This is a genomic window from Chitinophaga sp. MM2321 (assembly GCF_964033635.1).
Lineage (GTDB): Bacteria > Bacteroidota > Bacteroidia > Chitinophagales > Chitinophagaceae > Chitinophaga.
The window spans coordinates 2,998,908-3,921,653 of record NZ_OZ035533.1 but is presented as its reverse complement, the minus strand read 5'-3'; the positions used below and the strand labels follow the sequence as shown (position 1 = coordinate 3,921,653).

General features: G+C 44.6%; 681 protein-coding genes, 3 tRNA genes and 1 pseudogene (2 of these 685 running past the window's edge). 479 read left to right on the top strand and 206 right to left on the bottom strand.

The window, feature by feature from the left end:
- Both ABQ275_RS15165 and ABQ275_RS15160 read left to right on the top strand, forming a co-directional pair.
- On the top strand, positions 1-157 hold the end of the coding sequence (locus tag ABQ275_RS15165; RefSeq protein ID WP_349313991.1) for a hypothetical protein. 2,795 nt of this gene lie to the left of the window's left edge; 157 of the gene's 2,952 nt are visible here — the last part of the coding sequence; the start codon falls outside the window, past its left edge; the stop codon is at positions 155-157.
- A gap of 30 nt (positions 158-187) precedes the next feature.
- Positions 188-1,282: an SGNH/GDSL hydrolase family protein gene (locus tag ABQ275_RS15160; RefSeq protein WP_349313990.1), complete on the top strand. Its 1,095-nt coding sequence runs from the start codon at positions 188-190 to the stop codon at positions 1,280-1,282.
- Between the two features lie 165 nt (positions 1,283-1,447).
- On the opposite strand, the gene ABQ275_RS15155 is transcribed toward ABQ275_RS15160, so the two are convergent.
- Positions 1,448-2,281: an alpha/beta hydrolase gene (locus tag ABQ275_RS15155; RefSeq protein WP_349313989.1), complete on the bottom strand. Its 834-nt coding sequence runs from the start codon at positions 2,279-2,281 to the stop codon at positions 1,448-1,450.
- Between the two features lie 227 nt (positions 2,282-2,508).
- Between ABQ275_RS15155 and ABQ275_RS15150 the strand changes: the two genes are divergently transcribed.
- From ABQ275_RS15150 to ABQ275_RS15030, 25 genes are all read left to right on the top strand, one after another.
- Positions 2,509-3,630: a sialidase family protein gene (locus ABQ275_RS15150; protein ID WP_349313988.1), complete on the top strand. Its 1,122-nt coding sequence runs from the start codon at positions 2,509-2,511 to the stop codon at positions 3,628-3,630.
- A 42-nt stretch (positions 3,631-3,672) separates the two neighbouring features.
- Positions 3,673-4,605 carry a M14 family metallopeptidase gene (locus ABQ275_RS15145; protein WP_349313987.1) on the top strand — a complete coding sequence of 311 codons (933 nt, stop codon included), beginning with the start codon at positions 3,673-3,675 and terminating at the stop codon, positions 4,603-4,605.
- On the top strand, positions 4,602-5,414 hold the full coding sequence (locus ABQ275_RS15140) for an SDR family oxidoreductase (protein ID WP_349313986.1): 813 nt from the start codon (positions 4,602-4,604) through the stop codon (positions 5,412-5,414). Before ABQ275_RS15145 ends, ABQ275_RS15140 begins: the two co-directional genes overlap by 4 nt.
- On the top strand, positions 5,411-6,511 hold the full coding sequence (locus ABQ275_RS15135; RefSeq protein WP_349313985.1) for a pyridoxal-phosphate dependent enzyme: 1,101 nt from the start codon (positions 5,411-5,413) through the stop codon (positions 6,509-6,511). Before ABQ275_RS15140 ends, ABQ275_RS15135 begins: the two co-directional genes overlap by 4 nt.
- Before the next feature lie 24 nt (positions 6,512-6,535).
- Entirely contained in the window at positions 6,536-7,441 is a 906-nt protein-coding gene (locus tag ABQ275_RS15130) for a dihydrodipicolinate synthase family protein (RefSeq protein ID WP_349313984.1), read from the top strand.
- 42 nt (positions 7,442-7,483) lie between these two features.
- Positions 7,484-7,864, top strand: a complete 381-nt coding sequence (locus ABQ275_RS15125) for a RidA family protein (protein WP_349313983.1) — start codon at positions 7,484-7,486, stop codon at positions 7,862-7,864.
- 9 nt (positions 7,865-7,873) lie between these two features.
- Entirely contained in the window at positions 7,874-9,334 is a 1,461-nt protein-coding gene (locus ABQ275_RS15120) for a M81 family metallopeptidase (RefSeq protein WP_349313982.1), read from the top strand.
- A 21-nt stretch (positions 9,335-9,355) separates the two neighbouring features.
- A complete protein-coding gene (locus tag ABQ275_RS15115) occupies positions 9,356-10,174 on the top strand; it encodes an SMP-30/gluconolactonase/LRE family protein (protein ID WP_349313981.1) in 819 nt (272 codons plus the stop codon).
- 9 nt (positions 10,175-10,183) lie between these two features.
- Complete coding sequence (locus ABQ275_RS15110) at positions 10,184-11,125, top strand: aldo/keto reductase (RefSeq protein ID WP_349313980.1); 942 nt, start codon at positions 10,184-10,186, stop codon at positions 11,123-11,125.
- Positions 11,126-11,173: 48 nt separating this feature from the next.
- On the top strand, positions 11,174-11,968 hold the full coding sequence (locus ABQ275_RS15105; protein WP_349313979.1) for an SDR family oxidoreductase: 795 nt from the start codon (positions 11,174-11,176) through the stop codon (positions 11,966-11,968).
- A 37-nt stretch (positions 11,969-12,005) separates the two neighbouring features.
- Positions 12,006-14,576 (top strand): sodium:solute symporter family transporter, encoded by a 2,571-nt coding sequence (locus ABQ275_RS15100; RefSeq protein WP_349313978.1) that lies wholly within the window; start codon positions 12,006-12,008, stop codon positions 14,574-14,576.
- Between the two features lie 36 nt (positions 14,577-14,612).
- Positions 14,613-15,914, top strand: a complete 1,302-nt coding sequence (locus ABQ275_RS15095; protein ID WP_349313977.1) for an aspartate aminotransferase family protein — start codon at positions 14,613-14,615, stop codon at positions 15,912-15,914.
- Positions 15,915-15,945: 31 nt separating this feature from the next.
- Positions 15,946-16,911, top strand: a complete 966-nt coding sequence (locus ABQ275_RS15090; protein ID WP_349313976.1) for a polysaccharide deacetylase family protein — start codon at positions 15,946-15,948, stop codon at positions 16,909-16,911.
- Positions 16,908-17,228, top strand: coding sequence for an L-rhamnose mutarotase (rhaM, locus tag ABQ275_RS15085; RefSeq protein ID WP_349313975.1), 321 nt, complete (start codon positions 16,908-16,910; stop codon positions 17,226-17,228). Before ABQ275_RS15090 ends, rhaM begins: the two co-directional genes overlap by 4 nt.
- A 58-nt stretch (positions 17,229-17,286) precedes the next feature.
- Positions 17,287-18,333, top strand: coding sequence for an L-rhamnose/proton symporter RhaT (locus ABQ275_RS15080; protein ID WP_349313974.1), 1,047 nt, complete (start codon positions 17,287-17,289; stop codon positions 18,331-18,333).
- Between the two features lie 29 nt (positions 18,334-18,362).
- Positions 18,363-18,662, top strand: coding sequence for a UxaA family hydrolase (locus ABQ275_RS15075; protein ID WP_349313973.1), 300 nt, complete (start codon positions 18,363-18,365; stop codon positions 18,660-18,662).
- Positions 18,640-19,848, top strand: coding sequence for a UxaA family hydrolase (locus ABQ275_RS15070; protein ID WP_349313972.1), 1,209 nt, complete (start codon positions 18,640-18,642; stop codon positions 19,846-19,848). Before ABQ275_RS15075 ends, ABQ275_RS15070 begins: the two co-directional genes overlap by 23 nt.
- Before the next feature lie 31 nt (positions 19,849-19,879).
- Positions 19,880-20,713, top strand: a complete 834-nt coding sequence (locus tag ABQ275_RS15065; RefSeq protein ID WP_349313971.1) for an amidohydrolase family protein — start codon at positions 19,880-19,882, stop codon at positions 20,711-20,713.
- A gap of 158 nt (positions 20,714-20,871) precedes the next feature.
- The gene (locus ABQ275_RS15060; protein ID WP_349313970.1) at positions 20,872-21,669 is read left to right on the top strand and encodes a methyltransferase domain-containing protein; all 798 of its coding nucleotides are present in this window, start codon (positions 20,872-20,874) and stop codon (positions 21,667-21,669) included.
- 96 nt (positions 21,670-21,765) lie between these two features.
- Positions 21,766-22,368: a sigma-70 family RNA polymerase sigma factor gene (locus ABQ275_RS15055; RefSeq protein ID WP_349313969.1), complete on the top strand. Its 603-nt coding sequence runs from the start codon at positions 21,766-21,768 to the stop codon at positions 22,366-22,368.
- A 110-nt stretch (positions 22,369-22,478) separates the two neighbouring features.
- The gene (locus tag ABQ275_RS15050; RefSeq protein ID WP_349313968.1) at positions 22,479-23,615 is read left to right on the top strand and encodes a FecR domain-containing protein; all 1,137 of its coding nucleotides are present in this window, start codon (positions 22,479-22,481) and stop codon (positions 23,613-23,615) included.
- Between the two features lie 204 nt (positions 23,616-23,819).
- On the top strand, positions 23,820-27,173 hold the full coding sequence (locus ABQ275_RS15045; RefSeq protein WP_349313967.1) for a TonB-dependent receptor: 3,354 nt from the start codon (positions 23,820-23,822) through the stop codon (positions 27,171-27,173).
- Between the two features lie 22 nt (positions 27,174-27,195).
- Positions 27,196-28,725 carry a RagB/SusD family nutrient uptake outer membrane protein gene (locus tag ABQ275_RS15040; protein WP_349313966.1) on the top strand — a complete coding sequence of 510 codons (1,530 nt, stop codon included), beginning with the start codon at positions 27,196-27,198 and terminating at the stop codon, positions 28,723-28,725.
- A 63-nt stretch (positions 28,726-28,788) separates the two neighbouring features.
- Complete coding sequence (locus tag ABQ275_RS15035) at positions 28,789-31,011, top strand: alpha/beta fold hydrolase (RefSeq protein ID WP_349313965.1); 2,223 nt, start codon at positions 28,789-28,791, stop codon at positions 31,009-31,011.
- A 244-nt stretch (positions 31,012-31,255) separates the two neighbouring features.
- Complete coding sequence (locus ABQ275_RS15030) at positions 31,256-31,741, top strand: hypothetical protein (protein WP_349313964.1); 486 nt, start codon at positions 31,256-31,258, stop codon at positions 31,739-31,741.
- Positions 31,742-32,022: 281 nt separating this feature from the next.
- Here ABQ275_RS15030 and ABQ275_RS15025 read toward each other — a convergent pair whose 3' ends face one another.
- Complete coding sequence (locus ABQ275_RS15025; RefSeq protein ID WP_349313963.1) at positions 32,023-32,349, bottom strand: hypothetical protein; 327 nt, start codon at positions 32,347-32,349, stop codon at positions 32,023-32,025.
- Between the two features lie 167 nt (positions 32,350-32,516).
- Between ABQ275_RS15025 and ABQ275_RS15020 the strand changes: the two genes are divergently transcribed.
- From ABQ275_RS15020 to ABQ275_RS15010, 3 genes are all read left to right on the top strand, one after another.
- A complete protein-coding gene (locus ABQ275_RS15020) occupies positions 32,517-32,729 on the top strand; it encodes a helix-turn-helix transcriptional regulator (RefSeq protein WP_349313962.1) in 213 nt (70 codons plus the stop codon).
- Positions 32,730-32,803: 74 nt separating this feature from the next.
- A complete protein-coding gene (locus tag ABQ275_RS15015) occupies positions 32,804-32,968 on the top strand; it encodes a hypothetical protein (protein WP_349313961.1) in 165 nt (54 codons plus the stop codon).
- Positions 32,969-33,148: 180 nt separating this feature from the next.
- Positions 33,149-34,048 carry an S-adenosyl-l-methionine hydroxide adenosyltransferase family protein gene (locus ABQ275_RS15010; protein ID WP_349313960.1) on the top strand — a complete coding sequence of 300 codons (900 nt, stop codon included), beginning with the start codon at positions 33,149-33,151 and terminating at the stop codon, positions 34,046-34,048.
- Positions 34,049-34,108: 60 nt separating this feature from the next.
- Here the strand turns inward: ABQ275_RS15010 and ABQ275_RS15005 are convergent, their stop codons facing one another.
- The gene (locus ABQ275_RS15005) at positions 34,109-38,266 is read right to left on the bottom strand and encodes a two-component regulator propeller domain-containing protein (RefSeq protein WP_349313959.1); all 4,158 of its coding nucleotides are present in this window, start codon (positions 38,264-38,266) and stop codon (positions 34,109-34,111) included.
- A 340-nt stretch (positions 38,267-38,606) separates the two neighbouring features.
- Here ABQ275_RS15005 and ABQ275_RS15000 point away from each other — a divergent pair, with 340 nt between their 5' ends.
- From ABQ275_RS15000 to ABQ275_RS14935, 14 genes are all read left to right on the top strand, one after another.
- The gene (locus ABQ275_RS15000) at positions 38,607-41,588 is read left to right on the top strand and encodes a TonB-dependent receptor (protein WP_349313958.1); all 2,982 of its coding nucleotides are present in this window, start codon (positions 38,607-38,609) and stop codon (positions 41,586-41,588) included.
- Positions 41,589-41,633: 45 nt separating this feature from the next.
- Entirely contained in the window at positions 41,634-43,094 is a 1,461-nt protein-coding gene (locus ABQ275_RS14995) for a RagB/SusD family nutrient uptake outer membrane protein (protein ID WP_349313957.1), read from the top strand.
- A gap of 3 nt (positions 43,095-43,097) precedes the next feature.
- The gene (locus tag ABQ275_RS14990; RefSeq protein ID WP_349313956.1) at positions 43,098-45,158 is read left to right on the top strand and encodes a glycoside hydrolase family 2 TIM barrel-domain containing protein; all 2,061 of its coding nucleotides are present in this window, start codon (positions 43,098-43,100) and stop codon (positions 45,156-45,158) included.
- Positions 45,159-45,365: 207 nt separating this feature from the next.
- Positions 45,366-46,604, top strand: coding sequence for an alkaline phosphatase family protein (locus tag ABQ275_RS14985; RefSeq protein WP_349313955.1), 1,239 nt, complete (start codon positions 45,366-45,368; stop codon positions 46,602-46,604).
- A gap of 418 nt (positions 46,605-47,022) precedes the next feature.
- Entirely contained in the window at positions 47,023-47,628 is a 606-nt protein-coding gene (locus tag ABQ275_RS14980; protein WP_349313954.1) for an RNA polymerase sigma-70 factor, read from the top strand.
- A gap of 149 nt (positions 47,629-47,777) precedes the next feature.
- The gene (locus tag ABQ275_RS14975; RefSeq protein ID WP_349313953.1) at positions 47,778-48,971 is read left to right on the top strand and encodes a FecR domain-containing protein; all 1,194 of its coding nucleotides are present in this window, start codon (positions 47,778-47,780) and stop codon (positions 48,969-48,971) included.
- A 309-nt stretch (positions 48,972-49,280) separates the two neighbouring features.
- Positions 49,281-52,592 carry a TonB-dependent receptor gene (locus ABQ275_RS14970; protein ID WP_349313952.1) on the top strand — a complete coding sequence of 1,104 codons (3,312 nt, stop codon included), beginning with the start codon at positions 49,281-49,283 and terminating at the stop codon, positions 52,590-52,592.
- Positions 52,593-52,606: 14 nt separating this feature from the next.
- Positions 52,607-54,241 (top strand): RagB/SusD family nutrient uptake outer membrane protein, encoded by a 1,635-nt coding sequence (locus tag ABQ275_RS14965; RefSeq protein WP_349313951.1) that lies wholly within the window; start codon positions 52,607-52,609, stop codon positions 54,239-54,241.
- A 34-nt stretch (positions 54,242-54,275) separates the two neighbouring features.
- Positions 54,276-56,627, top strand: a complete 2,352-nt coding sequence (locus tag ABQ275_RS14960) for a hypothetical protein (RefSeq protein ID WP_349313950.1) — start codon at positions 54,276-54,278, stop codon at positions 56,625-56,627.
- Positions 56,617-57,357, top strand: a complete 741-nt coding sequence (locus ABQ275_RS14955) for a creatininase family protein (protein ID WP_349313949.1) — start codon at positions 56,617-56,619, stop codon at positions 57,355-57,357. Before ABQ275_RS14960 ends, ABQ275_RS14955 begins: the two co-directional genes overlap by 11 nt.
- Before the next feature lie 29 nt (positions 57,358-57,386).
- Positions 57,387-58,628, top strand: coding sequence for a glucose/galactose MFS transporter (gene gluP, locus ABQ275_RS14950; protein ID WP_349313948.1), 1,242 nt, complete (start codon positions 57,387-57,389; stop codon positions 58,626-58,628).
- Between the two features lie 11 nt (positions 58,629-58,639).
- Complete coding sequence (locus ABQ275_RS14945) at positions 58,640-58,939, top strand: UxaA family hydrolase (RefSeq protein WP_349313947.1); 300 nt, start codon at positions 58,640-58,642, stop codon at positions 58,937-58,939.
- Positions 58,917-60,125 carry a UxaA family hydrolase gene (locus tag ABQ275_RS14940; protein ID WP_349313946.1) on the top strand — a complete coding sequence of 403 codons (1,209 nt, stop codon included), beginning with the start codon at positions 58,917-58,919 and terminating at the stop codon, positions 60,123-60,125. The genes ABQ275_RS14945 and ABQ275_RS14940 overlap by 23 nt, the downstream gene beginning before the upstream one ends.
- 23 nt (positions 60,126-60,148) lie before the next feature.
- Complete coding sequence (locus ABQ275_RS14935) at positions 60,149-60,982, top strand: amidohydrolase family protein (RefSeq protein WP_349313945.1); 834 nt, start codon at positions 60,149-60,151, stop codon at positions 60,980-60,982.
- 52 nt (positions 60,983-61,034) lie between these two features.
- On the opposite strand, the gene ABQ275_RS14930 is transcribed toward ABQ275_RS14935, so the two are convergent.
- Positions 61,035-61,268, bottom strand: coding sequence for a hypothetical protein (locus tag ABQ275_RS14930; RefSeq protein ID WP_349313944.1), 234 nt, complete (start codon positions 61,266-61,268; stop codon positions 61,035-61,037).
- Between the two features lie 105 nt (positions 61,269-61,373).
- Between ABQ275_RS14930 and ABQ275_RS14925 the strand changes: the two genes are divergently transcribed.
- From ABQ275_RS14925 to ABQ275_RS14885, 9 genes are all read left to right on the top strand, one after another.
- Complete coding sequence (locus ABQ275_RS14925) at positions 61,374-63,248, top strand: M1 family metallopeptidase (RefSeq protein ID WP_349313943.1); 1,875 nt, start codon at positions 61,374-61,376, stop codon at positions 63,246-63,248.
- 433 nt (positions 63,249-63,681) lie between these two features.
- A complete protein-coding gene (locus tag ABQ275_RS14920) occupies positions 63,682-65,745 on the top strand; it encodes a S8 family serine peptidase (protein WP_349313942.1) in 2,064 nt (687 codons plus the stop codon).
- A gap of 14 nt (positions 65,746-65,759) precedes the next feature.
- Positions 65,760-69,182: a DUF6603 domain-containing protein gene (locus ABQ275_RS14915; protein ID WP_349313941.1), complete on the top strand. Its 3,423-nt coding sequence runs from the start codon at positions 65,760-65,762 to the stop codon at positions 69,180-69,182.
- The gene (locus tag ABQ275_RS14910; protein WP_349313940.1) at positions 69,179-72,532 is read left to right on the top strand and encodes a hypothetical protein; all 3,354 of its coding nucleotides are present in this window, start codon (positions 69,179-69,181) and stop codon (positions 72,530-72,532) included. Before ABQ275_RS14915 ends, ABQ275_RS14910 begins: the two co-directional genes overlap by 4 nt.
- Positions 72,533-72,552: 20 nt before the next feature.
- On the top strand, positions 72,553-78,117 hold the full coding sequence (locus tag ABQ275_RS14905; protein WP_349313939.1) for a hypothetical protein: 5,565 nt from the start codon (positions 72,553-72,555) through the stop codon (positions 78,115-78,117).
- A gap of 3 nt (positions 78,118-78,120) precedes the next feature.
- Positions 78,121-79,998, top strand: coding sequence for a hypothetical protein (locus tag ABQ275_RS14900; protein ID WP_349313938.1), 1,878 nt, complete (start codon positions 78,121-78,123; stop codon positions 79,996-79,998).
- A gap of 340 nt (positions 79,999-80,338) precedes the next feature.
- Complete coding sequence (locus ABQ275_RS14895) at positions 80,339-81,592, top strand: hypothetical protein (protein ID WP_349313937.1); 1,254 nt, start codon at positions 80,339-80,341, stop codon at positions 81,590-81,592.
- A 45-nt stretch (positions 81,593-81,637) separates the two neighbouring features.
- Positions 81,638-83,851 carry a DUF4838 domain-containing protein gene (locus tag ABQ275_RS14890; protein ID WP_349313936.1) on the top strand — a complete coding sequence of 738 codons (2,214 nt, stop codon included), beginning with the start codon at positions 81,638-81,640 and terminating at the stop codon, positions 83,849-83,851.
- A gap of 430 nt (positions 83,852-84,281) precedes the next feature.
- Positions 84,282-84,737, top strand: a complete 456-nt coding sequence (locus tag ABQ275_RS14885) for a cold shock domain-containing protein (protein ID WP_349313935.1) — start codon at positions 84,282-84,284, stop codon at positions 84,735-84,737.
- A gap of 106 nt (positions 84,738-84,843) precedes the next feature.
- Here ABQ275_RS14885 and ABQ275_RS14880 read toward each other — a convergent pair whose 3' ends face one another.
- Together ABQ275_RS14880 and ABQ275_RS14875 are read right to left on the bottom strand one after the other, a co-directional pair.
- Complete coding sequence (locus tag ABQ275_RS14880) at positions 84,844-85,395, bottom strand: pyridoxamine 5'-phosphate oxidase family protein (RefSeq protein ID WP_349313934.1); 552 nt, start codon at positions 85,393-85,395, stop codon at positions 84,844-84,846.
- A gap of 2 nt (positions 85,396-85,397) precedes the next feature.
- Complete coding sequence (locus ABQ275_RS14875; protein WP_349313933.1) at positions 85,398-85,634, bottom strand: VF530 family protein; 237 nt, start codon at positions 85,632-85,634, stop codon at positions 85,398-85,400.
- A 124-nt stretch (positions 85,635-85,758) separates the two neighbouring features.
- Between ABQ275_RS14875 and ABQ275_RS14870 the strand changes: the two genes are divergently transcribed.
- A complete protein-coding gene (locus ABQ275_RS14870; protein ID WP_349313932.1) occupies positions 85,759-86,640 on the top strand; it encodes a DUF4349 domain-containing protein in 882 nt (293 codons plus the stop codon).
- 7 nt (positions 86,641-86,647) lie between these two features.
- Here ABQ275_RS14870 and ABQ275_RS14865 read toward each other — a convergent pair whose 3' ends face one another.
- The 3 genes from ABQ275_RS14865 to ABQ275_RS14855 all read right to left on the bottom strand — a co-directional run bounded on the left by ABQ275_RS14865 (position 86,648) and on the right by ABQ275_RS14855 (position 90,487).
- Positions 86,648-88,966, bottom strand: a complete 2,319-nt coding sequence (locus ABQ275_RS14865; RefSeq protein WP_349313931.1) for a patatin-like phospholipase family protein — start codon at positions 88,964-88,966, stop codon at positions 86,648-86,650.
- Positions 88,967-89,181: 215 nt separating this feature from the next.
- Positions 89,182-89,634, bottom strand: coding sequence for a PA2169 family four-helix-bundle protein (locus ABQ275_RS14860; protein WP_349313930.1), 453 nt, complete (start codon positions 89,632-89,634; stop codon positions 89,182-89,184).
- A gap of 58 nt (positions 89,635-89,692) precedes the next feature.
- A complete protein-coding gene (locus ABQ275_RS14855) occupies positions 89,693-90,487 on the bottom strand; it encodes an MBL fold metallo-hydrolase (RefSeq protein WP_349313929.1) in 795 nt (264 codons plus the stop codon).
- A gap of 126 nt (positions 90,488-90,613) precedes the next feature.
- Between ABQ275_RS14855 and xseA the strand changes: the two genes are divergently transcribed.
- Both xseA and xseB read left to right on the top strand, forming a co-directional pair.
- Positions 90,614-92,053 carry an exodeoxyribonuclease VII large subunit gene (gene xseA / locus ABQ275_RS14850; RefSeq protein ID WP_349313928.1) on the top strand — a complete coding sequence of 480 codons (1,440 nt, stop codon included), beginning with the start codon at positions 90,614-90,616 and terminating at the stop codon, positions 92,051-92,053.
- Entirely contained in the window at positions 92,031-92,243 is a 213-nt protein-coding gene (gene xseB, locus ABQ275_RS14845; protein ID WP_349313927.1) for an exodeoxyribonuclease VII small subunit, read from the top strand. The genes xseA and xseB overlap by 23 nt, the downstream gene beginning before the upstream one ends.
- Before the next feature lie 8 nt (positions 92,244-92,251).
- On the opposite strand, the gene ABQ275_RS14840 is transcribed toward xseB, so the two are convergent.
- The 7 genes from ABQ275_RS14840 to ABQ275_RS14810 all read right to left on the bottom strand — a co-directional run bounded on the left by ABQ275_RS14840 (position 92,252) and on the right by ABQ275_RS14810 (position 102,702).
- Positions 92,252-93,406 carry a BamA/TamA family outer membrane protein gene (locus tag ABQ275_RS14840; protein WP_349313926.1) on the bottom strand — a complete coding sequence of 385 codons (1,155 nt, stop codon included), beginning with the start codon at positions 93,404-93,406 and terminating at the stop codon, positions 92,252-92,254.
- 81 nt (positions 93,407-93,487) lie between these two features.
- Positions 93,488-94,933, bottom strand: coding sequence for a c-type cytochrome domain-containing protein (locus ABQ275_RS14835; RefSeq protein ID WP_349313925.1), 1,446 nt, complete (start codon positions 94,931-94,933; stop codon positions 93,488-93,490).
- Positions 94,930-95,862, bottom strand: coding sequence for a TIM barrel protein (locus tag ABQ275_RS14830; protein WP_349313924.1), 933 nt, complete (start codon positions 95,860-95,862; stop codon positions 94,930-94,932). Before ABQ275_RS14830 ends, ABQ275_RS14835 begins: the two co-directional genes overlap by 4 nt.
- Positions 95,863-95,978: 116 nt before the next feature.
- Positions 95,979-97,469 carry a DUF1501 domain-containing protein gene (locus tag ABQ275_RS14825; RefSeq protein ID WP_349313923.1) on the bottom strand — a complete coding sequence of 497 codons (1,491 nt, stop codon included), beginning with the start codon at positions 97,467-97,469 and terminating at the stop codon, positions 95,979-95,981.
- A 54-nt stretch (positions 97,470-97,523) separates the two neighbouring features.
- Complete coding sequence (locus ABQ275_RS14820; protein WP_349313922.1) at positions 97,524-100,232, bottom strand: DUF1553 domain-containing protein; 2,709 nt, start codon at positions 100,230-100,232, stop codon at positions 97,524-97,526.
- Positions 100,233-100,332: 100 nt separating this feature from the next.
- A complete protein-coding gene (locus tag ABQ275_RS14815) occupies positions 100,333-101,220 on the bottom strand; it encodes an AraC family transcriptional regulator (RefSeq protein ID WP_349313921.1) in 888 nt (295 codons plus the stop codon).
- A 51-nt stretch (positions 101,221-101,271) separates the two neighbouring features.
- Entirely contained in the window at positions 101,272-102,702 is a 1,431-nt protein-coding gene (locus ABQ275_RS14810) for a serine hydrolase (protein ID WP_349313920.1), read from the bottom strand.
- 81 nt (positions 102,703-102,783) lie between these two features.
- On the opposite strand from ABQ275_RS14810, the gene dinB (ABQ275_RS14805) reads away from it, so the two are divergent.
- Positions 102,784-103,902, top strand: a complete 1,119-nt coding sequence (dinB, locus tag ABQ275_RS14805; protein WP_349313919.1) for a DNA polymerase IV — start codon at positions 102,784-102,786, stop codon at positions 103,900-103,902.
- A 25-nt stretch (positions 103,903-103,927) separates the two neighbouring features.
- On the opposite strand, the gene ABQ275_RS14800 is transcribed toward dinB (ABQ275_RS14805), so the two are convergent.
- The 4 genes from ABQ275_RS14800 to ABQ275_RS14785 all read right to left on the bottom strand — a co-directional run bounded on the left by ABQ275_RS14800 (position 103,928) and on the right by ABQ275_RS14785 (position 107,739).
- Positions 103,928-104,341, bottom strand: a complete 414-nt coding sequence (locus ABQ275_RS14800) for a contact-dependent growth inhibition system immunity protein (RefSeq protein WP_349313918.1) — start codon at positions 104,339-104,341, stop codon at positions 103,928-103,930.
- Between the two features lie 224 nt (positions 104,342-104,565).
- Positions 104,566-104,898: a hypothetical protein gene (locus ABQ275_RS14795; RefSeq protein WP_349313917.1), complete on the bottom strand. Its 333-nt coding sequence runs from the start codon at positions 104,896-104,898 to the stop codon at positions 104,566-104,568.
- Between the two features lie 73 nt (positions 104,899-104,971).
- Positions 104,972-105,880 carry an NAD(P)/FAD-dependent oxidoreductase gene (locus ABQ275_RS14790; RefSeq protein ID WP_349313916.1) on the bottom strand — a complete coding sequence of 303 codons (909 nt, stop codon included), beginning with the start codon at positions 105,878-105,880 and terminating at the stop codon, positions 104,972-104,974.
- Positions 105,881-105,978: 98 nt separating this feature from the next.
- A complete protein-coding gene (locus tag ABQ275_RS14785; protein ID WP_349313915.1) occupies positions 105,979-107,739 on the bottom strand; it encodes an ABC transporter ATP-binding protein in 1,761 nt (586 codons plus the stop codon).
- Between the two features lie 156 nt (positions 107,740-107,895).
- On the opposite strand from ABQ275_RS14785, the gene ABQ275_RS14780 reads away from it, so the two are divergent.
- Positions 107,896-108,405 carry a DUF4251 domain-containing protein gene (locus tag ABQ275_RS14780; RefSeq protein ID WP_349313914.1) on the top strand — a complete coding sequence of 170 codons (510 nt, stop codon included), beginning with the start codon at positions 107,896-107,898 and terminating at the stop codon, positions 108,403-108,405.
- Between the two features lie 8 nt (positions 108,406-108,413).
- On the opposite strand, the gene ABQ275_RS14775 is transcribed toward ABQ275_RS14780, so the two are convergent.
- The gene (locus tag ABQ275_RS14775) at positions 108,414-108,893 is read right to left on the bottom strand and encodes a GNAT family N-acetyltransferase (RefSeq protein WP_349313913.1); all 480 of its coding nucleotides are present in this window, start codon (positions 108,891-108,893) and stop codon (positions 108,414-108,416) included.
- Positions 108,894-108,951: 58 nt separating this feature from the next.
- Here ABQ275_RS14775 and ABQ275_RS14770 point away from each other — a divergent pair, with 58 nt between their 5' ends.
- The 3 genes from ABQ275_RS14770 (at position 108,952) to ABQ275_RS14760 (ending at position 113,714) form a co-directional block, all read left to right on the top strand.
- Positions 108,952-109,572, top strand: coding sequence for an HAD family phosphatase (locus ABQ275_RS14770; protein WP_349313912.1), 621 nt, complete (start codon positions 108,952-108,954; stop codon positions 109,570-109,572).
- A gap of 323 nt (positions 109,573-109,895) precedes the next feature.
- Positions 109,896-111,755, top strand: coding sequence for a family 16 glycoside hydrolase (locus ABQ275_RS14765; protein WP_349313911.1), 1,860 nt, complete (start codon positions 109,896-109,898; stop codon positions 111,753-111,755).
- A 21-nt stretch (positions 111,756-111,776) separates the two neighbouring features.
- Positions 111,777-113,714 (top strand): hypothetical protein, encoded by a 1,938-nt coding sequence (locus ABQ275_RS14760; RefSeq protein ID WP_349313910.1) that lies wholly within the window; start codon positions 111,777-111,779, stop codon positions 113,712-113,714.
- A 113-nt stretch (positions 113,715-113,827) separates the two neighbouring features.
- On the opposite strand, the gene ABQ275_RS14755 is transcribed toward ABQ275_RS14760, so the two are convergent.
- On the bottom strand, positions 113,828-114,295 hold the full coding sequence (locus ABQ275_RS14755; RefSeq protein WP_349313909.1) for a hypothetical protein: 468 nt from the start codon (positions 114,293-114,295) through the stop codon (positions 113,828-113,830).
- A gap of 253 nt (positions 114,296-114,548) precedes the next feature.
- Between ABQ275_RS14755 and ABQ275_RS14750 the strand changes: the two genes are divergently transcribed.
- The 5 genes from ABQ275_RS14750 (at position 114,549) to ABQ275_RS14730 (ending at position 120,165) form a co-directional block, all read left to right on the top strand.
- Entirely contained in the window at positions 114,549-115,178 is a 630-nt protein-coding gene (locus ABQ275_RS14750) for a TetR family transcriptional regulator (protein ID WP_349313908.1), read from the top strand.
- Positions 115,168-116,544 (top strand): TolC family protein, encoded by a 1,377-nt coding sequence (locus ABQ275_RS14745; protein ID WP_349313907.1) that lies wholly within the window; start codon positions 115,168-115,170, stop codon positions 116,542-116,544. The genes ABQ275_RS14750 and ABQ275_RS14745 overlap by 11 nt, the downstream gene beginning before the upstream one ends.
- A gap of 27 nt (positions 116,545-116,571) precedes the next feature.
- Entirely contained in the window at positions 116,572-117,708 is a 1,137-nt protein-coding gene (locus ABQ275_RS14740; RefSeq protein ID WP_349313906.1) for an HlyD family secretion protein, read from the top strand.
- Positions 117,709-117,870: 162 nt separating this feature from the next.
- Positions 117,871-119,451: a DHA2 family efflux MFS transporter permease subunit gene (locus ABQ275_RS14735; RefSeq protein WP_349313905.1), complete on the top strand. Its 1,581-nt coding sequence runs from the start codon at positions 117,871-117,873 to the stop codon at positions 119,449-119,451.
- Between the two features lie 141 nt (positions 119,452-119,592).
- On the top strand, positions 119,593-120,165 hold the full coding sequence (locus tag ABQ275_RS14730) for a hypothetical protein (RefSeq protein WP_349313904.1): 573 nt from the start codon (positions 119,593-119,595) through the stop codon (positions 120,163-120,165).
- Here the strand turns inward: ABQ275_RS14730 and ABQ275_RS14725 are convergent, their stop codons facing one another.
- Positions 120,166-120,627: an Mpo1-like protein gene (locus ABQ275_RS14725; RefSeq protein WP_349313903.1), complete on the bottom strand. Its 462-nt coding sequence runs from the start codon at positions 120,625-120,627 to the stop codon at positions 120,166-120,168.
- Between the two features lie 251 nt (positions 120,628-120,878).
- Between ABQ275_RS14725 and ABQ275_RS14720 the strand changes: the two genes are divergently transcribed.
- Positions 120,879-121,763, top strand: a complete 885-nt coding sequence (locus ABQ275_RS14720; protein WP_349313902.1) for an NAD(P)-dependent oxidoreductase — start codon at positions 120,879-120,881, stop codon at positions 121,761-121,763.
- A 7-nt stretch (positions 121,764-121,770) separates the two neighbouring features.
- Here ABQ275_RS14720 and ABQ275_RS14715 read toward each other — a convergent pair whose 3' ends face one another.
- Positions 121,771-122,160 (bottom strand): helix-turn-helix domain-containing protein, encoded by a 390-nt coding sequence (locus ABQ275_RS14715; RefSeq protein ID WP_349313901.1) that lies wholly within the window; start codon positions 122,158-122,160, stop codon positions 121,771-121,773.
- A 137-nt stretch (positions 122,161-122,297) separates the two neighbouring features.
- Here ABQ275_RS14715 and ABQ275_RS14710 point away from each other — a divergent pair, with 137 nt between their 5' ends.
- The 4 genes from ABQ275_RS14710 to ABQ275_RS14695 all read left to right on the top strand — a co-directional run bounded on the left by ABQ275_RS14710 (position 122,298) and on the right by ABQ275_RS14695 (position 128,733).
- Complete coding sequence (locus ABQ275_RS14710; RefSeq protein WP_349313900.1) at positions 122,298-122,687, top strand: DoxX family protein; 390 nt, start codon at positions 122,298-122,300, stop codon at positions 122,685-122,687.
- 218 nt (positions 122,688-122,905) lie between these two features.
- Positions 122,906-123,772 (top strand): ROK family protein, encoded by an 867-nt coding sequence (locus tag ABQ275_RS14705; RefSeq protein ID WP_349313899.1) that lies wholly within the window; start codon positions 122,906-122,908, stop codon positions 123,770-123,772.
- Positions 123,773-124,054: 282 nt separating this feature from the next.
- On the top strand, positions 124,055-125,326 hold the full coding sequence (locus ABQ275_RS14700; RefSeq protein WP_349313898.1) for a Gfo/Idh/MocA family oxidoreductase: 1,272 nt from the start codon (positions 124,055-124,057) through the stop codon (positions 125,324-125,326).
- Between the two features lie 35 nt (positions 125,327-125,361).
- On the top strand, positions 125,362-128,733 hold the full coding sequence (locus ABQ275_RS14695; protein ID WP_349313897.1) for a family 16 glycoside hydrolase: 3,372 nt from the start codon (positions 125,362-125,364) through the stop codon (positions 128,731-128,733).
- A 109-nt stretch (positions 128,734-128,842) separates the two neighbouring features.
- Here ABQ275_RS14695 and ABQ275_RS14690 read toward each other — a convergent pair whose 3' ends face one another.
- Both ABQ275_RS14690 and ABQ275_RS14685 read right to left on the bottom strand, forming a co-directional pair.
- Complete coding sequence (locus ABQ275_RS14690) at positions 128,843-129,619, bottom strand: M90 family metallopeptidase (RefSeq protein ID WP_349313896.1); 777 nt, start codon at positions 129,617-129,619, stop codon at positions 128,843-128,845.
- Between the two features lie 20 nt (positions 129,620-129,639).
- Entirely contained in the window at positions 129,640-131,259 is a 1,620-nt protein-coding gene (locus ABQ275_RS14685) for a M28 family metallopeptidase (RefSeq protein WP_349313895.1), read from the bottom strand.
- Between the two features lie 94 nt (positions 131,260-131,353).
- On the opposite strand from ABQ275_RS14685, the gene rpiA reads away from it, so the two are divergent.
- The gene (rpiA, locus tag ABQ275_RS14680) at positions 131,354-132,031 is read left to right on the top strand and encodes a ribose-5-phosphate isomerase RpiA (protein ID WP_349313894.1); all 678 of its coding nucleotides are present in this window, start codon (positions 131,354-131,356) and stop codon (positions 132,029-132,031) included.
- Here rpiA and ABQ275_RS14675 read toward each other — a convergent pair.
- Positions 131,995-133,293: an MFS transporter gene (locus ABQ275_RS14675; protein ID WP_349313893.1), complete on the bottom strand. Its 1,299-nt coding sequence runs from the start codon at positions 133,291-133,293 to the stop codon at positions 131,995-131,997. The two genes, rpiA and ABQ275_RS14675, sit on opposite strands and share 37 nt — an antisense overlap.
- A 285-nt stretch (positions 133,294-133,578) precedes the next feature.
- Here ABQ275_RS14675 and ABQ275_RS14670 point away from each other — a divergent pair, with 285 nt between their 5' ends.
- From ABQ275_RS14670 to ABQ275_RS14560, 23 genes are all read left to right on the top strand, one after another.
- On the top strand, positions 133,579-133,770 hold the full coding sequence (locus ABQ275_RS14670; protein ID WP_079472790.1) for a cold-shock protein: 192 nt from the start codon (positions 133,579-133,581) through the stop codon (positions 133,768-133,770).
- A 99-nt stretch (positions 133,771-133,869) separates the two neighbouring features.
- Entirely contained in the window at positions 133,870-136,098 is a 2,229-nt protein-coding gene (locus ABQ275_RS14665; protein ID WP_349313892.1) for a helix-turn-helix domain-containing protein, read from the top strand.
- Positions 136,099-136,115: 17 nt separating this feature from the next.
- Positions 136,116-137,117: an LLM class flavin-dependent oxidoreductase gene (locus ABQ275_RS14660; RefSeq protein WP_349313891.1), complete on the top strand. Its 1,002-nt coding sequence runs from the start codon at positions 136,116-136,118 to the stop codon at positions 137,115-137,117.
- Positions 137,118-137,326: 209 nt separating this feature from the next.
- A complete protein-coding gene (locus ABQ275_RS14655; protein WP_349313890.1) occupies positions 137,327-138,082 on the top strand; it encodes a (Fe-S)-binding protein in 756 nt (251 codons plus the stop codon).
- Positions 138,063-139,442 carry a lactate utilization protein B gene (locus tag ABQ275_RS14650; RefSeq protein WP_349313889.1) on the top strand — a complete coding sequence of 460 codons (1,380 nt, stop codon included), beginning with the start codon at positions 138,063-138,065 and terminating at the stop codon, positions 139,440-139,442. Before ABQ275_RS14655 ends, ABQ275_RS14650 begins: the two co-directional genes overlap by 20 nt.
- A 38-nt stretch (positions 139,443-139,480) precedes the next feature.
- Positions 139,481-140,050 carry an LUD domain-containing protein gene (locus ABQ275_RS14645; protein ID WP_349313888.1) on the top strand — a complete coding sequence of 190 codons (570 nt, stop codon included), beginning with the start codon at positions 139,481-139,483 and terminating at the stop codon, positions 140,048-140,050.
- Between the two features lie 813 nt (positions 140,051-140,863).
- On the top strand, positions 140,864-142,441 hold the full coding sequence (locus ABQ275_RS14640; protein WP_349313887.1) for an SDR family NAD(P)-dependent oxidoreductase: 1,578 nt from the start codon (positions 140,864-140,866) through the stop codon (positions 142,439-142,441).
- Between the two features lies 1 nt (position 142,442).
- Positions 142,443-142,799 (top strand): polysaccharide biosynthesis protein, encoded by a 357-nt coding sequence (locus ABQ275_RS14635; protein WP_349313886.1) that lies wholly within the window; start codon positions 142,443-142,445, stop codon positions 142,797-142,799.
- 80 nt (positions 142,800-142,879) lie between these two features.
- Entirely contained in the window at positions 142,880-143,731 is an 852-nt protein-coding gene (locus ABQ275_RS14630; protein WP_349313885.1) for a polysaccharide biosynthesis/export family protein, read from the top strand.
- Between the two features lie 17 nt (positions 143,732-143,748).
- The gene (locus tag ABQ275_RS14625) at positions 143,749-146,145 is read left to right on the top strand and encodes a polysaccharide biosynthesis tyrosine autokinase (protein ID WP_349313884.1); all 2,397 of its coding nucleotides are present in this window, start codon (positions 143,749-143,751) and stop codon (positions 146,143-146,145) included.
- 32 nt (positions 146,146-146,177) lie between these two features.
- Complete coding sequence (locus tag ABQ275_RS14620) at positions 146,178-147,467, top strand: nucleotide sugar dehydrogenase (RefSeq protein ID WP_349313883.1); 1,290 nt, start codon at positions 146,178-146,180, stop codon at positions 147,465-147,467.
- Between the two features lie 32 nt (positions 147,468-147,499).
- A complete protein-coding gene (locus ABQ275_RS14615; protein WP_349313882.1) occupies positions 147,500-148,486 on the top strand; it encodes an SDR family oxidoreductase in 987 nt (328 codons plus the stop codon).
- A gap of 25 nt (positions 148,487-148,511) precedes the next feature.
- The gene (locus ABQ275_RS14610; protein ID WP_349313881.1) at positions 148,512-149,657 is read left to right on the top strand and encodes a glycosyltransferase; all 1,146 of its coding nucleotides are present in this window, start codon (positions 148,512-148,514) and stop codon (positions 149,655-149,657) included.
- Positions 149,658-149,693: 36 nt separating this feature from the next.
- Entirely contained in the window at positions 149,694-151,001 is a 1,308-nt protein-coding gene (locus tag ABQ275_RS14605; RefSeq protein WP_349313880.1) for a flippase, read from the top strand.
- A gap of 35 nt (positions 151,002-151,036) precedes the next feature.
- Positions 151,037-152,284, top strand: coding sequence for a hypothetical protein (locus ABQ275_RS14600; RefSeq protein ID WP_349313879.1), 1,248 nt, complete (start codon positions 151,037-151,039; stop codon positions 152,282-152,284).
- Positions 152,285-152,352: 68 nt separating this feature from the next.
- Positions 152,353-153,594 carry a right-handed parallel beta-helix repeat-containing protein gene (locus tag ABQ275_RS14595; protein WP_349313878.1) on the top strand — a complete coding sequence of 414 codons (1,242 nt, stop codon included), beginning with the start codon at positions 152,353-152,355 and terminating at the stop codon, positions 153,592-153,594.
- Between the two features lie 18 nt (positions 153,595-153,612).
- Positions 153,613-154,761: a glycosyltransferase family 4 protein gene (locus ABQ275_RS14590; RefSeq protein WP_349313877.1), complete on the top strand. Its 1,149-nt coding sequence runs from the start codon at positions 153,613-153,615 to the stop codon at positions 154,759-154,761.
- Positions 154,751-155,260, top strand: coding sequence for an acyltransferase (locus tag ABQ275_RS14585; RefSeq protein ID WP_349313876.1), 510 nt, complete (start codon positions 154,751-154,753; stop codon positions 155,258-155,260). The genes ABQ275_RS14590 and ABQ275_RS14585 overlap by 11 nt, the downstream gene beginning before the upstream one ends.
- Positions 155,257-156,480, top strand: coding sequence for a glycosyltransferase family 4 protein (locus ABQ275_RS14580; RefSeq protein WP_349313875.1), 1,224 nt, complete (start codon positions 155,257-155,259; stop codon positions 156,478-156,480). Before ABQ275_RS14585 ends, ABQ275_RS14580 begins: the two co-directional genes overlap by 4 nt.
- Positions 156,467-157,081 carry a sugar transferase gene (locus tag ABQ275_RS14575; protein ID WP_349313874.1) on the top strand — a complete coding sequence of 205 codons (615 nt, stop codon included), beginning with the start codon at positions 156,467-156,469 and terminating at the stop codon, positions 157,079-157,081. The genes ABQ275_RS14580 and ABQ275_RS14575 overlap by 14 nt, the downstream gene beginning before the upstream one ends.
- A 21-nt stretch (positions 157,082-157,102) precedes the next feature.
- Positions 157,103-157,723: an acetyltransferase gene (locus ABQ275_RS14570; RefSeq protein ID WP_349313873.1), complete on the top strand. Its 621-nt coding sequence runs from the start codon at positions 157,103-157,105 to the stop codon at positions 157,721-157,723.
- A 14-nt stretch (positions 157,724-157,737) separates the two neighbouring features.
- Positions 157,738-158,868 carry an aminotransferase class I/II-fold pyridoxal phosphate-dependent enzyme gene (locus ABQ275_RS14565; RefSeq protein ID WP_349313872.1) on the top strand — a complete coding sequence of 377 codons (1,131 nt, stop codon included), beginning with the start codon at positions 157,738-157,740 and terminating at the stop codon, positions 158,866-158,868.
- 346 nt (positions 158,869-159,214) lie between these two features.
- Positions 159,215-160,729, top strand: a complete 1,515-nt coding sequence (locus ABQ275_RS14560; RefSeq protein WP_349313871.1) for a gliding motility-associated C-terminal domain-containing protein — start codon at positions 159,215-159,217, stop codon at positions 160,727-160,729.
- An 18-nt stretch (positions 160,730-160,747) separates the two neighbouring features.
- Here ABQ275_RS14560 and ABQ275_RS14555 read toward each other — a convergent pair whose 3' ends face one another.
- The gene (locus ABQ275_RS14555) at positions 160,748-161,488 is read right to left on the bottom strand and encodes a CpsB/CapC family capsule biosynthesis tyrosine phosphatase (protein ID WP_349313870.1); all 741 of its coding nucleotides are present in this window, start codon (positions 161,486-161,488) and stop codon (positions 160,748-160,750) included.
- A 78-nt stretch (positions 161,489-161,566) separates the two neighbouring features.
- Positions 161,567-162,037, bottom strand: coding sequence for a GAF domain-containing protein (locus ABQ275_RS14550; protein WP_349313869.1), 471 nt, complete (start codon positions 162,035-162,037; stop codon positions 161,567-161,569).
- Between the two features lie 257 nt (positions 162,038-162,294).
- Between ABQ275_RS14550 and idi the strand changes: the two genes are divergently transcribed.
- Both idi and ABQ275_RS14540 read left to right on the top strand, forming a co-directional pair.
- Positions 162,295-162,834, top strand: coding sequence for an isopentenyl-diphosphate Delta-isomerase (idi, locus tag ABQ275_RS14545; RefSeq protein WP_349313868.1), 540 nt, complete (start codon positions 162,295-162,297; stop codon positions 162,832-162,834).
- 181 nt (positions 162,835-163,015) lie between these two features.
- Positions 163,016-163,987 (top strand): terpene synthase family protein, encoded by a 972-nt coding sequence (locus tag ABQ275_RS14540; RefSeq protein WP_349313867.1) that lies wholly within the window; start codon positions 163,016-163,018, stop codon positions 163,985-163,987.
- Positions 163,988-164,055: 68 nt separating this feature from the next.
- Here ABQ275_RS14540 and ABQ275_RS14535 read toward each other — a convergent pair whose 3' ends face one another.
- Positions 164,056-165,099 (bottom strand): hypothetical protein, encoded by a 1,044-nt coding sequence (locus ABQ275_RS14535; RefSeq protein WP_349313866.1) that lies wholly within the window; start codon positions 165,097-165,099, stop codon positions 164,056-164,058.
- An 11-nt stretch (positions 165,100-165,110) separates the two neighbouring features.
- On the bottom strand, positions 165,111-165,818 hold the full coding sequence (locus ABQ275_RS14530; protein WP_349313865.1) for a TMEM175 family protein: 708 nt from the start codon (positions 165,816-165,818) through the stop codon (positions 165,111-165,113).
- 193 nt (positions 165,819-166,011) lie between these two features.
- Between ABQ275_RS14530 and ABQ275_RS14525 the strand changes: the two genes are divergently transcribed.
- From ABQ275_RS14525 to ABQ275_RS14510, 4 genes are read left to right on the top strand one after another with little or no spacing between them, the layout of a single operon-like run.
- Positions 166,012-167,358 (top strand): TolC family protein, encoded by a 1,347-nt coding sequence (locus tag ABQ275_RS14525; protein WP_349313864.1) that lies wholly within the window; start codon positions 166,012-166,014, stop codon positions 167,356-167,358.
- Between the two features lie 53 nt (positions 167,359-167,411).
- Positions 167,412-168,542: an efflux RND transporter periplasmic adaptor subunit gene (locus ABQ275_RS14520; RefSeq protein ID WP_349313863.1), complete on the top strand. Its 1,131-nt coding sequence runs from the start codon at positions 167,412-167,414 to the stop codon at positions 168,540-168,542.
- Positions 168,543-168,564: 22 nt separating this feature from the next.
- Positions 168,565-171,738, top strand: coding sequence for a multidrug efflux RND transporter permease subunit (locus ABQ275_RS14515; protein WP_349313862.1), 3,174 nt, complete (start codon positions 168,565-168,567; stop codon positions 171,736-171,738).
- 16 nt (positions 171,739-171,754) lie between these two features.
- Positions 171,755-172,507 carry a class I SAM-dependent methyltransferase gene (locus ABQ275_RS14510; RefSeq protein ID WP_349313861.1) on the top strand — a complete coding sequence of 251 codons (753 nt, stop codon included), beginning with the start codon at positions 171,755-171,757 and terminating at the stop codon, positions 172,505-172,507.
- 146 nt (positions 172,508-172,653) lie between these two features.
- Here the strand turns inward: ABQ275_RS14510 and ABQ275_RS14505 are convergent, their stop codons facing one another.
- On the bottom strand, positions 172,654-175,578 hold the full coding sequence (locus ABQ275_RS14505; RefSeq protein WP_349313860.1) for an FAD-linked oxidase C-terminal domain-containing protein: 2,925 nt from the start codon (positions 175,576-175,578) through the stop codon (positions 172,654-172,656).
- An 80-nt stretch (positions 175,579-175,658) separates the two neighbouring features.
- Positions 175,659-176,555, bottom strand: a complete 897-nt coding sequence (locus tag ABQ275_RS14500; protein ID WP_349313859.1) for a DUF72 domain-containing protein — start codon at positions 176,553-176,555, stop codon at positions 175,659-175,661.
- Positions 176,556-176,737: 182 nt separating this feature from the next.
- Here ABQ275_RS14500 and ABQ275_RS14495 point away from each other — a divergent pair, with 182 nt between their 5' ends.
- From ABQ275_RS14495 to ABQ275_RS14485, 3 genes are read left to right on the top strand one after another with little or no spacing between them, the layout of a single operon-like run.
- Positions 176,738-178,153 carry a glycogen synthase gene (locus ABQ275_RS14495; RefSeq protein WP_349313858.1) on the top strand — a complete coding sequence of 472 codons (1,416 nt, stop codon included), beginning with the start codon at positions 176,738-176,740 and terminating at the stop codon, positions 178,151-178,153.
- A gap of 36 nt (positions 178,154-178,189) precedes the next feature.
- Positions 178,190-179,461: a glucose-1-phosphate adenylyltransferase gene (locus ABQ275_RS14490; RefSeq protein WP_349313857.1), complete on the top strand. Its 1,272-nt coding sequence runs from the start codon at positions 178,190-178,192 to the stop codon at positions 179,459-179,461.
- A 13-nt stretch (positions 179,462-179,474) separates the two neighbouring features.
- Positions 179,475-180,944, top strand: coding sequence for a glycoside hydrolase family 130 protein (locus tag ABQ275_RS14485; RefSeq protein WP_349313856.1), 1,470 nt, complete (start codon positions 179,475-179,477; stop codon positions 180,942-180,944).
- 132 nt (positions 180,945-181,076) lie between these two features.
- Here the strand turns inward: ABQ275_RS14485 and ABQ275_RS14480 are convergent, their stop codons facing one another.
- Positions 181,077-182,078, bottom strand: coding sequence for a glycosyltransferase family 4 protein (locus ABQ275_RS14480; RefSeq protein WP_349313855.1), 1,002 nt, complete (start codon positions 182,076-182,078; stop codon positions 181,077-181,079).
- A gap of 212 nt (positions 182,079-182,290) precedes the next feature.
- Here ABQ275_RS14480 and bshC point away from each other — a divergent pair, with 212 nt between their 5' ends.
- Positions 182,291-183,883 (top strand): bacillithiol biosynthesis cysteine-adding enzyme BshC, encoded by a 1,593-nt coding sequence (bshC, locus tag ABQ275_RS14475; RefSeq protein ID WP_349313854.1) that lies wholly within the window; start codon positions 182,291-182,293, stop codon positions 183,881-183,883.
- 34 nt (positions 183,884-183,917) lie between these two features.
- On the opposite strand, the gene ABQ275_RS14470 is transcribed toward bshC, so the two are convergent.
- Both ABQ275_RS14470 and ABQ275_RS14465 read right to left on the bottom strand, forming a co-directional pair.
- Positions 183,918-186,143 carry an FUSC family membrane protein gene (locus tag ABQ275_RS14470; RefSeq protein WP_349313853.1) on the bottom strand — a complete coding sequence of 742 codons (2,226 nt, stop codon included), beginning with the start codon at positions 186,141-186,143 and terminating at the stop codon, positions 183,918-183,920.
- Between the two features lie 120 nt (positions 186,144-186,263).
- Entirely contained in the window at positions 186,264-188,663 is a 2,400-nt protein-coding gene (locus tag ABQ275_RS14465; RefSeq protein ID WP_349313852.1) for a TonB-dependent receptor domain-containing protein, read from the bottom strand.
- 462 nt (positions 188,664-189,125) lie between these two features.
- Between ABQ275_RS14465 and smc the strand changes: the two genes are divergently transcribed.
- Entirely contained in the window at positions 189,126-192,599 is a 3,474-nt protein-coding gene (gene smc, locus ABQ275_RS14460; RefSeq protein WP_349313851.1) for a chromosome segregation protein SMC, read from the top strand.
- Between the two features lie 77 nt (positions 192,600-192,676).
- Entirely contained in the window at positions 192,677-193,072 is a 396-nt protein-coding gene (locus ABQ275_RS14455; protein ID WP_349313850.1) for a DUF4259 domain-containing protein, read from the top strand.
- 195 nt (positions 193,073-193,267) lie between these two features.
- Here ABQ275_RS14455 and ABQ275_RS14450 read toward each other — a convergent pair whose 3' ends face one another.
- Positions 193,268-194,533 carry a nucleoside transporter C-terminal domain-containing protein gene (locus ABQ275_RS14450; protein ID WP_349313849.1) on the bottom strand — a complete coding sequence of 422 codons (1,266 nt, stop codon included), beginning with the start codon at positions 194,531-194,533 and terminating at the stop codon, positions 193,268-193,270.
- Positions 194,534-194,691: 158 nt separating this feature from the next.
- Here ABQ275_RS14450 and ABQ275_RS14445 point away from each other — a divergent pair, with 158 nt between their 5' ends.
- The 3 genes from ABQ275_RS14445 to ABQ275_RS14435 all read left to right on the top strand — a co-directional run bounded on the left by ABQ275_RS14445 (position 194,692) and on the right by ABQ275_RS14435 (position 199,202).
- Entirely contained in the window at positions 194,692-196,986 is a 2,295-nt protein-coding gene (locus ABQ275_RS14445; RefSeq protein ID WP_349313848.1) for a c-type cytochrome, read from the top strand.
- A gap of 265 nt (positions 196,987-197,251) precedes the next feature.
- Positions 197,252-198,817, top strand: coding sequence for an FMN-binding glutamate synthase family protein (locus ABQ275_RS14440; RefSeq protein ID WP_349313847.1), 1,566 nt, complete (start codon positions 197,252-197,254; stop codon positions 198,815-198,817).
- A gap of 16 nt (positions 198,818-198,833) precedes the next feature.
- The gene (locus ABQ275_RS14435; protein ID WP_349313846.1) at positions 198,834-199,202 is read left to right on the top strand and encodes a GreA/GreB family elongation factor; all 369 of its coding nucleotides are present in this window, start codon (positions 198,834-198,836) and stop codon (positions 199,200-199,202) included.
- A gap of 82 nt (positions 199,203-199,284) precedes the next feature.
- Here ABQ275_RS14435 and ABQ275_RS14430 read toward each other — a convergent pair whose 3' ends face one another.
- From ABQ275_RS14430 to dnaE (ABQ275_RS14410), 5 genes are all read right to left on the bottom strand, one after another.
- On the bottom strand, positions 199,285-199,812 hold the full coding sequence (locus tag ABQ275_RS14430; protein ID WP_349313845.1) for a DUF192 domain-containing protein: 528 nt from the start codon (positions 199,810-199,812) through the stop codon (positions 199,285-199,287).
- Positions 199,813-199,824: 12 nt separating this feature from the next.
- Positions 199,825-201,000 carry an aminofutalosine synthase MqnE gene (gene mqnE / locus ABQ275_RS14425; protein WP_349313844.1) on the bottom strand — a complete coding sequence of 392 codons (1,176 nt, stop codon included), beginning with the start codon at positions 200,998-201,000 and terminating at the stop codon, positions 199,825-199,827.
- A gap of 5 nt (positions 201,001-201,005) precedes the next feature.
- On the bottom strand, positions 201,006-203,150 hold the full coding sequence (locus tag ABQ275_RS14420) for a M43 family zinc metalloprotease (protein WP_349313843.1): 2,145 nt from the start codon (positions 203,148-203,150) through the stop codon (positions 201,006-201,008).
- Positions 203,151-203,298: 148 nt separating this feature from the next.
- Positions 203,299-203,616, bottom strand: coding sequence for a thioredoxin (gene trxA, locus ABQ275_RS14415; RefSeq protein WP_349313842.1), 318 nt, complete (start codon positions 203,614-203,616; stop codon positions 203,299-203,301).
- A gap of 106 nt (positions 203,617-203,722) precedes the next feature.
- On the bottom strand, positions 203,723-207,385 hold the full coding sequence (gene dnaE / locus ABQ275_RS14410) for a DNA polymerase III subunit alpha (protein WP_349313841.1): 3,663 nt from the start codon (positions 207,383-207,385) through the stop codon (positions 203,723-203,725).
- Positions 207,386-207,683: 298 nt separating this feature from the next.
- On the opposite strand from dnaE (ABQ275_RS14410), the gene ABQ275_RS14405 reads away from it, so the two are divergent.
- Entirely contained in the window at positions 207,684-208,256 is a 573-nt protein-coding gene (locus ABQ275_RS14405; RefSeq protein ID WP_349313840.1) for a C40 family peptidase, read from the top strand.
- 8 nt (positions 208,257-208,264) lie between these two features.
- Here ABQ275_RS14405 and ABQ275_RS14400 read toward each other — a convergent pair whose 3' ends face one another.
- A complete protein-coding gene (locus ABQ275_RS14400) occupies positions 208,265-209,746 on the bottom strand; it encodes a polysaccharide biosynthesis C-terminal domain-containing protein (RefSeq protein ID WP_349313839.1) in 1,482 nt (493 codons plus the stop codon).
- Between the two features lie 163 nt (positions 209,747-209,909).
- On the opposite strand from ABQ275_RS14400, the gene ABQ275_RS14395 reads away from it, so the two are divergent.
- The 8 genes from ABQ275_RS14395 to ABQ275_RS14360 all read left to right on the top strand — a co-directional run bounded on the left by ABQ275_RS14395 (position 209,910) and on the right by ABQ275_RS14360 (position 216,347).
- Positions 209,910-210,680, top strand: a complete 771-nt coding sequence (locus tag ABQ275_RS14395; protein ID WP_349313838.1) for a class I SAM-dependent methyltransferase — start codon at positions 209,910-209,912, stop codon at positions 210,678-210,680.
- A gap of 5 nt (positions 210,681-210,685) precedes the next feature.
- Positions 210,686-211,594: a glycosyltransferase gene (locus ABQ275_RS14390; RefSeq protein ID WP_349313837.1), complete on the top strand. Its 909-nt coding sequence runs from the start codon at positions 210,686-210,688 to the stop codon at positions 211,592-211,594.
- A 16-nt stretch (positions 211,595-211,610) separates the two neighbouring features.
- Positions 211,611-212,255, top strand: coding sequence for a methionine biosynthesis protein MetW (locus tag ABQ275_RS14385; RefSeq protein WP_349313836.1), 645 nt, complete (start codon positions 211,611-211,613; stop codon positions 212,253-212,255).
- A gap of 1 nt (position 212,256) precedes the next feature.
- Complete coding sequence (locus ABQ275_RS14380; protein ID WP_349313835.1) at positions 212,257-212,979, top strand: class I SAM-dependent methyltransferase; 723 nt, start codon at positions 212,257-212,259, stop codon at positions 212,977-212,979.
- Positions 212,980-212,999: 20 nt separating this feature from the next.
- Positions 213,000-213,989 (top strand): hypothetical protein, encoded by a 990-nt coding sequence (locus ABQ275_RS14375; protein WP_349313834.1) that lies wholly within the window; start codon positions 213,000-213,002, stop codon positions 213,987-213,989.
- 121 nt (positions 213,990-214,110) lie between these two features.
- Positions 214,111-214,482, top strand: a complete 372-nt coding sequence (locus ABQ275_RS14370; RefSeq protein WP_349313833.1) for an FdtA/QdtA family cupin domain-containing protein — start codon at positions 214,111-214,113, stop codon at positions 214,480-214,482.
- 10 nt (positions 214,483-214,492) lie between these two features.
- Positions 214,493-215,578, top strand: a complete 1,086-nt coding sequence (locus tag ABQ275_RS14365) for a DegT/DnrJ/EryC1/StrS family aminotransferase (protein WP_349313832.1) — start codon at positions 214,493-214,495, stop codon at positions 215,576-215,578.
- A 10-nt stretch (positions 215,579-215,588) separates the two neighbouring features.
- A complete protein-coding gene (locus ABQ275_RS14360; protein ID WP_349313831.1) occupies positions 215,589-216,347 on the top strand; it encodes a glycosyltransferase family 2 protein in 759 nt (252 codons plus the stop codon).
- 224 nt (positions 216,348-216,571) lie between these two features.
- Here ABQ275_RS14360 and ABQ275_RS14355 read toward each other — a convergent pair whose 3' ends face one another.
- Positions 216,572-219,073, bottom strand: a complete 2,502-nt coding sequence (locus tag ABQ275_RS14355) for a YfhO family protein (RefSeq protein ID WP_349313830.1) — start codon at positions 219,071-219,073, stop codon at positions 216,572-216,574.
- 343 nt (positions 219,074-219,416) lie between these two features.
- On the opposite strand from ABQ275_RS14355, the gene ABQ275_RS14350 reads away from it, so the two are divergent.
- Positions 219,417-220,223: a queuosine precursor transporter gene (locus ABQ275_RS14350; protein WP_349313829.1), complete on the top strand. Its 807-nt coding sequence runs from the start codon at positions 219,417-219,419 to the stop codon at positions 220,221-220,223.
- 2 nt (positions 220,224-220,225) lie between these two features.
- On the opposite strand, the gene ABQ275_RS14345 is transcribed toward ABQ275_RS14350, so the two are convergent.
- From ABQ275_RS14345 to ABQ275_RS14325, 5 genes are all read right to left on the bottom strand, one after another.
- Positions 220,226-220,681: an NUDIX domain-containing protein gene (locus ABQ275_RS14345; protein WP_349313828.1), complete on the bottom strand. Its 456-nt coding sequence runs from the start codon at positions 220,679-220,681 to the stop codon at positions 220,226-220,228.
- A 54-nt stretch (positions 220,682-220,735) separates the two neighbouring features.
- Positions 220,736-223,213 carry a gliding motility-associated C-terminal domain-containing protein gene (locus ABQ275_RS14340; protein WP_349313827.1) on the bottom strand — a complete coding sequence of 826 codons (2,478 nt, stop codon included), beginning with the start codon at positions 223,211-223,213 and terminating at the stop codon, positions 220,736-220,738.
- A 67-nt stretch (positions 223,214-223,280) separates the two neighbouring features.
- Positions 223,281-224,219: a magnesium transporter CorA family protein gene (locus tag ABQ275_RS14335; RefSeq protein WP_349313826.1), complete on the bottom strand. Its 939-nt coding sequence runs from the start codon at positions 224,217-224,219 to the stop codon at positions 223,281-223,283.
- Between the two features lie 24 nt (positions 224,220-224,243).
- On the bottom strand, positions 224,244-225,029 hold the full coding sequence (gene dapF / locus ABQ275_RS14330; protein ID WP_349313825.1) for a diaminopimelate epimerase: 786 nt from the start codon (positions 225,027-225,029) through the stop codon (positions 224,244-224,246).
- A gap of 48 nt (positions 225,030-225,077) precedes the next feature.
- Complete coding sequence (locus ABQ275_RS14325) at positions 225,078-225,956, bottom strand: nucleoside phosphorylase (protein WP_349313824.1); 879 nt, start codon at positions 225,954-225,956, stop codon at positions 225,078-225,080.
- A 201-nt stretch (positions 225,957-226,157) separates the two neighbouring features.
- Between ABQ275_RS14325 and ABQ275_RS14320 the strand changes: the two genes are divergently transcribed.
- Together ABQ275_RS14320 and ABQ275_RS14315 are read left to right on the top strand one after the other, a co-directional pair.
- Positions 226,158-226,231: transfer RNA gene (locus ABQ275_RS14320), tRNA-Cys, on the top strand.
- A gap of 300 nt (positions 226,232-226,531) precedes the next feature.
- Positions 226,532-227,023, top strand: a complete 492-nt coding sequence (locus ABQ275_RS14315) for a GNAT family N-acetyltransferase (protein WP_349313823.1) — start codon at positions 226,532-226,534, stop codon at positions 227,021-227,023.
- Between the two features lie 117 nt (positions 227,024-227,140).
- Here ABQ275_RS14315 and ABQ275_RS14310 read toward each other — a convergent pair whose 3' ends face one another.
- From ABQ275_RS14310 to ABQ275_RS14295, 4 genes are all read right to left on the bottom strand, one after another.
- Positions 227,141-227,887 carry a DUF1080 domain-containing protein gene (locus tag ABQ275_RS14310; RefSeq protein ID WP_349313822.1) on the bottom strand — a complete coding sequence of 249 codons (747 nt, stop codon included), beginning with the start codon at positions 227,885-227,887 and terminating at the stop codon, positions 227,141-227,143.
- 25 nt (positions 227,888-227,912) lie between these two features.
- On the bottom strand, positions 227,913-229,235 hold the full coding sequence (locus ABQ275_RS14305) for a Gfo/Idh/MocA family oxidoreductase (RefSeq protein WP_349313821.1): 1,323 nt from the start codon (positions 229,233-229,235) through the stop codon (positions 227,913-227,915).
- Positions 229,236-229,431: 196 nt separating this feature from the next.
- Complete coding sequence (locus ABQ275_RS14300) at positions 229,432-230,937, bottom strand: magnesium chelatase (protein ID WP_349313820.1); 1,506 nt, start codon at positions 230,935-230,937, stop codon at positions 229,432-229,434.
- A 36-nt stretch (positions 230,938-230,973) separates the two neighbouring features.
- Positions 230,974-232,068 carry a VWA domain-containing protein gene (locus tag ABQ275_RS14295; RefSeq protein WP_349313819.1) on the bottom strand — a complete coding sequence of 365 codons (1,095 nt, stop codon included), beginning with the start codon at positions 232,066-232,068 and terminating at the stop codon, positions 230,974-230,976.
- Between the two features lie 440 nt (positions 232,069-232,508).
- Between ABQ275_RS14295 and ABQ275_RS14290 the strand changes: the two genes are divergently transcribed.
- Positions 232,509-233,354: a sugar phosphate isomerase/epimerase gene (locus ABQ275_RS14290; protein WP_349313818.1), complete on the top strand. Its 846-nt coding sequence runs from the start codon at positions 232,509-232,511 to the stop codon at positions 233,352-233,354.
- 112 nt (positions 233,355-233,466) lie between these two features.
- Here the strand turns inward: ABQ275_RS14290 and ABQ275_RS14285 are convergent, their stop codons facing one another.
- The 4 genes from ABQ275_RS14285 to ABQ275_RS14270 all read right to left on the bottom strand — a co-directional run bounded on the left by ABQ275_RS14285 (position 233,467) and on the right by ABQ275_RS14270 (position 239,070).
- Positions 233,467-236,691: a DUF2723 domain-containing protein gene (locus ABQ275_RS14285; RefSeq protein WP_349313817.1), complete on the bottom strand. Its 3,225-nt coding sequence runs from the start codon at positions 236,689-236,691 to the stop codon at positions 233,467-233,469.
- A gap of 194 nt (positions 236,692-236,885) precedes the next feature.
- Positions 236,886-237,179: an antibiotic biosynthesis monooxygenase family protein gene (locus tag ABQ275_RS14280; RefSeq protein ID WP_349313816.1), complete on the bottom strand. Its 294-nt coding sequence runs from the start codon at positions 237,177-237,179 to the stop codon at positions 236,886-236,888.
- The gene (locus tag ABQ275_RS14275) at positions 237,176-238,003 is read right to left on the bottom strand and encodes an SAM-dependent chlorinase/fluorinase (protein WP_349313815.1); all 828 of its coding nucleotides are present in this window, start codon (positions 238,001-238,003) and stop codon (positions 237,176-237,178) included. Before ABQ275_RS14275 ends, ABQ275_RS14280 begins: the two co-directional genes overlap by 4 nt.
- A gap of 254 nt (positions 238,004-238,257) precedes the next feature.
- Positions 238,258-239,070, bottom strand: coding sequence for an SDR family oxidoreductase (locus tag ABQ275_RS14270; RefSeq protein ID WP_349313814.1), 813 nt, complete (start codon positions 239,068-239,070; stop codon positions 238,258-238,260).
- 177 nt (positions 239,071-239,247) lie between these two features.
- Here ABQ275_RS14270 and ABQ275_RS14265 point away from each other — a divergent pair.
- A tRNA-Lys gene (locus ABQ275_RS14265) sits at positions 239,248-239,323 on the top strand.
- Between the two features lie 2,388 nt (positions 239,324-241,711).
- Here ABQ275_RS14265 and ABQ275_RS14260 read toward each other — a convergent pair.
- The 6 genes from ABQ275_RS14260 to dinB (ABQ275_RS14235) all read right to left on the bottom strand — a co-directional run bounded on the left by ABQ275_RS14260 (position 241,712) and on the right by dinB (ABQ275_RS14235) (position 251,414).
- A complete protein-coding gene (locus tag ABQ275_RS14260) occupies positions 241,712-242,707 on the bottom strand; it encodes an IS110 family transposase (RefSeq protein ID WP_349313813.1) in 996 nt (331 codons plus the stop codon).
- 185 nt (positions 242,708-242,892) lie between these two features.
- Positions 242,893-244,743: an ATP-dependent helicase gene (locus ABQ275_RS14255; RefSeq protein ID WP_349313812.1), complete on the bottom strand. Its 1,851-nt coding sequence runs from the start codon at positions 244,741-244,743 to the stop codon at positions 242,893-242,895.
- A complete protein-coding gene (locus tag ABQ275_RS14250) occupies positions 244,733-246,748 on the bottom strand; it encodes an AAA family ATPase (protein WP_349313811.1) in 2,016 nt (671 codons plus the stop codon). The genes ABQ275_RS14255 and ABQ275_RS14250 overlap by 11 nt, the downstream gene beginning before the upstream one ends.
- 41 nt (positions 246,749-246,789) lie before the next feature.
- Positions 246,790-246,969 carry a hypothetical protein gene (locus ABQ275_RS14245; RefSeq protein WP_349313810.1) on the bottom strand — a complete coding sequence of 60 codons (180 nt, stop codon included), beginning with the start codon at positions 246,967-246,969 and terminating at the stop codon, positions 246,790-246,792.
- 308 nt (positions 246,970-247,277) lie between these two features.
- Entirely contained in the window at positions 247,278-250,238 is a 2,961-nt protein-coding gene (gene dnaE / locus ABQ275_RS14240; RefSeq protein ID WP_349313809.1) for a DNA polymerase III subunit alpha, read from the bottom strand.
- A gap of 33 nt (positions 250,239-250,271) precedes the next feature.
- Positions 250,272-251,414 (bottom strand): DNA polymerase IV, encoded by a 1,143-nt coding sequence (gene dinB, locus ABQ275_RS14235; protein WP_349313808.1) that lies wholly within the window; start codon positions 251,412-251,414, stop codon positions 250,272-250,274.
- 397 nt (positions 251,415-251,811) lie between these two features.
- Between dinB (ABQ275_RS14235) and ABQ275_RS14230 the strand changes: the two genes are divergently transcribed.
- The 3 genes from ABQ275_RS14230 to ABQ275_RS14220 all read left to right on the top strand — a co-directional run bounded on the left by ABQ275_RS14230 (position 251,812) and on the right by ABQ275_RS14220 (position 255,056).
- Positions 251,812-252,426, top strand: a complete 615-nt coding sequence (locus ABQ275_RS14230) for a hypothetical protein (RefSeq protein WP_349313807.1) — start codon at positions 251,812-251,814, stop codon at positions 252,424-252,426.
- 199 nt (positions 252,427-252,625) lie between these two features.
- Positions 252,626-253,624 (top strand): HNH endonuclease signature motif containing protein, encoded by a 999-nt coding sequence (locus ABQ275_RS14225; protein ID WP_349313806.1) that lies wholly within the window; start codon positions 252,626-252,628, stop codon positions 253,622-253,624.
- 475 nt (positions 253,625-254,099) lie between these two features.
- Positions 254,100-255,056, top strand: coding sequence for a PEP/pyruvate-binding domain-containing protein (locus ABQ275_RS14220; RefSeq protein WP_349313805.1), 957 nt, complete (start codon positions 254,100-254,102; stop codon positions 255,054-255,056).
- A 340-nt stretch (positions 255,057-255,396) separates the two neighbouring features.
- Here ABQ275_RS14220 and mobC read toward each other — a convergent pair whose 3' ends face one another.
- The 4 genes from mobC to ABQ275_RS14200 all read right to left on the bottom strand — a co-directional run bounded on the left by mobC (position 255,397) and on the right by ABQ275_RS14200 (position 260,194).
- A complete protein-coding gene (gene mobC, locus ABQ275_RS14215) occupies positions 255,397-257,382 on the bottom strand; it encodes a conjugal transfer protein MobC (protein WP_349313804.1) in 1,986 nt (661 codons plus the stop codon).
- A gap of 32 nt (positions 257,383-257,414) precedes the next feature.
- A complete protein-coding gene (locus ABQ275_RS14210; protein ID WP_349313803.1) occupies positions 257,415-258,662 on the bottom strand; it encodes a relaxase/mobilization nuclease domain-containing protein in 1,248 nt (415 codons plus the stop codon).
- Positions 258,647-259,036 carry a plasmid mobilization protein gene (locus tag ABQ275_RS14205; protein ID WP_349313802.1) on the bottom strand — a complete coding sequence of 130 codons (390 nt, stop codon included), beginning with the start codon at positions 259,034-259,036 and terminating at the stop codon, positions 258,647-258,649. Before ABQ275_RS14205 ends, ABQ275_RS14210 begins: the two co-directional genes overlap by 16 nt.
- 216 nt (positions 259,037-259,252) lie before the next feature.
- Positions 259,253-260,194, bottom strand: a complete 942-nt coding sequence (locus ABQ275_RS14200) for a toprim domain-containing protein (RefSeq protein ID WP_349313801.1) — start codon at positions 260,192-260,194, stop codon at positions 259,253-259,255.
- A gap of 154 nt (positions 260,195-260,348) precedes the next feature.
- Between ABQ275_RS14200 and ABQ275_RS14195 the strand changes: the two genes are divergently transcribed.
- On the top strand, positions 260,349-260,615 hold the full coding sequence (locus ABQ275_RS14195) for a hypothetical protein (RefSeq protein ID WP_349313800.1): 267 nt from the start codon (positions 260,349-260,351) through the stop codon (positions 260,613-260,615).
- 267 nt (positions 260,616-260,882) lie between these two features.
- Here the strand turns inward: ABQ275_RS14195 and ABQ275_RS14190 are convergent, their stop codons facing one another.
- The 5 genes from ABQ275_RS14190 to ABQ275_RS14170 all read right to left on the bottom strand — a co-directional run bounded on the left by ABQ275_RS14190 (position 260,883) and on the right by ABQ275_RS14170 (position 265,018).
- A complete protein-coding gene (locus tag ABQ275_RS14190) occupies positions 260,883-261,134 on the bottom strand; it encodes a hypothetical protein (protein ID WP_349313799.1) in 252 nt (83 codons plus the stop codon).
- A gap of 2 nt (positions 261,135-261,136) precedes the next feature.
- Positions 261,137-261,328: a hypothetical protein gene (locus tag ABQ275_RS14185; RefSeq protein ID WP_349313798.1), complete on the bottom strand. Its 192-nt coding sequence runs from the start codon at positions 261,326-261,328 to the stop codon at positions 261,137-261,139.
- Between the two features lie 97 nt (positions 261,329-261,425).
- The gene (locus ABQ275_RS14180) at positions 261,426-263,285 is read right to left on the bottom strand and encodes a ParB/RepB/Spo0J family partition protein (RefSeq protein WP_349313797.1); all 1,860 of its coding nucleotides are present in this window, start codon (positions 263,283-263,285) and stop codon (positions 261,426-261,428) included.
- Positions 263,286-263,354: 69 nt separating this feature from the next.
- Positions 263,355-264,428 carry a DUF932 domain-containing protein gene (locus ABQ275_RS14175; protein ID WP_349313796.1) on the bottom strand — a complete coding sequence of 358 codons (1,074 nt, stop codon included), beginning with the start codon at positions 264,426-264,428 and terminating at the stop codon, positions 263,355-263,357.
- Positions 264,429-264,499: 71 nt separating this feature from the next.
- Complete coding sequence (locus tag ABQ275_RS14170) at positions 264,500-265,018, bottom strand: hypothetical protein (RefSeq protein ID WP_349313795.1); 519 nt, start codon at positions 265,016-265,018, stop codon at positions 264,500-264,502.
- A 455-nt stretch (positions 265,019-265,473) separates the two neighbouring features.
- On the opposite strand from ABQ275_RS14170, the gene ABQ275_RS14165 reads away from it, so the two are divergent.
- The gene (locus ABQ275_RS14165; RefSeq protein ID WP_349313794.1) at positions 265,474-266,304 is read left to right on the top strand and encodes an FRG domain-containing protein; all 831 of its coding nucleotides are present in this window, start codon (positions 265,474-265,476) and stop codon (positions 266,302-266,304) included.
- Between the two features lie 21 nt (positions 266,305-266,325).
- On the opposite strand, the gene ABQ275_RS14160 is transcribed toward ABQ275_RS14165, so the two are convergent.
- From ABQ275_RS14160 to ABQ275_RS14140, 5 genes are all read right to left on the bottom strand, one after another.
- A complete protein-coding gene (locus ABQ275_RS14160; protein ID WP_349313793.1) occupies positions 266,326-266,595 on the bottom strand; it encodes a hypothetical protein in 270 nt (89 codons plus the stop codon).
- A gap of 135 nt (positions 266,596-266,730) precedes the next feature.
- Entirely contained in the window at positions 266,731-267,021 is a 291-nt protein-coding gene (locus ABQ275_RS14155) for a hypothetical protein (RefSeq protein ID WP_349313792.1), read from the bottom strand.
- A gap of 299 nt (positions 267,022-267,320) precedes the next feature.
- On the bottom strand, positions 267,321-267,695 hold the full coding sequence (locus ABQ275_RS14150) for a hypothetical protein (RefSeq protein WP_349313791.1): 375 nt from the start codon (positions 267,693-267,695) through the stop codon (positions 267,321-267,323).
- A 123-nt stretch (positions 267,696-267,818) separates the two neighbouring features.
- Positions 267,819-268,691 carry a TraB/GumN family protein gene (locus ABQ275_RS14145; RefSeq protein WP_349313790.1) on the bottom strand — a complete coding sequence of 291 codons (873 nt, stop codon included), beginning with the start codon at positions 268,689-268,691 and terminating at the stop codon, positions 267,819-267,821.
- Between the two features lie 269 nt (positions 268,692-268,960).
- Positions 268,961-269,305, bottom strand: a complete 345-nt coding sequence (locus ABQ275_RS14140) for a hypothetical protein (RefSeq protein WP_349313789.1) — start codon at positions 269,303-269,305, stop codon at positions 268,961-268,963.
- Positions 269,306-270,109: 804 nt separating this feature from the next.
- Here ABQ275_RS14140 and ABQ275_RS14135 point away from each other — a divergent pair.
- The 8 genes from ABQ275_RS14135 (at position 270,110) to ABQ275_RS14100 (ending at position 280,260) form a co-directional block, all read left to right on the top strand.
- Complete coding sequence (locus tag ABQ275_RS14135; RefSeq protein ID WP_349313788.1) at positions 270,110-270,637, top strand: response regulator; 528 nt, start codon at positions 270,110-270,112, stop codon at positions 270,635-270,637.
- A gap of 99 nt (positions 270,638-270,736) precedes the next feature.
- The gene (locus ABQ275_RS14130) at positions 270,737-271,114 is read left to right on the top strand and encodes a hypothetical protein (RefSeq protein ID WP_349313787.1); all 378 of its coding nucleotides are present in this window, start codon (positions 270,737-270,739) and stop codon (positions 271,112-271,114) included.
- 162 nt (positions 271,115-271,276) lie between these two features.
- A complete protein-coding gene (locus ABQ275_RS14125) occupies positions 271,277-271,846 on the top strand; it encodes a sigma-70 family RNA polymerase sigma factor (protein ID WP_349313786.1) in 570 nt (189 codons plus the stop codon).
- Positions 271,847-272,036: 190 nt separating this feature from the next.
- On the top strand, positions 272,037-272,615 hold the full coding sequence (locus ABQ275_RS14120) for a sigma-70 family RNA polymerase sigma factor (RefSeq protein WP_349313785.1): 579 nt from the start codon (positions 272,037-272,039) through the stop codon (positions 272,613-272,615).
- Positions 272,616-272,774: 159 nt separating this feature from the next.
- Positions 272,775-273,932 carry a FecR domain-containing protein gene (locus ABQ275_RS14115; protein ID WP_349313784.1) on the top strand — a complete coding sequence of 386 codons (1,158 nt, stop codon included), beginning with the start codon at positions 272,775-272,777 and terminating at the stop codon, positions 273,930-273,932.
- Positions 273,933-274,067: 135 nt separating this feature from the next.
- Entirely contained in the window at positions 274,068-277,424 is a 3,357-nt protein-coding gene (locus ABQ275_RS14110) for a SusC/RagA family TonB-linked outer membrane protein (RefSeq protein ID WP_349313783.1), read from the top strand.
- Between the two features lie 19 nt (positions 277,425-277,443).
- Positions 277,444-278,874 (top strand): RagB/SusD family nutrient uptake outer membrane protein, encoded by a 1,431-nt coding sequence (locus ABQ275_RS14105; RefSeq protein ID WP_349313782.1) that lies wholly within the window; start codon positions 277,444-277,446, stop codon positions 278,872-278,874.
- A 63-nt stretch (positions 278,875-278,937) separates the two neighbouring features.
- Positions 278,938-280,260, top strand: a complete 1,323-nt coding sequence (locus ABQ275_RS14100; RefSeq protein ID WP_349313781.1) for a TlpA disulfide reductase family protein — start codon at positions 278,938-278,940, stop codon at positions 280,258-280,260.
- A gap of 2 nt (positions 280,261-280,262) precedes the next feature.
- Here the strand turns inward: ABQ275_RS14100 and ABQ275_RS14095 are convergent, their stop codons facing one another.
- The 5 genes from ABQ275_RS14095 to ABQ275_RS14075 all read right to left on the bottom strand — a co-directional run bounded on the left by ABQ275_RS14095 (position 280,263) and on the right by ABQ275_RS14075 (position 282,558).
- Positions 280,263-280,523: a hypothetical protein gene (locus tag ABQ275_RS14095; protein ID WP_349313780.1), complete on the bottom strand. Its 261-nt coding sequence runs from the start codon at positions 280,521-280,523 to the stop codon at positions 280,263-280,265.
- Between the two features lie 99 nt (positions 280,524-280,622).
- A complete protein-coding gene (locus ABQ275_RS14090; protein ID WP_349313779.1) occupies positions 280,623-280,883 on the bottom strand; it encodes a hypothetical protein in 261 nt (86 codons plus the stop codon).
- Positions 280,884-280,972: 89 nt separating this feature from the next.
- On the bottom strand, positions 280,973-281,233 hold the full coding sequence (locus ABQ275_RS14085; protein ID WP_349313778.1) for a hypothetical protein: 261 nt from the start codon (positions 281,231-281,233) through the stop codon (positions 280,973-280,975).
- Positions 281,234-281,338: 105 nt separating this feature from the next.
- A complete protein-coding gene (locus ABQ275_RS14080) occupies positions 281,339-281,791 on the bottom strand; it encodes a MauE/DoxX family redox-associated membrane protein (RefSeq protein ID WP_349313777.1) in 453 nt (150 codons plus the stop codon).
- A 419-nt stretch (positions 281,792-282,210) separates the two neighbouring features.
- A complete protein-coding gene (locus ABQ275_RS14075; RefSeq protein WP_349313776.1) occupies positions 282,211-282,558 on the bottom strand; it encodes an AraC family transcriptional regulator in 348 nt (115 codons plus the stop codon).
- 1,388 nt (positions 282,559-283,946) lie between these two features.
- On the opposite strand from ABQ275_RS14075, the gene ABQ275_RS14070 reads away from it, so the two are divergent.
- From ABQ275_RS14070 to ABQ275_RS14050, 5 genes are all read left to right on the top strand, one after another.
- Positions 283,947-284,480 carry an RNA polymerase sigma-70 factor gene (locus ABQ275_RS14070; protein ID WP_349313775.1) on the top strand — a complete coding sequence of 178 codons (534 nt, stop codon included), beginning with the start codon at positions 283,947-283,949 and terminating at the stop codon, positions 284,478-284,480.
- A 117-nt stretch (positions 284,481-284,597) separates the two neighbouring features.
- Entirely contained in the window at positions 284,598-285,815 is a 1,218-nt protein-coding gene (locus ABQ275_RS14065) for a FecR domain-containing protein (RefSeq protein WP_349313774.1), read from the top strand.
- Positions 285,816-285,863: 48 nt separating this feature from the next.
- Complete coding sequence (locus ABQ275_RS14060) at positions 285,864-289,427, top strand: SusC/RagA family TonB-linked outer membrane protein (protein ID WP_349313773.1); 3,564 nt, start codon at positions 285,864-285,866, stop codon at positions 289,425-289,427.
- 24 nt (positions 289,428-289,451) lie between these two features.
- Complete coding sequence (locus tag ABQ275_RS14055) at positions 289,452-290,831, top strand: RagB/SusD family nutrient uptake outer membrane protein (RefSeq protein WP_349313772.1); 1,380 nt, start codon at positions 289,452-289,454, stop codon at positions 290,829-290,831.
- An 11-nt stretch (positions 290,832-290,842) separates the two neighbouring features.
- A complete protein-coding gene (locus ABQ275_RS14050) occupies positions 290,843-292,123 on the top strand; it encodes a TlpA disulfide reductase family protein (RefSeq protein ID WP_349313771.1) in 1,281 nt (426 codons plus the stop codon).
- Positions 292,124-292,204: 81 nt separating this feature from the next.
- On the opposite strand, the gene ABQ275_RS14045 is transcribed toward ABQ275_RS14050, so the two are convergent.
- The 3 genes from ABQ275_RS14045 to ABQ275_RS14035 all read right to left on the bottom strand — a co-directional run bounded on the left by ABQ275_RS14045 (position 292,205) and on the right by ABQ275_RS14035 (position 294,595).
- The gene (locus ABQ275_RS14045) at positions 292,205-292,534 is read right to left on the bottom strand and encodes a hypothetical protein (RefSeq protein ID WP_349313770.1); all 330 of its coding nucleotides are present in this window, start codon (positions 292,532-292,534) and stop codon (positions 292,205-292,207) included.
- 34 nt (positions 292,535-292,568) lie between these two features.
- Complete coding sequence (locus ABQ275_RS14040) at positions 292,569-293,057, bottom strand: MauE/DoxX family redox-associated membrane protein (protein WP_349313769.1); 489 nt, start codon at positions 293,055-293,057, stop codon at positions 292,569-292,571.
- Positions 293,058-293,413: 356 nt separating this feature from the next.
- The gene (locus ABQ275_RS14035) at positions 293,414-294,595 is read right to left on the bottom strand and encodes a hypothetical protein (protein WP_349313768.1); all 1,182 of its coding nucleotides are present in this window, start codon (positions 294,593-294,595) and stop codon (positions 293,414-293,416) included.
- Between the two features lie 337 nt (positions 294,596-294,932).
- Here ABQ275_RS14035 and ABQ275_RS14030 point away from each other — a divergent pair, with 337 nt between their 5' ends.
- The 24 genes and pseudogenes from ABQ275_RS14030 to ABQ275_RS13915 all read left to right on the top strand — a co-directional run bounded on the left by ABQ275_RS14030 (position 294,933) and on the right by ABQ275_RS13915 (position 316,747).
- Positions 294,933-295,511, top strand: a complete 579-nt coding sequence (locus tag ABQ275_RS14030; RefSeq protein ID WP_349313767.1) for a Crp/Fnr family transcriptional regulator — start codon at positions 294,933-294,935, stop codon at positions 295,509-295,511.
- A 292-nt stretch (positions 295,512-295,803) separates the two neighbouring features.
- Entirely contained in the window at positions 295,804-296,997 is a 1,194-nt protein-coding gene (locus tag ABQ275_RS14025) for a hypothetical protein (RefSeq protein ID WP_349313766.1), read from the top strand.
- Between the two features lie 231 nt (positions 296,998-297,228).
- Positions 297,229-297,699 carry a hypothetical protein gene (locus tag ABQ275_RS14020; protein WP_349313765.1) on the top strand — a complete coding sequence of 157 codons (471 nt, stop codon included), beginning with the start codon at positions 297,229-297,231 and terminating at the stop codon, positions 297,697-297,699.
- A 451-nt stretch (positions 297,700-298,150) separates the two neighbouring features.
- Positions 298,151-298,444: a DUF4134 domain-containing protein gene (locus tag ABQ275_RS14015; RefSeq protein ID WP_349318796.1), complete on the top strand. Its 294-nt coding sequence runs from the start codon at positions 298,151-298,153 to the stop codon at positions 298,442-298,444.
- The gene (locus ABQ275_RS14010) at positions 298,441-298,878 is read left to right on the top strand and encodes a hypothetical protein (RefSeq protein WP_349313764.1); all 438 of its coding nucleotides are present in this window, start codon (positions 298,441-298,443) and stop codon (positions 298,876-298,878) included. Before ABQ275_RS14015 ends, ABQ275_RS14010 begins: the two co-directional genes overlap by 4 nt.
- A gap of 11 nt (positions 298,879-298,889) precedes the next feature.
- Positions 298,890-299,699, top strand: a complete 810-nt coding sequence (locus ABQ275_RS14005; protein ID WP_349313763.1) for a hypothetical protein — start codon at positions 298,890-298,892, stop codon at positions 299,697-299,699.
- Between the two features lie 19 nt (positions 299,700-299,718).
- Entirely contained in the window at positions 299,719-300,069 is a 351-nt protein-coding gene (locus ABQ275_RS14000; RefSeq protein ID WP_349313762.1) for a DUF4133 domain-containing protein, read from the top strand.
- A gap of 236 nt (positions 300,070-300,305) precedes the next feature.
- Entirely contained in the window at positions 300,306-301,127 is an 822-nt protein-coding gene (locus ABQ275_RS13995; RefSeq protein WP_349313761.1) for a hypothetical protein, read from the top strand.
- Positions 301,128-301,246: 119 nt separating this feature from the next.
- Positions 301,247-302,050, top strand: a complete 804-nt coding sequence (locus tag ABQ275_RS13990; protein WP_349313760.1) for a DUF3560 domain-containing protein — start codon at positions 301,247-301,249, stop codon at positions 302,048-302,050.
- Positions 302,051-302,054: 4 nt separating this feature from the next.
- The gene (locus ABQ275_RS13985) at positions 302,055-302,864 is read left to right on the top strand and encodes a hypothetical protein (protein ID WP_349313759.1); all 810 of its coding nucleotides are present in this window, start codon (positions 302,055-302,057) and stop codon (positions 302,862-302,864) included.
- 157 nt (positions 302,865-303,021) lie between these two features.
- A pseudogene (locus ABQ275_RS13980) lies at positions 303,022-305,546 on the top strand (TraG family conjugative transposon ATPase).
- 8 nt (positions 305,547-305,554) lie between these two features.
- On the top strand, positions 305,555-306,559 hold the full coding sequence (locus ABQ275_RS13975) for a site-specific DNA-methyltransferase (RefSeq protein ID WP_349313758.1): 1,005 nt from the start codon (positions 305,555-305,557) through the stop codon (positions 306,557-306,559).
- 30 nt (positions 306,560-306,589) lie between these two features.
- Positions 306,590-307,252: a conjugal transfer protein TraI gene (locus ABQ275_RS13970; protein WP_349313757.1), complete on the top strand. Its 663-nt coding sequence runs from the start codon at positions 306,590-306,592 to the stop codon at positions 307,250-307,252.
- Positions 307,253-307,561: 309 nt separating this feature from the next.
- Positions 307,562-307,990 carry a hypothetical protein gene (locus tag ABQ275_RS13965; protein WP_349313756.1) on the top strand — a complete coding sequence of 143 codons (429 nt, stop codon included), beginning with the start codon at positions 307,562-307,564 and terminating at the stop codon, positions 307,988-307,990.
- 62 nt (positions 307,991-308,052) lie between these two features.
- Positions 308,053-308,481 carry a hypothetical protein gene (locus tag ABQ275_RS13960; protein WP_349313755.1) on the top strand — a complete coding sequence of 143 codons (429 nt, stop codon included), beginning with the start codon at positions 308,053-308,055 and terminating at the stop codon, positions 308,479-308,481.
- Between the two features lie 79 nt (positions 308,482-308,560).
- The gene (locus ABQ275_RS13955; protein WP_349313754.1) at positions 308,561-309,208 is read left to right on the top strand and encodes a hypothetical protein; all 648 of its coding nucleotides are present in this window, start codon (positions 308,561-308,563) and stop codon (positions 309,206-309,208) included.
- Positions 309,209-309,260: 52 nt separating this feature from the next.
- Positions 309,261-309,899, top strand: coding sequence for a TerB family tellurite resistance protein (locus ABQ275_RS13950; protein WP_349313753.1), 639 nt, complete (start codon positions 309,261-309,263; stop codon positions 309,897-309,899).
- A 5-nt stretch (positions 309,900-309,904) separates the two neighbouring features.
- Complete coding sequence (gene traJ / locus ABQ275_RS13945) at positions 309,905-311,131, top strand: conjugative transposon protein TraJ (RefSeq protein WP_349313752.1); 1,227 nt, start codon at positions 309,905-309,907, stop codon at positions 311,129-311,131.
- Positions 311,132-311,201: 70 nt separating this feature from the next.
- Entirely contained in the window at positions 311,202-311,819 is a 618-nt protein-coding gene (traK, locus tag ABQ275_RS13940) for a conjugative transposon protein TraK (RefSeq protein ID WP_349313751.1), read from the top strand.
- A gap of 34 nt (positions 311,820-311,853) precedes the next feature.
- Positions 311,854-312,387 (top strand): hypothetical protein, encoded by a 534-nt coding sequence (locus tag ABQ275_RS13935; RefSeq protein ID WP_349313750.1) that lies wholly within the window; start codon positions 311,854-311,856, stop codon positions 312,385-312,387.
- Positions 312,388-312,390: 3 nt separating this feature from the next.
- Positions 312,391-313,653, top strand: coding sequence for a conjugative transposon protein TraM (traM, locus tag ABQ275_RS13930; RefSeq protein WP_349313749.1), 1,263 nt, complete (start codon positions 312,391-312,393; stop codon positions 313,651-313,653).
- Between the two features lie 30 nt (positions 313,654-313,683).
- A complete protein-coding gene (gene traN / locus ABQ275_RS13925) occupies positions 313,684-314,523 on the top strand; it encodes a conjugative transposon protein TraN (protein ID WP_349313748.1) in 840 nt (279 codons plus the stop codon).
- Positions 314,524-314,609: 86 nt separating this feature from the next.
- Positions 314,610-315,581: a hypothetical protein gene (locus ABQ275_RS13920; protein WP_349313747.1), complete on the top strand. Its 972-nt coding sequence runs from the start codon at positions 314,610-314,612 to the stop codon at positions 315,579-315,581.
- Between the two features lie 20 nt (positions 315,582-315,601).
- Complete coding sequence (locus tag ABQ275_RS13915; RefSeq protein ID WP_349313746.1) at positions 315,602-316,747, top strand: hypothetical protein; 1,146 nt, start codon at positions 315,602-315,604, stop codon at positions 316,745-316,747.
- Positions 316,748-317,115: 368 nt separating this feature from the next.
- Here the strand turns inward: ABQ275_RS13915 and ABQ275_RS13910 are convergent, their stop codons facing one another.
- A complete protein-coding gene (locus ABQ275_RS13910; protein WP_349313745.1) occupies positions 317,116-317,754 on the bottom strand; it encodes a hypothetical protein in 639 nt (212 codons plus the stop codon).
- Positions 317,755-318,243: 489 nt separating this feature from the next.
- Here ABQ275_RS13910 and ABQ275_RS13905 point away from each other — a divergent pair, with 489 nt between their 5' ends.
- Positions 318,244-319,479, top strand: coding sequence for an MFS transporter (locus ABQ275_RS13905; RefSeq protein ID WP_349313744.1), 1,236 nt, complete (start codon positions 318,244-318,246; stop codon positions 319,477-319,479).
- Positions 319,480-320,480: 1,001 nt separating this feature from the next.
- Here ABQ275_RS13905 and ABQ275_RS13900 read toward each other — a convergent pair.
- Complete coding sequence (locus tag ABQ275_RS13900; protein ID WP_349313743.1) at positions 320,481-320,987, bottom strand: cupin domain-containing protein; 507 nt, start codon at positions 320,985-320,987, stop codon at positions 320,481-320,483.
- A gap of 79 nt (positions 320,988-321,066) precedes the next feature.
- On the bottom strand, positions 321,067-321,636 hold the full coding sequence (locus ABQ275_RS13895) for a Crp/Fnr family transcriptional regulator (protein ID WP_349313742.1): 570 nt from the start codon (positions 321,634-321,636) through the stop codon (positions 321,067-321,069).
- A 275-nt stretch (positions 321,637-321,911) separates the two neighbouring features.
- Here ABQ275_RS13895 and ABQ275_RS13890 point away from each other — a divergent pair, with 275 nt between their 5' ends.
- Positions 321,912-322,478, top strand: coding sequence for a dihydrofolate reductase family protein (locus tag ABQ275_RS13890; RefSeq protein ID WP_349313741.1), 567 nt, complete (start codon positions 321,912-321,914; stop codon positions 322,476-322,478).
- Positions 322,479-322,579: 101 nt separating this feature from the next.
- Here ABQ275_RS13890 and ABQ275_RS13885 read toward each other — a convergent pair whose 3' ends face one another.
- The 3 genes from ABQ275_RS13885 to ABQ275_RS13875 all read right to left on the bottom strand — a co-directional run bounded on the left by ABQ275_RS13885 (position 322,580) and on the right by ABQ275_RS13875 (position 326,714).
- Entirely contained in the window at positions 322,580-323,638 is a 1,059-nt protein-coding gene (locus ABQ275_RS13885) for a hypothetical protein (RefSeq protein WP_349313740.1), read from the bottom strand.
- A gap of 96 nt (positions 323,639-323,734) precedes the next feature.
- The gene (locus tag ABQ275_RS13880) at positions 323,735-326,380 is read right to left on the bottom strand and encodes an ABC transporter permease (protein WP_349313739.1); all 2,646 of its coding nucleotides are present in this window, start codon (positions 326,378-326,380) and stop codon (positions 323,735-323,737) included.
- 1 nt (position 326,381) lies between these two features.
- Positions 326,382-326,714, bottom strand: coding sequence for a helix-turn-helix transcriptional regulator (locus tag ABQ275_RS13875; protein WP_349313738.1), 333 nt, complete (start codon positions 326,712-326,714; stop codon positions 326,382-326,384).
- A gap of 180 nt (positions 326,715-326,894) precedes the next feature.
- On the opposite strand from ABQ275_RS13875, the gene ABQ275_RS13870 reads away from it, so the two are divergent.
- The 7 genes from ABQ275_RS13870 (at position 326,895) to ABQ275_RS13840 (ending at position 337,775) form a co-directional block, all read left to right on the top strand.
- Positions 326,895-327,725, top strand: coding sequence for an SDR family NAD(P)-dependent oxidoreductase (locus tag ABQ275_RS13870; RefSeq protein ID WP_349313737.1), 831 nt, complete (start codon positions 326,895-326,897; stop codon positions 327,723-327,725).
- Between the two features lie 58 nt (positions 327,726-327,783).
- Complete coding sequence (locus tag ABQ275_RS13865; RefSeq protein WP_349313736.1) at positions 327,784-328,695, top strand: AraC family transcriptional regulator; 912 nt, start codon at positions 327,784-327,786, stop codon at positions 328,693-328,695.
- A gap of 378 nt (positions 328,696-329,073) precedes the next feature.
- Positions 329,074-329,673 carry an RNA polymerase sigma-70 factor gene (locus tag ABQ275_RS13860; RefSeq protein WP_349313735.1) on the top strand — a complete coding sequence of 200 codons (600 nt, stop codon included), beginning with the start codon at positions 329,074-329,076 and terminating at the stop codon, positions 329,671-329,673.
- A 100-nt stretch (positions 329,674-329,773) separates the two neighbouring features.
- Entirely contained in the window at positions 329,774-330,919 is a 1,146-nt protein-coding gene (locus ABQ275_RS13855) for a FecR domain-containing protein (RefSeq protein WP_349313734.1), read from the top strand.
- Between the two features lie 166 nt (positions 330,920-331,085).
- The gene (locus ABQ275_RS13850; protein WP_349313733.1) at positions 331,086-334,484 is read left to right on the top strand and encodes a TonB-dependent receptor; all 3,399 of its coding nucleotides are present in this window, start codon (positions 331,086-331,088) and stop codon (positions 334,482-334,484) included.
- Between the two features lie 19 nt (positions 334,485-334,503).
- On the top strand, positions 334,504-336,159 hold the full coding sequence (locus ABQ275_RS13845) for a RagB/SusD family nutrient uptake outer membrane protein (RefSeq protein ID WP_349313732.1): 1,656 nt from the start codon (positions 334,504-334,506) through the stop codon (positions 336,157-336,159).
- 26 nt (positions 336,160-336,185) lie between these two features.
- Entirely contained in the window at positions 336,186-337,775 is a 1,590-nt protein-coding gene (locus tag ABQ275_RS13840; protein ID WP_349313731.1) for a CehA/McbA family metallohydrolase, read from the top strand.
- 189 nt (positions 337,776-337,964) lie between these two features.
- Here the strand turns inward: ABQ275_RS13840 and ABQ275_RS13835 are convergent, their stop codons facing one another.
- Together ABQ275_RS13835 and ABQ275_RS13830 are read right to left on the bottom strand one after the other, a co-directional pair.
- Positions 337,965-339,698 carry a tetratricopeptide repeat protein gene (locus ABQ275_RS13835; protein WP_349313730.1) on the bottom strand — a complete coding sequence of 578 codons (1,734 nt, stop codon included), beginning with the start codon at positions 339,696-339,698 and terminating at the stop codon, positions 337,965-337,967.
- A gap of 391 nt (positions 339,699-340,089) precedes the next feature.
- A complete protein-coding gene (locus ABQ275_RS13830; protein WP_349313729.1) occupies positions 340,090-340,821 on the bottom strand; it encodes a hypothetical protein in 732 nt (243 codons plus the stop codon).
- Positions 340,822-341,287: 466 nt separating this feature from the next.
- On the opposite strand from ABQ275_RS13830, the gene ABQ275_RS13825 reads away from it, so the two are divergent.
- A complete protein-coding gene (locus tag ABQ275_RS13825) occupies positions 341,288-341,791 on the top strand; it encodes a hypothetical protein (protein ID WP_349313728.1) in 504 nt (167 codons plus the stop codon).
- A 448-nt stretch (positions 341,792-342,239) separates the two neighbouring features.
- Positions 342,240-344,453: a hypothetical protein gene (locus ABQ275_RS13820; RefSeq protein WP_349313727.1), complete on the top strand. Its 2,214-nt coding sequence runs from the start codon at positions 342,240-342,242 to the stop codon at positions 344,451-344,453.
- An 83-nt stretch (positions 344,454-344,536) separates the two neighbouring features.
- On the opposite strand, the gene ABQ275_RS13815 is transcribed toward ABQ275_RS13820, so the two are convergent.
- From ABQ275_RS13815 to ABQ275_RS13800, 4 genes are all read right to left on the bottom strand, one after another.
- The gene (locus ABQ275_RS13815) at positions 344,537-345,643 is read right to left on the bottom strand and encodes an acyltransferase (RefSeq protein WP_349313726.1); all 1,107 of its coding nucleotides are present in this window, start codon (positions 345,641-345,643) and stop codon (positions 344,537-344,539) included.
- 718 nt (positions 345,644-346,361) lie between these two features.
- Entirely contained in the window at positions 346,362-346,994 is a 633-nt protein-coding gene (locus tag ABQ275_RS13810; protein WP_349313725.1) for a trimeric intracellular cation channel family protein, read from the bottom strand.
- A gap of 12 nt (positions 346,995-347,006) precedes the next feature.
- On the bottom strand, positions 347,007-348,272 hold the full coding sequence (locus ABQ275_RS13805) for a M20 family metallopeptidase (protein WP_349313724.1): 1,266 nt from the start codon (positions 348,270-348,272) through the stop codon (positions 347,007-347,009).
- A 180-nt stretch (positions 348,273-348,452) separates the two neighbouring features.
- Entirely contained in the window at positions 348,453-348,575 is a 123-nt protein-coding gene (locus ABQ275_RS13800; RefSeq protein ID WP_349313723.1) for a hypothetical protein, read from the bottom strand.
- Between the two features lie 867 nt (positions 348,576-349,442).
- Here ABQ275_RS13800 and ABQ275_RS13795 point away from each other — a divergent pair.
- From ABQ275_RS13795 to ABQ275_RS13785, 3 genes are all read left to right on the top strand, one after another.
- A complete protein-coding gene (locus ABQ275_RS13795) occupies positions 349,443-349,937 on the top strand; it encodes an ester cyclase (RefSeq protein ID WP_349313722.1) in 495 nt (164 codons plus the stop codon).
- Positions 349,938-350,290: 353 nt separating this feature from the next.
- Positions 350,291-351,766 carry an MFS transporter gene (locus tag ABQ275_RS13790; RefSeq protein ID WP_349313721.1) on the top strand — a complete coding sequence of 492 codons (1,476 nt, stop codon included), beginning with the start codon at positions 350,291-350,293 and terminating at the stop codon, positions 351,764-351,766.
- 257 nt (positions 351,767-352,023) lie between these two features.
- Positions 352,024-352,941 carry a cation diffusion facilitator family transporter gene (locus ABQ275_RS13785; RefSeq protein WP_349313720.1) on the top strand — a complete coding sequence of 306 codons (918 nt, stop codon included), beginning with the start codon at positions 352,024-352,026 and terminating at the stop codon, positions 352,939-352,941.
- 306 nt (positions 352,942-353,247) lie between these two features.
- Here ABQ275_RS13785 and ABQ275_RS13780 read toward each other — a convergent pair whose 3' ends face one another.
- Positions 353,248-354,015 (bottom strand): hypothetical protein, encoded by a 768-nt coding sequence (locus ABQ275_RS13780; RefSeq protein ID WP_349313719.1) that lies wholly within the window; start codon positions 354,013-354,015, stop codon positions 353,248-353,250.
- A 491-nt stretch (positions 354,016-354,506) separates the two neighbouring features.
- On the opposite strand from ABQ275_RS13780, the gene ABQ275_RS13775 reads away from it, so the two are divergent.
- Positions 354,507-356,084, top strand: coding sequence for a Fic family protein (locus ABQ275_RS13775; protein ID WP_349313718.1), 1,578 nt, complete (start codon positions 354,507-354,509; stop codon positions 356,082-356,084).
- A 325-nt stretch (positions 356,085-356,409) separates the two neighbouring features.
- Here the strand turns inward: ABQ275_RS13775 and ABQ275_RS13770 are convergent, their stop codons facing one another.
- Both ABQ275_RS13770 and ABQ275_RS13765 read right to left on the bottom strand, forming a co-directional pair.
- Entirely contained in the window at positions 356,410-357,402 is a 993-nt protein-coding gene (locus ABQ275_RS13770) for a hypothetical protein (protein WP_349313717.1), read from the bottom strand.
- Positions 357,403-357,515: 113 nt separating this feature from the next.
- The gene (locus ABQ275_RS13765) at positions 357,516-358,640 is read right to left on the bottom strand and encodes a LytTR family transcriptional regulator DNA-binding domain-containing protein (protein WP_349313716.1); all 1,125 of its coding nucleotides are present in this window, start codon (positions 358,638-358,640) and stop codon (positions 357,516-357,518) included.
- A gap of 217 nt (positions 358,641-358,857) precedes the next feature.
- On the opposite strand from ABQ275_RS13765, the gene ABQ275_RS13760 reads away from it, so the two are divergent.
- The 3 genes from ABQ275_RS13760 (at position 358,858) to ABQ275_RS13750 (ending at position 363,462) form a co-directional block, all read left to right on the top strand.
- Positions 358,858-359,829 carry a cytochrome P460 family protein gene (locus ABQ275_RS13760; RefSeq protein WP_349313715.1) on the top strand — a complete coding sequence of 324 codons (972 nt, stop codon included), beginning with the start codon at positions 358,858-358,860 and terminating at the stop codon, positions 359,827-359,829.
- A 10-nt stretch (positions 359,830-359,839) separates the two neighbouring features.
- Positions 359,840-360,307 (top strand): hypothetical protein, encoded by a 468-nt coding sequence (locus ABQ275_RS13755; RefSeq protein WP_349313714.1) that lies wholly within the window; start codon positions 359,840-359,842, stop codon positions 360,305-360,307.
- A 134-nt stretch (positions 360,308-360,441) separates the two neighbouring features.
- Complete coding sequence (locus tag ABQ275_RS13750; RefSeq protein WP_349313713.1) at positions 360,442-363,462, top strand: ATP-binding protein; 3,021 nt, start codon at positions 360,442-360,444, stop codon at positions 363,460-363,462.
- On the opposite strand, the gene ABQ275_RS13745 is transcribed toward ABQ275_RS13750, so the two are convergent.
- Positions 363,431-364,081: a response regulator transcription factor gene (locus tag ABQ275_RS13745; RefSeq protein ID WP_349313712.1), complete on the bottom strand. Its 651-nt coding sequence runs from the start codon at positions 364,079-364,081 to the stop codon at positions 363,431-363,433. The genes ABQ275_RS13750 and ABQ275_RS13745 overlap by 32 nt on opposite strands.
- Positions 364,082-364,379: 298 nt before the next feature.
- Here ABQ275_RS13745 and ABQ275_RS13740 point away from each other — a divergent pair, with 298 nt between their 5' ends.
- Genes ABQ275_RS13740 through ABQ275_RS13730 form a run of 3 tightly spaced genes read left to right on the top strand, consistent with a single transcriptional unit; the run spans position 364,380 to position 376,668 of the window.
- A complete protein-coding gene (locus tag ABQ275_RS13740) occupies positions 364,380-373,655 on the top strand; it encodes an Ig-like domain-containing protein (RefSeq protein WP_349313711.1) in 9,276 nt (3,091 codons plus the stop codon).
- Positions 373,656-373,665: 10 nt separating this feature from the next.
- Positions 373,666-374,676: a type IX secretion system membrane protein PorP/SprF gene (locus ABQ275_RS13735; protein ID WP_349313710.1), complete on the top strand. Its 1,011-nt coding sequence runs from the start codon at positions 373,666-373,668 to the stop codon at positions 374,674-374,676.
- 24 nt (positions 374,677-374,700) lie between these two features.
- On the top strand, positions 374,701-376,668 hold the full coding sequence (locus ABQ275_RS13730; protein ID WP_349313709.1) for an OmpA family protein: 1,968 nt from the start codon (positions 374,701-374,703) through the stop codon (positions 376,666-376,668).
- A 60-nt stretch (positions 376,669-376,728) separates the two neighbouring features.
- On the opposite strand, the gene ABQ275_RS13725 is transcribed toward ABQ275_RS13730, so the two are convergent.
- Entirely contained in the window at positions 376,729-377,367 is a 639-nt protein-coding gene (locus ABQ275_RS13725) for a response regulator transcription factor (protein WP_349313708.1), read from the bottom strand.
- Positions 377,368-377,828: 461 nt separating this feature from the next.
- On the opposite strand from ABQ275_RS13725, the gene ABQ275_RS13720 reads away from it, so the two are divergent.
- From ABQ275_RS13720 to ABQ275_RS13705, 4 genes are all read left to right on the top strand, one after another.
- A complete protein-coding gene (locus ABQ275_RS13720) occupies positions 377,829-378,611 on the top strand; it encodes a hypothetical protein (RefSeq protein WP_349313707.1) in 783 nt (260 codons plus the stop codon).
- A 640-nt stretch (positions 378,612-379,251) separates the two neighbouring features.
- Positions 379,252-380,766 carry an arylsulfatase gene (locus ABQ275_RS13715; RefSeq protein WP_349313706.1) on the top strand — a complete coding sequence of 505 codons (1,515 nt, stop codon included), beginning with the start codon at positions 379,252-379,254 and terminating at the stop codon, positions 380,764-380,766.
- A gap of 105 nt (positions 380,767-380,871) precedes the next feature.
- Positions 380,872-381,915, top strand: a complete 1,044-nt coding sequence (locus ABQ275_RS13710; RefSeq protein WP_349313705.1) for an HAD family hydrolase — start codon at positions 380,872-380,874, stop codon at positions 381,913-381,915.
- Between the two features lie 31 nt (positions 381,916-381,946).
- The gene (locus tag ABQ275_RS13705) at positions 381,947-383,158 is read left to right on the top strand and encodes a porin (protein WP_349313704.1); all 1,212 of its coding nucleotides are present in this window, start codon (positions 381,947-381,949) and stop codon (positions 383,156-383,158) included.
- A gap of 103 nt (positions 383,159-383,261) precedes the next feature.
- Here the strand turns inward: ABQ275_RS13705 and ABQ275_RS13700 are convergent, their stop codons facing one another.
- Complete coding sequence (locus ABQ275_RS13700) at positions 383,262-385,682, bottom strand: TonB-dependent receptor (RefSeq protein WP_349313703.1); 2,421 nt, start codon at positions 385,680-385,682, stop codon at positions 383,262-383,264.
- A 347-nt stretch (positions 385,683-386,029) separates the two neighbouring features.
- On the opposite strand from ABQ275_RS13700, the gene ABQ275_RS13695 reads away from it, so the two are divergent.
- The 4 genes from ABQ275_RS13695 to ABQ275_RS13680 all read left to right on the top strand — a co-directional run bounded on the left by ABQ275_RS13695 (position 386,030) and on the right by ABQ275_RS13680 (position 389,200).
- Complete coding sequence (locus tag ABQ275_RS13695; protein ID WP_349313702.1) at positions 386,030-386,188, top strand: hypothetical protein; 159 nt, start codon at positions 386,030-386,032, stop codon at positions 386,186-386,188.
- Positions 386,189-386,496: 308 nt separating this feature from the next.
- Positions 386,497-387,207, top strand: a complete 711-nt coding sequence (locus ABQ275_RS13690) for an NEW3 domain-containing protein (RefSeq protein WP_349313701.1) — start codon at positions 386,497-386,499, stop codon at positions 387,205-387,207.
- Positions 387,208-387,213: 6 nt separating this feature from the next.
- Positions 387,214-388,203 (top strand): ABC transporter ATP-binding protein, encoded by a 990-nt coding sequence (locus ABQ275_RS13685; RefSeq protein WP_349313700.1) that lies wholly within the window; start codon positions 387,214-387,216, stop codon positions 388,201-388,203.
- Positions 388,175-389,200 carry an ABC transporter permease subunit gene (locus ABQ275_RS13680; protein WP_349313699.1) on the top strand — a complete coding sequence of 342 codons (1,026 nt, stop codon included), beginning with the start codon at positions 388,175-388,177 and terminating at the stop codon, positions 389,198-389,200. Before ABQ275_RS13685 ends, ABQ275_RS13680 begins: the two co-directional genes overlap by 29 nt.
- A 67-nt stretch (positions 389,201-389,267) precedes the next feature.
- Here ABQ275_RS13680 and ABQ275_RS13675 read toward each other — a convergent pair whose 3' ends face one another.
- Together ABQ275_RS13675 and ABQ275_RS13670 are read right to left on the bottom strand one after the other, a co-directional pair.
- The gene (locus tag ABQ275_RS13675; protein ID WP_349313698.1) at positions 389,268-390,257 is read right to left on the bottom strand and encodes a diaminopimelate dehydrogenase; all 990 of its coding nucleotides are present in this window, start codon (positions 390,255-390,257) and stop codon (positions 389,268-389,270) included.
- 309 nt (positions 390,258-390,566) lie between these two features.
- Positions 390,567-391,460 (bottom strand): DMT family transporter, encoded by an 894-nt coding sequence (locus ABQ275_RS13670; RefSeq protein ID WP_349313697.1) that lies wholly within the window; start codon positions 391,458-391,460, stop codon positions 390,567-390,569.
- Between the two features lie 102 nt (positions 391,461-391,562).
- On the opposite strand from ABQ275_RS13670, the gene ABQ275_RS13665 reads away from it, so the two are divergent.
- From ABQ275_RS13665 to ABQ275_RS13605, 13 genes are all read left to right on the top strand, one after another.
- Positions 391,563-392,975 carry a PLP-dependent aminotransferase family protein gene (locus ABQ275_RS13665; RefSeq protein ID WP_349313696.1) on the top strand — a complete coding sequence of 471 codons (1,413 nt, stop codon included), beginning with the start codon at positions 391,563-391,565 and terminating at the stop codon, positions 392,973-392,975.
- Between the two features lie 175 nt (positions 392,976-393,150).
- Positions 393,151-394,194, top strand: a complete 1,044-nt coding sequence (locus ABQ275_RS13660; protein ID WP_349313695.1) for a Gfo/Idh/MocA family oxidoreductase — start codon at positions 393,151-393,153, stop codon at positions 394,192-394,194.
- Between the two features lie 95 nt (positions 394,195-394,289).
- Positions 394,290-395,180 (top strand): AraC family transcriptional regulator, encoded by an 891-nt coding sequence (locus tag ABQ275_RS13655; protein ID WP_349313694.1) that lies wholly within the window; start codon positions 394,290-394,292, stop codon positions 395,178-395,180.
- 269 nt (positions 395,181-395,449) lie between these two features.
- Complete coding sequence (locus ABQ275_RS13650) at positions 395,450-398,665, top strand: TonB-dependent receptor (protein WP_349313693.1); 3,216 nt, start codon at positions 395,450-395,452, stop codon at positions 398,663-398,665.
- 27 nt (positions 398,666-398,692) lie between these two features.
- Complete coding sequence (locus tag ABQ275_RS13645; RefSeq protein WP_349313692.1) at positions 398,693-400,483, top strand: RagB/SusD family nutrient uptake outer membrane protein; 1,791 nt, start codon at positions 398,693-398,695, stop codon at positions 400,481-400,483.
- Positions 400,484-400,562: 79 nt separating this feature from the next.
- A complete protein-coding gene (locus ABQ275_RS13640; RefSeq protein WP_349313691.1) occupies positions 400,563-401,786 on the top strand; it encodes a Gfo/Idh/MocA family oxidoreductase in 1,224 nt (407 codons plus the stop codon).
- Between the two features lie 52 nt (positions 401,787-401,838).
- Positions 401,839-403,173, top strand: a complete 1,335-nt coding sequence (locus ABQ275_RS13635; protein ID WP_349313690.1) for an aspartate aminotransferase family protein — start codon at positions 401,839-401,841, stop codon at positions 403,171-403,173.
- A gap of 15 nt (positions 403,174-403,188) precedes the next feature.
- Positions 403,189-404,367, top strand: a complete 1,179-nt coding sequence (gene dgoD, locus ABQ275_RS13630) for a galactonate dehydratase (RefSeq protein WP_349313689.1) — start codon at positions 403,189-403,191, stop codon at positions 404,365-404,367.
- Positions 404,368-404,384: 17 nt separating this feature from the next.
- Positions 404,385-405,152, top strand: a complete 768-nt coding sequence (locus ABQ275_RS13625) for an SDR family oxidoreductase (RefSeq protein WP_349313688.1) — start codon at positions 404,385-404,387, stop codon at positions 405,150-405,152.
- A gap of 25 nt (positions 405,153-405,177) precedes the next feature.
- Entirely contained in the window at positions 405,178-406,569 is a 1,392-nt protein-coding gene (locus ABQ275_RS13620; protein WP_349313687.1) for a neutral/alkaline non-lysosomal ceramidase N-terminal domain-containing protein, read from the top strand.
- A 12-nt stretch (positions 406,570-406,581) separates the two neighbouring features.
- A complete protein-coding gene (locus tag ABQ275_RS13615; protein WP_349313686.1) occupies positions 406,582-408,153 on the top strand; it encodes a sodium:solute symporter family transporter in 1,572 nt (523 codons plus the stop codon).
- A 223-nt stretch (positions 408,154-408,376) separates the two neighbouring features.
- Positions 408,377-408,817 (top strand): SRPBCC domain-containing protein, encoded by a 441-nt coding sequence (locus ABQ275_RS13610; RefSeq protein WP_349313685.1) that lies wholly within the window; start codon positions 408,377-408,379, stop codon positions 408,815-408,817.
- A gap of 26 nt (positions 408,818-408,843) precedes the next feature.
- Positions 408,844-409,230 (top strand): VOC family protein, encoded by a 387-nt coding sequence (locus ABQ275_RS13605; RefSeq protein WP_349313684.1) that lies wholly within the window; start codon positions 408,844-408,846, stop codon positions 409,228-409,230.
- A gap of 65 nt (positions 409,231-409,295) precedes the next feature.
- On the opposite strand, the gene ABQ275_RS13600 is transcribed toward ABQ275_RS13605, so the two are convergent.
- Positions 409,296-410,543, bottom strand: a complete 1,248-nt coding sequence (locus ABQ275_RS13600) for a PQQ-dependent sugar dehydrogenase (protein ID WP_349313683.1) — start codon at positions 410,541-410,543, stop codon at positions 409,296-409,298.
- Between the two features lie 360 nt (positions 410,544-410,903).
- Here ABQ275_RS13600 and ABQ275_RS13595 point away from each other — a divergent pair, with 360 nt between their 5' ends.
- From ABQ275_RS13595 to ABQ275_RS13450, 30 genes are all read left to right on the top strand, one after another.
- Complete coding sequence (locus tag ABQ275_RS13595) at positions 410,904-411,530, top strand: sigma-70 family RNA polymerase sigma factor (protein ID WP_349313682.1); 627 nt, start codon at positions 410,904-410,906, stop codon at positions 411,528-411,530.
- A gap of 125 nt (positions 411,531-411,655) precedes the next feature.
- Complete coding sequence (locus ABQ275_RS13590) at positions 411,656-412,822, top strand: FecR domain-containing protein (protein ID WP_349313681.1); 1,167 nt, start codon at positions 411,656-411,658, stop codon at positions 412,820-412,822.
- Positions 412,823-413,173: 351 nt separating this feature from the next.
- Positions 413,174-416,500: a TonB-dependent receptor gene (locus ABQ275_RS13585; protein WP_349313680.1), complete on the top strand. Its 3,327-nt coding sequence runs from the start codon at positions 413,174-413,176 to the stop codon at positions 416,498-416,500.
- A gap of 13 nt (positions 416,501-416,513) precedes the next feature.
- Positions 416,514-418,325 carry a RagB/SusD family nutrient uptake outer membrane protein gene (locus tag ABQ275_RS13580; RefSeq protein ID WP_349313679.1) on the top strand — a complete coding sequence of 604 codons (1,812 nt, stop codon included), beginning with the start codon at positions 416,514-416,516 and terminating at the stop codon, positions 418,323-418,325.
- Between the two features lie 42 nt (positions 418,326-418,367).
- On the top strand, positions 418,368-419,651 hold the full coding sequence (locus tag ABQ275_RS13575) for a hypothetical protein (protein WP_349313678.1): 1,284 nt from the start codon (positions 418,368-418,370) through the stop codon (positions 419,649-419,651).
- On the top strand, positions 419,651-422,170 hold the full coding sequence (locus tag ABQ275_RS13570; protein ID WP_349313677.1) for a family 78 glycoside hydrolase catalytic domain: 2,520 nt from the start codon (positions 419,651-419,653) through the stop codon (positions 422,168-422,170). The genes ABQ275_RS13575 and ABQ275_RS13570 overlap by 1 nt, the downstream gene beginning before the upstream one ends.
- The gene (locus ABQ275_RS13565; RefSeq protein WP_349313676.1) at positions 422,167-423,573 is read left to right on the top strand and encodes a sialate O-acetylesterase; all 1,407 of its coding nucleotides are present in this window, start codon (positions 422,167-422,169) and stop codon (positions 423,571-423,573) included. Before ABQ275_RS13570 ends, ABQ275_RS13565 begins: the two co-directional genes overlap by 4 nt.
- A 277-nt stretch (positions 423,574-423,850) precedes the next feature.
- The gene (locus tag ABQ275_RS13560) at positions 423,851-425,269 is read left to right on the top strand and encodes a sugar MFS transporter (RefSeq protein ID WP_349313675.1); all 1,419 of its coding nucleotides are present in this window, start codon (positions 423,851-423,853) and stop codon (positions 425,267-425,269) included.
- A 390-nt stretch (positions 425,270-425,659) separates the two neighbouring features.
- Entirely contained in the window at positions 425,660-426,787 is a 1,128-nt protein-coding gene (locus tag ABQ275_RS13555; RefSeq protein WP_349313674.1) for a Gfo/Idh/MocA family oxidoreductase, read from the top strand.
- Between the two features lie 37 nt (positions 426,788-426,824).
- Positions 426,825-427,364 carry a D-lyxose/D-mannose family sugar isomerase gene (locus ABQ275_RS13550; RefSeq protein WP_349313673.1) on the top strand — a complete coding sequence of 180 codons (540 nt, stop codon included), beginning with the start codon at positions 426,825-426,827 and terminating at the stop codon, positions 427,362-427,364.
- A gap of 40 nt (positions 427,365-427,404) precedes the next feature.
- On the top strand, positions 427,405-430,545 hold the full coding sequence (locus ABQ275_RS13545; protein ID WP_349313672.1) for a SusC/RagA family TonB-linked outer membrane protein: 3,141 nt from the start codon (positions 427,405-427,407) through the stop codon (positions 430,543-430,545).
- A gap of 21 nt (positions 430,546-430,566) precedes the next feature.
- The gene (locus ABQ275_RS13540) at positions 430,567-432,096 is read left to right on the top strand and encodes a RagB/SusD family nutrient uptake outer membrane protein (protein WP_349313671.1); all 1,530 of its coding nucleotides are present in this window, start codon (positions 430,567-430,569) and stop codon (positions 432,094-432,096) included.
- 19 nt (positions 432,097-432,115) lie between these two features.
- Positions 432,116-433,549: a hypothetical protein gene (locus tag ABQ275_RS13535; protein WP_349313670.1), complete on the top strand. Its 1,434-nt coding sequence runs from the start codon at positions 432,116-432,118 to the stop codon at positions 433,547-433,549.
- A 33-nt stretch (positions 433,550-433,582) separates the two neighbouring features.
- Complete coding sequence (locus ABQ275_RS13530) at positions 433,583-434,848, top strand: hypothetical protein (RefSeq protein ID WP_349313669.1); 1,266 nt, start codon at positions 433,583-433,585, stop codon at positions 434,846-434,848.
- Positions 434,849-434,854: 6 nt separating this feature from the next.
- The gene (locus ABQ275_RS13525) at positions 434,855-436,108 is read left to right on the top strand and encodes a hypothetical protein (RefSeq protein ID WP_349313668.1); all 1,254 of its coding nucleotides are present in this window, start codon (positions 434,855-434,857) and stop codon (positions 436,106-436,108) included.
- A gap of 12 nt (positions 436,109-436,120) precedes the next feature.
- Entirely contained in the window at positions 436,121-438,400 is a 2,280-nt protein-coding gene (locus ABQ275_RS13520) for a glycosyl hydrolase 2 galactose-binding domain-containing protein (RefSeq protein WP_349313667.1), read from the top strand.
- A gap of 73 nt (positions 438,401-438,473) precedes the next feature.
- Positions 438,474-439,322, top strand: coding sequence for an aldolase (locus tag ABQ275_RS13515; RefSeq protein ID WP_349313666.1), 849 nt, complete (start codon positions 438,474-438,476; stop codon positions 439,320-439,322).
- Positions 439,323-439,334: 12 nt separating this feature from the next.
- On the top strand, positions 439,335-440,360 hold the full coding sequence (locus ABQ275_RS13510; RefSeq protein ID WP_349313665.1) for a carbohydrate kinase family protein: 1,026 nt from the start codon (positions 439,335-439,337) through the stop codon (positions 440,358-440,360).
- 104 nt (positions 440,361-440,464) lie between these two features.
- Entirely contained in the window at positions 440,465-441,181 is a 717-nt protein-coding gene (locus tag ABQ275_RS13505; protein ID WP_349313664.1) for a GntR family transcriptional regulator, read from the top strand.
- A 745-nt stretch (positions 441,182-441,926) separates the two neighbouring features.
- A complete protein-coding gene (locus ABQ275_RS13500; RefSeq protein ID WP_349313663.1) occupies positions 441,927-442,235 on the top strand; it encodes a DUF1493 family protein in 309 nt (102 codons plus the stop codon).
- Positions 442,236-442,349: 114 nt separating this feature from the next.
- Positions 442,350-443,168 carry a phytanoyl-CoA dioxygenase family protein gene (locus ABQ275_RS13495; RefSeq protein ID WP_349313662.1) on the top strand — a complete coding sequence of 273 codons (819 nt, stop codon included), beginning with the start codon at positions 442,350-442,352 and terminating at the stop codon, positions 443,166-443,168.
- Between the two features lie 444 nt (positions 443,169-443,612).
- Positions 443,613-444,656 carry a hypothetical protein gene (locus tag ABQ275_RS13490; RefSeq protein ID WP_349313661.1) on the top strand — a complete coding sequence of 348 codons (1,044 nt, stop codon included), beginning with the start codon at positions 443,613-443,615 and terminating at the stop codon, positions 444,654-444,656.
- Between the two features lie 178 nt (positions 444,657-444,834).
- On the top strand, positions 444,835-445,611 hold the full coding sequence (locus ABQ275_RS13485) for a hypothetical protein (RefSeq protein WP_349313660.1): 777 nt from the start codon (positions 444,835-444,837) through the stop codon (positions 445,609-445,611).
- 84 nt (positions 445,612-445,695) lie between these two features.
- On the top strand, positions 445,696-445,959 hold the full coding sequence (locus tag ABQ275_RS13480; protein WP_349313659.1) for a hypothetical protein: 264 nt from the start codon (positions 445,696-445,698) through the stop codon (positions 445,957-445,959).
- Between the two features lie 116 nt (positions 445,960-446,075).
- Positions 446,076-449,942, top strand: a complete 3,867-nt coding sequence (locus tag ABQ275_RS13475; RefSeq protein WP_349313658.1) for a DUF5977 domain-containing protein — start codon at positions 446,076-446,078, stop codon at positions 449,940-449,942.
- Positions 449,943-449,961: 19 nt separating this feature from the next.
- The gene (locus ABQ275_RS13470; protein ID WP_349313657.1) at positions 449,962-454,281 is read left to right on the top strand and encodes a DUF6443 domain-containing protein; all 4,320 of its coding nucleotides are present in this window, start codon (positions 449,962-449,964) and stop codon (positions 454,279-454,281) included.
- Positions 454,241-454,669 carry a hypothetical protein gene (locus ABQ275_RS13465; RefSeq protein ID WP_349313656.1) on the top strand — a complete coding sequence of 143 codons (429 nt, stop codon included), beginning with the start codon at positions 454,241-454,243 and terminating at the stop codon, positions 454,667-454,669. Before ABQ275_RS13470 ends, ABQ275_RS13465 begins: the two co-directional genes overlap by 41 nt.
- Before the next feature lie 488 nt (positions 454,670-455,157).
- Positions 455,158-455,535, top strand: coding sequence for a hypothetical protein (locus tag ABQ275_RS13460; protein ID WP_349313655.1), 378 nt, complete (start codon positions 455,158-455,160; stop codon positions 455,533-455,535).
- A 115-nt stretch (positions 455,536-455,650) separates the two neighbouring features.
- Positions 455,651-456,544, top strand: coding sequence for an alkaline phosphatase family protein (locus ABQ275_RS13455; RefSeq protein WP_349313654.1), 894 nt, complete (start codon positions 455,651-455,653; stop codon positions 456,542-456,544).
- A gap of 132 nt (positions 456,545-456,676) precedes the next feature.
- The gene (locus tag ABQ275_RS13450; RefSeq protein WP_349313653.1) at positions 456,677-457,117 is read left to right on the top strand and encodes an SRPBCC family protein; all 441 of its coding nucleotides are present in this window, start codon (positions 456,677-456,679) and stop codon (positions 457,115-457,117) included.
- A 7-nt stretch (positions 457,118-457,124) separates the two neighbouring features.
- Here ABQ275_RS13450 and ABQ275_RS13445 read toward each other — a convergent pair whose 3' ends face one another.
- Both ABQ275_RS13445 and ABQ275_RS13440 read right to left on the bottom strand, forming a co-directional pair.
- Positions 457,125-457,646, bottom strand: coding sequence for a hypothetical protein (locus ABQ275_RS13445; protein WP_349313652.1), 522 nt, complete (start codon positions 457,644-457,646; stop codon positions 457,125-457,127).
- Between the two features lie 131 nt (positions 457,647-457,777).
- A complete protein-coding gene (locus tag ABQ275_RS13440) occupies positions 457,778-458,599 on the bottom strand; it encodes a helix-turn-helix domain-containing protein (protein ID WP_349313651.1) in 822 nt (273 codons plus the stop codon).
- Positions 458,600-458,862: 263 nt separating this feature from the next.
- Between ABQ275_RS13440 and ABQ275_RS13435 the strand changes: the two genes are divergently transcribed.
- The 3 genes from ABQ275_RS13435 to ABQ275_RS13425 all read left to right on the top strand — a co-directional run bounded on the left by ABQ275_RS13435 (position 458,863) and on the right by ABQ275_RS13425 (position 460,330).
- Positions 458,863-459,321 (top strand): DUF6934 family protein, encoded by a 459-nt coding sequence (locus ABQ275_RS13435; protein ID WP_349313650.1) that lies wholly within the window; start codon positions 458,863-458,865, stop codon positions 459,319-459,321.
- Positions 459,322-459,331: 10 nt separating this feature from the next.
- Entirely contained in the window at positions 459,332-459,487 is a 156-nt protein-coding gene (locus tag ABQ275_RS13430; RefSeq protein WP_349313649.1) for a hypothetical protein, read from the top strand.
- 207 nt (positions 459,488-459,694) lie between these two features.
- The gene (locus tag ABQ275_RS13425) at positions 459,695-460,330 is read left to right on the top strand and encodes a YceI family protein (RefSeq protein ID WP_349313648.1); all 636 of its coding nucleotides are present in this window, start codon (positions 459,695-459,697) and stop codon (positions 460,328-460,330) included.
- 84 nt (positions 460,331-460,414) lie between these two features.
- Here the strand turns inward: ABQ275_RS13425 and ABQ275_RS13420 are convergent, their stop codons facing one another.
- On the bottom strand, positions 460,415-460,966 hold the full coding sequence (locus ABQ275_RS13420) for a ferritin (protein ID WP_349313647.1): 552 nt from the start codon (positions 460,964-460,966) through the stop codon (positions 460,415-460,417).
- Positions 460,967-461,253: 287 nt separating this feature from the next.
- On the opposite strand from ABQ275_RS13420, the gene ABQ275_RS13415 reads away from it, so the two are divergent.
- From ABQ275_RS13415 to ABQ275_RS13405, 3 genes are all read left to right on the top strand, one after another.
- Positions 461,254-462,072 (top strand): HAD-IIA family hydrolase, encoded by an 819-nt coding sequence (locus tag ABQ275_RS13415; RefSeq protein ID WP_349313646.1) that lies wholly within the window; start codon positions 461,254-461,256, stop codon positions 462,070-462,072.
- A gap of 105 nt (positions 462,073-462,177) precedes the next feature.
- On the top strand, positions 462,178-464,451 hold the full coding sequence (locus ABQ275_RS13410; RefSeq protein ID WP_349313645.1) for a heavy metal translocating P-type ATPase: 2,274 nt from the start codon (positions 462,178-462,180) through the stop codon (positions 464,449-464,451).
- Between the two features lie 33 nt (positions 464,452-464,484).
- Positions 464,485-464,697 carry a heavy-metal-associated domain-containing protein gene (locus tag ABQ275_RS13405; protein WP_349313644.1) on the top strand — a complete coding sequence of 71 codons (213 nt, stop codon included), beginning with the start codon at positions 464,485-464,487 and terminating at the stop codon, positions 464,695-464,697.
- A 108-nt stretch (positions 464,698-464,805) separates the two neighbouring features.
- Here the strand turns inward: ABQ275_RS13405 and ABQ275_RS13400 are convergent, their stop codons facing one another.
- Complete coding sequence (locus ABQ275_RS13400) at positions 464,806-465,663, bottom strand: AraC family transcriptional regulator (protein WP_349313643.1); 858 nt, start codon at positions 465,661-465,663, stop codon at positions 464,806-464,808.
- A gap of 202 nt (positions 465,664-465,865) precedes the next feature.
- On the opposite strand from ABQ275_RS13400, the gene ABQ275_RS13395 reads away from it, so the two are divergent.
- From ABQ275_RS13395 to ABQ275_RS13345, 11 genes are all read left to right on the top strand, one after another.
- Positions 465,866-467,347, top strand: coding sequence for a sodium:solute symporter (locus ABQ275_RS13395; protein WP_349313642.1), 1,482 nt, complete (start codon positions 465,866-465,868; stop codon positions 467,345-467,347).
- An 11-nt stretch (positions 467,348-467,358) separates the two neighbouring features.
- Positions 467,359-468,300 (top strand): dihydrodipicolinate synthase family protein, encoded by a 942-nt coding sequence (locus tag ABQ275_RS13390; protein ID WP_349313641.1) that lies wholly within the window; start codon positions 467,359-467,361, stop codon positions 468,298-468,300.
- A gap of 89 nt (positions 468,301-468,389) precedes the next feature.
- Positions 468,390-468,986, top strand: a complete 597-nt coding sequence (locus ABQ275_RS13385; protein WP_349313640.1) for a sigma-70 family RNA polymerase sigma factor — start codon at positions 468,390-468,392, stop codon at positions 468,984-468,986.
- Between the two features lie 80 nt (positions 468,987-469,066).
- Complete coding sequence (locus ABQ275_RS13380) at positions 469,067-470,053, top strand: FecR domain-containing protein (protein ID WP_349313639.1); 987 nt, start codon at positions 469,067-469,069, stop codon at positions 470,051-470,053.
- A 19-nt stretch (positions 470,054-470,072) separates the two neighbouring features.
- Positions 470,073-473,537: a SusC/RagA family TonB-linked outer membrane protein gene (locus ABQ275_RS13375; protein WP_349313638.1), complete on the top strand. Its 3,465-nt coding sequence runs from the start codon at positions 470,073-470,075 to the stop codon at positions 473,535-473,537.
- A gap of 18 nt (positions 473,538-473,555) precedes the next feature.
- A complete protein-coding gene (locus ABQ275_RS13370; protein ID WP_349313637.1) occupies positions 473,556-475,028 on the top strand; it encodes a SusD/RagB family nutrient-binding outer membrane lipoprotein in 1,473 nt (490 codons plus the stop codon).
- A 5-nt stretch (positions 475,029-475,033) separates the two neighbouring features.
- Positions 475,034-476,257, top strand: a complete 1,224-nt coding sequence (locus ABQ275_RS13365) for a metallophosphoesterase family protein (protein WP_349313636.1) — start codon at positions 475,034-475,036, stop codon at positions 476,255-476,257.
- Between the two features lie 74 nt (positions 476,258-476,331).
- Positions 476,332-478,578: a glycoside hydrolase family 20 zincin-like fold domain-containing protein gene (locus ABQ275_RS13360; protein ID WP_349313635.1), complete on the top strand. Its 2,247-nt coding sequence runs from the start codon at positions 476,332-476,334 to the stop codon at positions 478,576-478,578.
- Positions 478,579-478,588: 10 nt separating this feature from the next.
- Positions 478,589-480,730 carry a hypothetical protein gene (locus ABQ275_RS13355; RefSeq protein ID WP_349313634.1) on the top strand — a complete coding sequence of 714 codons (2,142 nt, stop codon included), beginning with the start codon at positions 478,589-478,591 and terminating at the stop codon, positions 480,728-480,730.
- Between the two features lie 26 nt (positions 480,731-480,756).
- Complete coding sequence (gene pafA, locus ABQ275_RS13350) at positions 480,757-482,382, top strand: alkaline phosphatase PafA (RefSeq protein WP_349313633.1); 1,626 nt, start codon at positions 480,757-480,759, stop codon at positions 482,380-482,382.
- Between the two features lie 308 nt (positions 482,383-482,690).
- Positions 482,691-483,113, top strand: a complete 423-nt coding sequence (locus ABQ275_RS13345; protein ID WP_349313632.1) for a hypothetical protein — start codon at positions 482,691-482,693, stop codon at positions 483,111-483,113.
- On the opposite strand, the gene ABQ275_RS13340 is transcribed toward ABQ275_RS13345, so the two are convergent.
- Positions 483,106-483,729: a Pr6Pr family membrane protein gene (locus ABQ275_RS13340; RefSeq protein WP_349313631.1), complete on the bottom strand. Its 624-nt coding sequence runs from the start codon at positions 483,727-483,729 to the stop codon at positions 483,106-483,108. The genes ABQ275_RS13345 and ABQ275_RS13340 overlap by 8 nt on opposite strands.
- A gap of 152 nt (positions 483,730-483,881) precedes the next feature.
- Here ABQ275_RS13340 and ABQ275_RS13335 point away from each other — a divergent pair, with 152 nt between their 5' ends.
- The 11 genes from ABQ275_RS13335 to ABQ275_RS13285 all read left to right on the top strand — a co-directional run bounded on the left by ABQ275_RS13335 (position 483,882) and on the right by ABQ275_RS13285 (position 501,450).
- The gene (locus tag ABQ275_RS13335) at positions 483,882-485,987 is read left to right on the top strand and encodes a right-handed parallel beta-helix repeat-containing protein (RefSeq protein ID WP_349313630.1); all 2,106 of its coding nucleotides are present in this window, start codon (positions 483,882-483,884) and stop codon (positions 485,985-485,987) included.
- Between the two features lie 49 nt (positions 485,988-486,036).
- Positions 486,037-487,173 (top strand): cyclopropane fatty acyl phospholipid synthase, encoded by a 1,137-nt coding sequence (gene cfa, locus ABQ275_RS13330; protein WP_349313629.1) that lies wholly within the window; start codon positions 486,037-486,039, stop codon positions 487,171-487,173.
- Positions 487,174-487,355: 182 nt separating this feature from the next.
- Entirely contained in the window at positions 487,356-487,988 is a 633-nt protein-coding gene (locus ABQ275_RS13325) for an RNA polymerase sigma-70 factor (protein ID WP_349313628.1), read from the top strand.
- A 48-nt stretch (positions 487,989-488,036) separates the two neighbouring features.
- Positions 488,037-489,224, top strand: coding sequence for a FecR domain-containing protein (locus ABQ275_RS13320; protein ID WP_349313627.1), 1,188 nt, complete (start codon positions 488,037-488,039; stop codon positions 489,222-489,224).
- A 235-nt stretch (positions 489,225-489,459) separates the two neighbouring features.
- Positions 489,460-492,819: a SusC/RagA family TonB-linked outer membrane protein gene (locus ABQ275_RS13315; protein ID WP_349313626.1), complete on the top strand. Its 3,360-nt coding sequence runs from the start codon at positions 489,460-489,462 to the stop codon at positions 492,817-492,819.
- A 10-nt stretch (positions 492,820-492,829) separates the two neighbouring features.
- Positions 492,830-494,317: a SusD/RagB family nutrient-binding outer membrane lipoprotein gene (locus tag ABQ275_RS13310; RefSeq protein ID WP_349313625.1), complete on the top strand. Its 1,488-nt coding sequence runs from the start codon at positions 492,830-492,832 to the stop codon at positions 494,315-494,317.
- A gap of 37 nt (positions 494,318-494,354) precedes the next feature.
- Positions 494,355-495,602 (top strand): hypothetical protein, encoded by a 1,248-nt coding sequence (locus ABQ275_RS13305; protein WP_349313624.1) that lies wholly within the window; start codon positions 494,355-494,357, stop codon positions 495,600-495,602.
- 121 nt (positions 495,603-495,723) lie between these two features.
- Positions 495,724-496,737: a DUF3500 domain-containing protein gene (locus ABQ275_RS13300; protein WP_349313623.1), complete on the top strand. Its 1,014-nt coding sequence runs from the start codon at positions 495,724-495,726 to the stop codon at positions 496,735-496,737.
- Between the two features lie 177 nt (positions 496,738-496,914).
- Positions 496,915-499,293 carry an ABC transporter permease gene (locus ABQ275_RS13295; protein WP_349313622.1) on the top strand — a complete coding sequence of 793 codons (2,379 nt, stop codon included), beginning with the start codon at positions 496,915-496,917 and terminating at the stop codon, positions 499,291-499,293.
- A 96-nt stretch (positions 499,294-499,389) separates the two neighbouring features.
- Positions 499,390-500,655: a nodulation protein NfeD gene (locus ABQ275_RS13290; RefSeq protein WP_349313621.1), complete on the top strand. Its 1,266-nt coding sequence runs from the start codon at positions 499,390-499,392 to the stop codon at positions 500,653-500,655.
- Between the two features lie 21 nt (positions 500,656-500,676).
- Positions 500,677-501,450, top strand: a complete 774-nt coding sequence (locus ABQ275_RS13285; RefSeq protein ID WP_349313620.1) for a slipin family protein — start codon at positions 500,677-500,679, stop codon at positions 501,448-501,450.
- A gap of 99 nt (positions 501,451-501,549) precedes the next feature.
- Here the strand turns inward: ABQ275_RS13285 and ABQ275_RS13280 are convergent, their stop codons facing one another.
- Positions 501,550-502,395: a sugar phosphate isomerase/epimerase gene (locus ABQ275_RS13280; protein ID WP_349313619.1), complete on the bottom strand. Its 846-nt coding sequence runs from the start codon at positions 502,393-502,395 to the stop codon at positions 501,550-501,552.
- Between the two features lie 256 nt (positions 502,396-502,651).
- Here ABQ275_RS13280 and ABQ275_RS13275 point away from each other — a divergent pair, with 256 nt between their 5' ends.
- From ABQ275_RS13275 to ABQ275_RS13200, 16 genes are all read left to right on the top strand, one after another.
- Complete coding sequence (locus tag ABQ275_RS13275) at positions 502,652-503,899, top strand: HlyD family efflux transporter periplasmic adaptor subunit (protein WP_349313618.1); 1,248 nt, start codon at positions 502,652-502,654, stop codon at positions 503,897-503,899.
- A gap of 4 nt (positions 503,900-503,903) precedes the next feature.
- The gene (locus ABQ275_RS13270; RefSeq protein ID WP_349313617.1) at positions 503,904-505,370 is read left to right on the top strand and encodes a TolC family protein; all 1,467 of its coding nucleotides are present in this window, start codon (positions 503,904-503,906) and stop codon (positions 505,368-505,370) included.
- A 26-nt stretch (positions 505,371-505,396) separates the two neighbouring features.
- Positions 505,397-506,062 (top strand): ABC transporter ATP-binding protein, encoded by a 666-nt coding sequence (locus ABQ275_RS13265; RefSeq protein ID WP_349313616.1) that lies wholly within the window; start codon positions 505,397-505,399, stop codon positions 506,060-506,062.
- Between the two features lie 23 nt (positions 506,063-506,085).
- A complete protein-coding gene (locus ABQ275_RS13260; protein ID WP_349313615.1) occupies positions 506,086-507,312 on the top strand; it encodes an ABC transporter permease in 1,227 nt (408 codons plus the stop codon).
- 85 nt (positions 507,313-507,397) lie between these two features.
- Positions 507,398-508,513 (top strand): ABC transporter permease, encoded by a 1,116-nt coding sequence (locus ABQ275_RS13255; RefSeq protein ID WP_349313614.1) that lies wholly within the window; start codon positions 507,398-507,400, stop codon positions 508,511-508,513.
- 5 nt (positions 508,514-508,518) lie between these two features.
- Positions 508,519-509,892, top strand: a complete 1,374-nt coding sequence (locus ABQ275_RS13250) for a sigma-54 dependent transcriptional regulator (protein ID WP_349313613.1) — start codon at positions 508,519-508,521, stop codon at positions 509,890-509,892.
- The gene (locus ABQ275_RS13245; RefSeq protein ID WP_349313612.1) at positions 509,876-511,174 is read left to right on the top strand and encodes an ATP-binding protein; all 1,299 of its coding nucleotides are present in this window, start codon (positions 509,876-509,878) and stop codon (positions 511,172-511,174) included. The genes ABQ275_RS13250 and ABQ275_RS13245 overlap by 17 nt, the downstream gene beginning before the upstream one ends.
- A gap of 392 nt (positions 511,175-511,566) precedes the next feature.
- Positions 511,567-512,340 carry a porin family protein gene (locus ABQ275_RS13240; protein ID WP_349313611.1) on the top strand — a complete coding sequence of 258 codons (774 nt, stop codon included), beginning with the start codon at positions 511,567-511,569 and terminating at the stop codon, positions 512,338-512,340.
- 89 nt (positions 512,341-512,429) lie between these two features.
- A complete protein-coding gene (locus tag ABQ275_RS13235; protein WP_349313610.1) occupies positions 512,430-512,984 on the top strand; it encodes an RNA polymerase sigma-70 factor in 555 nt (184 codons plus the stop codon).
- 67 nt (positions 512,985-513,051) lie between these two features.
- Positions 513,052-514,152 (top strand): FecR domain-containing protein, encoded by a 1,101-nt coding sequence (locus ABQ275_RS13230; protein WP_349313609.1) that lies wholly within the window; start codon positions 513,052-513,054, stop codon positions 514,150-514,152.
- Positions 514,153-514,345: 193 nt separating this feature from the next.
- On the top strand, positions 514,346-517,699 hold the full coding sequence (locus ABQ275_RS13225; protein WP_349313608.1) for a SusC/RagA family TonB-linked outer membrane protein: 3,354 nt from the start codon (positions 514,346-514,348) through the stop codon (positions 517,697-517,699).
- Positions 517,700-517,716: 17 nt separating this feature from the next.
- Entirely contained in the window at positions 517,717-519,585 is a 1,869-nt protein-coding gene (locus ABQ275_RS13220; RefSeq protein ID WP_349313607.1) for a RagB/SusD family nutrient uptake outer membrane protein, read from the top strand.
- A gap of 30 nt (positions 519,586-519,615) precedes the next feature.
- Complete coding sequence (locus ABQ275_RS13215) at positions 519,616-520,086, top strand: DUF5018-related domain-containing protein (RefSeq protein ID WP_349313606.1); 471 nt, start codon at positions 519,616-519,618, stop codon at positions 520,084-520,086.
- A gap of 107 nt (positions 520,087-520,193) precedes the next feature.
- On the top strand, positions 520,194-523,142 hold the full coding sequence (locus tag ABQ275_RS13210; protein WP_349313605.1) for a glycoside hydrolase domain-containing protein: 2,949 nt from the start codon (positions 520,194-520,196) through the stop codon (positions 523,140-523,142).
- Positions 523,143-523,144: 2 nt separating this feature from the next.
- Positions 523,145-524,968 carry a right-handed parallel beta-helix repeat-containing protein gene (locus ABQ275_RS13205; protein ID WP_349313604.1) on the top strand — a complete coding sequence of 608 codons (1,824 nt, stop codon included), beginning with the start codon at positions 523,145-523,147 and terminating at the stop codon, positions 524,966-524,968.
- Between the two features lie 33 nt (positions 524,969-525,001).
- Positions 525,002-527,392 (top strand): glycoside hydrolase family 95 protein, encoded by a 2,391-nt coding sequence (locus ABQ275_RS13200; RefSeq protein ID WP_349313603.1) that lies wholly within the window; start codon positions 525,002-525,004, stop codon positions 527,390-527,392.
- A 3-nt stretch (positions 527,393-527,395) separates the two neighbouring features.
- Here ABQ275_RS13200 and ABQ275_RS13195 read toward each other — a convergent pair whose 3' ends face one another.
- The gene (locus tag ABQ275_RS13195; RefSeq protein ID WP_349313602.1) at positions 527,396-528,865 is read right to left on the bottom strand and encodes a PLP-dependent aminotransferase family protein; all 1,470 of its coding nucleotides are present in this window, start codon (positions 528,863-528,865) and stop codon (positions 527,396-527,398) included.
- A gap of 178 nt (positions 528,866-529,043) precedes the next feature.
- On the opposite strand from ABQ275_RS13195, the gene ABQ275_RS13190 reads away from it, so the two are divergent.
- Positions 529,044-530,816: an SGNH/GDSL hydrolase family protein gene (locus ABQ275_RS13190; protein WP_349313601.1), complete on the top strand. Its 1,773-nt coding sequence runs from the start codon at positions 529,044-529,046 to the stop codon at positions 530,814-530,816.
- Positions 530,817-530,840: 24 nt separating this feature from the next.
- On the opposite strand, the gene grrM is transcribed toward ABQ275_RS13190, so the two are convergent.
- Together grrM and ABQ275_RS13180 are read right to left on the bottom strand one after the other, a co-directional pair.
- Positions 530,841-531,983 carry a cyclophane-forming radical SAM/SPASM peptide maturase GrrM/OscB gene (grrM, locus tag ABQ275_RS13185; RefSeq protein WP_349313600.1) on the bottom strand — a complete coding sequence of 381 codons (1,143 nt, stop codon included), beginning with the start codon at positions 531,981-531,983 and terminating at the stop codon, positions 530,841-530,843.
- A 25-nt stretch (positions 531,984-532,008) separates the two neighbouring features.
- A complete protein-coding gene (locus tag ABQ275_RS13180) occupies positions 532,009-532,323 on the bottom strand; it encodes a hypothetical protein (protein WP_349313599.1) in 315 nt (104 codons plus the stop codon).
- Positions 532,324-532,554: 231 nt separating this feature from the next.
- On the opposite strand from ABQ275_RS13180, the gene ABQ275_RS13175 reads away from it, so the two are divergent.
- The 5 genes from ABQ275_RS13175 (at position 532,555) to ABQ275_RS13155 (ending at position 539,395) form a co-directional block, all read left to right on the top strand.
- On the top strand, positions 532,555-532,950 hold the full coding sequence (locus tag ABQ275_RS13175; RefSeq protein ID WP_349318782.1) for a hypothetical protein: 396 nt from the start codon (positions 532,555-532,557) through the stop codon (positions 532,948-532,950).
- A gap of 45 nt (positions 532,951-532,995) precedes the next feature.
- Positions 532,996-534,843 (top strand): caspase family protein, encoded by a 1,848-nt coding sequence (locus tag ABQ275_RS13170; protein WP_349318781.1) that lies wholly within the window; start codon positions 532,996-532,998, stop codon positions 534,841-534,843.
- Positions 534,844-534,847: 4 nt separating this feature from the next.
- On the top strand, positions 534,848-535,846 hold the full coding sequence (locus ABQ275_RS13165; protein ID WP_349318780.1) for a hypothetical protein: 999 nt from the start codon (positions 534,848-534,850) through the stop codon (positions 535,844-535,846).
- The gene (locus tag ABQ275_RS13160; RefSeq protein WP_349318779.1) at positions 535,843-537,759 is read left to right on the top strand and encodes a hypothetical protein; all 1,917 of its coding nucleotides are present in this window, start codon (positions 535,843-535,845) and stop codon (positions 537,757-537,759) included. Before ABQ275_RS13165 ends, ABQ275_RS13160 begins: the two co-directional genes overlap by 4 nt.
- Before the next feature lie 109 nt (positions 537,760-537,868).
- Positions 537,869-539,395 (top strand): FAD-binding oxidoreductase, encoded by a 1,527-nt coding sequence (locus ABQ275_RS13155; RefSeq protein WP_349318778.1) that lies wholly within the window; start codon positions 537,869-537,871, stop codon positions 539,393-539,395.
- A 5-nt stretch (positions 539,396-539,400) separates the two neighbouring features.
- On the opposite strand, the gene ABQ275_RS13150 is transcribed toward ABQ275_RS13155, so the two are convergent.
- On the bottom strand, positions 539,401-540,003 hold the full coding sequence (locus ABQ275_RS13150; protein WP_349318777.1) for a hypothetical protein: 603 nt from the start codon (positions 540,001-540,003) through the stop codon (positions 539,401-539,403).
- A gap of 229 nt (positions 540,004-540,232) precedes the next feature.
- Between ABQ275_RS13150 and ABQ275_RS13145 the strand changes: the two genes are divergently transcribed.
- From ABQ275_RS13145 to ABQ275_RS13065, 17 genes are all read left to right on the top strand, one after another.
- Positions 540,233-540,832 (top strand): RNA polymerase sigma-70 factor, encoded by a 600-nt coding sequence (locus tag ABQ275_RS13145; protein WP_349318776.1) that lies wholly within the window; start codon positions 540,233-540,235, stop codon positions 540,830-540,832.
- Positions 540,833-540,959: 127 nt separating this feature from the next.
- Positions 540,960-542,156, top strand: a complete 1,197-nt coding sequence (locus tag ABQ275_RS13140; protein ID WP_349318775.1) for a FecR domain-containing protein — start codon at positions 540,960-540,962, stop codon at positions 542,154-542,156.
- Between the two features lie 299 nt (positions 542,157-542,455).
- Positions 542,456-545,812: a TonB-dependent receptor gene (locus ABQ275_RS13135; RefSeq protein ID WP_349318774.1), complete on the top strand. Its 3,357-nt coding sequence runs from the start codon at positions 542,456-542,458 to the stop codon at positions 545,810-545,812.
- Positions 545,813-545,824: 12 nt separating this feature from the next.
- Positions 545,825-547,513 carry a RagB/SusD family nutrient uptake outer membrane protein gene (locus ABQ275_RS13130; protein ID WP_349318773.1) on the top strand — a complete coding sequence of 563 codons (1,689 nt, stop codon included), beginning with the start codon at positions 545,825-545,827 and terminating at the stop codon, positions 547,511-547,513.
- A 20-nt stretch (positions 547,514-547,533) separates the two neighbouring features.
- Positions 547,534-550,020 carry a hypothetical protein gene (locus tag ABQ275_RS13125; RefSeq protein ID WP_349318772.1) on the top strand — a complete coding sequence of 829 codons (2,487 nt, stop codon included), beginning with the start codon at positions 547,534-547,536 and terminating at the stop codon, positions 550,018-550,020.
- A gap of 18 nt (positions 550,021-550,038) precedes the next feature.
- A complete protein-coding gene (locus ABQ275_RS13120) occupies positions 550,039-551,160 on the top strand; it encodes a hypothetical protein (RefSeq protein WP_349318771.1) in 1,122 nt (373 codons plus the stop codon).
- 1 nt (position 551,161) lies between these two features.
- Positions 551,162-552,943, top strand: a complete 1,782-nt coding sequence (locus tag ABQ275_RS13115; protein ID WP_349318770.1) for an FAD-dependent oxidoreductase — start codon at positions 551,162-551,164, stop codon at positions 552,941-552,943.
- A gap of 15 nt (positions 552,944-552,958) precedes the next feature.
- A complete protein-coding gene (locus ABQ275_RS13110; RefSeq protein WP_349318769.1) occupies positions 552,959-553,966 on the top strand; it encodes an FAD:protein FMN transferase in 1,008 nt (335 codons plus the stop codon).
- A gap of 77 nt (positions 553,967-554,043) precedes the next feature.
- On the top strand, positions 554,044-555,441 hold the full coding sequence (locus ABQ275_RS13105; RefSeq protein WP_349318768.1) for a thioredoxin family protein: 1,398 nt from the start codon (positions 554,044-554,046) through the stop codon (positions 555,439-555,441).
- 348 nt (positions 555,442-555,789) lie between these two features.
- Positions 555,790-558,948, top strand: a complete 3,159-nt coding sequence (locus ABQ275_RS13100; RefSeq protein WP_349318767.1) for a TonB-dependent receptor — start codon at positions 555,790-555,792, stop codon at positions 558,946-558,948.
- A gap of 11 nt (positions 558,949-558,959) precedes the next feature.
- Positions 558,960-560,810, top strand: coding sequence for a RagB/SusD family nutrient uptake outer membrane protein (locus tag ABQ275_RS13095; protein ID WP_349318766.1), 1,851 nt, complete (start codon positions 558,960-558,962; stop codon positions 560,808-560,810).
- A gap of 28 nt (positions 560,811-560,838) precedes the next feature.
- Positions 560,839-561,246 carry a hypothetical protein gene (locus tag ABQ275_RS13090; protein WP_349318765.1) on the top strand — a complete coding sequence of 136 codons (408 nt, stop codon included), beginning with the start codon at positions 560,839-560,841 and terminating at the stop codon, positions 561,244-561,246.
- A gap of 22 nt (positions 561,247-561,268) precedes the next feature.
- The gene (locus ABQ275_RS13085) at positions 561,269-562,261 is read left to right on the top strand and encodes a DUF4466 family protein (RefSeq protein ID WP_349318764.1); all 993 of its coding nucleotides are present in this window, start codon (positions 561,269-561,271) and stop codon (positions 562,259-562,261) included.
- A gap of 95 nt (positions 562,262-562,356) precedes the next feature.
- Positions 562,357-564,315 carry an alginate lyase family protein gene (locus tag ABQ275_RS13080; protein ID WP_349318763.1) on the top strand — a complete coding sequence of 653 codons (1,959 nt, stop codon included), beginning with the start codon at positions 562,357-562,359 and terminating at the stop codon, positions 564,313-564,315.
- A 31-nt stretch (positions 564,316-564,346) separates the two neighbouring features.
- On the top strand, positions 564,347-565,549 hold the full coding sequence (locus ABQ275_RS13075; RefSeq protein WP_349318762.1) for an alginate lyase family protein: 1,203 nt from the start codon (positions 564,347-564,349) through the stop codon (positions 565,547-565,549).
- An 18-nt stretch (positions 565,550-565,567) separates the two neighbouring features.
- A complete protein-coding gene (locus ABQ275_RS13070; RefSeq protein ID WP_349318761.1) occupies positions 565,568-567,451 on the top strand; it encodes a heparinase II/III family protein in 1,884 nt (627 codons plus the stop codon).
- A 30-nt stretch (positions 567,452-567,481) separates the two neighbouring features.
- On the top strand, positions 567,482-569,434 hold the full coding sequence (locus ABQ275_RS13065; RefSeq protein ID WP_349318760.1) for a heparinase II/III family protein: 1,953 nt from the start codon (positions 567,482-567,484) through the stop codon (positions 569,432-569,434).
- A 16-nt stretch (positions 569,435-569,450) separates the two neighbouring features.
- Here the strand turns inward: ABQ275_RS13065 and ABQ275_RS13060 are convergent, their stop codons facing one another.
- The 3 genes from ABQ275_RS13060 to ABQ275_RS13050 form a co-directional block, all read right to left on the bottom strand.
- Positions 569,451-569,864, bottom strand: a complete 414-nt coding sequence (locus tag ABQ275_RS13060; RefSeq protein ID WP_349318759.1) for a hypothetical protein — start codon at positions 569,862-569,864, stop codon at positions 569,451-569,453.
- Positions 569,865-569,876: 12 nt separating this feature from the next.
- Complete coding sequence (locus ABQ275_RS13055; RefSeq protein WP_349318758.1) at positions 569,877-570,248, bottom strand: VOC family protein; 372 nt, start codon at positions 570,246-570,248, stop codon at positions 569,877-569,879.
- Positions 570,249-570,363: 115 nt separating this feature from the next.
- The gene (locus ABQ275_RS13050; protein WP_349318757.1) at positions 570,364-571,482 is read right to left on the bottom strand and encodes an acyl-CoA desaturase; all 1,119 of its coding nucleotides are present in this window, start codon (positions 571,480-571,482) and stop codon (positions 570,364-570,366) included.
- A gap of 302 nt (positions 571,483-571,784) precedes the next feature.
- Here ABQ275_RS13050 and ABQ275_RS13045 point away from each other — a divergent pair, with 302 nt between their 5' ends.
- Positions 571,785-572,012 carry a CDGSH iron-sulfur domain-containing protein gene (locus tag ABQ275_RS13045; RefSeq protein WP_349318756.1) on the top strand — a complete coding sequence of 76 codons (228 nt, stop codon included), beginning with the start codon at positions 571,785-571,787 and terminating at the stop codon, positions 572,010-572,012.
- Between the two features lie 276 nt (positions 572,013-572,288).
- A complete protein-coding gene (locus ABQ275_RS13040) occupies positions 572,289-572,987 on the top strand; it encodes a DUF1080 domain-containing protein (protein WP_349318755.1) in 699 nt (232 codons plus the stop codon).
- Between the two features lie 17 nt (positions 572,988-573,004).
- Here the strand turns inward: ABQ275_RS13040 and ABQ275_RS13035 are convergent, their stop codons facing one another.
- On the bottom strand, positions 573,005-575,368 hold the full coding sequence (locus tag ABQ275_RS13035) for an ABC transporter permease (RefSeq protein WP_349318754.1): 2,364 nt from the start codon (positions 575,366-575,368) through the stop codon (positions 573,005-573,007).
- A 248-nt stretch (positions 575,369-575,616) separates the two neighbouring features.
- Here ABQ275_RS13035 and ABQ275_RS13030 point away from each other — a divergent pair, with 248 nt between their 5' ends.
- Together ABQ275_RS13030 and ABQ275_RS13025 are read left to right on the top strand one after the other, a co-directional pair.
- Complete coding sequence (locus ABQ275_RS13030; RefSeq protein WP_349318753.1) at positions 575,617-576,096, top strand: hypothetical protein; 480 nt, start codon at positions 575,617-575,619, stop codon at positions 576,094-576,096.
- Between the two features lie 112 nt (positions 576,097-576,208).
- Positions 576,209-577,375, top strand: coding sequence for a DUF5009 domain-containing protein (locus ABQ275_RS13025; RefSeq protein ID WP_349318752.1), 1,167 nt, complete (start codon positions 576,209-576,211; stop codon positions 577,373-577,375).
- Between the two features lie 53 nt (positions 577,376-577,428).
- On the opposite strand, the gene ABQ275_RS13020 is transcribed toward ABQ275_RS13025, so the two are convergent.
- A complete protein-coding gene (locus ABQ275_RS13020; protein WP_349318751.1) occupies positions 577,429-577,635 on the bottom strand; it encodes a hypothetical protein in 207 nt (68 codons plus the stop codon).
- Between the two features lie 123 nt (positions 577,636-577,758).
- Here ABQ275_RS13020 and ABQ275_RS13015 point away from each other — a divergent pair, with 123 nt between their 5' ends.
- The 5 genes from ABQ275_RS13015 (at position 577,759) to ABQ275_RS12995 (ending at position 586,779) form a co-directional block, all read left to right on the top strand.
- Positions 577,759-578,340 carry an RNA polymerase sigma-70 factor gene (locus ABQ275_RS13015; RefSeq protein WP_349318750.1) on the top strand — a complete coding sequence of 194 codons (582 nt, stop codon included), beginning with the start codon at positions 577,759-577,761 and terminating at the stop codon, positions 578,338-578,340.
- Between the two features lie 90 nt (positions 578,341-578,430).
- Complete coding sequence (locus ABQ275_RS13010; RefSeq protein ID WP_349318749.1) at positions 578,431-579,591, top strand: FecR family protein; 1,161 nt, start codon at positions 578,431-578,433, stop codon at positions 579,589-579,591.
- A gap of 187 nt (positions 579,592-579,778) precedes the next feature.
- Positions 579,779-583,093: a TonB-dependent receptor gene (locus tag ABQ275_RS13005; RefSeq protein WP_349318748.1), complete on the top strand. Its 3,315-nt coding sequence runs from the start codon at positions 579,779-579,781 to the stop codon at positions 583,091-583,093.
- A 12-nt stretch (positions 583,094-583,105) separates the two neighbouring features.
- Complete coding sequence (locus ABQ275_RS13000; RefSeq protein WP_349318747.1) at positions 583,106-584,614, top strand: RagB/SusD family nutrient uptake outer membrane protein; 1,509 nt, start codon at positions 583,106-583,108, stop codon at positions 584,612-584,614.
- 68 nt (positions 584,615-584,682) lie between these two features.
- On the top strand, positions 584,683-586,779 hold the full coding sequence (locus ABQ275_RS12995) for a beta-N-acetylhexosaminidase (RefSeq protein ID WP_349318746.1): 2,097 nt from the start codon (positions 584,683-584,685) through the stop codon (positions 586,777-586,779).
- Between the two features lie 74 nt (positions 586,780-586,853).
- On the opposite strand, the gene ABQ275_RS12990 is transcribed toward ABQ275_RS12995, so the two are convergent.
- The 6 genes from ABQ275_RS12990 to ABQ275_RS12965 all read right to left on the bottom strand — a co-directional run bounded on the left by ABQ275_RS12990 (position 586,854) and on the right by ABQ275_RS12965 (position 592,614).
- Complete coding sequence (locus tag ABQ275_RS12990; RefSeq protein WP_349318745.1) at positions 586,854-588,794, bottom strand: lectin-like domain-containing protein; 1,941 nt, start codon at positions 588,792-588,794, stop codon at positions 586,854-586,856.
- A gap of 111 nt (positions 588,795-588,905) precedes the next feature.
- Positions 588,906-589,820, bottom strand: coding sequence for a patatin-like phospholipase family protein (locus ABQ275_RS12985; protein ID WP_349318744.1), 915 nt, complete (start codon positions 589,818-589,820; stop codon positions 588,906-588,908).
- Positions 589,817-590,647 carry a hypothetical protein gene (locus tag ABQ275_RS12980; protein WP_349318743.1) on the bottom strand — a complete coding sequence of 277 codons (831 nt, stop codon included), beginning with the start codon at positions 590,645-590,647 and terminating at the stop codon, positions 589,817-589,819. Before ABQ275_RS12980 ends, ABQ275_RS12985 begins: the two co-directional genes overlap by 4 nt.
- Complete coding sequence (locus ABQ275_RS12975) at positions 590,644-590,982, bottom strand: hypothetical protein (protein ID WP_349318742.1); 339 nt, start codon at positions 590,980-590,982, stop codon at positions 590,644-590,646. Before ABQ275_RS12975 ends, ABQ275_RS12980 begins: the two co-directional genes overlap by 4 nt.
- A gap of 17 nt (positions 590,983-590,999) precedes the next feature.
- Positions 591,000-591,677, bottom strand: coding sequence for a hypothetical protein (locus ABQ275_RS12970; protein WP_349318741.1), 678 nt, complete (start codon positions 591,675-591,677; stop codon positions 591,000-591,002).
- Positions 591,664-592,614 carry a hypothetical protein gene (locus tag ABQ275_RS12965; protein WP_349318740.1) on the bottom strand — a complete coding sequence of 317 codons (951 nt, stop codon included), beginning with the start codon at positions 592,612-592,614 and terminating at the stop codon, positions 591,664-591,666. The genes ABQ275_RS12970 and ABQ275_RS12965 overlap by 14 nt, the downstream gene beginning before the upstream one ends.
- 217 nt (positions 592,615-592,831) lie before the next feature.
- On the opposite strand from ABQ275_RS12965, the gene ABQ275_RS12960 reads away from it, so the two are divergent.
- On the top strand, positions 592,832-593,521 hold the full coding sequence (locus tag ABQ275_RS12960) for an MgtC/SapB family protein (RefSeq protein ID WP_349318739.1): 690 nt from the start codon (positions 592,832-592,834) through the stop codon (positions 593,519-593,521).
- A gap of 4 nt (positions 593,522-593,525) precedes the next feature.
- Here ABQ275_RS12960 and ABQ275_RS12955 read toward each other — a convergent pair whose 3' ends face one another.
- From ABQ275_RS12955 to ABQ275_RS12930, 6 genes are read right to left on the bottom strand one after another with little or no spacing between them, the layout of a single operon-like run.
- Positions 593,526-593,780, bottom strand: coding sequence for a DUF6755 family protein (locus tag ABQ275_RS12955; RefSeq protein WP_349318738.1), 255 nt, complete (start codon positions 593,778-593,780; stop codon positions 593,526-593,528).
- Between the two features lie 12 nt (positions 593,781-593,792).
- Complete coding sequence (locus tag ABQ275_RS12950) at positions 593,793-594,302, bottom strand: Rieske (2Fe-2S) protein (RefSeq protein ID WP_349318737.1); 510 nt, start codon at positions 594,300-594,302, stop codon at positions 593,793-593,795.
- Positions 594,303-594,316: 14 nt separating this feature from the next.
- The gene (locus tag ABQ275_RS12945; protein ID WP_349318736.1) at positions 594,317-594,886 is read right to left on the bottom strand and encodes a 4Fe-4S dicluster domain-containing protein; all 570 of its coding nucleotides are present in this window, start codon (positions 594,884-594,886) and stop codon (positions 594,317-594,319) included.
- Between the two features lie 26 nt (positions 594,887-594,912).
- The gene (locus ABQ275_RS12940; RefSeq protein ID WP_349318735.1) at positions 594,913-597,126 is read right to left on the bottom strand and encodes a molybdopterin oxidoreductase family protein; all 2,214 of its coding nucleotides are present in this window, start codon (positions 597,124-597,126) and stop codon (positions 594,913-594,915) included.
- A 30-nt stretch (positions 597,127-597,156) separates the two neighbouring features.
- Entirely contained in the window at positions 597,157-598,221 is a 1,065-nt protein-coding gene (locus ABQ275_RS12935) for a hypothetical protein (protein WP_349318734.1), read from the bottom strand.
- Positions 598,222-598,243: 22 nt separating this feature from the next.
- On the bottom strand, positions 598,244-599,296 hold the full coding sequence (locus ABQ275_RS12930; RefSeq protein ID WP_349318733.1) for a tellurite resistance/C4-dicarboxylate transporter family protein: 1,053 nt from the start codon (positions 599,294-599,296) through the stop codon (positions 598,244-598,246).
- Positions 599,297-599,515: 219 nt separating this feature from the next.
- Between ABQ275_RS12930 and ABQ275_RS12925 the strand changes: the two genes are divergently transcribed.
- The 3 genes from ABQ275_RS12925 (at position 599,516) to ABQ275_RS12915 (ending at position 603,356) form a co-directional block, all read left to right on the top strand.
- Positions 599,516-600,664 (top strand): putative sensor domain DACNV-containing protein, encoded by a 1,149-nt coding sequence (locus ABQ275_RS12925; protein WP_349318732.1) that lies wholly within the window; start codon positions 599,516-599,518, stop codon positions 600,662-600,664.
- Positions 600,665-600,701: 37 nt separating this feature from the next.
- On the top strand, positions 600,702-602,744 hold the full coding sequence (locus tag ABQ275_RS12920; protein WP_349318731.1) for a TonB-dependent receptor domain-containing protein: 2,043 nt from the start codon (positions 600,702-600,704) through the stop codon (positions 602,742-602,744).
- Positions 602,745-602,861: 117 nt separating this feature from the next.
- Positions 602,862-603,356: a DinB family protein gene (locus ABQ275_RS12915; protein WP_349318730.1), complete on the top strand. Its 495-nt coding sequence runs from the start codon at positions 602,862-602,864 to the stop codon at positions 603,354-603,356.
- 156 nt (positions 603,357-603,512) lie between these two features.
- Here ABQ275_RS12915 and ABQ275_RS12910 read toward each other — a convergent pair whose 3' ends face one another.
- From ABQ275_RS12910 to ABQ275_RS12895, 4 genes are all read right to left on the bottom strand, one after another.
- The gene (locus tag ABQ275_RS12910) at positions 603,513-603,983 is read right to left on the bottom strand and encodes a hypothetical protein (protein WP_349318729.1); all 471 of its coding nucleotides are present in this window, start codon (positions 603,981-603,983) and stop codon (positions 603,513-603,515) included.
- A 70-nt stretch (positions 603,984-604,053) separates the two neighbouring features.
- Positions 604,054-605,463: an arylsulfatase gene (locus tag ABQ275_RS12905; RefSeq protein WP_349318728.1), complete on the bottom strand. Its 1,410-nt coding sequence runs from the start codon at positions 605,461-605,463 to the stop codon at positions 604,054-604,056.
- A gap of 9 nt (positions 605,464-605,472) precedes the next feature.
- Positions 605,473-606,984, bottom strand: a complete 1,512-nt coding sequence (locus tag ABQ275_RS12900) for a RagB/SusD family nutrient uptake outer membrane protein (RefSeq protein ID WP_349318727.1) — start codon at positions 606,982-606,984, stop codon at positions 605,473-605,475.
- A 38-nt stretch (positions 606,985-607,022) separates the two neighbouring features.
- Positions 607,023-610,106: a TonB-dependent receptor gene (locus ABQ275_RS12895; RefSeq protein WP_349318726.1), complete on the bottom strand. Its 3,084-nt coding sequence runs from the start codon at positions 610,104-610,106 to the stop codon at positions 607,023-607,025.
- Positions 610,107-610,406: 300 nt separating this feature from the next.
- Here ABQ275_RS12895 and ABQ275_RS12890 point away from each other — a divergent pair, with 300 nt between their 5' ends.
- Positions 610,407-610,703: an antibiotic biosynthesis monooxygenase gene (locus ABQ275_RS12890; RefSeq protein WP_349318725.1), complete on the top strand. Its 297-nt coding sequence runs from the start codon at positions 610,407-610,409 to the stop codon at positions 610,701-610,703.
- 145 nt (positions 610,704-610,848) lie between these two features.
- Here ABQ275_RS12890 and ABQ275_RS12885 read toward each other — a convergent pair whose 3' ends face one another.
- Positions 610,849-611,523, bottom strand: coding sequence for a hypothetical protein (locus tag ABQ275_RS12885; RefSeq protein ID WP_349318724.1), 675 nt, complete (start codon positions 611,521-611,523; stop codon positions 610,849-610,851).
- A 578-nt stretch (positions 611,524-612,101) separates the two neighbouring features.
- Here ABQ275_RS12885 and ABQ275_RS12880 point away from each other — a divergent pair.
- The 10 genes from ABQ275_RS12880 to ABQ275_RS12835 all read left to right on the top strand — a co-directional run bounded on the left by ABQ275_RS12880 (position 612,102) and on the right by ABQ275_RS12835 (position 631,194).
- The gene (locus tag ABQ275_RS12880; protein WP_349318723.1) at positions 612,102-613,211 is read left to right on the top strand and encodes a FecR family protein; all 1,110 of its coding nucleotides are present in this window, start codon (positions 612,102-612,104) and stop codon (positions 613,209-613,211) included.
- Between the two features lie 161 nt (positions 613,212-613,372).
- Entirely contained in the window at positions 613,373-617,065 is a 3,693-nt protein-coding gene (locus tag ABQ275_RS12875) for a SusC/RagA family TonB-linked outer membrane protein (RefSeq protein WP_349318722.1), read from the top strand.
- Between the two features lie 23 nt (positions 617,066-617,088).
- Positions 617,089-618,723, top strand: coding sequence for a SusD/RagB family nutrient-binding outer membrane lipoprotein (locus tag ABQ275_RS12870; RefSeq protein ID WP_349318721.1), 1,635 nt, complete (start codon positions 617,089-617,091; stop codon positions 618,721-618,723).
- Positions 618,724-618,747: 24 nt separating this feature from the next.
- Positions 618,748-620,109 (top strand): PhoPQ-activated protein PqaA family protein, encoded by a 1,362-nt coding sequence (locus tag ABQ275_RS12865; protein WP_349318720.1) that lies wholly within the window; start codon positions 618,748-618,750, stop codon positions 620,107-620,109.
- A gap of 190 nt (positions 620,110-620,299) precedes the next feature.
- Positions 620,300-620,854, top strand: a complete 555-nt coding sequence (locus tag ABQ275_RS12860) for an RNA polymerase sigma-70 factor (RefSeq protein WP_349318719.1) — start codon at positions 620,300-620,302, stop codon at positions 620,852-620,854.
- A 387-nt stretch (positions 620,855-621,241) separates the two neighbouring features.
- Positions 621,242-623,173: a hypothetical protein gene (locus ABQ275_RS12855; RefSeq protein WP_349318718.1), complete on the top strand. Its 1,932-nt coding sequence runs from the start codon at positions 621,242-621,244 to the stop codon at positions 623,171-623,173.
- A gap of 526 nt (positions 623,174-623,699) precedes the next feature.
- A complete protein-coding gene (locus ABQ275_RS12850) occupies positions 623,700-627,029 on the top strand; it encodes a TonB-dependent receptor (protein WP_349318717.1) in 3,330 nt (1,109 codons plus the stop codon).
- A gap of 29 nt (positions 627,030-627,058) precedes the next feature.
- Positions 627,059-628,801, top strand: coding sequence for a RagB/SusD family nutrient uptake outer membrane protein (locus ABQ275_RS12845; protein ID WP_349318716.1), 1,743 nt, complete (start codon positions 627,059-627,061; stop codon positions 628,799-628,801).
- Between the two features lie 289 nt (positions 628,802-629,090).
- Positions 629,091-630,266, top strand: a complete 1,176-nt coding sequence (locus ABQ275_RS12840) for an enolase C-terminal domain-like protein (protein ID WP_349318715.1) — start codon at positions 629,091-629,093, stop codon at positions 630,264-630,266.
- 577 nt (positions 630,267-630,843) lie between these two features.
- Entirely contained in the window at positions 630,844-631,194 is a 351-nt protein-coding gene (locus tag ABQ275_RS12835; protein ID WP_349318714.1) for a DUF2200 domain-containing protein, read from the top strand.
- A 65-nt stretch (positions 631,195-631,259) separates the two neighbouring features.
- Here ABQ275_RS12835 and ABQ275_RS12830 read toward each other — a convergent pair whose 3' ends face one another.
- The gene (locus ABQ275_RS12830; protein WP_349318713.1) at positions 631,260-631,745 is read right to left on the bottom strand and encodes a hypothetical protein; all 486 of its coding nucleotides are present in this window, start codon (positions 631,743-631,745) and stop codon (positions 631,260-631,262) included.
- A gap of 210 nt (positions 631,746-631,955) precedes the next feature.
- On the opposite strand from ABQ275_RS12830, the gene ABQ275_RS12825 reads away from it, so the two are divergent.
- The gene (locus tag ABQ275_RS12825; protein WP_349318712.1) at positions 631,956-632,804 is read left to right on the top strand and encodes a universal stress protein; all 849 of its coding nucleotides are present in this window, start codon (positions 631,956-631,958) and stop codon (positions 632,802-632,804) included.
- 97 nt (positions 632,805-632,901) lie between these two features.
- A complete protein-coding gene (locus ABQ275_RS12820) occupies positions 632,902-633,285 on the top strand; it encodes a hypothetical protein (protein WP_349318711.1) in 384 nt (127 codons plus the stop codon).
- On the opposite strand, the gene ABQ275_RS12815 is transcribed toward ABQ275_RS12820, so the two are convergent.
- Genes ABQ275_RS12815 through ABQ275_RS12805 form a run of 3 tightly spaced genes read right to left on the bottom strand, consistent with a single transcriptional unit; the run spans position 633,282 to position 636,726 of the window.
- Positions 633,282-634,340 (bottom strand): response regulator, encoded by a 1,059-nt coding sequence (locus tag ABQ275_RS12815; protein ID WP_349318710.1) that lies wholly within the window; start codon positions 634,338-634,340, stop codon positions 633,282-633,284. The two genes, ABQ275_RS12820 and ABQ275_RS12815, sit on opposite strands and share 4 nt — an antisense overlap.
- Position 634,341: 1 nt before the next feature.
- A complete protein-coding gene (locus tag ABQ275_RS12810) occupies positions 634,342-635,928 on the bottom strand; it encodes a PAS domain-containing sensor histidine kinase (protein ID WP_349318709.1) in 1,587 nt (528 codons plus the stop codon).
- Positions 635,929-635,964: 36 nt separating this feature from the next.
- On the bottom strand, positions 635,965-636,726 hold the full coding sequence (locus tag ABQ275_RS12805) for a TIGR00730 family Rossman fold protein (protein WP_349318708.1): 762 nt from the start codon (positions 636,724-636,726) through the stop codon (positions 635,965-635,967).
- A 135-nt stretch (positions 636,727-636,861) separates the two neighbouring features.
- On the opposite strand from ABQ275_RS12805, the gene ABQ275_RS12800 reads away from it, so the two are divergent.
- On the top strand, positions 636,862-637,260 hold the full coding sequence (locus tag ABQ275_RS12800; RefSeq protein WP_349318707.1) for a hypothetical protein: 399 nt from the start codon (positions 636,862-636,864) through the stop codon (positions 637,258-637,260).
- Between the two features lie 4 nt (positions 637,261-637,264).
- On the opposite strand, the gene ABQ275_RS12795 is transcribed toward ABQ275_RS12800, so the two are convergent.
- Both ABQ275_RS12795 and ABQ275_RS12790 read right to left on the bottom strand, forming a co-directional pair.
- The gene (locus tag ABQ275_RS12795; protein WP_349318706.1) at positions 637,265-637,723 is read right to left on the bottom strand and encodes a pyridoxamine 5'-phosphate oxidase family protein; all 459 of its coding nucleotides are present in this window, start codon (positions 637,721-637,723) and stop codon (positions 637,265-637,267) included.
- A 49-nt stretch (positions 637,724-637,772) separates the two neighbouring features.
- Entirely contained in the window at positions 637,773-637,961 is a 189-nt protein-coding gene (locus ABQ275_RS12790) for a hypothetical protein (protein WP_349318705.1), read from the bottom strand.
- A gap of 312 nt (positions 637,962-638,273) precedes the next feature.
- Here ABQ275_RS12790 and ABQ275_RS12785 point away from each other — a divergent pair, with 312 nt between their 5' ends.
- The 5 genes from ABQ275_RS12785 (at position 638,274) to mgtA (ending at position 643,123) form a co-directional block, all read left to right on the top strand.
- Positions 638,274-639,107, top strand: a complete 834-nt coding sequence (locus ABQ275_RS12785) for a hypothetical protein (protein WP_349318704.1) — start codon at positions 638,274-638,276, stop codon at positions 639,105-639,107.
- A gap of 21 nt (positions 639,108-639,128) precedes the next feature.
- Positions 639,129-639,965: a universal stress protein gene (locus tag ABQ275_RS12780; RefSeq protein ID WP_349318703.1), complete on the top strand. Its 837-nt coding sequence runs from the start codon at positions 639,129-639,131 to the stop codon at positions 639,963-639,965.
- Between the two features lie 12 nt (positions 639,966-639,977).
- Positions 639,978-640,496: a flavodoxin domain-containing protein gene (locus ABQ275_RS12775; protein WP_349318702.1), complete on the top strand. Its 519-nt coding sequence runs from the start codon at positions 639,978-639,980 to the stop codon at positions 640,494-640,496.
- 79 nt (positions 640,497-640,575) lie between these two features.
- The gene (locus ABQ275_RS12770) at positions 640,576-640,977 is read left to right on the top strand and encodes a cation-transporting P-type ATPase (RefSeq protein WP_349318701.1); all 402 of its coding nucleotides are present in this window, start codon (positions 640,576-640,578) and stop codon (positions 640,975-640,977) included.
- Entirely contained in the window at positions 640,901-643,123 is a 2,223-nt protein-coding gene (mgtA, locus tag ABQ275_RS12765; protein WP_349318700.1) for a magnesium-translocating P-type ATPase, read from the top strand. The genes ABQ275_RS12770 and mgtA overlap by 77 nt, the downstream gene beginning before the upstream one ends.
- Before the next feature lie 31 nt (positions 643,124-643,154).
- On the opposite strand, the gene ABQ275_RS12760 is transcribed toward mgtA, so the two are convergent.
- Together ABQ275_RS12760 and ABQ275_RS12755 are read right to left on the bottom strand one after the other, a co-directional pair.
- Positions 643,155-644,672 carry a DNA polymerase III gene (locus tag ABQ275_RS12760; RefSeq protein ID WP_349318699.1) on the bottom strand — a complete coding sequence of 506 codons (1,518 nt, stop codon included), beginning with the start codon at positions 644,670-644,672 and terminating at the stop codon, positions 643,155-643,157.
- A 30-nt stretch (positions 644,673-644,702) separates the two neighbouring features.
- Complete coding sequence (locus ABQ275_RS12755; RefSeq protein ID WP_349318698.1) at positions 644,703-645,572, bottom strand: restriction endonuclease; 870 nt, start codon at positions 645,570-645,572, stop codon at positions 644,703-644,705.
- Between the two features lie 182 nt (positions 645,573-645,754).
- Here ABQ275_RS12755 and ABQ275_RS12750 point away from each other — a divergent pair, with 182 nt between their 5' ends.
- Complete coding sequence (locus ABQ275_RS12750) at positions 645,755-646,837, top strand: hypothetical protein (RefSeq protein WP_349318697.1); 1,083 nt, start codon at positions 645,755-645,757, stop codon at positions 646,835-646,837.
- A gap of 145 nt (positions 646,838-646,982) precedes the next feature.
- Here the strand turns inward: ABQ275_RS12750 and ABQ275_RS12745 are convergent, their stop codons facing one another.
- Together ABQ275_RS12745 and ABQ275_RS12740 are read right to left on the bottom strand one after the other, a co-directional pair.
- On the bottom strand, positions 646,983-649,376 hold the full coding sequence (locus ABQ275_RS12745; protein WP_349318696.1) for a phosphoketolase family protein: 2,394 nt from the start codon (positions 649,374-649,376) through the stop codon (positions 646,983-646,985).
- Positions 649,369-650,580 (bottom strand): acetate/propionate family kinase, encoded by a 1,212-nt coding sequence (locus ABQ275_RS12740; protein ID WP_349318695.1) that lies wholly within the window; start codon positions 650,578-650,580, stop codon positions 649,369-649,371. Before ABQ275_RS12740 ends, ABQ275_RS12745 begins: the two co-directional genes overlap by 8 nt.
- 134 nt (positions 650,581-650,714) lie before the next feature.
- Between ABQ275_RS12740 and ABQ275_RS12735 the strand changes: the two genes are divergently transcribed.
- The gene (locus tag ABQ275_RS12735) at positions 650,715-650,798 is read left to right on the top strand and encodes a DUF2200 family protein (protein ID WP_349318795.1); all 84 of its coding nucleotides are present in this window, start codon (positions 650,715-650,717) and stop codon (positions 650,796-650,798) included.
- On the opposite strand, the gene ABQ275_RS12730 is transcribed toward ABQ275_RS12735, so the two are convergent.
- Positions 650,795-651,691: a helix-turn-helix transcriptional regulator gene (locus tag ABQ275_RS12730; protein ID WP_349318694.1), complete on the bottom strand. Its 897-nt coding sequence runs from the start codon at positions 651,689-651,691 to the stop codon at positions 650,795-650,797. The two genes, ABQ275_RS12735 and ABQ275_RS12730, sit on opposite strands and share 4 nt — an antisense overlap.
- A gap of 178 nt (positions 651,692-651,869) precedes the next feature.
- Here ABQ275_RS12730 and ABQ275_RS12725 point away from each other — a divergent pair, with 178 nt between their 5' ends.
- From ABQ275_RS12725 to ABQ275_RS12715, 3 genes are read left to right on the top strand one after another with little or no spacing between them, the layout of a single operon-like run.
- On the top strand, positions 651,870-652,436 hold the full coding sequence (locus ABQ275_RS12725) for a DapH/DapD/GlmU-related protein (RefSeq protein ID WP_349318693.1): 567 nt from the start codon (positions 651,870-651,872) through the stop codon (positions 652,434-652,436).
- Between the two features lie 2 nt (positions 652,437-652,438).
- The gene (locus tag ABQ275_RS12720; protein ID WP_349318692.1) at positions 652,439-653,623 is read left to right on the top strand and encodes an NAD(P)-dependent alcohol dehydrogenase; all 1,185 of its coding nucleotides are present in this window, start codon (positions 652,439-652,441) and stop codon (positions 653,621-653,623) included.
- Positions 653,624-653,650: 27 nt separating this feature from the next.
- On the top strand, positions 653,651-654,136 hold the full coding sequence (locus tag ABQ275_RS12715) for a cyclophilin-like fold protein (protein ID WP_349318691.1): 486 nt from the start codon (positions 653,651-653,653) through the stop codon (positions 654,134-654,136).
- A 66-nt stretch (positions 654,137-654,202) separates the two neighbouring features.
- On the opposite strand, the gene ABQ275_RS12710 is transcribed toward ABQ275_RS12715, so the two are convergent.
- A complete protein-coding gene (locus tag ABQ275_RS12710) occupies positions 654,203-655,099 on the bottom strand; it encodes a helix-turn-helix transcriptional regulator (RefSeq protein ID WP_349318690.1) in 897 nt (298 codons plus the stop codon).
- A gap of 180 nt (positions 655,100-655,279) precedes the next feature.
- On the opposite strand from ABQ275_RS12710, the gene ABQ275_RS12705 reads away from it, so the two are divergent.
- The 6 genes from ABQ275_RS12705 (at position 655,280) to ABQ275_RS12680 (ending at position 660,129) form a co-directional block, all read left to right on the top strand.
- Positions 655,280-656,131, top strand: a complete 852-nt coding sequence (locus tag ABQ275_RS12705; protein WP_349318689.1) for an aldo/keto reductase — start codon at positions 655,280-655,282, stop codon at positions 656,129-656,131.
- Positions 656,132-656,195: 64 nt separating this feature from the next.
- Positions 656,196-657,278 carry an alpha/beta fold hydrolase gene (locus ABQ275_RS12700; RefSeq protein ID WP_349318688.1) on the top strand — a complete coding sequence of 361 codons (1,083 nt, stop codon included), beginning with the start codon at positions 656,196-656,198 and terminating at the stop codon, positions 657,276-657,278.
- A 54-nt stretch (positions 657,279-657,332) separates the two neighbouring features.
- Positions 657,333-657,788, top strand: coding sequence for a nuclear transport factor 2 family protein (locus ABQ275_RS12695; RefSeq protein ID WP_349318687.1), 456 nt, complete (start codon positions 657,333-657,335; stop codon positions 657,786-657,788).
- A 13-nt stretch (positions 657,789-657,801) separates the two neighbouring features.
- Positions 657,802-658,527, top strand: coding sequence for a carboxymuconolactone decarboxylase family protein (locus ABQ275_RS12690; RefSeq protein WP_349318686.1), 726 nt, complete (start codon positions 657,802-657,804; stop codon positions 658,525-658,527).
- Positions 658,528-658,542: 15 nt separating this feature from the next.
- Positions 658,543-659,601 carry an alpha/beta hydrolase gene (locus ABQ275_RS12685; protein ID WP_349318685.1) on the top strand — a complete coding sequence of 353 codons (1,059 nt, stop codon included), beginning with the start codon at positions 658,543-658,545 and terminating at the stop codon, positions 659,599-659,601.
- A 39-nt stretch (positions 659,602-659,640) separates the two neighbouring features.
- A complete protein-coding gene (locus ABQ275_RS12680) occupies positions 659,641-660,129 on the top strand; it encodes a cupin domain-containing protein (protein WP_349318684.1) in 489 nt (162 codons plus the stop codon).
- Positions 660,130-660,160: 31 nt separating this feature from the next.
- Here the strand turns inward: ABQ275_RS12680 and ABQ275_RS12675 are convergent, their stop codons facing one another.
- Together ABQ275_RS12675 and ABQ275_RS12670 are read right to left on the bottom strand one after the other, a co-directional pair.
- Positions 660,161-661,735, bottom strand: coding sequence for a Na+/H+ antiporter (locus ABQ275_RS12675; protein ID WP_349318683.1), 1,575 nt, complete (start codon positions 661,733-661,735; stop codon positions 660,161-660,163).
- A 147-nt stretch (positions 661,736-661,882) separates the two neighbouring features.
- Positions 661,883-662,506, bottom strand: coding sequence for a class I SAM-dependent methyltransferase (locus ABQ275_RS12670; protein WP_349318682.1), 624 nt, complete (start codon positions 662,504-662,506; stop codon positions 661,883-661,885).
- Positions 662,507-662,684: 178 nt separating this feature from the next.
- On the opposite strand from ABQ275_RS12670, the gene ABQ275_RS12665 reads away from it, so the two are divergent.
- The 25 genes from ABQ275_RS12665 (at position 662,685) to ABQ275_RS12545 (ending at position 705,551) form a co-directional block, all read left to right on the top strand.
- Complete coding sequence (locus ABQ275_RS12665; protein WP_349318681.1) at positions 662,685-663,140, top strand: MarR family transcriptional regulator; 456 nt, start codon at positions 662,685-662,687, stop codon at positions 663,138-663,140.
- Positions 663,141-663,148: 8 nt separating this feature from the next.
- Positions 663,149-665,773, top strand: coding sequence for a phosphoenolpyruvate synthase (gene ppsA / locus ABQ275_RS12660; protein WP_349318680.1), 2,625 nt, complete (start codon positions 663,149-663,151; stop codon positions 665,771-665,773).
- A 90-nt stretch (positions 665,774-665,863) separates the two neighbouring features.
- The gene (locus tag ABQ275_RS12655) at positions 665,864-666,433 is read left to right on the top strand and encodes a Crp/Fnr family transcriptional regulator (protein WP_349318679.1); all 570 of its coding nucleotides are present in this window, start codon (positions 665,864-665,866) and stop codon (positions 666,431-666,433) included.
- 29 nt (positions 666,434-666,462) lie between these two features.
- Positions 666,463-668,166, top strand: a complete 1,704-nt coding sequence (ilvD, locus tag ABQ275_RS12650) for a dihydroxy-acid dehydratase (protein WP_349318678.1) — start codon at positions 666,463-666,465, stop codon at positions 668,164-668,166.
- A gap of 148 nt (positions 668,167-668,314) precedes the next feature.
- Positions 668,315-669,010, top strand: a complete 696-nt coding sequence (locus tag ABQ275_RS12645) for an EcsC family protein (protein ID WP_349318677.1) — start codon at positions 668,315-668,317, stop codon at positions 669,008-669,010.
- 276 nt (positions 669,011-669,286) lie between these two features.
- Positions 669,287-669,841 (top strand): RNA polymerase sigma-70 factor, encoded by a 555-nt coding sequence (locus ABQ275_RS12640; RefSeq protein WP_349318676.1) that lies wholly within the window; start codon positions 669,287-669,289, stop codon positions 669,839-669,841.
- A 111-nt stretch (positions 669,842-669,952) separates the two neighbouring features.
- Positions 669,953-671,407: a glycosyl hydrolase family 28 protein gene (locus tag ABQ275_RS12635; RefSeq protein WP_349318675.1), complete on the top strand. Its 1,455-nt coding sequence runs from the start codon at positions 669,953-669,955 to the stop codon at positions 671,405-671,407.
- Between the two features lie 82 nt (positions 671,408-671,489).
- Complete coding sequence (locus tag ABQ275_RS12630; RefSeq protein WP_349318674.1) at positions 671,490-672,695, top strand: FecR domain-containing protein; 1,206 nt, start codon at positions 671,490-671,492, stop codon at positions 672,693-672,695.
- Positions 672,696-672,847: 152 nt separating this feature from the next.
- Complete coding sequence (locus ABQ275_RS12625) at positions 672,848-676,354, top strand: TonB-dependent receptor (protein WP_349318673.1); 3,507 nt, start codon at positions 672,848-672,850, stop codon at positions 676,352-676,354.
- Between the two features lie 28 nt (positions 676,355-676,382).
- Positions 676,383-678,119, top strand: a complete 1,737-nt coding sequence (locus tag ABQ275_RS12620; protein ID WP_349318672.1) for a RagB/SusD family nutrient uptake outer membrane protein — start codon at positions 676,383-676,385, stop codon at positions 678,117-678,119.
- Positions 678,120-678,411: 292 nt separating this feature from the next.
- Complete coding sequence (locus ABQ275_RS12615) at positions 678,412-680,274, top strand: arylsulfatase (protein ID WP_349318671.1); 1,863 nt, start codon at positions 678,412-678,414, stop codon at positions 680,272-680,274.
- 20 nt (positions 680,275-680,294) lie between these two features.
- Positions 680,295-681,884 (top strand): arylsulfatase, encoded by a 1,590-nt coding sequence (locus ABQ275_RS12610; RefSeq protein WP_349318670.1) that lies wholly within the window; start codon positions 680,295-680,297, stop codon positions 681,882-681,884.
- A complete protein-coding gene (locus ABQ275_RS12605) occupies positions 681,881-683,818 on the top strand; it encodes a family 20 glycosylhydrolase (protein ID WP_349318669.1) in 1,938 nt (645 codons plus the stop codon). Before ABQ275_RS12610 ends, ABQ275_RS12605 begins: the two co-directional genes overlap by 4 nt.
- 129 nt (positions 683,819-683,947) lie before the next feature.
- Positions 683,948-685,834, top strand: coding sequence for a family 20 glycosylhydrolase (locus ABQ275_RS12600; RefSeq protein ID WP_349318668.1), 1,887 nt, complete (start codon positions 683,948-683,950; stop codon positions 685,832-685,834).
- Between the two features lie 89 nt (positions 685,835-685,923).
- A complete protein-coding gene (locus ABQ275_RS12595) occupies positions 685,924-687,330 on the top strand; it encodes a DUF1080 domain-containing protein (protein ID WP_349318667.1) in 1,407 nt (468 codons plus the stop codon).
- Between the two features lie 19 nt (positions 687,331-687,349).
- Complete coding sequence (locus ABQ275_RS12590) at positions 687,350-689,263, top strand: hypothetical protein (RefSeq protein WP_349318666.1); 1,914 nt, start codon at positions 687,350-687,352, stop codon at positions 689,261-689,263.
- A gap of 47 nt (positions 689,264-689,310) precedes the next feature.
- Positions 689,311-690,498 carry an alpha-L-fucosidase gene (locus ABQ275_RS12585; protein ID WP_349318665.1) on the top strand — a complete coding sequence of 396 codons (1,188 nt, stop codon included), beginning with the start codon at positions 689,311-689,313 and terminating at the stop codon, positions 690,496-690,498.
- Between the two features lie 15 nt (positions 690,499-690,513).
- Positions 690,514-693,951 (top strand): ThuA domain-containing protein, encoded by a 3,438-nt coding sequence (locus ABQ275_RS12580; protein WP_349318664.1) that lies wholly within the window; start codon positions 690,514-690,516, stop codon positions 693,949-693,951.
- Between the two features lie 10 nt (positions 693,952-693,961).
- Positions 693,962-695,995 (top strand): glycoside hydrolase family 97 N-terminal domain-containing protein, encoded by a 2,034-nt coding sequence (locus ABQ275_RS12575; protein ID WP_349318663.1) that lies wholly within the window; start codon positions 693,962-693,964, stop codon positions 695,993-695,995.
- Positions 695,996-696,036: 41 nt separating this feature from the next.
- The gene (locus ABQ275_RS12570) at positions 696,037-697,491 is read left to right on the top strand and encodes a sulfatase (protein ID WP_349318662.1); all 1,455 of its coding nucleotides are present in this window, start codon (positions 696,037-696,039) and stop codon (positions 697,489-697,491) included.
- Positions 697,492-697,517: 26 nt separating this feature from the next.
- A complete protein-coding gene (locus ABQ275_RS12565) occupies positions 697,518-698,984 on the top strand; it encodes a sulfatase-like hydrolase/transferase (RefSeq protein ID WP_349318661.1) in 1,467 nt (488 codons plus the stop codon).
- A gap of 40 nt (positions 698,985-699,024) precedes the next feature.
- Positions 699,025-700,491, top strand: coding sequence for a sulfatase-like hydrolase/transferase (locus ABQ275_RS12560; RefSeq protein WP_349318660.1), 1,467 nt, complete (start codon positions 699,025-699,027; stop codon positions 700,489-700,491).
- 34 nt (positions 700,492-700,525) lie between these two features.
- On the top strand, positions 700,526-702,286 hold the full coding sequence (locus tag ABQ275_RS12555; protein WP_349318659.1) for an SGNH/GDSL hydrolase family protein: 1,761 nt from the start codon (positions 700,526-700,528) through the stop codon (positions 702,284-702,286).
- Between the two features lie 37 nt (positions 702,287-702,323).
- Positions 702,324-703,037, top strand: a complete 714-nt coding sequence (locus ABQ275_RS12550) for an SGNH/GDSL hydrolase family protein (protein ID WP_349318658.1) — start codon at positions 702,324-702,326, stop codon at positions 703,035-703,037.
- Positions 703,038-703,094: 57 nt separating this feature from the next.
- On the top strand, positions 703,095-705,551 hold the full coding sequence (locus tag ABQ275_RS12545) for a glycoside hydrolase family 95 protein (RefSeq protein WP_349318657.1): 2,457 nt from the start codon (positions 703,095-703,097) through the stop codon (positions 705,549-705,551).
- Positions 705,552-705,617: 66 nt separating this feature from the next.
- On the opposite strand, the gene ABQ275_RS12540 is transcribed toward ABQ275_RS12545, so the two are convergent.
- The gene (locus ABQ275_RS12540) at positions 705,618-708,074 is read right to left on the bottom strand and encodes a mechanosensitive ion channel domain-containing protein (RefSeq protein ID WP_349318656.1); all 2,457 of its coding nucleotides are present in this window, start codon (positions 708,072-708,074) and stop codon (positions 705,618-705,620) included.
- A gap of 85 nt (positions 708,075-708,159) precedes the next feature.
- Positions 708,160-709,017, bottom strand: coding sequence for a hypothetical protein (locus tag ABQ275_RS12535; protein ID WP_349318655.1), 858 nt, complete (start codon positions 709,015-709,017; stop codon positions 708,160-708,162).
- A gap of 298 nt (positions 709,018-709,315) precedes the next feature.
- Between ABQ275_RS12535 and ABQ275_RS12530 the strand changes: the two genes are divergently transcribed.
- From ABQ275_RS12530 to ABQ275_RS12470, 13 genes are all read left to right on the top strand, one after another.
- The gene (locus ABQ275_RS12530) at positions 709,316-709,918 is read left to right on the top strand and encodes an RNA polymerase sigma-70 factor (protein ID WP_349318654.1); all 603 of its coding nucleotides are present in this window, start codon (positions 709,316-709,318) and stop codon (positions 709,916-709,918) included.
- Between the two features lie 55 nt (positions 709,919-709,973).
- Positions 709,974-711,074, top strand: coding sequence for a FecR domain-containing protein (locus ABQ275_RS12525; RefSeq protein WP_349318653.1), 1,101 nt, complete (start codon positions 709,974-709,976; stop codon positions 711,072-711,074).
- Positions 711,075-711,384: 310 nt separating this feature from the next.
- A complete protein-coding gene (locus ABQ275_RS12520) occupies positions 711,385-714,717 on the top strand; it encodes a TonB-dependent receptor (RefSeq protein ID WP_349318652.1) in 3,333 nt (1,110 codons plus the stop codon).
- A gap of 26 nt (positions 714,718-714,743) precedes the next feature.
- Positions 714,744-716,528: a RagB/SusD family nutrient uptake outer membrane protein gene (locus tag ABQ275_RS12515; RefSeq protein WP_349318651.1), complete on the top strand. Its 1,785-nt coding sequence runs from the start codon at positions 714,744-714,746 to the stop codon at positions 716,526-716,528.
- A 97-nt stretch (positions 716,529-716,625) separates the two neighbouring features.
- Positions 716,626-717,693, top strand: a complete 1,068-nt coding sequence (locus ABQ275_RS12510; RefSeq protein ID WP_349318650.1) for a glycoside hydrolase family 99-like domain-containing protein — start codon at positions 716,626-716,628, stop codon at positions 717,691-717,693.
- Positions 717,694-717,717: 24 nt separating this feature from the next.
- A complete protein-coding gene (locus ABQ275_RS12505) occupies positions 717,718-719,658 on the top strand; it encodes a beta-L-arabinofuranosidase domain-containing protein (RefSeq protein ID WP_349318649.1) in 1,941 nt (646 codons plus the stop codon).
- A gap of 44 nt (positions 719,659-719,702) precedes the next feature.
- Positions 719,703-720,461 (top strand): PIG-L deacetylase family protein, encoded by a 759-nt coding sequence (locus ABQ275_RS12500; RefSeq protein WP_349318648.1) that lies wholly within the window; start codon positions 719,703-719,705, stop codon positions 720,459-720,461.
- A gap of 25 nt (positions 720,462-720,486) precedes the next feature.
- Positions 720,487-723,051 carry a phosphocholine-specific phospholipase C gene (locus ABQ275_RS12495; protein ID WP_349318647.1) on the top strand — a complete coding sequence of 855 codons (2,565 nt, stop codon included), beginning with the start codon at positions 720,487-720,489 and terminating at the stop codon, positions 723,049-723,051.
- A 296-nt stretch (positions 723,052-723,347) separates the two neighbouring features.
- Positions 723,348-726,419 (top strand): TonB-dependent receptor, encoded by a 3,072-nt coding sequence (locus ABQ275_RS12490; RefSeq protein ID WP_349318646.1) that lies wholly within the window; start codon positions 723,348-723,350, stop codon positions 726,417-726,419.
- A gap of 18 nt (positions 726,420-726,437) precedes the next feature.
- Positions 726,438-727,952: a RagB/SusD family nutrient uptake outer membrane protein gene (locus ABQ275_RS12485; protein WP_349318645.1), complete on the top strand. Its 1,515-nt coding sequence runs from the start codon at positions 726,438-726,440 to the stop codon at positions 727,950-727,952.
- A 12-nt stretch (positions 727,953-727,964) separates the two neighbouring features.
- Positions 727,965-728,888: a hypothetical protein gene (locus ABQ275_RS12480; RefSeq protein WP_349318644.1), complete on the top strand. Its 924-nt coding sequence runs from the start codon at positions 727,965-727,967 to the stop codon at positions 728,886-728,888.
- 12 nt (positions 728,889-728,900) lie between these two features.
- A complete protein-coding gene (locus ABQ275_RS12475; RefSeq protein ID WP_349318643.1) occupies positions 728,901-729,935 on the top strand; it encodes a glycosyl hydrolase in 1,035 nt (344 codons plus the stop codon).
- Positions 729,936-729,946: 11 nt separating this feature from the next.
- Positions 729,947-730,822 carry a hypothetical protein gene (locus ABQ275_RS12470; protein WP_349318642.1) on the top strand — a complete coding sequence of 292 codons (876 nt, stop codon included), beginning with the start codon at positions 729,947-729,949 and terminating at the stop codon, positions 730,820-730,822.
- Here the strand turns inward: ABQ275_RS12470 and ABQ275_RS12465 are convergent.
- The 4 genes from ABQ275_RS12465 to ABQ275_RS12450 all read right to left on the bottom strand — a co-directional run bounded on the left by ABQ275_RS12465 (position 730,819) and on the right by ABQ275_RS12450 (position 738,723).
- On the bottom strand, positions 730,819-731,487 hold the full coding sequence (locus tag ABQ275_RS12465) for a hypothetical protein (RefSeq protein WP_349318641.1): 669 nt from the start codon (positions 731,485-731,487) through the stop codon (positions 730,819-730,821). The genes ABQ275_RS12470 and ABQ275_RS12465 overlap by 4 nt on opposite strands.
- A 58-nt stretch (positions 731,488-731,545) precedes the next feature.
- Entirely contained in the window at positions 731,546-732,733 is a 1,188-nt protein-coding gene (locus ABQ275_RS12460) for a glycosidase (protein WP_349318640.1), read from the bottom strand.
- Positions 732,734-732,739: 6 nt separating this feature from the next.
- The gene (locus ABQ275_RS12455) at positions 732,740-734,404 is read right to left on the bottom strand and encodes a DUF5060 domain-containing protein (protein WP_349318639.1); all 1,665 of its coding nucleotides are present in this window, start codon (positions 734,402-734,404) and stop codon (positions 732,740-732,742) included.
- A 92-nt stretch (positions 734,405-734,496) separates the two neighbouring features.
- Positions 734,497-738,723 (bottom strand): two-component regulator propeller domain-containing protein, encoded by a 4,227-nt coding sequence (locus tag ABQ275_RS12450; protein WP_349318638.1) that lies wholly within the window; start codon positions 738,721-738,723, stop codon positions 734,497-734,499.
- Between the two features lie 297 nt (positions 738,724-739,020).
- Between ABQ275_RS12450 and ABQ275_RS12445 the strand changes: the two genes are divergently transcribed.
- From ABQ275_RS12445 to ABQ275_RS12430, 4 genes are all read left to right on the top strand, one after another.
- Positions 739,021-739,914, top strand: a complete 894-nt coding sequence (locus ABQ275_RS12445) for an AraC family transcriptional regulator (protein ID WP_349318637.1) — start codon at positions 739,021-739,023, stop codon at positions 739,912-739,914.
- A gap of 75 nt (positions 739,915-739,989) precedes the next feature.
- Complete coding sequence (locus ABQ275_RS12440) at positions 739,990-740,463, top strand: hypothetical protein (protein ID WP_349318636.1); 474 nt, start codon at positions 739,990-739,992, stop codon at positions 740,461-740,463.
- Entirely contained in the window at positions 740,460-740,966 is a 507-nt protein-coding gene (locus tag ABQ275_RS12435; RefSeq protein WP_349318635.1) for a hypothetical protein, read from the top strand. The genes ABQ275_RS12440 and ABQ275_RS12435 overlap by 4 nt, the downstream gene beginning before the upstream one ends.
- Positions 740,967-741,481: 515 nt before the next feature.
- Positions 741,482-742,681 (top strand): glycoside hydrolase family 172 protein, encoded by a 1,200-nt coding sequence (locus ABQ275_RS12430; RefSeq protein ID WP_349318634.1) that lies wholly within the window; start codon positions 741,482-741,484, stop codon positions 742,679-742,681.
- Positions 742,682-742,791: 110 nt separating this feature from the next.
- Here ABQ275_RS12430 and ABQ275_RS12425 read toward each other — a convergent pair whose 3' ends face one another.
- Positions 742,792-743,214 (bottom strand): VOC family protein, encoded by a 423-nt coding sequence (locus ABQ275_RS12425; RefSeq protein ID WP_349318633.1) that lies wholly within the window; start codon positions 743,212-743,214, stop codon positions 742,792-742,794.
- A 252-nt stretch (positions 743,215-743,466) separates the two neighbouring features.
- Between ABQ275_RS12425 and ABQ275_RS12420 the strand changes: the two genes are divergently transcribed.
- A complete protein-coding gene (locus tag ABQ275_RS12420) occupies positions 743,467-744,096 on the top strand; it encodes a VTT domain-containing protein (RefSeq protein WP_349318632.1) in 630 nt (209 codons plus the stop codon).
- A gap of 105 nt (positions 744,097-744,201) precedes the next feature.
- Here ABQ275_RS12420 and ABQ275_RS12415 read toward each other — a convergent pair whose 3' ends face one another.
- The 3 genes from ABQ275_RS12415 to ABQ275_RS12405 form a co-directional block, all read right to left on the bottom strand.
- Positions 744,202-744,414: a hypothetical protein gene (locus ABQ275_RS12415; protein WP_349318631.1), complete on the bottom strand. Its 213-nt coding sequence runs from the start codon at positions 744,412-744,414 to the stop codon at positions 744,202-744,204.
- Positions 744,415-744,520: 106 nt separating this feature from the next.
- Complete coding sequence (locus tag ABQ275_RS12410; RefSeq protein ID WP_349318630.1) at positions 744,521-745,633, bottom strand: amidohydrolase family protein; 1,113 nt, start codon at positions 745,631-745,633, stop codon at positions 744,521-744,523.
- A 13-nt stretch (positions 745,634-745,646) separates the two neighbouring features.
- A complete protein-coding gene (locus ABQ275_RS12405) occupies positions 745,647-746,360 on the bottom strand; it encodes an MBL fold metallo-hydrolase (protein ID WP_349318629.1) in 714 nt (237 codons plus the stop codon).
- 244 nt (positions 746,361-746,604) lie between these two features.
- Between ABQ275_RS12405 and ABQ275_RS12400 the strand changes: the two genes are divergently transcribed.
- From ABQ275_RS12400 to ABQ275_RS12390, 3 genes are all read left to right on the top strand, one after another.
- On the top strand, positions 746,605-747,486 hold the full coding sequence (locus tag ABQ275_RS12400) for an AraC family transcriptional regulator (protein ID WP_349318628.1): 882 nt from the start codon (positions 746,605-746,607) through the stop codon (positions 747,484-747,486).
- A gap of 86 nt (positions 747,487-747,572) precedes the next feature.
- Positions 747,573-748,502: an SDR family oxidoreductase gene (locus ABQ275_RS12395; protein ID WP_349318627.1), complete on the top strand. Its 930-nt coding sequence runs from the start codon at positions 747,573-747,575 to the stop codon at positions 748,500-748,502.
- A 24-nt stretch (positions 748,503-748,526) separates the two neighbouring features.
- On the top strand, positions 748,527-749,075 hold the full coding sequence (locus ABQ275_RS12390; RefSeq protein ID WP_349318626.1) for a MepB family protein: 549 nt from the start codon (positions 748,527-748,529) through the stop codon (positions 749,073-749,075).
- Between the two features lie 13 nt (positions 749,076-749,088).
- Here ABQ275_RS12390 and ABQ275_RS12385 read toward each other — a convergent pair whose 3' ends face one another.
- Entirely contained in the window at positions 749,089-750,486 is a 1,398-nt protein-coding gene (locus tag ABQ275_RS12385) for a hypothetical protein (protein WP_349318625.1), read from the bottom strand.
- 250 nt (positions 750,487-750,736) lie between these two features.
- Here ABQ275_RS12385 and ABQ275_RS12380 point away from each other — a divergent pair, with 250 nt between their 5' ends.
- The 7 genes from ABQ275_RS12380 (at position 750,737) to ABQ275_RS12350 (ending at position 757,806) form a co-directional block, all read left to right on the top strand.
- Positions 750,737-751,672 carry a hypothetical protein gene (locus ABQ275_RS12380; protein ID WP_349318624.1) on the top strand — a complete coding sequence of 312 codons (936 nt, stop codon included), beginning with the start codon at positions 750,737-750,739 and terminating at the stop codon, positions 751,670-751,672.
- A 124-nt stretch (positions 751,673-751,796) separates the two neighbouring features.
- A complete protein-coding gene (locus ABQ275_RS12375; protein WP_349318623.1) occupies positions 751,797-752,126 on the top strand; it encodes a metalloregulator ArsR/SmtB family transcription factor in 330 nt (109 codons plus the stop codon).
- A 67-nt stretch (positions 752,127-752,193) separates the two neighbouring features.
- Positions 752,194-753,033, top strand: coding sequence for an arsenite methyltransferase (locus ABQ275_RS12370; RefSeq protein WP_349318622.1), 840 nt, complete (start codon positions 752,194-752,196; stop codon positions 753,031-753,033).
- Positions 753,034-753,066: 33 nt separating this feature from the next.
- On the top strand, positions 753,067-753,555 hold the full coding sequence (locus ABQ275_RS12365; protein WP_349318621.1) for an N-acetyltransferase family protein: 489 nt from the start codon (positions 753,067-753,069) through the stop codon (positions 753,553-753,555).
- Positions 753,556-753,576: 21 nt separating this feature from the next.
- Positions 753,577-754,656, top strand: coding sequence for an ACR3 family arsenite efflux transporter (gene arsB / locus ABQ275_RS12360; protein ID WP_349318620.1), 1,080 nt, complete (start codon positions 753,577-753,579; stop codon positions 754,654-754,656).
- 24 nt (positions 754,657-754,680) lie between these two features.
- Positions 754,681-755,106: an arsenate reductase ArsC gene (locus tag ABQ275_RS12355; RefSeq protein WP_349318619.1), complete on the top strand. Its 426-nt coding sequence runs from the start codon at positions 754,681-754,683 to the stop codon at positions 755,104-755,106.
- A 183-nt stretch (positions 755,107-755,289) separates the two neighbouring features.
- Positions 755,290-757,806 (top strand): family 78 glycoside hydrolase catalytic domain, encoded by a 2,517-nt coding sequence (locus tag ABQ275_RS12350; RefSeq protein WP_349318618.1) that lies wholly within the window; start codon positions 755,290-755,292, stop codon positions 757,804-757,806.
- Positions 757,807-757,839: 33 nt separating this feature from the next.
- Here the strand turns inward: ABQ275_RS12350 and ABQ275_RS12345 are convergent, their stop codons facing one another.
- The 5 genes from ABQ275_RS12345 to ABQ275_RS12325 all read right to left on the bottom strand — a co-directional run bounded on the left by ABQ275_RS12345 (position 757,840) and on the right by ABQ275_RS12325 (position 762,183).
- Positions 757,840-758,550 carry a 2OG-Fe(II) oxygenase gene (locus tag ABQ275_RS12345; RefSeq protein WP_349318617.1) on the bottom strand — a complete coding sequence of 237 codons (711 nt, stop codon included), beginning with the start codon at positions 758,548-758,550 and terminating at the stop codon, positions 757,840-757,842.
- A 31-nt stretch (positions 758,551-758,581) separates the two neighbouring features.
- A complete protein-coding gene (locus tag ABQ275_RS12340) occupies positions 758,582-759,427 on the bottom strand; it encodes a methylated-DNA--[protein]-cysteine S-methyltransferase (protein ID WP_349318616.1) in 846 nt (281 codons plus the stop codon).
- A gap of 67 nt (positions 759,428-759,494) precedes the next feature.
- On the bottom strand, positions 759,495-760,082 hold the full coding sequence (locus tag ABQ275_RS12335) for an alpha-ketoglutarate-dependent dioxygenase AlkB (RefSeq protein WP_349318615.1): 588 nt from the start codon (positions 760,080-760,082) through the stop codon (positions 759,495-759,497).
- Positions 760,083-760,261: 179 nt separating this feature from the next.
- The gene (locus ABQ275_RS12330) at positions 760,262-760,891 is read right to left on the bottom strand and encodes a hypothetical protein (RefSeq protein WP_349318614.1); all 630 of its coding nucleotides are present in this window, start codon (positions 760,889-760,891) and stop codon (positions 760,262-760,264) included.
- 5 nt (positions 760,892-760,896) lie between these two features.
- Positions 760,897-762,183: a hypothetical protein gene (locus tag ABQ275_RS12325; RefSeq protein WP_349318613.1), complete on the bottom strand. Its 1,287-nt coding sequence runs from the start codon at positions 762,181-762,183 to the stop codon at positions 760,897-760,899.
- Positions 762,184-762,334: 151 nt separating this feature from the next.
- Between ABQ275_RS12325 and ABQ275_RS12320 the strand changes: the two genes are divergently transcribed.
- From ABQ275_RS12320 to ABQ275_RS12310, 3 genes are all read left to right on the top strand, one after another.
- Complete coding sequence (locus ABQ275_RS12320; RefSeq protein WP_349318612.1) at positions 762,335-762,841, top strand: hypothetical protein; 507 nt, start codon at positions 762,335-762,337, stop codon at positions 762,839-762,841.
- A 139-nt stretch (positions 762,842-762,980) separates the two neighbouring features.
- Entirely contained in the window at positions 762,981-763,631 is a 651-nt protein-coding gene (locus ABQ275_RS12315) for an NAD(P)H-dependent oxidoreductase (RefSeq protein ID WP_349318611.1), read from the top strand.
- Positions 763,632-763,855: 224 nt separating this feature from the next.
- Complete coding sequence (locus ABQ275_RS12310; protein WP_349318610.1) at positions 763,856-764,770, top strand: alpha/beta hydrolase; 915 nt, start codon at positions 763,856-763,858, stop codon at positions 764,768-764,770.
- Between the two features lie 98 nt (positions 764,771-764,868).
- Here the strand turns inward: ABQ275_RS12310 and ABQ275_RS12305 are convergent, their stop codons facing one another.
- Positions 764,869-765,201, bottom strand: coding sequence for a YegP family protein (locus ABQ275_RS12305; RefSeq protein ID WP_349318609.1), 333 nt, complete (start codon positions 765,199-765,201; stop codon positions 764,869-764,871).
- 311 nt (positions 765,202-765,512) lie between these two features.
- On the opposite strand from ABQ275_RS12305, the gene ABQ275_RS12300 reads away from it, so the two are divergent.
- From ABQ275_RS12300 to ABQ275_RS12265, 8 genes are all read left to right on the top strand, one after another.
- Complete coding sequence (locus tag ABQ275_RS12300) at positions 765,513-766,595, top strand: sialidase family protein (RefSeq protein ID WP_349318608.1); 1,083 nt, start codon at positions 765,513-765,515, stop codon at positions 766,593-766,595.
- Between the two features lie 88 nt (positions 766,596-766,683).
- The gene (locus tag ABQ275_RS12295; protein ID WP_349318607.1) at positions 766,684-767,256 is read left to right on the top strand and encodes a sigma-70 family RNA polymerase sigma factor; all 573 of its coding nucleotides are present in this window, start codon (positions 766,684-766,686) and stop codon (positions 767,254-767,256) included.
- 151 nt (positions 767,257-767,407) lie between these two features.
- On the top strand, positions 767,408-768,586 hold the full coding sequence (locus ABQ275_RS12290) for a FecR domain-containing protein (protein ID WP_349318606.1): 1,179 nt from the start codon (positions 767,408-767,410) through the stop codon (positions 768,584-768,586).
- A gap of 244 nt (positions 768,587-768,830) precedes the next feature.
- Positions 768,831-772,187 carry a TonB-dependent receptor gene (locus tag ABQ275_RS12285; protein ID WP_349318605.1) on the top strand — a complete coding sequence of 1,119 codons (3,357 nt, stop codon included), beginning with the start codon at positions 768,831-768,833 and terminating at the stop codon, positions 772,185-772,187.
- A gap of 29 nt (positions 772,188-772,216) precedes the next feature.
- Positions 772,217-773,878, top strand: coding sequence for a RagB/SusD family nutrient uptake outer membrane protein (locus ABQ275_RS12280; RefSeq protein WP_349318604.1), 1,662 nt, complete (start codon positions 772,217-772,219; stop codon positions 773,876-773,878).
- Between the two features lie 89 nt (positions 773,879-773,967).
- Positions 773,968-777,393: a hypothetical protein gene (locus ABQ275_RS12275; protein ID WP_349318603.1), complete on the top strand. Its 3,426-nt coding sequence runs from the start codon at positions 773,968-773,970 to the stop codon at positions 777,391-777,393.
- A 75-nt stretch (positions 777,394-777,468) separates the two neighbouring features.
- Positions 777,469-778,221: an SDR family NAD(P)-dependent oxidoreductase gene (locus ABQ275_RS12270; RefSeq protein ID WP_349318602.1), complete on the top strand. Its 753-nt coding sequence runs from the start codon at positions 777,469-777,471 to the stop codon at positions 778,219-778,221.
- A gap of 44 nt (positions 778,222-778,265) precedes the next feature.
- Positions 778,266-779,792 (top strand): glycoside hydrolase family 32 protein, encoded by a 1,527-nt coding sequence (locus tag ABQ275_RS12265; RefSeq protein WP_349318601.1) that lies wholly within the window; start codon positions 778,266-778,268, stop codon positions 779,790-779,792.
- A 124-nt stretch (positions 779,793-779,916) separates the two neighbouring features.
- Here the strand turns inward: ABQ275_RS12265 and ABQ275_RS12260 are convergent, their stop codons facing one another.
- From ABQ275_RS12260 to ABQ275_RS12250, 3 genes are all read right to left on the bottom strand, one after another.
- A complete protein-coding gene (locus tag ABQ275_RS12260) occupies positions 779,917-781,446 on the bottom strand; it encodes a RagB/SusD family nutrient uptake outer membrane protein (protein WP_349318600.1) in 1,530 nt (509 codons plus the stop codon).
- Between the two features lie 12 nt (positions 781,447-781,458).
- Complete coding sequence (locus ABQ275_RS12255; protein ID WP_349318599.1) at positions 781,459-784,833, bottom strand: TonB-dependent receptor; 3,375 nt, start codon at positions 784,831-784,833, stop codon at positions 781,459-781,461.
- A gap of 67 nt (positions 784,834-784,900) precedes the next feature.
- Positions 784,901-786,121: a FecR domain-containing protein gene (locus ABQ275_RS12250; RefSeq protein ID WP_349318598.1), complete on the bottom strand. Its 1,221-nt coding sequence runs from the start codon at positions 786,119-786,121 to the stop codon at positions 784,901-784,903.
- A 58-nt stretch (positions 786,122-786,179) separates the two neighbouring features.
- Here ABQ275_RS12250 and ABQ275_RS12245 point away from each other — a divergent pair, with 58 nt between their 5' ends.
- On the top strand, positions 786,180-786,737 hold the full coding sequence (locus ABQ275_RS12245) for an RNA polymerase sigma-70 factor (RefSeq protein ID WP_349318597.1): 558 nt from the start codon (positions 786,180-786,182) through the stop codon (positions 786,735-786,737).
- 39 nt (positions 786,738-786,776) lie between these two features.
- Here ABQ275_RS12245 and ABQ275_RS12240 read toward each other — a convergent pair whose 3' ends face one another.
- A complete protein-coding gene (locus ABQ275_RS12240; protein ID WP_349318596.1) occupies positions 786,777-787,373 on the bottom strand; it encodes a porin family protein in 597 nt (198 codons plus the stop codon).
- 196 nt (positions 787,374-787,569) lie between these two features.
- On the opposite strand from ABQ275_RS12240, the gene ABQ275_RS12235 reads away from it, so the two are divergent.
- On the top strand, positions 787,570-788,262 hold the full coding sequence (locus ABQ275_RS12235) for a GNAT family N-acetyltransferase (RefSeq protein WP_349318595.1): 693 nt from the start codon (positions 787,570-787,572) through the stop codon (positions 788,260-788,262).
- A 3-nt stretch (positions 788,263-788,265) separates the two neighbouring features.
- Here the strand turns inward: ABQ275_RS12235 and ABQ275_RS12230 are convergent, their stop codons facing one another.
- A complete protein-coding gene (locus ABQ275_RS12230; RefSeq protein ID WP_349318594.1) occupies positions 788,266-788,850 on the bottom strand; it encodes a GrpB family protein in 585 nt (194 codons plus the stop codon).
- A gap of 151 nt (positions 788,851-789,001) precedes the next feature.
- Here ABQ275_RS12230 and ABQ275_RS12225 point away from each other — a divergent pair, with 151 nt between their 5' ends.
- The 8 genes from ABQ275_RS12225 to ABQ275_RS12190 all read left to right on the top strand — a co-directional run bounded on the left by ABQ275_RS12225 (position 789,002) and on the right by ABQ275_RS12190 (position 801,832).
- Positions 789,002-789,562: a cupin domain-containing protein gene (locus tag ABQ275_RS12225; protein ID WP_349318593.1), complete on the top strand. Its 561-nt coding sequence runs from the start codon at positions 789,002-789,004 to the stop codon at positions 789,560-789,562.
- Between the two features lie 390 nt (positions 789,563-789,952).
- Complete coding sequence (locus ABQ275_RS12220; RefSeq protein WP_349318592.1) at positions 789,953-790,534, top strand: RNA polymerase sigma-70 factor; 582 nt, start codon at positions 789,953-789,955, stop codon at positions 790,532-790,534.
- Positions 790,535-790,587: 53 nt separating this feature from the next.
- Complete coding sequence (locus ABQ275_RS12215; RefSeq protein ID WP_349318591.1) at positions 790,588-791,805, top strand: FecR domain-containing protein; 1,218 nt, start codon at positions 790,588-790,590, stop codon at positions 791,803-791,805.
- Between the two features lie 189 nt (positions 791,806-791,994).
- A complete protein-coding gene (locus tag ABQ275_RS12210) occupies positions 791,995-795,372 on the top strand; it encodes a TonB-dependent receptor (RefSeq protein WP_349318590.1) in 3,378 nt (1,125 codons plus the stop codon).
- A gap of 25 nt (positions 795,373-795,397) precedes the next feature.
- Positions 795,398-797,077 carry a RagB/SusD family nutrient uptake outer membrane protein gene (locus tag ABQ275_RS12205; protein ID WP_349318589.1) on the top strand — a complete coding sequence of 560 codons (1,680 nt, stop codon included), beginning with the start codon at positions 795,398-795,400 and terminating at the stop codon, positions 797,075-797,077.
- Positions 797,078-797,280: 203 nt separating this feature from the next.
- Positions 797,281-798,561, top strand: a complete 1,281-nt coding sequence (locus ABQ275_RS12200; RefSeq protein WP_349318588.1) for a polysaccharide pyruvyl transferase family protein — start codon at positions 797,281-797,283, stop codon at positions 798,559-798,561.
- A 23-nt stretch (positions 798,562-798,584) separates the two neighbouring features.
- Entirely contained in the window at positions 798,585-800,531 is a 1,947-nt protein-coding gene (locus ABQ275_RS12195) for a heparinase II/III family protein (RefSeq protein WP_349318587.1), read from the top strand.
- Positions 800,532-800,608: 77 nt separating this feature from the next.
- Entirely contained in the window at positions 800,609-801,832 is a 1,224-nt protein-coding gene (locus tag ABQ275_RS12190; RefSeq protein WP_349318586.1) for an alginate lyase family protein, read from the top strand.
- 45 nt (positions 801,833-801,877) lie between these two features.
- Here ABQ275_RS12190 and ABQ275_RS12185 read toward each other — a convergent pair whose 3' ends face one another.
- Complete coding sequence (locus tag ABQ275_RS12185; protein WP_349318585.1) at positions 801,878-803,326, bottom strand: hypothetical protein; 1,449 nt, start codon at positions 803,324-803,326, stop codon at positions 801,878-801,880.
- A gap of 371 nt (positions 803,327-803,697) precedes the next feature.
- Here ABQ275_RS12185 and ABQ275_RS12180 point away from each other — a divergent pair, with 371 nt between their 5' ends.
- Positions 803,698-805,539, top strand: coding sequence for a carbon starvation protein A (locus tag ABQ275_RS12180; protein ID WP_349318584.1), 1,842 nt, complete (start codon positions 803,698-803,700; stop codon positions 805,537-805,539).
- A 125-nt stretch (positions 805,540-805,664) separates the two neighbouring features.
- Here the strand turns inward: ABQ275_RS12180 and ABQ275_RS12175 are convergent, their stop codons facing one another.
- Positions 805,665-806,360, bottom strand: coding sequence for a DUF1080 domain-containing protein (locus ABQ275_RS12175; protein ID WP_349318583.1), 696 nt, complete (start codon positions 806,358-806,360; stop codon positions 805,665-805,667).
- Between the two features lie 214 nt (positions 806,361-806,574).
- Here ABQ275_RS12175 and ABQ275_RS12170 point away from each other — a divergent pair, with 214 nt between their 5' ends.
- From ABQ275_RS12170 to ABQ275_RS12110, 13 genes are all read left to right on the top strand, one after another.
- Positions 806,575-807,372 carry an SDR family NAD(P)-dependent oxidoreductase gene (locus tag ABQ275_RS12170; RefSeq protein WP_349318582.1) on the top strand — a complete coding sequence of 266 codons (798 nt, stop codon included), beginning with the start codon at positions 806,575-806,577 and terminating at the stop codon, positions 807,370-807,372.
- Between the two features lie 4 nt (positions 807,373-807,376).
- Positions 807,377-808,363: an NAD-dependent epimerase/dehydratase family protein gene (locus ABQ275_RS12165; RefSeq protein ID WP_349318581.1), complete on the top strand. Its 987-nt coding sequence runs from the start codon at positions 807,377-807,379 to the stop codon at positions 808,361-808,363.
- Positions 808,364-808,379: 16 nt separating this feature from the next.
- Positions 808,380-809,456, top strand: a complete 1,077-nt coding sequence (locus ABQ275_RS12160; protein ID WP_349318580.1) for a sensor histidine kinase — start codon at positions 808,380-808,382, stop codon at positions 809,454-809,456.
- A complete protein-coding gene (locus ABQ275_RS12155) occupies positions 809,453-810,208 on the top strand; it encodes a LytTR family DNA-binding domain-containing protein (protein WP_349318579.1) in 756 nt (251 codons plus the stop codon). Before ABQ275_RS12160 ends, ABQ275_RS12155 begins: the two co-directional genes overlap by 4 nt.
- 137 nt (positions 810,209-810,345) lie before the next feature.
- Positions 810,346-811,674: a chromate efflux transporter gene (gene chrA / locus ABQ275_RS12150; RefSeq protein ID WP_349318578.1), complete on the top strand. Its 1,329-nt coding sequence runs from the start codon at positions 810,346-810,348 to the stop codon at positions 811,672-811,674.
- A 240-nt stretch (positions 811,675-811,914) separates the two neighbouring features.
- Entirely contained in the window at positions 811,915-813,018 is a 1,104-nt protein-coding gene (locus ABQ275_RS12145) for a Fic family protein (protein ID WP_349318577.1), read from the top strand.
- Between the two features lie 131 nt (positions 813,019-813,149).
- Positions 813,150-814,100, top strand: coding sequence for a sugar phosphate isomerase/epimerase family protein (locus tag ABQ275_RS12140; RefSeq protein ID WP_349318576.1), 951 nt, complete (start codon positions 813,150-813,152; stop codon positions 814,098-814,100).
- A gap of 76 nt (positions 814,101-814,176) precedes the next feature.
- Positions 814,177-815,925: a glycoside hydrolase family 9 protein gene (locus ABQ275_RS12135; protein ID WP_349318575.1), complete on the top strand. Its 1,749-nt coding sequence runs from the start codon at positions 814,177-814,179 to the stop codon at positions 815,923-815,925.
- A gap of 133 nt (positions 815,926-816,058) precedes the next feature.
- Complete coding sequence (locus tag ABQ275_RS12130) at positions 816,059-817,435, top strand: Gfo/Idh/MocA family oxidoreductase (RefSeq protein ID WP_349318574.1); 1,377 nt, start codon at positions 816,059-816,061, stop codon at positions 817,433-817,435.
- Positions 817,436-817,538: 103 nt separating this feature from the next.
- Entirely contained in the window at positions 817,539-818,105 is a 567-nt protein-coding gene (locus ABQ275_RS12125) for a pseudouridine synthase (protein ID WP_349318573.1), read from the top strand.
- 405 nt (positions 818,106-818,510) lie between these two features.
- The gene (locus ABQ275_RS12120) at positions 818,511-820,970 is read left to right on the top strand and encodes a glutaminase domain-containing protein (protein ID WP_349318572.1); all 2,460 of its coding nucleotides are present in this window, start codon (positions 818,511-818,513) and stop codon (positions 820,968-820,970) included.
- A gap of 167 nt (positions 820,971-821,137) precedes the next feature.
- Positions 821,138-821,210: transfer RNA gene (locus tag ABQ275_RS12115), tRNA-Lys, on the top strand.
- 368 nt (positions 821,211-821,578) lie between these two features.
- Positions 821,579-823,114 carry an arylsulfatase gene (locus ABQ275_RS12110; RefSeq protein ID WP_349318571.1) on the top strand — a complete coding sequence of 512 codons (1,536 nt, stop codon included), beginning with the start codon at positions 821,579-821,581 and terminating at the stop codon, positions 823,112-823,114.
- A 176-nt stretch (positions 823,115-823,290) separates the two neighbouring features.
- Here ABQ275_RS12110 and ABQ275_RS12105 read toward each other — a convergent pair whose 3' ends face one another.
- A complete protein-coding gene (locus ABQ275_RS12105; RefSeq protein WP_349318570.1) occupies positions 823,291-823,602 on the bottom strand; it encodes a helix-turn-helix domain-containing protein in 312 nt (103 codons plus the stop codon).
- 151 nt (positions 823,603-823,753) lie between these two features.
- Here ABQ275_RS12105 and ABQ275_RS12100 point away from each other — a divergent pair, with 151 nt between their 5' ends.
- From ABQ275_RS12100 to ABQ275_RS12030, 15 genes are all read left to right on the top strand, one after another.
- Positions 823,754-824,524 (top strand): SDR family oxidoreductase, encoded by a 771-nt coding sequence (locus tag ABQ275_RS12100; RefSeq protein WP_349318569.1) that lies wholly within the window; start codon positions 823,754-823,756, stop codon positions 824,522-824,524.
- A 139-nt stretch (positions 824,525-824,663) separates the two neighbouring features.
- A complete protein-coding gene (locus ABQ275_RS12095) occupies positions 824,664-825,422 on the top strand; it encodes a glucose 1-dehydrogenase (RefSeq protein ID WP_349318568.1) in 759 nt (252 codons plus the stop codon).
- A gap of 585 nt (positions 825,423-826,007) precedes the next feature.
- Entirely contained in the window at positions 826,008-827,525 is a 1,518-nt protein-coding gene (locus ABQ275_RS12090) for a DUF1254 domain-containing protein (protein WP_349318567.1), read from the top strand.
- A gap of 313 nt (positions 827,526-827,838) precedes the next feature.
- The gene (locus ABQ275_RS12085) at positions 827,839-828,681 is read left to right on the top strand and encodes a helix-turn-helix domain-containing protein (RefSeq protein ID WP_349318566.1); all 843 of its coding nucleotides are present in this window, start codon (positions 827,839-827,841) and stop codon (positions 828,679-828,681) included.
- Positions 828,682-828,784: 103 nt separating this feature from the next.
- Positions 828,785-829,627 carry a helix-turn-helix domain-containing protein gene (locus ABQ275_RS12080; RefSeq protein WP_349318565.1) on the top strand — a complete coding sequence of 281 codons (843 nt, stop codon included), beginning with the start codon at positions 828,785-828,787 and terminating at the stop codon, positions 829,625-829,627.
- 208 nt (positions 829,628-829,835) lie between these two features.
- On the top strand, positions 829,836-830,096 hold the full coding sequence (locus ABQ275_RS12075) for a hypothetical protein (RefSeq protein ID WP_349318564.1): 261 nt from the start codon (positions 829,836-829,838) through the stop codon (positions 830,094-830,096).
- Positions 830,097-830,165: 69 nt separating this feature from the next.
- Positions 830,166-831,173, top strand: coding sequence for a hypothetical protein (locus tag ABQ275_RS12070; RefSeq protein WP_349318563.1), 1,008 nt, complete (start codon positions 830,166-830,168; stop codon positions 831,171-831,173).
- 42 nt (positions 831,174-831,215) lie between these two features.
- Positions 831,216-831,680: a hypothetical protein gene (locus tag ABQ275_RS12065; protein ID WP_349318562.1), complete on the top strand. Its 465-nt coding sequence runs from the start codon at positions 831,216-831,218 to the stop codon at positions 831,678-831,680.
- 69 nt (positions 831,681-831,749) lie between these two features.
- Positions 831,750-832,313 (top strand): LemA family protein, encoded by a 564-nt coding sequence (locus ABQ275_RS12060; protein ID WP_349318561.1) that lies wholly within the window; start codon positions 831,750-831,752, stop codon positions 832,311-832,313.
- A gap of 4 nt (positions 832,314-832,317) precedes the next feature.
- The gene (locus ABQ275_RS12055) at positions 832,318-833,997 is read left to right on the top strand and encodes a DUF2207 domain-containing protein (RefSeq protein WP_349318560.1); all 1,680 of its coding nucleotides are present in this window, start codon (positions 832,318-832,320) and stop codon (positions 833,995-833,997) included.
- A 113-nt stretch (positions 833,998-834,110) separates the two neighbouring features.
- A complete protein-coding gene (locus tag ABQ275_RS12050) occupies positions 834,111-834,524 on the top strand; it encodes a hypothetical protein (RefSeq protein ID WP_349318559.1) in 414 nt (137 codons plus the stop codon).
- A 50-nt stretch (positions 834,525-834,574) separates the two neighbouring features.
- The gene (locus ABQ275_RS12045) at positions 834,575-835,423 is read left to right on the top strand and encodes a hypothetical protein (protein WP_349318558.1); all 849 of its coding nucleotides are present in this window, start codon (positions 834,575-834,577) and stop codon (positions 835,421-835,423) included.
- 12 nt (positions 835,424-835,435) lie between these two features.
- On the top strand, positions 835,436-836,485 hold the full coding sequence (locus ABQ275_RS12040) for a hypothetical protein (RefSeq protein WP_349318557.1): 1,050 nt from the start codon (positions 835,436-835,438) through the stop codon (positions 836,483-836,485).
- A gap of 51 nt (positions 836,486-836,536) precedes the next feature.
- Positions 836,537-837,295 (top strand): hypothetical protein, encoded by a 759-nt coding sequence (locus ABQ275_RS12035; RefSeq protein WP_349318556.1) that lies wholly within the window; start codon positions 836,537-836,539, stop codon positions 837,293-837,295.
- Between the two features lie 147 nt (positions 837,296-837,442).
- Positions 837,443-838,522 carry a hypothetical protein gene (locus ABQ275_RS12030; RefSeq protein ID WP_349318555.1) on the top strand — a complete coding sequence of 360 codons (1,080 nt, stop codon included), beginning with the start codon at positions 837,443-837,445 and terminating at the stop codon, positions 838,520-838,522.
- Positions 838,523-838,763: 241 nt separating this feature from the next.
- Here ABQ275_RS12030 and ABQ275_RS12025 read toward each other — a convergent pair whose 3' ends face one another.
- The 5 genes from ABQ275_RS12025 to ABQ275_RS12005 all read right to left on the bottom strand — a co-directional run bounded on the left by ABQ275_RS12025 (position 838,764) and on the right by ABQ275_RS12005 (position 851,631).
- Entirely contained in the window at positions 838,764-841,337 is a 2,574-nt protein-coding gene (locus ABQ275_RS12025; protein ID WP_349318554.1) for a hypothetical protein, read from the bottom strand.
- A 115-nt stretch (positions 841,338-841,452) separates the two neighbouring features.
- The gene (locus ABQ275_RS12020; protein WP_349318553.1) at positions 841,453-841,989 is read right to left on the bottom strand and encodes a DUF4402 domain-containing protein; all 537 of its coding nucleotides are present in this window, start codon (positions 841,987-841,989) and stop codon (positions 841,453-841,455) included.
- A gap of 11 nt (positions 841,990-842,000) precedes the next feature.
- Positions 842,001-850,055: a hypothetical protein gene (locus tag ABQ275_RS12015; RefSeq protein ID WP_349318552.1), complete on the bottom strand. Its 8,055-nt coding sequence runs from the start codon at positions 850,053-850,055 to the stop codon at positions 842,001-842,003.
- Between the two features lie 98 nt (positions 850,056-850,153).
- Positions 850,154-851,023 (bottom strand): hypothetical protein, encoded by an 870-nt coding sequence (locus ABQ275_RS12010; RefSeq protein WP_349318551.1) that lies wholly within the window; start codon positions 851,021-851,023, stop codon positions 850,154-850,156.
- 101 nt (positions 851,024-851,124) lie between these two features.
- Positions 851,125-851,631, bottom strand: coding sequence for a DUF4402 domain-containing protein (locus tag ABQ275_RS12005; protein WP_349318550.1), 507 nt, complete (start codon positions 851,629-851,631; stop codon positions 851,125-851,127).
- Positions 851,632-852,284: 653 nt separating this feature from the next.
- Here ABQ275_RS12005 and ABQ275_RS12000 point away from each other — a divergent pair.
- The 4 genes from ABQ275_RS12000 (at position 852,285) to ABQ275_RS11985 (ending at position 854,214) form a co-directional block, all read left to right on the top strand.
- The gene (locus tag ABQ275_RS12000; protein WP_349318549.1) at positions 852,285-852,623 is read left to right on the top strand and encodes a metalloregulator ArsR/SmtB family transcription factor; all 339 of its coding nucleotides are present in this window, start codon (positions 852,285-852,287) and stop codon (positions 852,621-852,623) included.
- Between the two features lie 27 nt (positions 852,624-852,650).
- Positions 852,651-853,082, top strand: a complete 432-nt coding sequence (locus ABQ275_RS11995) for a VOC family protein (RefSeq protein ID WP_349318548.1) — start codon at positions 852,651-852,653, stop codon at positions 853,080-853,082.
- Positions 853,083-853,138: 56 nt separating this feature from the next.
- The gene (locus ABQ275_RS11990) at positions 853,139-853,615 is read left to right on the top strand and encodes an SRPBCC domain-containing protein (protein WP_349318547.1); all 477 of its coding nucleotides are present in this window, start codon (positions 853,139-853,141) and stop codon (positions 853,613-853,615) included.
- A 131-nt stretch (positions 853,616-853,746) separates the two neighbouring features.
- A complete protein-coding gene (locus tag ABQ275_RS11985) occupies positions 853,747-854,214 on the top strand; it encodes an RNase H family protein (RefSeq protein WP_349318546.1) in 468 nt (155 codons plus the stop codon).
- A gap of 46 nt (positions 854,215-854,260) precedes the next feature.
- Here ABQ275_RS11985 and ABQ275_RS11980 read toward each other — a convergent pair whose 3' ends face one another.
- Both ABQ275_RS11980 and ABQ275_RS11975 read right to left on the bottom strand, forming a co-directional pair.
- Positions 854,261-855,154: an alkaline phosphatase gene (locus ABQ275_RS11980; protein WP_349318545.1), complete on the bottom strand. Its 894-nt coding sequence runs from the start codon at positions 855,152-855,154 to the stop codon at positions 854,261-854,263.
- Between the two features lie 72 nt (positions 855,155-855,226).
- Positions 855,227-855,832: an XRE family transcriptional regulator gene (locus tag ABQ275_RS11975; protein ID WP_349318544.1), complete on the bottom strand. Its 606-nt coding sequence runs from the start codon at positions 855,830-855,832 to the stop codon at positions 855,227-855,229.
- A 430-nt stretch (positions 855,833-856,262) separates the two neighbouring features.
- On the opposite strand from ABQ275_RS11975, the gene ABQ275_RS11970 reads away from it, so the two are divergent.
- The 4 genes from ABQ275_RS11970 to ABQ275_RS11955 all read left to right on the top strand — a co-directional run bounded on the left by ABQ275_RS11970 (position 856,263) and on the right by ABQ275_RS11955 (position 860,936).
- Positions 856,263-857,483, top strand: a complete 1,221-nt coding sequence (locus ABQ275_RS11970) for a sorbosone dehydrogenase family protein (RefSeq protein ID WP_349318543.1) — start codon at positions 856,263-856,265, stop codon at positions 857,481-857,483.
- A gap of 456 nt (positions 857,484-857,939) precedes the next feature.
- On the top strand, positions 857,940-859,340 hold the full coding sequence (locus ABQ275_RS11965; protein WP_349318542.1) for a M48 family metallopeptidase: 1,401 nt from the start codon (positions 857,940-857,942) through the stop codon (positions 859,338-859,340).
- A gap of 28 nt (positions 859,341-859,368) precedes the next feature.
- Positions 859,369-859,695 carry a DUF6770 family protein gene (locus tag ABQ275_RS11960; protein ID WP_349318541.1) on the top strand — a complete coding sequence of 109 codons (327 nt, stop codon included), beginning with the start codon at positions 859,369-859,371 and terminating at the stop codon, positions 859,693-859,695.
- A gap of 17 nt (positions 859,696-859,712) precedes the next feature.
- Positions 859,713-860,936, top strand: coding sequence for a DUF6770 family protein (locus ABQ275_RS11955; protein ID WP_349318540.1), 1,224 nt, complete (start codon positions 859,713-859,715; stop codon positions 860,934-860,936).
- A 172-nt stretch (positions 860,937-861,108) separates the two neighbouring features.
- On the opposite strand, the gene ABQ275_RS11950 is transcribed toward ABQ275_RS11955, so the two are convergent.
- From ABQ275_RS11950 to ABQ275_RS11880, 15 genes are all read right to left on the bottom strand, one after another.
- Positions 861,109-863,379, bottom strand: coding sequence for a GH92 family glycosyl hydrolase (locus ABQ275_RS11950; protein ID WP_349318539.1), 2,271 nt, complete (start codon positions 863,377-863,379; stop codon positions 861,109-861,111).
- A 14-nt stretch (positions 863,380-863,393) separates the two neighbouring features.
- On the bottom strand, positions 863,394-865,436 hold the full coding sequence (locus ABQ275_RS11945) for a glycosyl hydrolase 115 family protein (RefSeq protein ID WP_349318538.1): 2,043 nt from the start codon (positions 865,434-865,436) through the stop codon (positions 863,394-863,396).
- A 26-nt stretch (positions 865,437-865,462) separates the two neighbouring features.
- A complete protein-coding gene (locus ABQ275_RS11940) occupies positions 865,463-867,061 on the bottom strand; it encodes an arylsulfatase (RefSeq protein ID WP_349318537.1) in 1,599 nt (532 codons plus the stop codon).
- A gap of 26 nt (positions 867,062-867,087) precedes the next feature.
- Positions 867,088-868,614 (bottom strand): alkaline phosphatase D family protein, encoded by a 1,527-nt coding sequence (locus ABQ275_RS11935; RefSeq protein ID WP_349318536.1) that lies wholly within the window; start codon positions 868,612-868,614, stop codon positions 867,088-867,090.
- Between the two features lie 27 nt (positions 868,615-868,641).
- Positions 868,642-870,213, bottom strand: coding sequence for an arylsulfatase (locus ABQ275_RS11930; protein WP_349318535.1), 1,572 nt, complete (start codon positions 870,211-870,213; stop codon positions 868,642-868,644).
- 36 nt (positions 870,214-870,249) lie between these two features.
- Complete coding sequence (locus ABQ275_RS11925; protein ID WP_349318534.1) at positions 870,250-871,779, bottom strand: sulfatase-like hydrolase/transferase; 1,530 nt, start codon at positions 871,777-871,779, stop codon at positions 870,250-870,252.
- Between the two features lies 1 nt (position 871,780).
- Positions 871,781-873,409 (bottom strand): sulfatase, encoded by a 1,629-nt coding sequence (locus ABQ275_RS11920; protein ID WP_349318533.1) that lies wholly within the window; start codon positions 873,407-873,409, stop codon positions 871,781-871,783.
- Positions 873,406-876,012: a DUF4962 domain-containing protein gene (locus tag ABQ275_RS11915; protein WP_349318532.1), complete on the bottom strand. Its 2,607-nt coding sequence runs from the start codon at positions 876,010-876,012 to the stop codon at positions 873,406-873,408. The genes ABQ275_RS11920 and ABQ275_RS11915 overlap by 4 nt, the downstream gene beginning before the upstream one ends.
- Positions 875,996-877,432, bottom strand: a complete 1,437-nt coding sequence (locus ABQ275_RS11910) for a sulfatase (RefSeq protein WP_349318531.1) — start codon at positions 877,430-877,432, stop codon at positions 875,996-875,998. The genes ABQ275_RS11915 and ABQ275_RS11910 overlap by 17 nt, the downstream gene beginning before the upstream one ends.
- Positions 877,433-877,462: 30 nt before the next feature.
- Positions 877,463-878,200 carry a DUF1961 family protein gene (locus ABQ275_RS11905; protein ID WP_349318530.1) on the bottom strand — a complete coding sequence of 246 codons (738 nt, stop codon included), beginning with the start codon at positions 878,198-878,200 and terminating at the stop codon, positions 877,463-877,465.
- 48 nt (positions 878,201-878,248) lie between these two features.
- On the bottom strand, positions 878,249-879,646 hold the full coding sequence (locus ABQ275_RS11900; RefSeq protein ID WP_349318529.1) for a hypothetical protein: 1,398 nt from the start codon (positions 879,644-879,646) through the stop codon (positions 878,249-878,251).
- A 224-nt stretch (positions 879,647-879,870) separates the two neighbouring features.
- Positions 879,871-881,706 carry a RagB/SusD family nutrient uptake outer membrane protein gene (locus tag ABQ275_RS11895; RefSeq protein ID WP_349318528.1) on the bottom strand — a complete coding sequence of 612 codons (1,836 nt, stop codon included), beginning with the start codon at positions 881,704-881,706 and terminating at the stop codon, positions 879,871-879,873.
- A gap of 31 nt (positions 881,707-881,737) precedes the next feature.
- Positions 881,738-885,091, bottom strand: a complete 3,354-nt coding sequence (locus ABQ275_RS11890) for a TonB-dependent receptor (RefSeq protein ID WP_349318527.1) — start codon at positions 885,089-885,091, stop codon at positions 881,738-881,740.
- Between the two features lie 187 nt (positions 885,092-885,278).
- The gene (locus ABQ275_RS11885; RefSeq protein ID WP_349318526.1) at positions 885,279-886,259 is read right to left on the bottom strand and encodes a FecR domain-containing protein; all 981 of its coding nucleotides are present in this window, start codon (positions 886,257-886,259) and stop codon (positions 885,279-885,281) included.
- A 196-nt stretch (positions 886,260-886,455) separates the two neighbouring features.
- Positions 886,456-887,013 (bottom strand): RNA polymerase sigma-70 factor, encoded by a 558-nt coding sequence (locus tag ABQ275_RS11880; RefSeq protein WP_349318525.1) that lies wholly within the window; start codon positions 887,011-887,013, stop codon positions 886,456-886,458.
- Between the two features lie 713 nt (positions 887,014-887,726).
- Here ABQ275_RS11880 and ABQ275_RS11875 point away from each other — a divergent pair.
- The 8 genes from ABQ275_RS11875 (at position 887,727) to ABQ275_RS11840 (ending at position 897,441) form a co-directional block, all read left to right on the top strand.
- Complete coding sequence (locus tag ABQ275_RS11875) at positions 887,727-889,277, top strand: arylsulfatase (RefSeq protein WP_349318524.1); 1,551 nt, start codon at positions 887,727-887,729, stop codon at positions 889,275-889,277.
- A gap of 65 nt (positions 889,278-889,342) precedes the next feature.
- On the top strand, positions 889,343-890,302 hold the full coding sequence (locus ABQ275_RS11870) for a MoxR family ATPase (RefSeq protein ID WP_349318523.1): 960 nt from the start codon (positions 889,343-889,345) through the stop codon (positions 890,300-890,302).
- Between the two features lie 8 nt (positions 890,303-890,310).
- Positions 890,311-891,243, top strand: coding sequence for a DUF58 domain-containing protein (locus tag ABQ275_RS11865; protein WP_349318522.1), 933 nt, complete (start codon positions 890,311-890,313; stop codon positions 891,241-891,243).
- Positions 891,244-891,248: 5 nt separating this feature from the next.
- Positions 891,249-891,734, top strand: a complete 486-nt coding sequence (locus tag ABQ275_RS11860) for a DUF4381 domain-containing protein (RefSeq protein WP_349318521.1) — start codon at positions 891,249-891,251, stop codon at positions 891,732-891,734.
- Entirely contained in the window at positions 891,724-892,716 is a 993-nt protein-coding gene (locus ABQ275_RS11855) for a VWA domain-containing protein (protein ID WP_349318520.1), read from the top strand. The genes ABQ275_RS11860 and ABQ275_RS11855 overlap by 11 nt, the downstream gene beginning before the upstream one ends.
- Positions 892,709-894,430 (top strand): VWA domain-containing protein, encoded by a 1,722-nt coding sequence (locus tag ABQ275_RS11850; RefSeq protein WP_349318519.1) that lies wholly within the window; start codon positions 892,709-892,711, stop codon positions 894,428-894,430. The genes ABQ275_RS11855 and ABQ275_RS11850 overlap by 8 nt, the downstream gene beginning before the upstream one ends.
- 29 nt (positions 894,431-894,459) lie before the next feature.
- Positions 894,460-895,770: a hypothetical protein gene (locus ABQ275_RS11845; protein ID WP_349318518.1), complete on the top strand. Its 1,311-nt coding sequence runs from the start codon at positions 894,460-894,462 to the stop codon at positions 895,768-895,770.
- A gap of 66 nt (positions 895,771-895,836) precedes the next feature.
- The gene (locus ABQ275_RS11840) at positions 895,837-897,441 is read left to right on the top strand and encodes a DUF1254 domain-containing protein (RefSeq protein ID WP_349318517.1); all 1,605 of its coding nucleotides are present in this window, start codon (positions 895,837-895,839) and stop codon (positions 897,439-897,441) included.
- A 78-nt stretch (positions 897,442-897,519) separates the two neighbouring features.
- Here the strand turns inward: ABQ275_RS11840 and ABQ275_RS11835 are convergent, their stop codons facing one another.
- Positions 897,520-898,488, bottom strand: a complete 969-nt coding sequence (locus ABQ275_RS11835; protein ID WP_349318516.1) for a transporter — start codon at positions 898,486-898,488, stop codon at positions 897,520-897,522.
- 838 nt (positions 898,489-899,326) lie between these two features.
- Here ABQ275_RS11835 and ABQ275_RS11830 point away from each other — a divergent pair.
- From ABQ275_RS11830 to ABQ275_RS11810, 5 genes are read left to right on the top strand one after another with little or no spacing between them, the layout of a single operon-like run.
- On the top strand, positions 899,327-899,479 hold the full coding sequence (locus ABQ275_RS11830) for a hypothetical protein (RefSeq protein ID WP_349318515.1): 153 nt from the start codon (positions 899,327-899,329) through the stop codon (positions 899,477-899,479).
- Between the two features lie 54 nt (positions 899,480-899,533).
- Positions 899,534-900,553 (top strand): hypothetical protein, encoded by a 1,020-nt coding sequence (locus tag ABQ275_RS11825; RefSeq protein ID WP_349318514.1) that lies wholly within the window; start codon positions 899,534-899,536, stop codon positions 900,551-900,553.
- Positions 900,554-900,573: 20 nt separating this feature from the next.
- Positions 900,574-901,608: a DUF481 domain-containing protein gene (locus tag ABQ275_RS11820; RefSeq protein WP_349318513.1), complete on the top strand. Its 1,035-nt coding sequence runs from the start codon at positions 900,574-900,576 to the stop codon at positions 901,606-901,608.
- 40 nt (positions 901,609-901,648) lie between these two features.
- Positions 901,649-902,482 (top strand): hypothetical protein, encoded by an 834-nt coding sequence (locus ABQ275_RS11815; protein WP_349318512.1) that lies wholly within the window; start codon positions 901,649-901,651, stop codon positions 902,480-902,482.
- A 48-nt stretch (positions 902,483-902,530) separates the two neighbouring features.
- On the top strand, positions 902,531-903,088 hold the full coding sequence (locus ABQ275_RS11810) for a DUF4136 domain-containing protein (RefSeq protein ID WP_349318511.1): 558 nt from the start codon (positions 902,531-902,533) through the stop codon (positions 903,086-903,088).
- Positions 903,089-903,334: 246 nt separating this feature from the next.
- On the opposite strand, the gene ABQ275_RS11805 is transcribed toward ABQ275_RS11810, so the two are convergent.
- Complete coding sequence (locus tag ABQ275_RS11805; protein WP_349318510.1) at positions 903,335-903,949, bottom strand: outer membrane beta-barrel protein; 615 nt, start codon at positions 903,947-903,949, stop codon at positions 903,335-903,337.
- 21 nt (positions 903,950-903,970) lie between these two features.
- On the bottom strand, positions 903,971-904,597 hold the full coding sequence (locus tag ABQ275_RS11800; RefSeq protein ID WP_349318509.1) for a DUF4136 domain-containing protein: 627 nt from the start codon (positions 904,595-904,597) through the stop codon (positions 903,971-903,973).
- A gap of 554 nt (positions 904,598-905,151) precedes the next feature.
- Between ABQ275_RS11800 and ABQ275_RS11795 the strand changes: the two genes are divergently transcribed.
- The 7 genes from ABQ275_RS11795 (at position 905,152) to ABQ275_RS11765 (ending at position 912,500) form a co-directional block, all read left to right on the top strand.
- On the top strand, positions 905,152-907,281 hold the full coding sequence (locus tag ABQ275_RS11795) for a hypothetical protein (protein WP_349318508.1): 2,130 nt from the start codon (positions 905,152-905,154) through the stop codon (positions 907,279-907,281).
- A gap of 18 nt (positions 907,282-907,299) precedes the next feature.
- Entirely contained in the window at positions 907,300-907,824 is a 525-nt protein-coding gene (locus ABQ275_RS11790; RefSeq protein WP_349318507.1) for a hypothetical protein, read from the top strand.
- Positions 907,825-907,843: 19 nt separating this feature from the next.
- Positions 907,844-909,016 (top strand): BamA/TamA family outer membrane protein, encoded by a 1,173-nt coding sequence (locus ABQ275_RS11785; protein ID WP_349318506.1) that lies wholly within the window; start codon positions 907,844-907,846, stop codon positions 909,014-909,016.
- Positions 909,017-909,072: 56 nt separating this feature from the next.
- A complete protein-coding gene (locus ABQ275_RS11780) occupies positions 909,073-909,729 on the top strand; it encodes an outer membrane beta-barrel protein (protein ID WP_349318505.1) in 657 nt (218 codons plus the stop codon).
- A gap of 39 nt (positions 909,730-909,768) precedes the next feature.
- Entirely contained in the window at positions 909,769-910,311 is a 543-nt protein-coding gene (locus ABQ275_RS11775; RefSeq protein ID WP_349318504.1) for a PepSY-like domain-containing protein, read from the top strand.
- Positions 910,312-910,372: 61 nt separating this feature from the next.
- A complete protein-coding gene (locus tag ABQ275_RS11770) occupies positions 910,373-911,272 on the top strand; it encodes an outer membrane beta-barrel protein (RefSeq protein WP_349318503.1) in 900 nt (299 codons plus the stop codon).
- A 79-nt stretch (positions 911,273-911,351) separates the two neighbouring features.
- Positions 911,352-912,500, top strand: coding sequence for a formylglycine-generating enzyme family protein (locus ABQ275_RS11765; protein WP_349318502.1), 1,149 nt, complete (start codon positions 911,352-911,354; stop codon positions 912,498-912,500).
- A 70-nt stretch (positions 912,501-912,570) separates the two neighbouring features.
- On the opposite strand, the gene ABQ275_RS11760 is transcribed toward ABQ275_RS11765, so the two are convergent.
- The 4 genes from ABQ275_RS11760 to ABQ275_RS11745 all read right to left on the bottom strand — a co-directional run.
- Positions 912,571-914,268, bottom strand: a complete 1,698-nt coding sequence (locus ABQ275_RS11760; protein WP_349318501.1) for a SusD/RagB family nutrient-binding outer membrane lipoprotein — start codon at positions 914,266-914,268, stop codon at positions 912,571-912,573.
- Between the two features lie 39 nt (positions 914,269-914,307).
- Complete coding sequence (locus tag ABQ275_RS11755) at positions 914,308-917,742, bottom strand: SusC/RagA family TonB-linked outer membrane protein (RefSeq protein ID WP_349318500.1); 3,435 nt, start codon at positions 917,740-917,742, stop codon at positions 914,308-914,310.
- A gap of 318 nt (positions 917,743-918,060) precedes the next feature.
- A complete protein-coding gene (locus tag ABQ275_RS11750; protein WP_349318499.1) occupies positions 918,061-919,821 on the bottom strand; it encodes a SusD/RagB family nutrient-binding outer membrane lipoprotein in 1,761 nt (586 codons plus the stop codon).
- Positions 919,822-919,831: 10 nt separating this feature from the next.
- Positions 919,832-922,746: the 3' portion of a SusC/RagA family TonB-linked outer membrane protein gene (locus tag ABQ275_RS11745; protein ID WP_349318498.1), read on the bottom strand. 331 nt of this gene lie beyond the right edge of the window; only the last 2,915 of its 3,246 coding nucleotides appear in the window; its start codon lies off the right edge, out of view; the stop codon is at positions 919,832-919,834.

The following is a 922,746-nucleotide window of genomic DNA, read 5'->3' as shown; positions in this document are numbered from 1 at the left end:
TAAAGGCGAATTGATACAGGATGTTACTATTCAGGGACGTGTACCTGTGCTGCAAAGCGGGGATAACACCACATCTTTTACCTGTGATAAGACAGCGGATGTAAACCCAAGATTGCTGGTGACAACAATTACCCAGGGAGCACCATTGAACAAATAAGTAAAGAGAAGATAAACTTAAATAGTACGCATGAAATATACGTTGCTGTTAGCTGCATTTTTATTAGCATATAGCCTGGGCTATTCGCAGCAGGAAGAAGGTTTTAAATGGTGGAATCCTGCACAGCATGAGTTTCCGGTGCTGGAAGGACAAGCCTGGCCGGGTGAATTGAAAGGTACTTATAACAGGCTACCCGCCAGGGCGCAGCAGGATGTGCGGGAAGCAGTATGGACAAAATCACAACAATCTGCTGGTGTGCTGGTAAGGTTTTTATCAGATGCTTCGTCTATTCATGTCCGTTATAAAGTGAAAGGAGCGTTTGCATTTGAACACATGCCTGCAACAGGGGTGAGTGGGGTAGACCTGTATGCGATCAATAAAAAAGGGCAGTGGGAGTGGACCGGCGCCAATTATACTTATGGTGATACGGTGAGATATTATTATGATGCTATCAGGAAGGATGGCCTGCGGGAATATCATTTGTACCTGCCGCTGTATAATAAAGTGGAATGGCTGGAAATAGGCGTGCCCGAAAATGCTGTGATGAAGCCATTACCGCTGAGCAAGGAAAAACCCATAGTAGTATATGGTTCTTCTATTGCGCAGGGTGGTTGTGCTTCCCGCCCCGGTATGGCCTGGACAGCGATCTTAGACAGACAACTCAGGAAGCCGGTTATAAATCTGGGTTTTTCCAGTAACGGCTTGTTGGAGAAACCCCTTATCGACCTGATGAGTGAAATGGATGCAGCATTATACGTGCTTGATTGTATGCCCAATCTGAGCTCCTATCCTGGTGAGGAAGTAAGTGCGAGGTTGGTTGCATCGGTGAAGGCATTGCGTAAAGTAAGACCTTCCATTCCTGTGTTGGTGGTGGAGAATGCGGATGGCAATATCGGTATGCTGGATACGTTGCTGGACAACAGTTTCAAACAGGTGAACAAAGTAGCCAGTGCTACATTTCAGCAACTGAAAGAGGAAGGAATAAAGAATATTTATTTTTTATCAGCAGCGGAGATAGGTCTTGATATTGATTGCACCGTTGATGGACAGCATCCAAATGACCTGGGGATGAAACGATATGCAGATGCCTACGAAAAATGTATCCGTAAGATATTTAAACGTTAACTATAATGGAATAGTTGAAGACGTTTGGTTTTACAATAGCCCGGCAGCAATACGCTGCCGGTTTTTTTTATAAATAGCGGAAGATTTTTTCAGGTAGATATTTAGCCATCTCCGCTGCATTTCAAATCCCTAAATCTCAAAATCAAAAAATCCGTAAATTCCTAATTATTTAATCCGGTATTTCAAAATGAAATCAACGATCGGGCGGGGATCTTTTAGACTGTGAGGATGATGCCCTACACCTTCTTTGGCTATGATCTGCATCATGCCACCCAATTTTTCGTATCGTTCTTTTACGAGGTTGGAGTTTTCATCCATGGGAACCACTTCATCTGCTGCTCCGCAGACACTGAGAATAGGAATCTTGTAGCGGGCCAGCGGGGCAAGATTATCGACTGGATTATATTTGTATTCCAAGGCAGCTTCATCTGTGGAGAAATGATATACCTTTTTTAATTTCTCCCAGTCGTCAGCAGACCCCGGACCTTTTCCTTTGTTTCCGGGCCAGCTTTTAAAATCACATACCGGTGCATCCAGGTAAATGCAGCTTGTTCTGTCCGGATGACGCGCAGCCCAATTTAGTGCAAACAGGCCGCCGCGACTGAATCCTTCCAGTACGGCCTTTTTATGCAGCCCCTTCTTTTTGGTCAGGAAGGCATAAAATTTATCCATGTGATCTAAAGCTGCCGGTGCGCCATACATATCCTGCACGTCCATATATACAACATGAAATCCTTTGGCAGCCAGCGTGCTGTCTCCCTGGGGTTCATGCCCGAAAAATTCTGTGCGCCAGATCCAGGGTTTTCCAGGGGCGCTTTTTTCAGGTTCGATGATAATGCAGTTTCTACCGTCAATGGTTATATCCGTTCTTTTGAACCCCAGCCAGGTTGAATTAACGGCTGCGGTATCGCGAGAGAAATTGGTGGATAGTTGACTGACCGTGCTTTCATGAGGACCTGCGGCACAAAATATAGCTGCAGCAATAAGAAAATTATACATGTTGTCTGTTTGATGTGTACGGGTGAAAAAGTGGAATGATGTGTTTGAAAATTGCGTTGCAAACATATAAAATATGCTGATTTAAATATGTAGTATTTAAAATTTGGTTGTTAAATAAAAAGCTCTATTTTTGTCACTGTAATATGTCTTACATATTTAAATGTAAATCATTTTTTCGACTATAGAACAGCCACACTACAATATTTTTTGAACGGAATAATACTAAAATGTCAATAGATCAGACAAATGTAACCGGCACAGGAATTATTTATCGCAATCCTAAACCGCATGTTTTCAGCCGCCATGCGTATTTTCCCTGGATAGTTGGATTAGAGAACGGTGACCTCATCGCATCCTTTGTAACCGGGGAAGCATTTGAATCCATTGATTCAGATACCTGTATCAGCAGATCGTCCGACGAGGGCCTTACCTGGAGCGTGCCGCAATCCTTGCTGCCCGCACAGTATAAAAATCTCAGCTCCAATTGCGCCCGGCTTACCAATATGGGAAATAATGAACTGGCAGCCATGGTAGTGCGCAGCCGGAGGGAAAGCTATCCGGAAGAAGGATTGGCGAATCCTGAAAACATGGGCTTCGTTCCTACCGAATTACTACTGATCCGCTCCTTTGATGCCGGAAAATCATGGACCACTCCTGCATTAATAGAACCGCCGCTGACAGGCCCCTCTTTTGAAGCCTGCAGTCCCATCGTGTTGTTGAAAGATGGCCGCTGGATCTGGCCCACATCCACCTGGAGAGGCTGGAATGGATACAGCCCGAACGGAATGAAAATGGTGGCGCTGGTGTCGCACGACCAGGGTAAAACCTGGCCGGAACATATGGAGGTGATGGATAGTAACACGGAACAGATTATCTACTGGGAAGGAAAGATCGTTGAATTATCGAATGGTCTTTTCGTGGCAGTGTCCTGGGTATTTGATGAGAAAAAAGGCGTGGATCTGAAAAATCATTTCACCATCAGCAGGGATAAAGGAAAAACATGGACGGCTCCTGCTTCTACCAATATACAAGGGCAAACCATGGCTTTAACGGAATTGCCTGACGGAAGATTACTCGCCGTATACAGGAGAACGGATAAGCCAGGCCTGTGGATCACTACAGCCCGTTTAACGGATGATACCTGGATCAATGAGGATGAATTTTGTCTTTGGGGCGGCATACAGGAAAACAAGGATGCGCAGAAACAGGAGAACATGGTACACGAATTCAACGAATTGAAATTTGGCGCACCCTGTATCACCATACTACCGGATCATACTATTTTCATTGCGTTCTGGTGTTATGAAAAAATGGTATCCAACATCCGTTGGTTCAAACTGGTTGTGTAAAAGTTCTCCCGGTTCATTATGACCAAAAAATATAAGTAAAGGATGGTAGCATCACCCGGATATAATACATCTTATCACATTGATTCAAAACTGGATGGCCCGCGCGTTTTAATCACCGCCGGGGTACATGGTGATGAATACGAACCAATGCTGGCTGCACTTGCCTTAACCAGTCATTTACAGGACCGGCTAAAGACCGGAAGTGTAACCATTGTGCCGGTTGTAAATCCTGGCGCCTATGCTGCCGGTAGCCGTACCGGTGATGACGGACTGGATCTTGCACGTATCTGTCCCGGTGATAGCGCCGGCAGCAGTTCTGCACGTGCAGCCGCAGCAGTGAGTATGCTTATCCGGAAAGCTGACTATTATATCGATATGCATACCGGCGGACGGTTGTTCGACATCTACCCGCTGGCAGGTTATATGTTACACACTTCTCCCGAAATTCTTACCCTTCAACAGGAAATGGCAAAGGCATTTAACCTACCGGTTATCTGGGGAACTGATGATTCGCTGGATGGCAGAACTTTATCTGTTGCAAGAGATGCGAATGTTCCCGCCATCTATATAGAATATGGTGGCGGAAGTGCAGTAAGAAATGAAATTGTGGAAGCATACAAACAAGGATGCTTACAGGTACTTACCGGTTTGAAGATGATGGATCCGGAATCCGGAACAGCGCCGTTATTACAATATTGGGTAGAAGATTATACGCCTGAAAATGGTCACCTGCAATCAAAAATGCCCGCTCCTTCCGAAGGAATATTTGTACCTGCTGTTGTAACGGGAGATAAGATAAGCGAAGGACAACTGTGGGGATACATCATGGATCCGCATAGTGGCCGCCGGGAAACGGTAACAGCCACCAACGACGGCATCGTTCTTTTTCTGCGCGTGGTTCCTCTGGTAAAAAAAGGCGACTCATTAGGTGGCATACTGCCCATTTCAAAACCCGGTAAAGTAGTGATATCATGACAGCGCGCCCTGTGGTCATCATAACCGGTGCAGCTGGTGGTATAGGTGCTGCTATGGCGTTAAAGTACGCCAGCAAGGGCTATGCACTCACACTCGTGGATATAGATGCAGCCGGATTAAAACAGGTGGAAGCGGAATTGCAGGCACTGCAAAGTGATTACCTGTTGCTGACAGGCGATCTGCAGGAGCAGGATTTTTTGCACACCATCGTAAACAGCACAGTAGAGAAATGGAAACGTATAGACGTACTCGTTAATAATGCTGCCTGGAGAACACGGGAAACGATGCGTACTATTTCGCCGGAAACCTGGGAAAAAACATGGCGCGTTTGTATAACAGCGCCCGCATTTCTGACGAAGTATACCGCGGAGGTAATGGAACAGTACCACATACCGGGGGTGATCATTAATGTGTCCAGTATCCAGTCTAGCCGTGCAGGAGCGGGCAGCCCCGCTTATACTTCCTGCAAAGGCGCACTGGAAAGTTTAACCTATGAACTGGCCGCTTTATATGGTCCGAAAGGTATCCGGGTAGTGGCTATCAATCCCGGTAATATCAATACCAGTCTGAGTGCTGACTTTACGGATACAACAACAAATGATATCAGTAATATATTCAATGATGATATGAAGGATAATACGCCCCTGCAAAGGGCCGGTGATGTGACAGAAATAGCAGATGTAGCTTACTGGTTGTCATCCGGGGAAGCCTCCTTTATAACGGGGACGACTATACTTGCTGACGGCGGTTTTTTGCACAATTTCCTTTCCTATCCATTAAAAAAACTTCAATTCCCAAAAGAATTTTGAACGGCATCTGGCAATATGGACACTTACTTTCCCCGATAGCGGAACCCAATAAAATTACTTTGGGAGAAGGGAATACGCCGCTGGTAAAATCCCGGCGGCTAGGCGCGGCATTAGGACTTGATCATTTATATTTCAAGCTTGAGATAACAAATCCTTCCGGCTCTTACAAAGACCGGTTTGCGGCGTATGCGGTAGCTGATCTGCTTAACCGTGGGTCGCGGTTTTGCCTGGCTACCTCCAGTGGTAATACCGGCGCTGCGCTGGCAGCCTATTGCGCGGCTGCTGATATAAAATGTTTCCTGGCGATCGTAGATGGTGCGCCTACGGGAAAACTGCAACAAATGCGGGTGTACGGAGCAGAGATCATGATGATTAAAAATTTCGGAAAAGATTTTATGCTCACGAAGGAAGTAATGGACCGTTTAACAGCTATTGCTGCGGAACATAATTCCCTGGTGCAGATAAGCGCCTATAAATATTGTCCGGCTGGTATGTCGGGGGTACAAACTATTTCCTATGAGCTGGCCACTGCATTGCCGCAGGAAAATAAACATGTGTTTTCCCCTGCAGGTGGCGGTGGACTAACACTGGCCATAACCGAAGGTTTCCGCATATGGAAGGAACATCATCCTGCTTTTAATCCGCCCCGGGTGTATTGTGTACAACCGGAAGGAAATGATACCATCAGCGGCGCTCTCCGGGAAGGAATGCAGGAGGCGAAGGGCATTTCAAGGAGTGAAACACTGATTAGCGGCTTACAGGTGCCGAATGTGCTGGATGGAAATAAAGTTATAGCAGGATGCCGCTCAAGTGGTGGAACTGGTTATGTGGTAGCGGATGAAGCGGTGTATGAATGCCAGCAACAACTGGCCACGATGGAAGGAATTTATTGTGAACCCGCCGGCGCGGTTGCTTTGGCCGGGTTAAAGCATGCTTTGCATAAAAAGGAAATTGATAAAAAGGACCACATCATTTGTATTGTTTCAGGTCATGGGTTTAAAGACCCGGCCAGTACAACAAGGATGGCAGACAAAACGGATGCACAGTATTTCAATACAGTAAACGAAACAATCCGGTTTATTAACGCACATATATAGGCAATACTACTAAATACATAGAAAATGAAAAATGGATTTAAAGGCTTGTGGCCGGCAATGTTTACTCCCGTTGACGATAAAGGTGCGCCTGCATTTGATCAACTGGAAAAATTGGTCGAATTGCTCATTTCACAAGGCATGGATGGTTTGTATATCCTTGGATCTACGGGGCAGGGCGTTTTATTTACAGAAGGACAAAGAAAAAAAGTGACGGAAGCCGTTACCAGCATCGCTGCCGGAAGGGTACCGGTCATGGTACAGGTAGGTGCGCTTACTACAGAGGAATCTGTAAACCTGGCCAGACATGCGGAACAGTGTGGTGTTAGCGGTATTTCTTCTGTTGGCCCCATTTATTACGCCGCTTCTCCGCAAATGGCGCTGGAACATTACCTGCATATTGCAAAGGCAACCAGCCTTCCTTTTTTTCCTTACCAGTTGGGAGATAATTCCATCCCGGGAGACACCCTGAGCTTTGTTAAAAAGTTACTGGAAATTCCCAATGTGACCGGAATGAAATTAACTACCAATCAATTACTGGACATCAGCCTGATTCATAATTATGCAGGGGATAAATTAAAACTGTTCAGTGGTTCGGATGAATTGTTTTGTCATGCTTCCCTTTGCGGTACGGTGGGCGCCATAGGTTCAACCTATAATGTATGGGGCTTGCAATGCAAGTATGTCATGTCTGAATTTGTAAACGGGAATTATCCGCTTGCAAAAGAATTCATGCTTTCCTTCCAGGATGTGATTCACCAGATCATGCCAAATATCTGGACATTTTTAAGAGCTGCAATGCGATTGAAATATGATATCGAGATCGGGCCAACCAAAGCGCCACTGGCCAATACACAGAAAGATTGGAAAGAAGCAGAAGTGATCACCATTATGGGAAAGATAGATGCTTTCACCAGCCCGGTAATACAATAATAACTATTCTCTTTCGGCTAATTCCACGTAAACACAACATGTATGACTGATAAAATTATAATAAAGGGACCTGGTGTACCAGCAAGCCCGCTTCCATTTTCTGCGGCAATTAAATCGGGTGATTTTCTTTTTATTTCCGGGCAGGCTTCCACAGATCTGAAGGGAAGTATTATTGCCGGAACTTTTGAAGAAGAATGCAGACGCTCATTTGAAAACCTGCGCGCAGTGCTCACAGCTGCCGGTCTTGATTTTACAGATGTGGTGCAGGTGCGTAATTATGTAGCTCAACAAGCAGATCTTCCGGCGTTTAATAATATTTACAGAGAATATTTCAAAGAACCCTATCCTGCAAGAACTACGCTTATAGGATGTTTGGGCGATGTGCTGAAATTTGAAGTGGATGCTGTTGCACGAATAAACTGACCCTGACTTATGGCGTTTAAAGTTGCATTACTGGGAATTTATCACGAATCAAATACTTTCATCACTACTACCACTACGCTGGATGATTTTAAAAATGGTCATTGGCTGAAAGGCGTGGAGATCAAAGAAGAATATCGGTATGCACATCATGAAATTGGCGGCATGCTGGAAGTAATGGATAGAGAAGGTATTGAAGTGGTGCCGGTGATGTTTGCGAAAGCCACACCGGGAGGTATTATTACTGCTGATACCTATCACACGCTCCTCCATGAAATGATGAACCTGCTTGAAAAAGAATTGCCGGTAGATGGTTGTCTTGTTATTCCGCATGGTGCGGCTGTAAGTGAACGCTATCCCGACATGGACGGCCATTGGTTACAAACGCTGCGAAATAGATTAGGTGAAGATATACCGGTTGTAGGTACGCTGGACCCGCATGCGAATGTGAGCCCTTTAATGGCCTCCGTTACCAATGCGCTAGTAGCCTATAAAACAAATCCCCATATCGATCAACGCGAAACCGGTCAGGAAGCCGCGGAGATCATGGTTAAAATATTAAGGCAGCAATGTAAACCTGTACAACGCTTGTTTCAGCTGCCTTTGGCGATCAGTATAGAACAACAACATACGGGCGCAGAGCCTTGTAAAAGCCTGTTTGCCGCCGCTAAGGAATGGCGTGCGCGGAATGGACTGCTATCTGTCAGTATTCTTCTAGGATTTCCTTATGCGGATGTACGGGAAATGGGTACTTCCATATTGGTGATCTCCGATAATAATGCGGAGATAGCCCAGGAGGCAGGTAATCAGCTCGTGTCTATGATCCTTGACAACAAGCAGGCATTCAACAGTAGTAAAAAGGATATAAACGTTTTATGCCCGGTTATCAGCAACAGCAAAAAGCCGGTATTACTCTTGGATATGGGAGATAATGTAGGCGGCGGTGCACCGGGAAACAGTACGCATCTGCTGAAAGCATTAAGCCAGGAGAAAAATTGCCCGTTTTTTATCTGCCTGTACGATCCATTGGCTGTTGCCATTGCTGCAAAACAGGTAGCAGGAGCATATTTTAATATCAGCATACGGGAAGACGTTTCCCCCGATGATATTTATTCCTGCGAGGTGAAGTTAATCAGGCTGGCAGATGGAAAGTTCCGGGAAGCAAATCCCCGGCATGGCGGCCAGGTGAATTTTGATATGGGGAAGATCGCCATCGTGACCATGAATGAACAGAGCGTCATCATGTTTACATCTTTGAGAACACTTCCTTTCAGTCTCCGTCAGTTAACAGCATTTGATATTGATCCCGCAGGATTTGACGTAATAGTGGCGAAAGGCGTGAATGCGCCGGTGGCTGCCTATGGTTCTGTTTGTCCGACTATCCTGCAGGTAGACACCCCTGGTGTTACCCAGGCGGATATGACGGCTTTTCAATACCACAACAGGCGCATCCCGATGTTTCCTTTTGAATAGTTCAATATTAAAAATGGCACGATGCAGATTCTACATAAAAGGATAATTGAAATAGCAGCACTTCGTTATTACACCGAAGGACCAGCACTGGATAAGGATGGCAACCTGTTCTTTACCACACTTTCGGGAGGATGGATCATGAAGGTGGATGAACATGGTAAGATGAGTAAATGGGCAAAGTCAGTATGCCCGAACGGACAATTTATTTTACCGGGTAATGACCACCTCATTTGTGATAGTGAACTGAGTGCCGTGAGAAGGTTTGGGCCGGATGGCACTTTTATTAAAGATGAGATCAGGGACTATTGCGCCGGCGTAAAAGTATTTACCCCCAATGATGTCATTGCAGATACTGCCGGTAATATTTACTTTACTGATTCGGTGAGATATATCGGCAAAGTATTCAGGATAGGAAAGAATGGTCACCAGGAAGTGGTGGCGGATAACATGGACTATCCAAACGGATTGGTACTATCAAAAGATGAAAGATGGCTGTTTGTAGCCGAGAGTTATCAAAACAGCATATTGAAAATAGATGTAAAAAGCCCCGCTGAAAACCGTGTGCCGGTACTCACCATCGCATTGCCACGTCATGCTTCCGGCCGGGAACAGGATAACCTGCCGGATGGACTTGCCATGGATCATCAGGGAACTCTCTGGGTAGCGCATTATGGCATGCAGGCGGTACACAACTATACGGTTGAAGGTGCATTTATTTGTAGCATCGATACAAGTATGCCATTAACCAGTAACCTGATCTTCACAGATAAACAAACGCTGATGGTAACCGGAGGCTATGGTGAGCCCGGTCCTGGTGCTGTTATGAAAATATCATTATAAACACCTGCTATGCAATATGCTAACATACACGGATATACTATTTCAAAGCTAACACTGGGCACTGTGGCGCTTGGAATGAATTATGGTATCGCCAATAAAAGCGGGAAACCCCCACTGGAAGAGAGCCTGGAACTACTTTCATTTGCGCTGGAATCAGGGATCAATACTTTTGATACAGCCGCCACTTATGGATCTGCGGAGCAATTGACAGGTGCTTTTTTAGCAGACCAGGGAAAGCCGGCAACCATAAATACTGTTACAAAATTCAAGATCAGTCCGGAAAACATCTACGATATCGATAAAGCAAGAGCAGAAGTATTTGCAAGTGTAAGATCGTCACTGCGGTTGTTGGGATTAAAGAAAATACCGGTATGCCTGCTTCATATGAGCCGGGAACTCCCTATGGAGGCGATAGCGAAGGTACTCCCTTCCATTTTTGAAGACCTGCAGCATGAGCAGTTGATTGATCTTGCAGGGGTTTCAATAGATCATCCCGCGGAGGCGGAATGGTTTGCAGCGCAGCCTTTCATCCAGGCATTACAAATCCCTATCAACGTATTTGATCAGCGGTTGATCGATAACGGTGCATTGGCACACATGAAAGCATCGGGGAAAATAATATTTGCGAGGAGTGTTTTCCTGCAAGGGCTTTTCTTTCTTACACCGGATGAACTGAAAGGTAACCTGGTAAATGCGGCTGCCTATCTTCATCAATTAAAACTGCTGGCTGCGGGAGAGCGGATGAGTATAGCGCAGTTTGTTTTTTCCTACATCCGGGATATGGATGGTATTACAAGTATTGTTTTTGGCGCGGAAAATAAACAGCAGGTAGCACAGAATATAGATTTACTGGAAGGCGGCTCCATTAGTGTAGCTGCCAGGGCGGCGGCCAGTCGGGCTTTTGCAGCTGTTCCGGAAGATATTATTACACCGGCAAATTGGTCAAGTTGATACGACTGCTATTGGATATACAGGATTTGTAAAAGAAAAAGAAAAATTATGTTGAAAGAAATGTTCAGTCTTGATGGCCGGGTGGCTATTGTAACAGGGGGAGCCGGTTACTATGGCAAACCAATTTGCAGCGCCCTAGCGGAAGCTGGTGCCAGCGTGATCATCGCCTCCAGGAATGAGGCCGGCTGTAAAGAATACGCGGCTACACTCAAGCAGATGGGGTTCCTTGCGGAAGGTGTTGCACTGGATCTTGGTGATGAAAAATCGATCCGTGATTTTACAAAATATATCCGTAAGAAATATGGCAAGATAGATATCCTGGTAAACAATGCTGTTTCCAGGGAAGGATTTAAAGACCTGGAAGATATAGAGAAATCGGAGTGGGAACTGGCGCAATCCATTAATTCAACCGGCATGGTGTTATTAACGCAGGCGGTTATCAAAATAATGCGCAGCCAGCAATACGGAAACATTATCAACATCGGCTCTATCCAGGGAACAGTAGGACCTAATTTCCCGGTGTATGGTAAAACCGGTATGAGCAGCCCCTTAAATTATACCTATGATAAATGGGCCATGGTAGGGTTTACAAAATGGATAGCCAATTATTACGGAAAGTATAATATCCGTTGCAATTGTATCAGCCCCGGAGGATATGGTCCGGGAATAGCAGAAGATATAGGGGATAATGAGTTTGTCAGTAATTATAAACGATTAACGCCACTGGGAAGATTTGCCGACGATGATGATATAAAAGGACCGATAGTGTTTTTAGCATCCGCCGCATCGGCTTATATCACGGGCCATAACCTGTTGGTAGATGGCGGTTGGACGAGCTGGTAAGCTGGTGTGAATTATTAAAACGATTAAGAGGATACTTATGAACTTCAGATATTTTTTATTCGCACTGGTGATATGTTGTAGTCCGCTGTTATTAGCTGCGCAATTACAAAAACAATTAAAATGGGAAGCCTTGCCTTCTGCGCCTGTTAAAGAAGGGTTTGCAGGGATGTATGCAGGTGTAAGTAATAATGTTATGCTCTCCATGGGTGGCGCTGATCTGGTAGATGGCGCACCTGCGGGAGCAGTGGGAGGAAAAAGTTATGATCATATTTATATCCTTTCTGAAAAATCAGGGAGTTGGAAAATGGCCGCTGAAAAGTTGCCGAAACCAATGGCGTACGGCGCCTCATTTTCATATAAAGAGGAGATTATCCTGGTAGGTGGACGTGATCAACAGCAATATTATCCGGATGTCTATACGGTTTCCTATAACAAGGGTAAAATTACCAGCAGGAAGCTGGCTGCACTTCCCTTTCCTTTAGCGGACCTTTCGGGTGCTGTAGTGGGTGATTACCTGTTTATAGCCGGGGGGGAAATGAGTGCGGAAGGATTGCCAGCTGCTACTTTTCTGGCACTTGATTTACGCAGTCCTGCTGCACAACAACAGTGGACTACGCTGGAAGCCTGGCCTGGTCCTGCACGGATGCTCGCTGTTGGCGCCACCATGCACAACGATTTTTTCCTTTTCAGCGGTATTGAAATACCTGCAGAGAATGGCGCTCCCCGGGTACTAACAGATGCTTACCGCTTTACGCCGGCATTTACCGGAAACAAACTTTCCGGTGGGAAATGGCAGGTTGTTGCCAATATGCCGCAAGGCGTGGCGGGTGCTCCTTCCCCGGCTCCTACAGTAGGTCTTAATCATATACTTTTTCCTGTAAAGGGTCAATCTCAGGGTGATTCGACTGCTGCTGGTACCAACCTGATGGCCTATAATGCAGAAGCAAATAAATGGCTTGATTTCGGTAAATTATCTTCTTTGGATATTTCCCTGGGTAATACAGCTGTAAAGTGGAACAGTGAATGGGTCGTCATGGAAAATAACAAGGCAGCAGGTCAGGATTCCATCGGCATTTTTACCTTGTCTAAAAACCTGGGCTTCGGCTGGATAAACTGGATCACCTTAGTGGTATACCTGGGATTGATGCTGTGGATCGGTTTTATCTATGATAAAAGAGGACAAACCACGGATAACTTTTTCACCGCAGGTGGAAAAATTCCCTGGTGGGCCGCGGGCTTAAGTATTTATGGTACGCAGATAAGTGCTATAACGTTTATGGCTATACCGGCCATCGTTTTTGCAACAGACTGGACGCTGGCCATCGGTTCTGTACTGATCCTGGCTACGGTACCGATAGTCGCTAAATATTATATTCCTTTCTTCCGGCGCGTGAATGTTACTTCCGCGTATGAATACCTGGAGCATCGTTTCAGTCCCAATGTGCGTCTTTTCGGAAGCCTTTCTTTTATCTTTTTTCAGATGGGACGTATGGGTATTGTGCTTTACCTGCCTGCTGTAGCTATTGCTGCTGTAACCGGTATTGATATTTATTTACTGGTTGTTATCATGGGTGTTATCTGCATCATTTATACGGTGATGGGTGGTATTGAAGCGGTTGTATGGACAGACGTGGCACAGGTAGTAATATTGATGGGGGGAGCGGCCGTATGTTTCCTTGTAGCCGTCTTCAATGTAAAGGGTGGTTTTCAGAGTGTGTTTGACCAGGGAATGGCCGCGGATAAATTTGCGTTGTTCCAATTGGGCTGGAAACCGGATAGCCTGGTTTTATGGGTGTGTATTGTTGGATTCTTTTTCCTGAATATTATTCCTTACACTTCTGATCAGGCGATTGTTCAAAGATACCTGACCGTTAAAGATGAAAAGCAGGCAGCCAAAAGTCTTTGGGTAAATGCCTGGATTACCCTTCCTGGTACCGTGATATTTTTTGGGTTGGGTACCGTACTGTATGTTTTTTATCATGATAATCCCGGAATCATTGCCTCTGATAAGGTGGATGAGATCCTGCCATATTTCGTGGTGCAGCAGCTCCCCGTCGGTATTTCCGGGTTGGTGATTGCCGGCATCTTTGCGGCCAGTCAATCTACCCTGAGCAGTAGTATGAATAGTATTTCGGCGACCTTCTTCTCTGATATTTATCAACGCTTCCGTCCTGTTGGTACAGATAAAAATACCCTCATGGTAGCCAGACAGGCCACTGTGATAGCGGGTATTTTCGGTACTGCCAGTGCATTGGCTATTGCCGCTCTGGATGTGCAGTTCATATTCGATCTGTTCCAGGAAGTGCTGGGTATCCTGGGAGGTAGCCTTGCGGGTGTCTTTATTTTAGGAATTTTTACCAACAGGGCCAATACCACCGGTGTGATCAGCGGGCTTATTGCAGGCGTGGTGATAGTATGGGTTGTCAGGAGTGAAACAACGATCAGCGTATACCTCTATGGCGCCATCAGTGTCATGTCTTGCGTGATCATCGGATACCTGGCCAGTTTTTTATCTCCACAACAAAAAGATATAACAGGACTGAGTTATTCATCGCTGAAAGCATTGAAAGCGAAAGTACAATCCGGTAAACAAGTAGTGGTACTGTAAGCCCGGAACTGTTATCAAAAAATAAAAAGTTTGTGTATGGATCTTCAATATTCTCAATCGGCCAGGCTACTGGAAAGGGCAAAGAAAGTAATGGCAGGGGGCGTGTCCTCGGAATTCAGGAAATACAGTTATCCCCATGCATTATTTTATACGCATGGCAAAGGCAGTCGCCTTTATGATGTGGATGGCAATGAATACCTCGATTTTACTTTAAGTCAGGGCCCTTTACTGTTAGGACATGCACACCCTTATGTGCAGGAGGCGGTGCAGCAATATGCAGCAAATGGGCAATTGTTTGCAGGGCAGCATATCCGCGAACTTGAACTGGCGGAGAAAATGAATCAGCTCATTCATTCAGCAGAGCTGATGCGTTTTTGCCTGGATGGTTCCGAAGCGGTGCAAACTGCTTTCCGGGTGGCAAGGGCGAAAACCGGCAGAAAAAAGTTTCTGCGTTTTGAAGGGCATTATCACGGCTGGCTGGACAACGTTGCCTGGGGTATTTCCACTCCTGATGTGCAGGCGCTGGGCAGCCGGGAGCATCCGAATGTATTTCCGTGGTCGCAGGGTATTCCCGAACGGGCCAAAGATGAATTTATCATCCTGCCGTGGAACGACCTCGCATTACTGGAAAGCACGGTGGCAGAACGGTATGAAGAAATTGCCGGTATCATCACGGAGCCGGTGATGTGCAACAATGGCTGTATTCCGCCTGTAGCGGGCTTCCTGGAAGGTCTGCGGAAAATATGTGATCAGTATGGTATCGCCTGCATTTTTGATGAAGTGATTACCGGTTTCAGAATGAGCCTGGGAGGCGCTCAGCAATATTTTAAGGTCGTTCCGGATATATCCATTTTTGCCAAAGCCATGGCAAGCGGATATCCGATCAGTGCTGTGGTAGGAAAGCGCGCGTGGATGGAGGTGATTGAGTCGGCGAAAGTAATTCATGCCGGTACTATGAATGCCGGCAATTCCCCCGTTGCAGCGGCATTGGCAACCATTGAAGTGTTGGAAAAGGAACAGCCTTACGAGCGGCTATTTACTTATGGTAAACAATTAATGGAAGGACTGTGGGAGGCTGCCGCAGCAGCAGGACATAAGGTATTGGTACAAGGCCCCGGCCCCATGTTTAATATTGCTTTTACGGAACTAACGGCCGCAAAAGATTACCGGGATACTTTATCATTTGACCGCGCCAAACTCGGCAGGTTCATTGCCGGTATGCACAATAGAAAAGTAAGGATTATCGGAAGAGGATTATGGTATATCAGTATTGCACATACGGCAGCGGATATAGAACAGGCTATTGATGCTGCCCGTGAAGTATTCCATGAAATATAAATAATTCTTTCACCCGTTTAAATGCTAAAAAATGCGTCTCACAAAAAATAAATTAAAAGTATCGTCCAAAGAACAACTACCATTTGATGTAGTATTTGGTTTTGATATGGAAACGGATATCGGTTCTTTTACGCCTTTCTATGAAGGGGTGCGTAAGGGAACGCCTCCCTTGCTGAAGATCCTGAAAAAACACAAAGTGCCCGCCACCTTTTACTGGACAGGCCATGCGGCGGAGAACAATCCTGTTATGGTAAAGCGTGTCCGCGATGCCGGACATGAAACCGGTTGTCATGGATTGCTGCATGAAACATTGGGGGATCCTATTTTCCCCTTACCCAACAATTGGCCCATCCTTCCTTCGGAAGTGGAAGGCCGTCTGACGATTGCTACAAAAATTGTCCGCGATGTGAGCGGCGAACAACCGGTTAGCTTCCGTTGCCCGCGGCTGTGGGGTAGTACCCGTGTCATGAATGTGCTGGAGAAACTGGGATACATTTCCGATGCATCTTTTCCATTGTATTTCTATAACAAACCTTTTGTACCGTACCATCCTTCCGCCAAAGACTGGACTAAACCCGGCAAAATGAAGCTTGTGGAAATCCCTAATTTCTGTGATCTCACCATGGAAAGTAATGATCCTTATCAACGCGACCGTGACCAGTGGCCACTATTCCGCACCAAATCTGCTAAAGTGCTGATGGAAAAAGTAGAGAATTTTCTGGGGTATGTGCAGGACCATCAAAAACGTCCTGTACTGTGTTTTTATCTGCATCCCTGGGAGTTTTACAAGATGCCGCAAGGCGCTTTGGATTTTGGTGAATGCAGTGTAAAACCGCTACCGTTCATCGTAAAAAACTGCGGCGAAAAAGCACTTACTGAGTTTGATAACTTATGTACACTGTTGCGGCAACGTGGAGCCAGGTTCCTCACGGCAAAAGACCTGGCCATGGAATACAGGACTTCCACAACTTCTTCACCGGTAAAATTGGCTGTATGATCCGTAAAGCATTTTTAATACAGGCGAAAGACGGGATGGCAGCGGAATATGAAAGACGCCACAATCCTATATGGCCGGAATTGGAGGAGATATACAATCGTCATGGGGTACATAATTTCTCCATCTTCCTGCAAAAAGAAACCGGATTTCTTTTCGGCTACCTGGAAGTGGAAGATGAAGCAGCCTACAACCGGATCGGGGAATATGACATCTGTAAAGAATGGTGGCAGCACATGACAGAAGTACTTGTTTGTGAACACGCTTCCAGTACCAAAGGAAAAGAAGAGATGCTGCGCGAGGTTTTTCATCTGCCTTAATATATTTTCTATATAACGTTATTTATTACGAACAGCTTATTTCACCTGATCATTAACTATGGAACAACTGCTGGGTATACTTTTTCATTCGATAGGCGGCTTCTCTTCCGCCAGTTTTTATGTTCCTACTTATAAGGTGAAGAGATGGGCCTGGCAAACTTACTGGATCACACTGGGCTTTGTTGCATGGATCATCATGCCTACCATTGGCGGCTTATTAACTACGCCGGATTTATCGGGTATTCTGAAAAGTGCATCTACCAACAGTATGCTCCTGACTTACCTGTTCGGGGTATTATGGGGCTTCGGTGGTCTGATGGCCGGTCTGGGCCTTCGTTACCTGGGGCTCTCACTGGGACAGTCAATTTGCCTGGGTGTATGCGCCATTGTAGGCACTATTGTACCCGCTATTATGGATCATAAGATCGGGATGCTTTTCAATACGGTTCCCGGCGCCATTATTTCCCTGGGATTCCTGATATGCGTGATCGGTATCATCTTGTGCGGATATGCTGGTGTACTGAAAGACAGATCGCTTAATGAAGAAGAGAAAACAGCAGCGGTAAAAGAATTTTCCGCGGTGAAAGGATTAACATTAGCCGTATTAGGTGGCATCATGAGCGCATTTATGGCGCTGGCTATCAATGCCGGCAAACCCATTGCGGAAGCGGCTTTGCTTGCAGGCACCCAAAAGGTGTTTGTCAACATTCCGATTTTTGTACTGGCACTGGCCGGAGGATTTACCACCAATTTTGTATATGCCATGATACTGAGCCGCAGGCATAAATCATTTGGTGACTTTGTTACGTTGCCCAAAGGTTTGTTGCTAAGAAATTATTTACTGTCTATCCTCAGTGGATTAATGTGGTACGGACAATATTTCTTTTATGGTATGGGCGCCACAAAGATGGGCAAGTATGACTTTGCCAGCTGGACGCTTCACATGGCTACTATTATCCTCTTCAGTAACCTGTGGGGATTGGGATTGAAGGAATGGAAACTGGTAAACCGCCGTACACAGATTTACTTGTGGGCCGGCATCATTATGCTCATTATATCTGTGGTATTTATTGGGATCGGCAATCATATGGCAGGTACGGAATAGCGCATCTTTTCACATCAAAATACAGCGATATGGAAAAACTGATAAAAATTAATCCGGAAGATAATGTGTATGTGGTACGGAACAGTATACAGGCAGGGGAGCAGATCGCATTGGATGGGCTGACCATCACATTTAACGAGCCATTAGGGATTGGTCATAAGGTGGCGGCAGTACACCTGGCCAAAGGTGATAAGATCATCAAGTTTGGTGTGCCTATTGGATCTGCTACAACAGATATTGCCTGTGGCATGCATGTTCACCTGCATAATATGAAAAGCGATTATATACCAACTTATACTTTAGATCATGAATTCATCAAAGACAAATGATTTTAAAGGTTACCTGCGTAAAGATGGCAGAAAAGGCATCCGCAATGTGGTGCTTGTTGCTTATATGGTAGAATGTGCGCATCATGTAGCCAGGGAAATTACGATGCACTTCCGTGATCAGCCGGTACAACTCATAGGATTTGGAGGTTGTTATCCCAATGCCTATGCCGATAAGATCATGAATGCATTGTGTGTACATCCTAATGTGGGCGCTGTATTGCTGGTGTCCCTGGGCTGTGAGAGCTTTAATAGTAAAAGGCTGCTGGAAAATATTGAAGCCAGTGGCAGACCTGCAAAGCTGATTGGTATCCAGGTGGCCGGAGGTACAGGGGTATCTATTGGCAGCGGCGTACAGTTTGTGACTACGGCCTTACAGGAAATCAGCAAAGTACCCAAAGTAAATTTTGATATCGCTGAATTAACCGTAGGCGTTGTCTGTGGCGGCAGTGATGCTACCAGTGGTATTACGGCCAATCCTTCGGTAGGTAAAGCATTTGATATGATCGTGGAAAAGGGTGGCACTGCACTTTTTGAGAATACCGGAGAGATGATAGGATTGGAAGAAATTATGAGCAGCAGGGCAGTGAATCCTGCACTGGCAGAAGAATTAAAGAAAGCAGTTTATAAAGCGGCGAAGTATTATTCTATCATGGGACATGGTAGTTTTGCGCCCGGCAATGCTGCAGGAGGACTAAGCACACTGGAAGAAAAATCAATGGGCGCTTATTGTAAAACAGGTAGCGCAAGCATAGCAGGTATGATCAAGCCCGGAGATTTGCCGGGAAAGGGAGGACTATACCTGATGGATATTGTGCCGGATGGAGATCCTCGTTTCGGGTTTCCGAATCCTAATGATAGCTCCGAAATAGTGGAACTGATTGCTTCGGGTGCGCATTGTGTTTTATTTACCACTGGCAGAGGGTCTGTAGTGGGCGCTGCTATTTCCCCGGTAATAAAGGTGTGCGCCAATCCTGAAACATTTGCGCATCTGCGGGATGATATGGACATTAACGCCGGTAAGATCCTTAACAACGAAGCTACTTTAGCTGAGGTTGGAAACGAGATCTTTGAAAAGATATGCAGTCTTATCCGCGGGCAAAAATCCTGTTCGGAAAGACTGGGACACCAGGAATTTGTGTTGGGTTATAAAACATTTGAACCTATAGGCCCGTCATGCCTGCCGTAATAAATAACAGACAGTATTAAATTTTACAGCGATGAAAATTGATAGCCATCAACATTTCTGGGTCTACGATCCGGTGAAGGATGCCTGGATTGATGATACCATGGATGTTATAAAAAAAGATTTTTCTCCGGAAGAAGTATGGCCGCTGATGCAGGAAAATGGTATCGATGGATGCGTGGCCGTACAGGCAGATCAGAGCGAGCAGGAAACGCGGTACCTACTGGGACTTGCAGACAAACATCCTTTCATAAAAGGTGTAGTGGGATGGATTGATTTCCGGGCGGTAGATATAGCAGAAAGGTTGGCATACTTTTCATCTTTCAAAAACCTGAAAGGGTTCAGGCATATTGTGCAGGCAGAACCCAACGACGATTTTTTATTACAGGAAGATTTTTGCCGGGGAATTTCGCTGCTCCGCAAATATGGATATACCTATGATATATTGATTTACCCGAAACATATAAAAACGGCGCTGGAATTTGTAAAAAAATTCCCTGATCAGCCATTCATTATTGATCATCTTGCCAAACCTTTTATTAAAGATCAATTGGTAGATGACTGGAAAAGAGACTTGAAAGCCTTTGCAGACCTGGATCATGTGAGTTGCAAAATGGCCGGCCTGGTAACGGAAGCCGATTGGCACCAATGGAAGCTACCTGATTTTGAACCGTACGTGACCACTGTGCTGGATATTTTCGGAACAGACAGGGTAATGTTCGGAAGCGATTGGCCGGTATGTCTTACCGGTGCTTCCTACTCGCAGGTATGCGCTATTGTAGAAGAAAGTACTGCTTTTTTAAGCCCAACGGAAAAGGCTAAACTTTGGGGAACAAATTGCAGTAAAATTTACCGGTTGTCTGTTTGAGTTGTAAGTAGAAGTTATAAATGGGGCCACGCAATAACATTAACACCAGGTGAGAAATTTATAAATGCATAGCAAAAACCCATCCCCCCTTACTTTAATTACCGGGCATCTCTTTTTATTTGTATAAATTGGTACTTGTAGAACCAAGCCCATTCAGTATGAACGAAGCATCCAAAAGAGCTGCCATGCCCACGGGAACCAACGCTGTTCTCGATAGAAGAAATATTTATAATTCAAATAGTAACCTGCTTGATATTGTTAAGCCGGGCGATGCCGTGCTGGATGTAGGTTGTGGCTCCGGTTCCATTACTATTGGTATCAGTGCGTTGGTGGGAGCTGGTGGACAGGTTACTGGAATAGATACCAGTCAACATTTGATTGAGCTGGCGAAGCAGCATTCCGCCGGTCAAAGTAATATTAATTTTGAAGTGGCGGATATCAATACTTATCTCCCGGAGAAAAAATTTAATGTAATCACCTCCGCCCGCGTACTGCAATGGGTGGATAACCCGGCACCCGTAATTGCAAAAATGATACAGCTGTTGGATAAAGACGGCTGTTTGACCATACTGGATTACAATCATGAAAAAATCCAATGGGAACCAGGGATTCCTGAAAGTATGCAGGTATTTTATACCGCCTTTCTCCGGTGGAGGGCTGATGCCGGTATGGATAATCAGATCGCTGATCACCTCGCAGCAATCTTTGAACAGCAAGGACTGAAAGCGATCACCATAAATGATTTATCAGAAAAAGCGGTAAAGGGCGATCCGGCATTTGCAGGCGACCTCGATATATGGGCTAAGGTAGCCGAAACACGGGGCCTACAACTGGTGAAAGACAACTATATCACGGAAGAATTGCGGTTGGCTGCCATTGCAGATTACCGCCGGTGGATTGATACAACAGCCAGTTCCATGACATTGTATTTGTTGGCCGTAACAGCCAGGGTGTAAAAATATTTAAGTGCATTTATTGGGGTATTTAACTATTTTTAGCTGTATTATCAGCCAAAATATTTCCATAAACAGGAAGACAGCCGGGGAAGGAGCATGCAGCATGATATCGTACATAATGAGAAAGAATTACTGAAACTGCTGGCAAAAGATAGTGAATATGCTTTTGCCGTGATCTTTGACCACTACCGGAAAAAGGTATTGGGAACAGCAATTAAGATGTTGAAAGATCATGCTATGGCAGAAGAAATAGTGCAGGATATTTTCATGAAAGTATGGCTGAAAAGAAAAGAGATGGAAACTGTAACCAGCCTCAATAGTTTCATTGCTACGATGACCAGGAACCTGATATTTGACCGCTTCCGGAAATTGGTAAATGAAGTGGAATACAGGAAAAAAATAAACGGTGCCGAGCTGGTGATCGATGATACAGACCACCGTGTACGGACTTCCCAGACATATAAAATACTACAAAACGCCATTGATACACTGCCGCCCAGGCAAAAGCAGGTATATGAAATGGTGCGCATACAGGGCCTGTCCATCGCTGAAATCTCTCAATCCCTGTCTATCTCCAAAAGTACCACCAAGGGGCATCTGACCGCCGCCCTGCAAGCTATCAGGCAGTATTTAAATGCCCATTCAGACACCTTCGCAGGACTTATTACCATTCAGGTACTGGCCGCCGTTTTTCAATAACATTGCTGCGCTCAAAAAATATTTTCTGACTGACCCGTACCATTGACGCACTCAATCGTCTCTATTTATCAGAGGGGTATATTATGGATCATACACGGTTTAAAATATTAATGGATCGTTATTTAGCCGATGAGGCGGATAACGAGGAATGGATGGAACTGGCTGCCATGATCCGGACCGGCCACTATGATACGCTTCTGCAACATATGATTGATGATATCTATGAAGCGGAAGATGGTACCGTAGATATGACTCCTATGCGCCGCCAGGAACTGTTTTCCAGGATCTGCGCGATGGATGACAGTGACGACAGGGTGGTAGCAATGCCCCGCCGCAGGGATTTTACCCGCTGGTGGGCAGCTGCTTCCATACTCGTACTGGCCGTAGCCGGTGCGGCTTATTTTTTCTTCCAGAAAGGAACGGCGCCGGTTCCCGGCGAGCCTGTCGCCACACAAATCGATATTGCCCCCGGTAGCAACAAGGCCCTGCTTACCCTGTCTGATGGAACGGTGGTGGCGCTGGATAGTACCGGTAATCAACTGATACGCCAGGGTAATATCGCTATCCGCCAACAGAACGGAGAGCTGCAATATGCAACGGGGAAGCCGGATAAAAACATGGGCTACAATACACTCACCACCCCCAAAGGCGGTCAATACCGCCTGGTATTACCGGATGGTACCGGTGTATGGCTGAATGCCGCTTCATCTATCCGGTACCCGGTGGCCTTCACCGGTAATGAAAGAAGAGTAGAACTCTCCGGCGAAGCCTATTTTGAAGTAGTACACAATGAAAAAAAGCCTTTCAGGATACTGGCAAACAACCAACTGATTGAAGATCTCGGCACACAGTTTAATGTAAATGCCTATACGGAAGAACCCGAGATGAAAACCACCCTGCTGGAAGGATCAGTAAAAGTTGGAGGTATTACACTGAAACCGGGAGAGCAGGCCCGTGTGAATAAAAAAGGGGAAACCACGTTGCTGAAAAATGTAAACGTAGCAGATGCAGTAGCCTGGAAAAACGGCTTCTTTGTTTTCAGGGACGATAACCTGAAAACCGTTATGCGACAACTTTCCAGGTGGTACGACGTAGAAATTATTTATCCACCAGATGTAAATAATAAACAACAGTTTTCGGGGAGAATAGACCGAAGCTTAACCTTAGCACAGGTACTTAACGGATTGGCACAAACGAAAGCACATTTTAGTATTGAAGCAAACCGGAAGGTTATTATACTTCCTTAATCAGCATTTTCGATAGCAACATAAAGGCTGGCTCAAAAAGACCAGGAATGCGGGAACATTCCTGGTTGCGCTTGGGTCAAGCTAATAAAAATGCCCGGAATGGCAATTATTGTTTAACCAAAACACTACAAAAGTATGCATTTTTTTTACAGCTGTAAGAGGCAATTTTTGCTGCCTTTCACCCTACGACAACTCCTGCTCACTATGAAGCTAACAGTCGTTTTTATCCTACTCGCTTTTTTAGGAGCAAGCGCCACGGGCTTCTCCCAGAAAGTGACCATTTATGGTAAAAGTATTCCACTTGAAAAAGTTTTTGCTGCCATTGAGCTGCAAACGGGTTATGCATTTTTTTACAATAATGTAGATATCGGCAAAGCCCCTGTTATCACGGTATCCCTGAAGGATGTTGACCTGGAAAAAGCCCTGGACAAAACCCTGAAGGATCAGCAACTGGAATATACTATTCTCGGTAAAACAATTTTTATCCGGGCGAGTAACAAGTCCAGGCTTTCACTGGCGGCTATTCCGGCGGTGGACCGGGCCATTAATGTACAGGGCGTTGTTGTAGACGCTGCCACCGGTAAACCACTGGTAGGTGTAACGGTACAGGTAAAAGGAAGTACTGCCGGTACCACCACTGATGTAGATGGTAAGTTCACTTTGTCTGTACCAGATAAAGCGGTATTGGTGGTTTCCTGTCTTGGCTATAGTAAAAGAGAAATAAACGTAAATGACGGCGCCGCCCTCACCATCGGACTGGAGGCTACCAACACCGGCTTAAACCAGGTAGTGGTAGTGGGATACGGCACGGAAAAGAAAAAAGATCTGACGGGCGCCATTGCCTCTATCAAAGCGGAAGACCTTACCAAAACAGCTTCCAATAGTTTTACGGCTTCGCTGGCAGGTAAAGTTCCGGGTGTATTCATCACGCAAACGGGTGGCGCTCCCGGCGCTGCTTCCTCTGTACGTATCCGGGGAATCGGTACCACCGGCGGCAATCAGCCTTTGTATGTGGTGGACGGATTTCCTATCAATGGCGGCGGTATGTCTGTTCCCGGCAGTTCCAGCCAGGTAGACGGCATGTCTATTATCAATCCAAATGACATCGCCTCTGTAGAAGTATTAAAAGATGCCGCTGCTGCCGCTATTTATGGTTCCCGCGCTGCCAACGGTGTTATTCTCGTTACCACCAAAAGGGGAAAAGATGGACTGGTAGATGTTAACTTTAATGCCTACACGGGTTTCACACAATTGTGGCGGAAACCGGGATTTATGAATGCACAGGAATTTGCCACGATGGCAAATGAGCTGTACACCAATTCCGGCCTGACACCAAATCCGGAATGGGCCAATCCTGCTTCTTTTGGGAAAGGTACCGATATGATCGACGAGATTTTCAGGAATGCACCCTTACAGAACTATGACCTGAGCTTTTCAGGCGGCACACAGAAGTTAAAGGCCAGGCTTTCGCTCGGCTACACAGATCAGGATGGAACGATGATCGAAACTTCCTATAAACGTTATACCGGAAGGGCTACCGTTGACCTGAAAGCCAGTAATAAACTCACTTTTGGAGGTTCACTCGCTTTTGCAGCTACGCAATCCAAAGGTCAGAATACGGATGCGATGCAAGGGGGGATCTTTAATCTCGCGCAACAATTCTTCCCCACATTAAACCGTGATTCTGCTTTCTTCGGACCAGGAGGCTTCTATACAAAAGACGGGGATAATCCCATATTAAAAGCTGCATCTATCGATAACCAGTTGAAAAATTTCAGGATCTATGGGAATGCATTCGGTGAATATGAAATCATCAAAGGATTGAAATTCAGGACCAGCATTGGCATTGATGCCAATAATAACCGCACTACTTCCTGGGAAGGAAAAGCGGAAAGAGGATTCTATATTCATCCGCGGGCAACGCTTTCTGAAAGATATGATCAGGGGTTAACACAGCTGATTGAAAATATTTTATCTTATTCAAAAACATTCGGACATCATAGCATCGCTGCAGTAGTCGGACAAACAGCCCAGAGTACCAAGAACGGCTGGATTTCTGCCGGAGGCAATGGTTTTCAGAATGAATCATTGAAAGTGATCAGTGGCAGTGATGTGAGTCTGCGTACCGCTAATGGTACCGATAGTTATTCTACATTAGCTTCTTACCTGGGTAGAATCAATTATTCCTTTGAAGGGAAATATTTAGTTTCTGCAAGTCTTCGACGCGACGGTTCTTCTAATTTCGGACCCAACAACAAGTGGGGTAATTTCCCCGCTGTATCGGCAGGCTGGCGGTTGTCGGAAGAATCATTCATGAAATCGTTTTCCCACATTATCAGCGACCTGAAAGTACGCGGTAGCTGGGGCCAGCTCGGCAACGACGCTATTCCTGCCTTTGGTTATTTAAGTACGATCAGAAGCGGCGCCAATGCTGATAACTATGTACTGGGTACAGGCGGACAAAATATTATCATCGGTTCCACCATGATCAGACCAGGAAACCCCGATCTCAAATGGGAAACAACCGAACAGACAGATATCGGTATTGATGCATCGTTTTTTAATGAAAAGCTTTACCTGACAGCAGATTACTTTATAAAGAACACCAAAGATATGTTGATCAGCCTCCCCGTTTCTATTGAAGCAGGTTTTCAGAATGCGCCAACCGTTAATGGCGGCAGTGTAAAGAACAGTGGATTGGAATTATTACTGGGATACCGGGATGATATAGGCGATTTTCATTTTGATGTGAGTGCCAATGTGGCTACACTAAAAAATGTAGTAACCAGCTTAGGTGTAGGCCAGCCGATTGTAGGGCCTTCCCTGGCAGGTACCAGCATGAATATGACTTATACAAAAGCCGGACAGCCGATAGGGTATTACCGTGGTTATGTTGTGGAAGGTGTTTACCAGGAAGACGGAGATGTAAACAAGGTTTTTCAACCCAATGCTATTGCGGGTGATTTCCGGTACAGGGATGTAAACGGAGATAACGTACTGACAGATGAAGACAAAGTAATCATCGGCAAACCGTGGCCTGACTTTACTTACGGTGTAAACCTTAATTTCTCCTACAAAGGATTTGATTGTAATCTCATGTTGCAGGGCGTTTCAGGAAATCAGATCTATCGCGCTAATAAAGTATCCAACTTCCCGATGAAATATTTTAATGGAAATGGCATCGTGAATGGTGTGAAAGAAGTTTTAAACCATTGGACGCCGGGTAGTGGAATCAACAATCAGCCTGGATTAAAATACATTGATGCCAACGGAAATTATGCCAACCCATCCTCCTTTTTTGTGGAAGACGGAAATTATATGAGGGTGCGCAACTTTGTACTCGGCTATAATCTTCCTGCGGGGATAATCCATAAAACATCTACCAGCATACTCAAAAGTGTACGCTTGTATGTGAGCGCCCAGAACCTGTTCACCTTTACCCGTTATTCAGGATTTGACCCGGAAGTGGGTAGCACAGATCCTTTGAATTCAGGTATTGATACAGGGGTTTTCCCACAGCCAAGAACTTTTATGGCAGGTATAAATGTAGGTTTCTAGTTTAACCATTAATCTAAAAAGCATGAACTCATTATTTAAAAATATAGCCGTTTTCCTGGTGATCATGACAACGGCATCCTGTACAGCAGACTTTCTCACCCTCACACCCACCGATGTGCTGACAGATGCCAACTTTTTTGTAACAGAATCGGATGCGCAGTCTGCCTTGATCGGCGTATATGCCCAGTTGCAGGATGAATCCACTTTCGGAAACGTGGTGGATGCCGCCAACCTGGACTGGACCATGAGCGGCGACCTGTATGAACAGGATCAGAACACGCCCCGCGTGCAATTGGAAATGCTAAGTTTGCCCGCAAACAACCTGTATATCGGTCAGCTCTATGCGGGCCTGTACCAGGGCATAGCCCGGGCCAATTTTGTGATCGGAAGAGTGGAGCAAATGGATAAACTCGAAGCCGGGGCAAAGGCAAGCATTATAGGTCAGGCGAAATTTATAAGAGGTATCTTTTATTTAAAGCTGGTCAATTATTTTGGTGGCGTACCATTGGTGATTACAGAGCTGAATGCTTCTTCTAAACTGGACATTCCCCGTTCACCCGTAGCAGATGTGTGGAAACAGATAGAACTTGATTTAAAAGATGCGGCGGCTGTTTTGCCTATTGTATGGGCCAATAGTAATGATGTGGGAAGGGCTACAAAAGGTGCGGCGCTTGGTTTTCTGGTGAAAGCTTATCTGTGGCAGGAGAAATGGGGTGATGCCATTACAGCCAGCGAGGATGTTATCAATTCCAAAGCCTACGATTTACTCCCTGATTTCAGAAGTGTATTTCTTGAAACAAATGAAAATAATAAGGAGATTTTATTTTCAACACAATACAGTTCGCTGAACAATGGTATTGAAGGAAATGGATTGGATGTGAGATCTGCTCCCAGGGGAGCATCGGCTGAATTTATTGGCCGTGGGGCGAATAGTAATTTTGTTCCACAAACAAAATGGATCAATGATTTCGAGAGAGATCAGACCGGGAAGATAAAAGACCAGCGTTATTGGGGTGTGATCATCGGCCCTGGTGAACATCACCAGGAAATGACGGATTTTGTGATGCCGCTGGCTTTCCCGAATGGGTATACGAAAACAGGCTACATCGTTACAAAGTACTGGCAAAAGGCATCTGTGGTGAATTCAGGACTTAATACCCCGATACTGCGTTATTCCGAGGTGTTGCTGAATTATGCGGAAGCACTGAATGAAGAAAGCCGTTCTGAAGATGCGATGAAGCTGGTGAACAAGGTCAGGAACCGTGCAGGATTGGACGATAAGCCACTGAATCTTGCAAAAGACAAAACCCTGGATGCTATCTTTAATGAAAGACGTTTTGAATTTGTGTGGGAACCATCCGGTGCATTTTCTGATCTTAACAGGAGGGATCGTTTTATTGATTTTATCAGGAAGAACCGCGCAGATTTTGCAAAGATTGATGTGGATAGTAAACCCTGGCTGGCGGTAAAACCCATTTTATTACCTATTCCGCTGGCAGCATGGAACGTGAATAAGTCGTTGGTGCAGAATCCGGGGTATCCGGCTTTTTAGCAGGTATGAACCCGGTGGCTTGTTGTTAAGCATAAACAAAGACTTATACTCAAAATATCATTCATGAAAAAGTATATCGCGTTACTACTTTTATCTGTTGCTTATCTCAGTAAATATTGCCCGGCTGTATTGGCACAGGCGCCGCAAATGGATTCGGCCGGTATCGATTTGCTGCCTTCCATTCCTTTTCTACCGGACCCGTTGGTGCTGGATGAAGGACGTAAGAACATTCCTGTGAAATCCAGTGCCCAGTGGCAGGAGAAACGGGCGGAGATCAGGGAGCAATACCAGCAGTGGGTATCGGGAACGGTTCCGCCGGCGCCGGAAAACATACAGGTAAAAGTGTTGTCAGAAAAAACTGAAAACCAGGTAAAGATCCGTACGGTGGAATTGTATTTCGGTCCGGGTAACAAAGCCAAAATGACGGTGGAGTTGATGATACCGGTTTCGAATAAACCGCTGCCGGTTTTTATGACCCAATGGAATCATCGGGGATGGGCGCAGATTGCCGTACGCCGCGGATATATCGGATGTATCTACGCAGGTGGAGATGTGAAGGATGACACAAAGAATTATGCCGAGGTTTATCCCGGTTATGATTTTGCAACGCTCATGAAACGTGCATGGGGCGCGTCGCGTGTGGTGGACTACCTGTATAAGCTACCGGAAGTGGATACAGCCCGTATTGCACTGACCGGCCATTCGCGTAATGGAAAGCAATCGCTTATGGCGGCGGCATTTGACGAACGTATAAAAGCGGTGGTGAGTAGCAGCGGGGGAACAGGCGGGGAATGTACTTTCCGGTTTTCGGATGAGCGTTTCGATTCTGAATCAGTGGAAGAGATCACCCGTAATTTTCCCTATTGGTTTTCTCCCCGTCTGCGTTTATTCAGTGGCAGGGAACAAAAATTACCGGTGGATCAGAATGGGTTGATGTCATTGATAGCGCCCAGGGGATTGATGATCGTATCTGCCATCACAGAAGGGCAGGGCAATCCCTGGGGTATTGAGCAATCTTATAAATCAGTTGGAAAGGCATACCAGTTCCTGCATGCAGAAAATAATATCGCCGTTCATTTCCGGCAGGGGCGGCACCAGCATTCCGCCAGGGATGTGGAGAATTTTATTGATTTTTTCGATTACATTTTTCATCGTGGAGCAACACCGCCGGAGAATAAATTGTATAACAACTATTCTTTTGAACAATGGAAACAACGGAGTAAAGAGCAGATTGACCCATTGAAATTTCCGGTAGCAGGTAGTAAATCAGCCGTACCGTTTTCTGCCAAATCTTTTCCTGCACAACAGGATACTATCAGGAAGCGGCTCCGGTGGCTGCTGGGCAACGAACCTCCCGGTGTGTTGACGGATAACCCATTGTCACGTTCTCTTTTTAAGAATGCGGTATACCCGGATGATTACCTCGCAGAGGTGATTGGGGAGCCTTCTTTTGCCAGTGGAGTACGGAAAATGGAAATAGGCCCCTATAGCGCCTTGGGAGAGGATTTATGGGGAACTATTTATTTCCCCGCCAGTGCTGTTACGCATGATTCGGTGTTAGGGAAGTTACCATTAGTTATCTTTTTACATGAGTATGCTTATGCTACCGGTGCGCATAGGAGAAGTGAAGCGGTGATCCGGCAGTTTACCGCGCAGGGATATGCGGTGTTGTCTTTTGATATGCCCGGATTTGGCACCCGTGTGGAGGAAGCGGCCAACTTTTATCAGCGTTATCCGGATTGGTCTGTTATGGGCAAAATGGTGGCAGACACGCGGGGTATTATCAACGATGCCAGTGTAAGGATGCCATTCATTGATGCCAGCAATATCTACCTCGCGGGGTATTCATTGGGCGGTACGGTAGCATTGCTTACAGCGGCGCTGGATGAACGTGTAAAAGGAGTAGCAGTGGTGGCTGCATTCAGTTCTTTGCGGCATGATAATATTGGCACGGAAGGCATCAGGCATTTCTCCCACCTGCATGGATTGATCCCGCGTCTTGGTTTTTTTGTGGGCCATGAGAATAATATACCGGTAGATTTTGAAGATATATTGGGCTGCGTAGCTCCGCGGCCGTTATTAATCATTGCGCCTGAAAAGGACCGGCATCATACGAAGGCGAGCGTGGAGAAAACCGTAGCTGCTGTTTCGGTGATATATAAGGGGATGAAAGCGGCAGACAAGCTCACTTTCCGGCATCCGGATACCTATAATCATTTCCCTGACAGTCTAAAGCAGGAAGTTGCTGCCTGGCTGTTGCAGGAAAGATCGCATCAGCAGCCCTGATAAAGGGATTGTTGGTGAGTTGTAAAGAAGCCTTCAGGTCGTATGATCTGAAGGCTTTTTTGTGGGGAAGTACTGAAAATTTGTCGCTATGCAGTTTTTTTGGGAAAGATGAACACCATTTTCCCGGTTTTTCAAAATGAACGAAAAAGATTCGGGAATTATCAAAATGAACAAAAAGGTCAGAAAGTTCTCCATGTCTTTCTTATATATTCATTTCTATTTTTCACCTCCAAAACAATCTATTATGGGCAACCAGAATCAGATTTCCATTGTCATCCCGGCGGATGTACTGCAGCAATCCATTGACCACTTACAGGCTGCCGGCAAATTACTGCAACCGTACGTGCATGCACTCACCCCTGCCGACCGCCAGGGGCTGGCTAAAATGGGCGACAAAACCATCTCCTTTGTAGCCAAAAACCTGGGCTACAGCAAAAGCAACCCGCAGTTTACCCCTGCTTACATGGATGTAGCAGAACTGGAAAAGGACCTGAACGTAGTGACGGCCCTTACCCCGCTATTGCGTATTTGCGAACAGCTCACCAGCAACCTGGACGACACCATTATGCTCAGCGGCAGCGAAGCCTATGTGATGGCACTGGCTTACTACAACACCGTGAAGCAAGCCGCCAGGATGAGCGTACCGGATGCAAAGGCCATTTTCGAAGATTTACAGCAGCGTTTTCCGCGAACGCTGCGGGCAAAGGCCACCAGTGAATCCGCGGGCTAACGGTGCGTAGTTGCGCCGTCAAATGAAAGGCTCCAGGAGATTTTCTCCCGGAGCTTTCTTTATTAGGGGGATGTTGGCCTTCGAACGCAAAGTCTGTACCTCTGACGTTCAAATGTTGTGTTCAGAGACCAACGGTTGATATACTTAGGTCAAAACTTTCAGTGCTGAAGTCGATGCTGGATGTTCCGTAGTCCAAACTTTGCGTTCAGATGTCAACGCTGGATGTTTGGAACTCCAGGTTTTGAGTTCAGCACTCAAAATTCGGAGTTAAATGGTCAAAATCAGAAGGTCATAGCCTGTACTTCATTGATTTGTGCTGCATTTCCTTTTTCTGCCAATTTATTGCAATACAGGATGTAATTAGTATCCAGCAACCGGATCAACTCACTGTAGAAAAACAGGAGATCCGCCCGGCTGTTAACATCATCATATTCAGTGCCTTCTGCGGTTAATGTTTCCGATAACCACTGCCAAAGTAAGTTGTGTGCCTTCACCTGGGGGAAGAACTGGCAGAAACGGTCTATTGCCAGTACGGGATCGCGGTGTTCATCCTCGGAGAAGTGGGAGTGAATCAATATTGAGTGGTGGGGTTGAAAAGAACTGTTCATATCAATGAAGTTTTTTTGGTTCAAACGAATTTATGATAAAATATTCATTTAAGGGATATTTTATAATTAAATATAGGTATAAATATCTAAATAAGGGATTTTTTGACAAAATATATTGAATTTAAATATCCCTAAATTGATGAAAAATATGCTTTAAAAGCGTTTTTATGGGTGATGTAGTATTCAATCAGATCAAAGTTGTACTAGCCGAAAAAAGAAAGGCAAATAAATGGTTAGCTGAAGCAATCGGGGTTAGTGTAAATACCGTATCGAAATGGTGTACCAACACCACACAACCTTCTATTGAAACCTTATTCGAAATAGCGGAAGCATTGGATGTGGAGGCTAGGGAGTTGCTGGTGCTGAGAAGGAGAAAATAGTTTCTCTTTTTTTATTAATTTCATTGTTTGCCTGTTCATTTAACCATAACTGATTTTTTTTAAATCATTATGTCATGAAAAAAAGGAAAGACACATTTGATAAGGCTGAATTAGAGCTATTAAAGGAAGGGTTAAAGCGGAGTTATAAAGAACGTTTTGAAATGGCTACCGACCTGTATAAGATACAACAAACCATGAATAAAGCTTCAGTATTACATAAGCCATTTATTAGTAAATAGTTGATTGGCTCCGTCGCATGTAAGGTGTAATACCCTGCTATATCAACTAAAAACATCCATCATGCCATCATGTGGTTAAATACGATCAGAACAGTTACGTCACTGGTAAGCCTGATCCTCGTTTTAATCACTTGCATATATGATAAAGGCGAATAGCCTGCATATAACTAATCCGTTATAATGAAAAGAATATGCCTGGGGTTATGGTTGCTCATCACCATCCCTGTTTTTGCACAAAATAAAATGGTTGTCTTTCAATCCGACTTTGGTCTGAAGGACGGCGCAGTGGCCGCTATGAAAGGTGTGGCGATGCGTGTTTCGCCAGATCTGAAACTATATGATCTTACCCATGAAATTCCTGCGTACAATATATGGGAAGCTGCTTACCGGCTGGAACAAACCGTTCCTTACTGGTCGGAAGGCACCGTATTCGTATCCGTCATAGATCCGGGTGTAGGTACAGAACGGAAGTCGGTCGTGCTCAAAACCAATACCGGCCAGTTTATTGTAACACCGGATAACGGTACACTCACGCTGGTAGCTGCTTCACTGGGCATTGCAGCCATCCGTGAAATAGATGAAACCGTCAACCGCCGTAAAGACTCCGGCAAGTCCTATACCTTTCACGGAAGAGATGTATACGCCTATACGGCTGCACGACTGGCTGCCGGCACTATTACCTTTGAACAGGTAGGCCCGCCTTTACCAAATCGGGTAGTAACCATTCCTTTTCAACAACCTGTACTGGAAAACGGCCTGCTAAAAGGCAACATCGCTATCCTGGATATACAATATGGCAATATCTGGACGAACATCCCGGCGGAATTGTTTAACCAGCTAAAACCCGCGTATGGCGATAACCTGCATGTCTCTTTCTTTCATAACGATAAAAAGGTAACAGTCGTAGATGCACCCTATAGCGAAACTTTCGGCGCCGTTGCCAAAGGCAAACCGCTGGCGTATCTGAATAGCTTAATGCAGTTGTCTTTTGCATTGAATCAGGACAGCTTTGCGGAGGTACATCATATAGGAAGCGGAAGTGAATGGCGTGTGGAGATTTCCCTGTCTCACAAAAAGTAATTAATAACTACCAGCTCCGATAATATTACTTGTATATGTAACCCTGATTTTTGGAATGTCTCATCTATGGCGGGAACGGTCCGTGATAGACCAGGACTTATCTGTCTCCCGCCATTCTCTTGGAGATTTCCCGAATTTTTTCTTGAATTCCCGGCTGAAATATTTGGGATCGCTAAAGCCTACCATATAAGCAATCTCACTGATCGTATACACATCCTTAGCCAGGTATTCCATCGCCTTTTTCATTCTGATGGCTTTGATGAAATCATTCACCGATAGCCCGGCAAGCGCATTCATTTTTTTATATAGGATCGGGCGGCTCATCGCCAGTTTCCTGGATAAGATATCTACGTTAAATGATGAATCATCAATATTTTCTTCAATTATGGAGATCACCTTCTCTAAAAAAGCATCCACAATAATTTCTTCGCCAACAACTCCGGAGTCGTTCAGGCCCGGTTTGACATCGTGCGCAAGATTGGGGCTAAGGAGTTGCTGGCCCAGCCACCCACGGATCTTTTCACGGAGGTGCAGCAAATTGCAGATATGCAATTGAAGGACCTGTATGCTGAATGGCTTTGTTAAATAGACATCCGCTCCTTTCTCAAGCCCGCTTACCTGTTGCGCCGGAGACGACATGGCTGTTAAGAGTATAACCGGGATATGGCTGGTTCTTTCATCGGTTTTTAACCTGCGACATAGCGTGTAGCCATCCAGTCCCGGCATCATTACATCGCTTATAATGATATCCGGTATGTTCTCAATGGCGGCTTCCCATCCGGAAAGGCCGTCCGCCCTTGTTATAATGGTATAATCCTTTTCAAGGAAGTCGCGGTTCAGTGAAAGGATCACCGCATTATCCTCTATAAGCAGAATGGTACTCTTTTCTTTTGACGAAGTATCCAACTCAATTCCATGGACTATTTCCGGTTGTTGGGGTAAATGTATTCTTGTATTCCCTTCCCCGCCGTTATAAGAAATAAGAGATGGCAACGTTTCGCGAACCAACTCCCCGGCAAAATGCCCATTACCTTTTAGCAAGGTAACTGTAAACGTCGTAAGGTTGCCGTTTGCAGCGTTTTGAACGCTTTCCACCCCGATGGTTCCCCTGTGTAGTTCTGTAATGCTTTTAGCAAGCGCCAGACCAATGCCATATCCCTTATTGTCACTTTCCTGGTCGTCTTCCTGGAAATAATTGGTGAACAGCCTGGAAATATTTTCCGGGGCAACGCCCTTACCATTATCCACTACGGTAACAACAACGGTTTCCTCTTTTTCTTCAACGGTAACGGCAATTTTGCAGCCGGGCGGGGTAAATTTATAAGCGTTAAAGATCAGGTTAAAGAAAACCTTCTCCAATTGCAGGCGGTCGTAATAAACCCTGATATCCTGGTTTGAAGCGGTAAAATCGGATTTAATGTTCATGGAAACCGCCAGGTGATTAAAAAAACCAAAAACTTCCTGTATAAACGGCACAATGTTTTCTTCGGAGATCTTCAACGTAAGATTGCCGGTTTCAGCCTTTCTGAAATCCATCAGCTCAGTTAACAAGTGCAGCAAACCTTCGGAATTTTTCCTGATGATCTGTATTTGCTTCGTATGCTCATCGTCTTCCTTGTTGATCAGCAGCAGCTTTTCCGCCGGCCCGAGTATCAGCGAAAGACGCGTACGCATTTCATGCGTTATATTGGTGAAAAAGTCCAGCTTCAACCGGGTCAATTCCCGGTCACGTTTTATCAAAGATCTCAATACAAAAAAACGGATCACAAAAAATATAATGGCAGCCAGGCAGATGACATATAAAATATAAGCCCAGATGGTCTTCCAGAAAGGGGGAAGCACGGTGATCGCCAAGCGGCATGGGGCGCCCCATACGCCGTCATTGTTAGCGCCTTTCGCCAGGAACAGGTAATCGCCCGGTGGCAGGTTCATATAAGTTGCCGATGGCGTTGCGGTATAGCTCCAGCTATCATCAAAACCATCCAGTTTATAGGCATATGTATTTTTGTCCGGCCGCACATAATTCAGCGCGGCGAATTCAAGGGTAAATACATTTTGCCTGTGTGTAAACCGGATATCCCGGGTAAGGCTGATTTCCCTCGACAGTAACCTGGCGTCTTCATTTATTTGAACAGTATTGTTAAATAGCTTTAAGGAAGTCAGGAAAGTGGCGGGAGCCACGGAATTCTCTCCGATCCTGTCCGGGGAAAAAAATGTAAGTCCATTATATCCACCAAAAAACAGATCGCCGCCAGCGGACTTGTAACAGGAATTTATAGTAAATGTATTGCCCGCCAGTCCATCCCCTTTGTTATAATTTTTAAAAACACCATTTTTTACATGGAGCTTGGAAAGACCGTTCCCCGTACTTATCCAGAGGTTGTCGTTATCGTCTCCAAGTATGGAAGCAATGTTCTCATCGGGCATCCCGTCCTTTTTTTGATAGACGGTAAATTTTTTACTTTCGCTTCCAGGGGCATACAATGCCAGGCCGGCAAAAGAGCAACCAACCCAGATATTATTATTTTTGTCCTCGTACAGGCAGTTGATGTCATTTTTAGGAAGACCGTCCGCGGTTGTAAACTGGTCAACTATACCCGTACTTTTTTTTAGCATATACAACCCGTTTGATGAGCCAATCCAAAGATCCCCGTTCCGGGTCTGGAGGATTGATTTTACGGATGCTTTGCCAATTGCCGTGGTAAGACTGCTCTCCGGCAGATATTGTAAAGACGTTTTGTATCTTCTGAAGGCCAGCAGTCCTGTTTGAGTGCCTATCCAAAAAATCCCGTCCTTGTCTTCCAGGAGATAAAGTACTTCGGTGTTTCGTACAGCCGGATCTGTTTCCTGGTATAAAAACCTCGTAAATGTTTTTCCTGACGGGGCAAGCAAATTCAACCCACCGCCGTGCGTTCCCACCCATATATTACCATCCGTATCGCTGTAAATAACTTTTACCAGGTTCGAACCCAGTGATGTTTTATCCGCCGGGTTATACTGAAAGGTCGTGATCTTATGCTTTTTGCGGTCAATATAATTAAGCCCACCGCCTTCCGTTCCCACCCATAGATTATGCGCTTTATCTTCCAGGACGGCGCTTACGACATTATTATTGATGCTGGGCCTGGAAAGACTGGTTTTATAAACATGAAAAGGGGTGTTATCGGTAGAAACACTATTCACCCCGCCCCAATAAGTACCGATCCACACGGTTGCCTGCTTGTCCAGATAAATGCTGTGTATCGAATTGTGACTCAGACTTTGCATATTTTCAGGCACACTGCGGTAAGTCTCAAATAGCCCGGTTGCCGGATCATAGATACTGATGCCGCCCTGGGTGCCGATCCATAATTTGCCTGCCGGGTCAGTTTTTATCTCCCTGATATTATTGCTCGCCAAACCCTTTTCAGTTTTTGCGCTAAAATGCCTGAATGTTTGAGTAGCACTGTCATAGAGATTTAATCCACCCTGCTGGGTACCGATCCACAGCCGGTTTAAGTTGTCCTCAACAATCGCGGTAATATAATTATCACTTAAGCTGAACGGATCTTCACCTTTATGCGAGAAGGACTTATACGTGAATTTCCCGTTTGTATACTCCATTTGAGTGAGCCCTGCCGAGGAGCCTATCCAGTAAACGCCCCGGTGATCCTGGTAAATGGTCCGGGTGTTATTGGCGGCCAATCCGGCTACGGTGCCGGGAACGGCGATTTGTTTGAACAGGCCTGCTTTTCTGTCGACCAGCCGGAATAATCCGGCTGATGACCAAACCCAGACGGTTTTTTGCCTGTCTTCATAAATACAGCTTATGTTAAGATTGTTTTCATAAGGAGCGGTTTTAAGCGGTATCCGTTCGAGCCGGTCCGTTTCGGGATTATACTTGCTCAGGCCATTGCGGGTGCCCACCCAAAGCGTTTTATCTGAATCGGACAGGAGGCGGGTGATATAATCCGTAAAAATGTCATCCGGGTCCAGCTGAGGGTGTTTATACAGTTTAAACCGCCTGGTATCGAACCTGTTCAACCCGTTTTGCGTTCCAAACCACATAAAACCATTCTGGTCCTGCGCGATCGCCAATACAGCGCCTGGCGATAACCCGTCCTCCGAGGTAAGCCTGCTGAACAATAATTCCTGTCCGTATATGCAAAACGGAGGAAAAATACATACCAGGAAAGTAAGGACATACTTGTATATAGTGTATATAGAAATTGGCGGCAATTTTTGAACGGATTTTTCTAACGTGAATAAACTTATTGGGATTGAATATCTGCCTGTTTTAACGCAATCTAAAACTTTTATTTTTTTTATCGGGAGATTTTCATACCTGGGAAACCACCTGTCATCTAATGTAACTTAATCTAATCTTCCATATGTTGTTATATTGGTAATAAATGTGTTTAAAGGATCCCGGGTAGAAAAACAGCGAAAATTTTCAACCCGCCGGCGGGTTTTGTTTACAATTTTACCCCTAGTTATTTCCGATTTTACCCCATAAGGATCTGCCAGCGGCCATACCTTACAGCTTATTATTTATTATACCTATACAAAAACAGACGTTATGACTCCACGATTTACCTTGGTATGCATTTTATTTCTCTTACCTATGTGGGTATCTGCACAAAATGGAAAAATTACAGGGACAGTAAAAGATGAAGGCGGAACGGCGCTTCAGGGAATAAGCGTCCAGGTGAAGGGGAAAGCCGGTGGCACGGTTACCGGCACGTCGGGCCAGTTTGAAGTAGTGGCCGCAGCGGGCAATGTACTTGTTTTTTCAGCTGTTAATTTTGAATTGAAAGAAGAACGGGTGGGCGTCCGGCAGCCAATGACTGTTGTATTGCAACGCAAAATAAGTCTTATTAACGATGTAGTGGTGATCGGCTATGGCACGCAAAAAAAACGGGATCTCACGGGGGCCGTATCGTCGGTATCCGCGAAAGATTTCAGGGAACAGCCGGTAGTAAATGTGCCGCAGGTATTACAAGGCCGCGTGCCAGGTGTCCAGGTAGTGACGAATGCAGGCGCTCCGGGGGGCTACATATCAGTGCGGATAAGGGGTAATAACTCCATCCGTGGTGATAACAATCCCTTGTATGTTATTGACGGTTTTGTAGGTGCGGATGTCAGCGCCGTAAGCCCCAATGATATTGAAACCATAGACGTTCTTAAAGATGCTTCGGCTACTGCCATATACGGCAGCAGGGGTGCTAACGGGGTAATAATAATTACCACGAAAAGAGGCAAATCCGGGAAAACCAGCATCGAGGCAATAAGCCAGGTTTCTTCCTCGGAAGTGATCAAAAAACTGGATGTGCTGAATGCGGCGGATTTTGCCCTTACCGCAAATGAAAATGCCAAGGCCACCGGTACATTGCCTATTTACACGCAGGAACAAATAGACGGCTTCAAGGCAAAAGGTGGTACAGACTGGCAAGATGAGATTTTCAGAACAGCCCCCACGCAGGAGTACCAGGTAAATATTTCCGGTGGGAACGATAAAACCACCTTTTTCGCAAGCGGTGGTTACCTGGATCAGCAGGGCGTGATCATCAATTCGTCCCTGAAAAGATATTCCTTGCGGACAAGCCTGAACACGAAATTATACAAGAATTTGACTTTTCATCTGAATGCCTATGCTACCAGGAGTGAAGCGAACAACACCAATCTTTTTGGCCGCGACGCTCCTGTTACGCAAGCTACCGCATGGTCCCCTACTATGCCGGTAAGGGACAGCAAAGGAAAATTCACGTTAAATGACCCGGTGAGCTCCATTACATTTAATCCCGTTGCCCTCGCCTCGGACCAGAATAATATCACCAATAATTCAACATTTGCGACTATCGCCGGGTTGAATTATGAATTTATTCCTGGCCTTACACTGGATGTTTCAGGCGCCATCAATTATGGCAATGCACAGATCAAGCAATACAAAGGCACCTCCATTAATTCCTTAAGACAGGCTGGTGCAGGCAGGAATTCGTTGGAGAACATTGGCATACAAACCACCGGCAACCTTACTTATACGCGTTTATTCAATAATGCGCATCAGCTTACGGTTACAGGGGTAATGGAATATCAATCGTTTGTATCAGATGGGTTTAATACAAACGCCAATAATCTGACCTATCCCAGCCTGGGTTATTATAACCTGTCTCTTGCCGCTACCAATAACGTTGGGACGGCGTATTCCGATTACAAACTGCTTTCCTACCTGGCAAGGGTCAACTACGATTACAAAGGCCGGTACTATTTAACCGCCAGCATACGGCGCGATGGCTCTTCCAAATTCCAGGGCAATAATCAATACAGTACTTTTCCCTCTTTGGGAGGGGCCTGGAAGATCTCCGAAATGGATTTTATGAAAGGCGGGGGATTGTTTGATGATCTGAAGATCCGGGTGGGGTACGGCGTAACCGGAAGCCAGGCTATTAATCCCTATCAAACCCTTACCTCGTATCAGAACGTTACCACTACCATCACCGAAGGTAGCGTGAGCCCCGGCATCATCCTGGGCAGTCCCGGCAACCCGGGCTTAAAGTGGGAATCAACAAAGCAGTGGGATATTGGGTTAGACGCCACTATACTGAACAACCGGCTTTCCTTTACCGCAGATTATTTTAATAAAAACACCAGCAACCTGCTGCTGGCCGTTCCTGTTCCCAACTATGGTGGAGGAGGAAGCATTCTGTCCAATGTCGGGAAAGTAAACAACACCGGCTTTGAATTTTCACTGTCAGGAACCATCATTCAGCGCCCTGGTATAAACTGGAACAGCTCTTTTAATATTTCTTTCCTTAACAACGAAGTAAAAACGTTGTATTCTGACAAGAAGATACCTTCTACAAATCCTCAATTTATGATCGTACCCGGCCAGCCACTGGGCACTTACTGGGGGCTTAATTACATGGGCACCTGGAAACCTGATGAAGTCGCCGAAGCGGCCGCATACGGCAATGTTCCCGGGGATTCGAGGTATGCAGACCTTGACGGCAATAAAGTGATTGACGGCAGCGATTACCATATCATAGGGCATGGACTTCCCCGGTATTCATGGGGATGGAATAATACTTTTACCTGGAAAGGATTTACGCTGAATGTATTTATCCAGTCCCTGGGAGGATACGATAAGCTGGACTATACTTACGCAGCGGCGGTCACCGCCAATTCAGACACGCGCCAGGCCATCCTCAGCGATATAAAGAATAGGTATATTCCGGGGGTGAACGAATCTTCGAACATACCCGCTTTCAGCAAAACAAACAAAAGCTACCTGGTATCTACCAGGTTCCTGGAAGATGGCACTTTCACCAGGTTTAAGAACATCAGTCTGAGCTACCAGCTGCCGAAATCCATCCTTCGTAAACCGGATGTTACGCTCTCCGTTCGCGCAACCAATCTTTTTACTATCACGAAGTATAAAGGATTCGATCCGGAAACAAACAGCGTTCCCTCCGGTGTGGGTAGCGATGTGAATCAAAGCGTTGATTACGGCTCTTACCCTAACGCCAAAGTCATTACAGGTGGCGTTAAGATCAATTTTTAAAAACTGTCGGCCTGCTCATTGTAGGCTGGGAAAAATATAAAAAAAATGAAAAAGGTATTATATATCCTGGTATTGATAGCGGCTTCGGCTTGCAATAAAGAACTGAAGGAAAATCCCGAAGGGCAGCTGATCGGTGATGACGCGCTGGGCACAATTGAGGGGCTGCAGACGGCTTTGACCGGCGTTTATCAGCCTTTAAAGAACGGTTACTCATCAGGCTTCGGCACAGCGAACCTGAATGCGACCATAATGGGCTCCGACGACATTACCACCCATCCCGCCAGCAATAAGCAGGAACTGAGGGAAATGGACCAGTTTGCCGCCAACTCCACCAATACCAGGATCAGCGCAATATGGCTGGGATGTTATAAAGCCATTCAGAACGCCAATAACGTTATTGATAATTATGAGAAAGTATCCGGCGAAGTGGCCACGCTGAACCAGATAGGAGGAGAGGCATATTTTTTACGGGCTTTTTCTTATTTCTGGCTGGTAAGGCTCTGGGGTAATATCCCTTTAATTACCACATCAAAATATAACACAGACCTGTTAGCCGTCACAAAAAGCACGCCGGCGGCGGTGTATGCGCTTATTGAATCGGACTTAAAGAAGGCTGAAACGCTCATGAAAGATATCAAACCGGCGCCGGGCAGGGCCAGCGCGGGTACGGCAAAATCGCTGTTGGCGGAAGTATACCTGACCGAGGGCGGATACCCCATGAAGGATGCGTCGAAATATGCGCTGGCGGCGGCCAAGGCGAAAGAAGTGATCGACAATAAAACCAAGTATGGTTTCAACCTTGTGCCTGACCTGGCCACCCTGTGGACCGGCACATCGGCCAGCAATAATACACCCGAGGACGTTTTCACCCTGCAATTCTGCAACAGCTGCGGAAATCCAAGCACCTTGTACGGTAAATCCTGCATGCCGGGAGATGAATCGGGCTGGGATGACTACTTTGCGGAAATAACGTTCTTCAACAATTTTCCGGAAGGGAAAAGAAAAGACATCACTTTTTATACCGTATTCAAAACCGCCAACGGGGATGTTAACTGGCAAAATGGTCAGACCCAACATCCTTATTATAACAAATTCAGGGTTAATACGCCAACTCCCGGTTTTCTGACTTCCGGCACGGATCTTTCCGTTAAGCTTTTAAGGTATGCGCAGGTATTGCTTACTTACGCTGAAGCAGAGGCGCGTTCATCTGGCACACCTTCGGCAGATGCTTACAATGCGGTAAACCTGATCCGCCGCCGCGCGGGCCTGAACGATCTCCAGCCTGACCTGTCAGGACAAGCATTCGCTGATTCGATTGTCAACGAAAGAGCCTGGGAACTCGCAGGTGAATATACCCGTTGGTTCGATCTCCAACGCCTCGAACTGGTCGAATCCGCCAATTCCCACAAGGCAGCCGATGATTTAAAACCCATTGGCACGATCACCAAAGAAAAATATTGGCTCCCTATCCCGTACAACGAAACCCAGCTAAATCCAAATCTGTAGTCAATGCGAAGAAATCTTTTATTGTTGGGAGTATGTTTAATGACGGTATGTTGTTATGCACAGGATAAAGCGGGAAGAGAATATATAGACGTGAATGCCGGCTGGAATTTTCGTTTTGCCTACGATGTAAGGAGAAATGCACCGGAGGAGAAAGTCAGCTTACCGCATACTTGGAACGCCAGTGACCCCTTTAAGGGAAGTATTGATTACCGCCGCACAATGGGCGTGTACTCCCGCGGTATTACCACTGATCCTTCCTGGAAAAACAAAAGGGTGTTCCTGTATTTTGAAGGTGCGAACTCAGTGGCAGATGTATTGGTGAACAATACATTCGTAACACAGCATAAAGGCGGGTATACAGCGTTCTGCGCGGAAATTACCCCCTATCTTAAACCAGGCGGGGAGAACAAGCTGCTTGTGCAGGTAAGCAATGCCGCCCGCATGGATGTGCTGCCGCTGGCGGGGGACTTTAATATTTACGGTGGCCTACACCGTCAGGTATGGCTGATTGTCGCGAATGAAAATTGCATTACCCCGCTGGATTATGCTTCCCCCGGTGTTTATATCAGCCAGGATGAAGTTTCGTCCTCAAAGGCAAGGATCAGCGTTGCTACGAAACTCTCCCTGACCGGGAAGGGTACCGGTATATCCCTGCGAACGATCGTCAGGGACGCCAGGCAGAAAGAAGTAATGACAGCGCAATCGACCGTTGATCCCCGGGATACTTTGGTCACACAGCATCTTACAATCACGCGGCCGCATTTATGGGAAGGAAAGAAAGACCCTTATTTATACGAAGTTGCCGTGCAGCTGTTGCAGGATGATAACGTGATAGATGAAGTAAAGCAGCCGCTGGGCCTGCGGTATTTCAAAGTGGATGCGGATTCCGGGTTTGTGTTGAATGGCCGGTACATGGACTTATATGGCTTTGGGTATCATGAAGATGTTGAAGGCAGTGGCTCAGCACTCTCCCGGGAAGACCTTGAAAGCGACATGGCGCTGGTGCTTGAATCAGGAGCCACGGCAATGCGGCTGACACATTATCCCCATGCCAGTTACTTTTATGATCTGGCGGACAAAAACGGCATCGTTTTATGGACGGAAATACCGCTGGTGGGTCCGGGCGGTTATACCGGAACAGGCTATGCGAATGATCCATCGCTTCAGCAGCAAGCCAGGCAGCAGCTGGTGGAAATGATCCGCCAGTACTATAATCATCCTTCGATTTTCTTCTGGGGTCTGTTTAATGAATTAAAGCTGGATTACGATAACCCGCTGCCGTTCCTGAGCAGGCTGAACGAGCTCGCAAAGAAGGAGGACCCTTCAAGGATCACTACCTGCGCCACATTTCTCGACACCGATACATTTAATCATGTAAGCGATGTAATCGCGTGGAATAAATATTATGGCTGGTATGGCGGGCAGTTTTCGGATATAGGGGCCTGGGCGGACGATATGCATGATAAATTCCCCCGGAAACCCATCGGTGTAAGCGAGTATGGTGCTGGAGCCAATATAGATCACCACATTGAGCAACTGAAAGCGCCTATACCGGATGGTGACTTTCATGCAGAGGAATGGCAAACCGCATTTCATGAAGCGCATTGGGAAGAATTTGGGAGGCGCCGCTTTATATGGAGCAAGTTTATTTGGGCACTCAGGGATTTTGGTTCTTCCATCCGCGAAGAAGGCGGTTTCCAGGGTATCAACGACAAGGGGCTTGTAACCTACGACCGCCGCGTAAAAAAGGATGCTTTCTATTTTTATAAAGCAAACTGGAACACAACCCCCATGCTTTACCTCACTGAAAAAAGAAACAACGACCGCAGCAAAAGCAAAACCGATATTAAAGCGTATACCAACCTGCCAGCCGCTGCACTTTTTGTAAACGGCAAGCCCGCGGGAGAGGCAAAAAAAGATGCGTTAGGGCGGCTGCTCTGGAAAGATATTACACTAAAACCGGGCAATAACCTGCTTGTCGTGAAAGCGACCTATGCCGGAATGACATTGTCCGACAGTTGCCGCTGGAATCTGAAGAGCGGGGAAATAAGTTTTATGAAATAACGGGTTTAAAATCCTTTTAGCATAGACAAACAAGTTCCCGGAATGTATTTATAAGGGGAGATGTTATTTACGGAGGGAAATGGTACAATGGAAGCAATTGATAAATTCCTTTTCCCTCCGTATCTTGATGAGCCTATCGCGCCGCAAGGCGATGATTTAAATGGTATGATGTGGCTCCTGATAAAAGAATAACAGAAAAACGTACGCATGTTAAAAACATTGATCCTCTCAATAGGTATTTTTTCCTGCCTCACACTAGCGGCGCAACAAAAAGAAAAAAAGACCCTGTTTATTATTGTAGACGGCATCCCCGCGGATGTGATTGAAAAGCAACCCACGCCTAACATGCGCCGTATTGCCGGGAAAGATGGCTATACCCGTGCCTATGTAGGGGGAGAAAAAGGTGGTTATTCACAAACACCTACCATTTCGGCAGTAGGCTATAACAGCCTGCTCACCGGTACCTGGGTGAATAAACATAATGTATGGGATAATGATATTGCTGCGCAGAACTATAACTATTGGAGCATTTTCCGTTTTTTTAAACTGGCCTACCCGCAAAAGAAAACAGCCATATTTTCTACCTGGCTGGACAACCGCACCAAATTGGTAGGAGATGACCTGCCACAAACCGGTCACCTGCATATCGATCATCATGTAGATGGACTGGAACTGGATACCACCCGCTTTCCGCACGACAAAGACAGCTGGTATATCCACCTGATAGATGAAGAGGTGGCGACAAAAGCAGCCGGCTATCTCCGCACAGATGCACCTGATCTCACATGGGTATACCTCGAATACACGGATGACATGGGCCACCGCTACGGTGACAGTGAAAGAATGTATGCTGCCATCAAAATGATGGATGACCAGGTAGGCCGCATTTGGGATGCATTGGAATACCGCCGCAAAAATTTCGGGGAAGACTGGCTGATCTTTATCACCACTGATCATGGGCGCGATGCAGCCAGCGGTCATAACCACGGTGGGCAATCTGACCGGGAACGCACTACCTGGATGGTAACAAATGCCCAGCAGTTGAATCCATATTTTAAAAATGCTCAGCCAGGCATCGTAGATATTTTACCCACCATAGCCCGCTTCATGAAAATTCCTATTCCGCTGGAAAACGCCCGCGAACTGGAGGGCGCCGCACTCACCGGTAAAATATCGCTGACACAACCCACCGCACAACTGGAAAATGAAACCGTGAAATTAACGTGGAAAGCACAGGAGAAAAAAGGTACCGTAAAAATATGGGCCACCACCACCAATAATTTTAAAACCGGCGGACAGGATACCTATAAACTGATAGGAGAGGCGCCGCTGCAACAGCAGCAGGCCGTAGTAAATGTAAAAGACATCCCTTCCGGGTTCTATAAAATAGTATTGGAAGGACCGGATAATATGATGAACAGATGGGTAGGTAAATTACCGGAATAAGATAGCAATTATCTGAATAAACAGGCCGTTTGTTTTTGACAGGGATCATCCTGATCAAAGACAAGCGGCCTGTTTATTTTTTGCCCCCTCCCAGCCTCCCCCGAAGGGGGAGGGGAAAGGAAACGAGGGCTTATTTTAGTAGTTGAGGTGGCTATCTAATGTAGGTAGGTAATATTATGTTATCTGGTCACATAAGGTACTCCCCCGTATTATCCGTAAAAGGATTGTAGTCAAAGGTCAAAATAAGGCCTCGTTTCCTTTCTCCTCCCCCTTCGGGGGAGGCTGAGAGGGGGCAACACTGATTTAATAGCACAACACGTTAAAAATTACTATTTTTATAACATTCCGGTTCCACGAAATCGTTGCGGTAAATTTTTAAAAAGATTATCTATCAGCCAAATTCTTCCAAAAGCAGCGTATGAGGAGTGATTTATATAATGAAAAGGAGCTTATGCAGCAGGCAGCGCAGGATAGTGAAGCGGCGTTCACTACTCTTTTCCATTTATATAAGAGCCGGTTGTATGGCTATATTTTACGCCTGACTGATTCTCCGGAAATGGCCGAGGACGTGGTACAGGACGTTTTTATGAAACTATGGAAGAACCGCGCCGGCCTTGTAGAAATTGATCATTTCAGGGGGTACCTGTTCAGAATGGCGCAGCACCACGCTATCAATGCCTTTAAACGGATGGCGGCGGAAACACTGCTGCTGGCAGATAAATCCCTGCAACCCGATACCATCATGTCCAATGCGGAAGAAGTACTGGAACTGAAAGATGTACAGCAGTTACTCCATAAAGCAGTGGCCAAATTACCACCCCAACAAAAGCTCGTATACACCCTCAGCCGCGAACAGGGACTAAAACATGAAGAAATAGCTGCCAGTCTCCGGATATCCCACTCCACCGTAAATAAGCACATGGTACAGGCGCTCCGTACTATCCGGGAGCAGCTCAGGAATTATGCCGGATCACCGGGTAGTTATTACATCTTATTTATTATTGCAGCTGCATTTAATAAATAAACATAAATATTTTTTACTTCCAACTAGACATATATCCTTCCTCACTTGTCTACCTGCATAGCACGCACGTAATTGCGGTTCTTTTTTTATCAATCTTATGCAGGAAAGCGGCAGCTAACCGCTGCTTATCCCGTTTTTAAACTCATAATATGTATGACCGGCGAAGAATAAACGATCTGGTGGAGAAGTTTTTTCAACAGTCTTGTACGGCGGAGGAAAAAGTGGAGCTGGCAGCGTGGATTCAGCAATCAGCCAACGATGAAGCACTGCGGGAGGTACTGGAAACCGCCATGATGCAGTATGAACCGGAGGTTGCCATGCCGGGTGATGCCTCAGAGCGGGTACTGGCAAACTTATTCGGGCCGTCGCGTACGGAAGAAGCAGACGATGCCACCCCGGTACGTAACATGCGGTTCGGGCCATTCTGGAAAGTAGCGGCATCGGTGGCGCTGTTGCTGGGATGTACATACGGCTGGTATGCCTATATGCAGGCGAAACGTGCGCCTTTGGCAGGTAACCATGCGCCTGTGAAGGAGGAAGTGTTGCCGGGTGGCAACAAGGCGGTATTGACGCTGGCAGATGGTTCTTCGATAACATTGGATAGTGCACAAAATGGCGCACTGGCATTACAGGGCGGCGCTAAAATAATCAAACTGGCAAACGGACAGCTGGCTTACTCCATTGCAAACAGCGCCAAGAAGGAAACACTATATAATACAATCACAACACCACGCGGTGGACAATACAGGATTTCCCTGCCCGATGGAAGCGTGGTATGGCTGAATGCCGCTTCCTCGCTGCGTTTCCCGGCTTCTTTTACCGGTAGTAAAAGGGAAGTGGAACTAAAGGGGGAAGCCTATTTTGAAGTGGCCAGAAATGAAAACATGCCTTTCCATGTAACCGTAAAAGGAATACAGGTAGCGGTACTGGGCACCTCCTTTAATGTAAATGCCTACGACGATGAAAACACCATCGCTACCACACTGATAACAGGGAGTGTAAAAGTGATGAAAGATGGTGATAGCAGGATGCTGCGACCCGGACAACAGGCGCAGCTCACCACGCAGGGGACACTGCAAGTGGCGGATGAGGCCAATGTAGAAGAAGTACTGGCCTGGAAAGATGGCCGCTTCCAATTTGAAAGCGCAGGTATTGAACAGGTAATGCGGCAGATAGCCCGCTGGTACAATATAGAAGTGATTTACAGAGGTCCGGCTACAAAAGAACATTTTAGCGGAGGGATCTCCCGCAACGTAGAATTATCAAAAGTATTTAAAATGCTGGAAGCCACCGGCGCCATTCATCTTTCTGTGGAAAACGGGAAAGTGGTGGTAGAATCATGAATTTATACAAACAACCTGCAACTATTCAACCATGAAAAAAGGACCGTAACAACAGCAGCATATTAACCAAAAAAAACCAGGAGCGGGTCCAAGCGCCCCTGGCAAAATATTCGGGTTAATTCGCGCACCAACAAGTTCCTGTTAAAAAACGATTGATCACGCAAACCCAAACACTGCAAATCTATGCAATTTGATTATCATGTAAAAATCTCTCCTGTCCCAGGGATTTTATCAACCAGAAAACGCCTCCCGGCTATATTCAGAGAGGCGTGCGAAAGATGTTTTCCACGAAGTAAAATTATGCTTGTCATGAAGTTGACTTCTATTTTATTAACCGTAGCCTTTTTGCAGGTAAGCGCCAAAGGATTCTCCCAGAGAATTACCTTGTCGCAGAAAAATACCCCGCTTAAAAAAGTGTTCAGTGAATTAAAAAAACAAAGCGGGTACGATTTTCTGTACACGAATGAAACACTGCAACGAACTTCCAGGGTGGATGTTGATGTAAAGGGCAGTAGCCTGGAAGAGGCGCTGGAAGCGTGTTTGAAAGACCAACCCGTTACCTGGACTATTATTGATAAAACGGTTGTTATAAAACCACGGATAGCTGCTTCCGATAATATAGTGGTCGCTCCCAAGCCACCTATCACGATTTCAGGTCGCGTCACGGATGACAAAGGTGAGCCGGTTGAAGGGGTAACGATCCGGGGAAAGGGCCAAAGCTACGGCGCTCATACCGACGCAAAAGGAAACTTTACAGTGAATGCTACTTCTACCAAAGATATACTGGTGTTTAGTTTTATCGGGTTTGTAACCCGGGAGATTCCTATCGGCAACGAAACATTCCTGACGGTTGTACTGACACCTGAAATTAAAAGCGCGGATGAAGTAGTGGTGGTGGGTTATGGTACACAGAAGAAAATAAACCTTACCGGTTCGGTGGCTACTATTTCCGGATCGGAACTAAAGAAAACACCCACCAGTAATCTCACCAATGCACTGGGCGGCAGAATGCCCGGCGTAATCGCGGTGAATAGTAATGGTCGTCCCGGCAGTGGTTCTACCATACAGATCAGGGGCCTGAGTACACTGAATGATAACAGTCCGCTGGTAGTGGTAGATGGTATTATCCGCACAGATGGTTTTGGCAATATCGATCCCAATGAAGTAGCCAGTATTTCTGTGCTGAAAGATGCATCAGCAGCAGCCGTGTATGGCGCCAGGGCGTCCAACGGCGTATTCCTCATCACCACAAAAAGAGGAAAAACAGGCAAGCCAACCATTACCTATACAGGCATGGCCGGATCGCAAAGTGCTACACAATATCCGAAACTGATGTCTTCCTATGAATTTGCATCGGTTAGAAATGATGCGCTCAAAAACCAGGGATACGATCCTGCTAATCCAAGCCAGGCAGGGCTTTTCTACTCTGCTGCCGACCTGGAGAAATTCCGCCCCGGTATCACCGACTGGTACAAAGAAACATTTAAAAAGAATAGTATGCAGATGCAGCATAATCTTTCCATCAATGGTGGAACAGAAGCCATCCGCTACTTTATGTCCCTCGGTTACCTGGACCAGGACGGTATGTACGATAACATCAACTTCAAAAGATATAATCTCCGTGCAAACGTAGATGCTAAAATTACAAAGAGCCTCAACATCGGGTTAAATATTGATGGAAGACAGGAAAACTCCAACACACCGGGATGGGATGCGAATGACATCTTCAACCGCGTGATCAATGTAAACCCTGTACGCCCTGCTTACTATCCTGATGGACGCGCTTTTAACTCAACCGGTTCCCATCCCATAGAAATGATCAGGTCTTCCGGCTATGGCAACAAAGTATACAATATCTTCCAGGGAACCCTGTTCTTTGAACAGAAACTGTTGTTTGTAGACGGTCTTTCCATCCGCGGAACAGGTTCTTATTATAAGCAAACCCTGTTAAACAAATCCTTTAATACACCCTATACCATGTATGATGAGGATGACGCCGGAAATATAATAAATACCAAAGTAGTAGGCGGTAAAACATCCCTGTCGCAAGTGTACGAAGGCATCGACAATCACACGCTGAACCTTTCATTAAACTATGCTAAACAGTTTAAGAAACATGACGTAGGTGGGTTACTGTTATACGAGCAGTTTGGATCGAAAGGAAGTACTTTCACTGCCCGCAAAGAGGATTTCGCCACCAATGTTAAGGATGAATTTTTTGCGAGCGGACCAGCCAATCAAACCATTGATGGAAGTGGTATTATAAATGATGCAAGAAGAAGTATCGTAGGCCGGTTGAATTATGCATTCGACAGCCGGTACTTGTTTGAAGCCACTTTCAGGTATGATGGATCTTATCGCTTCCCTAAAGACAGCCGGTTTGGTTTGTTCCCCGCATTTTCAGCAGGATGGAGAGTTTCAGAGGAATCCTTCTTCAAAAACTCAACGGCCATGCGTTTTATGAACAACCTGAAAATAAGGGCGTCTAAAGGATTGATCGGTAATGACCGGGTGGATGCATTCCAGTTTAGTGATGCCTATTCTATCGTTGCAGGGTCGGGACCTATCTTTAACGGGCTGGCGGCGCCTTATGTGCAATATGGGGTGTATCCTAACCCCGGTATTACCTGGGAAAAACAGGATAATACCAACATTGGTCTGGATGCAAACTTTTTCAATTCCATGTTAGGACTTGAGTTTGATTATTTCTTCCGGGAAACCAGGGATGTGCTTTGGTCGCGCGACCGCTCTGTTCCCGGTACCTTTGGAAGAGCCCTTCCCAATGAAAACTATGCAAAGGTTAAAAGCAAAGGATTTGAATTAACGCTGACCCATCAGCAACAAATCAACAGCTTCCATTATAATGTAAGATTTACCGCCAGCTATGCAGTGAATAAAGTAACACAGATAGATGATCCTTCCAGCGCACTTGACTTTCAGAAACAGCTGAGCCGTCCTATTGGCTATCAGGCAGGATATGCCGCCCTGGGCCTGTTCAGAAGTCAGCAGGAAGCAGACGAGTGGTATGGTGGTACACAGTTTGGACAAAAATCACTGGCCGGAGATATCAAATATGCGGATGTAGATGGAGATAAGGAAATTACATTGAATGATCAGCGCGTATTATCAGACTTCACCAATACGCCGAGAATGATGTATGGATTGTCCGGCGGTATCGCGTGGAAAAACTTTGATCTGAATTTCCTGATCCAGGGAGCTGCACAGCGTAATATTATGCTCAGTGGTTCCGGCCGGATCATGTACCAGAACGGAGGTTCCAGCAACAATTTCGCGTACCTGGCAGACTCCTGGTCGCCCGCAAACCCGGATGCAAAATATCCTTTGGCCTGGGTGGATAAAAGATTGATGAATGATCGTAATTCAGATTTCTGGTTAAAGAAAGCGGGTTATGCCCGGTTGAAATCAGTAGACATCGGCTATAATTTTAATGGCAACTGGCTGAAACGTAAAAACATGCAGACACTGAGAGTGTATGCAGCGGGCTATAACCTGTTTACCTGGAGTCAGTTGAAAGAGTTCGACCCTGAAGTGGAAACCGGGAATGGTAGCTACTATCCCCAGCAGAGGAATATTAATATAGGCGTTAACGTGTCATTCTAAATCAGCAAAAAATCATGAAATATATTATTATAAGCTTTGCGGCCTTGTGCTTGCTCTCCTGTAGTTCAAAGTTCCTCGACCCCACCAATCCCAAGGCCATTTCGGGGGAAGAAGTATGGAAGGACCCGAAACTCGTGGAAATGTTTTTAAACAGGTTGTATAACGACAGACCCGGTTACGAATACTCCAATACACAGGATAATATTACAGATGAAGGAAGATGTAATTATCCGGGTGACGCTCCTAATCAGATCCTCATCGGTCAGTGGGATGAAGTGACGAACCCGATCAGCTTCTGGGCGTATGATGCCGTAAGAAGGGCGAATGAATTCCTGGCTGGTGTTGATCAGGCCGCAGTAAGTGATGACGAAAAACAAAGGATGAAAGGAGAAGCGCAGTTCCTGAGAGCTTTTCTATACTTCGATATGGTAAAAAGATATGGCGAGGTTCCCATTATCGACAAACCGCAAAGTTTGAACGATGATTTGTTGGTAAGCCGTAATACGTTGCAGGAATGTTTTGATTTTATTGTAAAGGAACTGGATCAGGCCATTAGTGAACTGCCGGTTGAAGCTGTAAGGGGAAAGGCCAGTAAAGGTGCTGCCATGGCTTTAAAGGGAAGGGTGTTGCTATACGCTGCCAGCCCGCTCTACAATGAAAGCAACGATGCAAAAAAATGGGAAAGCGCAGCAAAAGCAAACAAGGAAATCATCGATGCAAAAAAGTATAGTCTTTTTGCAAACCTGAACACCTTGTGGCTGGAAAAGGGCGCAAATGCCGAAGCCATTTTTGAAATCCAGTACCGGTTGCCCGAAAAACAACATAGCTGGGATGCCGGACTAAGGCCGCTGGTCCTGGCCAATAATAATGCGGGACAGCTCTCCCCATTACAGGAACTGGTAGATGCTTTCCCTATGAAAAACGGGAAGGCGATCACAGACGCCACTTCGGGATATGATCCGCTGAATCCTTATGTAGGAAGAGATGACCGCTTTTATGCTTTCATCGCTTTCAACGGATCAAAAGTGAAAGGTACCAGCAGTGGCCCTCCCGTAAAGGAGATCACACTGGAAACCTATAAAGGTGGCCGTGATTATGATGCTTCTCCGGAAAACGTCATCTACAATACGATAACGGGCTACTATACACGTAAAGCGACTGATCCTGAAAATACAATCTATACCGGAAGTACCGGAAGTGCACAACCCTGGATTGAACTTCGCTATGCGGAGGTGCTGCTAAACTTTGCGGAGGCGCAGAATGAATTCCTGGGAAGCCCCGATGCTGCTGTTTATGACGCGGTGAACGAGGTGCGCAAACGGGCTGGTATTACCACGGATCTTGTTGCCGGAACCCTGAACAAACAAACCATGCGTGACCTGATCCGGAATGAACGCTATATTGAGCTGTGTTTTGAAAAGAAAAGATACTGGGATTTAAGAAGATGGAAAATGGCTACTACTGTACTAAATGGGAAATACGGCACCGGTGTTTATATCACCAAAACTGGCAGTAACACATTTACATACGAGTATCATCATGTAGATCCACAACCGAATGTATTCACAGAACGGATGTACTTTATGCCGATCCCGCAGAGTGAGCGGTCAAAGAATAAAAATCTCACACAGAACCCGGGATGGAAATAAACAGCCGTTTTAACCTGTAGGAACTTTTTAGATTATGAAGGACGATATATCAAAAGCATTATCCCGCCGGAGATTCCTGGTTTCCGGTACATTATTTACTGCTGGCTGGCTCTTCATGAGTCAAACAGGACTTGCAGGTATAGTAAGAAAAACAGTGGGGAGGCCAGCAGTGGCTTTCCCGCATTTTCCTGATAAACTGCACGCTTTTTTATGGCGTAACTGGAACCTGGTACCACTGGAACGGATAGCAAAGGTGGCAGGTGCAAACACCGATGAGATCTTTGCATTGGGGAAGGCAATCGGTTTACCTTCACCCCAACCCATACCGGCAGACCAGCAACAGCGCAGCTACCTCTCTATCATCCGGCGTAACTGGCACCTGTTGCCCAGGGAACAGTTACTGGAATTACTGGAATGGACAGATGAAAAACTCACCTTCACCTTGCAGGAAGATGATTTCTTTTATATCAAGTTAGGAAGTATAAAACCCGATTGCGAAAAGATCCGTTACAGGGCCATTGACGCAAAAACAAAGGAGCGGGAACAGTGGGTGGCCCGCGTGCTGAAAGAAGAGTTTCCCGCAGGGTTTCCGGCGCAGGAAAAGCCTTTGTTTAGTTTTGTAAAGGAGTTGTCTGCTCCACCGGCTAAAACAGCGCCGCTTACTTCCGGTTTCTCACCGCGTTTTGGCTATGCCTATTTTGCACTCTTCGGTGATCCTTTACTGGAGCCTGAAATTGATCCGTATCCAAATGGTTATCTCGACCGTATGGCAGCATCGGGCATGGACGGCACCTGGATGCATATTGTACTCAGCAAGCTAACACCGTTTCCCTGGGACCCTACCGTAAGTGAACATTGGGAGCAACGGCTCGAAAACTTAAAGAAACTGGTGGCCCGTGCAAAGCAACACGGTATAGGTATTTATCTCTACCTGAATGAGCCGCGGGTACTTCCCTTACGTTTTTTTGAAAAGTATCCCGACTTAAAAGGCGTTACTGTTGGCGATCACGCAGCGTTGTGTACCAGCCACCCGCAGGTGCAGCAATACCTCGTGGATTCATTGGCCACCATTACAGCACGTATCCCAGACCTCGCCGGATTCTTCTCTATCACCGCTTCTGAAAATCCTACTAACTGCTGGTCGCACGGCAAAGGAGCGGATTGTCCCCGTTGTAGTAAACGTGGTCCTGCTGCGGTGATTGCAGAGCTCAACAGTCTTTATCTGAAAGGGATCCGTAAAGGCATCAGTAATGCCCCTGATAAGACAACGGCCGTTCCGCAGCTTATCGCCTGGGACTGGGGCTGGGCAAACGGTTGGGCGGAAGAGATTATTCCGGCGCTGCCCACAGAAACGGCATTGATGAGTGTGAGTGAATGGGACCTGGACATTAACCGCGGCGGCGTTAAGAACCGTGTAGGCGAATATTCTATTTCAGCAGTAGGCCCAGGCCCGCGTGCATCGCGTCATTGGGGGATCGCCCGTAAGCATGGGCTGAAAACCATTGCCAAAATACAGGCAGGTACTACCTGGGAGCTTGGCGCAGTGCCTTATATTCCCGCACTGGAAAATGTAGCGCAGCATGCTGTCAATCTGCGTACTGCTAAAGTTGATGGGTTAATGCTCGGCTGGACCTTGGGCGGACATCCTTCCCCTAACCTGGAAGTGGTGGCTGCTATTGGCAGCAACCAGGAACTCTCTGCCTTGCAGGCCATGGAGCTGGTAGCAAACCGCCGCTTCGGTAAGGCCGGTCCTGCCGTTGTAGCAGCATGGCGCACCTTTAGTAAAGCATTCAGCGAATTTCCATACAACGTCAACGTCGTGTATTCGGCGCCGTTACAAACTGGTCCTTCCAATCTGCTTTGGGAAAAACCAACCGGCTACCATGCCACCATGGTGGGTATCCCTTATGATGATGTGAAAAGCTGGATCAGCAATTATCCGGCAGATGTATTTACCGGGCAACTGGATAAAGTAGTACAGGGCTTCAACACGGCATTGGCCGCACTGCGTAAACAAACCCGCTCGTTAAAGCTGACAGGAGATGAACGCAAAGCACTCACCGATGAATGCAACATCGCGGAAACAGTGGCCATTCATTACAGCAGCATCGTGAACCAGGTGAAGTTTATCAATACCCGCGACGGGCTGGCCGCCATGGATAAGCCAACGAAGTTGCAAGCAGTAGCGACCCTGGGACAACTCCTGCGTAGGGAAATAACCCTCGCCAAACGGATGAACGTTTTGCAGGGACAGGACCCGCGATTGGGATTTGAAGCCACCAATCACTACTTCTATACACCCATTGACCTGGTAGAAAAAGTAATTAACTGCAGGGACTTGCTGGATCGCTGGCTGCCTGAAATAAAAAAAGATTATGCGTTATGAAATGATGTTCCCTCATCAGATCAGGGAAGCAATAGATAATAATACACCTGTGGTGCTTGCGCTCGGCGTACTGGAATACCACAGCGAACACCTGAACACCGGTGTGGATACGCTACTGGTAGTACGTGCACTTGAAATGCTCGAAAAGGAATTTCCGCTGGTCATTATGCCGCCGTTCTATTATGGTGCCAGCAGTTTTGCCGTCGAGGCGCCGGAGCGCAACGGCACGGTGCATGTGGATGCAACGGTACTCCAGTCATTTGCGCGGCAGTTGTTTTACAACTTGCTGCGGATAGGCTTCCGCAATGTGCATGTATTTGTACATCACCAATCGGAAAACTTTGCTGCCGGCATGCCTACAGACCTGGCTTTTAAACTCGCCGCCCGGCAGGAAACATTTGCCTTCCTGGGAAATCAGCGTGGTGAAGGCTGGTGGGGTAGTAAAGATGCCGCCAGTTATTACGACAATCACGGGGCCGGTGATAATCCTTTCAACTGGATTCAGATCCACCCGCTGGTAAGTGCAACAGCGCAGGCTGAATTCCCCGTGGATCATGCCGGTGAACAGGAGACATCCCTGATGATGGCCTTCTGCCCGGAGGGCGTTGATATGACCCGGTTTTCTGAAGATAACTGGTACGCACAAACGGCCAAAAAAGCATCGATGGATTATGGCAACCGCGCAAGAGAAATCATCCTGCGCGATATGCGGACAATCCTTGGTAAATAACATCATCCGGCAAATAAGATGGGTCCAATATGAACAATAACAGAAAAAAGTTAGTTGTACCGATGCTCATCATCGGTACCATGTATGCCGTACTGGGCTTTTCAATCGGGATAAATGCATTCTTTATTCCTTTTGTACAGGAAGCATTTAATATCTCTACCGCCATGTCATACCTGATCATGACGGCCACCTTTTCAGCTTATGTTGTTTTTGGTGTTCCTTCGGGCGCCATCATCAAAAAAGTAGGTTACAAAGGTGGGATTACAGTTGCTTTCCTGCTCATTGCAGCAGGATTTTTTGTCATCGGGTATGCTGCACAAATCGTAAGTTTTTTACTGTTCCTCGTCGCTTTGTTTGTGGTGGGAATGGGACAAACTTTACTCACCGGCGCCATCAATTCTTATGTAACGATCCTGGGTAGTCCTGAAAGCGCAGCAAGCCGTATCTGTATGATGGGCATTGCCGATAAACTGGCCTTTGCCGGCGCTTCGCTGATCCTGGCCAGGTTTATGGACCTCGCCAATATCCGGTTGACCGATGTAATTATCCCGTTTTATATCATCACCGGCTTACTGATTGTGATGGGAATCTTTGCTTTTTTCTCTCCGCTGCCGGAAATAAAAGCCATTGGTGAAGATGAAACCAGCGAAGATACCATCGTGTCTGTATACGCCAACTCCAAAACAAGTATCTTTCAATTCCCGCATTTACTGCTCGGTATTGTAGCGATATTTTTTGATGTAGGTGTGGAGATCATTGCACTGGGTTCCATCAATGATTATGCGGCCATATTGAAGTTGCCATCGCCGCAACATTATGTCTGGTACGTTTCTGCCGGGATGGTGATAGGTTACCTGGTGGGCGTATCATTTATTCCCAGGTATTTAAGTCAGCACAAGGCACTGATATTAAGTACAATATTGGGTGTTGTGATCACGCTGTCGATTGTACTGTTTCCGCCAGCCATCTCCATTTACCTGGTAGGGGTGCTGGGCGTTACCAATGCATTATTGTGGCCGGCTATCTTCCCACTTGCCCTGGCCGATCTGGGGAGGTTTACAAAAACAGGATCATCTTTTCTCGTAACAGGTATTGTAGGCGGCGCATTGCTGCCGCTGTTATTCGGTTATGTGGCAGATGTGGCATCGCACCAGCTGGCCTACCTGGTATGCCTGCCTTCTTACCTGTTTATCGGCTATTTTGCTGCATGGGGCAGTAAAATCAGAACAGCAAGGGTAGCTGCTACACCTGAAATTGTTACACCGTTATAAATTTTACGGCCATGAATAAATTGATACAGATTAATCCGGCAGATAATGTACTGGTCATCAGCAGCAGTATCCTGCCGGGTGATGACCAGTATATCGGAGGGCTTAAAATAATATTTGATAAGCCGCTCGGCCTGGGGCATAAAATTGCAGCGAAGGATTTGTTGAAGGGAGATAAAATAATCAAATTCGGCGTCCCTATTGGTTCTGCAACGGAAGATATTGCATTGGGTGCACACATTCATTTGCACAACATGAAAAGCGATTATATATCCACTTATACATTAGATCATGAATTCATTACATCAGCATAACTTAAAAGCCTATCTCCGCAACGATGGACGCAAAGGTATCCGAAACATTGTAGTGGTGGCATACCTGGTGGAATGTGCGCATCATGTGTCGCGGGAAATTACCATGCAGTTCCGCGATCAGCCGGTACACCTCATCGGTTTTGGTGGATGCTACCCCAATGCATATGCGGATAAGATGATGAATGCACTGTGTACGCATCCCAATGTGGGTGCGGTGTTGCTGGTTTCGCTGGGTTGTGAGAGCTTTAACCGTACACGCCTGTACGAAAACATTGCCGCCAGCGGAAGGCCGGTAAAATTAATTGGTATCCAGCTTACCGGCGGTACCAAAAAATCAATTGACGATGGCATCGCATTCGTTGCTTCCTCCCTGGAGGAAATAAACAAAACGCCAACGGTACCCATAGATGCTTCCGAATTGGTGGTAGGCGTAGTATGCGGTGGCAGCGATGCTACCAGCGGTATTACTTCAAATCCTGCCGTAGGTAAAGCATTCGATACCATCGTAGCCAAAGGGGGAACCGCCATTTTTGAAAATACAGGGGAGATGATCGGATTGGAAGAAATCATGAGCAGCAGGGCCATCACACCCGAACTGGCAATAGCATTAAAAAGATCAGTGAACAAGGCCGCTAAGTATTATACCATCATGGGCCATGGTAGCTTCGCGCCGGGGAATGCCGAGGGTGGCCTCACAACCCTCGAAGAAAAATCAATGGGTGCCTATTGTAAAACAGGTGCTTCTCCTATTTCAGGCATGATTAAGCCTGGCGATATTCCCCGGCGACGCGGATTGTATTTAATGGATATTGTACCGGACGGAGATCCCCGTTTTGGATTTCCCAATCCTAATGACAGTTCTGAAATTGCAGAACTGATCGCTTCGGGCGCTCATTGTGTATTGTTTACAACGGGTCGTGGTTCGGTAGTCGGTTCGGCTATTTCACCCGTTATAAAAGTGTGCGCTAATCCCGAAACATTCCACCGGATGCAGGATGATATGGATGTCAACGCCGGTAAAATCCTTAACAACGAAGCATCCTTAGCGGAAGTGGGCGAAGAGATCTATCATAAGATCCTGGGGCTTGCTACCGGTGATCGCTCCTGTTCGGAAAGGTTAGGTCACCAGGAATTTGTATTGGGATACAAAACATTTGAGCCTATCGGCCCTTCCTGTCAGCCATAAGTACGTTATTTAATTTTATTGTCATGATGAAAATAGATAGTCACCAGCATTTCTGGAAATATCATCCGGTGAAAGATGCCTGGATTACAGATAATATGTCGGTGATCAAAAATGATTTTTCACCGGAAGATGTGCAGCCGCTATTAATACAAAACGGGATAGGTGCCTGCGTTGCGGTGCAGGCAGATCAAAGTGAGCAGGAAACCCATTATTTACTGGAACTGGCCGCACAATATGATTTTATTCACGGGGTAGTGGGATGGGTTGATTTCTGCGCGGAAAATATAGCGGAGCGTTTGCAATATTTTTCACAGTTCAAAAAGTTGAAAGGATTCCGTCATATAGTACAGGCCGAACCAGCGGATAATTTTTTGTTGAGAGATGATTTTTGTCACGGGATCTCCCTGTTGGCAAAATATAATTTCACCTACGATATCCTGATCTATCCAAAACACCTGCAATATGCAGAAGCCTTTGTAAAAAGATTTCCGGGGCAGCGGTTTGTGATCGATCATTTAGCAAAACCGCTCATCAAAGATCAGCTGATAGGAGCGTGGGAAACTGATCTGCGGGCATTTGCAAAATATGATAATGTGAGTTGCAAAATGGCCGGATTGGTAACAGAAGCAGATTGGCAGCATTGGCAATTATCTGACTTTACAGCATATGTGAATATTGTGCTGGATATCTTTGGGGCCGACCGTGTTATGTTTGGAAGTGACTGGCCGGTATGCCTGGTAGGGGCATCCTATGCGCAGGTGGTGGAAATATTGGAGCAGTGTACATCGCACCTACCTGTTGCAGACAAAGAAAAATTGTGGGGATCAAACTGCGCACGTTTTTACAACCTGTCTTAAAAGTGAACAGGGCCGGCCATTAAGCCAGCCCTGTTTGATATCTCCCTTTCTGCTAATTATCCAACGGCGACTCTTTATCAAGCACCATTTCTATGGCCACACCCAAGGCCGCTGTTTCGGCGGTTTCGTTATCGCTCCCCTTTTCAAACCAGTGATCGGCTCCTTCATTATCTTCTCTCAGTTCCAGCTCTATATTCCTGTCAGGCAGCCGTACCAGGAAGGAATCAGGCCCTTGCGGGGTAACCGTAATCTGACGGTTGTTGTAGTTGATATGGAAGTCATGCATGATACAGTTTTATAGGAAATGCTACAATCATTATGCCTGTAATAGCTAAGTGAGCAGTACAAAAAGGATATTTTCCCTACTTTTATCGCGGTTAATAAAAATATCATGAGGAACTTTTTTTACTGTCTGATCCTGTTTTGTCTGGTTACCGGAACAACCGCGGCCCAGCAATTGTACATGCCCCGCAATATTGTGCAGGCATACGACAAAGCAACGCGCGACAAAAACGGGATGCCTGGGAAAAATTATTGGCAGAACAAAGGACGTTATGATATACAAATCACTGCTAACCCGCCTTCCAGGAGGATCGATGGCGTGGAATCAATTACTTATACCAACAATAGCCCCGATGTGCTGCGGAATATCATTCTCAGGCTGATCTGCAACGTGCATAAACCACAGTCGCCCCGTTCCGGTTATATGAGCAAAGATTTTCTGACAGATGGGGTAACGATCGATACCCTGCTCATCAATGGGAAAACAGTAGCCTTTGATAACAACACCGGCACCGTAGCCAATATAAAACTGCCGGAACCATTGTTGTCTAAAGACAGTATGCAGCTACAGATCAGCTGGCATTATGATATGTCTGTACTCAGCGGAAGGGAAGGGATGATCGACAGCACTACCTTTTTCCTGGCGTATTGTTATCCGCGTATATCTGTGTATGATGATTACAATGGCTGGGATGAAATTGAACATACCGGCAGGGTGGAATTTTACAGTGACTTTAATGACTATACCGTCGCGGTGAAAGTACCAAAGAATTATGTGGTGTGGGGAACCGGCACTTTATTAAACGCTGCAGCAGTATTGCAGCCTTCCATTGCTGCCCGCCTGAAAAATTCTTATACAGCAGATACACTTGTGCATATTGCTACAAAAGAAGAGATGCAGCAACAGAAAGTTACAAAGCAACAGGAATGGAATACCTGGAAGTTTGCAGCTACACATATTGCAGATGTGACCTACGGGCTGAGTGATCATTATGTATGGGACGCTTCCAGCGTGATGGTAGACAGCACCACCAGTCGCAGGGCCAGTGTACAGGCTGCCTATAATGATACGGCGGTCGACTTTCATCATTCCGTGGATTTTTCAAGAAATGCGTTGAACTGGTTTTCCCTCCAATGGCCGGGGGTAGCATATCCTTTTCCGGTAATGACCGCCTTTCAGGGTTATGCGGATATGGAATTTCCAATGATGGTGAACGATGGAACGGTAGGAGATGACCTGAGTTTTGCGCAGCTGTTGCAGGATCATGAAATAGCACATACTTATTTTCCTTTTTATATGGGTACCAACGAAAGCCGTTATGCTTTTATGGATGAAGGCTGGGCTACCACTTTTGAATACCTGGTGGGTATTGCCGAAAAAGGGAAAGCAGCCGCAGATACCTTTTATCAGCAATTCCGGGTGAACAAGTATATCAATGACCCTTCCGCAGAAGAGGACCAGCCTATCATCAGCATGTCCAACCAGGTGAGTGGCATGGGCTACAGTTCCAACGCCTATGGCAAACCTTCATTGGCTTATCTTGGGTTGAAAGACTTGCTGGGTGATGCGCTTTTCAGAAAATGCCTGCATGTATATATGAACAACTGGCATGGCAAACATCCTATCCCCTGGGACTTTTTCTATTCCTTTAATACCGCTGCGAAACAAAACCTGGATTGGTACTGGAATAACTGGTTCTTCAGCAATTATTATATAGATCTGGCGCTGGTAAATGTGCAACTCAAAGGCAGCAAAGCACAGATAGTAGTGAAAAACACAGGCGGTTTCGCCATTCCTTTTGATGTGGTGCTCACTTATACGGATAGTACAAGGGAAAGTGTACATCATACGCCTGCTGTGTGGAAAAATAATGCGCGGCAGGTGACGCTTACCGTGCCCGTATCCCGGCAGGTAGCCACTATTAAGCTGGATGGCAACCTGTATATGGATGCTACGCCGCTCAATAATATATGGAAGAAATAAGTACCATGAAAACGGACGTACTTTGTTATCAAACAAAATATTTTAAAGCTGTTGATAATCTCAGATAATTAAATTAATTTACTTCCAGTTAGTGTGAAGTAACCTCAATTAAAAGCAAGAAGCACAAACTGAATTTTCCGAAATATCGATCCTGTATTTTTATTTTATTGACACCCCAGAAGTTGTGATGTGCCGGTATTCCGGTAGGTCGCAGGTAATACGAATCAGCATTTTTACCCCAAAACCATTTATAAAAATAATATCACACAAATGATCCGGCTATGTAACATAGTGTAAGGTTTTTGCTGTTACCGGCAAGACCACTATTTTTTTTGGAAAGCTGATACATGCATGCAACCATGCATAGGCGCGGTATTGCCGGATGGTATGTTACCGGTGGAATCTTTTATTCTCTTTACGAAGTAAAAAATAAATGATGGAGCCTATCTGGTCAAAGTTCGATAATGAACTAACCGCTATTTACAGTAACTATCTGCATCTTAAAGAAACCGGCCGTGTGCCCGGTCAATGGATACATCCTGTTTTACGACAGGGTGCAACCGATATTTTCCTTACCCTCCAATACACCGGAGACCTGGATGCTATAGCAGCAGCGGGTTTTAGCATACGGTCAAGAGAAGGAGCCGGCGTAGCAAACGGCATGGTGCGTTTTGACCAGTTGCCGGATCTGTCCAATCATCCGGATGTAGTGAAACTGGTATATGGTACCCGGAAAAAATCAAGTATTGATACCAGTGTACTGGAGATTATGGCAAGAGGCACTACCGCCGGCACCGATTGTGTGTGGTCTGTTGTGCAGGCTACCGGCGTGTATGCAGGGATGACAGGAGATGGCGTGATAGTAGGGATTATTGATACCGGTATCGATATCCGGCATGAAGCCTTCCTGAAAGAGAACTCCAGTCAAACACGGATACTGCGCATCTGGGATCAGGGGATGACACCTATTGCAGGAGAGCATTCCCCGGCTGCGGCGTTGCTGACGCCTCCCGGCGCTACTACTTACGGCGTGGAATACGATGATGCTGCCATCAATCATGCACTTTCTTCGCCCTCATTTTCACATACCGTGCGTACCCGTGACTGTGCAGGCCATGGCACACATGTGGCCGGCATCGCTGCCGGTAATGGCAAACAAAAACAAAATCATTCCAGTCCGCGCTTTGAGTTTTCCGGCGTGGCGCCAAAGGCTTCCCTGGTGGTTGTAAAACTTTTGTCGCCGGAGGTGGAACCAGCCGGAACCAACTGGTTGCAACGCTTTAAAGATGCGATCTCTTATGTACTGAATGTAGCGGGTGACAAACCGGTTGTTATTAACTGTAGTTTCGGCAGTGATACAGGTCCGCATGACGGCCTCGTGGATGATGGAACTGCTATCGGTGAAGAGTCTTTCCTGGAAAATACTTTTGCCGCTGCCACCGGAAAAATTGCTGTGTTCTCTGCGGGCAACAGTTCCTTTGGCCGGCAGCATGCCATCATTACAATGCCAGCCGGTGGTACCATAGATGTGCCTTTTGAATTCTATGACAACCGCACGGTACGACAGGTGTATGATACCTGTACAATGGTCAGCAATACAGAAGATGAAGACCTTAATTTCTGGTACCGCGATACGGTGGCAGGATTAAAAGTTGCCCTCAAAGTACCGGGTGCAGCGGCTTTCAAGCCATCGCCGGGAGCAGCGTTGAATGCAGCGGCTTTTACACAGACATACGATACCAATAAAACTTTCACCATCAAACATTCGCCTACGAATGTATTGCGTAATGGCAGCCCGCTGGAACGCAGACATATCAATATAAACATTACCCCGCATGCTGATATGCACCGCACCGGCGTCTACACTGTACGCCTTACAGGTCCCGCCGGCGCAGAGATCCATGTATGGTGCGGGCAGGGCGATGGTTTTGGATTTCAGCTGGACCCTTCTATTACCACGGCAGCGCCTATAAATGTGACGGACCTGAATACGGTAGGCTCTCCGGGTGGTACCCCCAGCGTGATCACGGTGGCAGCCTATGATGATAACAACGATCACATGGCCTGCTTTTCTTCTCATGGTCCCCTGGTAGATTATTCCGGCGCCGGCGTATTGGCTGCCAAACCCGATCTGGCTGCACCTGGTTTCCAGATCTTTTCTGCGGCCAGTTACAACATAGCACCGGAGCCAATGGCTACCGCTTCTTTTGTTACCCGTAAAAACGGAGGTGGTTATGTTGCTATGAGTGGTACCAGCATGGCATCCCCGCATATTGCCGGCGTAGTAGCACTCATGTTGCAGAAAAAACCACATCAGACAGTAGCCGATATAAAACTGGCACTACGTAATACGATACGTACCCGGCCGATGGAATTTCCTTTAACAGAAACCTGTCCGCCGTCGAATCCTTTAACACCTACCTCCGTAGCGCCTGTGGAAGAAGGCGGCGCCGGTAAGGTAAATGCCAAGGAAGCCTGGAAGATTATTGTACCCTAAGAAAGTATTCAACTATGGCCGGAAAAGATACCATTGTACGCATCGCTACTTCGTTAGCCAAAACACTGGGCAACAGCGCAGGTTTCTTTGCTGATTTCAGTACGGAATCATTGGGCCTCCAATTGCCCGAAGCAGTGTTGCAAACACCCGCTGTAACCAATGCCTTGAAACAGGGCACCTTCGCCGGTAATGCCCTCACAGCAGCGGCTACCGCACTCGAAGACGCCGTCACCGCCAATGATACAGCTGCCATCATTCAGAAAGTTTTTGAATCCGGCCAGCAACTGGTCGCTTTCTTTTCGGCGGTGAGCAGCCTGGTAACGGCCGTTGCAAGCAGTATCAGCGCGGCTACCATTCCCGATAACAACGACCGCGCGGCGGCTACTGCGCTGGTGGGTGTGCTGGCAAAAAAGATTACTGATGGTGTGATCATCTCCGCCATCGAACATAAAATTCCCCAGGTGATGTTCCTGCTCAAAACACTGGGACTGGCCGACTGGCAGTTTGTTCCGGAAGATAGCAGCAACACACTGAGCAGGGGATTTGTAAAAAAAGCATTGTACCTCGAAAGGATCAAAGGCTTTATCAACGATCCCGCCAAACACTTCAGGGATCAGGTGAAGTGGGGGGATCCGGCTTTTGATCCTACTACCAGTTTTAAAATATTGTCGGAGTTTTTTCACAAGGAATCCGGTGTACAACTCGGCGTGGTTGACGGCGATCCTTATTTTCAATATGCTAATTTCCGGGTAAGGCGTATCTCCACCGTAAATCCCCCGGGACTTCAGTTTGAATTCAAAGCATCTTTTGAAGAGGCTACTGTTAACCGGGTAGAGTTCAACGATAAATGGGGCGCCGGTTTCGAAGCCCGCTTCGCCCTTGAAGGCAAAGTAGGGTTGCAGGTATTGCCACCATTGAGCTTTAAGCTGCAACCACCGGGCGGACAGATTTCCGGTGATGTACGTGCATTTGTGGATCGTAATCCTGCCGCACAACCTTTCGATATCATCGGGAATAACGGGTTGATAAACCTCTCTGCCAACAATGTGTCTGCTGGTGTAGGACTCTCTGCCAGCTGGGATGTAGCCAACAATGTAGCCCTGATCGATCCGCTTTTTTTTGCAGACATCTCCGGCGCTACGTTGCGCATTGGCTCCTCAGACGGAGATGGTTTTATAGCGAAGTTATTATCCAATGCAGATATAGAAGGCAACTTCGATCTTGGCCTGGAATGGCTGGCCAGCAAGGGATTGCGCATCAAGGCCAGCGGTGGCATCGAAATAGCTTTACCTATCCACCGGCAGCTGGGCCCACTGGAAATAAATGCCATCTACCTGGCTTTAAAGATCCTCAGCACCGGCACATTGTCGCTCGAAGCTTCAGCAGGATTGAAGGTCATGCTGGGGCCTTTGGCTGCTTCGGTAGACCGTATAGGCGCCAAGATAGATTTCTCTTTCTCTGATAGCAACAGTTCAAAATACGGCATGTTCGATGTGGCGGTAGGTTTCAAACCGCCTAATGGTGTGGGCTTGTCTGTAGACGCCGGCGTCGTGAAAGGCGGCGGCTACCTGTTCCTCGATTACGACAAAGGCGAATATGCCGGCGCACTGGAACTTACTTTCAGCGAAGTGATCTCCTTAAAAGCGATCGGTATCATCACCACAAAAATGCCGGATGGCTCCAGCGGATTCTCGTTGCTCATCATCATCACCGCCGAATTCGGCACCGGTATACAACTGGGCTTCGGCTTTGTATTACTGGGTGTAGGCGGGCTGCTGGGAGTGAATCGCAGAATGAACCTGCAACCCCTGGCGGAAGGCGTGCGCAGCGGCGCCGTTAATGGTATCATGTTCCCTACAGACATCGTGCAGAATGCACCGCGCATCATCAGTGATCTGCGTACTTTCTTCCCGGTAGAAGAAGGTAAATTCCTGATAGGCCCCATGGCCAAACTGGGTTGGGGAACACCGGCGCTGATCACGGTATCGCTGGGCATCATCATAGAAATACCCGGTAACATCGCTATCCTGGGCGTTTTAAAAGTAGCCCTGCCTACAGAAGAAGCAGCCATACTGGTGTTACAAATCAATTTCATCGGCGCCATAGAATTCGATAAGAGCAGGTTGTGGTTCTTCGCCAGTCTGTACGATTCCCGCATCCTCTTTATCACCATCGATGGTGAAATGGGCCTGCTGGTAGCCTGGGGCAGCGATGGCAATTTCGTAGTAAGCGTGGGTGGATTCCACCCGGCCTTCAACCCGCCACCACTGCCATTCCCCGCACCGGTAAGGGTATCGCTCAACATCCTCAACGAATCGTGGGGACGTATCCGTGTGATGGGATATTTCGCGGTTACTTCCAACACCGTGCAGTTTGGCGCGCGTGCAGAACTGTACTTCGGATTCAGCGCACTGAATGTAGACGGACATATCGCTTTCGATGCATTATTCCAGTTCTCTCCATTTTATTTTATACTGGAACTCTCTGCCTCCCTTTCCGTGAAAGTCTTTGGCATAGGACTGTTCAGCGTACGTGTACAAATGTCGCTGGAAGGACCTACACCTTACAGGGCTAAAGGCACCGGCTCTATATCACTGCTGTTCTTTGATATTGATGTAGACTTTGACTTTACCTGGGGCGATGCACAGGATACCACCTTGCCGCCGGTAGAAGTCATGCCGTTGCTGAAAGCAGAATTTGAGAAGTTGGAAAACTGGAAGGCCCAGCTGCCCGCTGGTAATAACATCCTCGTATCACTGCGTAAAATAGATGCAGCAGCCGAACTGGTACTGCATCCCGTAGGTACGCTCCGCGTTAGTCAGCGGTACGTACCACTCGGGCTTACACTTAACAAAGTAGGCTCGCAAAAACCCAGTGATGTTAAGCTGTTCACGATTACCACGGGCGGTGGCGGCCTTGATAAAAAAGGCGATGTAACAGAATCCTTTGCCATGGCACAGTTCCAGGATATGGACAATGCCACCAAGCTGTCAAGACCTTCCTTTGAAAAAGAAACCGGCGGGCTGGAACTCTCTGCTGCCGGCGGTTTGGTGACTACAGGTAAAGCCGTGAAGCGCATCGTAAGGTATGAACTGATTGTGATCGATACAAATTATAAACGCTTTGTACGTCACTTCTTCAACTTCTTCAGCGGTATCCTGTTCAATCATTTCCTGAAAGGAAATGCCGTAGCAAAATCCGCTTTGTCGAAGAAGAATATTAAACAGTACCAACCTTTCGATGATAAAGTACAGGTAGTGCAGGGCGCTTACGCCGTAGCCAATGTAATGAACAACAAGGCATACAATGCAGGGGCCGCCGCCTTTGCCAGTGAAGCGCAGGCCAGGGAATTTATGCAGCAACAACTATTAACAGATCCTAACCTGGGAGATGCATTGCACGTTATTCCACAAAACGAATTAAATACCGCAGCATGAGCGACACCATAGCCACATATACTTTTCTGCCCTGGTTACGACAGGGGATCGCCAACAAGATCACTTCCGGCGATATGGACCCCGCTGTAAAGGTGCGTGCCAGCATTAATGTGGCACTCACCATCAATGGTGATGGTATAGACGGCAGTACCGTTACCAAACCCGTATCCAAAGATGTACAGCTGTATGGCCCGGCTGATATTATCGGCGTTGATCCGCGCGCTATCGTGAAAAATGAACCACATAACTGGATCACTAATTTTGAGCCTAACTACCTCCCTTATATAGAATTTTATGATGAAGATTTCCCGTGGAGATATACACCGGCTGCGCCGGATACCGCACGTGACCGGCTGCGCCCATGGCTGGCATTGGTGATATTGAAAGAAGGTGATTTTGAAGAAGGAAAAAATATACAGGATAAACCGCTTTCTTTTATTACGGTAGATAATGCAGCCACAAAATTTCCACCGGCAGAACAATCGTGGGCCTGGGCGCATGTGCACGTGAGCGACAGCCTGATGAACAAGATTGCCGCCACGCCGGCAGACAAAGATGCGGTGATCTCCGCCTTCACCCAAAAAGTAGGTAGTAATCCGGACATTGCCAGCAGCCGTTTGCTTTGTCCTATGAAACTGGAAGAGAATACCGCCTATCATGCATTTCTGGTGCCTGCCTTTGAAACTGGCCGCCTGGCGGGTTTGGGCCGGAGCATGAAACCGGAGGACCTGCCTGCGGCTATCCATGCTACGCTTTCTGCATGGGCAGATTACAGCGGCCGTGAAGACACTGCGAGCTTCCCGTATTACCACCGCTGGTATTTCAGAACAGGCACCGTAGGCGATTTTGAATACCTCGTAAGGTTGCTACAGCCCAGACCTGTAGACAAAAAAGTAGGCCGGAAAGACATGGATGTACAATACCCCGGCAGCAACCTGCACGGCATCGATCTGCCGGAGCTGGGTGGCATCCTGAAGCTGGGCGGCGCTTTACAGGTACCTTTTGACACCATGACCCAACCCGATAAAGATGAAGTGACGAAATATGAGGAATGGGATCAGCATCCATATCCAGCCCAATTCCAGAAAGACCTCGCAGCTTTCATCAACCTGGCAGATGATTATGGTGAGAAAACAGCCCCCGATGCCAACAATGCTACTTCACTGGACCCCGACATTAAATCGGATTGCGATCCCCTGATCACTGCGCCGCTATATGGCCGCTGGCATGCTTTGGTGAGCCGCCTGCTCAAGAACAGGGATGGCACAGATATTACCCCCAATGCCAACTGGGTGCATGAACTCAACCTCGATCCGCGTTTCCGCGTAGCCGCAGGTTTTGGCACCCGGGTAATCCAGGATAACCAGGAAGACTATATGAGTGCTGCCTGGAAACAAATTGGCGATGTGCTGGAAGCCAACCGGAAAATGCGGCTGGCGCAACTGGCAAAAGCAGCCTCCTGGAGCTGGTATAAAAATCAGATAGACCCGTTGGTGAAAACCAGTTCAGATAAAGCTTTGCAGTTGCTGGCGCCCATGCAGAAAAGAGTGCTGAGCAGCAACATGACCGTATATTACCAGGTCAGTAAAAGTCGTATAACCACTTCCGTTACCTCTTCACCGATGCGTAAAATAATGCGCCCCGGCGGAAGGGTGATGAAAACACTGACCTTCACCAGCGACATAAAGGCAACCAACCTGCTTGCAAGGATCAATGATGCGCAGGTACTGATAGCGCCGCCAAAAGTGATCCCGGCAACATTGCCTACCATGGAGCAGTTGGGACAGTCGCTCTTACCAAAAAATGTACCGCCGTTTCTGCTGGATCTCCTGAAAAAATCACCATGGATAAAACTAGGGGCCTTATTACTGGCGCTGCTCCTGGTGCTGCTGATCTTCCTGTTGCCATCATTGCTGTCCGGCTTCCTGGGATTGATCGCCGCACTACTGATCGCTTTTTATGTGATGGCAACCAAATGGGAAAAGCAGCTGAAAGCAGCGGATGCATTGACCGAAGAAAACCAGACACCCGCGTCTGTGGATGCGTTGCCAACAAGTCCTGACTTTGTACTGAGCAACCCCGGCGATAACTTTACACCCGGCAAAGGATCCACCGACAGCAAAGAAGGTATACAGTATAAAGCTGCACTGAAAGACTCTTTGAATATGCTGGCCGTGACCCGTAACAGCGGCAAAGTGGTGGAAAGAACAAGGCTGGACCTGCCCGCCATCGTGGATGTAACCTTTACTGCCATTGATCCGGTATTGACAATTCCCCGTTTAATATACAGCAGCCTGCTGATACCTGAACGTATCCGCATCAAGCTGGCAGAAGAATTTACCGAAGTATGGGCCTATCCCGAACTGGATATCCCCATGTATAAACCCCTGGTGAAAATATCTTCAGAAATGTTTCTGCCAAACATCAATTTCATCAGTGAAAATACAATCTCCCTGCTGGAGACAAATCAGAAATTCATTGAGTCATATATGGTAGGACTGAACCATGAATTTGCAAGGGAACTGTTCTGGCGCGAATACCTCACAGACCAGCGTGGTAGCTACTTCCGCCAGTTCTGGGATGTGAGCAGTTTCTTTGATGGCACCGTAACCGATGAAGCGGCGCTGAAAGAACGGCTGCGGGATATTCCACCACTGCATAAATGGTCCAAATTTTCTGAACTGGGCGACCATGATAACAGGGAAGCATATGGCGACAAGGAAGAAGAGCTGGTACTCGTAATCCGTGGAGAGCTGCTAAAAAAATATCCCAATGCAGTGATCTATGCACACCAGGCCCAGTGGCAACTGAAAGAGGATGGTACCATCAATAACCAGGTAGAACGGGAACTGGTAACACTCACCGCTGCGGAAGAAGATAAGCCGCCGCGCACAAAAATTAAAACACCGCTGTACGAAGCAAAAGTAGACCCCGATATTTATTTCTTCGGATTTGATCTTACCGCATTGAAAGCAAAAGGTGGTACCGGCGAAACACAGGCTGACCTGAATAATGCAGGATGGTTTTTCTGCATCAAGGAACGTCCGGGTGAGCCCCGTTTTGGATTGGATATCGATAAGGATACAACCCCTAATGTGTGGAATGACCTGTCTTGGCAGGATATCCTGCCGGGCGCACCCGCAGGCGCTTTCATGCAGATCACTGATGCTACGCCGACCATTACTTTAAGTCCGCTGGATGTATCGGATAATGAAAAAACAGAACAGCGTGCAGACGATAATTTTGTTTCCTGGAATAAGGATATGAACGCAGCAGAAGTGGCCTACATTCTCTATCAGGCGCCTGTGCTGGTAGCAGTGCATGCTTCGGAAATGCTCCCAAAACCTTAATGCAATAATTCTTTAAGATCATGGCTGAATTTAATGATATAAGACAACAACTCGCTGACGCCCGTAACGGGAAGGCACAAACGCAGCAGTTACTTGTTACCGCCAAAGAACGGTTAAGCAAAATAAACAGGGAGAAGGAATTGCTGCTGAGAAGTTATGATCCGCATAACCAGCAGCAGGTAGCCAGACTGGAAGTGCTGACAGGAATGGAAAAAACCACCTCGGCAACGGTGAGTAGTCTTAAAGAACAGCTCTCTTCCGCTACAGCATTGGAGCTGGGCGCCCGCCAGCAATTTACTGTTTTTACGGGCCCGCAGGAAAACATTGGCCGGTTGGATGATGCTTATCCTTTTTTATTGCTGCCAGTACGCATAGAAACCAGGTTTAAAAAAATCGCAAAAGATAATACAGTAGCTGATCAACTCTGGATCAGGATCTTCCCGGACGATTGCGCCGTAGACACTTTTGAAAAATTGTTATCTGAAACAGAAGTGAAAAACGCTGCCTTCTACTGGGCTAAATTATGGGAAGCCGGTGGCGTGGACGCAGATGAACGCGGCGCCTGGAGAACACTGGTATCCAGCCATGGGTCTGGTCGCGCGGCTTACATCATCAGCCAATATATACCGGTAAATGCAGGCGATAAACCTGTTAAAGCCGATCCAAAAGATATACTACTGGTCATCAGTACCACCACTTTGCCCGATGCTGCCGGACAAACAGCATGGAGTATTTACTGGACCGCCTTGCTGAAATCTGCCGGTAACAAGGCGGAGGAAACAGCAGCTTATACAGCACTGGTAGGTGTAGTGGGTGAGGCCAATGCGCAAACCGGCCAGAAAGCTTTGCTGCCGATGGATTTTGCTGCTTTGTCCCAGCAATACCGCAAAGATGAAACCGTGCAAACAAAGGTTGTTTTCCTGCAACTGCCGGCAGCAGATACAACAGATACAAAGTTGCAATCGTGGTCGCAGGCGCCGCATGTGAATGTGATGCCCGATTGTTTTGTGGTGATAGGTTATAACAATGGCAATAAAATATTTGAACAGACAGGCGTTCCGGTTCCTTCTCCGCTCATCGTAGGACCTGATCCCAATACTGCACCGGGTGACCAGTTTGCACAGGATGCCAACGGTGACCTGGTTATAGGAGAAGATATACGTTGGATGGTAGATTTTGAAGATGCCTGTAACAAAGGATTGGGCTTTAAAATAGACCTCACACCTATACAGGCCAGTGAAGGATTTGACCGGATACTTACCCTGGGTGTGCGCCTCAGTACCGACCAGGAAAAAGGAACCGCACTGCTCGAAGAACTGATAGATCATCATCGCCTGAGCCGCAAAGGATTTGCCCTGCTGAAACAAGGCACGCCTACCAACAACACCGATACCACTGGCGCTGGGTATGCCAGCCTGGATGATGCGGATGAAAGTTTTGATGAGATGAAGAAAGATAAACTGTTTGACATCGAATCAGACCCATTCCTTAAAAAGGATGGACAATGGCTGGCAGAAAGCCTGGGGATCAGTTATGATGCTTTGTATAAAGTAAAGAACAGCGGTTTTACTGACCAACTGGAAGGTAAAGCCATGAACGTGGCGCTTTGGCCGGCAACAATGGGCTACATGATGGAAACGCTCATGCAGCCGGTGTTCAGTGAAAGTGATATTGTGAGTACCCGCAATTTTTTCAACAATTTTGTATCCGGTCGCGGTACTATACCCGCTATCAAAATTGGTAAGCAACCTTACGGCATTCTGCCGGCTACCGTTTTCTCCGACCTGCCCTGGCTGGATCGCAGGAGTGTGCCGGGACTTACGGCTACGAATGGTCTTGCGGTCAACAGTAATTACATCTTCCGTTTATATACGCTTTTAAAGAAGATAGATACCGACTGGGCGCCACTGCTCGACAAGGTTTCTTACATCGGAAAAGGTGGCGATGCACATCAGTTGCTGTTGGATGCAGTTGGGCTGAATCCCGCTTCTGTAGAGTATTACCAGCGCAACGCTGAAAGTGTGGAAGAGTTATTCAACCGCCTTAACCTGATGGGATTCGGCGCCATCATCACCGGCATCCTGCTCGCAGCAGGGTATATGCAATCCGGTGTAGACCTGCTGAAACAATTGGGCTATAACGGACAGCAACAACCGGACATCCTCAACAAATTGTTCCTGCAAAGTCAGAACCTTCTGAAAGGCCCGGTGATCGACGACCGCCCGCTTTCTGAAAAAGAAATGATCCGTAAATATACGCCGGACCCCAATGGCATAAATTATATGCAATGGCTGATCAATGCCGCACAAACTTCTCACGATACACTGCGTAAGCAACAAGGATTTATCGATAATAAAATTCCCGCAGCATTACTGTACCATGTGCTGCATCATGCACTGGACCTGAGTTATGTGGAAGTAAGCCTGCTGTTGTTTCAACAGGCGGCGCTGCTCACACCCACAGAGGTAACACTGGCGAAGATGGAACCGGCTTTTCTGCATATCAGTCAGAAAGCTGCGAAAACAGAAAGCCGTTGGCAATATCTCTATAGCGCGGAAGCAAAAGTTACCGGTAACAGTGATCTGCTGGTAGGAGATTATATTCCGAAGATCATTAAAACAGAAGTAGCTACCCAATATCTCAACGAACAGCTGAAAAGCCTGGAACTGTTGAAAGATATACCTACTGCCCGGCTGGAAAGGGCTTTCGCAGAACATATCGATTGCTGTGGTTATCGCCTGGATGCATGGAAAGCCGGTATTCTCAACTACCAGTTATCTACCATGCGCAACAGCCGGACTGATAACGGGGAACAGGGCTACCGGAAGGGGATCTACATCGGCGCCTACGGCTGGCTGGAAGATGTACGCTCCGAAAATAAAGAGCTCACCGCCGTACAATTTGATGATCCGGAGTTACAGGATATCTTCATAAAAGATCAAACCACCCCTTTGGTAAAAGACAATACCAACGGTGGCTATATCATGGCGCCTTCCCTGAATCATGCTGTTACCGCAGCCGTTTTGCGTAATGGATACATGACCAACGATAACCCCGATGCATTGCGGATCAATCTTTCTTCTGAAAGGGTACGCAAGGCGTTATCTGTAATAGAAGGCATGCGTGGCGGACAGCCGCTCAGTGCATTGCTGGGATATTACCTGGAACGTGGCCTGCATGAAAGTCATCCGGGCGTGGAACTGGATTATTTTATTTACCAGTTGCGGAAAGTATTTCCGCTGGCTGCCAACAAAAATAAGGATACGGTGGTAGACAGCACTACGGAAACACCTATTGACAGCGTGGAATCTATTGAAGCGAATAATGTGATAGATGGATTGGCGCTGATAGAACAGATCCGTAAAACAGGCAACAGCAGCTATCCTTTTGATAAGCCCTTGCCACCGGTAGATGACCCCGCACAGGCAACGGCTATCAATGAAGAAGTGCAAAAAATTCTGGACATCAATGATGCTATTGCCGATACCGCGCTGGCAGAAAGTGTACACCAGGTAGTGCAGGGAAACTATGACCGTGGCGCTGCTACCCTCGACACATACAGCAAAGGCAATTTCCCACCGTTACCGGATGTGATACAGACACCGCGCAGCGGCGTTCATCTCACCCATCGCGTGGGGCTGCATCTCGACACCGGCCTGAATCCCGCACTGGGCAACACACCGCGGGCAAAAGCAGAACCCGCAATTAATAAATGGCTCACCAGCCTGTTGCCACAGGTAAATAATATAGTCTGCACCGTTAGTTATGGTGTCATAACCGACGAAGAAGTGACTGCACAAACATTAGGACTGGAACCTATAGACCTGTTGTACCTGGTGAATACGGATAACGAACCCGCCATGACGGATCTCGACGACCGTATCAACAGGCTTGTGCTGGACAGGCCCACCGTAAGGCCCGATACGGCAGTAACTATCAATTACATGAAGCGTTTAGGCGGTAAGGTTAGTTTCTTCGAACTGGCGCCGCTGATGAACAGCCTGCGGAATATCCTGCTGCACTCAAGACCGCTCACCGCCAATGATATTGTGTTGTCCGGCAATGCACAACAGCAGGCAGACCAGGTTCAGTTCCTGGATATGGCCCGCATACAGTTGTCATACGACCGGCTGGAAAACCTCCGCGCAAATGAACTGACCACTTATAGCAGTGTTATTGACCCGCTGGTAGCCGATACAATGGCCAACCGCGCACAGATCCTGAACAACATTGACATCTATATGTCGGACCTGGTTAATATTTTATCGGCCGCAGGCCAATCTGGTTTACCACAAACGGGTTTCGGGTTTATATACGACCGTAAAAACCAACTGTTCACCACCTTGCTGAAAAAGCTGCAAGACCTGATCAAACGATGGGACGATAAGTTGATAGATTTTGATGATCTCATCACGGCATATGGCGCATTGCCGGGAACAGCTACCACCGATGAAAAATTTGATCTGCTGCTGAAAGCAAGAAGAGATATTACCGCCAACCCCGAAGTGTTGTTGCCGGCCAACCCCGATGATTTCAGGGATAGCCTGATGGGCGAACGCACACCTTTTAAAAATAAACGGGATGAATTCAATACGCTTTTTAATACCACAGAAAGATCGCTCTCCGCATTTTTAAACGCCATCAAAGCCAAGCTACCCGTTACTGCTTTTGACCTGGAGCCATTTGATGTAGAAGATGTAGCGCAGCAGATCATTACACTGGCTACGGAGCTGGCAGCAAAGGCCACCGGGCTGGCGGCCGATCTGAAAACACGGCTCACCGCCGCCGCTGCACTCATGACAGATGCCGCCGCCGCCACAGAAGGGAAGCCGCGTGTGGATCTGTTGTTACAGGCTGCAAAGCAATTGTTTCATGATGATTTTAAAATAGTCCCCGAATTTGCGGTACCCACAGATAAAGCCGATGAATGGGCCAATGCTTACAGCGCAAAAGATCAACTGCTGGATTACCTGGTGAATACAGAAAAAAAGGATTTTCCGGTGGACGAATGGTTATATGGTGTAGCCCGTGTACGGGAAAAAATGTATCACTGGGAAAATACCACCATCCTCGCAGAAGCCTTTGGCAGCGCAGAACCGGCCTTACAACCGCTGCAACTGCCATTCAATAATGTCGATAGCTGGTTGGCGCTGACTTATCCCCCTGATTACGTGATTGACAGTGACCGGTTGTTGTACACCGCACATTACACCGTGCCTTTTGATAAAACAAAACATCAGTGTGGTTTACTGTTGGACGAATGGACAGAAGTAATCCCTTCCCGCCAGGAAACGATTGGGGTTAGTTTTCATTACGACAGGCCAAATTCTGAACCACCGCAGGTGATGCTGCTGGCCATGCCGGCAGACTTCAAAGGCGCCTGGGAATGGCAGGAGTTGGTCAACACTTTGCATGAAACACTGGACATGGCGAAGAAGCGCGCGATAGAACCCACGCATATTGATAATACCAGTTATGCGCGGTTCCTGCCCGCCGTTGTTTCTTCTATGACAGTGTATCCGCTGACGCCATCGCTGAACTTTGCATTTAACAATAACATCCAGGAAATACTGAGCAAATCATAAGTTATGAACGAATATGTTGCTTTAGAAAATATAAAACAGGAGCTGACGCTGAGAACGCGTCCTGCCATTACTTTATGGAACAGGCTGGAAGCCAGGCCCCGTACAGATAATTTTGACCGCGCCCTGAAAGCGGAAGTGCGGGATGCACTCTGGATGCTCACCAAACAGTGGCAGATGGGAGAGTTTCGCGGCGATGATGCCGGCTCGCCGATCACGTCGAAGATCCACATGGGCGCTACCCGTCTTACTAAATATATGGCGGCAGATCATGCCGTACAGGTGTTTGATGATACCGTGCCGCTGGAAGCAAAAGCAGAACAACGCCCTATTCCCTTTATATCCGGCATACAGAAAATATCGCTTGATATACGATTGCTGATGGGTAGACAATGGCTGAAAATGGCTGCAGCAGTGGGTGATTTCAAAAATGATTATCTGACAATATATAAAATTAAGATCCCGGATACCGCTGATAAAAATGATGTGCTGATCACCGCACACCGGGAGGTATGGCAACAGGTGGCCGCCGCAGCGCAGCGATGTATGGACGGTTACGATTTGTATGCTTATCTTAAAGAACCTGGGGGGCATCATGCATACGATGGTATTGTCATGACATCTGCGCAGCAGGATGCTATCGATATTGTAGCAGCGAAGTTTATCGCCTGGTATGAAAAGTTATATTATCAGCCTGTTAACCCGGAGAACAATGCCTGGAAGCCCGACTTCCTGGAATATCAGTTTGGTTGTGCTGCGCCACTGGGCAGTGGTGAAAAGGTAATGACAGCAGATGAATATTGCCAGGGGCATCTGGATTGGTACAACCTGGATATAGATCCAACACGTACTACCCTGGGAGATACGGGCGTACCTGATCCTCCTGATACACAAAAGCCTTATACGCGTTCCTTTATACCGGTACCCGTTACTTTCGACGGGATGCCCAATACCCGCTGGTGGACTTTTGAAGATGGACGCACCAATTTCGGTAACATCAATCCTTCAACTACAGATCTCGGTAAGCTGTTACTGATGGAGTTCGGACTGGTATTTGCCAACGACTGGTTCCTGCTGCCATTCACCCTCGATGCCGGTAGTATTGCCACTGTAAAAGGGATGTCTGTGACCAACGTATTCGGTGAACGTTACTGGATTGAAGCCGCCGGGCAAGGTCTGGACGACGACTGGCGCAAGTGGAGCATGTTTACCCTGAACACAAAAGGCAACCAGGGCGAGCTCACAGACCCGACACTGCTGGTATTACCGGTTACGCCTAAAACGCTGGAAGGTAGGCCACTGGAGGAAATACACTTTATCCGCGATGAAATGGCGAATATGGTATGGGCTATCGAGTATACGGTACCGTTAGCAACAGGAACAGGCAAACGTGGCAGTGAAGCCGCGGATGAACTGAAGAAACGTTACCAGCAGTTGCTGGACAAAGATATTTTAGATGGCACCGTAGTCAGTCCGGCACCGGTTTATAAAGCGGATATCCGCTATGAAGTAATGAACAGTGTGCCTGAAAACTGGATTCCGTTTATCCCTGCACGTAAGGAGGGTAGTAACCGGTCCATCCGCCTGCAACGTGCGGCTATGCCCCGCATCCTGAATGGGGACCCTGATAAACCTGCAAAGATCCGCCCGCGTACGGTCTTGTTGCGCGAAGGGCTGGATATAGATGATTGTACGCCTTACTTCATCAATGAAGAAGAAGTACCCCGTGCCGGTACAAACGTATATCAATCTTATCAGCGTTCCCGCTGGTATAACGGTAGCGTATATACGTGGTTTGGTATCCGGAAACAAACTGGCAGGGGAGAAGGTCATAGTGGCCTTGCCTTTGACCAGACGGTTCCGGTAAAGAAAGCCACAGAATGATTATTCAATAACTGGTTTTAACTGCTATGGTTTGGCCCCTGCAGGACTTTAAATAGTACTGCAGGGGCCGCTGCTATGCCAGCTGCCAGCGTAATATACCTCACAAAAAACAGGTGCCTTTCGTTGCATGATACTTCGCACATCCGCTGAATGTTTCTCTTGAAACATCCCGATAAGTCACAATAAGCGTTCAAAATACCCGTTGAGCGCACTCCGGCAAAGTCCCGGAAAACCAACACAAGGAAGGGGATTCAGGGAAATATGCTATATAAGGTTGATAACATCGTACAGAAAGGGCGCCCCTATTTCATTTAAATTTGGTCAATCATATATGAAAATTATGCAAAGAATTATTTTTATCCCATACTTGATCTGTTTGTTCCTCGCTTTTGCGAGCCCTGCTACAGGACAGAAAAACAATGATCAGTTTGTTATTACTGTTTATTCTCCACCGCCTGCTCCATTTATGAATGATGAGCAATACCGGTATATGAAAGAAGCGCACATCGACTATATTTTCAACATCGGAGGTGGGGTTACAAATGATAAAGAAGGTAATCTTAAAACACTGGATATGGCATCGAAATATGGCATGAAAGTGTATGTTTATGATGCCAGAGTAAATGGTAGTGTTGATGATATAAAAGCCATGGTAAACGACTATAAAGGGAATCCCAATTTAGTTGGTTATTATATTACTGACGAACCCGATTCTGCGCGGTTGCAATCAGTGATAGATACGTATAATACAGTAAAGGCAGCGGATAAGAAAGGGGATGCTTATGTAAACCATTTACCAGATTTTGCAGTACCTAATTATGTAGCATTCCTCGAAAGATGGATTAACGGCGTAGGTAAGGAAAATCTTAACTATCTGGCGTATGATAATTACCCTTATAAAAGATTACAACGCCTGGAAAAAACTTATTTCAATAATCTTGAAATTATTCGCACCCTCGGCTTGAAGTACAACATAAAAACATCCTCTTGTTTGCAATCTTTTGGGATGACTGTCAAAGGCCTTGAAGAGTTAAGAAGTCCGGATGCTGATGAAATGAGAATGAATGTTTATTCCAATTTGGCATATGGTGTAAAAAACCCTGTTTGGTATCCATACTGGACCTGGAATACACCTGGGAGTACTACCACCATGCATTCCTCTGTTATCGGCCCTGATGGAACCAAAACATATATGTACGAACCATTCAAAGCATATAATGGCCAAATGAAACAATTGGGCAAAACCCTTATTCACCTGGATGCACGCGAAGTATATCATACAGGAGATAGTTTATGGATAGGTACCAAGCAACCACCAGCCGACTTTTTATGTAAAGTATTGGATAAAGGAGCGGATGTGATCCTTAGCCATATGGTAAATCCTAAAACAGGGAAGGAATATGTGATGATTGTAAACAAAAACTTTAAGGCATCCCAACAATTTACTTTCCAGTTAAAGGATAGCGTGAAAAAAGTAAAGGAAATATCCAATATCAATGGAAAGGCAATAAAATCTGCATTTAACAAGGGTACACATCAAATGAAGGTAGCGTTTCTTCCAGGTGAAGGAAAATTATATGAGTTATCAGAATAACCAATAAGGTTATCCTTCTTAATTAAAATAATTAATTAAAGTAAAATGATGCGTTTATTATTACTAACAATTTTCGCTGCCACTATCCTTTCCGCTTGCTCACAAAGTGGGCATCTGGTAAAAGATGGCAAAAGTGATTACAAGATATTTATTTCTGATAAGGCTACTGCTCCGGAGAAACATGCAGCGGAAGAATTGCAAACCTATCTGCAAAAAGTAAGTGGCTGTAAGATAGCCATCACGCATGAACAGGGTAGTGATGAAAAGCTGATATATGTTGGGTTTAAAGATGCCCCTGCTACCATTACAGGCAATTTAAATCCGGCAGAATTTGGCAATGAAGAATACATCATTCGCTCGGATGGAAAAAGCCTGTTGATTGCAGGTGGAGAAACACGGGGCACCCTGTATGGTGTTATGGGATACCTTGCTGATTATGTAGGTTGCCGGTGGTATACACGTGATGTAGCTAAAATCCCTACCAATCCTACCCTTTCTTTGGCTAAAATAGAAGATCGTCAAAAGCCTGCCTTACAATATCGTGATATGGACTGGCGTGAATCCCTGGATGCCACCTGGGTTATTCATAACAGGCTTAATGGATTCAAGGTGGGTGATTCTTTAGGAGGCAATTATGTTACTTTTCCTTTTGTACATACTTTTAACCAACTGGTGCCACCTGCGAAATATTTCAAAACACATCCGGAGTACTTTTCACTAGTGAATGGAAAGCGTACTACAGCTCAGCTATGCCTCACTAATCCTGAGATGGTAAAAGTTGCTATTGCTACTGTATTTGACTGGATCAAAACACGTCCGGAAGTCAATGTATTTTCTATTGATCAAAACGATTTTGGTGGCCGTTGTGAATGTAAGCTCTGTTCGGCGCTGGATGAAAAGGAAGGAAGTCCTTCAGGTTCATTACTGACATTTGTAAATCAAATAGCCGACACCGTAGCCAAGACAAATCCAAAAATAAGGCTACAAACGCTGGCGTATGACTATACCGTTGATCCTCCTAAAAATATCCGTCCGGCAGATAATGTCATCATCAGACTTTGTCATTATGATTATTGCGCAGCTCATCCGCTCGAAGGTTGTACTAAAAACAAACCTTTCTTAGATCAGCTGAATCAATGGAAGAAAATTACAAAAGCAGGTATTACGATTTGGGATTATTACACGGATTTCCAAAATTACCTGATGCCATATCCCAACTTTGCATCATTTAGCCATGATGTAAAATTTTATGCGGATAATGGCGTAATGGGATTGTTTGCAGAAGGCAATGCCAATGGTGGTGCAGGTGAATTTGCAGAACTAAGATCATGGGTAATAGCCCAGCTGATGTGGAATCCTCACCAGGATGCCGCCAAGTTGGTAGATGAATATGTTGATAATGTATATGGGAAAGCAGCCAAACACATTGCCTCGTATATCAGGTTATTGCACGATCAGGTAAAACCGGATACACATTTCGGCATATGGCCTGAACCATTTAACGTAACTTATTTGAATCAGTCTACCATTCAAAAAGCAGACAGTATTTTTGCATTGGCTCAAAAGTCAGCAGCAGGCGACACCGCTTTGACTGCCCGGATCGACCTGGATTATCTGCCCATTTTATATACCAAACTTTATTATTTCGCCCAGGGTGGTACTGCCTATATCTCTAAAGAAGAATTGCCGGCTGCATTATCCCGGTATAATAATTTTGTAAGCAAATATCATATAACCGCCTTAGGAGCTGATGTAAACACCTTTGGAAGTTTAGATAAGTTTATTGAAAAAATTCAGATAGCGGCTAATACCACGTTTTATACAGATTGGTTAATAAGTGGACCATTTGATAATGCTGATCATAAAGGGCATGACAACATATATCCACCGGAACAGGGATTTGATTCCACGCAGACTTTCACAGGGGCGAAATACCAAAAGATAAGCTGGAAAAAATACCATGATAATACCACCGGGTATATTGATTTAAATAAAGTATATGGCCCTTCCGAAAATGTGGTGGCTTATGCCCGGCGAATTATCACACTTCCTGAGGCAAAGACCCTGAAGTTTGGCGTAGGCAATAACGATGGCATCAAGGTATGGGTGAATGGAAAGCAGGTATTTAACCTTGCTGCCGCAAGCAGCGGACCTAATCAGCATTTTTTTACTACAACGCTGAACAAAGGGGAGAATACACTATTGATAAAAGTTGATCAGTTAAAGCGTGGGTGGGGCTTTTATTTTGCCCAGCATTGAATAACAGTGGTGTAATTGACTTCTACCAAAATATGGTTTCCAATCATCAGCTTATAAATAAAAAGGTATAATCACATGATTATACCTTTTTATTTATAATGTTTTTGTAATATATGTTTTACTCATAGAAAGAGGAGGGACGGGGATTGATACATATAGCGGGCTGTACTGCATTTCACAATTCAAGAAAAATAACTATTTATGTATTGTGCATATAACACATGTGTTTAACTGTTTTTATTTGCGCCGAAGTAGCGTCACCTGCACAGTTTTAAACCGGGGAACCAGTAAAAGCGGGACTGTATTGCATCTCTACGTTTCAAAAAGTCGCCTTTTTTTTGTATCTTCGTGCTAATCTGGCTTGTCTGTTTCAATTAAAATGCCATTTAAACTGGTGAAACGGATGCAACGACCAGGCAAATAAAAAATTATGGGTAAATCACAAGAAACATTTAGTAAAAAAGAAAACGAAAAGAAAAGATTAAAAAAGAAGAAGGACAAACAAGAGAAGAAAGAAGAAAGGCAGGCCAACAACAAAAAAGGAAAAAGCCTCGAAGAAATGATGGCTTACATTGATGAAAATGGTAATATTTCAGCCACTCCTCCCGACCCAAGGAAAAAGAAAATCATTAATGTAGAAGACATCCAGATTGGTGTGTCCAAACAACCGGATATCGAAGACGGAGATCCTATTCGTACCGGTATTGTTACCTTTTTTAATGAATCCAAAGGTTATGGTTTTATCAAAGACCAACAAACCCAGGAAAGCATCTTTGTGCACATTAACGGATTGATTGATCCCGTTAAAGAAAACTCCAAAGTAACTTTTGAAGTTGAAATGGGACACAAAGGACCAAATGCTGTGTCTGTGAAAATAGCTAAATAGCATTTGCCTAAACCGCAACTACTGTAATCATTACATACCAAAGAGTTTTTTCCTGGTTCGCATAATGAACGACTATTGTGAACCTGGAAAAAACTGTTTATGCGGTTTAATTTTTCTTCAAAGACGTGGGTAGTCCATCCATGCTGATCATATTTTTCTCCGCTTTATATGCTTCCAACCCCGCTACACCTTTTTTCTCGGCCCATTTCGCAGCATGATCCCGCTCACCCGTATAATGATATAAAGGAACACCAAACCCACAAGAGGTTTGTACTTTGTGTATAGTTGCAACCACAATCTGACGGGTAGCCAACTGTAACTCAAAATGAGCCGACAAACTTTCCCATTCCGGATCACCGGGAAGCACCGTATAGCCGTCACCGTATAACCGGAGGATATTTGGCGCCCCTTCAAAAGCACAGAACATAAAAGTAATCCTGCCATTTTCCCTGACATGGGCAGAGGTTTCATTGCCACTACCAACAATATCCATATATGCTATCCGGTTGGGAGAGAGTACCCTGAAACTATCCAACCCTTTGGGTGATAAATTAACATGCCCATCGGCACTTAAAGGCGCCGTACCCACAAAGAACATTTTCTGTTCATCAATAAAATCACTATGAGGCGGCAGAATGCTATCACTAAACTTACCCATAGCTATTTCAATTTGTGATGCCTGAGCGAATATTTGTAGAAATCTTCTACTTTGGTTCTTGCCCAGGGCGTTTTACGCAGAAATTTCAGACTGGACTGTACCGACGGATTACTGGTGAAACAATTGATCCTGATATGCTCTCCTAACGCTTCCCAGCCATAGCTTTCCGCCAGATGTGTTACCATTTTTTCAAGGGTAATACCATGCAACGGATCATTCGATTTTTGTGGTGTGTCCATACGCGCTGTTTAGATACAAAGATAAAGCATCAGAAACGGTTGTTTATTTTTCGGGCATTTAATTTTAACATTTTTAAAAGGTTACCTTTTTCAGCGGGAAGTATAAAACGTAAATTATCCTTCTATGCGCAGTTCATTCCTTTATTTGGTTATTCCCGTTCTTACTTTGGCCGCCTGTGGCCAGTCCCGCTATGCTTCAAATGAAGAAGCCGCCAACAAATCAGCTGTAATGGATGATTATATCGCCTCTGCAGATTCCAGTGATTTCCCTGGTAATATGTCCTCTCTTTTATCGCCCTCGCGTAAACGCGTACGATCTGCGGATGTACGCTGCAGGGTGACCAATGTATTCACGGCAACGTCGCGCCTGGAACAGATAGTAACGGCTGTGGGAGGGGTGGTAGCCAGCAGCACTTTGCAGAATGAATATGTACACCGGCATGAATTACCCTATACAACAGACTCGTTAAAGAAAGTACAACTGTATACACCCGTTGCCAATCTCACGCTGAGAGTACCGGTACAACACCTCGATTCGGTTGTGCATACACTTACGTCCATGGCCGGTTTTATCGATCATCGCCTGCTTACGGACGAGGACATGACTTTAAGTTATCTCTCTAATTCCCTGAAAAATAATAAAGACAATCAGCGAGCCGGCAAGATTGCACCGGATAAAAAAACAACTGCACTGGATATCGCTAAATATGAAGATCAGAAAAATGAAAACGTGATAGACAGGCAGATGGTGAACCTGGGCATCCAGGATAAGGTGGCCTATTCCACCTTTACAGTGCAGCTTTTTCAGCCGGAAGTAGCAGATATACAAATCGTGGTAAACCCTGTACACCTTACCAGGTCGGGGTTTGGAACAGAAATACTAACCGCTGCCCATGATGGTGGTACCCTGCTGAGAAATATACTGATCACCCTTGTACAGATTTGGCCTTTCTGGATAGCTGCAGCATTTGGCTGGTTTGCCTATAAGAAATTGCTGGCTAAATAAATGGTGATCATCTCCCCATCCTGGCTATCACCGTATCAATCATACTGATTGTGGTAAGTCTTTTATCAATCCTTCTGATCGTTGTATCAGACATGAACCAGTTCATGGTGTAAGAAGGCTCACGGTCCGGAAACCTTGCCCGTAGAGGGTCCTGTTGCCATTCCAGGCTGTCTTTGTACAAAGGAATTTGCAGATAGGAAGCTTTCCGGTTATAATAGGTACTGATATCGCTGATGAAATGAGATAAACGTATATCGTTAACCGTAGTCTGCATGCCATAGGCGCCCACGATGGTCAGCACAGGAGCGAAGAGATCATTTTTGACCGGTGCCACACTTTGAAACGCTTCGCCGTCGGGGATTACAGGACTGTTGGTAATATGCAGCACTTTGAAATTTAACCGGCTGATCTGTTGATACAGCGCACTGGTATCACCATGTATGCGACGATCATCTTCTGCAATATTTATAATGCCGCGGATGATCTCCTGGATTACACCGGCGCCGGAATTATCAAAGTATCCGCCATCAACAAAATACTGGTTCTGTATTCTGCCGGCCGGACTTAAATAAGGGAACCGGGCGCCCAGTATGGCGCCGGAAGTGATGGTGATGTCCGAATCATGCCGTAGCAGGTTCAATACATCTACGCGGTTATTGAAGATGCCTGAATCCAGTCGCAGGTTAGTGACTACACCAGGGTTGCCATCCTGCATACGGGTGGTATTGATACAAAGTATAGGCATTACCGTTATACCTGATTTTATGGCCGGAAAGGAAGACATGGCAGCGTCAAAAGGTACCCGGTAAAGGGAGTCGCCGGCAACGTCCATACTTTTCTCAAAAGACTCTTCCAGCGCAGCGCCTCTGTCGGCATTCCGCGAAATCCGGATAATATACCGGAAGAAATCCGGTCCCAGCATCCGGGCAAATGTATAACTGAAATAGTCCTGCTTCAGGTATGCCATGGCCGACCTGGCATATAAGGGCGCCTGCTGGCTTTTATCTCTCAGTAAAGCGAAAAAGGTGGCTACGCCCACGCCCCCGCCGGAAGTGCCGGACAAACAAAAAATATGATTTGAAAACCGGTCGTTGTTATGCAGATTGATGGTGGAATCTTCTATCTTCCCCAATACCGCAGCGGTCCAGTAGGCAGAACGGGAAGCACCTCCGTTGGACATGACAAAGTATACATCATAACTGCTGTCTGCCGGTATCGGCCTGCTATGCAGCCATGCCCGCAGATAAGTATCCAGTGATGGGCGCTGGAGATAATTGTTTTCATTACCTGCTGCCTTGATCAGCTTTACATAATGCGTTTCTTTCAGCCCGAAAATGAGGGCGATTACGATAAACAGGAAGTGAAAACTGATCCGGTAACGCACGGAAAAAGCCGTGACGATATTACCAAACAGGAGCAACATGCCAAAGGCCAGCAGCAGAAATGGAAAGGGACCTGTTTTGCGGGCAAAGGTCAGGTTAAAGATCGACATGATATAGGCCAGGAGCGCGCCAACGCTGATAATAATAAACCAGCGGAAATAGCCTTTCTCACTTAGTGGAATGGAAAAGAAATCCATCACTTTGTCCAGCCAGGTATGAGAGCGTAGCAGGGTTTTCTTTGTATTTACTTCCAGGTCAAACCGCCGCAGGTGTATATACACCAGGAATACCGCATGCAACAGCAGCAGTAACCCAAGCAGCACGAGGATGCTCGTATGTGGAATGAAACTGGCCGCCACCGCAAGAATAAGCCATATAAAAAGCAGGATGTAGAACAGTGTCCGGAAGTAAGGTTTGATGGCCATCTTCGCCAATGGTCTGTTTAAAAAGTATAATCCTATCAGGCCCGCGCCAAAGAATATCCAGGCTTTGCCGATGCCTATCGGATGCAGCAATGCCGGTGATTGCAGCAATGCGAGTTCCAGGAACAGGAAACAGCTGTTGCCGATAATGCGGGGAAATTCGTCCAGGAAGGGTTGGCTGAGTTTGAAATAATCGTTGCGGGTATCGTAAGCGGAAGCGGCCTGCCCGGCAGATATAAGTGCGTCTTCCTGTAAGTCTGTAATCTGTTTTGATCGTTTGATGTATGCAACGATCCGTGCGGAATACCAGCTCACATATCCCCAGAAGCCAATGGCTAAAAAGAAAATGATGCGGATGCGGTATTCATTTTCTGTGAAAGCAACAATAACGTCTTTCCCCTGATCCAGTGTCCAGCTGATAAAAAAGATAAACAGCAGGAAAATGATGCCTGGAAAGAACAGCCAGAGCGCCTTCAGCAAATGAGAAATAAATCTCACTGATATACGAATCCATGAAAGCATAACAATGCAGTTTATTAGTTGGGGTTATAATGATCCGGGATACTGATCAGTATACTAATTTAATAAAAAATAAAGTGTGGGAAGGATTTTTTCCGCAATGGAAAAGGAGGAGGTTATTAAGATAAAGATTTCAATAAAACGCAGGCTGAGCCTATTGCTTTTTATTGAAATCCTTATCCCGGTTGTTGTTTTAAGTCCACATTATGGGCAAGAAATCAGGCTACCAGGTCACGGAGTGCTTTGATCTTGTCATGGGAAGCCTTTAGTGTTTGTTGCTGTTGGGTAAGCAGTGTCCGTATGTAACCTGGAATGTCGTCACTCAGAGCCGATTTATAGGCTCTCTGGGCCGCATCTTCGCCGGATTCACAGTTGGAGAGTATTGCGTGACGGTTATGGCCGGTAAAGGCTGCTTTCAGGTCCGTCCATGCTCTGTAAATTGTACCGCTTGCGGTAGCGCCCTTTTCCATATCACCACCGGCAGCCTGTACTTCCACGCCCAGTGCATTCCTGAGATCGTGGCTTTCACTGATCATTTGTGTGAAAAGTGCCTTCAGGTCTGCATCTTCAGCGGTCGTTTCTTTCAACGCCTGTTCATAGCCGGCTATGCGGTCGTTATTGATAGCAATCAGATCATTTAAAGTTTCGATGATTTGTTTTGATGTTTCCATGGCTAAAAAGTTTTATAGTTACTGATGATAACCATAAAACATGCCAGCGGATACCCGCTTACACCATTTCACAGGAGGGGATGCCGGTGGCATGGATCTGGAAAACCGCTGTTTCTGCGTAGCGCGAGGCAACGACGATCTTCACACCATTGGCGTGTTCATCAAATAATTCCTGTACGAGGAGGGGGTTGTTATTGTCCTGCGAAAGATGGGACAACAGCAGGTGACTCATAAATGCCGGCCGGTGGTTGACAAATATTTCCAGGGCCTGTTTGTTGGAAAGATGTCCTTTCCCTCCACGGATGCGGTTCTTCAGGTAGTACGGGTATCTTCCCTGCTCCAGCATCTGCTCGTCATAATTTGCTTCCAGGAAGGCGGCGTGGCATTGCTGGAAGTGACGGATCACATGTTCACAAGGCGCACCTATATCTGTGAAGACCCCAATATTTACTTCCTGGTTACTCACAATAAAGCTGTGTGGTTCTGATGCATCGTGCAGTTTGGGAAAGGCGGTCACAGATAATCCGCCTATTTGTACAGGCTCATAGGCGGTGAATGAACTCACCAGTTGCTCGTTCAATACCAATCTGCCGCCGGTGAGTGTTCCCGGCGTAATGTATACCGGTAACCGGTATTTTTTTGTTATCACCGTAATACCCCGGATATGATCTATATGTTCATGTGAGATGAATACAGCTTTTACTTTATCCATCGACAATCCCAACCGGAGCATCCGCTTTTCCGTTTCCCGGCAGGAGAGTCCCGCGTCCACCAGTACCGCTTCGCTGTTATTACCAATGTAATAACAGTTGCCGTTACTGCCCGAATTCAATGATGTGATTAACAATGACATGCTGCCAAAGTTAAAACTATCATCCTGATTTTCCCGGAGGTATTTATAAGGGCATTTTAGCGGAAATGACATGAACGCTGCTCCGGTGATGAACAAACATGCTTTTCATTATCTTTACCGAACGCCATGATCGCATCCGAATCCATAAAACTTTCTGCACTTACCGGCAAAATTCAGCAGGCACTCTCCGAAGTGTTTGCAGAACAAACCTATTGGGTATTAGCCGATGTAACCAATCACTCTTTTTATCAGCAAAAAGGGTATCATTATTTTGACCTGGTGGAGAAAGAAGAAGGTTCCAGTACCATCGTAGCCAAAGTATCTGCTGTGGCCTGGGGAAATGGCGCCATCCGCATCCGGGAATTTGAAACCGTTACAGGGCAGCAGTTTAAAAATGATATTCATGTACTGATCCGGGTTGCCGTCAGCTATCACCAGGTGCATGGGCTACAGATCACGCTGCTGGATATTGATACCAGCTTTACAGTCGGACTGCTGGAACAACAGAAACAACAAACCCTCATCCGCCTTACTACGGAGTGCGCAAGCTTCATCCGTAAAGTGGGCGACCAGTATATTACGCGCAACAACCAGCTGGCTTTCGGGGCAGTGATCCAGCAGATTGCTGTGATCACTTCCGGTAATTCCGCGGGCTACCAGGATTTCAGGCATACGCTGGATCATAACCGTTTCGGCTATACGTTTAAGATAGATACGTATTTTACGGTTGTCCAGGGAGAAAACAAAGCGGAACTGGTACAACAGCGGCTTATCGATATCTACAACAGCCGTGTTCCGTACGACGCGGTTGTTATCATCCGTGGCGGCGGCGCGCAAACCGACTTCCTCCTGTTTGATACCTTTATCCTGGGCAGGGCGGTAGCCAAATTTCCTATCCCGGTGATCACAGGTATAGGTCATCAGAAAAACGAAACCATCACGGATATGATGGCGCACAGTCCCACAAAAACGCCTACGAAAGCAGCGGAATTGATCATCGCACATAATAAATCTTTTGAAGATGCGGTGGTGGGTATACAACAAACGATTCTCATAAAATCGCAGCAGCTTTTCTCCGGGCATTTCCAGGCACTGGCTTCTTTGAATGCCGCTGTGATCAATCAATCCAGGACCATTTTAAACACGCATAAAGAAGTGTTGCATGGTTACAACAGCGCCGTACTGAATGCTTCCAGGTCTATTTTGCTGAACCGCCACCGGGAGCTGATCAGCGTATCCAATGCGGTGTTGTCGAAGCCCCGTATTATCGTAGCCGGTAAGCAAAACGATCTGGCCAACCTGTTGGGTAACCTGCGTTCTTTTAACCGCCTGTATACACAACGTAAACGGGGAGAACTGGCACACTACGAAACCCTGTTTAAACTGATGAGTCCTGTCAACATCCTGAAGCGGGGTTTCGCCATCATATACCAGGATAAAAAAATTATAAACAATGCGCTTTCCCTTTCACCCGGCAGTCAAATCAGCGTATTGCTGCAGGATGCTGAACTGGAGGCCACCATCACCGCAAAAAATATAAAAGATGAGCCAGGAACTGACTTATGAAGCCGCTTATAGTGAGCTGCAAATGATAGCAGAAGAAATAGAAAACGAAACCGTTTCCGTGGATATACTGGCAGAAAGAGTAAAGCGCGCGTCTTTACTGATTGAGTTCTGTCAGCAGAAATTACGTGCTACCGAAGCAGAAGTAAATAATATTATTAAACAGATGGAAGGAAACAGGGGAGAGAAGTAACCTGTTTATTAAAACACTTCATTGATCCCAAAGTAAAAACCGGATTGGTCTTTTCCCATACCGTAGTCCAGCCGGATATTGACACGGTTTTTAAATTCCCAGCGGTAGCCGATGCCATAGCTGATGAGCGACTGGCTGAGTGTAAAGACTTTAAATTCCGGGTATACATTGCCGGCGCCTATCCACGCAACAGCGCCGCTCCGGCGATAAATCTTTTGCCGCAGCTCTGTTTGTGCGGCTATCATGTTTTTGTCGCGGAAACGCCCTTCGTAATAGCCGCGCAGCCGGTTGGAGCCGCCGGCTTCCGACATCATATTCCAGGGCACATCGCCGCTGTGTTCATCTCCATACAAATCAGTAGCCAGTATGGCCCCTTTCCATAGTTGACGGTACCAGTTGAATTGCACCTCAAATTTTGAGAAAACGGCTTTGTTGCCTAGAAAAGAAGGATAGGTGCGATAACCAAGCCGGACAAACACCCCTTTAGCGGGATTGGGAATAAAGTCGCGGGTATCGTAGACAAAAAAAGGTCCCAAACCCATACCAAATACACGTTCCGGTTGCATCAGGGGTTTACCTCCAGCGGTATCTATGCGGGTGGCATGGCCGTTTTGTGCCTGCAAACCAATACCTGCAAATAATTTCCCGTTGAGATTTATACTGAAATCGGCCTGTATTTTTTCTGTCAGCAGTAAATAGTCCGTATAGCCGTTCTTGTTATTGCCGGCATCGTAACCGATACCCCAGTATTTATCCGGGCGGGAGCTGAAAGACGCTTTCACGGCCAAACGGAACCGGTCATGCGGAAAGATGGTTGTACTGTTAATACCGATACCATAAAAACCGGTAAGGGATATGGATGAATAAATGGCAATATTGGAAACGGGCAACAGGCTGTCTCTGCTGTCAGTACTGTATTGTGCGGCAATCATGGCGGCAATACCCAGGCTGGTTTCAGGTGTGTAGATGGGACCACCTATAATACTGTAGTCGAGCTTCTTTTTTTGCTTTACCTCGTTGGTGTGTTTGAGATAATGCAAAATCCGGTTGTGGATGCCCCTGGGAGGGCGGATAGTCAGGATCGTGTCGACAGGTGGTTCCTGCCGGGCATATGCCTGTAAGCTAAAGCAAACGATTATAAGAATCAGTGTATTTCTTGTCATGACAACGGCAGTACACCGAATATAACAAGATTTGGAGAAACAACATTACGCAGGTTGTCCGACCTGCGTAATGTTGTTTATTCAGGATTGAATCCTTCTATAGACGGTTGTATCCGATGCCAGTTGTTCCATCTGAGACGCCCCGGTATCTATCAGCAATTTAGGCATGGTTTGTTGTAATTGCTGCATAGTAGCTGGCTGTATGCCTGTCTGATACAGGTATATCTGTTGTAGTTTTTTGTTTTTTCCGAGAGATAATATTCCGGCGTCAGCTATTTTTGTACCGGTGAAGTTCAGATAACGGAGTTCAGTGCAGGCTGCCAGTGGATCAGGAAGATTCCCTTTCATGGCAGTATGTTTTAGTTCCAGTCTTGTCAACTTGGAGAGCTTGGCTATGGTGGGGAAGGCGGCGTCTGTGATACCGGTACCCGACAGGTCCAGCCAGATCAGTTGTGCCTGTAAAGGCAGCAGCAATGCCATGTCCTTGTCGTTGAAATCAATTGCGTTGATACAACTGACCGCTACATAGTTACTTTCTGCGCCTATCGGCATTACTTTTACGCCTTTGGCTTCCAGGGCCGCTATGCTTTTTTCGCTGGCTTTACTTACGGCTACTTCAGGTACGAATTCATTTTTATCCAGCGGGCGTGAAGGGACCATGCCGGCCAGTACTGCCTGTATGCGGGCTGTTTTCGGCAGATCCTTTACAGCTTTGCCTGTGGGTGCTCCCTGTGCTATCCACCAGTAGAGCAGCTCCAGTTCCTGTGGCGCCAGTTGCGGTTTGCCTTTGGGCGGCATGCGGTGTTCATCATTTTCTGATAAAATCAGCCGCTTATACAATTCACTTTCTTCCGGCAGGCTGTCTTTTAATACAGGGCCATGTTCACCGCCCCGCCGGATCTGTTCCAGCGATTCCAGCCGGAGTCCACCTTTCAGCTTCTGTTCATTATGACAACCATAGCAACGCTCCGTTAATACCGGTACTACCAGGTCTTCATATAATTTTGCATCGCCGATATTCGTATAGGTGGCTACGTGAGTGGAACGTGTATCGTTGCCCGTTAGTTTGCGCAGTCCCGGCGGCATGGCCTTGGTAAGATAGTCCTCACCATGTGTGAGGGAGCCGCCATAGTGACCGGCAGCACTGAGCAGTAATACCATCACCAGGAAGAGAGGGAGCTGTAGTTTGACAGGCCCCTTCCTGATGGCGATTTTTTCCAGTATGTATAAAAGGATGCTGATAACGGCAACGCCTATACCAAGCCATTGATGTGTTTGTAATAACTGGTCGTCATATCCTCCATCGAGTGACAACATATACCCGGCTATGCAGCTGTACACCGCTGAAATAGCTGCGGCGAGCAATACAGGTGGCAGCGCAGCTTTCAGGGAAGCACGCCCGCTGCTGCGCGCCAATACGGCCAATACAAAAGCAATGATCAGGATTCCGATAGGAAGATGTACCACCAAAGGATGTGATCTACCCATAAACATACTCCAGCTGCCGGCATCTGCTAATAGTCTCATTTCTTACTGTAACGTTGTTTAAGTTGGTTCATCATGTATACATTAATCTCCCATTGATTCGCTACTGGTTGCCGCGTATAGGGCAATGCAGGCAGGTAATCTACCGGGCCAAATTCTGTCAGGATTGTCAGCGGCTTACCGGCTGCCTGATGGCGTTTCACAACCTGATCCCACCAGTCAAAATGTGCATTCACGGCGCTTTCCCATTCCGGCGCCCTGGGATCATTTACCTGTGGCCCTTCCTGGTGGCCTATGCGTGCATGGATATGAGAGGTGCGTTCCAGTGCGCTGGCAACGGCTTCCGGCTGATCGTGCAATAATGTTTCGTGTACATTGCACCAGTGGGAAATATCCAGCGTAAGCCGCAGGTCAGGCTTTGCAGCAATAAACTGACGGGCTATATGAGCGGCAAACAACATGCGCGAACGATGTGTTTCATGATAAATGGGGATACCGGATTTTTTGGAGAGACCGGTAGTGAAGTCTATCAGCGCCGCATTCTGATCAAAGGTGAAATAATCTCTTCCGGAATGACAGTTGATATACAACGGCTTTTGTTTGCTTTGGACAGCGGCTTCCAGTGCGCCTTTAAACTGAGCCGCATGTTTACTGTAATCACTGTCGCTGCCGCCGCATAAATAGCCTACCTGCAACTGATGCTTGGCCAGTGCGGCAAACAGTTCATCCTGTGCTGCTTTTTCGGCCGGCCACCATACCTCAATACCATCATAGCCGGCTTTTTTTGCTTCACCGCAAAACTGATCCACTGAGCCATGAAAGCCCCAGCTGGTAGCCATAATGAGCAGCTGAAAGCCCGCAGCAACCTGCGTTGTGGCTGCAGCGGCACTGAAAGAGGGGAGGGAAGGAAGACATAGCGCCGATCCTATCAGTGCCGTTTGTTTTAGAAAATTTCTTCTGTCAGGAACCATAGTATTTTTTGATTTAGGAATTTAGATATTTATTTAACTGTGCAATCATCCATTTAATTTTAGGGATTAAATTTCTGAATTTCCAAATAAGTAAATATCCAAATGATTTGATCGCGTCAACTCAGGATAGGCGTAATTACTTTGCCGCCTACATCTGTAAGCCGGAATGGGCGGCCCTGGAACTGGAAGAGCAGTTTTTCATGATCAAAGCCCAGTTGTTGCAGGATGGTGGCATGGATATCGTTGATCGCTACTTTTCCTTTGATGGCAGCATATCCTATCTCATCTGTTTCTCCCCACGAAAATCCTTTTTTAATACCGGCGCCGGCCATCCACATGGTAAATGCTTCAATGTGGTGATCACGGCCCAGGAAAGGCATTTCTTTACCATCCCGGTTTTCCTGCATAGGTGTGCGGCCAAATTCGCCGCCCCAGATAACGAGTGTTTCATCCAGTAAACCACGTTGTTTCAGATCCTTCAGCAAGGCAGTGATGGGACGGTCAATTTCCCGGCATTTATTGCGGAAACCATAATCAATAGCCCCGCTTTCACTGGTACCATGACTATCCCATCCCCAATCATACAGTTGTACAAAACGAACGCCTTTCTCTACCAGTTTCCTTGCCAGCAAACAGTTGTTGGCAAAGGATTCGCGTCCAGGCTGTGTGCCGTACATCTCCTGGATGTTGGCCGGTTCAGTGCTGATATCCATTACATCCGGTACGGAGATCTGCATCTTATAGGCCAGTTCATATTGTGCAATACGTGCCAGCGTTTCAGGGTCGCCGAAAGACTGGTATTCCTGTTTATTGATTTCGTTGATCGCCTCAATAGACTGTTTTCGGAGATCCCTGCTCATGCCCTCGGGATCATTCAGGTATAATACCGGTTCTCCTTTGGTACGGCATTGTACGCCCTGGTATACAGATGGGAGAAACCCGCTGCCCCACACACTTTTACCGGCATCCGGTGTATTACCACCGGAGGTAAGTACCACGAAACCAGGGAGGTTACTGTTTTCGCTGCCAAGACCGTAGGTTACCCAGGAGCCTATGCTGGGTCTTCCCAACCTGGCGCCACCGGTTTGCATCAGTAGTTGGGCTGGGCCGTGGTTAAACTGGTCAGTCTGCACCGCTTTCAGGAAACTTACCTCATCTGCCATGGTAGCGAAATGTGGCATGTTATCCGATATCCAGGCGCCTGATTCCCCGCGTTGTTTGAAGTTGGCCTGCGGGCCCAGCATTTTAGGTACACCACGTATAAAAGCAAAATGTTTCCCTTCCAGCAGGGAAGGCGGACATAGCTGGTTATGGAGCTTTTGCAGCTCAGGTTTATAATCAAATAATTCCAGTTGAGAAGGTGCGCCTGCCATGTGCAGATAGATCACACTTTTAGCCCTTGCAGGGAAATGTGGCGCACGGGGGGCCATCGGGTTTCCGCTGATATCTACCAGCGGACTACTACCCGCGTTGCTGCTACAGCCACTCAGCAACAAGGAGCCGAAGGCTGCTCCTCCAAGTCCGGTAACACAGTCCAGCAGAAAATGCCTGCGGGTAATAAACCGCAGTGTTTCTTCATTGGCTTCGCGTATCAGTTTTTCGTGCATGGGTATCAGTTATAATGTGAATAAGGTGCTGCTTTTTGATCAGCAGTTGACTCCTTACGATTTCGTTAAAAATTCATCGAGGTTCATGATGGCATTGGCCACTACTGTCAGTGCAGCCAGTTCCGCCATCTGTGGCGGCTTGTCTTTGCATTGCAACAGGGCAGCCGCTGCTGCCGGTTCTTTGCGGTATTGTTCCAATGCCTGGTTGTATAATTTTTGCAGTACCGCCAGCTTATTATCCGGGAGTTGCCGGAACAAAGCGGTTTGGTAACCCCAACGGATACACGCAGTGGCATCTTTCCCACCGTTGCGTTGCATATGTTGCGCAAGACTACGGGCCGTTTCCACATATACCGGATCGTTGAGCGTCACCAGTGCCTGTAGCGGCGTATTGGTACGGATGCGGCGTTGCAGACATACCTCCCGGCTGGATCCATCGAAGGAAAGCATAGATGGATAGGGGCTGGTGCGCTTTTGGTACACATATACTGCACGACGATACTGGTTGCCATCTTCGGCTGTATGCCAGGTTTCGCCACTATATACAGTTTGCCAGATGTTGTCGGGTTGATAAGGCATGATACTGGGACCATTGAGATGACGGTTTAATAAACCACTCACGGCCAGGGCCTGATCACGTACTGCTTCGGCAGTCAGCCTGAAATGTGGTCCCCGTGCCAGTAACCGGTTAGCAGGGTCTTTCTCCAACAGATCGGGGCTGGTAGCAGCGTCCTGTTTATAGGCTGCGGACATCACTATTTCGCGTAATATTGATTTGGTACTCCACCGGTAATCGTGCATGTAGCGATAAGAAAGCCAGTCCAGCAGCGCCGGATGTGAAGGCAGGAAGCCCTGTGTACCGAAATCTTCTACTGTTTCCACGATGCCGGTGCCAAAGAGTTGTTCCCATAGCCGGTTTACCATAACGCGTGCGGTAAGCGGGTTTTTGGTGTCTACCAACCAGCGCGCCAGGCCCAGGCGATTGCGGGGGGCATCGGCAGGGAACGGGTTTAAGGAATGTGGTACATCAGGTTCTACGGCTGCTCCTTTTACCATCATGTTGCCACGTTCAAATATGTTGGTGGTGCGGCGCATGGAGGCCGGGTTTTCTACCATTACCGGTACATCTTCCGGTTTTTTATTTACCAGTGCCAGCATTTCTGCTGTTATTTTTTCATATCCTGGCTGTCCTTTTCCAGGCAGATCGTCCCGGAAAGCAAACCATTCGACCATGCATACCACGTCGGCGGGATTGATGGCTGGGTTGCGGAATACCAGGTACAGGTCGTGTTTGCCGGTGAGTGCCGGCAGCGGCATGGCGATCACCTGTCTGCCGCTTGTAGGCGCCAGTTGATGCGTGAGGATGGTTTTTCCACGGAGGCTGTCGAGCCGGAATTCTACCACACCGCCTTTGTTGCCGGTCCAATAATTCATGAACAGCTGCGTTTTACCATCGAGCGATTGCCCCGGCATGCGGCAGCTTCCATTATTCCGTACCCCCATATATTTGGTGTCTACCAGTGCGCCATTGATATATTCATCGCAAACATGCGCGTGTACTTTCGGTTCCAGTACCTGCAGGAACTCCTGTACGTCGTGCTGCTGGGTAGCGTTACCATATTGTTGCACCCAGCCTGCGATCTGGTTCACTTCTGCCAGACTAACGCTATCGTATAAACGTAGTTTGGGGTGATCCATTTCGGTATCTTCATCACGGGTATTATTCAGAAAAGCCAGGAGCTTGTAGTAATCTTCAAAATGGAAAGGGTCATAAGGATGGCTATGACATTGCACACAGGCAATGGTAGTACCCTGCCATGCTTCCATGGTGGTACTGAGACGATCCATCACAGCGGCGGTACGGAATTCTTCATCCTGTGTACCTCCTTCATCGTTCGTCATGGTATTGCGGTGGAAAGCCGTTGCTATGATCTGATCGTTGGTAGGGTGTGGCAACAGGTCGCCGGCCAGTTGCTCTATGGTAAAGGTATCGTAAGGCATGTCCTGGTTAAAGGCATTGATCACCCAGTCGCGGTAGCGCCATATTTTTCTGCCGGGATCGCGTTCATAACCTTTGGTATCAGAATAACGGGCCAGGTCCAGCCACATGGCAGCCCAACGTTCACCGTAGTGGGGAGAAGCCAGCAGGCTGTCTACTATTTGCTCATAGGCATGCGGATTATTATCAGCCGCAAAGGAGCGGGCCATTTCAGGTGTGGGTGGTAAACCGGTAAGATCCAGGCTCACACGACGCAATAGTGTCATCTTATCTGCTTCGGGGGCGGGTTTGAGCCCTTCCTGTTGCAGCCGTTCCTGTATAAAGCGATCAATGTCATTGCCTTTATCCACATTTATATCCGGCACCTTTACGGGATGCAGCGGCATATAAGCCCAGTGCTTGCCCCATTCGGCGCCTTGTTTTACCCATCTCGTCAGGATGTCTACTTCTTCAGCGGTCAGCGGCTCCCCTTTTCTCGGCATCCGTTCTTTCGGGTCTTTGCAGGTAAGGCGGCGTATGAACTCGCTTTTTTCAGGATGCCCGGGTATGATAGCCGGTTTGCCGGATTTGGTGATACCCATGGCCTCTTCCCGGAATAGCACACTGAAGCCGCCATTCTGCTTTACGCCACCGTGGCAACTGATGCAATGTTTATTTAGGATGGGTTTTACTTCCGTACTGAAATCTACCCGCTTGCGGGAATTGCAGGCGACCAGTATAATACCTATACTGAAAGAAATAACAAGGACTGGTATAATTCTCAACGTGGGAAAATAACGCATTACATTTTGATTGACCTTTAGTAAAAGTAATACTGTGGAGGCACTAACCGAATAGAGGATATACTGATTTTGATGGATTATCTTACGATGCTGTTTTCTTTTCCCGGTACTGGTTTGGCGACATGCCCATTACTTTGGTAAACATACGCGAAAAGTAGTAAGGATCTTCGATGCCAAGCAGTGCTGCTATTTCTTTGATGCGTAGATGGGTGAAAATCAGGTACTGACAGGCCTGTTGCACTTTCAGGTGATTGAAATACTCAATAGGTGTGAAGCCGGTATTTGTTTTAAAGAGATAGGAAAAATGAGAGGGAGAGAGGTTCACCGACTGTGCCATTTGTTGCAGCGTAAGCATATATCTTACGTGCTGATTCATATAATCAATGGCCATATCTATGGCATCATGTTCGGGTTTCAGTTTCCCGGGTGTATAAGTACCGGGATAAATACAGGATGCCATAAATGACCAGAAATTCATGTTGGCATAAACGAGGTTTTCCGTTCGGTAGCCTCTATTTAGTTGCTGATAAATATTATTGAAGAGCACTTGTCTTTCTGTTGAATGCGGGAGGAAAATTTTATGTCCGTTGCATTGCTGTTGGGCCATCTCCACAATGGCATCGGCGGTATGTCCGGTGAAATGTATCCAGTAAATTGTCCAGGGGTCCTGTTCATCGGCACTGTATGCATGTGCCCACCTGCGCGGGATGATGAAGCAATCACCTGCCCCGATCGGGTAAGTTTCTTTCTTCAGCATAATGTTGCCGCTGCCTTCCACGCAATAAATAAGAATATGCTGATCAACGCCTCTTACCCGTTTACGATAATGAAATTTTGCTTTGGGATAATAACCGATATCTGTGATATAGAGCGGAGCGGATACCGGCTCGCCCGCGCACTTGTTTTGCAGGATATTACGTGGTATCACAATCGCCTGTTGCCCGTGGAAGCCTTCTCCTTTTTTGATCATGCCGGGTATACTTTTTATAAAAGTAAGAAAATCCATCAAGGGCAGCTATCCTTATTCCTGCTGCCGCGTCATCTTCAGTTCCAGGCCGTTCTGAAAGAGGGTGAGCCGGACGGGTTTCCCGTCATCGGCGATATCAAATTTAATTTTTGCTGCGACTACGGTATAAAAAAAGCTGTTAACGGAATCAGGGTAGATTTCATAGGCTGCCTGGTTGGTCAACCGGGCATACACGTGGTTTCCTTTACTGGTGATATACATTTCCACACCCGGTTGGCTATCCCAGGTATATTTGCCTTCCAGGTTCAGTGCCTGTGCGTTGGTAATGCTGATACTGCGCTTGTAAATGATGGCAGTAGGCATCTTATAAGGTTCTCCCCAAAGGATATGGTCAATGGCAGACATGATTTCCACAACAGATGCCATGTTCCAGTAATTGCAAAGCACAATAATGGTTTTGTGGGTATCAGGATACCTGGCAATAACACTGGTATAACCAGGAAGACCGCCGGTATGCCAGTACATGTTTCCCTTCAGTGGCGACTTTGAAAAGATCCAGCCAAAGCCGTATTTACTGTCGGAAGTAAATCCTGCAAATCCATTTTCCAGGGGAAAGGGGGCGTAGGCTTCTTCCTGTGTTTTCCGGGAAACGAGTTTCTCTGTATTCAAGGCCTGGTCCCACTTCAGCAGGTCTTCCACATTACTGCTGATCCCATACGGACCGGCAATAGGGTCCAGGTATTTTCTATAGCCCATCTCTATCTGCTGATTGACAGGAATAAAATCATTCGCAACTGCACTCCAGGAATAACTCAGCGCATAATTGGGTAGTTTGTTTTTTGCTGTTAACCTGGAATAAACGTGCGTGTTTTTCATACCCGCAGGTATAAAAACATGCTGTTGCATATAGTCCGCAAAAGATTCTCCCGAAACAATTGCTACGATCTGCGCCAGCAAAAGATAGTTGGTATTGGAATAACTGAACTTTGATCCCGGCCGGAAAGCAGCACTGTCAGCTACGGTTGGGAGTAGCTTCACAATGTCTTCGTTAAAGTAAAAGCGGGAAGTATCCAGTTGTTGCTGATTCCAACCCAGGAATTCGGTGATACCGGAGGTGTGGGTCAGGAGATTTCGTATAGTCACGCCCCTGTAGGGAAGCGCCGGGAAATATTTTTGCAGGCTGTCTTCATAAGACAACTTTCCTTTCTCCTGCAACTGCATAATAGCCATTGCTGTAAACTGTTTGGAGACAGATGCCAGTTCAAACAGCGAAGCTGTGTTTAACGGGATTCCTTTTTCCTGGTCGGCATAACCAAATGCTTTTTTGTAGATAGGTTTGTCTTCTTCTGCTACGAGTACACAGCCATTAAAATTATTACGTGCTACCAGCGTATCAAACAGGCGTTGCAGGCTATCGGTTTTATTTTGCGCCGTAGCTTGTAGTGTGAGCAGGGATAAAGCAATAAACAGGTATCTCATTTTCATGTGCTACGGGATCTCAGGACAAAATACGAATTCCGTAATTCTTTTTAGTCGGTATCTTTACACTGGCTGCCGGATTTAAACATGGAAGAAAACGACCACAAAATTCAACGGAAAATTATTCATATCGACATGGATGCATTTTATGCATCTGTGGAGCAGCGCGATAATCCACTCTACAAGGGTAAAGCCATTGCTGTGGGTGGTTCTCCTGATGGCCGCGGGGGTGTAGTGGCTACGGCCAGTTATGAAGCGCGCAAATTCGGGGTCCGTTCTGCGATGCCTTCCAAACGTGCTTTGCAGTTGTGTCCCGAATTGATTTTTATAAGACCAAGATTTGATGCGTATAAAGAAGCATCGCGTAAGATCCGCGAGATCTTCTCCCGGTATACCGATCTGATAGAACCATTGTCGCTCGATGAAGCCTACCTGGACGTCACTACCGACAAACAGCATATCGGTTCTGCTATTGAAATTGCAAAGCTCATTAAAGAAGCTATCAAAACGGAATTGCAGCTGACTGCTTCTGCGGGTGTTTCCATTAATAAGTTTGTGGCAAAAATTGCTTCTGATCTCGATAAACCGGATGGACTAACTTTCATCGGACCTTCTGCTATCGGTAGTTTTATGGAGCAACTGGCGGTGGAAAAATTCCATGGTGTAGGAAAGGTTACAGCGGATAAAATGAAAAAGATGGGCCTCTTTACAGGGGGCGATCTTAAAAAATTGTCGGAACAGGAACTGAAAAATCATTTCGGTAAAGTAGGTGCTTTCTATTACCGGATTGTGCGTGGTATTGATGACCGGGAAGTACAACCGCACCGGGAAACCAAATCACTGGGCGCAGAAGACACCTTTCCATTCGATCTGACGATCGTGGAAGACATGCACACAGAGCTGGAGAAAATCGCCAGAACAGTTTGTACAAGGTTGGAACGCTATGAGCTGAAGGGCCGTACTATTACACTCAAAATTAAGTACAGTGATTTTAAGCAGATCACCCGTAATCAATCTTTTCCTTATCCGGTTGGTGACCTGGATACTATTCTCCTTACCGCAAAACAGTTGTTGGCAGGCACCTGGCCTGAAGACAAGAAAATACGGCTGCTGGGAATAACACTGTCTAATTTCGGTGAAGCTAATCCAAGTCAGGATAAGCAAAGCAATCCGGGGCAGTTATCACTTTTCGATTTTGAGGGATGATCTTTTACCTGTTGATGCCGGTCGTTTACGACTGCCAGTAACCAGGTAAGTCTATCTCTGTCTCAATTTCTACGGCTCTTTCTTTGATCATCTTTTTCAGATCTTCGTGAAGATCCTCATGCTCTTCCCAGAATGGTGCGGGTACGTCCAGTACATTTTTCAGTAAATCGCCACGGTACAGATCTGCTTCTACAAACAAATCATCTTTTAATTTCTCAATAGCTAAGGGAACCAGATAAGTCGGGTTAAATGATTGTCCGATTAATACCCTTAAATCGCTGGCGGTTAACTTGATTACCGGTACTTTGCTTAAAGCGATGCATCTTTTAACTAATCCTGTAACTAATACTGCGTCCTTTTCCGTTTCTGTAGTGGGTTCCCAACTTTTGTGTTCTAATTGCTCCAAAGATTTATATCTCCATATATCTTTTTTGTTCATATAACCTCTCGTAACTTTTGTCAATAATATACTAAATTAATCAGATGAGCCCCAATCACATGATTTTTTTTCTGTTTGCTGGCGTCCGCCTCGCTGGAACGGGACATGGGATAGGGCGGTTTTCTGTATCCAGACTTTGATCTGTGGCGGGTTTCACTTCGGGGGTGCTGAAAAATCGTTCATAGGGAAGAAGGAGCCTGCCGCTCTCACGGCAGGCCCATCTGTTAGTTTTCTGATACCGCTGTTTGTGCAGGGGTATTGTACTTTGGCAATACCAGCAGCTTTACAATCGTGTGCGCAATGGCAGAAAGTACCAGCGCCAGCACGATCAGCAGGGCAGATTTTACAGGCGTGTCAAAAACATCTATAACGCCGGATACGGATTTGCCCGCAAACAGGATGGTGAGTCCGCAAGCCAGCACGCCGGTGATCCACAACGTGATATGTGACCACAGGTATTTCTTTTTCTGAAAACCTTTTTCACCAAAGGAGGTGAAAAGCAGGTACACATGTGCGATAAAAAATAATACAGCTAAAGTGGATAGGGTTGTTAGCATGTTGGTTTTTTTGGATTAGGAAAATGGTATAGACGGCTAAAATACAAATTCCATTTAATAATTTTCCAAACTGTTACCAAACTTCTTCCACTAACGCTTTATTGATCATGGCGCCCGCCAGGGTACCTGCCGCAGTGGCCTGGGAGAGGCTGCGGAAAGGAGTGGTGCAGTCGCCCGCAGCGAACACACCGGGTACGCTGGTACGCTGAAAACTATCTGCTTCGATGTGGCCTGTTGCGGTGAGCACGCATCCCAATGCAACGGGGATATCGCCGGATAAACGCATGGCTGGCCGGGCGTATAAAACACGGACCGGCGCGCTGCTGCCATCTGTAAAAAGAAGTTGTTTTACCTGCCCTTTTTCCTGTTCAATTTCACGGATCACTTTATCGTTGACGGCTATACGATGTGTAGCCAGTTTATCGAGTTGTTCATTACTAAAAACAGCGGCGCCATTAGTGAAAATGGTGAGGTTACTCGTCCAGTGATGAATCATTTTACTAAACTCATAAGCTTCTTCCCCGTTGCTCAGTATCCCGGTTACCTCATTGCGCACCTCGTAACCATGGCAATAGGGACAATGAAGTACAGAGATGCCCCAGGCTGCTGCAAAGCCTTTTATATCGGGCATTATATCCGTTATGCCGGTAGCCAGCAATAATTTTTTTGCCTGAAAATGTTCACCGTTTTTGGTTTCAATCAGAAAGCCCATTCCATTTATCGTTGCGCTGACAGCTGTTTCGTTTTTGAACTGTATGGTAGGGTAGTGGCTTACCTGTTCTTTCGCAGCTGCTGCAATGGCCGCGGGTGTCTGGCCGTCATGCGTAATAAAGTTGTGCGCATGCGGCGTTTGCCTGTTGGCGGGCATGCCGTTATCCAGTACCAATACCTGCCTGAAAGAGCGCCCCAGGGCCATGGCGGCGGATAAGCCGGCATAGCTGCCCCCGATAATAATAACATCATATAATTGTCCGTTGATCATAGCTGACGGTTTTATGCTGACAAAGATATGTGTTTATGCAACATTGTTGCAAATTTATTCTGAGGAATTTCGGCCTACGCTGTGAAATATTCGAACAGCTATTTGTTTTCCTGGTGTTTCCATAACTCCTGAAACACGCCGCTGCTGGCCCGCAGGGATGTGAATGTTCCTTCGGCAGCAACGCGGCCCTGCTGCAATACATAAATATAATCGAACTGCGGCAACAGGTGCAGCCGGTGCATAGAAGAGATAATGGCTTTATCAGCAAAGGCATGGAACATCTTTTCATAGATCATGGCTTCTGTTTTAGGATCTACACTGCTGGTAGGCTCGTCCAGCAAAATCACTTCGCTGCCCCTTGCTGCCAGGATGCCACGGGCCAGTGCCAGCCTTTGTTTCTGACCACCGGAAAGGTTCACGCCTTTCTCCCGGATATCCGATTCAAGTCCTTCCGGCAGCAACGATACCACTTCCGTGAAATGTGCGCTTTCACAAACAGACAGGATGTCTTCCTGTATAAAGGGCAATCCAAGCGTAACATTATACGCAATCGTGTTTTCAAAAATTTCCGGCTCCTGCGGAAACAACGTAACGGTTTCATTAAGCGTTGCCAACGGGTAAGCTTGTCCGTCTACCTGGAACCGCGTATCCTGTTCCGGTTCATACAGCCCTCTCAAAATAGCCAGCAGCGTGCTTTTTCCGCTACCGCTTTCCCCGATAAGGGCAATCTTTTTTCCACGGCCTATCCGTAAATGCAGGTGATGCAAACTTTGTGGTGCATGCTCATTATCATAGGTGGTGAGATGCGAAAAGCTGAGGTTACTGATCTCAATAGTCTGCCACGAGGCAGGCAGCACCACCGCGGCTTCGGGCCGGTGATGCTCCGTATAGGCATTACTGATATTACGCGCTGTTTCTACGGAGGTATTATATTGCACCACATCGGTATACTGCCAGGCTACATCCTGGAACGCGCTGGTAAACTGGTTGACATAGCCCACCAGGGTTACCAGCCCTGCGATATAAAATACTTCTCCCGGCACCCAGTGCTGGAAAATATACCCGATTGCCACCACGCAATAAATGATGGTGATCATGATATCTGCTACGAACCACTTCCATTCGTTGATGAGGGTATTGCGGCGGAAGGGTGGCCATATTTGCGCGATCTTTCCCAGCAAACCTTTTTCCATGCTCTTTTCCAGCCGGAGGGTGATGACTGTCATAATATTGGAAAGACTGTCAAACAGGGTAGCAGATACCACGTGTTCCCGTTCATTAATCTCTTCCAGCGTTTTGATGATGGGCCTGTCAAACCGTAGCACCACCCAGATACAAACTACACCGAGCAATACACCAATAGTGCCGAACAAAGGCGAGAAGTACATCATGGCAATAACGGAAAACAGTAATTTGGAGAGGGCATGCAGGTACATGAATCCCCGTTCAAAAAATTCTTTCAGGGCTTCATACGCCTTGCGGATCCGGTTGATCACAGACCCGCTGTGGTTGTCCTGGTGCCACTTTACCGGCAGGTGCAGCGCCTGGTGATATCTCTCCTGTAAAAAATTCCGGCTCAGGTTAAAGGCCAGCCGTCGTTCCATTACCCGCGCAGGTCCATGAAAGGCCCATTCCATCAGCTTCAGCCCGAAATAGCCGCCTGCAAACAACATGGTATTATAGGGCAGGTTCGCAGAATCCCGCTGGATCTTCCCGATAAACCAGCCAAACAATACCGGATTCAGTGAAAAGAAGATATTGGCACAGATGAACATGGCGTATACCAGCAGGTACTTTTTGCGCTCCCGTTTTGCGTATGTCCAGGCCGTTTTTAATAAAGAAATATATGGGTTAGGCATGATTCCGGATTTTAAAAGGCTTCAACCGCTTTGCCTTCCCCCGGAGGGAAGGCCGGAAAGAGGCCATCAGCTTGTGAAAATACGTTATCTTCCCTAAATGGTAATTTCCTTTTATGGTATGATATTCGCTTTCCTTTCACGGTAAAATTAATTATTATGAAAAGTTCGTTTGCATTAAAGACCGTATTCATCTTTTCAATGATTGCACTGACTACCGGAAGCCTGTACGCACAGGAAACAAAAACACAGAAAAAGGAAGAAAAAGCAGCGGAAGTAAAGGCGCTGATCGATTCCCGCAACTACGTTTTTGTAGCCCAGTCAGCCCTGCCTATGAATGGGCGTACACGTCAGCTTACTTCGGAATATAATGTCACCGTAACAGCTGATTCAGTGGTCAGCTACCTGCCTTATTTCGGGCGTGCCTATTCCGCACCTTATGGCTCCAATAAATCGCCACTGGATTTTAAAACAAAACAATTTAAATACACCAGTACACCCCGCAAAAAAGATGGTTGGAGTATCAGCGTGAAACCTACCGATCAGCAGGATATTCAAAATATTAATATTACCGTTTCCAGCAGTGGCTATGGCACATTACAGGTAACCAGCAATAACCGCCAGCCCATGTCTTTTAACGGGTATATCAAAGAAGGGAAGAAGCAATAAAGGCGACGCTATTTTTCAACGACTTCCATTACCCGTTGCATGGCGTAATTTGTTAGCCCTGTTTCTCCGATCATAACCGTTTGTTGTTCGATAGGGATAAAGCCCATCGTTTCAAAAAATGGTTTCGCGGTAATGCTTACATAGGCTGTAAGCACCGGTATCTGCTGCGCTACAGCGATTTTAAACAGCTTATGCACCAGCATGGAGGCAATGCCTTGCCGTTGAAAGTCTTTGTGTACAAACATCATATCCAGTTCGCCCGTATCTTCCAATGAGGCGAAGCCTGTCACCATTTCTGCGGGTGTTACTACCACATAGAAATGTTGTGTTGTTATTTTTTTTTCGAGAGATGAAATACGGTCTGCTGTAGCAGCCCATGCTGCTATCTGCGTGGCGTCATAATCACGGCTGTTGATTTCCTGTATTGTTTGCCGGTACAATGTCCGTAACTGGCCTATATCGTTGATGGTCGCTTTTCGTATGTGCATGCTGCTGGTTTAATGAAGGGATAACATTATATTAGTAGTGCAATTTAATTTTTTTCAGATGGAGAAGAAAAAAACGATTACAACTTTATTCCTGGATATAGGCGGGGTGCTGCTCACCAACGGGTGGGACAGGGCTGCCCGTAAAAAGGCGGTAGAAATCTTCCAATTGGATGCCCTGGAAACGGAAGAAAGACACCACCTTACTTTCGATACCTACGAAGTAGGTAAACTTACCCTGGATGAATACCTGGGCAGGGTCGTATTTTATGAAGACAGGTCCTTTACCCGTCATCAGTTCAGGGAGTTTATGTTTGCACAGTCGGCTCCTTACCCCGAAATGATTGAACTGATACGTACCCTGAAAGCAACTTACCATCTGAAAATTGCCATCGTAAATAATGAAGGGCGAGAACTGAATACGCACCGTATCCGGCATTTTGGGATCGGTACCTTTGTCGATTTTTTCATTTCTTCCTGCTTTGTACATTACCGTAAGCCGGATGCGGATATTTACCGCATAGCCCTGGATATAGCACAGGTGGCGCCTGAAGAGGTGGTATACCTGGAAGACCGCCCGATGTTTGTAGACATTGCCAACGGCCTGGGTATTAATGGGATCTGCCATAACAGTTATGCGGAAACCCTGCAGGCGCTGGAACAGTTTGGGCTAAAGATCTGACCTCCGGCCACCGCTTTTTTTACCGCTGATGTAATTTTTACCCCGATATCGTTTTTTGTTACAAATAATTTCTATTTTGGCCGCCGCTGATGAAGTTGGTTGCGATGCTATATTATTGTGTTACTGATGCTATACAACACAAGATCGTTTATGGATAGTGGTATCCCACGTTATGATCCGCCCCAATTTTACAGCTTGTATTTTGGAAGTAGTATTCCTATGATTTTCATTAACAATTTATTCGACCGTATTATTAAATGTCATTAACGCTAAAAGCATCTTTAGCTAAATGCTTTTAGCAAAATTTAAAACTCTACAGATCTATGCTCAGATGGAATCAGTTCCGTCCAAAGGGGAAACGGTTGCGCGTATTCGACCCTAAAACTTTGGTGATGATTTTTAGTGTCGGTTGCAGTCAGCAATTGATCGCGCAACAAAATGTTCCGCTAACGGATTTATCCGCATTTCAGCAGCCTGCTGCCAATTGGCGTTTAGCCGGCGACGTTAGGGCAGACCTCCGGAAGCACAACGTGCTGGAAACAACGGCAGGCACAGGTATCCTCGTTAATCTGCCGGATAAAGGCAAACACGGGCAGGACCTTTACAGCACCTGGCAACACGGTGACCTGGACCTGGAACTGGATTACCTGTTATCCGAAAATTCCAACTCGGGTATTTATCTCCAGGGGAGATATGAAATACAACTGTTTGACAGCTGGGGCACCACTGCACCACGCGCTTCAGACAACGGCGGTATCTATGAACGCTGGGATGATAGTAAACCCGATGGCCAGCAGGGCTATGATGGTCATGCACCCCGTCAGAACGCCAGCCGCGCGCCCGGATTATGGCAGCACATGAAGATTGCTTTCCAGGCGCCCCGCTTTGACGCCGCCGGTCATAAAATCGCTAATGCCGTTATCCTGAAAGTAGAACTGAATGGGGTTACCATCCAGGAAAATGTAGCTTTATCCGGTCCCACACGTGGCGCCATGCAGGATAATGAAGTAACTACAGGTCCGCTCCGTATCCAGGGAGATCACGGCACCATTGCCTTCAGAAACATCCGGGTCAGCAACTATAACCAGCCGAAACCAACGTTGAAAGACGTGAAGTACAGCGTATATAAAGGAAAGTTTACAAAAGTACCTGATTTTAATACGATGAAACCCGCTGTTACCGGTACTTCGGAGCTGATCAGCTCCAACATCAGTGGCCTGCCGGACAATGAATTCCTGGTACGCTATACCGGTACACTGATGATAAATGCTGCCGGAAATTATGAATTCAATATCCATGCTTCCGGTGGCGGTGGCGCTATGAAGATCAACAACAAAGAAGTGATCAAACCCAGCAACTGGGATGGGAAAGGCAGCGTGGAATTGCAACCCGGCAGTTATCCCGTTGAAGTGCTGTATAGTAAAACCGTTGACTGGGCGCAACCTGCACTAACCTTATCTGTAAAAGAAAGCGGTATCCGTGAATTTGTGATCAGCGATACCAATGTGCCGGCAGATGATCCTACCGATCCAATCCTGGTAACAGCTACAGAAAACACGGTGCTCCGTAGTTTTATGGACCTCCGTGGTGGTCCGCGGGTAACACACGCCATTTCTGCGGGGAGTCCTGCTAAAGTACATTACACCTATGATATGGACAACGGTCTGCCTGTACAGGTATGGCGTGGCGATTTTCTCAATACCACCCCGATGTGGCATGACCGTGGCGATGGTTCTTCCCGTCCTTTAGGAATGATCTGCATCCTGAACAACCACCCAACAATGGCCATTGCACAACTGTCTACGCCGGAAACCGCCTGGAGCAAAGATACCACCGGTACCGGTTATCGCCCTAAAGGCTACTCATTGGATGAAGCAGGGAAGCCTGTTTTCAGTTACCAGGTATATGGCGCCACGGTGAGCGATAGCATCAGCGTATTACCGGAAAGTCAGGGTATTCATCGTACGGTAAATATCACGCAACCTGCTGAAAACCTGTACCTACGTATAGCCGTAGCCGATAGCATAACGCTGTTGCCCGGCGGATGGTACCAGGTAGGTGATAAATCCTATTATGTGAAGATGGATGACGCAGCAGCTACTCCTGTAATCCGTAACCAGGATGGTCGCACGGAACTGATTGTACCGGTAAAAACGAAAGTGGGCTACGCGGTTATCTTCTAAGCAGAAATACTAACGATTATTATGAAACTGAATTATAAAGGAATAACAGCCGGATTAGCAGCCGGGATGTTATTATTAACAACAACTATCACCTCCGTAATGGCGCAGGAATCGGCCAAGGAAGAGGACTTTTTCCGCATCGCACGTATGAGCTCTCCTGAAGGCACCCTGCTGGAAGTTGGGGGGCTGTGTACCCTGCCAAACGGCGACCTGGGCGTGGCTACCCGCCGTGGTGATATCTATATCGTAGAGAACCCTACCAGCAAACAACCCTACTTCCGCAAAGTAGCTTCCGGGCTGCATGAGGTATTGGGACTTGCCTATAAAAACGGTTCCCTGTACTGCGCCCAGCGCGGTGAACTGACTAAACTTACCGACACCAATATGGATGGTAAGATCGATAAGTTTGAAACCGTATATGCGTGGCCGGTATCCGGTCATTATCATGAATATAGTTTCGGACCGGTTATCGCTCCGGATGGCTCTTTCTTTGTATCCGGCAACGTAGCCTTTGGCGACGAAGAATGGTGGCGTGGTGAAAGCCGTGTGCCCTGGCGCGGATGGATGATGAACATCACAGAAGACGGTAAAATGCAGCCATGGGCTACAGGCTTCCGTTCTCCCTGCGGTTTAGGTATGGTGGATGGAGAATTGTTCTACACAGAAAATCAGGGCGACTGGATGGGTTCCGGCGCACTGGTACATGTGAAGAAAGGCAGCTTTATGGGCCATCCCGCAGGTTTGCGCTGGAGTGGCATGCCCAACTCTCCTGTAAAATTGACCACAGAACAATTATACAGCAAAGTAGATCCCCGCTTCCGCAGAGATGCGCAGGGCCGTGCTATCAAACCGGAGAATGTAGAGAATGAAAAATTTGTGACGTTGTTTGATATGAAGCAATATTTCCCCGAAATACAGCTGCCGGCAGTATGGCTACCACACGGTGTTTTAGGAATCTCCAACGCACAGCTGACCACCATCCCCGACGGCGTGTTTGGTCCGTTTGCCAAACAGCTCCTCATCGGCGACCAGGGACAAAGCAAAATTATGCGTGTATACCTGGAGAAAGTAAATGGTGAATACCAGGGCGCTGCCTGGGATTTCAGAAGCGGTTTCCAGTCGGGTGTATTGCGCCTCGCCTGGGGAAAAGATGGTTCCCTGTTTGTAGGGGAAACCAACCGTGGATGGGGTTCTGCGGGCGATGCCAACCAGGGCTTGCAACGCCTGGTATGGAATAACCGCGTGCCTTTTGAAATGAGAACCGTGAGCGCCATGCCGGATGGTTTTGAAATTACATTCACGCAACCGGTAGATAAAAAGTATGCGGAAGATCTGGCTTCTTACAATGTAGAAAGCTTTATTTATAAATACCATCCTGTATATGGCAGTCCTCCCGTAAACCCGGAAAAGCTCACCGTGAAAGGCGTGAAGGTATCTGCTGATGGTATGAAAGTGCGTATCATTACAACAGGGTTACGCCGTTACTACATCCATAAGCTCTCCTTGAATGGTATCCGCGAACAGGAACGTTCTTACTCGCTGGTACATCCGGATGTGTATTATACGCTCAATAACATCCCCGAAGGGGCCAAGCTGTCTATGTCGGAAGTAAGTACAAGAAATTCTGCGAAAGCATCTGTGGTGGCTGTTTCTGTTGCTGCCACATCAAAAGCTGCCGGTCCAAAATCTGTTACTACTAAAACCCCGACACTTGCAGAGGTACAGCCGTTACTGAATAAATACACTTGTTCTTCCTGTCATAATGCGGAGAAAAAACAGGTCGGTCCCGGCTTCAATGAAATAGCTAAAAGAAAATATTCCGTAGCTAAAATACTGGCATTGATCCGTAATCCGAAACCGGAAAACTGGCCTGGCTATCCAACGCCTATGCCGCCTTTCCCCCAGGTGCCACAGGCCGATGCCACGAAGATTGCGATGTGGATTAATTCACTGAAATAATAAATATTCAGGGATTTTTTGATTTACGAATTTAGGGATTTGAAATGCAGCGAAGATCTACGCGAAAATCTTCGCTGCATTTCAAATCCCTAAATTCGTAAATCAAAAAATCCCTAAATACTTTTATAGCGTTCCCGCGCTATAAATGATAACGGTAGCCCGATCATTACTATCAGGATGATGACACCTATAACGGCACCGTCTAAACGAAATGGCGCAGCAGGAATCCTGGTCAATGGCAACACCAGTATATTCATTACAACCCAGATAAAGATGCCGTATCCGATTCCGGTAAGGGCCGGGTGTTTCCGCATGGCGGGCAGCTTTGGATAGAGCAGAAAGAACAGGATCGTAAAAGCCATAGCGATACAATAATGGAAGAATACCCCCCACCAGGGCATAGCAGGGTCCCCACTAAAGGCTGCTGGCCCAAAAGCCGCACTGGCAATAAAAATCAACACTTTCGTAAAACTCTTACCGGTGGTCAGTACAAACTGAATGCAGGCCGTAAGTATGTCCAGCGAGCCTACCAGCAGGCCGGTTGTAATAATTGTAATGATAGTGGATGAACGTTTGGACATGATGAAAGCAGGAAGGGTGAGCAATCGGATTTCACACTTAAATTAGAAATTCCTTTTATAAAAATCATCAGTATAATGAAATTTTCGCTTTTTCTGAGATGATTTTATGAACAATTCTTAAAAACAGCTTAAAGAGATATTGATTTTTAATTATTTATATCTTAATAAAATAAAAATTTAAACAGATACTTAAATAAACGATTGTTTTAATTAAACGTTTGTTTAATTTTGCTTCGTCAAATCAAAAAGGAACATGGAAGAGTATAATGAGAAACAACTTTCTATCATTATGGTTGCAGAACGGCTGTTTGCGGAGAAAGGCTTTCATGGCACTTCAGTAAGGGACATAGCGCAGGAAGCGGATGTAAACATTGCCATGATCTCCTATTATTTCGGATCAAAGGATAAGCTGCTTGAAACGGTGTTCCGCCTGCGCATGGATGCCTCACGGGTATTTATCAATGAATTGTTACTAAACGATACATTGGCTCCCCTGGATAAAATTTACAGCCTGATCGACAGGTTTATCAATAAAATGTTGAATGAACAGTACTTCCAGTGCATTATGAGCCGTGAACAGCTCAACAGGGATCAAAGCCCTGTACGTGAGTTGATCTGGCAACTGAAAGGGGAAATGCTGGGATTAATGCAACCCATCGTTACCAATGCACAGGAAGCGGGTATTTTTCATAAAGATGTAGATGTGATGATGATGATGACCACCTTGTTTGGCACTATCCACCAGGTGATCCCGGCACAGCACATCCTGAGAAAAACGGAATACGCCGGCTTAAATGATAATGAATTCAGAGAAGTTTTAAGAAACAGGTTGAGTCTCCATTTAAAAAAATTGTTTAAAGTAATCCTAACACATGAGTTCTAAAAGCATATACGCACGATTATATGCGCTTGCATCGGGAATCATGCTGACACTGGTGTTCCAGGCAGCCTCCGCACAACAAAGTTCTAAATCGCTTTCGTTAGATGAAGCCATTTCGCTGAGTATACAAAACAGCAAACAATTAAAGGTAAGTCACGCCAGAATGGACGACGCCAATGCATCGGTGAAAACGGCCTACGAGCGCCAGCTTCCTGACGTAAGCGTTTCCGGTTCTTATCTGCGTGTGTTGCAACCCAACATTGACCTGAAACTCAAAACAGGTGATAACAATGGCGGCAGCAACCCAGATCCGGGCACCAAATCAGAAATGCCAAAAGTTAATTCTGCTGCTTATGGTATTGCCAGTGTATCCGTACCCGTTTTTGCCGGTATGATGATACAGAGTGGTAAAGAAGCAGCCCGTTATCTCGCTGTAGCTGCAAAGCTGGATGCAGATAAGGATAAGGAAGATGTGATTCAGAATACCATTGCAGCCTACAGTAACCTGTACAAAGCAACGGAAGCAGTGGAACTGGTGAAAGAAAACGTAAAGCAATCTGCACAACGTGTAGGTGATTTCAGCAACCTGGAAAAGAATGGCCTGCTGGCACGTAATGATCTGTTGAAGGCAGAACTGCAACAGTCTAACTACGAACTGGCACTGATGGATGCTGAAAACAGCCTGAAGGTAGCTAACCTCAACATGGACATCATGCTGGGCTTACCGGATAACACTGCATTGCAGCTGGATACCACCGTTTTTAAAGTAGGCAATAATATGGATAGCAGGGGCGTAGCGGAATTTGAGCAACTGGCATATCAGCACCGTAAGGATGCAGCTGCAATCAGTGCCCGTGAACATGCTGCCAACGCAGGTGTGAAAGGCGCAAAAGGAGAATACTATCCTTCACTGGCCGTTACCGGCGGATACATCGCTGCATACATTCCGAATGTACTCACCATCACTAATGCCGTGAATGCCGGGGTAGGACTGAAGTACAATTTATCTTCTCTCTGGAAAACAGGTTCTAAAGTAGCCAGTGCAAAAGCACAGCTAGCAGAAGTACAGGCAAACGAATCAAAACTCACAGACGCGATCCATCTCGATGTTTATCAGTCTTACGAGAACTATCTCCTGAGTCACAAGAAAATGGACACCTATATAAAGGCGATAGAACAATCAGAAGAAAATTACCGCATCACAAAAAACAAACACGATAATAACCTGGCAACAACAACAGATCTGCTGGATGCCGATGTGGCAAACCTACAATCTCACCTTAACTACGCTTTTGCAAAAGCAGATGCGCTGGTAGCCTATAACAAACTGTTACAGGCAGCAGGTTTACTCGATAATAGCAACAAATAATACCACAAACCAATAAACTACAAAACTGTGGAAACAACGCAAACAAAAGCTACTACTAATAATAATACACACATGCAGCAGGAAACACCGGCGCCCAAGAAGCGCAGCAAAGGATTCGTCATCGTACTGGTATTACTGGTAGTTGGTGGTGGCGCATTCGGTATCACTAAATATATTCATAGTCTGCACCACGAAGAAACAGATAATGCTCAGATAGACGCTAATGTGAGCCCGGTAATACCGCGCGTATCAGGTTTTGTGAAAGAAGTAAGAGTGAAGGATAACCAGTTCGTGAAAAAAGGGGACACCCTCGTGGTCCTGGACGACCGTGACCTGGTTATAAAAGTACAACAGGCTGAAAACGCCCTGATGACAGCACAGGCTAATCTGGGCGCTGCAGAAGCTTCTACCATGGCTGCTGAAGCAGGTATCAGCACTGCACAAGCCAACATCGGAACAATTGACGCACAGATAGAAGCTGCGAAAGTAAACATCTGGAGAGCCAGCCAGGATTATGATCGTTATAATAACCTGATCAAAGATCACTCTGTCACCCAGCAACAATACGAACAGGCACTCGCTGCAAAACAAACAGCAGAGCGTCAGCTGGATGTATTGGTAAAACAGAAAGCTGCGGCCAGCCGCCAGAGTTCTGTTGTTTCTTCACAGAGCAGTGCTACCTCCAAACAGATCAACCTCGCTAACGCCGGTATCAAACAGCGTGAAACAGATGTGGAAGATGCTAAACTGATTCAGTCTTATGCAGTCATTACCGCGCCTGAAGATGGTGTGCTGTCAAAGATTTTTGTACAGCCTGGTCAGTACGTAGCTGCCGGTCAGTCGCTGTTCAGCGTAGTAATGGATAACACGCCATGGGTAGTCGCTAATTTCAAGGAAACACAACTTGAAAAAATGAAACTGGGACAAAAAGTAACGGTACATATCGACGCATACCCCGGTACACCGCTGGAAGCAAAAGTAACTTCCTTTGCACCGGCTACCGGCGCCAAATTCGCACTGCTGCCGCCTGATAATGCTTCCGGTAACTTCGTAAAAGTGGTACAACGTTTACCCGTAAAAATCGAGTTCAACGAACCGAACAACGGATTAATCAAACAGTTGCGCCCGGGTATGAACGTGCTGGTAGACGTGCATCTCAACTAATCATACATGAATGCATCATAACCAGGGATTAGTAGTTAATGGAAACCATGCTTATGCCAGGATTTTATTATCAGATTAACTATTCATCAACAGGAAGGAAATGCTCCGGCATTAATTATTAATTCCTGGTTATCCTGCTTTCATTCAAAATATACGTGTTGCATGCAACAAGAATCATTGATAGAATACGGCTCACGCAGGGTGATTATTACGATCACTGCTATATTCTGCGCTTTGCTGGAAATTGTGGATACCACTATCGTGAATGTGGCGTTGAATGATATGCGCGGTAACATGGGTGCTACCCTCAGTGAAATAGGATGGGTGATCACCGCATATGCTATCGGTAACGTAATCGTAGTACCGATGACCAGCTGGTTATCACAACAATTTGGCCGTCGTAATTATTTCGCCGCCTCCATTATCATCTTTACCGTATCATCGTTCCTTTGCGGAAATGCGACCACCATGTGGGAACTGATCCTGTTCCGCTTTGTACAGGGACTTGGTGGTGGTGCGCTACTGGTTACCTCTCAAACTATTATCACAGAAAGTTATCCACCGGAAAAACGTGGAATTGCCCAGGCCATCTATGGTCTTGGTGTGATCATCGGCCCAACACTGGGCCCTCCTTTAGGTGGTTATATCACCGATAATTTCTCCTGGCCTTACATTTTCTACATCAACATACCTATCGGCGTTATCGCTACCCTGCTTACTTTGCAGTTTGTGCGCAGCCCGAAATATGCAGAGAAAAAGGCTGTCAGTGAAATTGACTTCCTCGGTATCCTGTTGCTGGCCCTCACGGTAGGCTCCCTGCAATTTGTACTGGAACGCGGACAGGAAGACGACTGGTTTAACAGTCCGGTTATTACGGCATTAACGGTAACGACTGTATTAAGTTTGTTCTTCTTCATATGGCGGGAGCTCACCTATAAAAACCCTATTGTGGAATTGCGGGTACTCAAAAACGGTAATCTGCGGGTAGGTACGATCCTGTCTTTCATACTCGGTTTTGGGCTCTATGGTTCTACTTTCATCATCCCCTTATATACACAGGGTTTGCTGGGATGGACCGCCACGCAATCCGGTATGCTGATGATCCCTGCGGCACTTACTACGGCATTTATGATGCCGATCATCGGTAAGATGCTGGAAAGAGGTGTACCACAGCAATACCTGGTAGCTTCCGGTATGTTCCTGTTCTTTATATACAGTTTCTGGGGATATAAAATTATTACGCCTGCCGATACCGGCTCCGACGCTTTCTTCTGGATGTTGATTGTACGCGGTGTGGGTATGGGGCTGCTCTTTATTCCGATCACCACCCTGGCATTGTCTTCACTGAAAGGTCAGCAGATTGGGCAGGGTGCGGCATTTACAGGTATGATGCGCCAGTTGGGAGGTTCATTCGGGGTGGCATTGATCACTACGTTTATGACGCGGCAGAACATGTTTTACCGCAATGACCTGGTAGGCAAACTGGATATCAATAACCCCGATGTGATCAACAGGGTAAACGGCTTACAGCATAGCTTCATAGCTAAAGGTATGGACCCGCAAACGGCATTGAGCAGTGGTTATAAGGTCCTGGATTTCTCTGTCACCAAACAGGCAGCGGCCATGTCATACATGGATGTGTTTCTGTACCTGGGGCTGATGTTCCTGATCTGTATCCCATTTGTGTTACTGGTAAAAGGAAATAAACAAAAAACTAAACTGGATCCATCTGCAATGCATTAACGGAACAGTTTCAGCGTATAAATTTATTGTTGCAATAACAGTGTAACAGTTGTAGGTTTAGGTAAATAAGCCCCGATATTCATCGGGGCTTTAGTTTTTTTATGGAGATAATTATTTAATTTCCATATAAATACTATCGCTATGGAAACATTCGGTCATGTAAGAATGGTCATTGGCTTTATCCTCAGCCTGAGCATTGCCCACCTGCTGAAAGGCACCGCCAAATTCATACAACATCCTGGCCGCGATAAGCCTTACTGGATACATCTTTCCTGGGTGTTATATCTCTTTATCTTACTCGTACATTTCTGGTGGTGGGAAATTCCTTTACATAATCTCCAACGCTGGACATTCCCCGAATACATCTTCGTTGTTTTCTTCATCACTACTTTTTTCCTTTTATGTGCACTGCTATATCCGGATGATGTAAAGGATTACCAGGGCAACTACAAGGATTACTTTTATTCGCGGCATCAATGGTTCTTCGGTGTACTGGCCGCTTTGTTTGTTGCGGATGTAATAGACACACTCCTGAAAGGAAAGCAATATTTTCTTCATTTCGGTTGGGAATATCCGGTACGTAATTTCGTGCACCTGGCATTATGTCTCATCGCCATGAAAACCACCAATAAAACATATCATGGCGCTATCGTGGTGCTATTCATTATATACGAGCTGTCATATATCATGCGGTTATTCCTGGTAGCCGCCTAGTTATAATTTAATACCGGCCTTTTTATAGATAAAGCTCAGCAGCCACGCCGGGCCAATCAGCAGGAATTGCAGGTCCTTGAAAAAAGAGGGCTTCGCACCTTCTATTTTATGTCCGATGAATTGTCCGATCCAGGCCAGCACAAAGATGACCAAAGCGGCCTGCCATACAACAATCTCCGCGATTGCAATCATGCGCCAGCCCCAGAGGCAAAGAATGCCAATAATAAGCATTCCCGCTGCCAGCGAAGGAGAAAGGCGGGCATAATAAAGGATAAGCAGCAACAGTACGATATGGGCTACACTCAATACCATGCGGAAGCCTGCTACCGGCAGCTTGATGGCATACAAAAAGCCGACAATGCTGAAGAAAATAGCAGGCACACAAACCCAATGAATTAGTTTGTTGGTATGATTCCGGTGGCTGCTGCCGTATTCATCCAGCCATTGGTGAATAGTTCTCATCGTGGACGTGGTTTAACGTGAAAAGGAAGGTAACCCTTCTTATAAATATAATTTATTTGCCGTTAATGATGACTTGTTTCATACCCCGGGCTACTGAACAGAGGATGCACAGCAGAAAGAGTATACTGCTTTTCAAAGTATAGGAATTATTATAGGAAGATAATATTATTTGTGGGTTTTTTACAGCTGTTTCAGGGAGAAACCATTCTAAAATAATAGATTTGATCATCCAATAATTTAAAAACAGTAAGATGGAAACTATCGGATTTATCGGCACCGGCAACCTGGGTTATCCCATTGTCGAAAATCTGCTGAAAGCAGGATATGGAGTAAGCGTGTATAACCGTACACGCGAAAAGGCGTTGCCATTACAGCAGTTAGGAGCCGTGCTGGTAAACAGTCCGGCGGAAGCTGTCGTTCAGGGTGGTATTGTTATGTCGCTGGTATCTGATGATAAAGCCATTATAGCTATTGCGGGCGATGCCCTGGTAAAAGCACTGGGGGCAGGAGGTATTCATGTTTCCATGAGTACAATTTCTCCTGATACCTCGCGTATACTGGCTGCACATCACCTGGAAGAAGGGGTACAGTATGTAGCGGCGCCTGTGTTTGCAAGGCCCGAAGCGGCTGCCGCCAAAGTTGGTACTGCTGTAATTTCCGGTAACGATGCTGCTAAGGCAAGAATAAGACCTTTACTGGAAGCTGGTTTTGCGAAAAATATTTTTGACCTGGGAGATGATGCCGGTAGCGCCAACGTATTAAAACTGATTGGTAACTTTATGATTGCAGGCGCTATTGAAATGATGGCAGAGTCCTTTGCATTGGCAGAGAAGAATAAGGTAGATCCGCGTGTGGTATATGAAATGCTGACCACCACGTTGTTTGCATCACCGATCTTCAGGAACTATGGTGCTATGATCGTAGACCGTAAATTTACTGGTGACCCCTCTTTCAGTGCTGCATTGGGTTTGAAAGATCTGAACCTGGTACTGGAAACGGCAGCGAGGTCTTATACGCCGATGCCATTGGCGCAGCTGGTGCAGTCGAGATTGACAACCGTACTGGCAAAAGACACGAAAGATGCGGATTGGATTGCGCTTGCGATGGGCGCACTGGAAGATGCCGGTTTAAAATAACAGGATGTCAGGCTTTATCTTCGGTAACTAATTCTTTTACCTGTTTGCTGCTATGTTTGCGGTGCATGGCACCCCAGTCGGTCATATGTTGAAGCATCACTTCCATAGATCGTCCCAATGGTGTAAGTTCATATTCTACACGGGGAGGAACTTCCGGAAAAATAACCCGTTTTACCAGCTGATCATTTTCCAGTTCCCGCAGCTGTAATACCAGTACGCGTTCTGAGATGCCGGGAATAGCTTTTCTGAGTTCGTTATAACGCAATTTGTTATCAAGCAGGAGCCAAAGGATACTGGGCTTCCATCGGCCACCTATGACCGACAATGTGTGCGCAGTACTGCATATGTTGTTGATGATCTTTTTATTAATAGTATTGGTGGAGTTTTCTTTTCTCATAGCCTCTTTTTAACCTTCCCTGTAAAGATAACGAATTGCCCCGCGCTATCTTGCAGGATACTGCTATACTCCCGGTAACTCTATATTAAACCTTCTTTATTAGCTATACGTTTGTAAGCTATAAAACACTATTAACCATGAAAATCGTTGCACTACTGGGCCGGATACTTTACGCCCTTATCTTCATTATGTCGGGACTAAACCACCTGGGTGGTACCGGCGCTGATTATGCCGCCGCTTCCGGTGTACCAGCCGCTGGCTTTATGGTACCTTTTGCAGGCCTGTTGGCTATGGTAGGCGGCCTGAGTGTACTCCTGGGCTTTAAAGCACATTATGGCGCCTGGTTGCTGGTGATCTTCCTGATTCCGGTAACATTTTTTATGCACAATTTCTGGGCAATAAAGGATCCGATGGCTGCACAAATGCAGATGGCTTTTTTTATGAAAAATATCTCCATGCTGGGAGGGGCTCTACTGATCGCTTATTTCGGGGCTGGGCCGTATAGTATTGATAACAGAAAGAAGTAAAAAGAGAGAGCCCTTTCCTGGCTTCCCGGTCTGAGGGGGCTCTTCCATAATGATAATTCTTTCTTTTCCTTCCCTATTTTTCAAAAAAGAAACTATATTGTCCCCACATTATTTCTTTTTTATCTCGCTAAAACGATTTATTTATCTTTGTCAACCAAACAATCTTTAGATTTGTCGAAGCTAAAACGATTTAGCCTTAAAATGTCTATTTATCATTTATGAAAAGTTCCACGGCTTTAGGAATTGATATAGGAGGATCCCATATCACAGCGGCACTGGTGAACCTGGAAACTAGAACAATCGAAACCGGTTCCTGGAATCGCACCCGTATTAATTCACAGGGAACAGCATCGGAAATTATAGCTGCCTGGGCGGCAGTAATCAATGAAGCTTTCAGAGAGGTGCCGGTAGCTGCCAGGTACATCGGTATCGGCATGCCTGGTCCTTTTGATTATGAACAGGGGATCAGCCTGATGAATGGCCAGCATAAATATGATGCGCTGTACCAGCTAAATGTAAAGACACTGCTGGCAGAAAAGCTGGGCATACCCCCATCACAGATCCGCTTTATCAACGACGCCGGTTGCTTTTTGCAGGGTGAGATTTTTAGTGGTGCAGGCCGGAACTACCAGCATGTGATTGGTCTTACACTGGGCACGGGCCTGGGTTCTGCCGCTTACCACGGCGGCATAGCCAAAGATGCTGACCGCTGGTGTACCCCCTTTCTGGACAGTATGGCGGAAGACTATCTGTCTACCCGCTGGTTTATAAAAAGATATCATGAACTCAGCGGAGAATCAGTGGCAGATGTAAAAGCCCTGACTGCCCGCCTGCGAACAGACAGCAGGGTACAGGACATATTCAACGAGTTTGCACATAACCTTGCCACTTTCCTGCTCTCTTTCATCCAGGCTGAATCGCCGGAGGTAATCGTCATCGGTGGCAACATCGCCAATGCATCCCCACTTTTTTTGCCCGCTGTAACCCTGGAACTTGAAAAGAATAATATCCACCTCCCGCTCTGCGTCGCCTCCCTGGGTGAAGAAGCAGCTATACTCGGCGCAGCAAGCATCTGGAATATTTAGGTATTTTGAGATTTAGTTATTCAGATATTTAAAATGCTGCGAAGATGACCGTATAGGTCTTCGCTGCATTTTAAATATCTAAATCTCAAAATACCCAAATCTCAAAATATTTTGCCGTTTATCACTATTTTTTTACCCTCTACTTGCATATCAACCATCCGCTTTTTATCTTGCCGTATCATCTACCCGAATCTAATTTGCATATCTCATTACATTTATCTTATTACATTATTACGCAGTGAACTAACGTGGATCTATATACGAATTCAATCAAATATTAATATGGCAAAACAAAACAGCGATTCGAGGCGGGCGTTTCTCAGAAATTCCCTGGGTGCGCTAGCTGCTTTCACTATTGTACCCCGGCATGTACTGGGACGCGGTTACCTGGCCCCAAGCGATCAGCTCACCAAAGCGGTGATTGGAACAGGGGGCATGGGACGTGGTCACTTCGGCTATGCAGGCACCCGTGTGGTAGCTATCTGCGATGTAGACCGCAGTCATCTGACACTGGCCATGGACCAGTTGAAAGATAATGGTGTGAAAACATTCTCCGACTACCGCGAGGTGATCACCTTACCGGAAGTTGATATTGTACACATAGCTACTCCACCGCACTGGCACGGTATTATTGCTGCCGATGCAGCGCGTGCCGGTAAAGATGTATGGTGCGAGAAACCAATGACCGCCACCATCGGAGAAGGCAAACGCCTCGTGGAAGCGGTGCAGCAGCATGGACGTATTTTCCGCCTCAATACCTGGTTCCGTTTTGAAGATAACTTCTATGGAATGGGCACTACCGTGAAACCCATCAAAAAACTGGTAGAAAGCGGACTCCTAGGATGGCCGCTGAAAGTAACCATCAGCAAACATACCGGGTTCGACTGGAAATTTTACTGGGTAGGCAAAACCAACATGGAAACCATGCCCGTACCTAAAGAACTGGACTATGATATGTGGCTGGGACCCGCACCATACCGCCCTTACAACCCGCATCGCGTACACCAGACCTTCCGTGGCTACTGGGATTATGATGGTGGTGGATTAGGCGATATGGGTCAGCATTACATGGACCCTGTTCAGTACTTCCTGGGTAAAGATAATACCAGCCCCGTAAGCGTTGAAGTGGATGCACCACAGCAACATCCTGATGCCGTAGGCACCTGGAGAAGGATCACCTACACCTACGCCGATGGCTGCCAGATCATCCTGGATGGTGAAGGTACTGATGAGAAAGCTGCTTATATAGAAGGACCTAACGGTAAACTATACCCCGGTTTCCGTTCCGACATTCCGGATCTGGAAAAGAAACTGGCTTCCTTCCCTGACCCCGCACCACAACAAACCGATTTTGTGGATGCCGTTAAGAACCGCAGAAAATTTGCACTCAACGAAGAAAATGGTCACCGTTCCTGCACCCTCGTCAACCTGGGTAAGGTCGCTTTGCGCCTGAACCGCTCTCTGAAATTTGACCCGGTAAAACAGGAATTCATCGATGATGCAGGTGCCAACAGCCTGATCTTTCAGCCGATGAGAGGTCCGTGGACAATTTAATCCAGCTGTAATCAGAACACTCAAGTAACTGAATTATGAAAAAGATATTACACTTACTCATTGCATTGCTGGTTGGCTGGAGTAGCCTGGCGTCCGCACAGGGGCCATCAGATCAGCGTGCTTTTAATACAAAAGTTGCCGATGTGCTGGCATTGTTGCCATCACCGGACAAAGCACAGTTTAATACCCATATGAATGCCATTGCTTCCCTGGGAGAAGACGGTGTAGCGGCTATTGCCGGTATGCTGGCAGCACCTGGAAAAGGCGATAACACACAGCTCCAGTACGCACTGGCAGGCTATGCATTTTATGTTACCCAACCAGGTAAGGAAGCTCTCCGCAAACAGGCAGTAAATGCGCTTTGCAAGGTAATCCCCAAAACTGCTGACCCGGAAAATAAAGTGTTTCTGATCACCCAGCTGCAAACAGTAGGTACCAATGATGCCGTAAGTACGCTGCAGCCTTTGCTGGCAGCCGACCGCTTCTGCGACCCCGCTGCACGCGCCCTGGTAAAGATCAACACACCTGCTGCACAAGAGGCTTTGTTACAGGCGTTGGCAGCTGCTTCCGGTAATAACCGCATTACACTGGTGGAAGCACTGGGGGATGCTGCCAGCCGCAACGCGGTATCAGCTATCACACCACTAGCTACCAATGAAGATAAAAAGCTCGCTAAGGTATCCCTGTATGCCCTCGCACATATTGCCGATCCGGCTAGTATTACTGTCATGAAAAATGCTGCTGCCAAAGCAGGTTATATTTATGATGTAACAGATGCCACTTCCGCTTATCTCTACTATGCCGGTCAGCTGGCTGCCAATGGCAACAAAGCTGCTGCATGGAAAATAGCAGAAGCACTGGTAAAAGAATGCAAAACAGACGCACAGGTACACACCCGCACTGCCGGTCTTAAACTATTGTCAGACATCGATCCCGCAAAAAGTATGTCTGCGGTAAGCCAGGCTGTAGCCAGCAAGAACGATGAGTATCGCGATGCTGCGCTGAAGTTTGCCGGTCCTGGTGCCGCAAACAGTGCGTCCACCTGGTTGAGCCTCCTGAAAAAATCCAACGATGGTACGAAAGCGGCCATCATCGGTATGTTGGGAGACAACAAGGTAGCGGCTGCGCTGCCTGCGATACAGGCATTGCTGAAAAGCAAAAGCGAACCGGTAAGAGCGGCTGCTATTGCAGCTACTGCTAAAAGCGGCGGTGTTGCTACTTTACCGACATTATTGGCGATCATGAAAAGTGGTAGTGCTACTGATATCTCCGCGGTAAAACAAGCCCTGCTTATTATGCCGGGTAAGGAAGTTGCGCAACAATCCGGCGCTGCCCTGACAGGTATGCCTGCTGCTGCACAAGCTGCACTGCTGGGTGTTTTGTCTGCCCGAAAGGCTGATAGCAGCGTAAGCGATGTACTGGCTTTAGCCGGCAGTACAGATGCAGCAGTACGTACAGCTGCTATAGATGCATTAAAAGATGTATCCGGCAAAGACAACCTGTCTGCTTTGTTTGCCCTGCTGAACAACGCTACCACTGCCGATGATATTCAGAATATCCAGGCTGCGCTGATCAACGCAGGCGCTACCAGCAATGATGTTTCCACTCATATGAAACAGGTATCCGGCGATAAACAATCCCGTTACCTCGTAGTATTGGCTGGTATCGGCGATCCATCTGCACTGAAACCGGTGGAAGCGGCTTTTGCTAACGGCGATGCACAAACGAAGAAAGCAGCATTAACTGCTCTCTCCGGATGGAAAGATGCCGGTGCTGCACCTGCCTTATTAAAGATTGCCCGGGATGCTGCCAACGGTGCATACCGTGAGGAAGCACTCACAGGTTATATAGCCCTTGCAAAAAGATCAGGCTATCCTGCAGATCAGCAATTGCTGATGTTCCGTAATGCGATGGAACTGGCTACCACCAATCCATTGCAGAAAAGCATCCTGAAAGGGGTGGGAAACTGCAAAACATTACCGGCCCTCTTCTTTGCCGGTAACTATATTGACAATGCTGCCGTACAGCAGGAAGCTGCCCACGCGGTGTTGAATATTGCCCTCGCCGATACTACCTACAACGGCGCTAAAGTTCGTCAGCTGCTGGATAAAACCAGCCAGGTATTGAGAGGTGGTGATGCTGATTATCAGCGTCAGTCTATCCGTAAGTACCTCGCTGAAATGCCTGCCGGTGATGGTTATGTACCGATGTTCAATGGTCAGAACCTGAACGGCTGGAAAGGTCTCGTGGAAAATCCGGTAGCCCGCAACAAAATGGACGCGAAAACACTGGCGAAAGCACAGCAGAAAGCGGATGATGAAATGCACAAAGGTTGGTCCGTAAAAGACGGTTTGCTGGTATTCAACGGCAAAGGAAATAACCTCTGCACAGAAAAAAAATATGGTGATTTTGAAATGCTGGTAGATTGGAAGATCACAGCTCAGGGAGATGCCGGTATTTACCTCCGTGGTACCCCACAGGTACAGATCTGGGATACTTCCCGCACTGATGTTGGTGCACAGGTAGGCTCCGGTGGGTTATACAACAACCAGCAGAACGAAAGCAAACCCCTCAAACTGGCGGACAATGCTATCGGCGAATGGAACCACTTCCGCATTATCATGAAAGGTGATCGCGTTACCGTATACCTCAACGGTGTATTGGTAACAGACAATACTATCCTCGAGAACTTCTGGGATCGTGGCCTTCCTATCTTCCCTGAAGAGCAGATCGAACTGCAGGCGCATGGTACTTACATCGCCTATCGTGATTTGTACATCAAGGAAATACCCCGTCCTGTCCCTTTCACTTTAAGCGATGCTGAAAAGAAAGAAGGGTTCAAAATCCTGTTTGATGGTACCAACATGCACGAGTGGACAGGCAATACCCAGAATTATGTGATTGAAAACGGTGACATGGTGATCTATCCTAATAATGGCGGAAAGGGTAACCTCTTTACGAAAAAGGAATACGGTAACTTCTCTTTCCGTTTTGAATTCCTGCTTACTCCAGGCGCTAACAACGGTTTGGGTATACGTGCTCCGCTCGAAGGAGATGCGGCTTACGAAGGCATGGAACTACAGATACTGGACAACGAAGCGGATATCTACAAGGATCTCCACGTATACCAGTACCATGGTTCTGTTTATGGCGTAATTCCTGCCAAACGCGGTTACCTGAAACCAGTAGGAGAGTGGAACTATGAAGAAGCTATCGTGAATGGTACACATATCAAAGTAATCCTGAACGGCACCGTGATCCTCGATGGAGACATTGCGGAAGCCCGTAAAAACGGTACGCTTGATCATAAAAAACACCCAGGTCTGAAAAGAGACACCGGCCATATCGGCTTCCTCGGACATGGTGCTATTGTGCGCTTCAAGAATATCAGGATAAAAGAATTATAAAATTTAGGGATTTTTTGATTTACGAATTTAGGGATTTGAAATGCAGCGAAGACAGATATTGTAATCTTCGCTGCATTTCAAATCCCTAAATTCGTAAATCAAAAAATCCCTAAATTTTTAATGGGTCTTGCTGAAATATCCTCGTCAGCATTGCATACAGGTCCGGATGTTGTTCTGCCAGTAAATCCGGGCGCTCAAAGAAGTACTCCGAAATTACCGCAAAGAATTCTCCTTCATTAATGGCGCCGTAAGGATTAATGTCTGTACGTCCTTCAGACATATCATGAATGGTCTGGTGTACGAGTTTCATCCAGGGAATGCTGTAGCTATGTTCCAGCAGCTTGGTCGGCAGGCCATCTATCGCACCATCGGTTTTATCCAGCAGATGCACAAATTCATGGATCGCTGTATTACTTTTGTCGGTGATGTTAGAGAAGCCATCCCGCAGCGCGGAGCGCGACAGGATCATCTGTCCGTTTAATGGTCCGCTGCCTACCATCCCCAGTATATTACGCCGGTTACCTTCAAACTGGTAAGACTCATCAAAGGTGTCGGGGTACAGGATTACGTTGGTAAGATTGAAGTATTCCCAGTCTTTAAATCCAAAGATGGGAATAATGGCACTGGCGGCTACCAACACGCGGTCAAGCGGTTCTACAGCCGTGCCGATGCCTTCAATATGTGTTCTTTTCAGGAAGCGTTGCACCTTATCTTCAAAGCGGAGTTTATCCGTCTCCGTTAATTGCTGATAGTATCTTACATGTGTTTGCAACAGGTTCCTGTAGTCTTCAGGAACGGACACTTTTTTTAACTTCCTCCGGTTAAAGATGTTCTTGAAATACAGGAAGAGAATCAACCCCATTAATATTAATCCGAATAAAACCATCTGCTTATCTTATTTATAAATTATTTCCTGTAAGCCTTAAACTCCGATCCGTTCTTCCATTGGGGGAAGGTGCTTTCATTGCTGAGGGTATAGCCTGCATCAAACAACAGGCGGATATCTTCTACCATGCCATCCATTATCCAGGTGGCCGGATCAAATTCATCCGCCGGGGAGTGATAACGTAAACGGTTGTACGCTGCAATCTGTTCTTTACCCCATCCCGGTTCATGACCAATAGCATCTGTACCGGGGCCAATATACAGGCCGGGAATCCCCTTCTTGGCAAAGTTGAAATGGTCTGAACGGAAAAACCAGCCACCTTCGGGGTTAGCCTCCGGTACGGTGATCCGCCCCTGCCTGGCAGCAGCGCGCTGCGCATATTCATCCAGTGCTGATTGTCCGTAGCCGATAACCGTAACATCCCTGGTACGGCCAAAAGTATTCAGTACATCCAGGTTTATATCCGCCACTGTTTTCGCTGCTGAAAATACGGGGTGATTCACATAATATTCAGAGCCCAGCAGGCCTTGTTCTTCACCGGTAACGGATAAGAACAGAATAGACCGCAGCGGCTTTTGCGGCAGACTGGTAAAAGCCGCCGCCAGTTCCAGCAGACCTGCCGTGCCGGTAGCATTATCTACCGCACCATTATATATGGAATCACCCTTAACGGGCTCGCCTATACCAAAATGATCCCAATGCGCCGAATATACCACACATTCCTGCGGACGACCGGCACCAGGTAATATCGCCAGCACATTATGAGAGGTAGATTTTTTGATGGTATTATTGATAACGACAGATGTTTGCAGATGCAGGTCTATTGGCCTGAAATCCTTATTCCTGGCCTGTTGCATCACATCAGGTGATACGCCTGCCAGCGCAAATATTTTCCTGGCGGCTTCCTGCGTTATCCAGCCTTCGAAGGCAGTGCGCGATTTATTATTATCGGCTGTCTGTAATTGCAGTTTTGAATTGGACCATCCGCTGCGCACCACTTTCCAGGGATAGCTGGCCGCCGCTGTTTCATGGATGATGATCACACCGGTCGCACCCTGACGGGATGCCTCTTCAAATTTATACGTCCAGCGGCCGTAGTAGGTCATGACGCGGCCTTTGAAGAGGGTGCTGTCGGCAAAACCGGGATCATTGATCAGGACGATCACTGTTTTTCCTTTTACATCAAGGCCGGCGTAATCGTTGCGTCCATATTCAGGCGCCACAATGCCGTAGCCGGCAAATACCAATCCGGTAGAGGGAACGCTTACCTGTGGCTGTGCCCGGCGGGTACCCGCCACGTAATCGTCGAGATACTGCAAGGCTACTTCGCCGTTGGCGCCCCGGATCACCAGTTTACCGGTGGGCCTGGAACTTATTGCTACCATGGGCACCTCCTGGAAATAGCTGTCACCATTACCGGGTTTCAGCCCCATTTTTTTAAACTGTGTGGCGATATATTTAATAGCACTGTCTTCTCCACTGGTAAATGGTTTGCGTCCTTCAAAGGCATCCGATGCCAGTATACTGATATGCGCTGCAAGGCTGTTGGCATTAATTGCTTTGATAGCTGTTGAATCCTGTGCCTGCAAGCCTTGCAGCAGCCATGTGCCGGCGAGGGTGAAAAGCATACGTACTTTCAAAATTGTGGTGTTTATTATTTGTAGAAATTAGGGGAGTTGGTGAACATTTCCAAATCGGGTTACAGGAAAGAAGAACCATGCTTATATTTGTTTTATGAAACAGGATCCTGCTAAAAAAGCTGCCGGTGAAAAGGCAGCGGAGTATATAAAATCCGGTATGACCATTGGTCTGGGTACCGGTAGTACGGCGTATTATACCATTTTGCGTATAGGCGAACTGGTTAGAGGTGGTATGCAGTTGCGCGCTGTTGCTACTTCTGCACAATCAACGCAGCTGGCAATGGAGCAACAGATTCCCATCATTTCTTTTGACCAGGTGGAGAAGATAGACCTGGATATTGACGGCGCTGATGAAGCGGATGAACAGTTGCAACTAATCAAGGGGGGCGGTGGCGCCTTGCTGCGGGAGAAAATAATTGCAGCAGCAGCTACGGAAATGTTGGTGGTGATGGATGCTTCCAAGCTGGTGAAGCGGCTGGGGAAATTTCCTTTGCCGGTGGAGATCGTACCTTTTGGGTGGGAACTAACCTTCAGAAAGCTGATGGCACTGGGAGCAGCGCCGGTATTGAGAAAAAAAGAGAACGATGTTTTTATAACAGACAACGGTAATTATATCCTGGATTGTCATTATGGGGAGATCGCGGCCCCTGTTGCGTTGCATGCGCAGTTGAACAGTATCCCCGGCGTAGTGGATAACGGCTTGTTTCTCCACTACGCCACGCGGCTTATTATCGGTTATGAAGATGGTACGGTCAGGTCTTTATCCAGGTAGGACGTGTATTTGGTATCTTTTGCTGTGATGTATACGATGAGGGAAATGAAGATACATCCCGTAACATACCAGTAATACCAGGGCTCGTGGCCTATCTTCTTAAAATAAAGTGCAATTGGTTCAGCGGTGCCGCCGAAGATGGCTACCGTCAGGGCATAGGGGAACCCAACGCCCAGTGCCCGCACTTCTGCCGGAAACATTTCCGCTTTTACCACTGCGTTGATGGAAGTGTATCCGCTCACAATCACCAGGGCTATTAAGATGAGCCAGAAGGCCGTCCACTCGGAGGAAGTGCCGCTGATACCGGTGAGTATAGGCACGGTAAATAAGGTGCCCAGTACGCCAAACCCAATCAATAGAGGTTTACGGCCATATTTATCAGAGATCCAGCCAAACAATGGTTGTAATAGTGCATAGATCAGCATCAGGAAAAAAGTGATGATGGTGGCTCTTTCTATGCTCAGGTGTACCGTGTTTACCAGGAATTTCTGCATATAGGTGGTGTAGGTGTAAAAGGCGATGGTGCCGCCCAGGGTAAGCCCTACAACCGTGATCACCGCCCGGGGATGTTGCCGGAACAGGATTTTTAAAGAACCTTTCTCCCTTGTCTTTTTTGATTTTTCAAAAGAAGTGGATTCCTGCATATGCGTACGCAGGTACAAGGCTACAAATGCCAGCAAAGCCCCGATAATAAAGGGAATACGCCAACCCCATTCATGTAGTTGTGCCGGTGTGAGGAATACCTGTTGCAGCAGCATTTGTACGCCCAATGCCGTTAGTTGGCCGCCTATAAGGGTAACATATTGAAAACTGGAATAAAAGCCACGCCGGTCGGCGGTGGCCACTTCACTCAGGTAGGTGGCGGAGGTGCCGTATTCGCCGCCTACGCTTAGTCCCTGTAAGAGCCTGGCGAGCAACAGTAGTATGGGTGCGGCCACACCAATTGTATGGTAGGAAGGGGTGAAGGCTATCAGCATGGAACCCATGGACATCAACAATACAGATAATGTCATGGATGTTTTACGCCCGCTACGGTCGGCAATCCGGCCAAACATCCACCCGCCGATAGGCCGCATCAAAAAGCCTACGGCAAAAATGGCGGCTGTATTCAGCAGTTGCGCCGTGTAGCTTCCCTGGGGAAAAAATACCGGCGCAAAGTAGAGCGAAAACGTAGCATAGATGTACCAGTCGTACCATTCCACGAGATTACCGGCGGAACCGGTTAATATGGCTTTAATACGCCATGCGTCAGGATGTTTCATATCTAATGCGAAAATATATAATTTTCTGTGTTTCAATTGCCAGCGACCATAATTAGCGACTCCGATTCGCTGAAGTAAATAACATGATTATAAAAGCTAAAAAAGTTTGGTTTGTATCCAATAAAACTCATATCTTCGTTGCGCTTCTTAAGAATATTGTATTGCAATTCTGTTGGTAATCACCATTTACATTCAGCTTTTTACTTACATGCTTTCTTTTAGTTGCTCAGGTAGCCGCCTGCGGAGAAAATGGCGAGAACACGTTCACAATTAAATATTAAATAAATGCAAACAGGTGTAGTAAAATTTTTTAATGAAGCTAAAGGTTTTGGATTCATTAAAATCGAAGGTTCTGGACAAGAAATATTTGTTCACGTATCTGGTATCAAAGAAAGCATCGGCGAAAATGACCGCGTAGTTTTTGACGTGGAAGAAGGCAGAAAAGGCCCGAATGCTGTTAACGTAAGACTGGCATAACTTATTGAATAATAGTTTTGTTATTGAACTGCCCTGGCTTAGCCGGGGCAGTTTTTTTATTTAAATCTCCCTATCTTCGCCCTTTCAATTTTAGATAAAATGCCCCAACCAGATAGTACAAATATCATCTTTCACCTGGCGGCAGATTTCATTAATCAGACACACCGTCATATCTTTCTTACCGGCAAAGCTGGTACAGGAAAAACTACGTTCCTTAAATACATCAAAGAACATACGAAGAAGAATACGGTAGTGGTAGCACCTACCGGCGTAGCCGCCATCAATGCGGGTGGTGTAACTATGCACTCCTTTTTTCAGTTGCCATTCGGACCTTTTATTCCCGGCACGAAAAGAGGCTTCAATATGGATGAAATCAGCTCTACAGATAAGCACTCTTTATTCCGTAACATCCGTTTTACGAACGATAAAAAAGTGTTGCTGCAGGAAATGGAACTGCTCATCATTGATGAGGTGAGTATGGTACGCTGTGATATGCTTGATGCGATTGATACAATTCTTCGCCATTTCCGTAATAAGCCACTACAGCCATTTGGCGGCGTACAGTTGTTATTCATCGGCGATTTATACCAGCTTCCACCCGTAGTGCCGGATGCTGAATGGCAGCTATTGCACGAGTATTACAACAGCTCTTTCTTTTTTTCTGCCAAAGTAATTGAGCAGGCACCTCCCTTGTATATTGAACTGAAAAAAATATACCGGCAGAACGAACAGACATTCATCGATGTGCTCAACAGGGTACGTAACAGTGAAGTGTTGGAGGAAGACCTGCAATTACTGAATAACCTTTACCAGCCTGATTTTAAGGGGGAAGATGGAGAATACATCGTACTCTCCACCCACAACCGGAAAGCTGATGACATCAATGCCAGGCGGCTATCGGCCATGCCCGGGAAATTATGTCGTTTTGAAGGGAAAATTGAAGGCGATTTCAGTGATAAGGCATTACCAACAGAACTGGTACTGCAACTGAAGGTGGGTGCACAGGTGATGTTCCTGAAGAATGATCTGGCGCAACCCCGTCGCTATTACAATGGGAAAATAGCTACTGTAAAAGATATTAACGATACAGAGATTACACTGGTACTTTCCGGTTCACATGAAGAGTTGAAGCTGGAAAAGGAAACCTGGCGTAATATCAAATATTCCTATAACCAGGAAGAGAATAGTATAGAGGAAGAAGAAATAGGCAGCTTTACGCAGTTCCCTATCCGGCTGGCATGGGCCATTACCATCCACAAAAGCCAGGGGCTCACTTTTGAGAGAGCGATCATTGATGCGGGGTACGCCTTTGCACCTGGACAGGTATACGTGGCGCTGAGCCGCTGTACCTCACTCGAAGGACTGGTACTGCATTCACGTATCGGCTATGGCAGCATCAAAACAGATAGCCAGGTGATTGCATTTGCAGAGAAAGAAAATGAAGCGAATGAGCTGGTGGTATTGCTGGAAATGGAACGTAAAAAATTTCAGGCCCACTCTTTACTCCAGTTGTTCGACTGGTACCGCATGCAAGCCACTGTGCGGAGTCATGCCGTATGGATCCAGGATAAAAAAGTGCCCGACATCGACGAAGCACTGCAATTGAGCCGGGTGATGTCTGCCAAAACGGAACAACAGCAGGAAGTGGCCAACCGCTTTGTGATGCAGTTGCATCAGCTGCTGGACACGGTTGTACAAACCGGCGAAACGGAGCAACTGGAACTGCGTGTAACCAAGGCCGTAGGTTATTTTACACAAAGTATTTATGAAGACCTGGTGAAGCCATTGCAGGCACATATTGCCGCAGTGAAAAAGGCGAAGTCTAAAAAATATCTCCTGCAACTGATGGCGCTGGAAGCAGATTTCTGGCATAAGCTACGGCAGGTGTGGGAAGTGTCCTATGGAGAGCTTGTTTTTACAAAGGGACTGAAAGACTATACATTGCTCAGAGATAGTGATGGTCCCGCAGAAAAGTCAACGGCAGCAGCCAAGCCCAAAGGCAAAGTAGAAAAGGGCAGCAGCCGTCGTGGTACGCTGGAGTTATACCTGGGCGGGAAGTCCATTTCAGATATAGCGGTAGAAAGACAGCTGGCAGTGAGTACTATTGAAAGTCACCTGGCGCAGTGTGTGGAAGCAGGTGAAATGGATATTCATCGTTTTGTATCCGAATCAACGGTAAAACTGATCATGTCATATATCCGTGAGTTGGGCGGTACAGCGGCAGGTGCCATCAAAGAGAGGGCAGGAGCGGGTGTGAGCTTTGCAGAGATCCGGGTAGTACAGTGGTATCTGAAGAAGCAGCAGGAAGAGAAAATAATGAATGATTAATACTAAAACAGCGGAAAGTGAAACTAAGTGTACTGGATCAGTCGCCCATCAGAAATGGCAGCAATGCGATAGCCGCATTGAAGGAGAGCGTGGAATTGGCGCAACTGGCAGATAAGCTGGGATATACACGCTATTGGTTATCAGAACATCATAATACAAAAAGTCTGGCCGGTGCTTCACCGGAAATCCTCATTGCCCGGCTGGCGGGCGAAACAAAGCGTATCCGCGTTGGTTCCGGTGGCGTTATGCTGCCTAATCACAGCACACTGAAAGTGGCGGAGAACTTTCGTTTACTGGAGGCTTTGTTTCCCGGTCGTATTGACCTGGGGATAGGCCGTGCGCCGGGTGGCGACCGGCTTACAGCGAGTATCCTGAATCCGTCGAACAACTTTAATCCGCAGGATTTTGTGCAGCAGCTGGTAGATTTGCAGGCATGGCTAACGGATAGGCATACACCAGGAACGCTGCAGGAAAGAGTGACGGCCATTCCATCTATTCCCTCTCAACCGGATTTGTGGATGCTGACGTCCAGCGGTGAAAGTGGCCTGCTGGCGGCGCATTTCGGTATGGCGCTTTCGTTTGCACATTTTATTTATCCCGTTGGAGGCCCGAAAGCGGTTAATAATTACAGGGCGCAATTCAGGCCATCAGTACACTTGTCGGAACCGGAAGCGAGTGTGGGCATCTTTGTTTTTTGTGCCGACACAGAAGAGAAGGCAGCAGAATTACAGGCGATCATGGATTACCGGTTGCTGAGCCTCGAGAAAGGGAAGTTTGATGAATATCCTTCTTATGAAGAAATAAAAGATATAGAATACCTGCCGGATGAACAGCTACGTGTAAACGCTAACCGCGCCCGTATGGTGGCCGGTACGCCTCCGCAGGTAAAGATCCAGCTGGAGAAGCTGGCGGCAGATTATGGCGTAGATGAACTGGTAATTGCCACTATTACCAATGATCATGCGGACCGTTTACGTTCGTATGAACTGTTGGCAACACTTTTTGATCTCCCGAAATAAAAATATATTTTAGTCGCTTATCATGCCATAGGACTGTCTTAGTACGTGGTATATTATTGAAGCAGCACAGGCCGGGGTAGTATTCCAACCCGGCTTTATTATTTTGTGCAGCGAAGAATAAGCCAGTAACCGGTAAAAAAGAGGGAGGATTACTACCGGGCCACCCGCTAAATTTGTACGTTAGAAAGATCATTTAAATCACTACACCCGTGAAAGTAGGATTATTTATACCATGTTATATTGACCAGTTCTATCCACAGGTAGGCGTTGCTACACTGGAATTGTTACAGAAACTGGGTTGTGAGGTAGAATACCCGCAGGGACAAACCTGTTGCGGTCAGCCGATGGCCAATTCAGGTTATGAGCACCTCACACATGATTGCAACAGTTTATTTATCCGCAATTTTGCCACGTATGATTATATCGTGGCGCCTTCCGGAAGTTGTGTACTGCATATTAAGGAGCATCTCCACGACCCGGCAGCGGAAGCTGCTGCGGCTGATATACGTGCACGTATATACGAATTAACTGAATTTATGACGGATGTGCTGAAAGTGGAATCACTGGCAGCCAGTTTTCCCTGTAAAGTGGGATTGCACCAGAGCTGCCATGGGCAGCGCGGACTGGGGCTGGCGCAGATGAGTGAACTGGTGGCCGCTCCTTTTTCCAAACCGGAGCACCTGCTCAAAATGGTGGAAGGTGTGGAACTGGTGGAGCTGGACCGGAAAGACGAATGCTGCGGTTTTGGCGGTACCTTCTGTGTGGCGGAAGAAGCAGTGTCTGTGAAGATGGGGAAGGATCGTATAGCCGATCACGTTAAGCATGGCGTAACGGTGATCACGGGTACCGATGTAAGTTGTCTCATGCACCTGGAAGGGATTCTGCGGCGGCAGCAGCAGCCCGTAAAAGTGATGCATATTGCAGAAATTCTCAATCAAACCATCCATGAACAGGCAAACAAGTGATCACGCAACACTGGCAGACAGGTTTAATGAAGATGAGCCACGGGTAAACTGGCATGATGAAACCCTTTGGTGGGTACGGGCCAAACGAGACCGCCAGGCCTGGGGCATACCGGAATGGGAGCAGTTGCGCAACGCTGCCTCTCAAATCAAGCTCAACGTTTTGGGGAATCTCCACGATTACCTGCTACAGTTTGAGCAACAGGCCTTGCAAAACGGCGCTATAGTACATTGGGCTGCAGATGCGGAAGAACATAACCGCATCGTAACAGACATCCTGAAAAAACATGGGGTGCAGCGGTTGGTGAAGAGTAAGTCCATGCTTACAGAAGAATGTCATCTCAATCCTCACCTTATTGCCAACGGCATAGAAGTAATAGATACAGATCTGGGCGAACGTATTGTGCAGCTGGCCAAAGAGCCACCTAGCCATATTGTGTTGCCCTGTATTCATAAAAAGAAAGAAGAGATAGGGGAGTTGTTTCATGAACACCTGGGTACACCCAAGGGGAATGCAGACCCACAACTCCTGGCTGCCGCGGCGCGGCTACATCTTCGACAGGAATTTATGCAGGCCAGCGCAGCCATTACCGGGGTGAACTTTGCCATTGCCGAAACCGGTGAGATGGTTGTGTGTACCAATGAGGGTAATGCTGACATGGGCGCACATCTGGCCAACGTGCATATCGCCTGCATGGGTATTGAGAAGATCATTCCGCAAAGAAAGCACCTGGGCGTGTTTCTGCGCCTGCTGGCACGTAGTGCAACAGGACAGCCCATCACCGCTTATTCCAGCCATTTCAGGCAGCCTGCAGCAGGCAAGGAGCTACATATCGTGCTGGTGGATAATGGCCGTACCCGGCAACTGGGCCGCGAAGATTTCCGCAATTCATTAAAATGTATCCGCTGTGGAGCATGTATGAATACCTGCCCGGTATACCGCCGTAGCGGTGGACATAGTTATCATACCGCCGTAGCGGGCCCTATCGGTGCTATCCTGGCGCCTAACCTGGACATGAAGGATTATGCCGATCTGCCCTTTGCGTCTACCTTATGCGGCTCCTGTTCCAATGTATGCCCGGTGAAAATAGATATTCATCAGCAGTTGTATAAATGGCGGCAGGTACTTGTGAAGGAAGGACATACAACCACTGCAAAAACAGCCAGCATGAAAGTGATGAGTGCCGTTTTATCTGCTCCGGGTAATTACAAAAAAGCGGGAAAAATGGGTCGTTGGGTGATGCGTGCTTTTCCGGGGATGGTCAACAACCGTTTCAATCCCTGGTACAAACAGCGGGATATGCCGGCGCCACCGGCTGCATCATTTTCAGAATGGTATGCAAAAAATAAAAAGAAAAAGTAATAAGACGATCAGCTATTCAATAAAATTTTTTTAGCAAGATGAGCAGCAGGGATAAAATATTAGCCGCAGTAAAAGAACACCAGCCGGAAGCAGCTGCGCTGCCATCGTTGGATGGTTTGTCCGGAAATATGCCGGCCACATTGGAAGCATATCGTAAGGTGTTGGAGAGTTTGGGTGGTAGTTTGTTTGAGATTAATGATAGCAGTGAAATTCAGCCATTGCTGGCACAGCATTATCCGGATCTGAAAAGGATAGTGACCATTGATGATGCACAACAGCCATGGGTAAACGAAGATCCACATCTGCTGGAAGATGTGGATATGGCTATCGTTCCCGGGCAATGGGGGGTGGCGGAGAATGGTGCGATATGGCTTACCGAGCAGAACATTAAAGTGCGAGTACTGCCGTTTATTTGCCAGCACCTGGCCATTGTATTGCCACAGCAAAGCATTCTGGCAACCATGCATGACGCCTATGAAAAAATAGGCGCACCTGAAACGGGCTTTGGCGTTTTCATTGCGGGCCCATCCAAAACAGCAGATATCGAACAATCACTTGTACTGGGAGCACATGGTGCAAAAAGCCTGGTCGTGTTTGTTATCAGGTAAATATCATTTCAATTTTTTTTCATCCGGGAATTTTTCTTTTAAAGGCAGTTCCCCGCTGCACTGAAATTCCCGGATGAAGGATAAGAATCACTGTGATAGCCCATATTCAAATCATATACTTATTCGATCTTTCTCTTAGTAAAAATTTAAAAATACTTTTATTTTGTAAATACTTCGCTAACTTTGCAGCTGAGTATGAACGTTTTAGTGAAGTTGGTATAATGTTTGTTTTCTTCTGAAATCAGATTGAATATTGAAATTTTAGTAGCATGTTTAACCATATATGCGAACAAAAAGTTACCCGAAAAATCGAAAAAACCGAAAGACCATGTATCAACGTAGGAGCGCATTATTAATGCCATTCAGGAAAATGCATTTGCAACAGGGGGTGCTGTCACTAACACGCCAATTTGATTATACAGCAAATCTTTCTTTCATTAAATCTTGTACGTCTGGCTGTTGTTGAGACCGCCTTTTCGTGTATTCATCTTTGTTAGGAGCCCGTATAAGGACATAGTTGTCTGTTGAGCTGTTATACTGATGATATTCTTTTTTCATATTTGTGAATAGTTGTCATTTGGGAAGAATATTATATTTAGTAGGTACTGATCGTAAATTTTTTTCACAGTTTACTTTTTCATAACAGGACTTATCAAATTTTAGTATTTACTTTGCATAACTTTGAAAACCGTAAGTAATGCAAACCATTTCCGGACAATCTTAAGTGAGCGCAACTATGAAAACTGAATAAGACGCAACTTTAACTGATTGGAAGAGCGAATATATTTTTAACCGTATCTTATTATTGAACCTATGGTGCATAGATCATCATGGATTACCCCGTCATGGCTTATACTGCTATTGGACCTTGGGTGCTCCGTTATCGCCATCAATCTGGCCTTCCTGCTCCGGCTGAATTTTGATTTGGATGCAGTTGAACATTATCCATTAGGAATAATATCGTTGATCGTACTGGGAGTAACCCTGGTCTTATCATTGTTATTACGTACTTACAGAGGTATCGTGCGGCATACCAGCTTGTCTGATATTGCCAACATTGCTTTGCTGAATGTTGTGAGCTGCTGTATTTTTTTATCCATTGGCTACACTCATTTAATGGATACAATGTTGATCCTCTTTCCGGCCTCTGTTGTCCTCACAAACTTTTTTATAAGTTCCTTCCTCCTATTATCTTACCGGCTACTGGTAAAGTGGATCTTTAAACATTTTAATAATTTCCGCGCTGTCAATAAAACACGCGCTGCTATCTATCATACGGGTCATAGCAGCCTGATGTTGAGTAAGGCGATCGCCGATAACCCCGGCTCAGATATTCATATTGTGGCGTTTCTGACGGATACCACTGCGCATGTGGGCAAGTCTATAGATGGACTGAAGGTATATGCTTCCAGAAAAGGACAGTTGTTTAAAATGGTAAAGCAAAGTGATGTCTCCCTGTTGCTCATTCCTGACGATCATATAGAAGGGTCGCATCTCAATGAGCTGGTGGAGGCATGTATTGCCCTCAACGTTAAAGTACAGAAGATCATCTCTGTAAATCAGTGGATCGATGGCGCTGCCAATAATGGTATTCAGTTGAAAGATATTAATATTGAAGACCTGCTGGAAAGATCAGTGATCAGCATCAAGAACAAACAGCTGAGCCTGGAGTTGCATGGTAAAAGCATTCTGGTAACGGGGGCTGCGGGGTCTATCGGTAGCGAAATTGTGCGGCAGTTGATAAAATATGAGCCCTCTGTTATTGTATTATGTGATAAGGCAGAATCACCGTTGCATGAGCTGGAGCTGGAAATGACAGAGAAGGGCACCAGTATACCTATCATACCATATATAGGGGATGTTTGCGATAAAACACGCATGCAGCAACTCTTTGAAGTATATGCACCTGCTATTGTATACCACGCGGCGGCATACAAGCATGTGCCTATGATGGAGAAAAACCCTTCCATTGCTGTTATGAACAACGTACTGGGCACCAAAATAATGTCTGAACTGTCGGCTGAATTTAGTGTGGAGAAATTTGTAATGGTATCTACAGATAAAGCAGTGAACCCAACAAATGTAATGGGCGCTTCCAAGCGTATCGCCGAAATATTTACACAATCATTCAGCAATCACATTAATGAACAGTATAAGAAAACAGGGCCTGTATTTGGAGAACCTCCAACGAGATTTATTACAACGCGCTTTGGCAATGTACTAGGCTCCAACGGATCTGTGTTGCCACGGTTTAAAAAGCAGCTCGAAAAGGGTGGACCATTAACGGTTACGCATCCTGAAATTACACGGTATTTTATGACTATCCCTGAAGCCTGCCAGCTGGTGCTGGAAGCGGGTGCCATGGGACAGGGGGGAAATATTTGTGTTTGATATGGGCAAGCCGATGAAGGTAGTAGACCTGGCCAGGAAAATGATCAGAATGTCTGGTAAAGAACCCGGAAAAGATATACAGATTGTTTACTCAGGATTACGTCCGGGAGAAAAGTTGTATGAAGAGCTGCTAAACAATGCAGAAAATACACTGCCTACGTATCACGAAAAAATTCTGATCGCAAAAGTTCGCGCATATAGTTTCGCTGATGTAAATGAAAAAATAAGCAATCTGATTGAATCAGCACAGCAGCATTATTTAACACCCACAGTTGCCTTAATGAAGAAGCTGGTGCCCGAATTTATAAGCAAAAACTCAGCTTATGAAGAATTGGATAGGGATAAAATAAAAATGTAATTAATTGTTTAATGAAGCTTTCGTCGCTATAGCATATGATTTGCTTAGCTGGGTTTTCATTGTAAAAAAGAGATGTCAAGATGAAGTTTATAACCGGGGAATACCGTGTCTTTCTTAGTTGTTTGGAAAAATGCAGTTGGTCTAACTGGATGATTGCAGGTGTTATTTGCGTATGCCTTTTTTCATGTGCATCACCAAAGAATATTACTTATTTTAAAGATATTCCGGATACGCTTGAAAGTAAAGAAGTAGAACAGGCATTATACAAAACACCCGTTGTTCAGGTAGATGATATTTTGCAGGTAAGTATTCAAACACTTGATCCTGCTGCAACATTGTTATTAAATCAACAGAATACAGCGAGCTGGCCTGTTACCGGTACCCCAGGAAACAGTACAAGTGCAAATAACAGCGGTGTCAGTGGTTATCTGGTTGATAAGGATGGATATGTGGTATTGCCACTTATTGGTAAAATGCTGGTAAAAGATAAATCGACCAGTGAGGTGAGAGAAGCTATAAGACTGAAAGCTGCTGAATATTATAAAGACCCGGTTGTGAATGTCAGGATGGCGAATTTTAAGATAACAGTACTGGGTGAAGTGGCGCGTCCATCAACCTACGTCATGCCAAATGAAAAAGTAACTGTATTGGATGCTTTAGGTATGGCAGGGGATTTAACTATTTACGGTAAAAGAGAAAATGTATTACTTATCCGCGAGAAAGCCGGCAAAAAGGAGTTTGTCAGATTCAATCTCAATAACAGTAATTTGTTTACATCACCCTATTACTATTTGCAGCAGGGTGATGTAGTTTATGTAGAACCAAACAAATCAAAAATTGCATCAACAGACGGAGCACGGCTAAGAAATATTACGATTGTTTCTTCTGCCTTATCAGTGCTGATAGTTTTACTGACGAGAATTAAATTCTAATTATTTAACAACTTTGCATGCGGCAAGAGAATATTTATACAAACGGGCAATCTTCTCTGAATGGTCATTCCGGCCATGAAGAGCAGAAGGAAAGTGTATTGGATTTACGTAATATCTTTGACAAAGTATTCTCCAACTGGTATTGGTTTGTGCTTTGTATTTTCCTGACCATCGCCTTGGCCTGGGCTTACCTTCGTTATGCGACCCCAAATTATCTGATCAATGCAAAAATACTTGTACAGGATCAGCAAAAAGGAGGCAATATTCCAGGAGAGGAAGTCTTTCAGCAACTGGAGCTGTTTACAAATAAGAGTAATGTTGACAATGAAATGGAGATCGTTAAGTCCCGCTCTTTAATGGAAAAGGTTGTCACCGCACAGGAATTGAATGTGCGCTACTTCACAGAAGGAAGGGTAAAGAAAACAGAACTGTTCAACAGGCTTCCTTTTACTATTCATTGGGTATCCCTGAAAGATTCACTGAATAAGGTCAGCTACGCGATAATGCCCATCGGCACAGATAGTTTTTCATTGAGCCGGGATGAATTGAGTATTAACGCTCCCTGGGGAGATACTTTACGTTTGCCGGAAGGTATAATGGTGGTAAAAAGAAACCCGTTGTTGAAGATAGAACCACAGGAATATCAGGTGAATGTATTGTCTATTGATAACGCGGTGGCCGATTTTCAGCAACAGTTAAACGTTTCCATTCCGAATAAGCAGGTAAGTACCATTGACCTCGCACTTTCTTCTACCAGTCCTCAGAAAGGGGAAAAAGTCTTGAATGAACTCATAGATGCTTATATGCATGCCAGTGTGGAAGATAAAAACAGGATTGCCGACAGTACGATCGCTTTTATCGACAAACGCCTGGAAATCGTGAGTACAGAATTGCTGGGCGTAGAGAAAAATATTCAGCAATTCAAACAGGATAATCAATTAGCCGACCTGACTGAGCAATCAAAATTATTGGTATCCGGTACAGGAGATAATTTTAAGCAGTTAACAGAGCAACAGGTAAAGTTGAATGTGATTACTGCTATGGAAGAATATATCCGCGATGACAAGAACAACAGACGGGTGGTACCTTCTTCTATGATTGTACAGGACCCTACTTTTGTGGGCCTCGTGGAGAAATATAATACCCTGCAACTGGAAAGGGAACGCCAGCTACTGGCAAGTACAACAACCAACCCGGTGGTGGTGAATATGGATCATCAGTTGGCAGGTCTCAGGTCAGATCTGCTTAACAATGTGCTGTCATTCAAAAAGGGGGTAGAGGTAAGTATTGAAGAGTTGCAACGGAATACCAGTGCACTTTCTCAAAAGATCAGGAAAGTGCCTGCAACGGAGCGCGTTTTTCTGGATTTTTCCCGGCAGCAAGCCATTAAACAGGATTTGTATGTATTTCTGTTAAAAAAGAGGGAAGAATCAGCGATATCAAAAACCTCCAACCTAGCTATTGCCCGGATCATTGATCCGGCAAAGAGTGATGCCTTACCCTTTAAACCCAAAAGGGTGCTGGTATACTTGTTAGCCCTGATGGCTGGGATAGGTATACCCGCCCTGGGGTTGTATCTGCGTGAGTTACTTAATACCCGTATCCAGCGGAGAGAGGATATTTCTGGTGTTACACCGGTACCGGTACTGGCAGAAATCGGACACAATACGGATAAACATGCAGTAGCGGTACAAAGGGAAGGAGGTACACAGGTGGCAGAGCAGTTCCGTGCTATGCGGACTAACCTGCAATTCATTTTGTCGGGAAAGAACGAGAAAGTTGTATTACTGACTTCCAGCATGAGTGGTGAAGGCAAGTCATTTGTAGCCGTTAATCTGGCAGCTGTATTGGCCTATTCAGGAAAAAAAGTGGTATTGATGGAAATGGACTTGCGCAAGCCTAAGATCTCGGAAGCATTGGGCTTGAGGAACCATACAGGCTTTAGCAGTTATGCTATTGGAAAAGCTACTATCGGTGATATTATTCAGTCGTCAAATATTCATGAGAATTGTAAAATAATTTCATCCGGACCTATTCCCCCAAATCCCGCTGAACTGTTGCTACTGGAATCAACGGAGTTGTTGTTCTCGGAATTGCGTCAACACTTCGATTACATCATTATTGATACTGCTCCTGTGGGATTGGTGACAGATGCCCAGTTATTAGGTCGTTTTGCAGATGCTACGCTCTATCTGGTAAGGCAGGGCTACACATTTAAACAACAATTAGGGATATCAAAAGACTTATATTTAACACGGAAGATGCCCAAAATAAACCTGGTAATAAATGATGTGAAAGCCACCAGATCTTCAGGATATGGTAGCTATGGTTATGGTTATGGCTATGGATATAGTCAGAACGGTTCTGGTAAAAAGACAGTATTCAAAAAATTTAAATCACTTATCAAAAAATAAAAAAAAACTTTAGGGTTATAAACGTAATAACTATGGCTGTAGATACAAAAATTGCTATTATTGGATTAGGATATGTTGGCTTGCCTTTGGCAGTTGAATTTGCCAAAAAGTACAACACAGTAGGCTTTGATATTAATCAACAACGTATTGATGCACTTAATAACGGACATGATCATACACTCGAAGTAGCAGATAATGACCTGAAAGCAGTATTGGTAAATGATGGTGGCGCATCAACAGGACTGTTTTGCTCCAGTAACCTGGAAGATGCAAAAAGCTGTAATTATTATATCGTTACGGTACCGACACCGGTAGATAAACATAACCGCCCGGATCTTACCCCGCTTTATAGAGCTAGTGAAACCGTAGGTAAGGTATTAAAAAAAGGAGACATCGTTATTTATGAGTCCACTGTATACCCCGGTGTTACGGAAGATGAGTGTGTGCCGGTATTGGAAAAGGTTTCGGGGTTGAAATTTAATGTGGATTTTTTCGCAGGCTATTCACCTGAAAGAATTAACCCAGGCGATAAGGAACATACTGTTGCTAAAATATTGAAAATTACTTCCGGCTCTAATCCGGAAACGGCTGAAAAAGTAGATCAGCTCTATAAGGCTGTTATTACAGCCGGTACGCATAAAGCTACATCTATTAAAGTAGCAGAGGCGGCAAAGGTGATTGAAAACGCACAACGTGATATAAACATTGCCTTTGTAAACGAATTGGCGAAAATCTTTAACCGCCTTGAAATCGATACTGATGAAGTGTTGCAGGCGGCAGGTACAAAATGGAACTTTCTGAAATTCAGACCGGGATTAGTAGGTGGACATTGCATTGGCGTTGATCCTTACTATTTATCTCAAAAAGCACAGGAAGCAGGATATCATCCGGAAATTATTTTAGCGGGTCGTCGCTTGAATGATGGTATGGGAGAATATGTTGCGCATGAGGTAGTGAAATTGATGTTGAAAAAGGATATTGCTGTAAAAGGAGCTAATATCCTTGTGTTAGGCATCACCTTTAAAGAAAACTGTCCGGATGTACGCAATACAAGGGTGGTAGATATCCTCAAGACTTTAAATGAATATCAGACAAATATCACCGTGTATGATCCATGGGCCAACCCGGTGGAAGTAAAACATGAATATGGATGGAGTTCTGTAAAATCTATCGATCACGAAGCTACTTACGATGCGGTAATTCTGGCTGTGGCACATGATGAATTTAAAGACCTGGCATTTGACAAATTGTGTAAAAAGAATAAAGTGATCTACGATGTAAAGGGCATATTGCCAAAGGATCTGATCGATGCAAGATTATAATTTATAGCTGATATTCATACCATCATAAAAATATGTACGAAGTACCTTATCATTCTAAAAACTTATCTCAATCCTGTTTTTTAATAACCGGCGGGGCCGGATTTATCGGCTCCAACCTAGTGGAATATTTATTGAAATATAAAGCGAAGAAGGTGCGGGTATTGGATAATTTCTCTACGGGCGTAATGGATAATATTGCTCCCTTTTTATCTGATCCGGCTTTTGAGCTTTTTGAAGGAGATATTAGAAATATTGATGATTGCAGGAAGGCCGTGAGTGGCATTGATTATGTAGCACACCAAGCTGCATTGGGCTCTGTTCCGCGTTCTATTAATGATCCATTAACGACTAATGACGTTAATATAACGGGGTTCCTTAACATGCTGCTTGCTGCTAAGGATGCACAGGTAAAGCGTTTTATTTATGCAGCCAGTTCAAGTACTTATGGTGATCATCCAGGTTTACCCAAAGTGGAAGATACCATCGGCAACCCGATGTCGCCTTATGCAGTGACAAAATATGTGAATGAATTGTATGCAAATGTATTTTCCAGGATATACGATTTTCATACCATTGGATTAAGGTATTTCAATGTATTTGGACCGCGTCAAAACCCGAACGGTCCTTATGCTGCAGTTATTCCATTATTCATTGAAGCTGCAAAGAAAAAAGAGGCCCCCATTATTAATGGAGACGGAGAGACAAGCAGGGATTTTACTTTTGTAGAGAATGCAGTGCAAGCGAATATAAAAGCCTTGCTTTCTGATGATATTCATACCAGTGAAGTGATAAATATCGCGGCAGGTGAACGAACTACATTAAATGAATTGTGGCAACACATTTCCGGTATCTGGCATATTGATGTGGCGCCTATTTATCAGACAGAACGTAAAGGCGATGTAAAACACAGCCTTGCCAATGTTGATAAAGCCAACAGGCTGATTGGATATAGGCCGGCGTTTTCTGTTATGCAGGGACTGGCAATTGCGATGGAGTGGTATAAAAACAGAGCTGTTTAGGTAACCCGGATAAGCATACACAGATATGAGAGTATTAACAATTGTAAGCAAGCTGGACATAGGTGGAATAGAGAAAACATTACTTTCATGTTTACCTTTTCTTAATAAGGAATCTATACAATTAACAGTATGCTGCTATGCAAAGGGGGGACACCTGGAGCAGCAATATAAGGATGCTGGAACAGAGATTCTTTATTTTAAAAGGAGTAGGGTTCCGTTCTATGATGCCGTGCAACTCTATAAGATACTCAAAAGTGGTAAATACGATGTAGTACACAGCAGGTTTGGCTTCACTTCCGGCGCTTTTGCAATTGCCTGTAAATGGTTGTCAATTCCATTTATAGTATCTGTGCATAGCGAGCGGTATTTTGCTAAGCCTAAAAGGGAAGGGTCGATTGTCTTATCCGCCATCACCAGGGCCTATCTAGGTACTCATAAGTTTTTTACTCTCCGGTATGCCACCAGGATTATCGGACATTCAAAGACGAACCTGCAGTATTATACGAATAGCCAGACGGTGTCAGATAAGTTTCAGCTCATTTATAACGGCATTGATTTTTCGACGCTGGCAAGAAATTCACCTGTATTAACAGATGAAGTGAGTCGTTTTATTGCCGATAGTAAATGCACCTTTTTACACATCGGAAGTTTCCGGGAACCTAAGAACCATCTTTTTTTAATTGATTGTTTCAAGGCGCTGAATCCTATACAGGAAAAATATAAATTAATACTGGTAGGTAGCGGTTCGCTTTTTGAACAGGTAAGGCGGAAGGTAGCGGTGGAAGGACTGGAGAACTGTGTTTATTTTGCAGGAGTGGACCAGAATATTACCAGATATTTATTAAATGCTGATCTGTTTTTCTTCCCTTCCATCTATGAAGGGCTGGGGAATGTACTGATAGAAGCGCAATATATGAAGGTACCTGTATGTGCGTCCGGATTGCAACCTCACCATGAGGCTACGCATGCGTATTATCATCAGTTCTTTTTTGACCCGTATGATGTAAATGATGGGGCCGATAAGCTTAGACGGATGATAAAGACCATACGGTCGGAGGAAATAAATGATGCTGTCATTGGAGATGCACAGCAGTTTGTGTTGGATAATTTTACCATTGAACGGATGGCCGGCAATCTGGCAACTGTTTATAAAGCAATAGGTAGTAAATAACCTTTGCACTAATTATTAATTCTTTAGAGAGAAGTAGTGAAAAATTCTTTTATAAAAGATCTTGCCAGTGTTTTTAGCAGCAGGGTTGCCTCCCTAGCCCTCGGACTGGGTACCTCTATTGTAACAGCGAGGTATCTGGGACCGGAAGGAAATGGGATCAGTGCGGCGCTGCTGGTATATCCCAGCTTGTTTATGGCCATCGGGGCATTGGGGGTCCAACAGTCTACTACTTACTTTGTAGGACAGGAAAAGTATGATATAAAGGAGATCTATGGAGCGGTTTTAGCCACCTGGATCTTTACCAGTCTTTTTGGATTGATCAGCAGTTATTTCTTAATCCGGTATTTCACTAAAGGGCATTATTCGAATACATTGATCTTTTGGGCGCTGGCGGCTATTCCATTTTCGCTCTATACTACCTATAGTTCAGGTATATTTTTAGGGCAGCAGAATGTGAAAGCCTTCAACCGGATAAACTGGGTCCCTGCCATCATCAATCTGGCCTTCACTTTTTTATTCCTGGCAGTATTTAAGCTGGGTGTAGCTGGGTCGATGGCCGCTACTTTTTTAGGGGTGTTTTTTCTTTCATTCCTGGTGGTTATCAATATAAGAAAAATTATTCCGGTAAGACCCCGGTTTAACTGGACTATTATTAAGGGCTTGTTAAGCCTTGGCGTTATATATGCAGGTACTACGTTGGTAGCAAGCCTTAATTATAAAGTAGATGTGGTATTGCTTGAAAAATGGTCCAATGCATATGAGCTGGGGATTTATTCCAAGGGTGCCGTGTTGGTAGAAATGCTGTGGCAGATACCTGCGATATTAAGTACGATCATCTTTTCCAGGAGCGCAGGGGCTAAAGATCCCAAGGAGTTTTCTTTGAAGGTTTGCCGCTTGTTACGCTTTGCACTGATCCTGATATTGGTGATTGCCATATTATTCTATTGCCTGTCTGATTTTGTGATCAATCTGATGTACGGGTCGGCATTTGCAGAAAGTTCGCATGTATTGAAGATATTGATGCCAGGTGTGTTATTAATGATTATTTACAAAGTACTGTATATGGATATAGCAGGGAGAGGTAAGCCGTGGATGTCTATGGAAGCTATGATACCGGCGGTTATTGCCAATGTGGTACTCAACTATTTCTGGATACCAAAGTATGGGGCAAGTGGTTCAGCAATGGCTTCAACGGTGAGTTATTCCATCGCTGCACTGGTCTTTCTGGTTCTTTATTCGATGCACACCCGTATCCCTGTTAAAAAAATATTTGCGTATACCAGGGAAGACAAAGATTTTGCGCTGGCGATCGTTACGAAGTTTAAAAAGAAAATTTACAGATAACCGGTGCGGAGCGGTATTGGTATAATCAGTAGCTTATGGTGAAAGCGTTTGATATAAATAGAAGGAAGTACAAACCCATTGCAATGGCATTGGCAGTAGTACTGTTGATTTCCTGTTCTCCTTTCTTTAGCATGGGTGGGAATGCTGGCTACCTGATCCTGGGATCTACCGGTCTTTACTTTTTATTGTTTGCAAACAGTTTGGCTCAGAAACAGGCGCGCTTAACCAATCTGAACCTGAATTATTTCATTATTTCTCTCCTGCTGTTATTGTACCTGTTCTTCCCGATTCGTCAATACGACAGGTTGGTGGTAGCGGTTGTATGGTTAGTGGTTTTTTTAACGGTGCTCATGTTGGATACGGCCATCCTACTTTTGGCTGCCAGGTATTTTGCAAATATCATTTTTGTCATTTCGTTATTGGCACTTGCGATATTTGTAATAAAACTGATTGGCATTGATCTTCCTTATTACCCGTACGAAACCGGAGCCACTGGGTCAAAGGCTTTATTCTTTGTATACCCCGGCACCGCTGTGCTTCAAGGACAGGAATACACCATATTTGGACGCTCATTATTCAGGGTGAGCGGAATTTTCTCTGAGCCGGGGCACTTCGGTGTTATTGCGGCTATTGTATTATTCATGAATCCTGATATTTTAAGTAAACGAAAAAGGAATGTTATTTTTTGTGCAGCATTGCTGACGCTTTCCATGGGTTTTTTTGTGCTGATAGCAGGCTTGCTTGTATATAGATTCAGGTTTTCCCACAAGCAGGTAGTAGGGCTGATTGTCCTGGCTGTGATGGCTTTTGTGGTAATATCAATATTGCCTGCAGACTTTCTGGATCGCTTTTTTCTGAACAAAGTAAGTAGTTCTTCCGATGTATTGGACGCAAGAACTTCCGCTGAGTTTTCCCGCTTTTACGATAACTATACACGGTATGGCCTCAATTTTTTTGGTGGTGGACGAACGATTACGGAAAACTTCAATGTCACTTCTTCTGATTACCGCTCTTTTTTATTGAAGTATGGCATAGTAGGTATGGCCTTGTATCTCGTGTGGTTCCTGGTAATCACTTATGGACGTAAACAAAAATATGTGTTGTTGTCTTTCTTCTTTTTCCTGGTAGTTTTTGTACACAGGTCCTGGTTGGTGGATTACCTGATCTTTTTGTTCGCCGTTTATTTCATTCCGTTGTCATATGAATTGACCATTAAAAAGCACACTAAAACTAAATATAATCCAGTTTATAGTAATGGCAGCCTGCAAATGTATCCTGTATAAAGGATGCATTGTAAAACAAGAATACTGATTGTGAAAGACCTATTGTTAACAGCATAAATGTTAGAATAATGACCATATTGAAATCTGGAATTCTTTTCAGTTGTCTTTTCATGCTTGCCATGTCATGCAACAGCCAGGGCGGGGATATTAACTATAATGGTAAGCCGTTTGTTTTTACCGGTTTACCCGCGCAATACATGCCACAGATGCCAGCAGCGATATTGGCTGAAGCTAATGCAGCCGCAAAGAAAGCATTTGATCTCACTACCTTATTACCCGCTGGTTATAAAAAGGATGGTTCTGTTGACTATACTTCTTATTTGCAAAATGGCCTGGATAAAAACAGAGATGTTGTTTTTCCTGATTTTCCGGTACTGATCAGTGAAAAGGGTTTAACCGTGAGTAGTAATTCCAATCTTTATTTCCGGTCGGGTTCTAAAATAATAATGAAACCCAATAATCTGGAGACGTTCGAGATAATCCGGCTCCACGGTGTAAATAATGTAAACATCTACAATGCCTGCCTGATCGGTGACCGGAAAGGCCATACCGGTAAAACGGGCGAGCATGGAATGGGCATTGCCATCAGATCATCCAGGGATATTAATCTCTATAGTCCCAGGATTTCAGAATGCTGGGGCGATGGTATTTATATCGGATGGCGTACCAGGCAGGTGGTAGATGACCACTACATCCCCAGTGACAATGTGAATATTTACAATGGACTTATAGATTTTAACCGGAGAAATGGTATCTCCATTGTTTGTGGCAGAAATATTAAGATCAGTAAAACTGTAATTGCTAATACCTACGGCACACTTCCCATGAGCGGAATAGATATTGAGCCGAATGAACCAAAGGATATCATTAACAATATTCAGATTGATAGTCTTACCACTTTTAACAATGCCCGTGATGGGATCTTGATTGTACTGACACGCTTACCCAGCGCCGCTAATAATGTGAATACCAATATAGTTATTAAGGATCATCTTGATGACAGGTCCTATGGTGCCATGAGAATTGGTTCAGGATTCAGAAGGGGAGACCGTGAATTAACGGGGCAGATCAAGGTGATCAATCCGGTATGGAAAAACAACGAAATGCCATTCAGATACAGGAGTAATTACCAGATGTTGCCCGCGACAGAGTTGAAAAATGTGAAAATTGAAAACAATGCTAGCAGTAATATGGCTAAAGGAGCCGTGAATACTTTCAGCACACCTGTGAAAAATGTAAATAATCAGGATGCGTTGAAAAAGATAAAGACAGCATTGAGCAAAGAAAGTAAAATTAAGATAGAAGAGTAATAAATCAAGAGGAAAACTATGACGAAGCTGCTTGTACATGCCTGGGTAGTGCATAAAGAGATGGCAACCTATTATTTGCCTTATACGCACTGGGTGTATTTGAAGGAGATTGTAAAATACTACGATGAGGTTTGTTTAATGTCCCCTACAAAAGTATGCGATGAAAATAGCAGCAATGGTCTGATGTCTCTAGCATGTTTTGATAATGTGAAAGTATACGAGCTGCCTTATTCTTCCAGTTATGTTGGTGCAATACCGCATGTAGGCGCTTATATAAAAGCATATAAAGCACTACAGGGATATGATGAAGTATATGCCCGTTACCCGGTTCCTTTTGGCTGGTTAGGGAAATTTTATTTTAAAAGAAAGAAGCGGATCGTTCACTTCGTGGGGGATCCGGTAGATGCTGCCAGAACAAATCCCAACTTCAGCCGCATGAAGAAGTTTATTATGATTTCTCTTTTTATGCCCGAACATTCAGCGTATATGTGGGCTTGCAAAGGCGCAAGTGTATTTACAAATGGGCATCACCTGAAAGAGAAGCTGGTCAGAAGTGGCATTAAAGCTGAAGCTGTTATTTCCTCCACTTTAAATGAAGGGGATTTTTACCTGAAAGATCAGTCGCAGATGAAGCAGGATGCTCCCCGGTTACTGTATGTGGGGTATCTGCGTAAAGCAAAAGGAGTGGAGACGGTGATCAGGTCTTTTCACAAAGTACAGGGGCAATATCCGGGTGCCACACTAACAATTGTTGGTTCTGGTGAATTTGAGCAGGAACTGAAAGCACTCGCTACTCAGTTGGGGTTGAATCCATATATCGATTTCGCAGGCCATATTGATAACCGGGAAAAGTTAAACAATATGTTGAGAAGCCATGATGTTTTTTGCTTTGCCAGTCTGTCGGAAGGCTCTCCCAGAGTGATCCTGGAAGCCATGGCCAATAGCTTGGTAGTAGTGAGCACCCCCGTTGGTTCTTTACCCAATGTATTTGAAAATGAACATGATATCCTGTTCGCCGGATTCAATGATGATGAAGGGTTTTATAAACAGATCGATGCGTTAGTAAAAGATAATCGCCTTACACAGCAGCTTAGCAGTAATGCTTATAATAAGGTGAAAGATTTTACGATAGAAGGATTTATTAAAAAGATATTCCATGAAGGTTAAGTTATCCATACTGTATTCCTGGCTGGTGAAGGTCAGTACTTTACTACTGCCTAATATACCTTTATTCATGCGGTTTAGAGGGTTTTTATACTCGCTGATGATGAAAGGTTGCGGGCGCAATTTTCAGGTTACTTCTACTGCTGTTTTGAATTCACTGACCGGGTTGAAAGTGGGGGATCATGTTTACATAGCGCATAATACAGTTGTCATTGGCCTTGATATTGAAATAGGAGATGAGGTGTTGATAGGTCCCAACTGCATTATTTCTTCTGGGAATCATACTTTTTTAAACAATTCCTATCGTTTTGGGAAATCATTGAGGCGGCCGGTTAAAATTGGATCTGGTGCGTGGATAGCCGGAAACTGTGCTGTGCTGGGTGGAAGTATTTTGCCTCCTAGATCTGTTCTGGGTGCTGGTTCTGTGCTAAATAAGAAGTATGAGGCGGCAGATAGTTTGTATGGGGGTACACCGGCGTTATTCATAAAAGAAATGCGATGAGAATACTTTATATACATCAATATTTTACGTTACCCAGTTCGTCTGGCGGAACCAGGTCATATGACCTGGCGAAGCAGTTTACAATAGCGGGGCATAAAGTTATTGTTGTGACTACAAGTTCCTTCCTGAAGGGCTTCGATTTTAAGGACGCCTGGACAGTGATAGAGCAGGAGGGAATAGAATTACACGTTTTAAATCTAGAGTATAGTAATAAAATGAGTTTTGCCAAACGGGCGCTTACGTTTGTAAAGTTTGTGGCAAAATCTTCTTTAAGGGTATTGAAAATTAAAAGTGATGTAGTGCTGGCTACTTCCACACCCATTACCATAGCAGTGCCGGCAATGGTCAAGAAATCCTTACAGGGAGTGCCTTATATTTTTGAGGTGCGCGACGTATGGCCGGAAGTACCTGTGGCCATGGGTATTATCAGCAACAAACTGCTCGTGAAATTGTTGAATGCATTTGAAAAGCGCATCTACAAAAATGCCGCACATATTGTTCCACTGTCCGACGATATGAAAAGATCGATTGAAGAAAGAACGACCGTATCTGTAAAGAAATTATCTGTCATTCCAAATATCTCAGAAGTATTGCGCTTCGATTCATTCGATACTAACAAAAGTATCCTGGCCGGGCTGTTGGGATTTACACCTGTCAAAACCGTACTGTATGCAGGAACACTTGGTATGGTCAATGGGTTGAGATACCTCGTAGATCTGGCGACCCATCTCAAAACAATAGACAGTAGTATAAAGTTTATTGTATTTGGAGACGGTATGGAGAAGGCATCACTAATGAAATATGCACTGGAGAATAAGGTGTTAAACAGTACTCTTTTCTTTTTTGATCCTGTTCCTAAATCGCAACTCGCCCAGCTATATTATGAAAGTACGGTGGCAAGTTCTTTTGTTATTCCAATTCCGGAGTTATGGGCCAACTCCGCTAATAAGTTCTTTGACTGCCTGGCGGCGGGACGCCCGATACTGATTAACCATCGAGGTTGGCAGGCAGCAGTAATTGAAAAAGAAGATGTTGGTTTTGTGATGGATTATCAGGTAGATAATTTACAGCAGGAAGCCAGGCGTTTTGCTGATTATATAAATAACAAATCATTGTTGAAGGCGCAGCAGATAAGAGCGCGGGCGCTCGCACAGCGAAGCTATTCCCTGGATATTGCTGTGGGCAGCTATTTAAAAATACTGGACAATGTTGTATCGTAAATATTTTAAAGGAGCATTGGATGTATTGATAGCATTCGTTGCATGCACCATTTTATTACCGGTCTTCATCGCAATAGGCATTTTATTGTTTATCGCAAACAGTGGTAACCCGTTTTTTTTGCAGGCGAGGCCAGGTAAGAATAACCGGATATTTAAAGTAATCAAGTACAAAACAATGAATGATAAGCGGGATACCAAGGGTGAATTGCTACCTGATGAGCAGCGCCTGACAGTCATAGGAAGTTTTGTACGTAAAACATCCCTGGATGAAATTCCTCAGTTGATCAATGTGCTGAAAGGGGATATGAGTCTTATCGGTCCGCGCCCCTTGCTGGTGGACTATTTGAATCTGTATTCCGAAACCCAGGGAAGACGGCACGAAGTGAAACCAGGCATTACAGGATGGGCCCAGGTAAATGGTAGAAATGCGATCAGCTGGAATCAAAAGTTTGAACTGGATGTGTGGTATGTAGATCATGTAAGTTTTTTACTGGATGTTAAAATTGTGATGATGACTTTTATAAAAGTTTTTAAGTCAGAAGGAATTACACAGAAGGGACATGTATCAACGGAAAGGTTCAGGGGAGAGGCCAATGCATAATAGTACTAAAACAGGCTACTGATGAAATACACAGCAACGTTTATATACGGTGCCAGCGGGCATGGAAAAGTTATTATAGAAATACTGGAAGCAAATGGTATGGAAATCGGCGGCGTATTTGATGATAGTATGAGCGTAACCACTTTACTGGACTATCCCGTAGCTGGTTTTGACCCACTTAAAGTCAATGGCACCGCGCAGCTGATTATATCTATCGGAAATAACCGAGTGCGGAAAAAAATTGCAAGTGAATTACAGGTGACTTTTGGGAAAGCTATACATCCTGCTGCCAACATTTCCCCCAGATGTACAATTGACGAAGGAACAGTAGTGATGGCCGGTGTAACGGTCAACAGCCATGTGCAGATAGGGAGGCATGTTATCATCAATACAAATGCAGTGGTTGATCATGATTGTTTGCTGGAGGATTATGTGCATATCTCCCCTGGTGTGGCACTGGCCGGAAATGTGCAGGTAAGGGAGGGGACGCATGTGGGTATTGGTGCCACTGTTATTCAGGGAATAAAAATTGGCCGGTGGTGTACCATCGGTGCCGGTGCAGTGATCAGAAAGGATGTACCTGATTATGGTGTAGTAGTTGGTAATCCGGGTAGAATAATAAAATATAATACACAGGAATAAAATATTTGTCAATTATGAATGAAAAGATATGGCTCTCCTCTCCACATATGGGAGAAAGTGAAAGGAAATACGTAACAGCTGCATTCGATACTAACTGGATTGCACCTTTGGGTCCTAATGTAGATGGTTTTGAAAAGGACCTGGAACTGTATACCGGTGCTTCGCATGTTGCGGCATTGTCGTCAGGTACAGGCGCTTTACATCTCGCATTAATTCTTGCAGGTGTGGAAGCAGGGGATGAAATTATTTGCCAGAGCATGACTTTTTCTGCGTCTGCTAATCCTATCGCTTATCTGGGTGCTATACCTGTTTTTATTGATAGCGAAATGGATACCTGGAATATGGATCCTGTTTTACTGGAACAAGCTATTCAGGAACGGATAGCGAAAGGCAAAAAACCGAAGGCTATTATTCCTGTTCATTTGTATGGGATGCCTGCAAAAATGGAGGAGATTCTTACGATTGCCAACAAATATGACATCGCTGTTATTGAAGATGCGGCGGAAGCCTTGGGATCAACCTATAATGACCAGTCCTGCGGCACCTTTGGCACTTTTGGTATTCTTAGCTTTAATGGGAACAAAATAATAACAACCAGTGGTGGTGGTGCATTGGTTGGCAGTGATAAGGCTGCAATGGAAAAGGCCCGTTTTCTGGCAACCCAGGCCCGTGATCCTGCGCCTCATTATGAGCATAGCCAGATAGGGTATAATTACAGGATGAGTAATGTTTGTGCCGGTATAGGAAGGGGTCAGATGGAAGTCCTGGATGAGAGAGTCAGGCAGCGACGAGCCAATTACCGGCACTACGAGGAGCAACTGGCTTTATTACCAGGGGTGCAGTTTGTGGATGAAAAGGCAGGTGCTTTCAGTAACAGGTGGTTAAGCACCGTGCTGATTGATCCTGTGAAAAGCGGTGGTATCAGCCGTGAAACAGTGCGGCTGGCATTGGAAAAACAGAATATTGAATCAAGACCATTATGGAAACCCATGCATATGCAACCGGTTTTTTCCGGCGCACCAGCTTATGTGAACGGGGTGTCTGCAAAACTTTTTGAAGACGGTTTGTGCCTACCCAGTGGCTCTAATCTCACCCCTCAGCAATTGCATGCTACGACTGCTATTGTTAAAGCTTTATGGGCTTAGCGGGCTAATATTTTTACTTAATTTACTTAACAGCAACGATCTCCGGTCAGGAGGCCGTTGCTGTTCTTTTATGAAACGCAACCAGTCACCCTGTATTCCTGTCGGCATGTAATATCTTACCTCACTCCATGTTTACTATAAGATAATCTGTAAAATCTATTTAAATGTGTAAATTATAAAATGTATTTTTATCTAATTAGTAGATGTAAATAAATATTATTATTTATAATAAATATATTGTATCTTTTTCAGAAGCTTAGTAGCATATTAAGCGTTAGCAGATTTATCCTTATACTATTCTATGATGATGGCGAGAAACCTATTTAGGGGGATTGTGCATTGTACTATGCCGTTTTTTTTGGTAACCGTATTTAATATCCATCTTTTTGCGCAGGATATTGAAATCAAAAACCCTTCACTGGAAGGACCTCCAAGGGCCGCTGCTGCTCCTCCTTCCTGGTATATTATCAATAATTCTCCGGATATCCAACCTGGCTGTTGTAGTGTATCACAGCCTGCATCTGATGGGGATACATACATTGGTATGATCAGCAGTAGTGAATGGGCAGAAGGGGTCTCTCAAAAACTCAGTAAAGAAATTATCGCAGGCAAAACATATTCATTTTCGATGGACCTGGCGTATCCTCCCGTATACTTCGGAAACAAAATATGTGATGGCGCTTTCATAATATATGGAGGTGATGCCATAGGAGGGAAAAATGAGATATTATGGAAATCCGATCTGTTTTTTCATACCGGCTGGAGAAGATATACCGCCATATTTACAGCCACAAGGAATTATAAATTTATCTCCCTGTGTTCTTATTTCACTTCCAGCTGTACTGATGGAAAATTTTCTGCAGTGTTGGTAGACAATCTTTCACTGGTTATCCGGGAGATTCCACGAATTGTACTCACCGTGCAGAATACCTGTAAAGGAACCAATACTGGAAGCGCCAGTGTAGCCGTTTTAGGAGGTCCGGAACCATATACTTTCAATTGGGCGCCGGGCGGACAAACAACCAATCAAATCAATAACCTGCCAGCCGGCAATCATGAAGTAATGGTAACCGGGGCCAATGGCGCCATGGCTACAGCAGCGGTAACCATAAGAGAAACAATACTGCAGCATGAGGTGACGGTATCATCATCGCCCTGCAATGGTGACGAACAAAATAAAATTATACTCAATACTACCGGTGGGGCGCCACCATACCGCTATTATTTAAATGATGCGCCCCAGCCCAGCTATACCGCTACTTTTAAGGCATTGCGTCCCGGAAATTATGCGGTGGTTGTGAAAGATGATCATGGATGCGAAGATAAAATACAAAACATTCAACTGACAGAGCCTCCACCTTTACAGATCGCTGCCGTCAGCAAAAAGGATATCAGTTGCAACGAAACAACAGACGGCCGCATTGCACTGGACATAACCGGTGGAACGACCCCTTACTCGTATAGCCTGGAACCGGGTAACTGGCAGCCGGATAGTGTATGGAAGCAGCTGGATGTAGGGAGATATTATTTCCAGGTGAAAGATAAAAATGACTGCCTTGTCCGGGGATCTGCTGAAATATTGAAACACCAGCGGGATTGCGCCGTATTTGTACCTACGGCATTCAGTCCGAATGGCGATGGGAAGAATGACCTATTCCGGGCAAAAGTGCATGATGACATCAGCCAATACAGGCTGGTGGTGTATAATCGCTGGGGAACGCCTGTCTTTCAAAGTAACGACCCCCGGGCTGCCTGGGACGGGAATCAGCAGCCGGCCGGAAGTTATGTGTGGGTACTTACTTATACTGATAGTAAGAAACAGGGACGTAAAGAACTGGGTAACCTGGTATTAGTCAGATAGTATTCAGGAGATATCCTGTTATAATTGCCTATTCTGAAAAGGATATTTCTCCAACAGGTTCCGCAACTTTTTATTTTTACCAATAGCAATTATGGCCTGCATATGTTTTTCATGATGCAGATCCGTGCCGATGAGGTCCACGAGTTGTGCGTCCAGTAGTTTCTCCGCCATATGCTGTACATGCTTGCCGTAGTAACCGGTAAATGAAAGGAGATTTACTTGCAACAAACACCCCTGGCTTTTCAGTTGCTTGTAGGTGTCCATATCAGCATGTAGATAGGCATAGCGTTCCGGGTGGGCAAGCACCGGCTGATAGCCCCCCGCCTGCAGCTCAAACAGCCACTGATGTAACTGTGGTGGTGCCGCCATAAAAGAGATCTCTACCAATACCAGGTTGCCGGTGAGGGTAAGGAGCGGATGTTGCATCAGTGCTTCAAACTGTTCATCCATATAATATTCTGCAGCAAACTGAAACGGAATGCTGATGTTTTTTGCCGTCAATGCTTCACTTACCTGTTCATATGGCCCTGTTAATGTTTGCACCGAATTGGGATAGCGGTCCATCATAACGTGCGGGGTAGTGATAATTTTTTTGATCCCCATGGCATGCAGTTGCTCAATAAAATGTACAGCGGTAGCAGTTTCCTGTACGCCGTCATCAATAGCGGGCAGCAGATGTGAGTGGATGTCTGTTTCCATGAATGCCAGTACAGGAGCAAGCTGGTTATCGTCCTTATGTCGGTTGCGAAAAAAAAGCATAGCAGGTTTCTCTAATGGTTAGCAATTTATAGTAAGCGATGGATAGATAGTTTTCATGTCGTTCGCTGTCGCCTATTGCTACATAATCAGTGCCACAATTTCTTCCAGGAATTTTTTATCTGTTTCATCAAAATGGGCGAGGTATTCACTGTCTGCATCCAGTATTGCTTTTACCACTCCTTCCCGGATAATGGGCACAACAATTTCAGATTTTGATAAACTGCTGCAGGCAATATGTCCCGGAAATTTTTCCACATCCGGTACGATGAGCGTAGTGGCCTGTGCCCAGCTGCTTCCACAAACACCCCTGTTCCTACGGATACGGGTACACGCAACGGGCCCCTGAAAAGGGCCGAGTACAAGTTCATCGGCTTTAACCAGGTAGAATCCCACCCAGAACCAGCCAAACTGCTCTTTCAGCGCAGCAGATACGTTGGCCATATTAGCAATCAGGTCGGATTCTCCTTCCAGCAACCCTTTAATTTGTGGGATCAGTGATGTATATTGTGTGGCCTTATCGCCTTGTATAATGTGTAAGTCTTCTGCCATAAAATCCGGTATTCCCTGCAAAAATACCAATGATTTATGTGATTCATATAAATCAACTGAATCCGGTCTTTTTTGCTACAGGAACATGACAATTTTAATGCAGATTTTATCCGTTATTATTGTATATTTATTTCAATAGCCATTAAAGTGAAAAGGTTAACCGCTCAGCCCATTGAAATCTTATGCGAAAGGATATTAATATCATTCATCCTTTTTTCTACATGCCAAAAAGTTAATTAAAATATCTTTGTTATACTATGAATCTACCCGAAGTAATATTGGTAAATGAATCCGACGTAGCTATTGGCACAATGGAAAAAATGGAAGCACACCGTAAAGGCTTATTGCACCGGGCCTTTTCTGTATTCATTATGAATGATGCCGGTGATATTTTATTACAACAAAGGGCATTGGATAAATACCATTCCCCTGGTTTGTGGACCAATGCCTGTTGCAGTCACCAGGTACCCGGCGAAACCACAGAAGCCGCTGCACACCGCCGTTTGCAGGAAGAGCTGGGATTCGATTGTCCACTGCACGAAATATTCTCATTCACTTACAGGACAGCATTTGATAATGGTCTTACCGAACACGAATACGACCACGTGTTAATGGGGACCTACAATGGAACAATAAACCCCGACAGATCGGAAGTAAATGATTACCGGTATTTGTCTGCCAACCGGATACTGGAATTAATGGAACAGGAACCGGCAAGGTTTACCAGCTGGTTTCGCCTTGCATTACCCAAAGTTTTACAACATCTGATTAAGCCCGTAATTGTCGCTGGCGCGTAATCTGCCCCTTTTTTTGCTGGCCGGCAATTACTGTTAACCGGATTGTATTGATTTAACGATTTACTATGCCACCTAGTCTGGCCAGGACCTCTTATACCTGCCAGCATTTTTCCGGGTAACGCCCGGTTTTACCTATGTCATTTTATAACCCGAATAGTTAACTATTAAATCCACAAACAACATGACAACGATCCTGTTCCCCCGGATCCAGTATCCGTTTCCTTCCCGTATCAATCATCATGTACAGGAAGCCCAGCAACATATTACCGATTGGGTAAATCATTACAGGCTCCTTACCACAGAAAAAGCGGTGACGCGTTTTAGCAAAGCCCGCTTTGCATGGCTTGCTGCCAGAGCGTTTCCGGATGCTGCCCTCGATGAACTTTGCCTGATAGCCGATTTTAATACCTGGCTGTTCATCCTGGATGATCAATGCGACGAAGCTGCTGCCGGTAGAAAATCTGCCTACCTGAAAAGTATTATGGCAGGATTGATGGACATCCTGCATTACAACAAACACGTTACACCCAAAGACGGAGGACCACTGCCTTCAGCACTGAGCAGCATATGGGAGCGTATGCGCGCTATCAGCAGCCCCGCCTGGCGCCTGCGTTTTATTCGCAGCATGGAAGATTATTTCAATTCCTGCCTGTGGGAAGCAGAAAACAGGGAAGCCGGTATCGTGCCCACCGTAGCGGATTACGTACGCATGCGCCCTTTTACCGGTGCGCTCTTCGCAGATGTGGAAGCGATCGATATCATAGAAAAAATCTACCTCCCGGAGGAAATGCTGCAACATGCACTCCTCAAGCGGATGGTGCTGGCCTGTAACAATATTGTTTGCTGGGCCAACGACCTGTTCTCCTGTAATAAAGAAGCACGACAGGGTGATGTACACAACCTCGTGCTGGTATTACAGCACGCCAATAAATCTACCCTGCAACAGGCTGTAGATGAGGCGGCACGCATGCACAATGAGGAAGTAGCGATATTCGTAGCATTGGAAAAACTGCTGCCACTCAGCAGTACAGAAAAAGATTATGAATTGCTGCGCTATGTGGCCGTACTACATTCCTGGATCACCGGCAATTTTGATTGGAGTCTCCATGATACCGGAAGATATAATGTAGCCGTGAAAGAGTACCAAGATTAAAGGATTAAAAGATTAACCGGATGGGCGTTTTATTGTTTAAATTTTTAAACAACAAAACGCCCATCCGGTTAATCTTTTTTATTCCTGGTAATCCTGGTCATGCGTTCGATCCTGCTCCCGATCCACCAGAACGAGAGCGCCAGAATAGTAAAGAAAATGCCTTTGTTGGTACGATCCCACAGGTATTCGAAATACCGGGTGTATAGATCGAGTAGTAGAAAGATGACACCAAGATCCCGTAATAAATTATCTTTTGTCCGGATACCAAGCAACAGCACCGCGATACATTGTGCACTGTAAACAAACACCCACAGCAGCAGGTGAACCTGCCGTAGGTCCTGCCATTCCTGCCAGGTACCGCAGTTGCCGAAAATAGAAATGAGCCAGCCGGAAATCATCAGCAACAGCCAGCCACCACTCCAGGTAATATCTTTCACCGGTTGATAGATGTGGGTACGGCGTGCTGCCCATCCCAGCAAAATCATTACAGCACTCAGCAAAACCATCCGGCAGGGGAGGTTCATGCCAAGGAAATAGGCGCTGTTATCCGTGAGGTAGTATGTCAGCTTTACATAGGCAGGAATCAGGCAGAGCAGTGTAGCCACCCATAATAAACGTGATTGTAACGTGAGTGATAGTACGCCGTAAATGAGAGTTGCCAGCAACCAGAATGCACCGTAGTTGCCATCAAAATAGTTGACACTTTTACCCAGGTATACTACGGTAACGCCTGTACTCAGTACCGGCAGCAGCCAGAACAATTCGCGGTTCAATGAAAAAACGGGTTGTCCTTTTTTTCTGCGCCAGCCCTGGTAGCAGAGGAAGATGGTGACTGCTCCGAAAAGCAGGGAAATCACGCTATCTGTAAGCGATAGCTTTTTGCGGATGATCTCAATCCATTTTTCATCCAGTACGAGCGAGCCAAAGGCCATCAGGCCGCAGGAAATTGCTGCAATGAAAATATACAGGGTGATGGTTTGCCAGTCGGCGCTTCTGATTGTGTAAGTCTTGTGCAGCCCGGTTGCCTGTTCTTCGCTGATAAGACCGGCCCCCTGCCATTCAGTAATGGCATTGCGCAACAACTGCGCATCTCTTTTATCTACTTCCATCATAGCACTACGTTTCAACTGGTTTTATCAATATGGACGAGGCGAAGGGTGTTACGCCTTTTTATGCGGAGGCGGAAATGGTTGAATAATACCAGTGCCGGCAATAAGAAATAACTCAACCGCTGCATCATGGCATTTTCCGGAAAGATGAAATATACCATGGCAATACAGGTGAAGCCGGTGGCCATCGTCAGAAAATTATATTTATACCGCTGATAAAGCAGCTCTTTTTCAGTTTGATAACCCGGAATGGTGAGGGAGGGTCTGCGCTGGAAGAGGTAATAGCTGATCCAGAATAAGCCTGCCAAACAACCAGCCAGGTTGCAGCAATACAGGAATAACGGTAACATAAAATGAGCCGTCAGATGCATCATGGCCGAAGTAGTGAAAGGAAAAGACACTATAAAGAACAGGAAGAAAAGATTGCGCCTGATAAACCCTTCGTCATAATGCTGCAAAAAACGGCACAACTGCACATGACGAAGCCAGAAGTTACCAATAAATATAAAGCTCGCCGCAAAAGTAAGAAATGCAAAGAGCATGGGTTTCATCAACGTATAATATCCATCGGGAGGTAGGTGATCAGGGATGTTGGGTAATCTGATCTCAATAATAAGCAGCGTTATCGCAATGGCAAATACAGCATCGCTGAATAACACCACCCGCTCCAGTTCAAATTCGCGGTGTATCAGTTTGGGTTCCTTGATGACAGACATTGACATAATAAAAACGTATAGCTTTTCAGCAATATACAAAAAGCTGTGTTATGCAACCAGCTTTTGGCTCCTGCGGCGGAGCTTCCGCCTGGATTCCTCACCTTGCCATTTTCTTTGAAAGCTGATAGCTTTCTGCAACATTTTCACTGTTCTATTGTTAAGTACATATCAATCATCATATACTTTCAAAGTAATAAGTATGCGTTGTCGCCTTATTTTGTTTACAATCGTTTTAATATCAGGAATACCAGCCGCTTACGGGCAATCGGATACTACCCAGTCAGGAAACTATGCATTTAACCTGGCAGACTGCATACAATTTGGTTTGGCCCACCACCATGATATCGTAAACGCTAACCTGGATATTCAGTTCTCACAGGAACAGGTTAAAGAAGCTACCGGCAAGCTGCTGCCACATGCGGACATCAACGCCAGCTTCAATGATAACCTGAAACTGGCCACCTCCCTCATTCCCGATATTGCCAACGGGAACTATGACCAGAAAATTCCTGTTCAGTTCGGAACCAAATTTTCCTCCAGCGTATCCGGTCAGGTGAATCAGACCGTTTTCAACAGCGATTATTTCCTGGGACTGAAAGCCGCCAGGGTATATAGCGGCCTGGCTACAAAATCGTATACCCGTACTGAAATCGATACCCGTGTTGCCATTTCCAAAGCTTATTATGCCGTATTAACCAACCAGGAAAGTATCCGGCTCTCCAAAGCGAATGTAGAACAGCTGAAGAAAACATTAGCAGATACAAAGGCCCGGTACGACGCCGGGGTAGCAGAAAGGGTAGATGTAGACAGGATCAGCGTTTCTTATAATAATGTAGTGACACAGATAGAAAATCAGATCAGGTTGCTCGTATATACCATGCAGTTATTGAAGTTTCAGATGGGCATGCCCCAGGAAAGTAACCTGGAACTAAAGGAAACCGTGAACGACCTGAGTGTGGAATCCTTTATTACAGATACGCTCAACTACCAGGTACAGGACCGTATTGAATACAGCATTCAAAATACACAGATTGCCCTGAACGAGCTGAGTTTGAAAAGCAAGAAGCTGGGTTATCTGCCATCACTATCTGCTTTCCTGAATTATGGGTATAATTATTTTTCGACAGATTTCGGGGACCTCTATAAAACCGGCTACGGCGCCTCCGTACTGGGGCTCACCTTTACCTGGCCCATCTTTACCGGTACCGAAAGGTTACACCAGATCCAGCAGAACAGGATCACACTGGAAAAATCCAGGAATGACCTGGATTATCTGTCTCAACAAATAAAACTGGAAGTACAGGCTGCCAATACCTCCTACGAAAACAACAAGGCGTTGTTTGTAACACAAAAAACGAACATGACCCTCACCCAGGGCATCTATGATCGTATTGTACTCAAATTTGAACAGGGCGTAGCCACCAGCCTGGACGTTATTTCAGCAGAAAGCGAGCTTACACAGGCCCGGACAGACTACGTAAATGCCATGTTGAACACATTGATCAGCAAAACAGACCTGGATAAAGCAATGGGAAAGATCAAATAGTATTTATATATCATCATAAACTGGTAATCCGTAATTCGTAATTATTTCTCTATATGGACTTGAAAATAAAAAGCACCCTACTGGTTTCTGCCATTTTCTGTGGCGCTTGTGGCGGCGGGAAGCAGCAACAGGCGGGGATGATGGGCGGGCGAATGAAAGCTACCGTGGTAGCTGCAGAAGTGGTGGCCACCTCCTATACGGTAGCAGATAATTTTCCCGGTACATTGGTAGCACATGATGTTGTGGAGATAAGGGCAGATGTTACCGGCTTCCTCGAAGCAATCAAAGCAAAAGATGGCAGCCTTGTAAAAAAAGGTCAGCCGCTCTATGAGATAGATAGAAGCCGCTATACGGCTGCATACGGACAGGTAGCAGCTTCTCAGCAACAGGCAGAAGCAGACCTTGCCCAGCGGGAGAAGGATTATGAAAGATATAAAAGCCTGCTGGAGCATGATGCTATCTCCAAACAAACGGTAGACCAGGCATATACGGCCATGCTAACATCCAAAGCCAACCTGGCGGCGGCGAAAGCCTCCGTGGCAAGGGCCGGTACCGATGTAAACCACGCTATCCTGCGTGCACCCGTAACCGGTAGGATCGGTATCGCACAGATTAAAGTAGGCGATATCGTAAATGCTGGTCAGACTGTCATCAATAATATTGTGAACGAGCATCCCATGTTTGCCGATTTTGATGTGCCACAGGCAAGTCTGCCTCATTTTATCCAGGTAGAAAAGGGAAAGGGAAGTGAAAAATTCTTTCTCCGGTTTACCAGCGGTGAAAGTTATCCGGAAGAAGGAAAAATCATGACCATTAATAATATGGTAGATCAGCAAACCGGTACTATCAAGGTGCGCCTGGTTTTTCAGAACAAGGACGGCTTGCTGAAATCCGGTATGAGCTGCGTGGTAGTGATGCAATACACCACACCCGAAACGCAGTTGGCCATTCCTACCAAAGCTATTATTCAGAACCTGTCCGAAACCAGTGTGTATATAGTGACAAAAGACAATGTAGTCAAACCCGTGGACATTACACCCGGTGCTGTAACGGATACCCTGACGCTGGTGACTGGTGGTCTTCAGGCGGGCGACCGGTTAGTGGTGGAAGGATTACAGAAGATCAAGCCCGGAGATACGGTTAATATAGCCGGTGCCGGCGGACCAGTAACAGGTAAACAATAAAATCCTAAATCGCCATCACAGTATGATCTCGAAAACATTTATAGAGCGCAAGAATACTACGATCGTAATTGCTATCATTATTGTGATTGTAGGGCTGATATGTATGTTTAACCTGCCCATTGCGCAGTTACCCGATATAGCCCCACCCGTTACAGATGTCAGAGCCAGTTACGTAGGGGCCAACTCCACCACGGTAGAAGAAACGGTAACAACGCCGATAGAAAACCAGGTAAATGGTACGCCCGGCGCCATGTACATACAGTCTGTAAGTGCCAATGATGGCTCTATGAGCATCACCGTTACCTTTAACCTGGGAACCGATCCGGATATTGCTACCCTGGATGTACAAAACCGTGTAAGCCTGGCGCTGCCCAGCACACCCGATGAAGTACGGCGTGTAGGGGTAACCGTTAAGAAGCGGTCTAATGATATGTTGATGGTGATTGCACTCAACTCTCCCCACGAAAAGCATAGCCGTGAATTCCTGGACAACTACATTAATATCTATCTCAAACCAGAATTGGCCCGTTTGAGCGGAGTAGGAGATGTGAACGCTTTTTCGCAGGATTACAGCATGCGTATCTGGCTGAATCCCGATAAGATGGCTGCACTCGGATTGACAGCCGGCGATATAGCCCAGGCCATTTCAGAGCAGAACCAGCAGGTGCCTGCGGGTAGTATTGGCGCGGCGCCAATGTCCCATCACCAGGCTTTTGAATATACGGTGAGTGTGAAAGGCCGCCTGGCCACCTCGGAGGAATTTGGCAATATAGTGGTAGCCGTTAGTAAGAATGGCGGACTGGTGCGCCTCAGGGATGTGGCGCGTATTACCCTGGGCTCCTTTACATATGCTATTGATGCCAAGGCTGATGGTAAAACCGGTAGCGGGATGGCTATTTACCTGGCTCCCGGCGCCAATGCCCTCGATGTGAATGATAATGTGATGAAAAAGATGGAAGAACTATCCAAATCTTTTCCTGATGATGTAAAATGGCTGGTACCTTTTGAAACTACCTCTTTCGTAAAAATTTCCATCAACGAAGTTATTCATACTTTCCTGGAAGCAATGGCGCTGGTAGTGTTCGTTGTATTTATTTTCCTGCAAAACTGGCGCGCAACGCTGATCCCGATCCTTGTTATCCCTATATCATTGATTGGTACGCTGATCTTCTTTGAGCTGCTTGGATTCTCTATTAATACCCTGACCCTCTTTGGTTTTGTACTTGCTATCGGTATTGTGGTGGATGATGCCATTGTGGTGGTGGAGGCCGTCCAGCATCATATTGATGCGGACCTCATGTCTCCGCGAGAGGCCACTTACAAGGCTATGTCGGAAGTACAGGCACCTGTTATTGCCATTGCCTTGATCCTGGCGGCAGTGTTTGTACCGGTGGCATTTATACCGGGTGTGAGCGGAAGACTGTATCAGCAATTTGCACTGACTATCGCCTTCTCAGTATTAATATCGGCTTTCCTGGCGCTTACATTTACACCTGCGCTGACAGCCGTTTTGCTGAGGCCGGCGCACCTGACCAAAAAATCCCATGGCATCAATAAGTTCTTTTTTAAATTCAATGAATGGTTTGAGAGGGTGACCAACCGCTACGGAAAGGCCGTAATGTTATGTATTCGCCGAACCCCGGTGATCATTATAGGGCTGCTGATCTTGTTGGCTATCACCTTTTTCCTCTTTATAAAAACACCTACCACTTTTGTTCCGCAGGAAGATATGGGCGCCATGTTCATTGCACTGGAGCTGCCGGAGGCCTCTTCTTCTCAAAGAACGAAGGAAGTAGTAAAGGAGGTGAGTAATATCCTGCTGAAGGATAGTGCTGTCAGTCACTTTTTTGGGATTACAGGTATCAACTTCGTGGCCAACGCCACGAAACCCAACTCGGGTACTTTTTTCGTGAGCCTGAAACCCTGGGATACACGGTATGCTGTTGGAGACGATATTAATACGGTGCTGGGCCGTATCCAGGGGGCTGCGAGCCATATTATCGGCGCAACTATTATTTGTATTCCGGCGCCTACCCTCCGTGGGTTGGGCACTTCCGGTGGTTTTTCTTTCATTATGGAACAGAAAAGCAATCCTGATGTAAAAGAATTTGTGAAGGTAATGGGACAATTCCTCGCTGCTGCCAATCAGCGGCCGGAGATAGCGCGGGCATATGCTTTTTTTAGTGCCAATACCCCGCAGTTCAATGTGGAAGTAGACCGTGATAAATGTAAGCAGCTGGGTGTAGCCGTCAGCGATGTGTTTGGTGCGCTGCAAACTTTCCTGGGTGGCCTGTATGTAAATGATTTCACCAAATTCAGCCGCAGTTTCCGCGTGGTATTACAGGCAGATTCGCTGTACCGTACCAGTATCAATAACCTGAATACTTACTATGTGCGGAATAATACCGGAAGTATGGTGCCGCTCAGCGCACTTATTACCACTTCGAAAGGGGCCGGTGCACCGGTGATCAATCACTTTAACCTCTATCGTTCCGTGGAAATTGATGGCGATAGCAGGGCAGGCTACAGTAGTGGAGATGCTATCAATGCATTGAAAGAAGTAGCTGCGCAGACACTGCCCGACAATTTCGGTTATGAGTGGGCCAACGTTTCCTTGCAGGAAATTCAGGCAGGTAACAGCAGTCTGTTGATTTTCAGTTTGTCGATCCTGTTTGTATTCCTGTTGCTGACCGCATTATACGAAAGCTGGTCTATACCATTTTCAGTACTGCTGGCGGTGCCTGTTGCCTTGTTTGGTTCTATCCTCGCGCTCACGCTGACCAAGCAGACGAATAGTGTGTATTCTCAAATAGGTCTTATTACACTGATTGGTCTGGCCGCTAAAAATGCCATCCTGATTGTGGAATTTTGTAAGGAACGTGTAGATAGAGGGATGCCATTACTGGAAGCAACACTGGAAGCGGTGAAGCTGCGTTTACGGCCTATTCTCATGACTTCTTTTGCCTTTATCCTCGGGGTAGTTCCCTTGTGCCTGGCAAAAGGCGCCGGGGCAGCATCGCGTCTTAATATAGGCTTTACCGTAGTGGGCGGTATGCTGGCTGCTACGCTGCTGGGCATTTTCACCGTACCGGTGTTATATGTCCTGATTACAAAAATAGCCTATGGTAAAAAGAAACTGGCTGACCTGGAAGCACATGGTAATGAAGAGAAGAAGCCACACGGTTTAGGAGAATAGTCTATCTTCATTAGCTATGAAAAATACAGAACGCTTCAGCACACGCGTAGATAACTATGTAAAATATCGGCCGCATTATCCGGCGGCCGTTATCCCTTACCTGGCGAAGGAAGCAGGCTTGTCGCGCCAGTCAGTTGTGGCAGATATCGGTGCCGGTACCGGCATCTCTGCACAGCCGTTTCTCGACAACGGTAATAAAGTATTCGCAGTAGAACCCAACCTGGAAATGCGGGAGATGTCCGAAAAATTACTACAGCGATACCACAACTTCACCGCTATAACAGGCACGGCTGAACGTACCACTTTGCCGGATGCTTCTATAGACCTGATAGTAGCCGGCACCGCCTTCCACTGGTTCGACCAGGAAGCTGCCCGCACCGAATTTCACCGCATTGCCCGTAAAGATGCATATGTAGTACTGATGTGGAATGTAAGGCGGTCGGAACTGGCATTTGAAAAGGAATATGAAAAACTCCTGCATCAATATGGCAACGATTATAAAGATATGCAGCATAGAAACGTAGGCGCGTCAACGTTATCCTCATTTTTTACACCCGGCACCTTTCGCGAAGCATCTTTTCAGAATGCACAAAACTTTGATTTTCCTGCGCTGAAAGGAAGAATGCTTTCTTCTTCCTACATACCCGAAAAAGACCACCCCTCCTACATCCCCATGATAAAAGCTTTGGAAGATCTGTTTGGAAAATACCAGGAACAAGGAATGATAAAATTCCATTATGAAACAAGGGTCTATCTAGGGCAGGTTTGAATTTACGGATTTACGAATTTTTTGATTTTGAGATTTGGCGGATGGAATAAATTTCAAAATCAAAAAATTCCGAAATTTAAAATTCCGTAAATATTTATTCCATCCGCCAAATCTCAAAATCAAAAAATTCGTAAATCCGTAAATATTTAGATCAGGCTATTATATAGTATTTCCACCGGATGCAGTGCCTTTACGCCGGTGCCATCTTTTACCTGGTGGCGGCAGCTGGTTCCGGGCGCGGCTATGATAGTACCAGTGGCAGCATTGCGCACGGCAGGGAAGAGTACCAGTTCACCGATTTGCATGCTCAGGTCATAGTGTTCTTTCTCGTATCCAAATGAACCAGCCATTCCACAGCAGCCGGAAGGAATTACTTCTACCGTATAATTTTGTGGTAAAGACAGCATTTGTTTGCTGAATAAGGCAGATGATAATGCTTTCTGCTGGCAATGCCCGTGCAGTTTGATATGTTGTTTGTCTGTTGTAAAATGTGCGGCAGTGATGTTGCCTTTCTCTGCTTCCTGCGCAATAAATTCATCTATCAGGAACACATTTTTGGCGAGCGCCTTTGCATCTGCGCGTAACCCTTCGCTTACAAGATCGGGGTATTCATCGCGGAAACTGAGTATGCTGGAAGGTTCCACGCCCAGTAACGGAACATTTTCATTAATAACGCTACTGAATATACGAACATTCTTTTCTGCAATGCCGCGTGCTTTGCGCAATAGTCCTTTGGACATATAAGCGCGGGCGCTTTCAGGGTGTTCTACCATCTTCACCTCATAACCCAGTCTGTGCAGGAGTTGTACCGCTTTGATACCGATAGTGGTATCGTTGTAGTTGGTAAACTCATCACAAAAAAGATACACAGGTTTGTTACCGGTTGCTGCTTTCTTTTCCTGCGGCCATTTGTTGTTGAACCACCTGCGTAAGGTAGTGCTGTACATGCCGGGCAGGGAGCGTTTCGGCGCAAAGCCGGATATTTTGCGGATGATACCGCCTGTGAGTTTATTGTTGATCAGTACATTATAAATGTCGGGTGCAATAGCTGCCAGGGCTGAAAGTTTGGAGTAGTTGCCAATCAGTGTAGACCGGAAGGGAACACCATTGGCATCATAATAATGCTGGAGGAATTCCATCTTCAGTTTGGCCATATCCACGTTGGAAGGGCATTCCGACTTACATCCCTTGCAGGCGAGACAGAGGTCCAGCACCTCGTAAATTTCTTTATGGTCGAAACGGTTCTCTTTATTGGAATGCGTCAGGAACTCGCGCAGGATGTTGGCGCGTGCGCGGGTGGTATCTTTTTCATTGCGGGTAGCCATGTAGCTGGGGCACATGGTACCGCCGCTGAGCTGCGTTTTACGGCAGTCGCCGGAGCCGTTGCACTGTTCTGCATGTTGCAGAATGGTTTGTTCCGGGAAATGAAAAATGGTTTTGAATTCCGGTGTTTTTTGTCCGGGTTCATACCGCAGCATGCTGTTCATGGAAGGCGTATCCACGATCTTGTTGGGGTTGAAAATATTCTCAGGGTCCCAGGTATATTTGATGTGCCGCAGCAGTTCATAGTTTTTTTCGCCGATCATCTGTTTGATGAATTCGCCGCGTAAGCGGCCATCACCATGTTCTCCACTCAGGGAGCCGTGGTATTTTTTCACCAGTGTGGCAATCTCTTCTGCAATGGTTCTGAACAGCTGGTTACCTTCTTCCGTTTTCAGGTTGATGATAGGGCGCAGGTGTATTTCACCACTGCCTGCGTGCGCATAGTGAACGGCGTGGAGGTTGTATTTATGCAGGATGTCGTTGAAGTCGCGGATAAAAGCAGGGAGGTCTTCCACGGCTACGGCGGTATCTTCAATAACGGGAACGGCCTTTTCATCGCCGGGCAGGTTGCTGAGCAGGCCCAGACCGGCTTTGCGCAATGCCCAGATCTTTTTGCTGTCGTTGCCAAAGAGGAGGGGGAAATGGTATCCCAGCCCTGCCGCGCGCAGCGTGGCTTCCAGGCGTCCGGCTATTTCCACGATCTCTTCCCGGGTATTGCGGCAAAACTCTATCACGAGAATGGCGCCGGGATCTCCCTGTACAAAAAAACGGTTTTTGCTTTGCTCAATATTATCCTTGGTACATTCCAGGATAAAGTGGTCCATCAGCTCACTTGCGCTGGGCTTGAATCCCATGGCCAGTATATTGGCCCGCAGTGATTCATCGATACTATTGAAATGGATACACAGCAATCCTACTTCCTTTGGTGGCAGCGGGCTGATATGTAATTTGATCTCTGTTAAAAATGCCAGGGTTCCTTCCGAACCTGCTATCAGCTTACAGAAGTTAAAGTCTTCCATACCGGCAGTGAAGGGGGCGGTATCCAGCAGCATATCTACGGCGTAGCCGGTATTGCGGCGGGGAATGCTCTTTTTTGGAAATTCCCGGCGGATCTCATCCTGGTTGCTATGATTGCTCAGGGTGGTGCGGATTTGTTTGTAGATGCGTGTTTCCAGGGTATCCGGTCCTTCGCATTTACGGTGAAAGGCTTCTGCATCCAGTGTGTTGAACGTTACTTCTTCGCCATTGCTGAGGATGGCTTTCACTTCCATCAGGTGTTCGCGGGTGCTGCCATATACCACGCTGTTGGAGCCGCAGGAGTTGTTACCCACCATACCGCCTATCATGGCGCGGTTGGCGGTAGATGTTTCCGGGCCGAAATAAAAGCCATATGGTTTCAGGAACAGGTTCAGCTCATCGCGGATCACGCCCGGCTGTACACGTACCCAGTTTTCTTCCGTATTTAATTCCAGTATTTTGGTAAAGGTGCGGGATACATCTGTGATGATACCGTTGCCAACTACCTGTCCGGCCAGCGAAGTGCCTGCTGTACGGGGGATCAGGGAGGTTTTGTTGGCGCGTGCAAAACGGATCAGTGTTTTAAGGTCAGCAATATGTTCAGGAATAGCTACTGCCAGGGGCATCTCCCGGTATGCCGACGCATCGGTGGCATAAAGTGTCCGCATGGTATCGTCTGTATAAAGCGTGCCTTCCAGTTCCTTGGCCAATTGCTCTAGCTTGTCGCGCATGATAATATTCCTGTTTGAGAACGCAAAATTAATACATCAGTCCGGCTTTTTCATCCCTTGTAATGTATTCGTCAAAAAAATCACGAATCCTTTACAAATTGAGGCTTTTTTACCTGTAGCCCACAAACCGCGTCCAGCTTGTCTATGAGGTAGGCTGCCAGGTCGGGCGACAAGGCTTCGTCGTGCATATGCATAAAAAAATACACCTCTTTTAACCCGTTATCCAGCCAATACCGGATGCGGTTGGCCCAGTCATCGATACGGGTATAGTCAGACGGGTGTAAACTGTTTCCTACAAAACGGATGAATATTTTAGAGATGGTGAGGTGCATATGCGCGCAATCCCTTCTGCCGGCGGTATCGGTAATAATGGCGCCTATACCCAGGCTGCGCAGTTTTTCAAAAAGTTCCAGCCGTATAGCCTCGTCTTCATACCATTGCGGATGGCGTACTTCGAGGAAAAACTGCAAATCAACCGGCAGCGACGCCAGGTATGCATACAGGTTTTCCCTTTTTGCCGGCCCATATCTATCACTCAGTTGTAAGAAGATAGGACCGAGGTGGTCCCCGAATGCCAGCACACCATCCAGGAAAGCAGTCGTTTGCGGACCCGCACTGATCAGGTTACTGAAATGACTGATAGACTGTGGTACTTTGGGACAAAATTTAAAATCCATCCCGCTGGCGTGGCTATCCCATTTTGAAATAGTATCCGGTCCGTAGATCCGGTAATGGGTAGCATTCAGCTCTATACTATTAAAATGATGCACATATTCCGCCAGGAAATCCGCTTCCTTAATGCCTTTGGGATAGATCTTGCCAATCCATTCCTTGCGGCCCCATTTGGCGCAGCCCAGGTAGGCTACCGGTTTTTTTACCGGTTTCCCTTTCAATACTTTCTTGTTAAACAAAGGTTCAGGAGGTAGCTTAAAATCTATCTCCTCCAGTTCTGCGGGAGTTACGCGGCCAAAATCCATAAGAGAAGGTTTTAGTAGCTGCTGTTGTGTAGCAGCTGTAAAATCAGATGACAACCTGTAAACAAATATAAGAAATGCAAAAGGTTAAATGCTTTATGTCATCAGCTAAAATAAAATCTTGTTAAACCCTTTGTTTTGTTATTTTTCCAAGGTAACTTAAGATGGCATATCAATTATTTAGCATGGAGATATTACACATCAGCGCGGAATGTTATCCGGTAGCAAAAGTAGGTGGACTAGGAGATGTTGTCGGAGCATTGCCCAAATACCAGCATCAGCTGGGTAGTATCGCCAAAGTGGTGGTTCCTGCTTACAGAACAAAATATTATGATACCCATGAATTTGATGTAGTACATCAGGCTGGCATGTGGCTGGGACATGATTGGTATCATTTCAATGTGTTGAAGGAGCGCAGTAATGAACTGGGCTTCGACCTGTACCTGGTAGATATTCCCGGTTTGCTGGATACGCCCGGCGTATATGGCTACCCCAATGATACAGAACGTTTCCTTGCTTTTCAGATTGCTGTACTGGACTGGGTCAACGAATGGCAGCACCAGCCTGATGTGATCCATTGTCATGACCATCATACGGGCCTGATTCCGTTCCTGATGAGTTACGGCTATAAATATCCCCGGCTGAAAGAAGTACCTTCGGTACTCACTATTCATAATGCACAATACCAGGGCCAGTTTGGCTGGGATAAACTATACCTGATCCCGTCTTTCGACCTGTGGAAATCCGGTTTGCTGGACTGGCGCGGGGCTATTAACCCGCTGGCTGCGGCTATCAAATGCGCCTGGCGTGTCACAACTGTTTCTCCGGGTTATCTCGAAGAATTGTACAGCGCGGCAAATGGCCTGGAAAGTCTGATCAGCCAGGAGCGCCAGAAGACGGTAGGCATTCTCAACGGGATAGACACGCTCGTATGGGATCCGGCCACCGACCCTATGCTCACCCTTAATTATAATGAAGACACGCTGGAAAAAGGTAAAGAGGAAAACAAACAGGCGCTCTGCGAGCGTTTCGGCCTGGATACCGCTTTACCCCTGATCTCCTTTATAGGCAGGCTGGTAGGTGAGAAGGGCGCAGACCTTTTGCCGGAAATCATTGACCGTTCCCTGCATGAACTTCCCGGCGAAGTTAATTTCCTGGTACTGGGAAGCGGCGATCCGCATGTGGAGTGGTCTTTACAGCAAACAAGGGAAGAAGTAAGTTATGGATTCAACGTGCACATCGGATATAACGAAGCATTATCCCATCAGATCTATGCCGGCAGCGACTTTCTGCTCATGCCCTCCCGTGTGGAGCCATGTGGGCTGAACCAGTTGTATGCCCTGCGTTATGGTACCATCCCCATGGTACGCAGTACCGGCGGATTAAAAGATACCGTCATCGATTTTGGTGATAAAGACGGTGTTGGCATCCGCTTTAACCAGGCGGGTGTATGGGATGCCTGTTATTCTGTAAAAAGAGCCATTGAATTATACAACGATGCGAAGCATCTCCGGGAAATACGTTTGAGAGGGATGCATATTGATCACTCCTGGAGTAGCTCGGCACAGCATTATCTGGACGTATATAGCAGTTTGAAATAGGCAGTCAATTCATTTATAATCTCTAATTTCCGCTTTATGACTAACGATGTAATATCCATTATTCTCGGAGGTGGGGCTGGCACCCGTTTGTATCCCCTTACCCGCAGGCGCTCAAAACCTGCAGTGCCATTGGCCGGTAAATACAGGCTGGTGGATATTCCCATCTCCAATTGTCTGAATGCTGATTTGAACCGCATTTTTGTATTGACTCAATTCAATTCCGCTTCGCTAAACAAGCATATCAAGAACACTTATCATTTCAGCAACTTTGATAAAGGGTTTGTAGATATCCTGGCGGCGGAGCAAACACCCGATAACCCCACCTGGTACCAGGGTACGGCAGATGCCGTGCGACAATGCCTGCACCACATGGATAATTTCGAATTTAAATATGTGCTGATTCTGTCTGGTGACCAATTGTACCAGATGGATTTTCAGAAGATGATCCAGCATCATATTAATACCGGCGCGGAAATTTCTATCGCCACCATCCCTGTATCTGCAAAAGATGCGTCTGATTTCGGTATTCTGAAAACCGATGAAAATGAAGCCATTGTTTCTTTTACAGAAAAGCCTTCCCAGGAGCTGTTGCCGCCATGGGCATCGGAAGTAAGTGAGGAGATGAAAGCAGAAGGCCGTATTTACCTGGCCAGCATGGGCATCTACATCTTTACCAGGGAAGTATTATTTGAAATGCTGAAGGAACAGGCTGATGCCGCCGATTTCGGTAAACAGCTGATCCCGTATGCCATTGAAGCTAAAAGTAAGATCTTCAGCTACCAGTACGAAGGCTATTGGACAGATATCGGAAATATCGAATCCTTTTTTGAAGCGAATATCGGGCTGACAGATGACCTGCCTTTATTTAACCTTTTTGAGAAATCCCAGACGATCTTTACCAGGGCCAGAATGCTGCCACCGGCAAAAATTTCCGGTACCATGGAGAAAACAATGATCGCCGATGGTTGTATTATAATGGCCAACCGCCTGGAAAGATGCGTGGTGGGTATCCGCACGCGTATCGGCCAGGGCACGGTGATTTCTAACGCTTATATCATGGGGAGTGATTACTATCAAACCCTCGATGAGCTGAATAAAGCCAAGGAAGAAGGTCGCCCGCCTATGGGCATCGGAGAAGACTGCGTCATTAATAATGCTATTATCGATAAGAACTGCAGCATTGGAAATGGCGTACAAATAAATGGCGGAAAACACCTTCCGGACGGAGACTACGAAAAATATACCGTAAAAGACGGCATCGTTGTTGTTAAAAAAGGAGTGATCTTACAGGACGGATTTAGTATCTAACAAAACGATAAACATGCGATTGTCAATTGAGCGGAAAACCACCAAGATCTATCCCGATCTTAAAAGGGTGGTGGCGCGATTTTTTTTTAACGGAGAAGCCAGGGCGAAATCTATTATCCAGCACGTTGCTGCTATGAGTGATGCGGAGGTGGATATAACGATAACGCCTATACTAAGAGAGTTCTCCAGGCGTCACAGGAATATTACCCGCATCTTTGAAAAGCATGCCGACAGAATTAAACACCTGTTTGCCGCCGTGCAGGTTAATTATGATGAGTTACCACTGAAAAGAAGATTGCTCACCGGCTCTTATTTCACCAACGAGTATTCTATTGAATCAGCCGCTTTCTTTAATCCGTCATTGATTGAAGATGTGGACCAGAGCGGTTTGGAAGAAGGAGAGAAGCGTGTGATCATGAGCTTCCGGGCAGTAGGGGAAGGACATATTTCTTCCATTGCTTTCCGGAGTGGACTGATCAACAAGAACAACCAGATAAGCCTGGACTCTCCCGGTAACTATGTGGATGAAGCGGAAGTGATCCGTAATTCCATGTACAAGAAGAGCTCCTTTTTTCAGAATGCCGTTTCCATAAAACTGCCTGATTCAGTGATGCAGGAGGTGCAAAGCAGTCTTTCCGACGAGTTTGAATACCTGGCACTGAAAAAGGTGATCAGGGAAATGCAGCAGCGGTACCAGGTAGATAACCTCCTGAAAAAGGCCCTGGAAAGGTTGTTGTGGCTGGCAGATTCTTACTATGAACTGAACTTTTCACTGGATACGGATATCTCTGACCGGGTGATCTTTCCCTACTCCGATGCAGAAAGCCGGGGAATTGAAGACGCCCGTTTCGTAAAGTATACCCATGAAAACGGAAGTATCAGCTATTACGCTACCTACACCGCCTTCGACGGGGTTACGATCCAGCCTAAACTGCTGCAAACAAAAGATTTCTACAACTTCAAGATCATGCCGCTCTACGGAGAAGGCGCCCAGAACAAGAACCTGGCGCTGTTTCCCCGCAAAATCAATGGCAAATACGTGATGATTTCCCGGATAGATGGTATTAACGGGTATATCATGTATTCCGATAAGATCAACATTTGGGAGAACCCGCAGATCCTGCAAACCCCTAAATATCCATGGGAATTTGTACAGGTAGGCAATTGCGGCTCACCTATTGAAACATCAGAAGGATGGCTGGTTATCACCCACGGCGTAGGCCCTATGCGTACTTACTGCATCGGCGCCAGCCTGCTGGACCTGGAAAACCCCGGTATGGAAATCGGTCGTTTGAAAGAACCACTACTGATGCCCAATAAAGATGAAAGGGAAGGATATGTACCCAATGTATTGTATTCCTGCGGCTCCATGATCCATAACGATGAACTGATCATCCCTTATGGCCTGTCTGACTACGCATCGGGCTTTGCAACCGTAAACCTCGAGAAACTGCTGACACAGATAAAGGCGGACGGAATATAAAGATTTAGGGATTTTTTGATTTACGAATTTAGGGATTTGAAATACATAGGAGATAACCATATACGCTTATATCTTCGATGTTTCAAATCCCTAAATTCGTAAATCAAAAAATCCCTAAATCTTTTAATCGGGTTATAGTTTGTTGTAAACCTCCATGTACCCTTCCACCATCCTGGCTTCACTAAAATTTTCTTTTGCGTGTTGATGGCAGGCAGATCTGTTTATTAAAGGAAGGTCTTCTACACTGGCGGCGGCTTCATTTATATTATTGACAAGGAACCCTGTTTTGCGATCATGGATCAGTTCCTGCATGGAGCCCCTGTTAAAGGCGATGACGGGCGTTCCGCAGAGCATGGCCTCTGCCACACTGAGTCCGAAAGGTTCGTTAAAATTGATAGGATGAAGCAGGGCGCTGGCTTTCCCTAACAGTTCACTACGCGCAGGCCCGCCTACAGCGCCTATGTACATAATCTGCTCATCATCAATATAAGGTTTCACTTTTTCATTGAAATAGGCTTCATCCTGGATGATACCGGCAATGATCAGGGGGCGTTTGGTATGTAAGGCTATCTGCACCGCTTCGTGGGTACCTTTGTCCGGATGAATACGGCCATAGTACAAAAGGTAGTTTTCCGCTTCCGGCTCAAAAAGGAAATCGGATGTTTTGATACCATTATATACGGTGGCCTCATATTGTAGTGTTGGGTGGCGGTCTGAATTACTGATAGATACATAATGCCCGATGTCATTAAAACGTTGATATACCGGGATGATTTTTTCAGATGAGAAGCCGTGGATGGTAGTCACCACCGGTGTTTTGATGAGTCGTGAATAGGTGAGCGGCAGAAAATCAAAATGATTGTGGATAATGTCAAAATCCTGTGCCCGCTCCATCAGGTAACTGATATGCATACACTCATTTACCTTTGCATCCGCCTGCCGGTCTTCTTCATAGCCCTGTTGGCAAATAGACTGCAGTTTGCCTGATGTCAGCGAATCTGCGGTGGCAAAGAGGGTCACGTCTGCGCCTTTTGCTACCAGTCCTTCTGCCAGATTAGCCGCCATCTGTTCCCATGGACCGTAATGTTTAGGTGGTGTACGCCATGCTATTGGTGCCAGGATAGCTATTTTCATATTTTCGTATTTTTTGATTTCGGGATGTAATTCGTACTAAGATCCTTATAGGATCATATAGGACCTGCAAAATTGAATCCCAAATCTCAAAATCCGTAAATTCCAAAATCTCAAAATCCCAAAATACTTCTCTACCTTCGTACATTCAAAAGTTTCGATGTATTGGCACTGCACCGGTTAACTTATTAGTAATTTGTAATTCGCAACACTATATGCTGGAGTATATTCCTTATGGGAAGACTGGTTATTTCAATCAGCTGGTAACAGATTTTTTAGCAGAACATCCGCAGATACGACCATTTTATACCTATTCACCCGTACATCCTGATTTTGCTGCTGCCATCAAGGCGCGGCAGGATTTCAACACCCCCAGGGCTGCCCTGGTTCAGGCGCTGGAAGAGCAATACAAAGCACTGGACCCTATAAAGGCAGTACAGGACAACATCTCCAGCCTCCTGCATCCGCAAACCTTTACGGTATGCACTGCACATCAGCCCAACATCTTCACCGGTTATCTATATTTCGCTTATAAGATCCTGCAAACTATCAAACTCTGCACAGAACTGAAACAACAGTATCCGCAACACAACTTTGTACCGGTATACTATATGGGCAGTGAAGATAATGACCTGGAAGAGCTGGGAAGCATTTACCTGGATGGCAAAACCCTTACCTGGGAAACCAGCCAGCAGGGCGCTGTTGGACGTATGGAGCCCGCCGGACTGGAGCTGCTGATCAACCAGGTGAAAGATTCCCTGGGTTATGCACCCCATGCTGCTGAACTGCTGGAACTGCTGCGTAAGGCGTACCTGGAGCATCGTAACATCCAGGAAGCCACCTTATACCTCGTGCACGCCTTGTTTGGCCGTTTCGGTCTGGTAGTATTGCTGCCGGATAGTGCGGTACTGAAACGTTTATACATCCCTGTTATGAAGGATGAACTGTTTCACCAGTCATCGCACGCCATCGTACAGGATACCCTGGAGAAGATCAGCGCCCACTATAAAGTACAGGCCAATCCCCGCGAAATAAATCTTTTTTATTTACAGGACGGCCTGCGCGAGCGCATTGTGCAGGAAGGTGCGGAGTGGAAAGTTTTACACACCCCGTTGACATTCACCGCCACTTCGCTGCTGGAAGAACTGGAAGCACATCCTGAAAGGTTCAGCCCTAATGTGATCCTCCGTGGCATGTTCCAGGAAACGGTTTTGCCCAATATCGCCTTCATTGGCGGCGGTGGTGAAATCGCTTACTGGCTGGAGCTGCGGAACCTGTTTGCACATTTCAAAGTGCCTTATCCGGTGGTATTACTCCGCAATTCATTGCTACTGGTAGATGAGCGGTCGAAGGAAAGGATGGATAAGCTGGGAATAACGACCACAGAGCTTTTCCAAAGTACAGATGCTATCGTAAACGACTATGTGAAAAAACATACCAATGCCACATTGGTATTGAAAGATGAATACCTGGCTATTGAAAAGTTATTTGATATCCTGGAAGAAAAGGCCCGCAGCATAGATGTAACACTGGTAGCCAGTGCAGGTACAGAAAGAAGTAAGGCGCTGAAATCTATCGGTAAACTGGAACATAAATTTCTGCGCGCAGAAAAGAAAAAATTTGCCTGGCAAACAGATCAGATCAAGCAGGTGAAAAATAAATTATTCCCCGTTGGCTCCCTGCAGGAGCGTAAAGAAAACTTTATGCCCTGGTACGCAGAAGAAGGTCCCCAATTCTTTGACCGCGTACTGGATGCGCTGATACCTGTAACAGACCAGTTTGTGATCGTGTATCCATCTGAAGGATGATCTTATAATTCGCTGAGTGCATAGATAAATCCGTCTATGCACTCAGTGCTTTCCCCATGTCTTTCACCAGCGACAAAATAGCCTGCAACTGATCATGCACCTGTTTTGTTTCCAGCATTTCGTCACGTGTAGGCGTAGCACCTTTACCTTCATTGATTTCCTGTTGTCTTAGATGTACAAGGTTGTTGAGATATTCGTCCAGGTTTTCGAAAGCGCGTACTGGTGCTTCCGGTTTTGCCTGGTCTTTGGTAGCAGGATCAACCATCAGTGACAGCTGATCAATGTAGTGCAGCAGGTAACTGCTGATCTCCTGGTATTCCGGTTTGGGGAACTGTACACCGTGATGCATGCTATAAGCCGCCAGGGCAGCAATATGCGAGGTGAGGGTATGATTCAGTACCACGAAGTGATACACCCCTGAGGCGTTTTTCTGTTTGCTTTTAGGTTCCGACAGCATGCGCTGGAAAGCCGCCATCATATTGGCAGTAGCTACATAAGTGTCTTTACGTGCCAGTTTAAAATCGGTAACTGTCACAGTTTCCTTTGCATAGATACGCATGATCAGCTCAAAGTATTTCCGGTTGGCATCTATCATCTTTTTCATGTAATCCGGGAGGAAGTTATGTTCCCAGGTAGGCCATAGCAGGATGTTGGCAAAGAATGCCAGGCCCCCGCCGATGAAAGTATCCAGTACCCTTTGCGTAGCATTATACAGATCGGCAGGATGCAGGAAATGTAGCAGGAAGATGATAAACGGCGTAACAAAAAATACGCTCAGCGTATACCGGAAGCTCATAAAACTATAGGCACCCAGGATACATATCAGCATCGTGATGAAAATGATAGTATCGTTGTGTGTAAGGTATAAAAGCCCCGCAGCGAAGAGGGCGCCGGTAACGGTGCCTATCAAACGCTGTATGCTGCGCGACCTGGTGAGGCCGAAGCCTGGTTTCAGGATCACGATAATGGTGAGGAGAATCCAGTATACGCGGTCCAGGTTCAGGGCCAGTCCCAATACGTAACCCGTTACGGTAGCCAGGCTCACACGGATAGCATGCCGGAAAATATGTGATTTGAAAGTAAGGTTATCCCGGAAAGTTTCCAGGTCATATTTCTGACGGGTTGTAAATTTTGATAGTTCCAGCTTGGGATCTATGGTTTCATCTTTCAGCCGTTCCAGCCGGGTAAGCCGGTGCAGGTTGTAGATCCGCTGCGCCATATCCTGGAGGTTCTGTAAGATATTAGTGAGCGGCATGGTGCGTGTTCTTTCCCGGAGGGTAGGGAATTGTAACGTAATATCTGCAATCGCCTGCTTTATCTTTTCCATGCCCAGTTTCAGGTTGGCCTTGGGCAATGACCGCTGACCTGCCGCTACTGCCAGCCCGATCGTTTTCAGCTCTTCGGTGAATTCAATGATCAGCGCATGGAATTTTTCGAGAATACCATCATCTTTAAAATGCTGTTGCAGGGAATAATAATCTGTTTGAGTTGCCATGATCTGTTCCTGCAGATCTACGATATCCAGGAAGATAAGCACCATGCTTTTGTTGATGCTGGTAGTACCTTGTTGCGCAGAACGTCTTTTCAGCAACAGCTCCCGTACGTTTTCCTGTTTTTCATTTACAATCACCTGTTGTTCCAGCACTGCTTTGTACTGTTCATTTATATCTACACCGGGTGTGTAAAAATTCGCCCGTAGCTCCAGATAGCGGGCTGTTTGAATGATACAGTCGCCCAGCGCCTGTTGCACATTGAGGTAAGGCCGGATCTGCCATAGTAAAAGGGCCAGCATAGCGTACCAGATGCTGCCAAGCAATACCATGGAGGAATGCAGCAGTGTTTGTTGCGGTGTGAGATGGCCCTCTCCCAGGATAGACACCAGGATCAGGAGACAGGCCGTTCCAATGTTGCCGCCCCGGTTTCCATATACCAGTAACATCGCAAATACGAAACAACAACCCAGTATCCACAGGGCCATAGGGAGATGGTATTGCATCAGAAAACCTGTGCCCAGCGCGGTAAACAAGATCAGGATGGAGCTGATAATAAGCCCGTTCCTTTTATGGATGATCGTACCCGGTACATCGCTGAGTGCCGTACACAGCGCACCCATGGACATGGCTATACCCAGGCCCAGTTGCCCAAACCAGGCAAAGATCAGCGAAGGCACTACCACGCTGATGGTAGTACGTAAACCGTTGCTGAAATGATAACTGTAAAGGAAACTTTTAATGTCGTTGATCCGCTGTTCTATACGCAAAACGTTATTGGGTTTTGGAAGCACAAAGTTAGCATTTCGCTGCAAGCTTTCAGACCAGGATTATAAGATTATAGGATTAAATAGGATGGGTGCGCCTTCCATACCGGAAAATATTTTCTGCTAATGATCTGAATTGTCTATGGCTTTTTTGCGCGTTGCGTTACTGGTAAGTTTTCCGAAGCGCCAGCTGAAAGAGATGCTGTAGGCATTTGCAGGTGAATAACTGGTTACGGTGCGGTAAAAGGAAGCATCCCTGGTTTCACTGGTAACGGCGCGCTGCTGCCGGAAAGGCTGGTCTGCACTGATGCTCAGCGATGCCTTTTTATGCAGGAGCTCCTTGCGCACGGTAAAACCGTATCCGATATTGCTGGAACTGCTGCCTTGCAGGGAAGGTGTGCTGGTATTAAAGTAACAGAAGGCGTCTGCCCGGAAACCCTTGCCCACAGTATAGTCTGTGCTGAAATAACCGTTAAGGCCCGCGCCGCTGTTATGCAAACCCTTACTGCCATCGCTGGAAATACTGTAATAATTTGCCCGCAGGTTGGTATTGATATTCCATTTATCTGTCAGCGGACTACGCATACTCACGTTAATACCACCGTTTACAAGATGGCCGATATTGTCGTAAGTGGTGCTGGTGATAGCTTTCAGGCTGTCGATACTGATTACGGACTGGATCGTGTTGTTGCTGTAAGAGAAGTCTGTTCCGATATTCAGACTTGTTTTGTGCAGCATACAATTGTAGTATAGTCCGAAACTGTTGGTGAAGGAAGGTTTCAGCGCAGGGTTGCCAAAGTAAATATTATTCGGGTCATTATCATTTACATAGGGGTTGAGATTGTATACCCATGGCCGTTGCAGCCGACGGCTATACGAAAATACGATAGAGTTGAGTGCCTTGAACTGCCGTGTGATGTTCAGGGTAGGGATCAGGTTCAGATAAGTAGTGCCGATACTGGTATGATCAGAGATGAATGCCCCGGATGAATAGGTTTGCTCCAGCCTGGCGCCGAGCCGCATGCTTGTTTTTTTGCCCAGTTGAAAACGGTAAGTGGTATAAAATGCCAGGACGTTTTGTGTGTAATTAAATACGTTGGACCTGGAAGGGTTCACGATCATTGTGCCATCGCTATTACGGATCAACTGCGCATAGCTGCTTTCTATTTGTCTGAAAACGGCTTTGGCGCCGGCTTCCAGCTTTTGTCCCCCGGGTAGGGGAAGGTTATAATCCAGTTGTATCGTGGATTCGCGGTTTTTGTTGTAGTTGCTGTTGCGGTAAAAGCTGTCGGTGCCCGGTATGTTTTGTTGTGCATTATCTGTCAGCCCATTATTACTGCTGTTGCTGGAATTGATGATGAATGACAGGTCATGATCCGGTTTCCTGAATTTTTTCTGATAGTCCAGTCCTATGCTGAAGCCGTTGCCTTCATTGTTGGTGTTGCTGGAAAAGTGACCTGTTTGTGAAAGGGTACCGGTGCTGTCATATAGCTGGTTATATTGCGGAGAGGCGCCACTGCCATGGCTTTTATTGATACTGCCATACAGGGTAAGACTATTGGTACTGTCTATGTCGTAGCTGAATTCCAGGTTTCCGTAGCCACTACGGCCGTTGCTCCTGCTTTCCGTTGTTTGTTCCAGTACATTTTTGTTGCCGGGCAGAAAGCTCTCCCGGCGGGAGGCGTTGCTGCTACGGTTATGGTAGTTGCTACCGCCTATGTAGCCGGATACGCCTACTTTGTTGAGCCGGGCGCTGAGGGAGGCGCCGGCGGAGGCGGGCCCCAGCGTGTTATAATTCGTATAGATGCTGCCGTTATACCCCACGATATGTTTTTGCGTGACGATGTTGATGATACCGCCTATGCCTTCTGCATCGTATTTTGCAGATGGTTCTGTGATGATCTCAATATGCCGGATGATGCTGGCGGGAAATGCTTTCAGCGCCTCTTTGGGGTTGCTGGCAATCATGGAGGTAGATCTGCCGTTGAGCAGCACTTTATAATTGGTTTGTCCTTTTAATTTGATGGTGCCGTCGGCGTCTACGGTTATCATGGGTACTTTGCGCAATATTTCCGACGCAGTGGTATTGTCTTTATCTATATCATTTTCTACGTTATAGATGAGTTTATCATCCTTCATCTCAATCATGGGTCTTTGACCGGTAACCGTGATGCCACTTAGCTGCTGACTGGCTTTAGACAGGTACCGCACGCCCAGCCGGTGCGTGGTATGAAAGGAGTCGATATGAAAGGTGTCAATTACCCGGGGCGCATAGCCCAGCATGGTGATACCTACCTGGTAGGCGCCATAGGCAACGCCGGAGAAGCTGAATCCGCCGCGGTCGTCTGCCAGTACATGTGCCACTGTTTTTTTATCCGGTTGCATCAGCACAACCGTTGCATATTCTACCGGTTTACGGGTGATGCTATCTGCCACCTGCCCGGAAATCACCGTTTGTTGCTGCGCCCGGGCCGTAACCGTACAGAGATATAAAAGCAGAAAGAACGTGCCTTTTAGCATCATGAAGTTGATCTGATTATTTTGAGGCGGAATGCCGGCAGCACCCATGTTGTTTTGTTGGCATAAAACGCTCGCGTTGAGCTACATAGGAGATCCCGGGTTACCCCCGCAATCTAAGCCTTGGTACTGCTACAGGAGGGCGGTGTGGATAAGCGGAAATTATCTCACAAAATTAAAATTATACTACCCGGCTTTTTTATAATTTCTCACAGGGAATTAAATTATAATTACGCTTTTTACTATATTTATAACCAGGCCTTTATAATTTTCGGGAATGATGGGTAGATATTTATTTATACAGAAGTGTGTATAAATAATTAGCGGATATTATGGGTTCTCACTTAAATTACTTTTTCATTCAGGTAAAATTATATCTTTGACGCCTTAAAAAAACCTCGGAGTAAAGTCGTGCGCTTAAAAACACTAGAAATTAAAGGCTTTAAAAGTTTTGCTGATAAAACCGTTTTGAACTTTGACGAAGGGATCACGGGTGTGATTGGGCCAAACGGTTGCGGCAAAAGCAATATCATCGACTCCATCCGCTGGGTAATCGGGGAGCATAAGATCAGTAACCTGCGTTCTGATAATCAGTCTGGTCTGGTGTTTAACGGCTCCAAAACCCGCTCTGCAAGCGGTATGGCCGAAGTTAGCCTCACTTTTGAGAACACCAGGAATGTACTACCTACCGAATTTACCACGGTTACCATTACACGTAAATTTTATAAAAACGGCGATAGCGAATACCGGCTCAATGATGTGGCCTGTCGCTTGAAAGATATTCATAACCTGTTCATGGACACCGGGGTGAGTACAGACTCCTATGCCATCATAGAACTGGGCATGGTGGATGATATCATCAAAGATAAGGAAAACAGCCGCCGGCGCATGCTGGAACAGGCCGCCGGTATTTCCATCTATAAAACCCGTAAAAAAGAAGCTAAATCCAAACTGGACGCCACTGAAGGCGACCTGAACCGTATAGAGGACCTGTTGTTTGAAATTAATAACAACCTCAAAACGCTGGAAAGCCAGGCCCGTAAAGCAGAACGCTTCTACGAGGTGAAAAAGGAATACCGCGAAATCAGTATAGAACTGGCCAAAGCCGCCCTGGAAGGGTTTAATGTCACCTTCAAAGAGCTGTCAGACAAACAACAGGAAGAAAGCGACCGCAAACTCCAGCTGGAAACAGAAATATTAACGGCAGAAGCAGCGGTTGAAGAAGATAAACTGCATTTCGTAGCCAAAGAACGGGAACTGCAAACCTTGCAGAAATCGTTCAATGAGCTGGTATCGACCATCCGTACCAAAGAAAATGACAAAAATCTCGCTACCCAACAGCTCACTTATCTGCGGGAGCGTGAAAAAAATATCAACGATTTCCTCGCCGGTGCAGAAGGACAACTGCAAGGCCTCACCGCTTCCATCGCCTTTTCCGAAAAACAGGTAGTGGAAGAAGGAGAGATCTTCGAATCCATGGAAGATGAAGTGGAAACGCTTCGCGACATGGTGGAAGAGAAGAAGGAACGCTTCCAGCAAAGGAAACTGGCGCTCGAAACTTTGCGTAACGACCAGCAACGCTGGCAGCGCCAACAGTTTGAAGCAGAAAAGAAAGTAGCCGTTGCCGATACTTCCGTACAGAACCTGCAACGCAGTATGCAGCAACTCCAGGAAGAAAAAACAAACCGGCAACAGCAGATCGCACAACTGCAAATAGAAAAGGATGCGTTACAGATAACCCTGGAAACCAGCAAAAAAGAGCTGGACGAAATGGTGCGCTTCCAGGAAGAAACGAAAAGTAAGATCCTTGCTACACAATCCGATATCGAAGGTTTGCGTGACAAGTTGGTGGATGAAAACCGTAAACTGGATTCCAAAAAGAATGAGTTCGACCTGCTGAAATCGCTGGTAGACAGTCTTGAAGGCTATCCGGAAAGCATCAAATTTCTGAAAAAGAATCCCGACTGGAATAATAACGCCCCCATTCTGAGTGATATATTTTTCTGTAAAGAAGAATATCGCACCTGCGTGGAAAACCTGCTGGAACCTTATCTCAACTACTACGTGGTCAACAATGTAGCAGAGGCGGTACAGGCCATCCAGTTGCTGGACAGCAACAAAAAAGGGAAAGCCAATTTCTTTATCCTGGATCAGTTCCGTCCGCATACCAACAGGCTGCTGGCGCCCGCAGGCACTATTCCCGCACTGGATGTAGTGGAAATAGAAGAGAAATACAAAGGGCTGGGCGATCACCTGCTGGGGAAAGTGTTTATCGGAGACGATATCACCCGCCTGGAATTCAGCCAGGTAGCGGATGAAGAGATCTATCTCGTGGAAAAAGCCGGCCGCATGCATCGCGGGAAATACAATATCACCGGTGGTTCCGTCGGACTTTTTGAAGGGAAAAAGCTGGGCCGGGCCAAGAACCTGGAAAAGCTGGAAGCCGAAATCAAAGACCTGGACGCTATTGTAGGTAAACTGCGCATACAGATCCAGGACAAACACAACGAAGTACTGGGCTACAACAGTCAGCTCAATGAAAATAATATCAACACCGCCCGCGAAAAGATCAACCAACTGAATAACCAGTTGTTTGGCCTGCAAAACAGGATCGAGAACTTCCACCACCTCATTGAAACCGGCGACAAACGCCTGGAAGAAATGCAGCAATCGCTGGAAACCAACCAGGAAAGCATTTCAGGGGTAAGAGATGAGCTCGAAAACCTGAATGACCGCGTAGGGGAGTTGCAGGACAGCATCACGGAAGCCGACAGAACTGCACAGGAAGCAGAGCAGCATTTTAACATGGCCAACGTACAGTTTAATAACCAGAACCTGCAACATACCCGCCAGCAGAGCAAGGTACAGGCATTGAAGCAGGAGCTGGAATTTAAACGTAAACAGTTGTCCGATCTCCATGTACAGATCACCAGTAACAAAACACAGCTGGAAGATGCTGTCGCCAATATTTCTGCCGCAGCCGACAAGTTGGCGTTGGCAGAAGAAGGACTGGTAGAGCTTTTCCGCCAGCGGGAGGAAGAAGAAAAAGCACTGAACGAAAAAGACCAGGAGTACTATAATTTCCGTAACCATCTGCAGGAGCTGGAAACCACGCTGAGAGCCAAGCAACGGGCAAGAGAGCAGCTGGATCAGCAACTGAACACCGTGAAGGATAAAGTCAATGAACTGAGACTGCAACTGGCTTCCATGAAAGAAAGGCTGAGCGTAGAGTTCAAAGTAAACCTGGACGAAATCATCGACGAGCAACGCAGCTCCGAACTGCCGGTAGACGAATTGCAGGGCAGCGCGGAAAGGCTCAAGAAACGCCTGGAAAACATGGGAGAAATCAATCCCACCGCCATCGAGGCTTACCAGGAAATGAAAAAGAGATATGAGTTTATCCTGGAACAAAAAACAGATCTTGTTACCGCAAAAGACTCTCTCCTGGCTACCATACAGGAAGTAGAAACAACGGCCAACCAGAAGTTCCTGGATACTTTTAATATGGTGAAAGAGAATTTCATCCGGGTATTCAAAGCCCTGTTTACAGAAGAAGATCAGTGTGATATGATCCTGAGCGACCCTGAAAACCTGGCCGATACCGGTATCGAAATTATCGCCAAGCCGAAAGGTAAACGGCCGGCCGCCATTACACAGCTGTCCGGCGGCGAAAAAACACTTACAGCAACGGCGCTGCTGTTTGCCATTTACCTGATTAAACCCGCTCCGTTCTGTATCCTGGATGAGGTAGATGCCCCACTGGATGATGCGAATGTTGGCAAGTTTACCAATATGATCAGAAAATTTTCTGATAATTCACAGTTTATTATTGTTACCCACAACAAACAAACAATGGCCGCTGTGGACGTGATTTACGGCGTTACCATGCAGGAGCCGGGGGTGAGTAAACTGGTGCCGGTAGATTTCAGAAGTTTAAACTGATGACAGTTTTTTGTTGTTGTAAGAAGAGTCACTTAATTTTATTCTTTATTCTAAAAAAATAAAAAACTGTAAACACTATGGGCGCATGGGGCACCAGGAATTTTGAAAATGATGGATCGCAGGACTGGATTTTTGATCTGATTGAAAATAAGGATGGTGGTTTGGTAACGGATACGCTGGCTCGTATCGTTAATAATACTGAAACGCTGGAAACACCGGATTGTGAAGAGGCGCTGGCCGCTGCTGAACTGGTAGCAGCACTCGTAGGCCGCGCAAGCGAAGACTTTCCGGAAGATCCGCTGGACCAACTGGATGTACTGAACCTGATAGGTACACGTGCATTGAGAAACCAGGCTATTGCTGCCGTAAACAAGATTATTGCCGGTTCGGAGATGAAGAACTACTGGGTGGATGCCGGTCAGGCAGAAGCATGGGAAGCGGTGCAGACAGGGTTAGTAAAAAGACTCGAATAAGGACCAGGATTTACCCGGATTTAAAAGATTAGCAAGATGGGTGTTTTGTTGAATTATTTTTTAAGCAACAAAAGACCCATCAGTTAAGCCGTGTAATTAAATAAGGAATAGTCCTGATTAAATATAACATAAGAACAAAACAACAAAACAACAAAACACCCATCCGTTAAATCCTATAATCCTTTAATCCTGGTCTCACATGAGGATGCCTGCAATCGTCGCAGATAAATAAGATGCAAGTGTACCACAAAGGAGGGCTTTCATGCCCAGTCTTGCCAGGTCGCTTCTTCTGCCTGGCGCCAACTCCCCGATACCACCTATCTGCATACCCACACTGCTGAAATTGGCAAAGCCCGCAATGGCAATGGTTACAATGGTGATACCCTTGGCCGTAAGTACCGGAACGGTATGACTCGTAAAACTTTTAAACGCTACAAATTCATTGATGGTGAGCTTCTGTCCCAGGAGGGTGGCTACATTGTTTACATCGCTGGAAGGTACGCCCATAGCCCATGCCATTGGCATAAACAAGCGACCAAAGATCCAGTCGAGACTCAGATCAAAGTGTGGATTGAAAATATGACCAATATGGATCAGGCACCAGTCGAGCAGCGTAATCAGTGCAATAAAACCGATCAGCATCGCAATAACGTTCATGGCTATCTTAAATCCATCACCGGCGCCATGGGAAATGGCATCGATCACGTTGGTATAATTACTTTTAACTTCCATTTTCACCCGGCCCATCGTTTGGCTTTCCGCTGTTTCAGGAAATACGATCTTGGAAATCACCAGGGCGCCGGGAGCTGCCATCAGGCTGGCGGTAATTAAGAAAGGCGCAATGTCCATACCCGCCTGAAATCCCATGTTGGCATATACTACCAGGATACCCCCGGCTATACAGGCCAGGCTACCGCTCATAGAAGCCAGCAGCTCGCTCTGGGTCATGGAAGGAAGATAGGGACGGATCATCACCTGCGCTTCTACCTGGCCTACAAAGGCGCTGGCTACATTGCTCAGTGCTTCCGCACCACTTACGCGCATCACAAAATTCATGGCCCGGGCAATAACCGCTACTACCCGCTGCATAATACCATAATGATATAGAATAGCTACCAGCACACAAACAAGAATAATAGTAGCCGTAACATTAAAGGCAAAAACAAATCCACCGCCGGCATAATCAGCGATAGTACCTGCCGGTGGCTGCGATACGCCAATACCACCATACACAAACGCAGCACCCTGACGGGCAAATGCTTCCAGTTTCCCCATTCCATGACCTACCTGCTTAAAAAACCAGGTGATAGGCGGAACTTTAAACACCAGCAAAGCAATAACAACCTGTAAGAAGATTCCGCTGAAAACCAGCCGGTAGTTGATTTTTCTTTTGTTGTTGGAGAATAAAAAGGCAATACCCAGAATAAGGAAAATGCCTATAATGCCCTGAAAGCGTTCCATAAATGCAGATAAATCGTAAAATGTATGCAATGAAGCGACGAAGATAAGTTTTTTTGCTCTTACTGCCGTTGAATGGCCTATTCTGTTATCTCATGTAATTTTTCTGAAAAATTATTCATAGAAATGTATTTTTATTGCTTTTGCAATCGATATAAATAATGGGTCGTATACACTATTTAATTTCCACGATTTCCCTGGCGCTCTTTGCCTGTGGACAGACACAACAACAGCATAGCACTGAAAACAAGCACGAAAAGGATTCCCTGGCTATGCGGGAAAAATTTGCCACCTCTCCGGTACTGGATGGTAAAACCGCTATCACCAAAATGCAGATAGAAAAGGGGCTGGAAGTACAGCTGGTGGCGGAAGAGCCGATGGTAGTCGCGCCCGTAACGATGACGTTTGATGAGCGGGGAAGAATGTGGGTAGTGGAGATGACCGGATTTATGCCGGATACCAGTGGTACAGGTGAAGATAAACCGGATGGTAAAATAGTAATACTGGAAGATACCAACGGCGATGGGGTGATGGACAGCCGCAAAGTATTCCTGGATTCTCTCGTACTGCCACGGGCGGTATGCCTGATAGAGAACGGCGTACTGGTAGCCACTCCACCACAGTTATGGTTCATAGAAAATAATAATGACAAACCAGGCAAACGGGTACTGGTAGACGACCAATACGCTGCCGGTGGCAACGTGGAGCATCAACCCAACGGATTGCTGCGTGCCATGGACAACTGGATCTATAATGCAAAATCGGATAGGCGTTACCGTAAGGTGGGGGATAAGTGGCTGAAAGAATCCACCGCTTTCCGCGGACAGTGGGGTATTACCCAGGACGATAACGGCCGTCTTTTTTATAATAACAACTCTGAAAACCTGCTGGGTGATTATTTCCTGCCCGGACTGGGAGGCAAAAACAGCCACCAGCAGAATGAAGCAGGCTACAATGAAAGAATTGTTCCCGATAACCATGTGTATCCTGCGCGGGCCACACCAGGCGTAAACCGGGGCTATATGAAAGGTATCCTGGATGACAGCCTGCGGCTGGTATCGTTTACGGCTGCCTGTGGCCCAATGATCTACCGTGGAGGGCTGCTGCCATATGAATATGCCGGCAACGCCTTTGTTGCAGAACCTTCTGCCAACCTGATCAAACGCAATATTTTAAAAGATAGCGGCTATTTCGTAAAAGGCGTACAGGCTTACGAGGGCAAAGAGTTCCTGGCCAGTACTGACGAGCGTTTCAGACCTACCGGTCTTTTTACCGGTCCGGATGGCGCCATCTATTTCCCGGATATGTATCGCGGTATTCTTCAACATAAAACATATATCACGCCTTACCTGAAAAATGAGGTGAAAATGCGGGAACTTACGCAACCACTGAATCGTGGCCGTATTTACCGCATCGTTCCTGCCGGTCAGCACCCGAAAAATACCCTCTTTACCATGCGGCCGGAGCAACTGATCGCTATGTTACATCATGCAAATGGCACACTACGCGACAAAGCACAGCAACTGATTATAGATCACCGGTTAACTGAACTGGCACCGCAACTGCGGGAGATGCTGAAAGATACCTATCAGCCCATAGGACAAAAACATGCCCTGTGGACCCTGGAAGGGTTGCATCAATTAACCTATGCAGATATTGCCGGTATTTTACAACAGGATGATGCCGGCCTGAAAGTACAGGCACTGGCAGCATTGCCTTCCATATTGAGCGCATCCTCCGTAAAGCCGGTGGTAGCGGTACTGGATACCCTGTCGGGTCAACCGGAGATGGCGCCTTATGTCGCCTATTTGCTGCCGGCCCTGACCAAACTGGACAAAGGGAGCGCCAGCAGGCTGGAGACAAAGCTCTTTAAAGCCTATGCACATGACCGTTATGTATCAGCTGCATTGGTCAATAATGCCGAAAACAGGGAGCAGGCCCTGCTGAAACAGGTAGTAGCCTGGAATGCAGATACCACGCTGGTATTGCGCCGGCAGCTGGAGAAGGTACTGGCAGGTATGGAGAGCGAAGCCACCGCCAAAAGAATGGATGCACTGAGGAAAGTATATCCCCAGGGTTACAGGATCTTTAACACGGTTTGTCAGACCTGTCACGGAAAGAGTGGCAACGGCATCACCTCCATGGCGCCGCCGCTCAATGAGAGCAACTGGGTGAATGGCAACAAAACATCCCTGATCTCTATCGTATTATTCGGCCTTACCGGTCCTGTAGAAGTAAACGGAAAAGTATATAAAGCGCCTGAAATAAATGGTGATATGCCCGGTATAGGTGGCAGTGATGAGTTTAGCGACAGCGATATTGCGCAATTGCTCACTTTTCTCCGCAGTTCCTGGAACAATAAAGCCGGAAAAATAACGGAAGCAGACGTGAAGCAGACCAGGAAACTGCACAATGGCCGGCAGAAATCCTTTACAGCAGCGGAATTGACTAAATGATAGGCGTTTATAAATAAAACGCCTATCTTTGCCAGATATATTATTTCAATTGTATAAGGCAACAAACATATTATTCCTCCATAACAGCCCATGTGCGGTCAAGCGTGCATGCGGATTCCTGTTGCCTTTTTTATCCTGTCCAAAAGACTTCAACAATTAAGCCCGGGCAACTTTTAGCATATTAGCAGTTGTACCCGGGGGATTACTACGTATAGTAGTATAATCCAATTCGTATTTTCCAAAACAATCTTATAAAAACAGTTTTATGAATCATCGGATAGCACGATGGGCAGTTTATCTTTTATGCCTGTTGCTGGATGTGAGCGTGATTGTAAGTCTTTATCGCGGTTATTTAACAGGATGGATCTTTTTACCGGTAGTAGTGGGGATCACGGTATTGGCCGTGTACGACCGCTTGCAGGTTAAGCACACTTTGTTACGTAACTACCCCTTACTGGGGCGGCTGCGTTACCTGCTGGAACAGATCAGGCCGGAGATGCGTCAATACTTTTTTGAATCAGATACAGATGGGAGGCCTTTTAACCGACGCCAGCGTGCGGTGGTGTATCAGCGCGCAAAAGATGTAAAGCAAACCGTGGCCTTCGGTGCATTGGACGATATGTATGAGCCGGGCTATGAATGGGCGGCACATACAGCTTTTCCGATGAAAGTAAAGCCGGAGGCATTGCGGGTTATTATTGGCAATGAACAGTGTGATAAGCCGTACAATGCCAGTTTGCTCAACATCAGCGCCATGAGTTACGGGGCATTGAGTAAAACAGCGATTCTTTCCCTCAATGGGGGCGCACAGCTGGGAGGCTTTGCCCACAATACCGGGGAAGGAGGTGTGAGTCCGTATCACCTGGAACATGGCGGCCACCTGATCTGGCAGATAGGTACCGGTTATTTTGGTTGCCGCGACGAGAAAGGGGATTTTTCTCCGGACGAATTTGCCGCCACTGCGGCGGTACCGGCCGTAAAAATGATTGAGCTGAAACTGAGCCAGGGCGCCAAACCAGGCAAAGGCGGGGTACTTCCCGCCGCGAAGAATACGCCTGAAATCGCCGCTATCCGTAAGGTAAAAGCAGGGGTGAGTGTTTTATCACCGGCCGGACATACCGCTTTCAGCAATGAATATGGGATGCTGGCTTTTCTCCAGCAGCTCCGCAAGCTTTCCGGTGGTAAACCGGTTGGTTTTAAATTGTGCGTAGGCCGTAAAGACGAGTTTGAGCGGATTTGCCAGGCAATGACCAACACCGGTATCTATCCCGATTTTATTACGGTAGATGGTGCAGAAGGTGGTACAGGTGCGGCGCCATTGGAATTTTCGGATTCTATCGGAATGCCTTTATACGATGCGTTGGCAGTAGTAGTGAATATGCTGAGAAAGTACAAGCTGAAAAAACATGTACGTATTATGGCCAGTGGTAAGATCATCACCGGTTTTGATATTATGAAGGTGCTGGCACTGGGAGCGGATGCATGTTACAGTGCAAGAGGTATGATGCTGGCGCTGGGCTGTATCCAGGCATTGCAATGCGATAGCGGCAATTGCCCGGTAGGTGTAGCCACGCAGGACCCCACCTTGTATAAGGGGGTGAATGTAGCAGATAAACGTGTGCGGGTAGCTAATTTCCACCGTAATACTATTGCAGCGGTAGCCGAACTGATGGGCGCCTGCGGCTTTGGATCGCCGGAAAAAGTGGATCCGGCAGTAATGTACAGACGTGTAACCAGAACGGATATACGTTCATTTGAAGAAATTTATGCACCGGATGAGGGTAGATCCGCAGGAGCGGCGCTCTATCCGGGGCAATCTATTAATAACTAATAAAACCCCTGTTTTCATGAAAAAGAAGCAGATTATTGTGTCCCAACATGATTACGATATTTTAAAGACCCTTTGTTATCATGCTCCGGGCACCGACAAGCTAAGAGAAGAGCTGGAAAGGGCGCTCATAAGAAAAACAAAAATACCGGAAGATGTAGTACGGGTTAATTCATTACTGCAGTTCAAAGATGAACGCAGTGGAGCTGTACGCGAAGTACAGCTGGTATTGCCAGCTGCCAGTAATTTACAGCTGGGCAAACTCTCCATCCTGTCCCCGATAGGCACCGCCTTGCTGGGATATAGTGCGGGTGATGTGGTAGACTGGGAAGTGCCGGCAGGCAAAACCCAGCTGCATATCCTGAGCGTAGTGAACGCGGAAGGATAACAAAACAGGCTATAGTGTTAGCGATCAAATATGTATCAAGCGAAAAAAGCCCCGGCGTCTGCCGGGGCTTATCTGTTTTATTTTATTCGTACTGGATTTTGTCGCCGTAGCTGATGTGGTATTTGTCGCTGAAACCGGCATTTACTTCCAGCACATACTGTGCTTTCTTAAAGGAGGGCAGCCCCTGTTCTGATAGCGGGGTGGCATATTTCTGAATAGATACGATCTCCATTTTATCATTTATGTAGATAATATCGAGAGAGATATAAGTGTTTTTCATCCAGAAGGAGCGTTCTTCCAGGTCAGGAAAAATAAAAAGCATGCCCTGATCATCGGTCATTGATTTACGGAACATGAGGCCATCTTCCCGTTGCTGGTCTGTTTTGGCCAGCTGGATATCGATTTTCCGCAACGTGTCTGCCCCGTTTTTAGCGATGAAAGCAAGGGTACCTTCTTTTTTAAATGCGCTGCCGTTGGATGTTGTTTCTGTTTGTACATTATCAACCGCACTACTGGTTTCTGCAGTGTTGTTATTGCTGTTACCGGTATTTTCGTGGCAGCCCGCCGTATAAAGGGTGGCTATCAGGATACATTTAAGGTGTAGTTGCATAAGATACAGCTGCTATTTGGTCAGGAGTTCTTCATCTGAAAAAACAACTTCAGAATAATCTTTTATTTCGTTGTAAACGGTATCCCTTTCCACCGGTTTTCTGCCTGCCTGTTTAATCAGCATGGCCAGTTGTGCCGTGTTCATGGAAGGGTTCTGTTCTTCCGCACCAGCCATGGAGTAAATTTTGGTGGTATCATCGATGGTACCATCCAGGTCATTTACGCCAAAGGAGAGGGTGAGTTGGGCCGTATTCCTTCCAAGCATGGGCCAGTAGGCTTTCAGGTGGGAGAAGTTGTCCATATAGAGACGCGCAATGGCATATAGTTTCAGGTCTTCCACGATGGTGCTTTCCGGAATGTGGGACATATCATTGCCTTTGTTGCGGAATTTCAGCGGTATGAAAGTGTTGAAGCCATGTGTTTCATCCTGGAGTTGCCGGAGGCGTTCCATATGATCAATGCGGTGGGCGTATGTTTCGATATGACCATACAGCATAGTGGCGTTGGTGGTCATGCCGCGGTTATGCGCTGCTTTGTGAATGGCCAGCCATCCGTCTGCATCTACTTTATCGTGGCATATTTTGGCGCGTACCTCTGCGTCGAATATTTCAGCGCCGCCGCCGGGCATGGATTGCAGACCGGCTTCGTTGAGGATGCGCATGCCTTCTTCCACGCTTACTTTCGCTTTGCGGAACATATAATCCAGTTCCACTGCTGTGAATCCTTTCACATGGAGTTCCGGGCGATGTGCTTTTATTTGTTTGATCAGGTCTACGAAGAAATCGAGCTGCATTTTAGGATGCACGCCGCCTACAATGTGTACTTCTGTAACGGGTTGTGCATCGTAGCTTTTCACGATGTCCATCATTTGCTCGATGCTCAGTTCCCAGCCATCTTCCCGGTTTTTATACAAACGGGAATAGGAGCAGAAGTTACAGGTGAAAATGCAAACGTTGGTAGGCTCGATATGAAAGTTGCGGTTAAAGTAAGTCTTGTCGCCATGCATCCGCTCCCGCACATGATTGGCTAAAGCACCTAAAAAGCCGATATCGCCTTTTTCGAATAAAGTCAGCCCATCTTCGGGCGTAATTCTTTCCTGGCGGAGGATCTTTTCTGCAATACTCTTCAGTGAAGTGTCCAGTGCGGCCTGCTGAAGGAGCGTTTGAACAGCCGGATAATCTTGTCTCATCGTCGTCATCTTACTTTCATTAATTTAATGGTGTTGGCCCTGTTCCTGTAAATTAATTTTACAAAATAAACACCATTTGGTTCATTTACCAAATTAAAGGTCATCCGATTGCTGCGGTTGATGGCACTGGCGGGTTGCGATACAATGAACTGTCCGGCTGCGTTGTAAATGGCAACCTGCTGAAGGTCTTCCGGAATCTCGTAAAATGTCACCCATACTACGCCATTTGTCGGGTTGGGGTTGACAAGCACCCCTGCTTTGCGTAGATCAGGGTTGATATCTTTCGTTACTATTTTTATATTATCAATATAAATATTATTTTCTGAATTTGATATGTTTCTGAATGCTACTTGAAATTTTACTTTATGTATAAGCGCGGTTAAATCCACCGAATCACGTCGCCATTCTGTAGCCGTTGGAACGAACTCTGTAGTGAGCGCACCCGGGTGTGTAATAAGGTTTGGTCCCCATTTGGTGTAGGCTGTTTCTCCCGTTTGGTGACAATCAGTGGTTACCAAAACCTTCAGCGTATCCCAGGCGTTGCCGCTGGAAGCCGGATTGGAATAAACGGCTGCCGCCACATCGAAGAACAGGAATACGGAGTCATGACCCTGCGGATCAAGGACAGGCGTAATCAGGTCGTCGGTCTGGTCATTGACATTATAGCCGAGGTTACGTATCAGCGTGGAAGCATTGCTGCCTTTACCCACATCCCGGCTACGCTCCCAGGTGAAGCTGCGGTCGGGGTTGTAGAGGTCCCAACCCGGTGGGGGGAAGGAATCGTTTTCAAAGCCCTCTTCAAAAGGCAGGCTCATCTCCGCATCAAAGTGAAAGCGGCTGCTCACGGAATCATTATCTGTATGAGGATCTGTTTTCCCATTGGGCAATTGTGTCCAGGCTTTCAGGGTATACAACCCGATAGGAACGTTGGTTGCGGGAAGGCTCACGGTTGTTTCCCGGAGGCTGCCCAGGTTGCCATTCCATTGATAGGTTATGATGTCGCCATTATTCAGCTGGTAATTGATGCCGGTAGTGGTGAGCGCATTAGCGCCTCTGTTTCGCAGGGTAACGACCGGCAGGATACGGTTGTCGCAGAGCTTGCCGGCAGCGCCGGAGATGGTTGTCAGTGCCGCATCTTCTCCAGGGAGCGTTACAGGCGTACAGCCATCTGAATTTAACAGGGAGGCAATGGTATTTTCCAGCACGTAGCGCATGCGGCTTACCTGTCCCGCTGTAAAAAAGTGCATACAGGCATCATCGGTGTAATCCATGTAGTTCATGAACATAATACCGGGTACTGTAGTGGTACAGTTATCGACTTCCGGAAAAGTGGGGCATCCGTAGGTATTATCTCCCTGCAAGGGCGTATCATCGATGCCATCGTCCTGGGAACATCCGCCGCTGTCATCTCCCCATATATGTCTTAATCCAAAATAATGACCTACCTCATGGGTACTGGTACGGCCAAGGTTGTACACCTTGCCCACGCTACCGGTTGTTCCAAAAGCGGTATAATGGATCACTACACCTTCCTGTTCCACCGGATAGCCCGTACCTGGAGGAGCGGCTACGCCAAGATAATTACCGGAAAGACGTGTTACCCAGATGTTCAGGTATTCTTTAGTATCCCAGGCATCGGAGCCGCCGGTAGCATTATATTTTACGTCGGGGCTGCCGTTATAAATAGCAAAGCTTTGACCCTGCGGGGTTTTTACACGTATAATACCGTTGGTGGGCTCATTGGCGGGCGTTCTCTGTGCCAGGCAGAAATTGATCCTTGTATTGCCGATAAGCGACTGCCATACGCCCGGTACGCCGGAGAGGTCAGTATTTGTAGCGGAATAGTCGTTGTTAAGTACAGCCAGCTGGGATAGTATCTGTGCATCGGTTACAGCAGCGGTGTCGTCCAGCACCACGTGTACTACTACCGGAATACTGACTGTTTGCGGAAGGGCATCCGCCATGATCCGTAATTGCTGCTGCCGACGTTGCCCCTGTATCATCCTGTTTTCATTGTTCTGAATCAGCTGTTGTAGTGGCGGATGTTCAATAACCCGTTGTTGCAGGGCAGTGGCGGTGCCACACTTGCGCTGGGCTATCGCCGGCAAGCAATATAAAAAGGCAAGGAGGACAATAGCTCTATAACGCAAAGACGGTATGATTTGATTTTGATCAGATGGTTTTCCGGATAACAGATATGTAAGATACGGTGGGGAAATTAAATTACGAATTTCGAATTGTGGGGCATAAAAAAAGCCCTCCCGGAAGGGAAGGCTTTTTCCTAAACTTTTATATTGATTACAGGTTGGCCTGTATTTTCTTATCAAGTACGGATTTAGGCACGGCACCTACTTGTTTGTCAACCACCTGACCACCTTTCACGAAGAGGATAGCCGGGATGCTGGTGATACCGTAATTAACGGATAACTGCGGATTCTGATCCACGTTTACTTTTCCGATGTTTACTTTACCTGCGTAATCTTTAGACAGTTCTTCGATTACCGGACCGATAGCACGACAAGGGCCACACCATTCCGCCCAAAAATCGATTACTGTTAATTTATCGGAGTTCAAGACTTCCGTTTCAAAGTTCGAGTCAGTGAATTCTAAAGCCATAATATATTATGATTTAAATGTTTTATTAATGATTGTTTTTGATCGTTGATTATGCCTTATAGTAGCAAATCCTGATCCGAGTGCAAATTACTGCATTTTTGGCATCTTACTTATTGATTGTCTCTATATAAACATCAATATCCGGCTGTTTATGCAGGAATTGCGCCAACTCGTCATTCATCTCCAGTTTCTTATTAAATGTATGCAATTTAACCTGGAGCTGATCATCATGATCCACCAGCTGTACATGTAGTACACTGTTGCCCGGGAAGCGGGCCATATTATCTACCAGGAAGTCCACTGTATCACGGTTGAGGAGCTTTGGCGCTGTTGCCAGAAACACCTGTTTGGTGTGTGTTTTCTTTACTTCCTGGAGGAGCTGGATGCTGCTCACCTTGAACTCATATTCGTTATCGTTGAAACGCTTGGATTTGAAGCCGCCGTTGATGAAGAGACATAATCCCGGTTTGAGGTAAGGGGCAAAGCGGATGAAGTCTTCACTCCACAGCGCAAATTCGAACTTACCGGTGTAATCTTCTATCGTCATTACGCCAAACTGACGGTTATTACGAGAGATCCTTTCCTGTGCATTAGTGATATATACCGCCAGCCTGAAGTTGCGTTCCCGCGAGCGTCCGCCGTTTCCACCGGGCATGGCAATTTCTGCCTGGTATTCCACCAGTTCCTGCACCGTGTTCATGTTGTAATACTTCATTTCGAAGCGGTAGTCATCCAGCGGATGACCGGAGATGTAGATACCGGTTACATCTTTTTCATTATTCAGCTTCATGATCAGCGGCCATTGATCGCAGGTGGGGATCTTTGGCGGCTCTACATCCGGCATATCGTCGTCGCCAAAGAGGCTGCCGATATTGGAAGAGCCCGCAGTGACCTGCTGTCCGAACTTCACGATTCTGTCAAGACCAGTCATGTTTTCACCTTCCGGTTTATGGAAGTATTGTGCCCGGTGGAATTCCGGGAAGCAGTCGAAAGCGCCTGACATGACGAGGGCTTCAATCGATTTTTTATTGACCGCGCGTTGGTTAACGCGTTTGATAAAGTCGAAGATATTTTTGAAGGGACCATCTTTTTTTCTTTCTTCCAGCAGGTTTTCGATGGCGGCTTCGCCAACACCTTTGAGGCCACCAAAGCCAAAACGTACCTGGCCTTGTTTATTGACCGCAAAGCCTTTGAAAGATTCATTCACATCGGGCGGTAATACATCGAGGCCCATGCGTTTGGATTCTTCCATGAAGAAGGTGATCTTTTCTATATTGCTGGCGCAGTTAAGTACTGCCGCCATATATTCAGAAGGGTAGTGGGCTTTGAGGTAAGCGGTTTGATAGGCTACGAAAGCATAACAGGTGGAGTGCGACTTATTGAACGCATAGGAGGCGAATGCTTCCCAGTCTGTCCACACCTTTTCGCATACTTTGGGGTCGTGGCCATTGGCGGCGCAACCTTCCATAAATTGCGACTTCATCTTATTCAGTACCGCAATCTGCTTTTTACCCATTGCTTTACGGAGGATATCCGCATCACCACGGGAGAAGTTGGCCAGTTTCTGGCTGAGCAACATCACCTGTTCCTGGTATACCGTGATACCGTAGGTATCTTTCAGGTATTCCTCCATGGCGGCGATATCGTAGGTAACCGGCTCCAGTCCGTGTTTACGGCGGATAAATAACGGGATGTACTCCAGCGGACCTGGACGATACAGGGCGTTCATCGCAATAAGGTCATCAAATCTATCCGGTTTCAGTTCACGGAGATACTTCTGCATACCGGGCGACTCGAACTGGAACGTGGCGTTTGTTTCGCCTTTCTGGTACAGCTCATAGGTCAGTGCATCGTCCAGCGGGATATTATCGATTTCGATTTCCACCCCGTGATTCATACGGATTAGTTCCAGCGCCCCTTTGATGATGGTGAGGGTTTTCAGCCCCAGGAAGTCCATCTTGATAACGCCGGCTGATTCAATGATACTGCCTTCAAACTGGGTGACCAGCAGGTCGGAGTCTTTGGCGGTAGATACGGGGATCAGGTTATAGAGGTCCTGCGGAGCGATGATGATACCTGCTGCGTGGATACCGGTATTTCTTACGGAACCTTCCAGTACGCAGGCTTCTCTCAGTACTTCTCCCTGTAGATCATCTCCCTTGATCAATTCGCGGAGCTTCTTTACGTTTTCAAGATCTTCTCCGGCCAATCCTTCTTTTTCTGACAGGCTTTTATCGCCATCCAGGGGGGCGTTGAAGATACGGGCCAGCTGGATGCCGGGTTTGTCCGGTACCAGTTTAGCGAGTATGTTGGATTCTATCAGGGGCAGATCCATTACACGGGCCACGTCCTTGATACTCATTTTAGCCGCCATGGTACCATAGGTGATGATCTGTGCTACCTGGTTACGGCCATATTTCTGTACTACGTAGTCAATAACTTTCTGACGGCCTTCATCATCGAAGTCCGTATCAATATCGGGCATGCTCTTACGATCCGGGTTGAGGAAACGCTCAAACAGCAGATTATATTTAATCGGGTCAATATTGGTGATACCTACGCAGTAGGCTACCGCAGAACCGGCAGCAGACCCACGTCCGGGGCCTATGAATACACCGAGGTCCCGGCCGGCTTTGATAAAGTCGGCTACGATGAGGAAGTAACCGGCAAACCCCATGTTTTCGATTACCTGCAACTCAAAGTTGATCCGTTCTTCAACATCGGCGGTCATTTCCGTATACCTGGTGCGGGCGCCTTCATAAGTGAGGTGCCGCAGGTACTGGTCCTGTGTAATAAATTCTTTCGGAATAGGGAAGTTGGGCAACAGGATATCGCGTTTCAGGTCCAGCAGCTGCACCTTGTCCACGATTTCGTTGGTATTGTCGATGGCTTGCGGAAGGTCATGAAACAATTTGGTCATTTCCTCCGTGGTCTTGAAATAGAACTGGTCGTTGTAAAAAGCGAAACGCCGGTTCTTCATTGACACATCATCATCCGAAAATTCTTTATTGGTAGGCGTGCTTTTCTTTTCGCCGGTGTTGATACAGAGCAGGATGTCATGTGCGTTGGCATCCGCCTGATCCACATAGTGGGAGTCGTTGGAGGCAATGACCTTGACATTATATTTGGCCGCAAAGCGCAGCAGTACAACGTTTACCTGGTCCTGTTCCGGAATACCGTGGCGTTGTAATTCCACATAGAAATCATCTCCGAAAATATCCAGCCACCATTTAAATTCCTTTTCGCCTTCATCTTCTCCCTTACGCAAAATGGTTTTGGGAACAGATGCACCGAGGCAACAGGTGGTAGCGATCAATCCTTTATGGTATTGTAAAACGAGTTCTTTATCTATACGCGGATATTTTCCGTAAAGTCCTTCCATATAACCCAGGGAACAAAGTTTGATCAGGTTGCGGTAACCTTCATCATCTTTTGCCAGTAATACCTGGTGATAACGGATATCTTTTTCTTCCCTGGTAAAAGCCCGTTTATGGCGGTTTTCTACTACATAAAATTCACAACCAACAATTGGTTTTACTTTCAGCCTTTTATCTTTCGGATCGCCGGGATTCAGTTTATTATTATACGCCTCTGCCACAAACTGGAATGCACCAAACATATTACCATGGTCTGTTATAGCTAATGCCGGCTGATTAGATGACATGGCTTTTTTGTACAACGATTTGATATCAGCTGCACCATCCAGTAATGAATATTGTGTATGTACGTGTAAGTGAGAAAAGATCATAGCGACAAAAGTAGGGATCATTTGGGGATTTACGAATTTACGAATTTACGAATTTTGAGATTTTGGGAATTTAGATAGAAGCGAAGATCTACTGAGTTAATTAAATAACCTTCGCTTTGCTCTTCGCTTCTATCTAAATTCCCAAAATCTCAAAATTCGTAAATTCGTAAATTCGTAAATCCCTATATATTTGTATTTTAGCGAAAATTTAGAAAATTTAACCAGGCTTATGATCAGGATAAAGGGACATCTATTAGTGAAATTATCGGTATGTGCATTGTCACTTAGTTCCTGCTCTACGCTTAAAAAAAATTCCACCGTGAAAACTACGCCGGCAGCTGAAAATACTGGCCAGGTGGAGTTTATAGATGGTATCCGTACAAATAATCGCGTCCGCAACCATACTTCTTTTAATAGTAAAGATGTCAGCATCAGCAAAAATATAACGCAGAGCAGCGCCAACCTGGAGAATGCGCAGGGCTGGCAGTTTAAATATGCACAACTGCTGGATGTGCCCGTAGAAGATGTGCTGAACCACCGTTTATATAGTTTTATTGAAGAATGGTGGGGGACTCCTTACCGTTTGGGTGGCAAAACCAGGGATGGTATCGACTGCTCCGGCTTTGTGAACACACTTGTAAACAGCGTATTTCAACTGAGCCTTGCCGGCAACTCGGTACAGTTGTACAACCAGGTGAAAAGACTCAGTACCCGCGACCTGCGCGAAGGAGACCTGGTATTTTTCAAAATTCATCACAAACGTATATCACATGTAGGCATCTATCTTGAAAATGATAAATTCGTACACGCCTCTGTTAGCTCAGGTGTAATGATCAGTGATTTAAAAGAAACCTACTGGAAGAAGTATTATGCAGGTGGTGGCAGGTTATAAGCCATTGTTTACCTGATGATCTTCGCTTTCATCGTCTCCCACATATTATTTACATCTTCAGATAAACGGGTCTGTATAACGGCAGTACCGAAGATGGCTACGTATGCCACCGTGCGTACGATCGTATCTACATACATATTTAACACAAACGGGATCTGCATTACCAGCAGGATACCACCTATGCCCAGTAGCAACGCCCACAGGGTTTTGAAGCTGAGGGGCTGCATCCTGAATTTTATCAGGATGAAGAGATAGCGCACCAGGTTGTAGAGGAGTACGGTGATCAGGTCGGCGTAAGCCGCGCCGATAGTACCAATGCGCTTTTGCATGATGTAGTTGAGCACCACCGATAAGATGACCAGCAGGATATTACATACAAAGTCGAAACGCCAGAAGTTGGATGTTTGAATGATCTGGTTGTTGATACCTGTTACGAGGTCAATCATTTTAGCGATACCCAGGATGAGGACGATTTGTGATATTGCCTGCCAATCCGGCCCCAGGTAAAGCACCAGGTTATTATGTGACAACCATATCGCACCAAAAATGCCCATGCCCACAATAGACAGCGTGATGGAACTTTTGGTGTACATCTCCTTTATTTTAGCCAGGTCTTTGTTTTTCCAGGCACTTGCCAGGATAGGAGTAGTGATGGCGTACATGCTGCGTTGCGGCACCTCGATAAAACCTACCACAAAAGTGGCGTAAGAGAAAAGTCCGGCCTGTTCCAGTCCGTGCAGGCTGGAGATAATGAGTACATCGTTGGTTTTACGTATCAGGGTAAACACGTTGGACGAGAATACATAGCTGCTGAAAACGAGCATACGTTTGCCCAGGCGGCTGGTTACCTTGCTGACACCGGCTGCAAAATTGAGATGGCCGGTTCTTCTGAGCACTATAAACAACGCTACGGCGCTGATAGCATATGGTAAACTGAAGAAGTTGATATATTGTGTGAAGCTGATATCAGTAAAGGCAAATACCAGCAATATGACGGTGGAGGCTATACGGATAACGCCTTCTTTCATGAAGTTGGACGCAATGGTTTTTTGCATCCCCCAGGCGAAAGCTTCCAGCAAGCCAAATACCAATATGAAAAAGGTAAGTGGATAGATGGCATAGAAATACTGAATGAATAAGGGAGAGTTGGTATTGTACTTCCGTATGATCAGGTCTTTAAAAATAAAGGTGAACAGTACAAACAGGAGATATCCCAGAATAGCGATGATCAGCGTCAGCTTGGGGAGGTCATTTTTTTTCGGGGTGAGGTAGTCATCGTAAAAAGGAAAGAATTTATTGATCACCGGGATGGCCCCTAAAGAAGCGACGGTACCCATGAGGGTGGCCACATCTATCAACACCCGTGTAAGACCGATTTGTTCCTGGGTAAAGATTTTGGGCATCAACAACACCAGGTTGAGCGCGCCGAAGGCAAACCCGATGTATATTAATATGGATGAATAAAAGCTTTGTTTACGGACGATCCCCATTGAACTTTTTTGTAATGTGCAAATATAGAAAGATTATGTTTGGCACGTATTTATATTAGCACCTACCAATTAATGTACAACAGTTGCGAACTATTTATTATAGTTTTTGCAGTTCTGCCAATTATGAATTTATTTTGTAATGGGCTAATGCACCTTATTTAATATGCTTATAGACTTTATCATCAGGAATTATGTAGCACTGGCGAACAGTAAACTGCAGAAATCAGGCATTAAGCCTTATTCACTGGCATACTGGAGAGAGAAGCGCGACGGTTTGAAGCGTTTTTCCAGCAAGCACCATATCTTAACACCTTCCTATCGTGTCCTTAAAACAGCCGGAGCGGATATTCCCGTGCCCGAACTAAAGGGCTTGTACGATGGCGTTACGCTGGGCTCCTGGACACTGGATGCTGAATCCATGACCTTACTCTGGCAACGTTTGGTGGCAGAGCGCCCGCGCGTGATTGCGGAATGTGGCTGTGGCGTGAGTACAGTGATGTTTGCCAAATATTTTTCGCTGCATCGCCCGGATGGGATCCTGTTATCATTTGAGCAGGATGAAAAGGAACAAGACAGATTAAATGCCCGGTTGAAAGAACTGGGACTGGAGAAAGGCGTGCAGATCTACTATGTTCCGGTCAGCGACCCTGCAAAGGGGTATGATTTTCATTTACAGGGTGGCGTGGAAGCGTTGCCAGGTATGACGAAATTTGACTGGCTGGTAGTAGACGGACCCAATGGCGCTGATAATAGCCGGTATAATACGGTTCCGGTACTACAACAACTGGCAAATCCAGGCGCCGTGTGGTTCCTGGATGACTCTTTCCGTGACGGGGAGTTTGCTATCCTGGAGAAATGGGCTGCATTACCTGGTGTTGAAGTGGAAGGAATATATCCTATTGGAAAAGGTTTGGGAACGGGAAAATTTAAATAAAAGCAATGGCGAAACTGGCACCCATCATACTTATGGCCTATAAGCGGCCGGATCAGACCCGTCGGGTGCTGGAAAGTCTGGCAGCCAATCCGGAGGCAACTGACAGCGAATTATTTGTTTTTGCTGATGGTCCTAAAGACAGTGCAGCGGAAGAGGACCTGACGCAGATTGAAGCTACCCGCGCAATTATCCGTAGCCATAACTGGTGCGGAAAGGTGCATATTATGGAGCGGGTTGGAAATTATGGATTGGCGAAATCAGTCATTACTGCTGTTACAGAAGTATTGGAAAAACATGAACAGGTGATTGTACTGGAAGATGACCTGGTAGTATCCCCCTTTTTTTTGCAATACATGAATGCGGCATTGGAGATGTATAAAGATGAGCCGCAAGTGGCTTCCATACATGGTTATGTGTATCCACTAAAAGAAACATTACCTGCCACTTTTTTCATCCGGGGAGCCGACTGCTGGGGCTGGGCCACCTGGAGCCGCGCCTGGAAACAGTTTGAGCCTGATGGGCAAAAACTGTATGATACGTTGCGACTGAAAGGCGAAGGCAGCGCCTTCAACTTTAATAATACCTACGATTTTATGAAGATGCTGCGTAAGCAGATCAGTGGAAAGAATGACTCCTGGGCTATCCGGTGGAATGCTTCCACCTTTTTGAAAAATATGGTTACTTTATATCCGGCGCAATCGCTGGTACAGAATATCGGGGCAGATGCTTCCGGTACCCACATGGATAAGGCGGATGCTCCTCATTTTGAAGTGACGCTGGCTACGGAGCCGGTGCGGCTGCAAAAGCTGCCGGTAGTAGCCAGTGAACAGGCCACTGCCGCCTTTGCGGATTACTTCCGGTCTATCAAAACCGGCGTATTTCAAAAAATAGTGAAAACTCTAAAGCGGAAATAGCCGGTATAACAATACTATGCGTAACGATAACAGGAACTACAACTACGAAGATTTTCCTTCAGAAAAAAGAGTGGAATATGTGGCGATAACAAGCCTGCTGGCCCCCGGCAGCAAAGTGATAGACCTGGCCTGTGGCAACGGGGCGCTGATGGAAATGATGATCGCAGAAAAAGGCTGTACCTGTGAAGGGGTGGAGTTGTCGCCCTCCGGTGTACAGGTAGCCGTAAAGAGAGGGCTCTCTGTAAGAGAAGGGCGGATCGATGAAAAGCTGCCTTATGCAGATGGTGAATTTGATGTGGCGGTATGTAATGTAACCATACAGATGGTGATGTACCCCGAACAGCTGCTGGCAGAGATGAAGCGTATTTCCCGGAAACAGATCATATCGTTTCCTAATTTTGCTTACTTTCGAAACCGTCTTGACCTGTTGTTATACGGTCGTATGCCCAAGCCCATGCTGTTTGGCTATCAATGGTATAATACCGGGCATATTCACCAGTTATCCATCCGTGATTTTGGGGAATTGCTGGCGCACACCGGTGGCATGCGTATTACGCGTACCCTCTATGTACCGGTAGGCTATAAGATAATAGATGGCCTGGGAAGCATCATGCCAGGCTGGTTCCGTAAAGAAGTTATATTAGAAACCGAGAATATTTAAAATGGGATTTTTCCAGCAGTTACTCTTAAAAGAAACGTTTAATCCCGGTCCGCTCGGACTGGTGATCAACCCGTTTTATATCGCACGCCGCGGTCTTTACAAAGAAGTGGCCAAATTAGCGCCGCAGCTATCGGGCCGCCTGCTGGATGTAGGCTGTGGTACCAAGCCTTACCGGAAACTGTTTACAGTAGACGCTTATACAGGGCTTGAAATTGATACCACCTACAACCGGGAGAAGAAGGATGTAGACGTATTTTATGATGGAACCCGTTTCCCGTTTGAAAATCATACTTTTGACGCGGTGTTGTGCAACCAGGTGCTGGAACATGTTTTTAATCCGGATGAATTTCTGCAACAGATCAACCGGGTGCTGAAATCGGGCGGCAAGGCCATTATTACGGTACCTTTTGCCTGGGATGAACATGAACAGCCCTATGATTATGCGCGTTATTCTTCTTTCGGTCTTAAAAGCCTGCTGGAAAAAGCCGGTTTTGAGATGATAGAACAGCGTAAATCGGTGGCCGACCTGCGGGTGTTAACCGTATTGTTGAATGGTTATTTATATAAGAAAACAGTGAAATACCGCTTCCTGCGTATTTTCACTACTATCTGTATCATGTTCCCGAATAATGTGCTTGGCTCATTGATCGGTATGATTACCCCTTCCAATGAGGATCTGTACCTGGATAACATTGTATTGATCCGAAAAGCGAAGGACCAGTAACTAACCATCTTTATTAAACTATGAAGGAAATAGATACTACATTATATTATTGCACACTGTTTGACAGCAATTACCTTTCACGCGGACTGGCTATGTATGAATCGCTGGCAGCGGTTTGCAATACTTTCCATCTGTACGTTTTTGCTTTTGATGACAAGTGTTTACAGGTGCTGAAAAAGATGGAGTTGCCTAATATGACGGTTATCTCCCTGGCTGAATTTGAAGATCCTGCCTTACTAAAGGTGAAGCCTACACGAAGCCGGGCGGAATATTGCTGGACCTGCTCCTCTTCCACCATTCTTTATTGTATCCAGCAATTCAAACTTCCTCATTGTACCTATATCGACGCGGACCTTTATTTTTATAATGATCCGAATGTGTTGATGGATGAAATGGGTAATCATGCGGTGATGATCACAGAACACCGTTATACGCCGATGTATGACAAGAGTAAGCTGAGTGGAAAGTATTGTGTGCAGTATATCACCTTCCGTAACAACCGTTGGGGTATGGAAGCATTGCAATGGTGGCGGGATGCCTGCCTGGACTGGTGTTACGACCGTCATGAAGATGGCAAATTCGGCGATCAGAAATACCTGGATGACTGGACCACCCGCTTTACGAATGTGTGGGTGATGGAAAACCTGGGTGGCGGATTAGCCCTGTGGAATATCCAGCAGTATACTGTTTTTGAACTGAACGGGAAGCTTCGTTGCCGCGAAATAAGTAGTGGCAAAGAATTTGACCCCGTGTTCTATCATTTTCATTACCTGAAATATTTTACAGATAATACCATCGAACTGGGCAGACGCATTATAACACCGGCTGTAAAAGAACTATTCTACAAACCGTATATAAGCGCATTGGCAACCAGTAAGCGGCAAATCGGCGCAATAGATGATTCGTTTGATCCGCATGGGGCAAGGCCCAGGCCCGCTGGGCTGAAAGCCATGCTGGTGACGATATGGCGAAAGCTGAGAGGAGTGTACCACGTGTACCCCTTACAATAAATATTTACGGATTTTGGAATTTTGGAATTTAGTTATTTAAAATGCAGCGGAGAAAATCGCAAAAATCTCCGTTGCATTTTAAATAACTAAATTCCAAAATTCCAAAATCAAAAAATACATTATGGCTTATATCATTAATTTAACAACGCATAGTGATAAAAGAGGAAATCTGACTGTGATAGAAAAGCAGATTCCGTTTGAAATAAAAAGGATCTTTTATATCTACGGGGTGGATGATTCTGTGCGTGGTGGCCATCGTCATCATAAAACGGTGCAGGCGGCTATCTGTGTACATGGCAGTTGTATTGTATCCAATAATAACGGAAAAGGAGAGCAGACAGATTTTGTAATGGATCATCCTAATAAATGTCTTATCCTGGAACCCCAGGACTGGCATACAATGCATCACTTTACACCGGATGCTGTGTTGCTGGTAATGGCGTCTACACCTTTTGATGCGGCAGACTATATTTTTGAACCCTACGATAACTGATAATAGCAGTATGATAGATTACGAAAACCTTGGGTTGCTGAACAAACCATTTTTTGAGGAATTTAAAACAGCCTTTGCGGAAACGCTGGAAGGCGGCTGGTATATTCTGGGTAATAAAGTAAAGGAATTTGAAACGGCCTATGCACAGTATCATGGCAGCAAACATTGCGTAGGACTGGCCAACGGCCTGGATGCCTTAACACTCAGTCTGCGTGCTTTTAACTTCGCACCGGGAGATGAAGTGATTGTGCCTTCAAATACCTATATCGCCACTATTCTATCTATTGCGCAGTGCGGCCTGAAACCCGTGCTGGTAGAACCGGACATTCACACCTATAATATTGATCCTGAAAAGATCGAAGCAGCTATTACGCCACGTACCAAAGCCATCATGGTGGTACACCTGTATGGCAAGAGTTGTGAGATGGATAAGATAACAGCTATTAAAGAAAAACATCAGCTGGTACTGATAGAAGACTGCGCGCAATCGCATGCGGCCTCCTTTAAAGGGCAGCTTACCGGTACTTTCGGAGAGTTTGGTGCCTTCAGCTTTTATCCTACCAAGAACCTGGGGGCTTTGGGTGATGCCGGTGCCGTATTGTGTAATGACGATACATTGGCCACCGCCATGCGCCGTTTACGCAACTATGGCTCTGATGTAAAATACTATAATGAAGTAGTAGGAGTGAACTCCCGGCTGGATGAAGTGCAGGCGGCTTTTCTCCTGGTAAAGTTTAAATACCTGGCGCAGATCACCCAACATAAGCGGCAACTGGCGGCTATCTATCAGGAAGGTCTTAAAAGTGATTTCATCAAACCGGTTGTCCATCCGGATTATTTTGATGTATATCATATCTATAATATCCGCCACGAGCGCAGGGATGCACTCAAAAAATACCTGCTGGACAACGGGGTGAAAACAGATATTCATTATCCATTACCACCGCATCAGCAAAAAGCGATGGAAGGAATTATCGATGGAAATTCGTATCCTATCTCGGAAGAAATTCACCGTACAACGCTTAGCCTGCCCTGCTCATACTGTCATACCAAAGAAGATATAGCGCAGGTGGTAAAAGTGATCAACAACTTTTAAAGAACTAACAGTGACGGATAAACGCTCATCTCCGGTAGTCAGCATCATAACGGTTTGTTATAATGCCGGCAGGTTTATAGAAAGCACCATACAGAGTGTGTTGGCGCAAACCTATCCGCATATTGAATATATTATTATAGACGGCGCCTCCAAAGACAATACCTTGGAAGTGGTGGCGCAATACCGTTCCCACATCGCCACCGTTGTATCTGAAAAAGACAAAGGACTGTACGATGCCATGAACAAAGGCATGCAGCTGGCCACCGGTGAATATTTGTTATTTCTGAATGCAGATGATACGCTGACAAATAACAACGTTATTGAAAAGATGTTGTCTGCCTGTACCGATGCGGATGTGTATTACGGAGAAGCAATGTTTATCGATGAAAATGGGGCTGAGCTGGGCTTGCGTTCTGTACAAACACCTCATCAAGTGCCGGAACAACTCACCTGGAAAAGCCTGAAACACGGAATGGTAGTATCCCATCAGGCGTACATTATCCGGCGTACTTTAAGCCCGTTGTATGACCTGCAATACAAGGTGTGCGCGGATATAGACTGGATGATCCGCTCGCTGAAAGCATCCCGTAAAATATGTAATACCCATCTTGTAGTAGCTAAATTCAGGGTAGGAGGTACTTCCAAACAACGACAGCAACTGGCCTGGAAAGAAAGATATAAAATATTAAGCCGCTACTATGGCCACATCCCCAACTTTGCACACCACCTTTTCATAGGCATGAGATATATCTTCTCGAAAAAGTATTAAACCGGCCCCCTCCCGGCCTCCCCCGAAGGGGGAGGAGAAAGAAGACAAGGGCTTATTTTCGTCTTTTAGGTGGCTATCTAATTGCAAGTAGATAATATTATATCATCTGGTCACATAAGGTACTCCCGTATTATCCGTAAAATGCTTGTAAATTTAAGATCAAAATAAGCCCTCGTCTTCTTTCTCCTCCCCCTTCGGGGGAGGCCGGGAGGGGGCCGGTTTAACTAAATCCCTCCCTCTTTTCTTTTCCTGCACAGCACTATTTCCCATATAAATGAAGCGATCACCAGGATTAGTAGGATGGTAGAAGATATACCAGAGATCTGCTGTCCTTTATAGAAGGTGGTGGGCTCAAATTTCAAGTCAATTTTATGCTGACCGGCAGGTATTTTAACACCACGCAGGGCATAGTCTACCCGTATGATGTTGGTTGGCTTACCATCGATGTAGGCATTCCATCCGGCAGGATAATAGATTTCCGAGAAAACGCCTAAACCTTCCTGACTGTTGCTGGAAGTATATTCCAGGCTGTTCAAACCGTATTTGGTGAGTTTGATAACGGCATTGCTATCCTTACCTGGTTTGAAGTTGCTACCCAGTTCTTTTTCAAAACGTTTGTCAATAACAGCGGAATCTTTTGTATTGAGATAATCCAGTGTTTTCATTTCTGTATTGGCATCGGGGGCCCATACGATATCACTGACGAACCATGCATTGCCGTTGGCGTCGGGGTTGCGCTGGGCTACCGGCTGACCGGTTTTCTGATCAGGTACAATAAAATATTTGGTGTTCAGCATATTCAATACCTGCATATTGTTTTTGCTGATCTGATGAGAGATGAGATCCTGGTAGATCCATAATTTAGCGGGACTGTAACCACCGATGTTCTTATGGAAGTAAGAAGGAGACGCATCATCAAACGGAGAGGTAGCAAGGTTGAATACGCGGTAGTAAGGGTCCGGGTCCTGTTTGATTTGCAGGTCGGCTGGTGAAGGCGACAGTTGTGTCATGAAAATAGATTCATCTACAAAGCTGTCTTTGCCCAGGTAATTCCTGTCTACCTGTACCAGGTCGATGGTCACTGCAGCGGCCAGGATAATGGCCAGTGGCTGCCATTTCAGTTTGTCCTGGATAAAGGCCCAGAGAGCGCCGGCGGCAATTGCGACGAACACGAGCGAGCGGATGCTGTCTTTCAGCAACAGGCTGCTGCGATCTTTTTCCAGTGCACGAATCAGGAGGCTGCCGTTTTCGTCTCCACCCATCATCCGGCCAAAGTATTGCTGCATAGCTGCATCGCTGTGACCGCTGAAATTGAAGAACATGCTGCCGCCAATACCTACTATGAGTATGAGTCCACCGGTAATGTATACGGCGTTTTTAAGTTTATGGAGCAATTCATCTTTCTTGTGCTTGCCATTTACTACTTCCTGTAAGCCCCAGCAGGCGAGGATGACGAAGGTCAGCGAAGGTAGGACCAACGCCTGTGCCGGCGCCCTGAACTTATTGTATAATGGCAGGTGATAAAAGAGGAAGTCGTTGATAAAGGCGAGGTTCTTACCCCAGGCCAGAATAAAGCCGATAATGGTAATAGCTACCAACCACCATTTATGCCAGCTGGTAACTAACAGTAATGCCAGTACGAAAAGGAAACAGATAATAGCACCTACATATACGGGGCCGGAAGTGCCTTTGGCTTGTGCACCGTAGTACAGCGGGAACTTCATTTGTTCCAGGAACTGTTCCGCCTGCATAGGTTGTGCGCCCATGCTGATCATTTGTTCATATACATGAGAGCCGGTACCCAGCTTTTCGCCGGAGGAGTTACCTGCAAAGCCAGGAATCAGCATGGTAAATGATTCCATGGTGCCATAGCTCCAGTCGTAGGCGTAGCCTATTTCCAGGCCGGTAGATTTTTTTTGTGTGATATCACCCTGATCGAGGGTCAGTTCCGATTTACTACCGCGCATGGTGTAATCCGTGTATTCGCGGGTAATGAGCAGACTGTCCATGGCGGGGAGTACGGCAAGGATGCCGGCAACAACCAGTACAACCGATGCTTTGAAAAACTGTGGCAGTGTTCCGGATTTGAAAGCGTGTACAAACGCGCCTACAGCAAGACAGAGCACCATGATGAGTGTATAATAGATGATCTGCAGGTGGTTGTTGTATACCAGCAAACCGGTGGCCAGTGCTGTTAATGCGGCGCCACTGATTAGTTTTCCCCGGTAGGTGAGGATGATACCGGCCAGTACGGCAGGCATCAGCGCGATGTCGTACATTTTGGTAACATGTCCTACATCTATCAGTATAACGTTATAGGAACAGAAAGCAAAAGCGACGGCGCTGATGATCCGGATCCAGTATTTAAAATCGAGGATACAGGCCAGCAGATACATAGATAGCATGGCCAGGAATAACATATTGATAGGGTCTGGCAGGAAAAGGGTGACCACCTTGTTTACAAATGCCAGCTTATTGGCGCCGGGGCCGGTATACACCACATAGGTGGGCATTCCGGAAAACATGCTGTTGGACCATAAAGGGTGTTCACCAGTTGCTTCATAAAAGTCCTTCGCCTCTTTAGCCATTCCTTTCACGTTCATCATGTCGCTCTGGTTCACCATTTTGCCTTCCAGTACAGGAGAGCAGTAAACCGTTGCCAGCAATATGAAGATGCCAATTGCTGCCAGATGTGGAAGAATGGCTTTTAGCCAGTTTTGCTTCATCGGATATTTTGGATTTAGTTTTAAAGAAACAAAAATAACTGTAATTTATCCGAAATTTCAATATGCGCTGGATTCGATTTGTGTTAAAATTTGCATTTATATGCAACCTGTGCTTTCTTATTGGTGAATTGTTGCGCATTACAGCTTATGATCACTCCTGGGATGTAGTGATCAATCACGTGCTTGTATTAGGAATGGGGGTGGCCTTTCCGGTGAATCTGACCGTATGTATATTGACGGGTATTTTGTTGTTGCTGAAAAAAATAAGCTGGAAACCTTTACCTCCATGGTTATATTTGTTTAACGTTACTATCTTAATATTTCAACTTATAGTTAACTATTAATGGGAAAGAATCTCTTAAACGACAAGCCCACAAAGCTTTTCGTTATCTTCACCAGCTTTTTCGTGGCCAATGCGCTGATTGCAGAATGTATTGGCGGGAAACTCTTTTCACTGGAACAATTACTGGGCCTTCCTGTACATACCTTTACCCTCTTTGGCGAAAAAGGACTCGCCTATACGCTTACCGCAGGTGTATTACTATGGCCGCTGGAATTTGTGATGACGGATATCGTCAATGAATTTTTCGGACCGAAGGCGGTTCGCCGTATTTCTTATATAGCGGTGGCTTTGATCTCCTATGCCTTTATTATGTTCATGGTAGCCATGAATGTACCAGCCGATAGCTGGTGGCTGGGAAGCAGCGCCACTGAAGGGATACCGGATATGCAAAAGGCGTTTGTGGGTATTTTCGGACAAGGCATGTGGATCATCCTGGGTAGCCTGACCGCTTTTCTCGTTAGCCAGATTGTGGATGTGACGGTATTTCACAAGATTAAAAGACGTACCGGTGAGAAACACGTATGGCTGAGAGCTACCGGGTCTACGATTGTATCGCAGCTGGTGGATAGTTTTATCGTATTGTTCATCGCCTTCAAAATAGGTAAAGACTGGAGTTGGCAGCGGGTATTGGCCATCTGTATGGTAAATTACAGCTATAAATTCGTAGTGGCGGTAGCGTTAACCCCGCTGATCTACTTTATTGAACACCGGATTGTGCGTTACCTGGGACATGAAACAGCTGCTAAAATGAAAGCTGAAGCGATGGGCAAAGAGCATCCGTTTGAAGAAGTGGTGGCCAACGAGTAATATTATTTATATCTCTCTTTAACCATATCCGCTACTACTTTATCAATCGGTAAAGTAACAGTAGCCGCAGAAAAGTCTTCCCAGTTAATCCAGCGGGGATGCTCTACTTCCGATACTCCTTCAGGGACTGTAAAATCAAACGGTTTGCTGATGGTCTTTGCAGTGAATGGCGATAATGGCGTTACGAAGTAATAAATGGAAATGATCTGTGTTTCATTATCAAAGGCAGAGATCTGAAAGAAGTCAGTGGTATAGATATGTTCCACTACTTTGATTTCCTGGCCCAGTTCTTCCTGCCACTCCCGGATCATGCATTCCAGTGTACCTTCTCCGAATTCGAGGCCACCGCCGGGGAATTTGGTATAATATCCGCCACGGATATACTCATCCGTTACGAGCACCTGTTTCTGATCATTGATCATGATGCCGTATACTCTTACATTGAATCCTGTTTGCATACAAATTATTATTTACGGAAACCGGGTGTAAATATAAAAGATAAAATGAAAAGCCTAGCGTGTGAGAGTAATCGTACCTTTTAAAAGTCGCTGTATGCCATCCATGTTAAGATAACGGATCATGTACACATAACTGCCTATAGGCTGTGGCACATTTCTGTAAGTGCCATTCCATCCTGCAGCGGGGTTAGTAGTATGGTAAATCAATTCTCCCCAGCGATTGAATATGCTGAAGTCCTGCAGTTGCTGCCCATGATAATTTACAATACGGAAAATATCATTCAAACCATCTCCATTGGGCGTAAAGGCATTCGGGACAAAGATATCGGGAGAACAGACTGATGTCTGGATCACATCCCTACTGGTACCGCAGTCATTTGAAACCTCGACCCAATATATCCCCGGCTGATAAATTGTAAAGATGGAGGTTGTAGCACCGTTTTGCCAGCGATAGCTGTTGAACCCCGGACCAGGAGAGACGATTATAGGCTTGTTGTTGAACAGACAGGTATCGGCACCCAAGTCTATAATGGGAGAGTGGTTGACTTGCACGTGCGTATTGAAAATACTGTCACAACCCAGGTAGGTGATATATTTTACAGTATAATTACCGGTTTGCGTGATTTGAGTACCATCTTGTAATGTGTATGTTTCACCGCTACATATTTCCTGTTGATCATTCGAAATATAGGAAGGTGCTTCTTTCAGGATGGTAGTAATGATACTGTCACAGCCACCAACGCTGAGAAGCGAAGAGGTGTAGGTGCCTGTTACGTTCACAACCTTACCATTAGGTAATGTGAAATCTTGTCCGGCACAGATGGTTGCTTTTTCCGTAATATGGTAGTCCTGCACTACTCTTAGCGTAGTAGTAATAATGCTGTCGCACTTTTGCCAGGTGAGGAAAGTGGAAGTATATGTGCCAGCGACACTTATGGTACGGCCGTCTGGTAGTGTGTAGGAGCTGCCGGTGCATATTTCAACTTCCTCACTGCCGTTATATGGCTCTACTGTTACCAGTTTTGTAGTGATGATGCTGTCGCATCCATGGATATTTTTTAGTGTGCTAATATAGTCGCCTGGAGTATTAACTATTCGACCATCAGGTAACGTATAGTCGCTGCCGGTACAGATGTATTTTTCTTCGCTTACCTGATCTGGTTCCATGATATAAACATCCCGGCTGAATGTAGCCGTATAGCATGGACCACTTACCGCTAAGGTTACATTGTAAGGGCCGGATGCAGCATAGGTGTGCGATGGGTTAAAGCTGGATGAACTACTTCCATCCCCGAAACTCCAACTTACGGAGGTTATACCAGTGGTGTTTGAAACACTGAATGAGGTAGCAGATCCGAAACAGGTATCTTTAACAAGAAAAATTTCCGGATTATAAAAATAGCTGGCCATTAGGGTAGGGAGGCCCATTAATGCGCCGCCAGGAGAGAGATTTATCGCATCTTGCACATAATTACACTCACCTCCGTAGATATTGGGGTTATTTATTATTCCGATATAAGAATAAGGTATATCATAACCATTTTCTGCACTAGCGTATATTTTTCCATCAATTGCCAACTGGAGAGCCCCGAAACGTAAGTTACTACTTTCTATAACCGGATATCGGGAGGCATTAATATCAGGTTCATTCATATTATATTGAAATATGCTTTTCCCGCTATTGGTACTAATATACAACATGTTGCCATCAGGAGAGAATTCTGCTCCATACGGCATATTGATGTCTCCCAAAACCGTTATAGGGCCGTTAATGGCTCCCGTGCTATTATCAAAACTAAGTACTTCAGTATTGGCAGTGCCATCAAGAAGTACGTTACCAAATGTATGTGCCAGTTTTTTACTGTCTGGCGAAAGTTTTATTACGCCACTCATTTCCCAACCATCGTTACTGACTACACTTCCAATAGCATATTCCTGGGCTTGGCCAACACCTGCGCTTGTAATAGGATAAACATGAAATTTGTTGTCATATTTCGTATGCGTGATTACCCATAAATCCATATTGTTACAATGCTTTGTTGCAACAAGGCTTTCGGTGCTGTAATTCTCAGTAAGTAGAAGAATGTTTTTAGAAGCCGTTACTATATCTCCTTTCCCTTCATCAAGACTCATGTCGATCAATGAATAGTACATGCCATGCTCCACGGAGGTAGTAAAGAGAAAATATTTACCTGGATTACCCGGATATGGGACCGCAATAGCTGACTGATTACTAGATGGATTACCCAACAAATTGTCACCATTGGGCATTACAGTATGCGAAGCATTATAGACAATTTTACCGGAGGTATAGAATAACAGATTTCCATTTGCATCAGATACTGTTGCCACACCTTCCCGTGTCTCGATTTTCCCGTCAGTCAATACTCTAGGTGGGAGGGTATTAAAATCTAGGCCTCCTCTCACTCCGAAATACCAAACATTTCCTTCTTTCTGGGCAAAAGACAGTATCGGGGAAAGCAACAGCAATATCAGTATCAATATTGCAACATGAGATGCACGATTCAGCATAGAGATAATAATATAGGTAGCATCTTCCCGGGTCAGGAGGAATTGGTCAGTAATATATGGAATTATTTTAAAACCATTTCTTCTTCATAAAATACCAGCTGATGATCACTGATATAACGATGGAGAGGATAACGGGGATATAAAATGCGTGCATGGTGTGCTGATAGGGGATATCTACGTTCATACCGTAAATACTGGCTACCAGCATGGGAAAGGAAAGTATGATGGTGATGGAGGTAAGGCGTTTCATCACCACGTTCAGGTTGTTGGAAATGATGCTGGCGAAAGCATCCATGGTGCTGCTCAGGATGTTGGTGTAGATATTGGCCATTTCCAGGGCCTGTGAGGTATCTACGATGAGGTCATGCAGGAATTCTTTTTCATCTTCGTTGAGGCCCAGGAAATTGGTACGTTCCAGTTTCATGAGCAACAGTTCATTACTGCGGAGGGCTGTTACAAAATATACGAGGCTTTTTTGTATCCGCATGATGGCGAGGAGTTCCTCGTTTCTGTTGGAGTCGTATAGTTTGGCTTCCAGCAGGTTCCTGCGCTGGTTAATTTCTTTCAGATGATCCAGGAAGTTGACCACCACTTTTTCGAATATTTTCAGCACCATCATATTCCTTTTTTCAGGCGAGCGGTTATGAAAAGTATCGAGGAATCTTTTGATGGCGGCGTTATCGAAGGAGTTGACGGTTATAATCTGGTTGTGGGTGAGAATAATTACGATCGGAATGGTGATGTAGAAGGCGTCACTTTCGTTGATGGAATTGTTCTCAGTAGGGGTTTTGAGGACGATGAGCTTCACATTATCTTCCAACTCGTACCTGGATTTCTCATCCATATCCAGTGAGTCGGTGAGGAAGTCGAGCGGGATGTCAAGGTCTTCAGACAACTGTTCAAATTCACTCTGTTTCAGTGGTGGGGTAATGTTTATCCAGGCACCGTTTTCAGGAGCCTGGATAGCCACTGTTTTTGAGTCTATATTCTTGAAGTATTGGATCATCAGGTAACGATGGGGGTATAATTTTTAGCCGATATTTATCTGTCCTTCAAACACCAGTGTAGCCGGGCCACAGAGCCAGATATTGTCGAATTCACGTTCTCCTGTTTTGGTGAAACGTACTTCCAGCTGACCGCCTAATGTTTGAACAGGCACAATGTATTCTTTTTCTTCTTTGCCTGCGAATGTAAGTGCAGCGGCGGTTACACCGGTGCCACACGAGTAGGTTTCATCTTCCACACCTCTTTCATAAGTGCGTACAAAGATGCCGTTTTCAAATGGCTGCACAAAATTCACGTTGGTACCTTCAGCAGCAAAACGTTCATTGTAGCGGATCTGCCGGCCTTCGTTAAATACATCTACTGCCTGTACATCTTCCACAAATTTAACAAAGTGGGGAGAGCCTGTGTTCAGGTAATAGTAGAGGGGGCCGTGTTCTACAAAGTTTACATCCTGCATTTTCAGGTTTACCCATTTGTCGCCATCCAGGCTGGCTTCATGCTCGCCATCTACCGCAATAAAGTAGAGGTTGCCATCGCCTACACCCATTTTATGTGCAAATGCCACGAGGCATCTGCCGCCATTGCCGCACATGGTGCCTTCCTTGCCGTCGGCATTATAATATTTCATGGCAAAGTCGTAATCCTCGCTTTTGTTGAGGAGCATAAGACCATCGGCGCCGATGCCGAAGCGACGGTCGCACAGCTCATTAACCTGCTCGCTTGTAAGCCAGTCGTACTGCCCCTCCCGGTTATCCATGATCACAAAATCATTGCCGGTGCCCTGATATTTATAAAAGTGAATTTGCTGCATAGATTGCAAAGATAGAAAGATATATTGCGAATTACGAATTGCGGATTTCTATATACCGGCAATAATTTCCAGCCCTTTTCTGATCAGTGCTTCTACGGCGGCGGCGCCATCCTTACTGAATTCCTGGCGGATGCGGTTGGCCACAATGGCGCTTACCGACAGGCATTGGTGGCCTAATACGCGGCCCAGGCCATAGATACCGGAGGTTTCCATCTCGAAGTTGGTGATGCGGTGTCCTTCGTAGGAGAAGCCGGTAAGATTATCTATCAGGTTTGGGTTAGACAAGGCGCCACGTAATGCACGGCCCTGTGGGGCATAGAAGCCTGGACAGGTAACGGTGATGCCTGTATGAAAACCATCTTTGAAATGCTGTTGCAGGCTTTCAGCGGCTGCAAACAGGCAGGGGGCGGCCCCACCGGGCTGCATGAATACCTGTCCGCGGAAGGCTTCCAGCATTTGTTTTTCTTCGGGCGTGTTCTCAAAAACGTAATAGGGCATGAGGTTATCGAGGCCCAGGCCATGAGAAGACACCACGAAGCCATCTACCGGGATACTTTCCTGTAAAGCGCCGGAAGTGCCCAGGCGGATGATCTGCAGGGAAGTGAGTTCGGGTTTGATAAACCTGGTTTCGAAATCGATATTTACCAGGGCATCCAGTTCGTTGAGTACAATATCTATATTATCTGTGCCGATACCGGTAGACACAACAGAGAGGCGTTTATTGCCGATATAGCCGGTATGGGTTACAAATTCGCGGTGTTGAAAGGTGTGTTCTATTTTGTCAAAATGCTTGCTGACATTTTGTACACGATCGGGGTCGCCCACCGTGATAATGGTATGTGCGAGTTCTTCGGGTCTTACATCCAGGTGATACACGGCGCCGCGGCTGTTGAGGATGAATTCAGATTCAGCAATACGTTTCTCCATGGTATTAAATTTTATATTTGCACAATTCGGTATTTGCGGTTCGAGCCTCAATATTCCCACGTTCTGCATAATTATCAAAATATTTTAAGATATTTTTTAAATAATATTTGGTGGATGTTAGATTTTTACTACTTTTGCAATCCCACAAAACAACGTGATGCGCGCTGTGGGTAAGCAATTAAGCATCAAAGAAAAGGAAATGGTTTCGTGGCCGAGTGGCTAGGCAGAGGTCTGCAAAACCTCGTACAGCGGTTCGAATCCGCTCGAAACCTCCAGATGGGAAAGTAAGGAGCCGCTCTTGTAGCGGCTTTTTCGTTTATAATCGTTTTCTGCTGTATGTAATTCCACCTATAATTTCCTTTTCTGTGGCTGGTTGTAGCCTCAACAACCGTTTTAAAGCCATTCCCCTGTCTTAAAAATTAATCTTTGAACGGTAATTTTTGTATGGAGTAATTGTCGTAAATTGCTCCTCCCGCAAAAGTCTGGAGGCTTTTCCGGCAGGTCACAGGATTTGTCTGAAAGCAGCCATGCCGGAAGGCTTTTGCGTTTTACAGACAATCAAATACGAAGGGGTTATGATAGAGATCATGAAAATAACCGCCGATGATACCCAAAGCCTGGAGCAGGTGAAGCTACTTTTCAGAGAATATGCCAATTGGTTAAATGTTGACCTTAGTTTTCAACAGTTTGAAGAAGAGATGTCCAACTTACCGGGTCCGTACGCGGCTCCCACCGGCGCCCTATTCCTTGCGAAGGTAGATGGCCAGGTAGCTGGCTGTGTAGCGGTGAGATCATTTGACAACAGTACTGCGGAAATGAAGCGTCTTTTTGTAAAAGATACTTTCAAAGGGCGCGGTGTTGGAAAAGCACTGGCATCAGAAGCCATAAGAGAAAGTAAAAAAATGGGATATAAGCGGATCCTGCTGGATACGCTCGCTCATATGCGGCCTGCAATAGAATTATATACTTCTCTGGGCTTTCAGCCGATAGCAGCTTATTATGATAATCCTATCAGCAGTGCGGTGTATTTGTCGCTGAATATAGAAGACCAGGATGTAAAGATTTAAAGATTAACCAGATGGGTGCAACAGACCAAAGCGGATAAAATATAGTTTAGTCTAAAATCTTCTTCGCTTTCATCTGTTGCACCCATCCTATTAATCCTGCTAATCTTTTAATCCTGGTTAATCCTGGTTCAGGGGCCTTATCCATATATTTTTAAAGCTCACGGGATTACCATGATCCTGGAGTACAATAGATTTTGCGCCATGTTTTTCATAAAATGGCTTACCGATGTATTGTGTTTGCCCTGTCAGTTCCACATTGTTCTGTACCAGCACACCATTCTGTAATACGGTAGCACGTGCCGGTGTTTTGAGGGAACCGTCATCGTTAAAACGGGGAGCCGTCCAGATCACATCATAGGATTGCCATTCGCCGGGTTTCTTGCAGGCATTCACCAACGGAATCTTTTGTTTATAGAAGCTGCCAGCCTGACCATTGGAATAAGTGCGGTTGTTATAGTTATCCAATACCTGCAGCTCATAGTACTCCTGTAAAAAAACACCACTGTTGCCACGACCCTGGCTTTCTCCTTTTACTTCAGCAGGTGTGCGCCATTCGATATGCAGCTGGAAATCTTCAAACTGTTGTTTTGTTTTGATAACACCTGCATTTTTTACTACGGTCATGGCGCCATTTTTCACGTCCCATTTTGCGGGGCCACCTTTTTCTCCTTCCCACTGATCGAGGTTTTTGCCATCAAATAAGATCACGGCATCCGAAGGTGCAGTAACGGTGGCCATTCCCGGTGTTATAACTTTGGGAACAGGTTCCCATACTTCTGTTTCTTCCGGTTTCATTTGCTGGTTGTTCTGTGCCAGCGCGCTGAGAGACAGCATCGTGCATGCTGTTATGAGAATTGTACGCATTTTACCTGCTTGTTTTATTTTTCGTTTAGGCGATAATGTTAGGGAGTTTATAGCCGTTATGATAAGGAGCGGCTAATAGTTTGTTGGCATCACTGTCAGTAAATTTACCTTCGTATTCATTCCAGAATATTTTTTTGCCGGTACGATAAGCGATGTTACCCATTTGAGCGGTGGTGGCTACCAGTGCGCCAACTTGGGCAGGCGCGTGCAAATCGCTCAGGCTGCGGGACTTCACCACTTCTATAAAGTTTTTAGTGTGGAGTTCCAGGCCGTTGTCTACGGATTTGCGGCGTGGCACTGCTTCCATTTTATCTTTTTCCGGGATCACTTCCCATCCGCCACGGTCCAGCACCAGGGTGCCGTTGTTGCCGATAAAGGCAATGCCATGATCACGGTTATAAGGACCGCCATCAATGCCCTGGGCTTGTTCCCACTGGATATTGTAGCCGTCAAATTCGTATACGGTGGTGAGGGTATCCGGTGTTTCGGCAGCATCATCGGGGTAGGCAAATTTGCCACCTGCTGCCATGATGGATTTGGGCGACTGTGATTTCATGCCCAGCAGTGCGTAATCCAGGAGATGTACGCCCCAGTCGGTCATCAGACCACCGGCATAATCCCAGTACCACCTGAAGTTAAAGTGGAAGCGGTTTTCGTTGAAAGGACGTGTGGTAGCAGGTCCCAGCCAGGTTTTGTAATCTACGCCAGCAGGAACTGCGGAGTCGGGTTTTACCGGGATAGATTTCATCCAGCCCATGTAGGCCCATACTTTTACCAGCCTGATCTGACCCAGCTTGCCGGAGTGTACAAAGTCGATAGCATCTTTAAAATGCTGCTGACTACGTTGCCATTGGCCTACCTGTACTGCGCGGTTGTATTTTTGCTGTGCACCCACCATGGCGCGGCATTCCATGATAGAGTTGCCGATGGGCTTCTCTACATATACATCTTTCCCGGCTGCGCAGGCATCTGTCATCTGCAGACAATGCCAGTGATCCGGTGTGCCGATGATAACGGCATCGATGTTTTTGTCTTCCAGCAGTTTACGGTAATCGCTGTACGCTTTTACCTTGATACCTTTTTGCGCCAACTCTGCCACGCGCTTGTCCAGCACGTTTTTGTCAACATCGCATAAGGCTACACATTGTGCTGCTGGATTTTTGAGCATGGCGGTAAGGTCTGCCCAACCCATGCCATTAATGCCGATAGCGGCTACATTGACCCGGTCGCTGGCCGCTACTGATCTCAACGGCAATGCCTGTAAAGAGGCAGGTAAGGCGGATACCAGCCCGGCACCCGCTACCAGCGTGGAGGCCGACCGGAGGAAGTTTCGTCGTGAGTTATTCATGTAATATAAAACGTTTGTGGAATCGTGGAAATAAATGATTAAAGCGACAAAATAGGGAAAAAAGACTGTGATTCTCGCGGTTAATATAAATTTTGTGATTTAATTAATCAGGGCATAACTGTTAAAATGAGTGTAGTATTGACAATCATTCTTATACCCATTAATTAAATCACAAAAATCATATTTATTGCTCCGCTTATAGCTCGTCGTCAGGCTCTTCTTCGCTACCCATACTGAAATTCATCATGGTTCCCAACAAGTCGCTGAAACGGGTTTCATTTTCCGCTACTTTTTTGCTGATGAGGGAATAGGAGGCCAGTCCGTGGAGGACGAACTCCATCAGCAGCAATTGTTCCCGGTTGCCTGCCTGCGGGAAGCGGGCTTTTACCAGTTCTTTGAGCCCTTCTACTTTGCCGAGGGCGGTATCGTATTGTTTATCGCTGATATCTTGCAGCAGTTGCAGTGAATTACCTTTATCAAACCACTGGATCACACTGCGGTAGGGATTTTCTACGGGTGCTGCCTGTTTCTTCTTTTTGAAAGAATCCGGGTTGGGGAAATAGGAGGCAAAGAGGGTCCGCACGGATTTATCGAGCAGGTTATGCGCTACCTGCAAGGGGCCTTCCTGTTCGCCTTCGTACACCAACTCTATTTTACCGGTGATGGCAGGTATAATAGCCTGCAAATCGGCAATGCGTACATGTGTTTCCTTTTCCTTATTGATGATGGCACGGCGTTCACCGGCACTTACAGCATTTTCATAGGCCGCAATGGTAAGACGGGCAGACACCCCACTTTTCTTGTCCACATACTCACTGCTGCGGGCTTCAAAAGCCACCTGTTCAATGAGCCGTTTTACCATGTCTGCAATCTGTACTTTGCCCAGCTGCTCCTCGTGGATGTCGGCTTCCTGTTCGGTGATGAGCAGGGAGTTTTCCACGCTTTTCGGATAGTGGGTAATGATCTGGCTTTCTATCCTGTCTTTCAGCGGTGTTACAATAGCGCCGCGGTTCGTATAGTCTTCCGGGTTAGCGGTAAAGACAAACAGGATATCAAGTGGCATCCTTACTTTGAAACCCCTGATCTGTATATCGCCTTCCTGCAGGATATTGAAGAGCGCCACCTGGATACGCGCCTGCAGATCGGGTAGTTCGTTGATCACAAAAATGCCGCGGTTAGAGCGGGGAATGATACCGAAGTGGATCACTCTTTCATCGGCGTAACTGAGTTTAAGATTTGCCGCCTTGATAGGATCGATATCGCCTACCAGGTCAGCCACCGATACGTCGGGGGTGGCCAGTTTTTCGCCGTAGCGCGCACTGGCCGGCAACCAGCTGATGGGCGTTTTGTCGCCTTTTTCTGCGATGAGATCGCGGGCATAGCGGGAGAGGGGATGAAACGGATCATCGTTTACTTCCGAGCCTTCCACTATGGGAATGTATTCATCCAGCAGATCGATCATCTGACGGGCCATGCGCGTTTTGGCCTGGCCGCGTAAACCGAGGAAAAGGATATTATGTCTTGACAACAAGGCTCTTTCTGTATCGGGGATCACGGTATCTTCATAGCCAATGATACCCGGGAAAGAGGTTTCTTTTTTTTGCAGTTTTTTGATAAGGTTACGCCTGATCTCTTCTTTTACCGATGTAGGTTTATAACCACTTTTTTTCAGCTCGCCGAATGTTTTTATGCTAATATCCATGAGAAGAAGTTACAATTACGATGATCGTGTTTAATGTTAGAATAGTTTTCTTTTCCCGTTTTCAAAATCATAGAACAGGAACTGACCGAGTTTATCTGTGCCGGAGAAAAAGGCTTTACCATTATTTGTTTCAGTAAATTCCTGCACAAACTTCTGCAGCCAAGGATCGGAGGCCACCATGAAGGTGGTGATAGGTATTTTTAATTTTTTACATTGTGCAGCCAGGTTAAGCGTGCGGTTCAGGATCTTGCGATCCAGGCCGAAGCTGTTTTTATAATATTCCTTCCCGATTTTCAGGCAGGTAGGCTTACCATCGGTGATCATAAAGATCTGTTTGTTTGGATTACGCCTCCGGCGGAGGATATCCATGGCGAGTTCCAGCCCGGCAACGGTATTGGTATGATACGGTCCCACCTGTAAATAAGGAAGGTCTTTAATCTCTATCTGCCAGGCGTCGTTACCGAATACAATGATATCCAGGGTATCTTTAGGATACCTGGTGATGATCAGCTCACTGAGGGCCATTGCCACCTTTTTGGCGGGCGTAATCCTGTCTTCCCCATATAAAATCATAGAATGGGAAATATCTATCATCAGGGCAGTGGAAGTTTGTGTTTTGTAATCCGTTTCCTTTACTTCCAGGTCGTCCTGACTGATAGAAAAGCTATCGATCCCGTGATTGATCTGCGCATTGCGGATAGAAGCGGTGATATCCAACTGATCCACGCCATCGCCAAATTCGAAGGGACGCGTTTCTGCGTTGAGTTCGTCACCAATACCTGATTTGCGGATATTATGATTCCCAGTAGTGGATTTCTTCAGTTTGCCGAAAATCTCTTCCAGCGCGCTTTTACGGATTGTTTGCTCCGTTTTGGACGTGATTTCTATCGCACCGTTTTCTTCGTTTTCGCGCAGGTAGCCTTTATCTTTCAGCTCCTGGATGAAATCGCCGATACCATAATCGCCATTGGTGAGTCCAAATTCCTTGTCCAGCTCTGTGAGCCATTGCAGGGCCTCTGAAACATCTCCGCTGGTGTAGGTAAGGAGTTGGGTGAAAAGATCCAATAGTTTCCGGAAGGGCGGTTTATTGTTTTCGTCCGGATTGAACCGGGAAAAAGTTATACCTCTCATAGCACAAGTTCTGCACTAAAATTACGGATTCTTTGGGTTATTGACGCGATAATGAAAATTTGGGGCCCCCTCCCAACCTCCCCCGAAGGGGGAGGAGAAAGGAGACGAGGGCTTATTTTGACCTGGAGAGCTTGACGGTACCAGACGAATTAAGCACCGAGGAGAAAGGAAAGGTGGGCTTATTTTGACCTTTGATTTACCACCATTTTTTGGATAATACGGAAGTACCTTATGAGGCCAGATGACATAATAATGATGACATAATAATGATGACATAATAATATTATCTACCTGCATTAGATAGCCACCTCAAAAACAAAAAAAAGCCCTTGTCTCCTTTCTCCTCCCCCTTCGGGGGAGGTTGGGAGGGGGCCAACATATTTTTCTTGTTGCATTTTCCCCCGGAAGGAATTACTTTCAACCATCAAAAAAATATCTATATGAAAAAACTGAGAAATGCATTGATGCTGGCTGGTGGGTTAGCGATTGCATTATTTGCCTCGTCTGCCAATGGGCAGGCCAGGGCAGATGCATTGGGCTGGAAGCTGGGCGCACAGGCATGGACCTTCAACCGCTTTACACTGGCGGAGGCACTGGATAAGATGGACAGTTGCGGCATCCAGTATGTGGAGGCCTTCCCTGGCCAGGTAATTGGCGGTGGCATTGAGGGCAAATTTGACTATCATATGTCGGCCGATAAACAGGAACAAGTGAAAAGCCTGTTTAAAAAGAAGCACAAAGTGCTGGTTGCTTTTGGGGTAGTAGTACCTGATTCCGAAGCAGATTGGCGGGTTTTGTTTGATTTTGCCAACAGAATGGGCATTCAGAGCATTACCAGCGAACCACAGGCAGAATACCTGGACCTGATCTCTTCGCTGTGCGACAAGTACAACATTAAACTGGCGATCCATGATCACCCCAAACCTAGTCATTACTGGCATCCTGACAGCGTACTGGCTGCCATCAAAGGCAGAAGTAAACTGATGGGCGCCTGTGCTGATATTGGTCACTGGGTACGTTCAGGACTGGACCCGGTTGAATGTCTGCGTAAATTGGATGGTCATATCGTGAGCCTGCATTTCAAAGACCTGAATGAGAAATCACATGATGCCCATGATGTAATATGGGGTACCGGTGTAAGTCAGATGGGTAAAGTGATGGAAGTGCTGAAAGCGCAGAAGTTTAAAGGGTTGTTTTCTGCAGAATATGAATACCACTGGGATAACAATGTACCTGAAGTGAAAGCGAGTGCAGCGTACTGGAAACAGATGGTGAGTAACTTATAATAATAAGGCTTAAAAGAGATTTGGGGATTTTCGGTTTATTGATTTTCAGATTTGTTGTAGTGATAACAACATCTGAAAATCAATAAACCGGAAATCCCCAAATTTTTTATTTTTATTTAGTAGAATCTACTGTAATACTATTAGAGTCTTCCAGTGCATTTATGTCCTGGGCTCCATCCTTGCGGGCTTTTGCTCCCTCGCCGAAGTCCGTTTTCATGTGCTGCAACCAGCCGATGAATTGTTCAGCTGTTTGTCCGTCGCGCTGTAAATCACTGGTGATCCTGCTTGCAGGCAATGAGTTATAGTAGCGGATCTGTTGTTCGCAGTCCTTGATGATCTGAGCGCCCAGCTCATCTGCCCTTTTAGCATCGCCGGCCATGTAGTAGGCGTATACGGTTTGCAGGGAAGTATAGTTGTGCATGTTGTTGGGCGTTGTCATGGCATAAGGGAAGTTAGTTTCCTTTATGTTTTTATCCATGTACTTCAGTACAGTCAGCGCACTATCTTTCTGTCCTTCCTGGGACATAGCTACACCCAGTTTGGTGAATGCCTGGCGCAGGTAAAGCAACATTTTCCTGTTGGGCTCATCGAAGTAAGTGCCTGCTGTTTGTGCACCGCCAAAGGCGAACTTATGCATCAGGTTATCGTACATCACACCTACGTTGGCGTTGATATCCATTCCTAACGGATCAGTAGCTGTTGGCTTAGGCATTGGCACCAGGTGATAGGCCAGACCGTCTGTTTGCAGGTATTCATTCAAACCAAGATCAGTAGGACTGGTAAAGTAGATAGGTCTTTTCCAGTTGTTGGTCGCAATGATATCATACACCGCCAGGTCATTCTTCATCAGGATGTTTTTCGTGATTTTGATCGGCAGCTGTGGTAATATTTTAGCACTGTCTTTCGCGCTCACCACACCATATTTCAGGATCTCCTCTTTATTAACTGGAATGAATAACTGACGGGTAGGCAGGAAGTTTTCAGCGCCACCGTCCTGTGTATTCACTTTGCTGTTAGGATCATCGCTTCCCATGAAGTTCATGATCTCTTTCAGGTTAAAGTATTTATCAGCCGGAATATTTCCCGGATCGAAGAAGCGGATGTAGTTGTGGTTTTCTCCCCTGTATTTCTCCGCGCTCCAGCTCATTTCTATTGCCGGGCTTTTGTTGACCATCTTACGTTGCTGATCGATGTACCAGTCAACCCCCAGGAGACTCAGGTTAATCACCCTGATATCTGTACGGATGCCTTCCACTTCCTGGGCATACCAGAGCGGATAAGTATCGTTATCGCCTACGGTAAACAGGATTGCGTTGGGCTGGCAGGACTCCAGGTAATCTTTGGCCACATCTCTTGCGATGGTTTTGGTAGAGCGGTCGTGGTCATCCCATTCCTGTGAGGCCATGAGTACGGGAACAGCCAATAAACACAGGCCGGTAGCCAGTATGGGAGACAGCGTGCTTTTTGTTTTCTTTTTAAGATAACTATAGATAGATAATACCCCTAACCCTATCCAGACAGCAAAGGCGTAGAAAGATCCTACATAAGCGTAGTCACGTTCACGTGGCTGATTACCGGCCTGGTTGAGATACATCACGATGGCAATACCTGTAAAGAAGAAGAGCAGGGATACGATGAGCGTATCTTTGCGGTGATTATTATATTGAAAGAAGAAACCGATGATCCCCAGGATGAATGGCAGGAAGAACATGGTGTTATGCGCCTTGTTTTCCTTGAGACTATCCGGCATCATGCCTTGATCTCCATAAATAAAATTATCGATGAAAGGGATCCCGGAAATCCAGTTACCATCCCTTACGTTGCCGTAGCCTTGTGTATCATTTTGTTTGCCGGTAAAGTTCCACATGAAGTAGCGGAAGTACATGAAGTTCATCTGATATTGCATGAAGAACCGGATGTTATCGCCAAAAGAAGGAGCTTCGTTGGCTTGTAATCCAAGCCAGGAGCGGTAGAAATCGGCATGTCCCTGGTCGTTGCTGGCATCCCATACACGTGGGAAGAGCATCATATCCTGTGAGGCATATACCGGTTCCATTTTTTTGCCGGCTACTTCATATTTCTTTGGTCCGCGTGCGTAGATGTTGCCGCCTTCTTTATATTCTGTTGGGCGGGCGGTAAATACCTGTCCGTAGATCAGGGGGAAATCACCATATTGTTCGCGTCCCAGGTAACCTACGAGGGAAATCGGGTTATCTACATTATACATATCTACCGCAGGATTGGCTGTAGAGCGCACCATGGTGGTAATATAAGTAGAGTAGCCCAGGAGTGTGAACAGCACAAAGGAGATGGTCAACCGGCTGAAATGCGCCGTTTTAGCCACATCCATTCTCACGCCTACTGTTTTCAGGATGGTTGGAATCAACAGGAAAAATGCTGCCAGCAAGATCTTTACAAACACAATTCCGCCGCTGGCATCATTGTAAGCAGGTACCAGGATCACTGAAGCGATAACGATGAGTGGTGCATATAACCCGAAAGAAGGTTTTTTATAACCGATGATCAGTATCACGATCAGGAAGAGGAAGTAGAAGATGAATCCTGAGAAATAACCCATTCCGAGGTTATTTACAAAGAGAACATCCATGTATCCCGAAGCTTTTACAGTATCCTGGATCAGGTATTTCTGGATCATGCCGGTGAGGGCGCAGCCTATCATGAAAGCCCAGAAGGTGCCCCATCCGGTTGGTTTAAAGCGTCTGAAGTAGTAGACCATTACGATAGCCGGGATGGTCAGGAGGTTGAGCAGATGTACACCAATGGAGAGGCCCAGGAGGTATGCAATCAGTACGATCCAGCGATCAGCATAGGGTTCATCGGCTTCGTGTTCCCATTTCAGGATGGCCCAGAATACGATGGCGGTGAAGAAGGAGGACATACCATACACTTCACCTTCCACGGCGGAGAACCAGAATGAATCAGAAAAGGTATAGGCCAGTGCACCCACGGCGCCTGCACCCATAATAGCGATCATTTTTTCACGGGAAATCTCTTCACCGGCTTTTACCATCAGACGACGGGCAAAGTGCGTGATTGTCCAGAAGAGGAACAGTATGGTGAAACCGCTGGCCAGGGCTGTCATGGTATTTACACCTAAGGCAGCTTTGGATGGTTCCAGGAACATGCTGAAGAGTCTTCCGAGCAAAACGAACAGTGGAGCTCCGGGGGGGTGGGGTACCTGTACTTTATAGGCACTTGAAATAAATTCACCACAGTCCCAGAGGCTGCCTGTAGCCTCCATCGTCATAATGTAAACAGAGCAGGCAATGATGCAAATCACCCAGCCAACTATGTTGTTGGTCCTTTTAAAATTCATAAGGTTGTTTTAAGGTCCGACAAAAATATAAAAAACAGCAAATTATGCTAATCTGCTGAACAGTTTTAACTTTTTGTAAATATCTTTTTAGCTGTAAGCCTTTAATTAATACCCGTTCACCCGTAGTTGTGTACTGTTGTGAGGGGGCCGGAGATTAAAAAGAGATTAAAATCCATTGGCACGTCGGCAGGTCATCAAAGACTGGCAGCTTCCGTAACCGTCCATGCTGCTGGTTTTGCGCTGAAAAGCACTTTGGTGGCGGCCCAGGTTTCCTTGAAGAGGTCTGAGTTCCGGTAGGCTTCCAGGGCTGCTTCGGACTCCCATTTACTAAAGGTAAAGAAAGTATGGCCGGTAGCGTCATGCAACCAGAGTTCCAGGTGGAGGCATCCGGGAAAATGGCGGATAAGCTGTTGTTGCCGGGAAAAAAGCTCCCGGAAGGAATTTACCTTGTCGGGGGCAAACTCCATTTTTACGAGTCGATTGATCATTGAAAGATTATTCTTACAGTTTGGTAGTAGGATAGTTGCTGGTAGCCGGCGGGCTGGGTGAGCTGATCGCGGCGGAAGCCCTGGAGGCCAAAAAGGCCGGCAGCATTTCCTTTATTGATAGCTATTTCAAGATAGCCGGCAGCGTTAAAAAGCGCCAACTTCTGTCCTTCGGAAACGTCCGCATAGGTTTCGCTGATCTGGCTGATCACCTCATTACGGCGGAAAAAGATCTTGAAGGCCCGGTTCCTGCACTGGGCATTGAACTGGTCGCGGGTGATATTGACCACCACATTTTCGAAGTTGTCTATATGAATGATCTGTCCTTCGATGAAATCATCTCCCACCAAAGGTTGCAGGTTGTTTTTTACATTAATGCTTTGAGAGAGTGGCGCCAGTTCACCAAGCGCCTTGCCGCGGCTTAGTTCCCGCGCAGCGGAAGCCAGCAGCTGAATGATGGTAAAAGTATTCTTGGGTGCATTTTTATCTAACGGAATCTTCACTACTTTTTCCGGCATACCGCCTGCGATCATCGTGAGGAGTCCATTATCGGCGCAGCCGATGTAATGACCATTATGTTCCGCTACGAGCACGTGTTCGGGGCGTTGGTCGAACAGGTTGATCAATACAAAGTGGAAGGTACCCAGCGGAAAGTAGGCGAAGGCGCTTTTACAGATATAAGTAGCCTGTGGTAAGTTAAAAGGGCTGATATGGTGGGTGATGTCCGTAACATGACATTCCGGGCAGTATTGCCAGAGCTGCCCTTTGATGGCACCTACCAGGTAATCCTGCATTCCTATGTCTGATGTTAATGTTATAATGGACATGCCAACAAATCTAAATCCAAACCCTTATGCGATAAATTCACATTTCAAATCCCTTCCGCTCTATTAATTCCCGGTATCACGTTCGAATGGCAAATTCATTGTCTCGCTTTCCTTTCAAAAAAGATGCCATGGGGGTTATTAATGCAATCTGAATGCAAATAAAGGTAAAAATACCGATGGCACCGTATTTTAAAAGTATTTTTTTATAGTCTTATAGTACTAACGTTAACGGCTAAGGTGAAACAATTGTATGATCAGGACAGCGGGGAGCCTGGTTCTTTTTTAAAGTGATTGTAAACGATACCATCCAGGAGACCGGGGAAAAGTTTGCTCAACAATACAGTGAGTTTCCCCTGCGTGGTGAGTACAAGTGTACGTTTGCGTTTCACGATTGCTTTGGCGATAGCAATGGATACCGCTTCGGCGCTCATCAGTTTGTCCTCGTTCAGGGGCGTTTCGCTTTGCGTTTGTCCCTGGGGATTGAGGGCGGTATTACGGATATTGGAAGACGTAAACCCGGGACATACCCACATCACGTTGACGCCTGTATGCAAACATTCCGTACGCAATGCTTCGAGGAAACCCTGCATCGCAAATTTGGAAGCGGAATATCCCGTACGTGCAGGCAGTCCCCTGTAACCGGCAATGGAAGACACACCTACGATAGTGCCCTTACTGGCAAGAATAGCCGGAAGCGCATACTTGGTGCAGTATACCGTTCCCCAGAAATTGATATCCATCAGCGATTTCAATACACTCAGATCCAGGTCGCGAAACATAGCACGCATAGAGATCCCCGCATTATTGATCAGGATATCTATCTTACCAAATCTTTCTATACTGTTTTCAATAAATGATTTGCAGTCGGCCTCCACACTTACATCCGCTACAAAAGTAAAGAGGTTGGCATGATTGATTTCGTTTTGTAAAGCCGAGAGCGCAGGCTGCTTTCTACCACATACGGCAACAGAAGCGCCCATCTGCAATAACGTAGCAACGAGTGCCTTCCCAATACCCGACGATCCGCCGGTGATGATAACAGTCTTGTTCTGGAAGTAAGTTTTCATGGGTATATTTTTGCGCTACAAAAATAGGAGAGAAGTTGATAGTATCAGCATTTTATTACAGCGATGTTATGGTTGTATCGGCTGTAATGCTTTATACCAGCCTGTTTTGAAGTTTTTTTAATAAAAACTTGTTTAAAAATAAATTATTCCTATTTTTGCAGCCGCTTAACAGCAAACGATTCTGTAGCTCAGTTGGTAGAGCAATACACTTTTAATGTATGGGTCCTGGGTTCGAGTCCCAGCGGGATCACCAATTGGGACAAATCAGAGATGTCTGAATTTGTCCCTTTTTTTTTGGGTCTTAATTGCTTGCTAATCAAATGTATAAGTTCGATCGCTTCGTTGACTCTGGTAGTTCGATATTGTATCCCGTCAAAAATCAATTTTTCGGGGAAAATCGAACTAATAATTTTTCGCTTTCTAATAACGGTTCCCTCTTTATATAAAATATCAAGCATTGATAAATTGCTAATTGCCTGTTCCCATAGGGGTTCTATGCTTTTAGTTTTGGATGCTGTAGCAGTTAATTGGACTTCCAATCTATTGATTCTATCTTCTGTTTCTTTTTTTATCCTGCGGTAATCGTCAGCCTGAATGGCGTCCTCGAGTAATAAATCCCTAGCCTTAGATAAACGCTGATTGGCTCCCTCTAACTGAAACTTGCATTGTTTGACTTCATTGAGCTGAAGTCTGTTTTTGGAATTGAAAACAGACACGATGATCTTTTTATAAAGTTGCAGTTCGGGCAATGGGGTAACATATTTCTTGATTTCCTTAACTACATCTTTATTCAACTTATCAGCGTTATATCTTACTTTACAGGGTGAACTGCAATGGTAGTAATGGTAATACTTTTTACAACCTTTAGAGGCACTCCCCGTTAGCTTCCTGCCGCATTCAGGACAAATTAAGAAACCTCTCAATGGTAAATTTTCATCAACAGTTAATTTAGGACGCATCTGTTTTTTTCTTCCATTTAGCACATCCTGTACTACATAAAAAAGTGCTTCAGAAATCAGCGGTTCATGTAGTCCCTGTACAAGACGGCTTTCTTCATCCTTATGCTTGGAAATAAATATCTTGCCACAGTACAAGGGATTACGCATTGCTACCCAAAAATTATTTTTACTGCCCCTTTTGAGCCCCTTTTCCCTAGTTAGCTTCCAGACCTGTTCTGTATTGAGCCTACCTGAAGCAAGTTCCTCAAATGCCCATCGCAGAATGACCGCTTCATCTTCACGGGGTTCAATATATTTTTTCTTCAATTGTTCATCAGTCCTATTGACATAACCTAATGGTGCCGTTCCCATATACCGTCCTTCCTTTTTTGCCCTACGCATACCATGAAATACATTTAATGCCCTGCGGTCATTTTCTACTTCCGGAGCTGCTAGGTAAAAAGCAAGCATGATCTTGTTTTCTGGAATAGACAAATCCAGCGGTTGTTCTATGGCTTGTGGTTCAACGCCTAGCTTTCTAAGGATGTTGATCATTTGATAGGCATCCCCTGCATTACGGCTGAACCGGTCCCACTTAATGAATAGGATTAAATCGGTTTGTCCCTTGTATTTTTTCAAATCTGTTAAAAGTCCTTTCCAGGCCGGGCGCATAAAGGTTTTGGCGGAATGATCTTCATATATAACCTTTCTGACTTTTATAGAAAATAGTTCACAGTACTTTTTTAATCTTTCTTCCTGGTCTCGCTGTGAATATCCTTTATCGGCTTGTTCATCCGTACTTACCCGGATATATAAATCTGCAATTTTCATTATGATCTGTTTTAATGTAATGCTTTACGAATATGAGGTGTAAGCAAAATCCACCCTGCGAAGCGGCTAATTCTAAGTTAACCATTTCCATACTTAAATAAAAGGGAATAAGGTAATTAGTCTGAATTTTCCAAGTAGGTATCTACTACAATTTCAGCTATTATGTATAGAAAATCTAAAATGATCTTCGCTTCTGTTTGATTGGTCACTATTCCATCCTTTTGTAAAATTTGAATGGCCTGTTGGGGAGTAATTTTTTCCTTCTCACATAATTCCATCTCGCTTCTCCTTTAGTCCGGTACCGTCAAGCACCATTGTTAACAATACATTTCCTCCCGTGCATTGCACAGGAACTGGGAGGATACTTTAAATAGGAGGATGTGATTGTGGGATGTTCTAAAGTAAAAAACAAAAATCATATTTCAATGACAACATTAAATATTGATATAGGTAAAATTCAACGACATTTGTAATATCAAGGGTATCATAACCGAAGATGCTTTTGAATGAAGATCAGGTGGTAAACGACGGCCAACGAGAAAGGAAATCATAGCCGCGCTTGAAGAAAGAAAGTAGCAACGAGTTAATTAATGAATCAAAGTTATTCTGAATATCTCAGTAGTACAATTAAATTAATATTATAAGGTCGAGTAGCAATTACACTTTTTGCTTCTGCAATGCATTAATATTGGGATTAAAAAAAAGGTAACCCGTAGCTTTATTTATACTAAAAATCATAATAGTTTCGATCTCATTCCTTTCATAGTATTAAATATAATCACTACAACCTTACACCTAACTTGTACGATTAATAGGCTTAAACTGCCTCATTCCATAGATAGAAATCGTATAAGGATGGGCTACCTAAATTTTTACAGACTTTCTTCAAACATTTTATTATCCCGAACGCATGCAAATATCCTATGAACCAGCTTATTTCTGATGGCGTTAAGAATACTCATTTTGTTTTTTCCTTCCTGAACTTTTTTTAAATAAAATTTTCCTAGCATCGATTTCTTTCTTCGTGTATATCCAATTGAGGCTAAATGAAGCAGCGTTTTAAGCTCTTTATTGGCCAAACGTGAAATCCTTTTCTTTCCATTTAAACTGGTTCCTGAACTCCATTCAAATGGAGCGATACCACAATAACATGCAAACTTCTTAGGATTACTAAAATCCTTGAACTCATTTGTAGCAGTTATTAAATGCAACGATATGATTTTCCCAATATGTGGGATAGAGTTCAATATTTCAAATATTTTCTGTAAATGGGCATCAGATTTCACTGTTGACAACATTTGCATTTCAAGTTCTTTTACGTCGGCACTTAATCCAGCAAGAGACATTTTTGTTAGATTGGTTACATAACTATTCTCCAACTTATTTAAATAGTATGCATTTGTTTTTTTACTATTTTTAAGCATCACCCTAGCTTTTATCAATCGTCTTCTAATTGCCATCAAGGACTTTAAGTGGGAAATACAAGGTCTGGGTTCCTCCCATAATCGCAAAACTTTATAGTGTTTGCTTGCATATATTGCAATCCTGCAAGCGTCTAATAAATCAGTCTTCCCCCTTGCGATACCAATTGATCGCTTAATCTGCAGTGGAGATTCCATACATACGGGCATCTTATTCTTACCTAAAACCGCTAAAAGGAAGGTAGCATATATTCCCATTGCCTCAGCACAAAATAGGGTGTTTAGCCGATTTATGTGGTAATCAGCTTTAAGCTTTAACAACAGCTCTTTTATCGCAGGTTCGGAATTTTCAGTTTTGAAATTGGTTATTACAATATTATTGGAGACAATTGCAACGTCAATCGTGACTTTTGAAATATCGACACCAACAAAGAATTTAGGATCCATAATTTACTTATAGTTTAAAATTCCTGGCTGGTGCGATTAAAGTTTAAATTTATGCAAAGGAAATAATTTCACAAATAATTTTTCATTAAACACATTAACGGAGTGAACATTTAACTTGTTTAAGGCATGTTTTAATTTTAAATTCTCAGTATCTAATCCCAAAAGATATTCCCATTGAAAATAAGCTAGACATCATAAGGATATGTAATGTGGGTAAAATGGTTGTTTACATTTCCAAACTTCTGAGCTAAAGCTACCCAAAAACGAGATGGAGTGTAAGGGAATGTTCTTATTCCCCATTGTGTGTTAACAGTAAACTGTTCCGATCTAACCAAAATGCAACTCTTTTTTGCCCTGCTTACACAGACATAACATAGCCTTTGAGCTTCTGCTAAAAGTATTGGATTTTGGACATCTAAGTAGTATGGAAAATGCCCTTCTTCCATTCCTAATAAAATAACTGCTTCAAATTCTAGACCTTTTGCACTATGCCTGGTAGTAATCGTAACTTCGTTATTTGGAATTCCAAGATGTGCAAAACGTTCAAGTTGCATATCTTTCAGATTGTAGTTTGTTGCCTCAGCTAATAAAATCTCAAGATTATTGATTTCATCAGGGTACATATCCGAATGTTGCAAAACATTAGCAAGTTCAAGATCATTTATCATTAGCGTCAGCCATTCCAATACCTTCTCCTTCTCTTTGCCCTTTTTTAAAGTTTTAAGAAAATCGATTTTTAAATCAATCGCATCCTTAAACTTACGGGGATCATCATGATTAATTAGTAAGCTTTTCCAAAATTTAAACAGGTCATCAAATGACTGTTGCTCAGAATTTATGCACCAGTTTGCACAATCTTGAAGCCATGTCACCGTTGCACTTTTCTCAAAATCCCATTTTGAAATATAAAACGGGATATTATTATGCCGTAATGCAAGTGCCATCGACCGGACATCAGTATTTGACCATGTAATTATGCCTATCTCATTTAATGGGGTATTATTTTGGATCAATAACGGTATTACCTTATTAGCAACCACGTCATATTGTTGGTCCATTTGGTGATCACAGGTTACAAACGTAAAATCTGCATTCTCCTCTAACCTTCTTTTTGCGAAATAAGCCAAAGGAGCGGGTGGTTCCAGTGTCTCCAATGAAGCAGTAATAATGTGCTGATTACTTCTGTAATTATTTGCCAGCTGTACCGGGTAGATATCGTCCCGGCCCATTAGTTCCATAAGAAAATCAGGATATCCACCATTAAAACCGTAAATTGATTGATTCATATCACCAACTGCAAAAAGCTTTATATCTGCATTAAAAACAAGTTCCAATACCATTTCATGCAATGCTTTTCCTAAATCCTGATATTCATCCACCAGTAACCACGGAAACCGGCTCCGAAGGGCAAGTCTAACAAACTCTTGTTCATGTATGATCTGGGCAGAAATATTGATGATACTGATAAAGTCCAGGTAATCAGATTCCAGGAGTTTTCTTTCATAGAGGCTTGCTGCATTTTCTATCAGATCGGTTGAATCAAATGTAACCTGACTGGTACCCACTACTGAAAGACTTCTTTGTCTATTGATCTCCTTCAATTTTACCTGTTCAGGGGTGGCATTCAACTCTGTAAGTACACTGTCGTATATCTTTACCTCATCTTCTTTTTTAATAATCCTTACGGGATATTTTACACCATATTGAGGGTAAAGATGAGCGAAAGGCTGAATGACATGCAGAAGTGTAAAACTATGTACGGTGCCGATAAAATCTTTGTTCGTCGGTTTATAGCCATATTCCTTAAGACGCTTTTTGATCTCTCTTACAGTTTCCCGGCTGTAGCTGATGCAGGCTAAACCACAAGGCTTCTTAATAGATCCCTGTGCTAAGCTGGCTGCCTTTAAAGTAAGCACCCTTGTTTTGCCACTGCCTGGCCCTGCAATTACTACGGTGTTTCTTTGGGAATTGTAGGCGTCGATTTGGCTTTGATCGCTTTTGATTAGTTCAAGGTCCTCAAAAAAATTATTGTTCATAATCCTCTTTTACTTCCTCCAGAAAATTTTGGATACCCTCTTTCACATATTGAGGTATCAGTTCAGGAATTAGATTTCCGGCTAAACGTTGTGCAAATCTTCCTTTGCTTATATTTGATTCGATTTTTTTTAATGCTGACCAATACTCACCTGCATCTAACGCTTCTTTAAAATTTTTCTGCATTTTTTCACCCCCAAGAATGAGTTCAGCATAAACGGTTTTAATAATATTTTTTCCATCTGCATTTGTCTCGTTCATCATGTCTACTTCCAGGGTATGTTTGCCAACATGAGCACCCTGTTGTTTGAAGAATTCTCTCGCATCCTCAGAAGATGCTGGAATATCAGCTATTTGCACAATTTGTAAATCCGCCAAAACTGCATTCACATTTTCAATTCCTCTATATCTAAATGGGCGACCTGTGATGCTATCCATTATATGATATTCTCTATTTTCAGAAATGTTCCCTTTTTCATCCGTGTTGGTGGTAATTTCATAGTAATCCCCATCGGTAATGAGATGCCAGGGGATATTCAAAGCCTGCAATAACTGAATATATGGCTTAAAATTCGTTGAATCAATATTGCAAACTACAATACCATAATCATCCAAAGGTTCGCCGAGTACATCTGCTGCTGCCGGTATAATATATTCTTCTGTAATTCCTTCAACAAGAATGATTCCTTTGCCAAAATAAAGTTCACCTCTTTTGGCATCAATATATCTTTCTATATCCTTTCGCTCCCGGTCATTAATTACCAGCTTTGCAGTAGAATATACTCCACTGGAACCTCTAATGTTCCGTACATGCACTATTGAGGAAAGAGGGGCAACAGAACCGATAAAAGTAGAATGTGTAGTGAATATCACAGAAGTATTGCTTTTATGCAGAACCTCTCTGAATATGAGCCTTTGAAGTATTGGACTTAGATGTGCCTCTGGTTCTTCAACAGCAAGAATGGTAAACGCCTGTTGCGAACCATTGTTTTCATCCATCCAAGAATATAAGTTCGATATATCTGCATCAGCAATATCGGGCTTTAATATATACTTAGATTGTTCACTTAATTCATAAAAGTTGTTGATCATTTTTTCATCATCCAATGCTAATAGTTCCTGGAATTTCTCCGCTTTAATAATTGGAGGGATTGTTCGGTCTTTCAGTAAAATAAGCATTAATGAAATGTACAGTATATTGCCCATGCCCAAACTAAGTTCTCCTATTGGTCTTTCACTGATTCCGAAATAAACCTGAAGTGTATATAACAGTCTCTCCATGTCTATATCAAACGTGCTCAGATTAATTTCGTTATCACTTTGCAACCCAGCCAGGGAAGTGAATCTTTCCTGGATTACTTTCTTAATATGGACGATTTCATCCAGTTGTAAAAGTTCATCTGCTGCAACCTTCATTGATTCCGAGATCTTTTCCAGATCTTCTTTTGAAATATCGTATTTCTTAACCAGCTTATATAGGGGGGAGTTTTTGTTTGCCTTCAATTCACGTTCTACATCTCTTAAGGCTTTGATGACATAGATATTAATGAAACTCCTGTCTTCACTTGTAAATTTTGACAGCTCCGTAGCGCCCTTATATATCTCATATTTGTAATTTATAATATTTCCCAAAGGACCGACACTGGGGAAGAATTTATATACGAACTGAAGAGTGGGGGGCGTATCACTAATGGCCGCATCGATAAATTGCGCGATCAACCTGGAGTTATGTTCGAAGCCTTTTATTTGCAAGGCAATTTCTATTATCTCACCATTTACCATCGGATCAGGTAAGCTTTCATGAAAATCGCTTTCTGATAACTGCCGATCATTGTCTGAAAAGTCCTTATCTAAAATTAATTGTATGGCTCTGAGAAAATTAGTTTTTCCAACGTTATTCTCTCCAACCATGACTTGTTTATGATCAAGAGCAACATCTACGTTTAAGAAATTTCGAAAATTTTTGATTTTAATCCTTGAAATATATGGGCTTTTGAATGTAGGCATTGGGGTTTGGTTTATGTTTGATGAAATTGTTAATTCAGATATTATAGATTATTGCTTGGAATTTTATTACCGGTATTCAGCGAATCAATTTGTTTCATTACTGGTTGTGATTTTATAAATTGCTTCTCATTAATTTCTTCACCATTCCAGGCATCGGTTATAAAGATAATTTCATTTTGTGTAGAAGCTGCAATAGCTATCTCTTGATCAAATGTGCTCATTCGCTATTAATTTCGTGAAATAGTGGAAAATTTATCTTCCTTTAATATACATCAAATTTATCATTCGATTTAATTATTAATCAGATGTATGAAATCCTCACTAGGAATCCATTAGATAAATTATTTACATTTAATTCTTACAAGCAACCTGTTTCAGGTGCCTCACCCATATGTGTTAGCATAGTGATATATAAGCCTAGCTGAACCAAATGTTGATTGTTTGAACCTCATTCAAGTGATAAATACAAATGAATGTACTTGGTCAAAATCAACTTTGGAAAATTAAATGCTTCAGAACACCAAGGAGGTTAGCCGCTGATGAGCTTTTTATTAACAGTCCCCTTAACGCCAACCTTTGTCATTTCCAGGGCGGTCAAGGTAATTACGCCGAACTGTTCGGTTACCTCAGCATAAATGTGATAAAAGCCCCTGCCCTGGAAGGGGTAGGCCGCGGCAGCGGCTGGGAAATGAACAGTATCGATCCAATCGCCCCGGCTGTCTATCCAGGTGCCAAAAAACATCGCTTTCCTGTCTTTTTTGGTGTAGGTATTCTTAGTGCAGATCAGGTAGCCCAAACAATTCACTTTTAGACCAACATAATGGGGAAGTTCTTTGGCTGCTACGAAGCTCCTCAGGTCAACATCGACCAGTAGAAAAATATTATCGACAGTAAATCGCAAATTCTCGATGTCGCTGTACAGATCCTCCAACCGGTCATCGAGCAATAGTGGTAGGTTATATCCGGTTGTACGCACTGCCTCTTCACCGAACAGGGAGATGCTGGCCGGTACATGACTTCGGGCATTGGCTTGTAAAAGACAGGCTTCCCATAATAAATGCTTTTTAGTTTTCCCCGTAAAGGATAATGCACTGACATCAATGAGTAATTCCAGTTGGGTTTCCTTAATGCTGGTGCGTTCGATGAAATTCTGTAAGTGCAGATAACTTCCATTAGCATTACGTTCAGCAATAATGGTAGCAATGGTTTCATTTTTAATGCCATTGATCAGCCCCAGTCCCGGGTACACCGAGCTGTCAGCAATAGTGGTCAGTTCTTCACTGATGTTTACACAAGGGCGTTTTACAGTTACCCCTGATTTTTTCAATTGCTGGAAGTAAAGCTCTGTGTTGTAAAAGCCGCCAAAATTATTGATCACTGCGACTAAAAATTCTGCGGGATAATAGGTTTTCAGGAAAAGACTTTGGTAGCTTTCTACGGCAAAACTGGCCGAGTGCGCCTTTGAAAAGGAGTATCCTGCAAAGGAGGCCATTTGGCGCCATACTTCCAGATAAACTTGTGGGGCATAGCCTTTCTGTTCACAATTGGTGATAAACGTATTTTCCAGTCTTTGCATTTCCTGGTTGCCGCGATATTTTCCTGACATCGCACGCCGTAATATATCTGCATCCTCTAGCGACAACCCACCAAAGTAGTGTCCAACCTTGATGACATCTTCCTGGTAGACCATCACGCCGAAAGTCTCTTCCAGTAAGTCTTTCATGATCGGATGCAGGTATTGAAATTCGTCGGGATGATGTGAACGTTTGATGTACTGGTCCATCATTCCGGAACTGCCTACACCGGGACGGATGATCGAAGATGCCGCCACCAGGGAGATGTAATTGTCGCAACTCAATTTCCTGAGGACCACGCGCATGGAAGGCGACTCAATGTAAAAGCATCCGATGGTTTCCCCAGTAGCCAACCGCTGGTTTATGAGCGGATCATTTTTAAACTCTGAAACCTTATGGATGTCGATGGCTATCCCTTTACTTTCTTTTACCAGGTTAATGGTATCTCTAATGTGTCCAAGCCCCCGCTGGGAAAGCACATCAAATTTGAAAAGCCCGACTTTTTCGGCAGAAAACATATCCAGCATGGCGACCGGCATTTGCTTTTGCAGCATGGTGCAGGCTGTGTATTGGTGTAGTGGTTCCTCGGAGATCAACATGCCACAGGGATGGATGCTGATTTGGTTAGGCCAGTCCTGTACCAGGTTGCTGTATCTCAGGATCTGTCGGTGGTGCTTATCTGTAGGGCTATAATTGCCGTCCATGAGCGCATCTATTTCAGTAGCGGGCAAGGCATAAACTTTCCCAAATTCCCGGATAGCAGCTCTGGACTGGAAGGTGCTGATCATACCGAGTAGGGCCACGTGTTCTTTACCGTACCGTTTAAACACATAGTCCATCACCAGGTCGCGGTCCGTCCAGGAAAAATCAATATCGAAATCCGGGGGCGAAGTTCTGCCGGGGTTCAGGAACCTTTCAAAATACAGGTCCAGCTGGATCGGGTCAACATCGGTAATTTTAAGGCAGTAGGCGACAATACTATTTGCGCCACTGCCACGGCCTACGTAATAAAATCCGCGTTGCTGGGCATAGCGGATAAAGTCCCAGGTAATGAGAAAATAAGCACTGAAATTGAGTTCATCGATGATCTTTAATTCTTTTTCCACCCTTTCTGTGGCTTGCTTGTTCTGCTTTCCGTACCGGTATTCCAGCCCTTCAACAGCCAACATCCTGAGTAAATTCAGGTCGTCCTGTTTGGACGCGGAATAGTACTTTTTGTTTTTATCTGCTTTGAAATCGATCTCGATGCTGCATTCCTCCAGGAGCAGGAAGGTATTGGAAAGCAGTTGGGGGTATTGTTGAAAGGAAATCAGGAGGTCGGCTAAGTGCAGGAATGTTTCATGCGCAGCAGCGCAGTCCCCCGGATCCTGCTTACTCAAAATAATGTTACGGTCTACCGCCCGTAGCAGCCGGTGAATGTTGTAATGAATTTTATCCTGAAAGGTGACCGGATGCCTGATGACAAATTTGCCGGAGCAATCCTTCCAGTTGATCCCATAGAGTCTGGTCACCTCTGTGACCTGTACACCTATATATTCATTGGCCTTGAGCAATGGCGGGTCGACCGATCCCAAAGGATAAATCACAATCACATGATCGAAATCAGGAGCGCGTTCAGGAAAGTCTGTACGGGAAATCAAATGGTCGGACAAAAACCGGTTGATGTTTAAGAAGCCTTTATTGTTCTTTGCCAGCAGGACATAGCACAGCTTATTGTCATTGCGGATTTCTGTACCCAGTATCGGCTTGATGCCCGCTTGCTGGCAGAAATCTACAAAGTCCCAGGCGTCGAAGGTGGAATTGATGTTAGTCAACGCCAATGTCTTCACCCCACATTCCACAGCGGCATCTACCAGTTGCTGCGTGGAATAGGTGCCATACCGGAGTGAGTAATATGTTTTACAGTTGAGGTACATGTTGAGCTGAAATCAATACGCAGGTAATCGTTGTTATATGCCGGAGGCCCGCATGACTGCCCCGGCACCATATTTTTTCTTGAGGTAATCAATAGCCTGGTACAGCTGTATATCCGTAGCCGTATCCGTAAAAAGATCAATTTGATGGGTACCCTGAACCAGGTCGGTAAATTTTATACCCAGTAACCTGATCATGACGCGCTTTTCATACAGCTGTTGAAAAAGCTCTTTGGCTGTTGCAATCAGCAGATGGTCTGCGTTGGTATAGTGTATTTTCCTCTGTTTTGAAACGGTATTGAAGTCACTGTAGCGGATTTTAACAGCGATACAACCGGTTAGTTTTTCCTGCTTGCGCAGCTCGAAACCGATTTTCTCCACCATGTTGACAATGGTGATGTGGAGGAATTCCATATTCATGGTATCGGCCTGGAAGGTGTTTTCGGTACTGATGCTTTTTTGTTCGGAATAGGGAATAACCTCGGAGGCATCAATTCCCCGGGCACGAAGGGAAAGCGCCCCACCGGCTTTGCCAAAGCGGGCAACCAGCATATTTTCCGGCATTTGTGCAAGCACCTCAAAAGTCCGGATACCCATCTTATACAGCACAAGATTTGTTTTCTCTCCTATGCCGGGCATTTTGCGTGTATTCAATGGTGCAACATAAGCACGTTCCTGACCTGGAGCAATGGTAATTTGCCCGTTGGGTTTTACTTCGTTGGTCGCGATTTTTCCGACAAGTTTGTTTGTCGCCAGTGCGTAACTGATCGGCAGCCCCGAATGCTTAACGATTTCATTTTTTAACTCGACGATAAAACTGGGCAGGTTGAAAAACCGGTCCATGCCGGACAGGTCTGCGTAAAACTCGTCAATGCTGGCTTTTTCCAATAAGGGAACCCTATCCCTGATGATGTCAGTGACCAGAGTAGAATACTTACTGTACTCATCATAATCACCGGAAATTATGATGGCCTGGGGGCAAAGGTATTTTGCTTGTCGGATAGGCATTGCGGAATGCACCCCAAATTTCCGGGCTTCATAGCTACAGGCGGCAACCACTCCGCGCTCACCACCACCAACAATTAGCGGCATCCCATGCAGTTTTGAATTTTTCAGTCGCTCTACTGATACAAAAAACGAGTCGAGATCCAAATGCACTATGTTCCTATTTCCTTCCATTTTTGGATTGTCTTTCGTTTCGATGCAATTATACTAATTATTTTAGCATTTTAAAACTAAATATATTAGTATTATGAATTGCTTGATTTCATTGCAGATCAATCGCAGAATTAATAAATATATATGAAAAAACAGATGAGTGCGTGTGGTATTTTGGACTTTACTGTGTAGCGGCTTTAGGAATAATCCGCCCCGGGGTATGGCCTGATCCGAATAAATAATTTTGATTAAATCCAAAAGTGCAGTAATTTAAATCTACGTTCAACAGCCCATCGGACAATCCCTATAGCTGTTTGTTCATCCCATATCAAAGTGTATTCATCTACTAGAATGTATTCTAATAACTTTTATTGAGATCATTTTCATGAACTACATTACGTATACAAAATTCCCATTTTTGCTGTATTTAAGTTTTGACAGTTACAATACACCGGAGGAATTACCGATTGAATCCTTAAAAGAAGAAGCGGAAATATATTTTAAGTCCAAGCTAAGCATACAGGAGATTTTTACCTGTTTCAGGACGATCAACACTTTGGCGGCGGACAAGAAAATTGATAAACGACATAAGAATTATCTGCTATCAACATCATTACTGCATAAAATTAACGGTGATGATCTTTACAGGAACGAGGAATTTGCAAATTTTTTTACAGCAGATATTCCCGCAGAATCAGGAATAGTGTTGCTGGACGATGATACCGGGGGTACACAATATGTCTATATGTTGTGGGATGAAAACATGACAAAGGCATTGAAAAGCAGGGAGGGACGATTCTTGTCTGCTGCAGTCTTCCTGGGGAACATTTTTATGGGCTTTGAGGAGGCCATCTTACTCCCCGACGGGGATGTTTTGCTTATAGAACCTGGATACTATAGTACTGGAATGAACCGTGGAGACTCTATCATTTTCGTCATGATCTTCCTTTCTTACTTAAGGAAAAGGACTTCTTTATCACTGGTAGATGCCGAGCTGAATAAGACGACTGAATGCATTTATTTCCTGGAATAAGTACAGGAAGTATATATGGAAATTGGTTTAAAAAACACGGCATTTTTCTCCGGTATGTAAGAAACAATATGGAATTTAACCAACGGAAATTTGATTTTTTATAAATTAGTCAGAAATAAAAATCAGAAATATATTTTTATACGTGAGTGCCTTGCGCCAATACGCAATTTGCCAGCCAAAGGACATAAGAAGTAAAACAATGACACACCTTAAACCTCAGCATGATTTCTCCGGAGAAGTAGATTGTACTTACAAAGAAGAACGATATTCAGTACGTGATAATGGCGCAATATTGCGACATCCTCGAGTTGGCAACCGGCTACGTCCAACTGACGGTCAATGGACTTTTGGAAAGCCAAATGCCAAAAATGGCTATATGGAAATTGCCTGTGTATCCGTTCATAGAATAGTGGCAACTGCATTCCACGGAGTACCGCCAACAGAATGGCACGTTGTTGACCATATAGATACAAACAAGCGGAATAATCGATGCGAAAACCTTAGATGGGTTACCAGGTTGGAAAATGTGTTACTTAACCCAATCACAGCAAGACGCATTGCAATAGTCTGTGGTAGCGTGGAAGCATTTCTTGCTGATCCTGCAAAATTTCGTGATGCATTTCAGGAGTCTAACTTCAAATGGATGCGTACAGTTAGCGCCCAAGACGCACAAATAAGTTATGAACGATTGTTAGCTTGGGCCGCGATTGGTCAACATCCGTCTGGTGGGTCTTTGGACAGATGGATATTTAACCGGACTACATGGCTAAATCAGCGTGTTGAAACAATTCCAGAAGCCCTCGAGATAAAAATAGCGAAGCCCCTGAATGCAGCACAACGTAATTGGAAGCTACTTTCCGAATTTCCGTGCTGTCCGCAGGAATATACCGAAGATCCAATTACAGCCTATGCCGAAGAATTAAAATTAGGTTCGGTATTCTGCCGCAATGATAATTATTCCTCATTGTTATCAAAGAGTGTATTATCGGAAGACCGTCAAACGCTTTATGTAATAGCTGAATCTGCAAGTAAAAACGTAGTCAAGCCTTGGGCACTTGCAGAAATTACTTATGAAAATGGCCTGTTTGTGCATACGAGCCTTGGTACTTTCTTTACGCAGGAAGGAGCAGAAAAACAATATAGTCTTGCACAAGGTCTGGAATGGACTGGGGGAGAATCCATTGACGATTACTGTTAGCTAGCTTACATCAACACCAAATCAATGAGCTGCTCAGAATGGTAATACTTTCCTTTCTCAGAAATAATGGTATTGAATAAACATTTCAACTGCGCTCCCCCAAAGCTGCTACGGAAAACAGTTTGTCCTATATACTACGTCTATTGACGATGAGTTTCCTTCAATTGTGCATTAAATGCAGCATTTCCATAGGTATAAGATTTCGACAACTTTCATTGAGAGATAATAGCCAATTTAAATTTATTCAGTAAATATCGATTCTGAATAACGAATCATGGTGCATTATCCATTTAGCAATTAGTGTTATCGAATCTATCTGAAAGTTGAATTCAACTTGGACCGATACCTTCGCATTTCGATATTTTGAAAATATAGTTACTGTATAGTCATTCCAATTAAACAGTACGAGCCATGTTTTCAATCATAGGAATTTGATTAAAATCTCATTCCAATTACATCTCTAAAATCGATAATTATGCATCAAAACATTATGCCCTTATCAGCTGTAAGGCTGACAGACCATTCCCGGGTTGGTTACAAAACAGCAGTCCTTGGCGAGATTACTACTCATCTCAGTGAATTAGACATCCAGGTACCCAGGGGGTTTGTAATCAGCACGGTTGGCTTCAGGGCCTACTGCCACCAAAATCGACTGAATGATAAAATTGAAGCGGCACTTGCCAGGATTAATTATCAAAATCCCTACAGCCTGAAACAAGCAAGTGACAGCATCCGCAATGAGATCCTTCAGGGACATTTCCCACACCCGCTGAACACCGAAATCAGAAGTGCTTATCGGGAATTGATTGATAAAGATGTCCTGGCCACTGTGGCGGTAAAGTCATCATCCACGATAAAAACTAAGGAAGGCAGTAATTTTACAGGAGAGCAATGCGGGTATTTAGCCATTCGTGGGGAAGAGGATTTGCTGGATACGATTCGAGATTGTTTTGCTTCGCAATTTGTTCCCAGATCCATTAACTATAGAGAAGCGTATGGTTGTGACACACAAGTCAATGTAGCAATTGGCATATTGTTAAATCCGCCGCAAAATTTGAGTATTCTGTACAATAAACTCGAGGAAACAGATACACTGGAAGCTTCCGACAATGGAGCCCAATTTAGTTCAACAAAACAACTCATCGACCAGCTGATCATGTTTACAAAAATGTTAGGATTAGTGGCTACCAAAGACGGATTAGATTTTTCAGGGGTTCCCGATATAAAGGGTTTTATGCTTAGTAGTGGAATAAATGCGGGTTCAATCACTCCAAAGGTTATGCATAATATAACACGTTGGAACTATATACTGGGAAATGTAGAACGTCACACCATATCGGATGAAAGGACATTAAAAACAGATTTAATGGAGTACTTCCAAGCCTTAACCAAGGAAGCAAAGCGGGGGCGGCATAAACGCCATAGGCATTAAGTTCAGTTTCATTGACACACGATGTCCTGAAAAATTATTTTCATAGGTATGCCTGGACTGGATTTTCATCAGGTCCAAGCTATAGTTGAAGATTAAAAAACGGAGCCGGATTTTTATCTGGTTTCTACCTATACAAACATTGAAATCCATAATACAAATGCGTCCTGGAACGCTGTATGATTACAGGTCTGAAGTGTAAGTCGGTAGTCTGAAAGGTTTATGACAATAATTGGGTATGGAAATTTTCACAGGTAACTGATCGTCCATTTTGTTTCCAGTAAGGAGAGGTCACATACCCAACCAATGGTATAATCGGACAAAATGAACAAAAAACCAAACCTTATTTTTTAATGATTAACCCTTCCAGCTCAGGATCAGCCAGCATTCGCTCGATTTCTGAAGCCACTATGTCCTGTACTTCCTGTTTGATGCGCATGAAGTTTTCATCAATCATGGCCTGGGTGACCTGCCGGATAACAGGAATAGGTTTATAAGCTGCTTCTTCCTGATTAATGACATCGAAGTCATTTACAATCTCACAATGAAAGGCTTTATATTCGATTTTTTGCTGGGGGGTATCAGCTACCATGCCCACGAACTCACCACTGGAAAGGCTGGAGATTTTAGATGCAGGAACGGCATATTCCAGTTGTTTGCTTTTGCTGAGGGAGGTGTCCGTTCGGTTGATGCTCATACTGGTGCGGTCCTGGTTGATCTTTCCGATCCGCTCGCTGAGCTGCTTTGCGCTATCCCCGGAAACCTGTCCGGAGATGATGTTGCCCACCATATTGACGATGACATCGGCACTTTCCTTGCCGTATTCCTTCCTTACCTGCGCCACCTCCTGGAGTCCGATAAAGGTAGATACCCCGTTTTGCCTACCGGTACTGACGACAGTATTAAGATCCAAATTTAAAGTCGGCCATTCATCGAAGATCAGTGCGCACTTCACTTTATTTTTCTGGTTAATGATCTTCAGGATGCGGTTGGCATAGAGGGAAAGTACTGCGCCATAGGTCATGATTTTTTGAGGGTTGTTGCCCATGCAAAGCACCACCGGATGTTCCGGATTATTGATGTCCAGGGAGAAATCATCACCTGATAAAACATAATACAATTGAGGTGAGGTCAAGCGGGCGAGTGCGATTTTTGCAGAGGCAATCTGTCCTTCGAGTTGCTCCATCACATCCGCTTCGTAGGCTTTTAAAAACGGTGATAAAAGGGCTGAAATGGTTGGCTCCAGGCGCATAACGGAGAAAAGCTCATCGTATCCGACCTGTAGAAGTTCCAGGGCATGTGGGAGGGTGCAATATTTTCCGTCCTGATATTTTCGAAGAAACCAAATGATCGCCGTTACAAAATTAATTCCAGACTCGACGAAAAAATCCCCTTGCTTACGGCTCCACTCCTTGTTTAATCCCAGTAAAATAGTACGGGCAGATTCACTTGCATCGGTGAGGTCCGTCATGCCTTTGGGATCGAATACATTACCCCTATGGGTACGGCTTAGATCATCGAAGTTGATGAAATAACAATCGGATTTTCGCTGGTATTTATGCTTGTTTTTAAGCCAATGATTGAAGGCAATCAACGACAAATCGGGGAACTTGAAATCATACACCAGAGCGGAAAAGGGACTTGATTTACCCAGGCATTGGGTTACGACATGCCTCAAAAAAAATGCAGTTTTTCCGGACCCCGCGGAGCCCTGTACAATCACGCCTCTTTGGGGAGAAATTACGTTAATATATCCTTTAACTTTCTTGCCTTTGTAATTAAAAAGTGTTGGTAAATTGATGGAGAATTCATTCTCAATGAGCCTGACCTCCTGCGGAAAAGTTTCGTTTTCTTCATTAAAAATGTCGTCGGTAAGCCTCTCTTTTATGATCCGTGAAAACCAAGTGCCACCGGTGATCATCAGGATAAAACCTGTGGCATTGGCAAGGATATAAGCTGCGGCGATGGAAGTGCTTTCCCATTTCAAAAACAGCAGAAAATAAGATCCGAAATAAATTAAAAGACCGGCGAAGATGTGGAGGAGTGCTTTGCGCATGGTCAGTGTTTCACTTTTTTTACCCTTTGTGCCAAAGAGGGAAATGGCCAAGAAACACAGCGCCAGCAACTTTGATTTATGAAAGAAACTGTATAAACCCGTCTTTAGAATGTTAGCCAGTAAGCGATCCGTGAAGGCGGTAATTAACTGCCAGCTTTGAAAGGCCGTGTATAGATAATAATAACAATGTAGAATCAATAAGACGATACTGATGAGCCTTGTCATGTCAAGTATCTTTCTTAACGCTTGTTCATTTTCACCTGTTTCGGACATCGCACATTGGGTTTAAAGGTTTTCGTTTACTATTACTTTTTTCTTTTTTTTCTTCTTTTGAGCTGGTAAGGGAGCGGCTCATAAACATTTTCAGGTTGCATCAGCAGTTCAAACAAACTATCTGTATGGCTCTCAGATGAGCTATACGATTCCCCTGAAGTTGCTACTGTAGGAAAAGCGGCTTTCTGTATTGTTCGGGGGTTTTTACATCGGTTTTGGATGGCATTGGCGCTGTATGCCTTGCCCAGGTCACTTCCATTAAGGATACATTTACTGGTATGGTCTACATAAGTAATCCCGTAGATCTGGCCCTGAGCATTGGTTCTTAGTACCATACGGATGTTCTGTTTCAGGAGTGCCTTCTCCAGCAGATCGAGATTGGAATCAGGGATCTTTTTCAGGTGCAGATCAATCGCATTCTTCACCCTTGCCCTTTCTTTTGGTGTAAAGGCCGGGCAACTTTGAAAATGCTCCTCCAGTTTTTTCAGGGTTGGTTTGGAATAAATATGGCTGGCCGGAATAGGTACTCCGACAGGCTTACCCTCGGCATCCAGCAGACGGTAAAGCAGACCTTTTTTGATAAAGATCCGCGACTGTTCAGCACCCCGGTCAGCACAGATATTGTATCCTTTCAGCAAGGCATTCAGTGCAGCAAGAGAGGAATATTTATACCGGGTTAACACCCAGTCCAGCACGTTTGTGATGGATTTTTTGGTTTCAGATTTTCCGTATAAAACCTTTCCCACATTTACCGCAGGTAGGCGAAAAACATTTCGCTTGTGGTCTTTCGCTCGAACCAGATTGTACTTTTCTTCTAGCTTTTCTCTGGCGGGTTCAGACTTTTTTTTGCCAATATTATAAGTGTCAATTGTGGTGCCATCTGGCCTTACCCGAAGGGTAACAATATGCATGTGAGGATGGCCGGCATCATGGTGTTGATAGACCAGGTAGGGCTGTTCACCAAGACCGATGGCGTCCATATACTCTGCTGCGATCTGCTTCAATAAGGTTTCAGGATGTTCTTCCTTTGGGGCGAAATTCAGTGAAATATGCAGGCTGGGTGACGTTACACTTGGTCTTTTTTCTGCCGTTTTTAACAGCATATTCAACCGGTGTTTTTCCCTTGTCTGCTCCAAATCCATAGGGTAGTTACCTGCCATAAGCAAGGTTGCGCAAGGCTTTTTTTCGCCTTTATCGTTAATGAAAAAGGCGCTGAGTTTATTCTCATTGTAATAAAACACCCGACGAATGGATTGACCTGGTTTTATGATTGCAACCATATGCCGGCAGTTTTATTGATGAAATCCCGGATGGATTGTATATCCCTCAGTAGTATGTTTTTCTCCTGCTGGTAGGTCTGTAACCATTTGGAAAACTGCGCTGGATGTTGCAGGGTATGCAGGACATGTACGGCCTGGTTAAAGTTGTTAGCGACCCCATTGAGGTCCTTAATCAAGCGAGCAAATTCAATCATTAAGGCCTCTGCTGTTAGGTTTCTATAGCCAGCAATCAGTGGTTTCTGCAAGATCATTTTGCGGGCATAGGCACTTAATTTATGCTCTGTTGTGCCTTTGAATTGTTTCTGGAGCTGGTGGTACTCCCCTTCAGTAAGCCGTATATATACACGCTTAGTACGGTTGTTTTTATTGATCATCACATTATCATTTTCACATCAATCCAAATTGCCTAAAGGCTAATCCATCACCACCCACGACTTCGGAGTATGGGTGGTCAAAATCCGGTTGTCCGACAACCGAACATCTGGCAGGTTCTGGCGAAGCGTTGAACCTGGCCCGGGTATACAAGAGGGTAACATCCCACTGGAAGCACATCGCTGCCGTTGTTGTAGTTGCTTTGTTTGTATGCAGGGTTAGCTGGAAAGTTTGATCCTGTTGGTATTCAGTTTTTTGCTGTTGCAGAGCAGATGATTAAAATCATCATAGCCTTTATACACCTCACTGTTGTCCCTATAGCGTTTGGGGTCCAGTGAACGGGCATAAGCAGTTTTTTTTATGCCCTGGGTGTTCTGATCCAGATAGAGGTTAACAGCTGGATAGGTTTCCATGATGGTGCGGGCGGATTCAAAGAAAGAAAGACTATTCAAGATGAGCATATCTTTTCTCTCCCGGTCTGCCGGGGGCACCAGGGTGAGGTAAGAGAGGAAACTAAAGAAGCCTTCAAATACGCAAACTTCAGTTGATTGTTCAGGGCCGCGCAGGTGCGTAAAGTGTTTTGGAGACGAGCAACCCTTAAAATGGGCATTGCGGAGTTCAAAGCCGCCGGCGTCATTTTTAAAACCAATAGAAAAATAGGGTTGGTCATGGTTGAGGTAATGTACCTCCTTACAATAAGTATTAGCAATTTCCAATGGAATCCTTCGTTGTCTGAGGTATCCCAGTAAGGCGGGGTGCGCAAGTGGGATATCCTTCACCACGATGATTTTGGCGCTTTCTTTCTCTTTATTGAGAACCGGCGTCAATACGGAGATGGGAAACATCGGCATGCCCTGTTTGTCTTTTAGCAGGGTTAAAAAATCACTGACAGTACAGTGGTGGTAGCGGGTGCCAAAAGCAACCAGGTCGCCTCCTGCCACTTTTTTTCCTGCGGGGATCTGGTCATCACCAAAATCTGACCAGACATTCAGCTTTCGGTTAACCTTGAAGGAAGGTGTCTTTTCCTCCCGCAAGGGGGATAAGTACCAATAATTGTTTCCGACTGTTTTTTTGGGTTCATGTCCTAATGCAGACAGGTAGTCTACGAGGTCAAATTGATTTGCCCAATTGCAATTAAATTTTTCACTGATGTTTTCCATATACACATTTTCAAGTTCACACAACATCATCCAGGAGTACAAACCTACGGGCTTTACAGCAAAAAGAGGGAACCTATGGTTTTTTCTATATAGGTTAAATCCATGCAGGACAATTACTTTTATCCTTGTGAAATTGAAAATTTAAATGTGCGGTATGATGACAACAAATGAAAAAATTATCGTGTTCGACACGATGCTGTCTACAAAGGAATGGGCAGGGAATGTAAAGTTACCAATAGGGGCAAACCGGAAGATTGTCCTTTTGTTTTGTCTGGTGGTAGAGCAGGCATTAAAGGAGGGATCAGAGTTATTTTCACTTTTTCCCAAAGGGATGTCTACAGAGCTGGATGCATTTGTGAAAGAATGCCTGGAAAAGGCAGAACTGAAAGCATTCTATGAGAAGCTTAAGTTGCTAAAATAGCGGCTTTTGAACCCTTGTGCGGTCATGATCTATTGACTTATGGGTCTTTGTGTATAAATCATATTGAAGGGCTTAAATCGAGGGTAAAAGCATCAAAGTGATCTATTCATCCATGAGCAGAACCCGCAGGGTTCTGAAAAAAAGACGCTGGCCGCAGGGCAGCACCGATTTTGACCGGCTGCCACCGCCCCCTGCTAAGGGAGGCGGCGGCAGCCGGTTTTTGCTCCGGCCAACGCAGTCCCAATTATCTCCTTCAGCCTTCAGGCGTTAGTGACTGGTATACCAAACCAATAAACGGAAGATAAGGCCCAAAATGATCAGCAGACGGTAAAGCCATGTAGCGAGCCATTCGAGTAGGCCGAGCCACAGCAGCCAAAGGGCAGAACGGGGTTTGCAACCCTTGATTATCCGGTTCAGCATGGTGATTCTCAATACGAGGTAAAGCAACAGCCCCAAAACAATAGCTATGTTGGCATACCACTGCACCCGCATAGAGGTTAACATTAATATCGTTTGCATGATTATAAATTTTTAGCATTTTTTAATTCCAATAACTTTTGGTACAGGTCTGTCCAATACCGTTTCCTTTCAGCGTTATGGATAGCATAAGCTGCATCAGTGTACCGGTAATTTTTATATGCCGCTGCTTGTTTTAGGGCATCCGCTAAATCTGTAACCGTAATCGCATGGTTGTATAGGTCTATGATTTGCATGATGTTGAATTTTATGTAGATGAAGAGTTATAGCCGGACGGCTTTCCTCGAAAGCTGCCCGCACCAATTGGGTGCGGGTGCTTATCCTTCGAATTTTTTAATCCGGCTTTTTGATTTTGGCGCTTAGCCTTTTGATACGTGATTCCAAATCTTTGATTCTTGGTTTTAATTTTTTCAGGCGATCCTTTTCAATTTGGGCCTGTTCCTTCTCAATCGCTTCCACCTTAAAGCCTGAATCTTTCGCCATCGCATATAGGGCGATCCCAATGATGGTATTTGGAATTTTGCTTTCAGCCTTTCCCACAATGGCCTTGCGTAGCATCAAACAGAATTGTTCAGGTGTCAGGTTTGATAGGCGCTCATATAGAGGTATCCGGGTTAAATCTATATCGGCAAATAGGGTGTTGTCAATTGTTATTCTCTCCTGGTACCCTAAAGACAAATAAACCAGTAGTCTAATGGCGGTGATATCTGCGAGGGTGTTTATTTTTTTTATGCTGCTTGTGGAAAGTACGTCAGAAAATTGCGACTGCAGTTTGAGCTGAATTTTATCCCTGTCAATTTCTTTTGCTCTTATCTCCCTTTCCTGAATGCGTTGAATTTCACCCTGTAACAATTCCGCGGTAACTGTCCCTGCTTTAATGGCTTCCTGTACCTGTTTGGCCGTTACCTTTGGTTGCTCATCTTCAGTTTTGGCAGCAAAAGGGGTAAAGAGTACCGCGTTGATCTTGCGGTTTGTAAAATGCAGTGCCTTGATAACACCATTTGCACTTTTCATTTCTTGATATGCTGATAAATCACCTTCATATTCCTGCATGGCCTGATCATAACCCTGCTGATCAAAGATAGTTTCTTCCTGTTCATGATCTTCTTCGTCTTCGTTGAGGTATTCTGTATAATCTTCTACATCCGGTGGTGATGGCTGATGAATGATTTTTACCTCGTAATAGCTGTATTGTGGCAGCTGCATGGTTTCGGGCATGGATTCAATGATGGTCAGGTGATCATCTGAAAGGGAGCCGCTAACCAATATGGCAGCCGGTTGATGTTCATTTATCAATTCACGCAAGCTAATTTCAGCATGCGCCAAACATTTATTCTTATAGCAGGATTTATTTGTGCAGTTGGACTGCTTCGCCATTTCAGGAAAAAGTGAATGGAGGGTGGCAGAATTAAACGGGCAGCTGCCACAGGGACCGGCATTAGGTATGAGTTGCGAATCTGAAATATCGAATGGTGCATGGGTAAGATCATACTTATATTTTGAGAGCATATCCTTAAAGTGCCTTAACGCAAAACTTTCATCTTCCCAGTTCCCGCAATATTTTACAAAGAACTCATTTTGAGATTCGGAGGAAAGGTTAGCGATTTCTGTAGCTTCAGAGAGGTTAATTTTATCCGCAAAAAAAAGCTCTTTTAATTCTTCTGCAAGTTGGGCCAGTTTAATGCGGTTGTAAATAAAGGATTTTGATTTGCCCAGGCGCAAGACAATTTCATCAATGCTCATGCCCTCACTTTGAAGCATGGCGATGCCATTGGATTCATCTAAAGGGTGCGGATCTTCCCGGTGGAGGTTTTCGGAAAGTTGGATTTCTCTTGCCTGTTGGTCGGTAAGAGTTCTAACCACAACAGGAAGGGATTCAAGTTGTATAAGTTGTGCAGCCCTGAACCGCCTTTCCCCGGCAACAAGTTCATAACGTCCGGTTGCCATTTGCCGCACAGTGAGGGAGGAAATCACCCCGTGAACAGCAATGTCGGCGCCGAGTTCCTTTACAGCCTGTTGGGATATATACGTCCGGTTTTTCCGGGGGCTAAGGTCTATTGCACTTGTAGGAATAATCATGTGTATCCCTTCGGTTAATTCCGGTAAACCACCAGTCTCTTTAGATTGTACTTTAGAAAGGGGCTTGCGGTTATGGATGGTTGTAGTTTTGAGTTTTTTATTTATGGTAGTCATAATAGTAAAATTTAAAATGGAATAAATGGTTTAAAGCAGGCCGCCGATTTGGTGACCTGCACAATAGGATCAGTTGAACTGGAAAATACCTGCGCCGTCCTTTACAAAATCTGCACAGAGGTCGAAGGCTTTTTGTGTTCTTGTTTGAGCGAGGCCACCTAAAAGCACAGATTTCATTTTAGCCTCCTTGTTGGCATAAGTACATACATTTTGATAGTATCCGGTTATGGCATTGTAAGCGCCGAATACGGTACCCTTTGTGGTTTCTAACAATTGGGTGTCACTGGTCACACCATAGGCAAAAACATCATTACAGGTATTTTTAAAATTTGTGGAGGTTTCCTCAAAAAGCCCTTCCTGAATCTTGTCTAAAGTTTCTTTGTTTGGACACATCGCCAGTTTGATCAGTTTTAAAACCTCCTGATCTGTAATTCTAATTTTCGCCCACTGGTTGAAAACTGTAGACAACTCCTGCGATTTTTTGCAACTCATGCCCATTACTTTATGTGCTTGTTCCAAACGTTGTTTTGCATTGGCCGTATGGCGTATACGTAGCGCCATAGTATTGCAGTGCATTGCAGCGTTTAAAGTATTGGCGCACACAATGCGCACCGGGGTAAATGCAACAGTAATACTTCCGCTACCATCGTGGGAAGTGGTTAAAAACAGGTATTGTTCAATAACATCATTACTTGCACCGATACGGATATAATCGGGAAGTTTTGCGGTAATGAATACTCTTTCCCCATCGCCGAGCGCGCCCGCAGTTTCGTATTTTATCCCATCGCCACCTCCGACAATGGCATCAAAGAAAGAAAATGCATCTGTGTTTTGTATAATTTCATAGTCTTTCCCAACTACCCCTAAAACCTTGTTGTTATCGGTTCTTACATTGGCGTAATAGTTAGGTACATTGATCTCCCTGCTAGGTATTAACAGCCCGCTGTCGGTGATTTCGAATGATTCAGATTTGCTATACAGTGGATATTTAGCAATTTCAAAATCCAGTCCTGCAAACCTTAATGCTTCTGCACTGGTGGGGTAGTCTGCAACGATCTGACCCAATCCATGCCATGCTTTTTCCTGAACGGAAAAGAAACTATATTTTCCTGTAGCTGCATTGAAATTTAAATTATGTGCCATGATTGTAATTTTTAAAAGTGAATAGAAAATGAAATGAATTCAATCCCCCCGGGTTGGGGGGATTGCGTAGATTAATAGGGGTAACTGTTCGCCTTTTCCAGAATTTCGGTTTCGATTTCCTGCGCTCTTTCTTCAAAGGTTTCATAGAGAAACTTTACACAGGCGGCAATGACTACCGGGTTTTTTACTTCATAAGCCTGACCGTTATCATCTTTGATGGTCAACGTGCAACCGGTCCAGTAATTCCGGTCGGTGTTGTCCGGTTCTTCCCGTACTTTAATTTCAAAACCTCTTAGCCGCTCTTCTCCTGCCTTTAATTTGGAAAGGCCGGCCTTTAGATAATTCATGTCTTCCACCCATTTGCTAAGGGCCTCCACGCTGATTACGGTTCCCAGTTTAGCACGCAAAGCGGCTTTAACTCCCGGTTGTGCAGCTGTGGGCACAGCCTCCGCTGATTCGTTTTCGATGATGTCTGCTCCGCTTGGTTTTGCGGCATTGTCATTTAGTTTTTCTGCCTGACCGTTTGAAACAACCGCCGTTAATACGAGGCTTCCCTTTTTTTCGCTAACTTTTTTTGTTGCTGTTTTCATAACTTTTTAATTTTTATTGTTAATAATTTTTTTGTCCTTTCCTTTTTTTTTGCCCAGCCTCTATTTTTTTTGGCCGTGGGAAAAAGACAAAAATTCGAAAAGGGAAGTGGGCAAATAAATCGCGGGCAAGTCCCGAAGGGTGGCTGGCTCCCGCCAGCCATTCCCGTGATGTTTTGAACGCTTTCCTTATTTTTGTTGTTCTTTTTATCCAGGGACAACAAAAAATGAGTGCAGGCAAAAAACTGGTGAGGTGATATAAAGGGTGAAGGAATCAGGAAGGAAGGGAGGGTTTACTGTTTGAAAGAAAAGAAGCTACTTTATCAGGACAAAAAGGATGTTTGTTACTGAGGTATTTTTGCCTATAAACAGAACTGGTAGGGCCTGATTAGGCTATAGAAAACAGGACAGGATGGTGCTTTAATAAAGCAGGTGATTCATGGTCTAAAAAGATTATTTTGGCTGATCAAATAAAAAAAATGGAGATTTCAAGTATTCAGGAATATTTAACGGAGGTAAAAGATTTATATAAGCAAACAAATGCTAAAAAACACTTTTTTTTCAGAGGACATGCTGATTTAGAATATCAGCTATGGCCTTCAGTACTTAGGGGGGATGGCTATGATGAAAAGGAGTTGCTTTTAGATTTTAAGCAGTATGGGCGCAGGCATCATGTTGATTATAATTACCAAACCGAACGAGATAAGCTACTAGTAGAAATGCAGCATTATGAGATACCAACAAGACTTTTGGATTGGTCAGTAGCACCGTTAACTGCGCTGTTCTTTGCCTGTAAGCATAATGTAAATCAGAAAACCGGAGAAGCTACGAATGGGGAGATCGTCATACTTAACACATGGAAGTACTGGCCCAAAGCAATAAATGGGAAGAAAGGGGTGCATCCTGAGATACACCAGATCAACATTACTGCCAGGTCTTTGCTGGCCTCTGGTTGGAATTATGAACACATTGCTAAGTATATCGAGAAAACTTTTGGGTATGCCGATTTAGCCACCAAGGATTTGGAATTACCATTTCCGTATGTTGCATGTTTTACCAATGACAGAATATATAACCAGCATGGATGTTTTACAATCCATGGAACCTCAGAAATACCAATGGATGAATTGGCAAAGGATTATTTGCACAGAATTCAAATTCCGGCAAATTGTAAAGCATCCATACTAGAGCATCTGAATATGTTGTACATCAATGACTACTCGGTGTATCCTGATTTTGAGGGGATGAGTAAAACCATCAAAGCGCATAAGGGATTATTCAACCTGTAATGATCAAAATTTTTCGACCGATCAGGAGTTATACAAACGGGCGTTATATTCCTGTTCTTCGTGGAGGACAACCATAATCTTTACATCCGATGCTGTATAGGATTTAAAGACAATACTGCATACAAATGTCTGATCATTATTTTCAAGTAGTTCCAATTCACCCGGATCGGTGATAAAGTCGTCCCATTTAAAATCGACTATTTCCCCTTCAGCGGGCAATACCTGGGGATTAATAATTTGAAATTCTTTAACCGCGAGTGAATTAAATGCGATTTGTAGCGTAACGGCCATAAGGACTTGGTTTTAGTAAGATGGTGAAAGTGAATGATAGCAAATAAAGCATATTTGAATCAGCAAACTGTTAACCCTAAGTAAACGGTAGGAAGGTTTTCCTTAAATACGTCTCAGGGGTGGTACAGTAATGTCTCAATCAATGGGTATCGGCATATTGAGTAAATATCCCCTGGGCATGCCTATAATATGGGCTGGACAGATTTGTCCTTTCTGTATTAATAAATTTAGTTGAGCTAAGATGGCCCGATTCAAACCACTGGATTTTAAGAAAACAAGATCGGTTTGCGGCAATACAATTTCCAGCAGTTTCTCCGTAGTAAAATGGGCACCAGGAACATTTAGTGTAATTGAAACTATCGCTTTCAATGTTCTTTCTTGGCTCTTTACTTTTTCCTGTGTCATGCGGTCTTTGTGGCTAAGCATAGGCATTTTTTCTTAGTTCAAACATAAGATACAAAATCATCGGGTTTCAATAGTTTTAATTTTTGTTTCCTATATCGTACTCTCTTTTAAAATAGCTATTCATAGAATTGCAATTATTGACCAGATTTAAAGGATCAGTGAACTAACAACGGAATGATAAAAGAGGCCGGCCAAAGAGGAATCAAGAGCCGGGCTTTTATGGAAATTTGTATGAAAGATCAACTCATTAATAAAAGCAGCCCGGGATAAGTCCTGATGCCGGTTATCTGTCAACCAAGAAGTTAAGTTCATTGTTGCAGTTATTTGTACATTTCAATTAAGTCTGTGGTGATGAATTTGTAAAAGCTGATACTTAGCATGGCAAATTCCTTTTTCTCCAGATCCACTTCATTTTCTAATTGTTCAAACTGATGAGGGGCTTCCGGCAATGGCTGGGGCAGGTCATCCAAAAAGTTGATGAGTTCATGAATGCGTTTGCGGATACCGTGGATGTTTATGGAAGCAAGCAGCATGTTCTGTTTGAATTCATCCAGAGGACTTTTAAATCGAGGATCACCCGCTTCCAGGGCTTCCTCAACCCGGATAAGACGCAACTGGATTTCTTTTAGAAGTACATCCAAATCCTTTACCAATCCGCTGCATCGATGTATTTCCTGTAAAAAGGTTAAGTTCATATGTGCTGAAACTTAAAAATGGGCAATGGAATTACCGGATGGAGAAGACTCAACTTACAGGGGGACTTTAATCAAAAATATAATTGAAGTGGAGCAATGGGTAAGTATACAAAAGTTGAAAAATTAATCAGGTAGCGGTTCTACCGTAAAACCTTCATTCCGCAAAAGCTGAATAAGTCCCTTATCTCCTGCAAGATGAGCAGCAGCAACAGCAAAGAAAACTGTTCCTTTGGTTAGTTGGGCTTTCATTTTGGGTATCCAGGCGATGTGCCGGTCAGCGAGGAACAAGGATCGGTATGGCCTTTCAGCCTCGGAGGCTTCGTAAAGTGCTTCCAGTTCATTCAGGTCCTGCCGCCGATAGGCATGTGCTGAACGGAAATAGGTTTCGTTACCTTTGTTGATGTTCCGGATCCTTGATAGCAAAATTTCCCCTTCTACCATATCGGGTATGCTATCATATATCTTAACCTGATCGGTAATATTTTCCAAGGCAACAATTGATTTTTTCTCCCGTATTGCAGTGGCAATCATTTCTTTCTCTATTGATACCGCCTGTTTGCATGGAATCCCGCGCGTGATAACGATAGTGGCTGCCAGCAAAGGTTTAGCCCATTGTAGTTTGATCAGGTCCAGAGAAAGGGAATCCGCGAAATAGCGGAGTAATTCATCAAATTTTATGCTGTCCATGCCGTCATGCAATGAGGGGTCGCCCTGTGGAATCATGAGTAGCGGTTCCAGTTTTTTGGGATCTTCAGGCTTGGACATATCTATTTCTGTACACAAAATTGCTGATTCCCTGAATGCAGCAGTTACTTTGGCTGGAACAAAGAATTCGTCTTTGCACAGCGAACCGGTAGTTCCGAAGAGATAGGAAGTTCCCTGGAGTTGACTGCCTGTAATTTTCCACAGGAGTTGTGCATGTACCAGATTTACCGAAAAGACCAAACAACAGGTCAATACTTTTGAGGGAGAAAACATGTTGATCAATTTTATCATTTAGGATTTTTTCAAAAAAATCAGGATTGATACAAGATTCAAAATTTGGTGATCGAAGAAAAAACAACAACAGATAGGGCACTCTTAGAATGTTATACTACTGTTATTCAAAAAAAACAGGATCCAGTTAAATGGGCTATCCACGGGCGTCTGGTTGAAATATTTCCAGCCCGAGAAGAATCAAGGGCAGGACTTTCATCCATTGTTTGTTAACCCCAAAAATCTTTCACCGATCCATATGGATAGCACCGGATCATTCAGCGTCAAATTCAACTATCAAAATAATCATCCATGATCCTTTCTGCCCTGGCGTTCTCCCCATGGACGAGGCTTTCAAAGGCGAGCAGTGCTTCCGGGATCGCATCATTAAGGTCGCTTCGGTGCTGGAACTTCTCCATCAACCACTGTAATATGATTTGCTTTTTTAGGATGTTCTCCCTACAAGCTCTTAAACCCTCCAGGGAGGTGGTCAATACCAAACGGCTTTTCTGTGGCGAATTTTGAAATGAGATCTCCATATCCTCTGAGGTGACAGAAATTTCCTGTAGCATCACATCCATTTTATCAACAAGCTCCTGGCAAAATTGGATGTGTTTTGGTGTAGTAGTGAGCATAATTATCGGATAATTTGATTTACTGATATATCGAACAGAATAACATCAAGGTCCAGTGTTTTTTGTTTCTAAACTACAGACGCAAATATAAATTGCCTTGGAAAAATAGTTGCTGATTATTTTGCCATAGCGTGTTATTCAAATGTTATTCTTTGATATTGGTCTGTTAGAATAAAAAAAATAAAAAATATTTTTATTCCGGATAACCCGACGCCTAAGAAATGCTGTTTTATAGTTGTCAGGGGTATTTTAAAGATCCCTGAAAGCTTTAATTGCCATAAATCAAAATCAGGCATAAAGCGCATTGCCGGAGGGTTTTAGTTTTAAAGCCCTGTGAGTGGAGCGTCTGTTGCCGGCGATGACGGGATGTCAATAAATTGAAGTACCAGCGCAGTGATGAGATCAGACCATTGATACAACTTTATATATGCAAAAGCCAATACTAAGCAGGCGGAGGGTTTGACGAATCCTTTCTGAGCTTAGAGGGCCTGTTACCAATTTGTGCAATTATTGCTGTATTTAAAAACAAATATTCCTACAAAATCTTTCTGGTGTGCAGGTACACCAGAAAGATTTTGGTAAAGTTACAGGCAGGAGGTTTCTACCTCACCGCCCAATTGGGTATGTGATCGTGCGATGGGAAGATTCATCTCTTTTCTCATGAGTATACTTTGCCATGAAACTTTGGGGATGCCGGGATCCGGTAAGGCAACTGGTATAAACAGAATCGCAGCAGTTCATTTTGTTAGGTGTAATACAATGCAACCTATATCAACATCAATCACCAAAAAAACAACAACCACTATGGGAAGAAAAATCCTATTTGTAGAAAAGGAACCAGAACAGGCAACACAGACAAAATTGAAACTGGAGGCATCCGGTTATGAGGTGACCCACCTGGATAACGGGAGCCTGGCATGGGGGCAATACCTCGGAGCGGAATATGACCTGTGCCTGATTGATGCCAATATCCGAAAGATGAATGGCTATCAGTTAATTGCAGCCATCCGGAAGGTCAATAACAACATCCCGATTTTATTTACTTCTTCGAGTACTTCGGAGAATGATGCCCTAAAGGCATTAGGGCTGGGGGCAGATGATTTTTTGCCCAAGCCTTATGACCAGATGAAGTTGCAACAGCGTTTGCATTGCTGGACGAGTAAGTTTCCAACAAAGGAGGAAAGGGGAATTAAGAAAGAAAAACCTACATCAGCAGCGGGAGCTAATGAACAGGAACTGAAGAAAAAAAATATAACAGATCCGCAAAAGGGGGCGCCTTCTAAAGCGTCCAAGAAAAATGATAAAGGGAAACAGAAAAAGAATAAACCTTAGGTACCCTTACGCTAAGGTCGGGAGTAAGGATGGTGCATAACAAGGAGACGATACCTGAAATGAAGAATCAATTTTATTCATTGCTATTTTATTTAACCCATGATGAATGGTTTTACCTTATTCCCGAAATCAAAATACCATCCCAGTTCGGAAGTGATCACCGAGCTGGGATCAATTTACACTGATCTTGTCCAGGCAGAATGTGATTTCGAAAAAGGGAAAGATGCACAGCTAAGCACCTGGTTGCTGAACATCAAGCTGATTGAGCTGGCCACACGGATTGCAACACTACATGGTAAACTGACTAAACGGAAGTATATACTTACCACAGATGTATACATTCCGGCGATGGGCTACTTCAACTTCATCATCGCGCTGGGGATACTATATCGATTGCTCTTAATGCTGGCTCGAAAAAGCACCCTGTTGCCGCACATACAGCACATTATCAATCAATCCGTAGGGCTGGTATCCTAACCTTTAAGCATAATCCGTTCAAAATTTACCACTACAAATATTATTTTAATTATATTTGTTTATTGGTGAGCCGGGGAAATACCTATAACTGTTAACCCATAGATCCTTCTCTTCATCTCCGCTTCCGGTACGCACCATTACTACCTTAACCATTCCAATAAAATGAAAACTTTATGTGATAAACCTGATTCAGCGTTGGCCGTATTGTTTAATGAAGGCAGTTCAGATGCGTTTGCTGAGATATATAACCGGTATTGGCAAAAAATGTACGGCCATGCCAGGCGCATGGTCAAAGATGATGAGCAGGCAGCTGACGTATTGCAGGACGTGTTTACAAAGCTCCTTGAGAAAAAAGGAAAATTCGAGCTGAAAAGCACCATTGCTTCTTTTCTGTATACTTCCCTTCGTAATCATATCCTGAATATTATTGCGAAGGAAAGAATAAGGGACGATCATTTTCAGTTACTCGTTCGCATCTATGAAGATGGGCATTGGCAGACCGATGAAGCCATACTGGCAAGGGAACTGACTGAAAGTATTGATAGGGAAATTGAGCTGCTACACGAACAGACCAGGACTAAGTTTAAATTGAGCTGGAATGAGCAGCTGAGTCATAAGGAAATCGCCGTCCGCACGGGAACAGCGGAAGAAACAGTAAAAAAGCAACTTTATTTGGCCATCAAAACCCTGCGCAGCAGGATTGCAAGAATATTGATCATTGTGATCGGCTGAACCTTAATTTTTTAAATTTAATCTAAAGTGCCTTCACAATCGTACATAGCTTAAATGGGGAACCCCCATATTTGCTTACTGATCCTTTGAAAAAATCCTTTTTTGCAATTGTCATGTTCATACTGTGTCGGTAACAGAGCCGGCAGTAATTAAATTTCAGTATTTTACGATTTAGCGAAAAAGGCGATACATGCTTGATGCACTAACTGACAGTGAATTGCTTTCCGCATTCAACCAAGGCGACGGAAAGGCATTCGAGGTACTTTACAACAGATATTGGAGAATGCTATTTCTTCATGCCCGGCGTTTGCTCAAATGCGATGAGCAGGCTAAAGATACCGTACAGGATGTATTTATGATGCTACTCCATAAATCGGATCGGATTGATTCTGAAAAACCGCTCTGGCCTTATCTCTATACCAGTCTGAGAAACAAAATCATGAACGCATTTGATCATGAGAAGGTAATCGACAGGTATGCACATTTCTGGCATCACGTAAACCTTAATGAGCATGAACTTAGCCGTGAAGAAATCTTAGAACGGGAAGAGGATAGCGATCGTCAACTTCAGGAAAGAATAGAAACAGAAATTTCTCTTCTTCCCCCTAAAATGCGACGGGCCTTTGAATTGGCAAAAAAACAAAGACTCAGCTATCGAGAGATATCCAATGAAACCGGAACCAGTGAGCAAACCATTAAAAAGCAAATAGAGCGTGCGATGCAAATCCTTCGAAGCAAATTAACGCTCCTGATTTCCCTGTTTCTCTAAAAAAATAAATTAATTCAAGAATCTGATTTACAAATACTTAAGGTGTTATTGGGCAGGTTGTCCACAGGTTTTTTTAAAAAAAACAAGAATGGACTACCCTAAATCACCTGGTCACCTGTATTTAAGTTATGGGGCATACCTACAACCGATAGATTAGCAATGGAAAAACAAGAAGCACTAGCATTAATCGCACGTTACCGTAATGGAACCTGCACACCGGAAGAGCAGCTACTGGTCGAGAGCTGGTACCTGGAGATCGCAAAGTCGGAATCCATGCCGGAAGGTCAGCCTGATTTTGAGCAGATTAATGAAAGCATCTGGAATGCACTTGTAGATCATGATGCCCGTCTTATTCATAGAAAAAACAAAAGGACTATACCATTTACCCCGTTAAAGATAGCCGCCGCCGTGCTGGGATTTGTTTTAGCAGCCGGCACGGTTTGGTGGTTTCTGAATCCGGTAATTCTACCCGATGTACCAAACCTCGCTGCAACGGATATAGGGCCTGCCAGTAATAAAGCTATCCTCACTCTTGCAAATGGACAGCAAATCACCTTGGACAGTCTCCATCAGGGAGAACTCTCCAAATTAGCAGGTCTCAGCATTCAACAATCTAAAAATGGAAAGGTTATCTATACCATAACCAAATCTACCATAACCAAATCCGATGAGACAACTGGAGAACAATTGAATACGATCAGTACGCCTAAAGGAGGCCAATATGAAATTGTATTGCAAGACGGTACACATGTCTGGCTGAATGCCGATTCAAAAATCACTTTTCCCCAATCCTTTACCAAACTAAAAGAAAGGAAGGTAGAACTGATTGGAGAAGCCTATTTCGAAGTAACGAAGAATCCTACAAAACCCTTCTCAGTTCAGAGTAATGAACAATTGGTAACCGTAACCGGCACACATTTCAATGTATGCTGCTATCCTAAATCTGAAAACATGCAAACTACGCTCGCTGAAGGAAGCGTCGTAGTTTCCTTACCCAAAACCGGGGCACACACAAACCTCTCTCCCGGAAAACAAGCGATAGTTACATCACATGAAATCCTAGTTAAGCAAGTCAATCCAGACGATATCATTGCCTGGAAGGACGGGCTATTCGTTTTCGTCCAAACCCCATTGCAGCAAGTGTTAAGAGAAATTAGCCGATGGTACAACGTTGAGGTTGATTACAGCAATATGCCGCAAATAAATTTCGATGGTGAAATCTCCCGTAAGATTCCGCTATCCGAAGTTTTGAGGTCAATTGAAATCAGCAGCAGCATCAAATTAAAGATGGAAGGAAGGAGGATCATGATCAACTAGTACAAAACTAACAACACAAACACAATCATTGTAAAAGACTAAAAAACCGGAGTGCTACTAACACCCCGGTTGTAGTCAGGTCTTTTGCATGTCGAGATGAATCAACAATTTTAATTACCTAAACTAACCAAAGATATGAATAATACTATTCATACCGATGCAGGCGTATTTTCTTTTTTCAGCGGGAAAATGCCTGTACTCAACCAAAGACAAATTCAATTCATTATAGCCATGAAAATGTTTCTGATACTTCTGGCCATTTCATTGAGGGTTTCCGCTGCGGCCTATTCGCAGGACATTACCCTTTCCCTCAAAAAAGCACCCTTACGTGATGTGATGAAATCGATCAGGCAACAAACCGGGTATCAGTTTCTATTCAAAAGCTCCTATCTCAAAGATGCCAGGCCGGTCACCATCGAACTTCAAAATTCCAGCATTGAAGAATCGCTGGAAAAGATCTTTGCAGACCAACCCTTCAGCTACTCTAAAGAGAATAAAATTATTATCATTCAACCCAAGTCTGACAAAAAAAAAGACGACAAATTTACTCCTGAATCAAAGCTTGATGAGGAAAAACAAATCATCATTAAAGGGAAAGTAACAGACAATGAGAATAAACCATTGATTGGTGTTAACATCCGAATTAAAGATTCGCAAACGGGAACTACTACAAATGAGGATGGGGATTACAGCATAACAGCTGAATCTAATAGTGTACTTCAATTCAGTTATGTTGGTTATACCAATGAAGATATACCTATTAAAGGAAGGACTGTAATCAATATTATATTAAAGGAATTATTAAATCAACTTGATGAAGCAGTTATAAAAGGATACTATTCGACGACTAAGATTTTGAATACTGGTAGTGTCAGTACTTTAAAGGCTGAGGAAATTAGCAAGCAACCGGTAAGCGACCCGTTACTTGCTCTGCAAGGTAAAATCCCTGGTTTATATCTATTTCAAACTTCCGGAGTTCCAGGAGCGGGTTTGCAGGTCAGACTGCGTGGTCAAAACAGCATTGCAAATGGTAACGACCCATTTTATATCGTTGATGGTGTCCCATTTAATGCCAGCAACCTTTCTCAGAATACAAATGCTACCCTTACTAATTTAAGCCCCTTTATGAGCTTGCGTCCTGAAGATATAGAAAGTATAGATGTGCTTAAAGATGCAGATGCGACAGCTATATACGGTTCAAGGGGTGCCAATGGGGTTATACTTATTACGACAAAAAAAGGTAAATCAGGCCAAACCAGATTGGATGTCAATGTATCAAATGGCATTGGTGAAGTAGCGAAGAAAATAAAGGCAATGAATACGCCACAATATCTCGAAATGCGCAAGGAGGCATATTTAAATGACGGCTTAAGCATACCCACTTCAACAACAACTGTATCAAGTTCAAATGCAGATCTTACCCTATACGATCAAAATAAATATACAGATTGGCAGGAAAAATTCATCGGTGGTACTGCTAACTTCCTAAATGCCCAAGGATCCATTTCCGGTGGAAATAAAAATACGCAGTTTCTGTTGAGCGGTTCATACCGCAAGGAAACAACAGTGTACCCAGGGCCATATAATAACCGTATAGGATCAATGCTTGTGAATATAAATCACACCTCAGAAAATGAAAAATTTCATGCCGATTTTAGTAGTTCCTATTCAAATTCAAATAACAGATTACCGATAATCGATCTGACTAAATACATATTAATTGCACCGAATTCACCTGATCCTTATAATGCAGATGGCACTATTAATTGGTTGAAAAATTTCTATAGTAATCCTTATGCGTGGATTGAGGAAAAATTGACCGCTAAAACAGAAAATCTAATCTCAAATATAACTCTATCCTACAACATCATAAATGGTTTGCAGCTCAAAAGTAATTTTGGTTATACAAAGATGCGCTTAGACGAGTCGACCATACAGCCAGCCACTTCTATAATGCCCAGGTCAGGGATTCTTCCAACCAATCGGTTGAATGACCTTGCACACAATTCAGTTGGCAGCTGGATTATTGACCCCCAGATAAATTATAGAAGAGTATTCGGCAAAAATACATTAGAGGCTTTAGTTGGTGCAACGTGGCAACAAAAGGAGCAGGAAGGAGTCCAGCAACGATATGTGGGATTTTCGTCCGATGATTTAATTGAGAACATTTCGGCTGCATCTGCTTTAAATGGATCTTCGTCCATTTATTCTCTTTATCACTACAATGCGATCTATGGCAGAATTGGATATAATTACGATGAAAAATATGTTTTAAACTTGACAGGAAGAAGGGATGGTAGTAGTCGTTTCGGGCCAGACAGACAATTTGGGAATTTTGGTGCGATTGGCGCCGCATGGATATTTTCCAAGGAGAACTTTCTTAGGTTGCCCTCCTTCATCAGTTATGGAAAACTCAGAGGTAGTATTGGCAAAACCGGAAATGACCAAATCGATGATTATGAATACCTGAGTTCATACCTGTCAAATGGAACGACATATATGGGGGTGTCTACCCTTGACCCAAAATCCCTAACAAATCCACTTTATGGCTGGGAAACCATCAATAAAATTGAGGCTGCCTTGGAAACTGGATTCTTAGATAATAAATTGCTCTTCAATATAGATTGGTACCGTAACCGCACCGGGAACCAGCTAGTTGGATATAACTTGCCAGGAATAACTGGCTTCTCCAATGTCAGAGCAAACCTGCCTGCGGTTATAGAAAACAAAGGCTTGGAAATAGAGATAACCTCACAGAACCTTTCCCACAGTGGTTTTTCCTGGAGTACTTCCGGCAACATTAGCGTACCTAAAAATAAGCTGATTTCATACCCTAATTTAACCAGTTCAAGCTACGCTCAAAGATATGTTGTTGGTCAGCCATTATTTATTATGTTTCTTTATAAGTCTACTGGAGTGGATAAAAATACGGGTCTATATACGTTTGATGACCTAAATAAAGATGGCGAAATTACGTCCTCATCAGATATTGCACCGTATTTCGTTGGGCAAAAATGGTTCGGTGCAATTACCAATAACTTTACATACAATGGATTTACTTTAGATTTTTCCATCCAGTTCGTCAAACAAACGGGCTATGATTATACTATCCAAAATGGAACACCGGGAAGGTATAATGTAAACCAGCCAACTTATGTTTTAAATCGGTGGGAGAAAGCAGGTGAAGAGGGATCACAATTCCAAAAATATACGACATTCATTTCAAACGAGAATTCGTTATATACGCAAAGTGATGCCTTGATCACTGATGCATCCTTTATACGCCTAAAAAACATCTACTTCGCTTGGGAGATTCCAGAACGCTGGAGTCAAAAGGCATGCGCTAAGCATATAAAAGTCTACTTGCAGGGCCAAAACCTGGTGACTTTTACAAAGTTTAAAGGCTTAGACCCGGAAACTCAAGGAGTGGCATCGGCCCTTACGCTACCTTCTTTACGTATCATTACAGCAGGTTTAAATTTGACTTTTTAAGTCATTAAAATTAGGAAAAATGAGATTAAATTACATATCAATAACTATATTTATACTTACGTTCAGCTTGGCTGGTTGTAGGAAATTTGTTGAAGTTGAAGCACCAAAAACGCAGTTGGTTACTGCTAAAGTTTTTGGCAATAATGAGAGTGCAACGGCTGCGCTTTTAAATATTTATCCTCAAATGATGGGAACAAAAGAGCCATCACCGTACCAAATGGGTTTGTATTTGGGACTTTCCGCGGATGAGCTCAAAAACTACTGGAATACACTGGATCAAATCTATACGAACAATTTGAATGCTCTTGACGCCCCAACTAATTCTATATGGCTAAGTGCATACCAGTATATCTATCAGGCTAATGCAGTGTATGAGGGTTGTAACGCTTCTCAAACGCTATCACCAAATGTCAAAAAGCAACTTATAGCTGAAGCACTTTTCATTCGGTCTTTCTGGTATTTTTATCTCGTGAACCTCTACGGAGATGTACCCCTAATAACTTCCACTGACTATTTAATAAACGGTAACGCTAAGCGGGACGCACAGTCATCAATTTATAATCAAATTGTAGCTGACTTACTGCTTGCAAAACAGGATTTAAGCGAAGATTACCTGGATGCAAAATACATCGTTTCCACACAAAGACTTCGACCTAATAAATATGCTGCAATGGCCCTACTAGCAAGGACGTATTTATTCATGGGAAAATATTCCGAGGCAGAAGCAGAGGCTAGTTCCATTATAGAAGAGACGAATTTATATACTACTGAGTTACCACTGAGCGAAGTATTTCTAGTAAACAGTAAAGAAGCAATCTGGCAACTTAGTCCTGCGGATTATACTGAAGGATCTTTAATGAATACTTCCGAAGGAAAAGGATTTGTTTTGACCGATGTACCAGCAACTTACTCGCTTTTTAATTGCTCTTCGATAAGTAAGAGTCTACTTGATTCATTCGAACCAAATGATTTGAGAAAAACAAACTGGATCGGAATATTTTCAAGTGCTGGAACAGACTATTTCTATCCTGCTAAGTACAAAGTAGTAAATGCCACTTCTATTTCTGAGTATTCAGTGGTATTGCGTTTGGCTGAACAATATCTGATTCGCGCAGAAGCACGTGCACAGTTAGGTAACCTCCCGGGTGCAATAGCAGACCTGGATGTGATCAGAGGCCGAGCTAATTTGCCATTAATAGCAGATACGAAACCTAACATTACTAAAGCAGAACTGCTTACTTCAATACTACATGAAAGACAAATTGAACTTTTTACCGAATGGGGCCATCGGTGGCTGGACTTAAAGCGCACAAAATCAATTGAAAACGTAATGGGTAGTGTAACCCCTGATAAGGGCGGTATATGGAAAAGTGAGAAACAGTTACTTCCACTACCGCTTACAGAATTGAAAAATGATCCAAATTTGATACAGAATAAAGGATATAATTAAGGTTCATGTTATTAGTATATTGTTATGAGAAAAATAATTATAATAGCTATTCTAATCCTCACAATGATGGAAGTATATGGTCAAGCTAATAAGATCTATTTTCCAAAAGTTGGTGACTATGTTAACAATCATCTATTTACTGAGATAATAAATAACCCAACTTCTAAAGCTAGTATAAAAGACTATAAGGGTCAATGGCTGGTATTGGACTTTTGGTCGAGGTTCTGTAGTGGCTGCATTGCAAGTTTTCCTAGAATGAATTTACTTACCAAACAATTTTCTGGGAAAGCTAAAATTATAATGGTGGCAGCTAGTGGCAATCCGAATGACCCCAAAGACGTTATCCGGACTAAAGCATTATATTACAACCAAGCGAAATTGAATAATTTAGATTTAACAGTGGCCTTTGATACAACCGTGAACCGTATTTTTGACATTACGGCTTTTCCGCTAATTCTTGTCATAGATCCTGTTGGAAAAATAGCAGTGAAGACTTATCATTTGGATAGTATAGCTTTAGCAAAAATAATTTCCGGTATGGTGCCTGAAGAACTTGAAAAAGGTTATTCGAGTCACGAGAAACATGCAGACTCAAATTATGTGAGAGTATTGCCATTACTAACCTCCGGTTTACAAGCAAATGGGGGCTACGATACAGCGTTTATATCCCGCTCTTTGCTGACCAGATGGAATGACAAAATGCCAAATTATTACTATACAGGATATTTCAGAAATCCGCGAGCTGAACCCTCTAATTTGTCCGAATGTATGGGCTTTGACCTTCAGCATCTTTTTTTGTTTGTTAACACCGGGAGAATAGAATGGTATTATGGGGATGGATTCTATGATGGAATAGTCCTTAAAACAAACAGGTTTTCTCCTGACGACTTAATAGCAAATGGGATAAAAAATTTATATGCCTATAGTCTATACACTTTGGTAAGAGAATCATCACTAGAAAAAACAAAAATGGCATTAGGAGAAGAATTGGAAAGGTCATTTGGACTGACTTCAACAGTTGAAACTAAGGTATGCAAGGTTTTGTCCCTGGTTGTAAAAAACCGTCAAAGAATAAAATCTTTGAAGAACAAAACTGGACATTCCAGTTGGGCTAAAGTGGACGATTCAATACACGTAGCAAATATCACTGTTAAAGATTTTATCTCAAGACATTTACAACTTACGACCAATATTGCTCAAATAGACGAGGGTAGCCCAAGAACGCCTATATTAGACGACACAAATGTAGATTTCAAATTAGATCTTTCCTTCGATTTCCAACACTTGAATTTAAGCCAAATCAAGTCGGCATTAAATCAACTGGGATTTGACCTGGTTGATACAGAAAAACAGATGAAGGTTATTGTCGTTAGTGATAGTAATTAGATTTAATGGCGCATTGGATCAATTGCCCAATAATTGTGAATCTTAGTGGCATAAAGCTGTCTGTCCCCGATTTCCGTTGGGATGAAGCAACCCGTGCCGCCTGTAATGCATGGTGATTCAATTTTAACTGAAAAGACAAGCCCAGTATTGTTTTCATTTTCATAGTAATACCGGGTCACTTTTGGATATTTGTTGGAAGCAATAGCCAAAGTAATGGCACCAAAGGCTATTAACATTATTAAAATGACGCGAATCTTTTTCATGATCTTTGATTTAAATAATGTACATAATTGTCTTGCCAAGCAATTTATAAAACAAGTGGTATTTAAGTATTGGTTGTAATTGATTTGCACCTAAGGATCTTAATGTCGAAGCGGACCATCGGCGATATATTTGGATATTTTAGCTACGTAAAGTTGCCTTTCTCCAATTTCTGTTGGAATTATACAGCCTATGCCACCAATTATACAGGGTGAATCAACGAGTATTGGGAATACTTCCCCAGTATTATCACTATTTGCATAATAATAGAGGGTTATAAGAGTATGTTTATTAGAAGCAATCGCCAATGTAACGGAAATGAATCCTATTATAATTGTTAAAGTAATTCGAACCTTTTTCATGTAATTACATTTAATATTGTGAAACGGGTTGTAGAAAGGAATTTCGAACATATTTAGGTACCGATGTCATCCATCGGTACCTAAATTTATTAATGCTTCAGGGGATCAGCAGCGGTAGTAGCATTTACTTTGGTAGCATACAGTAACCTGTCACCAACTGAGGTACTAACAATACAGGTGGAACCACCAGTGATACATGCGTTGTCAAATGTATCCTGAAGTACAGTTCCAGTGTTGTTTTCGTTTTCATAAAAATAACGTACTGTTGGCACACGAGAATTGGAAGCATTTGCAGCAGCAATTGCAACGAATGCGAGAACTCCGGTAAAGAAAATCTTTGAAAGTTTCATAATTTGGATTTTTTTTGGTAACGCTTACTTTTTTAACAGGGTTTCAGCATATCCCTTTGCCATGTTGCAACATGACGCTTTGATGCGCATAAAAGAGTTATATTTCTAAGTATTTATTGGCATCCAGTTAGTTGTATCACTTGGCTTTCTGTTTAATAAATAGCCGACTATGGCAAGTAAGAGAAATACGAGATTAAATATGATGTGCTGTTGCCAGGTTAGGGACCGGATAATGCCGCCGCAAGAGCAGGGTCGATCAATATCCGGTAAAGTCAATACATAAGCAACATAAATGGTAAATAGCGCCATAATTGCAATTGCTCCAATAAACCCTATCTGGCGCGTATTTTTAAATAAAATTAATCCAGCAATTATTAACTCTGCTCCCGGTATGATCACGGAAAGTATTCCTTTAAACGGTGCCAATTCAGGTGATCTATTAAGGTCACGGAGAAACAGATCAAAATCTAATAATTTTGTAGCACTAGTATAAATAAACAGAAAGAAAAAGGCATAGATAATGAACTCAATAATACGGCGACGATTTATCGTAAACATAGCATCAAATTTCTGTTAGATAATAGAACTTATAGCAGGCATAGCAGCACCCTGAAAGTGGCTGGCCTGCTCAAATTACAGGATGCCTGCCGCCGCCTATTATAAAAAAAGCAAAAAACATGAGACACAGCTTTTCTCCAAAAGGTTACTTAGAAAGTAATGATCAATTGTTGCATGTAGCTTCCATAAGCAATCATTGATTGCGTAGCTTGAATTACAGTGCTAGAAATTTTGAAAATTCCGGTCTGAGGGTAAACTGTGTCTTTGGGCTATAGGTTATACACCTGGGCTAAAGTTATTTTGAGTGTTTTCTTAAATCCTAATACAGGTCGTTGGTCACAAGGGCGTTTTCATCTGATCCTTCTACTAAATTAAAACTTTAAAAAATACTAACCAAAGGAAAAGTGCGATCAAATCTGTTATTTTTCACTGCGTTTCTTCTTCAGCGAAATCAAACCCGGTGGCTTACTAAATACGTATTGAAATGCCCTGGTGAAATTCGTTGCATTCCGGTAGCCTAATTTGCGCGCCACCAGCTTGACCATCATGCCATCCTCCAATAAAGCTTTGGCGTACTCCATGCTGATGTTCCGATGATATTCATATATGGTAATCTGGAAGCAAAATTTGAAGCCAAGCCGGAGCGACGTTTCACTTAGTCCTGAGGTCCTCATCAATTGTTCTATGGTAATGCCATGTCCCGGGTTACATTCGAGATCGGTTTTAACCCGGCATAATGCCGCTATTTGGGTTCTGGAAATGTTCATTTGAAGGTTTTCTGAGGGTGAGTTAATTTGAGTTAATACTAAACAGTTAATTATTGGCAAGAAAACACTATTTCAAATAAATAGGAATTTACTAAACTCCAGCTGAATAATAATCGCAGTTGTAAAATCATGAATTAAGTATCGATTCAGGAAATTGAAGTAACGGTGAGGTATTCATGTGAAAAGCATGTACTGATGTGATTTGGATTAATTTGGGATGTGATGATCTTACTTAAACAGGAAGTTGTTTGCAGAGCAGACAATAGATAAAAAGAATAAATTATTTTCTATCCATCAATTTTTTTATGTAGGTATAATCAGGGTATAAGGTGGTGAATGAACATGCATGATGATTTTTAGAAACGGCAAATATTTAATGTTTACTAACAATAAAAGTAATTGTTTAAAAGAATGTAAAACCTTTCCTGTTGTTGTTGTAAAACCTTACTGATATAACCATTTAGCAATTGAAATTAGTCAGCTCAAATTCCGTTAGGAGTCATTCAGGTGTTATACATTTGTGCGGTCATGCCCCATGTCCCTGCATGGTTCAATTCAAAATCAATAAGCACGTATTCACTCAATTGAATTCATGAAACCAACCATTTTACCTGTGATTAATTTACAGGAAGCGTATTCGCCGTAAGGCTTGGTTAAACATATTGACCTTAACCAACCTTTTATTCTTTGTATACATCATTAATACCCTAAAATATGCACCAGAACATTTTGCCTTTGGCAGCCCTGTGGTTGTCCGGCCATAATTTAGCCTGTAGTGGTATTACACATCAAATTGGTCTATAAATAATCTTTTTTTTCATTAATTACCCGAGACCCGATTTCTATCCGGTCTAATCTATCGTTGTATTATATACGCAATGGAACTGGGTTTCTATTCGGTTCCCATTTTATAATGTAAACCAATTATGAATGCATTTTGCGCATGATTAGTTGGAACTAAAACCGAGAAATAAACAGGGTCTTATTTCTATCTGGCCCTTTCAATTATTAATGGTTTGATATGGAGCTGGATGTCTATTCAGCTCAACATATTTTTTCAGCATGATCACCATGGATTACTGGAATATCTGCCAAGCCCTTGACGCCTAAATTAAATGAATATATATTTAATAGTAAGGAGTTGAAATTTGCAAATACAGGGTTAAGGTAACTGGATATCCATACATTCATAACTGACCATTTGAACCCCAAATTATGAGGTTGGAAAGGTGATTTACCCAATGTGTATTTTCCGGATAGTTGTGGATTTTGGAACCTCTTGTATTAAAAAATAGTTTACCTTTAATGTTATTTTATTTGGGCTAACCCCAACGCCTATGGGCGAAATTCTGCTACTATCCCATCTACATACCGTCTAAATGGTCCATATGAGTAAAGCTGAATTTGAGCAGGTTTATCATACTTATTTCACTGCGTTGTGCCTATACGCAGAAAAAATAATCGGAATCCGACAGAGTGCTGAGGATCTGGTGGAGGATACATTTGCCAAACTTTGGGAGCGCAGGGACCAGGCAAAGATTATCAATATCTATGCTTATTTGAATACCATTATTCGGAATGCCTGTTTGGATTATCTTAAAGACAAACAGCGTAAGCTACAGACGCATAACAGCATAGAATATACATTATTGAACTATCCCGATGCAGACCTGGAACTGATCAGGACAGAGGTGTTTCGTCAAATGGAATTGGCTATTGAGGACTTGCCAGAAACATTCAGGAGGGTTATTAAAATGGCCTATATGGACCGCATGCAAAGTAAAGCAATCGCCGAAAACCTTGGGGTGAGCCTAAGTACAGTTGAAAAGCACAAAGCAAAAGGGTTGGTCATGCTCCGCACAATTTTAGGAAAAGGCACATTCGGTCTTCTGTTCATGGTCATTCATGAAGCTTCGAGATAGATATTAAATTCCCTTCAAAATATTAAATATTGAAATAACCTGTCACTTATTTATTAGTGGACTATATTATTTACGGGTTTTATCCTTTTTAAAGTCTTATCTAAACAACGCAATCCAATGAATGAACATCGGGGATTTTGGCAAAGCGAAATAGCAAATCTGATTGTCCTTCATATCAGGGGTACCATTACGGAGGATCAGGAAAAGAGGTTGCAGGAGTGGCTTAATGCATCTGAAAAAAACAAGAAATTGTTCCTGGAGTTGTCAGGCCCTGAAGCAATAGAGGGGTATATACGCGAAGATCGCAGCAAGGTCAGACACGATGTCCTCGCAAGGATATACGAAAGTACTGCAAACAAGGAAACAGACAGGCAAAACATCCGGAAGAGAAAACGTGTCAGGAGGATATTACAGGTGGCAGCTGTCTTGCTATTGGCAATAGGGGCATCGCTACCTTATCTGCTGCAAAAATATGGCTCCGCTGAAAAAAGCAAACAGCAGAGCGGTCTACTCGATAAGGATGTTGCACCCGGAAGTAAAAAGGCGGTATTGCTGTTGGGGAACGGACAAGAAGTTGATCTGACGATGAACAAAGATACCAGTTTCACACAGGGCGCTGTAGTGCATGTGAGCAAGCAAGGGATGCTCAGTTACATTACAAATAAAGGGACTGTTCAAGAGGATCAGTACCATACGATGATTACGCCCAATGGGGGGGAATACCACCTGCAATTGTCTGATGGTACCAATGTTTGGCTGAATGCAGCATCCAGTATTCGTTTCCCAGCACAATTTACAGGTGGAAAGAGAATGGTGGAGATTACCGGAGAAGTTTACCTGGAGGTGGCAAGGGATATGAACCATCCTTTTATGGTCAGCGTACAGGGAATGGAGGTATTGGTGTTGGGTACCGCATTCAACATTCAGGCATACCAGGAGGATCATATTCAGACGACGCTGTTGAGTGGTGCGGTGCGGCTGAAAGAAAAAGAAAAAACATTGACACTGCAACCGGGAAAGACGGCGGTATCCAATGGACTGGACATAAAGATTTTGCCTGCGGACACTCTTTCTGTGATGGCATGGAAAAATGGAAACTTCCGTTTCCGGGGAATGGATATGAAAGCGTTGAGCGAACAGTTGGCACGCTGGTATGACATACAGATCAGATTCGCCGCCGACTATGATCAGCGCAATGAGTTTGTGGGGGAAATCAGCAGGGATGTTCCCTTATCAGAGGTTCTAGAAATGATTCAAAGCACGGGTGTTGCCAGCTTTAAGATAGAAAACAAAACGGTATACATTTCAACAGGACAATCAGATACCAACCATTAAATCATTTACAGGGCGAAAAGTCCTGATCAACTGACAAGCATTCGCATTATGATGAAACACAAAGGTTCCCTTAATCGAGGGACTCGGCATCGCATTGCCCTCCCAATAGTGATCAATTTCTTGGTATTTATGCTATTGCAGGGGGGACTATCTGCACAGGGCAACATTACAGAACAACAGACTAAAGGGTTAACCCTTTCTTTCCGGAATGCGCCGGTAGAAAAAATATTTGATGCCATAGAACAGCAGAGCAGCTACCGAATATTGTACGATAAGAAATTAACTGGCAAAGCGAAGCCTGTAAGCATCGAGGTTAAAAATGCAGCGGCGGCATCAGTCTTCAAAAAGATTTTTGCAGGGCAACCTTTTGGCTATACGTTAAATGGCCAGCGATTAATTGTGCAGCCTCATCCTAATTCCAAAGAAAGCAAAAACCAACCCATAGATTTCAGTTTAGATTCAAACAAAGATTCGGCCAGCCAGATCTCTGGCAGGGTCACCTATCGCGGCGCTCCTCTACCTGGAGCGTCCGTGAAGATTGAAGGATCCACAATAGGAACGGTTACGGATGAAAATGGCCGGTTTAAATATTTAAGTGGCAGCAGACTTAACGGTTTTCTCATAGTATCCTTTGTGGGTTTCCACTCAAAAAGGATCAAGCTGCCGCTTGAACTTAACGAAACACTGGAAGTGGAACTTGAACAAGAAGAAATGAAATTAGAAGGACATGAAGTAGTGTCTACGGGGTACCAAATATTACCCAAAGAAAGGGCGACGGGAAGCTTCATTTTTCTTGATAATACAGAGTACAATAGGGAAATTAGTACAGATGTGCTTAGCCGCCTGGAAGGCAAGGTCAGTGGAATGGCATTTGATAAGCGCGCAGCAGATGACCGAATTACAATTAGGGGTGTAAGCACATTAACTTATGGAATATCTGCACCACTTATTGTGGTTGATAATTTTCCATATAACGGAGATTTGAATAACATCAACCCAAATGATGTCGAAAGCATTACCATCCTTAAAGATGCAGCTTCCGCTTCCATTTGGGGCGCAAGGTCTGCAAATGGAGTAATAGTGATTACCACGAAGAAAGGGCAGTATAATAAGCCTTTGACTTTAAGTTTTGCTTCTAATTTGACCATATCAGAAAAGCCTGATTTAAACTACTTTCCCCAAATGACATCCTCAGATTTCATCGATGTGGAACAGGAATTGTTCAATAACGGTTTTCAATTTTCTGATACAGCAAAAAACAACCGGCCCATATTCTCTCCTGTTTATGAAATTCTATTTAAACAGCGGAATGGTAAACTGACACATGAAGCAGCATCGCAACAAATAGATGAACTAAGGAATAAGGATCTCAGGAGAGATTATTCAAAGTATATTTACCGCAACCCTTTAAACCAGCAAAATTCTATACAGATTTCGGGGGGGAACAACCAGATAAAATATCACTTTTCTGGGGGCTATGATCGAAATCTCTCCAGATTGAAAGAAAATGACTTTGACCGCATAACCTTACAAAACAATACTACATTTCGGATTTTGAAAAATATGGAGACAGTTATAGGTATTGCTTATACGCAAAGTAAATCTGATAACAACAGCATTGGTGATTACAATTCCTTATCTCTTAGTGATGCTAGAGGAACCTATATATATCCATATGCAGAACTGGGTTATGGAAATACATACAACCTACCAAAAAATTACAGAACTGCTTATTTGGATACTGCTGGCAATGGAAGGCTATTAAATTGGAATTACAATCCATTGACAGAGATGCAAGAATCAGATAAATCCACGAAAAATCAGGATTTTGTACTGAATCTGGGAAATACCTATCAGCTTTTACCTTCGTTAAGTGTCGGTATTAAATATCAATTCGAAAATCAGAAAACTCAATACAGATCCTATTACAATACCAATACTTTTTTTGCACGTGATTTAATAAATCGCTTTTCGCAGTTAAAGGGTAGCGAAGTAATCTATGGGATACCATTGGGGGGAATACTTGATTTGGATACAAGGAATCTAGTCAGCAACAACCTGCGCGGGCAATTGAATTACGATAAAGTATGGAATCAGAAGAATCGAATTTCAGCAATTGCAGGAATGGAAATTAGCGAAGCCAATTTCCAAGGCAATAGCTTTCGTACCTATGGATATAATGAGGAAAACAGTACATCCCAAAATGTGGATTTCAAGAATTCATATCCAGTTTTTGATAATTTAAGTGGAACTACTGTAGTTCCAAATAAAGCAGATTTCTCTCAAGTAACCAACCGTTATAGATCTTATTTTGTCAATGCTGCATATACCTACAAGGAAAAATATATAATGTCCGGGAGCGCGCGGAAAGATGAATCCAATTTATTTGGTGTGGAGACGAATAAAAAAGGGGTCCCTTTATGGTCAAGTGGTCTGAGTTGGATAATTTCAAATGAGGATTTTTTCAAAACCAAAATGATCTCCTTTTTAAAGCTCCGATCCACCTTTGGCTATCAGGGCAATATCAATCCAACAGCGACTTCTTTGGCGACAATTCGATATTACACCCCAAATAGAATAACTAATTTAATCTTCGCAGCTCCTTATACCCCGCCCAATTCAGAATTGCGCTGGGAAAAGGTTGGTACCTTTAACGTAGGTTTAGATTTTTCGTTGAAAGATGACCTAATAACTGGAAGTGTTGAATATTATACAAAAAACTCCACAGATCTTTTAAGTCCAGTACCTATAGACCCAACATCAGGATTCAATTCGGTTACTATGAATGCCGCTGATATAAAAGGTAAAGGTATTGATATTCAACTCACTTTTAAAATTATTCAGACACCTAATTTTAAATGGCGGACCAGTGCCCTGTACAGCTCGAACAAATCGGTTGTTGCAAAATATTTCAATACCAGCATAAGAGCCAATTCCTTTTTAGGGAATGGATTTAACCTAAATCCCTTAGAAGGAAAGGTACTATATCCAATGTTCTCCTATAAATGGGCAGGGTTGGATCCTAAGAATGGGGATCCACAAGGGTATTTAAATGGAGCTGTAAGTAAAGAGTATAGCAGTCTCATGGCGGATTCGGTTCAAAATCTCGTTTACCACGGATCGGCTATTCCCCTCTATTTTGGTTCAATAAGAAATGACATTAACTGGAAAGGATTTCAATTGTCAGTTAATATCACCTATAAATTTAAATACTTCATTCGAAGGCCAACTATAGAATACAATTCTCTGTACACTCAATGGAAGGGACACACTGACTATAAAGACAGGTGGCAGAATCCTGGTGATGAAGCAACAACTTCTGTCCCCTCTATGACGTACCCGGCCAATAGCAACCGTGACCTTTTTTATGCAAACGCTGAGCCTAACGTAGAAAAAGGTGACCATATCAGATTACAGGACATTAGGTTGGCTTATAATTTTAAAAATTTATCTCAATCACATTGTCTGGTTAAAAATCTGGAAGTTTCACTTTATGCCAATAATATTGGAATAATTTGGAAAGAAAGCAAAGGTCAAATTGATCCCGATTATATAAACAATAAAATCCCTTATTCCAGATCTTATGCAATTGGAGTTCGAGGTTCATTCTAATAAACCTGTTCAAAATATATTTCTATGAATTGGATTGAATTTAGTAGAACATTTAGATGTATCACTATATGTCTTACTATATACGTTATTTGCGGTTCCTCCTGTAGTAAATACCTAGATAAGAAGTCGGATAACAGTCTTGCTATCCCAAAAACGTTGCAGGATTTTCAATCGCTTTTGGATTATGCAGTCCGAATGAATTTTTCTGAGCCAATTCTAGGGGAAATCGCGGCGGATAATTATTATTTATTAGCAAATGATTTTCAAAGCTTAAATGTTAGTTACCGAGACAATTATATTTGGAAGAATGTTGCCGAATGGGATGCAAACTGGGTATCTCCTTATACAGCTATATCAACTAGCAATCTAGTTCTAGATAATCTGGAAAAGGTAAAGAATGGAGATAAATTATTATTTAACTCCATTAAAGGTAGCGCCTTATTTTTTAGGGGTCATTTACATTTTAACGTGGTTCAGGACTATGCTAAAGCTTATGATAATTCCACAGCTTCAGAAGATATAGGTATCGTGCTAAAACTAACTGCTGATATAAATGATCCTTCAAAAAGAGTGTCATTGAAAGAATGTTACTTGCAAATTATTGAAGACCTAAAGAATGCTGCATCGTTACTTCCATTTACTACAAGTATTTCTACACGGCCTACAAAAGCTGCGGCATTTGCTGAATTAGCAAGAGTCTACCTCTGCATGTCAGATTTTGTCCAATCCGGGTTGTATGCAGATTCCTGTTTGCAAATAAGAGATGAATTAATCGACTATAATACTCTTGATGGAAGCACTAAGTATCCAATAGCTTCATTTAATGAAGAAACTATTTTCTTTGCAACCTCACTGGGTGCCCCGCCCCTGAAACCTCCAACATGTATTGTTGATTCAACTTTGTATCAATCCTATTCAAATAACGATTTAAGAAAACATCTTTTTTTTGGAGATAACGGTAATAATACCTATAGTTTTAGAGGGAATTATGCTGGAACCACGAATGGAGGTTCAAGCGTCTGCTTTACTGGAATTGCAACGGACGAAATTTATTTGATCCGAGCAGAATGTTATGCAAGAAACAATGACACCAAGAGGGCATTAATAGACATTAATACATTGTTAAGAAAACGTTGGCTTCAAAACACATTCATTGACTTTGATTTAGACGATTCAGAGAAGGTGTTAATGGTCATATTGAATGAGCGAAGAAAGGAATTGATCTTTAGAAATAGAAGATGGAGTGACCTTAAACGACTGAACAAAGTGTCCAAGTTTGCCATCACACTTGAGCGAAAATTTGAGAATGATACTTATTCACTTCCGCCTAATGACCTTCGGTATGAGTTATTGATCCCCAATTCAGTAATCTCAATTTCTGGCATTGAACAAAATAAACGTTAAGTTAAAAAGATATGAAATATTGTATTCTCCTTTCATTTTTACTAGCTATTATAGTTTGTAAGGCACAAAATATAAACCCTTTAAAAATAGGAGATCATGTTCCCATCATACCATTAGACAGTATTTATAACTTTAATAGTACCTCATCTTCTCTACATCATTTTGAAGGGAAATTGGTTGTTTTGGATTTTTGGGGTATTGGCTGTGGATCTTGTATTGCCTCTTTCCCAAAATTAGAATTATTGCAAAAGGAATTTGGGGATAAAATCCAGATTATTTTGGTCACTAATGCCAGTAAATCTGCAATAGATGCTTATTTCAAGAGAATGAAAATCAAGATGCCTAATATAATGATGGTGGTGTCAGATAAAATCCTTGCTAAATATTTTCCATATATTTTTGTTCCTCATAGTGTGTGGATTAATCCCGAAGGAAAGGTTGTAAACATTACTAACGGCTACAATAACACTAGTGAGCATTTAAATGATATTCTGAATGGGAAACCGGTGAATTTAATTTTGAAGAGAGATGTTAGACACAAAGATTTTCAATATTACTCACTTGATTCATTCTTGTTTAAATTGGAAGGAAAACAATATGTGTACAATTCTTCGCTACTGAAGTTCAATAACGGACTCCCTGAAGTTCGGGCCGGGGTTCAGTTGGACACTTCTAAAACCGAAATAACAAAATGGTATACAAATACTTCCGTATTAAACTTGTATACGGTTGCTTTTCAAATGGGCCTTCCATTAAATTCAAAAGATTATATATTCAATAATCGTATAATTTTGGATTCGCTAACTTATAGCTTCCTAATAAAGCCATCAGACCCAAATTTGTTTGATGCTTGGAAAGGTAAACATTGGTATAGTTATTTTCAAAGAGTTTCTGTAACCGACAAAGATGCTTATCAGTATATGCAAGAAGATTTAAATCGTTATTTTAAGAAGATTTATGGCATTAGAGCAAAATTGGTAGAACGCAATGTAGAATGTATTATTTTAGTAGATAAACACGATGTAAATAGCAAACCAGATTATCAAAATACCAATAAGGAAGTTATTACGTGGTCCGGGGAAATGTTCCTAAATCTAATGTCAATAAATTATGGAGTAGTGGCTTCGAAAACCCCATTTTTGAATGAATCTAGATTGAAAAAGCGGGATAGTATTTCAATGATAAGGAATATTAATATTTTGGATGAGAAACCTTTGAAAGATAAATTATACAAACAAGGTTTTGATTTGATTAAAGAGAAAAGGAAGATTAAGTATCTGGTGATAGATTAGATTTGAATTGAAAGAGGGTAACTCCATAAATTTCACTTCATGGAATTTCCCTCTTTTAGCATAAATCTTTACTCCAAACCTTTACTCCTTGGTTTCTACATCAGGGTTGGTTACACTTCCTCCACTAATAGCAGTGTTTAAATCAGATGTTAAGGAGGTTAGTTCACTTTGTTTTGGGTGCCCAGTTCCGTCATCAGTTGCAGTAACTGCACATAATTTTCCTTGAACACCACAGTCAACAGGTGGTGTTGAAGAATACTGACTAGGGTCTGTTGCATCATTAATGTTTTGTCCTCCGATAAATGAGAATTGACTTGCTAAGATTGCTTTAGATTGAACCTGAGGTGCAGTAAATGCGCTCATGCCCACGGCCACAGCGGCAACCGCCAGGCCAAAAATTAAACTTTTCATACGTTTAAAAATTAGAGGTTTAAAAAATGGTTAATTAATATTTCCAATGCGGACCATTCCGCTTTTTGGTCAGTTTATGTATAGCTATTTTATTCCACTTTGTTATATTCTCATATATTTTATCAATATACAATGCACATGCAGCAAGAGAAATTAGGCCAAAATTGAAGGCGATGTGCTGCGTCCAACGCATGGAGGAAATCACACCACCGCAATTACAAGTTTTTGGAAGTCCAGAGGTCACCATAAAGATCAAGTAAGCGGTAAATACAATCATCAAACCCAAAGAAAGCCAAAGACCTATTTTTCTTGTACTGGGTATAATCAGTAAAAATCCAATTGCGATTTCACTTGCTGGAATCATCCAGGCAATCGGGCGAGCATATTGCTCTCCAATTAAGGGGGAGGTAGAAAGTGTACTGGCGAATCTATAATGATCGACAATTTTAGAATGAGCTGTATAAATAAAAATAAAGATGAACAGGAAACTTACAATTGTGATAATGGATTTTTTGATTTTCATAACAGATTTAAATATGGTAATATCCTCGGTTAATTAATCGTGATGGGTTCAGTCGAATCACAAATTAAAGGTCGGCAAAGAAAGCCTATACAGTCAAGGGGTATGAGTGCCCCCAAATGTGACAGAATCAAATTTTATTTGTCAAAATGCGACTGCTGAGGAGTAAAGACAGAAAGGAGTATTGAAATATTTTTTAAAATATTTTACGCATTAAAGATTTAGCCATTTTAAATGCAACTTAGGAAGCGAAACATTGTTTTTTTTATTGATTTTGCCAAAATTGCGCACTAACCTATACTTTTTGACCAGAATTAATTATTAATAACTAATTTTTAAGAATAATGAAAATTGCCGGATCAGTGCAGTAAGTCACCGTGATTTATTCTGATGTACTCCACCATGCTCATTAAGTAGGCGTACAGCCCTCTTACGGTTGATTTGTCGGAGCCAACACTTTTCTTGCTGACACTCCTAAAGCTCATAGGAACATTTCGTATTGGGCGAATAAAAATAGACAATACCTTAAGCACATGGCGGTGAGAATGATACGGAATTTTATTCAGCTTCAGGTTGATCAATGCGAGCAGATTTAACTGGCGTTCTGTAATGTCCATCAAAAAGTAATTCTTGTTTTGTCGTACTATTTCCTTTTCCAGTTCCAAAATGTTCTTTTCTGTCCAATGAACTTCTTCTCCTATAATGTCCAGGATATACCTCTTTAAAGGGTAATGCCCGGGATCATAAGCCCAGTTTTCATCTACATCTATGCCTTCTATATCTTTCCGAAGCAGTTCCAGCTCTATCAAAGAAATGTTGGCAGGCTTATCTGAAATCGCTTTCGTGTACATATGCTGCTTGGAATATTGCTGGGCACTTTCCCGGTTGAAATTCATATGAATTAGCATTTGCCATATTTTATCCGGCCAGGTTCCCACGGGATCTCTTCGTAACATCTTATGTATACCCCTGGAAACTTTCTGTGCATATTCCAGTTGCCGGTAGTTGAAAGCTACTGCCCTGCTGCTGTCTATTTCACCGAAAAAGTCTTGAAGTATCTTAATAATACTGGGAGGTACCATATTCCTTTTAAGTCTCCTGGAGACCTTATGGAACGCTTCTAATAGCTCACGACCAGTTACGTCCACATTATACTCCGGGGCAATTAGTTCACTTTGCACCGGTAAAATGGCGAATGCAGCTTCAAGCAATTGATCAATTGATAGTAAAACATACAGTTTAATGGCAAAAAGTGAATCTGGTTTTTTCGGGGAATTTCCCTGCGACATCTCTTCCCTGATGTCCTCATAAGCATGATTAGAGATGGCGGTAAGCCGGATATGATAGACCTTAAGTACCCTTGTCACAAATGGATCATCCTGATGAGCAAAGAGTAAATCATATACAGCTTCCATGAGAATTTTTTTTTCCAGTTCAATCTGATCTTGCCAGTTATCCCAGTTATTTTTTTCCTTGGAAAAGGGGTGATCTGTAAATAGTTTATGTACGAAAGATTCAAAATTGGAGAGGCGATTTTTCATGACGAGGTGGATAAGAGCGATGCGTTTACATCACATAAATGAATTCATAAAGGAGTTGGTCAAGGTTGTACCTATTGGGTTAACAGCGTTAAAATAGGAATAATTTTTTATTAATGAGAAATGTTGGCATTTAAATCATAAAGTTTAGATTAAATAATTAGGCTTTGACATAAAATAATGATGTACGCAGCTAACCAAATTAGAATTTGCGTTATTTAATTGATATGCGTAAATTAATGGCCAGTCTTAGTGATGCAGAGCTTATTGAACTTTAACGATCAGATTGTTTTTAATAATTTGTAGTAAATAATTCCTAAACGCTCAAATTACCATTGTTATGAGTGCTATGAACAATCCTGTTTTGGAAATGATCTCACAGATCATCCCTGTTACGGAAGCTTTTGTTGTTGATTTCACATCCAGGCTGCAATACAGGAGCCTTACAAAAAATGCAATTTTGTTACGGCAGGGTACCATATGTAACCATATGCATTTTGTAATTAAAGGATTACTCAGGTCCTATTATGAGGTGGGGTTTGAAGACGTCACCAATTGGTTTTTGATGGAAAATGATTTGGTCATCTCTTTGTTGTCCTTCTACCGAAGACAGCCTAGTTTTGAAACTATTGAAGCCCTGGAAGACTGTGAGCTGATCTCCATTCACCACGATGACCTTATGGAGCTATATGGCAGTCACGTTGAATTCAATGTAATAGGCAGAGTGCTGACCACCGAGTATTATTGCAAAAGTGAGGAGAATATGCTCGCGATGCGCAAACATAATGCAGCTGAAAAGTACAAGGATCTCATGGAACGTTCACCAGAGATCATCAAGCGGGTTCCCAATAAATATATCGCATCCTACCTGAGCATGAGTGAGGAAACACTTTCGCGGATCAAATCAAGCCATTTGTAAGTATTTATTGATTTTTATCAACCTGGAAATATTTCAGGTTCCGTTAATTTTACTGTCTAAATAACGGATTCAGTTATCCATCTAAGGTTTGGCTAAGCTGCATAAGTTTGTTTCAGATCCTGAAACGAATGGCAGTCCTATATGTTCCCTCCAAACGGCTTTTAAGCAATGTATAATGTACTAATATATGTGTATAGTGCTATTATTCAATATAATATGTAGCTTTAATATATTTTTTGATTCAATACCCTATTGAATCCTTTCGGACCTGGTAACCCTTAACAGAACCAAAATGAAGATATCCTATGTATTTCAATATTTTGACCAATTGGTTTCCCATGAGTTAAATCCTACCGCCTTATCTCCTAAAATGCTCACTGCTGCACGGGCGCGGGAGCTGCTGTTACAAATCACAGAGGAGGAATATAAAGTTCAGAATACGTTGAAAAATATCATTTTCAGGTTAAAGGAAGTCCGTCATGAAAGGGCGATGGTTAGAAAATGTCACAATGCTTTGGTGCAGCTGATCAACAAAACACATGAGTATTCCAAACATGCCCACAGCAAAAAAATGAATACGCAAAAAGTACATGAGGCAATACTGGCATCGCAGCACAACATTCTATTTTTTATTCGCTCGAGATTTGACGCACTGCTAGATGCTCAGGAGGCCGCTCCAATCACGAAACTGCTGCAACTCAAAGAAGAAATTGAAATCAAAATGGGGCCGTTGGATGAAAAACTGAAAGCAAGCGGCAACAATGAAGAATTACGAAAAGTACTGTTAAGTTTTTGGTTGGATTTTATTAACAGAATTGAATTGAAAGAAAGCATATCCATACAGGAGGCGGATTACCATCGACAGGTATTGTTAGATGTAGAGCAGAACTACGAAAAGGGGGTGTTGTCAAGCAGCTGCCCTTCTCTGCATGAGTTGCTGGTCTATTGGAATCTCAACAGTAAGGAAAGTATCCGTTACTTCACACAAGGGCTGGAAACAGTACTAGGGGCTTTCACGGATAACAATGAGAAGATCGCTTACCTCACCCTCGAAATCAAAAAAATAGCACAGATGCCCGAAATACCAAACTTCGCCTATGCAAAAAACTATCCCGGTATCAAGGATCATTTCCTCCAATACCTTACCAATGAATTGCAATACCTTGAACATAAAGTAGAAGGGTTCATTCCTATTTCAAAGATGAAAGCGGAAACCATTAAAAATGATGTATTCCTTAAAGTGATGCTTGCATTGTCCGTAGATCAGGTGGCAATATTGTTAAGAGCAGCTGAAGCGGTCGGGTTACTGATCGCGCGCAGTCTTCGGGCAGTTTTCAGGGCCGTGGCGCCACATCTTTCGACCAGAGAAAGGGAAGATCCCAGCTGGGAAAATATGCGCTCCAAAGCCTATGCTGTGGAGCAATCCGACAAAAATGTACTAATAGATTTCTTACTAAGAATGATTAAGATTATAGAGGCATATTAAAGAAGGTGGTTCCTTTTTTTATTTTTGATCCAGAATTATTTTAAAATAATTCTGGTTTTTTTTTGCCCATAATTGAATCTATCTCCTTGTAAATCAGTGGGCACAACTTCAAAGCCATTTAATTGTGCCCATTCTTGGGCTTTTGAGAAATTTAGCATTCCTGTTCTTTTGTATCGTAATCAACGGCAAACAGAAATTAAATCTGTTTGTATTTGCTAACCTTAATCAGACTTGAAAATGCTACACTACACTTGGAAGGAATACTTCATTGTTATCGGTATCCTGCTATTTCTTTATTATACCTATGTGATCCTAAGATACTACCGAAAAGATTTAATTGCTTTTTTAAATGGAAGGTCAATCAATGAAGATCAAAAAGGGGAAGAACTGGAAATTTTCGATCCCTTTGAAAACCGCCGGCAACCTAAACATTTTGTTCCAATTGAGGATGAAAGTTACCAGCTGGCCGAAGAGCTGATCATCAGGATCAAAGCTGCGGTTGCGGAAGCAAGTGAGTTGGAATTGACTGAGCCAGCAGTCTTGCGGTCTATCAAAGTGTTGTTACAGGAATATCCGACTATTCAGGATGAGCTGCTGCAGGCGGGTATCACTGAAATGATTCTGGAAGAATTTAAGTTATACGGTTTCATTAGTCCCAGCAAAGTTGAGGTGAATGGTTTGTGGAAGTTGGCGCTGAACTAGTGAACCGGCCAATTATCCCCCCGTAATCACCCAGGCGGGGGGAGAAAGGCAGTACAGTTGAAATTAACCCCAAAAGAATTGGCCCGCTCCCTGCTCAGTGCTGTAGAGCAATGTTAGGAATCTATGAGACAGCGGAAGCCGGCCCGGCTTTCCTTCTTCCTGCCTTGAAAAGGCAGGAAGCATGGGGAAGCTTACAGCATAGCCATGTTGCCCTTCTCCGGGTGCATCGTTAACCCAGGAATTATCTCAACAGATAATCCGAAAATAAAATATTGACTGCTGCCATACAGGAGCGTGTGGAAGGTGTGTGAGTGAGTCGTGTGCAGTAGTCCTTTCTCTTAGCCCTGCCGCCGATGCGGTGGGGAAAGGAGAAAGTTTGAGCAGCATTAACCTTTAAATGTGAATAGATATGTGTAGATGGAAATTAAAGGGAATCTCCCGACAAAAGATAATGGTGGCTGCCATTACAACGATATTGGTCCTTCAGGATCTGATGGTGCAGGCGCAAGGTGGTAAGGCCGGCATTGATAAGGCTGATTCGGAAATACGAACCTATTTCCAGTCCGGCGAGAAGCTCATGTATGCAGTAGGTGCCATTCTTGGGTTGATTGGAGCTGTAAAGGTTTACCAGAAGTGGTCTGGTGGAGACCAGGACACTTCAAAAGTTGCGGCGGCGTGGTTGGGCAGCTGTATATTTCTTGTGGTAGTGGCCACAATTTTAAGGAGCTTTTTTGGAATCGCATGAAAACAAAATTCAAGAAAAGGCTACAGGAATTTTTACAGGAGAATCATCCTGAGTTGATGCTGCTTTTTGCAGAAAGAGGCACATTACCCCAATACCTGGAAGATCGGGTAAGCCTGATTTCCCCATTGATGGATGAACTGATGGAACAGGGAGAGGATGAAGCGCAGATTGTGGCGCTTTGTATCGCGGAAATAGCCAAGCCGCTTGGCCCTTCAAAGTACCAATACCTGAAAGCAGTTTTGCAGGAAGAATTTCCCAAAGAATTCCAGCAATATGAGGACGCAGGCGTATTAAAATTTGAGCTGACCAAAATGATCCTGGTATGTCTCCCGGCCTTTGAAGCATTCGATTTTTCACTGGAGAAATTGGACGATCATTTTATGCGGCACATGATCATTGCAGAGCTGCATGATTATTTATTATCTCATCCATAAAACACGGCGGTATGAGTCATTACAATATATTGTTCTTTGATAAGCTGGTACTTGGTCCGCACCTTTATCAGATTGAGTTGTCAGATGAGGGCTTGAAGGATATGGAAACCAACAAACATTTTCTGGCCTACAGTGAAATGGGAGTTAACCAGGGATTTTTAAAGTTTGTTTATGATAGTGAAAACAGGTGTATTTACCAAGGAAGGTACAGACAGGAAGAAGGCCAGGCTCATTTACAGGTGATTACCTTACCTGCTGAGGTGGCCAGATTGAGACATAAGATAGATCTTAAAACCTATGATCAAATCAATGCTGATAGTGCTGTTAATCATTACGGCTTTCAGAAATTGGGTGAAATGTATGCAGAAAGGATACTGGGGATGAAGCCTCAGCTTATGGTTGCATCAGACCGCTTTTACCTGGATACGCTTGGTCAGCAGATTTGTTCAGTAGTCAGCAACGCTAAATTCCCCTTGTCTTTGTTAACGGAGATCGAAGAGGACGGGCATAAAAAACTCGAATGCCTTTATGATGAAACACGGAAATTATTCCTGCCGATAAACTCCCCATGGAAAGACAGGATTGGAGCAACTTGTACCATTACGTTTGATGAATTAAAAGCAATGGATCCAGTTGGTGTAGCAGAATTGGAAGGCCGAAATGGATTTCATTACCTCAATCGATATCCCCTTAACAATCAGATCAGGGCACAGATCACCAAGTACGATTTGGGACAGCAAGAGAAGTTAGGAAAAGAAAATGGGTTGGATCCAGACCAGGGGAAAGGGAAGGCAAACAAGTCCCTGAAACACAAAACATAGTCAACAGAGGAGTGTAAGTATGGGAAACAGCGTATATGTGATCAACAAGGGAATTAACAAATCCATTGAATTCAAAGGTTTAAAGGCCCAGTACATATGGTACCTGGGTGCCGGGGCGATGATCCTGATGATCCTGTATGCCATTTTGTATCTGGCCGGCATCGATACTTATGTGGGCATGGCCTTGATATTGTCCGTGGGAGCCGGAATGGTGATGAAGGTATATCAAATGAGCAACAAGTACGGGGAGTATGGATTGATGAAGGAAATTGCGAAACGCGGTATTCCCAAGGTGGTCAAATGTAACAGCAGGGAGGTTTTTAGGAACATGAACATAACAGCAAAGAGGAGGTCAGTAATCAAAAAATAACTTCCAACAAGAAATAAGATTTCAAAATAGCTATCTGTTGGAGCAGCTAAATCAAACATTTGAATCAGGATAATATCCATTTGCTCAAATCAGCAATAGTACAATTTCTGGAATTCTATAATTAACCGGTTAGCCCCAGTAAAAGGAACAACAAAATAAATAGTTAATCCATAAAATAAATGACTGCACGGACGCTGCCGTGCTTAGGTTGACTCGTACCTCAAAAACTTAAAGACATGAACAAAAAACCAATTGAGTATTCCCTGAAGGGTACCACCTTCTACGTGGACATCGATCGCAGGGAATTGCAGGAGAAGGAAAATCCAGAAAATGTGATTTCATTTCTGGCTATGAATGACAAAAGGACGCATTATGAAATGGACTACGACCCTGAAGAGAAAAATCTAATTCCATCCTTTCCCAATTTTAATGATGAACCTCCTGGCAATTTAATCCTGGTGCCGCAGATGAAAGACCTTGATCCCGAAGGTATGGCCAGAAAATATGGAAAGACGGTGGGTGAACTGGCAGGATGTTGTGATTTTGAATTGATGGTCAATGCAAGTCCGGAGGAAATGCGGATAAAAAGAGGGATGATACCGGTTATTGATATCGCAGGGCATCCGTTCTTCGCCGAAGTGCGGTTGGGGAACCTGCGCCCCAAGGATGATTTCAAAACAAATGGGATTGATATTTCCTGGGTAAATCCAGAGGCGATTCACCACACCATTTTTTACCATATTCCCAGTCATACAGAGGTAGACTTACCTGATAACCTAACGAGTTATCCGGATAATGTCGTGATGGTCATCCTTCCCGGACCGGCAAGACTGGATCCTGTAGGACTGGCTAGAAGCAGGAATGAAAATGATGATCGCTATTTAAAAGAGTATCCACTGGTGATGTATCAGAAAGCTATTGTGGTTCCATTGGAACGAACCTACATCGCCGAAGTGGTGAAATTCAATCTGGGGCAATTGGAACTGGAACGCAGACTGGTTAAAGAAAAGAAACAACAACAGCTACCAAAAAAAAGTAGAAAAGGATTAAGACCGTAAAAGTAATCCGGCTGGAGATTTATGAAGCCGCAGGTATTGGAACCGGAAAGGTCAAAGTAGGAAAAAGCTAACCCGACCTACACCGCGCAGAAAGCAGGGACATTTAAAAATTGGAGGTTATGAAACAGGAAAATTATTTTCATCACAATTTGGAATCCGGTAAACTGGATGTATTTCTTACTAAGTCTTTTTACGAATCCCTTGATCAAAATCAGAAAAAGGTTTTCCGAACCTATTGCCGCTGGAGCCGTTATCAGGTTTGCTGGATTTCAAAAGGCAAAGCCGAGAATTGTCATTTCCTGAAAGGTGAGCTTGCAGCAATGGGCTTCGTGGATGCAGGAACCAAAGGCGAAAAGATTTCATTTGAAGAACAGGTGAACAAAGAGAAGAGCCGAGCAGCACGTCGGGCAGAAAATGCAGAAAGGAAAGCAGGGAGAGCCGAGCAGCATTCTGATGATTTGTATAGAAAAGCTAAAGATATGGCTGCTGTGATCCCCTTCGGTCAGCCCATACATATAGGACATCATAGTGAAAAAAGAGACCGGAATTATCGGGACAAAATCCATAACACCTTCGGAAAATCATTTGCTGAGGCAGAAAAGGCTGAGCATTACAATAGCAAGGCAGAAACTGCCAGGCGCGCTGCTGAAGGGGCAAAGTATTCAAGCCCGAGATACCTGACTAACAGGATTAAGGAAAGTCAGAAGCATATCAGGATATGCGAAAGGAGACTATCAGGAAAGTATAATCCCGGTTCACCGGTAGTGGAAATTAGTGAAACCAGTAAAGAGTTTTATCAGAAACGCATTGGGGAAGAAAGTGAAAAATTGGACTATTATAAAAAGCGGATGAAGGAAATCAATCCGGAATGGTCCGAAAATTTAAAAGCATCAGCTAAAAGGAATAAAGGAAAAAGTTTGTAAGGCGATGAAGGTAAAACAGGAACTGCTACCCATTACACAAATCAGGGGAACATTTTTTAATGTAGACGTTGATGAGCGTCATTTTATAAAGGCTGATGATGCTTTGCACATCATTTCCATTGAGGATATGGTTTATCACGGCAGTCATTATACCCTGGACTATGATTTATTCACACAAAAAACTGCAAGTCCATTGGAAATAGGCGGTGAAGATGTGGTTACCGCCTACATCCCGCAACTGGTGGAGATCGCCCCGGCTGAAATGGCCGCTAAATATAACATTTCAATACTGGACATACGGCACCGGACAGATTTTGATCTGGCAGTAGATGTTGAACTGTTCCATCAGCGGGATCAGGGGCAGTTACCAGAAATGAAGGTTTTGGGCGCAGACTATATGGTGGACATGGAACGCAGTCAGTTGTACCATCGGAAAAACGTCATCCCACTTTCTGGATTTAAGCCGGACTTCAGACATGAGGGTATGCTATCAGCTTATCTGAATAAGCACACACATCAACTGGTCAGGATTGATCCGCTAACCATTAAGGAAATGCCCGGGGAAGAAGTGGTGAAAGTATTGATCCCTGGCAGAACACAGCTGGATCCTTATTACCGGGCTAAAAGTATCGGGACAGATCTGAAGACCTACTTAATGCGCCATCCGCTTACCAGGCATCTGGAAGCTAAAATCATCCCCTTGAACGAAACCAATTTAAACCGCTATGTGAAAATTAACCAGGAAAAGGAAACGCAGAGAAAAGCTACTGAACAACTTAGGATATGGCACAGGAAATTCAGGAATAGTGTATAGACCAGGCATGAAGAAGGGTTGAAAATACCATGAAAAGTATAATCCTTCAATTGGATATGAAACCTTTAATGGTACTGGCAACCATATAAACGCCAAAAATATTAATGAAATGAACGGGGCAATATTGCCAGACACAGTGCGAAAGAAAATGTGAGATATGGAAAAGTGGTTGAATGATATTTTCCCGATAATGGGCATAGAGCAGGATTGTATTTTATCAAAACAAGGGGACATTACCCTGGTCTACCAGGTCGAATTGCCAGAGATTTTTACCTTAAGTGATCATGATTATGAATCCTTTCATCAGACCTGGGTTCATGCGATAAAAATGCTGCCAAAATTTTCCTGTTTCCATAAACAGGACTGGTTTATTGACAGCAAATTTGACCCTGAATTCGAAAAGAGCGGTGCAAGTAATGCAACGAGCTTTCTCAGTCAGGCGAGTAACAGGTTTTTTAATGAGCGTCCTTTTCTGGACCACCGCTGTTACATTTATCTCACTAAAAAACCAGCGGGCCGCAAATTAAGTTCTTCTATTTTCTCCAACCTGATCCGCCCCTCGATTGTCCCTGAGCAAACAGTAAAAGCAGGAATGCTTCAGGATTTCCTGGACAGTTGCGGTCAGTTCAAACGTATCATGGAGGATAGCGGGTTTGTAACACTCAGCAGGCTGGATGCTCAGCAACTGGTCAGTCACAGCAGGGAGATGGGGTTGATCGAACGTTATTGTTCCCTTTCAAACAAGGAAGATGAACTAATCGTTAAGGACATTTCATTTTCTGACGGGATTCAGGTTGGTGATCAGCATATGCAGATTTATACGCTTGGGGATGCGGCTGATCTTCCAGCTTTGTGTGGTACCAGGATCAACTATGACCGTTATTCAACAGACAGGACAAAATTCAGTGTTGGTTTCTCTTCCACGCTCGGGCAATTACTGCCATGCAGCCACATTTACAATCAGTACATTTTTATAGAAGATTCGGCAAAGACCATTCAAAAGCTGGAAACCAAGCGGCTTCGCCTGCAATCCCTATCTGCCTATAGCAGGGAAAATATGATCAGCCGGGATGCTACGAATGATTTTCTAAATGAAGCAATTTCGGAAGGTCGTGTTCCGGTCAAGGCACATTTCAATGTGATGGTGTGGACCAGTGATAAAGAAGAATTAAAGGACCTGAAAAACCTGGTCAGTTCTGGACTTGCTCAAATGGATGCGGTGGCAAAGATGGAAACTTCCGGTGCGCCGCAAATCTTTTGGGCCGGTATCCCGGGTAACAGTGCGGGTTTTCCCATGAACGATACTTTCGATACGTTTTTGGAGCAATCTGCTTGTTTTCTGAATCTGGAGACCAGTTATCAGGATTCCATTAGTCCATTTGGTATCCGGCTGGGTGACCGGGTGACCGGGAAGCCTGTACATGTAGACCTATCGGATTACCCGATGCTCAAAGGTTGGATAACGGCAAGGAACCGGTTCATTTTAGGGCCAAGCGGGGGTTACCGGGCCATTTTTAATTAAATGGCCCGGTAACCCTCCAAGCTGGATCTGGAAAAAGTTTTTTTACGAATCACCTGTGCCGGAGTTATTACGAGCAGGGATGTCATATCGTAATTGTCGATGTGGGGCATAGTTACCGTGGTCTGTGCGATATGGTCAATGGGTACTATTTTACCTACTCAGAGAATAATCCCATAAAGTTTAACCCGTTTTTCATCGGCGAAGGGGACAACCTGGACACGGAAACAAAGGAAAGTATCAAGACGCTATTGCTCGCTTTGTGGAAATCAGACACAGAGGTTTATAAACGTTCGGAATATGTGGCGCTGAGCAATGCAATAACTGGCTTTTTCGACAAGATGGAGCGGCACCCTGAAATATTTCCCTGTTTCAATAGCTTTTATGAGTACCTGAAAGAAGATTTTGTCAACCTGCTTAAAACAGATAACGTAAAGGAACAGGATTTTGACATTAACAATTTTTTGTTTGTTACACGTCCATATTACCTGGGCGGGGAATTTGACTTTTTACTGAATGCTACAGAAAACCTTGATCTGCTACAGGAGCGGCTGATCATATTTGAGCTGGACGAAATTAAAAATCATGCTATTCTTTTCCCAGTCGCCACGATCATCGTGATGCAGGTCTTCTTGAATAAGATGCGGAAACTTAAAGGCGTAAGGAAGATGATTTTGATTGAAGAAGCCTGGAAAGCCTTAATGAAGGAGGGTTTCGCCGAGTACATTAAATATCTTTTCAAGACGGTCCGGAAGTTTTTTGGCGAAGCCATTGTCGTTACCCAGGAGGTTGAAGATATTATTTCCAGTCCCGTAGTCAAGCAAGCCATCATCAACAATAGTGATTGCAAGATTCTGCTGGATCAATCCAAATATGCGAACAAGTTTGACCTCATCCAGGATTTGTTGGGGCTTACTGAAAAAGAAAAGGCGCTGGCTTTATCAATCAATAAATCCAATGATCCGTCGCTGAAGTACAAGGAAGTGTTTATTTCATTGGGCGGGGTTCATTCCAAAGTGTATCGAACGGAAGTCTCACCTGAAGAATATCTCGCCTATACCACAGAGCAATTGGAGAAAGTAAAGGTGATGGAATATGCAGAACGTTTCGGAAGCATACAAAAAGGGATTGAAATCCTGGCCAGAGAACAACAAAATAAATAGCACTGATTATGAAGAACATAAAACAGACAAGTAACCTGCAAGTGCCCACCAATATAATCCTGAACCAGGATTGCCTTAAAGGATTAAAGTTATACCCCGATAAGTTCTTTCACTGTTGTGTTACCTCTCCTCCATATTTCAGGTTGAGGGATTATCAGGTCAACGGGCAGATCGGACAGGAACAGTGGCCTGAAGAGTATATAACAAAACTTGTGGACATATTCCGTGAAGTGAAACGGGTTTTGAGACCGGAAGGGACGATTTGGATCAACATCGGAGATTCTTATTTCAGTCATAAGAAGAGGCCGGCAGAACTAAGCACCGATGTGCCTCATTCAAATTTAAAATGCAAAGACCTTATTGGTATCCCCTGGATGCTTGCCTTTGCCTTGCGTGATATCGGCCTTTACCTGCGACAGGATATTATCTGGCATAAGCCAAGCCCGATGCCAGAAGGTGTAAAGGATAGGTGTACAAAGAGCCACGAATATCTATTTCTGTTGAGCAAGTCACGTGAATATTATTATGACCAAAACGCCGTAAGCCAAACCTTAAAAATTTCTTCCATACAAAGACAGATGCGGGGAGTATCCTCAAAGAACAAGTATAGGGAGGGTATTCCAGGTCAGCCAGTTCAACGCATTTATTTGCCAAGAGATAATGTAAAACAAAGTAAACGGACATACATAGAAAGGGAAGACCCTGCATTTAAAGAAAGTAAAAGAAAACCGGCATCAGTAACAGGACAGGCTAATCTAAGATCAGTATGGACACTACACACTAAAGGATATAAAGGAAATCATTTCGCCACTTTTCCAGAGGAAATTCCATTTATATGTATTAAAGCAGGTTGTCCGGAACATGGGATCGTATTAGATCCATTTCTGGGGGCAGGTACAACTGCGTTAGTTGCCCGCAAGTTATCCCGTAACTATGTTGGTTTTGAATTGAACCCTAAGTATGCACAGATGGCAATGAAGCGTCTGCATAGGGAGCTTGGGATATTTTTATAAACGAACCTATAACCTACGATGAGAAAAATAATGTTAAGCCTTTTATTGTGTTTTACCCTGGTGATTGCACCTACCCAAAAGAGCCATGCCATCTGGTGGATCGTTATTAAGGCAGCAGTAAAGAAAGCAATTCTTGCTGCCGATTTGGCGATTCAGCGGCAGCAGAACAAAGTGATATGGTTACAGAATGCACAGAAAACCTTGGAAAACGCGATGGCAAAACTAAAGCTGGATGAGATCAGCGACTGGACAGAGAAGCAGCGCAATTTATACCGGGGATATTTTGAGGAGTTGAATAAAGTCAAGACCATCATAACCTATTATAAAAGGATCAAAGAGATAGGACAACAGCAGATCCGCATAGTGGAGGAATACAACCGTGCGTGGAGATTGGTACGACAGGATAAAAATTTCACATTGGATGAAATTAACCACATCGGTAATGTTTACCACGGTATTCTGGAAGAAACCTTAAAAAACGTAGAGCAGTTAAGCCTTGTTGTGAATTCGTTTGCAACGAGTATGAGTGATGCCAAAAGGTTGGAGATCATAGGAGATGCTGCCGAAAAAGTGGATCAGAATTATTCGGATTTAAAAAGGTTTACCAATGAGAATTATATCCTTTCCCTTACACGTTCAAAAAGTAAGGTAGAACTGGAGCAATTGAAAGTAATGTACGGCATAAAGGAGTAAGAAAATGGCACATAAAATAGAATTTCGTCTAAAAATATTTAAACCAACTTCCTGGAAGATGTACCTGAACCGCTACAAATTGTATCGTCTGGCCCTAATAGACCTCCTGAAACAAACTGATGGGTTAAACTATATTAATGCAAAAAACACTATGGGTTCAAATTCCGGAAAGGTTCAGATAAAGCCCTTGTCTTCGACCGGGGAGAGGCAACTACCCGATTCAAATACCATTAAAAAGCGGTCAAATAGGAGGAAATTAAAACACTAAAGCTCATTGCATCTTCGAGATGAAATCAATCGCATAATTGAATGAAAAAAATCGATAAATCAATAGATGAATTAACCGCATATCTCCAGAAGAGAGGGTATGATAGCCTTTTTACGTTGAATGGAAGTAGCCCTGAAAGCCTATCAGTTCTTCTTAAAGACAAACTGGTATCAGCACTCAGAGATCCTATGGCTGAATTACTGCCGGTAGCAGTGGAAATGATTACCGCATTACCGGATGATGCGGGTTATTACAGCCGTTGTGTATTGAATATTGATTACAACCCAAAGCATGGAGTACATGTAAAAAGCATCGACTTGCAGTTGTGGAAACTGGGTCAGGACAGGCTGTTATTTAGCCAACATAGAAAGATGAGTCATAGACGGGACATCCCTTCTAAAATACAAGGCAACAAAAGCTTAAATGGAGAATTGACAAACCCCAAAAAAAGAAAGTTAAGGAGGCTATAATTGGATTGCTCAACTGATATAGGTGCTATTACAATATAGTTTTTAACGTTAACCCCTGAAAAATGAATATAACGGAACAACACATCAAGGAATTTATACAACAGCTTAAGGAAAAAGGATACACGGGGAAAATCTTTGCCAATGATCTGCAAAATCAGGAGTTGGCAGATGTACTGCTGAATAATGTGAAGAGCCAGTCCAGAGAACTTGACTTGTCAGGAGGGTTCTCATTTTGGATGATGACCCTCACCAAAGGGGATTTGATGAGTTATAAGTATACCACTTGCCTGATGGAGGTGGGCTATAAAAAAGAAACTGGTTTTAAGTTGGAACAAATGATTGTTGACCGTTGGGACCGAATAAAGGATCAGTCCATGGGTCAAACTACCATCACATTAAAAGACATGAATGAGTTACCGGATCTCTTGCAGCTAAACCGACATATTCAATCCTTAACCAGCAAGAACCAACGCAAGGGGCCTAAACTATAATTAATGTTGCTTCAAGAGAATGCAGAAACTGAAAGTAACAACTCATGAGAAAAGAAGCATTTAATTCAAATTGTTAAACATGAAAACAGCCATTATCATCCTACTGGGGATGCTGCTTTCCTTTTCGGGAAATGCACAGATCCTTGGCAGTCTTTTTTCACAAAAAAAAGAAAACCGAAAACTATTAGGGCAGCAGATCGCGGCGCTGCAAATTTACAAGACATACTTGAAGAAAGGCTACAGCATTGCAAGTAAAGGACTTAACCTGATCAACAAAATTAAGACCGGTGATTTTGACCTGCACAGGGACTTTTTTAGTGCATTGAAATTTGTGAATCCTGGAATTAAAAAATATGGAAAAGTTGCCGAAATGATTGCCCTTAATGTGCAGTGTGTAAAGCAGTTGAAACAGATTGGCAAATCAGGTCATGAAGGGTTATTTAACATGATGGAAAACAGGTATATCCAGCAGGTCGTAAACAATACCCTGGAGATTTTAGCAAATGCACTTGATGAACTGATGGCGGTAGTTGCTGACAATCAAATGGAAATGAGTGACGCAGAGCGGATCAAGCGGGTGGATGCTCTTTATGAACAAGCCAAAGAGCATTATGCATTTACAAAACATTTTTTAAATGACATCTCCTTATATGCTCGCTTTAAAGAGAAGGAGAATTCAGATCAAGATCAGCTGAAATTGCTTTATGGATTGGCTTTAGATCAATAGCAGATCTTAAAATTTAGAAGGATTGGATTAGTGAAATTGAAAATGTGCAGAAATGAAACAAATAGTAGTAACCGTATTGGTTTGGGTTATGATAGCTCAAATCCCCATCGGGGCTAAGGCCCAGGTGAATGAAGCCGCGCAGCTGGCCCTAAATATTGAAAAGCTTGCTCAGCTAAAAAGTATCTTGACAACCTTGAAAAAAGGCTTTACCATAGTCAGTAAAGGATATGGTACAGTGAAATCTCTTACTCAGGGAAATTTCAGTTTACACCAGACTTTTCTGGACGGCCTGTTACAGGTTAGTCCTGCCATTAAGAAATATTATAAAGTTGCGGGAATCATAGAATATCAGATTCAACTAGTTAAAGCCTGTAAATCGGCCGGCAGAAGATTAAATGTGCCTGAACTTTTCAATTCCGGTGAAATCAGTTACATGCTGGGCGTATATGAAAATTTAGGTGCCAGCTCTCTTAAAAATCTGGATGAACTATTGAACGTGATGACTGCCAATTCTCTGCGAATGAGTGATGATGAACGTTTGGCGGCAATAGACAAGCTCTATGCGGATATGGAGGATAAACTCAGTTTTATCCGGTCTTTTAATGGCAGTTGTTCATTGTTGGCGCTGGAGCGCAGCAAAGAGATAAATCAAGTCAGGAGTACAGGTACCCTATACAGCATAGAAAAATAGAGCTTATGAAAACTATAAAAGTATTGAAATCATTGTGGATCCTCACCCTTACACCTATATTCAGTTATGGTCAGGGTGTTGCAGATAACATCCATTCTATGCAGGATGTACTGACCAATCTGTATGAGGAAATGATGCCGTTGTGCAGTGGAATGATTGACATCGCACAGGGCATCGCAGGGTTCGCAGCCCTCTTCTATATTGCTGCCAGGGTATGGAAGCAAATCATGAATGCGGAGGCCATAGATTTTTATCCCTTATTCCGTCCTTTTATTTTGGGTTTCTGCATAGCTGGGTTTCCTATATTGGTGATGGGTACTCTAAATGGAATCCTTCAACCCATTTCAGATGGTACAGGTAAGCTCGTGGAAAACTCCAACCAAACAGTAAAAATGCTGCTGAAACAAAAAGAAGACGTACTTAAAAAATCTCCACTTTATCAAATGTATGTCGGCCAGGACAATGAAGGAAACCGGGATCAGTGGTATCGCTATACACATAATAATGAGGATCCTTCAGGTGAAGATTTTTTAAGTGGTATCGGCAACGATCTGCGTTTCACCATTGCTAAAGCAACCTTTAAACTTCAAAATTCTATTAAAGAATATATGTCTGAAGTGCTGCGCATTCTTTTCGAGGCCGCGGCATTGTGCATCAACACCATCCGCACTTTTCAGATGATCGTCCTGACGATATTAGGTCCATTAGTGTTTGGTTTGTCCGTGTTTGATGGCTTGCAACATACGCTTGGTGCATGGATTGCGAAGTACATCAATGTATTCCTGTGGCTGCCGGTAGCAAACCTGTTCTCTGCAATTATCGGGAAAGTCCAGGAGAACTTAATCCGTATGGATATTGGTCAGATAGCACGTACAGGTGATACTTTTTTCAGTCCTACGGATACCGGGTATCTGGTATTTCTACTCATTGGCATTGTAGGCTATTTCACAGTTCCTTCGGTTGCAGGATTTGTGGTAAATGCAGGCGGTGGCGGTGCAATGGTCCAGAAACTGACCAGTTTAACCAGCAGTGCCCCAGGAATGGCCATGAATACAGGTGGGAAGATTGGTGGTGCAGCGGATACACTGGCCAATATGAAACAAAACTATGAGGAAGGTAGAAGCGGAAAATCATCCGGTGATGGTGTAGCCGGAGCTTTAGGAAGAGCCATTGGCAGGGCATACATGGCCGATAAGCTGAAAGGAAATGAAATGGGTTCCAAAAAAGGATAGTGAACATTATTGTCCAATACCAGATTCATAAATAGAATGAATTGAATTGTGAAAGAGAAAAGTGAGAGAGATGTTTAAACAAATGCAAAATGTAGATAGCGCATTCCGCTATATCCGTGTAATTAGCCTCGTCGTGATTGCAGGTGCAATTATCCTCAGTTTATTTGTCATTTACCGGAGCTTCGAGCTGGTAAAGTCCAAACATGAGAAAGTATATGTGCTGGTCAACGGCAAAGCCCTGGAAGCGTATTCCAGTGAACGAAAAGAAAATATTCCGGTTGAGGCAAGGGATCACATTACCATGTTCCATCGCTGGTTTTTTACCTTATCTCCGGATGATAAATCAATCGAAGCCAATATCTCCAGGGCATTGTATCTCTGCGACGAATCTGCAAAAAAGCAGTATGATGATCTGAGAGAAGCCAGTTATTACAATAACATCATCAGCTCAAATATCAGCCAAACCATTCGAATTGATAGTGTTGCATTGGATATGAATGCCAGTCCGATTGCTTTCCTATGCTATGCGGTGCAAACCCTTACCCGTCCTACAAGCATACTAACCAGAAGCCTGATTACTGCCGGTCAGCTACGTGAAGTCAGCAGGAGTGAAAATAATTCACATGGATTTTTGATCGAGCGGTGGAACATTGTTGAAAATAAAGACCTATCCGTTAACCCGCGGTAACCCTGATCATTTTGTTAGACCCTAATCATTTGTAATGAAATTCATATTTAGAAAACCTCCAGAAACTCCTAAAGGCAATTTTTCGGTGATTCAAAATCGGATCGGGCAGAAAGTTCAATCCGGGACAGAACGAAGTATGCACAGGCTCTCTGATGTACTTCAAAAGAAAACCAGACATTATTCCCGGAAGAAAAAAGTAGTGCTACTTATTATCCTGATGATAGTATTGAGCGCATATAATGTATGGTTAATGACCCGGATATTTTATATCCCTCACCGTCAGAAGTTTGATATTTCCACCATTCTGGCCCCCCTCAAAATCTCACCAGGCGTTACAGGCACAGATTCGGTGTATCAAGGTATTACTAATGAGGAGTACCAGCGGATCATGCAATTCAAAAATTACCTGGACAGTCTTGCAGGAAATAAAAGAACCCGGCCCGAATATAACCGGATCCTATTATCCAGACCTGGATTGAAAGACAGTTTGAACCTGTTTGAATACCTATATAAGGCCCAAAAAAAGATGGTCAATCCCAACGACCAAATTGTAAACCCTAACAATTAAATCATGAAAACAAGTGACCCAATCACAACTGATAAGCAGCGAAAATTTTTAGTTTTCCTCCCATTGCTCGTATTGCCATTTCTTACCCTTTTTTTCTGGACGTTCGCAGGTTCGGAAAATGTTGCAAGCACCAAGCAACCGGCTGAAAAGCCACGTATAAACACGACACTTCCTGATCCAAATTTTCAAAAGAAAAATCCTGGTGATAAGATGAGTTTTTACGCGGAGGCAAATGCAGACAGTGCAAAAAGGAATGAGGAACATCGGCTTGATCCTTATTTCAATCAGATAGCCACAGGTACGGACAATGAATTTGGTTATAGCCCTACCTCCGTGGCAGGGATCAATAGATCAGTATATGGGACGCAGCCCTTAAGTGACCCAAATGAAGCGAGGATATATAGTAAACTAGGAGAACTTAATGCGGTGTTAAATCAACCAGTAAGTCCAGACCAGTCCTCAATTGGCGGCGATCTAAACCGCTCTTCAGGGGTTAGTAGCAGTGATTTGGACCGCTTGGAAAATATGATGAATATGATGCAGGACGGCAATGCAAAAGATGACCCGGAGATGCAGCAGATCAATACCATGCTGGAGCGAATCATGGATATTCAGCATCCTGAACGGGCACAGGAGAAAATTAAAAATGAGAAAGACCGCAAGCGGGGGCAGGTTTATGCGGTGACCACAAAGCAAAATGATAATGTGGTCTCTTTATTCGAAGGACCGGTAAAAGGCCGGAAGCTTACCGCACCTGGATTTTATGGACTGAGCCTTTCGGAAGAAGCTGACGAATATAATACCATCGCAGCGGTGGTGCATGACAACCAGACTATTGTATCCGGATCAATCGTGAAACTACGTCTGGTCAACGACATCTACATTCAGGGTGAATTGATCCCCAAAGACATCTTCCTTTTCGGTGAAGCCAGTATATCCGGGGAGCGCATGAATATCGAAATCAAAAGCATCAGGTATCACAATTCAATTTACCCGGTTAACCTTTCAGTCTATGATCTGGATGGTATGTACGGCATTCACATACCCGGTACCATTTCACGGGATTTAGCGAAAGAATCCGGCTCTGACATGATTCAGGGTCTGGGAATGGGTAGTATGGATCCCGGCCTCGCAGCTCAGGCAGCATCAGCAGGCATTGAACTTTCAAAGTCCCTGATTAGGAAAAAAGTAAAACAGGTTAAAGTCAACCTCAAAACTGGTTATAAGCTGCTGCTGAAAGATGAGAACCAGGAAAGCAACAATTAAACATTCAATGTAAATTTTAAAAAGAAGAACATGAGAAAGTGTGGAAGAGTGATGATGTGGGTGATCATGTTATTTTTGGCCTATACGGCTAAAGCCCAAAATTTGTTTACAGAAGTCAAGGCAAAGGTTATTCCACTGAATCTGGAAATCACCAGGCATAAAACAACGAATTTGATTTTTCCTTACGTCATCAAAAGTGTTGATCGCGGAAGTGCAGAAGTATTGGTGCAGAAGGCACAGGGAGTTGAGAATATCCTGCAAGTGAAGGCTGCTAGTGATTCTCTTAAAGAAACCAATCTTACCGTGGTTTGTGCTGACGGTACCCTATATTCATTTATCCTGCACTATTTTGAAAATCCTGCACAGCTGAATTTCAGTCTAGGAAAAGTGGTTGCACAATCGCCATGGGCATTATTTGCAGATGGGGAAAATAATGAAGCAAAGGTCAATGACCTAGCCACACAGCTGACACATAAAAGGAAGCTGATCCGGCACCTTAAAAATACTAGCAATGAAATCTCGCTTTCCTGTCTTGGTATCTATATTAAGGATGATGTGATATACTGTCAGCTGGAATTAAAGAACGGCAGTAATATCAATTATACAGTTGATCAACTGCGTTTTTACGTTCAGGATTTAAATAAGGCCAAAAGAACCGCTTCGCAACAATTGCGGATTACTCCACTTTACCTAGCCGGGAATGCGACAGCCGTCGGATCAAGATCTGCGCAAAATGTTGTCGTCGCCATTCCAAAATTTACCATCCCGGACCAAAAGGTCTTCATCATTGAAATGATGGAAGAAAACGGAGGAAGAAACCTGCTGATCCGCCTAAGAAACAGGCACCTGATTCACGCTAATCAAATCTAACAAAATCGAAATAGTTAAATTAATTGCGATGGTAACCGGTGTACTTCTGGTTTGTGCAGCGCATGTGAACCCAAAAACTAATGATCATGGAAAATGAAAAAACTGTAAAAGAAAAAACTGTACAGGAAAAAAATGCAAGCTGGTTGGCGAACCAAACCAAAATGACTGGCTTTGGTGAAACTAACGAAGCGGAGATTTTAGAAAAAATCAAGTCAGGAATTCCTGAATTCTCCGTAAAGGTATTCCGGGAATTTAAATTTGATAACGACCTTCCCCCTGATGTGACAGAATCAAATTTGCATATTTCAATGGGGAAAAAGGAATATTATCATTTCAATAAGTACGATACGCGTATTATCACCCGTCCTCTGGACCCAATTGCTTCTATGGTGGAAATGGTAAATGTAGATGGCAAGTTTCCCCAAAACACCTTTACACTCAAAGAAATCTACAATCAAAAGCTCAATGGTTCGGTGGAGAAGGAAATATCCTATGAACAGAAAAATAAACTTACTGGTGAAATAGAGCTGGATGAGCACGGGGAAAAGATCGTCCTTTCCTTCAAGACCTGGAAAAAGGCGAATCACCGGCAACTGAATGACAAGGGGGTATATCCAAAGATGAGTTTTAAATTCAGTAATTGGGAAGCGATTCTCCAGAAATACCCAATTAAAGAACTGCTTGACCCTGAAAGACGTGAAGCCATACTCCGAGGCTTGAGGAAAGGGAATGCAGTTTTGGTAACCTTAACTAGCGGCCAAACAGAGCTGAAACGCCATATTGAAATTGATGCAGAACTTAAAACCATAAGGGTATCCGAACAAAATCCAAGGTTATATAATGCTGAAAAATTTAAGCTAAATCAGCAGATCGAAGCCACCAAGACTGATCTAAATGAGGAAGGTAAAGGGGAAAGCCATAAAGTAGCCGAGGAAAACATTTTAAAAAAAAAGGAATCGCATAAACTAAATGGAAGAACCTCAGTGGCCAAGTCCAATAATAAAAGCCAGCCTACGAAATCTGCAAAACGCAAATCTACAGGAATGGTAAGGAAATAACCCTGATTAATACATTAAATATGGTACAGTTGATCAACAGGGTACATGAGGCCCTTATGGACTGGAATAGAATGGAGGAAGCCAATACCCGGATATTTAATGAAAAGGTGATGAAGGGGGCTGACTTTGCTAGGTTAAGATTGGCCAGGCTAAATGGAATAGCAGCAACATTAGCATTCACGTCAGTTCGACAGGAAATAGACAGCCTAAAATTACTGGCTATCGAGCGTAAACACCTTTTAGCTGTGGCATTTCCAAAGCGTAATAGTCTCAGATTTTTAGCCTATTGGCTGTTGCGGCCTTTGCGTTCAATTTTAGAACGCAAGGCCGCAATCAAAAAGGAGGAGCAGGAGCATATCAAAATTCAGGGTGTTATGAACAAAGCTGGTTTCGGAGCATATGCCGATCAGGTTTTGGACAAAATAAGAAAGGGAGAGCGAAACTTCACGCTCCCTATTCCAACGGAAGTTAAGCAAAATGAACAGGTACATTTTATGCTGAAGTTTTCATTTGATAATGAACAAGGGCATAAGTTTGAGAGCTACCTGGGGAGCTACCGGAATACCAATAATTCTACCCAATTCCGGCAGCACAATTTTGTTTTGGGTGATGAAATCACCCCGGTATCCAAGGCAGTCAATTTATTGGCTGGCAGGCCAGTATTAGAATATTGCATAGAAGGTGGAGTCATTAAACAACGTTGGGGCCAACTGGATACTTTGGATAGTCAGGGTAATTATTTCATGAAGTATATTGCTGCTACCGATCTTGTACCGAAGGATATTTGTCAGCAGCAGCCTTTCTGGAAACAGTTATCACCTGTTGAACAGGATCGGATATTGGGCGGATTAAATAATGGGAATAAGGTTTTCCTGGATATTCCGCATCAAAGGAGGATTCAAAAGTTTTCCCTAGAAGTTGGGCATGATATGCGAAACATACTGGTATCAGATGAAAACGGACGGCCAATGGCTATGAATCAATTGATTCCTCGTGAAAAAAAACAGCAAAGGAAGGTATTGGTTAGGCAGAGTGTTTCGCAGGAGATTCCTTCAAATCCCAAAACAGTTAAACAGCGTACAGTCAACTTAATAGTGCCTATTAATGCCTCAAAGGGTGTGAAAGCCTCTAATCGCGTGGCAAGAAAAGGAAAAATGATTTCATGATAATGTAGAGATATGGAAAATCAAAACTACCTGTTGTCTTTTTTTTCAAGGGTTGAAAAGGATTATCGGATTAATAAGGCGCATATGTCGGTTTACATGGCATTATATTACCTCTGGTCACTTCAAGGTTTTAAGGGATTGCTTTACATATACAGCGTGCAAATATTGCCTATCGCAAAAATCTCTACTTGTGGTACCTATTATACGGTAATGAAACAGCTACATGAATATGGTTACCTGAGCTATGAGCCATCGTTTTACAGAAAACGGCCTAGTAAAGTGAACCTTGAAACTTCAGTACCGTCCTAGGGGAATAAATTCCAGAACAAAGTTGCAAATTTGAATTATACCAATGATAAGTGAAGTAATTACTCAGCTTCCAATTTATCTGGTGGGATTTTATAATAGACTTTAGTCAATACAACTCTATTAATGAAATTAACTGGCATTAAGGAATTATACCAATTGCTGAATATCATTGTATGATCATAAAAGTTACAGATAATGTTAATAACATTCTCTGCCTCAACTATAAAATTCTTCATTTTACTTTGTTCCGCTAAATCCAAAAAATCGAATTTAAATATTGGATTAATTGGATGGCTTTCTGAATGGGCGTAACACTTATTTCTCAATAAATTCAATTTTTTATATAAATCATCCTTTTGTATACTTTGGATGCACTTTTTGATTTCTTTATAATGTGGTTTATATTCAATGTGGGCCTTTTGTAATAAGCTATTTAGTTTATATAGTGATGAATGGCCTTCTGTATGCCCTGTTTTAGGCTCGAAAAGTTTGAGGAATTGGACAACTAAAAAAAATTGAGCCGCAGCTTTTTGAAATTTTAAAACTCCGTTTAAGTTTACTAAAGTAAAACGAGGGTCGCTATACGCAGCGAGATGGGAAAAGGCTTGACAAACATAAACCATAGTAGTGCATATGCTGTCATAGCACTTTAAAATATCTGGACTTTCCTGTTTAAAATCTGATAAACTTAGATTCATATTCTGGTAGATTAAATAATTAATTACTGGCAAATTCATGCGGTTACTCAAATTAATATTCTTCCGTTAATATATTGCATAAAAGAGTAAGGTCTTCAAGTAAAAAGTTCGACTTTTGTACCAGTGGGGTCACTGGAGAAACTTGAAACCTGCGCATAGCGCGGGTTTTTTATTTTTGGTCTATTTGTTAGTCTATTAAAGTGCGATTCGCTTACAAAATCGAATCTCGTCTGTTCTTTCTCTGGAATGACATTCAGCAATTATTACAACCCAAACAAGACAGTAAAGATTAAATGTTCAGCTGCGCTGTCCAAGTTACCAAAACCACCTTTCCCAAGGCATCTTTACCTTGATGGGCTAATATAGTATCGAAAATGTGCAAACCAAGTACTTTTATTTAAAACAAAGATTAGATATGTTTAGGGACTGTAGTTGCTTATTTCTATAAAGCTTTTTCATATTCCCGTTTTGAAATTAAAATCCACATCTATGACCAACGATAAAATTAACAAAGGTGCGCTGTTTACCGGTAGTTGTTTTGCTTTAATTACCACTGCCTTTACCTTCTCTATCCGGGCAGGTATTTTACCTCAACTTGGTATTCAATTTAAACTTACTGGAGAGCAACTGGGGTTTATTAACCTTATGTTCTTTTTAGGTTTTCCTATTTCTATGATCATTGGCGGTTTGGTATATCATTCTTTTGGTCCGAAAAGAATTATGCAGGTAGCATTTGTTACACATACTATTGGAATTTTGATGACTATATTTTCGGGCGGATATGCCAGCCTCCTGGTATCCACGCTTTTAATCGGGTTCGGTAACGGATGTACGGAAGCAGCCTGTAATCCTTTGATCGCAGATGCTTATGCTGGTCGTGATATGAATAAGATGTTGAACAGATTCCACATGTGGTTCCCTGGAGGAATTGTGATCGGATCACTGATCTCCAAGTTTATGACAGATCTTCATTTCGGATGGCAGGCGCAGATGTGGGTGACGATAATACCGGCTGTTATGTATGCTGTTTTGTTTTATGGGAAAACTTTTGTGGTAAGAAAAGAAGAGGTCAGGATCTCCCTTTCACAGCATTTCTTAGCTATGCTTAGTCCGCTATATATATTCCTGTTTATCTGTATGGCGTTTACTGCCATTACAGAGTTTGGGCCCAATCAGTGGGTAAGTGTTATTATGAGTAATAGTGGCGCCAGTCCTATGTTGATCCTTGCCCTCACCACTGGGTTGATGGCATTGGGAAGATTTTTTGCCGGTCCGGTAGTTGGCATGTTAGGCCAAACGGGCGTGCTGTTGGTATCAGCTATCTTGGCCACTATTGGTATCTATATGTTTAGTACAGTAACAGGGCCACTCGCTTATGTGGCTACTGTTATATTCGCCTTGGGTGTATGTTATTTCTGGCCGGTGATGGTAGGTACGGTGGCACAGCGGGTGCCCGGAAGCGGTGCTTTAGGAATGTCCATTATTGGTGGAATAGGGATGTTCTCGACAGCAATTTTTCAACCATTTATTGGAAGTTGGATAGATGCAGCGAGGATAGAAAAAGCCTCAGCGGGTCTTACTGGTGGAGCTCTGGAGCTGGCTGCAGGCCAGGCCACCTTGGTAAATATGATCACTTTTCCGGTTATATTGATCGTCTTGTTTACCTTTTTATTCTTTTGGCAAAGAAAGGCGGTTGTGGCGCCTGGAGGAATAGAAGTACATTAATAGGTAAGGTGCCTTATAAACAGATGTTTTTTGCAACGGTGAATAGGCTTAGGTGCTTCAATAGATGAGGTCCTCAAGGCCACAGATTTTTCTACCTCGGACTGGCCATAAATATAGGAGGACCTCAAATACTCCCAAGAAGATCAGGAAGCGTGATGCAATTCGAAGGAATGTATCACGCTTTTTTATTATGACTAATTTGCCTAACTTCCTTTTTAAGTGTTAATTCTAAAAGTTAATGATATGCAATTCCCTCCTATAGAAATCAGATGCCCAAATTGTGCACTTAAGGCGGTTTTTCATAGCGAGACAATTGCCTTAAACATCAACATTGTTCCTGGTCTGGATGGAAAAGTCATACGTTCTCACTGGATTTAACAGTCACTTTGAATTCACTAATGGACACTATTACTCTCAGATTCCCGTTGGCAAACGTATTTTGTATGCCAGAACGCTTGAAAACCTTATTGCGTTGAGAGAATATTTTAAAGAAGGTAAAAAGACGTAGGATCCCAACGAGGATTTCCCTAAAACGTTTTGTCAAAATAGCTATAAAATTATTAAAAAGATTGACAAAATAATAGAGGCGGAAACTAGCTGATTTGTTTTCTAAGATATAGCCTGCCATTTTGTAGTAAAATCAGTAACAACTTAATATCCGGGATCAATTAGTTCGATTTCTGTACCATAAGGATCACAAAAGCGTGATACAATTCGAAAGAATGTATCACGCTTTTAGTTACTGCACTTTCTTTATTCATCAATTAGCTCTCTATCGATCTTTTTAATAGTTGATAGTTGGAGCTTCAGATTATCATGGATAATTTCGGAAAGTTCAAAAGGTATTTTGTCTTTCCTTCTACACATAATTATTCCGATGGATGGATCATCTAATGATGTTTTACTAATATTTACATAAGCTTATTCATTGCCTGAATGCTGGTTTAAAATATCAATCACTAATGACTGAAGAGTGGGGGCAGGATGATGCCCCGTTTTTATCACTTCACCGGTAACATATTATTGACATCCACTGGAAAACTGTCGTACTTGTTATACAGCTTCAGATATTTGGCTGGATCAATGGGTTGTTCACTGAGTATATCCACCAGCCCGCGGAAGAAGCCTTCTCTTTTCTCTGCCGGATTGAAGATGAGTGTGAGCACTACCTGTTCATCCGTATCATTGGCAAAACCGTGTGGAGTGAAACGTGGCACATACACTACTGATCCGGGTTGCAGGTGATGTGTATCTTCACCGGCATATACAGTGAGGACACCTTTGCCTACAATAAAGGTTTCATCCATAAAACGGTGATAATGCAACCTGGCGCCGATAGTATGTGGCGGTAGTGTGATCTCATATACACCCAGATGGTTGTTCGACATTTCGCTGGTCACTTTAAAAACGAAGGAAGCACCTCCCATTTCCAGCCGCTCTCCTTCGCCCGGATGGTGTATGGTGGCCTTGTTGGCGAGCTGGTCTTCCATATAGTCTATCTTCTTCATAAATTTCATTTTTATGAAGACAAAATTCCGACATGCCAACCTGAAAAACATTTACAAATGTTGACATTTCAAAAAAAAACTATAGCTCGGCACGTATGCGACTTAGTTGGGTAGGTGTAATACCAAGATAGGAAGCGACCTCGTGTTGCTTCAAGCGATGTTCTAATGCTGGGAATTGTTCGAGGAAAGCAGTATAGCGGCTTTTGGCAGTGTCATAACGCAGTGATATTTCCTGTGGTTCTTTTTCCACAACCCAATGTATTTCCAGGTAGCGGATATACAATGCGGCCATATCAGGACAAAGCATTGTCAACTTTTTAAATTCATCGAAATGATATTCTAACACGGTGGTATTTTCCAGTGCACGGATTGTAAACTGGCTGGGGCTTTGGGTCAACATCGCGCTCATGGAGGCTGTAAAAAATGTTTCGGGGAAAAAACGTTTGATAACCACATCTCCATTCGGTGCTGTATAGTACTGCGAGAATAGCCCTTTCACCACATAGGCCACCAGCCGCGGCACCTGGCCTTCCGCCACCAACGTTTCATGACGTTTGTAGGTACGACTTGTAATGATATTCCCCCATGCCTGGCGGCTTTCAGCCGACAGCGGATGATACATGGTCACTTTTTCCCAAAAGTTATTCATGAGCGTAAATTTAGAAACAAAAGTCGTCAAGTCATAGATTTGAAGACTTTTTTCATCCACCTGCCTTAATATCCGATTCTTTAAGCCACATTCAATGCTGACCACTCACTTAGCAGCTTCAAGCCCGCTAACAAATGATTCGGGTTTCGTACTGTGCCCGATTTGATGGCATTATAGCCCCCCTTGATTGTCACTAACCCCCATCAATATTCTTCTGTGCAGGCGATAGTTTTGTATATTGAAATGATTATTCAAAACAAGAAAATACTATTAAAATGAGAAAGCTGGTTTTATTTGCGCACATCTCCCTCGATGGTTTTGCCGGTGATAAGAATGGCGGCCTTGGCTTTTTGTCATATGATGGTGAGCTGCAGCAATTCGCGGAGGAACTGGTCAAAACGGTGGGAGCTCCGGTGTACGGCAAAAACACGTACCATTTAATGGAAGGGTACTGGCCTGGAGTATTGAACGACCCGAATGCAAGCGGGCATTCACTGGAACATGCGAAATGGGTGCAGGAAATTCCCAAAATAGTTTTCTCAACAACATTGACCAGTGCCGACTGGAATAATACCACATTGATCAAAGATAACATTGTGGAAGAAGTGAACAAGCTAAAACAGCAACCGGGCAAAGATCTGGTGATATTCGGCAGCCCCGGTCTCGCCAAAAGTCTGATGCATCTCGGGCTGATAGACGAGTATAAACTGACCCTGCATCCCGTAATATTAGGAGAAGGGATTAGTTTGTTCGACAGCAATACACAGATGAGCAATTTGAAATTGCTGGAGTCGAAAACGCTTGGTTCGGGTGTCGTTACATTGCACTACGCGATGCGATGAAGAGCCGGATGCACAAACCTGCTACTCTCAGCAGTTCAAAATGTTTATAACCCACAAAAAAAGGTGTCTCCGAAACCAGGAGACACCTTTAATATTTTTTATCATACAGGCAGGTCATAACTGCGCAACTGACCTTCACCGGTCGTCATCAACAGCTTGTCATGCACAATCATTACATTGATAATATTACTGCTGTAATCAAATATGTAATCCGGGTTGGTAGTAGGATTACCATCCAGGTTATATGCCGTAAATTCAATACCCTCCGGCATTACGGCTGCCTTACAACGTAAATCTTTTCTGTCTAGCAATAATAATCTTCCAAACTGGGAAACTACCAGGATGTTATTATTATCTACAAAGAATACACTGTAGTTGATATTATCCGGTTCAGCGGCAGGAAAATCTTTACTGCCGTCGAAAATAGTCTCCTGATCCAGCTCCGATACCTTGGCAATTTCAGGGAAGGAGTAGATTGCTAACGGCCCATCATAATGAGGAGCCATAACAAACTCTTTCCCGGATGGCGCAAAGTTGCCCATGATCACATCATCACATTGGGTAAGTTCAGTCAGGGAGATGACATCGTCTTTCAGCTGTAATTGCATCAGGATAGATTTCTCCTGGCCAGCAGCCGCTTCCAGCAGGATAATGCCATTGTCTGGCGTAGTATGAAATGCATAGGTGTATTGTTGGCTTTCCAGCAGCGGGTAGGAAGCAATAACTTCAAAAGTAGCAGCATCCATTATCTGCAGTTCGTCTGTTTCATTTTCATTACCTGGCAATACATACCAGATCGTTTTATTATCCTTGGCGAAATAACAGGCAGCACCCAGGAACCAGCTCCAGGAGTCATGTTCCACAGTATGTAATACTTTGGTTCCTTCTGCATCGAGAATGCGTATATCGGTCATGCCCGCAATAGCAATCAGGCGGCCATCAGAAGAGGCAGAAAGCTTGCTGCTAACATAGTTCGTATGCTGTCCCTGGATGATTTTTTCCCAAACAATTTCAAGGTTGGCATTGAGCTTTGTAATCAGCGGCTGACTCGCAAAGTTCATCAGGATCTCTCCATTCGGCAATGGCACTACATTTACCGGGTTAGCAGTGAATGTCAGTTTGTTCTTTAACGACAGGTTTATATGCGGAAATTGACTCATGTTTTTTGTTTATACCGTCGCAAAGGTAATACACAAACAACTTTTCCTCAACCTGTATTGTGGAGAATAGATAATAGGAAATTGACAATGTAACCCTTACTCGCTCTTCAGAACAGCCACCGGATTGGTCCTTGCCGCCTTCAACGTCTGCGACCCGATCATAATGAATGCGATCAGCAGTACCGCCAGTAAGCCAGCGAACAGCTCGGTGATTTGCACGGGTTTATGATAGGGGAAATTAGAGAGTACAACGGTTTGGAAGAAGATGTAAGTAGCCGGTAGGGCAATGAGCGCCGATACTGACAGGAGAAATAGAAAACTTCGGCTCAGTAAGTATATAAGGTTGCCGGCGCTGGCGCCCATCACTTTTCGGATGCCGATCTCCTTTAGTCTTGTTTCAGTGGTGAATACCACCATTCCGAACAATCCCATTGATGCAATGGAAATGGCCAGAAACGAAAGGAAGCCAATGATCTTGATCATGGTGGAAAATTCGCTGTATGCATCTTTTATTGCTTCGTCATAGAATTCAGCGGTAAACGGATGGACACGATCGATCTTCTTCCATACAGACCCGATCCTGGCTAAGGTGGCCTGTATGTCGGTGCTTTGTATTTTGGCGCTGATGATGGCCCTGTCTTCGGGTGTCCAGAACGTGAATGCTACCGGTCCGATGAGGTTCTCCACCTTACCATAGTGAAAGTCTTGCATTACGCCAACAATGGTCATTTTGCGTCCATTCAATGTGATCTGCTCCCCGATAGCTTTTTGGGGGTTGTTGGCGCCTATGTTGAATCGCTTTAAAACCTGCTCGTTAACAATCACCTCGCCGACAGCCTGGGCTGTGGTGGGTCTGGCAATAAAATTTTCGCCGGCAAGGAGTTTATAGCTATGCAGCGGTAAATAATTCTCGTCAACATGGTTGGTCATGACCAGAACAGAATCCCGCGAATCTTTATATTTCATATTACCGCCCCAGGCGTTCCCTACGCCGGTGGTGATCAGTGACCGGGACAGTGCAGTTACTTCCGGCATCTCACTGAGTTCCTGGAGTAGTGCGTCCGGTTTATTATCCAGCATATTAATGTTCAGAATGTTTGCTGTGCTGAATCCCAGGTCGAATGCCAGTATGTTCTTATACTGTACATAGCCGATGGCAGTTGTTGTAATAAAGATCAGTGTAACCGTATATTGAATCACCACCAAAGCGCGCCTGAGTGTCAGGTGTTTGAACATTTTTACCGATGAAACATTTCCGAAAGCATTGATGGGGCTGATTTTCGAAAAGAATATAGCGGGTGTGAAACCTGCAATTACTCCTACGGCGACCGAAAAAACGATGAAGATTGCAATCATGGATGGTGTAAGATCGAGCGTTACCGTGCGCTGCATCTCCGGTGCCATGTTGATCAGTAGCGGTCGCAATACGAGAAACAATAGGAATGAAAGAAGAAGGGCTGCCAGGGAGATCATGACCGCCTCGGCCAGGAACTGTAGCTGTACCTGGCGCTTGCCGGCGCCGATAGCTTTGCGAAGACCTATCTCCTTAATACGGCGCGTAGCACGCGCTATCGAAAGATTGGTATAGTTGAAACATGCAGACAATATCACAATAAATGCCAGTCCGCTGAGTATCCAAAGCAGCATAGGGGACATGTGAGGACCCACGAAGCCAGGACCGCCCTCGGATTGACGGAGGCTCTCTCCAACCACGATGTTGTATAAAGGAAGCAGTTCGAGTTGGATCCTGGTATTTTCTTCGTTGAGATCCGTTCTTGCAAGTCTGTCGAGTTGCGACTGGATTGCAGCCATGTCGGCATTTTTTGAGGGGAGGACGTACACGGAGTTGGACCACATGTTTGTCCATGCTGCAAAACTTTTATCGTCTTTATTGGTTTGTTCAGCCGTGGACAACGATACCAGTGCTTCGAAACTGATATGCGAAAAGAAGGGAACGTCCTTCATGACACCGGTCACCTGGTACACGAGTGTATCGATCTTGATTGCCTTGCCGAGCGCAGCCTGTTGGCCGAACAGCTTCCTTGCTGCCGTCTCCGTGAGCACAACCGAATAAGGATCTTTTAGCGCCGTTTCGGGGTTGCCTTCCACCATCGGAAATGTAAAGATCCTGAATAGCGACGGCTCTGCCCAGAAGCCCTTGATAGGGAGAATATTGTCGCCCACCTTCGCATCGCCTGAAAAGTTGTTGCGCATAATAGCCACATCTTCAATGCCGGTCACTTTCTCGCGGATGAGCTTTCCTGTTTTTATGGATGTGGACGCAAACTTGCCGTTTTCTTCGCTGTTGGAGGTCAAAATATTGGTAATGCGATAGATTCTCCCGCCATTTTTGTGGAATCTGTCGTACGAATGCAGGTCGAGTATAAACGCGATCAGCAGTAAACCAACGGACATACTAATGGCCAGGCCAAGAATATTGATGAATGAGAACAGCTTGTTGCGCATGAGGTTGCGCCCTGATGTTTTGAAGTAGCTTCCGATCATGATCCGGTTCATAAAAAGGTTGACAAATATTGAACTTCTCACCGTATAACTCCTGAAGAACTTGAAGGCATCAATTATGTAGATCAGCTTTGCACGGCGTGGCCCAATGGATTGTAGATTCCGCTCGAAGCATTCGTTGAGATCCCCCGTAAGGTCCTCTACAAGTCCTGGCTTACAATACCATTCTACAAATCGTTGTGCCCAGGAGGGCGGATGGTGTTGCCGTTGTTCTTTCATGCTACATATTTTTCCAGGCAAGCGATGGTATCCTGGCCCACAGCTGATCGCGCATCGATTTGGCGGTGATCAATGCTGTTTTTCCCAGCATCGTAAGTTGATAGAATCTTTTGCGTTTACCACCACGGGCCTTCGTTGCTTCCCCCAGCTCACTTTTCAGAAGTCCCTTCTCTTCCAGACGGTTGAGCACCGCGTGTACCACACCAAGTTTCACTGAACGGCCGGTATGGTTCGAGAGTTCGTCGCATATCGTTACGCTATATGCTTCGTTCATCAACGCTGCAACGGTGAGTAGCACCAGTTCTTCGAATTCTCCGAGGTTTGTACCTTTCATTTCCGATATTAATTACGTAAATGTATGTAAAATGATTTTATTTTACATACAATAGTTCAACTCCCTGGACAAAATCCTCAATCAGACTACAAAAATCCTCAATTAGACTACATACGGCCAGCGGGGACTCCTGATCTTTGCTTCATCAATAATTAAAAGATCAAGAAAATGGAAAATGAAATGAATAGCAAAGTTTGGTTCATTACCGGTGCTTCGCGTGGTTTTGGACACGTTTGGGCGGAGGCCGCCCTTGAGCGCGGTGATAGCGTCGCAGCCACCGCACGTAATGTTGATAGCTTAGCCGGACTCAAAAAAAAGTATGGTAAAAAAGTATTGACACTTGAATTAGATGTGACCAGACCTGGTCAGGCAAAAACAGCCATAGCCGAAGCCTATGCCTATTTCGGAAGATTGGACATTGTACTGAACAATGCCGGTTATTCACTGGTCGGCACTATTGAGGAAGCGAGTGCGGAAGATGTTAAGGCGATGTATGAAACCAATATTTTCGGAGCACTTGCTGTTATCCAGGCTGCCTTACCGTTGCTTCGGGAACAGGGTAGCGGACATATCCTGGGCACTTCCAGTAACCTTGGCCATGTGACACTGCCGGTGATTGGCTACTACAGCTCATCAAAATGGGCATTTGAGGCTATTCATGAAAGTCTTGCTATAGAAGTTAAGGACTTTGGTATCAAAGTGACCATTATCGAACCGGGCGCTTATGCTACGGAATTCGGTAGCCAGGATTCTTTGAAATTCGCGGCAGGTATGGAAATATACGCGGATTTTAAAACGCAATTTTTCGGAAGATTAAAAGATATGGAAAGAGGCGATCCGAATGCCACTCCACAAGCACTGTTTCAGATTGTAGATGCGGAAAACCCACCGCTACGGTTCAATCTGGGTAGTCAGAATCTGCCAGGGGTACGTGCTGCCTATGAAGAACGCCTGGCTCTTTGGGAAAAATGGGACACCGTTTCCAGTTCTGCCCAGGGTATGGCTAAATAAGAACTGATCATAACCGGTAATCAAAATGGTTACCGGTTATGATTATATTTGTTTTGAAATGAAAAAGGACGAGAACAGCCCGCATAAATTTGAGACACTTTCCGATGCCCACCGGGCCTTTGGCTTGCCTCATCCAAAGCATCCGTTGATCAGTATGATCAACGAGGCGCCTTCCTGGTCGGAACTACACCAGCCGTCCAGCCATCATGTACTGGGATTTTATAAAATTTCTTACAAGCCAAAACTTGGTGGTAAATTAAAATATGGTCAGGGCTATTATGATTTTGATGAAGGCGGCTTGCTGTTCGCTGTGCCCGGCCAGGTGATGGGTGGCGTAGAAAATGAGGGAACAATATGCGCTGAGTATACATTGCTGATCCATCCGGATTTCTTTTTAGGTTATCCCATAGCTAAAAAGATCAGTCAGTACGGCTTCTTTTCCTATGCAGCCAATGAAACGCTTCACCTTTCCGAAAATGAGAAAGCTACCATCATTTCTATTTTCAGGATCATGGAAGAGGAACTGAACAGCCGGATAGATGACTTCAGCCAGGATGTCATCATATCCCAGATTGAGTTGTTGCTGCATTATGCGAACCGCTTTTATAAGCGTCAATTCATTACCCGGAAGGTCGTTAGTCACGATCTGCTGCAAAGGCTGGAAGACCTGCTGAACAGTCACTTCAGCAATGAACATGCGGGTATCCCTACTGTTCACTATCTTGCCGAAAACCTGCATTTATCCCCCAGTTACTTAAGTGATATGCTGCGCGCACTTACTGGCCAGAATGCGCAGCAGCACATCCATGATAAACTGATTGAAAAGGCAAAGGAAAAACTTTCTACCACTAAGTTATCGGTAAGTGAAGTAGCTTACGCACTGGGATTCGAACATCCGCAGTCCTTCAGTAAGCTATTTAAAACCAAAACCAAATTATCTCCACTTGAATTCAGGCGGTCTTTTAACTGAATCCTGCCTTCAGATCAAACTTCCAGGCAACCACTATTTCGCTTAATAACTGTAAATCTTCCGGTAAAAGGAAGGACTGCTCAAAACAAGGGTTGTCTCAGAAAGGTAATTGCTTTATAAAAAGAGTTAATTCGCGGACATTTTAACCTTGTGAAAATCTATAGCTTAAGTCGCTCATCCATTCAGTATACCTCTCATTTCCTGTCGGTGGTTATCAGGCATAATCTTTATAATTTAATAACAGACCAAATATGACCAGTATCAAATTTTGTTTTTTATTTGCATCTATTTCAGTGAAACAATTGTGGTGGCGGTTACCAGGTACCAGAATCATGTTAGCTTCGGCAACCCTATATTTTTAAAACAAACAGCATTGATATGAACCCAATACCTTCTGATGAATTGGAATTACTTCAGCAATTAATTGCAGGAGATGCTGAATCATTCAGGAAAATATACGAGTACTATCAGGGAAAGGTTTTTTTATTCGCGCTGCGGTTAACTAAATCAAAATCAGAGGCAGAGGAAATAGTACAGGAAGTTTTTGTCAGACTTTGGGAAAATAGAGAAAAGGTTAAGATTGAAAAGAATTTCAATGCTTATATGCTTACTATTACTAAAAATCTGATTCTTGATAGGTTAAAAAAGGCCGCATTTGATAAAACAATTCAACAGAAGATCTATCATAATATGCTGGTATTGCAAAATACTACAGTAGATGAGTTGATCGAAAAAGAACTTACCAGGCTTTATCAACAGGCAGTTGACAGGCTCTCACCGCAAAAGAAAGTTGTTTTCATGCTAAGTCGCCAGGAAGAACTTAGTTATGAAGAGATAGCCCAAAAACTCGGCGTTTCCAAAAATACTGTGCGCAACCAAATGTCTGACTCACTGAAATCTATCCGTGAATACCTCACCGGTCATCCCGATATCTCCTTTATTTTATTAGCCGCCATGCATGTCGCCCAACTGGTTTAAAAAAAATATGTAACCGGTATAGTACTATTTTTCCTGCCAACAGTATATATAAAGAAGCCAATCATTAAAATTATTACTAAGGCTTCCTAATACTTTTTCAGTGGCTACAAAAGAAACGATCCAATCTTTATACAGTCGGTATCTGAAGGATGATATTTCTAAAGAAGAATTAGCACATTTTCTTCAGATACTGCATACACCTGAAGATGAATTGACTATTTCGTCGCTCATGGATGGTACCTGGCAGGAAATGTTTGAACCCCAGCAGGCTCCTGTTATCCCGATGTACAAAAGTACCTGGTTTAGGATGGCCGCCGCAGCGAGTATCCTTTTATTGCTTTCAGTGGGAGGTTATTTTATTCTCAGTAATCCGGCATCAAAGCGAATGGCCGAAACCGGAGAACAACACCAGCTCCATAAAAATGATGCGGCCCCAGGTGGAAATAAAGCGATACTTACATTGGCAAACGGTACACAGATTGTCCTTGACAGCGCCGCCAACGGAGCATTAACACAACAGGGAAATACAAAGGTTATTAAACTTGATAACGGGCAACTTGCTTATAATCCATCCGGTCAAAAGCCCGGAGAGGTTTTATATAATACGATATCCACCCCAAAAGGTGGACAGTATCAGATAGTATTGGCCGATGGAAGCAAAGTTTGGCTCAATGCCGCATCATCGTTGCGTTTCCCGGCAGCTTTTTCGGGCAAAGAAAGGGCAGTGCAATTGACAGGAGAAGCATATTTTGAAGTGGCGAAGAATGCAGCTATGCCTTTTCATGTTAACGTGAATAATATCCAGGTGGAAGTACTGGGGACACATTTTAATGTGAATGCTTATGAAGACGAAAGTTCAGTAGCTACTACTTTATTGGAAGGTGCTGTGAGAGTGAAAAATGAGTTGTCCGCAAATCCAAATAATAATGTTGTATTAAAACCCGGAGAACAAGCAGGTCTCGCTAAAGACGGCAACCTGAAAATTAATCGCGCAGTAAACGTAGCGGAGGTTGTAGCCTGGAAAGATGGCAACTTTGAATTCAATAACGCATCTGTTACGGATATTATGAGGCAGGTGTCAAGATGGTATGATGTGGAACTTGACTACAGAGGAAGAAAGCCTGCACGTAAATTAACCGGGAAAATTAGCCGGAATGTTAACCTGAGCCAGTTAATAAGCATGTTGGAATATACCGGTGTGAATATGAAAATAGAAAATAAAAAGATAATTATATGGGAAAATTGATTGATCGTTTGCCAGGCGAACATTAATCACGATAAAAATTAAAAATAAGATATAGCTAACAAAAACGGGCCCTGATTGGAGGTCAGTGCCCGGTGTAATGTTCAGGCTATTCAAATTAACAAAACTGTAAGTGTTATTACTTGTTTAACCAAAACCAACCAAAGGTATGGAATTGATTGCTGATTACAAAACCCCGCCAGGGGTGAAGCTCTACCAAATCAAAGTTTTCTTGATTATGAAGCTCGTAACTTATTTAATGCTTTTTGCCTGCTTACAGGCAGGCGCAAAGGGATTTGCTCAAAAAGTTACCCTTAATGAAAATAAAACCAGTCTCGATAAGATACTTAAGAAGATCGGGCATCAAACGGGATATACTTTTCTTTATGAAAACAAAGTATTGGAAAAAGCTTCTCCGGTAACCTTAAAAGTGAATGATGCTTCTTTGGAGCAAGCATTAAATCTTTGTTTTTCAGATCAGCCTTTAATGTATAAAATTTATGAACGTACGGTAGTCATAAAAGAAAAGCTGATTCAACCTATGTTTCTAAAGGAAGCGCCATTTATTCCTTTGGCAAATATTGTAAATGGTAAAGTAACCAGTTCAAGGGGCGAGCCTTTGCCAGGGGTAAGTGTTATTGTAAAAGGAACTACTACCGGTACCGCTACCGATGAGAATGGAAATTATTCTATTAATGTTCCGGGTGAGGGAGTACTGGTATTTTCTTATGTAGGATTTGCAACGAGAAATATACCGGTTAATGGACAGACGTTAGTAAATATCATGATGGAAGAAAGTCCATCGGCGCTGGATCAGGTGGTGGTAGTAGGTTATGGTAAACAGAAAAAGACATCACTTACAGCAGCTATTTCCACGCTTTCCGGAAAGGAGATATCATCTGTTCCTCTTGCTAATATAAGCAATGGATTTGCCGGTAGAATACCTGGCGTGATCGTTAGACAAAGTTCAGGTGAACCTGGTCGTGATGGCTCCAATATCTATATCAGGGGTATTTCATCAATAGGTGGTACTGAACCGCTGGTGATCGTAGATGGTATTCCGAGAAGCTCCTCAAAACTTGACCCCAATACAATTGAGTCTTTTACGGTGTTAAAGGATGCCGCTGCAGTGGCTCCGTATGGCGTGGCTGGTGCCAATGGCGTTATCCTGGTGACAACTAAAAGAGGAAAGACCGGAGCTCCTTCATTGACATATAACGGTTATATCGGATTCCAGAATCCTACTAATCATCAGAAGCAGGTAACCCCGTATCAATTTGCACAGTTAAAAAATCAGGCAGCAGTTAATGATGGATTTCCTGCTCCCTATAATGATTATGCACTTCAAAAATTTAAGGATGGTACAGAACCAGACGTGTATCCGGTAGATGATGTATGGAAGGAACTGACGAGAAAAAATACGCTGTTAACTAATCATAATATTGAAGTTTCCGGAGGAAATGAAAAAGTAAAATATTATGGCAGTTTGGGATATCTATACCAGGCCGGATTATGGCCAACTACAAGTGAAGATAAATATAACGTTGCACTAAACCTGGAAGCGGCCGTTACTAAAACTACAAAATTCCTGTTTAATATAAATGGCGTTGTAAGGAATGATAAGTATCCTCCCGTGGGTCAGGACCGCGGCACAGCCCGACTCTTTGAATTGATAGGGTATTCACATCCTGGGCGTGGAGGTCCATTGGTTTTTAGCAATGGTATGTATGGAAAGTTTATCATGGGAAGTATTTTCAATAAAGGATACGCTTTTGAAAAGTCCACTAATATATATACGCAGGTATCTCTTGAACAGGATCTTAATTTTCTGCCGGGTCTAAAATTTAAAGGAACTGTCGCTTATGATCCGAACTTTAACCTGAATAAAACCTGGTTAATGCCAGTTCAGTTGGCGACCGTTGATACTACAAAACAACCTTATGTGATAAAAGATGGTATTTATGGCCAGACAAAATCTTCGTTAACTGAAAATTATGCGCAGGCGTATCAGCTTACATTTCAAGCCAGCTTAAATTATAGCAGGTCCTTTGGTAAAAATAATGTTATGGCGCTGGCAGTAGTGGAGTCTAAAGACAATAACTCGCTGAGTCTTGGTGCCATTCGTCGTAATTATAACCTGGATATTGATGAACTCAGCATGGGTAGTTCCAGTCAGGCTGATATGTCAAATAGCGGCTCTTCTGCTGTAGCCAGACAAGTGGGGGTGGTCTATCGTCTGAATTACGATTATAACGGCAAATATTTATTCGAAGCAAGTGGTAGATACGATGGTAGCTATTATTTCGCACCTGAAAACCAGTTTGGATTTTTTCCTGCATTTTCTCTTGGTTGGCGATTGTCAGAAGAGAATTTTATGAAGCATATCGGATGGATAAATAATCTTAAACTAAGAGGGTCGTACGGGGAAGTGGGAGCTCTTGCCGGCAGTGCGTTTCAATATCTGAGTTCTTACGCTGTTGCTGGTCCGGCTTATGCGCTTCGCGGTGAAACTGTGCAGGCAATCAGTGAGCGTTCTGAACCTAACCGTAATATTACCTGGGAAAGAGCCAAAAAATCAGATGTTGGGATAGAGGCAACTTTGTGGAATGGAATTTTGAATGTTGAAGCTGATTATTTCTTTGAGAAAAGATCCAATATGTTGGTAAACCCTGATGTGATTGTTCCTGCTGAATATGGAATAGGTCTGAGCCAGGTTAATGCCGCAGTTATGAAAAACCAGGGTATTGAATTTTCTGTTGGAACCAGGTATGAATTTAATAAAGATTTACAGGTAACCTTGGGAGGTAACTTTACGTATGCAAAAAATACTTTACTGCAAATATTTGAGACATCGGCAACATATAATAATCCAAACCGTCGATTAACCGGTAAGCCGCTGGGTACACAGTTTGGTTATCACTCATTAGGCTTTTTTCAGGAAGATGATTTTGACGGAGCCGGTGCTTTGAAGTCAGGTATTGCAGTACAACCATGGGGAACCGTTCATCCCGGTGATATCAGGTATGAAGATATAAATAAGGATGGAAAGATCGATAACGATGATCTTACCAGGATTGGAGATCCCCAGGTTCCACAACTCATATATGGAGTAACTACAAGCATTAACTACAAAGGGTTTAGTCTTGATCTGTTATTTCAGGGAACCGGGAAAAGAGATTTCTATTTGAACAATAACGCAGCTTGGATATTTTATAACGGTATGACTGCGTTTACAAACCATCTTGATTTTTGGACACCGGAAAATCCCAATGCCAAAAATCCTCGTTTAACGAGTACACCTACCTCTAATAATATGCAGGCTTCCTCTTTCTATATGCTAAATGCGGCGTATTTAAGATTGAAATCCGCAACGCTGAGTTATATTATCCCGGTTCAAAAACTAAACATAATTCAAAGTGCCAGAGTATACGTTTCGGGGCAGAATTTGTTGACATGGAGTGGTGATTTCGCCAGGGTCAACCTTGATCCTGAAACCAGCGATGGATTGGGACGGGGTTATCCCCAGCAGCGCGTCTTTTCTTTAGGACTTAATATCACGTTTAAATAACTGGTAATTAAAATTAATCATGGAAAGTATTAAGAGAAGCTACAATAGTACAATTGCGCTATTGTTATTAATAATAGGTGTAACAGGTTTTGTTTCTTGTAAGAAGTACCTGGAAGTTGAATCTAAAAGTCTGGTTACAGATGCTTCTGTGTGGTCTTCGTCACAGAATGCAGATCTTTTTTTAAATAATATTTATCTGGGATTACCGAGATATTATAATTCTGCCGACCCCGTGGATAATTATTCGGATGATGCAATGAATGATTTGAGTTACGAGTACAGCAGGAGTACCTTCGCCTTGTCCATATATACATCTAATGATGGACCAAATTACTGGAATAGCAATTACAGCCAAATCCGGAAATGTAATTTATTTATTAAAAATGTAACAGCTTCTGATTTATCAGCGGAGTGGAAGAATATAAGGTTAGCAGAAGCCCGGTTTTTAAGAGCCTTTTATTATCAGATATTATGGATTAATTATGGTGGAGTGCCAATTATTACAGATGTACTTGACCAAAGCTCACAGGGCGATGATATTTATCGTGCCCGGAATACTTCAGAAGAGACATTTAAATTTATCACGGATGAATTAGCGGAGATATCAGGGAATCTTCCTTTAGTGGCAGATCAGGGCAGGGCTTCCCGGGGAGCCGCACTTACACTAAAAGGGTGGTGCGAACTATTTGAAGCCAGCGCCTTTAGGAATCCCGCTAACGATCTTTCTAAATGGGCCAGGTCCGCTGCTACGAACAAGCAGGTAATGGATTTAGGCGTATATAGCCTTTTCCCGGATTACCAGGCTATGTTTTATGAAGAGAATAATAATAATAGTGAGGAAATATTTAGCCGGCAATATGTTGGGGGAACAAGCCTGGGGGGAAGTCGCGAAGGGTTAACAGCGCCTTACAATGTGGGAGGGGAGTCCAAATCATATGGTGGTGTGAGACCCACGCAGGATCTCGTTCAGGAATATTTTATGGCAAATGGTTTGCCGATCACAGACCCGGCCTCGGGTTATGATCCTCAGCACCCTTATGAAAACAGGGAGAAGCGATTTTATCAATCTATTTGTTATGATGGTGCTCATTGGCTAGGTGCTACTATGGTCTATAAGGTTGGGTCAGGAAGCCTGAATGAATTTGATCCGGGCGATTCCCGTGGGGGAACAAATACAGGGTATGATTTAGTAAAAGGAATGGACCCTAAATATGCTGTACATGGAGATAACCAGATAAACAGTGCCAGTCAGAAATTCTTCCGGTACGCCGAAGTATTATTAAATTATGCAGAAGCGCAGAATGAAGCAATAGGGCCTGATGAGTCGGTATATGACGCCATCAATGAGGTCAGGGAGCGGTCTGATTTGCCTGGTTTACGCGCTGGTATGGATCAGGAGGAAATGCGTAAGGCAATACGACAGGAACGCAGGGTAGAATTGGCTTTTGAACAAAAACGTTTAATGGATCTGGTTAGATGGAAAATAGCAGAAGTGAACCTCAATCGAAAGTTATTGGGTATGCGGATAGATAATGTTGGGGGCAATTGGACATATACAGTAGTACCGGCAGCAGGAGGCCAAAGAAAATTTTATGCAGATAAAAATTATGTTTTGCCTATTCCTCAATCAGCCATTGATAAGAATAAAGAATTGATTCAAAACCCCAATTATTAATTGATCTGTCCAAACGAATAACAATAATGAAAAGAAGAAATTTTTTAAGTAATTCTCTGGTTGTAGGTGGATCAGCACTATTTAGTCTTACCGCTTTTGGTAAAAATAATCACAATAAAGATGATCAGGATAAAACGACAGAGAACCTTATAGCGGATAAAAAAGCTACTGCCATACAGGTTTCCGTGCCATCCACTATTGGCCTCAACGAAACATTTAGGGTAGGCATCAGGATATTAACAGAACCATATTTTACAAAATGGATTCCCCAATGGAATCGGACAAGAGCTACTGTTGACGGTCCATTTAACCAGTCTCCCCGTGGGACTCATTATATGGACAACGTTTTGCCAACCTGGGATGGTGTTGTAAATATTTTCGGCACTAGCGGTTATCAGGGACCCTCTTCCTACTCGTTTTCAGAAGGCGCCGGACCTTATGAAAACGATAAACGGCCGGTCAGACGGCTGGAAGGATTCAGCTTTTCCACTCCTGGTATAAAATACATTCGGGTAATTGATCCTGTTAGCGGTTTGGAAGGCATCAGTAATCCAATCCATGTAGATGCGGTGGCATTACCAAACGAACGATTATTCTGGGGAGATCTTCACTGTCATAGTATTTTTGGAGATGGTGTCCGTAGCCCGGAAGAAATTTACGCTTTTGCCCGTGACGAGTCATTCCTGGATATATTTGCCCTTACCGATCATACAGAAGCGTTAAGTGATGGACAATGGAATTATTTCAGGGATGTAACCAATACTTTCAATGAGGCTGGAAAGTTTGTGGCATTTGTTGGTGGAGAGTGGACCAGTAAGGAATTCGGTCATCATAATTTCATTTATCCGGGTAATGATGGGCCAATTATCCGAAGCTCTGACTCCAATCAAAATACGCTATCCAAGCTGTATGCTATTGCTCGCAATCATAAGGCGCTTGTAATTGCAAATCATCCGGCTGAAGTTGGCTGGGGTTTCGATTGGGAAAAGGGGCATGACCCCGAAGTGGAGCGTTTAGTAGAGGTTTATTCAATCGGAGGGGGGTATGAGATTCCTCCGGGGCCTGGTAATTCTTTCCCAAGTCGCCAGGTGAAAAAGCCATCTTATGGGAATTTTGTAGTGGATGGCTTAAAAAAAGGGTATCGATTGGGAATGATAGGCGTAGGAGATACGCACGATGGCCGGCCGGGAGATGCACTCCACGAACTTCAAAAGACACCAGGATACAAAGATATACTCAAGCCTGGTTTAATGGGAGTATGGGCAAAGGATCTGACCCGTGAATCAGTTTTTAATGCGTTATGGAATCGCCGGGTGTACGGAACCACTAATAACCGGACCTGGTTGAAATTTTCAATCAATGATCATCCTATGGGGTCAGAGATCACAGTGGATAAAAAAATGACGATAAAAATTGAGGCGGCAAGTAATTTAGTTATACAACGTATTGATCTTATTTGCAACGGTAAGACAGTCCAGTTTTTGGAACCCAGGCAGTTAGAAGCGTCCTGGAATCCAAAAGAGAAAGCCATCCCGAACGGAGCATGGTATTATGTTCGTATAACACTTGATGATGATCACCTTGCATGGTCAAGCCCTATTTGGGTAAATATGTAATCATGCAAAATCCCCCGGTTTCGAAGGAATACATTATCAGGGTAAAGTGGGATACGACTATTTAAAATGAAAGAGATTGATCCATGTTTGTTAACCTTGAAAAATTCTGAATGACAATAGTGAAATTTTCTGTATCTGCTAAAAATCTCACAGAAATTTCTCACCCCAGCATTTCCGCCTGATCTTTTTCTAATCCACAATACTTGAAGACGACAGGATTTTTAAATCAGCATATTTCCAGGATTCTTCAAAAGAAGACTTAGCTTTTTGGGCCTCACTCTTTCTGTTTAATAATGCCAAAGAGTTATATAATCCGATTAATGCCCAGCCGTTTTTACGCCAGGTCTGTAGATCCTGTTTGTAAACTTTCTCTGCTTCAGCATATTTTCCCGTCTTGAGCAAAACCGCTCCCAGATGATGCCTGACCGAGAAAAACCAATCGGGTGGTTCGTTATAATTGAGTTTGTCTTCAATGGCAACAGCTTCTTCGAGCAAAGAAACCGATTTAGCCGATTGACCTTGTTTGAATGCTATTCCGGCCGACAATACTTTTGTAGCAATCTGTACAAGATCGGCAGTTGTATTAATGCCCCAAATGCTAAGCTGCTGAAGTGTGGTGTCGGTGGATAATATGCGCAGGCTATCCAGTTCTTTTTGTGCATTAGCCAGCCCATTCTTTCCTAAATAAGCCATGCCCCTTGCATAATGCCAGATGGCCCGGGGATACACGAGGTCATTTTCCGGAGGCGTGAGCGAAGCAATAGTATCCCACATCGAAAACTTTGCGGCTATGTAATACGGGATGGTATAATAATGTTGCAATGTTCCCCAGCCGGGCATGCGCATGATATCAGCTGCAGTGTGTCGTTGTAGATTCATTGCTGCCTCCCAGGCTAATTTTGAATGGCCTTCCAGGGTGGCTGTTGCAGCCAGGAAATGATAATTGTGCGGATAATATGCCAATGGATAGGCACCTTGTGCATGACATGCTGTGGTGTAAGTACTATCAACGATCAATGCCTGAACATTTGCCAGCGAACCCCGATGATAGTCTCCGGTGTTGATATAAATATGCGAGGGCATGTGTACCAGGTGCCCCGAACCAGGTACCAGCGTCTCAAGCAGTTTTGCGCTTGTCAACGCCTTTTCAGGAGTAGCTGAGGCCTCCAGTGCATGGACGTAAAAATGATGTGCTCCCGGATGCCTGGGATTGATTTTCATAAGATGTTCCAGTATAGTCAGCAACTGCGGTGTCCATTGCCTGGGTGCTTTTGTTTTTTTGTCATATAAATCCCAGGGGTGCAGATCCATCATCGCCTCAGCATACAAAGCTCCGATATCAGGATCGGTAGGATATCGGGTATAAATCTTTTTCATAGATGCGGCATAGGCACTATCCAATGGTCTGCGGTCAGCCGGCGGTGTTGAAGCATATCGGGTGGTTAATGCTTGAATCAATGCAACTTCTTTTGGCGTACCGTTTTTGGCAAGCAATGTTGCTTTAGCAGATGCTTCGTACGCACGCTGAAAATTATCTTCCTCCATTCCCGCATTGTAGTTAGGGCCCAGCACATACGCAAAACCCCAGTAAGCCATGGCACAGGTGGAGTCCAACCGGATCGCTTCATAAAACGACCTTGCGGCTTCAGCATGATTAAAACCATAAGCCAGCATCATTCCCTGGGCAAAATATTCCTGTGCCTCTTTACTGGATGTTGAAATTTTAAAATCAATACCCTCCAATCCATCCAGTTTCGGCGCTTTTTTTCCTGAGCTGTACCAGTCTTTATCGCTTGTTTGAGGGACGTAGCAGCCAATAATCGGGGACTCTTTTTTGGTTGATTGGTTTTCTTTGCTTCCATCGCTGTTGTTGCATGCAAAAAGGATGGTAATAGCAATGAATCTTAAATAAGGCAGGGGCATAAAGCTTTTGTTTTTTTACATTTTTAAAAGTCTTACACAACCGGTTGCGAATAGGTGAAGGGCTCATCTATATATTGCTGACAGGGGCTTACTACCTAAAGATAATTAAAAAGCATTAACAGTGGAAAAATGGGCTCTTTCTCTTACTTTAATTATAATTGACGGATATGCCGGTAAAAAACCTGTAAACTCTTATGGCTACTAACCGTGTGTAAATAATCCTCTTTGTTTTGCTGTTACATTAAACAAATGCAAAACATGACAGCACAAATCATTACACAGGATGACCCCTGAAAAATTTTGTACTCACCTGTGCACTTGTAATTAAGACATAGCGGCACATAGCAATACCAAAGAAAGCTTGTGTAATTTTTTTCCCAGGTTAATAATTTTAAGGTAGTGCATACTGAATTGTTATTCCGACACCTATTCCATTGAGCCATTTATTTCTGGTGCCGGAATTGGATTCTTCCTGAAAGGTTTGATCCGTCTTCCAACTGTCATATACAGGGATTATCAAAGAGGGGCCTATACATACCTTCCCCAATTTTTTAATAGGATTTATGGTTGCCGCAATGGAGGTTCCGAAATAATCTCTCCTTTTCTTCTTAAAATCCTGGCCGCCTGCGGGGTTGTACCTGAGATGATAGTACTGAGAGAAAGTGAAATAATTGCATAGATTCAACCCTGCGTTGAGTTCAAATGTTTTATTTTGATACAAAGTTTCTTCAATGCCCATATTAAAGGCAATAGAATGATACCAATATTTATCAGTATAGAATAGAATATAAACAGGGCTGATGTAGTTTATATCTCTCGCCACGCTTTTTCCAAACAACGTATTTTCCTTTTTTATGTCATCGAAGGAATATTTGTAATAGCCAATTCCTGGCTTTATAAAAAGGGACTTCGAAATGGGAATTTTATACATCACATTTATGCCAAAGCTGCTTCCCTTTATATCCACGTAGTCCGTAGTTGGCCTTTCTTGTATTACATAAGAGAATTGTGGGTACTTATCAAATCTGACGTAGGGTGTAATTTCCAGTAGACCTTTTTTTGCCTGGGGAAAGACGATGCCTGGTATAAATGTAAAAAGTAGGGTTAAAATAAGTTTTTTCATGGGAATCAATTTATCCGTAAAAAGCTTTAAGGCAACATATACCCTTATCTCATGTTAATCGTTTATCACTTGTAACTTGTTACAAGTGTAAAATATTTTTTAATAATATGAATTGGCGATCATTGCTCCCGCAAATCGCAAGAACCCATTACACCAAACAATCCGTAAGGTAATCACACCTTCATATGTTCGAAAATCTGGATGGCATGACTTTACAACGGAGATATCTCAGGGGCGATATATAGAATTGTTTGAAACAAGTTGCAAATAATCCTGCAAATTTAAGGACTGATGCTTTAATTTCGGGATTAATTCCACAGGGAGGTATTAATGCTGGTGTTCAAGTTTACACGCAAACTTTTAGAAACTGACAGGTTTGGGTTTTTGTGAGAAACGGAAGAATAAATAATGTAGGAGTTAATTTAACACCAAAATAATGCAAACTAAATAACATAAATAGTTTCTCATGTACCATTCCAACCTTGCATTAAATCTGGATTTATCAAAAAAATATATAGAAGCAATTGCAGAATACGAGTTATCGCTCCAAAAAGAGGCGTTTAATGTAAACTTATCTATTAATTTAGCCTTTTTACATTGGGTGTCGGCTGCTGAATTTCCATGGGCAGATGCATATAAAATACCGAATGAAATAAGACTTAAAGGTATTGATAGATGTGGCGAGATATTAGCAGATGCAAAATTAAAATTCCCTGAATGTGCTGAATTGTATTTTTGGGAGAGATACTTTTGGCATCGCATAACGTTTGATCCTTTTACTGAAGAGGATACGTTAAATATTTTATCAGCGCACACCTGTTGTGAAGAAATTCCATATTTCTTTCTATACCTCTTTGACGAAATGAAATATGAAAAGGAAAGAAATAGCGTGCTTAAAAAGTGCCTGGAATTACCAACAGCAAAAAATCTATACATTATAGCTATTATCGAGGACCGGCCTCCTCTTTAGTAGTTAAGATAGGTGCTAGATCAAGTAGTAACTATTACAAGTTATGTTGCAATATCCAATACTCAATTATTTTTGCTTGAGATCGGGAATGACTAGAAACAACCAAACCCCAATATTCCTGAATATTACCTGTAGGATTGAACGTACCGCCAGGAAAATGATGCAACAGATCCGTAAAACTAATATTTACGGTATTCCTAAATCCCCACTTGCTGAAAATGCAACATGGCAACAGAATAATAACAGGGGTGGTACTTTTGATCCATTATATTAAAAAATAATATTGTGAGCAATATAACATCAATGGAAAGCAAATTTGGCGTTGTTTTTTGTCTTTAACAGTAGGAAATTTACAACTTCAGCTTTAGTTGAATATTAGATATCGCTTTCGGTCTCTGTTGGATTATATGCTTTGATATTTATACTTTATATTATTTAGAACACTGCAATGAAAAAAAATAACGACGGAAAACGAAGGTCAGTAGCATTAACATTACTGTTTTCTTCTCTGATACTGGCAAAGAGTACAATTGCACAGGATATCAGATTGTCTACAAAATACGCGGCATTGGTGGTTAATAAAGAAGGTTACATCACCAGTATTAAAGACCGTGTTACCAACAGGGACTATAACCCCGCACACCTTAGCTCTCCACTGCTTGCACTGGAGAAGGATAAGCATACTATTTATCCGTCTGGTGCGAAGTGGCTGAAAAAAGAAAAACAGGTGCAACTTTCCTACCCCAATGGATCTGTAGCCACGATAAAGGCGGACGTTAAGGGAGATTATCTCCGTTTTGAATTGCTTTCCCTTATCCCTGCTCATGGAGTGGATAATGTGATATGGGGACCTTACAAAACAAACATAAAAAAATATATCGGAGAGATTATTTCTGTAGCAAGAGATGACGATTTTGCTATCGGAATGCTGGGACTGGATGATAATACAACAAGTGGCCCTCCCTGTGAAGGCGATATGTCCCAGTCGAGTTATATCATTCATACCCCGGATCTGGTGAAATATCCTATACCCGCTCATCTGAAAGAAGGCCAGCGTTTTCGCATAGGAGGTGATGGAAATAACGATGTGGCATTTTATTCACACCCGGAGGAATACTACAGGTATATGAACGGAAATGGTGCACAACTGGATACTGCCTATGGTATCTCCATTGTTATGCATGCCCGCGATCGTAAGAAACCGACGACCATCTTCTATCCGTTGTTCAACGATTTTCCGGGTATTAAGTCACCCCGGCATATGGACCTGACACCGGTAGATGTAGATTATATCGGTTCTTCCATAGCCTTATACGCCTGCCCGGATTCAATGGGTTTGAAAGTAATAGAAAAGATAGTGAAGAACGAAGGGTTGCCGTATATAACCCGGAATGGGAAATGGATAAAAGATCCCGCCAATTATGAAATTGATCTTGCCTGGTCCGGTCCACAGGACAGTCTCGTGTCTTACGCCAATCAACTCGGGCTGAAAGCGGTACAGGATGAAGGAATGGGTGAGTATTATGTCAACCCCGCCGATAGATGGGCCGGTAAATATGTGACGCTCAATAAACAGAAACGTCCTATTAAAGATTTAACCGACCTCACAAACAAACATGGTATTGCGTATGGTCTTCATACCCTTACTGAATTTGTACAACCACACAGCAGCGACGTGCATCCGGTACCTAATGAGGGACTATGCACCGTACTGACTACGCAGATAACAAACGAAGTATCATCGGTTGATACGGTTATAGAGGTGGCTGATACCAGCTATCTGAATGAACGGGGTGGCTGGGATCAAAACAGTGTGAACGCGTTGAGAATTGATAAAGAGTTGATTGAGTATGAAGAGGTCACTACCACTAAACCTTATACCCTGACCGGTGTTCGCAGAGGCGCTTTTAAAACCAATGCGTCAGGTCATCAGGCCGGAGAGAAAATAGCCAAGCTACAGCTGAATTGTTATTCCGGCTTTATTCCGAATGTGCAATTGGGGGATGAATATGCCCGGTTCTACGCCCGGCTGCTGCACGATGGAGGAATGAATTTTATTGATTTCGATGGCTTTGAAAGTTTTACCTACCAGGGTCATGGTCAATATCCCTTCAAAAGATTTCTTCGTATTCTTTTCGGCGATCTTAAAGAAATGGGGGTACCGTATCTGAGAGTGATGGGTTCATGCGTATTTGAAGGCAACTGGCATTACATGAGCGTTTGTAATGTTGGAGGAGGAAATAATATGTTTGACCCGGTACATAATAAGTGGGGTATTGAGGGAAAGGATATCCGTTATTCATTTAACAGTAACTACTTCCCTTGTACTTTCGGTATTCAGAATATACAGAAAGACTGGAACATACAGGTGATAGAGAACCTTCAGGCCAAATCAGTGGCATGGGATGCTACCTATATGTTAGGTATTAGTCAGAGAAGTATAGAACAGAGGGCAGATAAAAATGAACTGTTTACTACTTTCAGGGCCTGGGAAGAAGCCAGGAAGGCCGGCGTATTCAGTCCGCAGCTGAAAGAGGAAATGAAATTGCCCGGGCATAGATACCACCTGATGCAGAAAGATAAAGATACCTGGCAGATGTACGCGGTGAATGCAGATAATTCTTTAGGTCAGGAAAGAATACTGAGGCGTACCAGGAGGTAGCTCCCCTTTGGCGGCAGGGGAGCTGTTGCCATCAGAAATTTCAAACCCGGATATTACAATGTATGACGTTAGGAAAAATAAATTTAAACACCGCCGGCTTTTTGTTTGGCAAGCCTTTCCTTCCGTTTATCGCTTAAATATTTTCTTACAGGAATATCGTAAAGTACCATTACCAGGTACGCAGCTCCAACCAGCAGAATTAGTCCGGTTATGATGATGAAAGCCAGTTGCATAGTGCCGGGCTTATGACTGGTGTAATAATTACCGAACATCCATAACACGGCATAATGCGTCATGTACAACGGGTAAGAGATCTTTCCCGAAAAGATGCAAATCTTTTTTAAGCCGGATGTTAATGTAGCCCCTGCACCCAAAGCTATCAGCAAGGGAAAGTAAAACAGTACTACCAAAGGTTCGGATAACCAATTCCATTGTGAGGATGGCATGATAAAGGCCAGGAACAATAATACGGCTATGCCGGTAAATCCCAGCTTGTTTTTGATGATCCAGTTGGAACGGTAAATAAGTAGTCCTGCTAAAAAAGAATACGATATCCGGGCGCTCCCATCCCAAAAGGTTGGGCCGCTCCAGCCGCCCAATAAGTTGCCGGAACGGTAACTTACGAAGCAAATAGCCACCGCCGAGATGATGGTTAACAGCAGTAGATAGCCGCGGCTGATCCTGCAAAGCACAAATGCATAAACGATATTGGCGACATATTCCCAGAATAATGACCACGACGGTGCATTGAAGCTGAACAGGTTAAATCCACGGTCGGCTATTATAGGCAAGGGAATAAGCAGTACGGAGCACAAGAATGCCAGGATGATCTTACCGGTGCTGTACAATTCGGGTTGGCCGCCAAACGGGTCGAACAAAAATGCCAGCAGGCCTAACACTGATCCTGCTATAACCAGCGGGTGCAGCCTGATAACCCTCGATTTAAAAAACTCGAGAAGCCCCATTTTTGCTATACGATCGTCATAGGCATATCCGATGACAAATCCCGAAAGGCAGAAGAAGAAATCGACCGCTAAAAAACCATGTCCGATAAAGTTCTGACTGGAATCGGTATAAACCCATTCCATAAAATGAAAAATTACAACGGCCAATGCCGCAACGCCCCTTAATCCGTCAAGAATGTCGAAATGCTGTTTTGTTTGCAGAATTGTCGCGGTGCTTTTGTTCATATCCATTTTAATGTATATCCTGTCAGATTAAGTTTAATGTGGCGATTGCGCCTGGTTTGTTATGGCCCCAAATTATCTAAATTAATGATCCAATCAAAATTGGAGTTACATGGAAAAAAGAGGTTGGAACAAAAATGCTGATTTTTAGGGATAATTCATCTTTTAAGGCACAGAAGAAATGGTAATTAGAATTCATTGTTAATGGCAAAGCTTAAATCAACCGCCTATAACAGCAAGTAATTTGCCTAAACCCAATTATTGGGCTGCACTGTTGTGGGCAAAACTAATGGGAACAGATGTTTGTGAAGCTGGTTATGGAGTACAGGGTGTTTATGTATTTGCGCACAATAGAAAAGGGGATGAAGGTGGTATGTCCATTTTCGGGAATTAAAATTAGGGCCAAATGATGAATTACCACTAATAGAAGGCAAGTCAACAAAACCCGGGAGTGTTACGCTTTCCCCACCAGTATTAGTTTTTTTACCATTGCTGATGAAGGGCATGAAAAGGCCGGAGAAAAAATAGCAGGGGATACCCGATACCGGTGACTATTTTTTTAATGGTTATGGAATTTATAGTGAAATTGTCACGGATGAACTGCTGCAAAAACTGGAGATCAACGGATAATGGCTTTTCAATTAATCTATATCTGTTCTCCAAAATTCCGGTGCAATATTATTTATCAAACTGGCTTTACCGTTAGCTGTTTTTATAATTCCTATGCTGGCTTGTTTTTCGAATAAACCGGCAGATTCCAGTGATAATGTAACGCTAATAAACGTATTGCGAAACAAATAATCAAAGCAAAGATGGAAACCCAGTCGCTTGAAATCCATTTTAAGTGATTCCCTAAAACCACGATCAAAGCACCTAAGAGGGCTGCCGATGCATAAATCTCTTTTTCTAAAATTACTGGGATTCGATTGAGCAAAATATCGCGTAATACCCCACCGCCAACGGCAGTAGTGATTCCTAAAAGAACCGCCACTTCTCCATTATGACCATAGGCTAGACTTTTTTGCGCGCCGGTTATCGCGAATAAAGATAAGCCCAGGGCATCGAAAAATAACACGGGTTGATTCAGTTTTTGTACAATAGGATATAAACCTAACGTCATTCCAGTAGCGATCATGGCTACTACCAGGTAACGCCAGTTTGATAAGCCAGCGGGTGGAATAGCGCCGATACAAAGATCGCGCATAATCCCTCCGCCGCAAGCTACTATAAATGCGATCACGCAGATGCCAAACAGATCCAGCCCCCGTTGCTTTGCAGCCGTTGCACCGCTGATCGCAAAAACAAAAGTACCTGCGAGATCAAGAAAATAGTAAAGTGTATGTAGTTTATCCATTTGAAGTACAATCTAATCCAACCAGGCTATAGCGGCTGTCATCATGGCGAGCAATCCTGTCTTTAAGGTTGGGTTTATGACTGGTGCAAATTTGGGTGAATGGTTGCTGGGAATAGAATTGATTTGATTGTTCTTTTTAGCCTCCAGGTATGTTGTAGCGTCCGTTCCGCCAACGAACCAAAAAACGTAAGGTACTTTCCAGCTTCTTCCAAAAATACTGAAATCTTCACTGGCAGAAGCTGGTTGCGTTTCATATGACTTATCGCCAAATTGTGCATCAAAGGCTTCAGCCACTCTGCGGGTAGCTACAGCATCATTTTCAGTTACCGGATAGCTATCTAATGTGGTGAATTCGGGATCTCTTGGTGCATTGGATGCAGCGCATTCTGCACAACAAATCCGTTTAACCGCCGAAAGTATATGATCTCTCACACCCTCATCGAAAGTGCGGATATTTAATTTCAGGGTGGCATCATCAGGAATAATATTCTCTTTGGTACCGGCCTGCAATGCCCCGATGGTCAGCACGGCGTTTTCTATGGGTGCGACCTCTCGGGAAACAATGGTTTGTAAGCGCATGGTAGTAGCTGCCGCCATAATTACCGGGTCTATGGAAGTCTGTGGCTGTGAACCATGTGCGCCACGCCCGAAAAGCTTAACCTTGAGACTATTGCCTGCCGATAGGATCGCACCGCTGCGATGTCCAACCGTGCCCGATTCGCCTACCATGACATGCTGCCCGAGAATAATATCCGGTTTAGGGAAACGATCCATCATGCCATCATCGATCATGCCTTGTGCACCACGGCCAACTTCTTCTCCCGGTTGAAAAACGAGCATTAAAGTTCCCTTCCATTGATCCCGATGTTCGGAAAATAACCTTGCAGCACCCATGAGCCAGGTGACGTGCAAGTCATGACCACATACATGCGACACACCAACCTCTATCCCTTCTTCATCCCGGGCTACTTTAGTGCTGGCATAAGGTAGTCCTGTAGCCTCTGTCACAGGGAGCGCATCCATATCCGCACGAAGCATTACGGTCGGTCCGTCTCCATTCTTCATCAAACCTATCACACCGGTTACCCCTATGGCCGTGGAAACCTCATATTGATATTTGGTTAAATAATCCGCAGCAATTTTAGCCGTCCGGAATTCCTGCATTGATAACTCGGGGTTGCTATGAATATCTTTATATATCTCTTCCAGTTCGGGAAGCAGCTTGTCAATAAAGCTGTCCATGGTCTTGTTGAAGGTTTTAATCTGCGCGTTTTCCATAGTTTTATTAGGTGTAATACTCTGTTACTAAAGTTAACCCAATTTTGTCAATATAAGTATCAGTATTATTTGCGCATTTCGCCTTTCTTCGATTTCACCTCCTTATTATTTAGCGACTACTGCAAAGTAGCTAAAGCACCCGATATCTACATGGTTAATGGCGTTCTTTCAATAGCTCTTCTAGGCCCAGTACATGGGTATACATTTCCAATGAGCCATCCGGATGATGTGGCCACTGTTCCCTTGGGCGATCCCAATATAGGTAAGCTCAAAGCCCAATAGGTCACGGTAGAATTTCAGCACCTGTTCAAGGTTGGATACTTTTAAATGTACATGCCCTATATGGGTTTGCGCAGGAATAACATAATCCTTGTATCATGGGCAAATACATTTCTTCGCAAAAAAGCAGCTATTAAAATCTAAAGTTATATTAAGAAAATTCAGACCTTAATAGGGAACAGATACCGCCTTCCAGCAATCGCGAACATCATCAATCTTTTCACTTCCTACCCGATTGGTACTGATATTCATTATATCGGTAATGTAACGCTGACTAAGCATTTCAGGTTCTTTTAAGTACTTGTGTATATGGTTAAGGATACGGAATGGTTGTTTTCAGTCCACCTGCCATTGTCTTTTCGGAAAATGGATCAGGTTAAGCACAATAAGATAGATAGTGCCACTAAAATTAAACACTTCGATAGAACCTAATCATGAAAAATTTGTTTTAAAAGTGAATGAAGTTAAAAGCAATCCCGGCAATAACAGAATCATTTAGAAACCCTTCATTTATAACATTAAATTACCATGCTTAGACACGCTGCTTTTTCCTCAGGACTACAAAAGTCGTGTAGTGTGATGCTGTTTATCGCAACCGTATCAGTGGCGGCTGGAATGAAGTTGGTTCTGTGGTCAAAACAATCTAATGCCAGTAAAATTATGATTTATGGACTATGGAAGAATATTTTTATTGATAAATAAATTTCAATTTTTTTAAAGTATTTGATTGGATATGCGGGATCTTTTTCATTACTCAATTAATTATAATAGCAATTAAAAAAATATAAAATGAGACATCTAAAATTCGATTTACCTGCTGCTATTTTTCTTGGGGTTATTATCATGGTTTTCACAAGCTGTAATAGTAATAGCAATGGTAATTCAAGCGAAATGAAGGCCAAGGTTGATTCCATGCAAAATGTTCTGAAAACAATTGCAGAAGGAAATGCGACACTGGATAAAAATCTGGTGAAATTTGATACACTGGACTTTGTGATATTCACGCAGCAGGAATGGGTTCGCTTCCACGAAAACCATTCAGATGATATTGTTGTAAACTGGCCTGATGGCCATCACACCAATGGGCTTGCCAGGCATATTGAAGACATGAAAGCTATGTTTGTATATGCCCCTGACACCCGGATAAAAGTACATCCGATCCGCTTTGGAAACGGAACCGGAGAATGGACTTGTGTTACAAGTTTTATGGAGGGAACCTTTACAAAGCCCATGCCCATCGGAAACGGAAAATTCATTCAACCCACCGGTAAATCTTTTAAGATACCAATGTGTACTGTAGGCCATTGGAAAGATGGATTAATGATAGAAGAATCTCTATTCTGGGATAACCAAACGTACATGAATCAGATGGGGATCGGTAAATAGAATCCAACAATAAAAAATTGTTCTGAACGAAAAGTTACCAGATGATTGCATTACCTGAAACAACCCAAAATGTGGATTTTACAAGTCGGGAGATCCCACGATGCATGGGGTTACCAAACAGCTTACCATGAATATGTGGTAGAGGGGAACTTTATAAGATTCTACCTACAAAAAATATAAAGCCGGCTTCCAGGTAACAGGTTTTATCAATCGCACAGATTTTAATGTTGGCCCACCAGATCCATTTGATATCAGTACCGATGTAATGATAAAAGCAGACGACGAGTTTTTTAAACAGTAAGTTTAGTAACAGCTGGGGCGGGCGGAATAGCAAACCAAATAAAAATATTAGTATGATTGCTTCTAATCAAACAAAGACAGTCACATCAAACTACCGTGGAACGGACAAACTTATTCTTGGAATTGTTTTAGCTGTCATCACCTTTTGGCTTTTTGCCCAAACCACATTAAACATTGCACCTGCAATGAGTGCAGATCTAAAAATTAGTCACAGTGTGAACAATCTTGCTGTGAGCATTACGGCATTGTTTTCCGGGATTTTTATTGTTGTAGCCGGTGGACTGGCAGACCGGATAGGCAGGGTGAAAATTACTTATATTGGTTTGCTACTTAGTATTATTGGTTCCCTTCTTATCGTCATCTCACCTTCTGGTACCGCTCTTTTTCTATTAGCCGGACGCATCTTGCAGGGGCTTTCAGCAGCTTGTATCATGCCTGCTACATTGGCGTTGATGAAAACCTACTATGATGGTAAAGCACGCCAGCGGGCACTTAGTTTTTGGTCTATTGGTTCCTGGGGCGGTTCAGGTTTCTGTTCCTTATTTGGTGGGTTGGTGGCCTCCACCATTGGCTGGCGGTGGATTTTCGTTATATCGATTCTTGTCGCTATTATAAGTTATTTATTAATCAGGGGAACACCGGAAAGCAAATCAACGACTACAGGCAAAAAAGCCTTCGATTGGGCAGGACTCATCGCATTCATTATCGCCATGCTGGCCATAAACATTGTAATTGGACAAGGATCGGGCCTTGGCTGGTTAAGCCCTGCCATTATAATTTGCGGCGTCATTTTTATCATATCCATTATTGTTTTTCTCCGGATAGAGAGCAAGAGTGAAAACGGCTTCGTTGATTTATCGCTTTTTAAAAACCAAACATTTTCAGGAGCTACGCTATCCAATTTTCTATTAAACGGTGCTGCCGGTACTCTGCTTGTTGCATTGGCGCTTGTACAAACCGAGGCAGGCTTGTCTTCTTTGCAGTCGGGGTTAATAACTGTTGGTTATTTAGTAGCCATACTTAGCACCATACGGGTGGGCGAAAAATTGCTTCAAAAAATGGGGCCAAGAAAACCGATGTTGCTCGGCTGTTACATAACAGGGATGGGGATCCTGCTTACAAGTTTTACTTTTCTATTGACTAAAGAATATATCATTGTTGCATTTGTTGGGTTTACGTTGTTTGGTGTAGGACTTGGTTTTTATGCTACACCTTCTACCGACGCAGCCCTAAGTAACGTTCCTGCAAATATGGCCGGATCAGCATCAGGCATATATAAGATGGCATCATCCCTGGGTGCTGCCTTTGGCGTTGCCATTTCTGCGGCTATTTTTTACGGGTTAAGCACTCTGAAAGGAGTTTCCCCAATGGCAGATATCTTCATGGGAAGAACTGATAATATAGCAGTAAGATATGCAGCAGGCCTAGGACTGCTTTTTAATGTTTTTATGGTTGTTGTAGCAATAATATCAATATGGATAACAGTTCCTAAAGAATCTTCAAAACAACAAAAAAATAATTCGGAATAAAATTTTCGTTCAAATTAATACTAAGAATCATGGAAGTCTCTCAAATCAAGGTGTTTGGGAATTCGATTAGCAATGTTGCCGGCATCTCAAAAATAAGAATCTGACATGGATCTTTTAACCATCCTCACCATACTTTTTTGCATTAGCGCGATATTTTCTTACCTGAATGAACGCTTTATAAAACTTCCCGGAACTACTGGCGTTGTTACCATTTCGGTGGTGGTTTCCGTAATAATCTTTGAGAAGATATCAACTATATGACCAAAAATCATGCATCTATTTACAGCGCCCTGGTTGCAGACGTACTGATAGCAATTGTAAAATTTATTGCCGGTGCGCGCACTAATAGCTCATCAATGATTTCCGAAGGTATCCACTCTTTGGTGGATACTATCAACCAGATTTTGCTTTTATATGGTTTAAAGAGAAGTGCCAGACCGCCGGATAAGTATAGACCTTTTGGCTATGGTAAAGAATTGTATTTCTGGTCGTTCATTGTTTCCATACTTATTTTTGGATTGGGCGGTGGGCTATCAATTTACCAGGGCATTATACATATCCAAAAAGTGGAGCCTTTGATAGATCCCATGCTGAATTACATTGTCCTTGGCTTTTCTTTTATTTTTGATGGGGGCTCGTTCGTTATTGCTATCAGGGAATTTAATAAGACAAGGGGCAGCACAGGTTTTTGGAAAGCGGTCATTAATAGTAAAGACCCTTCAAGTTTTTTGGTATTGTTTGAAGACGGAGCAGCAGTACTTGGATTGATCACTGTTTTCGTTTTAATGCTGATTAACCATGCTTTTAATATGCCTTTTCTGGATGGCGTGGCTTCCATTTTAGTTGGATTACTGTTGGTTTTTGCTTCATTGATACTGGCGCGTGAAAGCCGCAGCTTACTGATGGGTGAAGGCATAGCACCCGAAACGCAACGAAAAATAAAGGAACTGACCGAGAGGGATCCGGCAGTAATTAAGGTAGGCAATATACTATCAACTTATGAGTCGCCTGATGAAATTGTACTCATGCTTATGGTTTATTTTAAAGCAGATCTCGATACTGAAGGAATTACTGATGCAATAGAAAGGGTACGAAAAGCCATTAAGCAGGAATATACGTTGGTTGGTTTTGTGATTATTCAGCCCCAGGCTATGCCATTGATGGAAAAAAAATAACAGGTAGTTAAATGCTTCCCTTTCAATTTTATTTGAGGCCAGAAGGATGGATGGACTTTGCATGTTTTTTAATAGAAGAATGCTTTCTTTGCATGGTCATTTATAAATACAGAGAATGAATCCTGGTGATATTCAATCCTGGTTCAAGAGAAACTTCAGTATCAAAAGTAATGGGCTCCTGCGATTCGCAGGAACCCATTACACCAAACAATCCGTAAGGTAACCATACCTGTGGCCAGAAGAACTATTTCGTAGCGGATGAACCGCTGTTATTATCTACTGCCGTCTTTGAATGCCACAGAAGTATTATGGCGTCGGTGCAGTGCCTGAAACAGCAACCAACGCCAGTGCATTGTAAGCGCCGTTCTTGATGTTATACAGTACATCGTTTACTTGTTGGTAAAACACGATGCCCAAAGCCAGGAACAATGGTTTTGTACTGTTTGCCATGACATTTATCGCCAGACTTGCCACATCGACGGTCGCCGCATTAGTAGCCGTTTCAGGAGTCGCAGCATTACCATTGATAAACGTTTCCGCTTCGAAATCTATCTCAGCGCCAGCAGCCACAATTTTAAAATGCGTGGCTCCATCCGGTGCTGCCACCATATTAGCAGGAATGAAAGCTGGAATGTCTACCGTAAGCATGCCGGCAGCGCGATCAATGGTAGCCGTGAAAGGTGCATAAAGGGAACCACCTAAAGGTGCATCACCATTGAACTCAAACCCATTCAGCAATTCCGCCTCACCATCGATAATGTTGCGTTGCCCTCTCAGATTCGTGACATCCGCCTTGATTACCTTCACCATCTCACGAACCAGCCGTGGTGTCATGCGACCATCCCGGACGTTTAACAGCATTGCCCGGAAGGCTGTCCGCAGTACTTTCCCTGCCTTACCGGCACGGCCAAACTCTGCACCATTTTCACGGGTACGTATAAACGCCGGATCTGTCGCGATGCGGTTGGCATCAACACCTCCTTTCTCACGGGCGAGGTTACCGTCCTTTGTTTTATAAAAAGTGATATTGCCAATAGTTCCTTCCAAGGGAATTATTCCGTTTTGTTTTGCCATTGGAAAATAATTTTAGATAATAAAAAAGGGCTTTCACATAGCCAGGCCCGTTAGGCTTACATCTGCGCAGGATGTTGTAAATTTGCATTTAACCACACCAAACTAAGCCGGCATTTTAACCCTGCAAAATTTCCATTCCGATTATGCCGAATTTGCACATATTAGTACCTAATCGCATAGTGATTTATGCAAAAGACATCCAGAATATTACCGGTAGGAGTGAACGCACTGTCAGGAAAATGCTGCAGCAAATCCGTAAAGCCAATGGTAAAAGGAGGGGGACTTGGTGACGATGGCAGCGTTTTAAAATTAAGTGCGGCATTGTATTTATATGGCAATGAAAGGATATATGATCAGTATTCAATAGAAATAGCACGACATGATTTAATAAATTTGTCGCATCTTTGTTTAATAGTATGGGGACGGCACAATTTAATAGTAACTGCATACCCATGTTTAATAAATAATGGACGGCATAGCCTGCCATACAAATGCAAGGTTTTATTATGGCGACACCCCGGGAAAGATTAGTTGAATCCCTGAAATTCCTGCAGGAGTTGCAGGATAAAGGAGCTGTCGGTATTCATACCGATGAAATTCCCAATCGGAAATACAGGGAATTATTACTTAAAAATGGCTTTATCCGTGAAGTTACAAAGGGTTGGTACATACCTACAGACCCCGCGGAAAAGGAAGGCGAAACTACGTCTTGGTATAGTTCCTATTGGGACTTCGTTGTGAAGTTCCTAAACTATAAGTTTGGTAATGAATGGTGTTTGTCGGCAGATCAGTCACTTCTCATCCATGCAGGAAACAGCACAGTGCCACAGCAACTGATGGTACGTTCACCGCAAGGAAATAATAATCCTACACCCTTGCCGCATAATACTTCCTTATTCAATTTAAAGACCAGTATTCCACCTGCGGATCAAACCGTCGTATTGGATGGAATGAGGATATACAGTCTGCCTGCTGCTTTGGTTTATAGCTCACCGGGTATTTATACAAGAAATGCCATAGATGCCCGCACAGCCCTTGCATTGATAAGAGATGCTTCAGAAGTATTGCCTATTCTTTTAGAAAAGGGGCATACAACATTTGCCGGCAGATTAGCAGGTGCTTTTAGAAATATAAACAGGGATAAAATAGCTGACCAGATTGTTGATACTGTTAAGCAGGCCGATTATGATATACGGGAAGAAGATCCTTTTGAAGCCAAACTGAACCTGAACCTTTCCTCCCGTGAACGTTCTCCTTATGCAAATCGAATCAGGCTCATGTGGCAGCAAATGCGTGAGATTATTATTGCCAACTTTCCCCAAGCGCCCGGCATACCCGATGATTCACAAGCCTATTTAAAGGACGTTGACGATATTTATGTAACTGATGCTTATCACTCACTTTCTATTGAGCGATATAGAGTGACACCTGAACTGATCGAAAGGGTAAGTAGTGGCAAGTGGAATAGCAAAGGAAACGAAGAAGATCGAAAACAAAGGGATGCAATGGCGGCAAGAGGCTACTTCCAAGCCTTTTTGCAGGTGAAAGAAACCATCACAGCCATATTGAAAGGAGCTAATTCGGGAAAGCAGGTGGATAAAGATCACTCAAAATGGTACAGACAGCTCTTCGACCCAAGTGTTGCTGCCGGACTATTAAAGGCCGCAGACCTTGCCGGGTATCGCAATCATCAGGTACATATCGGCAACTCCAAACACGTTCCTTTGAATGTTGATGCTATGAGGGATGCCATGCCCATACTATTTGAATTATTGGAAGAAGAACCAGCGGCATCGGTTAGAGCGGTATTGGGTCATTTCATTTTTGTTTTTATTCACCCGTACATGGATGGCAACGGAAGAATAGGACGTTTTCTAATGAATGCAATGTTGGCTTCAGGTGGATATCCGTGGACTGTTATTCCTGTGGAAAGAAGAACTGAATACATGCAGGCATTAGAGCAGGCAAGCGTAGGACAGGATATAACTTCGTTTGCCTCCTTTATTGGCTATTTAGTTAACGAGCAGTTACATGGCAAGATGGTAGCTAAATTACCAGAAACTAAATAGCGAAAAGAAGCTACATCTTAATCTGTAAGGCAACTACCGAGTGCTTTCCGTTTTTCAGGAGTCGCAGCATTTCCATTGATAAGCCTTTCCGCTTCGCAAGGATATAAACCAGATATACTTCGAAGTTATAGCCAAATATATTTTGTGCCGATCTGCACTGATTTAGCAAGCGTTTTCGGATCTTCGGAGAGATACAAAATTTCTCCATGATCTTAGCGATTAATTTGTTTGCTGCTTTTTCGAAGAAAAACTACAAAAAGGAAGTTTTGTTTGATGCGAAAAGGGGTTATATAATCTTCTATTAATAATTAATTATCAGATAGTTTTATTTTTCTACTTCCTTTAATAAGCTAAGCCCCCGCTGCCAGCGATAAAGCCCCGAATTAACAGCAGCTGCCGTCATCAATTCAAAGGCGGCTTTTTCGCTTCCGGATTTCCGGACTACTTTTACTACCTGTTCATCTGTAACCTTGTAAGAACATTGCCCAATTTGTAGCGCCAGCTTGTCATAATCTGGATCAGATAGAGCGGGGCCGTCAGTTGCTCGTTTCGCAAATGCCTGTCGAAATTCAGTATTTGTTAATCCAGGTCCTTCAAGCACGCGTTTGCGCAGTTCTTCGGCCAAGGTCCTGTGATCCGGGAGACCTTTCATCTTGCCCTTGCCGAAAACATAACCCTGTGTCAGCATTCGCTTGGCTGCCTGGAATAATTCAGCATTATCCAACATCTCAAAATTGAAAGTATTCGCGCAGCGAACAGTAATGCCGAACAGGGCGACAATTGCCATTGCATCTTCCAGTTCCCGTGCGGATATTCCGTTTTGAAGTACCGTAGCCACTTGTTCCTTAGTCAGTTCATCTGGTGTTTTGGTGAGTATTTCCAGGACCTCCAGGATGGCATATAATTTAGAAGGTAGGTTCGCCTGGCGAAAATCCGCAAGTGATGCCGCTACCATTGTTTTATTCAAAGCCAATGACGCAATAGCACCGTGCGCGTCTATGCAAAACGGGCATGAATTCCATTTTGCCGTCATAGCCGCGAAAAGTTCCCGCTCACCAACAGACCAACTGCTTTCGCCTCGCATGGCCGCCTGCGTCCAGGTTGTCATTGGCTTTCCATAAAAATCTCTATGATACATAACGATACGCGCGGCGTCAGGCAGGCGCATTCCCGATACGGTTGAGATAAACCTGATCAATAAGGCACGAAAAAAACCATCTCCTTTTTCTACTTTTTTAAGTCGCATACCACTTATTTTGTTAGTTAACGGGGCATTCACGAATACTGCAGTTCCTGTTTTATTTCCTTCTTTCAACATACAAAGGTAGAATGTCGAAGAAATGGAATATTGTATAAATCGGAAGTACTGGTCTGTGTAGAAAATCCTGTCAAATTATGGGAAGCTGGTAGTAATTCCGGGAGCCCGCGCTTTTACTGATCCAGCCATTGTTTAAATTCAGCTACCTTGTTCTTGCTGATGATAACATCCATATCTGGCGCCGGTTTCATAATCAGTTTCAGCTGATTTTTTCCATACAGCAATATGCTCTGTATGGCCCGGATATTAATAATAAATTGTCTGTTTGCTCTATAGAAATTGGTATTATCCAGCCATTTCATTATTTCATCCAGGCTATTATTACTATTGAAGGGACGATTTTCAAATGTGTAGAAATAAGGAAGTCCGTTGTCCAGAAAAACATAGGCAATGTCGTGGGTATCTAATTTTATCAGTTCATCTTTATGATAGGTGATCACTCTCTTTTTTACTATTTCAGTATCAGATGCAGCAGCAGGGGCCATCAACGGATGTGGAAGCTGCTGTAACTTTTCCTGCTGGGTGTTTAATTGCAGATTTAAGGCTTGCAATCCCACCACTTTATCATTTAACTCCTTTATTTCGTGGTCAATATCAGCTTCGTATTTTCTGTAAATCAGCCGGATGAGCATATAACAGCAAAGGCTGATGGCGATAGCACTCAGCAGCAAACCAACCAGGAACTGCAGGTGTAAATCAGACAACTGCTCCTGTAACACCGTTAAGTTAGCGTGGGAGGCTACCATCCAATCCGTTTGTGGTACCGGATAAACTGTTACTATTTCGGAGCTTTTCTGAGAATTGCCGGAGAATGTGCGCAGCCCATTTCTTTTTACGCCTGCTTGTAAAACAGCAATGAAAGAGCTGCTTTCCCCGGTTTTTAGTTCTTTTATCGCTGAGTTTTCTTCCCCGATGATTTGACCGATAAGGGCGGGGTTCGGATGGCACAGTTCAATTCCCTTTTGGTTATACATGCAGATGAAATCACTTTTGACATCGGTATTTTCGATGCTTCTCTGCAGGTTATTGATCACCTGTTGTTGTGTTAGTCCGCTATTGAGTTGCTGCTCCAGCAGGTGAGCGATTTCCCTTGCTTCCCGCTCTCCGGATGCTAATTTGGTACTCCACAACTTTTCCCTGGCAGCATTGTAAAGATATTGGGTGGATGCCAGGCTGATCATCAAAACAACGATGCTTATCCCTACGAGTGTTAAAGTATATAGCCGCGTTTTTTTCACTTGTTGTATACCTCTTTGATTAAATAAAATGGAGGGCCCTGCCATTTTAGAAAAGGTCCTGCTCCTTTTATGATAAAAACGAAAGTAGCCAAATTATTCAGTTTAAAATATTCGGCTTCAAGGTCAAAAAATTCCCTTTCCCCGGAAAGTAGTCTAAAAATCAATGAGTTGCAGGTATTTTCGATTCATCAAACAACAACGTAAAAATGTATCACCAATGAAAAAGAGGGTTAAAATAGTCGTTTTCCTGTTAATAGGAATTGTATTAATACAATGTTGGAGACCTGAAAAAATTGAAAGTGAACCAGCAAAAGATCTCTCTGATGTACCCAAAGAGGTGAGCGATATTTTGAGAAATTCCTGTTTTGACTGCCATTCTAATCAAACTAACCTGAGCTGGTATGATCAGTTAACACCTGCCAACTTTATCGTTAGTGGACACATAAGGGATGGAAGAAGCGTTCTTAATTTTTCAAATTGGGATAGTCTAAAACAACCTCAGCGAAGTGCTCTGCTATATTATGCTTTTAATAAGATCTTATCCGGTGAGATGCCGCTGCCCGCTTACAGCGCCATACATCGGGATGCGAAATTAAATAAAGCGGCTATCAGTACATTGAAAAGTTATGTCACTTCTCTTTCTCTCATGAGAACGGCCTTGAAGGAACCATTGCCTATCAGTGATAAAGCCACTGCTAATCCACCTGTCACTAAAACAGCATTGGATCCTAAGAAGGTAGCGCCCACCGCCAATGGTATCAATTACATACCTGATTACCGGGATTGGAAGGCTATCAGTACAACAGATCGGTTTGACAATGGGACCATGCGTATTATTTTTGGTAATAGCATCGCTGTAAAAGCCATCAGAGAGCACCACACCAATCCCTGGCCGGATGGAGCCATTTTTGCAAAAACGGCCTGGAAGCAACAAGTCCAGCCTGATGGCACTGTTGCCGCCGGAGATTTTGTCCAGGTGGAATTTATGATAAAAGACGCCAAAAAATATGTTGCTACCAAAGGCTGGGGATGGGCACGATGGAAAGGGGATCATTTAAAACCCTATGGAGAGCGCGCCGTTTTTGTTCAGGAGTGTATTAGCTGCCATAATCCCGTAAAGGATAATGATTATGTTTTTACGGCGCCTTTACAACTGGAGATAAATAAATCTGATACCACCACAAGATAAAAATGATAATATGAAATATATTAAATACGCTGTTGCGGTAGCCTTGTTTTTAGCTAGCTGTACTTCCCCGGATAGGGACAACTTAAATGAAAAAGCATCTGTTCAGGCAGCAGATGAATTGCCGGAAAACCCCTTATTGCTCATCCCGATAACATTTTCTATTAATCCTAAAGAAGGCAGTATGTCTACCTTATATGGAAATAACGAGGCCATGCAACATGCAAAACTGAATAGCGGCAATGCTTACCCCGCTGGCTCGGTACTTTATGAAGTTACCTGGAAACAAAAATCCGATTCTTTGTGGTATGGTGCCAATATTCCGGATCAAATTATCCGGGTAGAACGGGTAGTTTTCAATGGGGATGCTTTACCTGGCTACGAGTTGTACAGTGGGCATCCTTTAAGAAAAGTTGCTTTCCCATCATCGGCTCAACGGATAGCATTGATTACTGCACAGCAGATGGCCCATAATCCATAAGACTTATTGTATCAGAGGCGGATGGGGGATGTCGTCGCATGAGAATTACCGTAATGTTATAAAACATTTATATAAAAGCGATTCCTTATAGCATATATTTTTGGCTACCTTGCACCCTTATTTTTATCGCCCGGATGAAATCGCCTTTTATTACTGTCACTATTGTGTTGTTATGCCTGTGTAGCCTTACTGGTAAGGCAACCGATTCCTTAACTTATTCCCTTCGCCATTTCGATAACAGTAATGGGTTGCCGCAAAATAGTGTGAATACGATTGTACACGATAAGTATGGCTATATCTGGCTGACTACCGAAAATGGAATTGTGCGGTTTGATGGAGATCAATTTAAAGTGGCAGATATAAGAAATCTGTCGTTGAAATCCAATCGCTTTTATACTATATTCCAGGATACATTGGGCAATGTGGGTGCGCTCAACGAAAAAGATGAGGCGGTGCATATAGTGGAAGGGGTAGCCATGCGATATAGGTTTCATTCAAACGAACGGCGTCATTACCAGAAATGGTACCAGCCGGGAATGAAAAATCACCACGGTACTTCATATGCCCTGTCACTGCCCAATGAAAGTACAAGATGGGGCGCCAGAATTCATGAACTGAAATTGTACCGGGATGAAAGGAGTTTTTATCTATACCATAACGATACAGTAAGCTATGTCCGGGATGGAGTTGTCCGCAATACATTACCATTCCCTGTTGATAAATGCTGGAACTTCTTTATGTTGGATGGACGTTTTTTTCACCTTGAAAGTGATGGAGAAGTAACTGAATTCAGTAAACAGATAAAGCGTTCCACATTAAAAGGCGATATCCTGTCGGACCCTTTTTATCGCCATTCAGGCAGGCAGGTAGTGCCTTTCTGGAGTATATATGATACGAGCCATCTACTGGTCTATTTTAATCACACTTTCTATCTTGTAACAAGGAATAGCAATGATGAACTGGTAACGCGTAAACTGGTAGACAATTTTGACATAACGGGAAAGGAAATACGCTGTGCTTTTTATAGCGCAAAGGACGGCCGGTTGTTGCTCGGTAGTGCTACAAACGGTTTATTTGTATTGTCGCTGCAACAGTTTGTTGCAAAGTACGGAGGAGAAGGATCTGCAAGTTATTACAGCCAGATGCCCTATGGGCAGGATGGTATACTGATACCCAACGGGTATATATTGAAACCCAAAGGAGCCGCTATTCCATTGCCGCCTTTCAGGAGGCAAAACATCTCCGGCTTTTATAGTATCAGCACCGATGGAAATGGTGGTAGCTGGACCAGCAGGGGAATCTGGTTGTATCACCTGCAATTGTCGACATTCCGGTTACTTTCAACGGATACGCTACCCAGCTCTGTTAGCATGTTATACCGCGATGATAAAGGCTTGCTCTGGATAGGGCTGAAGGAGAGTAAAGGAATTGCCGTGCTGGATGACAACAGGAAGGATGCAGTGCCGGTATTGTTGCATGCATTTAAAGGAGAGATCACCTACTTCGCCAAGCTTAATTCCCGGCAGATGTGTGTGGGTACAGACGAAGGACTTTTCCTGCTGAACCCTTTAAATGGCAGCATAGATACCATAAAGGGCCTGGAAGGAAAGTATATACGCAGCATCACGGTTACCGGTTCAGAAGAAATATGGGCCACCACTTATGATCATGGATTTTATCTTTATCATAAAGGCAAACTGACACATTTTCCCTATGATCCGGATGGGTATATTACTACTGCCCACTGTATGGTACCGGATAGAAAAGGTTTTTTCTGGATTACCACCAATAGGGGACTGTTTCAGGTGAGCAAAAAAGATTTGCTGGCTTATTCGGAAAACGGAACCTTTCCGCTTTATTACCAATACTATGACAAGGAAGACGGATTTTTTACAAATGAGTTCAACGGCGGATGTCAGCCTTGTGCTGTTAGCCTGAACAATGGTTACATTTCTCTACCCTCTCTTAAAGGGATGGTATTTTTTAATCCGGATTCCATCAAACCAATATTGCCGGAGGCTGCGATGACGATTGACCAGCTGTTATTGGATAATTCGCCATTGCCGGTCAAAAATAAGGTGAAGTTACCACGTGAGTTTTCGTTGCTGCAGGTAATGTATAGCAGCCCCTATTTTGGGAATAGTAAAAACCTCATTGTCACTTACGCGTTGGTAAAGAACGCAGGCGATACCACCTGGCTGCCATTACCCGCAGAAGGCAAAGTATCTATCTCCACCTTGCCGGCAGGAGATTACAGCCTGGTAGTACGAAAACTGAATGGATTTGGCTATGGCAATTTTTCAGATAAGGTGTTACAGTTTGCAGTGCCGTTAGCCTGGCATGAAACACGCTGGTTCTATGTTACCTGTGCCCTGTTGTTACTGATCTTATCCTGGTTGTTTGTCCATTTGCGTGTACGGTATTTGCAAAATAAAGCCTTGCTGCTCGACATGATGGTAGACTTAAAAACAAAGGAATTAAAGAAGAGGACTATGTTCCAGCAAAGGATTGTACAGTCAGTCAGTCATAATGTACTAAGTCCGCTGCAGTATCAGCAATTCCTCTCAGAGAAAATTTTAACAGCTGCGAAAAAGGACGGAGGAGCTACCGTAAAAATGGCGTCTGCAATGAACGAACATACCAGCTATCTGTTCTACATGGTGTCTAATTTACTGAAATACCTGAAAAGCCAGGTGGAGATGGGGCCTGTCAGCGGTGTGTATTCGCCTGCGGCTGTTGCGGAAGATATACAAAAAATATTCCTGGCTATCGCTTCAGAAAAGAACACAGAGATCCTGAATAATATTCCTGACTGGCTGATGTTGTGGGGAGATGAACAACTTTTATCAGTCATGTTATACAACCTGGTGGACAACGCCGTAAAGGTAACCAGGAAAGGAGTAATCGTGATGGAGATGATCATGGAAGATGATCTGCTGTTGCTCCGTGTAAGGGATACCGGGCCGGGCGTACCCGAAGATGTGAAACACTGGTTTAACAAGCCGGGGAGCGAGGCCGGTCCCAGGAAGGGATCCGGCATAGGACTGCTCATCGTGAAGGAGCTGGCAGTTGCACAGGGACTGAAAATAACCCTGGACAGCAGTGAAGGTGAAGGCAGTAGTTTTACGATTGTATCTTTTCGCCGGCATGCATAGCATTGATCTTGGCGGCAAGTTCCACTACATTGTTGACCTTCATTTTTGTAAAGATTTTTAGTTTAAAAGTACTTAGGGTAGAAGATTGAATATTGAGTGCTGACTTGATATCCTGGTTTCCTGTGCCCCTGATCAACAGCTGCATCACTTGTGTTTCCCGTGGCGATAGTAACGGCATAGTCCCATCCGGCTTTTGTTTTGAATGTTGCAGCGTATTGATCATTTGCGTTTGTACGATGCCGCTCACAAAGGTATTACCCTGCAAAACATACTTAATAGCTTCTTTTACTACATCCGGTGGCGCCGTCTTGGGAAGGTAGCCGTTGGCTCCTGCTTTGATATAACTTAAAGCGTGCGTATCTTCTTCGAAGTAAGAAAAAATCAGAATCCGTAAATCAGGCTGCAGGGCTCTTGCCGCTGCTATCATCTGGGGACTGCCGCCACCCGGCAACTGGATGTCCAGTATCAGGAGGTCAAAGGTATTATGCCGTAAATGCTCCAGGGTGTCGTAAAAGGTATCTGCCTCTTTAATGATAACGCCAGGATAAACTTCATCAGTGATAAGACTAATTCCCATTCTCAGTACACTGTGATCTTCTGCTATTAAAATTGATTTCATGACCGGGTTCTGCTTTCGTTAGGATAGAAAATTTTCTATGTATCAAATAATTAGCCGCTTAAATTTAGAAAAGTCTCTATGCATGTACAAGCTTCAAAGATATATTTTTGATAAGCGGCAAATCCTGAATATTTTATAAGATAGGCAGACGACTGTATTTTGTAACCAGATATTCCTATGAAATAAGATTTTCCTCAGTTTTTACGATGAATGACTCCCCGGTACCGGGCAGGTAAAATTGCCGCTCCCCTCATAGGGATGGCGGCAAACAGACATTCTTATGTTTATACCATATGCTATGAAGAGATTTACTACCCTTGTATGCTTGTTATTGTCTTTCTTTTCGTTGAAAGCGGCCGACGATTATTATTGGGTTGGTGGCGGAGGACGCTGGAGTGATGTGAATCATTGGCGGATAGGCAGTTTCAATGGGAGTATTCCCGGAATCATACCCTCTGCTGCGAATAATGTTATTTTCGGGCCTGATAGTGGTTTTGGTGATAACGACTCGGTAAAGCTGGATGCAAATGCGTTTTGTGCCAATATGATCTGGACCACAGATGTACCAAAGAATCCCCTGTTCATCCGTCAGGGCGGCTCCACGCTGACAATTACCGAAAGTCTTTCTCTTGCCCCCAGCGTAACTTGTGAAGGAATCATGGTTACGTTTACAACCGGATCTGCTGCTACACTAACCACCAATGGCCCTGTACTGGGGTCGATAGGTTTTGATATCAATAAACCGGGAGGCAGTTTCACATTGGCAGATGACCTGATTTATAATGCGCCTGCTTCGGGAGGAAATACCATCACTTTGACTGCCGGTACATTTAACGCACCCGGGAGAAAAATATCTGCCTACACATTTGCCACCAGCAGTGCACTTGCACGAAGTATAGATATAAGTAACACAGAAATGAATATCTACCTTGGCTATAATTGTCAAGGTGCAAATAAAACATTGAATGCAGCAGGTAGTGTGATTAAAACCGGCAGGTTTTATTCCGACGCCGGACTATATAATATTGTTGAATCAGGTGCCAACCTGTTCACCCATGTTACGATTGTTAATACCACCTTCAAAAAACTGACTTTTACAAATACGTCGACCGTCTCAGAAGTGGGTATAAATTCGGGGAACACCATTGATACATTGATATTTAAGGGATCAGGAGCAGTAAGGGCCAATAGTAATAATGTGAATTATATAAGCTGCCAGGGGGCAGCGACCATAGGAGGAAGCGGTAATTATCTTAAATATGTGACAGTGCTCAATGGGCCTTTGGGTATTGCCAGTGGAGGCAACACCTTTGACACATTGCTGACCACGCCTAACCGTAATATCTCTATTGCAGGTACAACTACCATCAATAAACATTTCAGGGCGGGTGGGGCCCCTTGCAATGGCTTTACGGAGCTTACAGGAACTTCAACCGGCACATTGGCATTTGGAGTGGGGGCAACAGCCAGCATCGATAATGTATTGTTGACGAATGTGACGGCCACCGGCAGCATTGCGCCCATCACTTTAAATGGTATTGACGGTGAAGGGAATAGCGGGTTTATTATCAACTCGCCATCTGTCGCAGGCACTACCCTGTATTGGGTGAATGGAGCGGGAGACTGGAACGACAATTCTCACTGGAGTACCAGTAGCGGGGGGCCGGGAGGCGCTTGTATCCCTTTTATCAGGGATAATGTGGTGTTTGACATTAACAGTGGTTTTGTGACAGGCAGTAATACGGTTACTACCAGTGCCAATACCTATTGTAATAACATGACCTGGGCCAGCGGCGTCACCGGTAGTCCCACATTTAATGAAAGCATTGCATTTGTAATGCAGATCTATGGCTCTGTGGTGCTGGAACCCACGGTAACGATGAATGCCTTTGTGGACATGCGTGGCACTTCCGCTGCAATGCTTACGACAAACGGCAGTACGCTGGGGGTAAGCCAGTATACCGTCTGGAAAGATGCAGGCAGTCCGGGAGCCGGTCTCACACTGCTGGATAACTGGACTAACGCCGGTTCCGGGTTCGTAGTTGCGAGAGGTGCGTTGAATTTAAGCGGGCGTACGGTGAACATATATGCAATAACCAGTACCGGCTCTCTGGCAAGATCAATCGACATCAGTAATGCGCGTATCTCGGTAAGCAACTGGAATTACACCGGTAGCCTCTTTACGCTCAATGCTACCAATTCATACTTGTTGGCGCGTTTACTGTTAGCTACACGCGCCGCTACCTATAATGTGGTGGATTGTGACGCGACGGTGGCCGGTAATATGGACGTCTCAACAACTACTTTCGGCCAGCTTACGTTTACCAACAACGGGCTTACAAGTGCCGCCAGGATAAATACCGGGAATATCATACGGAAGTTGGAATTTAAAGGGCAGGGAATGATCCTGGGTACTGGTAACATGATGGATTCACTGGTTACTGCCGAGAACCGTAATTTCTTCTTTTACAACGTGGGCACCGGCAATACAACCACCATTAATAAGTATTACAAAGCTACCCATCCCTCCTGCAGTGGATTAGGAGAAGTCAGAAGCGGAACAACCGCCATCAGTACAGTTAATTTCGGTCCGAATGCGAAAGTGGATATAGCCAATGTTTATTTGGTAAATATCGCCGCTACAGGTGGTGGAGGCACCTTAACACTTCCTATTGCATTTAGCGGAGCAGATGCGGGAGGAAACAGTGGGTGGACTATCGGCTCGTCAACAGGGAGTGCACGTTATTGGATTAACGGCAGTGGCGACTGGAATGATGCGAGTCACTGGAGTACCACCAGTAATGGTGTTGGCGGCGCTTGTGTACCTACTGTAACAGATGATGTGTATTTTGATGCGAACAGCGGCTTTACCGCTGCATCTAAAACGGTGACCATTAATAACGGTAATGCCTACTTTCATAATGTGAGCTGGGCGGGTGCGGCCAATGATCCGGTCTTTACAAAAAATAATGCCTGGACCATGGAATGCTGGGGAAACAGTATTGTGCTGAACCCGGCGTCTACACTGAATATATCTACATTGTTGCTAAAGGGAACGGAGCAAACGGTGATGACGGGACAGTGTAAAGGTAGTTTTGACTTAGAGATTAACAAACCGGGAAGTGGCCTTACACTCGCGAATGATTATACCAATACACTTACCCGTTTTTTCCTGGTAGATGGTAACTTCACCGCCTCCGGCAAGGTGCTGAATATTGCTAGTATAGATAATGCTGGCCGCGATAACCAGATTGCCCTTGATATTAGTGGCAGTACCATCAAAGGGGATATCCGCTACTATGGTACCACCACCAAACGGACACTGAACGCGGCTAATTCGAATATTACCGGTGCCGTTACCTTAAATGGGTTTACCTATAATATCATCACTGTGCCGGGAATGGTTGCGGCCAACGCTACCATCTCCAATACAACCGTTAAATCACTTGTTTTTACAGACCCCGCGACCACCTCGGCAGCTGGTATAAACGGCACCAATAATACCATTGGCTACGTGGAGTATAAGGGTAGTGGAGGTATTTATGGTACAGGTAATACGATTGATACATTGATCTTTTTTCCAGGCGACATTTATACATTTGCCGGCGGTAGTAACACCACCATCCGGCATGAATGGTTCGGTAGTGGTACTCCTTGCCGTCTTACCGAAATCAAAAGCAGTAATGCTACGAATGCCACAATTACTAAACCGGCTGGCTCAGTAGAGTTTGACTACATACGCCTCCAGAGGATAACAGGTACCGGTGGTGCGTCATTCTCTATCAAACAACATAGTACTGATCAGGGAGGTAATATTGGCTGGACAGTTGTGCCATATAATGGCTCCTCACCCATTCAGGGACTAGGAGATGATGTTGAAATATGTTCCACTGCTTTCCCTTACGAATTGAATACCCAGGGCTTTTTTGGATCACCTTCTTCCCAATATCTCTGGAATGACAACAGTACTAAGGACAAGCTGATAGCAAACGGTCCGGGTAAATATTATGTGAGGGTCAGCTTCCCTGATGGCTGTTCTGTTAGCGATACTATTAATATAAAACAGACAGTAGTGCCGGTGAGTCCTATCACAGGAACTACGGCAGTGTGTCTTGGCTTCAATACAACATTGAGTTCTACTACTACCGGCGGTGTATGGAGTAGCAGCGATGCGGCTGTGGCGAGCATAGATGCTGCTGGTGTTGTGACAGGTGTAACCATCGGTACTGCTACGATAACCTACACCATTACGAATGGAGGAGGATGCTCCAATAGTCAGACCGTCACTGTTACGGTAAGTAGTCTGCCCGTTGTGGCAGCCATTACCGGTACAGGTGATGTTTGTATAGATGGAACCACAACATTAAGTTCCACTACTACCGGTGGTGTATGGAGCAGCAGCGATGCGGCTGTGGCTAGCGTAGATGCCTCCGGTATTGTGACTGGTGTAACAGCGGGTAGCGCAACAATAACTTATACCGTAACGAATGTGAGCGGTTGTAAGGCTTCGCAGATCATGAATGTCACTGTAAACGGTCTGCCCGTTGTGGCTGCCATTACTGGTACAGGTACTGTTTGTATCGATGAAACTACAACATTAAGTTCCACTACTACCGGTGGTGTATGGAGTAGCAGCAATGCAGCTGTGGCTAGCGTAGATGCCTCCGGTGTTGTAACTGGTGTAACAGCAGGTAGCGCAACAATAACTTATACGGTAACCAATGCGAGCGGTTGTGAGGCTTCGCAGGTCATGAATGTCACCGTAAACGGTCTGCCCGTTGTGGCAGCCATTACCGGTACAGGTACTGTTTGCGTAGACGGAACCACAACATTGAGTTCCACTACTACCGGTGGTGTATGGAGTAGCAGCGATGCGGCTGTTGCCAGCGTAGATGCCTCCGGTGTTGTGACAGGTGTAACAACCGGTAGCGCAACAATAACTTATACCGTAACGAATGTGAGTGGCTGTAAGGCTTCGCAGGTCATGAATGTCACTGTAAATGGTCTGCCAGTTGTGGCTGCCATTACAGGTACAGGTACTGTTTGCGTAGATGGAACCACTACATTAAGTTCCACTACTACCGGCGGTGTATGGAGTAGCAGCGATGCGGCTGTGGCGAGCATAGATGCTGCTGGTGTTGTGACTGGTGTAACCACCGGTACTGCTACGATAACCTACACCATTACGAATGGAGGAGGATGCTCCAATAGTCAGACCGTCACTGTTACGGTAAGTAGTCTGCCCGTTGTAGCTGCCATTACCGGTACAGGTACTGTTTGTATAGATGAAACTACAACATTAAGTTCCACTACTACGGGTGGTATATGGAGCAGCAGCGATGCGGCTGTTGCCAGCGTAGATGCTGCTGGTATTGTAACAGGAGTAACAGCAGGTAGCGCAACAATAACTTATACCGTAACCAATGTGAGTGGCTGTAAGGCTTCGCAGGTCATGAATGTCACCGTAAACGGTCTGCCAGTTGTGGCAGCCATTACAGGAACAGGTACTGTTTGTATAGATGGAACCACTACATTAAGTTCTACTACTACGGGCGGTGTTTGGAGTAGCAGCAATGCCGCTATTGCCAGCGTAGATGCCTCCGGTGTTGTAACAGGAGTAACAGCGGGTAGCGCAACAATCACTTATACGGTAACGAATGTGAGCGGTTGTAAGGCTTCGCAGATCATGAATGTCACTGTAAACGGTCTGCCCGTTGTGGCTGCCATTACTGGTACAGGTGATGTTTGTATAGATGAAACTACAACATTAAGTTCCACTACTACCGGTGGTGTTTGGAGTAGCAGCGATGCGGCTGTGGCTAGCGTAGATGTTGCTGGTGTTGTAACAGGTGTAACAGCAGGTAGCGCAACAATAACTTATACGGTAACGAATGTGAGTGGCTGTGAGGCTTCTCAGATCATGAATATCACTGTAAATGGCCTGCCCGTTGTGGCTGCCATTACTGGTACAGGTGATGTTTGTATAGATGAAACTACAACATTAAGTTCCACTACTACGGGTGGTGTATGGAGTAGCAGCGATGCGGCTATTGCCAGCGTAGATGCCTCCGGTGTTGTAACAGGTGTAACAGCTGGTAGCGCAACAATAACTTATACGGTAACGAATGCGAGCGGTTGTAAGGCTTCGCAGGTCATGACTGTCACCGTAAACGGTCTGCCAGTTGTGGCAGCTATCACAGGTACAGGTGATGTTTGTATAGATGGAACCACAACATTAAGTTCCACTACTACCGGTGGTGTATGGAGCAGCAGTGATGCTGCTGTGGCCAGTGTAGATGCCTCTGGTGTTGTGACAGGTATAACAGCTGGTAGCGCAATAATCACTTATACCGTAACGAATGCGAGCGGTTGTAAGGCTTCTCAGATCATGAATGTCACTGTAAATGGCCTGCCAGTTGTAGCTGCCATTACAGGCACAGGTGATGTTTGTATAGATGAAACTACAACATTAAGTTCCACTACTACCGGTGGTGTATGGAGTAGCAGCGATGCCGCTGTTGCCAGCGTAGATGCCTCCGGTATTGTAACAGGTGTAACAGCAGGTAGCGCAACAATAACTTATACGGTAACGAATGCGAGCGGTTGTAAGGCTTCTCAGATCATGACTATCACTATAAATGGCCTGCCAGTTGTAGCTGCCATTACAGGCACAGGTGATGTTTGTATAGATGAAACTACAACATTAAGTTCCACTACTACCGGTGGTGTATGGAGTAGCAGCGATGCCGCTGTTGCCAGCGTAGATGCCTCCGGTATTGTAACAGGAGTAACAGCAGGTAGCGCAACAATCACTTATACGGTAACGAATGTGAGTGGCTGTAAGGCTTCTCAGATCATGAATGTCACTGTAAGTAGTCTGCCCGTTGTGGCAGCCATTACAGGCACAGGTGATGTTTGTATAGATGAAACTACAACATTAAGTTCCACTACTACCGGTGGTGTATGGAGTAGCAGCGATGCCGCTGTTGCCAGCGTAGATGCCTCCGGTATTGTAACAGGAGTAACAGCAGGTAGCGCAACAATAACTTATACCGTAACGAATGTGAGTGGCTGTAAGACTTCTCAGATCATGAATGTCACCGTAAGCGGTCTGCCAGTTGTAGCTGCCATTACTGGTACAGGTGATGTTTGTATCGATGAAACTACAACATTAAGTTCCACTACTACCGGTGGTGTATGGAGCAGCAGCGATGCGGCTATTGCCAGCGTAGATGCCTCCGGTGTTGTAACAGGTGTGACAGTGGGTAGTGCAACAATCACTTATACCGTAACCAATGTGAGTGGTTGTAAGGCTTTGCAGGTTATGAATGTCACCGTAAATGGTCTGCCAGTTGTGGCTGCCATCACAGGTACAGGTACTGTTTGTATAGATGGAACCACTACATTAAGTTCCACTACTACCGGTGGTGTATGGAGCAGCAGCGATGGGGCTGTGGCCAGCGTAGATGCCTCCGGTATTGTAACAGGAGTAACAGCAGGTAGCGCAACAATAACTTATACCGTAACGAATGTGAGTGGCTGTAAGACTTCTCAGATCATGAATGTCACCGTAAGCGGTCTGCCAGTTGTAGCTGCCATTACTGGTACAGGTGATGTTTGTATCGATGAAACTACAACATTAAGTTCCACTACTACCGGTGGTGTATGGAGCAGCAGCGATGCGGCTATTGCCAGCGTAGATGCCTCCGGTGTTGTAACAGGTGTGACAGTGGGTAGTGCAACAATCACTTATACCGTAACCAATGTGAGTGGTTGTAAGGCTTTGCAGGTTATGAATGTCACCGTAAATGGTCTGCCAGTTGTGGCTGCCATCACAGGTACAGGTACTGTTTGTATAGATGGAACCACTACATTAAGTTCCACTACTACCGGTGGTGTATGGAGCAGCAGCGATGGGGCTGTGGCCAGCGTAGATGCCTCCGGTATTGTAACAGGAGTAACAGCTGGTAGCGCAACAATCACTTATACGGTAACGAATGTGAGTGGCTGTAAGGCTTCTCAGATCATGAATGTCACTGTAAGTAGTCTGCCCGTTGTGGCAGCCATTACAGGTACAGGTACTGTTTGTATAGATGGAACCACTACATTAAGTTCTACTACTACCGGTGGTGTATGGAGTAGCAGCGATGCAGCTGTTGCCAGCGTAGATGCCTCCGGTATTGTAACAGGAGTAACAGCTGGTAGTGCAACAATAACTTATACGGTAACCAATGCGAGCGGTTGTAAGGCTTCTCAGATCATGAATGTCACTGTAAGCGGTCTGCCAGTTGTAGCTGCCATCACAGGTACAGGTACTGTTTGTATAGATGGAACCACAACATTGAGTTCCACTACTACCGGTGGTGTATGGAGCAGCAGTGATGCCGCTGTGGCTAGCGTAGATGCCTCCGGTATTGTGACTGGTGTAACAGCAGGTAGCGCAACAATAACTTATACGGTAACGAATGTGAATGGCTGTAAGGCTTCTCAGATCATGACTATCACCGTAAACGGTCTGCCAGTTGTGGCAGCCATTACAGGTACAGGTACTGTTTGCGTAGACGGAACCACAACATTGAGTTCCACTACTACGGGCGGTGTATGGAGCAGCAGTGATGCGGCTGTGGCCAGCGTAGATGCTGCTGGAGTTGTAACAGGTGTAACAGCTGGTAATGCAACAATCACTTACACCGTAACGAACATGAGTGGATGTAGCAGCAGCAAGGTGATAAACATTACCGTTAATAAATGTAATAACCAACAACCTCCGGTGGCTAATAATGATGTGGCAACGACATTTGTAAATATTCCGGTGCTGATTAATCTCATTGCCAACGATGTTCAAACCGGCGGTTTGCTTGACCTCTCCTCTGTCATCATCGTGAGTCAGCCATCTAAAGGCACAATTAGTATAAATGCTAACGGCACCGTAACCTATTCGCCTGTCACTGCTTTCATCGGCACAGATATCTTCAGTTATACCATCCGTAATACTCGCAATGACGTGTCAAATCCGGCCACTGTTACCGTTACAGTAAAGCCATTGCCGGGCGCTGTGAATGATACAGCGCAAACCTTGCCAGGAAGGGAAGTCGTGGTGAGTGTACTGGATAATGATACGGGATTGACCGGCTTTGCCGACATAATAATTACAACCCGGCCAGCCAGAGGCACCTTAAGAATAGATGCGGATGGTAAGATAATATATATGCCAGATGCTGGATTCAAAGGGGTAGATGTATTTGCTTATCAGGTGAAAGACCTTGCAGGTAATATTTCAAATGAAGCTATCGTAAGAATTACGGTTACTGAGGATGGATTCTTTATACCAAATGCCATTACACCTAATAATGATGGTATAAATGACCGTTTTGTAATACCGGATCTCTACAAATATCCCGGTAGCTCGCTATCCATATTTAATCGCTGGGGTAATGAAGTGTATTATTCCGGCAACTATAATAACAATTGGGATGGTAACGGCTTGGGTGGTGGTACTTACTACTATGTATTGAAACTAAAAATACCAGAAGGCGCCAAAGCATATAAAGGTTGGATCCAGTTACTGAAATAAAACAAAAGCGATGCGTGTAAAAATATTTTTTCTGATGCTATTCTCTACTGTTGTCTGTCTTTCAGTAAGTGCCCAGCAGGAAGTACAGTTTAGTCAGTATGCATTTAATGGATTAGCCGTAAATCCCGCCTATGCCGGGTATAGAGGTGATGCTTACCTGAATACCACTTACCGCAAGCAGTGGGTGGATTTTCCGGGAGCTCCGCAAACGGGCGTTGTATCATTAGATGGGCTTCCCAACTGGATCCAGGATGAGCGGGTAGGACTGGGGATTCAGGCCCAATGGGATAAACTGGGACCACAGGAATATCTTTCTTTAGGAGGATCTTACGCCTACCGCATTCCGTTAAACGAGTCCGGGAGTTCAAGACTAAGTATCGGTATGGGATTAAGCCTGGCGCAGTATAGCGTAAAAGGCAACGTATTGCAGTTCACAGATGTGAACGACCCTTCTGCACCAGCGGGTAAAATCAATGCACTCAAGCCGGATGCCAGCTTTGGAGTCTACTACAATACATCGACTTTTTATGCAGGAGCTTCCGTTTTACAGTTGTTTTCGCAGGAATTATCAGGAAAGATTGCAATTACCGGCGGTGACCGCGAGTACCTGGTTATCAAAAGAACGAAACATTATTATTTCACTTCCGGCTTTCTGATTGACTTATCTGACCAATTAAAATTAAAACCTTCCATTATGGTGAAGGAAGATTTTAAAGGACCAACAAGTTTCGATCTGAATGCTTTTTTATTGCTGAATGAAAAGCTCTGGCTTGGAGGTTCTTACCGCTCTTCTGCGGATATCTGGAAGAAACATAGTCTTCAGGACGGACTGATGAAGTCCAACGCAGCCAGCATTATTGTAGAGTTTTTTGCAAATGATCGGTTAAGAATAGGCTATTCCTATGACTTCACAACAAGTGGACTATCCAGCTACCAATCTGGTTCGCATGAAATATCCATTGGACTGTTACTTCTTAGTAAAAAGCGCCAGGATAGGGTGCTTAGTCCCAGGTATTTTTAATCTCACCGATTAAACCAATAATAAATGATCATAAAAAGGCATTTTAATAAGGCATTGCTGACAGGTGGTTTAATGGGCGTTTTTACGATGGTATTTGCGCAGGAGCAAAAATCGGCTTTAGCACTGGCGGATGCACATTACCTGCGCTATGAATACAAACAGGCGGCAGTATTTTACGAGGAAGCAGCTTCAAAGAAAAACACCAACATTGCAATATTCCGTAAGCTGGCGGATTGTTACCGTAATACGAATAATTATTTGAAGGCAGCCACCTGTTACAGCAAAATAATAACCCTGGACAGTGTACAATCAGAAGACCTGCTTTACTATGCGGATGCATTAAAGAGTACAGGCGACTACGCCAGGGCAAAAGAAATATATGCCCGCTACATGCAGCAGGGCGGCAGCGATGCATCAAAACAGATGGCGGGTTGTGATTCTGCAATACACTGGAAAGCAATACGCCCGGAGTTTAGTACAAGAAATCTGAGTGAATTAAATACCGGCGCTTCTGAATGGGGCGCTACCTGGTACCTTGGAAAGCAGTTGGTTTTTACGTCAGACAGTTTACGCTATACGATGATTGCTGCTTCAAAGAAGGAGGTAGGAAGAACTGGAAATGACTACTCGAAATTATACCGGGTGGATTCCGTAGGCAATAATCCCAACGGGATAATTATCCGTGGCTTCGATGCAAAGATGAATAGTTACCGTTACCATATCGGACCGGTGATTTTTTCGGCAGGAGGTGATACTGCCTATCTCACGCTGACGAATGTGGACAAAGGCACCTATCATGGGCGGAAATCATATTATACCCGGCGCCTGGAACTGCATTACAGCATAAAAAAGGAAGGGGAGTGGCAGACGCCTGAACCATTTGCTTATAATAATCCTGCTGCTTATTCCCTGGGACACGCTGCATTAACGGCCGATAATCATATCCTCTATTTTACCAGTGATATGCCCGGTGGTTTCGGAAAAACAGATATCTGGTACTGTGAAAAGCAGGCTGACGGCAGTTGGAGCAACCCCCGGAATTGTGGTCCCGTCATCAATACAGAAGAGGAAGAAGCTTTTCCCACTATTAACGAGGAAGGACGTTTATACTTTTCCAGTAAAGGACATGCGGGTATGGGTGGATTTGACATTTTTTCTGCTCAGGGCTATGCCACTACCTGGTCCATACCCCTAAACCTGCGCAATGGTTTTAATTCTGAAGGCGACGATTTTTGCCTGGTAAAACAGCCAAACGGTCATGGCATATTCGCCTCCAACCGGGAGGGCGGCCGGGGGGATGATGACCTTTATGCTTTTGAATCCTTATCGCAGCCGGCGGCGCTTGTATCTGTTGCTGAGCCAAAAATACTGGAAGCATTTGTTTATGATAGTGAAACCGGTTTACCTGTAAAAGATGCCGTTGTAAGCCTGAAGGATGAGGACCGGAATGAAATGTGGACACTCCTGGCAAATCATGAAGGAAAACTACGGTGGGTACTCACAGATGAACACCGGTTCGTGATATTTGCTACGGGAAAGGATCACGCATTTGCAGTGCCAGTAAGGTTTACCGCAAAGGGTAAAGATACATTACGCCTGGAGTTAAAGCTACCGAAAGCGCCACCTGTTGTGGGCAATACTTTTGTTTTGCAAAATATTTATTATGATCGTGACGATTATCATATCCGTCCCGATGCTGTGATGGCACTGGATTCCCTGGCAGCTACAATGGAGCGTTATCCGGGGATGCGTGTAGAACTCGCTGCTCATACAGACAGCAGGGCCAGCACGGAGTACAATTTGATATTGTCCAACCGCAGAGCCGCTTCGGCAGCAGCTTATCTTATCAGCAAGGGCATTAGCGAAGAACGGATCATAGCAATAGGTTATGGGGAAAGCCGCCTGCTGAACCGCTGTGCTGATGGATTGGATTGTACAGAGGAGGAACACCAGCAGAACAGGAGAACGGAAGTACGCATACTTCAACGATAATATGTAGCATTCATAGGGGTAGATAAAAGGCCGGCAGTAAAGACATGTAAACTGACCGGCCTAATTTTTCAGGTTGAAAAGTTCCATTTTCTTTACGAGATCAATGATATTGGTAACCTGCATTTTTTCAAAGATGCGTGCTTTATAAGTACTTACTGTGGTGGCATGTATCAGTAGTGTGGCGGCAATCTCATTTACCGGCAACCCTTTGCAGATCAGCTGCATCACTTCTTTTTCCCGGGGTGAAAAACTGTTAACTTTGTTTGTACTTTCAGCCGTTAGCTCTACGAGTTTCTTTTGCATTTCGCCTTTCATGACATGACTTATGTATTTTTTCCCTTCGAGCGTACTGATAAGCGCCAGCTGTATATCTTCCTCTTTCGCCTTTTTATCGAGATAACCATCTGCGCCGACTTGCAGGTAGTTAAGGGCGTACAATTGTTCGGATAAATCGGAGAAGATCAACACGCTGAGGGTTGGCTGCCGGAGCTTTGTTGCTGCGACCGTATTGAGATGAGTACCGCCTGGCAGGTCTGTGTCCAATATCAGTAGATCATAATGCTGCTTTTGTAGTTTAATGATCACTTCATCCAGCGTGACTGCCTCTTCAGTGATGGTGTTTATTGGAAGTGCGGATATGATTTGAGCCAGTCCGGTCCTTATCACAAAATGTTCATTGGCTATCAGTATTTTCTTCATCTGTATAGGGTAATTATCATATGCTTATCACATAAAAATACACATACGCCGCTAATTATAATATATAATAATTAAGCGGTAATTCTTCAAATGTCATCATCTCCTTCATTTTCGATATCGGGTATCCATATTTCCCTGGATATCTATAGAATCGAGATGAGAAAGTCTTACGGGACAAAACTTGTTCCAGCATGTATTAGGAATATAGTTGAAAGCAGGGGATGCCCTGGATTTTGAGCATATAGTTTAGCGAAACTTGGTTGCTTGTTAAATTTTTTCTATTTTCGGGATATGAGAATGACCGTAATGTTATAAAATCTTCCCTTGGCTTAACACTTAAGCAATGCACCATGTTCTCCATGGTGCGAATAATTTCATCGTATACTTCACCACTCGTTATTTCATTTATCCTTTTACAACAGGATTGTTGTGCTATGGATGTAATCATAAAAGTAAATTTTATGCCAGATATATTAAGCAAACAAGAAATCGAACAGTTTATTACCGACGGATTTGTTAGGATTGACAATGCATTTTCTTCAGATGTTGCTGCCGCCGCTTTGGATATTTTATGGAAGGATATTCCTTTTGAACGCACGAACCCCAATACCTGGACTGAGCCAGTAATCCGCCTGGGCATGTACGCGCAGCAGCCTTTTATTGATTCGGTTAACACACCGGGGTTGCATGCAGCTTTTAATCAATTGATTGGTGCAGATAAATGGATGCCGTGTCGTAGTGTAGGAACATTTCCAGTCAGATTTCCCTCAAACAAGCAACCGAACGACACTGGTAAGCACGTGGATGCAAGTTTTCCTGGCGATGACCCTTCCAATTATTTTGAATGGCGTGTTAATATAAAGTCCAAAGGACGTGCTTTATTAATGTTGATTTTATATTCCGGTGTGGCTGAAACAGATGCCCCGACGGTCATCTACAGGAAGTCGCACATCGATGTAGCAAAACTTTTATATCGGGAAGGTGATAAGGGCCTTTCCTTTATGGATCTTGCAGGCAGGTTGGATGAATTGCCAAAACGTGAAGAAGTGTTGGCAATTGGTAAAGCAGGAACTGTTTATCTGTGTCACCCTTTTTTGGTGCATGCAGCCCAGGCACACAGCGGCAATACACCTAAGTTTATGGCGCAACCTCCTTTGTTACTACGAAAGGAATTAATTATTACGGATTCCGATATTGGCTATACTCCTGTAGAGCAAGCTGTCCGGTTAGCCTTGAACGACTAAACAAAGTTAACTTTGAGAAAGCTGTGAAACGTTCCTGAAAAGTCAGACGCATTTGGATTGATCCTATAACATGTAAATGCTACTCTTTATTATAAGGGTAGCATTTATATTTCCGGGAGTCCGGATAAATTTGATCACCGGGAAATCAAAGCACAATTAAATTAATTTTTAAACAAAAAGGAAGGTATGAATGTTTCAATAAAGAGGATTTTACCTGCCTCTCTCTCGTCGTTACTCCATTCTTAAGCATATACAATCGTTAGCACCCATCTAACAGGCTTAAGCATACTCAACTTTTAGCATTCTTATCAATCGCCGGGTAAACTATTTGAGCAAAATCAAATAATACTATCATGGATATCCAAACACAGTTTTTGGTAAGAAGCTTTATTTCCTCCTTTAATGTAAAAAAAGACATTCCTGTTCAGTATGACTATTGTTTGCTGAAACGATTCCCGGATGCAAATCTATCTCCGTCATATTTCCCTCAGCTAAGGAAAAATGTATATCCTATTGTTAATATAAAATAAAAGTTATGATGAGGAGACTAATGTTATGGGTTCTTTTAATCACAAATACCATCAGTATTAGTTGTGTATTTGGACAAAAAAAAGATCACCCTAAAAAACCAAATATTATAATGATCATCTCAGACGATACCGGTTGGGGTGATCTTGGCGTCTATGGTGGTGGTGTAGGTCGCGGTATGCCAACACCTAACCTGGACAGGTTGGCAAAAGAAGGAATGCAGTTCTGGAATTTCTATGGCCAGCCAAGCTGTACACCTGGAAGAGCAGCTATGTTAACGGGCCGGATACCTAACCGCAGTGGTATGACCACTGTGGCATTTCAAGGTCAGGGAGGAGGTTTGCCGGCTGCTGAATGGACGCTTGCATCAGTACTCAAACAGGCGGATTATAAAACTTATTTCAGTGGCAAATGGCATTTGGGTGAGGCCGATTATGCAATGCCGATTGCACAGGGATTTGATAAAATGCAAAACGTGGTATTGTATCACCTGAATGCATATACTTATGCTTTCCCATCCTGGAATCCGGAGATGTCCGGGGAGATGCTGGCTTTCTTTAAGAAAGTAACAACCGGTGTGCTTGAAGGTGAAGCCGGAGGCAAGACGAGGGAGGTTACAAAGGTAACAGAAGAAAATATTGGTGAGCTGGATATGCAAATGACTGAAAATGTACTTAAGCAGTTAGATGAATATGCAAAAGGATCAGGTCCGTTTTTTATGTGTATCAATTTTGCTAAAAACCATCAGCCTAATGTACCATCAAAACAGTTTGCAGGCAAATCATCTGCTAAAAGCAAGTATGCTGATTGCGTAGTAGAAATGGATTATAATGTGGGTCGCATTATGGATGAAGTCCGCAAACTGGGAATAAGTGAAAATACTTTTGTTGTCTATACTGTTGACAACGGCGCATGGCAGGATGTACACCCTGATGCTGGTTATACCCCGTTCAGAGGCTCGAAAGGCACTGACAGGGAAGGAGGCAGCCGCGTTCCTGCCATTGCCTGGTGGCCGGGTCAGATTAAGGCAGGAAGCGATAATCATGATATTGTCGGAGGGCTTGACCTGATGGCAACCTTTGCCAGCCTGGCTGGTATAAACCTGCCCAAAAATGACAGGGATGGTAAGCCCATTATTTTTGACAGCTATGATATGTCCAATGTTCTTTTTGACGAAGGGAAACCATTGCGCGATAGGTGGTTTTATTTTACTGAATCAGAATTAACTCCTGGTGCAGCAAGGGTAGGACGCTGGAAGGCCGTGTTTAATACACGCGGAGATAACGGTGCGCTTGCTGGTAGCGATATGCCTGGTCAGCAACTGGGATGGAGAGGTGCGGAAAGTTATGTGGCTACGGTTCCCGCTGTTTATGACCTCTGGGCAGATCCACAGGAAAGGTATGATCTCTTCATGAATAGCTTTACCGAAAAAACCTGGACATTGCCCATCTTTAATAAAGCAATGCAGGAACTAATGGACTCTTACATCAAGTATCCTCCAAGACCTCTTCAGAGTGAAGTTTATTCAGGTCCCATGGAAATCAATAAATTCCGTACAATCCAGGAGGCTAAGAAACTGATGGAAAACAAGGGTATAAAATTACCTGCTGAATTGAATAAGCAATAATAATTTCCCCCCTGGCGCATTATACGAATCTGCAGGATGCGCCAGGGTTTTATTGTCCTTGTAAGGCTTCTCAACTTTATTATTTTTTAATATCAATCAGGGTGTATGAAAATAATTTCATTTACAATGATCGTAGTTTCCATGTCCGTGCTGGTTGCATGCACGAGCAAAACTGAAAATACCAACAGGAATGGTGACGAAAAAAGAGATACACTGTATGCTAAAGATCCGTTGCCGTCATGGAACGACGGGGACGTTAAGAAAGCTATTATTGATTATGTAAATAATGTCACTAATGCGGATGGTGCTGATTTTATTCCCATAGCAGACCGGATTGCCACCTTTGATAATGATGGTACCCTATGGGCTGAACAGCCTGTATATTTCCAGTTTTTTTATGCGTTGGATAAAGTAAAATCTATGTCATCGGGTCACCCTGAATGGAAGACCCAGGAACCTTTTAAATCCGTATTAAACAATGATATGGCAGGAGTTATGAAGCAGGGAGAAAAGGGTATTCTTCAAATCGTAGCTGTAACCCATGCGGGTATGAATACCAATGAATTTGATTCATCTGTGGGGCAATGGATTGATACCGCTTTGCACCCGGTAAAAAAAATACATTATACCGCGATGGTTTACCAGCCAATGCTGGAACTGTTAAAGTTCCTGCAGGGTCACCAGTTTAAAACGTTTATTGTATCCGGTGGAGGTGTGGATTTTATGCGGGTATGGGCCGAAAAAGTTTATGGTATACCTAAAGATCAGATTATTGGAAGTAGCATCAAAGCAAAATTTGATGATACTGATGGAAACCCTGTTATTGTTAAGCTGCCGGAATTAGATTTTATAGACGATCATGAAGGAAAACCTGTAGGTATCCAGAAATTCATCGGACGTAAGCCTGTTTTTGCGTGCGGAAATTCTGATGGGGATCTGCAAATGCTGCAGTGGACTGCATCAAACAAATACAGCAATCTTGAACTGTATGTGCATCATACCGATGCAGACAGGGAATGGGCATATGATCGTCAATCTTCCATTGGTAAATTGGATAAGGGATTGGATGAGGCTATGCAAAATAAATGGCTGGTTGCAGATATGAAAATTGACTGGAAGACTATTTTTCCTGGAAGAAAGAGCGAATAGATGATTTTTTTCCGGATCAAAAGAGACGCGTATGTATTTCTTCACCGGTAATAGTTTTTTTATTGTGATGATATTATTTTTCCTGAGCCTGGATGGTTTCGGACAGGAGAACGATATGGATACTGCTGCATATACCCCGGTAAAATATGGTAATAAAGGGTTTGAGTTTAGGACCAGGGATAATAAGTTCCTGCTGCAAATACAAAGCCGGCTTCAATTTAGATTTGCCACGCCGGAAGACCAGGACCCCGTTACATTTGATGATTTTGATAGTAAAAAGAATGCTTCATTCAGTATAAACCGGGCGCGCTTAAAAGTGGGAGGACATGCATTTAAACCCTGGCTAAAATATTACTGGGAGTATGAACTGAGTCAATCAAATCTTCTTAATTATACTATTACGATAGATAAATGGGAGTGGATGAAATTCATGGTTGGTCAATGGAAAGTTGAATACACCAGGGAAAGAAGGATAAGTAGCGGTGAGCAACAAATGGTAGATCGTTCAGTCATAAACCGGGCCTTCACGATTGACAGGCAGCAGGGTGCGGAAATTTATGGCCATATTAAAGGTAAGGGGCTGGTAGATTTTAACTACTGGGTGGCTGTCGCTACCGGAACAGGCCGGGGTAGCAGGGAAAACGATGACAGCCATCTGATGTATTTCGGAAGGGTACAATGGAATTTTTTAGGACCGTATTTGGATTTTGAAGGTAGTGACCTGGAAATTCATCTGCATCCTGCTGCGGAAATAGCAGTATCCGGTGTCACAAACAGAAGCCCATATACACGTTTTTCCCAGGCAGGCGGAGGGGCTCTTGAAGGATATGAGAATGGACTTCCAGGGCAATACAGCGTAAATCAGGCTAACATTGAAACGGCTTTTAAGTACAAGGGTTTTAGCTGGCAGTCAGAATTTCACTGGAAACAAATCATCGATAGATTTGACAATGATAAAACCGATAATCTTCATGGATATTATGTGGAGGCCGGTTATTTCTTTCACCAGTTGGTTAACTGGTGGCCGGAACCATTGGAAATAGCGGCCCGCAATGCCGGTTATATGCCTAACAGGGAAGCGGATCAAACGAAGAAGAGAGAAACTTCTGTAGCTACCAACTGGTTTTTTAATGGGCATAAGAATAAAGTAACAGCGGAGGTAAGTTATTTCAATTATGATAAAATAAGTGATGTACCCACCGATCAATGGCGGTTTAGATTACAATGGGATATATCATTGTAGAATCACCTCAATCGTTATGTAAACTAATTTCTTTTTTTTAGACAAAAAGAGGATGTCCTTTTGAGACATCCTCTTCCTTTTTATTTGTCTGTATCTGTTCGTACTAGAATTTAAACGCAACACTTCCCACAAAGTTGCTTGGCTTCTGTGGGTTTACAGACCAGTAGCCGGTGTAATAAACTTCGTTGGTGATGTTATTCACGTTGAAGGATACCCTGAATTTTCTGGCATTGTAGAATACACCGGCATTCATCAGTGCATAGCTTGGTAGGTAGAAAACACCTGTTACACTGTTGTCAATGACTTTATACCTGCTGGCATAGTTTCCACCTGCGCCGATACCGAAGTTTTTCAGTGTTCCGCTGACAAACTTGTAGGTAGCCCAGATGTTGGCGAGGTTTTGTGGGCCTTGTCCACCCGGCGCTCTGCCTGGTTCACTGTAGAAGTCATCCTTATTACCTTCCAGCACTTTTGTATGGTTGTAGCTGTAGCCCGCAATGATGTTCAGGGCTTGTGTTGGGTGAGCGTTCAGGTCTATCTCAAATCCACTGCTACCGAATTTACCACCCTGGGTAGAGTTCATCGGGTTTTTACTGTCGGGGATTACTTTGTTATCCACTTTAATATCATAGACAGATAACGTAGCGTATAATTTATCTGCAAAGATGTCTGTTTTGATACCAAATTCCACCTGGTTGGCATGTTCCGGTTTGAACGATTGCGTACGCTGATAATTTCCATCAGTATCGTAAACAGAAGAGGGGGATACGTTCAGGAATGCGTTCATATAGCTACCGAAAACGGATACTTTATCAGGTACAATCTGGTAAACCAATCCAAACTTAGGCGATAAAGCAAATTGGTTGTAGCCATCGTCATCCGTCGCATTTTTATCACCTTTTGAATGGAAGTAATCGGCTCTGAGACTTACCATGGCGATGAAAGCAGGTGTAATATTCAGTACATCGGATACATAGGCGCTGTAGAAGCCATTGGTAACATTGGAGTTGGTACTACCGGTGCCGGCGAGGAGCGCATATACCGCATCTTTTGTCAGCGGTACCGCCGTGTGTACTTCTCCGTTAGAAGGGTCCGTATAGTCGGTAACGTCACCCTGCGGACTTACGTTCCTGCCGGTTGCCCAGCCGCCACCGTTATCCACCACGTTGCGGTGGAAGTAGTCGAGCCCGATCAGCAGGCGGTTGCGCAGGCTACCGATTTTGAAATCGCCATTGAAGTTTTGTTGTATATCGAACGTTTTGGTCGTTTGATTTTCGATGTGGAAATCCTGGCCAAACCATTTATCTCCCGGGTCCTGATCCCAGATATAGGTATAGACGCCGTCGGATTTTACCCTGCCACCGGAGAAAACAGTCTGAGAGGTCCAATTGCCGGAGAGCTTGTACAGCATTTGTGCCTGGAAGTTTATCCGGGGATTCTTAATGGTCAGTTCGTTGCTGGTGAATGATTCTTTCACGTTGAGGTTAAGCTCATCGATGTTTTTGAAGTCGAGCGGACTAACGCGGTCAGAGTGGAAGAATACCGGTGGTACGGCCCTTTCTTCCTGGAGTATTTCGGCCATCACATGAAAGGAGAGGCGGTTATTTACTTCGTAGGAGAAGGAGGGGGCGATGAAGAAGTCTTTCCGGAAGCCTGCGTTCTGAAAAGAGTTTTCGGAAGTATAGGTCGCATTTACCCGCATCGCGATTTTTTGTTTTTTGCTGAGGAGGGTATTTACATCAGCAGTAACGCGGTTGAGCCCGAAGCTGCCGATGCTGTATCCAACTTCTCCACCGAAGCCGTAGAAAGGTTTTTTAGTAATGGTGTTGATGATACCGCCATAACTATAGAAGCTGGCGCCGAAGAGGGTACCGGAAGGTCCTTTCATTACCTGCACTTCTTCTACATCGGCGGGGTCGAGGTTGCCGCTGGTGAGGCCAGGGAGCCCGTTGATGAGAGACGGTTGTGCATCGAAACCGCGGAGTGCGAAGTAGGAGGCGCCGTCGCCGGCTCTGCCGGTGGACTGCCAGGTTTGCACAATACCAGGAACGTTGCGCATCACATCGTCGTAGGAGGTAATGCCTTGTTGCTTCATGATTTCAGCGGAAACAGCATTATAAACCTGGGGATTCTCCAGGTTTTTGAGTGGCATTTTGGCTACTGTTTTGCTTTCCCGGTTCATGTTGCGGGAGGAAACGGTTACTTCGCTCAGCTGGGCGGCGCTTTCGTTGAGGGTAAAGTTCACTTGCTGCGTTTGTCCGGAGGCTACCGTTACTTCTTTTAGCTGGGTAACGGAGCCAACGGACGTAATGCGCAGTGTCCAGTTGCCGGGTTTGATATTTTTGATGGAATATTCTCCGTTTTCATTGCTGATACTACCAAGCTTGGTGCGTTCTACGCTGATGGTAACATTAATGGCCGGATGACCATCTTTAGTTGTTACACTGCCATTGATGATACCGTTCTGGGCGTATACTGTTACAGAACAGAGGAGGGTAGATAAGAAAAATAAAAATCTGGACATTTACATTGACTGGTTGATTAAAACTTCTACAAAGTTCCGATGACGAAAAAGGAAAAGTTTACACGATCGGGAAAATTTTAGAGAGCGTGCAGTACATAGATAATATGGTTTTAACATTATTATAACAATTGAAATTTTAACTTTCGACCATTACGATTGTCGAAGTTCCGATTTTGAAGAAAGTATAGGCTGTCATTTTTCAAAGAAAAATGTCAAAATGTGTTGCTTAGATATAGAAATATGGATTGGCATGCACATGGAAACGGATATTTTTCATCAAACAGCTACCTGAAGGATGACCTATTTTCTACTTGATTTTGTTTTGAACCGATTCAATTTCATTTAGCATGACGACCACTTTAAAAACCAAAACACTACTTGACAGGGTACTTGTAAAACCCGTTTCCACAGATGAAAGAACAACCGGTGGCATCATTATCTCCGATACCGCCAAAGAAAAATCTCCACAGGACACCAGCTATTCCGGCAATCCTTTAGCTCCCTGATCCTGTTGTTAAAGAAATCTCGGCTGTTCGCCGGCACCGCGTGAAATGAGTTACTCTTTTCACCCTTAAATTATTTGCTGAATTAATGAGGCTGTTTCAAAATTATTGAGACGGTCCTTTATTTATTATTTTCTTAAACTATAGCCAGTTTAATTATTATCCTTTTTGCTATGTCTGCACAATTTTACGATCTACGGATTTATTTAATTTCGCTTTTTTGTCTTCCTTTTTTTATTCTTGCTTTGGCAATACCCGCCCATGCTCAGAAGAGCAAAAGCAAGGTGGAATCTGCTTTTACAGTCCGGTTGATGAATATTGAATCAACAACGAAAGACCCCTTCCGGTATAATGCTTCTCTGCATAACGGGAGCGGCCATACGCAGATATATAAATTGGAAACGCTTACTCCTGAGGGCTGGAATACTGTTCTTCGCACAGAAGGTAGCCAGGTGGCAGGACTGAGACTGGATTCGGGCAAAACGCAGGAAATTTCCATTGAGATCACTGCCGCCCCTTTGGTAAAACCGGGTAAATACAACATACCGGTTATCGCTGTCACCGATGCTGATACACTTCGCGTTGAACTGGAAGCAGTGGTAAAAGGCAACTATGGTATTGAGCTGACCACGCCTTCGGGGCGACTGAGTAATGATATCACAGAAGGCAAAAGCAAGCAGATTGAGTTGACCATCAGGAATACCGGCACGCTACCGCTTGAAGGATTGGAGTTGTCAGCACAAACGCCCGTAAAATGGAATGCAACGTTCACGCCATCAAAAATTGAAAGGATTGATGCCGGTCAAACGCAGGATGTTATTGCAACATTGAATGTTCCGGATAAAACCATTGCCGGTGATTATGTTACCAACTTTACAGTAAAGAACAATAATGTCAATAGCAATGCTGCATTCCGTATGACTGTAAAAACCTCTCTACTTTCCGGGTGGATCGGTATACTGGTTATCTTCCTTTCTCTGGGAATAGTATATTACCTGATTCGTAAATATGGAAGAAGATAAATTGTTATGGAAAATCCGATCATTGAACTGGAAGGATTAACAAAGTCCTATGGTGCTGTAAAGGCTGTAGATAACCTTTCCCTGAAAATAAGTAAAGGAGAAATATTTGGCCTCCTGGGTCCCAACGGAGCAGGCAAAACCACCACCATATTAATGATGTTGGGGTTGGCAGAGCCTTCTGGAGGGAAGGCCGTTGTTTGCGGAATAAATGCCACCCGCAATCCCATTGCTGTGAAGCGGAAAGTAGGTTATATGCCCGATAACGTAGGGTTCTATGATAATCTAACCGCGCTTGAGAACCTGATGTACATAGGCCGTCTTAATGGAATTGCAGAACATGAAATAGCATCACGCGCGCAGAAGACAATGGAAATGGTAGGACTGGGAGCGGAGATGCATAAAAAAGCAGGGGCTTACTCACGCGGTATGAAGCAGCGGCTGGGGCTCGCCGATTTATTGATCAGGGAGCCGGAAGTAATGATCCTCGATGAGCCTACCCTGGGCATAGACCCCAGCGGTATAAAAGAGTTCCTCTTCCTCATACGCCAGCTCAGCCGGGAGCAAGGGCTTACCGTGATATTGTCGTCACACCACCTGCATCAGATGCAACAAATCTGTGATCGTGTAGGCATTTTTGTGGAAGGCAGGTTACTGATAGAAGGAAATATTGAAACCTTATCAGGTGATTTATTTGGGAAAGAATCATACGTGGTGTTAGTTTCCTTCAGAGAGCCTTTGCGGGTGTCTCCGGGATTTGAACAGGAGCTGCGGGAACTGGAAGGGGTTAATAATATCGTAACCGGAGAATATACCATTGAGCTGTCGTGCCGTATAGATATTACCCCTGACATCGTTCGTTTCTTTGTACAAAAGGGGTTGAATGTAACGGGCGTGCATAAAAAGGAATATGGGTTGGATGAAATCTACCAACGTTTTTTTGAAAGCAATTTTAAACAGAGAGTTTCTAATGGGAAGTCCACAAGTCTACTTCAATAATCTTTTTTCAAAAAAAAATATGCCCGTTAACGGGTGGCATAGGGGCGCTGCAAGCCCGTTCCGGGTGATGGTACGTAAAGAGGTGGGAGATCATATCCGCAGCTGGCGGTTTATTACAATGTTGCTTTTAATCCTGCTTACTTTCCTGGGTGCTATGTATGTATCGCTGGAAAACATCAGAAAAGTGGTGGCTAATATCAACGATCCTGACCGCATTTTTGTCTATCTGAAATTACTTACCACATCTGATAACTCACTGCCTACCTTTCATATATTTATCAGTTTCCTGGGCCCTCTGCTGGGTATTGCCTTGGGTTTTGATGCGGTTAATACAGAACAGAACAATGGTACATTAATCCGCCTGATGGCGCAGCCGGTTTACCGCGATAACTTGTTGCTGGCAAAATTTTACGGCGCATTGTTGGTCGTTAGTGTACTTTTCTTTTGCCTGGTATTACTCATGATAGGCGGTGGACTGATCATTACCGGGGTTCCGCTCGAAACAACAGAATTATTTCGTATACTGGCGTTTATTGTATTGAGTATAATATATGTCGGCTTTTGGCTCAGTCTTGCGATTTGCCTCTCTGTTAAATTCAGACATGCTGCCACCTCCGCTCTCACTGCTATTGGTATATGGTTGTTCTTTACAGTTTTCTACCAGATCATTGTAAACATGGTGATAACTGCTATCCTTCCTGATCCGGCTTCTTTGCAAACAGAAGCAGTTATAGCCTATAATAACATCATCCTTTCCTTTCTCAGGATTGCACCAAACCAGTTATACACGGATGCTGCAACAACGTTACTGATGCCTTCTGTAAGAAGTCTGGGACCTTTAACCATGGAACAAATGGCGGGTGCTGTGCCTGCTCCGTTACCATTTAAAGAAAGTCTTATGATTGTATGGCCGCAGGTAACCGGGCTGGTGGCTGCAACAACAGCTTGCTTTGCATTGGCGTATTATCTTTTCATGCGGAAGGAAATCAGGACCTGACCGGGCACCCAAAACATATCCGGAAAAGTGGTGAAGAAGGGTTACCCCTTCTTCACCACTTAATATATTATAATAAAGATTTTCGAAGCTCCTCAGCGGACTTTGGAGATAAATATCCTAAAGGAATATCAAACACTGTTCGCGCCCCTGTCTGACCTTCTTTTGCCATTTTTCCGATAGCCCTTGTATAAGCCACTAAAACACTGGCTGTAAATTCCGGGTTGCTTTCTAAAGCCAGGCTAAATTCAATTCTTTGTTTAGCGCCATTTCCTGTAACGCCTGAACGAAATACAATCCCGCCATGTGGCATACTCGAATGGTTTTCTAATAATTCCTCTTCAGGAATGAAATGAACGGTAGTATCATATTCATCAAAATAATGAGGCATCGTAGTGATGCTATTTTCAATCTCGGATAAATCAGCATCTTCATTTGCAACAACATAACAAACCCTTTGATGTTTTTCTGCTGTTGAAAGTTGTGGGTTTTCACCATCCCGGACCTTTTCAACGGCACTATCTATAGGAATTGTATATTGAACAGCATTCTTAACACCCGTAACACGTCTTACTGCATCCGAATGACCCTGACTCAGACCCTTGCCCCAGAAAGTGTAATCGTCCCCTTGTGGTAAAATACACTGACCCAGCAATCTCGCCATGGAAAACAACCCTGGATCCCAGCCTGTAGAAATAAGACTCAGTTTACCTGTAGATGTAGCAGCCTCGTCAACCTGTTTAAAATACGCAGGGATTTTCGCATGCGTATCAAAGCTATCCACTGTATTAAACAATTTTGAAATCATGATAACCTGTTCCGGCAAGTCTTTTGCAGATCCTCCACAGAGAATCATCACATCAATTTTGTCCTTGAAATCTGCTATTTGTGAAATAGCCACCACTTTTGAATGGGTATTCAATTCAGCAGGTGCCCTTCTTGTAAAAATAGCAATCAACTCCATATCCGGATTTTGCTGAATGGCTAATTCAGCACCTTTTCCTAAATTGCCGTAACCAACAATACCAACTCTTAAAATATCCTTCACGATTTTTTCCATCTTTTTAATTATTTCCCGTTATTTTTCTTGATAGCATATCATATAGGTTTCCTGTACCTTGTGCTAAAAGGTAGCAATATTACATTCTGCGAGTTTGTTTAGCTTGGTTTATTGAAGGGGGAGATTACCACAGGCTACTGTATCGCTTCAGTACAAAATCGAAAAATCAGACGAACTAAAGTCTATGCTTTTTTGCTTTCGCAAAGTTAAAATAAAAAGTAAAGGGGAAGTAACAATTTTTTCTTCACGATCATCATCATAACATTTATAGCGAATATCTGGTAAACACGAAATACTAAAGCTGCTTTGTTATTTTGCAAATTTCTTTGTACCTGCAACACAAAGAATGACGCCAACTGTAATCCCCAGCATACCAATGCTTACCTGTTCGTGCAGCAAAGTAGCGGCTAAGGCTAATCCAAAAAATGGCTGCAACAGTTGTAACTGTCCCACGGCTGCTATACCTCCCTGCGCTAATCCCTGGTACCAGAATATGAAACCAATAAACATACTGAATAACGAAACATACGCCAGGCCAACCCAGGCTGCTGCACTAACGCCGGCAAATGATGACGGAAGCAGGAAAAATAGCAAAGGTATCATGACCGGTAATGACAACACTAATGCCCATGATATGACCTGCCATCCACCCAGTGTTTTGGAGAGTTTAGCACCTTCTGCATAGCCAAGTCCACACAAGATAACGGCAAGTAGCATGAGTATATCGCCAATGGGTGATGCAGACAACCCCTGGGCAATGGCATACCCTATAACCAAAAGACTTCCAAGAACAGAGAAGAACCAGAATATCGGGCGGGGACGTTCACCTCCACGTATGACGCCAAATACAGCGGTTGCAAGTGGTAACATACCTACAAAGACGATGGAATGAGCCGAAGTTACATACTGTAGCGCCAATGCACTCAGCAGCGGAAACCCTACTACAACTCCTGATGCCACAATAGCCAAGGGGAAAATCTGTGCCCTCGTGGGACGTTTTTCTTTAAAAATGAGCAACACACTAAGTGCAAGCAACCCTGCAATCGTTGCACGGGCAGCCGTTAAAAATATAGGGTTGAAATCCAGGACCGCCACCCTTGTTGCTGGTAATGAACCACTGAATATTACTACACCGATGAAGCCATTGATCCAACCGCCCGCAGTATTTTCTATGGGTTGGTCAAGCGATAATTTACTATTCATGATATTTGAGGACTTTAAATTCCTATGCAAAAATAGATCGGAGTATGCAATAAATACAGTCTCAATTTTTGATATTTGGATGGACACAGTTACATTTATAAAATGAGTAGGGATTTTTTATATAACGAGATAGCGAACGGAATTGCCTTTCAAATCAGAAACGGCGTTTTAAAATCCGGCGACCGGTTACCCTCTGTCAGAATGTTATGCCAGGAACATGGTATCAGCATGAATACAGCCAAGCGGGTGTTCCTGGAACTGGAAGCGCAGTCACTGATTGATTCAAAACCTCAATCGGGTTATTTTGTGAGCAGGTTACCCTACCTGAAACTTCCGCTTCCTGAAATAAGCCGGCCTTTATCAATTGCCAACGGTAATGAACCGGACGAATTGATCAGTAAAGTCTATGCCAATATGGGAAACCATCACCTCACCCTTTTCTCCATAGGGGTTCCTTCCGGAGATCTGTTGCCATTGGCAAAACTGAAAAAGGAAATTGTACAGGCAACACGGGAACTGAAGGACGGAGGTACAGCATATGATCACTTACAGGGTAACGTTAAATTGCGGAGAATGATTGCCGTCCGCTCTATGGCCTGGGGCGGAAAATTGCATGAAAATGACCTGGTAACTACCAGCGGAGGCATGAATGCATTGTCTTTTTGCCTGATGGCGCTGGGAAAACCAGGTGACACCGTTGCCGTGGAAAGCCCCTGTTATCCCGGGATTTTACAACTGGCCATCAGCCTGGGATTGAAAGTGCTTGAACTGCCAACACACCCTACTACAGGGGTAGAGATAGCCGCCCTAAAACAAGCTATTCCAAAGATCAATCTTTGTTTGCTGGTGCCTAACTTCAATACCCCGCTTGGTAGCTGCATCCCGGATGAACATAAAAAAGAAATAGTCACGCTTTTGGCCAAACATAATATTCCGCTCATTGAAGATGATATATATGGTGACCTTTATTTTGGTACGCAACGTCCAAAATGTTGCAAATCATTTGACCAGGAGGGAAATGTGCTATGGTGCAGCTCTGTCTCAAAAACCCTGGCGCCAGGTTATCGTGTAGGATGGGTGGCCCCGGGCAAATACAAGGAAAGGCTACTGAAGCTAAAACTGGTTCATTCCATATCTTCTGCTACTATCATACAGGAAGCGGTTGCCAGTTTCCTGAAGTCCGGCAGGTATGAAAATCACCTCCGCCAGCTGCGCCGCACCTTGCAGCACAATTATCAAAATTATGTTCATGCCATCGCCCAATATTTTCCAAAGGGAACTAAAACAAGCAGACCTCAGGGTGGGGTTGCGCTTTGGGTGGAGTTCAGCAAAGGTATTGATACTACGGAACTATATGATTTGGCCATAAAACAAAAGATCAGCATTGCGCCGGGACGGATGTTTACCCTGCAAAATCAATTTGAAAATTGTATGAGACTATGCATTGGCCTACCTTGGTCTGAGGAATTAAACGCTAAATTAAGACAGCTGGGAAATCTTGCGAAAACGCTTTAAATACGCGGCTTTGCTGTTTGGGGGATTTTAATCATCATGCTGCGGATTACCATTGTCCTATCAGGAAAAAGCAGGAAGAAGTTTGCAAAACAACCTGATGTAGTGTATTTTGCCAGGATACATTCAATGCAACAAGCAAATAAACAGACAGGTTATAAAATATCAAATTCATTTTATGAAAGAAACAGGATACCAGCGCAGAGCATTTATCAAAACAGCAGCATTGTCAGGAATCGGCATTGCATTGTCAGGCCCGCTCTCCAGAGCATTGGCCAGCTCCTCTTTAAAGGGAGGCCGTATAGGCGTGATAGGTTTGGATACTGAACATGGTCCTCATTTTGCCAAAATACTCAATGACCCCAATGCGGGCGATAAATACGGCGGTCTTCGTGTGGTAGCAGCATACCCATATGGTAGCAGGAGCATCAAATCCAGTGTGGACAGTATTCCGGGGCATACGGAAGCTATTAAAAAGCAGGGCGTAAAGATCGTGGATTCTATTGAAGCACTGCTGAAAGAAGTGGATGTGGTGATGCTGGAAACCAATGATGGCCGGGAACACCTGCAACAGGCCTTGCAGGTATTCAAAGCAGGAAAGCCGGTATTCATAGATAAGCCAGTAGCCGCATCACTGGTAGATGTGCTGACAATCTATCGTGCCGCAAAACATTATAATGTACCGGTATTTTCCTCCTCTACATTGCGTTATATAGAAAGTGTGCAGGAAGTAGCAGGCGGAAAGATCGGAAAAGTAAAAGGTGTAGATATTTTTACACCGGCACCCATGGAGCCCACACATCCTGACCTGTACTGGTATGGTATTCATGGGGTAGAAATGCTATTTACGATGTTGGGCCCTGATTGTAAGAGCGTTTCCCGTGTTTATACACCGGATACCGACCTGGTGGTAGGTACCTGGGAAGGCGGCCGCATTGGTACCCTTCGTGGTAACCGCAATGGTACCTGGGATTTCGGCGGACATGCATTTGGAGAAAAAGGCCATATGCCACTGGGTAATTTCACCGGCTATGCACCACTGATGCCACCAATTATTAATTTCTTCGAAACAGGCAAGTCACCTGCTGATCCGGCGGAAACCATCGGGATCTATGCCTTCATGGAAGCTGCACAGGAAAGCCGTACAAAAAACGGCGCTACCGTGAGTATCGACGCTATCATGAAGCGGTGCACGAAGAAAAGCATGAAGAACAGTATTTAACTATCGGCTTTTACGACGAGCGACGTATTAGTTGGAGGAAGATTGGGATATACGTAACGGGAAACCACAGGATCACCTATTAAGCATGTATTCAGATGAAGCCTTTACTCTTTGATGTAAAATCATTATTAAGGAATTCCATACATATCAGGGAAATAAAATCCCGGCATTTAAGTGATCAGTTTCATTTTCACAATGCGTTTGAGATTGCCCTGATCCTGAAAGGAAATGGAAGAAGAATTGTAGGCGACAGCGTAGACAATTTCACCAATGGTGATTTAACATTACTGGCTCCCAATCTTCCTCATGCGTCCTATTCTGATAAGAAATATCATATAAAAGAAACCAGTACCAAAGTACATGCGCTGGTAGTTTATTTTCAACCGGATTGGATCACCGACCAGCATATTAATTCCGGCGATTTTGCGCCTATAAAAGAGTTGTTGAATCAACTGAAAAGAGGCATCAGGATTACCGGGAATACCCATACCACCGTCGTGAATTACATGTTGAAAATGAAGGAAGCGGATGGCCTGAAATCCTTTATCCTGCTGTTTCAGCTGTTATATGAGATCGCCCTGTCCAATGATTATACCTGTTTGGCCAGCCCGGGATATTCCAACACTTATAATGAAAGTAATATCAAAAAAATCCATGAGGTATATAAATACGTGATGGAGAATTTTACAGATAAGATCTCCCTCGATGATGTGGCGGCCATCGCACATATGACCCCTTCCGCTTTCTGTAAATACTTTAAGAGTAAAACCCATAAAACCTTCACTTATTTTGTCAATGAAATCCGGATAGGATATGCATGCGAGCTATTACTGAATGAAGACCTGGATATTTCGCATATTTGTTTTCAGTCCGGCTTCAACAATTTTACAAGTTTTAATAAGACCTTCAGACACTTCACCAAAGTAACGCCTTCTGCATACCGGATTAAGCTGTTGGCGCTCCGTCAGGGGATGAATCATGCTTAGTAGCTGGCTTTGCCAGCGTAAGCTTCCCATTGCGTTTCCACCCATTTGGTCACTTTTTTAAAGGTATATAGCTTTTATTGGAAGTATATATAACCCGATATGGACAAAATAGTTTAAGTATTGGATAAATTACATAAAACGAATCCAGTGTTAGCCCGCTACATTTGTTACAACATGAGGATGTCATGACATCAGAAGAATTATCGACCAAATCGCTTTTAGTTGTTCCGTAACACTGTTCTTATTCAAACAAAAATTGTAAGCAGATTATGAAAAGTCATTTTACCAGAAATGCTGAAACGAGATGCCTTGCGCATCCTAAAATAAAAATGTCCTTCCCCGGAAAGCAATGGTATCTTCTCTTGCTTGCTATCACAGCATTTTCTTTTGGTGTATCCGCACAAATAAAAGTTACCGGCACAGTGAAGGACGATGCCGGAATTGCACTACAGGGGGTAAGTGTAAGCGTAAAAGGAACTGCTATCGGAGCAGGTACAAATGAACAGGGGCAATATACAATTGTATGCCCGGATCCGCAGGGGACATTGGTATTTACCTATATCGGTTTTACCAGGGAAGAAGTATTGTTAAATGGACGTAGTGTAGTGAATGTAGGCCTGTTACCTGATAATAAAGCATTGAATGAAGTGGTAGTAACGGGGTACTCGGCACAAAAGAAGAAAGATATTACGGGGTCGGTGGCAGTTGTGGAAATGAAAGCACTGAAATCAATACCTGCGGGTTCTGCCATGCAGGCATTGCAGGGGCAGGCATCAGGGGTGAACGTAGTCAGTACCGGTGTGCCGGGAGCTGCCAGTAAAATTAACATCCGTGGCGTAAGCACCTTTGGTAGTACAAATCCGCTGGTGCTGGTGGATGGTGTGCAAACTGACCTGAACAATGTCAGTGCAGACGATATTGAATCGATGCAGGTATTAAAGGATGCAGGCGCTGCAGCCATTTATGGTGTACGCGGTGCTAACGGAGTAATTATTATCACCACAAAAAAAGGGAAAACAGGCGCTCCTGTACTTACTTATGATTCTTATTTCGGATTACAGTTTCCTTTTTCCGGTGATCCTTTAAACCAGTTGAATTCCACTGATTTCGCGAGATTAACGAAACAGGCATTTCCAGGTACTAAATTGTTTGCAAATGGATTATCTGATTTTGTTTATGGTGGCCCCGGAGGCACCGGTACAGGTATGACCGGAGATCCTGCTGTAGATCCTGCAAAATATAATCTTGATCCTGCAAATAGTGCAAATAATTACCTGATCCAGCAGGTAAATAAAACCGGAACAGACTGGTATCATGCCATGTTCAAGCGTGCACCGGTAACCAGCCATAATGTGACAGTAAGCGGTGGAACGGATAAATCAAATTACCTGTTTTCATTAGGTTACCTGAATCAGCAGGGTTCTGTCATTGAAACTTATCTGAAAAGATATTCTGCCAGGATTAATACTTCATATAAACTGAAAGAAAATATCCGTATAGGAGAAAACGCGTATGTTTTCTATAAACAAAGCCCCGGATTTAGCAACCAGGGAGAATTTAGCCCGATGGCTAACCTTTACAAAATGATGCCGATTGTTCCTGTTTATGATATCAGGGGAAATTATGGCGGTACTTTTGCCGGACCTGAATTAGGGAGTGATGCCAATCCGGTAGCTACGCAATACAGAAAAAAGAATAACCGGGCAAATGAATGGGATATCGTAGGAAATGTGTATGCTGAAGTAGATTTTCTAAAGAATTTCACCGCGAGAACCAGCTTTGGCGGAACAATCAGCAACCTGTATTCACAGAATTTTAATTTCGTTGCTTACAATGATAAACAGGGTTATAATTCACCCAATAGCTATAGTGAAGGAGCCAGTTACAACAGCTCTTCTATGTGGACAAATACCCTGACCTATAAGAACACATTTAAGAAGCATCAGGTAAATGTATTGGCCGGATCTGAAGCCATCAGGAATTATGGAAGAGGAGTAGGTGGCGGCGCACAAAAATTCTTCTCAACAGAATTTGATTATCTCATCCTGAATAATGGTACTGCCAACGTAACCAATTACAGCAACGCTTACATTAATACATTGTTCTCCCTCTTTGGCCGGTTGGATTATACCTTTGATGATAAATACCTGCTGGGTGTTACGGTGCGCAGAGATGGTTCTTCCCGTTTTGGTAGCGAAAAAAGATATGGCGTATTCCCATCCGTTTCCCTGGGATGGCGACTCAGCCAGGAAGGATTCATGAAACACCTCGACTGGATCAATGATCTGAAGATCAGGGCCAGTTATGGTATCCTGGGATCTGAAAATAGTGTGAGCCCGGAAAATGCCTACAGTTTGTACGGCGGTAGTTATAATAATGCCTATTATGATATCAATGGTAGCAGTAATAGTGTGCAACAGGGTTTTTTCCAGACAAGAATTGGCAACCCGCGCACCAGCTGGGAGCAGGATATTATTACCAACGTAGGATTTGATGCAACGGTACTGAATAATAAACTGGATTTCTCGGTAGAATATTATAAGAAGACGATCAAGGGATTATTATTCTCCCAGGATTTACCAGCTACTGTTGGCGGGGCAACACCACCCACTGTAAATGTGGGAGATATCCAGAACACTGGTTTTGATATCAGCGTTGGATTCAGACAACCTATCACCAAAGATTTGCAATTCACTGTCAGGGCCAATATCACTACTTATCAGAATACAGTAATGGATATTCCGGGCACTGGTTATTTTGATGCGGGTAGTCAGCAACAATTAGGCAATATGGTTCGTAACCAGGAAGGCCATCCGGTAAGTGCCTTTTATGGTTATGAAGTAATGCATCTTTTCCGGGATGATGATGAAGTGAACAAAGCACCTACACAAACAGGCGCAGCGCCTGGTCGTTTCAGGTACAGTGATGTGAACGGAGATGGTAAAATTGATGCGGCAGACCGTACCTTCCTGGGAAATCCCAATCCTGATTTCACTTACGGCGTAAACCTTGGAATTAATTATAAAGGCTTCGATCTTTCTGCTATCTTTTATGGCTCCCAGGGCAATGAGGTGGTGAATGCATTAAAAGTAAACACCCATTTCTTCGGTACTTACGTAGGAGGTAAAAGCAAGGACCTGTTAGATGCCTGGACACCAGAAAACACAGGCGCCACTATTCCCAAAGTAGAGAGTGCTAATAACTTCAGTACTTCCGGTGTATTGAATTCCTTTTTTGTGGAAGATGGTTCGTATCTCCGTTTAAGATCACTGTCATTAGGGTATACTTTGAATCCTGCTGTGTTACAGCGGATCCGGATGGAAAGGCTGAGAATATATTGCCAGGCCACTAATCTGTTTACCATTACAAAATATTCAGGGTTAGATCCGGAATTAGGCGGTAGCAGTGCCAGTTTTGGAATTGATTATGGAAACTATCCAAACAATCAGAAAACCGTCCTTGTAGGTATTAATCTTTCCTTTTAACATTCATCACTTCTAATATAGCATATCATGAAAAAATTAGTCTATAAATTAATGATAGCCGGTGGTATGATGGCGATGGTGTTCCTTCATGCCTGTAAGAAGAGCTATCTGGAAAGGGAGGCAATAGGCTCTACCAGTGAAAGTATTTTAGCTACAAAAGCAGGTGCAGAAGCAGTATTGATCGGCGCTTATTCTTTACTGAATAATGGCGGCACCGTAGGAGGTGGATGGCCTTCCGGTAAATGGATCTTTGGAGGTGTAGCTTCCGATGATGCGCATACCGGCACAGAGGCAGGCGCATTACAACCCGTACCCGCGTTTGAAAATTATACAGAAGATGCTACGTTATATCCATTAAATGATAAATGGCGCTTTTTCTATTCCGCTATTCAGCGATCTAATGATGTATTACGGTTACTACCTAAAATACCAAAGGACGCGATTACAGATGATCAGGCCCTGCAAATCAAAGCAGAAGCGGTATTCCTGCGGGCTGTTTACCACTTTGAGGCAGCTTTAATGTGGAGAAATATTCCTTATGTGGATGAAAGCATCAGCTTTGCCAATAACAATTATATCGTGGGAAATGATGGTCCGGTATGGGCTAAACTGGAAGACGATTTTAAATTTGCAGCAGCTAATTTAACAGATACAAAACCTGCGCCGGGACGTGCTAACAGCTGGGCTGCGAAAGCATTTTTAGCAAAAGTGTACCTGTTTCAGCACAAGTTTACCGATGCCAAACCATTATTAACGGATCTTATTACCAAAGGGGTTACTGCCAATGGGAAAAAATACGACCTGATGGAAAGCTACCACGACAACTTTGTGCCTTCCAAAAAGAATGGTCCGGAATCTGTATTTGCTGTACAGATGTCTGTAAATGACGGCGCCGGTGGTGCTAATGGTAATAACTCCAATGGAGAAGGAAATGCGGGACCATACGGCGGCCCTTACCCCAGCTATGGTTTTTATCAGCCTTCTTTCAGCCTGGTGAATTCTTACAAAACTGATCCGGCTACCGGGCTACCACTTATCAGCACCTTTAATGATAGTGATGTGAAAAATGACCAGGGACTGGCATCTTCTGATCCGTTTACGCCATATACCGGAACACTGGATTCCCGTTTGGACTGGACTGTTGGCAGAAGAGGTATTCCCTTACTGGATTGGGGAATTATGCCGGGACAGGCATGGGTAAGACAACAAAGTGTGGCCGGCCCTTATGTGCATATTAAAAATGCCAACCCACAGTCAGAGCCGGGAGCCAGGGAAAATAACAGTACAGCTGTCAATTATTGCATGATACGTTTTGCAGATGTATTATTATGGGCGGCAGAAGTGGAAGTAGAAGCAGGTAGCCTGGATCAGGCGGAAATCTATGTGAACAGGGTAAGGGCACGTGCTGCTAATCCGGCTGGTTGGGTACACACGTATATCGATAACAGCAATCCTTTAAAAGGATTTACGAATACACCTGCTGCCAATTATAAAGTTGGACTTTATAACGGAGAGTTTACACAGAAAGGAAAGGATTTTGCGCGCGAGGCAGTAAGGTTTGAACGTAAGCTGGAACTGGCGATGGAGAATCACCGTTTCTTTGATCTGCAACGTTATGATAACGGTACCGGCTATATGGCGGATTTACTGAATGCTTACATAAAACATGAAACCACTATTCCCGGCTATAATTTCACCTACATGGTAGGCGCCAAATTTACAAAAGGGAAGAATGAAATATATCCGATTCCGCAAGCGCAGATAGACCTGAGCGTAGTAAATGGGAAACCGTTACTGACACAAAATCCCAATTATTAGGAATAAGAAAAATAGTCAGACAAATAGTATTTTAAAAAGAAATTGAAAATTTATCTGGTACTACTAAAACCCATTGATAATGAGTAAAAATAATCAGGTGTTCAACCGGCGTAAGTTTATTAGTATGGCAGGCATCAGTGCTGCCGCTTTGATGGTAGCTCCACGTTTTGCATTTGCAGGCCAACAGGGTAATGATCGTAAGATCCGTATTGGCATTATAGGCGGTGGATTTGGAGCAGGGTTCTTTTTTCATGAGCATCCCAATTGTATTGTAGAAGCAGTAAGTGATCTGCGTACAGACAGACGTAATCTTTTGATGAAGGTATATAAGTGTTCCAAAAGTTATGAATCACTGGAAAAGCTGTTGAAAGATCCTAAGATAGAAGCTGTGTTTATTGCTACACCAGCGCCAGACCATGCCCGGCATGTAATTGCATCACTGAATGCAGGCAAGCATGTGCTTTGTGCAGTACCTGTCGCGATGACATTAGAGGAATGTGCAGATATGAGAGCCGCGGTACAGCGTACCGGGCTTACCTATATGATGGCGGAAACCACCATGTACAGGCAGGGAATGCTCTCCGCGAAACAATTTTATAAAGAAGGGAAATTTGGACACATATTCAGCGCCGCCGCAGAATACAATCACCCGGGATTAGAAGTATTATATTTTGACAATGGCAAACCTACCTGGCGTCATGGGTTACCTCCTATGCACTATCCTACCCATTGTACCTCATTCCTGGTCGGCCTTACAGGTGAAAGGTTAACAGAAGTAAGTTGTATGGGCTGGGGAGATGATAGCCCGATGTTGAAAGGAAATCCTTACAATAATCCGTTCTGGAACGAAACGGCCTTCTTTAAAACCAATAAGGGCAATCCATTCCGGGTAGAGGTAAACTGGAAGGGCGCATTACATGAAGCAGAACGGGGAGAATGGAGAGGAAACAAAATGAGTTTCTATTATCCAACAGCTGGAAATAAAGAGTATACAATTGTTAAAGTAGCCGACGAGATCGGGCATGACGATGCGGGCTTCCAGCATGCAGCCAATACGGTATCACCTTACGAGGTGCCGGCCTGGTGGAAAACAGATCTGTTGCCTGCAACCATGCGGCATGATAGTGGTCACGAGGGTTCACATACGTTTATCACACATGAGTTTATTGATGCACTGGTACACAACCGTCAACCGGAAGTAAATATATATGAAGCGATTGCTTATACAGCTCCCGGCATTGTAGCACATCAGTCTGCACTCAAGGGTGGAGAATCAATGAAGATCCCCGGTTTTGATAAATAGTTTTTGGGAAGAAATAATTGTTAATGGGGGCTAATCCCACAATAAAATGCGCATGAATAAGTGGCCAAAATCCTTGGAGCTATTAAAAGAGAATGAAGTGTTTATTCCCGGCGGGGTCGTTTCACTGAATCGTAAATCTTCCCCGAATATTTGTTTTTCACGGGGCTCCGGGAGCCGCGCGTGGGATGTGGAAGGAAATGAATATATTGACTACCAGGCAGGATTTGCAGCCGCCTTCCTGGGGCATAATGACCCGGATGTAAATGCAGCGGTGCGTCAGTCTATCGATGATGAAACCGTGTTGATGGGAGCGGGCCCTACTGAACTGGAAGGGCAACTGGCCAGACTGTTTTGCAAATGCGTACCTACTGTAGAGAAAGTACAATTAACCACTACGGGATCGGAAGCCACCTATCATGCGATCCGTATTGCCCGTGCGGCAACCGGAAGGGATCACATTATCATTATGCAGGGTGGTTATAATGGCTGGCACAATGATGTAGCAGGCAATGTCATCAGCAGCCTGGCAGATGTGGGGGAGCGGGTAAGCCCCGGAGAGTATCCGTTTGATGCTTTATCGGCTGGTATTCCCGATAACCATCAATCTTTAATTCATGTAATCAACTACAACGACCTGGATTCCGTTTTATACATTGTAAAGCGGTATCCGGTGGCTTGTATTCTATTAGAACCACTGTTGCAGAACATTGGTATCGTGAAACCCCTGGAGGGTTATTTGCAGGGTCTTAGAGCTTTGGCGGATGAACATGGTTTCCTCCTCGTATTTGATGAAGTGAAAACAGGTTTCCGTCATGCGTTGGGAGGTTATCAAAGTATTTGCGGCGTAACACCTGATCTGAGCACATTTGGAAAAGCGGTAGCCAACGGTTATCCGATGGGCGTGATTGGCGGGAAACAACAGTACATGGATTATTTTATTGATCCGGATAAGTCACGGCGTGTATTGATTGCCGGTACCTTTAATGCCCATCCGTTAACAACCGCCGCAGCGATTGCCACCCTGCAAAAACTCGCTTCTCCCACACATGATGTATATAACCGCGTGGAGCAGTTAGGACAAATGCTGGAAGCGGGATTGAAGGATGTCTTCGGGCAGTATGACCGTCCTTTCCATGTAGCCCGCCAGGGATCTGCTTTTTGTGTTTATTTTATGGATCATGCACCCGTTGATTTTCATGATATTGTTGCCCACCATGATTTTACTTTTGATAAGGCATACCGGCTTGGCCTGATTGAAGAAGGGATCTTTAATTTCCCTTTACCGATCAAGCAGGGAAGTATATCCTTTGCACACAGTGTACAGGACATTGAAGTAACCATTGAGAAAACCCGGGCGGTAGTACGTGCCTTATTCCAGCAATCTTAATACTACAAACAGTATATGAAAATTACTTCAATAGAAACGATAGTATGCCATGCGCGGATGCGCAACTGGATTTTCGTGAAGGTAGTAACAGATCAACCCGGCCTGTGGGGTTGGGGGGAAGCTACACTCGAGTGGCATACGAGGTCGGTGGTAGGAGCCATTGAAGACTTATCCCAGCTCCTGATCGGAGAAGATCCCAGGCGTATAGAATATCTTTGGCAGATGATGTACCGGCAGCATTTCTGGCATGGCAACGGCATTGTGAGGGGAACTGCCATATCCGGGATTGACATTGCCCTTTGGGATATTGCTGGCAAGATCCATAACGTGCCGTGTCATGAACTGATGGGAGGCAAGGTGCGGGATTATATCCGGTTGTATTGCCACCTGGGTGGTGGCAGGATGGAGGATTTCTACCAGACAAAGCCCGATGATGCGAAACGTTTTGGAGAACTGGCTGCGAGCGCAGTAGCGGATGGATTTACAGCATTTAAGTCGATGGCGGTGCCGGAAACAATGCCATTGGAAGGATTAAAACCTGTGCATTATGCAGTAGCTTGTGTAGAAGCTATGCGGGAAGCAGTAGGAGATGATATTGATATTATGGTGGATTGCCATGCCCGCCCCAGTCCGCGTATGGGGCTACAGTTTGCGAAAGCACTGGAGCCATATGGACTGTATTTTTTTGAAGAACCTTGTTGGCCGGAGTCAATAGAAGATATTGCATTGATCCAGCGATCGGTTAAAACACCGATAGCTACCGGCGAGCGATTGGTAGGCATCCATGCCTTCCGTGATCTGTTGGAAAAAAGGGCCGCAAGCGTGATCCAACCGGATATTACGCATTGCGGAGGATTGAGTGAGGTACGGCGTATTGCCGTGCTGGCAGAAGCATACCGTGTTGCCGTGGCGCCACATAATCCGCAAGGCCCGGTAAGCACCGCTGCTTCTCTTGAATTTGGATTTTCTGCACCATCGTATATTATTTGTGAAAGTGTGCACAATGATGTGCCCTGGAGAGATGAAGTAGTGAAGGAAGGTTTTACAATAGAAAAGAAAGGAAGGATCGTACGGCCTAATAAGCGTCCGGGGCTTGGCATTGAAATCAATGAAACCGAAGCACGGAAACATCCTTTTGAGCAGGAAGTATTGCAAAGAGCATTCTATAAAGACGGCAGTGTAGGGGATTGGTAATTCTAATAACAGGCGAGATGAACAAATTATTTGAAAACCAAACGGTCATCATCAGCGGAGGGCTGGGAGATATCGGACGGGCCACGGCATTGGAATTTGCGCAACAAGGCGCGGCGGTGGCATTGTGTGATATTCACCCTGCCGCTGCAGCCACTGAGTTGCTGAACACATTAAGCGCCTTCGGAATACAGTGCAGGTATAGCCAGGTAGATGTAACAGTGGCCAAAGCGGTGCAGCTATGGATAGATGAAACCGAGCAGGCACTTGGTACGCCGGGAATTATTATTGCCAACGCAGCGATTGTTACCCTCGCAGGGATGCATACGATTACACCTGAACAATGGTCGCAGGAGCTGGCGGTGAACCTGAATGGGGCCTTTTATTTAACCCGGTATGCAACGGCCAGGTTGCTGGAGAAAGGATTGCCCGGGCGGGTCGTATTTGTAGGCAGCTGGGCTGCTGCTTCGGTGCATGCCCACATTCCTGCTTATTCTGTTGCCAAAGCAGGCGTACGGATGCTGTGCAAATGTATGGCACTGGAACTGGCGCCACATCAGATCCTGGTGAATGAAATAGCACCAGGATATGTAGCCGCCGGTTTAAGTGGCCGCATATGGGAGGAGCAACCCGGCAAACTGGAAGAGGCGATAGCAAGAGTACCCATCAGGAAAATAATGAGTGCAAAATCGGTAGCGGACCAGATTCTCTATTTATGCCATCCGCAGCAGGAACATATGACAGGTATGACATTGCTGATGGATGGTGGTCTTTCCCTGCTTTCGTGAATAAATTAAAGACCGTGCTGTTATTATGGACATAAAGGATTTCAAATTAAAAAATGCATCATTCCAGGGTATCATTGGTGTGGCGCAAACAGATATTACACCTCCAACCGGTATTTATTCCCGCAACTGGGGAGCCGCGCTGCATGATGTGGCGGAAGGAATACACCAACCGCTAATGCTTACCTGTACTACTTTCCAGTCTGCTGCAAAGGAAACACCACTGGTGTTGATAGGGGCTGATCTGGGCTGGTGGAAAAGTGCAGCAGATGAATGGGCACTCAGGAGCCAACTCTTAAAAGCGTTGGACCTGGCGCCATCACAACTCATGTTTTGCTTATCGCATACCCATGCCGGGCCTGCTTTAAGCCGGGATGAGGCTACTCAACCTGGTGGCGAATTGATAGACGGATACCTGCAAACGATTTTAGAGCATGCTATTCAGGCTGTCCGGCAGGCACTGTCCAATGCGGTGCCCGCCACACTGACGTGGCACTATGGCAAGTGCGGCCTGGCCACTAACCGGGATCTCGCGCAACCGGAAAGGCAACGATATATAGTAGGATTTAATCCTGATGAGGAAGCAGACGATACCTTACTGGTGGGCAGGATAACGGACACGCATGAACGTATTTTAGGCACTATTGTAAATTATGCCTGTCACCCCACCACATTGGCCTGGGAAAACAGGCTGATCTCTCCTGACTACATAGGCGCTATGCGGGAGATAGTGGAAGGGCAAACAGGCGCTTCCTGTTTATTTCTGCAAGGGGCTTCCGGAGAACTGGCGCCGGCAGCACAATACGTGGGCGATACGGCCCTGGCCGAAACCTATGGCCGGCAATTGGGATATGCCGTATTAGCTACACTGGAAGCGATGTTACCCGCGCAAACACAACTTTCTTTTACTGGTGTCGTGGAATCCGGTGGTGCACTGGCTATTTGGAGTCCCTCCGTTTATACGCCTTCAACCGTACTTGCTGTAGAAATGGTGGAAGTGGAACTACACCTGAAACCATTACCACCATTGGCTGAAATAGAACAGCAATGGCGGGAATGTGAAGATCATGTATTAAAAGAACGGCTCCGGCGTAAATGTGGTATCAGAAAAGCGTTGGGCGACGGACAGGAAGCCCGCGTCGGCCTTTGGGTATGGCGTTTGGGAGATGCGCTGCTGATAGGCCAGCCCAATGAAACCTATTCCATATTTCAGCGTGAACTGCGCCGCGAATTTTCTGCACAGGCGGTAGGCGTCATGAATGTGGTAAACGGTCATATCGGCTATCTGGCACCTGCGGAGTTATACAACCACGATATTTATAGCGTTTCGCAAACACCTTTTGCTGCCGGTTCATTGGAACTGCTGACGGAGAAAACCATGGCCATTGTGAAAGAATTGATGACAAAAAAGCATGCATAACACTATCTTCAAATGAACTCAAACTTAACAACCCTGGATGCGGCTGTTTTTGGCATCTATATATTTGGAATTGTAGCACTGGGTATCTATGCATCCCGTAAAGCCAGCCGGTCTAAAAGAGATTATTTCCTGGCAGGAGATAAGCTACCCTGGTGGATGATTGGAGGAAGCATTATTGCAGCTAATATCAGCAGCCATCAGCTGGTAGGCGTGATGGGCGTGGCATTTACTGATGGCTTTGTTGCCATAGTTATTGAATGGGGAGCTATTCTCATCGGGTTTAATGCATTGCTCTGGATCTTCCTGCCTTTTTATCTTCGCAACGGTTTTTATACAATGCCGGAGTTTTTACAGAAACGTTTTGGTGGCGCGGCACGCACCACCTATTCTGTTTTGGTATTGCTCACTTATGTTTTTGTAGAGATCAGTGCAGTGCTTTACCTGGGTGCTATTTCCCTACATTCCCTGTTAGGTATTCCGGTCGTTACCAGCGTGCTGGTACTGGCTGTCAGCACCAGTATCTATACCATAGCAGGAGGATTAAAGGCGGTTATCTGGACAGAAATGGTGCAGCTGGGCGTGCTGATGCTGGGGATGGTTGTTTTATCTTTTACCACGATCAATGCAGCGGGAGGAATCGATGCTGTAATGGAAACAAGTAAGGATTGGAAACTGATGCTGCCAGCCAGTGATCCCGATTTCCCCTGGACGATGTACCTGGGCGGACTGTTATGTATCAGTGTATTTTACAACGCTACCAACCAGTTTATTGTGCAACGTACATTGGCTGCAAAGAATGAATGGCATGCCAGGATGGGCGTGATCTTTGCAGACTATCTTAAATTTCTTATTCCGCTACTGATCATTGTTCCTGCGCTGGTGGCACCCAAATTATTTCCCAATCTTGATAAACCGGATCTTCTTTTTGCAATGTTGGTAGAGCATTTATTGCCTACGGGGTTGGTTGGATTGGTGATGGCGGGACTGATTGCAGCGGTGATGTCTCACCTGTCTGGTGCTATCAACTCCTGCACTACAATCCTGACGATTGACGTATACCTGCCTTACTTTAAACCGCAGGCTACAGAAAGACAGTCTGTTCGTTTTGGAAGATTAAGTGGCGTAGTGATTATCCTGCTTGGCATAGGATGCACAAGTTTGCTGGCACTGTATTCAGAAAAGCCCATATTCATTTACCTGATGAATGCATATGGTTTATTTACACCTGGTATTGCCACCATGTTCTTATTGGGAATACTTTGGAAACGTACTACACATGCGGGTGCATTAACCGCTGGTATTTTAACCATCCCTTTATCATTGGCGATAGAGTTTATGTTTCCCAATATGCCGTTTTTTAATCGTACCGGCATCGTGTTCTGGACGTGTATGGCATTGTGTGTAGTGGTAAGCTTGCTGACCAAACCTAAACCAGCCGCAGAATTGGAAGGACTGATCTGGAATAAGGACAGTTTATCCCTCCCGGTAGAACAACGCGGACAGCAGCGTGGATTGCGTAATCCATTTATCTGGTGGGCAATTATTACCGCACTGGTACTCTATTTCTATATCAAGTATGCCTAAATTACTTCTGCGGGAACCGGTCTTAGTGAGCAGCAGCTAAAAGAACAGCCGTTGACCGGATCATTGTTTGTTAAGCCCCCCTTTTTGTCATTTTCCCACCCCATTAGTTAAGCAAAGAACCAATAATTTTGTTACCATAGCATACTGGTAACAAGAAGCTGTAGCTCTCACCGATCAGCACTGGCTACTTAACTGCAATAAAATAATATTAAAACAACCTATTATGAAAAAGTTAGCATTCAGCATTACAATCAATGCTTCCCCTCAAAAAGTTTGGGATATTATTGTTGGCCAGGATACTTACGGACAATGGACAGCGCCATTTGCCGAAGGATCAAGTGTAGAAACAGATTGGAAAAAAGGCAGCAAAGCCCTGTTCCTGGATGGGAAAGGTAGTGGCATGGTTTCGGAGATCGTAGAAAGTATTCCCGGTGAGTTCCTGTCCATACACCACCTGGGAGAAGTAAGGAATGGGGTGGAAGATCCTACAGCTTATCAGGGAAATGAATGGGGAGATGCTTTGGAGAACTATACGCTCAAATCACTGGATGGTAAAACAGTATGGCAGGTCAGTTTAGATATGCCGGATGATTTTGTAGCTTACATGGAAGAAACCTGGCCACTCGCGCAGGCGAAAGTAAAAGAGCTGGCTGAGCAGAATTGATTTTATTTTTTGAAAACCTTTAGTTTATGAAGACAAAAAAAATCTGGGCCAATTTCGGTGTCCGGGATTTAGAACGAACTACTAAATTCTATAAAGGACTCGGATTTAAATCAAACGGAGCGTCGGACCAACTGACTAGCTTCTTCTTCGGCGATGAAAACTTTATCATCCATTTCTTTTTGAGGGATATACTTGAACCCGCCATGAAGGGACAAATAATTGATTCAAAAGCTGGCAATGAAATTATCTTTACCCTTTCTGCTGATACTAAGGAAGAGGTTAATAGTTGGGAAAAAGAAGTGCAGCAAGCCGGGGGAACAATAGTTTCCAAACCAGAAGAGTTTGGAGAGGGTTATTACGGTTTCGTGTTTGCTGATCCTGATGGTCATAAGTTCAATGTATTTTATATGTAGTAATAAAAACGGGAAACCCTCGTAGCATCAGGTGCTACGAGGGTTCTCCGTTTTTATATTTAGCATTATTTTTTGGAAATCCTGTATAGCCTGCCCATGTCGGTAATGGCATATAGTGCGCCGTCTTTTCCTTCCGTGATGTCGCGGAAACGTTGTCCTTCACCGGTCAACAATCTTTCTTCTCCTACCACTTTATTATTTTCAATGATGAGCCGCGCAATATGTGTGCTGCTCAGGCCAGCAACAAACAGGTTGTTTTTCCATTCAGGTATGCTGTCGCTACTGTAGAATGTAATTCCGCTGGGTGAAATCACCGGATCCCAGTAATAAACAGGTTGTTCAAGTCCTGCTTTCTGCTGTAAACTATCACCTACTTTTAGTCCGCTATATTCAAGACCGTAAGTAATGATAGGCCAGCCATAGTTTTTTCCCGGTTCGATCCTGTTCAGTTCATCGCCTCCTTTTGGACCAAATTCGGTTTCCCAGAGATCGCCCGTTACCGGATTTAAAGCAAGTCCCTGTACATTACGATGCCCGTAAGAATAAAGCTCTGGTCTTGCGTCTGTTTTGCCTTCAAACGGATTTCCTGCAGCAGGTTTACCATCTTTCGTGATCCGGATAACTTTTCCTAATCCGGATGTAAGATCCTGGGCCTGTGGTCTTGTAACCAGGTCTGAACGTTCTCCGGTACTGATAATCAGGTTCCCGCTCTTGTCGATAACAATTCTTCCTCCATAATGAAGCGTACCCTTATACGCAGGCGTAGCGCGATATATAACGGTACCACCTTCTATCTTTTTTTCATCAGCGGATAATTTTCCTTTTGCTACTGCGGTAAGGTTGCCTTGGGGTGTTTTGTCCGAAAATACCCAGTATAGCATCCTGTTACTCGCGAAGTCGGGATCTACGCGGATACCCAGCAAGCCACCCTGACCAGCGGAATTCACTGGCGGTATGCCTGTTATTGAATCGCTTATTTTTCCATCAGAGGTAGCGATCCGTATGGTGCCACCCTTCTCCGTAATGATTAAACGGCCATCAGGAAGGGAAGTGATACCCCAGGGAGATTTAAGACTGCTGTCCAGTACATTGTATGCATAGGGGGTGGTCGTTTTTACACCACCTATCCTTGTCTGACCAGGGAAAGCCGACTTATAATCGGTATTTGCCTTTTTGGTTTCTACCGGTGGAAGGATACTGTCCCGCTGTGCAGCTGCATTATTACTGGCTGAATTTTGTCCGCAGGAAACCAGCGCAAATACGCTTCCGATGCAGATGGCGGTCAAAAAATGGGTGTTCAGATACTTGTTCATAAGATTCCTTATATTAAATACATATAGTTTGACGCTTAAATATAAACTAAGTTCGGCTAAAATCAGAATGGCGGGGAATTTGAAAATGATCAGTGGTAATTAGATTCCTGCTGACAATAAAGCAAAAATTTCCCCGTTCAGCATCATTTCTTAACAATTTTTTAAAGAAAAGTTTATTTTAACTGTGACGTTTTCCACTTTGCGGGATCATATAATCAGTGGCGGTTCCCAAAAGGTATGCATCCGGAAATGAAGGAATGGAAGGTCCGTGGTGATTTTTGGGAAAGCCCATGGCTCAGTGAATGAGCGTTGAAAAGATACTGGAGTCAATAAAATTATATTAATTACTAATGTTTTAAGATGCCAGATGCCTGCTTCGTGTTACCTGTAACAACGCATGTTGAAATGCTCGATGCTAACATGGACAATGCGCTTTCTTCGGAAAGAGGGTTGCTTATGCTTATTGCGGAAGGAGATGAAAGGGCGTTTTATGCTTTTTACAAAACATACGCCCCCAGGCTGCGTGCATACGTGTGGCGGACTACCAGGTCAGAAGCGGATACAGAGGATATTTTGCAGATCAGCTTTATGCGCATTTGGCTTTCAAGAGATAAAATTCCTTCCATCGACAATATCCAGGCATGGGTATATACCATCACGGCCAAGATTTGCCTGCAGCATTTCAGAAAGAAAAAGAACGATCAGAAGAAACTGGAACGGGGCGGGGAGATGAGAGATAATAATGTGAGCACGCCTTTCGATTTTTTACAACTGGAAGAAATAAAAAGGACCATTGGAGCCGTGTTGCAGCGAATGTCTCCGCAAAGAAAAATGATCTATCGCATGAACCGGGAAGAAGGAAGAAAACCTGCGGAGATAGCCCTGGTACTTTCTATGCCGGTGGGAACCGTCAAAAATCATTTGTCTGCTGCCAATAAGGAGATCCGCGAATCCCTCTACCCTGTAGCCATGATGCCTTCCCCCTGATTTTTATTTTCATTGATTTTTTTCAGGGAAAAATTCATTTTAACCGTGACGTTTTCCTCCTGGCGGGATCATATTATAAGCGGTGATCCTGAACATTACAAACGGATACTGAAATAGTTTTTTATATGGACGAACAACGGATATATTATTTGTTAGAACGGGAACTGGAAGGAACGCTGGAGGCGGACGAACTCCGGGAGCTGGAGGAATTGAAAGTCCATGAGGATAGTAAATTGCTGGAAAAAATCATTGCGGAACTGATTGAGCGGGAATCAAACAACCCTATGTATATTGATGCTGCTGTGGAAGATGCCCGTTTCGAAAAAATTATAAGTGTTGATGCTGTACATGGACAGGTTAGCAGAGGCAAGGTATACCGGCTTCGCCGTAATTGGTTGCGGGCAGCTGTTGCAGCAATATTGATCCTGGGTACCGCTACTTATTTCTGGCCCCCGAAAATGCCCGGGAAGGGAGCCGTTGCCATACAGCAGCATAATCATCTACCCGGCAATAACAAGGCTACCCTTACACTGGCAAATGGCGCCACCATAACATTGGATAGCGCCGGCAACCAGGTAATCCAGCAAGGCAAAGTGGCCGTTCATCAACATAACGGACAACTACAATATACCTTACAGGGAAATGAAACCGTTCTCAGTTATAACGTGCTAACCGTTCCCCGCGGTGCACAATACAGACTGGTGCTGCCCGATGGTTCCAAAGTGTGGCTGAATGCTGCATCCAGACTGAGATATCCCACTGCATTTATTGGAAAAGAAAGAACGGTGGAGCTGGAAGGACAAGGATATTTTGAAATAGCACAGCAGGCAGACCAGCCATTCAAGGTTAAAGTAAATGGTTTGGAAGTACAGGTATTGGGTACGCACTTCGATATCATGGCATATGCTGATGAAGGCACTATTAATACCACCCTGCTGGAAGGAGCAGTTAATATTGTGCAGGGAGAACGGCTACAGCAGCTGAAACCTGGCCAACAAGCCATCGTGGATCATGCCACCAATCATCTGTCCGTGCAACAGGCCGACCTTGACATGGTGTCAGCATGGAGAACCGATTTTTTTGAACTGAACGGAACAGATCTGCCCGCCATACTAAGACAACTTTCCCGGTGGTACGACGTGGAAATAGTTTATAAATCAGATACACCATCAGAGGTTTTAAGCGGACGTATCAGCAGGAACCTGCACCTGAAAGACGTGCTGCAGGCACTGGAAGGAAATGATGTTCAATTCAGAATAGAGGGCAACAAGGTGATCGTGTTGCCAAAATAAAATATTGTATAAAATAAAAATGTGCGGGTCCGGCAGGCTAGGCCAGAAGGAGGACTCCATGCAAATTCCACCTGTTCATTCACAACCAAAACTAAAAAGCGTATGCAAATGTAGTACCCGTTACGGCATGCCAATAAAGAAAACCAGAAGTGCTAGTAACACCCCTGGCTATAATTTGGCTCGTCCCTGATTAATCAATCCATCGATTATTAAAGAATCACCAAACCTTATAAATGTATGCAATTTGTCTTTACCAGCAAAGTTCTATGCCGGGCAGAACTTTTATCGACCAAACTAATCTCAAGCGTTTTTGCAGATGTATCGGAAACTCGAAGAAAAATACGACGGATTATGAGAATGACCACGGTTTTCATGCTCATTGCCTGTTTGCATGTAAGTGCTACAGGATTGTCCCAGGGGATCACGCTCTCCGTAAAAAATGAGCCACTTAAAAGTGTTTTCAAAAAGATTTCAAAACAGGCAAATATTTCTATCTTATTCAATGACAACGACCTGAAAAGTACGTCATTGGTGAGTATAGATGTAAACAAGGTACCCCTTGAGCAGGTGCTGAATGAGTGCCTGAAAGGATATCCCCTGGAATATACCATCGGGAATGGTATCATCAGGATCCGGAAAAAGAAGTATCCGGTTCCCACCGCACTCCCTGATATCACAAGCGCAGTAGCCGCCACACTGACAGGAACGGTCAGCGATGCTACAGGCAAGCCTTTGCAGGGTGCAACGGTATTGGTGAAGGGTATGCAGCTCAGTACGTCCACAGATGCGGAAGGGAGATTTAAACTCACCGTGACCAATGCAGACGATGTGGAGCTGGTATTTTCTTTTATAGGATACAAAACACAAACAGTAAAGGCAGGCACTCAGCGGGAATTTAATATCGTACTCGAGGAACTGGTTTCCGGACTGAATGATATCGTGGTGGTAGGGTATGGGTCTGCGAAAAAGAAGGATAATACCGGCGCCATTTCTACTATCAAATCAGAGGACCTGGCAAAGGTGCCCGTTTCTTCTGTTACCAATGCGTTGGTGGGTAAATTGCCTGGTCTGATTGCAATACAATCCAGTGGACAACCGGGTGCAGATGCCTCCAGTTTAAATATCCGTGGATTCGGAAGTGCCCTGATCATTGTAGATGGTGTGGAAGCCGACTTTAGAAATATTGATGCCAACCAGATTGAAACCGTAACCATTCTTAAAGATGGGGCGGCCTCTATTTATGGTTCCAGAGCGGGTAACGGCGTTGTTTTAATTACCACAAAAAGAGGAAATATAGGGAAACCCGTCATTACCTTAAATGCTACCACCACGTTACAACGGCCTACCTATTTCCAGAAAATGCTGAACTCCGGTCAATATACCACCCTCGTATCTGAATCTTATTTACAATCAGGCCAACCGGCCAATGCAGTTCCCTATACACAGGAACAGATTGATAAATATTATGCCGCTACAGAACCCGGCTATTATAATACCAACTGGCAAAAACTGATCGTGCGTGATTGGGCGCCCATGCAGAATTATAATGTATCGATCCGCGGCGGAAGCCAGAAGATCCGGTACTATGCCTTTTTAGGTACATTGAACCAGGGCTCATTCTGGAAGAAAAATGGGGGCGACTATAAACGATACAACTTCCAGTCAAATGTAGATGCGAATATCCTGGATAACCTGACCATGAGCATTACGGTATCCAACATCATAGATCGTATCAATTCCACCAACAGGCCACAGAATGGTGGTGGTTATCTGTTTGCGGACCTGTACAACAATAAGCCCATGTATCCTGCCAGTTTGCCCGATCCGTCAAAGATCCCCTATAGCGGATCTGCTACCGGCGGCGCGTTGGTACAATCAAACCGGGACCTGGGCGGTTATTCAGACGACCATTTTCAAACAGCCAGCCAAACAGCCACCCTCACCTATGATGTTAAAGCGATTAAAGGCCTTTCCTTAAAGGCGTTCGGCAATTACATGCAGGTGAACGATAACCAGAAATCTTATGCCAGACCAGTGGATATGTACACCTACAACGTAGATACGAAAGAATATACACTGGCATCACAATACAATTCAAACACGCAGCTGACACAACAAAAATCGGTTACCACCACATTAACAGGCCAGTTCTCCCTGAATTACAACCGCACGATCAATGATATACATCAGATCAATGCCATGGCGTTGTATGAAATCTATACGTTATCGTCCGATTTTATTTCAGCCGGCAGATCAGATTTCACTTTCCCAACTCTCGATCAGTTATTTGCAGGAAGTTTGAATACCGTGAGCAACAACGGTTCCGCGAGTGAAATGAGCCGCAAAAGTTATGTGGGCAGATTAAATTACGGATACAAGGAAAGATACCTGCTGGGAATGATTTTGCGTGCAGATGCATCAGCAAAATTCCCGGCTGCTTCCAGGTGGGGATATTTTCCCAGTGTTTCCCTGGGCTGGCGTTTAAGTCAGGAGGATTTCATGAAAAGTTTTACTGACCTGGATGAGCTGAAACTCCGGGCAAGTTATGGTGCCTCCGGTAATGATGGTATCGGTAATTTCCAGTACCTCGCAGGTTATGGCGCTACCTTGATGCCGGCCTTGTTTGGCGGTGTGCCGGTAATGGGTATTGCTCCGCTGGGAATGGCTAACCCCACCTTGTCGTGGGAGCGGATTGCTATTTATAATGTGGGTGTTGATTATTCATTTTTCAACAGAAAATTATACGGAGAAGCAGAAGTATTTTATCGTAAAAGAGATGGTATACCTTCCCAGAAAACAGTGAGCCTGCCGTCCAGCTTTGGGGCTGAATTGCCATTGGAAAATCTGAATAGCCAGAATAACAGGGGCTTTGAACTGAGAGTGGGTACCATGGGATCCAGCAATCACTGGAAGTGGGATGTAAGCGCCAACGTTTCCTGGCAACGGGCCAAATGGGACCACGTAGAGGAAGTGCCCTATACCGATCCCGATTCCAAAAGAATTTATCAGTTATCCGGACAGTGGATCGACCGCACAATGGGATACATCTCAGACGGCTTGTTTACCAGCCAGGATCAGATAGATAAACTGGGCTTCACCTATCCAGGTAACCCGGTATTGAAAATGGGAGATGTGCGGTATGTTGATAATAATAAAGATGGGGTGCTGGACTGGAAAGATGAAGTAGAAATCGGTAAAGGACAGATCCCCCAATGGATGGGCGGTCTGAATATAAACCTGAACTATAATAACTTCGATTTTTCTGCTTTGATCCAGGGCGCATTTGGCTATTACAAGCATGTTTCATTGGTTTCCTATACACAAACCTTCTTCGATAACCGCTGGACAGCAGAAACAAACGACCCGAATGCATTGATCCCCCGCCTGGGCGGAACGGGTACAAACGGCTTGCTGTCTGACCGCAACTTTAGAAAGGCAGACTATGTGAGATTGAAAACATTCTCTATCGGATACACCTTGCCAAAAGCATTAATGCAAAAAATCAATTTCCAGAGTGTCAGGTTTTATGTTGGTGGCAGCAATCTGTTCACCATATCCGGGTTAAATAAATTCAACCTTGATCCGGAATCTCCCTTCACCATCCAGGATGGTCAACCTACCACTTCTTATTACCCGCAGATGAAAACAATCATGGTGGGTGCTAATATCTCATTATAAAAATCACACGAGCATGAAAAGAATAGAAATCCTTTTCTTATCAGGAGTCCTTCTGTTTACTTCCTGTCAAAAAGATATATTGAATAAACAACCGCTGGATAGAATTGCAGATAATATTGTTTGGAGTGATATCAAGGCTATTCAGGCAAATTTAGCCGGCAGTTACAGCATGATGAGTGTATTGGAAAATGAAACGCCGGATAAATACATAGGAATAAGACCCGGCGTTGGCTGGACTACAGAAGCACAGGTGGGGGTGACGCTGATCAATAATATCGCGGATGAAGGTACCTGGGGTATGTATCCCAACTGGGCCAATTTCAGAAACAGTGGCATAACCGTGAATGGTGGCTTGTTGGAGTGGTGGGAAAATGCCTACATCATTATACGTCAGCTCAACGACTTTATTGAAAAGGTACCGGCCTCGCCGATTGATGAAGATGTAAAAAAGAGCTTGCTGGCAGAAGCCCGGTTTTTAAGAGCATTCAACTATTTCTCAATGGTGAAACGGTATGGCGGCGTTCCGCTGATTACCAATGCGCAAACTATTGATGAACCATATGAGAAGCTGTACCCCAAAAGGAATACAGAGAAAGAGTTATACGATTTTGTTATCAGTGAGATAGATAACATTTACAATGACCTTCCGCCAAAAGCCATTTCCGGCCGTGTATCCAAATACGCGGCATTAACGTTGAAATCACGGGCTGCACTGTATGCCGGCAGTATTGCAGAATACGGCACGGTGCAGCTCAATGGCTTGCTGGGCATTCCTGCCGGAGAAGCGCAATCGTACTATCAGAAAAGTTATGATGCCTCAAAGATAATTATCGACGATGGCGTAAATGGCTTGTATAATGTAGACGCGAATAAAACCAAGAACTTCCGGGACCTCTTCCTGGTGAAAGATAATATGGAAGCCATGTTTGTAGTGGCACACAATAACAAGGACATGATTTCCCAGGGCGGCAACGGCTGGTATTACGACTTCATGCAGGGGCCTATGCCCAATGCCTGGTTTAACGGTAACCAGAACATGCCTTATTTATCATTTATCGCATCCACCTTTGAAAAAGCAGATGGTACCCCGCCGGATCTGAGCACCGCTACTTTAACCGGGAAGCTTTGGGATGATACCGAGTTATGGGCAGGCATGGAACCCCGCTTCTATGCCACGATCTATACCAATGGTACCACCTGGCTGGGATCTCCTATCGATTGGCATAAGGCTTTAAAGGTAAATGGGCAGTATCTCACCGATCCAAACGGCGCCTACCAGGGTGTTCCTCATCTGGGATTGCAAGGTCAGAAATCAGGGCCTTTTACGGGCTTTGGCGTATTGAAGTACCTGGATGAAAACCACAACAACATGGTGTACGATTTTGCATCCAGCCAGGACTGGATCGTATTCCGGTTTGCGGAAGTACTGCTGAATCATGCGGAAGCAGCATTTAAACTGAATAAACCGGATGAAGCATTAAACGCGGTGAATGCCATCAGGTCAAGGGCTGGTGTACAAGCCCGTACCGCCATTAATTTCAGTTTAATCCAGAAGGAGCGGAAAGTGGAGCTGGCATTTGAAGGTCACCGGTACTGGGATACAAGGCGCTGGCGGATTGCTACCACGGAGCTGACCAGGCGTCAAACCGGTTTAAGGTATATCCGTGATTTCGCGTCCGGCAAACTGGAATTACAGATTTTAGCCGATGTAGACGGTGGCGCTAACGTGAAGCCTGTCTTTGAACCATACAACTATTATTTACCTATTACCAATGCCAGGACCCAGCAAAATACAAACCTGGTGGAAAACCCCGGATATCATTAAGATACCGGGTGCAGTACTATTGGTTATCTTAATAAATTAATAATGAAGAAGAATTTTATATTTTTATTGTTGCCGCTAATATGGGTGGCTTTGATATCACTGATGACAAGCAGTGACGTACCGGTGAACAAAAATGTGCGCGGGGAGAAAATACCTTCAAAGGGTACTATCCCCAGACTTGCCTGGTACAGTGTACCAGGCAAGGAAACAAACCTGCAACGATACGAGGAACTGAAAGAAGCGGGGATTACCATTAACTTTTCTTTTTTCCAGACAATGGCGGATGCTGAATTATCATTGAATATGGCACAAAAGGTTGGGATAAAGATTGTACTGTCCTGCCCGGAACTTAAAACAGAACCGGAAAAAACGGTCAGGAAATTTATGAATCACCCTGCTATTGCAGGTTATTTTCTGCGGGATGAACCCTCCAGGAGCGAATTTGCAGATCTGGCCAAATGGGCAAAGCGGGTACAGTCGGTAGATGATAAACATTTTTGTTACGTCAATACACTGCCTATCTATGCGGAGAACTGGCAGTTTGCAACAGGTAAAGAACAAGACAAAGCTTCCTCGCTTACTTATCGTGAATACCTGAATACTTATATCAAAGAGGTACCCATGCAGTTTATCAGCTATGATGCCTATTGCATTATCGGGGATAGCCTGCGGGCCAACTACTATGAAAATCTGGAGATCATGGCAGATGAATGCCGGAAAGCAGGGAAGGATTTCTGGGCTTTCGGCCTCACAACCGGATCTTCTTTACCCGTAAATTTTCCTCCTCCTACCTTGGCTGAATTACGGTTGCAGATCTATAGCATCCTGGCTTATGGTGCACAAGGCGTACAATATTTTACATACTGGACACCGGCGCCGGAAGAAAATAACATTTGGGATTTTTATAAAGGACCCATAGGGTTGGATGGTAAACGTACCGTTACCTACGACAGGCTAAAACAAATGAATGAAGAAGTAATGAACCTGTCTGGTGTATTTTACGGATCAAAGGTACTTTCAGTGCGGCATACAGGGGAGTCAACGCCCAGTGGTACCCGGCGTTTGGGTAAGCTGCCCGAAGGAATAAAAGTACTGGATACAAATGGCGCAAGTGCCCTGGTAGCTACGTTAGAGAACGGCGATCATACTTTTGTGGTAGTAGTGAACAGCAATTTTAAGAAGAGTATGCAACTCACCATTTATGGAGAAGAAAAGGTGATGAAGGTTTTGAAAGATGGTACAATGGTACCTGCCAGCTTTTATACCAACACCATGGAAGTTGAACCTGGTGATGTTGCAATTTATATGGTTCCAAAATCTGTTTGATGATTCTTGTAAGCAAAATAAAAAAAGTACTTTTTCTGCGTGTTACGGGCATCTTCCTGTTGGGAAGTATGGCGGCCGGTGCGCAAACAGCCACTGACTTGGAAAATGCGGTATGGATCGGCGATGCCCGCGTACAGCCTGTTCTGGACTCGTTGATGTATGAAGATGACCCGGCTCCCATATTTCGTAAAGAATTTGTAGCAGACAAAACCATCAGGTCTGCGACACTTTTTATTACGGCTGCGGGCTATTACAGCGCAACGGTGAATGGTAAAACGTTGGAGAAGAACTATTGCGACCCGGCGTGGACAGATTTCAGCAAAAGGATCTACTATGCTGAATATGATATCAAAGATAATCTCCTGAAAGGGAAAAACTGTATCAGCGTAACGTTAGGTAATGGTTTCTACAATCCGTTACCACTCACCTTCTGGGGCGTATACAACCTGCGGGATGCATTGGTAACCGGGCGCCCGGTATTGCTGGCAAAAATTAAAGTCGTGTACGCCAACGGCAAAACGGAAGAAATTGTGACCAATAAAAGCTGGAAGTATGCTTATGGCCCAGTTATCCGGAATAATGTGTACCTCGGTGAAAGATATGACGCCCGTAAAGAAATCAAAGGAAATGCCCTGCCCGGCTTTAATGACAGGCAGTGGGAAGTTGCTGTGGAGAAAACAGGACCTGGCGGCAAACTGCAAAAAACATTCTTCCCGCATATACAGGTGATCGATATAAAGAAACCTGTTAAAATAATGGAAGCGCCGAAGGGTGTTTATGTAGTGGACATGGGCGTCAACTTTACCGGAACTTTTAAAATTAAGTTGCACGGCAAAGAAGGTGATACCATCAGGTTTCGTTTTGGTGAAAGGATCTATGACAACAATACTTTAAATCCCATGACAGCCGTTGCCGGCCAGATTAAAAAGAAGGGGATAGGTGGACCAGGAGCGCCTGCACTGGCGGACCAAGAGGGCATGTACATTTTTGGCAAGAACGGAGAAGCGGAATACAGTCCTCTTTTCTCTTACAGAGTGTACCGCTACATGGAAATTTCAGGACTCCGCCATCCACCGCTCAAGAGCGATATGGAAGGTATTGCCCTGAGCTCCAATGTGGACAGAAAAAACAGTTTTTCTTCTTCAAACGATCTTATCAACTCCATTCAACAGATGATAAGCCGTACTTTCCTGAGTAACCTGATGAGCGTGCAATCAGATTGCCCCGGACGGGAGAAATTCCCTTACGGAGGCGATATGAAAGCCACCAGTGAGGCGTTTGTTTACAATTTCAATATGCATTCTTTTTATAAAAAAGTATTGTACGATTGGATAGATGCTTACCAGGATACCGTATTTATTGATGCCGCGCCTTACGTTGGTTTAAAATATTGCGGATTGAATTTTGAATCTTCCATTTTTGATGTACAGCACAACCTGTTCCAGTATTATGGTGATACGGCCCTTGTGCGGGAGCTATATGATTTTGACCTGAAATGGATGGACAAGGCTGCCCGCATTCACCCGTCGGGTATCGTTGATAAAGGATTGAGCGATCATGAATCACTGGTCAATGTACCGGTTCAGTTGTTGGGCACAGCCGCTTATCTTAAAACAGCGGAAATAATGAAGGAGTTTGCGGTGGTGATGCATGATAAAGAAAACGAAAAACGTTTTGCTGCGCTGGAAGAGAAGATAAGAAACAGTTTAAGGGAGATGTATTGGACAGGCAATACTTCCGGTGATCTGATAGACCGCCAGTCAAGGGAAGCATCGATGACATATATCAACAGCCTGCCGGAGCAGGAAAAGAAAGCAGCCATCGCGGCACTGGATAGTACTAAAGATGCATTTAATAAGCAAACACTTTATACGTTGCTGTTATACTGTGGCGTCATTCCTGAGAAAGACCAGCAGGCGGCAGTGGATCTGTTGTTAAAAGCAATAGATGATGCACCGGCCGGACATTTTACCACCGGTATTTTTGGAACAAGATATATCCTGGAAGTATTGTCGCAGTACGGACATGCAGACAAGGTATTTAAGATCGTAAACAGCAAGGAGTTTCCGGGATGGGGATTTATGATCAAAAACGGAGCTACCACACAATGGGAAACCTGGAAAGAAAGCGATAATATTTACTCCAACTGTCATCCAATGTTTGGCTCCGTATCAGGATGGTTTTACAAGTGGCTGGCCGGTATCAGGCCGTTGACGCCGGGATTCAAAAAATTTGTGATCGCACCTGTATTACCGGAACATCTTTCACAGGTGAAGTGTTCCTATGAATCGCCACAGGGCACCATTGTGGCTAACTGGGATAAAAAGAACGCAGAAAATATTTTCACTATCACCGTACCTGCAGGCAGTGTGGCTACTTTTCAATTGCCCACCAAACATCCGCGGAAGGTTACCGTAAAGAAAGTAAACGCCGGCACCTCTTTTTCGCCGGAGGTGAAAGGGGACGGTACCTGCGCATTTGACCTGGCTGCAGGCAATTATTTAATCACAGCAGAATGAAAAAAATTATCGTTGTAATACTACTGGCATTTTCTACCACTTTATACGCGCAGGACATGCCGGTAAAACTTCCTTCCATCATCAGTGATCATGCAGTGCTCCAGCAATCCGGCGACGTGAAGTTGTGGGGCTGGGGACCTGCCACGCGAAAAATAGCAGTTGTTGGGAGCTGGGCCCCGCAGGATACTGTCAGGACGCTGGTGACCGATGAATGTACCTGGGAAACAAGTATCCGCACACCAAAGGCAGGAGGCCCATACACCATTCAGTTTATTAATGACACCAGTATCGTCACCATTCATGATATCCTGATAGGAGAAGTGTGGCTTTGCGGAGGGCAATCAAACATGGCCTTATCCTGCAATGCAGGTATACTGGATGCCGGAGATGCGCTCCAGGCGCCGCGTAATAATGAAATGCGGTTCTTTATGCCGGAATTTGTATATGATGTACTGCCCAGATCCGATTGCAAAGGTAAATGGGTGGTATGCCAGCCCGAAACAATGGCCTATTTCAGCGCAGTAGGGTACTTCTTCGGAATTGCTTTACAAAAGCAGCTGCATGCACCGGTGGGCCTCATCGGTTCGTATATGGGGGCTACCCGTATTCAACCCTGGACACCTAAGTACGTTATAGAAAATGATGCGGAACTTTCAAGGGTGAGCAAAAAGATTGGCACAGCATGGGTGCCGCAAGGTGTGGGTGTTTTGTATAATGGTATGATTCACCCGCTTGCACCGTATACGTTATCGGGTGTGATCTGGTATCAGGGCGAAACAAATGCCTGTGTAGACCAGGAAGCAAAAGTATACGGGAGCATGTTGAGAGGAATGATCACCAGCTGGCGAAAAGCCTTTAAAAAAGAGCTTCCTTTTTATATCGTGCAGATCGCCCCTTTTGATGGATATCCGGAGAATGCCGCAGCCTTCCTGCGGGAACAGCAGGAAACTGCGTTGGTGTTGCCCAATACGGGAATGGTAACGATAGGAGATCTGGTGGATTCGCTGAAGGATATCCACCCCCGGCTGAAAGCAGGTGTGGGCAGGCGTTTGGCAAACCTGGTACTGAAAGAGCAATACGAGGTAGCGGAGCTGCAACCTTATTCGCCGCATTTTGCAAAGCTGGAAATCAATCATCAAACGGCGGTCATCTACACATCAGCAATCGGTAAACTGAGCAGTCATAATAAAGAGATCATCAACTTTCAAATGGCCGGTAACGACAAAGTATTTTATCCGGCCAAGGCCCGTATTGAAAAGAATGGCAATATTTCCCTGACTTCAAAACAGGTGAAAGCACCGGTAGCGGTGCGGTATTGTTTTACCAATCCAGCCATGCCCAATGTATTTGATACGAATGGCCTCCCGTTGATGCCATTCAGAACTGACAAGTGGAATCATTAATTCAATCTGACATAAAAATATTTTTTGTTGGCATCCTGTTATTTTTGCTCCAACACAGTGCCGGAAGATAAAATTTACTTTATCTTGTATATACAAGTTGTTTTTTTGTTTATATTTGAAAGATTCAACTTTCGGGCATTCACCCGTCCGGCAATTTTTGGCTGCCGTGATGGAGATTTTACGATATGAAAATACTGCCTTCCACGTGGCAGTAACTGCGGGACTGTATGCGAAGATCTGCCCGATCGATTCATGTACATCCAAATCGTTTTTAAAAATGATTACAGACCAACAGGCCGTTAAAGCTAAGGAAAACTATGCCACGCCGCTTTATACGCTGACTTCTCTTTTCTTTATGTGGGGATTTATTACCTGCATGAATGATATCCTGATCCCGCATCTGAAAGAATTATTCAACCTGAACTACCTCCAATCCATGTTGGTACAGTTCTGTTTTTTCGGCGCTTATTTTACAGGCTCCCTCATTTATTTCCTTATATCATATTACAATGGTGATCCGATTAATAAGATAGGATATAAGAATGGTATTTTACTGGGACTGCTTATTTCAGCAATAGGGTGTACGTTGTTTTACCCGGCGGCTACTTTATCTGTATATGCATTATTCCTGGCGGCCCTTTTTGTAATGGGACTGGGTTTTACACTGTTGCAGATTGCTGCCAACCCTTATGTGTCCCTGCTGGGTGAAGAGAAGGGTGCTTCCAGCCGGCTTAACCTGGCGCAGGCTTTCAACTCTGCTGGTACCACCATTGCGCCTATTGCAGGAGGTTTCCTGATCTTCGAATTCTTTTCTGAGAATGGAGAAATTGCACCCATCGCTACAAGAATACCTTACCTGATTTTTGGTATTGTCTTTTTGTTGATCGGTGTTGTGATCTACAAAGTAAAACTGCCTTCGTTCAAAGCAGCGCAAAATCCCGGCAAGGAACTGGGTGCTTTAAAATTTCCGCAGTTGAGAAGGGGTATCCTGGCCATCTTTTTTTACGTTGGTGCTGAAGTGGCCATCGGCAGCTTTATGATCAATTTCCTGGCACAGGATAATATTATGGGACTGGAGCAGTCTATTGGTAAAAACTATCTCGCCTTATATTGGGGCGGTGCTATGATAGGCAGATTTTTAGGCGCTGTTTCACTCAGCACGGTTATTTCGGAGAGAAGGAAACCATATTATATGGCAGGCATTGCCATCGCCGTATTCTTTTTTATTTATAGCGTGGTATCGCTGAGTTTCGCGCAGATGGCGCCTTTCCTGGGTCTTATTGTTCTCAATCTGGCTGCTTTCTTTTTGGGTAGATCTTTCCCTGCCCGTACACTGCTGATTTTTTCTGTACTGAGTATTGCATTGTTGTTGCTGGCGTTGTTGAATGCTGGCCCGGTGGCTGTGTGGGCGCTGATCGGCATCGGATTGTTCAATTCTATTATGTGGTCTAATATCTTCACACTTTCTATCGCAGGTCTTGGAAGTTATACCAGTCAGGCGTCTTCCCTGCTGGTAATGGCTATTCTCGGTGGCGCCGTTATTCCTTTGATACAAGGCGGTATGGCCGATATGATCGGCATTCAATATTCTTTTTTCCTGCCTGTTCTCTGTTACCTGTACATTACTTATTTCGCATGGTATTGCCGGAAGAATGAACCACTTGCAGGAAAACAAGTGATTGGCGGAGGGCATTAAATAATTTTTTCAACTTGTATATACAAGTTTCAGAAAAAGTATTATATTTGATTTAGAGAATGATCCATCCGGCTGTTTAATATACAGCCGGTATAATAAACAGAGATACGCTTTCCACTTATGAAACATTTTCCTCCGCATGGTCAGGATACACCTGTACCTGTGCCTTCGGTCATGCGGATGTTGAATAAGCGGTAATTGCCGGGCAAAACATTTTCATCTTTCCGGTATTCGTTATTTCATTTTTTTTATTGATATCGTCATTACCTGTAGGTAGTGTAGTGACTGTTTTTTGCCGGACTTCAACTGAAGCCTGTTCATCCACGTTGTTACCTGAAAGCATTGTTATTTCAATAGCGCATTACTATTAATAAAATAACCTGTAAGTATATGCAAAAAGTTAAGCTGGGTATTATCGGCGGAGGGCTGATGGGTAAAGAGGCTGCCAGCGCCCTGGGAAGATGGTTCGTATTAAATGATTTTCCTGTAAATGTAACGCTCACCGCGGTTTGCGATCTGAATGAGCAGGTATTGGAATGGTATAAGAAGGTAGAAACAGTTCAACTTTTTACGACTGATTATAAGGAACTGCTGAGAGATAAAGATATTGATGTGGTGTATGTGGCACTGCCACATAACCTCCATGAAGAGGTATACCTCGAAGTACTGAGAGCAGGTAAAGATCTGCTGGCGGAAAAGCCGTTCGGCATCAACCTGGCCGCGGCGCTGGTCATTAAAGAGGAAGCAAACAAGTTGGGCCGCTTCGTGCGGTGCAGCTCTGAAATACCTTTCCTGCCTGGTCCGCAGCGTGTTATACAGGAAGTGCAATCCGGCAGACTAGGTAAGATCATTGAAATAAAAGCAGGCTTCCTGCATGCCAGTGATATGGACCCTTTGAAGCCTATCAACTGGAAACGGCAGGCGAAATATTGCGGTGAAATCGGTGTGATGGGCGACCTCGGTATGCATGTGCTGCATGTGCCGTTACGACTGGGATGGAAGCCAGAACTGGTATTCGCTCAACTACAGCGCATTGTTCATGAGCGCCCCGATGGCAAAGGCGGCATGGCCACCTGCGATACCTGGAATAACGCCACTATTAATACGCAGGTTGCAATAGGGGATGAACCGGTACCCATGACGCTTGAAATGAAACGCCTCGCACCCGGTGAAACCAATACCTGGTTCATTGAAGTGCTGGGAACAACAGGCGGCGTAAAATACAGCACAAAGGATACCAAGGCATTATGGACATTCAGCCGCGGTAAAGAACAGGCATGGCAACGGGTGGACCTTGGCTTCCAGATGCCTTTCCCGGTTATTACAGGCGGCATTTTTGAAGCTGGTTTTCCAGACTGTTTTATGCAGATGATAGCAGCATTTGTAGCCGAACGCGCCGGAAAGCTCGATGGCAGGTTCGGGTGTGTTACACCGGAAGAAGCGGTAGAAAGTCACCGGGTATTTGCAGCAGCCCTCGAATCTTTTCGTATGCGCACTGCCGTTATATTGACTGATTAATTGCAACTTTTCACGATTATGTAAAATTATACACGTTATGAAACGCGCTGAAATTAACCACGCCCAGGCAGCGGCTACTGTCTTTTTTAGCAGGAATGGCTGGACGCTTCCCCCGGAGCCGGTTTGGGACATCACAGACTTCGGGTTGGGTGATTTTAAAAGCACCGGTCTGTTACTGATCAACCTGGCGGAAGAAACGGAGTATTGTGAAAAACTGATGTACGCTACGCGTCAACAGGTAACACCCGCCCACTATCATAAAAAGAAAAAAGAAGACATCATCTGCCGCACCGGTCAACTGATGATCGAATTGTGGGAACAGGATCCGGCAGATCAGCCGCAAAGCACACTATTGCAGGTGAAGGTCAACGGAAAAATGAGAGAGGTACGCACCGGGGAACCTATACTGCTGAACGCCGGAGAACGGATTACCATTACTCCTTTGCTGTGGCATGCTTTCTACCCGGTATCAGATGAATGTATCATTGGAGAAGTTTCTACTGCCAATGATGATACCCATGATAATTTCTTTTCCAATACTGCCATCGGAAGATTTACCGAAATAACAGCGGACTGACAGTCCCAGGCACCTGATTGCTCACCTTAATGATTCCACCATGAAAAGTTATTACCTGTCAAAGGTTTTTGTAGCACTATTGCTACAGCGTAAGCGGGTACCCGTTTTATGCTCCTCCATTTTATGTTTATGCTGCTGTTTCTTTACGGATAATGCGCATGCGGATATTCCCGTTAACACACCTGTTGCGATCAGACAGGACACAGCACGTACAATCAAAGGAACGGTGCTTGACCAGCAGGGAGCCCCGCTATTCCGCGCGTCAGTGGCCGTGAAAGGCACCACAACAGGCGCTTATACCAATGAAGCCGGCAAGTTTTCTGTGGCCGCGCGTACCGGGCAGGTACTCATGATCAGCTATACCGGCCAGAAAACAAAAGAAATAAAAGTAGGCGCGCAAACAGAATTGTTGATTGAGCTGGAATCTGCCGGCGACCTGGGAGAAGTAGTGGTATTGGGTTATGGCGCGGTGAAGAAAAGTGATCTTACCGGCAGCGTGGCCTCCATCAAAGGCGAAAAGATCACACAGGCATCCGCAGGTAGCTTTGAGTCTTTATTACAAGGCCGTGTATCCGGTTTGCAGGTGATCAACAGCAACAACGATAATCCACAGGGCGGTACCACTGTGCGCGTAAGAGGCGTGAGCTCCATCAACGGTTCCAACGCACCTTTAGTGGTGGTAGATGGTATCCCCCTGGGCGAAGCCGGTAACCTGAATGCGGTAAACCCTAACATCATTGCATCCATAGAAGTATTGAAAGATGCTTCTGCCACCGCTATTTATGGATCAAGAGGTGCTAACGGTGTTATCATGATCACAACAAAACGTGGCGCCAGCGGAAAGGCAAATGTATGGTTCAATCAGAAAACAGGTTTCGGTACATTCAGTAAACCACTGGATTACTGGAAAGATGGATTGAAGATGTCGATGCTGGAAGATGAAGCCATGGAAAACGCCGGTCTTGAACCACGCTATATCGGTAAGAAAGACCCTTCAGGCACTTATTACCCATCGCGTGCAGAAATCAAAAGTGGCGCCTGGCCTTATAAAACTGACTGGACACCCTATGTATTCCGCGATCCCTCCGTTAGCTACGATTATAATGTGGGCGTTGAAGGTGGCACCAAAGACAACCACTATTACATCAGTCTCGGTTACCTGAAAGGTGAAGGCATGCAGATAGGTGATGACTACAACAAAATTTCACTGGACCTTTCTTACGATAATAAAGTAGCGGAAAACCTCACCATCAGAAGTAAAGCGGGTTTGTGGAAAGGAAAAAGATTGTATAACTACGGCATGAACTATTCCCGTAATCCTTTATTCCCGGTGTATAATGGCGATGGTACCTATTATAAAATGAATGAACTGGATTATGGTAATCCCGTAACCATGACCAATGAGCGGGTGAATAATGCAGGCAATATGGATGCTTATGCTACCCTGCAAATGGAGTGGGATATTGTGAAAGACCTCCAGTTCATTGTTCGCGGTAACGCCCGCGGCGGTTCCGGCGAAAGCTATTTCTTCAATCCGCCGGTACACACATTGGGCGGCGACCTCTATAACGGTGAAGGCGGTATGGGTTCTTCCAACTACCTCAACCTCACAAGCGACGCTTATCTTACTTATACTAAATCATTCGCGGAAAAACACCTGTTCAGTTTGATGGGTGGTATTAACTATGAGAACAGTGTAAGCAAGGGCGTAAACGTAGTAGGACAAGGGTTTTCAAACGTGGTCCTGAAAGAAGAGAACCTCGCAGGTGCAGAGAAACAGATCATCAACAATAACAGAACGGAAACAACACTTGCTTCCGGTTTTGCTAGATTGAATTATACTTATAACGATCGTTACCTGCTCACCGTTACCGCCAGGGCGGATGGTAGCTCTAAATTCGGAGACGATAACAAGTGGGGCTTTTTCCCCTCCGGCGCTTTGAGCTGGAAAATGGAAGAAGAAGATTTTATCCGCGACCTCAACATATTTGATCAGTTGAAACTGCGCACCAGCTATGGTATTTCAGGTAACCAGGGCATATCGCCTTACCAGTCTATTTCCCAGTTCGGAAATGATTATTACTATCTCAACGGAAAAGAATATATCATTTATGGTGTTGGTAAAGAGATCGGCCGCGAAGGGATTGGCAACAGGTATGTGCAGTGGGGTGGTATGGCTAACAAAAATCTGCGCTGGGAAAAAACAGGACAGTTCGATGTTGGTATAGACATGTCGGTACTTGATAACAGGATTTCCATCACCGCAGATTATTATTATAAGAGAACAACCGATTTGCTGAGAAGACAATTCCTCAATCCCAGCACCGGTTTCGACAGGGTATGGACCAATGACGGTGAAGTGGTGAACAAAGGCTTCGAGCTTTCAATAGACGGCCGCGTGATCGATAAAGGTAAGTTCCAGTTCAATGCCGGCCTGATCTTCAACATGAACAGGAATACGGTGATCGACATCGGTTCGCAGGAAAGTTCCGGCTATATTACCGATGCAAACGGTATCCGGTACGAACCTTATGGCAGCGGTGTACTGAACGATGCTTATCTCAACGTACTCGCTATCGGTTATCCCATCAACGCTTTCTATGGTTATGCGGTGAATGGTATCATACAAAACAAACCCGGTAACAATGCAAAGATGAACCAGCCGGGTGAATTTAATTATGTTGGATTGAAAGAAGATGGTACGGTAGATCCTAATGCCCGCACTATCATCGGTGATCCCAATCCTGATTTTACCGGAAGCCTCAACCTGCAGTTGACACATGCTTCAGGGCTTGACCTGAGCGTGCTGTTGTACGGTATGTATGGTAACGACATTTTCGCTACCCGCAAACTGGATGCAGCTTCTTTACAGGAAAAACGCTGGACAGCTGAAGAGCCGAACAACGAACGCCCGAAACTTCGTGCCGACAGACAGTACCTCGCTTCTTCCTGGTTTGTGGAAGACGGATCTTTCCTGAGGATACAGAATATCGTGTTGGGATACCGTCTCCCCGCTACTATCAAGTTCCTGAAACAGGGAAGAATATACACAAGTGTAACCAACCCTGTTACCTGGTCAAAGACCAGCGAGTTTGACCCGGAAGTAGGAGAGAGTGGCCGCGGAGCAGCAGCTTATCCGCGCATCACCACTATCACTGCCGGTCTGGAAATCAAGTTTTAATCAGGTCAAAAAAATGTAATCATGAGATCATTCATAACGATTATAGCTATCGCCGCCCTCTCGCTTTCATCCTGCAAAAAAATGCTGGAAGAAAAGCCCTATGGCGTGTTTGCCAACAACAATTATTATAATACAGAACAGGATGCCATGAATGCCCTGTTATATGCCTACGATCCGATCAACAATATTGAATACGGGGCCCGCTTCCTTTTCAACCTGGTGGACATTACAACCAACCAGTACAAGTTTTATGGAAAGGGGCTGGAAACAAACCTGTATACCTGGGATGTGGATCCAAACACCGAAGAATTCCTGTACTTCTTTAAATACGCTTATCTCGGCGTTAGCCGCGCCAATTCGGTGCTGGAGAACGTAGAAAAGATGGAGAATATTTCAGCTGCCAGCAAACGCCAGTTTTTGGGAGAAGCCCATTTTCTGCGCGCCTTCCATTATTTCATGCTGGTACGTACTTATGGCGAAGTACCGCTGCACGATAAGGTAGTGGAAAGCGTAAGCCAGACAAAAGCCGATTATGGTACCATACAACAATTGTATGAGTTCATTATCAAAGACCTGGAAGCAGCTATTCCCATGCTCACCATTTCCAAACAGGCCGGACGCGCTGATAAAGTAGCCGCCCAGTTCCTGATGAGTAAAGTGTATTTAACCATGGCATCTTCCGGAATGACCGGCGCGCCTGGTTATGAATGGGTGGGTGATTACGAACAGACCTACACAAAAGCTGCGGAATATGCCGATGCAGTAGTGAATAACCAATCTACCTACGGTCTTGATCCAAGCCTGCTGAATGTATACGATGTAAACCACCAGGCAGACGGTATGGAGCATATCTTCATCACTTCTATGTACAGGGATGGTAAAGGGTTTGAAGGTAATTTCTCCCAGTTGCCGCAGATGTTTGGCATTGGTCTGCCCTCCATCTTTATTGCCAGTTCCCTTACCGGTGGTGCAGGTGTGCAGAAGGTGATCGATGGTACTTCCTGCTGGAGTTATTATCGTGTTGATAATGATTTTTATAACACTTATTCAAACGATGATATCCGCAAAAAAATGATGGTCACTACCATTTACAATGAAAATGGTTCCGTACTGGCAAATTATGCGCCTTCAAATATCAATAGCGGTAACGCTACAGTGAGTGCATTTTATTTTCCTTTCTGCCGTAAATACACAGATCCGCAGTCACTTACCAACCGTACCAGCGCCAACCTTTACCTGATGCGGTTTGCAGAAGCGGCACTTACGTATGCAGAAGCGGCAGGTCCAACAACAGAAGGGTATAAATGGGTGAATAACGTGAGAGAAAGGGCAGGATTACAACCGCTGCAGACAGGACTGAGCCCGAAAGAATTCAGGGAGGCTATATGGCAGGAACTTACCTGGGAGCTGGCCTTTGAAGGGCATGGTCTTTTTGAACTGCGCCGTACAAACCGCGTTGTGCAAGGTATCACGAATAAACAGGTGAAACAGGAATACGCCTATTTCTATCCTGTACCACAGCGTGAAGTGGACCTAAACCCGAATAAATAATTCCTTCAATCCAATGGTTATGAAATTCATCAACAATAATCGGGCTGTTTTCAGTCTAATCATAGCATGCTTACTCTTTGTCGGTTGCCAGAAACAGGAACATGAGCTGACTAGCGGAAACGACTATACGCTTTCGTCGCAGGCCGATGTAAATAAATTCTCGGTACAGGATAATATCCGTACCCTCACCATCACCGGTGCTGATGTTACGGACTTATCTTCCCTGCAATTCAAATCAGTGAAGAACCTGGTCATTGAAAATACCGGGCTTACCGATATCAACCTGGTAAACCTGAGTGCGATCACGGTTTCTTTTACTATCCAGGATAATGAGCAGCTTGCAGCTATCAGTCACCTCGATAATTTCAAGTTCCATAGCGGGAACCTGTTGATCAAAAATAATAAGGTGCTGACCAACATTGATGGTTTGCTGCACCTGAAAATTTTTAAAGGAGACCTGACTATTACAGATAATATTTTATTGGGAGAAAACCAGCCCTGTTCTTTTGATTCGGTCGGTTTTTGCGTGGTCAAATACCTGATGAACAACAGCGTTATTAATGGTACCGTAACCTTGTCAAACAACCATCCAAACTCCGTTTCAGATCCTACATTGATCGGGGAAATGGCCGGAGGAAATATCATCAGTTATGTACTGGGATCAAAAGGGGATGTAGAGCAGTTTAACCCGCTTTCTGATACAGCCATGGACCTGAAGATCACCGGCATGGACATCACCGATGTAGTGATCGGTACGATCAAAACAAAGTTGAAAGCGGTGAAGGGTACGATTACACTGGAAGGTACTGCGGTCACTACAACAGAAACGTTCTTTAATTCCGTCAACTGTCTTGGAAGCATTGTTTTAAGGAATAATGCGGAGCTGGTGAACCCGCAGGGTTTCAAAGATTACCGGATCATCAACGGGGATCTTATCGTTGAAAACTGTCCGAAGTTTGCTTATTGGGGCTTTCCTACAGGGGCAGCCAGTTTCTCCGGTGTTACACGTATAGAAGGTAGTCTTCGTCTCAATCCCGTACCGGCTATGGGCGATGGCGGCGCTGGTTTCACTTCACTCAGTTATGTAGGTGGTGATTTTGAAATTACCGGTGATAAAACAAAAGGCGATATGTGGAATATGGATACCTGGTACGTAGTAGGCGGTGGTATTAAACATATCGGCGGAAACCTGATCTACAAAAATCACTATAAGGTGAACGGGCTGGGAGGTTTACAGGCGCTGGAATATATCGGAGGCGATGTGTACATCCTTGATAATGGCGGCCCTGACGGACTTGTTCCTATCACCACAGCAGGTGGACAGGTCGGTTTCTGTATTGTAAGGAACTGGGTCGATAACGGGGTGCTTAAGAAAACGGACCCTGTGATACAGTTACGTCCGAAAGCAGGTGATCCTTTCATCGATATTAACACCCTGCCGGCTTGTAATTAATACTATTGATTTGATCAACTTATTAAGAATACAATGAAAAAGCTATTTATATTACTGGTAACAGTAGCTGGTCTTACGGCCTGTAAAAAAGACAACACGGAGACGGTTATCCAACGTCCGCCACTGGAAAGAAATTATACTTTTTCCGATGGCGTGATACAGCGCAATGTGCTGGAAAGCTATTTGTCGCGCGCCATTACGCAGGCCGAAATACTGAACTCCGATGGTTTCTACAGCGACGGCCCTTATCCTGATAAGGCCGACGATTTCCGTATGCTTACCAATATAGGCGCCAAGTTTATCGGCAGGGCCCTGTATAGCTGGGGAGTGGAATCACGGTTTAATGGCCCTGCTTTTCTCGACAATGCCAAGGCTATGATCGACCAGGTGCATCAAACTGATGCGGACGTTATTTTCCAGGGCGCTATTTTCGAAATCATTACGCCTGATGTAAACAATGTACCGGTGCCGGCCTGGGTATTCCAGGAATATGATATGCCGGTAGAAAACAGGAACTTCAGGTATGATGATATGATCAACCTGCAAGGCAATGGCGTTGGTATGTGGGGTACGGGCAGCGTGCCGGATATTTCGCGGAAAGAAACGCAGATGTACTTCTATCACCTGGCGCGTCGTTTCATGGAAGCCGGTATAGAGGCGCTGCATTTCGGACAGGCTGAACTGATGGCCATGGCGGATGCGGGCAACGGCTATGCAGGCTGGAAGGACCTGCTGGGGCGGATCAGGAATACCGCCAAAACAGTGGCGCACCGAGGTACCGTGCTTTGTGATGCGCATTTACCAGGTGGTGGTCTTGCAGTAGATGGGAAATTGCTGTTCGACTTCGTATCTTTTCCTTTGAGGGCAAAAGAAATTGGCGGTGAACCACAAAAGGCTGAACTGAAAAAGTTTTACCTGGACGCCATTTATGGTTTAACGAAAGGTGGCACTACTCCCAGTGGCTGGGAGTGCGATCAGTCGCCCTACCTCGTGGAGTTTGATAATTTTGGTATGAGCGATCAACCCGGTACGCCCAGTGTCGCAGATATTTTTGTATGGGGATATGATGAAATCGGGTGGTTCTATCGTCAGCCTACGGCAGAACAAAATGAATTTCTTGAATACGCTGATAAATGGATCGCACGGGTAGATCCCAATGGATACATCCAGATGCCCGGCAGCCGCGTGATAGCTCTGGGAGGCGGACAAGTTACCCGCTACAGGGCTAACACAGAAAGCAGCAGCTGCCCATCCGGAAAAAGCCAGGAAGAAACCATCAAAAAAATATGGAGTAAATAAAATATTATGAGATCATTACACACATATCTGTTCGTATTGCTTTGCTGGCTAATGTCCGCAAGCTGCGCCGATCATAAGGAAGATCCTTATCATATAGACCGCAAAGGTATTTCACAGGAGGTGTTGGAAAATTACCTGAAACGCTCCGTTACGATGGCGGAGTTCCTGACGGTAGACCCGTACTGCGTGGATGCCAGTTACCCGGCTAAGGAAGATGATATCCGGCTGATAGAAAATATCGGCGCAAAATTCATTGGACGGGCCATCTACCGCTGGGGTAAAGAAGATGTGCTGAATGAAACAGGCTTCCTGCAAAATGCGGAGCGGCTGGTGAAGGCAGTGCATGAAAATGATAAGGACGTGGTTTTTGAGGCGGCGGTTTTTGAGTGCATCACCACCAAAGTGAACACCATCAAAATACCGGAATGGACCTTTAAAGCACTGGACCTTCCCGTGGAGGACAGGAATTTTCGGTACGATTCCATGCTCAATAGCAAGGGCGTATTTGTAAACCACTGGGGCGCCGGTAGCAGTGTGCCCGATATTACCCGTTCGGAAACGCAGCTATGGATGATGTTCCTGGCAGGCACTTATATCGGCATCGGATGTGAAGCCATTCACTTCGGACAAATCGACCTGATTGGGATGGCGGATAATAATTATACGCAATGGTCCGCATTCCTGGATAAATTACGGCAATACGCAGGTGACCATGCGCGCCGTAACTGGATACTGTTAGACGCACACACACCGCATGGTGGCATGGTGGTAAACGGAAAAAGTCTGCTCGATTTCAATGCTTTTCCATTGCGCGTAAAAGAAGTGCCGGAAAAACCTATGGAAGGCGTGCTGGAGAAAGGTTACCTCGATGCTTTTTTTGGAAGGAGCAAAGGCTGTATCACCCCTTCGGGCTGGTCTACCGATGCCTTGCCTTATCTCGTTGAGTTAGACAATTTCGGTGTAAGCGAAAAGCCCGGTGTTGCCGATACTACTTCGCATTACACCTGGGGTTATGATGAAATTACCTGGTTCTATTTGCAGCCCGAAGCCTATAAAAAGGAATGGCTCTGGTATGCCCAGCGTTGGATCAATGCGAATGATAAAACCGGTTACCTGGAAATGCCCGTATCGCGGCTTATTACCCGTGGTCAGGGATTACCGGTTGTTAAAAACCGTGCTAATACGCCATCACCTGCTGTACCGGATGGATTGAATATTGAAGAAACGATCAAGGAGATCTGGCAAAAGGAATCGCGTTAACCAGCTGGTGTTATGCAGAAATTACTGATCATATTATTGTTGACCATGAATAGTGCTATTTTATCCGGACAGGAAAAAAGGACCTTACTTAACTGGGAAATCGGCTACCATAAACAGGTAGCCGATGCTCCTGCGAAATGGATGCCGGCTGCCGTACCCGGTGCTGTGCAGCTGGATGTCATGAAAGCGGAGCATTACAAACAGCCCTACTGGTATGGCGATCATGTTTTGCAGTTCGACTGGATGGAAGATTATTTTTTTACTTACAGAACAACGTTTAAAAAGCCTGCATTGACTGCTGGTCAGCAATTGTACTTTCATTCAAAAGGGATCGATTATCATTTTAAAGTGATCCTGAACGGGGAAGAACTGCTGGAGCAGGAAGGGATGTTTACGTACGTAGATCTTGACCTCACCGGCAAACTAAAAGAAAACAATGAACTGAAAATAATATTACGGCCCGTGCCAAAAATAGAAGCGGCCAAAGTGTTTGTAAAAGGCACCGAAACCTACCGGCAGAATGCGCGCGAGAGTGCCAAACCTGCCGTTAGCTATGGCTGGGATTGGCACCCACGGCTGGTTACAAGAGGTATCTGGGATGAAACTTACCTGGCGCTGCGTAACAGGTCGCATTTAACAGATGCAGCGGTGACTTATCAATTAAATGAGTCGTTATCCGCTGCAAATATTGAACTGAATATCGCTGGTCAATCACTGCATAACACGTCTTTTAAATGGTTACTGAAAGATGATAAAGGAAAGATAGTTGTTGAGAAATCAGGCATCCTTGCGGATGATCAGCAAACTGTTTCCGCACAACTGGACCAGCCTAAACTCTGGTGGCCCAACGGTTACGGAGAGCCGGTATTGTACACCAGTGAACTGGAATTGTACGACAATGATAAAAAAAGAATCGATCAGCAAAGCAGTAAAGTAGACTTCCGTAAAATCAGGCTGATCATGAACGAAGGCGCCTGGGATGAACCGCAAACTTTCCCCGTAACGCGGAGTGTATCGCCCGCCAGCCTGGAGGTAAACGGCCGGCGCATTTTTGCAAAAGGAACGAACTGGGTACATCCGGAGATCTTTGTAGGATTAATTACAGCTGAACTTTACGAAAAACAGATCAAACTGGCGAAAGAGGCACACATGAACATCTTTCGTGTATGGGGTGGCGGTATTACCAACAAACAATCTTTCTTTGATCTCTGCGATCAGTATGGGATGTTGGTGTGGCAGGAATTTCCATTAGCCTGCAATAATTACACAGACGATCAATCCTATTTAAATGTACTGGAACAGGAAGCGCGTTCCATCATCAAACGTGTGAAGAATCATGCCTGTCTTGCTATGTGGAGCGGTGGTAATGAACTGTTCAACAGCTGGAGCCGCATGACCGATCAGTCGCTGGCCCTGCGCCTGCTGAACAGCATCTGTTATCAGCTGGACCCACACACACCTTTTATTGCTACGTCCCCGCAATACGGTATGGGGCACGGTTATTACGTATTTGCTGATCTTGAAAAAGGGACCGAGTTATACCAGTGGATGGCGAAGGACCGGAAAACCGCGTACACAGAGTTTGGAGTACCCGGCGCCGCCAATATCAGTGTGCTAAAATCATTTATTCCATCCGGCGAACTATTTCCACCTGCACCAAATACGGCCTGGGAGCTTCATCACGGCGTAGGCGCCTGGGGCGATCACCGCTGGCTCGACCTGCCGGTACTGGAACATTATTTTGGCAAGATCCATTCTTTGGAAAAGCTGGTGGAGTATAGTCAGCTTACACAATCGGAAGGACTGCAATTCATGTATGAAGAAGCGCGCCGCCAAAAGCCATATTGTAGTATGGCCCTCAACTGGTGTTACCAGGAACCCTGGCCCAGTGCAGCCAACAACAGCCTGCTCAACTGGCCCAGCGAAGTGAAGCCCGCTTATTATGCCGTGGCTAAAGCCTGCCGGCCCGTGTTGGCAAGCGTGCGCGCGCCAAAGTTCTCCTGGAAAACGGGAGAGGCTTTTACCTGTGATGTATTTGTGTTGAATGATACCTATGATGCATTGGCGTCTTCGCAGGTAACCGTCGCGATCATCTGCGACGGGAAGGAGCAAACCATTCTGAATTGGGATTTCCCCGGAACAAAAGCATTTGAAAATGCAGCCGGTCCTACCGCCAGGGTAGTACTGCCTGCCATGAAGGATCAGTTATTCAAGGTAAAGGTAAGCGTGAAAGGGAAGCCGGATTATACATCTGAATACACTTTCCTGCATTTGAAAGATGCGGCTGAATAATAAATACAACTGCCGGATAAATAAACGGCATTCTCAACTTGTATATACAAGTTAATCTGACTAAATTTGTTTTATGAAAGCATATAAACTAAACAGACTGTTTAACAGTAAATCCGGTCACTGTTTTGATGTGGCCATTGATCATGGTTTCTTTAATGAATTTTCCTTCCTCAATGGTATAGAGAATATACAGAAAGCAGTGGAGATCCTGGTGAATGCTGCACCGGATGCCATACAGCTTACCACCGGCCAGGCGCATTACCTGCAATCCATTCCCGGTAAGGAAAAGCCTTCGCTGGTTTTGCGTACGGATGTAGCCAATGTATATGGCAATGAACTGCCCCGTGCTTTATTCAGCAGGATGATCGCTAACCCGGTAGAACAGGCCATCAGGCTGGATGCTACCTGCGTAGTGGTAAACCTGTTCAGGATCCCCGGCGAGCCTGAAGTGACCGACCAGTGTATCCAGAACATCCTGCAAATAAAACCTGTTTGTGATCTGTACGATATGCCCTTGATGATTGAACCCCTGGTATTTCGCCCGAATGCAGAAGCAGGTGGTTATATGGTAGACGGGGATGTGAAAAAGATTGTTCCCCTGGTAAGACAGGCGGTAGAATTAGGTGCAGATATCATCAAAGCCGATCCAACGGATGATGTGAATGACTATCACAAGGTAGTTGAAACTGCCGGCCGTATACCGGTACTGGTACGTGGTGGTGGCCGCGCAAGCGATGAGGAAATACTAAAAAGGACCTATGGACTGATGCAACAAGGCGTGAAAGGTATTGTATACGGAAGGAATGTGATCCAGCACCCTAACCCTGCTGGCATGACACAGGCATTGATGGCCATTGTACATGAAGGGGCAACACCTGCGGAAGCAGCAGCAAAATTCCTTGTAAATAAAGTATCAGCTTAAAAAAATGTATGTATGCGGGATGGGATTATAGTTGGTGGTAACTGGATCATCGATCAGATAAAAATAGTTGACAATTACCCTGAGCAGGAAAAACTGGTGACTATACTGGAAGAATATAGCAGCAATGGTGGCTCGGCCTATAACCTGCTGAAAGGTTTCAGCAAGCTGGGCGCCGGTTTCCCGCTGGAAGCGGTGGGCCTGCTGGGCTATGATGAAAGAGGACAGCAAATCATAGAAGAATGTAATAACTTATCGATCGATACCTCCCAGTTACGCAAAACCACTGCAACTGCCACCTCGTATACGGATGTAATGTCAGTACAATCTACCGGCAAGCGCACCTTCTTTCATCAGCGGGGCGCCAATGCATTGCTGCATGAAGATCATTTTGATTTCAGCCGCTCAGGTGCAAAGATCTTTCACCTGGGGTACCTGCTGCTCCTGGACCAGCTTGACCAACCGGATGCCCAAGGTGTAACTGGTGCGGCAAAAGTATTGAAAGCCGCATCAGAAAAAGGGTTCATTACCTCTGCGGATATTGTGAGCGAGCATAGCGACCGCTTTTCAAGTATCATTCCACCATCACTGCCATATATCGACTACCTGTTTGTAAACGAATTTGAAGCCGCTATGCTGACCGGCATCCCCACCATAGATGATGCTGGTCAGATCCATATCAAAGGCTGCTATGAAGCGACATCGCGCATTATCGGGATGGGCGTAAGGCAGTGGGTGATCCTGCATTTCCCGGAAGGGGTTGTAGCCATGAGTGCCACCGGTGAAAAGCTTTACCAGCCATGCCTGCGTGTGCCTGCTGCAAAAATTGCAGGCGCAGTAGGCGCCGGCGATGCTTTTGCTGCGGGTGTACTGATGGGTGTTCACGCCCATGCGCCCTTACAGGAAAGCCTGCAACTGGGCGTTTGTGCCGCAGCGTCCAGCCTGTTCAAAGCTACTTGTTCAGATGGCATACTACCCGCTGCGCAATGCCTGGAGCTGGCCAGCCAGTTCGGCTACCGCGAGCACCCGCCGGGGGTATAGAGCTACCCTGGAAGCTGTCCGGGGAGGCGCTAAATATTATTTTTGCCAGGTGTCAGAAGGACTGATTTTGTGTACATTTGCGCATAATCTTATATTCATTGCAGATGAAAGTAACGGCGAATATCCCCTTGTATAAGCGGTTGATTGGAGAACTTAAGACATCGATAGACAATGGTGTATACAAAAAGGGTGACCTCCTTCCCTCAGAAAATGATTTGTGTAAAACTTATGCAACCACGAGAAGCACGGTACGGCAGGCATTGACCGGTCTTACCAACCTCGGTTATATTGTACGTAAACATGGTAAAGGAAGCATTGTTTCGGAGCCCAGTCAGGGCCTCGGCATTCTTTCGTTAAGTGGGGTTACCGGCGGTATCGGCGCACAGGCACTCACTACCGACATCCTGCAAAAGCCAACGAAACAGGCATGGCCTGAAGATTTTTTCTTTCCTTTAAGCGAAGAAGACCAGCAGCATGGCTGTATTTTTTTCGCCCGTTTAAGGTATATCAACAATATTCCCGTTTTGTATGAAGAAACCTATTTAACCAACTTTAATCTTCCGCATTTCTGTTCACGTAGCCTGGAAAACCGTTCGCTTTTTAATATACTCAACAAATACTACCAGGTGGAAGTGAGGGAAGGCGAGCAAAAGATATGGGCCGTTCCCGCCGGAAAAAATATCGGTAAGCTACTGGATATAAAAACCACACACCCGGTAGTGCATATGAAAAGAAAACTCCAGACTAATACACCCGGACTTAATATCTTTTCCTCCCTGTATTGTAATACCGCTGACTATTTCCTGCAGGATTATTTTTAGTGGCGGCTTTGAATACCAGGAGCACTTCATTGATTCGTTTCATATCAGCCACAGTAAGTTTGAAAATTGTATTTCGGAGTGTATCTTTCTCTTGGCATATAGATAATAAATGACATGAAGAAAACAATACCTTATATCCCTTTCATTATAATAACTGGATTAATGATGTATAGTATATATGTCGTGGGGACGAGCGGTATCATTTTTTCTTATGAACACTATATAGGGTTTGTTTTAATTCTCATAGGCCTGGTATCACTGAGGTTCAGTCCTCTTATAAATAAGCTGGATACCTTTTTTGCTTTACTTCTTGGTACCTTTAGTCAGGCGGCATTTACACCAATAATTACAAGGTATAGATTCGGATTTACAATTGAAGATAAAGGGTTGGATATAGTGATACAACCTTACTGCTTATTTTTAATGATGTTGTTTATAATATTGAATTGGCGTTTTTTGGGAAAGTTGATTAACAACTTGCAGAAAAGCTAGTGGGTAGCATGAAGGCCAACAAAACAATATGGAAGCAATTTTAAAAGGATTTGATACCTGATATTTATGTGGCAATAGCCCCATTAAGTATTTGGGTTCTGGTGGAAATAATGAGGAATAAGGACGGTAACATAGTCAACTTCAGGAAAACAAATTAATGTTCCTTCATGACTACTAGTTTGAAAGAAAATATCGATGGAACAACGACTCAACAGGTAGTGACTGATATTTTAAGTATATATAATAAGGAAAGATGAAAGAAGAAACTTTTATCGATTTAGTTACTTTTATACATAACTACTCAGGCAGTTTTGATCTTCCAATTAGGATGGAAACTTCAATAGAAAATGATCTTGGTATAACGGGAGATGATGGCGAGGATCTCATTGTGGAATTTAGCAAAAAGTATAGTGTAGATATTAAGAACTTTTATTTTACGAAATACTTCTATCCGGAACCGTCTATGATGCCTATGCCTAAGGAAATTAAGATATTAACAGTAGGTCACCTCATGAAAGCAATAGAGGCCGGGCGATTAGACGATGATATTATTAGCTCATAAAACGAAGAGAGGGTGTGTTAAAAACAAATTAAGTGCGTGAGAGTTGTCTATATGGCGACATATCAGGTATATTCCTGATTCATCTGTCAAAGAAATTCAATTTAATCTATTATTATGTCAGAATACCCATTACCCGCTTTAAGCAGTTATAAAGCACTTACTGCCACACAGATTGAAAGCTTCCGGAAGCAGGGGCATGTGCTCATTCCCGAAGTACTGGCAACGAATGAGGTGTCCGTTTACCGGGATGTAATCAGCAATGCCGCCCGGAAATTTAATACAGAGCAAAGGGCACTGAGCGAAAGAGATACGTATGGAAAGGCTTTCCTGCAAATTATGAATTTGTGGGAAGTAGATGAAGACGTAAGAACCTTTACGCTGGCCAAACGTTTTGGTAAAATTGCCGCAGATTTGCTGGGTGTAGACAATGTACGTATCTATCATGACCAGGCGCTATACAAAGAGCCGGGTGGTGGCTTTACACCCTGGCACCAGGATCAGTACTATTGGCCGCTGGATACCAATAAAACAGTGACCATGTGGATGCCATTGATAGATATTACAGAAGAAATGGGTATGCTCACCTTCGCCTCCGGATCGCAGCACCACGGCTTCGTAGAAAACCTTTCCATCTCAGATGAATCCGAAAGCAAGTTCGAAAGATTTATCAAAGAAAAGAACTTCCCGATAAGCCGCTCCGCTGCCATGAAAGCCGGCGATGCCACCTGGCATTATGGATGGACACTGCATTCCGCACCAGGCAATACTTCTCCGGATGTTACCAGAGAAGTAATGACCATCATTTTTATTGCAGATGGAGCGCATATCACAACGCCACAGAATAAACACCAGGAAGCGGATTGTCAACGTTGGCTCTGTGGACTCGAAGCAGGAAGTGCAGCAGCATCCAGGTTGAATCCATTGGTGTTATAAAAAGGATAGCGGCACTATTTATATGACAAGCACAAACCGCCATTTTCTTATTGGAAAAGAAATGGCGGTTTGTGCTTGTTTTGTTTAGGGATGCGTTGTATGTTTTGAAGAGAATATGATTGTGGATAATTACAACTATAGTTGTATAGTATTTATTACATTTTATTGCGTCCTTTAATCAATGTTTGTTTAAAATACCTATAATGTTTGAGTACCCTTGTAAAACGTAATTGTTAGGATTTTGAAATAGCAATGAAATGTACACTTATAGAAATTCCCGTAAGTGATCTATTCCAGTAACTGTAAAGCAACAATACCAAACACATAAGTATTTATATTCCTTCTTCCCATGAGGTAGGGCGTGTTAAATACAATACTATTGCAGGAAGTGAAGAATTATTCCTTATATAAGAAAGCATGAACCCTTGAACTCAAAATGAACCTATGAAAAGATTATTGACTACCCTGTTTGTTTTAGCAACCATTAACATCAGTGCGCAAACTCCAACTAACATTGTGAAGGATACCGGTAATGTAGGAATAGGTACGACCCACCCAGCAGAAAAGTTGGAGATATCCTCAGCTGGCTTATCAAATATACAGCTTACACATACTTGGGATGTTTTAGGCCCGGTAGGGGCATTAAAATTTAATATGGCTGGAACTGACTTAGGTAAGATAGAAGTTGAAAGAACTATTCCCACTGGCAGGATGTCTTCCATGAAGTTTTTTGTAAGGAATTCTACATTATTTGAGGCAATGAGAATTGCAAATAATGGAAGCCTGGGAATAGGGACAAGTGATCCATCTGCAAAATTACATGTTGCCGGAGTGCAGGGTAGCCAATTTGCAAAATTTACGCAATCCAACGTTAACGCTGGTGATGGATTCTTGTTAATCGTAAATGGAACCAGTTCGCCCGGTAGCTTTATTCCCTCAATAATTGGCAGAACTTATGCGCCAGGTAGGCCTTTAGGGATCTCTATAGTTGGAGAGGCCGATGATCTGGTTCCACCTCCCGGTGATATTAATTTCGCGGCAGTTGTGTTGGATGGCAGAAGTAAAGGAGGTACCGGGCTTTCTAAGAGTAATGTGTTGTCGATAAATAATTATGGTCAGAGTTTAGTGATGGTAAAGGCTGATGGCAGCGTTGGCATTGGCACTACTGATACCAAAGGATATATGTTGGCGGTAAATGGTAGTGGTATTTTCACTAAGGTGAAAGTAAAATCTTATGGTGCATGGCCGGATTTTGTATTTTATCAAGATTATTTACTTCCGCCTTTATCATTTGTAGAAAGATTTGTTACTGAGAACAAACATCTTCCTGATATGCCATCTGCAAAAGAGATAGATACTGATGGTATGGATGTGGGAGAAATGAACAGGCTATTGTTGAAAAAAGTAGAAGAACTGACACTGTATATTATACAACTTAATAAGAAAGTAGACGCCCAGCAGGAAGTTATCTCAAAACTCAATAAATGAGATATACCTATTATTCGTTTACATTATCCTGGCAAAAGTTAATAGGATGCAGTCTGATTTTTGTACAACCAGCATGTGTCTCTAACGGGTTCTATAAAGGCGAGGATGGGATATAATTATTAACGCTTTATAATTTGAAATCTGGATTTATATGCGATCAATCTATGTTTTGTGCTGCATGCTCATAGTTAACCTTTGCTTAAGCACCAATTTGAGAGCAGGTACAATGTTAGCGGATACTACGGGACGATGGATAGGTCTTGGTACTACGGAAGGAGGAGCTCCATATACTTTATACTATTACAAATTATTACAGGTAAACGGTGCTGCTCATAGATATGCTTCCATTATTGAATTAAGTGTTCAAGGTAATGCCAATTACTTCGACAGACAAGGAACTTACAGGATAAGAGTGGATAAATTTGAGAATACCCCAGGAAGCAGGTTTGATGGACTAGAAGTAAAATGCATTTCGGGTAACCCTGGTGTAGCAAGCTTCTATGTTTTTAATGATGCACTATGGGTAAGGTCCAATTTTCAATGGGGAAGTTTATACTACCGGACAGTCGCAGATTTTGGTAAATCACCGTTGAATGCTGCTCCCTACGGTCAGACCATTACCGCTCCGGTTGGATTTGTAGCAAGCAGCATTAACTATGGGTTGAAATGTGATTTTGACAATAATAAATATTACAAGCTATCCTATGAAGATGTACAAGGGAACCTGGCTGTAGCAGGGAAAATCGGCATAGGAACGGCACCTGCCTATACTTTACATACTGTTGCCAGCAACAATTCCGGAACCTCGGCTGCATATTTATGGGGGGAATTCTATGGAGTTACCGTAGGAATATTGAACACTACTGCGGCTCAACATGCATTTGCAGTTTTGAATAATGTTAATGCAAACGGTTCAGGTGCAACTGGAGGGGGCAAGGCTTTATTTTTTGTATGAGGAGACGGAAATGTAGGGATTGGAACAAATGTTCCCAAGGCTAAGTTAGCGGTAAACGGAGACGTACTAGCAACAAAAGTGAAGGTGACGCAGACTGGCTGGCCTGATTATGTATTTCATCCGGATTATGAATTACCCTCTTTGCAATATGTAGAGCGTTTTATCAGGGAACACCGGCATTTACCGGGTGTAGCTTCAGAAAAAGAGATTTTGAAAGATGGGTTGGATCTGGGAGAGATGAATAAAACGCTGTTGCAGAAAATTGAGGAGTTGACACTGTATGTTATTGATTTGAAGAAGGAGGGTGCGTGGCAGCAGGAGGAGATTGATGGTATGAAAAACAAGTGAAGAAATGAGCATGCAGGTAACCTGTAAAGTAAGCGTCGTTTTAAGTGAAATGATCATCACTGTTTGATATATGATCTATAATATAACAATTGGTTATTGGTAATAAACGTAAGCATATGAAATTGTTTTTATCCTTGATAATAGCATTTTTAAGTGGGGTGAGTAGTAGTCTGATGGCGCAGGCGCCTATAAGTGTAGATGTGGCAAGAATGGAATTTAAAGCCAGGCAAGTGGTATCACCTGCGCCAGAGGCAGCGGAATTGGGAAAGTATGGTAATACACAGGTAAGCCTTTTTACAGGGACTCCTAAGATTAACGTTCCCTTGTATGAACTTAAAGGTAACAGCCTCTCCATTCCTATTTCGCTTAATTTTAGTGCCTCCGGTTTTAAACCTCAGGAAATGCCCACCTGGGTGGGCCAGAACTGGTCCTTAAATGCAGGGGGAGTAATATCGCATGCTGTACGTGGTAATCCTGATGATGATCATTACTATGGAGAATCACTCGATTTGCCTTCGAGTAGCGATCTGTTTGCTTTTCAGGATCTTTTGCGTACCACTAAAAAAGGAGAACGGGAGCTGGAGCCGGATCTTTATTTTTACAACTTCGGTAATTATGGTGGTAAATTTATTGTTACCCCTTTCAATGAAGTTGTTAAAAAGGAAATGGACATGCTGAATATTGGTGTGATCTGTATTTCATGTGGTACCAGCAGTAGAATTTCCATTACAGATGATAAAGGGAACAGCTACTTATTTGCGGATCCAGAGGAAACCAAGATGGACTTTGGTGATGACCCGGAACTAGATCCGGCGACTGTACGCCACTATACATATATGTCCAGTTGGTACCTGAGCAGTATTACTTCGGCAGATGGGCATGAAAAGATGCAATTCGAATATTATTACACAGCGGAAAATCCTATTGATGCTCAAAATAGCAATAGATCGATTACAAGAACCTATACCAATGTTGTGGAGATAAATGGTTCTGGTGGCTCTAATAGCCACACTAATGTTGATGGATCGTTATTTGCACCAACGGGACCTTTCACAAAGGGGAAGCGGAAATTTCTGAAGAAAATTACACTGAGCAGGGATAACAATATCATTGCATTTATTGATTTTGTATCAACTACTGACCGTGCTGACAATGATTTTCCCGGTAGTCGTTTATTGCAGGGTATTAATATTTACGACGCATCCAGTGGGGTAAATAAACTGGTAAAGCAGTATAACCTGGGCTATGGGTATTACAGTAATAATAATAACACCTTTATTAAAAAAAGGCTAAGGCTGGATACTTTACAGGAAAAAGCGACTATGACCGGAACGGTTTCTCCACCTCCTTATCTTTTTGAATATTATATGACAGGAAGTATGCCGGAGAAGTTTTCTACTTCCCTTGACCATTGGGGTTTTTTAAATAATGCAGGAAACAGCAGCGTGATACCTAATGTTACAATACCTAATGCTCCGGATCCGAATGATGCGCTGATGGGAGGAGGTGCTGATCGCGAACCGGATATCGACGGATCTTCCTATGGCATGATCAAAAAGATAACCTATCCAACTAATGGTTATACAACCTTCGAATATGAATTACATGATGCTACCAAACATGATGGTTCTAGACGTGTGCTGGGAGGTGTCAGGGTGAAAAAAATAATAGATTATGCCGCCAGTGGACAATCAGCTATGGCCAAGATATATAATTATTTGCTTGGTAATGGAGCTTCCAGTGGCAAGTGCGATGAAGCATTCCCCAAGTATATTACTGCCTCGACCTATCGGAATTATGAGCCGCTGCCATTTATGGGTACTTACATAGCTGGTAGTGGTAGCTTTACTGTAACGGGAAATTCAGTTTTCGGATTAGGGACATTTCAGGGAGGACATATCGGATATTCCATGGTGACGGAATCCCAGATTGATTTATCTAATAATCAACCCTTAGGTAAAACGGTATATAAATATCACCTGGGTGCACTAAATGAATTTGATGAAGATATAGCCAATGGCGATCTGGAAGCAACGTATGTTTATAGTAATAGTGGCAAATTATTATCAGAGCAATCTAATACATATAGTTATAAGATTCTAAATACAATTACAGCCACACAGGTTAAACCTGTTGAGAGCCAGTCGAGTAAAACACTTTATTGCAAAACACAGGATAGTGAAGGGTATATTTCTTATACGAGTTATTCAACCAACCCTGGTTTGCCGAATAATTGCCTGGCGAGCAGAAAGTATCCCACTTTTTTGTATGCTAACAATTATTCTTTCAGGGCGCAGCAAAAATCTTTGGTGAAGCAGATTGAAAGGAAATATGATCAGCAATCTGATTCCTATATTACGAATACCATTCTTAATACTTTCGATAACCCTGATCATATATATCCAACAAAAATTGAACAATATTCATCTGGTACCGAAGAGGTGGTAACCCGGAAGAAATATGCAGCAGATTATAGTGGATCGAGCACAAATGATGGTGGAATTGGATTATTAAAAAGCAAAAATATAAATGGGGCGGAGATAGAATCTTACCAGTACCGACAGGATACTACAGGTCAGAATAAACGTGTGTTAACCGGTACCATTACCAATTATGGAGCTGACCTGCAACCTGTGAAGTTATATCAATTAGAAACGAATGTTCCTTTAAGTAACTTTCAGGAGTCAGCATTAACATCCACGGCGCTTACAATGGATCCGCGGTATAAATCATTAGCTGGTTTTAGTTATAGTAATGGTGTAATTGTTGCGCAACAGAAAGAAAAAGATGTTGCCAGAGCCTATATATGGGATGGTAATAACAGCTATCCCATTGCTGAAATTATTAATAGCAGTACACCTAAAGCAGCATATACCAGCTTTGAAGAAGCTGGTGGACTTAATACGGGTTGGGGTTTCACCAATATTGTCACTAATAGCACGGTAGCTTTTACGGGAAAAAGTAGTTGTAATCTAACTACTGGCGGCAGTATTGACAAATTATTGTTAACGGCAACAGATAAACCTGTCATCACCTCATTCTGGTTGCAAAGTGGAACCGTTACATTATTAAGAAACGGAGCATCGCTTTCTCCTGCAGTGAGTGAACCGGTAAGAAGGGGATGGACATACTACGAATATAAGCTGCCGGTTGGTACAATGAATATTAATATCAGAAGCAGTAATGCAGTATTGGATGAGCTCCGCTATTATCCGGAAGATGCACAAATGACCACTTACACCTATCTCCCTATGGTGGGTATGAGCAGTCAGACAAATGCTAATAACCTGACAACTTATTATGAGTATGATGGTTTGAACAGATTAGTTAATATCAGGGATGAAAACAATAATATTCGCCAGAATTATATATATAACTATGGTCCAGGTATCTCTGTAACACCTGCGTCTCAGACTCTATTTTATAATAACGTTGCCTCTCAGCAATTTACCAAAAATAACTGTACCGCAGGTGAGCCTACTGTCGAGACCTATCTTATATCATATGGTAAGTATGTTTCTTCAATCAGTCAGGCTGATGCGAATACAAAGGCGCAGGCAGATATTACAGCTAATGGGCAGGCGTATGCCAATAATGTAGGATTATGCTGGTTCTATAATGTAAGTGTTTCCAAAAGATTTATTAAAAATGATTGTGCGCCAGATGTAGGGAAGTTTTATATCTACGATGTACCGGCCCGTAAGTGGCGAAGCACGGTAAGCCAGGCAGCTGCAGATCAGCTTGCACAGGATGACATTAACACAAATGGGCAGGCTGCGGCTAATCAATATGGTAGTTGTGGGTGCTCAGGTGAAGATAAAAAATTGATTGATGGAGTATGTGAAACGGGGGTTAAAAATTATATGTCGAGCCAATACATCAGTGCTGGAAAGTATTTGTGTACCTATAACTATAGCTTCAGTGATGGTACGCATACGCAAAACTATACGGAGTATTCTCCTACCCAGTGCACAAATATTTAACAGGTATTAATCCGCCTTTATGAAAGTCTTTTATAAAATTACAGCAATTTCCCTGTTCCTGTTTTCCCGAATGACGGTAGTTACTGCCCAGGTCAGTACAAGTAGCAACTATATTATAAAAACAAATGTAAATGTTGGAAATATTACCACACAAGCCCAGACAGATGCATTGACGGCAGAAAACAGGAACAAAACAGTTACTTATATTGATGGTCTGGGACGTCCGTTTCAGACTATTGCGATACAAGGCAGCGTCGATAAGAAGGATTTGATTACACCTGTAGAATATGATGCCTTTGGACGATCTGTAAAAAAGTATTTACCCTATACTGATGTGTCAGGCACCGTTTATGGCGGAATCAGAACTAATGTATATGCAGATCAGGCTGGTTTTTATAACCCGGCAAATACGACTGTTCAAAATGTGGTGAGAGAAACAAATCCTTATGAGCAGAGTTTCCTGGAATTCTCCCCCCTGAACAGAGAACTGGAGAAAGGGGCAGCAGGGAAAACCTGGCAACCAGGCAGTGGGCATGGTGTTCTGCTGATGAACACTATTAACACTGTTGCAGACTCTGTAAAGAAATGGATAATAAGCGGAACTTCTTTGCCAACGGCAGCTACTTATATTGCTGGTGACCTTTTTAAAACTATTACCATTGATGAGCAAGGTAAAAAGGTAATAGAATACAAAGACCGGGAAAATAAGGTAATACTTAAGAAATTGCAATTATCTGATAATCCTGGTAGTGCCCATGTTGGCTGGCTTTGCACTTACTATGTATATGATGATTTCAATAACTTGCGTTATGTAATTCCCCCGAAAGCGGTAAGTGCGATATGGTCTAACTGGTCATTGGCAGCGACCAACATAGTGAGTGAGCTTTGTTTTGTGTATGAGTATGATGCTAAAGAAAGAATGATTTCAAAGAAAGTGCCAGGAGCTGCTGTTACGGAAATAGTGTATGACGTGAGGGATCGACCTGTATTTATGCGTGATGGAAATCTGGCATTAAAGAATACCTGGCTGGTTACTTTCTATGATGTGCAAAACAGACCCACTATGACCGCTTATTACCTGGCTCAGGGTCAAACACGGCAAACTCTGCAAACTGCTATGGATAATAGCACGACTACATCTGGTAGCGTGTCATATACTTTTCCGGGTATAGAGGATCTTGTGGTGGCTAATAATGATGGCAGGCCTATTTACCAGGCACGTAAAAGTATAACGTTGGAGGGCGGCTTTGATTCAGGCACTAATTCAGAGATAACTGTACAGGTGGATCCTGCGTTGACAGAAGGATCACAAGTGCTTGCCGTGAATAATCCATTGCCCAATATAGATAATAACCTGTTAACCCCGCTTACATACACTTTTTATGATGACTATACCTATAGTGGTGTGCTGGGAGCAGAGTCACAGGACTTTTCGGCCCCGAAGGCAGGATTGGGTGCAATACCTGTCACTGTAAATGCATTTAGCAAAATGACCCGGGGGCTCGTAACAGGAACCAAGGTTAAAGTATTGGGTACAAGTCAGTGGCTTACCACCAGCACTTATTACACAGACAGAGGACAGCCCTTCCAGGTTGTTTCTGGTAACATAAATGGAGGAAAGGATGTTGCCACCAGTTTGTATGATTTTTCTGGTAAAGTGCTGAGTACTTATGTGAGACACAGGAATCCCCGTAGTGCTATTACACCTGAAACCAGGATTTTAACCACACTAGATTATGATCATGCTGGTCGTGTATTAGGGATAAGTAAGAAAATAAATGATGTCGGTAATCCGAAATATATTGTGCATTCCAGATACAATACGCTTGGACAGTTGACCACGAAAACGTTGGGAGATGACCTGGATAGCCTCGTGTATGATTATAACATCCGGGGTTGGTTGTTAGGCGCCAACAGAAATTTTGTAAAAACAGTCAACTCCTACAACTATTTTGGTTATGAACTGGCATATGACCAGGCAGGAGCTATTATTTCCGGGACGAACTATACAAAGCCCGCTTTCAATGGGAATATAGCAGGAACCATCTGGCGTAGTAAGGGAGATAAGATAAGCCGGAAATATGATTTTGCGTATGATAATGTTAATCGTCTCTCCCTTGCTGATTTTAATCAGCAAAATATTGGCAGTACTTCCTGGTCAAAGGATAAGGTGGATTTTTCTGTTAGCGGACTTAGCTATGATGAGAACGGTAATATAATGTTTATGAAACAACAGGGCCAGATTGGCGGTCTACCAGTGCAGGTGGATGATCTTAAGTATGGATATACCAGCCTAGCGCCAACAAATAAGCTGACTTTTGTAACAGATAGAAAAAATAATGCACAGAGTACGTTGGGAGATTTTAAGGAAATTACTAATAATGAATCGCAGGATTACTGGTATGATAGTAATGGAAACCTTATTAAGGATCAGAACAAGAATATAACTGCTATCAGTTATAATCATCTGAACCTGCCGGAGTTGATAACAATAGCAGGAAAAGGCTCTATTCAGTACATCTATGACGCAGCCGGTTCGAAATTACGCAAGATTGTAAATGATAATACCACTGCCACTGCTAAGGTCACAACAACAGATTACATTGCAGGGTTTGAATACAAGAATGATTCACTACAATATGTTTCTCATGAGGAAGGTCGTGTTCGCACCCTGTTCAAGACAGGTCAAGCTATACAATACTTTTATGATTATTTTGAGAAAGATCATTTGGGTAATGTACGTATTGTATTGACAGAACAAACTGATACATCTGTGTACGTTGCCTCAATGGAAACGGAACTTGCTGCAAAGGAAAATACTTTATTTAGTAATGTGGACAATACCCGTGCAGTTAAACCGGTTGGCTATCCAACAGATGAAAGTGCGGGCAGTAATAAATCGGTCTCCAAACTCAACGCAATAAGTGGAGGCAAAAAAATAGGCCCGTCTATTGTTTTGCGTGTAATGGCTGGCGATACCATACAAATTCGGGCGAAAGCATTTTATAAATCCGTGAGACCACAGGAAAAAGCATCTTCAGTAGTACCTGTGGAAAGCATGTTGGCTGACCTCGCACAGGCATTTAACAGTAATGCCTCCACTGGAGGAGATCATGGAGTGACTTCCCTTGATCAGCAAACACCATTCAATAGTAATTTTTATAATAACGATTATCAACGTCTGAAAGAGAAAGATCCGGATGATTCAAAGTTAGACAGGCCCAAAGCATATCTTAATTTTGTTTTGTTTGATGACCAGTTTAATATGGTTGATGAGAATAGTGGTGTAAAACAGGTAAAAGGAGAGCCGGATCAATTGCAGACGTTGGCCCAGGATAAAATGGCCATTAAAAGGAATGGTTTTTTGTATGTTTACACCAGCAATGAAAGTCCCCAGGATGTATATTTCGATAATGTCACAGTCATGAATGTCTCAGGGACATTGTTGGAGGAGACACATTATTATCCGTTTGGACTCACAATGAGTGGGATATCTTCAAATGCGCTCAAAGGAAGTAATTACTCAGAAAATAGGATAAAGTATAATGGGAAAGAACTACAAAGCAAGGAGTTCGGGGATGGCTCAGGCTTAGAGTTGTATGATTATGGAGCGAGGATGTATGATGCTCAGATAGGACGGTGGCATGTTATAGATCCTTTAGCAGATAAGATGCGCCGATATTCCCCTTATAATTATGCGTTTGATAATCCGATAAGGTTTATTGATGCGGATGGTATGGGTCCTGAAGATATTATAATTCGTGGTAATCAGTCGCAACAGGCTTTTAAACAATTGCAAAACTCGACAAATCTGAAATTGTCACAAGATGATAATGGCAAAGTTACTATTGCGGGAGGTAAAGCAAAAACAGGTGCTGATAAAAAGCTTCAACAAGCTATTTCGGATAAAAATACTACAGTAAATATTAATGCCTCTTCCGATAATTTTACTAAAGATGGAGTCGCAATAGTGGGAGGTGCATTTTTAGGAAATACCACCTTTGCCGGAGGCAAAGATGATGGAAAAGTAGAGGCTCAACAGCAAGTAAATCCCACTCAGCTGGCTATTGTGGATAAGGTTACTAATTCCAAGTCTGGGGTTTCGATGCTACACGAAGTGTTAGAGGCATTTATTGGTGGTGAAAAATACCCTAATTCCCCGGCAGCTTTAAGTACCAACACTGATGCGGAAAATGCTAATTTTACTAAAGCTCATGATGAAGCGGTTAAAATAGACCCTAGAAAAAAAGATGATATTGACACAGAAATTAAAGGGCGTGTAATATTTATCAAATACAATGGCAAAGAAAAGCCAATCAATAACTTGGAAAAAAAATAATGTAATGAGGAAGATAATTCTAGTTCTATATATAATTTTTAATTTTTCTTATAGTTCCCAAGGTCAGACAAACGATACCCTTTCGGCTAAAGTAATATGGATTAAGAATTTAAAGGAGTGCTTACTTATTGGCGTGGTTTCATCCTGTAATATGACTGATACAAGTGTTCTGATTTCTGCCATAAATGGTAACACTAATATAAGAAAAGGGGAAAAAATACAAGTTGGCCAAACCTATATATTGGTTATTGAAAAGGATATAGTCATTGCTAGTCCAACAAAAAGAATGTCAGTCAAATTTAAAAACACAATTGTCTGGACTAATGAGGAACCATATAAGCTAAAACCCAGATTATGTTTAAATTGTATTGGAGAGTATATTAAATAATGAAAAACGTATGGACAGACACATAAAACGACATAAGCCCCAGGCTTATGTCGTTTTATGTGTTAAAGGCTTTTTTAAGTTGATAAACTGGATTAAAAATCCAAGGAATTTAGTCTTTATTATCTTGATGATAGTAATAGCGATTTATGGCATAATTAATAATAACTTAGAAATTATTATCAAGGTTTATATAGGCATGTTTTTATTTGGGCTGTTGGTTGGTGGGGTTATTTATCTAGCCAATAAGTTATTTAAATAATCAACGTGCTAATATTATATTGGAAAAGAAGCCGTAGTTATCCTGCGGTCCTATATAGCTATACAGTATTCGTATTTGCTTAGGGATAGGTTTTATGGGTGGTGCTTTATCCTCCCTCAATAATCTCTTTACCTGCTACCCTAAATTGCCAATAAATTTCCAATCCCTTTTCTGTATATTTGAACGCAACAATGTTCCGTTAGATCCTTTGAACAAGCGACACTACTTTATGAGATTCAAAAAAGCATTATCTATTCTTATTTTCTCCTTAGGACTACTAATGCTCGCATTGCGCCCCTATAGTGTGTTACAGCTCGTAAAACAACAAGGGATGTCGGATCATCCTATCAAGATCAGCACTTTATTACAACGATTGGTCACCAAGAAAGATGAGCACCCGTATCTGGTAAAAGGAGAGACAGCAGAAGAACCGGCCGGCAAAGTAAAGATCAGCCTGCCTATGCAGATATTGATATTTCTTTGCGGGCACATGTTATCTTTATTAGCACTGCTTGCAAACAGGAATAATATTGGGAGTATCACAACCGTTTTTCAATTATGTCCTGAAAATAGTTACTACAAGCGATTATCGCGATTCCAGATCTGATCCCCCAATTCCCATCTTTATAGCCAGGCGCAAGGATAGTATTCTTCCCTGGAAATTCTCTGTAGGGTCACATGAGTGGCACGGTTTAAACACATCAAGCAAAAATATTGAACAAATGAAATTATCTAGTATAGTCATCTCCGGTATTATATTAATGGGATGTATCTCTTCCTGTAAGCAAAAGCCGGCTGTTCCGCGTTATGATCACGTAATTGTAGTAATGGAAGAAAATCACAGTTATGATGAAGTGATCGGAAGCGGTATTGCTCCTTATATTACTCAACTGGCCAAAGAAGGGGCGCTCTTTACGGATGCGCATGGTGTAGTGCACCCCAGTCAACCCAATTACCTGGCTATTTTTTCCGGCGGTACACAGGGTGTTCTGGCGGATGAATGTCTGCAGGACACACTCCCTTATACCACGCCTAATATTGCTGCCTCAGTGATCAGAGCTGGATTTACTTTTAAAGGATTTGCAGAAACCATGCCCTCAGTAGGGTTTTTAGGTTGTGATAACCAAAGAAGTACCCTGACAGGCTCTAAATTATATGCACGTAAACACGCCCCCTGGGTGAACTGGCAGGGAACACAGGCGAATGGTATACCTGCGGAGGTGAGCCGGCCTATGACCGATTTTCCCAAAGATTTTAACGAATTGCCCACCGTATCTTTTGTGATACCGGATATGGACAATGATATGCATAATATCGGAACACCAGGCGATACGGCTGCTATTCAGCGTGGCGATACCTGGCTCAAAAATAACCTGGAAGCATATGTAGAATGGGCTAAAACACATAACAGCTTACTGATCCTTACTTTCGATGAAGATGACTTTAAAGAAGTAAATCATATTCCTACCATTTTTGTAGGAGCAGGGGTTAAACCAGGCACTTATGATGAAAAGATCAATCATTATAGTGTATTACATACCATAGAGGCCATGTACAATTTGCCGGTGGAAGATACAAACAGTCAGAAGGCAATTACGTCTATCTGGATGAATTAATAGGTAGCAACGAAACTTTGAAGACCTGCGCACTGCGCGGGTCTTTTTTTTATATGCATAATGTCCGCCCTTAACAGAAAATTCCGAACTTCGTCGCGTTACCCGGTTTATTCATCTTATACAATAATGGATATGTCTACAGAATTTCCTGCTAAAGCCACTGTTACGCAAACCTTCACGCAATCACCGGAAGCTGTTTTTGATGCCTGGCTGGATACCGGGATGATCAGCCGGTTTATGTTTGGCCCTGCACTTCGTGACGAAGAAATTGTAAGCCTTAAAACGGATGCGCGGGTTGGAGGCTCATTTTCCTTTATTGTGCGCCGCAAGGGAATGGAAATTGATCACATCGGTGAATATCTTGAAATAGACAGACCCCATCGCCTGGTCTTCACCTGGGCAGTGCGGCAGGACCTGCCCGATAGCTCGCGTGTTGTCATCAATATCACCCCGGCAGGAACGGGTTCAGAGCTAACACTGACGCAGGAAATGCCTGCCAACTGGGCGGATTTTATTGATTCAGCTAAGGGGGCATGGTCGAAAATGTTAACGGCGCTTGCCGGAATACATTAGCAACTTCCTATTTTATACGGAAAGAGCCTTCTGTTATCTGTACCTTTTTATCAGACTTACTACTGGCTGCAATAAAGTGAAATGTTCCTTCTATCCATTCTCCATCCCGTTTGGTAATGGCTACTGCGCCGCTTTCTTTGTCCAGCAGAATGACGTTTCCATCTTTATCTATAAGCGTTTTATCGTTGGGAAGATAAATGTCGGCGCCATATTCTCCGCCAAGAGTTAATTTAAGGCCTTCCTGCGACTTCTTCGTTATTCCCGGTATGCCAATATAGCCACCATCTTCTGTGTAGCCCAGCGCCCTGTTTATTCCCTCTATTGGTCTCATGGATACGGCCACCCAGTCTTTCCCATCTATCTTGGCTTTCATATAATAGCCGCTGGCCGAGGTAGCAACGGTACCTGGGGTATGCTCTTTCATAGTGGTTTGTATGTCATTCTTTACTTTTTCTGCATTACTTTTTTGTTGACCATTACAGGCAAGGAGTGTACAGATAAATACCGGTAGTAATGAAAATGGTTTCATAATGATAAGATTGATTTTTTGCACTTGTATCAGTTAAATGAGATATTATACCGTAGCAAATTTAATCCTGACCGGTGCGGCTTCATAGTAAAAAACCGGCATCTTTCTACAAAAAAACGGGAGAGGAGTGACTAGAGGGCAAAGTCTTCCGGTGCAAAGTCACCGGGATTAATGCCTAAAAAGCGTTGAAAGCTTTTAATAAGGTGCATTTGATCGTAGTAATTAAACTCGTAGGTTAAGTTGGTCCAGTTTTGACGGGGGAAATCCATTTTATAGCGTAACAGGTTTTCAAATCGTACCATATTGCTGTACAGCTTAGGGGTAGTGCCTATTTCTTTTACAAAATTCCGTTCCAGCTGGCGCTCCGATAAACATACTTTCCGCAGGAAATCTGCGATACTGGCGGGCGCCTTATCGGTAAATATCAGCCCTGTCATCTGCTCTATTGCCTTTGAGGGATATATTTTATGCTGCCTTGCTGCCAGGCGTAATAAGTAAGGCTCAATGATACGGATGCATCCACTTATATGCCGGCACGCCATCAGTTGTTCCGTTATTTCTCCGAAAAAAGCGGCATATAATAATTGCCCGTCGATGGCCTGGTTACAGAAAAGGTTGGCAGGCATACCTAACAGCCGGTATAAACCGGTGGGTTTAAATTTTATGGTAAAGGATACAAAACGACCACTGATAGAGATCGTATATTTTTTATGGGTACGGGGCCCGCGTATAGTGCAGGGTGTAAATGGTGCTACTTGTTTTGACTGGTAATCTACTGTTTCAAAAGGATCGCCCAAAAAGAAATCAATAGAGCTGCTAACGCGCAGCGGCATGGCCTTAACAACAGGCTGACTTTGCGGCACCGTGAATGCCCTGAATACATATTCAGCTACATATACCTGGAGTGTTTCAGCAGGAAGCTGCTTTTTTACAACTGGGGTGAACGCGTCCATGAACGATGGGGTATAAATGTTAATGGAAGTTAAGCTTTTTGAGTGGTAGTTGTACGGAAACAGGAGTGCTATGGAGGAATTTCTGAAGACGGTTTTTGTTAATACAATCTATTTCACAAATTAACAAGAAACTGGCCAGGTTAAGCAATTAATTTTATTTGATAAAAAGGTCGCAGCCCATTGAGTTCGGGAATAACCGAAGATACTGACTATGGAAAGTGGTAGTTGAAATATAATCTGCAAAATATATTATTGTTAAGGGAATGAAATATGAAAAATATGAGCCTCTGTTGATTTCAAAGGATGCGCTCGAATTTAAATTTATCAGCGAGGGACCTAAAGGAGAAATACAGAAAGTAGTCCAATTTATTGAGACAGCGGATGCAACTATTTATAACCTGGCTTTTGGTGATTTAACTCCTGATGGTGAAGTTGATGACCATATAAAAAATGACAACAAGGATAGGAATAAAATCTTAGCTACTGTTGCTGCTACGGTATACGAATTTACAGCACATTATCCCGATAAGTTTATTTTTTTTACTGGCAGTACTCCCGAACGGACACGGCTTTATAGGATGGCTTTAGCAATAAACCTGGAAGAGCTTAATGGTGATTTTGAGATATATGGTGTCATTTTGACAAAAGGGCTATATTATGTTGCTCCCTTCATTAAGGGGGAAGCTTTTTTCGGGTTTCTTATTAAGCGGAAAATTGTTTAATTTTACTATTATGAAAACAAAGAAAGCATTGAAAGGGGCATCAACCATGGGGGTGAAAGTGAGAAGGGATAAATCCCTGGATAAGTTTTCAGGAAAGGTACTGTTTCCTGAAAAATTGGAAGAAGCCAACAAAATTGTTTCCAAACTTAAATGGAAAGCAACCTGAACTCAAGTATGAGGTATAATATGTAATTATAAAAGCCATCCTTCGGGGTGGTTTTTATTTTTTGGTAACCCACTATCATCTTTCCCATATTTAGTGTATCATCCAATCAACGTACGTAGTAATACTGAAAATAAAATCTCCGCTCTTTCACTAAGAATAAAACCCGCCGCCAGCACTACTTTTGTGTGCTAAAAATTAATATTTACCATGAAAGTATTACACGGAAAATTCCTGTGCACCATGATGTTGACCCTTGGTTTATTAGGAAGTTGTAAAAAAGACAATGATAAACCCATTGTCAGTTATGAGCTGGATGCAGCTGCGTCTGTAGCAGAATGGAAAGGATATTTAATGACAGGCTACTTTAATGAAGGCTCCATTGGCGTGGCAAGTACGGCGTTAAGAGTTGTGAACGGAAAAGTGAAAGGTGGTTCCTTTGTATTGCCTTTAAGCTCTATAAAGAACTTCAATCTTCCTACGGAGGATTTAAAAACGCAATTGATCGAACACTTGCAGTCTGATGCTTTTTTTAAAATGGTATTATACCCGCAGATAACTTTCGATATCACTTCCGTTGCGCCTTATACCAGCGATGCCAAAGAGGACTTGACGGGCGCTAATTATACCATTACCGGTAATCTCACGATGGTGGGCAAAAGTTTGCCTATCAGCTTCCCGGCAAAAATTACCATTGCAGCAAAGAAAATAACGGTAACAGCAGCTATAAAAGTGGATCGCACCAAATGGGGCATCGATTACGCTGCTGCACCTGAGCTGCCGGATGATCAGCGTATCCTGCATAACATAGATATTCACCTGAAGCTGTCCGGTAAAGCAAAATAAAGGGTCTTACCAGGCAGCAGGCGCAATTATTACCCAAAATGTGGATGATATTGTTATTACTTCCACAACAGATGATCAGTATACTCACGGATTGGCAGCAGATTTGGTTTCGGCCAATGCTGCCTCGTCCGGTTCTTTTTGCAGGTCGCGGTCCAGGTTGTACAAAGCCTCACTGGTAGCCTTTTCACCACCGGCAACTTTGATCTTATCCAGCAGATTTAATGCAAGGGTTTCTTCTTCTGTTTGTTCTTTTACAAACCATTGGAGGAAATGCCAGGTAGCCCAGTCGCCTTCATCAAAGCTCATCTTTACCAGTTTATAAATGCCTGCGGTGTTCCCGATTTCCTGCTGGAATATCTGTTCAAAACAATTTTGTATACTGGTAGGATCCTTGGGAGGCTTGGGTATGGCCTCTATCTCCGCCTTGGCGCCTCTTTCCATGATGTATTCCAGGAATTTCATCATGTGATTCCGTTCTTCATTGGCATGCCGGAAAAGGAAATTGGCAATTCCACTGAATCCTTCGGATGTGGCCCAGGCAGCATAAGACAAGTATATCTGGGCTGCGAGTGCCTCCTGGGTCATTTGTGTGTTCAGCCCGGTTTGTAAGCTGGAAGAAAGCCTGTTCTTTTTCATGAGTGAAGTTTTTATAGTCATTCAGATAAATTATTTCGGGGAATAGGGAGCCGTCTCTCTTTAATACTTTGTTGTATGAAAACTGGGTGCGCAAGGATGGTGCCGTTATTGTAAATAATTTCCAATCCTGGAATTTATTACTATCTTTAGAGGAGATATCCATCTTCATGATATCTGTATAATATTCTTTGCTGCATCTAAGCAGCTTCCTGCCTTTATTCTTTCCATGGTTTTTTTATTTGCATTATTTATTGATCTATTAATAAAATAACCAACATCGAATTGCTATGAAAAAGAAGGGATTTCTTATTGACATGGATGGAGTAATCTACAAAGGCAGCGAACCTATTCCGGGTGCTGTGGAATTTATTAATGGCCTCAGGGATAAAGGACTTCCTTTTCTGTTCCTTACAAACAATAGCCAGCGTACCAGCAGGGATGTCTGCTATAAGCTGAATAAGATGGGTTTCCGGGTAAATGACACCGATATCTTTACCTGTGCTATGGCAACAGCCAGGTACCTGGCGTCAAAGAAGGAAAATGGTACCGCCTATGTTATTGGTGAAGGAGGCCTGCTTACAGAGCTTTATAATGCAGGTTATTCTATTGTTGATGATCAGCCTGATTATGTTATTATAGGAGAAGGCAGAACAATCATGCTGGAATCTGTTGATAAGGCGATTAATATGATTATGAAAGGCGCCAAATTAATTGCTACCAACCTCGATCCTAACTGCCCGATGGGTGGTGGGAAATATCGCGCAGGATGCGGAGCACTGGTAGCAATGCTGGAATGTGCCAGTGGTATAAAGGCTTTCAGCGTTGGTAAACCCAGTCCTGTTATGATGCGCATGGCCAGGAAAGCATTACAGTTAACAACCGATGAAACAGTGATGATAGGAGATACGATGGGTACGGATATCCTGGGAGCCGGATCAATGGGCTTTACCACCGTACTCACTTTGTCCGGCGTAACACATGAAGATGACCTGGTGCATTTTGGGTATTCTCCCGATTTTATTATTAAATCTGTGAAAGACCTGCTGGATGAAGACCTGTTTATGCGGGTAATAGGAAATCCACAACTGGCCGGCGCCATCTGCTAGTTATACCGCTTGTGACCAGCTTTCTTAAAATTTTATACAATTCAATATTAATAGTGTAACACCTTCCCCCTTTATACGGCGTAATTTTGTGAGAAATCAGCAATTATGTCAACAACTATATCAGTAGAAAAGGGATCTGCGGCCATCAGGACGAAAAGGACGGATGTTACAAAGGAAACATTTCCCGTACTGGAAATGACATGTGCAGCCTGTGCTATTAGCGTGGAATCCATGCTCAAATCCCTTCCTGGCGTAGGTGATGCCGGCGTAAATTTTGCCAACCAGAGTGCCTGGGTGGAATATGATCATACAAAAACCACCCCGGAAGCACTGCAAAGTGCAGTCCGCTCTGTTGGTTACGATCTGCTCATTGAGAAAGAGAACCAGGACGAACGGAAAGAAGAAGCGCAGCAGCGTCATTACCGGGAGGTGAAACAAAGAACGATCTGGGCGTCAGTACTGTCAACACCCATTGTTATTATCGGGATGTTCTTTATGGATATGCCTTATGGTAACTGGATTATGATGGTGCTGGCAACACCGGTTGTCTTTTTCTTCGGAAGGAACTTTTTTGTAAATGCCTGGAAACAGGCAAAGCACGGGAAAGCAAACATGGATACCCTGGTAGCATTAAGCACCGGTATTGCCTGGTTGTTTAGTGCTTTTAATACCATTTACCCCGAGTTCTGGCATCAGCGCGGACTGCATGCCCACGTGTATTTTGAAGCGGCGGCGGTGGTCATCGCATTTATCTCACTGGGTAAATTATTGGAAGAAAAAGCAAAATCGAATACCTCTTCTGCCATAAAAAAATTAATTGGCTTACAGCCGAAAACCGTGCTGCTGGTAGATGACAGCGGTCATACCCAGGAGATTCCTATTGCCGATGTGAAAGTGCAGGATCTGTTGCTGGTAAAACCCGGAGAAAAGATCCCTGTAGACGGTAAGGTGGTTAGCGGAGAATCATATGTTGATGAAAGCATGATCACCGGCGAACCGGTGCCCGTTGCCAAGAGAAACGGCGACAAGGTTTTTACAGGAACGATTAATCAGAAAGGCAGTTTTCAGTTCAGGGCGGAAAAAGTAGGAGCAGATACTATGCTGGCGCAGATCATTAAAATGGTACAGGAAGCGCAGGGCAGTAAAGCGCCCGTACAAAAGCTGGTAGATAAAATTGCCGGCATCTTTGTTCCGGTAGTCATTGGTATTGCTATCCTTACTTTCTTATCCTGGATGGTATTTGGAGGCGATGACGCCTTCACGCATGCCTTGCTTACGGCTGTTACGGTATTGGTGATTGCTTGTCCCTGTGCGCTTGGTTTGGCTACTCCTACGGCAATTATGGTGGGTGTTGGTAAAGGTGCGGAAAACAATATCCTGATAAAGGATGCTGAAAGCCTGGAACTGGCACATAAAGTAAATGCCATCATCCTGGATAAAACCGGCACCATTACGGAAGGTAAACCTGTAGTAACAGACCTCATCTGGCATACAAATAACAAAACACTTCAGCTCAGTAGTTCTATTCTGTACTCCCTGGAGCAGCAGTCAGAACATCCGCTTGCAGCAGCAGTGGTAACCCACCTGAAGGAAGGCGCCGTGAACCCGGTAAAGCTGGACGTTTTTGAAAGTATTACGGGGCAGGGAATAAAAGGTATGTATGAAGGCTTGCATTACTATGTTGGTAACAGAAAGCTGATGAATGAAAACCACATTGTTACAGACAAAGAACTGGATACGAAGGCAGCTGCCTTACAGGAAGAAGCCAAAACGGTCATCTATTTTGCCGCTGGCACCACTTTACAGGCTGTTATAGCTATTGCGGATAAAATAAAAGCAACTTCTTCCAAAGCCATTGCAGCGTTGCAACGCGATGGAATAGAAGTGTACATGCTGACGGGCGATAACGCTCATACGGCTGCTGCCGTAGCCAGGAAAGTGGGGATCAGCTCCTATAAGGCGGAAGTATTGCCGTCTTACAAGGCTGCCTTTGTAAAAGAATTGCAGCAGGCCGGTAAAGTGGTAGCAATGGTAGGTGATGGTATCAATGATTCACAGGCGCTGGCGCAGGCTGATGTGAGCATCGCAATGGGGAAAGGCGCTGATATTGCCATGGACGTAGCCAAAATGACATTGATCACTTCCGACCTGAATAGTATCCCCAAAGCATTGAAACTGTCACGGAAAACGGTGAGCACGATCAAACAGAATCTTTTCTGGGCATTTATCTATAACATTATAGGTATTCCCATTGCAGCCGGTGTGCTATTCCCTATAAACGGATTCCTGCTGGATCCGATGATTGCAGGAGCCGCCATGGCGCTCAGTTCTGTGAGTGTTGTCAGTAACAGTCTGCGGTTAAAAGCCGCGAAATTATAATAACAATCATTAATCATACAAAAAAAATATACGATGGAAACGGTACAATTTAAAACCAATATTAAGTGTTCAGGATGTATAGCGAGTGTAACTCCGGTGTTGGATGAACTGGCAGGAAAAGATAACTGGGAAGTAGATCTGTTAAGTGCGGATAAAGTGCTGAAAGTATCTACCGGTCAGGCAAACGAGCAGCAGATCAAAGCAGCGATAGAAAAAGCCGGATATAAGGCAGAGCAGATCGCTTAATTTGTTGAACGGGCGGCGTAACAGCCGTCCGTTTTTATTTTGTTGAAGATGTATCCGCAAAATATCCAATAAAAAATAAGCTATAATTTACACCATACCGGCAGCACTTCAGCGTTTATCCCTGAACGCTTTGGGAGATACGCCCATGATTAATTTAAATGACCTGGAGAAACTGTATTGGTCCAGGTATCCCATTTCCCGCGCAATTTCTTTTATCGTAAAATTGGTTTCTTTCAAGAGCTGACTGGCTTTCTGCATGCGCAGGGAGGTGAATAGCTGTATAGGGGAGTAGCGTGTTTTCTCTTTGAAAAGCGCAGACAGATAAGAGGGTGATATACAGATTTGCCTGGAAAGGTCTGCCAGCGTGAGGTTCTGATCCAGTTTCTGTTTCATGATCTGTATACATTGTTCTATGATATTATCCGCTCCTTTTTTCATGTAATTGAAAACGGTCAGCCGGAAGGTGCCCAGGAAACTATGGAAACGGAAATTGGCGTACAACAGGTTTTCAATATTGTTCATGAGATCCAGGTGATGAAGAATATCATCGAACTGTGCATTCCTGCCAACGAGTGGTGGTATGGTGCGTGGCTTCAAACCAGTACCCAGGTAACTGTATATTTCATCCGCCAGCTGTCCGGAGAATTGTACGGCATAGATCCTCCAGGGATCATCCGGGGATGGTCCGGCACGGAAAGGCATTTCTTTGGGAAAGATGAGGTATTGATTGGTTTTAATAACTGTTTTGTTCCCATCGATTTCAAACCATCCTTTGCCATGCGCGGCATATAATAAGGTGTAAACAGGGGTATCTTTTAGCTCGCTAAACTCTCTTGCAGCTATCTCCGGATAAAAGCCGATGGTGGTGATGAAAAGATTTTTCCCCAGTGGATGCTTTTCCAGCCTGCGTTTCAGGTGGCCTGGTAAAATCCATGTTGATGGTGTGTTGGTTGCCTGGTGGTTCATTGCCATAGTAATTTAAGCTATTCTTTCCGTAACATACAACATTGTTTGATTGATAAAAAATGCCAACCTTAGCGGAAGATTAACAGACGAAGTATTTTTTTGTTTTTCCACGTAATGAATCAAAATTATCAACCAATAGCGTTCGGATATGCACCACTTGCCTTTAATTGATCTGGCTGTAATTGTTATTTACCTTCTTTGTATGATTTTGGTTGGCCTGTGGTTTTCCCGGAAAAACAAAAGCGCCGCGCAATTTACAACCGCATCCGGAAGCATTCCGGGCTGGGCATTGGGACTTTCTTTGTACGCAACCTTTTTAAGTAGTAATACATTCCTGGGTGTGCCGGGAAAATCATTCGGCAGCAACTGGAATGCGCTTGTATTTAGTTTATCCATGCCGTTGGCTGCTTTTATAGCAGCGAAGTATTTTGTACCATTCTATCGGCATAGCGGCGAAGTAAGCGCCTACACACATCTGGAGCACCGTTTCGGCCCATGGGCAAGAACATACGCCATGGTGTGTTTTATTCTTACACAGCTCGCGAGGATGGGCTCTATTTTTTTCGGAGTGGCGTTGGCGTTACAGGCATTGACTGGTTTGGATATGCGTACCATCATGGCAGTTACCGGGGTTTGCATTATTGTATATACCGTGCTCGGTGGGATGGAAGCTGTTATCTGGACGGAAGTAATGCAGGGTGTTGTTAAAACTGTTGGCGCCCTGGTTATACTGGGACTGGTAATCGTGGGTATGAAAGATGGTGTGTCAGACATTTTCCGGATTGGAATGGCAGACGGGAAATTTTCAATGGGGAGTTTTAACCCGCTGGATTTCGGGTCCTCTACTTTTTGGGTGGTTTTCCTTTATGGCTTTTTTATGAACCTGAATAATTTCGGTATGGATCAGAATTATGTGCAACGCTATCATGCCGCCAGGTCTGAGAAAGAAGCGTCGCGCAGTATCTGGTTATGTGTATACTGGTATGTGCCCGTAAGTATCGTTTTCTTTTTTATCGGCACTGCTTTATACGCTTATGCACAGCAGCATCCGGAAGCTATACTGGCAGTAAAACAACAGGTAGCTACAGAACGGCATGTATCTGTGGAGTCCCTGGTACCGGCGGATTACGGAGATAAAGTATTGCCCTGGTTTATGGTGGAGAAAGTACCAAAAGGCCTGATGGGTTTAATCGTGGCTGCTATTTTGTCTGCTGCTATGAGTACCGTGAGCAGCGGTATGAACAGTTCTGCTACCGTTTTTCTGAAAGATATTTATCAGCGGTATATCAATCCTTCGCCCAGCCCTAAAAAGGAAATGAGGGTGTTATATATCGCCACCACTATTTCCGGTTTACTGGCTATTATATTCGGCATCGCCATGATAGGGGTGCAGAGCATCCTGGATATGTGGTGGGAATTGTCCGGCATATTTGCCGGAGGCATGCTGGGATTATTCCTGCTGGGACTTGTGTCAAAAACAAAGAATGCTACGGCGGTAACGGCCACCCTGGTAGGTGTGGCAGTCATCATCTGGATGTCACTTTCAAAATATCTGCCTGCTACATGGGAGCAATTCCGCAGTCCGATGCATGTGCATATGGTCATTGTTGTAGGCACCTTATCGATATTCCTGGTGGGCATGGTGCTCACACGGATAAAACAATTGAAAACCTCTAAATCTTAAACCTGTTTGTTATGCAAAAGAAATTTGTACCAGTAATGATCACACCTTTCAACCTGAAAGCACAGATTGATCTTAATGTGGTGGAGCAGCTGGTAGACTTTTACCTGGACGCTGGTGTAAAAGGCTTTTTCGCTAACTGCCTGTCTTCTGAAATGTACAGCATCAGTGAAGACGAGCGCCTGGAGCTTACAAAGCATGTAGTACGCTATGTAAATGGCCGTGTGCCGGTAGTAGCTACCGGATCATTTGGTCTGACAATAGCGGATAAGGCAGTCTTTACACAAAAAATTTATGATACCGGCGTTGATTCAGTGATTATGATCACAGGGCATTTTGCCAATGTAGACGAGTCAGACGATATTCTCCTGCAAAGATTTGAACAATTATTTTCCCTTACGGGAGATATCCCACTGGGTTTGTATGAATGTCCGGCTCCCTACAAAAGGGTCATAACACCGGCCATTCTGAAAACACTGCTGGCTACTAACCGCTTGATTTATCATAAAGATACTTCCTGTGATGTGGAAAGCGTACGTGCTAAACTGGCCGTAACAGCCGGTAGCCGGTTGGAATTTTATGATGCACATACACCAAATGCAGTTGCTTCCATGCAAATGGGTGCAGTAGGTATGTCTGCTATCGCTGGAAATTTTTATCCTGAAATACTGGTATGGCTTTGTAATCATGTAAATGATGCAGACAAGCAGGAAGAAGTACGTTGGATACAGGCAGAATTGCAGAAGGTAGATCCTTTGATCCACATCGCTTACCCGATGAGCGCCAAATATTTCCTGCAGTTACGTGGTGTTCCTGTACGTACTATCAGCCGCGCGCATGCGCTGGAACTCACGCCAGATCAGAAACAGGCATTACAACAACTTCACCGTACTTTCAAAGGTTGGTGCGAAAGATTACAGATCAGGGAAGTGGTAACAGCTCCTTTATCACATTAAATTGTTGTTATTTCCCCTGCAGATTGATACGAAGGCAGAAGGCAATGTGTAGTTTAGAGAAAGATACTTATCCCTAATTCACATAATCAATGACAACCAGCACTCATTATCCGCAGCACGATGACCAGTACCTGTGGGCCCTGCTCTCTAAAGGAGATCGGGAAGCCTTCGGGGAAGTATACCGGCGATACTTTCCGTTGCTCTTCCGGTATTGTATCCGGTTTACTGTGGACCGTGGACTGGTAACTGATATGTTGCAGGATTTCTTTTCGCAGTTATATCAGAAGAGCGCAGGGCTTTCATTTCCTGAAAATCTGAAAAGCTATCTGATGGTATCTGCGAGAAGAAAGCTGTTCCGCTATCTTCAAAAATCTGCACAGTTGCCTGCCAGCCTGGATGAGAGCACTTTTTCGGCATTCGCACTGGAGCTTTCTCCTGAAAGTATCCTGATCAACCGTCAACATACAGAACATACTACCAGGCGATTACAGCAAACACTGAATTCGCTGACACTAAGACAAAAAGAAGCCATTTACCTGCGTTTTTATGAAAATCTTACCTATGAAGAAATAGCAGGTGTAATGGTATTGAAAGAAGTAAAGTACGCCCGTACCTTAATATATAGGGCCATTGCAGAATTAAAGGAACTGCTGGCACCAGAAGTATCTGCTTTAATGCTTCGTTAAAAAAAACTTAAAATTTTTTTCATTTTCCTGAGGGTATTTCCCCGGCTTTTGACTCTTCTTATTATACAAGGAACTTTTTTATGAACTATCGTGAATACGACGCAGCGGACCTTGCTGCGGATGCCTCTTTCCAGGCATGGGTGCTGAATGATAATGCATATGCTGCCACCTTCTGGGAAGGCTGGCAGGCAGCGCATCCGGATAGGGAGCAAGTGTTGCACGAAGCCAGGGCATTGGTGCTGGTACTAAGGTTCCGGACCAATGAGGCCACTGTGGAAGAAATGGAAACCGTAAAGCATAGGATAGATCAGTTACTGAACGATACCGTTGTTAAAAAAAATAACGGAAATCCGCTCAGAAGATTGCACTATGTCCTGGGTGCTGTGGCTGCCAGTTTGTTGTTGCTTGCCGCAGGGCAGTACTATTGGAAGGCTGATGTGCCGGAAACAACATTTGTTCAGACGGGTTTTGGCGAAACAAAAATGTTGCAATTGCCCGATGGTTCTGTGGTACAGCTAAATGCCAATTCTTCCATTTCCTATCCACGTAAATGGAAAAAAGAGCTGGCAAGAACAGTGACACTTAACGGAGAAGCTTACTTTAATGTGTCAAAATCACCCGCCGGATTAAATCCGAAATTCCGGGTACTGATGCCGCAGGTAACGATTGAAGTAAAAGGAACCGCATTCAATGTATATAGCCGGCATGACAAGGTGAATGTGCTCCTGGAAGAAGGAAAGATCGTGGTGAATGACAGCCTGAATATGAAACCCGGCGACATGATGTCGTTTTCTACCGGTCAGCATCAATGGCTGAAAGGAGATGCCACCCAGCTCACTGCCTGGAAACAACACCGGTTAGTATACCGGGATGAACCACTCATAAATGTTGCACAGCAATTAGAGGATATATATGGATACCACGTTGAATTTAAGGACAAAAAGATGGAAGGTCTGCTGTTTACCGGCGCAGGCCCTGCTGATGATCCTGCACTGCTGTTAAAAGCCATAGCTACCGTGCATCAGCTGAAAATGAAACAAAGCAATTCAGTAATCATTTTTGAATAAGGTTTTAAAATCTACAGTTATGCCAAAGAGCTTTACGAAGCTTTACGCTCCATGGAGGGCGCTGCTACTGTTGTTGCTGACCACCAATATTTCAGCACAACAGATGATGGTGCGAAGCAGCAATGCTCCGCGGGAATCCAGCACAATTCCGCTCCGGCAAATATTGACGGAACTGGAAACACGTTTCAATGTTAGTTTTAATTATGCCTCTTCACAGCTCGAAAACAAATTTGTTGATAACAAATTTGAGCGTGTGGCCGGCGGTAACATGGAAACATACCTGACCAAAATGCTCACCCCACTTGGGTTACAGGCTGTAAAACTCAGCGATCGCGATTATGCCATCAAGGCTTCCGGCGCTGATGTAAAAGCAGTAGCCAAGGCTGTGGACCAGTTAGTGAAAGGTCATATTATAGATGATAAAGGTACCCCGGTGCCTGGTGTCAGCGTACACGAAAAAGGTACTACCAATGGTACAGCCACAGATGAAAATGGAAATTTTTCCATTAACGTAACCGGCAACAATGCGGTGCTGGTATTCCGCTCTGTTGGTTATCTCACAAAAGAACAGGTAGTTGGAAGCGGCAGCATGCAGGTGCAGTTATCTACGGATATACATAGCCTGAATGATGTAGTGGTGACTGCTCTCGGTATCAAACGCGATGAAAAAGCACTTGGCTATTCTATCGGTACCCTGAGAGGTGATGAAGTAAGCACCGTGAAAGAAGTAAATATTGCCAACGCATTATCCGGTAAAGTAACCGGTGTAAACGTAAGAAGCACCAGTTCTGATCCAGGCGGCACTTCATTGGTGACGATCCGTGGTCAAAGTAGTTTGACAGGATATAACCAGCCACTGTATGTAGTGGATGGAATACCTATAGCTCCCGCAGTGCGTACACCTACCCAGCCTGTTGGGCAGGTAGTGGTGGATTATGGTAGTACTATTTCCGATATTAACCCGGATGATATTGCCAGCATCTCTGTACTGAAGGGCGCCAGTGCTTCCGCTTTATACGGTTCCCGCGCGCTGAACGGCGTAATCCTGATTACCACTAAATCTGGTTCGGGCGTTACAAAAGGTCTGGGTGTTTCTGTAAACTCCAGCGCGATATTTGATCAGCCTACACTATTTCCCTTATTCCAGAATCAATTTGGTTCCGGCGACAGGGAAGGCTCAGAAGAAACGATCTCTGATGCTACCTGGGGACCCAGACTGGATATCGGTACCAAACATGTACAGTGGAATAGCCCGCTGGATGCAAATGGCAATCCTATTCCTACTGATTGGGTTTCCTATCCTGATAGGGTTAAAGATTTCTTCCGTACCGGCTCCACCTTTACGAATAACATCGCCGTTACAGGTAATAACAAGGATGGAAGCTTCCGTCTCTCTTTTACGAATCTGAAGAATGAAGGTATTATTCCTAATACAGATCTTAAAAGAAATACGCTTAATCTGGCCGCTGGATATAATCTGAGTTCTAAAATAAAAGTAAGTACCAATATCGGCTATACGAAAAACAGCAGCGGTAACCGCCCTACTTTCAATCGTGGTAGCGTAAGCAACATCGTATATACTACTACGCCGAATGTGGATATACAGCAACTGCGTAATTACTGGTTACCTGGTAAAGAAGGATTGGAACAATTCTCTCATGTACCGGGATCTACTGATAATCCTTACCTGGTGGCCTACGAATTTATCAATGGGTACGATCGCGATCGGATGATGGGTAATGTGCAGATAGATATTGAGCTCACGAAGAACCTCACCCTGATGGGGCGTACCGGTATGGACCTTTATTCAGAATCCCGCGAAAGTAAACGTCCCTTTGGTTCAGTACGTAATGCAACCGGAGCTTATGCCATCGGAACGGAATTTTTCCGGGAACAGAATACAGACTTCCTGTTGACTTATAAAAAAGAAGTGAATACTGATTTCTCCTTTTCCGTTTCTGCCGGCGCAAACCGCATGAATCAATTAGGAAAGAGTACCAATCAGAAAACAGAAAGTCTCGTGATACCTGGATTATATAATATATCCAATGCAAAAGCAGGTACCGTGTTAAATGGTTCTGGCCAGTCTACCAAACGTATCAACAGTGTATACGGTATGGGACAGGTTAGCTTCCGTAACTATGCATTTCTTGACCTGACTGCCCGTAATGACTGGTCAAGTACACTGCCCGCTTCCAATAACTCATATTTCTATCCTTCCGCAGCATTAAGTCTCATTGTATCTGATATGCTGGGAATTAAATCTGATGCGCTCTCTTTCGCAAAACTGCGGGCTAGCTGGGCACAGGTAGGAGGTGATACAGATCCTTACAATTTATATAACACCTTTAACTTCGGACAGGACTGGAACGATGTAAAGCTGGCTAATATCAGTAATGCGCTGAAGAACAATAAGCTTAAACCGCTGATTGCCACTTCCCACGAATTCGGTGCGGATGTTCGTTTCCTGAAAGGTCGCATCGGGGTTGATTTTACATACTATAGCACCATTAACCGTAACCAGATCCTCAATATTCCGGTAACCTCGGCATCCGGCTATACCAGCATGGTTACCAATGCCGGTAAGATCGGGAATAAAGGGATTGAAATAGGATTGAATGCCACTCCTGTCGCAGGGGCATTCCGTTGGGATCTGCAATTGAACTACAGCCGCAACCGGAATAAGATAATAGAACTCATGGACGGTCTCACCAACTACCAGGTAGGCGGTGCAGAAGGCATCCGCTTCCAGGTAAAGGAAGGTGCGGAAATGGGTGATATGTATGCACAGGCTTGGGAAACAGTGCCGGATGGTGAGTTTAAAGGAGAACCATTGCTTGCCAGTGATGGTACTTACCAACAGATAAATGAGTATTCAAAGATTGGTAATTACAATCCTGATTTTATGATTGGGTTTACCAATACATTCTCTTATAAAGGATTTACATTGAACCTGTTGCTGGACTGGCGCCAGGGCGGAAATTTCTTTTCTTATGTTGCCAAAAACCTGTTGAGCGATGGCCGTACCATGACAACAGTAAATGGTCGTGATCCAAAGAGCGGTGGCCTTACATGGATAGATAGTGATAATAATCATCGTACAGATGGTATGATCCTGCATGGCTATATTGAAGAAAGTCCCGGTAAATATGTACCCAATACAAATGTTACCGACCCAGAAAACTACTATGGTGAATACTACTGGAGTTTCAACGGCCGTTCTACTTTCGATGCCAGCTATGTGAAACTCAGAGAAGCTTCATTGACTTATAACTTCTCCAAGAAAACACTGGGCAGAATACCACTGGGCAATTTATCCGTATCACTGATCGCACGCAACCTGTTTACATGGACAGCCGCGGAGCAAGGATATGATCCGGAGACAGCTATGACAATATCCAATGGCAGTTTCTCACCTGGTGTAACCAGCTGGGGATTACCTTACACCCGTTCATATGGTTGTAAGATTGGATTTAATTTCTAAACCTTTAATTGTACGGTTATGCAACGCATACCTCTTTTATACCTGATACTATTGTTCGGCGTCACTTTTTCTTCCTGTAAAAAAGGATTGGAAGAGATCAATGTAAACCCGAATGAATCAGAAGTGATCAATCCCGAATTCCTGTTATCATCTGTGCTGATCAATACAGCCTATGAATATCAGAAGGCAGCATATTTCGACATGCCTGCATCTGCCGGGCGCTATATTACGATGGTGCGCAATGAGGGAAATGATAAATTCGACTGGGGTCCTCAAAACTGGGATGGCAATTATCTCAGACTTTCCGCCAACCGGGAAATGATGGACCTGGCGAAAAAAATGAATACGCCTCAGTATGTGGCGGTAGGCAAGGTGCTGGAAGTATTTAATTTTGGCTATCTGACAGACCTTTACGGAGACATCCCTTATAGTGAGGCATTACTCCTGAAAGAGCAAACCCTGATGCATCCGAAATATGATCAGCAACAAACCATATACCCGGCATTACTGCAAACTTTAAAGGAAGCTAATGACGAATTAGCTTCCACTACAGGAAGTGTGGATGCAAAGGCGGATGTGATGTATGCTGGGGTAGTGTTGAAATGGCGCAAGTTTGCGAACTCACTGAGACTAAGAATGCTGTTACGTGCTTCTAAAAGTTATGCAACTGCTTTTACAGAAATGCAGGAGATCTTGAATGATAAAAACAAGTATCCGATCTTTGAGAGTAGTGACGATAATGCTGAAGTAAAATACCCTGGTGTACTTCCTTCTAACAGCTGGCCCGGTGGTGCTCAGGCAAACGCATTCTCAGAATTCGATAAGCGTAAACCAAGCAAAGAAATCGTTACTGCACTCTTACAAAGGAACGACCCGCGCCTGGAAGTATGGATAGCAAAAGTGGATTCACTCAATGGTGGTACTTCAGATCCTAATCCATATGTAGGTGTACCAAATGCTATTCCTGCACCGTATGATTACAATGGTGGTACGCCACACATTTCCCGTCTTTCTGCCATATTCAACAGCAACAGTAATCCAATGGTGAAAGCCAGTATGATCACCTATGCTGAAGTTTGCTTTATTCTTGCGGAATGTGTACAGTCAGGTAAAGTAACTGTAGCAGGTAAAACTGCAGAAAGTCTTTACTACGACGGTATCACCGCCAGCATGAAATACTATGGCGTTGATCAGGCGGCTAGTGACGCCAATTATTACAACCAGGCTTCCGTAAAATATAATGGTACCCTGGAACAACTGATGGGACAAAAATGGATCGCAGGTTTCCTTAAAGGCGCAGAAGCATGGTTTGACAACCGCCGTACCGGTTTCCCGAAATTTGTATTGGGACCACTCGCTACTTCCAAAGAATTACCTAAACGGTATATTTATCCAAGCGGAGAACGTGATACAAATGAAGATCAATACCTGAAAGGAGTGGCTCAATTCGGAGCAGATAAACAAACCACACTCATGTGGTACCTGAAGTAAAAGCTATGATGAGATTTATAATAAGCGGGTGGCTACTGGCCACCTGCTTTTTACAATGTGAGGTACATGCACAAAGCTTAAGACCCGACCGTATTGTATTGAATGTTACGGCAGACCCTTCCCGGACTGCGGCTGTAACCTGGAGAACAGCACAATCCATTACAACAAGTTATGCCGAGCTGGCACCCGCTACCGCTGATCCGCGTTTTACGGCACAGGCAACGCAATATAAAGCGGAAACGACCGCCCCTTTTGCAGATTCTTTACCCGTACGCTATCATCATTTCACTTTTTCCGGTCTGCAACCCAATACCGTATATGCGTATAGGGTAGGACAGGGAGAAGAATGGAGCGAATGGTTCCAGTTCAGTACTGCCGGACTTCCCGGCGAACCCTTCTCCTTTATTTATCTGGGAGATGCACAGGCAAATATCCTTTCCCTATGGTCAAGGGCCATCCGGAAAGCCTGGTCATCGGCTCCGGATGCGCGCCTGATCATTCACGCGGGCGACCTCGTACACAAGGGCAATAATAATAACCAATGGCAGCAATGGTTTGAAGCTGGTAGCTTCATCCATAGCAGCATCCCCGGGATGATGACGCCCGGGAATCATGAATATTATGAAAACACAGCGGGGCAAGATGTACCCTCTGTGTTTTGGCGGCCACAGTTCACCCTGCCGGAAAACGGCCCGGCAGGCCTGGAAGAAACTGTTTACTATACGGATGTACAGGGTATGCGTTTCATTTCCCTGAATTCAGAGGAAATCCGGATATCTGATACCCTGTTGGCAAGACAGCAAACCTGGTTGGAAGATGTATTGAAAAATAATCCTAACCGCTGGACCTGTATCACCTTCCACCATCCGGTATTGTCAACAAGCAAGAAGCACGACAATACAAGATTGCGCGAAAATTTTAAACCGTTATTAGATAAATATAAAGTGGACCTGGTACTCCAGGGTCATGATCATACCTATGCCCGCGGGCGCTCCGGCAATACGGGGCCAGTGTATGTGGTATCCGTCAGCGGTCCAAAAATGACTGAGATAAGTTCACAGCCATGGATGGCGCGCACGGGTACCTATACACAATTATATCAGATAGTAGATGTAAAGCCAAAGACAATTTCTTACCGCGCCTACACGGTTACCGGAGAATTGTTTGATGCTTTTGAGCTGGAGAAACAGGCCAACGGTGAGAACCTGCTGAAGAATAAAATGAAATGATAAGGATATATTAATCATCCTGTTATTCCCCACATCCTTTGTTTTAAAGGATGAAATTATTATTTAAGAAAGAAATGAAAGGAATCCTAACCATGCTATTATGCATCCCGCTATTTTGTGCAGGCACAATATTACAGCGGGTGACGATTGTTAGTAAAGATAATCAGGTGGCCGCGCAGGTCTTACAGGAAGAGGTGAAACGACGCACCGGCCTGCAGTGGAGCATTTCAACAGAGATGCCGGCAAGCGGAGATGTTATTGTATTCACCGCCGTGAAATCCCGGCCGGAATCATACCGGATCCGCCAGTCATCAGATAAAGGCAGACGGATCACACGAGTGGAAGGAGATGGCACCCGTGGCTTGTTGTATGGCGCCGGATATTTACTCCGGGTGATGGAATACAACAAACAAGGTGTGGTATTACCAGACATACCGGACGTGGAAGTCGTTCCTGAAAAAGCCATCCGTGGCCATCAGATCGGTTACCGCAATCTCGCCAATTCATACGATGGATGGACACCGGAACAATATGAACAATATATCCGCGACCTGGCTATATTCGGAGCAAACAGCATTGAGGCCATTCCCTTTATGCCGCCTTCTCCACATTTTACGATTCCATCAATGGATATGAACCTGCGCATCAGCGGGTTTTGCAAGAAATATGACCTGGACTTCTCCGTATGGACACCGGCTACTTTTGACCTGAAGGATGCCGTAAAAAGAAAAAACTACCTGCTGCAATTTGATACCCTTCTTCGGCAGGCAGTCCGGCTTGATGCCGTCTTTTTTCCCGGCGGAGATCCAGGTGATAATAAACCACAGGAAGTACTTCCATTGTTGGAAGAACTGTCCGTTTCTTTAAAGAAATATCATCCGAAGGCGCAGATCTGGTTATCGCTGCAAGGCTATGATCCGGAAGACTGCGCCTTCGTTTATTCCTATATCCATCAAAACAAGCCAACCTGGCTTGGAGGCATCGTGGTGGGCCCATCCAGCCCCTCGCTGGAAGATACAAGGGCAGCATTGCCTGCTATGTATAAGATCCGTCATTACCCCGATATCACGCATACGGTACGCTGCGATTATCCGGTAGTATGGTGGGACCCCGCCTTTGCCTTGACACTCGGCCGGGAACCGGTGAATCCCCAACCGGTTTATTATGCCAACATTTACCGCTACATCGCTCCCTACATGGATGGCTTTATCAGCTATTCCGATGGCGCGCATGATGATCTGAATAAAATGGTGTGGAGTATGCTGGGTTGGAATACCGGGGCAGACGTGAGAGAGATATTGATACAGTACACCAATTACTTTTTCGGTTCTTCTTTCCGCGAAGAAGCAGCTGATGGTATCCTTGCGCTGGAAAAAAACTGGGAAGGCGCTATCGCAGACAATGGCGGCATCCCCGCCACACTCAGTCTGTGGCAAAAACAGGAACAGGACCACCCCGAATTGGCCGGTAACTGGCGCTGGCAGATGTTTCTGTTGAGAGCTTACTACGACGCCTATACGAGAGCGCGCGCCATCCGCGAAGCCGGACTGGAAGCAGCCGTTAACCGCACCCTGCTGGAAAGCGGCGATGCGATAGGCCGCGCAGAAAAAATACTGCAACAGGCCGATAAAGTGATCATGCCACAGTGGCGCAACCGCATCATCGCTTTATGTGATGATCTTTATAAATCGGTTGCCCTGCAAACGAGCGTGGCTAAATATAAAGCTGCAGGCGCTGAAAGAGGCGCCGTGCTGGACTTTCTGGACAGGCCGCTGAATAACCGCTGGTGGCTGGAAGACAAATTCCGTGACATTCGTACCCGTTCTAAAACGGAACAACGCAAAGCCCTGGATACGATCGCCCACTGGGAAAACCCCGGACCAGGAAGCTTTTACGATAATGTCGGGAATGTTTCCAAATCTTCGCATGTAGTGCGGACGGAAGACCTGCATACAGACCCGCTCATACTCCGCAGCGACGCTCCCGGTTTCGATTGGTGGGAAAGTGGTTACAGCCGCAGACGTCTTTCATGGATGGTAAGTATGCGCTGGCCTTCTGCCATGCGGTATGATCATCTCGACACAACAGCACGTTATATCATAAGAGTTACCGGTAACGGTGAAAGCCTGCTCCGTGCAAACGGAGAGCGGCTCAAACCAACCTTGTATAATAAAGGGATAGGAGAGATCAAAGAATTTCCCGTACCTCCTGCATTGAGTAAAACAGGCACTTTGGTGCTCACCTGGGACAGCATTGATGAAGAACACCTTAACTGGCGGCAACATTCAAGGGTCTCTGAAGTGTGGTTGATTAAATTATAAAATCATTGGCATGAAGAAAATAACTTACCTGGCAGCGGGCCTGCTACTCTCGTGCGCGGCTTACGCTACGCCTGACCTGCCGTTTACACAGGCTGTTTCTATAAAATACAATGTGCCGGCAGGATTGCAGATGCGCAAAGTAATTATAGATTATAATGATAATGTACAGGTGCTCACTACCCAGGGCTTTTACCGCGTTAGCGGAAACGACCTGGTAAGAGACCTCCGTTTCCGGCCACTGGCACAGAAAATACCGGTGGACGTTACTACGCAGGAAGGAAGCGGACATCTGTATTATTTATATGCGGATAAATGTCTTACCAACGGTTATGCCGGTGTACCCTACATCAATCTTCCATCCGGAAAATTTAACCAGGTGGTTGTTGATGCCGCCGGTCGCATGTTGCTGTCAGGGAATAACGCCCTGGCCATCGGCGACAAAGGAAAATTACAGGAGCTACCGGTTATTGCGGAAGGCGTACAACGCATGGAAGCAAATGGCGGGACGTTTTTTATATTAAGCGATAAAGCCGTTTACCGCCTGGATGGCCAGCGTTTTGTAAAGGTGCATTCCGTACAAGGCGTAACTGCTATGGCTTTCCGTGGCAACGATATTGTACTCAGTACCAACAATGGTTATTATGCCATTAACCGTACTACCGGTGATACCAGTCTTTCCCTGCAGGTACGTGTACCTGTTCCGGCTATCGGGCAGGTGATGGTTGTCAACGGCCATATTTGGGCAGGCACCGCACAAGGCGCTTTTATGCAAACGGATTCGGGCACTTACCGCTATTTTGCTTCCCGCCGCTGGCTGGACCAGGATGCTGTAAAAGGAATGGCTGCCGACAGTTATGGTGATGTATATGTTTTAACCGCTACCGGTCTGAATAAAATTGAATTCACAAAACAAACACTGGCACAGAAAGCTGCTTACTTTGAGCGCAAGATCCGTGAACGCCATATTCGTTATGGCTTCATTGCCAACCTGCAGCTGAATCCTCACGGAGATGTCGGTTCTGCTGAAATGGCGGATACAGATAATGATGGTCTGTGGAGCAGTTTTTATCTCGGCAGCCAGGCTTTTAAATATGCAGTTACGAAGGAGCCGAGCGCCAAACGCTACGCCTGGGAAGCATTTGAAGCATTTGAAAGAATATTATCCATTAACCAGCTGAAAGGATTTCCTTCCCGCACTTTTGAAAGAAAGGGATATAAAAATTCAGATCCTGAAAGATGGCGCGAATCCCCTGATCCGGAATGGGAATGGAAAGGACATACCAGCAGCGATGAATTTGTAGCCTATATCTGGGTAGCGGCAGTACTGAATGAAATGGTAGCGGAAACACCGGAAGAAAAGCAAAGGGTGGCTACTTTCATAGATAAGATCATGACGCATATTCTTGATAACAAGTATACCATGATTGATATCGATAAGAAACCTACCCTGTGGGCACGCTGGAACCCTGAATATATCAACTGGTATCCTACTACTATCGGCGATCGCAGGTTGGGAAGTACTACCATTATTGCAGGTTTACAGGTTGCATATGCGCTTACCGGAAAAGAAAGGTATAAAACAGAAGCATATAAGCTGATGAAAAAACACGGGTACCTTAAAAATATACTTATCGATACCCGCACCATTAAACAAACGCCGGGTTATATTCACGAAGGTGTAGACCTGGGCATGGGCGGCTGGAACCACTCTGATGATGAAATGGCATTTCTCACTTACTGGGTTTTATCAAACTATGCATTTACAGATGAACTGAAGCAGCAGTACAAAAGTGCTATCCTTAATCTTTGGGAATCAGAACGCCCTGAGAAAAACGCCGCATGGAACCTGATCACACTGGCTACTGCGGGGAATTATGATGCGGACGCCACTACGTGGTGGTTGCAGACTTATCCCATGGATCAGGTTAGATGGACCATTAAAAATTCACACCGGAAAGATATCACGCTGCTACCGGCCAATTTTCGCAATCAAACAACGGAGGTATTGCTACCTATGGATGAGCAGCCGTTACACCGGCACAATGCCAATGCGTTTAATCTTGATGGCGGCGATGATGGGGCATCAGAACTGGCAGGCGATGAATTCCTGCTGCCATACTGGATGGCGCGTTATCTGAAAGTGTTGGAATAAATGATTGATCAAGCAAGTATGATAGCATGAAAAATATAAAATATACCTGGGTTGCCGGTTTACTGTTGCTCACAACTTTAACTACAGTTGCGCAACAACGGGCTGCACCCAAACCAAAAATTGTAGTGGGCATGATGGTAGACCAGATGCGTTGGGATTATCTCTACCGGTATTCCGCGAGGTATGGCAACGGTGGTTTTAAACGCCTGCTGCGCGATGGTTTCCGTTGTGAACAAACTTATATCAATTACGCACCTACGGTTACCGCTTGCGGACATACTTCTGTATATACGGGAACTACACCTGCTGTACACGGGATCGTGGATAACGACTGGTATAGTCGTCAATTGCAACGGGCAGTGTATTGTACGGAAGACAGTACTGTGGAAGGAGTGGGAACGGCAGGGAAAAATGGGAAGATGTCTCCCCGCAATCTGCTGGTATCAACGGTTACAGATGAACTACGGCTGGCAACGAATTTTAAAAGTAAAGTAGTAGGTGTTGCGCTGAAAGACAGGGCCTCGATCCTGCCTGGTGGTCATACCGCCAATGCAGCTTTCTGGTATGATACCAAATCCGGCGGCTTTATTTCCAGCACTTATTACATGAAAGAATTGCCTGCCTGGGTGCAACGCTTCAATGAACAGGAGCTTCCTGTAAAATATCTTTCCAAGGGCTGGGAAACAATGTATCCCATTGCCAGTTATGTACAGAGTGACGCAGATAACAAAGATTATGAGAAATCATTCAGTCATGAAAAAGCACCTGTATTCCCGCATACTTTTGCAGGAAAGGAAAAGAATGCAGTGCGTTCCACACCTTATGGTAATACGCTGACCTTTGCTTTTGCAAAAGCCGCCATTGAAGGCTATGGCCTGGGTAGCGGAGCAGAAACGGATTTCCTCGCAGTGAGCTTTTCTTCTCCGGATGCAGTGGGTCATCAGTTTGGTCCTAATTCAATTGAAGCGGAAGATGTTTATCTGCGCCTGGATAAAGAACTGGAAGACTTCTTTGTATATCTCGATAAAAGATTTGGCAAAGGAAACTATCTCTACTTCATTACTGCCGATCATGGTGTTTCACAATCACCCGGATTCCTGGAAGAAAACAGGTTGCCTACCGGTCTGCTGGATGTGGAAGAAGTTGTGAAGAAGATTAATACCAGTATATTGGAACAGTTTGGTGTAGCACAGGGTATACGGGGACTATCAGCTTACCAGTTGTACCTGGACAGAGCAGCTTTCGCCGCTAATAAAATTCCATTGGAACCAGTGATAGAAATGGTGATCCAGAAACTGAAGGCCACTCCCGGTGTTGCTGATGCTTTATCCCTTCATAACCTGGGTGGAGAAGCATTGCATGAGCCCTTGAAAACGATGTTGATAAACGGCTATAATAAACAACGCGGCGGTGATGTAATCGTGTTGTTGGATGCCGGCTGGAAAGATGGTGGGCGCTCCGGTGCCACACATGGTTTGTGGTATCCCTATGATGCCCATATTCCGCTTGTATGGATGGGCTGGGGTATCAAGCCAGGTAAGACTTATCGTACAACAGGCATGACAGATATTGCGCCAACAGTGTCTGCATTGCTGAATATCCAGGTTCCAAGCGGAACTATAGGACATGTGGTATGGGAAGTATTTGAATAATATTTATAGTTTTTCGATGTAATCTTTTAATCGGTTAAGCAATTCATCAAAATCAGGCTGCCCTTTATTACAAAGGGCAGCCTGATTTATGTTAAAATGCATGAATCTTCATTTAAAATTCATGCAAAAAAACTTATAATATATTATTTATCATATACTTATGAAAGTAGTGGTAAATTTTCAGACAAGTATATTGAAGATACCCACCCCCGATCAGCCTGACACAATTAGCCCGCTAAAATGTCGCAATTGCACTCCCTTCCCCTTGCATTTTGTCGGTAAGTTTGTATTCGTTAAAACATTTCACGATGGAAAACTACCAGCTGGACCACGACATAAAAACAATGTATGTAACCGCCACCTCTTTTCCTGAAGGCATCATGGCTGCACACGAAAAGCTGCACTCCCTCATCCCTTCAACGAAAGAAAGGCGTTTCTTTGGAATCTCCCGCCCCGATAGAAGCGGGACAATTGTTTATAAAGCAGCCGTTGAAGTACTGAATGAAGAAGAGGCTGGAAAAACGGGACTGGACACTTTTATTATCCCCAAAGGAACATATACCAGTACCTATATTGCTAACTATGCAGATGACATACAACAGGTCGGCAGGACGTTCGATCAGTTGTTAGCCGACCCCGCACTCGACAGCAATGGTTTCTGCCTGGAAATGTATATGGGAGAAAAGGATATGCGCTGCATGGTACGGCTAGACACGGGAAATGTTAGTTAGATACCACTTTTTTACTGCTCCATTTACCCAGTGCAATAAACAACATTGATACCGCAAAGAATACAGCAGCAATACCTGCTGAATTGATCAGTGCTTTTTCAAATCCAATTTTGGTAACGTCCAGAAATGGATAAGGATAGAACCCCGAAAAGGAACCCCGGATAAATGTAAATACGATATAAATACCTGGGTAGATCAGCCACGGCCAGCAATCACTCCATCCCAGCTTATTCTTTGGAACAAACAGGAACCAGTAAATCAGGAAAAGCACGGGGATGATGAGATGCAGCAATTCATCTGCCACCCGCTGTAATCCTTGCGGCTCCCATATAAAACGCAGGATCAGGTTATAAATAATACCTACAATAACAATGTAAACCGTAATGGCCGTCCGGGTAGTTTGACGTGAAAAAAAATCGCCCCAGCGGGATCGGGGTCGTAACAGCAGCGTTGTACAACAAACTGCTACCATCAAATTTGTAAGTATCGTAAAATAGCTGAAGTACTGGATAATGATTTCTACAGGAGGGGCAATCCCGCTGGAGATAGTGATACAGAATTGAGCTATTAATGCAAACCAACCCAAAACTGTTAATACAGATAAATAAGCTTTCATGATTATGTAGAGATTTAGTTATTTTGTTTCAGGGGTATATCATCCTCTGAAACAAAATAACTAAATCTCTACATAAAAAAATCTCTATATCCGGATAAAAGTATTATTATGATAACGAAAGAGATTGTACGAAATCCTTATATCTGTATTTTATGTTAGGAATGACTTTTCAGAAAAGTGTGCTCCCTATACTGTGTGGCATGCTGTTATGCCCCCTGTTTACGCATGCTCAGCAAACCCCCGCCACTGTTATTTATGTATCGCCGGATGGCAATGACGCCCACGCGGGTACGAAATCGCGGCCGGTGGCTACATTGGCAGCAGCCCTTGATCGCAGCAGGACGCTGCGGAAAGCACATACGCTGCATACTCCGCTGGAAATAAGGATTTCGCCAGGTACCTATCCGTTGCAAGCCCCGTTATCGCTTACCGAAGAGGATGCTGGCACCGCCGGGTCTCCACTGATTTTTAAGGGACAAGGAAAGATGGCGCCGGTTATTTCGGGAGGGGTGCAGCTCCCTGCTTTTGAAGCGGTAAATCCGCATCTCTGGAAAGCAAGTGTCCCCGCAAATGCAAGGGGAGAAGTAACGCAACAATTGTTTGTTAATGGCAAAAGGGCTATCCGGGCGCGTACACCCAATATCGAGGATACCTGGTTTGAAACACAACGGGTAACGGAAAAACTTATAGATACAACTACGCCGGCAAAACTGGCCATGCAGAAGTTCCGCTTAACAACAGAACAGTGGCAGGTCCTGGAAGATATTCCGGATGCAGACCTTTCCAAAGTAACTATCTCCGTGCATCATTGCTGGGATCTTACCAGGAAATATATTCATGGCAGATCCGCAGTGGATTCAACCATCACTATTATCGGCGAGCCTATGCAAGAGGCGAGTAAACTGGATAACAACTCGATGTTTTTCCTGGCGAATTCCAGGAAAATGCTGGATGCACCAGGGGAATGGTGGCAGGATGAAGCACATACAATATGGTATATTCCGCGGAAGGGAGAAGTAATTGGCAGTACCACCGCAGTCATCCCGGTTATTGATCAGTTTATGACGATAAAAGGCACCAGCAGCCGGAAGGCGGCACACATCAGCTTTGAAAACCTTTCTTTTCAATACAGCCGCTATCTGATGCCTGCAACCGGCGACGACCCTTTACAGGCTGCCGCCAGGGTCTCCGCAGTGATCATGATAGATGATGCAGAGAATATCACATTTGATCATTGTGAAATTGCGCATACCGGCACCAATACGCTGTGGTTCAGAACTGCCTGTGCAGATAGTAAAGTGGTGCATTGTTATTTTCATGACCTCGGTGCAGGCGGTATTATCATGGGTGATACCACGCTACCAACAAATGATGCAACCGTTACCCACAACATTACCGTAGATAATAATATCCTCCGCGCAGGCGGCCGCGAATTTCCAACAGGTGTCGGCGTGCTCATCTTTAATGCCCGTGATAATAAAGTGTCACACAACGATATTTCAGATTTCTATTATACCGGCGTATCTGTCGGCTGGGTTTGGGGATACACCTACAACCCATCCCGGGGAAATAAAATTATCTACAACCACATCTACAATCTCGGACAGAACCGTTTAAGCGATATGGGCGGCGTATATACGTTAGGGATATCACCTGGCACCGTTGTAGCGAATAATGTTATCCATGATATATCTTCTCTTGGATATGGCGGATGGGGCCTTTACACGGATGAAGGTTCCACAGGTATCATCATGGAAAATAACCTCGTATACAGGTGTAAAAGCGCCGGCTTTCATCAGCATTACGGCAAGGATAATATCATCCGGAACAATATTTTTGTTTCGCAGGTAAAAGCCCAGCTGGAAGCTTCAAGAGTAGAGGATCATCTCTCTTTTTCCTTTACTAATAACATTATTTATTTTGATAAAGGTAACAGCCTGACAGATAAACCAGGATGGGAGCGGGTACATTTCCGGTCGGATAGTAACGCTTACTGGAATCCGGGTACACAGGACATCCGGTTTGGACCAAAAAGCTTTGCCACCTGGCAGCAATCCACCGGGAAAGATGTTCATTCTGTGATCGCTGATCCTGGCTTCGCAGACCTTTCCCACGATGATTTCCATATTACTAACAAATCCCTTATGTCACGCATTGGCTTTATACCGTTTGTCTATGAGGCAGCAGGTGTTTACGGCGAAAACTCCTGGCGGAAGCTGGCTGTTACCGGAAACACACCGGAATATACTTTTCGCTAAAAGTATATTCCGCTTTCAACAAGCAGGGGCCTCCGTTTGTTAAACTATTATGAAAACGGAGCAACCAAAGATCATCGTTACCCGGCTTTTATCTGCTGCTGGTATTACGGTTAACGGGAACAATCCATGGGATATTCAGGTATACGATGAAAAATTCTATCAGAAAGTGCTTGTATCGGGTTCATTGGGGATGGGAGAGTCCTATATGGAGAACTACTGGGATTGCACGAAACTGGATGACTTCTTTTTAAGGGTCCTTCGTGCAAATCTTGATACCAGCATTCAGCACAACCTACCTTTTAAACTGGAAATTTTACTTGCCAGGATCTTCAATTATCAAAGTCTTTCCAAAGCGCATCATAATAGCAGCAGACATTATGATATAGGCAATGATTTTTTTAAGCAGATGTTGGACAGACGTTTGACCTATACCTGTGCTTTCTGGAAAAATGCGCATACCCTTGATGAGGCACAGGAACATAAACTGGACCTTACCTGCCGAAAACTGAATCTGAAAGCGGGTATGCACGTACTGGATATAGGTTGCGGCTGGGGCAGTTTTGCAAAATTTGCAGCGGAGAAATATGGTGTTCAGGTAACCGGTATCACCGTTTCCAGTGAGCAGGCTAAACTGGCCAGGGAGCTTTGTAAAGGCTTGCCTATTGATATCAGGTTGATGGATTACCGCCTGCTGGATGAAAAATTTGATGCGATTGCATCCCTGGGAATGTTTGAACACGTTGGATATAAAAACTACGGCACCTACATGAAGGTAGTGCATCATTGCCTCAAAGAGGACGGCTTGTTTTTATTGCATACCATCGGCGGAAACAAGCCATCTACCTTTACGGACCAATGGCTCAATAAATATATTTTCCCCAATGCCATGATTCCTTCTATCAGCCGGATAGGACAATTTATAGAAGGTTTATTTGTGATGGAGCACTGGCAGAATTTTAGTATTAATTATGACAAAACATTGATGGCCTGGTACGAAAATATTTCTTTGAATTGGGATAAGCTCAAAACGAAATATGATCAGACTTTTTTCAGGATGTGGAAATATTACCTGTTATCCTGCGCCGGTTCCTTCCGTGCCCGAAACAGCCAGTTATGGCAGATCGTGCTTTCCCCGAAAGGAGTAGCAGGCGGATACAGGTATGACCATCAACCGGGTGATGATTGAAGAAAGGATTGCCGGACCCCGATCTTCATATGGTTGAGCCACCTCTTCCGGGTCTTCACAGTTAGTCAGTTGTCCATTTTATGAGCATGCCGGAAAAGCCCCGCACAGAACATTCCGGATTTTTAGCTATTTTTAGCGTTAATGTTTTCAATAAAACCATCATAAGGGGCGACTTAACGGGCATGACGGAACATTTATACAATGAAAATGAATGGCTGAAACAGATTGCTGCCGGCAATGAGGCGGCTTTCAGCAACTTTTTTTACCGGCATGCACCCGGCGTCTATGCATTTATTTTAAAAATGGTTAAGCAGGAAGATGTTGCCAGGGATCTGTTACAGGAAGTATTTATCAAAGCCTGGTTAAACCGCACCCGTCTTCCGGAGATAAATAAGCCTGTTTCCTGGCTTTTACGTATTGCTTCCAATCTTTCCATCAATCACCTGCGCCGTAAGCAAATAGAAGCCCGTTGGCTGGAAGAGCAGCAGGTAGGAGGTGCCGACGGAGAGAACAATGCAGAAAAAGAATTGCTGGTACGTGAAGTACAATCGCTCATCGGGAAGGCTGTCACCCTGTTACCCGCACAACGCCGCCGTATTTATGAACTGAGCCGGGAAGAGGGCTGCGACCGCCGCGAGATCGCCATCAGGCTTGGGATCTCGGAAAATACGGTCAAAAACCAGTTGGTTATCTCCTTAAAATTTATTCGTCGTTATCTCATCGCAAAAGGTGTTCCTTATCTCCCCCTGATATTGCTTACCGGAAAAATTTTATTATCCGGAACGGTACAAGCTGTCCCTCAGATTGTCTTATAAGGGAACAAAGTAGAAATATACAGTTTGAAAAACGGTGAACGCTTACACATGCAGCAATTGCTGCATCGCTATATGGAAGGTACTGCTACCACAGCAGAAACCCAATGGCTCATGGAAGCCATTACGCGCCACACGAACCCTGGTTACTGGGAAGACCTGCTGGAGCCATTGGCTGCAAATGATGCAGCTGAACCTGTATCAGCACCACAACAGTGGGAAGAAATATTACAGGCTGTTTTCTCCCAAACACCAACAACGGCAGTGGAATGCACTGATAAACCCAAACAGCGCCTGGGCTTTTTGTTATCCGGCAAATGGCGTGCAGCAGCGGCTATCATCATACTCATGGCCAGTGGTACTTATTTCTTGTTGCATAAAAAAGCAGTCGCCCCACCTGTACTGGTACACGAGGTGGTACCGGTGAAAGATGTGGCGCCTGGTGGTAATAAAGCAGTACTGACGCTGGCAGACGGCACGCAGGTGGAACTGGATAGTACACAGCAAGGCACACTGGCGCAACAGGGTAATATGAAAGTATTGCAGCTCAAAGGAGGCCGTCTTACCTATCAGGGCGCGCAACAGGCGCAATCCGGCGCCGCATTACAGTATAACACTTTAGCTACGCCCAAAGGCGGACAGTTTGTAGTAACGCTCCCCGATGGCACACTGGTATGGCTCAACGCTGCCAGCTCTCTCCGGTATCCTACCTCCTTTGCGGGAGGAGAGCGCCGGGTAGAGCTAACAGGCGAAGGATATTTTGAAGTGACAAAAGATCCCGCCCGCCCTTTTTACGTACAGGTACAAGGGATGGAGGTAGCTGTATTGGGCACTCACTTTAATGTGATGGCTTATGCCGATGAAGGGATCATAAAAACAACCCTGCTCTCAGGTGCTGTGAAAGTAACGCATGGCCATTCATCTGCGCAGTTGCTGCCAGGACAACAGGCTGGCTTACCGGCTACAGCTGCCGGCTTTACGGTAAAACCCGCTGATATAGAACAGGTAATGGCCTGGAAAAACGGGCTGCTGTCATTGGAAGACGCCGATGTACCGGCAGTAATGCGGCAGATAGCCCGCTGGTATAATGTGGATATACGTTATGAAGGACCTGTACCCGAACGGCGCTTTATAGGTGCTATCAGCCGGCAGGTTAATTTATCCGCCATTTTAAAAGCATTAGAAATCAATAATGTGCATTGCCGCATGGAAGGAAGAGAGATCATTGTAACACCATAACCGTAAGTCTTTCAGGATAATATTGTTCACACTTTAAAATAATTCATTTGAGGTAAACCACACATGGCTGCCCATAAAAAAACCGGCAATGTTGACGCATCGCCGGTGTGCAGGGCACAAAAATAACGTCAGGTAAACGAATTTTTAATCACCCAAAATCGAAGTTATGATTTTTACTGCTTGGTACCAAAACAAGGGCGGTACAGCATCCCTATCCACGCAAATATGGAGAATTATGAGGCTATCGGCTGTATTACTATTATTCAGTGCGTTACACATATCCGCCACAGGGCTATCACAAAAGATTACCCTTTCTTCCCACAACATGCCACTTGAAAAGGTGTTCCGGGAAATAAAGCGGCAGGCGGGTATGTCTTTCCTGTTGGATCAGCAATTGCTGAAACATGCTCACCCTGTTAGCATGGAAATTAAAAACGCCACCATTCGCGAAGCATTGGATCTTTGTTTAAAAGATCAGCCACTTACCTATGAGATTCTGAAAGACCTGGTGGTTATTAAAAAGAGAACAACAGCACCGGTGAACGTTGTCATCACTGCGGATATTTCGAAAAAGATCACAGTACGGGGAACAGTACGTAATCCGAAAGGAGAGGTACTGCCTGGTGTGGTGGTGACCATTAAAAACAGCAGCACAGGCACGGTAACAAAAGAAGACGGTACGTATTCTATCGTAGCAGATGAACAGGATGTACTGGTATTCGGCTTACTGGGATTCGAAAAAACCGAGATCGTGGTAGATGGAAAAGCAACCATAGATGTTGTGTTGCAGGATAACCGGAAAGACCTGGGAGAAGTAGTGGTAACAGCCCTGGGTATAAAAAAGGAAGTGAAATCGCTGGGTTATTCCGTTCAGGAAGTGAAGGCGGCCGATGCTTTTGAAAAGGTAAAAGAACCGAATGTACTGAGCAGTTTATCCGGTCGTGTAGCAGGGTTGGTGATCTCAAATAAGACCGGCCTGTATGAAACGCCTGATTTTTTGCTGCGTGGCGCCACACCGCTGGTAGTGGTGGATGGTGTACCGGTTAATTCAGACTTCTGGGATGTAAATGCCAACGATATTGAAAATATCAACGTGATCAAAGGGGCTACCGGGTCGGCGCTTTATGGCTCCCGTGGTAAGAATGGCGTAGTGATGATCACAACAAAAAGAGGAACAAAAGATAAAAGAGGGGTATCTGTTAATTTTAATTCCTCCGGTACTTTTCAGAACAGCTTTATTGTTTTTCCGGAAGTGCAGCATCGCTACGGATCAGGATTCGGAGGTCAGTACGCATTTGTAGATGGTAAAGGCGGCGGCGTGCAGGATGGCGCCGGCTACGTATGGGGACCGGAGTTAGATCAGGCAGATCCTTCCTCTTCCAGCGGCTATTGGGAAACCACGCAATTTAATTCACAGAAAGATCCGCAAACGGGTCAACTGATCCCCATGCCCTGGATTTCAAGAGGGAAAAATAACCTGAAGAATTTCCTGGAAACCGGTTACATCTTAAACAATAATATTTCTATTGCCGGGCAAAATAAGGATGGTAATTACCGGGTTTCTTTAACCCAGTTCAACCAAAAGGGAATGGCGCCCAATACAAAGCTGAAGGGTAATACGGTTGCTTTCAACGGTGGTTATAAATTCAGCAAGCGCCTCACCGTAGATGCCAGCGTGAACTACAATAAACAGTATTCCGATAACTACGAACAGCAGGGATACGGGTCACAGAACTTCCTGTATAATATGCTGATATTTATGGGGGCTGATGTAGACATCCGCGATATGAAAAACTACTGGAAAGCCGGGCAGGAAGGATATGTACAAAACAGCTTTAACAACCTCTATTACAATAACCCCTACTGGCTGTTGAATGAGGTTACACGGGAGTACGACAAGAATGTAATCAATGGCTATGTGAAGGCTGATTATACTTTTAATGAGCATCTTAAACTGATGGCCAGAACCGGTACCAACTGGTTCTCCACCTATTCTACCTACAACGAAAACCTGGGCTGGATTGACTGGGGAAAGTTGCCTGACGGAGAGTACCGCGTGAATAACGACTATTACTTTGACATCAACAGTGATGTGTTGCTTTCTTACGATAAGAAGCTGAGTGATAAATGGGGCTTGTCTGCTGCTGCGGGCGCTAACAGCAGGAGTACTACTATCCGCAACCAGTATGCATCTACAGATGCTATTGTGGTGCCGGGGCTGTATAACCTGGCCAATAAAGCTACACAGGTAGAGGCTTCGAATTCAAAAAGTGAAAAGCGGGTAAATAGCCTGTATGGAATGGCTACTATTGATTATAAGAATGCGCTTTTTCTCACGCTGACCGGTAGAAAAGACTGGTCGAGCAGTCTGCCACCAAAGAACAATTCCTATTTCTATCCATCGGTATCTTTAAGCGGTGTGTTGTCGGAGTTTATAAAAATGCCGGCATTTGTCACCTTTGCAAAGCTGAGAGGATCGTGGGCTAAAGTAGGCGGAGATCTGGACCCATACGGATATATTCCCACCTATAGTTATGCTACTACCTGGGGTACCACGCCCAGTGTTACTGTAGGTAATGGTATCTACAATTCCAATATCCGGCCACAGTTTTCATCTACTTATGAAGTAGGTACTGATCTGCGTTTTCTGAATAATCGTTTAGGCATAGACGTAGCCTATTACAAAATACTGGACATCGATCAGATCATCTGGCAAAGCGTGGCCTTATCTTCCGGCTATGCATCGCGTCAGATCAATGCGATGGAGTTTTATAAAAAGGGTGTGGAAATCACGTTGAATGCCACGCCGGTGAAGCTCAGTAACTCACTGCAATGGAATGTGCAGGTCAACTGGTCGAGGATGCGTTCCTATCTCGGTGAACTGGCGCCCGGAGAAGAAAAATACCAGGGTATCTATGCCTCCGGCGATCAGCTGGGACTTGCGAGGGGAACAGGATGGGAGAAATCTCCCGATGGACAGATCATCTATAACAACGGGCGTCCTGTGATGAGCAATTATCCGCAGGACTTTGGTTATTACGATGCGAAGTGGACCGGCGGTATCGTTAATAATTTCAAGTACAGGAACTTTAGTCTCGGTTTTGTATTTGATGGCCGGTACGGTGGGAAAATATATTCTGTGATGTCGCAGCAAATGATGGTGGGCGGTGTAGCAAAAGAAACCGCTGTTGGTGATATCCGCACCAAACCATACGTGGGAGCAGGTGTAGTGGTAACAGGCGGTGATGTTACCCGCGATGAAGCAGGCAAAATTATTTCGGATACCCGCACCTTTGCACCCAATACAACCGGAATTAATTATTTCGATTGGGTGAATGCCTATTATAACCGCATGTTTGAAACAAATATTTTTGACGCCACTTTCCTGAAACTGCGGGAGGTCACCTTTACCTATTCCCTGCCGAAACATGTACTGGGCCGCACTTTTATAAAAGATGCCAGCGTGTCTTTAGTAGGAAGAAATATGGCGATCTTCTTTACAGAGCTGCCTTTTCTTGATCCGGATTCCTTTAAGGGAGATAATCAGAATCCTTCTCCCAGGAGCATGGGTTTTAACTTAAATGTGACGTTCTAATACAAGTAACATGAGAAAGATAATATTATTATATGCCTTCATGGCAATAGTGGTCAGCGGCTGTATGAAGGAGGAGGGGAAGTATGATAACAACCCCAACACGCCCTCGGTAGTGCCGCCCGGGCTTATTCTGCCCAAGCTTATCCAGGATGTTTTTTACCAGGGTAGCCCCAATGAGCTCATGTATCCACAGCAGTACATGGTGCTATGGTTAATGGATGATAACAACCAGTTGTATAACTGGGGAAGATCCGGGCTGGGAGAGTATGATATCATCCGGCAAACGGAGAAACTGATCACGGAGGCCAACCGCTACGAGGCTAAAAATTACCTGGCATTAGCCAGATTTTTCAGGGCCTATTCCTTTATTACCATGAGCCTGAAAGTGGGCGATATTCCATACAGTGAAGCAGGAAAAGCGTCCGATGGAATATTTGCACCGGCGTATGATTCGCAGGAAGCTGTTTTTGCCGGCTGTCTGCAGGAACTGGAAGAAGCCAATGAAATGCTCAACGCACAAAACGGAGAGCTGACCGGTGATATCCTGTATGGTGGTAATATCCTGAAGTGGAAGAAACTGATCAACTCCTACCGGTTGCGGGTACTGATGCATCTCTCCCTGAAAACAGGGAACCAGCGGTTGAAAGTGATAGACCAGTTCAGGAGTATCTATACAAATAAGGAGAAATATCCTATCATAGAAAGTAATGGGGAAATGGGTGCGCTGGCCTTTATTGACAGGCCCGGCAACCGTTATCCTACTTATGGGTTTAACTACCTTACTACGGAGACAAGAATGTGTAAAACATTCACGGATCTGCTGAAGACCAACCGTGATCCCCGTTTGTTTACATTGGCGGAGCCCATGAAAGATAAGCCAGCCGGCGAATTTGATTCATACGATGGTATACCTGCCAATATAGCGGTAACGGAGATGAAAAAATATGAACAGCAAACTTCGCATATCCATAAACGTTATATCAACAATCCCGTGAATGAACCCTACGCCATGGTTACTTATGCAGATGTAGAACTGGTACTGGCAGAAGCTGCCTTCCGCGGTTGGATTGCTACAGATCCTGCTGATCATTATTACAAAGGTATACGAGCGTCCTGTGCCGCTGATGGCGTACCAGCTTCCGATGTAGACGATTTTGTGAGCAGCCTGCCGGTGAAATTTGATCCCGCAAAGGCATTGCAGCAAATCAATACACAGCGGTACATTGCCTATTTTATGAATAGTAAATATGAATCCTATTATAACCACAGAAGAACAAGGGTGACCGGTTTTAATCCGTCATTAAACGATAATGTGCCGTTGGGATATCCTGCTTATGTAATAGGGCCTGCCAACAAGAATAACGGGCGTATTCCGCTCCGGTGGATGTATTCACAGAATGAGCTGGATAATAATACAACCCATGTACAGGAGGCTATTAAAGCACAGTACGGAGAAGATGAGATCAACAAAAGTATGTGGTTGTTAAAGCCGGAATAAGACATTCATGACATTTACCTGTAAAATTTTCAATTGTATGAAGATTGGCACCTTGTTTATCGCCAGCCTGCTCATTTGCAGGCTGGCTGCCGGTCAGGAAAAGGGCGCAACACTGCCCGCCTGGAAGGAAGGTTACCTGGATATTCATTTTATCAATATTGGTGAAGGCGGCAATGCCAGTTTCCTGGTAATGCCGGATGGCACCACCATGCTAGTAGATATCGGCGATATGAAGATTGCTCCGGATGCAAAGGAGATCATACATATTAAGGCCAACCGCGAAAAGACAGTGCCGGAACTGGTAGAGAAGTATGTCCGCCAATTCCATCCTGATACTAAAAAACCGGTGATTGATTATGCGCTGATCACCCATTTTCATAGCGATCATTTCGGAGAGATCCATGATTCAGCCAATATATCAACCAAGGGAAAATACAACCTGTTCGGTATAACAGCACTGTACGACAAGATCCCTTTCGGTACCATGATTGACAGGGCTTACCCGGATTATAATTTCCCTAATGACCTGGCGGTGGCGGATAAATCCATCGGAGAATACATCAAATTTGTGCGTTACCAGGTGGGCGCCGGCCACATGCAGGCACAAAAATTTAAGGTAGGGGTTGCTGATCAGCTGGTATTGAAAAAGAAGCCGGCTGCTTATCCCGGTTTCTCTATCCGTAACATTTGCGGTAACGGCGTGATCTGGACCGGAGAGAAGGAACTCACTACCAGCATTATTCATCCTTCTTCTTTTGCGGGTTCTCCCATTCCGAATGAAAATCACCTGAGCAATGGGATGAGGATCAGCTATGGCAACTTTGATTACTTTACAGGAGGCGATTTGCCGGGATATAAATGGCCTTACTCCGCTGCGTGGGACGATGTAGAATCGCATGTAGCGCCGGTGATAGGACCAGTGGATGTAGCCTGTTTCAATCACCACGGATGGCTGGATGCGCAGAATGAGTTCTATGTGAGAACAGTTCGCCCAAGGGTATGGGTAGGACAGGTATGGCATGCTTCACAACCGGGAGAGGAAGTCCTCTACAGGGTAGCTTCTACCGTTTTATATCCGGGACCAAGGGATGTGTTTACGACAAACATGCATGACGCCAATTTCCGGATCCAGGATTTTCTAATTGAAAAGGTGTGCAAAGCCACCTACGGACATATTGTAGTGCGGGTAGCACCGGGCGGCAAAACGTACAAGGTGGTTGTACTGGACCCCGATGATGCACAGTATAAGGTAAAGAGTGTGTTTGGTCCGTATGAATCACGGTAAGGTGTAGCATACGATTGATGGCAGTTTATAGCAGGCTCCGGGTCATTGTACCCGGAGCCTGTTTTATTTATAAAATTTCTAAAGCGCCTTTTATTATCTTGGTTATCCAAACTGCTCATATATGCGCCGGTCTTTTTTACTCGTTATCATCTGTCTTTTTGTTATTGCTCCTGCCAAGGCACAGGATATGGTTGCCAGGGCCGGTAAATTTATCCGCCTCCTGGATAAGGACCAGCAGGCTAAAACATTGTATCCTTTTGATACCGGCGAACGCTATCATTTTTCTTATGTACCCCGGGACGACCGGAAAGGGATTTCCATGAATGAGCTGAATACCGCACAGCGAAAGGCGTTCATAGACCTGTTAAAGATGGCTTTAAGTGAGGAAACGGTTAAAAAGGTAAACGACATTATGCAGCTGGACCTTGTTTTAAAAGAGTTGGAGCATCGCCCCGCTGATGATCATTACCGGGACCCCGGTAAATATTTTATTACCTTCTTTGGTATTCCGGCGGCCAATAATATCTGGGGCTGGCGGTTTGAAGGTCATCATGTAGCTTTTAATTTTTCTGCCGATAAAAATGAACTGGTGGCAGGTACCCCCGCTTTTCTGGGAGCAAATCCCGCTATTGTACTCGACTGGCCGCAAAAAGGAAAAGAAGTATTGAAAGAAGAAACAGATAAAGGATTTGCATTATTGCATGCGCTAAAGCCGGAGGAATTACAAAAAGCGGTGATCGCTGATAAAGCGCCCGCTGAAATTATTACTGCCACCAGCAGAAAAGCCATGATTGATCATCCTTCCGGCCTTCGCTTCCAGGAAATGAGTCCGGCTAACCAGCAATTGTTACTGGGGCTCATCAATCTATATGTAAACCGCTTTACCAAACTATTTGCCAGCAGTATGCTCAAAGACATACAAAAGGCGGGTCTCGACAGCCTTTGGTTTACATGGGCAGGTTCTACGGAACATGTACTCGGCAAACCCTATTACTACCGCATACAAGGGCCTACTATCATTATTGAATACGATAACTCGCAAAACAACGCCAATCATATTCATACCGTTGTACGTGATCTTAAAAATGACTTCGGCGGCGATCTGTTGCTGGAACATTACAAGGCGGCACATTGATCATTATTATCTCCCCCGGTTCTTCATCTCCCTGGATAATCGGTTGTTCATAATTGAACAATGTTTGTGTCAGAACCGAACAGCAAAACATATTTTGTCTATATAATTTATTGATTAATAAATTATTAGATGATGGCATGGTATTAATTGACCAGGTGCTATCAAGGGATTACAAAGATGTTCAGCAATTATTTAAAAATCACCTGGCGGAACCTGGTTCGCAATAAAATATTTTCTGCTATTAATATTGCAGGACTTGCCCTCGGCATGACCAGCAGTCTGCTGATTATACTCTGGTTGCATCATGAGCGTAGTATAGATGGCTTTCATGTAAATGGTAAATATCTATACCAGGTATATGAACGCCAGTATTACGATGGAAAAATAGAAGCCAGTTATCCGACACAGGGGTTACTGGCCGAAGAATTGAAAAGGGTTATTCCGGAAGTGCAATATGCCAGTGGTCTGGAATACGCATCAACAGCCGATGGCAGCAATACCTTTGAAGTTGGTGATAAGATCTATAAGATGAACGGATACTTTGCAGGTGCTGATTTTTTCAGCATGTTCAGTTATCCTTTGTTGCAGGGAAAAGCGGAAACAGCATTGAACCTGTCATCAGGAATTGCTATTTCCCGGAAAATGGCCACCTATTTTTTCGGGGGCCCGGAAGCCGCTATCGGGAAAATGATCCGCTATGACAACAAAGACGACCTGCAGGTGACCGCTGTTTTTGAAGACCTGCCAGCCACTTCTTCGCAGCAGTTTGATTTCCTGAGAAGCTGGTCCGCTTTTGTAAAAGAAAATAAGTGGGTACACAACTGGGGAAACACATCTCCGGCTACGTTTATACAACTACGTAAGGAAGCCGATCCGGTGAAAGTAGCCGCCAAGATTAAAGATTTCATCTACAGGTATACAACAAAAGTGGAAGGAGCTGTTACGGAATTGGATTTGCAACCTTATCCGGAAAAATACCTGCATGCCATCTTTAAAAATGGCCAGGTTGCCGGTGGCCGTATTGAATACGTACGCCTGTTTACACTGGTGGCTGTTTTTATCCTGCTTATCGCCTGCATCAATTTCATGAACCTGGCCACTGCACAATCGGCGAAACGCGCTAAAGAAGTAGGGTTGCGTAAGGTGGTGGGCGCTGCCCGCTCATCGCTGATCGGTCAGTTTATCGGGGAGGCCATGCTGCTTACTTTCGTCGCTATTATTATCGCGGTTGTTTTAACTATGTTGCTCTTACCTGCTTTCAATAACCTTACAGGAAAACAATTAGCCCTACCCGTTACACAGCCGGGTTTCTGGGCAGCTTTGATTGGACTGCTGGCGGTTACAGGGTTTGTAGCCGGTAGTTATCCTGCGCTGTTCCTTTCCTCACTCAATCCGGTACAGGTGTTAAAAGGCAGTTTGAAATCCGGCTTGGGCGCCACTTATTTCCGCAAGGGGCTCGTTGTTTTTCAGTTTTCACTTACCATCATACTGATGGTAAGCATGATCGTGATCTACCGGCAGATGGATTATATACAGACAAAAAATCTTGGTTATGACCGGGAGAACCTGGTATATATTCCGATTGAAGGCGATCTGGTAAAAAAGTATGACCTGTTTAAAGAAGAAGTCGGTGCCATGAATAGTATTCTCAGCGTTTCAAAAATGAGAAATACCCCTACGATTATTGAGCATCATACAGGAGATATTAGTTGGCCGGGGAAAGAAGCCAGCCAGGTGGTATCATTTGCAGATGGTGTGGTAGGATACGATTTTGTAAAAACCATGAAGCTGCAATTAATCGATGGGCGCGATTTCTCTACTGCCTTTGGTACGGATTCTACAGGTTTTTTATTGAATGAAACTGCCGTAAAGCGCATGGGTTATCAGCAACCCATCGGTCAATCAATAACATGGGGAAGGCACCAGGGACAAATCATCGGCGTGCTTAAAGATTTTCATTTCAATTCTATACACCAGGTCATTGATCCACTGATTATCCGCCTGGATGAAAGCTGGTCATGGGGAACGATCCTCGTTCGTACTCGGAAAGGCAGGACCAAAGAAGCACTGGCCGGATTGGAAAAGATCTGTAAAAAATTGAATCCAAAATTTCCATTCACCTACCAGTTTTCTGATCAGGAGTATACACGGCTGTATAAAAGCGAACAGGTAGTGAGTAAGCTCTCCAATTACTTTGCATTCCTCGCTATTTTTATTTCCTGTCTTGATTTGTTTGGCCTGGCCACATTTACAGCAGCACAACGTACCAAAGAAATTGGTGTACGGAAAGTACTCGGCGCATCTGTGCCTGATATTGCAGCGATGTTATCCAACGACTTCCTGAAGCTGATTGTTATCGCCCTGCTGGTGGCATTTCCTGTTGCCTGGCTTGCTATGAATGAATGGCTGCAACACTTCGCCTACAAAATTAAAATTGAATGGTGGATGTTTGCACTGGCAGGTATAGCAACCATTTTTATCGCCTTGCTGACCGTCAGTTATCAAAGTATAAAGGCTGCCTTACTAAATCCGGTAACGAGCCTGAAAATGGAATAGTTTTTTGCATCCTTGTAACTGATCATTAAATGTAGTAAATTACAGTAACGCTTTTTCATGCAAGGACTGCGCTTCATTCAATATAGATCCGTGTTTATGAAGCATCTTCTCTTTTTTCCTGTCTTTTTCTTACCCATACTGCTTGCAGCGCAAACAGTTGTCACCATGAAAATTGATGGTAATATTAATCCTGTTGCCGCATCATTTATTCATAGGGGAATTGCAATGGCTGCTACAGAAAAGGCGGAATGCCTGGTTATTTATCTCAATACTCCCGGTGGCTTACTAAAATCCACCCGGGTGATTGTCAGTGATATACTTACGTCTCCGGTGCCTGTTGTTGTATATGTAGCGCCTGCGGGGGCAAGTGCGGGATCGGCCGGTGTTTTTATCACGATGGCTGCAAATATCGCCGCAATGGCGCCAGGCACCAATATCGGCGCCGCGCATCCGGTTGGTATAGGACAAGGTGATACTACCATGCAGGAGAAAGTAACCAATGATGCCGCAGCCTTTATCAGGGCTATTGCAGAAAAACGGAACCGCAACGGGCAGTGGGGAGAAGAAGCGGTGCGTAACAGTCGTTCCATTACTGAAAATGAAGCCCTTGAGCAGAAGGTGACAGACCTCGTTGCACCGGATTTGCAGTCGCTCCTGCAACAGATTGACGGAAAAACCATTGAACTGCCTTCGGGAACAGTTACACTTCATACAAAATCGTCAAAAATAATATCCCTGGAGATGGGAATGGGAGAAAAAGTACTGGATGTACTCAGTGATCCTAATATCGCCTATGCTTTGATGTTGCTGGGCTTTTTTGGTGTTTTATTTGAGCTGTATAATCCGGGCGCCATTCTTCCGGGTATTGTTGGTGCCATCTCGCTGGTACTCGCATTTTATTCTTTGCATACGCTGCCGGTCAATTACGCCGGGCTGGCACTGATCGTATTCGCTATCATCCTGTTTTTACTGGAAATAAAAATTGTCAGTCATGGCTTGTTAGCTATTGGCGGCGCGGTTTCCCTCTTATTAGGCTCTATGATGCTGGTGCCTGCGGACCCGGGTTTCAATGTGGTGACTATTTCCCGCAGTGTTATCATCTCTTCTGTTTTTATATCTACCTTATTTTTCCTTGTTGTACTTGGGTTTGGACTGAAAGCACAACGGGCAAAACCTGTTACAGGTATAGAAGGATTGTTGGGAGATATAGGCGAATCATTGGATGAACTGAATCCGGTGGGCAGGGTGCGGGTGCATGGAGAAACGTGGAATGCGGTAGCCACTACCGGTAAGATAGCGATAGGTGAAAAGGTGCGCGTAGTAGAAATTAATAATCTTGAACTGACAGTAGAACCAGTATAACTGATTTTTAAATTAATGCTCATGCAAAATATCACGGTATTTTCTTTAGTTATTTTCTTTTTTGTGTTGATCATACTCGCCAACTCTATCAGGATTCTGCGCGAATATGAACGGGGCGTGGTTTTCCGGTTGGGACGATTAGGTACAAATGGTGTACGCGGGCCGGGGCTTATTCTCCTTATCCCACTGATCGACAAGCTGGTGAAAGTGAGTTTGCGTACGGTGGTGATGGACGTGCCTCCGCAGGATGTGATCACGCAGGACAACGTTTCTGTTAAAGTAAATGCAGTTATTTACTTCCGCGTTATTCAGCCGGAGAAGGCTATTGTGGAAGTGGAGAATTTTCTCGTGGCTACTTCCCAGCTTTCGCAAACAACGTTGCGGAGTGTATTGGGACAATCAGAACTGGATGACCTGTTGTCACAACGTGATAAGATCAATCATAAATTGCAGCAGATCATTGATTCCAATACAGAGCCATGGGGAATTAAAGTATCTAATGTGGAAGTAAAACAGATTGACCTGCCACAGGAGATGCAGCGGGCGATGGCCAAGCAGGCCGAAGCTGAAAGGGAACGCCGTTCAAAAGTGATTGCTGCTGAAGGTGAGTTCCAGGCTTCACAACGACTGGCAGATGCCGCCGGGATTTTAAGCAGCGAACCCAGTGCGCTGACGCTGCGGTATCTGCAGACACTGCGCGAGATCGCCACAGAAAAGAATTCTACGACTATTTTCCCGATCCCGATTGATTTGCTGAAACCATTCCTGGATCATTATAAAGATAAGAAGGAGTAGACAGCAGGCTATGCTGTCAACGGCTCTTTTGTCTTACATTATATCAGCACAAAAACCTGCATCCAGTGCAGGTTTTTGTGCTGATATAATGTAAACTGATTATTTACCTACAGTATTGGCTACACCCCTGAAATAGCCCGTTGATTCTGCAATCCCTGCCAGTGGGTCATTCATGTCTTTTTCAAATTCTATGCTGCACACGCCCTGGTATTTGATTTTCTCCAACGCCTTTATCAATGCTGCAAAATTTATGATCCCTCTTCCTATCTCTATTGCTTTACCATCTTTGGCAGCCAGTGTAACATCTTTTATATGGAGATCAAAAACCCTGTTTTTGTATGATGACACTACTTTTGCAGGATCTTCACCGGCCCTGGTGGCATGACCGATATCAAGACAGATACCCATTCTTGCATCCCTGTTTTTGATGTGGTCGTATGCATTTTTAGCACCGGGATAAAGGGCATCTTCCGGACCATGATTATGAATAGCCAGCCGTATATTATAAGCCTTTACTTTTTCTTCTGTATAGTCCAGTAAATCGGGATTGGGTACGCCTATTATTAAAGGAACGCCTACTTTTTTAGCGTACTCAAAAGCTTCATCCACGGCCTGTTTTGATTTCATATAAATCACGCCTACCGTGTATACCTTGATGCCGGCAGCGGAAAACTTCGCCAATACCTCGCGGATCTTTTCCGGACTGCTGTTTAAAGGCAGATGCATATCTTTTACAGAGATATACTTAATATTTACCCGGTTCATGATTTGGATCGCCTGATCTAAATCCACCTTGGCAAAGGTATATCCCGCTATTCCTACCGCCAGTTGTGATTTTTCATCTTTATAATTATTACTGCTGACCGCACTGGCTGCAAATGGTGAAATAGTGGTGGCTGCTATACCCAGCGTGGCCTGGAGCAGGAAGTTTCTTCTTGAAGACATATGTTTAATAGATTAGTTGTACGCTGAAATGTTACCGGTATCGGCAACCATTACCTAAGATCTCTAAAAAAAATCAATTTTTCAGATGAAATTTCAAACTGAAATCAGGATGGTCATTATCATGCACACAGATCCGGTTTCAAACATTTTGTCCGGAACCGAACATTTTTTAAATAGCGAAATTTTGTAAATAATTGATTTTAAATAACTTATGACTGGCATCCGTCTTGGAACAACCTGGTTCTAAAATAAATGCATGGACAAGTCAATTGAAGCAGAAGTAACCGCCCGGCGAAACAAAAAAAGATACCTCACCGCATTTTTAGTAGCGGTGGTACTCATCGGGGGAATAGGGTTACTTCGTTCATTCTTCAAATCTTCTCTCGCAAAATCTGCTATTACTACTGCTATTGTTGAAAGAGGGAACGTTGAAAATACGATCACTGCAACAGGGCTTGTGCTACCGGAATTCGAAGAAATCATTACCAGTCCGATCAATGCCTCTATTCAAAAAGTGTTATTGGACGCAGGAAGCGAAGTGAAAACAGGCGTATCTGTTATCGTGCTGGATAAAGCGGCCACCCAGCTGGCATATGAAAACCTGAAATTTCAGCTGGAATCAAAACGAAATAATATTAAAAAACTGAAGCTGGAACTGGATAAAAGCTTTTATGACCTGCAATCTAATAACGACATCAAACAGTTGCGTATAAACAGCCTGGAGGCAGCTGTGGAAAATGCCAGAAGGTTGTATAAGGCTGGTGGTGGTACCAGGGAAGATATAGAACGGGCAGTCATGGATCTAAAAGTGGCGCAGCTGGAAAAGAAGCAACTGGAAAATGAAATTACCAGCAAGCAACAAACCATGCAGGTAGAAATGCGGGAGTCGGAAATTGCGGCGCAGATACAACAGAATGATTTACGCGAATTGGAGCGTAAGCTGCAACAGGCAGATATTGTAGCCAGTCGTAGCGGCGTGGTTACCTGGGTAAATAAAAATATAGGGGCCGCCATCCGGGAGGGCGATCCCCTGGTACATATTGCGGACCTGGGCAGTTTTAAGGTAACAGGAAGTATCTCCGATAACTATATTGATCAGTTGCATAGTGGACTCACGGCGATTGTAAGGATCAATGAAACACAACTGCGGGGAACCGTTGTAACGGTATACCCATCCATACAAAATGGTATTGTATCCTTCGATATACAATTAAATGAACGGAATAATAAATTGCTCCGGCCTAATATGAAAGTGGATGTATACCTGGTAACTTCTACCCATAATAATGTAATGCGGGTAGCCAACGGACCCGCATTTAAAGGCGCCGGCGTACAGGATATTTTTGTGTTGAATAATGGAAAAGGAGAGCGGAGAACAGTACACATCGGCATGTCGAATTTTGATTATGTAGAGTTAATGGATCACGTAAAGCCGGGTGATGTGGTGATTACTTCAGACATGAGTGCCTATAAGAATGTGAAAGAGATCGTGATTAATAAATAAAGAGATGAATCCAAAAACGCTATATTTTACTTTTTCCATGGTCCTGTTTTTTGGGGAGATATTTGCCATGCCACTCAACGATACTATGCGGCTCTCCCTGCCGGAGGTAGTAGCCATGGCCAGGGAGCGATCCATTGCATCCAAACAGGCCACTACTGTGAAAGAAACGAAGTACTGGGAATGGCGTACTTACCGTTCCAATTATCAGCCGCAGTTATCGCTGAGCGGCACTTTGCCGGGCTACAATAAAACATTCACACAGGTATTGCAGCCGGATGGCACCATTTTATTTCAACCTATTCATAATAATAATTCCAATCTGGACCTGTCTTTCAGTCAGAGTATTGCCGCCACCGGGGGAACTGTTTTCGGAACTACACAGCTGCAACGGTTTGATGATTTTGATCGTAACAATACCTTGTATAATGGTGTGCCATATGGGATAGGCTACAGCCAGCCGTTATGGCAATTCAATGCACTGAAGTGGGATAAAAAAATAGCGCCACTGAAATTTAATGAAAGCAAGCAGGCTTTTATTGAATCGATGGAACAGATTTCCATCACGGCCAGCGGCTATTTCTTCGACCTGTTGCTGGCGCAGGTGAACCTGCAGATAGCAGCCACCAATCTTGCTAATACGGAAAAAATCCTGATCATTGCCAATGAAAAACTGGAACTTGGGAAGATATCAAAAAATGAAATCCTCCAATTGCAGCTGGAACAACTGAAAGCAAAAAAGGCGGTTGGCATAGCCGGGCGTGATATGCAGATTGCCACGCTGAACCTGCGCTCATATACAGGACTGACAGACAAAGACAAAGTATTGCTTGAATTGCCCGCCACTACTATTCATATGGAAGTTGCATCAGATAAAGTGCTGGCTGAAGCCTATGCCAACAGGTCTGACGCCATTGCCTTTGCACGGCGTGTTGCCGAAGCGCAGCGGGATGTGGCCAAAGCAAAAGGCGACAATGGCATCAATGCTACATTAACTGCACGGCTGGGATATTCAAAGAGTGCGGCAGTGTTATCAAAAGTGTATGATCATCCGCAGGACCAGCAACTGGTAGAGCTGGACTTTACCATTCCTATCCTGGATTGGGGCAGGTCTAAATCCAGGGCGCAAACAGCCAGGGCCAACCTTAAATTTACACAGTATGCAGTGGAACAGGACAAACAGATCTTTGCACAACAGATCGTAACGCAAGTAACGTTGTTTGATATGATGCGCGACCAGGTGGGACTTACAGCTGATGCCGACAGCATCGCCTCAGAGAAATACCAGATTGCCAAAGACCGGTATGTGTTGGGGAATCTGAGCATTACAGACCTGAGTATTGCATTCCAGGAAAAGGATCAGGCCAAGCGGGATTATATCGCTGCCCTGCGCGATTTCTGGGGGGCTTACTACCAGTTGCGTTACCTGTCGCTATATGATTTTGAAAAAAATGAAAGGATTGTTTACAGATAAATTCACCGTTAAATGATACCCACACTATGATACGTTTACAAAATATCGAAAAAGTATACCGTACCGATACCGTTGAAACACTGGCGCTCAACAGCATTAACCTGGATGTAGAGAAAGGGGAATTCCTTTCTGTGATGGGACCTTCGGGCTGTGGCAAAAGCACGCTGTTAAACATGATGGGATTGCTGGATATTCCTACGAGAGGAGAAATAAAAATCGACGATCAGCAAACAGGTCATTTAAAAGATAAAGAGCTGGCGCATTTCAGAAATAAGAAACTGGGTTTCATCTTTCAGAGCTACCACCTGATCAATGACCTGAATGTATTGGATAATGTGGAATTGCCTTTACTCTACCGGCCCGGCAGCGCCAGGGAAAGAAAGGCGCTGGCATTGGCAGCACTGGAAAAAGTAGGATTGAGCAACCGGGTAAAACATTTCCCTACACAGCTATCCGGCGGACAAAAACAGCGCGTCGCCATTGCGAGGGCTATTGTAGGGGTACCCGAAATCATTCTGGCAGATGAACCGACCGGTAACCTGGATAGCGCCATGGGCAACGAAATAATGGACATCCTTATTCACCTGAACAAATCGGAAGGCACCACTATCGTGATGGTTACACATGATGAAATCATGGCAAAGAAAACGCATCGCCTGGTAAGATTGTTTGACGGATCACAGGTGCAATAATCACCGGATATAAACCAATATCTATGCTTAGAAATTATTTTAAAATAGCCATAGCCGTTTTGCGCAGAAGGAAATTCTTCACCTTCATCAGTTTGTTCGGGATCAGTTTTACCCTGACGATATTGATTGTGCTGACCGCATTCCTGGACAAGGTGCTGTATGACAAATATCCCGACCGGAAAAGGGACCGCTCACTATACATCAGTGGTATAGAACAAAGAGGTAAGAATGCGAGGAATGGAAGTGCGGTGTCTTTCTATTTTTTAGACCATTATGCGGGAAGTTTAAAGACCCCAGTTAAAGTGGCCATCTCCTCCAGGTTTCAAGGAACCAATACCTATGTAAACAATAAAAAAATAGCGATCAATTTCAAATATACGAATGCCGCTTATTGGGATGTACTGGAGTATGAATTTCTGGAAGGTAAGCCTTTTACCCAACAGCAGATAGAGAATGGCGAACATGTGACGGTCATATCGGAAGATATCAAAAAAGAATATTTTGGAGATATACCCACTGTCGTTGGTAAGTATATAGAAGCCGATAACGTACAATACCGGGTGAGTGGGGTGGTGAAAAATGTGCCTGTAACGACTTATATGTTGTACAGCGATATTTATCTGCCTTATACTGTTTCAAAAGCTGATTACAATAGCAGGTCCTATCAGGGCGATTATACCGGCATCCTGTTGGCCGCTTCAAAAGCAGATGTGCCGGCGATGCGCGAAGAATATAAGCATATGATAGACCGGCTACCCATGAGTAGTAAGGAGTATGACCGGATATACAGCCGTGCAGCCCCGTTTATCTCCGCTTACATGATAACGGGGGGTGAAGAAGGAGGCGGTCTTGCCATCGCACTGGCAATAGTTGGCGGCTTTGTTTTGTTGATCATGTTACTTCCTACCCTCAACCTGGTAAACATCAACATCACCCGCATCATGGAACGGTCTTCAGAGATCGGTGTGCGGAAAGCATTTGGCGCATCTTCCGGTACATTGGTTTATCAGTTTATCGTTGAAAATATCATCCTTACTTTATTGGGTGGACTGATAAGTCTTGTGCTATCATTCATTGCTATCCATACGCTTAACAGTGCCAACCTGATTGCCAATCTTGATCTTTCATTGAATTTTACGGTATTGGGCATTGGCTTGTTAACGTGTTTGCTTTTTGGGCTGCTATCCGGCGTATACCCCGCCTGGCGTATGTCGAGATTGAGTGTCATCAACGCTTTAAAGGCATCATAGCATCCATTCACTATTTAATCAATAAATAATGTTCAAGCATTTATTTAAACTGATCTGGAACAAAAAAAAGCAAAACTTTTTATTGATGTCTGAGATGCTCGTCTCCTTCATGGTCATTTTTGCGGTATTTACGATGCTCGTATTTTACTATCAGAATTATAGGAAGTTGCGGGGTTTTGAATATGAAAATGTGTGGGCGGTTAGTTATAATAATCCGTCACAAAGCAATAGGGCAGACTCTCTGACCCTGTTTTATGACCTCGTAAGACAGGGCTTGATAGCCTTGCCGGAGGTAAAGGAGATCAGCTTTTCCACTAATAATATTCCTTTTTCGATCAATACGATGCAGGTAGGGGCAGGCTATAATAATAAACAGGTGACTGGTGTGAACTATTTTGTTGTACAGGATAGTTATAAGGATGTCTTGAATATGACCATGCTGGAAGGGCGATGGTTTGGTAAGCAGGATGTTTTTTTTAAAACGACCCCTGTTGTGATTAATGAAAGTTTGAAGGAATCGCTTTTTGGTAACACCAGGGCGGTGGGCAAACTATTGGATGATGGAACGAAGCACGTGATCGGCGTAGTAGCAGATACCAAGTTCAAAGGTGATTATGTTACGCCCGGTACCGCTATTTTCTACAGGGCTGATAGTACCAGTATCTCCCAGTTGGGACATATACTGGTACGGGTTATCCCCGGCGCAGATGCTGCATTTGAAGCGCGTTTGTATAAAACAATGGCAGGTATCATGAAGAATGCAAATATTGAAATTGAACATTTGACCAACAAAAGAAAAGACATTAATAATTTCGCCCTGATACCAATGATCATACTTTTAATAGTGGCCTGCTTCCTGGTGATTAATGTAGCATTGGGATTATTTGGGGTGCTCTGGTATAATATCAACAAAAGAAGGGGGGAAATCGGTTTGCGCCGGGCGGTCGGTGCTTCCGGGAAAGCCGTATGGGGACAACTGGTAGCAGAGTCGCTTATCCTGGCTACCCTGTCATTGTTGATCGGGTCTTTCTTTGCCATTCAGTTCCCTTTGTTGAATGTATTTGATTTGCCCGCCAGTGTGTATGTAATAGCACAGATTTTGGCCATATTGTTCATATATTTGTTAGTACTGTTTTGTTCATTATACCCCGGAAAGCAGGCGGCTGCTGTTTATCCGGCTGTAGCACTGCATGAAGATTAAACATTATGATATTAATAATTGACGACGATATAGCAGTAAGGGCATCCCTGCAATTCCTGCTGGAAAAGGAAGGATACACGATTGCGGCTGCGGACTCACCTGCAGCCGCTTTGGATGTATTACAAACGGCAGCTGTTTCACTGATCATCATGGATCTCAATTTTTCCATTGATACCTCAGGCGTGGAAGGAATGCAGTTGCTGGTAGCAATAAAAAAAACGTACCCGGGTATCCTGGTTATTCTTATTACCGGCTGGGCTACTATCCAGCTGGCTGTACAGGGGATGAAACTGGGCGCCAATGACTTCATTAACAAGCCATGGAACAACGATTACCTGCTGCAATCTATCCGGACACTTTTAAACCTGCGGGATAAAAAGACAGAACAACTTAACCGGCAGAAGATCGATAGCCGCTATAATTTTCAGCATATTATCGGGCAGGATAAAGGTATGCTGGAAATCCTGGAAACCATCGGGCGTGTAGCCCCTACAGATGCGGCGGTATTGATAACCGGAGAAAGCGGTACCGGTAAAGAATTGATTGCGGAAGCAATCCATCAGAACAGTATGCGGAGTAACAAGCCGTTTATTAAAGTGAACCTGGGAGGTATTTCCACTTCGTTGTTTGAAAGTGAAATGTTCGGGCATGTACGCGGCGCTTTTACAGATGCGCGCGTGGATCGCATCGGGCGTTTTGAAATGGCCAACAAGGGCACCATCTTTTTAGACGAAATCGGCGACCTGGATGCCGGCAGCCAGGTAAAACTGCTGCGGGTGTTACAGGACCGCACCTACGAAGTACTGGGTAGCAGTCGCACAAAAATGGTGGATGTACGCGTCATTTGCGCTACTAACCGCAACCTTGACGAGATGGTGAGCAAAGGGCTTTTTCGGGAAGACCTCTTATATCGTATCAATCTCATTAGTGTAAAGCTCCCGGCATTAAGAGAGCGGCCCAAAGACATTCCGCTGCTGGTTGATTTTTTTGTGAAGAACCTTAAAGAAATCTATAAACGGCCTTCCTTATCTGTAAGCCCCGAAGCGATTAAATGGATGGCGCAGTTGCCTTTGCCCGGCAATATCCGGCAGTTCAAAAACCTCGTGGAGCGTACGATCCTGGTAAGCCAGCGGGATCACCTGGATGTAGCAGATTTTCAGTTGCAGCTGGCATCAACATCCGGCAGAAAGGGCAGCATGCAACTGCCTGAAGTGGGAACACTCACATTGGAAGAAGTAGAAGTGCTGATGATAAAAAAAGCCATGGAGTTTCACCGGAATAAGATCTCCAGGGCAGCGATATCATTGGGCTTGACAAGAAGTGCCCTGTACCGGCGATTAGACAAATACAACATACCTTACGATGAAGCTGCGGACTAAATACCTGTTATTTGTCATCCTGTTGCACTTGGTTACACTGGTGTTGTCTTTTTTTATCTTCAAAGAAAGCAAGCTCCTTTTTATTGCCAGTGAGGTGATAGTCATCTTTTCTTTGTGGGTATCCTGGAGCCTGTACCGGGAGCTGATCAAACCACTTAAATTTTTGCTACAGGGAGTGGATGCCATTAAAGAGCGCGACTTCAACGTACGGTTTGTACCTACCGGTAAATATGAAATGGACCTGCTGATTGATGTATATAACCAGATGATTGATCAACTGAGAACAGAACGGACCAAACAGGAACAACAGCACCTGTTCCTGGAGAAGCTCATCTATACATCTCCCACCGGTATTATTATTCTCGATTATGATGATATTATCCGGCAGGTAAATCCAACAGCATTACAATTGTTGGGGGGTGAAGAAAAAATGTTGACAGGCCAGCTTATCAGTGACCTGGATCATCCGGTACTGCAACAGATCATCAAACTGAAATCCGGTGAGTCAGTCACCATTACCCTGAATGGTATTAATACCTATAAGTTACAGAAATCGCATTTTATTGACAGAGGTTTTTCCCGGCATTTTATCATGATCGAGGAGTTAACAGCAGAAATACTGGCGGCAGAAAAGAAAGCGTATGGTAAAGTGATCCGGATGATGGCGCATGAAGTGAACAATACCATTGGCCCGGTTAATTCCATTCTTCAGGCGGTATTAAAATCGCAGGAACAGGTAGCGGGCAATGATGATCAACTCCTGCAAAATACTTTACAGGTGGCTATTGACAGGAATTATAACCTTAATTCATTCATGCGGAATTTTGCAGATGTGGTAAGGTTACCCGAGCCTGTCCGCAGGGAAATCGATCTCCGGCGGCTGGTATTGCATGTTGGTCAGCTGATGGAAATGAAAGCCGGGGAAAAGGAGATCCATTTTGAATTTGAGGTGCCGGAGTGGCCCTTCTTTATTTACGCGGATCAGCAACAAATGGAGCAGGTACTGATCAATATTATCAGGAACGGCATGGAAGCGATCACGCATAATGGCAGCATTTTATTTACCATCAACCAGCAGCACAAAGAGCTGGTTATTACAGACTCCGGTCATGGCATAGCTGCCTCGGTAGCTGATCAGCTTTTTAGCCCTTTTTTCAGTACAAAGAAGGACGGGCAGGGGATAGGATTGACCCTGGTAAAAGAGATCCTGCTGAACCATGGTTTTGAATTTTCGTTGAAAACCCCCGCTGGTGGCAATACTGCATTTATAATCCGGTTTTAATACCCCTTTTACTTTTATGCTGGTTGAACAAATTACTGTCGTTATTTGTAGTAATTATGTCAACAAAAGTTTTGCTATTTACTTCACATTGATCTGTTTTCATTTTTAATCATGTGTATAATACCCTGCGATCACATTCATTGCAGTTAAACAGGGCTATGTCTTATACACGACACAGCCGTTCCTAAGCATAAACTAATTAGTAATCATCGACTTTAAACGTTTTCTTTTTTAGTGATGCAGGAATTAGCACAGATGGAAGGTGAAGCATAAGTTGTTTCTGAGGGAAGCCGGCGTACACAGCACTAACCGTTTTGTGTTTTAACCGCTGGCCTCCCTTACAACAACTGGAAACAGATCGCTTACCAACACCTTACGCAATTCTATTTATTATGAAAGCTACATTGCATCTGCTAACTCCGTTTATTACACTCTTTTTACTGGTACCCTTCTATACACAGGCACAGGTTGATCTTGGTGTAAAGGCGGGGCTTAGTATCCCGAACTTAACATCCGGTTCTTCCGCAAATCCTATTAATAGCGGGTATAGCTCAAGGTTAGGGCCCGACTTTGCTATCCATGCAGAATTTCACCTCACAGATCAGTTTTCTATTCAGCCACAACTGGAATACTCTTCACAAGGCGGACAAAAAGACGGGAAGCAGGCATTCAGCGTGCCAGCGGAAATGGTTCCTCTCTTTCCACCGGGACAAGTACCGCAGTATCTGTATGCCAACTATAAAAGCACGGCGAAAATCAATTACCTGATGTTGCCGGTGCTGGCAAAATATCATATCCCCCTGGGAGGAAACTGGGATTTTTATGTAGCCGCTGGCCCCTTTGTGAGCATCGTGGTAAGTGCAAAAAATGTAACAAGTGGCACCAGCTCTATTTACCTGGACGAACAACAAACCCAGGCGCTTCCAACCGGACCGCAGTCATTTGACAAAGAGGTAGACATTAAGGACGAATTGCACAAAGCTAATTGGGGGGTAGACGGCCATGTAGGATTTGCCTATAAGTTTGGCCGCAGTAGTGTGTTTATTGAAGGCGGTGGCAATTACGGTTTTGTAAATATTCAGAAGAATGATGTAAATGGCAAGAACAATACCGGTGCTGGTGTGGTAGTGCTGGGGTATGCTTTTCAAATTTGCCAACGTAAATAAACGAAGTTGCGAAAATACAGTTTTTGTCAGATAAAATAGTATTAGGCTGATTAATAACTAACACCTAGTTTTAATCATTCAATATTTATATGATTTCTTCCTTATTTACCAGGTTGGCAGGCGGTGATGCCGAGAAAGCATTGGAAGAACTTCACCATGGCTATTTTCACGCGCTTTTCAGGTTTGTATATGCCATCGTGCGTTGCAAAGAAACATCGGAAGAGATCGTGAATGATGTTTTTATTACGCTATGGAAAAGAAGGGCTAAACTGGCTGATATTACTAATCCCGAAGTTTATTTATTTGTCTGTGCTAAAAATGCGGCACTGAAATACCTGCAATCGAAACGTATTACCTATACTGATCTGGACGAGCTGCCAGACTTCTCTTTAAAGCTGGAAAGGAACCCCGAAGAAATTTTAATTTCTTCCGAAATGCTACTCCACATCAATAAAACCATTGACCAGCTACCCCCTAAATGCAAAATGATCTTCTTACTGGCTAAACAAGACAACCTTAAATACCGGGAGGTGGCGGAAGTGCTGCAGTTGTCGGAGAAAACGGTTGAAAACCAGCTGGTAATAGCACTCAAGAAGATTAGTAATGCCATTCCTTTTTATATGGCTGCAGCCCGCAAAAAATAATTTTTACATCCTTTGGTGGTATTTACTGCTTTATGGTATCCTATATATCAGAAGAGCACATTAAGTTATGATAGCTGACAGGATCTGGCAATTGCTGGCAAAAAAAATAAACGGGGAACTTGAACCGGAGGAATCAGCCGAATTAAATACACTGATCGTACAAAATCAGGAACTATTCCGGTTGCATGAACAGTTGGCGGGTATCCGCGATCTGAGTGTAGCGCCTGTTGGTGACAAGGCTGCACAGGAGAGAAGCCTGGCTGCCATCAAAGCAAGGCTGGGCGAAACGGACGACACCGCGCCGGAGGAAGTGGCTATACCTGAAACAACCACACTACGCCTGCATATGCGCAGATGGCTGGCTGCTGCGGCTGTATTCCTGGTACTGCTTACAGGTGGCGCCTTTTATTTATTATCAGGCAGGGGAGATGACTCCGCTGAAAGAACTGCCGGCACAGCATTCAATGAAATTTCCACTACCGGCGGATCAAAGAGCCGGGTGAATCTGCCTGACGGCACTTTTGTTATTGTGAATGCACAAAGTAAGTTGAGATATAATAAGGATTTTGGTAAAAAATCCCGCGAAATATTCCTGGAAGGGGAAGCCTATTTTAATGTACAGAAGAATGCAGAAATGCCGCTGGTCGTGCATTCGGGCAATGTGGATGTAATTGTAACCGGTACTATATTCAATGTAAGGGCTTATCCCGGGGATGATGTAGTGGAAGCCTCCCTGTTGCAGGGCGCTATCGCGGTGATGCCTCATGGAGATCCGGAAAGAAAGATCATTTTAAGACCCGATGAAAAAATTATCATCGGCAATAAAAAAGCTATCTCCTCCGCCAATAAAAAAGGTTACCTGGTAGAAAGTCAGGAAGAACGGATGGTGATCACTAAAATAAAACATCAGCCAACAGACAGCCTCGTTGCTGAAACAGCATGGATAGAAGATAAGATGCTGTTTAATGCCACACCCTTTGAAGAAGTAGCCAAACGCATGGGAAGATGGTACAATGTATCTGTTACCATTAATGATTCCACACTGAAATCTATGCCGCTGACGGGATCTTTCGAAAAAGAAGACCTCACAGAGGCACTGGAAGCCTTACGTATGCTGGTTCCATTTAATTATACGATTGTAGACAGACAGGTAACTATCAGCAGATAACCTCTTTTAAATCTACCGGTGAAAATCCGGTCAGTGAACGACTATTATCAACCATAAAATCCATCGCACCGTTATGAAGTAAGCAAAAAAATGCTGTAAAAAAAGGAAAGAGAGGTGCGCTAACACCTCTCCGAAAAAAGAATCCGGGTAGTTTAAGGGACTACCCTATTATTCCATTTGTCAATATGAAGGTATGAAATTAAAAAAGACTTCGCTAATCAGCGGGAAGCTGCGCTATTCCCGTAAATGGTTATTTATTATGAGAACAGCAGCTATTGCGATGACTATTATCTCGCTGCATCTGTCTTCCTGGGCATTTTCTCAAAAGAAGATTACCCTATCTGCCCGGCAATTACCCCTGAAGACGATGTTAAGCAAGATCCAGGAGGTATCGGCATATCGTTTTTTGTATACAGACAGTGAGCAGTTTGCCAACAGGAAAGTAAGTATTACAGCAAAGGATGCCAGCCTGGAAGAGGTGCTCAACCAGTTGCTGGTGAATACAAAGTACACCTACAATATCACCAGTAATGACCTGGTGGTGATTACTCCGGCGCCTGAAGCAGTGATGAAAACGGTGAAAGGTATGGTGCAGGATGCTAAAGGACAACCGCTGGTGAATGTAAGCGTACAGGTGAAAGGTACCACCAGGGGAGCTTTTACAGATGAAACCGGACACTTTTCCTTTTCGGCAGGTGAAGGGGAAGTGCTGTTGTTTTCTATGGTAGGATACGAATCCCGCGAGTGGAAGATCGTAGGCGATAATGATATCATTATTACCTTAAAAGCCACTGTCAGTAATCTGAATGAAATGGTGGTGGTAGCCTATGGCTCCACTACTAAAAGATTACTCACAAATGCGGTATCTACGGTGCCCATGAGCAAGGTGGCAGCCATTCCTACGGCTTCTATCAGTGATGGACTGGGAGGCCGGGTACCCGGACTTTTTGTTACTTCCACTACCGGCGCTCCGGGTGCGAAAAGCAAAATCTCCATCCGTGGTGGCGGCACCCCCTTGTTTGTAATTGACGGTTTTATCCGTTCACAAAATGATTACGAAAATCTGAACCCGAATGATATTGAAAGCTACTCAGTACTGAAAGATGCAGAAGCTACGGCTATTTATGGCGCCCAGGGCGGTAATGGCATTGTAGTGATTACCACCAAAAAAGGTGTTGATGGGAAAGTAAATCTCAATTATACCTTTAACCAGATGTGGTCCCAGCCAACCGTATGGCCGCAGAAAATGAGCTCCTATGATCATTTCTCCGCGCTGAACCAGGTGTATGTTAATGAAGGTAAGATGCCGCCAACTGCGGATAGCGTACTGGGTTATTATAAAGATCAAACCAAACCATTTCTGTATCCCAATACCGACTGGCGGAAATTTTCCATGCACCAGTTTGCACCGCAGCAACGTCATGATGTATCTATTTCTTCCGGTACCAAAACCCTCAAGTATTACGGGGGATTATCCTATTTTCACCAAGGCACGATTCTGAAAACAGACAACAACAAGAACGACCGGGTTACTTACCGTTTTAATGCAGAAAATTATTTTGAAAAGATAAAGCTGCGTTTACAAACTAACGTAGACGGCTATGTGGAAAACAATGTTCAGCCATTGTCCGCTACTGCCTCCAATTATTATGGCCTTTTCGGTCATATTCAGAACAATGGCCCCGGCAGGGCACCCCTGAATGAATTCGGGCTGCCTTATGGCGCCAGCGATAACCCGGCTATAGAACTGTCTCCTTTGTCCGGTTACAACAAGAACACCACCCGTTTATTCAATGGTATCCTGGGACTCGACCTGGAAGTACCGCATGTGGAAGGCCTGCACCTGAAAGGTAATGCCAACTATAGCATGTGGAATACCAACGGAAAAGGGTGGAGTGCATCTGCTCCTTCTTATGACCTGGGCAGCAAGGTGCCCGTTCCCGGTAATCCGCCTTCATTGACATCATCCGGTGGTAATGGCGCTATGGTCACCTTACAGGGCTTTCTGTCCTACGCAAAATCAATCGGTAATCACAACTTTGATTTCCTGGGTGGGTATGAACGGTCGCTCGCTGATACCGCCTATATGAATGCTACCCGTCAGAATTACCAGATCATCTATGACCAGTTTGTTGCCGGTCCAACGGTAAACCAGCTGGCAAGTGGTTCTGAAAAGAAGAATGTAAGAGCGGGTTATGTAGGCAGGATAAAATATAATTATGCATCAAAATATTTTTTAGAAGGAAGTATCCGTTACGATGCCTCCGACCTGTTTCCGCCGGATAGCCGCTGGGGAACATTCTATGCCTTCTCAGGTGGATGGATGTTGTCTGAAGAACATTTCCTGCATTTTTTAACAGACAACAAAATTGTTGACTTCCTGAAACTGCGCGGTTCTTATGGTGTTACCGGTACCTCCGATAATATTGCTCCGTTTGTATATGTACCCGGTTATAATGTAAATCCGAATGCGTGGGTAATTAATGGTATCCCGCAACAAGGTACTGCGGAAGGAGATCTGCCCAGCAGCAGCTTTTCCTGGTATTCTATCAGGAGCCGGAACCTGGGACTTGATTTCGCTACCCTGGATGAAAGATTAACCGGTAGTATCGATTATTTCTACATGCGCACCACCGGTTATGTACAACCGGATATCCGTTATGCGGCGCCGCTGGGCAAGCCATTGCCATTGATTAACTCCGATGCCGCCCGCCGCAGGGAAGGAGCGGAGTTTAATGTTTCCTGGAATGACAGGATAGGTGGTTTGCATTATCAGCTGGGTGTTAACTATTCCTACTATAACCAGTTATGGGAGAAATATCCCGGAGAAGATATTGCTTCACAGAAAAATCCGTATGCCCGTCAATCCGGTACCGATGACTCCTACAATACTACCGGTTATTACAACCTCGGTTATATCCAGTCCAACGACGAATTGCTGAATGGTCCGCGCCGCGTTAATTCCATCAATACAGTAGCCGGCGATTTAAAGTACCAGGACGTGAATGGCGATGGAAAGATAGACGAGAATGATATGCGGAGAATAGGTAACAACACTTTCCCGCATGTTAACTATGGCTTTACACTGGACCTCGATTACAAAGGGATTTTCCTGAATGCGGTTTTCATGGGTTCGGGTACGCGTGACCGTTACCTGGGCGATGTGATCCAGGGCTCTTCACCACAGGGTACGCTGATATATGATTTTCAGACGGATTACTGGACGCCTTCCAACAGGAATGCACAATACCCGCGCGCAGTGACCTCCAGCGGGGTAAATGGCAATAATAATTTTGAACTGAGCGATTTCTGGTTGCTGCACTCCAAATATTTCCGGTTGAAAAATATGCAGATAGGGTACGACCTGAAAGCCGGATACCTGAAAAAAGTAGATGCGATCAGCCAGTTTAAAATATTTGCTTCCGGCACCAACGTCTTTACAGTGGCTAAGAGTATGAAATATTTTATTGACCCGGAAAGTGAGCCCAATAACTACGATTATCCCATCCAGCGTACCTGGTCAGTAGGTGTTAACATCGGATTTTAATCTTAAAAAGGAATTTTATGAAGAAGCTATTCATATTTACTATAGTACTGCTATCTGTTTCATCCTGCCAGAAAATATTTGATACGAAGCCACTGGACAGGGTGAGCCAGGATGATGTGTGGACGAATGTTGCTAATGCACAGACGTTTGTTTATAACACCTATGCCGATGTGATGAAGGATTTTGCCGGCGGGGATCTTACCAGTGTAACAGATGCCTATACCACCAATACGTTGCCGTTTGATGGTATTTATAATGGCAGCGCCAAGGTATTTAATGAAACGATCAACAACACCTATGATGCAGGATTTGATCGTTTCAGTAACATCAGGGCCTGCAATATGATCATTGAAAAAGTAGGCGCCTCCGGCTTTGCAGACGCCGATAAACAAGCCCTGATAGCTGAAGGGAAGTTCCTCCGGGCCATGACTTATTTTGCGGTTGCCCGCAAGATGGGCCGGATCGTATGGATCGATAAAGTGCTGACACCGGGTGATGATTTTAATCTTCCTACTACCGCCAATCCAACGGCGTCTTATAATTATATTATTAAAGACCTGGAAGATGCCGTAGCTGGATTACCTGCTACCGCGCTTGCTGGCAGGGTCAGCAAATTTGCAGCCGCTGCATTTTTAAGCGAAGTATGCCTGGAAGCCATCGCCTACGCCAACTATCCTGCTGCACCAAATATGGGCGACGCGGCTGTACAGGCGCTGGTACAGAAAGTGATCACCAATGCCAACACAGCTATCAGTGGCGGCTATACGATGGAAACAGATTACCAGGGCATGTTCAGCGATCGTAAATCATCATCACCTGAAATTATCTTCGGGATCTACCGGAATAGTATCAACACCACCTGCGAGGGTACACCGATGCAGAACTCTTTCCCAAATGTAGGCAATAGCCAGGTGGCCACTTACGGCGGTTCTCCTTTGTTCGTTGCGGCTACCCGCGTTTTTGAAGCCTGGTTACAACACGGCCCTACACAAAATATGGCCGATGCTTACCTGGTAGTAGATAAAGCAGATCCTACGAAAGCATTACCGTGGAACAAAACTTCGCAGTACCTGGCAGCTGTGGATGAATCCAAATCGCCCAGTGTTGCGGACATTCCCCACGCTACCGGTGAAACCGTAGTGAAGTCGGGCGTTATCCGCCCCGGCAGCACCGAAACCATCTGGTCACTGTCAAATGTAGGCCGCGATGCCCGCTGGGATGCTTCTATTGTCAGCGATTCCGCTTCAAAATATTTTGGTGAAGATGTGACCACCTGTATCAAAGGAAACGCTACCCGCTGGCTGAAGCTAACCGGAAATGCTTACTATGTAAGCCTCTCCAACTTATACTGGCGCAAAGGTATTTACAATGTTTCGCCGCGTGTATATGTAGGTATTCCTACCAATTATCATTATGTACTGATGCGCCTGGGCAGGGTATACCTCAACCTGGCGGAAGCCTATCTGCTGAAAGGGGATGCGGGTAGTGCAGTCACTGCACTGAACCAGACCCGTGTTACCCATGGTCAGTTGCCGCCCTCTACTGCCAGTACGCTGGCTGCTGCATGGACAGACTACAAACTGGAAAGAAGGGTAGACCTTACCCTGGAAAATGATTACTACTGGAGCCTGCTGAGATGGGGCCGTTATGGTGGTGGCGCCAACTATGGAAATGCTCCCGGTAACAGTGATATTCCCGATCTCAATGAACTGCCAAGGGTAACAGATATCAGCAAAGACCGGAAATCATTTGTAACGGTGCAAGGCGCTTTCTTCTCCGCCAATAATGTGCGGGTGTTCAGCCGTAACAAGCGTTACCTGTTCCCGATTGCACAGGGTTTCATTGATAAAAATTCCAATTTCGGACCGCAGAATCCCAATTGGTAATATCTATCTTCTTTCATTAAAAATGATTATATGCGTTTGCTACATATTATAACAGGCCTGGCTTTTTTCATGATACTGTTTTCTTCCTGCCTGAAGAAAGATCTGCCGGCACTGCCTTTGTGGAATGGTACACAGATCACCAACGTCTACTTCGAATACCGTTACCTGGATACTGCCAATGTATGGCAGGGTGCGCCGGTAGTGGCTTACAAGTCGCTGGATGCAACAAAAACAGTGGACTCCGCACATGCAACTATCAGTATCAGTATTACGGTACCTCCCGTTAGCGGCTCTTTTGATGCTGCACAACGGGCCAAGGTATCCTTGGATCATTTGTGGTGCTTTATGGATCTGTCTACCGCTGCTTCCGTAGTACCGGTAAATGATGCGCCCGCACAGGGCTTCTTTGGTGATTTTTCCAAACCACAGCAATACAAGGTAACTGCCGCCGATGGCAGCAGCCAGGTATGGACGCTGACGGTGGTTGATTTTATTAAATAACCGGAGCGGAAATATTACGAATCAGATCACTGATGAAGCAATTTAATCAGTGGTTTGATTCGTATTTCTTTTTCTTTCACGGAAGATACTTTTTAAATTGTTGGGGTATGTTTTTTGCCAATTGTTACAAACAGGTATGCTGTACCATTTTAATATGGTTGTTTTATACCACTGCGCAGGCCGCAGGCGTGCCGTATAGCGTGGCTGCCAAACCCTGGGACGAATCACTGGGTAATCACCGGGCAGAAATACAGGTATTAAAAGCTACCGGTGCCGCCTATGTGAAAATACCGTGGCGCCGCCGGGGAATGGACCCTGCACTGATGGGTATCATCATCACAGATGAAAAAGGAACGGTGATGAAAAATATTTTCCGGGTCAACATGAACCTGGAAGCAGGAGAGCTGGTATTTGAGCCAACAACCGGCGCAGGTAAATACTATGTTTACTACATGCCTTACAAAGGCAAAAAAAATAACGGCAGTTTTCAGGGCGACTACCTGAAACCCGAAGATCAACCGGATACTCAATGGGTAACAAGGGAGCAGCTCTCTTTACCTTACCGCGCGGTAAAGGAAAAGGCGGAGGTGTTGCAAATTCAGTCCAGAACAGCTTTTGATAGTTTTTACCCCATGGAGGTTTGTGCTACAGGCGCAGAAATACAACAGCTGATCCGGCGTAGTACCCATGATTTTATACTTTTTCCGGAAGATAGAAAATACCCCGTGCGCATGGATCATGAGCTGCCTTACCGGTGGATTACACGGCAAGGACCGCCGTCTTTTTCCGCTACGGCCAACAGGAATGAATATTATGCATTCCAGGTGGGCGTATATGCAGCAAAAACTGACCTGGAAGATGTGACCGTTTCGTATAGCCGTTTCAGTGACCGGCTTACCTGTTTTAATCTGGAAGGGGTAGATGCCGACGGGAAAAAATTTACCAGGAAAGTAAACGTGGCAAAAGGGAAAGTACAGGCGTTGTGGTTTGGCCTCGATATCCCCGAAAATCCCCAACAAAAGGAATATACATTTACCATAACTATAAAACCCCGGAATGGAAAAGCACAGGTGGTACCGGTGAAGATAAAGCTAACAGATACCTTGCAGGCAGATCGTGGTGATAATGAACCTTGGCGGCATTCCAGGCTGCGTTGGCTCAATTCTACACTGGGGGAAGAGGAGGAGGTGATAGCGCCTTATACGGCCCTGCAACGCCAGGGAAACAGCATTACCACCATGATGCACCTGGTACAGCTGGACAACAACGGTCTGCTGGCAGCCGTAAATACAAATGCCGGTAAGAATATCTTGCAACGGCCCCTGCGGCTGATCATAGAAACCAGCAACGGTATCGCGCAACTGACACCCGGTAAAATTATTTATACAAAAGAAAAAGATGCGGTGATCTCATGGGAAGCACAAGCCACCAACGAAGCGTTGTCGCTCACCTGCAAAGGCAACCTGGAATTTGACGGCCATCTCACCTATCATACTACCGTAAAAGCAACAAAAAATATTGTGGTGAAAGATGTACGCCTGGAAATAGCGGTAGATAAACAAACAGCCAGGTATTTTATGGGGATGGGGTTACCAGGGCAATCACTACCGGCATCCTACAACTGGAAGTGGAAAGGACCGCAGGATAGCTATTGGATCGGGAATTATGACGCGGGCATTCACTGCGAATTTTTAGGGGCTACCTATAGCGGGCCGCTACTCAATTTGTATCATCCGGCGCCACCGCCTTCCTGGTACAATGATAATAAGGGAGGCTTCAAACTGGCTGCCAGCGCAGAGGGCGCGGTAGCTACCACTTATTCCGGTGAACGTACCCTGCAGCAAGGACAACAACTCAATTTTGATTTTGCCTTACTGCTTACACCCGTGAAAAAGCAAAACGTTGCCGACCAGTTTACCACACGCTACTATCATAACGGTAGTAAACCCGCTCCTGCATTGTCTGATTTATCTTCCGGTATAAAAGTAACCAATGTGCACCATGGCAATGGGGTGAATCCTTACATCAACTATCCTTTTGTAGCTGTGGATACCATGAGGAAATTTGTAGATTACTGGCACCGGCAGGGACTGAAAGTGAAGATTTATTATACTATCCGCGAACTAAGCAACCAGGCGGCGGAAATATGGGCATTGCGCAGCCTGGGAGAGGAAGTGCTGGCAGATGGCAAGGGTGGCGGTTATCCATGGTTGCGTGAACACCTCGTGGATCATTACAATGTACAATGGTTTACCGACATCAAAGGCTATGAACGCGCCGATGCCGCTATTCTTACCAGCGGTAAATCACGCTGGTATAACTACTATGTGGAAGGACTGAAATGGCTGGTTAAAAACGAAGATATCGATGGCCTCTATCTCGATGATGTATCTTTTGACAGGAGCATGCTGAAGCGGATGCGCCGGGTGATGGATGCCATCAAACCCGGATGTCTGCTGGATCTTCACTCCAACACGGGCTTCTCCAAAGGGCCGGCTAACCAGTACACAGAATACTTTCCTTTTATCAATAAGATCTGGTTTGGCGAAAGCTTCGACTATAATAATATGTCACCGGAAAACTGGCTGGTAGAAGTATCGGGTATCCCTTTCGGATTGATGGGCGATATGTTGCATGCAGGCGGAAACCCCTGGCGTGGCATGGTGTACGGCATGACAGTACGCTATCCCTGGTACACGGAAGGTGTAAACTGTGATCCGCGCGAGATCTGGAAAGTATGGGACAGTTTTGGTATCGCGGATGCACAGATGCATGGCTACTGGGAGCCGGATAGAATAGTGACCACTTCAGACAGCAATGTACTGGCAACAGTATACGTGAAAGAAGACAAGCTATTGATAGCCGTTGCCAGCTGGAATAAACAACCAGTAAAAGTAAAGCTGTATATTAACTGGCAACAGCTGGGATGGAATACAGCGGAACGGCAAATGTTCTTCCCGGCCATCGCACGCTTCCAGGAACAACAAACTTTATCCGTTGCAGATAGTATTGAAATGATCCCCGGTAAAGGGTTTTTAATAGAGATAAAAAAATGAGGATGATCAATAAATCAATCATATGCTTATGGCTGTTATTGCTGCCTGTACTGGTCATGGCACAGCAGAAAATACTAGTGAGCGATTTCGGTATTCAGCCAAATACGTTTGTGGATGCCACACCCGCTGTACAGAAAGCGATTGAAGCATGCAGGAACAAACCCGGCGCCATACTGGAATTCCCGGCAGGGCGCTATGATTTTTACCCGGAGCATGCAGTGAAGAAGAAATACTTCATCTCCAACACGTCCAGCGAAACAGAAGTAAGTGAGCATACGAAAACCATCGGTCTTTTCTTTGAGGCGCATAAAGACCTGACCATTGAAGGGAATGGTGCTGAATTTGTTTTTCATGGGAAGATGATCACCTGGGTTTTTGATAGTTGTGAGAATATTACCCTGCGGCATGTAAGTATGAATTTTGAACATCCTACGATGGCGGAGATGTCCATAAAAACAGTGACGCCACAATATGTGATAGCGACCATCCAGCCTGATTCCCGATTCACTATCCAGCAAAACCGGCTGGAATGGTATGGCAATGGATGGAGGATGAAGATCTTTCATGCCGTACTGGCCGATACTGCCAGGGGCGTAAATACCTATTCTTCCTGGACCCCGTTTTACAATAGCCGCGCGGAGCTGATAGCGCCCTACATGGTGAAATTTACAGGGGACTTCTCTAGATTTAAAGCGGCGCCCGGAAACGTATTAACCGTAAGAGATGGTATCCGGGATGAAGTGGGCGCGTTTATCCGGCATTCAAAGAACATACACCTGGATAGCGTCACTATGCATTATATGCACGGTCTGGGCATTGTAGCGCAGTTTTCGGAGAACCTGTATTACGATCATGTACAGGTGGTACCCAAAGAAAACAGTGGACGCGTAATGGCTTCTTTTGCAGATGGCATGCACTTCTCCGGCTGCAAAGGAGAAATAAAGGTAGAGCATTCCCATTTCAAAGGACTGCACGATGACCCCATCAACATTCATGGTACACAACTGAAAGTAACGGAGGTCGTATCTCCCCGCGTGTTGAAGCTGCGGTTTATGCATCCGCAGACATACGGCTTCGCGGCCTTCTTCGCAGGTGATAGTATTGCTTTTCTGCATGCTGCCAGCTTGCAGCTGTTTGGTAACGGCATGATAAAATCGGCTACACTTATTTCTGAACGTGAAATGGAAGTGACGTTAACTACCGACAAACCGGCAGCACTCAAAGCTGGTGATTGCCTCGAAAATATTACCTGGACACCGTCTGTGGCTATACGAAACTGCCGTTTTGAAAGTGTCAACACCCGCGGGTTGCTGGTAACTACCCGTAAAAAAGTAGTGATTGAAAATAATACCTTTTACAGAACCGGGATGCATGCCATCCTGATTGCAGACGATGCTTCCAGCTGGTATGAATCAGGCCCGGTAGCAGATGTGCTGATCACGGGCAACACCTTTGAAGAGTGCGGCTATAACCAGGCGCCTGGGAATTATGTGATTGCCATTGCCCCCGAAAACCATGAACTGGTGAAAGGTTATATGGTACACAGGAATATCCGGATAGAAAATAATACTTTTAAGATCTATGACTATCCTGTTCTTACAGCACGCAGTACGGATAACCTGGTTTTTACTGGTAATCATATCAGCTGGACGGATAACTTCATGAAGCCGCAGGGGCCGGTCAGGGCATCGTTTAACCTGACTGCCTGCAGCAGGGTACAGCTTTTAAAAAACGATTTTAATACACCTTTCAGGCCAACGGTATCATTGCATAATATGGCCGCGAAAGCATTGAAAACGGACCTGCCGGTGTTACCCGCCAGGTAATTTATTTAATTCAGTTAACAGTTATATTTGGATATGAAATATTTCATTACTTGTTTACTCACACTGGGTATCAGTGTGCATGGCTTCTCACAGGGACAGTCATTGAAACTATGGTACACACAACCCGCCGATGCCACTGTGCCGGATGTTGCAAGGGGATGGAACGATGATGTACAATGGTTAAGGGCATTGCCGATTGGTAATGGTAACATCGGTGCCATGGTGTTCGGAGATGTCAATAAAGAACGGGTGCAACTCAATGAGAAAACATTGTGGAGTGGTAGTAACCAGGATAGTGATAATCCCGAAGCGGCTAAATATTTGCCTGAAATCCGGAAGCTGTTGTTTGAGGGCAAGTTCAAAGAAGCAACGGAGCTGACCAATAAAACCCAGGTATGTAAAGGCGTAGGGACCGGTGAGGGCAACGGCGCCAATGTGCCTTATGGTAGCTACCAGACGTTAGGGGATCTGCGTATCGATTTCGGTAAACAAAGCAGCTACACAAATTACCAACGCGCGCTGAACCTGAATGAAGCTATTGCTACGGTCCACTATGACCAGGACGGCACCACCTTCAATCGGGAATATTTTATCAGCGCACCGGCCAATGTGCTGGCGGTAAAATTCTCTGCCGGTAAAAAAGGCGCTATCAGTTTCAGTGCTTCACTGGACAGGCCGGAACGCTTTACCACTACAGCCACCGACGGCGAGCTGGTAATGTCCGGTACACTGAACGACGGTAAAGGAGGGGAAGGAATCACTTATATGACACGCCTGAAAGCAAAGGTAACAGGCGGTAAACAATCGTATAGTGGTAACCGTTTGGTAGTAGAACAGGCAGACGAAGTGATTTTGTATTTATCTGCCTCCACCAGTTATCTACCCAATTACCCGGTATATAAAGGGAGAGATTATAAAAAGCTGACAGCCGCTGCCCTGGGAAAGGCCATGGCGCAGTCTTACAGCCAACTTAAAAAAGAACATATTGCAGACTATCAGCACTATTTTAACCGCGTAGCCTTACAGGTAGCCGATGCCGGCAAAGCAGATGATGTGCCTACAGATGTGCGGGTAAAGCGGGTAAAGGAAACCGGTAATGATAATTATCTCACCCAACTCTATTTTCAGTATGGCCGTTACCTGCTGATCTCTTCTGTCCGGGAAAATACATTGCCCGCCAACTTACAGGGTATCTGGGCAAATAAAATACAAACACCCTGGAATGGCGACTATCACACCAATATCAATGTGCAGATGAACTACTGGTTGGCGGAAAATACCAACCTGGGCGATCTGCATTTATCACTGACCAATTTTATCCAGGATATAGAACAACCGGCTACGAAATCGGCCTCCGTACAATTTGGCGCACATGGTTGGTCTATCAACCCGATCATCAATATATGGGGGTTCACTTCTCCCGGCGAACATCCTTCCTGGGGGCTTACTTCCGGCGCGGGTGGCTGGATCTGTGAGCACCTGTGGGAGCATTATGCTTTTACAAAAGACAAGGCGTATCTCCGCCGGGTGTTCCCTACTTTAAAGAATGCTGCCAGGTTTTATCTCGACTGGCTGGTAAAAGATCCGGCAACGGGCAAGCTGGTATCCGGTCCGGCCTCTTCTCCTGAAAATGCTTTCCTGGCGCCGGATGGCAGCAATGGCACCATCAGTATGGGACCATCGCATGACCAGGAAATCATTGCGGAACTATTTGGCAACGTGCTGGAAGCAGCCGGCATATTGAATGAAAAGGATGCACTGATCCAACAGATAGCTACCGCTAAAGAAAACCTGCTGGCGCCGAAGATCGGTGCTGACGGTCGTATCATGGAATGGGCGCAGCCTTACCCGGAAAAGGAACTGGGTCATCGGCACCTGTCGCATTTGTATGCCTTGTATCCCGGCAATGCATTTAATTTCAATCATACACCTGACTATGTGGAAGCTGCCAGGAAATCGCTGGAGTTCCGTTTGCAGCATGGCGGAGGACAAACTGGCTGGAGTGCTGCCTGGGTTACTAACCTGTGGGCAAGACTGAGAAGAGGCGATGATGCACTGAAAACATTCAATATTATTCTGACAGATAAATCTGCCGAGAATTTATTTGACCTGCATCCGCCGTTTCAGATAGATGGTAATTTCGGCGCTACCGCTGGCATCGCAGAAATGTTGCTGCAAAGTCAGGCTGGCATGATTGAGCTGTTGCCTGCATTACCTGCTGCCTGGAAAACCGGCGAGGTAAAAGGGTTATGCGCGAGAGGCGGCTTCGTAGTAGACATGAAATGGGTGGATGGCAAGCTGGTGAAGGCGCAGGTATTATCGAAAACCGGTGGTAAGTGCATCGTGAAATATAATGATGTTAATGTCACCTTTAATACCGTTGCCGGTAAAGTATATCAACTGAATGATAAGTTGCGCAGCTGATGATTACCTTTTCATAATTTTTGTTAGAATAGTAACAACAGCGGTCAGTTCTTTTTCATTGAGCGACGCAAAGCCAAACCGCATTGCATGCTGCGGTTTGGCTATATAATGATAGTTGCTGCCGCTACTCATAAGCAGGCCCTGTGTGGCTGCTTTGGCAGCGATGGCAGGCAAAGAGGCGTTGCCTGTAAATTGCAGCCAGAGCGCCATTCCGCCCGATGGCGGTGTAAACTGTACCAGGTCGCCCAGCTTTACTTCCAGCAGATGGCAAAGCAGGTCGCGTCTTTCCCGGTAAATCTTTTTCGATTTTTTCAGGTGCCGCTCAATAATGCCGTTGGCCAGCATAGCGGCCAGTCCTTCTTCCGACAGATTATCTCCTCTCAGGTCCATTAAACGGCGCCGCCGGCCGGCTTCTGCTATAAAAGACACCGGTGCAATCATAAACCCGATACGCAAAGAAAGGCCCAGTGATTTTGTAAGAGAGCCAATATAAATAACGTTGCCGCCATGATCGGCGCTGGCTAAGGGTAAGATAGGCGCTGAACTATAATGAAAATCATAATCGTAATCATCTTCTATAACAGCCAGCTGGTATTTTCGGATCACGGCCAGTAACTTCATTCTCCGTTCCGAGCTGAGCGTAACCGTAGTAGGGTGGTGGTGATGCGGCACAACATACAGCATCCGGATCTTCCGGGTGCGGCAAAGTTGTTCGATGGCTGCTACATCAATACCATCCCCATCTACGGGTACATGCAACAACCTGGCGCCCAGTTGTTCAAAACACAGGTTGGCGAAAATATAGTTTGGACTGCCAACGATTATATAATCTCCTTTTTGTATCAGCATGGCCGCTGCAGTATAAATGGCCATCTGTGCCCCGCGTGTGATCATGATATTATCTATTGTAATATCCAGCCCCCTGGTGTTGGTGAGGTATTTAATCATTTCATGCCGCAATTTTTCGCTGCCCTGCGCTTCACCATACATGAGCTGTTTATGTTGTCTGGGATTTTCAATGATAGACCGGCACTCTTTACCCCAGGCGTCCAGTGGCGCCAGCCGCACATCGGGGAAGCCGTCATTGATAACCAGCTGACCTGCTTTGAGGGGTTGCAGGGATGTCATCGCCGGGAAAGGGATCGTATTAAAGTGAAATCCTGGTCCCTGCGCATAGGAAGAAGTGGTTGTTTTAAAAGACCGGGGTTTTATCAGCGGTAAGTTGGCGGCCACCATCACGCCTTTGCGGGCTACCGCCACTACCCAGTCCTGGCTGGTGAGTTCGGCGTAGGCAGCTACTACGGTGTTGCGGTGAAGCTGTAGCTGGTCTGCCAGCACGCGGCTACCCGGCAGGGGAAGGCCCGGTTTTAAAACGCCTTCCCGGATAAGCCCGATGAAGCCATTCGCTATTTGCTGGTATACCGGCAACTTCGACTTCCGGTCAATTTTTATCAGTGTTTTGAAAGGTAACATCTGGACTAGTGTTCAATGGTTAATCTTGCTTGTAAGATAGTCCAATCTGTTTTTCTTTTATAGCAGATTAAAAATAAAATATCACTTTCATAAACCTATCCAGGATCGCGGGAAATGGTTTTCCTTATTGTTTTACGATTTTATTGACTAGTTTAATCGCCGGAATTTAATTTTTCTTATGATGAAGCGTAGCTCTCTTGTTTTAATTTTCTTGTGTGGCCTGCTGACCATGCAGGTGTATGCGCAGCGTGTGGACAGCCTGCAATGGTGGAATCCTGCCACGAATAGCTTTCCGGTAATAGAAGGACAGGGATGGCCCGGGGAAGGAGAACAGCCATATGACCGTCTTCCTGCACGTGCAAAGCCATCGATGAAACCGGATGTGTGGTACCTTTCGCATAACGGTGCAGGTCTGTACCTGAAATTTCAATCAGATGCCGCTGAAATAGTAGTACGGTATGTTGTACAAAACAAGGGTAGTTTGGGCATGCCACATATGCCGGCAACGGGTGTGAGCGGCGTTGATCTGTATGCCCTGGACCATAGTGGCGCCTGGCAATGGGCGCGGGGAAAGTATGCTTTTGGCGATACCATCGAATATCGTTTTTCCCACCTGGAAGCTGACCACGTCTTTAAAAACAAGCCCGTAGAATACCGCCTGTACCTGCCCTTGTACAATACTGTAAACTGGTTAGCCGTGGGCGTTGCACAAAGCAAAAAGTTGATTCCTATGCCCCTGAGCCTTGAAAAGCCGGTAGTGGTGTATGGTACCTCCATCGCACAAGGCGGCTGCGCCAGCAGGCCGGGTATGGCCTGGACAGCCTTGCTCAACCGCAGCCTGGACAGACCCCTCATCAACCTGGGCTTTTCCGGGAGTGGCAGGCTGGAGAAACCGGTGCTCGACCTCATGGCAGAGAAAGATGCAAAACTATATATATTGGATTGTGTTCCCAATCTCAGCGCATCAACGGTGGCACAGCTGGTTACAGATGCCGTACAACTCTTACAAACAAAAAGACCTGGCGTACCCATATTACTGGCCGCACACAGCGGAGGAGTACCCGGCAGCCTGATGGATACCGCCTTGTTAAAGGATTTCGAAAAAGCAAATACCGTATTGCAGGCCACCTACGAAAAACTGATAGCAGCCGGAAAGAAAGACCTGTACATACTTTCAGCTACCGACATCGGCTTTGATATCAACTCCACAGTGGATGGGGTTCATCCAACTGATGTAGGCATGTTACAATATGCCGCAGCGTATGAAAAAATAATCCGCCGGATCCTGAAGGAGCCACAAGGTAACATCAGTACAACCATTCCTGTTACGCAAAGCCGTGATGGTGCTTATAACTGGCGTGCCAGGCACCAGGAGATCCTGGCGCTGAATAAAACCAGCGGGCCGTCATCTATCGTATTAGCCAACTCCATTATTCACTACTGGGGTGGAGAACCGGTAACAAAGATTGTTCGTGGTGAGGATGCATGGAATAAATACATGGCGCCTTTCGGTATGCGCAACCTCGCCTTCGGGTGGGACAGGATTGAAAATGTATTGTGGCGTGTATATCATGATGAGTTGGATGGTTATGCTGCCAATAATATCCTGGTCATGATCGGGACCAATAATCTTGGTAGTGCCACTGATGCAGAAATCATAACCGGCTTGCAGGGATTAGTGGAAGCCATCCAGGTGCGGCAACCCAAGGCAAGGGTTTTGTTGGCCGGCATACTGCCCAGAAGAGCTATGGAGCCGCATGTGGTACTGCTCAATAAACAAATAGCCCTGTTGGCCCGCCGGATGAAAATTACGTTTATTAATCCGGGTACGGTATTGCTGGATAAACAAGGGAAGATCATCGAATCCCTGTTCAGCGATGGCCTGCATCCGATAGCCGCAGGCTATGAGGTGCTGGGAAAAAAATTGCAGGAGTCGTTGAAAAGTAAATAATACCTGATTGGTGATATAGCCCTGTCAGCTGATGAACAGCTTTTCTTCCAGGTAGCCCAGTACCAGTCTGACAGGCACTTTGATATTGTATTTACAATACTTCGTTTCTGTGGAATCGAAGCGGCCATTTTCGAAAAATTTGTTGGAGGGCGCTCCGCCTCCGCACACATGAAAGTATTCGCAGGTGGCTTTACATTGATGGATACCACTATTAATTTCGGCGGCCACTTTTTCCAGCAGGTCATTCCTTTTTCCGTTAGTAAAACCGGTTTCCAGGATGTTGCCAAAAATGAAGTCATTGTATGCTTCCGCATGTTGCCCGATTAATTCAGGAGAAAAAGAAGAGAAATTACCTTCATAATCGATGGACAATATAGATAGCGGTGTGTTTTGATGTGAAGCAGCAACCAGCTTTGAAATGTCCGGCTGTTCAGGGTTACGGAGGATGGCATTGAAGGCGTGGTCAAATTCTCTTATCTGCATGTGCCTTTCTCTTGTTAAATACAGGTCGAAAATTGTTTTGTAAAAGGCGGTAATATCGGGTGTCAGATCTTCATTCAGTAGCGTAGAACTATTATTGATACCTTCAATTTCTTCAATGTTCAGTCCCAGCTGATAGAAGCCGTTTTCATAAAAGAAATCAAAAATAGGACGCGCATACTTCAGCGAATGCTTGCTGATAACAGCAATACCATGATAGGGTATTTTGTTCTCTTGCAGTAATGCAATCCCTTTCATCACTTCATCAAAAGTACCTTTGCCGCTCCTTGTTTTCCGGTTTGCATTATGGATGTCGGCCGGCCCGTCTATGCTAACCCCGATCCTGATATTATGCCGCAGAATGAAGTCGCACCACTCCTGTGTAATAAGTGTACCGTTTGTTTGGATGCAATGCGAAACTGCCATTCCCAGCGGTGCCAGCCTGGAACTGAATATATCAAAAAGAGGACTATAGAAGGAGGGAGGAAGCACCAGCGGCTCGCCTGCGTGCCATACTACAGATATTTGCTCATGAATAAGGCGGTTGTCTATAAGGGAACTTACCACCCTGTTTACTACAGTTTCACTTATCCTTTTGGTATTATTTCTTTGGGGTAGATAACAGTATGAGCAGTTAATATTGCAGAATGGAGTGGGTTGAATAACAACCAGGTCAACTCCTTTCATATGTTGGTTGATTTATAGTCTTGTATTAATAGTTGCCCCAGTTACCCCAGTTGGCCCAATTATCCCATTTGGCCCAGTTATTCCAGTTGTTCCAGTTAGCCCAATTGCCCCAGTTGCCCCAATTGTTCCAGGGATCTACACCACCGCCAAAGAGGTCTTCTCCTTTCATTTCTTTTGTATGCATATCGGGCGCCTGTTTTTTGACCATGTCTCTTACTTTGTTGATGCGGGCGGTGATATCGTTTTTTGTATCGACAGGTGCTGCTTTGGAATTTTTAGGGAAGAAAAGGGAGGTGAAAAGCAACAGGAATGGGGTACATTGCTTTAGTATTTTTTTCATATATTAAGGTTGTTAATATGATAGGGGTATTTACTTTATTTTGGAGAGGAGAACAAGCAACAATCAATTAACCATTAACCTATAATAAAGGTATAGAATATTGGCGGTTCCGCAATAAAATTCCTGCCGGTCTAATTTTTTTGGTGGAATTCCATTTTATTCTATAATTTTAATATGGAATTAGTTGAACCCCCACGCCCCATCGTATTTCTTTACTTTAATTTCTACCCCATGGAATTTAATATTTCCGTTCAATCAGAGGACCAGGACCTGGCTGTTGAAGAAGCGTTATTGCTTCGGGAGAATATTGAGATATATGCCCCCGAAGCCGACAGCAGGCAACTCGAAAAAAAGCTGGCAAAGGATGACGCTGGCCTGAGTATACTGGATGCCGCCGTAAAAATAGTTTTCGGGAGTGACTTCATTGACAAGATTTTAGATACGTTGAAAACGTGGATCAGCTCCCGGGCCGGCGTTATCGACGCAAAGAAAGCAAAGTTTAATCTTACCTACAAAGACGCGGATGGAAAGGATATTACCATCACACTGGAAAATGCACACAGCATCAAGGACCTTTCGCTTTTACTGAATAACATTATCCCATCCGCAAATAACGATTCAAAATAAGCATACCACTCCGCAGCATAGTTGTGAACCTATAATCTATGTTTTATGAGTACCAACAACCAGGTATCTTCTGATAAGATGGCAGCAATACTTATCGGGGTAAAGGATTATGATGGCCCTGATAACCTGCATCCCTTATATAGTGCTGAAAACAACGCCAACAGCTTTTATAAGATGCTCCGGTCCCGTAAGTACGACGTGGATGGCACCGGAACAAAACTGGGTGTGCCGGATGCCAGGATCTTTAAAAAGACTGATGGCGCAGTAGATGCCAATGCCCTCAGGGCTGATATCCTGAACTTTCTCGAAAAAATATTTACCACACCGGATAATGGAAGTCCGGTCAGCTCTCCCGACCTCGTTCTTTTTTATTATGCTGGCCACGGGTATTATGATCTCAGGGAAAAAAAGTACTACCTAACGGTTAAGCATACACGTTTGGCTGATCTTAAAGGAACTGCCATTGACATGGAAGATCTGTGCGAACTGTTAACCCGTTTTAAGAAAAAGGTCGTCATGATCATTGATGCCTGTTTCAGTGAAAATACCTTTGATTATATCCAGTCCAGGAGCGACTTTTACATCATTGCTTCTTCAGCGTATAACAAAACCTCCAAATACCCCGAAGACGCGGAATGCTCGGTATTTACCACCACTTTCCTGAAATGGATCACAAATGGCATAATAGAGGCAAACGGTGCGTTATCTTTTAAGGATATCTTTGATGCTTCCAGGGATGAGCTGGAAAAGGCTGAACAGCCGGTACCCACCTGTTTAGAGAAAAACGATACCGGCAGTATTATCCTGGAAGTGAATAATTACAAACAACCCGTAGCACAGCCAACGAATGATGTGGACCAGGAACCTGATTTCGATGTGGAAAGCTATTTTGAAGATGCGATGCGGCGTATCTTCAGCATCTTTATGCCAGGCGGCACTATCGGCCGGAATTTTCATGATACGGTTTTTAACAGCTTTCCCATTACCATCGCTGTTTTTTTGCGGAACATGTTTGTTAAAAAAACACTGTTGAAAGATGTTGATTTTCTGCTCAACTATTATTACCAGATTATCCGTTTCCTGGCTTTTATCATCATAAAAGAAAATGATCAAACCCATATCACCACCCGGGAAAACGGTAAAATCATCGTTGTTAATAAGGAAAATGAGCAGACGCATTTTTTGTCTGATGAAGACCGGAAGATATTAGGCAGATGGCGGGAACCGGGCGCGGATAACAGCGTGTTTATTGAAATAGTACGCTATGCCTGTATCAGAGGACAAGGGGAATTTACAAAGCAGTTGGCAGGCAATATGACCTTTCTCAACAGGATCAATAAAATTGAAGAACTGATCGCCAGCAACCTGTCAGTAAACCATGCAGGCTTCGTCCGGTTCAGGGACCTGTTGTTCTATTTATTGTCAGATATGCGTTTTTTTAGAGAGTATAACTTATGGACTGTCCGGTTTGTGGAAATAAAAAAGAGCATTATGGGCACTGTCATCTATAAGCACCAGGTAAGCCAGCTTTACGGTCCGGACCCCAGCTCTTACTCCTCTGAGAATTTACTGGAATCCAACATTGGCTCGCTGCATAACGCCATCATCCTGATTCCCAAAAAACCGCTCGACAAAGAAATTGTAGAGCGCAATTTTATCACGCTATGGCCTTTCCTGATTGATGGTAACAGCAATAATGAAACGGCCTCGCTACCGGATGTTTGCGTACTGTCGAAAATAGTGAACGATTTTGGTGAAAGGCAATTTAATTATAAACGGATCTCCCTTATTAAAGAACGTAACGGACCTACTGTAGAATATTCATCTCTTACCTCTTTTCCTGAGAAAAAAGAATGGGAAGAGTTTTTTGGGGCAGGTATAATCCAAAAATGATGTTATGCTTAAATTTCTTGAACCATACAATCAGGAAGATAAAGACAGCTACCATGGCCGGGAAGAGGAGATTTTATATCTCTACAAAAAAGTAAAACAATACCAGCTTACCTTATTGTATGGATTGTCCGGCACCGGCAAAACATCCCTTATTTCCTGTGGCTTGTGTAATGAGTTTGACCCCGACGACTGGCGCTCTTTTATTATCCGCAGGGGTAATAACCAGCGCATATCAACAGCTTTCAGAAATACACTTGCCCCGGAAGCAGACGTTGAACTGAGTTTATTTGATTTGCTGGGCGATGTCTATACAGCATATTACAAACCCGTATACATGATCTTTGATCAGCTGGAAGAACTGTTCCTGTATGGCGACAGTGCTGAGAGAACGGAGTTTATCGACTTTATCAGGCGCGTACTGGATCAGGCGCCCTATGCCAAAATTATCCTCGTGATCCGGCAGGAATATTTTGTGTACCTGGATGAATTTGAAGAAAGGATTCCTGAAATATTCCAGGGAAGAATGAAGCTGGAAAGAATGTCGAGAAAAAAAGTAGTAACCACCATCCGGGAAATAGCCGCGCAGGAAAAGATCCGGGTGACGGATGAAGTAACCGACCTGATCATCAGCCACATCTCTATAAAGCGGCATGAAGATAAATTCCGGACAGACCTCTCTTCTTTACAGGTGGATAATATTGATTTGCCCAGTCTCCAGGTATACCTGTATGAAGTGGTGAAAAAGAATGCAGACAAAATAGCGGAGTTGCCCCCGGAAGGGTTGCTGGAACTGGGTAAAGACGATCTTCCTGAAATAGGTACTATTAATGATGTATTGAGCGATTATGTTCACCAGGCGGTAAAAGAGGTGGAAAGCGAATTGAATACTACCAACCCGGAAATAACCGATGATCTTATCTGGCAGGTGCTCAATTCATTGGTCAGCTATGAGGGGACCAAGCAGCAAAAAAGTATTGATGAAATCCAAAAGATCCTCTCATGACAAGCAAAGAAATTATTCAGCAAATCCTGGAAGCACTGGAGGGAAAACAGATCATCGGCAAGGTAGGCGGATCTTATGAGATAAAACATGATACGCTGGCCGCTAAAATAAATAATTACAGAACAGCAGAAGATAAAAGAAGGGTAGACATTACGCAGCTGGTATACGTAACTGAAAAGAATGGCGGCGACCTGAATGAAAGACAATTGAGTATGATTGAGCCGTATCGCTATAAGCTGGCAATAAAAGATAGCGACAAGGTACGCCTTGAAAATTATATTACGGATTGTATAGACAAGATTGAGAAGAAAAAAATAAAAGAAGCTGCCACCGCAAAAAATATCAGGAGAAGACTCACTATTTCCAGGATGATGGTGGTACTGCTGGTGTCGGCATTGGTTTTAGCCGGGGTATTCTGGAACCGGTCGCAAAAAACAAGTATAGATAAATTGCTGCAGGAGTCGATTTATCAGTATAAGGACAATCATTTCCAGGCCGCCTATGAAAGTGTTTATAAAGCACGGGCTTTACCGGCGATGATGGTGCCAGAAGATATCATGAAAACAGTCGATTCTCTCATCAATAACCGCATTTATTTATATAATATTGATACCACCACTTATCAGGATGGCAATATGATGGCAATGATGAGTCCACCGAGGGGAATCTCGCCCAATATAATACAGAAGAGTATCAGACAAATTATAGGAGATACACTGTTAGCGGAGTTTAGCAGCCACAAGCCGTTTTATAATGTGAGTGTCTGGTACAAGGGGGAGCTGGTGTTGGAAGATTCCGGATTAAATGTTCCACAGATCAGTATTTCAGAAAAGAATGATGAAATATTGTATACCAGTGAGCGGTTTATACATACCTATTCACTGCGGAATAGAAAACAAAGTCTTACACCTGCTGAAATGGCACAGAAAGTATCTTTCTTTTATGATAATACAGGGAAGATCGTTTATATATCCAATGCAAAGAATGATACGGACCCTTACTTTGTACTAACATTTGATGTAGATAAGAAAAGGCTGATTAATAAAATATACACCGGTTTTAAAACTTATTTCTTCGGAAAGATCAATAAATTTATTCTGGTAGATACGGTGAACAATGATTTCATTATCTACAGTAGCAATAATGATAGTGCGAGATTTCATGCACCCTGCAAGATTGGTAAATCGGTTCCTTTAATACGGGGCAACTTACTGGTATTAACGTTCGATAATAAAGAGTCATTGGTGTTCAATCCAGAAACAAACACATTGTATTCAATGGGTGGGGCCAATGATTCTATTGGCAGTATCCGTAATTACATTAATTCTTTTTGTGTGATTAAATCAAAAAAGGTACCCGACAAAATTGCCTTGTTTGATATGGATAGCCGGAAGGTGACGGTTTATCTCGATAGCGCGATGCTGAATAATTTACAGATTTCAAAGGATAAGCGGATCTATGCTGGCATTGATCCGCAGCTGAATCAGCCCGTGATTGTTTTTCTGCGGGAAGATGGTACACAGCAAAAAGTGATGTTGCCGGATAAGGAAAGGATTTCACCGGCAGATGCTGTCACACTCCGGCTCAATGACGATAACATTATCGTATGGTGTATCAAGAACGGCCAGCATAAAATCGCGGCTAATGTTCAGGCAGAGCAGTATCTATGGCTGTATGATATAAAAAAGGAGACGCATACAAGCGGGAAACCCGGTATCAGCCTGGCTATTACCAATGATATAAGAATACCTGATAACTGGAGCCTGAAGGAGTTTTCATCCGGTGCAAATGAAGATCTTTTTGAAAATAATGCTTTAGGATACAGACTCTCCAATCATGTACTGATTGATAAGAATAAATTGTCAAGAACATTCCTTGACCGGATCTTTATAAAATATGCCAGGCCGCGGTAGCAGTTACCGGGTGTCCTGAACCACCCCCGATGTTGTCGTATTCACCCCCTTCCCAATTTATGAAAGGGCCTACATTTATAGCCATATTATCTATGCTAATAACAGCTATATGAAAACGCAACATTCATCACACCATACACGGGTTACTACAGGCAAAATTACGCCCGCTGATCCGCGCTATAACGACCTGGCCGGCAGGGGATTCAACAAACGATTTGCTGGCAGGCCGGCATACATCCGGTTGGTAGGTAGTGTTGCGGAAGTTGTGGATGCGGTACAGGAAGCCGTCAATGAAAAATTGCGGGTGGTAGTACGTAGCGGCGGGCACTGCCTGGAAGGTTTTGTCTCCAATCCGGAAGTGCGCGTGGTGATTGATACCTCGCTGATGTCGGAAGTTTATTATGATGCGACGATGAATGCCTTTGCAGTGGAGGCTGGCGCTACTATGGGCGAAGTATACCGCAAATTATTCCTGGGCTGGGGCGTAACCATCCCCGCTGGTGAAAGTCCTGATATCGGCGCCGGCGGCCACATACTTGGTGGCGCCTTCGGTTTTATATGCCGGGGATACGGACTGGCAGCAGACTATCTGTATGGCGTGGAAATAGTGGTAGTGGCTGAAACCGGAACTGCGCGGAGCGTGGTGGCCACCAGGAATCCCGCTGACCCGAATCACGATCTGTGGTGGGGACATACCGGCGCCGGCGGTGGAAACTTTGGCATCGTTACCCGTTATTGGCTCAGAACGCCGGGCGCTCCGGGTACAGACCCCCGTTTGTTGCTACCCGCAGCGCCGGAGTCAGTACTGGTTTTCAGGGTAGCATGGAACTGGGTGGATATTGACCAGCGCGCCTTCACTACCCTGATGCGCAACTTCGGAATATGGTGTGAGCGCAATAGTGATGCGGATTCTCCTTACACCGGTTTACACAGCATGTTTTCTTTCTGGCGGCAGCAGTATGGTAAAGTGGAGCTATTTGGATTGTCTACTGCCGGCGCCGCAGCAACGCAACATTTCGAAGCACACCTGGCGGCCGTGAATGATAACGTTGGGGCGCCTTGCACGCACACCCTGGAGAAGTGCTCCTGGCTTGCCTTTGCAACAAATCCTTTCCCGGAATTTTTCAATCCTGGTGTAGATGCCCGTTTCAAATTTAAAGATGCTTTCCTGCGCAAGCCTTTTACAGATCATCAGATGGCCGTTGCCTATGATTACCTGACAAGGACCGACCACGATGTTGTTGGTGGAAGCCTGGGGCTTGTAACCTATGGAGGAATGGTGAATACGGTAGCGCAGGACGCAACAGCTGCCGCACAACGGGACGCGGTGCTCTCTACCTCCTGTACGGTTGGCTGGATGGACCCGCAGGTGGAATCCTGCATGCTGGCCTGGGTCCGTGCTTTTTACCGCGACCTGTACGCGGATACCGGCGGCGTACCCGTGCCCGGGGAACAATGCGATGGCGCCATGATCAACCACCCTGATACAGACCTGGCTGATCCCGCCTGGAATACTTCCGGTGTTCCATGGCATACGCTCTATTACAAAGAGAATTATGGTCGGCTACAACAAATCAAGCGTCGTTGGGACCCGCATAATATCTTCCATCATGCTTTATCTATCCGCCCTGTTTAATAGTGCTATTTTTTTTCCGTGGTAATGATCCATGCATTTTTCACCGGGTCCATTCTTACCCTGTCTTTATAATAGGGGAATAATGCAAGGGCGGAATCGACAGCGGAGGTGTTTTTACTGAAGCGGTAGGAGTCACCGCTTTTTTCCACTTTGTAAAAGATCTTATAGTCGCGTTGGATCAGTTCAACAATTTTTTTGTAAATGATAGCGGTATCGAGAAATTCCCGGTAGTTGCCGGAGGTATTATTTAGTTTGGCCAGTTCTTCTTTCAGGTTTTCAACACTGCTTTGCAGGGATTTTTTTTCGTGTAGTGTTTTATTCAGTACAGTCACTAAGGAGTCATTAGACAGGCTCTTTGTATTAACCGGCGGTTGATCTGTCGAATCATAATGTGCAGCCGCAGAAGCTTCCTGCAATTTATTGATCTCTTCCTGCCGTTGTGCGGCAAATGCTTGTTGTAACTGCTGTTTTTCTGCATGCCATGCAGCCTGTTCGTGCTGTTTTCCGATATAAAATCCTGTATATGCGATGGCGGCAAGAACGGCGATGGTAGCCAGTATGATAACCGGCCATTCTAAAAGGGAGCGTTTATGTTTATCTGGTGACATATACAACTGTTATTACAGCGGTTTTTCGATGTTATTGCTGGAAAAAGATACTATTCATTTGCCATAAATGGTTAAAATATATTTGGTTGTTTATGGGAGTATAAAGATACCTGTCTTTTCAAATGTAAAACATCTCTATGGGGAAAATTAAAAAAAACTACTAAATTCAAAATTGATTCTCTACTTTTAGAGAGCTACGTTATGTTATTGCATTCCACTTTTAGTGTCCATGGAAGATGTAAACTTTGAAAAAGAGTTGCTGCAACAGTCAGCGAAAGGCAGTGAAGCGTCATTTACCCGGCTTTTCTGTATCTATAAACATAAACTTTATAGTTTCCTGTTGCGTTCAACCGGATCTTCGGAGATGACGGAAGACATTATACAGGATGTTTTCCTGAAATTGTGGAAGGACCGTGAGAACCTGGTGAACATTGAGCAGTTTGGCGGGTATATCTACAGGATGGCCCAGAACCGGGTAATCAATGCATTCAGGCGGATGGCAAAGGAAACACTGATCCTGGCTGAACTGAAAGTACCAGCATCCGTTGATGCAGCTGCGGAAGATAATCTGTCGGCCCGCGAAGTCCGTGAACAGCTGGAAACGGCACTGGAGAAGCTTTCTCCTAAACAAAAGCTGGTATATACCCTGAGCCGGGAGCATGGGCTTAAACACGATGAAATTGCCCGGCACCTCAATATTTCTCCCTCTACGGTAAACAATCATATGATAGAAGCCCTCCGGACTATCCGTAAACACCTGAGCCGTCATCTTCATACAACTACCGGCGCCTGCTGCATTTTAGCCATTATTACCTCCTTCCAGAAATAATTTGAAAAAATATGCTTTTTGACTAGGTATCTATTTCCTGCCGGTTGTCTATTATACAGGTAGGGGTAAATATCATACGTACCTGACAGTACGCCTATGTTATCTCCGTCAAACATAAATAATAATTATGCCGCCTGAAAGAATAAAGTATCTGATAACACAATATTTTAATAATACCTGTACCACCGGAGAACGAAAAGAACTGGCGGGATGGATCAGTGAGACGCCGGATGATGAGGTACTGAAGGAAGCATTTGGTGAAGCCTGGGAAAAGCATGTTCCTGCTATCCTCATGCCCGCTGAAGTATCAGACCGCATCATGGCCTCCGTATTTGCTGCAGCGGATGAGCAGGAGGAATCCGCGGATCATCCGTGGGAGAAACGGGTGAGGTACCTGCCTTATAAATGGTGGCTGGCGGCGGCCAGCATTGTATTGCTGGGTGTCAGCAGCTGGTTTCTTTTTATAACGAAGTCACAACATCAGGTGGCTGAAAGCAGTATCAGGGAGCGGTACAAAAATGAGGTGCCGCCGGGTGGCGACAGGGCTACGCTTACATTAGCGGATGGTACTACCATTGCGCTGGATAGCGCCGCCAACGGACTGCTTACCCAACAAGGCAATACTAAAGTGATGAAGCTGGCAAATGGCCAGCTGGCCTATGATGCAGAAGGACCTGCCAGTGAGAAAGTATTACACAATACTATTCATACGCCACGGGGAGGAACCTACCGGCTTATCCTGCCGGATGGCACTGCTGTATGGCTCAATGCTGCATCATCCATTACTTATCCTGCTTCCTTTACCGGGAAAGAAAGGAGTGTAACCATCACCGGAGAAGCTTATTTTGAAGTAACCGGAAATGAAAATATGCCTTTCAGGGTAAATGCCGGTGGAGTAGATATCGCGGTACTCGGCACAAGCTTTAACGTAAACGCCTATACGGGAGAAGCAGCTATCCGTACTACGCTGCTGGAAGGCGCCGTAAAAGTGTCCGACGGTAAAACATCCAGTATGTTACGCCCCGGCCAGCAGGCGCAATTAACCGCTACAGGTACATTAGCCGTAATTGACAACGTAGACACCGACGAAATCGTGGCCTGGAAAAATGGCTACTTCCAGTTTACAGATGCAGACATGCAGGAGGTGATGGGGAAACTGGAAAAATGGTACGATGTACAGGTGATCTATGAAGGAGATATTCCGAAAAGAAGTTTCGGTGGCGGGATACAGCGATCTTTACCACTATCAAAAGTATTACGTATCCTGGAAGAAAATGATGTAAGATTCCGGATTGAGGGAAGAAATATTACTGTATTGAAATAATAAAACTGTAAAACAAATTATACCACGTATGAAACGCAGTAATTATCTGCGTAGGAAAGCTATTGCCCAAAAAAGCCAGAAATGCTAGGAACATCTCTGGCGGTATTTGGACGATATAAAATAAAACAAGTCGGCGAAGACTGCCTATTTACTCAACCAAACAATGCAAATGTATGCAAATTAATTTTAACGCTCTTTCCAGCCGGAAAGCGATTCCTGTGCCATGGTCCGTATCTTTCCGGACAATAATAATGGTCATTAAGGAGTGCCGGCTATGCTCAACCAAAATGCTGTTAGCTATGAAGTTAACGTTCCTACTGCTGACTGTAGCACTGCTCAATGTCCATGCTACGGGGTTATCACAAACAGTTAGTTTTTCCGGTAAGGATGCGCAGCTGAAAACTATTTTCTCTGCCATTAAAAAACAAACCGGTTATGTCGTGTTTTATGACAATGCCCTCCTTAAAAAAACACATCCTGTAACTGTATCATTGAAGGATGTAGGGGTAGAAGAACTACTGTCAGCTACCCTGAGAGGGCAGGGGCTTAGTTTTATTATCGTAGAGAAAACGATCTCTATTAAGAAACAGCCCGTGTTTTCTTTCTTCGGCCTGGAAAAGCCACTACCGCCACCGGTAGCTGTCACCGGACGGGTAACGGATGCTGAAGGCGTACCATTGCCGGGTGTTACAGTACTGGTGAAGGATACCAGAACAGCCGCCATCACCAACGAAGCCGGTGAGTTTAAACTGAGTGTAAACCAGGGAACCACGATCATCTTTTCTTACATCGGCTTCGAGAAAGAAGAAGTGATTATCAATGGTCAGAACCGGATCGAGGTGAAATTGCGCAGAGCTGCGAACCAGGCACTCGATGAACTGGTGGTGATTGGTTACGGTACTGTCAGGAAAAGTGACCTCACCGGTGCGGTATCATCTATCAAAGGAGATGCTATTGCCACGCGTAAAACAACCCAGGTATCCCAGGCACTTCAGGGAGCTATGCCCGGTGTAATGGTTACCCGCAATAATAACGCACCCGGCGCCACAGCACAGATCCGTGTTCGTGGTATCACTACTATTACAGATGCAGGCGCCAATCCATTAATCATCCTGGATGGTGTGCCGGTGGATGACATCAACGCGATCAATCCCAATGATATCGATAATATCTCCGTTCTGAAGGATGCTGCCTCCGCTTCCATCTATGGGTCCAGGGCCGCAGCCGGCGTTATCCTGGTAACCACCAAACGCGCAAAGAACGGACAACTGAATCTTGACTACACTTTCGAGTACGGACTGGAAAAGCCTACCAAATTACCGGATTACGTAGATGTGGTGCGCTTCATGCAGTTGACCAATGAATTAAGATGGAATGATAATGGCAATAACGCCAACGAATACCCGACGTACACCAAAGATGTGGTAGATAACTATCGCCAATTAAATGCCGACAATCCGGATCAATATCCAGATACCGATTGGAGAGGACTGATCCTGAATAACACTGCTCCCCGCCAGAGTCATATGCTCAGCATCTCCGGCGCCGGAAAGGCTATCCGCTCCAGGGTGTCACTGGGTTATGATAAAACAGATGCCCTGTATGATGGCCGCACCTACGAGCGCCTGACTGCAAGAGTCAACAATGATATTACGATTACCAAATATCTCTCTGCCAGTGTAGACCTGAATTTTAAAAGATCGACAGTCAAACAGCCGTATACCGATCATGATCCGAATAACAAAACCTATGACCCCATGTATAAGATGGGCATTATTCCGCCCGTGTATGCTGCTATGTGGTCTGATGGCCGTATAGGCGCAGGAAAGGACGGCGCCAATGTTTATGCACTGATGAAAAACGGCGGATTTAGTAATGATTGGTACAACCAGATAGGCGGAAAGATAGGACTGGATTTTACACCCATCGAAGGGTTGAAAATTTCGGGTATCATCTCTCCATCCATGAATTTCGATAAAGGGAAATGGTTCAATAAAAAGATTCCTTACACTTCTTTTAATAATCCCAATTCTGTATCCGGCTATATTGAAGGTGCATTTGCCACGCGGTTGAATGAGGTAAGGAATGATAACTACAGGTATACCACGCAGTTCATCGCTAATTATACCAAACAGTTTAAAAACCACAACATTAACCTGATGGGAGGCTACGAATACTTCCACGCGTTTGATGAAGAGCTTACGGCTGCGCGCAGTCAATATATTCTCAACAAATATCCTTATCTGAACCTGGGGCCGCTGGAATACCGTGACAACAGTGGTAAAGCATATGAAAATGCTTACCGCTCCTGGTTTGGCCGTGTGATGTATAACTATAAAGATAAGTACCTGTTGCAGGGAAATATACGCTATGATGCATCTTCCCGTTTCGCACCAGGCTACCGGTGGGGTTCTTTCCCTTCTTTCTCTGCCGGTTGGGTAGTGTCTGAAGAAGCGTTTCTGAAAAAAACGGCTTCCTGGTTATCTTTCCTGAAATTAAGGGCTTCCTGGGGTTCGCTGGGTAATGAAAGGATCAAAGGAAACTATCCTTACCAGTCTATTCTTTCTTTTGAAAACAATTCCTTGTTTTACCAGGGCAACAATGTATTGTCAGCGCAATCCGCTGCACAGTTCCAATATGCGATCCGCGACATCTCCTGGGAAACAACCCAATCCTATGATATAGGTGCAGATATTAATTTCCTGGATAACCGACTTCGTTTTACCGGTGACTACTACAAAAAAACGACAAGAGATATCCTGCTGGAATTAGAGATTCCTAAGTTTATCGGGTTTGATAATCCTTTCCAGAATACCGGGAAAATGTATACCCACGGCTGGGATCTGCAGTTGGGATGGAACGACCGCGTGAATGATTTTACGTATAATGTATCTGTTAACCTGTCGGATTTTAAATCGAAGATGGGATATCTGGGTGGAACTGAATTTCTCGGTGACATGATAAAAAAAGAGGGCAGTGAATTTAACGAATGGTATGGCTACGTATCCGATGGTATTTATCAGACCCAGGATGAAGTAGATAAATCGGCTAAGCTGAATGCAAATGTAAAGCCTGGTGATGTCCGGTTTAAAGATGTCAGCGGTCCTGATGGCGTACCCGATGGCAAAATATCGCCGGAGTACGACCGTGTACTGCTGGGTGGTTCATTGCCCCGGTATATGTATGGCGGTAGCTTACAGGTAGGGTATAAAAACTGGGACCTGGGCGTGGTTTTGCAGGGTGTAGGAAAACAAAATGCCCGGTTAACACCGGATATCGTTCAGCCGTTACGTGAAAACTATGGCACTTTCCCTGCTATACTGGATGGTAATACCTGGAGCAAGTATAATACGGATGAACAGAACATGAAGGCAACCTTCCCACGTTATTCCAATACTTCTGCCGGTAATAATTATGCCATGTCCGACTACTGGCTGATCAACGGCAGTTATTTCAGACTGAAAAATATCAGCCTGGGATATAATCTGCCGAAGCATATTACCGGAAAGGTCAAGGTACAGGATATACGTATATACAGCACCGTTAGTGATGTATGGTCCAGGCACCACTTCCCCAAAGGATGGGATCCGGAAATGAACTACCTGGGGTATCCAATCACCACCACTTTTGTATTTGGTGCATCTGTAAAATTTTAAAGCTGAATGATCATGAAGCAACATATTATCATTGCCTGCATCTCCCTTTTTACGATGACGGCCTGCGGCAGCCTGGATCTGAACCCGCTGTCTGATGGCTCCAGCGAAACCTGGAATTCCAGTGCGGAAGAAATTGAAATGTCACTGAACGGTTTATATAAAGACGCTTTCTGGATGAAAGACAGTGATGAATGGACCGACGACTGGATGTACCGCGATGCCACCACAGAGATTACGGGTGCTACTATCAACGGGGAAACGAACTTCGTAAAAACATGGTGGAACAATACCTACAAAGCCATTTCAAGGACTAATACAGTGCTGCAAAGCGTAAACAGGGCCGCAGCCGTATTAACCGCAGACCAGATCAGCCGCTATGCTGCAGAAGCCCGCTTTGTGCGTGCCTGTCAGTATTCGCGCCTGCTTTCGCACTACGGCAACATCGTATACACGGATTCAACCCTCGATATAGCCCAGGCGTTGAACCTGAAACAGATGGACAAACAGGAAGTGTTGCAAAAAATATATGCAGATTTTGATGCTGCCGGCGCCGGCCTGAAAACAGTTTACGGCGCTTCTGAATTGAAGCGCGCTACCGCCGGTGCGGCCTTTGCTATGAAGGCACGCATTGCCATACAAATGGGGGACTGGAAAACCGCAAGGGATGCCGCCAAAGCCTGTATGGACCTTGGTATTTATAAACTGCATCCTGATTTCGGGAACCTGTTTCTCTCTAAAACAAAAAATTCTGTAGAAACAGTTTTCGGATTACCACGCTCTATTGCATTAAAAGTAGTACTGGGTGATTGTCAGAACTATGTAGGACGTAATGCCGGTGGCTGGGCTGCCAAAGACCCTTCATGGGATTTGTTCTGCGCCTTCCTTTGCAAAGACGGACTACCCATTGATGAATCTCCTATGTTCAATCCGCGTAAGCCTTTTGAGAACCGTGATCCGAGATGCGCCGCTACCATCGTGGAATTCCAGACCCCACACCTGGGTTATATGTTCCAGCCGCATCCCGATTCACTCACGGTATTGAAAATATCGGATGGGAAATATGTAGAAAATAAAGATACCCGCTCCATCGCACAATATGCCTCTTTCAACGGCCTGTTGTTTAAAAAAGGGATTAACGAAGACTGGCTCCTCAACTCCTGGACCGTGGAACCCGATAATATCATCATCCGTTTTGCTGATGTGGTACTCATGTACGCAGAAGCAAAAATTGAACTGAATGAAGCAGATCAGACGGTGAGGGATGCTATTAATAAAGTAAGGGCCCGCGCTTACGGTGTGGACTATACGAATACAGCTGCTTACCCTGCCGTTACGGCCACAGATCAAAGTGTGCTGAGAAAAACGCTCCGCACGGAAAGACGTATGGAGTTTGCGTTGGAAGGTATCCGCTATATGGATATTATCCGCTGGCGCCTTGCGGAAAAAGTGTTGAACAAAGTGAATTACGGTATGCTCGAACCCACCGATCTGAAAGAAAAAGTAGTGAAACCGGGACTGTGGTTCTTCCCGCAGGTACCACCGGTAGATGCGGATGGTGTGGCCGATTTTGCACCGATGTATAATGCAGGACTTATTAAGCAGATAGCGATTCGCAAATTTGATGCTACCCGTCAATACCTGTGGCCAATACCGTCTACAGAAGTGCTGACAAGTGGCCTGGAGCAAAACCCGAATTACTAGTTAATTATTAATACAGGATAATGAGAAATAGTAAAGGTCTTATAAGCGCATGCCTGGGTATTAGCCTGCTGTGTTATGCCTGCGGAGATAATTCCGCCGGACAGTCGGTTGCGCCCCGTTCTTTTAGCGGAGTGTACCCACACCTGGCCATGTATAACGATGAAGGAGAATGTGGTACCGGCGCGGTAGTGCCCTGGGCCGGTCGCCTGTGGGTGATCACCTACGGACCGCATCTTCCCTTTGGCTCTTCCGACAAACTATATGAGATAACCCCGGACCTCAAACAGGTGGTCCGGGAGGAAAGCATTGGCGGCACGCCCGCCAACCGCATGATCCATCCGGAAAGCCAGCAGCTTTTTATCGGCCCCTACGCCATCGGTAAACAGGGCAACGTACGCGTGATCCCTTACACCGCCATGCCGGGCCGTCATACCGGTAATGCACGTCACCTGACCGATCCCGCCGGAAAAATATATTACGGCACCATGGAAGAAGGCTTTTACGAAGTAGATGTAAAAACCTTACAACCAACATTGTTATATGAAGATGGTAATGTGAAAAATAAAAAGGGCGCGGATACTACTGCCAACCAACCGGCTGCATTGTTGCCCGGTGCACATGGTAAAGGATTGTATTCCGGTCAGGGTGTGATGTTGTATTCCAACAACGGAGAGCCCGGTCCGAAAGCATTGACACAGTTTGACATAGAAGCAGGTTCTTTATCTGAATGGAATGGGAAAGACTGGAAAGTGATACGCCGGAATCAGTTTGTGGAGATCACCGGCCCTGGCGGCATCTATGGAAATAAAAATCCGGCAACAGATCCTATCTGGACTACCGGTTGGGATCATAAATCGGTATTACTGGGCTTGCGCGATCACGGTACCTGGAGCTTCTTCCGGTTGCCCAAAGCCAGTCATAGTTACGACGGCGCCCATGGCTGGAATACAGAGTGGCCCCGTATCCGCGATGTAGGCACCGCAGAGAAACCGGATTATCTAATGACGATGCACGGCATGTTCTGGCGCTTCCCCGGTAACTTTTCAACGGGGCATACTGCGGGTATCCGTCCACGTACGGCTTACCTGAAAGTGATCGGCGACTATACCCGCTGGAATGATCAATTAGTATTCGGATGCGATGACTCCGCCGAAAAAGAATTCTTGAATAAGCGTCCTGCTAAAGGAAACATAGAAGGACCGGGGCAATCCAACTCCAACCTCTGGTTTACCGCGTTGGAACAGCCGGACAAACTAGGCCCCAATACAGCGGAAGGCGCTGTTTGGCTTAATGAAAATGTAAAGGCAGGTGAAGCCTCCGAACCATTTTTATTTGCTGGTTGGCCAAACCGCGCTGCATGGGTGGTGAACAATGGCAAGCAACCGGTGGTATTTACTTTTGAGACAGATAAAACCGGTTCCGGTAACTGGACCGCTGCAAAAACAATCACCGTGGAAGCAGGACAGGCAGCAGATCTCAGCTTTACAGAAGATACACCGGGAGAATGGATAAGAGTTAAAGCAGATAAAAATACCAACGCTACTACCCAGTTTTTCTATGCGGCCAATGAAACAAGAAATACAGCGCCCGATCCTATTTTTAATGGGTTGAGCACTGTTGTTACTTCCGAAGTCAGCGGCGGATTATTGTACGGCCTGGGCGATAACAGGAGAGCCCTGGGTATGGCGGCATTGAACTATAACGGAGGAGCAGCTACGGATGCAGGTTACTATGAGTTGAACAGCAGGATGGAACTGGAGAAAAAGGAAGATGCAAAAACACATGCCTTTATTCAGCAGAAATTTGCTATTCCACAACAGGCAGTTGACATAGAAGCATCTTCTGTACTCGTAGTGGATGGTAAAGGACGCCGCTGGCGGCTGCCCTTAGGCAATGATGCTTATACCGCATTAACGGGTAAGGCTGCCCTGCGTATTTGCAGGGAGGTAGCCACAGAACGCGACCTGTTTAACTGTCATGGTACATTCTATGAACTGCCTGCTGAAAATGCCGATGGGTATGCAAAAATACGCCCGGTATCTTCTCATAATTTCCGCATCAATGACTACGCCTCTTACCGGGGTTTACTGATCATGACGGGTATCGATCCTGCTGCGAAAGACAATGACCACATCATTGTATCAGCAGATAAGAAAGCCGCCGTATGGGCAGGTGTGATTGATGACCTCTGGAAAATGGGTAAGCCTGTTGGGCATGGTGGCCCCTGGAAAGATACGGATGTCAAGGCAAAGCAACCTTCTGATCCTTACCTGATCGGCTTTTATGATAAGCGTAGTTTGCAGTTATCGCATGATGCCGCTACACCCGTAACATTTACCATAGAAGCAGATCCCGTTGGTAACGGTCCCTGGATGAAGTACAGGGAAGTAACGGTTGCACCGGGGGAAAAATTTAGCTATATTTTCCCTAAAGGATTTGAAGCGCGCTGGATCCGTTTCAGCAGCAATAAAAATTGTAAAGCCACCGCGTTATTGCAATATGAATAATTAAATAATCAACAGGAAGTGATCAGACGGACGATTCTTACAGCTATCATTGTATGTTGTGCCTGGCTGCCGGCAGTTGCCGGCGATACGGTTACCCCTGCCGCAAAGGTCAGGCAGTTTAACATCCGTGAAAATGACAGCACCACTTATATCCTTAACCTGGCATTGGATGATGCCGGGCGTCCGCTTTATTATTTCAGAAATATTTTTACACCGGTTTGCTATACAGGTGAATGCAAACCGGTGTACATTAATTTTTACTGGGACCTGCTGGGAAATTATGAAAGATTTGACCTGCCCGGTAAAGAGGTGCTTACGAAACTGGATCATAGGGAGTTTAAAAAGGCTGACTATGAAAAGTTGCAGGAAATCCTCGCAAAGCCCAATTCCATATTGGCGGATCTGAAGATGGAAGATCTCATTGTTCCCGGTACGGAAAACCTGACGGATTCAGTAGATGCGAGAACAGGCGCCACACTTAAAACCATAAAAAATGAAGTGATAGAAGGCGCCGTTTATACCTGCTACACCCTTTGGCACCTGGCATACGGACAGGTTACCGATGAAATACTAAAGATCACGGAAACCTACAACGACAACCAGCTCCTGCATAATTTTCTGTCGGGAGATAACCATCACTATCAATATTGGGCGATGGAACGGGTGATGGATAAACAGGGAAATGTAACGTCCGGTTTTGAAGCAGACATCCGGAAAATTATCTCCGGAAAAAACATTTTCATAGCCCGGTATGCACTGCAAAAAGTAAACAACAGCTTTTTACAGGACAACGCTGCACAGGAATGGCTATGGCATACTTACGGGGATGCTGCCTATCCGCTGCAATTGACCGTATTGAAAAAGCTGGCTAACATATCCATCAGTAATAAACTGGCGGAGAGGGTGTCAACAAATTTATCAGGCGCCAACCCCGAACAATTCCGGCTCCTGTTGGCAGTATTGGCTGCACAAAAAATATTATCTGCCAAAGTAACGGAAAAGATGGCCGCTTACCTGGAAAATGGAGATACAACATATGCCGGGGAGATATACCGGGTGCTGAAGCAGCGGCCTGTTAATCATGCTATTAAAAAGAAGCTATCAGATTATGAACATAAAAATAACCAAACAACGGACTAATATGAGAACACTGCTTTGCATGCTCGTGCTATGCTTATTCACAGCCGGCTTGTCGGCGCAAAATCATGTTTTTGTTGAAACGGAATCATTCAACGATAAGGGTGGCTGGGTAGTTGATCAGCAGTCTTTTCCCGTCATAGGATCGTCGTACATCATGGCGCATGGCATGGGCAGACCCGTGAAAGATGCTACCACCACCGTAAATTTTCCGGCAAAAGGAAAGTATCATATCTGGGTGCGCACGAAAGACTGGGCGCCATTTCCGAAAGGCCCGGGAAAATTCCTGGTGTCGATAGATGATAAGCCACTCAACCCCGTTTTTGGAGAAAGCGGTTCGGATGAATGGAAATGGTACGATGCCGGAGAAACAACTATAAATACAGCAGCAATAAAATTATCACTGAAAGACCTCACAGGTTTTAACGGTCGTTGCGATGCCATCTTGTTTACGGATGCCAAAAACTTTACGCCGCCTAACAAACTTGATGAGCTGAACGCCTTCAGGAAAAAAGTGCTGCATTTATCAGGCAAGCCAGCAGTGGCCGGCAACTTCGACCTCGTAGTCGTAGGTGGTGGTATTGCAGGCACCTGCGCTGCTATATCTGCTTCCAGGCTGGGGCTGAAAGTGGCGCTGATACAGGATCGTCCGGTATTGGGAGGAAATAACAGTTCTGAAGTAAGGGTACACCTGATGGGAGATATTGACAAGAATTATTATCCCAAACTGGGCAGGATTGTGCGGGAAATGGACAACGGAGATCCGGGCAACGGCAACCCCGATGCGAAAGAATATGGCGACAAAAGAAAAAATGATATTGTAAACGCAGAGAAAAATATTTCTTTGTTCCTCAACACACATGTATATAAAGTAGAGAAAAAAGATAACCAGATTATTGCGGTGACAGGGAGAAATATTTCGACCAATGAAGATACCCGTTTTACCGGCACTTATTTTTCTGATTGTACCGGCGATGGCACCGTAGGATATCTCGCGGGCGCAAATTTCCGGATGGGCAGGGAAAGCAAGGATGAAACAGGCGAGTCGCTGGCTGCTGAAAAATCCGATAGCTTTACGCTGGGCACTTCCAATTTATGGGCATCTGTAGAACGCGATACTGCCACTACATTCCCTGAAACGCCTTGGGCTTTACAGTTTTCAGATGAGTATCATATCGACGCTTATAAGTCTGACTGGGAATGGGAAACGGGTTTTGGTAACTTCAATACCATCTATGACGCAGAAAAAATCCGTGATCATAATCTCCGGGCTATTTATGGTAACTGGTCGTATCTTAAACATAATAAGTCCGGCAAGTATGCTAAACAGCAACTCGCCTGGGTAGCCTACATCGGTGGAAAGCGGGAGTCAAGAAGGATTATAGGCGATCATGTGCTAAACCAGATGGATATCCAGGAAGGGAAACAATACCCTGATGGTTCCGTAACAGCCACCTGGACGATAGACCTGCACTTCCCGGATGCTAAGAACAGCCAGTATTTTGAAGGACAGGAATTTTTTGCGGGTACCAGGCATATTAAAGTAGCGCCATACACGATTCCATACCGTTGCCTGTATTCACAGAATATTTCCAACCTGTTCATGGCGGGCAGAAATATCAGTACCACACACGTAGCTTTTGGTAGTACCCGTGTAATGCGCACCTGTGGCATGATGGGAGAGGTTGTTGGATTTGCTGCGTTTGTAGGTAAGAAATACAATACCACACCAAGAGGTGTTTATAAAGATCACCTGAAAGAATTAATGGCTATCCTGAAAGATTAATATATCATTGGGAAGATGAAGATATTGACTTTGCTGCTGGGATTTTTTTCAATATTGTCAACGTCCGGGTTAGCGGTGGCAGCCACCCGTGATTTGCCTGTAATAAGCCTGGAAGGGGTTACGCAGGGCACTACTTATCACATCCGCTACCTGGACGGGCAGCAACGGAATTTTAAACAACTGGTAGACTCCGTGTTGATGGATATTGATAAATGTTTATCTACCTATCGCACGGATTCCGAGATTTCACTTTTCAATCAATCGGATCAATATGAATTTCAGTTGCCTTATTTTTATCCGGTACTGAAAAAATCAGCAGAAGTATATGTCGCTACGCAGGGTGCTTTTGATCCTACGGTAATGCCGCTGGTGGCCGCTTACCGGGCTGCAAAAAAAACGGGAAAACTTACCTCTCCCCGGCGGGTGGACTCATTGTTGCAATATGTGGGCTTTCACCTGATTTCCTTTGATGAATTTTCGGTGCGCAAGTTGAATACAAACGTCCGGCTGGATTTTGATGCTATCGCACAGGGCTATACGGTGGACGTGATGGCAGCGTTGCTGGAATCAAAAGGCATCACCAGCTATATGGTGGAAGTGGGAGGTGAGCTGCGTAGTAAAGGAAAGAAATCTGATCATGCCTACTGGACCATAGGTATAGAAAACCCATTCCATTCTGATGGCCTGCAATCCGTAATGAGACTGGTTGACAAGGCTGCCGCCACTTCCGGTAATTATCGTAATTATTATAAACAGAACGGGCATACCTATAGTCATATCATTGATCCCAGAACGGGGTATTCCCGACAGGACCCCTTGCAGAGTGCAACGGTTTTTGCCAATGATGCCATGACCGCAGATGCTTATGCAACGGCGTTCCTGGTAATGGGACTGGAAGCAACCAAACAGTTCCTTTCCGGCAGGCATGACCTGGATGCATACCTGATCTATGCAGATGATAAGGGTACATTAAAAACATATGCTACGGCAGGGATTAAAAATGATGTTGTTCCCGGACGCTGATTTTCTTCATAAGTTTTTTATAACCTCTTTTAAAAAAATGTGTATTTTATGCTTGTTAAACCATGCATGCATATTTTATGAAAGGAACCGTCCTCATCTTTTGTTTATTGTTATCCGTTGTTAACGCTTTGTCAGCACAGGAAACAGCCGGCATCCGGTTTTCAGACATGAATTATGAAGCAGCATTGAAGGCTGCAAAGGAATCAGGTAAACTGGTATTTATTGATGTATATACTACGTGGTGTCCGCCTTGCAAGCGGATGGAAAAGGAGATTTTTCCATTGGCAGAAGTTGGTAACACGTATAATAAATCATTTATTAACTGCAGAATTAATGCAGAAGATAAGGAAGGCAGTGTGGTAGCCAGGAAGTATAACGTTGGCGGCTATCCGACGTATTTATTCCTCAATGAAGAAGGAGAAGTGCTGCACAGAGGATTGGGGTACAATCCTGACCCTGCGGTATTTCTGCGGCTGGCGAAGGTGGCCGCTGATAACGCAAAGCGCAACTGGACTGTGGAGAGCATGCAAAAGAAGTATGCGCAAAAGAAAAACGACCCTGATTTTTTGATTACCTATATCAGGAAACTGGAAGAACTGCATATGGATAAGGATGTACAAGCCCCGCTGGATCAATATCTTAGCCTGATAAGAGATGATGCGGCCTTTACTTCTTTCAATATTAATTTTCTTTTACAGCATATTAAAAGCATACCATCCAATACGGTTGATTTTATAATAGCGCACCAGGATGATTTTGTAGCAGGGATCTTACCAGACGAGCTTTATCCGGAAAAGATCAGTAGAACAAAAGAAGAGAAGTATGGTTCAGTCATGAACAATGTTATTATGGGAAGCATGGTCACCGCTATTTCACAAAAGGATAAAGCGTTGTTTGAGCTGATCCACGACAAGGCCCGGCAGGTGAAGCATCTCGGAGGAAAATTCCAGCTCTCTTTTTTTGGGTTCAGTACGCAGTTTAGCGTCACTACAAAAGATACAACGGGGCTGATCAAACAGTTGCATGCTTTTGCGGATACCACCTTACCATCAGAAATGAAGAACCTGTCGCAGTATAGCCAGCGTTTTTATGACCACTGGTATTATCCCTATCTTATTGGAAAAGAAGACAGCACTAAAATAAAGGATTTCGTGGCGGAGAAGGAATCCTGGAAGGGCAATTATCAGCGGTATCTGGCAAAAACAGTAGATAATGCAGCCCGGAGATACCTGGAATTTGGAACGTCCCGTGATGATTTCCAGCAAGGCATTACTTTGGGCAAAACGGCTGCGGAACTGAATAAGGAAATCCCTGACGCATTCAATACCATGGCCTTACTATATTATAAAACCCACCGGCAAAAAAAGGCCCTTAAATATCAGCGGCAGGCGGTGAGCCTGAGTAACCAGCAGCAGAGAGCCGTAATGGAGCAGCAGTTAAACAACATGAAATTACGAAAGGCGATCGACGAGTAAAGAATGGGATATGCCCATTTTTAGCATGTTGGTAGTATATAAACAGGGTTTTGGGATTATCCCCTTGAAAAGTTGTGAAAATAATATTCTTTACAATCGATTGTTTTATATATTTTTGACAACATAGTAATTCACTGTACACAGTACACTTATACCAAGACCAAAATCACGTAGCCAGAATCATTTTTTCCAAAATCACTTAAAAACTTCCACGTATGCACGTATCAATCAAATAATGCTTTTTTTCAGGTAGCTGAATGCAAACGTTTGCAATGTCTGCTTTCGGCACCAATAGTATCTACCGGTATGCACCGGTACGGGTTTCTTATTGCTTATAAAATTTACGTTATGCAAAATCATTTACCTCGTTCTTTATCATCACCCGGCTGCTGTGCCAGGTGGTTGCTGTTTGCATTAATACCGGCTGCGGGTCTGTTTCATACAGCCACTGCAGCCTCACCCGCTTCGTTATCCGGCTCCTATGCCATCTTTCAACGTGATACGGTGCAAAGCCACGTTGTAAATGGTATCGTTACGGATGATACCAAACAACCCCTTCCCGGGGTAACAGTGGCGCTGAAAGGCAGCTCCATCGGTACCGTCACCGGTCCCGCCGGACAATACTCCCTGCGCATCCCCACTGCAACGGGTACCCTGGAATTTTCTTCCCTGGGTTTTGTAAAAAAAGAAATGGTTTTCAATGGGCAGAAAACCATCAACATACAACTGGCCACCGACCAGAAAGCTCTCGGTGAAGTAGTAGTGGTAGGATATGGCACACAAAGGAAAGTAAACCTGGTAGGTGCAGTATCCGCCATCAAAGTAGATGAAAAAATTACCAGCCGCGCATTACCCAATGCGTCCTCCGCGCTGGCAGGACTCGTTCCCGGCCTCGCAGTAACGCAATCTTCCGGTATGGCCGGCAGAAACTCCGCCAGCCTCATGATCCGCGGCCTTGGAACAGTGAACAATGCCAACCCCCTCGTGGTAGTAGATGGGATGCCAGATGTAGACATTAACCGTATCAACATGAATGATGTGGAAAGCATCTCTGTATTGAAAGATGCTACGTCCGCCTCTGTATACGGTTCCCGTGCAGCCAACGGCGTTATCCTGATCACCACAAAATCCGGTAAAGGACAAAAAAGAACGGCCATCAATTTCAACGGCTACTACGGCGTACAGGTACCTACCAAAGCATACAATTTCATGGCGGACTATCCCCGCGCACTCACGGTAGAACAACGCCTGGCCGCTGTCAACACGCTGAAAAAGAACTGGCTTTTTAAAGATGGTACCATCGATCAGTGGATGGCAATGGGCATGATAGACCCGCTGCGTTATCCCAATACCGACTGGTGGGATATCATCATGCGCAACGGATCTAACCAGAATTACAATCTCTCCGCATCCGGTGGTACGGATGTATCCAATTTCTTCATCTCTGTAGGTGTTCAGAATGAAGAAGGACTACAGATCAATAACGATTATAAACGCTATAACGCCCGCTTCAGCTACGATTACAAACTGCGTAAGAATATGAATGCAGGCGTGAAGTTCTACGGCAACTGGTCCAACCTTTCCTATGCACTCGAAGATGGCTTTACAGATGATGCATCCACCAACACTGCCGGATTTGACATGCAATACGCTATTGCAGGCATCACCCCCTACGATCCTGTTACGGGGCAGTATGGCGGTGTAATGGCCTACAACGAGGATCCACAGGCCTACAACCCTTATACACTTTATATCAATAGCCTGAGTCATCAAAACCGCCAGGAAGCCAATGGCAATATATTCTGGGACTGGACACCGGTAAAAGGACTCACCGCCCGGGTAGACTACTCCCTTAATTATTACAACCAGTTCCGCTGGAGTGCCAATATGCCGAACCGGTCATACAATTTCCAGACGGATGCTCCCGGCAGCCGCGTATACGTTGGCGAAAACGCCGGCGTAGGCAACTATACCAACACCGGTTATAAAACAATGCTGAGCGGCCGGCTGAATTACCACAAAGCCTTCGGCAAAAATCATGACCTGAATGTATTAGGTGTATATAGTGAAGAATATTGGTACGACCGTTACCAGGGAACTTCCCGTAACGACCGCCTCAACCCCACACTGCATGAAGTGGATGCCGCCCTGCCGGGTATCATGAGCACCGGCGGTAACTCCAGCACGGAAGGTCTTCGCTCTTATATCGGTCGTGTAAACTACACCGCATATGACCGGTACTTATTTGAAGCCAACTTCCGTTATGATGGTTCTTCCAAGTTCCTGCCAGGCAGCCGCTTTGGATTTTTCCCCTCTGTGGCACTGGGATGGCGCTTCACGGAAGAGGGCTTTATTAATGCCTTCACCAACAGCTTCCTGAGCAGTGGTAAAGTCAGGATTTCCTATGGCGGTTTAGGTAACAACAGCGGTGTTGGCAAATATGAACAACAGCCAACACTTGGTTCCAGCAGTTACATACTTGGCAACACCATCGCCAAAGGTCTTGTAAATGAGAAGATGGTGAACGCAGCCCTTTCATGGGAAACAACTTCCGTGCTGAACGTAGGCCTGGATCTCGGTTTCCTGGATAGCCGCCTCAACGTGGAACTCGATTATTACAACCGTTTAACATCCGGCATGAACCGTCCTTCTGATATGTCTATCCTCCTCACCGGCGCTTATGTGGCTCCCCGCAGAAACATCGGTAACCTCCGCAACCGCGGTGTGGAAGGTAATTTCACCTGGACAGACAGGGTAGGACAATTTCATTACAGCGTAAACCTGAATGCTTCCTACAATGCTACCGTACTGGAAGAATGGAACGAATACCTCGACCGCGGCTGGATTTTCCTTGACATGCCTTATCACTTCCTGTATACTTACCAGGATGCCGGTATTGCGCAAACATGGGAAGATATTTACAAGGCTACACCACAGGGAGCATCTCCCGGCGATATCCTCCGCAAAGATGTGAATGGTGATGGCAGAATAGATGGAAATGATAAGGTAGCCTATCCCAATATTCAACGCGACAGGCCCACAACCAACTTCGCACTGGGCGCCAATGTATCCTGGAAAGGATTCGACCTCGCTGTATTACTCCAGGGCGCTACCGGTCGTAAAGACTACTGGTTGAACATCTACAATAATGTCAACCCCAGTACTGCCCGCTATGCCGCCTCCTGGGGACACTGGGAAAATCCATGGACTGTTGAGAACCGCGATGGTGCGTGGCCGCGTTTGGGTGGTAATGCCAACCGGGAAGAAACTACTTTCTGGCTGGACGATCTCACCTATCTGCGTTTGAAGAACATCCAGCTGGGCTATACGGTACCGATAAACTGGCTGAAAAGGGCTGGTATCAACAGTGTCCGCATCTACGGCTCCGCTGAAAATATAGCTACCATCACTTCATTCCGTGGTCTTGACCCTGAATTAACAGGCAACAAAAGTAATGCGTACCCATTGAATAAAGCTTATTCCGTGGGTATTAACGTGGGTCTTTAAAAGAGGTAATTATGAAAAAACTAACTGCTATTATACGTCTTGTAACGGTGCTCACCGGGGTTACGATACTCACCGGTTCCTGTACAAAAAACCTGCTTGACCAGGTATCTACCACCGAATTGAATTCGGATTTCTTCTGGAAAACGGAAGCCGATGCCACCGTAGCCATGATGGGCGCCTATGCGGATATCCGGCCACTCTTTGACCGGGATTACTACCTGGACGGACAAGGTGAATACCTACGCGTTCGTGGTACCAGTGTCACAAGTGGTAACCTGCAAAAAGGAGATGCCTATTTTCCGTCCAATAATTCTGCGTATAGCCCTTCCGGTTATGGCGACAAATTAGACAGGATGTATGAACGTCTTTACGGTGGTGTGAACCGTGCAAACTATGTGATTGAGAACGTCACCAAAATGCTGCCGAATGCCAGCGCGGCTTCAAAGCCTGAACTGGAGCGGATCATCGGGGAAGCCCGTTTACTGCGTGGTATGGTGTATTTCCGCCTGATCTCCATGTGGGGCGATGTACCATATATCGATCACGTGATCTTTCATAACGAAGAAGTGGCCAGTCTGGCCCGCATACCGATAGCTATCGTGAAAGATTCTATCATGGCTGACTTCACCTATGCTTTTGACAAACTGCCTGTAAAAGCAGACGAAATAGGCCGTGCTTCAAAACCGGCGGCATTGGCTTTCCGCGGTAAACTGCAATTATACTGGGCCTGCTGGAATAAATTCGGTTGGCCGGAGCTGTCTACCTTCAAAGCTGATCCCGGTGCTGCTACAGTGGCTTATAATGCAGCAGCAGCAGATTTTAAACAGGTGATCGATAATTATGGCCTCACCCTTTTCCGCAATGGTGAACCCGGAGATTGTGATAGCCTGGGTAAAGCCGTTAAATTACCCAATTACTACTACCTGTTCCTCCCGGTAGCAAACGGCGATGGTGAAATGATCATGTCTTTCACACACGGCGGTACCGGTACCGGTCAGGGTGAAGAACTGATGCGTGATGTAGCCGGGAGATCACATGAAGGCTCACAGTGCTGGGTATCTCCGCGCTATGAAATCGCAGACAGGTACCAGTCCATTACTACCGGCGAATTTGCGCCCAAGCTGATCCCGACAGATCCGAAAGACGCAGATGCCAGAACCAAACCCAACTCCGCACTCAATCCGCAAAGCTATGCTGACAGGGATTACAGGATGAAGGCTTCCATTATGTGGGATTATGAAATGAGCATAGGAATGATATCCCTGAAGTCTACCGGCTTTCTTCCCTTCATTTATAAAACATGGAACCAGGCAGTAAAAATAGATGGGGTTAACTATATGAGCTATAACACAGACGGCAGTAACTCCGGTTATGTGTTGCGCAAATTCCTCCGTAACTACGCAGGGCAGGGACGCAGCGACGGTGACTACGCTTATCCTGTGATGCGTCTTGCAGATGTATTCCTGATGTATGCGGAAGCAACCAATGAGGTGAATGGTCCGCAGGCAAAAGCTATTGAACTGGTGAACAGGATCAGGCACCGTGGTAATCTGCCTCCTTTGAAAGGAGATAAAACCGCAGACAAGACAGCCTTTTTCAGCGCCATAGAACAGGAACGTATCATAGAATTATACGGCGAAGGACAACGTAGTTTTGATCTCCGCCGCTGGAGAGCCATTGAAAGAGTATGGAATCCTCCCTACGGCGATGGTGTGTGGCGTATAGATACACAGGGCGCCCAGCAAACACGTTATTTTCAGAATACTTCTGAAAGAAGTTACCAGCAGTGTTACATTTTCAAAATACCGCAAAGTGAACGTGACCGCAATCCTAACCTGACACAAAACACCCCGTGGTTATAAAGACTTTTTAATTAAAAATATTAACGAGATGAAAAAGTATTCCATCATCACCTTCATGATACTGTTTACCGCGCTTGTATGGAGTAGTTGCAAGAAAGATCAGCCTATAGATGAAGACGGCCTGCTCATCACTACCCGCGCCGAATGTTACGTGAGCAACTTTGAGTTGCTGGGTTCCGATTTCCAGACAGTCAGGACACAGAATGCTGTGATCGATACAGTGGCCTGCACCATTGGTGTGGAGGTTTTTTATGGTACCGATCTGAAAAACCTTTTCCCGCAATTCTCACTGGTATCTGATGCTAAACTGGATCCGAAAATTGTAGGGAAGGTCGACTTTTCTGATCTGGCCAATCCTAAACAGTACACGGTCATCTCCGGAAACCGCCAGGTAAAAAAGACCTATAAGGTGCTTATTACCGTTCAGCAAAAGTGATTTACATCTTAAAACATTGATTATGCCAGGTAAATATTTTCAATACACATCGTTACTTTTGTCGGGTCTCCTGTTGATGGCGGCGTGTACAAAGAACAAGGACTACGCCATTCCAACACCCAAGAACGAGTTGCAGAATGATTGTATCAAGCGGTCGTTGGGACCCAATGTAATAGGCTTGAATATAGAATTTGCATATGCCATGGCGATTCCCGCGGCTAAAGGAAAACTTGTTTCGGCGCAGGTGGAGGCCTCCATCGCCGGTGCAGCAGGCACTTATCTTGAAAACAATTCTTACTACACAGACGGAGGTGGTATCGATGTTGGTGTACCCATTGGTGACCCGTCAACCACCAAGGAAAACCTGACCACCGTGGCGTTTACAAAAGATACCAATGCAGCCACCCTCCGGTATTATTATAAAATTCCGGAAGAAGCCCGTGGTAAATCCGTGACGTTCACCTTCAGCGCCAAAAGCAGTAATGGCGAAACAATCACCTATGCCATGGGGCCTTATGAGGTAGCGAAGATGGACATGCAGCTGGACCTCAACCTCACTGATGGGAAAGCATTTTATATTTCCATCGCAGACATGGCGGTGTATAATGCCCAGGATGCGGCTACCCATGCCGATCAGATAGACCTGGTATATCTGTACCGTTCTATTCCGAATATCACTTTTAATCATTCGCTGGTATCGCCTGCTGCTGATCCTGAATACCTGCCGGGGGTAGTATTGCCTCCTAACGTAAACAGGGATACGAAAATCAGTAAAGTGTGGAACCTGCGCGATTTTCACCTCGCCAGGCTGCAATACGGTATTTACATCGATGACCTGGACTTTGAAAAGCTGAATATCTCGGATGCGCCTGACTTCGCGATCAATCTGAAATCGGAGGCCGGCGCCTGGGTGGAAACAGCCGACGGTAAATACCGCGCTTACATCTACATGAATAAAGTAGATAATGCCAAAAAAAGTGCTGTTATGAGCATGAAACGGTATACGCTTAAATAAAAGTGATGGATGGAACCACTGGTTGATGTATGACCAGTGGTTCCACCTGTTATTTATTTTGTTGAGGATTTTTGTTATTCCATAATTCCACGTTCATGAAAAGGCAGCTTGTTATCCTGCTGACCTGCGCAGCTATCGCAGTTTTTTTCCTGATGAAACCCATGCATGCATGGGCGCAGTCGTTTATTCACCCGGGCCTGAACCAAACCGGCAAGGACCTGGCTTATATGAAAGACCGGGTATTGAAAGGGGTAGAACCGTGGAAAGGCGCCTATGACAGGCTGAAGGCATCCACAGATACAGCCTATAACGTGGAGGCATATACGCATGTGCTGCGCGGCCCGTATGGTAAACCTAATATCGGTGGCAACGAATTATCGAAAGGTGCCGGTATGGCTTATGATTGTGCCCTGTTATGGTATATAACGGGAGATAAAAAATACGCTGATAAAGCAATAGCGATTATCGATGCATGGTCCGGTCAACTTTGGGATTTTGATTATAATGATGCCAAATTGCTGGCGGCATGGACCGGCCATGTATTTTGTAATGCAGCTGAAATCCTGCGCCATACCAATGCCGGCTGGAAACCGGCGGAGATAGACCGGTTTACACAAATGCTGATGACGGTATATTACCCGCTGATGCGTGACTACTATCCCCAGGCCAATGGTAACTGGGACGGCGCTATCATTCATTCGCTGATAGCGATGGCCGTTTTTACAGACAACCGTACTTTGTTCGGCAATGCGGTGGATCACTTTTTACTCGGACCGGTAAACGGCAGCATCTTCAAATATATTTATCCCAGCGGGCAATGCCAGGAAAGCATGCGCGATCAGGGGCATGTGCAGCTGGGCCTGGGTGAATTTGCCGGCGCCGCACAGATAGCCTATACGCAGGGGGTAGACCTGTTTTCTATTGCGGACAACAGGATCGCACTGGGTTATGAATACACCGCAGGATTTATCCTGGGCGAAACCCCGCATTGCTATGGCGTTATATCCGAACGTGCAAAAGCACTGAGAGATGATTATGAATATGTGTACCGGCATTATACCGCACAAGGTATTTATCTCCCTAACACAAAAAAAGCAGCAGATTCCATAAGGCCAAAGGCCAGCCGTAGTATATTAACAGCCACCCGCGTACCCACCGGGAAAGAAAAACAGCAGCTACGTGCACCCGTTGCCGGTAGTACCGGCTATATTGCCGGGGCAGGCGCACATTCTGATGTAAAGATCCCTGCGGATGCCATCTTTGTGGCACCCGGCGAATCTATCCAGGATGCCCTGAACACGGCCACAGGCACCCATCGCTGGGTAGTGGCCAAAAAAGGAATTCATACGCTGCCTGCTACGCTTAAAATGCCATCCGGCGTTACGTTGGCGGGTGAAGGGATCGGCACTACGCTGTTCCTCGATCCTAAATCCGGGCAACGGGAGGCTATCGTCAACGCATCCGGCGATATGCAGGATATTACGATCCGCGACCTGCTGATCGAAGGCAGCCCCAAAACGGAAGTGGCCTCTGACCCTAACGGCAGTCGCTCCTTCCGCGGAGGTAGTAACCGCGGTGGTATCATCTTCCGCGCTGATGCGGAAGGGAAAATGAAAAATCTCCGGTTTATTCATCTCACTATACAAAATTGTACTTTCAATGGGCTGCTGGTCAGCGGCGCCGATGATATTACAATTACCCGCTGCGACTTTACAGAAAACGGTTCCAGCGTGGTACCCGGCCCGCGGTTACAACATAATCTTCTCCTTACACATTGTCGCGGTATTAAGATCAGCGACAGCAGAATGGATACATCGCCCTATGGCAGCGGTATTGCACTGTCGGCATGCCAGGAGGCCGGCATCGTTAATTGTGAAATTGCCAGGAATGCCAACTACGGCATCCTGCTGGCGGAGTGTAAAAATATTACGGTAAAAGGAAGCCTTCTGGAAGGAAACAACAGGGGTGGAATTATGCAGGAACACCTGTACAAAGGAAATGTAAACATCGATACGCGTCATAATATCATTCACTACAATGGAGACCCTAAATGAATACAAGGGCTTCATGCATAAATCAGGATTAATGAACAAAATCATTTTCTTCATCTTGTGTTTAGGTGTAAACATGCCGGTTTTCGCAAACGCAGGTGATCCGCCGCAGACCTTCCTCATTAAACCGGCTGCGCTGCTGCATGCAAAGGAAAAAATAAAACAGCACGATCCCGCTATGCAACAGGCGTTGACCGAATTGCTGGCCGTTGCCGATAAAACATTGCAGCAGGAAGTATACTCGGTTGTTTTTAAAAGTAAGGTGCCACCCAGCGGCGACAAACATGACTACATGAGTGTAGGCCCTTACTGGTGGCCGGATTCCAGCAAGCCAAACGGATTGCCTTACATCCGGAAAGATGGCGAAGTAAATCCGGAACGTTTCACGATCAAGGATGCTACCTATCATAATGCCATTTGCAACAACGCACAGGTGTTGGGGCTCGCCTGGTTTTATACCGGCGATACCAAATATGTTACACAAGCCACAAAGCTGCTACGCGCCTGGTTCCTGGACCCCGCCACGCGGATGAATCCTAATCTTAATTACGGTCAGGCCATTCCAGGTCGCACCGATGGCAGGGGAATCGGTTTGATTGACACCCGCGCCCTGACCTCTCTCATCGATGGCGTTCAGTTGTTGAAAGGCGCTCCCGGATTTACAGCAGCAGACTACAAAGGTATTCAGGACTGGTACAAAGCGTTCCTGCACTGGATGCGCACCAGTCCCGTTGGAATGGATGAAGCCGACCAGCGTAATAACCACGGCACCTGGTATGATGTGCAGACAGTAGCCATTGCATTGTTTACCGGGCAAAAAGAACTGGCTGCAAAGATGCTGAAAGAACAAACAGAACAACGTATCGAAAGCCAGTTGAAGCCCGACGGCAGCCAGCCACTGGAGCTGGCGCGCACGCTCTCCTGGAATTATTCAGGGATGAATCTCAAAGGCTTTTTTGAACTGGCCATGCTCGCTGAAAATGTAGGGATTGATTTGTGGCATTATGAAACGCCCGGAAAGAAAAGTCTGAAAAAGGCTTTCCTGTTCCTGTTGCCTTATGCAGCAGGTACACAACCCTGGCAGCATAAACAGATCAAACCTTTAAATAATAAGGAATACCTGCAACTGGCTTTGGTAGCCAAAGAGAAGTACCCTGATGTAAATCTTTCATCCTTGTGGAAAGGAGAGGCACCAAAGGGAAACTATTTGTGGGAGCTCACTAACTGGATCTTTTAAACCTAAACGTTTACGCTTATGCGTTATCTTTTTTTATCGGCATCCTGCCTGTTTTTGCTGGCCGGCACACTGTTCACCTGCACGCCGGCAAATGCCACCGGTACGGAAGATTCATTGCTGGCAGGACTTCGTCAGGAACATCCCCGCTTGTTGGCCACCGCAGCTGATTTCAAACGGATAGCACAGGAAAGAGAAACCGATGCGTATGTGAAAACTGCTTTTCAGAAAATATATCAACAGGGGGAAGAAATTATTAAAGCGGCGCCTTCTATCTATGAAATCCCGGATGGCAAACGGTTGCTAGCCACCAGCAGAAGGGTAGTAGACCGCGTTTCTATATTGGGCTTCCTGTATCGTACCACCGGTGAAGAACGCTTTGCGGCGCGTGCCTGGCAGGAATTGTTGCCCGCATCCCGGTTCCCCGATTGGAACCCTTCACATTTCCTCGATGTAGGGGAGATGACTTTTGCTTTTGCATTGGGGTATGACTGGTTGTATGATTATTGGAATAAAGACCAGCGGCATATCATTAAATCGGCGTTGATGGAGAAAGGGCTGTCCCGTGCATTGCTGGCCTACGAAGGACTGGCCGTGCGCGAAAACAGCTGGTGGATCAATGTGCCCCACAACTGGAACCAGGTATGTAATGGCGGCATCGGTGTGGGCGCTTTGGCTATTGCAGACGAAGAGCCTAAGCTGGCTACGGCTATATTGAAAAATGTATTGCAGCATTTACCTACTGCCATGAAACATTTTGCACCCGATGGCGCATGGAATGAAGGCCCGGGTTATTGGAACTATGCCACCAGGTACAATGTAGCTATTATAGCCGCGCTGAAGAGCGCACTGGATAAGGATTTTGGGTTGAATGAGATAGATGGGTTTTCCAAAACAGGTCTCTTTCCTTTGTATCTCAACAGTCCCATTAACCGGTCTTTTAATTATGCAGATGGGGGAGATGGTCCTATAAGAGGCGCCCAACTCTTCTGGTTTGCGAAACAGTTTCAGCAACCCGAAGTAGCACAATACCTGTATCATTTCCAGCCTGCTGATCCCTTTGCATTGTTATGGTACGATGCAAGCCTGGTGAAGACTTCCCCGCAACTGCAACCCGATCACTATTTCCGTATAGCCGAAGTAGTTACCATGCGCAGCCGGTGGAATGATTCCACCGCTACGTTCGTAACCTTCAAAGCCGGCGACAATAAAGCCAATCACAGTCATCTTGATCTGGGCAGCTTTATCCTGGATGCGTTAGGGCAAAGATGGATTGTGGATTTGGGGGCAGATGATTATAATATGCCGGGATATTTCAACAGCAGTAAAAACGGGCAACGCTGGACATACTACCGTACCCGCGCAGAAGGGCATAATACCCTGGTGATTGCGCCAGGGGCAGCACCTGATCAGGATCCGCTGGCCAACACACAGGTAGTGGATTTTACCAGTCAACCTTCAGCTGCATACGCTATCATGGATCTTACACCTGCCTATGCGGCGCAATCGAGCGCGGTAAAACGCGGTATCGCCCTGCTGAAGAAAAGCAACAGCGTGGTAGTGCAGGACGAAATCACCAACCTTACACCCGCGGATGTGTATTGGTTTGCACACAGTCGTGCAGCCATTAAGCTGGATGCCCGTAAAAGATCTGCCACCCTGGAGCAGAACGGCAGGCAATTTATTGCTACGCTGGTATCGCCTGCCAACGCCACTTTCAGCGTGATGCCCGCAGCGCCGCTGCCTGGATCTCCGCATCCTGCGCAGAACAATCCTAATAAAGGGATACAGAAATTAGCCGTACACCTGCCTGCCACTACAAGCACACGTATTGTGGTAGTGTTTCATCCGGCAGGGGTTAAAACCGGTAGTGCATTCACCCGGCCACTGGCGCAATGGAAATAATAATTATTCAGTGTATTAAATGCAACAGATATGATCAAAAGATGGTTGTTTACCTGCATATTCCTGGCGGCCGGCCTTACCTTGATGGCGCAACAAAACCTGTTGAGCGGCAGGTATACGGAGGCGCAACTGGCACAGCTGCTGATACCGCAGGCCACCTGGAAACCCTTTCCCCCGGCGGCCGACAGGGCAGCATGGGCAAAAGCGGATCCTGAAACGGGAAAGGCGCTCATCAGCAAAGCGGAAGGCTATCTCAACTACGAATGGCCGGGAATACCGGCGGTGAAGTCGTTGCTGATCGTACGTACCGGCAACCGCAGTGAGTACCAGGATATCGCCAACAGGAAACGGCAGGCATTAGCTACTTTATTGCTGGCAGAAGTGTATGAAAATAAAGGCCGCTTCACCGATGATATTATAAACGGCGTATGGTCTATCTGTGAAGAATCTTTCTGGGGCGCCTCTGCGCACCTGCCGCGCAATAAGGAGCTGGCTGGACTGGTAGATGTATCAGCGCCTTTTGTAGAACTCTTTTCAGCAGAAACAGCTACGTTGTTATCATGGGTGGATTATTACGCCGGACCAAAACTGGATGCCGTATCGCCGCAGGTAAGAAAAAGGATCTATTACGAAATCAATAACCGCATCTTTCAACCGCTGATGACCAAACATCATGGCTGGATGAGCAGTAATGCCAACGGCAGGCGGCCGAATAACTGGAATCCGTGGATCTGTTCCAACTGGCTCAACTCCGTATTGTTAATTGAAAAAGATGATACGAAACGGGTATCTGCGGTGCATAAAATACTGGGTGTACTGGATAATTTCCTGAATCCGTATCCTGCCGATGGTGGCTGTGATGAAGGACCCGGCTACTGGGGGGCGGCAGCTGCATCTCTCTATGATAATATTTCCCTGCTCAATCTTGCCAGCAACAATGCTTTCACTTATGTATTCAGTGATGAGAAGGTGCGGAATATGGGGCAGTTTATTTACAAGGCACAGATCAGCGAACATTATTTCCTGGACTTCGCAGATGCAGACCCACAGCCGGGTATGGCAGGTAGTATGATCTACCGTTTTGGGAAAGATATCAAAGATACCGCTATGATGCAGTTCGGTGCTTACTATATCCGGGATGGCAGTAAAGGGGCTATCGGTAATTATATGTTCTTCCGTAATTTCTTCTCGCTGTTTATGCAGGATGAATTTAAGCATGCCACCAAAGGGCTCGCCTTACCTGTGGACGTGTGGTGGCCTGATTTGCAGGTGATGGTAGCGCGCGACCGGCAGGGTAGCACCGATGGCTTCTTTGTGGCCGCAAAAGGCGGTAACAATGATGAAAGCCATAATCATAATGATATCGGAAGCTATGTCGTGTATTACGATGGACGACCGGTGCTGATTGATGTGGGCCGCGGCACCTATACCGCTAAAACTTTCAGCAATAAAAGATATGAGATATGGAACAACCGTTCCGACTATCATAACCTGCCTACCGTGAATGGTTATACGCAATTGGCCGGTAGTCGTTACAAAGCAGAGGCCGTAGTCTATAAATCGGGCGCTTCCTACAGCCAGCTGACGATGAATATCGGCGCTGCCTATCCTGCTGAAGCGGGCATCAGCAAGTGGAACCGCAGTATCCGGCTCAACAGGAACAAACAGGTACAGATAGAAGACCAGGTACAACTTACGAGAGGAGATGCTATCACACAACACCTGATGACCTGTTATCCGGTGGATGTATCCGTACCCGGTAAACTGGTTATCCATGCCGCTACCGCTACGGGTACAGCAAAAGATTTCTATGTACATTACCCGGCGAAGCAGCTGGTGGCCAGTGTAGAGAAAATACCTTTGGAGCAGATGGAAGATCAGGGCGTAAAACAAAAATGGGGAGATAATATTTACAGGATTAGTTTAAAATCCATCTCGCCGGCAACAAAAGATAAATTCATTTTTTCTGTTACTGCGCATTAGTGTTCCGGTAGGCTGATTAAGCTTTACCACCGAGGTTGTTGATGATCAGGCTCAAAAATTTAACGGTCGTATTATAATCTTCCGGGTTTGAGCCTGACATCATTTTTTCTTTTACTTCCTGCTGCAGGGTTTCCATCTTTGCAAATGCATGTTTGCCCATATCGGTCATGAAATAATTATCCTGCGCTATCATCACCCATTCGCGGCTGATGAGCGAGGAGAGGATGTCATCCAGTTCAGTTGCAGTGATAAACCTGCTCACCTTCGGATAGTAGTCTTTTTTGTTAAGCTGTCCGTCATCTTTAATGTTCTTCAATACCTGCCAGTGGAACCTGGTGATACCGAGACTTTCAAAGGAAGCATCAAATGTACTGGTGATGAGGCTATCAGCCTCTTTAAGATACCAGCCTATTGGTTTCATGGGAGCCATCGTAAGCAGTATTTAAGCGTGAATGGTGCAGGTGATCTCTATCATGATCGTATCATAATGGAAATAGAACCCGAAGTTTTTCCTGATTTTCTGTGGGGCCTGTTCAAGTGCAATACCGCCTTGTTGCAGGCGTTGGTAAGTTTCCTGCACTTCCGTTTCACCGGGAAGATAGAACCCGATATGAAAGGCATCCGGGTAGGCGTTATTGCCATTTTCATTCAGTCGCTGGTTCATGAGTACGAGGATGAAACCATCCGCACCGGTTAGTACCGCCAGGGTGTCATTGGGTTTGCTGTCTGCTGAAGTGAAACCCAGATAGGTTTCAAAGAACAATCGGGTGGTGGCGACGTCTTTTACGGAGAGGTTTAGATGATTAAGGATCATTTGATGAATGTGTTATTATTTGATATTTCAAAGATAAACGAATATTCGTTCTTTTAAAATTTATTTTCAAAATTTACCTGAAAGAAGAGAGGTTTTTGTTAAACCTCTACCCAAATTATTTTCGTCCCAGCTGTTTCAGCATTTTTGCATGTGCGAAAAGTGCTTTCAGGAAAGTAGGGTGTACATGATAGGGCAAACCGTATGTCCGCGCGGCATTTTTAACAATCAAAGATATTTTGCGGTAATGTACATGGCAGATGCCGGGAAAGAGGTGGTGCTCTATCTGGTAGTTGAGACCGCCGATAAACCAGGAGATAAAACGATTGCGGGGAGCATAATCAGCCGTATTCAATACCTGGTGAATGGCCCAGCTGTTTTTCATATGGGGTTCTCCGCTTTCTTCAACTGGCTGTTCAAAAGCGGAAGTTTCCACTATATGAGAAGGTTGGAAAATACAGGACAATGCAAAGCCGGCCGTTACATGCATGAGCAGGTAGCCGGATAATATTGTATACCAGGGCATACCGGAAAAAATAAGCGGCAGCACCAATGCGTAGGCATGATAAAAGATGCAAAGCAAACTGGCCTGTAGCATGGCTTTTTTAAAAGAGATCCGTTGTTTTCTCAACAACCCGTAGCGCCGGTAATTATAGAGCTGTATGAAATCCTTTGCACTCATCCAGAACAAAGTAAGTAAGGTATACAGGAACCAGGCATAAATAAACTGGTAACGGTGAAACCAATACAGCGGTCTGTGGGGAGAGAAGCGCAACAAGGCATTACTGTCGATATCATCATCCAGTCCTTCTATATTGGTATAGGTATGGTGAAGTATATTATGTTGTATTTTCCAGGTAACGCTATAACCGCCTATCAGCTCTATCAGGTGGCCTACAACGGTGTTCACTTTTTTGTGTTTTGATAGCGCGCCATGGTTGGCATCATGCATAATGGCGGTGCCTATTCCTACCATACCCAGCCCCATCAGGAACCAGAGTCCCAGGAACAGCCAGACATGGGAATCCCCCACACCGGTAATGATGCAGACATAGGGACCCAGGTATAACAGCAGCATCACAGCGGCTTTTACCCACATATTAATATTACCGTAGGGAGAAAGATCATTACTCTTAAAATATTGATCCACGCCGGCCTTTACGGCGTCAAAGAAGCTGGCATTGCCCCTGGAGGGAAACCTTACAATCGGTCTTTCCTGTTTGTTTGAATGATTCATAATTGCATTGTTAATACTGTTCAGGGTAAACCGGACCGGAATAAAAATGCAATAAATTCAATGTTAAACTGGTAAGTGGAGACGATTCGCGGGAACGCAGGAATAAAAAAAGAATTCATGTATTTTTAAAGCATTAAAAAGATACGGATTTTTTTTGTTAAATAAATCATATTTGAAGAATTACACAGCATATTAACACCGGCATTTTTTGAACTAAATATGCGTCGTAGTTATGTGCATAATTTGTTATGCGTTAAAAATGAGATAGATTGTCTATTTTCGCCCGTCAATTAAGAATGTATATGGCTACTACTAAAATCACTGTAAACAACAACGGATCACTCAAAATCGAAGGGGATTTTGAAATCGTTGACAAGAATGGTAATGCATACGATCTGGCAGGACGTGATGTTGTTTCTGTTTGCCGTTGCGGGCGTTCCGCCAATAAACCTTTTTGTGACGGATCGCATAAAGGTCATTTTGAACATGAAGCTGTTGCCTTTGCCTTGCCTCCCAAAAAAGTAATTTAATTACGGAGATTTCCTGAAATTATTAGAGCCTGCACCTGGTGCGGGCTTTTTTGTGGGCGTAAGTGCAGCTGCGCCAGCTTTATAAAAAAATAATACAACATTCAAACGGGCGTTGTATCTTGTTTGTGGATGCTTAAACTGCACGTAAACGTTCGTGTAAATCAGTGTTGTTGCATATTGTTATGGAAGACGGTACACCCGTTTTATATTTAAAGGAAGACAAGCAACTTGCCTTTGAAAAGATCTTCAGAAAAAATAAATATTAAATTATACAGGATGAAAAGATTATTATTCCTCGTTACCATATGCGCGTTCAATACGGGTATTGTCTTTGCACAGCAGCCAACACTCACCAAAAAAGAAAAAAAGGAAGGCTGGCAGTTATTGTTTGACGGTAAAACTGCGGATGGTTGGAAAAGCGCCAACGGTAAGCCTTTCCCTGAAAAGGGCTGGGAGATAAAAGATGGTGTGCTGCAATCAAACCCGGCTTCCGGGCATGGTGGAGACATCGTTACCACGCAGGCGTTCAAAGATTTTGAATTGTCGCTGGAATTCCGCATCGCCAAAGGCGCCAATAGTGGCATCAAGTATTATGTACTGCCAAATTCCTCGCTGGGATTGGAATACCAGATTATTGACGATATAAACCATCCGGATGCCGCGCATGGTATGCAGGGCAACCGCAAGCAGGCCGCATTGTATGATCTTATCCCTGCAGCTGCAGCCAAGAAAAATAAGCCGGTGGGAGAATGGAACCAGGTGCGCATTATTTCTAAAGGTACGCATGTGGAGCATTGGCTGAATGGCAATAAAGTAGTGGAATTTGAGCGGGGCAGTGCCGCCTTCAAGGCATTGGTAGCCGTGAGCAAGTATAAAGATATCAAAGGTTTTTCTGAAGTAACGGAAACGCCTATACTGTTACAGGAACATGGTGATGCGGTGGCATTCAGGAACATTAAAATAAAATCATTATAAATAGCGCACATCTATATTTACTCATTACTCAAACTCTTCACCGGGTTAGCCATCGCTGCTTTTATAGCCTGGAAGCTGATGGTCACTAAAGTAAGCAGGATCATGGCGCCACCGGTTAGCAGGAATATATCGGCGCCCATCGGGATATGATAAGCATAATGTTGCAGCCAGCCGGTCATGATCCACCAGGCCAGCGGAGTAGCTATGAGTATGGCTATCAGCACGGATTGCAGGAACTCTTTTGACAGCATGATCACTACATGACTGACAGTAGCGCCCAATACTTTGCGGATGCCAATTTCTTTACGCCTTCTTTCAGCTGTGAAAGCTGCTAATCCAAATAAGCCCAGGCAGGATATCAGCACTGCCAGTCCGGCAAAATATTTTGATAACACGGCCACCTGTTTTTCTGACTGGTATTGCGCCTGGTAATCTTCATCCAGGAATTTGTAGTCAAAAGAAAAGCCGGGATTATATGTTTTATAAAATGCCCGCAGTCTATCAATCGCTTGCTGTTGCATGGCGCCTTTAATGCTCACCATAACAGTGCTGTTCAGCTGGTCTATCCTGAAGAACAACGGTTTTACTTCTTCGTGGAGAGATTGGAAATGAAAATCTTTTGCCACGCCTATAATCTGCCGGCTCACGCCTCCCAGGCGGATAATTTTCCCCACGGGATCTTTGATGCCCATGGTTTTAATAGCAGTTTCATTAAAAATGATCTTTGAACTGTCTGTACCAAAGTCGCCGGAGAAAGTGCGCCCTGCGGCCATTTGAATGCCCAGTGTTTCTATCATACCATAGTTGATCTGGAAGGGTCTGAAAAGGATGGTTTCATCTTGTCCGTCATGTTGCCAGGGAATCCCTACGGAAGGAGCGCCCAGTACGTTGCCCACCATGCTGGAGGCATTTACCACGCCCGGCAGCTTCCTGATCTCAGCAAGGAAGGTAGTCATGTTTTCAGGCACCTTTCCTTCTGATTCAAAGTAAATAACATGGTCTTTATCGTAGCCCAGGTTCCTGCTTTGCACATAGGCGATCTGCCGGTATACGACCAACACCGCCACAATAAACATGGCCGACATCGTGAATTGAAATACCACTAATCCTTTTCTTGTCCATAGTTCGCCGGCGCTGCGTGTTATTTTTCCTTTCAACACCGCAACCGGATTGAAACCGGAAAGATAGAAGGCGGGATAACTGCCGCCAATAAGTCCGGTGATGAAAGTAATAATGAAGAAAGCGGTTAACAGGTTAATGTTGAAAGGAGTGGTCAGGTGTTTTCCAGTGATGTTATTAAATGTAGGAAGAAATAATACCACCAACACCAGTGCAATGATCAGCGCCAGGAATGTCATCAGCATGGCTTCTCCCAGGTATTGAAAAATGAGGGCTTTCCTGCTGGCGCCTATTGATTTTCGTATACCCATTTCCTTCATCCTGCCGGCAGCTTTTGCGGTGTACAGGTTCATAAAGTTGATGCAGGCAATAATTAGGATGAAGATAGCGATCAGGGAAAACAGTTGCACATACCATATCCTGCCACCTGCCTGTACACCGTTTTCATATTTACCATAGAGATAATTATCAGCATAGGGTTTCAGGAACAGGTCACGGGATGGGCCTTTGAAATAGCTGCTCATAAAGGTGCTGAGCTTCGTATTAAAATGCGCTACGTTTGCATCCTTCTTTAAAACCAGGTAAGTGTAAAAGGGGCCCTGGGGAGCCATGTTTCCACCCATGCTCATCATTTCTTTAAAGGCATCAAACGATAATACAAAATCAAATTGAACGGAGGAATTGGCGGGCGTCTCTTTAAAAACACCTGCTACCACACCATACTTTTCAAAGTGATCTATTTGCCAGCGGATAGGTTTGCCGATGATGTTATCTGTTGTATGAAATAATGATTTTGCCAGTTTTTCAGAGATAACGATAGAATTTTTATCTGCCAATACCTGGTTACTGTTGCCTTGTATAAGCTGGTAAGAAAATACGTTGAAATAATCTTTGCCTGCAAAGATCCCTGCTGATTTAATGTTGTCATCTCCAACGGAAACGGCTACACTGGTAAACCAGGATGGCGGTGTACTAACAACGGCATATTCAATTTCAGGCATCATGCCTGTCAGGGTTTCTCCTAAAAGAGCCGGCGTTTCCGGGGATGTTTGAATGCCGGCGGCATTGGGCCGGTTTTCCATTACCTGGAATAACCGGCTGTCATTTTTGTGAAACTTATCAAACCGCAGTTCATCATGCACCCACAAATAGATCAATAGAGCACAGGCCAGTCCGGTAGAGAGTCCTACCAGGTTAAGAAAGGTAAATTGACGGTCTTTCAGCAGGTTATGCCATGCAATCTTGCAATAGTTTTTTAGCATATTGGTTTGCTATAGGTTTTGTAAATGCGGTGCTTTTAAATCACGTTAAAAGCAACGTCTGCTGATTGCTAATAAAATACCAGTTTATGGAGATGTTATTTATAAATAATATATAGATAGATGTATTTTTATATGTGTTCGGTTTTGATACAGGGGGTGTGCGATTAGGTACAGCCACCGAACCCTTCTCATAATTCCATGATAGATCGTAACTTCGCTGCGCCTGCAAACAAGAGGATGTTATCTACATGAAAACTGCTACTATCACTGAACTTAAGAAAGAATTGAGTGCTATTCCTCCCGCACAGCTGGCTGCGTTGTGCTTACGTTTAGCAAAATATAAAAAGGATAATAAGGAGCTGCTGGCTTATTTGCTCTTCGAGGCACATGATGAGCAAAACTATATTGAAAGTGTGAAGGCGGAGATAGATGAAGGTTTTTTGGAGATGTCCGGTGATACATTATACATCACCAAAAAGAAGCTGCGTAAAATACTCCGGTATACCACCAAGCATATTAAATATACCGGCTCCAGGCAGGCAGAAACGGAATTACTGCTGTACTTCTGCACAAAAATACAAAAAGCCGGGCTGCTTAAACAAAATAGTACCACCCTGAATAACCTATATGAACAACAACTGAAAAAAATCGGTAAAGCAATTGCCGCGCAACATGAAGACCTGCAATATGATTATCAGAAACAACTGGATACCCTGCTGAGGGGGTAACAGGTCTTCACCATTATTTTTAAAAAAAATACAGTTAGTTTTATTAGTTTAGTCGCCGCACAAAGCGTGCTATAACAACCAGTCATCTGATCGCATTTACAACCCAATATTAATGAGCACATTAGCAGCATCTCCGGTGCAGTCGGAACAAGTATCCCCGACCAACAACAGTGAATCCGTAAAGCCGGAACGACTTTATTCATTAGACGCCCTTCGTGGATTTGATATGTTCTGGATCATGGGGGCAGAGGGAATTGTCCGCCATCTTGCAGAAGCAACGGGGTCTTCTTTCTTAGGCGCCATTGCGGTACAGCTGGAACATCCAGCCTGGCACGGCTTTCATTTTTATGACCTCATTTTCCCGCTTTTCCTGTTCATGGCAGGCGTTTCTACACCCTATTCCGTAGGGCGTGAACTGGAGAAAGGTAAAAGCAGGCAGCAGCTTTTGTTGCGTGTAATAAAAAGAGGACTGATCCTGGTATTGATAGGGATTGTCTATAACAATGGCCTGGAATTGCAACCCATCTCCGAAATCCGTTTCGGTAGCGTATTGGGCAGAATCGGGCTGGCCTATATGTTTGCCAATATCATCTATTTATTTTTCAAGACACAACGGGCGCAAATAATATGGTTTGCCGGCATCATCATTGGATACTGGCTGTTGCTGAAGTTCAATGCGGCTCCCGGCTTCCAGCCTGGTGATATGACCATGGAAGGGAACTTTGCTTCTTACCTGGATCGTTCTATTCTCCCCGGAAAATTATACCTGGGTATTCATGACCCCGAAGGACTGATATCTACCATACCGGCTATCAGCACCGCACTGTTAGGTATTCTGGCAGGCAACCTGTTAAAGAATGGTAAGATGCTCCCTAAAAAGAAAGCAGGACTGATGGCAATTGTCGGGGTGATTTTCCTGATACTGGCGCAGATCTGGAACCTCGACTTCCCTATCAACAAAAATCTTTGGACCAGCTCTTTTGTATTGCAGGTAGGTGGTTGGAGCTTATTGCTGCTGTCGCTTTTCTATTATATAATTGATATAGCAGGTTATAAACGTTGGGCGTTTTTCTTCCGGGTGATTGGTATGAACTCCATCCTGATCTATATTTCCGGTCACTTCATTAACTGGACCTATACCAACAACGCATTCTTTCAATGGTTAGGGCAGTTAATAGGAGATCCTTTCAACGCAGTAGCCCTGAGCATTACCTTTGTATTTATCAAATGGCTGTTTTTGTATTTTATGTATAAGAAGAAAGTCTTTTTGAAAGTTTAACCCGAAGGGTGCTTTCATAAGCGGCAGCCACGCTGGGAAATCAGCGTGGCTGCTTATTTATAAACAATCTCTTTCAGTTCTTCCATCGTAGCCACATTCATTAAAGACACATGTTCCATCGGCAGGGGAGAACATAACCAGCCATTGCCGTTGTGTACAATTCCAAAACTTGAAGTCCCGGTTTCAATCCGGTAAGATTTTTTTGCTTCCTGGTAAGAAAAACCGAATTCAATCAATTTCTCATGGCTAATGGTGGTCATTGAATTATTATTTTAACGAATATAATTATTTTTTACTAAATAGAGGAAGGAACCGGGTGCTCCTGATTCCCCCATCAATAAAAAAATACTTACTTTTAACGCCAAACCTGACCTCATAAGACATTGCCGATACAAACTGTTCATAACGAAGCCGTACTGGTGGCGCAATTGATAAAAGGAGATGAAAAAGCCTTTGCAGGACTTTTTGATGCCTATCATCATCAGCTAACTGCCTACGTACACAGTATTATACAGTCGAAGGAAATGGCCATAGAGATTGTCCAGGATGTATACGTGAAAGTATGGGTGAACCGCCATGAACTGAAAGAAGTACATCATTTTACCCCGTGGTTGTTTATACTTACCCGCAACTATACCCTGAATTGCCTGAAAAAAATGGCGCGCGACCGGAAGAAAGCGCAGCAATACGAGCAATTCGTATTTACTTCTTCAGACCCTGTAACGGCAGCAGAACTCCGCCCGGATTACCTCTCCTTAATTGACCGGGCCGTTGCACAACTACCCCCACAACAACAACAGGTATACCTGTTAAGCCGCGTAGATGGGCTTAAATACGCAGAGATTGCAGAAAAAATGGGCATCTCCCCAACAACTGTAAAAAAATATATGCAAATTGCCTTAAAGGCTATTGCAGGATTTGTGAAGTCACACGCGGTTGTATTATTAATGCTGCTGAACCGCTAAAAAACTTTCTTTAAAATATTTTCCTCCTCAATACCTCCTTTTTAACAAGTCGGTTGTCTTTACAGGTAAACGGGTTAATTTTTGATGCGCATGGACAATACAAGGCTTGCCTGGCTATTTAACCGCTACCGTACCCAGATGGACACAGTAGCAGAGCGGGAGGAATTTCTTTCATTAGTAGAACAAACGGAAAATGAAGCGCAGTTACAACAACTGCTCACCAATGCCTGGCATGAGTTTCAGCCGGAAGCATCTTTGCTCGATGAAACCGACAGCAATAATATGTGGCAACATATCCGCACCACCGCTATGTTGCCGCTGCCCCGCAGAAGGGTGCTATGGCCGTACTTCGCTGCTGCCGCTTCCCTGTTGTTCCTGATCGCCATCGGCAGTTATTTTGTTATACATCAAGAAGCCGCTTCACCGGCGCAATATAGTCATCATAAAAATCCTGATATCCTTCCGGGTAGCAACAAAGCGGTACTCACGCTGGCCAACGGCGATATCGTACAACTGGATAGCACCGGTAACCAGGTGATTGCTCAGGGCGGCATCAATATTCAACAACACAACGGCCAATTACAGTATACCGGTAACACCACCACTGCCACAATCGCTTATAATACGCTTACAACGCCCCGCGGTGGCAAGTTTCAGCTTGTACTGCCGGATGGTTCTAAGGTATGGCTCAACTCTGCCAGCAGCCTTAAATACCCCGCTGCTTTTAATGGAAAGGAAAGGGTCGTGGAATTACAGGGTCAGGGCTATTTTGAAATAGCCGCCGATGCACAACATCCGTTTAAGGTAAAAGTAAACGATATGGAAGTACAGGTGCTGGGCACACACTTCGATATTATGGCTTATGAAGATGAAAATACCATCAACACAACCTTACTGGAAGGCGGCGTGAAAGTAGTGAAAGGAATAACAGGTAAAGTACTGAAACCCGGTGAACAGGCCATTGCAGCCACGCATACTGCTGATATCGCTGTTCAGACTACCGATGTAAACAGGGTGATTGCCTGGAAAAATGACCGCTTTATATTTAATGACCTCGATCTCGAAACAATTCTCCGCGAAATATCACGCTGGTACGATGTGGAGATAGTATATAAGAAAATACCCGGCAAAGAAAAGTATAGCGGTGGTTTGAGCCGCAACCTGCCACTATCCGTAGTATTGCAACTGTTAGAAGAAAATAATAATAATCATTTTGATTTAGAGGGCCGCCGCATTATCGTAATGCCCTGACACAGTGATCGAACAATGAAAGTTTTTTAGCAACACGTTATTATAATAATCAGCCAAATTTCACACGTTTATGTATCTTGATTTTATTGGAAGAATTCCCTTGCCGCGCTGGCGGCATCGCATTGCCATGCGCGGTTTCACTGAAAACGCTGAAAGGCATTCCGTTTTAAACAAAATGAGCCTTGTTATGAAACTAACCACCTTTTTATTCCTCGTTACTTTCTTACAGGCGAGTGCAGTAGGGTATGCTCAGAAAATCACCCTGTCATTAAAAAATGCACCGCTGAAAAAAGTGTTTGCTGCCATAGTGATGCAAACGGATGTCAATATCGTATACGATGAAACCATCCTCCAGGAAACTTCAGCCGTTACCATTGATGTAAAGGATGTGCCGTTGCAACAGGTGCTGGACAAGTGTATGAAGGGCCAACCGGTATATTATGTGATTGAAAAAAACACCATCCGGATCCGGACAAGAGCGAAGAGCAGTCCAGCTTCTACGGACGAAATAACAGTGGATACGGCTATTCATAAAATAGGCGTAACCGGTAAAGTAATCACCACTACGGGAGAAGCTGTACCCGGAGTAACTGTGATGGTGAAAGGAACAACGAATGGTGGCACCACCAATACTGATGGCACTTATATATTACCCGGTGTACCTGCCGGTGGTGTACTGGTGTTTTCATTTGTAGGCATGAAAACAAAAGAAGTAGCTGTTGCCAATCAGGCGCGCATTAATGTAACCCTGGAAAATGAAGCGATAGGACTGGAAGGAGTAGTAGCCATCGGTTATGGTGTACAACGCAAGGCCGATCTCACCGGCGCGGTTGCCAATATCAGCGCGGATAAACTGACAACACAAAGCAACGCCAATATCGGGCAGGCATTGCAGGGAAAAATAGCCGGTGTGGACATCGTATCACAAGGCGGCGCACCCGGCGCTGGCAGCCGTATCATGATCCGTGGTATCGGTACGCTTAATAATGCGAGTCCATTGTACATTGTAGATGGCATGTACATGGGTAGCATTGATCAGATCAACCCTAATGACATTCAAAGCATCGATGTACTGAAAGATGCCTCTTCCGCAGCCATCTACGGCTCGCGCGCGGCCAACGGTGTTATTATTGTCACCACAAAATCAGGTTCAAATACAGACGGGCAACCTATTATTGAAGCAGGCGCCAACTACGGCATACAAACACCTGCAAAATACCTGGACATGCTGAATGCTACCCAGTGGGCCGATCTCACCACCATTTCCAGAGCAGCTATCAATAAACCGGTACTGGAAATGGCGCAGAACATAGACCAAAAAGAAAATAACGACTGGCAGCGGATGATGATGGGATCTGCCGCCATGCAGAACTATAACCTCACCATCCGAGGTGGTAGCAAATACTTTACTTACTATACCGGCCTGGGATATTTAGGACAGGATGGTGTTGTAAAAGGCACCAACTACAAACGTTACAATGCACAGATCAAGCTGGAATATAAACGTGGCTGGTTTACTTTAGGTAACAATGTGGTATTGAGTACACAGCAAAATAATCCGTTGTTTAGTTTTGCACGCGGCGGTTACCTGGGGATCATTCTACAGTCTATTCCTTCGCTGGCCCGCTACGATGCTACGAATGAAGGTGGCGGCTATGGTAAGGTATACGGCGATGCAGTGGATCTTCCTAACCCGCTTGGCATATTGGATGAAGGACTCACAAAAAGAACCTGGAATAATTACAGTGCCTTCATCAACCTGTATGCAGAAATGAAACTGCCCTTCGGGTTGAAATACCGTTTCAATGCTACACCCGATTTCGGTATGAGCCGTGCAACGGATTATCAGAATGCATATGATTTCGGCCTTACTTCCAAAAATATTTCCAGTCTCAGTGATGACCGTACCACCAATACCAACCTGTTACTGGAAAACCTGCTCTCCTACGATAAAACCCTTGGCAAGCATAAAGTAAGCGCCTTGCTGGGATACTCTTATCAGAACTATCGTACCCGCTATATTATGGCTTCCGGTAAAGGTATGCCGGATGGTATCCAGGAAGTAGGCGCAGCTACACAGGACCGGCTAAACAATGCCTGGTCAGAAGAAAGCGCCTTGACATCTGTTATCTCCCGTTTATTTTATTCTTACGATTACCGTTACCTGATTACCTTAACTTATCGTCGTGATGGTTCTTCCAAGTTTGCACGGAACAATCGTTATGGCAACTTCCCATCGGTTTCTGTGGGTTGGAATGTGGCAGAAGAACAATTTATGAAAGGCGTTTCCTGGCTGGATCAGTTCAAGATCAGGGGCGGCTACGGCGTATTGGGTAACCAGGAGATTGCCAACTATATGTACAGCAGCGTGGTGACCACCAATATCAATTATCCGAATGGAGCCGGTGGTATCATTAACGGTGCTTTCCCGAAAGATTTTGCAAACCCGTTCATCAAATGGGAAGAAACTGCCATGACGAATGTGGGCGTTGACTTATCATTCCTTAAAAATAAAATTTCTTTTACAGCAGACTGGTACAACAAGAATACAAAAGATATTTTGCTGACAGTGCCCATTCCGGTATCAACAGGCGGCGCCAATGATCCTGTACGTAATGCGGGTAAGATTAAAAATACAGGCGTAGAAGTTACACTGGGATGGAATGAGGTAGCAGCATCAAAAGATATCAGCTACGGTGTTACCCTTACCGGTAATGCGATGAAGAATGAAGTAATAGCAATGGGAGATGCCAACCAGGTAATCAATGGTGGCGCCAACCGTACTAACGTAGCCACTACCAAAACACTGGCGGCCTATCCGATTGGTGGATTCTGGTTGATCCATACCCAGGGCTTGTTCCAGAGCCAGGGAGAAGTAGATGCTTACCGCAATAAAGACGGTAACCTGGTACAGCCCAATGCAAAACCCGGCGATATTAAATTTAAAGATGCCAATAACGATGGAAAAATTACGGATGACGACCGTGAATACTGCGGTAGTCCTTTCCCTACTTTAACCATGGGACTGAATGCCAACTTCGCCTACAAAGGACTGGATATCTTGCTGGGACTGCAAGGCGTATTCGGTAACAAGATCTATAATGCCACCCGCCTTGAACTGGAAGGGGTCAACAAGGGCAGTAACTTCCTCGCCTCTACGCTGGACTACTGGCGGGAAGATAATAAAGGCGCCTCACATCCGCGCCTGGTATGGGATGATCCGAATCAGAACAGCCGTCCGCAATCAGATCGTTACCTGGAAGATGGTTCCTTTTTCCGCGTAAGAAATATCCAGGTGGGGTATACGATTCCATCACATCTCTTTAAAGATAAAATACAAAAGGTCAGGGTTTATGCCAATGTGGAGAACCTGTTCACCATCACTAAATATAGCGGATACACGCCTGATATTAATAGTGGCGACGCTACTTCCCGCGGTTTCGACAACTTCGTATTCCCGGTAAACAGGGTATTTATGATCGGGCTAAATCTTGGATTCTAAAAGCACACAACTATGAACAAGTATAAATGGACACTGATATATTTTGCCGTAATTGTTTTCAGCAGCTGTTCGGACAAACTGGATCTTACCAATCCCAATAAGCTCACCAGTGAAACCTTCTGGCGCAACGAGAGTGATTTTAAACAGGCCATTACTGCCTGTTATACGCCACTGAAAAACTGGAACGGCGGCTACTATGGAACACGTGGCCTGATGACACGCATCAGCCGTGCAGACGACATTGAATTCAGAAATGATATCAATGAGATCTATAGCATGCACCGTTTTACCAACGATCCCAATAACGCGGTGGCACAGAATATTTTCTACCAGTTTTATAATGCCATCTACCGGGCCAATAGTATTTTGAAAGAGATAGAAGGCAAGCCATTCCCCGCCGAATTTATCTCCGGCGTACGTGCGGAAGCGTTATTCATCCGTGGGATGTATTACTTTATGCTGGCACGGGAGTTTGGAGATGTGCCGTTGCGCCTGATCCCCTCGCAGGACCCTGCCAGTTTCCCGATGGCAAAGTCGCCACAGGCGGATATCTATGCGCAGGCAGCCACCGATTTAAAAGAAGCAGCCGGTTTGCTGCCACTTAAAAATGATATCGGCAAACCTACGAGCGGTACCGCCTATGCTTACCTCGGCAAGTTGTATGTATACACGAAAAAGTGGCCGGAAGCGAAAGGCACCCTGGAGCCGCTTACCAAAGCACCATATACCTATCAACTGGTAGCTGACTATGCCTGGAATTTTGACGAGGCGCATGAACATAACAGCGAGAGCATTTTTGAAATCCTTTACGAAAGAGTAGGGGGTACTGATCAGTGGGACAACGGCGAAGGCGCTAACTCCGCACAAACTACTACGATAGCAGTGGAATATGCCGCCGGTAGTGTGAAAGGCTGGTTTGAAGCATGGCCTACAAAAAAGATGATGGACATCTTCCTGCAGGAGAAAGCCGCAGGTGGTGGTATGGATTATCGTGTAACCACCTCCGTAGCCTGGAATTATCCGGGGTGCATGTATTACATGAAACCGATCCAGCAGGCCCTGAATGCAGATGAACTCAATAACTACTGGATCATTAAATATTCAAATTCAAAAACACGCACGGAAGAAGCCGCAGATATAGCTTCTACTATTGATGAACGTGCCATGCGTTTTGCGGATGTTATTTTATTGCTGGCAGAATGTGAGCTGGAAACCGCTAATCCCGGCGGTGCTATCGGATACATTGATCAGATCAGGACCCGCGGTGGCAACCTGTTACCTTACGCCGGTGCAAAAGATGCCGTAGCGGTAAAGCAGGAACTGATCCATCAGCGGGCCATAGAATTTTTTAAAGAAGGCGAACGTTTTTATGATCTGAGAAGATGGGGATTGCTGGAGCAGGAACTGAAAGCGCAGGACCCGATCCGCTTTGCCAACTTCAGCAAACGGAATTATTATCTGCCTATTCCTGCCAAAGAAATACAGACGAACACCTTGTGTACGAAAAGCGAAGGTTGGTAAGGATATGAAAGGAACTGATTAACTTACAGACCAACATTTATTCGCATTTACCGGAAATATTTTTTTAGATGAGATCATTTTTTTTATCACTACTGGGCATCTTGCTGTTTCTGCAAAACAACGCACAGCAAAACGCCGAGCAATGGCGGGGGCCTCATACACTGGCGCAGTTACACGCTGCTCCTGTTGCACTGATCCCTTTTCCGCAACAGGTGGAATGGCACAAAGAACCGTGGACAAGCAAAGGGAGTGTGGTTATTGCGTATGCGGCTACAGATACCGTTAAAAATGCAGTACGCGTATTGGAAGCAACCTTGTCGGCTGCCGGTATTAAAACCGTGCAGCGTGTACTGAAAGCCGGCGATCCAACACCTGTCGGTGCTATCAGGCTGCAAACAGATAAACACCTTGCTACAAAAGCTGAAGGGTATGCTTTACGGGCATCCGCTGCCGGTGTGGTGATCACGGGGAAAGATGCCGCTGGTCTTTTTTATGGTGTAGGAACGTTGAAACAGTTACTCCTGCAACAAAATAATATATGGACCATTCCGGGCTGTACCATCCTCGACTGGCCTGCTTTTGGTCTCCGTGGCCTCATGCATGACACCGGGCGTAATTTCCAGGAAATAAGCGCGCTGAAACATCAAATCGATATTCTTTCCACCTATAAGTACAACACTTTTCACTGGCACCTGACAGATAACCCGGCCTGGCGCCCGCAGAGCCGTATTTTCCCGCAGCTCAATGAAGCAGCCAACAGGCGGCCCACCAGGGACCCGGAGCTGTCATACAGCTTTGATGACATCCGGGAGCTGATTGCGTATGCGCGTGAACGTTATATCACTGTTATTCCTGAACTGGATATGCCTGGTCACAGTGCTTATTTTGAACCCACTTTCGGCTTTAAAATGGGTAGTGAGCAAGGGATGGCGGTACTGGAAAAACTGCTGGATGAATTCTGTGATGAAATCCCGGCGGCAGACTGCCCGGTCATTCACCTCGGCTCTGATGAAGTACATATTCCCGATCCGGAAGCATTCATGCGGCGCATGTCGGCGCGTGTAATAGCGCATGGCCGTAAAGTGATGATATGGAATCCGGGGCTGAAAGCGCCCCCCGGAAGTATTGAACAGTTATGGTGGGATGTTGGTCTAGGTGAGTACAGGGCTTCCGATGGTAACCCGATGGTAGACTCCTATGCCGGCTACCTCAATTCCCGCAATGCACTGAACCTGGTGCAACGCTACTTTTTTCAGCAACCTTGCGGACGCAAAGAAGGTGATTCGATGGCATTGGGCGGTATCCTTTGTTGCTGGCCGGATGTCAGGGTAGATGACAAGGAAAAAATCTTATTGCATAACCCGGTGTGGCCCGGCGCTATCACTTACAGTGAAGCGGTATGGTGTGGCCGGCCAACGTTTGTAAAAACTTACCTGGATGTACTTCCCGACAGGAAAACAATCGCCTGGCAGCACTTCAACGAGTTTGAGCAGCGGCTGGCGAATCACCGCGACCGTTTTTTCAAAAAGGAACCCTTTCCTTTTGTCGCCTTTAGTGACCTGACGTGGCAACTGTATGGCCCTTATATACGCACAAATGATCAGCCGGACAGTGCTACATTTGCACCTGAAAAAGCAGGTAGCAACCCCGGCAAAGCGATCACAGTACCGGGTGGGATTGTGATGGTGAAATCATTGATCGAACAATATGCATTGGCAGATAGCGCCCTGGAAACCATCTATGTCACCACGGAGGTATTCAGTAATACAGCCAGGGAAATTCATGCGTGGATAGGGTTTGAAACGGCTGCCAGATCGGATCGTATGAGTGCGGGTATTCCCGCTGCCGGTCAATGGGATGCCAATGGCGGTACCATCCTGGTCAATAATAAAGCAGTGCCCGCACCGCAATGGCTGCAACCCGGCGCTAACCGCTCTTTGATGCATAGCTGGGGAAAACCTGCCGAAGAAGTACCATACACGGATGAAGAATTTTATTGGTCTCGCCCACCAGCTGCACTTCAGCTCAAAAAGGGCTGGAACAAAATCATGATGCGGGTACCACGCAGCTACAAAAGACAAAACTGGATGTGCGTGTTTGTGCCGGTGAAACTGAATGGTGATGGCCGATGGGTAGAAGACCGGTCCCTTGGTTACAGGAAATAATGAAGCATAATAATTGTAAAAAGGGATGACGGCTTATGCTGTCATCCCTCTTTTTTTATGCGGATAATATCTTCTTATCGTATAAGCGTTACCGTGCCTTGCCTGCTAAAACGTCTTCCGGTATAATCCACCCCCTGTACCATCCATACGTACGTAGCTGCGGCAGCTGGTTGTCCGCGCACGGTGCCATCCCAGGCTGCGGAGAGACTGTTACTTTGAAAGATTTCCTGTCCCCACCGGTCCCATATCCGGAAGAAATCAAGTTTCGGTACACCCGGTGCAATAACACGGAATACATCGTTGCGGCCATCGTTATTGGGTGTGAATGCATTCGGCACATAAAAGGCCGGCCCCTCATACACTTTAACATGCACCAGGTCTGCATCGCTGCATCCTTCCGGCGAGGTAACCCTGAGTTCGTAGGTCTGGTCTTGCTGGAGAACGGCCACCGGCGCCGCTATGAACCGGTTGCTAAGGCCCCTGGCCGGTGACCAGGTATATTGCAGATCGTTTGCTTCAAGTGCCTGGAGTTGCAAGGGTTGATTGGCCGATATGATGGTGTCGCGACCGGCATCAGCTTTTACACGCACTATTTTTGTCGGTAGAGAAACGGTATTGCTGGTGCAGTCGTCATCGCTCACGGCATACAGTTGTACGGTATATTCACCGCCCAACGGGTACCGGTAGGAGACATCGGGGTTGTTATCAAGGTCGCCGTTGCCCAGATCCCAGTGCCATTCTTTGATATTGATATTTGGTGTGAGGTTGTTGCTTTGAAATACGGAGAACTCGCCGAAGCAAACATTATTGCCTGTTGCCATCACAGCGGGTGAGGACGCCACTTGCAATTCTTTTTCGGTGGTGGTGCTGCAACCTTCTGCGCTGGTTACTTTTAACTGTACCGGGTATTTACCAGCGGTGGTATAAGGGAAAGAAGGATTTTGTGTGGCAGCAGTCTGTCCATTTCCAAAATCCCAGGCCCAATCCTGTAGGGTACCTACCTTGACGGTGCTGGCATCTTCAATGGTGAGGGGTGTTCCCAGGCAAAGCGTGGCAGTGCTGAAATCTGCCACCGGGTAGGAGCCAATGATGACCGGCGTATTCAGCGTATCCGAAATACAGCCGCTGTTATCTTCTATCACCAGTTTCACATTATAATAGCCTGCGGTAGGATATAGGTGTGGCGACGGTTGCGATATCGTTGAAATGGTACCATCTCCCAGATCCCACCACCAGCGGGTGATAGTGCCGAATGAACTGGAGTTGTCGGTATAGGGTACGGCGGTGCCGTCACAGAAAATTTGCTGTTGTGCTACAAAATCAAAATCCGGTCGCAGGGCGGCGCAGAACTGTTGTTTGTTGGAACTGCCACCGGTTGATCCGGCAAAACCCCAGTACACTTCCGGGTCGCCGCTGAAGATATCACTCACGAGGTCTTTCTGTATAAGCAGCCTTAATTGCCCGTCCACACTAACTTCCAGCTGTTGTGATACGGCATCCCACCTGATCCTGAGCAGGTGCCACTGACAGTCTTCAATATTATCCACCCCATCCAGCAATTGCACAGGACCTGCCAGGTTACCGCTGCTGTTATGATCCGATAAGCCATTCATCTGAATAGTGAGGTGATCATAATCAGGATCATTTTCATCAAAGTTCTGCCAGGTGTCAATGAGTATACCAACGGAAGGTGAGATGCCTTTAAAGCCTAGTCCCTGGCCGGTAGCGCCCAGGTTAGTGCCTTTTGTCTGTAATATGAATCCAACACCATCTGCACCATCTGCATCTTTGCAGCCGAGGTTGATATCAAATACATAATTGAAGGATTGCCGGAGATCTATCTTGTTTTTATTCCATACAGTTCCACTCACTCCCGGCACGTCTTCTGTGAGAACGTAGCAATTGCAGGTGCGCTGTGTGGCGCTGCCATTAAGTATGTAGGGCTGTTGCAGCTGTGCATGAACCACTCCATACAGGCATAGCAGGCAAGCAGCCAGGCATCGTATTTTTTTCATGAAAGGAGATGGCGAAAGATAGCAATACAGCCGGGGGCACTTTCCGGCAATGAGGGAACAAGATATAACTTCTACCGGTATTATTTATCAATGTTTTTATTGGCATATGTCCTACAGGTTGCCATCAGGGAACTTTTTCAGGATCTCTTTTGCCTTTAGTTGTCCCTGTTTCATCCAGGCTTGCATGAGCAGGTTATCGAACCGCAGACCGGTGGGGAATACCGGGTCCAGCTCTTTATCGGGGCAGATATAGAACACTTTTATTTTTACAGGTGCAATCTTTTTATAATTTCTGAGTACTTCGAGATCGTTTTCCCGCACTTCCTGTATGAATATGGTGATAGCGCGCATCAGCACGTCCAGCAGGCCGGTGAAGGTCTGAGTCAGCTGTAGCTGCTTGTCAGGATTGTTACTGAGGATGTATACCTGGTGGTCCGCAGCGCCGGACAGATTGCTGATCACCACACGGGTAGGAATCACTTCCTTGTTGCCACCATCTACAAACTGGTTGCCGTTGATCATTACAGGCGGCATGAAAACGGCCTGGTTGGTGCTGCCCAACAAGGCGTTTATCATCGTTTCCCGGCTGTCGATAATATTGGTATCATAGTGCTGATCTGGTTGCACCGTTTTGTTGGAAAAGATGTTCAGCCGGGCAGTCTGCAAACTGATCGTGTTGAGACATAGCAGCGTGGAGGACTGCATAATGTTGTTGTACGTAGCGGCGTCTATCTGTTGCCTGATCTGATTTTCCAGGGGAGCCGTATCATACAGGTAAGGCTTTTTATTCAACAGGTTATCAATGGCGTTTTGTGGATTGAGCACATCTGCATTTGAGTTATTGAGATAGATGTCTACCAGGTCAGGTATTTTATTTCCTGCTACCATGGCGGCTATCAGCGCACCGGTGCTGGTGCCGCTGATGATGTCAAAAGCAGTGATGCCGCCTGTTGTCATCAAATGTCTGAGGGCGCCTACGCTGAAGGCTCCCTTTGCACCGCCACCGCTGGTTATTAGTACATTCATTTTTTATTTTTGAAAGCGGAGTGAAATAATACAACGCCTATACTAAATCCGGGACGTGCCGATTGCAGGTCGTTGTTTACGGCTGCATTCACGCCAAAGGCGCCCAGCTGTATTTCTGCGCCAAGTGCCACCTGGTTGAAATGAACAAAGCTGGTATTGTATTCGGCGTATATATTGAGGTTGCCCAGGCCGACAAACATCTTTTTTAAGGCGAGATCTTTTGCCCGCATCGCAACGCGGGTGCTGAGTGTTGTATAAACCGTATTGCCGCGCAGAAAGAAAGCAGGGCCGGCCAACAGCCTGAAACGCCCGCCACAGGCCTGTGGTGGCGCAAAGGTGTAAGTGATATAACCACGTACACTACCCAGGTAAGCTACCTTGTTACTGAGAATATTTGCGGCGCCCTGTGCTAATTCAACCCGTTTCTCCCAACCCCGGCAAAATGCGACCGATGGAAAATTCGCGTCGCGCTGAATAGTCTGATCCATATATATCAGCCAGCTGTTTACATTGTTGGCCGTTTCATCGGACAGGGCATCCTGGAAACAAAGCGTGTTTTTCGGGTCCCTGGTAAATGTTACAACTTCTTTGCAAAGGGTAACAAACTTGTTATAAGAAGCAGGGTCCGTGTTTTTCATTTGCTGGAGCAGCCGTTTATTGGTGCTGTCCTGTTGGTCGCAGCTCCCCAGTATGTTGGTAAGATAGGAGAGGTTTACTGCATAAGCGGCGGCCTGAACTTTACAGGCCGCATCATCGCAGCATTTCACTTGTGCCCGGCATAGCAGGGCACAAGTTAGCAACAGCGATAGCAGTAGCATCTTTTTCATACCGGAAGATGTTTGTTACAGGAATCCTGTGAGCCGAAGGGGCCGAGGTATTGCGTTCTGCTGCCATCGGGATGTACCTGCATCACATACCATAAGTTATCATCTTCCATAAATTCACATACCAGTCCGTGTGTGAATACAGGTACTACGGGGGCTTCGGGTGGTGGCGCAAATGCTGGCTGCGGTGGCACCTCTGGTATACCTTTCGAAGCTGCTATCATGTTGGCTGCCGGATGCGGTACCAGTATGGCTTCGGGCGGTGCTGCCGCTACGGGTGGATGTAACGGTGCGATGGCTTTCAGCAGTTTCTTCTTCTTTCTTCTGGGGGCTGGCATGATACTGCGTTTTAAGATTACTTAATAGTGTTGTAATAAGAAAAGAAAAGTGCGTCAGGATCGTTAAAGATCTTTGGTATCGTAAAGATCACGGGCTTGGTGCCGCCTATTTTATTCTTGTCTGCCAGGATCATTTGCTTCACCCGGATGAAACCATCCTCCGGCTTGAATACGCGATCCAGGACGATGTTAAGGTCTATGGTGTCCTTATCAACCAGTTGATATTGTGGATTTTTCCTGCTCACCTTCAGTTCCCGTTTCATATTATATTGGTACATGAATAAGTAGCCGTAATATGCCGGGCCTACATTGGTGCAGGTGTTATCCGGCCGGTAGCTGGTGCCGAGGTATACCCAGGGTGTATCAAGTGTATAGCGGGCGGAGTATACCTGGAAAAGATACAGGTAATGATAGCTTTTGGATACTTTATAATTTACCGTATCAAATGCGCTTTTGCTATTGAGTAGTTTGTATTCCGGTACTTCATCTCTTTCTACCAGCTTCTCTTTTAATACGGCGCGGTATACTTTAACAGAATCAATTTTTGCCAGGTTATTACCCGGTCCTGCTGGTAGTTGCGCAAAGAATGCCAGGTTGATCTGTCCCTTGTAGGTAAACAAATTTGCCGCTGGTTTGCACTGGCAAAAGAGGAGGGTTATAACGGCGAAGCATATATGTTTTTTAGAAGTCCACATGTTGCAGATTATTATACGATCCCCCGAAAAAAAATCTATTATTATCATTATTCGGATGTAAGGACATGCCCAATTTCATATGTATGATGTCCTGTATACCATAATGCCAGCCTGCTTTATCCATCAGGTTACCGATTATGCCCGCATCCACCGCAAAGTTACGACTGGTAAACACTTTCACCTGGTAGGCAGAAGTATTGAAATTGTAAGGCTGGTTCCTGCCTTTGCGGTCTTTGCTTTCATCATACAAAGGGAGGTTGATGCCCAGTATATTTGACAGCTCATACAGCAGGGGCGTGTAGCCGGTAAACTGGTCAAAGTTCACTTCCACCCTGTTAAACCCTTCCCGGGTGTGAATGATGATACCACCGCCGCCGGTCCAGTAACGGTCAAAATTGTCTGCCACCGGAATCACGTTAAAAGGAATTGCGCCATCGTTGTAATAGTTGAAGGTGAAGAGCCCGAAAGTACCGGTGACAGCGCCGTTGACCTGGTTGCGCCCGTGATTGTTGAGTATGAAATTTGACGTGAGCATGGCAGCATTCCGCGCCATGGTGCCCACGTTGTAGTAGTCTGCATTGTGCAGGGTCCTGAATAGTTTTACGTAATCCAGCCATCCGCCCCAGGCATAGCCTGCGGAAAAAGAGTTGGTGAAATCCAGCTGGATGTCACCTACCAATGGGTTCAGGTTAGCGCCGGTTGTTTTTGTGTAGATGGCCAGCGATGGGCCATAGTTGAGCATTACACCGCTTTTATGTGTGCCGTTGATACTGCCGCCGCCAAAAATCCGCAGCCCCGGAAAATGTTGTGCTTTGCCATAGGTCAGGAAAATGTTGCAGCCAAAATTGACCTGCGTATAGGTATGCCATTTACTTTGTGCCAGCACAGGCCGCTGCACAAATAATATCGCCAGGAGCAGGATAATACGATGTGTCATGGGAGGACATTTTGCGTAGCCCGGCTCCCAGGTGCATGCATCCTTTGACATGTTGCCATAAATAGCCGGCTATCTTGCTTCAAAGACTTTTGGGGTATGAAGCACGTGATTAAATTACGATAAAACAGGGGGAAAATCAAATGTATTTTAGCCGGAAGAAATTACGGATGACGGAGTTGTAATTTTCTTAAATTGTAGTAGCTAATCGGAAGAAACCATGAGTCCTTTTGTACTATCACCCTGGGAAACTATTTTAAGACTAGTCATTTCTGCTATACTGGGAAGCCTTGTAGGCTGGGACAGACAGCGCAAGGAAGGTGCTGCCGGCCTCAGAACGCATATGCTGGTATCTGTTGGTTCTACGCTGGTGATGATCGTATCTACTTACGGGTTTGAAGATATCCTGGGACAGCGAGCAGTGATGCTGGACCCTTCGCGTATAGCCGCACAGGTGATCAGTGGTATTGGTTTTCTCGGCGCCGGAACGATCCTTTTCCTCAGACAACAGGTGGTGAAGGGACTCACAACCGCCGCTGGACTATGGAGTGTGGCCGCTGTGGGGCTGGCCGTGGGCAGTGGCCTGTATCTTGCCGCTGTATTCACTACCGTCATCATTTTATTGATACTGGCGGTTGTAAAACCACTGGAGAAAAAGTTTTTTAAAAGTGAGAAGCTCAACGCCATTTACCTGGTCCTGGACCTGCAAAAGGTAGGGCTGCTGGAAATTGAAGCCATCATTAAAAGTAAAGGGATTGAAATAACGGAAATGATCATGCATAGCAATGATGACGGATCTTACCAGATAAAAATGACTTTTGAAAGTGGTACTGATCAGAAACTGATCCTCGCAGTAACCGAACAACTGAATAGTACGCCCGGTATCAGCAGGATTAATCTGAAGATCTAAAAGGTTAGTCCTTATCCGCTTTTTTATTGCCCATCGGCAAAAAATACAGCCAGCAAAACCCGATCAGGAATAATCCAAAGGAGGCGAAGAATGCCGGCCAGGCAATGTCCCTGTTCTTTTCCAATGCATTATTGAGCCCGGTGTATAACAGCCATATCTGGATGCTTACATTTAAAATAAGGATCACGATAAGGGCAGACGTCAGGGTGTTTGTTTTGTTAGGATGCGCTTTATTCTGCGCTTCTTTGAAATTACTCATCACGGTTTATTTTCAGGTAATACCATTGCTGAATGCTTTTACATAAATATCATCTCCTTTCACTACCACATCTAGTTTAGGGAGCGGTCTTGGCGGCGGTCCTTCCAGGTTTTCCCCGGTCATGGCGTCGAAGAAACCGTTATGACAGGGGCATTCTATTTTGCCGCTGCCGGGTTTATAAAAAACGGCGCACGACAGGTGCGTGCACTTCTGTTCATATGCCCGCCACTCGCCGTTTTCCAGGCGGATGAGGATATATGGTATTTCACTTCCTGCAATCACAAAGGACCGGGTGCCACCTACGGGTACGGTGCTGGCCTTACATACAAAATGTTCTCCCTGTACTTCTGCCGGTGGAAAGAAATTTGCTTTGATGGCTACATAGGCGCTGCCGGCAGCAAGGCCACCGGAAACAAGGCATAAAAAGCGCGCAAAATCCCGGCGGCTTACACGCGTGGCTTCCGTGCGCCGGATCGGGAAATCATCTTTCCAGTGTTGGTCGTTTGCTGGTTGATCAGACATATCTCCGGTATTAATTAATGAACTTTTAAGTGGGTGCTGCCTTTGGGCATCATGATGTTTACTTTGGTGGTGACTACCTGTTCCCCGAAGATGAATGTATTCACCGGTGAACTATTGGGCCGCATTTTACTGATCTCTTCATAAGTACCGTAGAAGAGTGCCTGGCTGGGGCAAACGGTGGCGCACATCGGCTTTTTACCGGCGCTGGTGCGGTCATAACACATGTTGCACTTCATCATCATGTCGTACTTTTCCTCTTTCTTGGGCACCCCGAAAGGACAGGCCATCACACAGTTGGAGCAACCGATACAACGGGCGGTATTGGCACTGTGTACCACGCCGAAATCGTCTTTGCTGATGGCATCGGCTGGGCATACTTTTGCACACACCGGATCATCACAGTGCATGCACACCTGCACGGTAGTTTGAATGGTAACGGCACGTTCCACAAAGTTTACATGGATCATGCTTTCCTGTCCGTTTGTTTCACATTCGGCACAGGCCATTTCACAGGCTTTACAGCCGATGCAGCGTTGCATGTCTACAAAAAATGCCATGTCGGTTTTGTATTCTGTTACTTCCATATTATAAATGATTCAGTCGTTTATAATCAGATACTATCATACGCACGGGCCTTCTCCGGATCTGAGATAATACCCAGTGGTTCCAGCTTACAGGCGCATACTTTGAATTCAGGAATTTTGGATACCGGGTCGAGTGTGCCAGGTGTTAACTGGTTCGCCGATTTTTTACCAGGCCAGTGATAAGGCACAAACACGGTGTCTTTGCGGATGGTTTCTACAATATTTGCGGGAAATTCACCGCTGCCTCTGCGGGTACTTACCCTTACCAGTTCCCGCTGGTGGATATTATATTTTTTCGCTAGCTCCGGATGGATCTCTACCAGCGGTTCCGGGATCTGGTTTACCAGTTTGCCGATACGGCGTGTTTGTGTGCCGCTCAGGTATTGGGAAACCACCCTGCCGGTGGTGAGTACCACGGGATATTCATCATCCGTTACTTCCCCCGGATCCCTGTAGGCTACGGGGTTGAAGTGGGCTTTGCCATCGGGTGTCGCAAATTTTTTATCTTCCCATAAACGGGGCGTACCCGGATGATCTTCTGTAGGACAAGGCCAGAAGATGCCCATATTATCTTCCACCTTTTTATAAGTGATGCCGAAGTAATCGGCAGTACCACCTTTAGAGGCTACACGTAGTTCATTAAAAATGGCTTCGTTATCGGCGTATTGGAATTTATCGGCAGCGCCTAAACGATGCGCCAGTTCCAGGATGATCGCCGTGTCTGCACGGGCGTTGCCGGGCGGGGTAACGGCCCTGCGTATACGAACTACGCGGCCTTCTGCAGTAGTAACGGTACCATCTTCTTCTTCATGTAGTGAGCCGGCCAGCACAATGTCGGCATGACGGGCCGTTTCATTTAAGAAGAAATCTATACATACATAAAACTCCAGTTTTTCGAGAGCTTCCCGCACGTAGTTATTATTAGGGAGAGATACCAGCGGATTGAAACAGATCGACAACAACCCTTTCACTTCGCCGCGATGGATGGCTTCAATCAGTTCATATGCTGTCAGACCTTTGCCGGGTAATTCGGATTCAGGAATGCCCCATACGCCGGCAATATATTTCCGGTGTTCGGGGTTGGTAATATCGCGGTTGCCGGGAAGCTGATCGCATTTGTGGCCATGTTCGCGGCCACCTTGCCCGTTGCCCTGCCCGGTGATGGTGCCGTATCCGCAATAGGGGCGGCCTATGCGGCCGGTAGCCAGTACAAGGTTGATGCAACCCAGCACGTTATCAACGCCCTTGGAATGATGCTCTATTCCCCGCGCATGCAACAGGAAGCTGGTTTTGGCCCTGCCCCATAATTCGGCTGCCTGCCGGATCTTTCCGGCTTCAATACCAGTTACACCTGCTGCCCATTCCAGTGTATAATCTTTCACGGCATCAAGGGCTTCCTGGAAGCCGCTGGTATGGTTATCAATAAAGTCGTGGTCCAGCAGGTCGTTGTCGGCCAGGTATTTCAGCATAGCGCCATATAGAGCGGAGTCGGTGCCCGGCTTTACAGGCAGGTGCAGATCGGCCGTACGTGCCAGCGGAATCACACGGGGATCTATAACGATCAGTTTGGCGCCATTATCCCTGGCGCGCCAGATCCAGTGCGTAAGCGTCGGAAATGTTTCACTCACATTGGCGCCTGCTACTATAATCACTTCTGCATGTTCCAGGTCTGCATAAGTATTGGAGGTACGATCCAATCCGAATGCTTTTTTATTACCCGCACCGGCGCTCACCATGCACAACCGCCCGTTGTAGTCGAGGTTGGCGGTCTTTACCGCCACACGGGCAAACTTACCCATGAGATAACTTTTTTCATTGGTAAGGGAAACGCCCGACAAAATGGAGAAGGCATCGTTGCCGTATTGTTGCTGGATACGTTTGATCTCTGATACTACCCGGTCCATCGCTTTATCCCAGGATACTTTTTTAAAGCCTTCTCCCTCCACTCTTTCCAGCGGGTCCATCAAACGGTCGGGATGATTGTCCTGTAAATAACGCTGCACGCCTTTGGGGCATAGCCTGCCTTCATTAAAAGGGAATTCCATCCATGGCTCAAAGCCCACCACTTTATTATTCTTCACCAACAACTGGATACCACACTGCATGCCACAGAAGCAGCAATGTGTTTTCACAGTAGCATCGGGTTCGTCCCTGCCCACATAGCCTTCGCGGGGAGCGAAGTTGAGATGGGGTCCAAACTGTTCGATAATCTTTTCCGGTGATACAGGTAGTTTAGCCATGCACGTTATAATTTATTTTTCGGGAGATAATTATCCAAAAAAAGCGCCGCCTTCTTCTCTTGCTTTCAGGTGCGCTTTGGCCAGTAACGACCGCTTACCTTCGGGACTGTAATCAAGATGAGAAGTACCGTCTTCCAGTGTAAAATCGAATCCTAATTCTTTGGTGACCGTTTTCAAGTCATCGATATGCAGCTGCGTGGCAAAGGACTGCCCGGTATACGGACAAACAGCCATGCCTCTTTTGATCCCTTCCTGTTTATAAATATGCGCACCAATTTGTGCAGGACGCTGAATGATATGAAAGAACTTACCAAACGGAATCCATACAAGGAAAAGGATAACCGAAATAGCATGCGTGACGGACATAAAATCATAGGCGATCCCTTTCATGAAGGCATAGCTGAAATTGAGTCCCAGACCTGTAACAGAGATAATGATCAGCAAGATCAGTGGTAACAGATCTCCCTCAAAAGTTTGTGTAGCTATTAAACCTGCATTGGTGAGCCGCCTGCTCATGAAAATGACGCAACCAATAATCACCAGCCAGGAACACCAGGTTAAGGCGTGGAAGATGATAAAAGCGAGAAAAGAACCCAGCTTAAAGCTCATGACTTTAAACCCGAAGAAATTGGCGTTATAAAGATTGGTAACAGCAGGATCAAGACCAGTAGCCGGGTCCAGCGTGAAGTTGATCCAACCCAGTGTAAGCGGTATGGTAATAGCAAATGCCGCCATGCATCCCGTAGCCAGCGAAAAATGCGCGATCCATCTTTTTTTTCCTCTCTGGTAAATAAACTGCTGGAATAACAGATTTTTCACAGATTCTTTCAGCATAAAATACAGATGCAGAAAAATCCTGCCATTAAAAACCAGTTGCCAGGTACGCTTGAAATACATGCGGGTAGGCGGTCTTTGCAACCATACACAATAACGGTATACACCACCGAATAAGGCAAACAGGGTACCAAACAGGTAGATGATCAGTGCGGGATCAAAATTCTGCAACTTCCGGGACCCGTAAAATGAGACAACCACGCATAGCAGGGTAACGAATACAGCAATCAGGAATGCTTTTTTATTGAGAGAAAACTGCATAGCAACGGGTTTATAGGTTGAACTATTTTTCTTTGATAAATGGAAGCCGTAGCAAGCCAATCAATACAATGATCCAGGTAAGTAATGCTATAACAACAAATAAGGCAGAAATAGGTTTAAGAAAAGTGAACCCGGTAATACTGGCATACGTAAACGTACACACGCCGTACATACCCAATGGAAATACCATCGACCAATATTGCGGATCATACTTCAGCGGTACCTTCGCCACAAAATGGCGGTAGGCAAACATGAGGAATAACAAGGGAATCCACCAGCTGGCAAAAGACCAGAAGAACATGGTAAATGTTTCCACAAAATTAGCCCAGTGATTTAATGCATCATGGCCACGGGCATACATCACCAGCCGGGAGCCCGCCAGGGAGATAATAGCCACCGCACCCATATTAATCCAGTAAGGTGGGGTTATAGTTTCCGCTTTCATACTGAGGAATAACCATCTGTATAATATTAATCCTATCAACACAAAATAGAACATCCCGCCAATCATATACATGCATAATGAAACGAAGGCCACCAGTCCCGAAGCAGGACTGTTGTTAGCGATGATAGCGCCCAGTACCGCTACTGATTCTGTAGAGACCACGATCAGCAGCCACGCGCCACTGATACTGTTTTCCAGCGATGGTTTGGGCTCTTTCAGAATATTCACCAGGAAAAAAGTATAGAGTAGTAGCAGCCACAAGACAAGGCCAAGGACCCAGAATGCAAAAGCAGTGTTCACGCTGCCGTTGATCAGCGCAAGCTGGCTTCCCAGTACATTGTTACCTGCTACCAGCGTCAGGAACGTGACGCCTCTGCCGGCATGATGCAGATCATTCCACACGATGAGCGGATACCTGACCGTTCTTGCAATTAATATGATCCAGAGGATGAGATAGAAGAAGATATTGCAATAAAGCAGCACCTTTGATAACCCCGGATATTTCCACAGGAACAATCCTATAGAAACAATACCGGTAGCCATTACCAGCGCAAAGTAGCCCGGAAAGAAATTTTCTAGTGACGTGTGTGTTACTGGTTGACCCGGGGTAGAGAGTTGCGTTTGAGGCATATTAATTTTTGTTGGTTAAACAAGAAACTATCTCACACAGTACTATTAATAAATATACAGTTATTTCAGGTAAGAAGGAGCAATGGCAGCGAGGAAGCCATGCTGCTACCCGATAATGATCAATCGGGCGGCAACCGACAAAAAAAAGGTTATATATTTATGTAGGAAAACATACCGTTCCGCCGTTAGCGGCGGCGAATTAAATGTGAAACCGGGCATATGGAACAAACAAATGAATCAACATATCAAGCTGCTACTGCGGTAGCCGGAATTATAGAGGGGCACTTTATTAAACATCTTGCCGCTGCGAAGGAAGAGGGGGAAGAAAACCTGGCAACTGCGCCATCAGCAAAGATTGTAGAAAAAATTATAGACGTAGCCTTCTGGGCAAGTCTCCGTAGAGAAGAGGGTAATTCTACCCGGATGTCCATCGCATTTGTAGATCCGGTTCAGGCCGGCAAGCCGCTTTTGTTTGAAAAGCCATTGCCCCTAAGCCCGATGGTGCTCACCAAACTGGCGCCTGGCGTAGAAAGGCCGGGCGTGCATGTAGGGGTGTGGCATGATGGGAATGAACTTTATATATGGGGTACTACTATCAAATTACCAAATTTCTGTTTCGTGCTGGATGTGTCCGAACCGGGACTGCTGGTAGTGAAACACCGTCGTATTCAGGGACTGGGCAAGTTTACCAATGTGGCGATGCTGAAAGGTGACCAGGTAAAAGTTGTAGATGAAAGCAGCGGGTATTCTTCCTGCAGCCCAGCACTCCTCAAATCATTGCTGGGACTGGATTCTTCGGTTTTGTGGAACAACCCGGAAAATGTGCTGATCCAGATTGCCGTGTCCATGCGGGCGCATAAGCGCGGTGGTATCCTGTTGGTAACCCCTGCCGGCAATAGCTCCTGGAAGGAATCGATTGTACATCCTTTACAATACCCGGTATCTCCTGCTTTTTCCGGGGTGGCAGACCTTATCCGCCAGGATAGCAGCAGTGTTAGCGAGATATACTGGCAGAATGCATTACGGCGGGAGGTGGAAAACGTTTCGGGGCTTACCGCTGTGGACGGGGCCACTATTGTCAACGATCATCATGAGCTGCTGGCTTTTGGCGCCAAGATCATCCGTGCCAACAGCTCTACCCCTGTAGAAAAAATCATCATTACAGAACCGGTCATAGGCGGAGATCCTGCCTATGTACACCCTTCCAGTATAGGCGGCACACGGCACCTGTCGGCTGCCCAGTTTGTGCATGATCAGCATGATTCCATCGCGCTGGTAGCATCACAGGATGGCTATTTTACTATCTTCTCCTGGTCTGCCACCAAACAAATGGTACAGGCCCACCGGGTAGATATTCTGTTGTTATAAATTATTCACCATATCACATCATTACATCCTGTACACTATGCGTTATTTTTTTACTTTTTTATTTTTGCTATTTGCCACCTCACTTGCTGCCCAGCAGGACACCCTGCATCAGTTGGAAGAGGTAGTTGTGAAGTCCTACTTGTCTACTGAACGGTTACAGCGTTTACCCACCACCGTGAGTGTGTTGTCGCCTGCGCAGCTACAGTTGCAGCAAGGCGCTTCCCTGGTGCCCGCTTTTAATACCATTGCGGGCGTACGAATGGAAGAACGCTCACCGGGAAGTTATCGTTTATCCGTTCGCGGTAGCCTGTTGCGCTCTCCTTTCGGGATCCGCAACGTGAAAATATATATGAATGAAATGCCATTCACAGATGCAGGTGGTAATACCTATTTCAACCTGCTGGACCCTGCGGCGGTTGGACAGGCGGAAATCCTGAAAGGCCCGGATGGTAGCCTGTTTGGCGCTAATTCGGGCGGCGTGATCCGGCTGGATCTGATGCCTCCGCCTACGGACAGTACACACTTCCAGGCGCAGATACAGGGTGGCAGCTATGGGCTGTTGCATGCTACGGCTGCCTATCAGCAACAATTCGGGAATTATGGGTTGCAGGTATTCCACGGCTACCAGCAATCCGATGGTTACCGGGAAAACAGCGCCATGAAACGGTCCTATACACAGATAGGACAGCGATGGGAATACCGGCCCGGGTATGTATTGAAGATGCTGGCTTTTTATGCCGATCTCGATTACCGCACACCCGGCGGCCTGACGCTGGCACAGTTTGAAGCCAATCCCAAGGCAGCCAGACCGGCTACCAACACGCTGCCCGGCGCTGTTACGCAAAAGGCCGGCATTAACAACCGCACCCTGCAAGGCGGACTGGTACATGAGGCGCAGCTAAGCAGCCGGTGGCAACATGTACTGACCGTTTTCGGCGCCAATACCCATTTCGAAAATCCCTTTATCACCAACTATGAAGTAAGGGATGAAAATACAATCGGCTTCCGTACCTACCTGGCACTGCTGAATAGCGCCACCAGCTCCTCTCCGCTGAAATGGAAATGGTATGCCGGTATGGAGTTGCAGCAAACCAGCACTGATATTGCCAATTATGGCAACCGGCAGGGTAAGAAGGACACGTTGCAGGTAGCGGATAAACTCACCGCCGGTCAGCATTTCTTCTTTTCAAGGTTCCATGCAGATCTGCATAACTGGACACTGGAAGCGGCGGGAAGTATGAACTACTATTATTACACCTATAACGAAAACGGGCACACGAAGATGACGTTTTCTCCCCAGTTCATGCCGCGGGTTTCGTTATCCTATCTTATCAATGACCAGGCTACCGGCCGTCTTACCGTGAGCCGTGGCTACTCGCCACCGGCCACCGCAGAGGTACGGGCGTCAGATAATATTATCAACACCTCCCTGCGCCCGGAAACAGGCTGGAACTATGAAGCAGGGCTCCGGATACTACCGGCATCACAGCGGTATATGCTGGATGCAGCCGTATTCCATTATCGTATGAAGGATGCCATTGTACGTAAGCTGCATGATAATGGCGAGGAGTTTTTTGTGAATGCCGGTGGTGTAAACCAGACCGGACTGGAAATAATGGGCGCGCTTCCCATTCTGCCCGTACGGCAGCATGGCGTGATCCGTGGTATGGAATGGCGGGAAAGCTATACACTGAGCGATTTCTCTTTCCGTGATTATGTCAGCGCAGGCAAGGATTTTTCCGGCAACAGGCTTACGGGTGTGCCGCAGCACGTTGTGGTAAGCAGCCTGTTAATGAATTTTCCACATCATACTTATCTTTATCTGACACATAATTTTACCAGTAATATTCCTTTAAATGATGCCAACAGCGCCTATGCGCGACCTTATCACCTGTTGCAATGCAAGGCCGGCTGGCGTATTGCCTGTGCAAAAGGGCGCAGCGTTACCATACAGGTGGGGGCAGACAACCTGCTGGACCAGCGGTATAGCCTGGGAAATGACCTGAATGCGGTAGGAGAGCGGTATTATAACGCAGCCCCGGGGCGGAGCTTTTTCGGCGGGATTGCGGTTGCGCTGTAAGAAAACAGGTATTCCTGGTTGTCTTTTAAAAAAAATAAAAATTTTTCTGCTTCCTGCTGACATAGGGTTGTCACTTGCCTGTTTTTACTTTGTATCAACAACAAAAAAATTACCCTCATGTCAAACACTATTCAATCACTCCTGAAAGAAATGGAGGAGGAAGCAGTTACTACCCGTAAAATGCTGCAACGTGTGCCGGAAGATAAATACGACTGGCAGCCGCATGAAAAAAGTATGAGCCTGCTACGGTTGGCTACGCATGTAGCTGAACTGCCAACCTGGGTATCAATGACATTGACCACCGATGAGCTGGATTTCTCCAAATACGATTATAAACCGGCTCCACTAAAGAACAGTGGGGAGCTGATGGCTTTTTTTGAAACATCGCTGGTAGATGGTAGAAAACACCTGGAAGCAGCCACGGAAGAACAGTTAGGAGAAAACTGGACAATGCGTAATGGTGACCACATCATCAGCATCAGAAGTAAAGCGGAAGTACTCCGGATGACGTATTGCCAGATTGTACACCATCGGGCACAACTAGGTGTATTTCTACGGTTACTTGACATTCCGATCCCTGGTAGTTACGGGCCCAGCGCGGACGAAGATTAACAGTATTTAGTTATTTACGAATTTAGGGATGTAGCTATTTTGTTGCTGTGATATATCTTCCATGGAAACAAAATATCTACGTATCAAAATCAGTAATAATTAAATATTTAAGGGGTTACTTGCTGACTGTTCGGGCACAGGCAGTGAGTAACCCCTTTATTTTTCGTTGCAATATTTGATATAACAATCCAGGATCAGATCCCAGCCTTCGGGGGCATTCAGTGCCTCCCTGTATTCGGCGGCACCTTCGCCGTGGTTATCAAAATGTCGGTGACCGAAATCAATCTTCGCCTTGTTGGCGCCTTCCGGAATGAAATGCAGGAACACCTCACTGGCTTTGTCAGGATCGGGTTCCGGCACACGGGAAGGGCCTACCTGCCAGAGAAAGGCGATACTAGCGCCTTCCTTAATATGGATCACCCGGCCCCAATCGCAACGAAAATCGTAAGGGCCTGCTTCTGTACACAATCCGTTTACTTCCGGGTGAATGCGCAGATTGATCAGTTTGTCCTGTGACCAGGTATAAGCTCTGGGCCACCATTCGTTGATCTCATACACAAATTTTGTGTAAGCGGTACCGGCTGCTACAGGTACTTGCAGATGTTTAGTGATGTTAGCTGTTTCCATACTGTGTCAGCCCGATTTCGGGGCCAATCAAAGAACATCTGCAACGCCACAATTGTTTGGCGTTTTCTCCTTATTCTTCCATATCTGACCAATCAAATAATTTGTTTTCTGCTGGTGTTTTAGCTTGTTTGGTTAAGGCATAAAGTTGTTTTACCCTGGCTGGCTGTGAGGCTGCGAGGTTGTTTTTTTCGCCAATATCTGTCCGCAGATTGTAGAGCTCAACCACTTCCGGAATTCCTTTGTTTTTGAGCCGCACGAGTTTCCAGTCGCCTTGTATCACCGCTTCTTTCAGTGTTTTTTCATTGAATTGCCAGTATAGATAAGGATGTTGTTTTACCTGCTTTTTGCCGGCAATGGCAGGCGTAAAGGAGATCCCGTCTATATTGCCCGGCGCAGGCGCGCCTGCAAGTCCGCAGAGGGTGGGCAGCACATCCCAGAAAGCCCAGATGTCATCCCGTACAACACCGGCAGGTACTTTACCCGGCGCTCTAACGAGCAGGGGCACACGAATACCACCTTCGTAGAGATCACGTTTGATCCCACGTAAAGGTCCGCTGCTGTTGAAGAATACGGGATCGGCGCCGCCTTCTTTATGTGGGCCGTTATCACTCGTGAAGAAGATGTAGGTGTTGTCATCCAGTCCGAGGTCTTTTACCAGTGCCAGTACACGGCTTACGTCTTCATCCAGCCGGGTAACCATCCCTGCAAAGGCGGCATGGGGCTGACTTTGTGAGCGGTATCGTGATCCCTTTGGCTGTATGAAAGGTGTTTCCGGCCCCAGTTTACTGCTGCCGTCGGCATTTTGAAACCGCTGTACATAGGTAGCCGGAACATGCAGTTCCGCATGCGGAATGGTGAGGGGAAGATAAAGAAAGAAGGGCTTGCTTTTATTTTCTTTGATAAAGCCCAATGCTTTCTGTATGATCAGCTCATCGGAGTAAAGACTGGTATCTTTATTTACCCTTACCGTATGCCCGTTTTGTAATTCAAAGAGATGATCGGTGTAATAGCTGTGTGCATGACCCTGATCGAGATAACCATAGAAGGCATTCCATCCTTTATTTTCCGGGGCGCCTTCTGTATCTTCTGCTCCCAGTCCCCATTTACCAAACATACCGGTGGTATAACCGCCAGCCTGTAATAGCTGCGCAAGGGTGGTATCCTGTGGACGCAGGGGTTCGCGGGTATTGCCCCGGATATAGGCATGGCCCATATGCTTACCGGTCATCAATGCACAGCGGCTGGGCGCACACACTGTATTGCCTGAATAAAAACGGGTGAACTTCGTGCCTTCAGCAGCGAGCCTGTCAATATTAGGGGTTGGTATTTTGCTGGCCGGATTGAAACTGGTAAGATTGCCATAACCAAGATCATCAGCCACCACAAAAATGATATTGGGCTGTTGCTTTTGCTGCGCAAGCGCCGGAAGTTCTGATAGCAGCAGGAACAGGAGTACCGTTAAATTTCGTGTATTCATCATTGTTATATATTATTTACCGTAATTATTATTCTGTGTGAGCTGTGGATTTTCCTGTATGGCTATGGATGGTACCGGCCAAAGGTAATCACGTAGCGGGTTGAATGTTCTTGTGTCGAGTCGTTCACCTTTATAATTATAAATATCGGTGGTCATCAGCGCAGCAGCAGTTTTCCATCGCCGGATATCAAAGTAATACAATCCTTCGCCAGCCAGCTCAATACGGCGTTCATGGCGTATTTCCGTGCGGAGCAGTTCCTTACTCAGCCCAGTGCTGATATCGGGCATGCCTGCACGAAAACGGATCTCGTGTAATGCGCTGTATATAGAAGCGTCAGGTCCGGTGGCTTCATTCTGTGCTTCGGCATACATCAGTAATACATCTGCATAACGGAGGATGATATAGTTTAACTCCGACTGCCCGTCTGCAATAGTAGCCGGTGGTTTTACATTGTCTTTGTACACCGTATATTTTTTCTGTCCGTAGCCGGTACGGGGATATTGTCCTTCTTTTACGATGGCGCCTTTGTATTGACTGCCAATAACCGTATACGTCTGTTGCAGCCGTGGGTCCCGGTTTTCATAAGGATGGGCCGCATCATATTTTGCAGACATGCTGATAGGTTTTCCATCAATAGCATAATAGTCATTGATGACATCGGGTAATGGCGCTACGCTGTTGTATTCATCCAGTGCTATATCCATGCCATGCGTAAACTCCGGGGATTTAAACTGTGCATCAAAGATCACTTCTGTGTTGCCTTCATTTTCAAGGTAGAACAACGCCCTGTAATCAGGATACAGGCTGAAAACTTTGCTGTTGATCACGGTTCTGGCAGCATCGGCAGCTTCCTGGTAGCGGCCTGCGTATAACAGCACTTTTGCTTTAAAGGCCAGGGCAGCACCTTTGGTAGCATGCCCTTTGTCGTTGCCGGAAGGTGCAGCCGGAAGTGCTGCCAGGGATTCGTCCAGGTCTTTCAGTATTTGTGTGAGCAGGGCAGTGGTATCGTTACGCGGGAGGGTGGACTGCGTAGCAAAATCCGGTGGGTCCAGGATGAGCGGAGCACCGCCAAAAAGATTCCACAGCGGAAAATAAAAGACCGCCCGCAAAAACTTTGCTTCCGCTTTGTACTGTTGTTTGAGAGTGCTGTCCATACTGATGGCATCGATATGAGCCAGCAGGTTGTTGGCGCGGCCAATGCCCGTGTAGGCGGATTTCCAGGTGGTGTTGACAATAGAAGCGTTGGCAGCGTCGTGAATACCTTCTGCAATTTTATTATAATCGCTGCTATAGCTGTACGCATTGGGGGTGATGGTTTCCAGCATCACGGGTGTATTGCCGCCATAGAGACCGGTTTGCAGGAGTGCTGCATAAGTGGCATTCAGTGCAGCTTCTGCATGTTCGCGTGTTTTCCAGTAGGTATCTGTTGTAAAACGATCAGTGGGTGTTACATCCAGGAACCTGTCTCCGCAGGAGCTGGTGATCACCACAATCAGAAAAAGTAAGTTATAATATCGTTGCATGATGAGATTCATTTTTTTGTAGAAAAGATCGGGGTGAATTAAAACGAAACATTGATGCCGGCAGTAGCTGTTTTCGCAATAGGATAGTCTATCAGTCCGCCCCTGGTGAGGTTCCGCTCAGGATCACCCAGTTTGAATTTGCTGAAGGTGAGCCAGTTTTGCCCGTTTGCAAATACTTTCACCGCACTGATATGAACGCGTTGTAACCATCTTTTCGGGAGGCTGTAGCTCAATTGGATGTTCTTTAACCGGAGATAGGAAGCATCCTGAATCCAGAAGCTGCTGGTCTGAAAATTCTGCGGATAGCCGTTGGCGGTAGTGAGTCTTGGAAGGCTTGCCTGAGGATTTTCAGGTGTCCAGGAATCTGTAAGCCATTCCGGTGTAACGCCTGCGCCGTTGCGGTAAGGTTGTGCGAGGTTTCCGTTTACATAGGTATCTGCATCCTTTACACCCTGGAAAAAAGCAGTGAGCTCCACACCTTTGTAGGTGAGGCCCAACACAAAGCTGTACGTGTATTTTGGGATGCTGTTGCCGATTACTACCCGGTCGTTGTTATCGATGATACCGTTGTTATCAATGTCTTTGTATTTGATATCACCGGGTTTGGTTACTGTATTCTGGGTGGGCGATGCTTTGATTTCATCATCCGACTGAAACAAGCCGATGGCTTGTAATCCGTAGAAAGCATTGATAGGAGAGCCTTCGCGGATGATGGTGGTGCCATCATAGTACACGGCTCCACGAAGGTCCGTGACTTCATTCTTCAGGAATGCGATGTTGGCGCCAACATTATAGCCTACGGGTCCTATATGATCGCGGTAATTTGCGGTGAGTTCATATCCTTTGTTGTTTACGCTGCCGATGTTGCGGAATGGACCTGCGAGGTTCCCCACCTGTGAGGGCACGCTTACCTGCCGTAATATGTTGCTGGTAGCTTTATTATACACATCAAATTCCAGGGTCAGTTTATCCCGGAAGAATCCTGCATCCAGCCCCAGGTCAGTCATGGTGGTGGTTTCCCAGGTAACGTTAGGATCGCTTAGTTGTGTTACAGCGGCGCCGCTCACAACGGTGCCGGTGAAGTTGTAGTTCCTGCCGGTGGTCACGCCATCTACATAACTAAAAAGCGGAATACCCTGGTTTCCTAAACGCCCCCAGGACCCACGCAGCTTAAGATTGGAGATGACAGGATGTTGTTTCAGAAAATTTTCTTCACTGATGCGCCAACCGGCGGAGAGGGAAGGGAAGAAGCCCCAGCGGTGGCCTTGCGCAAAGCGGGAGGAGCCATCATACCGGAAGCTGGCTTCCGCAAGGTATTTCCCGGCATAGTCGTAATTGAACCTGCCGAAATAGGATACTAGTTTTGATTGTGCAGATTTTCCATTCACCTGTGGCGAGGTGCTGCCACCATTGAGTTCCGTGATTTCGTTGCCGAGGTATCCCTGGTTGGATGCTGTGAAATCGCTGCCGCTGAATGATTCCACACTAAAACCGAGCAGGCCGCCCAGGTGATGTTTGCCTAATTGTTTATCGTAGTTGAGCGTATGATAATTAGTGATGTTGATGCTGTCCTTACTGGACTGTGTAATGCCTCTCGCAGGGATGTTGCCCATGGCAGTTTGTACACCTGTTTTGGGGTTGGTGAGCAGGATCTGCGGGTAGGCATATTTCTCGCGGGTAAACTGCATGTTGACCGCTAATGTAACCCTGTAGCTGATTCCGAAGGGTAGCTGGTATTCAGCAAATACATTGGCCAGCGAGCGAAGGGAATTATTTTTCCGGAATCCTTCGTAGCTCAGTGCATAGGGATTACGGAAGAAATTATGTCCGGGTACGCGCACCCACTGATCTGCATAGCTGCCATCCTGTGCAACGGGGATCTGCATGGGGAGGCCACGGTATATCAGTCCCATGATGCCACCTTCTCCATTTCCTTCATCGGAGGTGTAAGCGCCTTCGCGGCTTTGCCAGTAAGTGCCCAGCAGGTTGGCGCCTATCTTCAGTTTGCTGTTAATCGTAGAAGTAATATTACTGCTGATAGAATATTTTTTAGCGCCGGTATTGACGAGAATACCTTGCTGGTCAAGGTATCCGAGGGATATGCCGAACACTGTTTTTTCGTTACCGCCGGAGAAGCGCAGGTTATGTTCCTGTATCGGTGCATCCTGGAACATCACATCAAACCAGTTGGTGTTGGGGTAGATGTAAGGATCTTTGCCGTTGCGGTATTCATCGAGCAATGCCTGGCTATACTCCGCAGGCTTGCCTTCGTTGGCCAGGGCACGGTTTTTACCTTCCATGTAAGTAAGCGCATCCGTCACAACGGTGGGCAGCTGTGATGCACGCTGAAAGCCTGCGTAGCCGTTGTAGTCTACCTGGAACTTACCTGCTTTACCTGTCCTGGTTTTCACCAGTATAACGCCATTGGCTGCACGATTTCCGTAGATGGCTGCGGAGGCGGCATCTTTCAATACAGTAACGCTTTCGATGTCGTTGGGGTTGATGTCGCTGAGGGGAAACTCAATGCCATCCACTAATACAAGCGGGTCGTTGTTGTTGAGAGTGCCTACACCACGGATGCGGATACTGGCGCCGTCGGCGCCGGGGCGGCCTTTGGATTGATTGACATATACGCCGGGAAGTCCCTGCAATGCCTGTGTGGCATTGGTGATGGGACGGTTAGCCAATGCTTTCTGATCCAGGGAGGCGATGGCGCCGGTGAGGTTCACTTTTTTCTGTTGACCGTAACCTACCACTACCACTTCATCCAGTTTGCCGGAAGCGGGTTTCAATGATATTTGCAGCGGTATGTTTCCTTGTACTGCAATCTCCTGCTGATCAAAACCTGTATAGCTGAATATAAGCAGGGTGTTGTTGCCGGATACGGTGATGGTAAAGTGTCCGGAGGCATTAGTTAATACGCCTTTTGCGCTGCCTTTGATGCGTACGGTTACGCCGGGAAGGGGTTCGCCGTTGTCGGCAGCTGTGACGATGCCGCTGATTACGCCGGTGTTTTGTGCTTGTACCACCATGGTGCGCAATACCGGGCTAGCGGCAAAACCTGTTTGCATAGCAAGGGTAGCTGCTACCAGCAGGTAGCAGTTTTTTACTGTTCTGTTCATATTATATATGCATAAATGATAAGGGCGCTACAGTTGCATGTGGTGGGTAGCAACGCGAAGCATCCTGTGAAGAATTCCAGCAGTACAGTTGGTCTTTTTTATTAGTCTACTGAATTGATAGGGTAAACTTACGCACTTTGGTTTAATTATCATAATTGTGGCGGTATTTTTTTTGAGGCAGGGGAGGGAGTGGCTGTTACGGATGCAAAATATCTGCTTGAAATGGAGTGGCACCTGCACTTTGCCGTTTTACTGTAGTATATTGTGGTGCTATCATTTTACTACATTAACCCGCCAGTTATGATTTTAGAAGTCGCCGTATTAGATGTTATTGCCGGAAGAACACCACAATTTGAGATCAATTTCAATATGGCAAAAAAACTGATCAGCTCCATAGAAGGCTTTGCCGATCTGCAATTACAACGATGCCTGGAACAGCCTAACCGTTATATTCTGCTGGTCAACTGGGATACACTGGAAAGTCATACAACCGGCTTCCGGCAATCTGCTGTATACCAGGAATGGAAAAAATTATTGCATGAGTTTTATAATCCCTTCCCTGTTGTACAGCATTATGAATTAATTAATGAAGCATAGTCCGTGAAATTTGTTCGCCGCTAAGGTGCTGTGGTAGCTGGTTATAAGCGATGCTTTTTTTCTGAAGAAAATTTTGCCGGGATAAATATTTTTCTATCTCTATTTACCAGCCAGCCCCAACGCAAATCCTCTATTATGAACAATTTTATTCCACTCCTTTTAAAAGAATAACGGCTCTTTTTCTATCACGATAAACAAGCTCTGTTAGTAACTTTGTATTCGACTTCTTTAGTTCAGCAGCTCTGTCTTGGCAAAACTTATAAAATGTCGTATCTCGATTATAAAGTCTTGTGTAATTTGAAATCGCAGAGTCTATGTTACCAATTATTTCATAGTAGTTTCCAACATTCCAAAGGTAGCCGTAATTAATTTCCGCTGCTTTATTTAGATCAGCAAAGGCATTATTGTATTGTTCTAATTTAAGGTATGCTCCAGCCCTTGCAGCAAGGTCTTTGGGTGCTCCCATATTATAGGTGCGTCCGGCCGCTGTAAATTCGGTTACTGATTTTTGCAAACTGTCAATGTGGTAATAGATGTCGCCTTTGATGAAATGTAAAACTGAAATTTTATATTGGTCAAGTGAAGTGTCGCTAGAAATTAAATTGTTGATTTTTCGGAAAGCAACAGCTTGATTTGTATCTGCCATTCTATAAAGATTGTCCACAAGACTTTCCCAGGCTAAAGTCTTGGCGTTACTTATTTCTGCTTCTTTCGCGAGGTCCTCCCGAACATCCTTCATCATCTGGTCAAATGACTTTGGTTTGAAGTCACAACTTGTCAGAAAAAGCAAGACTGTCAACGTGTACAAGGTTGTCTTCATTAGAGGGCTTATAAGCCCTAAAGATATGCAATAATCTTATGGATATAAGGGTGACAATATTTTTCGGCTCTTAGGCGTAAATATTTGTTTGAATGCATTATTTAGGCACAAGCGAGGTGTTTCATTGTACATTCTGTAGCAATCGCCCTACTGATGCCATCCGTTTTGTTTCTTACGCTATAATCCAATTTTCCGCTTCGCTGAGATTTCAAGATGTCGGATTGTATCACACCCTGATTTTATCGCTCTCCCTCCGAAGTGGCTGAGGGATCTCTTTGCTGCGGGAGTTCCAGGGATTGGATGGTGCATCGCTGGTAACTGCGTTGAATCCGGATATTTATTTCCTGGAAACGCATTAGCCTGACTGGATCAAGACCGACCTGGTACCTACGTATATCAATGCTTACCAGCGGTGAATTATATTATAGATATTCCATCTTTGTGGCTGTTTTGTGTGATATATCGTCTTTCTGAAAAAATATTTTCTTACCGTGTACTCCGAGCCGGTAAAATGGTTGTATATATAGATAGCAGAAGGCTTGCTCCCCGGAATCAGGAAAAATAACGGGATATATGTTATGCTTGACAGAACGAGATATATTGAATTATTAAAGAAATATTTGGATGGCACTATTGACGATAAAGAGCGTATAGCACTTTTCGAAATGACGGTTAGTGAAAATATAGAGCAGCCGTTGGCCGAAATGATGGAGCATGATTTTCTTACGCATCCATTGGAGGGACCGGATTTGCCGGTAGAAGTATCGGAAGGGATTTTGAAAAAAATAGTCGCTTCTGAAGAAAATGCCAACAAGTTATTAATCATCCGTCATAGTCGTAAACTGCTGATGAATGCATTCTCTATTGCAGCAGTAGTTGCCATTATTGTATTAGGTGGGGTGTTTTATTATTATAGCAGTTCAAATACTCTTGCTGAGCAGCCATTTGAAGCATCTATCCCCGTGGGGAATCAACGAAAGGTGAATAATACGTCCGTACCTATGGAGATTGTATTGGCTGATAACAGTGTTGTAAAACTGGCACCGCATTCCACGTTGAGCTTCCCGGAACATTTTACCGGGGACAAAAGAGAGGTGTATCTGACCGGTGAGGCTTTCTTTACAATTGCCAAAAAGAACGATCAACCTTTCCTGGTATATTATAATAATGTGGTAACCAGGGTATTGGGTACTTCTTTTAATATTAAGACCAACAGTATTACCAAGGATGTGGAAGTGTCTGTAAGAACCGGAAAGGTGCAGGTAATTGAAAATACTTATAGTAGTAATCATAACAAGGAACAGGAAGAATTAAAGAGTGTTATATTGGTCCCTAACCAAAAAGCAATGTATGATATTAAGCGTCGTGAGTTTGCGACGTCACTGGCTGATTCTATTTATCCCTTACTTAATGTCCCTAATACCTTAAATGTTGTTCAAGGTGGGCAATCCTTGCCCGCCTTCTTCTTTCAAAAGGCAACTAGTCTGAAAGAGATCTTCCTACAATTGGAAACTGTTTATGGCATCGCCATTATAGTTGACAATGACAATATTTATGACTGTGTATTTACCGGAGATATTTCAAAACAGGAGATGCTGGAGAAATTACATATTGTTTGCCTGACAATAGGGGCTACATATGAAGTGAATGGCACTACGATTCTGGTGACGGGTAAAGGATGCAACTAACCAAGATTTAAGGATGTATTAAAAATTGATACCATGACATAATCCACGTTAAAAAAGAAAAAACCGATAATGCTCGTAACATCATCGGTTATTCGAACTCCTTCCGGAATTCTCATTTTGCCCGTAAAAGACTATTTAAACGATCAAAACTTTCCAAATTTATGAAAAAAAAGCAACTCTTCGTTGCCTCAATCTTTATTGTCATGAAGTTTACGATTGTCCAGTTCCTAGTAGCTATCGTATTTTCTTCCTGTTTATTTGCAAATAAAATTGAAGCTCAATCGGTTTTAGATAAGTCGATTCGTTTAAAGATCAGTAATGTGGAGCTGTATAAGGTATTTCACATTATTGAGAAACAAACCAATGCCAGATTTAGCTACAGTCCGAACTCAATTGATGTAGATCAGAAAGTTACGTATAAGACAGAGAACAAGAAGCTGAAAGCCTTGTTGGATGAGATCTTACCACCTATATCTATCGGATATAGGGAGGTCGATGGGCAGATTGTGCTCTTCTTTAATAACAATGACAAGGTACCATCAAAAAAGGGCGACGCTCAGTTGATCAATGAGCAGCCGGATAATGCGATGGTTGCAGATACCACTATTACCGGTTTGGTAAAAGATGAAACCGGGCAAGTACTGCTGGGGGTATCAGTAAGAGTAGCTGAAGGAGGAATGACTACTGTTACCGGTGAACAGGGTATTTACCGTATTGTAGTACCTAACCTGCATGCTACCCTGGAGTTCAGTTATATAGGATTTATACCACAACGGATTCCGGTAAACGGCAATAAGCATATAAATGTAGTACTGAAGTCTACCGCTACCAATTTGAGTGATGTGGTGGTAACCGCGTTGGGTATTACCCGCGAAAAGCGTTCATTGGGTTATGCCATGGCAAGTGTAAAAGGTGCAGACCTGTCTAATGGTGCTAGTTCCAATGTGGTGAAATCACTGGATGGCCGGATGAGCGGGGTTAACTTTACACAGGCGAGTACAGATCCGGCAGGTTCTGTATTTATTACCATTCGTGGGGCAACCAGTTTAAATTTGCCTAATTCTACCGCTAAAAGTCAGCCGCTCTATATTATAGATGGTATTCCTTTAGGGACTACAGACATTACCAATAAGAGCGGGGTGGATTTCGGGAACCTGCTTTCCCAGTTGAATCCGGATGATATTGAAAGTATCTCCGTGCTGAAAGGTGCAAGTGCAGGTGCGTTGTATGGCTCACAAGCTGGTAACGGGGTAATCATGATCACTACCAAATCCGGTAAGGGAGCAAAGAAGGGTTTAGGCGTATCGTTTAATACTTCTATGGCGATAGATCATCCTTATAACTTCTTTGAAACCCAGACGATGTATGGTTCAGGTGCAAGAACTACCTTTTATATTGAAGGTGGTGGCTATGATTGGGGTCCTAAAATGGATGGTTCTTTCAATATTAAGCGTTGGGATATGGTGAAACAGGCATATGATTCTGTACCATTTCTGGCTACACAGGAAAACCGTTTGAAGGAGTACATGGAGAATGGAGCCACTAATAACTATAACGCAGCTATTACTGGTAATTCAGAGAAAGGGTCGTTCCGGTTTTCATTAGGTAAGATGCACAACAAAGGGGTGATGCCTAATAACTATACCGACCGTATGACCGTAAATCTGAATGCGGCCTATAACATTTCCAAAAAGGTAAAGATCTCTGTTAGCAGTAACTATGTATCCCAATACTCTCCTAACAAATCATCTTCCAACAATGAAGTAGTAAACCAGCTGACTTCTGTATTCCTGGCACATTTTCAGCCCATCAAAGATATGAAGAACATCTGGCTGAATGGTTTTGAGGGTATTAAACAGAATGCACCACAATATAAACCCAATGGAGATCCTTACGGGGATAATCCATATATGTATACTTATGCAGAAATCAATACTTACCGTAAGGATAATTTCTTTGGAAAAGCAGAACTGGAATGGCAACTGGCCTCTCCGCTCAAATTGTTGTTAAGGTCTGGTATGGACTATAATGGCGACAACTATGAGTACAAGTTATCCAAAGGGTTTGCTGATTCCAAGAACGCAGATGGCCGGTATACTGTGCAGACGGGGAATTCCTTTTCTGTGAATTCTGATGTGATGTTGATCTGGAATAAAGACTTTAAGAAGATCTCTACAAGTGCCACTGCTGGTTATAACTATGTGTATGGTAATTCTTATGGTTATTCAGCGAATGCAGACAGACTGGTACGTGCCAACGATTTCAGTTTGAGTAATGCGGTAGCAGGTACTTTATCTACCAGTAGTGACTGGGGCATTGGCAAAACGCAAAGCGGCTATATCACTACACAGGTAGGCTATGATAATATGGTATACCTGGATCTGGCGGGTCGTTATGACGAGAGTGGTATCCTGGAAGAAGATAAGAACCATCATTTTTATCCTTCTGTATCCCTTAGCTGGTTACCGTCAGAGATGGTGAAACTGCCGTCATTCATTAACCTGTTGAAATTAAGAGGTGGTATTGCGCAGGTAGGTCATGGTATTGGTCGTCCGCGGAGTAACAATATTTTCGGCTTTAACCCGGTTGATTACGGTGCCGTAAAGATCCTGAATATAGGTGGTACACTGGTAGATCCTAATATTAAACCAGAGGTGACAAATTCTTATGAAGGAGGATTGGACCTGATGTTGCTTGACAGACGGATCACTGTTGATTTTACATTGTTCAAAAAGATCCATGAAAACCAGCAGGATTTTATACCTACTTCCCTGGGAACGGGTTATGGAGGTATGTTGTCTAACATTGGAACAGTGGAAGCCAAAGGTATAGAGCTGGGTTTAACTTTTGTACCGGTAAGAACGAAAAATGTGACCTGGGATGTATCAGCATTTTATACCAAAACGGATGCATATATCACCAAGTTGTCCAAGACTTATATTCCTAATGGGTATACTTTCTATAATAACGGTCCTGGTATCAGTATCAGGATGGCGGAAGGTGACAGGATTGGCACCTTATGGGAAAGTAGTGTATTCAGGCGGATGCCTTCCACAAGCAAGTATGCTGGTATGTTTATTCTGGATAATACGGGTCAGTGGACGAAGTCGAGCGAAGAAAAAGACAGACAATCTATTGGTAACTACAACCCGGATTATATACTTGGATTTAATACATCTGTACGTTACAAAAACTGGAAATTATCAGCAGTGGCCAGTTTGCGTGTAGGTGGACAGTATGTTTCCGCTGTTACCAGGCGTTCTCAAACCAATGGTCACTCTTTACTGACTACCGGTGATCTGGTAAATGGTCCGAATGATTATACTGTGGGTGGTCGTGATGCTGCCAGTGGCGGTTTAGCATGGCCTGACTATAAGGATATGAAATATCCGCAGATGGCTGCACAGGTAAAGACTTATGCTAATTATGGTGCGTATGCACAGGATGCTTCTTACTTTAAAGGGGTATGGTTAAAGCCGGGTGGTGATCCAGACAATGATGAAGATTATGTAGTGAATGGGGAAGATCCATTGGCTACTTTCTACGGATTAGCAGCACAGGTATTGGGACAACAGTATTGGATATTCCCGCAGACGCTGATCCAGGATGCTACTAACCTTAAGATTAAAGAAGTGGTATTGGAATATACTGTTCCGGGTAAACTCCTGAAACGTTACCGTGTGGAGAACCTGACCTTTGGTTTTGTAGGAAGAAATATATTCCAATGGAATAAAAGCGGAGAGAAAGGGGATCCGGAAGCAGCCTTCGAAGGAATTGGTGTGAGCCAGGGAATCATTGGCAAGGCATTGCCTGCTATTGCAACTTATGGATTTAAAGCATCGGTTAACTTTTAGGTTCATCTTAATCTGACAACAACATGAAAAAGTTTTTAATTATATTAATCAGTCTGGCATTCTTTCAGGTTTCCTGTCAGAAATCTTCTTTCAGAGAAGACGAATTATTGAGGAAGCGGGATGCATTGGAAACAGCGGAGCCTAAACTGCTCTTATCATCCATCATACAGAAATCGGCCTATCTATATCAGAATAAGGGAGGTATGGGTGCCCAGATGCTGGCTACTACGGTGCAATACATGCAGGGCAACCGGCAAAGTGATGATAATATTTATTTGAATTTCAAATTGGCGAGCATTAATGATTTGTATGAGTATACAATGATTATCAAGATGATCAATGCCGCCGTAACGGATGTTCACAAGAAAGAGTTGAAAACACATGAAGGGGTATTCCGGATTTTTCAATCTTTGTTATGGGCTACTACAACAGATCTGTATGGGGATATTTTTTATACAGAAGGACTACGTGGTCAGGATGGTATTCTGTTTCCCAAATTTGATGAGCAGAAGGATATTTATCCTGCATTGATCGAAAATTTGAAGGAAGCTGCGCAACTGATAGCAGATGGTAAGGAACCATTGGATAAGGCGTATGATGTGATGTACGCCGGGAATAAAGATAAGTGGATCAAGCTGGCCAATTCATTGCGTTTGCGTTTGCTGTTGCGCGTGAGTAATAAAATAGCTAATGCTGCGGACATAGCAGCAGTAGCAGCTTTGCCTTTACTGAGTGATGTGAGCGATAATGCAGCTATCCCTTATGTTGATGGCGACAAGTCGATGGCTTCCCCTATGGGTAAAGCTAACCTGGATCCTACCGGGAACTTCCTGATTTACCGGCCCAGTAAAACGCTGATAGATACTTTAAAGGCGTTGAATGATGAGCGGCTGAAAGTATGGGTAGCACCGAATGAAAGACCGTGGACCTGGAATCCCGATTCTGTAGCCCTGAACGGTGGTAAACGTACCATTACCCAAAAAGGCTTTACTTACAATTATCAGTGGGAGTATATAGATATCACCAATGCCAAGATCAAAACAGTGGTGCCATTTATCTATGATTCTATGACCGTTTATGCAGGTTATCCTGCTGGTGCGGTGGCTTCATCACTGAATGCAAATGGAAGTTATGACTTTCCGGATACCAAGTATAACTACAAGATATCCTGCTTCTCCAAATTATTTAATGAGAATGCACATCCTTTGTTGAAAGCAACGATTATGCAGGCCGATGAAGTACAGTTTTTACTGGCCGAAGCCGCTGTGAAGGGATTCACTACGGGCGATGCCGCATCACTGTATAAGAAAGGGGTGGAGCTGGCATTAAACCGTTGGGGAGAGGCTTTGCCTGCCAATTACTTCGCTAATCCGGTAGCTGCATTTCCTGTTGGAAAAGCCAACCAGTTGGGCATTATTGGCTTACAGAAATGGTTGGGCTTATTTATGATGGGAGTAGAGTCTTATGTGGATTACAGGAGAACCAGAGTACCATATATGGAGCATAATGGTGAATTGAATCCTGCTGTAAATGTCTTTCCATTGCGTTTCCGTTATCCTGAAACGGAGTTCAAGAATAACGCTGCCAATTATCAAATAGCCATAGGCCGTTTGGATAATGGGGATACTGAGTTTTCTAAAATGTGGTTGCTACAATAATCTTTGTAAAAAAAGTAATAAAACATGATGAGTAGATTTTCATATAGGATAGTGCTGTTATTTTTGGTTGCCGCATTTCCTGTTTTCAGTGCGTACGCACAAACGGATATTACACCTGCTACTGCATTAAACCATTATTTAAATAATGGAGACAAGGCCTATAAGTGGGAGCTAAAAGAAACCTTTGACCTGGGCGATGTGAAAGTATATAGTTTGTTGCTCACTTCTCAGCAATGGCGGGAGCATACGTGGACACATCAGTTGTCCATTTGTGTACCGGCGCAGGTGAAGTACGATGGGGCTTTATTGTTTATCACCGGTGGCAGTATTAACAAAGAAGGGCTGCCTAACTGGAGTGGTAAAGGCGATGACCTGATTGCTTCATTGGGTATGGTAGCCAGGCAGAACAATGCAATTGTGGCGGTAGTAAAACAAACGCCTAATCAGCCGTTGTATGATGGTCTGACAGAAGATGCATTGATCTCATTTACCTTGCACAACTTTAAAAAAGATGGTGATTATAGCTGGCCGTTATTGTTCCCGATGGTAAAAAGTGCCAAGCGTGCGATGGATGCGATCCAGGAGTTTTCCAAGCAGGAATTACACCAGGATGTTACCCGTTTTGTAGTATCCGGCGCTTCCAAAAGAGGCTGGACTACCTGGCTTACTGGTGCTAATGACAACCGTGTAGCGGCTATTGCACCTATGGTGATAGATATGCTGAACATGCCGGTGAGCATGGGGTATCAGATAAAAGTCTGGAACGATTACAGTATTCAGATAGAAGATTATGTGAAACTGGGTATTGTACAGGATATTGGTTCCGGTGATGGTAAGGCATTAACCACCATGATAGATCCTTATTCTTACAAGAGCAAACTGACCATGCCCAAGATGATCTTTATGGGGACTAATGATGAGTACTGGCCAATTGATAATATCAAGAACTATTATGATAGTATTCCTGGTCAGAACCTGATTCATTATATTCCTAATGTGGGACATAGTATGGGTGACAAGAAAGAGGCGATGATGAGTTTGAGTTCTTTCTTCGGATTGACTTTAACCAAGAGCGATTATCCTGTATGTACCTGGAAAACCAAGGAAAGTAAGAAAGGCTTGAAAGTAGCTATTAAGGCTACTTCAGATAAGCTGACAGATGTAATTGTCTGGTCGGCAGATTCAAAGGATATGGATTTCCGTAATGACAAGTGGGAATCAAGAAGTCTGGGTATAAAAAACAAATCCAGGGTAAATGTACTGGAAGCTTTTCCGGCTAGTGGTTACCGTGCTTTTTACGTGAACTTAAAGTATAAGGATGCCAATGGCGGAGAATATACAGAGAGTACCCGCGTATTTATGACCGACGATAAAAAAATTCTTTAGTCAAACTTGTAAGCCATCATAAATACCAATATTGGTGCGTAAAGGGCGTTTCCCCAGGCAAGAAACCCCGGCTGGATTTCCCGGCCGGGGTTATTTGCTAAAAATTTTCAGATTTTAGCACTTTTTTTAAGTAACGGATTAATAACATTCATTCTTTATTGTTATATTGTTTAATAGTTACTTTTGAATCATGTCAACCGAAAGAAAGCAGGAAGAATCAATACTGATGTCCCTACTCGCTAAAGATAGCGAGTATGCTTTTAGATTGTTGTATGATCGATATAGCAATCGGATCTATAAACTCGCAATCCGATACCTGAAATCCCCTGTACTGGCACAGGAAATAGTACAGGATGTATTTCTTAAATTATGGTTTGAGCGCAAAAATATGATCACCGACAAACCGGTGGAAGCATGGCTGATCACTGTAGCCAAAAATAAACTGATCAACCAATTCAAGAAATTAACGCGGGAATGGAACAGAAAAAGCGCGTATAATGCAGATGTCCCCATCAATAAATCTACTGATGGTGAAAGCAAACTACTCAATGCAGAGTTTGAAAGAAATTTTAATAGCATCATCAATGGATTGCCACAACAACAGAAACAAATTCTCCATTTTACCAAAGAGGAAGGATTGTCATATAATGAAATTGCGTTACGCCTGAATATTTCCCCCCTCACCGTAAAAACACATATGGCCCGGGCACTGGATAAGATCCGGAAGTGTTTGAAAGAATTATAACCTTTTTGGGGCACTTCATTTTGGTTTTTGAATTAATCAACGAAGTATAGCTTGTGAATTTATCCGTCGCTGGATGTTGATACGGCTCTGCATGGCATAATCCTCGTCAATAATCAAAATAGCATTTGAATATATCAAAATGGGGGTAGTCTTGTATTGGTGTGTGATATTAGTTTTGTAACGGTTCCCCGTCATTTTGTTAACGGGAATTGTAATATGTGAATCATACCGATAGCTGCCTCTATGAACAGGTATAAATTTTTGATAGCCGTATTCTGCATATCCCTTCTCCCACAGTTATCGCTGTCGCAGATAACATCTTCTTTATCCATAAGGAATAACCAGGTTCTTGTAAAACTTAAAACGAAAGCAGGGATACAGGAGTGTATGCTACAGAATAGCATTGATAGTGCGGAAGTGTTGTCAATAAACATTCTGAAAAAGAGCCGGGATTCGTTCGAAATAATAAAAAAAATAAGATGGGAAGATCGTACGGGCCACACTTTGGAAACCGTTTCAGTAACACCGGATGGGGTAAACTGGACCATTGAAATAACGGGGGACGATAAAAGTTGGAGCCGCCCTGTGCTGACTTCCGTACAGTGGCTTGATTCAACAGGTATCGATTTCTGGACAACATGGAGTGACAACCAGACAGCGGAAAAAGCTGAATTGTGGCAAGATCCGTTTCTGACAGCTCCATTGAATAACCTGGAACTGAAATATGGTGGTGCCGACCATTTGAGTAGAAAGGCATTTGTTATACCGGTGGCAACTTGTTTTTTCAAAAATAAAAGCTACGCAGTCAGTTTTATGGAATCACCACGCGACAATATGCTGGATATGGATTTGCTGACAAATACTGACGGGACAATTACCTATAGGCATACGAATCATCGTATAAATGCTGGTAACAAAGTGCGCTTTTCGATGCATCTAATTGCTCATGAGCCCGATTGGCGCGGTGGACTGGCCTGGTTCTATAAAAACTATAAGGAGTATTTTACAGTCAAAGAACCCATGGCCGATGTAATGGCCGGTTGTGCATCTTACTCATCTTACGAAGGCGACCTTGACGAGGGGAAATATAAAAAAATGGCCTATAGCATCAACTGGAAGGCCTCCCTCGATTTTCCCTATATGTCCATGTTTTTGCCGCCTACGAAAACCGATGAAGAAAAATGGATGAAAATGAAGCAGGAAGGCGTAACCATTGGAGATGGCCTGACCTCCATCAAACAACTGAGTGACTATTCCGAAAGGTTTTTTAAAAAGGGATTTTACACGCTGAGCTATTTTAATGTCACCGAGGCGGGAAGTCATGTTCAGAAAAATATGCCGCCACGTAAAGCGGTGATGTTTGATGACTTATGGAAAGATGCCAACGATTTTGTGTACTATCAAATGCGGGATGCCATTTTGGTTCCCCCTGATCATAAATTTCCGATCGTTTCATGGGATTGGTGTACTGTAATGGACCCGGGAGAACCAAAATTCCAGCAACATTTGCTGGATCAGGCGAAGCGGCATATCGAGAAAATACCGGCGTCGTCGGGTATATGCATTGATCGCCTGGATTGGTTACGTTTTTATAATACTTTTCGTGATGACGGAATAAGTTTTACCGAAGGAAAAGAAGTGTCGTCTATGTTGAGTTCGTGGAAGGGACTTATGAAAAAACTGGGACCATTAATGCACCGGTCACACAAGGTCATTTTCTGCAACCCTTTACTACGGCGCATTGATTTGATGGAAGAGATCGATGGTATTTATGATGAATTCGGGCAACACTGGCAAAGTTTGAATTTATGCAGTCAACTGGCAACCCATCGGCCGATGATTGCCTGGACAGCATCCCCTGCTGATTTTAAACCCAATCCCGATGTCTATTTCCAGGCGCACTTGTATATGGGTGTCTTCCTTACTGCTCCTGTTCAGGGAAATGATCATACCATCAAGCCGGATGCTGCCATTGAAGAATATTATCTCGATTATGGGCAAATGCTGCTGGCGCTAAAGGGGAGGAAATGGTTGCTTCAACCAAATGTGGTTACAATAACTGGCAGTAAAGTAAAAGCCAACGTTTTTGAAGTAAGCGGTAGTAAGGTCCTTGTTCCATTGATTAATGGCGGCGATAATGAAAAGGTCAGGATTTTGCTCTCATTGCCTGACCGCTACCTTGCCAGGAATAAGTGGCGCGTAAGCGTGTTGCATCCTGGCAGCACAGAATGGGAATTGGTAGCTGATGTAAAGCCGGCAAAGAAAGTTGCAATGGATATAAGCTTGCAAAGAGGGTGTGCAATGGTTAGGATTGATTGAGGGCCGCACGCCTGCAGTGGATATTATTGAGTTATGAAAATGGTTGCACGCTGTGGCGTATTGCAAGACATTTATTACACGATCCTGATCAGGGATATGATGCCTATAATTATCTGCCTGCAAAAAAAGCATCTGTAATAGTAAAAAAAATGGTGGTATTCTTTGGATTATTATGGGAATTTTATGGCGCAATCATGATGTTAAGTGTAGAATAACAGCATTGGTACTAACACGAGCTTATTTACGAACCAAATCTAAATTGTTTTAAGTATACGCGCGCTTAAATATCGTTTCCTGATATAAGCGATTTTATTCTCAAAAGAAAAGCCAGCAAAGCAAATTGACTTAAAGGTATTGTAATCAATTCCATAGGGCAGATTATGCCCTGCGCCATTCGCAGCGGCTCGCTGCGCGCATTTTAACTGTTGCATCACATGCGCAGAGTGGCCTTTTTACACCTACAAATAAGAAAAAAATGTCCAGGAGGCAAGTAGATTCTATTATTTATCTCAAACACAGCAAAAGTATGAAGCAGATTTACAATCATTGCTACGCGAAAAATCCTACACACATTCAGCCGGTGCCGGGTGAATATCGAACAAGGAAGCTGTTCTTTTACGAATGGCAAATGCTTAGTGGTGATATCCCGCAATTTTTCAGTGCAATGAAGCTGGTATGCATTGTGTTGACATTACTGGTGCTGCAGCCCTCTGCCAGGGCAAATTCCAAAGCAGTTGCCTTGCCAGGCAGTACACTCCCCGCAGAAAGCAACCATCTGCCCGGGATGAAAAAATTATCACCACCGTTTACTGTTACCGGTAGCGTACAAGATGAAGGAGGCAACCCATTGCCCGGTGTTTCTGTTGCCGTTAGAGGGACAACTGTTGGCGCTATTACCGATAATGTCGGGAAGTTTACATTATCCGTACCGGACAAATCTCCCGGTATACTCGTGTTTAGCCACGTAGGGTACGAAACGCAGGAATACAGGGCCCGACAGGGGGAAGCTGTGGTTATTTCGATGAAGAGCAAAATGGCAATGGAAAATGAAGTAGTGGTAGTGGGATATGGTACGCAGAAACGCGCTAAAATGACTTCAGCCGTTTCCTCTATCAGTGGTAAGGATATAGAGCTTATACCTGCTACCAATTTATCAAATGTATTGGCAGGCCGTTTGTCCGGTACTTTCGTACGGTCGTCAACAGGTACACCTGGTATTGGATCTGCTGTTAAAGTACGCGTTAGCTCTTCTTTCAGTAACAGTGCGGTGGAACCTATTTATGTGATCGATGGGGTAGTAAGGGATAGAGTGAGTTTTGATGCGCTCGATCCTAATGAAGTGGCAGATATTACCGTTTTAAAAGATGCGGCTTCGGCAGCCATTTATGGTTCCCGCTCCTCCAACGGCGCCATTTTGATCACAACGAAAACCGGAAAGAGTGGAAAGGCAGTAATTGATTTTAATGCTACCTATAATACATTGCGTACAGGTGCATTGCCAGAGTACATGCCTGTTGCGGATGGTTTGAAACTATCTCAATCCGTAAACGGTGGTATGAGCGATGAAGAAATTGATTGGGTGTTGAAGAATAATCCCAAGGGCGAAAACTATTACAACGCAGCTTATTCCAATCCCTCCAGTAAACGTTATGCACTCAGCGTTTCCGGTGGTAGCGACAAGGTGAAGGCTTACATTGGAGGTTCCTATGTGAAGGAAGATGGCTTCTTACCACAGGTGTCGTACAGTAAATACAATCTGCGGGGTAACCTGGAAGCCAATCTGGTAAAAAATCTTACACTTGGTCTGAATATGAGCACCAGTTACGGCACCCGCAACCGGTTTAACTTTACTTATGATTATGGTTCCGATGATCTGAACAACCTTTGGGGTAAGTTATTATACTGGGATGTATTTTCACCTGTCTATATCAATGGAAAACCCAATAACCCCGGTTGGTTGGGCAACCCTGTAGAAATGATGAAAAATGGGGGATACTGGCGTAATAACAACCAGCAAGTAGATGCCTTGCTTACAGCAGAATACAAAATAGCCGCAGTAGAGGGTTTAAAAATCAAAGGTTCCTATAGCAAAAACTTTAATAACAGCTATGTAAAAACTTTTGCAAAGAAGCAGGACCTGTATAATTTCAAGAAAACAGGCCCCAATGGGCTCATTTATACAGACGAGGAAACCGGTATGGTGAAAAGTGGAGATCCCGGTGTTGAATATATGGGTAATGAATACACTAAAACAGATGGATATCAGCTAAACGGACAAATCAGCTACGACCGGACTTTTAAAAAACACACCATCGGGGCGCTCGCTGTTTATGAACAATTTGAACAGTATGGTAATTATTTTAATGGCTACAGAAACAATTTTCCTTTAGTGGCCGTGGATCAGTTTTTATATACAAGTGGCAACAGTGCCGACTGGAGAGTGAATGGTAACGAAAACCAGATTGGAAGGATGTCTTACATTGGCAGACTCAATTATGATTATGACAGCAAATATATTATCAGTGCTTCTGTTAGAAGAGATGGCTCTACCAACTTCGCTCCGGATAAACGTTGGGGTTGGTTTCCATCTGTATCCGCGGGTTGGGTGATTTCCAGGGAGGACTTTTTCCAGCATTCAAAAATTGGCAATGCCATTGAATTCCTGAAAATAAGAGGGTCCTATGCCACCACCGGTAATGATATACTGGATAAAGATGATCCGAATAGCAGATGGAGATGGTTGGAACAATACATTATTCAGGGTGGTAGTTACTATATGGGTGCCAGTGGTATTACAGCCCCACGCCTCACCTATGGTGGTTTGCCCAACAGCAATCTGACCTGGGAAAAGTCGAACTCTGCGGGTGTAGGAGTGGACGCAACTATGTTTAAAAATATCCGTTTCTCCTTCGACTACTGGAAACGTAATACCTATGATATATTAGGCTCCAGGATACTTGCTATTCCTGTTGAGTTTGGAGCTGCTTTACCACCTGAGAATTATGGAAAGGTGAAGTCAAACGGAGTTGAAATAGAACTGGGATATAATAATATTATTGGCAAAGATTTCAGCTACAACGTGAAAGGTATATTCACCTATGCCAGAAATAAAGTGATCAGGAAAGATGTAGCTGCCAATGCACAGGATTATGCTAACCCTAACGGCAAAACAACGTCTTACGGGTATGGCTACCAGGCAATAGGTATTTTACGCACCCAGGAGGATTTGAATAAACTACCTGCCGGTTATACTATCGGTGGAACAGCACCTGCTGTAGGAGATATGTTATTTGCAGACTTTAGCGGCCCGAATGGCAAGCCAGACAATAAAGTAGATGGTTATGACCAGATCGTGTTAGGTAACTATTTTGGAGCGGAAAACGCCCCTATATCTTACGGACTGAATATCTCCCTCTCATATAAAGGTTTTACAATAGAAACATTACTCTCGGGACTCACAGGATATAAAATCAGTTACAATGATGCCTGGGGCAGAAACTTTGGTGGAGGAGGAAAGGTGCCTATGTACCATGCTGATTCCTGGACAACTGAAAACCCCGATGGTGCTACACCTAAAATCTACCCATGGGGAGATCCCCACACTGCGGGTTATACCTGGACCTCTACATTTAATGTGTATGACGGTGGATTTTTGCGGATGAAATACCTGAACCTGAATTACAGGCTTCCGGTGGCATTATTAAATAAACTGTTCATTAAAGACGCAACGATTTTTCTGGCAGGAACAAACCTGTTTAATCTGAGCAAGTTTAAGTTGTATGATCCTGAAGTATCTCAATTTATGAGTTACCCTATCATGAAAACTTATACTGTTGGCGTGAGCATAAGACTGTAAAAAGCGTTTTTAAATTAAAAAACACGAACATGAAGCATAAGTTAAATATAGCAATACTCATCATTTCCATAGCATTCTTATCGGGAGGCTGTAACAAGGTGCTTGATAAAGCCAATCTTTCTGCAGTTGGCCCCGACCAGGTATGGTCCGACGTAAATATTGCTACCGCGTATTTAAATCAGATCTATTCTCAGCTGATGCCAGGAAACACATACGGGTCCGGTAACAATACAGACGAAGGGGTAGCTTATCAGAAACAAACAAATGATTGGTTCAGGGGAACGGCCACCATCGACTCGCGCAATAGCTTTAACATGTATAGCAACATACGCACCATCAATATTTTGCTGGACAATATCGATAAAGCTACTTTTAGTCAGGAAGACAAAGATAAAATAAAAGGGCAGGCGTTGTTCTGGAGAGCCTGGGCTTATCATGCGCTTGTAAGCGATTATGGTGGAGTACCATTGATCCTGGAAGCACAGCAACCCACTTCGGATTTAACAACGTTGCAGAAACCACGTAATAAAACATCTGAATGCGTTACGCAGATTTTGAAAGATATAGATGATGCAGTGGCGCTACTGCCTGATGCATTTACTGACAACGATTTGGGTAGAATTGATAAAGGAGTGGCGTTGGCTTTTAAAGGTAGGGTACTGTTATTTTATGCCAGCCCGTTGTTTAACGGATTAGGGGGAATTGCCTCCTGGGAAAAAGCATATACTGCCACAAAAGCAGCAAAAGATTTTCTGGATACACGCGGCAAAGGATTGTATAGCCCTTATAGCAAAATATGGGATGATGAGTTAAATAAGGAAGTGGTCATGGTACGCAGGTTTAACTATCCGCAGTCCACTTATTTCCAGGGTGGTTTAATCCCATTGGATTGGTCACAGGATGATGTAGGCTACGACCGGCCATCATTGGACCTGGTCAATGCCTTCCCCATGAAGGATGGCTCCAGCTGGGAATCAAAAACAAGAAACTACGATACCTTGTTCTTTGGCCGGGATGAACGATTTTATGCTGATATTTATTACAATGGCGCCCCCAACCAATATCTGAAAGGAATGCGGGATGCTAAAACTTATTTGTGGACTTATTTTACCAGTATCACCAATTTTAGTGGGGCTACCGGACTTGAAGGGGTGCATAACCAGATAACGCTGGACCCTTTATGGTCCAACTCAAGTTTTTATCGCATAAAGGCAATAGACAAAACCATTGATAAGGGCAACGTTTATAATGCCGGGGTAGATTGGATTGAGATCCGATATGCAGAGGTGTTGATGAATTATGGAGAATGCGCTAACGAAACGGGTAATACCGCTGTAGCATTGGATGTATTAAAACAAATCAGGCAGCGCGCAGGTATACTGCCTGGTGTGGATGGTAACTATGGTATTACCTCACTTTTGCAGCCCGATATCAGGAAGGCATATCAAACGGAACGCTTTGTTGAGTTTTGTTTTGAAGGTAAACGCCTGAACGATTTACGCCGCTGGAAAATGTTTGATTACCTGAGAGCCCTGAAACAAAGACATGGAATTGCAGTACTGCTAAAACCAGCCCAACCGGAAGTTACTCCCATGTCAGATATTAACACGATCTGGAACAGATTTACATCAACCGTTATTGCAACAGATGCGGTGGATATCGCCATTAAAGACCAATATTATATTTATGGTATCCCTAAAAACATCATGGATTTGAATCCATTGTTCAAACAGAATAAAAATTGGGATGGCGATTTCGATCCATTACAATAGCCTTCCGTTACAATAATTTGAACGTTAAAAGAGGATGTATCGTGTATCGGTATATCCTCTTTTTTTATTGGAGAAAAAGTCTGACTGAAAAAAAACGGCATCAAAAAAACATAATTAATGGTCAAAATGAAACTGGTAGTTTGTTCAGGACTGGGTTACTTTGGAATACTGAATTAGCAAAGTGTATTTAATAATATTCAGTTATGGATTTTAACCGATTGGTATTCAAAGGTCCGGTTCTGGTGGATTTATATGGGAAAAATTTGCTTCACAGTACTGAAATATATGTATGAGAAACGATTGCTACAATCAAATATTTAATATTGTCCGCGTCCGGATCAACGTGCTTGAACCCACACCAACGGTTACCCCTTTTCAGGATGCTACGATGGGGCCATTCCTTGCCTTCGGTTTGGCTGTGATCATCCTGGAAGATGAAAATGGCTACCAGGGAGAAGCTCCCGTATTCAGCAGCTATACCAATGTCCTGGAATCCTGTTTCCTGCCCATACTCCTGCACAGCCATGGCGTACCATATGAAGAAATGTATAGTAAGCTCTACTGGTCTATCCGCAACGAAGGATTCCGCGGTGCGGCGGGAGCCTTACTGGGGCAAATAGACTTTGCGCTGCATGACCTGGCAGCACGTCGCGCAAATCTGCCATTACACCGCTTCCTGGGAGCCAGCCGTGATCATGTGAAGGTATATGGTAGCGGTGGGGGTACCAACTACACGCTCAGGCAACTCGAAATGGAAATCGGGTATTTCCTGGACAAAGGGCTGGATTGTTATAAGATGAAAATAGGAAAGGATTTTGGTACTAACCTGCCGGAAGATGTGGAGCGGGTGAAGTTCGTTCGCAGCATCCTGGGTCCGGGTGTCAGGCTGGCCGTAGATGTCAACCAGGTATGGAACTGTGAACAAGCCATGCGGTTCCTGGATCTTACATCCAACCTGGAGATCGACTGGATCGAAGAACCGGTTCACTCAGCAATGTTTGATCAGATAGCGACCCTGTGTGCAGCCACACCTGTTAAGGTATCTTTCGGCGAATCAGAGCGTACATCCAAACTGTTTCCAACCCTGTTGAACGCCGGCGTCAGACACTTTCAGCCTGTTCCAACACAGATTGGTGGGGTAAGGGAATGGATGGATGTGAGGAACATAGCCCAAGCGGCCGGGATAGACTTTTCTTCCGGTGGCTACTCATTGTACACAGCAAGCCTCATGACAACCGCAGGACCGGAGTGCCAGGTAGAGTACCTGTATGCTATCATGGGTGGCCTTGAAAAATATTTTGCCGTCAAGCCGGAATGGCATGATGGCGGGTTCCTGTTACCTGACATAGCAGGAGTGCCGGTGCGGGTGGACTGGGATTACTGGCACCGCGCAGGGAAAATTGTACGTACGGTACAATGGGACGCTTCTTCCATTGTTGCCTACATACCAAATGTAATTTTATAATTCATCCATCATCATAATTTGAATGTAAGGTTCGCAGGGCGCTGATGGGCTAGTCATCTGTAAATTGCGCGATTTTACACACGTAGTTGTTTTATAAGGTGTACATGGGTCCGGTTGCAGAATCTTTATAGCGTGCTTAGATGAAGGGAAAAATACTATATTAGTAGTAATTATTTCCTGTAGTCTTACCATTGTTTTTTTATAACACAAAAGTATTTAACAGCGTCTTTATGAAAACAAATAAATTTTCTGATTTAACAATAAATGAACTTAATAAACAGAAAAGTTCATTAAATAGAATTTTATTGGGAACGGGTATTGTAATGCTTATACTATGTACTGTACTTTTGTACCTGATTAGTAAAAGTCAGAATTTTGCGTTGATAGCAGTTATCCCATGTATCCTCCTGACTATGTTGCCCGGTATAATCAAATTAAGTCAGATAAATGCTGAAATAAAATCCCGTGATTCAAAATCAACCGCGTTGTAAAAGTTAAGGACGTAAGTCTACCAGGGTAGATGCCGTTTCTATCCCTCACTCAAAACGAATAACTTTGACAATTAAAAACGGGTAAAATGAATAATACCAGAGTATATAAAATGTCTTTTGCAAGCGTTTATCCATATTACATTAAAAAAGCGGAGAAAAAAGGCCGCACAAAAGATGAGGTAGATGAAATCATATTTTGGCTGACAGGATATGATAAACAAACATTGCAACAACAGATCGATGAGAAAACCGATTTTGAAACCTTTTTTGCGCAGGCGCCACAATTAAATCCCAATGTTTCAAAAATTACCGGCGTAATCTGCGGTTACCGTGTGGAAGAAATCGAAGATGAACTAATGCAAAAGATACGTTACCTGGATAAACTTGTTGATGAGTTGGCAAAAGGAAAGGTAATGGATAAGATTTTAAGGAAGTAAAATAGGCTTGTTTTTTCCAATTCTGGTCTCTGCTTTTCTGTAGCCGTGCCATATAATGGTTGTTATTATCTACAATGGGCTTTAAACAATATGGGGTGAGCAGAAAGATACCTTTCCTTAAAAAGTAATATCACGGCAGCTGCCGCTAGTATTAGCGTTGAGGGGAAAGCGGCGCCTGCACCCAGTGGGGCTATTGCCACCAAAAAAATCGTAGCAGCGGTTAATCCCAGTTTCAGGAGTGCCTCCCTGGCAGTAATGAAAATTCCTGTTGCCAACTGACATATTGAAATAGACACGACAATAGCAGTGATGTTATTACGGAATGCCCCATAAATAAATTGTTCGTAAACAGGCGAAACGGTCATAGCCCCATAAGCCATAAACAATTCGGGATGGCGAATGGCCATGACGGCATTAAAGAAAGCTGCGCCGATAAAAACTGCGGCTAATGCACCCCGCGCAATATTGGGCCTGAAAATGGCTAAAAGCAGTATTATCAGGCTAATGACATTAGCTACGAGGTAAGTATTGGAGAAAATATTTGCATGCATTGTATTAGTTTTTAGTATCCATAGATGAAGTAGTGGTATCATCGTTTCGATATTAAAATTAGCATTCGGATTGCTGCTAATGGATGATACTGATCATAATAATGCTTGATATACATCAGCCTTTTAAGACTGACGATAATCAGGTTTTGTCCTAATATATATCATAGTTCCTTTTCCGTTGCGGGGTTATTTTTGAGCAAAAGAAATATCATGCAAAAGATAGTTGCCATATTTGACGGCTTGAGATTATCAGAAAGTACATTACATTATGCTATTTTAATTGCGAAGGAACAGCAGGCGCACCTGACGGGTGTTTTTCCTGATGATTTTACATACAACAGCTTCAATTTATACCAGTTACTGAAGGTAGGAACGGACCAGGCCACTATCGGCCAGCTTGAGGCCGTAGATAAAGGAAGGCGCGAAGCAGCTGCTGGTATTTTTGAAGCAGCGTGTCAGCGGGCCGGGATCGCTTACAGCGTGCATCATAACCGGAATATATCCCTGCTGGAAGCTTTGGAAGAAAGCATTTATGCAGATCTTTTGATCGTGGATGCACAGGAAACATTCGTGCACGATGAGATGAAGCCGCCCACCCGCTTTATCAGAGATCTTCTGACAGATATTCAATGCCCTGTATTGATTGTTCCACCCCAGATTTTGGCACCTGCGGTTTTTAGTGATATCAGCAACATCGTGTTTCTGTATGATGGGGAGCCATCTTCTGTTTATGCCATAAAAATGTATGGTTACTTACTACCTTTCCTTCAGAAATTGCCAACTACGGTGTTATCAGTGAATCCAATGGGGAATCATCTGGCGAATAAGCAGCTGGTAATGGATTTTATCAAAAGGCATTTCCCCCATGCAGGATATAAAGTAATGGAAGGGGTACCGGAAGAAGAAATTGTAAATTATCTGCTGGAACAAGCCCAGGGCGCACTTATAGTATTGGGAGCTTACCGGCGTAGTATGGTTTCCCGCTGGTTTCGTGAAAGTATGGCAGATGTGCTGATGGAAAGATTATCGGCACCGTTGTTTATAGCCCATAATAAATAAAAAAAACATGATCATGATCAGTTATTGCACTAATCATAATCATATTTTACAGCAGCGTTTGATCATAATTTGTGAGTAGTTAATATTAAAGGGTAAAATGGTACAAGATAATTTTGATGGGCGGCTGGCACAGAATGAATCCTTGAAGTATGCATTAGCAGTTTTAGAAGATGAAACAATTTATTTTAAAATTAAACTGACACGCATCCTCTCCAATGATTTTGAACGGAGCCATTTAGAGCAGCTGGAAGTGTTTCAACACCGGTTCCTGAAAATGGATGAACAGATAGGGTTGCTCAGGCATGAAGCGGGGGAGCTGCAAGAGGCGCTGAAACAGGTGGATAAAACGACCTTAGAACCGGAAAGTGTTAAGGAGTTCCGGAGAATGCTGGAGGCAAAGATTGATATTATAAAAGACACCTTTGATATACTGTCTGCTGATTTTAAAATGTATCTACACCAATCCTTTCCGGGTATCTAATATAGCATATTAGCCAGTTTTTTTTCATCCAGAATAATAACTACCCCTTCTTTTATATCTATCAGTTTTTCGTCACGGAAGTCACTTAACGTACGAATAAGCGACTCTGTAGCTGTACCTGCAATATTAGCCAGGTTTTCCCTGCTGATTTTTACTGAAAACGGAGGCTGACTCTCAGAATTATATTTTTTGTGCAGATTTAATATTGCCTCAGCCACCTTTTTTCGCAGCGAGTTATAAGCTAATCCGAGTAGCTGTTGCTCCCTGGTAGCAACATTTTTGGCCAACATCCGGATAAATTGCAATGCAACCTCATGGTTGTTATGCAGCAATTCCTCAAAGTCTTTTAGTGGGATGACTGCAATTTCACTTTCTTCTATGGCTACTGCGCTGTCTTTATAAACAGAACCCTCCAATAAGGCGGTGTAGCCAAGGAAGTCTCCTTCGCTAAAAACGTCGATCACCAATTCTTTACCGAGATCATTACTTTTACAGGTTTTTACTTTCCCTTTTTGTACGAAAAATAATCTGGATGGATGATTACCTTCCAGATAAATTGGTTGCTTTTTTTTGTATTTATCAATATTTCTTCCTTCTGCCAATGCTTTGAGAGATTCTTTGCCAGTTACTTCATACATCAGTTTGTTTAATCCTTGCAGATTTGGTGGAAACTGCTGGTTTTTTATAGCGGCTTTTTTTAACCTGCTTTCTATGGCATCCCACAGTTCTGTTCCACTAAATGGTTTGGTAATATAATCATCAGCGCCCATGCTCATACCTTTCCGGAAATCAGCTCTTTCTGTTTTTGCTGTCAGGAAAATGAACGGGGTATCTTTTACTTCTTCATGCTGCTGCATGAGATGTAGTACACCAAAGCCATCGAGTACCGGCATCATAATGTCGCATATCACCAGGTCTGGTTTATGTTCCAGAATCATCGCCATACCCGTTTTGCCATTATCAGCTGTTATTACACTGTAACCGGCAATAGACAAGATATCCGTTGTGTTTTCACGAAGTTCTTCATTATCTTCAATTAGGAGTATCCTTTTCATATTAATAAGGGGCGTTTGTTTCTTCAATCGGGAACGTTATAGTAAAGGTAGTGCCTTTGTTTAACTCACTATCACATAAGATATTGCCATTCATCATTTCACTGTACCTGTGAACAATATGTAAGCCTAAACCCGTACCCTGGATGTTGCTTACGTTACTTCCCCGGTAAAAACGTTCAAACAGATGTTGCTGATCTTCTTCAGACATACCTATCCCATTATCTTTCACCTGGAGTGTAAATTCATGACCTGTTTTGCTGGTTTGAATTTGTATGTGACTACCAGGTGTTGAAAATTTAATGGCATTTCCCAAAAGGTTCATGACAATGTGCTTCAGAAGAGAGGGGTCAAGGAATACCCGATTGTCGCCGTCATGTTGGTATTCAATAAGCTGGTTATCTTTCGCAATACCCTGCATTTCCTGGATAATGGTATTGAAATGCTCTTCTATTTCAAATGCTACATTTCTGATCTGTATTTTTCCTTCTTCAATTTTCCCTACGGAAAGGAAGTCATTCAGGGTATCCGTAAGAAGACTAACATTATTAATGATTCGTTGTATGTGTTTGTTGCGTGTAGGTTGATCTTGTTCTGCCTCATAATGTTTTACAAGAAACGCAGACGAAAGAATGGTACTGAGAGGCGTGCGGAACTCATGGGAAGCCATTGAGACAAAACGGGATTTCAGGTCTCCCAGTTCCTTTTCTTTACTCAATGCAATTGTAAGCACTTCTTTTGATGCCTCCAGTTCTTCCAGTGCCTTACGAAGTTGCATGGTACGATCTTCGACCATTTCCTCCAGTTCATTATATAGTTTTTCCAGTTTTTCTTCCGCTTTTTTTCTTTCTGTAATATTGCTGATATAGGCAATGACAAAATTGCCTTCTTCGTTTGTGTAATGACTCAGGCTGATTTCTACGGGGAACTCTGTTTGATCCTGCCGAACCGCAAAAAGATCAAGGCCAATACCCATTGGTCTGCTCTGGGGATTGGCATTGTATCGTGCCCGGTGTCCCACATGCTGGTGATGTACGCGTTGTGGTATCAGGATTTCTATCTTTTTCCCCAGTAATTCTTCCCGTTTATAACCAAATTGTCCCAACGCAAAATCATTGATCAATACGATCTCCCCCTGCCTGTTTGTAACCAGTATTCCTATACTAGCATAGTCAAACAGCGCACCAAAACGCTGAAGCTCCCGGCTAAGCTGTTGTTTAAAACGTCGGTCAGACAAAATATCGGTGATCCTGAAAAAGCAATAGTCCTTATTATCATGCTTTAACATTGTTTCATCATATACACCGATAAATGTTTCTCCCTTCAAATTTTTCCATTGCCGTTCCTGCACTGGCTGACCATCTGAGGTGCTGCGGTCAGCATTGTCGCATCCAAGCTGATTTTGTTCCATTAACAATTCCAGGGATGGATAATCTTCAGTTCCCAACATTTTTATTCCTGTGTCATTAATATACATCAACCTGCCGCTTTTTAACGCTCTCACTGCTACAAGTCCGGGTACACGTTCCAGTATAGCGGCAAAAATACTCAACTGGAAGGGAACATCCAGGTCACTAATAGATAAACTCATAGTATTAGTCAGTGGTCTTAAAATATTAAAAGAAGGTTATTCCCGCAATAATGCAAAACGCCGGAATTCTTTTCTGCGCTTTATGCGGTACTGCGTCAAGGCATATTTTTGAAAATGCTCCATGGCCTCATCTATAGAATCTGTTAGTAAGATATACTGCAGATCTTCCTGTCCTATCATGTAACTTTCAATCATTTTATGAAACAGGGGCATCAGCGGTTCCCAATAGCCACGATTCATCAGCACTAACGGAAAGTTAAGGATTTTATGAGTCTGTATCAAGGTAAGTGCTTCTGCGAATTCATCTAATGTTCCTATTCCCCCTGGTAAAATCAGAAATCCGTATGAGTATTTGAACATCAATACTTTACGAACGAAGAAATATTTGCAGTTGAATTTTTGGTCAAGATATTTATTACAGAATTGTTCCTTCGGAAGACTAATATTACATCCTATTGATTTACCGCCGGCTTCTTTTGCTCCCCGGTTTGCTGCTTCCATAATACCGGGTCCGCCACCGGTCATTACGGCGAAACCTAGTTTCGCAATGCCAGCTCCCGCTTCCCGTCCTAACTCGTAATAGTCAGATTCCGGTTGAACCCTCGCTGAACCGAATACCGCAATACAAGGTCCAACAAAGTGCAATACCCTGAATCCCCGGATAAACTCCAGCAAAATTTTCACTGAAAAGAAAAATTCCTTTGCTCTTGACCTTGGACCTTCCAGGAAATATTTTTCTTCATGGCCCGGTAGCTCTTTACTGGCAACGGGTAGCGGATTGGCTTGCATGAGTGGCATAATGAAAATATTGAAAGATCAATTTCCTGCTTTCTTTTCTTAGTGTATATGACGACTATCATATGATAGCTTGATTGATCTCATTTTATGATAAGACTGGCAGCTGTATACTTGTAGTAACTTAAAACAACTTTTATGAAAATATATATTAGCGAAGAAGCAGTGGTTGCCGATATACAGGAAAAATTCCAAACTATGTATCCATACCTGAAACTGGCGTTTTTCAGAAAGCCACATACGAAAGGGGAACCTTCTCCGGAGGAAGAAAAGGTATCTCCTGATACTCCTATCGAGAAAATAAGAATGCTGCATAGCTTTGGCTGGTTAGATATCAGCTATTACCGGACCGCAGCAGCTGTGGAACACGATTTCGCTTACATCTTCGGATTAAGTGCCCAAATATTCCGCAAAGCAGGAACGCTGTGGCTGGAAACTACCGCCACAGATAGCTGGACATTAGAAGAGCTGAATAATGCCGGCAGACCAGCTAAGCAACAAACGTTTCATTTACCAGATGAACGGGATGATGAATAGGTAATCAGTTTTTTTCAAACCTGCCGGTTTTTTCGGTAATCCTGATCCTGTATACAACAGGTCTGATAATATTATTGTAAACAACCGGTTCTTCCATTTCCCTGTGCATTTCTGCTACACCGGCGGTTTCGCTTGCAGGCATATGAGAGAGGCGGCTCACCAGGAATTTCATAGCATAATATCTTTCTTTGGGATCAATCACTTCTTCATAATTACCCCATACAACAACACTGCGCCAGTTTGCCATATCTGCAATTTCATCAACCTGGAAGCAGATCTGAGGTCGTTTTCTCATCATGTCAATTTTCATTCCTTCCTTGGAGTGCGCTACCAGGTAGGTTTTGTTGAATGCATAACTAACGGGTACAATATATACTTTTTCGCCATCGGTACATCCTATCCGGCCTGTATGGTTGTTGGTTAACACCTGATCTATTTCATCTAAACTTAATTTACCTAACATAGTATATGTTTTTTGTCGCAACAGATATTTGAAATCGAAAGAAATACCATTAAAACTGGTACTGAATAAAAAATTTATATAAAAGGACCAGCAAATTTTTTAAGCCTTGCATTAAAAGAGGATATGCTGCAAAAATCAGCATTATACCAGTTCCCCATGAAATTAAATCAGTCACAACGCTTATATCGATAGGTTTTCCGGGTGCGTGCGATAAAAGAGGGTGCAATAGCTTTTCCATTTTTTTTGTTTAAAGATACCTCATCTACAATGACTAAAACATGACCATAGTCATACCCAGACATGATTTTAGCTACTTTATCATTTATATGATTTTAATCAGCCGATGCTGTGAGAGGAATCATTTTTTCAGCATAAGAGAAAAGGTAGTTTAGTATCAAAATTATTAACCGAAAAGCAAGGGGTAATTATGACATCTTTAACAGTAAGTAAACAGCATGCATTGATGCCATCATATTTTGATGACTTTTTATAAAATTACCAGGAGCCCTGCCGGCTCTGTCGGCAAGACCTTTATAAAGCAACATTTTTTATGGAAAAGATATTATTTATAACTGACGCGGTTACCTTCCGCAGGGAATCTCTCGATTTTGCCTGTTTTCTGGCTAGCCTGACACATTCATCAATCACTGGCGTATTTCTGCAAAATCAGGAACTGGAACTGAGATCAAGCGAAGCCATTCAGGAAATGGCTGTTTGTGCACCGGTTCGGGGGATATCACCTGACGTGCAAAAGGAATTATACAGAGATGAGAATATCGCCTTGTTTACGGGCATCTGTGAATCGAACGGGGTAAAGTGTATGGTACATAAGGATGCTGGTATGCCTGTTGCAGAAGTGTTGAAGGAAAGCAGGTATGCTGACCTGCTCGTAGTAGACATCGCCACTTCATTCACCTGGAAGCCGGAAAGCAGCCCTACCGCTTTTGTAAAGGAGGTATTGGAGAAATCCGAATGTCCCGTTGTGATAGCACCTGCAAATTTTGATGGGATTGATGAATTAATCTTTACCTATAATGGGAGCAGTTCATCTATGTTCGCCATTAAGCAATTTGCTCATTTATTCCCGGCATTAAGCCATTGTAAAGTTACGGTGCTGAGTATTATTGATACCGGGAAACATATAAGAGGAGATCGGGAAAGACTGGAAGAATGGTTGAAAGCGCATTATGAAAATGCTGAAATCCTGCTGCTTGAAGATACTAATGTGCGGAAGCGGCTAATGGAATACTTGTTTGGAAGGGAAAAGGTATTCATCGTAATGGGCGCTTTTGGCAGGAATTTATTATCAAATGTTGTTGTTCCTAATCCTGCCGCTTCCATTTTGAAAATTGTAACCCAGTCCATTTTTATATCACATTATTAAGTATAAGAAATAATTTATTTTATGAAAAAGATAATAGCTGCAATTGATGCCTTAAACTTTTCTGATGACCAGTTAGAAGGCTTCAAGTATTTTGCGAAGGAGGCCAATAGTAAGCTTACCGTAGTTTGTCTTGATAATCTCAATACCGGTGTTGTTCCCATGGCAAGGATGTTTCCTGAAACTTATCCTGTCAGATATGAACAAATCAGTCCTGAAGGTAGGGTTGCGCTTCAATGGCAGCGGAATAAAAACATTAAACAACTGCAAGAGATTTGTGATATTGATAATATCAGCATTGAAGTCAGGGAAGCAGTCAGTTCTCCTGTAGAAGAAGTGGTTGCAGACAGCCGTTTTGTGGATCTGTTAATGATTAGTAACAGCACATCTTTTACCGCGTTGTCTGATGGTAATCCGCCCAGATTTGTAAAAGATGTGTTAGAGGAAGCGGAGTGCCCGGTTATGGTATTGCCGGATGTAATATCACCCATTAAAGAAGTTGTATTTTCTTATAATGGCACCTTCTCATCTATGTTTGCGATTCGCCAGTTTACACAGCTTTTCCCTAACTTCTCGGATATACCTGTTAAAGTAGTGTATGTAGCTGAAGAGAGTCAGCAGGAAATACCATTTGAGCAAAAGCTGAGAGATTATCTGGACATGCATTATGAAACAGTAAAATTTGTTATTGTCAATGGAGAACCTGCTACAGAATTTCTGGCCATGTTAATACGTAGAAATGATTGCATTATTACCTATGGGGCATATGGCCGTAGCAGTGTTTCCCGTTTCTTTCACCCCAGTGATGCTGAAAGTGTGCTGCGGACTACAAATATTCCAGTGTTCATTACACATCCTTAAAACAGATCATTTATGAAAGGTATTATTATTTATAAAGGAAAATATGGCGCTACCCGTCAATACGCCCTATGGTTGGGTACAATATTGAATATACCAGCTGTTATAGCAGGCAGTGAAACAGCAGATCAATTGAACCAATATGATTACATCATTCTTGGTAGCAGTATATACATTGGGAAGTTACAATTACGAAAATGGATAAGGCGTCATCAGGATCTGCTGATAAAAAAGCAATTGTTCCTTTACCTGGTAGCAGGTACTCCCGCTTCAGAAAAAGAGAAGTTACAGGAATACATTACCACCAATATAAGCGCCGAGATTAGAACGCGGTGTAACCTCTTTTTTCTGCCGGGAAAGCTTGAATTCAAAAAGCTTTCATTGCCTGATAAAATCCTGCTTTCTATTGGTTCCAGGCTGGCGAAAGGAGGTGATGAAAGCATTGTTACTAAAGATTACAATGATGTGAAGAAAGAGCACCTCAGCGAAATAATAAATATGGTCACAAAATTGAGTAGGGTGCCTGTCACTTGAAAAATATGCTCTTTATGTTATTGCTTGTAATATTTATATGATGCAGGTACAGCTATTAAAGAACACGAAAACCCAGGGTATGCTTACTAACCAATCTCTGGAAGAAATGCAGCAAAGGGTGGATTATATACCTGGTGGTCTTTCTACAGAAGAGGCCTTAAAGAGATTAAATGAATATGGGTTTAATGAAATAGCCAGGGAAAAACCTTTGTCACCCTGGTTACGCTTATGGAAAAACCTGAAAAATCCGCTGGTCATATTGCTGAGTATACTTGGGCTTATTTCATTTCTTACAGGAGATATCCGGTCCACGCTGGTCATCTTTATGATGGTGATTCTTGGTATTGTATTACGTTATGTACAGGAAATGCGGGCAGACAAAGCTGCAGAAAAAACTGAAAGCAATGGTAAGTACACATGCCACTGTTTGCAGAGATGGAAAAGATATAGAAGTTCCGCTGAAAATGCTGGTGCCAGGTGACCTGATACGTTTGGGAGCGGGAGACATGGTTCCTGCAGATGTGCGTTTATTGGTTGCCAAAGATCTTTTTTTGAACCAGGCATCACTTACAGGAGAGTCCATGCCCATTGAGAAAACCGCAGCTGCCGTTTCCGGTGCTAATGATAACCCACTGGATGCCCCTAATGTCTGTTTCCTGGGTACCAACGTGGAAAGCGGGACAGCTACCGCGATGGTTGTTTGTACCGGAGATAAAACCAGTTTTGGATCGCTGGCCTCCCATATCACCGGCCAGGAGATTTCTACAAGTTTTGATAAAGGCATCAACGGCTTTACCTGGTTAATGATCCGATTCATCCTGGTGATGGTGCCGGCTGTTTTTATTATCAATGGACTTGCCAGGCATAACTGGCTGGAAGCGTTTCTGTTTGCATTAGCAGTAGCAGTAGGGCTTACGCCCGAAATGCTTCCCATGATAGTTACCGTAAACCTATCAAAAGGCGCACTTGTGATGTCCAGGAAAAAAGTGATTGTAAAAAGGCTGAATGCCATACAGAACTTTGGGGCCATGGATGTATTGTGTACAGATAAAACAGGTACACTTACTGAAGGGCGGATCGTATTGGAACAATACCTGGATCCTGATGGCCATTCAAGCCTGAAAGTATTGGATTATGCTTATTTGAACAGTTATTATCATACTGGTCTCAAAAATTTAATGGATGAGGCAATCCTGAAACATGAAGAGCTTCCTGCATCATTAAATATCAGGGAGCAGTTTCGTAAAATTGACGAAATCCCGTTTGACTTTATCAGAAAACGGATGTCTGTAGTTGTTGAAGAGCTGTCAGGGTTAAATATCCTGATCTGCAAAGGAGCGGTGGAAGGGGTGATGGAACTATGCAGTTTTGCTGAGGTAAATGGAGAAATTCAAGCCATACTTCCTGAGCAACGGCAACATTGCAGGGAGTTAGTAGCGGCACTAAATGGTCAGGGCTTTAGGGTTGTGGCGCTGGCATATAGAAAAATGCCTGGTGCTACTGATGATCCTGTTTATACTGTAAAAGATGAATCGGCATTGGTGTTACTAGGTTTTTTATCATTTCTGGACCCTCCCAAAGAATCAGCTACAGCGGCACTGGCAAAGCTGGCATCTTTGAAGGTAGATGTCAGGATATTAACAGGAGATAACGAAATCATTACGGCTTGTATTTGTGGGAAAGTAGGTGTACCTGCTGATCGCTTTTTATTAGGGCCACAGATTGAATTAATGAATGATGAGGAACTGACAGCCGTTGTAATGGATTACCGGGTATTTGCAAGGTTGGCACCCATACATAAGCAACGTATCATCCGGGCATTTCAGCGTAATGGACATGTCACTGGCTTTATGGGTGATGGTATAAATGATGCGCCTGCACTAAAAGTGGCCGATGTTGGCATCTCCGTAAATAGTGCGGTGGATATTGCAAAGGAATCGTCTGATATCATTCTCCTGGAAAACAGTTTGCAGGTATTGGAACAGGGGGTATCTGAAGGCCGCCGGGTGTTTGGCAATATTGTTAAATACATCAGGATGGCAGCTAGTTCCAATTTTGGTAATATGTTCAGTGTAGTGGGTGCAAGTGCTTTTTTACCTTATCTTCCGATGCTTCCCATCCAGGTGCTTACCAACAACCTGCTATATGATTTTTCACAGACTGCTATTCCCACTGATAATGTAGATGCCGATTGGCTGGTAAAACCCCGGAAATGGACAATAAGTGAGCTACGTCGCTTTATCCTGGTAATCGGTCCTGTGAGTTCCATTTTCGATTATGCAACATTTTTTGTTCTATGGCATTTTTTTGATGCACAGCACAATCCGGCTCTTTTTCATACCGGATGGTTTATTGAATCCCTTTTTTCCCAAACCCTGATCATTCATATTATTCGTACCAATAAGATTCCGTTTATCGAAAGCAGGGCAAGCTGGCCACTAACGTTAACATCACTGATCATTGTATTAGTGGGCGTTTGGCTGACCATTTCCCCATTAGCAACTACGTTAGGATTTGTCCGTTTACCAGCTGCTTTCTGGGGATGGCTCGCAGGTATTTTGGTCGGTTATGTTGCACTAACACAAGTTGTCAAGAACTGGCTTCAAAAGAAGTATAATATGCAGTAAGGTAAATTCGCTGTCTTCCCTTCCAGGCAGATCAGGCTACCTTGTTGATGGCAGCCACCTTGTCCGTCTTAAATTTTTCAATTCCTTCCCAGTTGCGGGTATTAAGAATGTCTGTCTTGCTACAACCGCCTCTTCTGGCTACCCGGATTCCCAGTTGCATAAAATCAAATTGTGTTAACCCGTGTGCGTCAGTGTCAATAACCAGTTTTACGCCTTTGGCGACTGCCTTTCTTACCAGTGTATCATTCAAGTCCAGTCTGTTAGGACGGGCGTTTATCTCCATGGCCGTTCCGGTGGCAGCAGCTTTGTCGAATAACTGATCCCAGTTGACAGGGTAGGGATTCCTGCTCCCGATAAGTCTGCCGCTGGGATGGCCAATACAATGAACATAAGGATTTTCACAGGCTTTCATTAACCTGGAAGTATTATCTTTTGTAAAGTGGCTGTGGATAGAAGCAATTACCCAATCGAACTGTTTCAGTATTTCATCAGGTAACGATAGCTGTCCGTTTTCCAGGATGTCAACTTCTACTCCTTTTTTCACATAGTCATATCCCAACTGGTCGTTAACACTTTTTATTTCAGCAGCCTGAAGTGAAATGTCGCTTGTTTTCAACACGTGACCGACCCTTTCATTGGATGCATGATCTGTGATAACTATGTATTGATAGTGGGGGAAGACATCAAACATATAGCGGGCAATATGTGCGATGCTTTCTTCTCCGTCACTCCAGTCGCTGTGTATCTGCATATCACCCTTTAATTGGTCAAAGGTAGGCAGGGAAGGTAATTTATGCTGAACGGTAATATTGGGAATAGCTTGTTCTTCTCTCAGTTCAGGTGTTACATAATCCAGTAACATATACTGAAAGATTTCTTCCTCTTTATCGGTGGCTATGTACTGATTATTTTTAACGTCGTACAAGCCATCAGGGGTAAGCCGGTATCCTTTATTAGTCGCCATATTTTCCATAAAGACGTTGTAGCTTTTAGAGCCAGTATAGTATAACAGCGCCGCTCCGTAATGTTTTTCATCAGTCAGGTAGAAATATACTAACAATTGATTGTGTAATACGATACATATTCTGTTTTTACCGGCAGCAATAATGCGCTCTGTTAATCCCATGCGAGCTACCTTGTACAATAACTTTTTTCTGTCGGGTCCATTTACTTGTACTATTATATCGATATCTCCAATGGTATCTTTACCTCTTCTGATACTACCAGCTAATGAAGCCCTTTTTACTTCAGGAAACTGCCGGATGGTTTGTAATACCTCTTCCCCTTGCAACATAGCGTCCCACAATTGAATACGACTCTCTGTATCTTTGTGAAGTTTTAAGCTCCGCCTGATATTTTTTTTATTTTCCGCTGTTAATTCCCGGATGCCATCGAGTTGTTCCTTCGCCACGGCAGCGGTTAGCTCATGCAGATTTTTTATTCCGAGTTTTTTACAGATGAGGTTCACTTTGTTGGCAGTAATACCCCTGATATCCATGAGTTCCACCAGTGTAGAAGGGATTATTTTGGTGTTTGAACGTGGTTTCATAATACTTGGATTTTATTATACATTTAGTAATCAGACCCATTCCAGTTTTGCTATATTTTCACATAGATGTCGTACTTCTGTAATGGCTATGTTATATCTGGGGCCAGTAATGTTTGTGTCTGTCAGAAAATGAGGATTTTCAATCAGTGTACGGCATAACACCACGCCTTTTTCCAATAGCATACATTTCTCATGACGGCTCAATGTAGAAAGACAGGTTACAGGATAGAGACCAGCTTTATCAATAATATCTTTTAGTCCTTTGCCAGCGGGATAATCCCATGATAATAGGTTTAATCCCATACATGCCGCATATTGAGTGGCGTCCTGTGTGATCCGTGTATTGGTTATCAGCCATCCCTGGTATTCCTGTTGGTTTTTATTGTCTATCTCTTTCATCTTCCATTCGATATCCTTAAAACGCGATTGCACATACAGTGGAATTTTTACATCGCAGTGTGTTCCCTGAAGCTGATGATACTTGCATTCAATAATATAAGTTCGCTTGTTTTTCTCAGCATGGATATCTACTTCATGTGTGATACAATGACCTGTCATCATCTCATTGGTGGTGGCAGCATAACCTGCTTGTCTGAAAAGTTCAGCAACGTACTGTTCAAATGGGAATCCGGAAGGCCCCAGTTCAAATATGGCTTGTTTAAGTCGGTACCGCCCTGCTACTTGCCGGGATGACTTCTTTAGTAAATCATACGCAGCCTTATAGATCATGCGGGTAGGCATGTTTGGGTACACCTGTTTATACAGCTCACTGAGTATTTTTTCTATTAATTCAGGTGAAGCTCCTGATCGCTTTAGCGACCGTTTGATCTTTTCAGATGAAAATGGCACAGTGGTTCCACTGGCCTTTGTCACGAATATCGATGGTTGCTTTGATTCCATAATCCAAAGTGTTTCTATTGCTAATTTATGCTTATACGGATATCCGTTATCTGATGTTAATTAACCTTTTTAGTGATTGTCGTCATGTATTAATGTAAAGGCCTTGAAACCCTGATGATAATCAATAACTCCAATGAGCTATATCATTCTTTACAGCTATGAGATCATATAATTTGGTAAGTATGAAAATGGTACTGAAGTTTATAAACGGGATATTTATTACTACTGTTCTTTTATGGATGGGAGCTTTAGTATTATATGTTTTTACAACTATTGATTTGTTGTCTTTCCGGCAATGGGAAGATATGAAGCTGGTAGGACATCCGCACAGGGCAGTTATATCCTCGCCCGAAGCTGTTACGGGTGTTGAAATCGATCATCATGCCATTACAGATACAGTCCTGTATAATAAACTACTGCTTCACCTGGTACATAACCAGCCATCCGTTAAATGGCCTGTAAATGCAGGCTATCCATTGCCGGGAGCACTATTGCCCTACAATAGGATTGTTGCCTTTTATGGCAATCTGTATTCCAGCAGGATGGGTATACTGGGCGAATTACCGGGTGATGACATGATAAAGCAGTTGGCTGAGGAAGTAGATAAATGGCAGCAGGCAGATACCTGTATACCGGTGGTTCCTGCTTTGCATTACATTGCCGTTACTGCCCAGAGAGAACCTGGAAAAGACCGGAAGTACAGACTACATATGCCGCAGCGTGAAATTGATAAAGTATTCAGTCTGGCTGAAAATGCACATGCAATTGTTTTCCTGGATGTTCAGCCGGGATTAAGTTCGCTTCAGGAAGAGCTTCCTCTATTGGAAAAATACCTGATACGCCCGGATGTGCACCTGGGTATTGACCCGGAATATTCCATGAAAAACGGGCAGATCCCCTGTGCCTCCATAGGTACTTTTGATGCAGCGGATATTAATTATGCAATCTCCTGGCTGGCGGCGTTGGTACGGCAACATAATCTGCCACCTAAGATCCTTGTTGTGCACCGCTTCACACAAGGAATGTTAACGAATTATAAAAACATCCGTATACAACCAGAAGTACAACTCGTAATGAATATGGATGGTTTTGGTGATATAGCCAAAAAGATAGATACCTATAAGTGCTGGATCTCTGGAGAACCCGTACAATTTACAGGGTTCAAATTATTTTATAAAAATGATATCATAACAGGAGGACATTTGATGCAACCAACAGAAGTATTGGCGTTGTATCCTCAGCCTGTATATATTCAATATCAGTAATGATTTACTACACATCAGTTACGAACAATTAAATAGTCAGCTGAAAGTGCTTGCAGACAATGGATATCATACCATATTGCGGGATGAACTGCTGGCGTATTTAACTGAGAATAAAGCTTTACCTGTACATCCGCTTATTTATATGTTAGTAGCTCCATTCCCAGTTTCTTACTTCCGGCATATCTTCGCCGTTAGCCTGTATGTATTGTTTATGTTCAACCAGTTTATCCTGTAGTTGTTGCTTAAGATATACGCCTTTACTACCGGTTTGAGGTAAGCGGTCTATCACATCCATCGCCAGATGAAAGCGGTCCATTTCATTCAGTACAGTCATATCAAAGGCAGTGGTAACAGTACCTTCTTCTTTATACCCTCTTACATGGATATTACTATTATTGATTCTGCTGTAAGTTAACCGGTGAATGAGCCATGGATACCCATGAAAAGCAAAAATAACTGGTTTGGAAGTAGTAAAGAGGGAATTAAAATCATTGTCACTTAATCCGTGTGGATGTTCTGTTTGTCTTTCCAGCTTTAGGAGATCAACAATATTGATGACCCTGATCTTTAGTTCCGGCAGATGTTCTCTGAGGATAGATACCGCGGCAAGTGTTTCCAATGTGGGTACATCGCCGCTACAGGCCATCACCACATCAGGTTCGCATTCCTGGTCATTACTGGCCCAGCTCCAGATACTTAATCCACGGGTACAATGTTGAATGGCCTCTTCCATACTAAGCCATTGGGGGGATGGGTGTTTTCCTGCAATGATTACATTGACATAGTGCATACTACGGAGGCAGTGATCCATTACAGATAACAGACAGTTTGAATCAGGAGGAAGGTATACCCGCACGATTTCTGCTTTCTTATTAATAACATGATCAATAAAACCAGGGTCCTGATGAGTAAATCCATTATGGTCCTGCCGCCATACGGTGGAAGTCAGTAGTATGTTTAATGAAGGGATCTTTCTGCGCCAGGGAATTTCCCGGGTCATTTTTAGCCATTTGGCATGTTGGTTAAACATGGAGTCGACTATATGAATGAATGCTTCATAACAGTTGAATATTCCATACCTGCCTGTCAGCAGGTAGCCTTCCAGCCAGCCTTCACATTGGTGTTCGCTTAGCATCTCCATAACTTTTCCTGATGAGGCGAGGAATTCATCATTTTCTTCGGTGTCAGCGTTCCATTGACGGTTGGTAATTTCAAATACGGCTTCCAGGCGATTGGATACGGTTTCATCAGGTCCAAAGATGCGGAAGTTGTTATTGTCTTCATTCTGGTGAATAATATCCCGTAAAAAGCGTCCGCTAACATGAACATCTCCTTCGCCCATTTTCCCCCGTGCAGGGTAATTAATCGCGTAGTTACGAAAATCAGGCATTTTGAGCGTTTTCGTCAGTAAGCCACCATTAGCGTGAAGATTTGCTCCCATGCGTTTTTCACCTTTAGGAGCCAAGGCTGCAATATCTTTGTTAAGCCGTCCATTTTCGTCAAAGAGTTCTGCCGGTTTATAGCTTTTCATCCAGGCTTCCAGCATAGGAAGATGATCTGCTGGTCCGTTGGCAGCAACAGTCAAAGGGATCTGATGAGAGCGGAAATTACCTTCTATTTTGTATCCATCCACCATCCTGGGGCCTGTCCAGCCTTTAGGAGATCTAAGAATGATCATTGGCCAACGGGGACGGTCAACCTTTAGATGATCTGCAGCCTGCTGTTTTATGCGCTTTATCTGACTGATCGCGCTATCCAGTGCTGCTGCCATCGCCTGATGCATTTCGGAGGGCTCCGAACCTTCCACAAATAGTGGCGCCCAACCATAACCTGAAAACAGTTGCTCCAACTCTGTATGTGAGATCCTGGCCAATACTGTTGGGTTGGAAATCTTATATCCATTTAGATGCAGGATGGGTAATACAACTCCATCTGTAGCAGGATTCAGGAATTTGTTGGAATGCCAGGATGTGGCCAACGGGCCTGTTTCAGCTTCTCCATCGCCTACTACACAGGCTACAATAAGGGAGGGGTTGTCTAACACGGCTCCAAATGAATGACTAAGGGAGTAACCCAGCTCACCTCCTTCGTGAATGGAACCTGGTGTTTGCGGAGAAGCATGACTGGAAATACCACCGGGGTAGGAAAACTGTGTAAACAGTTTCCTGAGGCCATCCTCATCCTGCGTAATGGCGGGGTATACTTCACTATAGGTTCCTTCCAGGTAAGTACCGGCAACCACAGCGGGACCGCCATGCCCGGGGCCGGATATATAGAGCATACTAAGGTCATGTTTGCAGATGATCCTGTTGAGATGTGTATAAATGAAATTTTGACCCGGTGTTGTTCCCCAATGACCTAATTGCATTTTTTTTATGTGTTCCATCCGCAATGGCTCTCTTAATAACGGATTATCCCGGAGATATAGTTGGCCTACTGATATATAGTTAGCAGCACGCCAATAGGCATGCATCTTATCCAGTAGGGCTGGTGACAAAGGCGCATCTTTGCTGATGGCTGTTTCGGTTACATTATTCATTTTGATAAGTTTTTCCTGATAACGATATTATTCCATCACGGATCATTTTATTAACTATTTGTGCCATCATCCATGCTTCATCCGTTGATATGATCCTGATAGTAACTTTTCCGGTATCAACAGATATAATCTTATTGTTCTCCTGATTGCTTCGGGCATCCAGTTTAATTCCCAGGAAGTCTAAATTTTCACAAATCCGTTGTCTGATGCCGGGAGCGTTTTCCCCGATACCACCGGAAAATATCAATGTATCAATGCCGCCCAGCGCCGCTGCATAGGCGCCGATCTTTTTTTTGACCTCATAACAAAACAGGTCCACAGCTTCTTTGGCTCTGAAATCGGTGCTTTCCCGTACAAGTAAATCTGCCATATCGCCACTGGTTTCTGCAATTCCCAGTAACCCTGATTCATGGTTAATAAGTTGGTTGAATTGATCAGGAGACAGATTTCCGGATTTCATGATATACCACGCCACGCCTGGGTCAAGGTCACCACTTCTACTGCTCATTGGGATACCGGCGGCTGGGGTAAAAGCCATACTGGTATCCATACTTTGCCCGTGATGAACAGCGGCTAAACTGGCCCCATTGCCCAGGTGCGCCAATATTACACGGCCATTGGCAACATCCTTACCGGCTGTTTTTTCTAATGCCTGAATCAGGTACTGATAGGATAAGCCATGAAAGCCGTACCGGCTGATTCCTTGGCTTTCAAAACGCCGTGGTATGGGTAACAACCTGGCCACACGGGGCATTGTTTGGTGAAAAGCAGTATCAAAACAGGCAACCTGAACTGTGCCCGGAAAATATTGCTGGAAAACTTCAATCAGGTTGATTTCATTTGGAAGATGATCCGGATCATAAGGAATAATCTGTTTTAACGATGCCAGAAGAGCTTCGGTAATAACAGTAGGAGCAGTGTGTTGCATGCCATGAACGATCCTATGAGCAATGGCGGTTATTTTTTCAACATCCATTTGGCGTTCCAACCATTTTGCCAGGTAATTAATAATTGAAGGATAATCATTAGCAGTATCAAGCTGAATAGTCTCTGCTAACTGGCTGTCAGCTTTTAGGGTCTTGAAACTAATAGTCGTTTTGCCAATGTGATCAATTTGCCCGGAAAAAACCTTTTCTGGTTGTTCCGTTTGTTTGAAAATGGCAAATTTGATGCTGGACGAGCCACCATTGACAACTAATAGCATAGTAACGTATTTAGGTGTTGGTAAACAGGTTCAAAGCTCCTGCTTTGCTAATCGTATTACAATGACGGTCATCAGGTGTTTTCTTGACAGTTATCATAACAATATAATTTGTGGGGAATAAGGTCTCATATAAAATGTCTTTTGCAAGTGTTTATCCACATTACATTCAAAAAGCGGAGAAAAAAGGCCGCACAAAAGATGAAGTAGATGAAATTTAATTCAAATTCCTGTACTCATTAGGCGTTATACCTGTTTTTTGTTTAAAAAGCCGGGTAAAGTGTTGTTGATACTTAAACCCTAATTCATTTGCAATATCATTGAGAGACTTAGAAGCGTCAAATATCCTTTCTTTTGCTTCATTGATCAGCTTAGACTGAATGTAGTCTAACGCAGTATTGCCGGTTTCCTTTTTAATAAGGTCGCCAAAGTAATTAGGTGAAAGATGCAACTCCTCCGCACAATAGCTTACACTTGGTAAACCCAATGTTTGTGCGCTGCCGGATTTGAAATAGTCATTCAATAGATTTTCAAAACGCACCAAAATATCTCTATTTATCTTGCTGCGGGTAATGAACTGGCGGTCATAAAAACGCATACAGTAGTTAAGAAACAATTCAATATTTGACACAATCAGTGTTTTGCTATGCTTATCAATATTTTGCTCAATTTCAGCAGCAATTTTTTCCAGACAGTCAATGATAGTCTTCCTTTCTTTTTTTGAAAGATGTAACGCTTCATTCACTTCATATGAAAAGAAGGAATAATCTTTCATGTTTTTCCCTAACGGTGTGCCTGCAATAAGGTCGGGATGAAAAAGGAGGGCATAGCCGGAAGGTTTTATAGCAGCACCTTTGCTATCGATACCATAAACCTGCCCAGGAGATATAAAAACCAATGTCCCGTCTTCATAATCGTAAGGTTGACAGCCGTAGGTAATATCACCGCATTTTATATTCTTCAGAAATACAGCATATATGCCCATATATCGCCTAAAGTGCTGTATAGTGGGCACTTCGTTAAAATTGATGACGCTTACCAGCGGATGCAACGTATCTACACCGGCATAATGGTTATATTCCCCTACGGTATTTATCCTTTCTACTTGTTCCATAGTTTAAACTTTTACTATGCAAATTTAGCAAACATACCTTTGTACTACATATACACTATAGTAAAATCAGTAAAACTGGTAAATAAAACAGTATTCTGTATAAAGCGGATATGATTGATAATCATGAAATTTGCAATAGAAATTAATCGGAATGAACATCCAAATATAAATGTATACAATGATGCACGGAAAAGATATTTTTGATAGACTTAAAGCCGGCGGACCTATCCGACTAAACGACCCCGGATATTCTAAAATCAATGAGGTTGTTAACCATACTATAAGGCTTTCCCAGCAGCTCAATACGGCTACAGATACCGATCAGATCCGTAAATACTTGAGCGAGATCATTGGTATGACCATAGATGAGACTACCATCATATTTTCGCCCTTTTATACCAACTTCGGTAGGTTTATTCAAATAGGCAAAAATGTTTTTATCAACCATGCCTGTTCCTTTCTCGATATGGGAGGAATTACCATAGAGGATGAAGTTTTGATTGGTCCGAAGGTAAACCTCATTACCGAAAATCATCCCCTAGATCCCAATGACAGAAGCGCATTGATTACGAAGCCCATTATCGTCAGGCGAAAAGCATGGATTGGAGCTGGCGCAACCATTTTGCCTGGAGTGACCATCGGCGAAAATGCGGTTGTTGCAGCTGGGGCAGTAGTATCCAAAGATGTTCCAGCTAATACCGTTGTCGGAGGTGTTCCGGCGAAAGAGATTAAACATATAGGATAAAAATGGAAGAAAATAAAAAACAACCATCCAGAAGAAAATTTATTCAGCAAACTACATTGGCGGGTGCAGGCATAATGCTTGCAAACCCTTTGCAGATTTTTTCACAAACCAATAAATCAACAGCAGTGAATATGAATATAAAATCAAGAGGCTATGCAGGAAAGGACGAACAGGGGAAATTGGGGCTTTGGAGTTTTGAGCGCAGGCCAGTTGGCGATGAGGATATTTTAATTGAAATCAAATATTCCGGTATTTGCCATTCTGATATCCACACCATCAAAGGGCATTGGGGAAAACAACTGTATCCACAAGTTCCAGGTCACGAAATTGCAGGCCTTGTTACAGCGATCGGCAAAAATGTAACAAAATTCAAAGTAGGTGATAAAGCAGGTGTAGGTTGCATGGTAAACAGTTGTATGCAGTGCGAAAGCTGTAAAAACGGCGAAGAGCACCATTGCGAAACTACCGGAATGGTAGGTACTTACGGTGCATCTGAAAAATCATCACCAACGGGTATTACACAGGGTGGATATGCTAATAATATTGTAATAACAGAACATTTCGCTATTAAAATTCCTGAAAGTATTGAGTTGAAATATGCAGCACCATTGCTTTGTGCCGGAATAACCACTTATTCACCAATGATGAAAATGAAAATTAAAAAAGGTGATAAAATTGGTGTAGTTGGCATTGGTGGTTTAGGACATATGGCAATTAAACTGGCAGTTTCAAAAGGTGCAGAAGTGTATGCGTTTACTACTTCCCCATCAAAAGTAAATGACATTAAAGGGTTCGGTGCTAAAGAAGTGATCATTGTTGATACACCTGACAAATTGAAACCCTGGTTTGGCAAAATGGATTATATGATTTCTACAGTTCCTTATGCTTACGATATGTCCAATTACATTTCTTGCGTAAAACCTTACGGATATTTCACACAGGTTGGGCAACCGATTAATGGAGAATTGACTATCAACAACTTCAATATGATTTTTAATCGTGTAAACTTTAACGGTTCGCTTATCGGCGGTATTCCTGAAACACAGGAAGTAATGGATTATTGTGCTGAAAACAAAATCTATCCACAGATACAAATTATTAAAAGCGAAGAAATAAATGATGCCTGGCATAAAGTAGTGAATAAAGAAGCCCGTTACAGATATGTGATTGATGCAACAACATTTTAAATAGCATATAAAACAAAAGAAATCAGAATGAAACATTCATTGTTAATCTTCCTTTTGGCTATATCAACTGTTATAAACAGTGCGTCATCCTGCGATAGAAGCGGTGGCCCTGCTTCCGGAAGCAAAAAAACAGAAAGCAATAATGATAACAAGGATACTATGAATCGAAAAATAAAGATCAGCATTAATTCGAAAACCTTTACAGCAACATTGTTGGACAATAATTCAGCGAAAGCCCTCATAGAGATGTTGCCAATGACCATTGAAATGGTTGAACTGAACGGAAATGAAAAATTTTTCGACTTGTCAAAAAATCTCCCTATAAATTCTTCTAACCCAGGAATAATAAAAAATGGAGATATTATGCTTTATGGCTCAAGGACGTTAGTATTGTTTTATAAAGCGTTTTCAACCTCATACAGCTATACAAAAATTGGGAGTGTGGAAGATACAGCTGGTCTGGCAACTGCGCTTGGTTCGGGAACTATAAAAGTTGTTTTTGAAGCGGACTAAAGTACCAAAAATAGCTAACATTGAATAATAGCTATGAATTTTACTTAATCCGATCGCTGGGAGTTATTAATTCAAACTCCTGTACTCATTAGGCGTATAACCCACACGGCTTTTGAATAACCGGCTAAAATGTTGTGGATACTTAAATCCCAATTCATATGCAATCTCGTTGATTGTCTTATTGGTATCAAAAATCTTATTCTTAGCTATATCAATTATCTTATTCTGGATGTACTCCTGTGGAGATTTGCCTGTTTCTTTTTTGATTAGATCACCAAAATAATTGGCTGATAAATGAAGCTCATCAGCAAAGTAAGCTACAGAAGGCAGCCCAATACTATAGGGCTTTTCGGATGTGAAATAACTATTCAGTAATTCTTCAAAGTTTTCCAGTATTCCCTTATTGATGTTCTCCCTGGTAATAAACTGACGGTCATAAAACCGCTCACAGTAATTCAGGAACAGTTCAATATTGGAAGCAATCAACTTTTTGCTATGCTTATCAACGGATTGGCTTAATTCATATTCAATCTTAGAAAAGCAATCAAAAACAATTTTCCTTTCTTTATCAGACAAATGCAATGCCTCATTGGTGTTATAATTGAAAAAGCTATACTCATTCAGACTTTTGGCAAGAGAGGTACCTTTTATCAGGTCCGGATGAAAAACCAAGCCATGTCCCTTTGGCTGGTAATAATCAACCTTGTTTTCTACATCGAGTACCTGTCCGGGAGAAATGAATACTAATGTGCCTTCTTCATAGTCGTAATAATTACAGCCATACTTTAAATCTCCACAGTGTACTTCCTTGAGGAAAATGCAGTAAAGTCCAAAAGTCATGCGGGAACCTGTTCTTTTCTTCGCTTTTGAGAAATCAACGATACTGACTAATGGATGTAAAGTTTCATGGTTATTAAAAGCATTGTATTGGCTTACTGTATCAAAATTATATGCCTGCTCCATAGCTATTACTTTTTATGCTGATACAAAATTAAACATTCTGCTATAACAAAAACAGCAGGAACATTGTAATCAGTAATATTGGTAGTAAAATCCGTAATCGGTATACTAATACACTCAATAGCAAACCGGAACTTTGCAATATCAGAAGTGCTGTATAAAGAACAGTTAAATAATTGAGAAATGGAAACAGTTAAGTTAAACAACGGAGTAGTAATGCCAATCCTGGGATTTGGCGTTTTCCAGATACCCGAAGCCGCTGAATGTGAAAGAGCTGTTATAAACGCAATTGAAACGGGCTACCGGCTGATTGATACTGCGGCTTCCTACCTGAATGAGGCTGCTGTAGGTAATGCTATTAAAAATAGTGGGATAGCCAGGGACGAATTGTTTATTACGACCAAACTTTGGGTACAGGATACAGGTTACGAAAAAACAAAGGCCGCGTTTCAAAGGTCTTTAGAAAGATTGCAATTGGATTATCTGGACCTGTATTTGATCCATCAGCCTTATGGCGATATTTTTGGTTCGTGGAGAGCCATGCAGGAATTATATCATGAAGGAAAAATAAAAGCCATCGGCGTAGCCAATTTTCACCCCGATCGTATGATGGATTTAATTATAAACAGTGGTTTTACACCTGCTGTTAATCAGATTGAAACCCATCCGTTTCACCAACAGATTGACAATCAAAAGTTTTTACAGGAAGCCAATGTACAAATACAGTCTTGGGGACCATTTGCAGAAGGCAAAAACAACATATTCCACAATGAGGTATTATCGGTTATCGGTGAAAAATATAATAAATCGGTAGCGCAGGTAATTCTCCGTTGGTTAACCCAAAGAGGTATTGTGGCTATTCCTAAATCCGTTCGTAAAGAAAGGATGGCTGAAAATTTCAACATTTTTGATTTTGAACTTTCAGCGGAGGACTTACAAGCCATCGCTGCTTTAGATACCAGTTCAAGCTTGTTCTTCGACCATAGAGACCCTACAATGGTAAAGTGGTTGAGCGAACGGAAATTAGCCATCTAACGCTAAAAGTTACAAAAATGGATCATAGGCTTCATCCGACAGATAAAGACATAAAAATTAACAGATGAATAAGAAATTAAAGAGATATCTGGGTGCATTAACATTATTGGCTTCATCAATATCGCTTAATGCTCAAAATAAGCAAGCCCCGTTAGTCATTGCCAGCCAAGGCAGCTTTGCCGTCGGAGGAACAACGATTACAGCACCCGGAACCTTCGATGTGAATAATGCCTTGAAGCCACAGGGACAAACCTTTCACGGGGACCATGCCTATGCTTTTTATCAAATACCGGTAAAAGCCCGTAAATATCCCCTGGTTTTTTTGCATGGGGCCGGACAGTCCAAAAAAACATGGGAATCCACCCCTGACGGAAGAGAAGGGTTTCAGACTATTTTTCTGAGGCGGGGTTTTGGCGTTTATCTGCTCGACCAACCCAGACGTGGCGATGCCGGGAAGAGTACCGTTTCGGCAACTATAATCCCAACTCCTGACGAACAGTTCTGGTTCACACAATTCAGGATCGGTAATTATCCCGATTACTTCCCAGGTGTTCAATTCCCGAAAGACACAGCTTCTCTTGAACAGTTTTTCAGGCAAATGACCCCCAATACAGGAAATTTTGACGGCAACGTTATCTCGGATGCGGTTTCCGGGTTATTCAATAAGATCGGAGAAGGTATCCTGGTCACCCATTCACAGGGAGGTGGTCCGGGCTGGTTTACAGCCATCAAAAATGATAAGGTAAAAGCGGTTGTAGCCTACGAACCGTACAGCAGTTTCCTGTTCCCCGAAGGAGAGGCGCCGCAACCGATAAAATCAGCGGGTCTTTTTGGCGAACTGAAAGGCGTGGAAATACCCTTATCCGATTTTCTTAAGCTAACCAAAATACCGATTGTTATTTACTATGGCGATAATATCGCTAAGGAGCCTACTGACGTATGGAATAAAGACCATTGGCGTTCGGGGCTTGAAATGGCGAAAATCTGGGCTGCCACCATCAATAAACATGGAGGCGATGCAACGGTAGTACACTTGCCGGAAATTGGTATCAAAGGCAATACACACTTTCCCTTTTCAGACCTGAACAATATGCAGGTAGCGGACGAACTGTCGAAATGGTTAAAGGAAAAACGTTTGGATAAGTAATATTGGTAGTCATTTCCGTAATCTGATCCGTAAAATTTATAAATAACTATCTGTATGAAAGCATTAATGCTCGGACTCTTTTTAATCCTTATGAGTGTACAATGGTCCTTTGCACAAAGTTCTTCCACGGACCAGGAAATCATTCATCTTTCCAAAGAAAAGTGGCAGTGGATGGCGGATAAAAATACAGCTACGCTGGATAGTCTCTTTCACGAGAAATCCGTGTTCGTCCACATGGGTGGCTCCTGGGGAAAAGAACAGGAACTCAGTGTAATCAAAAGCGGAGGTATCTGGTACAAGAAAGCAGACATCCATGAAGTATCTGTGCATGTAATTGATAATACTGCCATCCTTTTAAATAGAATTGATTTGTTAGCCGTTGTTGGTGGAAACGAAGTGACCAACCCATTTATGGTGACGGAAGTCTATATCAAACAAAACGGAACCTGGAAATTAGGCTCGTTATCGTTTACCAGGCTACTGACGCCTTCCACCAATAACAATCATTAGAAACTTATCAAAAATGAGAAAGATCTTTATCGGATTAGTTATCATATTAAGTGCTGTTTCCTTTATGCTGAAAGCGCAAAGCAATCTGGGTGAAAATATGACATTAAGCGCCAAACAACAAAGCATTATTGGTATTGCGGCAGTTACGGCAAAAGGTGATCTGGCAAAGCTAAAAACAGCATTGAATGCCGGCCTTGAAGCAGGATTGACGGTTAACCAGATCAAGGAAGTCATTGTTCATCTCTATGCTTACGCCGGATTTCCCCGTAGCATTCGGGGATTGCAGACTTTTATGACCGTATTGGATGAGCGCAAGGCCAAAGGTATCAATGATGTGATAGGTGCTGAAGCCTCTCCAATTAATGCTGAACGCAGCAAGTACGATCGGGGTAAGGCGATATTGGAAGAATTAACCGGTGTGCAGGAGACGGGGCCGAAAACCGGGTATGCAGCATTTGCTCCGGTAATAGAAGTATTTCTCAAAGAGCACCTGTTTGCCGATATTTTTGAACGGGATGTACTGACGTATTCAGATAGAGAATTAGTAACCGTATCGGTCCTCAGCAGTATTGGTGGCGTGGAACCCATGTTGCGCTCCCATTTGAATATTTGTCTGAATGTTGGTTTAAAGCCGGAACAGTTGCAACAATTTGTAGGGATCATTCAATCAACTATTGGTAAAAAAGAAGCAAAAGTAGCGCAAAAAGTGTTGGACGAAGTCCTGAAAAGTAAGAAGTAAAATTTTAAGAATAGTATGAAAAAGACAACATTATTAATCGCATTAATTATATCAACAGTAATTATTCAACATGTAAATGCGCAGATTCCAGTGGAAAATAAGAATCCTGCCGAATTTTTGAATACAAAAATTTATCCTTTAAGGGATGCTGAAAACGGTGTGAAAATTCAAAAAGTTGCTTACCAGAACCGGTTTCAGATCAATATAGTGGCTAATTTATTTCTGCCACCAAATTATGATGTCAATAAGAAGTACGCGGCCATCGTTGTAGGTCCTCCTTTTGGTGGTGTAAAGGAACAGACTTCAGGTCTGCATGCCCAAAAATTAGCGGAACTGGGTTATGTAACCTTAGCTTACGATCCCGTGTTTATTGGAGAAAGTGGTGGATATCCCCGTCATATCGAATCTCCGGAAATGAAAGTTGAGGATTTTAGTGCAGCTATCGATTTTCTGAGCAATCATGTGTTGGTAGATAAAAACCGCATTGGCGTATTGGGCGTATGTGCCAGCGGTGGCTATTCTGTGGCTGCAACTGCGATAGACCATCGTATAAAGGCACTTGCAACAGTGAGTATGTATGATATGGGGCGTGCCCGCAGACAAGGGGTCGGTGATATCATTCCATTTGAGCAAAGAATGAAAACCTTGGATGAAATCGGTGAACAACGCACCAGAGAATTTGCCGGAGCGCAGCGAAAAGATATCCGTGCATTACCCGAAAAAGTAGATTCCACTACACCTGAATTTGCCCGTGAGTTTTTGGATTACTACGATACACCAAGAGGAAATCATCCTAACTCAACCGCCTGGTATTCTTACACCAGCCTTGCACCGATGATGAATTTCTTTCCTTTTGCACAGATTGAAACCATTTCGCCACGACCACTGTTATTTATTGCAGGAGAAAAAGCAGTATCGAAATATTTTAGTGAAGATGCCTATTCAAAAGCAAAAGAGCCTAAAGAATTGTACGTGGTTCCTGGAGCGAATCATGTTGATCTGTATGACCAACCCCAATACATGAAATACTCTTTGAAAAAACTGAATGAGTTTTATAAGCAGTACCTGAAATAGAAAACTGTAACTGTACATTTAAAATAAAAGAAGTGTAATATGAAAAAATTAGTAGAGTACATACCGTTAGCTTTTGTTTTTATGTTCATGGCTTGCGATAATAAAGCGAAAACTGAAAATGCTGCCACGGCGGAATCAGATAATATGATTTTTGCAAAAGGAGAAAAAATAACCAACGATAATTTTACTGGCACTGCCTGGCTGAACAGTTTAGTTCAGGCAGATAGTATCAATCAGAATGCCGTAGGCAGTGTGACCTTTGAGCCAGGGACAAGAACAAAATGGCATGCACATCCGGCAGGACAAATTATACTGGCGCTGGATGGGGTAGGGTACTATCAGGAAAAAGGAAGTCCAAAAATCATTGTTAAAAAGGGCGATGTCGTAAAATGTCCGGCAAATATTCCTCACTGGCATGGCGCAAGTGAGGATACAAAATTTGTTCAGATAGCAATAACAGGAAGAGAAAAAGGTGAAACGGCTTGGCTGGAAACGGTAACTGATGAAGAATACCATGGCAAGCCATGACAAAGGCTATAACATCATCAGCGTAACCAGGTTACAGAAAACTTAGTTTTTCCTCCTCCATATCCAGGTATCTCAAATGTTTTCGAATGATTTCTTCATCAAGTGTTTTTTCATCATTGTTTTTTTGAATCAGCCATTGCCTTTGTTGATTTAGAATATCGAGATAAACGAGTTTGCATTCTTCTGCCATAAGTTCATTATCAGCTATAGCCATATTTTGTTCCCATTTTCGGGCCATTTGTTGCAATACCGGTTGATTACTTAATTGTTCACTGTAATGGGTTTTTAAATGTATTAAAGCGTTTTCAGCCAATTGTATCCGGATGGTATGATAAACTTCCTCTTCAGATAAGGTCTCGTCAAGGTTCGGGATTTGTATTTTTCTGATCAGATAAGGTAAGGTTAGTCCTTGAATTAATAAGGTCAAAAGGATAACAATAAACGTAATAAAAAGAATAAGATTCCGCTGTGGAAATGCAGCGCCATCTGGCAGATGTAGCGGAATAGATAAAGCGGCTGCAAGTGATACAACCCCGCGCATACCCGTCCATCCAAGTATAAAAGGGACTTTGTAGCCGGGGTTTCTTGTGTCGGCTACAGTAATAAAGTTACGTGCAATAAGTGTAATCATTACTGCCCCGTAAGCCGATAGTATCCGGCCTACAATCAATACGACAGTAATTAATACCCCGTAACCGATTGCAGATGATATGCTCACACCTTCCAGTCCTGCTGTGATTTCAGGTAAATCTAAGCCGATAAGCATAAATACCAATCCATTCAATATAAAGCAAAGGCTTTCCCAGACATTTACACCACGTAATCGCGAAGTACTGCTCAGAAAGAGATGTCTTTTGTTGGATAAAAATAATCCGCCACTTACCACGGCTAATACACCAGAACTGTGTAATTCTTCAGCAGAGAGGTACATGATATACGGCGTTACCATAGTCAATACTATATCCATATTGGTATCAGTAGGCAGATATTGATGAACTTTCATGAAGATCCAGCCGATCACCAAACCAATACCAACACCACCAATGAGCATCCAGCTAAAGCTCAGCGCAGCTTCATACCAAACAAACTGACCAGTTGCCACCGCTATCAAAGCGAAACGGAAAATAATCAGTGAAGAGGAATCATTCAATAAGCTTTCTCCTTCTAATATCGATGACATTCTTTTGGGTACTTTTACAAATTTTAATATTGCACCTGCACTTACCGCATCTGGTGGTGACACGATTCCGCCCAATAAGAAACCCAGTACCAATGAAAAGCCAGGGATAAAATGGTTAGCCACAAATGCGACCGACATGGCTGTAAGAAATACCACGACAAAAGCAAAACTGGTAATGATGCGGCGCCAACGCCACAGTTCTTTCCAGGAAATACCCCATGCCGCTTCATATAGCAGAGGGGGTAAGAAGATTAAGAAAATAAGTTCAGGGTCAATATGCATGGTCGGTATCCCGGGAATAAAGCTGATGAGTAATCCAGCTATTACCAGGAGTACGGGATAGGCTACCTTTATTTTGTTTGCCAGCATGATCAGTAATACAATGGCAACAATCAAACTCAGATAATAAGGAAAGCTTTCTAGCATCAATAGAAATTTATATAGTACAATTTAGTCCGGTTTTTGGGAACTACAAGCGGAACTACTACTTTGGTTGAAAGTATGGAGATTGACGGAAAATGCCCCCCGATGGGCACGCCGAAGCATTAAACAATTACAGTAAGAAACACTTTCTTAACCACCTTTCCTGCATTTAATGAGAAAGAAAGGGTAGTTCTCGGTCACTTCAGTGATTTCAAATAATCCAGCCTGATCAAATGCTGCATGAATGGATTCCCTGTCATAAAAAAACATCTTCACTCCGCCGAACATTTCATAGCGGTCTTCGCTTATAAATTTGCCTTGACCATAGGTGTGAGCCTCCTTTGAAATAACGGTAAATACCATATAGCCATTCTCAGACAGTTGATTGTAGCAATCACGGATTAGTTTTTCCCTTTCACTACTGTCCAGGAGGTGTATTAGTGCATAGCAAAATATCCCGTCATATCGGTTGTTGTCAAATGGCATATCCGTTACAGAGCCATGATGAATGGGCATATCAGTACCATAGTGCTTTCTGGCTATTTCAATAGCAGTTTTCGATATTTCAATCCCCGTTACGGTTATCCCGCTATCTTTGAAGATTTTTGCATTCCGTCCGTAGCCAATTCCAGGAATAAGGACATGGCACACGGACTTTTGGACAAAAAGATCCTTCGTCAATACGGCGGACTTTGCTGGTTCGAAGCCCCACATCTCCTGTTTTTCAGTAAAAGCTGATTCCCAGAATTCTGGTTCTTCGGGTTCGTTGATCATATTCTCCGTTTAGTAAGTGATCAAATTAAGCGATTTTCAAAAATTAAACAATAAAGATTCCAACCCTCGGCTAAATGGAGATTAGATAATTCTTCTGATTTTTCATCAAAATTATTTGTACATCTTGCAAAATTAATATTATCTTAGTAACTAAGATGTTTACTTAATAAGATATAAAATGGATGCTGAAGTAATCAAACGAATTAGAAAACTGAACCAACAATATGCATACACTTCTATTCAGATGCACGAAGCCATTGCCCGAAAAGCTGGACTTTCTGGAACTGACCATAAATATTTAGGGTTTTTAATGCAAAAAGGGCAAATGACTGCAGGGGAGCTTTCAAACTTAACAGGCCTGACCACAGGTGCTGTTACAGGTTTAATAGACAGATTTGAAAAGAAGAAGCTGGTAAAAAGAAAATTTGCTGAAGACGACAGACGGAAGGTTATCATTGAACCAAACACTAAAAATATAATGGCACTTTTGGTACCTCTTTATAAAGAATTCCGTAACAAGTCAGAAGAACTTATTGCTTCATTTTCAAACAAGGAAATCAAAATCATTGAAACCTACTTTTTGAAAGCGACCGAAATAATGAATGAAACAATAAATAAACTCAGTAACAAATAATCGTAAAAATGAAAAATATGAGTGCCAGCATACTTGGTTTTCATGAAATCGATAAAACAAAGCTTGCCATGGTTGGGGGCAAAGGCGCCAACCTGGGGGAACTATCCAGGATTGAGGATATACAAGTACCAGGGGGCTTTTGCGTTACTACGGAAGTATATAAAGAAATCATCGGGAATAGCGCAGCGTTTAATTCATTGCTGGATCAGCTGGTCATGCTAAAAGCAGATGATAGGAAAGGGATTAGTGAAACCAGCGCAAAAATTCGGAAACTGATCGAAGGAATAGCGATTCCTGAAGGCATCGATCATGAAATTACCCGGCATCTGGAACAACTTGGTGAAAGAAATGCGTATGCCGTGCGTTCCAGCGCCACAGCAGAGGATCTTCCAATAGCCTCCTTTGCAGGGCAACAAGACACATATCTGAACATCATCGGCAAAAAAACTATCCTGAGATATATCAGCAAGTGCTGGGCATCGCTGTTTACAGACAGAGCTGTAACCTACCGTTTGCAAAATGGATTTGACCATAGAAAGGTTTATTTGTCTGTTGTTATTCAGAAAATGATTTTTCCGGATGTAGCAGGGATTATGTTTACAGCCGACCCGATTACCTCAAATAGAAGGGTTTTATCCATTGATGCCAGCTTCGGACTTGGCGAGGCATTGGTTTCCGGATTGGTGAATGCTGACGTCTATAAAGTACGTAACGGCCTGGTGATCGATAAGCGGATATCTACCAAGAAACTGGCTATTTATGCCTTAAGAGATGGCGGTACAAAAGAACAAACCATTGAGCCGGAGCAACAGAACAGGCAATCGCTGACGGATGAGCAGATTTTGCAGCTTGAGCGCGTGGGCAGAAAGATCGAAGCACATTTCGGCAGCCCCCAGGACATCGAATGGTGTTTGGTGGAGGATACATTTTATATTGTCCAGAGCCGGCCAATTACTACTTTGTACCCGATCCCTGAAACAGATGACCACGAAAATCACGTTTACCTATCTGTGGGCCATCAGCAAATGATGACGGACCCTATGAAACCATTGGGATTGTCTTTTTTCCTGTTAACAACGAAGGCACTCATGCGTAAAGCTGGAGGAAGGTTGTTTGTTGATGTTACACAAATGCTTGCCTTACCTGACAGCAGGAGAAGCTTATTAAACGTAATGGGAGGCCACGATCCGCTCATGAAAGACGCGCTCATGACGATCATAGAACGGGAAGATTTTATAAAAGCCTTACCAGATGAAAAAACAAAATCGGGCACAGGTGAAAGTAATAAAGGCAACGCACTTCGGGATTTTCAAACACTAAAAGACTACGACCCAGCAATTGTCGCTGATTTCATAAAGAGTAGTCAAACAGAGATAGACAAGTTAAAACGAGATATCCGGACAAAATCCGGATCGGATCTATTCGATTTTATTTTACAGGATATCCAGCAATTAAAGAAGCGCATGTCAGACCCTCAAAGTTTTGGTGTGATTATGACAGCCATGAACGCTTCGTCATGGATCAATGAAAAAATGAAGGAGTGGTTAGGTGAGAAAAATGTAGCGGACACGGTTTCTCAATCTGTGCCAAACAATATAACTTCGGAAATGGGCCTGGCGCTATTGGATGTCGCAGATGTAATCCGCCCTTATCCGCAGGTGATTGCGTATTTACAACAGGCAAAAGACGATAACTTTCTGGACGAACTGGCTAAGTTTGATGGCGGACAGGAAACCAGGGACGCTATCTATGCTTATCTCAACAAATACGGAATGCGATGTGCCGGTGAGATCGATATTACAAAAGCCCGTTGGAGCGAAAAACCAACTACACTTGTTCCCCTGATTCTCAGTAATATTAAAAACTTTGAGCCTAATGCCGGCAACCGGAAATTTAAACAGGGACAACAGGAAGCCTTGAAAAAAAAACAATCGTTATTAAACCGGTTGAAACCATTACCGGATGGTGAACAAAAAGCCAGGGAGACAAAACGAATGATCGGGCTGGTCCGCAATTTGAGCGGTTACCGTGAATATCCAAAATATGACATCGTTAATCGCTACTTCGTTTATAAGCAGGCGTTACTGAAAGAAGCCGAACATCTTGTAGCGGCCAACGTTATTCATGAAAAAGCAGATATATACTATCTGAGTTTCGAAGAACTTCACGAAGTTGTACGCACAAATAAACTGGATTACCAGATCATCAGCAAACGAAAAGACGAATACCAATTATATAAAAAGCTAACGCTCCCGCGTGTTATCACGTCTGACGGTGAAATTGTTACAGGTAAGTACAAACGCGAAAATCTCCCTGCCGAAGCTATTGCAGGTCTGGCTGTTTCTTCCGGCGTTATAGAGGGACGGGCACGTGTTATCTTAAACATGGAAGATGCTGATCTGGAAGATGGAGATATATTAGTCACCTCCTTTACTGACCCTAGCTGGACACCATTGTTTGTATCCATAAAAGGCCTCGTCACCGAAGTGGGTGGACTGATGACCCATGGAGCAGTTATCGCACGCGAATATGGCTTGCCGGCAGTTGTCGGAGTAGAAAATGCTACCAAATTAATAAAAGATGGGCAGCGAATCCGCGTGCATGGAACAGAAGGGTATGTAGAAATCCTATAAGCAGGAGGAGTTTTTTCGATTTTGACTGAAGTCAATCTTTTTAAAATTTATCTGCTGTAACTTTGAGATCTAAGAACAGTAATAGATTCCATGATAACAATGCTTGCAGACCTGATACAAAAGAAAACGGGACTCAACGAAGAGGAGCTCGCCGTTGTACTTTCCTGTTTCAAACCGTTTACAGCTACAAAGAATAAGTTGTTACTGGAGGAAAATGCAGTAGCTGATCGATTATACTTCATCAATAAAGGTTGCCTTCGGCTATACTACAGTAACGAGGATCATAGCATATCGACCAGGTTCATGGCATTTGAGCATACTTTCTTAACGTCAATTGTCAGTTTTATTTCGAGAGAGCCTTCACCTGAGTATATACAAGCAGTAGAAACTTCGGAATTACTGGTTATCTCTCATTATGATTTTTTTCATCTAAGGGAGACGATACCGGCATGGGATAAAATGTATATCTATATTCTTGAATATGGATTAACGGTCATCACATCCAAACTCAGCAGCCTGCTAACGCAGAATGCCACCGAACGATACCGCAGCCTGCTTAAAAATAACCCTGAACTCATACAAAGATTATCTAACGCAAATCTCGCAGCCTATCTGAATATTTCACCTGAAACGCTTAGCAGGCTGAAATCCCACATATAGTAATTCACGATCCACATTTAATCAAAATAATGTCAACAATGCTTAATAAATATTCGCGTGTATTAACGCAGGATGAAACGCTGCCTGGCGCAAAGGCAATGTACTACGCTATCGGGTTTAAAGAAACGGATTTTAACAAAGCACAGGTAGGTATCGCCAGCATGGGCTGGGACGGCAACCCTTGTAATATGCATCTGAACGACCTGGCCACAAATGTGCGGGATCATATTAATCAGATCGACGGTCTGCTTGGTCTGCGTTTCTATGTAACCGGCGTTAGTGACGGGATCAGCATGGGCACGCCCGGAATGCGTTATAGTTTGGTTAGCCGTGACCTTATTGCCGACAGTATTGAAACAAATGCCGGTGCGCAATATTACGATGCGATCATTACCATACCTGGTTGCGATAAAAATCTGCCGGGTTCGATCATCGCAATGGGAAGACTTAACCGCCCCGGCATTATGCTATACGGCGGCGCGATCGCTCCTGGGCACTATCATGGTGAAGATATCAATCTGGTCAGTACTTTCGAGGCCTGGGGTCAAAAGGTTGCCGGAAATATCAGTGAGGAAGATTTCAAAGGTATCATCCGTCATGCCTGTCCGGGTGCCGGCGCTTGTGGTGGTATGTATACCGCTAATACGATGGCGAGTGCCATAGAAGCTTTGGGTATGAGCCTGCCTTATTCTTCTTCTAATCCGGCCGTCAGCCAGCATAAAAAAGAAGAATGCATCACCATTGGAAAGGCCATCAAACTGCTGTTGGAGAAAGATATTAAACCCCGGGATATCATGACCCGCAAAGCTTTTGAAAATGCGATTACACTAATTATGGCACTAGGCGGCAGTACAAATGCTGTGCTGCATTTGATCGCGATAGCCAAAAGCGTTCAGGTACCACTCACCCTGGATGACTTTCAGGAGATCAGCAACCGTGTGCCGTTGCTGGCAGATTTCAAACCGAGCGGTAAATATCTTATGGAAGATTTACATAAGCATGGCGGCGTTCCAGCGGTCATGAAATATTTATTGGGCAAAAAAATGCTGCACGGTGATTGCTTAACAGTTACGGGTAAAACTATTGCTGAAAATTTGGAAGGTGTTCCTGATCTCGACTTCAATACCCAAAAGATCGTTATGCCTTTAGAAACCCCACTTAAACTTAGTGGGCATTTGCAGATATTGTATGGTAACCTGGCAGAGAAAGGCAGCGTTGCCAAGATAAGTGGTAAAGAAGGGGAGCGGTTTGTGGGACCGGCACGTGTTTTTGATAACGAAGAGACTTTCAGCAAGGGTATTCAGGCAGGCAAGGTAAGGGCCGGAGATGTGATCGTTATCCGTTATATCGGGCCAAAAGGCGCGCCAGGCATGCCGGAGATGCTGAAGCCTACCGGGGCTATTATCGGCGCAGGGCTGGGCAAGACCGTAGCGTTGATTACGGATGGCCGGTTCAGTGGCGGAACACATGGTTTCGTGGTGGGACATATCACGCCGGAAGCTTTCGAAGGCGGGTTGATCGCATTCGTGGAAGATGACGATCAGATAGAGATCGATGCAATGAATAATACGCTTAACTTAAATGTATCTGACGAGGTGATCGAAGAACGACGCAGCAAATGGGTGAAACCTCCCGCGAATGCCCGAAATGGCGTACTATTCAAGTATGCTCAATCCGTAAAAAGCGCGGCTGAAGGATGTGTGACAGATGAAGCACATGACGGCGCTTTTTAATGAGCATGATCAAACAAATGATTTTGACTTTATGCGCTATTCGTAAAATAATTAAACCGACATTATCTCAATGTCGGTTTTTATTATTATTACTATGATACAAGGCGGCATTTTTACGTAATTTCCGGGTATGTTATATGAGCAGCGAATGAAAGTAGAATTAGAGACCTGGCAACATAAAATGCAGGCCCGGTCTTCCCTGGTGGACCGGCTGTCTAAATCGGTGCAATCCCGCATTAACCGTATTATTCCGCAGAAGGTACATGATGCCATCACAGTTACTATCAAACAAATGGTACGGGGGGTGCTGTTCGGCGCTATATACACCGTGCCCAAGGGTGCTGATTTCGCTTCGTTGTATGATCTGGAAGAAGCTGTGCTTCGCCGGGTAGATTATTACAGGAAGGCTGCTGCTGCCGAGGGTGGTATTACCGGCGCCGGAGGCATCTTGCTGGGCCTTGCTGATTTTCCGATACTGCTTGGCATGAAACTGAAACTGCTTTTTGATATCGCCACCTTTTATGGTTTTGATGTAAAAGATTATAAAGAGAGATTATACATTCTCTACATTTTCCAGTTGGCCTTCAGCAGCCAGGAACATCGCCGAAATGTGTTTGAGAATATGGTGGACTGGAAAGAAAAAAGTAACCAGTTACCGGATGACATTCACGGTTTCGATTGGCAAAGTTTCCAGATTGAGTACCGCGATCATATAGACCTGGTTAAGATCGGCCAGTTGCTCCCTGTAGTAGGTGCAGTTGTAGGCGTAGTGGCGAATTACCGGCTGATCACGAAGCTCGGCGTCACGGCCATGAATGCGTATAGGATGCGGATTTTGGATTGATAACAGTAATGATGGTATCGCTTTGTAAGTACCCCATTTAAGTAACCGTGATTATTGATCTTGACAAATATAACTCCAATATAAGTTGTATGGATAGGTATCAAATCAAAACGTATCTTTACAATTCTTGGCTTAGTTATAATAATATATACTTTAACTTTAAGCGTACCCTTACCACACGTTAATGAAATTTTTAAAGTTAGTACAAAATAAAAAGGATAGGGTTTTATTACTACTTTTAACTGCTACTAATACTAATTTGGGGAAGACTTCATAATGAATGAAGAATTTTACATAACAGGTTTACTTCAGGGGAATGAACAGGTTTTTCGTGAGATATTTGAAAAATATCATACACGATTATGCTACTTTGCTTCCACATTCCTGGCTACAGACCAGGATGCGGAAGATGTGGTGCAGGAAGCCTTTGTAAAACTTTGGCAGAAACGTGCGGATTTCCCGGATTTGAATTCGATAAAGGCTTTCCTGTATATCACCGTTAAGAACCGTTGCCTGAACATTTATAAGCATGGTAAAGTAGTGCGTAAATATGAGGGCTCATTAGAAGAAGGATGGGAAAGCGATGCTATGATCCGTATCATTGAATCGGAAGTATTGGAAAATGTATTCCAGGCGCTGGAAAAACTGCCCGCAGGTTGCCGTAATGTACTGCATCTCAGTTATTTTGAAGGAATGAAGCATAAGGATATAGCCAACCATTTACAGGTGTCGGTCAATACCGTAAAAACCCAGAAGACGAGGGGACTTCACCTCCTGAAAAGATTGCTGAAAGGTTCCTCTCTCACCTTATTCCTGAGTCATTATTTGTAATAATACAGCTTACCGCTGTAATTTACTTCTCAGGAAAATAAAAAAAATCCACTCCTCTTTTCACCCATTTCTCCTCCGGGGTTGTTTCTATTATAGTCATCAAACCTGATTATGCTCAGAAAGATTTTATTTGCCATAGGGTTATCCTTTGTGGTGCTTACGCTTCATGCGCAAACGTTTAATATCCTGGATTACGGCGCAAAAAATGATACCAATATATTAAGCACAAATGCTTTTAACAAGGCAATTGACGCTTGTAATAAAATGGGAGGAGGAAGGGTTATTGTCCCCGCTGGTATCTATAAATCAGGGACTATCTATTTGAAAAGCAATGTTGACCTCCATTTTGAACAGGGGGCTACTTTGTATGCGAGTGTGGACAGCAAAGATTTTCCTGGTCCGGTAAAAACATTTTACAACTCATACCAGGATCTATACGGATGGTTCTCTCTGATCTTCGCAGAGGGAGCCAGTAATATATCCATTACGGGTTTCGGCATTATTGATGGAAATGGCAACCGTCAACATCGTGATGCTAAAACATTTCCCAAGGGAGTCAGGGATGGAAGACCACGAAACCTTCTTTTTATTTCCTGCAAAAACGTGACCGTTGAGGGTGTATCGCTCACCCATGCAGGGTTCTGGAACCAGCATTATTACGATTGTGAGGATGTCATGGTAAATAATATCAAGGTATTTAATCACGGGAGCAAAAACAATGATGGTCTTGATATTGATGGTTGCAGGAGATTTGTACTCAGTAACAGTATTATAGACTCCGATGATGACGGGGTCGTGATAAAAAGCAGCGGTACCGGTGCCAGTGAGGACATTACTGTTACCAACTGTATCGTCAGCAGCTTCGCCAATGCCATCAAATGCGGTACGGAATCAACCGGTGGATTTCAAAATATCAATATTTCCAATTGTGTGATTAAACCCTCCAGGTCCACTTCAAAGCCGGCATTCAAAACTCCCCGGCATGGCATCACAGGCATCTCGCTGGAAATGGTGGACGGTGGCATCATGAATGGCGTTAGTATAAATAATATGTTGATCCAGGGAACCGATTGCGCACTCTATGTAAGATTAGGAACCAGGAACCGCAAACATGCTCCTGACGCGCCAGATCCGGCTAATGGCCAAATGAGGAATGTACAGCTATCAAATATCCTTGCCTATAATACCGGCAATTATTCTTCGTCTATAACAGGCGTTCCGGATGCCAGGATTGAAAATATTTATTTAAGCAATATCAGGATATTTAATCAGGGGGATTTGAAGCCAGGGGAGTATATTCCAGACATGGAGAAAGTAAAAGAATCTGAAAATGGTTATCCTCAGCCCACGGTATGGGGTAACTTACCTTGTTACGGATTATTTGTCAGGCATGTTAAAGATATTGATATCATTAACTGTACACTGAAAAGTGAACAACCGGATCCAAGACCGGCCGTTATTGCGGTTGATGTTGACAATTTGGTAGTGGACAGATTACAGACTGATAAGACAAATTCCAGGAAAGTGCTGATCATGAAAGAGGTGAAGAAAAGCAAGGTGAATTGAGCCCTTTTACCGGGATGTAAAAATATTTTTTTTCCTTTTCACCCCTTTTTCATTTGAGGTTGTTTCTATTATAATCACGCATATGATACAGAACGAACGATATTATGAAATAGCCGGATTGATTGGTAAGTTTCTGAGGGCTGAATTGTCTTCAGAGGAAGCAGCGCAACTGGAAGCGTGGGTAGCAGAGAGCGATGAAAATAAAAAGCTTTGGGAGCGCCTGACAAATCCGCTTTACCTGGAAGAGCAGGTACAATACTGGGAGAGTAATAAGGATAAAAGAATATACTGGAAACGGCTATCAGCAAAGATTACCGGGAAACAACTGCCGGGGCGGATGGTCGTTCACAAGGCACTGCGGTATGCTGCTATACTCTTGCCGTTTATTTTAATTTGCGGAGCAGGATGGTATTTCTTCAGCGGGCAGGGACAGAAAGAAACAAAGGCTTTAGCCAATGTGCATATTTTGCCGCAGGGAAAAGTAGCGCAACTGACTTTGGCAAATGGCAAAAAAATCAACCTGACCGATAGTCTTCAGGAAGCCATCACGGAAAAAGATGGTACAAAAGTACGCAACCATTCAAGTGCGCTGAGTTATGTATCCGGTTCCGGGGATCTTCACACGGAAACGTTGTATAACACGCTGGTAACACCCCGTGGCGGTGAATACCGGATAGAGTTGTCGGACGGCACAAAAGTATGGCTGAATGCTGCATCATCATTACGTTATCCGACACAGTTCAACGGGAAAGAACGGAAAGTATATTTGAGTGGGGAGGCATATTTTGAAGTAGCAAAAGATGCAGCACACCCTTTTATGGTAAATGCAGACAAGATGGATATTACCGTGTTGGGAACAAAGTTTAATGTGAGCTCCTATCCGGATGATCCCATCCAGAAAACAGCTTTAGCGGAAGGATCAGTTTTAATTAATGGTGTTGGTCAGTCTGCAGAAAAAAGTAACGGGGTAATATTAAAACCAGGTTATGAAGCGGTGATCACGAAAAACGATCGTAAGATCCAGGTAAATAAGGTCAATATAGAAGCCGCATTAGCATGGAAAAACGGCATGTTTATTTTTGATAGTGAATCTTTGGGAAGCCTGATGCGGAAATTATCGCGATGGTATAATATAGAAGTGAAGTATGATGACGGCGTAGATACCTTGTTCCACTTCACCGGGCGTATCCGGCGATACGAGGAGATAACCGGTATTTTACATTTAATAGAACTAACAGGGAAAGTAGGGTTTACATTTAAAGACAATGAATTGCATGTAAAGAAATAACACGTAAATATCAACCAAAAAAAACCGGGAATGCGGCTACATTCCCGGATCAAAGTCGAAATAATCTGTTCATTCCGGTTGAAACCTGCCTAGGCTAACGCTTAGGCAAGCGAGAGTGAACAGGTATTATCTACCCTTAATCGTACGAAAGTATGCAGAAAAATCTATTTATCCAAGGCCGGTTTGCCGGGCGTGGCATGACGGCATTAATTCTCCGCGCCATGCGTATTACTGTATTTTTGACCCTGGCATGTGTAGTAAATTTATATGCAACAGGTTATTCGCAGGAGACGAAACTTACCTTGAACCTCAAGGACGTGAAACTGTCCGAGGTACTCAGTGTCATCCAGCAGGAAACGGATTACCAGTTTCTGTACAACGACGAAGATGTAAAGAATGCGCCGTCTGTAAGCGTATCTGTGCAGGATGCTACTGTCCCGCAAATCCTCGCTATCTGTTTTAAGAATTATCCGCTGAACTATCGTATTGAAAACAAGACGGTGGTAGTACTGCCGGAAGTGGCGTTACCCGTAAACATGGCATTACGGGGAATAGTTGCTGTTCCTCCATTTGTGGTCAAAGGCAGGGTCACCGATGAGTCGGGCGATCCCTTGTCGGGCGTAAGTGTGGGACTGAAGGGCCAATCCAAAGGCACTGCTACCGATGCAAACGGGCACTATTCCCTTACCCTGGAGAATGGCAGCGGTACGCTGGTATTCTCTTTCATCGGCTACACCAGGCTGGAAAAGGCCGTAAACGGCCGCTCAGGTATTGATGTGGTCCTGGTGAAAAGTGTATCCGTTTTGAATGAATTGGTCACTGTTGGATATGGTGTTCAGAAGAAAGAAAACCTCACAGGAGCGATCACCCAGATCAGCGGTGAACAACTGGCGGACAGGCCGGCGTCTAACCTGGAACAGGTGTTGCAGGGCGCAGTGCCCGGGTTAAATATCCAGGCAACTACGTCTTCAGGACAACCGGGAGTAGGCAATTCTGTCAATATCCGTGGCCTGGGCTCATTGTCAAATTCCGCGGGCGGAGCGTCTTTTACATTAGGACAGCCATTTGTACTGGTAGATGGTGTTCCGATGGATCTGAACGATGTGGACCCAAACAATGTTAAATCTATTTCAATATTAAAAGATGCTGCTTCTACCGCTATCTACGGCGCCAGGGCTGCATATGGGGTTATCCTGATCACCACAAAAACCGGAACGGAAGGTGGCGGTATGAAGGTCTCTTATTCCTATAACTATGCCCTCGCACAACCAACTACCTTCCCCCGGCAGGTGGATGCTCTTAGTTTTGCATTAATACTGGATTCCGCGGCAGTAAATACTGGCATAGCCCAGCCCTATACCCAGGAGGCTATCGATAGGATCAGGCAATATATGCAGGATCCGGAGAATACACCCGGAGCCGTTCCAAATACCACCGGAACCGGATGGAATTTTACCGGTTCGGGTTTAGGCGCGAACGCGAATACCGATTGGTATGATGTATTATTTAAGAAAAATGCCATCAGACAAACGCATAACATCAGTATTTCAGGATCCGGTAAAAACATCAGCTATGCTTTATCCGGTGGCTTCTTCCATGAAGACGGTATTTCAAGATATGCTTCCGAACAATATACCAGGAAAACATTGAGCGGAAGGATTGAATCAACACCACTCAGTTGGCTGAGAGTGGGCCTGATCACCAAGTATGTAGGTTCTGAGGACAGCTACCCCTGGGATATTAGTGCAGATGGCCGTGATTTCTTTATGAACCGGGTAGCCCGGAATGCCCCTACACTGCCTTTACACAACCCGGCAGGAGGGTTTTTAAATGCATCCGGTATCAACTCCGGGTTGAATGAAAAAGAACAGCGGAAAACCGCCCAATGGGTTTTGTCGCCGAATGTACACCTGGAGCCTGTTAAAAACTGGGTAACCACGCTGCAGTATAATTATACCTATACAAATTATACGCAAACAAATATTGCGAATACATTCTATCAGATGCAACCTGATTCCACCAAACTTTATGGGTTAAACCAGACCCAGACCAAATACATAGCCACCACCCGTACATCCACCTATACTTCCCCCAATATTACGAGCACCTATTACCGGCAAATTGGTGGGCATTACATCGGCGGATTGGTAGGGTACCAGCAGGAATTGCAGACGATCTTCGGCATTAGTGGTAATGCTACTTATTTGCTGACCGATAATGTGCCCTCCTTAAGTACTTCGGTTGGGGTGAAAACACCGGCTGATGATAAAGGACATTGGGCAACGCAGAGCTATTTCGGCAGACTCAATTATAATTTTAATGAGAAATACCTGTTTGAAGCAAACGTACGCAGAGACGGTTCTTCCAGGTTTGCACCCGACAGTCGCTGGGGAACGTTCCCTTCTGTTTCTGTTGGTTATAATATCGCCAAAGAAAATTTCTTCCCCCTCAAAGAACACATCAGCATGATGAAGTTCCGCGGATCATGGGGTTCTATCGGGAATCAGAACGTGGCTAATTACCTGTATGTACCGCTCATGACAAACTCGATAGGGAATTACCTGCTGGGAGCAGAAAGATCTTTCCTTGTACTGCCTCCGAATGAAACCACCACGAATCTTACCTGGGAAAAGGTAAATACGAAAGATGTCGGGCTGGATATGTATATGTTCGATAACAGGTTATATATCGCAGCCGATTGGTACCAGTCAGACATCAATAACCTGGTTGGACCCGGAATGGCAACGCCACAGATATATGGTGGAACAGTACCGAGAAATAATGATGGCTCTTTAAGAACAAGGGGATGGGAAGTACAGGTCAACTGGAAACAATCCCTGAGCAAAGGCTTCAGCTATTTTATCAATGTTAACATGTCTGACCACCGTTCTGTGGTAACCAGTTACAACAATCCACTGAACCTGTTGAGTACTTTTTATAAAGGCCAGGTTATTGGTGAGATCTGGGGATATAAAACAGACGGACTTTATCAGTCTGAGGAAGAGGTGACGAAACGGGGCGTAAATCAATCCTATATTTTTAGCGGTAACTGGACACCAGGCGACGTAAAATACCGCGACATGAATGGAGATAACGTGATTAACGACGGGAAGAAAACGGCAGATGATCATGGTGATCTTACTGTCATCGGTAACAGTCAAGCCCGGTATAAATACGGTATATATGCAGGAGCCAACTACAAGGGGATCGATCTGAGCTTTATGATACAGGGTGTAGGCAAACAGGCTATATGGCCCGGTGGCGGCGTGCAGAATGCATTCTGGGGCCCAAGCCAGGGTGAAGGAGGCGTTGTGATATTACAAGGGCAGGAAGACTACTGGCGGCCCGATAACCCCAATGCCTATTTCCCGAAACCCTATTTCGGTGGCGCAACAACAGCGCGTACTACTATGAACAAAGCTACCACTGATCGTTATTTGCAAAACAAAGCCTATTTGCGGCTGAAATCTTTACAACTCGGTTACAGCCTTCCTGCTTCGCTGATCAGTAAAATCAAAGCCAGCCAGCTTCGTTTCTACTTCTCCGGTGAAAATCTTTTTACCAGCACGAAGTTTATGTTTTTCGACCCGGAACTAAGCAACTATGGTAATTACCCGCTACAGAAGGTATTTTCCTTTGGTTGTAATGTTACTTTTTAATGGAAGAATTAAGCAAAAACGTCAAAACATGAAAAAGTTAAAATCTATAATATCGTTCTTTGTTTTAGTAACATTTGTTGCAGGTTGTAGTAAAGATTTCCTGGATCGTGCGCCGCAGGACACGATCTCAGAACCTGAATTCTGGAAGACTGCCAATGACCTGCAACTCTATGTGAACAACTTATACCTCAACTCATGGAAGAACCAGTATACAATGGACGACGGTTCTGATAATGCGTTGTCAACCGACGGGGCCTCTACCTGGATGAACGGGCTTACCCAGCCAACAGCGGATGCCATCGGATCGTATTACACCAACATCAGGAACGTCAACATTATGATTGCCAATATGGATAAGGTGACAGAGGCTGACGGCAATCAATACAAGGGAGAAGCTTATTTTATAAGGGCATGGCACTATTTTGATGTACTGAAAAGAGTAGGAGATGCCCAACTGGTTAAAGAACCGCTAAAGAGCACTGATGAACAGTTGTACGTACTCAGGTCGCGGCGTGATTCAGTGGCTGACTTTATTCTTTCAGACCTGGATAAAGCCATTGGCCTGTTAAAGACAAAAGATCAGCTCAAGCTGAGTAATGAATATCAACGTATCAACAAAGACGCCGCCCTGGCATTCAAATCAAGGATCGCACTTTTTGAGGGAACATGGGAGAAATACCATAATGGTACACCGTTTGGCGTGCAAGGCGGTGATTATACCCGGTTTCTGCGTGTGGCCGCCGATGCAGCTAAATTGTTAATCGATAACTACGGCTATACGTTGGACGATGATTTCCAAAAGGTACATAATGACCATACTATTGCTGGTGCGCAGATTCCTGTCAAAGAAGTCATCTTTGCGCGTCAGTTCAGTAACCTGAAGTTTGGTGGAGGAGGAAGAGAAATATTTGGTAACCCTGATATCAACCAATGGCCGCATAAAGTAGGCTATACACGGTCAGCCATCAGAAGCTTCCTCTGCACAGATGGTCTGCCTATCAGTGTGAGCCCACTTTATCAGGGGGAGCAATCTTTGGCTGACATCGGAAAAAACAGGGACCCACGGTTGGATATGTCCGTATTCACGCCAGGAGAGATCTACAGAATTTCAGCAAAAGGTGATACAACCCTGTTCGTGAATCCATTTACCACAGTAGATGCAGCAGGGCAGTACCAACCTACCGGTTATACCAGCCAGAAGTTTTATACATATGATCTCGAAAGCCCGACACAAAATGCAAAGACATGGGATATGGTTACCGTCTTTTTCCGCTACGGTGAAGTGTTGCTGAACTATGCAGAAGCGAAGGCAGAACTGGGAGAATTTGACCAGGCAGTAGCCAATATTACGATAAACAAGCTGCGGTCAAGGACCAGCGTAAACATGCCGCCACTCACGGTGAGCGCGATCACTACAGATCCTGACTGGCCGGATTATGGTTATACGCTTTTACCCCAGATACAGGAAATCAGAAGAGAACGCCGTGTAGAATTATTAGGTGAAGATTTTCGATTCGATGATATCAGAAGATGGGCAGCAGCGAAGTTGATCATCGGTCAGAATTTCCGGGGTGCCTATTTCGAACCCATTATGAATAACGGCTCAGGAAAAACGGTTACCAAAGATGACGAAAATTATATTCAACCTTTTAAAACGCAGTTGCCTTCCGGGTATCAGTTTAATCCTGACAAAAACTATCTGATGCCGTTCCCGATGAATGAAATTGTAATGAATCCCAGCCTGACAAAGAATCCGGGATGGTAAGGTGATGGTAAAGGAAACGATTGGAAAAAGTTTTTAGTGTTTGTTTAAGTTAGAAGTGAATCGTCAACAAGGAATGATAATATAGAAATACCCGTTATTTCTTGATCATTTCTTGTTGATATTCTTCAAAGGATTTCTTCTCTTACCTGATTACATCATATTGATTGATCATTAACCTGTCTGCCTGTCAGACGGGACTGGAATATAATGCCCTGATATGGCGTAATATAATTGTTGATCCTCCGGGTATCCGGATAAATGATAGAAACTGACTTTTTGAACCGGTAGAATTATGTTTTTCTTCAGAAAAAAAGAGAAGATAAAATGCAGATATGCTTCTCAATGGATGCTCTTCATGCTCTTATTGTCCGGAAGTGCTGTTGCGATAGCACAGGGCAGGCATTCCGCTGTAACACCGAAACCGAATATTATTCTCATTCTTACGGATGACCAGGGCATAGGAGATATCGGATACCTGCATAATCCTTTTATTAAAACGCCGCATATTGATTCCCTGGCTATGCACAGCACACAACTCAGTAATTTTTACGTGTGCCCCGTTTGTGCGCCTACACGCGCTACCCTGATGACCGGTAGGTATTCCATAAAAACAGGGATGCATGATACTTATAATGGAGGTGCTATCATGGATAGCCGGGAAGTGACAATAGCAGAATATCTGAAAGAGAAAAAATATACAACAGCGATTTTCGGTAAATGGCATTTAGGAGATAATTATCCCTTCCGCCCCGTTGACCAGGGATTTGATGAATCCCTGGTTTTCGATGGCGGAGGATTAGCCCAGCCGGGAGATGTAGCTAATTTCTCCCGCAAAGACAGTGCTTACTTCGGACCTGTATTATACAGCAATAATATTCCGGTAAAAACAAATCAATATTGTTCAGATGGATTTACGGATGGAGCCATCTCTTTTATTCAACAGCATAAAAAACAACCCTTTTTCGTTTACCTGGCTTTCAATGCTCCTCATGCCCCATTGCAGGTGCCACAGAAATATTACGACTTATACAGGAACCTGGACAAAGACATGAAGCAAGCAGGCAGGGAGTTAATGCTGCCTGAGATGAATGCACAGAATATAGAAGCGGCTAAGCGGGTATATGGTATGGTCACGAATATTGATGATAATGTCGGGAGAATAATGGCTTCACTACGGCAGGAGGGATTGCTGGATAATACCCTGGTCATTTTTATGTCGGATAATGGCCCGGCTCAACCAAGATTCAAACTGGGACTAAGAGGGCAAAAAGCAAGTGTATATGAAGGCGGGATAAAAGTTCCTTGTTTCTTTTATTATAAAGGCTTTAAGGCTGGTAAGATCCCTGAAACGCTTGCGGGTATTGATGTATTGCCCACCCTGTTGGATATGCTTGATATACCTGCAAAAAAAGGTGAGCAGCAAATAGACGGTATCAGCTTTCTGCCCTTGTTGGAAGGAAGAAACCCCGGTAACGTCATGGATATATTTAAAAACAGGTACTTATTCTTCTATTGGCAAAGAGGATATCCTGAAGCTTATAGAAATATTGCTGTACGGAAAGGTGATTATAAACTGGTAGGGCATACCGCTGCATCTTCCCCATTGAGTGCATTGGAAGTATATGATATCAGGAACGATTCCCTGGAAACAAAAAATATCCTGTCCGGGCACACACAAGTAGCTGCTGATCTGAAAAATGCTTTTGACAAATGGCTTTCGAATGCGTTGGAGAGCCCGCATCTTGGTATACAACGCCCGATACTGGGGTCTGATAAACAACCACTGGTGATACTAAACAGGAATGATGCTAAAGGATTTCCTCCTATGTGGCTACAGGAAAACATATATGGATACTGGGATGTACAGGTGGCACAATCAGGCTATTATCATATTAAAGCTGATTTTCTATCCGGCTTCAAAGCCGCGGGTACTATGGTAATCCGCTTCGCCCCTCACCAGGTAACAGTGGATAATACCGATACAACCACTCATAGTATTACTGTTGACAAGATGTTTATACCTAAGGGTGATTACCGGGTAGAATGCTGGTACAGTAAAAAGGGTGGTGCGCCTGTTTATCCCTTTTACCTGGTGGTACAGAGAGATGATTATAATGATACGGTAACGAAGAACGCTACCGGCAATATATTTTGAAAATACGTAAATGGATTGAAATGAAAAGTAGCCTGGATGCACAGCTCATTATTTTAAAGCGAATATTTAAATCCTCTTTTGGGTATTTTATTTTCAGCTTGTTCGTGGTGTCATGTCATACGCCGAAAAGTGTGGAAGAAAAAAATCACCAGACGGATAATGTGAATGTGGTTTATATCCTGGCAGATGATTTAGGATACGGAGATGTAAAATGTTTTAATCCTGAAGGCAAAATACCCACTCCGAATATTGACCAGCTGGCATCAGAAGGAATGAAATTTACAGATGCGCATTCGGCATCTGCTGTGTGTACGCCTTCAAGGTATAGTATTCTTACAGGAAGATATCCCTGGCGTTCTGATTTACAATCGGGCGTATTATACGGCTATTCTCCTCCTTTGATTGAATCCGCACGCCTGACGGTAGCGGATCTTTTTAAACAGCAAAACTATTATACGGCCTGTGTCGGTAAATGGCACCTGGGTATGGACTGGCCTGTAAAACAGGGTTATACTGAAATAAAGACAGGCTGGGAAATAGATTACAGTAAGCCCATAGCACAAGGGCCCAATACAAGGGGGTTCGATTATTTTTATGGCATCAGTGCTTCCCTGGATATGCCTCCGTATGTTTTTATTGAAAACAACAAAACCATCGGAGTGCCCACGGTTACAAAGAAATATGGCCGCGGTGGCCCGGCAGAAAAAGATTTCGAAGCGGTAAATGTACTCCCTTCTATTACCCGTAAAGCGCAGGATATTATTACTACACGGGCCGGGAAGAAACAACCTTTCTTTTTATACTTCGCATTGCCTTCTCCACACACACCTGTTGTTCCCGGAGAAAATTTTAAAGGGAAAAGTGGCGTAACAGATTATGGTGATTATGTGATGGAAACCGATTGGGCAGTAGGTCAGGTAATGAAAACACTGGATTCGTTGGGGATAGCAGGCAACACAATCATATTCTTCACCAGCGATAATGGCTTTGCTCCTTATGTCTTAAACAAATATAACGTAGAGAAGCTGGGGCATTACCCGAGCTATATCTTCCGTGGGCATAAAGCCGATATCTGGGAGGGAGGCCATCGCATTCCGCTGGTTGTTCGTTGGCCCGGAAAAATCAAGGCAGGAACGGTAAGCAATGACCTGGTATCTCTCACAGATCTTATGGCAACCAGTGCCGATATCTTACAGGTAAAATTGCCGGAAGATGCTGCAGAAGACAGTTACAGCATCTTGCCTGACCTGGTAGGCAAAACAAAGAAGCCGGTTCGGCCGGCGATTGTGTATGCTTCAATTGACGGTAACTTTTCTATTCAGCAGGGTAAATGGAAACTGGAGTTTTGCCCGGGTTCAGGCGGATGGGCATCTCCGAAAAATGATAAAGCATACCAGGAAGGCTTGCCGCTTGTTCAATTGTACAACATGCAATCAGATGTTTCCGAAAAATTAAATGTAGCAGCACAACATCCGGATGTGGTAAAACAGCTGACCGGTTTGATGGAACAGTATGTTGCGAACGGAAGGAGTACGCCGGGTAAATCCTTACAAAATAATGTGAAAGTAGATATCTGGAAGACAGGATACATAAAACATATTAAAAAATGAGAAAACTTACTTTTTTGCTTTTTTCATGGATGGTGATGTGGCACTGTGCTGTAGCCCAGCCGGAAAAACAAAAACTGCCATTACACATTATACCAGAGCCGGTATCAGCCACCGTACAGGAAGGATATTTTTTGCTGAAGCCAAACACCCGCATCGTTGTTTCAGGTGCTGAAGTTTCCGGAGTGGCATCCTTGCTGGCGCAAATGTTGAATGCGCCTACGGGTTATCATCTTGCGACAGCAGTAAGTAAAGGAAATCAGGAAGGAAATGCTATTGTACTTCGCATTAATGCAAGCCGCGATGCTTCGTTAGGAGATGAAGGCTATACGTTGCAGGTATTACCAAAACAAGTGATTGTTGCAGCTAATAAGCCGCAGGGGCTTTTTTATGGCATACAAACCCTGATGCAGTTGTTGCCACCCGCCATTGGAAGCCATACCGTTGTAAACAACACACCATGGGAAATGCCTTGTGTCAATATAACGGATTATCCACGTTTTGGCTGGCGCGGACTGATGCTGGATGTGAGCAGGCACTTCTTTTCCAAAGCATTTGTAAAACAGTATATCGACGAGATAGCGAGATATAAATTCAATGTATTTCATTGGCACCTTTCGGATGACCAGGGTTGGCGTATTGAAATAAAGGGATTGCCTGAGCTTACTCAAACAGGCGCCTGGCGCGTGCCCCGCAGCGGGAAATGGTGGTCTTTTGACCCACCGCAACCGGGGGAGAAAGCTACAGCAGGAGGCTATTATACACAGGAAGATATCCGGGAAGTAGTGGCCTATGCGAAAGAACGTTTTGTGACCATTGTGCCGGAGATAGATGTGCCGGCCCACTGTCTGGCTTTGATTGCTTCCTACCCTGAATTGTCTTGTACGAAACACCAGTATGATGTAAACCCCGGCAGCAGGTTCCTGAAAAAGGAAATCAATAACGTACTGTGTGTGGCGAACGATTCCACCTGGCTGATACTGGATAAAATATTTACAGAGGTAGCCGCATTGTTTCCGGGAGAATATATTCATGTAGGTGGTGATGAAGCACATAAAAGTTTTTGGGAAACCTGCCCGAAAGATCTCGTATTGGCTAAAAAGCTCGGTGTAACGATCCAGGGAGGTTTACAGCCTTATTTTGAAAAAAAGATGCATCAACTCATTGTGTCCAAAGGCAAAAAGATGATGGGCTGGGATGAGATATTGCATGATGGATTACCAACTGATATTGCTGTGATGTCCTGGCGCGGCATGAACCCCGGCATAAATGCGGCTAAAGCAAAGCATCCGGTAGTGATGTCACCGTGGGGTCAGGCATACCTGGATCTATACCAGGGCGACCCGTTAATTGAACCTAATACTTATGGGATGCTACGCTTGAAGTCATGTTATGATTTCAACCCGCTTCCCGACAGCGTGGACCCGAAATATATTCTTGGCGGACAAGGTAACCTGTGGACAGAAGCAGTTCCGAATGAACGCCAGGTTGCATACATGACCTGGCCACGTTCATTGGCATTGTCTGAAGTCTTTTGGTCGCCTGCAAACAAAAATAACTGGCCGGATTTTATTCGTCGTGTGGAGCAGCAATTTAAATATATGGATGCCGCGCAGGTGAAATACGCGCGTAGTATGTATGATCCTATCATTGATGTAGCCAGGGGTCGCGATGATTCTTTACTAGTGACACTGGCCAGCGAAATTCCGGGGGTAGATGTTTATTACACTTTTGATGGCACTAACCCCGACAATTTTTATCCGCGATATACAGGTACGCCGCTCGATATTCCAAAAGGAGCTTCGGAAATCCGTGTAATCACTTACCGGGGGCAGCAGCCTGTTGGTCAACAGATCAATTGTCCGCTGAGTTTGCTGAAGCAAAAACTGGATAAAAAAATAAAGCGGGAAATGCAGCAGAAGTCAAAACAGCAATAACATTAAAACACCGGATGGTAATTTATTTTTTCAGATACCGATAGGGTGAACGATCCCTATCAGAAGACATCATATTCTTCAGACATGAAGCGATTTGTTTTTTTATTTACCGCGTTAATAATGATCTGCATGCTTACGACTACGCAGTCGGCAGGGCAAAAGCAGTCATTGCACCTCCTGCCTGAGCCGGTATCAGCGACCATGCAGGAAGGATATTTTTTACTGAAACCAGATACCCGCATCGTTGTTTCAGGAGCAGACGTTTTCGGAGTGGCATCCTTGCTGGCGCAAATGTTGAATGCGCCCACTGGTTATCATCTTACCGTGAAGCAAAGCGCAGAGAAACATGCCATGAATGCTATTGTGCTTCGTATTAACCCGGTTCCGGATGCTACGTTAGGTGAAGAAGGTTACACGTTGCAGGTATTGCCGCGGCAGGTGATGATTGGGGCTAATAAGCCGCAGGGGCTTTTTTATGGTATACAAACCCTGATGCAGTTATTGCCACCCACCATTGGAAATCATACAGTGATAAAAGACACGCCCTGGAAAATGCCTTGTGTCAATATAACGGATTACCCCCGCTTCGCCTGGCGTGGACTGATGCTGGACGTAAGCAGGCACTTTTTTTCGAAAGCATTTATAAAGCAGTATATCGATGAGATGTCTAAATATAAATTGAATGTATTTCACTGGCACCTTACCGATGATCAGGGTTGGCGGATTGAAATAAAAGGTTTGCCAGAGCTTACAAAAGTTGGTGCCTGGCGGGTTCCCCGTACAGGAGCATGGAGAAGCTACGGGCCTCCCGAACCTGGAGAAAAAGCTACTGACGGCGGTTATTATACGCAGGAAGATATTCGTGAAGTAGTAGCTTATGCGCAGCAGCGGTTTGTTACCATCGTACCTGAAATAGATGTGCCGGCGCATAGCCTGGCGCTTATTGCTTCCTATCCGGGTTTATCCTGCACCAAACAGCAGTACGCTGTAAACCCCGGCAGTAAACCCCAGGGAGAAGCTAACGTGCTTTGCGTTGCCAATGATTCCACCTGGTTGATACTGGATAAGATATTTACACAGGTAGCTGACCTGTTTCCCGGTGCATTCATTCATACAGGTGGTGATGAGGCGAATAAAAAATACTGGATGAATGATCAGGAAGACCTGGCATTGATGAAGCGGGAGGGATTAAATACCCCGGAACAACTACAAAGCTATTTTGAGAAAAGGTTGGCAAAGCTCATTCATGCCAAAGGAAAGAAGATGATCGGTTGGGATGAAATTATGGAAGGCGGACTGGCTCCCGGCACTGTTGTAATGTGCTGGCGCGGGATAAACAAGGGCATTCAGGCGGCCCGGATGGGACACCAGGTGATCATGACTCCCATATGGGATACTTATCTCAGCCGGCAACAGGGTGACCCGTTTGTTGAACCTGTTGCTCCCGGCAATCTTCGGTTGCATACCTGTTACCAGTTTGATCCGGTGCCTGATAGTGTGGAACCGAAAAATATTATAGGAGGACAAGGCTCTTTATGGACAGAGTTTGTTGCTAACGGACGTCACGCGGAATATATGACCTGGCCGCGTGCCATGGCACTGGCAGAAGTGTTATGGTCACCGAAGCCTAAGCGTAACTGGCCGGATTTTATTCGTCGTGTAGAGCAGCAATTTAAATATATGGATGCCGCGCAGGTGAAATACGCACGTAGTATGTATGATCCTATCATTGACGTAGCCAGGGGCCGCGATGATTCTTTACAAGTAACACTGGCCAGCGAAATTCCGGGGGTAGATGTTTATTACACTTTTGACGGCACTAACCCCGATAATTTTTATCCGCGTTATACAGGCACACCGCTTGATATTCCAAAAGGAGCTTCGGAAATCCGGGTGATCACTTACCGGGGGCAGCAACCTGTTGGTCAACAGATCAATTGTCCGCTGAGCCTTCTGAAGCAAAAACTGGATAAAAAAATAAAGCGGGAAATGCAGCAAAAGTCAAAACAGCAATAAGTATTAAACCTGCTGACAAATGATGGTTAACATAAATTAAAGTATACCTGAAAATTATGAATATGAGAATGGTTAGCATAACCTTAAGCATGTCATTATTATTTTCTGTAGCCATACCGGTTTATGGCCAAAGTAATCCTGAAAATAATCCGGGTTGGATGACTATTTCATTAGATGATTTAAATGCTTTTGAAAATCCCGGGAAGAATTGGATCGTTGCTGCGGATGCCTGGGGCAACTATACCCAGAAAGGAGAGCTGGAGAAAATAAAAGAAGGCAAAGGGGTTGTAATAAACCATCCTTCTGAAAAGAACCGTACCCAACTTACCACGAAACAGCAATTTGGAGATATTGAAATTGCATTGGATTTTATGATGGCGAAAGGATCTAATTCGGGTGTATATCTCCAGGGGAAATATGAAGTGCAGTTATTGGACAGTTGGACCAAACCAGTTCCTACGGCCGGTGACTGTGGTGGCATATACCAACGTTGGGATCATTCCCGTCCGGCTGGATACAAAGGATACGAAGGAATAGCACCTCTTCAGAATGCGTGCAGGGCGCCGGGATTATGGCAGCAGCTTGTTATAAAGTTCAGGGCGCCGCGCTTTAATGCACAAGGAAATAAAATAGCTAACGCCCGTTTTGAAGAAGTTTATCTCAACGGCGTTTTAGTACAAAGCCAGGTGGAAGTGACAGGTCCTACACGCTCCCCTTCATTATCAGATAAAGAAAATGCCCAGGGTCCACTGTTATTACAAGGCGATCACGGGAAGGTGGCTTTCCGCAATATCCGTTACCGCCCGTTGAATATAATCTCGGTAAAGCTTCCAAATAAAGCCCCCATTATCATTACACCAAACCAACATCCTTACCTGCTCAGGAGCTTTATGGAATTCGGCGGTAAAAAATTAACGAACGTGATTTCAATGGGTGATCAGTTGGGGTTAAATTATTCATATGACCTGAAAGAAGGATCGCTTTTCCAGGTATGGCGGGGCCGTTTTTTAGATGCCACCGATATGTGGCATAGCAGGGGACAGGGACAGTTTGCCGTGCCGCTGGGCAGCATTGTACCATTTTCCGGCGCCCCTTCCATAGCCGCTTTATCAGATAAAAACGAACCGTGGCCCGATTCGGTAACCTTTGATGAGTTGCAGGATGAAGGATATGAGTTGGATAAAGAGAGGATACCAACATTCAGTTATGTTATAAAAGGAACAGCTGTAAAAGATAGAATAGCACCCGATCCTGACCAGACAGGATTTGTAAGAACAATAACAATCATAAATCCTGCTGCCAACCTGTATGGCAGAATAATATCTGCGGGTACTATAGAGCAGTTAAGCAAAGAATTGTACCGGGTGAATGGCTCCTGCTACATCCGCCTTGACAAGCGTTATAGGCCGCAGATCAGGCAAACGAAGGAGGGTACGGAAATGCTGGTATCACTTGCAGATCCAAAAATACCCTTAACCTATTCCATTATCTGGTAATCATAGAATACTATCGAACATGACTATACGCAATACCATACTTTTCAGCCTGAAGCATTTATTATGTAGTAGTATAATGATGATGGCCGCTATTGCATCGGCAAATGCCCAGGTAAAAAAGGATAGCATTATCATCCCCAAAGAGGAGGATTTTTATCAGATTCAAACGGTGCTGATACCCGAGGGTATCCAACTCGAAGTAGGTGGAATGGCTTTTTTACCCAATGATAAACTGGCAGTTTGTACACGGCGGGGTGAAGTCTGGATCATATCAAATCCATACATGAAAGATGGTCGTCCTTCTCAGTATCAGTTATTCGCCCAGGGGTTACATGAGCCATTGGGAGTGGCTTATTACAAAGGAGATCTGTACGTGGCGCAACGCCCTCAACTCACCCGCCTGAGAGATAAAAACAATGATGGTGTGGCGGACGAATATAAAACCGTATACAGCTTCGAGATAACGGGTAACTACCACGAATATGCCTATGGGCCTGTATTTGACAAAGAAGGTAATATGTTCGTAACGCTGAATCTGGGATGGTTCAGGGACGTGAAAGGCGGCTATATGGAAAGCAGGGTAAAATGGCGGGGATGGATGCTGAAGATTTCGCCGGAAGGAAAGATGACGCCATTTGCTGCAGGTTTACGTTCTCCGGCAGCACTTACGATAGATAAAGATGATCATGTTTTCTATACGGAAAACCAGGGAGAATGGGTAGGATCCGGTCATATGACGGAAGTGAGAAAAGGAGATTTTCTGGGACAGCCTACCTCACTGGCGTGGTCCGATCTGCCAGGGTCGTCTGTAAAGTTAAAAGTGGAGGATATACCAGACAGCGGTAAGCCTGAATTTGAAGTGGCCAAACAGATTGCCGGTCTGAAAACGCCCTCTGTCTGGATACCACATGCGATCCTGGGCGTTTCTACCTCCGGGATGTTAATAGCCGGTCAAGGGCAGATGGGACCGTTTGAAGGACAGTTTTTTGTAGGTGACCTGGGACAAAGCCTGATCAACCGTGTATACCTGGAAAAAATAAAAGGCGTGTACCAGGGCGCTGTATTTCCCTTTAGAAAAGGATTTTCTTCAGGCGTTTTAAGATTGTGCTGGGGATCAGATGGCAGCATGTTCGTGGGCATGACAGCCAGAGGATGGGGGTCCAGCGGCGGAGAGTCTTTTGGATTACAGCGGCTGGTCTGGAACGGGAAGATGCCCTTTGAAATTAAATCAATACATGCCCAACCCGATGGCTTCGAGCTGGAATTTACGCAGCCGGTAGATAAAAAAACGGCAAGAGAAGCCGCCGCTTATCACGTAAGAAGTTTTACGTACAAATATCATCGCCAGTATGGCAGCCCCATCATCAATGAGGCAGACTGCCCCCTGAAAGCAATCAGCATATCACCGGATGGCATGAAAGTCCGGTTGGTTTTAGATAGTACAAGAGAAGGATATATTCATGAGATAACTGCTGCGGGAGTAAGGTCAACAGGGCACCAGGGATTACTGCATAACATGGGGTATTATACGCTGAACAGGGTGCCGGACGGACCAAAGCTGACAATCACCGCCGAAAACAGGGTAAAAATTGTTAAAAAACCAACGGTAAAGAAAGTTCCTGTAAAGAGCTCTTCATCAAAAGCATCATCATCTCCTTCCGCCATTAATAGGATTCCTAACTATGATGAAGTAAAGCCGTTACTAATACAATATACCTGCCTGTCATGCCATGATCCGGTAAAACGCCATGTTGGCCCTCCCTATGCGGAAGTCGCTAAACGCAGATACTCCATCGATAAATTGAAACGGTTAATTCATAACCCTGAACCAGGGAACTGGCCTGACTATGCGACGCCCATGCCACCGATGCCAGACATACCAGCATCCGATCTGCAAAAAATTGCGGTATGGATTCATTCATTAGACAAATAACGATGCAAGTGTTGTGCGTGATTCATTGGTAAAGTCAAATAATAAATATGACTGACAGACGAGACTTTTTAAAACAGGTGGCAGTAGCAGGGACTACGATGTTTGCCTTATCGTCCTGGCTGGGTATGCCTCCCATCGGGAATCAAAAGACGATACCTTCCTATTTATGGGACCATGCCGATATGTTTATAGAGGACCCGCACCATGCCGCCTTGTCCTGGTTCAGCGAGGCCGGCTCTGGCCTGTTTATGCATTATGGTTTATATAGTCTGTTAGGACGCGGTGAATGGGTTCAGCTGGAGGAAAAAATACCGGTAGCGGAATATGAGCAGTTAAAAATGAAATTTACAGCCCATAATTTTGATCCTGATTTTATCACGGATGTGGCCATAGCGGCAGGTATGAAATATGTGACCTTCACGGCAAAACATCATGATGGCTTTTGCCTTTTCAAAACAAATCAAACCCGTTACAATAGTCTTCACTCCCCGGCGAAGCGGGATCTGGTAGGCGAATTGAAAAAAGCCTGTGATAAAAAAGGGCTGGGCTTATTTTTATATTATTCCATTGCTGCAGACTGGCATCATCCTTATTTCTCATCAAGGGAAGCAGGATGGGGTAGTTATCGTCCTGCCTATTCCGATCCCCAGTCAGCCTATGCTTATAAACGGGAAGCGGATTTTCAAAAATACCTTCTTTACGCCAGGGCACAGCTCCACGAGTTAGTGACGCAATACCGGCCCGCAGGTATCTGGTTTGATCCTATCATGGGTTTTTACGCACGTCCGGATTTATTCCCTATGGAACAGATTTATGCGGAGATACGATCACATTGTCCCTATACCTTAATTTCTTTTAAACAGGGTGCCACAGGTACGGAAGATTTCGCGGCGCCAGAACGGGGAGCCGGCTCGTTTTCAGATGGTGTGGGAAAATCATTTGGTGAGAAGTCAGGGTTGGTGGCTGCGAAAGCATGGGAGGGGAATAAAGACAAACACAATGAAACCTGTAACACCTTACAATCACGGACATGGGGTTATAAGAAAGCGGAAGATGGGAAGCATAAGAATACAGCACAGGTACTTGATTTATTGCAGGATGCAAAAAGCAGGAATATGAACCTGTTACTCAACACCGGCCCATTGCCTGACGGCAGCCTGTCACCCGAAGATGTAAAAACACTCCGGGAAGTAGGCAGATCCAGATGGAGCACTGAAAAAAACAATAAGGTATAACAGACCATTTTTATTATGAAAACACGCATCATTTTACTGCTGACATACAGTGTCCTTTTAGGTATTTTATGGACCGGCTGCACTGATAAACGTACCGGTGAACCACATGTATTGGTATTTACCAAAACAGCGGGTTTTCATCATGCTGCTATTCCAGACGGGGTAAAAGCTATTCAGGCATTAGGTGCCAAACATCATTTTATTGTAGATACTACTTCCAATTCCGACAGGTTTACGGAAGATACGCTGAAACAATATGCAGCCGTCATTTTCCTGAACACCACCGGCGATGTGTTGGATGCCGCGCAGCAGGCAGACTTTGAACGTTACATCCAGGCAGGCGGTGGCTATCTTGGCGTTCATGCGGCCAGCGATTGTGAATATCAATGGCCCTGGTACGGCAAACTGGTAGGCGCTTATTTTAAAGGGCATCCGCGTCCGCAGAAAGCCAGGCTTAATATGCACCATGATAATAATTTCCCTGTTACCGATTCCCTGCCTGATCCCTGGATCAGGACCGATGAATGGTATAATTTCCGGGAAATCCCTAAAGACGTGAATGTGCTGGTCAGCATTGATGAAGGGAGTTATGAAGGTGGTACGAACGGCATCCCTCATCCCATGGTGTGGTATCACGACTACGATGGCGGCAGGGCTTTTTACATGGAACTGGGACATACCGCCGAGTCCTACACCGAGCCTGAGTTCTTAAAACTATTATCTTCAGGTATCCATTATGCGATTGGCGAAAATAAAATATTGGATTATGGTAAGGCTACTACCTTGCGTATGCCGGAGGAAGCCCGCTTCTCTAAGAAATTCCTCGCTGGTGGATTATTTGAGCCAACCGAATTAACCATACTGCCCAACCTGGATATACTAATAGCAGAGCGCAGGGGTGCTATTAAATTTTATAACCAGGCAGATCATACGATAAAGGAAGTAGCGCAGTTGGATGTGTATCACCAGGGGCTCACACCGGGAGGTGGAACAGAAGGCGGCTTATTAGGTCTCCAGGCAGATCCGCACTATGAAAAAAATCACTGGGTATATGTCTTTTATTCGCCTACCGGCAACAAACCGGTAGATCGTCTGTCTCGTTTTAAGTTTGAAAATAATGAGTTCAACCGGCAATCGGAACAAGTGATCCTGGAGGTAAATACCGACCGGGAGATATGCTGCCACACCGGTGGCTCCCTGGCCTTTGATGCTAATAACAACTTGTATCTTTCCGTAGGAGATAATACCACCCCTTTTAATGAAGTTGATCCAAAGACTAAAAAAGCTTACGCCGTCAATTTATACGGGTTTGCTCCTTTGGACGATCGTCCCGGGTTTGAGTATTACGATGACCGCCGCGCGGCAGGCAATACTAATGACCTGCGTGGAAAGATCCTACGGATACGTGTAAACGAAGATGGCACTTACGGAATTCCGGATGGTAATCTTTTTCCGAAAGGAACCCCAAACACCCGGCCTGAGATCTATGTAATGGGCGACCGCAACCCCTATCGCATCTCAGTGGATAAACATACCGGTTATTTATATTGGGGCGAGGTAGGTCCGGATGCAGGTAATGACAGCTTGTCTACCCGTGGTCCCAGGGGCTATGATGAGATCAACCAGGCCCGGAAAGCAGGTAATTTCGGCTGGCCTTATTTTGTCGGAAATAATTATGCCTATCATGAATACAATTATACCACAGGAGTATCGGGTCCGGTGTTTAACGCCGAACGGCCCATTAATAATTCCAGGAATAATACGGGAATAAAAGAGCTGCCGCCTGCCCAACCGGCGTTTATCTGGTATCCCTATGCCGTATCTCCCGAATTTCCAATCCTGGGCACAGGAGGAAGAACTGCTATGGCAGGACCTGTATATTATGCAAAAGATTATCGGAAAGAAACACGCTATCCCGGTTATTACGATGGAAAGTTGTTTATCTATGACTGGATGCGGAATTGGATCATGGCAGTAACGATGACAAAAACCGGCGACCTCCAGACCATAGAAAAATTCATGCCGCAAACCAAATTCCACAATATCAGCGACATGGAAGTGGGGCCCGATGGCCTGCTATACATCGTAGAATATGGCGGGCAATGGCGGCATAAAAATGCGGACGCCGGGTTGTCTGTAATCACCTTTAACAGCGGGAACCTCGCACCGGCGGTAAAACTAAAGGCCGACACATCAGCCGGTGCCATCCCGCTTACGGTCAACTTCTCCGCAAAAGGTACGGTTGATCCTGATGGAGATAAACTTACTTATACCTGGGATTTTGGAAAAGGGGAGATAGAACAAACAGCTGTCCCCGATGTTCGTCACACTTTTTCGGCGGCAGGGGTTTATCCTGTTTCAGTAGAAGTAAAGGACGGCAAAGGGGGCAAAACAAAAAGCCCCGTTATACAAGTATACGCAGGTAATGCTATCCCCCAGGTAAAAATATTGATGGCAGGAAATAAATCTTTCTATTTTCCTGATCGCCCTATAACCTACCAGGTACAGGTAGATGATGCGGAAGACGGTCATTCAGGCCAACCGGATTTTGATGGGTCAAAAGTGTTGGTGCATGCTGATTATATCAACAAGCCCGACAAGGCCCTGCTGGCTGAAAACGGCGAATCAAAAGGGATCACGGAATCATCGGGTAAAAGCCTGATGGAATCGCTGGATTGTAAATCCTGTCACCAGGTAGATGCAACATCCGTAGGACCCACTTTTAAGCAGATAGCGTTACGTTATAAAGAGGATAAAAGAACCAGGAACTTCCTTCCGGAAAAAATCATTAGCGGTGGTAGCGGTAACTGGGGACAGACAGCTATGGCAGCCCATCCAGACTTAGCCATTTCCGATGCACAAAAAATTGTTACCTGGATATTATCGCTGGCAGATAGTAGTAAAAATGCCATGCCATGGAAAGGCAGCTTCCTGCCATCTACACAATTCCAACTAACACCCCGGGGCGCAATTGCCTTATCAGCATCTTACACAGATAAGGGCGCCAAAGGGATTTCACCACTCACCGGTAATGCCATGCTTGTATTGCGCGATCCGATACTGCCAGCCAGGTCAGCTGATGCTTCGGCCGGAGAGGTTGGCAATAGCAAATTGGGAGAAATGGCCGTTGTGCATATCAAAAAAAGAGGCTGGTTCAAATTTTCAGGTATCAGTCTGGAGAATGTAAAAGATGTACAGCTAAAATATGCGGTGGATCTTCCGTCAAAAAAAGGATGGAAAATAGCGTTGCGGCTGGATAGCCCGCAAGGCCCGTTATTAGGAACCACGGTTCTTGGTGCAGCTATAAAACCGCTGAAAGTTGCGTATGCCGCCTTGTCGTTAAGCCAGCCGGCAGATAGCACCAGGCACGATGTCTACTTTATTTTCCAGAAAGAAGATCAGGCGGAAATAGCAGGATTGGGCATTGCTGAATTCAGTATAAGGATAAGATAAATTAAAAGATATGAAGCAGATAAAAACAAATGCGAAACAAACGTCCATTCGTGTGATAGCCCTCGTGGTGATAGGACTGCTGTTTTTTGCTGAAGGACAAGGGATGACCTCTAAAATAGCGAAACCAATAGAGGCATCAACAACGGATAAGTCGGCTGGTGTTTACCAGGTTAAAAGCCCGGACGGTCATCTCATTATCACTACCGCTATTGCCAATGGCGTCATTCGCTACGCTTTTTCTGCGCATGGAACCAGGCTTATCTATTCCTCATCCATGGGATTGGATTTCGGGCCATCCGGAAAATTTCCATCCACTGGCTGGAAAGTGAGTGAGGTGGTGAAACGCCGTATCAATAATACCTGGAAACCGGTATGGGGTAAGCGTGCTGTAGTGCGTGATCAATACAATGAAACAGCTATTCAATTGCAGGGGCCTGCTATTCCTTTCGATAAACTTAATATAGTAATCCGGGCCTACAATGATGGTATCGCGTTTCGTTACGAGGTTCCTGATGATGCAAGCGGCAGGGAAGATACCTGCGAAAGAGAGCTGACTTCTTTTAATTTTGAAGGAGATTATACTACCTGGTTTTATAATGGAGAACATGCGAATCTTGGGCCCGATAAGCTGACAGAAGTGCAAGGTAACCGCAATCCTGTAATGACCATTCAGGCAGCAGACGATGCCTACCTGGCAATCCTGGAGGCTGACCTGCGAAGCGGTAGCCCGGTGGTGCTTCACAGCGGGAAGGGAGAAAAGGTTTTCTCCGTAGTTTCTTCTCCGGGGATTATTAAACCTGGTTATTTATCTTCCTGGCGCGTAATCCTGTATGGTAAAACTCCCGGTTCACTGGTTGATTCCCATGTGATAGCGTTATTAAATCCGGCTCCGGACAAGGGTACAGATTTTTCATGGGTAAAACCAGGGGTAGCCTTATGGAATCGCCGTGTGGAAGGCGTGAAGATAGATGACTTTACATACCATGTGCAGGCATATGCCAGCTGGGTCAGGCTGGTGGACTATGCGGCAAAAAATAGTATTCCATATCTACTTCTGGACTCCGGTTGGTATGGAGACCAGTTTAGTAAAAGTTCTGACCCCGTGAAGGGCGGTGCTGCGGATGATGTAAAGAAACTGATCGCCTATGCAAAAACAAAAGGCGTACGAATCTTGCTTTATATGAATGATATCGGCGGAAGGGATTACTCGCTTGAACAAACATTAAAACAATATAACGAATGGGGTGCTGCCGGCATCAAATACGGGTTTATGAGAGGAGCCATGGCAGAAAAAAATATACGCACACGGATGATAACAGAGCTGTGCGCAAAATACCAACTGCTTTGCAATTTTCATGACGGACCGGTTCCTCCCTACGGGCAAATGCGCACCTGGCCGAATGCGGTTACCCGTGAATACTGCCAGGCCCAACTGGATGCCCTTACATATTTTCAGCCTAAAACATTCGTTACAACAGTTTTTGTAAATATGCTGGCAGGGCCGCTTGATATGACCAACGGGGTATTTGATCTTATGCGGAGCAGGCCGACCAATGTGAAAAAAGAAGACCAGAATATGTATAACCATGTATATAAAGGAGACGTACCTTCAACAGTGACGGCTGAAGCTGCCCGTACATTGATCACTTTCTCGGGGATAACAGTTATACCCGATATACCTGAGAATTATGATAAATTCCCGGAACTGTTTTCATTTGTCGCGGCAGAAAAGATGCCCTGGAAACAAAGTGAAACACTGATGGGTGAAATTGGTCAGTATATAGTAATGGCCAGGCAGGCTGCTGACGACACCTGGTTGGTGGGTGTTGCAAACAATGAATCATTGCGCGAATTAGATATTCCTTTAAGTTTCCTGGGAAAAGGTAAGTACGAAGCAACAATTATACAGGATGGCGATGATGCGCATTACCAGACAAACCGGACAACATATAAAGTGAATAAAAAGATAGTAAAGTCATCAGATGGCATTCCCGTCACGCTTGCTCCCGGCGGAGGTGCTTGTCTGATTATCAAAAAGAAATAGATCGGCGGATACGATAAATAAGCGACTAAAAAAATGCTGTTATGAGAAGATCATTTTTATTTAGCAAATTGACGGCCCTTGTCCTTGCCGGGGCTACTACGCATTGTGTTGCCCAACAAAATACATCACGACCCAATATCGTCATTATTTATATGGACGATATGGGCTATGGCGATGTAGCTGCTTACGGTGGGATTGATTATATCACTCCCAACATAGATAAGCTGGCAGCGCAGGGAATGCGCTTTACCAATTTCTATTCGGCACAACCCATATGCAGCGCCTCCAGGGCAGCTATCCTGACAGGGTGCTATCCCAATCGTATAGGCATTCACGATGCCTTATTCCCTAATTCAGATATCGGGCTGAGTGATCAGGAAGAAACCATTGCCGGCATGTTGAAGAAAAGAGGATATTTCACAGGGATCATCGGCAAATGGCACCTGGGAGATGCACAAAAATTCCTGCCCTTGCAACATGGGTTTGATTATTATTTCGGATTACCCTATTCTAATGATATGTGGCCGGTAGATTATGATGGGAAACCTTTTAATGATACTACCAAGTGGAGAGGGCGTTTCCCACCGCTTCCCGTGATAGAAGGAAACAATCCAATCCGCTACGTCCATACTATGCAAGACCAGGGCATGCTTACCACCTGGTACACGCAAAAGGCTGTCAGTTTTATAAGTCAGCATAAGAATCAACCTTTCTTTCTTTACCTGGCACATTCTATGGTGCATGTGCCGCTCGCGGTATCTGATAAGTTCAAAGGAAAAAGTAAACAGGGATTGTTTGGTGATGTCATGATGGAAATAGACTGGTCGGTAGGAGAGGTAATGAAAGCATTGAAAGAGAATGGGCTGGCAAAAAACACCTTATTCATTTTTACCGCTGATAACGGCCCCTGGCTGGTATTTGGTAACCATGCCGGTTCTGCAGGCGGTTTGAGGGAAGGTAAGGGTACTACCTGGGATGGTGGACAAAAAGAGCCTGCTATTATGAGCTGGCCGGGTGTTATCCCTGCTGGTACCGTTTGTAATAAACTGGCTGCCAATATAGATATCCTCCCTACGTTGGCTACCATTACCGGTGCTCCGCTGCCCTCCCGTAAAATTGACGGTATTAATTTTTTATCCTTATTAAAGGGAGATGAAAATGCAAACCCGCGTGATCATTTATACTATTATATCAATAAGAACAGCCTGCAAGCGGTAAGACAAGGCCCCTGGAAATTAGTATTGCCACATCGCTACCCATCTTTTGTAGGCGGAGTGCCGGGGAAGGATGCTTGGCCGGGAAAAGCACATGCGGATTCCACAGGCCTCGCATTGTATGATCTTCGCCGCGATCCGGGAGAAAGATATGATGTAAAAGAACAAAACCCCGATGTCGTAAAACAATTACAGCAACTGTTAGAACAGGCGCGTGAAGATTTGGGAGACGATCTTACCAACAGGCCGGGGAAAAACAGACGGCCCGCCGGAAAGCTATAACAGATAGGCATTCAAAAAGAATCATTATGAAGAAAACGTTTTTCATTGCCATGTTTTTTGTGGTAGCTGTTGCAGGTAATATAACAGCACTGAAAGCGCAGACCTCTGTTGCCGGTAAACCGAATATTCTTTTCATATTAACCGATGATCAGACTTTTAATACTATTCATGCCCTGGGGAACAAGGAGATAGTTACTCCTAACATGGACAAGCTGGTAAAAGAAGGAACCACCTTTACCCAGGCGCATATCATGGGCGGGTTAATGGGTGCAATATGCTGCCCCAGCAGGAATATGATCCTCTCCAGCAGAAGTTTGTTCCGCCTGCATAAAGCCGGGTCGTATATTCCGGCATCGGATACTACCTTCCCTGAATTATTCCGTGCTAATGGCTATATTACTTTTGAAACAGGGAAATGGCACCAGGATAAAGCGTCTTTTAAACGGTCTTTTTCCACCGGCAGGAATATCCTTTTCGGGGGAATGAGTTCACCCAATACGGGCGGGCATTACCGTCCTCGCTTGCATCATTACGATAGTAGCGGCCGATATAATAAACCGTTTTGGGGAGATGATTTTTCCTCCGTTTATTTTGCGGATGCTGCCATTGATTTTTTGAAAAGCGAGCAGCATCAACAACAGCCTTTTCTCATGTATGTGGCTTTCACTTCACCGCATGATCCACGGACGGCTCCTTCCTGGTATGGCCATAGTTACCGTGCCGATGAAGTTTCATTACCACCCAATTATTTACCCAGGCATCCGTTCGACAACGGGGAATTGGACATAAGGGGCGAAATGCTGTTACCCTTTCCGAGGACAAAAGAAGCGGTAAAAAGAGAGATCGCAAAATATTATGCCATGATCAGTGAAGTGGATTATCAGATAGGCAGAATATTAGATGAATTAAAGCAAACAGGAAGAGATAAGAATACGATTATTGTTTTTGCGGGAGATAATGGGTTGTCTGTAGGGCAGCATGGGCTGCTCACAAAACAAAATCCATATGAATCAGCCATTCGCGTACCATTGGTATTCGCTGGCCCGGGAATACCAAAGGACAAACAGGTAAATGCATATGTTTATTTAAATGATATTTATCCCACCTTATGTGAGCTGACACAGGTACCTGTGCCGGCTACTGTAGAAGGAATATCGCTGAAAGCCGCCTTTGATAAAGGATCTTTTAAAGGGCGCGATCAGGTATTCTTTGCTTATTCAAATCTGCAACGCGCTGTTGTGAAAGACAGTTTTAAACTGGCATGTTATAATGTGAAGGGGCAGCATCCGGTACAACTTTTTGATCTTAATAAAGATCCATGGGAAATGCATAACCTGGCAGATGAACCACAATATCAAAATAAGGTAAAATCCATGACATCCCTGTTGTCAGGATCGATGAAACAATTGGGTGATTTTTGTGACCTGGATAAAACCGGGTGGGGGTATCCAGTAAAGATGACATTGAAGGAAGTTACAAATGTGCTTCCGTAATGGCATCAACTGTTTTTATAGGCATTCAAAAAGAATCATTATGAAGAAAACGTTTTTCGTTACCATGTTTTTTGCGGTAGCTGTTGCAGGTAACATAACAGTACTGAAAGCCCAGCCCCCTGTTGCCGGTAAGCCGAATATTCTTTTCATATTAACCGATGACCAGACATTCAATACTATTCATGCCTTGGGAAACAAGGAGATAGTTACCCCTAACATGGATAAGCTGGTAAAAGCAGGAACCACCTTTACCCAGGCGCATATCATGGGTGGATTGATTGGTGCGATATGCAGCCCCAGCAGGAATATGATCCTCACCAGCAGAAGCTTGTTCCGGCTGCACAAAGCCGGGGCGTATATTCCGGCATCAGATACCACCTTCCCTGAATTATTCCGTACGAATGGGTATACTACTTTTGAAACAGGAAAATGGCACCAGGATAAAGCGTCTTTTAAACGATCGTTTTCTACCGGGGGGAATATCTTTTTTGGAGGAATGAACCCGCCTGATGCCGGCGGGCAATACCGTCCTCACCTGCATCATTATGATAGTAGCGGAGAATATAATAAACCGTTTTGGGGAGATGATTTTTCCTCTGTTTATTTTGCAGATGCCGCCATTGATTTTTTGAAAAGCCAGCAGCATCAACAAGCGCCTTTCCTGATGTATGTGGCCTTCACTTCACCACATGATCCACGGACGGCTCCTACCTGGTATGGCCATAGTTACCGTACCGATGAAGTTTCGCTACCGACCAATTACTTACCCGTGCATCCGTTCGATAACGGGGAATTGGACATAAGAGATGAAATGCTATTACCCGTTCCGAGGACAAAAGAAGCGGTAAAAAGAGAGATCGCAAAATATTATGCCATGATCAGTGAAGTAGATTATCAGGTGGGAAGGATATTGGACGAATTAAAACAAACAGGAAGAGATAAGAATACGATTATTGTTTTTGCGGGCGACAATGGTTTGTCTGTAGGGCAGCATGGGCTGCTGGGAAAACAAAATCCGTATGAATCAGCCATACGCGTACCATTGGTATTCGCGGGCCCGGGAATACCAAAGGACAAGCGAGTAAATGCATATGTTTATTTAAATGATATTTATCCCACCTTATGTGAGCTGACACAGGTACCTGTGCCGGCTACTGTAGAAGGCATGTCGCTGAAAGCCGCCTTTGATAAAGGATCTTTTAAAGGGCGCGATCAGGTATTCTTTGCTTATTCAAATCTGCAACGCGCTGTTGTAAAAGACAGTTTTAAACTGGCATGTTATAATGTGAAGGGGCAGCATCCGGTACAACTTTTTGATCTTAATAAAGATCCATGGGAAACGCATAACCTGGCAGATGAACCACAATATCAACATAAGGTAAAATCCATGACATCCCTGTTGTCAGGATCGATGAAACAATTGGGTGATTTTTGTGACCTGGATAAAACCGGATGGGGGTATCCAGTAAAGATGACAGGAGGAGAAGCCACAAATGTACATCCGTAATGTTATAAACTGCCTGTGCTCAAATAGAATATAAATGAAGAAACAATATTTTCTTTTTGTGCTGATAACCATGCTGTCAGTACAAGTGGCCCTTTGCCGACAAATCATGCCATATAAATGGTGGAATCCGGCGGAGAGTAGTTTTCCTGTGATCGAGGGGCAGGCATGGCCAAAAGAAGTGGCGCAATTTTATGATCGCTTGCCCGCGAAGGCAAAAGGAGTGGTTGACGCGTCTGTTTGGTATCAATCTCAGGAATCTGCCGGTTTAATGATCAGGTTTTATTCCAAGTCACCGTATATACGTGTACGTTACACCGCATCGCGTGAGCTAAATAAGCCGCATATACCGGCTACAGGCATGAGTGGCCTGGATTTGTATGCCATGAATAGAAGTGGACAATGGGAATGGAGTCCTGGTAAATATCATTTTGGTGATACCATTGAGTACCAGTATTCCTCGTTGAAACATGATTTTTTCCGGGAGTATAACCTGTACCTGCCGTACCACAACCAGGTAAAATGGCTGGAGATCGGCGTGCCGGAGGATGCACAGCTAACACCCTTACCGGTAAGCCAGGATAAGCCAATCGTTGTTTATGGCACCTCCATTACGCAGGGCACTGCTGCACCGCGGCCAGGCCTCACCTGGCCCGCTATCCTCGGGCGCAGACTTCAAACACCGGTGATCAATCTTGGATTTGCAGGATGTGGAAGACTGGATGAATCCGTGGTGAATCTGATGGGGGAAATGGAAGCTAAAATGTACGTGCTTGATTGTCTTCCTAACTTATTAGGCCGGGAAGAGGCTATTAAAACCCGGCTGATCACCGCCGTAAAAATATTACAACAGAAACAACCAGGAGTGCCTGTATTGATCGTAGATCATGCAGCTGCGCAGGCTGTTTCATTAAATACAGCCCAGCGGGAGCAATACCAAAAAGCCAATGACGCATCCCGGGAAACTTTTGAACAACTGAAAGCATCCGGAGTAAAAAATATTTTCTATTTATCCGCAGATTCCATTGGACTAAAAGAGGAAAACCTGGCCGTAGATGGCGTACATCCGGATGTATCCGGAATGGAATTGTATGGAGTAGCTTACGAAAAAGCGATTCGCCGGATCCTGCATGAACCGGTAGGGCAATATACAACTACGCAGCCATGCAGGCAGTTTAGGGATCGGAGTTATAACTGGAACGAACGTCACGAACTTGTACTCCGGGCTAATAGGGAGAACCCGCCGGAGATCGTGTTGCTGGGAAATTCTATTGTTCAGCACTGGGGTGGAAAGCTGGATAAGAAAGTTCACCGCGGAGAAGATTCCTGGGAAAAATATTTCGCTCCCCTGGGTGTACATAATTTTGGATTCGGAGGCGATTGCATTGAAAATATATTATGGCGTGTTTATCATGGTGAGCTGGATGGCTATCATGCAAAACAAGTGGTTATCATGGCCGGCACTAATAATATCGGCTTCAATTCAGACGAAGAAATCATTGCAGGGCTGAAGTTGTTGCTACAAGGGGTGAAGGAAAGGCAACCTTCAGCCAGGATGCTGATGGTAGGCATATTACCACGACGTGGAAAAGAGGCAAGGGTGGCAGCTCTTGACAAGCAAATCAACGAGCTATGTGTTCATGAAAACATTCCTTATATCAATCCAGGCAAACTTTTATTGGATACTTCCGGAAAGATAAAGGAATCATTTTTTGCAGATGGACTGCATCCCGGTGCGGAAGGGTATCAGGTTTTGGCAAAGGCTATACAACCACATATGGTGAATGCCGGGAGATAGATGGAATAAAAAATTGTAACTGTTTAAAAAATCAATAATGAGAAAAATGTTCCTTTCCATTCTTCCTCTTTTCTTCCTCTGTTTAATTGGAGAGAGGGGGATGGCACAAGCTGATCCCGATACTTATCTGGCTGATATAAAATCGGAGCTGAATAAGAAATGGCCCGACAACCGCACGGTCAATTTAGTGTTTCATGGCCACTCTGTTCCGGCAGGATATGCCAACACGCCATATGTACACAGGCCACAATCATATCCGTTCCTTACGTTAAATAAATTGCAAAAACATTATCCTTATTCGGTTGCCAATACTATCACCACCGCTATTGGTGGAGAAAATTCAGCACAAGGGGAAAAGCGTTTTAAGAAAGAGGTCTTACCACATAAACCTGACGTGCTTTTTATTGATTATGCATTGAATGACAGAAGAATCGGCCTGGAAAAAACAAAAGAGGCGACTGAAAAGATGATAAGAATGGCATTGAGAAAACATATCAAAGTAATATTAATCACGCCCTCTCCGGATTTGAAGGTAGATATCACTGCGTCCGGCAATATATTGGAGCAATATACCAGCCAGTTGATTGCTCTGGCAGAGAAATATCATATTGGGTTGGCAAACAGCTATGCCGCATTCGTAAACCTTGCGAAATCCGGTAAAGATCTGCAAAGTTACATGGCGCAGTATAACCATCCCAATGAGAAAGGACATGAGGTTATTGCCAACGAAATCATGAAATGGTTTGAATAATATACCAGGATAATCCCGGTTACGATAAACTTATTTTTTCAACACAATTATGTACGGATGAAAATAAATATGCTGTTTTTAGCGGTGCTGTTTCTTTTACCTCTTAGCAGTTGGTCACAACAGAAAGCAGTACCAGCGTATAATAACAACACGCTTTGGTATCGTCAGCCTGCTGAAAACTGGAATGAAGCACTGCCCATCGGTAACGGGCGTTTGGGAGCGATGATTTTTGGTCATCCCGGCGAAGCAAATATCCAGTTAAACGAAGAAACTGTTTGGTCAGGTGGCCCGAATAATAACATAAAGCCCGACATGCGGAACATCATACCCGTTATCCGTAAATTGCTTTTCGAAAAGAAATACCAGGAAGCACAGGAGCTGGCCAATAAGATGATGCAAGAGAAACCCAACAATGGCATGGCTTACCAGCCGGTGGGAGATCTTTTGGTCAATTTTCCCGGTCATGAAAATTTTCATGATTATGCAAGAACACTGGATATTTCCAAAGCGGTAGCTTCGGTAAGGTATAAGGTAGGAGATGTTGGTTTCAAAAGAGAAATATTTTCTTCTTTCCCGGACCAGGTGATTGTTATGCGCCTTACTGCCGACAAACCAGGTATGATCACCTGTCAACTCAGGATGAGCAGCCCTCAAAAACACCAGGTTAATACCATAACGAATAATGAATTGAGGCTTTCAGGTATTTCCGGCGATCTTGAAGGGCAGTCCGGAAAAGTAAAATTCAGTGCACAGGTCAGGGTTAAAACATCGGGAGGTAAAAGTACCGTAACGGATAGCAGCATTGTTATAAAAGGGGCGGATACTGCAACGATCTATGTATCCATAGCCACTAACTTCAAAAGTTATAAGGATCTGACAGGTAACGAAACGAAGCAGGCGGCGAAATATTTAAATGGAGCCTGGAATAAAAAGTATGACCACCTGCTCAATGACCACATCGCAGCTTATCAGCAATATTATGACCGTGTGCATCTTGATCTTGGTGTAACAGACTCCGTGAAGAATCCGATAGATACCAGGATCAGTGACTTTAAAAAGGGTGATGATCCGCAACTGGCCGCTTTATATTTCCAGTTTGGCCGGTACTTGCTGATATGCAGTTCGCAGCCGGGCGGACAGCCGCCTACTTTACAGGGAATATGGAATGATAAGGTACGTCCGCCATGGGATAGTAAGTATACCATCAACATTAATACAGAAATGAACTATTGGCCAGTAGAAGTGGCCAATCTTTCAGAACTGATAGAACCACTCACACATATGGTACAGGACCTGTCTGTTACCGGCCGGGAAAGTGCTCAGAAAATGTATGGCGCAAGAGGATGGATGTTACATCATAATACAGATCTTTGGCGGATCACGGGCCCTGTGGATGGCGCCTTCTCTGGTATGTGGCCTTCAGGAGGAGCGTGGCTATGTCAGCCACTTTGGCAACATTATCTTTTTACCGGTAATGAAAAATATCTGCAAAAAATATATCCTTTTATAAAAGAAGCCGCTACTTATTTTGTGGACGAACTTCAGGAAGACCCTGAACATCATTGGTTGGTAGTAACTCCCTCAAATTCCCCCGAACATGCCTATCAGAAAGGGGTTTCTGTTGCGGCTGGTGCAACGATGGATAACCAGCTTATATTTGACCTCTTTTCAGAAGTGATCAAAGCCTCCCGTATTTTGGGCAGGGATAAGTTGTTTGCCGATACCTTACAACAAATGCGGGACAGGTTACCGCCTATGCAGATCGGGCAATATGGCCAGTTACAGGAATGGATAAAAGATTGGGATGATTCCACTGATCATCACCGGCATGTTTCACACTTGTATGGATTATATCCAAGTGATCAGATATCTCCCTTCAGAACACCGGCGCTATTTGAAGCGGCAAAAAATTCCCTGTTATACCGGGGCGATGAATCTACCGGCTGGTCTATGGCATGGAAAATAAATCTTTGGGCACGGCTGTTAGATGGTAACCATGTATTGAAGCTTATCGGCGACCAGTTAAAACCCACTATCGACGAGAATGGGAAACGACGTGGAGGTACCTACCCGAATATGTTTGATGCACATCCACCATTCCAGATAGACGGTAATTTTGGTTATACGGCGGGTGTGGCGGAAATGCTGTTACAAAGCCATGATGGTTTTATATTTATGTTGCCCGCGTTGCCCGATCGGTGGGTAAATGGCAGCGTGAAAGGACTATTGGCAAGGGGCGGATTTAAAGTAGATGCAACCTGGCGTGATGGGAAGATCAGCAACCTGACGATCTATTCAGCTCTGGGTGGAAATTGCAGGATCCGGGTATACAATAAGCTGAAAGGACTCAAAACAGCACAGGGAAAGAACCCTAACCCATTTTATGAAGTGCCCGACATTAAGGCGCCGTTAATAGCCGATCAGGCACATCTGGAAAAAACGACACTGAAAGAAAGCTACCTATACGATGTTGATACAAAGCCAGGAGAGCAGTATACTTTTGAGGGCTTGTAAGAATGAGGTAAATAGATTGAGCACCATAAAACAGGAAATGGCCGTTCGGTTATAAGGGGAATTTTTTTACCCCTCATTGCCTTCGGCCATTTCTTCATTTTTACTGCCGGGATTATTTTTGATGTGGATGTCCTGCTGTGGAAAGGGAATAGTTATGTTTTCCTTTCTGAATGCGTTGAATACCTTTGATATAGTGTCACTTCTTACCGGAAGATATTCCTTTAAATCCCTGATCCAGTAAATCAATTCCACTTCTATGGAACTGCTGCCAAATTCTTTAAAAAACACATCTGGTGCAGGAGTGGTGAGTATCCTTTCATCCGCCTTTAGTATCTCAATTAATAAAAGTTTCGCTTGATCAATCTCCGTATTATACGCCACACCAACAGTTAAATGACATCGCCTCAAATGGTTGTGCATAGTCCAGTTAGTCAATTGTTGACTCAGTAAATCTCCATTGGGTATAATCAGGTTTGCACCATCTATGCTTCTCGCTATACTGCTTCTAAACCCGATTGATTTTATAGTAGCAAAATTGCCATTGATTTCAATGACATCACCCACATTTACAGGTCTTTCAAAGGAGATAATCAACCCGCTTACCAGGTTATTTACTAATCCCTGCAAACCGAGGCCCACGCCTACGCTAAGTGCACCGATAATAATGGCAAATTTATCGATCGGTATACCTGCTGCGGCAAATGCAAGGATTAACCCCGTTGTAATAATAATGATCCTGATTACTAAAATCCAGCTTCCCAACGAAAAGGTTTTTCCACGCTTGTTGCTGACACCCGAAGTATCTTGCTCTGAGGCAAAGTAAGACACCAGGCGCGATAGAAACAGCGAGCAGAATAGTACAAAAATAAAAATAAAAATGCCGGCGATGGAATATTTATAGTCACCTATGGTTCGTTCCATCGTCACAAAATTATTGACCGATGCCGAATAGATTCTCAGGTGATAGAAGTTTCTGGCAACTATGAGCAGCCAGCCAACAGCTAATATGATATAGAAGATGGGGGGCGTTCGCTGTCCAACCCTCTCAAAATTCAGATAGAACAATTGGCGACTGGGCTGTCTGTATATACTGGAAGCCAGCACTAATCCTTCATCGATGAGGCGGATCACCCATAGAAAAACGATCCCCATTATCAAACTCACATACCCGCTGATCATGAGCGCCTTTGCTATATTGAACCGTCCAAACAGATTCAGCAGGGACGAACTAATTTCAAACAACAGGAATATCGTAATAAAGTATAGGATCTTTTTTTCTTTAAGTTCAGCCTTCTTTTTACTTATCAGCAACGTAGTTATATAAATGCTTCCGGTAATGGATATCAGTAGTGTGAAGTACCGCTCCGGGCGGGATGCCTGTAAGATCATATTGTCAATACCGGCTAAAATAAAAAGGAGGGTAATAAATATCCAGAATCTTTGCCAGTAAACACTGATATAGTTCCTGAAGATAATAGCCAAACTAATGACGGTAGCCAGCCATAGAACGAAATTGAAAATGAAGGGAGGATTTGCAAATAAAAACTGGAAAATAGAAAAGGTAATGACTACGGAGACCGCCAGAGGATGCACGGTTACAAGGCCGGCATTAGGGTATTGCTGCTGCGCTGCTGCCTGCAGTTGTTTTCTGAGTGATTTAAAAAAGTACCAGGAGCCGGTCAGTAAAAGAAACATAAAGAGTATCCTGATAAGGTGATCTTCCATGTAAAACCGTAGCAGTATAGTTTCCTTTGCAATAGAGAATCTGATAATGTCTTTTAACGGTCTTGAAAATATTGGGTCCTGCCATAAAAAGGGGAATTCATTGCTAAAGGATTGACTGGCCAGGTGACTGCTATAAATATCTATATCTTCCCTGGTAGAATTAATGTCAAACAGCAGGAGGTCCGTTTTTAATTGCTGTTCTTCAATGAGTGTAGTCGCTTTATTGAGAGCACTGTCAATAGGACTCATTTCCATGGCTGTAACTAACATGCGCTTGGCATGATGTACAACGTCCGCGGAATCATCAGGAAAGGTATAAAGGGATGGATCGCTTATAAGGGAGTCAATCTGGAAGTTCAGCGATGTTACTTTTGCAGAATAATTCTGGAGCAGATGCTTTTTGTCCGAAATTCGTGCATAGAGTTCATTGAGGATAGCAGCTGATACATCCAGGTTTCGCTGTGTCTGACTCGTACCTTTATTGTGCAGAATACCATCCTTCGCCGTTTCTAGGGAATGTTTTGCAGCTGTCAGGAATTTATTAAAAGAGATGGTGTCTATACCTCTTTTTAATAATATTTTTGCTTGTTGGTTAACACTGCGTATATTTTCGAGGGTAACCCGTTGCCTGTTGGTGATTCGCTCCTCCGCCAGTTTTTTTGTACTTTCCACAGAAGCATTGACACCAATTTGCTTTAAGGCTTTCACCATGTCTGGCTTCTGAGGAGGTGTAGTATCCGATTGCGCAATCAATATAGAAGGCCATACCAGGATGAATGCAAGCAATAAGTTTCTCATTCGCTATCGAGATTAAAATTCAAAAGTGTAATGCCCGGTGAGCGTAAGTGAAGTGTTCGCATAACCTGTTTTTTAAGCGTATGGGCTATTTAGTATAAAGAGGGGAACGTTTTATCAGGTATTCCATGGTATTCTTATAAGCGTCCCCGGTTTTCCAAAAGGCTTTTCTATTTTGGTTATATATAATCTCACTTTTGTCATTATATATTTTCATGTCCATCGTTGTTTCATAGTTTTGAATACTGGTGGAAGTAGTACTTCCGGAACCACTGCTTTTTTTATCATCAGAATTATCCTTTTGCTTGGTTTTATCACTATAGGTGGTATTTCCGTAATTGGTCTGCGTGGTGCGGTTTTGGGTAATCATTCCATCCACGATATATTCAACCCCCAGGAGTTCACATATTTCCGCCATTGTATAGTTGAGTATATTCGCTTTGGTAATCCCTGCTTTACTGAGCAGAACATTGGTGCCCCGGGGGCTAACAACAGTATATACGCCTGAATGTTTGCTTAACAGGGCATATAATTCATTTTGTATTTCGTCGCTCACTTCCTGCGCTGCATTTTGACCGTCCTTTACAAATGAAAATGGCAGAATAGCCACCTTGTTACGGCGTTCTTCAGCGTTCTGCTGAACAGTCACCGTGGTATTTGCAGGAGCGTTCTGTACAGTTGGTGGTACATTAATGGTCTCAATCCTGCCGCTGGCAAAAGTTATTTTCTGAATTTCTGACTTCTTTATGTTATAAACCAGTTTTTCCCCGGTATAAGTAAAGCGGATGGTGCTATCGTTAATTTCAATGACATCACCGTTGAGTTGGTCGCCATTTAGCTTTATTACAACATCATGCTTTTTGTCAGCTTGACCGGATGACGTAAAATAGCAGGTAACAGCCAAAAATAATAATAAGATAGGTTTAAATGGAAGGGGGTGTTGCATAGCTTACAGTCGATGTTTCACTGAAAATAAACAATTTTGAATTAAGCAGGATAATTGACATTTATATTTATGTAAATAATATATGAAGAGAAGATAGTGGTGTCCAAACTGAAATCCTTTCTATGGATGAAACCAATGTGTTACTTTCGAAATATTAGCAGCGTACGGAATACCATTATACTTTTATCTTAATGAATGTGCTTTCTCTGCTAAGGCGGTTGTCCGGGAAATAATTTGGATCTTTCTAAAATATTTATCCCTATATTGGGATCAGATTTTTTTGCCGATGATTGATCTTTTGCAAAGAATACAGCGTGACGACCAAACAGCATTCCAGCAACTATACGAGTCATTTTTTTATCAGTTGTACCAGTTTGCCTATAGTTATGTGCAATCAAAGGAAATTGCAGAAGAAGTAGTCCATGACGTTTTTTTAAGACTCTGGCAACAGCGGGAAACGCTGGAAACAATTGAGAACATCAGTGTATATCTCTATGTGTCCGTCAGAAATGCTGCCTGTAATTCTTTGCGAAAAAAGAAAACAGGATTGCTGATTCCTATCGACGAACTACCACAACAGCAATTGCAGCTTTCCATAAACCCTGAATCAGTGCTGATTAACCGGGAATTACAGGCCCGCATCCGGGAAGCGGTAGCGCAACTGCCAACGCGATGCAAGCTGGTCTTTAAGCTCATTAAGGAAGATGGCCTGAGCTACAAGGAAGTCGCTGCCATCCTTGATATATCTGTAAAAACAGTAGATACACAGCTTTACCTGGCCCTGAAAAAGCTCTCCTTTGCCCTCCATTCGGTATGGCAGGATTACACCGCCAAACCCACACCACCTTCTAAATCTTCTGCTGGTTCATCCCTCCCCAAAAAAAAGTTGTTCCAGCCTTAAGGAGTTTTACCAAAAAATGTTTCCTATATAGAACAGCTTAGGTTAAGTCACGATTATGGAAGCAGAAAAAACACTCCGCTTACTTGCAAAAGCAATGGGGAAAGCTATGTCGGACAGTGAAATGGCCGAATTAAAGGAATTGTTGTTACGGCACCCCGAACAGCAATCCTTCATAGAAATGTTGCATAACATTGAAGCGGTAAGACCAGCGGAGGAATCCGCAGCAGATAAGGAAAAGCTAATACAGGAGAATTGGTCAAAACTTCAGCATGAGTTGGTTGGAATGCAAACGACCGCTGAAGCAACAGCAGGCGGGGAGCGTATAAAACACATCCGGCAATCACGGGTACAATGGCTTCGTTATGCTGCCATCTGGACTGGTATAGCAGCGATAGCCGGCGGTTCCTTTTTATGGTGGAACTACGCAGCAAAGCAACATGCAGCGGGAACTGCTGTTGCCGTCCTGAAGCAGGTAAGCCTGCCACATGGCGCACCTGAAAAAACAATATTGCCAGACGGCTCAACAGTGTGGCTCAATGCCGGAAGTTCCATCCGTTATGCCAGCAATTTTATCCTCAACAAACGTGAAGTATTCCTCGACGGGGAAGCCTATTTTGATGTGAAACATGATGAAGCCCATCCTTTCCTGGTGCATGTAGGCAACGTTGTGATCAAGGTACTGGGTACGGAATTTAATGTGCAGGCCTATCCCCACGAAGGCCGCATAGAAACAACCCTGATAAAAGGAAAAGTACAGGTACAGATTGACGGAAAGCCGGATCACGAAATTACACTGACACCTAATGAAAAGCTGACTGTTATTAATAAAGTTTTCGTCAGGCCAAAGGCGCCCGAAGGACAGGAAGCACTGAGTTTCCAGGTTCAGGATGTGTCGCCGCGGAAGGATGCGCAAATCAGGGAAGTTGCCTGGCTGGATGATAAGCTGACTTTCCTCAACGAACCATTCGACGCTTTAGCCAAAAGAATGGAAAGACGTTATGGGGTCACCATCCAATTTACAGATACACTACTAAAAAATGAAAGCCTGAATGGCACATTTGAAAACGAAAATATAGGGAAGGCCTTAAATGTGCTACAGATGGCAACGCCTTTCCATTACCGGATACAGCACGACACTGTTTTCCTTAGCCAGTAATTTATTGATAAATAAAATTAGCGTATATCAACCAAACCAATACCGACATGAATACTTCCACGTTGAAGGGTGTATGTTCTTTTACAAGAATACATAGGCCATTCCATTTGCCACACCCGCTACCCGGGTAACGTAAAATAAAAAAGGGAAAAGCGTGCAGCTTTCCCCTTAGTCTGAAATGTATAAAGGAGCATGGGACGTTGACAGCATGCCTGCTCCAAATATTCAATCTCAAAGCAAAAATATGAAAAAAAAATTACAGTCATCCCTCTCACAGGGCGATGGATTGGTCCGTAAACTTGTACGATGTATGAAGCTAACCTTCCCGCTCGTCCTTCTATGCTGCCTTCAGATTTCCGCCAAAGTATATCCACAGGAAACTTTCACGCTAAAAATGGATAAAGTGGGGGTAGACCAGGTACTCACCAAAATACAGCGTCAGAGCAGTTATCGTTTCTTTTACAATGAAAAAAACCTGAAGCATCTTGCTCCTGTAAGTATCAGTGTAAAACAGGCTACCCTGGAGCAAGTCCTGGATAATGTGCTGGGAAGTTCCCTCTACTACAGGATTGTAGACAGTAACATGGTGGTGATTTCACCCCGTGACGACCTTTCCAGTCAGCATAAGATACAGGGCACGGTGCTGGATGAGAAAGGAACGCCGCTACCCGGTGTAACCGTTCAGGTGAAAGGTACCGCGCAGGGTATCACCACAGATGCCGACGGTAAATTTACCCTGTTGATTCCCGAAAACGCTGTACTGACTGTTTCTTTTATCGGCTACCAAACCCAGGAAATATCCCCGGGCAACCAGGCCAGTCTCCTCATCCGGTTAACAGCTTCCTCTTCAGGGCTGGATGAAGTAGTGGTTGTAGGTTATGGTACGCAGAAAAGAGAAAGTATTACAGGATCCATCGCTTCCGTGAAAGGGGAACAACTGAGTGTAGCGCCGGTAGCTAGTGTGGCGAACAGTCTCGCGGGCCGCCTGCCAGGGCTGGTATCATTGCAGTCAAGCGGACAACCAGGCTTTGATGCGGCCAAGCTGAGTATCCGTGGCTTTGGAGATGCACTTATAATTGTTGACGGTGTGGAAGCCGATTTTAATACCCTTGATCCTAACCAGATTGCATCTATTTCTATTCTGAAAGACGGCGCAGCATCCATCTATGGCTCGCGTGCAGGCAACGGTGTAATATTAATCACGACAAAAAGAGGCCAGCTCGGCAAGCCTGTCATCACGCTGAACAGCTCCTACAGCATGCAGGGCATTACCATGATGCCCAAGCCTGTGAATGCCGGCCAGCAGGCGGAACTGGCCAGGGAAGCCTATATCCAGTCCGGGCAACCCGAAGCCAATGCTCCTTATACGCCCGAACAGATACAAAAGTATTATGCAGGAACAGATCCGCAATACCCCAATACCAACTGGTATGATGAACTGATCCGCGATTGGGCGCCGATGTGGCAGCATAATATTGCTGTAAGGGGAGGTTCTGAAAAGATAAAATACTATGGATTTTTTGGTTATGAAGACCAGGGAACGCTTTGGAAAAAAAGCGGTAGCAATTACAATCGCTATAACCTGATGTCGAATGTTGATGCAAAAATTTCGGATAATTTCTCTTTACAACTTGACCTGTATTCGTCTGTTGGAAAACGGAAATATCCCCCGCGCCTGGCCAGTACAAGCGCAACAAAAACGGCCGCCTGGGAAGACTTCTGGCGTACTTTACCTACTTATCCCGCTGCATTGCCTGATCCGGACAAAAACTCCTTTGCCGACGGCGGTGGAACCGGTGGTGCTCAAATGACCACCAACATGGATATTGCAGGATATGCTAAATCTGTATCACAGGACCTCAGGGGCACCATGGCCCTCACATACCAGTCGCACGCTGTTGAAGGGCTCTCTGCAAAAATATTTATGAACTATGCCCAGAATTATACCACTGGAACAGTTTTCGAGAAGCCATATAAATACTTTACCTACGATTACAGTACACAAACTTATACGCAGGCGGGTTCCTATAATGCGCGTGCAAACATGACGGTTACGGATACAAAGAGCAGAACCATTACCGGTCAGATGTCGCTGAACTATGATAAAACAATTGCAACTGACCACCATCTGCGTGTGCTGGCGCTTTATGAAGTGATCGATTATTACAACGATTATCTGTCTGCAAGGCGGCAGGATTTCATGACCGACGCTATCGATCAGTTGTATGCCGGAAGTTTGAGCGGCATGAGCAACAACGGTTCCGCTTCCGAAATGGGAAGGGCCAGTTATGTAGGACGACTGAATTATTCTTATAAAGATAAATATCTGCTGGAATCTTCTATCAGGGCAGATGCTTCTGCCAAGTTTCCTGCTAGCGAAAGATGGGGATATTTCCCCAGCATTTCCCTTGGCTGGCGGCTAACGGAAGAAAACTTTATGAAGCGCCTCAGAAATCTTGATGAGCTGAAACTGCGGGCCAGTTACGGAACCTCCGGCGATGACGGCGTAGGTAATTTCCAGTACCTGACAGGCTATCAGATAGCCTCTAATGGTGTAACCGGATTGTCTTACCTGTTTGGTAACAGCGGGTCTGTACCGGCTTTAATATCAAAGGGGCTGGCTAATCCAAACCTCACCTGGGAAAAGATCAAGATATACAATGCCGGTTTTGAATTTTCTCTCTGGAAAGGCAAACTGTATGGAACAGGAGATGTGTTTTATCGCGAAGAAACCGGGATTCCGGCTACTGCTATCACCACCCTGCCAGCCAGCTTCGGGGCTACATTGCCTCCACAAAATCTCAATAGTTTAAACAACAGGGGCTTTGAACTGGAACTGGGTACCACCGGCCGTCTTAACGACCTGGTATGGAATGTAAGCGGCAATATTTCATGGTCAAGGTCGAAGTGGATGCACTACGAAGAACCTGATTATAATAATGACCCGCAACAGAAAAGAATCAATCAGAAATCCGGTCGCTGGACCGATGAAGTATTCGGTTATCTGTCTGATGGCCTGTTCACCAGTCAGAAGGAGATCGACGACCTGGGATTCAACCAGGATGGTAATACGGCCGCTCCAAATTCATCCCTGCGCCCCGGCGATCTCCGGTATAAAGATATGGTCCCCGATTCAATACTTAACTGGCAGGACCAGTGGCTGATCGGTAAAGGCGCTACGCCTCACTGGATGTTTGGCTTTAGTACAAATTTAAAATATAAGGACTTCGATCTTTCCGCCCTCTTCCAGGGAGCATTTGGTTACTATAAAGACGTTAATGTGTCTCTTGGTAGCGTGTACACAACTGTTTTATATAATGAAAGATGGACAGAAGAGAATAATAATGGGAATGCATTAGTACCCAGACTGGGGGGTAAAGGAGCCGGCTTTTCAGATTACCGCTATAAAAAAGCGGGATACCTGCGGCTGAAAACTTTGTCCCTGGGCTATAACCTTCCGCAAAGATGGGCGCAGGCAGTAAAACTGGTCCAGGCCCGGTTGTATGTGGCAGGCACCAACCTGGTGACTTTCGATAAGCTGAAAAAATACGGACTTGATCCGGAAGCACCATCGGGGATGAACGGCACTTTCTATTACCCGCAACAGCGGACCATCAGTATTGGTGCTAATGTTTCATTCTAAATTATTTCAACGATAAAAGAATATTCATGAGAAAGATAATCTCAATCCTTATAATCACGCTGGTGGCTGCTACATCCTGTACCAGGGAAGTATTGGACAAAGCCCCGCTGGACATCATTACAGATAAAGTGGTATGGAATGACCAGGCGCTGATAGAAGCATATCTTACGAACGCTTATATGGGGATGTTCGTTTTTGATAATGATAACGATCACCACATTTCCAGTTCGGGCAACCACTTTACGATGCTGATGTTAAATTGCGTAAGCGATGAATGCATCTCCAATCATACGTGGGCGGGTAATGCCAATGCATTCAAACAGGGCGGCATAAGAAGTTCCGGTGGTATGCTGGAATGGTGGGAGTCTGCCTATTCCACCATACGTGTGTTGAATGAATTTATACAGCGCGTGCCTGAATCACCGGTAGATGATGCGTTCAAAAAAGGCAGGGTGGCGGAAGCCCGGTTTCTCAGGGCATTTGCCTATTTCGCGATGGTAAAACGTTACGGCGGTGTTCCGCTCATCCTGGTACCTCAACAGATCACTGATCCTCATGAAAGCCTGTATCCGAAGCGCGCAAAAGAGCAGGAGATTTATGACTTCATCCTGTCTGAATGTGATGCTATCCAGGCCGACCTGCCGCCTTCCCGTCCTGCTACGGAAGTGGGAAGACCTTCCCAGTTTGCGGTATGGGCATTGAAAAGCAGGGCTGCCCTCTATGCTGCCAGCATTGCAAAATTCGGAACCGTACAGATAGAAGGCGTAGTGGGTATTGATGCAGGTAAAACGAATGCATATTACCAGCTTGCTTACGATGCTGCAGACAAGATCATCAAGAGCGGACTATTCAAACTGTACGATAAAAACCCGGATAAGATAGCCAACTTCAAAGACGTTTTCCTGGATGAAAATGATAACCCGGAAAGGATCTTTGTAAGACCACATGATCAGATCAGTTGCGATCAGGGCGGCGGCGGCTGGACATACGACTTTATGCAATGTCCTACTCCCAATGCATGGGCACAGGGAAACAACGACGGCCCTTACCTGGAAACAGCCGAAGCATTCGAGAAAGCAGATGGCACGCCGGGTACACTGGACCGCACTTTGCTTCAAAGCAAACTATGGACAACAGATGAGCTGTGGGCCAACAAAGATCCCCGCTTTTATGCAAGCATATATACTTTGAATACTGCCTGGCAAGGCATCATCCTGGATTGCCATAACGGCATCGTAAAGCCGGACGGAAGCATCACTACTGATTCCTATAACGGCGTGCTGGGTAAAGGACCTTCTACGATGAAGACCGGCTTTGGCGTGCTGAAATATCTTGACGAGAAACATAACAACCTCGGTGATTTCACCACTTCTCAACAGGACTGGATCATATTCCGTTATGGAGAAGTACTGCTCAACTACGCAGAGGCGGCATTCAATCTTGGAAAGTCGAATGATGCGTTGGATGCGGTAAATCAGGTGAGGCTGAGAGCAGGAATAAAAAAGCTGGATGCGATAGACCGCGACAAGATCCGGCATGAAAGACAGGTGGAACTCGCCTTCGAAGGTCACCGTTACTGGGATCTCCGGAGATGGAGGGTGGCAAAGTCTGTACTTACTGTTAACCGTACAGGTCTGCGATATATCCACGATGCTAATACCGGCAAGTACAAAATAACCGTCATTCCTAAAATGGATGGGTCTACCAGTGATCCACGTTTTTATGATGCCAACTATTATTTCCCGATAACGCCCGGCCGGATAGGAATAGATCCAAACCTTGTTGAAAACCCGGGCTACCAGGGCCTTTAAAATGAATGATCAAAGCAATGCCCTATCCGGGCATTGCAAACTATCACTGCATAGCTGAACGGTTTTGCTGCTTCAGTATGTATTTAAATCTATTACGATGATCAGATATTTTCTCCTGGGGGCCTTGATACTGTTGAGTTGTAAAAAGGATCTCGCTCAGGGTAAATCCGTTAATCATATGAAGGGGCCGGCTATAAACCTCGGCGCCTATTATTTTGACGGTTGGACCGAAGGGTCACATCATATCACACCATTGCTGAAGAATGGGTTCCCCGAGCGGGAACCCATATGGGGCTGGGTAACCAGCACACCCGATATTATGAAAAAACAGATTGATGCCGCTGCAGATGCAGGCATTCAATTCTTCAGCTTCGATTGGTATTACAGGGAAGGGTTAAGTAATATACCCCTGAACAATGCCCTGAGCTTATATCTGGACGCGCCAAACAAGCAGCGGCTAAAGTTTTGCCTGATGGTAGCCAATCATAAACCTTATCTAACCACACCTCAAAGCTGGAAAACCCTTACAGGACAATGGATCAAACTTTTCAAGGACCCTACCTATCTGAAAGTGAATGAAAAACCCTTGCTGATCTTCTTCAGTGTTTCTTCGCTCGTAACGGAATTTGGTGATGCGGCGGCAGTGCACAAGGCGCTGGATTCGCTCAGGCATGTTGCAGTAGCGGAAGGGCTGAAAGGGGGAACGATGGCGGTTTGCGTAGGGCCCTCAGAAGTACGTGACGCAGAAGCCTGCGGGTTTGATATACTCACCGGTTACAATTATCATGTAGTAGGCTTTACGCCGGGTCAGGCAGAAAATCCCATTCAACAAATGCTCGCCGGCGATCGTAGCATATGGGAAAAGATCAGTGGTACTACCTCCTTACCCTATATCCCCGTGGCCACTTTAAACTGGGACCCGCGCCCCTGGAGAAAAACAGATGAAGTGGTGCAACGCTTCACCGGCTACTCACAGCAGTCCGTTTACAATGATATCACTGCGCTGCAGGAATGGATAGCACAGCATCCCGGGCAAACACCAAAAGAACGCATCGCCTTATTGTATGCCTGGAATGAAAATGGGGAAGGGGGGTGGCTCACGCCTTCAAAGATCCTGGGAGATAGTCTTTTACAGGGAATAAGAAAAGCGATTATAAAAAAATAAAAAAATATTTTACCTTATTGTACCATGAGTGTTAATCGAACAAGTCAATGCAGTGAACTTTCAAGAAGAAGCTTTATCCGGAACAGCGGCGTGGTTGCCGCCGGCTTACTGTTTGCATCCCGCCAGGCGCTGGGAGGCGCTTCTTTTCTTTCTTCTGATACAGGCAGCGGCATGCGGGATTATTTGCAGCCATCGGAAAGTGCTGTCATGAAAGGATTTATTGGCAGAAAGCTGGACCTGTCTTATCAGAACAGGATCCTCGCCCAGGATGTAAATACCCTGGTAACACCTTTCAGACATCGGACAGAAACACGTTTATGGCAAACAGAATTCTGGGGGAAATGGTTCACTTCGGCCGTGCTGGCTTATAAGTACCGCCCGGAGCCTGCCCTGAAAAAGGTATTGCAAACTGCCGTGAAAGACCTGATAGCTACGCAAACACCAGATGGCTACATCGGGAATTATAAGCCGGAAAACCGCCTGGAACAATGGGATATATGGGGCCGGAAATATTGCCTGCTTGGCCTGCTGGACTATCACGATCTTACCGGTGATACCAATAGTCTCCGGGCCGCTCGCAAATTGACCGATCACCTGATCCGGGAGATCAATGAGAAAGACGGTATTATCGTGAATAAAGGAAACTACCGGGGCATGGCAGCATCCTCCATCCTGGAGGGCATTGTGCGCTTGTATAGTCTTACCGGGGATAAAAAATATCTCGCATTTGCAGAAAAGATCGTGGCGCAATGGGAAACACCTGGCGGTCCGATGCTGATCAGCAAAGCGGGTGTAAATGTAAGCGAACGTTTTCCCAAACCGGAATCCTGGTATAGCTGGGATCAGGGACAGAAAGCATACGAGATGATGTCGTGTTACGAAGGGCTGATCGAATTATACCGGGTTACCGGAAAGAAAGAACATCTGAAAGCAGCAGAAGATACCTGGAACAATATCCGCGATACCGAGATCAATATCGCCGGTTCAGGTGCTTCTTATGAAATGTGGTTCGGCGGGAAAAAACTACAAACCTCTCCCGTGGTTCATTACCAGGAAACCTGTGTTACGGTGACCTGGATAAAATTCAGTCAGCAATTGTTACGCCTTACCGGCAACGTAAAATATGCGCACGCCATCGAGGAAGCCTATTACAATGCCTTAATGGGCGCGTTGAATGCTGATGGCTCGGATTGGGCGAAATACACACCATTGAACGGTGAGCGGCTGCCGGGAAGCGGGCAATGCGGCATGGAGCTGAATTGCTGCGTTGCAAGTGGTCCGCGCGGTCAGTTTACGCTGCCACTCACCACTGTCATGTCGATGAAAGAAGGATTGTCGGTCAACTTTTTTGTGGAAGGATCTTACGTGTTGAAAACGCCTTCAGGGAAAAAAGTAACCCTGTTGCAGCAAACAGATTATCCTGTTTCAGGAAAGATCAATCTCAGCATGGCCATGGATGCACCGGAAGAAATGATGATACGCATCAGGATTCCTGCATGGAGCAGGCAAACGACGCTGAAGATAAATGACGAAACTATCCCGGTTACACCCGGAGAATATGCAACATTGAAAAAAGTATGGACGGCGAAAGATGTTATTTCTCTCCAACTCGACATGCGTGGCCGGGTAATTACACAAGGCACCGATCATCAATATGCGGCCATACTGAGAGGCCCTGTTGTGCTGGCCCGCGATACGCGGCTGCCGGGCCCGGACCTTGGCACTACGAACACGCCGGCAAAGGATAAAGAAGGATACATTACGCTTACACCGGCATCAGCATCTACGGATAATATTTGGCTGCAATACCAGGCAGCCTTTTTCCCGGAATTTTATAAGGATGCTACGGAAGCACCCAAGCCTGCGCAGATTACGTTATGTGATTATGCCTCCGCAGGAAATGGGAAGGTGCCTGCTACTTTCCAGGTATGGATGCCGCAATTGTATGATCCAAGAAAGCATTGAAAAGATCGTGATGAATATATTCATTTAAAAAATCAGACTAAAGTATGTCAGCAAACAATCGTCGCACATTTATAAAAAATACAATAGCGGGTGCAGGCTTTTTATCCCTTCCATCCCTGTTGCAGGCACAAGCCGGTGCGAAAATAAATCAACGGAAAATTGTTTGCGTAGGCGGGCATCCGGATGACCCTGAAACCGGTTGTGGCGGTACCCTGGCAAGACTTGCCAATGCTGGTCATGACATAACAATCATTTATTTAACACAGGGAGAAGGTGGTATCCGCGGCAGTTCACATGCCGAAGCTGCTGCTGTGAGGAAACAGGAAGCTATCAATGCATGTCGTGTGCTGAAAGCCAGGCCGGTGTTTGCAGGACAAACAGATGGGGAAACAATCGTCAATAACGAATGGATAAATAAAATACAGGCATTGCTCGAAGCGGAGCAGCCGGATATCGTATTCGCGCATTGGCCTGTGGATACACATCCGGATCACCAGGCGGCCAGCCTGTTGACAATACAGGCATGGAGGAAGATGCAGCAAAAATTCTCGCTCTATTTTTTCGAAGTGCTGACCGGCGATCAGACAATGATTTTTCATCCTACCGACTATGTGGATATCAGCGACACGCAGGAACAAAAAAGAAAAGCAGTGTACTGTCACACCAGTCAGCATCCTGATAAAATATATAGCCGCGGGCATGCTGCTATGGAAATATTCAGAGGACAGGAATTAGGTGTAAAAGCAGGAGAGGCTTTTGTCAGGATGAACGGAAAGCAACAAGGTGGTTTAATTATTTCCTGAAGAAATAAACATTAACTTAAGAATTATGGATTCAAGAAGAGATTTTCTAAAAAAGAGTATGCTGCTGTCGGGTGCAGCGGGTATCTCCGGTATATTACCGGCTTCTATCCAACGGGCGCTGGCCATTAACCCACAACCGGGCAGCACTTTCATGGATGCGGAGCATGTAGTGGTCCTCATGCAGGAAAACCGTTCTTTTGATCACTGCTTCGGCACGTTGCAGGGCGTACGTGGATTCAACGATCCACGGGCCATTACCTTACCCAATAAAAACCTGGTATGGCTGCAAACCAATGCTGCCGGCGAAACATATACCCCCTTCAGATTTGATATGAAGGATACCAAAGCTACCTGGATGGGATCTACGCCTCATTCCCGGTCAAGCCAGGTAGATGCTTTTAATCTGGGTAAATACGACCAGTGGCTGATAGCCAAACAGCCTTATGATAAAAAATATGCGAATATTCCGATGACCCTCGGACATTATACCCGCGAAGATATTCCTTTCAATTATGCGCTGGCAGATGCATTTACCATATGCGACCAAAACTTCTGCTCTGCTATGACCAGCACTAATCCCAACCGGTTATTTTTCTGGACCGGTACCATCAGGGAAAAGCCGGATCAGGGGGGAAGAACTTTTATCCGGAACCTGGGGAACTGGCGGATAGCCAATCTGACATACGATACATTTCCCGAACGTCTTGCAAAAAATAACATCTCCTGGAAATTTTATCAAAACGATATCGACACAGGCGGCGGATTTACTGGTGAAGAAAGAGCCTGGCTGGCCAACTTCGGCTGTAATCCTTTGGAATGGTTTGCCAGCTACGCAGTAAAGTTTTCTCCCCGTTATATCCAGGCATTGCAAAAACAAACAGCAACACTTCCCGGTGAGATCAAAGAGCTGGAAGCAAAGCTTGCTTCTCTGTCGCAGGGAAGCGATGCTTATCAAAAGACGAAGACGGCCATCGCAAAAAAACAGGAAGTACTGGCCACCGCGCAAAAAGACCTGGTTACATTTACACCGGAGAATTTTGAAAAATTATCACAGGCAGAAAAAGACCTGTACAATAATGCATTTACAACAAACGCCGGCGACCCGCATTTTCATGAGATCACTACGCTTGATTATACAGATGGCGATACTAAACGGCAGACTTTTGTTCCTAAAGGAGACGTGTTGCATCAGTTCCGGGAGGATGTAGATAACGGCAAACTACCTACGGTATCATGGTTGGCAGGGGCACAGAATTTTTCGGATCATCCCAGTGCGCCCTGGTATGGCCAGTTGTATGTATCGGAAGTATTGGATATTCTTACCAAAAATCCGGAAGTATGGAAAAAAACAATCGTTATCCTCACCTACGATGAGAATGATGGTTATTTCGATCATGTGCCACCGTTTGTAGCGCCTGATCCCCTTAACGCGGACTCCGGAAAATGTTCGGATGGGATAGATACTACCGTGGAATACATTACACTGGAACAGGAACTGGCGGAAGAAATACCAAAAAGGGAAGCCCGCGGTGGTCCCATAGGATTAGGCTTCCGTGTGCCGCTCATTGTGGCCTCACCATGGACGAGAGGGGGCAATGTATGTTCCGAAGTATATGATCATACCTCCACCTTACAGTTCCTGGAAAAATTCCTGAACAAAAAATTTGGCAAAGATATACGTGAAGAAAATATCAGCACATGGCGCCGGACAATAACCGGTGATCTGACGGCTGTGTTCAAGCCGTATAACGGGGCGAAGATTGACACACTTCCCTTTCTGAAAAAAGATCCTTTTATTGAAAAAATCAATAGCGCAAAATTCAAGAAAGATCCGGATGATTTTAAATCTCTGACCCGGGAGGAAATAGCAGAGATCAATCATGCTCCGGCTTCTTCAAAGGCTATGCCCCGGCAGGAATCCGGTATCCGGCCTGCTTGTCCGTCACCCTATCAGTTGTATGTCGACAGCAAACTCAGTGCAGATAAAAAAAGTATTGCACTGGTGTTCCGGGCAGGCAATGAAATTTTCGGAGCGCAGGCCGCAGGGGCGCCCTTTAATGTACATTTCCCTGGCAAATACCTGCAAAAATCCGGAAGCGGCGAAGAAGCTTTTGAAGCTGCCGGAAGCCGCTCCTACGCAGTGCGGGCAGGCGATAATATCAGCGATGCGTGGCCGGTAGCCTCCTTTGAAAACGGTATTTATCACCTGCGCACATATGGCCCCAATGGCTTCTTCCGTGAAGTGAAAGGCAATACAGCAGATCCGGTAGTTACCATTGCCTGCGAGTACGAACGGGCCAGGAGCCTGGGAAAAAAGCTGACAGGTAACCTGACATTAACACTCAGCAGCCATCATACGGGCAATTATACAGTGGAAATAAAAGATAACGCATATCAGCATAAAACTATCCGGAAAGTGCTTTCCGGGAACCAATCGTCCAGTATTGTACTGGATCTTGGCAAAAATCACGGATGGTACGATTTCAGTATTCTGATAGATGGCTTCACCCATTTTGAGCGGCGATTTGGAGGGCATGTGGAAACAGGTCGCGACAGCTTTACAGACCCGGCTATGGGACGAGTGGTATAGCCGTATAATTTTCCTGCCCGGGAATTTTCCCGGGCAGGATGTTGATATTTCGCGTGTCTCGTCCTGAAAGAATCTCCAGCCATTGTGCATCCTGGCAATAATCTGTATAACATCATAACATCATTCCCACTCATACATTTTCCTCTTCTTTTCTTGTAGCCCCAATCCACTTACCCATACCGCATAGCGCCTCATCATCTCAGCATTATAAACGAATAAAATAGCACCAAAACCGCCTTACCTTGTAAGTTACATTTGTCTATATTATTCTACGTTTTTAAAAACCAAAATGCTGTATGAAAAATTTCATTGCATGCTGTATTATGCTCCTTACTTTATTCCTCCATGCCTTCGTTGCCAATGCGCAACAGAAAAAGATTACAGGAAGCGTGTACGATGATCAGGCAAACCCCCTTGCCGGCGCTTCTGTTGCGCTGAAGGATACAAAAGTTGCCACTATTAGTGATGCAAATGGTAAGTTTACCCTGAATGCGCCACCAGAAGCCCATACGCTCGTTATCACTTATCTTGGAATGTTGAAGAAAGAAATAGCTCTTGGTAGCCAGACTTCCTTCTCTATCAATTTACAACCATCTCCGGGTAACCTGAATAATGTGGTGGTGATAGGATATGGTACGGTGAAGAAAAGTGACCTGACCGGTTCTGTGGCTACTATCAAAGGCAGTGACCTGAACAGGACCACTGCTTCTTCAGTAGATCAGTTGCTGCAAGGCAAAATTGCCGGGGTACAGGTAACCACTTCCGGCGGACAACCCGGCGCAGGCGCCACCATCCGCATCCGCGGTGCCAGCTCTCTCAACGGCTCCAAAGATCCGTTGCTCGTAGTAGATGGCTATCCCTGGGGAGATGCCGGTAACCTGAAACAAATCAACCCGGATGATATTGAATCTATTGAAGTGTTGAAAGATGCTTCCTCTGCTGCCATTTATGGCTCCCGCGGCGCCAACGGCGTAATTGTGATCACTACCCGCAAAGGAAAAAAAGGGCAGGCCAGGATCACTTTCAGTACCCTGCAAACCGTTTCTTTCCGGGCCAACAAACCCGATATCTGGCGCGATCCGGTAGAAGATGCTACCTATGCGAATGAAGCTGCCATCACCGGCGGCGCTATCGCCACCGATGTACCTTATATCGGCATCTCCCGCCCGGTAGGCAACGGAATGGTGTATTTTCCTTCTATTGCAGAATTACGCGGACTGGACCCCAACAAACCTAAGTGGCCGTTTAATACCGATTGGGTAAACGAAGTTTACCGCAACCCGCTGTCGCAAAATTATACGCTGACTGCCGATGGCGGTAATGAAAAAACCAGGTATGCGATCTCCGGAAATTATTATGATGAACAAGGAATGGTGATAAAAAACGGGTATAAAAAATATACTTCCCGGCTTAACCTGGAACAACAATTAAGTAAGGCCATTACTGCCGGTACCAATGTAATACTGGCCTATACGAACAACCAGGGACAACAGCTCGGCGTAGGCCGCTCCCGGATCTTCCCGGTATATGATTCTACCGGCAGCTTCTTCCGGACCAGCAACACCGATTTTGGAAATCCGGTGGCATTGGCCAACCAGCTGCTGAATAAATCCAAAACAACAGATATCCTCGGTAATATTTATCTCAATATAAAAATCCTGCCCTGGCTGCAATTTCATACCCAGCTGAATTCTAAATTCGGTAACAGTGTACAGGACCTGTATGATCCGAAAAACAGCACGCAGCGCGCCCTGGATAATAAAGGCAGCTACGGTGCTATCGCCAATGCAAATTATACGGACCTGCTTACAGAAAATTATTTCACAGCCACCAAAGATTTTGGCAAAGATCACCGCGCTTCACTGGTAGCCGGTTATTCTTTTCAGAAATCTGAAAACCGCTTCAGTAACCTGACCGGTCAGAATTTTGTGAACGATGTGCTTACCAATGAAAACCTCGCTACTGCAGGTACCATGCTCATCTCAAACGATCTGCAACGGTTTAATTTATCCTCCTGGTATGGCCGTGGTAACTACGCCTACAAAGACCGTTACCTCCTTACTATCACTGCACGTGCAGATGGTTCCACCAAGTTTGGATCGGATAATAAATGGGCATTCTTCCCCTCCGGTGCATTGGCCTGGAAAGCAGGTGAAGAAGATTTTATCCGCAACCTCGGATTATTTTCTGAACTGAAATTCCGTGGTAGCTATGGTTATACCGGTAACCAGGGTATCAGTCCATATCAGACACTGGATCGCTATGGTTCCAATAAATACTATACGGGGTCTGTTTTTGAAACCGGTTTTGGTCCTGGTTTGGCAGGCGCCAATGATGAACAGGGCAGAACCATTGTAGCTGGCTTGGGTAACAATGCACTGAAATGGGAAACCACCAAATCCCTCGACGTGGGTGTGGATATAGGCTTCTTTAACCAACGGCTTACTTTTACGGCAGATTATTATATCAAACACACCAATAACCTGCTACGCCTGAAAACCATTGCGCCAAGTGCCGGTTACGACCGCCAGTGGATCAACGATGGAGAGATTGAAAACCGCGGGATAGAACTGGGACTGAATGCCAATATCATCAACTCCCGCGATCTGAACTGGAGCGTAGGTGGACTCTTCACCAAGAACCGCAACAAAGTACTGTCGATGGGTGAAAGTAACCAGGTGATGATAGGTACTTTATATGAATCTGTAAGACAACAGATCAGTACCTATACTGTTGATCAGCCTATGTTTGCATTCTATGGTTATAAAACAGATGGTATCATACAAACACTGGATGAAGGTATTAAAACAGGGCTGACTGGCGTAGATGCACAACCCGGCGAAATTAAATACCTCGATATTTCAGGGCCGGCTGGTGAGCCCGATGGTATCATCGATTCATACGACCGTACCATCATCGGTAATCCAAATCCTGATTTCTTCTACAGTTTTAATACAAACCTGAAATACAAACAATTTGATTTGTCACTCCAGCTATATGGTGTACAGGGTGGTGATGTATGGGATTTTCAGAAAATGACGCCCAGCCGGCAACTGCAACGCTGGACACCTGATAACCCCAGTAACGAATATCCACGGGCCAATGCTACCCGCGGTTACCGTGCTTCTGATTTTTACATGACAGACGGCTCTTTCCTGCGCATTCAGAATGTAACCATTGGTTACAACCTGAGCCCGGAAACAATAAAATATATCAAAAGCCTGCGCCTCTATTTGTCGGCCAACAACCTGTACACATTCACCGGATTCAATAAAGGCTTTGATCCGGAAGTGGGGGAAAGCGGTATTAATAACGGTGCTTATCCACGGCCCCGCGCAGTGTCTCTCGGTTTAAACGTTATTTTTTAATCCGCCAAAAAAACAGTCATGATATTCAGAAAATATACATTAACAGCACTGATCAGTATAGCCCTGTGCAGTGGTTGTTCTAAAATGGAGGAACAGCCATACGGTATGATCAACTCCAAAACTTTTTATAAAACAGCAGATGATGCCCGGTCGGCTATTATCTATGCTTACGCTATATTACCGGAAGTAGGATATTATTCAAGAGGATATTACATCGTTACAGAACTGCCTACTGAAATCCTTTCTCAGAAAGGCGATGCGGGCGTAGGTAACCTGGAACTGGATGAATGGAGAACTACTTCCACCAACTCAGACCTGGATAATATCTGGACCTATATGTACCGCGGTGTAGCCCGTGCAAATGCCGTTATCAGCAATGTGCCTGGCATTCCCGGTATGGACGAAACGGAACGCAATCAGATCACCGGTGAAGCCCATTTTTTAAGGGCCCTGCATTTCTTCAACCTGGTACGTATGTTTGGTAAAGTACCACTGCGGACTACCACCATTGAAAACGCTTCGCAGATACCTATAGCATTGTCTTCCATCAGTGATGTGTATGACCAGGTTATCAGCGACCTGAAAGCAGCGGAAGGACTTATTACCAAAGAACGGATCAGCGAAGGTCGTGCTAACAAGCCTGCTGTACAGGGTTTGCTGGCAAAGGTATACCTATACCTGGCTTCAGCGAAAGTATCCGGCGCACCCGGTTATGAATTTGTTGCCAATGCAGATGAAATGTATACACAGGCGAAATTGTACGCCGGTAAAGTGATCAACGAACAAACCACGTTTAATTTTACAAACAGTCTTCCGGATATTTATAACATTGATATCTACAAGAAAGCGGCTGTTACAGAACACATCTTTGATGCCGCAGTAGATCGTAGCGGCGACCGCGAAGGCAGCTTCTCCAAATTGCCGAATATGTTCCTGCCGGCAGACCGGCCTATGACTATTTTGTATGATGCCCTGGACCCCGCCAGTGCGCCTACCAATATAGGTCAGGGTTGGGGACACTTCCGCACCGAAGCCGGATTTTATGCCAACTTTGCCAATGCCGATAAACGCAAATCGCAGCTCATCGTATCGCAGTATACCAATGGTGGCAATACTTATCAGCTGGACATCAACAGCAGCTCCCGTCCTTTTTCGCGTAAGTTTATTGATCCTGCCCGCATCGGTGATGCGTCCAGCGCCAATTCACCGATCATCCGGTATTCCGATATCCTGCTGGTGCTGGCTGAAGCCAGCGGCCCGACAACGGATGGTTATGCCGCTGTGAATAAGGTGCGCAACAGGGCCGGTATCGGTGACCTGAATCCCTCATTGGGTGTGCAGGCTTTCCGCGATGCCGTGATCAAAGAACGCTGCCTGGAAATGGCCTTTGAAGGCGATCGTTTGTTTGATCTGCGGAGAACCAACAGCATAGAAAAAGTGCTGGTGCAGCAATATGGTAAAACCATTACCAGCGGTGCTTATTTTTTCCCGATTCCGCAACGCGAAATAGATACCAATCCCTTAATGCAATAAATAAGATTTTACATGAGATATATACTTTCTTTTATAGCTGTTGCCGCCACTTTGGTTTTCAGCGGATGCACCAAAGATCCTTTTGAAGGCATACAAAGCCATGAGCGGGCTATAGAGGCTATTACACTAGGTGGTGGACTCATACAGGTAGGTCCGGCTGCTATTGACAGGGCCGCCGCAAAAGCATCCGTGAAGGTGCTGGTACAACCCAATACAGACCTGAGTAAGGTGGTGGCAGAGATCCAGACTTCCTACAAAGCCGGGGTAAGCCCCGGTAGTGATCAGCCACTGGATTTTACCGCAAGCAACAACCAATACAAATATACCATCACTTCCGAAGCAGGCGATACCCGCGAATGGACTGTAGAGATTATTCCCTTTACCGAAACCCTGCTGGGCACTTACTCCGTACAGGCGTTATCGTTATATGGCGGTACGGGTCCGGAATATGGCGGAGGCGCTGTGATGAAGCTCACCGACAAACCCTGGGTATGGCCCGCCAACGATGGTCCGGAAAAGGAACTGGATAACACACTTACCTTTGAATATACCGGTATCACACCCGATGGAAAAACTACCGGTACGGTAGATAACAAAGCCGGAGCGGATGGGGCCTACGCGAATTTTATCTTTAACAACCCGCTCACCGATGTAAATGGTTTTTACAGAACTATCCCCAAAGGAGTGAGCACCTGGGAAAGGGATTACGCCAATAATACCGTAACATTTATCAGCCCCGAAGGTAAAAGGAGCAGTGCCATTTTTACCGGTGCAAAAACCATTGACCTGGGAAATGGTCAATCAAAAACAATTACCGATAACGCTTTCGACTTTACTTTAAGCGGGGTAGATGACTGGGGAAATATTTATTCAGATTATGACAAGTTCGTCAAAAATCCCCGGAGATACTGGATTGAAGTAAAAAAGAACCCGTAATTTAAAATTAATATGAAGCAGATGAGTTTTTATACCTTATTATTTTCCGCTGTACTCAGTATGGCGGCGTGTAGTAAAAGTAATAACACCACTACAACGCCGCCGGAGAAAAAAGATACTGTCATCAATACCGGGTTCAAAACACTGGATTACCTGTATAGTATTTCGGGCAAAAAAACGTTGTCCGGTATCCATAACCGGGAACCCAATGCTACTCCCGCCCGGTGGACGGAAGAAATAAAAAATACGACCGGCAAATACCCGGCCTTGTGGAGCGGTGACTTCCTGTTCCAGGCAGATAACATCAACAACCGGCAGATCATGATAGATGAAGCCGTACGGCAGTGGAACAAAGGCGCCGTGATCAACCTGATGTGGCATGCCTGCAACCCGGCCAATACACAACCCTGTGGCTGGGATGATGGCAAAGGTGTACAAAGCCGTCTTACCAATGAGCAGTGGACAGAACTGTGTACAGACGGCACTGTCCTCAACGGCAAATGGAAAGTGATGATGGATGAAGTATGCGTGTACCTGCAACAGCTGGAAGATAAAGGCGTGGAAGTGCTTTGGCGCCCGCTCCATGAAATGAACCAGGGCGTATTCTGGTGGGGCGGCCGCTCCGGTCCTGATGGCACCCGTAAATTATGGCAGCTCATGCGCGACTACATGACCAAAACAAAAGGACTCTCCAACCTGATCTGGGTATGGGATATCCAGGACTTCCCTTCACTGGCCAACGATGTAAGCGGCTATAATCCGGGTGCAGCATATTTTGATATGGTAGCACTGGACATTTATGATGACGGAAGCGGTTATTCCCAATCTAAATATGAAGCAATGGTAAAAGCCGCTGCCGGCAAACCTATGGCCATAGGGGAGTGCCAGCGGTTGCCTACCGCAGCGGAATTGAGGAATCAGTCACGCTGGGTGTTTTTTATGGGATGGTCTGAACTGACCTTCTCCAAAAATTCAACCGCAGAAATCAATAATCTATATTCAGCAGATAATATCATTACACTGGATAAGATGCCTGGATGGAAATAAATTTTAAAAGAATGATGAGTGCTGCGCTTGTATGGGGATATTTACTTCCTGTGCAGGCGCAGCATCGTTTATCCGTGAGTGTTGCACCGACTTTCAGTACCAGTAACTTTCAATGGTCCATTGCCGGCAACAACGCAGGCACTAACCCCAATGTATACTCCGAATTGCGCTGGAACAATATACAGCGTGCAGGCCTTGGCATTACCGCCAGTTGGCATTTTATGAAACGCTTCGATGTGAGCATCCAGCTTGCTGAAAATTATACGATCGCAGGAGAAGCCACTGATACAGATTATAAGGAAGATAACAGGCATAACATCGCCTATCACGGCACATTTAACAGTAACAAGGGTAATCATACGCTGCTGGCAGTCAGTGCAGGCTACACGCTTCCGCTGGGCGGGAATAGCAGTCTCACGTTTTATCCGGGGTACACCTTTAGCAGGGAAACGTTGTATCTCCTGCCGGCAGATGCGTTTGCGCCGGCTGATCTTCGTTCTACCTATACCGTTACCTGGAAAGGAATCATGACAGGCATCTCCCTAAAAAAATATATTACGTCAAATCTTTTTGTTAAGCCCGGTATTCGCTATTACCAGTTAAAATATCTGGCTACGGCCAACTGGAACTTAATCCCACAATTTAACCACCCATTAAGCTTTGCACACAACGCAAATGGCTATACGCTGGAACCTTCCCTGCAACTGGGTTATAGAGCTTTGTACGTTTCCTGCGCATATACTTACCGAACTACGGGAAGGGGTGTGGAAAAATTATATTTGAATACGGGAGCAATAAAAGAAACACAGTTCAACGGAGCGGAACAAAAAATCTTGCAGCTCAGCATTGGCTTCACTGCAAGATTTCTACAAAGGAAGGGGCACTAGAAAGTCGTCATGCTGTACATTTCAATCTGCTGACCAGTAGGGCTGGAGCCACCATACCAGTGGTTGGTACCTACAAAATAAAACCAGTTGTTGTAGTAGCTGCCGCTGTTGTTGGTAAGGGTAAATTGGTAGTTGCCATCCACGTAGAAATCTACCTGGTGCGTGTTACTGCTTTTCGCCTGGCATTTAAAAGTGTGGTAGCCGTTGTCGTTTACGGAAATGGTTTGATACTTGTATTGCCCGCCTCCCTGGAGATATCCTTTCAGGACATTATCGTTCAGCGTTTTTACAAATCCCATTTCATTGCCATTCCACTGTGATACATTGTCGGCCAGGAATACTGCCTGCTCGCTGGCGCTGCTGTAGGCATTGCTGCCACCTTTAAAACAACCATAAAACTGTAACCCGGTGGCGGTTTGTCCGCCGTTTTGCTGCGCAGCATCAATGTCCGTGCTGCAGTTGCCTACCGGTACGCAGATTCCATTGGAGCCGGAAATGTTGTAAGGAACACCGTTGCAGGTACCCCATAGACTAAAGGCGCTTTGAGGTACTGCAGCGCGTGCAATAGTGTTGGTTGCTTCTCCGTTGGAAGCAACATCTTTTTTACAACCGGTGCCCACGAAGATCAGCAGGGCACAGGCGGAAGCAATTGTGCGTGTTTTCATAACATATTTATTGAGGGTGTAATAAAAAACGATATGAAAAGGCTTTGTGCACTACGCGTTACTTCACGGTTTCAGACAAAGAGAAAGCCTGGTTTTTTTGGATCAGTTTAGATAATGTTTCAACGGAAGCAGCAGAGCGGTAACCGTCTGCGGCAGTGTGTATGCAATAGTCTACCAGCTGATCAATACTGGAAGTAGCTACATGTACGCGGGTATCACTGGAAGCATAATAAATAAATACCTGTCCGTTGTCGTCAGCAATCCAGCCATTGGCGAATACTACATTGGATACGTCGCCCACTCTTTCGCTGCCTTCCGGCGCCATAAAATAACCGGCTGGTTTGTAAATCACTTTGGCTGGATCTTGCAGGTCTGTCATGAATAAATAAAGGGTATAACGCAAACCGGCAGCAGTATTGCGAACGCCATGCGCCAGGTGCAGCCAGCCCTGCGGAGTTTTGATGGGCGCAGGTCCCTGGCCATTTTTGGCTTCTGCAATGGTGTGATATACTTTGTTGTCAATCACCTGCTCCTGGTCTATTACGGCATTTTCCATACTACTGCAAAAGCCCACGCCGATACCACCACCTTTCCCTGCTTCAATAAAACTATCCTGTGGCCTGGTGTAGAGCATATATTTTCCTTGTACATATTCGGGATGCAATACTACATTTCGTTGTTGCGCGGCCGTAGTTTTCAGGTCGGGAAGACGTTCCCACTGCTCCAGGTTGCGGGTACGCACAATACCACATTGCGCAATGGCAGCAGTCTGGTCACCCGCTGTGGCAGCGGGGTCCCGGCGTTCGGTACAGAAAAGTCCGTATAGCCATCCGTCTTCATGCGCGGTGATCCGCATATCATACACATTGGTATCCGGCTGGGTGGTTTCGCCGATATGCAGCGGGAACGGACGGAAAGCAAACCCACTGGTACCGTTGTCACTTTCTGCGATGGCAAAAAATGATTTCCTGTCCCAGCCTTCCACCCTGGCTACCAGTACATATTTATCATTGAACTTCACAGCACCGGCATTGAAAACGGCATTGATACCAAAACGTACCATCAGGAACGGATTGGTGGCGGGGTCCAGGTCGTAGCGCCAGCACAGGGGTGTATGCTCTGCGGTGAGTACCGGGTATTCATAGCGAGAGAAAATACCGTTGCCGGTTTCTTCTTTCCGGTTAGGACGGTTAAGCAATCGTTCATGTGCCTGTTGTAATGCTGTCAGTCTTTCAGTAAAGGACATATTGACTTATTTATCTTTTGAAAAAATTAAAATGGTTTCCTGTTTTCCTGCCAATGCAAATCCCGGTATCCTGATATCATTATCAGCAACAGCAAAAGTTTTGTTTTCCATGGAATGGGTTGCCGGGGAAAACTGCTGCAACCGGTAGTTGGCGGGTAGCGACAAGCGGATACTGCTTGTTTGTGTACTGTCGTTATGATTGAGCAGGTACACATAATAACTGTCACCGCATTTCAGCGCATAAGCTTCGAGTGTACCGGCGCTCACGGTTATTTTTTCGAAATTGCCCTGCCCATCGCGCAGCATGCGGTCGCTGATCATTCTTACACTTCTGAAGTAGGGCGTCATTTTTTCATTGTCAAACATCTCCCACCACCACGACATAGGTAGTATGGGTGTAGGGCTGAACATCCCGTACCACAAACCTCTTTTATAGTCGTAGTTTGCTTCTTTGGCGTATTTCACGTCCTGGTCTTCCCAACGGAAACCGAACTCGCCAACTACGTATGGTTTGTTATAGGTCTGTATATAATCGGGGTAGATGCCCGGTATTTTTTCCGTGTGTTTATAGATATGTTTCTGATTGAAATCGATGTATGGAATGCTGTTTAAACCGATGATATCCCGGTGTGAAACGCTGGTGCTGACCAGGTGCTGATAGGGATCAATATCTTTCAGGTAGCGGCTCATTTCAAGATGCCATTGCGCAATGGTGCCCAGTGGAATGATGATGCTGTCCTGTGGTGTGAAGGCGGCATTATCTACTTCATTAAAAAATTCCCACACTGCAATGCTGGGACTGTAACCCCACCTGGCTACGATGTAGCGAAGCTTGTTTTTATACTGCTCCTGTGCGGCCTGCATGGTGAAGAAGTCTGCCGGATCTTTTGCGGGGCCGCCATTTTTCTGGTTGTAGTTGCTGTTGTTCCAGCCACCGCCCTGCATGAGATGACCGTGCCAGTCGATGGAAAGCATAAAATATAATCCGAGGGAATCGCACATATCCACCAGTTCATCCATTCTTTTGATAGCGCCGGGATTGAAGTAGGCGTCGGAAGATTGATAACGTTTGGTACCATGTGGCTTTTTCCATTCCAGCGGCAGGTTCCAGTAGCACATCCAGGTGCGGAAGAAATTGGCACCGTTGCGGGCCAGTGATGGCAGCAGGTAGTCGTAAGTCCATTTATCATCTTCAAAGCTGCGGGACTCCCACGCTACATTTTCACCGATGCCGCGGAATAATTCACCATTATCAAAACGAAAAGTCCACAGATCATTTTTATGCAGGAAACCTTTGCCGGTACCGGGTTGCACGGTGAATCGGGTATTTACTGTAGTGGTCACTGCACTGCTGTCGGTTAAACGAAAAGTATATTGATAGATACCGGCTTCCTGCGGAGTGAAGCGGGCTTTCCAGGTGCCGTTATCGAAGTAACAGGGCAGGAGCAGTGGTTTTCCGGTGGGGGATACCAGCAGCATATCCAGGCTTACCTGTTTTTGATTGTAGGGATTCGTGTAAGCGGCTGTAAGGGTAATCTCCCAGGCTGATCTTTCAAATTGTGTAATGGTATTGTTTAGCTTTTTAACGGAGTGAATAACCGGGTCAGCCCATGAATGGCTGTAAACAGCCAGCAGGGAACAAAGCAGCAATAACCTTGCGGTAAGTTTCATTTGTCGTTGATTGTTGAATAAGACAAATGTAGAAAAGCATCGAAGGGGCTTTCGATGCTTTTTTGATGAATGTTAATGTTATCCGGAAGTGATTACCGTACTGCTTTTTTTCGTGCAATAAATTCTTTGGGGCCTACGCCATATTGTTTGATAAAGCATTTATCGAAATAGGAGTGGCTGTTAAATCCTACTTCAAAAGCTACCTGGTTAATCGTAAGATTACCTTCCAGCAGCAGTTGCACGCCTTTGCGCAGACGAATAGCTTTGATGAATTCATGAACGGTTTGACCGGCGAGTGATTTTACTTTATTGTACAACACGGTGCGGCTCACGCACAATGCTTTGCTGATCAGCTTTGCATCCAGTTCTGCATTGGACATATTGGCTTCTATAAAATGAATGAGGTCATGCAGGAACTGCTGATCCATATCACTGATCATGTGGCTGTCTGCCGGCAGCGGTGTATCATTGAAGATCTGATCCCTCACGCGTTGGTAAATGGTGTCCTGTTTTTGCAGGAAATTGAGTAGTACTTGCAGGAGCACTTCTTTTTTAATGGGTTTGGTGAGATAGGCTTCTGCGCCCGCTTCGTAGCCGCTTGCCTGCATACCTGTTTCCCATTGGCTGGTGAGGATAATGACCGGGATATGACTGGTAACGGTTTGTGATTTTATGGATTTACAGAACTGTAATCCGTTCATGCCGGGCATGAGCAGATCGGTGACGATGATCGCAGGTAATTCTTCCAATGCCAGTGAAAGCCCTTGCTCCCCGTTTTCTGCTTCAAATATTTCAAATACATCAGATAATAACAGGCGCAGATAGTCGCGCATTTCCTTACTGTCTTCTACAATCAGTATTTTTTTACCTTTAATTTTCAGGTAGGTTTCGGTAGGCAACGCCTGCCAGAACTCTGCTGTAAGCGCATTGCTACCACTTTCTTCGGCTACCGGTAAAGCAACGGGCGGGTTATTGGAAATAGGAAACGTGAGGGTGAAGATGGAACCCTTTCCGGGTTCACTACTAACGGTAATGGATGCATGATTTACTTCCAGGAAATCCTTTACGATCAGTAAACCCAGTCCTGTTCCTTTCTCACCGGCAGTACCGGTTTGTACGGATGATTTATTAATGTGAAATAATTCATCCAGCTGTTCCTGTGTCATACCGATACCGGTATCGGATATACGAAGCATAATATTTTCCGGTGTAGTCGTTGACGTGATCGTGATTGCGCCATTGTAGCCGGTAAATTTTACGCTATTGGAAAGGATGTTGCGGATCACTACATCCACCATCTGCTGGTCAGCATAGATCCAGTGCTGTTCATCCAGCTGCTGGGTAACCGCAATATTTTTATTCGTGATCTGCGGGGATAACAGCTTCAGGTTATTCTGAACAATCGCCGCCACGTTGGCGTCAACGGGGGCGTAGTCCATGCGTTGGGATTGCGACATGGACCAGCTTAACAGGTTTACCAGCAGGTCAAACACGGCCGATGAGGACGCGTGCATATTGGCTACGTACTGTTGCAGGGTGCGGGTATCTGTTTTGCCCAGCTGCGCTTCCATAAACCCGGAGAGCTCTTTTAAGGCCACCACCGGGTTTTTCAGGTCATGCGCCAGTACAGAGAAAAAATAATCTTTTGATTTATTTACTTTTTCCAGTTCTTCCACGGCTTTTTCCAGTTCCTGGTTCTGGTTGGAGATCTGTTGTTGTTGGACAAGAATTTTATCTGTTTGCCGCACTATTTCAGAATAGGAGACTTCCAGTTTTTCTTTTTGCATGGTGATCTCATCATTCTGCTCCACGAGGGAATTATTGGTTTCCTGCAACCGGGCGGTTTGTCGCCGCACTTCTTCTTTCAGTTGCTGGTTGCGTTTTTTTACGGTAGCAATCCGTTGATAGAAGATGGTGGTTATGCCCAGGATGATGATCATGGCCAGCCCGGTTTTAAACCACCAGGTTTGCCACCAGTATGGCTGGATAATGATGGTAAGGGCCCTGCCTGGAGGTTGCCAGGCGCCGTAGGTATCGGTATAGCGTACCTGTAGCCGGTAGGTGCCGGGTTGCAGGTGTGCGAAAGATATTTTGCGCTCATCGATCACATCTATCCACTCATCATAATAACCTTCCAGCCGGTAGCTGTATTTTATTTTCGGAGGGGCGTAGAGGTTAATAGCCGCAAACCCGATAGAAAAGTAGGACTGTTTCTGCGTGAGTGTTAGTGTATCGGTGAGTCCCAGTATTTTTTGTAGCGGCGACTTCGGCGCACCCGGTTGTTGCAGTTCCCCAAAGATATACAGGTCGGTGAAGTAGAAATATACCGGCGTGTTGACAGGAGTAATGCGTGCGGGGTTAAACCCGCTGAATCCTTTGGGGCCGCCAAAGTACAAGGTACCGTCATCACCTTTTAAAGCTGCCTTCTGGAAGAATGTTTTTTCGTAGAGTCCATCGTTTTTATCATAGCGGTGTGTTTGCAGGGTGGCAGGGTCCAGTGATATCAGTCCTTCGTTGGTGCTGATCCATAATTTATTTTCTGCATCGCAGATGATTGATTTCATGGACTCTGGCAGGGGGAGTTGTTTGTTCAGGTGGGTGAACGACTGTGAAGTTTCGTCAAACCTGTCCAGCCCCTGTTCGGTGACTACCCATATGCGGCCCTGCTGATCTTCCGCCACCATATTCACGGAATTGCCGTTAATACTGGCGGGGTTGTCGCTATGTTCATAGTGTTGCAGGGTTTTACCATTATAGATAAATAGTCCGCTGTAAGTGCTGATCCATATTCTTTTCCGGCTGTCTTTAAAAAGATGGTTTACCCAGGCAGGTTCCTGCATATTAAAAGGATAGACCGTATTATTTTTATAATGGATAAACTGCCGGTTGTTCAGTTGGTAGGCTACGAGTCCTTCGCCGTGCGTGCCGATCCATAGAACGCTGTCGTCCGGCAGGATGGTTTTTACATCGTTATTGATGAGGGAATTGGCATTGAGGGGATCGTGCAGGTAGCTGTGTGTTTGACCGGTAGCCGGATCATATTCTTTCAGCCCTTCTGCCCAGGTGGCTACCCAGATGTGGCCGGCGCGGTCACCTTTTACATCATTTACGGCCATGGAACCGAAGAGGGGGCCGGCCTGCAAAGCATGATTGGGTTTTGCAGGGTCATATAGTACAACACCGCTGCCGGCGGTACCTATCCACAAACGGTGTTGTATATCTTCATAAAAAGAAGTCACAACGGTGGTACGTAAACCGGGGATGTCATTGTTGCTGGTCAGGTAATTACTGAATACATTTTTTTTACTGTTGGTAGTAAAAATGCCATAGCCTGCGGAGGCAAACCATATATTTCCAAACTGGTCTTCGGTGATAGATGTAATGGAATTCACCCGGTCATGCCCGTTGTTTTGCGCCTGACTGGATACGGGCATGGGTGTAAACGTGCCTTTATTTACCAGGCAGAGGTCTTCCCGGCCAACGCCTATCCATATATTTTCATCGGCATCCTGGTAGATGCAGCGGATATTGCTGTGTGTGAAGCGGGGACTATGGGAAAGGTTGTCGAAGGCGCCGAGCAGGTTTCCCAGGCTATCGAGTACGCCAACACCTTTATCTTCTGTACCTATCCATACGCGTTGTGCTTTATCGAGCAGGATGCTCTGAATTTTATTACTGGGGAGGGCGTTAGGATTATCAGGTGAATTCCGGAAAGAACGAAAGGAGTGGGTGCGGGTATTGAATTTAAGCACTCCTTTATTGAAGGTGCCTGCCCATATATTGTTATCGGGGCCCGCAGCCATGCAGAAGATAACGTTTTCATCGCCCTGCGCCAGGAACCAGTCGCCCTTCCTTTTCGCGGCATCGTAGCGGCAAAGGCCATTGGAGGTGCCGAGCCAGAGTTGTTGCTGCGCATCTTCTATGATGGCATTGATGGGTGTTTTATTCTTTTGTCCGTTGATGGGCATTCTTTCAAAAACATCCCGTGAGCGGTCGTACAGGTTCAGTCCATCGATGGTGCCTACCCATAACCGCCGGTGGCTGTCTTCAAAAATGGAATAAACGATGTTATTATTTAAACTGAGACTATCCTTTTCCTGGTGTCCGTATTTTTTAATAGAATATCCGTCCCAGCGGAATAGTCCGTCGAAGGATGCCAGCCAGATGAAACCGTAAGAGTCGTGAATAATCTTCTGATAGTCGTTTGTCAGCAGACCATTATCCGTGGAATGGTTGTAAAAATTATAATTCGTGGTTTGTGCGCTGGCAGCAGACACCATTAACACCAGTACAATTGTCCGGAGAGTTTTAAATAACATGATGGAATGACGGCCTGAATTTTTTAATGATCTGATCAAATGTATTTAAATATCCTGTTGTGATCATCTGTGATTTAGTATTTATTATATATGTTATATGTATTTTATTGAGATGTAAATATCTATTGGTCCATGATTTTTCTCTGAACCATAGTTCAAGAATTCTGCACTGTACAACAAGGTTTATTGGCTGGTTTTCAAGAAAACGGGACTGTGGAGCAAGTTGGAAATGAGGGGTAATCATAATATTGGAAACGGCCGTATTATTTCCATGTTATTGTTTAAAACAGAAATTCCATGTTAAACGAAAGCTACCTGTTCAAGAAAGTGATGCGGGAAATTACTCCGCTGACAGCCAATGATTGTTTTTCTATTTTCTCCCGCAGGAAGAAAGAGTTTACTTTTCCTTTGCATAGCCATGAAGAAATGGAACTGAACCTGATCCTGGGTGGCGCGGGCACGCAGCGGATCATCGGTGATCACATGGGCGACATTACAGATGCGGAGCTGGTCCTGGTTGGGTCTAATTTGCCGCATGGCTGGTTTACACAGGGCCTGGCGGATAAAGAGATCCTGGAAGTAACCATCCAGTTTAACCGGGAACTGTTTTCCCAGGGCTTCCTGGATAAAAACCAGTTATTACCTATCCGGAAACTGTTCGATAACGCCAAACGGGGCATCCTCTTCGATGAGGAAACCATAAAGGCCATCGCGCCAGCTATCATTGCACTGGAAAAGAAAAATGGTTTCGACTCTTTTCTACAGCTGTTATCTTTATTACATGACCTGTCTATTGCCCGGAACACCCGGTACCTGTCAGACCCCTCTTTTTGCAAAGAGATCATCAGCTATGACAGCGGGCGGTTGGAAAAGGCGTTTGATTATATGAACCGTAAATATGGTTCACCCATTACCCTTACAGAAATTGCCCGCATCGCCAATATGTCGGAAGCAGCTTTTAGTCGGTTTATTAAAACGCATACCGGCTATACGTTTACGGAAAATCTTACGGAAATCCGGTTTGGTCATGTTACCCGGATGCTGATATCCACGCAGCAGTCTATTGCAGAAATTGCGTATAAGTGTGGGTTCAATAACATGGCGAACTTTAATAAGCTTTTTAAAAGAAGGAAAGGATGCACGCCAAAAGAGTTTAAGGGGACTTTTAACCGGCAAAGGGTGGTGGTGTAGGGGAGGTGTTATGTATTAAATTGATTAAATTCATAAATTAATTGATTTTTTACATAAATTTCGGTAACTTTATTTATGAGAGTATTACATATAGCTGCTGGTAAATACCAGGAAGCCAGCGTTTCTCTCCTTCAGAAAGGTGAATGGACAGGTACCTTAAAGAAAAGGTTCGATTTTGATTGGGAAAAGGAGGAACAGTATGAAGTTTATAAGATTACGGTTACCGGAGATAATAGTATTCAAGGATTAATGTCTTTACTAACTATAGCACCCGAACTTCGGCTCGAGATTAGATTGTTGGAATCTGCCAGGGAAAATATAGGTAGTGCTAAAGTATATGATAGAATTGCTGGCTGCTTGATTGCTTTTGCTTGTAAGCTGGCTTTTAAGAGGGGATTTGGTGGATTCGTTTCACTGGTACCTAAAACGGAATTAATAGCGCATTATATTGCAAAGTATAACTTCTTCCCGCAAGGAAAGCATCTTGCAATTGACGGCGATGCTTCATTTACACTTATTACTGAATACCTTGAAAACGATAGTAAATGAAAACGATAAAACATACCGATAAGGAGCTTGCGGAGGCAAATATATTTCCTCATGGTCTTTCTGAAGAAGAAAAGGCAGCAGCAGATAAAGAATTGTTGGCGCTACGTATAGAAAGATGGAATAAGAGGAGTACGCAGGAACAATTAAGAGATCAGCTATTACAGCTGAAATATCAAATGGAAAGTGTAACTGGTGCTTTACTATACCAGGAAGAGCTGCATTTTGGTTACTTTCTTTCCTCTTATATTCAAATAATTCGCAAAAAACAAAAGGAATTTGCACAGGAAATAAGTCTTGATGAAACTCGTTTAAGCCGTATCATTCATAGAAAGGAATCCCCCAATGATGAGTTGTTTATTAGGCTGGAATTGCATTCCAGAAATACTATACCAGCATTAAACTGGTTCATGCTGGCGGAAAAAGAGAGAGCCTATTATATAAATACAAGTAGTGATTTAAGGAAGAAGGAAAAGAAAAATGTTCTTAAAACAATAAAACTTTGATGATGTAAATCAGGCTATATAAGTGATCATTGTTGATTTATCAGACTTTTTAAAATCCCATTCAGAATAGATGTTCATAAATTGATAATTATGTTGAACTTTTTTGAAATAGTTTTATATATGATCAATGTACTGTTCAGAATCAAAACAGTTCGTAGAAGATATGCAAAAAAGTAATGAGTAGTAAAAACAGGCGTATAACATCGCAATAGGTAGCTATACAGTGGACCGACCCCAAATGCTTTACTACTATAATAATTAACGGGCTTCCTGCATGATAGGAGCCGACCAAGAAATTCAGATGCTTTACTGGTATAATAATTAACGAGCTTCCAGCGCAATAGCCTGGGTTAAAACCCCGGCTATTGTTATTATGCCAGTAAAGCATCCGCATTTGGTCCTGAAATATATCCCCACCCTATGATAATTTGCTGCTAATTATATATATTGTCAGAAAGACACTATTTCCCCAATCCCAGATGGTATTGAAGCCAGCTGGTAATAATGTTTATCACATGAAAAGAATACTGATGATCCTGATCCTCCTGCCTGTTGGTTTGATGGCGCAGGAGTTGTACAAGTTCCCTGCGGATGCTGATACCCGCTGGATCACCTTTGAAAACAGTTCCGGTGGCAAAGGTATAGCGGGTATAGAAAACAAAGGTGCAAAGGGTCATCCCTGCGATACCTTGAAAGCAGGAGCCAGTGTAACGCTGATGGACTACCAGGGTGCCGGGGTCATTAACAGGATCTGGTTAACTATCTCGGAAAGAAAGCCGGAAGTTTTAAGGTCCATTCGTATTGATATGTATTGGGAAGGTGCTACAAAGCCCGCGGTATCTGCACCTTTGGGCGATTTCTTTGGTATTGGATTAGGACTAAAAACACCCTTTCAATGTGCCTTGTTTTCCGATCCGGAAGGCAGATCATTTAACTGCAACATTCCTATGCCTTTTAATAAGAAGGCACGGATTGTATTGGTAAATGAATCCTCAAAAACAGCATCGTTGTTTTATGAGATAAATCTTACGGCACAGAAAAAGCCACAAAAGGACTTACTATATTTCCACGCTTACTGGAACAGTAACAAACATACAAAGCTGGGAGATGATTTTGAAATGCTGCCGGCTGTTACTGGTAAAGGCCGTTACCTCGGCAGCAATATGGGAGTAATAGCAGATAAAACGTATGGCAATACCTGGTTTGGCGAAGGAGAGGTAAAAATGTACCTGGATGGTGATACGCAATATCCTACGCTGGCTGGTACGGGAACAGAAGACTACATCGGTACAGGCTGGAGCCAGGGCACCTTTGCCCATTTATACCAGGGCTGCCTGATTGCAGACGGACCAACGAGAGCCTATGCTTTTTATCGTTATCATATTCCCGACCCAGTTTATTTTCACAGTGGTTGCCGGGTAACTATACAACAGATTGGCGGCGGCGCAAGAGACCAGGTAAGAGAAGTGGTGGGCAAGGGCGCTCGCCTGAAACCTGTTACGGTATCAACACCTGCCGCGTTGGTGAAAATACTGGAACAACCCTCTTTTCCAAATCTCTCAGATGAAAAATTCCCTGATGGATGGGTAAATTTTTACCGGCTGGATAATTATTCTTCCACCGCATATTTCTATCTCGACAAACCGGAAAGTAACCTGCCTGCATTAGCCCCGTTGGCAGAACGTCTGGAAGGTATTACACCGGAAGTTCCATAGATGGCTATCATCGACAGTAGCAGTAGTCCGACCCATAGGGTCGGACTTTCGCCATATCAAAGCACATAAACCCTCCCCGCAAATTATCATATTGTTGCCCTGAATAACACCTACACTTTCCCTTCTTCTTTCCGATAGTTAAATACCCAATGCTTGCCATATTTATCGGTGAGTGCCCCATACTTTGCGCCCCAGGGCATATCTGTTAATGGTTCTGTTATTTTACCGCCAGCAGATAATTTTGTAAAGAAGGAATTTATCTGATCTTCATCTTCACAATTAATACAAAGGTGTACAGTATTACCTTCTATTCTTTTTTCTCTGCTCAGGTCAGAAGCCATTATTACGATATCACCAGATTTTAAATATGAATGCAATATATGGTCTTTCATTTCAGGGGGCATTTGTTTCGCCATTGCCGGCATTTCGCCAACGGTTTGTAGATCAAGTTGCCCACCTAAACATGCCTGGTAAAAATTCATTGCTTCGCGGCAATTGTTATCAAAATTTAGATAAGGATTTAATTGCGCCATTGTTATTGATTTATTTTATGATAAAAAAGGTATGAAGTGAATAAGATTTTACGCCTGCCTGTCACAAAAGTATTTGTTCTATACCCAACTACAAGGGTGGTAAAACGACAAGAAAAGGGGGTAAATGCGACATTTGTTGCATGTCTGAAAGCGGTTGGCTGAAGCAGGCTCAGAGGAAGAAATACTTAAAAAAAGTACTTTTGACATACCATTAGATTATTTCCCGGACGGGATAAATTTAAAATCATGTACATGTTCGATACGGCATCGTTGATCAAACTGGGAGGATCACTGCTTATATTTCTGGTAGTATATGGACAAACAGGATTGTTCTTTTGCTTTTTCTTACCCAGCGGAGGGTTTCTTTTTATGGGAGGGGTATTGGTAGCTACGGGACTATTGGATGATGGGTTGGTTACGGTTTGCGGCTTAGCTACTTTAGCAGCAGTACTGGGTAATCTAACTGGTTACTGGATCGGTCGGAAAGCGGGCCCGTTGCTGTACCGGCGGGAAGATTCAAGGTTTTTTAAGAAACAATACCTGTTGGCTGCGGAAGGATTTTATAAAAAGTATGGAGGTATAGCTTTGTCTATTGGATTGTTTCTTCCCCTTATCCGCACATTTGGTCCTATCGTTGGCGGTATCCTCAGACTTAGATTCGGGCACTTTTTGCTGTATGTTTTTATTGGCTCACTGTTTTGGGTGGTAAGTTTTACAATGGCGGGGTACCTGATAGGGAGTATGCCCTTCTTAAAGCCTTATCTCAAATATGTTGTTATCGGGATTGTGTTTGCAGTAACACTACCGGTTGCCATCAAAGTTTTCCGTGAATTCAGAAAACGTTCAACCGGTGGAAATGAACGGGGAGAAAGCAGTAAATAAACAGGAGTGATGAAATTAATGCACTTAATAATTACGCAGTTGTAAAACCTGTACACGGCACAGGTTTTACAACTACGTATATGTTGTTTTGATCAGGAGTATATCTCAGCGTTTTTTATTGGCGCCCAGGAGCAGCACCACGCCTACTATAGCTACTATGCCGCCTGCATATGTAGGCCAGCCTACCCATTTATTTTCTGTTTTGTTCACTTCCAACGGACCAACATCAAGTACTTTCTTCTGGGTTTGAACAGAAAAGCCACGGATAATGACCATGGTAATACCTGCAATAATCAGAACAATAGCTAATATTTTCATAGTAGATAATTTAATGAAACAGGTAGCAAGTGTTGTGCCATACCGTTTTCATATCGCTATTGTGGAATGGTGTGCTGCCATGAAAGCAGTCACCGTGGCTATAAAACTACTGTATGTTCAAACCCTTGAACCACGCTTCTGCATTCTTGCGGTATATTTTGTCTATGACCGATTTGGGTAGTTTCAGCCCCGTAAATTTTCCTTCAAATGAAGATGAATGCAGGGTGTCGCCGGTAGCCAGAAAAGCCCAGTCCCGCAGCCAGGCTTCGTGTATGAATTTGCCTGCTTCGGCTGAAGGTTTGCTGTCGTCTGTAATCCGGTCGGTGCCATATAGCAGCCGGTCCTGGTAGCGGATAAAGAAATCATGTACTTTCTGCCAATCCTTCATGGCAAGAAATTGCAGGTCCGATATTCTTGCCGCCATATCTACGGCCATATTAGGCAGCTTGTCCAGGTGCATAGCCAATGTATCGGTGTTCCACTCCAGGCTGCCCAAATGGGCGCCTACAAACCGTAGTCCGGGGTGTTTCTCCAGCATATGATCTCTCGCCGCCATCTGTTCTTCATAAGATGGATGGTCGGGATGAGCGAACATATGATATTCCGGGTGCCGGGTATAATATTTCCTGTTGGAATTCATCTGCATCTGATCAAGTGGCAGCCAGCAATCTTTAGGCTCGCCCAGGTGGCCGATTACAGGGATTTCTGCTTTGGTGAGAAAGTCCAGCACTTCATCAAACCGGGGATTGTCTATCATCACAAAATGTCCTTTCGTATCCTTCAGGTCCATACCGATATTCTTGTAGATCTTAACGGCGATAGCTCCTTTGTCTATGGACATTTTCAGCTTGTCAATGGTTTTACTGCTCCAGTCACGGTTATTCCAGCCATCTACAGAAAAAGTAGTGGCAAACGATACATACTGAGGAAATTGTGTCTTTTGCTGTATGGCAAATTGTTCCTGCGCTTCCATTCCGGGTTCTTCATCCACTACAATCGTTAACAGCCGGAAATTATCTTCCCTGGCTATATGTACTAAAGTGGTATCGGTAGTACGGATATGCACATGTGCATCTATTTTCCTTACAGCTGCATAATCAGCGGTGGTATAATAGGTGGCCGTGTCGGCAGTTGTTTCCTGGTTGGTTGTTTGTCCGCCGCAGCTGCATATAAGCAGCAGCAGAGGACAAAGCAGGTATTTGTGTTTTTTAATAAGCATAGCTGTGGGTAGTTTATCTCCATTGCATGAGTGCTGCATTCAGTACTTCCTCTACACGTCGCCGTGGTTTATGAAAAGAGATCATACCGTGTCCGGGAACCATTATATCCATATCAACGCGCGCAAATTTCCGCAGCGATTCGATATAGATTTTTTTGTTGAAATCAATGGAGCCGCCCCATCCAAAATCGCCTGCCAGTAAAGTACCGATTACGTCGCCACTGATCACCACCTTTTTATTGTCCAGGATAAAATTATAGGCGGTGCAGCCCATGCTATGACCTGGCAGATGCATCACCCCGATTTCCACGCCCAGTAAATGCAGGGTTTGGCCGTCAGTCAGTATTTCATCTACGGTTACAGGCGTAAAAATTTTATGGTATAAATAGCCGCAACAACGCTCATCACCGGAAGCGACCGAATTGGCCGTTTCTTCTATGGCCAGCAATTTAACGCCCATTTTTTTCAGGATATGTGCGCCGCCGGCATGGTCTAAATGAGGATGGGTAAGGATGCAATATTTGATTTGCCCGGGCTGCAATCCCCAATATTTCATGTTTTCAAATATCTGTTCCATGGTATCGCCACAGCCAGAATCAAACATGATTAAGCCTTGCGGCGTTTCCAGTATATAAGAATTTGCATCGTTCCATAACGCTCCCGGCTCATCGAAAGTAATACCATTTATGTCGCCGCCAACTTGATAAAGTCCTCTTAAAATCTGCATACGCTTGATTCGGTTTTTAAAATATATGATGGCTCCAACAATACAACTGCTAAAGCTTCATTCAAAAAAGCACGCTAAAATATAGTAAAAAGGAACGTGATTATTGCCCTTCATTGGCTTTATTCTGTACTATATTATCAATTGGATTCCTAAACTATTCCTGAATATTATTCTGCCCACAGAAGGGTGATGAATCATTTTTTTTACCTTATTTTTAGTAAAACTATATTATTGCCCACAAGCCATGAAACCGCATTTTCATAAAGTCCCACAGTCGATTCAGACTTCTTTCAGCATACGGCATGATGTAGAACCTAACTTTGGTACTATATGGCATTATCATCCTGAACTGGAGTTACATTATATTATCCGGGGAGAAGGTGTTCGTTTTACCGGAGATAAGATCAGCAACTTTTCAGCAGGGGAGATGATCCTGCTGGGTGAAAATATGCCACATACCTGGCATTGTAAGGAAGAATATTTCGAGGAGGGGTCCAACAAGCGCGTAGAGGCCATCGTATTACAGTTTCTGCCAAACTGTATGGGAAGCGATTTCCTGTTCCTGCCTGAAGCACACCTGTTGTTAAAGCTCTTTGAAAAAGCGAAGAAGGGAATGGTTATTCATGGCGATACACATAAGAAGCTTTCCGGTTTGCTGTTCCAGATGGTAAATGCGGAAAGACTGGAAAAGGTGGTGATGCTGCTTTCCATTCTCAACCTGCTCTCCGAAACAGAAGATTATACTTTTATCAGCGCCACCTATTCTTTTCATCCGCCGGACAAGCAGGAAAAGGATAGATTAAACGCCGTGTACAATTATACATTATCAAATTTCAAACAGGCCATTACACTGGAAGAAATAGCGGCTATCAGCAATCTTACCGTTACCTCTTTTTGCCGTTATTTCAAGTTGATGACGCATAAAACCTATTACGATTTCCTGACGGAAGTACGTATCAGCCATGTATGCCAGCATTTGATAGAAGATAAATTGTCCATTCCTCATATTTCCAGTCAGTGCGGATTTCTTAATATCTCCAATTTTTACCGACAATTTAAAAAGGTAACCGGCCTTACACCAGTTAATTATAAACGGAATTATCTACAGGTAAAAACATTTTCCTAACGGAGACGGATATCCGGCGAATAATAAATAACCATTACATAAAATTGCAGACCTTTACCCTTTTTTAATTTTGAAAAACAGGTAAGATGGATACATCATTTAACCATACAGCCCTTAAAGGGAAAGTAGCCCTGGTAGCCGGTGGAACACGTGGCGGTGGCCGGGGAATTGCGGTGGAACTGGGTGCAGCCGGCGCAACCGTATATGTAACAGGCAGGACTACACGTGAACAAAGATCCGAATACGACCGCCCGGAAACGATTGAAGAAACAGCAGAGCTGGTAAATGCCGCCGGCGGACATGGCATTCCTGTAAGGGTGGATCACCTGGTACACGAAGAAGTAGCGCAACTGGTGCAACGGATCGAAAAAGAACAGGGCAGACTGGATATCCTCGTGAATGATATCTGGGGAGGAGAGAAGCTGATGGAATGGAACAAACCGGTATGGGAGCACTCACTGAAAAATGGTCTCCGCCTGCTGGACCTGGGCGTTAATACCCACCTCATTACGGCACACTATGCATTACCGCTACTGATCAAACAGCCAGGCGGCTTATTGGTGGAGGTGACAGACGGCACTGCCGAATACAATGCCGATCATTACCGCCTGTCCGTATTTTACGATCTGGCAAAGACCGCAGTCATCAGGATGGCCTGGGCACATGCCAAAGACCTGGCGCCATACAATTGTACGGCGGTAGCTGTAACGCCCGGATGGATGCGCTCTGAAATAATGCTGGAGGTATTTGAGGTAGGAGAGGAAAACTGGCAGGACGCTGTTAAAAAAGAACCCCATTTCGCCATTTCAGAATCACCGCATTTTGTTGGTCGTGCCATAGCAGCATTGGCCGCCGATGAGGACAAGCAACGCTGGAGCGGCCAATCCCTTTCCAGTGGCCAATTGGCCCAAATCTATCATTTCAATGACCTCGACGGCTCACGGCCAGATTGCTGGCGTTACATCACGGAAGTACAGGATGCCGGTAAACCTGCGGATGTAACGGGATACCGTTGATGTCCCTGCTAAAAATACAACAGGATGGAGCATAAAAAATCTTCAGATAATCATAGCATCATTCCGCATTCCCTGACAATCCCTGCTGATCTTATTGCAGCCAGGAAGCTGGTGTATGATAAGTGCCATTATAAATATACGGAGCCGTTAATGGAAGCAGAAAGTGCTGAATACGGTGCCTGTACTTTTGAACTGAATGGCCGCGCTGTCAGGTTCCGCGTGGCTAAGATCACGCCAACAAAGACCGGCCAATTCGTTACAATATGGAAGCGGAATCAAAAAGGCCCCATTCAGCCATATGATCTTTCAGACCCCGTAGATCTGTTTATTATCAGTACGCGGAAAGACAATCATTTTGGACAATTTATCTTCCCCAAAACTGTTTTGTGTGCGCATGATATTGTAGCAGGTAATGGTAAAGGAGGTAAACGGGGAATACGTGTATACCCGCCATGGGATGAAACCACCAGCCGGCAGGCGCAAAAAACGCAGCAGTGGCAGTTGGATTTTTTCCTGGAAATACCGGATAATAAACCGATAGACTTTGCCCGTTCCGGTATGCTTTTGCAGTAATGTAAAACGATACTTAATGCTCAACAATATTTCCTTTTGCTCCTTTAGCAGTCAGCCCCGCACGGTCACTAACTTTTCCCTTATCAATCTGCACAGCTATTCCTTTCTTTGATATGGCAGCAATATTGGTCAGGGGTGTTTGTCCACCATTGGTAACAGCCACCGCAATTGAATTATTACCATTGGCTGTCACATCTCCTTTGATCTTTAATGCATGCACAACGCCGCCTTCTACATTAAAAGAATGCACGTTGTCGCCATGAGTAGTGATGCCACCTGAAATATTTAATTGCCGGATTTCTCCACCGGGCTTGATACTGATAGCATCTGCGGGAAGGCTCATCAGCACTCCTTTTACAAGTGTTTGTCCCTTCGCACCATTGGTTACTACGCCGTTTTTTACTTCAATACTGCCAACTGCTTTGCTAAACTGCATACCAATGGAACCGTCGCCGTGGGTGGTAATACTGTGAAAAGTTGCTTTTGTAACAGTGCCATCATATTGATTGAAACCTCTTGCACCTAAACCAAACGTTTCAATTTTATCTTTGGCTTCAAATTCATCAACGATACCAAAATTCACAAAGCCGATACCACTTGGCCCATAAGAGGTGATTGGTTTTTCTGCTATCCATTTTTCTACTTCTCCCCAGGTGTCTAATACCATATCGTTTACACCATAGGTAGTCACCGCACCCTTATGTGTGATGTTTTTTATTTTAGTTCCGTTTACAATAAAAACTGCTGCTGTAATCATATCCGGTTGTCCATAAGGTAGCATGCCATTGGAATAAATATCACCTGTTGTAATGGTGTCTGCAATTACCCAACCTCCATTGTCGCCAAATCCGCAGATGAACAATCCAGAACCAATTACCGGCGCGCCTTTGCGCCCTAAGCTGATATTGGTTAAGGTGGCGTTGATAACACTATCCGGTGTGCTGTTAAAATTATAAACGGTAAAAGCGCCCTGGTAAACGTTCACCCCATATTTCTGTGGTTGTTCGGAATACCTGCGGGCATCACAAGCCACAATATCAATGTTGTCTGCCAGCAGTGTTGTTTTGGAAGTGCCTGCCCTGGTCAATATTTGAACCTGCCCCGTTATGACAAGGTTCTTTAAAGATAAAATTCCCAGATCCGCGTGATTACTTAAAGTATAGATAGCCCTGTTGTTGGGATTCGTCTGAATAGTAAGATCCGCAATTTCATTGTTGGCAGTCAGTCCGATACCATCGCTGTTATTAAAACTGATGATGCAACGTTCTTTGTCCAGCCCCGTTATACTAAATCCTACCGGCAACACAATTGAATACGGACAAAGTATAGAGGTTTGCAGTACTAAATTTGCTGGCGTATTATTACCTAATGCTGTCATCAGGTCTATGAGTGAATGGATGGGTATTTTCATAATTCAGGTTTGTTTAGTGTAAATAGCAATAGCACTGAACACAACGCCAGTATTGGCTCAATGTGATAACCTTATAATTAAAATTAAATACAGAATAGGAGGTTGAAATGTAAGATGCCCTTGTCAGTGATAATTAAAATTAGGTTTTTTTTGTTATATTCGATTTGAATGGATTTACGGTGAAACAGTTACCTTGATTCACAACAACTCTCCCGGCAAGTAATTTTGTTTATACCTGAATTGAATTACAATGAACAGCCTCCTCACACTGTCTGTAAGCATATGTACCGGAATTCTGTCCATGTCCACTTACGCCCAGGCACCGCATAAAATCAGCAGCTTTTTAGAAACCATCCATGTAATCACGGGGGAAAGAACGGTCGTATACAGCGACAGTACGCATTTTGAAGCGCCCAACTGGTCGAAAGATGGAAAATACCTGCTCATTAATAAAAAGGGAAAGTTACATAAGGTATGGCTACATAATGGACGGATGGAAGAGATGCCTTTTCCACCCGGATTAGCTGCCAATAATGATCATGGCATTTCGCCGGACGGCCATATGCTGGCTATCAGCAGTGGGGTGGTGGAAGCAGATGATCCGTTGCGGCATACCGGTTCATCCGTTATTTATACCGCTTCGGTTAACGGAGGAGAGTTAAAACGGCTTACGCAGCAGTCACCTTCTTACTGGCATGGCTGGAGCCCTGATGGTCATACGTTGGCTTTTGTGGGAAAGCGTAATGGCGATTTCGATATTTATACGATCCCGGTGACCGGGGGAGATGAAAAACAACTCACCAGTGCCAAAGGGCTGGATGATGGACCTGATTATTCACCGGATGGGAAATATATTTATTTCAATTCTTACCGTACAGGGCGGATGCAAATATGGCGCATGGATGCCGACGGCCAACATCCGGTGCAGCTTACAAACGACCAGTATGCCAATTGGTTTCCTCATCCGTCACCCGATGGAAAACAGGTCGTATTCCTGAGTTTTATAGATGACCAGGGAGAAGATCATCCTTTCGGCAAAAATGTACAACTCCGTATCCTTGATGTGGCTACGCAGGCTATCAGCGATCTGACCCCTGTTTTCTTTGGCGGGCAGGGAACGATTAATGTGCCTTCCTGGTCGCCGGATGGGAAGCAGGTTGCTTTTGTGTCTTATCGCCTGAATTAAGCGGCAGCCGCTTGCTTTACAGCAAATGTTTTATTCCTGAAGAAGGATTTCATCTCTTGTTAATAAAAAAATTTGTGGTTTAAATCTATAATCGTAATATTGCGATGTGATAACGAATTAAAATATGGGTGCTACAAAAACAGACTTATTTACAAAAGAACAGAATGATATGGCCAATATGGCCAAGGCATTAGGTCATCCGGCCCGGATTGCCATCCTGCAATACCTGGTTAAAAAGAACGCCTGCGTTTGCGGTGATCTGGTGGAGGAATTAGGTTTGGCACAGGCAACAACTTCCCAACACCTGAAAGAACTCAAAACAGCGGGGCTCATACAAGGAACCATTGAAGGGGCCAGCGTATGTTATTGCATTGATCCAAAGGTCTGGAAACAATACCAGCAATTATTTTCCGGGTTCTTCCAGGATGTAGATCTGTTAAAATCCTGCTGTTAAAATTTTTTGCTGAAATCAATCGCAATATTACAATAGAAAATAAGTAAATAACAAAATAAATAAAATTATGTCTACAGACGAACAAATAAAAGAATTGGTAAAGCAGAAATATAGCGAGATCGCACTACAGGATAAAACGACCAATGAATCCTCCTGTTGTGGCTCCGGCTGCTGCTCTACAGAAGTGTATAACATCATGAGTGATGACTATACCCAACTCGAAGGTTACAATCCCGATGCCGACCTGGGCCTGGGATGCGGACTGCCTACACAATTTGCAAAAATTAAAAAAGGTGATGTCGTTATAGACCTGGGTGCCGGCGCCGGCAACGACTGTTTTATTGCCCGCCAGGAAACGGGAGAAACGGGAAAAGTGATTGGTATAGACTTCACCCCGGCTATGATTGAAAAGGCCCGGATCAATGCAGAGAAGCTACAATTTCACAACGTGGAATTCCGCCAGGGAGATATTGAACAGATGCCTGTTACCGCCAATGTTGCGGATGTAGTAGTAAGCAATTGCGTATTGAACCTGGTGCCAAACAAAGACGGGGTGATTAAGGAAATATTTCGTGTACTGAAACCAGGCGGTCATTTTAGCATTTCAGATATTGTATTGCAGGGTGCATTACCTGCCAGTATCCAGGAAGCTGCTGAAATGTATGCCGGTTGCGTATCCGGCGCCATACAAAAACAAACTTACCTGGAATTGATTGAAACGAATGGCTTTAAGAATATTACTATTCAGCGCGAAAAAACGATCACCATACCGGATGACATTCTTTCCAATTACCTGAGCAAAGCCGAAATAGCGGCCTTCCGCGCAGGAGAAACAGGTATCTACAGCATCACCGTATTTGCGGAGAAACCCGCCGATGCTGCCTGTTGCCCTCCGGGATGCTGCTAGGAAGCCGATCTTATTATCATTAAAGTATGCTTTATGGTTATTCTGCCAATGACAGCGGCACACGCAAAAGAGGTATTATCTATTTATGAAGCTGGTATTGCTACCGGCAATGCCACTTTTCAAACAACCGCCCCGCAGTGGGCGGAATGGGATCAGTCACATATCAGCAGTTGCCGCCTGGTAGCTGTTGAGCATGATACGGTATTGGGATGGGCTGCATTGACGGCCGTTTCCGGGCGTTGTGTGTATGCAGGCGTGGCGGAAGTAAGTGTGTACGTGGCTGCAGCTGCGCAAGGTAAAGGTATCGGTAAAAGGCTGTTGGCCGAACTGGTAAAGGAAAGTGAACAAAACAATTTCTGGACCCTGCAGGCTGGCATCTTCCCGGAGAATACCGGCAGTGTAAAAATTCATGAAAACTGCGGCTTCCGTATTATCGGTCGCCGTGAAAAGATAGGCAAAATGGGTAATCGTTGGCGGGATACCCTGTTGTTGGAAAGAAGAAGTACCGTGATTGGCGTGTAGCACTTCGTTATAAAATTAATTATGCAAAATTGTAATCCGGCTCAACGTAAAGAACTAGGGTTTTTAGATCGCTACCTGACATTATGGATCTTCCTGGCAATGGCCATCGGTGTAGGTATTGGCTATTTCTTTCCTTCTTCTTCCACATTCATTCATTCTTTTTCCAGCGGCACTACCAATATCCCATTGGCTATAGGGTTGATCCTGATGATGTACCCGCCTTTAGCCAAAGTGAAGTATGAGCATTTGGGGGAAGTATTCCGCAACACAAAAGTATTGACGGTATCATTGGTGCTGAACTGGGTGATAGGCCCCGTATTAATGTTTGGTTTGGCCGTCCTTTTCCTGCACGGATACCCTGAATATATGACTGGCCTTATCCTGATCGGATTAGCCAGGTGCATTGCCATGGTAATGGTCTGGAATGAACTGGCAGATGGTAACCGGGAGTATGCTGCCGGGTTGGTAGCAGTGAACAGTATCTTCCAGGTATTACTGTATAGCGTGTATGCGTATGTGTTCATTACCTGGCTGCCAACCGTTTTTGGATTGAAAGGTATGACGGTAGCTGTTTCCATTGGAGACATCGCTAAAAGCGTGGGTATTTATCTTGGTATCCCCTTCGCAGCGGGCGTGATCAGCAGGTATACACTGATTGCCTGGAAAGGAGAGCAGTGGTTCGGGGAAAAGTACCTCCCCTTTATTTCTCCCATCACTTTAATCGCCCTGCTTTTTACTATTGTAGTGATGTTCAGTCTTAAAGGTGAATTGATGATTCAGATTCCTTTTGATGTGGTACGTATAGCCATCCCGCTTGTGATCTATTTTGTAATCATGTTCCTGGTCAGTTTCTTCTTAGGGAAAGTAATGGGTGCTGATTATTCCAGGAATGCCGCTATTGCTTTTACGGCGGCAGGCAACAATTTTGAACTCGCCATTGCGGTAGCCATCGGTGTATTCGGTATCAATAGTGGTCAGGCATTTGTTGGCGTAATCGGGCCATTGGTAGAAGTACCGGCACTCATCGCATTGGTAAATGTAGCGTTCTGGCTGAAAAAGAAATACTATCATCACACAGCAGTGTTGCAGGAAATAAAATAAATAATCAGTAAATCTAATGAAGAAATGATGAAGAATATTTTGGTACTGTGTACCGGTAACAGCTGCCGCAGCCAGATAGCAGAAGGCTACCTGCAATATTTTGCAGGAGATAAAGCAAAAGTTTATAGCGCCGGCATAGAAACGCATGGGGTAAATCCAAAGGCGATAGCAACCATGACAGAAGACGGTATTGATATTTCAGGTCACACTTCGAATCATGTAAATGAATATCGGGACATTGATTTCGATTATGTGATTACGGTATGCGACCACGCCAAAGAACGTTGCCCTTTCTTTCCGACAAACGCCATAAAATTTCATGAAAACTTCCCCGATCCTGCAAAAGTAACCGGTACACTGGAAGAAGTGGCGCAGGCATTCCGGGATGTGCGCCAGCAAATAAAAACATACTGCCAACAATTCATTACCGATAACATTAACAGGGAATAACAGTATTTATCCCCCTTACGTCCGCTCTCCCCGTTTTATTTTCCTGACAACTTCTTAAAGAAAAGTTTATTTTGCCGTGCCGTTTTTCTCTTTGGGGATCATGTATTCAGTATTGGTTCCGGAAGATGCTTAAACGGATAGTACCCGGTGACACCGCCTTTATATGATTCCAAAATCGGTTTAATGACTCATTTAAGTAAAGTAAAAAGAATACTTTTTCTACCTGTTACAGGCATCTTCCTGTTGGGGAGCATGATGGCAGGCGCGCAGACAGCGACTGACCTGGAAAACGCAATATGGATCGGAGATGCGCGTGTACAACCTGTTCTGGACTCGCTGATGTATGAAGACGACCCGGCGCCTATATTCCGTAAAGAATTTATAGCAGACAAAACAATTCAATCTGCCACACTTTTTATTACGGCAGCGGGCTACTACAGCGCCACAGTGAACGGCAAAATTTTAGAGAAGAATTATTGCGACCCTGCATGGACGGATTTCAGCGAAAGAATTTATTATGCTGAATATGATATTAAAGATAACCTGCTGAAAGGAAAGAACTGTATCAGTGTAACACTGGGTAACGGTTTTTACAATCCTTTACCGTTGCGTTTCTGGGGCGTATACAACCTGCGGGATGCCTTGGTAACCGGGCGGCCTATGCTACTAGCAAAGATTAAAGTAGTATATACCAACGGAAAGACAGCAGAAATTGTGACCAATAAAAGCTGGAAGTATGCTTATGGGCCGGTTATCCGGAATAATGTTTACCTCGGCGAAGTATACGATGCCCGTAAAGAAATCAAGGGAAACACCCTGCCCGGCTTTAATGACACGCAGTGGAAAGTGGCTGTGGAGAAAGCGGGACCAGGCGGCCAACTGCAAAAAACATTCTTCCCGCATATCCAGGTGATCGATGTAAAAAAACCGGTAAAAATAGTAGAAGCGCCTAAGGGTGTATATGTAGCGGACATGGGCGTCAACTTTACCGGAACGTTTAAAATTAAGTTGTACGGGAGAGCTGGTGATACAATAAGATTCCGTTTTGGTGAAAGGATCTATGACAACAACACCTTAAATCCTATGACAGCCGTTGCCGGCCAGATTAAAAAGAAGGGAGGAGGCGGACCGGGAGCCCCTGCACTGGCAGATCAGGAAGGGATGTATATTTTTGGTAAGAGCGGAGAAGTAGAATACAGCCCTCTTTTCTCTTACAGGGTGTACCGCTACATGGAAATTTCAGGGCTCCGCCATCCACCACTCAAAAGCGATATGGAAGGCATTGCACTCAGCGCCAATGTGGACAGAAAAAATAGTTTTTCTTCTTCAAACGATCTTATCAACTCCATTCAACAGATGATAAGCCGTACTTTCCTGAGTAACCTGATGAGCATACAATCAGATTGTCCGGGCCGCGAGAAATTCCCTTATGGAGGAGATATAAAAGCGACCAGCGATGCATTTGTTTACAATTTCAATATGCATTCTTTTTATAAAAAAGTATTGTATGATTGGGTAGATGCCTACCAGGATACCGTATTTATTGATGCAGCTCCTTATGTTGGATTAAAGTACTGCGGACTGAATTATGAATCTGCCATTTTTGATTTGCAGCAGAACCTGTTTCAATATTATGGCGATACCGCCCTTATCCGGGAGCTATACGATTTTGACCTGAAATGGATGGACAAGGCCGCCCGTATCCACCCATCAGGTATAGTAGGTAAGGGTTTGGGCGATCATGAATCCCTGGTGGATGTACCTGTTCTGCTACTGGGCACGGCCGCCTATCTTAAAACTGCGCAAATCATGAAGGAGTTTTCTGCGGTGCTGAACAACCCGGAAAACGAAAAACGCTTCGCGGCGCTGGAAGAAAAGATCAGAAATAGTTTAAGGGATATGTACTGGAGAGGGGATACCTCCGGAAAGATGGCAGATCAGCAATCAAGGGAAGCGTCTATGGCATATATCAATACCCTGCCGGAGAAAGAGCAAGCAGCCGCCATCACGAAACTGAATACCAAAGGCGCATTGAATAAACAAACACTTTATACATTGCTGTTGTACTGTGGCGTTATCCCGGAGAAAGACCAGCCAGCGGCGGTAGAGCTGCTGTTAAAAGCGATTGATGAAGCACCAGCCGGACATCTAACCACGGGCATTTTCGGAACAAAATATATCCTGGAAGTATTGTCGGAATACGGACATGCAGATAAAGTATTTGATATCGTGAACAGCACGGAGTTTCCGGGCTGGGGATTTATGATCAAAAATGGCGCTACCACGCAATGGGAAACCTGGAAAGAAAGTGATAACATTTTTTCCAATTGTCATCCTATGTTTGGCTCCGTGTCAGGTTGGTTTTACAAATGGCTGGCAGGTATCAGACCCGTGACACCAGGGTTCAAAAAATTTGTGATCGCGCCTGTATTACCGGCGCATCTTTCACAGGTGAAATGTTCCTATGAGTCGCCACAGGGGACCATTGTAGCCAACTGGGATAAAAAGGGAACAGAAAGCATTTTCACGGTGACAGTACCCGCAGGAAGTGTGGCGACCTTTCAATTACCCACTAAAAATCCCCGGAAAATTTCTGTAAAGAAAGTGAACACGAATACCGCTTTTTCACCGGAAGTACATGCGGATGGTACCTGTGCATTTGACCTGGCTACAGGAAGTTATTTAATAACAGCAGAATAGCAATAATTATAGTTGTAACACAGTTGGCATCCGTTATAGTCCATCATGAAAAATAATGCCCAGGCTATGCCGGTTGCCACTGTGTAAAGGGCTTACACCGTGTTTCATGTTTACCCGGTAATAGCCTTTACTGCCTTTTACGGGACGGAAGTTGGTAGTAAGGATTAACATGTCACCGCGATTGGGTTTCAGCACATTGGCTTTGGACTGAGCCCTGGGGATCTGCTCTGTTATAACAAATTCTCCTCCTGTGTAGTCCTCATCGGTCTGATCCAACATAAATACGATTTGCAGGGGGAAATATATCTCACCGTAGAGATCCTGGTGGAGGGTATTAAAACCTCCTTTGCCATATTGCAGGATCAATGCAGTTGGTTTGGTCTGCCCGTTATCATGACACAGCTTTTTCATGGCGGCATGTGTTGAAGGGAAACGCTTTTCCAGCCCCAGTTCTTCCATCCAGGTATTGGCAACGGGCGCGATATAGGCGTATACGTTTTCTCTGAGGGTTGTAATGATATCCGGCAGCGGATACCGGAAATATTTATATTCGCCGCTACCGAAACGGTAACGCTCCATATTGATGGTCTTCCGGTAGGTATCATCTGCATTATATTCAGCTACCAGGTTATCACATTCGGCTTTGTGCAATACATTTTTTACGATGGTAAAACCGTTGTCGTGAAGATCGCTTGTTATATCTTTCCAGTTATAATTCTCCAACCGTTCCTGTATATTTTTCATGTGTTATTTTCTTCAGTGGTATTTATATATTTTACCGGTTCTGGTGAGATGCTTCCCAGCCTATTATTGCATTCTTGCGGATGGCTCCCCAGTGGTACTGGCCTATTTCCCCGGTAGATTTGATCACCCGGTGACAAGGTATCAGGAAAGCCACCGGATTGTTGCCTATAGCAGTACCTACGGCACGTGATGCACCTTCATAGCCCGCTTTTTTCGCGAGGTTCGCATAAGTGGTCAGACCGCCGGAAGGCACCTGCAACAGGGTTTCCCATACTTTTATCTGAAAATCCGTTCCTTTCAGGTGCAGCTTGATTTCATCCAGTTTGCTCCAGTCCTGGGTGAATACGAACAACGCATTTTGTTGGATCATATCCACGATCCTGCTGTAATGCGCATTGGGGAAGATCGCTGTTAACCCGGCAAATGCCTTTTCTTCCCCTTCGTCGGCAAACGCCATATGACAGATGCCTTTATTAGTGGAAGCAACAATGATTTTACCAAACGGACTATCAGCAAAAGAATAATTGATCTGCAGGGAGGCCCCGCCATTTTTATATTCACCGGGTGTCATCCCTTCTACTTTGATGAACAGATCATGCAACCTTCCCGTGCCGGAAAGCCCGCTCTCTATAGCAGTATCAAACAGGCTGGCGCCGGTGGTTTTCAGGATGGCTTTTGCATGTTCTACACTCAGGTATTGCAAAAACTGCTTGGGTGTTACACCTGCCCATTCCCGGAACATCCGCTGAAAATGAAAAGGACTCATGTGAACATGTTCCGCTGTTTCATCCAGTCCGGGTTGTTCCTTGAAATTTTCCCTGATAAAACTGATGGCTTCTGCTATCCTTTTATAATCCAATTCCTGTTGTGTTTCCATGATCCTGAATTTATTCAAAATTAAGAACTGTATGAGGGAATTAAAACCCGTTTCTTGCGAAGTTGTATTATCGGGTTATCGTCCGGAATGTGATGTTGATACGGCCACCGGTAATTTTCGGCTCTTTTTGAATACTGTGTAACCAGTTGTGTTGGGTTGCTCCTGTCATTAGTAAGAAACTGCCATGTGTGAGCAGGATCTTCGTCTTTAGTTGCTTGTCCCGATAATGCCTGAAATGAAACGTTCGCGGTGTGCCGAAGCTCACGGAGCCAATCGTGGGGTTTATGCCGAGTGATTTTTCATTATCCCGGTGCCAGCCTACACTGTCGTTACCATCGCGGTAATAATTCAGCAAGGCGCTGTTGAATGCGTGTCCGGAAGCTGCTGTTATCCGTTCTTTTATCATCATCAGCTCCTCCGTCCAGGGAAGAGGGTCCATAGAGATGCCTGTATAGCTATAGGATTTTCCTTTATCCCCGTACCAGGCGGTAAGTCTTGGCTGCATGATCTCCTTTCCCATAATGATGACAGGCTCCTGTTTCCATTGGATGTTTTCGCGGAGTGACATCCATAGCCGGTCGCTTTCTTCTACAGAAAAAAAATCAGGATAAAAATATGCTTCACCATCTGCGGGTAATATGTTTACACTATTCATACCAATACGTTTTATAACCTGCCTCTTTCAGTTTCCAATACAAAATAACCGGTTAATTCAACAATGACCAACCCGTATTTTGCTAAATGTGAAGGAGGCTACCGTTAGGACGTGTCATAAAACAAAAATCCGGCAGCAGGTAGCGATGAAAACCTGCTGCCGGATTTTTCTTGTATTCACTATAAGGTGAGGCCGAAAGAAATGTTTAACCGGGTAAATTTGTAGTCATATACTTCATAGTCCAGTTTGGGCGGTCCTGCTGGTTCGTAAAATGATAACGAGTATTGCTGCTTCATAGCAGTGTGGGAGAAACCCACAGCAACGTGTATGCTGTTACGGTTATCCCACCTGAATTTATAACCGACCCCTGCCTGACTATACAATCCCGCGTCTGTTCTATCCGGTTTTCCGCGATAGGGTTGCGACCACTGCTTCTCGGTAAGCCATGGAATGGCCACTCCGGCGCCCCCATATAAAAAGAAGGTCGTTTTTTTTGTACTGAAGTCATAGCGCAGATCAGTAAACAGCGGTGCAGACCGCAGCCTGTATGCATCCAGTCCTATCCCTAGGCCTACCTGCCATTTGTAGGCAAAGCGATATCCCAGTATGAATTTTGCCAGCACACCGGCGTCATCGGAGATGGTAACACCTACTTCATTGATGTTATAGAAGCCGTGCCGGCTCAGGGTATCCGGAATGATTACTGATTTCGCGGTGTCAGCATTGTTGTGTGATTGTGACATCGCCGGTAGCCAGGCGCAAAAGTATAATAGCAACAGCAAGCTGCCGGATCGGAATATACGGTACATGTAGATTAGTTTTTGGAAGCAACACTTAATTTACTCAGTAATACAGGCGTGGCCGGGTTCTTCAGGTTATACTGATAAAGCCCGTCTTCAGCCGTTACCAACACAATGTCATTACCTTCCGGTATTATATCAAACGGTTTTATTTCCTTGATAGATTGGATGGTGGTTATTGCCAAAGGATCTGTTGCATCCAGGCATGTTAAACCGTTGGGGCCTTCGCATACAAAAAGTTTATTGTTATCCAGTCCGAGGCCATAGGGACTTAACATAGGATAACTTTTCAGGAGTGACGGCAGTTGTGGATTTTTAATATCAATTACATCCAGTGTATTTGCTGCGGCGATATTGCAGGAAACGCCACCACGCAGCGTTACATAGGCCAGGTTATCCTGAACAATAACAGGGTCACAGCCTGTAATGTGCTGGTACATGCTTTTGAATACCGGTGTTTCGGGATCATTAATATCATAGATAGCCATACCGGTGGTAGTGCCTAAAAAAAGATGTTTGTTATAAGGAAAGATCGTTTCCGCTGCAAGGTTTAGTCGTACGGAGCTTTTCTTTTGTGGCTTCGCAGCTTGTTGTACATTAAAGGTCTGGATATTATTATTGTTAACGGTGTAGAGATAGTTGGTTGCCAGCCCGAATTTGGCGGTGGAACCGGCTTTCCCGGTTGCAGAAGGACCAGTCATATTGGTATTGCTGGCTATCGTCACGGAGTTTAGTGCCTTATCATACATGTATTCCCCGTCCCATCTATCGTTTTTACAGGAGTAATGCAGTACGGTGTCGCGGATGTTAAAGGATATGATAATACCCTTGGTCGTATCTGTGTAAATACCATATTGATAACCCGGGGAAGCAAACGCGGATTGAATCCTGTTTACCTCCTGAATATGCAGTGGGTCGCTGATATCAAGCGCAACGAGGTCCAGGTAGCTGTCGGCATAAAGGATATTGTCTTTAACAGCGATATCCACATTTCCCGGAATATTGACAAATGCGATGTTTTTAGGTGCATTGGGAGAAGAGTTATCTATAACGTGAATGCCTTCACCTAGCTCATTCAGGAAGATATAACGGCCATAGATATAAATTTTTCCGGGTTGTTCCATGGCCCGCGGCGCTTCTTCTTTGACCGCACTTCTGATGTCAGCCAGGCTTTTATAGACGGGGGTATAGATTCTGGAAGGGACACGCCGGTTACAGGAATCTTTCATACAGCCACCAGCTGCTATCATCAGGGTTAGGAGCAGGGTAGCCTGCATGATGCGGTAAAAGTACAGATACATAGGGAAGAAGTTTATTGTCAAACGGACATGCATGATAAAAGTTACTTTATGCAAACATTTTTTCTGACAAGAGAAGGTGGGTGTCCGGGAAAGGATGGAAGGATAACAGGAATCTTAACTATATGACCTATTTTTATGCAAGCATTTAATAATGAGAAAAAAAGCAATTATACTCGCTTATTCAATCGGTCTATGCTGCCTTGTCGCATCGTGTGGACAGGTGAGTAATGTCAAAGACTCTCAGCAAAATGTAACAAATATGCCTATGGCTAAACAGATTAAAATAACAGCCCTACCAGAACTGCTGAATAAATTTGAAAACGGCGACCTTGATGCTGATTTTTTTGGAATTACATCAAATGGAACCGACTGTATTTATTTTGTGCAGGAAGGCAATTTATATGCGATTGAATTTGAAGTGATGACGGAAGAACAAAAACTGTGGATAGATAAATTAAAGACTTTTGCGCAACAGCATCATTATAAAACATGGATGACGACATATGGAAATCAACCAGCCTATCATTCATCCGAACCCGCACCGGTGCTGCGCATAATCACAGAAAGCAATGCTGCTCAAACGGCTTCAATCGGACAAAATATAATGATGGAAGTATTTGGTAATAATGAACAAACCCTGTACGATATTGTGCCTTGACAATAAAATCAGCCCACCTTTTAACACATCTTCCATAGTAATACTATTATAATTATGATATAAAGCCATTATTCGTATTATTTTAATAATAGTGTGCGACAACCTAATTTTGTGTTCAACAATTAAAAAGAACACAGAAATGGAAACGAGAAAAATATTTGTAATCAATGGTGGTCAGGTTTTCGGACACTCCGGCGGCCGTTTCAATAAAACAATCTTTGATACCACGCTGGACTTTTTTAGCAACCAACCCGGATTTGAAGTAAGATCAACGGATATCAACGAAACATATGACGTCAGTCAGGAAGTAGCAAATTATGTATGGGCAGATGTGGTTATTTATCATACACCGATCTGGTGGTTCCAGTTACCTTATGGTATGAAGAAGTATATTGATGAGATATTTACAGAAGGCCATCAGAAAGGTATTTACCGGAGTGATGGACGTTCTTCTGCAAACCCTGCTATTAATTACGGTACCGGTGGAACCCTTCATGGAAGAAAGTATATGGTCACTACTTCCTGGAATGCGCCTGCTACCGCTTTTACATTACCCGGTGAGTTTTTTAATGAACGTAGTGTGGATGATGGACCCATGTTTGGTTTTCATCGCATGAATGCTTTTACCGGCATGGAACCTTTGGAAGGCATCCATTTTCATGACGTGGAAAAGAATGCTGATGTAGTGCACGATATGAAATTATATCGTCAGCATCTGGATAAAATTTTAATTGCCCCCTCCCAGCCTCCCCCGAAGGGGGAGGAGAAAGGAAACGAGGGCTTATTCTGACCTTTGATTATAACCATTTTACAGATAATACGGGAGTACCTTATGTGACCAGATGACATAATATTATCTACCTACATTAGATAGCCACCATAACGGCGAAAATAAGCCCTCATTTCCTTTCTCCTCCCCCTTCGGGGGAGGCTGGGAGGGGGCATTATATATTGTGATATAAATATTATATTTTACTATCCGCTAACTACATGCTTTAAAATAAGATAAAAAATATGTTCAGAAAGATTACCGTATCACTGTTTTGTTGTTTATGGATATTGCCCGCTATCGCACAGGAGGAATTACCTTTGTATCCCGGCGCTATTCCTAATTCCACCAACGCAAAGAACGCAGAAACCAGCAAGAATAATGGGGAAGTAGGCATGCTGGCTTACAAAGTATCCCGTCCTACGCTGACAGTATTCCAGCCGCCAGCGGGTCAGGCCAACGGTATGGCCGTGATTATTTGTCCTGGTGGCGGTTACGGCGTATTGCTGATGAACCGGGAAGGGGCTGATGTAGCGAAGGCTTTTAATAAACAGGGTATTACAGCATTTGTACTCAAATACCGGTTGCCGGATAAACAGTTCCAGGAAGATCCTTCCATAGGACCATTACAGGATGCACAGCAGGCCATTAAGACGGTAAGACAAAATGCCGGCAAGTGGCAGGTAGATACCGGGAAGATCGGTATCATGGGCTTTTCTGCAGGTGGTCACCTGGCGTCAACTGCGGGTACACATTTTGACAAAGCCCTCATCAGCAACAAAGAAAATATCAGTCTACGTCCGGACTTCATGATCCTGGTGTATCCTGTTATCAGTTTTTCGAAAGGAATCGGACACATCGGTTCCCGTAACAACCTGTTAGCGACGACTACGCCAACGCCTGCGCAAATCAACTTCTTCTCTAATGAGCTGCATGTAAACAGCCAGACGCCGCCTACCTTCCTGGTGCATGCCACTGATGATATCGTGGTACCGGTTGAGAATAGCGTCAATTTTTATTTGCAGCTGAAAACGAATAAAGTACCGGCAACGATGCATATTTATAACAAAGGAGGACATGGCTTTTTGAAAACGCCTTCATTTGAAGAGTGGTTTGGACGTTGTATTTATTGGATGCAACAAAGCGGCTGGATGAAATAACATAGGAGAGGTCAAAAGAAATAAATGCTTATACTGTTTTAACGACTGCCCGGATGCTTCTTTTGGAAGTAGATCCAGGCAGCCGTTATCTTTTAAAATTAGGCTGTCTGATCATCAACCAGGGCGCCGGCTGCGTTGGATTTTACGGAGGCGATACCATTATCGCGTCCTGCTGCTGATTCGTACATTTCACTGGTGCCAATTACCTGCCCGTTTGTAGCTTTCAGGTTAAAGTAATGTTTGGCATTGGAAGATGTCTTTTTCTCATAACGTTCATCATGAGAAGCATTGTTCTTAACAGAATCAATACCGTTTTGACAACCGGTCTTTGAATTGTAACCTTCACTAACAAGGATTACTTCTCCATTACCTGCTTTCAATTTAAACCGATACTCTCCATTAGAACTTTTGGTGATAACAAATTTAGACATATGGTTTGTTTTTATTGTTAGTAAAATTAACAAAAAAACCGAACCTGGTCCATAAAGATTCAACGAAGGTTTATGGAAAGATCATGCGCATAAGTTTTATAAATATGAATTTAATTATAACAACCTCGAAAATAATTGTATGTTTATTCCGCGCGTTTGTAACATGCACTGGTGTTACACTTTACAAGAACAAATGAAAAAAATATTCCACGGCCTCCCCTGGTAGTAAGAAATAAGTTATGATCAAAGCTTCACAAGTACGGATAAATTCCATTTCATATATAGTTAGTTTATTTTGCATATGTTGGTTGTTGCTGGCAGGAAATAAAACGGCTTCCGCCCAGTCATTAAATAATATATATAAGAGTGGAGAGGGAGGATACATTTGTTTCCGCATTCCTTCAATAGTCACTACCACTAAAGGTACCTTACTCGCTTTTGCAGAAGCCCGTATGCATGATTGCAGTGATGCAGGAGATATAGACCTGGTAGTAAAACGATCCTTTGACGGTGGTAAAACCTGGACCGGAATAGAGATGGTATGGAATGATGCAGACAATACCTGTGGTAATCCGGCGCCCGTTGTAGATCAGCGGACTGGTAAAATTATCTTGCTGGCTACCTGGAATTTAGGCGCTGATAAGGAAGATGCTATTATTCACCAGGTAAGCAAAGATACACGCCGGGTATATGTACTTTCATCCTCAGATGATGGCGCCTCCTGGTCTGCACCACGGGAAATTACCAGCGATGTAAAAAAGAATAACTGGAACTGGTACGCTACCGGACCTGTGAATGGCATCCAGATAAAGAAAGGTAAGTACAAAGGAAGGTTAGTAGTCCCATGTGACCATATTGATAATGAAACGATGAGATACTTTTCTCATGCGATCTATTCTGATGACGGTGGTAATAACTGGAAACTGGGTGGGATCGTTCCTAAAGACCAGGTAAATGAATGCACGGTAGCAGAGTTATCCAATGGAACGCTGATGCTGAATATGCGTAATAACAGTGAGAACCGCATCCGGCAGGTAGCCACCAGCAAGGATGGAGGCGCCAGCTGGTCAAACGTATATGGCGACAGTACCTTAATAGAACCGGTTTGCCAGGGAAGCCTCCTCCGGTATGAGTTTCCTAAACGGAAATCATTCCTTGCCTTTTCTAATCCGGCCAGCACAGAAGATCGTATATCCATGACCGTCAGGATCAGTTATGATAATGGAAAAACGTGGCCGCTTAAAAAGTTATTACATGCAGGGCCCGTTGCCTATTCAAATTTAGTAGTACTACCGAATGGAAATCTGGGCTGCTTATATGAGGCCGGTCACAAAGGACCCTATGAAGGGATCGTATTTGAGGAGCTGGCATTTTCAGATTTCGTTAAAGAGTAAATGCAGGTTTTGTGATCTCATAAAGTACAGCAGATAAAAATTGTAAAGCCAGGAGTAATATAGTTAAGTTATTGTAAACTAGGCAATTATGACATCTATTCACCAGGATCAGGATTATTTATTGTGGCAGGATGTCCGGGAAGGCAGCATTAAATCTTTTCATATTTTATATGAGAGATATTGGGAAACAGTTTATAAAAGTGCGCTGAAACGATTGAGGAATCATGACCAGGCACAGGATATTACACAAGATATTTTTGCCAACTTATGGCTGAAGAAAGCCGAACTGCAAATAGCAAATCTGCCGGCATATCTCCATGTTTCCGTTCGTAACCGGGTATTAAACCTCTTTGAAAGAGAACGGCGCTACATCCCCTTTGAACAATTAATCCATGATAATATACAGCTGCACGGTGATAGTGCTGATGCTGTTGCTTTGAGAAACGATTTTCTCCAGGCTTATCACACGCTTGTAGATACATTGCCAGTCCAGCGGAAGAAGATCTTCCGGTATTATTTTGAAGAGGGACTTTCTACAGATGAAATAGCGCAGAAGCTCTCCTTATCAAGGAAAACAGTGCAAAATCAACTGGGCAGGGCGGTGTCCTACCTGCGAACCAATCTCTCCCAACTACTGGTTCTTTATATACTGATCAAATAGTATATACGCGCCACAGTGGCAGGAATGCAACAATATCTCCCTACTGATTCCTTCCTGCTTTACAAACAATCAATATTTTTTTTCAGGATGCTTGGGACTTTTCCCTTTTGAACTGTCATTGTTATATAAAGCAAGCAGAAAATAATCATCAATGAATAAGAAAGCGTTTTTTCATCTCCTGCGGAAATACCGGCAGGGTACTGCAACAGCCGAAGAACGCAGGTTCATTGAGTCTTATTATGATCTTTTTGAAATGGAGCCGGACCCTCATCCAGGGCTGAGCACAGCAGAAAGTGATCAGTTGAAAGATGATATCCTGAATGGAGTATGGGATAAAGTAAAGCAACAGGACAGTGAACATAAAACTTTCAGCATAAGAAAGCGCATCCTGCAACCTGTACGGATAGCAGCGGCCATCCTTGTTTTACTGGCAGCAGGTAGCCTGGTGTATATCATGAGTCACCGTACAACAGACCATAAGGGACCGGTTGGGCAAGAGCTACAGCAACACATCAACGATGATATACGACCCGGTGGCAACAAGGCCATACTAACCTTATCCAACGGTCGCAAAATTTCATTGGACACTATTTCGATCGGTTCATTAGCGCATAACGGCGACGCACATATCAGAAAGCAGGATAACGGGGAATTAATTTATCAGGACGAACCGTATAACGGCGGGCAGGATATAGGTTATCATACCATCACTATACCACGGGGTGGTGAGTATAAGGTAGTGTTGGCAGATGGAACTAAAGTATGGCTCAACGCCGGTAGTATATTGCACTATCCTGTTACTTTCAATAACAGCGAACGGCGCGTAACCCTGAGTGGGGAAGCTTATTTTGAAGTAGCCCCGCAAATGGGAAAAACTTTTGTTGTAGATGCCGGCCATGCAGAGATACAGGTATTGGGCACTCATTTTAATATCAATACCTACCACGAAAACAGGATTAGCACCACACTCGCAGAAGGCGCCGTCCGTGTATCGGGAATGGATAAGAGTCTCGTGTTAAAACCTGGACAGCAGGCAATTTCAGATCAGCAAACAAGAGATATAAAAGTAAAACAGGTAAATGTAGAAGAAGCCCTGGCATGGAAAAACGGGTTGTTCCATTTTAACAACACCAATATTGTATCCATCATGCAGGAAGTAGGAAGATGGTATAATGTAGAAATAGTATATGCAACCAAGAATCTCGATAGCAAAAATTTTAGCGGTGTCATGTCACGTTATAGTGAGGCTACCGCATTGCTGAAAAGATTAGAACTAACAGGAACCGTACACTTCAAAATGAAAGACGGGAAAATTATTGTAATGGACTAGCAATTTATAGTGCCTGTCATGGCGCATCCCCACGTATGCAGCTATGGGAGCGGGGCAGGAGAGCAATCTTATCTTTTTTAATTTTTATTTAAACCAGTATCAAGGGTTTTCCCAATAAAAAAACCGGAAGCATTACCAGTGCTCCCGGTCCCGTGTAATACGGTAGTTTGGGAAATACCATCTGTTGTAGACAGATTAAGGAATTTATTTAGACGATTAAACCTAAACCAAACTTTTCAAAGGTATGAAATTAAACCTTAAAAAACTGCCCTTTCCAAGAGGAAAGGCGGCTCACTGTTATGTTCTGTTGATTATGAAACTTACCACCATATTGTTACTCACAGCATGCTTGCAGGTAAGCGCAATGGCAGATGCACAAAGCATCTCTTATTCTAAACAACACGCTTCGCTGGAAGATGTTTTTAACGCTATCAGAGCGCAAACAGGGTATGAGTTCCTGTACAATTATACGATGATCAGCAAAGCCAAAAGTCAGGACATGAATTTTGGAAAGACACCACTTATCAAAGTGTTGGATGAAATTTTCAAAGATCAGCCACTCACCTATACCATCCTTGATAAAACGATTGTGGTACTGGAAAGATCCAGGCACCCGGAGAAAGTCAATGCCAATGTAGCTGCGGCTATTGCTGTGCAGGGCACTGTAACCGATGCGGAAAACGGTAAGCCATTAATCGGTGTAACCATACAGGTGAAAGGTGGTAGCACCGGAACGATAACAGACGAAAGCGGACGGTTTAATTTATCGGTACCTAATGATGCCGTACTAATAGTGAATTTTATTGGGTATGATAAAACAGAAGTAGCGGTAAACGGAAGATCCGTTATCGCTATCTCCCTGAAGGCTATTCCCACTTTGTTAAATCAAATTGTGGTAGTGGGTTATGGTACACAGCAGAAAGCAAATCTTACAGGGGCAGTTGTGCAGATTGAAGGAAGCGAATTAAAACGAACGGCCTCTCCAAACATATCCAATGCAATAGCCGGACGCGTGGCCGGTGTTATTGCCAACAACCGCTCCGGTCTTCCCGGCGACGATGGCTCCAGCTTATCCATCAGGGGATTTAATACCTTCGGTGGCGGTCAGGGCCCGCTGGTGGTAGTAGATGGTGTAGCAGATAGAGGACTGGACAGGATTGCTGCGGAAGATATAGAAAGTATTACTTTCCTGAAAGATGCATCCGCAGCAATTTATGGGGTGCGTGCAGCCAACGGCGTAATTTTAGTAACCACTAAAAGAGGTAAAATCGGAAAACCCGTTGTCAGTTACAACGGTAGTTATGGTTTGCAACAGCTGACGCGCATGCGCAAGCTGGTAGGTTCAGGCGATTATTACACTTATTATAATGAAGTAGGTACACTGAATACCCCGCAATCTGAAATAGATAAATATTATGCGGGCAACGATCCACTGAATTATCCCAGTGTGGATTGGTATAAAGCAGTGTTCAAAAAGAATGCGCCACAAACGGATCATACCATTTCCGTTTCAGGTGGTACCGACCAGGTAAAATATTATATCTCCGGTCAGATGCTGGATCAGGGCAGTAACTTCAAGAATAGCATCATCAAATACAAGCAGTATAACGTCCGCTCAAATATCGACGCCAGGATCAGCAAGCAATTAAAAGTTAATCTTGACCTCACCGCCAGAAAGGAAAACAGGGACTACCCTTCACACGACCTGGGTGGCATCCTGCATGAGGTAATATCTGCCTATCCTTCTTTACCGGATTACTGGCCTAATGGCTTGCCTGGACCGGGTATTGATCATGGTTTAAACCCTGCTATCCTCGTAGGCGGTGCACCCGGATATGAGAAGAAAGAGGATAAGAACTTTATGTCAAAAATCGGCTTTGAATGGCAACCTTCCTTTTTGTTGGATGGCTTAACCCTGAGTGGTTATGGTGCGTTTGATGTTTCTACTTACAGTGGAACCACCCTGAATAAAAAATGGGATAACTACCTGTATAATCAGGCTACCGGAGAATTTATAAACAACAGAAATATGACAGACCGGTCCAGGATCGGACGTAGTGAGTCTACTTCTTTTGTAGAGAATTATTTTCTGAAACTGAATTATGAGAAGAAATTTGGCGTACACAATGTAAATGCATTTATAGCCTACGAACAGAACGAAGATAAATATCGCTCGTTAAATGCTTTCAGGTACGACCTGGTTTCTGACAAGCTGGATCAATTGTTTGCTGCTTCCGCGGTAGGCCAGCAGAATGGTGGAATGGGTGCACAAACCGCCAGGCAGAGCGTATTTGGAAGAATAGGCTATGATTACAACAATAAGTATCTCGCCGACTTCTCTTTACGCTATAATGGTTCCTTCAATTTTGCTCCCCAGCACCGTTGGGGTTATTTCCCGGCGCTTTCATTAAGCTGGAGAATATCTGAAGAAGATTTTTTCAAAAACTGGACCTCCGCATTTGAACAGCTGAAAATACGTGCTTCATGGGCCTTAATGGGTAATGATGATGTAGCACAATACCAGTTTTTCAATTCATATGCAATGGGTTCCGGCGGCGTTTTCTTCGGGCCTGATATCGATCCGGTACAACAGGTATATTTATCTGCTACGGAAAACCCAATTATTACCTGGGAAAAACAGGATACCAGGAACGTGGGCCTGGATGCGATTTTCCTGGATGGAAAGTTCTCCGTTACAGCCGATTACTTCAGGTATCTGCGCAGGGATATCCTGGCACATCGTAATGCTTCCATTCCTACCTATACCGGTTTGAGTTTGCCCGATGAAAACATTGGCAGGTCATTAAACAGGGGCTTCGATTTATCTGCCACCTATAGCAGTAAAGCAAGAGATTTTAACTATAAAATTGGCGGTAATATTACCTATGCCAAAAGTAAAATCCTCTTCAGGGATGAACCTAAAGAAGTACCGGAATGGCAGAAGTCAGAAGGGCAACCCATTGATGCCTGGCTGATTTATGAAACAAATGGCATTTACCGCACACAGGAAGAAGTAGATAAATCAGCTCATCTGAATGGCGCTGCACCCGGCGATATCTGGATCAGGGATCGCAATGGGGATGGTAGTATCAGCAGTGAAGACAAAATCCGTGTTCCGGAATCTGCCACACCAAAACTCGTATATGGTATTACGTTAGGTGCAAGTTATAAGAACTTCGAATTTAATATGCTGTTGAGTGGCCAGGCAAAGGCCAAACAACTGATCCTGCCACAAAGACAAAGCTCTGTGGGCGCGCCTCCCATCTGGTTGTACGAAGACAGGTATACTGCAAACAATACGGATGCTAAATATCCAAGAGCCTTCAACAACGCAGATTTCCGTAATAATATAGATGCCGATTTCTGGCTCGTAGATGCATCTTTCCTCCGTTTAAAATCAATGGAGATCTCCTATAATTTGCCAAAATCACTCCTTTCTAAAGTTGGTTGCGCAGGCGCCAGGTTTTATGTCAGCGGATTTAATTTACTTTCTTTTGATAACCTGAAGAAGTATGATCTGGATCCTGAAACAAATAACGTTACAGGAAATAACTATCCGCAAACAAGGATCTATAAGTTTGGCGTAAACCTCGATTTTTAATCATTTGTAGACCAACTAAGCAAATTGCCATGAAGAAATTATCAACTAGCATATATATCGTTTTACTGTCTCTTTCCATCCTGTCTTGTAATAAAGGCTTTTTAGACAGGGAGCCTCTCACTTCTTATTCTGACGCTACTGTGTGGGGGGATATAAACCTCGTGAAGGCATATGTAAATGATCTTTACACCGTACTACCCGATGGAGGAGGCGTAAGGGCGCTGCTGCTATCTCCTGCATGTGATGAAGGGTTCAATAAGTTTGATTATAATGGGGTGAGAAGTATCATTAATGCAGGCGCCTTAACCCCAGACAATATCGGTTCTTTTGATGTATGGAAGAATACCTATTCACAGATACAAAAACAAAATATCTTTATCGGAAGGATCGGTGAGGTACCCGGTGATGCAACCGATATTAATTTGTTAAAAGGGCAGGTGCATTACCTGAGAGCTTATAGTTACTTTACGCTCACCCGCGACTATGGCGGCGTACCATTAATCACCAAACAGGTTAAACTCGATGATAATTTTGATATCCCCAGAGCTTCTTTTGAAGAATGCCTTGATTTCATGATCGCTGAACTGGATGAAGCGGCCACCTTGTTGTCTGCCGGATACACTGCCGAAGAGGATAAAGGCAGGATCACCGCCGCCGCTGCGCTGGCATTAAAATCCAGGATTCTTTTGTATGCTGCCAGCCCTTTATGGAATCCCACCAACGATTTAGCTAAATGGGAAAAGGCTTCAAAAGCGGCCAAAGCAGTCATTGATCTGCCAGGTTACCATTTGATACAAAGTAATGAAAGCCCTTATCCACAGATATTTTCCACCAATTTTAATGCGGAAATAATTTTCTCGCGTGCCAATAACCAGGATTATGGTTATCATATTTTCGATACCTGGCTTTCTCCTAACAGCTATCATGGTTGGGCCGTTCATGTGCCTACCCAGAACCTGGTGGATGCATTCAACATGGCCAATGGCAAGATGATTGATGAGGCAGGCTCCGGATATAATCCACAGGACCCTTATGCCGGCAGGGACCCGCGTTTTTATGCGGATATCGTTTATGATGGCAGGGGATACAGAAGATCCGGGGACCTGGAGTATCGTGGCGCCAGCGGGAATGTTGCCGAATTTTTTGAAGGAGGACTGGATAGTGATGCAGGTCTTGAAGAATGGAACAATAGCCTTACCCGTTATACATTCCGTAAATATTGTGATACCACCTTTAATATGGCTGCCATTAACCAAAGTAATCAACCGTGGATCATTTCAAGATTAGCGGAAATTTATTTGAATTATGCGGAAGCTGAATATCACCTGGGACATCAGGATGTGACACGTGAGTATATCAATCTGGTGCGCGCACGCGCAGGAGTGACCACCATACCGGTTGCAACTAAAGATGCTGAATTGTTGAAAAGAATCTATAATGAAAGACAGGTGGAACTGTGCCTGGAAGGCCATCGTTATTATGATGTACGCCGCTGGAAAATTGCAGAGATAACGGAAAACAAACCGGTTAGACAGGTAATAATCACCAGGCTGCCGGATGGTTCCCGTAAGTTCGTTTACCAGGATTTGGAAAACCGCGTATTTCACGCGCCGCAGAATTATTTGTTGCCTATTCCTTTGTACGAATTGCAAAGAACTACCTCCCTTACACAAAACCCTGGATATAATTAGAACAGCCTGATTAATTTATCTGAATGATGCTATAGGTAATGCCATCCGGTATTACCTGTAATGTCATTTGTGTTTCCAATCGAGTAAATATGATACATCGTTCTCTTAGTAATTTAAAGATATGCCTGTTGTTGTTGGGGCTGCATCTTTCCCTGGTAGCTGTTGCACAAAGCAGTAGCAATACAGGAAAAGTGGTGCAGCCGGTGGAGAGTGCCAACCTGAATATAACCCCCTTTGGATCTATTCGTTCCTGGTATAAAAATACAGATACGCTGGGTAAGCCGGTGAGCTTTACGGAGTTTGCAACGCGCGCACAATCAGCTGGCGCCAATATTGGCGTTTTCTGGTGGGATGCACGGGATATCACAGCCGTTGAAGTTATCTATCAGGAAAGTGCTGTTGAGGATGTGGTGCAGTCAGCACAGTTGCAGTACTGGAAGTATGGCTGGCCTGACCCACCTCCGCACATGCCCTCCATGGATGATCATGAAGATGATCCCTGGCGTGGCCACTGGGTGACAGCACAAACAAATGTAACGGTGAAGGGTAAACGCGTGATCTATACCTTTAAGCCGCTGAATGCGCAGGAAAACAATGATGCTGATAACCTGCCGGGTGTTACCTATCGCAGAACATTGAAGGTGCGTGTATTATTCCCGCAGCCGGCTAAAAGTATAGCGGCTATCAATGTGCTGTCCACGGCCAAAGCCAGGAGCAAGTCTATCCGCATTCAAATGGGCTGCGGAAATAATAAAAGCACACCACTGGAAGGTAGCCTTGAAATCTTCAATGGGTATATAAAAAATGTTGCTGCCTGGAACTGGGACCGCCAGGATAAAAAGACCGGTATGAGCTCCTGGAAAATGAACTTGAACAGGAAAGAGAAAGGAATTGTAGCGGATATTTTTACTGCAGAAGAAACCCTGCCGGGATCCAATACGGAAACAGTAGTTACTGTACGGTCCAATCTGGGTACTTTTTCTTTTTCTCCGGATGACCTGGAAAAAGGCCCTATATATATTCCTCACTATAATGCCTACATCACCCGGTCTGCGGATCCGGTTTCTTTTGCAAAAGCAAATCCTGTACAGGGTAAAACTATACGGGAGAAGATCCTGGAAGAACCCGAACAGTCCTATGAGCGCGCCCTGGCAGAGATTCCGCCTTTAGACCCATTTCAAACACAGGATGATGAGCGGATCTATATTCCATTAGCAACGGATGCCAACTGGCAGAAATTTATGTTGTCCTGGGGTGGAAATATTATCATGGACAAAAAAGAAGTGAGAGCGCAGGGAAAAGAATTGCTCCGCTGTAACTGGGAAGGGCTGGATCTCAAATGGAACATTGGTAGCGGCGCAAAACCGGATTACCTGCGGACCAGGGAGAATTCCAAAACGTCCATGCTGGAAGGATATATACCGGTAGTAAATACTAAATGGAGACAAGATAGTTTGATATATGATGAAGAAGTATTTACGACACTGCTGCATGGGCCGCTGTCTCCCGATGATCCTGCCAGAAGTGAACAAACACCGGCTATCCTGCTGGTGAAAGTAACGGTATCAAACCCCGCGCTCAAACCCCGGAATGCAACGGTATGGTTGTCGGCGAATGAGGCTGTAAATGGCCTTACTGCCACCAATGGTTTTATCATGGATGAGGTGAAGGGCGGCAAATTTATCAGGGCTTACATGCCTTCCGGTCCGGAGAATGTGGCAAACACCACATTGGAAAAGGACGACAAAGGCGCCAACAGATCTATCCGCCGGGAAATAGCATTAGCACCCAACTCATCAAAAGTGCTGTACTATTATTTCCCGTTTGTGGGCGATCTGACTGTAAATGATGAAGCGAAGCTGGCTGCGCTTAATTATGAAAATGAAAAGGAAAGGGTCGTTTCCTACTGGAGGGATATTGTAGCAAAGAATGTGGTCTATAACGTACCGGAACCGAAGTTTAATGATATGAGCAGGGCAGTAGTGCCGCATATCCGGATGGGTACCACCAAAGATCCTAAAAGCGGCTTGTACATGGTGCCTGCTGCTGCTATCAGGTATATGGTTTTTCCGAATGAATCCGTGTTTCAGACAAACCTGTTAAACCGCCTGGGCGATTTCTCCACGGCCGGTAACTACCTGAACACATTTATGGCGTTGCAGGGTAGCCGCAAACTTCCCGGCGATTTTACCGGAGATCAGAAGGATGTGCTGTATGGTGTTAAGGTGGCGGAAGGATATGATCTCACAGGAATAGGCTACAACATGCACCATGGCACCGTACTATGGGGCCTGGCGCATCATTATTTATATGCACAGGATAAAGCGTGGTTGAAAAAAGCGGCGCCCCACATGGCCAGAGCGGCCAACTGGATTATTGAACAACGTAATAATACAAAACAACTGGATGAGCATGGAGATACGGCGACCCATTATGGTTTGATGCCTGCGGGTTCTTTGGAAGATGTGAGCGATTGGCGTTTCTGGTATGCCACGAATGCCTATTCTTACCTCGGACTGGAAACAATGGCCAAAGCATTTGAAAGTGCCGGCCTGCCCGAAGCTGCTTATTATCGTAAAGAGGCCGCTGCCTATTACAAAGATATCAGAAGAAGCCTGGACAGGGCTACAGAGCTAAGTCCTGTGGTAAGGCTTAGAAACGGTACCTATGTGCCTTATGTGCCTACCCGGCCGTACCAGCGTTTCCGGTATTTCGGCCCTAAGAAAGCGAAGTACTATGATCGTTATAATAAAGGCATGTACCCCACACTACGTTTAACCGCTACCCGTGAGGCATTGTACGGCCCTGTTGTTTTACTTAAAACAGGCGTGGTAGAACCTGCCGAATCTATGGGCGACTGGATCCTGAATGACTGGGAAGATAATATCACCCTTTCTACTTCTCTTAACCTGAACACACATGGCTGGGTGGATGATGAGTACTGGTTTAGCCGCGGTGGCATGGTATTCCAGGCTAACCTCCAGAATCCGGTAGGCGCGTACCTGCAAAGACAGGAGATTCCTGCTGCCCTTCGTAATCTGTACAATGATTTTGTATCCTGTTTTTATCCGGATGTAAATGTATTCAGTGAAGAATACCGCATGTGGAAGCATGGCAGCGGACCTTTTTACAAAGCCCCCGATGAAGCGCGGTTTGTAGGTCAGATCTGTGACTTACTCGTGATGGAAAGCGGCGAAGAACTCTGGCTGGCAAATGGTACGCCGCAACGTTGGCTCGAACCGGGAAATAAAATAATGCTGAATAATGCACACACGGAATATGGGAAAATGAGCTATACCCTGCAAAGCGGACAGTTACCCGGCACCATTGAAGCAGATATAACACTCCCGGAAAAAAAATGCGAAAAAGTATTACTTTTTGTACGTGCTCCATTTAAGCAACCAATCCGTGCTGTTACCATTAATGGGAAAGTGTGGCAGGAGTGGGATGCCAAACGGGAAGCTATTACTATTCCCCAAACAAATAAAAAGGTACACGTTACGATAGTTTATTAATGCAGGATATGAAAATACAAATCCACCCGTATCAGGCAGAATATGGAATTTATTCCCTTTTAAATTTACAAAAGAATGGATCGGTTTAATCATAAAATAGCAGTCATCACGGGCGGTGCAACCGGTATCGGGATGGCTGTAGCACACCGGCTGGGAAAGGAGGGAGCCGTAGTCGCACTTTTTGATAGAGACGCTTCCGCTTTAAAAAGTACGGTGGAAGCGTTCCAACAGGAAGGGATACACGCAGAAGGATATTTAACCGATATCAGTGATGAAACACAGGTGTCAGCAAGCCTTTTGGCGGTGGAGAAGAAGTGGCAGCAGATCGATATCCTGGTGCATGCCGCCGGCATTGTTGGTCCTACCGCTACCAGCATTACTGCGTACACAACAGCCGATTTTGATCAGATATATGATGTTAATCTGAAAGGTACTTTTCTGATCACAAAATATACCTTACAAATAATGGAGAAGCGACAGCAGGGCAGGATATTATTGATTGCCTCTATTGCCGGCAAAGAAGGCAACCCCGGAATGGTGGGTTATTCCACTACCAAAGCTGGTGTTATAGGGCTTGTTAAAGGGGTGGCGAAGGAATATGCAACCACACAGATTACGGTTAACGGACTGGCACCTGCTGTGATCAGAACACCGATGAATGATGGTACCTCTGCGGAACAACTGGCCTATATGACAGCGAAAATACCGATGGAACGATTAGGTACGGTTGCAGAAGTAGCAGCTATGTCTTGTTTTATAGTGTCTGATGAAAATAGTTTTTCTACAGGATTTATCTATGATATTTCCGGTGGCAGGGCCACCTACTAGCATTCAATAATTAAATGGATTATCAAATTTTTCAAAAAAGATAAATGATGACAAAATTAAAATACCTCCTGCTGTTTGCGGTGCTAACTGCTTGCAGCAATGCAATTAAGCAAGGGAAGGAGGGTACAACTTATCACGAAAAACACCGGCCTCAAATCCATTTTAGCCCCAAAGCAAACTGGATGAATGATCCTAACGGAATGGTTTATTTCAATAACCAGTATCACCTGTTTTTTCAGCATTATCCGGACAGTAATGTCTGGGGGCCTATGCATTGGGGCCATGCTACCAGCAAAGACCTTATCCACTGGGAGCAACAGCCCATCGCTTTGTACCCCGACAGCCTGGGCTATATTTATTCCGGAAGCGAAGTGGTGGATAGTAATAATACAAGTGGTTTCGGCAAAGATGGGAAAATTCCCCTGGTGGCCATCTTTACCCACCATGATACCCTTATCCAGAACGCAGGCAGGGATGATTATGAAAAACAAAGTCTTGCCTATAGCCTGGATGATGGAAAAACATGGACCAAATATGAAAATAATCCTGTGTTGAGAAACCCGGGAATAAGGGATTTCCGGGATCCTAAAGTGATGTGGTTTGAAGCAGGCAAAAAATGGGTGATGACGCTGGCTACCAAAGACCGGATTACTTTTTATGGCTCACCTGATCTGAAGAACTGGACTAAGGAAAGTGAATTTGGCCAGCAGGAAGGATCTCACGAAGGTGTTTGGGAATGTCCTGATCTGTTCTCCCTGGATTACAATGGAGAACAGGTATGGGTATTGCTGGTAAGCGTCAGCTCCGGAGGTCCTGGTGGAGGATCTGCCACACAATATTTTACCGGACAGTTTGATGGTAATAAATTTACTGCCTCAGATAAGGAAATTAAATGGGTGGATTACGGACCTGATAACTATGCGGGTATCACCTGGTCGAACACCGGCAAACGCAAAATATTCCTCGGATGGATGAGCAACTGGCATTATGCTACTCTGGTGCCTACACAGCAATGGCGAAGCGCCAATACTATCCCCAGGGAGTTAGGGATCACGAAAGCAGGGGATAAATGGTTGCTCACTGCCCAACCGGTTACAGAGCTGGATGTACTCGAAGGAAAAACAGTCAGAGCAATAAATGTGGATGTAACAGACTATGACCTTACCGGTAAAGCCGGAAAGGTGTCGGGTCCTGTAAAACTGCACCTCACTGCGGACAAAATAGAAAGTTTCGCTATTACAATTTCAAATGACTCTGCTCAGAAAGTAGTAATGGGTTATGACAAAGAAAATAATCAGTTTTATATAGACAGAACCCAATCCGGCAAAGCTGATTTCCAGGATGGTTTTGCTGCAAAGCATACTGCTCCCCGGTTTTCAAATAGTCCTGAACTGGATATGACCATTGTATTGGACAATGCATCTGTAGAACTTTTCGCGGATAAAGGTCTTTCTGTAATGACGGATATATTTTTCCCCGACCAGGTATTCTCTAATATCCGGATCCAGTCACCGGCTCATTTTAGCATGAAATCATTACAACTAACGCCTTTAAAAAGTATTTGGGAATAGTTAGTTCCAGTGATCATTTTGTGAAGATGTCGGGCAAATGATAAAGGCCGCATAAATCTTAAGATCTATGCGGCCTTTCACTGGGTTAATAAAGCAAGGGATGCTTTAAAAACGCAAAACAATTTTAATACCCTGGATTTTGTGTCAGGTTCTGATTTAAAGAAATTTCATTATTGGAAATCGGCAGGTACATGGATTTACTCTGTACATATCCATTACCAAATTTTGTTTCAATCAGTCCGCCATCAGCGCCGCGCACCTGAACGGGGTAGATGTCCTTACCAATGCCCCAACGTCTGATATCATCCCAATAAACACCTTCCAGCGCAAACTCTATTCTTCTTTCATGACGCAGCTTTATACGGGCGTCTGTCTGGGAAAGGTCGGTGGGTAATGGCTTGATTTTTACATCTGTACGGGAAGTACGGATTTGGTTAATCAGTTTAATAGCCGCTGGTACATCTGTTCCTTTTTCTATTAATGCTTCCGCTTTGGAGAGTATTACATCTGCGTAACGGAAAACAATAAAATTCAAAGGCTCTTGTCCGGCTACTACCTGCTGGGTTTCTATGGTATATTTCCTGATGCTGAAACCAACTTTCTGCCCGGTATGATTTTTAATTTCAACAGGATACAGCTGTCCCTGGAAATAAGCACCGGGGCGCAGAATGGTAAAGTCCAGCCGTGGATCCCTGTTTACATAAGGGGTTGCGGGATTTACCGGTGTGCCGTCGATGGTTTCATAGGCATCCACTAAATTCTGAATAGGTGCAACGGAATTGGAACCATCGATACCATATTTCATATTCTGCGGCTGCCAGTGGCGGTCAAATAAACTTCCCTGGGTGAAGGGGCCATCCATATATTCCACGTCGAAGATTACTTCAGCATTATTTTCATTCGCCAGCTGAAATAAGCCGTGATAGCTGGGGAACAGGCTATACTTGTTTAATGCATCAATTTTAGCGGTATACTCCAGTACTTTATCCCAGTTGCCTTTGTACAGGTAAGCGCGCATTTTCATGGCCAGTGCAGCGCCCAGTGTAGCCCTGCCTGTTATAGGTGCGGTGGTGCCCAGTCTTTTGATCGCTTCATCATAATCAGCATGTACCTGCGTCCATGTTTCTTCTTCTGTATTACGTTTCAGGGTGCGGGCTTCGTCGGCGCTGATCGTTTTGGTAAATACCGGTACGCCACCATAACTATTTGCGAGCAAGGCATAAAAGACGCCTCTTAAAAAAAAGATTTCACCTTTCATCTGCTCTTTCAGCTGATCATCCATCGGTACTTTGTCGATGTTTTCGATAAAAGTATTGGCCCGGTTAATACCGGTATAACACTTCTGCCAGCGGCCACTTACAATGCCGGCATCGTTGGCTGAAATGCTGCCGTTGCCTACCTGTTGTTCCATACCTTCCCAGTGAGCCCACTGGTAGGCATTGGGTGTACAGGCGTCAAATCCGCCGCCATAACCATATACAAAGTCCTGATGCAAAACATTATATACACCATACAAGGCCAGGTTGGCATCAGATTCGTCTGCCCAGAAATTATCTGTAGTGATACGGTCATCCGGCTTTTTATCCAGGAAAGATTTCGAGCAACCACTTACCATGAATGCCGCGGCTATCGTCATTAAGAATATATATCTCATAGTCAGTTCAGTTTAAAGTTGCAGATTAATACCAAAAGAAGTGATAACAGGTGTCGGATAAACACCGCTACCGTTTTCGAATGTGTTCTGCTCCGGATCAAAGCCGAAGTATCCTTTACTGGTAAAAGATGGCAGGTTCTGCACATTGGCATAGATGCTGCCGCCTTTGAAATGAATCCTTTGCAGTAAAGATGCAGGCAGCTGGTACGACAACTGTACATTCTTGATCTTAAAGTAACTCATGTTCTGTATCCAGAAAGAAGACTCATACCTGTTCCAGGTATCGTTTACGACTATACGGGGTAAAGTATTGCTATGGTTTTCAGGTGTCCAGGCGTTTTCCCACCTGGTGAGCAGGGTACCACCGGAAATACCCAGTGGGGTAGTCCATGCACTCTGATTGTAACCACTGATACCTGCCAGTCCCTGCGTAACAATATTCAGGCTCCAGTTTTTATAGTTGGCATTGAATGTAGCACCATAAGTGTATTTAGGTAAAGTATTCCCCAACGATTGTTTATCGTTAAAATCCAGTTTACCATCACCATTCACATCTTCATATTTCAGATCACCAGCCACGGGAACGTACCCGTTGTTACTCATGTAATCACTGGCTTCCTTATCAGATTGAAATACACCGATTGATTTAAAACCATACAGCATTTTGTAGGGAAGCCCTTCTCTGATCAGCCACAGCTGATCCGGTGCATCTTCCCGGAACTTGGTCACCACATTTTTGATATAGGTGAAATTCGCTCCGATGGAATAACTGAAGCCGGAGCTATATTCAGGAGAATGATAATTGGCTGATATTTCAAATCCTTTGTTATTCATCTTCCCGATATTCTGGATAGGTGCGCTTACTTGTCCTAATACTGTAGAAATAGGCAGTTGCACCAGGATCTGATCTGTATTCTTGTTAAAATAATCCAGTTCAAAAGACAGTGCATTATTAAACAAACCGACATCCAGGCCAATATCCGTACTGGTAGTGGTTTCCCAGCTGATATTCGGATCCACCAGTGCAGTGATAGCTGCACCCGGTGCAAATTGTCCACCCGCCGTATAGCTGGTACCGTTAGTTTGTGTAACAGACCCGATATAAGGATAGTTATTGCTGATGTTCTGATTACCAAGTTGTCCCCAGGATGCGCGTAATTTCAATTGTGAAATAGCCGGAATGTTTTTAATGAATTCTTCCTTTTCCATGGCCCATCCTGCGGATACTGACGGGAAATATCCCCAGCGGTTTCCTTCCCTGAAACGGGAAGACGCATCTGCGCGGATGTTACCTTCCAGCAGGTATTTTTCCTTGTAGTTGTAGTTTACCCTTCCGAAATAACCCAGCATACTCCATTCTGTAGTGTTGCCAGAAGCCTGTACATTACTGGTACCGGCATCTACTTCATTCAATCCGGATTTAGGCGGATCAGATTTCTGTGCAAACATATTCTTCAACTGGTAAGACTCTGCCTGCATACCCACGATAGCAGAGAAGTTATGCGTGTTGTTAAATGATTTCGTATAGTTGAGGGTGTTATAATATACCCAGTAAAACTCTTCATTATTAGCCCGGTATGGAGAAATCTGCGAAGGATAATCCAGCACCTTGCCCTGTACGCCACCAGCGGTATATACATAATTGAGCTGGTTGTATTTATCCTGGCGGTTGTTGTTGGACTGACCGGTAAACATCGTTTTGAAAGTCAGGTCCTTTGTGATGTTTGCGGTAGCATTCAGATTGGCCCTGAAGAAATTATTGGCATACTGGCTGTTGCCATTATATAAGTCGGCCAACGGGTTGCGGGAATCCACGATAGGAGAGCCATCCGGACGTAATGCCTGTGTGGCGCCGAAACGGCCGTCTGCTGTATAAGGTGCTATAAAAGGATAAGCACCGTTTGACATGATGTAGTAAACACGGTTAATACCATCCACCGGGCTGTTGGTAATCTTGCGGGTGATCTGTACACGGCCACCTATTTCCAGCCAGTCTTTTACTTTGTTGTTGATGGAAAAATTTACCCCATAACGTTTACTGTCAGTCTGACGAATAATCCCGTCCTGTGAAAGATAATTGGCAGACAGGAAGAAATTCTGTTTCGCAGAACCACCTCTTACAGAGATATTATGTTCGGTAATAGGAGCAGTGCGGAATATTTCTTTATAAAAATCAGTATTCGGGTAGAGATACGGATCTTTATTTTTACTGAAATCATCAATCACATTCTGTGGAAACAGGGGATCTCCGCCACTGTTTACCACAGCCGTGTTCCACATTTTCATAAATTGTTCACTGTTATTAATGCGGTCATATTTTTTACCCAGTTGCTGTAAGCCATAGTAGCCATTGTAGGAGATGACAGGTTCTGAATTATAGCTACCTCTTTTTGTGGTTACCAGCACAATACCATTTGCAGCACGGGAACCATAAATAGCGGCGGATGCTGCATCTTTCAGGATGGTAATGCTGGCGATATCCGAAGGATTTACTTCTGCAAGTTTGCCTTCAATACCATCTATGAGGATGAGGGGATCGGTATTATTCAGCGTACCAAAACCACGGATACGCAAGGTGGCGCCATCGCTGCCCGGTGATCCGGAGTTCTGGCTCACGAATACACCGGCTACTTTACCAGCCAAAGCCTGGCTGGGATTGGTGATGGGCCTGTTTTCCAGGGCTTTGTCGTAATTGATGGTCGCTACGGCGCCGGTTAAATTAGCGCGCTTTTGTGTACCATATCCAACTACCACTACTTCTGATAATTTATCGGAAGAGGGTTTCATGGTGATGGTCAGGGCTTCTTCCGATTTTATGATTACTTCAGAAGCCTCATAACCGATGTAAGAAAAGATAAGTGTTTCTCCGGGGTCAACTTTAATGGTAAAAAGGCCGTGTTCATCAGTGGTGGCAAATACTTTGTTGCTTTTGGTTTTAATGGTAACACCGGGTAAAGGCTCTCCGTCATCGTTGAGTACTTTCCCTTTAATCACCGCCAGCGGGGCTATCAGCGGATTGATACCGGTGATGCCCTCTGGTTGTTTTTCCCTGATAGCAATGATGTTTTTTTCAATGGTGTAAGTGAGGTCCTGGTTTTTAAAGATGCTTTCCAGTACCTGCAAAATATCCTGATCGTTCACTTTTATGGTTACAGGTTGCGCTTTCTTCAGCACATCCATTTTGTACCAGAATACATAATCTGTTTTTGCTTCAATCTTTTTAAAGATCTGTTCAAGTGGTTGATCGGTAACATTCAATGTGATTCTGTTGGATTGCTTTTCGGCCATGGTGCTGCCCCAGAGGATAGTCAGCATGCAGGTTAGCAGCAACAGTATTCTACGGGAAGATGCCCTTCCCGAAAGGAATCGCGTAACGGGTTGTTTCATAATCTGATGTTTAGTAATTAATTTTGGAGGCAGTAAATAGTTTTCAAAAGATCGTTTGGTTGAGCATTTATTCTACAATAATTTTGGTCCCGTCATATGTAAACATGGCCCCATTTATTTCCAGGCTGCGGAGTACTTCCGGCAGTTTCATCCCGGGATAAATTTTTCCATGAAATGACCCTTGCTGAGCTATCCCTTTAAAAACAACTTCCACATCGTACCAACGCCCGATTTGCCTGAATACCTCTTGCAGCGGTGTGTTGTGGAATTGCAGATAGCCTTTTTGCCAGGCTACTACTTCTTTGATATTTGGTTGTGTTACGGACAGGTTGCCGGCATTGTTCAACTGCGCCTGCTCTCCGGGCCTGATCTGTATTTTCTGTTTGTTCACTTTTACCTGCACACTGCCTTCCAGTAAAGTGGTGCTGACAGCGGGTTCATCTTCATAGGCATTGATATTAAAGTGTGTGCCTAACACTAATACCGTCATTTTTTTCGTTGTTACACGGAATGGTTGATAGTTTCCTCCATGATCAGTTACTTTTTTGGCGACTTCAAAATAGGCTTCTCCCGTAACGGCCACATCTCTGCTCTTGCCGGTAAATGCTGCCGGGAAGCTGATGGTTGATCCGGCATTCAGCCATACTTTAGTGCCGTCTGGTAATACAACTATGTACTGTGATGATTTTGGTACACTTAATTTGTTCATGACAACCGGCTGTTGGGATGTCATCTCTGCCGGCTGATATTGAATTTCATTGCCGGCTGTTTTTATGATGGTTACCTGTCCTTCCTGCAGGGTTTGTCCGGCTTGTATGGACTCCAAAGTAACGGTCCGTCCACCCGAAAGCTCCAGGATGGCCCTGTTACGGGACAATGGAGGCCTGGCTTCCTTGGATGCTACCTGGTTTCGTATATGCTTTTTCGTTATATTTCCCCAGAACCAGCTGGCCGCCACTACAATGGCCGACAGCACGGAGGCGGCGGCAGCCAGCCGCAGCAGGAAAATACGTCGTTTACGGTAAGGACGGTCCACTGCCCCGGTTGCATATAGCTCGTCCATCACAGCTATTTTCGCCGTTGCTTTATATTGAAGTGCTTCCTCCGATTCTTCCTCCTCAAACAAGGCGGGATGGGCTTCCCGCTCCGCCAGCCATGCTTCAATCATCTCTTGTTCTTCCGCAGAAGCAGTACCTTCCAGGTACTTTTCCAATATTTTTATATCTATATTGTCGTCCATCATGAGATACCGGTCTCCATCTTTCTTATCACATCTATAAACGAGCAAAAAAGATCATACCGCTATTTGCTTTTGTAATTTTTTTTTAGTTTTTTTGAATCATAAGATGAAGCCTTTATATACAAGCGCGACCGACAGTGACCTCTTCCAATTATTGAAGGAAGGTGATATAGCAGCATTTGAGGCTATTTATGACCGTTATTTTATCCGCTTGCTTAATATCTCCTATAAGCGGATGGAGAACAGGGAAGACGCGCTGGAAATAGTGCAGGATGTATTTGTGCGGTTGTACACAAAGCGTGCACTCATTGAAAATAACAATTACCTGTTTGCTTACCTGCAAACACTCCTGAAACATGGCATGATAGATCGTTTCCGCCAGCGTATGGTGCAACAGAAACAATATGCTGCCCTCAAGGAACAGGTGCAAACACATACCAGCGATACAGCTGATCAGCAAATTGATGGTAAAAAGCTGGAAGAAAAGATACAGTACATCATTAACAGCCTGCCGGAAAAATGTAAAGAGGCATTTATCCTGAGCAGGATGCAATACCTCTCACACCAGATGATTGCTACAAAAATGAGCATCTCCGTCAGCACAGTGGAAAAACATATCGTAAAAGCCCTGCATGTGCTCCGAAAACAGTTGAAAGAAGAATAGCAGCTACTTCTTTTTAAAAAAGAAGCAGCTGATCTGTCATTATTTAATATTAATACCTACCCCAATCTGCGCCTGTTGCGTTTTCCATTTATAACGATCATCAATATTATTCAGATCCGTGATTCCCACCACATACCTGCCATAGAAATGTACTGCATGAAGAGAGACCGTTAGACCACCTACCAATCCGAAATCATTTCTTTTGAAAGCATCCCGGTTATTGATCAACAGGTTTTCATTGGAGAAGAAAAGGAAGCTGTATTGCGGGCCCGCATTCACGGTAATCAGCTTGTTGATATTATAACGTATCAACAGTGGGATCGTGATATAACTCAGTTTAATCTTGCTGTTTGCATCGTGGTTACTGGTGTTGACATACCGGGCATTGAACACATCTGATTTTTTATCATTCGCCTGTGTGAACAGGAGTTCTGGTTGTAGTCCCCACGCCTTTGTAAAATCGTACGTGGCAAAAACGCCCAGCCGCACACCCGGGTTGTAGTTTGATTGTATGCCTTCCCCATCAATTTTAAACAGGTTCAGGTCCGCTTTTATACCATAATGAAGCTCCTGCGCCCTGGCAGCCGAAATAATAAAAAGCACCATGGCCACCGCTGATAGTAAACGTTTTTTCATAGTTGAATACTTTAACCATAAAGAAACGGATAACATTTATATCTATTGCCGGTTGATCACGACTAATAGATGATCAGGCTGTTTTCGACTATCATGTGCGGAATTTTCCCGGCAAAATACCAGCCCTTTTATCTGTTTAATACTTTCTGATTCCAGGAGTTGCTGCGAATTATTGAAAATGCATAAATTTGAACAAATGAAAGAGACCATATTAGATAACCCCGCCTGGGGATCATTGATCAGTGAGCATAAGCATTTTGCAGAAGGAACTGACCGGGTGAAAAGATACCGCAATAGTATCGTTCCCTTTGTCGCCTGTCGTGATGCCGGTGAAGACAGCATGGAAGACATTAATCCGTGGATCAGCGCAGGAGAATCGTTTTATATCATCGGTGAGCTGCCTGTATTGCCAAAGGACTGGAAAGTGGAAAGTGAGCTGCCATGCGCACAGATGTTGCTGACACCCGGCTGGTCGCTTCCATTACCGGAAGAAGATGACGTTACCATCTCCCTGCTGGGTGATGCCGATGCTACCGCCATGTATGAACTGATAAACAGTGTGCAACCCGGCTATTATAATCCGGACACCCGATTGCTGGGGACCTATTACGGTATCCGGCAGCAAGGCAAACTGGTGGCCATGGCCGGTGAGCGGATGCGGATGACAGGGTTCTGCGAACTGAGCGCCATTTGTACCGATCCTGCGTATACGGGTAAGGGTTATGCACAACGGCTCATCACACAGCTTTGCCGCCGCCATGTCGCCGCTGGTATTGCTTCCTTCCTGCATGTATCCTTGTTGAATGAGCGGGCTATCCGCCTTTATGAGCACATGGGATTCACTTATCGCAGATCTATCAGTTTCACGAAAGTGAAGAAAAATAGCTGACTTTTATTTAGGCGCCTTATTCTGAGCAGTAATATCACTAAGTGCTTCCTGGCTGAAACCTGTACTTTCCAGCATAGCGGTAATGAACTTTGTTTTACCTTCAATATAGCTATCTATATCCAATGGATATTCCTTTGCCAGCTGTAGTTTAAGGGCACCATATTCCTTTGCCTTTCGGGGATTAGCACGCAGGAAATCACGGAAAGATAAATGGTTTTTCAAGCTGACGCTATCCTGCAGACATACATACAAATGATGTTGCGGCCAGGTCCTGCCGGAACCATCCTCCGGAGTCAGCTCCGAACGCCTCTTGAAAGCAGCCCTTCCGGGGATACCCATATCGCCCTGGTGGGTATAGCCCAGTTTGTCCAGGATCTCAACAATCTCTTCAAACCTGCTTTTATCTTTGATAATAATGTCTGTATCAATAATAGGTTTGGCTGAAAGGCCAGGAACAGCGGTACTTCCAACATGCTCAATACTTATGAAAAGGTCTTTTAACCGATCCGAAAATACAGCTTTCAACTGGTTGAAAACAGTGGCCCAGTGATCCGAATAAGGCACAACGATTATTCTATTATTTTCCATAGCTTTATTGACTACTTGTCGGGCAAAATTAAATCTTTGGGCATTATAATAAAATCTATCCGGTTCAAATGTCTTTTTTAGTCGGGATGGGCACCACTTACAAGTAAGCAACCGTATTTTTCTTTCTCTTTACCCCATAATAATTACAGAGATGAAACGAAATAACTTCCTGTTTTCCATGCTCGCTGTTTTTCCATTGGTTTCATTTGCACGGGTTCAAAAATTATTTACTGGTACAAGCAAAGGGTTTAAGATCAACGCCGGTGAAGGGCGGTACCACGGCCATATTCAACTCAAAGGGGTTAATGCAAATATCCTGGATGTAAAGGTTTCCGGAAAGGATACCAATGGTGATCTCGCCATCTTTGAGCAGACCAGTCTTTCTCAGAAAAAAGGCACCCCACTTCATTTGCATTATGCGCAGGATGAAATATTTTTTGTACTGGAAGGGGAGTATTACTTCCAGGTTGGAGAAGAAAAATACGAGTTAAAGAAAGGCGATAGCATCTTTCTTCCCAGAAATATTCCCCATGCATGGACCCAGGTTAGCGCAAGCGGGAAAATGACGGTTACCCTGCAACCGGCCGGCAAATTGGAAGATTTCTTTGTGGCACTCGCAGCGAGAACCACTGATCCATCAAAAGAAGAAATGGCGGCACTTTTTGAAGCAAATGAAATGAAAATAGTAGGGCCTCCGTTAGCGGTTGAGTAGTCAATTAAAGGCGCATTATATCCGTTTGAAGATGGGAAAGGGGAGAATATACCACTTTTGCCCCTATAGTATTTTTGGATAAAATAATGTACCTTATGGCTTTAAGTAGTTTTATAAAGCAGTTTTACCAAAATCTTTTTCATTCCTGAAAAAAAGGGCAATGCGTCTTTTATTATAAATAGGAAAGCCTATGCCTTTTCAGAGAATGCTGACATTATCGCTTCTTTTAACTTTAACATCCGTACATCTTTAAATTACTAAATAACCAATATCACTTAAAAAAATGCAATCCGCGTTACACCCGTAAAACGTTATGTTTTCAGTTTTTTCTTATTTTGTTATGCAAAATTTTCCGGTTGCTTTTTACAGGCGTCAAAAATGCCCACGTCTATGATTCATGAAAAAGATTTGATTGCTGAGCTGATAAAAGGAGATGCCCAATCCTTCAGGAAAATCTATGATCTATATATAAAGAAGGTCTATCATTTTGTCCGCCACTATGTCAAGGAAAAAAGCGAAGCCGACGACATCACGCAAAATGTGTTCATAAAGATCTGGGAAAAAAGAAACGTTATTAATACAGAAAAGTCTTTTGAGGGTTTTGTTTTCACGATCGCTTACCGGGCAATAATTGACCGGTTCAGACAAAATGCAGCAAAACCCTATTTCAATACGAGGGATATGATAGATCCTCAGATTGCCTCTTCTGTATGCTCAGACGATTTATTACACCTACATCAGCTGGAATCGCTTTACAACAAATCTTTACAAACCCTTCCTCCAAAAAGAAAAGAAATCTTTCTCTTAAGTCGCCATAATGGGTTGACAAATAAGCAGATTGCGGAGAAATTAGGGATTTCCATAAAAACGGTGGAGAACCAAATGACCGCTGCGCTTTCATCTTTAAAAGAATCCCTTTTAAATTCAGAGCTGGATATAACAATCGCTATTTTCTTATTTTTTTTCTTTTAGAATAGGGGGTAACCTTAATTCTCCCGTAATAGAAAGGAGTAAGATTGTTTATCATGGATAAATCCAGCTTAGAAAGATTTTTTACGAATCAATGTTCCGATGCAGAAAGAAAATCTGTTATCCGGTGGTTATTAAACCCTGAGAATGATTTAATAGTAAAAGAATGGATGCGGGAGCATTGGGACTTTATATGCGCCCTTGATTTAAATAGCCATCAGGACAATCCGGATATAGAAATGATATGGGCATCCATTCAGCAGGAAATTCAGCATAAAGAGCTGATAGCAGGATCTTTTCGGGATATTCCTGCACCAAATCCCAGGCTGCTTTATGTACGGCATAAAGCCAAACACTTTATGGCAGCAGCTGCAGTAATCGCTGCAATTGTCTTCGGTATTTATTTTTTATGGTCGGATAATCCAACCGGTACCCATCCTGTTGCAAATCAAAAGCCAGTTAACCTGAAACCTGATATTGCGCCACCAGGGGGTAACAAAGCCGTATTAACATTGGCAAATGGATCAACCATTTATTTAGATAGTGCAGGCAGCGGTACATTAGCCGTCCAGGATCAGGTCCATGTGATTAAAAAGGATAACGGCGAAATTGTGTATACAGGTGCTGCTGCCAATACCATAACATATAATACATTGTCATTGCCTAAAGGCAGCAAACCCATTCGGCTGGTGCTTTCTGATAGAAGCATTGTCTGGCTAAACGCGGCCTCTTCTATAACCTATCCTACTGGTTTTATGGGCGATAAAAGAAAGGTTACCATTACCGGTGAGGCTTATTTTGAGGTGGCGAAAAATCCTGCCATGCCATTTTATGTTGCTCATGGCGATATGATGGTAAAAGTATTAGGTACCCATTTCAACGTAAATACTTACAGCGATGAACAAAATGTAAAAGTAACCTTACTGGAAGGACGGGTAGCCGTATCACAGGGCGCCAGAAATGAAGAGCTAAAGCCAGGACAGCAGGCCAGCTTATCAGAGAAGGATATTCAGTTGATCCAATCGGTGGATTTAGCTGAAGTGATGGCCTGGAAAAATGACCAGTTTTATTTTAGCGGTACTGATATAAAAACGATCATGCACCAGGTGGAAAGATATTATAACGTTGAGGTTCAGTATAAAGACAACGTACCATATAAATTTGTAGCCAAAATATCCCGGGATGTAAACTTATCTCAGTTTTTAGAAAAACTTGAACTAACAAACCTGGTCCATTTCAAAATCGACGGTAATGTAGTTATCGTAAGCAAATAGTTTTAATGGGTTTTTAAAACAAAGCCGCACCGTGTATCAGACGGTGCGGCGGACGTTTAATTAACCTTTTGTACAAGCGTGTCACGCTCTGATTATTAATTAACTAAAACAATTAAAGGTATGCAAAAATTTTATTTTGCTGGATTTTCTCAAAAACGAAAAGCCTTACTTCTTAAGATTTTTTTAAATATGAGATTCTTTCTATTTTTTTTATTTGTCGGTATGTTGCAGTCGCATGCACGCGGCTACAGTCAGAGCATTACCCTGTCCCTGCACCATGCATCCGCAGAGGAAGTCTTCCGTCAAATTGAAAAACAAACAGGGTTCGGATTCATTTATGCCAGGGAAGAACTCAGCAAAATGAAGCCCATAGACCTGAAGGTCACAAACGCTGGATTAACCAGCGTGCTCAATATGGTTTTTAATGATCAACCGCTAACCTATACGATATCCGATAAAAGTATTGTAGTGAAAGGGCGGATAATGCATACTAAAGATGATAATACAGCTGCGATCACCCCGCCATTTACCGTAATAGGAACTGTGTTCGATGAAAACGGCGAGCCGCTTTCCGGTGTCAATATTGTACAGGAGGGCATGTCAAAGGGTGTTTATACAGACCGGGATGGTAACTTTTCTATTTTGGTGGCGGATGCTTCAAAAGGTACTGTGTTGGTTTTTTCATTTATTGGAATGAAAACCCAGAAACTGGCTGTTGATGGAAAAACAAAAATCAATCTGAAAATGAAGCCTGAAACTGTTGGGCTGAATGAAGTGATCGCAGTGGGGTATGGCACTGTGCGCAAGAGCGATCTTACCGGTTCAGTTTCCAAGGTAACGTTAGATGATGCAACAGATAAACCGGCAACCTCAGTTGAACAATTGCTTCAGGGGCGCGCATCAGGAGTGCAGATCACTTCTAATACAGGCGCTCCCGGTGGTGGTATCTCCTTTTCTATCCGGGGAGCAACTTCTATCAGCGGCTCCAATCAACCGCTCATCGTGATTGATGGTTACCCGATTGATGCAGACAATGACGCAGTGAAAGTGTCTGGCGGCAGCCAATCCGGATACCTGGATAAATTGCCTGCTGATAATGCGCTGGCAAATATCGATCCTGCCGACATTGAATCCGTTGAAATCTTAAAGGATGCATCTGCGGCAGCAATTTATGGGTCGCGCGCTTCCAATGGCGTTGTACTCATCACCACAAAACATGGTAAAACAGGTCGCGACCGGCTTTCCTATAATACCCGGTTCGATATCAGCTCCCTGCCCAGGAAAATTGATGTACTGAACACCAATGATTATTTAGATTATTCCAATGAAGCCTATTTAAATAGCGGACAGGATTCTGCTTATAAAGCGGATGCAATGGCCCGCCTGGGAAGCGTGAATACCAATTGGCAGGATTTGATCTATCGGTCTGCTTATAGTCAAAACCACCAGTTAAGTCTTTCGGGCGGCTCCGACAAACTCAAATATGCAGTCGGCGCAGGTTACCTTGGTCAACAAGGTATTGTTAAAAATTCCCGCTATGACAGAGGTTCCCTCCTCATTAACCTCGACCGGGAGATCAGCAAACGCTTTAAGTTTGGCGTCAGCCTGAATGGCTCCATCAGTAAAAACAAAGCAGCGATGCAATCTTCTGATCGCAACGATCCGTCTACTTCGGTGGTGTATGGCGCCCTGCTTTCAAGACCATTTGACTCACCGCTGACTGCAGATGATCAGATCGATCAGACTCAGGTGGGAAATCCGCTAACGATCATCGAACTGGCTGATGACCAGAACCGCGTTACAACGTTACTTGCAAACATGTATCTGAATTATAACATAGCCCCCGGCCTGGATGTAAAAGTAAATGGAGGCGTGAATACCAGAAACTCCCGTCGTGATTTCTATATGCCCAGAGGCACAATACTGGGCAACCTGGAAGGAGGCTACGCCTACCTGGGAGAAAGCAGCTCTTTTAATTACCTGACCGAATACACGTTGAATTACAACCGGACACTCAATAAAAAACATCGCATCAATGCTGTTGCAGGCTATACCTGGCAACAATGGGATCGAAAAGCCTTTAACATTAATGTGCTTAATTTTCCCAACGACAATATGTTGTATTATGACTTAAGTAGCGGATCCTCGATAAGCAATCCGAATACTACAACAACACAATGGGGACTTGCTTCCGTTATCGGAAGGGCCAATTACAGCTTCGATAATCGCTTCCTGGCGACCTTTACTGGTAGAGAAGATGGTTCCACCCGCCTGGCAGCAGGTAACAAATGGAAATTCTTTCCCTCAGTAGCCTTAGGCTGGAATATCTCTAACGAAAAATTTATGCGCCATGTCAACGCTATCACCTCTCTTAAACTGCGGGGAAGCTATGGACTTTCGGGTAATCAGGCAGTGCCTGTGGGTGCTACGCAGGCGCGGCTCAATTCTACAGGAAGTGTTGCCAACGAAGGAATACAGATTGGCTATATTCTGGCCAACATGCCCAACAACACACTGCATTGGGAGCTGACAAAGCAACAGAATTTCGGACTGGATATGGCATTATTCCATAACAGGATAACCTTTGGATTTGACTACTATAAAAAACGTACCGATGGTTTGTTGATTGGCTTAACGATACCTCCATCCAATGGATTCACGCAATATAACACCAATCAGGGCACTGTGGAGAACAAAGGGTACGAGTTTGATCTGGGCGCTAAAATATTAACCAAAGGCGTGAAATGGGATGTATCCGGGAATATTTCTTTCAACCGGAATAAAATTATCAGCCTGGGAAAAGGCGTACAATCTTTTACGGGTCCCGCCTTTTTTGCAGTAGGTGGCCAGGCATTGAATATTTTCCAGGTGGGTTCGCCCATTGGCTCCTTTTACGGATACCGGATACTCGGCATTTATCAAAATCAGCAGGATATAGACAAGAGCGCACAGGATCCTTCCAATAATAAACCAGGTACGTTTAAATTTAAGGACATTAGTGGCCCCGATGGTGTGCCGGATGGAATTATTTCCGCAGCTGACAGGCAAATCATCGGCAATCCTTACCCGGATTTTATTTTTGGGATTACCAATAACCTGGAATGGAAACAATTCTCTTTATCATTTTTGATACTGGGCAATATTGGCCAGGACGTTATTAATGCCAATCGCTATACCACCGATGCGCTATCGCGTGGGTTACAGGCCAACGTTCGCAAAGAAGCATACGATGGAAGATGGACAGGAGAGGGCTCCAGTGATAAATACCCACAAGCAACTACCTCTGCATCTCCCTTCAGTAACCGGTTTGCCGATTTTATCGTTGAAGACGCCTCTTTTGTGCGACTAAAATATATTACCCTTTCCTATACATTTGAAAACAAGAAAATAAAATTTGCACGCAGTCTTAAGTTTTTTGCGACAGGTACAAATCTGCTGACGTTAACCCATTATGAAGGTTACGATCCTGAAATAAACAGCCATGGAGATTCTATGACTCCTGGTATTGATAGCGGTTCCATACCACAATACACAACGGTTTCATTTGGTATGAATCTCGGCTTTTAACGTAAAAAAATAAAAACGAATGCAAATGACAACAAAATATATAGCTATTCTTATTGCAGCTTTTATGTTAACAGGTTGCAGTCTTAAAGAAAAAATATACGATTCTGCTATTTCAGATACTTTTATCAAATCTGAGAATGACGCTTTATTTCAGTTAAATGGCGTGTATTCTTTCTTCCCTACATTCAATTGTTTTAAATCAAATTTACCCTATCAGATCATTGACGGGGGCGATGATATCGCTGTCACGAATTCCACTAAAAGGCTATTTAATGAAAGAACAGTAAGCTCTTCTAATATCTATTTTACAAGCGCCTGGTCTTCATTTTTTAACACCATTAACAATGCCAACGCATTAATGGAAACATTAGAGAAGACGACTCCTGGTATCCTTTCCGAAAGCTACAAAGATCGTATTATGGGAGAGCTGTATTTTATGCGGGCTTTTTCCTACTTCTATCTTGTTCGGTTGTATGGAGGCGTACCCCTCCACACGCAATCAGTACAAGGTAATGCTGATTTTTATCCGGCAAGAAATTCAGTAGAAGAGGTATATAATTTAATTTTTGAGGACCTGAAAAAGGCGACTGAAAAATGTATCCCTTATAGTCAGCAACCGGCAAAAGAATTCGGACACGCCACAAAGGGCGCGGCACAGGCAATACTGTCACTGGCTTACCTCACCTATGCTAATAGCCTTGATTTAAAAGGGCAGAGTGGTGACTCGAAAACATATTACCAGTTTGCGGCAAACTATGCCGACAGTGTCATCCAATCTCATGAATACTTCCTTATCAGTAATTATGCGGATTTGTGGAATGTTGATTTAGAAAAGAATGCGCATAAAGAAGTGATCTTTTCCATCCAGTTTACCCGCGATGGTACCGCCGCCAGTGCGAGTTCCCGGGGAAGTGAGCTTGCCTACTTTTTACAACCCACCACCCGTTTTAATATTTGTGGTAATCCCACAGACGGTGCGGGCGCCGGAACAACACGGCTACAACCCTGGTTTGTTCAGATGTACAAAGAGGGGCAATTTGCAAACGACTACAGATCAGAAGTTTCTTTTCTAACCAGGTGGAGCTATAAGGGTACCGCCAGGGAAGCGGTTGCATTTCCGGAGATAACCAATGCGAATGAAATAGTCGAGCAATATCCCTATATCAATAAGTACATTGATCCAAAAGGATTACAGGCCCGCAATAATGAAAATGATTTTTATGTCATCCGTTTATCGGAAGTATATTTAATCAAAGCAGAAGCAGAAAATGAGTTGAACGGGCCCTCCTCCGATGCTTACACGGCATTTAACATGCTCCGGCAACGTGCCCGGCTGGCAGACGGCAATCAACGAACCACACCTGAGAACTTACCTGCAGGTTTATCAAAACAGGAATTCAGACTCGCTGTATTTAACGAAAGAGGACTGGAATTAGTTGGCGAAGGACATCGTTGGTTTGATGCAGTAAGGATGAGATACCTGGACGATAAAACAACAATGGTAGAATACCGGTATAATAAATTCTATCCAACTATGACGCTCAAGGCGCCGGCTTACAATGCAACGACCCATACATGGACTGGTGGCCTCGTGCAGCCTTTAAATGTGGTCAGTTGGAGTCCTAAATTCTTGCTCTGGCCTATCCCCAGCCCCGAAATTGATGCAAATCCTAATATGACGCAGAATACGGAATACGGCTGGTGATGACGATTTCTTTTTTGAAAGGGGAATGCAGGTTATGATAATGATCTGCCTGCACTGCTTTCATGAAATAACACAAACTTTTTTTAGATGAAAAAAGCTTGTTGGCGTTACCATTATGCCCGCTAGTTAGTAAGGATAGCCGCGCATATCCGGAGTGCTACCGAAATAAAAAAGGTTTAAAAAAAATAAAGCAAACATAGCATATGAATCATTCAAATCGCAGGGAGTTCCTGAAACAATCACTTGCTTTTGCTGGTTGCCTGGCTGCCATTCCAGCACTGGCAGCCAGGAATGGCAATGACCGTAAAACCATTCTTTTGCGCTCCTCCTGGCAGGTTGAAAACATTGGCGATATTGGTCATACACCAGGTGTACTGGCGCTACTTGAAAAATATCTTCCACATGTCAGCGTTCGCCTATGGCCGAATAATGTGGGGGCAGGGGTAGAGGAAATGCTGATGGCGCGGTTCCCCCAACTGGAAATTTTAAAAACGCCGGAACAAAAACAACAGGCATTGGCAGCATGCGATTTCTTTTTGCATGGATCAGGCCCCTCGCTGGTAGGAAGAAAGGAATTGTCACAGTGGAAAAAGGAAACCGGAAAACCATATGGAATTTACGGTATTACTTTTCCCGGTAATTATGGATTCCAATCACAGGAAGACCAATACAATCCAATAGATATTGAGCTGTTTAACGGTGCTGACTTTGCTTATTTCCGCGATTCGGTTTCCTATGAATTTGCAAAACAAAAGGGAGCAAAATGTCCTGTAATGGGATTTTGTCCCGATGGCGCCTTTGCTATTGATGTACGAAATGATAAAGCTGCTGATACATTTTTAACAGCACATGGGCTTCAAACGGGAAAGTTTGTCTGCGTTATTGGCCAGCTTCGTTTTACGCCGTGGTGGGAACTGCCGACAAAAGACCCCACGGTTAATCAGGCCAAATCTGACTGGAATGAAAAAATGAAAGAACACGATAATGCTCCAATTAGGAACGCCATTATCGAAGTGGTCCGACAAACAGACTTAAAGGTATTGATCGTTCCTGAAAATGAAACAGAGATCCGTATTGGCAAGGAAATGCTTTATGATCCACTGCCGGAAGATGTGAAATCACGCGTGGTCTGGAGGGATCATTACTGGCTTACTGATGAAGCAGTCAGCACTTACGCAAGATCCGCCGGGTTGTTTGGACTTGAAATGCATTCGCCCATTATGTGCATCGCGCTTGGCATACCCGCCATTGTTTGCCGCTTTAAAGAGCAGACATCCAAAGGATTTATGTGGCGGGACATTGGACTGGGAGAGTGGTTCTTTGATATGGATAATAAGTCCGACGTTGACCGCATTGTTCCAACGGTATTGCAGATGGTGAAGAACCCCAAAGCCGCCCTTAAAAAAGCGATGGCAGCTAAAAAAAGAGTGACGCAGTACCAGGGGGATACAATGAAAGTATTAAAAAAATCACTTAGTTATTGACGTTGGAGAAAACTAATAACATAATGAGAAAGATATATTTCACTTCAAAGAGCGCCGAACATGGGTTCCCGGCCGTAAAAACCGTGCTGCTTTTCGTCGCATTTATTTGCCAGACGTTGGTACTGGTTGCACAAAAGGCTCCTTTTCCTATCAGGGCGGTGGATGAGCAACAGGTTCGGGAAATTGAGTCATTACTCCCCGATAATCCTACAGGTCTTGGTGAGCCTTATAACAAACGTGCCGTTTGGGATAAGTTACTACAATCAGGTAAATACGACCGGTTTTTACTGCAAATGGAACACTACAGCTTTCCCCCGTTCAGCAAGGAGGATTACTTTTCACTCTCCGATGGCAGTGCATCCTCTTCTGCAAGAGGACTGAACATGATGCGCAAACGGGCTGAAGGTCTGTCAAAAGCCACCTGGGCCGAATGCCTGGAAAACAAAAACAGGTACACAAAAATGGTTGAAGAGGGATTGCGTTCTATACTGAATCAAAAATCATGGGTATCACCGCGTAGTGATTATGGATTTAAAAATTACAATGGGATCGCCTATTCAGTGGAATTAACCTCCTCTTTATATGCGCATACCATCGCGCAAACACTTTATCTGATGGGAGATAAAATCAATCCCAGATTGAGAACAGATGCTATTGACGCGCTGCAGAAGCGGATTTTTGAGCCTGTGCTGGAAAAGATAAAAACCCGGAATACAGAGAACGAAAATAACTTTTTAGTTGCAACCAATAACTGGAACCATGTGTGTCTGGCTGGCCTCGTGGGAGCTGCGCTTGCGACAATTGAAGACAAGCATGAGCGTGCCGTTTTTGTTGCTATTGGGGCATACTATGCAAACAATGGATTAACTGGTTTTGGCAGTGATGGCTACTGTACCGAAGGCATCGGATATTATAATTATGGATTTGGACATTATATTTTACTCAGGGAATGTATCTGGGAGGCTACAGGCGGTAAGATTGATCTGCTCGCCAGCCCCAAAGTGCAAAAGATTGCCAGGTATGGACCGGATCTTCAGATCATCAATGGCGTTTATCCGGCGATCTCTGATAGCCATGAAGGCGCGAAGCCCGATTCAAGCATGCTGACTTATCTCAGTCGTAACCTGGGTATGGGGCTCATGCCTTATGATGGGCTGACCTATGAAGGAAAAACCGATAACATTTGTAATAACATAATGATGGTTTTTCCCAATTCAGCATCGCTATCCAAACCGCAACCTCAAAAACACCCCCAACAACTTCTCCGCTCGTTTTTTGACAAGACAGGCGTATTGATCAGTCGCCCTGTAGCTGGTTCTTCCTGCATGATCGGTGTAGCTTTTAAAGGAGGTAATAATGCAGAATCCCATAATCATAATGACGTTGGCTCCTTTACCATTGTACAGGCAAATCAAATCATGGTGGGTGATCCGGGCGCAATTGCCTATACAGCAAATATTTTCACACCTAAATACCGGTATACCTATAAAACAGTAGGTTCATTCGGGCATCCCGTTCCCCTGGTTGCAGGCAAGGAACAACAAGCCGGAGCTGAGGCTAAGTCTGCAACGGTTCATACAGCTTTCAGTCCTGAAAAAGACGAGATCACCCTTGATATTGCCCCGGCGTATAATGTCCCGGAACTCAAAACACTGCAGCGTACGATGGAGTATAGTAGGAAACAAAAAGGCAACATTACATTTACAGATCGTTTTGAATATACGGATCCTCAAATGTTTGAAACAGCACTGTCAACCAGGGCCCAGTGGGAACAAACATCTCCAAACACACTGCTGCTTACCAGGGCAAATCAAAAGATGATCGTTCGTTTCTCCTCTACCGGCAATAGCCTGGTGGTGCGGTCGGAAGAAATCTCCGAAGGGGGTACACCCTATACACGCATTGGAATTGCTATAAAGGGACCAGTCAGATCCGGAAGCATTCGAATCAGTTACGAACCATTAAACTGATTTTTATTTTTAACAACCAGACGTACATCACTTTAAAAAAAATGAAAATAAAATCGATGAAACAGAACCGGTTTTTTATGCTCCTTTTATCAGCCTTCGCACTGTCTGTGTTTATAACATCCGTTACCCTGGCACAGGCGCCTGACAAACGGCCGCAATTGTGTTTGTGGAACTTTGATCATATGACAGCAGCCCGTGAAAGTTTGGCAAGCAACCAAACGCTGTATCAACAGTCTTATCAGGGGCTAATCCGGGAAGCAGAAAAAATCCTGCTGGAACCACCAACTTCAGTAATGGATAAACCTGATGAGAAAGTAGCCAGGAGTAAAGACAAACACGATTTTATTTCAGTTGGTAAATACTGTTGGCCCAATCCCACTACCCCTGATGGCATGCCATGGATACAGCGCGACGGATACATCAATGTGGAGAATTTTAAAAAAGACGATGCCGTTCGACTCGACATCATGTGTAACAGGGTAGGGAAGTTGTGTATTGCTTATTTTTTTAGTGGAGACACACGTTTTTCCCAGAAAGCTTCCGAGCTGGTACGGGTGTGGTTCGTAGATCCTGCTACCCGGATGAATCCTAATTTTACGTACGCACAGGTAATCCCCGGTAACGACAATGACAGGGGACACTTTCCGGGTGTGATCTTTGGCAGGGCGCTTGTAAATGTGCTTTCCGGTCTTTGCCTTATCCAACATACATCCGCTTATAATAAAGGGATCGATAGTGGTGTAAAAGATTGGTTTATCCAATATTCCGGATGGCTAACCACCAGCGAGTTTGGTATCAAGGAAAGTAAGGCAACCAATAATCACTCCATTGCCTATGATGAGCAGCTTTTAGCTATTGCGCTGTTCGTCGGCGATAGTAACGCGCAACATCGTCTCATTGAAGAATTTCACCCTAAAAGAATTTTCAAACAGGTGGAACCCGATGGGAAAATGCCGCGGGAGTTACAAAGAACAAGAGCTTTGGGATATTCGGCCTTCAATATCAAAAATATACTTGAAATTTGTGAAATGGCAAAAGCAGAAAACCCCTCTCTTTATTCGCTAAAGTCACCGGATGGCCGGAGTATTGGCATTGCAGTCGATTATCTCGCCGGTTTTCTAGGAAAAAAACCTGCTGATTTTGCTCCCTATAAGCAAATTGCAGATTGGGATAAGTGCCTGGATGAGATCTATTGGATCGTCAGGAGGGCAGCTGCATTTGCTCCATCTGAAAATTATGAAGAACTGATAAAAAAATACTCATCAAAACGGACAGCAAGCCTTAACAATTTATTGTACTAAAAAGAAACCTTGTATAAGGTCGTGATAAGAGAAGCTGTGCGCCACTTACCTGCATGTCTGAATAAAAGCTGCCAGCGACAAACCCATACCAGGATAATTTGGATAGGGATGCGGGTTACCTGTTTGCACAACAATATGTTCGTTGCCAGCGTATTGTGAATAAGGTTTGGTCATTGTTGTATCGGCTGTCACATTAAATCCGTTCAGATTATCTATTGCAATTGCTGCATCCACTATGTAAATATGTTCTTTTTCCCTTCCGTCAAAGTTTTTAATGATATTCTGGCGAAGTTCCCACATAGTTGCATTTTGTTTGATGGTGAAATCACCTGCAGCATTGTCTAACGTTCCGCAGGTAGACGAAGGAATCATTATAATAAATTTACCGTCGGGTACCGCCTTTAGATATGATGCGATAACTGTTTTTATTTTCTCGTTCCAGGTTGAAAAATCAATTTTTTGAGGAACCGGTTCCGATCTGAAATCATTGAGTCCTAAAAACTCAGCAAGTATGGAAGGCGCTTTTAATTTCCACATAGCAAGATATTTTCCATAATCAAAATGCCAGGTGAAATCTTCATAAGCTGTCCGTATCCATTTTTTCCCATTATAACGCATATAATACCCCAACGCATTATCATACATTATATCATTTATCATAGGATCAAGCTTATAACCTGTTTGCTGATCAAAGCGTAAAGATTGTGTTGTAAAACGGCCTGCAAAATACTTTTCGGCGAATGTCCAGTCACGACCCGGCTCTCTGCGTACAGCATTGGCAAGTTGCCAGAATTCAGTAGCACCCCAATACCGATAAGCGCCATCGGGCTGCCAGAACCCGTTGTAGGACTGCGTACGTTGATTGGATACGGAAAAATAATTTGCAAGTGTCCATCCGCCGCGCCCCTCGTCAGATTGTCCGGGATAACCCGCAACGTCACGTAGTCCGATCAACTGAAGTTTAGGAACATATCCCTTCGCCAATAGGGCATCCTTAAAAAAAGATCCATTCGTAAAACTATCGCCAATAATAGAAACAGCGATAGAATCAGTACCTACGCCCTGCTGGCCCACAATAATTGTTGAGGTAATCGTCTTAACCGTATCAAAGTGGTCCGTATTGATTAAACTTACAGCAACAGTTGCTCCCTGTTTTGGGGCGTTGATACTTGCAACCCGCGCTAATCTTCGCTGAAAGATGGTACTTCCGGAAAAGCGGACCACGTCATCATAAGGCCTCCATCGCTTTAATAAAGGCTCAACAAATATATTATTCTCAACGCCAGACAACATGTACAATCTGGCTGGCAAACAAATATCATTTACAAAGAAGAAACGATCCGGAGGTATCTGAGCGGATGATGTGTTTGCGGAATCTTTCTCCCGTTCAATAGGAATTTGACAGATAATTTTTTCTGACTTGTGCAGGTTGTTACTATCGGAAGAAACAGTCCAACTAAACAGGGAAGCAATAGCAAACAGACCTTTCATCATTTTTTATTCGTTTTATTTTTTGGTTGAACATACTGCTTAAAAATACAACAGTGTTTTTAATTCTTATATTTAAAAACGATTTTTTTTGAAATTTTATAAAGGATAAAAAACAAAATTTATTTTCTTTTTGCTTAGGGGTTAAACACAATTTTTGCGTAATAGTAAATATAGAAGCAGCATCGGTTGCTTAGGTTTTATAAGGCTTAAGCAGTGTTGATGTGCCCTGAAATCATGCTGGTAAGCATGCTGTGAAGCGCGTCTGCGTATGCCATAAAGATTCAAAAGCGTTTCAAAAAAAACGGTCTGTCAGGCAATATAAATTTCTGTAACAAATTTGTATCTTTCGCCTGAACGGTTTATAAAACAAATAAATGGAGATCTTTAACAACGCCAACGCGCTTACATTGGTATTTGCAGCTTTACTGATATTTGCCATTGCATACAGAACATATGGAATTTTTATCGCGAGCAAAGTGCTCCGGCTGAATGCGGACAATGTAACTCCGGCAATAGAATTTGCAGATGGAAAAGACTATGTGCCTACAAACAAGAATGTGCTCTTCGGTCATCATTTTGCAGCAATAGCGGCCGCAGGTCCTTTGGTTGGGCCGGTGTTAGCTGCTCAATTTGGCTATCTGCCGGGAACGCTATGGATCCTGATTGGTTGTGTCCTGGCTGGTGGAGTGCATGACATGGTCGTACTATTTGCATCCGTCAGGCATAAGGGACAAAGCCTTGCAACGATTGCCCGTAAGGAAATTGGTATAGGAACCGGCCTGATAACCGGGGTGGCTGTACTTTTTATTTTGATATTAACGTTGGCAGGTCTTGCTCTCGCATGTATCAGCGCCATGCATGAAGCCTCCTGGTCCTTATTTACAGTTATTGCTACAATGCCGATTGCCATCATTATGGGACTGATCATGCGGTACCGTAAAAACAGTGTTACGTTGGCAAGTATTATCGGAGGTATTCTGTTAATTGCCGGAATCATTGGAGGACACGCACTGATGCAGATAGAAGTCATCAACAACCTTTTTCATTGGGACATCGGAACTATTTCCATAGCCATAGCTGTCTATGGGTTTTTAGCATCTACCTTACCGGTTTGGTTGTTGTTGGTACCACGTGATTATTTATCTACTTATTTAAAGATCGGCACCATATTAATGTTGGCGATAGGCGTAATTTTCGTTCACCCTACCATCCAGATGCCTGCCATTACAAGTTTCATACATGGCGGAGGGCCGGTAATCGGTGGTCCGGTTTTGCCATTCATCTTTATCGTTATTGCATGTGGAGCTATTTCAGGATTCCATGCTGTTATTGCAACGGGCACAACACCCAAGATGCTGACAAACGAAAAACAAATACTTTTTGTCGGTTATGGAGCCATGCTGGTAGAAGGATTTGTTGCACTAATGGCATTGATAGCTGCCTGCACACTAATTCCAGGTGACTACTTTGCCATCAATACACCCAAAGAAGCATATGATGCTTTTATAGCACAAAATCCCGGGCTGCATGCGGTTGAGTTGAGTCATTTCAGTGAAAAGATAGGACTGGATTTACATGGCCGCACGGGCGGCGCTGTATCTCTTGCTGTTGGCATGGCTCATATTTTTAATAAGATTCCCTATATGGATACGCTGATGGCTTATTGGTACAACTTCGCGATTATGTTTGAAGCGGTATTTATTCTTACAGCCATTGATGCCGGTACCCGTGTAGGACGCTTCTTTTTACAGGAGCTGCTGGGAAATGTTTTTCCTAAATTCAATGATAAAAACTGGATGCCGGGCATTATTATCAGCAGTCTGCTTTTTACTTTTTCATGGGGCTACCTGGTTTACACGGGTAATGTGAGTAGTATCTGGCCATTATTCGGTATCAGCAATCAATTGCTTGCTGCCTGCGGATTGATCGTTTGTACCACTATGTTGATCCGTATGAACCGGAAGAAGTATGCGTTGTGTGCAGCAATTCCCGGTGTATTTATGGCAGTAATTACCTTTTGGGCCGGCTATGAGCAGATTGTTGAGGTGTATCTTCCAAAAGGTCAGCACCTGTTGGCGGGGCTGGCATTTTTAGCCATGCTGCTAATGTGTATCGTTTTTGTAAACACGTTTAAAAAATGGCGGCAATTGTACAAGCTGCCCGCTTTAGAAAATGATTATTACGGAGATACCGTAAAACAGTTGGTAGAAAGATAGCTTTATACGCAGCATTACAGGTAGTATCCGGCTACGGAACATGCACATAAATTATAGAAAAGAAAAAATTATTGCCGGTGTTCTTTCTCCACTGGAGAAAGAACACCGGCAATAAAAAAGATCAATTATTTTGTCAGTTCTTTTATCGGTGTAAAATCCACCTTGCGAAACTCCACTTCAGATCCTTCTGCCTGTAAGGCGATGCTGCCTTTGCTCGCAGTGCAGTTGTAGCCGTAATTGACAAGATCGCCGTTTACCCATACTTTAACGGCATTGCCTACACATTCCACGATCATGGTATTCCATTCTCCCAGTGGTTTTTCTGAGTTATCGGTGAGGTTTTTAATCCTGCGTTCCTTACCATCTACAGCGCCCCAGTTGCTTTTGGGGCCACGCCGGCTTTCCATGTCGGGTACAGTAATATCTTCCCCAATGCACCAGAAGTCGCCTGCATTTTCATGCATCATTTGTGTTTCTATGGATTTTGGAAACATGCCATACAATACACGGGGCGTGGAAGCGTGTACCAGCACGCCGCAATTGCCCGGTTTGGCGGGGAAACGGTATTCTACCTGGAGCCGGTAGTTCTGATAACTGGAATCGGTGATAATATGTCCCTGTGGGCTGGCCAGGCTAACGAAAACACCATTGCGCAGTATAAAAGGACTTTGTACCGATGCATCATTATCCATAGCAGGAACATCAATATGCCAACCGTCAAAGTTCTTGAAATTAAAGAGGCTACGTGTTTGCGCCTGCAATGCAACTGCGCAGAACAGGGTAGCTCCGGTAAGAAATGTAGTAAGAATGCTTTTTTTCATATGAGAATTTATCGGGGATAAAATAGTAAATTATTATGGAAGTTTTTTAATAACGAAGCGTTCCTGTTACTACCCATTCTGCAAAATACAGCCATATTACAACAATCGCATGGATTCTTACGGTCCAGGGGCTTCATCCTGCAACTCATCGGAAAATCGTTTGCCGTAGACGGCAGACACTGCATTTTTGCAGGGTATCATTACAAACAACCATATGCAGGACATTAAAAAATATACATTGATAACGGGAGCCAGCTCCGGACTGGGCAAAGAGTTTGCCCGGCAGTGCGCTGTCATGAACAGGAACATGATCCTGATGGGATTGCCCGGTGGCAACCTGTTTTTACTGGCAGAAAGCCTGTCACTGGAATACAACGTGGATGTACGGGTTTTTGAGTTTGACATGACCGACAGCGAAGAACTTAAATCACAGCTGAAAGATATGATGACGCAATTTCCAATCGACTTTCTGATCAACAATGCCGGCGTAGGCGGTACCTCAGCTATCACAGATACATCCCTGGAGAAGATCGACAGCATCATCCTGCTGAATGTAAGAAGTACGGTATTGCTCACCCGTATGCTGATTCCGCACCTGCTGGAAAACAAAGAAAGCTACATCATGAATATCGCCAGCATGGCCGCTTTTACGCCGATAGCCTATAAAACGGTATACCCGGCTTCCAAAGCATTTATCTCTTCCTTTTTCCTGGGGCTACAGGAAGAATTGTCCGGTACCGGTTTATCCGTGAGCGTAGTATATCCCGGTCCTATCATGACAAATTCACATACCTCCCGGAGGATCATAGGACAGGGGTTCAAAGGTAAAATGGGCCTGTTGCCTGCTACTGAAATTGCCGATATCGCCCTACGCGGAACACTGGCTAAATGCAGGGTAATCATACCTGGTGTTATGAACAGGATCAATCACACCCTGATGCAGCTACTGCCGCTCACACTCAAACTGAAACTGGTTTCCAGGGAAGTAAAGAAAGAAATACAATTTATATAGCAAGATGAAAAAAGTACTGATAACAGGTGCCAACGGCTTTCTGGGAGCCAATCTCACCCGGGAGCTATACAGACTGGGATACGAGGTGAAAGCGATGATCAGGCCCACGGCCAATCTGAAAGGGATCTCCGACATTCCCTGTGAAGTGTTTTTTGGGAATATAGATAATAAGGAAGATGTAATATTAGCCGTAGCCGGCTGTGATGTAGTGATCCACGCGGCCTGTATCACCGCTCAATGGGATACCACTTTTGAAGAATATGAACGGATAAATTTTACTGCCACAAAAAATATAGCGGAAGCCTGTATCGCTAATAAGGTGGAGCGGTTTATTTATGTCAGCACAGCGAATACTATCGGCCCTGGTACCAGAAATAACCCCGGCAGCGAATTGAATGGCTTCACTTTGTTCAACGCCAATTCAGGATATATCAACACCAAATACCTCGCACAGCAATATGTGCTGGAGCAGGTGATGGCACGCGGACTTCGTGGTATTGTGGTCAATCCCACTTTTATGATAGGTCCCTGTGATACCAAACCCAGCTCCGGCGAACTGATCTTGTATGGCATGAAGAAGAAGATCCTGTTCTATCCACCCGGCGGGAAAAATTTTGTACATATCCAGGACGTTTGCAAAGGTATTCTCAATGCCATTGAAAAAGGGAAGATCGGGGAGTGCTATCTGCTGGCAGGACATAATTTAAGTTACCGGGAGTTCTTCACGATGCTGAATACCATCTCAGGAGAACGGAAGGTGATGATCAGAATACCTGCCTTCGCGCTGAAACTGGCAGGCATAGCTGGTTCCCTGTTCCAGCGGTTGACGCATATCCCCGGAAAACTAACGTACTCGGCTGCTTATTTACTCAGCCTGGATAACTATTACTCGGGAAAAAAGTCTGAGCGAGAGCTGATGCTTCGATACACTCCCATAGAAGATGCTATCTCCGGCGCGCACAGCTGGTTCAAAGAAAATAACTATTTTTAAGGATACTGTGGCTATTATGAACTTTAAGGAGAGCGAACCATTATTTTCCAGCAAAATATTCCTGTATTTATCCAGGATGCTGATACTGTACACTTTCAGTATCATCTTCAAATCCTTTGATCATACGTTTGTGCAGGGATTGCGGATGCTCGATTTCCGCGGGCAGATGTTCAGCGTGGTATATGTGCTGTTTGGATTACTGGTATGGGAAGGAGCAGTGTGGCTCGCCAGAGCTATTGAAAAAAGGATTGCAGGAAAACAGGCACCCCAACGGCTGGCCATCCTCTGTTGTTCTTTGATGTTCTATGGTATGTTGTCGGCTTTCTGTTTCGGTTTTTTGTATGCAGTAATGGATATCCTGTTGTTTGAACGATATGAGGCGTGGGAGGCCTTTAAAGCATTCAGCTACGATCTTAACTTTGGGATCTTCATGTTTTATGTGCTCATACTGGCTTTTAATGGTATTGTGTTTTACTATTCAGGATGGAAAGAATACCAGGTACAGGCAGAAAGACTGATGAGAGAAAATATCCAGGCAAAATATGATGCGCTCCGGAATCAGATAGATCCACATTTCTTTTTTAATTCACTCAGTGTATTGACCAACCTCGTGTATAAAAGCCCGGATCTCTCCGCCGATTATATTACACAGCTGGCCAAAACCTACCGGTATATCCTGGATAAGAAATTTGAAAACCTGGTAACGGTACAAACAGAGCTGGACTTCCTGGAATCGTACATCTTCCTGATGCGGATCAGGCACCAGCAAAGCATTCAGTTCAAAGTGGAGATTGATGAAGTAACCCGGCAGAAAGGCATGATACCACCGGTATCCCTGCAATTATTAATAGAAAATGCCATCAAACATAACCGCTTTTCCGCAAATGATCCGTTATTGATCACTGTGAAAGGAGAGGATGGCTATTTAATCGTAGCTAATCATATAAGAAAGAAAAACAATCCTGATCTGTCATCTGGTATCGGGCTTGAAAATATTCAGAAAAGATATGCATTGATCAGCGAGCGTAGTCTTGAAATACAGCAATCGGAAGGAATGTTTATTGTAAAAATACCCATTATTAATCACGCATGAAGATAGTCATATTTGAAGATGAGATGCACAATGCAGAGCGCCTTAAACAGCTGCTGCATAAATATGATGCGGGCATCGAAGTGGTGGCGGTGATAGAATCCGTAACAGAAGGCTTGAAATGGCTGGAGGAAGGGCATCGGGTAGACCTGATGATGATGGATATCCAGTTGTCAGACGGGAATTGCTTTGAGCTCTTCAGCAAGATGAAAATACAGACACCGGTCATCTTTACCACCGCATTTGATGGATTTGCCTTACAGGCTTTCAAGGTAAACAGCATCGATTACCTGATGAAGCCTATTGAACTGGAAGAGCTGAAGAACGCGCTCCGTAAGTACGAAAATTTTCAGCCGGTAGCCGGTAATGTTATCAGCATAGAAAAGATTGCGGAAGAGTTTATGCGGCGCAACAGCACGCGCTTTATCGGTAAGGTCAATAACCAGCTGGTGTATGTAAAGGCGCAGGATATTGCTTACCTGCATTTCAGCAAAGGGATTACCATGGCTACCACTACCGCTAATCAGCGGCTGCCGCTGGATTACTCGCTGGACCAGATTGAAAAACTGTTAGACAAAAACCTGTTCTTCCGGATCAACCGGCAGTTTATAATCCACCTGGATGCCATTAAAAAGATAACGACTTATTACAATAGCAGATTAATACTTCAATTAGCCCCATATGTTGATACTGATGTTATTATTAGCCGGGAGAGGGTGGCGGAATTTAAAAGCTGGCTGGAAGGCAAAAGCTGACGCCGGCAGGCGCTGTAAAATTCATTAAAAAGATGCCTCAAAGCTTGATTGGCAGCCTCTTTATTAGTACCTTTGCTTCACTTCGGAAAACCTGTTTTTTGCAGCCGGAAATATGATCTGAAAAGGGAAGATACGGAATGGAAGATACAAACAATTTACAGCGACCATCGTTTAAAGAGGCATTAAAATTCTGGTTCAAATTAGGGTGGATAAGTTTTGGAGGAACAGCCGGGCATATTGCTATTATGCACGACTACCTGGTTGATAAAAAGAAGTGGATCAGCAACAGTAAATTTCACCATGCGCTTAGTCATTGTATGATTTTACCGGGCCCGGAGGCGCAGCAACTGGCAACTTATATCGGATGGCAGCTCCATGGCAAACGGGGCGGACTCGTAGCAGGAATCCTGTTTGTACTCCCTTCCATGTTCATTTTATTGGGGTTAAGCATTGTGTACGTGTTATTCGGGAACTTACCCTGGATTTACGCGATGTTCAATGGACTGAAACCTGCCGTGATCGCTATTATCATTATTGCACTGTTTAAGATTGCCCAAAAATCGTTACATGGACCGCTGCATATTATCCTGGCGGCTATCGCTTTTGTATGCATCTTCTTCTATAATATTTCCATGCTGTTGATCATAGCCGGAACAATCGTGATCGCACTGCTCATGAAGTACATCTGGCCTTCTCTATATCATAAAAGAAATAAAAGTATCGAAGAGGAATCAGCAGATGAACGGCGTTATTTCCTCAACAGATATTCCGTTGCACCCGATGCCGGGTTTGCAGGGAAACGTATATTCAAACAGCTCGGCATCGGCCTGCTTTTATGGATCATCCCTTTTATCCTTTTCTATTTCCTGACAGATGATTTTCGCTTCTGGACAGGGCTGTCGCTGTTCTTTACAAAAACGGCCTTTGTAACCGTGGGTGGATCTTATACCGTATTACCCTATGTGGCGCAGTTCAGTGTCACCAAACTGAACTGGCTCACCAACCTGCAAATGGTAGATGGCTTTGCGCTGGCGGAAACAACACCTGGTCCGCTGATCATCGTACTGGCCTTTGTGGGCTTCATGGCCGGGTACAACCATTTTAACGGATCTTTATGGATGGGGTCTATCGGCCTTATCGCCACCACATTTTATACCTTCCTGCCTTGCTTCCTGTTTATTTTTATCGGCGCACCCATTATAGAAAAAACGCAGGGCAACCCCGTCATTGAGGGCGTGCTGGGATTCATTACCGCTGCGGTGGTAGGAGTGATCCTGAACCTGACGCTCTTTCTCGGCAAAAGTGTCATCTTCCCCGGCGAAGTAACAATTGCCGGCCTGGACTACATTTCATTGGCCTGGGTGATTGTTTCTCTTTTCCTGATGCTCCGGTTCAGGATGAACGTCATCTACCTGATTATGCTCAGTATTTTATTTGGGCTGGCGCATTATTTCATTGGGATGTAAATGGGTGAGCATACCCCCGTTTCCGGAAAATTGGAAGAAACGAAAGCGTTGATACGCTATTGCATTAATGAAGAAGTAGCCTGATCTTATCATGACCTGTTAAAAAACAACAGATGCAGATCTTCCGGATTTTTATCGCTATAAAACTACTTGCGGAATATAGTTTGAGCCGATTAAAATGCTTAATCGGCTCATAAATTCGCTATATTTGAGCCGATTAACTAACCTAATCGGCTCATTATGTATAATTGGCAGTTTCCGGAATGGCCTGACTTTGCCTATGAAGTCCATGAAATTCAACCCCTCATCCTGGCGTTTGCGCAAGAAACGGGGGAGATAAGCGGTGCTATCCAAGGGCTTTCTGATGATTTAAAGAAGGAAACACTGCTACAGCTCATGCTGTCTGAAGCGGTTAAAACCTCCGAAATTGAGGGCGAGTATATCAGTCGCGAAGATGTCATGTCGTCTATACGGAATAATCTTGGGTTGAATGAAAAGCCTGTTTACGTCAAGGATAAACGGGCGGAAGGAGTAGCTCAATTGATGTTGGAAGTGAGGAGATCCTTTGATCAGCCATTGGATGTAGAGATGCTCCACACATGGCATGGTATGTTGATGGCTGGTGCTCAAAATATTAATTCAGGAGAATGGAGAAAGGGATCAGCGCCGATGCAAATAGTCTCGGGCGCATACGGGCGGGTGGTGGTACACTACGAAGCCCCACCGTCGTCTGAAGTCCCAAAGCAAATGCAGCAGTTTTTGCAATGGTATAACAACTGCACGTTTTCATTAAAAGGTGAAGTTGCAGAAGCGGTGTTGAAGTCGGCCGTGGCGCACTTGTATTTTGAATCGATACATCCGTTTGAAGATGGTAACGGGCGAATTGGTCGTGCTATCGCGGAGAAGGCGTTGTCACAATCGCTCGGACGACCTGTTATGCTAAGTCTTTCCAAAACGATAGAGCGGGATAAAATGGCCTATTATGCCGCATTAAAGGAGGCCCAGCGGTCTATAGAAATCACTAACTGGGTAAATTATTTTGCTGGTGTAATTTTAGCAGCTCAGCGAGATGCAAAAGCCACCGTTCAATTTACGGTAAAGAAAGCGCGATTCTTTGACCAATATAAGCATCAGCTCAATGAGCGGCAATTGAAAGTGGTCAATAGGATGCTTGAGAAAGGTGCCGAAGGATTTGAAGGAGGGATGACTGCCAGGAAATATATCAGCATCAGCAAAACCTCCAAAGCTACTGCCACCCGTGATTTACAGGAGCTGCAGGTTATCGGTGTTTTACTGCAGGAAGGAGCGGGAAGATCCATACGTTACCAGCTGAATATCCCCTAACTTTTGTTCATATCTCCTTTCTCCCCGTTATCACTACAAATTTTTGCTACTACCTCCTACGCCTGTATGAAAATATGTCATTAATAGCTGTATTTTACCTGGCAGTTTTACTATAAAAATCCGCTGGTATCATGACAAACTTCTCTTTAAATCGCAGACAGGCGCTAAAAACTTTTGGCCTGGCTGCTGGAGCCGCCCTGTTGAAATTGCCTGTGGCTGCACAGGGTAGTGCTATACAAGCCAACCCAGGGTTTAAGTACTCCCTGAATATGAGCACTATCAGGGGGCAGCAATTAGGGTTTATTAAAGAACTGGAGATCGCATCAAAAGCTGGCTTCACCTCCGTGGAAATCTGGATAGATACTTTTCAAAGCTATTTACAGCAGGGAGGTTCCGTCACAGAAGCGAAAAAGAGGATTGATGATCTGGGTATCAGTATAGAGAATGCCATTGGCTTTGCAAGATGGATCGTGGATGATGAGGCTACCCGTAAGGCTGGTCTCAAGCAGTTGCAAACCGAAATGGAATTGTTGGCAAAAATTGGTTGTAAACGCATCGCGGCGCCACCTGCCGGCGCCAATAGCAGCAACACTCCGGTCATTGATCTGAATGTGGTGACGGAAAGATATCTCACGATCCTCGGGATGGGGGAACAAACCGGCGTAATGCCCATACTTGAAATGTGGGGCGGATCGCCCAACCTGAAAAAAATCAGCCAGGTACTGTATGTGGTAGCGGAAAGTGGTCGCCGGAATGCCCGCGTACTATTGGATGCATTTCATATTTTTAAAGGAGGTTCCAGCTTCGACAGCGCACCATTTGTAGGCAAGGGGGCCATCGATATTTTTCATATCAATGACTATCCACAAGGTATTCAGCCGTTGAAAATATCGGAACCGGATCGCATCTATCCGGGTGATGGTATCGCGCCGCTGCGGCAAACATTACGGGACATTAAAAACCCGGATAAGCCGGTGATTATCTCACTGGAACTTTTCAACCCGCACTATTATAAACAGGATGCCCTCCTCGTAGCAAAAACAGGTCTTGCTAAAATGAAGGCCGTTACAACAGGTATATAAACGCTTTGGGGTGGCTACGCTATTGCATTAATGAAGAAATAGCCTGATCTTACCATGACCCGTTAAAATACAACTGATGCAGCTCTTCCGGATTTCTATCGCTATACCCTTATCACTCTTAATGATGACCACTGCCTTGTTTGCGCAACAGTCATCACAGGCGATCCGGCTTAACCAGGCAGGGTTTTATACGAAAGGCCCTAAGCAGGCCGTCATCATGGGGAGCGCCCGTGCAAAATTTTACATCATATCCACCACTTTACAGGATACTGTATTTGCAGGGGTGTCCGGCGAAGAACTATCTTCCGCTATATCGGATGTGCATACCAGCATCGCCGATTTCTCCCGGCTCACCGTGGAAGGCCGGTTCGTTCTGGCGGTACCGGGTGTTGGGGTTTCCTATCCGTTTGATATAAAAGGGAATGTTCATGCTGCCGCATTTACAGCCGCAATGAAGAGTTATTATTTCATGCGTGCATCTACCCCTGTAACAGATGGCTACGCAGGAAAATGGAGCCGCGCAGGCGGGCATCCCGATACGCTGGTGCAGGTGCATCCTTCCGCCGCTTCAGTTTTACGGCCGGCCGGTAGCATCATATCTTCCCCCGGTGGTTGGTATGATGCCGGCGATTACAACAAATACATCGTTAACAGCGGTATTACCATGGCCACATTGTTTTCTTTGTATGAAGACTTTCCCGTTTTTATAAAAGCACAAGCTCTCAATATTCCGGCAGATGAAGCAGCAGTACCTGCTTATCTCAGGGAGCTGTTATGGAATCTGCGCTGGATGCTTTCCATGCAGGACCCTGCCGACGGCGGGGTGTATCATAAATTAACCAACGCACAATTTGACGGGGTGGTAATGCCGGCAGCAGCTATAAAACCTCGTTATGTGGTGGCTAAAAGTACGGCGGCTACCCTCGACTTTGCAGCAGTAACGGCGCAGGCGGCACGCATACTGAAGGCATATGAAGCGGCATTGCCCGGGCTGTCGGACTCCTGTAGGGCCGCTGCGATAGCCGCCTGGCAATGGGCCCGGCAACACCCGGCAGTGCTGTATGAGCAGGAAAAAATGAACCTGTCTTTTGCACAGGCCATTAAAACCGGCGCATACGGCGACGGGAACGTCAGTGATGAATTTAGCTGGGCTGCCACCGAATTGTCTGTCACCACAGGACTGGATAGCTTTTATGCGGCGGTGCCACATAACGACAAACTGGCAATACCCAACTGGTCGCACGTATCCTCACTGGGGTATTATACCATGATCAGGCATGCCAGGCATTTGCCCAAATCTATGAAGCGGGAGGCGCGTATATTGAAAAGGCAACTGCTGGCCGCAGCGCGTGACCTGATGATGGACGCGGCAAAACAGGGCTACGGTACCGTGATGGGGAAAAATGCCAGGGACTTTGTTTGGGGTAGCAACAGTGTAGCGGCCAACCAGGGTGTTTTGCTGATACAGGCTTTCCGTTTAAAAAAGCGGTCGTCGTACATGGCGGCAGCGGTGGCGAACATGGATTATTTGCTGGGTCGCAATGGAACGGGTTATTGTTTTCTGACTGGCTTCGGCACCCGTTCACCGATGCATCCGCATCATCGTTTGTCTGAAGCCGATAATGTTATCGCACCCATCCCGGGATTGCTCGTAGGAGGTCCCAATCCGGGGATGCAGGATAAGTGTCAATACCCATCTACCATACCGGATCAGTGTTATATAGATGCGTTTTGTTCCTATGCTTCCAACGAAGTAGCGATCAACTGGAATGCCCCTTTTGTGTATCTGGCAGGTGCGCTGGAAGCACTCTGGGAGGATAGATAGTATCACAAGCTTTACTTTAAGTAATAATTATAATATGCTGATTATTACGTTATTTCGACTGTTGTTTATCAATATACTTTATCTTAATAAACAGCTTGTTTGAAATTCCAATTGATTAACATTATCTTGTAATATGGACCATTTCAATATCAATCGCAGGCGTTTCCTGAAAGGGGCTACTGCCACGCTTGCACTTTCCGCGTTGGGCGCCAGCGCCTTGGATTTTATCAATCCTGCTAAACCACTTCGTGTGGCATTAATAGGTACCGGCTGGTATGGTAAAAGTGATCTGTTTCGGTTGATCCAGGTGGCGCCGGTCAGGGTGATTGCTTTGTGTGATGTTGATAAAAAGCAGCTGGCAGAAGCAGCGGCTATGGTAAGCAAACGGCAGGCATCCCATGAAACGCCGCGCCTCTATGCCGACTACCGCAAAATGTTGTCTGAAAATGAACTGGACATTGTACTGATCGGTACACCGGATCACTGGCATGCCTTGCAAGCCATTGAAGCCATGAAAGCCGGTGCAAACGTATATGTACAAAAACCTATCAGTGTAGACGTAATGGAGGGAGAAGCAATGGTAGCCGCAGCACGCAAATACAATAAAGTAGTACAGGTAGGTACGCAACGAAAAAGTACGCCTCACCTGATAGACGCGAAAAAGAACATTGTAGACGCCGGCCTTTTAGGCAAAATATCGCATGTGGAAATGTGCTGCTACTATCATATGCGTAACAACGGCAACCCGCCGGTACAGGCAGTACCTGATTTCCTGGACTATGAGATGTGGACAGGCCCCGCACCGATGCGGCCTTATGATGGAATACCACATGTCCGCTGGTGGCGCACCTTTATGGAATATGGTAATGGTATTATGGGGGATATGTGCATTCATATGTTCGACACCGTACGCTGGATGCTGCAACTGGGCTGGCCCAAACGGATCAGTTCTACCGGTGGTATTTATGTACAGAAAGAAGGTAAGTCAAACATTTCCGATACACAATCCGCCATCTTTGAATATGAAGATCTCAACTGTGTATGGCAGCACCGTACCTGGGGTACACCCGCTGATCCCGAATATCCATGGGCTTTTAAATTGTATGGAGAGAAAGGTACACTGGAAGCCAGCACCATGCAATACGATTTTATTCCGGTAGGTGATGGTAAGCCCATTCATAAAGATGTGGTATATGAAAAAGAGAAATATCCCGAGGATCTTACAGAACCAGCTATTGAATTGAATGCGGCGCCTGCCACAAGATTGCACATGCTCAACTTCCTGGGCGCCATCGCGAATGGCGGTCGCCCTATTGCCGATATCGAAGAAGGACATATTTCTACTGCCAGTTGTATCCTCGCCAATTTGTCGATGCAAACCGGCCGGCCACTGATATATGATCCCAAACAACGTATCATCGTTGGCGATAGTGCTGCCACTGGTTTGTTACAGCGACCTTACCGTGGCCCCTGGCAACACCCTGATCCGGCGGCATTCCTGCGGGTGTAAACAGTTGCCTGCTTCCTGTTGTGGCATGCGATAACGGGTAAATCCGTATTTTGCAGCCCACAATATGGATCACCGCTACTTTATTATCAACAAGCCATACAATATGGTCTCACAGTTTATCAGTCCCGATAAAGTAGGACTGCTGGGAGACCTGTCTTTTCCATTCCCCGAAGGTACCCACGCCATCGGGCGGCTGGACAACCTTTCCGAAGGACTCCTCATTTTAACAACGAATAAAAAAGTAACCCGCCTCTTATTCCAGGGAAAGGTGCCGCATGAACGTACTTACCTGGTTCGTGTAAAAGGTGTGGTGACGCCTGCAACACTGCAACGCCTCAGAACCGGTGTTCCTATTATTATAACCGGACAACTGGAATATATCACCACTCCCTGCCGCGTAGAGATTGTGCCAAAGCCGCCAGACCTCTTTGCGCATCCCCGCGAACTACCGGTTAGTGCGCCACATACCTGGCTGCTCATCACTTTAACAGAAGGGAAATTTCACCAGGTACGAAAAATGGTCGGAGCGGTGAGCCATCGCTGCCAGCGACTCATCAGGGTATCTATAGAAGGGATTGAACTGGGAGATATGCAACCGGGAGAAGTGAGGGAGATGGAAGAAACAGATTTTTTCGAGCGGTTGAAGATTGATGATTATAAAGATGGATGACATCCCTGTAAGCTGAATATAATATTCCATTAAGGCGGCGGTGGTTATACGCTGAAGCTGGATACAGCGTAAATGGCAGCAAGCTGCAACCGGTACCAGATGCATGGTTGAAAAGGAGTAAGTAAATATTATTTTAATGAGTAACGTTTTTATTTAGTGCAGAATTTACCGTAAATGTGTATTTTTGCGCTCCTCTACTGATATAAAATAGATTATTCAAGATACGCGTAGATCCGAATATCGTACTGACAAGGCTTCTCAGGGCCTCCAAGGCGATGAGTAGGGTCTGCGCTTTTTTATTTTATCTTCTCCCCGGTTAATTTTTATAACAGGTTATGAAATAGCAAAAAATAATGCTAGATTTATTAATTGTAAATAGTACGCTTAATATAATCATTCCATGTTATGAAGAGAATACTAGCCATTTTTGCACTCTGTGCATTTACAAAAGGAGCTGTTGCACAGCAGCTGGCGCCGGCCTATCCGCTAATCACACATGATCCTTATTTTAGTATCTGGTCTACTGCAGATACGTTGAACAGCATCGCCACCACACATTGGACAGGAGCAGAGCAATCACTCACCGGCATGGTGAAAGTAGACGGTGTGACCTATCGCGTACTGGGAAAAAATTCCGTTAGCCATGTAGCTGTGTTGCCTACCGCGGAAGAGCAGGCATACCAGGTGAAGTATACAGAAACTGCACCATCAGAAAACTGGATGGAAGGCGGCTTTGATGATAAGAGCTGGAAAACAGGCGCAGCCCCGTTTGGCGACAATGCAGCTACCGCTAAAACCACCTGGAAAAGCCATGATCTGTGGGTGAGAAGAACATTCAAAATGGCGTATATACCTGATGGCGCCTTGCTCCTGAAGATCAGTCATGATGATAATATCGATGTTTATCTCAATGGAGAAAAAATTTATACACACCAGGGTTGGTTACATAAATACAAATACCTGGAGATCTCTGATGAGATAAAGCGTAAGCTAAAGAAAGAAGGGAATGTGCTGGCTATACACGTTGTAAATACTGCTGGTGGCGCTTTTCTGGATGCGGGTTTATCCACTATTGCACCGGAACCAGCTGATCAGGGCATGGGTAATGCCATTCAAACCGGTGTAACCATCAACGCTACCCAAACCATTTATAATTATACCTGCGGCAATATTGATCTCACACTTACATTCACCTCACCCTTGCTGATGCAGGATCTGATGTTGCTGTCGAGACCTGTTTCCTATATCTCTTATAAGGTAGCGGCCAATGATCATAACAAACACAAAGTGCAGTTATATTTCGGCGCCTCTTCTAATATATGCGTTAACGTGTCTTCACAAGCAGTGACGACCACGCAATATACTGCCGGCAAACTGTCAGTACTGAAAGCGGGTTCAAAAGAGCAGCCGGTGCTGAAGAAAAAGGGCGATGATCTGCGGATTGACTGGGGCTATATGTATGTAGGGGTGCCTGCTGCGGCCCATCCGGAGCAGTATGTTACCAGTCCCGCGGATGCCGTTCTGCGTTTTATAGGTGGTAAGACGGGCAACGCCAAACAGGATAAAGATGTAGTACTCAGCAGTGTGGTGACCCTTGATCAGGTCGATGGAAATCCGCAGGAACAGGTGTTCCTGCTGGGTTATGACGATCTGTATGCCATCCAGTACTTTAATACGAATATAAAAGCATGGTGGAAAAGTAAGCCGGGACAAACCATCGAAAAAGAGTTGAACGCAGCGGCTGCGGATTATGCAGCTATCATACAGCAATGTGAACAGTTCAATCAGCAATTGCATGATGATGCCGTGCGGGCCGGTGGAGAAACCTATGCGAAACTTTGTGAGCTGGCCTACCGCCAGAGCATTTCAGCACACAAGCTGGTGAAGGGGCCGCAGGGTGAGTTACTGTTTCTTTCAAAAGAAAATTTCAGTAATGGCTGTATCAATACCGTGGATGTAACCTATCCATCTGCTCCATTATTCCTGGTATATAATCCTGATCTGTTGAAAGGGATGATGAATGGTATTTTCTATTTCTCTGAGAGTGGGCATTATACCAAACCTTATGCAGCGCATGATCTGGGAACATATCCATTAGCGAATGGACAGGTGTATGGTGAAGGGATGCCGGTAGAAGAATCCGGTAATATGCTTATACTGGCGGGCGCTATTGCCAAAGCAGAAGGCAATGCCACTTACGCTAAAGCACATTGGAAAACACTGACTACATGGGCAGAATACCTGTTGAAAGAAGGGTTTGATCCAGCTAACCAGTTATGTACAGATGATTTTGCCGGTCACCTGGCGCGCAATACCAATCTTTCTTTGAAGGCTATTGCCGGTATCCGTGCTTATGCCATGATGGCGGAGCAACTGGGCGAAACTGCTGCTGCTGCGCGTTATAACGACAGCGCAAAAGTGATGGCATCCAAGTGGATTCAGTTGGCAGATGACGGAGACCACTTCGCACTGGCCTTTGAAAATAAGAACAGCTGGAGTCAGAAATATAACATGGTATGGGACAAAGTATTAAACTTTAACCTTTTCCCGGCAGATGTTTATAAGAAAGAAACAGCCTACTATTTAACGAAGCAACAGCGATTCGGCTTACCGCTTGACAGCCGGAAAACATACACCAAATCGGACTGGATCCTGTGGACAGCAGTACTGTCAGATGATTTTGATGCTTTTATCCAACCCGTATACGCCTATGTAACGAATACGCCTACACGTGTTCCACTGAGCGACTGGCATGAAACAACGAATGGCAAGATGGTAGGCTTTCAGGCGAGGAGTGTAGTAGGTGGATATTTTATGAAGATGCTGGATGCAAAATTTAATCCGCCGGCACATGCAAAAAAATAATTTCTGTAATTTTCAGAAAAAGTTTTCTGCTGTAACTGTTTGTGGTGGCTCATTTGTTATATATATTATAAATATGCCTGAGATAAAGAGTTATATATGAAGCCAATAAAATTTGGTTGCCATTAATTAATTTCTATCTTTGCACTCCCCTTTAGAAAACGGGGAATGATTCCCTAGCTCAGTTGGTAGAGCAATACACTTTTAATGTATGGGTCTTGGGTTCGAGTCCCAAGGGGATCACAACAAAGCACACTTCGGTGTGCTTTTTTCGTTTAAAGCCACTATAGGCGCCATTTCTATCTCTAGTAAGATACAACTTTTACAGTTGAAAATTTTTGATCGGAATAAGACTGGTACTGCAAAAAGTTTTATTCTGGACAACAATATCGTTCCGGTCTTTGTTAAATAATTAATGCCCTGCATATTTAATTTTCTCACCTAAGCATTTACTGCCTAATCATCATTCTGAAGTTTCTTTATGTACTAAAGAAGCTGATCCATAATTCATATTTGGATAAGGGTGGTGTATTTACGTAGATACAACCTCTGCTATTTGTACTGCCCCCCGAATATTTAGGTAACTCCTTCATCTTCTAAAATTCAAACTTATGAGAAAAATTATCGGGAAAAGCCTTCGTTATTGGTTATTCGCGTTGGCATTTATACCGGTCAGTCATTTATTGGCTCAGAAAAAGCCTAATATACTGATCATTATGGGTGATGATATAGGTTGGTTCAATCCTAGTTGTTATAACCACGGACTGATGGGGTTTAGAACGCCTAATATTGATAGAATTGCATCAGAAGGTGCTATGTTTAACACATGGTATGGGCAACAAAGCTGTACCGCAGGACGTGCTGCTTTTATTACAGGTCAGTCACCAATCCGAACTGGTTTGACTAAAGTAGGAGTTCCCGGTGCAGATGTAGGTTTGCGTGCAGAAGATCCTTCCATTGCGGAGTATCTCAAGGTGCTTGGTTATTCCACCGGGCAATTCGGGAAAAATCATTTAGGGGATAAAGATGAATTTCTACCTACTAATCACGGTTTTGATGAATTCTTTGGAAATCTTTATCACCTTAATGCAGAAGAAGAGCCTGAAGATCCCGATTATCCGAAAATACCCGCTTTTAAGAAGAATTTTGGTCCAAGAGGAGTTATAAAATCTACTGCCGATGGTAAAATAGAGGATACCGGACCTCTTACAAAGAAAAGGATGGAAACTGTGGATGATGAATTCGTCAAGGCGGCAATGGATTATATGGATCGCCAAACAAAAGCAGATAAACCCTTCTTTTGCTATTTCAATTCTACCCGGATGCACATCTGGACGCATTTGAGTCCTGCATATGCAGGTAAAACTGGTCTTGGCCTGCAGGCCGACGGGATGACAGAACACGATGATGATGTTGGTAAGTTATTGAAAAAATTGGATGATCTGGGAATAGCCGATAATACTATCGTTGTTTATACAACAGATAATGGAGCTGAATTAATGACATGGCCTGATGGTGGTAGCACTCCTTTCCGGGGAGAAAAGGCAACCAACTGGGAGGGCGGCTATCGGGTACCAACAATCATTCGTTGGCCAGGTGTAGTAAAGCCGGGAACCATTGTAAACGACATATGTGCACATGAAGACCTGCTTCCGACATTGTGCGCTGCGGCAGGCGATCCTGATGTAGTTGCAAAAACATTAAAAGGGTACAAACTGGCGAAAAAAACAGTTAAAGTGCATTTAGATGGTTATAACCTTATGCCATTTTTTAAAGGAGAAGTAAAGGAATCACCACGTCATGAATTTATTTACTGGAGTGATGATGGGGATGTTTTTGCCATCCGTTATAATCGTTGGAAAGTTGTTTTTATTGAGCAGAACCATGAAGGATTGGAAGTATGGACCAAAGGATTCGAAAAGCTAAGAATCGGTAAGATTTTCGATTTATTAGCGGACCCGTTTGAACGTGGTGATAAATCAATGCTTTATGATCAATGGCTCGTACATAAAATTTATAATAGTTTAGGGGCTGTTACACTTGTGTCACAATGGCTACAGTCCTTTAAAGAATTCCCGCCGCGGCAGAAGCCCGCGACATTTAATCTGGATGAAGTAATGTCAAAACTTTCCAAGCAGGGAAACTAATGGGAGCAATTAAAGGGGCTGACTAAAAAGTATTGATCAGCCCCTTTAAATGCTATGCCCTCAATGTTATTTCCTTCTGAACCAGACCAATTTTGGCAACGTGTCAGATTGATAGTCCCGGAAGAATTGGCCGCCTGGAATCATGAATTCCAAATTAGTCCATCAAAAACTGAAAATTATTTCCCGACAATTCTCTTCCGGTGTACAATTCCCCAATCTGTAAGATTGCTGATTATGGTTTGTAGCGTATTGCCGTGTTCCGTGAGTTCATATTGAACGGTTATGGGTTGTGTATCTAAAACAGTTCGTTTTATCAACTGGTTTATTTCCAATTCCTTTAATTCTTTGCTCAACATCCTGTTGGAAATTCCGTTCACATCATTCAAAATGTCTGAAAATCGTCTTTTACCATAACAGCAAATAGACGAGATAATGGAAATCTTCCATTTCCCATTCAGCACGTCCATTGAATCTTGAACGGCTCTCATTCTTTTCTTTTGTTCCTGTTGGAACTCTTCGATTTTACACCCCATAATGTTACTTGGTTACACCGATGTTACTGTTATTTTTCAGTACAAAGTTACTAAAAGTAACTTTACTAATCTAACTTTGTTGCTCAAATCTTAAATAATAGAAATAATGAGTAAGCTGAAAAACAAGGTTGCCGTGATTACAGGCGGCAATAGCGGTATCGGGTTTGGTATTGCTGAAGCATTTAAAAACGAAGGCGCAGTCGGTGCAATCGCCGGAAGAAATGAGACTACGTTGAACAGCGCGGTTGAAATCCTGGGTGATAATTTTATAGGTGTAAAAGGAGACGTAACAAATCTTGATGACCTGGAGAACCTGTATAGGACTACGGCTGATAAGTTTGGGAAGATAGACGCATTGGTAGTGAATGCAGGTGGCGTTGTGGACGGGATTCCCTTGATGGCGATAACCGATGTAACGGAAGAAGGTTACGACCGCTATATGGAACTGAATTTAAAAAGCGCCTATTTTACTGTAAAAAAATCACTTCCTTATTTAAATGACGGCGCTTCCATCATACTGATCGCGTCGAACGCCGCACATCGGGCTGCACCCGGAGCGACAATATATGCCGCTGCAAAAGCAGCCGTTATTTCATTGGCCAGAGGCTTATCGCTCGATTTATTGTCAAGGAGAATAAGGGTGAATACAATTTCGCCTGGCTCAATTGATACGCCGGTTTTTGGAAAGATGGTACCGCCGGATCTGGTGGACCAGGTAAAGCAGGTCTGGATAGACCTTACGCCGCTTGGCAGACAAGGGACTCCGGCTGAGATCGGGAAAACGGCTGTTTTTTTAGCCTCCGACGATTCAACATTCATCGTAGGTACCGATATCTTAGCGGATGGCGGTATGGCTAATACCTTCTCAGTGAAATAAACTTATCAACAACCAGCAATAGCATGTGCCCGCGATTATTATATCAGGGAGCCAGGACTATTGCCGGTTACTTTGGTAGGTTACGGAAGCTGATAGCTTCCCGGAATATTAAACCCTCAAATCTTAAATAATATAAATAATGAGTAGATTAAAAAATAAAGTAGCGGTAGTTACCGGTGCTTCAAAAGGAATAGGTGCATCTATTGCCAAATATTTTGCAGCAGAAGGCGCAAAGGTAGTTGTGAATTATGCTTCAAGCAAAGAAGGCGCAGATAGCGTGGTTAAGGAGATAACCGATAATGGAGGAATAGCCATTTCGGTACAGGCTGATGTATCGAAAGAAGCCGATGTAATCAGGTTGTTTGAAGAAACAAAGAAGGCTTTCGGCACGTTGGATATTTTGGTAAACAACGCGGCCTATCAAGGATACACACCTATTGAACAGGTAACAGCAGCATCTTTTCATCAGCATTTCAACGTCAATGTTTTGGGGGCAATACTTGCTATCCAGGTATCTTTGAAACTGTTTGGCGATAAGGGTGGCAATATCATCAATATCAGCTCGGGTGCAAGCAAAATGCCACTTCCGGCAGCCTCGTTGTACTCTGCAACTAAAGCGGCATTAGATGCCATAACGATTTCTTTGTCGAAAGAACTGGGTGCAAAAAACATTCGTATCAATTCTATTTTACCAGGCGCTACAGAAACTGAAGGTGCACGTAGTGCGGGCGTCACTACCGGCAGTGTGTATGAAACAATGTTTATTACCAATACACCGCTTGGTCGTAGAGGTCAGCCCGAAGATATTGCGAAAGCTGCCGTATTTCTTGCTTCCGATGATGCAGCCTGGATTACGGGAGAGCAAATTTCCGTTTCGGGGGGTATGTATGGTTTTTAAATTTATAAACAAAAAAAAGGAAAGACAATGGGACGGAATTATTGGTTGACGGTGGTTTCACCAACTACGCACTAAAATAATTGTTTCAAAAGTATAAGTTTCTTTCAAATCCCTGTTTCTTTCGGAAGCAGGGACTTTTTGTTGCTTTTGTAGCAATCTGCACAAGATCGGCAGTTGTATTAAAATCCTTTGTCCCTGTTAATCAGTTTTTTGACGCTCACCTGATACTTCAAATACCCGGCGAAATCTGGAATTACTTTAAACAAAACAGGATCCTTATGGGTTAATGAAGTAACGATTGGCTGTAATTTCATTCAGGACACCTTTATATTGTCACTGATTTATATTGTTAGAATAGTCATTAATATCGGTAAATATCCCCTATATCATTGTCAGTCAACCTATTCCTCGGCTAATTAGTTAGCATTCCATCTCTAAGCATAAGCAAACAAATTTGGGTAACTGTGTGCACGCACAAGGTGGCGTATTAAATATTATTTAATGCCACAATCGTCATTCCAGCTTGCCCAAAGCGATCAATCATGCAGTTTGATTTGGAATTATTGTGAACAACTAACTATTTATATGAAATACAATTTGTCATTCATTCTTGTACTGTTATTGGCAGCATGCAATACTACTCCCAAAACAGGAGATAACACAAAAACGGGAGATTCTACAAAAGTAGGTGTTGACGCTCATGGCTGGATCGGAACGGCAACTGTAAAATCGAGACTGGGCGACTTCGAATTTAGAAACGGTTATCCAACCGCTGATGCTGTTAAAAAACTATCTGATGCCCTGGTATATAGCCGTGCGATTGAAGTATACCTGGATCAGATGCATGCCGTGTCGTGGTATAATGTATGGAAAGGCGTTGCTGCTGCTGGGGTGGCCACACCTAACCAGGTAGTTATTTGGGAAACGTTGATGGACAGCGAGACATTGCTGCTTACCGGCAATACGGAAACTGTGTATGGTCTGTCTTCGTTTGATCTTAAGCGCGATGGCCCGGTGGTGGTAGAGGTACCTGCAATGATGCTGGGAGGGATCAGTGACATGTGGCAAAATGAAATAGCCGGTATTGGGCCAACCGGTGAGGATAAAGGTATGGGCGGAAAATTTCTGCTGTTGCCTCCCGGATATTCAGGCGACCTTCCAAAGGGATATATAACACTGAAGTGTACCACATTTAAGGTGAGTTTGGGAGTACGTGGCTTTATGCAGGACGGAAAACCCGATAAGGCAGTTGCATTAATGAAGACAACAAAAATATACCCGCTTTCTGCTGCATCCAACCCACTAGCAACGACCATTGTAAATGGTTCCGGTAAAGAAGTCAGTACCATATTTAGTGATAACTATCATTTTTTTGAAGATCTTGCTGAGCTGATAACACAGGAACCGGATGAACGGTTGCAAACCAGTGAACGGTTTTTGCTTGCTTCTATCGGAATTGAAAAAGGTAAATCTTTTCAACCGGATGCAGACCGTACAGCACTGTTAGAAGACGCTGCTAAAACGGCTTCGGCTGTGGCGCGTGTCAATAGTTTTGCTTCTGCCGATACGGCAAAACTGGTGTATAATGACAGGCACTGGGAATTTGCTTTTATTGGAGGAAGTGCTACATGGGATACACAGGGTTATGTAAATACCGACAGACGGGCTGGCTTTGCCTATATCGCTATCGGCATGTCGCCGGCTATGGTGAAAAAAATAGTAGGTGGAGGATCACAATATTTGTGGACCCCGCGGGATGCAAACGGTGACTTTCTTGATGGCGCCAAAAATTATGTGTTACACATCCCCGCTGATATTCCGGTTAAAAATTTCTGGTCAGTTGTTGTATATGATGCGCAAAGCCGTTCCATGCTTCGCAATGGGAACTTATTCCCGTCCCTGAGCCAGTACACTGGTCCACAGGGTAACAGCGACGGTTCCATTGACGTTTATTTTGGTCCGGACGAGCCCAAAGGGAAAGGTAAAAATTGGATTAAAACCGTTTCAGGTAAAGGTTGGTTTACCATAATGAGATTTTATGGACCATTGGAACCGTTCTTTGATAAAACCTGGAAACCGGATGATATCAAAGAAGTAAAATGAGTTGGAAGATCTGACATACTGTTATAATCACTATTTTAAGAAACTCATCATGAAAAAGGCAAGAAAGACGAAGCTATAGATACCGAAACGCCTGGCTTACTTGCATCCATTGGAATCGAAAAAGGAAAGAAATTTGCACCGGATGAGCGAATGAAGAAAATATTAAGCGAAGCTGCCGCTGTTGGCAATGCAACGGTGCGGGCCTTATTTGTTCGTCTATCATTATGCATTTTATTTATCCCCAAGAATTTAACTTGATCCGTTTTAGCGTGTTTTTTATTAAATTAGGTCATGTTTGTAATGATAGATACTTATGATCTACAGAGTGTTCCATCCCGCGCCTTACTTATACGATATTGTAGAACATTATTGGTATGCCAGCATTGATTTGACAGCAGCTGCTATTCAACATTATCCAACTCCTCTTTTACAGGGATTGGCATTTAATTTCAAGAAGCAATCTGAACAACATACTTATAATAACAAAACACTAAATTTAGACAAGCAAGTCTATCTGTTCGGGCAGCCTACCAGTCCCAGAGTAATTACAACAAATGAGAATGGAGTAAATATATTGGGCGTTAAGTTTAAGCCCTTGGGGATTACCAAAATTACTGGTATCAATATGGAATGGATAGCAGACCAGATTATTCCTGCCGAGGATATTTGGGGTAAGGAGTTGGAACTGCTTTGTGATGAAATGCAATCTGCATGGTCGCTTGAACAGACTATTTTAGTTCTCGAAGAATTTCTAATTAAAAAGTACAAAAGTACTTCATTGCATTATCGGGCAAATAGTGTGCAAAAGGCAATAGAATTAATAGACCAATCAAAAGGTGCAATAGACATTAAAACTCTTCAGGTTCAGACCAATACCTCACGTAAAACGTTAGAAAGGGCATTTTTACATTATTTGGGTTTGATGCCAAAGCTTTATTCTGGTATTGTGCGTTTCAATGCTGTAAAGCAAATGATGGATTGTAGTCCTTGTCTGTCTGTTTCTGATATTGCCTATGATATAGGATACTATGACAATTCCCATCTTTCTGCCAATTTTAAACGTTTTTCTGGTCTTACACCAACTGAATATATAGAAAATATCAGGCTTGCACGCTTGAAAAATGCCCACTTTAGGGAGAATGGATCAATTTTTTAGCTTGCCAATAGCCATCTTTTTGTCCCTTTTTTCCTTACCCCGTTATCTGAACCTGTATATATTTGTAATATCACAAGAACCTGGTTATTAATGTAGGGTATATTTGAATAACAAAGGTTCTTTGCCCACTGCAATACCGTTTAACCAAATGATATACAGAATCTTCAGCCCCGTAACAATTTTAGCCGATGTGGTAGAGCATTACTGGTATGCTAAGGCGGAAATGACCGGGGCGGCTATCCAACATTATGCAACACCGCTTTTGCAAGGGTTGACCTTCAATTTTAAAAAACAGCAGGAACAACATGCTTATGGTGGTGAAATATTACAATTGGATAAACAGGTTTATCTTTTTGGTCAGCCGGTTGGCTATAGGGAGGGCACTACAAATGAAAAGGGCATAGATATAATAGGTGTAAAATTTAAGCCTTTGGGGATCAGCAAAATAACAGGGATTAATATGGAGTACATTGCCAACCGGATTATTGCTGCCGAAGATATTTGGGGCAATGAACTAGAGTTGCTTTGTGATGAAATGCAATCGGCTCCTTCATTGGAGAAAACCTTATCGGTTCTTGAAAAGTTTCTCATTGACAAGTATACATGCACCAGTTTGCACTACAGGGTAGATAATGTGCAAAATGCGGTATCACTAATCACAAACTCAAAGGGTTCTATGTCTATTAAAGACCTTCAAAACCAGACCAACACTTCCCGTAAAACACTGGAAAGAGCATTTTTGAGCTATCTTGGTATCGCTCCGAAACTCTATTCCCGCATAGTTCGATTCAATGCGGTAAAGGAAATGATAGATCGTAATGAAACTAAAAACCTGACTTCGCTTGCCCTTGATTTTGGGTTTTATGACAATTCTCATTTTGCAGCAGAATTCAAGTATTTCTCCGGTTTTAAGCCTACAGCTTATCGAACACTAAACGATAAATAAAAACTTGATTTCAATATTTCTATAAGACTTGTTTGTCCTTTTTTTCCTATTCTAAAGTTTAGGACTGTCCTACTTTTGCTATCAGCGTAACACTTAAATGATAACAAAGTACTTATCCAAATCAATATGAAAATGGAATTTTTTTATAGCACATTATTAAGCATATTATTGTTATGTGCAGCTATTTTTACAGCTTGTTCTTCTAAAGATGATGAAAACTACACCATCTAATGACAATGTACAGGGCTATATCTATGATACCGATGCACTTACCTTTGAAAAAATATCCGGCCCAAAATACCTGAAATATCAATTGGCTCCTTTTAATACAAAAACCCAAACCTGGTATGAAGAAAATATAGATTTTCCAAATGACTTTTCGGATGATAAAAACGATGCTAATCTATTTGTAACTGAAACGTGCAAAATACACGCTTCGGGCATTAAAAATAACAATGGCCTTATATGAACTACAGATTACCCTGCCTGATGGCTGGTAGTATTTTGTTATTGCCTTTATCTTTCAAACGAAAAAATTATGGTAACAATAGCATCTTTCGCATCGACATTTTTTATAGATGAACAAAATAACCTTTGGGCCTGTGGTAACAACAGCAAATATCAATTAGGGTACTCCTGCAGCACATCGCAGTATCTACCCATAAAGGTGATGGAAAACGTGATTGACATGGCTGCCGGAGAATACCACTCTTTGATTTTGAAAACGGATAAAACACTTTGGGTTGTAGGTAGCAATGATTTCGGACAATTGGGGAATGGAAATAATAATGACCAACATTCTCCCGTACAAATTGCAACCGATGTGCTTGGAATCGCTGCCGGCAAAAATTTCAGTTTTTATGTGAAAAGTGACCACTCGCTTTGGGTTATGGGAAACAATGTTTTCGGGCAGTTGGGCAATGGAAATACCAATAATCAAAACACACCTGTAAAAATAATGGACAATGTAAAAATAGTGTCCACAGCTATGGCGCATTCACTTATTTTAAAAACGAACGGAACACTTTGGTCTTGCGGTAACAATTCGGCTTATCAATTAGGAGATGGTACAGATGCACACAAAAGTACGCCTGTTAAAATAGCTTCCAATGTTGTGCAGACGAGTGCAGGCAACCAGTTTTCCCTTTTTGTAAAATCTGACGGTATACTTTGGGGCGTTGGTTTTGACGGCGCCGGGCAATTGGGGGATAATAGTACTTACACCGTTCACGATCCCAAAGAAATCCTCAATGGCGTAAAAGAAGCCTTCGCCGGATCTGGCCACACTTTGGTTTTAAAAACAGATGGTACAGTTTGGGTTGCAGGGCTGAACGATTTCGGACAATTGGGCAACGGCAACAATAACAACATCGGTCGCTTTGAAAAAGTAGCGGACAATGTAAAGCAAATGAGTGCCGGAAGCTATCATACAATTATTGTAAAAAATGACGGTACTGTCTGGAGTGCCGGCAGCAATGGAAGTGGGCAATTAGGCACTGGAACCGGATTGAGTGATAGAAGTAGGTTTGAACAGATTAAATTTTAATGATGAATTACCGGTGTACATCTTTAAGAGAAAAATAATGTTATGAAAAAATCAACCTTTATTCAAATTGCCTTGACTTCTATTCCCATCATACTGGTTTTATTAGGTTTCTGGGCAGGTGGAATGTTTAAAATGATAAATACAGGTTATGCACTTGTTGTTTTAGTTATTGTACTGGTTGTTATATTCCTGGTAGTGCTTCTTTGTAGGAAGATTGCACAATCCCGGACGATCACTAACGGCATGCCGGCAACGGCAATGGTCATACAATGCGATAAGGGAAGTATAATAATGATAACGGGCGGTGTTGATAAAAGTTACATCCTGAAAATGGAAGTGAATGTTACCAACAATAACGGCGAAACCTGGGCAGCAAAAATGGTGGAGGATATACCAGCTGCACAGGCGGATATGTTTCGAGCGGGTTATAAATTTAGTGTTTTGTATGATCCTGACAATCGTAAGAAAATTGTATTTGATAAATCGCAACATAGTTGGGCACAATAAAAAATACCTGATCACGACTAAGAATTATTGGCATTACAAAGTAGCTGTTCAATTTGAAAAAATAAAAGCATGTATATCATCGGAACTATTGTTATTATCCTGATAGCCTTAGCAAGTACTGTCATCAGCATTTTTAACCGTTTTGCCAGGAACCGCAATATGGTGAAAGATGCCTGGAGTAATATTGATGTAGCGTTAAAACGTCGCCACGATCTGATCCCCAATCTGGTGAATACCGTAAAAGGTTATGCCACACACGAGCAGGAAACTTTTAATAAGGTTATAGCTGCCCGCAATGCTGCGATGTCTGCGCCGAACGGCGACATTAATGCGCAAATAAAAGCAGAAAACCAATTACAACAATCCTTACGCAGTTTATTTGCGCTCAGTGAAGCCTATCCCGGGCTGAAAGCCAGCACCAATTTCCTCGATTTGCAGCAAAAACTGAATGAGATTGAGGAAAACCTGGAACGCAGCCGCAGATATTACAACAGCACCGTTCGTGAAAACAATACCTACGGTGAAAGTTTTCCGGGAGCTGTGTTTGCAGGTGTGTTCAGGTATCAACACTTCGATTTCTTTGAAGTGGATGCTGCGGACAAAGAAAATGTCAATGTGGATTTTTTAAAATAAAATAATGAAGCGAGTCTATTTCATATTGTTTTTTCTGTTTGAAAGCGGTGCTGCATTTGCACAAGGCTTTATCGTCAAAGATCTCACGGCTGATATCTACCTCAGCAAGGAAGGTTATTTTGATGTGGTTGAGAAGTATAATATTGAATTTACTGAAGCAAAACACGGCATTTTTCGGGAGATTATCACTGATTATAAACTACAAACCACCGAAGGGAAAACCGAAAACAGGAAATTGGTTATTGAAAATTTAGAGGTTCCCGGATATAATTTTTCAACGAATTATAAGATTGAACAAAGGACAGATGGAAAAATAAAGATCAAAATTGGTGATAAGAATAAGCTGGTAACAGGTTTGCAGCATTATGAAATCAAATACCGGGTATATAATGCTTTCTTGTTTGAGCATGATCTGGCGCAGTTTTACTGGAACATAAAGCCGCAAGGCTGGTTGGCTGTTTTTCAGAAAATAAATTTCAATATTCACGTGCCCGAAGGTGTTGTGTTGTCGCCGGAAAATTGTTTTGTATATGCGGGAAATACTGGTACAACCAGCCCTTCAGTTGATTTTGATTATTCGTATTCCGATGGGGTTTTTGTTGGTAAAAGCCATGACTTTTTTATTTCCGTTCCAGGGCAGGATGTTACCGTTTTAATAAAATTACCCAAAAACCTGATCAAAGAAAATTTCATCACCGTTCCGCTATGGCAACAATATGGCTGGGTTGGGATTTTAGGCTTTCTGTTATTTGTATTTTGGCTGGTATGGTTGAAATACGGCAAAGACGATATAGTGATTTCAACTACATCTTATTATCCACCAAAAGATATTGATCCGGCAATGGCGGGTTATCTCATTGATGATAAAGGGGATACTTCGGATCTGATCGCATTGATACCACAATGGGCTTCACAAGGATTTATTACAATAGAAGAAATTCCGAAAAGCAGTCTATTGGGAAAAGCGGACATGAAACTGACACGACTAAACACTATTCCTGTAACTGCACCCGATTATGAACAACGCCTATTCAGCACTCTGTTCGGTATTTGGAGAGATACGGTACTTATTGGCAGTTTGCGCAATACTTTTTATGTAACAATGAATGAAGCCAAAAAAGAATTAAAAGCGAAAGCGCAAAAATATTACGAAGTCAAATCCAATAAAGTAATGAAGATCACGATGGGTGTGGCAATTACTTTAGGCGTGTTGCTTTGCCCTTTGTTCCTTTTTGTATTTGGCGTGGTTGCAGCAGTATCGGCACCCTTTACCTGTGTTTTTATTGCCTTAATGAGCTTTTTCCTTCAAAAGAAGAATAAGCAAGGCAATGCTATATTCTCGGAACTAAAAGGGTTTAAGCAGTTCATTAAAATGGCAGAAGTCAGCCGGATTAAAACGCTGATTGAACAAGACGAGCAATACTTTGAAAAAACCATGAGCTATGCACTTGCTTTCGGATTATTGGGCAATTGGGCGAAGAAATTTGATGCACTGAACATTCCTCCACCAACATGGTACAGTAGCAGTGGAACACACATGATGGGAATGTATGCGTTTTCCAAATCTTTTTCGGGAAGTATGGCAACAGCGCAATCCAGTATGGTTAGTTCGCCATCTGGTAGTCGTTCGGGTGGCGGTTCTTCCGGTGGCGGATTTGGTGGTGGTGGTGGCGGTAGTTGGTAATTTTTGAGAAAACGGAGAAAGAATATCCTGACCGGTGGAGGATATGAAAGCCCTGCTCATTCTGTTTAAGTGGTAGAAAAATAAAACAGCTAGTTTATTTAAAATATACAATCATGAACATTAAAATCAGAAACGGAATACAGGTTGAAGCAAACGGCGGATTAATTGTGGAACAAGCCTGGCTGCAATATGCTTCAGGACCGCTGGTTCGGGATGGCAATATCATCAATGTAGGTGAAAAGATAAAAATCCATCTTATTATTCAAGGATGGAAAGGTATGAACGATGTCATCAGTATTGGCGCATCCGAGAGGATTACAACAGACGAAGGACAATGCCTTTTGGAAGCAACAGATATGTTTGCCGACTATGCTACGCTTTCTCTACAGGCGGTACAGAAAATATCACTTTCAGCAGTGATAGACAATATAGACCGGCTGGTGGATTATTTCAAAGTGGATTTCCGCATTTGGAGTAAAATGTATCGCGAGCAAGAGATTACAGGTTATTATCAGTTTCATATTTAAATCCTAAGATGGCAAAGTTCAGATAAATGAACCAATAATTTTCAGAAAACATGAAATTAAAATCCCCTATATATGGAATACGCTTCTTTGCTATTCTGATCATAAGTGTATCCTGCCAAAACGGAACAAAAAAGCCAGGGGAGGGCACTAAAAGCATAATAGCAGTGAAGGATACATTCGTACAGGTTTCTTCCGAAGGAACAGAAACCGCTGCCTCTTTTCCTGTCGCTGTTGAAATCCTTTTGCCTAGTCAGTATCGAAAGGGGAATGGCTTTCCCAAAGGCGTAAAGGAAAAAGAATGGTACGAACTTTACAAAGACGAAAAATCTGAAAAGTGGATAATTGCTGTAGCCGATTTAAATGTTACTTACGGACGGGATGAATGTGTAGGTGATGATGTCATGATTATTAAATCCAAACACGACAATGCTGTATTTTTCTTTACACCCTTTGCAGGTTTAAGTACCGGTTTAAGGACGATCCTGGAAGATAAAGCATTATTTCCGGAACACACTGTTGCGTTTAATTTTAATGGCAAGGCATATAAGCTCTCACCAATGGGCAGCTGCTATGATAATGAAGGACATATTTTACCGGCAAATGAAGTAAAAGGACAGTCGGAAGATGAATTAAGCGAAAACCGTATCCAAAACTATATGCTGAATTTTGTTACTCCTGCAGGTTTAAATTACCAGATCGCCTCAATTGATGAAATGCAGTCCGTAACGCCAAAAGTGATTTGGGTAGGTGATCTCAATGACGATGGCTTACCTGACATGGTATTGGATCTGCGTGATTTTTATGAAAGCCGGCATTTGTTCTTTTTCCTTTCGGATAAGAACGACAAAGAAAAGCCTTTAAAAAAGATCGCCGAATTAAAAGTAGTAAACGATTGCTAAATATTTTGAAAGATGAACAGAAATTATTTTTTGACCGTCATAAGCGTATGGCTGGTTCTGATGTCTTTCAGTTGCGGACAAAACCATTCTTCCGTACAAAACACCCATATGGATAATGGTAAAACTACGGTTGCTGACAGTCCCAACAACGATAGTATTGCCCTTATGCAGGCTTTCGATACACTGAAAAAAGATAAAAAGTTTCTGAATGATTTAGCCTTGGAGGGTGAAAAGAAATATGCATTCAGTGACTTGATTTTAAAGCCGTTTTTTGGGGATTTGAATAATGATGGCATAACAGATGCTTTGGTAGCATTTTCTGTAGAAGGCCGCGGTGGTGGCAATAATTCGGATTTACATTACGCCGTTTTCCTGAACCGGCATAATCAATGGGAATACCAGTCACAATTGGATGGAGGTGGCAACTGGGCGGAACGGTTTATTGCATTTGATGAAATTAAAAATGGAAAAATCACCGGGAATCTTGTCGGGAATAAAGATGAAAGCCTGCCCGGAATTCCTGTGGAATATGTATTTAAAAACGGCAAGCTGATGAATACACAAACCGCGCTCCATAAAACAGAAAATGAGAAACGGGAATATTTGCGGTTGGAAAATATTACGACGCCGACCGGTAAATTAATGCCTCTAACCGGAACTCTGGAAGAATATGAGCAGATTATGGGAAAAGGAAAAATATCGACTCCCGAAGAACAACCCGAATGCGGTACTTATTTTGGCGAAGGAACATATAGTGAGCTATATTATGCTCACCGAATGATGATCGAGCTTCAAAACGGAAAAAAAGCTGCCTGGCGCAGTGTATTGATTCATGGCAGCAACTATCAGATCAATACTGACAAAGGCACGATTACAGGAAAAACTACGCTTGATGAATTGAAAAATATCTTTTATAACGAAAACAGTTGGCAGATAGAAGACCGGGAGAACGGCGGTAAAACATTCAGTATTCCCGATGGCCCTGAATCTGACAACCAGCTCCGAATCGACTTTAGCAAAGAAGGGGTATTAGAAGGTATTTACTTGTTTATGCCCTGTTAAAAATGATCTTATAAAAAATCCAGAAAACATCCATTTTAAAACCCTGATTTCATGAAAATACACACTTTCATTTTATGCTTCCTGATTTTTTACCAGACTGGTTTCACTCAAAAGGCCGATACGATTGACTTCTATGCAGACATCCAAAAACAGGATATTACCGATTTTATTTTAGTATCCAATGATGCTTATGGTTTTTTGGGAGATGATTATCAACGATTTTACATCCATTTCTCTTCTGTTGAGAAAAATCCAGAAAATCCCTATGCTTATTTCGTGAAAGGAAAGACCAAAGTAAAAGAGAATATCTGTGCATTTACAGGAACAATAACGATTGAAACAGCGATTACTTTCGAAGTTGATGAAGATCCCAATATCCCAGGAAATATTCGCCAGGGAAAATTCACCGCCTGTTTAGTCCTCCAGGAAGATAAGAACCAATATGGAGCAGGTGAAATTAAAGGAACGCTTTATAAAGGATTTACTGTAAAAGCAACCAAAATGCAGTCAGATGAACTTCTTTATTATGGCGATGCAGCCTATGATGGAAATTATTTTGAAGGGAATTGGGTAAGCTATAAAACAAAGCAATCCAAACATTGCCTATGGCATAACGGGGGCGGTTGGTCTCGTAAACAGCATTTGTTTCGCACAGGTGATGACGGAGATCTTTATATCAATCATCTTTATATTGAAAACGGATGGAAAAGCTTTGTTCTTGCCCGGCACCCAGAGAGTTTACATATTGATTATAACGACCCGAGAGTTGAAAAAGCTCAATTGAAGGAGAAAGAAAGATGGTGGAAATAGAAAAGTATGTTTTATGGGGTTAAAGAAAGCACCACATACTAAAATTTAGAATCAATGACCACAAGAAAAACTTTTATCAAACAAAGCGCAACTGCAGCAATTGAATTACCAAGATTTAAAGACGAACTATAATTAAAAAGTTCTAAAATGAAAATTGCGATCTTATCTGCATTGCTGTTGGGATATTGTATCATCAAGGTAAATGCGCAGATCACCGAAAAACAGCTTAACCCATTTTTAAACGGACTTCGGTTGGTGGAAGCCTCTGGCGAGGGGTTGAAACAATCTTCAGGTGATATTCTGCTGGAACTTGCTTCCAAAGAACAAGACACCAACGAGACACTTGTCTTGTTCCGGAACGAAAAAGGGAAGCTGAAAAAGATCGCTGAAAACAGTGAGTTGCTGATGAGCAAAGAATTACTCGGTGTTTCAGGTGGGAATTACCCCGGATTATCAGGCAATAAAATTTCTATTGATTATACGCTCGGGAGTAATAGTGCTGTATCCGATATTTCGATTGTCTTTGAAAAAGGCAGCGATGGTAATTATTACTTCAAAGAATATACTGCTGTTACTCGAAATTACGGTGTGGAAAATCTTTTTGCAAGGCAGCAAATTACCGCTCAACAAACCGGGAAAATTAATTTTTCGGCGGCCTCCGAATCAAAGTTTTTTGAACGTTCAAAAACTAATCCGATGCCGGAGGATACCGGCGAGCCTGTTTATAAGGCATCGGAACGGTATGCAAAATACATTCCGGTAGGTTGGCGTTTAGCAGCTTTTGCCGATGGGGATCTGAATCTGGATGGATTTAAAAAAGACTTATTGTTCATTTTGTACAATGAAGACAGTTGCCATATTCAGCTTTTACTGCAGCAAGGCAACGGTAGTTACAAAGTAGCACAGACAAATACCCAATTGATTATCCCGAATGAAACATTCAATGTAAACAATTTGAAAACGGTGATAAAGAACGGCTATTTTACTATTGAACAGCGCATAGCAACTGATGATACAAATTTTGATCACCGGTATAGCACTTTTAAATTTGATACTGCGAATAAGAACTGGTTATTGCACCGCTTTGATGTAGAACATTTTTCGGGATTTAACCCCAAGCCAAGTACAAATGTTACGCATCTCGCCCAACAAAATTTTGGTAAAATTTCATTTGAAAAACTGGATCACATTCCAACCGGACGAATACAAATCGATTTCAATCAATAATAAAACAAACTTAGTATGAAGCAGTTATCACATGTAACTATGTTTTTTCTCGTTATGATCCTGGTGTCGGCAGGCAGCTCATCCTGATTATAACGATTATGCAGCTGTATGTAGCTATTATCATATCCCTGAATAGTCAGGTGCTTTTTTTATTTTGAAAATGGTTGTCTTTGCGGATAGCCATTTTTCATCGTATTCGTTTGTACTCAGTAGAGCATCGAACTTTTGTGAATGCCTGATTTTATTGAGTCAAAGGTAAAGTGGGTGGTGTTTCATTGCTCTCTTTCTTTATGCGAAACTGCAGGTCGTCTATTACGTCTCCGTCTAAACGAAGTGAAACTTTAAACGGGATAGCTTCAGGAGTGGACATCATGCCCAACTTCTGTAACTGCGCCGGGTCAATACGTGCGGTATAGGCTCCCGGGGTCAGTCCCAGGAAGTTGAAAAAGCCGTCCGATTCCGTCTGCACCTTGGCTGCCAGGGTGGAGTCAGGCCGGTAAAAGCATACCGTGATGCGGCCTAAGCCTTTTTCGGAGTCATTCTCCTGCAGGATAACCGTGCCCGATACCTCGCCCATGATAGCCACGGGGACTTCCACCGACTTTAGCTGGTTGGGATCTATTATTACGCTGATAGTGGGCTTTTTCAGCCGCCATGCAATATTATCGAAGCTGTTTTTGTTCAGCTCTATGAAATAGTGCTCATAAGGCTCCATGTTCATAATGCGTACGGTGGTGTCGTCTCTGTTTTGCAACACCCTGCCTCCATTGATATTTACTTTTAGTCCGGCGGCTTTGGGTTCGCCAGGATCTCTTCGATCGTTACCGTTGAAGTCCAGGAACGGTATAAGCACCACCCCGCCGGTACCCACGCTGCTGCGATTGTTAAAGCCGGTGTAACCGGTCTTGCCATCATGTACCAGGCTGCCGCGGGCAGACTCTACGAGCATGGACTGCTGGGTACCATGCCAGGCAGAGGCGCCCACCTGGGTAAAATTGAAGTCATAGCGTAGACCAATACCAATATTAGTAAACCGGCTCTTGAAATTTTGCTCATAGGACACATTCACATAACCGTGACGAAATAGATATTTTCCCAGCTCACAGCGTACAGAGATTGGTCTGCCGGTATTGTATTCATATTGTAGCTGGGGGTTGATCAGGATTTCTCCTGGCATGCGGTAGGTAAGGGCCAGATTGCTGTAAATAAATGGGGAAGCGCCGGAGATAAATATACCATAAGTGCTAAAGCTGGTCCCTACCCTGAAAATGGAGCCCGACAACAGCAGTTCCGTGGTGGTATATTTGGTATCGGGCAGTACGATCTGGTTGAACGTAAAACGAGTGAACATGGAAAAGCGCCGGCTCATAAAAGGCTTTGATATCACCGCTTTACGTTCTTCCTTGTAATTATAAATAATGGCTTTCTGGCCTTTTTTGTATCGTGTGTAATAAAGTTCAAACTGCAGGTTGGAGGGTAGGCGGTAGCTCATAATACCCCTGCCCCTCACGCCATAGGTATAATCGCCCGATAGCAGAAGGTTGCGGAACAGCCGGGCAGATGCATTTACAAAGGGCATGGTTTTATCGGTAGTAGTAATGGAGGAAAGATATTCCACGCCTGCGCCCATTGTAATGTAACGGGTGGCGCCATAGTTCATTTCGACCCTGGAGAAAAGGCTGTTGCGACCGTCTTCCACTATGCCCGCGCTTGCCGTATATTCAAATTCATGCAACGGCAGGAAGTTGAAGGGTACACTCATATTCTCTTCACGAAAACGCTCTTCCCCCCAGGGACCGAAAAAACGCAGTCGCACTATAGAATTGCCGTATACCAAGGGCACCTGGAAAGTGAAAAAGCCGGAAGCATCGGCAACTGCATAATCTACCAGCGCATTGTTTACATACAATTCTACCGTCCATCCGGGCTCCGTAAAGTTACTGAGGGTATAGGAGCCGAAGGAACGGCGGTATGAAGTGGGGGTGTTCGTGAACTGAACCCCTACTACCGGAGAAAAGATAGAGGCGGTAGACTGGGTGAATATTTTGCCGACAGTTACCTGCCGTAATGCGCGATTATCGTTGTTCACGTAGCGCCAGCGGTAGTATTGCCGCCGCTGGTCAAACGCCCGTATTGCGCTGGTGTCGTGACTATAAGGTAATTGCTGCTGTGCGTAGTTATTGTAATTGAGCGATACAGTTGTTTCACCACCGGCAACGGTACCACCAAGGGTAAGATTGAGCCAGGTATCGTTTGCGCCGGGATTGCGTTGGGTGGCTACTATTGACCAATCGGCCATCCCGAACTGGAACAGGGATCGGTTGAGACCGATTACAGTGTCTGCCTTTAGCTGTCCCTTTAGCCGGCCGATATTGCGCCGCATCACTTCCTGCCGCATCTCGCGGATGGCAGGTAATTCGACCTTTGTGGTCATGGTAACAGAGAGTGACCGGAAGTTGAATTTGCAATTGAGACCAAATACTTTTCCAAAACTGCTCGTGCTCATGTAAAGGCCGGTTTCCGTACCTATCAGTTCCGTTGGCATCAGGGGAAAGATCTTGCCCTGATAATTTATCTGATGATTCGCCTTGTCTATTACGTACGCCGCCTGTTCGGTGATAAAGAAGCCCTGTACCGAATCCAATGAAGGCGACAGCATATTGCGGATCTTCAGGAAGTCGAATACATCGGTTATGGAAAGAAAAGCACTGTCATTGCTCACCAGCGCAGGCACTTCAATGCCGCCAATACCCTGCACCACCAGGAATACCGAGGTTTCATAAAGCACAGGTTCCGGCTCTGGTTCTTTTGCCATCGCTATTTGGCAGCAGCATGCCAAAAGCATCCATAGCAACAGGCGCAATACGCTCCGGCTCATCGCCGGCTGCAGATAAAAAAAGATGATATGTACGCTGTTACTATTCATTTGCCTATTCCTGGATAAATGTTACGTTAAACGACCCACTATAGCTGCCGGAAGGATTAGCCAGCGGACTGCCAACAGTGAGGGTGCCGCCGATGCGCACAATGTTTCTCGATGGAGGTATAGCTGTTGTTATAAAGGAACTGCCAGTGCTGGCCGCCCCGATGTGCAAGGTGAGCGAGCCACCGCTGCTTCCCGTAAGCGTTACATCCGGCCCGTTCATAATACTAATCAGCGTACCTGGGTTGGTCTCTACTTCAAAAGTGGCTGGTGAAAACGGATATCCCAGGTTGGCTGCCACGATGCTGCCGCTTACTGCCCGGGAGCCATCGGGGTAAATGATTACCGTGCCGCCGGACATTCCCTGGAAGAAGGCACCGAATATGAGGCCCTGCGTCGGGTTTACGTAAATGACGATGGGTCGGGGCGGCGGTTCCTGGGCCTTAGCTGCCACGTTTGCCAGCAGGCATAAGCACAACAGCCCTTTACGAAGCAACGCAGCGGATGGTATGGTTCGTTGTAGTAATCTGTTGAGAATGAACATGCCCTGGAAGTTTATTGGTTACTGATAAATACTTTTTTAGAAATCTGCCCGCCACTGTTATAAAATGATACTATGTAAAGGCCGCTGCTGTATTGCGATCCCAGCTCATGCCGTCCGCCACCTACCAATTCTCCCTGCCATAGTACCTGTCCCAGCAGATTGCTTACTGCAATGCGGCATTTGTTGCCAGGTACTTTATCAAAATATCCGTATAAGGTCCTGCCTACGCTGAAAGCCCAGTATATGGCGACTTCAGCAGCAGGTGGTCCTGCCTCATTTTTTTTGAATGTGATGGAGAAGCGATCTTCGTAGCTGCCTGCCGTCAACTGCAGGCGGTATTGTGGTCGCTCCTGCAAATCCTGCACAAGGCCCGTTTTATTGTCGTGCAGGTAGATGCGCCATCCCGGGGGAATGCGCTCCATACTGGCGGCATTAAACGTGATCCAGCCGGTGCGTTCGATTTTAAGGCCCAGTGGAATTACATCGTTACTGTCAGGTTTAGGCCAGGCGCAGATGGAAAGCCGCGGACTATCTGCCGCTATTGTGTACAGGTTAGGCACCCGTGAATCCGTATTCATCAATTTCAGCGCGTCCATATCTTTTTCAAATTTAGAAGTAGCGGCATCATCAAAATATATTACTGCTGCATCGGCCGGGTCACCATCATCGGTAAAGGCAGCGGTAAGCCGCAGCAGTGATGCCGTTTGTGACTGCCGGTAGAAATTGGGAGAAAGGTTATTAATCCTCGAGGCATTGTTAATGGAAAGTGTGCCAGCAACAGGGAATGCACCGTCTGTTACATGCACGAAAAATCCCTGCATGGTAGCTATTACATTGTTGGCCACGCCGTCGCTGGATACACCGTTAATATAGGAACTGTAAATGCCCCCGTACTGATCGGCTACACCGGCATTAAAATAATATATGGCATTGTCAATATTGGTACGGCTCCATCCGGCGGCAGCGTCCCAGTCGATGGGAGAGGGATAAGGGTTGCCCACCAGGTTAAACCCTTTCGTATAGGGCTGGTTGTTATTGGAAAAAGCAGGTGCTGTAACGGTTCCGTTGTTCACGGTGCCTGTGATGTCTACCGTTCTTGGTGTTGTACCGGCGCCCATCTGGGCGGCATAACCCTGCATGGGTGTCAGGGTGGCGCTGGGATCAGTATACGCGACCCAGCCCGTAGATGGCCGGTTTTCCTCATACCAGTAAAACGAAGGGAAGGAAGCATTAAGATCAATATCGTCTGCAAACTCGCTAACCTTGGCAGCCTGGAAGGGGGCGCTGAAATATTTGTAACCAAAACCCGAAGCAAGGTAACGTTGTATGGTAAGGTTGCCTGTTACCTGCCCGGTTCCACTTCCATCGATAAGCGCCGTTTGTGTGGCAGTGGAGAGCAGGGTAAGATGATTGCCGGTGTTCAACTGTCCGGCACTTACTCTTAAAATACCGCTGATGTTAAGGGTATCGGTAAGCGTAACATTTGCGGGGTTGTTAATGGTAAGGTGTAATATACGATTGCTGCTAAATGTGCTGCCGGCTATGGTTTGCGCGGCTGCGCCGTTCAGTTCTATAGTGCCGCTGGCGGCATTAAAGGTGCCGCTGCTGCTGATGCTACCACCAATCTGAACCCTAGCCGCGCTTACGGTAACAGAGGCGCCCGTTTGTATGGTGATATTATTTACGGTGGCAGTGCCGGTATTGATAAGCGGGTAGTTTACAAGGCCGGAAGGAATAATGGCGTTGATAGTAGGGGTAGGCACCGTTGTGGCAGACCAGTTGCCATTGGTATACCAGTTGGTGCTTATAGCACCGGTCCATATGTTGCCCAATGAAAGCTCGCCCACTATAAGGTCTCCTATCGTGGCTAGTCCTGTTGCTTGTATGGAAGTGGATTGAGGAGTATTTACGGCTGGCAGGGACCAGTTGGTGCCATTATAGTTACCTACCCGGAAACTGGAAGTGGCAGCGCCTGCGTCTATATCTGATGAGAGCCAGTTCAGCGTAACGGACGCAGTGGTAAAAGCAACGCCGTTATTGGTAAAGGACCAGTATCTGTTAACGTCTTTGTCCGACGCTATACCCGATGCGACTATGTTGGGATGGTCTCCCCTGGTAACGGTACCAAGCAGATTGCCGGCCGTGCTTACGTTGGCAAAAACGATTATGGCAGGTGTGTAGGCCACGCTGTCTCCCACTTCAAAAGCCCTGGTAACACCGGAACCGGTGGCTATATTTTTCTGTAATCTTCCGTAAACCCAACCCGTGGCCTGGGCTGCCCCCGATACAGTACCTGTGGCAGGCATAATAAGTGTAAATGTGCCGGTTCTGATCCTGCCTTTCGTAAAAGTAAGTGTGCCATTGACCGTTATATTGGAAGAAAGGGAAACAATTCCCGTAGAGTCATTTACGGTGAGATGATTGAACGCCCCGGTTGAATAGATCTGCTGTATGGCCGCGCCGGCCAGGTATATCGTAGAACCGGTATTGACGAATGTGCCGCCTGTCATGTTCCAGTTGCCTCGTACTGTATCGGTGAAATTGCCGGGCACGAAGTTGCCGTTGCTTAATGTAAAGTTGTTCAGTATGCAGAGTGCGGCAGTCGCATTTTTTACACCGGCGGCCGATATAGTCAGGTTGCCGTAGACGGTATTTGCCGAAATGGTTTGCGTGGTGCCTGCATATTCCACGGTACTCAGGGTGTCGAGTGCATAAGTATTGAAAACAGGCAATGAGTTGGTACCCCTGATCAGTAGCCTGGCGCTATCATTTATGGAAAGTGCGCCTCCCTCCGTAGCATCCTGTATCACGGTAGAGTCTGCCAAGTCGAGTGTACCGCTGGTAATATCCAGTATAGCTACTTCCCTGAGGCTCCTGCCCAATGTGGTAATGGCGCCTGAAGCCTTTTGTATTTCCAGTTGCGCCAGATTAAAAGGTGATGCAGTTCCGCTTACTAAAGAGGGAGATGAGCCAATCATGACCATGGTAGCATTAGTAGCATCGAATGAACCATTGTTGGAAAAATTGTGTGCAACATTAAAATTGGCTTGCGCAGCAGTATTACCGATAATGGCCAGGTTATAGAAAGTGGTGCCGGGACTGCCGGCCAGGGCTCCATCTGCTGATGTAAGTGTAAAGGTAGAGGTACCACCATTAAGGGTGCCGTTGCTTTCCAGGTCTCCGCCTACAGTAAAGGTATTTGCTCCCGCATTGAATATGGCGCTCCCATTGATATAAAAGTCTCCTGCTATGTTCCAGCCTGCAGCCGGGGTTACACCGGCCGTATTGGCAATCACCACATCGTTGACAGAGGTAGGTGTTCCTGTTACATTGAGCGCGGCTGCACCGCCAAAAATAACAGTGCCAGTGCTGGAGAAGGAGGTGCCCTGCAGCTGTATGTTCTGTGCCGTTGCCGGGTTGAAATTCAAAGTACCGGTACTGGTAACAATACCATTGTTGGTAAAGCTGCTTCGTATATTGTGGGTGGATATGCCGCCGTTAAAGCTGGCGCCAGCGGCGATGTTGAAGGCCACCAGTATATTCCATCCTACGCTGGGGTTAATGCCTGCCGTATTGTTTACGTTCAGCGTGGCAAACGTGGGAGGGCTGGTAGAATTGAGCACCGGTGAAATGTTGCCATTGAAATTAATGACGCCGCTGGAATTAGATACAATGGCGTTCACAAACCGGATCGTTTGCAGGCTGGTGCCGGTGAAGGTGGTAATCCCGTTGCTCACCAGCGATCCATTATTTGTAAGATCGCCGTTGACCGTAGCGGTGCCGCTGCCGGCGTCGTAGGAACCTCCGGTGGCTACCAGCAGGAGGCCGTTATAAGTGATATCACTACCACCTACTGCATAACCGCCATATGCGGTAAGCTTGTTGAAAGTAGTATTACCTGTAATTGTTTTGTTGTTGCCGTTAAGGGTAATGGTGCCGGAACCGGGCGTAAAGATGCCGTTGTTGCTCCAGTTTCCATAAAGGCTTATAGTATAGGTGCTTGCTCCGAAGCTGGCCCCGCTGTTAATGGTGAGATTGCCGTTTACGGTGCAGTTGGCGGCTAGTGTTTTGGTGCCGCCATTCGCCATTATAAGGTGGCCATAAGCAATATTGCCTGCAACGGTTTGCGTGCCTGCGCCGTTATAGGTGACAGTGCTCGTACTTCCGATGCTATAGAGGGAATAGCTGGCTGGAAAATTTGTAGTTCCTCCCGCCAGTATGGCAGCGCCATTTGCAATGGTGAGGGTACCGCCCGGAGAGCTGCGGTTAGCAGTAAAAGTGGACAGGTTCAGGGTGCCTGCACTGACAGTAGTATTGCCGTTAATAGTTGCATTGCCGGTGAGAGTGGCACTGGCGGCAGTTTTATTGATTATCAGATTGTTAAAGGTTGTTGCTGTAATAGTTTGCTCATTGCCCCCGGTAAAGCTTACCGTGCCGGTGGCAGGTGTAAAAATGCCGCTGTTGTTCCAGTTGCCCCCCACGCTCAGCGTGGCAGTTCCTCCGTTAAGGGTAGCTCCCGTGCCGATGGTAATATTTCCCGAAACCGTAGTAGCGGCGCCAATGGCAAGTGTTCCTCCTGTAATGGAAAGATTACCTGCCGTATTAAGGGGACTACCAATGGTTGATGTTCCGCCTGTTTTGCTGATGGTAAGATGATTGTAACTGATGCTGGCCATTGTTTGGGAAGATGCGCCATTGTAAATGACGGTACCGCTGCCGGCGGTAAAGGTGCCTCCGGTGTAATTATAATTGCCTCCGATATTAAGCGTGCCGGCGCCGGAGAAGCTTACGCTGGTATTTGCCGCCTGTGTCAGAGAACCGGCAATGGTTACCGTACCGCTGCCAATGTTCAGATTGATGGAATGTCCGCTGGCACCATCACTTAGTGCCAGGTCGCCATTAACAGTGAGTGACTGGCTGCCGGTGTTGATGGTATGTACGGCATTGGCGCTCCAACTGCCCGTAATGTTGCCTTGTGTGATTAGTGAACCTCCGCTTGCTAGTGTAAGAGTGGTTGCCTGCACGCTACCGAACACGATGCCTTTTACGTTGGCGGCACTGCTGATCACTGGTTGGCTGGTAAAGGCGGCTGTTCCTATCTCCGCGATATCGCCCGCGCCAGGCGGCCTGGAAGGAGCGCCTCCCGTTACTGTCCAGTTGGCGGCAGTAGACCAGTCACTGCTCACAGAGCCGTTCCACGTTACTACATTAGCGGTAGCGGACAGTGTATAATGCCCATTGATACTTGAGAGCAGGCTTGTATATTCTACATAATTTGTAGTTGTACTGTTAGCACTTTTGCCAAATACCGCCCATCCTGAGCCCGTGTTTCGCCAAATGCCGATAGTGGCTTCATTGTTACCGTTCAGCTCCGCGTCCTCGTAGTGAAACCGCAGTGTTGCAGCCCCGGTGATAAGAATGCCGGAGGCTGTGATCGTATATTCCCTGTTAATGGATGCTCCCAACGGGAAACCCGTAATTACACCGGGTACCACCGAAACGGTAATGCTGCCTGCACCACTTAAACTAGCCAACGAAATAGTATTATTGGGACTTTCAAAAGCGTAAGAAGTGCCAAGCGTAAAGGCATGGCTACGCTGTATATTGCCCAGGATGATGCCATTACCGCTACGGTTGTTGGTGATAGTAAGGGTATTGTTGCCGGTAAGGACCATACCTGTATTCATATTGATCAGGCTTGCAGTAATGTTGTTCAGTAGGGTTATCTGTGTGGTGGCGTTGGTTTTGCTGATATTGAGGATATTAAAGGTGTTAGTCCCGCTGATAGCCGTATTGGCTGCGCCAGCAAGCGTAACGGTGCCTGAAGCGGCTGAAAAGTTGCCGCTATTGACCCAGTTGCCTTCGAGCGAAAGTGTTTGCGAAGCGCCGTTAAAAGTTGTGCCCGCAGCGATGGTGAAATCGCTGTGCACGGTAATCAGGCCGCCCAGTGTTTTGGTACCAGCCCCCGATACGGTGAGCCTGTCGAAAATACTGGCAGGAATAGTTTGTGCACCGGTGCCATTGAAGTTGACGGTATTAGGTACACTGGCCGTTACATTTAATGAGCCGCTGCTGACCGTATAAGACCCTGCAATGCCCAATACCGCATTGGAAGATAGCTGTAGCGAAGTGCCGCTCAAAGTAACGTTGTATAAGTTGGCATTGCCATCAAGAAAGCTATTGCCTGAGAAAGTAATAGTACCCGCCGTGGCAGTAAGGTTGCCGGATACATCAAGTGCGCTGCTGATCGAGAAGGAGGAGGTAGTGGTAATGGTACCATCTGCTACAAGCGTGCCAAAGGTAATAGTGCCGGTCCCGGAAATTGTTTTAGTGGTTCCGCTCATCGTAACAGCGCCTCCGACGCTGTTGATGCTGCCGTTTACCACCAGGTTACCCGCCATCGCAATATCTACGGGCACGCTGATGCTTCCGGTAATAGTAAGGTTGTCAAAAGTGAAGCCGGTACCCGTAATAGTTTTGGAAGCTCCGCTCATGGTGAGTGTGCCGCCGGTGGCTTGTGTGAATGTACCAGGTGCAAGACTGGCCAGGTTGCCGGCAACGGTAATACTAGTTGCAGCGGTAACGTTAGTAGCCGCTATGGTGAGGTTATTGAAGTTGTGGGTACCGCTGCCACTGATGGACGTGCCACCGCCTGTCATGCGTACGGTGCCGCTGCTCCCATTGAAGATTCCGTTGTTCACCCAGTTGCCAGCCACACTTGTTGTAAAGCTGCCACCGCTAAACGTTGTGGAGGCGCCAATATTTACATTACCACTTATGGTGAAGTTACTTGCCGCCGCAAAGCTCACCGAAGTGGCAGCACCCGGCATAGAAGTCAGATTACCCGATACCGTAAATGAGGTAGCTGGCATTGTTTTTACCACGGCGCCGCTACTACCCGAAAGTGTAAGATTGCCGTAGGTTTCGGTAGAAACAGCCTGACCGGCACCGGCATATTCTACTGTGCTGGTCAATCCAAGCGAATGCGTATTATAGTTTAACGGAAAACTACCGGTGCCGCCTATTCTTAACATAGCATTGTTGGCAACGGTAATGCTACCGCCAACTACAGTTGTTCCCCTGTTGGCTGTATAGGAAGAAAGATCAAGTACACCCCCAAGCACCTCTATAATGCCGGAGGTGGAAGAGGTGGCATTAAGTACATTGAGGTTGCCGGCAAGCGTTTTAGTGCCGGTGCCACTTATACGCAGCGTGGAATAGGTGAGCGTGTTACGTACTGTCTGATTTATCAGCGTGGCGCTGTAATCAACAATACTGCCTGTAGACAAGGTAATGCTACCAGTAAGCCCGTAATTACCGTTGTATGTGGAAGCGTTGACTTTCAGTATGCCACCGTTGGTAATGCTGGTAGTACCAGCGCCCGTGACCGTTCGTGGACTGGCATTTTCGGCAGGAATGAATGTGCCGCTTACCAAAAAAGCACCCGATACGGTCGCGTTCACATTCAGTGTTACGGTGCTTCCAGCACCGATGGTAAGCTGTCGGAAGCCCGTAATCGAAGTGCCGGCTATAGTTTGCGCCGTACCGGAAAAAGTTACTTTGGCACTGCTGGTGGTGGTGGTATAAGTACCATTGTTGGTCCAATTGCCATTTACGGTTAACGTACTCCCTTTCTGTGATAGCGTATTGCCGCTGTTGATCGTTACATTTCCCGATATGGTCAGGCCTTTGCTAACGGTAAGTGTAGATGTGCGTGTACCACCAATGATTAGTGATTTGCAGGAAGAAGTCGTTGTAACACTAGGCTGAAATAATCCTATAAAGCTGGCATCGCCGATAATAGCATCGACTGAGGCACCAGGAACACCGGCGGTCCAGTTTAACGGGTCCCACCACGAACTGCTGATAAGCCCCCGCCAACTGGTTTGGGCATGCAATGCCGCCGGTAAGAGCAACACCAGCAATAGCAGGCTTTTGCGGTACACCGGCCGTCTGCACACCTTCCAGCTACTTCTTTGGCTTCCTGGTTGCAAGTGCTGTTTGCTGGCACTTGGTTGACCGGGTTTCTTTTTAAACGAATAAATGTATTGTATCAATGTTTTCATGGTGGCATAATGGCGTTGTGAAAATAGCGGTTTAGGCACCACAGTCCATTACTGGCTTCCCTAAGATGTGATTGATAAATATGTTCTTTCCGGTGGGGCTAGCGCAGTTGCAATTCCGCCTGTGTCATCCGGTCAGTTACAGTTTTCCTTTTTACCGAGTAAGTCACGCGGAGCCTGCCCTTATGATAATCCAAACCTTGCTTGTTATTGAGCCATAAATGCAAGTTTCTTTGCTGGTTGGGCGCGTATACAGCCATTCCCCTTGCCATAGCAACCAGGGTAGCCTTACCCTGGGGTGAAATGTAGTCAACAGTAACATCCCCGTATACCGAGGCATTTCCTGTGCGGTTAAATACCATGCTAAGCTGTGGCGCTTCCGGCCTGGCCGAGTCCAGGGAAAGATCAGACAACCGGACACTGGCCGTGGTCTCACCAACGCGGATGATCACCGGGATGCTAAGACCAAAAACAGGGGTCAGTTTAACCGATATGCCGTTGCTGTCTGTCAGTGTAATGGGTTCGCCGAGCGGCTTTTCATTGGGTACCGCACGGAAGTACAGGTGCGAACGGTATTCACCCGTGGTTAGCTGGCTGGACCTGGTAAGCTGCACTTTTACTACCTGTGCTTCGTTGGGGCCAAGGACTACACTCCTGGGGAAGAAACGAAGGTGTTTGCTAGCAAACTGCTGACCGGAGTCGGGCTCGCTGATCTTGTCAAAAGTACCGTCCTTGTTCATCCTGATCTCAATAAGAGATATCACATATCTGGCGGTGTCTTTACCAGAGTTTGCGAGGTTCAGTTCTTCGGTTCTTTTCTGGCCATCAAATATTACCCGCATAGGCGTTACCAGCAGGTTACCCTGCGCAAGTGCGGGTAATGGTGTGCCTAGGAGCATTGCAATTAAAACAGGAAAAAGAAACGGGAATAATACATACGTGGAAAAGGATAGTGGTAATAGTAGTTTCATGGATCGCGGGTTTATTAAGGTGCACTCAGAAAAGCCCCTCCTGCTTTTGTTACAGGAGGGACCGGATGCCTAGCGTAATTTGCTTCCTATAAAAGCGCCGTTTAATCGTAGTTAACGGTCACATCAAAAGGTGTTGCTGAAACATACACCCCAGGCGGCTGTGCAGCGCCTACATTCAGGGTTGCCCCAACATTCAATGTTTGTGTACCGCCCGTTAGGGTGCCGGTGCCTGAGGGATCGCTTGTAAAATCACTTACGGTCATCGTATTGGCAGCACTGGTGATCGTAAGCGCAGTTGATGGCAAAGTAATGGCGTAGGTGTAGCCATCAGTGCCTGTAACAGTAAAGGATGCAGCGGTCACTGTTCCTGTAGTAGTAGGAAGGGTAACGCCGCCGGTAGCCGTTCGCACTCCTGCGGGAGTAAGCACCGCCGTGCCCCCGGTGGCTGATTGCACGGCTACATTACCGAAATCCATATCAACATCCTTGGTAATGCTGATAGGCGTCACAATAGTGGCTGTAGCAGTAGCAGAGGCTGTTTCCTGCCCATATGCTGCAGGGCCCGCCAGTGCCAAAGCCGTGACGAAAAATAGTTGCTTTCTTTTCATTTTTTCTTTTTTTTTAATGAGGGAATATTTATCTGCATGTTTTTTTTCGGAAATACGCTTTGGTATCAGAAAAAATTACTTAATGGAAAGCGCGCTGTGGTGGATGTTTGTTCAGGTTTTTCATAAGGGTCTTCTTTTGGGTTATTTAGTCAATAACACATGACATGATAGGATGCGGACGATAGGACAGTTGAAAATGGTTATCTATGAAAATGGTTATCTAATTATTGCCTTATATTTTTTAACAGTATGACAACGCCTTCTACACTCCGGGTTATTCATAAGAAACAAGGCGATCTGAGCCAGATAGATAGGTTCCTGTTTCTGAAGCTAATACAGGTTGCTACTTTTTATAAAGATAGAAAAAATAATGTATAATCCCAGGATAAACTTGTTTGCTTAATAGTTGCGATGAAGAAACCTGCGGGATCACCTCTTGGGAAGTCAGAAAAAACTGATTTGTTCCATTTTTTTTTGCTTGTTAAATTATTGGTTTTTTGATAGACAAGAAGAACAACAGCATTTATCCCCGGCAGTTTGCTGACATGGAACTGCCCAATTATTTGTTGTCTTCCATAATGAATTTTTTTAAAAAAAATATATATATGCAGTTAAATAACTGCATATATATTTGCAGTCAAATAGCTGCATAAATGGAAACACGTAGAGATGTTTTTCAGGCGATAGCCGATCCCACACGAAGGGCAATTTTAGCATTGGTAGCTTTACAGGCAATGACACCGGGTGCTATTGCTGAAAACTTTAATTCAAAAAGGCAAACGATTTCAAAGCACATCCAGATCCTGACCGAATGCGAACTCTTGCACCAAACCCAGTCCGGCAGGGAATTATATTATCAGTTTAATCCTGTAAAAATGAAAGAAATCGCAGATTGGATAGCGCCCTACAGGAAAATGTGGGAAGATAGATTGACAACAATGGAGGGTTTACTCAGTGAAATGCAAACGAAAAAATCAAAATCAAAAAAATAGTTTTCTAACAATTTAAAATCCAACAAAATGACAAAACCAATGTATCCATGCTTGTGGTTTGATGGTCAGGCCAGAGAAGCAGCAGATTTTTATTGCGCCATTTTTCCCAATTCAAAAGTGATCAACGATACTGGCATGGTAGTAAATTTTGAATTGGACGGACAATTTTTTATGGGCTTAAACGGGGGCGACAACTTCAGATTTAATGAAGCCGTTTCTTTTGTTATTCCCTGTAAAGACCAGAAAGAGATTGATTATTATTGGAACAAACTCATCGCAGAGGGCGGCAAGGAAGGTAACTGTGGCTGGTGCAAAGACAAATTTGGATTATCATGGCAGGTTGTACCAACTATCCTGGGCGAGTTAATGTCAAATCCTGAAAACAGCCAAAGAGTAATGCAAGCCTTTATGAAAATGAAAAAATTTGACATTGAAGCCCTGAAAAATGCGCAGGATTAAAAAAAGAATTAAGTCATTTATGAAAGCGCATTTTCTTAAATCATATCTTATAAAAAATGGCCAAGCAAATTGAAGTAACCAAAACATTTAATGTGCCGGTTGAAATGGTCTGGAAGCTCTGGACGGATCCTGAATTGGTGAAACGTTGGTGGGGACCCAAACATTTTATATCGCCGGTTGCAAAAATTGATTTCCGTATCGGTGGAAAATCGCTTGTAAGCATGCAGGCGCCAAAGGAAATGGGCGGACAGGAATTTTATTCTATTTGGGAATATATAAAAATTATGCCCTTACAAACCATCGAGTTTATCCAAAGTTTATCGGACGATACAGGTCGTAAAATTGACCCCACAGAAGTAGGCATGCCTTCCGACTTTCCCCGGGATATTAAAACGGTCGTAATTTTCAAAGCGATTGAAAAAAATAAAACGGAAATGACCATTACCGAATTTGCCGAATTTGGCAGCATCAGCAACTTTGCACAAATTGGTTTGGAACAAAGTGTAGAAAAAATGGCGGCTATTTTTAGCTAAACAGGAGATTACGGAAGAATAGACCAATCTATTCCATACTTTTTTGAACAATTGGTTGTTGGAAAGTCTGCTTTTTGATGAATTTAATTATCAGTAAGGAACCATTTTAGTTTTACTAAAAAAAATAAAGCATGAAAGTATTCAAGGCGGTGGTCTACACAGATGGAAGTTGTCATACACAACTCAGAACGGGCGCCTGGGTAGCTATTTTGCTGATAGCAGCGGAAAAAATAATATTGTCGGAAACAGTAACTGATACCACACATAACCGGATGGAACTAACGGCTGTCATAGCGGCCATACAACATGTACTGCTGCATTATCCGGAGGTTAGGCATATACAGGTATTTTCAGACAGCCAGTATGTGATCAATCTGCCTGACCGTGAAGCGAAGCTAAAGGCACGGTATTTCATCACTGAAAAAGGGAATGAATTACAGAACGTTGAGTTGGTGAAAACATTCTTACAGTTGCTGACCTGTATCTCTGTGGAATTTGTGAAGATAAAAGCGCATCAGAAAAAAGGTGAGACCATGAATTATAATATAGAAGCAGATATGTTATCGCGGAAACTGGTGCGCGAAGCAAACAGGAGATAAGCCGTGGGCCTGCTTACAGGCCACGCGGCTTACACCAGGATAGCCCTTATTTAAAGATCTCCTTAATAGGTTTTCCGATCCATACCTGCGGAATCTTAAGTCCGAATAAACTGGCAATAGTGGCTGCCGTATCAAATGTCATAATACTGCTCTCTACTTCATGGTTTTCCCGGATACCCGGCCCCTTCACGATCCAGGGGATCTCCATTTCATTCATGGATATGGAACCATGCCCCTTGTTGATGCCTCCATGATCAGCGGTAAAAATCACTACCGTGTTCTTTTCCATTCCTGCTTCCCGGATGCTTTGCAGAATTTCTCCCACATGCGCATCTGTCCGTTCTACGGCTGCGTAATAGGCAGGAGTGCCATGCCCTACATTATGGCCTACACTGTCTACATCATGAAAGTGGATAAACAGAAAGTCAGGCTTTGCCTGTTTTATATAGGCTGTGGCGGCAGCACTTACAGCGACATCTCCATCGCAGTTCTGGTCTTTGTTCACCGCTGCTTTGGGGAAAAGATAACCGATGCCTTCCCATTCGTAGATCACGCCAATTTCACTGTGAGGTTTGGCTTTTCTCAAAAGACTGTAAACGCTGGGGAACATGTTGTATTCATCCAGTACACGTGCTGGTAAGTCTGGCTTTTTACTGCCCCAGGTGGTATAACCATGTAATTCAGGTCCTGCCCCCATTACCATTGAGGCCCAATTGGGAGCACTGGAGGAAGGTAACACGGTTCTGGCATGTAAGCTCCAGGATCCTTGCTGCATCAGCCCCCTGAGTACCGGCACTTTAGCTTGCCGGAAAGCATAAGCGCCAAATCCATCTGTGCCTATTAAAATAATATGTTGAGGTTTTTTTTGTGCCTGTGCATGCTGGATATAGAGTAAAGCGCACAATAGCATTATTGTTTTACTGATTCGAAGAAGATACATCTGCCGTATTTTCTTCAAATATATTTATTTTAAGGAAATAAAGTTTCCTTAAAATAAATATATTTGAAGAAATTATTTCCGGAGTTCGCCAAAGAAGTACATCACCAGCAACCTGCAGGTGATACTTTGCTGGTTAATGGGGACATGCGCGATACTACCATCAAAAAACAAGGCATCGCCTTCAGACAGATCAAATGTTTTATCTTCCAGCTGGTACTGTAAGGGTCCATTGAGTACATACACAAACTCATAGGCTGCGGTGGTTACCTGTGGACGCTGAGAGCCCGGACTTAAAGTGAGCAATGAAATTTGAAAGGCACCGCCTTCAAAGGTGGATTCCAATATCGACTGGTACTGATATCCAATGGCGCTTTCCTCCTTTTCATAAGTGGAGAAACCATTTTTTGGCAGGTACAGGTATCCGGGAAAGTCACTCTCAGCACTAAGTTCAGAAAAGAAAAATTCTGGTGTAATACCAAGCTTCTGTATAATCGTAAATAGAGTAGGGATGGTTGGCAACATACGCCCATTCTCGATTTTGGACAACAATGCCGACTTTATACCGGTAACGCCGGAGAGATCCAGTAATTTAAGGCCTTTTTCCTTGCGGTACTTTCTGATGAGCCCTCCGATTCTGTGGTAAACCAACTGTCCGCTACTAACTGATTCCTGGTCCATGAACGTAATGATTTATGAAAGTAAAATGCGATATACCAACGAATGTGAAATTTAATTTGGTCTAAGGAAATAAAATTCCTGAACGGACAAAAAACGAAAGTTAGATAATTCTTCATTAAGTCCGTTTAAATTGTAAGGAGTGCTTAAACCTATTCCGATGAGTAGACTTCTAAACAAACGCCTGTTATTATCTGTATTTAATATGACAAAAATTTCTGCCTGTGATATTTTTTCAGTGAAATTCGTTAATTTAAATAACCGTTCCCTTCTAAGGATCATCATACTTTATTAAGCAAATACGTAGGCTATAAGAGAAATATCTATGAAAAGATTTTTTCTATCTGCAATTGCTATAATAGTGTTTGCAGGATTAATGAGGTGTAATAGTAGATTCAGACGTCCGTCTCATGCTGCAGAGGATTCCCTGGCCATGAGTAACAATACCCCACCGGACTCTTTACCCGAACCTGGCGCCACCAAATCAGTTACTAATTTCAGTAATGTAATCGGATGGAAGAATGGAGCAAAGCCCACGGCTCCTCCAGGCTTTGTAGTCACCAAATTTGCTGATGGATTAAAGAATCCCAGATGGATCTATGTAGCCCCCAATGGCGATATTTTTGTATCCGAATCGCATGCGATCAAAAGATTTACCCAGGAAGTGATCAATGCCGTTAGTGGCAAAGCCAACTCTGAAAATAACAATATCACGGCTAACCGCATTACTATGTTCCGCGACACCAATAACGACGGGGTTCCGGACGAAAAGCATGTTTTCCTGGAAAACCTGAACCAGCCAATGGGTATGCTGATACTGAATGATTTTTTCTACGTTGCCAACACAGATGGGCTAATGCAATATCCATATAAGACTGGGATGACAGAGATGACATCCGCAGGTAAAAAGATCCTGGAACTTCCTGCCGGAGGCTATAATAACCATTGGGCAAGGAACATCATCAGGAATGAAGCCGGTACCAAGATTTTTATTTCAGTAGGCTCTGGTACCAATGCCGGTGAGCATGGAATAGAGGTAGAAAAGAACAGGGCCGGTATCCTGGAAGTGAATCCGGATGGTTCCGGTATGAGAGTGTATGCAAGCGGATTACGTAACCCGGTAGGTATGGACTGGGCGCCCGATACGCACACATTATGGACAGTGGTAAATGAACGTGACCAACTGGGAGATGAGCTGGTACCGGACTACTTCACCAGTGTGAAAGACGGCGCATTCTATGGCTGGCCTTATTCCTATTTTGGCCAACATGAAGATCCCGGTTTTAAAGGCAAGGCGCCTGAACTGGTGAAATCGGCCGTCGTACCAGACTTTGCATTAATAGCCCATACAGCTTCGCTTGGATTGGTATTCTATCGTGATACCGTTTTTCCGGAGAAGTACAGGAACGGGGCATTTATAGGTCAGCATGGGTCCTGGAACCGCACATTTTTATCCGGCTATAAAGTTATTTATGTGCCCTTCCGTGATGGTAAACCCGCTGGTAAAGCAGAAGATTTCCTGACAGGTTTTATTGCAGATGAAGGAAAAAGTGAGGTGCATGGCCGGCCGGTCGGTGTAACTGTTGCGAAAGATGGTGCATTGCTGGTAGCGGATGATGCTTCCAATACGATTTGGCGGGTATCTGTAAAATAGCCGCCATCTATCACGGTGTTGGAGGTAAGATCCGGCAGGTTGGAAGTCAGCACAACGGTCGGCCATGGTGGTACCCGGTAGCGCAAAATGGATATAATCTGTTGCGGCCGTGCCATTCTGATTGGCCTGGAGGATGGCCTGCCGTAGGGTACCCGGACCATCATCGTTTCTGGAGGTAACCATAAAAGTAGCGGTGCACAAGGAATTAACAGCATGCAGGAAAATATACAGTAGCAATAAACATCTGAACGGGAGCATACGTATAGGTACGGGTTGTGGTAATAAGAGCACAAAATACAATAAAATAATCTACTGCATGTTAGTTGTTACCCGCCTTTAGGCCCCTGCAGATCTTCCGCACAAATAAACCGACCTATTCGGCTCTCCCGTGATATTTTTACATGCCAACAAAATTAAATGTATTAATTTCACATCACCTATAACCCTGTGCCAATTATGAAAATGTATTTTCCCTGGCTGCCAATTTTGTCCCGTATCTGTATTTCTTTCCTGACCTGTTGCCTTTTTTTCGCCATAACAGCGAATGCACAATCACTTGTATTTGATCCGGCTCCACAAAGTGAGAGCAAGCTTAAAAGCCTGGAGCAGCAGTTTGAAGCACATTACAAGGCATCTCTCGAACAACTACCGGCAAAAAACAAAAAGGAATATGTTTCCCTTTACGGACAACGCTGGGAAAATATTAAATCCAAACTCGACAAAAAAGAGATTTATACCGCTGCCTTTGCACAGCAATACCTGGACGACCTGGTACAGGTCATCGTGAAAGCCAATCCATTGCTGCAACAACACCCTATACATTGCTATTTCTCCAGATCGGGGGTGCCCAATGCCAGTTACATCGGGGAAGGCATCATCCTTTTTAATATGGGACTGTTTAACGAGCTGGAAAACGAGAGCCAGGTTGCCTTTGTACTTTGTCATGAGTTGGCCCACTACTACCTGCAACACAGTGAAAACGGTATTGCACGGTATGTGAACACCATGAACGGAAAAGATATGCAAGTGGAGCTACGCAAAATCAAAGCATCAGAATTTAAGAAGCGGGAACAGCTGGAAAAACTGGTGAGGGGGATTACTTTCAACAGCCGCAGACATAGCAGGGATCATGAAGCAGAAGCCGATTCTATGGGACTTGTATTTATGCAACATACCCGTTTCAGCCTGGAAGGGGCACTCACCGCGCTTACCTTACTCGATACAATAGATGTGGACACCATGGATACGGCGGCACAATTGGAACAACTGTTCAATGCCAAAGACTACCCATTCCGGAAAAGATGGATTGCTAAAAAAGAAGGCCTGCTGGGCGGTCATGCAAAACTCGAGCAAGACAAGGAACCCGGGGATTCACTTAAAACACATCCGGACTGTAAACTGCGTATCAAACTGCTGGCACCATATGTGAAGGCCAATCAAAATGATAACAGGGTATTGAATATAACAGACAAAATGAAGTTCGACTCCCTGCGGCATGCTTTTAAATACGAGGTGATCGTGTACGCTTATGAAAATGATAACTATACAAGAAGTCTGTACTATACCCTTTCCATGTTGCAGGAATCGCCCGGCGATCCTTACCTGGTAACACAGGTAGGGAAGATATTAAACAGTTGCTATGATGCCCAGAAATCACATACACTGGGAAAGCGCGCTGAGCTACCTTCTCCAGGTAACCCGGCCAACTACAATGTGTTGTTGCAGATGATACAAAACCTGTACCTGGAGGAGTTTCCGGCTATCAGCTTTCATTATCTTACGCCATTCTATTCACAACTAAATTCCTATACCGCCTTTGTGCGGGAATACAATAAAGCAAAACAATTAATCCAATAATAAAAAGTCCTAATTCCTAAACCTTGAAATGATGTTCAGAAAAATGCTGACAGCCTCGCTGTTCTTTTGTATGTGTATGTACCTTGTACAGGCACAGGGTAAATTATCCATAGATAATGTGTATTCAACGTATCTCCGCAATAGTGGTACTATCATGGAGAACAACCAAATTAAAGGTTATTTCTTTTTTTACAGAAGCGATAAAATAGATAGAAAGACCAATGAATATACCTTACAGATACTGGATGAGAATCTTAATAAAGTACAGGATATTAAATTCCAGGACGGCAAAAATGTAAACCTGCTGGAAGCCGCCTATAACGGCAGCAGCTTATCTTTTCTTTTCAGGACGTAAAAGAAAGAAAGCTGACCATGAAAGTATACTCCCTGGAAGGGAAATTGCTCCACACCTATAACAATGAGTACACCCGTAAAACAGAAGAGTTGATGCAGATCTATTTGACCCTGCATACAGATGAAGGTACTAATCAGAATGTATTTGATGTTGGTACCAAAGGATATGTTTCTGTGATGCCGGTGCGAGACGGTAAAGACCGTACCTATGAAGTAGATTTTTTTGGCTCCGAGAAGAAAAAATTCTGGAAATATATACCATCGGATGATGAAAGCCGTTTTGCGTTTGCTGAATACCTGGGTAATACCGACAGCCTGATCATTCTACAGGTGATGAAAAGAAAACGTTTGATGAGTCAGAAAATCAGTTCACATATAGTGGGTATCAACTTTGTTACCAAGAAAAAGATATTTGACCTTGATGGAGATGAAGATGAATTTCTGTTATTGCCGGCCAGTATCCGCAAGGAGAAAAGCAGTGGCAATTTTATAATAGCCGGCACCTATTTCGCCAAAGACGCCAATGTAGGCAAAGATGCAAGTAAAGGGCTGGCGATCTATGTAATGAACACCAAAGGGGAGGTACTCTCTAAAGCATACAATAGCTGGGAGAAAGATTTTTCAAAATACCTCCATACCAGCAGTAAAGGTAAAATTGATAACGTAGGCTACCTGTTTATTCATAACATGATCCAGGCCGCCAATGGTAAATTGTATGTAGTAGGGGAAGGGTATAAACGGCAGGCGAGTGCAGGCGGTATTGCATTAAAAGTATTAAGCACCGCAGCAGGAGCCAGTAGTAGCGTAGGTGCCACCAAAATAGTAGTGACGGATATGGTGGTCATGACCTTCGACGAAAAATTCAAGGTAACAGATGCCAAAATCTATGACAAAACCAACAATACCGCCACGAATAATGCTATCAGCGATTTCATGAGCCAACACCTGATTGCCATGTACCTGAAAGGTATTGGTGCTTTTGATTATGATTTTACCACAGGAGATGAGGATAATGATAATTTCTCTTTCTGCTTCAGTGATTACGTAAGAGACGCCGATTACAAAGGCCAGACCTTTAATACGATCCGTTTTAACGGTACCAAATTTACACAGGACAAAATGCAGATGAAGTCAAAGGCCAGCAAGCTGAAAATTTTTCCGGCAAAATCAGGCTCTGTGATGATCCTGGAATATTTCAAGAAAGATAAACGGATAGATATCCGCCTGGAAAAGATCAGCTAAATATCGACTGATAAATAAGGAGGGGAAAATAAAAACGTGATACAATGCTAAAAGATTGTATCACGTTTTTTATTTGGGGGTAGTGGATATCAGGCCGGTATTTGTTCTCCGTAAAACAGCTGCTTTTTGCTGAAATAAAAAGCTGAATTTTAACGGATAACTTTATAACAGCTCAATTGATTACCTCCTGCTGATCTGTAAAAATATTTACCGGCTGGTTGGTAAGATGAATTTCCAGGGTGCCTCCTTTAATCAGACTGGCATAATCAAGGTAGTTTTTCGCATACTTTTTATTATTCAGTTTAATGGCAGCAATATATTTCGCGTCATCCGATTCCTTATGCGTGATGATCCTGAACGTTTTGTTTCCCTCCAGGTGTATGGTGATGTCGTCGAATAACGGGGAACACAGCAGGTATTTTCCAGAAACAGGATCGAGCGGATACATGCCCATGGAAGCCAGCACATACCAGGCGGATATCTGCCCGGCATCATCATTACCACTCAACCCTCCCGGCCCGGTGCTATATTCATCCGCCAATATCTTTCTTACTTCGAGTTGCGTTTTCCAGGGAGCATCTGTGTAATTATACATAAAGGGGATCTGTTGATCCGGTTCATTTCCATGCCAATATTCTTTTTTGTAGAAGACACTATCCAGCGCCGTTTCAAATTTACGCTTACCACCCATTAGCCTGACAAGGCCCGGTACATCCTGCGGCACATAAAAAGTGTATTGCCGGGGAGTACCTTCGGTGATATAAAACATTCTTTTATCCGGGGTGAAAGGCGTGTACCAGTCACCGTTTGCATAACGCCCTCTTACAAAGCCAACGGTTGTATCGAATACATGGCGGTAGTTCAGGGCTCTTGTTGCCAGTTGCCGGTAATCCTCTTTTTTGTGCAGTGCTTTGGCTACCATCGACAGGGCATAATCATTATAGGCGTATTCGAGTGTGCGCGACACCTGTTCTTTCTTGTGGAAAGCATCCGGAACGCTATCTTCCAGCGGGATATAGCCATATTTTAAATAACTTTTTAATGCCCTCCGTCCCTTTCCTGCTGCGTATTCCAGGCTGTCTGGTGAGTCAAAAGCATTTTTACGCATCAGTTGATACGCTGTTTCAATATCATAATCTTTAATACCTTTTAAGTAAGCCGCAGCAATAAAAGCGGTGACGTGATCACCGATCATTGCGGCGGTATAATTATTCCAGCAGGGGAATATGGGCAACCAGCCTCCCTGCTTACCCTTGATGATGACGGAGTTTATAAAATCGTTGATCAGCGAAGGTGCAATGATCTCATATAATGGCAGGTGAGCGCGGTAAATATCCCACATAGAGAAATCATCATAATATTGCCTGCCGGATACACGGGCCGTTTTGTATTGTTGGGCAAATGCAGGATAAGTGCCACTCACATCGCTGAATAACCTTGGCTGTTGCATGGTATGATAGAGCGCCGTATAAAATATGGTCCTGGCGCTTTCATCAGACCCCTTTACCACTATTTTTTGCAGGGCCTTCTCCCATATGCTGGCCGATTGCTCCTTCACCCTGTTGAAGTCCTGGTGAGGAATTTCAGCGGCAAGATTCTTTTCAGCTTCTTCCAGGCTTGTGAAGGAAGTCCCCACCCGCACAATAATGCTCTCCTGCATTTTCAGTTTCCAGCTAACGTAAGCGCCGATTCCCGGCTGATTGGCTATGCTGGCTGCCGTTGTAATGTTATTGCCATTGAAAGTGCCGGATTTGGCGAATGTCTTTTTTACCTGTACCACAAAGTATCCGCTGAAACCTGCCGGTTTTCCCCAGCCCTGGTAAATGCGGTGAGCCGGATTATATCCTTCTATCTGATTTTTTTCACGGTTAATTTTAACATACCCCTTTCCCTGGTCGCTGTTGGGAATGATGAGCAGATGAAGACTGTCATCCTGATTTATGGTGAACCGCATAATGCTGCTGCGGGCCAGTGCAGTCACTTCCGCGAAGAGCTGATATTTCCCCAGGTTTATTCCATAATAATTAGGTGCAGATTGCTCTGCTGTATGAGAAAAAGGAACTGCATAATCAGCCGTATTTACCTGTAGTGGCCCGGCTACCGGCATAATGGTAAAGCTGCCGTAATCCTGCGTGCAGGAGCCGCTTAACCAGTGTGTGCCCCTGAAGCCGCTGAACAGGCTGTCTTTATAATTATAGGGTGGCCGGCATTTCATTTCTGTAGTGCGTGTTTGCGGTGTCCATTGGGTCATTCCAAATGGAACCCCCACAGCCGGGATAGTATTGGCAAACTGCTCTGACCCATTTCCATGGATGGCACTGGCAATAGTGGTGCTGGCGGCTGTACCCACCAGCGGCTGCACATATGAAAGCACTCCCGGGGATGATTGTCCGTAGGCGGAAGTGAATACAAAGCAGGAGAGTAGGTAGCATATATAACGCATACGGGTATATTTTTCTATTGAACGGATAGTTGCTGTAAATTACGCTGAATAGCAGTAATCATGTCGGGTGTCGGAAAACCATTATTAGGACGTCTCTTTGCGGGGTCGTACCATGTTTTCCATTTGGCATCCTTATCTCCCTGCTGGCAGGTGTTATTGATAGCCTCCAACTGCCGGAATGATTTTTTTACCAGTTTTTTTGCCTCGTCGATATCTTTCTTTTGATGTCCTGTAGCATAAGCCTGTTTCCTGTCGGCCGCCGCCAGGAGCGTGCTTTCCAGCTCAAGGAGCTGGTTATACATGAGGGAAGGCAGATAAACGTAATCATGATAGAAATCCGCATGTTGTGCCGCCGGAAGCCCGGATAAAGCCGCGTTATAGGCTGCATTCACCTCACGATAGCGGCGTTGCAGATCCGGCACCTGTATCATATCATAAGAAGCCACAAAAGAACCATTGGGGGTTTCCACAGCACGATCACTCAGAAAACCGATGATATTTTTTATTTCAGACAGGTTCCTTACATAGCCGGTCCTGTTAAATTGGGCATCATCCAGTTTTTTCATGGAAGCGATGGCAAAAGGAGCTGCTTTAGGGCCAAAATTATAAGATGTCCAGCGTTTATAAAATTCTTCGCCATTGAAATGAGAAGGGTCATATGCCCACTGGCTGAACGCTTCAAGATTCAGCAGAAACGGCCGGAAGGTTTGCCCGTTTACTTTCAGATAGCTGCTGGCATTATAGTGTTTAAGCATGTAGGACATAACGGAATCGATCTTTACAGGATAAGGATCGTGTACGGTATGATTTGTCCAGAACCCGGCGTGCATGTATGTTCCGAAAGAATAGCCTTTGTTACTGACGGGCATTGTCTTGAAGTTACAATATCCATCATCGGACCATCCGATAATAAAATCTTTGGGTGGCTGGAAACCACTATTAAACAACTCCATACCATCATCATAACAGACACATACTTTGGTTACGCCGGGTCTGTAAACATTGAGCACACTATCAACAGCTGCAAATATTTCATTGAATATCTTCACCCTGTCCTCTCCGCAACTGCTCACATAGGCCCGGTCCCAGACCTGGTTTCTGGGTCTTAATGAATAGATGTCGGCCCGGGCCAGTGGCGTTTTAGTAAGATAGTACACCCACGTTGCGATCCATTTATCTTTGTTCTCTGTCCAGCATAGTGCTTCACTGTCGCTGATGGATTTCATCTGATATCCCAGGCTGAGATCTACCTGGATCTTCATTCCCTTCAGATGCGCATAGGTAATCATGCTGTCTACCAGTGGAAGATTGACCTGGTAATCCGGTCTTAACTTTTTATAGGGCGCTCTTGTATAGAACTCAGGTCTGCCAAGCATATCAAAGAGATGAATGGCGTTATAATGTGTGCGCCGCAGTGAATTAACCATGCCTTTCCAGGTATCCATATCGTATTCCAGGTAAGGCTTATGTAAATTGGCCAGTTCATCTACATCATTTTCCATGTAACAAATGATGGGTACTACGGGCGACGCAATTACACGGTCCTGCGTTTTATAAGGGTCGAAATTTTCCTTTTTATCCGGCTTGCGCCCTGTCCAGTAATGCAGGGGATCGATGCCCAGTACTGACCGGGAATAGGCATACACGGTATTCTGCATGCCTTCGGCGGTTGCTCCTGTCAGCAGTACTATTTGTGCAGCGTTGTCCCGGACAACCTTGATAATACCACCTTGTGCGGAAAGCTCTTTTTGCTGTACAATTCCTTTTTTCACTAACCCGGCCAACAGCTGGCTGGTAGCCGGAGTGGCTACCAGGAAGTTATAGTCAGCTGCTTTTAACTGGTTGGTTTCGGGCGCTATGATAACTGTTGCGCCGGTTACTTTTTCAAGATCTTCTTTCAGGTCTGCACAAACGGCCTGCTCTGTAGGAGTACTGTTGTTGCCATAATAGATCATATACTTTTTTCCCGGGTTGGCGGATGCCGGCCAAACCAGCAGCAATAATATGTTTGTCAAAAGCAGGCGTACGATGCCTGTTCTCCGTTTATTTCCCTGCATCTTCAATAATATTTGTTACGATTATTTTATTTTGATTGTTCTACGGATACGCCTACACGCTTCGCCCAGTTCTCCCATTGGGTACTCAGTTCTTTTACTTTGTGCGCAGCTGTAACGGAAAGATTATCCGATTCGCTTCGGTCTTCCAGATTATACAGTTCCCAGGGCGCGCCGTTGTCTGCTGCTTCCAGTTTGTAGTTGCCTGCTAATATGGCTTTATGGCCATCCAAAAACCAGAAAACCGGTTTACGTGGTTGTACGGTGCCTTTTTCAATGGCAGGTAACAGGCTTTGTCCTTCGGGAGGAAGTATCTTTTTATCCTTATAATATGCCGGGTACCTGGCCCCGCTTAATGCGCAAAGTGTCGGCATAATATCGGTTATATGTCCCACCTGCTCAAGCACCTGTCCATGGCGTTGCTTGGCTATCATAGCGGGCCACCTGACGATGAGTGGGGTAGAAATACCTCCTTCGCCCAGCCATTTTTTAAAATACCGGAAAGGTGTATTGCTTGCATTGGCCCACGACTGGCCATAGCTAAAATAGGAATCTGCGCCACCCGGCGGAAGACCATTATGTCTTTTATCAAAGCCTGCTGGCCCACCTTCTGCACATCCGCCATTATCCGATAAGAAGATAACCATCGTGTTTTCGTCTTTCCCGGTCTGTTTCAGTTTATCCAGAATCTGCCCGATGCCCTGATCCATCCGGTCTACCTGTGCAGCATATACGGCCATTTTCTCTGCCATCTCTTTGCGGGTCTTTGCCGGAAGCGTTGCCCAGGGCTTTACGCCGGTATCTCTGGGCGACAATGTTGTTTTATTGTTGATGATACCCATTTGAATTAATCTATCGTATCTGCGCGCCCGGATAGAATCCCATCCCATATCATATTCCTTTGCATACCTCGCAATATCTTCCGGCATGGCCTGTAAAGGCCAATGGGGTGCGGTATAGGCCACATACAGGAAAAAGGGTTGTGATTGTGTTTTTTGTTTATCCAGGATCTGAAGGGCATAACTGGTGATGGCATCTGTCATATAGAATCCTTTTGCAGGTGGATGGAATGGTTTATCATCCAATGCCATATAACGGGTGATACCGGGAGATTTTGTTTTGGTGATATCAAAATAATTCGCCGCTCCGCTGATCAATCCGAAATAATTATCGAATCCCCTGTCCAGCGGCCAGTGGGGCTGCCGTTCTCCCAGGTGCCATTTACCGGCCATGGCGGTATAATAACCGGCTCCTTTCAATACTTCCGCCAGCGTTACGCAATGGTCATTAAGATACCCCTGGTAGGGCCCCGGCGGACCTGGATCAGGGCCGGCCAGGGCTGTTAAGCCTACTTGCTGGGGATACAACCCGGTAATCAGGGACGCTCTCGACGGTGAGCACCAGGCATTGTTATAAAAACGGTTAAACCGTATTCCTTCTTTTGCGAGGTTATCGATATGCGGTGTTTTTATTTCACCACCATAACAACCGATATCTGAAAAGCCCATATCATCCGCCATTATCAGGATAATGTTGGGCTTACCGGGTTCTTTTTCTTTATGCGTGGAATTGACTTCTGGCGCCCGGTTCATTACCAGTAAAGCAGTCAATAAAATCAAGTATCTCATACAATCTTATTTAAATCTTTTTTCGCTCAATACTGTCCTGAAGCATATTGTTCGTAGCGATATACTGTATTTCCATCTACATCATGATGGGCAAAAATAATCACCGGTTGATTCCCTGTTCTTTTTACCGTTACTTCAAGATACCCGCCAATCACCTGCATATATAATTCTCCTTCTTTTACTTCTCCTTTTTTCCATCCACCTGCATGTTCGTTACTGACCGGCCCGCAGCTAAACTCCAGCAAACCGGTTTCCTGATCCCGTGAAGCGTACTGCCAGTGCCGGTCTCCGTTAATAATGTGCATGTTGGGTTGCTTTCCGATAAACTCGCGCAGCATTTCTCCTTCATGATAAAATACCTTGTTGGCATGGTTGTCTACTTTCTGTGGCCGGTCAGGACCAACAATCGGCGTTGGGCTGATCAATACTTTGAAGGTGGCATCTGAAGCGTCCACTGTTTTTTTAAACCAGTCAATTTGTTCCTTGCCCCATATCGTTTTATCCGGGCCATCCGGTACATTATTCGGACTCCTGAAATCCCGGACTTCTACCATCCATATCTGCAGGTCTTTTCCCCAGCGATAAGTACGGTAAGTTTTATTGCCCATGGGTACCTGGTCCAGGAATAGCTGCTGACCATCTTTAAAAGTAAAATCACCCATGAACCTGGTCTTCAGGTCAGGATAACAATCATTCATCCAGGTATCATGATCGTCTTTCATAAAATAGCTGCCTACCTGCCGGTGAAATTCAACGAGGGAAGGAAACCCATAGATCCGCTGCCAGTGCCAGCGGGCTAATTCCAGGCTTTTTGCCTGCTGATCATAGTACACAACATCGCCGGTATGCACAAAAAAATCCGGTTCGTGGCGAAGCATGGATTCATATATTTTGAATCCTTTGCTGCCATGATCGCGGTCGTGGTATTCCTGGCAGGTGACCGCCACAAATTTTACATCCGCCTGTTCCGATTTTTTGGGAGCTGTTTTGAAGCTTCCTGTCATTGTGGAAGTGATGGTATTACTGCCGGTTGAACGGGCTTCTACTACCAGCTCATATTTTTTAAAAGGAGTAAGATTGTTGAGGGTAAACTGGCGCGTAGCGTCGCGATCCAGGTTCACCGGCTGCCAGGGTAATTCCTGCCAGGCATGGCTATCCGGTGTTTTCCAGCGCACCCGTACTTCACCGGTTGCAGCGGGAACGGCTCCTGCCAATGTATTCGCCGTAGCGCCGGGAGGATACATTACTTTTGGTTCGCGATCAGGCCGGCTTTCTTTAGCGCCTTTAACTTCAAAAACGCCTGTTTGATCATTTTTATATAGGATCACCGGCTGTGGCGCATCATCGTGCACTCTTTCGGCATCTTTGGTCAATCTTGCCCAGATAATAGCCTGCGTATCACTGACCTCACCAATCTTTATACCTGTTGCCATATAGGGGCCCTGGGGCTTTTCGTAAAGCGCAAAAGGGGAAGCCTTGCTGCTTTTAGCGCCAATAACAAGTGCCGCTGATCCGATTGACAGGTTCTTAATAAATGTTCTCCGGGTTGCCATTATTATTATTTTAGAAGATGAGCGTGTTTATTTTTCATGATTCATTTGAGTGGTATCTCTGATACTATCCAATAACCGTTTTAACAGGTTTACTTTATCAGGATGATCCAGATACAGATTTTTGCTTTCTGATGGATCGTCACCCAAATGATAAAGCTGGCCTTTGGGTCCATTCGGTACAGGTGCTTCGCTTACCGGTGGACTGAATCCTCCTGATCCCAGTCCGTCGATAAATTTCCATGGACCCTGGCGGATAGCATACATTCCCTGTGAAGATTCATGAATAACAATTTGTGGTATATCTGCTGTATCCTGTGTGCCCAGCAGCGCAGGTAAAATGCTGTAACTATCTATGGCTGATTTCACCCGTTTGGGGCCACCCACGAGTTCTGAACAGGTGGCTATTAAATTGGTCAGTGTTGTGGTGATATTACTACTGCTGCCAGCTTTTATTTTAGAAGGCCACCTGACGATGAAAGGAACACGATGACCGCCTTCCCATATATCTGCTTTCATGCCCCTGTAGATACCGGCTGCCCGGTGATTATATTTTTCTATAGAAGATGGCCGCCAGTAAGGACCGTTATCACTGGTAAAGATCACGATGGTGTTGGATGATAAACCGCTGCTGTCAATAGCCTGTAAAACCTTGCCCACCATATCATCCATCATGGTAACATAGTCGCCGTACAGACCAGCGCCTGATTTACCGTTGTATGCTTTCGCTGGTAACCAGGGTGTGTGAGGAGCGGGCATGGCAAAGTAGAGGAAGAACGGTTTGGTTGCATGCGCCTGTTGCCTGATATAATCAATGGCATGGTCGGTAAAGCCTGGCAGCACCTGTTCGAAATCAAAGGTGGCGGCCATTTTTCCGGGTCGCCAGAAGGCGCCCACTGCATAGTTGGGCGAATCCTTGTCATGTACTTCATTCCCTTTTGTTTCCGCGGAAAGGAAGGCTGTTAACGTATCGTTTCTCAGGTAGCCGTAAGGCGGCATATCCAGCGAGGCGGGCAGGATATAGGAATAATCGAATCCATGTTCCCGGGGGCCATCTTCCACCGGCTGACTGAATACGATATCGCTGGTATCCATATCTGTGATGATACGGGCATGATCGGCATTGTTCTCCCGTAGCTGCAAGGCATGCTCATGGCCTTTTTTGACTACCCAGTTCAATCCCAGGTGCCATTTGCCGATGGCGGCAGTGGTGTAGTTGTATTGCCTTAATAGTGTACCGATGGTCAGCTGATTTTCTGCTATCAACGCCCTTCCATAACCACGCAACACGCCCTGCGGCAATCTGCTGCGCCAGCAATAGCGCCCCGTTAATATACCATAACGGGAAGGCGTGCAAACCGATGACGGTGCATGTGCATCCATAAAGCGGATACCTTCCACCGCCAGTCTGTCAATATTCGGCGTGGAGATCTTCGATGCCGGGTTGTAAATGGATACATCCCCATACCCAAGATCATCCGCCAGGATATAAACAATATTGGGCGGTTCCTGATGATCGCTACTATCTGCTTTGGGAGCACGCTGATCACAGCCTGTAAGCAGCCATAGCACCATTACTGCGGGATAAATTCCTTTTTTCATATTAGGCAGTCATCTGTAATTGTCAAATAATTGAAATCAGTTTTCTGCACTTTGCTTTTGGCCAAGTGTTGCATAATGTGAGATGAAATTTTGATAAACATCACCGGAAAATTTCAACAGATCATTGGTGTGCAGCATATGTTCCTGTATTTCTCCGATCAGTTTTCTGGATAATGCTTCATATGCCGGATCCATGACGAGGTTTACCGTTTCCTCCGGATCTTTTATTATATCGTATAGTTCCAGGTAGATCTCATCTTTAAACGTGTCCATTATGAGCTTGTAATTGCCCGATACCACACAACGCTGGTTACTGCCATAGGCGGCATTGCCATCGTACTGGATAAAGACCTTGTTACGGTTGAATGATTTATTCTTCAATAGTGGCATCAGCGATATGCCGTCTGTCTTGTCTTTCGGATTAATCTGAAGGAAATCCATTAATGTAGGCCATACATCTGTAAGGCTCACGAGTTGGTTTGTTTCCCCGACAGCAGGACGGAAGTCAGACGGAAATTTGATGATAAGCGGAACACGGGTAGATTCTTCGTACATACACATTTTCATCCACAGGGAATGACTTCCCAGCATTTCACCATGATCGGCGGTGAATATGATCAGTGCTTTGTCGTAAAGACCTTTATCTTTTAATGCCTGGATGATTTTTCCCGTTTCGTCATCCAGCAGGTTTACCAGTCCGAAATATTTGGGCCATAATTTAGCCCAGTCGTCCCTGGAATAGCGGCTTCCGATAAACCCTGAGAGGGCGTACAGTTGTAACGGCGACTGATCTTTATACCATTGTCCCACATTAGCTGGTATGTTCAGATCCTGCTGCCTGATCTTATCAAAATAAGGAGCAGGAATATCGAAAGGAGGATGCGGTGATAAAAACATCGTTGTAAGCAACAATGGTTTACCCGTGTTATGTTTTTTTATAATTTCGGCAGATTTTTCACCAAAATAATCATCGGGGAAATATTGGAGCCCTTCTTTGTACGCTTTAGCAACCGGTATGGTATAACGTTTAACATGTGAATATTCTCCTGATACCAACTCCGGCGAGAATCCAGTGAATTCACGCCCCCCGGGAGATTTTACACCCTGTGGTTTTAACCATTCCTTGTAATCTTTTTGTGTGATCCATTGCACTTTTATGCGGGGATTTTCATCAATCTTATCCTGGGTAAAAAAGTGTTGTTTGCCCACATGCCAGGCATCCCAATTGGATGACATGGTCTGGTATAAATTTGGTGTGCCGGATTTTACGTTCCGGTAATGCTCATCCTCGCCAACCCATCCGTTAATCAGTCCCCCGGTATTATTTGGATACCTGCCTGTGAAAAAAGCCGCACGAGAAGGTGCGCAGAGCGGGCTGGCAGTGTAGGTGCGGTTAAACGAAACCCCGTCCTTTTTTAGCGCGTTGATGTTGGGCGTATATTTACCAATGGCGTCGTACCTGAGCTGATCTGCCATAATGATAATTACCGGCACATCTTTTCGTTGCGTATAGCCATGCAGGTGAGTGCATAATAGTGTAATAGAAATGATGATGGTTTTCCTCATGTCATTGTTTTTTTAACTGCGGTTGGTTGTTTTGATAAGCGGGATTATAGGCGCCTCTTTCTTTAAAGCCGGGCCAGTTCCGCATTAACCCAAACCTTGGATAACTTTCAAAAATATCCCCGTACCCAAGCATCCGTGGGTCGCCCTGTTTGGTTAATAAATCCGCCAGCTTATTGTTTAAGACAGTCCTCACGGAGTCAAATGCAGGAACATTTGCCAGGTTAGTGATACAGTCCGGATCTTTTTCAATATCAAAAAGTTGTTCTGCCGGTCTTCTTTCAAATCCTTGTGCGAATAATTCCGGCCATTCCGCCCGATGCTTCATCATAAAGGATTTGGTAGGAGAGGGATCATCAATATCGTTATACCCGGTGCCGATAGATTTAAAATTTCCGGAAGGATCTTCCCGGTCCAGTTTTGCTATCTCTTCTTTTGGCGGCGGTGGATTACCCGCAGGCCAGCGATCCGGTTTGCAATTGAGGACGAATAAATAGTGTTCGGTCCTGATAGCGCGGGAGGGATATCCCAGGTTATCCGGTCTTGCATCGGAATGCCTTTCACGGCCGGTCAATACATAGTCCCTGTGGACTTGTTCGCCGGATGTATTATCGGGGAACAGTATATTGCCCATGCTTTTGCCGGTCATGACCGGTGTTTCTTTGATACCCGCTACCTGTAAAAAAGTAGGGGCGAGATCAATTAAACTGACCAGGTCGCGGGCAATCCTGCCACCTTTTATTTTGGCCGGCCAGCTGATGGCCAGCGGTACGTGGGAGCCATATTCCATTAAGTTGGCTTTGGCAGCGGGGAAGGGCATACCATTATCCGAAGTGACTACAATAAGCGTGTTTTCCAGTTGTCCTTTTTCCCGCAGGAAATCTATCATCTTCGCTAATTGCTGATCAAACCATTCAATTTCTGCGGCATAATCTTCAATGTCGCTTCTTACAGTGGAATCATCCGGCAGAAACCGGGGCATATCTGCGTCCGCCAGTTTCTTTCCAATCTGCTGACCGGATCCTTCTGTATAAGGCCGATGGGGTTCGTTGGCACCATACCAGAAAAAGAACGGCTCGTCCGGATTTTTCTCTTCATAAAAATCGACGAAGTTGCTGAAATAATCGATTGGGCTGATACCTTTGGTAGGTGGTACCAGTTTTTTCTTATTGTATTCCGGGCCAACGGGATTACGTGTCCATCCTGCGTCTTTCCAGTTACCGGGTCCCCATGCCTTTCCGGTATAGCCTGTTTTGTATCCTGCGTTTTCCAGGAGATCAGTAAATACCGGGAATTTTTTCGGGAAATAACTGCTGTGCGTGCCTGCTTCTTCCAGTTGCCAGATATTTTTACCCGTAAGGATTGCCGCCCGTGAAGGACTGCATTGAGGTGCAGCCGCAAACGCATTATAAAACAGGACACCGTTTTCGGCTACTTTATCAAATGCGGGGGTATGAACGCCTGTTGCTCCGTACACAGATGAATAAGGGAAAGATTGATCATCTGCTATAACGAAAAGTATATTGGGTCGTTTAACGGTTTGTTCCTTTGCATTATGCTTGCATGACAACAATGCCAACAAGCATGTTGCGGCAGTAAGCCATATTGCGTGCGAAGAGAATTTGTATATCATAAATGGCGCTGTTTAATATTTGAGGGTATTCCATTCACCACTTCCGGAATGCTGTCTCCGGCTTCTTTATACATCCATTTGCCGTTGATCAGCTCACCGAGTTTTGCGCTTCCTTTTATTTTGCCGGCATATTGTTGGTTGCCTGCCTGTATGTTATTACCGCCTGAACTGAAAGCCACTTTGCCGTCATTTTTATATGCGGAGATGATGGCGGGTCTGGATGCATCCAGCTCTGCTTTAATGGTCCAGTTGCCAACTATGATCTCCTGTTGATCATTGAAACGGTAAAGGGGTTGTTGCTGATCTTTTTGATCTCCGGTATGAATCTGCATAATGGCCAGGAAGCGCATTTTTTTTGTTGGCTGTGTTGCTGCGGTAAGATGCCACTCGTTTTTATTTCCATACAGATTGCCTTTCTCATCCTTGCTTTCCCGCCAGTTGTCAACTGCTACGGTAAACGTGTCTGACACTGCCCACTGCACCGGCTGAGAAGAGAAGAAGGAAGTAGCAGCTGAAGCGTTTTCCATGGCAGCGTAAAACTCATTTTTTGCCGTGTCAATACGGATCTGTTGCGGACTGTGGATCAGCCATTTCCAGGTGGTGGCACTAACAGCATCCAGTTCATCATATACGATCACTATATCCGGATGCAGGAATAACAGGTGTCTTTTGAATTTTTTTAAGGTGGTTTTTCCCTGCTGCGGATTGCCGCCATAAGCCATGGAAGCATCACCCACGGCATAAGAAAGAGATGACCCGTCGAGAAACCGGCTTATCCATCCATATCCTTTGGGATCAAATGTTTGTCCCTGATCATTTACCAACACACCGTTATGGCCAATGGTGGCCTTATACCATTCCAGCCGGTGAGGATCATTCATGGCAATCTTATGTCCTGACATGTAAAACAGCCGTTGACCTCCATACAGTACATTGAAGGTGTTCTGGTCTGCCAGCATATGACCATAGGCGCCATAGGGGCTGGATCGCATGGAAACCATCAGGTCATTGTTTACATGACCAATGTCCGAATGCATATCTACCACGCCAATATCATGGAACATACGGGCAGTAGTAAACGCACTATCGGGTAAGGTATCGGGCCGGTTTTTATGCAAGAGGTATCTTAATCTGAACCAGCGAAGCATGTCTGCATCCGCGGGTTTTATCTTTTCCGTTTGCTCAATTTTTTCCGCGTACGTGGCGGCCACCCTGCTACCACTGAGTTTACTGAGCGCGTCTGCATAAGCCAGGTAATCTTTACCCGGCATCGTCCTTGTTTCTGCGTTATCACCAAACCCGTCGCAGGAAGAACCGGCAGGAAACGAATAAAACATCCAGTAAGGATTATTTAAATACCAGGGATGATGTTGAATGAAATCAAAACCGGTATAATTTTTTATGATCGTAGGAACATTGAGTAATGTTTCCATATTGATGGTGAAATAAACGGCTCCTTCGAGCCAGCCGCCTTCGGTGCCGCCCAATACCGGCGCCCTGGCCAGCCATAGCTCATAAGCGTAGGTGAGCCACTTGTCCGCATCCTTTAACTCACCATGTACCGCAATAGCTGTCTGGAAAAAATAATGTAGGGTAAATTGCCAGACGTGGTTGGATAATACTTTAGCGTCTACATCATTTATCCAGTTGGTATAACACCTTCCTGCGCGGACATTTATATTGTCGAGTAATGCTTTCCTCTCGGAGGCGGTCAGTTGATCATGAAAGGTATCAAATGCCAGCGCCATCGCCAGCATACAACCGGCGTCCCCAAAATCATTCAAACTGCTGGGGCCGTGCGGGTCCCAATGGCTTGCCGCTTTCGCCAACTGCATACCTTTGTCTGCATATTTTTGTTCACCGCTCAGTATATAAGCCTGGCAGAGTAATTCTACATCGGCCAGCAGACCAAAGCCGAGGTGTTTACTTTCAGCTGCCCTCAACTTGTATTCCTGGTAAGCTGTTTTGCCTTTCTTCTTTTTACCTGATGTGGTTTCAGCCGGGAGCGGGGCATCCAGTAATTTATCTGCTTTACGGATAATAACAGTGGCATCTGTTGAGGGCATTGCCGACCGGGTAAATGCGGGTTTGTTTGCCTGATCAATCAGCACCCTGGGATGGGAAACAGGTATAGCTGATAATAGTTTGCCTGCCAATGGAGATGCTGTCGCGGTTGTATTACTGTCAACCTGAAAGCGTGCAACTGCGGACCAGCTGCCATTATGAGAACGGTATTGCCAGTACCATGCGCCGGTGTTCAGCACACGATGCGGATTATATATCGTCCAGGGTATATTTTGTGCCTGGATGGTTTTTGCAGGATTAAACCCAGGATCCTGTGAGAGCCTGATGTCGTAAGTCATTCCCTTTGTGCGGACAGCGGGCCACAGCAGTACCGCTGCATTACCGGGTACCACTGCATTTTCTGCCGGTGTTGGCCACATACGATACCTTGGATGTAATTCCGGGTAACTGCCGGGAAAAAGAGCGTCCTTATCGTTTTGTTGTGCAAGGCAGGAAATAACGGTACAGCAAAGCATCCCTGCCAGGAGCGCAATTTTAAAACCCGATAGCGACCATTGGTTCTTAATCTTCCTCCTCATTTTTTTTATTCTTTTTTGTTGTTTTTAAACTTTTGTCCAGCACTTCTGCATGTTGCTTTTGCAGGTATTGCATCAGTTTGCGATCCAGGACTGCAGCGGTATCGGGCAATGCTGCTGCCAGGTCATGTACTTCTTCCAGGTCTTTGTCGAGATTGTATAATTCTATCGTATTAGTATTCCAGAATCTGATCAGCTTATAATTACCGCTGATAATAGCGGTATGCTCATAGCTTTTTTCATAACGATGGAAATACAGATCTGTCTCTTTTCTTTTTACTTTTCCGCTTTCCGGTTTTGCAAGTAATGATTGGAAGCTGGCGCCATCCAGGTAATCGGGGAGGGGCTGTTTGTTTCCTGCCAGCTCACTGATAGTAGGGAGAATGTCGTATCCTACAACGGGTACCTGGCAATAGCTGTGTGCTTTTATGCCCGGTCCTTTTACGATGAAAGGCACGCGTATACCTCCTTCATATAAAACCCACTTTCCTCCCCGCAAGGGATAGTTGATCATTTTTTTATCGAATGCGGAAGGAGGATCAAGCTTGCGTTTAATGGGAGGAGGGGGGAAGAATGGAACACCACCGTTGTCTGACATAAAGAATATGTAGGTGTTGTCGTCTATTCCAAGTTTTTTTACCATATCCAGTATTTGTCCAACACCGGTATCCATATTCTCCAGCATGCCGGCCCAGCCGGCATTATCATGAATTTTTCCTTTAGGCTTGCGCTGGTACCTGGCATAGGTTTCTTCCGTTGTTTCTATATCAACATGCGGCGCATAATAGGAAACCTGCATATAGAAAGGATGGTTGGATTGTACCTGTCTCTGCATGAAATTGAGGGCGCGGTTTGTAACAGAAGCGGTTCTTTTCGGATCTTTAGTAATATAGATCTGGCTCCACTTTGTTTTTTTATCTGTCATTACATCACCATTATTATTACCTGTATTACCATCGCTTTCATCATATCCCAGGTCTTCCGGGAAAATGTCTGCCCGCAAATCCCATTTGCCATAGTGCGCCGTTTTATACCCGGCGTCCAGCGATTTTAACATGGCGGGAATGGTCAGCCATTTTTGTTTGTGCGGATTATAATTCGCGGGGAAATTTACATTCCCGATATGGATGGGTGATTGACCGAACTGGATGCTCCGGCGCGAAGGCGTACATAAAGCAGCAGGGGCGTATCCGTGGTTGAACCGCATGCCTTCGTTGCCCAGCCTGTCAATATTTGGTGTTTCGTAATAGTCGCTCCTGTAGCCGTGCTGCATTTTATCCATGGCCGCCGAAATGGAGGTCCATCCCTGATCATCGGTCAGGATAAATATGAAATTCGGCTTTGAAGGTACAGCCGGTTTCCATGCGAGAAAGCATACCAGCGCAAAGGCGACAATAACTGTTAGCAACCCTATTTTTTTCATGCGTATTATTTTAGACATCAGCTATGCTGATCATGAATTTTTAATTTCCCAGACCTTGAAATTTTTATACCTGCAATGCGACCATCTCATTTGCCGGAAGCCTATACGACCCGATTGGTAAACAGGTCCGAACGTTTTCCCGTCATCTTCATAATCGATGATCTTCCTGTCATCTACCAGCATGATAATATGTGCTTTGTTCTTTATCAGGCGTATGTGGTGCACGGCAGCAGACTTTGTTGGAATACCTTCTTTCCCTGTTTGCAGCATGGCGAATAGGGGATCTTTTCTCAGGTGTGAATTGTCGCGGTCGGGCAGCTTGGGATTATTTGCATAGTAAGAGATATGATAGCAATTTATCCGGCCTTTGTTATAGTACTTGAAAGTGCCGTCCCTGGCGGGCATCCCAGGATCAAAAATACTTTGACCCTGATCGCCTGTTGCAGCAAAGAAGATGATCAGCAGTCCTTCTTCCGTATACAGGTTTTGTACATCCCACTCTGCAATGAAGCTGGATGGGAATTCCTGCGGACACCAAAACACGTGATCCCATTTTTTATCAGGCGCATACATTTCCATCCAACCGTTTTTGAATTCCAATTTCCCGGGACCCTCCATCACCCAATCATGCAGGGTGTTTCCGGCTGATAAAGTATTTTGGTAGATCAACTTTCCCTTTTCAGTTGCCGGAAACAATGCTTTGTCCTGTGCAGGCAGTTTTGCATGACAGCAAATAATTAAGAAGATGGTTAATATGCTCCTTTTCAAAATGATGTTTGTTGTATCGTTAACAAAAATGAAAACCGGTCTCATTTTTTAAGAGATAAGTTGCTTCATGTCAGCTATGTACACCTGCCGCCTTTTATCGGGCGCACCATTGAATGCGATGGTTTTATAATCCCGGCTCCATACAGGATGCGGATCTAGTTTGTACCCGCTTCCACCTTCCGATTTGCTCTCTTCGGTGTATTGCGCGCCATGCCCGCCTACATCATTGGCAATTGTGCAGATCGTTTGTTCCTCGTCACGATGGAGGTCCAGCAATCTTATCGGAATCTCACCATTCGCGCCTACAACATAGCTTTGTTTCGGATAGGCATCGGCCAGCAGATAACGCCCGGTATGCTCTACGCTGGGATGCCCGCTGCCTAAATGTTTTTCGCTCAATATGGTAAAGTCAGACCCGTCATATTTGAATTTGCAGAATAGCATGTCCTTGTATCCCAGCCATACAGGCACACAGTTCATGATTACATGCTCACCGTCCGGATGCCAATTGGGATGGTTACCGGAACCACCTGCACCTGTTTTGTGGTTCCACTTTTCGCGGCTCAGGCACTGGATGATATTTGTACCGTCGGTGTTGAGGCTGAATAAGCAGGCGTTGCGTCCTTTATTATTGATTTGTCCGCGCAGCACCTGCAGAATCCGCGTGTTTTGTGCGTTAAATTGTGCGTGAAATAAATAGAGGACTGCATTGCCATAAAAGCCGCTGTCCTGCCCTGCGTGTTCAACAAAATCTGAAAATGGCACGAAGAGAGAACGCTGATCGGTGATAAGGTCTGTTTTCCACAGCCCTTCATGCGGCATATCATTTTTTGTAAATGGAATCGGCCGGCCGGAGGGCGGATCAGGTAAAGAGTAGCCATACTGCGTCATATTCATCGTGAGCAGGTTAGGGCTGATCACGGATCTGTTATCCGGCGCCAGGTCATATTTTGCCCCCGCATAAGCCCTGGCGGTGTGATCCTGCAGATCAATGCGCACGCAAACTATTTTTCCATCTATCACATCATTGGTGTACAAATAGCGGTCGCTTTGGTGATCCCATTGCAGATCAGCGCCCAGTTGAAAAGCCCAGGCTTTGGTTTTGTAGACTGTTTTTATACTTTGTTTATGAAGATCAATAACGCATACTTCGGCGATATCTCCCCATTGTGGTTTGTTTTTTTGATAGGGGAGTTTGGTCACTGCAAAGTATCGTTGGGTAAAGCTCCAGGGACATTTATTGTAAAAAGTATGCAGGTAAAAACCATCGTCCGGTGTGATGCATTGTACTGCTGCCGCTGTTTTCCCAGGGCGGTATGCCCTGAAGGAGTAGTTTTTTTCTACAGGCCCGGAGAGGTCAATACGGAATACTCCCGGCAAGAGGGAATAGCCAAGCAGTCCCGCAGAAGTTTTGATAAAGGATCTTCTATCTGTGTTAGTGCTCATAATTGTTCAAACTTTTTGAATAGTCAAGATGGTTCCGTTGTATCAATATTTAAAACGTATAGGCATAAGCGTGGCATCAACGTAATCATTCAACGGTTGGATATAACATGTTTCACAAGGAAGCATGCTATATCCAATGGTTGATGTTACGCCACTGTTGACTGCCGATATGCAGATCAGCCGGGCCTTTTATCATAGAGCTGCCGTTGGCCGGCAGTTATGTATTAGTAGCCGTCATTCTGTGGAATGGTGGGTGATGAGAGATCTATTTCTGACTGCGGTATTGGTCGCAGCAAATGATGTGCGTCTATTGTGCCTGATAGTTTTGTCCACGGATTCATGGCCTTGGTACGTTCTACCAGTTTCCCGGTGCGTTTCAGGTCATACCAGCGCATATTTTCTCCCATGAGTTCTCTTGCACGTTCATCCAGGATCAGGTCTATGGTAATGTTACCGGCTGTTGCACGGTAGGAGGCAGAATCCAGGGATGTCACATTGCCTGGTATGGCCGCACACATCGGAATAACACCTGCATTTGTGCCAAGTGCACGATCCAGTATTTTATTATAGTAGATATCCGCACTTCCGAGACGTCCGCCGGTAGCGCCTTTTAGCGTAGCTTCTGCCGCTATCAGGTAAGCTTCCGCAGAACGGAATAATATAAAATCGAGGGTACCGTAAGCATCGCCGTATGGAATATTGGGTTGCCAGAATTTCCACATCAACGGATGTACGTTGGGTACAGTGAAGGGTGTTTTAGCTGACCGGGCCAACGAATAATCGGGTACATTGTACACGGCGTATGGCTTGGTACCACCCACGTCCATTCCCTTGTTCTGCGCACTGGCAGGATCATTCCAGGGTCTGAACAAAAGAACGGTATCACCTTTTTTAATATTGATCGTTGTGTTGTTATCACCACTGATAGGGTGGAAATTGGGGACATCTTTCAACGCATATTGTGCATCTACAAAGTTCCATTGAAAACGACTATCCAGCAGGGGGCTGTAAAGCCTGTACATGGCAGGTGTTGCCACAAATTTATCCTGCTGCCTGTTGTAATCGCTGGTGCGTCCCAGGTTACCGGGAATGCCCTGAACATCGCCACCAAAAATGGAATGCGCATCATTACCTGGTTCGGCAGTGGAATAGGCATCCATCGGATCATTACCACTGGTAAGGATATTGTCGCTGTACTGTACGGCAAAAACTATTTCAGGATTTTTGTCATTTTGTGCAGGATTGCCCTGCAATAACGGGTTCTCAACATGTTGCGGAAAGAGGTCACTGTAGCGTGCTGCTAAAGGATAAGCGGATATAACAGTATCAGCATATTTCAGGGCTGCCTGAAAGTCTGCAGGGCTGCCACCGAGTGAATTATTAAAATTCCAGCCACGTGTAAGATAAACACGGGCGAGCAAAAACTGGGCGGCCCCTTTTGTAGCACGGCCATAGTCCGATGCAGCAGGCGGTAAAGTAGCTGCCGCTTCCGTGAGATCATTGATGATTTGTTTATAAACATCTGCTGCTGCTGTTTTGGTCGCATCTTTGGAAGGGCTCACTGTTTCTGTAAGCCGCAACGGGATATCACCCCATTGCTGTACCAGGTAGAAATAGCAGAAGGCCCGCAGGAATTTAGCTTCCGCCATCCTTACCTGCAACAGGCTATTGTCCATGTCCGTAACAGCAGGCCCCCTTGATATGGCTGTATTGGTACGGCCAATTTCAATGTATAACAGATTCCATAGCGCCTTCAGATCCCCGTTGGAAGAGTTAAACGTAACATCATAGGAATTTAATGCGTCGCCTGCTTCACCGGCATCCCAACCATTGGTCGTAAAGATGTCTGTACCCTGCAATACGAGGTTACGTTGCTTGCTAATGCCACGGAGAAGGGTATAACATGATCTGATAAGATCTTCAAATCCATCTCTGCTTTTATAGTAGGAATCTGATGTAATATTGGAAATGGATTTTTCTTCCAGGTAGTCCTTGCATCCCGTGCCTGATAAAAGAAGACCGGTAATAAGCATCAACAACCATTTATTTAATATTTTCATGACTCTTTTTTTCTTGTGAAGAGGAATAAAATTAAAAGGACAGGCTTAAACCAAGTCTGTAAGCCACTGAAGGCACATCATCGATATAGGTCGCTGAATTGTATTCAGGATCGAAGCTGATAAACTTGGTAAACACAAACGGATTAGTTACCTGGCCATATAAGCGGAAGTTGCTCATCTTCCAGCGGTTAACCAGTTTTTGTGGAAGACGGTAGCCCAGTGTGATATCTGAAATCCTCCAGTATGTTGCATCCTGGTAGAAGATAGCACTGTTGTATGGCTGTTTTGCCACCAGGCCATAATAATCATTGGTAGGATTATCAGGTGTCCAGTAGTTCAGTGCCAGAAAATTGTACCTTCCTTTTTCAACCTGTCCCATTGTACCCGATTCCATGGCGTTGCTGTATTGAACGCCCTGTCTTGTATAGATCATAAAGGACAGATCCCATTCCTTGTAGGAGAAAATATTGGTGATACCTGCCATCCATTTTGGAAGCTGCGATCCGAGTATCACCCGGTCATTATTGGCGTCTATCTTTTTATCATTATTCTGATCAACTACTTTTACGGAACCTGGTGTCTGGCCATATTGCTTTGCCAGTTCCAGCTCGTCTGTTTGCCAGATACCGGCAAACTTATAGTCATAGTTGGCTCTGAGTGATTCGCCTACAAACAGTTTGTTTCCGATGTCTTTGGTGATTTCGCCGCCATAGAGTTGTACGATTTCATTTTTGTTTGTCGAGAAACTGATATTTGTCCGCCAGGAGAAATGCTTATTTTGGATATTGACGCTATTCAGGGTCACTTCCAATCCACTGTTTCTTACTTTACCGAGGTTGGTGGTTACGCTGCTGAAACCTGTGGAAGCAGGCAATTGTTCTTTCAGGATCAGGTCTACCGTGTTCCGCTGGTATACATCAATATCCGCTGTAATTCTATTGTTGAGGAAGCCCAGGTTTAAACCGATATCCGCTTCCTTGCTTTTTTCCCAGCCCAGTTCCCGGTTGGCAATTCCTGCCGGTGAAAAGCCAAAGGCATCTGTTCCGCCAAAATCGTATTGCGTATTAATTAAGTTGGCCTGTGTTCCATAAGGAGGTACCACATCATTTCCAACCATCCCGTAGGTGAGGCGTAATTTCAGATTGGAAAAGAGACTTGATTGCTGCATGAAAGACTCGTTAATGATGCGCCAGGAGAAACCAACGGATGGGAAGAAACCCCATTTATGGCCTGTTGCAAGCACAGAGGCGCCATCCCAGCGTCCTGTCAGGGTCAGCATATACTTGTCGTTAAACCCGTAGTTAAACCTGCCCATATAAGACAGCAACGTCCGTTGTGTAAGACCGCTTCCTACACTAACAATAGTGCCCGCTGTATTCAGGTTATACCAACCTGAATTATAAGGCAGATCTTTTACAGAGATAGCAGAATTCTCCATTCTTTCCTTGAAGGCACTTTGCAAACCAGTAAAAGTAAAATTGTGTGGTCCTGTTTTCAGGTGATAGGTGAGTATATTATCAAGGGTATAAGACGTATTGTTATTGGTGTTGTAAGCTGCTGTTGGTTTAGCGGCAGCAGCATTGGATTTTGTATAGGTGCCCCTGAAATCCCCCACACGCGAGCCTAATACGGCAGTAGACAGGGAAGATTTTATAGAGAGACCTTTTATGGGTGTTAATTCAACATAGGCATTTGCCAGCAAACTGGAAATGGCAGTTTCATTCTGGTAGTTATCAGGATCTCCTTCCACCAACGGGTTCAGTACCTGGTGATCATTAATGCCCATCCAGACTGCATAGCCATTATAATCAATATCACTGCTTTCTGAAGGGTTTGTGAGATCGGCATATCTTGCTTTTCCGGTGGGACGCGAGCGGTAAGCCGAGCGTAGCACCTCAAAAGAACCTACATTTTGCAGGCTATAGGTATAGTAGGTGTTGAATCCTGCTTTTACGAAATCGTTAAACTTCGCATCGATGCTTCCTTTTATGTTATATCTTTTGTAGTTCTGCCCGATGGTATTTCCATCTTCATTCAGGTATCCGCCGGAAAAATAATAGGTAAGATTAGTGGTACCGCCGGATACAGCCAGTACGTGGCTGGTTTGCAGTGCAGGAGATGTTACCTCATCCACCCAGTTGGTAGACTTCCCGGAATTTATCACATCCATTTCGTCTGTAGTGAAGGTCACTGCGGTGCCTCCGCTGAGTGTCCTGTCTTCGGTATTAGCCTTGTACCACTGCTGGGCGGTCATCATCTCAGGAAGATGTGCAGGTACTTTCACACCGGCATAGGCGTCGTAAGTAACTTTTGCTTTTCCTTCCACACCCTTCTTGGTTGTTATGATCACTACACCGTTGGCACCGCGTGAACCATAGATGGCGGTGGCGGATGCATCCTTCAGGATATCCATTGACGCAATATCGCTGGGGTTCAGTGATTTCAGATCGCCTCCCATGATGCCGTCAATCACAATAAGCGGCGCATTGTTATAGTTAATGGAACCCAGTCCCCTGATATCAATACTATAATCTGTGCCGGCAAGACTGCTGGTTTTGGCAATGTTTACACCGGCAACCTGGCCCTGGAGGGCCTGGTAGGGGCTAACGGGATTGGAACGGACAATATTCTCCGACCGGATAGACCCGATTGAGCCGGTAAGATCCTCTCTTTTTTGTGTACCATAACCAATCACCACTACATCGTTTAAGGATTGTGCGGATGATTCCAGTTGTACGTCTATCGTTGATCTTCCGTTTACTGGTATATTCAAAGGTGTGTAGCCGAGATAACTGAACGACAGGGTATCACTTGATTGGGGCACATTAATAAAGTAGCTTCCACCTGCATCTGTTACGGTGCCATTGGTTTTGCCTTTTACCTGTACTGTTACGCCTACAAGCAGTGTTCCTTCAGCGTCCGTTACTTTGCCCCGGACAACGTGCTGGGGAGACTCTTCAGCTGCCATGCCTGCAAACGGGATATCAGCAATCGGCAATTTTTTGAGATCCAGCGGTTCTATTTTGTCATAGCTCAGTACAATACAATTATTAATGAGCCGGTAGGAGATTTTCTTTGGTTTCAATAATTCATCAAGTACCGCCTTTAATGCCTCACCCCGTACCGTAAACGATACTTTCTGACTGGCATCAATGAGAGTAGTGCTGTAGATAAATTTTGTGTCAGCCGATTTTTCCAGTTTCTTTAGCACCTTTTCCAGGCTGGCATTATTTACCGACAGGTCTACTGGGCGGTCCAGGACTGTTTGCGCGTCCATGGTACCGGCATAGGAAATGCCGGTAATTGTTAACGCTATCAATAGCTGGCTGAAGGTAATTTTCATGATTTTGCACCAGTTGATGCGGGTTTGTAAATTAATTTTCATACATTAGGTTGTTTCTATTTTGTAAGAAATTGAGACAAACAATCCCCCTTCACCTGCAAAGGTGTTGCCCAATGGGATTTGTTAACATTGGCCTGGAAGTGTTGCACCACTTTCAGGCTTTTTTAATGATGATTGGATCGTTATGTTATCACAGCCTGATGATTTTTATTGATTAGAAAAAGGGATACTAATGATTGACCCTGGTGAATATAATTTTGTCACCCTGGATTTCATAGGAGCTGTTTAATGATGTTTCCAGCATCTCAAGAATGTCTGGAAGATTCTGGTTTGTAAAGTCTGCTTTTAATAAATAAGCAGGAGATAATTTATCTTTAAACGTGATATCGACATCGAATTGCTGATTCAGTACACCGATCACTTTTTTTACCGGTATATTGTCAAATGAAAGGCTGGCTCTTTGCCACATGAGCATGGAAGCGGCTTTCGTCTTTTCTCTTTCCAGTGTCTTGTCTCCCGGCTGGTAAGTTACCTGTTGATCGGGCAGTACCAATACTTCTGAGCGATCTTTCCCGTCAATTTTTACAGAAATTCTCCCTGTAGCCACTGCTACTTCTGTAGGAGTATTATCAAACGATTTTATCCGGAAGCTGGTGCCAAGCACCTTTGTTACGATACCGTTGCTATATATAATAAATGGACGACGGGAATCTTTATAGATCTGGAAAAAAGCTTCTCCTGTCATACTCACCTGCCTGTAGTCGCCACGGAATTGCTGCGAATATTTTATCTTGCTTTGAGGACTTAGCCATACAATACTGCTATCCGGAAGGAGCTCCTTGTGGATAGCTTTGGTGGTATTGGAAATCGTTATCTCGCCAATAAGCTGCGTATTGCTGGTATCATACAGCAGCGATTTTAAGCCTATTACCAATAATAATGTGGCGGCTGCTCCTGATAAAGTATAAATGAATGTCTTTATAACAGCAACTTTCCTTTCCTTTCGCTGCTCCACTTCTGCTATATTCATTCTTGTACGCGCTATGATCCTTTCTTTCAGCATGAGTTGCTGTTCAGGCGGTAGCAGGGCCACAGGATCCTGCTCACCTTCAAAGGAATCATACCAATCGTATAGCTGTTTCTCTTCATCAGGCGTACATTTATTATCCAGGTACTTTTCAATGAGTCGATATGAAATTTCACCTTTCATTAATGCTGACTTAAAATGTGATGTTATTAAAACAAGGGGGATGTTTCCCCGTGTATATATAGTATTGTCCGTTGAAAGACCTTTACCCCCTACGCGGGTTCAGATTTTTTTTTAAAAAAATTAAAATATGGAGAGGAAATAGGAGAGAAGATGGATGGGGGAGATGACGTTTACCGTTACTGGTGGCCATTCTTATCTAGAAGACAAACAGGAATAATTCTTTCAGGCTTACCCGTAAATATCTTAATGCTTTTGTCAAATGATTTTCGACCGTCTTTTCAGAAATCCCTAATTCTTCCGCGATTTCCTTGTTGGTCTTATTCTTTCTACGGCTAAGCTCAAAGACAGAGCGGCATTTTTCCGGTAAATGGGCGATTGCTTTTGAAAGGCGGTTCCGCAGGTCGTTCAGCAATACTATTTCTTCTGTGGGGTTATGGTGATGTATATGGGCTATGCGCAGGGAGTCTTTATAATTCTTCCTGACAGCCTCTTTTTGAATATAATGTAGTACATGATAACGAACAGCGGTAAATGCATAAGCTTCAAAGGAAGTGTTTATTTTTAACTTTTTCCTGTTCACCCATAGGCTGGTAAAGAAATCCTGCACAATACCTTCCGACCATTCTGTTGATTTTGTTCTCTTGTAAACGGCGCTGTAAAGCTTTCCCCAATAGCGGTTATAGAGTTCCTCAAACGCGGCCTCATTTTCCTGTTGCAACAGGATCAGAATTTCATCACTTGAAAGCTCATTCATGCGCACATCGCTCATTTTTTAATATTTCACTTTGTAGGAATAACCTATATGCTGCTTAGGGCAGGGTCTATAAGTATCAAAATATATTAATGAGTAATATATTTATTATCAGTTTATCGTAATGGAATTGTTTTTATTTCCCTTTTTAAATTATAAAATATCCTGGTAATTCCAGGGATGTTGCAAAATCAGCCGGTGTATGCCGGCAGGTCCTGGTGAGTGCTTTGCTATAAGCTGTTATAATTAGTACGGTATTGATGTTGATTTGCGACTGGTTAGCCTGCAATCATAAATAGACAATCTAACGTGAAAATTGTTTGTTCCTGAAAATACGATAATTTCTGACACAACGCAAACGGGATACCTGGATGCATAACGTGGGGATGAATTTCTGAAAATTATGTGACATTTGCAACGTTATATTTTAAGACGAGCTTAAAAATAGGTAAAGGATTACAAAAAGCAACGTTGAAATTATTGCAGCATTATTCTATTTCACAAAATGATTTTTACCATTTATTGAATATTATCTGTTTAAATTTTTTTAAACAAAAATTTGTCCGCCTGTGTTTATAACAGATATCACTCCCTCCTAAGCATTTTCAAGCATCATCATTTTTCGGTATCCGCTGCTGCACATCTGGATGTGTACTGTCACTCCTGTGTGATGTGGGGTAACCTGCAGATTTTTAAAATGCCTAAATACTGAATGTATGAGATGCTACCTACGCTTGAGGCAACTCTTAAAGACTGCCTGCATTGCTTTACTGGGACTCGCTTCCACCGCTGCGTTTGCACAGAAGAAGCCCAATATCCTTGTCATTTTCGGGGATGATATTGGCTTCTGGAACCTCAGCTGCTGGAACCGCGGCATGATGGGTTTCAAAACCCCGAATATTGACCGCATCGCTACGGAAGGCGCTATGTTCACCGATTATTACGGTCAACAAAGTTGTACTGCCGGAAGAGCCGCTTTTATTACAGGCCAATGTCCTTTTCGTACTGGTCTTACAAAAGTGGGCCTGCCAGGCGCTGATGTTGGTTTGCAAAAAGAAGATCCTACCATCGCAGAATTTCTCAAACCACTGGGTTATGCCACTGGTCAGTTTGGGAAAAACCACCTGGGAGATAGGGACGCATATCTCCCTACTGCACATGGTTTCGATGAATTTTTTGGTAACCTCTATCACCTGAATGCGGAAGAAGAACCTGAACATGAAGACTATCCAAAAGATCCCGCATTTAAAAAGAAATTTGGCCCCCGTGGTGTGCTCAAAGCCACTGCCGATGGTAAGATAGAAGATACCGGTCCGCTTACCATAAAACGGATGGAAACAGTTGATAAAGAATTTTATGATGCGGCTATAGATTTCATGAAGCGCCAGAAACAGGCAGATAAACCCTTCTTCGTTTGGTTTAACAGTACACGGATGCATGTAAACACCCACCTGAAGCCATCTTCGGCTGGTAGAACAGGATTAGGCCTACAGGCGGATGGCATGGTAGAACATGACGATATGGTGGGCGACCTCCTGAAATTCCTGGATGACCAGGGCCTTACAGAAAATACAATTGTTATTTATTCTACCGATAATGGTGCGATGAAATGTGAATGGCCTGATGGCGGTGCTTCTCCTTTCAAAGGTGAGAAAGACATGAACTGGGAAGGTGCTTTCCGTGTGCCATGTGTAGTACGCTGGCCTGGTCATATCAAGGCAGGAACAGTATACAATGATATTTTTTCTGCGGAAGACTGGCTACCAACTTTGGTGGCAGCAGCCGGTGGTGAAACCAACCTGCCCGCAAAAGTACTGGCTGGATTTCAGGCCGGCAGTAAACACTTTAAAGTACACCTGGATGGCTACAACATGCTGCCTTACCTGACAGGACAAACAAAGGATGGCCCCAGGCACCAGTTCTTTTATTTTAATGATGATGGTGACCTGGTGGCTTACCGGAGAGACAGGTGGAAGTTCAATTATCAGATCCAGATGGCAAAAGGAATGGCCGTATGGCGTGAACCCATGGATAAGCTGAGAGCCCCTATCCTGGAGGATCTCCGTTCTGATCCTTTTGAGTACGCCTTTGATCATGCCTCCAATTATTATGAAAAATGGTATATCGATCGTGCATTCCTGATACTGCCTTCAGCGGAAGAAGTAGGCGCCTACCTGGCTACCTATAAGCAGTTTCCGCCCCGGCAGCGTCCTGCCAGTTTCAATGTAGATGAGTTTACCAATGAACTCAAAAGGCTCATAAAATAAGGTTCATATATCCATGGAGGCTGTTTCTCTCAGCAAGAGGCAGCCTCTTTAATGCAACTATACTCATGACAACCCTGGATCAGGTTAAACTACTGAAAAAACGTATGGGCGATAACGTTATTGGTCAGCAGGATGTGATTGAAAAGATCCTGGTAGGCTTGCTGACAGATGGTAACGTGCTGTTGGAAGGACTTCCCGGACTGGCGAAGACCAGGGCCGTAAAAAGCCTGGCCCATCACCTTGAATGTAAGTTAAGCCGCATACAGTTTACACCGGACCTGCTTCCGGCAGATGTTACCGGAACGGAAATTTACCAGCCACAGTCTGCGGAACACTTCATTTTCCAACCTGGCCCCATCTTCAGCAACCTGGTACTGGCAGATGAAATAAACCGCGCACCCGCAAAAGTACAATCCGCCTTACTGGAAGCGATGGAAGAAAGACAGGTATCTGTTGCCGGTAAAACACATAAGATGGAACCGCTCTTCATGGTACTGGCCACACAAAATCCGATTGAACAGGAAGGTACCTATCCGTTGCCGGAAGCCCAGCTGGACCGGTTTGTTATGAAGATACAGATCACCTATCCTGATAATGACAGTGAAATCAGGATCGTACGACTGGTGAGAGAAGAAGCAAAAGGACAGGAAGCAACAAACGAAACGATTCCTCAACAAGCCATCTTTGATGCACGCAAAGAAATTAACGGGGTAAATGTAAGCGAGGCTGCGGAGAAGTATTTAACGGGTATCATTACCGCTACCCGCTATCCCGATCAGTTCAGTAAGGACTTGCAGCGGTGGCTCAGTTATGGCGCCAGTCCCCGCGGTAGTATTGGTCTCGACAGATGTGCACGCACTATCGCCTGGATGGACGCAAGAGACTATGTAACACCGGAAGACATCCGTTATGCGGTGCATGATGTATTGCGGCACCGGATCATTCTCAGCTACGAAGCAAACGTTGCAAAAATGAGTGCGGATGATGTAATAGATGAATTATTAAAAGTAGTAGCCGTTGTATAATGAGCAAGTTGCAAAAACATAAAGAGCCTGTTTATCCTCCCGGTGTAGTTACCTCCATGGAGGACCTGATGAGGTATGAATACTATGTACAGGAAATTCCGCTATTACCCCAACATCCTGTTTATTCCCTGCTTGCCGGAAGACATGCCTCCCGGCTGAGAGGCCGCGGACTTGATTTTGAAGAAGTTCGTATATACGTTCCCGGTGATGATATACGTAATATCGACTGGCATGTAACGGCACGTACCGGGGTTACGCATTCCAAAGTATTTAATGAAGAAAAGGAACGGCCCACGTTCCTGCTGGTAGACCAGAGCAGTATGTTATTCTTTGGTTCGTCAGAAAGGGTGAAATCTGTTGTGGCGGCGCAACTTGCCGCTTTGAGCGCATTTTATACCATTAAAAGAGGCGACCGGGTAGGGGGTATTGTTTTTAATGAATCCGGCAACGATTTCATTACACCAAAAAGAAGTAAAGAACATGTTCAGTACCTGCTTCAGTCGATCGTAACAAAAAACAGGCTGCTGCCCGAACGTACGCAATTGCTCCCCAATACACAACTGCTGGGTAATATTCTTCAGATGGCCAGGTCAGTCATCTCACATGATTATGTACTAACTGTTATCAGTGATCTGTCTGTTATGAATGATGAAAGCCGGCAACACCTGCGCAGCATAGCCATGCATAATGATGTTATCCTGATACATATTACAGACCCGCTGGAGGCAGTTTTGCCGGCAGGCCGGCTTGTACTGAGCGATGGTGAATACCAGTTGCTATGGGAGAACAAACACAACACCCGGTACAGCGAGAGTTACGAAGCCATGAAACGATCAATGGTAGCGGAGTTCAGGAATTATCGTATACCCGTGGTGTTTATAGATACGGCTACTACCGTAGAGAGCCAGATCATGCAGTTTTTTGTAAACAGATCAACATAGTGTCTATGCAGGAGCCATCAAAACAATTCGGAGAGTTGATAGAGCCTTCAAAGGTGCGGTTCAGTTTTGATGCACCCGGCTGGTATGTATTGTTTTGTTTATTGGGGCTGCTGTTGGTACTGCTGTTTATTTTGTTAGGGAGATATTACCGCCGGAATATTTACCGCAGACACGCTGTTTATTCATTGCAGCAATCCTGTATCCGTTACCGAGATGCAACCGGTTCCCCGGCATTATTGTATGAAGCTGCGATGCTCATAAAGAGGGTTTCCATGAAGGTTTACGGCAGAAGCGCCGTAGCATCTTTGCGGGGCACTGATCTCACCACATTTTTGAATAGTACCTGGAAAGAAAGTTCTTTTTCAGGAGCAGATACGCAGTTGCTAGAAGGAGCACTGTATAAAAAAGACGCAGCGGTCCCTGAAACAGCCGTGCAGGTTTTTGTCGCTAAAACCCGGCGCTGGATTCAAAAACACAGACATGGAATTTGAGGTGGCATATAAATGGGTTGGGCTGTTGCTGCCTTTGCCCTTATTGGTGTACCTGCTGCTGCCACCACTGCGGCGCAGGAGGGCGGCACTGATCGTACCATTCTTTGCACGCACGGTGACCGTATCAGGGCAAAAGCCCCGGCGTAATGCCTGGGTGAAGCGAAGAAATATACTGGCGTGGATCGTGTTGGTACTCGTTTGGGTTTGCGGGTTGGCCGCACTGTCTTCACCCCGGTATACGGCAAAGCCGGGCAAACATGCCAAAATAGTCAGGAGCTTTTTGATCGCAGCAGATATTTCATTCAGCATGGCACAAACAGATTGGGTCGTCAATGGCAGGCGTATGAGCCGCTGGGAGGCTGTAAAACACCTGATGAAAGACTTTGTATCAGAAAGAAAAAGTGACCGTATCTCGTTGGTCGTATTTGGCAGTAATGCCTATTTACAGGCGCCACTTACCACTGATCTGCCAATGATCTCCTGGTTGCTGGATCAGACAGAAGTAGGGATGGCCGGGCAAATGACCAACATTGGCGATGCGATTACCTACAGCGTAAAAATATTAGCTGCAGATACCCTGCCGCAGAAAGTAATGCTGCTGCTCACAGATGGTATCGATACCGGAACAGATCTTTTACCACTGGATGCCGCCGGTGTGGCGAAGAAGGATAGCATCGTGATCTATACAATGGGTATTGGTAAAGCCGGTGGGAGTGGAGGATACGATCTGGATGAAAAAACACTGAAAGGTATTGCACAGCTTACGGGCGGAAAATATTTTAACGCCATGAATGAAGGGGAATTAAGGGATGTATACCGTACACTGGATAAACTTTCCCCGGTGGAATACCAGGAAGATCAATACAAACCCGTCACCTTGCTATACTATTATCCTTTGGCACTGGGCGTTTTACTGGTATTTGTTTTTCAGTTAACAGCCGCTGTGGCGACACTGATCACAACAAAAAAAGAGCATGGCTGACCTGCTGAAAAATATTGACTGGCAACAATTTCATTTCCTGCGCCCTGTGGCGTTGTGGTTGTTTGTGCCGTTAATATTGCTGGCATTATTAACGCTGGCAGGGAACAAGGAGCATCAGCAATGGAAAAGTATCATTGCATCGGCTTTGCGCCCTTATATGTTTACCGGGAGTAACCGGTGGGCATTTATAATTCCCTTGCTTGCTTTCCTGGTTGGCATGTCCTGCGCCATCCTGGGGATGGCCGGACCTACCTGGGAAAAAGTAAAGGTACCCGGACAAAAAATACAGGCAGTGGTATTGATTGTTATGGATCTATCCAGGTCAATGCTGGCCACTGATATTCAACCCAACAGGCTGGAGCGGGCAAAACTGAAAGTAAGCGATTTCCTGGATGCCAATCCCCGCGCAGGCGCCGGGTTGCTGGCTTTCGCCGGAACGCCGCACCTGGTGCTTCCCTTCACCGCTGATTATAAATTACTGAAGCTGCACACAGGGAGCTTGCAGAACCGCGTAATGCCGGTACAGGGAGGGAATATGCCGTTATTGATCAAAGCTATTGATACATTGATGGCGCCCCAACTGGTGCCGGGTACCGTTTTCCTGCTTACAGATGCCATCTCGGCTGATGATGCGGTATCGTTAAATAATTATGCGAACAGCACGATCCATCGCATGGAAATATTGCTGGTATCCTCTCCACAAGGTGCAACGGTACCCGGTTTCGGGAAAGTGATCTCCAGGCAGGACCCGGCGGCGGTGCAAAGTATCCGGCAAAATCCCAGGATCATTATTTCCCCGCTTACCCTTGATACCACTGATGTTGGAGGTATTGCCAAACGTATACGTGATAAACTGATCTTTGGAAAAGATGAAAAACTGGATGAGAAAAGCTGGAATGATGTGGGCTATCTGTTCCTGGTGCCTGCTTTGTTGATTGGCCTGTTCTGGTTTAGAAAAGGTTGGAGCCTGCAATGGTGCTGGCTATTACCGGTATTGATCTTTCAGGGCTGTTCGGTAAAAAGCAGGGAAGCTGACTGGTGGTATACCAGGGATTACCAGGGCCAGGTACTTTATAACCAGCAGGATTATGCAACGGCTGCTGCTCGTTTTGTCAACCTGGAACACAAGGCTACTGCGGCTTACAAAGCGGGAGACTATGAAGCTGCCGCTGCATTGTTTGCGCTGGACAGCTCCGCTACCGGCTACTATAACCGCGGACTCGCGCTGGCCCACTTAGGCAGGTATGAGGAAGCGATGCAGGATTTTAGTCAGGCAAAAGAACTGGATAATACATTGAACGATAAAGTGAACAACAGCATACACCATGTAAAACAGGCTGGTATGCAGATAGATTCCGTGCTGCGCCTGGATCAACCGGAAACAGCTTTAAAAGAAAAGAAAAAAGATACGCTGCCTTTAAAAGAAAGAAAACGGCAGGGAAACGATCCGTCCCTCTCTGCAGATACAAAAGTGAAAGATATGCCTACATCCGGTGACCGGCTTACAGATGAAGTGAAGACCAATATACACCAGGCACAGGAAGGAGATGCGCCTCCGCAGCAACAGGATACCGCTGCCGGTAGTAGTCAGGATATGAAGAACATTATTTTCCGCAAAGCACCAGCCGATCCGTCGGAATTTCTGCATAAGCGTTTTGAATTACAGCGAAAGGAATATTTCAAAAATGTAAAACCGGGGAAAGAACAATGGTAAGAGGTTTTATTACGGGGATACTGATTTGCATGAGCTGTAATAATACAGTAGCGCAACAGTCCTGCTTTGCGCGGGTGGAACTGAATAAAACAGCTGTGTATATACAACAGCCGTTTAAAGTTACTTACACCGTACTTACTGCTACCTGGTTTACCGAGCCACTGGAATTTGATAATATACAGATACCCGGCGCCTTTATCATCCCGTTTACAAAAGCACAGCCCGGCAGGTTTACAGATCATGGTAAATCATTTTCAGGTATACAGTTTTACTATATCGTTTTCCCTTATAAGGCAGGTCAGTTTGCGGTTCCCTCCCTCAGTATCAAGGCAACCACGCCCCGGGAGGGCAGTGCGGAAGCTAAAAGTATAACGATTCATACACCTTCCAGGACATACATTGTGAAGCCTGTGCCACGTGAATATCCAGCCAATGAATCCTGGATGGTGGCCACGGATGTGCAATTGTCTGAACACTGGAACAAGCCATTGAAAGAGCTGCGGGTAGGCGATGTACTAAAACAAACGATAACCGTGGATGCCAATGGCACCTTACCACAGTTTATTCCCGAAATAGCTTTGCAAAAAGTGGACTGGGCAACTGCTTATCCGGGCGCTCCCACGCTGAAGGATACACGAAATGAAACGGATGCAAACGGCGCGCGCATACAAACCACTACTTACCTGCTTACCAAAGCAGGGACCTGGACAATGCCGGCAATAAAATTGAGTTGGTGGAATCCTTATGCAGCGGGATTGTACGCGCGTAAGCTACCCACCGTTACATTAAAGGTGATGGATAACCCTGACCTGGGAATGCTCACCACACTCAAAGATAGCCTGGGTGCTTTACAGGTCACCACAAAAGAGACAACACATCAACAGGTGTGGCTGATTTTCGGAATACCCTGGTACCAGGCTTTGTTATATGCTGTACCATTAGTGGTGATATTACTGTTATTAATCCGTTACCTGCTGAAAATGTGGCGGATGCTGAAGGCTGCCCGGAAACGTTATGTCGTCAGTGAAACGTATTGGTTTATAAAATTGCTGCGTGCCCCGGCAACAGGCCCGGATTTTATACGGAGGTTGTATCAGTGGTGGGACCGGCGTCCATCTGCTCATAAACAGGCTTCTGTTATTAAAACGTTGGAAGAGCAGGATGAACCGGTATTGAAAGAATGTTTCAGGCAATATGAAGTCCAGGTATACAAAGATGACGCGGCGGCTGCAACAACTGCGAAGAAATTAAAAAAATATTTTTATACATACCGGCGCAGGAATAAGCACGCTTTAAATAAGAATAAATTGCCCGAAGAGCAACAGGAATGGGGGAAATAGCTAAACTTATCAGGACCGGTTTTATTATTCACGGCATCTGTAACTGATGCAAAAATTAATGATGATATGAGATATCTATTCGCATTGCTGATTGGGATAATGACACGTCCGGGAAATGCACAGATCCCTGAAAAATCCTTGCAGGCAATATCCACAGCAGACAAGGTGCAAACCCACCTTGGCATCCTTGACTTTAAAGACGGAATACCTTCAGCAGCTACCACCCGGAAAATGTATGATGAACTGGACTATATTCATGGGGTAGATGCTTTTATGAACGCTTATGCTGCAGCATCACAGTGTGCTTTGAGGAATGGCTTCATTGCAGCCGGTATAAACGATAATGATGTGCTGGTGTTTTCAGGATTAATGGATTCTAAATCATTATTCCTTACCGCTAATGCAGATACTTATTATTTCTGGAGTTACCTGGATTTGAGTAAAGGGCCACTGGTAATAGAAACACCTCCCGGGTCGCTGGGTGTGATTGATGATATGTGGTGGAGATGGATTACAGACTTTGGTATGTCTGGCCCCGACAGGGCAGCAGGAGGGAAGTACCTGCTGCTGCCGCCGGGTTATAAGGGTGTCATACCTGATGGTGGCTATTTTGTGAGTCAATGCCGTACAACAAAAGTGAGCCTGCTGGGGCGTGCATTCATGGAAAATAATGATCCAAAAGCGGTGGATGAGCATGTAAAGAAAACACTCAGAATATATCCATATATTCCGGGGAGTTATGGCACCAGTATAGCCGATTTTCTTGGTAATAAGGCTCCATTGGCGGCTTTGAGCAAGGCGGCTTCACCAAGATTTGTGGAAGGCACCGGAAAAGTAATGAACACCATTCCTCCGGGTGATTATTCTTTTTATGAGGTTGTAAATGAACTTGTTCAGGCGGAACCTGCTGATGCCCTTGATCCTGAAATAGGCGGACAACTGGCAGCTGTAGGGATTGTAAAGGGAAAGACTTTTAGTCCCGATGCCCGGATGAAAAAGATTCTTGTTAATGCAGCTGCGGTGGGCAATGCTATGAGCCGAAGTGTTTCAACGAACCCGCGAGAGTCAGAAGAATTTAATTATTATGGCCCTGCTTCCAAATGGTGTAATTCCTTATTTGTTGGTGGATATGATTTCATGAGACCACCGCCTGAAGTAACAAAGACCGGCATTAAACAATATCCGGAGGATGGTGCGCGTAAACTTAATTCAAGGACTGCGATGTTTTACGTGGCAACAGGCATTACACCTGCCATGTGTATGCGGCTTGCCAATATCGGATCACAATACCTGGCCGCTTTTTATACATCAGCAGGAGAACCTTTTGATGGGAATAAAACCTATAAAATAATATTACCGCCTAATATTCCGGCAGCTAAATTCTGGTCGCTGACCTTATACGATAATCAAACACGGTCTATGCGGGAAACAGCACAGCGGTATCCCCGGGCCGGTAGTCAAAGCTTTCCTACACCGGCTGCAATGCCTGGTACGGACGGGTCTACTACTATCTATGTCGGACCCCGCAAGCCCGGAGGGATTAGTGATGGTAACTGGATCCAGAGTGTGCCGGGAAAAGGCTGGTTTGTGTTGCTGAGACTATACAGCCCATTGGAACCATTTTTTGATAAAAGCTGGAAAGCAGGCGATTTTGTGGAAGTGAAACCGTGATATTGCGAGCGACAAAATGAATGTACGGGTAAAATATAACAACAGGTATTTACCCGTACATTCGTTTATACAAGGCTATTATTCTCCTTTCTTTTTTTCAAAAGTCTTCAGCATATACGCTATCGTCAGCATATACGTATTGCCCTGTAACCTGTTTTTAGCGCCGGTTTCTCCCAACCATCTTACGCCAATAAGCGAGCGTATGTGTGGAATAAATACATTGCCTTCTGCACCAATGCCATATATCTGGTCTTTGTCAGGATTCAGCAGGAACCCACTTGCCAGCGGTATATGATCTTCCGTTGTTTTAAATTGCATGTAGTATATGATGCCTGCGTTTATAATAGTAGGGATAGGACTGTTAGCTTTTTTCAGGTACCATGTTTTCCCAAGACCGCCTTCTATACTCAGGTTATCGCCGGTTTTTACATCCGTACCCTTTTTCTTCCCATTGAGTGCATAGGACAACAAGGCGGAAAAATGGATACTTTTCCGCTTATCAAAGTATACGGTACTGCCACCGGAAAATTCATTTACGAGCTGACCTAATCCGCTGTTATCATCACCACCCTGTTCGTATTTTCCGCTGGGTAAATAAAGCGCGTATCCGGCAACAAAATCTGCCCGTTTAAGATGCCAGCCCAGTTGAACAGGTTGCAGGTAAATATCTGTAAACGCGAAAGGTGATTTTACGGTAGTAACCGTAGACTCCAGGCGGTTGCTGGCAAAGGGAAACAGCGCGGTGCCGCCATAGTTGCCACCAAGGATCTTCAGGTTGGTGACCCAGGCGCCTCCGATACCGGTAACAAACATATTTAATCCGAGGTTGTCTGTTACCAGCTCTCCTTTGCCGTTTTTAAGTTTGGCGGCATTGTAGAAGTATACCGGTACTACCAGCGTAAACCCCGGCGGCGTTTGTGTGCCTGATTGCAACCCTGCATCTCCCAGTAAATGATCGCCTTTCAACTGTGCATGCAGCGAACCGGATAAAATAAATGACAGGAATAATGTAAGAATACGGCGGAAAAATAATCTCTCTCTTTTCATTTTATAAGAATTTAATGAACGGGAAAAGAAGATGAGAGATTTGTATATGCTCAGGGGGAATAATACTACCTGCAAATTACTTCCTTATTTTTTAAACCGGTAAATTTTTTTTTCTGAAAAAAGATAAAGTTTGTTAACTTTTTTACTATTCGTGTTGTTATACATTCAATTCCCTTCCCTCCTAAGCAGCTTCAATAATAGCAATATCATCTATTCTGTACATACTGAGCGGGACATATATCCGCTTTAAAATAACTAGCTATTATGAAACTGAAATTTTTCCCGCTGGAACTATATTTTCAAAATACTATCAGGTCATCTATACTGGATCAGATTTCCTTTATAGGTGAGCTGGAAAGGAGCCGTACGGCATTACACAGTTAACATACAGCCATCACCAGTAACCTAAGCAGTAATAGCAACAGATGGCCGGTTTACAACTATATGGATAGTTGTCCATCGCCTGGAAGATACTGATAAGACAGGCAGAGCCGGTCCGGAAAATCACTGATGGTCGTGTGGGTGTATGGAATAGTACAGGACTCCGGGCCGACACTCTGCCCATTTTTTAAAGAAAGTAAAATCATCCTGATAATTATATAAAAAATAGACATAGGAAAGATACTGAAAGATAATAGCCCACCATCGTGATTCATTCCTGTAAGATTCCTGTGAATATTACACTAGCGTGGAATCTACAGGCGATGAAGATTGCGGGGTGTTCTCACCCTGCATATTTTTTTAAAGTTCCGGCATACATAAATAGCAGTCATCCGTAATGAATTTTATCTGCACACGCCTGTAGCAGATAAGGAGCGTATTCATAAAAACGTAGTGTATGAAACGAAACACAACTGCCTGCTATGCTGTAATGCCGGTTGCTTTGATAGCTTCCTGCAAACAAGTACCTGATACATCTCAACAACAACATGACTCACAAAATAATGGCTGCCGTCGGGAGCACCTTTCTACAATAGTTGGCAAAACATGAATGTAACCGGCAGGGAGTTCTCTCCCTGCCATTATAAATCTAAAATCTACAACAATGAAACAGGTCTTATATATATCCATTTTCGTTATTCTCCTGGCCGCTGATGCCATGGGACAGGCCGGTGCGGGTATGAAACTGGGACAGAATGACAAACATTATAAAGATAGTTTGGAGCGGGCAGGTTATCCATATCGTTTTCCCATTTGGGGTAGCAAGGTTGTACAGAAAGGATTTAATCTCCAGTATCCTGTAGGCGCTATGCTGAACTTCACCACCGGCAAACAAGAGGTAAATATCACAGATCTGAAAGTAGGTTTTAATGATAAGGAACCCGTGCCGCTTGATTTTATCCAATTCGGAAAAGTAGAAGCTCATATGCAGAGTGTAACCACGCGCCTGGATCTGTGGGTGCTGCCTTTTCTCGACATATACGGCATTCTGGGGCTGGTACAGGCGAAGACAGATGTGCAGATCAATGCTCCCTTCCAGTTCTCCAGTGAAGCTAAATTCAAGGGGTATACGATGGGAATGGGCACCACACTGGCAGGGGGGTATCATGGCATTATTACCATTTCCGATATCAATTACACCTGGACACACCTCGACAAACTGGATGACGTGGTTAAAACACTGATGCTGACCCCCAGGATCGGGTATAATTTTTCCTTTAAGGAACACGTAAATAAATCGCTGGCCCTATGGTTGGGTGCTACCGGTTTTTATGTAAATCAGACAACAAGCGGCGCTATTGATCTGTCGGACCTTAAACCACAGATGAGTGAGGAACAGATCGATGAGATCCTGGCTGAAACCGCCGGTTGGTATCAATCCCTTACAAAGCCCCAACAGGTAGTGGTAAAAGGTATTGCAGAGGCTATCAAACATAAACTGGATGGTTTGCCCGATGATATTATTGTCAATTATTCCCTGAAGAAAAACCCGGTTTCTCACTGGAGTTTAGTTGCAGGAGGACAATACCAGTTTAATAAACGCTGGCAGGTAAGAACGGAAGTCGGCTTCTTAGGTGGTCGTACTTCTTTGTTGTTATCCGGAAATTATCGTTGGCGGTGGTAAGGAAGATATTGATATGTTATTTGTTTTTTCCAGGCTGGTTGTTAACAGTAAAACAAGCGGCAGCACAGCGGTTTCATACCAATGAAAGCGACATACTTGAATTTTATAATGGCGACAGGGTGCAGGGGAAACTCAAACAGATACAACGTGGTGAACTGACCTTTGATCCGGATCTGCTGGAAGATAAATTCACCGCAAAGCTGCGGGATATTAAATATATCCGCGCACGGAGAAAGGAATACCTGGTGGAAACCATCGCCAATAAAAAATATTATGGTACACTGGATATGAGTAAAACACCTGGCTGGGTGAAGATCGTGCAGGTGAATGATTCCGTAGAACTGTTTATTGAAGATCTGGATAATATCCAGAACCTGGATGATAATTTCTGGAGACGACTGAATGGAAGCGCCAGTCTTGGGTTTTCGTACTCCCGTTCCAGTAATATCGGCCGGATAAACGAAAGCCATAACATGACTTACAGCACCCGTAACTGGTTATTTCTCACGAACGGGGACCTGATGTATACCATCGACAAGGAATTCAAAGGCATAGAGAAAGCAGACCTGGCTTTGCAGGCATACATCGAGTTCTGGAAAAAATGGTTTGCAGTATCGTCGGTGCAGTTCCAGCGTAGTACTGAACTGGGGCTGAATGCACGTTTCCAGTTGGCCGAAGCAGCAGGCCCCATCCTGATAAAAAACAGGAAGCACGACCTGCGGGTGGCTACAGGCATTTCTGCGCAGAAAGAATACAGCACGGATAGTGTAAACAGCGGGCGTACGGTTTCTGCGGAAATTCCGGTGATGGTAAATTATTATTTATTCCAACTGGGTACACCTGAACTGAAGCTGCAAGCCACCAATTCCCTGTTTTTTAGTTTGTCGCAATCAGGCAGATGGCGCGCCGATCAGAATATCACTTTGTACTGGAAGCTCATTACACACCTGAATGCAAATGTGCAGTTCTATTTTGATTTTGATAGTCAGCCGCCCAATACGGTTGCGCAAAAAATAGATTTTGGAACTGTGTTCAGTATCGGGTATTCCTGGTAGCAATAAGGAATGCTATTTAATCATGCTTAAAACATAAACGATGATAAACATCCCGATTTCACATGTCGTAAAGAAAGCAGCAGGAGCCCTGTTTATTTTTTGTATTATGGGAGAAATTACCCTTGCACAGGAGAAAAGCCCTGGCGGCCTTTCCCAGGAAGAAATTGCCAAATCAAATAATCCGCTGGCAGATCTGAATCAGATCAGTTTTCATGACTTTATTACCATGCACCAGCGTGGAACCACGGAAGTATCCAATACCATGAATCTTCGTGGCGTAATGGTGGCAGGCAGGCAGATCATCAGGGCTACCATTCCTTTTACAACTACACCAGCTGCTAATAGCATGGGTTATAATTCGGGATTGGGAGATATACAGATTTTTGATGCGATCCGCTTTACAAAAAACGGCGCTACTACAGACCTGGGTATTGGGCCTATGCTGGTATTACCCACGGCCAGCAACGATTTCCTGGGATCAGGCAAATGGCAGGCAGGAGGTGCATTTATAGCCATGCACCATATTCCCGGTGGGCATGTACTCGGCGCTTTGGTTACCTATCAGCATTCCTTTGCCGGTCAGGAAGACCGCAACGAAGTAAGTGTGCTGGCATTCCAGCCGGTATTGACCTTTAACATCGCCGCCGGTTTATATGGCCGTAGCGCCGGCGCTACCTGGACGTTTGATTTTGAGAACCAGCGCACGCTGATCCCTTTCGGACTGGGCGTTGGTAAGGTGTTCAAAGCGGGCAACGCTATGGTGAATATGTTCATAGAACCACAACTAACAGTGTATAGTGAAGGTGCCGGGCAGCCTGCTTACCAGGTGTTTTTCGGCATGAACCTGCAGTTTGCAGGGAAAAAAGGGAAATGATTTTTTAAGGACAACTTATTTACTCAACCATCACATAAAATGTAAAATATGAAACGACTATTTTTCTTTGCGTTTCCTTTGTTGGTCATGACTGCCTGCGGACCCACGTTAAAGGTAACATCAGATGTAAACAAACAGGCTAATTTTACAGGGTTTAAAACGTTTGCGCTGTATAACCCGGCGGGGCAGAGCAGCCCGATCAGTGAGTTGAACCGCAATCGTATTGATAATGGCGTTATAGCTGCGATGTCGGCCAAAGGCTATACCCAGGCAGATACTACTTCCGCAGACCTGTTGGTAAATCCTGTTACGGTAACCAAGCAGGGACAAAATGTAACTGCCAATACCGACTATTACGGTTATGGTGGCTTTTACCGGCCTTACTATTGGGGCGGTGGTATGGGCATGGCATCCAGCAACACTACCTTCTCTGTAGATAAATACATTGATGGCTCATTGATCATTGACGTAATTGACCGCGCAAAAAGAGAATTGTTATGGCAGGGAGTTGGTAACAGCCAGATCGATGGTCCTATCAAAGATCCTGATACAAAGATCCCCGCTGCTGTAAGCAAGATCATGGCCAGCTTCCCGGCTAAGATGTAGAAAAGACATAGGGACAGAAAAACAACCACCCGTTCATAGTGATATGAACGGGTGGTTGTTTTTATATAACAGCTGAGGGGCATCACATGATCATCTGCAGAAATAAAAAACAGTACACCAATCCGGATAATCCATCCAATCCGTTTAATCCTGGTAAAAAAAGGCTGCGTCTTAGATAAGACACAGCCGTTCCTAAGCATAAACAAATTAGCAATCATCAACTCTTAAATACCATTTACTTGATTTTTAGTGACTCAGGAAAAATCCAATATTGAAGGAAAAGTTCTTTAGGTTATCAATTTGAAAGAGATCATTTTTATTGGTGGCGTAACCATAATTAGCACCCAGCAAAATACCCCAGTTATTCCCCCGGGGCCTTATCAACGCCCCTATTTCCGGGCGTATAGCAAATCCCCAGTTAAATTCATCTTCCACAAAAATGTTATAGTAAATAGTTTGTTCACTATACTGTGTGCCTATACCTAATCCAACATAAGGCATCACTTTTTTTCCGTAGTTAAAATAATAATGTGCAGTAGCCATAATCGGTACGGTATAAACAACCTTGTCCATATCCGTAGTGATGGCTGCATTATTATCCTTGTAGTATACGGTTTGGGTAGGCATATACTGTTCATATGAGTTCCAGCTAACTGCCACACCAAAGGATACAGGCGCTGCTGACAGAAAATGCCGGTACTCCGCCCTGCCACCTGCGAGGCTGGTTTTATCCAGGAATTCATTGTTGGTAGGAACGCTTATTTCCCAGGAAAGGCCATAGAGGTTGTTGATTTTACCCTGGGTAAAACCTTTCATGATTCCCATGCTCAATAACAGGCTGAGTATAATATATCTTTTCATAAGATGCTTTTTTTGAGTGAACTATTGGGCCTTTATATATGACGACTGAACAAAGGCCTGATTGATCCCATCTGTTGCCAGCTGCAAATTGGTAGATGCTGCCGAACCCAATGCCCCGTTGAGGTTTACTGTCCATATAACATTCAGTTTCTGATTGACGACTGCATTTTTTACATCAATCATTTCCACTATCACACTACCGGTTGTAATCGCATACGTGGTAGCCCATGGATAGTAATAAGGATAATACCAGCCCCAGTCCCACGGATCCCAATAGCCCGGATAACCCCACCAGTAACCGGGATATACAACGCCTACAGTGATGTCTTTTACGGCCGTAGTATTGATGCCCAGGTCAGGCCTGGCGTTGCGGGGAACAAAAATATAACCGCGTGCTTCCAGGTTTTCCCGGATAGTGCTGACTAATTTTTTAGCATTATCATCTACCAGGATCGTATCATTTTTATTGGATGATAAATAAGCGATCGTATCCGAGATATAAAAGGTTTTGTAAGTATTGAACTGCGCATTCGGGTCTCTGTCTGTTTGTACCACGAAGTTTACAGATAGTTCAGAAAGATCTGGTTCTTTACGGCATCCTGTAAGTAATGCCAGCGCGAAGGATACTAGAGCGGTGAATCTTTTCATAGCAATGAGTTTAGTTAAATAATCACTTGAAAATTGCACTGCTATGAAGGAGAGGATATAACATACCACCTTCCTTACCGGAACGGGTAGATGATCGGATACGCTTACCAGGTACTGGTAAAATACACCTATATCTACGGGCCACGGGCAGTAACAAGTAACAGGATGATAACTATTGCTATGCTTAAGAAACGGATTTTGGTAATTAACTGATGGTTATTATCATTTTGAGTTTTTCATAAAGTACTACAGTTTAATGATCATGGATTATCAAGGATGTTGTGTCTTTTTGTTGTGTCTTCCCTATTCAACAACAGTTTTTTGAAAAAGTTTTAATTAGAATAAATTTTTTTTAAAAAAAGTTCGGCGGCCATTCTTCCGGGTTATTTTTTTTTATTCAAACTATTTTGCTGTTCGTGATGTTTTTTAAAAATATACCTCCTCAGCATAACAATTACCATCATCATCTGCGGCATTTATAAACGGGTTGGAATCTCCAATACCCTTTGTGAATGCGTGTTTTAAACTATTTCCAAAACGGAAAGTGTTCGCATATGATGCTCCTTAAAAAAAACGCCTGGATTATTTGTCTGCTGATTCCACTATACACGGCGGCAAGAGAACAATGGCCCTGCACCATTCCTACGTCGCAGGGTACTATAGTGGTATATCAACCCCAGCCTCAGTCTTTTGCCGGTAATAAGCTTACGGCAATCGCGGCTGTATCATTTGAAAAGAAGGGAAGCGACCCTGTTTTTGGTGCGGTATGGCTGGATGCTATTGTTAATACAGACAGGGACAAACGGATGGTTACCCTGGAAAAGCTGCAGGTGTCTGCGGTGAAATTCCCCGGAAATGCTGATTCCACAAAGCTTCAGCAGTTTAAAAAAGTATTGGAAAAGGAACTGCCTAAACATAATTATGATATCTCTCTCGACAAATTACTGGCTGTATTAAATGAGAATGGGGGCGAGGCAGGCGCCGGTTTTAAAAATGACCCTCCGGAGATTATCTTCAAAGAACAAAATTCCCTGTTAGTCCTGATCGATGGTGATCCCCGGCTGGAAGCGGATAAAAAGCTGGGCCTGGAAAGAATCGTAAACACACCATTCCTGATCGTACAGGATAAAAATAGTCATAAGTATTACCTGTTTGTAGCCGGAAGATGGTTTGATGCGCAAACCGTTACCGGTAACTGGGCCTATATTGCCAATCCTCCTGCAGCGATTAAAAAAGTGGAACAGCAGGTAACAGCTGATAATAAAGTATCGCCTGTTCCTTTGGATTCCCTGCCACAGATAGTTGTGAGCCTGCATCCGGCAGAACTCATTCAATGCAGCGGTACGCCTGATTTTGCGCCGGTACCTGGTACCGGCTTGCTATACATGTCCAATTCTGCGGACAATATTTTCATGCAGATCAGCACCCAGGAATACTATGTTTTATTATCCGGCAGATGGTATATGTCGCGCAACCTGCATGGACCCTGGGAATACATGGCGCCGGAAAAACTACCCGCTGATTTTGCAAAAATACCCGAAGGCAGCGCAAAGGATGTGGTACTGGCCAGTGTGCCCGGAACCGCTGCTGCAAAGGAAGCCGTGATGGATACACAAATCCCGCAAACCGCAAAAGTAGACCGTAAAAAAGCGACCACCAGTGTCACCTATGACGGCGCGCCAAAATTCCAGGTCATCTCAGGTACCCAGCTGGAATATGCCCTGAATACGGCGTCCACCGTATTGAAAGAGGGCAACATTTACTATGTGGTAGACAAAGGCGTATGGTTTACCGGCAAGAGCCCCAATGGTCCCTGGGCCCCGGCTACCACCAGGCCGGCGGATATCAGCAAGGTACCACCCAGCTCACCGGTATACAATACCAAGTATGTATACATCTATGATGTAACACCCACCGTGATCTATATGGGCTATACACCCGGCTATACAGGTTGTTATGTAGCCGGTCCCACAGTGGTGTTTGGAACAGGGTTTCCTTATGCTCCCTGGTATGGTAGCATGTATTATCCCCGCCCGGTTACATGGGGTTTCAGGATGTCATACAATCCATGGACCGGATGGAGTATGGGCATCGGCGTAAATGTGGGCGCCTTTCATTTTGGTATAGGCTTCAACATGGGTGGTGGCGGATGGTGGGGGCCTCCTGTATACCGCCCGCCTTTCTTTTATCCCTATCCGCACGTATATGGCCCCCGTCCGGTGGTGGTGAATAATATCAACATCAATAATAACCGGGTGTATGCAAATCGTACTAATAATATTTACAATCATCGCACGGATGTTGTAACGCGTGACAGGGAGCTGAACAGGCCCGGCAATAATAATAACATAATAAACCGCAGCAATAACCTCTCCGGCGCCACCCAGGGCAGGGTTTCCCGCAATACCCAGGGTAACTTATCCGGCGCTACCCGTAACAATACTTTACAGCGGGCCAATAATATACAGGCAGACAGGAACGGAAATGTATTCCAACGTAACAAGGCCGGAGAATGGCAGCAAAGGGAAGGTAACCGCTGGCAACCCAGCCGGGATGCCGGTCAGCAGCGAAATATGGAGCAGCAGTTTCAGCAACGGCAACGGGGTATGCAGCGAACGGAAAACTTCCAGCGGTCTGCCCAGCGTCCGCAACATAGCAGCGGTGGGTTTCAACGGAAACGATAACCTTTTAAATGAGCGCACATGAAAAACATTTTTTGTTTGCTGATAGGACTGAGTGCAACACTCCGCCTGTTTGCACAGGACACAGCAGCCCTGGGCACAAGTGAGTATGATTGTGTACCGGAAGTCTTTGGCAAAAACAGGGCGGTACTAATGAAAGATTTTCTTCAGATATCCATGATAGAAGAAAAAACATTCGGAGACGCCTTGTTGGAATATGAAAAAGAGAAAACACCCTGGCTCGCGGAACGGGTGGCATTGCTAAGGATGTATAACCAGGAATTTTCTTCCCTGGACGAGCGCAAAATGAATTCATTGACCAGGCAGCTTATCAATAACGACCAGGAATTCGGACGGTTGCAGATACGGTACTTCCGCAAAATGAACAAGGTACTGGGCGCCAACAGGGCGGCTAAGTTCTTTCAGCTGGATAGCTACCTGGAACAATCTTCAAGAGTGTATATACAAAAAGGATTGCCTTTTATAAAAGAACTGGAAGCAGAGAGACAGGTGTTTACACGCAGTAAACCCGTTGCACAACAATAGAATTTAAAATAAAACCGGAATGCTCATCAGGATTACATGCATGTTATTGGTAGGTGGCTGTATGACTTTGTGGAACCATGTTTTTGCGCAGGATACGCTACACGGAAAATGGACGTTCAGCCTGCGTGATTCCCTGGATCATGCCATAGATTTCAGCGACTGGATCATTAATGCAAATGGATTTGTACCGGTACCGGTGCTGATAACCGAGCCTGCAGTGGGCTTTGGCGGGGCTATTGCACCGGTTTTATTGCGTAAACGCCAGCAACCGGCTATGTTGAAAGCGCATAAAAATATGGCGCCCATACCACCGGATATTACCGGAGGCTTTGGTTTTTATACCGCCAGCAAAAGCTGGGGTGCCGGATTGGGAAGGAGTGGTAGTATCATCAAATGGAGAATGAGCTACAAAGTTTTTGCAGCTTACCTGGATCTGAACCTCAATTTCTATAAAACATTACCGGTAAAAGGAGAAACTGAATTTGGTGTGAATATCAAAAGCATCCCCGCTTTCCTGCGGTTACAAAGACAGCTGGGCTATTCCAACTGGTCGGCGGGGTTACAATATGTTTTTACCAAAACTACTGCCCGCCTGGAGAAATCCATTCTTCCGGATTCTCTTTTTAAACCAAAGGAAATGGATAACATCAGCAGTATTCCCGGGGTATTGATTGAGTATGATAAAAGAGACAATGTATTTACACCGGGTAAAGGAACCAAGCTGCATGTAGATGCTAATTTCTCCAGCCATATTTTCGGAAGTGATTTTGACTATACACATCTCAGTGGCTTTGTATACCAGTACATCCCCATTGGACACAAGGATAAATGGGTTTGTGCATTTCGGGGAGATATGCAGCAGGTGTTTGGAGATATCCCCTTTTATTTCAAGCCTTCCCTCGACTTGCGGGGTATTCCTAAAGGACGTTATCAGGGGAATGTGAATATGCTGGTAGAAACGGAACAACGCTGGAATGTATTTCACAGGTGGAGCGCCGTGTTTTTTACCGGCGTAGGTAAAGCCTTTGATGAATATTCCTCTTTCGGGGAAGCCGGCTGGAACTATAGTTACGGCACCGGATTCCGGTATCTGCTGGCCCGGAAATTTAAATTGTATATGGGGGCAGATATCGCCAGGGGCCCCGAACAGTGGGGATTTTATGTTCAGTTTGGAAGCGCCTGGCTTAAATGATCACCTAATTTATTTGTATGTCCTTTTTTCGTAAACATAGCCTGTTAATATTTTTTATGATGCTGGGATCGTATGCCGCATCCGGACAAGCATTGATAGCCCTGGTATTTGGCAAGAAGATTACAAATAGTAAACTGCACCTGGGAATTTATCTGGGTGCCTCTTCCAGCTGGATAGACGGAGCCTCCGGGCAAATGCCCCGGTATGGCTTTGCTATTGGCGCCTATACAATATACGATCTCAATACACACTGGCAACTGGCTATGGATATTGTGATGAGATCACCCAAAGGAGCGAAGCAGCTCAGGTATGAAAATTCATTTGTTGTACCCGATGATGCCGCCCTGATAGGAGAAGATTTCAACCGGCTGTTAACATATATGTCTTTTACACCGCTGATCAGGTATAAACTCACACCTTCCTGGGGCATCGCAGCAGGGCCATATGTAGCCGCGAGGACCAAAGCAAAAGATATTTATGGAAAAGACACAGAGAACGGAACACTGTACTATTACTATAACAGTAAAAAAGATATACACCTGGCAGATGCCGGCGCCTCCTTCGATATACAGTATATATTGATGAAGGGAAAAGGAATGCATATCAATGCACAGTTTAACCTTGGTCTGACAAATTTTTACAAGGATAAAAACACGCATGCTTATCACCGGCAAATCCTGCTGGGTGTTGGTATACCGATTGGTAACAGATAGTTGCCCATAAATATTCTGTAAATCTAAAACCTCAATTGTATGAAACTACTTAAAACAACTTTTTGCCTGTTGACAGTATTATCATTTTGGGCCATTTCCGCTGAAGCACAGGAGGAGCAGGTACTGCTGAAAGCGGAACGTATCAAGAGCGATCAGCTGCCCCCGGAAGTAATTGCTGCGTATAAACAGAAATTTCCTTCTGCCAATCTGAAACAGATTGTTAAACTGCCTACCCAGGTATATAAATCAGATTGGGAGATAGATGAGTTGAATAAACCAGATGGGGGAGATGAATACTATTCTCTTTCCTTATCAGGAACCAATGTAAGCCTCGAAGCACTTTATGACAGAAAGGGCAACCTGATCAGGGCCAATGAAGTGGCTAAGAATGTAGCCTTGCCCAGGAAAATCGGCACTTATATCGTTACTAACTATAAAGGATATAGTATCAAAAAAGACAAGGTAAAACGCCTCATTGAACCTAACCAGGTACAGGCTGAATGGGAAGTAGGCATTGCAAAAGGCAGCGAACAGAAACGATTGTTTTTTGATAAGGATGGCAATTTTGCAAAAGAAAAATGAGCGCAATGGACCGGTGTAGTTCCCTTGCACCGATACAGCGTAAAGAACACAAACATATGTTATGAAAGATCGTGGTGATATTACCTGGTTAATAATCCTGCTGTTGTTATGTGCGCAGGGTACGCGGAGTTATGGCCAACCCGGGCCTATGGGCGATTCATTGACATCAGCAGCAACGATGTGGCAACATCGGGAAAAAATGGCTCCCTGGTTTGTAGAACGCTTTAAAATCAGTGCAGGCTTTTTCCTGGCGGTAAATAATACCGATGTACAGGTAGAAAATGCAAGTGGCAGCAGGGGTACTGATATTGATTTTGAAAATGATCTTGGGTTCAACCGGAATATAGGCACCTTCCTGGCAGATGCGCAGTGGCGTATTTCCAGGCGCTCCCGTATTGACCTGGCGTACTACGGTATCCATCGTAATGCCCGGTATACCTTGCAGAAAGAATTGCATTTCGGAGATCATATCTATAACATCGATTCCAGGGTAGACGCTTTTTTTAACACAGATATTTTCCGTTTTTCCTATGGTTATGCACTGCTGTCGAAAAGCAGATATGAAGCCGGACTGCTGATAGGAGCGCATATTGTAGGTTTAGGTGTGGGTATAGGCGTGACGGGAAATAATATCGATGCGCAGGAGGACCGTTTTTCTTTTACGGCCCCCCTGCCCGATATTGGTATATGGGGCGGTTATGCAATCAATCCAAGATGGGCTGTCAACGGAGAGTTCAGCTATCTTTCACTCACCATCGATAATATCAACGGCAGGATACTCAGTGGATATCTCAATGTCACTTATCGCGTGATCTCAAAATTAGATCTCTCCCTGGGATATACAGGATTCAATTTTAAGGTAAGCACCACCAGGGAGCACCTGGCGGGTGATTTTAAATGGGGTTACAACGGACCTTCCCTTACGGCCGCTTATTCGTTTGGAAGGAAAACCTGGAAATAACAACCTTTCAAAGCGGTATAAATGGGCGTGATCAGTATAAAAAAGGACTGGAAAACGGTATTTGTAAAATGATATTTTTATGAAGACAACACAACCTCGCCATAGCCTCCTGATGGCCATGATAATGCTGATAGCATGTAACGGTAATCATACTTCAAAGGAAGCCACATTTATCAGGGATAGTGTTGGTACAGCATTGTGTTGCCGTGTTCCTTCGCGGTTTGCTGTAGCCACCCCCGGAAAGGCGCCGGATGGCATGGTGTGGATAGGCGGTGGTGAATTTATGATGGGTACCAATGATAAGCGTGCTTATGAACAGGAACGTCCGGCGCATCCGGTGCAGGTGAACGGCTTCTGGATGGATAAGACTGAAGTAACCAATAAAGCATTCAAAGTTTTTATAGATGCTACAGGATATGTCACCGTAGCAGAACGCAAGCCCAGGTGGGAAGATATTAAAGCGCAACTTCCGCCAGGCACACCTGCTCCGCCGGATGATCAGCTGGTACCTGGTGCATTGGTATTTGTAACATCCGGAGAGGCAGTAGATACCCGGGATATCACTAACTGGTGGCATTGGATACCCGGCGCCAGCTGGTTGCATCCGGAAGGGCCGGGCAGTAGCCTGGAAGGTCGCTGGAATCATCCTGTTGTACAGGTGGCCTGGGAAGATGCGGCCGCTTATGCCAAATGGGCTGGTAAACGATTACCTACTGAAGCAGAATGGGAATTTGCCGCAAGAGGAGGCTTGGTAGAAAAACGTTTTGCCTGGGGCGATGATTTTACACCGCAGCAACATTTTATGGCCAATACATTTCAAGGTCATTTTCCTAATCAGGATAAGGGAGAAGATGGATACCGCGGCACCGCGCCGGTGGCCAGTTTCCCGGCTAATCCTTTTGGGCTGTATGATATGATCGGTAATGTGTGGGAGTGGACAACGGATTGGTATGATGCCAGCCTGTATAAAAGAATGAACACACACACTGCTGTGTATAATCCTACAGGACCTGCCGGTACCTTCGATCCGGAAGATAAATATGCGATCAAGAGAGTTACCAAAGGCGGGTCCTTTCTTTGTGCAAATGATTATTGCATTAACTACCGGCCCAGTGCACGACGTGGCACCTCCTTTGATTCCGGCGCCTCCCATATAGGTTTCAGATGTGTGAAAGAGGGTAATGCTGAAAAGGAAACACCGGCCAAAGTATTGATCACGAAGAAATGATCAGGATATCGTATTACAACAAAGGCGCCATCTACGGCGCCTTTGTTGTAATACGATCATTTATTAATTATTAATTTCCTTTTCCGAAATCGGGTGCGGTTTTATCATACCATATCCTTTGGGAGCTAAGTGTAGGAAGATCCTGTGCATTCAGTGTAAATCCCTGTTGTTGTTGGGCTGTGGTCCAGTTGGCGCGATTCACTTCTCCGGGATCTGTTAACCAGAAGCGGCGTGGTATTAATTCATTAAATGGTTCCCTGGCATAATAGACAGAGCTGTTTTTTGGATAACCTGTACGTCTGCAAAAAACATATGCTTCATTGGGCTGCCGGTACAAACCCAGGTATTGTTGAATATAGATGCGTTCCAGGTCATTGGTACCATTGAATTTTACCAAAGCATTATTCTGGTAGTTGCTGATTTCTGTTTCTCCCGTACCGCTAAAGGCGGTAGTAGAACCTGCTGCAATAGCAATGGCATTCATTGTTTGAATAGAAGATGCAATGCCTTTATTATACCATTCCTGGGCAGTTCCCTTGGTATTAACAGCACCGGCATATCCTTTCTGAATAAATTCTGCTATATAAAAACAGGTTTCTGCATAAGTAACCGGAACATCCAGGAAGTTGCCTGTAGCCTGGTTCAGCTTGGGAGAGAAAAACTTGCGGTTAATAGCTGATATCAGGTTATACTTGGTGTATGGACTGGCAACAAAGTTATTCCCGATATAAAAAGCGACTGTCGGATTGGTAGTCCAATCGGCCGGACCGCCCTGGTACATGATCAGCGGGTCAACAGGATTAATAAAAGCCGGTAGTGTGACATTGTATTTTGTCAGGGTATCCTTGTAACTGCCAATCAGGTCATTCTTTTCAAAGTATACCGGCAAACGGGGATCATTGCTGCCTTTCAGGAATTTCATGATAGAAGTGGTGGCGTAGCGGCGACTGCGGTAATCAATATCAGTGCTGTTACCAAAAGGCGAATAGGTGCTGTTCATATATTTTACCTGTGCGGCATCCTCATCAATAGGACCGGTAGCATCCTGCATTACCTGCTGGAAAATGGCCTGGCATTTTGCTTTGTCTGCATTTTCCAGGCGGGCGGCAATACGTAGTTTAAGGGTGTTGGCCAGTTTTACCCATTTGGTCCAGTCGCTTTGGTAAAAGATATCAGCTTGTCCGTAACCCACCTGGTTGGTAAGTGAATTATCTGCCAATACTTTGATGGCGTCATCAAGTTCGGTGAGCCAGGTATCAAACAGCGGTTGCTGCTCATCATATACGGGGCTGTATTTACCCTCATACCGGCCATCTATTGCCTGTGAATAAGGCATGGAGCCATTCATGTCTGTTACCTTAATGCCGTGTAGTGCCTGCAATACATACGTTACCATTTTAATCTTCTGGTATTGCGCTTTATCGGGATCGGGCATAAGATCTACCTGTCTTCTTATTTCAAAAAGGTTGGGCAGGATTTGCAGGTAATAGATATTATAACGGGTGTTTACATTGTTGGTGATTTCGTAAGGGCTGGAGGTAACGTGTTGCGTGAAGCGCATCAGTTGTTCCATGCTCTCCCATACCCATTCTGTTCCCTGATAAGTGATGATCTTATCTTCCGAATAACTCAACAGAAATTTTACATCCGGTTTGCTTACCACGCTGGGATTAGTATTGATATCACCAAAGTTTTTCGTGCAGGAAGCAGTGCCCAGCAGCGTAACCAGTATGCAGGCACTTATATATCGGTTCAGTAATTTTTTCATGATCTTCATTTTTAGTGAGTACAAATGTTACTGCGTTACTTAAAATCCAACTCTGATGGAGCCTGCAATGGAGCGTACCATTGGCAAAAATCCTTCTTCACCTGAAAATGCGGTGTTGTTGGAGTTGTTGGAAGCAGGGTTGTAATTGTAAGGCAGCGAATTGTACAGATATATTAAGTCACGTCCTACTACTGCGACACTGAGATTGTTCAGCATCAGTTTTTTACAGAGACTGGCAGGAAACTGGTAAGAGAGAGATACCTGCCGTAGCGATATCCAGGAATTTTTCTTTATCCAGTAATCAGATACGCCGGTAGAAGAGGAGCCGTAACGATAATAAAACTGCGGGGCATGCGTAGGCTCTACATAGCCTTTTGCATACGCCTGTGCATAGGTCATACCACCTACATCCACCTGTGTATTATCAGGCAATGTGATCATCTGACCTTTTGCAAATACACCGTCCGGGATCATGCCGTCATCATAACTTTGGTTGTCGTATTTGCTGGTCCAGGTAATACCACCGTGATCAGCGTCGCGGCCGGCAAGTGTATTGGGAAATACGCCGGTATGGGTGCCATAGCGGTAAGTAAGCAGCACAAAGTCACCGCCTATTTTGGCATCCAGCAGTACATTCAGGGCAAGGCTTTTATACCGGAAGGTATTACCCCAGCCGCCGCGGAATTTGGCGTTAATATCTCCTACATCCTGTAAGGTGTTGCTGCGGGCCGGAAAGGCGGCGCGGGCATCCGAGCGCCATGCCAGTTCGGGCTTACCGTTATTGGGATCATCTATAGGATTACCGTTGGCATCTGTTGCCTGGTATGCTTTGGAATGAATGATCGTGCGCAATGTACCATAGGATTTGCCTACAATAGCCCAGGTACTGATTTCGCCTACATTCGCTTTCAGGTCATATTCTGTTCTGCCGGGATATAATTCTTTAATGAGGTTGCGGTTCAGGGAGTAGTTCAGGGTACTGGTCCATTCAAAATTCTTTGTCTTTATGGGCGTACCATCTATCAATATTTCCAGCCCTCTGTTCTGAATATTTCCTGCATTGATGATGATGCCTTCCAATCCTGATTCAGGCGGCGTACCGATGTCGAGGATCTGATTTTTTGTATTATCCTGGTACACGGATACATCAAATCCTAACCTGCTTTCCAGGAAGCGCATTTCTATTCCCAGTTCCTTGGCGATTTTTTTCTCCGGTTTGAGGTTGGGCAGCAGTGCGATGAATTTATCGGTAAGCGGGTTTGGATACCGGGTATAGGTAGAGATGGGCAGGTCTAACCCGTCGGCGGACGTATAGCCGTTGAATGCAAAGCCGGGATTGATGTTGAATGGATCGGTGTCTTTACCTAATCCCGCGATGTTACCTCTTAACTTACCATAGGTGATCCATGCCGGCATTTTAAATGTTTCCGAAAACAGCCAGGAGACGCTTACAGAAGAATAATTATAGAAGTTATTGCCGGAGCCGTTCGTATAGGTAAGTGCAGATGACCAGTCGCCTCTGAACGTTCCCTGTAGGAACAGTTGATTTTTATAGGCCAGATCGGCGCTTGCATAGAGGGAGTTGAATGCCTTTTTGTAGGAGAGGCCGCCTTCTGCTTTTGGCTTCTCTACTGAATTAGCCAGGAAATAATTGCCCGGGTAACTCAGTCCGCCAACGGTTTCGCTATAGTTATTGGTCGTCTGGAAGCGTTGTGTTTCTCCACCGATATAACTACTCAGCTCCAGGTCTTTGGTGAGGGTTTTGTTGATCATCATCATCCATTTCAGGAAATAACTTTCCTTGCTGGTATGCCCCAGTCCGTACAAACCTCCTGTGAAGTTCTGTCCCTGTCCGAGTTCCTTGTTTTCATTTTTTGTGTACAGGTTGTTGACGTTGGCTTCCAGTTGCAGTTTGGCCCAGGGAGTCAGGGTAGCGGTAATGGCTACACGACCACGGATGGTTTGTTCATTTTGCAGGTATTCGTTTTCGAATAAGTTAAACCAGAAACGTGATTCCGGTACTTTATTTGGTTCATTGGGATCAGCGGGATTGGGTGCGCCGCCAAACACGCTGGTATATTTATCTTTTTGTATCCAGTAATTGGTATCGTAATTACGGGGTAGTATCCAGCTAAATAGCTTACCGAAATTATAGGAGGCAAAAGCATCGAGTCCGCCCAGTCTTGGTGGGTTTTTCCCGTCAAAGGCGGTGTAGTTGGCGCTGACGTCTGCACTCAGGTATTTGCTGATGACATGCGTTACCCGGAGGTCGACGCTGTTTTTGAGCAGGTTGTTTTTGAATACAATGCCTTCGCTTTGGTCGCGGCTATAGGAGAGCCGGAAAGTAGAACGCTCGTTGCCGCCATCTATAGATATATTGGTAGAAGAGCCATGTCCGTTTTGGAAGGCATCCATGAAGTTATTGGGTTGCGCCACGTATTTGGTTGGGGTGCCATCGTAGTTGAGAACATCCTGCCCGGCAAAACGGGGCCCCCAGTTTTCCAGTTCGCGGCCAATCTGCCGGTCTATGTAAGGTTTGCCGGTAGCCGGATCGGTCGGGAATACTTTCGTTCTCCATTTTTCAGTGTCTTTATAATTTTGATCACGGGTATCTGTGAAGAAAAATCCCACGGTACCACCGCCAAATTCATTCTGAAAGTCGGGGCCGGAATAAGGCTGGAAAGTATTGAAGGTCTGGCTGACATTCACCCCGATACCCTTTCTTTCATGGCCTTTTTTGGTGGTGATCAGGATCACACCATTGATGGCCCTGGAGCCGTATAGCGCCGCCGCAGAAGAACCTTTCAGGACAGACACGCTTTCGAAGTCTTCCATGTTCAGGTTTTTCAGGTCATTACCAAAATCGCGGCCAGTACCACTGAAAGTATTGTTTTCGATGATGACGCCATCGATTACAAATATGGGCTGGTTGTTATTGCCCAGGGTGGAGTTACCACGTATCACTATTTTGGTGCTGCCAAAAAGACCACCGGCGCCCTGATCTATCTGCACGCCGGCCACTTTGCCCTGCAATGCATTGACTGGGCTGATTTCGTTGGTAATGGCCAGTTCAGATCCTTTTACTTCCGTAACGGAATATCCCAGGCTCTTTTTGGCTTTGGTTACGCCCAGTGCGGTTACCACTACTTCTCCCAGTTGTTTATTATCTTCCGCAAAGGTCACATTAATGGTAGCCTGGTTATTAATGGGTACTTCTTTCCTGATAAAACCTATGGCATTAAATATAAGCGTACCATTACCGGGAGCATTGATGGTGAAAATACCGTCACCATCGGTAATGGCGCCTGCTTTAGTACCTTTGAGCAGTACAGATACCCCCGGTATAGGCTCATTGGCGGGGGAGGTGACCCGGCCACTGATTTTTATGTTTTGCGCAAATACTGCGCAGCAGCAGGATAGGAGCAGGGATAGCAAGGCTAGCCTACGCTTGCAGGAGTGTAAACATTTCCACATACATTGTAATTTAGAGGTTGATAGTTACTGTATAAGCTGATTGACCGGAGACTACGGCCTCAAATGCTCATGATGGTTGATCTATCGTTTCATCGGTAATTGTGAATGCCTGTTTTTTCATTGATTTGCTTATGCATACATCTTATGAGAATAACAGTTACCGTTTTCAAATGTTCATTTGCAGGGTCAACTATTGTTGATATCATAGTATGGAATTAAATTATCCCGGTAAAGATATTATTAAAAACAAGAACCCCCATGCTTAGCATGGAGGTTCTTGTTTTTAATAATTAAAGACGATCAGAGATATTGTAGCTATTACCAGGGTTTCCCGGTACCTTCTATCAGCCACATTTTTGACCACTGGTCATTGGCGGCAGGCGTAAGGCTGGATATAGCCGCATTGGCATTTTGTCCGTTATAGTTTATCTCGTTATCACCATACATAAATCTCACAGGTATTTTTTCTCCCTGGGGACCATTACTGATATTTTTACCAATAGCAGGGAAACCGGTCCTTCTCCAGTCAAACCAGCCATCAACGGTCGTAAATGCTGCCGCCCATTTCTGAGTCAGAATAGCTTCTGTTTTATTGGCAGCGTTGTTATATTCCGTAGTCAGGCTTGCCAGGAAGGCGCTCTTGTCAAAAGCATCGGTCTTGTGGGTGGTGGGGTTATATACTTTTACATCCCCGTCCTTAATCCCATATTGCTCTAAAGAGGCGGTAACCCCGTTTAAATAATAATCGAGGGCTGCTGCCGGTATCCAGCCTCTTACCGCAGCTTCTGCCAAAGTAAACTGTACTTCCGCAGCTGTAATAAAGATGCTTTTTACCAGCGGATTCTTATCCTGGCGATACATGGTGGACAGGTAGGAAACAAAAGGATTGGCGGCGCCACTTTTGTACATAGCACTATTCAATGCTGCTGCTTCAGCCAGGTAAGTGGCCTTGTTGTTGTTATAGCTGTCTGGATCATTCAATCCAATTTTGAGCCCAACATAAAGCGAGGTATCAATGCTCGGGTTATACGTTTTTATATAGCGTTTTACTACACCATTTTCGTCTTTCATGATAACTACATCAGCACCTTTATCCCTTACCAGGGTTTGTACGTCTGTAGGCATGAACCATACGGTTAACCTGGGGTCATTATGTGTCTTTAAAAAATTCACAATAGTGGCGGCAGGTTTCTTCCTGTAAAATTCAGATGTAGTGGGCGTGTTCAAAGCGCCCAACGGCCATGAATCTGTCGCATTATTTCCCGGGAAGGCTACGGCAGCATTGTCTGCGCTACTGAGTATCAGCGGATATTTTGCCGGGTCAGCAACTATTTTGCTGAATTCGGCTACTACATCCACTCCCAGGGCTTTCATCTCGGTTGCTTTCTCCGAAAGTCTCATCAAAAAACGGAGGTGTAATGAATTGACAAATTTTCTCCACCGGAGGGCATCACCTGCAAAAAGGACATCTGCCTTCATTGTTATTGAAGAGGTGTTGGTGGCAGCTGTGAAGTATTCATTGGCGGCTTCCAGGTCACCGAGAATGCCTTTGAACACATCTGCCTGTTTATCGTAAACCGGTTGCAGATTATTCTCAGCTCCCTGCATAGCCTGGGAATAAGGCACATCTCCCCAGGCAGAGGTATTAAACCCAAACCAGTAAGACTGCATCGCCAGTGCTACTCCTTTTATGAAGGAGGAATCTGCATCTCCTGTAGCCCGTTGTTCTAAGTAGCGGGCATTGGAAAGTGGTTTATACAAATCGCGGGTAGACCAGGAAAGTTGGCTCCAGCCAAAGGTATTGGTAACTGCAAACTCCAGGAAATCGCGCTGCGTATATTGCATAGCTTCCGGAATCACGCACATGGTTACATTACTGGTGATGGATACTTCTGCTACTTTCAGCGCCGATCCCGAAATAACGCTTGTCATGACGTAAGCCGGCTTGATCTGTTGATCTGACAGCGCATTGGGGTTTAAATTTGTATCAGTTAAGTCCGCCGTGCATCCTGTAAGTAACAACGATAACGGCATACCGAATCTGATAACATCCCCGCATAATTTATTGATCAATTTCATAAAGACGTATTTAGAACTGAACGTTTAATTTTAAACCCAATGTCAAAGTCCAGGGATACATAAAGGCCCTGTCATATCCCAAGGCATAGTGCTTGCTGGATGTTTGCCGTTCATTGGTGTTATTAATAGCGGTTTCCGGGTCAATATAATTCTGTGCTTTTGTCCAGAGTATGAGGTTCCTCATAAAGGCAGAAAGTGTTACTCCTTTGGCTGATATGGTTTTCGCCACCTGATCGGAGAAACTATAGGCTACGGCCAGTTCTCTCAACTTGATGAAAGATGCGTCATACATCCAGGTTTGTACACCTCTGCTCCAGTATCCTGATCCTGGATCTGCAATCAGGTCACTGCGGAAATACTTTGTACCGGGACTACCGAAGTTTTCAACATAGCCGCCGTTTCCATCAGGCCTAACCCCGGGGAAGAAAGCCCCGTTTGGTATGGAACCACCGTATTCAAATCCTCCGTAATCTGCATCACGGCCACCTACCCAGGTAAGACCGTTTGCTGCATTGTATTTGCCAGGGTTGGATTTAATCTCTGCCGCCAGCTTTTCATTATCACCGTTAAATGATTTATTGGAGAGGATACCCGTAAACGTTCCATTGCCTTCTTCTTTAAACCAGCTGTCTGCTCTGCCATCGCGTGCTAACCGCTTCATACTTTCAGAATAGTATTCACCACCCTGCCGCCAGTCAACACTTGCCGATACGGTAAAGCGTTTGTAGGTTACATTGGTCTGGAAGCCCAGCGAGAAATCATTCATGACGTTTCCTATCTTTTTCAACTCAGGGTCCAGTTTTACATAGCCATTATCATCGAGCAGTGGCCATCCTGCATACGGACCTTCTTTAACACGCACCACGTCGTTACCCCAAACATCGCCTACAACACCACCTACAGCAGTTTGATTGTAGATGTTGGCCCTATTCCAGAACTGGTAGTTTGACACACCTGACGGGAGTTGGGTGATCCGGCTTTTTTCTTTCGTGAAATTGAAGTTAACATCCCACCTAAACGATTTCGTTTGAATAGGTACAGCATTCAGACTTATTTCAACTCCTTTGTTCTTTACGATACCAGCATTGATATTGGCGGTAAGATAACCGGATTCAGGAGCCACAGATACGTTTGTGATCTGGTTTTTATCTTCCATTTCATAATAGGTGAAGTTGAGTCCCAACCTGTTTTTAAACAGGGAGAAATCCAGCCCTACTTCTGAAGAGATAATACTTTCAGGTATGAGATCACTGGAAGGACGCGTTCCCGGCAGCGCAAATTGTGTATTGTCTCCCCATAGCGACTGGTCAAGTGCCATAGCTAACTGATAGGGATCAGTATCCTTACCTACTTTAGCCCATCCTCCTCTTAATTTCAGCAGGGAGATGGTTTCGGGTAAGTGTAACAACTGTGAAGCAATGATACTCAAAGAGGCGGAAGGGTAAAAGTACGACCTGTTGTCTTTCGGTAATGTACTGGACCAGTCATTTCTTCCGGTAAGATCCAGGTACACGAGTTCTTTATATCCTACGGAAGCCGTTCCCATTAAACCATTGATCCGCTTTTTGTATTTGCCGCTGCTGTATATAACGGCAGACTTATCGATATTGCCGGCAGTGTATAAACCTGGCAGGATCAGTTTAAGTCCGTTTACGTTGGTGTTTGATTCGCTACTGAAAAAGAGGTTACCTCCACCGGCTATATTGAAAGAGAAATCACCGATTTCTTTTTTATAGTTTAACAGGATGTCAGTATTTACTTCCTGGCTCTGCGATGCGATATTGACGTAGCTACCATTGGGACGGTTATGTTCCGATTTGGCAGTACGGCTTTCAGTAGTATAAGATTCATTAAAGGTACCTATGCGCGTCATCAGGCTCAGGTCTTTGGTGATGTCCCAGTCAAGCTTTACGCTACCATAAGGCCGTACTTTACGGAAACCACTTACGTTTTCATATACATTGAACCAGGGATTATTAAAATCACTTCCCCATACATTCTGTTTAACATCTTTTTCTTTCCAGTAATCTTTCAGCTCATTAATATCGGCCCAGTTAGGTGTAAAGTATATATCCTCATAAGGGTGATAATTATCGGATTGCGCCCTGAAGTTGTCTGAACCGGAGTTCAGATAATTAAAGTTGGCTGCCACCCTTAATTTGCTGGTAATGTTATAAGTAGCTGAGAGAGAAACCGCATCCTTCCTGAGTTCTGATGCCGGATAAACGCCGGAAGATCTTGAATCAGAGAGAGACAGGTTAAAGCTACCCTTGTCATTGGAACCCCTGATAGAAACATCATTGATATAACTGTTGCCAACATTGACAAAGTTTTTCACGTTGTCCGGATGAGGTGTTAAAGGAGTTGCTTCTCCATTTGTACCAAACCTCGCTACGGATGTTCCCATTCTTGGACCCCACCACAGGTTGGTGGTTTCATTGAATCCGCCGTTGGAACCTGTAACAAATTCCTGTTGCAGCGGCACATATTTATACGGCACGCTGGCTACATACGCCGAGTTAACGGAAACGCCTAAACCTTTCTGACCTTTTCCGTTTTTAGTAGTGATCAGCAATACGCCGCTACCTGCCCTGGAGCCATAAAGTGCGGCGGCGCTGGGGCCTTTCAGTACACTTACGCTTTCAATATTATCCGCGCTCAGATCAGACAGTACGCCGGCATCGTTACCGGTTGGAAGTCCGTCTACTACAATCAATGGCGCATCGTTTCCGGACAGCGATTTAAATCCACGGATCACTACCATAGGATCACTGTTGATCTCTCCTGTAGTGTTGATGATTTTCATACCAGGTACCTTCGCTGTTAAGCTGTTCAGGACATTTTCCTGTGGCACTTTACTGATATCTTCGCTTTTTATTTCACCCACAGAATACCCGAGCGACCTTTTGGTTCTTTTCATTCCCA

Bases quoted from the DNA above. Each gene is read 5' to 3' on its own strand.
- ABQ275_RS14350 (WP_349313829.1), top strand. From the start codon at position 219,417: ATGGGAAAGAATCTCTTAAACGACAAGCCCACAAAGCTTTTCGTTATC.
- ABQ275_RS12955 (WP_349318738.1), bottom strand. From the start codon at position 593,780: ATGAGTAATTTCAAAGAAGCGCAGAATAAAGCGCATCCTAACAAAACA.
- ABQ275_RS14690 (WP_349313896.1), bottom strand. From the start codon at position 129,619: ATGGTTTTATTCGGATTAATATTAATGGGGTTGATTCTCTTCCTGTAT.
- ABQ275_RS14990 (WP_349313956.1), top strand. From the start codon at position 43,098: ATGCGAAGAAATCTTTTATTGTTGGGAGTATGTTTAATGACGGTATGT.
- ABQ275_RS13195 (WP_349313602.1), bottom strand. From the start codon at position 528,865: ATGTTACCTTTCAAAACACTGATAAAAATTGACCGGAAGTCGAAGTTG.
- ABQ275_RS13900 (WP_349313743.1), bottom strand. From the start codon at position 320,987: ATGAAGAAGATAGACTATATGGAAGACCAGCTCGCCAACAAGGCCACC.
- ABQ275_RS14085 (WP_349313778.1), bottom strand. From the start codon at position 281,233: ATGAAACTTTCAAAGATTTTCTTTACCGGAGTTCTCGCATTCGTTGCA.
- ABQ275_RS13525 (WP_349313668.1), top strand. From the start codon at position 434,855: ATGAGATCATTACACACATATCTGTTCGTATTGCTTTGCTGGCTAATG.
- ABQ275_RS13035 (WP_349318754.1), bottom strand. From the start codon at position 575,368: ATGCTAAAAAACTATTGCAAGATTGCATGGCATAACCTGCTGAAAGAC.
- ABQ275_RS12905 (WP_349318728.1), bottom strand. From the start codon at position 605,463: ATGATGAATACACGAAATTTAACGGTACTCCTGTTCCTGCTGCTATCA.
- ABQ275_RS13580 (WP_349313679.1), top strand. From the start codon at position 416,514: ATGAAAAGAATAGAAATCCTTTTCTTATCAGGAGTCCTTCTGTTTACT.
- dapF (WP_349313825.1), bottom strand. From the start codon at position 225,029: ATGCAGCAAATTCACTTTTATAAATATCAGGGCACCGGCAATGATTTT.
- ABQ275_RS14930 (WP_349313944.1), bottom strand. From the start codon at position 61,268: ATGCATGACTTCCATATCAACTACAACAACCGTCAGATTACGGTTACC.
- ABQ275_RS11980 (WP_349318545.1), bottom strand. From the start codon at position 855,154: ATGTATCTTCTTCGAATCAGTAAAACAATAATGCTATTGTGCGCTTTA.
- ABQ275_RS12040 (WP_349318557.1), top strand. From the start codon at position 835,436: ATGAACAGAAATTATTTTTTGACCGTCATAAGCGTATGGCTGGTTCTG.
- ABQ275_RS12055 (WP_349318560.1), top strand. From the start codon at position 832,318: ATGAAGCGAGTCTATTTCATATTGTTTTTTCTGTTTGAAAGCGGTGCT.
- ABQ275_RS13885 (WP_349313740.1), bottom strand. From the start codon at position 323,638: ATGAGTCAATTTCCGCATATAAACCTGTCGTTAAAGAACAAACTGACA.
- ABQ275_RS13100 (WP_349318767.1), top strand. From the start codon at position 555,790: ATGCAAAATCATTTACCTCGTTCTTTATCATCACCCGGCTGCTGTGCC.
- ABQ275_RS13555 (WP_349313674.1), top strand. From the start codon at position 425,660: ATGCAAAAAGTTAAGCTGGGTATTATCGGCGGAGGGCTGATGGGTAAA.
- ABQ275_RS12720 (WP_349318692.1), top strand. From the start codon at position 652,439: ATGGAAGAAAATAAAAAACAACCATCCAGAAGAAAATTTATTCAGCAA.
- ABQ275_RS14570 (WP_349313873.1), top strand. From the start codon at position 157,103: ATGAAATACACAGCAACGTTTATATACGGTGCCAGCGGGCATGGAAAA.
- ABQ275_RS13865 (WP_349313736.1), top strand. From the start codon at position 327,784: ATGAAAAAGGACGAGAACAGCCCGCATAAATTTGAGACACTTTCCGAT.
- ABQ275_RS13715 (WP_349313706.1), top strand. From the start codon at position 379,252: ATGATCATCTCAGACGATACCGGTTGGGGTGATCTTGGCGTCTATGGT.
- ABQ275_RS12120 (WP_349318572.1), top strand. From the start codon at position 818,511: ATGAAGAGAATACTAGCCATTTTTGCACTCTGTGCATTTACAAAAGGA.
- ABQ275_RS12470 (WP_349318642.1), top strand. From the start codon at position 729,947: ATGATGAGTGCTGCGCTTGTATGGGGATATTTACTTCCTGTGCAGGCG.
- ABQ275_RS14260 (WP_349313813.1), bottom strand. From the start codon at position 242,707: ATGGATCCTAAATTCTTTGTTGGTGTCGATATTTCAAAAGTCACGATT.
- ABQ275_RS12110 (WP_349318571.1), top strand. From the start codon at position 821,579: ATGAGAAAAATTATCGGGAAAAGCCTTCGTTATTGGTTATTCGCGTTG.
- ABQ275_RS12675 (WP_349318683.1), bottom strand. From the start codon at position 661,735: ATGCTAGAAAGCTTTCCTTATTATCTGAGTTTGATTGTTGCCATTGTA.
- ABQ275_RS13475 (WP_349313658.1), top strand. From the start codon at position 446,076: ATGAAATTGTTTTTATCCTTGATAATAGCATTTTTAAGTGGGGTGAGT.
- ABQ275_RS13155 (WP_349318778.1), top strand. From the start codon at position 537,869: ATGAAAACGCAACATTCATCACACCATACACGGGTTACTACAGGCAAA.
- ABQ275_RS12255 (WP_349318599.1), bottom strand. From the start codon at position 784,833: ATGAAACAACCCGTTACGCGATTCCTTTCGGGAAGGGCATCTTCCCGT.
- ABQ275_RS12475 (WP_349318643.1), top strand. From the start codon at position 728,901: ATGAAGCAGATGAGTTTTTATACCTTATTATTTTCCGCTGTACTCAGT.
- ABQ275_RS15130 (WP_349313984.1), top strand. From the start codon at position 6,536: ATGAAAAATGGATTTAAAGGCTTGTGGCCGGCAATGTTTACTCCCGTT.
- ABQ275_RS13115 (WP_349318770.1), top strand. From the start codon at position 551,162: ATGAGAACACTGCTTTGCATGCTCGTGCTATGCTTATTCACAGCCGGC.
- ABQ275_RS13425 (WP_349313648.1), top strand. From the start codon at position 459,695: ATGAAAGTATTACACGGAAAATTCCTGTGCACCATGATGTTGACCCTT.
- ABQ275_RS12445 (WP_349318637.1), top strand. From the start codon at position 739,021: ATGTTAAACGAAAGCTACCTGTTCAAGAAAGTGATGCGGGAAATTACT.
- ABQ275_RS13540 (WP_349313671.1), top strand. From the start codon at position 430,567: ATGAGATCATTCATAACGATTATAGCTATCGCCGCCCTCTCGCTTTCA.
- ABQ275_RS13520 (WP_349313667.1), top strand. From the start codon at position 436,121: ATGCAGAAATTACTGATCATATTATTGTTGACCATGAATAGTGCTATT.
- ABQ275_RS13040 (WP_349318755.1), top strand. From the start codon at position 572,289: ATGAAAAGATTATTATTCCTCGTTACCATATGCGCGTTCAATACGGGT.
- ABQ275_RS12795 (WP_349318706.1), bottom strand. From the start codon at position 637,723: ATGTTAGGTAAATTAAGTTTAGATGAAATAGATCAGGTGTTAACCAAC.
- ABQ275_RS11795 (WP_349318508.1), top strand. From the start codon at position 905,152: ATGATGCTCCTTAAAAAAAACGCCTGGATTATTTGTCTGCTGATTCCA.
- ABQ275_RS13305 (WP_349313624.1), top strand. From the start codon at position 494,355: ATGAAGATTGGCACCTTGTTTATCGCCAGCCTGCTCATTTGCAGGCTG.
- ABQ275_RS13290 (WP_349313621.1), top strand. From the start codon at position 499,390: ATGAAGCATCTTCTCTTTTTTCCTGTCTTTTTCTTACCCATACTGCTT.
- ABQ275_RS12140 (WP_349318576.1), top strand. From the start codon at position 813,150: ATGACAAACTTCTCTTTAAATCGCAGACAGGCGCTAAAAACTTTTGGC.
- ABQ275_RS14920 (WP_349313942.1), top strand. From the start codon at position 63,682: ATGATGGAGCCTATCTGGTCAAAGTTCGATAATGAACTAACCGCTATT.
- ABQ275_RS13490 (WP_349313661.1), top strand. From the start codon at position 443,613: ATGAAAAGATTATTGACTACCCTGTTTGTTTTAGCAACCATTAACATC.
- ABQ275_RS13635 (WP_349313690.1), top strand. From the start codon at position 401,839: ATGAATAAGTGGCCAAAATCCTTGGAGCTATTAAAAGAGAATGAAGTG.
- ABQ275_RS14485 (WP_349313856.1), top strand. From the start codon at position 179,475: ATGCGATTGTCAATTGAGCGGAAAACCACCAAGATCTATCCCGATCTT.
- ABQ275_RS12230 (WP_349318594.1), bottom strand. From the start codon at position 788,850: ATGGAAAATAATAGAATAATCGTTGTGCCTTATTCGGATCACTGGGCC.
- ABQ275_RS12945 (WP_349318736.1), bottom strand. From the start codon at position 594,886: ATGGAAGTAACAGAATACAAAACCGACATGGCATTTTTTGTAGACATG.
- ABQ275_RS11800 (WP_349318509.1), bottom strand. From the start codon at position 904,597: ATGAAAAGATTCACCGCTCTAGTATCCTTCGCGCTGGCATTACTTACA.
- ABQ275_RS14815 (WP_349313921.1), bottom strand. From the start codon at position 101,220: ATGATCAAAAAAGGAGAAGGCTTCCACGGGCAACAGGCGATTGTGATA.
- ABQ275_RS13680 (WP_349313699.1), top strand. From the start codon at position 388,175: ATGGGAAGTCCACAAGTCTACTTCAATAATCTTTTTTCAAAAAAAAAT.
- ABQ275_RS12415 (WP_349318631.1), bottom strand. From the start codon at position 744,414: ATGAAAATATTAGCTATTGTTCTGATTATTGCAGGTATTACCATGGTC.
- ABQ275_RS14705 (WP_349313899.1), top strand. From the start codon at position 122,906: ATGAAAAGTTCCACGGCTTTAGGAATTGATATAGGAGGATCCCATATC.
- idi (WP_349313868.1), top strand. From the start codon at position 162,295: ATGAATCTACCCGAAGTAATATTGGTAAATGAATCCGACGTAGCTATT.
- ABQ275_RS12755 (WP_349318698.1), bottom strand. From the start codon at position 645,572: ATGGAATCAAAGCAACCATCGATATTCGTGACAAAGGCCAGTGGAACC.
- ABQ275_RS13325 (WP_349313628.1), top strand. From the start codon at position 487,356: ATGACGGAACATTTATACAATGAAAATGAATGGCTGAAACAGATTGCT.
- ABQ275_RS12500 (WP_349318648.1), top strand. From the start codon at position 719,703: ATGTCAGCAAACAATCGTCGCACATTTATAAAAAATACAATAGCGGGT.
- ABQ275_RS14495 (WP_349313858.1), top strand. From the start codon at position 176,738: ATGGAGATATTACACATCAGCGCGGAATGTTATCCGGTAGCAAAAGTA.
- ABQ275_RS13410 (WP_349313645.1), top strand. From the start codon at position 462,178: ATGTCAACAACTATATCAGTAGAAAAGGGATCTGCGGCCATCAGGACG.
- ABQ275_RS13070 (WP_349318761.1), top strand. From the start codon at position 565,568: ATGCGTTATCTTTTTTTATCGGCATCCTGCCTGTTTTTGCTGGCCGGC.
- ABQ275_RS12510 (WP_349318650.1), top strand. From the start codon at position 716,626: ATGATCAGATATTTTCTCCTGGGGGCCTTGATACTGTTGAGTTGTAAA.
- cfa (WP_349313629.1), top strand. From the start codon at position 486,037: ATGAAAACGGAGCAACCAAAGATCATCGTTACCCGGCTTTTATCTGCT.
- ABQ275_RS12685 (WP_349318685.1), top strand. From the start codon at position 658,543: ATGAAAAAGACAACATTATTAATCGCATTAATTATATCAACAGTAATT.
- ABQ275_RS11890 (WP_349318527.1), bottom strand. From the start codon at position 885,091: ATGAAAATTAATTTACAAACCCGCATCAACTGGTGCAAAATCATGAAA.
- ABQ275_RS13255 (WP_349313614.1), top strand. From the start codon at position 507,398: ATGTCTGAGATGCTCGTCTCCTTCATGGTCATTTTTGCGGTATTTACG.
- ABQ275_RS12540 (WP_349318656.1), bottom strand. From the start codon at position 708,074: ATGAGAAACTTATTGCTTGCATTCATCCTGGTATGGCCTTCTATATTG.
- ABQ275_RS14190 (WP_349313799.1), bottom strand. From the start codon at position 261,134: ATGCAAACGATATTAATGTTAACCTCTATGCGGGTGCAGTGGTATGCC.
- ABQ275_RS14295 (WP_349313819.1), bottom strand. From the start codon at position 232,068: ATGAGAGGTATAACTTTTTCCCGGTTCAATCCGGACGAAAACAATAAA.
- ABQ275_RS12035 (WP_349318556.1), top strand. From the start codon at position 836,537: ATGAAAATACACACTTTCATTTTATGCTTCCTGATTTTTTACCAGACT.
- ABQ275_RS12620 (WP_349318672.1), top strand. From the start codon at position 676,383: ATGAAAAAGTTAAAATCTATAATATCGTTCTTTGTTTTAGTAACATTT.
- ABQ275_RS14615 (WP_349313882.1), top strand. From the start codon at position 147,500: ATGTACGAAGTACCTTATCATTCTAAAAACTTATCTCAATCCTGTTTT.
- ABQ275_RS12455 (WP_349318639.1), bottom strand. From the start codon at position 734,404: ATGAAACTTACCGCAAGGTTATTGCTGCTTTGTTCCCTGCTGGCTGTT.
- ABQ275_RS14885 (WP_349313935.1), top strand. From the start codon at position 84,282: ATGGGTAAATCACAAGAAACATTTAGTAAAAAAGAAAACGAAAAGAAA.
- ABQ275_RS12735 (WP_349318795.1), top strand. From the start codon at position 650,715: ATGTCTTTTGCAAGTGTTTATCCACATTACATTCAAAAAGCGGAGAAA.
- ABQ275_RS13670 (WP_349313697.1), bottom strand. From the start codon at position 391,460: ATGAATAGTAAATTATCGCTTGACCAACCCATAGAAAATACTGCGGGC.
- ABQ275_RS13085 (WP_349318764.1), top strand. From the start codon at position 561,269: ATGCCAGGTAAATATTTTCAATACACATCGTTACTTTTGTCGGGTCTC.
- ABQ275_RS13880 (WP_349313739.1), bottom strand. From the start codon at position 326,380: ATGAAAGAACAACGGCAACACCATCCGCCCTCCTGGGCACAACGATTT.
- ABQ275_RS12805 (WP_349318708.1), bottom strand. From the start codon at position 636,726: ATGCCACTCATGCAAGCCAATCCGCTACCCGTTGCCAGTAAAGAGCTA.
- ABQ275_RS13695 (WP_349313702.1), top strand. From the start codon at position 386,030: ATGACGACCACTTTAAAAACCAAAACACTACTTGACAGGGTACTTGTA.
- ABQ275_RS13315 (WP_349313626.1), top strand. From the start codon at position 489,460: ATGAGGCTATCGGCTGTATTACTATTATTCAGTGCGTTACACATATCC.
- ABQ275_RS13870 (WP_349313737.1), top strand. From the start codon at position 326,895: ATGAATAGCAAAGTTTGGTTCATTACCGGTGCTTCGCGTGGTTTTGGA.
- ABQ275_RS13235 (WP_349313610.1), top strand. From the start codon at position 512,430: ATGATTTCTTCCTTATTTACCAGGTTGGCAGGCGGTGATGCCGAGAAA.
- ABQ275_RS14880 (WP_349313934.1), bottom strand. From the start codon at position 85,395: ATGGGTAAGTTTAGTGATAGCATTCTGCCGCCTCATAGTGATTTTATT.
- ABQ275_RS14100 (WP_349313781.1), top strand. From the start codon at position 278,938: ATGATGGAAGTATATGGTCAAGCTAATAAGATCTATTTTCCAAAAGTT.
- ABQ275_RS13615 (WP_349313686.1), top strand. From the start codon at position 406,582: ATGAACTCAAACTTAACAACCCTGGATGCGGCTGTTTTTGGCATCTAT.
- ABQ275_RS13225 (WP_349313608.1), top strand. From the start codon at position 514,346: ATGAAATTAAAAAAGACTTCGCTAATCAGCGGGAAGCTGCGCTATTCC.
- ABQ275_RS12465 (WP_349318641.1), bottom strand. From the start codon at position 731,487: ATGAAAACACGCACAATTGCTTCCGCCTGTGCCCTGCTGATCTTCGTG.
- ABQ275_RS13610 (WP_349313685.1), top strand. From the start codon at position 408,377: ATGAAAAAGTTAGCATTCAGCATTACAATCAATGCTTCCCCTCAAAAA.
- ABQ275_RS12245 (WP_349318597.1), top strand. From the start codon at position 786,180: ATGAAGCCTTTATATACAAGCGCGACCGACAGTGACCTCTTCCAATTA.
- ABQ275_RS13920 (WP_349313747.1), top strand. From the start codon at position 314,610: ATGGAAAATGAAAAAACTGTAAAAGAAAAAACTGTACAGGAAAAAAAT.
- ABQ275_RS14080 (WP_349313777.1), bottom strand. From the start codon at position 281,791: ATGTTTACGATAAATCGTCGCCGTATTATTGAGTTCATTATCTATGCC.
- ABQ275_RS14200 (WP_349313801.1), bottom strand. From the start codon at position 260,194: ATGGAAAACATCAGTGAAAAATTTAATTGCAATTGGGCAAATCAATTT.
- ABQ275_RS12860 (WP_349318719.1), top strand. From the start codon at position 620,300: ATGTCAACCGAAAGAAAGCAGGAAGAATCAATACTGATGTCCCTACTC.
- ABQ275_RS12665 (WP_349318681.1), top strand. From the start codon at position 662,685: ATGGATGCTGAAGTAATCAAACGAATTAGAAAACTGAACCAACAATAT.
- mobC (WP_349313804.1), bottom strand. From the start codon at position 257,382: ATGTCCGAAACAGGTGAAAATGAACAAGCGTTAAGAAAGATACTTGAC.
- ABQ275_RS15065 (WP_349313971.1), top strand. From the start codon at position 19,880: ATGAAAATTGATAGCCATCAACATTTCTGGGTCTACGATCCGGTGAAG.
- ABQ275_RS12235 (WP_349318595.1), top strand. From the start codon at position 787,570: ATGAAAGAGACCATATTAGATAACCCCGCCTGGGGATCATTGATCAGT.
- ABQ275_RS12260 (WP_349318600.1), bottom strand. From the start codon at position 781,446: ATGAGATATATATTCTTAATGACGATAGCCGCGGCATTCATGGTAAGT.
- ABQ275_RS14300 (WP_349313820.1), bottom strand. From the start codon at position 230,937: ATGGATATTAGCATAAAAACATTCGGCGAGCTGAAAAAAAGTGGTTAT.
- ABQ275_RS14220 (WP_349313805.1), top strand. From the start codon at position 254,100: ATGCATCAAAACATTATGCCCTTATCAGCTGTAAGGCTGACAGACCAT.
- ABQ275_RS15040 (WP_349313966.1), top strand. From the start codon at position 27,196: ATGAACTCATTATTTAAAAATATAGCCGTTTTCCTGGTGATCATGACA.
- ABQ275_RS15080 (WP_349313974.1), top strand. From the start codon at position 17,287: ATGGAACAACTGCTGGGTATACTTTTTCATTCGATAGGCGGCTTCTCT.
- ABQ275_RS12390 (WP_349318626.1), top strand. From the start codon at position 748,527: ATGGAGCATAAAAAATCTTCAGATAATCATAGCATCATTCCGCATTCC.
- ABQ275_RS11885 (WP_349318526.1), bottom strand. From the start codon at position 886,259: ATGAAAGGTGAAATTTCATATCGACTCATTGAAAAGTACCTGGATAAT.
- ABQ275_RS12710 (WP_349318690.1), bottom strand. From the start codon at position 655,099: ATGGAGCAGGCATATAATTTTGATACAGTAAGCCAATACAATGCTTTT.
- ABQ275_RS13950 (WP_349313753.1), top strand. From the start codon at position 309,261: ATGAAACAAATAGTAGTAACCGTATTGGTTTGGGTTATGATAGCTCAA.
- ABQ275_RS12025 (WP_349318554.1), bottom strand. From the start codon at position 841,337: ATGGCAAAAGAACCAGAGCCGGAACCTGTGCTTTATGAAACCTCGGTA.
- ABQ275_RS13660 (WP_349313695.1), top strand. From the start codon at position 393,151: ATGAAAGAAACAGGATACCAGCGCAGAGCATTTATCAAAACAGCAGCA.
- ABQ275_RS14710 (WP_349313900.1), top strand. From the start codon at position 122,298: ATGAAAATCGTTGCACTACTGGGCCGGATACTTTACGCCCTTATCTTC.
- ppsA (WP_349318680.1), top strand. From the start codon at position 663,149: ATGAAAAATATGAGTGCCAGCATACTTGGTTTTCATGAAATCGATAAA.
- ABQ275_RS14525 (WP_349313864.1), top strand. From the start codon at position 166,012: ATGCGTTGTCGCCTTATTTTGTTTACAATCGTTTTAATATCAGGAATA.
- ABQ275_RS14175 (WP_349313796.1), bottom strand. From the start codon at position 264,428: ATGGCACATAATTTAAATTTCAATGCAGCTACAGGAAAATATAGTTTC.
- ABQ275_RS12485 (WP_349318645.1), top strand. From the start codon at position 726,438: ATGATATTCAGAAAATATACATTAACAGCACTGATCAGTATAGCCCTG.
- traK (WP_349313751.1), top strand. From the start codon at position 311,202: ATGTTTAAACAAATGCAAAATGTAGATAGCGCATTCCGCTATATCCGT.
- ABQ275_RS14210 (WP_349313803.1), bottom strand. From the start codon at position 258,662: ATGGTTGCAATCATAAAACCAGGTCAATCCATTCGTCGGGTGTTTTAT.
- ABQ275_RS14555 (WP_349313870.1), bottom strand. From the start codon at position 161,488: ATGCTTTTTTTTCGCAACCGACATAAGGACGATAACCAGCTTGCTCCT.
- ABQ275_RS13995 (WP_349313761.1), top strand. From the start codon at position 300,306: ATGAACAAAAAACCAATTGAGTATTCCCTGAAGGGTACCACCTTCTAC.
- ABQ275_RS13450 (WP_349313653.1), top strand. From the start codon at position 456,677: ATGTCTACAGAATTTCCTGCTAAAGCCACTGTTACGCAAACCTTCACG.
- ABQ275_RS15155 (WP_349313989.1), bottom strand. From the start codon at position 2,281: ATGTATAATTTTCTTATTGCTGCAGCTATATTTTGTGCCGCAGGTCCT.
- ABQ275_RS14600 (WP_349313879.1), top strand. From the start codon at position 151,037: ATGGTGAAAGCGTTTGATATAAATAGAAGGAAGTACAAACCCATTGCA.
- ABQ275_RS12565 (WP_349318661.1), top strand. From the start codon at position 697,518: ATGAAGAAAACGTTTTTCATTGCCATGTTTTTTGTGGTAGCTGTTGCA.
- ABQ275_RS13890 (WP_349313741.1), top strand. From the start codon at position 321,912: ATGAGAAAGCTGGTTTTATTTGCGCACATCTCCCTCGATGGTTTTGCC.
- ABQ275_RS13445 (WP_349313652.1), bottom strand. From the start codon at position 457,646: ATGAAACCATTTTCATTACTACCGGTATTTATCTGTACACTCCTTGCC.
- ABQ275_RS15120 (WP_349313982.1), top strand. From the start codon at position 7,874: ATGGCGTTTAAAGTTGCATTACTGGGAATTTATCACGAATCAAATACT.
- ABQ275_RS13345 (WP_349313632.1), top strand. From the start codon at position 482,691: ATGGAAAACTACCAGCTGGACCACGACATAAAAACAATGTATGTAACC.
- ABQ275_RS14835 (WP_349313925.1), bottom strand. From the start codon at position 94,933: ATGAGACTATTAGCAGATGCCGGCAGCTGGAGTATGTTTATGGGTAGA.
- ABQ275_RS12770 (WP_349318701.1), top strand. From the start codon at position 640,576: ATGCTTACTAACCAATCTCTGGAAGAAATGCAGCAAAGGGTGGATTAT.
- ABQ275_RS13810 (WP_349313725.1), bottom strand. From the start codon at position 346,994: ATGGATAAACTACATACACTTTACTATTTTCTTGATCTCGCAGGTACT.
- ABQ275_RS13705 (WP_349313704.1), top strand. From the start codon at position 381,947: ATGTATTTCTTCACCGGTAATAGTTTTTTTATTGTGATGATATTATTT.
- ABQ275_RS12330 (WP_349318614.1), bottom strand. From the start codon at position 760,891: ATGTACCGTATATTCCGATCCGGCAGCTTGCTGTTGCTATTATACTTT.
- ABQ275_RS15095 (WP_349313977.1), top strand. From the start codon at position 14,613: ATGGATCTTCAATATTCTCAATCGGCCAGGCTACTGGAAAGGGCAAAG.
- ABQ275_RS14750 (WP_349313908.1), top strand. From the start codon at position 114,549: ATGGAAGAGTATAATGAGAAACAACTTTCTATCATTATGGTTGCAGAA.
- ABQ275_RS14000 (WP_349313762.1), top strand. From the start codon at position 299,719: ATGGGAAACAGCGTATATGTGATCAACAAGGGAATTAACAAATCCATT.
- ABQ275_RS13030 (WP_349318753.1), top strand. From the start codon at position 575,617: ATGAAAACTGCTACTATCACTGAACTTAAGAAAGAATTGAGTGCTATT.
- ABQ275_RS13685 (WP_349313700.1), top strand. From the start codon at position 387,214: ATGGAAAATCCGATCATTGAACTGGAAGGATTAACAAAGTCCTATGGT.
- ABQ275_RS13815 (WP_349313726.1), bottom strand. From the start codon at position 345,643: ATGAACAAAAGCACCGCGACAATTCTGCAAACAAAACAGCATTTCGAC.
- ABQ275_RS14370 (WP_349313833.1), top strand. From the start codon at position 214,111: ATGGCTTATATCATTAATTTAACAACGCATAGTGATAAAAGAGGAAAT.
- ABQ275_RS12480 (WP_349318644.1), top strand. From the start codon at position 727,965: ATGAGATATATACTTTCTTTTATAGCTGTTGCCGCCACTTTGGTTTTC.
- ABQ275_RS15015 (WP_349313961.1), top strand. From the start codon at position 32,804: ATGAAAAAAAGGAAAGACACATTTGATAAGGCTGAATTAGAGCTATTA.
- ABQ275_RS14195 (WP_349313800.1), top strand. From the start codon at position 260,349: ATGATGACAACAAATGAAAAAATTATCGTGTTCGACACGATGCTGTCT.
- ABQ275_RS13080 (WP_349318763.1), top strand. From the start codon at position 562,357: ATGAAAAGGCAGCTTGTTATCCTGCTGACCTGCGCAGCTATCGCAGTT.
- ABQ275_RS14060 (WP_349313773.1), top strand. From the start codon at position 285,864: ATGATGAAACACAAAGGTTCCCTTAATCGAGGGACTCGGCATCGCATT.
- ABQ275_RS12925 (WP_349318732.1), top strand. From the start codon at position 599,516: ATGGAACAAACAAATGAATCAACATATCAAGCTGCTACTGCGGTAGCC.
- ABQ275_RS11970 (WP_349318543.1), top strand. From the start codon at position 856,263: ATGAGTAACAATACCCCACCGGACTCTTTACCCGAACCTGGCGCCACC.
- ABQ275_RS13975 (WP_349313758.1), top strand. From the start codon at position 305,555: ATGAAGAACATAAAACAGACAAGTAACCTGCAAGTGCCCACCAATATA.
- ABQ275_RS13530 (WP_349313669.1), top strand. From the start codon at position 433,583: ATGAAAAAGCTATTTATATTACTGGTAACAGTAGCTGGTCTTACGGCC.
- ABQ275_RS13200 (WP_349313603.1), top strand. From the start codon at position 525,002: ATGAAATATTTCATTACTTGTTTACTCACACTGGGTATCAGTGTGCAT.
- ABQ275_RS14695 (WP_349313897.1), top strand. From the start codon at position 125,362: ATGAAAAAGATATTACACTTACTCATTGCATTGCTGGTTGGCTGGAGT.
- ABQ275_RS14825 (WP_349313923.1), bottom strand. From the start codon at position 97,469: ATGCACGAAAAACTGATACGCGAAGCCAATGAAGAAACACTGCGGTTT.
- ABQ275_RS13355 (WP_349313634.1), top strand. From the start codon at position 478,589: ATGAAGAAAATAACTTACCTGGCAGCGGGCCTGCTACTCTCGTGCGCG.
- ilvD (WP_349318678.1), top strand. From the start codon at position 666,463: ATGTCAACAATGCTTAATAAATATTCGCGTGTATTAACGCAGGATGAA.
- ABQ275_RS11990 (WP_349318547.1), top strand. From the start codon at position 853,139: ATGGCCAAGCAAATTGAAGTAACCAAAACATTTAATGTGCCGGTTGAA.
- ABQ275_RS12835 (WP_349318714.1), top strand. From the start codon at position 630,844: ATGAATAATACCAGAGTATATAAAATGTCTTTTGCAAGCGTTTATCCA.
- ABQ275_RS12125 (WP_349318573.1), top strand. From the start codon at position 817,539: ATGGTCTCACAGTTTATCAGTCCCGATAAAGTAGGACTGCTGGGAGAC.
- ABQ275_RS15090 (WP_349313976.1), top strand. From the start codon at position 15,946: ATGCGTCTCACAAAAAATAAATTAAAAGTATCGTCCAAAGAACAACTA.
- ABQ275_RS15105 (WP_349313979.1), top strand. From the start codon at position 11,174: ATGTTGAAAGAAATGTTCAGTCTTGATGGCCGGGTGGCTATTGTAACA.
- ABQ275_RS12845 (WP_349318716.1), top strand. From the start codon at position 627,059: ATGAAGCATAAGTTAAATATAGCAATACTCATCATTTCCATAGCATTC.
- ABQ275_RS12810 (WP_349318709.1), bottom strand. From the start codon at position 635,928: ATGAGTTTATCTATTAGTGACCTGGATGTTCCCTTCCAGTTGAGTATT.
- ABQ275_RS13375 (WP_349313638.1), top strand. From the start codon at position 470,073: ATGCCAAAGAGCTTTACGAAGCTTTACGCTCCATGGAGGGCGCTGCTA.
- ABQ275_RS15025 (WP_349313963.1), bottom strand. From the start codon at position 32,349: ATGAACAGTTCTTTTCAACCCCACCACTCAATATTGATTCACTCCCAC.
- ABQ275_RS12570 (WP_349318662.1), top strand. From the start codon at position 696,037: ATGAGAAGATCATTTTTATTTAGCAAATTGACGGCCCTTGTCCTTGCC.
- ABQ275_RS13510 (WP_349313665.1), top strand. From the start codon at position 439,335: ATGCGGGATGGGATTATAGTTGGTGGTAACTGGATCATCGATCAGATA.
- ABQ275_RS14160 (WP_349313793.1), bottom strand. From the start codon at position 266,595: ATGGCCGTTACGCTACAAATCGCATTTAATTCACTCGCGGTTAAAGAA.
- ABQ275_RS11995 (WP_349318548.1), top strand. From the start codon at position 852,651: ATGACAAAACCAATGTATCCATGCTTGTGGTTTGATGGTCAGGCCAGA.
- ABQ275_RS14045 (WP_349313770.1), bottom strand. From the start codon at position 292,534: ATGAAAAGTTTAATTTTTGGCCTGGCGGTTGCCGCTGTGGCCGTGGGC.
- ABQ275_RS12030 (WP_349318555.1), top strand. From the start codon at position 837,443: ATGAAAATTGCGATCTTATCTGCATTGCTGTTGGGATATTGTATCATC.
- ABQ275_RS13985 (WP_349313759.1), top strand. From the start codon at position 302,055: ATGAAGGTAAAACAGGAACTGCTACCCATTACACAAATCAGGGGAACA.
- ABQ275_RS11840 (WP_349318517.1), top strand. From the start codon at position 895,837: ATGAGATATCTATTCGCATTGCTGATTGGGATAATGACACGTCCGGGA.
- ABQ275_RS14800 (WP_349313918.1), bottom strand. From the start codon at position 104,341: ATGAACAAAAAAGATATATGGAGATATAAATCTTTGGAGCAATTAGAA.
- ABQ275_RS12655 (WP_349318679.1), top strand. From the start codon at position 665,864: ATGATAACAATGCTTGCAGACCTGATACAAAAGAAAACGGGACTCAAC.
- ABQ275_RS14500 (WP_349313859.1), bottom strand. From the start codon at position 176,555: ATGGATTTTGGCCGCGTAACTCCCGCAGAACTGGAGGAGATAGATTTT.
- ABQ275_RS12345 (WP_349318617.1), bottom strand. From the start codon at position 758,550: ATGAAAAATATACAGGAACGGTTGGAGAATTATAACTGGAAAGATATA.
- ABQ275_RS11855 (WP_349318520.1), top strand. From the start codon at position 891,724: ATGGAATTTGAGGTGGCATATAAATGGGTTGGGCTGTTGCTGCCTTTG.
- ABQ275_RS12310 (WP_349318610.1), top strand. From the start codon at position 763,856: ATGTTCAGAAAGATTACCGTATCACTGTTTTGTTGTTTATGGATATTG.
- ABQ275_RS15125 (WP_349313983.1), top strand. From the start codon at position 7,484: ATGACTGATAAAATTATAATAAAGGGACCTGGTGTACCAGCAAGCCCG.
- ABQ275_RS12970 (WP_349318741.1), bottom strand. From the start codon at position 591,677: ATGTGGACTTCTAAAAAACATATATGCTTCGCCGTTATAACCCTCCTC.
- ABQ275_RS14730 (WP_349313904.1), top strand. From the start codon at position 119,593: ATGGAAACATTCGGTCATGTAAGAATGGTCATTGGCTTTATCCTCAGC.
- ABQ275_RS14840 (WP_349313926.1), bottom strand. From the start codon at position 93,406: ATGACAAGAAATACACTGATTCTTATAATCGTTTGCTTTAGCTTACAG.
- ABQ275_RS13755 (WP_349313714.1), top strand. From the start codon at position 359,840: ATGAAATATATTAAATACGCTGTTGCGGTAGCCTTGTTTTTAGCTAGC.
- ABQ275_RS11955 (WP_349318540.1), top strand. From the start codon at position 859,713: ATGAAAGTATACTCCCTGGAAGGGAAATTGCTCCACACCTATAACAAT.
- ABQ275_RS12935 (WP_349318734.1), bottom strand. From the start codon at position 598,221: ATGCAGTTTTCTCTCAATAAAAAAGCATTCCTGATTGCTGTATTCGTT.
- ABQ275_RS14015 (WP_349318796.1), top strand. From the start codon at position 298,151: ATGGTGGCTGCCATTACAACGATATTGGTCCTTCAGGATCTGATGGTG.
- ABQ275_RS14375 (WP_349313834.1), top strand. From the start codon at position 213,000: ATGAAGGAAATAGATACTACATTATATTATTGCACACTGTTTGACAGC.
- ABQ275_RS13585 (WP_349313680.1), top strand. From the start codon at position 413,174: ATGAGAATGACCACGGTTTTCATGCTCATTGCCTGTTTGCATGTAAGT.
- ABQ275_RS14345 (WP_349313828.1), bottom strand. From the start codon at position 220,681: ATGCAAACAGGATTCAATGTAAGAGTATACGGCATCATGATCAATGAT.
- ABQ275_RS14790 (WP_349313916.1), bottom strand. From the start codon at position 105,880: ATGATCAACGGACAATTATATGATGTTATTATTATCGGGGGCAGCTAT.
- ABQ275_RS13535 (WP_349313670.1), top strand. From the start codon at position 432,116: ATGAAATTCATCAACAATAATCGGGCTGTTTTCAGTCTAATCATAGCA.
- ABQ275_RS13265 (WP_349313616.1), top strand. From the start codon at position 505,397: ATGATACGTTTACAAAATATCGAAAAAGTATACCGTACCGATACCGTT.
- ABQ275_RS12045 (WP_349318558.1), top strand. From the start codon at position 834,575: ATGAAATTAAAATCCCCTATATATGGAATACGCTTCTTTGCTATTCTG.
- ABQ275_RS14725 (WP_349313903.1), bottom strand. From the start codon at position 120,627: ATGAGAACTATTCACCAATGGCTGGATGAATACGGCAGCAGCCACCGG.
- ABQ275_RS13690 (WP_349313701.1), top strand. From the start codon at position 386,497: ATGAATATTGAATCAACAACGAAAGACCCCTTCCGGTATAATGCTTCT.
- ABQ275_RS15060 (WP_349313970.1), top strand. From the start codon at position 20,872: ATGAACGAAGCATCCAAAAGAGCTGCCATGCCCACGGGAACCAACGCT.
- ABQ275_RS12775 (WP_349318702.1), top strand. From the start codon at position 639,978: ATGAAAGGTATTATTATTTATAAAGGAAAATATGGCGCTACCCGTCAA.
- ABQ275_RS13720 (WP_349313707.1), top strand. From the start codon at position 377,829: ATGCCAGATATATTAAGCAAACAAGAAATCGAACAGTTTATTACCGAC.
- ABQ275_RS13595 (WP_349313682.1), top strand. From the start codon at position 410,904: ATGCCAGATGCCTGCTTCGTGTTACCTGTAACAACGCATGTTGAAATG.
- ABQ275_RS11965 (WP_349318542.1), top strand. From the start codon at position 857,940: ATGAAAATGTATTTTCCCTGGCTGCCAATTTTGTCCCGTATCTGTATT.
- ABQ275_RS12460 (WP_349318640.1), bottom strand. From the start codon at position 732,733: ATGTCCTTTACTGAAAGACTGACAGCATTACAACAGGCACATGAACGA.
- ABQ275_RS14585 (WP_349313876.1), top strand. From the start codon at position 154,751: ATGAAGGTTAAGTTATCCATACTGTATTCCTGGCTGGTGAAGGTCAGT.
- ABQ275_RS12690 (WP_349318686.1), top strand. From the start codon at position 657,802: ATGAGAAAGATCTTTATCGGATTAGTTATCATATTAAGTGCTGTTTCC.
- ABQ275_RS13795 (WP_349313722.1), top strand. From the start codon at position 349,443: ATGAAGGCCAAGGTTGATTCCATGCAAAATGTTCTGAAAACAATTGCA.
- dinB (WP_349313808.1), bottom strand. From the start codon at position 251,414: ATGGAAGGAAATAGGAACATAGTGCATTTGGATCTCGACTCGTTTTTT.
- ABQ275_RS14760 (WP_349313910.1), top strand. From the start codon at position 111,777: ATGAAACTGAATTATAAAGGAATAACAGCCGGATTAGCAGCCGGGATG.
- ABQ275_RS15115 (WP_349313981.1), top strand. From the start codon at position 9,356: ATGCAGATTCTACATAAAAGGATAATTGAAATAGCAGCACTTCGTTAT.
- ABQ275_RS13970 (WP_349313757.1), top strand. From the start codon at position 306,590: ATGTTAAGCCTTTTATTGTGTTTTACCCTGGTGATTGCACCTACCCAA.
- ABQ275_RS12010 (WP_349318551.1), bottom strand. From the start codon at position 851,023: ATGAAACTACTATTACCACTATCCTTTTCCACGTATGTATTATTCCCG.
- xseA (WP_349313928.1), top strand. From the start codon at position 90,614: ATGATCGCATCCGAATCCATAAAACTTTCTGCACTTACCGGCAAAATT.
- ABQ275_RS12015 (WP_349318552.1), bottom strand. From the start codon at position 850,055: ATGAAAACATTGATACAATACATTTATTCGTTTAAAAAGAAACCCGGT.
- ABQ275_RS12420 (WP_349318632.1), top strand. From the start codon at position 743,467: ATGTTCGATACGGCATCGTTGATCAAACTGGGAGGATCACTGCTTATA.
- ABQ275_RS12730 (WP_349318694.1), bottom strand. From the start codon at position 651,691: ATGGAACAAGTAGAAAGGATAAATACCGTAGGGGAATATAACCATTAT.
- ABQ275_RS12740 (WP_349318695.1), bottom strand. From the start codon at position 650,580: ATGCTATTAGTTGTCAATGGTGGCTCGTCCAGCATCAAATTTGCCATT.
- ABQ275_RS14995 (WP_349313957.1), top strand. From the start codon at position 41,634: ATGAAAAAGGTATTATATATCCTGGTATTGATAGCGGCTTCGGCTTGC.
- ABQ275_RS13060 (WP_349318759.1), bottom strand. From the start codon at position 569,864: ATGGCTCCCATGAAACCAATAGGCTGGTATCTTAAAGAGGCTGATAGC.
- ABQ275_RS12965 (WP_349318740.1), bottom strand. From the start codon at position 592,614: ATGACACATCGTATTATCCTGCTCCTGGCGATATTATTTGTGCAGCGG.
- ABQ275_RS12785 (WP_349318704.1), top strand. From the start codon at position 638,274: ATGGAAAAGATATTATTTATAACTGACGCGGTTACCTTCCGCAGGGAA.
- ABQ275_RS11930 (WP_349318535.1), bottom strand. From the start codon at position 870,213: ATGAAAAAAGGAATTTATCCCGCAGTAATGGTGCTATGGCTGCTTACA.
- ABQ275_RS14860 (WP_349313930.1), bottom strand. From the start codon at position 89,634: ATGGAAACATCAAAACAAATCATCGAAACTTTAAATGATCTGATTGCT.
- ABQ275_RS14435 (WP_349313846.1), top strand. From the start codon at position 198,834: ATGAAAAAGAAGCAGATTATTGTGTCCCAACATGATTACGATATTTTA.
- ABQ275_RS11845 (WP_349318518.1), top strand. From the start codon at position 894,460: ATGAGCTGTAATAATACAGTAGCGCAACAGTCCTGCTTTGCGCGGGTG.
- ABQ275_RS12560 (WP_349318660.1), top strand. From the start codon at position 699,025: ATGAAGAAAACGTTTTTCGTTACCATGTTTTTTGCGGTAGCTGTTGCA.
- ABQ275_RS13430 (WP_349313649.1), top strand. From the start codon at position 459,332: ATGAAAACAAAGAAAGCATTGAAAGGGGCATCAACCATGGGGGTGAAA.
- ABQ275_RS11755 (WP_349318500.1), bottom strand. From the start codon at position 917,742: ATGTGGAAATGTTTACACTCCTGCAAGCGTAGGCTAGCCTTGCTATCC.
- ABQ275_RS13730 (WP_349313709.1), top strand. From the start codon at position 374,701: ATGATCATAAAAAGGCATTTTAATAAGGCATTGCTGACAGGTGGTTTA.
- ABQ275_RS14795 (WP_349313917.1), bottom strand. From the start codon at position 104,898: ATGCTAACAACCCTATCCACTTTAGCTGTATTATTTTTTATCGCACAT.
- ABQ275_RS15045 (WP_349313967.1), top strand. From the start codon at position 23,820: ATGAAGCTAACAGTCGTTTTTATCCTACTCGCTTTTTTAGGAGCAAGC.
- ABQ275_RS13515 (WP_349313666.1), top strand. From the start codon at position 438,474: ATGAAAGCATATAAACTAAACAGACTGTTTAACAGTAAATCCGGTCAC.
- ABQ275_RS14035 (WP_349313768.1), bottom strand. From the start codon at position 294,595: ATGAAAAATCGCCTCTCCAATTTTGAATCTTTCGTACATAAACTATTT.
- ABQ275_RS11895 (WP_349318528.1), bottom strand. From the start codon at position 881,706: ATGAAAATATTAAATAAATGGTTGTTGATGCTTATTACCGGTCTTCTT.
- ABQ275_RS13500 (WP_349313663.1), top strand. From the start codon at position 441,927: ATGAAAGAAGAAACTTTTATCGATTTAGTTACTTTTATACATAACTAC.
- ABQ275_RS14125 (WP_349313786.1), top strand. From the start codon at position 271,277: ATGAAAACTTTATGTGATAAACCTGATTCAGCGTTGGCCGTATTGTTT.
- ABQ275_RS15055 (WP_349313969.1), top strand. From the start codon at position 21,766: ATGCAGCATGATATCGTACATAATGAGAAAGAATTACTGAAACTGCTG.
- ABQ275_RS12980 (WP_349318743.1), bottom strand. From the start codon at position 590,647: ATGAAAAAGATGCTACTGCTATCGCTGTTGCTAACTTGTGCCCTGCTA.
- ABQ275_RS14150 (WP_349313791.1), bottom strand. From the start codon at position 267,695: ATGAACTTAACCTTTTTACAGGAAATACATCGATGCAGCGGATTGGTA.
- ABQ275_RS13130 (WP_349318773.1), top strand. From the start codon at position 545,825: ATGAAGCAACATATTATCATTGCCTGCATCTCCCTTTTTACGATGACG.
- ABQ275_RS14340 (WP_349313827.1), bottom strand. From the start codon at position 223,213: ATGCTGAATCGTGCATCTCATGTTGCAATATTGATACTGATATTGCTG.
- ABQ275_RS14355 (WP_349313830.1), bottom strand. From the start codon at position 219,073: ATGAAGCAAAACTGGCTAAAAGCCATTCTTCCACATCTGGCAGCAATT.
- ABQ275_RS13440 (WP_349313651.1), bottom strand. From the start codon at position 458,599: ATGGACGCGTTCACCCCAGTTGTAAAAAAGCAGCTTCCTGCTGAAACA.
- ABQ275_RS12630 (WP_349318674.1), top strand. From the start codon at position 671,490: ATGATACAGAACGAACGATATTATGAAATAGCCGGATTGATTGGTAAG.
- traM (WP_349313749.1), top strand. From the start codon at position 312,391: ATGAAAACAAGTGACCCAATCACAACTGATAAGCAGCGAAAATTTTTA.
- trxA (WP_349313842.1), bottom strand. From the start codon at position 203,616: ATGGCTTTAGAATTCACTGACTCGAACTTTGAAACGGAAGTCTTGAAC.
- ABQ275_RS12430 (WP_349318634.1), top strand. From the start codon at position 741,482: ATGAAAAGAATACTGATGATCCTGATCCTCCTGCCTGTTGGTTTGATG.
- ABQ275_RS12815 (WP_349318710.1), bottom strand. From the start codon at position 634,340: ATGAAAAGGATACTCCTAATTGAAGATAATGAAGAACTTCGTGAAAAC.
- ABQ275_RS13095 (WP_349318766.1), top strand. From the start codon at position 558,960: ATGAAAAAACTAACTGCTATTATACGTCTTGTAACGGTGCTCACCGGG.
- ABQ275_RS12085 (WP_349318566.1), top strand. From the start codon at position 827,839: ATGATCTACAGAGTGTTCCATCCCGCGCCTTACTTATACGATATTGTA.
- ABQ275_RS13010 (WP_349318749.1), top strand. From the start codon at position 578,431: ATGGACAATACAAGGCTTGCCTGGCTATTTAACCGCTACCGTACCCAG.
- ABQ275_RS14180 (WP_349313797.1), bottom strand. From the start codon at position 263,285: ATGACTACCATAAATAAAAAACTCAAAACTACAACCATCCATAACCGC.
- ABQ275_RS12180 (WP_349318584.1), top strand. From the start codon at position 803,698: ATGGAGATCTTTAACAACGCCAACGCGCTTACATTGGTATTTGCAGCT.
- ABQ275_RS11960 (WP_349318541.1), top strand. From the start codon at position 859,369: ATGATGTTCAGAAAAATGCTGACAGCCTCGCTGTTCTTTTGTATGTGT.
- ABQ275_RS14050 (WP_349313771.1), top strand. From the start codon at position 290,843: ATGAAATATTGTATTCTCCTTTCATTTTTACTAGCTATTATAGTTTGT.
- ABQ275_RS11790 (WP_349318507.1), top strand. From the start codon at position 907,300: ATGAAAAACATTTTTTGTTTGCTGATAGGACTGAGTGCAACACTCCGC.
- ABQ275_RS12170 (WP_349318582.1), top strand. From the start codon at position 806,575: ATGCAGGACATTAAAAAATATACATTGATAACGGGAGCCAGCTCCGGA.
- ABQ275_RS12705 (WP_349318689.1), top strand. From the start codon at position 655,280: ATGGAAACAGTTAAGTTAAACAACGGAGTAGTAATGCCAATCCTGGGA.
- ABQ275_RS13910 (WP_349313745.1), bottom strand. From the start codon at position 317,754: ATGAATCTAAGTTTATCAGATTTTAAACAGGAAAGTCCAGATATTTTA.
- ABQ275_RS13295 (WP_349313622.1), top strand. From the start codon at position 496,915: ATGTTCAGCAATTATTTAAAAATCACCTGGCGGAACCTGGTTCGCAAT.
- ABQ275_RS11940 (WP_349318537.1), bottom strand. From the start codon at position 867,061: ATGAGATACTTGATTTTATTGACTGCTTTACTGGTAATGAACCGGGCG.
- ABQ275_RS13675 (WP_349313698.1), bottom strand. From the start codon at position 390,257: ATGGAAAAAATCGTGAAGGATATTTTAAGAGTTGGTATTGTTGGTTAC.
- ABQ275_RS15140 (WP_349313986.1), top strand. From the start codon at position 4,602: ATGACAGCGCGCCCTGTGGTCATCATAACCGGTGCAGCTGGTGGTATA.
- ABQ275_RS14455 (WP_349313850.1), top strand. From the start codon at position 192,677: ATGGGCGCATGGGGCACCAGGAATTTTGAAAATGATGGATCGCAGGAC.
- ABQ275_RS12365 (WP_349318621.1), top strand. From the start codon at position 753,067: ATGGTTATTCTGCCAATGACAGCGGCACACGCAAAAGAGGTATTATCT.
- ABQ275_RS13850 (WP_349313733.1), top strand. From the start codon at position 331,086: ATGGAATTGATTGCTGATTACAAAACCCCGCCAGGGGTGAAGCTCTAC.
- ABQ275_RS14955 (WP_349313949.1), top strand. From the start codon at position 56,617: ATGCGTTATGAAATGATGTTCCCTCATCAGATCAGGGAAGCAATAGAT.
- ABQ275_RS12850 (WP_349318717.1), top strand. From the start codon at position 623,700: ATGAAGCAGATTTACAATCATTGCTACGCGAAAAATCCTACACACATT.
- ABQ275_RS15000 (WP_349313958.1), top strand. From the start codon at position 38,607: ATGACTCCACGATTTACCTTGGTATGCATTTTATTTCTCTTACCTATG.
- ABQ275_RS14970 (WP_349313952.1), top strand. From the start codon at position 49,281: ATGAAGTTGACTTCTATTTTATTAACCGTAGCCTTTTTGCAGGTAAGC.
- ABQ275_RS12275 (WP_349318603.1), top strand. From the start codon at position 773,968: ATGATACATCGTTCTCTTAGTAATTTAAAGATATGCCTGTTGTTGTTG.
- ABQ275_RS13740 (WP_349313711.1), top strand. From the start codon at position 364,380: ATGAAGAGATTTACTACCCTTGTATGCTTGTTATTGTCTTTCTTTTCG.
- ABQ275_RS14325 (WP_349313824.1), bottom strand. From the start codon at position 225,956: ATGGAGAAACGTATTGCTGAATCTGAATTCATCCTCAACAGCCGCGGC.
- ABQ275_RS12950 (WP_349318737.1), bottom strand. From the start codon at position 594,302: ATGTCTGATCAACCAGCAAACGACCAACACTGGAAAGATGATTTCCCG.
- ABQ275_RS13470 (WP_349313657.1), top strand. From the start codon at position 449,962: ATGAAAGTCTTTTATAAAATTACAGCAATTTCCCTGTTCCTGTTTTCC.
- ABQ275_RS14575 (WP_349313874.1), top strand. From the start codon at position 156,467: ATGTTGTATCGTAAATATTTTAAAGGAGCATTGGATGTATTGATAGCA.
- ABQ275_RS14315 (WP_349313823.1), top strand. From the start codon at position 226,532: ATGATAGAGATCATGAAAATAACCGCCGATGATACCCAAAGCCTGGAG.
- ABQ275_RS14765 (WP_349313911.1), top strand. From the start codon at position 109,896: ATGCTCAGATGGAATCAGTTCCGTCCAAAGGGGAAACGGTTGCGCGTA.
- ABQ275_RS12590 (WP_349318666.1), top strand. From the start codon at position 687,350: ATGACTATACGCAATACCATACTTTTCAGCCTGAAGCATTTATTATGT.
- ABQ275_RS12075 (WP_349318564.1), top strand. From the start codon at position 829,836: ATGATGAAAACTACACCATCTAATGACAATGTACAGGGCTATATCTAT.
- ABQ275_RS11805 (WP_349318510.1), bottom strand. From the start codon at position 903,949: ATGAAAAGATATATTATACTCAGCCTGTTATTGAGCATGGGAATCATG.
- ABQ275_RS12865 (WP_349318720.1), top strand. From the start codon at position 618,748: ATGATGAGTAGATTTTCATATAGGATAGTGCTGTTATTTTTGGTTGCC.
- ABQ275_RS12350 (WP_349318618.1), top strand. From the start codon at position 755,290: ATGACTCATTTAAGTAAAGTAAAAAGAATACTTTTTCTACCTGTTACA.
- ABQ275_RS14870 (WP_349313932.1), top strand. From the start codon at position 85,759: ATGCGCAGTTCATTCCTTTATTTGGTTATTCCCGTTCTTACTTTGGCC.
- ABQ275_RS15075 (WP_349313973.1), top strand. From the start codon at position 18,363: ATGGAAAAACTGATAAAAATTAATCCGGAAGATAATGTGTATGTGGTA.
- rhaM (WP_349313975.1), top strand. From the start codon at position 16,908: ATGATCCGTAAAGCATTTTTAATACAGGCGAAAGACGGGATGGCAGCG.
- ABQ275_RS13360 (WP_349313635.1), top strand. From the start codon at position 476,332: ATGAAAGGAATCCTAACCATGCTATTATGCATCCCGCTATTTTGTGCA.
- ABQ275_RS14560 (WP_349313871.1), top strand. From the start codon at position 159,215: ATGCCGTTTTTTTTGGTAACCGTATTTAATATCCATCTTTTTGCGCAG.
- ABQ275_RS12545 (WP_349318657.1), top strand. From the start codon at position 703,095: ATGAAAATAAATATGCTGTTTTTAGCGGTGCTGTTTCTTTTACCTCTT.
- ABQ275_RS12625 (WP_349318673.1), top strand. From the start codon at position 672,848: ATGCAGAAAAATCTATTTATCCAAGGCCGGTTTGCCGGGCGTGGCATG.
- ABQ275_RS14720 (WP_349313902.1), top strand. From the start codon at position 120,879: ATGGAAACTATCGGATTTATCGGCACCGGCAACCTGGGTTATCCCATT.
- ABQ275_RS13565 (WP_349313676.1), top strand. From the start codon at position 422,167: ATGAAAAAAATTATCGTTGTAATACTACTGGCATTTTCTACCACTTTA.
- ABQ275_RS13640 (WP_349313691.1), top strand. From the start codon at position 400,563: ATGAGTAAAAATAATCAGGTGTTCAACCGGCGTAAGTTTATTAGTATG.
- ABQ275_RS14745 (WP_349313907.1), top strand. From the start codon at position 115,168: ATGAGTTCTAAAAGCATATACGCACGATTATATGCGCTTGCATCGGGA.
- ABQ275_RS12295 (WP_349318607.1), top strand. From the start codon at position 766,684: ATGACATCTATTCACCAGGATCAGGATTATTTATTGTGGCAGGATGTC.
- ABQ275_RS13310 (WP_349313625.1), top strand. From the start codon at position 492,830: ATGAGAAAGATAATATTATTATATGCCTTCATGGCAATAGTGGTCAGC.
- ABQ275_RS13335 (WP_349313630.1), top strand. From the start codon at position 483,882: ATGTTAGGAATGACTTTTCAGAAAAGTGTGCTCCCTATACTGTGTGGC.
- ABQ275_RS13170 (WP_349318781.1), top strand. From the start codon at position 532,996: ATGAGTACCAACAACCAGGTATCTTCTGATAAGATGGCAGCAATACTT.
- ABQ275_RS14250 (WP_349313811.1), bottom strand. From the start codon at position 246,748: ATGCCTACATTCAAAAGCCCATATATTTCAAGGATTAAAATCAAAAAT.
- ABQ275_RS12375 (WP_349318623.1), top strand. From the start codon at position 751,797: ATGGGTGCTACAAAAACAGACTTATTTACAAAAGAACAGAATGATATG.
- ABQ275_RS12890 (WP_349318725.1), top strand. From the start codon at position 610,407: ATGATTTTAGAAGTCGCCGTATTAGATGTTATTGCCGGAAGAACACCA.
- ABQ275_RS14255 (WP_349313812.1), bottom strand. From the start codon at position 244,743: ATGAACAATAATTTTTTTGAGGACCTTGAACTAATCAAAAGCGATCAA.
- ABQ275_RS12960 (WP_349318739.1), top strand. From the start codon at position 592,832: ATGAGTCCTTTTGTACTATCACCCTGGGAAACTATTTTAAGACTAGTC.
- ABQ275_RS11975 (WP_349318544.1), bottom strand. From the start codon at position 855,832: ATGGACCAGGAATCAGTTAGTAGCGGACAGTTGGTTTACCACAGAATC.
- ABQ275_RS12760 (WP_349318699.1), bottom strand. From the start codon at position 644,672: ATGAAACCACGTTCAAACACCAAAATAATCCCTTCTACACTGGTGGAA.
- ABQ275_RS14645 (WP_349313888.1), top strand. From the start codon at position 139,481: ATGAGCAGCAGGGATAAAATATTAGCCGCAGTAAAAGAACACCAGCCG.
- ABQ275_RS14385 (WP_349313836.1), top strand. From the start codon at position 211,611: ATGCGTAACGATAACAGGAACTACAACTACGAAGATTTTCCTTCAGAA.
- ABQ275_RS12930 (WP_349318733.1), bottom strand. From the start codon at position 599,296: ATGCCTCAAACGCAACTCTCTACCCCGGGTCAACCAGTAACACACACG.
- ABQ275_RS12145 (WP_349318577.1), top strand. From the start codon at position 811,915: ATGTATAATTGGCAGTTTCCGGAATGGCCTGACTTTGCCTATGAAGTC.
- ABQ275_RS13775 (WP_349313718.1), top strand. From the start codon at position 354,507: ATGCAAGGTTTTATTATGGCGACACCCCGGGAAAGATTAGTTGAATCC.
- ABQ275_RS14965 (WP_349313951.1), top strand. From the start codon at position 52,607: ATGAAATATATTATTATAAGCTTTGCGGCCTTGTGCTTGCTCTCCTGT.
- ABQ275_RS12105 (WP_349318570.1), bottom strand. From the start codon at position 823,602: ATGAGAGCCGTTCAAGATTCAATGGACGTGCTGAATGGGAAATGGAAG.
- ABQ275_RS12210 (WP_349318590.1), top strand. From the start codon at position 791,995: ATGAGATTCTTTCTATTTTTTTTATTTGTCGGTATGTTGCAGTCGCAT.
- ABQ275_RS14630 (WP_349313885.1), top strand. From the start codon at position 142,880: ATGAAGTTTATAACCGGGGAATACCGTGTCTTTCTTAGTTGTTTGGAA.
- ABQ275_RS14115 (WP_349313784.1), top strand. From the start codon at position 272,775: ATGGAAAAACAAGAAGCACTAGCATTAATCGCACGTTACCGTAATGGA.
- ABQ275_RS14550 (WP_349313869.1), bottom strand. From the start codon at position 162,037: ATGGCAGAAGACTTACACATTATACAAGGCGATAAGGCCACACAATAT.
- ABQ275_RS13075 (WP_349318762.1), top strand. From the start codon at position 564,347: ATGAACAAAATCATTTTCTTCATCTTGTGTTTAGGTGTAAACATGCCG.
- ABQ275_RS14670 (WP_079472790.1), top strand. From the start codon at position 133,579: ATGCAAACAGGTGTAGTAAAATTTTTTAATGAAGCTAAAGGTTTTGGA.
- ABQ275_RS11880 (WP_349318525.1), bottom strand. From the start codon at position 887,013: ATGAATGAGCTTTCAAGTGATGAAATTCTGATCCTGTTGCAACAGGAA.
- ABQ275_RS12435 (WP_349318635.1), top strand. From the start codon at position 740,460: ATGAAAACGATAAAACATACCGATAAGGAGCTTGCGGAGGCAAATATA.
- grrM (WP_349313600.1), bottom strand. From the start codon at position 531,983: ATGAAAGGAGTTGACCTGGTTGTTATTCAACCCACTCCATTCTGCAAT.
- ABQ275_RS13760 (WP_349313715.1), top strand. From the start codon at position 358,858: ATGAAAAAGAGGGTTAAAATAGTCGTTTTCCTGTTAATAGGAATTGTA.
- ABQ275_RS14715 (WP_349313901.1), bottom strand. From the start codon at position 122,160: ATGAGAAAAGAAAACTCCACCAATACTATTAATAAAAAGATCATCAAC.
- ABQ275_RS13700 (WP_349313703.1), bottom strand. From the start codon at position 385,682: ATGTCCAGATTTTTATTTTTCTTATCTACCCTCCTCTGTTCTGTAACA.
- ABQ275_RS12875 (WP_349318722.1), top strand. From the start codon at position 613,373: ATGAAAAAAAAGCAACTCTTCGTTGCCTCAATCTTTATTGTCATGAAG.
- ABQ275_RS12490 (WP_349318646.1), top strand. From the start codon at position 723,348: ATGAAAAATTTCATTGCATGCTGTATTATGCTCCTTACTTTATTCCTC.
- ABQ275_RS13935 (WP_349313750.1), top strand. From the start codon at position 311,854: ATGAAATTCATATTTAGAAAACCTCCAGAAACTCCTAAAGGCAATTTT.
- ABQ275_RS12575 (WP_349318663.1), top strand. From the start codon at position 693,962: ATGAAGCAGATAAAAACAAATGCGAAACAAACGTCCATTCGTGTGATA.
- ABQ275_RS13110 (WP_349318769.1), top strand. From the start codon at position 552,959: ATGAAGATATTGACTTTGCTGCTGGGATTTTTTTCAATATTGTCAACG.
- ABQ275_RS12335 (WP_349318615.1), bottom strand. From the start codon at position 760,082: ATGAATAGTGTAAACATATTACCCGCAGATGGTGAAGCATATTTTTAT.
- chrA (WP_349318578.1), top strand. From the start codon at position 810,346: ATGGAAGATACAAACAATTTACAGCGACCATCGTTTAAAGAGGCATTA.
- ABQ275_RS13380 (WP_349313639.1), top strand. From the start codon at position 469,067: ATGAACTATCGTGAATACGACGCAGCGGACCTTGCTGCGGATGCCTCT.
- ABQ275_RS13485 (WP_349313660.1), top strand. From the start codon at position 444,835: ATGCTCATAGTTAACCTTTGCTTAAGCACCAATTTGAGAGCAGGTACA.
- ABQ275_RS14650 (WP_349313889.1), top strand. From the start codon at position 138,063: ATGAACAGGCAAACAAGTGATCACGCAACACTGGCAGACAGGTTTAAT.
- ABQ275_RS14465 (WP_349313852.1), bottom strand. From the start codon at position 188,663: ATGATGCTAAAAGGCACGTTCTTTCTGCTTTTATATCTCTGTACGGTT.
- ABQ275_RS14070 (WP_349313775.1), top strand. From the start codon at position 283,947: ATGAGTAAAGCTGAATTTGAGCAGGTTTATCATACTTATTTCACTGCG.
- ABQ275_RS14400 (WP_349313839.1), bottom strand. From the start codon at position 209,746: ATGGGGATCGTCCGTAAACAAAGCTTTTATTCATCCATATTAATATAC.
- ABQ275_RS14055 (WP_349313772.1), top strand. From the start codon at position 289,452: ATGAATTGGATTGAATTTAGTAGAACATTTAGATGTATCACTATATGT.
- ABQ275_RS14075 (WP_349313776.1), bottom strand. From the start codon at position 282,558: ATGAACATTTCCAGAACCCAAATAGCGGCATTATGCCGGGTTAAAACC.
- ABQ275_RS13915 (WP_349313746.1), top strand. From the start codon at position 315,602: ATGGTACAGTTGATCAACAGGGTACATGAGGCCCTTATGGACTGGAAT.
- ABQ275_RS13835 (WP_349313730.1), bottom strand. From the start codon at position 339,698: ATGCCCCTGCCTTATTTAAGATTCATTGCTATTACCATCCTTTTTGCA.
- ABQ275_RS13745 (WP_349313712.1), bottom strand. From the start codon at position 364,081: ATGAAATCAATTTTAATAGCAGAAGATCACAGTGTACTGAGAATGGGA.
- ABQ275_RS13055 (WP_349318758.1), bottom strand. From the start codon at position 570,248: ATGATCCTTAATCATCTAAACCTCTCCGTAAAAGACGTCGCCACCACC.
- ABQ275_RS11825 (WP_349318514.1), top strand. From the start codon at position 899,534: ATGAAACAGGTCTTATATATATCCATTTTCGTTATTCTCCTGGCCGCT.
- ABQ275_RS12160 (WP_349318580.1), top strand. From the start codon at position 808,380: ATGAACTTTAAGGAGAGCGAACCATTATTTTCCAGCAAAATATTCCTG.
- ABQ275_RS12670 (WP_349318682.1), bottom strand. From the start codon at position 662,506: ATGATCAACGAACCCGAAGAACCAGAATTCTGGGAATCAGCTTTTACT.
- ABQ275_RS12920 (WP_349318731.1), top strand. From the start codon at position 600,702: ATGCGTTATTTTTTTACTTTTTTATTTTTGCTATTTGCCACCTCACTT.
- ABQ275_RS11780 (WP_349318505.1), top strand. From the start codon at position 909,073: ATGATGCTGGGATCGTATGCCGCATCCGGACAAGCATTGATAGCCCTG.
- ABQ275_RS13655 (WP_349313694.1), top strand. From the start codon at position 394,290: ATGAAGCCTTTACTCTTTGATGTAAAATCATTATTAAGGAATTCCATA.
- ABQ275_RS14875 (WP_349313933.1), bottom strand. From the start codon at position 85,634: ATGGACACACCACAAAAATCGAATGATCCGTTGCATGGTATTACCCTT.
- ABQ275_RS14755 (WP_349313909.1), bottom strand. From the start codon at position 114,295: ATGTCCAAACGTTCATCCACTATCATTACAATTATTACAACCGGCCTG.
- gluP (WP_349313948.1), top strand. From the start codon at position 57,387: ATGAACAATAACAGAAAAAAGTTAGTTGTACCGATGCTCATCATCGGT.
- ABQ275_RS13000 (WP_349318747.1), top strand. From the start codon at position 583,106: ATGAACAAGTATAAATGGACACTGATATATTTTGCCGTAATTGTTTTC.
- ABQ275_RS14005 (WP_349313763.1), top strand. From the start codon at position 298,890: ATGAGTCATTACAATATATTGTTCTTTGATAAGCTGGTACTTGGTCCG.
- ABQ275_RS13150 (WP_349318777.1), bottom strand. From the start codon at position 540,003: ATGTCACCAGATAAACATAAACGCTCCCTTTTAGAATGGCCGGTTATC.
- ABQ275_RS13545 (WP_349313672.1), top strand. From the start codon at position 427,405: ATGAAAAGTTATTACCTGTCAAAGGTTTTTGTAGCACTATTGCTACAG.
- ABQ275_RS13065 (WP_349318760.1), top strand. From the start codon at position 567,482: ATGATCAAAAGATGGTTGTTTACCTGCATATTCCTGGCGGCCGGCCTT.
- ABQ275_RS14390 (WP_349313837.1), top strand. From the start codon at position 210,686: ATGGCGAAACTGGCACCCATCATACTTATGGCCTATAAGCGGCCGGAT.
- ABQ275_RS12495 (WP_349318647.1), top strand. From the start codon at position 720,487: ATGGATTCAAGAAGAGATTTTCTAAAAAAGAGTATGCTGCTGTCGGGT.
- ABQ275_RS14025 (WP_349313766.1), top strand. From the start codon at position 295,804: ATGAAGATATCCTATGTATTTCAATATTTTGACCAATTGGTTTCCCAT.
- ABQ275_RS14155 (WP_349313792.1), bottom strand. From the start codon at position 267,021: ATGCTTAGCCACAAAGACCGCATGACACAGGAAAAAGTAAAGAGCCAA.
- ABQ275_RS14905 (WP_349313939.1), top strand. From the start codon at position 72,553: ATGGCTGAATTTAATGATATAAGACAACAACTCGCTGACGCCCGTAAC.
- rpiA (WP_349313894.1), top strand. From the start codon at position 131,354: ATGAAACAGGATCCTGCTAAAAAAGCTGCCGGTGAAAAGGCAGCGGAG.
- ABQ275_RS14030 (WP_349313767.1), top strand. From the start codon at position 294,933: ATGAGTGCTATGAACAATCCTGTTTTGGAAATGATCTCACAGATCATC.
- ABQ275_RS13860 (WP_349313735.1), top strand. From the start codon at position 329,074: ATGAACCCAATACCTTCTGATGAATTGGAATTACTTCAGCAATTAATT.
- ABQ275_RS11910 (WP_349318531.1), bottom strand. From the start codon at position 877,432: ATGAAAAAAATAGGGTTGCTAACAGTTATTGTCGCCTTTGCGCTGGTA.
- ABQ275_RS13460 (WP_349313655.1), top strand. From the start codon at position 455,158: ATGAGATTCAAAAAAGCATTATCTATTCTTATTTTCTCCTTAGGACTA.
- ABQ275_RS14040 (WP_349313769.1), bottom strand. From the start codon at position 293,057: ATGAAAATCAAAAAATCCATTATCACAATTGTAAGTTTCCTGTTCATC.
- mgtA (WP_349318700.1), top strand. From the start codon at position 640,901: ATGGTAAGTACACATGCCACTGTTTGCAGAGATGGAAAAGATATAGAA.
- ABQ275_RS12050 (WP_349318559.1), top strand. From the start codon at position 834,111: ATGAACATTAAAATCAGAAACGGAATACAGGTTGAAGCAAACGGCGGA.
- ABQ275_RS14910 (WP_349313940.1), top strand. From the start codon at position 69,179: ATGAGCGACACCATAGCCACATATACTTTTCTGCCCTGGTTACGACAG.
- ABQ275_RS13025 (WP_349318752.1), top strand. From the start codon at position 576,209: ATGAGCACATTAGCAGCATCTCCGGTGCAGTCGGAACAAGTATCCCCG.
- ABQ275_RS13895 (WP_349313742.1), bottom strand. From the start codon at position 321,636: ATGAATAACTTTTGGGAAAAAGTGACCATGTATCATCCGCTGTCGGCT.
- ABQ275_RS11750 (WP_349318499.1), bottom strand. From the start codon at position 919,821: ATGAAATTGATCAATAAATTATGCGGGGATGTTATCAGATTCGGTATG.
- ABQ275_RS12605 (WP_349318669.1), top strand. From the start codon at position 681,881: ATGAGAAAACTTACTTTTTTGCTTTTTTCATGGATGGTGATGTGGCAC.
- ABQ275_RS11935 (WP_349318536.1), bottom strand. From the start codon at position 868,614: ATGGCAACCCGGAGAACATTTATTAAGAACCTGTCAATCGGATCAGCG.
- ABQ275_RS14095 (WP_349313780.1), bottom strand. From the start codon at position 280,523: ATGAAAAAGATTCGCGTCATTTTAATAATGTTAATAGCCTTTGGTGCC.
- ABQ275_RS12305 (WP_349318609.1), bottom strand. From the start codon at position 765,201: ATGTCTAAATTTGTTATCACCAAAAGTTCTAATGGAGAGTATCGGTTT.
- ABQ275_RS12190 (WP_349318586.1), top strand. From the start codon at position 800,609: ATGCTCCTTTTATCAGCCTTCGCACTGTCTGTGTTTATAACATCCGTT.
- ABQ275_RS12580 (WP_349318664.1), top strand. From the start codon at position 690,514: ATGAAAACACGCATCATTTTACTGCTGACATACAGTGTCCTTTTAGGT.
- ABQ275_RS14590 (WP_349313877.1), top strand. From the start codon at position 153,613: ATGACGAAGCTGCTTGTACATGCCTGGGTAGTGCATAAAGAGATGGCA.
- ABQ275_RS13825 (WP_349313728.1), top strand. From the start codon at position 341,288: ATGTACCATTCCAACCTTGCATTAAATCTGGATTTATCAAAAAAATAT.
- pafA (WP_349313633.1), top strand. From the start codon at position 480,757: ATGAAAAATATAAAATATACCTGGGTTGCCGGTTTACTGTTGCTCACA.
- ABQ275_RS13710 (WP_349313705.1), top strand. From the start codon at position 380,872: ATGAAAATAATTTCATTTACAATGATCGTAGTTTCCATGTCCGTGCTG.
- ABQ275_RS12220 (WP_349318592.1), top strand. From the start codon at position 789,953: ATGATTCATGAAAAAGATTTGATTGCTGAGCTGATAAAAGGAGATGCC.
- ABQ275_RS13550 (WP_349313673.1), top strand. From the start codon at position 426,825: ATGAAACGCGCTGAAATTAACCACGCCCAGGCAGCGGCTACTGTCTTT.
- ABQ275_RS12450 (WP_349318638.1), bottom strand. From the start codon at position 738,723: ATGTTATTTAAAACTCTCCGGACAATTGTACTGGTGTTAATGGTGTCT.
- ABQ275_RS13370 (WP_349313637.1), top strand. From the start codon at position 473,556: ATGCAACGCATACCTCTTTTATACCTGATACTATTGTTCGGCGTCACT.
- ABQ275_RS14225 (WP_349313806.1), top strand. From the start codon at position 252,626: ATGACACACCTTAAACCTCAGCATGATTTCTCCGGAGAAGTAGATTGT.
- ABQ275_RS11760 (WP_349318501.1), bottom strand. From the start codon at position 914,268: ATGAAAAAATTACTGAACCGATATATAAGTGCCTGCATACTGGTTACG.
- ABQ275_RS12870 (WP_349318721.1), top strand. From the start codon at position 617,089: ATGAAAAAGTTTTTAATTATATTAATCAGTCTGGCATTCTTTCAGGTT.
- ABQ275_RS14785 (WP_349313915.1), bottom strand. From the start codon at position 107,739: ATGCCTAACCCATATATTTCTTTATTAAAAACGGCCTGGACATACGCA.
- ABQ275_RS12440 (WP_349318636.1), top strand. From the start codon at position 739,990: ATGAGAGTATTACATATAGCTGCTGGTAAATACCAGGAAGCCAGCGTT.
- ABQ275_RS13905 (WP_349313744.1), top strand. From the start codon at position 318,244: ATGACCAACGATAAAATTAACAAAGGTGCGCTGTTTACCGGTAGTTGT.
- ABQ275_RS12880 (WP_349318723.1), top strand. From the start codon at position 612,102: ATGCTTGACAGAACGAGATATATTGAATTATTAAAGAAATATTTGGAT.
- ABQ275_RS14595 (WP_349313878.1), top strand. From the start codon at position 152,353: ATGACCATATTGAAATCTGGAATTCTTTTCAGTTGTCTTTTCATGCTT.
- ABQ275_RS12215 (WP_349318591.1), top strand. From the start codon at position 790,588: ATGGATAAATCCAGCTTAGAAAGATTTTTTACGAATCAATGTTCCGAT.
- ABQ275_RS13005 (WP_349318748.1), top strand. From the start codon at position 579,779: ATGAAACTAACCACCTTTTTATTCCTCGTTACTTTCTTACAGGCGAGT.
- ABQ275_RS13280 (WP_349313619.1), bottom strand. From the start codon at position 502,395: ATGTCTTCAAGAAGAAACTTCCTGCTCCAGGCCACGCTGGGTATAGCA.
- ABQ275_RS13400 (WP_349313643.1), bottom strand. From the start codon at position 465,663: ATGAACCACCAGGCAACCAACACACCATCAACATGGATTTTACCAGGC.
- ABQ275_RS13560 (WP_349313675.1), top strand. From the start codon at position 423,851: ATGATTACAGACCAACAGGCCGTTAAAGCTAAGGAAAACTATGCCACG.
- ABQ275_RS13050 (WP_349318757.1), bottom strand. From the start codon at position 571,482: ATGAATCATTCAAACAAACAGGAAAGACCGATTGTAAGGTTTCCCTCC.
- ABQ275_RS12595 (WP_349318667.1), top strand. From the start codon at position 685,924: ATGTCATTATTATTTTCTGTAGCCATACCGGTTTATGGCCAAAGTAAT.
- ABQ275_RS15150 (WP_349313988.1), top strand. From the start codon at position 2,509: ATGTCAATAGATCAGACAAATGTAACCGGCACAGGAATTATTTATCGC.
- ABQ275_RS14960 (WP_349313950.1), top strand. From the start codon at position 54,276: ATGAAGGACGATATATCAAAAGCATTATCCCGCCGGAGATTCCTGGTT.
- ABQ275_RS14665 (WP_349313892.1), top strand. From the start codon at position 133,870: ATGCCCCAACCAGATAGTACAAATATCATCTTTCACCTGGCGGCAGAT.
- ABQ275_RS12525 (WP_349318653.1), top strand. From the start codon at position 709,974: ATGGAAGCAGAAAAAACACTCCGCTTACTTGCAAAAGCAATGGGGAAA.
- ABQ275_RS14775 (WP_349313913.1), bottom strand. From the start codon at position 108,893: ATGCACATACGAAAAGCGACCATCAACGATATAGGCCAGTTACGGACA.
- ABQ275_RS12725 (WP_349318693.1), top strand. From the start codon at position 651,870: ATGATGCACGGAAAAGATATTTTTGATAGACTTAAAGCCGGCGGACCT.
- ABQ275_RS13645 (WP_349313692.1), top strand. From the start codon at position 398,693: ATGAAAAAATTAGTCTATAAATTAATGATAGCCGGTGGTATGATGGCG.
- ABQ275_RS12895 (WP_349318726.1), bottom strand. From the start codon at position 610,106: ATGAACAGAACAGTAAAAAACTGCTACCTGCTGGTAGCAGCTACCCTT.
- ABQ275_RS12515 (WP_349318651.1), top strand. From the start codon at position 714,744: ATGAGAAAGATAATCTCAATCCTTATAATCACGCTGGTGGCTGCTACA.
- ABQ275_RS14305 (WP_349313821.1), bottom strand. From the start codon at position 229,235: ATGAATAACTCACGACGAAACTTCCTCCGGTCGGCCTCCACGCTGGTA.
- ABQ275_RS14110 (WP_349313783.1), top strand. From the start codon at position 274,068: ATGAATAATACTATTCATACCGATGCAGGCGTATTTTCTTTTTTCAGC.
- traJ (WP_349313752.1), top strand. From the start codon at position 309,905: ATGAAAACTATAAAAGTATTGAAATCATTGTGGATCCTCACCCTTACA.
- ABQ275_RS11770 (WP_349318503.1), top strand. From the start codon at position 910,373: ATGAAAGATCGTGGTGATATTACCTGGTTAATAATCCTGCTGTTGTTA.
- ABQ275_RS12715 (WP_349318691.1), top strand. From the start codon at position 653,651: ATGAAACATTCATTGTTAATCTTCCTTTTGGCTATATCAACTGTTATA.
- ABQ275_RS12370 (WP_349318622.1), top strand. From the start codon at position 752,194: ATGTCTACAGACGAACAAATAAAAGAATTGGTAAAGCAGAAATATAGC.
- ABQ275_RS14430 (WP_349313845.1), bottom strand. From the start codon at position 199,812: ATGCAACTACACCTTAAATGTATCCTGATAGCCACCCTTTATACGGCG.
- ABQ275_RS12940 (WP_349318735.1), bottom strand. From the start codon at position 597,126: ATGGCTAAACTACCTGTATCACCGGAAAAGATTATCGAACAGTTTGGA.
- ABQ275_RS12185 (WP_349318585.1), bottom strand. From the start codon at position 803,326: ATGATGAAAGGTCTGTTTGCTATTGCTTCCCTGTTTAGTTGGACTGTT.
- ABQ275_RS14530 (WP_349313865.1), bottom strand. From the start codon at position 165,818: ATGTCAATGTCTGTCATCAAGGAACCCAAACTGATACACCGCGAATTT.
- ABQ275_RS14205 (WP_349313802.1), bottom strand. From the start codon at position 259,036: ATGATCAATAAAAACAACCGTACTAAGCGTGTATATATACGGCTTACT.
- ABQ275_RS14090 (WP_349313779.1), bottom strand. From the start codon at position 280,883: ATGAAAAAGGTTCGAATTACTTTAACAATTATAATAGGATTCATTTCC.
- ABQ275_RS12615 (WP_349318671.1), top strand. From the start codon at position 678,412: ATGTTTTTCTTCAGAAAAAAAGAGAAGATAAAATGCAGATATGCTTCT.
- ABQ275_RS13650 (WP_349313693.1), top strand. From the start codon at position 395,450: ATGAAAAGTCATTTTACCAGAAATGCTGAAACGAGATGCCTTGCGCAT.
- ABQ275_RS13215 (WP_349313606.1), top strand. From the start codon at position 519,616: ATGCGTTTGCTACATATTATAACAGGCCTGGCTTTTTTCATGATACTG.
- ABQ275_RS13275 (WP_349313618.1), top strand. From the start codon at position 502,652: ATGGACAAGTCAATTGAAGCAGAAGTAACCGCCCGGCGAAACAAAAAA.
- ABQ275_RS13160 (WP_349318779.1), top strand. From the start codon at position 535,843: ATGACAAGCAAAGAAATTATTCAGCAAATCCTGGAAGCACTGGAGGGA.
- ABQ275_RS14925 (WP_349313943.1), top strand. From the start codon at position 61,374: ATGAGGAACTTTTTTTACTGTCTGATCCTGTTTTGTCTGGTTACCGGA.
- ABQ275_RS14980 (WP_349313954.1), top strand. From the start codon at position 47,023: ATGAGGAGTGATTTATATAATGAAAAGGAGCTTATGCAGCAGGCAGCG.
- ABQ275_RS14505 (WP_349313860.1), bottom strand. From the start codon at position 175,578: ATGCGCGACAAGCTAGAGCAATTGGCCAAGGAACTGGAAGGCACGCTT.
- ABQ275_RS14890 (WP_349313936.1), top strand. From the start codon at position 81,638: ATGATGCGTTTATTATTACTAACAATTTTCGCTGCCACTATCCTTTCC.
- ABQ275_RS13230 (WP_349313609.1), top strand. From the start codon at position 513,052: ATGATAGCTGACAGGATCTGGCAATTGCTGGCAAAAAAAATAAACGGG.
- ABQ275_RS12325 (WP_349318613.1), bottom strand. From the start codon at position 762,183: ATGTATCTGTACTTTTACCGCATCATGCAGGCTACCCTGCTCCTAACC.
- ABQ275_RS13840 (WP_349313731.1), top strand. From the start codon at position 336,186: ATGAAAAGAAGAAATTTTTTAAGTAATTCTCTGGTTGTAGGTGGATCA.
- ABQ275_RS12155 (WP_349318579.1), top strand. From the start codon at position 809,453: ATGAAGATAGTCATATTTGAAGATGAGATGCACAATGCAGAGCGCCTT.
- ABQ275_RS14540 (WP_349313867.1), top strand. From the start codon at position 163,016: ATGACAACGATCCTGTTCCCCCGGATCCAGTATCCGTTTCCTTCCCGT.
- ABQ275_RS14395 (WP_349313838.1), top strand. From the start codon at position 209,910: ATGCTTATAGACTTTATCATCAGGAATTATGTAGCACTGGCGAACAGT.
- ABQ275_RS11785 (WP_349318506.1), top strand. From the start codon at position 907,844: ATGCTCATCAGGATTACATGCATGTTATTGGTAGGTGGCTGTATGACT.
- ABQ275_RS13135 (WP_349318774.1), top strand. From the start codon at position 542,456: ATGAAGTTAACGTTCCTACTGCTGACTGTAGCACTGCTCAATGTCCAT.
- ABQ275_RS12355 (WP_349318619.1), top strand. From the start codon at position 754,681: ATGATGAAGAATATTTTGGTACTGTGTACCGGTAACAGCTGCCGCAGC.
- ABQ275_RS12780 (WP_349318703.1), top strand. From the start codon at position 639,129: ATGAAAAAGATAATAGCTGCAATTGATGCCTTAAACTTTTCTGATGAC.
- ABQ275_RS14275 (WP_349313815.1), bottom strand. From the start codon at position 238,003: ATGTCCATTATAACATTAACATCAGACATAGGAATGCAGGATTACCTG.
- ABQ275_RS13465 (WP_349313656.1), top strand. From the start codon at position 454,241: ATGGCAAAGAAAAGCCAATCAATAACTTGGAAAAAAAATAATGTAATG.
- ABQ275_RS15145 (WP_349313987.1), top strand. From the start codon at position 3,673: ATGGTAGCATCACCCGGATATAATACATCTTATCACATTGATTCAAAA.
- dnaE (WP_349313809.1), bottom strand. From the start codon at position 250,238: ATGTACCTCAACTGTAAAACATATTACTCACTCCGGTATGGCACCTAT.
- ABQ275_RS14285 (WP_349313817.1), bottom strand. From the start codon at position 236,691: ATGAATTTTAAAAGGACCAACAACATAGTTGGCTGGGTGATTTGCATC.
- ABQ275_RS11915 (WP_349318532.1), bottom strand. From the start codon at position 876,012: ATGAGGAGGAAGATTAAGAACCAATGGTCGCTATCGGGTTTTAAAATT.
- ABQ275_RS14855 (WP_349313929.1), bottom strand. From the start codon at position 90,487: ATGTCATTGTTAATCACATCATTGAATTCGGGCAGTAACGGCAACTGT.
- ABQ275_RS14065 (WP_349313774.1), top strand. From the start codon at position 284,598: ATGAATGAACATCGGGGATTTTGGCAAAGCGAAATAGCAAATCTGATT.
- ABQ275_RS12070 (WP_349318563.1), top strand. From the start codon at position 830,166: ATGGTAACAATAGCATCTTTCGCATCGACATTTTTTATAGATGAACAA.
- ABQ275_RS12855 (WP_349318718.1), top strand. From the start codon at position 621,242: ATGCTACAGAATAGCATTGATAGTGCGGAAGTGTTGTCAATAAACATT.
- ABQ275_RS12020 (WP_349318553.1), bottom strand. From the start codon at position 841,989: ATGTTCATTCTCAACAGATTACTACAACGAACCATACCATCCGCTGCG.
- ABQ275_RS13590 (WP_349313681.1), top strand. From the start codon at position 411,656: ATGGACGAACAACGGATATATTATTTGTTAGAACGGGAACTGGAAGGA.
- ABQ275_RS12340 (WP_349318616.1), bottom strand. From the start codon at position 759,427: ATGGAAACACAACAGGAATTGGATTATAAAAGGATAGCAGAAGCCATC.
- ABQ275_RS14270 (WP_349313814.1), bottom strand. From the start codon at position 239,070: ATGAAAACTTACTTCCAGAACAAGACTGTTATCATCACCGGCGGATCG.
- ABQ275_RS12610 (WP_349318670.1), top strand. From the start codon at position 680,295: ATGAAAAGTAGCCTGGATGCACAGCTCATTATTTTAAAGCGAATATTT.
- ABQ275_RS12135 (WP_349318575.1), top strand. From the start codon at position 814,177: ATGCAGCTCTTCCGGATTTCTATCGCTATACCCTTATCACTCTTAATG.
- ABQ275_RS13180 (WP_349313599.1), bottom strand. From the start codon at position 532,323: ATGAAAAAAATACTAAAGCAATGTACCCCATTCCTGTTGCTTTTCACC.
- ABQ275_RS13725 (WP_349313708.1), bottom strand. From the start codon at position 377,367: ATGAAGAAAATACTGATAGCCAATGAACATTTTGTGATAAGGACCGGA.
- ABQ275_RS13780 (WP_349313719.1), bottom strand. From the start codon at position 354,015: ATGGCAAAACAAAACGGAATAATTCCCTTGGAAGGAACTATTGGCAAT.
- ABQ275_RS12825 (WP_349318712.1), top strand. From the start codon at position 631,956: ATGCAAAAGATAGTTGCCATATTTGACGGCTTGAGATTATCAGAAAGT.
- ABQ275_RS13625 (WP_349313688.1), top strand. From the start codon at position 404,385: ATGAACAAATTATTTGAAAACCAAACGGTCATCATCAGCGGAGGGCTG.
- bshC (WP_349313854.1), top strand. From the start codon at position 182,291: ATGCTGGAGTATATTCCTTATGGGAAGACTGGTTATTTCAATCAGCTG.
- ABQ275_RS12270 (WP_349318602.1), top strand. From the start codon at position 777,469: ATGGATCGGTTTAATCATAAAATAGCAGTCATCACGGGCGGTGCAACC.
- ABQ275_RS14865 (WP_349313931.1), bottom strand. From the start codon at position 88,966: ATGCTTTCATGGATTCGTATATCAGTGAGATTTATTTCTCATTTGCTG.
- ABQ275_RS12885 (WP_349318724.1), bottom strand. From the start codon at position 611,523: ATGAAGACAACCTTGTACACGTTGACAGTCTTGCTTTTTCTGACAAGT.
- ABQ275_RS12680 (WP_349318684.1), top strand. From the start codon at position 659,641: ATGAAAAAATTAGTAGAGTACATACCGTTAGCTTTTGTTTTTATGTTC.
- ABQ275_RS12555 (WP_349318659.1), top strand. From the start codon at position 700,526: ATGAAGAAACAATATTTTCTTTTTGTGCTGATAACCATGCTGTCAGTA.
- ABQ275_RS11810 (WP_349318511.1), top strand. From the start codon at position 902,531: ATGAAACGACTATTTTTCTTTGCGTTTCCTTTGTTGGTCATGACTGCC.
- ABQ275_RS12090 (WP_349318567.1), top strand. From the start codon at position 826,008: ATGAAATACAATTTGTCATTCATTCTTGTACTGTTATTGGCAGCATGC.
- ABQ275_RS12265 (WP_349318601.1), top strand. From the start codon at position 778,266: ATGATGACAAAATTAAAATACCTCCTGCTGTTTGCGGTGCTAACTGCT.
- ABQ275_RS13805 (WP_349313724.1), bottom strand. From the start codon at position 348,272: ATGGAAAACGCGCAGATTAAAACCTTCAACAAGACCATGGACAGCTTT.
- ABQ275_RS12195 (WP_349318587.1), top strand. From the start codon at position 798,585: ATGAGAAAGATATATTTCACTTCAAAGAGCGCCGAACATGGGTTCCCG.
- ABQ275_RS13205 (WP_349313604.1), top strand. From the start codon at position 523,145: ATGATCAATAAATCAATCATATGCTTATGGCTGTTATTGCTGCCTGTA.
- ABQ275_RS14480 (WP_349313855.1), bottom strand. From the start codon at position 182,078: ATGAAAATAGCTATCCTGGCACCAATAGCATGGCGTACACCACCTAAA.
- ABQ275_RS14245 (WP_349313810.1), bottom strand. From the start codon at position 246,969: ATGAGCACATTTGATCAAGAGATAGCTATTGCAGCTTCTACACAAAAT.
- ABQ275_RS13965 (WP_349313756.1), top strand. From the start codon at position 307,562: ATGAAAAAAATCGATAAATCAATAGATGAATTAACCGCATATCTCCAG.
- ABQ275_RS14170 (WP_349313795.1), bottom strand. From the start codon at position 265,018: ATGAAAACAGCAACAAAAAAAGTTAGCGAAAAAAAGGGAAGCCTCGTA.
- ABQ275_RS11985 (WP_349318546.1), top strand. From the start codon at position 853,747: ATGAAAGTATTCAAGGCGGTGGTCTACACAGATGGAAGTTGTCATACA.
- ABQ275_RS14780 (WP_349313914.1), top strand. From the start codon at position 107,896: ATGAAAAGTTCGTTTGCATTAAAGACCGTATTCATCTTTTCAATGATT.
- ABQ275_RS12990 (WP_349318745.1), bottom strand. From the start codon at position 588,794: ATGAAAAAAATACGATGCCTGGCTGCTTGCCTGCTATGCCTGTATGGA.
- ABQ275_RS12410 (WP_349318630.1), bottom strand. From the start codon at position 745,633: ATGCTTATTAAAAAACACAAATACCTGCTTTGTCCTCTGCTGCTGCTT.
- ABQ275_RS12635 (WP_349318675.1), top strand. From the start codon at position 669,953: ATGCTCAGAAAGATTTTATTTGCCATAGGGTTATCCTTTGTGGTGCTT.
- ABQ275_RS13020 (WP_349318751.1), bottom strand. From the start codon at position 577,635: ATGACCACCATTAGCCATGAGAAATTGATTGAATTCGGTTTTTCTTAC.
- ABQ275_RS14280 (WP_349313816.1), bottom strand. From the start codon at position 237,179: ATGATCAATCGACTCGTAAAAATGGAGTTTGCCCCCGACAAGGTAAAT.
- ABQ275_RS15110 (WP_349313980.1), top strand. From the start codon at position 10,184: ATGCAATATGCTAACATACACGGATATACTATTTCAAAGCTAACACTG.
- ABQ275_RS12900 (WP_349318727.1), bottom strand. From the start codon at position 606,984: ATGCAACGATATTATAACTTACTTTTTCTGATTGTGGTGATCACCAGC.
- ABQ275_RS13600 (WP_349313683.1), bottom strand. From the start codon at position 410,543: ATGAACAAGTATCTGAACACCCATTTTTTGACCGCCATCTGCATCGGA.
- ABQ275_RS14520 (WP_349313863.1), top strand. From the start codon at position 167,412: ATGGACTTGAAAATAAAAAGCACCCTACTGGTTTCTGCCATTTTCTGT.
- ABQ275_RS14515 (WP_349313862.1), top strand. From the start codon at position 168,565: ATGATCTCGAAAACATTTATAGAGCGCAAGAATACTACGATCGTAATT.
- ABQ275_RS14635 (WP_349313886.1), top strand. From the start codon at position 142,443: ATGGGCAAGCCGATGAAGGTAGTAGACCTGGCCAGGAAAATGATCAGA.
- ABQ275_RS12505 (WP_349318649.1), top strand. From the start codon at position 717,718: ATGAGTGTTAATCGAACAAGTCAATGCAGTGAACTTTCAAGAAGAAGC.
- ABQ275_RS14135 (WP_349313788.1), top strand. From the start codon at position 270,110: ATGGGAAGAAAAATCCTATTTGTAGAAAAGGAACCAGAACAGGCAACA.
- ABQ275_RS14380 (WP_349313835.1), top strand. From the start codon at position 212,257: ATGGGATTTTTCCAGCAGTTACTCTTAAAAGAAACGTTTAATCCCGGT.
- ABQ275_RS13845 (WP_349313732.1), top strand. From the start codon at position 334,504: ATGGAAAGTATTAAGAGAAGCTACAATAGTACAATTGCGCTATTGTTA.
- ABQ275_RS14900 (WP_349313938.1), top strand. From the start codon at position 78,121: ATGAACGAATATGTTGCTTTAGAAAATATAAAACAGGAGCTGACGCTG.
- ABQ275_RS14830 (WP_349313924.1), bottom strand. From the start codon at position 95,862: ATGGTTCCTGACAGAAGAAATTTTCTAAAACAAACGGCACTGATAGGA.
- ABQ275_RS14010 (WP_349313764.1), top strand. From the start codon at position 298,441: ATGAAAACAAAATTCAAGAAAAGGCTACAGGAATTTTTACAGGAGAAT.
- ABQ275_RS13260 (WP_349313615.1), top strand. From the start codon at position 506,086: ATGCTTAGAAATTATTTTAAAATAGCCATAGCCGTTTTGCGCAGAAGG.
- ABQ275_RS13570 (WP_349313677.1), top strand. From the start codon at position 419,651: ATGATTCTTGTAAGCAAAATAAAAAAAGTACTTTTTCTGCGTGTTACG.
- ABQ275_RS12400 (WP_349318628.1), top strand. From the start codon at position 746,605: ATGAAACCGCATTTTCATAAAGTCCCACAGTCGATTCAGACTTCTTTC.
- ABQ275_RS12645 (WP_349318677.1), top strand. From the start codon at position 668,315: ATGAAAGTAGAATTAGAGACCTGGCAACATAAAATGCAGGCCCGGTCT.
- ABQ275_RS15160 (WP_349313990.1), top strand. From the start codon at position 188: ATGAAATATACGTTGCTGTTAGCTGCATTTTTATTAGCATATAGCCTG.
- ABQ275_RS12800 (WP_349318707.1), top strand. From the start codon at position 636,862: ATGAAAATATATATTAGCGAAGAAGCAGTGGTTGCCGATATACAGGAA.
- ABQ275_RS14335 (WP_349313826.1), bottom strand. From the start codon at position 224,219: ATGATCCAATACTTCAAGAATATAGACTCAAAAACAGTGGCTATCCAG.
- ABQ275_RS13385 (WP_349313640.1), top strand. From the start codon at position 468,390: ATGACAACCAGCACTCATTATCCGCAGCACGATGACCAGTACCTGTGG.
- ABQ275_RS14510 (WP_349313861.1), top strand. From the start codon at position 171,755: ATGAAAAATACAGAACGCTTCAGCACACGCGTAGATAACTATGTAAAA.
- ABQ275_RS14490 (WP_349313857.1), top strand. From the start codon at position 178,190: ATGACTAACGATGTAATATCCATTATTCTCGGAGGTGGGGCTGGCACC.
- ABQ275_RS12915 (WP_349318730.1), top strand. From the start codon at position 602,862: ATGTCAAACACTATTCAATCACTCCTGAAAGAAATGGAGGAGGAAGCA.
- ABQ275_RS14625 (WP_349313884.1), top strand. From the start codon at position 143,749: ATGCGGCAAGAGAATATTTATACAAACGGGCAATCTTCTCTGAATGGT.
- ABQ275_RS13455 (WP_349313654.1), top strand. From the start codon at position 455,651: ATGAAATTATCTAGTATAGTCATCTCCGGTATTATATTAATGGGATGT.
- ABQ275_RS12995 (WP_349318746.1), top strand. From the start codon at position 584,683: ATGAGATCATTTTTTTTATCACTACTGGGCATCTTGCTGTTTCTGCAA.
- ABQ275_RS13285 (WP_349313620.1), top strand. From the start codon at position 500,677: ATGCAAAATATCACGGTATTTTCTTTAGTTATTTTCTTTTTTGTGTTG.
- ABQ275_RS13620 (WP_349313687.1), top strand. From the start codon at position 405,178: ATGGACATAAAGGATTTCAAATTAAAAAATGCATCATTCCAGGGTATC.
- ABQ275_RS13575 (WP_349313678.1), top strand. From the start codon at position 418,368: ATGAAGAAGAATTTTATATTTTTATTGTTGCCGCTAATATGGGTGGCT.
- ABQ275_RS12975 (WP_349318742.1), bottom strand. From the start codon at position 590,982: ATGCCAGCCCCCAGAAGAAAGAAGAAGAAACTGCTGAAAGCCATCGCA.
- ABQ275_RS14310 (WP_349313822.1), bottom strand. From the start codon at position 227,887: ATGCGTACAATTCTCATAACAGCATGCACGATGCTGTCTCTCAGCGCG.
- ABQ275_RS12520 (WP_349318652.1), top strand. From the start codon at position 711,385: ATGAAGCTAACCTTCCCGCTCGTCCTTCTATGCTGCCTTCAGATTTCC.
- ABQ275_RS13210 (WP_349313605.1), top strand. From the start codon at position 520,194: ATGTTTTTTGCCAATTGTTACAAACAGGTATGCTGTACCATTTTAATA.
- ABQ275_RS14770 (WP_349313912.1), top strand. From the start codon at position 108,952: ATGGAGAAGAAAAAAACGATTACAACTTTATTCCTGGATATAGGCGGG.
- ABQ275_RS14935 (WP_349313945.1), top strand. From the start codon at position 60,149: ATGATGAAAATAGATAGTCACCAGCATTTCTGGAAATATCATCCGGTG.
- ABQ275_RS13395 (WP_349313642.1), top strand. From the start codon at position 465,866: ATGATTTTGGTTGGCCTGTGGTTTTCCCGGAAAAACAAAAGCGCCGCG.
- ABQ275_RS12820 (WP_349318711.1), top strand. From the start codon at position 632,902: ATGGTACAAGATAATTTTGATGGGCGGCTGGCACAGAATGAATCCTTG.
- ABQ275_RS13240 (WP_349313611.1), top strand. From the start codon at position 511,567: ATGAAAGCTACATTGCATCTGCTAACTCCGTTTATTACACTCTTTTTA.
- ABQ275_RS13830 (WP_349313729.1), bottom strand. From the start codon at position 340,821: ATGAAAAAACTTATTTTAACCCTACTTTTTACATTTATACCAGGCATC.
- ABQ275_RS11950 (WP_349318539.1), bottom strand. From the start codon at position 863,379: ATGCGTTATATATGCTACCTACTCTCCTGCTTTGTATTCACTTCCGCC.
- ABQ275_RS14145 (WP_349313790.1), bottom strand. From the start codon at position 268,691: ATGATAAAATTGATCAACATGTTTTCTCCCTCAAAAGTATTGACCTGT.
- ABQ275_RS13505 (WP_349313664.1), top strand. From the start codon at position 440,465: ATGAAAGTAACGGCGAATATCCCCTTGTATAAGCGGTTGATTGGAGAA.
- ABQ275_RS14440 (WP_349313847.1), top strand. From the start codon at position 197,252: ATGAATCATCGGATAGCACGATGGGCAGTTTATCTTTTATGCCTGTTG.
- ABQ275_RS13990 (WP_349313760.1), top strand. From the start codon at position 301,247: ATGAAACAGGAAAATTATTTTCATCACAATTTGGAATCCGGTAAACTG.
- ABQ275_RS13790 (WP_349313721.1), top strand. From the start codon at position 350,291: ATGATTGCTTCTAATCAAACAAAGACAGTCACATCAAACTACCGTGGA.
- ABQ275_RS11835 (WP_349318516.1), bottom strand. From the start codon at position 898,488: ATGAAAAGAGAGAGATTATTTTTCCGCCGTATTCTTACATTATTCCTG.
- ABQ275_RS14675 (WP_349313893.1), bottom strand. From the start codon at position 133,293: ATGAAACATCCTGACGCATGGCGTATTAAAGCCATATTAACCGGTTCC.
- ABQ275_RS12095 (WP_349318568.1), top strand. From the start codon at position 824,664: ATGAGTAGATTAAAAAATAAAGTAGCGGTAGTTACCGGTGCTTCAAAA.
- ABQ275_RS11870 (WP_349318523.1), top strand. From the start codon at position 889,343: ATGACAACCCTGGATCAGGTTAAACTACTGAAAAAACGTATGGGCGAT.
- ABQ275_RS14640 (WP_349313887.1), top strand. From the start codon at position 140,864: ATGGTGCATAGATCATCATGGATTACCCCGTCATGGCTTATACTGCTA.
- ABQ275_RS11765 (WP_349318502.1), top strand. From the start codon at position 911,352: ATGAAGACAACACAACCTCGCCATAGCCTCCTGATGGCCATGATAATG.
- ABQ275_RS14535 (WP_349313866.1), bottom strand. From the start codon at position 165,099: ATGATGGAAGTAGATAAAAGAGATGCGCAGTTGTTGCGCAATGCCATT.
- ABQ275_RS14290 (WP_349313818.1), top strand. From the start codon at position 232,509: ATGAAAAAACTGAGAAATGCATTGATGCTGGCTGGTGGGTTAGCGATT.
- ABQ275_RS14975 (WP_349313953.1), top strand. From the start codon at position 47,778: ATGTATGACCGGCGAAGAATAAACGATCTGGTGGAGAAGTTTTTTCAA.
- ABQ275_RS12320 (WP_349318612.1), top strand. From the start codon at position 762,335: ATGAGAAAAAAAGCAATTATACTCGCTTATTCAATCGGTCTATGCTGC.
- ABQ275_RS12165 (WP_349318581.1), top strand. From the start codon at position 807,377: ATGAAAAAAGTACTGATAACAGGTGCCAACGGCTTTCTGGGAGCCAAT.
- ABQ275_RS13390 (WP_349313641.1), top strand. From the start codon at position 467,359: ATGCAAAAGAAATTTGTACCAGTAATGATCACACCTTTCAACCTGAAA.
- ABQ275_RS11860 (WP_349318521.1), top strand. From the start codon at position 891,249: ATGCAGGAGCCATCAAAACAATTCGGAGAGTTGATAGAGCCTTCAAAG.
- ABQ275_RS13300 (WP_349313623.1), top strand. From the start codon at position 495,724: ATGCGCCGGTCTTTTTTACTCGTTATCATCTGTCTTTTTGTTATTGCT.
- ABQ275_RS14940 (WP_349313946.1), top strand. From the start codon at position 58,917: ATGAATTCATTACATCAGCATAACTTAAAAGCCTATCTCCGCAACGAT.
- mqnE (WP_349313844.1), bottom strand. From the start codon at position 201,000: ATGAGACAAGATTATCCGGCTGTTCAAACGCTCCTTCAGCAGGCCGCA.
- ABQ275_RS15035 (WP_349313965.1), top strand. From the start codon at position 28,789: ATGAAAAAGTATATCGCGTTACTACTTTTATCTGTTGCTTATCTCAGT.
- ABQ275_RS13415 (WP_349313646.1), top strand. From the start codon at position 461,254: ATGAAAAAGAAGGGATTTCTTATTGACATGGATGGAGTAATCTACAAA.
- ABQ275_RS12830 (WP_349318713.1), bottom strand. From the start codon at position 631,745: ATGCATGCAAATATTTTCTCCAATACTTACCTCGTAGCTAATGTCATT.
- ABQ275_RS15100 (WP_349313978.1), top strand. From the start codon at position 12,006: ATGAACTTCAGATATTTTTTATTCGCACTGGTGATATGTTGTAGTCCG.
- ABQ275_RS13190 (WP_349313601.1), top strand. From the start codon at position 529,044: ATGATGAAGCGTAGCTCTCTTGTTTTAATTTTCTTGTGTGGCCTGCTG.
- ABQ275_RS12695 (WP_349318687.1), top strand. From the start codon at position 657,333: ATGAAAGCATTAATGCTCGGACTCTTTTTAATCCTTATGAGTGTACAA.
- ABQ275_RS13145 (WP_349318776.1), top strand. From the start codon at position 540,233: ATGGAAGATGTAAACTTTGAAAAAGAGTTGCTGCAACAGTCAGCGAAA.
- ABQ275_RS14130 (WP_349313787.1), top strand. From the start codon at position 270,737: ATGATGAATGGTTTTACCTTATTCCCGAAATCAAAATACCATCCCAGT.
- ABQ275_RS13220 (WP_349313607.1), top strand. From the start codon at position 517,717: ATGAAGAAGCTATTCATATTTACTATAGTACTGCTATCTGTTTCATCC.
- ABQ275_RS15070 (WP_349313972.1), top strand. From the start codon at position 18,640: ATGAATTCATCAAAGACAAATGATTTTAAAGGTTACCTGCGTAAAGAT.
- ABQ275_RS13420 (WP_349313647.1), bottom strand. From the start codon at position 460,966: ATGAAAAAGAACAGGCTTTCTTCCAGCTTACAAACCGGGCTGAACACA.
- ABQ275_RS13495 (WP_349313662.1), top strand. From the start codon at position 442,350: ATGTCAGAATACCCATTACCCGCTTTAAGCAGTTATAAAGCACTTACT.
- dinB (WP_349313919.1), top strand. From the start codon at position 102,784: ATGGAAGAAAACGACCACAAAATTCAACGGAAAATTATTCATATCGAC.
- ABQ275_RS13785 (WP_349313720.1), top strand. From the start codon at position 352,024: ATGACCAAAAATCATGCATCTATTTACAGCGCCCTGGTTGCAGACGTA.
- ABQ275_RS13405 (WP_349313644.1), top strand. From the start codon at position 464,485: ATGGAAACGGTACAATTTAAAACCAATATTAAGTGTTCAGGATGTATA.
- ABQ275_RS13605 (WP_349313684.1), top strand. From the start codon at position 408,844: ATGAAGACAAAAAAAATCTGGGCCAATTTCGGTGTCCGGGATTTAGAA.
- ABQ275_RS11875 (WP_349318524.1), top strand. From the start codon at position 887,727: ATGAGATGCTACCTACGCTTGAGGCAACTCTTAAAGACTGCCTGCATT.
- ABQ275_RS13125 (WP_349318772.1), top strand. From the start codon at position 547,534: ATGAGAAATAGTAAAGGTCTTATAAGCGCATGCCTGGGTATTAGCCTG.
- ABQ275_RS11900 (WP_349318529.1), bottom strand. From the start codon at position 879,646: ATGAGCACTAACACAGATAGAAGATCCTTTATCAAAACTTCTGCGGGA.
- ABQ275_RS11815 (WP_349318512.1), top strand. From the start codon at position 901,649: ATGATAAACATCCCGATTTCACATGTCGTAAAGAAAGCAGCAGGAGCC.
- ABQ275_RS13250 (WP_349313613.1), top strand. From the start codon at position 508,519: ATGATATTAATAATTGACGACGATATAGCAGTAAGGGCATCCCTGCAA.
- ABQ275_RS12700 (WP_349318688.1), top strand. From the start codon at position 656,196: ATGAATAAGAAATTAAAGAGATATCTGGGTGCATTAACATTATTGGCT.
- ABQ275_RS14120 (WP_349313785.1), top strand. From the start codon at position 272,037: ATGCTTGATGCACTAACTGACAGTGAATTGCTTTCCGCATTCAACCAA.
- ABQ275_RS12985 (WP_349318744.1), bottom strand. From the start codon at position 589,820: ATGAATGTACTAATAACCAGCGGTGGCGGTGCAAAGGGAGCCTTCAGC.
- ABQ275_RS12060 (WP_349318561.1), top strand. From the start codon at position 831,750: ATGTATATCATCGGAACTATTGTTATTATCCTGATAGCCTTAGCAAGT.
- ABQ275_RS13165 (WP_349318780.1), top strand. From the start codon at position 534,848: ATGCTTAAATTTCTTGAACCATACAATCAGGAAGATAAAGACAGCTAC.
- dgoD (WP_349313689.1), top strand. From the start codon at position 403,189: ATGAAAATTACTTCAATAGAAACGATAGTATGCCATGCGCGGATGCGC.
- ABQ275_RS12175 (WP_349318583.1), bottom strand. From the start codon at position 806,360: ATGAAAAAAAGCATTCTTACTACATTTCTTACCGGAGCTACCCTGTTC.
- ABQ275_RS13340 (WP_349313631.1), bottom strand. From the start codon at position 483,729: ATGAAAGCTTATTTATCTGTATTAACAGTTTTGGGTTGGTTTGCATTA.
- ABQ275_RS12600 (WP_349318668.1), top strand. From the start codon at position 683,948: ATGCTTACGACTACGCAGTCGGCAGGGCAAAAGCAGTCATTGCACCTC.
- ABQ275_RS12000 (WP_349318549.1), top strand. From the start codon at position 852,285: ATGGAAACACGTAGAGATGTTTTTCAGGCGATAGCCGATCCCACACGA.
- ABQ275_RS14620 (WP_349313883.1), top strand. From the start codon at position 146,178: ATGGCTGTAGATACAAAAATTGCTATTATTGGATTAGGATATGTTGGC.
- ABQ275_RS14810 (WP_349313920.1), bottom strand. From the start codon at position 102,702: ATGAAAATGAGATACCTGTTTATTGCTTTATCCCTGCTCACACTACAA.
- ABQ275_RS13435 (WP_349313650.1), top strand. From the start codon at position 458,863: ATGAAATATGAAAAATATGAGCCTCTGTTGATTTCAAAGGATGCGCTC.
- ABQ275_RS13955 (WP_349313754.1), top strand. From the start codon at position 308,561: ATGAAAACAGCCATTATCATCCTACTGGGGATGCTGCTTTCCTTTTCG.
- ABQ275_RS13770 (WP_349313717.1), bottom strand. From the start codon at position 357,402: ATGTTGAAAGAAGGAAATAAAACAGGAACTGCAGTATTCGTGAATGCC.
- ABQ275_RS13245 (WP_349313612.1), top strand. From the start codon at position 509,876: ATGAAGCTGCGGACTAAATACCTGTTATTTGTCATCCTGTTGCACTTG.
- ABQ275_RS13320 (WP_349313627.1), top strand. From the start codon at position 488,037: ATGCAGCAATTGCTGCATCGCTATATGGAAGGTACTGCTACCACAGCA.
- ABQ275_RS12550 (WP_349318658.1), top strand. From the start codon at position 702,324: ATGAGAAAAATGTTCCTTTCCATTCTTCCTCTTTTCTTCCTCTGTTTA.
- ABQ275_RS15050 (WP_349313968.1), top strand. From the start codon at position 22,479: ATGGATCGTTATTTAGCCGATGAGGCGGATAACGAGGAATGGATGGAA.
- ABQ275_RS14985 (WP_349313955.1), top strand. From the start codon at position 45,366: ATGTTAAAAACATTGATCCTCTCAATAGGTATTTTTTCCTGCCTCACA.
- ABQ275_RS14945 (WP_349313947.1), top strand. From the start codon at position 58,640: ATGAATAAATTGATACAGATTAATCCGGCAGATAATGTACTGGTCATC.
- ABQ275_RS12240 (WP_349318596.1), bottom strand. From the start codon at position 787,373: ATGAAAAAACGTTTACTATCAGCGGTGGCCATGGTGCTTTTTATTATT.
- ABQ275_RS12840 (WP_349318715.1), top strand. From the start codon at position 629,091: ATGAGAAACGATTGCTACAATCAAATATTTAATATTGTCCGCGTCCGG.
- ABQ275_RS12315 (WP_349318611.1), top strand. From the start codon at position 762,981: ATGGAAACGAGAAAAATATTTGTAATCAATGGTGGTCAGGTTTTCGGA.
- ABQ275_RS13365 (WP_349313636.1), top strand. From the start codon at position 475,034: ATGATGAGATTTATAATAAGCGGGTGGCTACTGGCCACCTGCTTTTTA.
- ABQ275_RS11920 (WP_349318533.1), bottom strand. From the start codon at position 873,409: ATGATATACAAATTCTCTTCGCACGCAATATGGCTTACTGCCGCAACA.
- ABQ275_RS12790 (WP_349318705.1), bottom strand. From the start codon at position 637,961: ATGGAAAAGCTATTGCACCCTCTTTTATCGCACGCACCCGGAAAACCT.
- ABQ275_RS13175 (WP_349318782.1), top strand. From the start codon at position 532,555: ATGGAATTTAATATTTCCGTTCAATCAGAGGACCAGGACCTGGCTGTT.
- ABQ275_RS12100 (WP_349318569.1), top strand. From the start codon at position 823,754: ATGAGTAAGCTGAAAAACAAGGTTGCCGTGATTACAGGCGGCAATAGC.
- ABQ275_RS14735 (WP_349313905.1), top strand. From the start codon at position 117,871: ATGCAACAAGAATCATTGATAGAATACGGCTCACGCAGGGTGATTATT.
- ABQ275_RS13105 (WP_349318768.1), top strand. From the start codon at position 554,044: ATGAAAGGAACCGTCCTCATCTTTTGTTTATTGTTATCCGTTGTTAAC.
- ABQ275_RS13140 (WP_349318775.1), top strand. From the start codon at position 540,960: ATGCCGCCTGAAAGAATAAAGTATCTGATAACACAATATTTTAATAAT.
- ABQ275_RS14105 (WP_349313782.1), top strand. From the start codon at position 277,444: ATGAGATTAAATTACATATCAATAACTATATTTATACTTACGTTCAGC.
- ABQ275_RS15010 (WP_349313960.1), top strand. From the start codon at position 33,149: ATGAAAAGAATATGCCTGGGGTTATGGTTGCTCATCACCATCCCTGTT.
- ABQ275_RS13665 (WP_349313696.1), top strand. From the start codon at position 391,563: ATGAGTAGGGATTTTTTATATAACGAGATAGCGAACGGAATTGCCTTT.
- ABQ275_RS12285 (WP_349318605.1), top strand. From the start codon at position 768,831: ATGAAATTAAACCTTAAAAAACTGCCCTTTCCAAGAGGAAAGGCGGCT.
- ABQ275_RS15020 (WP_349313962.1), top strand. From the start codon at position 32,517: ATGGGTGATGTAGTATTCAATCAGATCAAAGTTGTACTAGCCGAAAAA.
- ABQ275_RS12380 (WP_349318624.1), top strand. From the start codon at position 750,737: ATGAACAGCCTCCTCACACTGTCTGTAAGCATATGTACCGGAATTCTG.
- ABQ275_RS14915 (WP_349313941.1), top strand. From the start codon at position 65,760: ATGGCCGGAAAAGATACCATTGTACGCATCGCTACTTCGTTAGCCAAA.
- ABQ275_RS14185 (WP_349313798.1), bottom strand. From the start codon at position 261,328: ATGCAAATCATAGACCTATACAACCATGCGATTACGGTTACAGATTTA.
- ABQ275_RS12205 (WP_349318589.1), top strand. From the start codon at position 795,398: ATGACAACAAAATATATAGCTATTCTTATTGCAGCTTTTATGTTAACA.
- ABQ275_RS12535 (WP_349318655.1), bottom strand. From the start codon at position 709,017: ATGCAACACCCCCTTCCATTTAAACCTATCTTATTATTATTTTTGGCT.
- arsB (WP_349318620.1), top strand. From the start codon at position 753,577: ATGCAAAATTGTAATCCGGCTCAACGTAAAGAACTAGGGTTTTTAGAT.
- xseB (WP_349313927.1), top strand. From the start codon at position 92,031: ATGAGCCAGGAACTGACTTATGAAGCCGCTTATAGTGAGCTGCAAATG.
- ABQ275_RS14580 (WP_349313875.1), top strand. From the start codon at position 155,257: ATGAGAATACTTTATATACATCAATATTTTACGTTACCCAGTTCGTCT.
- ABQ275_RS12585 (WP_349318665.1), top strand. From the start codon at position 689,311: ATGACTGACAGACGAGACTTTTTAAAACAGGTGGCAGTAGCAGGGACT.
- ABQ275_RS12395 (WP_349318627.1), top strand. From the start codon at position 747,573: ATGGATACATCATTTAACCATACAGCCCTTAAAGGGAAAGTAGCCCTG.
- ABQ275_RS12005 (WP_349318550.1), bottom strand. From the start codon at position 851,631: ATGAAAAGAAAGCAACTATTTTTCGTCACGGCTTTGGCACTGGCGGGC.
- ABQ275_RS12425 (WP_349318633.1), bottom strand. From the start codon at position 743,214: ATGGCGCAATTAAATCCTTATCTAAATTTTGATAACAATTGCCGCGAA.
- ABQ275_RS12225 (WP_349318593.1), top strand. From the start codon at position 789,002: ATGAAACGAAATAACTTCCTGTTTTCCATGCTCGCTGTTTTTCCATTG.
- ABQ275_RS13960 (WP_349313755.1), top strand. From the start codon at position 308,053: ATGAATATAACGGAACAACACATCAAGGAATTTATACAACAGCTTAAG.
- ABQ275_RS11775 (WP_349318504.1), top strand. From the start codon at position 909,769: ATGAAACTACTTAAAACAACTTTTTGCCTGTTGACAGTATTATCATTT.
- ABQ275_RS12910 (WP_349318729.1), bottom strand. From the start codon at position 603,983: ATGGAAACAGCTAACATCACTAAACATCTGCAAGTACCTGTAGCAGCC.
- ABQ275_RS12200 (WP_349318588.1), top strand. From the start codon at position 797,281: ATGAATCATTCAAATCGCAGGGAGTTCCTGAAACAATCACTTGCTTTT.
- ABQ275_RS15030 (WP_349313964.1), top strand. From the start codon at position 31,256: ATGGGCAACCAGAATCAGATTTCCATTGTCATCCCGGCGGATGTACTG.
- ABQ275_RS13875 (WP_349313738.1), bottom strand. From the start codon at position 326,714: ATGAAAGGTACAAACCTCGGAGAATTCGAAGAACTGGTGCTACTCACC.
- ABQ275_RS12280 (WP_349318604.1), top strand. From the start codon at position 772,217: ATGAAGAAATTATCAACTAGCATATATATCGTTTTACTGTCTCTTTCC.
- ABQ275_RS13750 (WP_349313713.1), top strand. From the start codon at position 360,442: ATGAAATCGCCTTTTATTACTGTCACTATTGTGTTGTTATGCCTGTGT.
- ABQ275_RS14140 (WP_349313789.1), bottom strand. From the start codon at position 269,305: ATGCTCACTACTACACCAAAACACATCCAATTTTGCCAGGAGCTTGTT.
- traN (WP_349313748.1), top strand. From the start codon at position 313,684: ATGAGAAAGTGTGGAAGAGTGATGATGTGGGTGATCATGTTATTTTTG.
- ABQ275_RS14445 (WP_349313848.1), top strand. From the start codon at position 194,692: ATGGGTCGTATACACTATTTAATTTCCACGATTTCCCTGGCGCTCTTT.
- ABQ275_RS14895 (WP_349313937.1), top strand. From the start codon at position 80,339: ATGCAAAGAATTATTTTTATCCCATACTTGATCTGTTTGTTCCTCGCT.
- ABQ275_RS13820 (WP_349313727.1), top strand. From the start codon at position 342,240: ATGAAAAAAAATAACGACGGAAAACGAAGGTCAGTAGCATTAACATTA.
- ABQ275_RS14700 (WP_349313898.1), top strand. From the start codon at position 124,055: ATGGCAAAACAAAACAGCGATTCGAGGCGGGCGTTTCTCAGAAATTCC.
- ABQ275_RS11945 (WP_349318538.1), bottom strand. From the start codon at position 865,436: ATGCAGGGAAATAAACGGAGAACAGGCATCGTACGCCTGCTTTTGACA.
- ABQ275_RS14365 (WP_349313832.1), top strand. From the start codon at position 214,493: ATGATAGATTACGAAAACCTTGGGTTGCTGAACAAACCATTTTTTGAG.
- ABQ275_RS13090 (WP_349318765.1), top strand. From the start codon at position 560,839: ATGAAAAAGTATTCCATCATCACCTTCATGATACTGTTTACCGCGCTT.
- ABQ275_RS12065 (WP_349318562.1), top strand. From the start codon at position 831,216: ATGAAAAAATCAACCTTTATTCAAATTGCCTTGACTTCTATTCCCATC.
- ABQ275_RS12290 (WP_349318606.1), top strand. From the start codon at position 767,408: ATGAATAAGAAAGCGTTTTTTCATCTCCTGCGGAAATACCGGCAGGGT.
- ABQ275_RS12750 (WP_349318697.1), top strand. From the start codon at position 645,755: ATGAAAATGGTACTGAAGTTTATAAACGGGATATTTATTACTACTGTT.
- ABQ275_RS11925 (WP_349318534.1), bottom strand. From the start codon at position 871,779: ATGAGGAAAACCATCATCATTTCTATTACACTATTATGCACTCACCTG.
- ABQ275_RS14610 (WP_349313881.1), top strand. From the start codon at position 148,512: ATGAGAGTATTAACAATTGTAAGCAAGCTGGACATAGGTGGAATAGAG.
- ABQ275_RS14565 (WP_349313872.1), top strand. From the start codon at position 157,738: ATGAATGAAAAGATATGGCTCTCCTCTCCACATATGGGAGAAAGTGAA.
- ABQ275_RS12130 (WP_349318574.1), top strand. From the start codon at position 816,059: ATGGACCATTTCAATATCAATCGCAGGCGTTTCCTGAAAGGGGCTACT.
- ABQ275_RS12640 (WP_349318676.1), top strand. From the start codon at position 669,287: ATGAATGAAGAATTTTACATAACAGGTTTACTTCAGGGGAATGAACAG.
- ABQ275_RS13735 (WP_349313710.1), top strand. From the start codon at position 373,666: ATGCGTGTAAAAATATTTTTTCTGATGCTATTCTCTACTGTTGTCTGT.
- ABQ275_RS12745 (WP_349318696.1), bottom strand. From the start codon at position 649,376: ATGAATAATGTAACCGAAACAGCCATCAGCAAAGATGCGCCTTTGTCA.
- ABQ275_RS11830 (WP_349318515.1), top strand. From the start codon at position 899,327: ATGAAACGAAACACAACTGCCTGCTATGCTGTAATGCCGGTTGCTTTG.
- ABQ275_RS13270 (WP_349313617.1), top strand. From the start codon at position 503,904: ATGAATCCAAAAACGCTATATTTTACTTTTTCCATGGTCCTGTTTTTT.
- ABQ275_RS11850 (WP_349318519.1), top strand. From the start codon at position 892,709: ATGGCTGACCTGCTGAAAAATATTGACTGGCAACAATTTCATTTCCTG.
- ABQ275_RS14450 (WP_349313849.1), bottom strand. From the start codon at position 194,533: ATGGAACGCTTTCAGGGCATTATAGGCATTTTCCTTATTCTGGGTATT.
- ABQ275_RS12405 (WP_349318629.1), bottom strand. From the start codon at position 746,360: ATGCAGATTTTAAGAGGACTTTATCAAGTTGGCGGCGACATAAATGGT.
- ABQ275_RS12385 (WP_349318625.1), bottom strand. From the start codon at position 750,486: ATGAAAATACCCATCCATTCACTCATAGACCTGATGACAGCATTAGGT.
- ABQ275_RS13045 (WP_349318756.1), top strand. From the start codon at position 571,785: ATGGCTACTACTAAAATCACTGTAAACAACAACGGATCACTCAAAATC.
- dnaE (WP_349313841.1), bottom strand. From the start codon at position 207,385: ATGATCCCTACTTTTGTCGCTATGATCTTTTCTCACTTACACGTACAT.